Origin of the sequence: Pseudomonas sp. B21-010 (assembly GCF_024749325.1) — a bacterium.
Taxonomy (GTDB): Bacteria; Pseudomonadota; Gammaproteobacteria; order Pseudomonadales; family Pseudomonadaceae; genus Aquipseudomonas; species Aquipseudomonas kilonensis.
Genome location: NZ_CP087198.1, coordinates 56,975 through 979,720 on the forward strand (window position 1 = coordinate 56,975; position 922,746 = coordinate 979,720).

Consider the following 922,746-nt stretch of genomic DNA (forward strand, 5'->3'; position numbering starts at 1 on the left):
CGCGGCCAATACGCGTCAGCAGTTGTGTCAGCACGCTGACCTGCGGCTCTTTCACCGGCACACAGAAGTCCGTCAGCGAGCAATAGACCGTCTGCAACAGCGCCCGCTCGGCGGCCGGCAAGCTGCAATCGGGGTGCTCGGCGGTCTTGCCCAGCCGCTCGGACCCCAGCAGTTCCACCAGCAACGAAGCCCCGGCGGTGTCGAGGGCGCCGAGGCCGTTGAGGTCGATCAGGGTGTTCTCGTCGTATTGGCCGCGCAAGGATTCGCTCAAGCGCTTGAGCTGCGCGTAATGGGCCAGCGTCCAGTCGCCGCCGACCCAGAGCTGCGCCGGAGAGCGAGACGTGTCCAGCCGGGCTGTGCCGGTGTGGGATCCGGGGGTCATAAGCTCCATGCTCGTTCGACTTGAACAGCGCTACCTAATAGCACGACCGCCGTTATTTTGCCTCGGGTGCGTCAGCGCTCACGTTGAAACGCAGCACGCCGATCATCTGGCCATTTTCCGTCAGCACCCGCACTTGCCATTTGCCCGTCGGGTCTTGCGGGAAGTTCTGCTTGTGGGTCCAGGCGCGATAGCCTTCCTTGCGCCCGCCATGGATGTCCAGGGCGATGCGGTCGACTTCTTTACCGTTGAACTGCCAGACGTGATAAATCCGCTCATCAAGCCCTCGCGGCGCGTTGATGGCGGTGTAGGCGTACAGGCCGTTGCCACGAATCTGGGCCGCACTGACTTCCTTGAGGCTGGCGCCCGGCGTGCGGTCTTCCAGTTGGGTGCTGATCGCCACTTCGGTCATCCACAGCGTGGCCGGTGGCACCCAGGAGCGCAGCACCCAGCCGGCGGCGCCAATCCCCAGGGTGATGCACAGGATCGCCAGGGCGTTGCGTACGGTGCGGATCGGGAAGATCGAGGCCAGGCTGGGAAACGACAGCAGCATGGCAATGCCCAGCGCCAGCTTGAAGCTCTGGTCGGTGGTCAGGTGCAGGATCACCGGCAGCGCAGTGAGCAGGGCGGCGAACAGCGTCAGCGTGTGCAACGCCAGGAACGCCCAGCGCCGGGGCGCCAGCCATTTGTAGTACAGCGGGTCGGTGATCGAAATCAGCGCCGCGATCGTCAGCAGGCCGGTGAAAATCAGCTGGCTGCTGTTCCAGGTGGTGGTAATGAAGAAAAACGGCAGGACGAAAAACAGGCTTTCCTGGTGAATCATCTGCGTGGCGTAGCGCAACAGCGGCTGGGGGATTTCCCGTTTGAAAATCCGCGCGAACAGCCGGGTCATGCTGTTCTCGACCATCAGCCAGAGCCAGCTCACCAGCATCATGATGGCGATCCACGTCGCCAGGCCCTGCTGGCGGTCCACCAGCATGAAACTGCCGACCCCGGAAATGAAACCACCGAGCGCGATGACCCCTGGATAGCGCTTCATCAGTTCAAGGATGCGCTGGATGTAGAGAGTCAGGTTTTGCATTCAGTGGTTTCACAGTAAGTCGTAGGAAATATCCCTGACAGAGTATCGTCAGGACATCGATGTGACGAGCATTGTTGTGGCTTGGCACCGCCCTGTAGGAGCTGCCGAAGGCTGCGATCTTTTGATCTTGATCTTTCACTTGAGATTCAAGCGCCAGGGGAAAGATCGCAGCCTCGTTGCACTCGTCAGCTCCTACGTCGGCGGCGTACCTGCCACATCACCATTGCGAGCAACAACAACCCCAGCAGACCGCTCAGCCCCCAGACGAGCTCATCGTCACTGAGCAACGGTTTCTCGATGCGCAGGTAACCCGGGTCCTTGAGCAGTTCGCGCAGGGCCACGTTGGCCTGTTCCAGGCTTACCTCCTGCAGGCGCAGGGCCGGGTTGGCGAAACGGCCGTCTTCATAATCGCCCAGGGCACCCCAGTAGTAATCGGCCAGTGCGCTGTTGCCTTGAACCGCCCAGGACTGATGGGCAATGGCCGCGCGCTTGATGCGCACGAAATCGGCGGGGTCCAGGCCGTCCTTGAGCAATCTCTTGCGCAGTTCTTCCAGCGCCTGTTCGGCTTCGGGCAAGTCTTCGCGGGACAGGTCGGCGTTCAGGCTGAAGAAGCCAACGCCGCCGAACACCTCGCGCTCGGTCCACGGTCCGTAGGACAAGCCACGGGCCAGGCGCAATTGACGGTAGAGCGCCCAGTCCAGGTAATCCTTGAGCAGGTCGAAGGTTTCGTCATGCTGCTCGTCCAGCACCGGCTCCGGGAACAGCCAGTGAAGCTTGGCGCTGTTGCCGACCAGGCCATGGATCAGGTTGCGCTTGGTGACCGCCTTGTAGCGAATCTGCGGCAGCGCCTCGTGTGGGCTGGGCTCCACCGGCTCGAGTTCGCCAAAGGCGCGCTCCAGGTAGGCCGGCAGCAGTCGGTCAAGGTCGCCGACCACGATCAGGGTCATATTGTTCGGTGCATACCAGTCCTTGCGCACCTGTTCGAGGCGGGCGAGGGTATGGCGCTCGACCTCGGCCCGTTCCGCGCACCGCAGGCCCAGCTCAACCGCCAGCTGGTTGCTGGCCTTGTGGCCCAGGTCCTGATGATCGAGCCAGCGTTGCAGGTGGGTGTAGTGGCCACCGTCCTCGCGTTCCACCACCCGCTTGGCCGCCTCCAGGGCTTTTTCATCGATACGGGTGCGGGTCAACAGCGCCAGCAGCAGGTCCAGGATCTTGCGTTGATTGCGCGCTGGCGCCTCGATCACGAACGTGGTGTCGGCGTTGCTCGTGAAGGCATTCCACTCGCCACCCAAGGCCTGCATGCGCTCTTCCAGGCCGCCTTCACCGCCCTCATCGACGCCGCTGAACAGCAGGTGTTCGAGCAGATGCGGCAGTTCCTTGTCGGCGCAACTGAAGTCGTCCAGGCCCACGCCGACCACCAAGCGGATCGCCACATGCCCGCGCTCGCTGCCCGGTTTGAGCATCAGCTGCAGGCCGTTGGGCAACGTATAGCCTTCGACCTGGAACCGGTCCAGGGCGAACACGGGCAGTGAACCGAGCAAAAGAAAGGCGAACAACAGACAACGCATAAGGGCTTCCTGGCGGCTGAGTGGAGGTCCATGGTGCCGGGCAGGCCGTCATCGGCGGATCGTCGCCCGGAGTTGGCTCGCTCCCCCTATCGAATCTATGCGGTGTTCATGACAACGGGAGCAGGCGGGCCAGCGAACGGTTTCAGGCCCGAGCCATTGTTACTGACTGACCAATGCGCCAGTCGTTCACGGCGAATGGGTAATGTCGCTAATTTCATCCGCCGCCAGCGCGCCGATCTCGGCGGTCTCCAGGACCACATAGGCACTGCCGCAAAACAGCGAATTGAGGCGTCTCATGTCGGCGATCAGCTCCAGGTGCAGGGAACTGGTCTCCAGGCTTTGCACGACCTTGCGCTGCAGGCGGCTGACATGGGCATGGGCCATGCGCCGTTCCTGCGCCCGAAAGCGACGTTTCTCACGCAGCAACTGACGGGCGCTTTCCCGGTCGGCACTGAGAAATACCGACAGCCCCAGCCGCAGGTTGGCGATCAGGTGGCTGTGCAGCCCCGCCAGTTCCTCCAGGCCCACCTCGGAAAAGGAGCGACGTTGCGAGGTCTTCTGCTGCTGGACCTTGCGCAACATGCGCTCGATCAGGTCGCTGGCCAGTTTCAGGTTGATCGCCAGCTCGATGATTTCCGCCCAGCGGCGGCTGTCCTGCTCACTGAGGTCCTCACGGGGCATTTGCGCCATGTACAACTTGATTGCGCTGCACAACGCTTCGACGTCGTCACTCATGCGCCGCACGTCCTGGGTCACCGCCGTCTGCGTACCCCGCAGCACGTCCAGCATGGCTTCGAGCATGCTTTCGATCAGATCGCCGATGCGCAAGGTTTCCCGGGCCGCGTTCGCCAGCGCCAGGCTCGGGGTGACGAGGGCGGTAGGGTCCAGATGTCGCGGCTTGGCCGTGCCGTTGGTGTCCGGACGTTCCGGCAGCAACCAGGCACAGAGCCGCGCCATGGGGGCGACGCTGGGCAGCAGCACCAGGCAACGCACGGTGTTGTAGAGCAGATGGAACCCAATCACCGTTTCCTGGGGGCTGAAATCCAGGCTGTCGAGCCAGCCCACCAGCGGGTCGAGCACTGGAATGATCAACAACAGCCCGATCAGCTTGTACAGCAGGCTGCCCAGTGCCACCTGGCGCCCGGCGGTGTTCTGCATGCTGGTGCTGAGGAACGCCAGTATGCCGCTGCCGATGTTGGCGCCGATCACCAGGCCGATGGCCACCGGCAGGCTGATCACCGCGGCGCCGGCCAGCGTCGCGGTCAACAGCACGGCGGCCAGGCTGGAATAGGAGATCATCGCGAACAACGCGCCGACCAAGGCATCGAGCAGGATGTCGCCGGTCAGCGAGGCGAAGATCACTTTCACGCCCTGGGCGTGGGTGATGGGCGCCGCGGCTTCGACGATCAATTGCAGGGCCAGGATGATCAGGCCCAGACCGATGCCGACCCGACCCATTTGCCCGACGCGGGTCTGTTTGCGCGAGAGGAAAAAAATCACCCCGAGGAAAATCAGCAGCGGCGACAGCCACGACAGGTCGAGGGTCAGCACCCGTGCCATCAGCGCGGTGCCGACGTCGGCGCCGAGCATGGTCGCCAGGGCCGGGGTCAGCGCCATCAGGCCCTGGCCGACGAACGAGGTGACGAGCATGGCCGTGGCGTTGCTGCTCTGGACCATGGCCGTGACCATGATGCCGGCGACAAACGCCAGCCAGCGCCGGGACATGTTCTGGCCGATGACATGGCGCAGGTTCGAGCCATAGACCCGCAAGATCCCGGTACGCACGATATGCGTGCCCCAGATCAGCAGGGCGACGGCGGAGAGCAAATTCAGCAGGGTCAGCATGAGGAGCCCCCTGTTAGCGTCCCAAAGGGACAAATTGGCGATGCCACATTCTTCTTTCTTGTACTTAAGCTGTAGTTGGCGAACGGTTCGGGCGCCAGCATTGCACAGCTAAAGAATCGTTTGAAACAAAACTGTCATAAAAATACATCCCTCGAAAACCACCAAACCCCCTGTGGGAGCGAGCTTGCTCGCGATGGCGGTAGGTCAGTCACATTAATGCTGTCTGATCCACCGCTTTCGCGAGCAAGCTCGCTCCCACAGGTTTTGTATTCGGCCACTTTTTCGCGGGCATGAAAAAGGGGCTCCAAGAGCCCCTTCATTCATTGCCCTGTACAGTTACTGACCAGGAACGTCCTTGCGCAGTTTCACCGGGTCCTGCTGCTTGCGCTTGCGTGCAATCGCAGTGCGCATCTTGATGTTGATGGCTTCCACCGCCAGGGAAAACGCCATGGCGAAGTAGACGTAGCCTTTTGGCACATGCACGTCGAACGACTCGGCGATCAGCACGGTACCGACCACCAGCAGGAACGACAGCGCGAGCATTTTCAGCGACGGGTGCTTGTCGATGAACTCACTGATAGTGGCCGAGGCCAGCATCATCACCAGCACGGCGACGATGATCGCCGCCACCATCACCGGAACATGGGAGACCATGCCGACGGCGGTAATGACCGAGTCCAGGGAGAACACGATGTCGATGATCGCGATCTGGATGATCGTGTAGATGAATTTGCCGCCCTTGCCCGAAGGTTCGTCGTTGGTTTCATCTTCGCCTTCCAGCGCGTGGTACATCTCCTGGGAGCTTTTCCACAGCAGGAACAGGCCACCGAAGAACAGGATCAGGTCACGACCGGAGATGCCCTGGCCGAACACTTCGAACAAATCGGCGGTCAGGCGCATGACCCAGGTGATGGACAGCAGCAACAGGATCCGCGTGACCATGGCCAGCGCCAGGCCGAAGATCCGGGTGCGCGCCTGCATGTGCTTGGGCATGCGGCTGACCAGGATCGAGATCATGATGATGTTGTCGATGCCCAGGACAATTTCCAGGGCGGTCAGGGTAAAGAAGGCAACCCAGATTTCCGGGTTGGTCAGCCATTCCATGTGAGTTCCTTTGAGCGAGTGTTAGGCCGCGCCGCCGATGGCGGCGCAGCGGGCATTGCTTTTATAGAGTGCTGAACAGCGGAAAGATCCCCATCAGCAAGGCGGCGAACATTATGCACAGGCAAACCAGTACTGCCCACTTCAGGGTGAAGCGCTGGTGATCACCGAATTCGATCCCGGCCAGGGCTACCAGCAGGTAGGTCGACGGAACCAGCGGGCTTAACAGGTGGACGGGCTGGCCGACGATGGAGGCACGGGCCATTTCAACGGCAGTGATGCCGTAATGGCTGGCAGCCTCGGCGAGAACCGGTAACACCCCGTAATAAAATGCATCGTTCGACATGAAGAACGTGAACGGCATGCTCACCAGTGCGGTAATCACTGCCAGGTACGGGCCGAGGAAGTCCGGGATCACTGCCAGCAGGCTCTTGGACATGGCGTCGACCATGCCGGTGCCGGACAGGATACCGGTAAAGATACCGGCTGCGAAAATCAGCCCGACCACCGCCAACACGCTGCCGGCGTGGGCCGCAACGCGGTCTTTCTGCTGTTGCAGGCAAGGGTAGTTGACGATCATCGCGATACTGAAGGCCACCATGAACAGCACCGGCAGCGGCAACAGGCCGGCGATCAGGGTGCCCATCAGGCCCAGGGTCAATGCGCCGTTGAACCAGATCAGCTTCGGACGACGGGCGTCCGGGAACTGGGAAACGCTGATTTCGCTGTGGTCGATTTCATCACCGACCAGATGCAATTCACCCAGGCGTGCGCGCTCGCGCTTGCCGTACATGTAGGCAATCAGCAGGATCGCCACCACACCGGCGGCCATCGCCGGAATCATCGGCACGAAGATGTCGGAGGGGTCCACGTGCAGGGCGCTGGCGGCACGGGCCGTCGGGCCGCCCCACGGGGTCATGTTCATCACGCCGCCGGCGAGGATGATCAGGCCAGCCATGATGCGTGGGCTCATGCCGATGCGGCTGTAGAGCGGCAGCATCGCGGCCACGCAGATCATGTAAGTGGTCGCGCCGTCACCATCAAGGGAAACGACGAGCGCCAGAACGGCGGTACCGACCGAAACTTTCAACGGGTCGCCCTTGACCAGCTTGAGGATCTTGCGCACGGCCGGGTCGAACAGGCCGGAGTCGATCATCAGGGCAAAATACAGAATCGCGAACATCAGCATCACCCCGGTCGGGGCGAGCTTGGTGATGCCTTCGAGCATCATCGGGCCGATCTTCGGCGCAAAGCCACCGAACAGGGCGAACAGGATCGGGATGATGATCAGGGCGATCAGCGCGGACAGGCGCTTGGTCATGATCAGGAACATGAACGTGATGACCATGGCGAAGCCAAGGAAAGTCAGCATAGGAAATACTCCAGGCGTGGCGCGGCGGGCAAAGGCGAACCGGACAGGTCAGCGCGAGATGCAGGGCACGGGACGGACGGATGGAGTGGGTGCAGCGGGACGGGTAGCAGCGGACATCAGAATCACCATTGTTGTTGTTAAAAGGGCCGAACGAGCCTTGAAAACTCGCTTTGGCCGACCGGTCTTTTGCCGGTAGTGGGGGTGATCCTAATCGCGCTAGCTTTCAGCAAGCTTTCGCCGCAGACAATGGAGTTTTTTCTGTGGGGCAAGGCTCACCTGTGGGAGCAAAATTTATCTGTGGGGTAAAGCTCACCTGTGGGAGCAAAGCTTGCTCGCGATGAAGCTGACACATTCCCGCTTGAGAGCCGCGGCGTCTTCATCGCGAGCAAGCTTTGCTCCCACAGAAAAGCGGTGCGCCACCGGTCAATCAAAACGCCGAAAGATTCAACGGCCGCACCGCGCCCATCCAGATCGCATGCTCGGTGTGGTCGATCAGGTCATCGCCGGTCTCCGGGTGCAGGAAAATCACCAGGCCCTTGCGATTGAGCGCCAGCCACGGCAGGACCACGCCGATGTACTGCGGGTCGAAGGCCAGCTGACAGCTCCAGTCCGGGTGCGGGCCGACTGGGCGTTGATGGACGCGGCCCATTTTCAGCGGAAACAGTTGCGCCGCTTCCTCGCACAAGGCCCGCGCCTGGTCGAGGGTGTGGGCGTCGAAATACACGTGGGCGTGGTAGCCCTTGATCCGCTGCATCTGTCACTCCTTGAAAAGAGGCGAACCCTCGCCGTTTGCCGCGGGTCAGAGCCTTTACACGCGGGATAAAGAGGAAAGCAGCCATGAAAAACGCCGAAACCCCGGTCATCAAAGTGGTGCTCTATGGTGCCATGAGCAGCCTCGGCAGTGCGTTGATGGCTGAAATGCTGCGGCGCCAGCACGAAGTCATCGCCATTCTCGACGATCTTACTGCCCTGGCTCCACGCCCGGGCCTGCGGACCAAGACCGGTGATCTTTTCGATCCCGAGCGGGTCAAGCAAAGTGTTGCCGGTGCCAGCGCCGTGGTGTGTCTGCTCAACGCGCCGGGGCTGCCGATGAACAGCGAACAAGTGGAGCGCACATTGATTCCCGGCCCGGTGGAGCAAGTATTGGCCGTGGATGCACTGATCGCCGGCATGCAGGCGGTGAATATTCCCCGGCTGTTCCTGGTGGGCGACTTTGCGGTGCTCGACGAGGAGCCGACGGACGACGATTTGCAGCGCCATGCCGCCGAAGAAGTGCTCGATGCCCTGAAGAACAGCACCTTGCAGTGGACCTTGATCAACGCACCCTATGCCGCGCCTGGCCTGGGCATCGAACATTTCAGCCAGGTCAGCACCAGCCTCGAACCCGGCATGGCCGAATCCCTGGAGCGACTCAACCGGGTGGCGGTCGGCATCGCCGATGAGCTGCGCCTGAACCTGCACGTGGGCGAGCACGTCAGCTTCGTGGCCGCCAACTAGCTGTGGACACACATTCCCGTGGCGAGGGAGCTTGCTCCCGCTGGGCCGGTCCGACGCTTCGGGCGAAGCAGCCCCAAAAAAACGGCCACATACTCAAACAGCAATCGACGGCAACGGCAGTCCCGTGAGCGATTCGGCACTGTTGGCCTGTTCTTCCATCAGCCAATCGACGAATTGCCTGATCAACACACCGCGGCGTTTACGCTGGGGCAAGACCACGTAATACCCCAGCCGCGACAACACCGTCTCGGCGATCGGACGACACAACAGGCCTTGCGCCAATAAGTTATCCACAAGGTGCCGCCAGCCGATGGCGACGCCTTGGCCACCAATCGCCGCCTGGATGAGCAGTGTGTAGTTGTCGAAGCGCAGTTGCCCGGGCGCCGGCGGCGAGGTGATGCCCAGCTCGCGGAATACGCCGCTCCAGTCGAACCAGCTGTTGCTGTTGCCCGCGCGCAGGTGCAGCAATGGAAACTCCGCCAAGGCCTGGGCGGACAAGGGCAGGGGACGTTCCTTGAGCAGCAGCGGACTGCACACCGGAAAGACTTCTTCGCTGAACAACCAACGACTTTCACCTTGTTTGAAGCGACCGTCGCCGAACAGCACGGCAACGTCGATATCAGTGCGCAGCATGTTGTGGTTGCGTTCGCTGGTCACCAGGCTGACGTCCACCTGCGGATTGGCGGCGTGGAAGCGATGCAAGCGCGGCATCAGCCAATAGGCGGCGAAGGCGAAGTCCGTGGCGACTTGCAGCACCTCATGCTGATGCTGGGCAGTGATCGCACTCAGCCCGGCATCGATGCTTTGCAAGCCGGCCTGGACCTGCTCGAACAGGATCGTCCCGGCCTCGGTCAGTTCGATGCCGCGGTAGATGCGGTCGAACAACCGCGTACCCAGTTGCTCTTCCAGGCGCTTGATCTGCTGGCTGATGGCCGGTTGCGTGGTGCCCAGCTCAATCGCCGCCGCCGTAAAGCTTTGTTGGCGTGCTGCGGCTTCAAAGGCACGGAACAGTTCCAGGGACAGGTCACCCAGGGCGTCATACATAAGCTGTGCTTATCCTAGTCATTATCCTGCATGGGCTTTACCCCAAAACTCGGGGGCTACATGCTCAATCGCAGCAATGTCGCATAACTGCCTACTATGGAATGCCGCGAATACATGAAGCGCAAGAACATTCTTTTCATCATGGCCGATCAAATGGCCGCGCCAATGTTGCCGATCTACGGTCCTTCGCCGATCAAGCTGCCGAACCTGTCGCGCCTCGCCTCTGAGGGCGTGGTGTTCGATGCCGCCTATTGCAACAGCCCGCTGTGCGCACCGTCGCGTTTCACCCTGGTGAGCGGCCAGTTGCCGAGCAAGATCGGTGCGTACGACAACGCGGCGGATTTCCCGGCGGACGTGCCGACCTACGCCCATTACCTGCGTCGCCTCGGCTACCGTACGGCGCTGTCCGGCAAGATGCACTTTTGCGGGCCGGACCAGCTGCACGGCTACGAGGAGCGCCTGACCAGCGACATCTACCCGGCCGATTACGGCTGGGCGGTGAACTGGGACGAGCCGAACGTGCGGCCGAGTTGGTACCACAACATGTCGTCGGTGTTGCAGGCCGGGCCGTGCGTGCGCACCAACCAGCTGGATTTCGATGAAGAAGTGGTATTCAAGGCCCAGCAGTACTTGTTCGATCACATTCGCGAGGACGGTGATCAGCCGTTTTGCCTCACCGTATCGATGACCCACCCACACGACCCGTACACGATTCCCAAGGCGTTCTGGGATTTGTATGACGACAGCGACATCCCGTTGCCGCAGACCCCGGCGCAAACGGCGCTCGACCCCCATTCCCAGCGGCTGCTGAAGGTCTATGACCTGTGGGACAAGCCAATGCCTGTGGATAAGATTCGGGATGCCCGCCGCGCCTATTTCGGCGCGTGCAGCTACATTGACAGCAACGTCGGCAAGCTCCTGCAAACCCTGGAAGACACCGGTCTGCTGGACGATACGATCATCGTGTTCTCCGGCGATCACGGGGACATGCTCGGCGAAAAGGGCCTCTGGTACAAAATGCACTGGTTCGAAATGGCTGCCCGCGTCCCGTTGCTCATCAGCGCACCGGGGCAGTTCGCCAGCGGCCGGGTGGGCGCGGCCGTGTCCACCGCCGACTTGCTGCCGACCCTGGTCGAGCTGGCCGGCGGCACGTTGGAACCGGGCTTGCCGCTGGATGGCCGTTCGCTGGTGCCGCATCTGCAAGGGCAGGGCGGGCATGACGAAGTCTTCGGTGAATACATGGCCGAAGGCACCATCAGTCCCTTGATGATGATCCGTCGCGGCCAGTGGAAATTCATCTACAGCGAAGATGACCCGTGCCTGCTGTTCGACCTGCGCAACGATCCCAAGGAACTGGAAAATCTCAGCCAATCCGCTGAGCATCAATCCTTGTTCGCCGAATTTCTCGCCGAGGCGCGTGCCAAGTGGGACATCCCGACCATTTATCAACAGGTGCTCGCCAGCCAGCGGCGCCGCCGTTTCGTCGCCCAGGCGCTGACCCTGGGCAAACTCAAGAGCTGGGATCACCAGCCGCTGGTGGACGCCAGCCAGCAGTACATGCGTAACCACATCGACCTCGACGATCTGGAACGCAAGGCCCGTTATCCACAACCCTGCCAAAACCAATAACGTAAGGGGCAAGCCATGCAAAAGTTATCCACAGTACTGACCGCTGGACTGTTGGCGTTGAGCAGTGTTTCGGCCTGGGCCGAGCAAAGCTGCGAAACGGTGAAGATGGCCGACCCGGGCTGGAGCGATATCGCCGCCACCAATGCCATCACCGGTTTCCTGCTGGACGGGATGGGCTACAAGGCCAAGGTCGACACCCTCGCGGTGCCGATCACCTTCGGTGGCCTCAAGGATGGCCAGGTGGATGTGTTTTTGGGTAACTGGATGCCGGCGCAGCAGGGTTTCTATGACAAGTTCGTCGCCAATGGTGACGTCACGCAACTGGCCAAGAACCTCGACGGCACTGAATTCACCCTGGCGGTCCCGGACTACGTCTGGGATGCCGGTGTGCATAACTTTGCCGACTTGAACAAATTCGCCGACAAGTTCGACAAGAAGATCTACGGCATCGGCTCCGGCGCTCCGGCCAACCTCTCCCTGAAAGAAATCATCAAGACCAATGACTTCGGCATGGGCGAGTGGAAACTGGTGGAATCCAGCGAGCAGGCGATGCTGGCGGAAGTCTCCCGGGCGGTGAAGAAACAGAAGTTCGTGACCTTCCTCGGCTGGACCCCGCACCCGATGAACGTGCAATTGAAAATGCACTACCTCAAGGGCGGCGAGAAATACTTCGGCGACACCGGCAGCGTCTACACCCTGACCCGCAAAGGTTATGCACAGGCCTGCCCGAACGTGGGCAAGCTGCTGACCAACCTGAGCTTCACCCAGGACATGGAAAACAGCATCATGTCTGAGGTGGTGAACAACAAGGTCAGCAACGCCGACGCGGCCAAGGCCTGGATCAAGGCCAACCCGGCGGTCCTGGATAAATGGCTGGACGGTGTGAAGACCCTCGATGGCAAGGATGCGCTGGCGGCGGTGAAGGCCAAGCTCTAGGCATAATGGTGTGGCGAGCCGCTCTTGTGGCGAGGGAGCTTGCTCCCGCTGGGCTCTGTAGGAGCTGGCGAAGCCTGCGATCTTTTGATCTTTCGCTTGAAACTCAAGTGTCTGGGGAAAGATCGCAGCCTCGTTGCACTCGACAGCTCCTACAGGCTCAGCGGGAGCAAGCTCCCTCGCCACATGGGTTCACCTGATACTCTTGCGCCAAACCCCATCCTTGAGGCCCCATGGCAATCCCCACGCGCCGTTCACTCTTGCCTTTCCTGAGCTGGCTGCCTCGGCAGACCCGCGCCAGTGTCGGCCGTGACCTGATCGTCGGCCTGAGCGGCGCGATTCTCGCGTTGCCGCAGTCCATTGCCTACGCCCTGATTGCCGGTCTGCCACCGGAATACGGCTTGTATGCGGCGATCGTGCCGGTGCTGATCGCCTGCCTGTGGGGTTCGTCGTGGCACCTGATCTGCGGGCCCACGGCGGCGATTTCCATCGTCTTGTACGCCACCGTCAGTCCGCTGGCCGTCCCCGCCAGCCAGGACTACATCACCTTGATCCTGCTGCTGACGGTGTTGGCAGGCATTTTCCAGTGGTTGCTGGGGTTGCTGCGTTTCGGGGCGCTGGTGAATTTCGTCTCGCATTCGGTGGTGCTGGGTTTCACCCTGGGCGCGGCGGTGGTCATCGCCCTGGGGCAGTTGCCGAACCTGCTGGGCCTCGACCTGCCGAACGAAGCCACGGCGTTGAGGGGCCTGCTGATGCTGGTCGACCACATCGGGGCTGTGGATAAGCCGTCGCTGCTGTTGGGGTTGGGGACCCTGGTCCTGGGTGTGGTGCTCAAGCGCTTGCTGCCGCGCTGGCCGAGCCTGTTGATAACTTTAGTCATCAGCAGCCTGGTGGTCTGGTTGTGGCCGGCGATGTTCGCGCATGTGGCGCTGGTCAGTGCCTTTGCCGGGCGCCTGCCGCCGCTCACGCTGCTGCCATTGGACCTGGAGCTGATCCTGCGCCTGCTGCCCGGGGCGGTCGCGGTGGGCATGCTCGGGCTGGTCACCAGCCTGTCCATCGCCCGCTCGCTGTCGGTACGTTCCGGGCAATTGCTCGATGCGAACCAGGAGGTGAGGGCGCAGGGGCTTTCCAACCTTGTTGGCGGATTTTTCTCCGGATCATTGTCGGCCGGTTCCTTTACCCGTTCCGGCCTCAGCTATGAAGCCGGGGCCTGCTCGCCCCTGGCCGGGGTGTTCTCGGCCTTGTGGGTGGCGTTGTTTGCGGTCGCCGGGGCGAACCTGATCGCGCACATCCCGATTCCGGCCATGGCCGGCAGCATTCTGCTGATCGCCTGGGGGCTGGTGGACCACCGCGGTATCCGGGCGTTGTACCGTGTGAGCCGCGCCGAATTCGTGGTGATGGGCCTGACCTGCCTGGCCACGTTGCTGCTGGAGCTGCAAACCGCCATCTACGCCGGCGTACTGGCTTCGCTGTTCTTTTACCTCAAGCGCACTTCACAGCCGCGGGTGCAGCATTTTCGCGAAGGGGAGGCGGAAATCCTGCGGGTCGGCGGCTCGATCTTTTTCGGCGCCAGCCATTACCTGCAAGCGCGCCTGCAACGGTTGCAGGCACAACGGGTGGTCATCGATGCCCAGCAGATCAATTTCATCGATTATTCCGGGGTGGAAATGCTCCACCAGGAAGCCCGGCGCCTGCGCAGCCAGGGCCGTAGCCTGACCTTGCGCATGGCCCGGCCGCAGGTGGTGGAGGAGTTGTTGAAGCTGGAGGGTACGCAGAAGTGCCCGATTCACTTCGAGGATTGAAGAGATTCAACCTCTGTAGGAGCTGCCGAAGGCTGCGATCTTTTGATTTTGATCTTTCGCTTGAGATTCAAGTGTCTGGGGAAAGATCGCAGCCTCGTTGCACTCGACAGCTCCTACACAGCTCCTACACAGCTCCTAAATAGCTCCTAGAGCGCCAACTGGCGGCGCAGCTCGGCCAGCACCGGCGCGGTGTCCGGGCGTACCCCGCGCCACAGGTAGAACGCTTCGCCCGCCTGTTCGGCGAGCATGCCCAGGCCATCCATCGCCACCGCCGCGCCGTGTTCCTTGGCCCAACGGCAGAACGAGGTCGGTTCCTTGCCATACATCATGTCGTAGCAAACCGTCTTGCCGGGCTCGATCAGGCTGGCGGCAATCGGCGGTACATCCCCCGACAGGCTCGCGGAAGTGGCGTTGATGATCAGGTCCACCGGCTCTTGCAGCCAGTCGAACCCGCTGGCTGAGACCGGGCCCAGGTCGGCGAACAACTCGGCCAGCAATTCGGCCTTTTCCACCGTGCGATTGGCGATGATCACCGAGGCCGGCGCTTCGGCCAGCAGCGGTTCCAGGGCACCGCGCACCGCGCCGCCAGCCCCCAGCAGCAGGATGCGCTTGCCCTTGAGGCTGAAGCCGGCATTGACGGTCAGGTCCCGGACCAGCCCGGCGCCGTCGGTGTTGTCACCCAGCAGACGACCGTCGGCCAGTTTGCTCAACGTATTGACCGCCCCGGCCCGCTGGGCCCGCTCGGTCAGGCTGTCGGCCAGGCGGAAGGCGTCTTCCTTGAACGGCACCGTGACGTTCGCCCCACGTCCCTGGCGGAAAAATTCTCGGGCGCAACCTGCGAAATCCTCCAAGGGCGCCAGCAGCGTGCTGTAGTCCAGGGTTTGCCCGGTCTGCTCGGCAAACAGGCGATGGATCAACGGCGACTTGCTGTGGCCGATCGGGTTACCCATTACAACGTAGTGGTCCATGGACAATCCTCGTTCAGGCCGTCGCCAGCCAATCGCGATCCTGCAGGAAGTACTCGGTCAGCCGCGCTTCTTCGCTGCCCGGTTCGGCTTTCCAGTCGTAGCCCCAGCGCACTTGCGGTGGCAGGGACATCAGGATCGATTCGGTACGTCCACCCGATTGCAGCCCGAACAGGGTGCCGCGGTCGTAGACCAGGTTGAATTCCACGTAGCGCCCACGGCGAAACTCCTGGAACTCCCGCTGTTTGGCGGTGAACGCGTCGTGCTTGCGGCGGCGCACGATCGGCAGGTAGGCATCGATGTAGGCGTCGCCGATGGCGCGGATGAAGGCGAAGCAGGTGTCGAAATCCCACGCGTTCAGGTCGTCGAAAAACAGGCCGCCGATGCCCCGGGGCTCGTTGCGATGCTTGAGGTGGAAATAGCTGTCGCACCAGGCCTTGTAGCGCGGGTACACCTCAGGGCCGAACGGCGCGCAGGCCTGCTCGGCGACACGGTGCCAATGGACGCAGTCTTCCTCGACGCCGTAGTAAGGCGTCAGGTCGAAGCCGCCGCCAAACCACCAGACCGGCTCTTCGCCTTCCTTTTCGGCGATGAAAAAGCGCACGTTGGCGTGGGAGGTCGGCACGTGCGGGTTGTGCGGGTGGATCACCAGCGACACGCCCAAGGCTTCGAAGCCGCGTCCGGCCAGTTCTGGCCGATGGGCACTGGCCGAGGGTGGCAGGCCGCTGCCGAAGACGTGGGAAAAGTTGACGCCGCCCTTTTCGATCACCGTGCCGTTTTCGATCACCCGCGTGCGACCGCCGCCACCGGCCGGCCGGGTCCAGGCATCTTCGACGAAGCGCGTGCCGCCGTCTTCGGTTTCCAGGGCGGCGCAAATACGGTCTTGCAGGTCGAGCAGGTAGGCTTTCACGGCCTCGGTGCGAGTGGACATGACATCACCTTGATCAGGGCTACGCTACGCGGCGTATGGCGGGCCGGTGGCAAATGGGCGCACAGGATACCACCGCACTTGCCCACACCACAGTTGACGACGGTCAAGCTTAGGAGTCCGATAGCAGGCTTGGTAAAAGTCATGCGACAAGGAGAAAGTGAAGATGGCCAAACGTATCCAGTTCAGTTCCCACGGCGGTCCCGAAGTGCTCGAGTACGTCGATTACTCGCCTGCCGAGCCCGGCCCGCAGCAGGTGCGCGTTAGCAATAAGGCGATCGGTCTGAATTTCATCGACACCTACTACCGCAGCGGCCTTTATCCGCCACCGGCGTTGCCATCGGGCCTGGGCGCCGAGGGCGCGGGCGTGGTCGAGGCGATCGGCTCGCACGTCACGCGGTTCAAGGTCGGCGATCGGGTGGCGTACGGCAGCGGCCCGCTGGGGGCCTACAGTGATGTGCATGTGTTGCCCGAGGCTAATCTGGTGCATCTGCCCGAATCCATCAGTTTCGAACAGGCGGCGGGCGTGATGCTCAAGGGCCTGACCGTGCAGTACCTGCTGCGTCAGACCTATGAACTCAAAGGCGGCGAAACCATCCTGTTCCACGCTGCTGCTGGTGGTGTGGGTTCCCTGGCCTGCCAGTGGGCCAAGGCCTTGGGTGTGAAGCTGATCGGCACCGTCAGCTCGCCGGAAAAAGCCGCCATCGCCAAATCCCACGGTGCTTGGGAAACCATCGACTACAGCAAGGAAAACGTCGCACAGCGGGTGCTGGAACTGACTGACGGCAAGAAGGTGCCCGTGGTGTACGACGGGGTTGGCAAGGACACTTGGTTGACGTCGCTGGACAGCGTCGCCCCCCGTGGCCTGGTGGTGAGCTTCGGCAACGCCTCGGGTGCGGTGGACGGTGTGAACCTGGGGATTCTCTCGGCCAAGGGCTCGCTCTACGTCACCCGCCCGACCCTGGCGACTTACGCCAACAACGCCGAAAACCTGCAGCGCATGGCTGATGAACTGTTCGCAATGATCGCCAGCGGCAAACTCACCGTGGACATCAACCAGCGTTACCCACTGGCGGAGGCGGCCAAGGCCCATACCGAGTTGTCGGCGCGGCGCACGACGGGGTCGACCGTTCTCCTGCCCTGATTTAAAGGTCGCTGAAGAACCTGTGGGAGCGAGCTTGCTCGCGATAGCGGTGTATCAGTCAGCATCAAAGCCAACTGACCCGACGCCATCGCGAGCAAGCTCGCTCCCACATTCAGTCCATGGTGTTCATAAATACTGTGTGCAACACAAAACCCTGTGGGAGCGAGCTTGCTCGCGATAGCGGTGTATCAGTCAGCATCAAAGCCAACTGACCCGACGCCATCGCGAGCAAGCTCGCTCCCACATTCGGTCCATGGTGTTCAAAAATACTGTGGGCAACACAAAACCCTGTGGGAGCGAGCTTGCTCGCGATAGCGGTGTATCAGTCAGCATCAAAGCCAACTGACCCGGCGCCATCGCGAGCAAGCTCGCTCCCGCATTCGGTCCATGGTGTTCAAAAATACTGTGGGCAACACAAAACCCTGTGGGAGCGAGCTTGCTCGCGATAGCGGTGGATCAGCCAACATCAATGCCAACTGACCTGACGCCATCGCGAGCAGGCTCGCTCCCACATTCGGTCCATGGTGTTCAAAAATACTGTGTGCAACACAAAACCCTGTGGGAGCGAGCCTGCTCGCGATAGCGGTGGATCAGCCAACATCAATGCCAACTGACCCGGCGCCATCGCGAGCAGGCTCGCTCCCACATTCGGTCCATGGTGTTCAAAAATACTGTGGGCAACACAAAACCCTGTGGGAGCGAGCCTGCTCGCGATAGCGGTGGATCAGCCAACATCAATGCCAACTGACCCGACGCCATCGCGAGCAAGCTCGCTCCCACATTCGGTCCATGGTGTTCAAAAATACTGTGTGCAACACAAAACCCTGTGGGAGCGAGCTTGCTCGCGATAGCGGTGGATCAGCCAACATCACTGCCAACTGACCTGACGCCATCGCGAGCAAGCTCGCTCCCACATTCGGTCCATGGTGTTCAAAAATACTGTGTGCAACACAAAACCCTGTGGGAGCGAGCTTGCTCGCGATAGCGGCGTATCAGCCAACATCACTGCCAACTGACCCGACGCCTTCGCGAGCAAGCTCGCTCCCACAGTGGGTTGTGCACTGGCAAAAAGTCAGTCCGGGCGCACGACCTTGCCAGTAGCCAGGTCGCGAATCACGCTGGGGTTCCTGCGTCCGCCCAGGTTGCCGCCCAGCACCAGGTCGATCTGTCCGCGGAAATACTGCTCGACGCGAATCCGCGTGCGCGCCGCCGGGCGTCCTTGGGGGTTGGCCGAGGTGGACACCAGCGGCCCCACCAGCGAGCACAAGTCGCGCACGGTGGGATGATCGCTGACCCGCAGCGCGACGGTGTCGTGTACCCCGGTGATCCATTCCGGCAGCAGGTTCTGGTGCGGCACCAGCCAGGTATTGGGCCCCGGCCAGGTGCTGGCCATGCGGTCCATCCAGGTTTCGGGGAAGTCTTCGAACAGGAAGTCGAACTGGTGGATGTTGTCAGCCACCAGGATCAGGCCTTTGTCGGGCAGCCGCGACTTGATCGCCAGCAGGCGTTCCACCGCCTCTTCGTTCCATGGGTCACAACCCAGGCCCCAGACCGCTTCGGTTGGATAGGCAATCACCGCCCCGGCGCGAATTTCTCGCGCGGCTTGTTGCACACGCCAACTGTTGACCATGAAAGATTCTCCCGCAACGCAAATAAGGCTGTGGGCAGTTTACCGATCTTCCCCATAAAACCTAGCGCGCAAACCAGCGTCCGTTGTCACAGGTGGCGCGGCCTTCCATCTCCAGTTCGGTCAGCGCCGCCAGCACTTTGGGCAAGCCCCAGCCACTGGCGTCGGCCAGCGCCTCACTGCTCAGCGGCGCGGCATGCAGCAGGCGCAGCAGCGGATGGGTCACGGGCACGGGCTCCGAGGCCGGCGACAACCGCTGCCAACCGCGCAGCGCTTCGAGGATGTGCTCGACGGTTTCCACCAGCGCCGCACCGTCGCGGATCAACTGATGACAGCCCCGGGCCCCAGGGTGATGGATCGATCCGGGAATGGCGTACACCTCGCGGCCCTGCTCCGCCGCCAGTCGCGCGGTGATCAGCGAACCGCTGGCGACACTGGCCTCCACCACCAGCACACCGAGGGACAAGCCGCTGATGATCCGGTTGCGCCGCGGAAAGTTGCTGGCGTGGGGCGCTGCGTCCAACGGGAACTCCGACAACACGGCGCTGCCCTGGGCAATCATCGCGTCCGCCAGCCGACGATTGCGCTGTGGATAAAAATTTTCCAGGCCGGTGCCCAACACGCCGACGGTGCGCCCGCCAACATCCAATGCCGCCTGATGGGCCGCCGCATCGATGCCCAGGGCCAGGCCGCTGGTGATGACAAAACCGGCCCCGGCCAAGCTTCGGGAAAACGCCGCCGCAGTGTCCATGCCCGGCCGCGATGCCCGCCGACTACCGACCATCGCCAGCTGGGGTTTTTCCAGGATCGAGGGGTCGCCAGCGACGAACAGCAGCGGCGGCGCGTCGCTGATCTGCGCCAACAGCGCCGGGTAGTCGGGTTGGTCCCACATCAGTAAATGCTGGCCCGCAGGCTCCAGCCAGGCCAGTGCGTGGGCAGCACCGTCACGCACATCCGGGTTGCGCCGCGCCTCGGCACAGGCCAGCGGCAAGCCCAGCGCGCGCCAGGCGCTGGCCGGTGCGCTGATGGCCTTGGAGGCCGAGCCGAAGGCCTCCATCAGCGTCATGAAACGTTTGGGTCCCAGCTCCGGCAAGCGGTGAAGGCGTAGCCGGGCCTCCAGTTCCGCAGGGGAAACCGGCGCAGATTCAGGCAGTGGCATGTGATCAATCCTTGATCGTTATAAGCCCCGTACAAACGGGAACAAGCTGTGGATAACTCTGTTGGTAACTTGTGAGACCCGTTACGGATTACGGACCTTGTCGAGCACTGCCAACGAGCGCGATGCGTACAGCACCAGGCCATAGCTGAGCTTGTCGTAGGTGCGGAAAACCATCAGCAGGCCGGCCTGCTCGTCGGGGATCTTCACCCGCTCGCCCGTGATGCGGTCGCGTACGGTTTCACCGGTCTTCATCACCGCCAGCACATTGCCTTCGACCAGCCCGTCGCGCCGGCCCTTGTTCAGGGTGACCACGTCCAGCGCGCCGATCTGTGTCACGCCCCGCGGCACGTCCAGGATCAACCCGTGGATGTCCGATTTCGGCGCGCTGGGCATGAAGGTCGAATTGATCGAGCGCTCTTCGCCGCTGAACAGGCGATCACCCAGGCGCACTTCCTGGGTGGTGCGTTGCAGGACCAGGGTGGTGACGTCGCCTTCGGTGGCGACCACCTCGCCGCCGCCGATGTCGTCGGCGTTGATGCCCAGGAATTCCTTGGTCTCGGGGTCGGTGTAGACCTTGCCCTGGCGGAAGATGCCGTACGCCGTCTGGTTCGCATCGAACGAGCCACGGGCGAAGACCCGATCCCCCATGCCACTGAGCACTCGTTCGGCATTGCCGGCGACGACGTAGGGGGCCTTGTTGAAATCCTCAGGCGTGTCGACGATGCGGTTGCTCAGCAGGAAGCTGTTGATGGCTTGCAGCGGAATGCTCGGAATGGCGTCGGCCACTGGCGAACTGCGAATGCGCGGCGACAGCTTGATGGTGCCGCGCGAGGCGCCGCGATTGAGAGTCAGGCGCGGCTGGCCGTTGACGTAGACCAGCGACAGGGTGTCGCCCGGATAGATCAGGTTGGGGTTTTCGATCTGCGGGTTGGCCTGCCACAGCTCGGGCCATTTCCACGGCTCGCGCAGGTACTTGCCGGAAATGTCCCACAGTGTGTCCCCCGTCACCACCGTGTATTGCTGGGGAAAACCTTCCCGAAGTTGCACTTGCCCGTGCGCGATACCGGCCGAGGCCAGGAGCAGCAGGGCGAGTAGTGATTTCCTCATGCGGTGAATCCCTTTATTATGTGCGTTCGCGTAAAACGCCAGAGCCCCCGTGGCTCGCTGCTTAAGGAGCTATTCTCCACAAGCGCATCGTTTTACAACGGTAGCCTGCATCCCAAGACACGCCAGGCCAGCCACCCGACTTTACCTCACACGTGCATTTATCAAGCTTATGGCCATTTTGAACATTCTCGAATTTCCGGACCCGCGCCTGCGCACTATCGCCAAACCAGTGGCCGTAGTGGACGACGAAGTGCGTCAGTTGGTCGATGACATGTTTGAAACAATGTATGAAGCGCCAGGCATCGGCCTCGCCGCGACCCAGGTCAACGTGCACAAGCGTATCGTCGTCATGGACCTCTCCGAAGACCGCAGCGAACCGCGGGTGTTCATCAACCCCGAGTTCGAAACCCTGACCGACGAGATGGACCAATATCAGGAAGGCTGCCTCTCGGTGCCGGGCTTCTACGAAAACGTCGACCGCCCACAGAAGGTCAAGATCAAGGCCCTGGACCGTGACGGCCAGCCTTACGAACTGATCGCCGAAGGTTTGCTGGCGGTGTGCATCCAGCACGAGTGTGACCACCTCAACGGCAAGTTGTTCGTGGATTACCTGTCTACCCTCAAGCGTGACCGCATCAAGAAAAAACTGGAAAAACTTCATCGCCAGAATGCTTGATGCCCCCCTTCAAAGGCTTGCCGCGGCAAGCCTTTTTCTTTTTGCGACTGCTTTGTAATTGAGAGCTACCCATGACTGAGCCACTGCGCATCGTCTTTGCCGGCACTCCCGAATTTGCCGCCGAACACCTCAAGGCCCTGCTGGCCAGCCCCCACGAAATCGTCGCGGTCTACACCCAGCCGGACCGGCCGGCCGGTCGCGGGCAAAAACTGATGCCCAGCCCGGTCAAGCAGCTGGCCCTGGAGCACGGCATCGAGGTGTTGCAGCCGCCGACCCTGCGCGATGCGCAAGCCCAGGCCGAACTGGCGGCGCTCAAGCCGGACTTGATGGTGGTGGTCGCCTACGGCCTGATCCTGCCCCAAGTGGTGCTGGATATCCCGCGCCTGGGTTGCATCAACAGCCACGCCTCGCTGCTGCCGCGTTGGCGCGGTGCTGCGCCGATCCAGCGCGCCGTGGAAGCGGGCGATGCCGAGAGCGGCGTGACCGTGATGCGCATGGAAGCCGGCCTGGACACCGGGCCGATGCTGCTCAAGGTCAGCACGCCCATCAGCGCCGACGACACCGGTGGCAGCCTGCACGACCGCCTCGCGCTCATTGGCCCGCCAGCGGTGATCCAGGCGATTGCCGGCCTGGCCGCTGGCACGCTGGAAGGCGAAGTGCAGGACGACAGCCTCGCCACCTACGCACACAAACTGAACAAGGACGAAGCCCGCATCGACTGGAGCCGCCCAGCCATCGAACTGGAGCGCCTGGTGCGGGCCTTCAACCCTTGGCCGATCTGCCACAGCACCTTGAACGGCGAAGCCCTGAAAGTGCTGGCGGCCAGCTGCGCCGAAGGGAAGGGCGCACCGGGTGAAATCCTCAGCGCCAGCAAGGACGGCCTGATCGTGGCCTGCGGCGAGCAGGCGCTGTGCCTGACGCGCCTGCAACTGCCCGGTGGCAAGGCACTGAATTTCAGCGACCTGTTCAACAGCCGCCGTGAGAAATTTGCCCTCGGCACCGTCCTCGGCCAAGCGGCGGACGCCTCATGAACCCACGTCTGGCCGCCGCCAAGGCACTTGCCGCTGTCCTCAGCGGCAAAGCCTCCCTCAACAGCTCCCTGCCGACCCAACTGGACAAGGTCGAAGACCGTGATCGCGGCTTCACCCAGGACCTGGCGTTCGGCACCGCTCGTTGGCAGCCGCGGCTGTCGGCCCTCGCGGCCAAGCTGTTGCAGAAGCCGTTCAAGGCCGCCGATGCCGACGTCGAGGCGCTGCTGCTGGTGGGGCTCTATCAACTGCTCTACACCCGCGTCCCGGCCCACGCCGCCATCGGCGAAACCGTGGGCTGCGCCGACAAGCTGAAGAAGCCCTGGGCCAAGGCCCTGATCAATGCCGTGTTGCGCCGCGCCCAGCGGGAAAGCGAAGCCCTGCTGGCCGAGCTGGAGCACGACCCGGTAGTCCGCACCGCGCACCCGCGCTGGCTGCAGAAATCCCTCAAGGCCTTCTGGCCTGAGCAATGGGAAGCCATCTGCGCCGCCAACAATGCCCATCCGCCGATGATCCTGCGGGTCAACCGTCGCCACCATACCCGCGACGCCTACCTGGCGTTGCTGGGCGAGGCGGGCATCCCGGCCATCCCGTGCCAGTACAGCCGCGACGGCATCGTCCTGGAAACCCCCGGCGATGTGCGCGCCTTGCCGGGCTTTGCCGAGGGCTGGATCAGCGTCCAGGACGAAGCCGCCCAACTGGCCGCCGACCTGCTGGAACTGGCGCCCGGCCAACGGGTGCTGGACGCCTGCTGCGCGCCGGGTGGCAAGACCTGTCACATCCTCGAGGTCGAGCCGAAGCTGGCCGGCGTGGTGGCGGTGGACCTGGAAGCCAAGCGCCTGGTGCGCGTGAAGGAAAACCTCGAGCGTCTGGGCCTGGAGGCCGAGCTGATCGCCGCCGATGGCCGCGACACCGCGACCTGGTGGGACGGCAAGCCGTTCCAGCGCATCCTCCTCGACGCGCCATGCTCGGCCACCGGCGTGATTCGCCGCCATCCGGACATCAAGCTCACCCGCCAGCCGGACGACATTGCCGCGCTGGCCGTGTTGCAGGGCGAACTGCTCGATGCCCTGTGGCCGACCCTGGAAGTGGGCGGCATGCTGCTCTACGCCACCTGCTCGACCTTGCCGACCGAGAACACCGAAGTGATCGAAGCCTTCCTCGCCCGCACCCCAGGCGCCCGGGAACTGGACATTGCCAGCCAGGCCGGCCTCAAGCAGCCTCACGGCCGGCAGTTGCTGGCCCAGGAAGGTGGTCACGACGGGTTCTACTACGCCAAGCTGATCAAGATCGCCGCCGCACGCGGTTAAGACCGATTCGATAGGAGTGACTGGATGAAAATCATCATCCTCGGCGCAGGACAAGTCGGCGGTTCGCTGGCGGAACATCTGGCCAGCGAGGCCAACGACATCACTGTGGTCGACACCGACAGTGAACGCCTGCGCGACCTCGGCGACCGTCTCGACATCCGCACCGTGCAAGGTCGCGGCTCGTTGCCGACGGTGCTGCGCCAGGCCGGTGCCGACGATGCCGACATGCTCGTCGCCGTGACCAACAGCGATGAAACCAACATGGTCGCCTGCCAGGTTGCCCACACGTTGTTCCACACCCCGACCAAGATCGCCCGGGTGCGCGAAGCGGCCTACCTGACCCGCGCCGACCTGTTCGACAACGAAGCGATCCCGGTGGATGTGCTGATCAGCCCCGAGCAAGTGGTGACCAACTACATCAAGCGCCTGATCGAACACCCCGGTGCCTTGCAGGTGATCGACTTTGCCGAAGGCAAGGCGCAACTGGTGGCGGTCAAGGCCTACTACGGCGGGCCGCTGGTGGGCCAGCAACTGCGCCAGTTGCGTGAGCACATGCCGAATGTGGAAACCCGCGTTGCGGCGATCTTCCGCCGTGACCGGCCGATCCTGCCCCAGGGCGACACAGTGATCGAAGCCGACGACGAAGTCTTCTTCATCGCCGCCAAGGCGAACATTCGCGCGGTCATGAGCGAAATGCGCCGCCTGGACGAGAACTACAAGCGCATCGTCATCGCTGGCGGCGGGCAGATCGGCGAGCGCCTGGCCGAAGCCATCGAAAGCCGCTACCAGGTCAAGATCATCGAGATGAACCCGGCGCGCTGCCGCTACCTCTCCGACACCCTCGACAGCACCGTGGTGCTGCAAGGCAGTGCTTCGGACCGCGACCTGCTGCTGGAAGAAAACATCGCCGACGCCGACATCTTCCTGGCCCTGACCAACGACGACGAAGCCAACATCATGTCGTCGCTACTGGCCAAGCGCCTGGGGGCGAAGAAGGTCATGACCATCATCAACAACCCGGCCTACGTCGACCTGATCCAGGGCGGCGACATCGACATCGCCATCAGCCCGCAACTGGCAACCATCGGCACCTTGCTGGCCCACGTGCGCCGCGGCGACATCGTCAGCGTCCACTCCCTGCGCCGCGGCGCGGCCGAAGCCATCGAGGCCATCGCCCACGGCGACGCCAAATCCAGCAAAGTGATCGGCAAAGCCATCCGCGACATCGGCCTGCCACCCGGCACCACCATCGGCGCGATCATCCGCGACGAACAAGTGCTGATCGCCCACGACGACACCGTGATCCAGACCGGCGACCACGTGATCCTGTTCCTGGTGGACAAGAAGCACATTCGCGACGTCGAGAAGCTGTTCCATGTGGGGTTGAGTTTCTTCTGACCACCACGGATCGTTCCCACGCTCTGCGTGGGAATGCCTCTACGGACGCTCTGCGTTCGGCTCTTGAGGGGACGCAGAGCGTCCCGGGCTGCATTCCCACGCAGAGCGTGGGAACGATCTTAGTCATGAGGAGTTTTTAAAATGCTCGACTCCCTGGAAAAAATGCTCGCCAAGGGTGTGGATAACTCCCTGCTGCGCTTCGGCCTGGGCAAAGGCTACCTCGACCTAGGCGAATTCCCCCGCGCCGCCGAACACCTCCAACGCTGCGTCGAATTCGACCCCAAGTACTCAGCCGCCTGGAAATTACTAGGCAAGGCCCACCAAGGCCAAGACAACCTACCGGCAGCACGCCAAGCCTGGGAACAAGGCCTGGAAGCCGCCCGAGCCCACGGCGACAAACAAGCCGAAAAAGAAATGACCGTGTTCCTCAAAAAACTGGATCGCCACCCCTGACTTCACACAAAACTGCTTTTGTGGCGAGGGAGCTTGCTCCCGCTTGAGTGCGAAGCACTCACAAAAAAGCCCCCCCAATCCATTGCCGATCCGCTAAAAGCTCAGCCGGCGCAAAATCTATGACTACCGAACGGCAAACATTTCTCGCAGAGTAAGCTAATGTAGGGACGAAGGGTTGGTGTAGAACCCCTGAAAAGCGAGTAAAATCGCGCGCTGGCTGCTGCTATATAGCGCATTTTTACTGAAAAGGGCTTTCACTGGGGGCGTACTCGAATTCCTCGAAGGGATTCGAACGGGAAGAGCTATGGCACGTGGCGAATTGTTGAAAAAGCTGCTGGCAAGCTATGGCCGGGACGAGGAGTTCCGCGCTGTTGCCGAGCAGATCATTCTTGAAGAAGAGCAGAAGAACAATCGCGTTCTTGCCAGGTCTCTTCGTCACACGCTTGACAACGCCACGTCAGCGAACATTCGCTCAAGCAAACAGCCACCTTCCCAAAAGCTGGCTTCGTTAATCCCGTTCCCCGACGCTGCCGACGATTTTGTTGAAAGAGTCGATCCGGTTCATTCGCACAAAGACATCACCCTTTCGCACGCCAATACGCGTGTTTTTGATGGCCTCCTCCTGGAGTACAGGCGCTCCGAAGAAATTCGGCGTCATGGGTTGGCTGTGAGGTCCAAGCTTCTATTCTGCGGTCCTCCCGGGTGTGGCAAAACACTCTGTGCAGAGGTGTTTGCCGCTGAGCTCGGGTTGCCTCTCTTCGTGGTAAAGCTCGACCGACTGATCTCGTCTTACCTGGGCGAAACTGCTGGAAACGTACGGAAGATATTTGAGTTTGCCAAGCGACAACCGTGTGTCCTGTTCCTCGACGAGTTCGACGCATTGGCTCGTTCGCGCGACGACTCAGCAGAGCACAACGAATTACGTCGGGTCGTGAATAGCCTCCTGTTGTTCATCGATCGTATCCACCCACGCGGCTTCATGATCGCTGCAACTAACCTCGATAGTTCACTGGATCCAGCAATATGGAGACGGTTCGATGAGGTCATATGGTTCGACAAACCAGACCAGGCACTCATCAAACGTTTCCTGAAGACCAAGTTCAAAAATGTCGTGATCGACTTTGATCTGGATAAGTATGTTGATCGTCTGGAAGGCTATTCTTTCGCGGAAATTGAGCGAATCTGCATTCAAACGATCAAGGCACCTTTAATTGCTCGCCGCAAGGGAGTCGCCGAATCCGACTTCACCGCTGCGATTGCAGACGAGAGTCGAAGAAGGGCCGGACGCGCAAGGCTCTGAACTAGCTAACGACACTTGAGGTCAGGATGGCCCGCTACGATCACCTTCGCTTAATTCGACTCCCAACGGAGCTCCCCCGCAGGAAAAAACCTGGCTTCGGGTCGTCGGTTCCTAGGTCCCCCAGAGAGCACAGTGCTCGGCTTACAGATGAGCTAGCACAGGCTGTTGATCAACAAGTTGCTCGAAAGCGGCCAGGCATTGTCGATCCGTCGCTCATCATCCGGGTGAGGATGACAGAGGGCTTACTGGAGCAGGACTGGCATAATGCGGGATTGGAGCTCTTATCCAGTGATCCGGACAAGACGCTAGTTCTCTTCTCGTCCAGCGGTGACCTCGCTCATTTTCGTAGCCAGCTTGCTTCGTTCGGTGGCGATGTCCCCGCTGGGCAGAAAAATCCCCCCTATGCGGGTTTTGTCTCCGGAATTGAATCCATTGGAACGGTCGAGCCGCGCGACCGACTGGGCATGCGCCTCAGAGACGAGGGATTTGGTGATCTGGATGACATTAATCCAGAGGCGCAAATGCTGCTCGATCTTGAGATATGGAACATCGGGGCAGCCCAAATACGAAGCGCAAAGCTCGATGAGTTGACAGAACTCATTGAGCAACAGGGCGGCAATGTCTATGACCGGTACAACGGGCCCGCGATTTCACTGCTGCGCATCGAAGTGCCAGGGCACCTTCTGATCGATCTCCTTTCCATTGAAGTCATCGCGGTCATCGACCTCCCTCCCCAGCCCGACACGTTCACTCGAGATGCTCTCGAACTCAACTTGGCGGACTTCCCCAGAGTCGAAATTCTCGAGAACGCTCCGGTCATTGGAATTCTCGATAGCGGTATCAACGCGCATCCATTGCTGGAAGGCGTCGTAGTCGGGGCTATCGGTGTACCTGAAAATCTGGGTGCTGCTGATGAGTTTGGGCATGGAACTCGGGTGGCGGGAGTTGCTGCATTTGGAGATTTGCGAGCCCAGTTAGCCGAAGGCGGCGATTTGGTTTGCGCGGCGCGGATATGCTCAGCGCGCGTCGTCAATAATCATGGCGGATTTGACGACCACAGCCTGATTACCAATCAAATGCGCGATGCCCTAACCACCTTGAACCGAGATTTTGGTTGCAGGATTTTCAGCATTTCTCTGGCTGATATAAAAAGCGCACCGTATGCCGGCGGTAAAGTTGGTCCCTGGACAGCCACCCTGGATGAGCTTGCTCGCGAGCTGGATGTTCTGATCTTGGTATCGGCGGGTAATCGAATGCCGCGGCAGGGGGAGCGCCAGGAGGAAAGCGTCACTGGGTATCCTGAGTATCTCTTAGAGCCTTCTAACCGCTTTCTGGAGCCATCAGCGGCTCTCAACGTCCTAACCATTGGCTCTATTGCTCATGGAAATGGCATTGACCAAGCGCCTCAAGATGCTGCAGTTGGCATTCGACCGATTACTGGTCCGTATGAGCCATCACCATTCTCTCGCGTCGGTCCTGGCATTGGGGGGGCTATAAAACCAGATCTGGTGGATCTTGGGGGAACACTGGTTTATGACCCTCTTGCCGGCCCACGTACCGGATACGATCAACCAAGCGCAGGGATTCTTACGTTAAATCATCGCTACCTAGAGCAGATGCTTCGGACTGCCTCAGGCACGTCATATTCTACACCCATGGCCGCTCATAAAGCGGCCCAACTACTGGGGCGCTTTCCCGAGGCTTCGGCAAACCTGTTAAGGGCTCTTTTGGTTGGAGCTGCAACGGTGCCGGACCAGGCCAAGCAGCGTCTGATCCATTTGGCCCCTGAGGCTACCCGCCATATCTGCGGCAACGGATTTATTGGTGTTGAGAGAGCCGCGTACTCCGATGACGCGCGTGTCGTCCTGTATGCAGAAGATGCCTTGGCCCTAGACAACTTTGCTGTCTTCGAGATCCCGATTCCTGAGCCGTACCTCAATCAACCAGGCGACCGCACGATAACGATCACCCTGGCATACGACCCACCGGTGCGACATACAAGAGTCGACTATGCCGGTGTACACATGAGTTACCGCGTGCTTCGTGGCGTAAGCCTAGATGAAGTGGTGGAGCATTTCCGCAGGAGATCCAAACAGGAAGGTCCCGCCCCCCAGATTGCTGCTTCCAAGGTTTGCGACATGAATCCCGGGCCGACCTTGCGAGAGAAAGGCACGGTGCAAACAAGCTGCGTAACCTTTAAGCGTGGCGAGCTAACTCAATACGGGGACACTTACTACCTAGTCGTCCGCTGCGAGTCTGGTTGGGCCGACTTTTTAACTGAGCAGCGATACGCAGTAGTTGTTGAAGTTGCCCATCGAGCTGGTGTGCAGATCTACCAACACGTTGAGCAACGTGTGCGTGTCCGTCCGCGGATTGGCCTGAGCCACTAAATATATCTGCGTCGTGCCCCTCTGCCCTGAGTGCTGGCACGGCAGTACTTTGAAAAGATATAAAATAGACGTCGATTCAAAGGTCCGCTTATGTCCGTTTGCAGCCTATCGCTAGGAAGGATAGTGGTGGGGTATGCGGGAAAAAATTTGAGAATATTTTAGAGATTATTCGTCCGCTTCTAACGGATAGAAGAACCAAAAACCCGACGCAAAACGTCGGGTTTTTCGCTGGTGGAAAATCCTACTGCCGCGGTTCCACGTTATCCAACACCCGATTCGCAAGCAACGAACTCAACTCAATCAACTGCTGAATCCCCTGCGCCACGTGCCGCCTCGATCCCTCCAGATCAAACGCCAGATCACTCACCATGGCATCAGCCGAAGCCAACGTCTCAGTGAGGTTGGCAAGCAGGCATTCGTTATCGAGGCCTTTCACGACGGCGTACAGCTGCCCCGGTTTGGGCTCGTCTTTGGATTTATCCGATTTCGGTAGCAAGTAGTGATCGAGCACCCGTTTGGTGGTTTCGTCTTGCTGCTTGGCTTTGGATTTTGCGGATGTAGAGGTGGAATCTGCTTTTGGCGGATTCGGGGTCGTTTTGAACATTGACGTAATCTCTCAATTAGGCCACAGCCCTCTCGCTACTAAACGAAAGGGTGGCGGCTGCGCGCAAGTTAGTAGACCGGTGATTACGTCAAACCCGGCGCACCCGAAGGTGCCATGCGCACAGCCACCATCGAGAACAGGCAACGCCTGACTGATGAGAATCGTGCACCGAGACGTAAACCGGGCTACTAAACCCGACCACTGATGGGCAGTGGCAGGAAGACAATAAAACCCAGGGACAAGGCGCACAAGCGGGCGGATTCTGGCGTAGTTGTAGGCAAAGGCGCAAGGATGCGTAGCTAGATGGACGTTGTAGGCGGGGGCTGTAGGAGAGGAGTGTTTTGGCGATGAAGGTGGGTTGTTTTGCTCAATCCAGCGATACGAAATGATTTGAATCCGATCCGCCCGTTGCAGAGAATTGCCACCTTTACCCCAAAAGGATACGGGCGATGAAGTTCGAAGGGACTTTCCAATACATGGGCAATCACGGGATCGTCTTCAACGTCTCGCAGATCACCCTCACCGACAGCGAACGCGGACGCTTGCGCGAGCTGCATTTTGGCGAAGCGAAAAGTGCCCACTATGAAGTCAACAGCAAGGTCGTCGAGGTGTACGACAAGATGCTGGCCAAAAACCTGCCGTGCGTGATGATGATCGGCATCTCCAAGCCGCTCACCCGGCAACAGGGCGACGCCCTCAACGCCCAGCGCACCACGATCGCCACCCTTACAGCCGCGGCCTTCGCTTCCGCCGCCAAGGCTGTGGCCCCCCTTAGGTGGCGGCATCTGTAGGGGTGGGTGTACGCGCGTATACCAATCAAATTCTACCCACCTACCATGCTGGCGACGTACTGGTCAGCATCGAGGCGCAGGTCAACGGCGGTATCGGCCCGCAACGCACCCTCTCGACATTGATCATCAAGGCCTGACCGGAGACGTATATGTCCGACATTACTCAATTGGTCATTGCCTTGGTGGTGTCCTTTCTGCTCGATCGATTCCTCAAACCCTATCTGCTACGCAAGTGGCTAGGCGTGGTGTTGGCGGCGGCGGGTGCGGTTGGCTGCGTTTTGGCCGGTGAGACCCGCTTGTTGGGGTTTGATCTGGGGTTGCTGTCGGCTTTTGCCGTGGCGATAGGGATGGGATTGTTCATGAAGCGGCGGCGGTTTGAGGAGGTTGGCTGAGCGGGAAAGGCGGGCGGATTTAATATCAGAAAATCAATCCCTTAAGTGGGCTCTACGTATTTCTAGGAATAGAGGGGATCGATGACCAACCTGATTTCAATCGCAAGCCATAAATCGAAGTACAGCATCGGCTTCTATCCGACCTTTGCCGTTGACGGAGTACCTCTGGAGGTTTGGCTGCCTAGGCATAACCCGGATGCTGAGCTTCATCTCGTCGCGGCCCATGCAGGCTTGTACAGCGATGAAGATACTTGGCTGATATGGGATCGGATCTATTCCACTGCGCCGGGATGGAAGACCCTGGTTCCCTTGCTTGTCTGCTCTGATGACCTAGACCTGACCTGCACCGTTATTGTCGCTGAGCAGTGCGCTGATGAGCATCAGGTCCAGTGGAGCCGATTTGGCTTGCTAAAGGATTTGATTACGTTGGAACTTCCATCTGTTGACTGGTACGACGCGATACCCTGCCTGACCTTTGAAAGGTCACATTATCAGAGCGTGCTGGACGAGTTCCGAAAGCAAGAAAACATCAAAATGGACTGGGACTAGCTGCGTAAGCTATCTACCTGCGATTAATCTCGCCGTTCGTTACAGTTGCCTCGGACTGAAAGAAACGACGTGTGAACGACTGCTATCGGCCGATTCTGTTGAAAAAGTCGGTCATCAAAAACTGCCTGATCATCGACCCGTGAAAATGCCTTTTTTACACGCTGCTACGTGAAATCTGCCTCTGGACACCTCAGCTGAAAGTAAAGGGTTCAATGTCGGACGCGTACTTTTCAGCTGCGGAAACTGATAGTGGGGTGTAGGTGAGGGCTGTAGGAGGGAGGTTTTTTGGTGATGCGGGTGGGGTGTTCTGCGCTGGAACTGGGGCGATTTCATCGCGAGCGAGCTCGCTCCCACAGGGGGTTGGGGGTGTTGCAGATACTGTCTTCACCGCCGCCAGGGGTGGGAGCGAGCTTGCTCGCGAAGAGGGTGGCACATTCAATATTGATGCAAGCTGACCCGCCGCTTTCGCGAGCAAGCCCGCTCCCACAGTGGGTGGCGTTGGGCTGGATATTCGGCTCGACACTAACCCCTGTGGCGAGGGATGCGTAGCAGGCCCCTGCATTTTTCCAGGCAAACCGCATCGTCTGGTTTTGCGGCTGCTGCGCAGCCGAGCGGGAGCAAGCTCCCTCGCCACGGGGTTGTCTGGGCTGGCGTCATCGCGAGCAAGCTCGCTCCCACAGGGGGTTGGGGGTGTTGCGGATGTTGTGTTCGCCACCGCCAGGGGTGGGAGCGGTGTTGGGCTGGATATTCGGTTCGACACTAACCCCTGTGGCGAGGGAGCTTGCTCCCGCTGGCCTGCGTAGCAGGCCCCTGCATTTCTTCTGGCAAACCGCATCGTCTGGTTTTGCGGCTGCTGCGCAGCCGAGCGGGAGCAAGCTCCCTCGCCACGGGGGGGTCTTAGCGGGCCTCATCGCGAGCAAGCTCGCTCCCACAGGGGGATGCAGTATTTGAACACCCCAGGCGGGATGCGCGCGCCTTGGGCTTATTTACGCTTGAGCATCTCCGGCAACTGCGCCACCAACTTCTGGTTATTCAACGGCGCCCGGATAAACCCACGCTGGGTGCCGTCCGGGCCAATCACGGCGAGGTTGCCGCTGTGATCAACCGTGTAGTTGGGTTTGCTGGTGTCCGCCGGGATGAACGGAATGCTCACTGCATTCGCCAGTTTCTGCAGGTCTTCCACCGAGGCGGCGGTCAGGCCTATGAACTGCGGATCGAAGTACCCCAGGTACTGCTTGAGTTGCTTGGGCGTGTCGCGGTTCGGGTCGACGCTGACCAGTACGATCTGCAACTTATCCACAGCCTCGGGCGGCAGTTCGCTTTTGATCTGGCGCAGTTGGGCGAGGGTGGTCGGGCAGATGTCCGGGCAGAAGGTGTAGCCGAAGAACAGCAGGCTCCATTTGTCTTTCAACCCGTCCATCGCCACGGGCTGGCCGTCCTGGTCGGTCATCTTCACGTCCGGCAGGTTGCGGCTCTGGGGCAGCAGGATGATGCCGGCATCGATCAGCGCCGTCGGGTCGCCCTGGCCTTTGCCGGACAGCACCTTGTTGATGGTCAGGCCGAGGATCAGTGCGATCACGGCCACGAGGATGAAGACGGTTTTCTGGGTTCGAGTCATAGGCTCAACAGTAAGTAATGATCTACAAGCAGGGCGATGAACAGCAGGAACAAGTAATAAATAGAGTACTTGAAGGTGTTGATCGCCGCGTGCGGCCGACTGCCACGGTACAACACCACGGCCCATTGCAGAAACCTGGCGCCCAGCACCAGCGCGCAAACCAGGTACAGCATCCCGCTCATATGGATCACGAACGGCATCAGGCTCACCGCCAGCAGCACCAGGGTGTACAGCAGGATATGGATCTTGGTGTAGTGCTCGCCGTGGGTCACCGGCAGCATCGGGATGTCGGCCTTGGCGTATTCCTCCTTGCGGTGAATCGCCAGGGCCCAGAAATGCGGCGGGGTCCAGGCGAAGATGATCAGCACCAGCAGCAGCGGTTCGGCGCTGACATGACCGGTGGCCGCCACCCAGCCCAGCAGCGGTGGTGCCGCGCCAGCCAGGCCGCCGATGACGATGTTCTGCGGCGTCGCCCGTTTCAGGAAACCGGTATAGACCACCGCATACCCCAGCAACGAGGCCAGGGTCAGCCAGGCTGTCAGCGGGTTGGTGAACGCCAGCAGCAAGGCCTGGCCGATCACGGCCAGTGCCAGGGCGAAGGTCAGGGCGGCGGCCGGTGAGACCCGGCCCTCGGCCAATGGCCGTTTGTGGGTGCGGGCCATCACCGCGTCGATGCGCCGGTCCACCACATGGTTGACCGCCGCCGCGCCGCCGGCACATAGGGCGATGCCCAGGTTGCCGAACACCAGGACCGTCCACGGCACGCCGGCACGGGTGGCGAGGAACATGCCGACCAGCGAGGTGATCAGCATCAGCACCACCACTTTGGGCTTGGTCAGCTCCAGGTAATCGCGCCATATCGCTTGGCTGTGGCGTTCACCGGTCAAGGTTGCCATGGCATCTCTCCTTTTATTGTTATGGGGCTGGCGCCGTGTTTAGGCGGGTTGAACCGCCAGCGCAGCGGGACTTGATGCTTGACCCGGACCAGGCTGGTCCGGGCGTGATAGTTGACCAATACCAGGGTCAGCAGCAGTGCCGCGCCCCCGGCGTTGTGGGCAACGGCCACCGGCAACGGCAGATGGAACAGCACGTTGCTGATGCCCAGGGTGATCTGCGCCGCCAGTGCGGCCAGCACCAGCCCGGCCAGCCGGGTCATGCCGACGCTCTTCAATTGCCAGGCCAGCCCCAGCAACACCACGGTCACCAGCAACGCGCCGATGCGGTGGGTCAGGTGGATGGCGGTGCGGGCGTCGCTGTCCAGTTGCCCGCCCAGGTAGTTCGGGCCGATGTGCTGGGTCAGGTGGAAGCCGTTGGCAAAATCGGCCGGTGGCAACCATTGGCCGTGGCAGGTGGGGAAATCGATGCAGGCCACGGCGGCGTAGTTGGAACTGACCCAACCGCCCAGGGCGATCTGGCCGATCACCAGCAGCAGCCCGGCCGTGGCCCAGTGTTGCAGGCGCTTGGGCACGGTCAGCGCCGGCAACACGCCGGACAAACGCAAGGTGAGCAGAAACAGCAGGCTCAATGTCGCGAAGCCGCCGAGCAAATGCCCGGTCACCACCTGCGGCCACAGCTTGAGGGTCACGGTCCACATGCCGAACGCCGCCTGGGCGAACACCACGGCCAGCAGGAACAGCGGCAGTTTCAACGGCAGGCCGGGGTGACGGCGGTTCATCCAGGCCCGGGCGGCCAACAGGGTAATCAACAGCCCCAGGGTCCCGGCAAAGTAGCGATGGACCATCTCGTTCCAGCCTTTATGGGCCTCCACCGGGGTGTCGGGGAAATGCAGCTCGGCATGGGCCAGTTGGGCTTCGCTCTTGGGCACGCTGATGAAACCGTAGCAACCGGGCCAGTCCGGGCAGCCGAGGCCGGCGTGGGTGAGCCGGGTGTAGGCGCCCAGCAGAACGACGATCAACGCCAGCAGCGTGGCAAACAGCGCGAGGCGAAATCCAGGTTTGGCCATGTCGATGCCCTCATCCGATGTTCGACAGTTTCAGCAGGTGACGCAGGTCGTTGAGCAGGTCCTTGCCCTTGACCCGGGCGTCGTAGCGCAGCACCAGGTTGCTGTGGGGATCGATGATCCACAGTTGCGCGCCGCCGGAGCCCTGGGCGCCTTTCTGATAGGCCGGCAGGTCCAGTGGGTAGCGTTGCAATTGCGGGTATTCACGCTGCAATTGCCCGTCATATTCAGCGTCCAGCGGTTGCGCGATGGCCAAGGCGTGGCTGGCGCGGGACGCGTCGCGGCCAAGGCCGATCTGCACCTGCCGGGCGAGGTACACCAGTTGCCGGCAATCCACCGAGCATTCCTGCGGTGCCGTGACCAGGATCTGCCAGCGCTGTTCATCGGCCTGTACGCCGATCTCGGCGCGGGTCTGGCCGTTGCCGATCAGTTCGCCGTGGTAGCTGCGGCTGTCGGGCACCCAGAACTGGAACTTGTACATGCCGGTGGCCAGGATCATCGGGCCGACCACCCCGAGCACGATCAGCAGCAGTTGCAGGCGTCCCTTGCGACGGTTGGGCGCTACGGGCGCCTCAGACGTGTTGGTTGGATTCATGGTGTTTCCCATGGTGTCTCCCTGCGTTGTGCCATCCGAGATAAAGGAACAGGCCGAACAGCGCCGTCGCCATGGCGAACCACTGCACGGCATAGCCGAGGTGTTTTTCCGGACCCATGGCGACCACCGGCCAATCGGTTCGGTAGGCGCCGGGGCCGCTTTGTTGGCGTAATTCATAGGTGAAGCCGCTGCGGCCCAGTTCGGCCCAGAGCTTGTCCGGTTCGATGGTGGTGACCAGTCGCGGCCACGGGGCGCCGGCCGGGTCGGCGTGAAGCTGGAAGGTCGCGCCCGGGGCGACGTAGACCCAGGCCTGGAGGCTCACCGGTTGTTCCGGCGTGTTGAAGACCGGCGGGGTGCGCCGGTCGGGCCAGGGCAACCAGCCGCGATTGACCAGCAGCCACAGCCCGGTGCGGTGGTCGAGGAACGGTTGCAGCAACTCGATGCCGACCTTGCCGTCGTGCTGGCGGTTATCCAGCAGGATGCTGTGCTCGGCGTCGAACTGGCCTTGCAGCGTGACCGGTCGAAAGGCCGGATCGGCGGTGTGCGTAAGCTCGGTGCTGTCCATCGGCGGCGCGACGCGGCGCTCGGCGTAATTTTCCATGAGCACGCGCTTCTGTTCGCCGCGGCTCAATTGCCAGAACCCCAGGCACACCATCACGGGCACCAGCACGGCCACCACCAGTGACGGCACGAGGCCTGGCCGGAAGCCTTTCATGGCGCCGTCCGAAAGCCGTCGAACGGGATAGCTATACTCACGTGCATCGCGTCCCCCCGGAGTGTCCCTAATGCTAAAAGCAGCCATCGTCCTGATGCTGATTGCCACGGTTGTCAGCCTGTTCAGCGGTCTGTTTTTTCTGGTCAAGGACGACAGCAATTCCAATCGCCTGGTCATCGCCCTGGCGATCCGGGTCAGCCTGGCCGCCGTCACCGTCGGCTTGATCGCCTGGGGTTTTTTCAGCGGCCAGTTGGTGTCCCACGCGCCCTGGTAGTCGCGCCTCAGAGCACGTAGACGAAGACGAACAAGCCGATCCACACCACATCGACGAAGTGCCAGTACCAGCTCGCCGCCTCGAAGCCGAACTGATGCTCGTTGTCGAAGTGCCCGCGCATGATCCGCATCAGCATGACGAACAGGATGATCGTGCCGATGGTGACGTGGGCGCCGTGGAAACCGGTGAGCATGAAGAAGGTCGCGCCATAGACGCCGGAGCCCAGGGTCAGGCCCAGTTCCTTGTAGGCGTGCATGTATTCTTCGGCCTGGAAGCCCAGGAAGGCGCAACCCAGCAGCACGGTGATCGCCAGCCAGAGTTTCAGCGCGCCGCGATGACCTTTCTTCAGGGCATGGTGGGCGATGGTGACGGTGACGCTGGAACTGACCAGCAGCACGGTATTGAGCAACGGTAAGCCCCAGGGGCTGATGACTTCCTTGGGCGCCGGGAAGAGTTTCGGGTCGGGGTTGTTCAGCAATGGCCAGGCGAACTCGAAGCTCGGCCAGAGCATGTGTGACAGGCCCTTGGTACCTTCACCCGCCAGGCCTGGCGCCGAGATGTTGCGCACATAGAACAGCGCACCGAAGAAGGCGATGAAGAACATCACTTCGGAAAAGATGAACCAGCTCATGCCCCAGCGGAACGAGCGGTCGAGTTGTGCGCTGTACAGCCCGGCGCGGCTTTCCTTGACCACCGCGCCGAACCAGCCGAACAGCATGTAGGCCACCAGCAGGCCGCCGACGAAAAAGATCAGCGGGCCATGGGATTCCGGGCGCGCCGCCTTCAGGTCGTTGAACCAGGTCGCCAGGCCATACACCGTGACGAACATCCCGACCGTGGCGATGATCGGCCATTTGCTCTGGGCCGGAACGTAATAGTGTTCGTGAGTTGCCATTTATTGTTCTCCTTATCGGGCACGCTATCGGTCAGTGTTTAGAGCCACCGGTGGATGACGAGCGGTGATATCGAACAGCGTGTAGGACAGCGTCAGGTGCTTCACTTCCTTGGGCATGTCCCGGTCGACGATGAAGCGCATGGGCATTTCGATGCGTTCGCCGGGTTGCAGCACTTGCTGGGTAAAACAAAAACATTCGGTCTTGTGGAAATACGCCGCCGCAGTGCTGGGCGAGATACTCGGAACCGCCTGGGCGCTCATTGGCCGGTTGGTGGGGTTGTGGGCGACGAACACCATCTCGTTCACCGCCCCCGGCTTGACCACCAGTTGGTCGCCCTTGGGGTAGAAATCCCAGACCATGTCCACCGCGTTGGTCGACAGGAACTGCACCCGCACCTGGCGGGACTCATCGACGGTCTGCTCGCCCTCGTACTGCCCGCCGGTCTTGCCGTTGATGCCGAACGCCTTGCACATCACGTCGTAGATCGGCACCAGGGCAAACCCGAAGATGAACATGGCCACCACCACCAGCAGCAGGCGGGTGACCAGTTTCTTCATCGAAATCGAATCAGCCATGATTTCCAGTCCCTACCCAGAACCCTGTGGGAGCGAGCTTGCTCGCGATAGCGACGACTCGGTGTGTCAGATACACCGCTATCGCGAGCAAGCTCGCTCCCACACAGGCGCCATGTGTCATCTATTTCACTTCCGGCGGCGTAGTGAAGGTGTGATACGGCGCCGGCGAAGGCACGCTCCACTCCAACCCTTCGGCACCATCCCACGGCTTGGCCGGTGCGGGCGGGCCGCCACGGATGGTCTTGATCACGATGAACAGGAAGAAGATCTGCGTGGTGCCGAACATGAACGCGCCGATGGACGAGACCATGTTGAAGTCGGCGAACTGCAGGTTGTAGTCGGGAATCCGCCGGGGCATGCCCGCCAGGCCGACGAAGTGCATCGGGAAGAACGCCATGTTCATCCCGACGAACGACAGCCAGAAGTGCAGCTTGCCGAGGGTTTCGTCATACATGTGGCCGGTCCATTTCGGCAGCCAGTAGTAGGCCGAGGCGAAGATCCCGAAGATCGCGCCGGGCACCAGCACGTAGTGGAAGTGCGCGACCACGAAGTAGGTGTCCTGGTACTGGAAGTCCGCCGGGGCGATGGCCAGCATCAGCCCGGAGAAACCACCGATGGAAAACAGGATCACGAAGGCCACGGCAAACAGCATCGGCGTCTCGAAGGTCAGCGAGCCTTGCCACATGGTGCTGGCCCAGTTGAACACCTTCACCCCGGTGGGCACGGCGATCAGCAGGGTCGCGTACATGAAGAACAGCTCGCCCACCAGCGGAATGCCAACCACGAACATGTGGTGCGCCCAGACGATGAACGACAGGAACGCAATGGCCGCCGTGGCATAGACCATCGAGGTGTAGCCGAACAACGGCTTGCGCGAGAAGGCCGGGATGATCGAGCTGACGGCACCGAAGGCCGGCAGGATCATGATGTACACCTCGGGGTGGCCGAAGAACCAGAACACGTGCTGGAACAGCACCGGGTCACCGCCGCCGGCGGCACTGAAGAAGCTGGTGCCGAAGTGGATGTCCATCAGCATCATCGTCACGCAGCCGGCCAGCACCGGCATCACCGCGATCAGCAAGAACGCGGTGATCAGCCAGGTCCAGACGAACAGCGGCATTTTCATCAGGGTCATGCCGGGGGCACGCAGGTTGAGGATGGTGGCGATCACGTTGATCGCGCCCATGATCGAGCTGATGCCCATCAGGTGGATGGCGAAGATGAAGAACGTCACGCTTTCCGGCGCATAGGTGGTGGACAGCGGGGCGTAGAAGGTCCAACCGAAGTTGGGCCCGCCACCGGCGGTGAACAACGTCGACACCAGCAGCAGGAACGCGGCCGGCAACAGCCAGAAGCTGAAGTTGTTCATGCGCGGCAGGGCCATGTCCGGCGCGCCGATCATCAACGGGATCATCCAGTTGGCCAGGCCGACGAACGCCGGCATCACCGCGCCGAAGACCATCACCAGGCCATGCATGGTGGTCATCTGGTTGAAGAACGCCGGCTCCACGATCTGCAGGCCGGGCTGGAACAGCTCGGCGCGGATCACCATGGCGAACGAGCCGCCCAACAGGAACATGGAGAACGCGAACCACAGGTACAGCGTGCCGATATCCTTGTGGTTGGTGGTCAGTACCCAGCGCATCAGGCCCTTGGCGGGGCCATGGGCGTGGTCGGCGCCGGCATGACCGTGGTCATCGATCACAGCACTCATGTCCTGTCTCCTTCGAACGAGTGGGCTGGACGGTGCGGGGCGGTGAGCCCCGACCGATTGCGGGAACGAACGTCAGGCCGGCTCATTTGCTTTCTGCCTGTTTGAGTTCCAGCACTTCTTTAGGCGTAACCATGTCGCCCTTGTTGTTGCCCCAGGCGTTGCGTTCATAGGTCACGACTGCGGCGATATCGACTTCCGACAACTGTTTGCCGAACGCGGCCATGGCGGTGCCGGGCTTGCCGTGGTAGACGAGGCTCAGGTGATCAGCCTTGGGCCCGGTGGCGATTTTCGAGCCCTTGAGGGCCGGGAACATCGGCGGCAAGCCCTGGCCTTCGGCCTGGTGACAGGCCACGCAGGTGGTGTGGTAGATCTTGTCGCCACGTTCCTTGAGCTCGTCCAGGGTCCATTCCTTGCTGGTCAGCTCTTTAAGCTGCGCGGCTTCGGCCTTGCGTTCGCCCAGCCATTTTTCGTAGTCGGGCTTGCTCTTGACCTCCACCACGATCGGCATGAAACCGTGGTCCTTGCCGCACAGCTCGGCGCACTGGCCACGGTACAGGCCGGGCTTGTCGACGCGGGTCCAGGCTTCGTTGACGAACCCTGGGATCGCATCGCGCTTGACCGCGAAGGCTGGCACCCACCAGGAGTGGATCACGTCGGCGGAGGTCACCAGAAAGCGCACCTTGGCATCGACCGGCAGCACCAGCGGCTTGTCGACCTCCAGCAGGTAGTGCTCGCCCTTGGCGCTCTGGTTATGAATTTGTTCGGCGGGGGTCGCCAGGTTGCTGAAGAACTCGACGTCCTGGCCCAGGTACTTGTAGTGCCACTTCCATTGATAGCCAGTGACCTGGATATCGATGTCCGACTCGCTGGAGTCGTACATCTTGATCAGGGTGGCGGTGGCAGGAATCGCCATCAGCACCAGGATCACGAAGGGCACGATGGTCCAGAGGATTTCGACGCGGGTGTTTTCGTGGAAATGCGCGGCATTTTGGCCGGTTGAGCGGCGGTGCATCATCATCGACCAGAACATGGCGCCGAAGACGATGATGCCGATGACCACACAGATCCAGAAAATGGTCATGTGCAGGTCGAACACTGCATTGCTGATCTGTGTCGCTCCAGGCGCCATATTCACAGTCCAGGCCGCTTGTGCCTGACTGAAAATCGACCACAACAGGAGGCCCATCCATACGTGTGGATGTCGCGTCATTGCGGGTTCCCCTTATCGTTCTTGTTATCCCGTAGGCGTAAAGCCTGCGGCAAGGGATCGGCTATTCAGACTGCTTAATTGACTCGCCGCGCCTTGCTGCACATGCAATCGGGTGTCATCAGCTAACTCCATTCCAACCCGAGTATAGACAGCACCTGCAACCTCGCAACGCGATGGCGTAAATCGTTTGAAACAGCCGGGGCTTGCGCTAGAGCCCACGAATGGAGAAGGATGCGAACCTGAGTGATGGCAAACCGATATAACTGTGCTGTAGCAAGGAAGGGGCGGTTATGAAAATTAGGTCTTAGGAGTGTTTTTGCGCCAGCTAAGTTATGTCTTCCCTATTTCATTGCCTTTGTTTCCTGGAGTTTTCATGAACACCGCCGCATTGCGCGAGCAGATCCAAAAAGCCCAACAACACGAGGCCGAGACCGGCCAATTGACCCGCCAGCTGGAGGCCCAGTTACCGCATCTGCACGCCGCGATCCAATTGCCAGACATCGACGCGAAGGGCGTCATGACCCGTTTTGTCACCGCTTACATCGAACAAGTGCCAGACCTGCTGGACGCCGCCAACGAAGTGGCCCGCGAAGCCGGGATCGAATCGCAGATCAAGCCGGTACTGAAAATCGCCGAACAGTTTTTCCTCCAGCCACCCAAGCTGATGGAAGGCCACGTCGGTCTGGACAGCCTGTTGGATGAAGCCTACCTGGCCCATCGGCTGGTGGAGGAGGTCAACGACCTGTACATCAAGCATTTCAGCCAACCGCTGATCCCGCTGGACATGACGGTCGCCAACCTGATCGCTCACCATTTGATCGGCGAACCGTTCGCCAACCAGCTGGATGAAGCCGTGCATCACGCCGTGGACGAAATGCTCGACGAAGACAGCTTTGCGCTGGAGTCGGTGGAGTCTTACCGGGAGAAACTCGGCAGCCCGGACACGGGCGCTGCCTGGAAGCGCTGGCCGTGCCTGTCGCGCCAGCTGGGCGTTGGGTTGGAGCTGGATCAGCCAGCGGCTTGATCAACCCCCACCCCTGTGGGAGCGAGCTTGCTCGCGATTGCATTGGATCAGCCACATCGCAGGTGGCTGATACACCGCTATCGCGAGCAAGCTCGCTCCCACATTGGATCTGTGGTGTTCATCCATCAAGCGCCCTACACCCAACCCCTGTGGGAGCGAGCTTGCTCGCGATTGCATTGGATCAGCTACATCGCAGGTGGCTGATACACCGCTATCGCGAGCAAGCTCGCTCCCACATTGGATCTGTGGTGTTCATCCATCATGCGCCCTACACCCAACCCCTGTGGGAGCGAGCTTGCTCGCGATTGCATTGGATCAGCCACATCGCAGGTGGCTGATACACCGCTATCGCGAGCAAGCTCGCTCCCACATTGGATCTGTGGTGTTCATCAATCATGCGCCCTACACCCAACCCCTGTGGGAGCGAGCTTGCTCGCGATTGCATTGGATCAGCCACATCGCAGTTGGCTGATACACCGCTATCGCGAGCAAGCTCGCTCCCACATTTGGACTTGAGGTGTCAGGCTGAGGCGGCACCAACCCCTACCGTGGTACGCAAGCGCCCTTCCAGCCGGCGCTTGAGCCCGCGGGATTCGATCAGCAGCTTCGAACCCTTGCTGGCATTCGCCCGGCCCCATTCTTCCAGCAGTTCCAGGCACGAGTGATCGATGTAGCTCAGGTTATTGAGCGGCACATGCACGGTCGCGCCTGTCGGTATGCTGCCCAGCACCTGGGTCAGCGCCGGCACCTTGAGGAAGGTCGCGGCCCCGACCAGTCGCAGTTCCATCTCGCCTTCCTGGGGCAGGTCGATCAGGCTGATTTTCAGCCGTGAGGCTTTCCAGGCCAGTTTCGCCAGGGTCAGGCCGAAGCCGATCAGCACACCGGTCAGCAGGTCGGTGAAGATGATCGCCAACGCCGTTGCGGCGTAGGTGAACATCGGCATCCGGCCATAGCGGCCCAGGCTGCGAAACGCCTTGAGGTCCACCAGTTTGAAGCCGGTGTACACCAACACCCCCGCCAGGCTCGCCACCGGAATGCTTTGCAGCACGCTGGACAGCAATAGCACGAAGAGCAACAACCACAGGCCGTGGAAAATCGTCGACATCCGGGTGGTGGCCCCGGCCTGGACGTTGGCCGAACTGCGCACGATCACCCCAGTCATCGGCAGGGCGCCGAGCAGGCCGCAGAGCATGTTGCCGATACCTTGCGCCGACAGTTCCCGGTCGAAGTCCGCACGATCACCGCTGTGCATGCGGTCCACGGCGGCCGCCGACAACAGGGTTTCGGCGCTGGCAATGAAGGCGACCGCGAACGCGGCGACCAGCAGCGTCGGGTCGGCCAGGTTCAGCAGGTCCGCCGGACGCAGCCAATCAATCGCTTCGGCGAGGTTCTCCGGGACTTCCACGCGCTTGACCTGCAAGGCCAGCAGCAGGCTGGCGACGGTCGTCAGGCCCACACCCAGCAAGGCGCCGGGAACGAAGCGCAGGCTGTGGGGACGAAACTTCTCCCACAACCACATCACCGCAATCGTCGACAAACCGAGCAAGCCGGCCTGCCAGCCGAAGGACGGCAAGGCCTGGGCCACCGCCGCCGGGAACGCCGCGAGGTTATCCAGCCCTGACGGCTTGGGCGCCGCGTCGAGCATCACATGGACCTGGGACAACACGATCAGCACGCCAATACCCGCGAGCATCCCGTACACCACCGCCGGCGCGGTGACCCGGAACCAGCAGCCGAGGCGAAAGCGCCCGGCCAACAATTGCAGCAGACCGGCCAGCAACAGGATCGGCCCGAGCATGGCCACGCCATGCTCGCGCACCAATTCGAAGACCAGCACCGCCAACCCGGCGGCCGGGCCACTGACTTGCAGCTTGGAACCGGCCAGGAAACCCACCACCAGGCCACCGATGATGCCGGTGATCAGGCCTTTGGCCGGTGGCAGGCCGGACGCGATGGCAATGCCCATGCACAAGGGCAGCGCCACCAGAAACACCACCACCGAAGCCAATAGCTCCCGTGGCAGAACAGCTTTTAATTGAGCACGCATGGCGACTCTCCCGAAGTTTTCTTCAGGCATGGCAAGGCCCTACCGCGCAAATGCCGGCAAGGCTTGAACCACACAAGTTTAGGAGTGGTTAGAAGCGCGCTTTGGGCGTCGCCACCGGTATCGGATGGCTGCCATCGAGCGGCAGGAAGCGTCCCTGGTCCGCGTCATAGGCTTTGATCTCGCTGGTCTCGATGTTGTACACCCAGCCATGGATGAACAACTGACCATTGGCCATGCGCGATGCGACCGAGGGATGCGTTCGCAAATGCTGCAACTGCGCGATTACGTTCTCTTCGGTGAGGATCGACATGGTCTGTTTTTCGTCGCCACACGGACAGTTGTCGTGGACCATGGTCTTGGCCACTTCAGCGTGGCGCAGCCAGGCCTTGACCGTGGGCATTTTTTCCAGGGTGTCCGGGTTGAGCACGGCACGCATGGCGCCGCAATCGGAATGGCCGCAGACGATGATGTGCTGCACGCCGAGGGCCAGTACGGCGTATTCGATGGCGGTGGAGACGCCGCCGTTCATTTGCCCATAAGGTGGAACGACGTTGCCGACGTTACGGGTCACGAACAGGTCGCCGGGGGAACTATGGGTGATCAACTCGGGCACGATGCGCGAATCGGCGCAGGTGATGAACATCGCCCGGGGCGTCTGGGCGGTGGCGAGTTTCTTGAAGAGTTCTTCCTGTTGCGGAAAGATCTCGTGATGGAAATGCAAAAAGCCGTCAACAATATGCTGCAGCGCTGCATCGGCGGTTTCCGCCTGGGGTTGGGCTGAAGCCGACGCAGCCAACGGCTGTTTATCCTTGTCACTCATGATTCATCCTCTTTTTGACGGTATGACGCCAGTGGCTGGTTAAAAACATCCAGGTCGACATGTCCGACCCATCAGTCACTCGCTGAACAAGGTAGCGGCCGAAACTTAACTCAAACTGAAATCGAAGGCTCTAGAACAATGATTACAGGGGTGGCAAAACACTGGCGCAGCTCATGCCCAGCGCTGTTCCAAGGTCAACTTTAATCAAATCAAGGACATCTGTCGGCCCGGCGGACAGAAGGCATCGCAATCAAGATTGTATCCGTCGCGACGCTCAAGCCCCAAGCGCTTGAGGGCCTTGGCGAAACGCTGGGCCAGCAGGTCGGCGAACGGGCCTTCACCGCGCATCCGCGCACCGAAGCGGCTGTCATACAGTTCGCCGCCGCGGCTCTGGCGCACCAGGCTCAGCACGTGGGCGGCGCGCTGCGGGTAGTGCGCCTGCAACCACTCCTCGAACAGCGGCGCGACTTCCAGCGGCAGGCGCAGCATGACGTAGGCGGCATTCTGCGCGCCGGCGGCGTGGGCTTCGGTCAGCAGGCTCTCGATCTCGCTGTCATTGATCATCGGGATCATCGGTGCACACAGCACCCCCACGGCAATGCCCGCCTCGCGCATGACCTTGATCGCCCGCAACCGCGCCTTGGGCGCCGCCGCGCGGGGTTCGAGAATACGCTTGAGCTCATCGTCCAGGGTGGTGAGGCTGATCATCACGTGCACCAGGCGTTGTTGCGCCAGCTCGGTCAGCAGGTCCAGGTCGCGCAGGATCAGCGATCCCTTGGTGACGATGGTCACCGGATGCCGATAGCGCAGCAGCACCTCGAGAATCCTGCGGGTGATCCGCTGTTCGCGTTCGATAGGTTGATAGGGATCGGTGTTGGACCCCAGTGCGATCGGCGCACATTGATAGCCACGCCGGGACAATTGCTCTTCCAGCACATCGGCGGCATTGGTCTTGGCGATCAGCTTCGTTTCGAAATCCAGCCCCGGCGACATGTCCCAATAGGCATGGCTGGGCCGCGCATAGCAGTAGATGCAGCCGTGTTCGCAGCCTCGGTACGGGTTGATCGAGCGATCGAAGGGGATATCGGACGAGGTGTTGCGGGTAATGATGGTCTTGGCCATTTCGATGCGCACTTCGGTGCCCTGGGTCGGCGGGACTTCCTGATACCAGCCGTCATCTTCGGCCACCGAGCGACTCGGGGCGAAGCGGTTGTGCGGGTTGGTCGCGGTGCCGCGGCCGCGAGGCGGAAGAGACGCTGACATGGGAGTACTCCGAAAGCTGTATGTGCATACAGTATTCGTTGCCTTCGATTAAGGCCAGTGCCATTCAGCAGCCCGAATCCCCGATCATCGTTCACAACGCTTTGACATTCTCCTCACAGGCTTTTAACCGCAGCGAGCCGACACTGAGCCTCTTGTATCTCTCCATTTTCGGTCGTCCGTGCATGCTCAAGCTCTGTTCCCGTTCACTGCTGTGCCTGGCCTTGCTCATCGGGCTGGCCGAGATCCCCGCCCAAGCGGCCGATGCCCCTGACGCGAGGCCCGCGGAATGGGCGCAGCCGGTGGAAAAGGACTACAACCTCTACCAGATGTCACCGACGCTCTACCGCAGCTCCCTGCCGGATGGCGGAGCGTTGCCCTTGTTGAGCAAACTCAGGATCGGCACGGTCATCACCTTCCTGCCGGAGTCGGACAAGCGTTGGTTGTCCACCCCCGGCATCGAGCAAGTGCAGTTGCCCTATCGCACCAATCATGTCGATGACAGCGATATCCTCAGGGCTTTGCGCGCCGTCCAGGCGGCCGAAGCCAAGGGGCCGGTGCTGATGCACTGCAAGCACGGCTCGGACCGCACCGGCCTGGTCGCCGCCATGTACCGGGTGGTGGTGCAGGGGTGGAGCAAAGAGGATGCCTTGAACGAAATGACCGAAGGGGGCTTCGGTGACAGTCATCACTTCAAGGACGGCGTGCGCTACATGATGCAGGCCGATGTCGACAAACTCCGCGTGGCGCTGGCGAATGGCGATTGCAGCACCAGCGTCTTTGCCCTTTGTTCCCTGGAAAGCTGGGTCAATTCAACGACCCCGGCGCGTCACCTTGACCCTCAAGCGCTGGTTCCAGCACGGTGATCGGTTGCGTGTAAAAAAGCCTCGATGGACTCGGACAGCGGTCGTGAATCGCCCCGCTCGAATACCGTTTCACGCAACGCCCTGCCGGTTTCCCTATCGAATAAGCCGTTGCGCTTGAATCGTTCGAACACCACCCTGGCCAGGCTCGTGGACCATAGGTAGGTATAAATCCCGGCGGCGTAGCCTGTGACCATGTAATCCAGGCCATTGGGCCAGCGTTCGTGCATGAACACCGGCAAGTGGCCTACTTTTGCACGCACTTGCTCGAATACTTGCTGGGCGGTACAACCGTCACCGTGGCTGTGGTGCAGTTCCATGTCGAATAACGCATCGCGTATCTGCCCCGCAATGCCCCAACTGGTTTGGGTCTGTAGATAGACCCTCAACTGATCGGCGACTTTGTCCGGCAACGGTGCTCCGGTTTGGTGGTGCTTCGATATCCGGATGAGGAATTCTTTGGCGGTGCACCACTGTTCGAACAACACGCCAGCGAATTCGGCCGCGTCCCGGCTGAGCGCGGTGATGCCCGAGACGTCGCGGTATTCAACCCGGCTTAACACATGGTGCAGGCAGTGCCCTAATTCGTGGAAGAGCACTCGCAGTTGCCGATAATCCAGCAACAGGGGGCTGGTGCTGGAACCGCGCGGCAACCAGCCATGCAGCACCGCGATGGGATAACGCGGCCGGCCCTCGGCGGTGATGCGGCGGTTTCGCAGGGTAGTGGTATTGGGAAAGCCATTCTGATCCGCATATTCGAAGGGATCGAAATAAAAGTAGCCGAGGGTTTCGCCCCCCTCTCGGACTTCGAAAAGACGCACCTGCGGATGCCAGCTCGTCACGTCCTGGCGTTCGATGAAGTCCACGCCAAACAGATCCGTGGCGATCAGCAGCAGCTGGGCAAAAGTCGGTTCCAGTGCGAACCAGGCGCTGACGTCCTGCTCCGAGATACCGGCCGTTTGCCGACGAAGTTTTTCTGCCAGGTACTGCACATTCCAGGGTGTTAATTCGTTGACATGTTGCGTCTTGGCAAACGCCTCCAGTTGCTTCGCATCTTCGGCAAACACGGTTTCCTGTTGGTCTAGCTGCCCTTGCAAGAACGTCATGACGTCTTCTGGCGACTGCGCTTGCTCTGGCTCGACTGCCATCTGCGCGTAGCTTGAATAGCCCAGCAGTTTGGCGAGTGCATACCGATCCCTGAGCAATTGGCGCAGCACTTCGCCGTTGTCGTAAACCCCGGCCTGCGGCCCTTGATCCGATGCGCGGGTGCTATAGGCAGCGTACATTTGCTTGCGCAAGACAGGATCGTCGGCGTAACGGGTGACGATGCGAAACGACTCGTCGTTGAGGGTCAGCAGCCAGCCTGTGCCGCCCTTTTCACGGGCTTGCTCGGCCATGAGCTGCTTGAAGGATGACGGCAGGCCACTCAATTGGGCTTCATCATGGAGTATTTTGCTCCACGCTTTGTTCGCGGCGTGCAAGTGCTCAAGGAACAAGGTCTGGGCGCCTTGGATACGTAGCTTCAGGTCATTGAGCTTCTCCGGTGACGGCGATCCCATGCCATTCTGGCGCAACCGCCGCAGGATTTTTGCCAGCGTTCGTTTTCGCACGGGGGAGAAATGCAGGGCGATCTGGCTGTTCGCCAAGCGTTGGTAAAGCTGAAACAGTTCGGGATGTTGCATCAGCAATCGCTGGAAATCTTGCAGCCGTTGTTGGCAATCGTCCGAAACCTGTCCCCAGGCATCATCAATCCTGGTCGACGCCATGAGTTCCAATACAAAGCCGAAGCTTTTCAGGCGTGCGTGGATTTCATCCATCGCCAACACCAGGTCATCCCACGTAGGGTACGGTGTCTGGGTCTTGATGATCTCGGCGACTTTGGCACGGCTTTCGGCAATGATCTGGTCTAGCGCGGGAGAGAAGTGTTCGACGCGGATGTTTGAAAAAGGTGGCAGGACATAGGCCTGCAAGAGGGGAGCATAAGGGCGGTACATGGAGGCTTCCTGTCAGTCTGGACGTGTCAGGCCAGTCTGATGAGGAATGCATGAGGCGCTGCGGTACATATGTAACGCTTCCGGGCCGGGCGGCCCGGAAGGTGATGCCAAAGATGTCAGTCGGTTTTTTTCTTCAGCTTCGGGTTGGGGAAAAACTGCACCGCCTGGACCTTGGCGTCCGGCGCCTTGAGCGCCGAGGTATTGACCCGGGTACCCAATTCCTTGGGCACCGACAGGCCTTGCTCGTTGAGTGTGTCGGAATAACCGCAGGCCACGCATTCACGGTGGGGCACGCCGTCTTCGTTCCACATCATCAATTTGTCCGGCTCGCTGCAGGCCGGGCAGACCGCCCCGGCGATAAAGCGTCGCTTGGTAATCACAGGTCCCTCACTCATGCTGCCGCGTCCTCGGTCAGGCCGCTGTGGCGCAAGAGTGCGTCAATCGACGGCTCACGGCCACGGAAGTCGACGAACAGCACCATCGGCTCCTGCGAGCCGCCACGGGCCAGGATGGCTTCACGGAAGGCTCGCCCGGTGTCGGCGTTGAGCACGCCGTCCTCTTCGAACTTGGAGAACGCGTCGGCCGACAACACTTCCGCCCATTTGTAGCTGTAGTAGCCCGCCGCATAACCGCCGGCGAAGATGTGGGCGAAGCTGTTGGGGAAGCGGTTATAGGCCGGTGGACGCATGACCGACACTTCGTCGCGCACGCCTTCGAGCACATGCAGCACGCTGCGGCCATCGCCGTGGGTGGCGTGCAGCTCGAAGTCGAACAGCGAGAACTCCAACTGGCGGACCATCATCAGGCCGGACTGGAAGTTTTTCGCCGCGAGCATTTTCTCCAGCAGGTCCTGGGGCAGGGGCTCGCCGGTTTCGTAGTGGCCGGAAATCAGCGCCAGGCCTTCGGGCTCCCAGCACCAGTTTTCCATGAACTGGCTCGGCAGCTCCACGGCATCCCAGGCCACGCCGTTGATGCCGGACACGCCAGCATGTTCGACACGGGTCAGCAGGTGGTGCAGGCCATGGCCGAATTCGTGGAATAGGGTGGTGACTTCATCGTGGGTCAGCAGCGCCGGCTTGCCGCTGTCGGCCGGGGTGAAGTTGCACACCAGGTTGGCGACCGGGCTTTGCAGGACGCCTTCGAAGGTGCGACGACGGTCGCGGGCGCCATCCATCCAGGCCCCGCCGCGCTTGTTGGCGCGGGCGTAGAGGTCGAAGAAGAAGCGGCCGACGTGCTGGCCGTTTTCCTTGATTTCGAACAGGCGCACGTCCGGGTGCCAGGTGTCGAAGCCTTTCAGTTCGGCGATCTCGATGCCGTAGAGGCGTTGCACGATGGCGAACAGGCCGCCCAGTACCTTGTCGATCGGGAAGTACGCACGCAGGGCTTCCTGGGCCACGCTGTAACGCTGCTGGCGCAGTTTTTCACCGTAGAAACCGCTGTCCCAGCTTTGCAGGTCGGGGCAGCCCTGTTCGGCGGCGAAGGCTTTGAGCTGTTCCAGGTCCAGGGCGGCGAACGGTTTGCTGCGCTTGGCCAGGTCCCGCAGGAAACTGAGGACCTGATCGCTGGATTCGGCCATCTTGGTCGCCAGGCTCAACTCGGCGAAGTTGGCGAAACCGAGCAATTGGGCCAGTTCCTGACGCAGGTCGAGGATCTGTTCCATCACCGGGCCGTTGTCGTTCTGGCCGGCATTCGGGCCCTGGTCCGACGCGCGGGTGCAGTAGGCGGCGTAGACTTCTTCACGCAGGGCGCGGTCTTCGGCGTAGGTCATCACCGCGTAATAGCTGGGGAATTCCAGGTTGATCAGCCAGCCGTCCAGCTCCTTGGCCTGGGCGGCTGCGGCCATTTGCGCCTTGGCCGAGTCGGTCAGGCCGGCGAGGGTGGCCTCAAGGGTGACGTGCTTGGTCCAGGCCTGGGTCGCGTCCAGCAATTGATTGGAGAAGCGGCTGCCCAGCTCGGACAGTTTGCTCTGCACTTCGGCGTAGCGCTTCTGCTGCTCCGGCGGCAGGTCGATACCCGACAGGCGGAAGTCACGCAGGGAATGTTCCAGGATGGTTTTCTGCGCCACGTCGAAACCTGCGGCTTCAGGGCTGCTCGCCAGGGCTTCGAAGGCCTGGAACAGCTCGCGGTTCTGGCCCAGCTCGGTGGAGTAGGCACTCAGTGCCGGCAGGCAGGCCTCGTAGGCTTCGCGCAGTTCCGGGCTGTTGCGCACGGCGTTCAAATGACTGACCGGGCTCCAGGCGGCGCCCAGGCGATCATTGAGCTCGTCCATCGCCAACACCAGGCCGGCCCAGGTAGGCTGCTGGACTTGGGTCTTGAGGAGTTCGGCGATGGCAGCACGGTTGTCAGCCAGGATCTGCTCAATGGCCGGTTGCACGTGCTCGGCACGGATCGCCGAGAATGGCGGCAGGTCATAGGGCTGCAAAAGAGGGTTGTTCACGCTCACGGTCGACACCTTGGCTGGAAGAAACATGGGCCCATCTTAATTACAATCGACGTTCACCGCAGCTAGCAGCGCCTATCACCGGATAAGAGAGAGCCTATCGTGACCCTTCGCACGTACCAGAACCACAGCCCGCGGCTAGCCCGGGGCGCTTTTGTCGACAGCACCGCGGTGGTGATCGGCGACGTCGAAATCGGCGAAGACAGCTCCGTCTGGCCGCTGACGGTCATTCGCGGCGACATGCACCGCATCCGCATCGGTGCGCGTACCAGCGTCCAGGATGGTTGCGTGCTGCACATCACCCACGCCGGGCCGTTCAATCCCGAGGGTTTCCCGTTGCTGATCGGCGATGACGTGACCATCGCCCACAAGGTCATGCTCCATGGCTGCTCCGTGGGCAGCCGGATCCTGATCGGCATGGGCAGCATCGTCATGGACGGCGCGGTGGTCGAAGATGATGTGATCATCGGTGCCGGCAGCCTGGTACCGCCGGGCAAGCGCCTGGAAAGCGGCTTTTTATATGTGGGCAGCCCGGTGAAGCAGGCCAGGCCGCTGACGGACAAGGAGCGCGCCTTCTTCACCTACAGCGCGGCGAACTACGTGAAGCTCAAGGACCTGCACCTGGCTGAAGGCTACGACCAGCCCTGATGAGGTTCATCGTGGCGAGGGAGCTTGCTCCCGCTTGAGTGCGAAGCACTCACAATTCAGTGATATTGCCCAGGAACAGCCATGCACTACCAGACTGTACTCTTCGACCTCGACGGCACCCTCACCGACCCCCGCGAGGGCATCACCCGTTCGATCCAGTTCGCCTTGAGCAAACTGGGCATCGACGAGCCCGACCTGACCCGCCTCGAGCATTTCATCGGTCCGCCGCTGTTGCAGGCCTTCATGCAGTTTTACGACTTCGATGAAGCGAAGGCCTGGGAGGCGGTGAATTTCTATCGCGAACGCTTCAAGGTCACCGGCCTATACGAAAATCGCGTCTTCGACGGCGTGATGCCACTGCTGGAAACCTTGGGCGGCCAGGGGCGCCAGTTGTACATCGCCACCTCCAAACCTTGGGTGTTCGCCCGGGAAATCGCCCGCCACTTCGACTTCGCCCGGCACTTCAAAGTGATCTACGGCAGCGAACTGGACGGCACCCGCACCAACAAAATCGAGCTGATCGCCCACCTGCTGGCCGAAGAAGGCCTCGACCCGGCCACCACCCTGATGATCGGCGACCGCAAACACGACCTGATCGGCGCCCGCAGCAACGGCCTGGATGCGGCGGCGGTGGGGTATGGGTTTGGCAGCCATGAAGAACTCAGCGCCGAGGGCCCGGCGTATCACTTCGAGACGGTGGATGCGTTGCATCAGGCGTTTTTGCGGCGCTGACTGGATTGCCATCGCGAGCAAGCTCGCTCCCACAGGGGATGGGCGGTGGATACCCATACTGTGAGCACCGCGGAACAATGTGGGAGCGAGCTTGCTCGCGATAGCGGCCGCGCAGACGCCCCCTGCCTCAAGGCACACACTTGTGGCGAGGGAGCTTGCTCCCGCTGGGTGGCGAAGCCGCCCCAAGCAGGTTGACGCACTTCTCCAGACAAACTGCGTCAGCCGGTTTACGACGGCTGCGCCGCCGAGCGGGAGCAAGCTCCCTCGCCACAGGTGTAACCATGTTCCGGTCCCGGCAGGGGTGGGTGTTGTATATGAAAGCGGCGATTCAGGCCCTGAACTGGCTTGGCGCCACGCCGCTCCAGCGCACGAAGGCGTGGCGGAAGCTGGCGGTTTCGCTGAAGCCCAGTCGTTCGGCGATTCGATAGATCGGCAATTGGTCCTCGCAAAGCATCTGCTTGGCCCGTTCGAAGCGCAGTTCGTCCAGCAGTTCCTGGTAGCTGCAGCCCAGGTCCTTGAGGTGGCGGCGCAAGGTGCGCGCCGAGCAGTTCATCTGCTCGGCCAGGCCTTCCAGCCCGGGGGCGGCGTTCAGTTGGGCGTCGAGCAACTGGCGGATCCGTCCCAGCCAGGCCTGGCGCCCGGTGAATTCGGTGTTCTGCCGGCGGCATCGTTCGGCCATGGCGTGATGGGTGATGGGGTCGGCCAGGGGCAGGGGTTGGTCGAGCCAGTGGCGCTCGAAGGCGAACGCGTTATCGACGCTGTCGAAGCGTACCGGGCAATCGAAGAGCGCGGCGTAGCGCGCCTGGTAATCGGGCGCCGGATGTTCGAAGCGTGCCGCACGCAAGGGCAGTGCATGACCAAGGAGGTCGTTACAGATGACCCTCAGCGAAACCATGCAGAACTCGGCATTGAACACCGCCAGGGCCGGGTTCTCCCGATAATCGCTGGCGCTGAACCAGATGTACTGGCCGTCATCGTCCAGGTTCAGTTCGAAGAGTGTTCCCAATAGCGCCGGATAGCGCAGCGCCAGGCGCAAGGCGTCACCTAAGGTGGCACTGGTGAGCAGGGCATAGCCGAGCATGCCGTAGGACGAAACGTGCATGCGCAGGCCCAGCTCCAGGCCGATGTCGCGCTTGAGCGCCACGGCGTTGGCGCAGACCTGCATCTCCTGGTTGGTGGTGATGCGCGTATCGGCCCGGCTCAGGTCCGCCGCGCTGATGCCGCTGCCGGCCAGCAATGCCTCACTGGACAGCCCTTGGTTCTTGAAGGTGCTCAGCACCAGGGAGACGGCGTTGAGGGTGGTGAGGTGGGAATGAAGCATGTCCGTTTCCAGCCTGGGGAAGGTTGGAAACGGAGCAAGTTATATGCCGAGCGGTGTTTGCCAGGACACCACAATTGTGGCGAGGGAGCTTGCTCCCGCTGGGCTGCGAAGCGGCCCCCAAAATCTTGCGGCCGCTGCGCGCCCGAGCGGGAGCAAGCTCCCTCGCCACAAAAGCCCCTCACCACAAGTTGATGCAGGGTTGTGTCAGCTCAGCTCGCCACACAGGTCCAGCTCTACCAGCCGCCGAACCTCTTCCACCGGCAGCCCTGCGCCAATCAAGGCGTGCAACTTGCCGAACGCGGCTTCGCGGGTCATACCGCCGCCGGACAGCACGCCAACGCCACGCAAGCGACTGCCAGCTTCGTAAACGTCCAGCTCGACGCCACCTTCATGGCATTGGGTCACTGCCACGACTACCACGCCGCTGTCCCGCGCCCGCTCGAGGCTGGCGAGGAAGGCCGGGTTGTCGCTCGGCCCGGTGCCGCTGCCGTAGCATTCCAGCACCAGGCCCTGGATGCCGCTGCCCAGCAGGCCGTCCAGGATCTCGGCGCTGATGCCGGGAAACAGCGGCAGCGCCGCGATGTTCGCCAGTTGCTTGGGCTGGTTGTAATTCAACTGCGCCGGCAGCGAGGAGGCTTTGACGCCGCCGCCCTGGCGTTCGAGGCGCTTGAACGGGTGACGACCGAAGCTGCGCACTTTCGCGCAACGGGTTGGCGCCAGCAGCTCACCGTGGAAGTACAGGTGCACGCCCGGCGCCAGACCCTGGCCTAGAGCGACCAGCGCGCCGCTGAGGTTTTCCCAGGCGTCGCTGTCGGTCACGCCGGCGGGCAGCATGGAACCGGTGAAGCAGACCCGCGCATGCAGGCCCAGCAGTTGGAAGCTCATCGCCGCGGCGCTGTAGGCCAGGGTGTCGGTGCCGTGCAGGATCAGCACGCTGTCGCAGCCCTGCACATCCACGGCATCGACCACCGCTTCGCGCAGTTGTTGCCAATAGGCTGGGGTCATGTTGGCGCTGTCGATCAGCGGCGACATTTCCCGGAAGCGCCATTGCGGGACGACGAGTTCAGGCTGGCTGTGCAGGTAATCGCGCATCCGCGCTTCGAAACCGGATGCCGGGGCCAGGCCGTGGGCGCTGGCCTGCATGCCGATGGTGCCGCCGGTATAGAGCACCATGACGTGCTGGGCGGCAGGGTAGGTCGAGCCATTCATGGGGTTGTTCTCCGAGGACGAAAACGGCAGCTTGGGTTAGCTGCCACAACATAAGGTCGAGCATGACGCCGACCTTAGGCTGTGTCACGCCGGGCGCAGGGGATGCGCCCGGTTTTTTCCAAACAGCTTCTACCGATCAGCGTTGCGCTGCGGTCGCGCCAGCAACAGCGGCGTCAGGCTTGGTGACCGGCGCCGATGGGTTGGCTGGCCAAGCATTGCGGTCCAGATCCAGGTCCGGGAACTTGCTGGAATCGAAGACAGGGGTCTTGATGCCGGCCGCACGTTGGTCATCGTAGTCACGCAGGATGCGCATGCCGACTTTGAACAGCAGGAACAGCGCGATCAGGTTCACGAACGCCAGCAGAGTCATGGTGATGTCGGCGAAGGCGAACACGGTGCTGAGGTTTTCGATGGCGCCCCAGAAAATCAGGACCAGGACCAGTGCGCGGTAGGCGATCAGGGCCTTGCGGTTCTCACCCAGCATGAAGCGCAGGTTGTTCTCGCCCAGATAGTAGTTGTAGAGGATCGAGGTGAAGACAAACAGCGCCAGGGCCACGGAGATGAACATCCGGCCCCAGTCACCCACGACGGCCGCCAGGGAGTTCTGGGTCAGGGCAATGCCGTCGCCTTCGAAGCCTGGGGTGTAGAAGCCCGACAGCAGGATCAGCAGCGCGGTGCAGGTGCAGATCACGAAGGTGTCCAGGAACACGCTGAACGCCTGTACCACACCCTGTGCTACCGGGTGCTCGACCGACGCGACGGCGGCTACGTTAGGCGCACTGCCCAGGCCGGCTTCGTTGGCGAACACGCCACGCTTGACGCCCATGACGATGGCACTGCCGATCAGGCCGCCAAAGGCCTGGTCCAAGCCGAAGGCGCTTCTGACGATGGTCGCCAGCATGGCCGGTACGTGGTCGAATTGCAGCACGATCACGTAGATGGTCACACCGATGTACACCAGGGTCTTGACCGGTACCAGCAGGTCGGCAACCTTGGCGATACGCTTGATCCCGCCGATGAACACCAGGCCCAGCAGCACCGCCAGGCCCAGGCCGGTGTAGGTGGTGTCGAGGCCGAAGGCGTTGTTCAGGGAGTGCGTGACCGCGTGGGCTTGCAGGCCGTTGAAGGCGAAGCCGAAGGTGATCAGCAGCAGGAACGCCATGATCATGCCCAACCAGCGTTTCTGCAGGCCGTGCTGGATGTAGTAGGACGGGCCGCCACGGAACTGGCCTTCGGAGTCGCAGCGCTTGTAGAGCTGGCCGAGGGAGCATTCGAAGAAGCTGCTGGACATGCCGACCAGGGCAGTCACCCACATCCAGAACACCGCACCAGGACCACCCAGGGTCACGGCGATGCCGACACCGGCGATGTTGCCCGCGCCGACACGGCCAGCCAGGCTGAGCATCAGGGCCTGGAAGGAACTGAGCTGGTCAGTGCTGCTTTTCAGACTGTCACGGAACACCGTGAACATGTGAAAGAAATGACGGAACTGGACGAAACGCGAGCGGATCGTGAAGTAGCCACCGAGCCCGACAATGAGCAGGATCAGCACTTTCCCTGAAAGGAAGTCGTTGATGACTTCGAGCATGAGTATTCCTCGCTGTTTTTTGTTTAAGCAAATGCTGGCCATTTGAAATATCGCGTTACATCGGTCGGCGCGCAGCGCGACAGGTGAGGCAATGTTTCGTCCCGGTCCATTTTTGCGGGTTGTTATTAGTTCGGTTTTCGCATGTTTAAGGATCTCGCTGCAGACGATCACTCATGCGAAGAGGGGCGGCACTATACCTATCAGCGCGGTGCCCGTCTGCACAGTTGTGGTGCGTCCGACGAAACGAATCCTTTGAAACACCTGGCCTTTCGGTCAGGTTTTTATGGGCGAGAGCCTGCTCGCGTTGGCTGGCGACGCGGTTTACTACGGGCAGCACGTCGTCGTTTATCGCGAGCAGGTTCCTTCCCACAGGTTCAGTCATCCTTTGCTGCTATCAATTAAAAAAAGGGCTTGGGGAAGATCCCCAAGCCCTCAAAAGGTGAGAGGTGTCTAGTCCCTCGACCTGGTGAGCGGTGTCGTGTCGATCACGCCTTGAGCGGGACCAGACGCGGAGCAATCATGTTTTCCGGGCGCAGGATGTCGTCGAGCATGGCGTCGTCGAGCAAGCCTTCTTCGCGCACCAGTTCCAGCACGCCGCGGCCACTTTCCAGGGCAATACGGGCGATGCGGGTGGCGTTTTCATAGCCGATGTACGGGTTCAGGGCGGTGACCAGGCCGATCGAGTGCTCGACCAGTTCACGACAGCGCGCTTCGTTGGCGGTGATGCCGACGATGCAGTGCTCGCGCAGCATGTCCATGGCCCGTTGCAGCAGGCGGATCGAGTCGAAGATCTTGAAGGCGATCAGCGGTTCCATCACGTTCAGTTGCAGTTGGCCGCCTTCGGCCGCGATGGTCAGGGCCAGGTCGTTGCCGATGATCTGGAATGCCACCTGGTTGACCGCTTCCGGGATCACCGGGTTGACCTTGCCGGGCATGATCGAGCTGCCTGGCTGGCGAGCCGGCAGGTTGATTTCGTTGATGCCGGTGCGCGGGCCGCTGGACAGCAGGCGCAGGTCGTTGCAGATCTTCGACAGCTTGACCGCAGTGCGCTTGAGCATGCCGGAGAACAGCACGAAGGCGCCCATGTCGGAGGTGGCTTCGATCAGGTCGGCGGCCGGAACCAGCGGCTGGCCGCTGATGGTTGCCAGGCGCTGTACGGCCAGGGCCTGGTAGCGCGGGTCGGCGTTGATGCCGGTGCCGATGGCGGTGCCGCCAAGGTTCACTTCAGTGAGCAGTTCAGGCGCCAGGGTTTTCAGGCGCGCCAGGTCTTCGCTCAGGGTGGTGGCGAAGGCGCGGAATTCCTGGCCGAGGGTCATCGGCACGGCGTCTTGCAGCTGGGTGCGGCCCATTTTCAGGACGTGGCTGAATTCTTCACCTTTGGCCGCGAACGCCTGGATCAGGCTGTCGAGGCTGGCCAGCAACGCGTCGTGGCCCAGCAGCAGACCCAGGCGGATCGCGGTTGGGTAGGCGTCGTTGGTGGACTGCGCCATGTTCACGTCGTTGTTGGGGTGCAGGTACTGGTACTCGCCTTTCTGGTGGCCCATGGCCTCCAGTGCGATGTTGGCGATGACTTCGTTGGCATTCATGTTGGTCGACGTGCCGGCGCCGCCCTGAATCATGTCCACCACGAATTCTTCGTGGAAATCGCCGCGGATCAATCGTGCACAGGCTTCACTGATGGCTGCGTGCTTGGCTTCGCTGAGCTGGCCCAGTTCGCGGTTGGCGTCAGCGGCGGCCTGCTTGACCATTGCCAGACCGACCACCAGCTTGGGGTAATGCGAGATCGGGACGCCGGAGAGACGGAAGTTGTTTACCGCTCGCAGGGTCTGGATGCCGTAATACGCTTGTGCTGGTACTTCGAGTACGCCAAGCAGGTCTTTTTCTGTGCGGAATGATGCAGCGGAGGACATGATGGAAATCATCTCGATAAGGACCCGGTCTGAGCCGGAACGCTGCGAATCCTAGGCTCTGGAAAAAAATAGGGCCAATGCTGTTAAGCACTGGCCTATGCATATTCGGCATAATGTCGGTGTGACGTCGGCGGTGCGACGAACGTGTGACCTGTTTTGGTGCGTTTAAGGGAGGCGTGATGAATCTTGAAAGCAAATGGCTTGAGGACTTCAGTGCCCTGGCCGCTACCCGCAGTTTCTCCCAGGCGGCCGAGCGGCGTTTCGTGACGCAACCGGCGTTCAGCCGGCGAATCCGCAGCCTCGAGGCGGCGCTGGGGCTGACCCTGGTCAACCGTTCGCGCACGCCCGTCGAGCTGACGGCGGCGGGGCAGTTGTTCCTGGTGACGGCGCGCACGGTGGTCGAGCAACTGGGTGAAGTGTTGCGCCATTTGCATCACCTGGAGGGCGGACAGGGCGAAGTCATACAAGTGGCCGCCGCCCACTCCCTGGCGCTGGGTTTCTTCCCGCGCTGGATCGCCCAGCTGCGCAACGAAGGGATGAACATCGCCACGCGGCTGGTGGCGACCAACGTCGGCGATGCTGTCCACGCCTTGCGTGAAGGGGGCTGCGACCTGATGCTGGCCTTCTACGATCCGGATTCGGCCATGCAGATGGACCCGGAGATTTTCCCGTCGCTGCACCTGGGCCAGACCGAGATGCTCCCGGTGTGCGCCGCCGATGCCGATGGCAAGCCGCTGTTCGACCCTGAAGGCGAGGCCAGCGTGCCGCTGCTGGCCTACAGCGCCGGGGCCTTCCTCGGGCGTTCGGTCAACCAGTTGTTGCGCCAGCGGGCGCTGCGATTCACCACGATCTACGAGACGGCCATGGCCGACAGCCTCAAGAGCATGGCCCTGGAAGGCCTGGGTATCGCCTGGGTGCCGCACCTGAGCGTACGCGCCGAACTGGCCCGGGGCGAACTGGTGATCTGCGGCGGCCCGCAATGGCACGTGCCGTTGGAGATCCGCTTGTACCGCTGCGCCCTGGTGCGCAAGGCCAATGTGCGGTTGTTGTGGCGCAAGCTCGAAGGTGGCGTGGCGCAGGGTGCTATTGGATCTTGAATCCAACGCAGTCCCCTTTGTGGGATGTCACTGATATCAGGACCATCACCGAGCCCTTGTGGGAGCGAGCTTGCTCGCGATGACGGACTGACATTCACAGTTGCATTGACTGACCTATCGCTATCGCGAGCAAGCTCGCTCCCACAGGGGATTTGTGGTGTTCCGACGCTGACCTGAGAGTCAATAAAACCGCCACTTCATCGCAAATGACAGATGGTCGGCGAAAGTGCGTTTAACGCACCATTTTCGGTATACTGCCCGGCCTTCGGTCGGCTTGCCCGGCCATAATTCGTACAACAAGCCACGCCGGTTTCCTGCGTGGCTTGTTGTTTTTTGACGCGCCTGCGGGCGCCCAGAGAGAAGAGGCACGACGATGAGTGCACTGGTTGGCGTGATCATGGGCTCCAAGTCCGATTGGTCCACCCTTAGCCACACCGCCGATATGCTGGAAAAGCTCGGCATCCCTTACGAGGTGAAAGTGGTCTCCGCCCACCGTACCCCGGACCTGCTGTTCCAGTACGCCGAAGAGGCCGAGGCGCGTGGCATCGAGGTGATCATCGCCGGTGCCGGTGGCGCCGCCCATTTGCCAGGCATGTGTGCGGCCAAGACCCACCTGCCGGTGCTGGGCGTGCCGGTCCAGTCTGCGATGCTTTCGGGCGTCGATTCGTTGCTGTCGATCGTGCAGATGCCAGCCGGCATCCCGGTCGCGACCCTGGCCATCGGCAAGGCTGGCGCGATCAACGCGGCCCTGCTGTCGGCGAGCATCCTGGGCGCCAAGCATCCACAATTTCATACCGTGCTGAAAAAATTCCGCGCTGAGCAGACAGACAGCGTCCTGGACAATCCAGACCCACGCATTGCCTGAGGTTGTTGACGAATGAAGATCGGTGTAATCGGTGGCGGCCAGTTGGGTCGCATGTTGGCCCTGGCAGGTACGCCGCTGGGGATGAACTTCGCTTTCCTGGACCCGGCGCCGGACGCCTGTGCTAGCGCGTTGGGTGAACACCTGCGGGCCGACTACGGCGACCAGGATCACCTGCGTCAATTGGCCGATGAAGTTGACCTGGTGACCTTCGAGTTCGAAAGCGTCCCGGCCGAAACCGTGGCTTTCCTGTCCCAGTTCGTCCCGGTCTACCCGAGCGCCGAAGCCTTGCGGATCGCCCGCGACCGCTGGTTCGAAAAGAACATGTTCAAGGACCTGGGCATTCCCACGCCGGCTTTTGCCGACATTCAGTCCCAGGCCGACCTGGACGCCGCCGTCGCTGCCATCGGCCTGCCTGCCGTGCTCAAGACCCGTACCCTGGGTTACGACGGCAAGGGCCAGAAAGTCCTGCGCAAGCCTGAAGACGTGGTCGGTACGTTCGCCGAACTCGGCAGCGTGGCCTGCCTGCTGGAAGGCTTCGTGCCGTTCACCGGGGAAGTCTCGCTGATCGCCGTGCGTGCCCGTGACGGTGAAATCCGTTTCTATCCGCTGGTGCACAACACTCACAAGGACGGCATCCTCAAGCTGTCCGTCGCCAGCACCGATCATCCGTTGCAGGCCCTGGCCGAAGACTATTCCAGCCGGGTGCTCAAGCAGCTCGATTATGTCGGCGTGATGGCGTTCGAGTTCTTTGAAGTGGATGGCGGCCTCAAGGCCAACGAAATCGCCCCTCGGGTACACAACTCCGGGCACTGGACTACCGAAGGCGCCGAGTGCAGCCAGTTCGAAAACCACCTGCGGGCGGTGGCCGGGCTGCCGCTGGGGTCGACCGCCAAGGTCGGTGAGAGCGCGATGCTCAACTTCATCGGCAAGGTGCCGGACAGCGAGAAAGTCCTGTCGATCGCTGACTGCCATTTGCATCACTATGGCAAGGCGTTCAAGGCCGGGCGCAAGGTCGGTCACGCCAACCTGCGTTGCGCGGACCGGGCGACGTTGGCGCAGCAGATCATCAAGGTCGAGACGCTGATCGCCGAGCAATAATCTGCAACATCGGTGGAACCATTCGTCGGCTAATCTCTCTCATGGCTAAGTGCCAAAGTCTGTCTAGGCTTTGGCATAGCTATCCAACCAGAGGGCAATGCCATGGGAATCATCGGAACCATTTTTATCGGCTTGATCGTTGGCCTGCTGGCACGCTTCCTGAAACCGGGCGATGACAGCATGGGCTGGATCATGACCATCCTGCTCGGTATCGGCGGTTCGTTGGCGGCCACGTACGGCGGCCAGGCCCTGGGTATCTACCAGGCCGGCCAAGGTGCTGGTTTCATCGGGGCCCTGGTGGGCGCGGTGGTATTGCTGGTGATCTACGGCCTGATCAAAAGAAACTGATTCAAATGCGACAAAGCCCTCTCTGCCTGGCGCGCAGAGGGGGCTAGAATGCTCGGCGTTTCACTTTCCTCTCATTGCCGAGCCCTTTCATGCGCCGTCTAGTGTTGACCCTTCTTCTGCTGGGCAGTGGCCTGGCCCATGCTGCCGAGCTGCCGGAAACCGACTGGCTCGAACTGATGCCCAAGTCGGACCAGAAAGCCCTCGAGGCCATGCCCGAGATCGACCACGACTCCCCCGAAGCCAATGGCACCTTCACCGAAAAAGGTGGCCTGAAGCAAAGCAAAGGCTTGCCGGCGGTGATGTATTCGACCAAGACCGTGGCGTCGATGAACGACAAGCATATCCGCATCGGTGGTTACCCGGTGCCGCTGGAAACCGACGCCAAGGGCCGCAGCACGCTGTTTTTCCTGGTGCCTTACCCTGGCGCCTGCATCCACGTCCCACCGCCACCGCCAAATCAGTTGGTGCTGGTGCGCTATCCCAAGGGCCTGAAGCTGGATGACATCTATACACCGCTGTGGGTGACCGGCACGCTGAAGATCGAAAAAGTCGACAACGATCTGGCGAGTGCGGCGTATGCGCTGGAGGCGGAGAAGGTGCGGGTGGTGCAGGAGGCGGATTTGTAATAGGCCTGTTGGCCTGACACAAATCCCAATGTGGGAGCGAGCTTGCTCGCGATGGCGGTGTGTCAGTCGACGCTGATGTTGACTGTCATGGCGCTATCGCGAGCAAGCTCGCTCCCACAGGTTTTTTTTGGTGTGGTTTAGAGCGGCTTGCTGCCGATGCTCACGCCCAGGGTATGGCTGGCCTGCGGCAACAACGTCACCACATCGTCCATCACGTTCGCCGTCTCGATGCACAGCATGCGCTGCCAGCCGTCGTCGGCCATGTCGCTGAAGGCCTTGGCGCGTTCGGTCCAGGGGTTCCAGATCACCGCCGAGCGTGAGCCGCTGCTCGTCAGCTCGATCCGGCGTTCCCACTGCGGGTCGATGATGCTCAGCTTTGGCGGGGTATCGAGGTAGATGCGGTCGGTCTCGCCAGCAAAGTGCAGGTTGCCGGCCTGGGTGACGGTTTTCCAGTCGTCCAGGGTCTCGATGTAGCTCAGGCCATCGACCCCTTCGACCTGCACGTTGCGCACGTCGCTCACGGCAAAGTAGCTGTGCAGCGCCTGGCTGAGGCTGACGGTTTCGCTGCCACGGTTATGGCTGGTGAGGCGGATATGCAGTTGCTCGTCCATCACGATGGCCAGCGTCAGGTCGACCTGATGAGGCCAGCCCGCAAGGCCGTTCTCGGGGTAGGGCAGCACGAATTCCACCTTGAGGCTTGCGCCTTCGGCTTCGATGCCCTTCAACTCCCAATCCATCGTCCGCACCAGGCCGTGGGCGGTGGCCGGATCGTTGCTCACGCGCATGGCCTGTACGCTGTCGGGGTTGCGCGTCAGGTTGCCGAACCACGGCCAGCACACCGGCACGCCCGCGCGGATGCTCTTGCCGGCCTTGAACGTGGCCTGGTCGTTGAGCCAGATCAGCGGCGGCTGGCCGTCCACTTGATAACTGAGGATATGCGCGCCTTGTTGGGCCACCAGCAACTCGGCCTGGCCGTGGCGGATGCGCCAGGCGTTCAGTTCATCCAGTTTGACGGCTTCGACGTTGGGCGTAGGCATGTTGCAAATCTCGCTCGGGAACAGGGACTGCAATGGACCGCAAAACGGCCGCCGTGTTTAACGGGCGCGCGGCGGAACCGAGCGGGTGCGACCGCTGCCGTCGATGGCGACGAAGACAAATACCGCCTCGGTCACCTTGCGCCATTCACTGGACAGCGGGTCGTCGCTCCAGACTTCGACCATCATCTGGATCGAACTGCGGCCGATTTCCAGCGCCTGGGTATAAAAGGAAAGCTGCGCCCCCACTGCCACCGGCACGAGGAACGCCATGCGATCGATCGCCACGGTGGCCACGCGTCCGCCGGCCACTTTGCTGGCCATGGCGGTACCGGCCAGGTCCATCTGGGACACCAGCCAGCCGCCGAAAATATCGCCGAAGCCGTTGGTCTCGCGAGGGAGCGCGGTGATTTGCAGGGCCAGGTCGCCTTGCGGGATTGGATCTTCTTGTTCGAGCTCTATCATGCCGGGGGGGCCTCTGACCCGTAACGCTGTCTTGTACTTCAGGTGAATAGCCGTCTTTGTAAAAAACGATTCAGCCCGAACATACTGCGTTCGTCACGTTTTTCGTAAAGGCGTGCCAAAGGGAAACTCTGCGAAACCGGCTGGTTTTGGTACTACACCACCAACGACGTTTTCGCACAGCAACCCCTTACAGAGTACTGCAAGGTTGCGAGTATATCGGGCGATAGACGTCGAGACGACCACTCGGTTCTGATTTTGACTATCAAATACGCACCTCTATGTGCTTTTTCGAACAATTTGCTATCGTGCCGGACCTGCCCAGGCCCCCAACCCGTGTCAACAGGGTTGCAGAACCAACTATAAGAGAAGTCCTTGCCATGACCACTGCGCCTTCGAGCACGGCGACGCCCGCACAACCGGCACGTCCATTGACCCGCAACGATTACAAGACCCTGTCGCTTTCTGCCTTGGGCGGTGCGCTGGAGTTCTACGATTTCATCATTTTCGTGTTCTTTGCCACCGTGGTCGGCAAATTGTTCTTCCCTGCCGAAATGCCCGAGTGGCTGCGCTTGATGCAGACGTTCGGCATTTTTGCCGCCGGTTACCTGGCCCGGCCGCTGGGCGGGATCGTCATGGCCCATTTCGGTGACCTGCTGGGGCGCAAGAAGATGTTCACCCTGAGCATTTTCATGATGGCGGTGCCGACCCTGATCATGGGCCTGCTGCCCACTTATGCACAGATCGGCATGTGGGCGCCCATCCTGCTGTTGCTGATGCGGGTGATCCAGGGCGCGGCCATCGGCGGGGAAGTGCCGGGTGCCTGGGTATTCGTTTCCGAACACGTTCCGGCGCGCCACATCGGCTATGCCTGCGGCACGCTGACCTGCGGCCTGACGGCGGGGATTTTGTTGGGTTCGCTGGTCGCCACGGCGATCAACAGCATTTATACACCGGTGGAAGTGGCCGATTACGCCTGGCGGATCCCGTTCCTGCTGGGTGGCGTGTTCGGGCTGTTTTCGGTGTATCTGCGCCGCTGGTTGCACGAAACCCCGGTGTTCGCCGAGCTGCAACTGCGCAAGGCCCTGGCAGAGGAAGTGCCGCTGCGGGCCGTGTTGCGTGATCACCGCGGCGCCATCGCCATTTCCATGCTGTTGACCTGGCTGCTGTCGGCCGGCGTCATTGTGGTCATCCTGATGACACCGACCGTGCTGCAGACGGTGTACCACTTCAGTCCGACCACTGCGTTGCAGGCCAACAGCCTGGCGATCGTGTTCCTGAGTCTCGGTTGCATCGGTGCGGGTGTGCTGGCCGATCGTTTTGGTGCTGGCCGGGTGTTTGTCTTCGGCAGCGGTTTGCTGTTGATCACGTTCTGGACCTTCTACCACTGCCTGTTCGATCACCCCGAATGGCTGTTTCCGCTGTATGCCTTGAGTGGCTTGCTGGTAGGTACCATCGGCGCGGTGCCTTATGTCATGGTCAATGCTTTCCCGGCCGTGGTGCGTTTCAGCGGCTTGTCGTTCTCCTACAACCTGGCCTATGCAATCTTCGGCGGATTGACGCCGATGATCGTGACCCTGCTGTTGAAAGAGAGCTCGATGGGGCCGGCGTATTACGTGGCGGCCATCTGTGGGATCGGGGTTGTGGTGGGCGGTTATCTCTGGAAGAAGGGGCGCTAGGTCTGGCCTGATCGCGAGCAAGCTCGCTCCCACAAGGGTTCTGCGTTCACCGCAAAGCCCCTGTGGGAGCGAGCTTGCTCGCGATGGGGAACGCCACAGAATCATCCTGCAAAACTCGATACTGGCCTTTCATCCAATTGTCATATTTCAGCCATAGAGTGTTCACACGGCTTACCGATACTTGGCCGACTTAACACACCCTATCTGCTAGGAGTAAGGCATGAAACTGAAGCGTTTGATGGCGGCAATGACTTTTGTCGCTGCTGGCGTTGCGACTGCCAACGCGGTTGCCGCTGTTGACCCTGCGATCCCGAGCTACACCAAGACCACTGGTGTATCGGGCAACCTGTCCAGCGTCGGCTCCGATACCCTGGCCAACCTGATGACCTTGTGGGCCGAGAACTACAAGAAAGAATACCCGAACGTAAACATCCAGATTCAGGCCGCCGGTTCCTCCACCGCGCCACCTGCGCTCACCGAAGGCACCTCCAACCTGGGCCCGATGAGCCGCAAGATGAAGGACAACGAGCTGCAAGCCTTCGAACAGAAGTACGGCTACAAGCCAACCGCTATCCCGGTTGCCGTGGACGCCCTGGCAGTATTCGTACACAAGGACAACCCGATCCAGCACCTGACCATGGAACAGGTCGATGCGATCTTCTCGTCGACTCGCCTGTGCGGCGCGAAAGCCGACGTGAAAACCTGGGGCGACCTGGGTGTGACCGGCGACCTGGCCAACAAGCCAGTGCAACTGTTCGGTCGTAACTCGGTATCCGGCACCTACGGCTACTTCAAGGAAGAAGCCCTGTGCAAAGGCGACTACAAGCCAAACGTCAACGAACAACCAGGCTCGGCTTCGGTCGTGCAGTCGATCAGCTCTTCGCTGAACGGCGTTGGTTACTCGGGCATCGGCTACAAGACCGCCAGCGTGAAGACCGTGGCCCTGGCCAAGAAAGGCAGCACTGAGTTCATCGAAGACACCGAAGAAAACGCCCTGAACGGCAAGTACCCGCTGTCGCGCTTCCTCTACGTTTACGTCAACAAGGCACCGAACAAGCCTCTGGCCCCGCTGGAAGCCGAGTTCGTGAAGCTGGTCCTGTCCAAGCAAGGCCAGGAAGTTGTAGTCAAGGACGGTTACATCCCGTTGCCAGCCAAAGTAGCCGCCAAGGCACTGGCTGACCTGGGTCTGTCGGAAGGCGGCAGCGTCGCCAAGAAGTAATACCTGAGCCCGGGCCGAAGTCCGGACTCCTGTGGGAGCGGGCTTGTTCGCGAAGAGGTCAGTGCATTCAACAGGGATGTTGACTGACTTTGCGAGCAAGCTGTCCCACAACCCCAAATTCCTGTCCGCTGCCGGTTCCCTCGGCGGCGGATTTGTTGCGTCACTGCATTGTCATCTTTCTGTCATACAGGATCGCTAGGGTGTGCGCATGAATGATCTGGCCAATTCCACAATGACTACGACTTCCCCTCCCAAGCGCATTGACTTCAATACGCCTGAGCTGCAACGCAAGCGCCGTATTCGCGCGCTCAAGGATCGCCTGACCCGCTGGTACGTGCTGGTCGGCGGCCTCGCTGTCCTGGCTGCCATTACGTTGATCTTCTTCTTCCTGGCCTACGTGGTGCTGCCCCTGTTCCAGGGCGCGGACCTGACCGCCAAGGACTCGATCACCCCGGCCTGGATGCAAGACGCCGGCAAACCCTTGATGATCTCCATCGAAGAGCAGAACCAGGTCGCCATGCGGATTTCCGACAAGGGCCAGGCGCTGTTCTTCGACCTCAGCAGTGGCGCCGAACTGCGCCGCGTCGACCTGCCGATTCCGGCCGGCGCCAGCGTGACCGCCATTGGCGAAGACCAGCCCGGCAGCCCGCTGGTGGCAATCGGTCTGTCCAACGGCCAGGCCCTGGTATTCCGCCACACCTATAAGGTCAGCTACCCGGACGGCAAGAAAACCATCTCGCCTGCCGTCGAATACCCTTACGGCGAGACGCCCATCGCATTGAACGAACAGGGCGCGGCCCTGGAACATGTCAGCCTCAACGCCACCGATTCGACCCTGCTGCTGGCCGGTTCCAGCGGTGCCCAGCTGCAAGTGCTGTCGCTCACCAGCGAAGAAAACATGATGACCGGTGAGGTCACCAGCGAGCAGACCCGCATCGACCTGCCGCAGATGACCGAGCCGGTGAAGAACATCTTCGTCGACCCGCGCCAGCAATGGCTGTATGTGGTCAACGGGCGTGCCCAGGCCGACGTGTTCAGCCTGCGGGACAAGAGCCTCAACGGCCGCTACAAACTGCTCGAGAACGCCGACGCCCAAGTCACCGCCGCCACCCAGCTGGTGGGCGGGATCTCGCTGATCATCGGCGACTCCAAGGGTGGCCTGGCCCAGTGGTTCATGGCCCGCGATCCGGACGGCGAGTTGCGCTTCAAACAGATTCGTACGTTCCAGATGGGCAGCACGCCGATTGTTGAAATCAGCGCCGAAGAGCGTCGCAAGGGCTTCGTTGCGCTCGACGCGGCCGGCAAGCTTGGTGTGTTCCACAGCACCGCCCACCGCACCTTGTTGGTGGACCAGGTGGTCGATGGCCAAGGCCTGTTCGGCATGTCGCCACGGGCCAACCGCCTGATCGTTGAACAGGGCGGCAAGCTGCAACCGCTGACGCTGGACAACCCGCACCCGGAAGTTTCGTGGAGCGCGCTGTGGAGCAAGGTCTGGTATGAGAACTACGACGAACCCAAGTACGTCTGGCAATCGACCGCCGCCAATACCGACTTCGAACCCAAGCTGAGCCTCTCGCCGCTGACCTTCGGTACCCTGAAAGCGGCGTTCTACGCGATGCTGCTGGCCGCGCCGCTGGCGGTCGCCGCGGCGATCTACACCGCCTATTTCATGGCCCCGGGCATGCGCCGCAAGGTCAAGCCGGTGATCGAACTGATGGAAGCCATGCCGACGGTGATCCTCGGCTTCTTCGCCGGCCTGTTCCTGGCGCCGTACGTCGAAGGGCATCTGCCAGGTATTTTCAGCCTGCTGATGTTGCTGCCAATCGGCATCCTGGTCGCCGGTTTCGTCTTCAGCCGCCTGCCGGAATCCATTCGCCTGAGAGTGCCGGATGGCTGGGAAAGCGCCCTGTTGATCCCGGTGATCCTGTTCGTGGGCTGGCTCTCGCTGTACATGAGCCCGTACATGGAAGCCTGGTTCTTCGGCGGCGACATGCGCATGTGGATCTCCCATGACCTGGGCATCACCTACGACCAGCGCAACGCTCTGGTGGTCGGTCTGGCGATGGGCTTCGCGGTGATCCCGAACATCTACTCCATCGCCGAAGACGCCGTGTTCAGCGTGCCGCGCGGCCTGACCCTGGGCTCCCTGGCCCTCGGTGCCACGCCGTGGCAGACCATGACCCGCGTGGTCATCCTCACCGCCAGCCCCGGTATCTTCTCGGCGCTGATGATCGGCATGGGCCGTGCGGTGGGCGAGACCATGATCGTGTTGATGGCCACCGGTAACACGCCGGTCATGGAAATGAACCTGTTCGAAGGCTTGCGCACCCTGGCGGCCAACGTGGCGGTGGAGATGCCCGAGTCGGAAGTCGGCGGCAGCCATTACCGCGTGCTGTTCCTGTCGGCCCTGGTGCTGTTGTTGTTCACCTTCGTCATGAACACCCTCGCCGAGCTGATCCGTCAGCGTCTGCGCAAGAAATATTCGTCGCTTTAAGAAAGGTAGAAGTCTGTGAAACAGAACTCCCTGAAAGGATGGTTCAAGAGCGGCGCCCCCGGCGTCTGGATCAGCGGTGGCGCGGTGTCCATCGCGGTCATCATGACCATTGGCCTGCTGGCGGTGATCGCCGTGCGCGGCCTGGGCCACTTCTGGCCGGCGGACCTGGTCCATGCCAACTACAACGTGCCGGGCATGCCTGCGCACCTGGTGGTCGGCGAAGTCGTACAGAAAGAAGAAGTGCCGCGCGAGCGCCTGAAAAGTGCCGGCCTGCCGGTGCCGGACGAAGGCCCGGAGTTCATGACCCGCGAACTGATCAAGGTGGGTAACCGGGACCTGAACGGTACTGACTTCACCTGGATTGTCGGCGAGTGGCTGACCAACCAGACCACGCCGCCGGAACTGATGGCGATCGAGCGCCGTGAGTGGGGCAACTTCTACGGCTACCTGGTCAACGTCAAGGAAGACGGCAAGGTCATCGCCGAAGGCGAGGCCGCCTGGCCGCAACTGCAGGCTCGCGTACAGCGGGTCAACCAGTTGGCCGCCGAGCTCAAGACCCTGGAAAAAGTCGACATCGGTGCAATCAACGCTGGCCTGGAGCGCATCCGCCTGCACGGTCGCAAACTGGAGCTGGACGGCAAGCTCGACGCCGCCGCCCAAGCCGACCTGGAAAGCGAGCGCGCCGAACTCAATGCCCGTTACAAGGATATCGAAGCGCGCCTGTCCGACCTGCATGCACAATTCAACCGCGACAGCCTGACTGCCCGCGATGCCAACGGCAAGGAAGTGGAAATCGGTATCGGCAAGGTAGTACACGCTTATCAACCGAACGGCATGGGCACCTTTACCAAGCTCGGTTTCTATTTCAGCAAGGTCTGGGAATTCCTTAGCGACGACCCTCGTGAAGCCAACACCGAAGGCGGCATCTTCCCGGCGATTTTCGGCACCGTGATGATGACGCTGATCATGGCGATGATTGTGACGCCGTTCGGTGTGCTGGCGGCGGTCTATCTGCGTGAATATGCCCGTCAGGGCCCGATGACCCGCCTGATCCGCATCGCGGTGAACAACCTCGCGGGCGTTCCGGCCATCGTCTACGGTGTGTTTGGCCTGGGCTTCTTCGTCTACGTGCTGGGTGGTTCGGTCGACCGCTTGTTCTTCCCCGAGGCCTTGCCGGCGCCGACCTTCGGCACCCCGGGTCTGCTCTGGGCGTCCCTGACCCTGGCGCTGCTGGCGGTGCCGGTGGTGATCGTGGCCACCGAGGAAGGCCTGGCGCGGATTCCGCGTACCGTGCGCGAAGGCTCCCTGGCCCTCGGCGCGACCAAGGCCGAGACCCTGTGGAAAATCGTCCTGCCCATGGCGAGCCCGGCGATGATGACCGGCATGATCCTCGCCGTGGCCCGTGCCGCCGGTGAAGTGGCGCCATTGATGCTGGTAGGCGTGGTGAAACTGGCCCCGTCGCTGCCGCTGGACGGCAACTACCCGTACCTGCACCTGGACCAGAAGATCATGCACCTGGGCTTCCATATCTATGACGTGGGCTTCCAGAGCCCGAACGTCGAAGCGGCGCGACCGCTGGTGTACGCCACGGCGCTGCTGCTGGTGCTGGTGATCGCCACGCTCAACCTGTCGGCGGTGTGGATCCGTAACCACCTGCGCGAGAAGTACAAAGCACTGGATAGCTGATGGTCTGTGGGAGCGAGCTTGCTCGCGAAGCTTCTGGCGGCCTCGAGGGCCCCTTCGCGAGCAAGCTCGCTCCCACACTGATCGGCGTTCACCGAAATTTTATGGGGCCGCCACAAAGGCGTTCCGAACCGAATTTGTTAGCACAGGGAGCCTCCCATGCAACACGAAGCACATACACACGGCATCAACATGTCGGCCCTGGGCCGCGACAAGCAGAGCCTGGACCTGGCCCAGGAAACCGTCGCCATCGAAGTGCCCGGCCTGAACCTGTTCTACGGCGAGAAGCAGGCGCTGTATGACGTCAGCCTGAACATCCCGAAACAGCGCGTCACCGCGTTCATCGGCCCGTCGGGCTGCGGCAAGTCGACCTTGCTGCGCACCTTCAACCGCATGAACGACCTGGTGGACGGCTGCCGCGTCGAAGGGGAAATCAACCTCTACGGCAACAACATCTACCGCAAGGGCGAAGACGTGGCCGAGTTGCGTCGTCGCGTGGGCATGGTGTTCCAGAAGCCCAACCCGTTCCCGAAAACCATCTACGAGAACGTGGTCTACGGCTTGCGCATCCAGGGCATCAACAAGAAGCGCATCCTCGACGAAGCCGTGGAATGGGCGCTCAAGGGCGCGGCGCTGTGGGATGAGGTCAAGGACCGCCTGCATGAGTCGGCCCTGGGCCTGTCCGGCGGTCAACAGCAGCGTCTGGTGATCGCCCGCACCATCGCCGTGGAGCCGGAAGTGCTGCTGCTCGACGAACCCTGCTCGGCCCTGGACCCGATCTCGACGCTGAAAGTCGAAGAACTGATCTACGAGCTCAAGTCCAAGTTCACCATCGTCATCGTGACCCACAACATGCAACAGGCGGCGCGGGTTTCCGACTACACCGCGTTCATGTACATGGGCAAACTGGTGGAATTCGGCGATACCGATACGCTGTTCACCAATCCGGCCAAGAAGCAGACCGAGGACTACATCACCGGTCGCTACGGCTAGTCGAGGCAGCTGCATAGCCGCACTGCGCTATCAGGATCAACATTTAACTGCTTGAAGCTTGCAGCTTGAAGCTTGCAACTTTCGCGGAGCGAACAAGATGATTTCGAAGGAAGGCCTTACTCACCACATTTCCGCACAGTTCAACGCTGAGCTTGAGGAAGTGCGCAGTCACTTGCTGGCCATGGGCGGGCTGGTGGAAAAGCAGGTCAACGATGCGGTGACCGCGCTGATCGAGGCCGACTCCGGCCTGGCTCAGCAGGTGCGTGAAATCGATGACCAGATCAACCAGATGGAGCGCAACATTGACGAGGAGTGCCTGCGTATCCTGGCCCGTCGTCAGCCGGCGGCTTCCGACCTGCGCCTGATCATCAGTATCTCCAAGTCGGTGATCGATCTTGAGCGGATCGGCGACGAAGCCACCAAGATCGCCCGTCGTGCCATTCAGTTGTGCGAAGAAGGCGAGGCGCCGCGCGGTTACGTCGAGGTTCGCCACATTGGCGACCAGGTGCGCAACATGGTGCGCGATGCACTGGACGCCTTTGCCCGCTTCGACGCCGACCTGGCGTTGTCGGTGGCCCAGTACGACAAGATCATCGACCGCGAATACAAGACCGCCCTGCGCGAGCTGGCGACTTACATGATGGAAGACCCGCGCTCCATCTCCCGGGTGTTGAGCATCATCTGGGTGCTGCGTTCTCTGGAGCGTATCGGCGATCATGCGCGCAACATCTCGGAACTTGTCATCTACCTGGTGCGCGGCACCGATGTCCGGCATCTGGGACTCAAGCGCATGAAGGAAGAAGTTGAGGGCACCTCGTCCGAAACTGCTAATGTTCCGAGCGAAACTGACGATAAGTAAGATTGCCAGGAAAAGTGCCCGGCCTTCTGGTCGGGCTTTTTTTTGGGTTTTTTTTAATCGAAAGCAGCACCCCGCGAACGAAAAGTCCCGGCGTGACTGAAGGTTTTTGGCAATGTGCCATCAGTAAAAGCGGTATGCTTGCCGGGATTTTTTAGAGGTGTATCTGGATGAGTAAGGTCAGTGTGTTGGTCGTGGACGATGCTTCGTTCATTCGTGACCTGGTGAAGAAGTGCCTGCGCAACTACTTCCCGGGCGTGCGCATCGAAGACGCGGTGAACGGCAAGAAAGCCCAAGCCCTGCTGGCTCGCGAAGCGTTCGACCTAGTGTTGTGCGATTGGGAAATGCCGGAAATGTCCGGCCTGGAACTGCTGACCTGGTGTCGCCAGCAGGACAACCTCAAGGGCATGCCGTTCGTGATGGTCACCAGCCGCGGCGACAAGGAAAACGTGGTCCAGGCGATCCAGGCCGGCGTTTCCGGCTACGTCAGCAAGCCGTTCACCAACGAGCAGCTACTGACCAAGGTCAAGCAGGCCCTGCATAAGGTCGGCAAGCTCGACACGCTGATGAACAGCGCCCCGACCAAGATGAACTCGGCGTTCGGCAATGACTCCCTGAGCGCCCTGACGGGCGGCAAGGCTCCGGTTGCCGCTGTGGCTTCGGCCCCTGTCGTGAATCCTTTTGCCAAGCCGGTCGCTGCTCCCGCCGCCGCCGCTGCTGCCCCGGCCCGTGGCTTGCTCAACAGCCCACCGGTCAAGGCGCCGGTAGCCGCCACCGCTTCGTCGGCCAACCGCGGCCAGGGCCAGTTGCGCCTGTCCAGCGGCACCCAGCAATGCGTGATCAAGGCCCTGAGCCTCAAGGAAGCGCTGCTGGTGGTCAAGCGCACCGACACCCTGCCACAAGTGCTCGAAAGCGCCGTGCTGGACATGGAGCAGGGCGACAACGCCGAGACCGCGCGTCTCAACGGCTACCTGCACGCCATCGTCGCCCATGAACAGACGCCCGACAGCGAATGGTTGCAACTGACGTTCCGCTTCGTCGACAAAGACCCGCAGAAACTCGACTACATCTCCCGCCTGATCGCCCGCGGCACCGCGCAGAAGCACTTCGTACCTGGCGCTTGATTCGGCGGCGCCCTTGAGTCCGCTATCGCGAGCAAGCTCGCTCCCACACTCGGTTCAGTGAACACTGAAGATCCCTGTGGGAGCGAGCTTGCTCGCGATGGGGCCATAAGATCCAACACCGAGCGTTGATCCAATTTTGAAACATCCGTCGACTACGCTGGTCCATCCCAGCTGCTAGGCTGCTGTGCAGGCCTTCATTTTTCGACAGAACCTTTGCCCATGCTCGCTCCCCTGCTGTTTGCCTGTGGTCTTGTCCTGGCCTCCACCTCGGCCATGGCCATGACGATCTACAAATCCACCGACGCCAATGGCGTGGTGTCCTATAGCGACCGCCCCAGCAAGGGCGCCCAGGTGTTCGTGTTCCGCGACCGCATGGTCGAGCGCCTGGAGCGACAGGTATTCCTCGATATCAAGAAACAGAACGGCGCGGACGCGGTGTTCGTGCGCAACGACCTGTATGCGCCGGTGGAGATCGAGTTGAGTTTCGCCGGGCTTCGCAACGTCAGCGGGGCACCGAGCCGGCCGATTCGCCGGGTGCTGCCGGCGCGCAGCAACCTGCGCCTGGCGCTGCTCACGGCCACTGCGCCCGGGAGGCCGCTGGTCTACACCCCAAGGTTCGAATATTCCCTGGGCGACCCCGCAGGCGCGGCACAGGCCTATCAGTACCCGTTGCCGTGGCGTGGCGGGCCGTTCCGGCTGAGCCAGGGTGCCAACGGCCAGTATAGCCATTACGGCCCGAAGAACCGCTACGCCATGGACATTGCCATGCCCGTGGGCACGCCGATCATCGCGGCGCGGGGCGGCGTGGTCATCAAGACCGAAAACGAGCAGACCGGCCGCGGGGACGACCCTTCGGGCAACTTCGTGCGGGTGCTGCACGATGACGGGACCATGGGCGTCTACCTGCACTTGCAGAAAGGTTCGGTGAGCGTACGGGAAGGGCAGCGGGTCGGGGTGGGCGCGCCGTTGGCGTTGTCGGGCAATACCGGCAACAGCTCAGGCCCGCACCTGCATTTCGTGGTGCAGCGCAATACCGGCCTGGGGCTGGTGTCGATTCCCTACCAGTTCAATCAACCGGTGGGCGACCTGCCCAACTTTGCGTTGGGCAAGCAATAGCACTGGAGATTCGAGGGGCTTTTGTGGTGGAGGGATTTATCTGTGGGAGCAAGGCTTGCCCGCGATGAAAGCGACTCGGTCTTTCTGCTCTGTAGGAGCTGGCGAAGCCTGCGATCTTTTGATCTTTCGCTTGAGATTCAAGTGTCAGGGGAAAGATCGCAGCCTCGCTTCGCTCGTCAGCTCCTACAGACTCAATCGAGCATCAACACCTTCGCCAGAATGATCTTCGGCCCTTTCATCTTCTTGATGATGATCCGCAGGCCTTCGACTTCCAGCACTTCTTCCTCTTCCGGCACGCGCTTGAGGGTTTCATAGACCAACCCGGCCAGGGTTTCGGCTTCGATGTGGTCCAGGTCGATCCCCAGCAGGCGCTCGACCTTGAACAGCGGTGTATCACCGCGTACCAGCAGTTTGCCCGGCTGGTAGGCCAGGATGCCGCGTTCGGCCTTGCGGTGTTCGTCCTGGATGTCACCCACCAGCACTTCCAGCACGTCTTCCATGGTCAGGTAGCCGATGATGTTGCCGTCGGCTTCCTCGACCAAGGCGAAGTGCGAGCCGCCCTTGCGGAACTGCTCCAGCAATTGCGACAGCGGCATGTGCCGCGACACGCGCTCCAGTGGCCGGGTCAGTTCGGCCAGGTTGAACGACTCGGGAATGTGATCCAGGGCCGCCAGTTCCAGCAGCAGGTCCTTGATGTGCAGCAGGCCGACGAACTCCTGGCGCTCGCTGTCATACACCGGGTAACGGCTGAACTTGTGGCGACGGAACATCGCCAGGATTTCCTTGAGCGGCGCGTTGAACTCCAGCGTCACCAGGTCTTCCCGGGAGTTGGCCCAGTCCACCACTTCCAGCTCGCCCATTTCCACGGCCGAGGCCAGCACGCGCATGCCCTGGTCGCTCGGGTCCTGGCCACGGCTGGAGTGCAGGATCAGTTTCAGTTCTTCGCGGCTGTAATGGTGTTCGTGATGCGGGCCGGGCTCGCCTTGGCCGGCGATGCGCAGGATGGCGTTGGCGCTGGCGTTGAGCAGGTAGATCGCCGGGTACATGGCCCAGTAGAACAGGTACAGCGGCACGGCGGTCCACAGCGACAGCAGCTCGGGTTTGCGAATGGCCCAGGATTTGGGCGCCAGTTCACCGACCACGATGTGCAGGTACGAAATGATGAAGAACGCGGTGAAGAACGACACGCCCTTGATCACTTCCGGCGACTGTACGCCGACCGCGCCCAGCAACGGCTCGAGGATGTGGGCGAACGCCGGCTCGCCGACCCAGCCCAGGCCCAGGGAGGCCAGGGTGATACCCAACTGGCACGCCGACAGGTAAGCGTCGAGCTGGCTGTGAACGGTGCGCAGGATGTGCCCGCGCCAGCCGTTCTGCTCGGCAATGGCTTCGACCCGGGTCGAGCGCAACTTGACCATGGCGAATTCGGCCGCAACGAAAAAACCGTTGAGCAAAACCAGGATCAGAGCAAAAAGAATCATGCCGAATTCGGCGAAGAGTGTGAGGAGGGACAAGCCAGGGGAAGGGTCCATGATGGAGTTTTGCGGGTTCCGTATAGTCGTAGGAATTGAAAGTGAGCGCCTGAAAAGGCAGGCGCAAGTCAGTCAATGTAGCGACTGACTCGGCGATTGCCTAGGGGGCGGGCTTAATCAGCGGGGCGAGCGAGGCGTGCACGAACCACCTGGGTCGGAGCGAAATGGCAGGTAAAGGTGCTGCCATGGCCGGGTACGCTGCTGATTTCCATGCGGGCGCGATGGCGCAGCAGGACGTGTTTGACGATGGCCAGGCCCAGCCCGGTGCCGCCGGTATTGGAGTTGCGGCTGGAGTCGACACGGTAGAAGCGTTCGGTCAGGCGCGGCAGGTGTTTGCTGTCGATGCCAATGCCCGAATCGCGCACGCTCAGGTGCGCGCCTTGCTCATCGCCCCACCAGCGCACATGGATCCGGCCTTGCTCACGCGTGTATTTGACCGCGTTGAACACCAGGTTGGAAAACGCACTGCGCAGTTCCGCCTCGCTGCCTTTGAGCTGCACGGCCGCGTCGGCTTCCAGGGTGATGGTCTGCTGCTTGGAGCCGGACAGTTCCTGCGCATCTTCGACAATGGTTTGCAGCAGGTCGTCGATGGGCACTGGCTGGTTGTCCGACGGGTAATCGGTGGCTTCCAGCTTCGCCAGCAGCAACAAGTCGTTGAGCAGGGTCTGCATGCGCCCGCTTTGCTGGTGCATCTGCTGCAAGGCCCGGCTCCAGCGCGGGTTCACTTCCTCGACGTTGTCGAGCAGGGTTTCCAGGTAACCACAGATCACCGTCAACGGCGTGCGCAGTTCGTGGGAAACGTTGGCGATGAAGTCCTTGCGCATCTGTTCCAACTGATGGATGCGCGTGACGTCGCGCACCAGCATCAAATGCTCATTGTTGCCATAGCGGGTGATGTACAGCTGGATGCGTAGCCGATCATTGGTGGGCGAAGGAATCTCCAGCGGCTCGGCGTAACTGGCCTGCTCGAAATATTCCTTGAAGCGCGGATGACGCACCAGGTTGGTCACCGGCTGGCCGCTGTCCTGTGGCGTCTTGAGGCCCAGCAGGGTCTCGGCGGCGCGGTTCCACCACTCCAGGTTGCCGTCGCTGTCGAGCATGATCACCGCGTCTTTCAGCGCGGCGGTGGACTCCTGGACCCGGTCGATCACCGCTTGCAGGCGCCCGCGAACGCGCTGGTCGCGCCGTTGCAGGTGGTAGATGCTGTCGAACACCTCACCCCACAGGCCATAGCCGTCGGGCGGGGCTTCGTCGGGTTGGTGCAGGCGCAGCCATTCATGCAGGCGCAGCAATTGCTTGAGTGTCCAGGCCAGGTAAAGCCCCAGGCCCGCGGCCAGGCTCCAACCGTAATAACCACTGATCAGGCCGATCAGCAAACAGCCGGTCACCAGCAACAACATGTGGCGAATCAGGGTGCCATGCCAGTTTTGGTTCACGTGACGCGCGTCCTTGTCAGCTTTGTCGGGCGGTAAGGGCTCGGATCAGGCCTTGGTCGAAAAACGATAACCGGTGCCGCGCACGGTTTGTACCAGATTTTCATAGGCATCGCCGAGGGCCTTGCGCAGGCGCCGGATGTGCACGTCCACGGTGCGCTCCTCGACATAGACGTTGCCGCCCCAGACCTGGTCCAGCAGTTGGCCGCGGGTGTAGGCACGTTCCTGGTGAGTCATGAAAAACTGCAGCAGGCGGTATTCGGTCGGGCCCATCTCGGCGGGTTTGCCATCAATGGTCACGCGGTGGCTGATCGGGTCGAGCAGCAGGCCACCGACTTCGATGGGGGCTTCGCCATCGGTCGGCCCGGCGCGTCGCAGCACGGCCTTCAGGCGCGCCACCAACTCCCGTGGGGAAAATGGCTTGGTGATGTAGTCGTCGGCGCCGACTTCCAGGCCCTGGATCTTGTTGTCCTCTTCGCCCTTGGCGGTGAGCATGATGATCGGAATATCACCGGTCAGCTCGTCGCGCTTGAGGCGTCGCGCCAGTTCGATGCCTGACGTGCCGGGCAACATCCAGTCCAGCAGGATCAGGTCGGGTTTGCGGTCGACGATGATGGCGTGGGCCTGTTGAGAGTTTTCTGCTTCCATGCAGTCATAGCCGGCCATCTCCAACGCAACGGCGATCATCTCGCGGATGGGCGCCTCGTCGTCGACGATCAGAATGCTCCTGCCAACCATGGGGTAATCCTCTTGTCATTTAACTGTCTTGCGCCGCATTAGATAACGGAATTATTGCAGTCGTGTGACAGTTATTTCGGGGGCGGCGGTGAAAGGGATCCTGGACTAAGCTTTTCAGTCCGAATCCTGACAACCACACAAGAAGGTTTCCATGAATTACTTCACCCAATCCATCAAGGTACTGGCGGTAACGGCTGCCCTGGCGCTGCCAGCATTGGCGTTCGCGGCTGAACCGGCGATGGAAAAAGACGGCATGTTCACTGATCACAAAGGCATGACGTTGTACACGTTTGCCAAAGACTCAGGTGGCAAGTCGATGTGCAACGACAAATGCGCTGCCAACTGGCCACCGCTCAAGGCTGAAGGCGGCGACAAGTCCATGGGCGAATGGACGGTGATCAACCGTGATGACGGTACGAAGCAGTGGGCCTACGATGGGAAGCCGCTGTACACCTTTGTGAAGGACACTAAAGCTGGAGACATGACGGGTGATGGCTTGATGGACGGCGCCTGGAAGGTCGCCAAGCCCGATTGACGAGCCCAGCCAAGATGCTTTTTGTGGCGAGGGAGCTTGCTCCCGCTGGGCTGCGAAGCAGCCCCAAGATTTAGCGGTCGCTGCGCAACCGAGCGGGAGCAAGCTCCCTCGCCACAAAGGCCTTCATGACCCAAGGTTCACCGCTGGATCAGCAGCCTCAGCGCAACGCGTAATCCAGCACAATCCCCACGAAAATCGCCAACCCGGCCCAATGGTTGTGCAGGAACGCCTTGAAGCAGCGCATCCGGTCCCGGCCGCGGGTGTACCAGAACTCCCAGGCGAAGCATGCGGCAGCGGCCACCAGCCCCAGGTGGAACCAGCCGCCCAGTTGGAATTTTGACCCGGCCAGCAGCAGGCAGCCCAAGGCCAGGCCTTGCAACGTCAGGATGATCACCCGGTCGGCATCGCCAAACAGGATTGCCGTGGACTTCACGCCAATGCGCAGGTCATCGTCCCGGTCGGTCATCGCGTAATAGGTGTCGTAGCCCACCGTCCACAGCAGGTTGGCGATGTACAGCAACCAGGCGGCGGCCGGCAGATGACCGGTTTCGGCGGTGAACGCCATCGGCATGCCCCAGGAGAACGCCGCGCCCAGGACCACTTGCGGGTAGTAGGTATAGCGTTTCATGAACGGGTAGCTGAACGCCAGCGCCAAGCCACCGAGGGAGAGCAGGATGGTCGGAGCGTTGGTGCACAGCACCAGCAGGAAACTCACGCTCATCAGCACGGCGAAGAACACCAGCGCCTCTTTCGAACTGATCTTGCCGCTCACCAGCGGGCGCTGCTCGGTGCGCTTGACGTGACCGTCCACCTTGCGGTCGGCCCAGTCATTGATCACACAGCCGCCGGCGCGGGTCAGCACCACGCCGAGGACGAAGATCACCACGTTGGCGATGGACGGCGAGCCTTCACCGGCAATCCACAGCGCCCACAACGTCGGCCACAGCAGCAGGTAGATGCCGATGGGCTTGTCCATGCGGGTCAGTTGCACGAAGTCCCAGGCCCGCGGGTTCAGGCGGTTCAAGGATTTGAGCAGTTGCACGTACATCAGAAGTTCTCCGAATAGGCGCGGGCGACGGTCCACAGGCGCGGCAGGAAAATTTCCGCCACCAGCACGCTCAACGCGCCGCGGTCGAAACGTGAGCGGCGACCCCACAGCCCGCTGGCGCGCACTTCTTCCGGCAACCCGGCATCGGGGTAATGGCACACTTCGATGGCTCGGCGCTGGAACGCCTGGTCGCAAAACAGCAATTCCCCCAGGGAACGGCTACCCAGTTCGTCCATCTGCAAGCCGTCACCCTGCAAGGCGCTGCGCGCCGCCACACTGCGGGCGAACACCCACGGCTGGTCATGGCCGCGCAGATACACCTCGCGTACCCAGCCCTCGCTGCCCTCGGCCAGGTCCAGGGCGGCGCATTCGTCGGCGCGCAATGGCTGCCAGCCTTCGAACAGTGGTGTCACGCTGAAATGGCCGTCCGACAGGCGTGTGAGGCGCCGGGTCAGGGAGCCTTCGTCGAACAGCCAGTCGAGGACACCCGCATCGGGGCGAGGCGACAGCAGGGGCTGGGGCAGCCATTGGAGTGTTGGAAATATCGAATTTGTATGCGGCACAGAGGTCTTGAATGGCAGCAAATGAGGGCGCGAGCTTACCATGTCGGTCGGTGATTTTGACCGGCCCGGCCGGCTGCCCGGCTGATCGTGCTTGCATCTGTCGCAACCGATCAGTACAAAACGGCCCTGAGCCGGAAAATACCGGCCAAGGCCTGACATCTTGAGGAAGTATTGGAATGAAGAAGTGGCAATGTATCGTCTGCGGCCTGATCTACAACGAAGCTGACGGCTGGCCTGACGATGGCATCGCGCCCGGCACTCGCTGGGAGGACGTACCGGCAGACTGGCTGTGCCCGGACTGCGGTGTCGGCAAAATGGATTTCGAAATGATCGAAATCAACTGATCGTTCCTCACCTGCATGGAGAGCATCAAATGGAGAGCAACATGAGTGCACCTGCCGTCATCGTCGGTACTGGGCTGGCCGGTTACAACCTGGCCCGGGAGTTTCGCAAGCTCGACGGCGAAACCCCGCTGCTGCTGATCACCGCGGACGACGGTCGCTCGTATTCCAAGCCGATGCTCTCCACAGGCTTTGGTAAAAACAAGGATGCCGACGGCCTGAGCATGGCCGAACCGGGCGCGATGGCCGAGCAACTCAAGGCCGAAGTACGTACCCACACCCGTATCAGTGGCATCGATCCGGGCCACAAACGGCTGTGGATCGGCGAAGAAGCGGTGAACTACCGTGACCTGATCCTGGCGTGGGGCGCCGAAACCGTGCGCGTACCGGTGCAGGGCGATGCGGCGGAGCTGATCTTCCCGATCAACGACCTGGAAGACTACGCACGCTTCAGGGCCGCGGCCGCCGGCAAGCGCCGGGTGTTGTTGCTCGGCGCTGGCCTGATCGGCTGCGAGTTCGCCAACGACCTGAGCCTGGGAGGCTACGAAGTGCAGCTGGTGGCACCGTGCGAGCAAGTGATGCCGACGCTGTTGCACCCGGCCGCTGCCGCAGCGGTCCAGGCTGGGCTGGAAAGCCTTGGCGCGCGTTTCCACCTGGGCCCGGTGCTCAACCGCTTGCAGAAGGTCGCAGATGGGCTGGAGGCGCACCTGTCCGACGGCCAGGTGATTGCCTGCGACCTGGTGGTCTCGGCCATCGGCCTGCGCCCACGCATCGATCTGGCAGCCGCGGCAGGCCTGGTGGTCAACCGCGGTGTCGTGGTCGACCGCCACCTGAAGACCTCTCACGCCAACATCTACGCCCTGGGTGACTGCGCCGAGGTCGATGGCTTGAACCTGCTGTATGTCATGCCGCTGATGAGCTGCGCCCGGGCCCTGGCCCAGACCCTGGCCGGCAACCCGACGGCCGTCAGCTACGGCGCCATGCCGATTACTGTAAAAACCCCGGTGTGCCCACTGGTGGTGTCGCCACCACCGCGAGGTAGCGAGGGCGTGTGGAGCGTCGAAGGGCAGGGCGCGGACATCAAGGCGCTATGCCGCGACGCTCAAGGCAATCTGCTGGGCTACGCCCTGACAGGCACGGCGGTGATGGAGAAACTGGCACTGAACAAGGCGCTTCCACCCCTGCTGGCGTAAATACTGGTCGTTCTGTCGCAAAAACCCTACTTTTGGTCCCACAAAGGTCGCCCGGCCACTGGCGCGGTTTTCGGCACCGTGCCATCCTCACTTCCGTCTGCCGCAGAGTAGAGCCTGCGGCGCCTTAGGGGCCGTTCCAAAGAGAACGGCACGGACATAACAACAAAAAAACCGTCAAAGGGGCTTCATTCATGCGTAAACCAGAACTCGCCGCCGCCATCGCGGAAAAAGCAGACCTCACCAAAGAACAAGCCAACCGCGTCCTCAACGCCGTCCTCGAAGAAATTACCGGCGCCCTGCACCGCAAGGACAGCGTCACCCTGGTGGGCTTCGGCACTTTCCTGCAACGCCACCGCGGCGCCCGCACTGGCAAAAACCCACAGACCGGTGAGCCGGTGAAGATCAAGGCCAGCAACACCGTTGCCTTCAAACCAGGCAAATTCTTGAAAGACAGCGTCAACCCGTAATTGCTGCAAGTACCTCAGCCAGGGGGAAGAAAGCGGCAATCAAAAGGGCATACCGATGAATCGGTATGCCCTTTTTTGTGCTGGGTTGGCCGTGGCGAGGGAGCAAGCTCCCTCGCCCCAGGATTTGGAGATGTCCCTGTGGGAGCGAGCTTGCTCGCGATGACGTCCGCCTAGTCAGCAGACGTTTTCGGCGCTGCCAACGCTTTCAAAGCCGCCTTGCGTTCGTCGATCGGCAATTTTCCGAGCTTTTCCACCGCTGCGTAAAACCTGATCCAGTCCCCGCCCTCCCGCCTGAACAGCGCCGCAAACGCCGGCACCCACTGGTCATACAGCCCGAACGGCAGCAACCGTGCATTGTTCAGTGGGGCATAGACCCAGGCATCGTAGCGTTTGTCGCCGGCCCATTGAGTGTCGCGCAACTGCTCATAGTCGGTGCGCAGGCGTTCGAATGCCTGTGCCTTGCGTTGGCGCATCTGTTCGGTCGGTAGGGGTTGGGTGTAGAGCTCTTCCAGGCGCTGGCGGGTGTCGAGGATCAATTGGATGAATTGGTCGCGCTGGCGCACCTGCTTGCCGTTATCCGGCGCCAGCCCGCGACTGGTGCGCCATTGCCGGCTGCCTTCCTGCTCGACGAAGGTGGCGAAGGACTCATTGAATTCGGTGTCGTCCTTTACATAAAACCGCTGGTGCGCCAGTTCATGGAAGATCAGCGTCGCCAGGCGTTCGTCGCCCCAATGCATCATCGAACTCAGGATCGGATCGTTGAACCAGCCCAGTGTCGAGTAGGCCTCTACACCACCGATCGACACGTCCATGCCCTGCAAACGCTGCAATGCGGCCTCGCCACGGGCGGCTCCCTGGCTGTAGTAACCGCGATAAGCCACGCAACCGGCAATGGGGAAGCAATGATTTAGCGGCGCCAGGGAAAACTCCGGCGTGGCGAAGACATTCCAGACGACGAATGGCCGGCCAATGTCCGCATACAGGCGATAGCTTTTATTGTCCGGCAAATGCAGATGATCACTGGCGAACGTCCGTGCCTCACGCGCCTGGGTCAGGTGCGCCTTCAGTTGAGCATCGCGAGCAGGGTCGGCAATGACCTGGTCGATAGGCTCCCGGGCCTGCAACAACCGCAGTTGCCCACCGACGAGCTGGCTGTAATAACCGGCGCTTGTGCAACCGTTCAGTAACAAAAGCAGGAGGCCTGGAAACAAAATCCGGAAAACACGGTCGAGTAACCGATGGCTTGAACGCGGCCTGATCAATTGGAATCACCCTGGGAAGTCTGCCCACAAGACTATCTCGCTTGCCTGGAGCTTCGCTATGCGCGTGTTGATGCTGACGAGCGGCCTGTTGCTGCTGACCGGTTGCGCCGGTTTGCCTGATCCTGATCCATCCCAAGCCTGGATCGACCTGGGAAACCAGCAGGACACCGCGCTGCAAGCGCTAAAAGTCGATGACAAGACGTCCACCGACCGGCGCTATTTCGAAGTGCAACCCGGCAGCCATGAACTGACGGTGCGTTATCAATTTGCCGTCGAGCCCGGCAACATCGGCCCGGATGCCGAGCCGCTGTGGCGTGATTGCCGGTTGAACCTGAAATTCAAGGACTTCAACGCGGGCCAACGTTACCAGTTGCAGGCCGGAAGCATCGGTTTCCGGCCATGGGCCAAGCTTTACGATCAGCAACGTAAAGTGGTGGTGCAAGGTACGCCGGCGGGCTGCCAGCAAAGTTGATCGGCGCTATGCTCAAGACCTGATTTTTCAGGAAGCTCACCATGCGCCTTCACATGCTGTTACCGGCCTTCGTTGCCATGAGCGGTTGCACTGCGACCCCGTTGCCATCGGTTGATCCGAACATGGCCTGGGTCGATTTCGCGACACCTATGCCGGGTGGCAAGGTGCTGATGGCTGAAAAACTGGACGGCCAGCGACTGCGAGACGGGCGCTTCTTCCAGGTTTCGCCGGGCAGCCATGAATTGGAAGTGCGCTTCGACTTCGAGGTGTTTGGTGGCGCAGGGCTGGGTTTGATGACCGAGCCGCAAGAACGGCTGTGCTACCTGACCGTGCGATACGATCATTTCGAGGCCGGCCAGCGCTATCGCCTGGAGGCGCGTAACCTGGCGCACACCCCAAGCGCCCGGCTCTATGACGCCAAGCGAGAAATCGTTGCCGAAGATCGACAGGCCCGTTGCATGCCATAGGGCGTCCTAGCGGTCGTTCTTCTGGTAAATGATTTTCTTCGTGCCGTTTTCGCAAGTGCCCACCACCATGTTCTGGTCGTGGACTTCGTCGTTGGTGACGATTTCCAACGTGTAGGACGACACGTTATTGGCCTGGATCTTCGCTTCGATTTCCGCTTTCAGCTCTTCGCAGGATTTGGGGGCTGCAAGGGTTGATGCAGCGAATGCGCAACCGATGACCACCAGGGCTGATCGTTTCATGTTCGAATTCCTCATGGCAGCGCGCACTGCCTGTGCGCTGAAACTGCAGGCTTCATTCGATCATAATTGCGCCAGGGTAAACAGCTCGGCTGTATTCAAGAAGTCGCAGCCTTCGGCAGCGCCTGCGAAGGCTGCGACCCCTCCATGCGTCAGTTCACCAGCGTCGCATCCAGGGTGATCTGGGCGTTCAGTACCTTGGAAACCGGGCACCCTTCCTTGGCCTTCTTGCTCAGTTCGTCGAATTGCGCCTGGCTGGCACCGGGGATTTTCGCCTTGAGCACCAACTTGACTGCCGTGATCGCGAAACCGCCATCGACCTGGTCCAGGGTCACTTCGGCGTTGGTGTCGATGCTGTCGGCCTTGAGCCCGGCATCGCCGAGGATCATCGAAAAGGCCATGGAAAAGCAGCCGGCATGGGCCGCGCCGATCAATTCCTCTGGGTTGGTGCCCTTGCCGCCTTCGAAGCGCGCCTTGAAGCCATAGGGCGCTTCGCGCAGCACACCGGTTTCCGTGGAGATGGAGCCGATACCGGTTTTCAGGTCACCTTCCCAATGAGCCGATGCTTTCTTGATGATAGCCATGTCTGCCTCCTGAAGATCCGGCGCGAGAGACGCGCCTGGGTATTTTTTAACTGTCTGGGTTGTGAGGATAGACCGCCCGGAAAAGTTCACCTTGTCGATTAGCCGACGAATTTAGTAGGAAAATTCTTCGCGGCTATTGAAACTCGGGTATATGCCCACATTGCATGGAACACACCTTTAGAAACGGCAGGCCTTTGCCCTCGGGGAAAGCCCGGAACGCCGTTGGAGATCCCGGCCCATGAAACAGCTGTCCGAAGTGAAATTCTCAACCCTCGACCTGGTGCCTGTGCGCGCCGATGGCAATGCCGCCCAGTCCTTGCGCAACTCGCTGGACTTGGCGCAGCACGTGGAAAAATACGGTTATACCCGCTTCTGGGTGGCCGAACACCACAACATGGACGGTATCGCCAGCTCCGCGACGGCGGTGCTGCTGGGGTATCTGGCGGGGGGCACTTCGACCATTCGTGTCGGCTCCGGCGGCGTCATGTTGCCCAATCACGCGCCGTTGATCATCGCCGAACAGTTCGGCACGCTGGAAAGCCTCTACCCGGGTCGAATCGACCTGGGGTTGGGGCGTGCGCCCGGTTCCGACCAGATGACCGCCCGGGCGCTGCGTCGTGAGCGCTCCGGCAGCGCGGACGATTTCCCCGAAGACGTGGCCGAGCTGATGCGTTATCTGGGCCCACGCACCCCGGACCAACGCATCATCGCCATGCCTGGCACCGGGACCAACGTGCCGGTATGGCTGCTGGGGTCGAGCCTGTTCAGTGCGCAATTGGCCGGTGAGCGCGGTTTGCCCTACGCGTTCGCCTCCCATTTCGCACCGCGCTACATGCATGAGGCGATTCGTATCTACCGCAACCATTTCAAGCCGTCGGCAGTGCTCGACAAGCCTTATGTGATGCTCGGTGTGCCGCTGGTGGCGGCGGACACGGATGAACAGGCCGATTACCTGGCGACGTCAGTGTACCAGCGGATCCTGGCGCTGATGCGCGGCCAGAGCCTGGTGCAGCGTCCGCCGGTCGAAACCATGAACGGCCTCTGGTTGCCCCATGAAAAAGAAGCGGTTGGTGATTTCCTGGGACTGGCCATGGTCGGCGGTCCGCAGAAGATTCGCGCCAAGCTCGACGTGCTGATCGAGCAAACCCAGGCCGATGAACTGATTTTCACCAGCGACCTGTATGAACACGCCGATCGCCTGCACTCATACGAGTTGCTGGCGCAGGTCATGAAAGGCTGAATGACGCGCATAAAAAAGCCGACGCACTGCGTCGGCTTTGACGGTCGAAAAGAATCACTTTTTATAGACGATTTCTTTCGTACCGCCCTCACAGGTGCCTACGACTTTTCCGTCGGTCGCTGCGCCTTTATCGACGATTTCCAGCGAATAACCTGACACGGCCTTGGCATCCAGCTTCGCCGCGATTTCGCTTTTCAGCTCTTCGCAGGGCTTGCCGGCCGCAAACGCACCACCGGCAAGGCTCAGCAAACCCAGGGCTACCATCAACTTGTTCATCGCTCGCACTCCTTGGTCGGATCAATAGGGCAGGTATTGGAAAAACAGAATGCGCATACCATAGCGCATCGCCATTCCCTATGGCACTCCGCCAGCGTGCAAGTTCATCGTTCCTCAGCTATTCACAATCCGGAACCCGACTTTGAGGGTGACCTGAAAGTGCGCGGCCCGGCCGTTTTCGATGTGTCCGCGGGTTTCCGTGACTTCGAACCACTCCAAGTGCTTGAGGCTTTTGCTGGCCTCGGCCAGGGCGTTATTGATGGCGTCTTCAATGCTGGTGGGAGACGAGCCGACCAGCTCGACTTTTTTGTAAGTGTGATGATCACTCATGAGGTTCTCCTTGGTTGTTTTTAACAGCCTAGCAGCGATTTTTCGTCATACGTGTGTCGCCGTTTGCGCGCTGAAGTTCAGATTTACTGCACTTTCAGAAACGACCGCAGTCCCAATTCACACACGCCACTCAACCACTGCAGGAGAGAGCCACCATGGCCAGCAATTCGTTACGCAAAGCCTCGTTGCAAAGCATGGAAGCGGAGATCGAGAGTCTGCTCAAGTCGTTGGAAAGCCTGAAGGACGATGCTTCGGACGAGTCGCGTAAGACCCTCAAGTCGCTCAAGGCCAATGCCGAGAACGCCCTGAAACATTCTCGCCATTTGCTCAGCGACGCGTATGAAGAGGTCAAGGTGAAAACCCGTGAAACCGGGATCGCCACACGCGACTACGCGCAGGAACATCCATGGACCACGGCCGGCGTCGCGGTCGGTGCGCTTGGTTTACTGGCTGCTTACTTGCTGTGCAAACGCGGTGACTGAGTCGGTTGGCTCAGCTCATGCCTGAGCCACTGGGCCAATTGCCGAGCGCGTCCATCTGCGGCGCGCTTGGGTAGCCACAACGCCAGTCGCGCCGCCGTTTCATCGAAACCCCACGGCGCGACCAGGCGACCGGCGCGCACATCCTCAGCCACCAGCGGCTCGGGCGCGATCGCCACGCCGAGCCCCGCTACGGCGGCCTCCAGCAAATAATACAGATGCTCGAATCCTTGCCCGAACTTCAATGCCCGGGGATCAAGGTCGTTTTGCTGTGCCCAGGTCGGCCAGGCCTGTGGGCGGGAGGTAGTGTGCAGCAATGATTCGTCCAGCAGCGCGCTGGCCGGTGCGGTCTGCAGGCGGGCGAATCCGGCGTAGTGCGGGCTCATTACGGGGCCGATCCGCTCGCTCACCAGTTCATACACCTGCATGTCGGCCGGCCAGGGTGGTTCGGCGAATACCAGCAAGGCGTCCAGTCCCGGTCGCCTGGGGTCCAGGTCGCCCTCGCCAGCGGACAGGTGCAGGCGCAAATCCGGCAGGTCGGCATTGAGCCTGCCCAGGCGGGGAATAAACCAGCGTGCCAGCAAGCTTCCCGAGCAGCCCAGGACGAACGGGGCATCGGCTGTACTTTGCGTCAGCTCCGCACAAACACCACGCAGTCGCTCGAAAGCATCGGCGCTGACATCCCGCAGGCGCATGCCGGCATCTGTGAGTTTCAAGCCGCGTCCATCCTTGATGAACAGGCTGACGCCTAAATGCTCTTCCAGCACCTTCAGCTGTCGACTTACAGCGCCATGGGTGACGTGCAGCTGTTCGGCGGCCTGGCTTACGCTGTTCAGGCGGGCGGTGGCCTCGAAGGCGCGCAAGGCATTGAGGGGGGGAAGGTCGTGGCGCATGTTATCTGTGAGTTTTTCTGACAGGTTATGGCGATCTTATCGGTTTTCAGTGGGGGATGTCAGGGGTAGAGTGAACCTCATTGTCTTTCAACGCATTTGCTTGGAGCGCCCGATGACCCAGTCCACGACCCCTTTCAACCTGCGCAGCGGTCCCGATGCCAACGGCCTGTTTGGTGCGTTCGGTGGCCGCTATGTGGCCGAAACCCTGATGCCGCTGATCCTTGATCTGGCCCGCGAATATGAAGTGGCGAAGGAAGATCCTGCCTTCATTGAGGAATTGGCCTACTTCCAGCGCGACTACGTCGGTCGTCCAAGCCCGCTCTATTTCGCCGAGCGCCTGACCGAATACTGTGGCGGTGCCAAGATCTATCTCAAGCGTGAAGAGCTGAACCACACCGGCGCGCACAAGATCAACAACTGCATCGGCCAGATCCTGCTGGCGCGGCGCATGGGCAAGAAACGCATCATCGCCGAAACCGGCGCCGGCATGCACGGCGTGGCGACCGCCACCGTGGCCGCGCGTTTTGGCCTCGATTGCGTGATCTACATGGGCACCACCGACATCGAGCGCCAGCAGGCCAACGTGTTCCGCATGAAGCTGCTGGGCGCTGAAGTGATCCCGGTGGTCGCTGGCACCGGTACCCTGAAAGATGCAATGAACGAGGCACTGCGCGACTGGGTCACCAACGTCGACAGCACGTTCTACCTGATCGGCACCGTGGCTGGCCCGCATCCGTATCCAGCGATGGTGCGTGACTTCCAGGCCGTGATCGGCAAGGAAACCCGCGATCAACTGCAAGCCCAGGAAGGCCGCCTGCCGGACAGCCTGGTGGCGTGCATCGGCGGCGGCTCCAACGCCATGGGCCTGTTCCACCCGTTCTTGGACGACAAGAGTGTCGAGATCATCGGCGTCGAAGCCGCCGGTTATGGCATCGAGACCGGTAAGCATGCAGCGAGCCTGAACGGCGGCGTCCCCGGTGTACTGCACGGTAACCGCACCTTCCTGTTGCAGGATGACGACGGTCAGATCATCGACGCCCATTCGATTTCCGCAGGTCTCGACTACCCCGGTATCGGTCCGGAACACGCCTGGTTGCACGACATTGGCCGCGTCCAGTACACCTCGGTGACCGACGCCGAAGCCCTGGAAGCCTTTCACAAATGCTGCCGACTGGAAGGGATCATTCCTGCATTGGAAAGCGCCCATGCCCTGGCGGAAGTGTTCAAACGCGCACCCAACCTGCCGAAAGATCACCTGATGGTGGTCAACCTGTCCGGCCGTGGCGACAAAGACATGCAAACCGTGATGCACCACATGGAACAGTCCCAGCAGGAGAAACACTGATGAGCCGCCTGCAAACCCGTTTTGCCGAACTCAAGGAACAGAACCGCGCCGCCCTGGTGACTTTTGTCACGGCTGGCGACCCGGACTACGACACCTCGCTGGCAATCCTCAAGGGCCTGCCAGCGGCCGGTGCCGATGTCATCGAGCTGGGCATGCCGTTCACCGACCCGATGGCCGACGGCCCGGCGATCCAACTGGCGAATATTCGTGCGTTGGGCGCCCAGCAGAACCTGGCGAAAACCCTGCAGATGGTTCGTGAGTTCCGCAAAGACAACAGCGAGACTCCGCTGGTGCTGATGGGGTACTTCAACCCGATCCACCGTTATGGCGTGCAGCGTTTCATTGGCGAGGCACTGGAATCTGGCGTGGATGGCCTGATCGTTGTGGACATGCCGCCCGAGCACAACAGCGAACTGTGCGAACCGGCCCAGGCGGCTGGCCTGGACTTCATCCGCCTGACCACGCCAACCACCGACGATGTACGTTTGCCGACGGTGCTCAACGGCAGTTCGGGCTTTGTATATTACGTGTCGGTGGCGGGTGTGACCGGTGCCGGTGCCGCGACGCTGGAGCATGTGGAAGAAGCTGTGGCGCGCCTGCGTCGCCACACCGATTTGCCGATCAGCATTGGTTTCGGCATTCGTACGCCGGAGCAGGCTGCGGCCATCGCACGATTGGCTGATGGGGTGGTGGTTGGCTCGGCGCTGATCGACCATATCGCCAATGCCGATACGTCGGAACAGGCGATTGATGGCGTGTTGAGCTTGTGTGCCGCCCTGGCTGATGGTGTGCGCAAGGCGCGTCTAGGCTGATTCCTGGTTCGGCTCAGTAGGAGCTGGCGAAGCCTGCGATCTTTTGATCTTCCGCTCCAGACTCAATGGGCAGTGAAAAGATCGCAGCCTCGCTTCGCTCGTCAGCTCCTACAGACCCAGCGGGAGCAAGCACCCTCGTCACAATGGGATCAGGGCAACTCCAACCCGCCCCCGGCCTTGTGCAGTTTGCGCAAATGCTCGCCGACCGCTTTCACATTGGCCTCGCTGGCAGCAATTTCAGCGGCGCGACTCGGCTCAAGCAATGCCCGGACTTCCTTGTCCAGGTCGCCTGTCAGCGTTTGAAGCTGTTTCTGACGCAAGCTGCTTTCCGATTCCAAGCGTTGCCACTCGCTGGGTTGCGGCAAGCCGTAGCCGCTGCTGCCCAGCAGTTCTGCCGGACGGCTCAGGAAGCCGCTGTTGGCGAGGATCTGCTGCAGCGTCGCGTTAGCCCTTTCCATGCCGCCATTCTGCAATTCACGGGCTCCGAGATAACGCTGTTTGACTTCATCCTGCGCCAACAGCAGTTGCCGACGATAGCTGGCCTGTTCCAGCAGCAACAGCGCCGCGCTGGTGCGCAGGTCGGCCTGTTCGAACCAGACGCGGCGTTCGGCGGCGTCCAGGGCCAGCCAGTCTTCCACCGTTTGCTGCTTGATCGGCAGATACTTCCTCAGCACATCGAACATCGCCTGGTAGCGCTCGCGGAATGAGTCGAATCGGTAGCCCAGGCGCAAGGCTTCCTTGGGATCATCCAGCACGCTGGTATCCGCCAGGCCTCGGCCCTTGAGGACTTCCAGCAAGCCGTTGGGCATGATGCTGTCCAGGCCGTTGAGCTGCGCGTTATTGCTGCCGCTGCGCAGCAGCTTCAAGCTTTCCACGGCGCAGTTATTGGACAGGAAGTAGTAGTTGCCGTCGTAGCTCCAATGCATTTCGGCGGCGTGCTCGACTGTCTCCTCGATCTCGGTGCGCGACAGGTTCAGCGGCACCGATGCCAGGCTGCGCAGCTCGGTCTTGGTGTATTCATCGATCACCTGGGCCAACGGCAATACGAACAGGCGCGACGGGTATTTGCCGACCAGCCCGTCCCAACTCGACAGCTGCACATCGCCGACGAAGGCGCGGTACGACAGCACCAGGTGTTGGTCCAGATCCAGTCGGCAGTCCGGGCCACGTGGGCGACCCGGTGCGCAGATCACCAGCCGGAGCATGCTGTGGCCCCAGCGGCTCACCCAGTTCTGGTTGGCTTCGGCCAGCAGGTAATCAATGGCATAGACCCGCTCGGGATCGACCTTGCCCAGTGGCGTCTTGGCGAAGTCGTTGCCGGCGTTGAGGAACGCGAACGATTTGGCGCAGGAGTCCTTGGCGGCGGGTGCCCAGCCGAAGTGTTCCTGGTAATAGCGATACAGGGCGGGGCGGCGGCAGGCGTAGCTCGGGTCGAGGAGAAAGTACTCCATGTTGACCGCGACGAACTCCTTGGGGCTGCTCGTTTCATAGAGATCCGGGCTGCGGGCGACTTGGCGGTTGTGCTGTTCCCGCTCACCGCGCCGGCCGACGTATTGTGGCCAGCCGGCGAGGTCCAGCAACCGAGGATCATCGCTGAGGGTGAAGCGGCGGTCGTTCTGGCCCCGGCATTCATCGGGAAGGCCGATCAAACCGGCGCTGCTGTTGCGTCGAGTGCAACGCTGGATCAGCGCACGCTCGGCATCTGGCCATAGACGCGAGCGGTCATAAATGTGGGTCAGTTCGTGCAGGACGGTGGCGAGCATTTCCCGTCGCACGGTGCCGTGGGGGCGATGGGTCTTTTGCGTCGCGGCGCTACCGTCGACAAGGCTGTCGAGCAGGTTGCTGTTGAGGTCCAGTTGCGACACCAGCGAGGCCTGGCCGTAGGCGTTGGCCGGCATCTGGTCGGTCCAGCCGACGTTGATGCGTCGGTCCAGCTGCTCGATGAAGCGCGGCGGCAGCGCCTGCATGGCTTCATCGAGCAGCGCCTGGCTGGCCTGCTGTTGCGCCGGGCTCAGCCCTTCGGTGTTGAGGTGCAGTTGCAGGCCGGCCTGGGCCATGCTGCCCGTGAGCAGCAAGACCCCGGCCGCCAGCCAGGCGGCGAACCGCCTCACAATGCGAGGATGGCTTCGGCGAGAACCTGGTCACTGGCGTCGCGGGCTTCCGGCACGCGGGTGCGCAAGGTGTCGAAGGCGGCCTCGAGATGAGCGCCACGAATTTCACCATTGCTGGCGACAAAACTGGCCGCATCGTCGTGGGCTTCGCGGACGATTTTCGAATCACGGATGGAGGTGGTGGTGTCGGAAGTGAAATCAATCGTGCGCTGGGAAGCGCGAACGATGATGTTACTGGTGGCTACCAGGGTATGTGCCTGGGCCACATCGGCCAACACCAGCAGGCCTAGGGCGGCAGCAATCAGCGGGCTACGCATGGAACGACTCCGGAGAAATAAGGATAACTATTGGACGAGAATTGCTTGTGCCAGTTCAAGGTCGCTGACGTGAAGTTTTGGCTGGGTCCGGCGCAGGTAATCCAGGGCCGATTCCAGTTGTGCACCTCGCAACTGCCCGTCGCTGGCAATGAAGGCCGCAGCGTCATCGTGAGCGGCGACGATCAGTTTATGGTCGAAGGGCGCAGAGGTCACCATGCTCGTGGCATAGCCGCTGAGCACCACTTGCTGGGTGGACACATCGAAAGCATGGGCCGGAACAGACCAGCAAAAAACTACGAAGAAAGACGCGATGAACAGATCTGAGTAAAAACGCATGGGACTCGACGGTTGATGGCGAGCCCGAAGGCTAGCGCAAACCTGCGGACCAGAGCCAGCGTTGAAACATCGGAACACCATTTGGTGCCCGATGTTTCATGTTGCATCAGATCACCAGGATGGCCTGGGCCAGTTGTGCATCGGTGGCGTTGAGCTGTGGTGCCTGCTGGCGGATGTAATCCAGGGCACTTTCCAGTTTCACACCACGGATGGCGCCTTCGCTGGCCACGAAGCTGGCAGCGTCATCACGGGCGGCTTGAACGATCTTGTTGTCCCGCAATGACGAGGTTGCATCGGAGGTCGCGTCGGACGAGGCCTTGAGTGCGCCGACAATGGAGTCAGTGGTGACGATAAAGCTGCTGGCGTTGGAGTGGGCGGCTACGGCCAGCAGGGCAACTGCGCTGAGCAGGCGAAGACGGATCATGAGGAAACTCCTTGAAGGATGAGGTGATGCCGGTGCGTGTAGCTGGAAGAAGAGACGCATGCTCGACTCGCTTCGCCACGTTCGCATCGATATTAGGACAGAACGCGTTGGCTGACAGCCTTTGCGATGGTCATCGGCAGCATGATGCCCGCATTGGGTGCTGCGGCTCAAGATGAACTGTACTGGTATGTTTTTGAATTATACGAAACTGTTATCTCTCTCCGGTCTTCCAAAAAAACGGGCCCGGAAACGACAAGACCCGTCGCGGTTTCCCGCGACGGGTCTTGTTTGTTCAATTCGGTGCTGGCGGTGGACCCGGTGGGTCAGGGCCAGCGACGCTGAGTTAGCGCCAGAACGGCTTGCTCAGCTCTTCGTAACGTTGTGCTTCGCTGATACCGGCGTCAGCCAGCAGGCGCGAATCCAGACGAGCCAGTTGGTGGCGGCTGGCGATGCGGCGCTGCCACAACATCAGGTTAGCGATAACACGAAGAGGCAGGGAAGCCTGGTTTTTTTCAGCTTTGTCTTCGAAAAACAGCTCGGAACTGAGTGTACGTTCCATGGTTGACATCCTTCCGCTTGTGGCGGGATTAGGTAGTGGTTTAACTGGTGCCCATGATCCTCTCGTTTGGCCAGTCTCTCTAGATACAGTTCACCTGTATTGTGAGAGACCAGTTAACTGTTAAAGAGCGGTGTACTGGTCAATATTGAGGCAACTGTACCTATCTGCACGATGTTGGTGCGTTTTTAGTGGTTGCTCGATGTTTTGTGGGAAAAGACTGTAAGAAAACACCGGTACAGCAGTACAGTTTCTGTCGCGCCAGGCTCGAGTGACGGCCTTCAATCAAAACTGTATTTGCGATAGCGGTGATCCAGCTGTATCAGACGGCCAACATGCGCCCGGTTTCTTCGAGGTTGACGTGCCAACTCAGTGCATCGCGCAGGATATGCGGGGTATGCCCACCCAGGGCGCACGCGGCTTCGAAATAATCATTCAACGCTTGGCGGTAGGACGGGTGCACGCAGTTGTCGATGACCACCCGTGCCCGCTCCCTTGGCGCCAGGCCACGCAGGTCGGCCAGGCCGATCTCGGTCACCAGGATGTCGACATCGTGTTCGGTATGGTCCACATGGCTGACCATTGGCACGACACTGGAAATGGCGCCGCCCTTGGCAATCGACTTGGTAACGAAAATCGCCAAGTGGGCGTTGCGGGCGAAATCCCCCGAACCGCCAATGCCATTCATCATCCGAGTGCCGCAGATGTGGGTGGAGTTGACGTTGCCGTAGAGGTCGAACTCCAGCGCGGTGTTGATACCAATGATGCCGAGGCGGCGTACGACTTCGGGATGGTTGGAGATTTCCTGCGGGCGCAGGACCAGTTTGTCCTTATATCTTTCCAGGTTTCCGAATACATCGGCGTTGCGTCGACTCGACAGCGTGATAGAGCTGCCGGAGGCGAAGCTCAGCTTGCCAGCGTCGATCAAGTCAAATGTCGAGTCCTGCAGGACCTCGGAATACATGGTCAGGTCTTCGAACGGAGAATCGATCAGCCCGCACATCACGGCGTTGGCGATGTTGCCAATCCCGGCCTGCAAGGGCCCGAGCTTGTTGGTCATGCGCCCGGCTGCAACTTCCTGCTTGAAGAAGTCGATCAGGTGATCGGCGATGGCCTGGGTGTCGCTGTCCGGAGGCGCGACGGTCGAAGGCGAGTCCCCTTGGTTGGTGATGACAATGGCGGCAATTTTTTCCGGCGGGATCGGGATGGCGGGGCTGCCAATACGGTCGTCGACTTTCACCAGGGGGATGGGGGTGCGGGTCGGGCGATAAGTCGGGATATAGATGTCGTGCAGCCCTTCCAGGTTCGGGTTGTGGGCCATGTTGATCTCGATGATCACTTGCCGAGCGAAGATGGCGAAACTGGCCGAGTTACCTACCGATGTGGTCGGTACGATATGCCCTTGCTCGGTGATGGCCACCGCTTCGATCACGGCAATGTCGGGCAGCTTGAGTTGGCCGTTGCGCAGTTGTTCAACGGTTTCCGAGAGATGCTGGTCGATGAACATCACCTCGCCTGCGTTGATCGCTTTGCGCAACGTGCTGTCGACCTGGAATGGCATGCGTCGAGCCAGCACGCCGGCCTCGGTGAGTTCCTTGTCGAGGTCGTTACCCAGGCTCGCACCCGTCATCAGGCTGATTTTCAGCGGAGTGACTTTGGCGCGCTCAGCCAGGGCGTGGGGCACTGCTTTCGCTTCTCCGGCGCGGGTAAAGCCGCTCATGCCGACGGTCATGCCGTCCTGAATCAACAAGGCTGCTTCGGCAGCACCCATCACTTTATTCAATAACGAAGGCAAGCGGATGCGATCACGGTACATAGGTTGTTATCTCGGGCTGGAAAGCAAGATGCGCAGTCTAGTGAATTCGCGCGGTGCCCGACCCGCTACAAAGGTCGCATTTAGGGCCTCTATTACGGGCGTTTCAGGCAAAACATTATTACCGGATCGGTAACGTTAGGCCTTGATACAAATCAAAACGCCCCGACGAGTCGGGGCGTTGATGGCGAAGCCGTGAGCGTTATTCCACTGCTTTGACCATGTCCTCGATGACCTTCTTGGCGTCACCGAACACCATCATGGTCTTGTCGAGATAGAACAGCTCGTTGTCCAGGCCCGCATAGCCGCTGGCCATCGAGCGCTTGTTGACGATGATGGTCTTGGCCTTGAAGGCCTCGAGGATCGGCATGCCGGCAATCGGCGACTTCGGATCGTTCTTCGCCGCCGGGTTGACCACGTCGTTGGCGCCCAACACCAGCACCACATCGGCCTGGCCGAACTCGGAGTTGATGTCCTCCATCTCGAAGACCTGGTCGTAAGGCACTTCGGCCTCGGCCAGCAGCACGTTCATGTGCCCAGGCATGCGACCGGCCACCGGGTGGATCGCGTATTTGACGGTTACGCCGTGGTGGGTCAGCTTCTCGGTCAGTTCTTTCAGCGCGTGCTGCGCCCGTGCCACCGCCAGGCCGTAGCCCGGGACGATGATCACCGTGTCGGCGTTGGTCAGCAGGAAGGTCGCGTCGTCAGCCGAGCCAGATTTCACTGGGCGGGCTTCTTTGGAGCCAGCCGGGCCAGCAGCATCTGCTGTGTTGCCGAAACCGCCGAGCAACACGTTGAAGAACGAACGGTTCATCGCCTTGCACATGATGTACGACAGGATCGCACCGCTCGAACCTACCAGCGAACCGGCGATGATCAGCATCGAGTTGTTCAGCGAGAAGCCAATGCCCGCTGCGGCCCAGCCGGAATAGCTGTTGAGCATCGAGACCACCACCGGCATGTCCGCGCCGCCGATCGGGATGATGATCAGCACGCCCAGTACAAACGCCAGGGCCAGCATCAAGGCGAACGCGCCGAGGTTGCCAGTGAACATGAAGGTCAGGCCCAGGCCCAGCGTTGCCAGGCCCAGGATCAGGTTGAGCTTGTGCTGGCCACCAAACTGTACCGGTGCGCCCTGGAACAGACGGAACTTGTACTTGCCCGAGAGCTTGCCAAAGGCGATCACCGAACCGGAGAAGGTAATTGCACCAATGGCTGCGCCGAGGAACAGTTCCAGGCGGTTACCGGCCGGAATCGAATCACCCAGTTGCTTGACGATGCCCAGGGATTGCGGCTCGACGACTGCTGCGACAGCAATGAACACCGCCGCCAGGCCGATCATGCTGTGCATGAATGCCACCAGCTCCGGCATCTTGGTCATCTCGACGCGCTTGGCCATGACTGAGCCGGCGGTGCCGCCGATCAGCAGGCCGACGATGACGTAGCCGATGCCGGCAGTTGCCAGCTCGGCACCGAGCTTATAGATGAGGCCCACAGTGGTGAGCACCGCCAGCGCCATGCCGAGCATGCCGAACAGGTTGCCACGGCGTGAGGTGGTGGGGTGCGACAGGCCTTTGAGGGCCTGGATGAAGCAGATCGACGCGATCAGGTAGAGCGTCGTTACCAGGTTCATGCTCATTACTTGGGCGCCTCTTCTTTTACGGCTTTCGGGGCTTTTTTCTTGAACATCTCAAGCATGCGGCGCGTCACCAGGAAGCCACCGAATACGTTGACCGCGGCCAGGGCCACGGCGAGGGTGCCCATGGTCTTGCCCAGAGGCGTTACGGTCAGCGCGGCAGCGAGCATGGCGCCGACGATCACGATCGCCGAAATGGCGTTGGTTACCGCCATCAACGGCGTGTGCAGCGCGGGTGTTACGTTCCAGACCACGTGATAACCGACATAAATTGCCAGCACAAAGATGATCAGGTTGTAGATACCGGGGGAGATAAGCTCTTCCATTGTCTGAATCCCTGCTTAGGCGTTTTTGCGGATGACTTGGCCGTCGCGGCACATCAGGCACGCGGCAACGATGTCGTCTTCCAGGTTCACGTCGAACTGACCTTCCTTGGTGAAGACCAGCTTCAGGAAGTCCAGCAGGTTGCGGGCGTACAGCGCCGAGGCGTCTGCCGCGACTTCACCGGCCAGGTTGGTCGGACCGCAAATGGTCACGCCATTCTCGATCACGACCTGGTCGGCCACGGTCAGCGGGCAGTTACCGCCCTGGGCTGCCGCGAGGTCGATGACCACCGAGCCGGGTTTCATCTGCGCGACAGTTTCGGCACTCAGCAGCGTCGGTGCCTTGCGGCCCGGAATCAGTGCGGTGGTGATGACGATGTCCGCCTGCTTGGCGCGCTCGTGCACGGCCTGGGCCTGGCGCTGCATCCAGCTGGCCGGCATCGGCCGGGCGTAACCGCCGACGCCGACGGCGCATTCACGCTCTTCGTCGGTTTCGTAAGGCACGTCGACGAACTTGGCACCGAGGGATTCGATTTGTTCCTTGACCGCCGGACGCACATCCGAGGCTTCAATCACCGCACCCAGGCGCTTGGCCGTGGCTATCGCCTGCAACCCGGCCACGCCTGCGCCGAGAATCAGCACGCGCGCCGCTTTCACGGTGCCTGCGGCGGTCATCAGCATCGGCATGAAGCGCGGGTAGTGGTGGGCGGCCAGCAGCACGGCTTTATAGCCGGCAATGTTTGCTTGAGACGACAGCACATCCAGGCTTTGGGCACGGGAGGTACGTGGCGCGGCCTCAAGGGCGAAAGCGGTAATACCGCGTTCGGCCAGCTTGGCGATGGTTTCGTTGTTGAACGGATTGAGCATGCCCACCAGAACGGTGCCGCTCTTGATCAGCGCCAGTTCGCTGTCGCTGGGGGCAACCACCTTGAGGATCAGCTCGGCCCCGAGTGCATCACTGGCACTGCCAATGCTTGCGCCCGCTGCCTCATAGGCACTGTCGATAACGCTGGCCTTGATGCCGGCGCCGCTTTGAACAGTGACTTTATGGCCTTGGCCGATCAACTTCTTGATGGTTTCCGGGGTAGCAGCAACCCGTGTTTCACCCGTTTGGGTTTCGAGGGGAACACCAATGTGCACGTCAAATCTCCTGCGTGATCTTATTGAGTAAACCCAGGCACTTCGGATGGTGCGGCTGGGGCGGCCGATCAGCACGATCCCGCCAAACCAGGCGGGGCGCGGCATTTTGCAGGCGAAAATTCAGCCCTTCAAGGGATTATGACGGGTGACGGAAAATTAACTACAAGTCACCCTGTGACCGAATGTCGCAATTATCGATCGGCATCCCTTGTGGGCCGTGCTTTCCAAGGATTCAGGTTCAAATTGACAACTTTTCCCATCGGCCAGATGAATAGGCCCTGATGTGTTGCGCAATATGGCTCAAAGCCATGTATTTAAACGCTTTGGAGACTACTGCACGGGCTTCATAACAGATTGACTGAATGCGACATAAACTTATATCTGTAGCGACCTTTGTTAGTTGACTACCTAAGTAAGCTTTGGGTTTTTCCTTTTTAATCAAGTAGATAGCCAGTGGCCTGCTTCACGAGCCAGTCACGAAAAGCTCGGAGAGAGGCGGATTCGACCTTTCGTTCTGGAATCATCAGGTAGTAGGCCTTGATGCTCGATAGCGCGCTGCGGTTGGCTACGACCAGTCGTTTCTCTGCAAGCTCGCGCTGGATCAAGAAGGGCGGAATCAGCGCAATGCCCATGTCGTGCATGGCCGCCTGGGCAAGCATGGAGAATAGTTCATAACGCGGGCCTGTCAGGTCTCGTGCAATGTTCAGGTTCTGGGCGTTGAACCACTGGCGCCACGCATACGGGCGAGTGGTCTGCTGGAGCAAGGGCAATTCGGCGATGGCCTCAGGTGTCAGGCTCGTCCGGCCGCCCAGTAAGGTAGGGCTGCATACTGGCATCGGATTTTCTCCCATCAGCTTGTGGGATTCGGTACCGGACCAGTCCGCATCACCAAAATAGATGGCGGCATCAAACTCTGTGTCCGCGAAGAGAAAGGGCCGTGTGCGGTTGGTCAGGTTGACGGTGACTTCCGGATGCTGCTGCTGGAAATCCTTGAGGCGTGGTAGCAGCCATTGAGTGCCGAAGGTTGGAACCACGGCCAGTTCGATCACGTTCGCACCGGTATGCCCCATCACTGAAAGAGCGTCGCGCTCGACGGCGTCCAGTTGGGTGGCAACTCGACGGCTGTAGGAAAGGCCGGCTTCGGTCAGTTTGACGCCTCGACGTGAGCGGCGGAAAAGCTCCACGCTGAGGAAGTCTTCCAGGCTGGCGATCTGTCGGCAGATAGCGCCTTGCGTAAGAGAAAGCTCGTGCGCCGCCTTGGTGAAGCTCTCATGGCGTGCAGCTGCTTCGAAACTGATCAGGGCGGTGGTGCTGGGGATTTTACGGCGCATGTACGCAAGCCTCACTCAATATCGACATAAACGGGGTTTATGGCGTTTACGGAGTGAGAAATTAGCACAAGATAGTGCGCAATCCTCGTTTGCCCTTGTAGGAAACCGCGCCTAGGATCAATCCACGATTTTCATTTAATTGGCGAGGACTCTTTCATGGCCGGTAAAGCGAGCTTCAACTGGATCGATCCATTGTTGCTGGATCAGCAGCTCACCGAAGAAGAACGCATGATCCGCGACACTGCTGAGCAGTTCGCCCAGCAGAAGCTCGCGCCGCGGGTGCTGGAAGCGTTCCGCCATGAAAAGACCGACCCGGCGATTTTCCGCGAGATGGGTGAAGTCGGCCTGCTGGGGGCAACCATTCCTGAACAGTACGGCGGCAGCGGGCTGAATTACGTCAGCTATGGCCTGATCGCTCGTGAAGTCGAGCGCGTCGACTCCGGTTATCGCTCGATGATGAGTGTGCAGTCCTCGCTGGTCATGGTGCCGATCAATGAATTCGGTACCGAGGCGCAAAAACAGAAGTATCTGCCGAAGCTGGCGTCTGGTGAATGGATCGGTTGCTTTGGTCTGACCGAGCCGAACCATGGTTCCGACCCGGGCGCGATGATTACTCGTGCGCGCAAAGTGGAAGGTGGCTACAGCCTGACGGGTAGCAAAATGTGGATTACCAACAGTCCGATCGCCGACGTCTTTGTCGTCTGGGGTAAGGACGACGCTGGCGACATCCGCGGCTTCGTCCTTGAGAAGGGCTGGAAGGGGCTGAGTGCGCCAGCTATTCATGGCAAGGTCGGCCTGCGCGCCTCCATTACTGGCGAAATCGTGATGGACAACGTATTCGTTCCGGAAGAGAACATCTTCCCGGATGTCCGTGGCCTGAAGGGCCCGTTTACCTGCCTGAACTCGGCGCGTTATGGTATCTCCTGGGGGGCCTTGGGAGCCGCTGAGTTCTGCTGGCATACCGCTCGCCAGTACACGCTGGACCGCCAGCAGTTTGGGCGTCCGCTGGCTGCCAATCAGTTGATTCAGAAGAAGCTGGCCGACATGCAGACCGAAATCACGCTGGCCCTGCAGGGATGCTTGCGCCTGGGGCGTATGAAAGATGAGGGTACCGCGGCGGTCGAGATCACTTCGATCATGAAGCGCAACTCGTGCGGCAAATCCCTGGATATCGCTCGCATGGCGAGGGACATGCTGGGCGGCAACGGTATTTCCGATGAGTTCGGCATCGCTCGTCATCTCGTGAACCTGGAAGTCGTAAACACCTACGAAGGTACGCACGACGTTCACGCTCTGATCCTGGGGCGTGCGCAAACCGGTATCCAGGCGTTCTATTAATAGGGGAACGTTCATGGGCGCGCTTTCGCATCTGCGGGTATTGGATTTATCGAGGGTCCTGGCCGGGCCGTGGGCCGGACAGATCCTGGCGGACCTGGGGGCTGATGTCATCAAGGTCGAGCGTCCCGGCAATGGTGACGACACGCGCGCCTGGGGACCTCCTTTCCTGAAGGATGCCCGAGGCGAGAACACGACCGAGGCTGCTTATTATCTGTCGGCCAATCGCAACAAGCAGTCGGTGACCATCGATTTCACGCGTCCAGAGGGGCAGCGGCTGGTGCGAGAGCTGGCGGCCAAGTCCGACATCCTGATCGAGAACTTCAAGGTTGGCGGGCTCGCGGCTTATGGTCTGGACTATGAGTCGCTAAAGGCGATCAATCCGCAATTGATCTATTGCTCGATCACTGGGTTTGGCCAGACGGGCCCTTATGCCAAGCGTGCCGGGTATGACTTCATGATTCAGGGGCTGGGGGGGCTGATGAGCCTGACTGGCCGCCCTGAGGGCGATGACGGGGCGGGACCGGTGAAGGTGGGGGTCGCGCTGACGGATATCCTCACGGGGCTGTATTCGACTGCTGCTATTTTGGCGGCGCTGGCTCATCGGGATCATGCCGGCGGCGGCCAGCACATCGATATGGCCTTGCTGGATGTTCAAGTGGCTTGCCTGGCCAATCAGGCGATGAATTACCTGACCACAGGTAATGCGCCGAAGCGGTTGGGCAATGCTCATCCGAACATCGTGCCCTATCAGGATTTTCCTACCGCCGATGGCGATTTCATCCTTACGGTGGGTAATGACGGCCAGTTCCGAAAGTTTTCTGAGGTTGCCGGTCAACCGCAATGGGCTGACGATCCGCGTTTTGCCACAAACAAACTGCGGGTGGCGAATCGGGCGGTGTTGATTCCGTTGATTCGCCAGGCGACGGTGTTCAAGACCACTGCCGAGTGGGTGACTCAATTGGAGCAGGCGGGCGTGCCGTGTGGGCCAATCAACGACCTTGCCCAGGTGTTTGCCGATCCTCAGGTGCAGGCGCGTGGCTTGGCGATGGAATTACCTCACGTACTGGCAGGTAGCGTGCCGCAGGTGGCCAGTCCGATTCGACTCTCCGAGACGCCGGTGGAATATCGCAATGCGCCCCCTTTATTGGGGGAGCATACGTTGGAGGTGTTGCAGCGAGTGTTGGGGCTGGACGAAGCCGCGGTGATGGCGTTCAGGGAGGCGGGGGTTCTTTGAGTCTTCTCTTCTATATAGAGGGCGGTTCTTAAGGGCGAAAGCAGCGGGTTTGCCAGTGTTGCGCAACTTATTGATAGAAAAGCTAAAAAAGGTGTTGACGGCAGATTCTGGAAGTCTATAATTCGCCCCACTTCCGGCGCAGTCGAAACGGAAAACTCCTTGAGATTCAATGAGTTAAGTAAGTTTCGAAGGTGTTGGGCTTCAGTTCATCGAAGCCCGGAAGGAGTAGGTAGAGCGGTGTTGTTTGGCTCTATCGGCGGTTCGATCTTCTCGGTCGAAAGCGGTGAAAAAGAGGTGTTGACAGCAGCGAGTAACGCTGTAGAATTCGCCTCCCGCTAACGAGAGATCGGAAGCGCAAGTGGTTGAAGTTGTTGATGTTTCCGAAGCGAAACTTTGAAAACTTCTGAAAATAACCGCTTGACAGATACACGGGGCGCTGTAGAATGCGCGCCTCGGTTGAGACGAAAGACTCAGCCAACCGCTCTTTAACAACTGAATCAAGCAATTCGTGTGGGTGCTTGTGGAGTCAGACTGCTAGTCAACAGATTATCAGCATCACAAGTTACTCCGCGAGAAATCAAAGATGTAACCAACGATTGCTGAGCCAAGTTTAGGGTTTTCTCAAAACCCAAAGATGTTTGAACTGAAGAGTTTGATCATGGCTCAGATTGAACGCTGGCGGCAGGCCTAACACATGCAAGTCGAGCGGTAGAGAGGTGCTTGCACCTCTTGAGAGCGGCGGACGGGTGAGTAATGCCTAGGAATCTGCCTGGTAGTGGGGGATAACGCTCGGAAACGGACGCTAATACCGCATACGTCCTACGGGAGAAAGCAGGGGACCTTCGGGCCTTGCGCTATCAGATGAGCCTAGGTCGGATTAGCTAGTTGGTGGGGTAATGGCTCACCAAGGCGACGATCCGTAACTGGTCTGAGAGGATGATCAGTCACACTGGAACTGAGACACGGTCCAGACTCCTACGGGAGGCAGCAGTGGGGAATATTGGACAATGGGCGAAAGCCTGATCCAGCCATGCCGCGTGTGTGAAGAAGGTCTTCGGATTGTAAAGCACTTTAAGTTGGGAGGAAGGGCATTAACCTAATACGTTAGTGTTTTGACGTTACCGACAGAATAAGCACCGGCTAACTCTGTGCCAGCAGCCGCGGTAATACAGAGGGTGCAAGCGTTAATCGGAATTACTGGGCGTAAAGCGCGCGTAGGTGGTTCGTTAAGTTGGATGTGAAATCCCCGGGCTCAACCTGGGAACTGCATTCAAAACTGTCGAGCTAGAGTATGGTAGAGGGTGGTGGAATTTCCTGTGTAGCGGTGAAATGCGTAGATATAGGAAGGAACACCAGTGGCGAAGGCGACCACCTGGACTGATACTGACACTGAGGTGCGAAAGCGTGGGGAGCAAACAGGATTAGATACCCTGGTAGTCCACGCCGTAAACGATGTCAACTAGCCGTTGGGAGCCTTGAGCTCTTAGTGGCGCAGCTAACGCATTAAGTTGACCGCCTGGGGAGTACGGCCGCAAGGTTAAAACTCAAATGAATTGACGGGGGCCCGCACAAGCGGTGGAGCATGTGGTTTAATTCGAAGCAACGCGAAGAACCTTACCAGGCCTTGACATCCAATGAACTTTCCAGAGATGGATTGGTGCCTTCGGGAACATTGAGACAGGTGCTGCATGGCTGTCGTCAGCTCGTGTCGTGAGATGTTGGGTTAAGTCCCGTAACGAGCGCAACCCTTGTCCTTAGTTACCAGCACGTAATGGTGGGCACTCTAAGGAGACTGCCGGTGACAAACCGGAGGAAGGTGGGGATGACGTCAAGTCATCATGGCCCTTACGGCCTGGGCTACACACGTGCTACAATGGTCGGTACAGAGGGTTGCCAAGCCGCGAGGTGGAGCTAATCCCACAAAACCGATCGTAGTCCGGATCGCAGTCTGCAACTCGACTGCGTGAAGTCGGAATCGCTAGTAATCGCGAATCAGAATGTCGCGGTGAATACGTTCCCGGGCCTTGTACACACCGCCCGTCACACCATGGGAGTGGGTTGCACCAGAAGTAGCTAGTCTAACCTTCGGGGGGACGGTTACCACGGTGTGATTCATGACTGGGGTGAAGTCGTAACAAGGTAGCCGTAGGGGAACCTGCGGCTGGATCACCTCCTTAATCGACGACCGCAGCTGCTTCATGAGCTCCCACACGAATTGCTTGATTCATTGAAGAAGACGATAGAAGCAGCTTTAAGCTCCAAGCTGATAGCTCACAGCTAACAGTTACAAGCTCGAAATTGGGTCTGTAGCTCAGTTGGTTAGAGCGCACCCCTGATAAGGGTGAGGTCGGCAGTTCGAATCTGCCCAGACCCACCAATTTTGTAATGGGGCCATAGCTCAGCTGGGAGAGCGCCTGCCTTGCACGCAGGAGGTCAGCGGTTCGATCCCGCTTGGCTCCACCATAAACTGCTTCTGAAAGCTTAGAAATGAGCATTCCATCAAGGTGATGGTGAATGTTGATTTCTAGTCTTTTGATTAGATCGTTCTTTAAAAATTTGGGTATGTGATAGAAAGATAGACTGAACGTTACTTTCACTGGTAACGGATCAGGCTAAGGTAAAATTTGTGAGTTGCTCTCATGAGCAAGATCGAATTTTCGGCGAATGTCGTCTTCACAGTATAACCAGATTGCTTGGGGTTATATGGTCAAGTGAAGAAGCGCATACGGTGGATGCCTTGGCAGTCAGAGGCGATGAAAGACGTGGTAGCCTGCGAAAAGCTTCGGGGAGTCGGCAAACAGACTTTGATCCGGAGATGTCTGAATGGGGGAACCCAGCCATCATAAGATGGTTATCTTGTACTGAATACATAGGTGCAAGAGGCGAACCAGGGGAACTGAAACATCTAAGTACCCTGAGGAAAAGAAATCAACCGAGATTCCCTTAGTAGTGGCGAGCGAACGGGGACTAGCCCTTAAGCTTCTTTGATTTTAGCGGAACGCTCTGGAAAGTGCGGCCATAGTGGGTGATAGCCCTGTACGCGAAAGGATCTTAGAAGTGAAATCGAGTAGGACGGAGCACGAGAAACTTTGTCTGAATATGGGGGGACCATCCTCCAAGGCTAAATACTACTGACTGACCGATAGTGAACTAGTACCGTGAGGGAAAGGCGAAAAGAACCCCGGAGAGGGGAGTGAAATAGATCCTGAAACCGTATGCGTACAAGCAGTGGGAGCCCACTTTGTTGGGTGACTGCGTACCTTTTGTATAATGGGTCAGCGACTTATTTTCAGTGGCGAGCTTAACCGAATAGGGGAGGCGTAGCGAAAGCGAGTCTTAATAGGGCGTCTAGTCGCTGGGAATAGACCCGAAACCGGGCGATCTATCCATGGGCAGGTTGAAGGTTGGGTAACACTAACTGGAGGACCGAACCGACTACCGTTGAAAAGTTAGCGGATGACCTGTGGATCGGAGTGAAAGGCTAATCAAGCTCGGAGATAGCTGGTTCTCCTCGAAAGCTATTTAGGTAGCGCCTCATGTATCACTGTAGGGGGTAGAGCACTGTTTCGGCTAGGGGGTCATCCCGACTTACCAAACCGATGCAAACTCCGAATACCTACAAGTGCCGAGCATGGGAGACACACGGCGGGTGCTAACGTCCGTCGTGAAAAGGGAAACAACCCAGACCGTCAGCTAAGGTCCCAAAGTTATGGTTAAGTGGGAAACGATGTGGGAAGGCTTAGACAGCTAGGAGGTTGGCTTAGAAGCAGCCACCCTTTAAAGAAAGCGTAATAGCTCACTAGTCGAGTCGGCCTGCGCGGAAGATGTAACGGGGCTCAAACCATACACCGAAGCTACGGGTATCACGTAAGTGATGCGGTAGAGGAGCGTTCTGTAAGCCTGTGAAGGTGAGTTGAGAAGCTTGCTGGAGGTATCAGAAGTGCGAATGCTGACATGAGTAACGACAATGGGTGTGAAAAACACCCACGCCGAAAGACCAAGGTTTCCTGCGCAACGTTAATCGACGCAGGGTTAGTCGGTCCCTAAGGCGAGGCTGAAAAGCGTAGTCGATGGAAAACAGGTTAATATTCCTGTACTTCTGGTTATTGCGATGGAGGGACGGAGAAGGCTAGGCCAGCTTGGCGTTGGTTGTCCAAGTTTAAGGTGGTAGGCTGGAATCTTAGGTAAATCCGGGATTCTAAGGCCGAGAGCTGATGACGAGTTACCCTTTGGGTGACGAAGTGGTTGATGCCATGCTTCCAAGAAAAGCTTCTAAGCTTCAGGTAACCAGGAACCGTACCCCAAACCGACACAGGTGGTTGGGTAGAGAATACCAAGGCGCTTGAGAGAACTCGGGTGAAGGAACTAGGCAAAATGGCACCGTAACTTCGGGAGAAGGTGCGCCGGTGAGGGTGAAGCACTTGCTGCGTAAGCCCACGCCGGTCGAAGATACCAGGCCGCTGCGACTGTTTATTAAAAACACAGCACTCTGCAAACACGAAAGTGGACGTATAGGGTGTGACGCCTGCCCGGTGCCGGAAGGTTAATTGATGGGGTTAGCTAACGCGAAGCTCTTGATCGAAGCCCCGGTAAACGGCGGCCGTAACTATAACGGTCCTAAGGTAGCGAAATTCCTTGTCGGGTAAGTTCCGACCTGCACGAATGGCGTAACGATGGCGGCGCTGTCTCCACCCGAGACTCAGTGAAATTGAAATCGCTGTGAAGATGCAGTGTATCCGCGGCTAGACGGAAAGACCCCGTGAACCTTTACTATAGCTTTGCACTGGACTTTGAATTTGCTTGTGTAGGATAGGTGGGAGGCTTTGAAGCGTGGACGCCAGTTCGCGTGGAGCCATCCTTGAAATACCACCCTGGCAACTTTGAGGTTCTAACTCAGGTCCGTTATCCGGATCGAGGACAGTGTATGGTGGGTAGTTTGACTGGGGCGGTCTCCTCCTAAAGAGTAACGGAGGAGTACGAAGGTGCGCTCAGACCGGTCGGAAATCGGTCGTAGAGTATAAAGGCAAAAGCGCGCTTGACTGCGAGACAGACACGTCGAGCAGGTACGAAAGTAGGTCTTAGTGATCCGGTGGTTCTGTATGGAAGGGCCATCGCTCAACGGATAAAAGGTACTCCGGGGATAACAGGCTGATACCGCCCAAGAGTTCATATCGACGGCGGTGTTTGGCACCTCGATGTCGGCTCATCACATCCTGGGGCTGAAGCCGGTCCCAAGGGTATGGCTGTTCGCCATTTAAAGTGGTACGCGAGCTGGGTTTAGAACGTCGTGAGACAGTTCGGTCCCTATCTGCCGTGGACGTTTGAGATTTGAGAGGGGCTGCTCCTAGTACGAGAGGACCGGAGTGGACGAACCTCTGGTGTTCCGGTTGTCACGCCAGTGGCATTGCCGGGTAGCTATGTTCGGAAAAGATAACCGCTGAAAGCATCTAAGCGGGAAACTTGCCTCAAGATGAGATCTCACTGGGACCTTGAGTCCCCTGAAGGGCCGTCGAAGACTACGACGTTGATAGGCAGGGTGTGTAAGCGCTGTGAGGCGTTGAGCTAACCTGTACTAATTGCCCGTGAGGCTTGACCATATAACACCCAAGCAATTTGTGAACTCGAAAGAGGCCAGATTGCGGTGTGTGAAGACGAAACGAACCGAAAGTTCGAATCTCACAAAACACCAACGCTATCACATACCCAATTTGCTGAAGCGAGGCCAACTGGCCGCGACTCAGTACCCGAATTTCTTGACGACCATAGAGCATTGGAACCACCTGATCCCATCCCGAACTCAGCAGTGAAACGATGCATCGCCGATGGTAGTGTGGGGTTTCCCCATGTGAGAGTAGGTCATCGTCAAGATTAAATTCCGAAACCCCTATCTGCTGATGCAGGTAGGGGTTTTGTTTTTAGTAGAAGTCATCGATTTTACCGACACGTTGCTGTTGAACGGGTTGGTCACAGAATTTCTTGACGACCATAGAGCATTGGAACCACCTGATCCCATCCCGAACTCAGCAGTGAAACGATGCATCGCCGATGGTAGTGTGGGGTTTCCCCATGTGAGAGTAGGTCATCGTCAAGATTGAATTCCCAGAACCCCTGTCTGCATCAGCAGCCAGGGGTTTTGTCGTTTTGGGCCGGTAATCGGATCAAGCCCCTGATGCCCCGGCAAACCCCCAATGCCGTTGCTATGCTGTGATAGTCGGGCTTTGGCGACCAAGGGCCCGCGACGTCACTGGTCATGGGGATTCCAATAATGAAAAACCCTTATGCTCCCGGCTTCTGGTGCGCCATTGCGGCTTTGATACTGCTTTCGGCCACTTATTTCTATGGCGTCATGCTCACTCACCAGATCGACAAAGCACTGTTGTTCCTCGATAGCGCGGCGGCGTTGATCGGCGTGATATCCATCGCAATCGTGGCCTGGGCATCGCTTCAGGGGCAGCGCATCAAGAAAAAACACCTCGAACAAGGCAAGACATTGGTGCTGATTTGGGACACCAAGGTTGCGCTGCGACGTGTCGAAACGGTGTTTGACCGTTATTTCTGGGGCAGTTATTGGCAGCCTGGCCGCACGTTCCAGGAAGTTATGGGAGAACTCACCGGCACCCCGCTGGAAAAGAGCCTGGAAGCCCTGAAAACTCAATGCGCTGCCTTGGACAAGCAAGTCACCCAGGACGGCTGGCATTGGCTCAACAACGCCCGAGAGTTGTGTGACGTGGCTAATGCCATGGCCCGTGAGCGCTATCAACTGGACTTCTGCGATTCACGCGCAGACTCATCATCGGGCGCGGCAGTAATCAATCGCGATTTCGAAGTGCTGGTGTACACCTGGACGGCCCGCCTCAAGACTTTCGACCACCAGCTCGACGAGATCGAAGTCCAATATTCGTAGACCACCTCGCAAGAAAACGTTTTTACCCCTTTAAACATTGGGCCCGAAGGGGTGCCTGATGGTAATCTCCCCTCCTCTTTTACGGCGTCGAGCCACACCCTTTGCGGGTCAGGGAAGACGACGGCTTTGTTCAACCATGGATATCGATCGGGTCACTCATGAATAAATCAGCAAGCATACTCCTGGGAATCGTTGTGGCTGTCGGTGCTGTCAGCGCGGGCGGCGCCTGGTACACCGGGACCAAGCTCGAAGGCGTGTTGACGAACGCTATTGCCGATAGCAACAAGCAGATGCAGACAGCCTTGGCCGGGTCTAACAGCACTGCCACCCTGGAGCTGGTCTCCATGGACCGTGGTACGTTCAGCAGCACCGCCCACTACCGTCTCAAGGGCGAGGGCGAGATCTTCGGTAGCGAGCCGGTTGAGCTGCTCTTCGTCGACCAGATCGAACATGGCCCACTGCCATTTTCGCGCTTGATAACACTCAAATGGCTGCCGGTCATGGCCACCAGTCACACCGCGCTTGAGCGCAATCCGCTGACTGACAAGTGGTTCGCTGCCACCAAGGACCAATCGCCGCTCAAAGGTGTGGTCAACCTGGGTTACGACCAATCCATCAATGGCACCTACGAGCTGCTACCCGTGGATACCAAGCTGGATGAGCAATCCCAGCTCACTTTCTCCGGCCTGAAATTTGACGTGGCCGCCAGCGCCCAAGGCCAGAAGATCAAGGCCGACGGCTACATGGACAGCTTCAAGCTGACCACCGTTGCCGAAGACCAGACTCCCGTGCAGGTTGAGCTGAGCGGCCTGACATTGGCGAGCAACCTGAGCAAAAGCTCCTACGGTTACTACATGGGTGACAACACCCTGCTGCTGAGCAACACCAAGGCCACCTTTGGTGAGCCGAAGTCGGTGCTGGGCCTGAAGAACTTCGAGATGAAGAACAGCAGCACCGAGAGCGGCACCAGCGCTTCGGGGCGTGCCGATTACAAGATCGGTGAGTTGTCGTTCAACGACAAGACCATTGGTTCGGCGCAGATGGCAGTCAGCCTGAAGAACCTGGACATCCCGGCCACCATGTCGCTGATGCAGATTTACCAAACCAAGCTGCAACCCTACGAAAAAGCGGCAGCCGAGGCCACTGCAGCCGGTGAGCCGGCCCCAGAGCTGAGCCTGACCGAAGCTGAAGAAGCGCAGGTCAAGGCTGATCTGGAGAAACTCCTGGCCGGCGCCCCGCAAGTGGCGTTGGAAAACCTGTCGTTCAGCACCGCCAATGGTGAAAGCCGCGCCAACCTGATCGTTGATCTGGCCAAGCCGCAGTCCATGGATCTGCCACCGGATGAGTTGGGCCGTCAGTTGCTCGCCCTGCTGGATTTCAACATCAAGGTTTCCAAGCCGATGCTGGTTGACCTGATGACCGTGCAGGCACAGATGGAAGGCCAGACGGATGCCAAGTTGATCGCCGATCAGGCCACTGCCACCAGCGATATGTTCAGCGCCATGGCGGTCGGTTCGGAACTGGCAATGCTTGAAGGCAGCGATGTTGTCACCAAGCTGCACTACGCCAACAATCAGGTCGATTTCAACGGCCAGAAGATGACCGTTGAGCAATTCACGGCATTCGTGATGAGCAAGCTGGGTGGTGGCGTCGCCGTCCAGTAACGCGTTCGGTCAACACCCCAAACCCGGCCCGTGCATGATGCATGGGCCGGGTTTTTTTACGCCTATCGATCAGCTCTGCGCTGAAATCTGTAGCGATTCTGAAGAATTGTGGCGTTCCAGAAGATGACCCGCCCGAGAGTGCAAAACTAAACCCATTAGAGCTTGGCTGGATTCCTTTGATCCGGCTTCCTGTTTGATGGGCAAGGGGGCACTGCGACCCGGCTGGCCATGTAAGGATGCTGACGAATGCCGCGTACTGTGGGTCCTTTTATTCAACGTGGTTTGCGCCCGTTGTTTCGCGTCGCGCTGTGCAGCCAATTGTGCTGGCCGATACTGGCGTTTGCCGATACCGCCTATGACCAAATGGTGCTCGACGCCCGTGCAGGCCATTACACGCCTGCGCTGACCGCGTTGCGCCAGGTGCCGGCTGGCCAGGCCAGCGCTGCGCAAATCAGCGACCACCTGCAGATCGCCAGTTGGGCCGGCCTCGACGTCGAGGTGGTGACGGTCTATGAGACCCAGGGCCGCCATCGAGCGCTGCCTGTCCAGGCGCTCACCGCTACGGCTCGCGCCTATCGAAACCTCAAGCGTTGGGATTCGGCGCAAGAGCTGTACCGCCAGGCCTTGGTGATGGACCCCCAGAACCCCGACCTGCAACTCGGCCTGGCCTTGACCCAGGCCGACGGCGGTCAGCCCGACGAAGCCGTCACCCGCGCAAAGGCCATGGTCGCCGCCAAACCGACAGATCCGATGCGTCGACTGGCGCTGGGTTATGCCCAGACCCGCGCCAACAACCCCCACGAAGCGCTGTTCGAATACGACCAGGCCTTCACCCGCGCGGGCAACAGCCCAGAGATTGCACGCGAATACATCTACGCCCTGCAACGCGCGCGGCTGCCCGAACCGGCGCTGCGCCTGGCGCGTCTGCAGCCGGGGCTGATCGACCGAGGTGTGCAGCGTCGCCTGGAGGGTGACGTGGCAGCCGAACGGGTGCGCCTGGCGGACATGACCAGTCGCAGTGAACAGGAGCGCTTCGTCATTGCCGACCGCGCCCTGGCCGACTACGACAAGCTGCTCGCCACCTGGACCCCGGTGGCCGAGGCCCATGACGACGTACTCCGTTGGCGCATCGATCGCATGGGCGCTCTCAATGCCCGTGTCCGTCGGGCTGAAGTGATTGCCGAGTACCAGAAGCTGATCGCCGAGGGCGTGAGCATTCCCACGTATGCCCTGCGTTGGGTGGCCTCTTCCTATCTGGAGCAGCGTGAACCGGAAGTCGCCGTCGAGCTGTACCGCCAGGTACTGGCGGCGCCGGATGCCGATCCTGCGGAGCGCTTTGAAGACAGCACCGCGCTCTACTACGCGCTGCTGGAAAGTGAAAAATCCGAAGAGGCCCGCGCGCTGGCCGAAGACATGGCGAAAGCCCAGCCTCCACGCGTCGAGCTCAAGGGCCTGCCGATCGGCAACCCCAACGATGAATGGATGGATGCCCAACAACTCGCCGCCCAGGCCGGCACTTACGGCGCCGACCTGCCTTCTGCCGAAGCGCGCCTCGACACCCTGGTCAACCAAGGCCCCGGCAACACCGGCATGCAGCTGGCCCAGGCCGATCTGTACCAGGCCCGTGACTGGCCGCGCCGTTCGGAAAACCTCCTCAAGGAAGTCGAGGCCACGATCCCGCGCAACCGTGACCTGGAAATCGCCCAGGCCCGCGCAGCCATGGATTTGCAGGAATGGCGGCAGATGGATGCACTGACCGACGACGTGGTCGCCCGCTATCCGGAAAACGCCCATGTCAAACGCCTGCAACGCCAGCGCGACGTACACGACATGGCTGAACTGCGCATCGAGGCCTATACCGGCAAGAGCTATGGCGGTGGCAACGGTGACGCCGGTGCCGTCACTGGCAGTCGGGACTTTGGTATCGAGACGCTGCTCTACAGCCCGCCCATCGATGAAGACTGGCGGCTGTTCGGCGGTGCCGGCTACGCCACCGGCGATTTCGAGGAAGGCACCGGCCACCACCGCTGGCAGCGCCTGGGCGTGGAGCGTCGTATCCGGGACATGACACTGGAGGCCGAGGTCTCCAATCATTCCTATGGCTCCGGCGACAAGCAAGGCGCGCGCCTGGCCGTGGCGCGGGACATCGACGACCACTGGCAGTACGGCGGCAGCCTGGATTATCTCTCGGCCAATACCCCGTTGCGGGCGCTCAACAGTGGCATTCGCGCTAACGGCGGTAGCGGTTTCGTACGCTGGCGGGCCAATGAAAGCCGCGAGTGGCGACTGGCTGTCAGCCCGTCCCATTTCAGCGATGGCAACAACCGCCTCGAAACCCAACTGACCGGTCGCGAAGGCATCTACAGCACACCGCGTGTGCAAGTGGAGCTGGGGCTGGAAGTGGCTGCCAGCCGCAACAGCGGTTCCAACGAAGTGCCTTATTTCAATCCGAAATCGGACTTCAGCGTCATGCCGACCGTGAGCGTCAATCACGTGTTGCACCGCCGCTACGAGACCACGTGGAGCCAGCAGTTCCAGGTCGGTGCCGGTACCTACAGCCAGCGCGACTACAACACCGCGGCCGTGGGATTGCTCGGCTACGGCCAGCGTTTCATCTGGAACGACGTGCTGGAGGCCGGCGCCGCGCTGAGCTGGCTCAACCGCCCCTACGACGGCGATCGCGAAAGCGATCTGCGCCTGCTTGTCGACCTCACTTATCGCTTCTAGAAGAGTTTGAAGATGCCTGTTATTTCGCGATTCATCCTTCTGCTGGGGGTCTTGCTGATCAGCGCGTGTGCCCAGCAAGCCCCGGCGTTCACGCCGCCCTCGCAGCGCCCGCTGGCGGCTAATGATGCCCCATGGCCAAAGAACCATGTGCTCGGCATCGCCTACCACGATGTCGACGACCGTGACCCGGACCAGGCTCTGGTGGCCGTGCGTACCGAACGCCTGATCGAACAACTGGCGTGGCTGCGAGAAAACAACTACCAGCCGGTCACAGTGGATCAGATCATCACGGCCCGCAATGGCGGCCCGGAACTGCCACCGCGTGCGGTGCTGCTGAGTTTCGACGACGGCTACGCAAGCTTCTACACCCGCGTCATGCCCATCCTGCGCGCCTATAACTGGCCGGCGATCCTCGCCCCGGTCGGCAGTTGGGTGGATACGCCGCTGAACCAGACGGTGGATTTCGCCGGGGTGCCGCGCAAGCGTTCCGAGTTCCTGACCTGGGAGCAGATTCGCGAGGTTTCCAAATCGGGCCTGGTGGAAATCGCCGCCCACACCGATGCCAATCACAAAGGCATCCTCGCCAACCCGCAAGGCAACCAGCAACCCGCCGCGACCACCCGACGCTACGACTCCGTCACCGGTCGTTATGAGGCCGAGGCCGATTTCCAGGCTCGCTTGCGCAAGGACGTGGCGGCCATTTCCGAGAAAATTCGCAAGGTCACCGGCTACAGCCCGCGCGTCTGGGTCTGGCCTTACGGTGAAGCCGACGGCACGGCGTTGCAGGTGATTGGCAGCGAGGGTTATCGACTGGCCCTGACTTTGGAAGACGGTCTCGACAGCCTGGATAACCTGATGAGCGGCCCACGCTTCCTGGTGGCGTCCGATCCGGATGGTGCCCATTTCGCCGAAAGTATCGTGTCGGTGCAGACGATTGACCCGATGCGCGTGGTGCATGTCGACCTGGATTACGTCTACGATCCGGACCCGGTGCAGCAGGAAGCCAATGTCGGCCAGTTGGTCCAGCGCATTTCCGACCTGGGCGCCAATACGGTGTTCCTGCAAGCCTTCGCTGACCCGAAAGGCGACGGCCTCGTGCATTCGTTGTACTTCCCCAATCGTCACTTGCCGGTGCGCGCCGACCTGTTCGACCGGGTTGCATGGCAGTTGCGCACCCGGGCCAATGCCAAGGTCTATGCCTGGATGCCGGTGCTCAGTTTCGCCCTGGACGCGAAGCTTTCGCGGGTACAGCGCTGGGATCCGAAAACCGGCAAGACCGGCGTCGCCCCTGACCAATACGTGCGCCTGTCGCCGTTCGACCCGAACGTGCGCAAGGTCATCGGCGAGATTTACCAAGACCTGGCGCGGATGAGCTCGTTGGACGGCGTTTTGTACCATGACGATGCAGTGTTCTCCGACTTCGAGGATGCCAGCCCCGCAGCCCTGAAAGTCTATGCCGCCAACGGCCTGCCGACGTCCATTGCCGCCCTGCGGGCCGATCCTGCAGCGATGCAACGCTGGACCCGCTTCAAGAGCCGCTACCTGATCGATTTCACCCATGAACTGACCGCCAAGGTCCGGGCGATTCGTGGCCCGCAGGTGCGCACCGCGCGCAATATCTTTGCCGAACCGATGCTCAATCCTGACAGCGAAGCCTGGTTCGCGCAGAACCTCGACGATTTCCTCGGCGCCTATGACTGGACGGCGCCGATGGCCATGCCGCTGATGGAAAACCAGACCCTCCAGCAATCCGGCCCCTGGCTCGATCGTCTGGTGGACACCGTCAAGGCCCGCCCCGGCGCGCTCAAGCGCACGGTGTTCGAATTGCAGGCCCGGGACTGGAACAGCAAGCCGGTCAGCGACGTCAGCGGTAAACAATTGGCCGACTGGATGGGGCGCCTCAAGCGCAAAGGCGTGACCAGTTTCGGTTACTACCCGGACAACTTCATCGAAGACCAGCCCGCTTTGAAAACCGTGCGGCCTGCGCTCTCCAACAAGTGGAATCCTTGACATGCTCGACAGACTGCTCGCTCTGCTGGTGCTGGCGATCGTCCTCGGGGTGCCCCTGGGCCTGATCTTCCTGGTCACCGGGCAATTCCTGATGGACTTCGTGTTCTTTTACCCGCTGTTCATGTCCGGGCTGTGGATCGCCGGCGGCCTGTATTTCTGGCTGCACTGGGAACGCCACTGGCCGTGGAAGGACGACACCCTGCCACCGCCCCTGGCCGGCGAGCCGTTGATCAGCATCCTGATCCCGTGCTTCAACGAAGGCGACAACGTCGCCGACACCATTCACGCGGCGCTGGGCCAGCATTACCCGAACATCGAAGTCATCGCCATCAACGACGGCTCCAAGGACAACACCGCCCAGATGCTCGATCGACTGGCGGCTGAAGACCCGCGCCTGCGCGTGTTGCACCTGGCGGAAAACCAGGGCAAGGCCGTGGCCCTGCGCATGGGTGCCATCGCGGCGCGCAGCGAATACCTGGTGTGCATCGACGGTGACGCGCTGCTGGCGCCGAACACCTGTGCCTACCTGGTGGCGCCGATGCTGGACAACGCCCGACTCGGCGCGGTGACCGGCAACCCGCGCATCCGCACCCGCTCGACTCTGGTGGGCCGAGTCCAGGTTGGCGAGTTCTCCTCGATCATCGGCCTGATCAAGCGTACTCAACGGGTGTTCGGACGGATCTTCACCGTGTCTGGCGTGATCGTCGCGTTCCGTCGCTCCGCCCTGCACCGGGTTGGCTACTGGAGCCCGGACATGATCACCGAAGACATCGACATCAGTTGGAAGCTGCAACTGGATCACTGGAGCATCTTCTACGAGCCGCGCGCGCTGTGCTGGATCCTCATGCCCGAAACCCTGCGTGGCCTGTGGCGGCAACGGCTGCGCTGGGCCCAGGGTGGCGCCGAGGTGTTGTTCAAGAACATCCGGGGCATCTGGCAGTACCGCCACCGCTACCTGTGGCCGCTGTTGTTCGAATATTGCCTGTCCACCGGTTGGGCGTTCACGTTCCTGCTGTCGGTGATTTTCTGGGGCGTCGGCAAATTCGTCGAAATGCCAGCGGCCATCGCGGTCGATCACCTCATGCCACCCGCCTTCACCGGGCTGTTGCTGGCGGTGATATGCCTGCTGCAATTCGCGGTGAGCATCCTGATCGATCGGCGTTACGAAAAAGGCCTGTGGCACATCATGTTCTGGGTGGTCTGGTACCCGTTGGTGTTCTGGCTGATCAGCCTCTTTACCACCCTGGTGAGCTTTCCAAAAGTGCTGTTCGGGCAGCATCAGAAGCGTGCGCGCTGGATCAGTCCGGATCGCGGTATCAAACCGTTCGATGATCAGGAAGAGGAAGTGATCCGATGAAAATTATCAGGACCCGGCAACGGCCTTTTCTGGTGCTCATCGATGCGTTTTTTACCGTGCTGGCGTGGGTGGGGTTGTTGTACTTGCTGGTCAATGGGCTGTGGCCGCTGTTCGCGAGCCAGGCCGGTCCGCGCCCGGGAGGGTCTCTGTTCGATACCCTGGGGACCTTGCAGGTCTATGGATGGATCGCCTTGGTCAACGCGGTGCTGTTGATTACCTGGGCGCGTTACCAACAGCGCAAAAGCCGCAGCTTCGCCCAGCGCCGGTCGCCGGCCCCGGTAGTGAATGACCAGGGCTTGAGCGCCAGTTTCAAGTTGACCGACGAGCGCCTGGACACGCTGCGCCAGCCCGGCTCGAAGACTATTCACAACAATCTGGACGGCGACATCAGCCACGTCGTGCCGCACTTCCACTTGCTCAGCCCCGACTTGCAGCCGCCGCCCCTGGCGCCACTGGAGCGACCCGGCGTGATTCACCTGCCGGCCGATCACTCCGTACATTGATGCCATCGCGAGCAAGCTCGCTCCCACAGGGGATCGGGGGCGGATATTTCGGTCAACACAAGACAAAACTGTGGGAGCGAGCTTGCTCGCGATGGCGTCGGGTCAGCCATAGTGAAGTCGACTGAACCACCGCTATCGCGAGCGAGCCCGCTCCCACGGGGGATTTGGGCCTAGGATGAAAAATCCCGGATCAGCCGCCATGCCTCGTCCACCGGTAACGGTTGTTTCATGCGCTGGGCCAGCGCTGCCATGGCCCGGCCTTCATCACAGGCCACTGCGGCGGCAACGAGGCCGTCCTTGCCCAGCAGGGCAATAAAGGGCGGATGCTCGGGCGTGCCCTTGAATTCCACTTCGTCCCAGTGCTCGGCGTGGCCAAGATAGTCGTAGCGTTTGCCAAAGTGATAGGTCCAGAAAAACGGCACGTCCAGATAGTGCTCGTCGCCGCCGAGCATGTTCGCAGCGGCAATGCGCGCCTGTTGCTGGGCCAGGCGCCAGTGCTCGATGCGCTGGGGCTGGCCGTTCAGCGGGAAGGTCGCGATATCACCGACGGCCCATAAGCCATCAGTCACTCGCATGCCCGCGTCGACGGACAGTGACTGGTCCTGTTCCCGTGGCAATGCGGCGAAGGGCTCGGTGGCCGGGCGCACGCCGACGCCGATGATCACCAGGTCCGCGGCAACGCGCTGGCCGTCATCCAGCACCACGGCTTCGACCTTGCCGGCGCCCTCGATCTGCGCCGCTTCACTGTCGGTGCGGTACACCACACCATTGGCCCGGTGTCGGGCCAGAATGGCCTGGCCAACGCTCTCACCCAACTGTGCCGCGAACGGCACCGGATGCCGGGCCAGGACGGTGACGTTGAGCTCGCGCTTGCGCAGGGACGAGGCGACTTCCATGGCGATGAAACTGTCGCCGATGATCACCGCCTGTTGCCCTGGCCGGGCCGTGTCGAGAATCTGCCGGGCGTTGGCGATCGAACGCAGCACGAAGACTTGCGGCAAATCGATGCCGGGCAGCGCTGGCATCTTGGGTACTCCGCCGGTGGCGATGAGCGCGGCGTCGTAGTCCAGGCGCCGGCCATCGGCGAGTTGGATTTGCCGAGTATCGGGGGCCAAATGGGTGACCTCGCCATGGAGCCTTTCGATGCGTTGCCGGGTGAAGTAAGTTTCATCGCGCAGCGGTGCTGTCTCGTTGACTGCCATGTCACCGGCCAACACATACTTGCTCAGCACTGTACGGTCGTAGCCGGCTTCGGCTTCGCGGTCGATCATCAGGATTCGCCCGCCAAAACCCTTCTCGCGCAACGCCGCCGCGCAAGCCGTGCCGGCGGCACCGGCGCCGATGATGACAAACGTGCGCGGGTCATCGGCCGGCGGGACTTTATCGGTTGGCAATGGTTGATCGTCGACCCAGACGTCACCGTCCCGGACCTCGACGTGATAGCGCGCCAGGCTGTCGAGGGCCGGCGGTTCGCACAGGGCGCCGTCTTCAGCTCGGAACGCGGCCTTGTGCCAGGGGCAAATCAGCCGTCCGTGGCACACCGCGCCCTTGGCCAGTGGTGCGCCGGCATGCGGGCATTTGCCTTGGAAGGCGCGCACTTGATCACCGGAGCGCAACAGCAGGATGGACGTGTCGTCGATTTTGACTTCGAGGCCGCGGTCTTCACGAACGTCGGCGAAACGGGCGACTTGATGCAGAGACATGGTCATTCTCCGGCAGGCGTTTCCCTTTGGAGTCCCAGGGCCGGAACGAGTTTCAGCATAATTGTCACTGCAACCTTGGCGAAGCTGCGGCTATAGTTCGCAAGCCGTCCATGGCCAGACACGCACAAGGTGCCCCGGTATGACCCGATTGAACTCTCTCTCCCCTTGGCTGGCGGCCGTCGCCCTGGTGCTGTGCGCACAAGGGGCTGTCCAGGCCGAGGAGCGTTTTACCCTCAGCATTCCCGGTGTGTCGGACGACCGCCTCTTCACGGCGGCAGCAGCCAGTGATGCCAACACCTGTGGTGGCAAGAACATTTCTCCGGCCTTGAGCTGGAACGCCGGCCCGCCCGGCACCCTCAGCTACGCCATCGTCATGTTGGACCCGGACGGCCAAAGGGGCCAAGGTGTCGACCACTGGATCCACTACGGCATCAAGGCCACCACGCGGCAGATTCCGGCGGGCGCCGGCACCAAGCCCTCGTTGGAAGGCATGAGCGGTATCAACAGCAAGAACACCCACGGCTATATCGGTCCTTGCCCGCCTGTCGGCGACAGCGCTCACCACTACCTGATCCAGCTTTTCGCCCTGGACCTGCCGCCGGAAGCCCTGCCCGCCGACCTCACGCGTGCCCAACTGATGGAAAAAATCAAAGGCCACGTCCTGCGCAACAGCAGCGTAGTGCGCCGCTACCACCGCTGACTCGAACAGCACAAAACCCCTGTGGCGAGGGAGCTTGCTCCCGCTGGGCTGCGAAGCAGCCCCCCACAGTGGCGCTGACGCCCTGACACAACATTGGCATCACGCGCCAAAAGCGAGCACTATCGAGCCCTGTTCACTCATGCCGGAGGATGGCGATGACGCAGAAACCCGACGGCATCGCCCGCCTCCTGAACTGCCCCACCAAGGGCGACGAGATGCGCCGGGCCATCGCCCAGAGCCGCAAGGATTTCCTGCCTGCCGACGAGGCCGAAGACGCCGAGCCAGGCCAGCCACCGGTTCAACCGGTGGACCATGATCGCGACGACTGAGCCGTCGCCCTCTCTCAAACTTATTGTTCAAATCTGCCTATGACTGCCACCACTGTTCTACCCGGTGACCGATTCCGCCGATCCGATTACAAGACCCTGGGCCTGGCCGCCTTGGGAGGCGCGCTGGAAATCTACGATTTCATCATCTTCGTCTTCTTCGCCCTGACCCTCAGCCAGTTGTTCTTCCCGCCGGAAATGCCCGATTGGCTGCGCTTGCTGCAAAGCTTCGGGATTTTCGCCACCGGCTACCTGGCCCGGCCCCTGGGCGGCATTCTCATGGCGCACTTCGCCGATCGCCTGGGGCGCAAGCGGGTGTTCAGCCTGAGCATCCTGATGATGGCCTTGCCGTGCCTGCTCATCGGCGTGATGCCGACCTACGCGCAAATCGGTTATTTCGCACCGTTGCTGTTGCTGGCGCTGCGTATCCTGCAGGGTGCGGCGGTGGGCGGCGAGGTGCCCAGCGCCTGGGTATTCGTGGCTGAACATGCGCCGCTGCATCATCGCGGCTATGCCCTGGGTTTCCTCCAGGCCGGCCTGACTTTCGGCTACTTGCTGGGCGCCTTGACCGCAACAGCGCTGGCGCGGATCTACACACCGGCAGAGATTCTCGATTACGCCTGGCGCCTGCCGTTCCTGCTGGGGGGCGTATTCGGCGTGATCGGCGTCTGGCTGCGTCGCTGGCTGAGCGAAACGCCGATCTTCATGGCCCTGCAAGCCAATCGCGAAGGCGCTGCGGAACTGCCGTTGCGCACGGTCTTGCGCGACCACCGCCAGGCTTTGCTGCCCGCCGCCATCCTGACCTGTGTGCTGACCTCTGCCGTGGTGGTGTTTGTGGTCATCACTCCGACCGTGATGCAGAAAAGCTTCGGCATGACCCCCAGCCACACCTTCGCCCTGAGCAGCCTGGGCATCGTCTTCCTGAACATCGGCTGCATCCTGGCCGGTCTCATCGTTGACCGCATCGGTGCCTGGCGCACCGTCATGCTCTACAGCCTGCTGCTGCCTGTGGGCATCGCCGTGCTCTACGCCAGCCTGATCAGCGGCAGCGCCTGGCTGGGCCTGGCCTACGCTGTGGCGGGCCTGGGTTGCGGCGTGGTTGGTGCGGTGCCTTCGGTGATGGTCAGCCTGTTCCCGCCGAAGATCCGCGTGTCCGGCATCTCGCTCACCTACAACATCGCTTATGCGCTATGGGCCAGCATGACCCCGTTGATGCTGATTGCGCTGGTGCCGTGGAGCCCGTGGGTGTGCGTAGCCTATTGCGGTGTGATGGGCGTGGTGGGCGTGGCTGCGGCGGCGTATTTTCCCGGGCGGCATGGGAAGGCTGCGCAGCCGTCATTGGCCTGTGAATCCTGATCCGGCTGTTCAAAGCCGCTCGCGCAAAAAATCCACAAAGGCCCGAGTCCGTGCCGAGCGACGTCGGTCTTGACTGAACACGGCGCTGATGGGCAGCGCCAGCGGCTGGTAATCGGCAAGCACGGTGCAGACGGTTGCCTGGCGAATATCGGCCGCGAACAACCACTGCGGTGACAGCGAAACACCCAGGCCCGACAGCACCATTTCCCGGATCGCCTCGCTGCTGTTGCAGGTGACGTTGCCCTTGATCGTTACGCTGTGCTGTCGGCCATCCTGGTCGAACCGCCAGACGTCGTAATGCTCCAGCAGCGTGAAGGCCAAACAGTTATGGCGGGCCAGGTCAGCCGGTGCGAGAGGCGTGCCATGCTGTTGCAGATAGGCGGGGGAGGCGTACACCCGGCGCGGGCTGTCGCCGAGAGAAATCGCCACCAGCCCTTCGCTGTTCACCACGCCGATGCGAATGGCCAGGTCGATGTTTTCCTTCAACACATCCTCGTTCTGATCGCTTAGCCTCAAGTCGATCCGAAGCTGTGGGTGACGTGCGAGGAATTCGCCCACCAACGGCGCAATACACAACCGGCCGAAACTGACGGGCGCCGCCACGCGCAGGAGGCCGGCGATCTGTTCTTGCCCACTGGCGAAACTGAGGCGTGCCGTGTCCAGGCTGGCGAGTATGTCCTTGCTTTCGGCGTAGAAGCGCTGGCCCTGGTCGGTCAACGCGAGGTGGCGGGTGCTACGGGCAAACAGCGCCCCGCCAAGGTGTTGCTCCAAGGCGCGGATCTGCTTGCTCACCGCCGGTTGGCCCAGGTTCAGTTCCCTGGCGACGGCCGAAAACGAGCCGCGCTCCACCACCCGCACGAACACCTGCATTGCGTCGAACAGATCCATCAGGATTTGGCCTCTGCCTGGAATAAATCCTATCCATTGTTGCTCACTTATCGGAATGCGTCTTCGCTCGCATGATGAACCTACCACTCATTGGAGGTTTACCGTCATGAACAACACCATGTCCGCCGCCGTTGCCGAAACCGCTCAGGCTGCGCTGATTGTCCGTTCCATCTCCCGACCCATTCCCGGTAAAGGCCAGGTATTGATCAAGGTACATGCCGCCGGAATCAACCCGCTGGACACCAAGATCGCGGCGGGAGGCGGGGCCCACGCGCGCCAGCCGCTGCCTGCCGTATTGGGGATCGACCTGGCCGGGACGGTGGTTGAACGGGGAGAGGGCGTGAATGACTTTGCGCCTGGCGACGAGGTGTTCGGCATGGCCGGCGGGATCGGCGGGGCCCAAGGCGCGCTGGCCGAATACATCGCGGTCGATGCCCGCTTGATTGCGCCCAAGCCCCGCTCACTGAGCATGCGCGAAGCGGCCGCCTTGCCGCTGGCATTCATCACGGCCTGGGAAGGCTTGGTCGATCGCGCCAACGTTCGGGCCGGGCAACAGGTGTTGATACATGGTGGGGCGGGTGGCGTCGGTCAAATGGCCGTGCAAATCGCCAAGGCCCGGGGCGCCGAGGTCTACGCCACGGGCTCGGCCGACAGCCAGGGTTTCATCCGCGAACTGGGCGCGTCAGCCATCGATTACCGGACCCAGGACACCGACAGCTACGTGCGCCAGTACACCGATGGCGAAGGCTTCGACATCGTCTACGACACCGTTGGCGGCCCGACCCTGGATGCGTCTTTCAACGCGGTAAAGACCTACACCGGCCATGTGCTCAGTTGCCTCGGCTGGGGCCAGCACAGCCTCGCGCCGTTGTCGTTCCGAGGGGCGAGCTATTCCGGGGTGTTTACGTTGATGCCGCTGCTGACGGGCAAGGGGCGCGAGCATCATGGTCAGATCTTGCGGGAGGCCGCCGCTCTGGTTGAGTCAGGGCAATTGCGGATCAAGCTGGATCAGCGCCGGTTTGGCCTGGAGCAAGTCAATGAGGCCTTTGCCCAGGTAGCCGAGGGGCGTGGGGCGGGGAAAACGGTAGTGGACATTGGGATCGAGTGAGACGGGGCCGCACTCCGTCAGGGCCAAACAACTTGAGCGCTCATTCAAACCCCGTAGAATGCGGCCGCCACTATGCCGCTACCTCTCAAGGACGAATTCAAACATGCGAGTTTTTACCCTGTTGCTGGCCCTCTGCCTTATGGCAGGTTGCGCTTCGAAGCCCGATTACTACATTTCCCCTGCGCCGGTGGCGATCCCCGAGACCGCCACCTATTGGATCGACACGTTCAACGTTGAAGTCGTCGGCAAAAACGAACGCTTCCTGCCCGACGAAAAAGTCCGTGACCAGTTGCACACCGACCTGATCGTCCGCCTGCTCGACGGCAATCGCTATGCCTCCAGCAAGGAAACCGCTGACTATCTGCTGGACGTCAACGCTGTCTATGCGCGCCGTATTCAAGACACTCAAGGTGGTCTCATGAACAAAATCGTCGCCGACGGTACGTATCTGGCCAGTGTCGATTTCAATTATCAGGTCAAGGTGAAGAAGGCCGGTGCCGAAGTGCTGCACTTTGCCCAGGCCCGCCAGGGGCTGATGCCAGGTGGGGCGATCGGGCAACTTGAGGCCATGAGAGGCATCGCGGGCGCCCTGACGAACAGAGGCAACTCCGATGTCGAAGACTATTACACCGGCCATTTGAGCGGATTCATCGCCGATGATCTGCGGGGCATTCCGTCCCGCTAACAATGCCTGCTGCAACGGGCTGGCGCTTGGTCCGATCGCGGTAACGGCCTGGCCACTTTGGGGGTGCCCAGCCCGGTTTTTTCAGCGCGCTAAAAAAAGTTTTTGGTCGTTAACCCGAACCTCGTGTGCCTTGCGTCTGAGCTTGTGTACGAATCATTCATTCACGAGGTTCAGCCCATGTTCCGTCCACTTCCCTTTATGCGTCCTGCTGCCCAAGGCTTCGCCGTGACTTTGCTGGTGGCGTTGGCCGGTTGTGGGGTGTCTTCCCGTGAGGCTGCCAAGCCGTCCGAACCGGTAGCCGTGGCGCCCAGCGTTGTACCGCAAGGCGAGATCGTCGAAATGCACCCCTCGGCGGTCAAGCGCATGGCCATGACGCCGACATTGATGCCCGCCCCAAGGGTGGCGAACGATGCCATCGCCGCGGGTTACCGCGCCGAGCCGCGTGAACAGTACGAAAAACTGCCGGACAATCCCATCCACAGCGTGGCCGAAACGCCGGTCTCGACCTTCAGCGTGGATGTCGACACCGGCAGCTACGCCAATGTGCGACGTTTGCTCAACCAAGGCAGCCTGCCACCCGAAGGTGCTGTGCGGCTGGAGGAAATGGTCAATTATTTTCCGTATAGCTACGCCCTGCCCACCGACGGTTCACCCTTCGGCGTGACCACCGAGGTGGCCCCATCGCCGTGGAATCCCCACAGCCGCTTGCTGCGCATCGGCATCAAGGCCAGCGACCGCGCCGTAGCGGATCTGGCGCCGGCCAACCTGGTCTTCCTGGTGGATGTTTCCGGCTCCATGGACCGTCGCGAAGGCCTGCCGCTGGTCAAGAGCACGCTGAAACTGCTGGTGGACCAATTGCGCGATCAGGATCGGGTGTCCCTGGTGGTCTATGCCGGCGAATCCCGGGTGGTGCTCAAGCCCACCTCGGGGCGCGACAAGGTGACAATCCGCAACGCCATCGATCAACTCGACGCCGGTGGTTCCACCGCGGGCGCCTCGGGTATCGAACTGGCCTATCAGATGGCTCGCGAGAGTTTTATCGACAAGGGCATCAACCGCATCCTGCTGGCCACCGATGGTGACTTCAACGTCGGCATCAGTGATTTCGACAGCCTCAAGCAGATGGCGGTGGACCAGCGTAAAAGCGGCGTATCCCTGACGACGTTGGGCTTCGGTGTGGATAACTACAACGAGCATCTGATGGAGCAGTTGGCTGACGCTGGTGACGGTAACTACGCCTACATCGACAACCTGCTCGAAGCGCGCAAAGTCTTGGTCGACCAGCTCAGCTCTACCCTGGCGGTGGTGGCGCGGGATGTGAAGTTGCAGGTGGAGTTCAACCCTGCCCAGGTCAGTGAGTATCGCCTGCTCGGTTATGAGAACCGCGCGTTGAAGCGTGAGGATTTCAACAACGACAAGGTCGATGCGGGCGAGATCGGTGCCGGGCATACGGTGACGGCCTTGTATGAAATTGTCCCGAAGGGCCAGCCGGGCTGGTTGGAGCCGCTGCGCTATGCCAGTACATCCCAGCCGGAGGGTAAGTCAGGCGAATTGGCGATGTTGCGCGTACGCTACAAACCCGTTGAGGGCGGTAGCAGTCGATTGATCGAGCATCCGATTGCGGGCGTGCAGGACGAACACAAGGCCAGCGATGACCTGCGTTTCTCTGCCGCCGTGGCGGCCTTCGCCCAGCAGCTCAAGGGTGATGGGCGTTACACTGGGACGATGAGCTTGAAGGACACCGCACAATTGGCGCGCTCGGCCCGTGGTGATGACCCGTTTGGGCTGCGTGCCGAGTTTGTGCAGTTGGTGGAGCTTGCCCAGAGCCTCGAGCCTGCGGCCAAGCGCTGATCCCGAGCGCAACGGGGATCAAAAATGTGGGAGCGAGCTCCCTCCCACAGGGTCTCCTTGTTGTCTGCCAGGACTGTGTTGAAATGACCGGAAAGGAGTTCGTCACCGACATGCCCGCTGCGCTTGATTCTCCCAGCGACGAATCGCTGCTGGCCCGCTACCGCAACGGCGACGGGGCTTCTTTCGAAGTCCTGTACGCCCGCCATCGGCAAGGGCTCTACCGTTTCCTCGTGTCCTTGAGCAACAAGGCCGAACTGGCCGAGGAAGTCTTCCAGGACACCTGGCTCAGCCTGATTCGCAGCACCACCCAGCCACAAGGCCGGGCGAGCTTTCGCACCTGGCTGTTCCAGATTGCCCGCAACCGCTTGATCGATCACTGGCGCAAGCATGGCGTCCACAACCCGTTGCACGACAGTTACGACGAGCAGCTTCACGTCCAGCCCGACGACACCAGCAGCCCCGAGCGGCAGTTGAGCCTGAGTCGCGACCAGGCGCGTCTCGATGCTGCGTTGCAGGCCTTGCCCGAGGATCAGCGGGAAGTTTTCCTGCTGCGCCTGCACGGCGACCTGGAACTGCCGCAGATTGCCGCTTTGACCGGCGTCCCACTGGAAACGGTCAAGAGCCGCTTGCGTTACGCCCAGCAGAAATTGCAGCGACTGCTGGCCGAGGAGGTACCCGCATGATCGACCCCAAACACACCCCGGATCCCGACGACGAAATGCTGGTCGAGCATTTCCGCCAACATGCCAGCGGCGAGCCGCCGGCCTCCCTGGACGCCTTCATCCTGGCCGCCGCCCGCCGTGAAGCCCCGACGCCCACGCCAAGCCTGTGGCAGCGCTGGCTACAGGCCTGCCAACGGCCGCGCTGGCAAATGGCATTCGCCACGGTCGCCGGTGTGGCGCTGATGATCGGCCTGGTGCTGCGTTCGCCCGTGCCCCACGACGAGCTGGCCTCACCTGCCTCGATGGAGTTTTCCGCCGATCGGCAGGAACCCGTCGTTGTCGCCGCACCGCCGCCGGCCATGCCTGCTCCCGCACCGATCACCCGCATGGGGCCCCAGGGCGAACTGGCCCGGGCGCCGGCAAGCCCTGTGCAAGCCTTGGCGGAAAAGTCAGCGGCGAAAATGAGCAAATCCGCGCCCGCTGCACTGCCATCGCTGGAGCAGGGCCTGATGGAAATCCTGCGTTTGCGCGAGGCGGGTGAGAGCAAGGCTGCTGATGAAAAGCTGCTGGCGTTGCATAAGCGCTTTCCCGAGGAGGACTTGCCGGCGCGGTTGGAGGTGTTGCGCAAGCGTTGAGCGAAACCAACGCGTAAAAAAACTCCCGGTCATAAAGGCGGGTATTGGAGCGTCACTGATTCCAAAAGTTGAAGGGGTACTTGCCAGGCGGACGACACTCGGGAGTCGCGTTACAAATGCAGGCATAGCAGGATCACTTGAGCGGAACTATGCTCGCCAGCATGAAAAAGCTGATGCTCGAACTCGACGGAACCGACCCAAGCAAGCTCTCTATGGCTCGCTTGACGGATTATCTGTGCGAGCTCGCAGAGCTTTTCGGCTCGCAAGATAATGTTCATTTCGACTCTGTCACCGAAGGTTGTGTTTGCCTGAATACTTGGGTGGAAGACGACAAGTACCCCCACGTCCTGAACAGGGTGCGTAAGGCCGCTCAGGGAGTTGGGCCCAAGCGTGCAAGAAAGGCGTACCTGCAACTCTCTGCATTGATGGAGCAAGATCGAGTGGATGGTGTCTTGCAAGCTGCAGATGCGAACATCCTTCAATTCCCCAAAGCAAAGACCGCTCCCCCTCCCATGGTCGTCATCAAGCAAGGTAGCGTTCAAGGGCGCCTGTATGTCGTTGGTGGAAAGGACGAGACGGTTCCTGTTCGGCTTGAGGGCGCTGGTGGCGAAACTCTTCTTTGTGAAGCCGATACGGTATTGGTTGAACAACTGGGCAAGCTCTTGTTCAAGTATGTTCGCGTTCATGGAAAGGGTGAGTGGGAAAGTCGACCGCATGGCGGCTGGCGGTTGAGAAAAATGTTCATTCAATCCTACGAGAGACTTGAAAAAACCTCTTTGCGCAGTGCGGTTACCCAGCTCAAGGAACTGGGTGGTATCACCTGGAGCGAGATGGATGATCCCCATGGAACGATTCAGAACCTAAGGGGATGAGGTGCGCATAGTTCTCGATACCAACGTTCTCGTCCAAGCCTTGGGAAATGCAAAGGACGGTATCGTTTGATCGGAATTTTCACCAGAGCCATCTGGATGTCATAAACGGCTTTTCGTGTTTTGAAATCATATCGTTCGATCAGATCGCTGCGGTCGAATGTGCTCGTATGGTCGATGACAATGAGCTGAAGGTGCTTGACCCGGCAGCAACGAAAGCCAAGTTACGTTTTGATCGCCAGATAATTGCTACTGCTCTCGCAACCAACGCTGATGAAGTCTGGACTCATGATGTGGGTCTTTACTCCAAAGCTCAGAAATGCGGACTTGTGGTGAAGTCCTTAGGAGATATTGAGCCGGCTCCTGAGCAACTCGAGGCCGATCTCGACCACTGAGTGCTGCCCGAGTCGGTTGGTGATGGAAACCAGGCCTCTTTAGTTATTTGCAACACGGCCCCTGTCGGTTGATGCGCTGCGGCGCTGATACCGCTCAGGGGTTTTTTAATGCCTGAATTGCTTACTTGCAGGCTCCTATGGGGTCGACGCTCCATAAAAAAAGCCCCAATCCGTTAGGACTGGGGCTTTTGATTTTCCATGTATGGTGCACCAGGCGGGATTCGAACCCACGACCCCTGCCTTCGGAGGGCAGTACTCTATCCAGCTGAGCTACTGGTGCGACGCGGGCGCCATGATACTCATATGCGTGGCAGGCGTCCATGCTACTGAATCGCCTGCGTTTTCGGGCGGCTCGACGGCTCTTGGCTACGCTGATCAGAAAAAGCGGGCAAATTCGGCTTTTTCGTTCTTTTTTTCGAACAGCCTATTGTCCTTCACCCCTATCGGCCCTAGGATTCGTTTGAGATTTCAAACGCTCTTGTCTGGGTGCTGAACCGCACGTCTGTGCTTTTGTGCGTTATTTCTGTGCTTCAGCCCGGTGAATGATTTCCCTGACGGCAGCCCCCGAGGCGCCTTTCTACAAATCTAATTCGCTCCGCGCGTGCGCGGTGCTGTTAAGGAAAGCCGACATGCAGCTTAAAGACACCCAGTTGTTCCGCCAGCAAGCCTTCATCAATGGCGCTTGGGTCGATGCGGACAATGGTCAGACAATCAAGGTCACCAACCCGGCGACGGGCGAAGTGTTGGGCACCGTGCCGAAGATGGGCGCCGCCGAAACCCGTCGGGCGATTGAAGCCGCCGACAAGGCGCTGCCGGCCTGGCGTGCGCTGACGGCCAAGGAGCGCGCCAACAAGCTGCGCCGCTGGTACGAATTGCTGATCGAAAACCAGGACGACCTCGGTCGCCTGATGACGTTGGAACAAGGCAAGCCGCTGGCCGAAGCCAAGGGCGAAATCGTCTACGCCGCCTCGTTCATCGAATGGTTCGCCGAAGAAGCCAAGCGCATCTACGGTGACGTGATTCCCGGCCACCAGCCCGACAAGCGCCTGATCGTGATCAAGCAGCCGATCGGCGTGACCGCGGCCATTACCCCGTGGAACTTCCCGGCCGCGATGATCACCCGCAAGGCCGGCCCGGCCCTGGCTGCCGGTTGCACCATGGTCATCAAGCCGGCTTCGCAAACCCCGTTCTCGGCCCTGGCCCTGGTGGAACTGGCGCACCGTGCTGGCATCCCGCAAGGCGTGTTGAGCGTCGTTACCGGCAGCGCCGGCGACATCGGTGGCGAGCTGACCAGCAACCCGATCGTGCGTAAGCTGTCTTTCACCGGCTCGACCGAGATCGGTCGCCAGTTGATGGCCGAATGTGCCAAGGACATCAAGAAAGTCTCCCTGGAACTGGGCGGCAACGCGCCGTTCATCGTGTTCGACGACGCGGACCTGGATAAGGCCGTCGAAGGCGCGATCATTTCCAAATACCGCAACAACGGCCAGACCTGCGTCTGCGCCAACCGCCTGTACATCCAGGATTCGGTGTACGACGCGTTTGCCGAAAAACTGAAAGTGGCGGTCGCCAAGCTCAAGATCGGCAACGGTCTGGACGATGGCACCACCACAGGTCCCTTGATCGACGGCAAAGCGGTTGCCAAGGTGCAAGAGCACATTGCCGATGCCGTCAGCAAAGGCGCGACCGTGCTGTCGGGCGGCAAGGCGATGGAAGGCAACTTCTTCGAGCCGACCATCCTGACCAACGTACCGAACAACGCCGCCGTGGCGAAGGAAGAAACCTTCGGCCCACTGGCACCGCTGTTCCGCTTCAAAGACGAAGCCGAAGTGATCGCGATGTCCAACGACACCGAGTTCGGCCTGGCCTCGTACTTCTATGCCCGCGACCTGGGCCGTGTGTTCCGTGTGGCCGAAGCCCTGGAATACGGCATGGTCGGCGTCAACACCGGGTTGATTTCCAACGAAGTCGCGCCATTCGGCGGCATCAAGGCTTCGGGCCTGGGCCGTGAAGGCTCCAAGTACGGCATCGAGGATTACCTGGAAATCAAATACCTCTGCCTGGGTATCTGATCTGCTTCAAGCGCAAAGGGCACGAGAGCGCTGTCCCTTTGCGCGTTTCACCCGTTCTGTTTCTTGTGGCCGGAACGCTGCGGCAGTCGATCATCGCATGCTGTCGCAGTTGCCTCCCCGCCATGTATTCCTTGAACGACGCCGCCCTGAGCTGCGAATGAGGACATTTTTATGAGCAAGACCAACGCAGACCTGATGGCCCGCCGTACCGCCGCTGTTCCACGCGGTGTTGGCCAGATTCACCCGATCTTTGCCGAATCGGCGAAGAACGCCACGGTAACCGACGTTGAAGGTCGTGAGTTCATCGACTTCGCTGGCGGTATCGCCGTGCTGAACACCGGCCACGTGCACCCGAAAATCATCGCCGCCGTGACCGCACAGTTGAACAAGCTGACCCACACCTGCTTCCAGGTCCTGGCCTACGAGCCGTATGTGGAACTGTGCGAAAAAATCAACGCCAAGGTGCCGGGTGATTTCGCCAAGAAAACCCTGCTGGTGACCACCGGTTCGGAAGCGGTGGAAAACGCCGTGAAAATCGCCCGCGCCGCCACGGGCCGTGCCGGTGTGATCGCCTTCACCGGCGCTTACCACGGTCGCACCATGATGACCCTGGGCCTGACCGGTAAAGTCGTGCCGTACTCGGCCGGCATGGGCTTGATGCCAGGCGGCATCTTCCGTGCGCTGTACCCGAACGAACTGCACGGCGTGAGCATCGACGACTCCATCGCCAGCATCGAGCGTATCTTCAAGAACGACGCCGAGCCGCGTGACATCGCGGCAATCATCATCGAGCCGGTACAGGGCGAAGGTGGTTTCTACGTAGCGCCCAAGGAATTCATGAAGCGCCTGCGCGCTTTGTGCGACCAGCACGGCATTCTGCTGATCGCTGACGAAGTGCAGACCGGTGCCGGCCGTACCGGCACTTTCTTCGCCATGGAGCAGATGGGCGTTGCCGCCGACCTGACCACCTTTGCCAAGTCCATCGCTGGCGGCTTCCCGTTGGCCGGTGTCTGCGGCAAGGCTGAATACATGGATGCCATCGCGCCGGGTGGCCTGGGCGGTACCTACGCCGGTAGCCCGATCGCCTGTGCGGCGGCGCTGGCGGTGATGGAAGTGTTCGAAGAAGAACACCTGCTGGACCGCTGCAAGGCTGTGGGCGAGCGTCTGGTGACCGGCCTCAAGGCGATCCAGAAGAAGTACCCGGTCATCGGTGAAGTGCGTGCCCTGGGCGCGATGATCGCCGTGGAGCTGTTCGAAAACGGCGACTCCCACAAGCCGAACGCCGCAGCGGTAGCCCAAGTCGTGGCCAAGGCGCGCGACAAGGGGCTGATCCTGCTGTCCTGCGGCACCTACGGCAACGTACTGCGGGTGCTGGTGCCGCTGACCGCGCCGGACGAGCAAATGGACAAAGGCCTGGCGATCATCGAAGAGTGCTTCTCCGAACTCTGAGTGACGGTTGTGCGCTGATCCACAAAAACCCGCCTTCTGGCGGGTTTTTTCATGTCCGCGAAGTTGCCTGGTGGATTTTGAGCTGTCTGGAACGACCACCAACGTCTAAGGTGCAAGTATGGCAAGGGAGCATGCTGCATGACTGCTGTGGATTTACCCGCTGTACCCCGTGTGTTGATCGCCGAGGCCGATCCGGCGTCCCGCGAGCTGCTTGAGCAGGTGTTGTCGGGTGTGCGCTGCGATGCTCGGGTGGACACTTGTGGCGACGGCAAAGAGGCTTTGGATTTGCTGGCGAAGCATCCCTACGACCTGGTGATTGCCGATTGGGAGCTGCCGGGGGTTGATGGCCTGGCGATTCTGCGTGGCCTTCGCCAGCAGCATCGCACGCCGCCGTTGCCGTTCATCCTGATGAGCCGGCGCAACGACAGCGCCAGCGTGCGCGAGGTCTTGCCGCTGGCGCCGATCGCGTATCTGACCAAGCCCTTGAACCGGGAAAACCTGACCCAGCGTTTGCAGGGGTTGCTAGTGGGTGGCGGTGAAGAAACCTCCAACGATGCGCCGGTTCCGGGGCCGGCGTTGACCTTGCTCTCCTTCCTGGAACGTCGGCGTGACCTGTCCGAGGGCGCGCCCTTGATGACCGATGTGCAAGTGGCGGTCAAGCGCAGCCTCAACCCCGGCGGCCTGGACCTGAAACTGCTCGAAGAAGAGATCCGCACCGACCCGCAGATCACCGCGGTGCTGATCGCGGCGGCCAACAGCGCTGCCCAGCATCAGGGCGGTGGCCCGGTGCAGACCGTGGCCCAGGCGCTGCACCAGCTTGGTTCCGGACCAAGCATGAACCTGATCCTCGCCCTGACCCTCAAACGCTGCGCCCGGCTCAGCGTCCCATGCCTGGCGGACTATGCCGAGCGTTACTGGGAGCTGTCGCTGCACACGGCCGAATACGCCCGGACGATGGCACGCTTGCTGGACCTGGAGCAGGAGCGCTGCTATTGCGCCGGGTTGTTGCATCGCCTGGGCGACCTGGCGTTGCTGCGCTGCCTGGAAGAGTGGAAACAGGCCGGTGGCGAGCTGGACGAGCCGGAGGAAGTCGGCGACTCGCTGGACAGGTTCGGCGCCAGTTTCGGCTCGGCGTTACGTGCCCGCTGGCGTCTGCCGTTGGAACTACGGGAGTTGATCGCGGCGGTCTATAGCTTGGGGGGCGGGGTATATTCCCGTGAGGCCTTGGTGATGAACATGGCGGCACAGATGGCGCACCTGCCCGCGCATGAGGGCCTCGAAGAACTGGCCCGTAGCCGAACGGCGCGGTTGCTGAAGATCGGCTTGCCGGAGTTGATGCGGTTGCGCCGTAAGTAAGACCACCGCCTAACCCCTGTGGGAGCGGGCTTTGTGGGAGCAAAGCTTGCTCGCGATGCAGGCAACTCGGGTTCAAGTGGACACCGAGGCGCTGCTATCGCGGGCAAGCCTTGCTCCCACAGTTGATCAGTGGCGGGACAACTCACTCAAGCAGCGATGATACGGTTCTTTCCCTTGCGCTTGGCTTCGTACATGGCCGCGTCGGCGCGGGCGAACAGGCTGTCGAGGGACTGGTCTTCGGGGGTAATGGTGGTCAGGCCCTGGCTCACGGTAATGCCGAAGTTCTGTTCACCGCAGCGGAACATCAGGCGCTGGATTTCCCGTTGCAACCGCTCGGCTACTTGCAGCGCCATGTCCGGGGGGCAGCCGGGGAACACCGCGGCGAACTCTTCGCCGCCGATCCGCCCGAACAGGTCACCGCGCCGGAGCACGGACCGCCCGCTTTCGGCGATTCTCTGCAACACGGTATCGCCTTCCTGATGGCCGTAGGTGTCGTTGATCACCTTGAAGTCATCGATGTCCAGCAACAGGAACGCCATGGGCATGCCTTGTAGCCGTGCCTGCTCGAACTCGCGGTGGGCACATTCGAAGAAATGCCGGCGATTGCTGCTTTGGGTCAGCACGTCGGTGGTCGCCAGGCGCTGCAGTTCGCTTTCCAGCAGCTTCTTTTCGGTGATGTCTTCGGCAATGCCCACCACAATCACCGGTTGCCCTGGCTCGGCCTTGCGGTTGATAAAGCATTTGTCGCTCAGCCAGCGGATCTGGCCGTTGCCGGCGATGATGCGGTATTCACGGTCTTCGACGGCGCCTTTGACCAATACCTCGGCCAGGCTGCGCTCGGCGTACTCCAGGTCGTCGGGGTAGATTGCGTCGCGCCATTCGTTGAAGTCAGCCAGGACCAGGCCGGCGGGGCGGCCGAAGATCCGCTCGTAGGCGGGGCTGACATACAGCACCTGCCGGGTTTCCCAGTTGAACGCCCACAGCACGGCATTGACGCTGACCAGCAACGAGCTGAACAGCTGCTCACGCTCGCTCAGGCGCGCCACTTCACCCTGGGCATGCATCAGCGCCATGAGCGTCTGGGCTGCCTCGGGCCATTGAGGTAGGGAGTAATCCTGTAGGTTCTTGTCGACCATCGGCACAAATCTCAAAGAGCATGCACTGCTGTTGGTTCGCACGCGCTTTCTCCAAAACCCGCCTGGATGGCGAAGTGCTCCTTGAGATAGGGGATTTGGGGCGAAGTTCCTTTTCAGGCGACGAAGGGCGGGGGATTTAGCGAGTCAGATGCCAAGTGTTGAACCTGTGGCGAGGGAGCTTGCTCCCTCGCCACAGTGGTTTTGTCAGGCCGTGGCAGGCCGTAGCGAGTAGGTCTTGAGCTGGTCGGCGAAGTCCCGCAGGGACTGGATGCCGCTGGCCTCGGCCTCGTGGACCCATTCCTTGATGGCGGCGAGCATGTCGTGGCCGTTGCTGCTGGTCTTGACCCAGATCTGCTGTAGGGCCAGGCGTTTCTCGTAGATCACCTTCAGCGCCTGGCTGTGTTCGAGCATGTTCTGGATGCGCACGTGGTGACGGTCGTCCAGCAGGCTGGTTTCCCGCGACAGCAGGCGTTTGGCCCGGTGGAACTGGTGACGCACCGAGTGATCGACCTTTTCCAGTTCCTGCTTGACCAGCGGCGCGATGACCAGCCGGCGGTACTGCGCCATGATCTGGAAACGGTTGTTGAGGATCGCCATGGCCGTGTCCATGTCCAGGTGGCCCTTGCCTTCGACCCGGTGGGCGATCGGCGCAACCCGCTGGACCTTGGCCAGGCGCAGGAAACTGAACACCCGGATCCAGGCCCAGCCCAGGTCGAACTCCCATTTGCGTACCGACAGCTTGGCCGAGTTGGGGTAGGTATGGTGGTTGTTGTGCAGCTCTTCGCCGCCGATCAGGATGCCCCAGGGCACCAGGTTGGTCGCCGCGTCGCGGCATTCGAAGTTGCGGTAGCCCACGGCATGGCCCAGGCCATTGACCACGCCGGCGGCCCACACGGGAATCCACATCATCTGGATGGCCCAGATGGTGATGCCGATGGTGCCGAACAACAGCAGGTCGATGATGCCCATGATCGCCACGCCCAGCAGCGGGAAGCGGCTGTAGAGGTTGCGCTCGATCCAGTCGTCGGGGCAGTTCTTGCCGTAGATGCGCAGGGTTTCCGGGTTTTCCGCCTCGGCCCGATACAGCTCGGCGCCTTTGCGCAGCACGGTGGACAAGCCTTTTATGACCGGGCTGTGCGGGTCGTCGACGGTTTCGCATTTGGCGTGGTGCTTGCGGTGGATGGCGGTCCACTCGCGGGTGTTCTGCGCCGTGGTCAGCCACAGCCAGAAACGGAAGAAGTGTTTGAGGCCGGCGTTGAGCTCCAGGGAGCGGTGCGCCGAATAACGGTGCAGGTAGACCGTGACGGCAATGATCGTGACGTGGGTCATCAGCAGGGTGACTGCCACCAGTGACCAGGCCGACAAGCCAAGAAAACCTTCGTACCACATAGGCTGTAGGGCCCTCGATAAAAATAGAAACAGCCGTTGCATTATCACCGGCCGTACAGATAAAACCAGTCGGCCTTTCAGATAAGAGTGGCTGAATGTTTCTTCCTCTATAATCCCCACCTCTCTGTAGGGACATGGATGGCCGAATGCCTGCCCATCAACGCAGTGCCATGCGCGTAGCGCTGCTTTACCTTGTGTTGTCAGTCGTCTGGCTGCAACTGATTGGTTATTTATTGAGCAGTTTCTTCGATCAATTCGCTGACAGGCAACGCTGGCTGCTGATCAACGGCTATGCCTGGGTCCTGCTCAGCGCCGGGTTGATCTTCCTGGCGCGGGCGCGGATCTCGCGATTTTTCGCCAAGGGCGAGCACGGTGTTGATCGAGAGCGCCTGCGCCAGGCTGCCGCCGTCTTCGATTGCACCCGCGAAGGGGTGTTGGTGACTGACCGCAACGGCCTGATCGTGCACGTGAACCGGGCCTTCATGGCGATCACCGGTTATGTGCGGGATGAAGTGTTGGGCCAGCGCCCCTCCCTGTTCAAGTCCGGTCGCCATGGGCCGGAATTCTATCGCGACATGTTTACCTCCCTGGACAGCCTGGGGGAGTGGAGCGGCGAGATCTGGAATCGGCGTAAAAGCGGTGAGATCTACCCGCAATGGCAGACGATCCGCGTCATTCGAGACGACAGCGGCGAGGTCAGCCATTATGTCGCGGTGTTTTCCGACATCAGCGCCATCAAGGATTCCGAGCACGAACTGGCCTACCTGGCCCATCACGACCCTCTGACAGGCTTGCCCAACCGCCTGCTGTTTTCCGATCGTACCGAGCAGGCCCTGGCGTCGGCGCAGTTGCACAAGCGTGGCTGTGCCCTGTTGCTGCTGGACCTGGATCACTTCAAGAACATCAATGACAGCCTGGGTCACAACGTGGGCGATGAATTGCTAAAAGGCGTGGCCGAGCGGTTCTGCGGGCTTTTTGCGCCGGGCGTGACCCTGGCCCGGCTGGGGGGCGACGAATTTGCGGTGCTGGTGGAAAACTGCTCGCAGCCAGGCCAGGCAGCGGCGCTGGCCCGGCGCATCCTGGACGCCTTGAAAGAGCCCCTGCGGTTTGATGACCACGCATTGTTCATCAATGCCAGCATCGGCATCAGCCTGTTTCCCGGCGATGCCCTGAGCGCCGGGCAGCTGCTGCGCAATGCCGATTCGGCGTTGTTCAAGGCCAAGAGCGCCGGGCGCGACGGCTACGCCTTGTACACCGAAGAACTTACCGCCCACGCCCAGCAGCGGGTCGAGATTGCCTTCGAACTGCGGCGCGCGCTGCAGCAACAGGAGTTGCGCGTTCACTACCAGCCGGTCCACGACCTGGCGACCAGTTGTCTGATCGGTGTCGAGGCGCTGGTGCGATGGGAGCATCCCACGCGTGGATTGGTGTCGCCGGCCGAGTTCATTCCCATCGCTGAACGTACCGGCCTGATTGCCCAGGTCGATGCCTGGGTCATGGACCAGGCCTGCCGGCAGATGTGCCAGTGGCAGCAGGCCGGCGTGGCGCTGTCGTTTGTCGCTGTCAACGTATCGAGTCGGTTGTTTGCCCGTCGTGAGTTGTATGACCAGGTCGCCCAGGTCTTGCATGACACGGGCCTGGATCCGGGTTGCCTGGAACTGGAAGTGACGGAAAGCGCGGTCATGGAAGACCCGGAGGTGGCGCTGGAGCAGATGCATCGCCTGCGGGAGTTGGGCGTGCGCCTGGCCATCGACGATTTTGGCACGGGCTATTCGTCGCTGCTGCGGCTCAAGCGTTTGCCGGTGCAGAAGCTCAAGATCGATCAGGGTTTTGTCGCGGGGTTGCCTTGGGATGAGGACGATGCCGCGATCGTCCGGGTGATCATTGCCCTGGCCCATAGCATGGGGATGCAGGTGCACGCCGAGGGCATCGAGCAGCGTGAGCAGGCGGTGTTTTTGCTTGGACAGGCGTGTGAGTTGGGGCAGGGTTACTGGTTTGGTCGGCCCGTGGCGGCGGCGCTGTTGGATTGGGGGCGGGCGCCGGTTATTGCTTGATCGTCAGGGGGATTGATGGCGGCCAGACAGCTGGCCAGGATTTTGTGATCGGGTACATATCCATTTCTGCGGTAACGGCGGCTTATGGTTCCGCTTTTACAGCGGGTCACTTTCGAAAAGCGCGAAAGTAACCAAAGCGCTCATGCCCCACCACTCGGCACCTCGCTTAGGCTCGGTGTGCCCTCACTCCGGCATTGCTCCGTGGGCCCGCCGCGAAGGGCCATCCATGGCCCAGCGCGGCTATCCCGGCATCCATGCCGGGATGCCCACTCCACAATGCCTGCGTTCGGCCAGCGTGGTTAACGGGGCGCCCGAGATCAACGTCCACCACGAGGCGGCCTAGTAGCCGACCTGGTTCTCCCGGTCGTACACCCTTCAGATCTGTTTGAGCAGGACCTGTGGGAGCAAAGCTTGCTCGCGAGGCGGCCTGACAGCCGACCTGGTTCTCCGGTTCTACCCCAATCCAACTGTGGGAGCGAGCCTGCTCGCGAAGGCGTCGGTTCAGCTTGCATCATTGTTGCCTGACACTCCGCTATCGCGAGCAAGCTCGCTCCCACAGTTGTTTTGGGTTGACTGTGGTATCCGCGACAACCCAATTTCCCCTGTGGGAGCGAGCTTGCTCGCGATGGCGTCGGCTCAGCTTGCCTCAATGTAGGTGCTATCCCTTGGCGCTGTGTGCCGCCATCTCCTTGGTTTCCAAATGATCCAATGCCCGCTCGACCAACAACTGCACCCCATCGGCCATGCGGCTGATCGCCAGGGCGACGCAGCGGCGTGAGTCGTCCACGTCGTCAGCCAGGTCGGCGGCGATGGTGCTGATGGAGAGCAGGTCTTCGGAGGCGTTGGCCAGCAGGGTTTCGGTGTCGATGTGGGGGGCGACGATGAACAGCTTGGTGCTGTCGGGTTCGGGCGGCGAGGCGGGCTTGGGGTTGAGGTAGTAGTCGAGGGCGCGGGTGGCGGCGTCATCGAGCTTTTTTTCTTCTTGCGCTTGGACGCGGGATTTGTGGCCGTTTTGCGGAGGATTCGGCGTAGGTTTGAACATGGGTAGGTTTCCTATAGAGAACCGCCCTGGATCGCTTGCACGCAATGAAGGGTGGCAGCTGTGTGCGAGTGTGCAAGACCGAGCAACCTTACCCAAAACTCGGCAGATCCGAAGATCTCCCGAACACAGCCGCCATAAAACACGGGCGCGAATGCGCCACGAATGGCTAGAAGCATTAAGGGTTGGTGTTTTACCCGGACTTGCACGTCCGTGTCACCGTTTTTTGCGATGACGAACAGAGGTTATCCGCGCCATAGAGCGCTGCCTAGTTCATGAAAAGCCCTGCGTTTCGAAGGAAATATCCGAGGGTTTGGCAGGGAAAAAGCCCCCAGTCACCCCTGCCGTAGGACGTCGGCTACTTTCTGTAATTTTGGTTATATAAAAATTCTTAAATAGTCTTTTTAAGAATATCCGCCTTTATCTACTATTGCTCCACGCCGCAAGCAGTGCCGCCCACTGCCAGGCATTCATTCAAAGGAGCAGCAGCATGAGCGCATCTCTACGTAGCGTTGACGGCCAGGACGAAGCAACCATCTTGCGCGAGATCCAGAGCGCGTTGCGCGATCTACGCTTTGGGGCAGTGGAAATCACCGTGCACAACGCCCAGGTGGTCCAGATCGAACGCAAGGAAAAATTCCGCCTGCAGCAACCGAGTCATAAGCCGTCTTGAAAAAAGACAAAAGATCGCAGCCTTCGGCAGTGCCTACGGGGGGCTGAGTGTAGGAGCTGCCGAAGGCTGCGATCTTTTCCTACAAGCCAAACGAATTTCCAGAAGCCATAAGAAAACCAGAATTCCAGGAGCTTTCACCATGTCGTCCATTCGTCGTTATGCCCTGGCCGCGCTGGCCAGTGCTGTTTTTGCCGGTTCCGCCGTCGCCAAGGATTACGAGTTGCTCAACGTGTCCTACGACCCGACGCGCGAGCTTTACCAGGATTACAACGCCGAATTCGCCAGTTTCTGGAAGAAAGCGCACCCGGACGACAGCGTGAAGATCCAGCAGTCCCACGGTGGTTCGGGCAAGCAAGGTCGGGCGGTGATCGATGGTCTGCGGGCCGACGTGGTGACCCTGGCCCTGGCCGGCGATATCGATGAAATTGCCAAGCTGGGCAAGTCCCTGCCGGCGGACTGGCAAACACGCCTGCCGGAAGCCAGCACGCCCTACACGTCCACCATCGTGTTCCTGGTGCGCAAGGGCAACCCCAAGGGCATCAAGGATTGGGGCGACCTGATCAAGAACGACGTGTCGGTCATCACCCCGAACCCGAAGACTTCCGGCGGTGCGCGCTGGAACTTCCTGGCCGCCTGGGCCTACGGCCTGAAGGCCAACGGGGGTGACGAAGCCAAGGCCAAGGAATACGTGCAGGCGCTGTTCAAGCACGTGCCGATCCTCGACACCGGCGCCCGTGGCTCGACGATTACCTTCGTCAACAACGGTCAGGGCGACGTGTTGCTGGCCTGGGAAAACGAAGCCTTCCTGGCGCTGAAAGAGGACGGTGGCGCGGACAAGTTCGACATTGTCGTGCCGTCGCTGTCGATCCTTGCCGAACCGCCCGTGGCGGTGGTGGACAAGAACGCCGAGAAAAAGGGCAACCTGGAGATCGCCGAAGCCTACCTCAAGCACTTGTACAGCCCGGCCGGCCAGGAGATCGCCGCGAAAAACTTCTATCGTCCACGGGACAAGGATGTGGCCGCCAAGTACGCCCGGCAGTTCCCGAAACTGGACCTGGTGAGCATCGACAAGGACTTCGGCGGCTGGAAAAGCGCGCAACCGAAATTCTTCAATGATGGCGGCGTGTTCGACCAGATCTATCAGGCGCAGTAAGCTGGCCGTAAACGCCGTCATCAACTCCTGCCGGGCTCAACCCTGTAGGAGCTGACGAGTGCAACGAGGCTGCGATCTTTCGACTGCCAATTGAATCGAGAGTGAAAGATCAGGATCAAAAGATCGCAGGCTTCGCCAGCTCCTACAGAACACAGCAGGAGCAAGCTTCCTCGCCACACAACCAAGGACCTTTATGTCGCGTCGCATATCCCCCGTCATACCCGGCTTCGGGCTGACGCTGGGCTACACCCTGGTGTACCTCAGTCTGATTGTGCTCATACCCCTGGCGGCGATGTTCGTGCATGCCGCCCAGCTCACCTGGGAACAGTTCTGGGCGATCATTTCGGCGCCGCGGGTGCTGGCGGCCTTGAAACTCAGTTTCGGCACCGCGCTGTACGCCGCCATCATCAACGGCGTGATCGGTACGTTGCTGGCCTGGGTGCTGGTGCGCTACACCTTCCCCGGTCGCAAGATCATCGACGCGATGATCGACCTGCCGTTCGCCCTGCCCACCGCCGTGGCCGGTATTGCCCTGACGGCCTTGTATGCGCCGACCGGCCTGGTCGGCCAGTTCGCCACCGACCTGGGCTTCAAGATCGCCTACACGCCGCTGGGCATCACCCTGGCGCTGACCTTCGTGACGCTGCCGTTCGTGGTGCGCACGGTGCAGCCGGTGCTGGCCGATATTCCCCGTGAAGTCGAAGAAGCCGCCGCTTGCCTCGGCGCCAAGCCATGGCAGGTGTTCCGCCACATCCTGGTACCGGCGTTGTTGCCGGCCTGGTTGACCGGTTTCGCCCTGGCCTTTGCCCGTGGCGTGGGCGAGTACGGTTCGGTGATTTTCATCGCCGGCAACATGCCGATGAAAACCGAGATCCTGCCGCTGCTGATCATGGTCAAGCTCGACCAATACGACTACACCGGCGCCACCTCCATCGGCGTGCTGATGCTGGTGGTTTCCTTCGTCCTGTTGCTGCTGATCAACCTGTTGCAGCGGCGCATCGAAACCCCATAAGGAGGCGCGAACATGTCCCAATCGTCTATTTCCGCAGCCTCCACCAACGCCGCCCGCCGCGGCAGTGCGACGTCGCGGCGGGTGCTGATCGGCCTCGGCTGGCTGATTTTTGCGCTGTTTCTGCTGTTGCCGCTGTTCATCGTGGTGTCCCAGGGCCTGAAGCTCGGGCTGGGGGCGTTCTTCACGGCGATCTTCGAACCTGACGCACTGTCGGCGTTGAAACTCACGGTGATTGCGGTGCTGATCTCGGTGCCGCTGAACCTGGTGTTCGGCGTCAGTGCCGCGTGGTGCGTGAGCAAATATTCATTCCGTGGCAAGAGCATGCTGGTGACGCTGATCGACCTGCCGTTCTCGGTGTCGCCGGTGATCGCGGGCCTGGTCTACGTGCTGATGTTCGGCGCCCAGGGCCTGTTCGGGCCGTGGCTGTCGGATCACGACATCCAGATCGTGTTTGCGCTGCCGGGCATCGTCCTGGCGACCATCTTCGTCACCGTACCGTTCGTGGCCCGGGAGCTGATCCCGCTGATGCAGGAACAAGGCACCCAGGAAGAAGAGGCTGCGCGCCTGCTGGGCGCCAATGGCTGGCAGATGTTCTGGCATGTCACTGTGCCGAACATCAAGTGGGGCCTGATCTATGGCGTGGTGCTGTGCACCGCCCGGGCCATGGGTGAGTTCGGCGCGGTGTCGGTGGTCTCCGGGCACATTCGCGGGGTGACCAACACGCTGCCGCTGCACGTCGAGATCCTCTACAACGAATACAACCACGTGGCCGCGTTCGCTGTGGCGAGCCTGTTGCTGATCCTGGCGCTCTTCATCCTGCTGCTCAAGCAGTGGAGCGAAAACCGAATCAACCGCCTGCGCGCCAGCGCCGCGGAGGAATAAGTCATGTCGATCGAAGTCCGTAACGTCAGCAAGAATTTCAACGCGTTCAGGGCCCTGGACGAGATCAGCCTGGATATCCAGAGCGGCGAGCTGGTGGCGCTGCTGGGCCCGTCGGGCTGCGGCAAGACGACTCTGCTGCGGATCATCGCCGGCCTCGAAACCCCGGACCAAGGCAGCATCGTGTTCCACGGCGAGGACGTGTCCGGCCACGACGTGCGTGATCGCAACGTCGGTTTCGTGTTCCAGCACTACGCCTTGTTCCGCCACATGACGGTGTTCGACAACGTTGCCTTCGGCTTGCGCATGAAGCCCAAGCACCAGCGTCCGAACGAAAGCCAGATCGCGACCAAGGTTCATGAGCTGTTGAACATGGTGCAACTGGACTGGCTCGCCGACCGCTACCCGGAGCAATTGTCCGGCGGCCAGCGCCAGCGTATCGCCCTGGCCCGCGCCTTGGCGGTGGAGCCCAAGGTATTGCTGCTGGACGAACCCTTCGGCGCCCTCGACGCCAAGGTCCGCAAGGAACTGCGCCGCTGGTTGGCGCGGCTGCACGAGGACATCAACCTGACCTCGGTGTTCGTGACCCACGACCAGGAAGAGGCCATGGAAGTCGCCGACCGGATCGTGGTGATGAACAAAGGCGTGATCGAGCAGATCGGCTCGCCGGGCGACGTCTACGAAAACCCGGCCAGCGACTTTGTGTATCACTTCCTCGGCGACTCGAACCGCCTGCACTTGGGTGAGGACCGGCATGTGCTGTTCCGCCCTCACGAAGTCTCGCTGTCGCGCTCGGAGCTGGAAGACCACCACGCCGCCGAAGTGCGCGACATTCGCCCGCTCGGCGCTACCACTCGGGTGACCTTGAAGGTGGAAGGTCAGAGCGAACTGATCGAAGCGGAAGTGGTGAAGGACCATGACAGCCTGGTGGGGCTGGCGAAGGGCGAGACGCTGTTCTTCAAGCCCAAGGTCTGGCAGAAAGTCGCCAACCTCTAAAAGCATCGTCGGAACGCCGCCCGGAGCAAGCTCGCTCCCACAGGGGATTTGTGTATGGCGCAGATCCATTGTGGGAGCGAGCTTGCTCGCGATGGCGTCCCCACTGACGCCCCGATCCGAATCTGAATAACCCCACCCAACCTTGCTTCGATTGGTTCTACGCCAACGCCTTTTCCCCGCCCAAACCCTACCTAGACTCTGACAGGCCAGGAGGCAAGTGAGAGTCCATGACGGACCGGTGTTATCTCTCCTGGTGCCCTGATGCCAAGGAGAGAAAACATGAGAGTGGAAGTCAGTCGGCATGGCCCGCTTGGCTGTGCATTGTTAGGCGTCTTGCTGGCTCCGGCCGCCAGCGCCGCCCCCTCGCTGTCCCCCCAGATACCCTTCGATGTCACGGTGACCAAGCCCGTTTCACTGGTCAGCCTGCAAGCCAATTTCGATGAGCTGTCGTGGCAGACCTTCATTGCCCTGAACTGGCCGGCGCTGGATAACGGCGACCCCAATACCGGCACTTCCATCGGCAAGCAGGATGGCGCCACCGTGTGGGAAAGCTGGAAAGAGAGCTACCAGATTTTCCGCGCCAAGGGCCAGGCCCCGCTGCCCTGGAATGCCCCGGCGACCCTGCCCGAAGCGTGCAAGTCGCTCAAGCCCGGTCGCCTGTTGCAGCAAATGGGCAAGGTGCCCGATGTGCTGGATGAATTTATCCAGCCCTTCGAGAGCGGCCCGCTGGTGGACCAGAACGGCACCTACACGCGCAACGAAATCGTGGTCAACCAATCGATGTTCAACGGCATCGTCGATAACGGTCTGTACAGCATCGAAGGCCAGCAGAAGTTCTTCGCCGCGAACCCGACCAATGCCGTGGCGTTCAGTTGTGGTTCCACCGAGACCAAACAGGTCGGTGCGGTGATGGTGAAGGCGTCGTGGAAAGTGCTGGGCCCCAACGACAAGCGGCAGGACTTTCACACCGTCGATGCGCTGGTCTACACCCCGGGGAACAACGACCCCAGCCATGGGCCGATTGTCGCGGAGTCGTGCGTGTCCGAGCCGGTCGGGTTGGTGGGATTGCACATGGTCCATAAGACCACCAGCGCGGCGCAATGGGTCTGGTCAACCTTCGAGCATGTAAAAAACGTGCCGGAAAAAACCACGCCCGTTGCCCAGCGGACGGGACCGTATCTGTTCTACAACGCTGCCAGCACAAGCGACATCAACCAACCGCCGCCACGGCCATGGAACCCGGCGGTCAAGGCTACGCCCTCGCAGATCGTGCGCGACGTGCCGCTCACCGATGCCACCAGAAAACTGAACGCTACGTATCAAGAGCTGTTGCGTAAGGTGGACCCGCAGAGCGTCTGGGCGAACTATCAGCTGATCAGTACCCAGTGGCCGTCAGACCCGCCCAAGAACTGCCAGATATCGGCCGCCAACCCGCTGGGCAGTCCTGCACCCCTGTTCCTGGCCAACGCCACGCTGGAGACCTACATCCAGGGCACCGTGCCCCAGGCGTCTTCCAGTTGCATGGCGTGCCACGGCAATGCGGCCACCCATGTCACCGAATCGCCACGCACCAGCTTCGCGGATTTCACCTATTTGCTCGAACGCGCACAGTCCACCAGTGGACAAGGAGCCAAGCAATGAGCAGCAATCTGGATAACTTCGTAGGCCTGTCATCGGCCCTGATTGGCATCTCGGCCGATCGTCTGGCACCGCAGATCGACCAGGTCGGTTTGCCGCCGATCTTTCTCGATTACGTCACTGCGCGAGTTCCTTCCGACGTGCTCAACGCGCTCTTGACTCAATACGCCACGCTGGCGGCGGACCATGTACCGTCCGACCAGATCGCCCAGCAGATACTGAAGTTCAACATGCAACCGACGATTCCACATACGGTACTCGCCGCGCGCTCGATCATGAAGCTGTGGTTGTTGGGCGTCTGGTATCAACCGTTCGATATGGCGCCTTTCAAGAAAGATGATTCGGCGGTGGTGTCCGATCAGGCCTACATCAACAGCTGGGCCTGGAAGATCGCCCAGGCCCACCCGATGGGCTACAGCGAATCGTTTTTTGGGTATTGGAACAGCGCGCCCTCCAGCCTTGAAGATTTGACCGGCGTATCCGCTAACGGACAGCAAGGAGCGTTGTCATGAGTACCGAACAAGCCGAAGTGGTGATCGTTGGCGCAGGTCTGGCCGGTAGCATCATTGCCTATCAATTGGGCATGGCCGGGATTGATGTGCTGGTACTCGAATCGGGGCCGGAGATACCGGTCAATCGTGCCCAGTATCTGGAGCGTTTCTATACCGCGACGCTGAAAACCCCTGAGTCCCCTTATCCCCCAAGCACGACACTGGACCCACATCTCAAGGGGCCGGCCGAACTGAACGCGCCGCGGGCGACCATTGCCGATCTGCTCAATGGCAACTGGAACAACCCGGCGGTCAGCTACTTGGTCCAAAAAGGCCCGCTGCCCTTTACGAGCACTTACGAACGGGTGGGTGGCGGCACGACATGGCATTGGGTCGGAACCTGCCTGCGCATGGTGCCGAACGATTTTCGCCTGCGGTCCAAGTATGGCGTCGGGGTTGACTGGCCAATAGGGTATGACGATCTGCAAAGCGCCTATTGCCGGGCGGAAGCGGAAATCGGTGTGTCGGCCAACGTCGCCGACCAAGCCTATCTGGGCATGACCTTTCCTGAGGGTTATGCATTCCCGATGCGCAGCATTCCGTTGTCGCTGGTCGACGGCAGCTTTGTCACGGCTGTCACGGGGAAGACGTTCGATAGCTTGCCGCTGGTGGTCAGCCCGACGCCGGCCGGGCGCAACTCTCAACCTTATGCCGGTCGCCGGGTATGCGCCGGCAATACCAACTGCACGCCGATCTGCCCGATCCAGGCCAAGTACGACGCCACCGTGACCATGAACAAGGCGTTGAACACTGGCAAGGTTCGAGTGCTTTATCGAACCGTGGCCAGCAAAGTAACCGTTGGCACTGACAGCAATATCAATGGCATCGAGTTCAAGCAGTACCAATTGGAAGATGGCCCCGTCACTGGGACCGGCGTGGCAATAGGACAACGTTATGTGATCGCCGCCCATGCGATCGAAACACCGAAGCTGCTACTGCACTCCGGCGTGGCCAACAGCAGCGGGCAAGTGGGGCGCGGCCTGGCTGACCATCCCATTTATCTGGCGTGGGGGTTGATGCCCGAGGGCAAGGCGATTTTCCCCTACCGGGGACCGCTATCGACGGCCGGCATCGAAAGCCTGCGCGACGGTGCCTTTCGCAGCGATCGTGCGGCGTGGCGTATCGAGATTGGCAACGAAGGTTGGAACTGGCCGGCCGGTGATCCCTACACCACGGTCGCCGACTTTATCGATGGGAAGAACAATGGCGGCGCTAACCCGAGCAATAAATTGCTATCCGGAACGGCGTTGGTACATAAGCTCAACGACGTCTTCACCCGCCAGTTCCGGATCGGTTTCCTGGTCGAGCAGGTCGAGGACGACCCCGACCACGCGAAATGCTACATCGTGCCCTCGACCGAATACACGGACCGGCTCGGTATCCCTCGGCCGGAAATCCACTACGACCTGTCCGAGTACACCATGAAGGGTTTCCAGCAGGCGAAAATACTGGCGACGCACATCATCGAGGACCTGCTCGGTGCCCAGGAGTTGACGGACATCATCGCACCTGGATGTTTTACTTACGACAAGGTGCCCTACAGCTTCCAGGGCGCCGGTCACCTGATGGGGACTTACCGCATGGGCGATGACCCCAAAAAGTCGGTCGTGGATAAATACCAGCGCAGTTGGGACCACAAGAACCTGTTCCTGGTGGGGGATGGCGTGTTCCCCAGCACCGGCACCTCGAACCCGAGCCTGACGATTGCGGCGCTGTCGTTCCAGGCCGGGGATACACTGGCCAATGACCTGCGGGCGGTGACGATGCAGGTCCAATCCAACATCGCCTGGCAGGGCACCGGCGTGCAGGTCAACGGGTTGGTACCGCGCCTGGTGCGCTACGTCAGTGGGCTATGGTGTGCCAGTCCGCAGGGCGGCAATGTCGATGGAAATGGCGGTTCGAGGCACATCGACTACAGCAGCTATGCCTTGCCCGGTGCCGCCGAAGGTGCCTTGATCGGTCGCGTGGGCGATGGTGGCAAGCCGTTCCTGGTGGGTGATCTGGGGCAGGTTCCGGGCGACCAGCAAGGGGAACTGCAACTGTGCATCAACGATGACCTGACCGGGCAGCACGGGTCTGGCTTGAAAGATAACACCGGCGCGCTGACGGTACGGGTCGAGTTTGGTGCGCTGTAACGCTTGAGCGGTAAGGCCCAACTCTTGTGGGAGCGAGCTTGTGGGAGCAAGGCTTGCCCGCGATGGCATCGCCTCGGTCGATCAGCTACACCGAGGTGTTTGCATCGCGGGCAAGCCTTGCTCCCACAGACTCGCTCCCACAGAGGGGTGTTTTCAGACCGTCGAACGCTGGTTGCGCAAGGCTACGGGCCCGACGCGCTCTTCGATGGCCCGCTTCAGTTCGCCGCGAAGCCCCAGCAAAAAGCCCGCTTCCACCACCACAAACAGCGGCCCGACAATCAGCCCGGTGAGATCGTCGACGAACGCCGGCTTGCGGCCTTCGTAATAGTGACCGACAAACTGGATCACCCAGCCCGCCACGAACATCCCCAGGCCACTGCCCAGCCACACCAGGGTGCTTTGCGCGGCGAGTATCTGGCCCAGCCAGACCGCCAGGCTCAGCAGCACCGTCATCAACACCCCCAGGCGCAACTCCAGGCGCAGGTAGAACCAGGCACTGGCCACGGCCACCAGCAGCGCTGGCGACACCAGGACCGCGCCCACTGGCCAACCTGGGCGTGACAGCAGCACGGCGACGGCGACGAAGATCAGCGGGATACCGATGAAATGGCTGGCGATGTTGCGCGGGTCGCGGTGATAGGCGGCGTATTGACTGAGATGATCGACGAGGCTTTTCATTGTTGTTCCTCCTGAGGTGATACCTGCATGATGCCCAGGTACCACAAGGCGTTCTGTCAGTTAGCCGACACTTGTCCCGGAGTTTCCATGAATTCGCATCCCTGGCACTCACACCTGATGGCCAGCCACTGGTACAGCCATCTGCCTGCTGAGTTACAGAATAGTCTGCTGGGCATGGCGCGGGTGCGCCGCCTGCCGCCGGGTCATCGGCTGTTCCAGCGCGGCGATCCACCGTGCGGGCTGTATGCCGTGCTGGAAGGCGCGGTGCGCGTCGGTGCGGTGAACGAGCAGGGCAAGGAGGCGTTGCTAAGCGTGGTGGAGGCGCCCCACTGGTTCGGTGAAATCTGCCTGTTCGATGGCCAGCCGCGCACTCATGATGCGGTGGTGGTCGGTCAATGTACGCTGCTGCATGTGCCCCAGGCTCCGTTGCTGGCATTGCTGCAAGAGCAGCCAATCTACTGGCGGCACCTGGCATTGTTGATGAGCCACAAACTGCGCCTGACCTTCATCAACCTCGAACACCTGAGCCTGATGCCCGCCCCGTCCCGCCTGGCCCACCGCCTGCTGCTGATCGCCGAAGGCTACGGCGAAATCGAACCGGCCCGACGGGTCCTGCAACTGCCCCAGGAACAACTGGCGCTGATGCTCGCGCTGTCACGCCAGACCACCAACCAGATCCTCAAGGACCTGCAGGCCCAGGGCATCCTGCACCTGGGTTACGGCGAGATCGAAATCCTCGACATCGAGCGGCTGCGAGCCCTGACCACAACCTGAAACCGACCAGAACCCTGTGGGAGCGAGCTTGCTCGCGAAGGCGTCAGGTCAGTCGACATCGATATTGACTGATACACCGCCATCGCGAGCAAGCTCGCTCCCACAGGATTTGTGTGCACCCCGGATAAAATGTGGGAGCGAGCCTGCTCGCGATAGGGCCAGTGCAACCAACCCAAATCCCTAGCGCAACCCATCCCGAAACTGCCCCGGCGTCATCCCGGTCCAGCGCTTGAAGGCGCGGCTGAAGCTGCTGGCATCGGCAAAGCCCAGCAGGTAGCTGACTTCGCTCAGCGAGCAATTCGGATCCCGCAGGTGCAGCAGCGCCAGATTCTCCCGGCACTCGTTGAGCAGTGCGTCGAAGCGGCAGCCTTCGTCGGCCAGGTGCCGTTGCAGGCTGCGCAGGCTCAGGTGCATGGCCTGGGCGATGCGTTCGGCGCTGGGCTCGCCTTCGGGCAGTTGGGCCTCGATGGCCGCGCGTACCTTGCGCTCCCAGGTCAGCGGCTTGAGTTGGGCGAGGGTGCGTTCGAGCACCGTTTCGTTGTGTTCGGCCAGTTCCGGGTTGGCGTCGTCCAGGTGGCTGTCGAAGTCGCTGAGGTTGAACTCCAGGCAATCCTGGTCGGCGCCGAAATGCACCGGCGAACGGAACACCTTGTGCCAGGGGCTGGGGTCCGCCGGTTCCGGGCGCCGCAGGTACACCGCCAGCGGTGCGTAATCACGGCCGAGGCGGTTGCGACAGGTGCGCACGTAAATCGCCGTGAACGCGTCGATGGCTTCGAAGGCTGGCGCCGGTCGGCCCGGCGGCACCTCGAGACTGAAACGGTAGCGGTCTTCGCCCCGGTTCAATTGCAGGGTCAGCGCATCGCTGACCACCGGGTGATAGCGCACGATCCGCTCGAACACTTCCCGCAGGCTGCCGCTGGCCACCAGGGCATAACCCAGTGCGTGAAATGTGGTGGGGCTGACAAAGCGCGACACCCGCAGGCCGATGGCCGGGTCGCCGCTGGCCTGCACGGCCAATGCCCACAGACGGGTGGTGGCTGAGAGCGGGTAACGGGCGTTCGGCTCGTCCATCCACTGCGGGTCGAGGCCGGCTTCTACGCACAAGGCATGGCTGTCCAGGCCCAGCGCATCGAGCTGTTTGCGCAGGGCGCGGGTCCAGCTGGCGAGGGAAGTCGGTTCAGTCATGACGATTGGCGCTTGCGGTCAACAGGTTGGCGTTTACGGCTACCATCCCAGGGAACAACGCCCGGCAGGATGAGCACATCTCTAACAGAGGATGTAAGCCATGCACGGCACTTGCGCAAGCCCCGAGCGATTGAATGCACAACAACGATCGGCCCATATTCGCCAGGTGGTCCTGGCCCGGGGCGAAGAATTGCGCCAGCGCTATCCGATCCTGCGCCACCAGGACGCGTTGGGCGCGGGGATCCTGGCGTTCGCCCTGGTCGGGATGATCGGTTCGGCGCTGCTCTACATCAACGGTTACCTGGCCGGGTGGGCGTGCCTGTTGCTCAACGCGTTTTTCGCGTCCCTGACCCACGAGCTGGAGCACGACCTGATCCACAGCATGTATTTTCGCAAGCAGCGCCTGCCCCACAACTTGATGATGGGCCTGGTGTGGCTGGCGCGGCCGAGCACCATCAACCCGTGGATCCGTCGCCACCTGCACCTCAACCATCACAAGGTGTCCGGCAGCGAAGCCGACATGGAGGAACGGGCCATCACCAACGGCGAACCCTGGGGACTGGCGCGGTTGCTGATGGTCGGCGATAACGTGATGTCGGCGTTCATCCGCCTGCTGCGGGCCAAGACCTGGACGCACAAGCGCAGCATTCTCAAGCGCACGCTGAAGGTGTATTTCCCGCTGGCGTTGCTGCATTGGGGCGCCTGGTATGTGTTTCTCGGTTTCCACGGGGCCAACGGCATCGCCGGTCTGCTGGGCACTTCAATTGACTGGTCGGCCACCACGCTGGCGACGATGCAGGTAATCGACATCGCCGCGGTGGTGATCATCGGGCCGAACGTGTTGCGCACCTTTTGCCTGCATTTTGTCAGCTCGAACATGCACTACTACGGCGACATCGAGCCGGGCAATGTCATCCAGCAGACCCAGGTGCTCAACCCTTGGTGGTTGTGGCCGTTGCAGGCGTTCTGCTTCAACTTCGGCAGCAGCCATGGCGTTCATCATTTCGTGGTGAAGGAGCCGTTCTACATTCGCCAACTGACGGTGCCGGTGGCCCACCAAGTGATGCGGGAAATGGGTGTACGGTTCAATGATTTCGGTACGTTTGGGCGGGCGAACCGGTTTGTGCGGGAAGAGGGTGTGGTGCGGGAGGAAGGGGATGCACTGCGGGTTTGACCGATACAGGTGCGAAACCTGTGGCGAGGGAGCTTGCTCCCGCTGGGGCGCGAGGCGGCCCTGGTTTTTTGGGGCTGCTGCGCAGCCCAGCGGGAGCAAGCGCCCTCGCCACAGAGAATGAGTTAAGGCCGGGAACAGGTTAGAACTGATAACTCACCGTCACCGAGGCATCGGCCCAGCTGTAGCCGACAGATAGTCGGCGCCCATCAGTACGGTGTGCTTGGTCGCGCCGGTAAAAATTCGGCTTGCAGCATGTTGTCGACGATGAAGGAGTGGAGCCTTTCTTCGGCGCCAGGGGTTTCGGCTTCCGGCAGGTGAGCTATGGTTTGGAGGTAGGCGCGTTCGATTTCTTCTCGCTGCCAATGGTCGATGGTCCGCGGCATCGGCGGCGCTGCCCAGGCGGGGGCGCAGCCAAGTATTGAGCCAGCCGTGATGACGGCTGTAGAGCGCCTGTACTGCAAGCTCGGGAGATGACATGGACGCAACGGCCTGGATGTCACAAATGATCATCAGTCGCACTGTCATCAGCCGCCGGCGAATGTGCAACCACGGTCCACCCGCTGTGTCCTCTCGTCGCCTATTTCTTCGATTCCCTAATTATTTGTACAGGTTTGCCGACAGACTTGTACGTGTGCACCAAAGTGGCGCGGATTGATAACCGCTCGCACTGCTACATAGAACGTTGCAAACCTGGAATGCACTCCCCACTCCTTGCATAAGAAGTCTCATCCATGAATCTAAAGTTCAGTCACAAAATCCTTCTTGCCGCCTCTGGTGTGGTGGTCCTGGCTTTTGCCCTGTTCACGCTCTACAACGATTATTTGCAGCGAACCACCATCGGCAGCAGCCTTGAGTCGTCCATCGAGCAATCCGGCGACCTGACGGCCAGCAGCATCCAGAACTGGATGAGTGGCCGGATACTGGTGCTGGAAAACCTGGCGCAAAACATCGCGCACCAGGGTGCTGCTGCCGATCTGCCAGGGCTGGTCGATCAGCCCGCGCTGACGTCGAACTTCCAGTTCACTTATGTGGGCCAGGCCAACGGCGTCTTCACCCAGCGCCCGGACGCCAAAATGCCTGACGGTTACGACCCGCGTCAGCGCCCTTGGTACAAACAGGCGGTGACCGCCGATAAAACCATGCTGACCCCGCCTTACCTGGCGGCCGTGGGTGGCCTGGTGGTGACCGTTGCCCTGCCGGTGAAGCACAACGGCGAACTGCTCGGTGTGGTGGGCGGCGACCTGAGCCTGGAAACCCTGGTGAAGATCATCAACTCCGTGGACTTCGGCGGTATCGGCCATGCGTTCCTGGTCAGCGGCGACGGTCAGGTGATCGTCAGCCCGGAAAAAGACCAGGTGATGAAGAACCTCAAGGACATCTACCCAGGCACTCCGGTGCGCATTGGCAAGGGTATCCAGGACGTTGAGCTGAACGGGCAGGACCGTATCCTTTCGTTCACTCCAGTGACTGGCCTGCCGAACGCCGAGTGGTACATCGGCCTGTCGATCGACAAGGCCAAGGCCTACGCGCCGTTGAGCCAGTTCCGTACGTCTGCGCTGATTGCGATGTTTGTCGCGGTGGCGGCCATTGCGTTGCTGCTGAGCCTGCTGATCCAGGTGCTGATGCGTCCGCTGACCACCATGGGCCGCGCCATGCAGGACATCGCCCAGGGCGAAGGCGACCTGACCCGGCGCCTGGTTGTGCAGGGCAAGGATGAGTTCGCGGTGCTGGGTGGTTCGTTCAACCAGTTCGTGGAGCGGATTCACGCGTCGATCTCGGAAGTGTCTTCCGCCACTCGCCAGGTGCATGACCTGTCGCAGCGGGTGATGACCTCATCCAATGCGTCCCTCGTCGGCTCGGACGAGCAGAGCGCCCGCACCAACAGCGTGGCCGCGGCCATCAACGAGTTGGGCGCCGCGACCCAGGAAATCGCCCGCAATGCCGCCGATGCCTCGCAACATGCCAGCGGTGCCAGCGAACAGGCCGATGACGGTCGCCAAGTGGTGGAGAAAACCATCCAGGCCATGACCGAGCTGTCGCAGAAGATCAGCCTCTCGTGCACCCAGATCGAAACCCTGAACGCCAGCACCGACAACATCGGCCACATCCTGGACGTGATCAAGGGCATCTCCCAGCAAACCAACCTGCTGGCGCTGAACGCGGCCATCGAAGCGGCCCGTGCCGGTGAAGCCGGCCGTGGTTTTGCGGTGGTGGCCGATGAAGTGCGCAACCTGGCGCACCGCACCCAGGAGTCGGCGGAAGAAATCCACAAGATGATCACCTCGCTGCAGGTCGGCTCTCGTGAAGCGGTGACCACGATGAACGCCAGCCAGACGTCCAGCGAAGAAAGCGTGGAAGTGGCCAACCAGGCCGGCCTGCGACTGGTCAGCGTGACGCAGCGTATCGGTGAGATCGACGGCATGAACCAGTCGGTAGCAGCTGCGACCGAAGAACAGACCGCTGTAGTTGAAACCCTCAACATGGACGTCAGCCACATCAACCTGCTGAACCAGCAAAGCGTGGCCAACCTCAATGAAACCCTGAAGGATTGCGATGCCTTGTCGCAACAGGCCAATCGACTGAAGCAACTGGTGGATAGCTTCAAGATCTGACCCAGTCGCAAGCCGACCCACCGCCATCGCGAGCAAGCTCGCTCCCACAAGGGACTGGCGGTGGGGCGGTATTTTGCATTCACCGCGGAACCAAAACTGTGGGAGCGAGCTTGCTCGCGATGGCGGCCATCCAGTCAACATCATCGGCACAGACCCACCGCTTTCGCGGGCAAGCCCGCTCCCACAAGGGAGTGGCGCTTACTTGAACATCCCCTGCACATTCCCCATCGCCTCATCGGCGAAGCCCTGGAGGAAATCCCTGAAGCCCGACGGCGTGTGGGCGTCGGTGTGGTCGGCGATGATGGTCCAGGTGGCGCGGCAGCGGTTGTCCGCCAGGGGCTCGACGCGCATGGCCGCCCACAGGTTGTCGATACCCAAGGTGTTGTAGATCAGCGTCCAGGTCATGTGCATGGCCTGGTCGTCACGGCTATTGAGCTGTTCCACCACCAGGTTCTGCCCATCGCGGAAGAATTTCTTGCGCAGGGACCTCACGCCCTCGCCGGTCATTTCGATGTGCTCCAGCGCCGGGATGAAACGGTTGAATCCGCCAAAATCACCCACCACGTCCCAGACGCGCGCCGCGTCGGCCGCGACCTCCACCGAGGTTTCGACCTGGCAGGCTTGGGGGTTTCTGATCAGGGTGTCGGGTTGAAATGCACTCATGGTCTTGCTCCTTGCTTTGGGTTGAGGGTGTTTCAGATGAAGTCGATGGCCTTGAGGTACTCGGCGCCGCGACGCAGCAGGGCCGGGGATTTTTCCGGGTAGCTGGCGCCCATCTGCCGCACGCCGGCGCGGGCGTTGTCATGGCTGATCAGTGAGATATCGCCGATGTCTTCTTCGAAGCCGTTGAGGTAGAAGCCCAGCACGCCAAACAACGCGTTGTCGGCATCGACCCGAGCCAATTGCCGTTGCCACTCGGCGACGCTGACCAGCGAAAACTCCCGGCCGCTGTCGCGGAACGACGCGACATAAGCATCCCAGCTCAAAGGCTGTGGGTTGTGCAGGTTGAACACCGCTTGCGTCGGCTGGTAACGGCTGGCGTGGAAGGCGATGAAACGGGCCAGGAAATCCACCGGCATCAGGTCGAAGTTGAGTGACAGCTCCGGCACCTGACCGAGTTGGATCGAGCCCTTGAGCATCAGCATCAGCCGATTTTTGTGGGGCTGGCAGACCCCGGTCAGGCTGTTGAAACTGATGTTGCCGGGACGGAACAGATTGACCCACACCCCGCGATCCCGGGCCCGCTGCAGGATCCGTTCGCCGACCCATTTGGACAGGTTGTAGCCGTTCTTGATGTAGATCGGCGGCGTCTCGGCGGCAGGCTGTTCCAGCACCTGGCCGTCGGCGTCCAGGGCACTGGAGGCGGAAAGCGTGGAGACGAAGTTGAAGATCTTCTTGCTGCGCCCTTCACACAGGCGCAAGCATTCGAAGATCGGCTCCACGTTGTCCCGCGCCAGGGACTCGTAGTCGAGCACATGGTTGACGTGGGCAGCGTTGTGCACCAGCGCGCCGAAGGTGCGGTCGATGCGGGTGTAGACGTCGTCTGGCAGACCCAATTGCGGTTGGGTGATGTCGGCGGCGTACACACTGACGCGGTCCAGGTTCAGGTGGGTCAGGTGATTGTCCTGGAGGGCCTGGGAGAAGCGCTCGGCTGCGCTTTGTTCAGCGCTCGCACGCACCAGGCATGCGACTTCGGTGGCGCCCCAGGCCAGCAGTGCCTCGACGATGTGCACGCCGAGAAAGCTGTTGGCGCCGGTCACCACCACCTTGTGCACATCGCCGTATTGGCTGATGGGCAGCGGATCGAGGTTGAGTTCGGCCTCGGCATCGATGAAGGCCTGGGGGCTGAGGACCGATGCACTGTTTTGATCAGGATCGTCCAGCAACTTGGCCAAGGTCATCAGCGTCGGCGCTTCGATAAAGCGATTGATCGACAGGCTGCGGCCGAACGTCTGGCGGATGCTCAACAACAGTCGCGACAGCAGGATCGAATGCCCGCCGAGGTTGAAGAAGCTTTCGTCGGTGGCGATGTCCTCGACGGGCAGTTCAAGCAGCTCGGCCCACAGTTGCTGCAATTGTGTCTCCAGGGCGTTCTGTGGCTGCCGGCGCTGGCCGTCGACCTGCACCTGCACCGCCATGGCGAGCAAGGCCCGACGATCGACCTTGCCATTGCTGGTGTACGGCAGGCTCGGCAATTCGACGTAGGCGGCCGGGTGCATGTAGCTGGGCAAGCTGTTCTGCACATGCTCGCGCAACGCCTGGAGGGCGTCGCCGGAGTGCTCGGGATGAACCAGGAACGCCAGGATTCGCCGCCGTTCATCGACCCCCACCGCCACTTGGCGAAACAACTGGCTATCGCGCAGGCAGTGCTCGATTTCCTCGGGCTCGACCCGAAAACCGCGGATCTTCACCTGATTATCGCGCCGGCCACACAGTTCGATGCCGTTGTCGGTCCACTGGCCGATATCACCCGTGCGATAGACCCGTAGCACTTGCCCGGTGGGCAGCGCCAGGTCGAGGTAGCGCGTCGCGGTCAGCGTCGGATCGTTCAAATAACCCAGGCCGACGCCCGGGCCGGCGATATACAACTCGCCGGGGACACCTTGGGGAACCGGTTGCAGCTGTTCGTCCAGGATCAGCACCCGGCCATTGGCGATGGGCACGCCGAGGTTACGGTTGTTGTCGCCGACGCCGAACTGTCGTGTGGTCACCAGCACTGTGGTTTCGGTCGGGCCGTAGATGTTGTGGAACTGGCATTGTGGCGCGAGGTGTTCGATCACGAACGGTTCGCAGACATCGCCGCCGGTGATCAGGTGCGTCAGGCCCAGCGGTGCATCAAGGGGCATGACGCTCAGCAGCGCAGGCGGCAGGAAGGCGTGGCTGATGTGCTGCTGGTGAATCAACGTGACCAGTTGCTGCGGATCGCGGCGCTGGTCTTCGCTGGGCACCACCAGCAAGGCGCCGTGGATGAAGGTCGGGAGGATATCCAGCAGCGACGCATCAAAGTTGATGGTGGAAAACTGCAACGCCCGGCTGTCGCGCTGCAACCCGACGTAGTCGCCGTACCAGGCACAGAAGTGACTGAGGTTGCGGTGGCTGAGCAACACGCCCTTGGGCTGGCCGGTGGTGCCGGAGGTGTAGATCGCCACGGCCGGAGCGTCGCTGTCCACCGTGCGGCGGATCAACGAAACCGGGATACCGGGCTTGGGCGATGGCAGTTGATGGACATTGAGCGTTGGCAATGCCAGGTCGCCCAGGTCGCTGTCGCCGTCGTGCAGCAGCAGGTCCGCCTGGGCATTTTCCAGGATGAAGCGCCGACGTTGCGCCGGGTGCTGCGGGTCCAGCGGCAGGTACACCGCGCCACAACCCAGCACCGCCAGGATCGCTGCGTACAGGTGTGCGGATTTGGGCAGGCAGACACCGATCACCTTGTGGGAGGCAGGCTTGCCCCCGATGAACGATGACGCGGTTTGCTTGAGAGCGTCGGTGTCTTCATCGCGGGCAAGCCTTGCTCCCACAGGTCCTGCTCTCCATGTTCCTGCAGGTTCGGAGCTCCGTAGCATTTGCAACATCGGCTCTTGCAACCTCAGCGCCAGGCGGCGCAAGGATTTGTAGTCGATGAGTTGTCCATCGACCCACAGGGCCGGTTGCGCCGCGTCGTCGAGCATGCGCTGTTCGATGCTGTGCATCACCGGCATGTCGGCGGCGGCGAGCAGCCAGGGTATTGGCGGCCGATTGAGGCCGTGCTCGAACGCCAGCGGCTCCAGCGCATCGAGCCCGAGCAGGGGTTGCTCGACAGCGTCAGCGTGTACCGTCGGCCAGTGATCGAAGCAGGTGTCATCCCGGGATAACTGGCTGACCAGCCGTGCGCCGGCCTCGACCACTGTCGCCAGGGTACGCAACCGCAGGGACTGACCGTTGCCATCGCTTTGCGGCGCAATCACCTCCTGGCACAACAGCCGCTGCGCGCCGTCGCGAAATATCACCACCGGTTGCGGCAATACCTCGCCGGGTAGCGTGCGCAGCGCCACGCGGACCTGGAGGCATGCGCGGGCTTCAATGGCTCGCGGTGTCGTACCGTCGTCGATCAACAGGTCGACCACACCGAGGTTGGCCGGCGATTGCCGATCCACGATGCCGTGGCCGTGCAGCTCCAGTTCCCGGGCCAGTTCGGCCATGGCCTGGCTGGTGCCAGGCACTGCAATTTCGAGGCGTTTCATCGAAAGGTCCTCATGGAGTCAGGTAATCAGCGAGGGCGTCGCGTACGCAGGGGGACGCGAGCATCGAGCTGCTGCGGAAAAAGCGCGTGATGTTGCCCACCAACGGGTGAAAACGATTGATGGGGTAGGCCAGCGCACTGGCGTCTTCACGCAGCGCCTGGCGTACCGATTCGTCGACGGGCAGGTGCGCGATCAGCTCGAAGTCGAACGCTTGCTGCAGGTCGCTTGCCAGGTACTGGACGATGAACCCGGGCATCAAGCGCGCAATCGCCGCGCGGTCCTCTTCGGGCGCGGTGCGCCAGTAGATCTGCACCAGTCGCGTCCAGAAACCCGAGTGGCGACCCTCGTCGAGCAAGTGATCGGCCATCAGCCCCTTGATCGAGGCCTTGACCGAGTCGTCCCGGGCGAAGGCCGCCACTTCATTGGTCACGGTGTTCTCGGCGATGGCGATGCAGATCAGCTCCACGGCGCTGAGCAGATGTTCCGGCGCCTGAGCCAAGGTTGCCGGTATCGCGCGGCTGAGTTCGATCTGCCCCGGCAACGGGATCGGTGCGATGCCGGTCATGTCGATGGTCTGCTGCATGAAGTCCATCGCCACCAGCGCGTGATAATCCTCGTCCACCACCACGGTCATCGCGTCGTAGCGGCAAGCGAACGGGAATTCGATGCCGAAGCGGTTCTTGGCGATGCGGCGGGCGGTGTGGTCCACCAGTTCGGTCTCGAAAATCACCACGTCGTTGATGAACTTGTAGAGGCTCTGCACCAGCACAAAGTCGCGCAATTGCGGACAGTGGCTGAGGAAGGTCTGGCTGTGCACCAGTGGCTGGCGGCTCATGGGGAAGATCAGCTTGTCGTCGTCTTCGACCCGGCGCCGTGGCCGGGTACGGATCGTGGCGCGGCTTTCCCAGGCGTCGGCGAAGGATTGGTATTCGACAGCGTTCATGGCGTCACCTGTGCAACCGGTTGGGCCATGCTCTGGCGCAAGCCATCCCACAAGGCCGCGCGGCTGTGGACAGCGGCAAGCGCGGCGACCAGTACTTCGCTTTCGCGCTGCGGGTCGCCATCGATCAGTCGGGCCAACAACTTTTCTGCCGCTGGGCCATGGTCTTCGGAATCGACTTCGATGTGCCGTTGCAGGTAATAACGAAAGGTCGGCGCCTGATCCAGGCCAATGCCCCAAGCGTCGAGCATGCGCTGGAACATCTGCGGGATCACACTCTCGCGACCGTGCACGAAGGCTGCTGCCACACTGTGGGCCGGGGCGTGCAGAGCGGTGTGCAAGGTCTGGCGGACAAACCTTGCCGCCGCTGGTTCGACCTCGACGCTGTCGAGCGCGGTCTCGGGGCTGACGCCCTCCTGCTGCAGGGTGATGAATTGCTCGATCGCGCGGGTATCGGCACCGATTTCCCGCATGGCGTCCAGGTACAGTTCGAAGTGGCTGCAATAGCCTGCGCCGGGGCGCTCATCCGACTCTTCTCCCAGTACGATTTCATTGATCAAGCGAGCCGCTTGCGGGTCGGCCGGCGGCAGCCAGGGCAGGTGGACGCAGGTGAGTTCGCGTTGCAGCCGCTTGGTCAGCGACATGAAGTCCCAGACGGCAAAGACATGGCTTTCCATAAAGCGGCGTAACAGATCGATTGATGTAATCTCGGAAAAAACCGGGTGTTGGCCAAGTTCGTGTTTTTTTAGAGATAGTTGTTCTTTGGATGGCTGCATCGGAACGTCCTCATCAATGATATTTTGTCCGGAAGGTTGCTCGTTATTTAATTAAGGCGAGCGGGTGCCTGAACCAGAATCCATGAATTGCCCAAGGGGCTTAAGCATTCTCTTTTAATCGTGATTTCGGCTTTCGAGGCCCGTATTTGCTTGGCTTGTCGCAAGTCGAAAGGGCCGCAAGTAACGCGGCGCATAAAAAACTAATACACCGAGCAAGTAAGTGGCAAGTATCTTTTTTAATTATTTAAAGTTGGTGTTTTATTGGGCGCGAAGAGGGCTTTTAAAACTTTTTATATAAGTTTTATTTGGGCGAAGAAGCTCCTTCCGATTTACGAGTATCAGAATCGAATAGTTCGAGTGAATGCCTCACTCGGAGCACTTCAGGGATCGGGGAGTTAAGAAATTTTATGTTATGGGCAGGACGTCGGTCGGACATCCGATCATCCCGCCGGTTGGACGACGCTCCTTGCGTATTGGCTTCGATTCGTCTGGCCTCAGCCAGGCGTTGACTTCTTCAGGTCTGTTTTGAATCGACAAGCGCAAGAGTGAGCCCAAATCGATGGCAGTGCCATTGAACTGATGGGACGACGAGTCGCGGCCACGGCCAGGCCGCGCCGCGCAGGCGACAAGTGAGTCGGAAGGATATGTAAGAAGTTTTTACGCCAGCTGGACCGTCGAGGCGGGATCAAGGATTCGACGACTGTTCCAGATACCGGCGCATGGTGACAGAGGCTTTTTCCAGGTGCCGCTCCAGCAATACGACGGCTTTATCGATGTCCTTGGCACACGCGGCATCGAGCAGCGCGCGATGATCGTCCTGGCTCAACTTGCCCAGCCCCATGGATGACAGATGAAAGCGCAGGAAGCGCTCTTCTTCATTGAGCTCGCGCTCGATCAGGTCCAGCAGCTTGCTGTTGGGTGCCTTGTGATAAAGCGACATGTGGAACAGGCGGTTGAGCTTGCCGATCTGGGCGTGATCCGTTTCCGTTTCCAGCTGTTCGATGTACTGGGCGGCCAGTGCCAGGTCGTTGTCATCGAGCAGCGGAATGGACAGGCGCAAGGCGAACGATTCCAGGACCGAGCGCAGGGCGTAGGTTTCTACCGCGTTGTTGGTGATCAACGGTGCCACTACGGCGCCCTTGTGCTGAACCACATTGAGCAGTGACTGTGCTTCGAGCTGGCGCAATGCCTCGCGCACCGGCATGCGGCTCACGCCGAACAGGTCGGCCAGTTCCTGCTGGCGCAGGGCAGTACCGCAAGGCAGGCGTCCATCGAGGATGGCCTCGCGCAGAGACTCTTCGATGATCGAGCGTGCCTGGTCGGCCGGGATGGGGCCGTTGACCTGGATCGTGCTGAGTGGTTTGGGCTTCTGTGTCACGACAACGTACCCTGATTGGTAGTAAAAATTGGATCCAGGCACACGGTAGTTACAGGTTAGCGAACCGTCAAAGTCTCTCGACCGGAGGTTCCTGAACTAAAGTTTAGTCTGCATGCGGTGATTGCACCTTGCCATTGTCTTTTAGTGGGCCAGGCGTCACCATCCAACGAATTTCCAACGACCCTTTTCGGACGTATTTCCCTTGGCTGCACCGTTCCCTGTCCTCAGGTCCTTGCGCTGGCTGTGTTCGGCATTGTTGCTGGCGGGCCTGATGCTGGGTGGCTTGCAGGCTGACTGGGACTTTGCGCAGATCAGTCGGCGGGCGCAAGCGTTATATGGGCCGCTGGGCGAAGGGCAGCAACGGATCGACGCTTGGCAGCAATTGCTGGCGACCCAGAAACAGATCCCGGAACTGGAACAGCTCAAGGTGGTGAACCTGTTTTTCAACAAACAGGTGCGCTACGTGGAAGACATCGACCTGTGGCGCGAGGTCGACTACTGGGAGACCCCGATCCAGGCCCTGTGGAAGGGCGCTGGCGATTGTGAAGACTACGCCATCGCCAAGTATTTCAGCCTGCGTCATCTCGGGGTGTCCAGTGACAAGCTGCGCATCACCTACGTCAAGGCCTTGCGGCAGAACCGTGCGCACATGGTGCTCACCTACTACGCCACGCCCGAGGCGATGCCGCTGGTACTCGACAGCCTGATCGACGGCATCCTGCCGGCCAGCCAGCGAACCGACTTGCTCCCGGTCTACTCTTTCAATGCCGAAGGGCTGTGGCTGCCGGGCGCCAAGGGCAACAAGAAAGTGAGTGATACCAAGCGCCTGTCCCGGTGGCAGGATGTGTTGAAGAAAATGCAGGCCGAAGGTTTTCCGGTCGAGACGACTAACTAGGAGCGCGCGCTCAGATGTCCTTGTTCAAACAGCTGTTGATCGCTATCTGTCTGTTCCTGGTGGTTGCCTTCAGCGGCAGCTTCATGGTCAGCCTGGAGAGCTCGCGGACCCAGTACGTCAACCAGTTGCGCTCCCACGCCCAGGACGCTGCCACGGCGCTGGCCCTGTCGCTGACGCCGAACATCGACGACCCGGCGATGGTGGAGCTGATGGTCAGCTCGATATTCGACAGCGGCTACTACGCCAGCATCCGCGTGGTCGACGTGGCCACCGACAAGACCCTCGTCGAGCGCACCGGCACGCCGGACGCCGGCAGCGTGCCGCAATGGTTCGTCAAGCTGATCGGCCTGGAACCGGCCGGTGGCGATGCCATCGTCAGCCGCGGCTGGGAGCAGGCGGCGCGGGTTGAAGTGGTCAGCCACCCGATGTTCGCCCTCGCCAAGCTGTGGCAGAGCGCGTTGGGCAGCCTGGGTTGGCTTTTGCTGTGTGGCGCCGTGAGCGCGGTGCTGGGGGCCTTGCTGCTGCGGCGCCAGCTCAAGCCGCTGGACTACATGGTGCATCAGTCCCATGCCATCGCCCGTCGCGAGTTCCTGAGCCTGCCAGAGCTGCCGCGCACGCCTGAACTGCGCCGCGTGGTGCAGGCGATGAACCAGATGGTCGAGAAGCTCAAGGCACTGTTCCAGGAGCAGGCCGAGCGCAGCGAGAAACTGCGGGTCGAGTCCTACCAGGACAACCTCACGGGCCTGGCCAACCGGCGCTATTTTGAAATGCAGCTCAATGCCCGGGTGAGCAACCCGGAGCAGGCCAGTTCCGGTTATCTGCTGTTGTTGCGGGTCAAGGACCTGGCCGGTTTGAACCAGCGGTTGGGCGGGCAGCGCACCGACCAGTTGCTCCAGGCCGTGGGTGAGCAATTGCTGCGTGAGTGCGCGCGGTATCCGGAAACCCACAACCTGGTCACGCGTATTCGCGGCGGGGAATTCGCGGTGCTGGCGCCTGGGCTGGTACGCGAGGAAGCGCTGCAACTGGCGCAGAACCTTGAGGCTGCATTGGCGAGCCTGCATGCGACCGGCGCGACGGATGTGGCGTCGGTGGCCTCCATCGGGCTGGCGCCGTTCGTCCATGGCGACTCGCCGCAAGCGGTGCTGCAGCTCGGCGACCAGGCCCTGGCCCAGGCCGAAAGCCAGGGCGAACCGGGTTGGGCTTGCCTGGACCACAGCGCGTCGGCCAGTGTCGGTGATGATCACCATGCCTGGCACAATTTGCTCGATCAGGCTCTGAGTCATCAGCGCTTCGAACTGTATTTCCAGCCGGTGGTGGCCGCCCAGGACACCCAGGTGGTGCTGCATTACAAAGTGCTGTCGCGGCTGTTGGACGAGCAGGGCCAGACCATCCCCGCCGGGCGTTTCCTGCCTTGGTTGGAGCGCTTCGGCTGGACTGCGCGCCTGGACCGCTTGATGCTTGAGCAAGTGCTCAGGCAAATGGCCGGGCATGAGCAATCCCTGGCGTTGAACCTGTCTTCGGCGACCTTGGCCGATCCGCAGGCGCTGAACAAGATCTTTGAGATCCTGCGGGCGCATTCCAACCTTGGGTCGCGCCTGACCCTGGAGATTGGTGAAGAGCAACTGCCGGAGCAAGCGGTGCTGGAGCAGTTGACCCGGCGTCTGCGTGAGTTGGGCTTCTCCTTGAGCCTGCAGCGTTTTGGTGGGCGATTCAGCATGATTGGCAACTTGTCGCGGTTGGGGTTGGCTTACCTGAAGATCGATGGCAGCTACATTCGTGCGATTGATCAGGAGAGCGATAAGCGCTTGTTCATCGAGGCGATTCAGCGGGCGGCTCACAGTATTGACCTGCCGTTGATTGCTGAGCGGGTTGAGACGGAGGGGGAGTTGGCGGTGATTCGGGAGATGGGGTTGTTTGGGGTTCAGGGGCAGTTGGTGGGTGAGCCTAAGCGTTGGGATTGAGACTTTTGCGCGAGTACATATCCGTTTCTGCGGTAACGGCTGCTTAGGGTTCCGCCCTTACGGCGGGTCACTTTTGGAAGAGCGCCAAAAGTAACCAAAAGCGCTTTGCCCCACCACTCGGTGCCTCGCCTAGGCTCGGCATGCCCGAACGAAGGCATTGCTCCGTGGGCCCGCCGCGAAGGGCCATCCATGGCCCAGCGCGGCTATCCCGGCATCCATGCCGGGATGCCCACTCCACAATGCCTGCGTTCGGCCATCGTGGTTAACGGGGCGCCGAGATCAACGTCCACCGCGAGGCGGCCTAGTAGCCGACCTGGCTCTCCCGGTCGTACACCCGTCAGATCTGTTTGAGCAGGATCTGTGGGAGCAAAGCTTGCTCGCGAGGCGGCCTTACAGCCGGCCTGATTCTCCCGGTCGTACATCCATCAGGACTGTTTGAGCAGGATCTGTGGGAGCAAAGCTTGCTCGCGAGGCGGCCTTACAGCCGGCCTGACTCTCCCGGTCGTACACCCATCAGCTCTGTTTGAGCAGGACCTGTGGGAGCGAAGCTTGCTCGCGAGGCGGCCTGATAGCCGACCTGGTTCTTTCGGCCGTACTTCGATCCTATTGTGGGAGCGAGCCTGCTCGCGAAGGCGGCGGTACATTCAGCATTAGTGCAAGCAGACCCACCGCCATCGCGAGCAAGCTCGGCTCCCACAGGGACCGGCGGTGGATTACGGATCTTCTAAACGACCAAAAACCTGTGTGGGAGCGAGCTTGCTCGCGATGGCGGTGGTGGTGGTTCAGTCATATGGATGTCGGGCTTGCCGGCCTCATCGCGAGCAGGCTCGCTCCCACAGGAGAAACGCGGTCCGACCAAGAACCAGGTCGGCTATAAGGCCGCCTCGTGGTGGACGTTGATCTCGGGCGCCCCATTAACCACGCTGGCCGAACGCAGGCATTGCGCAGTGGGCACCTCGGCATGGATGCCGAGGTAGCCGCGCTGGGCCATGGATGGCCCTTCGCGGCGGCCCACGGAGCAATGCCGGAGTGAGGGCACACCGAGCCTAAGCGAGGTGCCAAGTGGTGGGGCATGAGCGCTTTGGTTACTTTCGCGCTTTTCGAAAGTGACCCGCCGTCAGGGCGGAACCCTAAGTGGCCGTTACCGCAAAAACGGATATACACCCCCTCTAAAAGTAACGTCCTAGGAGATTTCCTTCGAGTTGTAGCGAACTTGGTGAACTTGTCCGGCGTCAGCCTCGTGGCTAGTCTGGGTTTGTCACTGAAAAAACGGTGACACGGACGTGCAAGTCCGAAGAAACTGTTTAGGATGCGACGCTACATCGCTCAGGGGCTTTCTTCTGCCCACTGGCTTTATGGCGGCTGCACGCAGGAGATCCTTGGATCTGCTGGGTGTCCTAAACAGGCCCGGTCTTGCACACCTGCGTACGGCCGCCACCCTAATTCGCGTGCAAGCGAACGGTGACGGTTCCCAACTAATTACTGTTTAGGGTATTTCTCATGTTCAAGGTCACACCAAATCCGCCAGGAAGCCCTGGCAACGGCTCTGAAAAATCCTCGAAATCCAAAAAACTCGACGAAGCCGCCGAACGCGTCCTCGACTACTACCTCAATCCCAAACCAACCGATGAAGCCTCGGGAAAAACCCAAACCGCCCAACTCTTCATGGTCTCCCCAGACATCGACACCGAAACCCTCCTGGCCAATGCCTCCGAAGACTTGCTGTCCATCAGCGCCATCGCCGCCGACCTGGCTGATGACGTCGGCGGCTCACGCCGCAGCGTGATCCTGGCGATCAGCCGAATGGCCGATGGGGTGCATTTGTTGGTAGAGCGGGCGATGGATCGGCTGGAGGTTCAAGCGGCGGGCTGACAGGCCTGCGGTGGATTGACCATTGCCATCGCGAGCAGGCTCGCTCCCACATTGGATCTGTGTCGAACCGAATATCGAGATCAACACCAATCAACTGTGGGAGCGAGCCTGCTCGCGATGGCGGAGGGTCAGTTTGCGGTGATGTTGGATACCCACAAGGTTTTTGGGTACTGCACGAACCTGTGGCGAGGGAGCTTGCTCCCGCTGGGTCGCGCAGCGGCCCCAAAAAAGCGATGAGCGCTGCGCACTCAAGCGGGAGCAAGCTCCCTCGCCACAAAAGCTTTCCAGCCATCTCGCCACAGTTTGATCAACGGCAAACATTGTGGGAGCGAGCTTGCTCGCGATGAGGGCCGTTCCGACACCGATGAAACCAGGCCTAGATCAACCCCTTCTCATCATCATCGATCAACCGGCTCAACCCGCCCAAGGCTTCCCGGGCCTGGGTGCGGTCCATCAGCTTGGCCTGGGCTGCGGCTGGCAGGTCGGTGACACGGATGACGCCTTTGCTGGTCAGCACCTGGATCAAGTCATCGAGTACCCGGATCATCTCCAGGTCGCTCTGCTTGAGCTGCTTGAGGCTGTTTTCCACTGCCTGGTTGGCGAACCAGTCCTGGATCTCGTGGTTGTCGGCCGGCAAGGTTTCGGTGGCCTCGGCATAAGCGGTGGCTTCTACGCGCACCAGCAGGCCTTGTGCATCGCGTTGCACATAAAACATCGGGCATCCCTCATGTATGAAGCGGCGTCATGCTGGGCAGCATAGGCCAACTGTGGGGGAGTATGGAGGGTGGAGACGAAATCGTCATCCTGGGAGCAGCCATGCACGACCGCCCTGTGAAGGGCGGCCGTGAGGGCCCGATCAGCTGTTGTTGTGATCGACCTTGATGGTCGGGTCGCTGCCGGCGATCAACGAGTTCAGGTTCACGTTCGACCAGTTGTTGCCTTCGAGCTTGATCGTCACGTCCGGCGTCGCTGCGGCACCGTTGGCCGCATTGAACTGGCCGGAAGTGCTGACCTGCAGTGACGACACGCCATCGACCGTACTGATTTTCAGGAAGTGGTCGATGGTGCTGCCGCTTTCGCCCTGCAACAGATCCCGCAGGTCGATCCGGTCACCTTCGCCGGCGTTGAAGTTCTTGATGACGTCGGTGCCGGTGTCGCCGGACTTCCAGACAAAGGTATCGCCGCCCAGGCCGCCGATCAGGGTGTCATTGCCCTGGCCGCCGATCAGTGTGTCGTTACCTGTGCCACCGAGCAGGATGTCATTGCCCTTGCCACCGTCGAGCGTGTCGTTGCCGCCCTGGCCGAAAATGATGTCGTTGCCGGCGCCGCCCAGCAGGGTGTCATTGCCATCGTGGGCACCGGACACATCGAACGCGGTGTAGTGTTCGGTGATGTACTGGTGCACGTTGCTGGTGGTGACCTTGCTGACGTCCACGCCGTTCTGTTGGGCGACGAAAGCCTGGAGGGCCTGGTAGCCCTCGCCGGTAACGCCGTTGAAGCTCACCAGGTCGCCGAACAGGATGTCGTTGCCGCTGCCGCCGTTGACCGTGTCGGAGCCCGGCAGGGTCGCTTCGGTGTGGCCGATGATCGAGTTGGCCAGGTTGTTCGGGTCGATGTTGGTCTGCGGCGTCGAGTCCGAATCGTAGGGCTTGAGGTCGTTCAGGGTCACATCGCTGTTCAGGCCGATGGCTTCGACGGTACTCAAGCCTTTGAGCAGCGTGAAGCTGGCGGATGAGCCAGCTGCCGCGTCGAGGTAGTTCCAGTAATCGGAATAACCGTTGCCACCCAGGTTCGACAGCTCGAAAGTGCCATTGCCCTCGGCATGCACCGTGCCCACATAACTGTCGGTCCAATTCTTTCCGCTTTTGGTCGACAGGTACATCTCACCGTTTTCGTAGATGGTGTACTTGTGCGTGCCGTCGATCGTCTGGGTGTAGTACTTGCCGACGGTGTAGTTGGTTGCGCTCAGCACATCATCGAGCTTGACGGTGCCGTACAAGGTCGGGTTGGTCTGTTCACCGGTCTGGTAGAAGGTCGGTTTGCCGTCGGTAATGAAATACGTCAGGTTTTTCGCGCCGGTATTGTTCAAGGCCTGGGTGCTGTTGAAGAAGTTCGCCGTGGTCTTGAACACGTCTTCGTAGTTGGTACCGCCACCCGACACCATCGAGTCGAGCACGCCTTTGAGCAGGGTCAAGGCGTTCGGGTCGTTGAGGTTGACCGCGACCGTCTTGTTCACCTGGTTATCAAAGTCCGCCAGGAAGATGTTCACCGTCCCGGCGTTGCTGCCCATGCTTTGCTTGAGGGTGTTGAACACCGAGGTCAGCGAGGCCTTGGCCGCGGCGATGGACGAGTCGCTCATGCTGCCGGAGCTGTCGACCATGAAGGCGATGTTGTAGTTGACGCCCGGCACTACGGTCAGCCCACCAATGTCGGCGACGACGATGTCGTTGCCGTCGGTGCCGGTGACGTTGTCACTGCCCGCCGTGGCGGTGATGGCGTTGTAGGTCGCCGGGTACACGGTGACTGGGATCTGCGCCGTGGTGGTTGCCGATCCTCCGAGGGCTTCGGTGGAGGTGGAGGTCACGGTCAGATTGAGCTGGCCGTTGTAATAGGCCGGCGGCGTCAGGGTCAGGCTGCCCAGGTTCCAGCCACTGACCGATGCTTCGCCGTTGCTGCCCACGGTCGCGAAGTGGCCCACGCCGTCGCTCAGCACACTCCCTTCCGGCATGCCGCCAATCTTCACGCTCAGGCTTTCGGAGCCGTCGGTGTCGGTCAGGGCGGTGGTGATTTTCGACAGGTGCACGCTGGTGCCTTCGGCGCCTTCGTTGAGCTTGAAGCCGTCGTAGTAGCCTTCGCCGTTGGTGCCGTGCAGGTCGGAGACGGTCACGCCAGCATTCGCCAGGTCGGTCACGCCGGTGTAGAGCGGCACGCCGGCACTGCTCAGGTCTACAGGCGTGCCGCCGTTGACCGACAGGTTCACGTCATAGCTACCGACACCGTGCTGATTGTGGTGGTAGATGTCCAGGGTGTAGTAGCCGCTGGTGGTCGGGGTGAACGAACCGTTCAACTGGCCGCCCGCACCCCAAGTGGTTGCCGCGGCGGTTTTGCCGCCGATGGTGACCAGCAGGCTGTCATCGCCCGTGCCGCTGAAGGTGTAGGTCTTGCCGGCTTCGAGGAAAATCAGGCCCGAGGTTTTCGACGCAGTGCCCACGTTCACGTTACCGTCGGACTGCACGTTGGTCACGTTGGTGCTGCTGTTCGGCGTGCCGGCGGCATCGATCACCGACTTGAGCGTGCCGGACGGCGCGCCGCTGCCATCGGTGCCCAGGCCCGACAGGCCGGTCCAGACTTCCTTGATCAAACCGGTGGAGGTCACGTTGTTGCCGGCCACGTTGAGGGTCGGTGCGTCGGCGACTGGCGTGATGTCGATCTTCACGGTGCTGGTATTGCCCAGTGCCTGGCCGTCGGTTGGCTGGAACTTGACCTGTGCGTAGTCGGCCTGGTTGTTGCCCGTGCTGCTGCCAACATAACCATTGGCGCCGGATTCGTTGGCGTCCGGAGTGAAGCGCAGCTTGCCGGCGTCGATGTCAGCCTTGGTGAAGGTCTGGTTGTTGGCCACGTCTTTCCAGGTTGCACCGTCCAGATACTGCAACTTGCCATCGGCCGGCAGCTCGGTGATTTTCACACCCAGGCTGGTGGCGGAACTGTCCACGTCGCTGATGCCGAACGTCGACCAGCCGAGGAGCAGTGAAGTGTCTTCGGTACCGGTCACCGCGCCGCCAGTGGCCACTGGCGCGTCGTTGACCCCGACCACGTTCACGGTGGTGGTGGCGGTGTTGGAGTAGCTTGCGCCGTCGGTCACCGTCACGGTGATGATGCGCGGTACGGTGCTCGGATCTTCGCTGTTGTTGATGAAGCTGATGTTCTTGATCTGCTGCATGTAGTCGGCCAGCGTCGCATTGCCCGTCAGCGTCAGGACGACCTTGCCGTCGGTGCTGTTGGCGTTGATGCTGATGCCGTTGACGCTGTTGCCCAGGTTCAGCGCATCGCCAGGCTGACGGTTGGTCAGCACGATGGTCGCGCCGGTCAGCATGGTGCTGTCCGGGTCAGTGATGCTCAGGTCGGTGTCGGCGATGGACACGCCCGGGCCGGTGGTGCCTTCGGTGAAGGTCACCTGGTAATCGGCGCCGGTCTTGCCGCTGGAGTTGTTGGCGTCCAGGTCGAGTGCCGGTGGCGCATCGTTGTCGATGATCGAGGTGCTGACGCTGCCATTGGTGCCGCTGACCGCCAGGTGCTCGAAGTTGCCACCGGTGGCCGAGTCGATCTTGACCACGAAGTTTTCGGTGCCTTCGGTGATCTTGTCGTCCAGCGTTGCCACGTTGAAGGTGGCGCTGGTGGCGTTGGCCGGGATCTTCACGGTGTAGACACCGGTGAAGTCCGTGCCATCGGCGGCGGTGCCGCTGTAGACGATCTTGAGCGTCACCTCGGTTTGCGCCGGGTTCGTCAGGCTGACGGTATAGGTGGCCGCCTGGCCTTCGGTGACCGACGTGCTGCCGGTGATGCTGACGGTGGTGTTGTCGATGGTGTCGGTAACATCGGGCGTGGTGCTCGGAACCAGGTTCTCGAAGTTGCCGCCAGTAGCCTTGTCGATGCTGACTTCAACTTTGCCAGCGTCTTTGTAGACATCGTCTTTTGGCGCATCGACGGTCACGGTGCCAGTGGTGGCGCCGGCGGCGATGTTGATGACGGCGCCGTTGCTCAAGGTCACAGTGACAGGCGAGTCAGCGGCGTTGGTCAGGGTAGCGGTGTAAACGATGGAGCCGCCTTCGGCCACAGTGTCAGTTGCCGAGAGTGTCAGGCCAGTGGTGTCCTGGGTGTCCGTGACGGTGGTGTCGGCAGGCTTGCCGTCGATGTCCAGTTTTTCGTAGTTGCCGCCCTGGGCGTCGTCGATCTTCACGCTCAGGTTGTCGCCGCCAGCGAGGGCGTCGTTTGGTGTCACGAAGTTCACGGTGCCGCTGCTGGCGCCAACCGGAATGGTGATGGTCTGGCCGTTGCTCAACGTCACGACGAGCGGGGCATCAGTGACCGGTGCATTGACCGAGGCGGTGTACACCACGGTGCCGCCTTCCGCGACGGTGGACGTTGCGGTCAGGCTCACGGTCGAGGTGTCGATGGTATCGGTAACGTCAGTCACCGCAGGCGTGGTGCTCGGAACCAGGTTCTCGAAGTTGCCGCCAGTGGCTTTATCGATGCTGACTTCAACTTTGCCAGCGTCTTTGTAGACGTCGTCTTTTGGCGCATCGACAGTGACGGTGCCGGTGGTGGCGCCCGCAGCGATGTTGATGACGGCGCCGTTGCTCAGGGTCACAGTGACAGGTGAGCCAGCGGCGTTGGTCAGGGTGGCGGTGTAAACGATGGAGCCGCCTTCAGCAACGCTATCGGTTGCACTCAAGGTCAGGCCGGTAGTGTCCTGTACATCGGTAACGGTGGTGTCGGCAGGCTTGCCGTCGATGTCCAGTTTTTCGTAGTTGCCGCCCTGGGCGTCGTCGATCTTCACGCTCAGGTTGTCGCCGCCAGCGAGGGCGTCGGTTGGTGTAACGAAGTTCACCGAAGCGGAGCTGGCGCCGACTGGGATGGTGATGGTCTGGCCGTTCGACAGGGTGATAACCAACGGAGCTTCGGTCACGGGTGCATTGACCGAGGCGGTGTAAACCACGGTGCCGCCTTCAGCGACGGTGGACGTTGCGGTCAGGCTGACGGTCGACGTGTCGATGGTGTCAGTGACATCAGTCACCGCTGGGGTGGTGTTCGGAACCAGGTTCTCGAAGTTACCGCCAGTGGCGTTGTCGATGCTGACTTCGACTTTGCCGGCGTCTTTGTAGACGTCGTCTTTTGGTGCGTCGACGGTCACGGTGCCGGTAGTGGCGCCAGCAGCGATGTTGATCACCGCGCCGTTGCTCAAAGTCACAGTGACAGGCGAGCCAGCGGCGTTGGTCAGAGTGGCGGTGTAGACGATCGAGCCGCCTTCGGCCACAGTGTCAGTTGCCGAGAGCGTCAGGCCAGTGGTGTCCTGGGTGTCTGTGACGGTGGTGTCGGCAGGCTTGCCGTCGATGTCCAGTTTTTCGTAGTTGCCGCCCTTGGCGTCATCAATCTTCACGCTCAGGTTGTCGCCGCCGGCGAGGGCGTCGTTTGGTGTAACGAAGTTCACCGAAGCGGAACTGGCACCGACCGGGATGGTGATGGTCTGGCCGTTCGACAGGGTGATAACCAACGGAGCTTCGGTCACGGGTGCATTGACCGAGGCGGTGTAAACCACGGTGCCGCCTTCAGCGACGGTGGACGTTGCGGTCAGGCTGACGGTCGACGTGTCGATGGTGTCAGTGACATCAGTCACCGCTGGGGTGGTGTTCGGAACCAGGTTCTCGAAGTTACCGCCAGTGGCGTTGTCGATGCTGACTTCGACTTTGCCGGCGTCTTTGTAGACGTCGTCTTTTGGTGCGTCGACGGTCACGGTGCCGGTAGTGGCGCCAGCAGCGATGTTGATCACCGCGCCGTTGCTCAAAGTCACAGTGACAGGCGAGCCAGCGGCGTTGGTCAGAGTGGCGGTGTAAACGATGGAGCCGCCTTCGGCCACAGTGTCAGTTGCCGAGAGCGTCAGGCCAGTGGTGTCCTGGGTGTCTGTGACGGTGGTGTCGGCAGGCTTGCCGTCGATGTCCAGTTTTTCGTAGTTGCCGCCCTTGGCGTCATCAATCTTCACGCTCAGGTTGTCGCCGCCGGCGAGGGCGTCGTTTGGCGTAACGAAGTTCACGCTACCACTGCTGGCGCCGACCGCGATGGTGATGGTCTGGCCGTTGCTCAACGTCACGACGAGCGGGGCATCAGTGACTGGTGCGTTGACCGAAGCGGTGTAAACGACAGTCCCACCTTCGGCCACAGTTGAAGTCGCGGTGAGCGAAACGGTGCTGGTGTCGATAGTGTCAGTGACGTCAGTCACCGCTGGGGTAGTGCTCGGAACCAGGTTCTCGAAGTTACCGCCAGTGGCGTTGTCGATGCTGACTTCGACTTTGCCGGCGTCTTTGTAGACATCGTCTTTTGGTGCGTCGACGGTCACGGTGCCGGTGGTGGCGCCTGCTGCGATGTTGATCACCGCGCCGTTGCTCAGGGTGACAGTCACTGGCGAGCCGGCGGCGTTGGTCAATGTTGCGGTGTAAACGATCGAGCCGCCTTCAGCAACGGTATCGGTCGCACTCAAGGTCAGGCCGGTAGTGTCCTGCACATCGGTAACGGTGGTGTCGGCAGGCTTGCCGTCGATGTCCAGTTTTTCGTAGTTACCGCCCTGGGCGTCGTCGATCTTCACGCTCAAGTTGTCGCCGCCCGCGAGGGCGTCGTTTGGCGTAACGAAGTTTACCGAAGCGGAGCTGGCGCCGACTGGGATGGTGATGGTCTGGCCGTTCGACAGGGTGATAACCAACGGGGCTTCGGTCACGGGTGCATTGACCGAAGCGGTGTAAACCACGGTGCCGCCTTCAGCGACGGTGGACGTTGCGGTCAGGCTGACAGTCGACGTGTCGATGGTGTCAGTGACATCAGTCACCGCTGGGGTAGTGCTCGGAACCAGGTTCTCGAAGTTACCGCCAGTGGCCTTATCGATGCTGACTTCAACTTTGCCAGCGTCTTTGTAGACGTCGTCTTTTGGTGCGTCGACGGTCACGGTGCCAGTGGTGGCGCCAGCAGCGATGTTGATCACCGCGCCGTTGCTCAAGGTGACGGTCACTGGCGAGCCGGCGGCGTTGGTCAATGTTGCTGTGTAAACGATCGAGCCGCCTTCGGCGACGCTATCGGTTGCACTCAAGGTCAGGCCGGTAGTGTCCTGCACATCGGTAACGGTGGTGTCGGCCGGAGTGGCGTCGATGTCCAGTTTTTCGTAGTTACCGCCCTTGGCGTCGTCGATCTTCACGCTCAGGTTGTCGCCGCCCGCGAGGGCGTCGTTTGGCGTAACGAAGTTCACGCTGCCACTGCTGGCGCCGACCGCGATGGTGATGGTCTGGCCGTTCGACAGGGTGATAACCAACGGGGCTTCGGTCACGGGTGCATTGACCGAAGCGGTGTAAACCACGGTGCCGCCTTCAGCGACGGTGGACGTTGCGGTCAGGCTGACAGTCGACGTGTCGATGGTGTCAGTGACATCAGTCACCGCTGGGGTAGTGCTCGGAACCAGGTTCTCGAAGTTACCGCCAGTGGCCTTATCGATGCTGACTTCAACTTTGCCAGCGTCTTTGTAGACGTCGTCTTTTGGTGCGTCGACGGTCACGGTGCCAGTGGTGGCGCCCGCAGCGATGTTGATTACAGCGCCGTTGCTCAAGGTGACGGTCACTGGTGAGCCGGCGGCGTTGGTCAGGGTGGCGGTGTAAACGATGGAACCGCCTTCGGCGACAGTGTCAGTTGCCGAGAGCGTCAGGCCAGTGGTGTCCTGGGTGTCTGTGACGATGGTGTCGGCAGGCTTGCCGTCGATGTCCAGTTTTTCGTAGTTGCCGCCCTTGGCGTCATCAATCTTCACGCTCAGGTTATCGCCGCCTGCGAGGGCGTCGTTTGGCGTAACGAAGTTCACGCTACCACTGCTGGCGCCGACCGCGATGGTGATGGTCTGGCCGTTCGACAGGGTGATAACCAACGGAGCTTCGGTCACGGGTGCATTGACCGAGGCGGTGTACACCACGGTGCCGCCTTCGGCCACCGTCGAAGTCGCTGTGAGCGAAACGGTGCTGGTGTCGATGGTGTCAGTGACATCAGTCACCGCCGGCGTGGTGTTCGGAACCAGGTTCTCGAAGTTACCGCCAGTGGCGTTGTCGATGCTGACTTCGACTTTGCCGGCGTCTTTGTAGACATCGTCTTTTGGTGCGTCGACGGTCACGGTGCCGGTGGTGGCGCCTGCTGCGATGTTGATCACCGCGCCGTTGCTCAGGGTGACAGTTACTGGCGAGCCGGCGGCGTTGGTCAGAGTGGCGGTGTAAACGATGGAGCCGCCTTCGGCGACAGTGTCAGTTGCCGAGAGCGTCAGGCCGGTAGTGTCCTGCACATCGGTAACGGTGGTGTCGGCCGGAGTGCCATCGATGTCCAGTTTTTCGTAATTGCCGCCCTGGGCGTCGTCGATCTTCACGCTCAGGTTGTCGCCGCCCGCGAGGGCGTCGTTTGGCGTAACGAAGTTTACCAAAGCGGAACTGGCACCGACCGGGATGGTGATGGTCTGGCCGTTCGACAGGGTGATAACTAACGGGGCTTCGGTCACGGGTGCATTGACCGAAGCGGTGTAAACCACGGTGCCGCCTTCAGCGACGGTGGACGTTGCGGTCAGGCTGACAGTCGAGGTGTCGATGGTATCGGTAACGTCAGTCACCGCAGGCGTGGTGCTCGGAACCAGGTTCTCGAAGTTACCACCAGTGGCTTTATCGATGCTGACTTCGACTTTGCCAGCGTCTTTGTAGACGTCGTCTTTTGGCGCATCGACAGTGACGGTACCGGTAGTGGCGCCAGCAGCGATGTTGATCACCGCGCCGTTGCTCAAGGTGACGGTCACTGGCGAGCCGGCGGCGTTGGTCAATGTTGCGGTGTAAACGATCGAGCCGCCTTCGGCGACGGTATCGGTTGCACTCAAGGTCAGACCGGTAGTGTCCTGCACATCGGTAACGGTGGTGTTCGCCGGAGTGGCGTCGATGTCCAGTTTTTCGTAGTTACCGCCCTGGGCGTCGTCGATCTTCACGCTCAGGTTGTCGCCGCCCGCGAGGGCGTCGTTTGGTGTAACGAAGTTCACCGAAGCGGAGCTGGCACCGACTGGAATGGTGATGGTCTGGCCGTTGCTCAACGTCACGACGAGCGGGGCATCAGTGACTGGTGCGTTGACCGACGCGGTGTAAACGACAGTCCCACCTTCGGCCACAGTTGAAGTCGCGGTGAGCGAAACGGTGCTGGTGTCGATAGTGTCAGTGACGTCAGTCACCGCTGGGGTAGTGCTCGGAACCAGGTTCTCGAAGTTACCGCCAGTGGCCTTATCGATGCTGACTTCAACTTTGCCAGCGTCTTTGTAGACGTCATCTTTTGGCGCGTCGACAGTCACGGTGCCAGTGGTGGCGCCTGCTGCGATGTTGATGACGGCGCCGTTGCTCAGGGTGACAGTCACTGGCGAGCCGGCGGCGTTGGTCAATGTTGCGGTGTAAACGATCGAGCCGCCTTCAGCAACGGTATCGGTCGCACTCAAGGTCAGGCCGGTAGTGTCCTGCACATCGGTAACGGTGGTGTCGGCAGGCTTGCCGTCGATGTCCAGTTTTTCGTAGTTACCGCCCTGGGCGTCGTCGATCTTCACGCTCAAGTTGTCGCCGCCCGCGAGGGCGTCGTTTGGCGTAACGAAGTTTACCGAAGCGGAGCTGGCGCCGACTGGGATGGTGATGGTCTGGCCGTTCGACAGGGTGATAACCAACGGGGCTTCGGTCACGGGTGCATTGACCGAAGCGGTGTAAACCACGGTGCCGCCTTCAGCGACGGTGGACGTTGCGGTCAGGCTGACAGTCGACGTGTCGATGGTGTCGGTAACGTCAGTCACCGCTGGGGTGGTGCTCGGAACCAGGTTCTCGAAATTACCGCCAGTGGCGTTGTCGATGCTGACTTCGACTTTGCCGGCGTCTTTGTAGACGTCGTCCTTCGGCGCATCGACGGTCACTGTGCCGGTGGTGGCGCCCGCAGCGATATTGATCACCGCGCCGTTGCTCAAGGTCACAGTGACAGGTGAGCCGGCGGCGTTGGTCAGAGTGGCGGTGTAGACGATCGAGCCGCCTTCAGCAACGCTATCGGTTGCACTCAAGGTCAGACCGGTAGTGTCTTGCACATCGGTAACGGTGGTGTCGGCCGGAGTGGCGTCGATGTCCAGTTTTTCGTAATTGCCGCCCTGGGCGTCGTCGATCTTCACGCTCAGGTTGTCGCCGCCCGCGAGGGCGTCGGTTGGTGTAACGAAGTTCACCGAAGCGGAGCTGGCGCCGACTGGGATGGTGATGGTCTGGCCGTTGCTCAACGTCACGACGAGCGGGGCATCAGTGACTGGTGCGTTGACCGACGCGGTGTAAACGACAGTCCCACCTTCGGCCACAGTTGAAGTCGCGGTGAGCGAAACGGTGCTGGTGTCGATGGTGTCAGTGACATCAGTCACCGCCGGCGTGGTGTTCGGAACCAGGTTCTCGAAGTTGCCGCCAGTGGCCTTATCGATGCTGACTTCAACTTTGCCGGCGTCTTTGTAGACATCATCTTTTGGTGCGTCGACAGTCACGGTGCCGGTAGTAGCACCCGCAGCGATGTTGATCACCGCGCCGTTGCTCAAGGTGACGGTCACTGGCGAGCCGGCGGCGTTGGTCAATGTTGCGGTGTAAACGATCGAGCCGCCTTCGGCCACAGTGTCAGTTGCCGAGAGTGTCAGGCCAGTGGTGTCCTGGGTGTCTGTGACGGTGGTGTCGGCAGGCTTGCCGTCGATGTCCAGTTTTTCGTAGTTGCCGCCCTGGGCGTCGTCGATCTTCACGCTCAGGTTGTCGCCGCCCGCGAGGGCATCGTTTGGCGTAACGAAGTTTACCGAAGCGGAGCTGGCGCCGACTGGGATGGTGATGGTCTGGCCGTTGCTCAACGTCACGACGAGCGGGGCCTCGGTGACCGGTGCGTTGACCGAGGCGGTGTAAACGACAGTCCCACCTTCGGCCACCGTCGAAGTCGCGGTGAGCGAAACGGTGCTGGTGTCGATGGTGTCAGTGACATCAGTCACCGCCGGCGTAGTGCTCGGAACCAGGTTCTCGAAATTACCGCCAGTGGTGTTGTCGATGCTGACTTCAACTTTGCCGGCATCTTTGTAGACGTCGTCTTTTGGTGCGTCGACAGTCACGGTGCCGGTAGTGGCGCCAGCAGCGATGTTGATCACCGCGCCGTTGCTCAAGGTGACGGTCACTGGCGAGCCGGCGGCGTTGGTCAATGTTGCGGTGTAAACGATCGAGCCGCCTTCGGCGACGCTATCGGTTGCACTCAAGGTCAGGCCGGTAGTGTCCTGCACATCGGTAACGGTGGTGTCGGCCGGAGTGGCGTCGATGTCCAGTTTTTCGTAGTTACCGCCCTGGGCGTCGTCGATCTTCACGCTCAGGTTGTCGCCGCCCGCGAGGGCGTCGTTTGGCGTAACGAAGTTTACCGAAGCGGAGCTGGCGCCGACTGGGATGGTGATGGTCTGGCCGTTCGACAGGGTGATAACCAACGGGGCTTCGGTCACGGGTGCATTGACCGAAGCGGTGTAAACCACGGTGCCGCCTTCAGCGACGGTGGACGTTGCGGTCAGGCTGACAGTCGACGTGTCGATGGTGTCAGTGACATCAGTCACCGCTGGGGTAGTGCTCGGAACCAGGTTCTCGAAGTTACCGCCAGTGGCCTTATCGATGCTGACTTCAACTTTGCCAGCGTCTTTGTAGACGTCGTCTTTTGGTGCGTCGACGGTCACGGTGCCAGTGGTGGCGCCAGCAGCGATGTTGATCACCGCGCCGTTGCTCAAGGTGACGGTCACTGGCGAGCCGGCGGCGTTGGTCAATGTTGCGGTGTAAACGATCGAGCCGCCTTCGGCGACGCTATCGGTTGCACTCAAGGTCAGGCCGGTAGTGTCCTGCACATCGGTAACGGTGGTGTCGGCCGGAGTGGCGTCGATGTCCAGTTTTTCGTAGTTACCGCCCTTGGCGTCGTCGATCTTCACGCTCAGGTTGTCGCCGCCCGCGAGGGCGTCGTTTGGCGTAACGAAGTTCACGCTGCCACTGCTGGCGCCGACCGCGATGGTGATGGTCTGGCCGTTCGACAGGGTGATAACCAACGGGGCTTCGGTCACGGGTGCATTGACCGAAGCGGTGTAAACCACGGTGCCGCCTTCAGCGACGGTGGACGTTGCGGTCAGGCTGACAGTCGACGTGTCGATGGTGTCAGTGACATCAGTCACCGCTGGGGTAGTGCTCGGAACCAGGTTCTCGAAGTTACCGCCAGTGGCCTTATCGATGCTGACTTCAACTTTGCCAGCGTCTTTGTAGACGTCGTCTTTTGGTGCGTCGACGGTCACGGTGCCGGTGGTGGCGCCTGCTGCGATGTTGATCACCGCGCCGTTGCTCAGGGTGACAGTCACTGGCGAGCCGGCGGCGTTGGTCAATGTTGCGGTGTAAACGATCGAGCCGCCTTCGGCCACAGTGTCAGTTGCCGAGAGTGTCAGGCCAGTGGTGTCCTGAGTGTCCGTGACGGTGGTGTCGGCAGGCTTGCCGTCGATGTCCAGTTTTTCGTAGTTGCCGCCCTGGGCGCCGTCGATCTTCACGCTCAGGTTGTCGCCGCCCGCGAGGGCGTCGTTTGGTGTAACGAAGTTCACCGAAGCGGAGCTGGCGCCGACTGGGATGGTGATGGTCTGGCCGTTCGACAGGGTGATAACCAACGGGGCTTCGGTCACGGGTGCATTGACCGAGGCGGTGTAAACCACGGTGCCGCCTTCGGCCACCGTCGAAGTCGCGGTGAGCGAAACGGTGCTGGTGTCGATGGTGTCAGTGACATCAGTCACCGCCGGCGTAGTGCTCGGAACCAGGTTCTCGAAATTACCGCCAGTGGTGTTGTCGATGCTGACTTCAACTTTGCCGGCATCTTTGTAGACGTCGTCTTTTGGTGCGTCGACAGTCACGGTGCCGGTAGTGGCGCCAGCAGCGATGTTGATCACCGCGCCGTTGCTCAAGGTGACGGTCACTGGCGAGCCGGCGGCGTTGGTCAATGTTGCGGTGTAAACGATCGAGCCGCCTTCGGCGACGCTATCGGTTGCACTCAAGGTCAGGCCGGTAGTGTCCTGCACATCGGTAACGGTGGTGTCGGCCGGAGTGGCGTCGATGTCCAGTTTTTCGTAGTTACCGCCCTGGGCGTCGTCGATCTTCACGCTCAGGTTGTCGCCGCCCGCGAGGGCGTCGTTTGGTGTAACGAAGTTCACCGAAGCGGAGCTGGCACCGACTGGAATGGTGATGGTCTGGCCGTTGCTCAACGTCACGACGAGCGGGGCATCAGTGACTGGTGCGTTGACCGACGCGGTGTAAACGACAGTCCCACCTTCGGCCACAGTTGAAGTCGCGGTGAGCGAAACGGTGCTGGTGTCGATAGTGTCAGTGACGTCAGTCACCGCTGGGGTAGTGCTCGGAACCAGGTTCTCGAAGTTACCGCCAGTGGCCTTATCGATGCTGACTTCAACTTTGCCAGCGTCTTTGTAGACGTCATCTTTTGGCGCGTCGACAGTCACGGTGCCAGTGGTGGCGCCTGCTGCGATGTTGATGACGGCGCCGTTGCTCAGGGTGACGGTCACTGGAGAGCCAGCGGCGTTGGTCAGGGTGGCGGTGTAAACGATGGAACCGCCTTCGGCCACTTCGGTAGACGCGGACAGGCTCAGGCCAGTGGTGTCCACCGAATCGGTAATCGTGGTGACCGCAGGCACAGTGCTCGGCACCAGACTCTCGAAGTTGCCACCGGTCGCACCGGTGATGGTGGTGCTGACGGTGCTGCCGTTGTTGTAGACGTCATTAGCCTGCGTCTCGACGTTGACGGTCCCGGTAGTCTGGCCTGCAGCGATGGTGATGACCGAGCCATTGCTCAAGGTCACGGTCACCGGCGTCTGGGCCGGGTTGGTCAGCGTCGCGGTGTAAACAATCGAACCGCCTTCGGTGATGGATTCGCTGGCGCTCAGTGTCAGGCCAGTGGTATCCGCCGAATCAGTAATCGTGGTGACCGCAGGCGCAGTGCTTGGGACCAGGTTTTCGAAGTTGCCACCGGTCGCACCGGTAATGGTGGTGCTGACGGTGCTGCCGTTGTTGTAGACGTCATTAGCTGGCGTCTCGACGTTAACGGTGCCAGTGGTCTGGCCTGCAGCGATGGTGATGACCGAGCCATTGCTCAAGGTCACGGTCACCGGCGTCTGAGCCGGGTTGGTCAGCGTCGCGGTGTAAACAATCGAACCGCCTTCGGTGATGGATTCGCTGGCGCTCAGTGTCAGGCCAGTGGTATCCGCCGAATCAGTAATCGTGGTGATCGCAGGCGCAGTGCTTGGGACCAGGTTTTCGAAGTTGCCACCGGTCGCACCGGTGATGGTGGTGCTGACAGTGCTGCCGTTGTTGTAGACGTCATTGGCTGGCGTCTCGACGTTGATGGTGCCAGTGGTCTGGCCGGCGGCGATGGTGATGACCGAGCCATTGCTCAAGGTCACTGTCACCGGCGTCTGGGCCGGGTTGGTCAGCGTCGCGGTGTAAACAATCGACCGCCTTCGGTGATGGATTCGCTGGCGCTCAGTGTCAGGCCAGTGGTATCCGCCGAATCAGTAATCGTGGTGACCGCAGGCGCGGTGCTTGGGACCAGGTTTTCGAAGTTGCCACCGGTCGCACCGGTAATGGTGGTGCTGACGGTGCTGCCGTTGTTGTAGACGTCATTGGCCGGTGTCTCGACGTTAACGGTGCCAGTGGTCTGGCCTGCAGCGATGGTGATGACCGAGCCATTGCTCAAGGTCACTGTCACCGGCGTCTGGGCCGGGTTGGTCAGCGTCGCGGTGTAAACAATCGAACCGCCTTCGGTGATGGTTTCGCTGGCCGTCAGTGTCAGGCCAGTGGTATCCGCCGAATCGGTAATCGTGGTGACCGCAGGCGCAGTGCTTGGGACCAGGTTTTCGAAGTTACCGCCGGTTGCGCCGGTAATCGTAGTGCTGACGGTGCTGCCGTTGTTGTAGACGTCATTGGCCGGCGTCTCGACGTTGACGGTGCCAGTGGTCTGGCCTGCAGCGATGGTGATGACCGAGCCGTTGCTCAAGGTCACGGTCACCGGAGTCTGGGCCGGGTTGGTCAGCGTCGCGGTGTAAACAATCGAACCGCCTTCGGTGATGGTTTCGCTGGCCGTCAGTGTCAGGCCAGTGGTATCCGCCGAATCAGTAATCGTGGTGACCGCAGGCGCAGTGCTTGGGACCAGGTTTTCGAAGTTGCCACCGGTCGCACCGGTGATGGTGGTGCTGACAGTGCTGCCGTTGTTGTAGACGTCATTGGCTGGCGTCTCGACGTTGATGGTGCCAGTGGTCTGGCCGGCGGCGATGGTGATGACCGAGCCATTGCTCAAGGTCACGGTCACCGGCGTCTGGGCCGGGTTGGTCAGAGTCGCGGTGTAGGTGATCTGGCCGCCTTCGGTGATGGTTTCGCTGGCGCTCAGTGTCAGGCCGGTGGTGTCGGTCGAATCGGTAATCGTAGTAACGGCAGGTGCGGTGCTCGGCACCAGACTCTCGAAGTTGCCACCGGTTGCGCCGGTAATGGTGGTGCTGACGGTGCTGCCGTTGTTGTAGACGTCATTAGCCGGTGTCTCGACGTTGACGGTCCCGGTAGTCTGGCCTGCAGCGATGGTGATGACCGAGCCATTGCTCAAGGTCACGGTCACCGGCGTCTGGGCCGGGTTGGTCAGCGTTGCGGTGTAAACAATCGAACCGCCTTCGGTGATGGATTCGCTGGCGCTCAGTGTCAGGCCAGTGGTGTCCACCGAATCAGTAATCGTGGTGACCGCAGGCGCAGTGCTCGGCACCAGGTTTTCGAAGTTGCCACCGGTTGCGCCGGTAATCGTAGTGCTGACCGTGCTGCCGTTGTTGTAGACGTCATTAGCCGGCGTCTCGACGTTGACGGTCCCGGTAGTCTGGCCTGCAGCGATGGTGATGACCGAGCCATTGCTCAAGGTCACTGTCACCGGAGTCTGGGCCGGGTTGGTCAGCGTCGCGGTGTAAACAATCGAACCGCCTTCGGTGATGGATTCGCTGGCGCTCAGTGTCAAGCCAGTGGTGTCCACCGAATCGGTAATCGTGGTGACCGCAGGCGCAGTGCTTGGGACCAGGTTTTCGAAGTTGCCACCGGTCGCACCGGTGATGGTGGTGCTGACAGTGCTGCCGTTGTTGTAGACGTCATTGGCTGGCGTCTCGACGTTGACGGTGCCAGTGGTCTGGCCGGCGGCGATGGTGATGACCGAGCCATTGCTCAAGGTCACGGTCACCGGCGTCTGGGCCGGGTTGGTCAGGGTCGCGGTGTAGGTAATCTGGCCGCCTTCGGTGATGGTGTTGCTGGCCGTCAGGGTCAGGCCAGTGGTATCCGCCGAATCGGTAATCGTGGTGACCGCAGGCGCGGTGCTCGGCACCAGGTTTTCGAAGTTGCCACCGGTTGCGCCGGTAATGGTGGTGCTGACGGTGCTGCCGTTGTTGTAGACGTCATTAGCTGGCGTCTCGACGTTAACGGTGCCAGTGGTCTGGCCGGCGGCGATGGTGATGACCGAGCCGTTGCTCAAGGTCACGGTCACCGGGGTCTGGGCCGGGTTGGTCAGGGTGGCGGTGTAGGTGATCTGGCCGCCTTCGGTCACGGTGTTGCCCGCCGTCAGGGTGACGGTGGTGGTGTCGATGGTGTCGGTGATCTGGGTCACGGCCGGCGTGGTGGGCACGGTCACGGCAATGCCAGTGCCACCGGTGGTGCCAGTGACGGTCACACTGATCTGGCTTGGGTCGTTGTAGACCGTGTCATTCGGCGCGAGTGGAACGTTGACGCTGCCGGTCAGTTGACCCGCCGGGATCACGATCACCGCGCCGTTGGACAAGGTCACGGTCAGGTTGGTCTGCGGAGCCTGGGTCACGGTCGCGGTGTAGACCAACACGCCGCCGGCCTCGGTCAGGGTCGGCGTGGCGCTCAGGGTCATCGTCGCATTGAGCACGGCGTTGGCGGTCGTATTGGCCGTGGTATCGCCACCCAGGGTGTTGTTACCGGTGGCGGCAGCCGCAGCAAGGCCTTCCGTTGGGAAACCGACAGTAGGGTCGACGCTACCAGCGGTGGCATCCAGCACCACAAAGCTGTGGCCGCCACCGGCGGCACCACCCGTACCTGCGGCAGTTGCGCCGGCGGCGGTGGCTTCCAGGGCGGTCGTCGGGTCGACGCCCGCGGCGATGGCTTGTTGCAGCTCTTCTACTGACGGCGCGGCCTGGGCTGTGGCCTGTTCAAGATCGGTGGACGAGTCCGGGGCATTGGCGCTCCACTGGGTATCGCGGCCCAGGTCCAAGGTGCGGCCATCGGCCAGATCCAATGTGACGGCGCCAGAAGGGCCAGTGTCCAACTGATCGCCCGTGTACAGGCGATCACCTTCAATGAGTACGCGCCGGATGCCCTCTGGGGATACGACGAAAACCTGACCAACAATGCTTTTGACAACGGCAATAACACTGCTCATTGAAGACTCTCCGGGTGCCACGCTCAGTAGACTTCCATGGACCCGGCAGCGTGTAGGCAGCAGCGGTCTGGACGTTCATGTTTCACAAAGTAAGGTTATTTGACGCTTTTGCGTGTCAATATTTTGACTGTGATTTTTCAAACATTTTGTTTGTGCCAAACTATTGACCTTAAGCCGGCCATCCTAAACAATCATTGGCGTAATGTCACATTGATATTTAAGCGGCGACCTGTTCTTTCGGTGCGTGTTCCAGCTCCTGTTTTGAACTTTCCGACATACGGTCATTCCGGTTGCCATCATCCGATGCAGCGCCACGTTTCGCTGTGATCCAAGACAAGTGTTTCAGGAAGAAATCCACCATGCGTCTGCACCTGTTCAAGGCTTTACCCTTTGCCCTCGCCGCCAGTTTCGTACAAGCACAAACCTTGCCGCAGGCCATGCAACAGGCGCTGGATGTCCATCCTGAAATCCAGGCCGGCGTGAACAGTCGCCTCGCGGCGGATTACCAACTCAAGGCGGCCAAGGGCGGCTACCTGCCTAGAGTGGACCTGGCAGCCGGATACGGCCGTGAAGGCACCGACAGCGTCACCACCCGGTCGGGCGGGACCAATCATTGGGAAACCCTGAACCGCAGCGAGTCGAGCCTGCGCCTGTCGCAAATGGTTTTTGACGGTTTTGCGACGTCCAGCGAAGTTGGGCGTCAACAAGCCACCGTCAATGCCCGTGCCTATTCGTTGCTGGACACATCCGAGCGCACCGGTCTGACGGTGGCCCAGGTCTACCTGGACGTGCTGACCCGTCGCGAGTTCGTGCGCCTGGCCGAGGAAAACCTCAAGAGCCACGAGCGCATCTTCGACCAGATCAAGCTGCGCACTTCCCGCGGCGTGGGCAGCGGCGCCGACCTGGACCAGGCCGAAGCGCGCATGGCCCAGGCCCGCAACAACCTGATCACCGAACAAACCAACCTGGCCGATGCCGAGACCAATTACCTCAGCGCCGTCGGCCAACTGCCTGATCAACTGGAGCGTCCAGCCGATTTTCTGGCGCTGCTGCCGGCCAACCTGACCGAAGCCCGCGCCCAGATGCTGGAAAACAGCCCGGTGCTGCGTTCGGCCGAAGCCGACATCGCCGCGACCGAGCAACAGTACGAAGCCGCCAAATCGAGCTTTTACCCACGTTTCGACGCCGAACTGGGCCGCACTGCCGACAACGACCTGGACGGCCAGAACGGTCACAACAATGAATGGCAAGCCATGCTGCGCATGCGTTTCAACCTGTATGCCGGCGGCAGCAACAAGGCGGACCTGGAATCCAAGTCGTACCTGTCCAACCAGGCCCTGGACATTCGCAACAACGCGCTGCGCCAGTTGAACGAAGAGCTGGGCCTGGCCTGGAACGCTTTGAACAACGCCAACGCCCAGGTGCCGGTCGCCCAGCAATACGTGGATCGCAGCGCCAACGTGCGCACCGCCTACCAGAAGCAGTTCAGCCTCGGCGAGCGGACCCTGCTCGACTTGCTCGACAGCGAAAACGAGCTGTTCAGCGCTTCCCGTCGCCTGGCGGAAATCAAGAATGTGCAGCTGTTCACCCAGTACCGGATCAAGGCAACCATGGGCCAGCTGTTGAAAAGCCAGGGTGTGGTCGCACCGTTGGCATCGGTTGTGCAGAACGACATGAAGCCCAAGGTTCAGTTGCCTGGGATGAATTGAGTCCTACCACCCGTTTTAATCAGTCAGAGTGCCGAGCGTGGAATCAGAAGTCCGTCCAGTCGAACTAGTTCATGACCCGCGCACGCTGCACGACGACCCGCTGTTGGACGGCTTGCTGGCGCTCTGCATGCTGCATCAGAAGCCGGCCAGCGCGGCGATGCTCACCACCGGCCTGCCGCTGCCCAAGCAGCGGCTGAGCGTCGAATTATTGTCGCGCGCGGCGGCCCGTGCCGGTCTGCAAGGTCGGGTGCTGCAACGCAAGCTCGAGCAGATCCCGACCATCGCCATGCCAGCGCTGTTGTTGCTCAAGGACGGCCGCAGTGCCGTGCTGCTGGGCTGGGTCGGTGACGACCAGGCGCGGTTGCTGCTCAGCGAAAGCGACGGCGGTGAGGTGACCATCAGCCGCGAACTGCTGGCCGATGACTACAGCGGCAAGGTGTTCTTCGCCCAGCCGCAGCATAAATTTGACGTTAACCACGGCACGCTGATCCCTCGGGCGCGTTCGTGGTTTCGCGACACCCTCAAACGGTCCCGCTGGCTGTATGCCGATGCCATTGCCGCGAGCCTGCTGATCAACATCATTGCCATGGCCGCGCCACTGTTCGTGATGAACGTCTACGACCGCGTGGTGCCGAACCAGGCCGAATCGACCCTGTGGGTATTGGCCGTTGGTATCACCGGCGCCTATGTCTTCGACCTGATCCTCAAGATGCTGCGCAGCCTGTGCCTGGACCTGGCCGGCAAGAAAACCGACCTGATCATCTCGGCGACGCTGTTCGAACGCATCGTCGGCATGTCCATGAAATACCGCCCGGCGCGGGTCGGCAGCTTTGCCCAGAACATCCATGAGTTCCAGAGCCTGCGGGACTTCCTCGCGTCGCTGACCCTCACCAGCCTGATCGACCTGCCGTTCACCCTGCTGATTTTCATGGTCATCGCGATTATCGGCGGGCACCTGGTGTGGATTCCGGTGCTGGCGTTCCCGATTGCCCTGCTGATCGGCTACGCCTTGCAGAAGCCTTTGGTGGCAACCATGGAGCGCACCATGGCCCTGGGCGCCGAGCGCCAATCCAGCCTGATCGAAACCCTGGCCGGCCTGGATGCGGTGAAGGTCAACAACGCCGAGAGCGAACGCCAGTACCAGTGGGAACAGACCATCGGCACCCTCAGCCGCCTCGAGCTGCGGGTGAAAATGCTGTCCGGCCTGGCGATGAACATCACTTTGCTGATCCAGCAACTGGCCGGCGTGGTCATGATCGTCTTCGGCGTTTACCTGATCATCGCCGGCAACCTGAGCATGGGTGGGCTGGTCGCCTGCTACATGCTCAGCGGCCGCGCCCTCAGCCCGTTGGCTTCGCTGTCGGGCCTGCTGACCCGCTACCAACAGGCGCGGGTGACCATGACGTCCGTCGACCAGATGATGGAGCTGCCCCAAGAGCGCAATTTCGACGAGCGCCCGCTGAGCCGCAAGGTCCTGCAGGGCGCCATTGAATGCCGTCAGTTGAACTTCACTTATCCGAACCAGCAGAACCCCGCGCTGAAGAACATTAACCTGGTGATCAAGCCGGGCGAGAAAATCGGCATCATCGGCCGCAGCGGCTCGGGCAAGAGTTCCCTGGCCAAGTTGCTGGTGGGGCTTTACCAACCCGATGACGGCGCCTTGCTGGTGGACGGCGTGGACATCCGCCAGATCGACGTCAGCGAGTTGCGCTACAACATTGGCTACGTGCCCCAGGACATCCAGCTGCTGGCCGGTACCCTGCGCGACAACCTGACCTCCGGCGCCCGTTACGTCGAAGATGAACTGGTGCTCCAGGCCGCCGAACTGGCAGGCGTGCATGAGTTTGCCCGCCTGCATCCGCAAGGCTATGAACTGCAAGTCGGTGAGCGCGGACAGAACCTGTCCGGTGGTCAGCGCCAGAACGTTGCCCTGGCCCGCGCGCTGCTGCTCAACCCGCCCATCCTGTTACTGGACGAACCCACCAGCGCCATGGACAACACCGGTGAAGAACGCTTGAAACAGCGCTTGGCTGCCGTGGTGGAAAACAAGACCGTGCTGCTGGTGACGCACCGGGCATCCTTGCTGTCGCTGGTGGACCGCCTGTTGGTGATCGACCGTGGACAGATCCTCGCCGACGGCCCGAAAGCCGCTGTCATGGAAGCGTTGAAGAAGGGGCAGATCAGTGTTGCTTAAATCCGGTTTAAAGGGCGCGGTGGGTCGCTATTTCAAAGGTTCCGACTCGCTGCACGGCCAACCGCTGCCCGAAGTCAACAAGGCGCTGATCGAGGACGCTCCCCGGGTGGTGCGGCTGACGATCTGGGGCATCATCGGCTTCTTTGTGTTCCTGATGTTGTGGGCCAACTTCGCCGTGATCGACGAAGTGACCAAGGGCGACGGCAAGGCGATTCCTTCTTCCAAAATCCAGAAAATCCAGAACCTGGAAGGCGGCATCGTTGCTGAGCTGTTCGTCAAGGAGGGGCAGATCGTCGACGCCGGCGCGCCGTTGATTCGCCTGGACGACACCCGGTTTGTCTCCAACGTCGGCGAGACCGAGGCCGATCGCCTGTCCATGCTGTTGCGGGTCGAGCGCCTGAGTGCCGAGGTCGATGACCGGCCGCTGAACTTCCCGGCCGATGTGCTCAAGGCAGTACCGGGCCAGGCCGCCAGCGAGGAGTCGCTGTACATTAGCCGCCGCCAGCAGTTGCACGATGAAATCGGCGGCTTGCAGGAGCAGTTGATCCAGCGCCAGCAGGAACTGCGCGAATTCGTGTCAAAGCAGGCGCAGTACCGCTCCGGCCTGGCGCTGCAACGCCAGGAAATCAACATGTCCGAGCCGCTGGTGGCCCAGGGCGCGGTATCGCCGGTGGAAGTGCTGCGGCTCAAGCGCGCCGAGGTCGAGACCCGTGGGCAACTGGACGCCACGACGCTGGCGATCCCGCGTGCCGAATCGGCGATCAAGGAAGTGCAGCGAAAGATCGATGAGACCCGCGGCAAGTTCCGCAGCGAAGCCCTGACCCAGCTCAACGAAGCTCGCACCGACCTGAACAAGGCCCAGGCCACCGGCAAAGCCCTGGAAGACCGGGTGAGCCGGACCCTGGTGACGTCGCCCGTGCGCGGCATCGTCAACAAGTTGCTGGTGAACACCATCGGCGGCGTGATCCAGCCCGGCAGCGACCTGGTGGAAATCGTGCCGCTGGACGACACCATCCTTGTGGAAGCGAAAATCCGTCCCCAGGACATCGCCTTCCTGCACCCCGGCCAGGACGCCACGGTGAAATTCACCGCGTACGACTACACCATCTACGGCGGGATGAAAGCCAAGCTGGAACAGATCGGCGCCGACACCATCACCGATGAAGACAAGAAAACCACCTACTACATCATCAAGCTGCGCACCGAACGCAGCCACCTGGGCACCGATGACAAACCCCTGCTGATCATTCCGGGCATGGTGGCGTCGGTGGACATCATCACCGGCAAGAAAACCGTGCTCAGCTACCTGCTCAAACCCATCATCAAGGCCCGGTCCGAGGCGCTGCACGAGCGCTAGCCCTTCAGACCGGACTCCTCCCTTGTGGGAGCGAGCTTGCTTGCGATGACGGTGTGTCAGCGACAGATAACGTGTCTGACCTGACGCTATCGCGAGCAAGCTCGCTCCCACAGTATTTACCGTTGATCAATTTATGGTGTGATTGCTGGGACGCTTTTGTGGCGAGGGAGCTTGCTCCCGCTTGAGTGCGAAGCGCTCATCGCTTTTTTGGGGCCGCTGCGCGCCCCAGCGGGAGCAATCTCTGGTCACAGGACCGTGGCGTTCCCAAAACCCTTGTGGGAGCGAGCTTGCTCGCGATGACGGTGTGTCGGTGTTAAATAAAAGTCTGGCCCACCGCCATCGCGAGCAAGCTCGCTCCCACAGGTTCTGCCATATAGTTATGCATTTATAATATTTAAATTAACTTTCTTATACCCTTAAAGTCATCCCCCTGCGTACCTGCCGACCAATCGGCGCGCCGCACGACACAAACCAACACGGTAACGCCGTGAGTTTTGATCGATTGCGCGCCTGTTCAAGCGCGCTGTGCGTGGGAGTGATGTATGCCAGCCGTCTCTTATTCTCCAGATTCATCTATCGCGAACATTGCCCCGCAGTCGTTCGACATCCGCCCGTTCCGCGATGCCGTAGGCGCCGAAATCGTCGGGCTGGACCTGTCCCGACCGATCAGCGACCAGGATTTCGCCCGCATCCACCGCGCACACCTGGACTATCACGTCGTGGTGTTCCGCGACCAACGCATCACCCCTGAACAACAGATCGCCTTCAGCCGCCGTTTTGGCGTGCTGCAGATCCATGTGCTCAAGCAGTTCCTGTTAGCTGGGCATCCGGAAATCCTCATCGTCTCCAACATCATCGAAAACGGCCAATCCATCGGCCTCGGTGATGCCGGCAAATTCTGGCATTCGGACCTCTCCTATAAAGAACTGCCCAGCCTCGGCTCGATGCTCCACGCCCAGGAGCTGCCGAGCGAAGGCGGCGACACGCTGTTCGCCGACATGCACAAAGCCTGGGACGGTTTGCCCGAAGCGCTGCGTAAAGCCGTGGAAGGCCGTTCGGCGGCGCATTCCTATACGGCGCGCTACAGCGAAACCAAATTCGAAGGCAACTGGCGCCCGACGCTTACGCCGGAGCAACTGGCCCAGGTCGCCGAAGTAGTGCATCCGATCGTGCGCACCCACCCGGAAACCGGGCGCAAGGCGTTGTTCGTCAGCGAAGGGTTCACCACCCGCATCGTCGGTCTGCCGGAGGACGAAAGCACAGCGCTGCTGGCCGAGCTGTATGCCCACAGCGTGCTGCCGCAGAACATCTATCGCCATCAATGGCAGTCCCATGACCTGGTGTTCTGGGACAACCGCTCGCTGATCCACTTGGCCGCCGGTTGCCCGAGCCATCTGCGCCGCAAGCTGTATCGCACCACCATCCAGGGCGACGCCCCTTTCTGATCGGCTGCGCCTCGCGCAAAGAGCCCGGAGAATCACCATGTCCAAACGCATTGCTTTTGCACCGCTGGCCGCCGCCATCGGCCTGGGGTTCAGTTTGCTGGCCGGCAGCCTGGTCGCGCCGGCCAGTGCCCACGCCGAGGGCGAGATTCGCATCGCCGAGCAGTTCGGCATCGTTTACCTGCTGTTGAACGTGGTTCGCGATCAACAATTGATCGAGAAGTACGGCAAGCAGGAAGGCATCGAGATCAAGGTCGACTGGACCCAACTGTCGGGCGGCGCGGCGGTCAACGATGCGTTGCTGTCGGGCTCCATCGACATTGCCGGGGCCGGTGTCGGGCCGTTGTTGACGGTCTGGGACCGCACCCGTGGCAAGCAGAACGTCAAGGCCGTGGCTTCCCTGGGCAACTTTCCCTATTACCTGTTGAGCAACAACCCGAACGTCAAGACCATCGCCGACTTCACCGAGCAGGACCGCATCGCGGTGCCGGCGGTGGGCGTTTCGGTGCAGTCGCGTTTCCTGCAATACGCCGCCGCGAAACAGTGGGGCGACAAGGACTTCAATCGCCTCGACAAGTACACCCTGGCGGTTCCGCATCCGGACGCCACAGCCGCGTTGATTGCCGGTGGCACCGAGTTGACCGGGCATTTTTCCAACCCACCGTTCCAGGACCAGGCCCTGCAAAACCCCAACGTCCACGTGGTGCTCAACTCCTATGACGTGCTCGGGCCGAGTTCGCCCACGGTGTTGTTCGCCACTGAGAAATTCCGCGATGAAAACCCGAAGACCTACAAGGCATTCGTGGAGGCGCTGACCGAAGCGGCCGAATTCGCCCAGAAGGACAAAGGCGCGGCGGCGGACACCTACCTGCGGGTGACCAAGGCCAAGATCGACCGGGCGACGTTGCTGAAGATCATCGACAACCCGCAGATCGAATTCACCGTCAGCCCGAAAAACACCAACCCGCTGGCCGAATTTCTCTACCGCGTCGGCGCGATCAAGAACAAACCGGCGTCGTGGGAAGATTATTTCTTCCAGGACGCCAAACCGCTGCAGGGGAGCTGATTGTCATGAATGCGTTTTTGCAAGGCCACGCGGCCAGCAACCCCACTTCCACCGGGACCGCGTTGTTGTCGGTGGATAACGTCAGCCTGGAGTACCGCACCCCGCAGCGGGTGGTGCGGGCCACCCACCAGGTCAGTTTCGAAGTCGATCCGGCGGACCGTTTTGTACTGCTCGGGCCATCGGGCTGCGGCAAGTCGACCTTGCTCAAGGCCATTGGCGGCTTCATCACGCCGTGCGAAGGCGAGATTCGCCTGCAAGGCCAGACTGTCAGCGCGCCGGGTCCGGACCGGATCGTGGTATTCCAGGAGTTCGATCAACTGCCGCCCTGGAAAACCGTGAAGCAGAACGTGATGTTCGCGCTGCTGGCATCCGGCACGCTCAAGCGTCGCGAGGCCGAGGAGCGGGCGTTGCATTACCTCGACAAAGTCGGTCTGGCGGCGTTTGCCGATGCCTACCCACACACCTTGTCTGGTGGGATGAAGGCCCGCGTCGCCATTGCCCGGGCGTTGGCGATGCAGCCGAAGATCCTGCTGATGGACGAGCCCTTCGCCGCCCTCGATGCCCTGACCCGACGCAAGATGCAGGAAGAATTGCTGCTGCTCTGGGAAGAGGTGCGTTTCACCCTGCTGTTCGTCACCCACTCCATCGAAGAAGCACTGGTGGTGGGCAATCGCATCCTGCTGCTGTCACCGCACCCAGGAAGGGTACGGGCGGAAATCCACAGCCACCAATACGATCTGCACAGCCTCGGCGGCGTGGGTTTCCAGCACACTGCGCGGCGGATTCATCGGTTGCTGTTCGATGAAAACCAGTCGCCGGACACCGAGCGTGAGCTGGATTTCGCCGACATCCGTATCGCCTACTGACCCTGTAGGAGCTGTCGAGTGCAACGAGGCTGCGATCTTTTGATCCTTCGCTTGAGACTCAAGCAACAGGGACAAGATCGCAGCCTCGCTTCGCTCGGCAGCTCCTACGGGGCGGTGCCAGGTTCTGAAAAAGAGAGAGTCTATGAGCCAGTTATCGCCTGCGCGCGAAGAATACGAAGTCGATCTGCAACCCCTGACCCACGTGCCATTGGAGCGCGAGTTGCCCTTGGGCCAGCGCCTCTGGCAACAGGGTTGGTTGCGCAAAAGTCTGATCCTGTTATTGCTGGCGGTGGTGTGGGAGGGCGTGGCGCGTTACCAGAACAACGACCTGCTGCTGCCGAGTTTCCTGCAAACCGCCAGTGCGTTGTACGACGGTTTGCTCAGCGGCGAGCTGCTGGGCAAAGTGTGGATTTCCCTGGTGGTGCTGCTCAAGGGCTATCTGCTGGGGATCGTCCTGGCGTTTGGCTTGACCACGCTGGCCGTGTCGACCCAGTTCGGTCGCGACTTGCTCAGCACCCTGACGTCGATGTTCAACCCGTTGCCGGCCATCGCCCTGTTGCCGTTGGCGCTGCTGTGGTTCGGCCTGGGGCAGAACAGCCTGATTTTCGTGCTGGTGCATTCGGTGCTGTGGGCGCTGGCGTTGAACATGTATGCGGGGTTTCTCGGCGTGTCGGAAACGCTGCGCATGGCCGGGCGCAACTACGGGCTCAAGGGCCTGCGTTTTGTGCTGTTCATCCTGATCCCGGCGGCGCTGCCGTCGATCCTCGCCGGGCTGAAAATCGGCTGGGCCTTCGCCTGGCGCACGCTGATCGCCGCCGAACTGGTGTTCGGCGCCACCAGCGGCAAGGGCGGCCTGGGCTGGTACATCTTCCAGAACCGCAACGAGCTGTACACCGACAAGGTCTTTGCCGGGTTGGCGGTGGTGATTCTGATCGGGTTGCTGGTGGAGAATCTGGTGTTCGACAGTCTGGAGCGGGTGACGGTGAAGCGCTGGGGGATGCAGCGGTGATTCGGTAGTACACCTTTGTGGCGAGGGCGCTTGCTCCCGCTCGGCTGCGCCCTGTAGGAGCTGCCGAAGGCTGCGATCTTTTGATCTTTCGCTTGGGACTCAAGTGTCTGGGGAAAGATCGCAGCCTCGTTGCACTCGACAGCTCCTACACGCAGGCCAGCGGGAGCAATCTCTGGCCACGGGTTATGGGTTGTCTGGGCTGACGTCATCGCGAGCAAGCTCGCTCCCACAGTTGATCGGCGTTGATCTCGATATTTCTGTTCGACACAGATCCAGTGTGGGAGCGAGCTTGCTCGCGATGGCAATCCTCAATTCACCACAGGCCTGTCAGCCAGCTGCTTGAACCTCCAGCCGATCCATTGCCCTTTCCACCAACAAATGCACCCCATCAGCCATCCGGCTGATTGCCAGGATGACGCTGCGGCGCGAACCGTCGACATCATCGGCCAGGTCGGCGGCGATGGCGCTGATGGACAGCAGGTCTTCGGAGGCATTGGCCAACAGGGTTTCGGTGTCGATACCAGGGGCGACCATGAAGAGTTGGGCGGTTTGGGTTTTGCCCGAGGCTTCATCGGTGGGTTTGGGATTGAGGTAGTAGTCGAGGACGCGCTCGGCGGCTTCGTCGAGTTTTTTGGCTTTCGAGGATTTGTCGGCGGTGTTGCCAGGGCTTCCTGGCGGATTTGGAGTTACTTTGAACATGTCGTGAAGCTCCATCTGTAGAAGTGGAACCGACACCATTCGCTTGCACGCAAATGAGGTGGCAGTTGTACGTAGGTGTGCAAGACCGGGCAGACGGAACCCCGGCAGACTCCTCCTTGCGGAAAAATCTCCCACGCACAACTGCCATAAAGCGCCTCTCGATCAAGGCGGATAGCAATGTGCGTCGTCTTTTACCCGGACTTGCACGTCCGTGTCACCGTTTTTTCAATGACAAACCCAGACTAGCGGTGAGCCCCAAGCCGGACAAGTTCACCAACATCGCCGCAACTTGAAGGAAATCTCCTAGGACGTTGCTGTACGCAAGCAGCACACCAAACCTGTGGCGAGGGAGCTTGCTCCCGCTGGCCTGCGAAGCAGGCCCCGTTCGAGGCTGATTTTATTTATCGCTGCCCGGCCCATTAGCCAAGTAAAGCCCCTCCCATTTCCTTTAGACTGGCCGCCCTCAAGCAAGCCTTCAGGACACGGAATGCCAACCCCTCACCGCACCCTTCGCAAAGCCCTGATCGTTTGGTTATATGCCGCCGCCCTGATGCACCTGCTCGCCGGCGTCACGCTGACTTGGGCCGGTCATTCCGGCTTGCTCGATAACTACCTGAACACCATCGAACAGGCTTTCTGGGGCGTCAATGTCGTGCCCGCCACGGCCCGCGCGCAACAAGTCTGGTGGCTGGCCTTGTTCGGCGCCACGTTGCAAAGCTATGCGCTGTACATGCTCGCTCTGGTCCATATCGGCAATCGCCTGAAGAGCGCCATGCCTTGGGGTTGGCTGATCGCCGGCATCCTGCTCTGGGCACCCCAGGACATGCTGATTTCCGCCCAGGCCCAAGTCTGGTCGCACCTGTGGTTCGACAGCCTGGCACTGCTCGTTTTATTGCCGCCGCTGTTCTGGCTCTATCGCCACGACCGCCGCACCTCCCTGACTGACAACGCGTCGAGTGATTCAAACCATGCCTGACTTTTCACTGCTGGATTGGGCCATCACCCTGCTGATTGCCCAAGCGATCCTCGGTGCGCTGGATACCCTGTATCACCACGAACTCACTGTCGCCTTGCCCTATCGCCACAGTGCCCGGCTGGAGCTCTCTATCCATGCCCTGCGCTCGTGCTTCTACGGGATCCTGTTCCTGGGCATGGCGCACTTGGCCTTCGAGGGGACGTGGGCGATCGTCATCGCGCTGCTGTTCGCACTGGAGATCGGCCTGACGCTCTGGGACTTCGTGGTCGAGGACCGTAGCCGCAAGCTGCCCGCCATCGAGCGCATCATGCACACGGTGCTGGCGGTCAACGGCGGGGCCTTCTTCGCGCTGTACGGCGTGCAACTGGCGCAGTGGGCGAGTTTGCCCACCGGCCTGAGCGCGATCGACCTCGGCTGGCGCGGTTGGCTGCTGACCTTGTTCGCCATCGGGGTTACGGCCTCGGGGATTCGCGACGGCTTGGCGGCCTTGCGCATGCAGCGCGCGGGCAAGCCGGCCAACCCGTTTGCCGGTGGTGCCTACAAGCGCGTGCTGGTGACCGGCGGCACCGGGTTTATCGGCGAGACGCTGGTCAATCAATTGCTCGACGCCGGGCACACAGTCAGCGTGCTGGCTCGCGATCCATTGAAAGCGGCCTATCTGTTTGATGGCCGCACCCGTTGCCTGCGCTCGCTGGGCAAGCTGGGTCATGACGAGACCTTCGATGTGGTGATCAACCTGGCGGGCGCGCCGGTCGCCGGTCCGCGCTGGAGCCCCGCGCGCCAGGCGCAACTCATCGCCAGCCGGGTCAATACCACCGAAGCCTTGATGACTTGGTTGAAAAACGCCCGGCATAAACCGGCGTTGTGGATTCAGGCGTCGGCCGTCGGTTTTTACGGCGTGCGTGACGCCAGCGAAAGCCTCGATGAAAGCGCCACCCAGGGCGATGGCTTCATGGCTGAACTCTGTGTGCGTTGGGAAGCCTCGGCCCGGCCTGCCACTGAATTGGGTGTGCGGCAGGTGGTGATGCGCCTGGGCGTGGTGTTTGGTCCGGGCGGTGCTTTGTTGCCGTTGCTGATTCCATTTCGCCTGGGGTTTGGCGGGCGGATGGGTGACGGTCGGCAAATCATGAGTTGGGTGCATCGCGACGACGTGATCCAAGTGATCGCCCGGGCCTTCGATGACGAAAGCCTGAGCGGTACCTACAACCTGGTGGCGCCAGAAACGGTCAGTCAGGCGCTGTTCGCTGAAAGCGTTGGCAAGGTGCTCAAGCGCCCGGTGTGGTTCCACATTCCCGCCGCGCCGGTGCGTGCCTTGGCAGGCGAAATGGCCCAGTTGTTTTTCGACGGCCAACGTGTGCTGCCAAGTCGTCTCGTCGAGGCGGGCTATACGTTCCGTTACCCGACGCTTGATGCTGCCCTGCGCGACCTGGCCTGAGGAGCGCCCATGAGCAAGCCCCGGATGTACCTGCTGGCCGGCAACGGCAGCGCCGCCGATTGGTGGGACGACGCGTTGCCGTACTTTCAACACCACGACGTGGTGCCGCTGGAGCTGCCTGGTTTTGGCAGCAACCCTCAAGCTCCCTGCGAAGACCTGGCGGCCTACGCCCAGGCGTTGCTGGCGGCAACGGACAAGGGCAGCGCGATCATGGCGGTCGGGGTCAACGCCTTGCTGGTGCTGCATGCCTTGCAACGTCAGCCGGGGCATTTTTGTCGCAGTGTGTTGTTGGCGCCGGTGGGTGCGTTTTTGTGGCAACGACGGCTGCCGGCGTTGATGTCGCCGCTGCCGATTCGCAAGACCATTCACTGGCTGCTGGCGAACAAACCGACGCTGTTTGCCCACAAGTTTTCCAGCCAGGCCTGGACGCCTGCACAGTACCAGCGCATGGGCGCTGGCTATGCTCGCTGCCGCGCCTTTGTGCCGCACTGGGACTTGGTGCGTGCCGACACCGCCTTGCCATTGCTGGAGTGGATCACCGACCCAGTCGAACTGGTGTGGGGCGATCAGGACAAGGTACTGGGCGTCGCCCAAGCGGCGGCCTGGTCGGCCATTCTGGCCCGTGCCGATTTGACCATCAGCGTGAAGCCCGGCTGGGGTCACTACCCGTGGATCGACTCACCCGCTGAGTTCGCGGCGTGGCTGGAATCGGGCGAACGTGGTTTCGTCGCGCATACCAAAGGCGGCCGCTTGCGTCTGGCGGCGTTGGCTGGGCAGCCGGTGCCTGCGGCGCTGTCGCTCAACGATTGCGCTGACCCGCGCTTGGCAAGCTTTCTGAAGAGCCAGCCGGACGCTATCTGGGCCGTGCGTTCCTCCAGTTACGGTGAGGATCAGGCCGATGCGGCCAATGCCGGCTTGAGCACCACATTCCTGCGCGAACCGACGCATAACGTGCCGGCGCGCATTGCCGAGTTGAGTGCGGCAGGTGTCGAGGAAGTGGTGGTGCAGCGCTTCATCACACCACGGCTGTCCGGCATCGCATTCGTGCGTCACCTGTCCGTCGAACTGGAATGGGTCGAAGGTCACTTGGAGTCCTTGGCCGACGGTCACGTGAGCCCCGAGCGCGCGATCATTTCCCGCCTCGGCGCGTCGTGGAACAGCGACACCTTCAAGCCCGCCCATGGCCTGACTGAAGACCTGCTGTGGCGTTTCCTGCAAGGCGTGCTGCGGGTCTTCCACTACGTACCCGGCGACGTTGAATGGGCCTGGGACGGCAGGCAACTCTGGCTGCTGCAATACCGGCCGATCAGCGACTACGGCTGGCGCCGCCACCTGACCGCCGCCAACATCGCCGAGATCCTGCCGCCGCAACCCAGCGTGTTGGTGGAGTACGTCCAGCGCCGCGCGGCGGCGAGCATTCCGGCGATCATGGCGCGTTGGGATTCGCGGGTGTTGCAAGACAACGAGCCTTTCACGGCGGTGTTTGGCGGCGCTTCGTATATCAACAATGATTTGTTTCTCGCCCGGCTGGCCGACTGGGGCATCAGCGCCAGCAGCTACGCCGGCGAGGTCGGCGGCGCGACTCCGCACCTGCCTTGGCGGCCCCTGCGCCTGCTGCGTTCGCTGCCGTTGTTCCTGGGCATGCAACGCATCGCCCGCGGGCATTTGCTGACGCTGGAAAACGGCTTGCGACGTTTTGATCGAGAGCTGCACGAACTGACCGGACAAGGCGCAGACGGCCAGCAACTGGCCGACTGGTTTACCCGTTTCTACGTGTTCGTGGTGCAAGGCAACCTGTGCATCGCCAGCGCCTTGGCCAGCAGTGGCGGCGACTGGCTGGGTCGGCCACCGACCGCCTACGACAATCTTGAACACAGCCCGCATCGGCTGCCCTGGGAAACCGACCCAGCGACGCCACGCCCGGCACCGACCGAGCTGCCGTTGCAGGCCTTCCCACAATGGCCCCTGACGATTCGCCTGGCCCATTCGACCGGTCTGCCAGGCTTGCGCGGTTACTACTTGCAAGTGCGCGAATGGTATCGCGACAACCTGATGCGGATTTTTTTTCGCTTGCATCACGCCATGCCGGCGGTGGACCGGGCGCATTGGTTCACCCCGCACTCGGACATTCGTAGCCGCGACGGCAGCTTCTGGCAGGACGGTCGTGAAGGCACCGAGCAGGCGAGTGGGTTCTTGATCTACCCGGGTCAGGCCCAAGGTATTTTGGGCGAGGACATCCTGCTGGAAGACACCCTGGACCCTGGCCGCCACGCCCACTATCAACGCGCCCGGGCTGTGATTGCACGCATGGGCGGACGTCTGTCTCATGGCTCGACGCTGCTGCGTGAGTTGCGCAAACCTTCGGCGGTGTTGCCTCAGGTGGATGTGGCTTGGTTGGGGCATGAGGTGGTGTATTGCGATGGGGTGTTGAGGTTGGTGGAGTAGCCAGTCTCGATCTGTCAGGTTTGGGATGTCTGGGCGAAAGTCATCGCGAGCAAGCTCGCTCCCACAGTAGGTCGGTGTTGGCCTTGCTACTTCATTCGACACAAGCCCCTTGTGGGAGCGAGCTTGCTCGCGATGGCCATCTTACTCACCCTGCATAACGCCGAGCCCGGTGGCGAGGGAGCTTGCTCCCGCTGGGTTGCGCAGCGACCCCAAGCAATTTGAATGGGATCTGCCTGACACACCGAGGCGCCAGGGTTTGGGACTGCTGCGCAGTCCAGCGGGAGCAAGCTTCCTCGCCATGGGATGGTGTGTGTGCCTGAAGATTGGGCGCCGCCGGCACGCCTCGGGCGCTATCGCGGTGTTGCAATTGTTTATCCCGGACCGCTGTTGTGGCGAGGGAGCTTGCTCCCGCTGGGTTGCGCAGCAACCCCAAGCAATTTGAATGCGATCTGCCTGACACACCGAGGCGCCAGGGTTTGGGACTGCTGCGCAGTCCAGCGGGAGCAAGCTCCCTCGCCACAAGGAGTGCGTTCAACTCTGGAGCTGTTCTCAATCCCCAGAAACGAAAAAACCGGCCGAAGCCGGTGTTTTCACCCCAACGGCCAGAGAACTTAATCTCTGCGTACGGGGTTGAGTGAGCGAATCCTAAGTTGAAGAAATCGCGAGGTCAACACCACCGTTGCCACAGAGATTTCCTCCTCTTCACCGCTACTCCCTTGACGCCCCCCACCGCTGTCGTAGACTCCGCCCATCCGTCAGGGAGTAACGGTCATGCGACGTTTATGCAGTTGGGTTGTGGGATTGGCCTTTGTAACGTGCGGGGTTCAGGCGCAAACGTCGGCTTCCGACGATCCGTTGCTGGAGAGCAATGCTTCGGCCAGTGCGTCTGGCAACGAGGCGCGAGGGGTGCTTCGGGCGCGGGATCAGGCGGTGCTGGCCAGTGAGTTGGCCGGGCGGATTGTCGAGTTGCCGTTCAGTGAGGGCGAGTCGTTCAAGAAGGGCGACACCCTGGCGCGTTTCGATTGCTCGGCCTATCAGGCCCAGCTCAATGCGGCCCAGGCGGCCAGCCGTGGCGCGAGTGAGGAACTGGCGCATAACCGGCAATTGGCGGAATTGAAATCCGTCGGGCGTTTCGAGGTGTCGCGGGCCGAGGCCCGGCTCAGCGAGACCCAGGCGCAGTCCCAGGTGTACCAGGTCCAGGTCAAGCGCTGCAGCGTGATCGCACCCTTCGACGGGCAAGTGGTGGCGCGCAAGGTCCAGCGTTATGAAAGCGTCGCGGCCGGCGCGCCGTTGCTGGATGTGGTCGACAACCGCACCCTGGAGATCCATTTGCTGGTGCCTTCACGTTGGATGGACAGGCTCAAGCCCGGTCAACCCTTCACGTTTATCCCCGATGAAACCGGCAAGCCGTTGCAAGCGACGGTCAAGCGCCTGGGCGCGCGCATCGATGAGGGCAGCCAGACCCTGCTGCTGGTGGCGAGCGTGCCGGATGCCAGCGGCTTGCTGTCGGGCATGAGTGGCACGGCGCGTTTCGCGGAGCCCAAGTGAACGCGCCGATCACGGGCAGCGCCGAGCAGGTGTTTGCCCGCTTCCTCGACCTGGAGCGCCAGACGCGGGCCGCGCGTACCCCGGCGCAATTGAGCTACAGCCTGGTCAACGACGGCCAGGCCCTGTTCGGGTTTCGCCACGCCGCGTTATTGATTGCCGGCAAGGTCCAGGCGGTGACCGGCGTCAGCACCGTGGAACCGAATGCGCCGTTCGTGGCGTTCGTCGAGCAGGCCGTGGCGCAGTTGTTCAAGCAGGGGGTGCTGAAGCAGGCCCGGGTGATTGCCGCCGATGGGGTGAGCGAGTCCATCCGGGCAGACTGGCGAAGCCTGTCGGCCGGACAAGTGTTCTGGCTGCCGTTGATCGATCATCAGGGCCAGGTGTTCGGCGGTTTGTGGCTGGCCCGCGACCTGCCGTGGACCCCACCCGAACAAGTGCTGCTGTCGCAACTGGGCGACACCTACAGCCATGCGTGGTTGGCGCTGCAACCGCGCAAGCCGTGGCGCCTGCGCTGGACACGCAAGCGCCAGGTCGCCCTGGTGGCGGTGTTGCTGCTGGGCTTGCTGATCCCTGTGCGCCAGTCCGTGTTGGCCCCGGCCGAAGTGGTGCCGCTGGGCGGGCAGGTGGTGGCGGCGCCGTTGGATGGGGTGATCGCCGAGTTCCTGGTCAAGCCTAACCAGACCGTCAAGAACGGTGACCTGCTGCTGCGTTTCGAAAGCACCAGCCTCAAGGCTCAGGCCGACGTGGCCGAGCGTGCGTTGGGCGTGGCCGAGGCGGAACTCAAGGCCAATTCCCAGCGCTCGTTTGCCGACGCGGAGTCGAGTTCGAAGATCGATCTGCTGGCCGCCCGCGTCGAACAGAAGCGCGCCGAGCGCAACTACGCGCTTGAGCTGCTCAAGCGCAGCGAAGTCCGCGCCGAGCGCGACGGCATCGCGGTATTTGCCGACGCCGAGCGCTGGCTTGGCAAGCCCGTGCAGACCGGCGAGCGGCTGATGGAAATCGCCGATCCGAACCAGGCCGAGTTGCGTATTGAGTTGGCGGTGGGCGACGCGATTGCCCTGGAGCCCGGTGCGCAAGTGGCGTTGTTTCTCGACAGCGACCCGTTGCAGCGGCACCTGGCCTGGCTCGAACGCTCGGCGTATGAAGCGCAGCCGACCGCCGCCGGGCAACTGGCGTATCGGTTGGATGCGCGTTTCGATGCTCAAGCGCCGCGTATCGGCCTGCGAGGTACGGCGAAGGTCTTCGGCGACCGCGCGCCGCTGGCGTTGTACCTGTTGCGTCGGCCACTGGCCGGCCTGCGCCAGAGCGTAGGCCTGTAGCATGGACCTGCCGAGCCTGCGGCCGGACCTGCAACTGTCCCCGGCGGCGCCGGACCCGGACGGTTCGCCGCAGTGGACCTTGGCCGATCCGGTGCGCGGGCGCTATTTCAAGCTGGGCGCGGCGGCGATGCGCATGTTGCGGCACTGGTCCCTGGGCGATCCGGAACAGGTGTTGCAGGCGGCGAACCGCGAGCCGGGCCTGCCGCTCAATGGCGAATCGCTGGAGCAATTGCTGGGCTTCTTGCGCGGCCATGACCTGATCAGCGCGATGGACCCGCAACAGCGCGACAGCTATCTCTCCAAGACCGCCGCACAGCGCCAGAGCCTGTGGCAGATCCTGCTGCATCAATACCTGTTTTTCCGCATTCCGCTGTGGCGCCCGGACGCTTTTCTCAATCGTGCCTGGCCCTGGTTGGCGCGGTTTGGCCCCGGGATCCTGCGCTATGGCCTGCCGCTGACCCTGGGCGTGGGCATCTTCCTGGTATCGCGGGACTGGCAGCGCTTCATCGCAACGTTTCCGCACTTGTTCAGCCTGGGTGGGGCGCTGGCGTTCGGGACGGCGTTGTTCTTCGCCAAGTTGTGCCACGAATTCGGCCATGCTTTCATGGCCAAGCGCGCGGGCTGCCGTGTGCAAAGCATGGGCGTGGCATTCATGGTGCTGTTGCCGATGTTCTACACCGACGTCAGCGACGCCTGGCGAATCAATGATCGCCGCGCGCGCCTGCTGATCGGTGCCGGCGGGGTTCTGGCCGAGCTGCTGCTGGCGTGCATCGCTTTGCTGGCCTGGTCGCTGCTGCCCGACGGGCCGGCGCGCACCGCGGCGTTCATGCTGGCCAGCGCCACCTGGATCACCACGCTGGTCATCAACCTGAACCCCTTCATGCGCTTCGATGGGTATTTCCTGCTCAGTGATTTCTGGGCGGTGGATAACCTTCAAGGGCGTGCGTTCGCCCTGTGCCGCTGGCGCCTGCGCGAAGCCTTGTTCGGTTATGGCGCGGCGGCGCCGGAACCCTGGTCGCCGAAGATGCGCCGGCGTTTGCTGATGTGGGGGTATGGCTCCTGGTTGTGGCGGGCGTTGTTGTTTTTCGGGATTGCCCTGGCGGTCTATCACCTGTTCTTCAAGGTGTTGGGCATTTTTCTGATGATGGTGGAATTGGTGTGGTTCATTTTTATGCCCATCGTGAATGAATGGCGGCAATGGTGGAGTCGCCGTGAGCAGGCCCACGGCGTTCGGGTGCTCCTGAGCAGCCTGGTGGTGCTGGCGTTGCTGTTGGTGCTGTTGCTGCCCTGGCGCAGCGCGGTGGAAGTGCCGGCCATGCTCGAGGCCGGGCGGGCCAGTGCCTTGCACGCGCCGGTGGCGGCGCGGGTCAAGCAGGTGAATGTGCGCGACGGCCAGGCCGTGGCCCAGGGTGATGTGTTGATCGAGCTGGAGTCGCCGGACATGGCGTCGCGCCTGACCATCGTGCGCCGGGAAATCGAGATCCAGCAGTTGCAGATGCGCCGTCAGGCCGGGCGCAGCGAAACCGCTGCCGATGCCGGCATCATCGAACAGCAACTGGCCGAAGCGGTGGCCGAATACCGGGGACTGGTCGCCCAGCGTGAACGCCTGTTGTTGCGTGCACCCCACGCCGGCCAGGTGCGCGACTTGTTGCCGCAACTGTCGGTCGGGCGTTGGTTGTCGCCCACGCAAGCGCTGGCGCGGGTGGTGCAGACCGACTCGCGATTGCGCGGCTACTTGACCGAAGCCGAGCTTTGGCGGGTCGAGCCGGGGGCCACGGGGCGGTTCATTGCGGACGATCCGATGCACACCTCGATTGCTGTGCAGTTGAATGAAATCGACACCAATGGCGTGGCTTGGGTCGAACAGCAAGCGTTGACGTCTGACCATCACGGGCCGATTGCGGTGCGCCGCGACTCGCAGCAACGGGCCGAGCCGGTGCAGGCGCAATACGGCGTGCGCCTGAGTGCGGTGGACGACACGTCCGCCCCAGTGCAACCGCTGCGTGGCGTGGCGGTGTTGCAGGGCAAGGGCGAGTCGGTGTTGGGAGCGGCCTGGCGTCGGTTGGCGGCGTTGGGTGTCAGGGAAAGCGGGTTCTAAGGAGCAAGCATGGATTCAGTGGCGGCAGAGGGATTGGTGGTGCGTCCATCGCGGGTCAGCGATGGACCGTTTTTGCAGGGCCTGTACCAGGCGGCGCGACCGGACCTGCAATGGATCGATGGCGAGCCTGAGCAGGTGCAGCAGGTGATTGCCCAGCAGTTCCAGGTGCAGGAGCAAGGGTTGGGCGAGAACTTCCCCAATGCCATGCATTACGTCGTGGAAAAACTCGGCACCGCTATCGGCGCCTTGAGCACGGATTTCGGCCCCAATGAAATTCGCGTGCTGTACCTGGCCTTCATCCCCCAGGCACGTGGGCAGGGGTATGGTCGGACGGTGCTGCAAGGGGTGCAGAAAGCCGCGCAACAGATCCGTTGCCCAGTGGCCACCGTGGTCTGGGCCAGCAACCCCCACGCCCGTCGGCACTACCTGGCCCTGGGCTTCGAAGTACAAGAGCGCAGCCCGGCGGCGGAGCGGTTGGTCTGGTATCCGAAAGGCAACTGAATGACGCCGTACCCCTGTGGGAGCGAGCTGTGTGGGAGCAAGGCTTGCCCGCGATGAAAACGCCGCGGTCTCTTGAGGACCGCAGCGCCTGGATCGCGAGCAAGCTTTGCTCCCACACAGTTGCTCCCACAATAGATTTGTTATGGCCTCAGGTTTTGGCGATCAGTTAAACGCGATGTAGAAATACCCCAGCGCCGGATCCCGTCCCATGGGCGGCATCCGTGACACGAACACCCCTTCTATCTTGCCCAGTTCCGGCACTTCCAACCCACAGAGCCCGTCGACGAACGCCGTACTTTCCAGGCTGTTGAATTCCACGCTGAAGGGCATGCGCTCGGTGTTCGGCAGCTTTGCCCGAGGTGTTTCGTCAAGGGTTTCGAAGCGCACCGGCAGGCAACTGCCGTCGGGCAGGGTCAGGCTGCCGGTCTGGCCCAGCAGCGGTTGGAAATGGCGGCTATGAACCTGTTGCAGCATGTCGACACTCCAAAAGGCCGGAGGGCCGCAGCCCTCCGGCGGTTCATCAGTTACGGGACGGAAAATAGCCCTGAAGGGCGATGCTGAAGTTGATGGCCAGGAACGGGTTCATGACCTCCATGGGCATGCCGTTGCCCGTGGCGGAAACCGAACCGCTGACGGCGGTGGTCACGCCTTGCAGCGGCACTGGCGAAGCGCCTATCTGGTCGGAATAGATCGCCGCCGAGCCCGGCCCGGTGCCCGAGGTGCCGATGAACGAGTTGGTGGCCGTTGGCGTATTCACCGGATTGCTGGCCGGGTTGGCCAACTGCAGGGTGGTCGAGGCGGTGATGCCCGTGAGCGTGTGGGTGTGGTTGGGTAGGTTGTTGAGCGTGGCGCTGACGTTTTCGGTGCCGGAGATTTCACCGATGACGCGCGGGGTCAGGCCCAGGCCATTGCCTTGGCCCAAGGGCAGGCGACCTTGCAGGTTGGGCAGCATGAAGGTGGTCTGGCCGTTGCCTCCGTACGTCACGCCGATCAGGGCGAACAAGGTCTGGTATTGAGAAAGGGAAAGCGTCTGACCGTTGCACAGGGCCCAATCCCTGGGTGCAAAGTTAAAGGCGAATGACTGGATAGTGCCGATGAATACTTCCATAGATTCCTCATCCTTCAGGTTATTGGTCTTGCGGTGCCCGGACGTGAAGGACAAGAGTGCGATCAGCCCGACTCCTTGTTTCCCTGGCCTGGTCACGCACGGCTGAGCGTAGACCGGGATGTTTGATTCTGCCGAACGAAGCAGGCGGAAAAATGTCGCGACACGGCTTAATCGATTCAGGTTCCCGAGCGTCTCTACCGTCCATCTTCTTTTATGGCTTGGGATGAATCTGATATCAAAGTACTACTAGGCGAAGATTGTTTCCTCGGCTACGCTTCGGCTACAAAGGGACTACAAACAAGGTGAATGGATTGCCGCAGTTTCACTTCATTTCCGGTCTACCGCGCTCAGGCTCGACCCTGCTTTCTGCCATTTTGTTGCAGAACCCGCGCTTTCATGCCGGCATGACCAGTCCCGTCGGTTCGCTGTTCAGCAGCGTCCTGCAGCAATGCAGCGCCGGCAGCGAGTTCGGTTCGGTGATCGACACCGACCTGCGCCGCCGCCTGCTGCGCGGCCTCTTCGATTCCTACTACGCCGACAAATCCGACAAGCCGGTCATCTTCGACACCAACCGTCAGTGGTGCGCCCGCTTGCCTGCCTTGCAGGATCTGTTTCCCCAAGCCAAGACCATCGCCTGTGTGCGCAACGTCGCCTGGGTGCTCGACAGCCTGGAGCGGCTCTACCGTGCCAATCCGTTCGAAAACACCAAGCTGTTCAACGACGATGACGAGCGCAACACCGTCTACAGCCGCTGCGAAACCCTGGCCCAGCGCAACCGCCTGGTGGGGTTCGCCTGGACCGCGCTCAAAGAGGCCTACTACGGTGAGAACGCCGAGTCGCTGCTGATCGTTGATTACGATTTGTTGAGCCAGGCCCCGGAGCGGGTGATGCGCCTGGTGTACGAGTTCATCGGCGAGCCCTGGTTCGAGCACGATTTCAATCACTTGACCTACGACGCGCCGGCCTTCGACCAGGCCCTGGGCGTTGCCGGCCTGCACAAGGTCAAGCCCAAGGTCGCGCCGCAACCCCGGCGGACCTTGCTGCCGCCGGATCTGTTTGAAAAGTATGCCGAGTTGTCGTTCTGGCGCGATGGGTCCGCAAGCGCCGCCAATGTCATTCGTATGAAAACCGACGCCGCCATCAGCTGATTGCGGTTTTTTTCATTTGCGTGTTCAAGAAGTTCGAGTCCAGGTGATCGTCATGTGGTGGAGCAAAGGCAAATCGCGGGTAACCGAGGGCACACAGGCCCTGGCATCGCCAATGATCATGTCCCTGGAGCCGCGAATGCTATTCGACGGCGCGGTGGCGGCCACCGTGGCCGACGCTGCTCAACCGGATGCGCATCCGACGGCCGAGGCGGCCAAGACGCCCGCGGCGGACCAGCCGGCCGACACCCATGCACCCCAGGGCCAGGTCGATGCCACCGAGGCTGCCGTGCCGGGCAAGTCTGTGGTGTTCGTCGATTCCCGGGTCAAGGATTCCGCCAGCCTGCTCGAAGGCGTGGCGCCCGGTACCCAGGTCGTGCAACTGGATGCCACCAAGGACGGCTTGCAACAGATCGCCGATTACCTGGACACCCACCAGGGCATCAGCTCGGTGCAGATCATCGCCCACGGTAACGCCGGTGATTTGTGGCTGGGCAACAGCTACCTGTCGGCGGATAACGTCCAGGCCCGCAGCGAAGTGCTGGCGCAGATTGGCCAGGACATGAACGCCGGTGGCGATATCCTGATCTATGGCTGCTACACCGCCGAAGGCGAGCGTGGCCTGAGCCTGGTTGATTCGTTGGCGCAGTTGACCGGTCGCGACGTGGCGGCGTCCAACGACCGCACGGGCCTGGGCGGCGACTGGGACCTGGAAATCGCCACCGGCAATATCGAAAGCGCCAACGTGCTGTCGGCCAATGCCATGAGCGAGTACCAGTGGGGCCTGGCCACCTGGACCGCCACCAACAACCTCAATACCGGCGTGGGCTCCCTGCGCGCCGCCCTGGCGTCCGCGCAGAACGGCGACATCGTCACCTTCAACACCAGCATGACCGTCGGGCTGACCTCGGTGCTGGTGGTCAGCAAGAACGTCACCATCGACGGCGATCTCAACAATGACAACGTGGCCGACGTGACCCTGGACGGGCAATACCGCACCCAGGTAATCAACGTGACGTCCGGCACCACGGCTACCCTCGATGGCCTGGTGATCACCCGAGGCATGACGGCCGGTAACGGTGGTAACGGCGGCGACGATGCCCTGGTGTCCCAGGGCGGCGGCATCTACAACGCCGGCACCTTGACCCTGCGCAACGTTACGGTCACCGCGAACGCCGCTTCAGGCGGCGGTGGCGGCGGCGGTGTGACGCCGCAGTACGCTGGTGGCGGCGGTGGTGGCGGTGGCGCGATCACCGGCGGTACCGGCGGCAAGGGTGGCGACACGCTCAACTCCACGGGCTCCAACGGCACGGCCGGACAGGGCGGCGCCGGTGGCGGCTTCTTCAACATTGGCGGGCGTGGCGGCTCCACCACGGGGGGCGCTGGCGGTGCGGCTTATCCGGGCTACAGCACCGGTTCGGCCGGGGGCACGGCCACCAGCGGTAGCTTGTCCATCGGCGGTGGCGGCGGCGGTGATGGGTATGACAACTTCGGCGGCGACGGCGGCGGTGCGGTGGGGGGTATCTACAACGATACCGGCGCAACCCTGCGGATCATCGGCAACTCGACCATTTCCAACAACGTCGGCGCCGGCGGTGGCGGCGGCGGCGGCGGGGCTGGCGGTAGCTATCTCCAGGCGGGTGGTGCGGGTGGTGTCGGTGTCGGCGCCATCTGGAACAAAGGCTCGATCCTGATCACCGCCGCCAACTTTGCCGCCCTGGCCGGCAACGTCGGCGGCAGCGGCGTCGGTGGGACAAGCGCTGGCAGCGCGGGTGTTTCGCCGGCGTCGGTGGCCAACGTCTACGGCGATGGCGGCACCATCAACACCAACTATGTGCCAGACGAGACGCCGCCCACCGCGACCGTCGTGGTGGCCAATACCAACCTGAACTCCGGTGGCACGTCGACGGTGACCATTACCTTCTCCGAAGCCGTCACCGGCCTCACCGCGGCAGACCTGACGGTGCAGAACGGCACCGTCGGCACCTTGACCAGTAGCAACGGTGGCATCACCTGGACCGGTACGTTGACCGCGGCCAGCAACATCGCCGACACCACCAACATCATCACCCTGAACAACGCTGGCGTGGCCGACTTGGCCGGCAATGCCGGCGTGGGCACCACCGACTCGAACAATTACATCGTCAACGACACCGTGGCACCCACGGCGTCCATCGTGGTGAGCGACACGGCCCTCAGGATTGGCGAGACCTCCACGGTCACCATCACCTTCTCCGAGGCCGTCTCCGGCTTTACCACGGCCGACATGACGGTGGCCAACGGCTCGCTCAGCGGGCTTAGCACCAGCGACGGTGGCATCACCTGGACAGCCACCCTGACACCGGATGCGACGATCACCGATACCTCCAATCTCATTGTCCTGAACAACACGGGCGTGGCGGACCTCAATGGCAACGCCGGCGTGGGGACGACCAACTCCAACAACTACGCTATCGACACGCAACGCCCGACCGCCACCATCGTGGTGGCCGACACCGCGTTGAGTGTCGGCGAAACTTCGCTGGTAACCATCACGTTCAGCGAGGCGGTGAGTGGTTTCACTACCGCCGACCTGACGGTCGCCAATGGCACGGTCACCGGCCTGAGCAGCGGCGACGGAGGTATCACCTGGACCGGGACGCTCACACCAAGTGCCAGCGTCAGCGACACCACCAACCTGGTCACCCTGGATAACACCGGCATTGCCGACCTGTCCGGGAACGCCGGCAGCGGGACCACCGACTCCAACAACTACGCCGTCGATACCCAGCGCCCGACCGCCACCATCGTGGTGGCCGATACCGCGCTGAACATCGGCGAAACCTCGCTGGTGACGATTACCTTCAGCGAGGCGGTGACCGGTTTCACCCTGGCGGACATGACCGTGGCCAACGGCTCCTTGAGCGGATTGAGCAGCGGCGACGGCGGCATCACCTGGACCGCGACGCTCACTCCGAGCGCCAGCGTCACCGACGCCACCAACCTGATCATCCTGGCCAATACCGGTGTGGCGGATGCGGCGGGCAACGCCGGCAGCGGCACCACCAGTTCCAACAACTATGCCGTCGACACCCAGCGTCCGACGGCGACTATTGTCGTGGCCGACAATGCCCTGAGCGTCGGCGAAACCTCGCTGGTGACCATCACCTTCAACGAAGCGGTAACAGGTTTTACCACCGCCGACCTGACGGTCGCCAACGGCACGGTCACCGGCCTGAGCAGTGGCGACGGCGGCATTACCTGGACCGGGACGCTCACGCCAAGCGCCAGCACCAGCGACACCACCAACCTGATCACCCTGGATAACACCGGCGTGACGGACTCGGCCGGCAACGCTGGCAGCGGCACCACCGATTCCAACAACTACGCCATCGACACCGTGCGTCCGACCGCCACCATCGTGGTCGCCGACACGGCCATCGCCGTTGGCGAGACATCGGTGGTGACGATCACCTTCAGCGAGCCCGTGACGGGTTTCACCCTGGCGGACCTGACCGTCGCCAACGGCAACCTGAGCGGCCTGAGCACCAGCGACAACATCACCTACACTGCGACCTTCACGCCGAGCGCTGGCATCAGCGATACCACCAACCTGATCACGCTCAATAACACGGGCGTGGTGGATGGTGCGGGCAACGTCGGCAGCGGTACCACCGACTCCAACAACTACGTCGTCGACACGCTGCGCCCGACCGCCACCATCGTGGTGGCCGACAACGATCTGAGCGTTGGCGAAACCTCGCTGGTGACCATTACGTTCTCCGAGGCGGTCAGCGGTTTCGACAATTCGGACCTGAGCATCGCCAACGGCACGTTGAGTGCGGTCAGCAGCAGTGATGGCGGCATCACCTGGACCGCCACTTTCACGCCCAACCTCGGGGTCAGCGACGCGTCCAACCTCATTGTCCTGAACAACACCGGGGTCAACGATGGGGCGGGCAACACTGGCACCGGCACGACCAGTTCCAACAACTATGCCATCGACACCAACGTGCCGACGGCGACCATCGTGGTGGCCGATACGTCCCTGAGCATCGGTGAAACCACCGTGGTGACCGTCACCTTCAACGAGGCGGTGAGCGGTTTCGACAACAGCGACCTGACCATCAGCAACGGCACCCTGAGCACCATGAGCAGCACCGACGGTGGCGTCACCTGGACGGCCACGTTCACGCCGAGCGCGAGCATTTCCGATACCAGCAACGTGATCACCCTGGACAATACCGGCTTGATCAACGGCGCGGGCAACGCCGGTGTGGGCACCACCGACTCCAATAACTACGCCGTCGATACGGTGCGTCCAACCGCGACCATCGTCGTGGCCGACACCGCGATTGCCGCTGGCGAGACCTCGCTGGTGACCATCACCTTCAGCGAGGCCGTGACGGCGTTCACCAGTGCTGACTTGACGGTCGCCAACGGCGTGATCTCCGGGCTGAGCAGCAGCGACGGCGGCATCACCTGGACCGCGACCTTCACGCCGACCGCAGGCGTCACGGACACCAGCAACGTCATTTCGCTCAACAGTGGCGGCATCGTTGATTTGGCAGGCAACGCCAATGTCGGCACCACCGACTCCAACAACTACGCGCTGGACACCGAACGTCCGACCGCAACGATCGTGCTGGCCGATTCCAACCTCAGTGTCGGCGAAACTTCGTTGGTGACCATCACCTTCAGCGAGGCGGTCAGCGGTTTCGACAATTCGGACCTGAGCATTGCCAACGGCACCCTCAGTGCCGTCAGCAGCAGCGATGGCGGCCTGACCTGGACTGCGACCTTCACGCCGACCCTCGGCGTGCGGGATACCTCCAACCTGATCATCCTGAACAATACCGGGGTGAGTGACGCGGCGGGCAATACCGGAACCGGCACGACCAACTCGGCCAATTACGCGATCGACACGCAGGTGCCGACGGCGACCATCGTGGTGGCCGATACGTCCCTGAGCATCGGTGAAACCAGCCAGGTAACCATCACCTTCAACGAAGCGGTGAGCGGTTTCGACAACAGCGACCTGACCATCAGCAACGGCACGCTGAGCAACGTGTCGTCCTCCGATGGCGGCGTCACCTGGACGGCCACGTTCACGCCGAGCGCGAGCATTTCCGATACCAGCAACCTGATCACCCTGGACAATACCGGTGTCGTCAACGTCTCAGGCAACGCTGGCGTCGGCACCACCGATTCGAACAACTACGCCATCGACACCGTGCGCCCAACGGCAACCATCGTCGTCGCCGACACCGCCATTGCCGCCGGCGAGACCTCGCTGGTGACCATCACCTTCAACGAGGCCGTGACGGGCTTCACCGACGCCGACCTGAGCATCGCCAACGGTACGCTCAGCGGGTTGAGCAGCAGTGACGGCGGCATCACCTGGACCGCGACTTTCACTCCGACCAGCGGCGTCACGGACACCAGCAACGTCATCACCCTTGCCAACAGCGGCGTCGCCGACCTGGCGGGCAATGCGGGCAGCGGCACCACCGATTCGAACAACTACAGCGTCGACAGCCAGCGTCCGACCGCCACCATCGTGCTGAGCGATTCGGTGTTGAAACCGGGTGAAACCGCGCAGGTGACCATCACCTTCAGCGAGGCAGTGACCGGCTTCAGCAACGCTGACCTGAGCGTCGCCAACGGTACCTTGAGCGCCGTCAGCAGCAGCGATGGCGGCCTGACCTGGACCGCGACCTTCACGCCGACCCTGGGTGTGACCGACGCCAGCAACCTGATCACCCTGGACAATACCGGCGTGAGCGACGCGGCCGGAAATACCGGGACCGGCACGACCGATTCGGCCAACTATGCGGTCGAGACGCAGGTGCCGACGGCCACGATCGTGGTGGCCGACAGTGCGCTGCGCATAGGAGAAACCTCGCAGGTCACCATTACGTTCTCGGAAGCGGTGAGCGGTTTCGATAACAGCGACCTGACCATCAGCAACGGCACGCTCAGCAATGTGTCGTCCACTGACGGCGGCGTTACCTGGACGGCCACGTTCACGCCGAGCGCCAGTATTACCGACACCAGCAACCTGATCAGCCTGGACACCAGCGGCGTGGTCAACGCCTCGGGCAACAGCGGTGTCGGCGTGGTGAACTCCAACAACTACGCGATCGACACGGTTCGCCCTGGCGCCACCATCACCGTGGGCGACACCACCCTGGGCATCGGCCAGAGCACCACCGTGACCATCAGCTTCACCGAGGCGGTGTCCGGTTTCGACTTGTCGGATATGAGTGTCGCCAATGGCGTGTTGTCCAACCTTGCCAGCAGTGACGGCGGCCTGACCTGGACCGCGACCCTGACGCCGACTGCCGGCGTCAACGATGCCACCAACCTGATCCTGCTCGACGCCAGCAATGTGCAGGACCTGGCCGGCAACGCCGGCGTGGGCATCGCGATTTCCGCCAACTACGCACTCGACGCCACCCGGCCGACGGCAACCATCGTGGTCGCCGACCCGAACCTGACGGTGGGCGAGACGACCCAGGTGACCTTCACCTTCAGCGAAGCGGTGACGGATTTTGACCTGTCGGACCTCAGCGTCACCAACGGTGAACTGACCAACCTGACCACCAGTGATGGTGGCAAGACCTGGACCGCGACGTTTACACCGACGGTGAACCTCACTGATCCGAGCAACTTCATTGCCCTGGACACCAGCAACGTCAGCGACCTGTCGGGCAACGCCGGGGCCGGCGTGGCGGTGTCCAACAACTATGCGATCGACACCGTGGTGCCCAACGATGTGAAGCCGCCGCCGGAGTTCCTGACCGCCGACCCGGTCACGGTTATCCCGCCGTCCGAGGTGCCGTTGCAACCGATCGTCTTTACGCCACCGACCGGCAACCTGGGGTCGCCACTGGGCTTCCCACCGCTGTTCGAGCAACGGGACGTGGGCGGCGGCCTGCGACCGATTGGGGATATTTTCATCAACCATGGTGCGCTGGCGCCGAGTTATATCGCCCAGGTCTTCAGCACTGACGCCGCTGGCGACGGTAGCGGCCAGGGGTTCCTGGGTTTTGGTGGTGGCGATGGCGGGGTGTTTGGCAGCAGCACGCTGTCGACCCTGTTCAACCAGGACTCCGGCTCCGAGGGCGAATCGATGGACGCCTTCGACAGCCAGTCGATGCAGGGCGGCGATGTGTCCCAAGGGCTGCGCGGAATGTTCGGGGCGCCAACCCTGGGTCAACAGCTGCAACATCTCAAGGACACTGAACAGCGTCAGGTGGACAGCCTGGCAACCGCGTTACGACAGGTCGGCATCAGCCAAGTGCAGGCCTGAATTCTAAAAATATTGGGGCAGCCAGGGGCAATCCAGGGAATGAATAGAAGTCAGAAGTTATTCGGTATGAGTTTGCTGGCGTTGGTGGTGAGTGGATGTGCGGTCACCAGCGATCCGATCGAGCGTAGCGTCAGCGAACAGCGGGCTCGAACCGACCTGCAGAATATGTACAAGGATCAGGAGCCGCTCAGCGGCCCGCTGACTCTGCACCAGGCCATGGCCCGGGCAGTGAAGTACAACCTCGAAGGGCGCTTGAAGATCATGGAGGAAGCCCTGGCCAAGCGTCAGTTGGACCTGGCCAGTTTCGACATGCTGCCGCGCATGGCCCTGGACGCCGGTTATGTGGGCCGCAACAACGTCAATGCCTCCAGCAGCCAGAGCGTGGAAACCGGTACCCAGTCCCTGGAACCGTCGACCTCCCAGGACCGCGACCGCGAGGTGGCGGACCTGACCATGGTCTGGAACGTGCTCGATTTCGGCGTCAGCTACATCAGCGCCAAGCAGGCCGGGGACCAGCGCCTGATCGTGCAGGAGCGCCGGCGCAAGGTGATCAACACCATCGTCCAGGACGTGCGTTCGGCCTACTGGCGCGCCATGGCCGCCGAGCGTTTGCTCAAGCAGATCGACAGCCTGATGGCCCGGGTCGAGACGGCGCGGGACAACAGCCAGAGCATGAGCGAGCAGCGCATCGGTGACCCGGTGCAGGCCCTGGGTTACCAGCGCTCGCTGATCCAGGCTACCCGTCAACTGGAAGAGCAGCGTCGGGCGCTGTCCCTGGCCAAGACCGAACTGGCGACCCTGATCAACTTGCCCTTGGGTACCGAGCTGACCCTGGCGACCCAGGATGAATACGCCATCCCGGAACTCAAGGTCGACCTGGCCCGTCTCGAACAGGAAGCCCTGGCCAGCCGTCCGGAATTGCGCGAGCAGGATTACCAGACCCGCATCACCGCCGCCGAAACCCGCAAGGCCATGCTGCGCCTGCTGCCGGGGCTGGAGTTTTCCGCCGGCGGGCATTACGACAGCAACTCGTTCCTGGTGGAACAGGGCTGGGCCGACTATGGCGTGAAAGTCACCTGGAACCTGTTCAACGTGATTTCCGCCCCGGCGGCCATCGACGTGGCCAAGGCCGGTGAAGAAGTGGCGTCGGCGCGGCGTCAGGCGATGTCGATTGCCGTGTTGGCGCAGTTGTACGTGGCCAATGCCAACTATCGCGAAGCGCTGCGCCAGTTCAAGACCAGCCAGCAACTGGCGGATATCGACGGGCAGATTGTCGGTCAACTGCGCAACCGTCATGAGGCTGCCGGCATTGGCGAGCTGGACCTGATCCAGGGTGAACTGAACACCCTGCAGGCCGATCTGCGCCGGGACCTGGCCTACGCCGATCTGCGCAACGCTTATGGGCAGATCTTCGCCAGCGCCGGTCTCGACCCACTGCCAAACCAAGTGCAATCGACCGCAGTCCAGTCGATTGCCACGGCGCTGGCTAACCGTGAAGCGGCCTGGGCCCAGGGCGACATCACGGTGCCGACGACGGCCGCGGTGACTCAATAACCGGGCGCTGGCATGACGCGCCCGGCGTATTCCCGGCTGCCGGTGGCGGTGAACCTGCCGTTGCTGTTGCAGGCACTGGCCGCCATTGAAGAGGAGCGCTGGCAGGGGCATTTCAACAGTGCCTATTACAGCGGCGACTGGAGCGGTGTGGCGCTGATTTCAGCGGCCGATGCCGTCACCGAGCTGTCGCCCGGGCGCGGCCAGCCCCTGCATCGCGCGCCGTGGTCAACGGACGGCCGCTGGCATGAGGCGTTGCGCGACTGGCCCCTGGAGATCGTCTCGGCCCGGCTGCTGCGGCTCGGCCCCGGCGGGTGCATCCACGAACATCGCGACTATGACCTGGGTGGGCCGGACGCCGACCTGCGCCTGCACGTGCCGTTGCTCAGTTCGCCTGGCGTGGACTTCTTCCTGGATGGGCAAATCATTCCGATGACGGCGGGCGAGTGCTGGTTCCTCGACTTGGCGCGACCTCATCGCGTTGTGAATCGAAGTGCTCATTCGCGGGTTCACCTGGTGCTCGATTGTCGCCCCGGGTCGTGGCTGGCCCAGCAGATTGCCGATGGGCTGCCCACCACACCCGCCGCGGGCGTCGGGCCAAGCGACTTTGTCCGTTTTCAGCAGCGCGTGGAAACGGATCCTTATCTCGCCCGAACCTTGCAGAACCTGCATGAGCTGGAAGCTTTCATTGACTCCGCCCTGGCGCTGGGGGCCGAACAAGGGCTTCATTTCACCCGGGAAGAATTGCGGGCTGCGATGCGCACCGGTCGCCAGCAGTGGAGAAACCAGTGGAAGACCTGAATCTGCAGGGCTGGTTGCCGATCCGCGTATGGCAAGAGGCCGGGCTGTGGCGGGTCGATTGGTGCTGGTTTGGCGACGCGCGACTGGCGCAACCGTTCTTCGGCGACGCCGTGGAAGACGCCCTGCGCCTGCCCTTCAACCAGGCGTTCCGCCGCCAGACACCCTTGGACGTGCTCGGTCAGTGGCAACGACAAAGCCCGGGCCTGGCGCCCAGTGCGTTCATTTTCCATGCCTCCCGTTGTGGCTCGACATTGATCAGCCAGATGCTTGCCCAACTGGACGATCACATCGTCATTTCGGAACCACCGCCCCTGGATACGCTGCTGCGCAGTGATCTGCCGCTTGCCGAGCGGTGCGTGGCGCTCAAGGGCTTGATGTCGGCGTACGGGCAGCGCCGCCGAGGCGTGGAGCAACGCCTGGTGGTCAAGCTCGACGCCTGGAACATCGGTGAGCTGGCGCTGCTGCGTGAGTGCTTTCCCGACACACCTTGGTTGTTCCTGTACCGCGATCCCTTGGAAATCGCCGTCTCCCATCTGCGCCGTCCTGGCATGCACATGGTGCCGGGGATGATCGGGACGAGTGTCCTGGACGATGGGTTGCCGTTCAGTAGCCCGGAAGACTTCATCTCGCGCCGGGTGGGGCGGTTGTTGGCGACGGGTTTGGAACACTGTCAGGTATTGGGTGCAATGGCGGTCAACTACACCGAACTGCCCGAGGCGATGACGGGCCGGCTGGCGGCGTTTTTCCGGCTCGATGAGGAACAAGGCAGGCAAGTGTTCGCCGCGGTGGGGCAGCATGCCAAGCAGCCGGCGCAGGCGTTTGTTGGCGATAGCGAGGACAAGCGCCGGGAGGCTTCGGCGTTGTTGCGTGAGCGGGTCATGCGCTGGGCGCAGGGGCCCTATGAAGCGTTGAAGTCACTGTCCCTGTAGCGGGACCCGTTTTTGTGGCGAGGGAGCTTGCTCCCGCTCGGTTGCGCAGCAACCGCAAAAGCTTGGGGCCGCTGCGCAGCCCAGCGGGAGCAAGCTCCCTCGCCACAGGGAAATGCTCGCACGGCACATCAGGACTTGTTAGGCGACAACTCCGCCATCCCCTTGAGCAATTCAATCGGCAAGGGGAAGACGATGGTGGAGCTTTTATCCCCGGCAATCGAGCCCAGCGTCTGCATGTAGCGCAGTTGCATGGCGCCTGGCTGGCGGCCGAGCATTTCGGCGGCCTGCATGAGTTTTTCCGAGGCCTGCAGCTCGCCTTCGGCGTGGATCACCTTGGCCCGGCGTTCGCGCTCGGCTTCGGCTTGGCGGGCGATGGCGCGGATCATCGATTCGTTGAGGTCCACGTGCTTGATCTCGACATTTGCCACCTTGATGCCCCAGGCATCGGTCTGGGCGTCGAGCACCTGCTGGATATCGCCGTTCAATTGCTCGCGCTCGGCCAGCAGTTGGTCCAGGTCATGCTTGCCGAGGACCGCGCGCAAGGTGGTCTGAGCCAGTTGGCTGGTGGCCATGAGGAAGTTTTCGACCTGGATGATGGCTTTCTGCGGATCGAGCACGCGGAAATACAGCACCGCATTGACCTTCACCGAGACGTTGTCGCGGGTGATCACGTCCTGGGGCGGCACGTCGAGGACAATGGTGCGCAGGTCGACGCGGATCATCTGCTGTACCACCGGAATCAGCAGGATCAACCCCGGCCCCTTGACCTGCCAGAACCGACCGAGCTGGAACACCACCGCTCGTTCGTATTCGCGCAGGATCCGGAACGTCGCACCTGCCAGTGCAATCAACAGTAACAACAGCAGCACAAAACCGATTTGCATGCCCATCTCAGACTCCTTGTGAATCAGCGGGGGCCACTTCCAGCAGCAAACCCTTGCGGGTGATGACTCGCACCGCTTGCCCAGGCCGCAGCGGCGTTGCGCTTGCCACCTGCCAGCGTTCGCCTTCCAACTGGACCCAGCCATGATGATGATTGCCGGCCTGCAACGCAGTCACCATCGTGACGCTGCCCAACAGCGCCGCATCGCCGCTGACAGGCTGGCGCGGTCGTGTTTTCAACGCACGGACCAACAGGACGATCAGCAGCAAGGCGCTGACCAGGCCCAGGCCGAGCATCAGCGGAACCGGGACATCGGCGTTGGTCAGGATGACCGCGCCAATCACACACAGGACAATGCCACCCAGCCCCGCGACACCATAATTGGGCAGGGCCGCCTCGAAGACCAGCAAGGCCACGCCAACGGCAACCAGCCAGAAACCCAGGGAATCGGTGCCTGGCAGCACGAGGCCATCGGCGCCGAACGCGGGCCCGCTGATCGCCAGCAGCGCAACCGTCAACCAGTGAATGTTCACAGCACCCTCCGCAACGTGTATTCGTCGGGATGTTATTCAAAGTCTAGTCGAGTCGAGGGTTGATTGAATTTTGATCAGTCTGGCGGTCGTCGAGGGGCTAGACTGCGGAGAAACACCCCGCCATCTCCATTATGTTCAGGAGGCCCGTATGGAAACCCCAATTCACCCTCTTTCCGCATTATTCAAGCAACTGGGCTTGCCCGATGACGCTCAGGGAATTGATCAATTTATAACCAGTCATTCGCCCCTCAAGCCTGGGCTGCACCTGGCCGATGCGTTTTTCTGGAGCGAGGGCCAGCGGCAAATGCTGCGCGACGAGATCCTCGAGGATGCGGACTGGGCGGAAGTGATCGACCAGTTGGATGTGTTGTTGCGCAAGGGGCGTAGCGAGTGAGACCGACGCAATACCTGTGGGAGCGAGCTTGCTCGCGATAGCGGTATGTCTGTTACATCGATGTCGACTGACCGTTCGCTATCGCGAGCAAGCTCGCTCCCACAGGGTGGAGCGTTTATTCTTTTCAGGTCTTAACAAATAGCTTCTTATTCCTTAAATAATATAGCTCTCCTCCCTATACTCGTCCGGGAACAGACACGCAGGAGAGCACCCATGCGCAACGAATCGATTCGCTACCTGATTGTGCCGGGCTGGCAAGGATCGCCGGAAAATCATTGGCAAACCCACTGGCAGAACAGCCTGCCCAACAGCGCCAGGGTCGAGCAGGCCGACTGGGTCACGCCTCGGCGTGAAGATTGGGTCGCGGCGCTGGCCGAGGCCGTGGCCGCCGACAGCACGCCAGTGATCCTGATTGCCCATAGCCTGGGCTGCATCACGGTGGCCCATTGGGCCGCCACCGCGCCGGTGCAGTTCCTGCGGCAGGTACGTGGGGCGTTGCTGGTGGCGCCGGCGGATGTCGAGCGGCCGGCCTGCGTTCCGGCGCTGCGCAACTTCGCGCCGATTCCCACTGATCTGTTGCCGTTCCCAAGCCAAGTGGTCAGCTCCGACAACGACGCCGCCGTGAGCGCCCCGCGCGCCCTGGAATTGGCCCGTAACTGGGGCGCCGAGGCCGGGATTCTGTCCGGGGCGGGGCATATCAACGTGAAGTCCGGTCACCAGCGTTGGGAGCAGGGTTTCGCTTACCTCTATCGCCTGCAAAACCGCATGGAGCATCACGCCCTGCGTCGCGCCTGAATTTTTAGCGCCCCCCGTCTCCCGGCGGTCTGGGGCGGGAGCCTGCCATGAGTTTGCATGAAACCTTCGGTCAGCCCTTGCTGACCTTTCCCGATGCGGAAAAAAGCCCCCTGAGCATTCGCGCCAAGGCGCTGGTGTTCGTCGACCCTCGTTCGCGGCAGTTGCGCCAGGCGTTGGAGCAACTGGCGCCGCGTGCGGTCTCGGTGTTGATACGCGGTGAAACCGGTAGCGGCAAGGAACTTCTGGCCCGGCATATCCACCGCGAAAGTGATCGCGGTGGGTTGTTTGTGTCGGTCAACTGCGGCGCCATCAGCCCGACCTACGCCGACGCCGAACTGTTCGGCTATGCCGCCGGCAGCTACAGCGGTTCGGCCAGCAGCCGGGCCGGTTGGTTTGGTTCGGCCAACGGCGGCACCCTTTACCTGGATGAAATCGGTGATTTGCCGCTGCCGATCCAGATCAAATTGCTGGCGGCCCTAGAAAACCATGAAGTCACCCGTGTGGGTGCGCATCAGCCCAGCCCGGTGGATGTCCGCCTGGTGGCAGCGACCAGCATCGACCTGGCGCAAGCGGTGGCGGCCGGGAAATTCCACGAACGGCTCTACCATTACCTTGGCGAAGGCCAACTGGAACTGCCGGCCCTGCGTGAGCGGGTGGGCGATATCCTGTCCCTGGCCGAATATTTCCTGGGCATCTACAGCCAGCGACTCGGCCTCAGCGTGCCGCTGATCAGTGAAGCGGCGCAGTCCGCTCTCGAGCGGCACAGTTGGCCGGGCAACACCCGCGAGCTGGAAAACGTCATTCACTTCGCATTGCTGGTGAGCACGGGGGATGAGATTTTGCCGGAGCACTTGAATCTGCCGTCCCAGCCTTCAGCCCTGGAGCTGATTGATCAGCAGGTGGCGCAGGTCATTGCCCAGGGTTCGCAAGCCGAGCGCGAAGCCCTCAAGGCGCTGCTCAATCGCTTGGAGCAAACGCTATAGAGCACACCTCGCTTGGCCTGCAGGAGCTGTGTAGGAGCTGTGTAGGAGCTGTCGAGTGCAACGAGGCTGCGATCCTTCCCCAGACAATTGAGTCGCAAGCGAAAGATCAAGATCAAGATCAAAAGATCGCAGGCTTCGCCAGCTCCTACACAGAGCGGGAGCAAGCTCCCTTGCCACAAAAACGGTGTTTTTCTATATGAGTAAAATGAATATGAACTTGAATAAAAGATATTGTTAAGGAATAAAAAATATCGGTATTGTCCGCTTCACGCCAGCGATAGCACTTCACTGGCACTCCACATTTGGCCGTCGTCCATGACGACAGTGATTTTCGATAAGGACACTGCATGAAAAAGGTTCTGTTGTTCACCGCATTGGCGGCAGCCCTGACCTCTGGCCTGACCCAGGCCGCGGAGAAACTGGTGGTGGCTGCCACCCCGGTGCCCCACGCTGAAATCCTCGAGCTGATCAAGCCGGCCCTGGCCAAAGAAGGCGTGGACCTGGAAATCAAGGTCTTCACCGACTACGTCCAACCCAACGTACAGGTTGATCAGAAGCGCCTGGACGCCAACTACTTCCAGACCCTGCCGTACCTGACGAACTTCAACGAAGGCAAAGGCACCCATCTGGTGACCGTGGTCGGCGTTCACGTCGAACCGTTCGGCGGCTATTCGAAGAAGTACAAAAAATTGGCTGATCTGCCAAACGGCGCAACCATCGCGCTGCCTAACGAAGGCAGCAACAGCGGCCGTGCCCTGATCCTGCTGCAGAAGGCTGGCCTGATCGAGTTGAAAGACCCGAAAAACGCTTTGGCGACGCCGAAAGATATCGCCAAGAATCCGCACAACTTCAAGTTCAAGGAACTGGAGTCGGCCATGCTGCCGCGCGTGCTGGACCAGGTCGACCTGGACCTGATCAACACCAACTATGCCCTGGAAGCGGGTCTTAACCCGGCCAAGGATGCACTGGTGATCGAAGGCGCGGATTCGCCTTACGTCAACTTCCTGGTGGCCCGTCCTGACAACAAGGACAGCCCGGCCATCCAGAAACTGGCCAAGGCCCTGACCAGCCCTGAAGTGAAGGCATTCATCGAGAAAAAATACAGCGGTGCGGTACTGCCGGCGTTCTGATTCGCGCGGTAAACCCTTTCACGGTTTCAAACGCCGACGGCTGATACAGCGTCGGCGTTTTTTATTGTGGGAGCGAGCTTGCTCGCGATGGCGGCTGATCAGTAACGCTGATGTGACTGACAGGCCGCTATCGCGAGCAAGCTCGCTCCCACAGGGGGTAGATCAGGCCACCCCGCTCTTCAACGCCCGGCGCAACGCCACCAACAATTTCACTATTTCCCGCGGTTCCAGTCGCTGCGGCACTTTTACGTCAGCCATGTTTTCTTCCTTGTAATGGTGAGGGAGATGTCGAAAAAAGATCCTCCCTGCGGCGCAAGAAAAATAGTCGTCTTTACCCGTTGCGGCAAATCCGGGGGATAGTTTTTTGCGTGATATCAATATGCTTTAACGGTATTTAAATTACCTTTCTTATGCCATTAAAGTCAGTGCCTGCCGAGTAGCTATCCGCTGCCCATGGACCGCACTACCGCCGCTTACCGAGCGGCGTCCAGGATGTTCAATGAACTTCGATTACGCTTTTATCCTCAGCACCCTCCCGGCGTTTCTCAAGGCTGTGGGCGTGACGCTGCAGGTCGGCTTTATCGCCATCGCCACATCGCTGCTGGTGGCGCTGGTCAACGCGACGATCCTGGTGTTGCGCACGCCGTACCTGCAACGCCTGGTGGGGCTGTACGTGGAACTGGCCCGCAACACGCCGCTGCTCATCCAGCTGTTCTTCGTCTACTTCGCATTGCCGGCGCTGGGTATCAAGGTGTCGGGGTTTGCGGCGGCGATCATCACCATGACATTCCTGGGCGGTGCCTACCTCACGGAAGTGCTGCGTGCGGGCGTGGATGCGGTGCCCCAGGCGCAGTTGGAATCCGGTCGCTCCATCGGGCTGTCCCACGGCCAATTGTTGCGCTACGTGATCTTGCCGCAGGCCGGGATCCTCAGCCTGCCGTCGCTGTTCGCCAACTTCATTTTCCTGCTGAAGGAGACCACGGTGGTCTCGGCCGTGGCGGTGCCGGAGATTCTCTACACCACCAAAAGCTACATCGCCCTCTACTACAAGACCTACGAAATGCTCGCCGTGCTGACGCTGATTTGCGTGCTGCTGTTTTTGCCACTGTCGCTGCTGCTCGGCCGTCTGGAAAGGAGGCTCCAGCATGGCCAGTTCGGGTCTTGAGTTGCTGTGGGTGTCGTTGCCGCAACTGGGCAAGGGCGCTGCGCAAACCCTGTCGATTTCCTTCCTGAGCATCGCCATCAGCACCGTTGGCGGCGTGCTTTACGGCGTGTTGCGTACGCTGGGCGTGAAGTGGTTGGACACCGTCCTGCGGGTCTACCTGGAGCTGTTTCGGGCGATCCCGGTGCTGGTCTGGTTGTACTTGCTGTTCTTCGGCTTGCCGATATTTTTTGGCCTGAGCATTCCAAGTTTCTGGTGCGCGGTCCTGGTGCTGTCGTTGTGGGGCGCCAGTGAAGTCGGCGAAGTAGTGCGCGGCGCCTTGCATTCGTTGCCGCGCGGCCAACGGGAGGCAGGCTTGTCGATCGGGCTGAGCGATCCGCAACTCTACGGCCATGTACTGCTGCCGCAAGCGCTGAGACGCATGACGCCGCCGACCATCAATGTCTATACGCGCATCATCAAGACCAGCTCCCTGGCCGTGCTGATCGGCGTGGTGGACGTCATCAAGGTCGGCCAGCAGATCATCGAACGCACCTACGAATCCGTGCTGATCTACGGCGCGTTGTTCCTGTTTTTCTTTTTCATTTGCTACCCGCTCTCGGCCGCCTCGCGCGTGCTGGAGCGGCGCTGGACGCAAGCATGAGCGCATTGATTGAGTTCAAGGGTTTCAACAAGTTTTTCGGCGAGCAACAGGTGCTGGACGGCATCGACCTGCAAGTACAGCCAGGCGAAGTGATCGTCATCCTCGGCCCCAGTGGCTGCGGCAAAAGCACCTTGCTGCGTTGCCTCAACGGGCTGGAAGTGGCCCACAGCGGCAACCTGACATTCGCCGGTCGCGAGTTGCTGGACAAGGGCACCGACTGGCGCGAAGTGCGGCAGCAGATCGGCATGGTGTTCCAGAGCTACCACCTGTTCCCGCACATGAGCGTGCTCGATAACTTGCTGCTTGGCCCGGTCAAAGTGCAAAAACGCAACCGCCGCGAGGCGTGCGGCCAGGCCGAAGCCTTGCTGGCCCGAGTGGGCCTGCTGGACAAGCGCGATGCCTTTCCACGCCAGCTCTCCGGCGGCCAGCAGCAACGCATCGCCATCGTGCGTTCGCTGTGCATGAACCCCAAGGTCATGTTGTTCGATGAGGTCACCGCCGCCCTCGACCCGGAAATGGTCAAGGAGGTGCTGGAAGTCATCCAGGGCTTGGCCCGCGACGGCATGACGCTGTTGATCGTCACCCACGAAATGGCCTTCGCCCGCGCCGTGGCTGACCGTATCGTGTTCATGGATGCCGGGCGAATCCTTGAACAGAACCCTCCCGAGATTTTCTTTACGAACCCGCAAACCGCACGAGCGCAGCAGTTCCTGGAGAAGTTCTCCTACGTCGCCGCACTACCCAAAACGACTCAAACAAAGGAACTGGAACTGTCATGAAAACTGCCAAGTCTTCTCTGCTGCTACTGCCGTTGCTCGCCGCCTTCCTGCTGGCCGGCTGCAACAAAACCGAAGAACCGCCGAAGCCGAACGTCGCCGACCAAAGCACCGCGCCGGCCGGCTACCTGGACAAAATCAAGGCGCGGGACAAGTTGATCGTCGGCGTCTTCACTGACAAGCCACCGTTTGGCTTCGTCAATGAGGCGGGGCGGTATGTCGGCTTCGATACCGATATCGGCCGTCGCTTTGCCAAGGACCTGCTCGGCGATGAAAACAAGGTCGAGTTCGTCGCGGTCGAGCCGGCGAGCCGGATTCCGTTCCTGCAAAGCGACAAGGTCGACCTGATCCTGGCCAACATGACCGTGACCCCGGAGCGCAAGGAAGCGGTGGAGTTCACCAACCCGAATCTGAAAGTCGCGGTGCAGGCGCTGGTGCCACAAGCCAGCTCGGTGAAAAGCCTCGATGACCTGGCGACCCGTACCACCATCGTCACCACCGGCACCACGGCGGATATCTGGCTGACCAGGAATCACCCGGACTGGAAACTGCTCAAGTTCGAGAAAAACTCCGAGTCCCTGCAAGCATTGGCCAACGGTCGTGGCGATGCTTATGCCCAGGACAATCTGGTGTTGTTCAGTTGGGCCAAGCAGAACCCCGGCTATCGCGTGCTGGAGCAGACGCTGGGCGCCGAAGCGCCGATCGCACCGGCGGTGAAGAAGGGCAATATCGAGCTGCGTGATTGGGTCAACGCCGAGTTGGCGAAGCTGGGTGAAGAGAAGTATTTGCTCAAGCTGTACGATCAGTACGTGCGCAAGGAATTGAGCGATGACACCAAGCCTGAGAGCGTGATCGTCGAGGGGGGCAAGTGGCAGGGGTGATTCGCTGATTTTGTTTAGGCCTTCCGATAGCTATCGCGAGCAAGCTCGCTCCCACAGGGGGAATTGTGTTCGACCGCAATTCCCCCTGTGGGAGCGAACTTGCTCGCGATTCGGTTGATCAGGCGCCACTCAATCCGGCCAATGCCACGCCGGCTCATCCAACACCCGTTGCCCGACAATCCCGGTCTGCCCAAGCTCTTTTTCCAGCACGATGCAATTGCAGTCTTCATCCTGCTCCAGGGCGGCGATCAGGCGCGTGGCGTGGGACACCACCCAGACCTGGCAATTGACTGAAGCCCGGATGATCAGCCGCGCCAAGGCCGGCAACAGATCGGGGTGCAGGCTGGTTTCCGGTTCATTGAGCACCATCAGCGAGGGCGGTCTTGGTGTGAGCAGGGCGGCCACCAGCAACAGATAGCGCAGGGTCCCGTCCGACAGTTCGGCGGCGGACAGCGGCCGCAGCAGGCCATGCTGTTGGAACGCGATGGCGAAACGTCCGCCTTGCAGTTTCTCGATGTGCAGTTGGGCACCGGGGAATGCGTCGCCGATGGCGGCGTGCAAGGCCTCGACGTCACCGATCTCAAGGATGGTCTGCAACGCGGCGGCCAGATCGCGTCCGTCGTGGTGCAGCACCGGCGTGCGGGTGCCCAATTGCGGTTGGCGCACCGGGGCGTCGGCATCGCTGCGAAAATGATCGTAGAAGCGCCAGCGACGAATGAACTCGCGCATCTGCAAGACCTCTGGCGAAGTGCGCAGGCTGCCGACCTGGTCGAACAGGCTGTCGAAGGTCGGCGTGTGCTGGGCCAGCACATCCCAGGAGCGGCCTTCGCGGGCACGGATCATCGGCCCGTTGCGGTCCACCAGCAGGCTGGCCGGCCGAAACACCGGGCCGGCCCAGATGCATTCGCGCTTGATTTCAGGGTCCAGTGAAAACGCTGAACGACTGGGCTCCGGCAAGCCCAGGGCGATGCAATAGCTGAAGTCCTCTCCGGCGAAGCCCAGGCGCAGGCGCTTGGTGCCCTGGCGCACAATCGCCTGGACCGGCACTTCGCCGTTACGCATGCGCCGGCTGATTTCTTCCGGCCCGGCCCAGAAGGTCGAGTCCAGTCCGCCTTCGCGGGCCAGGGCGTTGACCACCCCGCCCTGGGCCGTCTCTGCCAACAGGCGCAGGGCGCGGTACAGATTGGACTTGCCGCTGCCGTTGGGACCGGTGATCAGGTTAAGCCGGCCCAGGGGGATGACCAGCTTGTTGATCGATCGATAGTTGGCCACCGCCAATGTCTTGAGCATGGGCAGACTCCTGCTGCATGGGTTCGTAGGAGCTGTCGAGCGAAGCGAGGCTGCGATCTTTCCGAACCCCATTGATTCTCAAGTGAAAGATCAAAAGATCGCAGCCTCGCTTCGCTCGGCAGCTCCTACAGGCGGCGATCAGTTTGCCTGATTTGCTGCACCCGTTGTATTCGTGGAACCCTGTTCTAAGCTCACAGTCGTATCGTCACTGGTACGTCCGTACAACGCAAAGGAGTCTGCATGGCTGGTCCCGGAATCAAATTGATGATTGGTTTGGGCGTGTGCGTGTTGTTGACGGGGTGCGGTGATAAGAAGCCCGAAGAAAAAGCCCTGCCACGGGTTTTCGTGCAGCAAGCCGTGCCCAGCGAATACGCCGCTTCGGTGACCTTGACCGGCGATGTCCAGGCGCGGGTGCAGGCCGACCTGTCGTTTCGCGTGGGCGGCAAGATCATCGAGCGCAAGGTCGATGTCGGCGCCCGGGTTTCGGCCCGGCAAGTGCTGGCCCGGCTCGATCCTCGGGACCTGCAGACCAACGTTGACTCCGCCGAGGCCCAGGTGGCCGCCGAGCAGGCGCGGGTCAAGCAGAGTGCGGCGGCGTTCGTGCGCCAGCAGAAACTCTTGCCCAAGGGCTACACCAGCCAGAGCGAATACGACGCCGCCCAGGCTCAACTGCGCAGCAGCCAGAGTGCGCTGACCGCCGCCCAGGCCCAACTGGCCAACGCCCGCGAACAACTGAGCTACACCGCACTGATTGCCGAGGCCCCGGGCATCATCACCGCGCGCCAGGCGGAAGTCGGCCAGGTGGTGCAGGCCACGGAGCCGATCTTCAGCCTGGCCCGGGATGGCGAACGTGACGCGGTGTTCAACATCTACGAATCGCTGTTGAGCGAACCGCCGTCGGACCCTGCGATCACCATCAGTCTGCTGGATAACCCCGCCATCAAGACCACCGGCACGGTGCGCGAGATCACCCCGGCGGTGTCTGCCCAGACCGGCACCGTGCAGGTCAAGGTCACCCTCGATGATTTACCCGAAGGCATGCACCTGGGCTCGGTGGTCAGTGCCACGGCCAAATCCGCCGGCAAGACCGCCTTCGAGCTGCCCTGGTCGGCCCTGACCAAGAACCTCAGTGACCCGGCCGTGTGGCTGGTGGACGGCGAGGGCAAGGCGCAGTTGCAAACGGTGACCGTCGGCCGCTACCTGACCGGCAAAGTCATCATCAGCGATGGCCTCAAGGGCGGTGAGAAAATCATCACCGCAGGCGGGCAATTGCTACACCCGGGCGTGCGCGTCGAGATCGCTGAAAACACCTCTGGAAAAACCACGCCGGGAGCCCAGCCATGAAGCGTTTATGGATGGTTTCGGCCGGCCTCTTGCTGGCCGCCTGCTCCAAGGAAGAAGCGCCACCCGAACCGGTGCGCCCGGTGTTGTCCGTTGAAGTCAGGGCCCTCGACCAGCAGGCGCTTGGGCGGTTCGCCGGGAATATCCAGGCCCGCTACGAGAGCAACGTGGGTTTCCGCGTGCCAGGACGGATCGCCAGTCGCAATGTCGACGTCGGCGCGGAGGTGAAGAAGGGCGACCTGCTCGCCACGCTCGACCCTACCGACCAGCAGAACCAGTTGCGCGCCGCCGAGGGCGATCTGGCGCGGATCGAGGCGCAGTACATCAATGCCCAGGCCAATGCCCGCCGCCAGCAGCAATTGTTCGACCGTGGCGTCGGTGCCCAGGCGCAACTGGACATCGCCCAGACCGACCTGAAAACCACTGGCGCCTCTCTCGAACAGGCCAAGGCCTCGGTGGAGCAGGCCCGCGACCAGCTCAACTACAGCGGACTGCACACTGACCACGACGCCGTCGTCACGGCCTGGAATGCCGAAGCCGGGCAGGTGGTCACCGCCGGCCAGCAAGTGGTGACCCTGGCCCGCCCGGACATCAAGGAGGCGGTGATCGACCTGCCGGCCGGGCTGGTCGAGCGCCTGCCCACGGACGTGGTGTTCGAGGTCGCCGCGCAGTTGGACCCGAGCATCCACACCACCGCTACCGTGCGCGAGATCGAACCCCAGGCCCAGAGCGCCACCCGCACCCGCCGCGCACGCCTGACGTTGGCCGATACACCGCCAGGTTTTCGCCTGGGCACGGCCATCAGCGTGACCCTGAGCTCGACCATCGAACCGCGCATCGAGCTGCCACTCAGCGCGTTGCAAGAGATCGACGGCAAGGCGCGCATCTGGCTGGTCGACCCGCAAACCCAGACCGTCTCGCCCCGTGATGTACGGATTCTCGAACGTTCGGCCAACTCGGTGCTGGTGGCCAACGGCATCAAGGCCGGCGATCGCGTGGTCAGCGCCGGGGTGAACAGTCTCCAGCCGGGGCAGAAAGTGAAACTCGACGAGGAAGCACGATGAAAGGGCCTTTCAATCTGTCCGAATGGGCCCTGCGGCATCAGTCGTTCGTCTGGTACCTGATGTTCGTGGCATTGTTGATGGGCGTGTTTTCGTACATGAACCTGGGGCGCGAAGAAGACCCATCGTTCACCATCAAGACCATGGTCATCCAGACCCGTTGGCCTGGCGCGACCCAGGAAGAAACCCTCAGGCAGGTCACCGACCGCATCGAGAAAAAACTCGAAGAGCTCGATTCCCTCGACTACGTCAAAAGCTACACCCGACCGGGGGAGTCGACGGTGTTCGTGTACCTGCTCGACACCACCGGGGCCAAGGAAATCCCCGAGATCTGGTACCAGGTGCGCAAGAAGATCAACGACATTCGCGGCGATTTTCCTGACGGCCTGCAAGGGCCCGGGTTCAACGACGAGTTCGGCGATGTCTACGGTTCGGTGTACGCCTTCACCGGCGATGGCCTGTCGATGCGCCAGTTGCGCGACTATGTCGAACAGGTGCGCGCCGAGATCCATGACGTCCCGGGCCTGGGCAAGGTCGAGATGGTGGGCGAGCAGGACGAAGTGCTCTACCTGAACTTCTCCACACGCAAACTTGCCGCCCTGGGGATCGACCAGCGCCAAGTCGTGCAAAGCCTGCAAACCCAGAACGCCGTGACCCCGGCCGGGGTCATCGACGCCGGGCCCGAGCGGATTTCCGTGCGCACGTCCGGGCAGTTCCAGTCGGAAAAAGACCTGGCCAACGTCAACCTGCGGCTCAATGACCGCTTCTATCGACTGGCCGACATCGCCGATATCAGCCGCGGTTACGTTGACCCTGCCACGCCGATGTTCCGTTTCAACGGTACACCGGCCATCGGCCTCGCCATCGCAATGAAGAAGGGCGGCAACATCCAGGATTTCGGCAAGGCGCTGCATGCGCGCATGACTGAACTGACCGCCGACCTGCCGGTGGGCGTTGGCGTGCACACCGTGTCGGACCAGGCCGAGGTGGTGGAAGAGGCAGTCGGCGGTTTTACCAGCGCCTTGTTCGAGGCGGTGATCATTGTATTGGTCGTCAGCTTCATCAGCCTTGGCGTACGGGCCGGGCTGGTGGTGGCCTGTTCGATTCCGCTGGTGCTGGCGATGGTCTTCCTGTTCATGGAATACAGCGGCATCACCATGCAGCGGATTTCCCTCGGCGCGTTGATCATCGCCCTCGGCCTGCTGGTGGACGACGCAATGATCACCGTGGAAATGATGGTCACGCGCCTGGAAAAAGGCGACACCAAGGACCAGGCCGCGACGTTCGCCTATACCTCGACAGCGTTCCCGATGCTCACCGGGACCCTGGTGACCGTGGCCGGTTTCGTGCCCATCGGCCTGAACGCCAGTTCCGCCGGTGAGTACACCTTCACCCTGTTCGCGGTCATCGCCGTGGCGATGCTGGTGTCATGGATCGTCGCGGTGTTGTTTGCCCCGGTGATCGGCGTGCACATCCTCAGCACCAACGTGAAACCCCACAGCGCCGAGCCGGGGCGGATCGGCCGGGCGTTCAACGGTGGCCTGCTGTGGGCGATGCGCAATCGCTGGTGGGCCATCGGCATCACCGTGCTGCTGTTCGTGCTGTCGGTGTTTTGCATGCGTTTTGTGCAGAACCAGTTCTTCCCGTCCTCGGACCGGCCGGAAATCCTGGTGGACCTCAACCTGCCGCAAAACGCCTCGATGGACGAGACCCGCCGGGCGGTCGATCGCCTGGAAGCGACCCTCAAGGGCGACCCGGACATCGAGCGCTGGAGCACCTACATCGGCGAAGGCGCGATTCGCTTTTACCTGCCGCTGGACCAGCAACTGCAGAACCCGTACTACGCGCAACTGGTGATTGTCAGCAAGGGCCTGGAGTCGCGCACGGCCCTCACCGAGCGCCTGCAAAAGCGTCTGCGTGAGGATTTCGTCGGGATTGGCAGCTACGTGCAGGCCCTGGAAATGGGCCCGCCGGTGGGCCGGCCGATCCAGTACCGGGTCAGCGGCAAGGACATCGACCAGGTGCGCAAGCATGCGATCGAGCTGGCCACCGAGCTGGACAAGAACTCGCACATTGGCGAAATCATTTACGACTGGAACGAACCGGGCAAGGTGCTGCGCATCGACATCGCCCAGGACAAGGCGCGGCAGTTGGGCTTGTCTTCCGATGATGTGGCCAGGCTGATGAACAGCATCGTCAGCGGCTCGCCCGTGACCCAGGTCAACGACGATATTTACCTGATCGACGTGGTTGGCCGTGCCGAAGATGCCGAGCGTGGTTCGCCGGAAACCCTGCAGAACCTGCAAATCGTCACCCCGGGTGGCAACTCGATTCCGTTGCTGGCGTTCGCCACGGTGCGCTATGAACTGGAACAGCCCTTGGTGTGGCGTCGTGACCGCAAGCCGACCATCACCATCAAGGCCGCGGTGCGTGACGAGATCCAGCCCACCGACCTGGTCAAGCAACTGCAACCGGCCATCGACAAGTTCGCCGCCGGCCTGCCAGTGGGCTACAAGGTCGCCACGGGCGGTACGGTGGAAGAGAGCAGCAAGGCCCAAGGGCCGATCGCCAGTGTCGTGCCTCTGATGCTGTTCTTGATGGCGACCTTCCTGATGATCCAGCTGCACAGCGTGCAGAAACTGTTCCTGGTGGCGAGCGTCGCGCCCCTCGGGTTGATCGGCGTGGTGCTGGCGCTGGTGCCAACGGGCACGCCCATGGGCTTCGTGGCGATCCTCGGGATCCTCGCGTTGATTGGCATCATCATCCGTAACTCGGTGATCCTGGTGACCCAGATCGATGAATACGAACGTGACGGCTACGAGCCCTGGGATGCGGTGGTGGAAGCCACCGAGCACCGGCGCCGACCGATCCTGCTCACGGCGGCTGCGGCGAGCCTGGGGATGATCCCGATTGCCCGGGAAGTGTTCTGGGGGCCGATGGCCTACGCGATGATCGGCGGGATCATCATCGCCACCCTGTTGACGCTGCTGTTCCTGCCGGCGCTGTATGTGGCCTGGTACAAGATCCGCGAGCCGAAGCGTGATTGAGTTGGCCTTGAATCATGGGGGCTGCTGCGCAGCCCATCGCGAGCAAGCTTTGCTCCCACAGTGGATCGTTGCGAGTTCAGGATTTTGAACTCACTGTAGATCTGCTGTGGGAGCAAAGCTTGCTCGCGATAGGGCCCGTCCAGCCACCGAGGACTTCTTATTTGCGCAACAACCGCAACCCATTGAACACCACCAGCAAACTCACCCCCATGTCGGCGAACACCGCCATCCACATGGTGGCGAACCCGGCGAAGGTGAACCCGAGGAAGATCGCCTTGATCACCAACGCCAAGGCAATGTTCTGTTTCAGGATGCTTGAAGTCTGCCGCGACAGGCGAATGAACGCCGGGATCTTGCGCAGATCATCGTCCATCAAGGCGACATCGGCGGTTTCGATGGCCGTGTCGGTGCCGGCCGCCGCCATGGCGAAACCGATTTCCGAACGGGCCAGGGCCGGGGCGTCATTGATACCGTCACCGACCATGCCGACGCGGTGACCCTGGGCGTACAACGCTTCGATGGCTTGCAGCTTGTCTTCGGGCAACAGGTCGCCCCGCGCCTGGTCCATGCCCACCTGCGCGGCAATTGCGTCGGCGGTGTGGGCGTTATCGCCGGTGAGCATCAGGGTCTTGATGCCCAGGTCATGCAGTTGCCGGATGGCTTCGCGGCTGGAATCCTTCACGGTGTCGGCCACGGCAAACAGCGCCAAGGGGCCGGTAGCGTCGAGCAGCAGCACCACGGACTTGCCTTGTTTTTCCAAGGCGAAGAGTTTCTCTTCCAGTTCGGGGGAGCACAGGCCAAGGTCTTCCACGAGGCGGTGATTACCCAGGTGATAAGTCTGCCCGCCGATGTCGCCGCGCACGCCGCGCCCGGCAAGCGCCGCAAAGTTATCCACAGCCTGCTGTGCCAGTTGCTTATCCACAGCCGCGTTGGCAATCGCCCGGGAAACCGGGTGGTCGGAGCGGGCCGCGAGGCTGGCGGCGAGGGCCGGAGCGGTGGTTTCCACGCTCGGGGCCAGCGCCACATAGTCGGTTTGCACCGGCTTGCCGTGGGTGATCGTGCCGGTCTTGTCCAGGGCCAGGTAGTCGAGCTTGTAGCCGCCCTCCAGGTACACGCCGCCCTTGACCAGGATGCCTTTGCGCGCGGCGGCAGCGAGGCCGCTGACGATGGTCACGGGGGTGGAAATCACCAGCGCGCAGGGGCAGGCGACCACCAGCAGCACCAGCGCCCGGTAGATCCAGTCGAACCATGCCGCGCCCATGAACAACGGTGGGATGACGGCCACGGCCAAGGCCAGGACAAACACCGCCGGGGTGTAGATTTTCGAGAACTGGTCGACGAAGCGCTGAGTCGGCGCGCGGGAGCCCTGGGCCTGTTCCACGGCGTGGATGATTCGCGCCAGCGTGGAGTGATCGGCCGCCGCGGTCACGGTGTATTCCAATTCGCCGGCCTGGTTGATGGTGCCGGCGAACACCTTGTCGCCGATGGTTTTTTCCACCGGCAGGCTCTCGCCCGTGATCGGTGCCTGGTCAATGGTCGAACGACCGGCGACCACGTCGCCGTCCAGGCCAACCCTTTCGCCCGGGCGAACCCGTACCCGCGCACCGAGTGCGATGACTTTTACGTCTTGTGCCTGCCAGCTGCCATCGGCCTGTTGCACGGTGGCCTGTTCCGGGGCCATCTGCATCAGGCCGCTGATGGCGTTGCGCGCCCGGTCCAGGGATTTGGCTTCGATCAGCTCGGCCACGGTGAACAGGAACATCACCATCGCCGCTTCCGGCCATTGGCCGATCAGCACGGCGCCGGTCACGGCGATGCTCATCAACGCATTGATGTTCAGGTTGCGGTTTTTCAGGGCGATCCAGCCCTTTTTGTAGGTACCCAGGCCACCGCTGAGGATCGACACCAATGCCACCACTGCGACCACCCAGTTTGGCGCGGCGTTGGTGAAGTGGATCACCTCGGCGCCCAGGGCTGTCACGCCGGACAGCGCCAGCGGCCACCAGGGCTTGGCCGGGGCGGGCAAGTCAGGGGTGGCTTTCTCTTTGCCTGGAGTCATCGGCTCGGCCCGCATCCCTAAGGATTCGATGGCCTTGATGATCGGCGCGTCGCTCGGCAAATCGTGGGTTACGCCCAGCACGCGGTTGATCAGGTTGAAATCCAGTTGCTGCACGCCTTCGAGCTTGCCGAGCTTGTTCTGGATCAGCGTCTGTTCGGTGGGGCAGTCCATGGCTTCGATGCGGAAACTGCTCAGCCGCGCACCGTCCGTCGGCGTTTTGCCGAGGATGACCTGCGACGGGGCTGCTTTCGATGCGCAGCAGGAATGCCCGTGGTCATGGCCGTGGTCGGGTTTGTGGATGTGAAGGGAATCGCTCATCGGGTGACGTCCGTGAAAAGTGCCTGTTGCACAGTAAAGACCCTATAGCCACTATAGGGTCAAGCACCTATTTGGGAGGTCGCAGCATGAAGATCGGAGAACTGGCGAAAATCACCGACTGCCAGGTCGAAACCATCCGCTACTACGAGCGCGAAGGCTTGCTGCCGGAACCGGCCCGTAGCGACGGCAATTACCGCGTCTACACCCAGGCCCATGCCGAGCGGCTGACGTTCATCCGCAATTGCCGCACCTTGGACATGACCCTGGAAGAAATCCGCAGCCTCCTGGCTCTGCGTGACAGCCCCCAGGACCAGTGCGAAAGCGTCAACGCGCTGATCGACGAGCACATCCAACACGTCAAGGCCCGCATCGACGGCCTGCTGGCCTTGCAGACGCAACTGATCGACCTGCGCCATCGTTGTGGCGAAGGGCCGGACCTGGATCAATGCGGGATCTTGCAGCGGTTGGAGGTGAGTGGCGCGGTGGCGCCGGAGGTGGAGCATTCGCATGTGGGGCGTAGTCACGGGCATTGAGCCCTTGCCACCAATCCCCAATACACAGAGTCGCCTATGGGAGCAAAGCTTTGCTCCCATAGGCCTGCACACAGGGGTGATGGTGGGATCCTTTTAGACCGCCATCGGCGCGGTCATCGGCGCGTGGTGCTGGTAGCCTTCGAGGGAGAAGTCGCTCGGCTCCACCAGCTCCAGCCACTCAGGCTGGTACACACCGGTCTTGGCAAACTCCGGCACACGCTCGGAAATCACCAGCTTGGGCATCGGGAACGGCTCGCGGGTGAGCTGTTCGTTGAGCATGTCCAAGTGGTTTTCATAGACGTGGGCGTCGCCGATGAAATAGGTGAACCAGCGCGGCGTGTAGCCGGTCAGGCGGCCGATCAGGCTCAGCAGTGCGGCGCCTTCGGTGAGGTTGAACGGTGTGCCCAGGCCCAGGTCGTTGGAGCGGATGTAGAGGGTCAGGGAGATTTCCTTGGTCTCGACATTCGGGTGGAACTGGTAGAGCAGGTGACACGGCGGCAGGGCCATCTCATCGAGCTGGGCGCAGTTCCAGCCGTGGAACAGGATGCGCCGGCTGCCCGGGTCCTTGATGATGGTGTCGATGCACTGGCGAACCTGGTCGATGGCCTTGTACAGCACCACGTAGGCCTGGCCGTTTTCTTCGCCTTCGGCAATCTGCCGGTAGCCCTGGGCCAGTGTCTGCTCGATGGCCGCCGGGTTGCTCAGGGGAATCTGTTTGTAGGCCGGCCATTTGCGCCATTGCACGCCGTAGATCTCGCCCAGGTCGTCTTCGCCCTGGCGGAACGGGTTGGCCAGCCACTGGGCGTTTTCGTTGGCGTTCTGGTCCCAGACCTTGCAGCCCAGGGCACGGAATTCGGCGGCATTGTTCACGCCGCGCAGAAAGCCGCACATCTCGCCGATGGCCGATTTGAAGGCCATCTTGCGAGTGGTGATGGCCGGGAAGCCTTTCTTCAGGTCATAGCGCAGCATAGCGCCGGGGAGGCTGATGGTATTTACGCCCGTGCGGTTGGCTTGTCGGGTGCCGTGCTCGATGACGTCGGCCACCAGATCGAGATATTGCTTCATGGGTTACCTGTGTCCTTGAACCCGGGGCCAGCGCCCCGGGGTTCGAATTTTAAACCTTGGCCGCCGCAGCTGGCGCACGATGATAAGCCAGCCAGATCAGCGCCAGGCCGCCGACGATCATCGGCAGGCACAGCACCTGGCCCATGGTCAGCCAGTTCCACGCCAGATAGCCGAGCTGGGCGTCCGGGACGCGGACGAACTCAACGATGAAGCGGAAGATACCGTAAAAAAGGGCGAACATACCCGACACCGCCATGGTTGGCCGCGGCTTGCGCGAAAACAGCCATAGAATCAGGAATAGTGCCACACCCTCGAGGGCGAACTGGTACAGCTGCGACGGGTGGCGCGGCAACTGCGCCGGGTCGCTGAACGGCGGGAAGATCATCGCCCACGGCACGTCGGTCGGCTTGCCCCACAGCTCGGCATTGATGAAGTTGCCGATACGCCCGGCGCCCAGGCCGATCGGCACCATCGGCGCGACGAAGTCCATCAGCTCGAAAAACGATTTGTTGTTGCGCTTGCCGAACCACAACGCCGCCAGCATCACGCCGATGAACCCGCCGTGGAACGACATGCCGCCTTTCCAGACTTCAAAGATCAGCGTCGGGTTGGCCAGGTACGCACTCAGGTCATAGAACAGCACGTAGCCCAGGCGCCCGCCGACGATCACGCCCATGGACAGCCAGAACACCAGGTCGGAGAGCTTTTCCTTGTTCCAGGTCGGGTCGAAACGGTTGAGCCGGCGCGACGCCAGCAACCAGGCGCCGCCGATGCCGACCAGGTACATCAGGCCGTACCAGTGGATTTTCAGCGGGCCGATGGCCAGGGCCACCGGATCGATCTGCGGGTAAGGCAGCATTGATATTCCTCGTAAACGTCAAAAATACCCGGGCGACGCTGCCACCTCGGGATTAAGCCAGGATTGCGTCAGAACAGGAAACTCAAGCCGACGCAGAATAGCAGGGCGGCGAACAGCCGCTTGAGCAAGCGCGGCGACAGGCGATGGGCCAGCCGCGCACCGAAGCGGGCGAAGACCATGCTGGTCAGGGCGATGCCCAGCAGCGCCGGCAAATACACAAAACCGAGACTATGGGCCGGCAGCAGCGGATCGTGCCAGCCCAGAATCATGAAACTTAAAGCACTGGCCAGGGCGATCGGCAAACCGCAGGCCGATGAGGTCGCCACCGCTTGCTGCATCGGCACGCTGCGCCAGGTCAGGAAGGGGACGGTCAACGAACCGCCGCCAATGCCGAAAATCGCCGAGGCCCAGCCGATCACCGTGCCTGCCAAGGTCAGTCCGACTTTGCCGGGCACCGTGCGGCTGGCCTTGGGCTTGAAGTCCAGGGCCAGTTGCACGGAGACGATCATGGCGAATACACCAATGATCTTTTGCAGGTGCGGGCCGGAAATCGCTTCGGCGGTGACGGCGCCGAAACCGGCACCGATCAGGATTCCAACGGTCATCCAGGCGAAAATCGGCCAGCGCACCGCGCCTTTGCGCTGGTGCTCACGCACGGCATTGACCGAGGTAAAGATGATCGATGCCAGCGAGGTGCCGACGGCCAGGTGCGTCAACACCTGCGGGTCGAAACCCTGCAGGGTGAAACTGAACACCAGCACCGGGACGATGATCATCCCGCCCCCCACGCCGAACAACCCGGCCAACACGCCGGCGCAGGCGCCGAGCAGCAGATAGAGCAAAAATTCCACCAGCGTCTCCCCGTCCATCCCTGAAATAAGAGCGGCATGGTAACGGATCGAGGGGCTTGGGCTCTACTGAAGGCGATGGATGCATGATGGAGGTATGGGTAGAGTAGGTGCAACGCGTGGTTTTTGTGGCGAGGGAGCTTGCTCCCGTTGTAGGAGCTGTGTAGGAGCTGTCGAGTGCAACGAGGCTGCGATCTCTCCACTGGCAATTGAGTCGCAAGCGAAAGATCAAGATCAAAAGATCGCAGGCTTCGCCAGCTCCTACAGAGCCCAGCGGGAGCAAGCGCCCTCGCCACAAAAGCAGTGTTCGGCTTTATTCTTTCAATGGATTGGCATTGTTAACGGGACAACCTGATGTGCCTGATCGTATTTGCCTGGCGCCCCGGCCATGCCCGGCCGCTGATCGTGGCGGCCAACCGCGACGAGTTCTATGCCCGGCCGACCTTGCCCCTGGCCCAGTGGCCTGATGCGCCCCATGTGCATGCTGGTCGCGACCTGGAGGCTGGCGGCACCTGGCTTGGCATTGGCGCCGAAGGGCGCTTTGCGGCGCTGACCAACATCCGTGACCCGGGCCAGTTACCGGCATTCAAGTCGCGCGGCGAACTGGTGGCGCGGTTCCTGACCGGCAATCTTTCGATTGCCGAGTATTTGAGCGAAATCGTGCCCCGCGCCAGCGAGTATGGCGGGTTCAACCTGCTGCTCGGCGATGGCGTCGAGTTGTGGCACCACAACGCCCGCGATGCCCAGCCGCAGCGGTTGGGCGAGGGGCTCTATGGCTTGTCGAACGCTGGGTTGAACACGCCATGGCCCAAGTTGCTCAAGGCCCGCGCGGCGCTGGGCGAGGTGCTGGACGATCCGCAGCCCGAGGCACTGCTTACGCTGCTGAACGACCCGCAGCCTGCTCCGGTGGCTGAGCTGCCTGATACGGGGGTGGGCGTGGCGACCGAGATGCTGCTATCGAGTGTGTTCATCGCCAGCCCGGCCTACGGGACGCGGGCGAGTACGGCGCTGATTGTCCATGCCGATGGGACGCGGCAGATGGTCGAGCGCAGTTTCGGGCCGCATGGGGGACATTTGGGGGAGGTGGCGCTGCACATTTGATTCAGCCCTGTAGGAGCTTGTAGGAGCTGTGTAGGAGCTGACGAGCGAAGCGAGGCTGCGATCTTTCCCCAGACACTTGAATCTCAAGCGAAAGATCAAAAGATCAAAAGATCAAAAGATCGCAGGCTTCGCCAGCTCCTACAGAGCCCAGCGGAAGCAAGCTCCCTCGCCACAGGTGCTCGTGCCTAGAGAGTCTTGTTCGAAGCCGGATTGATCATCCGCGCCAACCCAAGGTTCTTCAGCGCCAGTTGCAAGGAGCTGTGGATCACTTGCGGGTTGTCGATGGTCATCACCTCCGCGAGCAATTCCTGGGCCTTGCTGAGGTTGATCTGGCGCAGCATCCATTTCACTTTCGGCAGGTTGGTGGCGTTCATCGACAAGCTGTCGAACCCCATCGCCATCAGCAGTACTGCGGCGGCCGGGTCGCCGGCCATTTCGCCGCAGATGCTCACCGGCTTGCCTTCGGCATGGGCGTCACGCACCACGTTCTGCAAGGCTTGCAGCACCGCCGGGTGCAGGTAGTCGTACAGATCCGCGACCCGCGGGTTGTTGCGGTCCACGGCCAGCAGGTACTGGGTCAGGTCGTTCGAGCCCACCGACAGGAAGTCCACCTGCCGTGCCAGTTCCTTGGTCTGGTACACCGCCGCCGGAATTTCGATCATCACGCCCACTGGCGGCATCGGTACATCGGTGCCTTCGTCGCGTACTTCGCCCCAAGCCCGGTGGATCAGGTGCAGGGCTTCTTCCAGTTCATGGGTGCCGGAAATCATCGGCAGCAGGATGCGCAGGTTGTTCAGGCCTTCGCTGGCCTTGAGCATGGCGCGGGCCTGGACCAGGAAGATTTCCGGGTGGTCGAGCGTCACGCGAATACCGCGCCAGCCGAGGAACGGGTTGTCTTCCTTGATCGGGAAGTAGGACAGGGATTTGTCGCCGCCAATGTCCAGGCTGCGCATGGTCACCGGTTGCGGGTGGAACGCGGCCAGTTGTTCGCGGTAGATCGCCAGCTGTTCCTTTTCGCTGGGGAAGCGCTGGTTGATCATGAACGGCACTTCGGTGCGGTACAGGCCCACACCCTCGGCGCCACGTTTCTGCGCCCGGGCCACGTCGGCCAGCAGGCCGGTGTTGACCCACAGTGGCATGCGGTGGCCGTCGAGCGTCACGCACGGCAGGTCCCGCAGCGCATCCAGGCCCAGGGACAGTTGCTTTTCTTCCTCGACCACATCGGCAAACTGCTTGCGCAGCACGTCGCTGGGGTTGGTGTAGACCTCGCCGTGGTAGCCGTCGACGATCATCTGGATGCCGTCGACCTTGGAGTACGGCAGGTCCACCAGGCCCATCACCGTCGGGATGCCCATGGCCCGGGCCAGGATCGCCACGTGGGAGTTGCCCGAACCCAATACCGAGACCAGCCCCGCCAGCTTGCCTTCGGGCACTTCGCCGAGCATGGCCGGGGTCAGCTCTTCACTGACCAGGATGGTGTTGTCGGGGTAGACCAGGGTCTGTTGGCGCTCTTGCTGCAAGTAGGCCAGCAACCGGCGGCCCAGGTCCTTGACGTCCGAGGCCCGCTCGCGCAGGTAGGCGTCGTCCATCAGTTCGAAACGGTTGACGTGGTCGGTCACCACCTGGCGCAGCGCGCCCTGGGCCCACTGACCGGTCTTGATGACGGTGGTCACTTCGCTGCCCAGGGAGGCATCGTCGAGCATCATCAGGTAAACGTCGAACAGCGCGCGCTCTTCAGGGCGCAGCTGCGTCGCCAGCTTGGCCGACAGGGCGCGCATGTCGGCGCGTACGCCTTCGATGGCGGTCTTGAACAAGCCCAGCTCGGCGTCGATATCGGCGATGGCCTTGTCCGGCACCACGTCCAGGTCGGCGGGCGGCAACATGACCACCGCCGTGCCCACCGCCGCGCCGGGTGAACCCGGTACGCCGACGAACTTGGCTTCCTGGATGCCCTTGCCCTGGCGACCCAGGCCGCTGATCGAGCCGGTGGCCTCGGCGTGGGCGATAACCCCGGCCAGTTGCGCGCTCATGGTCACGAGGAAGGCTTCTTCACCTTCGTCGAACTGGCGGCGCTCTTTTTGCTGGATGACCAACACGCCGACGACGCGGCGGTGGTGGATGATCGGTGCCCCGAGGAACGAGGCGTAGCGTTCTTCGCCGGTTTCGGCAAAGTAGCGGTAGCGCGGGTGATCCGCGGCGTTTTCGAGGTTCAGGGGTTCTTCGCGTGTGCCGACCAGACCGACCAGGCCTTCATTGGGGGCCATGCTGACTTTGCCGATGGAGCGCTTGTTCAAGCCCTCGGTGGCCATCAACACGAAACGATTGGTCTCGGGATCCAGCAGGTAGACCGAGCAGACCTGGCTGCCCATGGCCTCTTTGACACGCAATACAATAATCCCCAACGCCGCCTTGAGATCCTTGGCGGAGTTAACTTCCTGGACGATCTTGCGCAGCGTATTGAGCATGGCTCGGGGTCGAACTCCGTCGTCAGTCGCGCGTCAGCAGGCGCGGGGCAAGCTCTTTGAGAGCGCGTCGGTACACTTCGCGCTTGAATGTCACCACCTGGCCCAACGGATACCAATAGCTGACCCAGCGCCAGCCATCGAACTCCGGTTTACCGGTCAAATCCATCCGCACCCGCTGCTCGTTGGAGATCAGGCGCAGGAGAAACCATTTCTGCTTCTGGCCGATGCACAGCGGTTGGCTGTGCGTCCTGACCAGGCGTTGCGGCAAACGATAGCGCAACCAGCCGCGGGTGCAGGCGAGTATTTCGACATCTTCTCGCTCAAGCCCCACTTCTTCGTTCAACTCGCGGTACAAGGCCTCTTCCGGCGTCTCCTGGGGGTTGATCCCGCCCTGAGGAAACTGCCAGGCGTCTTGATTGATACGGCGAGCCCATAGCACCTGCCCTGCATCATTCGTAAGAATGATCCCCACATTGGGGCGGAAACCATCGGGGTCGATCACGGCAACAACCTCGCAAACGCATGTCGCCGCATTGTTCCACAAAGGTTGTGAAAGCAGCAACGAGCCCGCCTAGCTTATGTGCACTCTTGTGAAAAGTCCGTATTCTGGACGCCTTTCTTCAGATTTTTCAGCGAGTAACTGCAATGCGGCTGGCTTTATTCGACTTGGATAACACATTGCTGGGCGGCGACAGCGACCACGCGTGGGGCGATTACCTGTGCGAGCGCGGTTTCCTGGACGCTGTCACCTACAAGGCACGCAACGACGAGTTCTACCAGGATTACCTGGCCGGCAAGCTCGACAACGCCGAGTACCTGAATTTTTGCCTGGAAATCCTCGGCCGTACCGAAATGGACGTGCTGGCCCAGTGGCACCTGGACTACATGCGCGACTGCATCGAGCCTATCGTGTTGCCCCAGGCCGTCGAATTGCTGAAAAAACACCGTGACGCTGGCGACAAGCTGGTGATCATCACCGCCACCAACCGCTTTGTCACCGGGCCGATTGCCGAGCGCCTGGGCGTCGAGACCCTGATCGCCACCGAGTGCGAGATGATCGACGGGCGCTACAGCGGACGCAGCACGGATGTCCCGTGCTTTCGCGAGGGCAAGGTGACCCGGCTGAACCGTTGGCTGGAAGAGACCGGGCATTCGCTTGACGGCAGCTATTTCTACAGCGACTCGATGAATGACCTGGCGCTGCTGGAGGTGGTGACGCATCCGGTGGCGGTGGATCCGGATCCGAATCTTCGGGCCGAGGCCCAGAAGCGGGGTTGGCCGGTGATTTCGTTGCGCGGCTGAAATAGCTATCGCGAGCAGGCTCGCTCCCACAGGGGATTTGCGTCGATCACACAATCTCTGTGGGAGCGAGCTTGCTCGCGATGGGGCCGCCGCGGTCCAAAGCCTTAAACCGGCTTGGCCCCCATCAACCCCGCAATGGCGATAAAGCAGACAACACTGAACAGCGCCAAGGCAAAGGTAAACTTCCCGCTACCTCCCGGCGTCTTGCGCAATTTGTTCAGTCGCACCACCAGCCAGAACCCCGCCAGCGCCGCCACGGTGTAGAGCACGCTGGAAGCCAGCAGCCAGGTCTGCCCCAGCGACCAGCCAACCTGATGCACCATCCACCAGCCCGTGAAGGGCAGGCTTGCCAGGGCCAGGATCATCACCAGCCAGATGAACAGCCGCGGACGTTGCAGCGTGCGTGCCGCCGCCGTGGCATCGCCGTTGCGGCGTGTGCGCCAGACCCAGGCGGCCAGCCCCAGGGCACCCGCCAGCAGCAGTACGGTGGCGACGACGTGAGCGATCTTCAGCGCAGTCAATGTTTCCATTGTTGGATTTTCCTCAAGTCTTGCTCACAGCCTAGCCCGGCTTTATCAACCCAGGAACAGTTGATAGGCCGGATTATCGCTTTCATCCCAGTATGGGTAGCCGATTTCTTCCAGGGCAGCCGGCACCAGGTGGCGCTCGTCGTGCGGCACCTGTAGTCCGGCGACCACACGACCATCCGCCGCGCCATGGTTGCGGTAGTGGAACATCGAGATGTTCCAGCGCCCGCCCAGCTTGTTGAGGAAGTTGAACAGCGCGCCCGGGCGTTCCGGGAATTCGAAACGCAGCACCACTTCGTCGATGACATGGGCCGCATGCCCGCCGACCATGTGGCGAATGTGCAACTTGGCCAGTTCATTGTCGGTCAGGTCCAGCACCGGGAAGCCTTGTTCGGTCAGGCTGGCGATCAGCGCGCTGCGCGGGTCGTTTTCCGGGTGGGTCTGCACGCCGACGAAGATGTGCGCTTCACTGCCGGTGTTGTAGCGATAGTTGAATTCGGTGATCTGGCGCTTGCCGACGGCTTCGCAGAACGCCTTGAAGCTGCCCGGCTTCTCGGGGATGGTCACGGCGATGATCGCTTCGCGGCCCTCGCCCAGTTCGGCGCGTTCGGCAACGTGGCGCAAGCGATCGAAGTTGACGTTGGCACCGGAGTCGATGGCCACCAGGGTCTGGCCGCTGACACCCCGCGACTCGACGTATTTCTTGATCCCAGCCACGCCAAGGGCGCCGGCAGGTTCGGTGATCGAGCGGGTATCGTCGTAGATATCCTTGATCGCAGCGCAGATCTCGTCGGTGCTGACGGTGATCACTTCGTCCACGTAGTGCTTGCAGATGTCGAAGGTGTGCTGGCCGATCTGTGCCACGGCGACGCCGTCGGCGAACAGCCCCACGGTCGGCAGGACCACGCGCTCGCCAGCGGCCATGGCCGCTTGCAGGCAATTGGAATCGTCCGGCTCGACGCCGATGATCTTGATGTCCGGGCGCAGGTATTTCACGTAGGCCGCGATCCCGGCAATCAGCCCGCCACCGCCCACCGGGACGAAGATCGCATCCAGGCGCCCCGGGTGCTGGCGCAGGATTTCCATCGCCACGGTGCCCTGCCCGGCAATGGTGTGGGGATCGTCATACGGGTGGATGTAGACGTAGCCTTTTTCGTCGACCAGTTTCAGCGAATAGGCCAGGGCTTCGGGGAACGAGTCACCGTGCAGCACCACCTTGCCGCCACGCGAGCGCACGCCTTCGACCTTGATTTCCGGGGTGGTCTTGGGCATCACGATGGTGGCCTTGACGCCCAGTACCTTGGCCGCCAGGGCCAGGCCCTGGGCGTGGTTGCCCGCCGAAGCCGTGACCACGCCGCGTGCGCGCTCTTCGTCGCTGAGCTGGGTCAGCTTGTTGTAGGCCCCGCGAATCTTGAACGAGAACACCGGCTGCAAGTCTTCGCGCTTGAGCAAAATGCTGTTGCCCAGCCGCTCGGAGAGCTGGCGAGCGGTCTGCAGCGGGGTTTCTACGGCAACGTCGTAAACGCGCGAGGTGAGGATCTTTTTGACGTACTGTTCGAGCATCGGAAAGCATCACTGAGCGGGTTGGGCAGGGCCAAGGAGTCTAACCCGGCTTTTAGCTGGGCGACCACACGAATCCCAAGGTTTTGTTGGGTTATACTCGCGGCCCTCTTTACTTCCTGCCCGCTTTCGGAGCCCGCATGACCCAGGATCAACTCAAACAGGCCGTGGCCCAGGCCGCCGTCGACCTCATCCTCCCGAAGCTGGATGACAAGAGCGTCGTCGGGGTTGGCACCGGCTCTACGGCCAATTGCTTCATCGACGCGCTGGCGCAACACAAGGGCGCGTTCGACGGCGCGGTCGCCAGCTCCGAAGCAACCGCCGCGCGCCTCAAGGGCCACGGGATCCCGGTGTACGAGCTCAACACCGTGAGCGACCTGGAGTTCTACATCGACGGCGCCGACGAAAGCGACGCGCACCTGAACCTGATCAAGGGCGGTGGCGCGGCCCTGACTCGCGAGAAGATCGTCGCGGCCGTGGCCAAGACCTTCATCTGCATCGCCGACGCCAGCAAACTGGTGCCGGTGCTTGGCGCGTTCCCATTGCCAGTGGAAGTCATCCCGATGGCCCGCAGTCATGTGGCCCGCGAACTGGTGAAACTGGGCGGCGACCCGGTGTATCGCGAAGGCGTGTTGACCGATAACGGCAACATCATCCTCGATGTGCACAACCTGCAGATCACCAACCCGGTGGAACTGGAAAGCCAGATCAACGCCATCGTGGGCGTGGTCACCAACGGCTTGTTCGCGGCGCGTCCGGCTGATGTGCTGCTGCTGGGGACCCCTGAAGGGGTGAAGACCCTCAAGGCTTGATCCGATGATGTGCTGGCACACTTGTGGCGAGGGAGCTTGCTCCCGCTGGGCTGCGCAGCAGCCCTTTTTTGTGAGCGCTTCGCACTCAAGCGGGAGCAAGCTCCCTCGCCACAATGATACAGGCCAGTCTTGAGTGATCAGAATTGCTCGCCACAGGGATCTTTTGCCTATCAATCGGGCTGCGGCTTCTTGAACACGTAGAACAGATTCGGCTCGCTTACCAGATACAGGTTGCCATCGTCGTCCATGGCGAGGCCTTCGGCCTGGGGCACGGTTTTTTGCAGGCCCTGGCGGCCCTTGCTCAACGACAGCGTGCTCAATGGCCGGCCGTCGATATCCAATTCGATAATCAGCCGCGACTCCTCGGACAGCGCCAGCAAATGGCCGCTGCGTTCGTCGTATTGCAGGCTTGAGAGGTCGCGTACGAACAGCCCGGCATCGCGCTTGGGGTTGTTGATCACATGGACTGCATAGGACTTTTCCGGATTGTGATGGGGAAACCCATGCACTTCATAAATCAGCATCGGGTCGCGTTCCTTCGCCACGAACAGGCGTTTGCCCACCGAATCGTAGGCCAGCCCTTCGAAACCCTTGTTGCCGCTCATGTGCACGCCCAGGGTCATCTGTTCGGCTTCGGCGGCGTCGAGGAATTGGGTGTCGTCTTCCAGGCGAATCTTGATCAGGCGCTGCTGGCGCTCGTCGGTGATGACGTAGATGTCTTCGCTGATGAATTCCACCGCCTCCGGATCGCCAAAGCCGATCAGGGCGATGCGCCGCAAAATCTTGCCATCCAGCGACAACTCGACCAGCTCGGCATTTTTATTGGTGACGGTGAACAGGCTTTTGCGGATGGGATCGAACGTCAGCGCTGAAACGTCATCGTCCAGGCCGTCGATTACCTGCGCCTCGACCGTGACTCGGTATTGGTCCAGGGCGATGGCCTGTTCGCTGGTGGTTCGCCAGAGGGTGTTGAGGTTGAACCAGGCGCGTTCGAACAGGCGCAGATGCTGGCCGGCGGCAATCAGGAAGATCAGCACCAGCGTCAGCAGTATCAGGATCAAGGGTTTGGGGCGGGCGAGTCGACGCATGTTGGGGTGGGCTCGGATAAGAACAGGTGCGTGGAAATACCACGGCTGCCTGAACTGAAGCTTAATGGCTGTGTGCCACACCCTACAACGAAGGAGGATTTATCCTACAGAGTTAGTGCTGTCAGCGCTGTTTTTCGAAACGATAGAACAGATTCGGTTCGCTGACCATGTACAGATTGCCGGCCTCATCGACGGTGACGCCTTCGGCACGAGGGATTGTGTCCTTCAAGCCGTTGAAGCCGCCCAGCAAGGTCATGAAGCTGACCTGCTCGCCTTTTTCGTCCAGTTCCAGCAGCAGATGGGAGTCGGCCGAAAGCACCAGCATGTGACCGGTGCGGGGATCGATCGCCAGTGCCGAGAGGTTGCGCAGGTCCAGTTCATTGCTGACATGGATTTGCTTGTCGCCCTTGAGCAATTGGCTACCATCGCTTTTCCAGGTGAACAGCGCCGGCGGGCGTTCCTCCCCAAGCACCAGTTGCTGGTTGCGCGGGTCCCAGACGATCGCTTCGAAGCCTTTGTTCTGGTTCTTGGATGGGCCGAGGTCATAGTGGGGGAAGTCGGCGTTGTTCAGTTCGCGGGTATCGGCACCAACGTGGACGATGGTCAACGTGTGATTGCGTTCGTCGGTGATAGCCAGCAGGCCGTTTTCCATATAAGCCACGCCCTCGGGGTTGCTCCAGCCCACCAACGGCATTTTGCGCAGCACATCGCCTTGCAGGGTCAGTTCCACCAGGAACGGGTTCTTGCCCATGACGGCGAACAGCGTCTTGGTCTGCGGGTTGTAGGTCACATCGGACGCCTCGTCCTTCTCCATGCCGGGTAGCGGCTTGGCGTCGATCACGGCTTGGTAGTCCGGCAGCCAGATGCTCGCCTGGCGCTCGGCTGGGCTCTGGAAGTGTTCCGATAGCCAAAGCAGGCCGCGGTCGTCCCAATGCATCGCAAACGCCAGGCCATAGGCAGCGGCCACCGCCAGCAGCGACCAGGCATACCAGGGCAGGGCGAAGCGGGAGCGGCGGGCGGGTTTGGCGGCAGACAGTGCTTGGGTTTTGGCCATCGGGGAATGCGTTCCAGAAAATTCGGCTAGGGGAGTGGCTGGCTCAGATGCCGCATTCCCCGGAATTATCCGGATGGCATGTGAAAAAAACGGTAAATGGCGGGACAGGCCTCCATCCGTCCCCTGTGGGAGCGAGCCTGCTCGCGATAGCGGTGTGTCAGCCAACATCAATGTTGGATGTGATGGCCTCATCGCGAGCAAGCTCGCTCCCACAGGGGAGCACAGGTTTAACCGTTAACGAACGCTGCTTTCGAAGCGGCTCGCCCCCGGCAACTCCAGTACCAGCTCATCGCCTGCATTCAGCGGCCCGACGCCTGCCGGGGTGCCGCTGAGGATCACGTCGCCGGCCTGCAGCGAGAAGCAGCCGGCCATGTACTGGATCATCGGCACGATGGGGTTGAGCATCAGGCTGCTGTTGCCGTCCTGGCGCACTTCACCGTTGATGGTCAGGCGAACGGGGATGTCGGTCAGGTCGGCAAAGGTGCCGCTCGACACGAACGGTGCGAGCACCGCCGCGCCGTCGAAGGACTTGGCCACTTCCCACGGCAGGCCCTTGGCCTTGAGCTCGGCCTGCTTGTCCCGCAGGGTCAGGTCCAGGGCCGGGGCGAAGCCGGAGATCGCGTCCAGTACTTCTTCAACGCTGGGCTTGGTGGACAGCGGCTTGCCGATCAGCACGGCTATTTCCGCCTCGTAGTGCACCGAGCCACGGTCGGCAGGAATGCTGAAACCGCCTTCCAGCGGCACCACGCAACTGCCCGGCTTGATGAACAGCAAGGGTTCGGTGGGTACCGGGTTATCCAGTTCCTTTGCATGTTCGGCGTAGTTGCGGCCAATGCACACCACTTTCCCTACCGGAAAATGAATACGCGTACCGTCGACATACTGGTGCTGATAGCTCATTACCGACTCCTGCTTCTGGGATTCATCAGGTGTTTTTAGGCGTCAAATCGCGAAAATCTTGCCCGGGTTCATGATGCCGTTCGGGTCGAATACCGCCTTCACCGCTTTCATGTACTCGATTTCCACAGGTGAACGACTATAGGTCAGGTAGTCTCGCTTGGTCATGCCCACGCCGTGTTCGGCGGAAATCGAGCCGTTGTACTTCTCGACGGTTTCAAAGACCCATTTGTTCACGGTCGCGCACTTGGCGAAGAACTCATCCTTGCTCAGGTTTTCCGGCTTGAGGATGTTCAGGTGCAGGTTGCCGTCGCCGATGTGGCCGAACCAGACGATTTCGAAGTCCGGGTAGTGTTCGCCGACGATCGCGTCGATTTCCCGCAAGAAACCCGGAACCTTGGAGACGGTCACCGAGATGTCGTTCTTGTACGGTGTCCAGTGGGAGATGGTCTCGGAGATGTACTCGCGCAGCTTCCACAGGTTTTGCAGTTGGGTTTCGCTCTGGCTCATCACGCCGTCCAGCACCCAGCCTTGCTCCACGCAATGCTCGAAGGTTTCCAGGGCGTGATTGGCGACTTCTTCAGTGGTGGCTTCGAATTCCAGCAGCGCGTAGAACGGGCACTCGGTTTCGAACGGTGCCGGCACGTCGCCGCGAGCGAGGATCTTGGCCAGGGCCTTGTCGGAGAAAAATTCGAAGGCGGTCAGGTCCAGCTTGCCCTGGAAGGCGTGCAGCACCGGCATGATCGAATCGAAGTCCGGTGTGCCGAGCACCATGGCGGTGAGGTTTTTCGGCGCACGGTCCAGGCGCATGGTGGCCTCGACCACGAAGCCCAGGGTGCCCTCGGCGCCGATGAACAGCTGCCGCAAGTCGTAGCCGGTGGCGTTCTTGATCAGGTCCTTGTTCAGCTCCAGCAGGTCACCCTTGCCGGTGACAACCTTCATGCCCGCCACCCAGTTGCGGGTCATGCCGTAGCGAATGACCTTGATCCCGCCGGCATTGGTGCCGATATTGCCGCCAATCTGGCTGGAACCGGCCGAAGCGAAGTCTACCGGATAGTACAGGCCATGTTCTTCGGCCTTGTTCTGCAGTTGTTTGGTGACCACGCCAGGCTGGCAGACCGCGGTGCGGTCGGTGAGGTTCACGTCGAGCACCTGGTTCATGTAGTCGAACGACACGACCACTTCGCCGTTGGCCGCCACGGCTGCGGCGGAAAGCCCGGTACGTCCGCCCGATGGCACCAGCGCGATTTTGTGCGCGTTGGCCCAGCGCACGATGGCCTGGACTTGCTCGGTGGTCTTGGGAAAGACGATGGCCGAAGGCGCAGGGGCAAAATGCTTGGTCCAATCCTTGCCGTAAGCGTTCAGGGAGTCGGCATCGGTCAAGACCTTGCCAGGCTCAACCAGGGTCTTCAGCTCATCTATCACGGCAGGATTGGTCATCGACAGAACTCTCGAACAATTCATGGTCATCCTGAGAACGCTTCACGTCGCAGGAATGAGTGTTTAGCGGGGTGCATATGCTAGCATACCGACCCCGCAGCGTAGTGCCCAACGGCTGTTCTGCGGCGACGGCTGTCACGCCGGTCGGGCCAGCATGCGCTGTCCGATTCCCTGCCATTTTTCTCCGGGACACAGGTTTACGCAGATGAGCAAGACTTCTCTCGATAAGAGCAAGATCAAGTTCCTTCTTCTCGAAGGCGTCCACCAATCGGCTGTCGACGTCCTCAAGTCGGCGGGCTACACCAGCATCGAGTACATCACCAGTTCTCTGCCGGAAGCCCAGCTCAAGGAAAAGATCGCCGATGCTCACTTCATCGGCATTCGCTCCCGTACTCAATTGACCGAAGAGATCTTCGACCACGCCAAGAAACTGGTGGCGGTCGGCTGCTTCTGCATCGGCACCAACCAGGTTGACCTCAATGCGGCGCGCGAGCGCGGCATCGCGGTGTTCAACGCGCCGTACTCCAACACCCGTTCCGTTGCCGAACTGGTGCTGGCCGAAGCGATCCTGCTGCTGCGCGGCATCCCGGAGAAGAACGCTTCCTGCCACCGTGGCGGCTGGATCAAGAGCGCGGCCAACTCCTTCGAAATCCGCGGCAAGAAGCTGGGTATCGTCGGTTACGGCTCGATCGGCACCCAATTGTCGGTACTGGCTGAAGGCCTTGGCATGCAGGTGTTCTTCTACGACACCGTGACCAAACTGCCCCTGGGCAACGCTACCCAGGTCAACAACCTGCACGAGTTGCTGGGCATGTCCGACATCGTGACCCTGCACGTGCCGGAAACCGCTGCCACCCAGTGGATGATCGGCGAGAAGGAAATCCGTGCCATCAAGAAGGGCGGGATCCTGATCAACGCCGCGCGTGGCACCGTGGTCAAGCTCGACGCCCTGGCCGACGCGATCAAGGACAAGCACCTGATCGGCGCCGCCATCGACGTGTTCCCGGTGGAGCCACGCTCCAACGACGACATCTTCGAAAGCCCGCTGCGTGGCCTGGACAACGTGATCCTGACCCCGCACATCGGCGGTTCCACCGCTGAAGCCCAGGCCAACATCGGTCTGGAAGTGGCGGAAAAACTGGTCAAGTACAGCGACAACGGTACTTCGGTATCGTCCGTGAACTTCCCGGAAGTGGCTCTGCCGGCACACCCTGGCAAGCACCGTTTGCTGCACATCCACGAAAACATCCCGGGTGTGATGAGCGAGATCAACAAGGTCTTCGCCGAAAACGGTATCAACATTTCCGGTCAGTTCCTGCAGACCAACGAGAAAGTCGGCTACGTCGTGATCGACGTCGACGCCGAATACTCGGACCTGGCGCAAGAGAAGCTGCAGCACATCAACGGCACCATTCGTTGCCGCGTGTTGTTCTAAGCTAGCCTGGCTTGCAATAAAAAACGGGAGCCTCGCAAGGGGCTCCCGTTTTTTTTGCCTGACAAACATGAATTTTGTGGGTGTTTGTGTTGCGTCAGCCGGTACGTGTTATTTCACATTCACCGTGATTTTCTCGGACACGATCGACGGATCGAACGGCATGTGGCCGCTGTCACCCAGGATCAATTGCAAGGTGTGCTTGCCTGGGGCCAGTTTAATATCGGCCTGGGTTTGTGCCTTGCCGAAGTGCATGTGGTTGGCGTCGTTTGGAATCGGCGCGCCAGCGGCAGGCAGTTTGTCGACATCGATGAGCAAATGGTGATGGCCGGTATTCTTGGTCACATCGCCGGCCGGGGCCAGGGCGATATCCTTGACGCCGAACTTGACCGTGAATTCCTGGGCGACGGTGGCGCCGTCTGCGGGGGAAACGATGAACACTTCTGCACCTTCGGGCGCAGGCGTCGCGGCGCTTGCCAGCATTGAAGCGCCCAGTAACAGGCCGGCCAACGCAGCACGAGACATAAAGCTTTTCATTTTTTTCTCCAGTTTTTCCATGAAATCCGCCTGGCCATGACAACTTCATGACCAATCGTTGTCGAAGCCTGCAACAACCATAGCAAAGCGAGCCTGAAACGAGCGTCGCTTGTATAAATACAAAGGAGTGACCATGCGCTTTCTGCCTGGCCTGATTTGCCTGCTACCCCTTTTGAGTCCCCTGGCTCATGCCGAACTGATCGATGACATCAATGACCGTGGCGAACTGCGCATTGCCCTCGAGGCCAACACCGCGCCCTTCAACTTCAAGGAAGACGGCAAACTCACCGGTTTCGAAGTGGAACTGGGCGAAATGCTTGCCGGTGAGCTCGATGTACGCCCCGACTTCGTGGTCACCGATGCCGGGGACCTGATGAGCGGTGTGGAGAGCGGCAAGTACGACGTCGCCATCAACCACATAGCAATGACCCCGGAACTGGCGGAACGTTTCGACACCAGCGCCGTTTACAGCCATCCGGATGCACAACTGCTGGCGAGCAAGGATGAGACGCCACGCCCGCTGGTCATGGCGCAGTCATTCCAGCCAGAAAAAAAGAGCGAACCGGCGCCGAGCCTGGTGATTCCGTTCCAGAAGGGCAACCCGGCGTTCAAGGCCAGCCTGGACAACGCCCTGACGCGTATCAAGGATGACGGACGGTTGGAGAAGTTGTCGCAGAAGTGGTTGGGTCGGTAGGAGCTGACGAGTGCAACGAGGCTGCGATCTTTCCAAGGACGCTTGAATCTCAAGCGAAAGATCAAAAGATCGCAGGCTTCGCCAGCTCCTACGAGGGATTGGTCTTCAAGGTTTACGCCAGACACTCGCCAACCAAGGCTGTTGTTCCCGCGGCAGCCCAGCCGGTCGGTAGTAATGCTCCAGTTCGACGAAGCCGGCGTCGCCAAGCAGCGTGCGCCAGGCCGCGAGGTCGTGGTAGGCGCCGAAGCGCTGGCCGTTCCAGCCCTCCTGGTTTTCGCCCCGTGGGTTTGAGCTGAACAGCACGCCGCCGGGCTTGAGCGTGGCGTGCAGTTGCTTGAGCACCCGAGGCAGTTCCTGGACAGGCACATGAAACAGCACCGCGTTGGCGAAAATCCCGTCAAAACGCTCGGCCGGCAGGTCGAGTTCCAGGAAGTCCTGTTGCCACACCTCACAGCCGCTGTCCTGGCGCGCCATCCGGGCAAACGCTTCTGAACCGTCGAGGCCGACCGCGACATGGCCCATGGCCGTGAATGTGCGCAGGTCGCGCCCCGGACCGCAGCCCAAATCCAGGATGTGCAGCGGTGCCTGGCCCTGGATATGGCGCAGCAAGGCGTCGATGTTCTGGCTGACATCGTGATCGCGGGTACCTTCGCGAAAGCTTTCTGCCACGGCGTTGTAATGGCCCAGGGTCGTGGCGGTGATGGCGTGCAGGTCTTCGGTGGTGTGTTTCATGATTGGGGGGCTTGAGTGGGGAGCGTCAGCCGACTATACCGCAAGCCCGCTGATCTGCCTGTGGGAGCAAAGCTTGCTCGCGATTGCGGTCGTCCAGTTGGCATCCATGTTGGATGGAGTACTGCTATCGCGAGCAAGCTTTGCTCCCACAGATCAACTTCTCCCATAGGTCAACTGCTCCCCCGGTCAGCGCTTGTTCAAGCCGCGTGACAAGCGGTCGCCGCCCAACTGGATCACCGCCACCAACGCCACCAGCAGCACGATCACCGTGAGCATGATCTGGCTGTCGAATCGCTGGTAGCCGTACCGGTAGGCGATGTCGCCCAGGCCGCCGGCACCGATCGCTCCGGCCATGGCCGAAGAGTTGATCATGGTCACCAAGGTGATGGTAAAACCGCCGACGATGCCCGGCAGCGCTTCGGGCAGCAACACATGCCAGACAATATGCCAGCGCCGGCAACCCATGGCCTGGGCCGCTTCGATCAGGCCATGGTCGACCTCCCGCAGGCTGACTTCGGCGATGCGGGCAAAGAACGGCGTGGCGGCGATGGTCAGTGGTACTACCGCGGCCCACACGCCATAGGTGGTGCCGACGATCAGCCGGGTGAACGGGATCAACGCCACCATCAGAATCAGGAACGGTATCGAGCGGAACAGGTTCACGAAGGCGCCCAGGGCCCGGTTCAAGACCGGCGCTTCATAGATCCCGCCCTTGCCGCTGGTCACCAGGATCACCGCCAGCGGGATGCCCGCCAACAGCGCGATCAGCGACGACACGCCGACCATCAGGAACGTGTCGATGAAGCCCTGCAACAACCGATCAAACCACATAACCCAGCACCTCCACACTTTGGGCCCAATTGCCCGCCCGTTGCCGCAGCTCCTCGGCGCCCCACGACGAACCGCTCACGGCCAGTAGCAATTGCCCCAGCCCGTGGCCCTGAATTCGCTCGATGCCGCCGTGCAGCAGCCGCACCCGTCCACCGAGGGCGCTGAACAAAGCGGCGAGATCCGGCTCTTCACGATCTATGCCGGTGAATTGCAGGCGTAGCACAGTGGCGGCATCCGCCGATGCCGGCTGCACCTGCAAGCGGTTTTGCAGTTCTTCCGGTATCGCGTGTTGCAACGGTGCCAGCAGTGTTCGACTGACCTCGTGTTGCGGGTTGCCAAACACTTCCCAGACCGGCCCCTGTTCGACGATCCGCCCCTGTTCGAGCACCACCACCCGGTCGCAGACTTCGCGAATCACCGCCATTTCATGGGTGATCAACACGATGGTCAGGCCCAGTCGCTGATTGATCTCACGCAGCAAACCGAGGATCGATTGGGTGGTTTCCGGGTCCAGGGCCGAAGTGGCTTCATCGCACAACAAAATCTGCGGGTCATGCACCAGCGCCCGGGCGATCCCCACCCGCTGTTTCTGCCCGCCCGAAAGTTGCGCCGGATAGGCCTTGTGCTTGCCTTGCAGGCCCACCAGTTCCAGCAGCTCGCGAACTTTCTGCTGACGCTGCTCCTTGGGCACGCCGGCGACTTTCAGCGGCAGTTCAACGTTCTGCCACACGGTCTTGGCCGACATCAGGTTGAAGTGCTGGAAGATCATGCCGATGCGCCGGCGCAGTTCCACCAGGCGGTCTTCATCGAACTCGCCGATGTCTATCTGATCGATCAGCACCCGGCCACTGGTGGGTTGTTCGAGGCGGTTGATGGTGCGGATCAGCGACGACTTGCCGGCGCCGCTGCGGCCGATGATGCCGAATACCTCGCCGCGCTGGATCGCCAGGTCGATGCCTTGCAGCGCGGCCACCGGACCTTGGGCGCCGTTGTAGGTCTTGCCCAGGCCGATGAAGCGCACATGGGCACGGTTGAGCTCCGGATGCAGTTCGGTGTGTTCGGCGCTTCGGGGCGTGGGGGCTTCTTGTCGAAGTCGAGCGTTGACGGCGTTCATGTCAGCTTTCCCAGCCGGCTTGGTAGAGCTTGCCATGGGCCTTGTCCAGGGCGGCGCGCACGGCTGGCGAGTGTTGGTAGATGTCGACGAACTTGATCAGCCGTGGATCGTTCTTGCTCTTGGGCTGGATCACGAACTGAATCACGTATTCCTTGTGATCGAGGCCGTCGAACAGCAAGGCGGAGCTGGCATCGAAGGTCTTGGCCAGGCGGATGTAGGCGGGATAACCCTGCACCAGGTCGGCGTCTTCATAAGCGCGCACCAACTGCACGGCTTCGACCTGCAGGATCTTGAGCTTCTTCGGGTTGGCGACGATGTCGTCTTCGGTGGCCTTGTAGCCGACGCCTGGCTTGAGGCTGATCAGCCCGGCCTTGGCCAACAGTTGCAGGCCGCGACCGCTGTTGATCGGGTCGTTGGCAATGGCGACGCTGGCGCCTTCTGGCAGTTCGTCGAAGCTTTTGTATTTTTTCGAATAGAGGCCGACGTTGTTGATGATTCCCGGCGCAAACGGCACCAGATCGAACCCGGCGGCGGCCTTGGCATTTTCCAGGAACGGGATGTGCTGGAAGTAATTCACGTCGATATCGCCGGAGGCCAGGCTGACGTTGGGCGCGATCCAGTCGCTGAACTCTACCAACTCGACCTTCAAGCCTTGCTTGCTGGCCTCTTCCACTGCGGCCTCCAGGGGAATGGCGAACGCCGCGGTGGTGCCGATTTTCAACGGTGCGTCGGCGGCAAACAGCGCCGAGCTGAACAGGCCGAGGGCCAGGGCCAGGGTTTTGACTGGCAGGGTCAGGAAGTGCTTGGTCATGTCGGGTATTCCAGTCATTTAGGGGGAGGTGCATATTTTTTGGCGAACAGAGCTATGTGGGAGCAAGGCTTGCCCGCGATGAAATTGATGCGGTCTCTCAGAAAACGAGGTGTCTGCATCGCGAGCAAGCTTTGCTCCCACAGTGCCTTGTTCCCACAGGGACATTGTCGGTAGCCCCAGGGTCAGTGCCGGTAAGTCGAACCGGTGTGTTGCTTGGGTAGATGGGCCTCTGCGTGAAACAGTTTTTCGCGCAGGGTGCCGTTGTCGTATTCGGTCTTGTACGAGCCGCGTCGCTGCAACTCGGGGATCACCAGGTCGATGAAGTCCACGTAGCTTTGCGGCGTGACGATGCGGGTCAGGTTGAAGCCATCGAGGCCGGTTTCGCCGATCCAGGACTCCAGCTCATCGGCCACCTGCTCGGGCGAGCCGACCACCGTGATGTAGCGACCGCCCAGGGCGTGTTGCTCGAGCAATTTGCGCCGGGTCCAGTCGTTGTTCTGCAAGGTCTTGGTGGCGGACTGGATGGCGTTGCTCTTGACATACTGGATCGGTTCGTCCAGTTCGTACTGGGAAAAATCGATGCCCGTCGACGCGGAGAAATGCGCCACGCCGGCCTCGGCGCTGGCATAGCTCAGGTACTCGGCATGCTTGGCCCAGGCGGCCGCCTCGGTCTCGCCGACGATCACGTTCAGGCCCATGAACACCTTGATGTCCCCGGGGTTGCGCCCGGCCTCTACGGCGCTGGCGCGGACCTTGTCCACCTGGGCCTTGGTCGCCGGTTTGTTCTGGCCGCTGATGAACACGCACTCGGCATGCCGCCCGGCGAACAGCAGGCCGCGCTCGGAACTGCCGGCCTGGAACAGCACCGGCGTGCGCTGGGGCGACGGCTCGCACAGGTGATAACCCTCGACCTGGTAGAACTCGCCCTGGTGCCGGACCTTGTGCACTTTTTCTGGCCGGGCATAGATCCGCTGCTCGCGGTCGTTGAGCACCGCGTCGTTTTCCCAACTGCCTTCCCACAGTTTGTAGAGCACTTGCAGGTATTCGTCGGCCTGGTCGTAGCGGCGGTCGTGCTCGACCTGCGCGGTCAGGCCCATGGCCTTGGCGGCGCTGTCCAGGTAGCCGGTGACGATGTTCCAGCCGACCCGACCGCGACTCAGGTGGTCGAGGGTGCTCATGCGTCGGGCGAACAGGTAGGGCGGTTCGTAGGTCAGGTTGGCGGTGAGGCCGAAGCCGAGGTTTTTCGTCACGGCGGCCATCGCGGACACCAGCAGCAACGGGTCGTTGACCGGCAGTTGGATCGACTCCTTGAGCGTGACGTCCACCGACTGTTGGTACACGTCGTAGACCCCGACGATGTCGGCGATGAACAGCCCGTCGAACAGTCCGCGTTCGAGCAATTGCGCCAGGGCGGTCCAGTATTCGATCGTGTTGAACTGGGTCGAGGTGTCCTGGGGATGGGTCCACAGGCCGTGATTGATGTGCCCGATGCAGTTCATGTTGAACGCGTTGAGCAGGATCTTTTTCTTGCCGGCCGCCATCAGATGGTCCCCCGCAGCGGCGGTTTTTCATCATTGAGGTAGAAGTTGCCTATAGCGTGGTATTTCCAGCGCACCGGGTCATGCAGGGTGTGTACCCGGGCGTTGCGCCAGTGGCGGTCGAGGCCATGTTCGGCCAGGGTCGCCTGGCTGCCGGCCAATTCGAACAGCGTGCTGCTGGCGGCCAGGGAAATTTCGGTGCTGATGGCACGGGCTTCGGCCACGGCAATCGAGGCGGCGGCGACTGTGTCGGCCCGAGTGTCGGCCTGGGCCCGGTCGAGAAACTCACCGGCACGTTCCAACAGGGCTTCGGCGGCGTGCAGGCGGATGCTCAGTTGACCGAAACTCTTGATAGTGTGCGGGTCTTCGGTGGCGACGTCGCTGGTGGCGTCGATCCAGGGGCGGGTTTTATTGCGGACAAAATGCAGGGCGTCTTCGTAGGCAGCGCGGGCGATGCCGGTGTCGATGGCGGCGTGAAGAATCTGCGCCAGCGGCCCTACCGGTGTGGGACGTTCGAAGGCGCTCTGGAAGGGCACGATGTCGGCGGCGGCGACATACACGTCTTCGAACACCACCGAACCACTGCCCGTGGTGCGCTGGCCAAAACCGCTCCAGTCGTCGATCACCGTCAGGCCTTGGCTGTTGCGAGGGACGAACGCCAGTTGTTGCACGCCGTTTTCGTCCACCACCGAGGTGGGGATGCGCTGGGCGTAGATCGCGCCCGTGGCGTAGAACTTGCGACCGTTGATGCGATAGCCCTCGCCGTCGCAGCGCAGTTGGGTGATGCGGTCATGGGCAGTCTTGGTGCCAAGTTCGGCCAGGGCGTTACCAAAGCGCTGGCCGGCGAGCACTTCGGCGTACAGGCGTTGTTTTTGCGCTTCAGTGCCGTTTACCCGCAGCACTTCCAGGGCGTAGAAATGATTTTGCGGAATCTGTCCCAGCGAGCCGTCGGCCTGAGAAATCAGCGCGATGACTTTGGCCAAGGTGACGTTGGAAACACCGGCACCGCCATAGGCCTTGGGCACGCTGATACCCCACAGGCCAGAGCGGGAGAAGGCCTCCAGTTCCGGGTACGGCAAGCGGCGCTCGCGGTCGCGCAGGGCGCTGTCGCGCTTGAAGTCATCGGCCAGGTCGCTGGCCACGATCAGGGCTTGTTCATCGCTGGTGATCACCGCGACGTGTTGAGAAAACGTCATGTACTGCTCCAGAGGTCGGGTCGTCAGATCCAGGAATGGCGGGCCGGCAAGGTGCCGTTCAGGTGGTAGGCGCCTACCGCGTGATACTTCCAGCGCACCGGGTCGTGCAGGGTGTGGACCCGTGCGTTGCGCCAATGGCGATCGAGGTTGAATTCGGCGAGGGTGGCGCGGCTGCCGGCCAGCTCGAAGAGTTTTTCGCTGGCTTGCAGGGCGATCTCGGTGGTGAGCACTTTGGCCTCGGCCACGGCAATCGAGGCGCGGGCGGACGATTGCGCCGTGATGGGGGCGGCACTGACCTGGTCCAGCACCTGTCCGGCCTTGCGCAGCAAGGCTTCGGCGGCGTGCAGTTCGATTTTCAGTTTGCCAATGTCGGCGATCACGTAGAGGTCGTCACTGGCTCGGTCGACCTTGGCGTCGATCCAGGGCCGGGCCCGTTCACGCACAAAGGCGATGGCATCGTCGATGGCGCCACGGGCGATACCCGCATCGATGGCGGCCTGGATCAGTTGGGAAATCGCACCTTGCACGCCGGGTGTTTCGTTGATGCGCCAGTTATCCAGGACCAAGTCGGCCTCCACCCGGACATTGTTCAGCAGCACGGTGCCGCTGGCGGTGGTGCGCTGGCCGAACCCTGACCAGTCGTCGACGATCCGCAGGCCCGGGGTGCCGCGCCGCACGAACGCCAGCACCTGGCGGCCTTCGTCATTCAGCGCCTTGACCGCGACCCAATGGGCAAACAGCGCGCCGGTGGAATAGAACTTCTGGCCATTGATGACAAACCCGTCACCGTCAGCGGTAATCCGCGCCTTGAGCTCAAGGGTATTGCGAGTACCGCGTTCCGGCCCGGCGTTGCCGATGCGCCAGCCTTCGAGCACGCTCTGCAAGAGGATTTTTTTCTGCCGTTCGGTGCCGGTGCCGAGTATCAGCTGGAGCACGCCGAACTGGTTTTGCGGGATCTGCCCGAGGGCCGGGTCAGCGGCGGAAATGATCGCGAACACGTCGGCCAGGGTGACGAACGAAACCTGTGGGCCGCCGTATTCCCGGGGAATGGCGATGCTGCCCAGCCCGCTGCGGGTGAATTGCTCGATTTCTGCCCAGGGCAGCTTGCGTTGCTGATCACGACGCGCGGCCTGCTGACGGGCGACCTGCGCCAGTTCATGGGCGGCTTTGATGGCCTCGGCATCGTTGCGCAACACCTGTGCGGGCAACAACAACGGTGCGATGTCCAGGTCGCTCTGGACTTTTGCTTGCGCCAGATCCGACATTACAGCCACTCCGTGGCTGCAGGCAGTGCCTTGGCGTATTGCACTGGGGTGATTGTGTTTCGTTCCATACCCACCTCACATCTCAAGAAACGCCGCGATGAATGCGGCGAGCGAAAATCAAGAATGTCCGGTGGTCCGGTGTATATACCCTAAGCGTGTATAAATTATTTTTGAACTAACTTTTAGGAATATATATAGGTTGGTTTTAAATTGAAGGCTGTACGCTCACCTGGGGGGACGCAGCTTTTGATGGCGAGGGAGCTTGCTCCCGCTTGGGCTGTGGGAGCAAAGCTTGCTCGCGAAACAGGCGCCTCGATTCTGCAAGAGCGCATCGCGTCCATCGCGGGCAAGCCTTGCTCCCACATAGCGGGAGCAAGCTCCCTCGCCACAAAAGCTTTTTCAGGGGGTTCACATTCGGCGGCGCGTTTCGGCGACCATGAGCGGCTGTTTCGGTGCAGTGTTCAGATACGGATTGGCACAACCGATCTTCAACGTCCGTGGCGGTGCCCAGAGGGAGTTGTTGCCCACACGGTCGAGGATGCAGTAGGTCACTTCCAGGCGCAGGTCTTCTCCTGCCTCCAGGATGATCTGTGGCGGGACCCAGATATTGATTGGCTGGCCGACCTCGCTGGCGGTGACCGCTGGCAAGTCCATGCGTACATCACCCCAGCGCAGGGTCACGGCATCGCCGGCGGCCATGTTCAGGTAGGGTTCGATGGTCAGCGGTACGCCGCGCTTGATCTGGTTGGGATTTACCCCTTGACGTCGGATAGTGCCGGGAATGCGCACAGGCGCCAGGCCCTGGTTTTCATCGCCGCTCAGGGCTGACGGCTGCCCGCCGGGGCAATCGAGCTTCGCGTGTACCCGTTGCCTGGCGGATAGCGCCGGCCCACGCCCGACCTGCATCACCCGATAGTGGATGCGCGAGGTTCCATCGACGATGAAACTCTCCGGGACTCGCAGGGTGACGCTGTCTTGCACATCGGCCTGCGACAACAAGCGCGAGCCGACGTAGCAGTTGTCCCAGAACAGTTCGATCAGGTCACCTGCGTCCATGCCAGGGTAGGGCGCAATGGCAACCTCCAGGTGAGCGGCGTTGGCGATATTGATGCCGGTAGGGTGGGCGTTGGCCAGGGTGGGGGCGGCCAGTTCAGGACTCTTCGACTTACATGTCATGGTGTTCTCCTTGATGCTTGAAAACTAAGTCCGTTTCGGGAAGATCAACGGCGATGGCTAATTGCGACATATTTTATGTGTGCAGCCATATAGGCTGGCTGCACCTGGTCACTGTGCAGAACATAAATAATGTGCATCGCCTGTTGGTTACTAGATAAGGGCTCAATAGTTTCAGTGTCAATAGAGGCACTTGCTTAATAATTCATTGTGAAAGGCTTCAGAAATCTCCTACGCACCCATGTTAATAATGCGCGGCATCACAAGCCATTTTCCTAGGCTCGCAGGTTTCTGAAAAATGCTCTAAAGAGTGTCTTGAGACTAAAAATGAGGCGTGTTTGGGCTGAGGGGAAGTGTTACGAGAGGTAGATCGATGCCGCACATGAAACGGTCGAGAAAGTTGAGTGGGGCGAAAGTTGCAAGTTGTTTTTTTATGGCAAAGTTATGGCGGTAGTGTCTTGAGTGTGTTGCAACTGCCTCACTTCCATCCCTGGAAGTGATGACACTGCCTATAACTTACTGAGCGCCGTGCCCGGCGGAGAGGATCTTGCTGAGGAACTGTCGAGTGCGTTCTTCCTTGGGGGCTGCAAACAAGGCCTTGGCTTCACCTTGTTCGACGATCACGCCTTTGTCGAAAAACACCACGCGGTTGGCCACGTCCCGGGCGAAGCCCATTTCGTGGGTCACGATGACCATGGTGCGTTTTTCTTCGGCCAAGCCGCGAATGGTTGCCAGCACCTCGCCCACCAGTTCCGGATCGAGGGCCGAGGTCGGCTCGTCGAACAGGATCACCGCCGGTTCCATCGCCAACGCCCGGGCAATCGCCACGCGTTGTTGCTGGCCGCCGGAAAGGCGCCGTGGGTAGGCGTCCTCCTTGCCGGCCAGCCCGACCTTGGCCAAGAGCTTGCGCCCCAGGGCTTCGGCTTCTGCACGTGGCGTCTTTTTCACCACCAGCGGACCTTCGATCACGTTCTCCAGCGCGGTGCGATGGGGAAACAGATTGAAGTTCTGGAACACGAAGCCCACCTGCTGACGCAAGCGACGCACCAGATTCTGCTGCTGGTTCAACGGACGGCTGCCATCGATCTCGATGTCGCCGACCTTGATCCGGCCACTGCTAGGCTCTTCGAGGAAGTTCAAACAGCGCAGGAACGTGGTCTTGCCCGAGCCGCTGGGGCCGATGATCGCAACCACTTCGCCTTCTTCGATCTTCAAGTCGATGCCGTTGAGCACCACCTGGCCCTTGAACTGCTTTGTCAGTTTTTCCACGACAATCATGGGTCAGGACTCCTGGTCATGCCGATTGACCCGGGCTTCCAGGACGTTCTGCAGGTGCGAGAGCACGCTGGCCAGAACCCAATAGATCAGCGCGGCGGCAAGGTACATGGTGAAGATTTCGAAGGTTCGCGCGGTGATCAACTGCGCCTGGCGGAACAGCTCCGGTACCTGGATGGTCGCCGCCAGCGCGGTGTCCTTGACCAGGGAAATGAAGCTGTTGCCCAACGGCGGCAGGGCCGTGCGTGCGGCTTGCGGCAGGATGGCCCGGCGCAGGGTCTGGGCGCGGGTCATGCCGATGCTTGCCGCCGCTTCCCACTGGCCGCGCTCGATGGAGCTGATGGCGGCCCGCAGGATTTCACACGCGTAGGCGGCCATGTTCAGCGAGAAACCGATCAGGGCCGCCGGTAGCGGATCCAGCTCGATGCCCAGTTGCGGCAACCCGTAATAGATCACGAACAACTGCACCAGCAACGGCGTGCCGCGAAAGAACGACACGTAGATGCGGGCGATCCAGTTCACCAGTTTGAAGCGCGACAGGCGCATCAGCGCCAGGCCGAACCCCAGCAGCAAGCCGAAAAACATGCCGCCCAGGCTGAGGATGACCGTGTAATACGCGCCCTTGAGCAGGAAGGGCGCGGAGTCCAGTGCGAGTTGAAGAGCTGCTTCCATTATTGGGTAACGTCAGCGCTGAAGTATTTTTCCGAAAGCTTTTTCAGCGTACCGTCGGCGCGCAGTTTTTCGATGGCCTTGTTCACGGCTGCCAGCAGCTCAGGCTCGCCTTTGCGCAGGGCAATACCGGACTCCTGGCGCGAAAAGGCTTCGCTGGTGACGGAGGTGTCCTTGGCTTTCTTGGCGTATTCCAGCGCGGCCAGGCGGTCGATCAGGATGGTATCGATACGGCCGACGCGCAGGTCCTGGAACTTGGTTGGGTCGTCATCGTAGGTTTTGACTTGGGCGCCCGGTACTTCTGCCTTGACCCACTGTTCGTAGTTGGTGCCCAGGCCCACGCCGACTTTTTTACCGTCCAGGTCGGCGGCCTTCTTGATGTTCAGCTCGGCGGCTTTCTTGGTCAGGACCAGCGCTTGAATCCCGGAAACGGTGTACGGCTCGGAGAAATCGTACTTTTTCTTACGCTCCTCGGAGATGGTCACCTGGTTGACCACTGCGTCCAGACGCTTGGATTCCAGGGCCGCGAGAATGCCGGCCCATGGGGTCGTCTGCAGCTTGACCTTCACACCCAGCTCCTTGGCCAGGGCTTCGGAGAACTCCACTTCGAAGCCGGTCAGTTTGCCGCTCTCATCAACGAAACTGAACGGTGGATAAGTGCCTTCCAAGCCGATCTTGATTTCGCCGGCGTCCTTGATCTTCTGCAGTTGCTCACCGGCAACCGCTTGCCCCAACAAGCCGGCGCTCAATGCCAGGCCCAGCGAACCTACCAACAGGTTGCGACGTAATGCGGAAAAATTCATGACAAGCCCCTGTGTTTTCTTCTGAAGAGGTTATTTTGGCTGAGATAAGGCGTAGCCGCGATCCGAAAAGATTGCCACATCCTGCCTTAAAGCAGCTTGGGCGTCTCGCGGCAAATGCGCCTGCGGCGAGACTATAGGGTGGCTTTTATAGATTGGAAAATAATATTAAATCAAGCGCATATGTCTATTTGGAATGACTGTTTGTGGGAGCGAGCTTGCTCGCGATGACGGTGTGTCAGCTAAATAAATTTGGGCTGATCTACCGCTATCGCGAGCAAGCTCGCTCCCACAGAAGTCTCCACTAAGCCTGGAACGCCGCGTTATAGGCAAACAACGCCGGTGCGCCGCCGGTGTGCAGGAAGATGATCGGGCCTTCGTCGAAACGGTCGCGACCCATGCCGTCGAGCAGGCCGGCCATGGCCTTGCCGGTGTAGACCGGATCGAGCAGCAGCCCTTCCTGGCTGGCCAGCAGCTTGACCGCCGCCAGTGTCCCGGCGTTGGGTTCGCCGTAGCGGGGGGCGAAATATTCGTCCCACAGGTTCACTTTGAACGCTTCTGGAAGGGCGACGTCGAGCAACGCTGCCGTGCGCTCGGCCAGGCCCTGGACCTTCGGAAACTGGTCCTCCTCGCTGCGCGAGACCGTGACGCCGATGACAGGCAGCGCCGGCAGGGCTTCGCTCAGCGCCAGCGCCAGGCCACTGTGGGTGCCGGCACTGCCCGAGGCCAGTACCACGGCGGCGAATTCAATCCCGGTGTCCTTGATCTGCTCGGCCAGTTCCAGGCCGGCGCGCACATAACCCAGCGCGCCCAAGGCGTTCGAACCACCAATCGGCACCAGGTAGGGTTTTTTCCCGTTGCTGCGCAGGCGACCGGCCAGGGCCTGTAGCTGCTCATCGGCGTTGTCCAGGTTGTCCACCAGCTCGACCTTGGCGTCGAACAATTCCAGCAGCAGCCGGTTGCCGTTGCCCAGGTAATTGCTGTCTTCGGTGCCGATGGGGTTTTCCAGCAAGGCCACGCAACCCAGGCCCAGCTTCGCGGCGAGGGCGGCGGTCTGGCGTACATGGTTGGACTGGATCGCCCCGGCGGTGATGAGGGTATCGGCGCCTTGGGCGATGGCATCGGCGGCCAGGTATTCGAGCTTGCGCAGTTTGTTGCCGCCCATGGCCAGGGGGGTCAGGTCGTCACGCTTGATATAGATGTCCCGGCCGAGCCAGGTGGAGAGGCGGTCGAGTTTTTCCAGCGGTGTCGGATGGCCGAGCAGGTCGAGACGGTTAAAGCGAGACAGCTGTTCTTTGATCATGGGTCCGTACTGGTTGTAGGCGATGTCTGGACTATAGGCACGCCGATATTCATGGGCAACCGGCATGTTTTTATTCGAGCTTGGATCTGGCGACACCGCCGTCGGTTTGCCCTGCACTTGACCTGTGGGAGCGAGCTTGCTCGCGATAGCGGTGTGACAGTCAATGAAGATGTTGAATGTCAGGCCGCCATCGCGAGCAAGCTCGCTCCCACAGGGTCTGTATTTGCAAGGGGATATGCCGTTGAACGCTGAACGAATGCTCTCCTGGCAACGTCATACCCTCCCGTAGGCTGGTGTAGGAAGCGTGCCGTCGAGCCCTGCGATTAGTCCTTAGCTACCTATTCATGTTTAACTTGAACGTTCATTCAAGTTAAACCGTCGGTTTGCTGCCCGCTCACAACAGGAGGCTTGCCTTTGCCGAGTCCGTTTTCGACCGTCATGTTTTTTTCTCCCGAGGTGCTTGTTTCATGAGTGCCTCGTCCCTTCCACCCAGCGGCCTGGTCCGCATGAACCCGCCGGTCTTTTACTTCGCCGCGACCTTCATCCTGCTGTTCGGCCTGGTGGTGATTGCCATGCCCGCGCAGGCCGGCGCCTGGTTGCTGGCCGCGCAGAACTGGGCGGCCAATACGGTCGGCTGGTACTACATGCTGGCGATGACGCTGTATCTGGTCTTCGTGGTGGTCACCGCCTTGTCCGGCTACGGCAAGATCAAGCTCGGTGCCGACCACGACGAGCCCGAATTCAGTTATCTGTCCTGGGCCGGCATGCTGTTCGCCGCCGGCATCAGCATCACGCTGTTTTTCTTCTGCGTGTCCGAGCCGCTGACCCATATGGTGCAGCCGCCCCAGGGCGAGGCCGGTACCGCCGAGGCGGCGCGCCAGGCCATGCAGATCCTGTTCTTGCACTGGGGGCTGCACGGCTGGGGCGTTTTCGCGTTCGTCGGCATGGCCCTGGCGTACTTCGCCTATCGGCACAATTTGCCGCTCGCCCTGCGCTCGGCGCTGTACCCGCTGATCGGCAAGCGCATCAACGGCCCCATCGGCTACGCCGTGGACGGCTTCGGCATTATCGCCACGGTGTTCGGCCTTGGCGCGGACATGGGCTTTGGTGTGCTGCACCTCAATTCCGGGCTCGACTACCTGTTCGGCATCGCCCACACCCAGTGGATTCAGGTCGGCCTGATCGTGCTGATGATGGGCGCGGCGATCATTGTGGCGGTGGCCGGTGTCGACAAGGGCGTGCGGGTCATGTCCGACATCAACATGCTGCTGGCCTGCGCATTGTTGCTGTTCGTGCTGTTTGCCGGACCCACCCAGCATCTGCTCAACACCTTGATCCAGAACATCGGCGATTACCTCGGCGCCCTGCCGATGAAGAGCTTCGACCTGTACGCCTACAACGAACCTAGCGACTGGCTGGGCGGCTGGACGGTGTTTTACTGGGCCTGGTGGATCGCGTGGTCGCCGTTCGTGGGGTTGTTCATCGCACGGATTTCCCGTGGGCGCACCATCCGTGAATTCGTGTTTGGCGTGCTGCTGATTCCCCTGGGTTTCACCCTGGCGTGGATGTCGATCTTCGGCAACAGCGCCATCGACCAAGTGCTGAACCACGGCATGAGTGCCCTGGGCATGTCCGCCCTGGAAAACCCATCGATGAGCCTTTACCTGCTGCTGGAAACCTACCCCTGGAGCAAGACCGTCATCGCCGTCACGGTGTTCATCAGCTTCGTGTTCTTCGTCACGTCCGCCGACTCCGGCACCGTGGTGCTGTCGACGTTGTCGGCCAAGGGCGGCAACCCTGATGAGGACGGGCCGAAATGGCTGCGGGTGTTCTGGGGCGCGATGACGGCCCTGGTGACCAGCGCGTTGCTGTTCTCCGGCAGCATCGATGCCTTGAAGTCGGCGGTGGTGCTGACGTCCTTGCCGTTCTCATTGATTCTACTGCTGATGATGTGGGGCCTGCACAAGGCGTTCTACCTGGAGTCGCAGAAGCAGATCGCGCAACTGCACTCCCTGGCGCCGGTGTCGGGTTCACGTCGGGGCACGGGCGGCTGGCGCCAACGCTTGAGCCAGGCGGTGCATTTTCCGTCCCGTGATGAGGTGTACCGTTTCCTCGACACCACGGTGCGCCCGGCCATTGAAGAAGTGACGGCGGTGTTCGTCGAAAAGGGCCTGACGGTGGTGACCCAGCCCGATCCGGCCAACGACAGCGTCAGCCTGGAGATCGGTCACGGCGAGCAGCATCCGTTCATCTATCAGGTGCAGATGCGCGGCTACTTCACGCCGTCCTTCGCCCGCGGCGGCATGGGCTCGAAGGAACTCAACAACCGTCGTTACTACCGTGCCGAGGTGCACCTGAGCGAAGGCAGCCAGGATTACGATCTGGTGGGCTATACCAAGGAGCAAGTCATCAACGACATCCTCGACCAGTACGAGCGGCACCTGCAGTTCCTGCATTTGGTGCGCTGATCGAGGCGCTAGGCCTTCCATCGTCACTGGTCTCATCGCGAGCAAGCTCGCTCCCACAGGGGTAAGTGGTTCCCTCCTGTAAGGTTAGTGATTTCCTTGTGGGAGCGAGCTTGCTCCGGGCGGCGATCCGACGATAGCGGTTTGGGAGGCAATGGAGCGCAACGCCTCAGACGAGTCCACCATTGGCCCGCAGGATCTGCCCGTTCACCCATCCTGCGGCCGGGCTCACCAGGAACGCGATGATGCTGGCAATGTCTTGCGGCTGGCCGAGGCGTTCCAGGGGCGGCATCTTGGCGTAGTGCTGCACCTGCTCCTCACTCTTGCCGTGCATGAACAGTTCGGTCGCGACGGGGCCGGGGGCCACGGCATTGACCGTGATCTGCCGACCGCGCAGTTCCTTGGCGAACACCTGGGTCAGGGATTCCACTGCGGCCTTGCTGGCGATGTACACCGAATAGCCGGGCAGGTTCAGGCCCACGGTGCTGCTGGAAAAATTCACGATTCGACCACCGTCATTCAAACGGGTCGCGGCCTCGCGCAGGGTATTGAAGGTGCCACGGGTGTTGATGGCGAACGTCTGGTCGAACAGCTCGTCGCTGTGCTGCGCCAGGGGCATCACCTGGAGGATGCCAGCGTTGTTGATCAACACGTCGACCTTACCCAGTTGCGCTTCGGTTTCATCGAACATCCGGCGAACATCGGCGGCAGAGGACACGTCTGCCTTCACCGCTATGGCTTGGTGGCCGGCTTGGCGCAGTTGCACCACCAACTTGGACGCCTCGCTGGCGCTGTTGGCGTAGTTGATGACGACGGCGAAACCCTCGCTGGCCAGTTGCTTGGCGATTTCGGCGCCGATGCCGCGGGAAGCACCGGTGATAATGGCAACTTTGGACGTTTGAGTCGGCATGCTTGAGTCCTCTTGAAGTGGGTGAGGCCAGGTTCACATGTTTACTCTCGGCGATAAATGCCCGAAAGTTGCCTTGACTGTTCAACAATCACTAACAATAAAGGCGCCGGATTCAGATGGATCAAGTCAGAGCGATGAAGGTGTTCGTGCGCATCTACGAGCGAAGCAGCTTCACCCTGGCCGCTGAGGACTTGAACATGCCACGGGCCACGCTGACCCACACCCTCAATCAATTCGAAGCCTGGCTGGGCGTTCGCTTGTTGGAGCGCAGCACTCGCAAGGTGCGCCCGACCCTCGATGGCGAAGCCTATTACCCACGCTGCGTGCAATTGCTGGCGGAACTTGAAGAAGCCGAACTGGCGTTTCGCGGCGTGGCGCCCAAAGGCAAGTTGAGGGTGGACTTGCACGGAACCCAGGCACGGTATTTCGTGATTCCGGCGTTGCCGCAATTCATGGCCCGTTATCCCGAAATAGAACTGTTCATCAGCGAGGCCGATCGTTTTGTCGATCTTATCGCCGAAGGCGTCGATTGCGTGCTGCGCTCCGGTGAGCTGGCGGATTCGTCATTGATCGGTCGGCGTGTTGCCAATCTTCGGCAGATTACCTGTGCCAGTCCCGGTTACCTGCGCCAGTACGGCGAGCCGAAGTGCCTCGATGACTTGAAACATCACAAGGCGGTGAATTACGTCTCGCGGACCACCGCCAAACTGTATCCGTTTGAGTTCATGGTCGATGGCGAACTCAAGGAGGTGCCGATCGGGGGCTCGCTGTCGGTGTCCGGCGCCGAAATCTATGCCGCCTCGGCCATCGCCGGCCTGGGCCTGATCCAATGCCCGCATTACCGGATGCAAGAGCCGATCCGGCAGGGCCTGATGCAGGAAGTCCTCACCGCCACCCCACCACCGTCCATGCCGGTGTCGGTGCTCTATCCGCATAACCGGCTCATGTCGCCGCGGGTTCGTGTATTCGTGGATTGGGTGGCGGAGGTGTTTGCACAGGCGCGATGACCGAGTGGTGATGGCGGTGCATTGGCTGGAGAGTTGAGCTAAAATTTTTTCAGGGTGTGTATTGTGTGTATCGAAATCATCTTTCGCAGCTAGAGTTTTCCGGCAGAGCTGTCGAATAAGGCAAAGGTGATGCGAAGTCGGGAAATGATCAGGAAGATCGAAGAGGATGGTTGGTATCTAGTGGCAATCAAGGGTAGCCATCACCAGTACAAACACGCCTTCAAGGCTGGGAGGGTGACGATCAAACACCCTGACGCCGATCTGCCCAGAGGCACGATCAATAGCATATTGAAACAGGCGGGCCTGAAATGAAGCCCATGACCGATTACGAAATCCCCGATGGGGATGCATTGTTATCAGACCGGTTGCTGCGGTTGCCGGATCTGGAGGAAGGATTCGCCCACATGAAATTTCCGGTCGTTCTGCACAAGGATGCCGATTCCGAATACGGAGTGACGGTCCCGGATGTACCGGGTTGTTTCTCCGCCGGCAGTACCGTGAGCCAGGCATTCGAAAATGTGAAAGAAGCGCTCTCGTTGCACTATGAAGGCTTGATAGCCGACGGCGAGCCGCTGCCGCAGATCCATGAAATTGACGATCATCTCGACGATCCGCAATACGCCGGTGGGATATGGGGGGTGGTTGAGTTTGATGTCACGCCCTATTTCGGGAAATCAGTGCGGTTCAACGCCACGCTGCCCGAGCAATTGCTTGAGCGCATCGACCAAACCGTGCGACGGGATCAGCGTTATAGCTCGCGTTCGGGTTTCCTGGCAGCGGCGGCCTTGCGCGAACTTTCAGCCTGACCGATGCGTCTGTGAAGTGTTAGCTTCTGCCACCAGCGTCCGAACAGAGAGCCTTTCGATGACCTACACCGCTGCGCAAAACCGCTACGAGTCCATTCCTTATCGCCGCGTCGGTCGCAGCGGGCTGGTGCTGCCGGCGCTGTCGCTGGGGTTGTGGCACAACTTTGGCGACAGCACGCCCATCGATACCCAGCGCGCCTTGCTGCGTACGGCGTTTGACCTGGGCATCAACCACTTCGACCTGGCAAACAACTACGGCCCTCCCTACGGCAGCGCCGAGATCAATTTCGGCCGGTTGCTGCGCGAAGATTTTAAGCAGTACCGCGATGAGTTGATCATCTCCAGCAAGGCCGGTTGGGACATGTGGCCGGGTCCTTACGGCCAGGGCGGTGGCTCGCGCAAATACGTGCTCGCCAGCCTCGACCAAAGCCTGCAACGCCTGGGGCTGGACTATGTGGATATCTTTTATTCCCACCGCTTCGACCCCGACACCCCACTGGAAGAAACCGCCAGCGCACTGGCCACTGCCGTACAGCAGGGCAAGGCGCTGTACATCGGCATTTCCTCGTATTCCGGGGTGAAGACCCGGGAAATGGCGGCGCTGCTCAAAGAATGGAAAGTCCCGCTGCTGATTCACCAGCCGGCCTACAACCTGCTCAACCGCTGGGTGGAGAAAGACCTGCTGGACGCCACCGACGAACTGGGTACCGGTGTGATCGCTTTTACGCCACTGGCCCAGGGCCTGTTGACCGACAAGTACCTCAAGGGTATTCCGGCCGATGCGCGGGTGAACCGTCCGGGCGGCGGCTCGTTACAGGCTTCGCACCTGTCGGAGGAAAACATCGCCCATGTACGCGCCCTCAATGAGATCGCCCAGCGGCGCGGCCAGAGCCTGGCGCAAATGGCCCTGGCCTGGACCCTGCGCGATCCCCGCGTGACCAGCGCGCTGATCGGCGCCAGCCGGCCGGAGCAGATTATCGAGAACGTCGGGGCGTTGAGGAACCTGAGCTTCAGCGCTGAAGAACTGGCGCAGATCGATCGGTTTGCCCTGGAGGGCGGGATCAATCTTTGGGAGAAGCCTTCGTCGGCTGAGTAACACCGAACACCCTGTGGCGAGGGAGCTTGCTCCCGCTGGGTCTATAGGAGCTGTCGAGCGAAGCGAGGCTGCGATCTTTCCCCTGACGCTTGAGTCCCAAGCGAAAGATCAAAAAATCGTCCGAACGCGGCCCGAGCCTTCGGCAGCTCCTACGGCGCAGTCGAGCGGGAGCAAGCTCCCTCGCCACGGCGATATGCGTACCCCGGAAAACCATTTAAGCAAGACACTCACCTGAAAAACGGCACATCCCCCAACACCGTCGCCCGATGCATCACCCGGCGGGCGGGGCGGTAGTCATCGACGGCAAAGTGCTGGGTGACGCGGTTGTCCCAGAACGCTACGTCGTTGACCTGCCAGCGCCAGCGAAGGGTGAACTCCGGGCGGGTGGCGTGGGCGAAGAGCAGTTTCAGGATCACCTCGCTTTCGGTTTCCGACAGCTCGTTGATCCGTGTCGTGAAGCCTTCATTGACGAACAGCGACCGTCGCCCGCTCACCGGATGAGTGCGGATCACCGGATGGGACAGTGGTGGGTTTTTCCGCCGTGCGGCTTCCCAGCGCGCCAGGTCTTCGGCGGTGTTGCCAAACCGTTCCAATGGAAAGGACCGGGTGAAATCGTGGGTCGCTGTGAGGCCTTCCAGCAAGCGTTTCAAAGGGGCTGACAGCGCTTCGTAGGCCGCGATGCCGCTGGCCCACAACGTGTCGCCGCCAAACGCCGGCAGTAGCTTGGCGCTGAGCACCGCGCCCATGGCCGGCGTCGGTAAAAAAGTCACGTCGGTGTGCCACACGGCGTTGTCGCGGACATCGGTGACGGCGGTGTCGAGCACCAATACTTCGGGCTGCTCCGGTACGTTGGGGTAGATCGGGTGAATGTGCAGGTCGCCAAAATACGCGGCGAAACGCGCTTGTTGCGTCGGCTCGATCGGCTGGTCGCGAAAGAACAGCACCTGATGCTTGAGCAAGGCCTGCTCTATGGCCTCGCGATGTTCCGGGCTCAGCGGCTGGCTGATATCGATCCCACTGATCTGCGCGCCGAGGGCTGTGCTCAAGGGAGTAATGGTCGGGCGGTTCATCGTCGTGTTCTCGGATTGGGGCGCCAAATGGTCGGCGTGGTCATTGGCTATCAATGGGCCTGGCCGTGCCATGGCACCAGTTTGCGTTGCAGGGCGCGCAGGCCCATTTCCATGGCGAAGGCGATCAGTGCGATCACCAGGATCCCCAGTACCACCACGTCGGTGACCAGGAACTGCGCCGCTGACTGCACCATGAACCCCAGGCCGCTGGTGGCGGCGATCAACTCGGCGGCCACCAGCGTCGACCAACCCACGCCCAGGCCAATGCGAATGCCGGTGAGAATGTCCGGCAGGGCACTGGGCACGATCACATGGCGAATCAACTGGGCCCGCGTGGCGCCCAACGATTGCGCCGCGCGTAGCTTGGCCCGGTCGACGGTGCGCACACCGGTGGCGGTGGCAATGGCAATCGGGGCGAAGATCGCCAGGTAGATCAACAGCACCTTCGACAACTCGCCGATGCCGCACCAGATCACGATCAACGGCAAGTACGCCAACGGCGGAATCGGCCGGTAGAACTCGATCAACGGGTCGAGCACGCCGCGAGCGATGCGGTTGGCACCAATGGCGATGCCCACCGGCACCGCCGTCAGCACCGCGAACAACAAGCCCAGGCCGATGCGTTCAAGGCTGGCGGCCAGGTGCTGCCAGAGGGTCGAGTCCATGTAGCCGCTGGTTGCCAGCAGCCAACCTTTTTGCAGCACGGCAGACGGCGAGGGCAGGAACAGCGGTTCGATCAGGCCGCTGGCGGTGACGGCCCACCAGGCCGCCAGCAGTGCGATCAGGGTCAAGCCGCTGATCCAGCGCGTACTCAGGCTGGGCCTCAAGCCGCCGGCCGGGCGCTTGCTCGTCGTTTCACTGACGACGGCTGGAATTTCGTAGCTGCTCATGCGCGCTCCTGTGGCCGAGTGGCGCTGCGTTGGGAGAACACCTTGGCGAGCACATGCTCGCGGGTTTCGATAAAGCGCGGGTCGGACTTGATCGACCGCGCCGACTCCCCGGCCCCGTAGCGCTGGCCGAAATCCAGGCTCAGGCGCTCGACGATCTGCCCAGGGTTTGGTGCCAACAGAATCAAGTCAGTGGCGAGGAACACGGCTTCTTCAATGTCATGGGTGATCAGGAACACCGGCTTGGCGGTGCGCTGCCAGACCTGCAGCAACAGTTCCTGCATCTGCTCGCGGGTGAAGGCGTCCAGCGCCCCGAAAGGTTCGTCCATCAACAGCACGCGTGGGTCGGCCGCCAGTGCCCGGGCCAGGCCGACGCGTTGCTTCTGGCCGCCGGAGAGCTGCCAGACACGGCGTTGCTCGAAACCGGCCAGGTCCACCAGGGCAAGCATTTCCCGGGCCCGGGCTTCGCGCTTTTGCTTGCCGACCCCAGCCAGTTCCAGGCCGAACCCGACGTTTGCCAGCACGTCCTGCCAAGGCAGCAGTGCATCGTCCTGGAACACCACGCCGCGCTCGGCGCTCGGGCCCTTGACCGGCGTGCCGTCGAGGGTGATCTGCCCGGCGCTGGGCTCGACGAACCCGGCAATCAGGTTCAACAGCGATGTCTTGCCACTGCCGGACGGGCCGAGGGCCACCAGCAATTGCTGGGGCCCCAGGGTCAGTGAAATATCCGCCAGCACAGGTTCCGCCGCGCCGGGGTACTGTGCGCTGATGCGCTCCAGCTGTAGCAAGGCCATCGCGTGTCTCCCTTTTTTCGCTCAACGAGTGATGTATTTGGCGCTGACGTAGGGCGCGTAGTCCGGCAGCACGGCTTCGACCTTGCCTTGCTCCTTGAGGAACGCTGCGGTGTCGGTGATGGCTTGGGTGGTCGGTGCGCCGAGGCTCACGACCTGATCGGCCGCCAGGGGAAAGACGTTGCCTTGCAGCAACAGCGGGATATCGCTGGCCTTGGCGCCAGAGAGCTTCACCAGTTTGTCGACGTTGGACGTATCGGCCAGCCAGGCTTGTGGGTCCTTGCGGTATTGGGCGTAGGCATCCAGGGTCACTTTGGCGAACGCTGTGACAATTTCAGGATGTTTCTGGGCGAAGTCCTTGCGCACGATCCAGGCGTCGAAGGTCGGGGCGCCGAACTTGGCCAGTTCCGCCGAGGTGATCAGGACTTTGCCGTTTTCCTTGGCCACGCCCAGGGCCGGGTCCCAGACGTAGGTGGCATCGATGTCTCCGCGCTTCCAGGCGGCGATGATGGCCGGTGGCGCCAGGTTGAGTACGGTGACTTTCGACGGGTCGATGTTCCAGTGCTTCAACGCGGCGAGCAGGCTGTAGTGCCCGGTGGACACGAATGGCACGGCGATCTTCTTGCCGATCAGGTCTTGTGGGGAGTGGATGCCTGAACCGTCACGAACCACCAAGGCTTCGGCGGCGCCGATCTGGGTGGCGATGAGGAAGGTTTCCACCGGGACCTTGCGGGTGATGGCCGCCGTCAACGGGCTGGAACCGAGGTAGCCGATCTGCACGTCGCCTGAGGCGATGGCGGTGATGACATCGGCGCCGTTGTCGAACTTGCGCCAGTCGATCTTGGTTTGGGTGGCCTTTTCATAGGCGCCATCGGCCTGGGCGACTTTGGCCGGGTCGACGGTGGTCTGGTAAGCGACGGTCAGGTCGGCCGCCTGGACAAAAAGACTCGTTGCAGCCAGGGAGGCGGCCGCGAGAAGGCGAAGGGGGAAACTCAAAGACATGGGAAAGCTCCTCAACAGGCCGCCGGATGTTCGGCGTTGGAGGAGACTAAATGATCTAAGAATTGGAAAATAAATAACTTTTTCGAATGAGCTTATTTTCGAAAAAATCTATAAAGCTCGACTGAGAACCCTTGTGGCGAGGGAGCTTGCTCCCGCTCGGCTTGTAGGAGCTGTCGAGCGAAGCGAGGCTGCGATCTTTCCGCTGCTACTTGAGTCTCAAGGGAAAGATCAAAAGATCGCAGCCTTCGGCAGCTCCTACAGCGCAGCCGAGCGGGAGCAAGCTCCCTCGCCACAAAAAGCGTTCTCGCACGCAGGGATTCAGTTACTGATCGCCAGGATGCTCGCCTGATACGAACCCACGAACACGTCGAAATCCCCGACCTCGTTCTGCTCCAGATTGGCCTGTTGGACCAGTGATTCCCGGGCGGTTTCTTCGAATGCAGCCTGTTCTTGGGCAGGCAAAGGTTCGGCGCGGAAGAACTCGGCGTGGGCCTTGCTTTGGCGCAGGGAGAACTGGGCGAAGCTTTCCTGATGTTCGGCCATGGCGGCCAGCACCTGGGCGGAGGGGGTCAGGGAAGGGTCGCGGACCTTCGCCAATTGCGCGTCCAGCGCCTGGCGGTGGGCATCGCCACCTTGGCTCTGGTCGAGCAGCGAGGCCAGCGGGGCGATTTTTTCCAGCAATTCGACGGCCCAGGCCTGCATGTCCACCGATTGACCCTGGCGCTGCAATTGCAGACCAGGCTTGCGGCCTTCCTTGACCACGGTCAGGAAGTTGCTCGTGGCGTTGCCGCATTCGTTGTTTTCCAGCTGCGGGCTGTCATTGAGGCCGCAATACAGCAGGAACGCATCGAGGAATCGCGACTCGGTGAGGTCGATGCCCATTGGCAGGAACGGGTTGATGTCCAGGCAACGCACTTCGACGTACTGGATACCCCGGGCCATCAAGGCCTGGATCGGCCGCTCGCCGGTGTAGGTCACGCGCTTGGGGCGGATGTTGGAGTAGTACTCGTTTTCGATCTGCAGGATGTTGGTGTTGAGCTGCACCCACTCGCCGTTCTGGTGAGTGCCGACTTCGACGTACGGCGCATAAGGTGTCGCCACCGCTTTGCGCAGGCTGTCGGTGTAGCTGGCCAGGTCGTTGTAGCAAGGCGTGAGGCCGGCCTGGGCGTTGCTCTGGTAACCCAGGTCGCTCATGCGAAGGCTGGTGGCGTAGGGCAGGTACAGGGTGTCCGGGTCCAGTTGTTCCAACTGGTGCGGGCGACCCCGCAGGAAACCGGCGTCCAGGGCCGGCGAGGCACCGAACAGGTACATCAGCAACCAGCTGTAGCGGCGGAAATTGCGGATCAGCGCGATGTAGGCCGACGACTGGAAATCACGGTCGCTGGTCTCGACGCCTTCGGCCTGCCGAAGCAGGGGCCAGAGTTTTTCCGGCAGGGAAAAGTTGTAGTGGATCCCGGCAATGCATTGCATGGTCTTGCCGTAGCGCAGGGCCAGGCCCTTGCGATAGACGTACTTGAGACGACCGATGTTCGAGGTGCCGTAATACGCGATCGGGATGTCCTCCTCCGCCGGCAGTGGGCACGGCATTGAAGGGCTCCACAGGTACTCGTCGCCGAGTTTGCTGTAGGCAAACCGGTGGATCTTGTCGAGGCTGCGCAGGGTATCGGCCGGGTTGGCCAGGGCTGGCGTGATGAACTCCAACAGCGACTCGGAATAGTCGGTAGTGATCTGTTCGTTGGTCAACGCCGAACCCAGGGCCTTGGGATGCGGGGTCTGCGTCAAGTGCCCATCGCCAGTGACGCGCAGGCATTCGCGCTCGATGCCGTGCAGGCACTGCTCGAGCAGGGAGAGGTTGGCGCGCTCGCCGAGCAGGGCCAGGCGGCGGTTTAAAAGGTCGCTCAAGTTGAATTCCTTCACGCGTCAGTCGCCCCAATATGGGGGTGGGCAAGACGGTCTACAAGGGTGAAGTTAAAACTGGCGTTTTCGCCTGGTTTTTGTGTGGCCTAAGGCTGATCGCCGCCGCCCCCTGTGGGAGCGAGCTTGCTCGCGATAGCGGTGGATCAGCAGCGTTGATGCTGACTGACCATCCGCTATCGCGAGCAAGCTCGCTCCCACAGGAAAGCTCGACACCGCATTCATGGCATCGAAATTAACTCAAATCGATGACAGGGAGCTATAGGACAGCGAACGTGCCTTGCGCTTTTGCGACCAGTTTGTCGCCTTGCATCACCTCGGCTTCGACCACCAGCGTGCGCCGGCCGGGGTGGATGACCCGGGCGGTGCACAACACGTCGCCGTCGGACACGGCGCGAATGTAGTTGATCTTGCATTCGATGGTCGCGCTCTGCTGGTCAAAGCCATGGACACTGGAGCAGGCCAGTCCCATGGCGATGTCCACCAGGCTGAACAGCGCGCCGCCGTGCAGCTTGCCGCCGCGATTGCGCAGCGGCGGCTCAAGGCTCAGGGCGACTTGCGCCACCCCGTCTCCAAGGCTGTGCAGACGGCAGCCGAGCAGCTTGAAGAACGCGCTCTCCACCAACCCGGCTGGCACCTCCATCAGCGTTTCTTCAACTGCTTGGCGTTGGCGAACAACGAAGCCATGGCGTTGTTGGACGGAGCTGCGGTGGCGGTTTCCTTGCGCGGCGCGGTGTTTTGCGACTGGCGTGGCGTCGAGCCAGGACGCGCACCACGGGCACCGTCGACTTTCTCGCCCGGCGTGTCGCTCATGCGCATCGACAGGCCGACGCGTTTACGCGGGATGTCGACTTCCATGACCTTCACTTTCACCACATCACCGGCCTTCACCGCTTCGCGCGGGTCCTTGATGAACTTCTCGGACAAGGCCGAGATATGTACCAGACCGTCCTGGTGCACGCCGATGTCGACGAAGGCACCGAAGTTGGTGACGTTGGTCACCACGCCTTCGAGGATCATGCCCGGCTGCAGGTCCTTGAGGTCTTCGACGCCGTCCTGGAACTCGGCGGTCTTGAACTCGGGGCGCGGATCCCGGCCCGGTTTCTCCAGTTCCTGGAGGATGTCGGTGACGGTGGGCAGGCCGAAGGTTTCGTCGGTGAATTTCTTCGGATCCAGGCGCTTGAGGAACCCGGCGTCACCGATCAGCGAACGGATGTCGCGGTCGGTCTGGGCGGCGATGCGTTGCACCAGCGGGTAGGCTTCAGGGTGGACAGCGGAGGAGTCCAGCGGGTTATCGCCGTTCATCACCCGCAGGAAGCCGGCGGCCTGTTCGAAGGTCTTTTCACCCAGGCGCGGGACTTTCTTCAACGCGGCGCGGGTCTTGAACGCGCCGTGTTCGTCACGGTGGGTGACGATGTTCTGCGCCAGGGTGGCGTTCAGGCCGGAGATACGCGCCAACAGCGCCACCGAAGCGGTGTTCACGTCCACGCCCACGGCGTTCACGCAATCCTCCACCACCGCGTCCAGGCCGCGGGCCAGTTTCAGTTGGGAAACGTCGTGCTGGTACTGGCCGACACCGATGGATTTCGGGTCGATCTTGACCAGTTCCGCCAGTGGATCCTGCAGGCGACGGGCGATGGACACCGCGCCACGGATCGATACGTCCAGGTCCGGGAATTCCTTGGAGGCCAGTTCCGACGCCGAGTAAACCGAAGCGCCGGCCTCGGAGACCATGACCTTGGTCATCTTCATGGCTGGGTATTTCTTGATCAGCTCGGCGGCCAGCTTGTCGGTCTCGCGGCTGGCGGTGCCGTTGCCGATGGCGATCAGGTCCACCGAATGCTTGGCGCACAGGGCGGCGAGCACGGCGAGGGTCTGGTCCCACTTGTTGTGTGGCACGTGCGGATAGACCGTGGCGTGGTCCAGCAGTTTGCCGGTGGAATCCACCACGGCCACCTTGCAACCGGTGCGCAGGCCCGGGTCCAGGCCCAGGGTAGCGCGCGGGCCGGCCGGTGCGGCCAGCAGCAGGTCATGCAGGTTGTGGGCGAACACGTTGATCGCCTCGGTCTCGGCATTATCGCGCAACTCGCCCAGCAGGTCGGTTTCCAGGTGGGTGTAGAGCTTGACCTTCCAGGTCCAGCGCACCACCTCGGCCAGCCATTTGTCGGCGGCGCGATTCTGGTTCTGGATGCCGAACTGCTGGCCGATCATGCCTTCGCACGGGTGCATGGTGCCGGGCAATTCTTCACCGACTTTCAGTGCGGAGCTGAGGATGCCTTCGTTGCGACCACGGAAAATCGCCAGGGCGCGGTGGGACGGCATGCTCTTGAGCGGTTCGTCGTGTTCGAAGTAGTCGCGAAACTTCGCGCCTTCCTCTTCCTTGCCGGCGATCACCCGGGCGCTGAGGGTGGCTTCCTGCTTGAGGTAGCTACGCAGTTTTTCCAGCAGGTTGGCGTCTTCGGCGAAACGCTCCATGAGGATGTACTTGGCGCCTTCCAGCGCCGCTTTCACGTCCGCCACGCCTTTGTCGGCATCGACGAAACGCGCGGCTTCGGCTTCCGGGGCCAGGGTCGGGTCGTTGAACAGGCCGTCGGCCAGCTCGCCGAGGCCGGCTTCCAGGGCGATCTGGCCCTTGGTGCGGCGCTTTTGCTTGTAGGGCAGGTACAAGTCTTCGAGGCGGGTCTTGGTGTCTGCCAGCTTGATGTCGCGCTCAAGTTGCGGGGTCAGCTTGCCCTGCTCCTGGATGCTGGCCAGGATGCTGATGCGCCGTTCGTCGAGTTCTCGCAGGTAGCGCAGGCGTTCTTCCAGATGCCGCAATTGGGTGTCATCGAGGCTGCCGGTCACTTCTTTCCGGTAACGGGCGATGAAAGGCACCGTGGAGCCTTCATCGAGTAGCGCGACGGCCGCTTCGACCTGTTGTGGGCGTACACCGAGTTCCTCGGCGATGCGGCTGTTGATGCTGTCCATAAAACCACCTGACAAATTGTGAAATCAGGCTCGCCACCGCAGAAGCAGGGCTCGGCGAGACTGGTTGAGCGGCCTGGCATGCGCCGCTGCCTGGGTCAAAAGGCTGCCTGTTGACCCGCGAAATTCAAAAAGTGCTGCCTGGCCAAGGGGAAAAAAATGGCACGCCGGGTCACGATCCGGCATTCCCTGGCACAAAAGGCCGCGCATTATAACCAGCGTTCTGTCCTGAGGGGGGGACATGGTCTGTAGGCTTGATACCCGGATTTGTGGTGATAGAGGAAAAATCTGCTAACAATGCACACGGTGCGTATAACGGCAGCTAGGCCATAATGCGCGCCGAGATCAAAGGAGCTTCCTATGAGCAGCACTGCACAAACTGCTGAAGGCGAAAAAATTCTTATTGTTGACGACGATCCGGGGCTGAGCAGCTTGCTGGAACGCTTTTTCGTCAGCAAGGGCTACCGCGCCCGTACCGTACCGAACACCGAGCAAATGGATCGACTGCTGGCCCGTGAGGTTTTCAACCTGGTGGTGCTCGACCTGATGCTGCCCGGTGAAGACGGCCTGACAGCCTGCCGCCGCCTGCGCGGCGCCAACAACCAGATCCCGATCATCATGCTCACCGCCAAGGGCGACGAGCTGAGCCGTATCAAGGGCCTTGAACTGGGCGCCGACGATTACCTGGCCAAGCCGTTCAACCCCGACGAGCTGATGGCCCGCGTCAAGGCGGTGCTGCGTCGCCAGTCGGCGCCGGTACCTGGCGCGCCAGGCAGCGAAGATGAAAGCGTGACCTTCGGCGATTATGAGCTGTCCCTGGCCACTCGTGAGCTCAAGCGCGGTGATGAGGTCCATATGCTCACCACCGGCGAGTTCGCGGTGCTCAAGGCGCTGGTGATGAACGCCCGCCAGCCGCTGACCCGGGACAAACTGATGAACCTGGCCCGTGGTCGTGAATGGGATGCGCTGGAGCGCTCCATTGACGTGCAGATTTCCCGTCTGCGCCGGATGATCGAACCTGATCCTTCCAAGCCGCGGTACATCCAGACCGTCTGGGGCGTGGGTTATGTGTTCGTGCCGGATGGCGCCGCCAGCAAGTGATCGGCGATTTGTAGGAGCGGGTGGCCTGGCCGGTTGAAATGTCTTCTTCCAGGCGACTCGCGGTCTGTCATTGTGCGAGCATCGCTCGCTCCTGCAAGTGTGTAGCGGTTATTCATGAAAACCCCCGTTTGGTTCCCCCAGAGTTTCTTCTCCCGCACCCTCTGGCTGGTGCTGATCGTCGTGCTCTTCTCCAAGGCACTGACGCTGGTGTACCTGCTGATGAACGAAGACGTTCTCGTGGACCGGCAATACAGCCATGGTGTTGCCTTGACCCTGCGGGCCTATTGGGCGGCGGACGAAACCAACCGGGCGAAAATTGCCGAGGCGGCGACGCTGATCCGCGTTGTCGGTGCCGGCGTGCCGGAGGGCGAGCAGCACTGGCCCTACAGCGAGATCTATCAACGCCAGATGCAGGCCGAACTGGGCGCCGATACCGAGGTGCGATTGCGCATGCATTCGCCGCCGGCGCTGTGGGTGCGAGCCCCGAGCCTGGGGGATGGCTGGCTGAAGGTGCCGTTGTACCCGCATCCGCTGCGCGGCCAGAAAATCTGGAACGTACTCGGCTGGTTCCTGGCCATCGGCCTGCTGTCGACGGCATCGGCGTGGATCTTCGTCAGCCAGCTCAACCAACCTTTGAAACGCCTGGTCTACGCCGCCCGCCAACTGGGCCAGGGGCGCAGCGTGCGGCTGCCCATCAGCGATACGCCCAGCGAAATGACCGAGGTCTACCGTGCCTTCAACCAGATGGCCGAGGATGTCGAACAGGCCGGGCGCGAGCGTGAGTTGATGCTCGCTGGTGTCTCCCATGACCTGCGCACGCCGCTGACCCGGCTGCGGTTGTCGCTGGAGTTGATGGGCGAGCACACCGACCTGACCGACGAGATGGTCCGCGACATCGAGGACATGGACGCGATTCTCGACCAGTTCCTGGCGTTCATTCGCGACGGTCGTGACGAGTCGGTGGAAGAGGTGGACCTCAGTGAATTGGTGCGGGAGGTGGCCGCGCCCTATAACCAGAACGATGAGAAATTGCACCTGCGTCTGGAGCCGATCCAACCGTTCCCGTTGCGCCGCGTGTCGATGAAGCGCTTGCTGAACAACCTGATCGGCAATGCGCTGAACCACGCAGGCACCGGTGTCGAAGTCGCGGCCTATGTCTCCGGTGACACCAGCGCGCCTTATGTGGTGCTGAGCGTCATGGACCGTGGCGCCGGCATCGATCCCTCTGAGCTGGAAGCCATTTTCAATCCGTTCACTCGCGGTGATCGCGCTCGGGGTGGGAAGGGCACGGGGCTGGGCCTGGCCATCGTCAAGCGCATTGCCTCGATGCACGGCGGCAATGTCGAGCTGCGTAACCGTGTCGGTGGTGGGCTGGAAGCTCGGGTGCGCTTGCCGTTGGGCTTGATGCTGCCTCGGGATGCGGTGTAGCGGCTTTTCTCAAGTAAGACAGAGAACCTGTGGGAGCGAGCCCTGTGGGAGCCGAGCTTGCTCGCGATGAACGATAACAGGGTCTTCCAGTAGACCGAGGCGCCTTCATCGCGAGCAAGCTCGGCTCCCACAAAGGCTCTCTCCCAAAGGGTTTTGTGTTGAGTCAGCCCTTACCCTTGGTTCGGGTCATGTTCGGCCCGCCATTCTTTTCCAAATGCTCGATGATGATCCCGGCCACGTTCTTGCTCGTGGTGGTCTCGATCCCTTCCAGGCCTGGCGAGGAGTTGACCTCCATCACCAGCGGTCCGTGGTTGGAGCGCAGGATGTCCACGCCCGCCACGGCCAGGCCCATGACTTTCGCGGCCCGCAGGGCGGTCATGCGTTCTTCCGGGGTGATCTTGATCAGGCTGGCACTGCCGCCGCGATGCAGGTTGGAGCGGAACTCTCCGGGCTTGGCCTGGCGTTTCATCGAGGCAATCACCTTGTCGCCGACCACGAAGCAGCGAATGTCCGCGCCACCGGCTTCCTTGATGTACTCCTGGACCATGATGTTCTGCTTCAGGCCCATGAACGCCTCGATCACCGATTCCGCCGCCGTCGCGGTTTCACACAGGACCACGCCGATGCCCTGGGTGCCTTCCAGCACCTTGATCACCAGCGGTGCGCCGTTGACCATCGCAATCAGGTCGGGAATGTCGTCGGGGGAGTGGGCAAAACCGGTGACCGGCAGGCCAATTCCGCGCCGTGACAGCAACTGCAGCGAGCGCAGCTTGTCCCGGGAGCGGGCGATGGCCACCGACTCGTTGAGGGGAAACACCCCCATCATTTCGAACTGACGCAACACGGCGCAGCCATAGAACGTCACCGATGCGCCGATGCGCGGGATCACCGCGTCGAACCCTTCCAGCGGTTTGCCACGGTAATGGATCTGCGGCTTGTGGCTGGCGATGTTCATGTAGGCGCGCAGGGTATCGATCACCACCATTTCATGGCCTCGTTCGGTCCCGGCTTCAACCAGGCGACGAGTGGAATACAGACGCGGATTACGCGACAGCACAGCGATCTTCATGCAACACCTGTGGCAGAGGTAGTGGACACCGGGAATGCCGGCTTGTCTTGAACGTATTTGATACCCGGATTGACCACCAGTTGGCCGTCGATCAAGGCTTTGGAACCCAGTAACAGGCGGTATCGCATGGACTTGCGGCAGGCAAGGGTGAACTCGACCCGCCAGATCCGATCACCCAGTGCCAACGTGGTGCTGATCACGTAGCGGACCTGAGCGTGGCCGTTGGAGCTTTTTATTGTCTTGCGGGCCACCAGCGGGGCTTCGCAGCGGCGATGGCGCAACTGCACCACCGTACCGAGGTGCGCAGTGAAGCGCACCCACTTTTCGCCATCGCGCTCGAATGGCTCGATGTCGGTGGCATGCAGGCTGGAGGTGCTGGCGCCGGTGTCGATTTTTGCCCGCAGGCCCACGACTCCCAGATCCGGGAGCGCCACCCACTCGCGCAGACCGACAACGGTCAAATGGTCAAAAGTCTTCAATAAAAAAACCTGCGATCAGTACATCGGATCGTGGACTCCGCGAATCGCGGTATTCACGCAGAATAATCACAAAATGGCGACAGTTATCTACGCGCTTGTTTGTGCTTGTAACCGATTTCGAGCCAAGCCATGCATGTGGAGGCGATTTGGTGGGCATTCTATCCGTCGGGCCGGATTCGTGCGCCCGACAAAAACGGTAGTACAGTTCCGGCTATTGGCAGAAAAGAGGAATGGCAGTGGCACAAAAAAAGGAAGAGGACGACAAGGTCCGTCTCGATAAATGGTTGTGGGCGGCGCGATTCTACAAGACGCGGGCCCTGGCCAAGACCGCCATCGAAAGCGGCAAGGTTCATCACCGGGGAGAGCGTTGCAAGCCCGGCAAGGAGCCACGCGTTGGCGATGAATTTGTCATCCGCACCGGCTTCGATGAAAAGACCGTGGTGGTCGAAGCCTTGTCGATCGTGCGTCGCGGCGCGCCTGAAGCGCAGGCGCTGTATCGCGAAACCGAAGCCAGTATCGCCAAGCGTGAAACCGCCGCCGCGCAACGCAAGGCCGGCGCCCTGGGGGTCAGCACCGACGGCAAGCCGAGCAAGAAGCAGCGCCGGGACCTGTTCAAGTTTCATGGCAGCAATAGCGAATAAAACATCGGTCATTCGAGGCTATCCGTGGCGAGGGAGCTTGCTCCCGCTGGGCTCTGTAGGAGCTGGCGAAGCCTGCGATCTTTTGATCTTGATCATTCGCTCGCGACTCAATTGTCTGGGGAAAGATCGCAGCCTCGTTGCACTCGACAGCTCCTACACAGCTCCTACGCAGCGTCTACAGGTAGGTGGGCAGTACCTTCCCGTCAGGCAAACCCAAGCCTTGCTTGGAACCCACCCTGAATGCTCATAAAATGCCTGCCATCATTTGTCATCACCTCAGATACCAGACCCTATGACTGATTTACCGGATACCGACTACACCCAACGTTTCATCTTCGATGACAGCGACGCCCGTGGCGAGCTGGTGGCGTTGGAGCGTAGCTACGCCGAAGTCCTGGCCAAGCACCCCTACCCGGAGCCGGTCGCACAAATGCTCGGCGAGTTGATGGCGGCTGCGGCGTTGTTGGTGGGCACCTTGAAGTTCGATGGCTTGCTGATTCTCCAGGCGCGTTCCGATGGTCCGGTGCCGTTGCTGATGATCGAGTGCTCCAGTGAGCGCGAAATCCGTGGCCTGGCCCGTTATGACGCCGAGCAGATCGGGCCTGACGCAACGCTGGCCGATATGATGCCCAATGGCGTGCTGGCCCTCACGGTCGATCCGACCCAAGGCCAGCGTTACCAGGGAATTGTCGATCTGGACGGGGCAACCCTGGCCGATTGCTTCACCAACTACTTTGTCATGTCCCAGCAGACCAATACCCGCTTCTGGCTCTACGCCGACGGGCGGCGGGCTCGCGGTTTACTGCTGCAGCAACTGCCTGCCGATCGCCTGCGCGACCCGGAAGAACGCGACGCCAGTTGGCAGCACGTCACCGCTCTGGCCAGCACTCTGAGCGCCGATGAGCTGTTGAGCCTGGACAACGAAACCGTGCTGCATCGCCTCTATCACGAGGAGCAGGTACGCTTGTTCGACGGACAGCCGTTGCGCTTCCAATGCAGTTGCTCTCGTGAACGTTCCGCCAATGCGCTGGTCAGTCTGGGTCTGGAAGATGCGCAGCAACTGGTGATCGAGCATGGCGGTGCCATCGAGGTCGATTGCCAGTTTTGCAACGAGCGCTACCTGTTCGACGCGGCGGACATCGCTCAATTGTTCGCGGGTGCGGGTGTCGACACACCGTCAGATACTCGTCACTAAAACGTTTCAGCGCAGGTAAATCTCCTGGCAAGTGCCGGATTTACGCCGTACTGACGGGAGGGCCCTACTCTTTTTGGGGTTTTCTGGCATAATCCGGCCCACTTTTTTCGGGTAGTAGTGCGCGACTTCCTACTACAAAACGTTTGGAGCACTCGGCCACGGGCCGACGGGGAATCTCATGACGCAAGCCAATAACGCCGTGTACACCGATCTGAGTGTCGATGATCTGGTCAAAGAAGCCCTGAATCGCGGTGAAGGCGAGCTTGCCGATACTGGCGCGCTGGTTGTTCGTACCGGTCATCGTACCGGTCGCTCGCCAGTCGACCGTTTCATCGTGGAAGAGCCAACCACCCAGGCCGCCATCGCCTGGGGCCCGATCAACCGCAAGTTCCCGGCCGACAAGTTCGATGCCCTGTGGAGCCGCGTCGAAGCCTATCTGGGCGAGCGCGAGCGTTTCGTATCCCACGTGCATGTAGGCTCCGATCCTGCGCACTACCTGCCAGTCAAGATGACCACCGAGACCGCGTGGCACAACCTGTTTGGCCGTTGCCTGTTCATCAACCCCGAGCAATACAACGCCGGTGGCAAGGACGAGTGGCAGATCCTCAACGCGCCGAACTTCGTCTGCGAGCCTGAGCGTGACGGCACCAACTCCGACGGCACCGTGATCATCAACTTCGCGGCCAAGAAAGTGCTGATCGCCGGCATGCGCTACGCCGGTGAAATGAAGAAAGCCCTGTTCTCCGTGCAGAACTTCCTGCTGCCGGCCGTTGACGTGCTGCCGATGCACTGCGCCGCGAACATGGGCGAAGAAGGCGATGTGACCCTGTTCTTCGGCCTGTCGGGCACTGGCAAGACCACCCTGTCCGCCGATGAAAGCCGTTACCTGATCGGTGACGACGAGCACGGCTGGGGCGTGGGCGTGGTCTTCAACATCGAAGGCGGCTGCTACGCCAAGTGCATCGACCTGTCCGAGAAGAACGAGCCAGTTATCTGGAAAGCCATCCAGCACGGCGCCGTACTGGAAAACGTCGTACTGGACCCGGTCACCAAGAAAGCCGACTACGCCGACGACAGCCTGACCCAGAACAGCCGCGCCGCTTACCCGCGTGAGCTGATCGAAAAACGCGCACCGAAAAACCTCGGTGGCGAGCCAAACGCCGTGATCTTCCTGACCTGCGACCTGACCGGTGTACTGCCGCCAGTGTCGATCCTCAGCGAAGAGCAAGCCGCCTACCACTTCCTGTCCGGCTACACCGCACTGGTGGGCTCGACTGAAATGGGTTCGGGCAGTGGCATCAAGTCGACCTTCTCCACCTGCTTCGGCGCCCCGTTCTTCCCGCGTCCAGCCGGTGAGTACGCTGAGCTGCTGATCAAGCGCATCCGTGGTTTCGGCTCCAAGGTCTACCTGGTCAACACCGGCTGGACCGGCGGCGGCTACGGCGTTGGCAAGCGCTTCAACATCCCGACCACCCGTGCGGTGATCGCGGCGATCCAGAGCGGCGCGCTGATCGGTGCTGAAACCGAACACCTGGACATCATCAACCTGGACGTGCCGCTGGCTGTTCCAGGCGTCGAGACTGTCCTGTTGAACCCACGCAACACCTGGGCCGACAAAGCTGCCTACGACGAAGCGGCCAAGGCATTGGCCGGTCTGTTCACCGAGAACTTCAAGAAGTTCGACGTGAGCGACGCGATCAAGGCTGCCGGTCCACAGCTGTAAAACTTGGTTAGCGAATGAAAAAGCCGCCCTTCATGGGCGGTTTTTTTATGGGCGACTATTTGAGGCGCCCCGATCCGCTAGGCCTCTTCCACTTCCCGCGTATCCCATCGTTGCGCCTTGATCGCCTTGTAAAGCATGCCGATGGTCAGTGGCATCTTGTTCCCCCGGCCCTTGGCCCTGCGCTTTTGAAACACATCGAACCCTTCAGGCTGAAAATAGCGGTAGGCGTCATAGTCGATGAGCTCGATGGCGAAGCGCTCCTCCAGTGCCTCCATCAGGTGCCGGGCATCCGCGCCATCGCAACCCAGGTCGAGATTGATCGCGGTATCCAGCCGGATCGTCTTGCGTTCAGGCAGGCCGATTTCTTCGTGGAGCAGCTCCATGAGCTGGCGCATGGCGTGATCGTCGGGGAAGTCTGGGGCGAGGTGCATGGTGAGGTTTCCGGGGCGTTGGCGTGCGTCTGTCTGGAGGGAAAGTTTAGGGGGAATCGCTGGCCATTGGAAAAAGAAGAAAGGTCTCACAGTAGTCTCGGAACCGTCTGCTGAGTATTTCCCTGGCCGCTCGGTAAGGTTCGCCACGCCCTTTCAATGGGGTAACGGCGACCGAGCAGGGATGAAGCATGACGAAAGGAAAGACCAGTGTTCCGCAGGTCTGGGAGCATTACGGTGGCGATCGAGGCTACAGGATCCTGCGGGCCATGACCCCCAGCGAACTGGCAAAAAGAGATGCCGATCAACACGCCTATGAGGCCATGCTCGCCAGGCAGACGGCGTACATGAGGGAGCGTCTGGCCCAGGTCCGCGAAGCATCACCTTTCGACGTGAAGGGCAGCGTATTTGCCAAGTCCTGCAAGCTGCCTGATTCAGTCATCGACTACCACAACCCGAGCGGCTACATCCCGACTGAAGCCCTGAGGGAGTACGGCCAATTTACCTTGTTGGGTGGCCGTCAAGCTGACGAGTCAGGGCGCATTCAGCTTAAGAGTATCAGTGGGTCGTTACCGGCAAGCTTCGGTACGTTTGCCTTGGGTCGGACGATGCCGGCCTCCCTTGGCGTGGCGGCGGGAGCTGCTGGCGCGGTCAGCGCTCCTGTGGCGGCGGGTGTACTGATCGGTCTGGTGGGGTTGCTGATGCCCTCGAACCTGGGTGACGGTTCGTTGTACACCGAAGAGCAACTGCGCTCCCTGGAGCAGGCACGTACGCGGGTGCGGTTGCATGTCGAAACTCAGGCCGATGGCACGCTCAAGGGGTACGGCTACAACACCCAGGCACGACGTGACTGGGAAATGATTCCTGTGGTGACGTTCCAGGCCCGCGGCGAGCAGCAAGTGGCGGACTTTGGCGATGGGGTCGAGTTGATCTGGACGCCGGCGGTCGATCCATCCTCCACGCTGGGCATCCCGGCATTGGAGGCCGCGCCACAGGCCCCGCACATCTGGATTTTCCCGCCGACGCCTGCGGCGGACAGCATCATCGTCAACCCGATCTATCCGCCGGAGTACAAGGATTTCATTCTTGTGTTTCCGGCGGATTCTGGGGTTTCGCCGTTGTATGTTGTTTTCAACATTCGGCGCAAAGGCCTGCCGGAGGCTGAGCATGATTATCATCCGGCACCAAAAACATATGAAATAGCTGGTTTTGATGACTTGATCGAAGTTAAGGCCAAGACTCCACGTCAAGGCGGCGGTGGTTTTCGAGAGCGATGGACGGACGCTAAAGGGAGGAAGATTTATGAATGGGATTCCAGACACGCGGAGTTAGAGGTATATCGATCGAGCGATGGCAGCCATCTAGGTTCATTTGATCACCTTACGGGTGAGCAGAAGAAAAAAGCTAATCCGAAACGTAATATCAAAAAATTTCTTTGAGGATGCTATGGGATTAAAAGTCAGATTGAGATGGTTTGATAAAGAGACGGAGGTTCTGGTTGAAAAAGAATATTCCAAGGATTTTGAAGATGATTTTGTGATTCTTGACAACCTTGGTCGTTCGGTAAAAAACGATATCAATAACGGAAATTTTGACGTGAGTACTGAATGGGTTGAAATGTTGCAACCACATTTCAAACATGTTTTGGACTTGTCGGTGTATGACTATCAGGTGTCTTTTGATTATCGGGATGTTTGGTGATTATCACGCTTGAGTCCAACCGCCAACGCCGTTAGGCGGTAGATCCCTTTGGATTTCCCATGGTTATTTCCTGAACCAAGTCTTTGGCACCAGGCTGTATCATCCCGTATCGTTTTTGTCCCCGACCTTTTCTCGACTCGCCGCGTTGCCGCGCTAGGCTTTGGGCTTCGCAGCAGTCAAAGGAGCGACCGCGCATGCACAGCACCCTGGAACAGGTTTTCGGTTATCCACAGTTTCGTCCCGGACAAGAGGCGGCCATCGGCGCCGTGCTGGCCGGTCGGTCGGCGGCGGCCATTTTCCCCACCGGCTCGGGCAAGTCCCTGTGTTATCAATTGTCGGCTCTGCTCTTGCCGCACCTGACCCTGGTGGTCTCACCGTTGCTAGCGCTGATGCAGGACCAGTTGGCGTTCCTCAAGCGCCACGGCATCGCGGCGGCGAGTATCGATTCGGCCCAGGGCCGTGACGAAGCCAACGACGCCATGGCGCGGGCCCGGTCGGGCGAGTTGAAGATCCTGATGATTTCCGTGGAGCGCCTGAAGAACGAGCGCTTTCGCAATTTCCTGCAGCAGGTGCCGATCTCGTTGCTGGTGGTGGACGAGGCCCACTGTATTTCCGAATGGGGGCATAACTTTCGACCTGACTACCTCAAGCTTCCCGATTACCAGCGTGAGTTCAATATTCCTCAGGTATTGCTGCTGACAGCCACCGCTACACTCAAGGTCATCGCCGACATGCAGGCGAAATTCGCCATCGCTGCCACGGATGTGGTGACGACCGGTTTCTACCGGGCAAACCTCAATCTGCTGGTCGAGCCCGTGCCGGGTGCCGACAAGCGCGCACGGCTGGTGCAATGGCTGGGCGAGCGTGCCGGGCAGCCGAGCATCGTCTACGTGACCTTGCAGCGAACCGCCGAGCAGATTGCCGAACACCTGGGCCGGCACGGTATCGAGGCCGAGGCCTATCACGCCGGTTTACCCCATGAACAACGCGAAGATATCCAGCGGCGGTTCATGGGCGGGCAATCCAATTGCATCGTCGCGACCATCGCTTTCGGCATGGGCATCGACAAGAGCGATATCCGCAATGTCGTGCATTTCGACCTGCCCAAGTCCATCGAAAACTACAGCCAGGAGATCGGCCGGGCAGGGCGGGACGGGCAACCTTCCGATTGCCTGGTACTGGCCAACCGCGACAGCCTCAACGTGCTGGAAAACTTTGTGTATGGCGATACGCCGGAGCTTGCCGGCATTCGTTGCGTGCTCGATGAGCTGAAGGCCGCTGCCGCCGATGGGCAATGGGAGTTTCTGCTGGGCCCCCTGGCTGACCAGAGCAACATCCGGCAACTGCCACTCAAGACACTGTTGGTCCAGTTGGAGCTACGTCGGCTGATCGCGCCGCGCTATGCCTATTTCGCGGAGTACCGCTTCAAGTTCCTGACGGAGCCGCAAGAACTGCTGGAGCGCTTCGAAGGCGAGCGAAGGGACTTCGTCTCGGCCATCATCCAGACCTCCAGTCGCGCCCGGGCCTGGGCCACGGTAAATTTCGATGGGATGTACCAGCAATATCACGCTGAGCGTAATCGCGTGGTCAAGGCGCTGGATTATTTCCAGGAAAAGGGCTGGATCGAGCTGGAAAGCAAACAGATGACCGAGGTGTACAGCGTGCTGCAAGCGGACCTGGATACGCAGGTCTTGAGTGCCGAGCTACACGCCTATTTCACCCGACACGAACAAGGTGAAATCGCGCGAATCCACGCCATGCTTGAATTGTTCGCCACCGACCGTTGCCTGGGTTATCGCCTGGCGCAGTATTTCGGCGATGACAATGCGCCACTCCAGTGTGGCCATTGCTCGGTGTGCCATGGTCATGTCGCTTGCCTGCCGGAGCCGCCTGCGTTGCCGGCGCTTGTGGATAAAAACTTCGAGGCGCTGTGTGGCGACTTTATCCACAAGCATGAGCAGCACAGCGGCAGCGTGCCGTCTGCCGAGCGCCTTACCCGCTTCCTGTGCGGAATCAGCGTGCCGCTGTTCACCCGATTGAAGGCGCGGAAGATCCGCGGATATGCCGCATTGGAAGCGTATCCATACGCTGAAGTTCGTCAGTGGGCTCAAGCGCACCTGTGAGTTGCATCCATCAGCTGAATGCCCTGCATCACACGAATAAATTTCAAAAACATTCGGTGGCTGACTAAGGTGAAGGCTGTCTTTGGATCGCCAACAAGAGAGCAAACATGAGCCAGACACCTTTCGATATTCAGCGTGCCGCGGTGGTCGGTGCAGGCACCATGGGGCGGGGCATCGTGATGTGCCTGGCCAACGCGGGCGTGGCGGTACAGTGGGTCGACAACAATCCACAGATGCTCGCGCAGGCACTGGTGGCCGTGGCCGAGACCTATGCCCATGGCGTGCGTCAGGGCCGTTTCGATCAGGGCGAGTCTGATGCGCGGATCGCCCGGGTGACACGGGCGGATGATTACGCGGCGATCCGCAATGTGGACCTGGTGATCGAAGCGGTTTACGAAAACCTCGAACTCAAACAGAACATTTTTCGTGAGCTGGACGGCCTGCTCAAGCCCGAGGCCATCCTGGCGAGCAACACTTCGGCGCTGGACATCGATGCCATTGCCGCTGCCACCCGCAGGCCGGCCCAGGTCCTGGGCCTGCATTTCTTCAGCCCGGCGCACATCATGAAGTTGCTGGAAATCGTTCGCGGTGCACACACCTCCACAGCGGTGCTGGACGCGGCGTTGATGCTGGGCAAGCGCATGGGCAAGGTCAGCGTTGTATCAGGCAATTGCCATGGATTCATTGGCAACCGGATGCTTCATCCGTATGTGCTGGAAGCGCGCAAGATGCTGCTGGAGGGGGCATTCCCCTATCAGGTGGATGCGGCGTTGCAAGGCTTTGGCTTCGCCATGGGGCCGTTCCGTATGTACGACGTCGTTGGCATCGATCTGGAGTGGCGCGCCCGTGAGCTGGCGGGCAAGGGCCAGGATGCGCCCGAGGTGCAGGTGGATAACCGGTTGTGCGAGCTGGGACGGTTCGGCCAGAAAAGCGGCAATGGGTATTATCACTACGAGCCGGGCAGTCGACAGGCCGAGCATGATGTCGAGGTCGATGCGCTGGTGCTACAGGTCAGTGAAGCGCTGGGTTTTCAACGGCGCGAGATTGGCCCGGAGGAAATCCTCGAGCGGTGCTTGCTGGCGCTGGTCAACGAGGGGGCGAAAATCCTGGAGGAGGGCATTGCCGAGTCTGCCCACGACATCGACCTGGTCTATCTCAACGGCTATGGCTTCCCTGCGGACAAAGGCGGGCCTATGGCCTGGGCCGACGGGCAGGGGTTGGAAGATATTCACGCACGCCTGCTGGAGCTCGAAACGAAGCAGGGCGACCAATGGAAACCTGCGCGCCTGATCGGCGATTTGGTCGCGCAGGGCAAGGGATTCGCGCAGGCCTGAGGCCGGGCCACGTCAATATCAGTGAACAACCGTAAAGGACACCTGATGCCCCAACGCAACGAATACCGACACTTGCAACCCATTACCACGCGCTGGCACGACAACGATGTCTACGGTCACATCAATAACGTCACCTATTACAGCTTTTTCGATAGCGCAGTGAATACCTACCTGATCGAAGTCGGTGGCCTGGATATCCATGACGGAGAGGTGGTGGGGTTCGTGGTGAGTTCAGCCTGTGACTACTTTGCCTCGATCGCCTTTCCTGACCGGATTGAAATCGGCCTGCGGGTCGGGAAGCTGGGCAGCAGTTCGGTGCAGTACGAGCTGGCGGTGTTCAAGGTTGGCGAGGAGGAGGCGTGCGCGGCGGGGCGTTTTGTTCACGTATTTGTGGACCGGGCGTCGAATCGACCGGTGGCGATTCCGGACCGCCTACGTGGGGCTTTGGAGCGGTTGGTGGTCTGAAACGAAAAATCGCAGCCTCCTGTCAGCGCTGGGCGCTGTCGGAGGCTGCGATCTTCAACGGCTAGTGACGATCAGCCGTTAGTCACGGTAGTAGCGATGATGTTTTTTGCGGTGCCCGTAGGCATGGCCGCGACCTGGGTGGCCGTCACGGTAGTAGCGGCGATCACCACGGCGATCGTCATAGCGACGGTCATCGTCATCGTCCTTGCCCATGTAGTTACCCAGGGCACCGCCAGCGCCGCCGCCCGCTGCCGCACCGATCAGGCTGCCGGTGCTGCCGCCGACGCTACGGCCGACCACGTTGCCGCCGGCTGCGCCCAACGCGCCGCCGATCGCCGCTTCGCCGCGGCTGTGTTTGTCTGCGCCGACTGCACTACCGCCCGCACCGCCCAGCGCCGCGCCGATAGTGGAGCCGGTGTTGCCGCCCAGGGACTGGCCGACGACCGAACCCAAAACCCCGCCCAATGCGCCGCCCACACCTGCTTCGGCAGTACCACCGGCAGAAGCGATGCCACTGGCCAGGCTAAGGGACAACAAGAGAATGGAGGAGAACTTCATAGAGGAGCCTCAAAGGGATGACGGCGCGATCCTGAGGCTGGCTTCGCTTGGTTACAATAGAAATCCGACGAGTAACACGACTTGTGCACAGTTCTCTAAGTTATTGTTTTTCGGTGGGAACTTAAGGCAAATTGGTCGGTCTGTAGCTACTTCGGACAGGCCGTTTTCTATGGAAAACGGCCTTTTTTGTGGGCGTTCGAAAAATAGGATTGTGAGAGCAAAGCTGTGTGGGAGCAAAGCTTGCTCGCGACACAGGCGACTCTATTTCTGAAAGACCGCACTGCTTTCATCGCGGGCAAGCCTTGCTCCCACACAACCTAATCTACTCGCACGTTATATCAGGCCGACTTGGCCAGGATCAGTCCATTCTCGCTCGCCGCTTCCAGGCGGATCGCGACGAATTTCGACGTTGGGGTGTGGCTGCCATCGCCCGTGCTTTCCAGTGGCACCAGCGGGTTCACTTCAGGGTAATAGGCCGCAGCCTGCCCGGCAGGAATGTCGAATGCCAGCAGGGTAAAGCCCTTGACCCGCCGTTCGCGGCCGTCATCCCAGAGCGAGACGATGTCGGCTTTCTGCCCCGGCTTGAAGCCCAGGCGAATGATGTCCGCTTCGTTGGCAAACAACACGTCACGCTGACCCTTCACACCGCGATAGCGGTCATCGAGGCCATAGATGGTGGTGTTGTACTGATCGTGGGAACGCATGGACTGCATGATCAGGTCGGGCAACTGGCCGGTGGCCCGGGTGCGTTCATGCACAAGATCGGTCGGCAACCGGTTGGGCCTGAAGTTGGCGCGACCCGACGGGGTGTTCCAGCGCCGTGAACCGGCGCTATTGCCGAGGTAGAACCCACCAGGGTTCTTCAGCTTTTCGTTGAAGTCCTTGAAGCCAGGTACGGTGTCGGCGATCAGGTCGCGGATGCGACGGTAGTCGGCCACCAGCCAGTTCCAGTCCACCGGACGGCTACCCAGCGTGGCGGCGGCGATGCCGGCGATGATCCACGGTTCGGAGCGCATCTGGTTCGACAGCGGCTGCAGCTGGCCCATGGAGGCATGCACCATGCTGAAGGAGTCTTCCACGGTCACCGCTTGCGCACCTTCGGTTTGCAGATCGATGTCGGTGCGGCCCAGGCACGGCAGGATCAGCGCTTCCTTGCCGTGAGCCAGATGGCTGCGGTTGAGCTTGGTGCTGATCTGCACCGTCAGGTCGCAATTGGCCAAGGCCTGGAACGTTCGATGGCTGTCCGGTGTGGCTTGGGCGAAGTTGCCGCCCAGGGCAATGAACACCTTCGCCTGGCCGTCGGCCATGGCGTGGATCGCCTCGACCACGTTGTGGCCGTTTTCACGCGGTACCTTGAATTGGAAGCGCCGCTCCAGTGAATCGAGGAACGCCGCTGGCGGACGCTCGTTGATGCCCATGGTCCGGTCACCCTGGACGTTGCTGTGGCCGCGTACCGGGCACAGGCCTGCGCCTGGCCGGCCGATGTTGCCGCGCAGCATCATCACGTTGGCGATTTCCTGGATGGTCGCCACCGAATGGCGATGCTGGGTGATACCCATCGCCCAGCACATGATCACGTTCTCGCTTTTGGCGTACATGCGCGCCGCTTGCTCGATCTCGACCAGGGTCATGCCCGATTGTTCGACGATCTGTTCCCACGGCGTGTCGTCGACCGCCACCAGGTAATCCAGCACGTTGGTGCTGTGCTCATTGAGAAAGGCGTGGTCGAACACCGCCGCAGCGCCGGTATTCTGCGCTTCGCGCTCCCACTGCAGCAGGAACTTCGCCATGCCGCGCAAGATCGCCATGTCGCCGCCCAGGGCTGGGCGGAAATAGGCGGTGTTGGTCGGCTTATTGCCGTTGGTGAGCATTTCGATCGGGTTCTGCGGATGCTGGAAGCGCTCCAGGCCACGCTCCTTGAGCGGGTTGATGCAGACCACTTGGGCGCCGCGTTTCACTGCCTCGCGCAGTGGTTCGAGCATCCGCGGATGGTTGGTACCGGGGTTCTGGCCCCAGACGAAAATCGCGTCGGCGTGTTCGAAATCGTCGAAGGTCACTGTGCCCTTGCCCACGCCCACGCTCTGGGACAACGCTACGCCGCTGGCCTCGTGGCACATGTTCGAGCAGTCGGGGAAGTTGTTGGTGCCATAGGCGCGCACGAATAGCTGATACAAGTAGGCCGCTTCGTTGCTGGCTCGGCCCGAGGTGTAGAACTCGGCCTGGTTCGGGCTGGACAGCCCTTGCAGGTGCTTGCCGATCAGGTCGAACGCCGCTTCCCAACTGACGGGTTTGTAGCGGTCGGTTTCGGCGTCGTAGCGCATGGGCTCGGTCAGGCGACCCTGGTACTCGAGCCAGTAGTCGCTCTGCTCCAGCAGCGAGCTCACGCTGTGCTTGGCGAAAAATGCACCATCGACGCGGCGCTTGGTGGCTTCCCAGTTCACGGCCTTGGCGCCGTTCTCGCAGAACTTGACCACGCCGCTTTCCGGCGAGTCACCCCAGGCACAGCCTGGGCAGTCAAAACCGCCATTCTGGTTGGTCTTGAGCATCATGCGGATGTTTTTCAGCGCATTGTCGCTGGTCAGCCAGGCCTGAGCGACGCTGATCAGCGCACCCCAGCCACCGGCTGGGCCCTTGTAGGGCTTGTAGCGCGGTACGGGTTTCTGGTCGGCTTGTTGATGATTGCTCACGCTTGTTTCTCCATCGCAGGGCTGTAGACCCGTGGCGCACTTTTTTGCGGCAGGTGGATGAGGTTGAGGTTGTGTTGGCGGGCCCACTGCACCGCCAGGCCCGTGGGCGACGACAGGCTGACCAGGGTCTGGATGCCGGCCCGCAGGACTTTCTGGATCAGTTCGAGGCTGCAACGGCTGGTGACGATCGCCACGCCGCCGGCCACCGGGATTTGCTGCCGGACCAGCGCGCCGATCAGTTTGTCGAGGGCGTTGTGCCGGCCAATGTCTTCGCGACCCAGCAGCAATTCGCCTTGGGCGTTCATGAACAACGCGGCGTGGACTGCGCCGCAGTATTGGCCCAGGGGCTGGAACTGGCTGATACGGTCACGCAGGCCATCGAGCCATTGGGCCGGTGGCAGCGCTGCGCCGGGCAGCACCTTGAGGTTGGGCAATGCCTGTTCCACTGCTTCCACGCCGCACAAGCCGCAGCCACTGGTGCCCGTCAATTGCCGGCGTTGCTGCTTGAGGTTCCAGAAGGCGCGGTTGGCGATGGTCACCTCGGCATGGTGCGCCGCACCGGTGCCGCTCAGTTGCAGGTCATAGATGTCCGATGCGTCTTCAATGATGCCGCTGCCGAGGCTGAAGCCGACGATGAAGTCTTCAAGGTCGGTGGGGGTGACCAGCATGACCGCCTGGCTGATGCCGTTATAGGCAATCGCCAACGCCACTTCCTCGGCCAGCGCGGTGCTGTCCGATTGGGAGTGGTCCAGATTGCAGTAGCGATAGCTCTGGCTGGCGGCCGGCGCGGATGTTTCCATCGCTGGCGCTGGACTGACCGGAGGCTTGTCGTTCATAGGCATCACTGAAAGTAGGAATAGTGTTAAGACTAAATGCGGCAATCTGCCACGTCTAATCGCTATTACTGATCTCTCAATAGATGACGTCGATCAAGAAGTCGTCGATGATTTCTGGTAAAGGGCAAAACAGGCCTCTGCCAAGGCCGAACGTGGGGCGCCGCGCCGCATGATCAGGCCCAGCGGGACTAAGGTCTGCGCGCTTTCGATAGGCTGGATGCGCAAATCTTCGGTCAGCACATTCAGGCCGCTGTCCAAGGGCATCACCGCGCAACACAGTCCGCCGTGCACAGCTTGTAACAATTGGTGCACCGCGTCGGTTTGCAACAGCGGTTGAGGCGTGAGGCCCCGGCTGTGGAAGTTGTGGTCGATGGATTGGCGAAAATGCATGCCGCTGGTGAGCATGCCCAGGGGCAGTTCGATCAGCGCTTCCCAGCTCAGCGGTTGTTCGCCGAAAAAGAAAAAGCGCTGGTCGTAGAGCAGGCCCATGCGGGTGTGGCTGAAGGGCAGGGCTTCGAAGCGTTCGTTGTCCAGGCGTTCCAGGTAGGAAATACCCAGGTCGATACGGTTGTTCGCCAACTGTTCGAGAATGCGTTCGGAGCTCAGGGACGACAATTCGAAACGCAGGCTGGGGTGCTCGGCGTGCAAGCGCTGCATCATCGCCAGCGGGTCGAAGTCCGACAACGGCACCACGCCCAGGCGCAGCGTACCCACCAGGTTGCCGCGACAGGCCGCCGCTTCGGCCTGCAGCCCGTCATAGGCCGCCAGCACCGTGCGCGCCCAGGCCAGTACCCGTTCCCCCGGCGCGGTAAAACCTTCAAAGCGCTGGCCGCGATTGACCAGTGGCAGGTCGAGTTCTTCTTCAAGGCTGCGCAGGCGCATCGACAGGGTCGGCTGGGTGATGTGGCAGCGTGCGGCGGCTTGGCCGAAGTGGCGGGTTTCGTCGAGCGCGATGAGAAATTTCAGCTGCTTGATGTCCATCTTCGCTCCAGGGCGCAGGAAGGTTCGGATTCTAGCGCTTGCGCGTGGCGGGGTCATTGGTCGGTTGGGAACCGGGTTCGTTTCGCCTGGTCTAGTCTTTGCGTCTGGACACTTAAATCAAGGAGCGTGTGCCATGAGTATCTTTAGCTTTGTGAAGGAAGCCGGTGAAAAGCTGATCGATCTGCTGACCCCCGGCAATGCCAATGCCAGCGAACAACTGAAAGCGCATATTGAAAAGGTCGGCCTGGGTAATCCGAATGTCCAGGCGACCATCGACGGCGACAAAGTCATCGTCACCGGTGAAGTAGCGAGCCAGGAAGAAAAGGAAAAGATCCTGTTGGCGGTGGGTAATATCGCCGGTGTCGGCAGTGTCGACGACCAGATCACGGTGACTGGCCCGGTAGCACAGGCGGCGCGTTTCGTGACGGTGAAGAAGGGCGACACGCTCAGCGCCATCTCCAAGGCCGAGTACGGCGACGCGAACAAGTACAACAAGATCTTCGAGGCCAACAAGCCGATGCTGTCGCATCCGGACAAGATCTATCCGGGGCAGGTGTTGCGTATCCCCGAGTAACCTTCAGGCCTGTGGTGCCTTCATCGCGAGCAAGCTCGCTCCCACACTGGATCTGTGGTGAACAAAGATCCCCCTGTGGGAGCGAGCTTGCTCGCGATGGCGGCCTGACTGAGTACATATCCATTGCTGCGGTAACGGCTGCTTAGGGTTCCGCCCTGACGGCGGCTCACTTTTGAGAAGCCCGGGAGCCGGCCCAGTCAAAAGTAAGCAAAACGCTTTTGCCCCACCACTCGGAGCCTCGCTTAGGCTCGGCATGCCCTCACTCCGGCATTGCTCCGTGGGCCCGCCGCGAAGGGCCATCCATGGCCCAGCGCGGCTATCCCGGCATCCATGCCGGGATGCCCACTCCACAATGCCTGCGTTCGGCCAGCGTGGTTAACGGGGCGCCGAGATCAACGTCCACGCCGAGGCGGCCTAACAGCCGACCTGGCTCTCCCGGTCGTACACCCATCAGCTCTGTTTGAGCTGGACTTGTGGGAGTAAAGCTTGCTCGCGAGGCGGCCTGACAGCCGGCCTATTTCTCCGGCCGTGCCCCGATCCAACTGTGGGAGCGAGCTTGCTCGCGATGAATACCGCGCGGTTCAAAGCCCGGCAATCAAGTCCCGATAATCCCCCAACGCGTCAAACTCCCCTGTGTCCTTCGGCCCTTTGCGGCTATCCGGCTCGCTCACGGCCAGCAAGTGCGCCACGCCGAAGTCCCGGGCGCTGCGCAGCACCGGCAGGGTGTCGTCGATGAACAGGCTGCGGGCCGGGTCGAAATTCAAGTCGGCTTGCAGCGCGTCCCAGAATTGCGGGTTTTCCTTGGGGAAGCCGTAGTCGTGGGAGCTGATCAGGCGGTCGAAGTAAGGGGCCAGTTCGATGCGCTCCAGCTTCAGGGACAATGAATCGCGGTGGGCGTTGGTGATCATCACCACGCGCTTGCCGGCCCGCTGGATCGCTGCCAGGAAGGTATCGGCGTCCGGGCGCAAGGCGATCAGGTGCGCGGTTTCCAGCTTCAGTTCGCGTACCGGCAGTTTCAGCTCGGCGCTCCAGAAATCCAGGCAATACCATTGCAACTGGCCGGCGTTGCGCTCGAACAGCGGCTGCAGCTCCATCTCGGCCATCGCCCGGCTCACGCCATGCAGTTCGGCGTAGCGCTGGGGCAGGTGTTCGAGCCAGAAATGGTTGTCGTAATGCAGGTCCAGCAGGGTGCCGTCCATGTCCAGCAGAACCGTATCGATCTCATGCCAGGGCAGCAAGGCCATAAAACTTCTCCAGCGGTAATCGGATATCCGACACAAACAATCAGAATAGGCCGGGTATAGTAGCCCGCTATCGCCCAGGGAGCCGTTTATGCGCCAGAAACCCACCATACTCGATCGCCAGATCGTCGCTACCAGCCGCCTGTTTTGCGTGGAAGAACTGAAATTGCGGTTTTCCAACGGTGTTGAGCGCACCTATGAACGTCTGGCGAGCAAGGGGGCGGGCTACGGCGCGGTGATGATCGTGGCGATGCTCGATGCCGACCATGCTGTGTTGGTGGAAGAGTATTGCGGGGGTACCGACGCCTACGAACTGTCCCTGCCCAAGGGCTTGATCGAGCCAGGTGAAGATGTGCTGGCGGCGGCCGAACGGGAGCTCAAGGAAGAGGCCGGTTTCGGTGCGCGTCAGTTGGAACACCTGACCGAACTGTCGCTGTCCCCCGGCTACATGAGCCAGAAGATCCAGGTGGTGCTGGCAACCGATCTGTATGAAGAACGGCTGGAGGGTGACGAGCCCGAGCCGATGCGCGTGGACAAGGTCAACCTGCGTGAGCTGTCGGCCCTGGCACAGAACCCGCAGTTCACCGAGGGTCGGGCCTTGGCGGCGCTGTACCTGGCCCGTGACCTGCTGACCCAGCGTGGAGCGTTCCTGTCATGACTTTCCCTCATCCGTTGATGGCCCCTGTAGTCGAGCTGGCGCTCCAGGCCGGTGAAGCGATCCTGCCGTTCTGGCGCGCCAACGTGCAGGTCAACCACAAGGCCGACGAGTCGCCGGTGACCGCCGCAGACATGGCCGCTCATGATGTGATCGTGGCCGGGCTGATGGCGCTGGCCCCGGATATTCCGATCCTCTCCGAAGAAGACGCCGATATTGCCCAAAGCGTGCGCGCCGGCTGGCATCGCTGGTGGTTGGTAGACCCGCTGGATGGCACCAAGGAGTTCATTTCCGGCAGCGAGGAGTTCACCGTCAACATCGCGTTGGTGGAGCAGGGCCGTGTGGTGTTCGGCGTGGTATCGATGCCCACCAATGGACGTTTTTACGTCGGTGGCGCAGGGCTGGGTGCCTGGCGTGGCGACAAGGGCGGCGTACCTTTGCCTATCGCGGTTCGTGACGTCCTGGCCCCAGGTGAAGTTTTTACCGTGGTCGCCAGTCGTCGGCACACCAGCCCGGAGCAGGAACGCCTGCTGGATGGCTTGAGCGGGAGCCTGGGTGAGCTGCAACTGACCAGTATTGGCAGTTCGTTGAAGTTTTGCCTGGTGGCTGAAGGCGCGGCGGATTGTTATCCACGGCTGGCGCCGACCTCCCAGTGGGACACCGCTGCCGCCCAGGGTGTATTGGAAGGTGCGGGTGGCGAGGTGTTGGACTTGAGCGGCGAACCGTTCTGTTATCCACCGCGTGAGTCGCTGTTGAATACATCGTTCCTGGCGTTGCCGGCGAAAGCGGCGTGGCGTGCAAAACTGCTGGAGCTTGCTCGCTCTTAAGCTTGGCTCGATCCTTTGTGGCAAGGGGATTGTGGGAGCAAAGCTTGCTCGCGATACAGGCGCCTCGATCTCTGAAAGACCGCAGCGCATCCATCGCGGGCAAGCCTTGCTCCCACACAGCGATACCTCGCCACAGGGGTATGCAGTGTTTTAGCGGTGCAACACGTACTGCCCCTCGAACTGCACCGCCACGTCCTCGCTGCCGGTATTCATCACCCGCGTCTGCAACGCCAGCCGCGCCCGTCCGTAACGCCGGTAGGTGGCCAGGAAGCGCTTCCAGACCTTTTCCTCGGGGGCTTTGCAGACGACGGTCGCATCGCGGGTCACCGGCAGCGGATAACTGATTTGCCCTTCCTGAATCACGATATGCCCGTCTTCGATGCTTTCCTCGCGCAGGGCCAGGTGCAGCCAGCCCCAGCCGCCGAGCACCGCGCCGCAATACAGGCTGCCACCGAACATGGTGCTCTTGTGGTTGACGTTGGCTGCAAGCGGCAAGGACAGGCGCAGTTGTCGGGCCTGCCAATCGAGCACCTTGAGGCCCATGTCCCGGGTCAAGGGGATGTCGTGGTGCAGGATCGATTCCAGGTAACGACTGTCGCGGTTCATTGCGGGGCCTTTTGCTTGAACGGGAAATGACGATAACTCAATCGGACTCATCGGCCGAACCATGGCTGCTGTCGCCGAAGTGCAGCCCATGTTTGCGTAACTTGTCGTGCAAGGTCTTGCGTGGAATGCCCAAGGCTTCGGCCAGGCTGCGCACCGAGCTGTGGGGGCGGGCCAGTTCGGCGGCGATCAGGGTTTTCTCGAAGTTTTCCACCTGCTCGCTCAAGCCGCCACTGACCACTTCCACCGGTGCGCCGGGGCTGCCGTCGGGCGCGGCGTTATCCAGGGCCAGTTCCAGGCCCAGGGCAAAACGTTCGGCGGCGTTCTGCAGTTCCCGCACATTGCCCGGCCAACTGTGGCGCAGCAGCAGCGCCCGTTGTGCCGGTTGCAATTCATGGGACGGCAGCCCGTGGCGAGCGCTGGCTTCGTCGGCGAAATGCTGGAACAGCATCAGCGCATCTTCACCCCGTTCACGCAAGGGCGGTATGCGCAGCGGCGCGACGTTCAGGCGGTAATACAGGTCGGCGCGAAAACGCCCCTGGTCGGCGGCCTGGCGCAGGTCTTCCTTGGTGGCGGCGATCACGCGGATATCCAGCGGGATCTGTTGATTGCCCCCCAGCCGCTCCACTACGCGCTCTTGCAGCAGGCGCAGCAGCTTGACCTGGACATCCAGGCTCATGCTTTCGATTTCATCCAGGAACAGCGTACCGCCGTTGGCGAATTCGAATTTGCCGATACGACGCTTCTGCGCGCCGGTAAAAGCGCCGGGTTCGTGGCCGAACAGCTCGCTTTCCACCACCGACTCGGCCAGGGCCCCGGCGTTGATCGCCACGAAGGGGCCGTTGCGCCGGCCTGAAAGATCGTGCAATGCACGGGCGACCACTTCCTTGCCGGCTCCGGTTTCACCGAGGATCAGCACGTCGGCGCGGGTGGCGGCCAATGCACCGATCTGCTCGCGCAGGCGCAACATGGGTGTCGATTGGCCGACCAGGCGGGCGCTGAGTTCATGGCGATCGCTCAGGGCCAGGCGCAGGCTGCGGTTGTCCAGCACCAGCCGGCGCAAGGCCAGGGCGCGGCGTACGCTGTCGAGCAAATGATCGCTGGCGAAAGGTTTTTCCAGGAAGTCATAGGCTCCGGCGCGCATTGCCTGCACCGCCAGTGGCACGTCGCCGTGGCCGGTGATCAGCAGCACCGGCAGCTCTGAGTCCTGGGCGTGGAGTTCGCCCAGCAGTTCGAGACCATCCATGCCTGGCATGCGAATATCGCTGACCACCACGCCCGGCCAGTCACGGGGCAGTTGCGCGGCCACACCCTTGGCTTCGGCCAGCGGCAGGATTTTCAGGCCCGCCAGGTCGAGGGTCTGGCTCAGGGCCTGACGCAAATGGGGATCGTCGTCGATCAGCACCACCTCAATCCGGTTGTCGATGGTCATACACTTCGGTCCTCGGACGGTTGCAGGCTCACCCCGGGGGCTCCAGCGCGCAGTTTCAGGGTGATCAGGGCGCCGCCTTCCTTGTGGTTGGCGAACGACAGTTCGCCGCCAAAGGCGCGCATCAGGGTGTCGCAGATCGCCAGCCCCAGGCCAAGGCCCTGGGTGCGGGTCTTGGTGGTGTAGAAGGGTTCGCCGGCGCGGCCCAGGGCTTCCATGCAAAACCCCGGGCCGTTATCGCGGATGTACAGGTTGACGCCGGTTTCGGTGGCCTGGGCACTGAGCCAGAGCTTGCGCGGTGGGCCTTTCTCGGTGAGCGCATCGAGGGCGTTGGCCAGCAGGTTGCCGAGTACCTGGCGCAAGCGGGTTTCGCCGGCCTCCACCCACAGCGTGGCGGCCGGCAAGTCGCGGATCAGTTCCACTTCCATGCTGCGCCGGCGTTTGGCGAGCAGCGCCAGGGCGTCGTCCAGCGCCGGTTGCAGGGCAACGCTTTCCGGCGCATGTCGATCGCGGCGGGCGAAGGCGCGCAGGTGGGCGATGATCGAGGCCATGCGCCCGGTCAGTTCGCTGATCAGCTTGAGGTTGCCCCGGGCGTCCTCGGTGCGTTGGTGATCGAGCAAAATCTCGGCGTTTTCCGCGTAACTGCGAATCGCTGCCAGCGGTTGGTTGAGTTCGTGGCTGATACTCGCCGACATGGTGCCCAGGGCCGACAGCTTGCCGGCCTGTACCAGGTCATCCTGGGCACGGACCAACTCTTGCTGAGCCTGTTCACGCTCCAGCACTTCCTGCTTCAACCGTCGGTTCAGTCCTTCCAGGTCGCTGGTGCGCTCGGCCACTCGGCCTTCCAATTCGTGACGGGCCTTGGCTTCGAAGGCGATTCGATCCAGGTAGTGGCGTCTGCGTTGCATCATCAGCCCGAGCAACAGCATCAAGACCAGCAAGGCGGCGCCACCGATGGCGACCACGGTGCGCACTGGACGATCAATCAGGGTGCGCGGGGCGAGAATGCTTACGCTCCAGCCGGTTTCCTCGATGGACTGGGTCTGGGTCAGCCAGGCGTTGGCGTTCAGGTTCAGCGGCTTGGGCTCGCGGGTCGGATACGGCTGTACCGCGCTGATGGCCTCGCGCTCGGCGTCATTCAAGGGCCGGGTCGCGCGAAATCGCCATTCCTGTCGCGACGTGAGGATGACCACGCCGTTGTGGTCGGTCACCAGTAATTGTTCGGGAGTCTTGCCCCACAGGCTTTCGGTGTGGTCGAGGTCGACCTTGACCACCAGCACGCCGATGACTTTTTCGCGGTCGCGCACGGCGGCGGCAAAGAAATAACCGCGTTTGGCCGATGTCGTGCCGAGGCCGAAGAAGCGGCCCAGGTGCCCGGCCATGGCTTCGATGAAGTACGGCCGGAAGGCGAAATTGCGTCCGACGAAACTGTCGTGTTTGTCCCAGTTCGACGCGGCCAGGGTCTTGCCGGAAGGGTCCATCAGGTACATGACTTCGGCGCCGGTCTGGGCGCTGATGTTTTTCAGCAGCCGGTTGGCATTGCCTTGGGTCACGCCATCGTCCGGTGCCGACAAGGCGGCGCGCAAGGCCGGCAGGTCGCCGAGAATCTGTGGCAGCACCTCATAGCGGTGCAGCGTGCCCAACAGGTTGGCGACGTAGAGGTCCAGGGTCTGGCGGTTCTGCCCGGCCAGCTCGCTGCGGTAATAACGTTCGGCCAGGTGTTCCAACGGCCACAGCAAGGGCGCCAGGCACAGCGCGAGCAAGGCCAGGCTGCGCCAACGGGGTCTGCGGGGAAGGGTGGAATTCATGAGCCTCGGACGCCTGTGGTGACAGGCGTATTATGCCTAGTTGCCTTGCAAATACTATTTGTAAGGCAGTACTAGGCTTGTCCGGCAAGGCACTGCTGCAACGCGCTTTGCCAGTCCGGTTGGCTCACTCCCCACTCCTTGAGCAGGCGCATGCAATCCAGGCGCGAGTTAAGTGGCCGCGGGGCTGGAGTCGGATAGGCGCTGGATTCAATGGGCTCCAGCTGCGCACACGGTTTGTGCCGATCGAGCAGGTTTTCGCCGATGGCCTGGGCGAAACCGAACCAGGACGTCTCGCCCCGTGCTGTCAGGTGATAGGTGCCCCAGGCGCCGGGTTGGCCGGCCTGCCAGCGCTCGATCAGTTGCGCGGTGCTGTCGGCAATGGTGCCGGCCCAGGTCGGTGCGCCGACCTGGTCGGCGACCACCCGCAGCTGCGGTTTTTCCTGTAACAGGCGTTGCATGGTCAACAGGAAGTTGCGGCCCTCGGTGGAGTACACCCAACTGGTGCGCAGAATCAGGTGCTGGCCACCAACCTGGCGGATGGCATTTTCGCCGGCCAGCTTGCTGCGTCCGTAGACACTCAGTGGGTTGGGCGTGTCGTCCTCGGTGTAGGGGGCAGGTTTGAGGCCGTCGAAGACGTAGTCGGTGGAGTAATGAATCAGCGGGACGCCCAGCGCAACCGCTGCCTGGGCCAGGATGCCCGGCGCCGTGGCATTGATGGCGAACGCCCGCTCCGGTTCACTTTCGGCCTGATCGACGGCCGTGTGGGCGGCGGCATTGATGATCAGGCCGGGCTTGAGGGCTTCGATGGGGGCACGCAGGGAATCCGGTTGTGCCAGGTCGAGCTGGTCGCTGCCGCGTACAGTCAACTCGCCCAGGCCGCTCAGGCGCGATTGGAGCGCCCGGGAAACCTGGCCATTCTGGCCGATGATCAGGATACGCAAGGGGGCACTCATGGGAACAGGTCGGCCTCGTGCAGGGCTTTGCCATTCAGGTCCTTGGCCGAGAGGATCGGCGCGCCTTCGAATTCCCAATCGATGGCCAACTGCGGATCGTCCCAGCGAATGCAGCGCTCGGCCGAGGGTGCGTAGTAATCAGTGGTCTTGTAGAGGAAGTCCGCTGATTCGCTCAGTACGACGAAACCGTGGGCAAACCCTGGCGGAATCCATAGTTGTCGCGGAATCTGCGCCGAGAGACGCATGGCGGTCCATTGACCGAAGTTAGGAGAGCTGCGGCGGATATCTACTGCCACATCCAGCACCTCCCCCGCAGTGACCCGTACCAGTTTCCCTTGAGCTTGTTCGATTTGATAGTGCAGGCCACGCAGCACGCCCCTGGTCGAGCGTGAGTGGTTATCCTGGACGAACTGCAGGGTAGAGCCGGTCGCCTTGGCAAACGCTTGGGCATTGAAACTTTCGTAGAAAAATCCCCGGTCGTCGCCGAAGACCTTTGGTTCGATGATCAAGACTTCTGGCAAACGGGTGGGGATGACATTCATCGTGTTTCTCCGGCGATATTGAACAAGTACTGACCGTAGCCGGTCTTGCCAAAATACTGGGCGCGTTCAAGGACGTGTTCGCGGCTGACCCAACCTTGCTGGTAGGCAATTTCTTCCAGGCACGCCACTTTCAGGCCTTGGCGATGTTCGATGGTCTGCACGTATTGCGAGGCTTCCAGCAGGCTGTCGTGAGTGCCGGTGTCCAGCCAGGCGAAACCACGGCCGAAGCGCTCGACGTGCAGGTCGCCGCGTTGCAGGTAGACATTGTTTACGTCGGTGATTTCCAGTTCGCCGCGCTTGGACGGCTTGATGCCCTTGGCGATCTCGATCACGTCGTTATCGTAGAAATACAGGCCGGTCACCGCGTAGCTGGATTTGGGCGTGGTGGGTTTTTCTTCGATGGACATCGCCCGTCCTTCGGTATCGAAGTCGATCACGCCAAAACGCTCAGGGTCCTTGACCCAGTAGCCGAACACCGTCGCGCCACTCTGCCGGTTGACGGCGGTCTGCAATTGCTCGCCAAAATGCTGACCGTGGAAAATGTTGTCGCCCAGGATCAGGCACACCGAGTCGCTGCCAATGAATTGTTCGCCAATCAGGAACGCCTGGGCCAGGCCATCGGGGGTCGGCTGCTCGGCGTAGCTGAACTGCACGCCAAACTGATGACCGTCGCCCAAGAGGGCGCGGTATTGCGGCAGATCCTGCGGGGTGGAAATCACCAATATTTCCTTGATGCCGGCGAGCATCAGCACCGAGATCGGGTAATAAATCATCGGTTTGTCATAAACCGGCAAGAGTTGCTTGGAAACCCCAAGGGTGATCGGGTGCAAGCGTGTGCCGGAACCGCCGGCCAGAACAATGCCTTTCATCATGCCATTGCATCCTTGTTGTCGAGCGAGCCCAGGCGCTCGCCTTGATAGCTGCCGTCCTGGACACGTTGGCACCACAGCAGGTTTTCGAGGTACCACTGCACGGTCTTGCGCAGCCCGGTCTCAAAGGTTTCCCGTGGTGTCCAGCCCAGTTCCCGTTCGATCTTGCTGGCGTCGATGGCGTAGCGCAGGTCGTGGCCTGGGCGATCCTGGACGAAGCTGATCAGGTCGGCATAGTGCTCGACCCCTTCGGGCTTGCGTGGCGCCAGTTCTTCGAGCAGCGCGCAGATGCTGCGCACTACGTCGATGTTTTTCTGCTCGTTGTGCCCGCCAATGTTGTAAGTCTCGCCGACCATGCCTTCTGTGACGACCTTGAGCAGTGCACGGGCATGATCTTCGACAAACAGCCAGTCGCGCACTTGCTGGCCGTCGCCATAGACCGGCAACGGCTTGCCGGCCAGCGCGTTGAGAATCACCAGTGGTATGAGCTTCTCGGGGAAGTGAAACGGCCCGTAGTTATTGGAGCAGTTGGTCAACAGCACGGGCAAACCGTAGGTGCGCTGCCAGGCGCGGACCAGGTGGTCGGACGCTGCCTTGCTCGCCGAGTACGGTGAGCTTGGGGCATAGGCGGTGGTCTCGGTGAACAGGTCATCCACACCGTGCAGGTCGCCATACACTTCGTCGGTGGAAATGTGGTGGAAGCGAAACGCGCTTTTCTGCGGCTCGGGCAGGGCCTGCCAATAGGCTCGAGTGGCTTCCAGCAGGCTGTAGGTGCCCACGATATTGGTCTGGATGAAGTCCGCCGGGCCATCAATGGAGCGGTCTACATGGGACTCGGCCGCCAGATGCATGATGGCGTCAGGCTTGAATCGCGCCAGCACTGCACTGACGGTAGATTGATCGACGATATCGGCCTGGACGAATTCGTAGCGGCTGTCGTGATCGATGCTGCTCAGCGATTCGAGATTGCCAGCATAGGTCAGCTTGTCGAGGTTCAGGACCTGGTGTCCGGTATCAAGAATCAAGTGCCGTATGAGCGCCGAGCCGATGAAGCCAGCACCGCCAGTGATGAGAATGCGCATCCAGTTAAGCCTTTTTCCATGGAACGACAAAGTATAGAAGCATAGCTTGTCGGCATGGCTGGGGCGGTGCAAGCGAATATCTCATGGATACATCCTCCCCACACAGCTTCCCAGGAGGGTTGTGCATATTTTTGAACAGGAGGGGTTGCTTATCCCCCGACTCAGTGGCGTGATAGTCATCCGAACAAAACCACCTCAGGGGTCGTTGTATGCCGCTCACTACGTTGGTTCACCGTGCCAGTTTGCCAAGCCCACAGATCAGCGCCGAGCAGGCGTTGGTGCTGTTGCGCTTGAATTACGGACTCAGCGGCGACCTGCGACCCCTTGGCAGCAACCAGGACCTCAATTACCGAGTCGACAGCGAGCGCGGGCGCTTTGTGTTGAAAATTTGCCACGGCGACTACGCTGTCCAGGAACTCCAGGCCCAACACGCTGCCCTCAAGCAGTTGGCCGGGCACGGCGCGGTGAAGGTGCCGCGGGTGATTACCGCCAGCAACGGCCAGGACCTGCTGACATTGGACGTCGACGGCCAAGCGGTCCATATGCGACTGCTGGAGTACATCGACGGCCAGTCCCTCACGCAGCTCAAACACCTGCCGCCTGAGTTGGTGACCGGCCTGGGCCGCCTGTGCGCGGAAATGGACCTGGCCCTGGCGACATTCGACCACCCAGGCCTGGATCGCACCCTGCAATGGGACGCGCGCCACGCTCCCGCCCTGGTCGATCATCTGTTGCCTGTCATCGACGACGATCAGCGGCGGCAACTGATCGCCGAGGTCGCGCAACAGGCCGAGCGGCGCTTGCAGCCGCTCAAGGCCAGCCTGCCGGTGCAGGCGATCCACATGGACATCACCGATGACAACGTGGTCTGGCAGCGCGATGCCCAGCGCCAATGGCAATTGCAGGGCGTCATCGATTTCGGCGACCTGATCCGCACCTGGCGCATCACCGACTTGTCGGTGACGTGTGCGGCCCTGCTGCACCACGCCGACGGCGATCCATTCTTCATCTTGCCGGCGATCAAGGCCTACCAGGCAGTCAACCCCTTGCAACGCGAAGAACTGTTGGCGCTGTGGCCACTGATCGTGGCGCGCGCCGCGGTACTGGTGCTCAGCGGTGAGCAGCAGGTTTCCATTGATCCGGACAACCAATACAGCCGCGACAACCTGGCCCATGAGTGGGAGATTTTCCGGGTCGCGCACTCGGTGCCCTTCGAACTGATGGAAGCGGCGATTCTCGCCGCCGTCGGCCACAGCCTGCCGCCCATCGCCAGCGAAGGCTTTGCGCCGCTGTTGCCGACCTTGGTGGGGCGTGAGTTCGCGCTGATTGACCTGGGTGTACTGAGCCCGCATTTCGAGGCCGGCAATTGGGAGCAACCGGGGATCGACCAGCGCTTGTTGAGCGAGGCCGCGGGCCTTCATGGCCTGGCCGCCAGCCGCTACGGGCAATACCGGTTATCCCGCACTCGGCCGGATAGCGCCGTCGAACCCGATACTTATCCACTGCACGTGGAGTTGAGCGTTCCTCGGGGGACGCCGCTCGAGTCCCCGTTCGCTGGGGTCGTGCACAAGACGGCCGACGGCCTGTTGCAGCTGGACAGCGCGCAGTTGAGCGTGCGGCTGTGGGGCGTGACGTCGCCGCTGCATTCCGGCGCGGCACTGGTCAAGGGGCAGGTGCTGGGCGAAGTGACGGGGTCGTTGCGGGTCCAGTTGTGTCGGGGCGCCCAGGTGGATCCACCACTGTTCTGCACACCTTCCAGGGCATTGGCCTGGCAGGCGCTATGCCCTTCGCCGGCGGTGCTGCTGGGGCTGGCTTGCGATGCCGAGTCGGAGATCGATCCCGAGGTGCTGCTGGCCCGTCGCGATGCGAGCTTTGCCCGTTCGCAGAAGCACTATTACGTGGATCCGCCGCGCATCGAGCGCGGCTGGCGCAATCACCTGATCGACATGCAGGGCCGCTCGTACCTGGACATGCTCAACAATGTCGCGGTGCTGGGCCATGGTCATCCACGCATGGCGGCAGTGGCTGCCCGGCAGTGGTCGCTGCTCAATACCAACTCGCGTTTCCACTATGCGGCGATCGCCGAATTTTCCGAACGCCTGCTGGCGTTGGCGCCGTCCAACATGGACCGGGTGTTCCTGGTCAACAGCGGCACCGAGGCCAACGACCTGGCGATCCGCCTGGCCTGGGCCTACAGCGGCGGGCGGGACATGCTCAGCGTATTGGAGGCCTATCACGGCTGGTCGGTGGCCGCCGATGCGGTCTCGACCTCCATCGCCGACAATCCCCAGGCGCTGAGCAGCCGCCCGGACTGGGTGCATCCGGTGACCGCACCGAACACCTATCGCGGCGAATTCCGTGGCCCCGACACTGCGCCGGACTACGTGCGCAGCGTCGAACACAACCTGGCGAAAATCGCTGAAAACAAGCGCCAGCTCGCCGGTTTCATCTGCGAACCGGTGTACGGCAACGCCGGTGGGATCGCGCTGCCGCCCGGTTACCTGAAGCAGGTCTACGCGATGGTGCGCGAGCGCGGTGGGGTCTGCATCGCCGACGAAGTACAGGTCGGTTACGGGCGCATGGGCGAGTTTTTCTGGGGCTTCGAAGAGCAAGGCGTGGTGCCGGACATCATCACCATGGCCAAGGGCATGGGCAACGGCCAGCCACTGGGTGCGGTCATTACCCGTCGAGAGATCGCCGAGGCGCTGGAAGCCGAGGGGTATTTCTTTTCGTCGGCCGGTGGCAGCCCGGTCAGCTGCCAGATCGGCATGGCGGTGCTGGATGTCATGGAAGAAGAGAACCTCTGGGAAAACGCCCGGGTGGTGGGTGGGCACTTCAAGGCCCGGCTGGTGGCCTTGATCGACCGCTATCCATTGGTCGGCGCGGTGCATGGCTCCGGGTTCTACCTGGGCGTGGAACTGATCCGCGACCGCGACACCCTGGAGCCGGCCACTGAAGAAACCACGGCGTTGTGCAACCGCCTGCGAGCGTTGGGGATCTTCATGCAACCGACCGGCGATTACCTGAACATCCTCAAGATCAAACCGCCGATGGTGACCACGCGCCAGAGCGTGGATTTCTTCGTCGATATGTTGGTGAAGGTCTTGGACGAGGGGCTGTAACTAATCTGGAACGCCAAGCTGTTCCCCGTGGGAGCGAGCTTGCTCGCGATGACGGTGTCCAAGCCAATATTGATTTGGCTGACCCACCGCTATCGTGAGCAAGCTCACTCCCGCAGGGTTTCGCACTAATTCTATAAAATCGATTTTTGTCGATGTTTGGCGCTATTTTTTGATGGGTGTTAGTTTTTCTGACTTTATTAGTCGATATTTATCGTTTATAAGGTTGCCACTGCCCATCGCCCAGGAGATGACCCATGACAACGTTGTACAGCACCCCCCGCGCGGATGGTTTCCACATGCCTGCCGAGTGGGCGACCCAGACCCAGGTCTGGATGATCTGGCCCGAGCGCCCGGACAACTGGCGCCTGGGCGGCAAGCCCGCGCAGGCCGCCCACGTAGCGGTCGCCAAGGCCATCGCCCGTTTTGAACCGGTGACCGTGGCGGTGTCTGCGGCCCAGTACGAAAATGCCCGGGCGCGTCTCGATGTGCCGAATATCCGCCTGGTGGAAATGTCCAGCGACGACGCCTGGGTTCGCGACACAGGGCCGACGTTCGTCATCAATGACAACGGCGAAGTGCGCGGTGTCGATTGGGATTTCAACGCCTGGGGCGGTTTCGACGGCGGCCTGTATGCACCGTGGAACCGTGATGCGCAAGTGGCCGACAAGATCCTTGAGATCGAGCGCAGCCCGCGTTATCGCACCGAAGATTTTGTGCTCGAGGGCGGCTCGATCCATGTGGATGGTGAAGGCACCCTGATCACCACCGAAGAGTGCCTGCTCAACCGCAATCGCAACCCGCACTTGAGCCGTGAAGAGATCGAGGCAGTGCTCAGCGCGCAGTTGGCGGTGGACAAGATCATCTGGCTGCCGGACGGTCTGTTCAATGACGAAACCGACGGCCATGTGGATAACTTCTGCTGCTACGTGCGGCCAGGTGAAGTCCTGCTTGCCTGGACCGACGACCCGCAAGACCCGAACTACACCCGCTGCCATGCGGCGATGAAGGTGCTGCAAAACAGCACTGACGCCAAGGGACGCCCGTTCACAGTGCACAAAATGCCGATTCCGGGGCCGTTGTACGCCACCGAGGAAGAATGTGCCGGCGTCGATGCGGTGGAGGGGTCCCAAGAGCGCAACCCAACCGTGCGGCTGGCCGGTTCCTATGTGAATTTCCTGATCGTCAACGGTGGCATCATCGCCCCAAGTTTTGACGATCCGCTGGACGCGCCGGCCAGGGACATCCTGCAGAACCTGTTCCCGCAGCACGAAGTGGTCATGGTGCCAGGGCGCGAACTGTTACTGGGGGGCGGGAATATCCATTGCCTTACTCAACAGCAACCTGCACCGCGGGCAAAATGAGTGGCGATGTAACAGCTGGGTGATATCGACCGCGCCGGCTCTAGGTCGGCTGTTTTGGATCCATCCTTGCAAGCCCGCGGCCCGATTGGGTCGCGGGCTTTTTTGTGCCTGTTTATTGGCGTGGCGGATACATTGGCATAGCTCTTGTATCTGTACTTTGGCAGTTCTGGGGAGAGAACTGAGTTGTTTTGTCATGAACCTTGGATAAATTGGCCGCTCATCAACCAGGAGAGGGCGCTGGAATGAATATGATAAGCGAGCGCACATGCCATCCCTTGGCCGTTAATGGTGAGTCGCTTCAAGCCTTGGCGCAGTGGTTGAAATCCAACGGAACGCGTCAGATCAGAGAACCTGATCCGCGCCAGGTAATCGTTGAGCGTTACCCCGTTGGCCTGTTCAGCGAGGCGGAGCTGGAAGCGTTGTGGGATGTGATGCAAGGATAGAATTCGACGGATTGATAAAAAGCGCTGGCCGGGATGGCAGCGCTTTTTTTGTGTCCGCCGGACTTCAAATCCGCACAGAACCCTGTGGGAGCGAGCTTGCTCGCGATCGCGGTGGATCAACAACACTGCTGTTGACTGACACACTGCCATCGCGAGCAAGCTCGCTCCCACAGGGGGTAGTGTTCAAATTCAATGGGCATTCGACCGATCCACGAAACACACTGAAAACCGTTCCAGCGTTTTTCCGCAGCGCTCCAGAGACTACCCTGCTGCCATCCAATCCCCATGGTTAGCGGAGCCCCCATGACCACTCTTCATTATATCTACGACCCGCTGTGCGGCTGGTGCTACGGCGCCAAGCCGTTGGTGCAGGCCGCTCGAAGCGTATTGCCGGTGATTGCTCATGGCGGCGGCATGATGACCGGTGCCAATCGCCAGCAGGTTTCGCCGCAATTGCGCGATTACGTGATGCCCCACGACCGGCGCATCGCCGAATCTTCCGGGCAACCGTTTGGCGAGGCCTATTTCGAAGGTTTGCTGCGTGACCACAGCGCCGTGTTCGATTCGGCGCCGCCGACCGCCGCCATCCTCGCTGCCGAACAGCTCGACGGCCACGGCCTGGAATTGCTCGGACGCCTGCAAACCGCACACTACGTCGAGGGCCGGCGTATCTCTGACGAAGCTGTCCTGCTGGAACTCGCTCAATCCATTGGCCTGCCGGCCCAGATGTTCCTGGCGGCGTTGCGTGCGGTTGACGTGCAGGGGCATATCAAGGCCAGTCGTACCTTGCTGGCTCAGGTCGGCGGCCAGGGTTTTCCGACCTTGGCCCTGGAGCAGGACGGCCAGTTCACGCTGATCGACATCGGCCCCTGGCTCGGCAAACCCGAGGCGTTCGCCCAATGGCTGACGCAAGCCTTGCCGGTTCAGGCCTCCACGTCATCAGCGGCCTGCGGTCTTGACGGTTGTTCGTGGTGAGCAGTTCGTAGACATTTTTTGCCTGATTACAGACGTTTCACGAAATTGACACACCGTTGAGGGCGCGACTAGGATTCGCCTACGCCTGTGGCTAACAACCATGACTCTTAAATAATAAAAAGGCCCGACACGATCACTCGTGGGCGGGCCTTTTCATTATTTCCAGGAGCAAGAGTCCGAAAAAGAGCGCAAAAGCGCCATTTCGGTTGCCCGCCACAGTGCGTATCAACCCGTACAAGGAAAATAAACATGTTGAACAAACGCATTAGTTTGATCGCACTGGGGATCTTGAGCACGACACACGCCATGGCCAACGACCAGGCGCAGTCCAAGGGGTTCGTTGAAGACAGCAGCTTGAAAGTGCTGTTGCGCAACGCTTATATCAACCGCGACTACAAAGATGGCAACGAAGACAAGGCCGAATGGGGCCAAGCGGCCATCGGTACCTTCTCGTCCGGCTTCACCCAGGGCACCGTGGGTGTCGGTGTGGATGCGTTCGGCCTGTACGCGCTGCGTCTGGACGGCGGCAAAGGCCGCAGCGGTGCGGGCGGCATCGACTTCTTCAAGCAAGGCGACAGCGGCAACGCGGCCGATGACCTGTCCAAGTTCGGGGCAGCGGTCAAGTTCCGCGTCTCCAACACCGTGCTGGCCTACGGCGACCAGATGCCGGCCCTGCCGGTGCTCAACTATGACAACTCGCGCCTGTTGCCGGAAAGCTACACCGGCACGTTGATCACCTCCAAGGAGATCAAGGGCCTGGAACTCAATGCCGGCCGCTTCACCGCTGAATCGCGCAAGAGCGCTGAAGGTCGTGACAGCGGTGGCCTGAAGTCGATCAACGTCTTGGGCGGCAGCTATCAGTTCACCGAGCAGTTCAAGGCTTCGCTCTACGCTTCGGATGTCGAAGACGTATTGAAGAAGCAATACGTGAACGCCAACTATGTGTTCCCGCTGGCCAAGGATCAGTCCCTGACCCTGGATTTCAACGGTTATCGCACCAAGCTGGACAACAGCTACGTTCGTGAAAACAACGTCACCGGCGATGACAACAAGATCTGGAGCCTGGCTGCCACCTTCGCCACGGGCCCGCACAGCTTCACGCTCGCCCATCAGCGCAGCACCGGCGACAGCAACCTGGGCTACGCCTACGGCGGCTATCAGCGCGGGCAGAATCGGGTGGGTGATGGCGGTAACACGATCTACCTGGCCAACTCCTACTGGTCCGACTTCAACGCTGAAGACGAACGCAGCTGGCAGTTGGGCTATGGCCTGGACTTCACCACCTTCGGCGTACCGGGCCTGACCTATAACGTCGCTTATGTGCGTGGCGATAACATCACCACGTCCACCAGCGAAGGCGGTACCGAGCGCGAGATCTTCAACCAGTTCAAGTACGTGGTCCAGGGCGGCCCGGCCAAGGACTTGAGCGTAAGGTTGCGCAGTTCCGTGCTGCGGGTGTCGCAGAAGTCCAGCGAGTACAACGTCAGTGGTAATGAGCTGCGGGTGTTCGTGGATTACCCGATCAACGTCTTCTGATGCCTGATCGCGTTGTAAGTGGGTAAAACCGTGGCGAGGGAGCTTGCTCCCGCTGGCCGTAGGAGCTGCCGAAGGCTGCGATCTTTTGATCTTTTGATCTTTTGATCTTTTGATCTTTCGCTTGAGACTCAAGCGTCTGGGGAAAGATCGCAGCCTCGTTGCACTCGACAGCTCCTACGAGCCCAGCGAGGGCAAGCCCCCTCGCCACAATTGATTCAAACCTGCCTGAAGTGAATAGCGTTGCGACCTCAAACTCGGGTCTTTTTGGCTTTTAGTGCAATAAATACCGCTGTAACCGCCTGTTTCTCCGAGCAAAAGTCGTACTAATGCAACTTTGCCCACCGTTTCAAGCTCCGCTTGAAATGCCTCAAATACTTTCTCATGGACGTAAATCCTGCACCTACTAGATTAGGCCGCTCAATGCAGCGGAGACCTATGAAAAATGATCGTTTTGAACAGGGAAGTGGGCGAAGCGCTAAGACGTGACAAATACGTCAACGTTCGCGGTGGGGACTTCAACCTCTACGGTCATTTCGGCGATTTTGTCCGGCTGACCAAAAGCTGGGAAAACATGGAGCCCGACAGTTACTACGGCCAGGCCGAGTCAGGCATGCGTTTTCGCCGCTACAGCGACTTCGAATACAACCCTACGACCCGCGCGCTCACGCAGCTCGAACACCGGGCCTACGTTCAGTCCAAGGCCAACAACAGTTATGTCGGCGGACTGGAGCGGCACTTCCAGGACTTCTCCAACGAAGTGATCAATTCGCCCGTGATGCGCAGCCTGATCGACACGGACTTCGAGGTCTACAAGAACGTCCTGCCGCAGGAGCTGCACGATGAAATCTGGCAGTGCCAGATCCATCAGATCCGCATCGAGATCAAGCCGGGCAAACAGCTGGAAATCACCCCCGAAGGGATTCACTGCGACGGCTATCCGTTCAGCGGCGTGCACTTCTGGGGCCGTCAGAATGTGGCCGGTGCGGAAAGCCGCTTGTACAGCGCCCAGGAAGAACAGTTGGCGGCGACGACCTACGAGGACATCCTCGACACGACGTTTTTCCTGGATCGCGACATGCGCCATTACGTGACCCCGGCGCGCAACACCCATAGCCATGACATGGCGTACCGGCAGATCCTGGCCATTTCCTTCTCGCGGCCCGGGACCGCTTTCGACATTGTTCGCTGAACGGCTCGAACCCATGGACGAGCCGACGCAACAGGTCCTGTTGCGCCGGGCCATGGTCCGGGACGCCGAGCGACTGGAGCGGTTCTTTCGCGCTTTCGACGAAGTGTCGTTCTGCGAATGGCAGGATGCCCGATTCTTGCGCGGTGTGTTGTTGCAGGACACCACCACCGCGTACCTGGCAATCGATGCGAGCGGTGACGTGGTGGGCGCGGTGATCGGCGGTATGCTCGGTACCCGTGGCACTATCAATCACTTGGCGGTCAACCCGCAGCATCGCACCAAAGGCCTGGGCCAGCGCCTGGTCGAAGCCGCGTCGGCTGACATGAAACGGGTCGGCGTGCTGCGCATGTTCCTTTTCGTCGACGATGCTAATCTGGCCGGCAAGCGCTTCTGGGCGGCCCAGGGCTTCTGTGAGCCCCGGGGTGAAACCACCTTCGAGAGGGATTTATGAACAAGACTTCCAGCCAGCCGCTGGCGGTCGAACCACAAGCCTCGCGTACCTTTGCTGAAGCCAGTCCGGTGGTAGCGGGTTATTTCACGGTTTCGTTTGTGTTCGGTCTGATGGCGGTCAACGCCGGGTTGCCCCTGTGGTTGCCGGTGGCGATGTGCCTGTTCGTTTATGCGGGCGCTGCGCAATTCGCCGCGCTGGCGTTGATTTCCAGCGGTGCGTCGCTGACCACCATCGTGCTCACCACGTTCCTGATCAATGCCCGGCACATGCTGATGTCGGTCTACATGGCCAAGGCGCTGCGTGCGCTGGGGCTCAGCCGTTTCGAGCGCTGGTGCTACGCCGCGGGGCTGACGGACGAGTCGTTTGCGTTCCACAGCGTCAAGCTCGGCAGCGGGGCGCCGGTGAGCGTGCGCTACCTGGTCGGCTTCAACCTGTTCTGCCACACATCCTGGGTGCTGGGTGGTTTGCTGGGCGCCGTATGTGCGCAATACGCGGCGCACCTCATCAAATACCAGCTCGACTATGCCCTGACCGCGATGATGCTCTATGTGCTGGTTTCGTTGTGCAACACCCGCAACAAACTGATCGCAGCCCTGGCGGCTGTCGTCTGCATGGGCGGGCTGAGCCTGCTGGGCAGCTCGCCATTCAATGTCTTCATTGCCACGTTCGTTGGCTGCGGGGTAGGCGTATGCCTGACCAAACGTTCCTGATCCTGGTCGTGGTCCTGATGATGGCCGTGACCTTCCTGCCGCGCGCCCTGCCGTTGCAGATCAATACCGAACACTGGCCGCCCTTTATTGCCCGCGCCCTGGAATACCTGCCAGTGGCGATCGTCGCTGCCATCAGCCTGACGCCCTTGTTGATCAAGGATCAGCGGATACAACTCGACCGCCCTGAGTTTTATGCCGCGATTCCGACGCTGTTATGTGCGTATTTCAGCCGCAACCTGTTTCTCAGTGTGGCGGTGGGCACGGCGGCGTACATCGCGCTCGGTTCGTTCCTGTAGCGTCAGGTCCACCACATCGTGCAGTGCCTGGCCGGACAACTCCGGATTGTTCACCGCCAGGCGGACTTCAAGGAAGTCCTCGAAATCCGGGAAAATCGCCAGGCCGTTGCGCAACGCGGCTTCCCGGGACACCAGCCCCAAGCCATCGAGCTGTGTGATCAATGACAACGTCAGCGTCTCACTGCAGGAATACACCATGCGCTGGCTTGACCCGTATTCACCCAGACCGGCGTCGAGAAAGCGCAGGAAGCTGCGGGAGTACGGGCATTCTTCTGCCGGACGCACCTGAAACTTGTCACCGAGCAGGCCAAGGGAATCGTCAGCATCGCCACAATGGGCGCCGACGACCCGCACCTGCACATCGGGCATGGTGATGCTGGTAAAACCGCCCTGTTGCTGGCCGATCAGGATCGCCAGGTCAAAATCTTCATTCCTGAGTTTGCTCAGGTTCTCCATCGACTCGGCGTAGCTGAATTCCAGCTGATACTGGGGGAACACAGCGATCAACCGGTCGATCATTCGCCGGTTGAACTCCGCCGGCAGGGTGGTATTGAGCGCCACTCTGAGGGTGCGCTGTCGCGGGGTCTTGAGCGCCGCGACTTTCTCCTCCAACTGCCGGGTGGCAACCAGCACCTGATCCATGAAGGGGGTCAGTTCCGAGCCTTGGCTCGTCAACGTCAGGCCCTTGTTCGAGCGCCGGAACAACCGGAAACCGAACTGTTCCTCGACCTTGTTCAACTGCGCCGCCAACGCCTGCACCGTGAGGCACGAATGCTCGGCCGCTGCCGACAACGAGCCGGTCTGCACGATACGCATGAGGTTGCGTAGGGTTCTGCTATCCATGAGGTAATGCCCTCTGCTTAAGTGGGCTCGCTATTGTTGTGCACCTGGGCCGGGCCAGGCAGTGCATGCCGGCTATCATCATGCACCTTGCCACGATTGTCGCGATTTTGTGCCGAAAAACGCCGGGTGGCGATGGTTGGAGCTTATGCGGGATTTGGGGATTTTGCCGGTTTGGCGTGAATAGGCTTGTATCGTCCGTCTGGTTAACGCTTTGCCTGCAACCGTGTCAGAAATTTCCCAGGAAAGAAAAGACTCTGGCTGATATCCGTGTGTTGTTCGAACGGTTGAAATGTGGCGCTTACATTAGAGAAGCATCGCCACGTCTGGATCGGTTGGATAAAGGTAATTGCCGGCGTCTACGAAACATGCAAGTGGTTGCTGAAGGTCACTTGCATGAATCTTCCTGGGACGAAGGAGGTGTCTGGGCAAACAAGCTGGAAAGATCTTGGCTTGCCTGATATTCGAGATATTTCGGTTGCACCAACAGCCTCCCCAGTGCATGAGTTACCCGGTGCCGTTGACTTCGACAGTGCCCTGAAGCAGGTAGCCTTGGGTTTTGGGCTGCAGGAAGATATGGACGACCCATCAGAGTAGAAAACCCGCCAAATCTCCAAAGGGTTGCGCACCGTATCCACTGCAAATTCCGTGAAGGGTACGTACTCTGGAATTTCATGAATTGCGATAAGAAAGCACTCAACAAACACAGGCATGGCCATTTGGTTTATCAGCGATGCTTGGGCCCCCAAGAATGAAAAAAGCAGCCCAGGGGCTGCTTTTCTTGAAGAGTCGCTTGATATTGTGCTCCCTCAAGCAGGGGAGAAGAGGTCTCACCCGAGCGCTGATGTTCAGGTTATCAACGGGGTTCCTAACGCCGACTATCGCCACCTGAAGGCAGTCGGTTTCGCGCTCTTGAAGTCGATTTTCTGGTATGGCTAAGGTTTATGTCAATCCGTGCCGCGATCTTCTTCAAGTCAGAAATGTAACAGGGGAGAAGCCTGAAAAATTATCCACTCAGACTTGCTTGTTCGCTTGCGAATAAAAACTTAAAAATAATCCATATCTGTACTATCCTCTAAGCACCACCCCGCGACAAAGGAGCCCAAACCCATGGCGACTTCCTCCATCACGCTCAACGCACAGCAACAATTGGACTCCCCGGACGCGGGTCGAGTCGCGTTGAAGTTTTTCTTCAACCTCATGGCGCTCTGGGGCTGCAGCGTCGAGCAGCAGCGCACATTGCTGGGCAAGGTCGGAAACACGACCTTCTACAAATACAAACAATTGCCGGAAAACGTGAAGCTGCCTCGCGATACGCTCGAGCGCATTTCCTACCTCATGGGTATCCACAAGGCGCTGAGCATTATCTTCAGCAATAGCCGGGACCGTGTTTATCAATGGGTCAGCAGCCCGAACACCGCAGCACCGTTCAACGGCCAGTCGGCGCTGTCCTACATGCTGACCGGGCGAGTGGTAGACATCGCCGATGTGCGGCGATACCTCGACGGAGTGCGCGGTTAATGGTGCCACCACTGGCGGACCCGCAATGGAAACGGGCCTATCGGATCGTCAACAGCAGCTTCCCGCCGATTTCGCTGTTTGAAGACGTACTCGACCCCGAAGACCTGCCCACGGCCTACGCCCTGGAAGCGTTGACCAACGATCGGCTGATGGAACAAGCCGGCGTGCTCTCCCGGGTACGTCCCGAGGACCGCATTTCCGGGCCCGGCTCCTCACCGGTGATGGCGGCGTTTACCCACATCGGCAAAAGCAGCCGCTTCAGCGACGGCACATTCGGCGTCTACTACGCTGCCAGCAGCCAGGAAGCCGCCATTGCCGAGACCTGCTACCACCAGGCGCGATTTCTTGGCGCGACCAACGAGCCAGACCTGGAGTTGACCATGCGCACCTACGTCAACAAGGTCGTCAAACCTCTGCACGACATCCGCCACGACTACCCCCACCTCCACAACCCGGACCCTACCGCCTACGGCCCGTCCCAAGTGTTTGCCCGGCAGCTGCGTGAAACCCTGTCGTGGGGGCTGCTGTACAACAGCGTCCGCCTGCCCGGCCACGAATGCGTGGCCGCGTTTCGCCCACCGGCGGTTTCGATTCCAACGCAGGGCAAGCACATTCGGTATGTCTGGAGTGCCCAGAAACGGGAGATTTCGTTTGTGTTTGAGGTGAGTCAGGTGTGAGCCAGGGCTTTTAGGGTGTTTTATGGCTGGGCAATAATTAATGCCCAGCCATAATGTTCAATAATTGGCGATTATTGAAAGCGGAGGCTGCTGTGCAGCCAGCGGGAGCAAGCTCCCTCGCCACAAAAGCGCCGATTGATCAAATCTTGAACTGCTGCACCGAAGCCTGCATCGACCCTGCCGCATTGTTCAATTGATCCGCCGTTTGCGTCAGGGTGTGAATCGAGCGTGTGTTCTCGCGGGACTGCTCGGCAATCGACTCCACCCGCTGGGCCATCTCATCGCTGGCCTTGGATTGCTCGGCAATGGTCTGGGAAATTTCCTCCACCACTTCGGCCGCATGCCGGGCGCCGGTGCGGATTTCGCTGATGGATACCCCGGCCTGCTGGGCCAGGTTGACGCCTTCGTCCACGCGGCTGACGCAAGCTTGCATGTTCGCCACCGCGTCTCGTGCGCTGGACTGGATGCGCTCGATCATCGCGGTGATTTCCTGAGTGGACTGCGTGGTGCGCGCCGCCAGGTTGCGCACCTCGTCGGCCACCACCGCAAAACCACGCCCCGCCTCACCGGCGCGGGCGGCTTCGATGGCGGCGTTGAGGGCCAGCAAGTTGGTCTGTTCGGCGATGCTCTTGATCACCTGGATGATCGAATGAATGTCTTCGGACGAAGCGTCCAGCGCGGTGATCTTGCTGGACGACTGGTTGACCACCTCGGCGATCCGGCTCATGCCCTCCACCACGCCGAGAATCACCTGGCCACCGCTGCTCGCCAAATGCTCGGACTGCGCGGAAATCGTCCGGGCACTGTCGGCGTGCTGATGGATCTGGCTGATATTCGCCATCATCTGCTCCATGCTCGCCGCCATGCTGGTCGCGCTCTGGGCCTGCTGATCGGCGCTGGACACAATCTGCCGCGCCGTATCGCCCAGGTGCCGGGACGTGCCGTGCAACTCATCGCTCTGGCCGCGGATCGTGGCGATCATCTGCCGCAGATTGGTCTGCATCTGCTCGATCACACCTTGCAACTGACCCAGCTCATCCTTGCTCTTAGCCCCCATCGAGCGCTGCAGATCCCCTTGGGAAATCGCCTGGGTATTGAGGATGATCTTGTTCAGCGGCGTCAGCACTGCCTTGAGCAGGCTCCACGACAACAATGCCAGTGCCACACAAGTGGCCAACAAAGTAACGATCATCCAGTTTTGCGACGTTTGAATGCTGCTGTCCTGATGTTCGCGGGACGACTGCGCCTGGTTCTCGATCAACTCGCTCACTGCTTCGTTGCGTTCCTCCAGCGCTGAAAACGCCTTGTCGAACTCCGCGCGCAACGCATGGCCATCCTGGGAGCCACTCAGTGCCTTGCCGATTATTTGCTTGGCTTTGTCGATGTAGGTTTCGACCTGTGGTTTGAGCTCGCCAATCGCCTTGGCGACATCCCCTGGCAACTTGGCCTCGGCGTTTTCGGCGATAACCTTGCGCATCCGCTGCGTATGCTCATCGAACGCCTCCAGCACCTCCTTCGCCCCCTGGGCATCCCCCGGCTTCACCAGCAGAGCGGCGAGCACATCGGCACGAATGGCGTCGTGCATCATGTCCGCTTCCATGTGCTTGCGCATGGCCGAAATACTGGTCTCGTTCTGCACCAGGGCCTCGGTCATGGAGTGATAACCCCACAACCCGATACCGCCGAGCAACAGCGCAAAAGAAAGACTGACCAACCCCGAGCCTATGATCTTGGTGCGGATCTTCATCGCTTACTGCTCCTGGAGCGGGGGAATTCTGGGAAAGTGTAGTCGAGCGCCAGCCGAGCCTTGGGACAGGCCAGGCTCTTATTCGAGGCTATCGGCGGGGGAAATGATTAGATGAATATGCCGCAAATTGTTTGGGCCAGGGACAGGGTGAACCTGTGGCGAGGGAGCTTGCTCCCGCTGGGCTGCGAAGCAGCCCTTCTTTAACTGCCCCGGCAGACTAAACCCAATGCTGCCCCGCTCAGTGAGCAGCATTGCGCCTGCGGTTCTTAAGCAGGATTACTCCCCGGCGCCTCCAGCACCTTCACCACGTCATCGATGACGGCCTTGCTCATATCCTGTAGATAACACGACGCCCAGGCATATCGATCCGTGCTGCGAATCATCGCCGCGTCCTCGGCCAGGACCTTGGCGACGTGGAGCAGGTCGGAGGCGTGGGACAGGGCTTCGCCGATGGGGATGCCGCTGTTGACGCGGAATAGGGGGCGGTCGGAATGGTAGCAGAAGGGGGTTAGGCCTGGGGTTTTGAGGTTTGGGATAGGTCATTGCGCACCTCCATTTGCTAATTGGCGGCGGGTGGTGACTAGCAAAGCGATAAAGCGAGACTGCAGCAGATCCATGGCATACATCGATAAACTCCCGTATCAAAGAGAGCTGTCACGTTCGTTCTCAGGCGAATGGGTGGCAGCTGTGCGCAGGCTGAGAAACCGGAGATACAGGAACCCGGCAGACCCGAAGGTCTCCCACGCACAGCCGCCATTGCACGGAATGCGGACATAAAAAAACGCCGCAAAACGTGGTTCGGGCGCTGTAGCGCCTGCATCTTACTCGGGTTCTCAGGCCCGGTCGCTGAATTGGCAGCGACAGTTGGAGAGTAGCGGGCGATTGTGGAGGCTGCAATCGAGGCGCGATGCTGGCGGGTGAGGTTTAGGTAGTTTTATGGCTGGGCAATAATTCGCGTCGTGGCCAATGGCGTCGACTGTGCGACGCACGGGCACACAAGTGTTTGGAGGCAATTCCAATGGGTGATGAATACGAGCAGTTTCAACAGGATTTGCTCGAATCTGTGCTTCAAATGACAGCGGGAGAAAACATGCAGGTTGTGGTCAGTCAGAGCCAATTACCTTCCAAGGTGGTACTGATGAACGAGGATGATGTGGCCTTGATCCATAAGGCGCGAGAGCGGCTTGCTGCTCCACAGCGAGTTAAAGTTTCAATGGATGATCTATAGCCCCAGAGTTGGGTGGACGGGTAGAGATGGCGCAGCAGGAAGTAATCGTGAAACAGTGCTTGCTCATATCGTCACAAACGTTGAAAAGCAAGCAAGCCCGAAAACCTTCATCATTGAGGTTGTCATGACCAAAATATTTCTAAATCTGCCGCGAAGAAATGGGACGAATTTATTTTCCTGAGGCAAAGGATGCTGTTTGGTTGAGGTTGCTTCAGTCGTGGCGTTAAAAGAAAGGCTGCCCGTTGTCTGGGCTGAAAGATTGTCGGTGGGTTTGGCGGCCTCATCGCGAGCAAGCTCGCTCCCACAGGTTTTTCAGGGTGTGGAGGAAAAGTGAACACCCCAGAAACAACAAAGCCCTCGCATTTCTGCGAGGGCTTCGTTTTGTATGGTGCGGCACCAGACGAACGGTATGTTTCGGCGAGACTAGGTTTTTCGGGCGTCTGGAGTTCGCTGGAAAATTCGACGTACCCCAACTAGTAACTATAAATAAATCAGCTAGTTATGGCGTTCGGTGGAATCGAATTCGGGATTTTTTAGATGTCAGCACATTGTCGGTCTGTAAGTAATTCAGAGCCGCATACGAATGGTAAACCTCCCGAATTCGAACGTTGTCGATCATCCCTTCAGTAGAGAATAGGCAGGAATCCGCCAAAAGCTGCCGTGGCGACAGGCAGCAGACGGCCACTCAGGGTGAGCAGCGTAAGGTTTGAAACCGGCATGGCAGTGCTCCCGACGGTTACAAGACCTACCCAGACTAGATCCTCTTTACGCAAAGATAAGCCGAGGGGAGCTGGATGCAGTGTCCAGGCTTTACCGCCAATCGAAACGGCGTTACCTACTCTGCAGATACGGCGCCATCAAGCCGGCAAACCACTCGATAAACGCACCGAGGCGCCGAGAGCGTTGGCGACGATCCGGATACAGTACAGACACGGTCATCGACGGCGGCCGGTAAGCTGCCAGCACTTCCACCAGCTCGCCGCTATCCAGTAAATGCTGCACATCGAACAACGGCACCTGAATCAAACCGAGCCCTGTGCAGCATGCGGTGATATAGCTTTCCGCATTATTTACCACCAAGCGACTGGGCAGTGGCAACGACTGCCGGACGCCGTCGAGACAATATTCCCACTGAGCCTCCTGCCCGCCCGATCCCGCCACATAGCCGACGCATACGTGCCGCTCCTGCAACTCGGCAAGCTCGGTGGGCACGCCAAACTCGGCCAGGTAGGCGGGGCTGGCGCAGTTGATCAGCAACACCTGCCCCAACGGTTTCACTACTAGGCTGCTGCTCTGCGGCGTGCCGAAACGAATCACACAATCGACGCCCTCCTGCACCAGGTCTATCGCCCGGTCGGTGGAACCCAGGCCCAGTTGCAGGCGCGGGTAACGCTGGAAAAATTCGGGCAGCGCAGGAATGAGTAGGCGCCGGGCGATACGGCTGGGCACATCGACTTCCAGGCGCCCCATCACCTGCTCTTGATGGGTGTGGAACAGTTGGTCGATCTCATCGATCTCGACCAACACCTGGCGCGCGCGCTGTAGTAACTGGCTGCCGTCGGTGGTCAACGACACCTTACGCGTGGTGCGGTGCAACAAGCGCGTTCCGGCATTGGCTTCCAATTGTTGAATGGCCGCCGATACTGTGGCGCGCGGCAGTTTCAGCAGTCGTGCGGCCTGGATGAAACTACCGAGCTCAGCCACCTGAACGAAAACGCGGTACTGCTCGATGCGGTCCATGGGTTATCAGTGCTCGACGACGGCGTTAGCCTGTTTCGCTCGAAACCGGCGCACCACCCGCCATTCCACGAAACTGACGATCAACAACACCATGGTGGTCAACGTGCCCACCATCAGCAGGTCGGTCAAAAACGCAATCGGCGCCAGCGCCAGCAATAGCACGATGCCGGCCAGGTGCGATTTGGCGACCACCTGATACACCTCGCGTTTGTACAACAGGCTGGCGAATAGAAAGATCATGGGCCCCAGCAGCAGGGTCACGACGTAGGCCGTGTTCATGTGCTTGTCGGGGTGGGCCATAACCAGATCATTGCCGACGGCCGTGGCAATGATGCCGGCCACCAGCACCGCGTGAATGTAATGAAAGTAAGCGCCGGTGCGCCCAGGGTCCTTGGAGTGGGTAACGCAATGAATGGCGTCTTTGCTCGCCGTGCCGAAGTACAACCACCACATAGCCAGGGTGCCCAGTAAGGTCACCAATAACCCCACCAACACGGGAATATCCCAGTGCTCGGTTTCGGCGAGCACCGCGCCGCTGGCCAGCAGCGTTTCGCCCAGTGCGACAATCACAAACAGCTGGCAACGCTCGGCTAGATGCGCGCCCTCGATGGTCCAGTCACTGGTGCGCGAGCGTCCCAGCCCCGGCAGCGCAAAGCCGAACATGGGCGACACGTACTCACATAGCACCGCGATTAGCCATAGGCCGATACGCCACGGCCCTTCCATAAACGCGCCCGCCAACCAGAACGCCGCGGCAATCACTACCCAGCCGAGCATGCGCTTGAAGTTCGGTGCCAGCGCGTGTTCACCGGGCAAATGCAGCACGATAAAGGCGGTACGGCCTACCTGAATCGCCACATAGGCCAGCGCAAACACTAAGCCCCGCTCGCCAAAGGCTTCAGGAATGCTCGCCGCCATCAGCAATGCGGGAAACATCAGGGCGAAGATCAGGCCGCGCACCCTCGGGGTTTCGGGGTTAAACCAGTTGGTGACCCAGCAGGTGTATTGCCAGCCAAGCCATACCGCGAACCACAGAATAAGGGTCTCCATCACGCCGGCCAAGGTCAGGTGATGGAGCAGGCCGTGGCTGAGTTGGGTCACGGCGAAGACATAGACGAGGTCGAACAATAGCTCTTCGAACGTCACCCGCGCATGGTGACCATCACGGTGGCGAAGTAACGGGTGATGTGCAGACTGTTCGGCGCTCATAGCAACCCCATGGTCTGGTTTGTCGGGAAAGTGTCAACGCGACATTACGGGGTTGCAATCGTTTTTTTCGCCCGTTACTTGGTGGTATAACCGCCGTTGATCAAAATCGTCTGGCCCGTCACCCACCAGCCATCACTCACCAGATTGCGAATAAACGGCACCACATCCTCGATATCAGTCAGGCCCGTCCGCGAGAACGGCGAAAGCGCCGCTGCGGTCTTATGATAGTTCACCGCATCCTGACCTTCGGCCGGATAGAAAAACGGCGTATCCATCGGGCCAGGGCCCACTGCCGTCACTGAAATACCACGCGCGCCGAGTTCTTTTGCAGCCGCTCGGGTGAACTGCTCCACCGGCGCTTTGCTGCCGGCATACGCCGCGTAGAACGGCGTGAACGCGCCGAGCAGCGAGGTGACGATGGTGCAGATCTTGCCGTTGTCGTTGAGGTGCTTGCCGGCTTCCTTGAGAAAGAAAAACGCGGTTTTGGAGTTAACCGCCATCATCTCGTCGTACTCAGCTTCGGTGATCTCGGCCATAGGCTTTTTCAACACCTTGCCCACGGTGTTGATCGCAATATCCGGGCGCCCGACTGCGGCCACGGCATCGCTGAACAGCTTTTCCACGGCACCGGCAGTGGTCAGGTCTGCCTGCAACGCCACCGCCTTGGCTCCCAACGCCTCGAGAGCCGCCACGGTAGCGTTGGCATCGCCCTGGCTGGAGGCGCTGTTGTAATGCACCACTACGGCCTTAGCACCGTGCTGGGCGAGATCGCGGGCGAGCAAGCCGCCGAGATTTTTCACACCGCCGGCGATCAGTACGACCTTGCCATTGATTGAATGTTTGGACATGACAACGCTCCTGGGCTGGGAAAGGTACGACCCAGTCTAGAGCGGCCGCGGGCAAAGATAAGCACACTGATGCTGGATGCACTGTTCAGTGTTTTCAGCCAATAAGCGTAAAGTTACTTCCCGACTCTAAACGTCAGATGTTGTTGAGTCAGGTGAATGACCGCATATGGCTGTTCTCTGTCCTTCGTTTAGCGGTTGAACTGCCAGGGTTTTCCTAAGCGATGAGTGAGTAATTTCATGGTCAGCAAATAGTAATAGCGCGTCGATTCAGTGTGCTGGTTTAGGTTGTGATTCAAAAACCACGCAAGGTGCTTTCTCTGCCAAGTCCATGGATTGTCGCGTTGCCAGCGCTCAGCGATCGCTGTTTGGATAGCCTTCGCCTGACGCAGGTGGCGTTGACGGGTGGTGTGCGATCCGGTCAGGACGCCCGCCAGGAACAGCTCCATATCGAATGGCTTGCTCATGCTGGGCCACCGATGTACGCCGATACCACGTCGATACGGCCGTGTCCGAGCTCATAGCTGATTTGTAAGCGTGCCTCTCGATCAAGGCGTGGATTGAGGCGCCTGCATCTGCCACCGTTGATGGCCGCGAGATGATGGGTGATTTGCTCATAGCGCTCGCACGCATAGGCTGCCCGCAATTCATGGAAGCCTTTGAGATTGTGCGTATGGAGGATATCTCGGGCGGGGCGGACGATTCCCTGCAAAAAATCGAGGTAACGTTCGTTCGGTGCCAGCAGGCTGCGGCTACCGTCGGGCGAGACCTGTTCGGCAAACCTCAGTGCGTCACGAATATGATCATCTAACGCAATCCAACGAGGTGCTGACGCGCCTGAACGGTCACCTTTGGTGCCGTCCTGGATGTTGATCTTGCCGAATTGCTTGGCTTCACGTTTTAGACCGGGAAGGTCGGCCAAAATCGCCTCGCGCAAGCGCATACCGGTGGATCGCGCTAACTGAGCGATGGCCGCGGCGCGCGGCTGCTGGTTTTCGCAAAGCACGTCGACGATCCGCTTCACCTGTTCGCGATCTTGGCCTTGCGGCGCTGAACGACGAACACTGGTGCGCCGCATTCCCAGCGCCTTACTCGGGCTCTGCACTTTCACATACTGATCACCGCGAAGCGCAGCCAGGGTCCGATTTACACTGGACAACCGGTTTTGCGCAGTGGCGATGGCCAGCTCACCTAGTTCGACTTGTTGGCGCAGATGTCCGGCGTAGTCCAGCAAGGTCTGCCAATTAATCTGCCGCGCATCGTTAAACCCCGGCCCTTCCTCCGACCGACACCAGCGTACGAACGCCTGCCAGCGATCACTATGTGCTTTGACCGTGCCGTAATGCCCGCCGCCAAATAGATCGCGCAATGCCTGCGGCCCGGCATAGCTCAGTTGCCGGCCATAGCCAAAATTGCGCCCATCCCGCCTACCTACCAATGCCATGATCAAACGCCTCTCGAAGCCAAAACTTTTAAAACTTTCCCCACTTCATCCCGCCAAGGATGTTCAGTGTTATCAGGGATCAAGGCCCCTGCGACCTGTGAGGGTTGCCCACTAACGCGGGACTGGCGGCTCCTTACGACCGGGAGCTTGGGCATCTCATGATCTGGCCTCCTGAACACCGATAGCGGTGGGCGGGTGGAGGCTGCACTGGCTGACGAGACCGGTGCCGCGAGATCCTGAGTCAGTTGAAGGCAGTGAGGCGATGACCGGGGCATGCCTGACTGTCAGTCAGGTGCAGTCCATTCCGTGGGCTGCGGCACCATCATCTGCATCGCTGTTGATGGTGACGTCGGTGTTTGTCACGCCGATTGTCACGAGGAGAGTTGCGGCAATGCCTTGTACGACGTGGCTTGCAGCAATGGTACGAGCGCCCGTCTCTTTCCGGGAGAAAGAGACGGGCGCAGGTTGGCGCAATGAAATGGCCAAGCGGATAGGTTGCTGCAGGGCAGCTATGAAAGGGGGTGAGTTGCCGCAATGGGCACACTGTTAAAAGCAGGCATCCATCACATCGCTGTGACCGTGCGAGCCGCCGGACGCTAATCGCACTTTGGGAGAACCACCACGCTGTGGCGTAGCCTCAAAGGTTCTGGCTACCTGGGTTGCTGTCAACGACAGCGCTTTGCCCGATCTTTTCTACGCCTGTGGATAATTTGGGTCAAGGCTCGAATTTTCGGGAATTCTGCGGCTGTGGATGAAATTATCCACCGGTGGAAATCTATGGTTTTCCACAGACAGTTGCGTGGGCTTTAGATTTTTTAAGTGAGGTCCATCCAAGCAGGGCGGCTTTGCAGCCCCGCTTGGATGGACCCGCATGGAAGGGCGGGCTGCGGTGATCTCAAAGGCTTACCCACGTTTGGATGCGCCACGGCTATTTTGTAGGGCGGTGATGTTGTTGCCGACTGGGTGAGCGAATTCGTGAGGCGTTACATGGCCGCTGCGATTGGCATCAATGTAGTTGCTCCACCACGCCATGATCAGCCGGCGCTGCTCCAGAAATTCAGCTTTGTGGATATACGCGGCGCGCACGCGGTTGCGTTCCTTGTGGCTCATTTGTCTTTCGATGGCTGCGTCGGTCCATAACCCGGACTCCAGGAGGGCGCTACAGGCCATGGTCCTGAAGCCGTGGCCGCACACATCCTTGCTGGTGTCATAGCCGACGTTGCGGAGCATGGTATTCACCGTGTTCTCGGACATGGGCTTCCAGTACTTGTGGTCGCCCGGTAGCACTAACTCTGAAAAGCGACTGAGGCTGCGCAGGCGCTCCAGTATTTCGATGACCTGCGGCGATAGCGGAACCATTTGAATGTCGCCGTTCATCTTGGTCCCACGTGTGGAGTTGCGTACCCCTTCAATCGGTGCGCGAGTATCGGGGATTTCCCACATGGCGCGTTGAAGGTCGAACTCACTCCATCGAGCGAAGCGCAGTTCGCTGGAGCGGACGAATACATGCAAAGTCAGCAGCACAGCAAGGCGCGTCAGCTCGCGGCCGTTGTAGTTGTCGATACGGTGTAGCAGTTCGGGTAGGCGGTTGAGGGATAGGGCTGGGCGATGAACTGTACGTGGCGCGTGAATCGAGCCTGCCAGATCCAGTGCAGGATTCATGCTGATCTGCCGGGCTCTTTTGGCCCCGCGCATGATGGTGGATAAGTAGTTCTGTACCCTTAACGCCACATCCATGGTGCCGCGTTCCTTGATGCGCTGGGTGATCTCTAGCAGGTCATGGGTATCGAGTTCAGCGATGGGTCGTTGGCCGATCAGCGGGAAGACGTGGGTACGCAGTCGGCTCATCACGGTTTTTGCGTGTCCTTCGGTCCAGCGACGGGACATGTCGGCGTGCCACTCCAGAGCAACGGTTTCGAAAAGCAGTGCCGCCCGCTGGGCTACGATCTTGGCCTTCTTCTTTTCTTCCATTGGATCGAGGTTGTCTAGCAGCAACGCCTTGGCTTCGTCTCGCTTACGTCGTGCGACGGAAAGGGTAACGATGGGGTAATTGCCGATGATGAGCGTACCTTCCTTGCCGCTGGGCTTGGTGTACTTCAAGCGCCAGGTCTTCACGCCATTGGGTTTGACGAAAAGGTACATGCCTCCGCCGTCGAACAGTTTGTAGGCGCGTTCGCGGGTTTTGGCCGTGCGGCATTGCAGGTCGCTGAGGGGGATCGCTAGACGTGGCATAGGGGTACGCGCTCCTTACCGGGAAATCGCAGTACCCCTAACATACCCTCGGGGAAGGGGGATTTTGTTGGATCCCGACAGAGGGTCTTGGAACGAAAAAACCCGCCAAAGGGCGGGTTTTCGGGGCTTCCAGAGTATTCGGTGGAATGCAATGGAGCCTAATGTGGTGCCGGCACCAGGAGTCGAACCCGGGACCTACTGATTACAAGTCAGTTGCTCTACCAACTGAGCTATACCGGCGTGTGGGCGACGATTATAGCGATTGGGTGCGTTCTGTAAACCCCTGAATTCTGACTATTTTTGCGCAGGTCCGGCTCAAGCGCGGTGCAGCAGGTTGCGCAGTTTGTTCAGGGCGCGCCAGGTGCGGCTGTTTTGCATGGCGTGGAGTTGGGCTTCGGCCTGTTCGGCGCGTTGCAGGGCGGCGCTGAGCTGTTGGTCTGCGTCGTCGATGGGGTGGCTGAATTTGTGGCCTTTGCAGAGTTGGAAGCCGTCGAGGTTGCACGGGGGGATGTCGAAGGCGGGTTTGAGGGCCAGGTGTTCTTCGGCGAGGTAGTAGGTGTTGATGCCGTCGAACAGGATGGATTGGTAGCCGGCATCAGTGATGAGGGTTTCCCAGGTTTGGTCGCGGGCCCACGGGGTTTCGACGAGGATGATCCAGGGGCGCCAGCGGCTTAAGTCCATGCCGCGCAGCACGGTTTCTTCGTGGCCTTCGACGTCGATTTTCAGGAAGTGGATGGGACGATCCTGGGCGTATTGCTCGCAGATGGAGGCCAGGGTGCGGGATTGGACGGTCTGGTTGCGCACGTCCATGCCGGCGTCGCGGTGTTGTTGGGCGACGCTGGCTTCCACCGTGGACAGGCCTGTGTCGGCGATGGTGTAGAAGGTCAGGCTTTCGGCGTTTTCGCCGGCCACGCATTGCAGGTTGGTGTCGTGGGGGCGTTGTTGGCAGAGGGCGTCGTAGTAGGCCCGCACCGGTTCGATGTTGATGCCGCGCCAGCCGCGGTCGTAAAAGGCTCGGGTGACCGAATCATCGGTCGGATGGTTGGCGCCGACGTCGAGGTAAAAGCCGTTTTCTACCGATTGAAGGGCGCGCCACAGGCGTATGTCTTCGAAGTTTTGTGCGTAGGAAATGAACGTCACGGCCAGTCCTTGAGTGTGTCGGCATTGTGTCAATCACGATACGTGGGGCTGTTGTATAGCACGGGCGCGGTGGACGCAATTACTGGCGCGGGGCAGCACTGAATTCGGCGGTTATGTCGTTTTGCTTAGACGCTTATGCACAACGGACAGGATGAGACGCAGGTTACTTCGCGATTTTGTGACCGCGGTCGCGTTTCGTCGCAAATGCCTGTTTTCATGGTTTTTTATCCATGTGAACAAAAAATGACCAATGCTCATTCGGTCAGGAAATCACGGTTTTCTTGAATTCGAGTTTATTTCATCAACAGAGTTATCCACAGGCTGTTTCGTCTCAGTAACGCTCTGCCAGCAACAGCAGATTGCGTGGCGTCAGTGGCGTTTCGCAGAAGGTGCCGAGGCGAACTTCGTAGCCCTTTTGCGTGAGGAAAAGCGCCCGATCCAGTACCAGCCAAAGCTCCAGCGGTCGCCGGAAAAGGCCTCGCAACAACTCCAGGTTGCGCACTTCGGCCAAGCGTTGATGGCCCGCTGCTTCCAAGGCAACCCAATCAGGCGTGCCGACTGTGGATAAGTCTTTCAGGGCCGCCAGATCGATGCAGTACTGGGCGAAGGATTTTTCCAACCAAACGGTAGGCAATGATGGCGTGGGCAAGTAGTCGTCGCACCCTCTGATTTGCCGTTGCAGCAAATCGAAGCCCAGGCGCCAGGCCATGGAGTGGTCCCGTTGTCTTCTGACGCGGGCGCCAGCAGTGACGGTTTCGGTCTGCGGCAGGCTGAGATCGTCGAGCGACAGCTGTAGGGCAGATCCCTTGGCGGCGTCGGACAGTGCCTGATAACGCTCGCTGCTGATGCGGTTGTAACAGCACGGCGCGATAGCCAGTTGTGCACAACCAACGGCGCTGGCGAGCTGCATCAAGCGTACATGCAGGTCGCCGCAGGCGTGCAAAGCTACGGGGGTGTGTTCGGGATGAAGTGCCTGGGTTGCGTCCGCCGCCAGCACGTCTTGTTGCAGGTGCGTGGCGGGCAGGTGATGGCGCAGGCTCAGTTGTTGGCCGCTGGCGACCAGTGCGGGGTCGTATTCCAGGCAGGTCAGTTGCTGCTCACCGTGCAGCAGGCGTCGACCGAGGTGGCCTTTGCCGGCGCACCAATCGAGCCAGTGAGTCGGCTGGGTGGTGAAGTGCAAGCGGCTGGCGAAGGCTTCGATCTGCTGCCATTTGCGTCCGGGCACGTCGACGTTGAGGCGATGGTTTGGTGCCTGGAGTGTGCTGGCCGGCAATTCTGCGATAACGCTCAATGCACGGGAGATAGCGACCAATTCCGGGAATGGCGCTGGCGCGTCTTCCATCAACCACGGCTGATGATGGTCGTTTTCCGCAGCTTCCAGCGAACGCTGGCGTAGCCATCGGGCCAATTCCGGGTGGGACGTTTCCCAAGGCAATTGCAGGTGGGTGAACGGACGCGGTTTCCACAGTGCCTGGTGCGCTGTGAGAAAAACGTCCAGCGCCGTGAAGCGGGCGAGCAGTGCCTCGCCCGTCAGAATGTCGCTGTCAGCGACCTTGGCAGGCATCGACGCGCAACCAGCGTTCCAGTTGCTTGAAACCTTGCACCAGGACGAAGGACATCAATAGGTAGAACATGCCGGCCGCGAAGAAGATCTCCACCGGCATATAGGTCCGGGCAATGATGGTGCGGGCCATGCCGGTGAGTTCCAGCAAGGTCACGGTACTCGCCAGGGCACTGGCCTTGAGCATCAGGATCACTTCGTTGCTGTAGGCCGGCAGGCCGATGCGTGCGGCGCGGGGCAGCATGATGTAGAGCAGCGCCTTGGGCCGCGACATGCCCAGGGCCCGTGCGGCTTCGATCTCGCCCTTTGGGATGGCCTGGATCGCGCCGCGCAGAATCTCGGCGATGTAGGCGGCGGTGTGCAGGGTCATGGTGGCCGTGGCGCACCAGAACGGATCCCGCAGGTACGGCCACATCGCGCTGCTGCGCACGGCATCGAATTGCGCCAGGCCGTAGTAGACCAAGAACAGTTGGACCAACAGCGGCGTGCCACGGAAAAAGAAGATGTAGGCATAGGGCAATGCCCGCACTTGCCACAGACGTGAAGAACGGGCGATGCCCAGCGGAATCGCCAGCAGCAGCCCGGCGATCACGGCGATGGCCACCAGCTCCAGGGTCAGTGTCGCGCCCTGGGCCAGCTTCGGCAGCCATTTGATGATGACGTCCCAGTTCATTGGGTGCTCCTGGTAAATCCACGGGCGGCGCGTCGTTCCAGCAGGTGCATGCCGATCATGGCGAACACCGTCAGCCCCAGGTACATGAAGGCTGCGACCATATAGAAGGTGAACGGTTGCTTGGACACGGTCACGCCGATTTGCGCATGGCGCATGATCTCTTCCAGGCCGATCACCGAGACCAGCGCGGTGTCCTTCATCAGGATCATGAACAGGTTGCCCAGGCCGGGCAGGGCAATGCGCCACATCTGCGGCATGATCAACCGGGTGAAGATCCGCCACTTCGACAGGCCCAGGGCGACGCCGGCCTCGCGATGGCCCTTGGGAATCGCCAGGATCGCGCCGCGAAACACTTCCGTGGCGTAGGCGCCAAAGCACAGGCCCAGGGCAATGACCCCGGCGGCGAAGGCGTTGAGGGCAAGGTCGGGATTGCCGAAGTACTCACCCAAGGCCCGCATCAGGTTAACGGTGCCGAAATAGATCAATAGCACCCAGAGCAATTCCGGGATGCCGCGAACCAGTGTTGAATAAGTGCCGCCCAGCCATTGCAGCGGCTTGTACGGCGAGGTCTTGGCCAAGGCGCCGAGCAGGCCGAGCACCAGTCCCAGGCAGAGGGCCGTGAGCGCCAGTTTGACGGTCATCAGCGCGCCGGCGGCAAGCGCCGGGCCGAATCCGTAGAGATCGATCATCATGGGTAAGAGTTCATATCGCGGCAGGCTTTGCTAAGGGCCGGTGCTGCCAGGGAACAGCGCCGGCCAGGCACGTCAGTATCAATAGATGCTGAACGGGAAGTACTTGTCGTTGATCTTTTTATAGGTGCCGTCGGCAATGATTTCCTTGAGGGCGGCGTTCAGCTTGTTGCGCAGTTCGTCGTTACCCTTGCGCACCGCCATGGCGATCTTGTCGCCTTCCACCACCGGGTCGCCCTTGAATTCGTAAGCACGGCCAGCGTCGGTTTTCAGCCAGTCGTAGTTCACGTATTTGTCCGCCAGGATCGCGTCGACGCGACCGGAGGTCAGGTCCAGGTAGGCGTTTTCCTGGGTGTCGTAGAGCTTGGCGGTGATATCGCTGCCCAGTTCGTCTTCCAGCCAGGTGCCGGCGAGGGTAGAGCGCTGTGCCCCGATGACCTTGCCCTTGAGAGACTCTTTATCGACTTTGAAATCGACGTTTTTCGGTGCGATGAATTGCAATTTGTTGGAGTAGTACGGGTCGGTGAAGTCCACGGCTTGCTTGCGCTCGTCATTGACCGACAGTGAAGAAATCAGGAAGTCGAACTTCTGGGCCAACAGGGCGGGAATGATGCCGTCCCAGTCTGAAGTGACCACTTCGCACTCGACTTTCATCTTGGCGCACAGGGCGTCGCCGATGTCTTTATCGAATCCTACGACCTGGCCGCTGGCGTCCTTGTTGTTGAACGGCGGATAGGCCGCTTCGATGCCCATCTTCAGCTTTTCCGCCGCCATGGCATTGGCCGAAAAGACCAGGCCGGCAACTGCGGCCAGGAGGAATTTCTTGTAGGTCTGCATCTGTACTGCTCCGTTAGCGGTTGCTGGACATGAATTGTTTGCAGCGCGCCGAAAGCGGGTTCTCGAAGACCTGCTGTGGCGATCCTTGCTCCTCGACCAGGCCTTGATGAAGAAACACGACTTCGCTGGAAACCTGACGGGCGAAGCCCATTTCATGGGTGACCAGCAGCATGGTGCGACCTTCTTCGGCCAGGGCGCGGATCACACTAAGTACTTCCTGAACCATTTCCGGGTCAAGGGCGGAGGTGGGTTCGTCGAACAGAATCACCTTGGGCTGCATCGCCAGTGTGCGGGCGATGGCGGCGCGTTGTTGCTGGCCGCCAGACAGTTCGGCCGGGTAGGCGTGGCGCTTGTCGGCGATACCGACCTTGGCCAGCAGGGCTTCGGCCACTTCGACGGCTTCGGCCTTGCTTTGGCCAAGCACCCGGCGCGGCGCTTCGATGATGTTATCGAGCACGCTCATGTGCGGCCAAAGGTTGAAGTTCTGGAAGACAAAACCGATCTCGCTGCGCAGGCGGTTGATCTGTTTGCCGTCGGCGGCCACCAGTTCACCGTTCTTTGCGGCCTTGAGCCTGAGCTCTTCGCCGGCCACCAGGATCTGGCCCTGGTTGGGGTTTTCCAGCAGGTTGATGCAGCGCAGGAATGTGGATTTGCCGGACCCGGAGGATCCGAGGATCGAGATCACATCGCCGTCGCGGGCGGTCAGCGAGACGCCTTTGAGCACCTCCAGCTGTCCGTAGCGTTTGTGCAGGTTGCGGATTTCAAGCGCGGGCGTGGCCTGGGCCATGTGCGGTCCTCATGGTATGTGCTCCCTTGCTGTTGGCTGCCTTCCTTGGCGAGGCGGCCAAGCTAGCATGCGTCCGAATGGCCGCCAACAGCGCTACGGGCGGTAAACCGGTGATGTGCGGCAGGTTGTCGCATCGGCACAGCAGTCTGTCGCGCCATCAACAACCGAACGGCCGTTTGAACCTGGTTTACCGGTAAAAAGTCCGGGGAGTCGCGTAAAAAAAGGCGCGATGGTGCCAGCTTTGGGCGGGGGTTGGAAGGGTTAACCGGATGAGCGTTGCGGCAATCAAAAGTCTGTTGGGTTATTCGGGAGCGTCCTCGAGATCCCACAGTATTTTGAGAACCTCTTTGAAGCTGGCTCGTGCAGTTTCGAAATCCGCCTGCACTTCAGGGCTGTGAAGCCAATGTTCCGCTGCTTCCTGATCGATATCGTCAGCCCATCTTCGGTAAGCGATCAGCGTATTTTCGGCTAGTCTTTGGGCTGCCATGGCTTCGCTTTCGGCATTTTCGCTATCCAGAAGCTCGGGCTGTTCATTCGTCATCGCAAGGAGTAATCCGAGCATCGTGACCATCATGTCGATGCGTCCCGTCTCTTCTTCGGAGTTTTGCATCTCATAAAACAGCGACAAGAAGTCTCTGGGAGGTTCTGCGAATTCGTCTTGCAAGGCATCCAGGAAGTACGGATCGTCGTACTCGGGAAGATCAAACGTGACGGCAGCAGGCTTTGTACGACTGACGCGCAGTTGCTTGGCTTTTGCTTTTGCACGCTTGGCGCGTTTTTGTTGCTTGTTCGCGGAGGCCATGGGTGTGGTTCCGTTATTCGTTGAAAAAAGTAGCCATGAAACCTGTGGGAGCGAGCTTGCTCGCGATAGCGGTAGAGAAGCCAACGCAGATGTGAAGTTGATGGCCTCATCGTGAGCAAGCTCACTCCCACAGGGGCTCGATGGAGCTTTTTTTAACTTCAAGCCACTGAAGTTACAACCCCGGCGTCGTCACAGTGGTCCAATCCTCGATGCGCAGTCCGGGGGTTGGCATCAAGGGTGAATTCGAGATGGAAGCATAGGATTAGTGAGAGATAGGTCCATAGATATACCGATCTCGTCCTATTCCTTAATTCCAATCGATCTAAACCTCAGTGCGCAACTGCGCTCTAAAAAGAACTCATGTGAGTTGTTTCCAGAACCTGGAGTCCTCGCCATGAAGCTCATTCATTACTTTGTATTGCCCTTCGTTGCCATCAGCGTCCTGCTGTTTCCCGTTGTGCTCAACGCCACCAACCTCGCGCCCATCGACAACACAGGTGTTCAGGTCCAGCCACTGCAGCAGAACGGCATCACCTACCTGTCCGGCGGTATCGGCGAGGACGAAGCACGGGCCATTGGACAGGCCCAGGGTTACAACTTGCACATGACATTCTCGGTTGGTCCGGAAAACAAATACATCCCGGATGTGGAGGTCGTCATCCAGAAGGCGTCGGGGCAAACACTGCTGACGCTGACTGAGGCCGGGCCGCTGGTTTATGTGCAACTGCCGCCGGGCAAGTACAGCGTGGTGGCGACGCGCAATGGTGAGGCGCGGCGCGACACTGCTGAGGTAGGCAGTGGGGCCGCGCGCAACCTGGTGTTCCATTGGAACAGTGACGAATAGCCGAGCGGCTTATTCGCTGGCGGGTTCTTCCAGGGTCTGGCGGTAGCGGTCCAGCGCCTCGCTGAAGTCCTTGATGAACTCCGGTGTACTGAGCCAGCGCTGGGCGGTCTCGCGGTCCATTTCATCGACCCACATGCGGTAGTCCACCAGCATGTCGGCGGCCAGGTTGGTCGCCGCCATGCTTTCGTTTTCGGCGTTTTTCAGGTCGAGCAGGCCTGGGCGCTCATTGATCATCACGCTCAGGGATGCGAGCAGCGTATCGAGCATTTCACTGCGGCTGATGGCCTCGGCTTCGCGCAGTTTGGCGAACAGTTCCAGCACGTAGACCGGCGGCTGGGCGGTGGCGTGGGCCGGGTCGCCATACATCGGGATCGATTTGCGCCCGGTCATGCGGATCTGCTTGGCTTTGTCTTTGGCGCGCTTGGCGCGTTTTTGCTGTTTGTTCAGTGAGGCCATTGGGCTTCGGTTTCCAATTCGTTAGGGGACGGTGCCCGGCTCAGTCGACTTTCGACACGGTAAAGCGGAATTCGCTGCCCGGCCTGGTTGGCTTTCGGCGTGCAGTTTACCGCCATGAGCCTGGACAATCCCCTTGAAAATGTACAGCCCCAGCCCGGTGCCGTTCGGGTTGCGGTCGGCTTTCATTTCTTCAAGTCGCTGCGCCTGATCGCGCCTCCTCAAGTCGCGCCCGTTCGCGATCCAGCTCGTTGCGCAGCTCTTCCTCCGTGGGCAGCAGCAATTGGTATTGGCTGGCGAACAACTGTTCATTGCCCTGCAACACGGAATAACGCACCACCGAATCGTCTTTGCGCGCGCAGAGAATGATGCCGACGGTAGGTTTGTCATCGGGGCCGCGTTTCAGCTCGTCGTAGAGGCGCACATACATATCCATTTGCCCGATGTCCTGGTGGCTCAGTTCGCCGCGCTTGAGGTCGACGATCACAAAGCACTTGAGCAGGTAGTTGTAGAAGACCAGGTCGAGGTAGAAGTCTTTGCTGTCGGTGCTGATGCGTTGCTGACGGGCAACGAAGGCGAAGCCCTTGCCCAGTTCGAGAAGGAAACCCTGTAGCTGGTCGATCAAGGCCTGCTCCAGGTCCGTTTCCAGTAGCGAGCCGGCGTTGGGCAGGCCGAGGAATTCCAGAACCACCGGATCCCTGACGATGTCCCGGGGGCCGAGGTTCATCTCCTTGATACGGGTGATGGCTTCCTGCTCCACCGCCGGCCTGTCGCGGCTGGCCAGCAGGCGTTCGTAATAGAAACTGCCGATCTGGCGTTCCAGGGCGCGGGTGGACCAGTTTTGGATGGCCACTTCGTTCATGTACCAATGACGGGCGGTGTCGTGTTCTACTCGCAAAAGCGTGCGGTAATGCGTCCAGCTCAATTCGGTACGCACTGCGTTCCAAATTGGGAATTTCTGATAAAAGTCTCGCATGTGCCGTAGGTTGCGTTCATCAAATCCCTTCCCGAACCGTGCCGTCAGCACTTTCGCCAGCGACGGCAGCAGCCGTGCCCCATAGGCCGCCCGTTCGGCGCCGCCCTGTTCGAACTCGATGATATGCCGGCCGATCTGCCAGCAGGTTTGTACCTGGAGCGTATCGACGGCACGCAGGACCTTCTGCCGTGCCTGGCGAATCAGCTCGCCGAGTTCGTTGATCAAGGGGGCGAGCTGTGGGTCGTCTTGAGGCAGCAGTGGCGTCATCGCAGTATCCAGCCATTGAGAGGGGGCAGACCGCAAGGATGCTTCAGGCGACGTTTCGATGATGCCGGACGGGGCTGATTGCTCGGGAGGAAAAATGGCTGATTGACGCAGGACGGGTATGACGCCGCCCCATGTTGGTTGACCTTGGCCTGTAGGAACTACTCCCGCTGCCTGTCAGTCACGGCGAAGCCCTTCGCCACAAAGCGCTTGGCGGGTGACAGTCAGACCTTACCTTGCGCCAGTGCCTGGGATGCAGCCACATAATCGGCCTGGAATTGCTTGCTTTCCACCCAATCCAGCGCGGTCTGCTCATCCACACCGGTGGTCAAGCGGCGGTATTCGATCAATGCGGTAAAGATGAAGTCGGTCGCTTCTTCCTCACCTTCCTGCTCTAGCACCAGCTCCAGCAGTGGATGCCCCAGGAAGGCGATGCACATGGCCTGCTGGCTGATCTTTTCGGCTGCGCCCATGAGTCGGAACATGTCCGATAGGTCCACGGTTTCCAGGTCGATGCGCTCGTCGTTCGGGTCGAGGAAATCGTTCGGCGCAGCAGCACGCTTAGTACGGTTCTGCTTGGCTTTCGCCTTGGCGCGCTGGCTGCGCTTCTGCTGTTTGTTCGCCGATGACATGGTCGGATTCCTGATGGATAAGGCCATCTATCCTACAGCTTCAAAGCGCACGCTTCGAATCTCAATCCACTATGAAGAGCGTAGCCCCCGATGAAGTGGAGGAGCGATGGGGCTCGGCCTGGTCGGCGACCTGGTAGCTCATGCCGGGCTTGAGCAAGAATTGCCGGCCATCTTCGAGTTCAGTATTGAGCTCGCCCTTGAGGCAAAACAGGATGTGGCCCTTGGTGCACCAATGGTCGGCCAGGTACCCCGGCGTATATTCCACCATCCGCACGCGAATGTTCCCGAACTGCTGGGTGCGCCAATACGCGGTTCCAGTGACACCTTTGTGTTCGGTGGGCTCGATGGTTGACCAATCGGTGGTGCCAAAGGGGATGCCGGTGATGTCCATGTCGACTCGTTTGCTGGAGGGGAGCGGACGAATGTAGCTGAGTCGACAAGATGGAGGAAGAAAATCCCGGGCAATAAAAAACCCCGATCAATTTCTTGATCGGGGTTTTCGGTATTTGGTGCCCAGAGACGGAATCGAACCGCCGACACGGGGATTTTCAATCCCCTGCTCTACCGACTGAGCTATCTGGGCAACGGGGCGCATTAAACGGGTTTTTCAGGGGGGCGTCAAGCACGTTTTCAAAAAATATTTAATTATTACCGTCGCTTACGATCCGCCCCCACGCGGAACAGCTTATTCGGACGGCGGTACGTAGCCTTCGGCCTTGGCGTAATCCTCGCCGGAAAAGTACTTGTCCATCTCGCCCTGAAGGTATTTGCGATCTTCAGCGTTCATCATGTTCAGGCGTTTTTCATTGATCAGCAGGGTCTGGTGTTTCTGCCAGTCGGCCCAGGCCTTGGCCGAGACGTGATCGTAGATGTCCTGGCCCTTGGCACCCGGGAACGGTGCACGTTCCAGGCCTTCCAGTTCTTCTTTGTACTTGCGGCACATGATGGTGCGGGTCATTGCAACTCTCCTGCGTTCATTACGGCGGCCGCGCGTTCGAGCAAGGTTTTGACCGGGGCGGCAAGGCCCAGGCGCGGCGGGGTGGCGAGGTTATACCAGAGCCAGTCGGCCTCGGCCACGTGATGGCCGGTTTCCCGGACCCGGACCAGCCAGGGTTCGATCGCCAACTGGAAGTGGCTGAAGGTGTGCACCAGGCTTGGCATTTCTTGTTGGCTGCCCAATTCCAGCGAGTGTTGCAGGGCCAGATGCTGCAGGTCGTCGAGGTCGTCGAGTTCCGGCAGGCTCCACAGACCGCCCCACAGCCCCGTGGAAGGGCGACGGTAAAGCAGGATCGCGCCCTCGTGGTTCGCCAGCATCGGCATCAAGGTGCGCTTCTTGGGCACTTCCTTGCGAGGCTTGGGAATCGGGTAGCGGGTTTCCAGGCCCAGCATGTGGGCCTCGCAGCCTTGCTTCAGCGGGCAGAGCAGGCAACTGGGCTTGCTGCGGGTACAGAGCGTGGCGCCCAGGTCCATCATCGCTTGGGTGTAGGCGTTGACGCGGTCCTGTGGCGTGAAGCGCTCGGCGGTGGCCCACAGCTGTTTCGCAACCTTGGGTTCGCCTGGGTAGCCTTCCTGGGCGGTGAAGCGCGCCAGTACCCGCTTGACGTTGCCATCGAGGATCGGCGCCCGCAGGCCCATGCTGATGCTGGCGATGGCGCCGGCGGTGGACAGGCCGATCCCCGGCAACTCGGTGAGTTTTTCCACGTCCCGGGGAAATTCGCCGCCGTACTGTTCTACGACGATTTTCGCGGTTTTCTGCAAGTTGCGCGCACGGGTGTAATAGCCCAGCCCGGTCCACAGATGCAGCACTTCGTCTTCCGGCGCGGCGGCCAGGGCTTGAACGGTGGGCAGCGAGGCCATGAACCGGTCGAAGTAGTTGAGCACGGTACTGACCTGGGTCTGCTGCAACATGATTTCCGAGACCCACACCCGATAGGGCGAGATGGCTTGTTGCCAGGGCAAATCGTGGCGCCCGTGGCGGTCGAACCAGTCCAGTACGGCGGTGGAAAACTGTTCGGCTCTCATCGCTTGAACAGCCCCTTGAGCGCATCTTTGAGTTCGGGGCTGACCTTGTCGCCCAGTTTCTCATCGATCTTGTCGCCGAGACGGTCGCCGGCCAGTTTCGCCGCGACCTTGCCCAGCCCATCGTTGTCCAGGCGGCAGGCCTTGGCGCCCAGTTCGAGCGGGCCGCGGCAGCGCAATGGCCATTCGATGTCGACGTAGCGCTCGTTGACCTGGCAGGCCGGGTCTGGCATATCGCTCTTGTCGCCTTCGACGATGATGCCGACGCGATAGTCCATGCCCAACACTCGCAGGTCGATGTCGCCGTTGCCGTTGGCGATCATGCCGGGGATGCGGACTTTCAGGTCCGGGTTGTTGGCGACGCCATTGTTGAAGGTCAGATTGCCGTTGAGTTGCTGGAACGGCGTGTCCTTGCCCCGGGGTTCGCCGCTGAGGGTCTTGCGATTGAGGGTGGCGATGCCTTTGCACAATTGCTGTTCGAGGTTGGCATTGAGCAGCACGCCATCGTTGATGACGAACCCGGCGGTGCCGTTGAGGCTGTCGATCAGGGCTTTCTGGCTATTGCCGCTGGCGGTGATCGCGCTGTTGACGGTGACCAGGCCTGTGACCGGCGGATTCTTGCCTTGGCTTTCGATGATCTTCTCGGCAGGGACCCGATTGATGCGCGTTTGCAGGCTCAACTGTGGCGTGGGCTGGCGCACGTCCAGGGTGCCCTTGGTTTCGAAGTTGCCGCTGTACAGGTCGCCTCGCAGGTTCTCCAGGGTCAGCAGGCCGCCTCGGCCGGTGGCCTTGAGCGCAGCGTTCTGGATTGGCAGTTTATCGAGGGTCAGTTGCCCGAAGGTCAGGTCAGCATCGAGGTCCAGCTTGCTCAGGCGTTCCACTGGAAACAGTCGATCGTTACTCCAGGCACCCTGGGTCGGGGTGCTTGGCAGCGGTGTACTGCCGGCACCGGCCATGGCGCTGGCTTCGGTGTTGCTGACTTCGGCCTCACGGGCCGCCTTGGAACTGTCGGCTTCGGCGGACTTTGGCGCCAGGTAGCGGTCGACGTTGAACGTGTCGGCCTTGAGCTGCGCGCGCAGGGATTGCTTGGCGAAGTCTTCCACGGCGATGCGACCGCTGAAGTTGCTGTCGTCCACTTTCAGGTTGATGTCGTTGAACTCGACACTCGTTGGCGTACCGGCAATGCGGCTGGACAGCTCGACCTTGCTCAGGCTGCCTTCGGCCATGGCGGGGAGTTTCTGGCCGACGCTGTCGACGAACTTCGCCAAGTCGAACTGGGCGATGGACACGCCGCCATTCAATTGCGGGGTCTTGTCGAGGTCGTTGACCTTCAGTTCACCCAGGGCTCGCAGTTGATTGAGCGACAGTTTGATGCCGGTCCATTCGGCGACGTTTGCGGCTTTGTCCAGGAACAATTGGCCTTGGGCGGCGAAGTTCAGGGTCTTGCCCTGCAAGGGGTCGCCAGTGGCTTCGCCGGACAGTTTCAGGTCTTCGAACTTGTAGCGCTTCAAGGCACGTTCGAAGCGCAGTTCACCCGTCACTTCGGTGCGTACGCGTACGGCTGGCTGGTTACTGGACAGGAATGCGGTCAGGGTGACCGGAATGTTGGTGGAGTCGTGGACCGGGCCGGTGCTCAGTTGGATGCTCTCGGCCGTGAACAGCTTGCCGGTCTGCTCGTCGGTGTATTCGACCCGGGCGTTGTTCACGGTCAGACTGTCGATATCCAGTCGGGTCGGCTGGGCAGGTTTTTCTGCCGGGGTGCTGACGGGCGGGGTCGGTTGTTCGGCCGGCACGGTGGCCGGCGCGTTCGCCGTCGACGCAGAGGCCGGCACCTTGCCGATGTCTTCCCAGTTGCCGTGCCCGTTCTTGTCACGATTGAGCCGCAGGTTCAGGCCTTCGACCCGCACATCGCTCATTTGTACTTCCCGGCGCAGCAGCGGTATCACCCGGACCGAAAGGCCGAGCATCTGCAGGTCAGCGAAAGGCTGGGTCGGACTGGCCAAGGTAGCGACGCTGGCGTCGTGCAACTCAAGGCCCAGCCACGGAAACAGGCTCCAGCCGATGTCGCCATTGAGGGTCAGCTCGATGTGGGCCTTGTCGCGGGCTATCTGGCGGATCTCTTCTTTGTAGTCGTTGGGATCGAACAGGTGGGTCAGGGCAAAGCCCAGGGCCACAATGATCAGCAACAGCCCGAGAAGTACCAGACCCAGGATTTTGCCGAACGCTTTCATGGGCGAATCCTTGTAGGTTGAGTTCAAAATTTAGCCGGGAGTATAACGCTGTGGGTTGGTGGTGGTGCGTTGGGACCGCAAATCCACTGTGGGAGCGAGCTTGCTCGCGATAACGGTGTGACAGTCCATGAAGGTGTCGAGTGTGCGACCGCCATCGCGAGCAAGCTCGCTCCCACAGTGGTTTCTAATCCTGGACCAGCATCAGTCCCAGCTTGGCCGCCAGCGCCTGGGCTTGCAGATGCCCGGTCGGGGCCAACAAGTGCAGCTCGGCATCGTTTAGCGCGGCCATTCGTCGGGCTTCGCTCACCAGCCGTTCAGCCACGCCACGGCGACGGGTAACGTTTCGTACGCACAGGTGGGACAAGCGCCAGGCGTTCTGGTGCCGTTGCAGGCGTGCTGCACCGAGCAGTCGGTCATTGAAGCGTGCCGCGATCAGCGAGCCTTCCTCGAGACATTGCTCGATCAGTTGCGTGGCATCGCTAAACGGTTCGAACAGCCAGGCCGGGGCATCCCGGTAGATTTTCTGCAGGTCCTGCTGGTCTTGGCAGGTGGCTTCGTTCAGGTGCTCGACGACGATGGGCATACAGATTCCTGAAAAATAAACGGTTCACGCCCTATAGAAAGTCAGCAATGGCGCGATAAGACAGATGAAACGAAAAAGGTGATATCACTTTGACTTTTCTGTAACGATCAAATGGTAACCTTTGCCCGTTCGCCCGTCTTTCTGCGGCGTAATGTCGCACTAATATGGAGCTTTACCAGAAAATACAGTCATGCCTGCGTGCAATGAAGGCTGACGGTGATGCGTGACTGGCGAACCATTCTAATAACTGGGGGATACACAAATGAGCACGAGCATCACGGCCGGCGGCGTCGCCGACCAGCCTGCGTTCCTCTCCAAGGAGCGCATCATCGCCAAGCCCGGTTTCAACCGGTGGCTGGTTCCACCGGCCGCACTGGCTATTCACCTCTGCATCGGCATGGCCTACGGCTTCTCGGTGTTCTGGCTGCCACTGTCCAAAGCCTTGGGTATCACCAAGCCTGTGGCCTGTGCACCGGATATGAGCTTCATCTCGCAAGTCTTTTCGTCCCAATGCGACTGGCCGATCTCGATGCTCGGTTGGATCTACACCCTGTTCTTCATCTTCCTGGGTTGCTCGGCAGCCATCTGGGGCGGCTGGCTGGAACACGCCGGGCCACGCAAGGCCGGTGTTGTATCGGCGTTGTGCTGGTGCGGTGGCCTGGTGATTTCCGCGCTGGGTATCTATACCCACCAGATCTGGCTGATGTGGCTCGGTTCTGGCGTGATCGGCGGTATCGGCCTGGGGCTGGGCTATATCTCCCCGGTGTCGACCCTGATCAAGTGGTTCCCGGACAAACGCGGCATGGCCACCGGCATGGCGATCATGGGGTTCGGCGGTGGTGCGATGGTCGGTGCTCCACTGGCTGCGGCGCTGATGAGCCATTTCGCTTCGCCAGCCGGCGTGGGCGTATGGCAGAGCTTCCTGGTCATGGCCGCGATCTACTTCGTGTTCATGATCGGTGGCGCTCTGTCGTATCGCGTTCCGCCAACCGGCTGGAAGCCTGAAGGCTGGACCCCGGCACCGAAGAAAGCCGCGAACGCGATGATCACCCATCGCCACGTTCACGTGAACGTGGCCTGGAAAACCCCGCAGTTCCGTCTGGTATGGCTGGTGCTGTGCCTGAACGTATCCGCCGGTATCGGCATCCTGGGCATGGCTTCGCCACTGTTGCAGGAAGTGTTCGGCGGCAAGTTGCTCGGCAATGACCTGCCTTTCGGTCAGCTGGATGCCGCGCAACTGGGCCAGATCGCAGCCATCGCGGCTGGTTTCACCGGTCTGCTGAGCCTGTTCAACATCGGCGGCCGGTTCTTCTGGGCATCCTTCTCGGATTACCTGGGTCGCAAAAACACCTATTTCGTGTTCTTCGCCCTGGGCTTTGCCCTGTACGCACTGATCCCGAACCTGGGTCACCTGGGCAGCGTCGCGCTGTTCGTGGCGGCGTTCTGCATCATCCTGTCGATGTACGGCGGCGGTTTCGCCACCGTGCCGGCCTACCTGGCGGACCTGTTCGGTACGCAAATGGTCGGCGCGATCCACGGTCGCCTGTTGACCGCATGGGCGGCGGCAGGCGTGCTGGGTCCGGTACTGGTGAACTACCTGCGTGAATATCAGCTGAGCATCGGCGTTGAACGTGCCGCGGCCTATGACATCACCTTGTATATCCTCGCCGGCCTGCTGGTGCTGGGCTTCCTGTGCAATCTGCTGGTCCGCCCGGTCGCCGACAAGTACTTCATGACCGACGCCGAACTGGCCGCCGAACAGGCGCTGGGCCATGACAAGGGCGCCGACAGCACCACTTCGCTGGAGTGGAAAGCCGCGCCGGGCACCAAGCCCCTGGCGATCGCCGCCTGGCTGGTGGTGGGCATTCCGTTGGCGTGGGGTGTGTGGGTGACCCTGCAGAAGACGGCGGTGTTGTTCCATTAAGACCGTTGCCCTGACCATCCGGTAGGGCAACCTTTGTGGGAGCGAGCTTGCTCGCGATGAGGGTGTGTCAGTCGACATCATGGTCGGCTGGCCCACCGCTATCGCGAGCGAGCTCGCTCCCACAGTCGTTTTGGGTGATGGCAAAGACTTGTATGGACATGTCTATCACCGACAGCCCGGGATTCAGCCCGTCAGTGATGTCACCTCTTGTGTTTCTGTTTGCCGCTCGCGCCCCTATAATGGCTGCCTTTTTCGCCCAATGATTTTGCGGAGCTGGTGATGGCCGAACGTAAGGCGTCTGTCGAGCGCGACACTCTGGAAACCCAGATCAAAGCCTCGATCAACCTGGATGGCACCGGAAAGGCCCGGTTTGATATCGGCGTGCCTTTTCTTGAGCACATGCTGGACCAGATCGCCCGTCACGGGCTGATCGACCTGGACATCGTCAGCAAGGGCGACCTGCATATCGACGACCACCACACGGTGGAAGACGTCGGTATCACCTTGGGCCAGGCCTTTACCAAAGCCATCGGCGACAAGAAGGGCATCCGTCGCTACGGCCATGCCTACGTGCCGCTCGATGAGGCGCTGTCGCGTGTGGTCATCGACTTCTCCGGCCGTCCGGGCCTGCAGATGCATGTGCCGTATACCCGTGCCACCGTCGGCGGCTTCGACGTTGACCTGTTCCAGGAATTCTTCCAGGGCTTCGTCAACCACGCCAACGTGACCTTGCACATCGACAACCTGCGCGGGCACAACACCCACCACCAGATCGAAACCGTGTTCAAGGCTTTCGGCCGTGCCCTGCGCATGGCTGTCGAGCTCGATGACCGCATGGCCGGCCAGATGCCTTCCACCAAGGGCGTCCTGTAATGCAGACGGTCGCGGTAATCGACTACGGCATGGGCAACCTGCACTCGGTGGCCAAGGCCCTCGAGCACGTGGGCGCTGGCAAGGTGCTGATCACCAGCGATGCCGACGTGATTCGCGAAGCTGACCGGGTGGTGTTCCCCGGCGTCGGTGCGATTCGCGATTGCATGGCCGAGATCCGTCGCCTGGGCTTCGACAAGCTGGTGCACGAAGTCAGCCAGGACCGTCCGTTCCTTGGCATCTGCGTGGGCATGCAAGCCTTGCTCGAGCGCAGCGAAGAGAACGACGGCGTCGATTGCATCTCCATGTTTCCAGGCCAGGTGAAGTTTTTCGGCAAGGGCCTGCATGAAGACGGCGAGCACCTGAAAGTCCCGCACATGGGCTGGAACGAAGTGAAGCAGACGGTGGATCACCCGCTGTGGCACAACATCCCGGACCTGGCGCGCTTCTACTTCGTGCACAGCTACTACATCGCCGCCGGCAATGCGCGGCAGGTGGTGGGTGGCGGTCACTATGGCGTCGATTTCGCCGCCGCCCTGGCCGATGGTTCGCGCTTCGCCGTGCAGTTCCACCCGGAGAAGAGCCATACCCATGGCCTGCAGCTGTTGCAGAACTTCGCCGCGTGGGACGGGCGCTGGTAATGGCCCGCAAGAAGCCGCCGATCCTCACCCTCACGCCCGAGCAGGAGAGTGAAGCGAACCGCAAGATCCAGCGGTTCATGGAGGACCGTTTCGAGCTGGACCTGGGTTTGTTCGAAGCGGCGGAAATTCTTGATCTGTTTACCCGCGAAATTGCTCCGCACTATTACAACAGGGCGATTTTCGATGTGCAGACGCACCTTAAAGAAAGGTTCGAAAGCATTGAAAGCGACTTGTGGGCGCTCGAGAAAAACTGATTTTCGAGCCAAGCTGAATATTCGTATTTGAAGGTTTGCCAGATGCTGATTATCCCCGCTATCGATCTCAAGGACGGCGCTTGCGTACGTCTGCGTCAGGGCCGCATGGAAGACTCCACGGTGTTTTCCGATGACCCGGTGAGCATGGCCGCCAAGTGGGTGGAGGGCGGCTGCCGTCGCCTGCATCTGGTCGATCTGAACGGCGCCTTCGAAGGGCAACCGGTCAATGGCGAAGTGGTCACGGCCATTGCCAAGCGCTACCCGAACCTGCCGATCCAGATCGGCGGCGGCATTCGCTCGCTGGAAACCATCGAACATTACGTCAAGGCCGGCGTGAGTTACGTGATCATCGGCACCAAGGCCGTGAAAGAGCCCGAGTTCGTTGCTGAAGCGTGCCGCGCCTTCCCGGGCAAGGTCATCGTTGGCCTGGACGCAAAAGACGGTTTCGTCGCCACCGACGGTTGGGCTGAAGTCAGTACCGTACAGGTGATCGACCTGGCCAAGCGTTTCGAAGCCGACGGCGTGTCTGCCATCGTCTACACCGACATCGCCAAAGACGGCATGATGCAGGGCTGCAATGTCCCGTTCACCGCCGCCCTGGCTGCCGCGACGAAGATCCCGGTCATTGCTTCCGGTGGCATCCACAACCTGGGTGACATCAAGGCACTGCTCGACGCCAAGGCGCCGGGCATCATCGGTGCGATCACCGGTCGCGCGATCTACGAAGGCACCCTGGATGTCGCCGAGGCCCAGGCCTTCTGCGATACCTATAAAGGCTGAGGACTCACCATGGCGCTGGCCAAACGCATCATCCCTTGCCTGGACGTGGACAACGGCCGGGTGGTCAAGGGTGTCAAGTTCGAGAACATCCGTGATGCCGGCGACCCGGTGGAAATCGCCCGTCGCTACGACGAACAGGGTGCGGACGAGATTACTTTCCTCGACATCACGGCCAGCGTCGATGGCCGCGATACCACGCTCCATACCGTCGAGCGCATGGCCAGCCAGGTGTTCATCCCGCTGACCGTGGGCGGTGGCGTGCGCACCGTGCAGGACATCCGCAACCTGCTCAATGCCGGTGCCGACAAGGTGTCGATCAACACCGCGGCGGTGTTCAACCCGGAGTTCGTCGGTGAGGCGGCCCAGCACTTCGGTTCGCAGTGCATCGTCGTGGCCATCGATGCGAAGAAGGTCTCCGGCCCGGGCGAAACCCCGCGCTGGGAAATCTTCACCCACGGTGGGCGCAAGCCTACGGGCCTGGACGCCGTCGAGTGGGCGAAGAAGATGGAAGGCCTGGGTGCCGGGGAAATCCTGCTGACCAGCATGGACCAGGACGGCATGAAGAATGGCTTCGACCTCGGCGTCACTCGCGCCATCAGCGATGCCCTGGGCATTCCGGTGATCGCTTCCGGCGGCGTCGGCAACCTGCAGCACCTGGCCGACGGCATCCTGGAAGGCCATGCCAGCGCGGTGCTGGCGGCGAGCATTTTCCACTTTGGCGAATACACCGTGCCGGAAGCCAAGGCCTACATGGCGCATCGCGGTATCTGCATTCGCTGATCGCTGGACACCATGGCGGGCCCAAGGCACTCTTGGGCACACCATGGATTGCGGTAGCCCGACATGCTCAAACGCCTCGTTCTTGCCTTTGCCGGTGCCACGCTGTTGCTCGCAGGCACCGTCCGCGCCGCTGATACATCGCTGGTGTTGCTGACGGAAAACTTCCCACCGTACAACATGGCCAAGAACGGCAAGAACTTCGCCCAGGACGAGAACATCCATGGCATTGCCGTGGACATCGTCCGCGAAGTCTTCAAGCGTGCCGATATCTCCTACAGCCTGACGCTGCGTTTCCCCTGGGAACGGATCTACAAACTCGCCCTGGAAAACCCTGGCTACGGTGTGTTTGTCATGGCGCGGTTGCCGGAGCGTGAAAAGCTTTTCAAATGGGTTGGCCCCATCGGTCCGGATGATTGGATCATGCTCGCCAAGGCCGACAGCAAGATCGCCCTAGGCTCGCTGGAGCAGGCGCGCCAATACAAGGTCGGAGCCTACAAGGGCGACGCGATTGCCGAGACATTGGCCAAGCAGGGGCTGAACCCGATTGTCGTGTTGCGCGATCAGGACAACGCCCGGAAATTGGTCAACGGTCAGATCGACCTGTGGGCCACTGGCGACCCTGCCGGGCGTTACCTGGCGCGTCAGGAAGGGGTGAACGATCTCAAGACCGTGCTGCGCTTCAACAGTGCCGAGCTGTACCTGGCCTTGAACAAAGACGTGCCTGACGACGTGGTTGCCCGGCTTCAAAAGGCCCTGGATGAACTGCGCAAGGAAGGCACGGTGGATGCGATTATGGCGCGGTATCTCTGAGCGCTGTGCAGGCTGTGCCGCCGCCATCGTCGGATCGCCGCCCGGAGCAAGCTCGCTCCCACAAGGGATCTGCTGTGAATACAAATCTTGTGCCCGATGCAGAACCACTGTGGGAGCGAGCTTGCTCGCGATGAAGGCGACGAGCCGCTACCGATAAACCCCATCCTTCCCATGCCCGCCCATCGCCCGATTGCTGCGCAGGCTGATCATCGACTTGATGTCGATCCATTCGATGCCCTGGGCCTTGAGCTTGGGTAGCTCGCGTTCGAGCACTGCCAGGGTCTGTGGGTAGGGGTGGCCGATCATCACGGCCGAGCCTTGCCGGCGGGCCAGGTCAATGGCGGTCTGGAGCTGGTGGGCGATGGCGGCTTCGGTGCGCTCGTCGTCCAGGAACACGTCCCGCGACACGCTGGCGAGGCCGATCTTCTGCGCCTCGGCGGCGGCGACGGTCTGGGCGCTGGTGCGGCTGTCGACGAAGAACTTGTGTCGCTGCTGCAAGTTCGCCATCAGCCACGCCATGGCCTGGGGCTGGGCAGTCATGCGGCTGCCCATGTGGTTGTTGATCCCGCTGGTATAAGGCACGGCAGCGAACGCGGCGTCGAGGCGCTTGCCCAGTTCTTCGATGGGCAGCTCCGGATGCCAGGCGAACGGCCCGGTGGCCGGGTCCATGGGCATGTGCAGCATGACCAGTTTGCCGGCGCGATGGGCTTCGCGGGCGAATTCGGCGGCGTGGGGCGTGTCTGGCATGATCGCGGTGGTGACCGGGCCGGGGAGGGCCAGTACCCGGCGATCCCGGGGCAGGTTTTGCCCCAGGTCGTCGATGATCAGGCTCAGGTAGGCCTTGTGCGGCGAAGAGGGCGTGGCGGGCGCCGCGTTAACGGCTCCCGCCAGCAGGCACAGCAGGACGAAGGTGAAACGCAGGCCCATCTCAGCGGCCGGACGTGATGTTCAACCCTTTGAGCAGGCTCAGGGCCTGGGCCAACTGGTAGTCGTCATCCTGCGGCATTGGCTTGGCCTTGCCGCCTGAACCGGTCGGTTTGTCGGCGCCGCCGTTGCCATTGCCCAGGTGACCTTGCAGGTCGGCTTCCTTGAAGTATTCGCTGTCCTGCTCGTTGGTGATCTTGGCCTTGCGCACCTCGATGTCCGGGACGATGCCCTGGGCCTGGATCGAGCGACCATTGGGCGTGAAGTACAGCGCGGTGGTGATTTTCAGGGCGCGGTCGTTGTTCAGTGGCAAGACGGTCTGCACCGAGCCCTTGCCGAAACTGGTGGTGCCCATGACCACGCCGCGCTTCTGGTCTTGCAGGGCGCCGGCGACGATTTCCGATGCCGAGGCGCTGCCGCCGTTGATCAGCACCACCAATGGCACGGCTTCGCTCAGGTCGTTGCCGGTGGCCGAGAAGCGCAGCTCGGAATTGGCGATGCGGCCCTTGGTGTAGACGATCAGGCCCTTGGTGATGAAGTGATCCACCACTTCCACCGCCGATTGCAGCACGCCGCCGGGGTTGTTGCGCAGGTCCAGGACCAGGCCGTTGAGCTTCTTGCCGTTGTCCTTGCGCATCTTGGCCAGGGCTTTGGCGACTTCTTCGCCGGTCTTGACCTGGAATTGGGTGATGCGGATGTAACCGTAGCCTGACTCCAGCAGTTGGCTCTTCACACTCTTGACCTGGATGACCGCTCGCGTGAGGGTCACGTCGAACGGCGTGCCACCGTCGCGCACCAGGGTCAGGGTGATCTTCTGGCCGATCTTGCCGCGCATCTTGTCCACGGCTTCGGTCATGCTCTGGCCGCGCGTCGGCTGGCCATTGATCTTGACGATGAAGTCGCCGGCCTGGATGCCGGCCTTGGAAGCAGGGGTGTCGTCGATCGGCGAAACCACTTTGACGAAACCGTCTTCGCTGCCGACCTCGATGCCCAGGCCGCCGAATTCGCCGCTGGTGCTTTCCTGCAGTTCGGCAAAGTCGTCCGGCCCCAGGTAGGCCGAGTGCGGGTCTAGGTTGCTGAGCATGCCTTTGATGGCGTTCTCCAGCAGTACTTTGTCGTCCACCGGTTCGACATAGGCGGCCTTGATCCGGTCCATGACCTCGGCAAAGGTGCGCAGTTCGTCCAGCGGCAGCGGGGCCTTGGTGGTCGCGGCTGTGGCGGCGGGTGCCGACGGGGCCGGTTCGGCGGCGAAAGCCAGGGGCGCACCGATCACCAGGGCGATCGTCAGGGCCAGCGAGGTAAGGCGGGACAAATGCAGCATGTCGAACGAACTCCTTAATAGGATGGGCGCGCTTATCCTTGCGCACGGCACCATTGGGCCGGGTCACTGGGGCGACCCTGCTGACGAATAGCGAAATACAGCGCTGGCGTATCCTGCCCGCCACTGTTGCCGACCGTGGAGATGGACTCACCGGCCTTGACCACATCCCCCGCGGACTTGAGCAGGGTCTGGTTGTGGCCGTACAGGCTCAAATAACCGTTGCCGTGATCCAGGATCACCAGCAGGCCGGCGCCGCGCAACCAGTCGGCGAAGACCACGCGCCCGCCATGCACGGCATGCACCTGGCTGCCAGCGGACGCGCTGATCATCACGCCGTCCCACTTGGTGCGGGTGTCGTCGCCGCGGGTTTCACCGAAGCGCGCAAGCAGTCGACCATTGACCGGCCATGGAAGTTTGCCCCGCGCCGAAGCAAAAGCACCGCCGAAGGTTTCGCCATCACTGGAAACCAGTGCACCGGGGCTTGATTTCACCGGCTTGCGCGGCGCGTCGCCGGCGTCCGCGTCGGCCTGGGCTTCACGCAAACGCTTTTTTTCGGCTTCCTGCTGGGCGATCAGCGCTTTCTGGCGCGCTTCTTCTGCCTCTCGGGCCTGGCGGGCGAGGGTTTCTTCGATGGTTTTCAACACATTGGCCAGTTCGGCCTGGTCCTGCTCGCGGGCCTTGAGCTTGCTGTCGCGAGCCTTCACATCGTCATTGAGCTTGGCCAGGGCCACCTGGCGCTCCTTGCGAACCTTATCGAGTTCTTCGCGCTGGGTGTCGAGGCTGCTTTTCTGCACCAGCAACTGGGCTTGCTGCAGTTCGATATCTTTTTCGACATTGGCCAGTTGGCGCAGGGTTTCGTTGAAGCTCTTGAGCTGTTCCAGGCGTGCCTGGCTCAGGTAGTCGTAATAAGTCAGGGTGCGGGCGAATTTCTCGGGGTTCTGCTGGTTGAGCAGCAGCTTGAGGTATTCCTGGCGACCGTTCTGGTAGGCCGCCCGAGCCTGGATGGCGATCAGCTTTTGCTGTTCAGTGCGCGCGCTCTGGAGTTTTTTTTTCTCTCCATCGAGTCGTTGCAGCTCGGATTCGCTTTTCTTCAGCTCTTTTTGCAGCGCGTCGACCTGTTTCTCCAGATTGCCCATCTCGGTCTCGGTGCCGCGCAGGTCTTTCTGCACGCTGGATTTCTCTTCCTGCAACTTGCCCAGCAGCTTTTTCAGCTCGGCAATGTCCTGGCGCGTGGCTTCCAACTGTTGTTGGGTTTGCGCGCGCTCGTCGGCAAAGGCCGGTTGGAGCAGGCAGGTCAGAGCGAGGGCTATCAGGACGCGAAGCATAGAGGCGGGCGACACCAGGGAAAGGGACGGCCTAGTATGCCCGCCCCACGCTGCAAAAAAAACGCCCATTTGGGGCTGTGTGATAACTGGCCCAAAAAACACCCAAAACCAATGTGGGAGCGAGCTTGCTCGCGATGGCGGTGTATCAGTCAACATCAAGGGTGGCTGATCCGGCGCTATCGCGAGCAAGCTCGCTCCCACAGGGTTTGCGGTGATTGATGGATCAATCAGACCAGGATCGACGTCCCGGTCATCTCCGCCGGTTTCTCCATGCCCAGCAGCATCAGCATGGTCGGTGCCACGTCAGCCAGCACGCCACCGTCGCGGACCTTGAAATCACGCTTGCCGACATAGATGAACGGCACCGGCTCGGTGGTGTGGGCGGTGTGGGCCTGGCCGGTGGATTCGTCGGACATCTGCTCGACGTTGCCGTGGTCGGCCGTGATCAGTGCTTCGCCGTCGACCTTTTCCAGGGCTTCGACGATGCGGCCAACGCAGGTGTCCAGGCATTCCACGGCCTTGACCGCTGCGTCGAACACGCCGCTGTGGCCCACCATGTCGCCGTTGGCGTAGTTGACCACGATCACGTCGTAACGCTGGTTTTCAATAGCCTCGACGATGCGGTCGGTCACTTCCGGCGCGCTCATTTCCGGTTGCAGGTCGTAGGTGGCGACTTTTGGCGAGGGGATCAGGATGCGTTCTTCGCCCGGGAAGGGTTCTTCACGGCCGCCGGAGAAAAAGAACGTCACGTGGGCGTACTTTTCGGTCTCGGCGATGCGCAGTTGGGTCTTGCCGTTCTTCGCCAGGTAGTCGCCCAGCACGTTTTCCAGGCTGCCGGCGGCGAAGGCCGATGGCGCAGGAATGCTGGCGGCGTATTGGGTCAGCATCACGAAACCGGCCAGTTTTGGCTGGCGAGCGCGTTCGAACTCCTTGAAGTCGTCTTCGACAAACACGCGGGTCAGTTCGCGAGCGCGGTCGGCGCGAAAGTTCATGAACACCACGGCGTCGCCGTCTTCAACCTTGACCGGCTCGCCAATGGTGGTGGCCTTGACGAATTCGTCGCTTTCGCCGCGCTCGTAGGCGGCCTGCAGGCCTTCCTGGGCGGTGGCGGCGTTGAATTCGCCGTTGCCGTCGACGATCAGGTTGTAGGCCTGGGACACGCGGTCCCAACGGTTGTCACGGTCCATGGCGTAATAGCGGCCAATGAGGCTGGCGATGCGTCCCTTGCCGAGTGCCTGGAACGCTGCGTCCAGCAGTTCGATCGACGACGTGGCGCTTTTCGGCGGGGTGTCGCGGCCATCGAGGAACGCGTGCAGGTAGATCTGCTCGGCACCGCGCTTGAAGGCCAGTTCGGCCATGGCAATCAGGTGGTCCTGATGGCTGTGCACGCCACCGTCGGACAGCAGGCCCATGAAGTGCACGGCCTTGCCGGCGGCCACGGCTTTATCCACGGCGGCGCAGATGGTCGGGTTTTCGAAGAACTCGCCGTCGCGGATCGATTTGGTCACGCGGGTGAAGTCCTGATACACCACTCGGCCTGCGCCGAGGTTCATGTGGCCGACTTCGGAGTTGCCCATCTGCCCGTCGGGCAGGCCGACGTCCATGCCGCTGCCGGAGATCAGGCCGTTGGGCACGGTGGCCCACAAACGGTCCAGCACAGGCTTGTTGGCCGAATACACGGCGTTGGATTCGTGGCTGTCACTGTGACCGAAGCCGTCGAGAATCATCAGGACCAAAGGTTTAGGCGTGGTAGTCATGGAATCCACTCGTGGCAGGTTAAAAGAAGACGATGGAAAAGGGACGGGCAGTTTAAAGGTAAGTTCCGACGGCGTCACCGCCGGGCGGGGTTTGGCCGGCCTTGTGTGCTGTGTATACTGGCCGACATTTTAACGCCCTGGAACCTCCTTCGATGGTTGCTCACCTGATTGAATTTGCCACTACCCACTACATTCTCGTCGGTATCTTCGTCGTACTGCTGGCGTTGCTGGTAGCCCATACGATGCAGGGTGGCGGTCGCAGCCTCAGTACTGCCGAGCTGACGGCGCTGGTCAACAAGGATGCCGGCGTGGTGGTGGACATCCGCCCGAGCAAGGATTACGCCGCCGGCCACATTGTCGGGGCGGTGAATATTCCCCAGGACAAACTGATCGCCCGTATCGGCGAGCTGGAAAAACACAAGGCCAAGACACTGATCCTGGTAGATGCCCAAGGCCAGCACGCCGGCACCCACGCCCGCGAGCTGATGAAATCCGGTTTCACCGCCGCCAAGCTGTCCGGTGGTGTTGCGAGCTGGAAAGCCGACAATCTGCCCCTGGTGAAGTGAAATGTCCCACGTCGTTGTCTATTCCAGCGATTACTGCCCCTATTGTTCCCGAGCCAAGTTCCTGCTCCAGAACAAAGGTGTGGCCTTCGAAGAGATCAAGGTCGACGGCAAGCCGCAACTGCGCGCCCAAATGGCCCAGAAGGCCGGGCGCACGTCCGTGCCGCAGATCTGGATCGGCAGCACCCACGTAGGCGGTTGCGATGATCTGTTCGCCCTGGAGCGCGCCGGCAAGCTCGACGCACTGCTCAACGCCTGAATTTCCCACTGAAAGAACCTGAAAGTAAGAAGGATCTGCGATGACTGACCAACAGAACACAGCTGCCAGCGAAGAAGAAGCCGCACCGCAATTCTCCTTGCAGCGCATTTATGTACGTGACCTGTCCTTCGAAGCCCCGAAAAGCCCGGCGATCTTTCGCCAGCAGTGGGAGCCGAGCGTAGGCCTGGACCTGAACACTCGCCAGAAAGCCCTGGAAGACGACTTCCACGAAGTGGTGCTGACCCTGTCGGTTACCGTGAAAAATGGTGACGAAGTGGCGTTCATCGCCGAAGTGCAACAGGCCGGGATCTTCCTGATCAAGAACCTGGATGCCGCTTCGATGAGCCACACCCTCGGTGCATTCTGCCCGAACATCCTGTTCCCTTACGCCCGCGAAACCCTGGACAGCCTGGTGACCCGCGGTTCGTTCCCGGCCCTGATGCTGGCTCCGGTGAACTTCGATGCCCTGTATGCGCAAGAACTGCAGCGCATGCAGCAAGAAGGCGGCGCGACCGTTCAGTAAGCGGCGCTGCCAGTCCGGCACAAAACCTGTGGGAGCGAGCCCTGTGGGAGCCGAGCTTGCTCGCGATGAACGATGACGCGGTTTTGCAGTTGAACCGTGTCGACCTCATCGCGAGCAAGCTCGGCTCCCACAGGCTCGCTCCCACAGGTGTTTCTGGCTGACAGGCCAGGCTCAGGCGAAGCCGTTCTGCCGCCACGCCTCATAAACCGCCACCGCCACGGTATTGGACAGGTTCAGGCTGCGGCAGCCTTCGCGCATCGGCAGGCGCAGGCGCTGGTCGGCGGGCAGGGCGTCCAGCACCTCGGCCGGCAGGCCACGGCTTTCCGGACCGAACAGGAACGCATCACCGGCGACGAAGCTGGCGTCATGGAATGGCCGCGAACCCTTGGTGGTAAAAGCGAACAGGCGCGGATGCCCGAGGCTTTCCAGACAGCTGGAAAGGTCGGCGTGACGCTGCAAGGTGGCATACTCGTGGTAGTCGAGACCGGCACGGCGCAGGCGCTTGTCGTCCATGTCGAAGCCCAGCGGTTCGATCAAATGCAGGTGGCAGCCGCTGTTGGCGCACAGCCTGATGACATTGCCGGTATTCGGCGGAATTTCCGGTTGAAAAAGGATGACGTGAAACATGCACGGCTCCGCAGATGAAGATGAGCAGCATTCTACGCTGCAAACCGACCGACGTTCGAAGCTAATGCCTCGGGTGATGGGCTCGTTGGCGATCTTCGGCATGATGGTCGGATTGATGATCGGACGCCTGACCACGCCCGAGCCGAGCGTGCTGCAGCAGGTCGAGGTGATTGACGGTGGGGTGGTGGCCTGGTTCAACACCGAACCCAAGCTGCACGGGGAAGTCGTCGACGGCTCGGTGGCGCTGTTGTTCGAAGCAGAAGGGCGATCGCAGAACGGCCAGTTAAAGCTCAACGGCAAGGACGTGAACTGGCGGGTGCGGTTGAGTGACAAGGGGTTGCTGCTGACGCTGGTGGCGGCGCGTCCGTTGCGCGGGGCGTGGACCGCCAGCGAGGTCGATGACCGCTGGCGGCTGGAGGTCCGTCTCCAGGAGCAATAAAAGAGGGAATCCCCGGCCTGCCTGTACCAAGGTCCCCAAAACGGGAGGGCTTACCGCGAAGGTCCAGCCCTGGTGTAAAGAAGGGAAACCTTGACCTGCCTGTATCAAGGCCCCCAAAACAGTGGGCTCGATGAGCCCGGTATAAAATGGGGAATCCCCGGCCTGCCTGTACCAAGGTCCCCGAAACTGGGTAGTGATCTAGCTATTGCAGGGGGCGTGCCAGTTTTAAATGGCTTGTCACAAAAAAACTGCTGGTGATGCGAAAAGCCCCGTATTCCGGGGCTTTTGTTTTTATTTGTGCGGTTTTTTTCGAACTGGGTCGATGGGTTTTGGCTCGTTGTGCATGCGCAATTGCGGTTCGCAGTGCATTGAAGCGGTGCACACAGTCCTTTAAAAAGCATCGCGAGCAAGCTCGCTCCCACAGAAGTTTGCGTTCCCCTGTGGGAGCGAGCTTGCTCGCGATTGGCCTTCAAATTCAGCGAAGGGGTTAAAGGCCGATCAGCCCTCATCCCCGTCATCATCATCCCCACCGTCGACCTTCATCCCCAATTCCTTGATCTTGCGGGTCAAGGTATTGCGGCCCCAACCCAGCAGCACGGCGGCGTCGCGGCGGCGGCCAGCGGTGTGCTTGAGGGCGGTCTCGATCATGATCCGCTCGAAACTCGGCACCGCGCTGTCCAGCAGGCTCGACTGGCCACGGGACAGGGCCTGGTCGGCCCACTGGCGCAGGGCTTGTTCCCAGTTGGTCACCGGAGCCGAATCCTGCGGCAGGCTCAACAGTTCCGGCGGCAGGTCGCTGATGTGCACTTCGCGACCCGAAGCCATCACCGTGATCCAGCGGCAGGTGTTCTCCAGCTGACGCACGTTGCCCGGCCACGGCAGGTTCTTGAGGTATTCCTCGGTTTCGCTCTTGAGCAGCTTAGGCTCGACCGCCAATTCCTGGGCCGCGCGGCTGAGGAAGTGCCGGGCCAGGGTCGGGATGTCTTCGCGACGATCCGCCAGGCGCGGGATATGAATGCGGATCACGTTCAGGCGGTGGAACAAGTCCTCACGGAATTTGCCGGCGTGAACCAGGGTTTCCAGGTTCTGGTGGGTCGCGGCGATGATGCGCACGTCCACCTTGACTGGCGTATGCCCGCCCACCCGATAGAACTCGCCATCGGCCAGTACGCGCAGCAAGCGGGTCTGGGTGTCCGCCGGCATGTCGCCGATTTCATCGAGGAACAACGTGCCGCCGTCGGCTTGCTCGAAACGCCCGCGCCGCAGGTTGGCCGCGCCGGTGAACGCACCTTTTTCGTGGCCGAACAGCTCGGACTCCATCAAGTCCTTGGGAATCGCGGCCATGTTCAGCGCGATGAACGGCGATGCCGCCCGTGGACTGTGACGGTGCAGGGCGTGGGCCACCAGTTCTTTACCGGTGCCCGACTCGCCGTTGATCAGCACGGTGATGTTGGAGTGGCTCAGGCGCCCGATGGCGCGAAACACTTCCTGCATCGCCGGCGCTTCACCGATGATTTCCGGGGTGCGAGCCAGGGCCGGTACCTCTTCCATGCCCTGTTGTTCCTGGGCATGTTGATTGGCGCGCTTGACCAGCGACACGGCTTCATCGACGTCGAATGGCTTGGGCAGGTATTCGAAAGCGCCACCCTGGTAGGACGCCACGGCGCTGTCCAGGTCGGAATGGGCGGTCATGATGATCACCGGCAGCCGCGGATGCTGTTCGCGAATCCGCGCCAGCAGGTCCAGGCCGCTGGCGCCAGGCATGCGGATGTCGGAGATGATGACGTCCGGTTGCTGACGCGCCAGGCGACTCATCACCCCATCGGCGCTGTCGAAGCTCTGGGTGGTCATGCCTTCCTGTTGCAAGGCTTTTTCCAGGACCCAACGGATAGAACGGTCGTCATCGACGATCCACACGGTTTCACTACGGCTCATGTCGATGTGGCTCCTTGTTCCAGTGGCAGGAAGATCGAGAAGGTGGTGTGGCCGGGGTGGCTTTCACACTCGATCAAGCCCTGATGCTGACTGATGATGTTCTGGGTAATGGCCAGGCCCAGCCCGGTACCGTCCGGACGGCCGCTGACCATGGGAAAAAAGATGGTTTCCTGCAGCTCGGCAGGGATGCCCGGGCCGTTGTCGATGATTTCGATCTTGGTCACCAGGCGATGACGCACATGGCCGATAGTGAACTGGCGCATGGCGCGGGTACGCAGGCTGATGCGGCCCAGGCGCAGCTCGTTCTGGCTGCTGATGGCTTGCATCGCGTTGCGCACGATGTTCAACACGGCCTGGATCATCTGCTCGCGATCGATCAAGACATCGGGAATGCTCGGGTCATAGTCGCGCACCAACGTGATGCAACCCTGGCTTTCGGCTTCCACCAGGCTGCTGACCCGCTCCAGCACCTCATGGACGTTGCACATCGCCAGCGATGGCAGCTTGTTCGAGCCGAGCATGCGGTCCACCAGGTTCCGCAGGCGGTCGGCTTCCTCGATGATGACGTTGGTGTAGTCCTTGAGGCTTTCTTCCGGCAGTTCGCGGGCGAGCAATTGCGCCGCGCCACGAATCCCGCCGAGGGGGTTCTTGATCTCGTGGGCCAGGCCGCGCACCAGCATCTTGCTGGTTTCCTGCTTGGACAATTGCGCTTCTTCCTTGGTGATACGCAGCAAGCGATCACGCGGGTGGACTTCCAGCAACAGCAGGGTGGCGCCGTTGTTCAGGATCGGCGTAACCGCGTAGTCCACGGTCAGGGTCTGGCCGGTCAGCGCGGTGAGCATCGCTTCGCGCTTGGTGAACGGATGGGCCTGTTCCACCGCCTGGCGCAAGGAGTTGAGCGCTTCGGCGGATTCGGTGAACAACTCGCTGATGAACTGCCCGTGGCTGCGCTGGCCACTGACAGCCAGGAGCATCTCTGCCGCCGGGTTCATGTACTCGAGGCGCAGTTCGGCGTCGAGCAGGATGGTCGCGGTGGTGAGGTTGTCGAGCAGCAAGCGGTGTAGTGCGTCGCTAATGGTCATCAGGACCTCTTTTGGAGCGTAGCAACTCGGGACCGGTCCCAAATTGCGCGCGCGATTAATGCGCTGTTACAAGGAAAATGCAAAAACCAAACCAAGGCTCCGAAAAGAAGCGTTTAGAGCCTCAAAAAGGTGTTTTTCGCCCGGTTGCGTGGCATTCAGCCAGCTTTTACGGGTACTTTCGAACCAAAATGGGTTTGGGATCTGAGTAGTGGGCAATGGAGTGCACCAATATAGTGCGCAGCCCTGAGTGATGTTAGAAGAACGGCAGGATGCTGCTTTTTTCTTCTTCAGGCTTTTCGGCGAGGGGGCACTCGGGGCGTTGACCGTAATCGGCCGTGACGCAGGGTTTGATGCGGCGCTTTTGCGCCAGGGACATGCGTTGCATATGGAAGGGCTGGTTGGCGGTGCGTTCGACGATGCGGTCCTGCTCATCGAGGATTTCTACCGCCAGTTGATGGGTGCCTCGATCGATGTTGCTCAAGGCAAACACCGGGCTGGGCCCCGGCGCGCCTGTTGGCTGGCCGTCGAGCAGCAGGCGATAGCGGTGGCCTTTTTTCAGGCCGGGTTCGCTGGTGACGCTGACGATCAGTTCGCCTGCGGTGCTGCGTATCGTCGCCTCCGGCTCGGGTATCAACAGTCGGAGCATTTCGTAATGAAACAGGGGCTCGGGCCGGGCTTCGGCCGTGGGCGTCGAGGTTGTGCCCGGGGGCGGCGTCGGCATCCGGTTGCCGGGTGGCAGCTGGACTTTCTTCGCATTGCCGGGGCGCGGCTGATCGGTGAAGACGCGATTACCCTGGGCATCGATGTAGGTGTAGACCTGCGCCATCCCTGGCAGCGCCGCCAGCGCCAGGCTAAGCGCGAGCAGCCAGCGGATCATGGCTGGTGCACTCGTTGCACGGTGAACGTGACGGTTTCGCTTTGTTGCACGAGGGTGTCCCCGTCGATGACTTGAACCGCCAGGCTGTGCTCGCCCCGATCGATGTTCACCAATTGCAGGCGCGGTACGTTGGACGGCTGGCCGTAGGGTTGGCCGTCCAGCAACAGCCGGAACAGATGCGGGCTCTGCAAGCGCGGTTGCGCCCGCACGCCAACGGTGAAGGTGCCGTTGTTGGCGCGCAGGGCCTCGTCGGTGGGGATGTCCGTCAGTTCCAATATTTCGTAGGCATTGCGCGGCTCGTCGCTATTGGCGGGGGCTGGCGGTGTTTTCGGGCTGGCCGGGGATTGGCGTTCGATGCTGTTGAGCGGCGGCAGCTCCACCGTCTGGGCCGGCACGCCTTGGGGCGGCTGGTTGCTGTAGGCGGTGTTGCCGTCGGCGTCGGTGTATTTGTAGATCTGCGCGGCGGCAGGCAGTGCCAACAGCAACAACAGGAGGATTGAAAAACCACGACCCATGGAAAATCGACCGAAAACGAAAAGTGATGGGTTGCAGCATAGGTCAGGGAGGGTGATTGACCCAAGTTGTTGCACATAACCCCTGTGGGAGCGAGCTTGCTCGCGATAGCGGTATGTCAGTCACTGAGATGTTGGCTGTGCCGGCCTCATCGCGAGCAAGCTCGCTCCCACAGGGGATCGGCTGTGAACACAAATCTTGTGCCCGATGCAGAACACTGTGGGAGCGAGCTTGCTCGCGAAAGCGGTGTGTCAGTCGCTGAGATGTTGGCTGTGCCGGCCCCTTCGCGAGCAAGCCCGCTCCCACAGGGGATCGGCTGTGAACACAAATCTTGTGCCCGATGCAGAACACTGTGGGAGCGAGCTTGCTCGCGAAAGCGGTGTGTCAGTCGCTGAGATGTTGGCTGTGCCGGCCCCTTCGCGAGCAAGCCCGCTCCCACAGGGGATCGGCTGTGAACACAAATCTTGTGCCCGATGCAGAACGCTGTGGGAGCGAGCCTGCTCGCGATAGCGGTATGTCAGTCGCTGAGATGTTGGCTGTGCCGGCCCCTTCGCGAGCAAGCTCGCTCCCACAGGGGAACTGCTGTGAACACAAATCTTGTGCCCGATGCAGAACACTGTGGGAGCGAGCCTGCTCGCGAAAGCGGTCTGTCAGTCGCTGAGATGTTGGCTGTGCCGGCCCCTTCGCGAGCAAGCTCGCTCCCACAGGGGATCGGCTGTGAACACAAATCTTGTGCCCGATGCAGAACACTGTGGGAGCGAGCTTGCTCGCGAAAGCGGTGTGTCAGTCGCTGAGATGTTGGCTGTGCCGGCCCCTTCGCGAGCAAGCCCGCTCCCACAGGGGATCGGCTGTGAACACAAATCTTATGCCCGATGCAGAACACTGTGGGAGCGAGCTTGCTCGCGATAGCGGTATGTCAGTCACTGAGATGTTGGCTGTGCCGGCCTCATCGCGAGCAAGCTCGCTCCCACAGAGGATCGGCTGTGAACACAAATCTTGTGCCCGATGCAGAACGCTGTGGGAGCGAGCCTGCTCGCGATAGCGGGATGTCAGTCGCTGAGATGTTGGCTGTGCCGGCCTCATCGCGAGCAGGCTCGCTCCCACAGGGGAAGGGGTGTTGTCTCAGGATTTTGTGGGGATACACAGCTCTCCGGTCGCTCGGATCAGGGCGAGGCGGTGCACCGGGTGCTGCTTGTTGTGGTGGGTGGCTCGGGCCAGCCATTGCGGGCACTGCGGGTCGGTGCGGTAGGGGGCGAAGTCGGCCAGTTGTTGCAGCAGGCGCTTTTGCAGGCGGTCGAGTTGCGGGCGGATCTGTCCCACCAGGTCCGGGCGCGGGAGGTCTGGGGCCTTGCCTTCCAGGGCCCAGTCGGACAGGTTGATGTACTGCACCATTTTGTTGGCTTCTATCTGGGCGGCGAAAAACGCTTCCACGGTTTCGCCACTCAGCTTGTAGGCCGGTGCCTGGGCAACGGCGGCGGCAATGACTTCACGCTCGCGCTGACGGTCTTCTACCGGTTTATGGCTGTCCCATTTGCTCAACGCCACTTGATCGCCAAGGGCCAGGCGTTCGCCAATGGCGTTAAGCAGCGGGGTCAGGGCCTCGGGCGCTTGAGTCGAGGCGGCTTCGGCGGTGGAGGCCAGCAGCGCGGCAGACAGGGCAAGGCAGAGCTTGAAACGCAAAGTCATGGGCAGTCTCGTCTTCTAAGGGGGAACGACGAGGCATCATGCACGTAACCTGCGCCCATAAAAAAGGCCTCCCGAAGGAGGCCTTTCTTTATTGCACGCCGTGCGTGGCGGCGCTTACTGGATTAGCAGCTGTAGTACAGCTCATATTCCAGTGGGTGTACGAAGGTGCGAACCTTGATTTCTTCTTCGCTTTTCAGTGCGATGTAAGCGTCGATGAAGTCATCGCTGAATACGCCGCCCTTGGTCAGGAAGGCACGGCCCTTGTCCAGCTCTTCCAGGGCTTCTTTCAAGCTGCCACACACCTGTGGGATTTCCTTGGCCTCTTCAGGCGGCAGGTCATACAGGTTTTTGTCAGCGGCGTCGCCAGGGTGGATCTTGTTCTGGATACCGTCCAGGCCGGCCATCATCAGTGCAGCGAAGGCCAGGTACGGGTTGGCAGCCGGATCCGGGAAGCGCGCTTCGATACGGCGGGCTTTAGGGCTGTTCACGTAAGGAATACGGATCGAGGCGGAACGGTTGCGAGCCGAGTAGGCCAGCATGACCGGGGCTTCGAAGCCAGGTACCAGACGCTTGTAGGAGTTGGTCGACGGGTTGGTGAAGCCGTTCAGGGCCTTACCGTGCTTGATGATACCGCCGATGAAGTACAGGGCGGTGTCCGACAGGCCGGCATAGCCTTCGCCTGCGAAGGTGTTCTTGCCGTCCTTGGAGATCGACATGTGAACGTGCATGCCCGAACCGTTGTCGCCGTACAGAGGCTTCGGCATGAAGGTCGCGGTGCGGCCGTAGGCGTCAGCAACGTTGTGTACGCAGTACTTCAGGGTCTGGACTTCGTCAGCCTTCTTGACCAGCGTGTTGAATTTCACGCCGATTTCGTTCTGGCCGGCAGTTGCCACTTCGTGGTGGTGAACTTCCACGGTCTGGCCCATTTCTTCCAGTGCGTTGCACATGGAGGTACGGATTTCGTGGTCGTGGTCGAACGGTGGAACCGGGAAGTAGCCGCCTTTGACGCCTGGACGGTGGCCTTTGTTGCCGCCTTCCACGTCCTGGTCGGACATCCACGAACCTTGTTCGGAGAAGATCTTGAACATGGAGCCGGAGATATCGGACTTGAATTTGACTTCGTCGAAAATGAAGAACTCAGGCTCAGGGCCGAAGAAAGCGGTGTCGCCGATACCGGTGGACTTCAGGTATTCCTCGGCGCGGTGGGCGATGGCGCGTGGGTCGCGGTCATAGCCTTGCATGGTCGAAGGTTCGATGATGTCGCAGACCAGGATCAGGGTCGGCTCTTCGGTGAACGGGTCCAGGACGGCAGTTTCGTCGTCCGGCATCAGGATCATGTCGGAGGCTTCGATGCCTTTCCAGCCGGAGATGGAGGAACCGTCGAACATTTTGCCGATTTCAAAGAATTCGTCGTCCAGCGCATCACGGGCCGGCATGGTCACGTGATGTTGAGTACCTTTGGTGTCAGTGAAGCGCAGATCAATCCACTTGACGTCATGATCTTTGATGAGTTGAACCGACTTCGACATATGTCCTCCGGGTGGCTTCGGGCGGGTAGTGGAGTGCCCTTAGATATGGGTGATGCCGGCGCGAATACTCTGCCATGGCAACCTGCCTCACAAGGGAGCAAATTGCATGCCAGTGCCCCACCATGGGTTTTTTGCACCAAATCCACGCTTTTAATGGCGTAAATCAAAGATTGTCAGACAATAACGCACTGCAATGTGGCGCCGTCAATCAATAATGACCTGTTTTGGTGCGTGTAAAACCATCTGCACATAAACTGGTTAAACCTTGAGCAATTTCCGCTATAATCCGCGCCCCCCTTTTTCGGCTGGCCGTTCGCGCGCTGTTTTCATGAAACTAATCGTAAAAGTCTTCCCCGAGATCACCATCAAGAGCCGCCCGGTACGGATGCGTTTCATCCGCCAGTTGGCCAAGAACATCCGTGCCGTGCTCCGAGACCTGGACCCGGCCGTGGTGGTGAATGGCGTGTGGGACAACCTCGAGCTGGAAACCCGTGTCAGCGAACCCAAGGTCCTGAAGGAAATGACCGAGCGCCTGAGCTGCATGCCGGGCATCGCGCATTTCCTGCAAGTCGATGAATACCCGCTGGGGGATTTCGACGACATCCTCGCCAAGTGCATGCTCCATTATGGTGATGCCCTGGCCGGCAAGATTTTTTCGGTGCGCTGCAAGCGTGCCGGCAAGCACCCGTTCAGTTCGATGGATGTGGAGAAGTACGTCGGCAGCCAGTTGCGCCGACAGTGCGGCGCGGCCGGTATTTCGCTGAAAGACCCGCAGATCGAAGTGCGCATCGAAATTCGCGACCAACGGCTGTTCGTGATCCACAGCCAGCACAACAGCATTGGCGGCTATCCGCTGGGTTCGCTGGAGCAGACCCTGGTGCTGATGTCCGGCGGTTTCGACTCCACGGTGGCCGCCTACCAGATCATGCGGCGCGGGTTGATGAGCCATTTCTGCTTCTTCAACCTCGGCGGGCGTGCCCATGAACTGGGCGTGATGGAAGTGGCGCACTTCATCTGGAAGAAGTACGGCAGCTCCCAACGCGTGTTATTTGTGAGTGTGCCGTTCGAAGAAGTCCTGGGCGAGATTCTCGGCAAAGTCGATAACAGTCATATGGGCGTCATTTTGAAGCGTATGATGTTGCGCGCCGCTTCACGAATTGCCGACCGCCTGCAAATCGATGCGCTGGTGACCGGCGAGGCGATCTCCCAGGTGTCGAGCCAGACGCTGCCGAACCTGTCGGTGATCGACTGCGTGACCGAGAAGCTGGTCTTGCGGCCGCTGATTGCCAGCCACAAGCAGGACATCATCGACCAGGCCAATGAAATCGGCACCGCCGAGTTTGCCCGGCACATGCCGGAGTACTGCGGCGTCATCTCGGTCAATCCGAAGACGGCGGCCAAGCGCGGGCGGGTGGAACACGAAGAGAAAGAATTCGACATGGCGGTGCTCGAGCGTGCGCTCGAAAACGCCAGGCTGGTGCCAATCGATCGAGTCATCGATGAGTTGGGCCAGGACATTCAGATTGAAGAAGTCGGCGAAGCGCTGGCCGGTCAGATCATCATCGACATCCGTCACCCGGACGACGCTGAAGACGACCCGCTGAGCATCGCCGGCATCGAGGTAAAAACGATGCCGTTCTATGCAGTGAACGCGCGTTTCAAGGAACTGGACCCTACTCGCCAGTACCTGCTGTATTGCGACAAAGGCGTGATGAGTCGCCTGCATGCCCACCATTTGCTCAGTGAGGGACATGCCAATGTGCGCGTTTATCGACCGAGCTAAGTGCCCGGGGCTGTTTGCCTGTGGCCTGCGTCACCGGCCCCCCGACGCCGCCGACAGGCTGTAACGGCCTTGTCGGACTCAACGTAAATCGCTGCCACGACCTGTCAGCACACCGAATCCTCTGATCGAGATACACAAGTGATCGAAAATCTACGCAACATCGCCATCATTGCTCACGTTGACCATGGTAAAACCACCCTGGTAGACAAACTCTTGCGTCAATCCGGCACCCTGGAGCGCAACGAGCTCAACGACGAGCGCGTGATGGACTCCAACGACCAGGAAAAAGAGCGCGGTATTACCATCCTGGCGAAAAACACCGCCATCAACTGGAATGGCTACCACATCAACATCGTGGACACCCCGGGCCACGCCGACTTCGGTGGTGAAGTAGAGCGCGTGATGTCGATGGTCGACTCCGTGCTGCTGCTGGTTGACGCTCAAGACGGTCCTATGCCGCAAACCCGTTTCGTGACCAAGAAGGCTTTCGAAGCCGGCCTGCGTCCGATCGTGGTCATCAACAAGGTTGACCGTCCAGGCGCGCGTCCGGACTGGGTCCTGGACCAGATCTTCGACCTGTTCGACAACCTGGGTGCCACCGAAGAACAGCTGGACTTCAAAGTCGTCTACGCCTCGGCCCTGAACGGCATTGCCGGTCTGGACCACACCGCCATGGCTGAAGACATGACCCCGCTGTACCAGTCGATCGTCGACGACGTACCAGCGCCGAAAGTCGACCGTGACGGTCCGTTCCAGATGCAGATCTCGGCACTGGACTACAACAGCTTCCTGGGTGTTATCGGTGTTGGCCGTATCGCCCGTGGTCGCATCAAGCCGAACACCCCGGTGGTTGCCATCGACGCCGACGGCAAGAAGCGCAACGGTCGTATCCTCAAGCTGATGGGTCACCACGGCCTGCACCGCATCGACGTTGAAGAAGCAGCTGCCGGCGACATCGTCTGCATCAGCGGCTTCGAGCAACTGTTCATCTCCGACACCCTGTGCGACCCACTGAATGTCGAAGCGATGAAGCCGTTGACCGTCGACGAGCCAACCGTTTCCATGACCTTCCAGGTCAACGACTCGCCATTCTGCGGTAAAGAAGGCAAGTTCGTGACCAGCCGTAACATCAAGGAACGCCTGGACAAAGAGCTGCTCTACAACGTGGCACTGCGCGTTGAAGAAGGCGACTCGGCCGACAAGTTCAAGGTCTCCGGCCGTGGTGAGCTGCACCTCTCGGTACTGATCGAAACCATGCGTCGCGAAGGCTTCGAAATGGGCGTGGGCCGTCCTGAAGTAATCATCCGCATGGTTGATGGCGTCAAGCACGAACCGTACGAAAACGTGACCATCGACCTGCCGGAAGAATCCCAGGGCGCGATCATGGAGCAAATGGGCCTGCGTAAAGGCGACCTGACCAACATGGTTCCGGATGGCAAGGGCCGTGTGCGCCTTGAGTACAACATCCCGGCTCGTGGCCTGATCGGTTTCCGTAACGAGTTCCTGACCCTGACCTCCGGTGGCGGCATCCTGACTTCGATCTTCGATCGTTACGACGTGATGAAGTCCGGCGACATGTCCGGCCGTCAGAACGGTGTCCTGGTATCGGTTGCGACCGGCAAGGCACTGACCTACTCGCTGGAAACCCTGCAAGCGCGCGGCAAGCTGTTCGTCGAGCACGGCCAGGATATCTACGAAGGTCAAATCGTCGGCCTGAACAGCCGCGACAACGACTTGGGCGTGAACCCAACCAAAGGCAAGAAGCTCGACAACATGCGTGCTTCGGGCAAGGACGAAACCATCGCCCTGGTTCCGCCGGTCAAGTTCACCCTGGAGCAAGCTCTGGAGTTCGTGCAGGAAGACGAGCTGTGTGAAGTCACTCCTAAGTCCATCCGTCTTCGCAAGAAGATCCTGGGCGAAAGCGAGCGTACCCGCGCTGCCAAGAAAAGCGGCAACTGAGTTTCGACTTAGTTAGCAGCTAAAAAAACGCCCCTGATTGTGAAATCAGGGGCGTTTTTTTATGCCTGGAGTTTGTGTGGCGGCTGTCAGGCCCTATCGCGAGCAAGCTCGCTCCCACAGTGGATCTTCAGTGGATACAGATTTGTGTGGGAGCGAGCTTGCTCGCGATAACGGAGGTTCAGACACAGCTGAACCATCAGTCGATCAAAATTTGTCCAGCGTCCGCGGATTACGCTCGCGCTCCACTTCCTTGGGCTTGTAGGCACAATACCCCGGCCGTGGCCCGACCCGCGGATGGTTGCGGCAGGTGTCCGGGCGTTTCTCGTAAATGGTGCACAACCGGCTTTTGCGGTCCAGATAAAGGCAATCGTTGTTGCTCATGCGCTGAAGCGTGAAGATCTCGGACTTCTGGTTGTAACGCTCGACGATCCCTTCCTTTTGCAGGCGCTTGGCGATGTTCTTCGGCGGGTCGCCCAGTTCGAACTCGTCGACGATACCGATGCGGATCAGGTCCTTGATCTTGACCTCCACCGGCAGCGTGCAGCAGCTCGACACGCAGGAACCGCACATCGGGGCGGAGTACTTGGCCCAGGTATCGAGTCGGTCGATCTCCGCGGCGGCGATCAGGTTGGGCTTCATCATCACGGTTTACCAGCATGCATCAGGGCGCGCGATCATACCGGGACTGGTGAAATTTTGAACGACCATCCGCCAGTTTTTTTTCATCCCGGCCAAACCCGCCCGGATCGGCACGGCCCCTGCATTCATTCGACCATCCGACAATTCCATGGCGACGATTCTCCGAGACTCGGGGAAATCCACCGAACCAAGAGCCTATGCCGTCTGTCAGACCGTCTAGGCTCAGACAATTCCATGCTCGTTCGAGGTCTTATCAATGACTCAAGAACCACTTGTTCGCGAAGCTGAAGTTGCCGCATTTCGCGACGCAGTGTTGACCAAACTCACTTATGCCGTTGGCAAGGACCCGGATCATGCGTTTGATCACGATTGGTTCGAAGCCATCGCCCTCGCCGCCCGCGACCACATGGTCGATCACTGGATGGACCACACGCGACAGATCTACCGCAAGGGCCAGAAGCGCGTCTATTACCTCTCCCTGGAATTCCTCATCGGTCGCTTGCTCTACGACAGCCTGAGCAACCTCGGCCTGCTGGACACGGCGCGCGAGGCGCTGACCGAGCTGGGCGTGGACCTGGAGCGCATCCGTCTGCTCGAGCCGGATGCGGCGTTGGGCAACGGTGGCCTTGGCCGCTTGGCCGCATGTTTCATGGAAAGCATGTCGACCCTGGGCATCGCCGGCCATGGCTACGGTATTCGTTATGAACACGGCCTGTTCCGCCAGGCGATCGTCGACGGCTGGCAGCAGGAGCAGACCGAACACTGGCTGGATTTCGGCAACCCTTGGGAGTTCGAGCGGCCGGAGGTGGTCTACCCGATCGGCTTTGGCGGCAGTGTCGAGACCGTCACCGATGATGCCGGCAAGACCCGACAGGTCTGGTCCCCGGCCGAAACCGTGCGGGCCATCGCCTATGACACGCCCGTGGTGGGCTGGCGCGGTGCCAGCGTCAACACCCTGCGCCTGTGGCGTGCCCGCGCCGTGGAAGACCTGCACCTGGAGCGCTTCAACGCTGGCGACCACCTGGGCGCGGTAGCCGAAGTGGCCCGGGCCGAAAGTATTTCCCGCGTCCTGTACCCGGCCGACAGCACCGAGGCTGGCCAGGAACTGCGCCTGCGCCAGGAATACTTCTTTGTGGCCGCCTCGCTGCAAGACCTGCTGCGCCGTCATCGCAACATGCACACCTCGGTGCTGACCCTGGGCGACCACGCGGCGATCCAGCTCAACGACACTCACCCATCCATTGCCGTGGCCGAGCTGATGCGGCAACTGGTGGACGTCTACGACGTGGCGTGGGACGCGGCCTGGCAGATCACCCAGGACACGCTGTCCTACACCAACCACACGTTGCTGCCCGAAGCCCTGGAAACCTGGCCGGTGGGGCTGATGGAGCGCATGTTGCCCCGGCACATGCAGATCATCTACCTGATCAACGCCCAGCACATCGATTCGCTGCGAGCCAAGGGCGTGCACGATTTTGATGTGCTGCGTTCGGTTTCGCTGATCGAAGAGGACAACGGTCGCCGGGTGCGCATGGGCAACCTGGCATTCCTCGGGTCCCATAGTGTCAACGGCGTGTCCGGGTTGCATACCCAACTGATGCGCAGCACGGTGTTTTCCGAGCTGCACAAACTCTATCCGGATCGGATCAACAACAAGACCAACGGCATCACCTTCCGCCGCTGGCTGTTCCAGGCCAACTCCGAATTGACCTCGATGATGGTCGATGCCCTCGGCCCAAGCGTGCTCGACAACCCCGAGGAGCGCTTGATCGAACTGGAACCGTTTGCCGACAAGCCGGCGTTTCGCAAGCTGTTCGCCGAGCAGCGTTTGCACAGCAAGAAGGCCCTGGCTTACTTGATCCACGAGCGCCTGGGCATCGCCGTGAACCCGGCGGCGATGTTCGACGTGCAGGTCAAGCGGATCCACGAGTACAAGCGCCAGTTGCTCAACTTGATGCACACCGTGGCGCTGTACCAGGCGATCCGCGCCGAGCCGGAAGTGGACTGGGTGCCGCGGGTGAAAATTTTCGCCGGCAAGGCCGCCGCCAGTTACCACCAGGCCAAGCTGATCATCAAGCTGACCAACGATATCGCCCGGGTGGTGAACAACGACCCGACCGTGCGTGGTTTGCTCAAAGTGGTGTTCCTGCCCAACTACAACGTCAGCCTGGCCGAAAGCATCATTCCGGCGGCGGACCTGTCGGAGCAGATCTCCACGGCCGGTTTCGAAGCGTCGGGCACCAGCAACATGAAGTTCGGCCTCAACGGCGCACTGACCATCGGCACCATGGACGGCGCCAACGTGGAGATGCATGAGCGCGTCGGCGGTGAGCACATGTTCATCTTCGGCCTGACCGCCGAGCAGGTGGAGGCCCGCAAGCAAAACGGCGAGTTCAGCGCCGCGCCGGACATCGCCGCGTCCCATCGGCTCAACGACGTGTTGCAGGCGATTCGCGGCGGCGTGTTCTCCCCGGATGATCCGATGCGCTACGCCGGGCTCGTGGACTCGTTGGTGGACTACGACCGCTTCCTGGTCTGCGCCGACTTCGACTCGTACTGGAACGCCCAGGCCAAGGTCGAAGAGCGTTGGCACGACTCCAAGCAGTGGTGGCGTTCGGCGGTGCTCAACACCGCGCGCATGGGCTGGTTCTCTTCGGACCGGACCATCCGCGAGTATGCCACCGACATCTGGAAAGCCCTGGAGTAGCATTTGCTGTAAGAAATGTGAGCGAAGCCCAACGGCGGTTGGGCTTCGTCGATATACTAGGCGCCAGTTTCGCCGGGCTATGTGGCCGGGCTCAGCACTGGAAGTGCCAACAATCCAATGTGGGAGCGAGCTGTGTGGGAGCAAGGCTTGCCCGCGATGAAAACGCCGCGGTCTCTTAAGGACCGCAGCGCCTGGATCGCGAGCAAGCCTTGCTCCCACACAGCTCGCTCCCGCAGGGTTTGGGGGGGTCCACTAGGCTGATCCAGGCACCGCATCACCCCGGTTACGCCCGCAACGGGCCGCTTAGGGATATCGACCATGCAATGGATCTTGACGCTGTTGGGCCTGGCACTCGGCTGGGTGGTGGACGAGTCGTTCGCCGATGCGCTGATAGGCGCCTTGGTGGGGCTTGGCATCGCCCAGTCGTTTCGATTGGGGCGCCTGGGTATCCAGGCGGCCAAGCAACAGATCTTGTTGCAGGAGGCCCAGCAGAGCTTACTCACGTTGGAGGCACGCCTGGCAGTGTTCGAGCGCGGGGCCGTTGCCGCGTCGAGTGAGCCTGCGCCAGCGCCCGAGGTTGTCGTGCCCCAGGCCGCGAAGCCCGAAGCGCGCACCGAGCCAGGGCTGGTCTGGGAGTTGCCGCCAGATCTCGAGCCCGTTCCCACGATGGCCTCCCAAGCCAGCCAGCCGTTGCCCGATGACGTTTGGAAACCCGCGCCGACCACGACCAGTCGGCATGCCGACCGCGACTTCGCGCCGCTGCCCCTGGAACCGATGCCCCTGGAACCGAGGGTTTCGAAACCCGCGGCCCCCCGCGGCCCGAATCTGTTCGACCGCGCCGTGATTGGCGCGCGCAACTGGCTGTTCGGTGGCAACACTGTGCTGCGGGTCGGCGTGGTGCTGTTGTTCCTCGGCCTGGCGTTTTTGCTGCGCTATGCCACCGAAGGCATGGTGGTGCCGATCGAATTGCGTTACGCCGGCGTCGCGGCCAGTGCGTTGGGCCTGTTGGGCCTGGGCTGGTGGTTGCGCCAACGCAACAGCAACTATGCGCTTATGCTCCAGGGCACCGGGATCGCGGTGCTGTACCTGACGGTGTTCGCGGCCATGCGCCTGCATCCGTTGCTCGACTCCAAGGCGGCCCTGGGCTTGCTGGTCGCGGTGACGGTGTTCTCGGCAATCCTGGCGATTACCCAGAACGCCCTGGGCCTGGCTGCGGCTGCGGCGCTGGGCGGGTTTGCCGCGCCGATCCTGACCTCCACCGGCAGTGGCAACCACGTCGCGCTGTTCAGCTATTTCATCCTGCTCAACGCCGGCATCCTTGCGATTGCCTGGTTCAAGGCCTGGCGCCTGCTCAACCTGATCGGTTTTGTCGGCACCTTCGGCATCGGTTTCGCCTGGGGCATGCGTTCCTACACACCGGAACTGCTCTGGAGCACCGAACCGTTCCTGATCCTGTTCTTCCTCATCTACCTGGCGATTGGCTTGCTGTTTACCCGGCGCAAGTTGCTGGAAATGAGCGATGCTCCCGAAGACGCCAGCCGCGACGCGCTGTTGCACTGGTCGGCGCGCAAGGGCGATTACGTGGACGGCACCATGCTGTTCGGCCCGCCGCTGGTGGGTTTCGGCTTGCAGTTCGCGTTGGTGCAGCATTTCGAGTTCGCCGCTGCGTTCAGCGCCCTGGCCCTGGGCATGATCTACATGGGCCTGGCGCGGGTATTGATGGGCGGTCGCGCCCTGCTGCTGGCGGAAACCTGCCTTGCCCTGGGGGTGATTTTTGCCAGCCTGGCGATCCCTTTGGGGCTCGACGCCCGCTGGACCGCAGCGGCGTGGGCCGTGGAGGGCGCAGGGATCTTCTGGCTGGGCCTGCGCCAGCAGCGCCCATTCGCCCGGGCTTTTGCCTTGTTGCTGCAGTTGGGCTCGGCACTGGCGTTCGTCAGCGAATTGCGTATCGGCGACGGCAGCCTGCTCGATGGGTCTGCGCTGGGTGCGTTGATGCTCGGCGGCGCCTTGCTGTTCACCTTCTACCAACTGCACAAGGCTGAGCCCGGACACAGCGCCCATTGGGAGCGCCAAGGCCTGCCGGTGCTGGCTGTGCTGGGGTTGAGTTTCCTCTATCTGCTGGCACCACTGTTCTTCTTCACCCACGGCACCGCCATCGCCTGGGCCCTGGCTGGGTTGGCAACGCTGTTTGTTGGCCTGCGCCTGCAGTCGCGCAGCTTCCTGTTCAGCGCATTTGGGGTGCAATTGCTCGGCGGCGCGCTGTTCCTGCTGCGCTTGCAAGGCGCCGAGGGGGATTCGGCGGCGGTGTTCAGCGCGGGCTGGAGCGGTTTGCTCAGCGCCTCGCTGATCGGCCTGGCGTTGATTGGCGGCATGTTGCTGGCGGCACGTGACGACATGGTGCGCAACGATGTCCGGTTGCTGCGCGGCTTGTCGGTGGTGTTGCTGGCGGGGTTGGTGCTGATCAACCTTGCGGTGCTGTTCGTCCTGCCGTGGCAAACGGCGAGTGGTGTGTGGGCGGCCAGCGGCCTGTTGATCATCTGGCTGAGCCTGTACCTGAAACAGCGCGTGAGTTTTGTCTTCGGCCTGCTGCTGCAACTGCTGGGCGGTGCGGCGTTCCTGACCGCGGGGCCGGCGCTGTTGGGGCCGCTCAACGCCGAGGACCTGCGACCGCTGGCCCATAGCGGCTTCTGGACGCCGCTGGTGCTGGGGCTGGCAGCCCTGGTGGGCGCATGGCGCCTGCAACGGGCGCACGCGGCGCGGGAACTCGAGGCCTTGAGCTTGCAGCGCTTGTCCGAGTTGCTGCTGATCTGGGGCGCCGGTTGGTGGGCGCTGGCGTGGGTCAGCGAAGTCTTGCGCTTTGCCCCGGCGAACCTGCAAGGCAGCTGGCTGCTGCTGGTCGCGGCGATCAGCGTGGCGGTGTGGACGGTCCTGGCGCAGCGGTTGAAATGGACGGCGCTGGGGCTGCTGTGCACCTTGCTGATTCCGGCGGCGGGCTGTGTGCTGGTGGCAACGGGGCACAGCCACTATCACCCGGCCGCGAATTTCGGCTGGCTGGTCTGGCTGGCGGTATTTGCCGTGCATTTCCTTTCCCTCAAGCGCCTGGCGCCGATGCTGCCGGCCCCGGCGCGCAGTACGGCCCACGTGCTCGGTTGCTGGTTGCTGATGGCGGTGTTGATGCTGGAGTTGCGTTACGGCCTGCTGTTGCTGTCCGAGCAGTACAACGCCTGGCGCTGGCTGGCCTGGGCGATCCTGCCAGGCCTGTACCTGGTGCTGATGGCCACGCCGCGTACCTTGCCGTGGCCGGTATCGGCCCAACCGCGCGAGTACCGTGTCTACGCAGCGGCGCCGATGGCGCTGTTGATGCTCGGTTGGTTCTGGCTGACCAACACCTTCAGCGATGGCAACTCAGAGCCACTGCCGTATGTGCCGTTGCTCAATCCCTTGGAGCTGGGCCTGCTGTTCGCCTTGTTCGGCATCTATGTGTGGGCCCGTAACGCCGTGGAGCAATCGACGAACCGTTGGAATCGCGTCGGGCGCATCGCCCAGTTGATCGCCGGTGTGTCGCTGTTCGCGTTCTTCACCGCCCTGGTGATGCGCACTGCCCACCAGTGGATGGATGTCCCGTACGAGCTGGACGCGCTGCTCGAGTCGATGTTCGTGCAGGCCGGGTTGTCCATTGTCTGGACCCTGATCGCCCTGGGGCTGATGATCGGTGGGCATGTGCGCCACCGTCGTGAAGTGTGGCTGATCGGTGCGGCGTTGATCGCCGTGGTCGTGGCCAAGCTGTTCTTTGTCGAATTGAGTAACCGTGGCGGTCTGGCGCGGATTGTTTCGTTTATCGGTGTAGGCGTGTTGCTGCTGGTAGTGGGCTATTTTGCGCCGCTGCCGCCCAAGCGCCCGGAGACGGTCGCGCAGGATGAGCCGCCTATGCCTGTCAGTGAGGGAGTGTCATCTTGAGTCGCAAGTTGAGTCGAATCGGGCTGGGTGTGGTGGGGTTATGGACGGCATTGTCGGCCGTAGCCCAGGAGCAACCGGCGGATTTCTCCCATCAGGTGCCGTTGGCCTTGAGCGGCGAGGGGCCGTGGTATCGTCTGCCGTTGCCGCTGGACGTGCAGTTGCAGGCGCGCCAGACCGACCTGAGCGATCTGCGGGTCTTCAACGCGGCCGGCCAGGCCCAGGCCTATGCCCTGGTGCGTGAGTCGGCCCAGAGCCGGGAAAACCGCACCCTCACCGACGTGAAGTGGTTCCCGCTGTACAACGCCGCCGATGACGATGAGCGCGCGCCGAGTGTGCGGGTGCAATCGAACGCCAACGGTACCTTGGTGGAAGTCCAACCCTCCAGCCGGCTCGAAGCAGGGGAGGAGGAGTTGCGTGGCTGGTTGTTGGATGCCAGCGCGCTCAAGGCGCCGTTGCAGCAGTTGGTCCTCGACTGGACCAGTGAGCGCGACGGTTTCCAGCGGTTCACCATCGAAGCCAGTGACGACTTGCAACACTGGCAGTCGTGGGGCGAAGGCCAGGTGGCGCGCTTGACCTTTGCCGATGAGCGGGTCGAGCAGCATGAAGTGAGCTTGCCGGGGCAATCGGCGCGTTACCTGCGATTGTTGTGGGATTCGCCGTCCTCCGCGCCGATCCTGACTTCGGCCCAGCTGCAAAGCGCCAGTCGCGAAAGCCTGCCGTTGCCGTTGGCATGGTCGCAGCCATTGGCCGGCAGCACCACGAAGGCCGGTGAATACACCTGGCAGTTGCCCATGGGGCTGAACATCGAGCAGGTGCAGGTCGAGCTGAGCCAAGCCAACAGTCTGGCGCCGGTGACCCTGGCCGGTCGCCGTGAAAGCAGCCATCCGTGGCAACCGCTGGGCAGTGGCTTGCTCTATCGCCTGACCCAGAACGGCCAGGATGTGCTGCAAAACCAATTGCAACTGTCCGGCCAGACCGTGCAGCAATTGAAATTGACCGTGGACGAGCGTGGCGGCGGCCTGGGTAGCGAAGCCCCGGCCCTGCGCTTTGCCGTGCGTCCGACCCAGGTGGTGTTCCTGGCGCGCGGCGAAGGGCCCTACAGCCTGGCCCTGGGCAGCGCAACCGTGAAAGCGGCCAGCTTGCCCTTGACCACGCTGGTGCCCGATTACAAGCCGTCACGGCTGGCGACGCTGGGTACGGCGACCGTGAACGGCGCAGCCACGTCGACCCCGGCTGCGGCCACGGTAACCACGCCTGCGACGGTCGAGACCAACTGGAAGAAAATCGGCTTGTGGGCGGTGCTGCTGCTCAGCGTGCTGTTCCTCGCGGCGATGGCGTTCAGCCTGTTGCGCAAGCCGCCGGTCAAGAGTTGAGGTGATTCATCGCGAGCAAGCTCGCTCCCACAATAGAACAACTCGGTCAACTGTGGGAGCGAGCTTGCTCGCGATGGCGCCCTCTCAACCAACAGAATTACCCAAGCGAGCCCCACCCCGTGAACTCAATCCTCCATATCCCGTCTCATAGGAGGAATTAAGTCCCGACTCGCGCTAAACTGCGCTGGTTTTTCCGTCCCCTATTCTTCGGAGCCGTCCATGTCCCGCGTTACCTTGAGTCGCTATTTGATTGAGCAGACCCGCAGCAACAACACCCCTGCCGATCTGCGCTTTTTGATCGAAGTGGTGGCGCGTGCGTGCAAGGAAATCAGCCACGCCGTCTCCAAAGGCGCGCTGGGTGGTGTCCTGGGCAGCATGGGCACTGAAAACGTGCAGGGCGAAGTGCAGAAGAAGCTCGACGTGCTGTCCAACGAAATCCTGCTCGAAGCCAACGAATGGGGCGGTCACCTGGCCGGCATGGCGTCCGAGGAAATGGACAATGCCTACCAGATCCCGGGCAAATACCCCAAGGGTGCCTACCTGCTGGTGTTTGACCCACTGGACGGTTCGTCGAACATCGACATCAACGCACCGGTTGGCACCATCTTCTCGGTACTGCGTTGCCCGAATGAATACCTGAGCCAGAACGAAGCCTTGAATGAAAAGGCCTTCCTGCAGCCAGGCACCGAGCAGGTCGCCGCCGGCTATGCCATCTACGGCCCTCAGACCATGCTGGTGCTGACCCTGGGCGACGGCGTCAAGGGCTTCACCCTGGACCGCGAAATGGGCAGCTTCGTACTGACCCACGAAGACATCACCATTCCTGAAACCACCCAGGAATTCGCCATCAACATGTCCAACCAGCGTCACTGGGAAGCCCCGGTAAAACGCTACGTTGAAGAGTTGCTGGCGGGCGAAGAAGGCCCGCTGAAAAAGAACTACAACATGCGCTGGGTCGCCGCGATGGTTGCCGATGTGCACCGTATCCTGACCCGTGGCGGTCTGTTCATGTACCCGCGCGACAGCCGTGAGCCGTCCAAGCCGGGCAAACTGCGCCTGATGTACGAAGCCAACCCGATGTCGTTCCTGGTGGAACAGGCGGGCGGCGCTTCCACCGACGGCCACCAGCGTATCCTCGATATCAAGCCTGAAGGCCTGCACCAGCGCGTGGCCGTGTTCCTTGGCTCGAAAGAAGAAGTGGCGCGCGCCACGGCCTACCACAAGGAATAAATCATGGCCGAGCCCTGGCAGCCGTTGCTCGATTGGTGGTTTGGTTCAGCCAAGACACCGGACGAGATATCGGCTGACAGAGGCAAGCTGTGGTTCGGCAAACGCCATGATCGCCAGGCCAACGAGCGCTTTGGCGATCAGGTCGAGCTGGCACTGGCCGGCGAATTGACCGACTGGGCGCAACGCCCGGAAGGCTGGCTGGCCCTGGTGCTGCTACTCGATCAACTCCCGCGAATGATCTTTCGCGAAACCCCCAAGGCCTTCTCCGGTGACCTGCGTGCCCAAGCGCTGGTGGCCCAGGGCATGGCAGCGGATTTCGACCGGCAACTCAAACCGATCCAACGCGTATTCATCTACCTCGTGCTCGAACACTGCGAAAACCTCGCGGTGCAGAACGAGGCCGTGTCGCGGTTTATCGACCTGGTGCGAGACCAGCCGGAGGCGCAGCGGGCGGTGTTTGAAGACAACCTGGACTATGCCGAACGGCATCAGAAGATCATTGCCCGGTTTGGGCGCTTTCCCCATCGCAATGCGGTGTTGGGGCGCGAGTCCACGGCTGAGGAACTGGAATTCTTGAACCGGCCTGGGTCCAGGTTCTGAGTTTTTAGCGAGGCTGATGCCGCTATCGCGAGCAAGCTCGCTCCCACAGGACTTTCAGCGAATGGAAATCCAGTGTGGGAGCGAGCTTGCTCGCGATGGGGCCCTTCCAGACTAGATCCGGAAGCTACCCACCAACTGCTTCAACCGCGCCGCCTGCTGCTCCAGGTCGGCACAGGCCCGCAAGGTGGCTTGCAGGTTTTCCACGCCTTCCTGGTTCAGGGTGTTGATCTCGGTGATGTCGACGTTGATTGACTCCACCACGGCGGTCTGTTCTTCGGTGGCGGTCGCCACGGACTGGTTCATGCCGTCGATTTCACCAATACGCTGGGTCACGCTGCCCAGGCGTTCGCCGGCCTGGTTGGCGATGCCGACGCTGCTTTCGCTCTGGCGCTGGCTGTCGGTCATGGTCAGTACCGCTTCCCGGGCGCCAACTTGCAGTTCTTCGATCATCTTCTGCACTTGCTGCGCCGAATCCTGGGTGCGGTGGGCCAGGTTGCGCACTTCATCGGCCACCACGGCGAAGCCGCGTCCGGCTTCACCGGCACGGGCCGCTTCGATGGCGGCGTTGAGGGCGAGCAGGTTGGTCTGCTGGGAAATGCTGGTGATCACCTCAAGAATCTGGCCGATGTTCACGGTGTTGCTGTTCAAGGTTTCGATGTTGCCGCACGAATCGCTGATCTTGGCCGACAACTGCTGCATGGCCGCGATGGTTTTATCCACCACTTGTTGGCCATCTTCAGCCAGGCTGCGCGCATCGCTGGAATGTTGCGAGGCGAGGGCGGCGTTCTGGGCGATTTCCTGGGCGGCGGCACCGAGCTGGTTGATGGCCGCGGCCACGCTGCTGGTGCGCGAAGCCTGCTGGTCGGAGTTGAACATCGACGAGTTGGACGCGCTGACCACGCGCAGGGCGACTTCGTTGACCTGGCCGGTGGCCGAGGCCACTTCACGGATCGAGGTATGAATGCGCTCGACAAAGCGGTTGAACGAAGTCCCCAGCGCGCCGAATTCGTCCTGGCCGTGGATGACCAGGCGCCGGGTCAGGTCGCCTTCGCCTTCGGCGATGTCATGCATGGCGCGGCCCATGGTCAGCAGCGGTTGCATCAGCACGCGGATCAACATGCCGAGCAGGGCGATGATGAACACCACGGCGATGACCATGGCGATCAGCGCCGACGTACGGAACTCACTGAGCATCGCCAGCGCGGTGTCCTTGTCGAGCACCAGTGCCACGTACCAGTCGGCTCCTGGCACGCCGTTGACGTGGGTGAAGGAGATGAATTGGGTCTTGCCGTCGAGATCGACTTCTTTCACGCCCGGGCTGATTTGAGGCGCGCCGTTAGGGTAGGCCTCGGCCAGGGTCTTGAGCACGCGCTTGCTGTCAGGGTGGATCAGGATCTTGCCGTCGGCACTGACGATGAACGCGTGGCCGTGGCCGCCGAAGTTCAGCGAATTGATGATAGCGCTGATGCTGGACAGGTCGATGTCCGCGCCGGCCACGCCGATCATCTGGTTCTGGCGCTGCACCGCAGTGGCGACGGTGATCACCAGCTTGCCCGACGAGGCGGCGATGTAGGGTTCGGTGACGATGGTTTGCTGTGCGCTGTTGGCGGCCTTGTACCAGCCGCGGGCGCGGGGGTCGTAATCGGCGGCGCGATTGCCGGCCGGTACCGAGAACATCACGCCGTCGGTGCCACCAAAATAACTGAGCTGGAAATTGCTGGTGTAGGCCGGCAGGCCCACGGCGCGCTTGAGGCTGTCGGCACTGCTGCCGTCCACGGCAATCTGCTGGGCCAGCGATTGCAGCAACTGGATGCGGCCGTCGACCCACGTCTGGATGTTGCGGCTGGTCAGGTTGCCGAGTTCCTGCATGGAGGTTTCGGTGCTGGCGTTCAAGCTCTGGCGTTGACGATAGTCGTTGAACAGGATGAAACAGGCGAATGCGACGGCCACCACGAGGGCGGCAGCCAACAGGATTTTATGGCTGAATTTCATGTTTCTGGTCATTAATAACACTACCGCGGAGGGACGGGTCAGGACTGGATGTCAATTTGCCATAACGCAGTAGTTTGCGCTGTTTCTTTTTATCGGCGCGCCAGACCATCCCATCAGCCGGTAGCGGTTCAATTCCGACGAAATGCACGACGCCGTCACAAAGTAGGTGTTTCATTGATGAAACACCTGCCCAGGCCCAATAAATACCGGGGGCGTCGGGGAACCAGATAGGGGTTTTCTCTTCTAAGCTTCTGGTTGGCACCTGCCAGCCCCCTTCCGTTCCAGGAGTTACACCATGTCGCTGCGATCTATCGCCTTGTTGTTTGTGTGTGTCGTATTGACTGCATGCAGCAAGGTCAACCAGGAAAACTACTCGAAGCTGTCGGCTGGCATGCCCAAGTCCGAAGTCGAAACGTTACTGGGGAAACCGACCGATTGTTCGGGCGCGCTCGGCATGTCCAGCTGTACCTGGGGCGACCAGAAAAGCTTTATCAGCGTGCAGTACGCCGGTGACAAAGTGTTGATGTTTTCCGGCCAAGGCCTGAAGTAAACCGGGGCCACGTGCCCGCGGGAGAAAAATAATGATGCGGTTAGTTTTTGTGCTTTTGGCTGGCCTGATTTTGGCTGGCTGTGCCACTTCTGGCGAAGATCCGCTGTCACCCAAGACGGTCAACAGCGTCAATCTCAAGCGCTACCAAGGGACCTGGTATGAGTTGGCCCGCCTGCCCATGTATTTCCAGCGCAATTGCGCGCAATCGGAAGCTCACTACACCCTCAAGCCAGACGGCAGTGTGGGAGTGCTCAATCGCTGCCTGACCTCGGACTGGCAGTGGGAAGAAGCCAGGGGCACCGCCACGCCGCAGGTGCCGGGCAAGACCGACAAGCTCTGGGTCGAGTTCGATAACTGGTTTTCGCGGATCGTGCCGGGCGTGGCGAAAGGGCAATACTGGGTGTTGTACGTCAGCGATGACTACAAGACCGCCATCGTCGGCGACCCAAGCCGTCGCTACATGTGGCTGCTGTCCCGTACGCCGACCGTCAATAGCGTCGTGCGCGAGGAGCTGCTGAGCAAGGCACGCCAGCAGGGTTACGACACCACACGCCTGATCTGGCGCGCGTCGGATCGACAGATGGCCAAAACCTCGGACTAACTGCCACCCGAAAGCCAATGTGGGAGCGAGCTTGCTCGCGATAGCGGACTTTCAGTCAACCTGTAGGTTGAAGGTAATGGCCCTATCGCGAGCAAGCTCGCTCCCACAGGGTTGATTGGGTCAGCCCAGAAGGTCGCGCAGGACCTGGGTAAACGCCCGGGCGCTTTGCTCTTCGCCCGCATGCCGCCCATCGCGCACCACCCACCGGCCGCCGACCATCACATCGCGTACCTGGCGATCGCCGCCGGCAAACAGCCAGCGATTGAGGATCCCGTCGCCCTGGGCCGTGGCCAGATATGGGTCGCTGCCATCGAGCACCAGCCAGTCGGCGCGCTTGCCGATTTCGAGGGCGCCGATCGGTTGCCCCAGGGCCTGGGCACCGCCTTCCAGCGCCGCATCGAACAAGGTGCGGCCGACCATCGGCTGATCCGTTCGATACAAGCGGTTGCGCCGTTGATCCCGCAGGCGCTGGCCATATTCCAGCCAACGCAATTCTTCGACCACGCTCAATGACACATGGCTGTCAGAGCCGATCCCCAGGCGCCCGCCCTCGGCGAGGAAATCCACGGCCGGGAAAATCCCGTCCCCCAGGTTGGCTTCGGTGGTCAGGCACAGGCCGGCAATCGCCCGGCTCCTGGCCATGAGGCTGATTTCCTGGGCGTTGGCGTGGGTAGCGTGGACCAGGCACCAGCGCTGGTCGACTTCGGTGTTTTCGTACAGCCATTGCAGCGGACGGGCGCCGCTCCAGCTCAGACAGTCGTCGACTTCCTTCTGCTGCTCGGCAATGTGAATGTGCACCGGGCACTCGCGGTCACTGGCGGCCAGCACATCCTGGATCTGCTCGGGCGTCACGGCACGCAGCGAGTGGAAGCACAGACCCAGCGCCTGGGACGGCAGCCCGGCCAGGATCGGCTGCAAGCGCGACTGAAGCTTCAAGTAGTTTTCGGTGCTGTTGATGAACCGGCGCTGCCCGTCGTTAGGGGCCTGGCCGCCAAAACCGGAGTGGCTGTAAAGCACCGGCAGCAGCGTCAGGCCGATGCCGGCAGCGCTGGCGGCGTGGCTGATGCGCAGGGCCAGCTCCGCCGGGTCGGCGTAGGGCGCGCCATCGGTGTCGTGGTGCACATAGTGGAATTCGGCGACCGAGGTGTAGCCGGCCTTGAGCATTTCGATGTACAGCTGGCGGGCAATGGTACCGAGTTGGTCGGGGCTGATTTTTCCGACGAGGCGGTACATCAAGTCGCGCCAGGTCCAGAAACTGTCGTTGGGATTGCCCGCCACTTCCGCCAGCCCGGCCATGGCCCGTTGGAAGGCATGGGAGTGCAGGTTCGGCATACCCGGCAACAGCGGACCGCCCAGCCGTTCGGCGCCGTCTGCGTGGGAGCCGGCCTGGATATGGGTCAGGACGCCTTCGGCATCGACCTCAAGACGTACGTCATGGGCCCATCCACTAGGCAGCAGCGCGCGTTCGGCAAAGAAGGCGGACATGGTTCAACCTCATCGTGCGTAATTTGTATATACATATACAGACGTTTGCCTGGCCGGTAAACTCCGGCAAGCTAGCATTCTTATCCGCAGAACAAGGAACCGCCGTGTCGACTCCGCCTGCCAAACCGCCGCTGGCCGCAAACATGGGTGACAGTCCGGCCCCCCTGTACGCCCGCGTCAAACAGATGATCACCCAGCAGATCGACAGTGGAAACTGGCCGCCGCATTACCGCGTGCCGTCGGAAAGCGAACTGGTCAGCCAACTGGGCTTCAGTCGCATGACCATCAACCGTGCGCTGCGGGAAATGACCGCCGACGGCCTGTTGGTGCGCATGCAGGGTGTCGGCACCTTCGTGGCCGAGCCCAAGAGCCAGTCCGCGTTGTTCGAAGTGCATAACATCGCCGACGAAATTGCCTCCCGTGGTCATCGGCACACTTGCAAGGTCATCACCCTGGAAGAAGAGGCGGCCGGTTCCGAGCGGGCCCTGGCCCTGGATATGCGCGAAGGCCAGAAAGTGTTCCATTCGCTGATCGTGCATTTCGAGAACGACATCCCCGTGCAAATCGAGGACCGCTTCGTCAACGCACTGGTGGCGCCTGAATACCTCAAGCAGGACTTCACCGTGCAAACGCCCTACGCCTATCTGAACCAGGTCGCGCCGCTGACCGAAGGCGAGCATGTGGTCGAGGCGATCCTGGCCGAGCCGAGTGAATGCAAGTTGCTGCAGATCGAAAAGGGCGAGCCGTGCCTGTTGATCCGCCGTCGTACCTGGTCCGGGCGCCAGCCGGTGACCGCCGCACGCCTGATCCATCCGGGCTCCCGTCACAGTCTGGAAGGGCGCTTTCATAAATGAGCCATTTGAAGGTTTTGCGCGCGGCAGACTACCCACGCATGCCGTGGAAAAACGGTGGCGGCAGCACTGAGGAAATCACTCGCGATGCCGGCGCCGGCCTGGAAGGTTTCGGCTGGCGCCTGTCGATTGCCGACATCGGTGAGTCGGGCGGTTTCTCCACCTTCGCCGGTTACGAGCGGGTCATCAGTGTCTTGCAAGGGAGCGGCATGACACTGAACGTCGATGGCCAAGTCACGCGGGCTTTGCATCCGCTGGACCCTTTTACGTTCAGCGGCGAGAGCCATGTGTTTTGCACACTGCTGGGCGGACCGATTCGCGACTTCAACCTGATCTACGCGCCGCAACGTTACCGCGCGCGGTTGCAGTGGTTGGGCGGCCAGCAGCGGTTTTTCAGTGACGCGCAAACGGTGCTGGTGTTCAGTGCCGCTCCGGGACTGGCTATCAAGATCGGTGAGTCCGCTGTGGACCTGGGCCTCTACGACTGCTTGCAACTGAGCGGCAACAGCGGGTTGGTGGATGTCTCCACTCACGGTCAATGCTGCGTGATTGAGCTGACGGCCCACTAAAGAAGTCCTGCGACAGAGCTTTTGTGGCGAGGGAGCTTGCTCCCGCTGGGCCTGTAGGAGCTGTGTAGGAGCTGTCGAGTGCAACGAGGCTGCGATCTTTCCAAAGACACTTGAATCCCAAGCGAAAGATCAAAAGATCGCAGGCTTCGCCAGCTCCTACAAAAGCCCAGCGGGAGCAAGCTCCCTCGCCACAAAAAGCGCGCTCATTGTTCCCTGCCCGCGCACCAACTTGTTACCGAACGCCCCAGCGTGGCGCAATACCACGCTTCTGGGCCCCTCCGATTTCCCTCTCGAAAACCCTCTTCAAAAATTTCATGCAGCTCAGCAGCCCATAAATCACAAGGCTTTCAGCCAATTCCCCAACCGTTCCTGAACATCGCCTTCAACAAGTTGGCCGCTTGATTGCATATGCTTGTACATACAAGTAAAGACGTATGCGTATGAGTCACCGATATTCAACGCAACGTTCGCTAAATCGCTGCCCACTGCCCGGGCTGGTCTGGATTGATCGCTGAGGAGTTTTTGCTGTGACCGACGCTACCCGCAAACCTGAAAAATACCGTGACGTTGAAATCCGTGCCCCTCGCGGTAACACGCTGACCGCCAAGAGCTGGCTGACTGAAGCGCCGCTGCGCATGTTGATGAACAACCTCGACCCGGAAGTGGCCGAGAACCCCAAGGAGCTGGTGGTCTACGGTGGCATTGGCCGCGCGGCGCGCAACTGGGAGTGCTACGACAAGATCGTCGAAAGCCTGACCAACCTGAATGACGACGAAACCCTGCTGGTGCAATCCGGCAAGCCGGTGGGCGTGTTCAAGACCCACAGCAACGCCCCTCGCGTACTGATCGCCAACTCCAACCTGGTGCCGCACTGGGCCAGTTGGGAGCACTTCAACGAACTCGACGCCAAGGGCCTGGCCATGTACGGCCAGATGACCGCCGGGAGCTGGATCTACATCGGCAGCCAGGGCATCGTGCAAGGCACTTATGAAACCTTCGTCGAGGCCGGTCGCCAGCACTACGACTCCAACCTCAAGGGCCGTTGGGTCCTGACCGCCGGCCTGGGCGGCATGGGCGGTGCGCAACCCTTGGCCGCGACCCTGGCCGGTGCGTGCTCGCTGAACATCGAGTGCCAGCAGGTGAGCATCGATTTCCGCCTGAAAACCCGCTATGTCGACGAGCAAGCCACCGACCTCGACGACGCCCTGGCGCGCATCGAGAAATACACCGCCGAAGGCAAGGCGATTTCCATCGCGTTGTGTGGGAACGCTGCCGAAATCCTGCCGGAAATGGTCCGTCGTGGTGTGCGCCCGGACATGGTCACCGACCAGACCAGCGCCCACGACCCACTCAATGGCTACCTGCCGGCCGGCTGGACCTGGGACGAGTACCGTGCCCGCGCCAAGACCGAACCCGCCGCTGTGGTGAAGGCCGCCAAGCAATCGATGGCCGTCCACGTCAAAGCCATGCTGGCCTTCCAGAAAATGGGCGTGCCGACCTTCGACTACGGCAACAACATCCGCCAGATGGCCCAGGAAGAGGGCGTCGAAAATGCCTTCGACTTCCCAGGCTTCGTACCGGCCTATATCCGTCCGCTGTTCTGCCGCGGTATCGGCCCGTTCCGCTGGGCCGCGCTGTCCGGTGATCCGCAGGACATCTACAAGACCGACGCCAAGGTCAAGGAACTGATCCCCGACGACGCCCACCTGCACAACTGGCTGGACATGGCCCGCGAGCGCATCAGCTTCCAGGGCTTGCCGGCACGTATCTGCTGGGTTGGCCTGGGCCAGCGCGCCAAGCTGGGCCTGGCGTTCAACGAGATGGTCCGTAGCGGCGAATTGTCGGCGCCGATCGTCATCGGTCGCGATCACCTGGACTCCGGTTCCGTGGCCAGCCCCAACCGTGAAACCGAATCCATGCAGGACGGTTCCGATGCGGTCTCCGACTGGCCGTTGCTCAACGCCTTGCTCAACACCGCCAGCGGCGCGACCTGGGTGTCGCTGCACCACGGTGGCGGCGTCGGCATGGGCTTCTCCCAGCACTCGGGCATGGTGATCGTCTGCGACGGTACCGACGAAGCGGCCGAGCGCATTGCCCGCGTGCTGCACAACGATCCGGCGACTGGCGTGATGCGTCATGCCGATGCCGGTTACCAGATCGCCATTGATTGCGCCAAGGAACAGGGGCTGAACCTGCCGATGATTACCGGCAAATAATCCCGGATCCCTTGTGGGAGCGAGCTTGCTCGCGATAGCGGTGGATCAGTACCGGTTCCGTCTACTGACACGCCCTCATCGCGAGCAAGCTCGCTCCCACAGGGGCGCGGCGCAATTGAATTGCAGAACAATCCACAGAGGTTGAACCATGGCTGTCACCAGCACACGTGCAAGCAGCAAGCCGTTGATCGAGAAACGTTCGATCGACTACATCCCGGAAACGGAGAGACACGGCCGATTGTTGAGCCAGTTCACCCTCTGGATGGGGGCCAACCTGCAAATCACTGCAATTGTCACCGGCGCATTGGCGGTGGTGCTGGGCGGTGATGTGTTCTGGTCGTTGATCGGTTTGCTGATCGGCCAACTGCTCGGCGGTGGCGTCATGGCGTTGCATGCCGCGCAAGGGCCCAAGCTGGGCCTGCCGCAGATGATCTCCAGCCGGGTGCAGTTTGGTGTGTATGGCGCGGCCATCCCGATCGTGCTGGTGTGCCTGATGTACCTGGGTTTCACCGCAACGGGAACCGTGCTTTCCGGCCAGGCGCTGGGCCAGTTGTTTGGCGTCAGCGACAGTGTCGGCATCCTCATTTTCGCCAGTGTCATCGTGCTGGTCACGGTGCTCGGTTATCGGGTGATTCACTTCATTGGCCGTGTCGCCAGCATCATTGGTGTGATCGCCTTTGTTTACCTGTTCGCTCGGCTGATGAGTCAGACGGACGTTGGCGCACTCCTGCAAATCCGCCATTTCAGCTGGAGCAGTTTCCTGCTTGCGGTGTCGCTCGCGGCATCCTGGCAGATCGCCTTCGGCCCCTACGTGGCGGACTATTCGCGTTACCTGCCGAGCAAGACCTCTTCGGTGAAAACCTTTTTTGCCGCAGGCGCCGGTTCAGTCATCGGCGCACAGGTGGCGATGATCCTCGGCGTGTTTGCCGCGGCCTCGGCCAATGGGCAGTTCGCGGGTCACGAAGTGGCCTACATCGTGGGCCTGGGGGGGACCGGCGCCACCGCTGCGCTGCTGTATTTCAGCATCGCATTCGGCAAGGTCACCATCTCCACGCTGAACTCCTACGGCAGCTTCATGTGCATCGCGACCATCATCAGCGGTTTTCGTGGTCACCTGAACGTTACGCGCCTGCAGCGCCTGGTCTTCGTGCTGGTCATCGTCGGCGCTGCGACGCTGATCGCGCTGCTCGGCCAGCACTCGTTCCTCGGTGCGTTCAAGTCTTTCATCCTGTTCTTGCTGGCGTTCTTTACGCCTTGGAGCGCGATCAACCTGGTGGACTACTACTGCATCACTCGCGAGCGCTATGACGTGCCGGCACTGGCCGACCCGAACGGTCGCTACGGTCGTTGGAACGCCCTCGGCCTCAGCGTGTATGTCTTCGGTGTCCTGGTTCAACTGCCGTTTATCGCCACCAAGTTCTATACCGGTCCGCTGGTGGCGGCCATGGGCGGTGTGGATATTTCCTGGATCATCGGTCTGGTGGTTCCGGCGGCGCTGTATTACGTCGTCGCCAAGAAGTGGCACAGCGCTGTACCCGATCAATTGATCCTGCCGCTCGAGCAGGACACGGTTGACGCACAACCGAGCAGGGCGGGCCGCATCCAAGCGGTCTGATGGGACGTTGACAGGGCTGGATGCCTCTTGACTGCCGTAAGCCAATCCAACTGATTAGGAGCGTCACATAATGAAGTCGAACAAGACCCTGCTGACCACATTGCTTTCCATGGGCCTGCTGGCCAGCGCCGGCGCCACGCAAGCGGCGGGTTGGTGCGAGTCGGGCAAACCGGTGAAGTTCGCCGGCCTGAACTGGGAAAGCGCCATGCTGCTGACCGACGTCCTGCAAGTGGTGCTGGAAAAAGGCTACGACTGCAAGACCGACAGCCTGCCAGGCAACTCCATCACCATGGAGAATGCCCTGAGCAGCAACGACATCCAGGTGTTTGCCGAAGAGTGGGTCGGCCGCAGTGAAGTCTGGAACAAGGCCGAGAAGGCCGGCAAGGTAGTCGGCGTCGGTGCCCCGGTCGTGGGCGCCATCGAAGGCTGGTACGTGCCGCGCTACGTGGTTGAAGGCGACGCCAAGCGCAAACTCGAAGCCAAGGCGCCAGGCCTGAAGAACATCGCTGACCTGGGCCAGTACGCCGCCGTGTTCAAGGACCCGGAAGAGCCGTCCAAGGGCCGTTTCTACAACTGCCCGGCCGGTTGGACCTGCGAGCTGGACAACAGCGAAATGCTGAAAAGCTATGGCCTGGAAAAAACCTACACCAACTTCCGCCCAGGCACCGGCCCAGCGCTGGATGCCGCGGTGCTGTCGAGCTACAAGCGTGGCGAGCCGATCCTGTTCTACTACTGGTCGCCAACGCCGCTGATGGGCCAGGTGGACCTGGTGAAACTGGAAGAAAAACCGGGCGTGGATAAAAGCGTGAGCATCAAGGTCGGCCTGTCCAAGACCTTCCACGACGAGGCACCTGAATTGGTGACGGTGCTGGAAAAGGTCAACCTGCCGATCGATATCCTGAACCAGAACCTCGGGCGCATGGCCAAGGAACGAATCGAGTCGCCGAAACTGGCGAAGATCTTCCTGAAGGAACATCCTGAAGTCTGGCACGCCTGGGTAAGCGAAGACGCTGCCAAGAAAATCGACGCGGCTCTGTAGGTCGAATACTTCCCGGCCAACCGTAGGGCTGGCCGGGACGTTCACCGCATCCACTTGATCGAGAGTCTCTTATGTTTCCCGAAAGCTTTACCTTCTCCATCGCCGACTGGGTCAACGGTTGGGTCGACGCCCTGGTGACCAACTATGGCGATGTGTTCCGGCAGATCTCCGACACCCTGCTGTGGGCCATCGTCAACCTCGAAGGCCTGCTGCGCATGGCGCCCTGGTGGCTGATGCTGGCCATCGTCGGCGGCATTGCCTGGCACGCCACCCGCAAGGTCGTCGCCACGGCGGTGATCGTCGGCCTGTTGTTCCTGGTGGGTGCGGTGGGCCTGTGGGACAAACTGATGCAGACCCTCGCCCTGATGCTGGTGGCGACGCTGATCTCGGTGTTGATCGGCATTCCGCTGGGCATTCTCTCGGCACGCAGCAATCGCCTGCGTTCGGTGCTGATGCCGCTGCTGGACATCATGCAGACCATGCCGAGCTTCGTGTACCTGATTCCGGTGTTGATGCTGTTTGGCCTGGGCAAGGTCCCGGCGATTTTCGCCACGGTGATCTACGCCGCGCCGCCGCTGATTCGCCTGACCGACCTGGGCATTCGCCAGGTGGACGGCGAAGTGATGGAAGCCATCAACGCCTTTGGCGCCAACCGCTGGCAACAGCTGTTCGGCGTGCAACTGCCCCTGGCCCTGCCGAGCATCATGGCCGGGATCAACCAGACCACCATGATGGCCCTGTCGATGGTGGTCATCGCCTCGATGATCGGCGCCCGTGGCCTGGGTGAAGACGTGCTGGTGGGCATCCAGACCCTCAACGTCGGACGCGGCCTGGAAGCCGGGCTGGCGATCGTGATTCTCGCCGTGGTCATCGACCGCATTACCCAGGCCTATGGTCGTCCTCGGCACGAGGTGAGCAAATGAGCAACGCAGCCATCAGCAAGATCGAAGTCAAGAATGTCTTCAAGATTTTCGGCAATCGCTCCAAGGAAGCCCTGGAGCTGATCCGCCAGAACAAGACCAAGGACCAGGTGCTGGCCGAAACCGGTTGCGTGGTCGGCGTGAACGACCTGTCGCTGAGTATCGGCACTGGCGAGATCTTCGTGATCATGGGCCTGTCCGGTTCCGGCAAGTCCACGTTGGTGCGCCATTTCAACCGGCTGATCGACCCTACCAGCGGCGCGATCCTGGTGGACGGCGAAGACATCCTGCAACTGGACATGGACGCCCTGCGCGAATTTCGCCGGCACAAGATCAGCATGGTGTTCCAGAGCTTCGGCCTGCTGCCCCACAAGAGCGTGCTGGACAACGTCGCCTATGGCTTGAAAGTGCGCGGCGAGAGCAAGCAGGTGTGCGCCGAGCGGGCGTTGCACTGGATCGATACCGTGGGCCTGAAGGGCTATGAGAACAAATACCCGCACCAGCTCTCCGGCGGCATGCGCCAGCGCGTCGGCCTGGCCCGGGCCTTGGCGGCGGATACCGACATCATCCTGATGGACGAAGCCTTCAGCGCCCTCGACCCGCTGATCCGCGCGGAAATGCAGGACCAGTTGCTGGAGCTGCAAAAGACCCTGCACAAGACCATCGTCTTCATCACCCACGACCTCGACGAGGCCGTGCGCATTGGCAACCGCATCGCGATTCTCAAGGACGGCAAGCTGATCCAGGTCGGCACACCGCGCGAGATCCTGCACTCGCCGGCGGATGAGTATGTCGATCGGTTTGTGCAACGGCGGGCGGCGGTGGTTTGAGGGATTTGTGGTGGTCGGCGCGCTTTTGTGGCGAGGGAGCTTGCTCCCGCTCGGGCGCGCAGCGGCCGCTTCTTTTGGGCCTGCTGCGCAGTCCAGCGGGAGCAAGCTCCCTCGCCACAAAGGCTATGCCTTAAGCCAGATGTGATGCTGAAATGAATTTTTCATGAGGTTGAAGATGTCCCAGGCTGAAAAAATTGTAATCACCGGCGCTCCGTTGCGTTGGCAGGACGTCGTCGCCGTCGCGCGCTTTGGTGCTGTGCTCGAGTTATCGACTGAGACGTGGGCGCGGATCGACAATGCCCAGGCCATCGTCCAGCGCATCGTCGTAAGCGGCGAGCGCGCCTATGGCGTCAACACCGGCCTGGGGGCCTTGTGCAATGTTTCGCTCAAGGACGAACAACTCAGCCAACTGTCGCGCAACACCTTGCTCAGCCATGCCTGTGGCGTCGGTGCGCCGCTTTCCGATGAACAGACCCGGGCGATTATCTGCGCCGCCATTCACAACTACAGCCAGGGCAAGTCCGGCATCCATCGCCGGGTGGTCGAAGCGCTGCTGGCGCTGCTCAATCGCGGCATCACACCGCAAGTGCCGTCCCAGGGTTCGGTGGGTTACCTGACCCACATGGCCCACATCGGCATCGCGCTGCTGGGCGTCGGCCAGGTCAGCTATCACGGGCAAATAGTCCCGGCGCAACAGGCCCTGGCCGCAGAGGGTTTGCAACCGGTGCAACTGGGTGCCAAGGACGGCTTGTGCCTGGTCAACGGCACACCGTGCATGACCGGTCTGAGCTGCCTGGCCCTGGCCGATGCGACGCGGTTGGTGCAATGGGCCGACGTGATCGGCGCGATGAGTTTCGAGGCACTGCGCGGGCAGATTGCCGCGTTCGATGCCGACGTCATTGCACTCAAGCCGCACCCGGGCATGCAGAAGGTCGGGAGCAATTTGCGGGCGTTGCTCGACGGCAGCGAAGTCATCGCCGCGAGCCTGGGCATTCGCACCCAGGACGCCTTGAGTATCCGCTCGATTCCCCAGGTGCACGGCGCGGCTCGCGACCAGTTGGCCCACGCCCGGCAACAGATCGAAACCGAACTCAACGCAGTGACCGATAATCCGCTGCTGCTGGGGACGCCGGAGAACTTCCGGGTCATGTCCCAGGCCAATCCCCACGGCCAGTCAGTCGCCTTGGCGGCGGATCTGCTGGCGATTGCCATGGCTGAGATCGGCTCCATCGCCGAGCGTCGCCTCGACCGCTTGATCAACCCCCACGTCAGCGGTCTGCCGGCCTTCCTGGTGGCCAACCCCGGGGTGAACTCGGGGATGATGATCGTGCAATACGTCGCCGCGTCGTTGTGCGCGGAGAACAAGCAACTGGCGCAACCGGCGGTGCTCGATAATTTCGTCACCTCCGGGTTGCAGGAAGACCATTTGAGCATGGGCACCAACGCCGCCCTGAAGCTGCACCGGGCGCTGGAAAACTGCACGCAGATACTCGCCATCGAATACCTGCTGGCGGCCCAGGCCTTTGAGTTTCTCAAGGCTCAGCGCTTCGGCGCCGGCACCGACATCGCCTGGAAACTGTTGCGCGAGCGCGTGCCGGCCTACGACCAGGATCGCTGGCTGGCGCCGGACATCGCCAGTGCCGCCGGCCTGCTTAAAGACCCGAGCGTGCTGCACAGCGTATTACCGAATTTGAATTGATCAAAAAAGCGCCAGCGTGCCAAGGCACCTATTGCCCATAAAGCATCGCCCAAAAGGCGAAGGTGACGGATAACGGAACGTTCCGGAGCGACTGGCGGGTAAAAACAAAACTCTCAAAAGGAGCAATACATGACTGCCTTAAACCTGATTCCCGGCCAATTGAGCCTGGCTCAATTGCGTGACATCTATCAGCAACCCGTGATCTTGAGCCTCGACGCCAGCGCGTCGGCGCAGATCGAGGCCAGTGTCGCCTGCGTTGAACAGATCCTTGCCGAGAACCGCACCGCCTACGGCATCAACACCGGTTTCGGCCTGCTGGCCTCGACCCGCATCGCCAGCGAAGACCTGGAAAACCTGCAGCGCTCCCTGGTGCTGTCCCATGCCGCCGGCGTGGGCGAGCCGATCAGCGATGCGCTGGTGCGGCTGGTCATGGTGCTCAAGGTCAACAGCCTGAGCCGCGGTTTTTCCGGCATCCGTCGGCAGGTGATCGATGCGCTGATTGCGCTGATCAATGCCGAGGTCTACCCGCACATTCCGCTCAAGGGTTCGGTCGGTGCGTCCGGTGACCTGGCGCCGCTGGCCCACATGTCCCTGGTGCTGCTGGGCGAAGGCAAGGCCCGCTACAAGGGCGAATGGCTGCCGGCCGTCGACGCGCTGAAAGTGGCTGGCCTCGCGCCGCTGACCCTGGCCGCCAAGGAAGGCCTGGCGCTGCTCAACGGCACCCAGGTGTCCACCGCGTTTGCCCTGCGTGGCCTGTTCGAAGGCGAAGACCTGTTTGCCAGTGCCCTGGCCCTGGGCGGCCTCACGGTGGAAGCGGTGCTCGGCTCGCGTTCGCCATTCGATGCACGCATCCATGCTGCCCGTGGCCAGAAAGGCCAGATCGACGCCGCCGCTGCCTACCGCGATCTGCTGGGCGAGCGCAGCGAAGTTTCCGATTCGCACCAGAATTGCGACAAGGTTCAGGACCCGTACTCCCTGCGCTGCCAACCGCAAGTGATGGGCGCCTGCCTGACCCAGTTCCGCCAGGCCGCCGAGGTGCTGGTGATCGAGGCCAACGCGGTGTCGGATAACCCGCTGGTGTTCGCCGCCGAGGGCGACGTGATTTCCGGTGGCAACTTCCACGCCGAACCGGTGGCGATGGCGGCCGACAACATGGCCTTGGCGATTGCCGAAATCGGCTCCCTGAGCGAGCGCCGCATTTCGTTGATGATGGACAAGCACATGTCGCAACTGCCGCCGTTCCTTGTCGCCAATGGCGGGGTGAACTCCGGCTTCATGATCGCCCAGGTCACCGCGGCGGCCCTGGCCAGTGAAAACAAGGCGCTGTCCCATCCCCATTCGGTGGACAGTCTGCCGACCTCGGCCAACCAGGAAGACCACGTCTCCATGGCCCCGGCCGCTGGCAAGCGTCTGTGGGAAATGGCCGAGAACACCCGTGGGATCCTCGCGGTGGAATGGCTCGCGGCTTGCCAGGGGCTGGACCTGCGCGGCGGTTTGAAGACCTCCACGAAGTTGGAACGGGCGCGGGGGCTGTTGCGTGCGCAAGTGCCGTTTTACGAGAAGGATCGCTTCTTTGCGCCGGACATCAATGCGGCCAGTGAATTGCTGGCGAGCCGGTGCCTGAACGAGCTGGTCACGGCGCAGTTGTTGCCGAGCCTGTAAGGGCCTCATCGCGAGCAAGCTCGCTCCCACAGGGGATTTTGGGTACACCTTGATCCCTGTGGGAGCGAGCTTGCTCGCGATTCGATTTTGAATGCGACGAGGAAACCGGGATGAAAACCCTCTGGCAAAACTGCCACGCCGCCACCATGGCCCAGGGCGTCTACTCGATCATCGAAGACGCCGCCATCGTTACCCAGGGCGAGCACATCCAATGGATCGGCCCGCGTGCCGAATTGCCGACGGGTGACTACCCGGCGGTCAACGACCTCAAGGGGGCCTGGGTCACGCCGGGGCTGATCGACTGTCACACCCACGCGGTATTTGGCGGCAACCGCAGCGGTGAGTTCGAGCAGCGCCTGCAAGGCGTCAGCTACGCCGAGATCGCCGCCGCCGGTGGCGGCATCGCCAGCACCGTGCGCGCCACCCGCGCCGCCAGTGAAGACGAGCTGTTCGCCAGCGCCGCCAAACGCCTGGCAAGCCTGATGCGCGACGGTGTGACCACGGTGGAAATCAAATCCGGCTACGGCCTGGACCTGGCCAGCGAGCGCAAGATCCTGCGGGTCATCCGCCGCCTTGGCGCCGAGTTGCCGGTCAGCGTGCGCAGCACCTGCCTGGCGGCCCACGCCTTGCCGCCGGAATACAAGGATCGCGCCGACGATTACATCGAGCACATCTGCACCGAGATGCTTCCGGCCCTGGCAGCCGAAGGACTGGTGGATGCGGTGGATGCCTTTTGCGAATACCTGGCGTTTTCCCCGGCGCAGGTCGAGCGGGTGTTTATCACCGCGCAACAACTGGGGCTGCCAGTGAAGCTGCACGCCGAGCAACTGTCATCCCTGCACGGTTCAAGCCTGGCGGCACGTTACCAGGCGCTGTCGGCCGATCACCTGGAATTCATGACCGAGGACGATGCCAAGGCCATGGCCGAATCCGGCACCGTGGCGGTGCTGTTGCCGGGCGCGTTTTATTTCCTGCGCGAAACCCAACTGCCGCCCATGGAGGCCCTGCGCAAGCACGGTGTGAAAATCGCCGTGGCCAGCGACCTCAACCCTGGCACCTCGCCGGCGCTGTCGCTGCGCCTGATGTTGAACATGGCCTGCACCTGTTTCCGGATGACCCCGGAAGAAGCCCTGGCGGGGGCGACGATTCATGCCGCCCAGGCCTTGGGCATGGCTGAGACCCACGGTTCGCTGGAAGTCGGTAAAGTCGCCGACTTTGTCGCCTGGCACATCGACCGCCCGGCCGACCTGGCGTACTGGCTCGGTGGCGATCTGGAAAAGTGCGTCGTGCGTCACGGCGTGGAAATCGATTGAGGAGAACGGTTGTGGAGAAGGTCCTGAATTTCAAGCAAGGGCGCGTGCCGCTGTTGATCAGCATGCCCCACGCCGGCCTGCGCCTGACCCCGGCGGTACAGGCCGGGTTGATCCCCGAGGCCCAAAGCCTGCCAGACACCGACTGGCACATCCCAAGGCTCTACGAATTTGCCGCCGAGCTGGGCGCCAGCACCCTGGCCGCCGAGTACTCGCGGTTCGTCGTCGACCTCAACCGTCCCTCCGATGACAAGCCGATGTACGTCGGCGCCACCACCGGTTTGTACCCGGCGACGCTGTTCGATGGCGTGCCGTTGTTTCGCGAAGGGCTGGAGCCATCGGCCGAGGAGCGGGCGACGTATCTGCAACAGGTCTGGATGCCTTACCACCAGGCGCTGCGGCAGGAACTGGCGCGGCTCAAGGCCGAGTTCGGCTATGCCTTGCTGTTCGATGCCCATTCGATCCGTTCGGTGATCCCACACCTGTTCGACGGCAAGTTGCCGGACTTCAACCTCGGCACCTTCAACGGTGCCAGTTGCGACCCGACCCTGGCCGGCCAGCTCGAAGCCATCTGCGCTCGCCACGGTGAATTCACCCACGTGCTCAACGGGCGGTTCAAGGGCGGACACATCACCCGGCACTACGGCAACCCGGCCGAAGACATCCACGCGGTGCAACTGGAACTGTGCCAGAGCACCTACATGGAAGAGTTCGAACCGTTCAACTACCGCGCTGACCTGGCGGCGCCGACTCAGGTGGTGCTCAAGGAACTGCTGGAAGGCTTCCTGGCGTGGGGGCAGCAGGCTTACAAGAAATAAACACCTACCAATACTCCTGTAGCGAGGGGACTTATCTGTGGGAGCAAAGCTTGCTCGCGATACAGGCGCCGCTGTTTCAGAGAGACCGCGTTGTTTTCATCGCGGGCAAGCCTTGCTCCCACAGAACCCCCTTGCCACAGGTTTGTTTTTGTCCTTGAGTCTCGGGAGCAACTGTCGCCACCGTGCAAAACCGAGTCGCCACAGTTCATCTTCAGCCCCTCGGCGCTGCGTAATGTTTTGGGCACGGTGCAGCAAGACACCGACCTACAATAATCCGCTGCCGCACGAGACCTTCCCGATGAAAAGACTGTTCAAGCGCTGTCTGTCGATCCTCTGCGGTACCACCCTCTTGAGCGCCGGGGCGATGGCCGCCGAGCCTGCGTCGTGCCAGACCGTGCGCATGGGCGTGGTCAACTGGACCGACGTGATCGCCACCAGCGGCATGGCCGATGTGTTGCTCACCGGGCTGGGCTACGACAGCAAGCAGACCAGCGCCGTGCAGCAGATCATCTTCGCTGGCATCCGCGACAAGCGTCTCGACATTTTCCTGGGCTACTGGAAGCCGGCGATGGACAAGAACATCGCGCCATTCCTGGCGGCCAACCAAGTGAAGGTATTGGACAAGCCAAGCCTGGCCGACGCCCAGGCCACCCTGGCTGTTCCAGACTACGTGGCGGCGGCGGGGCTCAAGACCTTTGCCGACATCGCCCGGTTCAGGGACCAGCTCGGTGGCAAGATCTACGGGATCGAGCCGGGCAGCGGGGCCAACACCACCATCAAGACCCTGATTGAAACCAACCACTTTGGCCTGAAGGACTTCAAGCTGATCGAATCCGGTGAAGCGGGCATGCTGGCCGCGGTGCAGCGGGCGGTGAATCGCAAGGAGTTCGTGGTCTTCGTCGGCTGGACCCCGCACCCGATGAACATCAACATGAACATCACCTACCTGACCGGCAGTGAAGATGTCTATGGCCCGAACGAAGGCGCCGCAACGGTCTCCACCGTGACCGCGCCGGACTACTCCCAGCGCTGCCCGAACGTGAACCGGTTGTTGGAAAACCTCACCTTCACCGCCGCCCAGGAGAGTCAGTTGATGGTGCCGATCATGGAACGCAAGACGCCCCAGGACGTCGCCCGGCAATGGTTGCGCGATCATCCCGAGGATTTGCAGAAGTGGCTGGCCGCAGTCACGAGCTTCGACGGCAAGGATGGCGTGGCGACGGTGCAGGCCAGTCTCAAGAATTGACCTGCTTGGCTGTGGCGGGGTGATTTATCTGTGGTGGAGTGATTTATCTGTGGGAGCAAGGCTTGCCCGCGATAGCGATGTGTCAGTCGACATAACGATTGGATGTACCACTGCCATCGCGGGCAAGCCTTGCTCCCACATTTCAATAGGTGGTGTTCTTCATGGCCTCATATCCACTCTCAGAGCAGATGTCAGCCTTCATCGACAAAACCCTGAGCTTCACCAGCCCGGACGACAGCCTCGCCGGTTCGCGCCAGGCCTACAGCCAAATGTGCCGGGCGTTCACCCCGGCATGCCCGCCAACACTGGCCATCGAGGATTTCGAGCTGGCCGCTGTGGCTGTGCGCGCCTATCACCCACGGGGTGCCGCGCCACCCGTCGGCTGGCCGTGCATCCTCTATCTCCACGGTGGTGGCTGGGTGGTGGGGGACCTGGACTCCCATGATTTCATCTGCCTGGAGCTGGCGGCTGCCCTTGGTGCGCTGGTGGTGGCGGTGGATTATCGGCTGGCGCCAGAGCATCCGTTTCCAGCCGGGTTGGACGATTGCCTCGCCGTGTGGCGTCATCTGGCAGCCGCGCCCTTTGCCATCGACCCGCGTCGTCGGCTGGTGGTCGGTGACAGTGCCGGCGGTAATCTCGCCGCTGCGTTATGCCTGGCCTTGCGCGATGCCGGGCAAGCGTTGCCCCGGGCCCAGGTGCTGATCTATCCGGCGCTCGGTGGCCCGGCAACGCTACCCTCGCGCCACGAATGTGCCGATGCGCCGCTGTTGAGCAGCAACGATCTGGACAGCTATCACACCCTCTACCTGAACGGCGCTCAACCGTCCCCTCTCGCCATGCCGTTGCTCGCCGATCACCTGAGCGGCTTGCCGCCGGCGTTGATCGCCGTGGCGCAATGGGACCCTCTGCGCGACGATGGCATCCTTTATAGCGAGCGGCTGAACGCCGCAGGCGTGGCGTCTGTGTTGTACATGGGCGAAGGGTTGGTCCACGGTTGCCTGCGCGGTCGGGGGCAGGTGCCGGAGGTCGATCGGATGTATCGCACGCTGCTGGCGTACCTGGCTGACATGCTTTGACTGCGCAGGGGACATGCTCATTAAGGTAATTCGGGTTTATGATGCCGTACGGCAGACTAAATAGACGTCCCCACAGGGATGACTCGACCCCTTACGGAGCGCGCAATGCAGACTTTGTACCCGCAGATCAAACCCCATGCCCGGCACGATCTGGCTGTCGATGACACCCACACGCTCTATGTCGATGAAAGCGGTTCCCCGGAAGGCCTGCCGGTGGTGTTCATTCACGGCGGCCCGGGTGCTGGCTGCGATGCACAGAGCCGGCGCTACTTCGATCCGAACCTGTACCGCATCGTTACTTTCGACCAGCGCGGCTGCGGTCGGTCCACCCCCCATGCCAGCCTTGAGAACAACACCACCTGGGATCTGGTCGAAGACCTGGAGCGCATCCGCAAGCACCTGGGCATCGAGAAGTGGGTGCTGTTTGGCGGTTCCTGGGGCTCGACCCTGGCCCTGGCCTATGCCCAGACTCATCCCGAGCGCGTACACGGCCTGATCCTGCGTGGGATCTTTCTCTGCCGGCCGCAGGAAATCGAATGGTTCTACCAGGCCGGCGCCAGTCGCCTGTTCCCCGACTACTGGCAGGACTACATCGCACCGATCCCGTTGGACGAGCGCGACGACCTGCTCAGCGCTTTCCACAAGCGCCTGACCGGTAACGACCAGATCGCCCAGATGCACGCGGCCAAGGCCTGGTCCACCTGGGAAGGTCGCACCGCGACCCTGCGTCCGAACCCGCTGGTGGTCGATCGCTTCTCCGAGCCGCAGCGGGCGCTGTCGATCGCCCGGATCGAATGCCACTACTTCACCAACAACGCTTTCCTCGAACCCAACCAGTTGATTCGCGACATGGGCAAGATCGCCCATTTGCCGGGCGTCATCGTGCATGGCCGCTACGACGTCATCTGCCCGCTGGACAATGCCTGGGAGTTGCATCAGAACTGGCCCAACAGCGAACTGCAGGTGATTCGCGACGCGGGTCACGCCGCTTCGGAGCCGGGGATCACCGACGCCCTGGTTCGCGCCGCTGCGCAAATGGCCCGGCGTCTGCTCGACCTGCCGCCTGAAGAAGCATGAAGGGGCTGTTGCAACGAGTTCGCGGAGCGCGGGTCGAAGTATCAGGCGAGATCGTCGGCGCCGTGGATCAGGGCTTGCTGGTGTTGGTGGCCGTCGAGCCCGGGGATACTCGGGCCAGCGCCGACAAACTCCTGCATAAGCTGCTTAACTATCGAGTATTCAGCGACGCCGACGGCAAGATGAACCTGTCCCTGGCGGATGTCGGTGGTGGGTTGCTGCTGGTGTCGCAGTTCACCTTGGCGGCCGACACCAAAAGTGGTTTGCGCCCGGGTTTTTCGACAGCCGCACCTCCGGCCCTGGGAGAAGAGTTGTTCAACTATTTGCTCACCCAGGCAAAACAGGTGCATGGCACTGTGGCATCAGGTAGATTCGGCGCCGACATGCAGGTGCATTTGGTCAATGATGGTCCGGTAACGTTCCTGTTACAGGTCTGAAAGCGTTTGAAACATCTTTTCGGGCCTGTTTCGAGGCAAAACTGGGAGTTTTCTCGATAAATACTTTGCTACCCCTGATGCGTTGTCACGCGGGCTACTAGATAATCGCGCGCTACGGGGGATCAGCGTTCGCTGGTCCATTTGACTTAGGTAGAGACTTGTCCTGGACCGTTTGGGGAATCATTTTGTCCCATCGGAGTCGGAACAATGCTCGCCAACTTGGCAAGAGTGGTCCGCAGGAACGGTTTTTCAATGCCGTTACCGTGCAGATACTTTATCTGGCCGTTGGTTTTTTGATCAGTTTTCGGCGAGGGTTGCTCGTGATTGTTAGTCCCTGTAATGCACCAAAAATGACTGCCAAACGGTTTAGAAACGCCCTGGTAGCGGGCTCGGCCCTGCTGTGCCTGTTCGGCGCGGGCCAACTGTGGGCATTCAGCCTGGATGATGTATCGGCGAAGGCTCAAGAACTGGCTGGGCAAAAATACGAAGCCCCGCGCAGTAATCTGCCGAACGAATTCCGCGAAATGAAATTCGCTGACTATCAAAAAATCCGTTTCCGTACCGAAAAAGCCGAATGGGCCGACCAGAAGACACCGTTCAGGCTGTCCTTCTATCACCAGGGTATGCATTTCGACACGCCGGTGAAGATCAACGAAATCACCGCGACCACCGTCGAAGAGATCAAGTACGACCCGTCGCGCTTTGACTTCGACGATGTGAAATTCGATCCCAAGGCCACCGAACAGCTGGGTTACGCGGGTTTTCGCGTGTTGTACCCGATCAACAAGGCTGACAAGCAGGACGAGATCATGACCATGCTGGGCGCGAGTTATTTCCGCGTCATCGGCAAGGGCCAGACCTACGGTCTGTCCGCCCGCGGCATGGCCATCGACACTGCGTTGCCATCGGGTGAAGAATTCCCGCGCTTTCGCGAGTTCTGGATTCAACGTCCGAAGCCGACCGACAAGCACCTGGTGATCTTTGCCCTGCTGGATTCGCCACGCGCCACTGGCGCTTATCGCCTGACCTTGCGTCCGGGCACCGACACCGTGGTCGACGTGAAGTCGCGCATGTTCCTGCGTGACCGCGTGACCAAGCTGGGCGTGGCCCCATTGACCAGCATGTACCTGTTCGGCGCCAACCAACCGTCCAAAGTGCTGAACTACCGTCGCGAACTGCACGATTCCAGTGGCCTGTCGATCCATGCCGGTAACGGCGAGTGGATCTGGCGCCCGCTGAACAACCCGAAACACCTGGCCGTGAGCAACTTCTCGGTAGAAAACCCGCGTGGTTTCGGCCTGTTGCAACGGGGGCGTGACTTCAGCCATTACGAAGACCTGGACGACCGCTACGACAAGCGTCCAAGTGCCTGGATCGAACCGAAAGGCGATTGGGGCAAGGGCTCCGTCGACCTGGTAGAAATTCCGACCGCCGATGAAACCAACGACAATATCGTTGCCTTCTGGAGCCCGGAAAAGCTGCCTGAGCCAGGCCAGCCGCTGGACTTCAGCTACCGCCTGCACTGGACTCTCGACGAATCCAGCCTGCACTCGCCGGACAGCGCCTGGGTCCAGCAGACCTTGCGCTCCACCGGTGACGTGAAACAGTCCAACCTGATTCGTCAGCCGGACGGCAGCGTGGCCTACCTGGTGGACTTCGAAGGTCCGTCCCTGCAAGCCCTGCCGGAAGACGCCGATGTGCGTAGCCAGGTGAGCGTCGGCGAAAACGGCGAGATCGTCGAGAATAGCGTGCGCTACAACCCTGAAACCAAGGGCTGGCGCTTGACCCTGCGGTTGAAGATCAAGGATTCGAAACAGGCCACCGAAATGCGTGCGGCGCTGGTCCGTCCATTGACGCCTGTAGAAGCCCCGGCCACCGCGCACTCCGTGACCACGACCCTGGCCAAGGCCGACAAAGTCGCTCGCCAGCAGACCGAAAAAGAACTCGCGAGCGAAAAAGCGAAAGACGAAGCCAAGGCCGTCAAGGCGGCAGACGCCGCTGTTGAACCGACCCCAACCCAGCAGGAATCGGAACCGACTGAACAAGTCTTGACCGAGACCTGGAGCAATCAGTTGCCAGCCGATGAGTAATACTTCAGTACAGCCAGAGACGCTCAGCGAGTACCTGGCCCATTTGCCCATGACCGACGAGCAGCGCGCCGAGCTGGCGGGCTGCAAGTCCTTCAGCGAATTGCACGAACGCCTGTCGTCATCGACCTTCGACGAGCCCGCCGAGGCGGCGCAAGCCTCGGTGGGCCGCCGGCTGACCCTGAACACTGCCGAGGAGCTCGAGGACGCCGAAATGCTGGGGCTCGACGCCAGCGGCCGGGTATGCCTGAAAGCCACGCCGCCGATTCGTCGGACCAAGGTCGTGCCGGAGCCGTGGCGCACCAATATCCTGGTGCGTGGCTGGCGGCGCCTGACCGGTCGTACCAACCCGCCGAAGCCGCCCAAGGATGAGCGCGTGCTGCCACATGCACGCTGGCGTACCGTGGGCTCGACCCGTCGCTACATCCTGCTGATCTTGATGCTCGGCCAGACTATCGTCGCCGGCTGGTACATGAAAGGCATCATGCCGTACCAGGGCTGGTCGTTCGTGGACCTGGAAGAAGTCCTGCACCAACCGCTGTTGCAGACCGCCACGCAAGTACTGCCGTATGCGCTGCAAACCAGCATCCTGATTCTGTTCGGGATCCTGTTCTGCTGGGTCTCGGCGGGTTTCTGGACGGCGCTGATGGGCTTTCTCGAATTGCTCACCGGTCACGACAAGTACCGCATCTCCGGTGCCAGCGCCGGCAACGAGCCGATTCCCAAGGACGCCCGCACCGCGCTGGTGATGCCGATCTGCAACGAAGATGTGCCGCGGGTATTCGCCGGTTTGCGCGCAACCTTCGAGTCGGTGGCCGCCACCGGTGACCTGGATCGTTTCGACTTCTTCGTGCTCAGCGACAGTAACGAAACCGATATCTGCGTGGCCGAACAACAGGCCTGGCTGGACGTCTGCCGTGAAGCCGGGGGCTTCGGCAAGATCTTCTATCGTCGCCGTCGCCGTCGTGTGAAGCGCAAGAGCGGCAACCTCGACGACTTCTGCCGTCGTTGGGGCAGCGACTACAAGTACATGGTCGTGCTCGACGCCGACAGCGTCATGAGCGGTACGTGCCTGACCAGCCTGGTGCGCCTGATGGAAGCCACGCCGGACGCCGGCATCATCCAGACCGCGCCACGTGCCTCGGGCATGGACACGCTGTATGCGCGCATGCAGCAGTTCGCCACCCGGGTGTACGGTCCGCTGTTCACCGCCGGCCTGCACTTCTGGCAGTTGGGTGAATCCCACTACTGGGGCCACAACGCGATCATTCGCATGAAGCCGTTCATCGAGCACTGCGCCCTGGCGCCGCTGCCCGGTAAAGGCGCGTTCGCCGGTGCCATCCTGTCCCACGACTTCGTCGAAGCGGCGCTGATGCGCCGTGCCGGCTGGGGCGTGTGGATTGCCTATGACCTGCCGGGCAGCTACGAAGAACTGCCGCCGAACCTGCTGGACGAACTCAAGCGTGACCGTCGCTGGTGCCACGGCAACCTGATGAACTTCCGGCTGTTCCTGGTCAAGGGCATGCACCCGGTGCACCGTGCGGTGTTCCTGACCGGCGTGATGTCCTACCTGTCGGCGCCGCTGTGGTTCTTCTTCCTGGTGCTGTCCACTGCGTTGTTGGCGGTGAACACGCTGATGGAGCCGCAGTACTTCCTTGAACCGCGTCAGCTCTATCCGTTGTGGCCACAATGGCACCCGGAAAAAGCCATCGCCCTGTTCTCGACCACCATCGTGCTGCTTTTCCTGCCCAAGTTGCTGAGTATCGTGCTGATCTGGGCCAAGGGTGCGAAGGAGTTCGGTGGCAAGTTCAAGGTGACGCTGTCGATGCTCCTGGAGATGCTGTTCTCCATGCTGCTGGCGCCGGTGCGGATGATTTTCCACACCCGTTTCGTGCTCGCCGCATTCCTGGGCTGGGCTGCAACCTGGAACTCGCCACAACGTGACGACGACTCCACGCCATGGAGCGAAGCGGTCAAGCGCCACGGCCCGCAAACCTTGCTGGGCTTCTTCTGGGCCTTGCTGGTGATCTGGCTGAACCCGAGCTTCCTGTGGTGGCTGGTGCCGATTGTCGGTTCGTTGATGCTGTCGATTCCGGTATCGGTGATTTCCAGCCGCGTGGGCCTGGGCTTGAAGTCCCGTGATGAAAGCCTGTTCCTGATCCCTGAGGAATACGCTCCGCCACAGGAACTGCTGTCGACGGACCAGTACACCCATGAAAACCGTTGGCATGCGCTCAAAGACGGTTTCATCCGGGCGGTGGTCGATCCGCAACAGAACGCCTTGGCGTATGCGTTGGCAACCTCGCGTCACGGCAAGGCCGAGCCGATCGAATGGCTGCGGGTCGAACGTGTTCGTCACGCCTTGAAGGCCGGCCCGGCCGGTCTCAGCAACGCCGAGCGACTGGCTCTGCTGAGCGACCCGGTGGCCTTGTCCCGCCTGCATGAGCAGGTCTGGAGCGAGGGTCATCCCGAGTGGCTGGCGGCGTGGCGCGAATCGATCAACGCTGATCCTCATGCACCGTTGTTACCGCTTCAGCCGTTGAGCGCACAGCCTCAAGTGGCCTGATACGCAAAAAGCCCCGCTTCTGAAAGGAAGCGGGGCTTTTTGTTAAGCGTACTTTCTATCTGCGGATCGCCTTTGTGGCGAGGGAGCTTGCTCCCGCTGGATGGCGCAGCCGCCCCCGATTTTGTGGTGCGGTCAGTGTTGTGGATTGATGGTATCCAACATCCGGTTTGCCAATAACCTACTCAGTTCGATCAGTTGCTGAATGCCGAAGGCAACATGGCGTCGCGAGCCTTTCAGGTCGAACGCAAGGTCGCTGACCATGGCATCGGCTGAGGCCAGGTTTTCGCTGAGGTTGGCCAACAGGCTTTCAGTGTCGATACCGTCGACGACGGTGAAGAGCTGGCCCGGCGGCTGTTTTTCTTCGGGTTTGGGTTGTTTGGGCTTCAGGTAGTAATCGAGTGCGCGGTCGGTGGCTTCCTGGAGTTTCTTGGGGTCGGTTTCTGGTTCTGGTGGGTTGGGTGTGACCTTGTGCATGGTTGACGCTCCTAGGGTAATGGAGCCGCCAGATATCGCTGCTAAACGAGAAGGGTGGCGACTGTACGCGGGTTAGCAGACCGGGACCCTAGAACCCGGCAGACCCGAAGGTCTCCCACGCACAACCGCCATGACATAGATGTGCAGGCGCTGAAGCCTGCTCACGAATGTGGAGAGCGTACGTCTAGGATTGTCCAGGCTGCTAAACCCGATCGCTGAACTGACAGCGACCTGCAAACGTTAGAGCCCAGGGCCAAGGCGCACAAGCCGGCGGATTCTGGCGTAGTTGTAGGCAATGGCGCAAGGCTGTGTAGCCTTGGGATGACGGATTGTGGGAGGCAGGTATTTTTGTATGTATATCCGTTATTTAGGTGACGGCTACTTAGGGTTTCGCCCTGACGGCGAGTCACTTTCGAAAAGCGCGAAAGTAACCAAAGCGCTTCTGCCCCACCACTCGGCACCTCGCTTAGGCTCGGTGTGCCCTCACTCCGGCATTGCTCCGTGGGCCCGCCGCGAAGGGCCATCCATGGCCCAGCGCGGCTATCCCGGCATCCATGCCGGGATGCCCACTCCACAATGCCTGCGTTCGGCCATCGTGGTTAACGGGGCGCCGAGATCAACGTCCACCACGAGGCGGCCTAGTAGCCGACCTGGCTCTCCCGGTCATACACCCGTCAGATCTGTTTGAGCAGGACCTGTGGGAGCAAAGCTTGCTCGCGAGGCGGCCTGACAGCCGACCTGGCTCTCCCTGTCGTACTCCGATCCCATTGTGGGAGCGAGCCTGCTCGCGAAGGCGGCGGCACATTCAGCATTAGTGCAAGCAGACCCACCGCCATCGCGAGCAAGCTCGCTCCCACAGGGGGCCTGTGTTGGGTATAAATTTTGTGTCCGCTGAAGATTGAATGTGGGAGCGAGCTTGCTCGCGATAGCGGTGGTTCAGTCACATGGATGTTGCGCTTGCCGACCTCTTCGCGAGCAGGCTCGCTCCCACAGGAGAAACGCGGTCCGACCAAGAACCAGGTCGGCTACCAGGCCGCCTCGTGGTGGACGTTGATCTCGGGCGCCCCGTTAACCACGATGGCCGAACGCAGGCATTGCGCAGTGGGCAACCCGGCATGGATGCCGGGTTAGCCGCGCTGGGCCATGGATGGCCCTTCGCGGCGGCCCACGGAGCAATGCCGGAGTGAGGGCATGCCGAGCCTAGGCGAGGCACCAAGTGGTGGGGCAGAAGCGTTTTGCTTACTTTTGCGCTTCTCAAAAGTGAGCCGCCGTCAGGGCGGAACCCTAAGTAGCCGTTACCTAAATAACGGATATACACACAAAACCTAGATTAAACCCGAAACCGCCCCACCAACGTCTGCAAATGCCCCCCCAACCGCGCCAACTCAGCGCTCGAAGCGGCAGTCTCCTCACTGGACGACGCCGTCTGCTCCGACACATCACGCACATTCAGCACACTACGATTAATCTCCTCGGCCACCGCACTCTGCTGTTCAGCCGCCGCGGCGATCTGCTGGTTCATCGCCTGGATCGCCGAGACGGTACGGGTGATGTTTTCCAGCGACCCACCGGCACGGCGGGTCAGCTCGACGCTGCTGTCGGTCAGGTTGCGGCTGTTGTCCAGGGTCGCCGCGACCTGCTCAGTGCCTGATTGCAGCCCAAGGATCAGCTCTTCGATTTCTTCGGTGGACTTCTGGGTACGCTGGGCCAGGCTGCGAACCTCGTCGGCGACCACCGCAAACCCACGCCCGGCTTCACCGGCCCGGGCTGCCTCGATGGCGGCGTTGAGGGCCAGCAGGTTGGTTTGCTGGGCGACGGACTTGATCACATCCAGCACGCTGCCGATCTTGTCGCTTTCTCGCTTCAGCTCGCCCATGGCGGTAGTGGAATTACCCACTTCGAGTGCCAGGCGCTCGATCTGGGCAATCGCTTCGCCGACGACTTTATCGCCTTCGCGTGCCTGGGCATCGGCGGCGGCGGCCGCTTCGGAGGCCTCTTCGGCATTGCTGGCCACTTCCTGCACTGTGGCGGTCATTTCGTGCATGGCGGTGGCGACCTGGTCGGTTTCCACTTTCTGGCTGTTGACTCCGGCGCTGGTCTGTTCGGTAACGGCCGACAGTTGTTCGGCGGCGCTGGCGATTTGCGTGACGCCTTCGCTGATGCCGCCGATCAATTGCCGCAGGCCCACGGTCATGTTCTGCATGGCGCGCTGTAACTGGCCCAGTTCGTCGCGGCGCTCGGAAGTGAGGTTGTGGGTCAGGTCGCCGGCAGCCACGCGTTCGGCGATCTTGAGGGTCTGGCCCAGAGGGCCAACGATCTGCCGGGTGATGACCAGGGCGGCGATGACACCGAACAACAGAGCCAGTACGGCAGCCGAGACCAGGAAGGTCTTGGCCTCGGCGGCATCATGGTCGCGCACGGCGGTCTGGGAGACGGTCAGCTTTTGGCTGGCGTCGATCAATACGTCACCTTGATCTGCCATGCGCTTGAGTGCCGCGGCGTTGTCGATCTGAGAGTCGCGGAACTGGCTGACGGCTGTGCGATAGGCATTGATCGAGTCGCTGGCCTGTTGCAGGTTGGCGGCATGTTCTTCGGGCAATTGCTCTGGCAAGCGTGCGAGCAGTTTGAGGACATTGTCGACGGCCTCGAGGGCTGGTTGCTGGGCCTCGCTCTTGCCGCTGTAGGTGTAGCCGCGAACTTGATAGCGCGCTTGCTGGACTGCCTTGCTCAGGGTCACAACACTGTTGAACTGGGCAACGCTGTCGCCTTGCAGCAATGACTTCTCTACTTCAGCGACGCGAGCCACGGCATTGTCTGCACTGGCGCCGAGCTTGCTGCGGGCATCTTCTCGGCTGGCGGTAGCGCGGGTCATCTCGGCGAAGGCTTTTTTGTACTCGGCCACGGCGGCCAATTGTTTATCGATCAGTGCGACATCGGCCGGTTGCTCGATCAGTTGGCGGGCGGTTTTCAGCCCGGCGTCGAGTTTGCCAATCAGGTCGTTGACTTGCTGGGGGCCGTTCTCGCCCCGCGAGGTGTCGTAGTTCATGCGTGCCAGGCGCAAGTCCTTGGTCAAATCGTTCAGGCTGGCAATGAACCCCAGCTTGTCGCCACGGCTGATGACGTTACCCAGGCCGGTCCAGCCCGTGAAGGCGATTATCACGGTCAGGAACAGCACCAGGCCGAAGCCGAAACCGAGTTTGCGATTAACGCCTACATTACCTAGCCATCGGAACATGCTGTTACTCCCTGCAGCGCTGAGTTTATGTGCTGGGAGCTATATCGACCGGTTGGAAGGGATCTGTAGAGAATAGATGTCACAGTAGTGGCCGCTTCGCGCCCCAGCGCGAGCAATCCCTGGCCACGGGTTTTATACCTGCCCTCTGGTTAGACCTTGAAGCGACCTACCAGCGTCTGCAAATGAACCCCCAACCGCGCCAGTTCGGCGCTGGAGGCGGCGGTTTCTTCGCTGGAGGAAGCGGTTTGTTCGGAGACATCGCGAACGTTCACGACGCTGCGGTTGATCTCTTCGGCCACGGCGCTCTGCTGCTCGGCGGCGGCGGCGATCTGTTGGTTCATCGACTGGATCGCCGAGACCGTGCGGGTGATGTTTTCCAGTGAGCCACCGGCACGGCGGGTCAGTTCGACGCTGCTGTCGGTCAGGTTGCGGCTGTTGTCCAGGGTGGTCGCGACCTGTTCGGTGCCCGACTGCAGACCAAGGATCAGTTCTTCGATTTCTTCGGTGGACTTCTGGGTGCGCTGGGCCAGGCTGCGCACCTCGTCGGCCACCACCGCGAAACCACGTCCGGCTTCACCGGCCCGGGCCGCTTCGATGGCGGCGTTGAGGGCCAGCAGGTTGGTTTGCTGGGCGACAGACTTGATCACGTCCAGCACGCTGCCGATCTTGTCACTCTCGCGCTTGAGATGGCCCATGGCTTCGGTGGAATTGCCCACTTCCTTGGACAGGCGTTCGATCTGGGCGATGGCTTCGCCGACCACTTTTTCGCCTTCGCGAGCTTGCTGGTCAGCGGCTACTGCCGCTTCGGAGGCTTCCTCGGCATTGCGCGCCACTTCCTGCACGGTGGCGGTCATTTCATGCATGGCGGTGGCAACCTGGTCGGTTTCCACTTTCTGGCTGTTGACCCCGGCGCTGGTCTGCTCGGTAACGGCCGAGAGCTGTTCGGCGGCGCTGGCGATTTGCGTGACGCCGTCGCTGATACCCCCGATCAGTTGCCGCAGGCTGATGACCATTCGCTGCAGGCTGCCTTGTAGTTGACCCATGTCGTCGCGGCGAGTGACCACCAGGTTATGGCTCAAGTCGCCGGAGGCGACACGTTCGACGGCCACCAGGGTCTGTTGCAGTGGCGCGACGATCTGCCGGGTAATGATCCATGCGGCCAGCAGGCCAAACGCTAATGCCAGGATGGTGACGATGATCAGCGTTTCTTTCGCTTGAGCCGTTTCCTGGTCGCGTTTCTCGATCTGCGAAGTCGTCAATTGATTATCCAGGCCGTTCAAGCGGGTGTCTTGGTCGGCCATTTTCTTGAGGGCCGAGGCGCTGGCGACCTGTGAGTCGCGGAACTGGCTGACGGCAGCGCGATAAGCCTTCATCGATTCAGAGGCTTGTTGCAGGTTGGTGGCGTGTTCCGGCAGTTTGCCCGTCAGGCTTTCAAGGTTTTTCAACACGCTATCGATGGCATCCAGCGCCGGTTGCTCGGCATCGGCCTTGCCGCTGTAGGTGTAGCCGCGAACTTGGTAGCGGGCTTGCTGGAGCAGTTTGCTCAGCTCAACCACACTGTCGAATTGCGCCACACTGTCGCCTTGGCGCAAGGCATTTTCGACCTCTTTCACCTTGGCTACGGCATTGTCGGCGTTGGCGCCAAGTTTGGATCGGGCCGATTCGCGGTTCTGCGTCGCCTGGGTCAGGTCGGCAAAGGCGCGTTTGTACTCATCGAGGATAGCCAGCTGCTGATTGAGCAACTCCTGGTCTGCCGGACGTACAAACCGTTTGAGGGCCGCTTGTACGTTTTCTTGAAGCTTGCCCACGAATTCATTGACCGCTGTTGGCCCTTGTTCGCCGCGCCGCATCTCATAGTCGAGACTGGCGATTCGCAAATCCTTGGCCAACTCATTGAGGCTGGCGATGGACGCCTGTTTATCTGCGCGGCTGATCACGCTGCTCAGGCTGTTCCAGCCCGCGAACGTGCTCAGGACGGTCATGAGCAGCACCAGGCCAAAACCGAAACCCAGTTTGCGATTGACACTTACGTTTCCCAGCTTTTCGGTTAGCCAACTGAACATGCTGATACTCCTGGAGCCTTTTATTAGGTCTTATGAAAAGAGTATCGACCATGTGATGGGGATCTGTAGAAAATAGATGCGCTGGGATTTTTTGTGGCGAGGAAGCTTGCTCCCGCTGGGTGCGTCTTGTAGGAGCTGTGTAGGAGCTGTGTAGGAGCTGTCGAGTGCAACGAGGCTGCGATCTTTCCCCAGGCACTTGAATCTCGAGCGAAAGATCAAGATCAAAAGATCGTCCGAACGCGGCCCGAGCCTTCGCCAGCTCCTACAGAGCCTAGCGGGAGCAAGCTCCCTCGCCACAGGTTTTATGCCTGCCCTTTTGATCAGACTTTGAAGCGTCCCACCAGTGTCTGCAAATGCCCCCCAGCCGGGCCAGTTCGGCGCTGGAGGCGGCGGTTTCCTCACTGGAGGAGGCGGTTTGTTCGGAGACATCGCGAACATTCACGACGCTGCGGTTGATCTCTTCGGCCACGGCGCTCTGCTGCTCGGCCGCAGCGGCGATCTGCTGGTTCATCGACTGGATCGCCGAGACCGTGCGGGTGATGTTTTCCAGTGAGCCACCGGCACGGCGGGTCAGTTCGACGCTGCTGTCGGTCAGGTTGCGGCTGTTGTCCAGGGTGGTGGCGACCTGTTCGGTGCCCGATTGCAGGTTGCCGATCAGTGCTTCGATTTCTTCGGTGGATTTCTGGGTACGCTGGGCCAGGCCACGAACCTCGTCGGCCACGACGGCGAAACCACGCCCGGCTTCACCGGCCCGGGCTGCCTCGATGGCCGCGTTGAGGGCCAGCAGGTTGGTTTGCTGGGCCACGGACTTGATCACGTCCAGCACGCTGCCGATCTTGTCACTCTCGCGCTTGAGATGACCCATGGCTTCGGTGGAATTGCCCATTTCCTTGGACAGGCGTTCGATCTGGGCGATGGCTTCACCCACGACTTTTTCGCCTTCGCGAGCCTGCTGGTCGGCGGCGACCGTCGCTTCGCAGGCCTCCTCGGCATTACGTGCCACTTCCTGCACCGTGGCGGTCATTTCGTGCATGGCGGTGGCGACCTGGTCGGTTTCCTCTTTCTGTTTGTTGACCCCGGCGCTGGTCTGCTCGGTGACGGCCGAGAGCTGTTCAGCGGCACTGGCGATTTGCGTGACACTGTCGCTGATGCCGCCGATCAATTGCCGCAGGCCCACGGTCATGCTTTGCATGGCGCGCTGTAGCTGGCCCAATTCGTCGCGGCGCTCGGAGGTGAGGTTGTGGGTCAAGTCGCCAGCGGCCACGTATTCGGCAACCTTGAGAGTCTGGTCCAGCGGGTCGACGATCTGCCGGGTGATCGCCAGGGCCGCGATCAAGCCGAGCAGAAGGGCCAGTGCGGCGGCCAATCCCAGGATAGTCTCGGCCTGGGCAGCTTCCTGATTGCGCACGGTCGTCTGGGACACTGTGAGATTTCTGCTGGCCTCGCGTAGCACGACCCCCAGGTCGGACATGCGCTTGATGGCTGCAGCGTTTGCGGTCTGGGCGTCACGGAACTGGCTGACGGTTGCACGATAGGTCTTGAACGATTCGCCGGCCTGGTGCAGCTTGGCGGCGTGTTCTTCTGGCAGTTGGGCCGCAATCCTGTCGAGAATTTTCAAAGCGTTATCGATGGCATCCTGCGCGGGTTGCTCGGCGTCGGCCTGGCCACTGTAGGTGTAGCCGCGAACCTGATAACGGGCCTGCTGGATGGCCTTGCCCAAGGTCACCACACTGTTGAATTGTGTCACGCTATCGCCTTGCAATAGGGCGTTTTCAATGTCGGAGACACGGGTCACGGCGTTATCGGCGCTGGCGCCCAATTTGCTGCGGGCATCCTCACGACTGGCGGTGGCGCGGATCAAATCGGCGACGGCAGTCCTGTACTCGGCGACGGCCGCCAGTTGCTTGTCGATGATCGCCACGTCGGCCGGTTGCTCGATCGATTGGCGCGCGGTCCGTAGCCCGGGCTCCAATTTACCGAGGAGATCGTTGAGGTCACCTGGGCCTTTTTCGCCGCGGGTCGCGTCGTAATCCATGCGCGCGGAACGCAGGTCCTTGGTCACGTCATTCAGGCTGGCGATGAGCCCCAGCGTGTCGCCGTGGGCAATCACCTTACGCAGGCCGGTCCAGCCGGTGAAGGCGATCATTACTGTCAAGAAGAGTACCAGCCCGAAACCAAAGCCGAGTTTGCGATTGACGCCTACGTTACCTAGCCATCGGAACATGCTGATACTCCCTTGAAGGGCGGAACTGCCTTTCATAGTAGCTGTATCGACAGATTGTGGGAGGAACTGGAGAAATGAGCTAAATGAGCTTGGAACGCGGTGGCAAGCGACAGAGGATCAGAACAGTCGTGCGAGCAGCGCTGTAACCGCGGTCTCGACCCGCAGGATCCGCTCGCCCAGTTGCACCGGTTGCAGGCCGGCCTTGGCCAACAGGTCGATCTCGTAGGGAATCCAGCCGCCTTCCGGACCAATGGCCAGTGTCACCGGTTCTGTCAGCGCACGAGGGCAGGGCGGGTAGTTGCCGGGGTGACCGACCAGGCCCAAGGTGCCGTCGGTCATGGCCGGCAGGCGGTCTTCGACGAAGGGCTTGAAGCGTTTTTCGATGATGATGTCCGGCAGCACGCTGTCCCGGGCTTGTTCCAGGCCCAGGATCAGTTGCTCGCGGATGGCCTCGGGCTCGAGGAACGGCGTCTGCCAAAAGCTCTTTTCCACGCGATAACTGTTGACCAGCACCACGCGCGGCACGCCCATGGTGGCGACGGTCTGGAACACCCGCCGAAGCATTTTCGGACGCGGCAGGGCCAGCACCAGGGTCAGCGGCAACTTGGCCGGTGGAGGCTGGTCGAGGGTCACTTGCAGTTCGGCCTCGCGGGCTTCCAGGCGCAGCACCTGGGCGGTGCCCATCAGCCCGCCGATGCGCCCGACGCGCAGGCTGTCACCGACGGCGCTGCGATGGACTTCCTGCATGTGGGTCAACCGGCGATCGCTCAGGATCACGCGGTCGGGCCCGATGAAGTCGGCCTCTTCGAGCAGCAGCAGGTTCACGCTTGGGTCGCTGGCGGCTGGTCGTTGTGGTCATCGACCGGTTGTTCCTCGGGCTCTTCTTCCCGACGCTTGCGCACCAGGCCACCGAACAGGATGCCGATCTCGAACAGCAGCCACATAGGCACCGCGAGCAGGGTCTGGGAGAAGATGTCCGGCGGGGTCAGGATCATGCCGACCACGAAGCAGCCGATGACCACGTAGGGGCGGATTTTCTTCAAATAGGCCACGTCGACCACGCCAATCCACACCAGCAGCACCACGGCCACCGGGATTTCGAACGCCACGCCGAAGGCGAAGAACAGCGTCATGACGAAATCCAGGTAGCTGCTGATGTCGGTCATCATTTCCACGCCCGCCGGGGTGGCGGCGGCGAAGAACTTGAAGATCAGCGGGAACACCAGGTAATAGGCGAAGGCCATGCCGGTGTAGAACAGCAGGATGCTGGACACCAGCAGCGGCACGGCGATGCGTTTTTCATGCTTGTACAGGCCCGGCGCAATGAAGCCCCAGATCTGGTGCAGGATCACCGGGATCGCCAGGAACAGCGAGACCATCATCGTCAGCTTCAGCGGCGTCAGGAACGGCGACGACACGTCGGTGGCGATCATTGTCGCCCCTACCGGCAGGTACTGGCGCAGCGGCGTGGAGACGAAGGTGTAGATCTGCTGGGTGAAGGAAAACAGCCCGGCGAAGATGATGAAAACCGCCGCGACGCAACGCAGCAGGCGGGTGCGCAACTCGGTGAGGTGCGATACCAGCGGCATCGGCTGGTCGTTTTCAGGGATATCGCTCATGGGGCTCGCGGCGGCAAAGTAGGGTCGTTAGGCGCAGGGACAGCAGGAGGTGCTGTATCCGCTGCCGTCGGTGTCACTGGCGCCGGTTCAGCCACCGGCCCCGCACCATCCACCGGCGCCTGGGGCGCAATCGTCGGTTCGGCCACGGGCTGAACCGGCGTCGGTTCCTGTTGGGTTGGCGTGAAGATTTTCCGCGCTTCCTGCTCCAGGGACAGAATATGTTCGTTGTGAAGTTGCCGACGGATGTCGTCGGCACCGATTTCACGTTCAACTTCCTGTTTGATCGCATTGAAGCTGCGCTTCAGGCGGCCGATCCACAGACCGGCGGTGCGCGCAGCACCCGGCAGGCGCTCGGGGCCCAGCACCAGCAGGGCGACGAGGCCGACGAGCAGCAGTTCAGTGAAGCTGATCCCAAACATTAGTCAGTGCTCACGAGTCTTTGCGGACGGGCTCTTCGACTTTCTGTGCCTGCACGTCGATGGTGTGCGGTGCATTTACAGGCTGGCTGGCCTGGGGGTGTACCGGTTGGGTCGGCTGCGCCGGTTGGCCAGCCGCCGCCGACGGGTCGGCCGGTTTTTCGTCGTCGTTCATGGCCTTGCGAAAGCCCTTGATCGACTCGCCGACATCGGTGCCGAGGTTTTTCAGTTTCTTGGTACCGAACACCAGCACCACGACGACCAGGATGACGATCCAGTGTTTCCAGTCAAAAATACCCATGGAGCTATTCCTCTCAAAAGTTGATCAGGCGGACGGGCGCGAGGCTTTCTCGACGTGCCCGGACAGACCGAAGCGACGGTCCAGTTCATCCAGTACGGCCTGCGGATGCTGCCCCAGTTGGGCCAGCATGACCAGGCTGTGGAACCACAGGTCGGCGGTCTCATAGATCACGTCGCTGCAATCGCCACTGATGGCGGCGTCCTTGGCGGCGATGATGGTCTCGACCGACTCTTCGCCGACTTTCTCCAGAATCTTGTTCAAGCCCTTGTGGTACAGGCTGGCGACATAGGAACTGTCGGCCGCGGCGCCCTTGCGCTCTTCCAGCACCTGGGCCAGGCGGGTCAGGGTGTCACTCATGGGTATGTCCTGAATAAATGGCGTGCGGGTCCTTGAGCACCGGGTCGACGGTTTTCCAGTCGCCGTTCTCGAAGACGCGATAGAAGCAGCTTTGACGGCCGGTGTGGCAGGCAATCTCACCGACTTGCTCGACCATCAGGATGATGACGTCGCCGTCGCAGTCCAGGCGCATCTCATGCAGGTGCTGCACGTGCCCGGACTCTTCACCTTTGCGCCACAGCTTGCCGCGGGAACGTGACCAATAGATGGCACGGTTCTCGGCGGCGGTCAGGGCCAGCGCTTCGCGGTTCATCCAGGCCATCATCAATACGCGCCCGGTCTTGTGGTCCTGGGCGATGGCCGGCACCAGGCCGTCAGCGTCCCATTTGATCTCGTCCTGCCAGTTTTTCATCTTTGACTCCGACCATGGACCGCGCACCTGACGTCGGCGGGCCCAGCGTTGAAACAGTGTGCCAGCGCGAACCGGTGCTGGCTATCGGCGAACGACCAGATACAAACCAACGATCACCATGATTCCGGCGGGCCAATGGCCCAATTCGCTCAACGGTCCACCAGCCGCCAGCATTGCGCCACCTCCCAGGTGAGCCGCGCCCAGCAGGCGCAACAGCCAGTCGTCCTTGCGTCGGTGCCACGGCGGCGCCGGGTCGTGTGCGTGGGGCTGTGACATGCGTTCGAGCAGGTCGCGGGTCATATTGGCCAGGTGCGGGAGCTGCTCGAACTGGCTTTGCACGTTGCCCAGCAAGGTCTTGGGGCTGACGCGCTCGCGCATCCAGCGTTCGAGGAACGGCTGGGCGGTGTTCCACAGGTCGAGGTCCGGGTACAACTGACGGCCGAGGCCTTCGATGTTCAGCAGGGTTTTCTGCAACAGCACCAACTGTGGCTGGACTTCCATGTTGAAGCGTCGCGCGGTCTGGAACAGGCGCATCAGTACCTGACCGAAGGAAATATCTTTTAACGGTTTTTCGAAGATCGGTTCGCACACGGTACGGATCGCCGCTTCGAATTCGTTGAGCTTGGTCTCGGCCGGCACCCAGCCCGAATCGATGTGCAGCTGGGCGACGCGACGGTAGTCACGCTTGAAGAAGGCAAACAGGTTGCGCGCCAGGTAGTCCTGGTCTTCCGGGGTCAGGCTGCCGACGATGCCGCAGTCGATGGCAATGTACTGCGGGCTCCACGGCTGCACCGTGCTGACGAAGATGTTGCCCGGGTGCATGTCGGCATGGAAGAAGCTGTCGCGAAACACCTGTGTGAAGAAGATTTCCACGCCGCGTTCGGCGAGCATCTTCATGTCGGTGCGCTGGTCGGCCAGGGTCGCCAGGTCGGTGACCTGGATGCCGTAGATGCGCTCCATCACCAATACTTTCGGCCGGCACCAGTCCCAGTAGACTTGCGGCACATAGAGCAGCGGCGAACCCTCGAAGTTGCGACGCAGCTGACTGGCGTTGGCCGCCTCGCGCAGCAGGTCGAGTTCGTCGTAAATGGTTTTTTCGTAGTCCTGGACCACGTCCACCGGGTGCAGCAGGCGGGCATCGGCTGACAACCGCTCGGCGGCGCGGGCGAGGATGAACAGCCACGCGAGGTCCTGGGCAATGATCGGCTTGAGGCCCGGGCGGATGACCTTGACCACTACTTCTTCACCGCTCTTGAGTTGCGCGGCGTGAACCTGGGCCACGGAGGCCGAGGCCAGGGGCGCGACGTCGAAACGGCTGAAGACTTCGCTGATCTTCTTGCCCAGTTGTTCCTCGATCAGCGCCACCGACACCTTGGAGTCGAACGGCGGCACGCGGTCTTGCAGGCGCATCAGTTCATCGGCGATGTCTTCGGGCAACAGGTCGCGACGGGTCGAAAGGATCTGCCCGAACTTGATGAAAATCGGCCCCAGGTCCTGCAAGGCCAGGCGCAAGCGCGCACCGCGACTCAGGTCCAGCGTTCGCCGGGGAAACCAGCGCCACGGCAGCACGAAGCGCAGGGCCAGGAGAAACCAGGGCAGCGGCAGGGCGAACAGCAGGTCATCGAGGCGGTAGCGGATCACGACGCGCTGGATGCGCAACAAACGGCGGACGGCAAGCAGCTTCATGCGTTATCGCTTGGTTTCAAGGGATCGGGAAAGGCGCTCGAAACGCGCCTCGAGACGTTCCAGGTCAAGTTTGATCTGGTCCAGTTCATTAAAACGGGCTTGTGCTTCGCGTTGGCCTACGAGGGTACGCGATTCTTCGGCCAGGTATTCACTCAGATTCTGCCCCAGGCTGGCGAACCCCTGCCGATACCAGCGGCTGCGGCTGCGCAGATGGCCGCTGAGCAGTTGGGTCGCCACCGGACCGATCCAGCGGGACACTTCGTATTCCCAGTCCAGCTCCAGGTCCTGGAGAATCGCCGCCAGCTCCAGCAGTACGCCGCTGTCGCCGTCGAGCTCCACGTCGGGGCGGTGCAGCACCGCGGTCTTGTCCTTGCCCAGGGCCAGGTTCAGCAGGCTCGACGCCGGGGCGCGCAGCGTGCAGTCGGCTTCGGCCTCCCAGTGCGCAGCGAGCAGCAGGCCTTCGTCGCTGGGCAGGATGAACAACCGCAACGCCGGGCTGCGGCAGTCCACGGCGATCACCTTGCCGCTCAAGTGCGCCAGGCGCGCGAGCGCCGTGCTGTCCAGGCGCAGCACCCGGTTGAGGCCGAGTTCGACGCTGGCGAGCAGGCCGGTCAGCAGCATCAGGGCTTGATGCCGCGGTGCAGGGCGACGATGCCTGCGGTCATGTTGTGGTAGGTCACGCGGTCGAAACCGGCCTCGACCATCATCGACTTCAGGGTTTCCTGGTTCGGGTGCATGCGGATCGATTCGGCCAGGTAGCGATAGCTTTCCGAGTCGTTGGTGATCAGCTTGCCCATCAGCGGCATGAAGGCGAACGAGTAGGCGTCATAGGCCTTGGACATCAGCGCGTTGGTCGGCTTGGAGAACTCCAGCACCAGCAGGCGGCCACCGGGCTTGAGCACGCGCAGCATCGAGCGCAGGGCATCTTCCTTGTGGGTGACGTTGCGCAGGCCGAAGGCGATGGTCACGCAGTCGAAATGGTTGTCGGGGAACGGCAGCTTTTCAGCGTCGGCCTGGACGAACTCGACGTTGCCGGCCACACCCAGGTCCAGCAGGCGGTCGCGACCGACCTTGAGCATGGATTCGTTGATGTCGGCCAGGACCACCTGGCCGGTCGGCCCGACGATGTGGGAAAACTTCTTCGTCAGGTCGCCCGTGCCGCCAGCGATGTCCAGTACGCGATTGCCGCTGCGCACGCCCGACAGTTCGATCGCGAAACGCTTCCACAGGCGGTGCATGCCGCCCGAGAGCAGGTCGTTCATCAAGTCATACTTGGCAGCTACGGAGTGGAAAACCTCAGCGACTTTTTCCGCTTTCTGGCTTTCCGGCACGTTCTTGAAGCCGAAGTGAGTGGTGGGTTCGGCATCGCTGCCTTTGCGCTGATCAGTCATATCGCGGTCACCAAAAAAGAATGCGGGACATTCTAATCCCGGTGGAGGGCTTTGTCTTGGCAAGGCTGAAGGTAAGATGGGCTACCGCCGGGACGTTTTGACGCAGCCAGGGTCTGAAACGTTCAGGCAAGTCCCGATAAAACAGGAGTCACCCGATGGCCCGTATAACTGTTGAGCGTGCCCATGGCCTGGGCAAGGAAGCGGCGCGAGAGAAGGCCGACAAGCTGGCGCAGAAGTTGTCCGACAGCTATGGCCTGGAGCCGCAGTGGGAGGGCGACACCCTGAAACTCAAGCGTTCCGGGGTCAAGGGCGAAGTGCATGTGGGCGAGGACTCGATCCGCGTCGACGTGGAGCTGGGCATGTTGATGTCGGCCATGAGCGGCACGATCAAGAGCGAAATCGAAAAGGCGTTGGATAAGGCGTTGGCCTGATTGATCGAAAGGGTGGATGCAGTACTCAAGTTCACCACCAATCCTCCTGTGGGAGCGAGCTTGCTCGCGATGGCATTGTTTCAGTCACATCAAAGTTGGCTGACACTCCGCCATCGCGAGCAAGCTCGCTCCCACAATGGGAAGTCATCACCCTCAGGTTTTGTGTCAGTTGTTAGGGTGCCCTTTCTAATTATTGTCACTACTTTGTGCCTGAGCCCGACCGTGTGCGGGCAGTTCCTCAAACCATTTTCGAGTGAGGTGCACCATGGCCAAAGTTATTCTGAAGAAAAAAACCGACGTTGAATCTTCCACGCTCAGCGACGTGAAAACGTACGCGCGCAAGATCTGGCTGGCGGGCCTGGGCGCCTACACGAAGGTCGGCCAGGAAGGCAGCGAGTACTTTCAGGAGTTGGTAAAGGCTGGCGAAGTTATTGAAACCAAAGGCAAAAAGAAAATTGCCGGAAAACTTGAAGCGGCCAACAGTGAATTGATTGAAGCCAAGAGCGACGTCAATACTTTCAAGGCCCGGGTTGAAGTACAACTCGATAAAGTCGAGAAGGTATTTGATGCCCGTGTTGCAAGTGCCTTGAATCGTATCGGCATTCCGTCTAAACATGACGTTGAGACACTCTCTGCTAAGCTCGATGAGCTGACAGCATTGCTCGAACGTGTCGCGCGTAAACATTAAGGAGAACGGGATGGCTGGCAAAAAAATCACAGAAAAAGAGGGCAGCTCGTGGGCCGGGAAGATTGAAAAGTATTCCCGCAAAATCTGGCTTGCTGGTTTAGGCGTGTACTCGAAGATCGACACTGACGGCAGCAAGCTCTTCGAGTCCCTGGTTAAGGACGGCGAAAAGGCCGAAAAACTCACCAAGACGGCAGTCGGCAAACAAGTCGATGCCGCCAAGGACTCTGCCGAGTCCGCCAAGTCGCGAATCGGCGGCGTGAAGGATCGTGCACTGGGCAAATGGGACGAACTGGAAGGGGCTTTCGACAAGCGCCTGAACAGTGCGATCTCGCGCCTGGGCGTGCCGAGCCGTAATGAAGTCAAGGCACTGCACAGCAAGGTCGACACCCTGACCAAGCAGATCGAAAAACTCACCGGCGCCAAAGTCGCACCCGTGGCGACCAAGACTGCGGCGGCCAAGCCGGCCGCTAAAACGGCGGCCAAGCCATTGGTCAAGGCTGCGGCAAAACCCGCCGCCAAACCTGCGGCGAAAGCAGCGGCCAAACCTGCGGCTAGAACTGCTGCGGCCAAGCCTGCTGCCAAGGCGGCGGCCAAACCGGTAGCGGCCAAACCTGCGGCCAAAGCGGCAGCCAAGCCTGCGGCCAAACCCGCGGCTAAAACGGCAGCGGCCAAACCGGCAGCGAAACCCGCCGCCAAGCCTGCGGCAAAAGCGGCGGCCAAACCTGCTGCGGCGAAAAAACCGGCCGTGAAAAAACCGGCCGCGCCGAAAGCCGCTGCACCGAAGGCGCCGACCGCGGCCGCCAAACCAGCGACCCCAACGAGCACGGCGAACTCCGCCGCCGCTCCGACGCCGGTCGCGACGCCAACTCCAGCGCCGGCTCCATCGACGCCTACCACCCAGTCCTGATTCTGCGGGACATGCAAAAACGCCCGGCCTGTGAAGGTCGGGCGTTTTTGTTTGTATGCAGGTCAACCTGTGGGAGCGAGCTTTGTGGGAGCAAGGCTTGCCCGCGATGAAAACGCCGCGGTCTCTTGAGGACCGCAGCGCCTGGATCGCGAGCAAGCTTTGCTCCCACAAGCTCGCTCCCACAATGGATCTGCCACTGTCGGTGGTTAGTCGTGTTCTTCCAGGTAGCGCAACGCCAGTTGCTCAGTCGCCACCTTGGTCGCGGGCGGCAGGTGCGGGGCCACCAGCATCATGATCTGGTAGACCACCAGCCGAACCTCGCCTTCGCGGTCGAGGATCCGCTGGTAGTCCAGGGAGAACAGCAAGGTCATGGTGATCTGCTCCACCAGCTGCCCCAGGGCCTGGGTATCGCTGATCAGCAATCCCTGGGCCTTGAGCTGCGCCAGCAGTGAGGCGAGGGTGCGCTTCAGGGCATTGAGCAATTGGCGGATACCCTTGGCCAGCTTCGGCAGGCGCCCGGCCAGGTTCGACAGGTCTTGGAACAGAAACCGGTACTGGGCCAGGCGCTCGACGATCAAGTGCAGGAACAGCCAGTAGTCTTCCGGCGCCAACTGCACGTCCGCCGGAGGGTCCAGCAGCGGCGCCAGTTCGCCCTGGAATCGCTCGAACAGCCCGAGGATCAGCGGTTCCTTGCCATGAAAGTGGTAGTAGAGGTTGCCTGGGCTGATGCCCATTTCGTTGGCAACTTCCATGGTGGAGACGTTCGGTTCGCCCTTTTCGTTGAACAATTGCAGGGCACATTCAAGGATGCGGTCGCGGGTTTTCATCCGGTCTTCTTAATGATCAAGTCATGCCACGGCCAATCGCCTGGCCATGGGGTAAGGCCTTCAGCGCACGCGAACATAGGTGCCGGGAGCCGCGTCCAGAGGCGGGTAGTTCGCATTGCCCAAGGTCATCTGGGTTTCGTGCTGGGCACCGGAACGCTCCTGGATCCAGCCCAGCCATTGGGTCCACCAACTGCCTTCGACGTGCTTGGCGTCGTAGTACCAGGCCCGTGGGTCGCTGCTCAATTTTGCGCTTTCGATGAAGTTGGCCTTGGGGTTGCCCGGCGGGTTGAGGATGCTCTGGACATGGCCGCTGTTGGAAAGCACGAAGCGTTTTTCGCCACCGAGCAACAGGGTCGAGCGATACACCGCGTCCCACGGCGTGATGTGGTCATTGATGCCGCCCACACTGAAGCTGTCCACCGTCACTTTCTGCAGGTCGATGGGCGTGCCGCACACTTCCAGGCCGCCGGGATGGGTCAGTGGGTTGTGCTTGAAGAAGTCCAGCAGGTCGCCGTGGTAAGCCGCCGGCAGGCGGGTGCAGTCGTTGTTCCAATAGAGGATGTCGAAGGCCGGTGGCTCCTTGCCCAGCAGGTAGTTGTTGATGAAGTAAGTCCAGATCAGATCGTTGGGGCGCATCCAGGCGAACACCCGGGCCAGGTCGCGGCCATCGAGGATGCCTTTCTGGTAGGAGCGACGCTTGGCGGCTTCGAGGGTCTGTTCGTCGATGAACAACGTGGCCTGGCTGTCGATCTGGCTGTCCAGCAGGCTCACCAGGTACGTGGCACTGGCGACCCGGCGTAGCTGGCGCTTGGCTTGCAAGTGGCCCTGCAGGGCGGCGATGGTCAGGCCCCCGGCGCAGGCGCCCATCAGGTTGACCTCGCGGGCGCCGGTGATCGCCCGGCAGACGTTCATGGCCTCTTCCACGGCCTCGACATAGCTGGACAGGCCCCATTCACGGTGGCGTACGTCGGGGTTGCGCCAACTGATGATGAAGACCTGCAAACCGTTTTTCAGGGCGTACTGGACGAAGCTGTTGGAAGGGCTCAGGTCGAAAATGTAGAACTTGTTGATCTGCGGCGGCACGATCAGCAACGGCTTGGCGTATTGCTTTTCGCTCATGGACCGGTACTGGATCAGCTCGAGCAATTCGTTGCGAAACACCACTGCGCCGGGAGTGGTCGCCAGGGTCTTGCCGACTTCAAAGGCATGGGGCGTGGTTTGTCGCGGCAACCCGTCGTTGTGCAGCAGGTCATCCACCAGATGGCTGAGGCCTCGAACCAGGCTGGTGCCGCCGGAGTTGAACAGTTCCTTGACCGCCAGCGGGTTGAGCAAGGTGTTGGACGGCGAAACGGCGTCGTTGAGCAGGGCAAAGGCGAAGTGGGCGCGGGCGCGGTCATCCTGGCTCATGGTGCTGTCGTCGATCCAGCTCGTCACCTGTTTCTGCCAACTCAGGTAGGCCTGCAGGCTGCGGCGGTAGAACGGATTGAGCTGCCAGGTGGGGTCGGCGAAACGCTGGTCGTTGGGGTTGGTGGGATGCAGGGTCTCGCCCAGCAGCACTCGGCCCAGTTGACCGCCCAGCTTCAACGCGTGCCGGGCACTGTGCACCGGGTTGCGCAAGCCGTGTACGGCAACGCTGCGCAAGGTGGACAGCAGGTCCCTGCCACGCAGGCCGGTGACCGCACTTTGTGCGTTGATGAAGCTGGCAGGGGCGGGCATGGAACCCTTCGCCGGTTTGTCGCGCATGAGTCAACTCCTTCGTCATCAGGCTAAAAACAAACACACCGAACCAGACAACATAGTCGCTGTTTCGGGTCGCTGCGCGGTCCGGCGTCCTGCCAGGCGCTAATGGGCGGTTTCAGCCGCCGCCCAGCGGCGAGGGATGCGGATGCATCACTGCACGCTGACGTTCTTCCTCGAGGAATTTCATGATGATCGGCGCCACCGCCTCGGCCCGGGTGATCAGGAATAGATGGCCATCATCGATGATGTGCAATTGGGCGTTGGGAATGCGCCAGGCCAGCATGCGCATGTTGATCAGCGGGATCAGCGGGTCGTCGTCGCCGGCCAGCACCAGGGTCGGCTGGTGGATCTTGTGCAGCCAGTGGATGCTGGTCCAGCCCAGGCCGGCGAACAGTTGCCAGTAATAACCGAGCTTGCCCGCCGAACGAACCTTGGCCGCATGGCTGGCTGCCAGGCTCGGGTCGCGGCGGAACGAACCGCCGTAGATCAGCGGGGCGATACGCATTACATGGGACGGTTGAATGTAGCGCCGGGGGCTGGCCATCATCCACAGCACCTTCGGTTTGCCCGGCACCATCACCGCCCCGGCCGCCGTGGCCGCCAGCACCAGCTTCTTGCAGCGCTCGGGGTAGTCATAGGCGAACTGCTGGGCCAGGGCGCCTCCCCAGGACACGCCGATCACATTGACCTGTCCGTAGTCCAGGTAATCGAGCATTCGCGCGGTGAGTTTGGCCAGGCCAGGAAAGCGATACGGCCGGTTGGGCGTCGATGAGCCGCCGACACCGGGTACGTCAAAGGCGATGACTTCCAGGTCCGGGTCCAGGGCCTGGATGAACGGGAACACCAGCTCGAGGTTGGCGCCGATGCCGTTGAAAATCAGCAGTGGCGTCAAGTGAGGCTTGCCGGGACGTACCGCGGTGCGCAAGGTCTGGCCATCCAGATCGACGGTACGGAAGATGTACGGTTGCGGCATGCTTCAAGCCCTGTGGGTTGGGTCGCTGTCTTTCATTTTTCCCCCGATCCCCTGTGGGAGCGAGCTTGCTCGTGATTGCGGTGTGTCAGCCTACATTGCTGTTGGATGTGCCGCCGTCATCGTCGGATCGCCGCCCGGAGCAAGCTCGCTCCCACATTGGATCCGCTGTGAACATGAGTTTCATGTTCGCCAGCGGTGTGGGCCTTGCATTCAGTGTCGGCTGGCGGGATGTATTCGTGAGCAAGCCCACTCCCGCGCCAGACGAGTTGCATCCATTACCGCTCATGCACATAAGTGCCGGGCGCCGCTTCACCGGCCGGGTGGGTCTTGTTGCCCAGCACGGTCGGGGCTTTTTTCAGTTTGCCCGAGCGCTCGGCCTGCCAGGCCTGCCAATGCAACCACCAGGAGTCGGTGTGCTTGGTTGAATTCTCCTGCCAGTCCTCGGCCTTGGCCGGCATGTCATCACTGGTCATGTAGCGCGACTTGGGGTTGCCTGGCGGGTTGAGGATGCTCTGGATATGGCCGCTGCTCGACAGCACGAACTCCACCTTGCCGCCAAACAGCTGTGCCGACTTGTAGCAGGATTTCCACGGCGTGATGTGGTCGTTGGTGCCGGCCAGGGAGAAGATGTCGGCGGTGACCTGCTTGAGGTCGATGGGCGTGCCGCACACTTCCAGTGCATTGGGACGGATCAGTGGATTGTTCTTGAACATTTCGATGAGGTCGCCGTGGAACGCCGCCGGCAGCCTTGTGGTGTCGTTGTTCCAGAACAGGATGTCGAACACGGGCGGCTCGTTGCCCAACAGGTAATTGTTGACCCAGTAGTTCCAGATCAAGTCGTTGGGGCGCATCCAGGCGAACACCTTGGCCATGTCGCGACCTTCGAGTACACCGGCCTGGTAGGAATGGCGCTTGGCCGCTTCCAGGGTCTGTTCGTCGACGAACAACGCCACGTCGGTGTCCAGGGTGGTGTCGAGCACGCTGACCAGCAGGGTCAGGGCATTGACCTTTTTCTCGCCGAGGGCGGCGTAATGGCCCAGCAGCGCGGTGCAGGTGATACCGCCCGAGCAGGCGCCGAGCATGTTCACGTCCTTGCTGCCGGTGATGGCCGTGACCACGTCCACCGCTTCCTTGAGCGCCTCGATGTAGGTCGACAGGCCCCACTCGCGCTGTTCCTTGGTGGGGTTGCGCCAACTGACGATGAAGGTCTGCACGTTGCTGCGCAGGCAGAAGCGCGCCAGGCTCTTGTCCGGGCTCAGGTCGAATACATAGAACTTGTTGATCTGTGGCGGTACCACCAGCAGCGGTCGCTCGTGGACCTGCTCGGTGATGGGCCGGTACTGGATCAGCTCCAGCACGTCGTTGCGAAATACCACGGCGCCTTCGGTCACGCCCAGGCTCTTGCCGACCTCGAACGCGCCCATGTTGACCTGGCTCGGCATCCCGCCGTTGTGCACCAGGTCCTTGGCCAGGTGGGACAGGCCATCGAGCAGGCTCTTGCCGCCGGTTTCGAAGAAGCGCTTGACTGCTGCCGGGTTGGCCGCCGAGTTGGTCGGGGCCATGGCTTCGGTCATCAGGTTGATCACGAAATGCCCGCGGCTGATGTCCGCGGGCGAGAGGTTGCTGTCGTCGATCCAGGCGTGCAGCTCCTTGCGCCACGCCAGGTAGGTTTGCAGGTAGCGTTTGTAGAGTGGGTTCTGGCTCCACGCCGGGTCAGCGAAGCGACGGTCGTCGCCGGCCGGTTGCAGTTCGGATTTGCCGAACAGGACATTCTTGAGTTCGACGCCGAAATGGGCGACGTGCTTGACGCTGTGCAGCGGTTGTTTGATGGCCTGGGTCAGCACCATGCGGGCAGAGGCCAGCAGATCTTTTCTGCGCAAGCCGACGACGGGATTCAACCCCAGGGTATTTTCCGAGGCTTGATACTTCAGGTCATCGTTGTTCTTGTTGCTCATCTACGACGCTCCATTGTCCTTCAGACGAGTACCCGGATCGTGTGCCGCAAGCTACACAGCCGATACCAGGTACGCTGCTCGGGTGACCGTTAATTCCGCATCGAGGGCCAATGAGGAAACGTATGCCAGGAACTCGTCGGTTCCTTTGCAGGGAACTTGCCAGCTCCATTGGTTACCCGAGTTTAATTTTTTTCGCAAGCAGGCCAGTCATTGACGTTGCCGCGCGGGCATTCAAGCAGATGAGTCTAGAAAATTCGCCCTAAAGCGCCAGCCCTTGAGTTAGAGCATCAGCTTGACGACGGATTCGTCCGGGTCGCGGGTTTTTCCGGCGGCCTTGAGTTCGCCAAGATAATCGTTCCACAAGTCTTCCTGACGCACCGCCAACTGATAGAGATAGTCCCACGTGAACAGTCCGCTGTCGTGGCCGTCGTCGAAGGTCAGTTTCAGTGCGTATTGGCCGGCCGGTTCGACCTTGGTCAGGGCAACGTTGAGCTTGCCGTATTGCAGGATGGGTTTGCCGTGGCCCTGGACCTCGGCGGAAGGCGAGTGCACCCGCAGGAATTCGGCGGGCAGGTGATACTCCTCGTCCGGCGCATATTTGAGCGTCAGGGTCCTGGAGGCTTTGTGCAGGTTGATGGCGGTGGGGAGTTTGGTCATGGCCTGTGATCCGTCTCTGAAGGGAGCCTTGATCTGCAAAAACGACACGGTCCATGTGGGAGCGAGCTTGCTCGCGATAGCGGTCCGACAGTCAGCACATGGGTTGAATGTTATGCCGCCATCGCGAGCAAGCTCGCTCCCACAGGTCCCGGGAAACCTGTCAGTGGGTTACAGGATATACCGCGACAGGTCTTCGTTCTGCGCCAGCTCACCCAGGTGGCTGTTGACGTACTCGGCGTCGATGAGGATCGGCGCTTCGTTGTGGGCGCTCGCCAGGTCGCCGGCGCTGAACGAAACTTCCTCGAGCAGGCGTTCGAGCAACGTGTGCAGGCGACGGGCACCGATGTTCTCGGTCTTCTCGTTGACCTGCCAGGCGATCTGGGCCAGGCGCTTGATGCCTTCTGGCGTGAACTCGATGTTCAGGCCTTCGGTCTTGAGCAGCGCGCAATACTGTTCGGTCAGGGACGCGTGGGGCTCGCTGAGGATGCGTTCGAAGTCTTCCGGCGTCAGCGCCTTGAGCTCGACACGGATCGGCAGGCGACCCTGCAGCTCCGGCACCAGGTCGCTCGGCTTGCTCAGGTGGAACGCGCCGGAAGCGATGAACAGGATGTGGTCGGTCTTGACCATGCCCAGCTTGGTGTTGACCGTGCAGCCTTCGATCAGCGGCAGCAGGTCGCGTTGTACACCTTCGCGGGACACATCGGCACCGCCGACATTGCCGCGCTTGGCGACCTTGTCGATTTCGTCGATGAACACGATGCCATGCTGTTCGACCGCCTCCAGCGCCTTGGCCTTCAACTCTTCTTCGTTGACCAGGCGGCCGGCTTCCTCATCGCGCACCAGTTTCAGCGCTTCCTTGACCTTGAGCTTGCGGTTTTTCTTCTTGCCCTTGCCCATATTGGCAAACAGGCTCTGCAACTGGTTGGTCATCTCCTCCATGCCGGGCGGCGCGGAAATATCGACGCCGGCCATTTCGGCGACTTCGATCTCGATTTCCTTGTCGTCCAGCTGGCCTTCGCGCAGGCGCTTGCGGAACAGTTGGCGGGTGTTGGAATCCTGGGTCGCGGCGGTGTCGGCGTTGAAGCCCATGCGCGCCGGTGGCAGCAGGGCGTCGAGGATGCGCTCTTCGGCGGCGTCTTCGGCGCGGTGGCGGACCTTGGTGATTTCCTGTTCGCGCAGCAGCTTGATGGCGGCATCGGCCAGGTCACGGATGATTGACTCGACGTCGCGACCGACATAGCCGACTTCGGTGAACTTGGTGGCTTCGACCTTGATGAACGGCGCGTTGGCGAGTTTGGCCAGGCGACGGGCGATTTCGGTTTTACCGACACCGGTCGGGCCGATCATCAGGATGTTCTTGGGGGTCACTTCGACGCGCAGTTCTTCGGGCAGTTGCATCCGGCGCCAGCGGTTACGCAGGGCGATGGCGACGGCGCGCTTGGCATCGTCCTGGCCGATGATATGGCGGTTGAGTTCGTGGACGATTTCGCGGGGAGTCATGGACATAATAATGGGTGGTCCTCAAGCAAGAATGGGCCGTGGAGTGGTTCGCCTGGACAGGCTTATTCCGCGAGGTCCTGCTCCTCAATGGTCTGGGTGTGGTTGGTGAAGACACAGATGTCGCCGGCAATGCCCAAGGCAGTCTCGACGATCTCACGAGCCGACAGGTCGGTTTTTTTCAGCAGGGCGCTGGCCGCAGCCTGGGCGTAGGCACCGCCGGAACCCATGGCGATCAGGCCGTCTTCGGGCTCAACGACGTCGCCGTTGCCGGTGATGATCAGGGAGGCATCCTTGTTGGCGACCGCGAGCATGGCTTCGAGGCGGCTCAGGGAACGGTCGGTGCGCCATTCCTTGGCCAGCTCCACGGCGGCACGGACCAAGTGGCCCTGGTGTTTCTCAAGCTGGCCTTCGAAACGTTCGAACAAGGTGAAGGCGTCGGCAGTGGCCCCGGCGAAACCGGCGATGACTTCGCCGTGATACAGGCGGCGGACTTTCTTCGCGTTGCCTTTCATCACGGTGTTGCCCAGTGAAACCTGGCCGTCGCCGCCCATGACGACTTTGCCATGACGGCGGACTGAAACGATGGTGGTCAAGGGAGAGTCTCCACGCAGCGGGGCGAAAATGCCCGGATGGAACTCATATGGGGGTGGCGTGGGTTTTTTCAACTGCGGGGGACGAGTGGTGCGAGTCACGTAGGAGCTGTCGAGTGCAACGAGGCTGCGATCTTTCCCCAGACCATTGAGTCTCAAGCGAAAGATCAAGATCAAAAGATCGCAGCCTCGCTCCGCTCGACAGCTCCTACAGGCCCAGCGGGAGCAAGCTCCCTCGCCACGAAAGCCCCGCAGCCACAGATGCTTTCGTTAGAATCAGCGGCTCTGGCGTTGTTGTAACAACAGATTGCTGAAACCGCTGCCAGCCAGTTGCTTCTGCGCCTTGGTCAGTTCTTCACGGTTGCTAAAAGGCCCGACCAATACCCGGTACCAGGTTTCGTCCTTCACGGTGCCGGACTCCACCGCCACGGACTGGCCCAGCAGAATGATCTGCGCCCGGACCTTGTCGGCGTCGGCTTCCTTGCGGAACGAACCGGCCTGGAGGAAGAACTTCGTCACCGGCGCGGCTTTCTGCACCGGTGGGGCCGGTGGCGGCGTGATGCCGGCCAGGGCCGCCTGGGCGCGAGCGGTGTCGATCTTCGCCGCTTCGGCTGGGGTCACCGGTGTGGTGGGCACTTGCGGCGTCGGCAGGGTTTTCTCCGGCACGGCATCGGGCGGCACGATGACTTCCGATTCCGGCAGCAAGGTGTAGAAGTCGTACTTCGGCTTCACCGGTTGCGTCGGGCTCGGCGGGGTCTTGTTGGCCTCGGCGATGCGCGTGGCTTTCTGCTGCTCTTGGCGGACGCGCTTGACGTCATCGCCCTGGCCCGGATCCAGCTTCATCAGAAACACAATGAAAGCGCCGACGGTCAGGCCGATGGCCATCCACAACCAGCCCGGAATCGGTTTTTTGGCCGGAGGCTGGTAACGACTGGCGCCGCGTTTGGGTGCAGGTTTTTTCTTGGCGGCCAACTTACATGCGCTCCAGGGTTTCCAGGCCCAGCAGTTCCAGGCCTTGCTTGAGCGTGCGCCCGGTCAGCGCGGCGAGGCGCAGGCGGCTCTGCATTTGCTCTGGGGTTTGCGCGTTGAGGATCGGGCAGTTCTCGTAGAAGCTGGAGAACAGGCCGGCGACATCGTACAGGTAGGCGCACAGGGTGTGCGGCGTGCCCTTGTCGGCGACGTTGTTCAACACTTCACCGAACTGCGCCAGCTTCGCCGCCAGCTCCTGTTCGTGAGGGGCCTGGAGCACAATCTGGCCGTCCACTTCATCGAAGCTTTTGCCGAGCTTGCGGAACACCCCAGCCACGCGGGTGTAGGCGTACAGCAGGTACGGCGCGGTGTTGCCTTCGAAGTTGAGCATCAGGTCGAAGTTGAAGCTGTAGTCGCTGGTGCGGTGCTTGGACAGGTCGGCGTATTTCACCGCGTCGATGCCCACGACCTTGGCGATCTTGCGCAGTTCGTCTTCGGCCAGCTCGGGGTTCTTGCCCTTGACCAGGGTGTAGGCGCGGTCCTGGGCTTCGGTCAGCAGGTCGATCAGCTTCACCGTGCCGCCGTCGCGAGTCTTGAACGGGCGGCCATCGGCGCCGTTCATGGTGCCGAAGCCCATGTGCTCCATCTCCATCGGATGGGTCACGAAACCGGCCAGGCGTGCGACTTCGAACACTTGCTGGAAGTGCAGGGCCTGGCGCTGGTCGACGAAGTACAGCACCCGATCGGCCTTGAGCACGCTGTTACGGTAGCGCACGGCTGCCAGGTCGGTGGTGGCGTAGAGGTAGCCACCGTCGGCCTTGACGATGATCACCGGCAGCGGCTCGCCATCGGCGGTCTTGAACTGGTCGAGGAACACGCACTGGGCGCCGTTGCTTTCCACCAGCATGCCCTTGGCCTTGAGGTCGTTGACCACGTTGATCAAGTCGTCGTTGTAGGCGCTTTCGCCCATCACGTCGGCCATGGTCAATTTGACGTTCAGCAACTCGTAGATTTTCTGGCAGTGGGACAGGGAGATGTCCTTGAACTTGCTCCACAGTGCCAGGCACTCGGCATCGCCGGCCTGCAGCTTGACCACCAGGCCCCGGGCACGGTCGGCGAACTCGGGCGACTCGTCGAAGCGTTGCTTGGCGGCGCGGTAGAAGTTCTCCAGGTCCGACAGTTCGTCGCTGGTAATGGGATTTTCCTGCAGGTAGGCCATCAGCATGCCGAACTGGGTGCCCCAGTCGCCCACGTGGTTCTGGCGGATCACGGTGTCGCCGAGAAACTCCAGGACCCGGGCCACGCCGTCGCCGATGATGGTCGAGCGCAGGTGGCCGACGTGCATTTCCTTGGCCAGGTTGGGGGCCGAGAGGTCGACCACGGTGCGCTGCAACGGGCCGGCCTTGCGCACGCCAATGCGCTCGTCAGCCAGGGCCGCGTCAAGGCGCGAAGCCAGGGCCTGGGTGTTCTGGAAGAAATTGATGAACCCGGGGCCGGCAATGTCGGCCTTGCTGACGTTCTCGTCGGCCGGCAGGGCATTGATGATTTTCTCCGCCAGGTCCCGTGGCTTCATGTCAGCCGGCTTGGCGAGCATCATCGCGATGTTGCTGGCGAAGTCGCCGTGGGTCTTGTCGCGGGTGTTTTCGACCTGAATCGCCGGCGACAGGCCTTCTGGCAGCACACCTTCAGTGACGAGTTGGGCGATGGCTTGCTGGATGAGCTGGCGAATGGTGTCTTTCATGGTCTTCTCTTTCAACCGCAGGCGCGGCGGCGCTTCGATGCGCTGGTGGAAAAACTGGGCATTATCCGTGGCGAAGGCGGGCTTGCCAACTGTAGCGGGTCGGTTGGGGATGTGTGGTGACTATTCTTGGCAGTCAGGATGTACGCGATCCCCTTGTGGGAGCGAGCTTGCTCGCGATGACGGTGGGTCAGCTTGCATTGATGTTGAATGCCAGACCGCTATCGCGAGCAAGCTCGCTCCCACAGGGAATCAGTGAGCCCCGTCAATACAAATCCACCGGATCCACATCCAGCGACCAGCGCACCGCCCGCCCGCTAGGCATTTGTTCCAGCGCCAGCAGCCAGGCGCTCAGCAGTCGATGCAGCGGTGCCCGGGCATTGGCCTGTAATAGAAGCTGCGCGCGATAGCGCCCGGCCCGCCGTTCCATCGGCGCCGGCACCGGCCCCAAGAGTTCGATGCCGGTGAGGTTCTGCTCCGCCAGCAAGCGTTCTGCCTCGCTGCAGGCCTCATCGAGAAAGCCTTCGGCCTGCCCCGGCTTGTGGGCTTCGGCCCGCAACAGCGCCAGGTGGGCAAAAGGCGGCAGGCCGGCGCTGCGGCGTTCGCTCAAGGCCTGTTCGGCGAAGGCGAAATAACCTTGCTCGGTCAGTTGGATCAACAGCGGATGATCGGCCAGGTGCGTCTGGATGATCACTTTACCCGGCTCCTCGGCCCGCCCGGCCCGGCCGGCGACCTGGACGATCAACTGCGCCATGCGCTCGCTGGCGCGGAAATCACCGGAAAACAGTCCGCCATCGGCGTCGAGGATCGACACCAGCGTGACCCGCGGAAAGTGGTGCCCCTTGGCGAGCATCTGCGTGCCCACCAGAATGCACGGCTGGCCCTTCTGGATCGTGGCGAACAACTGGTTCATCGCGTCTTTGCGCGAGGTGCTGTCGCGATCCACCCGCAGTACCGGGTAATCGGGGAACAGGATGCCCAGTCGTTCTTCGGCACGCTCGGTGCCGGCGCCGACCGGGCGCAAGTCCACTTTGCCGCACTGCGGGCAATGCCTTGGCACGCGCTCGACGTGGCCGCAGTGGTGGCAACGCAACTCGCCATGGCGTTGATGCACGGTCATCCGCGCATCGCAGCGCTCACAGCCAGACATCCAGCCGCAGTCGTGGCACAACAGCGTCGGGGCAAACCCGCGGCGATTGAGGAACACCAGGACCTGTTGCCCGGCAGCCAGGGTCTGGCCGATGGCTTGCTGCATCGGCCCGGAAATACCGCTGTCCAGCGGGCGACTTTTCACGTCCAGGCGCAGGAAGCGCGGTTGCTTGGCGCCGCCGGCCCGCTCGTTGAGGCGCAGCAGGCCGTAGCGGCCGGTGTAGGCGTTGTGCAGGCTTTCCAGCGATGGCGTGGCCGAGCCGAGGACGATCGGGATGTTTTCCTGGCGGGCGCGCACCAGCGCCAGGTCGCGGGCGTGGTAGCGCAGGCCTTCTTGCTGTTTATAAGAGCCGTCGTGTTCTTCGTCGATGATGATCAGGCCAGGGTTCTTCATCGGTGTGAACAGGGCCGAACGGGTGCCGATGATGATATCGGCCTCGCCGTCACGGGCGGCGAGCCAGGCCTCCAGGCGTTCGCGGTCGTTGACCGCCGAGTGCACCAGGGCGATCCGGGCGTTGAAGCGTTGTTCGAAGCGCGCCAGGGTTTGCGGGCCGAGGTTGATTTCCGGAATCAGTACCAGCGCCTGCTTGCCGGCCTCCAGGGTCTGGCGGATCAGTTGCAGGTAGACCTCGGTCTTGCCGCTGCCGGTAACACCTGCCAGTAGAAAGGCGTGATAACTGTCGAAACCTGCGCGAATCGCTTCGCAAGCGGCCCGCTGTTCGGCGTTGAGCGGCAGTTCCGGCTGGGCCAGCCAATGTTCATGGCGGGCGCCGGGGGCGTGCCTGCGTACTTCCACCTGGACCAGGTCCTTGGCCAGCAACAGGTCGAGGCTGTCCTTGCTGAGCATCAGTTTGCTCAACAATTGATGCGCCACGCCGTGGGGATGTTGGGCCAGGGTCGCCAAGGCCTCACGCTGGCGCGGGGCGCGGGCGATGCGTGGATCGCCCAGCGAGGCGCCGGGCGCCACCGACCAGAACCGCTCCTGGCGCGCCTCGGCCGGTTCGCCCTGGCGCAGCAGCACCGGCAGCGCCCAACTCAGGGTGTCGCCGAGGCTGTGCTGGTAATACTGGGACGTCCACAGGCACAACTTGAACAGCGCGGTGGGCAGTGGTGGCGTGGCATCGAGCAGGGCCAGGGCTGGTTTGAGCTTGTCGACCGGGACCTCGCTGTGGTCGGTGACCTCCACCAGGATGCCGATCATCTCCCGCCGGCCGAACGGCACCCGCAGGCGCATGCCCGGCTGCAACTGGGCGCGCAGGACCCCGGCCGGGGCGCGGTAGTCGAACAGGCGGCGCAGGGGCGAAGGCAAGGCGAGGCGCAGGATGGCGTCGGGCACGCGGGGGATCTCGATAGGCGGACAAGTTCGCAAGGCTGGGCACGATTCAATGTGGGAGCGAGCTTGCTCGCGATGGCTGCGGCACAGCCAGTATCACTGCAACTGACCCACCGCTTTCGCGAGCAAGCTCGCTCCCGCAGGGATTGTGCTTGAGGTCGCGAGCCTAGCAGACGGTTGGTACAAGTCATAGCTTGCGTGATTGATGTTGTCTGGTAGAATCCGCGGCCTAATTACGTGCGGTATTCAACAATAGTGTTGGATGGCGGCACGCTAGCCTGAGGAAAACAGCATGAAAACCGATATCCATCCGGAATACCCAGTAATTGCCGTAACCTGCAGCTGCGGCAACAAGTTCGAAACGCGTTCGACCTACGGCAAAGCCCTGGCGATCGACGTTTGCAACGAATGCCACCCGTTCTACACCGGCAAGCAAAAGACTCTGGATACCGGCGGCCGTGTTCAGAAGTTCGCCGATCGTTTCGGTGCTTTCGGCAAAGTTACTCCAAAAGCCTGAGGCTGATCATTTTGGATGGTCGTCTCGACCGCTCCAGGCTGATGAAAAAGGCGCCCCTTGTGGGCGCCTTTTTTGTGTCTGCGATTTGGCTCGGTGGTGCCCAGGCGTCTTGTCCGTCGCCGGGCAACCTGCCCCAGGTGGCGGTGCAGCGGGTGGTGGATGGCGACACCTTGTACTTGGAGGATGGCCGACGCATTCGGATGATTGGGCTCAACAGTCCTGAGCTGGGCAAGCGAGGCCGCGCCGACGAACCGTTCGCCGTGGCGGCGCGTCAGCGACTCGAAGCCCTGGTAGCCGCCAGCGATGGACGGGTGGGCGTGTTGCCTGGCAAGGATGACCGGGATGATTACGGTCGCACGCTGGCCCATGTCTACAACGCCCAGGGCGAGAACCTCGAGGAGCGGTTGATTGCCGAGGGGCTGGGGTTTCTGGTGGCGGTCGCGCCGAACGTCGACCTGGTCAGTTGCCAGCAAATGGCCGAACGTCATGCGCGGCAAGTCGGATCCGGTCTCTGGAAAAAATCGCCCGTCGTGCGAGCGGAGCAAATCAATGCGCCCGGTTTCGTGCTGACGAGCGGACGTGTCGCAAACGTCCAGCGCAATCGCGGGGGCATCTGGATTGAATTGCAGGGGGCGGTTGTCTTGCACATTGCGCCCGGCGTGCAAAGACGCTTCGACGCCTCGGCCCTGAAGCGGCTAAAGGGCCGAAAAATCGAGGCCCGTGGCTGGGTCGTCGATCGCGCCCGACGCGGCGGCCACAAGGCCGGGCAGGCGCGATGGATGTTGCCGCTGACCGATCCTGCCATGCTGCAAGCGGTCTTGTAAGAAAAGAATTGTAGACATTTTACAGGACGATTGTATGCATATGGCCCTTGTGTTTCGCGGCTCTTGGTCCAAAGTCGTAGGGCAGGGCGCTTGACAGCAGTGACTGGTCAGTCTTGTGGGGACTTTGCGAGGCGCGTATCCTCGGCGGTCCGTCTGTCCAACACAGTAAAAAGCGGAATGCCCACATGTCTGATCTGAAAACTGCCGCTCTCGAATATCACGCTAATCCTCGTCCAGGGAAGCTGAGTGTCGAGCTCACCAAGGCCACCGCTACTGCTCGCGACTTGTCGCTGGCCTACAGCCCCGGCGTAGCCGAACCAGTCCGCGAAATCGCTCGCGACCCTGAACTGGCCTACAAATACACCGGTAAAGGCAACCTGGTTGCAGTCATTTCCGATGGCACCGCGATTCTCGGCCTGGGTAACCTCGGCCCATTGGCTTCCAAGCCAGTCATGGAAGGCAAGGGCGTGCTGTTCAAGCGCTTCGCCGGTATCGACGTATTCGACATCGAAGTCGACTCCGAGAGCCCGCAAGCCTTCATCGACACCGTCAAGCGCATCTCCATCACCTTCGGTGGCATCAACCTGGAAGACATCAAGGCACCTGAGTGCTTCGAGATCGAGCGCGCCCTGATCGAACAGTGCGACATTCCAGTATTCCACGATGACCAGCATGGCACCGCGATCGTTACTGCGGCTGGCATGATCAACGCCCTGGAAATCGCCGGCAAGACCCTGCCGCAAGCCAAGATCGTCTGCCTCGGCGCCGGCGCTGCGGCCATCTCCTGCATGAAGTTGCTGGTGAGCATGGGCGCCAATATCGAAAACATCTTCATGGTCGACCGTACCGGTGTGATCCACTCCGGCCGTGACGACCTGAACCAGTACAAGGCTGTGTTCGCCCACGCGACCGAGAAGCGCTCCCTGGCGGACGCGCTGGACGGTGCCGACGTGTTCGTGGGCCTGTCCGGTCCGAACCTGCTGAGCGCGGAAAACCTGCTGCGCATGGCGCCGAACCCAATCGTGTTCGCGTGCTCGAACCCGGACCCGGAAATCGCCCCGGAACTGGCTCACGCAACTCGTAACGACGTGATCATGGCCACCGGCCGTTCGGACTACCCGAACCAGGTCAACAATGTACTGGGCTTCCCGTTCATCTTCCGCGGTGCCCTGGACGTTCGCGCCAAGCGCATCAACGAAGAAATGAAAGTCGCGGCCGCCAATGCCCTGCGCGAACTGGCCAAGCTGCCAGTGCCTCAGGAAGTGTGCGACGCCTACGGCGGCATCAAGCTGGAATTCGGTCGTGAGTACATCATCCCGAAACCAATGGACGCCCGCCTGATCACCCTGATCTCCGACGCCGTGGCCAAGGCCGCCATCGAGACTGGCGTAGCCACCCTGCCGTATCCGAAGAACTACCCGCTCAAGAGCGTGGATGACGTGTTCAACGGCTAAGCCGTTGTAGCGCTTCAACAAAAAGCCCCGGCTCCTGTGAGTCGGGGCTTTTTGTTGCTTGCGGTTTCGTGTAGCCGCCGCAAGTCCCCTGTGGGAGCGAGCTTGCTCGCGATTGCAGTCTGGCGTTCAACATCGATGCAGGCTGACCTGCCGCCATCGCGAGCAAGCTCGGCTCCCACATTTGGTCGGTGGTGGGCTTTGATTGTGGCTACCGCAAATCTCTGTGGGAGCGAGCTTGTTCGCGATTGCAGTCCGGCATTCAACATAGGTGCCAGCTGACCCGCCGCTATCGCGAGCAAGCTCGGCTCCCACATTTGGTCGGTGGTGGGCTTTGATTGTGGCTACCGCAAATCTCTGTGGGAGCGAGCTTGCTCGCGATTGCAGTCTGGCATTCAACATCGATGCTAGCTGACCTGCCGCCATCGCGAGCAAGCTCGGCTCCCACATTTGATCGGTGGTGGGCTTTGATTGTGGCTCCTACAGAATGTTGCGGCCCAAAAAAGCCCCGCGCTTCTTTCGAAGGCGGGGCTTTTGGGTGGTGCCCGGTCAGAACAGATCGATCGGCGCCGCTTCGTCCGCAGGCAATGGGCTGCCCGGTGCGACGCCGTTGCCCAGTTCGTTGGCTGACGGAGGGGTGTCTTCGCTCTTGAACAGTTCGAAGTACGCCCCCGGGGTGCCCGGTGTGGCGGCGCGGCCACTGACTGGATCGACCCGCAGGCTGAGGATGCCTTCTGGCTCCGGCTGGATGTGAGGCGGTTTGTCCTTGAGGGCGGCGCCCATGTAGCTCATCCAGATCGGCAACGCCACGGTGCCGCCGAACTCGCGGCGACCCAAGCTTTCGGGTTGGTCGAAGCCGGTCCAGACGGTGGTCACGTAATCGGCGTTGTAGCCGGAGAACCAGGCGTCCTTGGATTCGTTGGTGGTACCGGTCTTGCCCGCCAGGTCGGTGCGGCCCAGGGCCAGGGCGCGACGGCCGGTGCCGAGCTTGATCACGTCCTGCAGCATGCTGTTGAGGATGTAGGTGGTACGGCCATCGACAATGCGTTCCGCGATGGCGGGCGCCTGGGGCAGGCCTGGGGCCGTGGTGGCTTCGCCCGGTGTCGCATTGACCGTAAACGTCTCGGTGGACGGTGCGGCGACGCCATTGCTGGCCTGCTCACCCGTTGGGACGCGTGGCGGGTTGGCGACGAACAGCGTCTCGCCGTTGCGGCTTTCGATCTTGTCGATGATGTACGGGGTGATCTTGTACCCGCCGTTGGCGAATGTACTCCAGCCGGTGGCGATTTCCATCGGCGTCAAGGTCGCGGTGCCCAGGGCCAGGGACAGGTTGCGCGGCAGATCCTGCTTGTTGAAGCCGAACTTGCTGATGTAGTCGATGGTGCGGTCCACGCCCAATGCCTGCAGCAGGCGGATCGAGACCAGGTTGCGGGATTTGTACAGCGCCTCGCGCAAACGAATCGGGCCGAGGAACGTATTGGTGTCGTTCTTCGGTCGCCAGACCTTGTCCAGGTACTCATCGACGAACACGATCGGTGCGTCGTTCACCAGGCTGGCGGCGGTGTAGCCGTTATCCAGGGCGGCGCTGTAGACGAATGGCTTGAAGCTCGAGCCCGGCTGGCGCTTGGCCTGCAACGCGCGGTTGTAGTTGCTTTGCTCGAAGGCGAAGCCACCGACCAACGAACGGATGGCACCGTCCTGCGGGTCGAGGGACACCAGGGCGCCCTGGGCGGCCGGGATCTGGCTGAACTTGAGAGTGTTGTCCGCCTGGCGCTGGACGCGGATCAGGTCGCCGACCTGGGCAACGTCGGACGATTGCCGTGGGTTGGCGCCCATGCTGTTGGTGTTGAGGAACGGCCGGGCCCACTTCATGGTGTCCCAGGCCACGTGTTCTTCCTGCTCGCCGTTACGGGTCAGCACCTTGATGCCGTCCTTGTCCACCGACGTGACAATCGCCGGCTCCAGGCTGCTGATGGTGCGCTGCTTGGTCAGCTCCAGGGCCCAGGCTTCCTTGGTCTTGCCTGGCAGGCGCGATTCAGGGCCACGGTAGCCGTGGCGCTGGTCGTAGGTCATCAAGCCTTCGTGCAGCGCGGTGTTGGCCATTTCCTGCAAGTTGCTCGGCACCGTGGTGGTCACGCGGAAGCCTTCGGTGTAAGCGTCGCTGCCATAGCGCCCAACCATCTCGGCACGGGCCATCTCGGCGATATACGGGGCATTCACTTCCGGGGTCGGTACGTGATAGCTGGCGTTCAGCGGTTCATTGATCGCGGCGGTATAGTCGGCTTCGCTGATCTTGCCGAGCTTGTACATACGCCCCAGGATCCAGTCGCGACGTTCCTTGCTGCGTGCCGGGTTGGCCAGCGGGTTGAAGCGCGAGGGTGCCTTGGGCAGGCCGGCAATCATCGCCATCTGTGCCAGGCTCACGTCGCGGATCGACTTGCCGTAATACACCTGCGCCGCCGCCTCGATGCCGTAGGCGCGGTTGCCCAGGTAAATCTTGTTCACGTACAGCTCGAGGATTTCATCCTTGGTCAGTTGCCGCTCGATTTGCAGGGCCAGGAGGATCTCGGTGGTCTTGCGCGAGAAGCTGCGCTCGCTGGTCAGGAAGAAGTTCTTGGCCACCTGCATGGTGATGGTGCTGCCGCCGGACTGGATGTGCCCGCTCTTGACCAACTGGCTGGCGGCGCGCATCAGGCTGCCCGGGTCGACGCCGTAGTGATTGGCGAAGTTATCGTCTTCAGCACTTAGTAACGCATTGATGAAATTGGGGGGAATGTCGGCGAAACGGATCGGCGTGCGGCGCATTTCGCCAAATTCGGCGATCAACTTGTTGTCGCTGCTGTACACCCGCAAAGGAATCTGCAACTGAATACTTCTCAGCGCCTCCACGGACGGCAATCCCGGACTAAGGTAAAGAAAGGCACCGCTCAGGCCCAAGAGCAGTCCGCAGAAAACGGCGACGATGGACCATCCGAAAAATTTCAGCAGACGAATCAAGGCTTTTGGATATCCAGGCAAAGAATGAAAAAGGCGCCAGGTGCAGGGATGGACCCGTGCTTGCAACAAAGCGAAAAAAAACGCAGGGCATTATAAGCATTTTTTTTCGTCGGGAATGCCATCCGGACGTCCGTCGGACCGGTGTAATTGAACGCAATGCATATTAGAGAGTCCGTAACTCACGGATAGTCATAGGGAATTGGTAGTGCTACGACTCTTCAATAAAAAAGCCCATGCGCTTCTGGGGATCGACATCAGTTCGACGTCGGTGAAGCTGCTGGAGTTGAGCCGCCAGGGTGATCGATACCGCGTCGAGTCCTACGCGGTCGAACCGTTGCCAGCCAACGCCGTGGTCGAGAAGAACATCGCCGAGCTCGAAGGGGTGGGGCAGGCGTTGTCGCGCCTGTTGGCCAAGGCCAGGACGCCCTTGCGTAGCGTGGCAGTGGCCGTGGCGGGTTCGGCGGTGATCACCAAGACCATCGAGATGGACGCCGGGCTGTCCGACGATGACATGGAAAACCAGCTCAAGATCGAGGCCGATCAATACATCCCCTATCCCCTGGATGAGGTGGCCATTGATTTCGAAGTGATAGGTGTTTCGCCACGCAGTGCCGAGCGCGTCGAAGTGCTGCTGGCGGCGTGCCGCAAGGAAAACGTCGAGGTCCGCGAGGCCGCGTTGGCGCTCGCCGGGCTGACGGCCCGGGTGGTCGATGTGGAGGCTTATGCGCTGGAGCGTGCTTTCGGCCTGCTCGCCACCCAACTGGCTGCCTCCCAGGAACGGCTGACTGTGGCGGTTGTAGACATCGGCGCCACCATGACCACCCTCAGCGTGCTGCACAACGGGCGCATCATCTATACCCGCGAACAATTGTTCGGCGGTCGCCAACTGACCGAGGAAATTCAGCGCCGCTATGGTCTGACACCCGAGCAGGCCGGCCTGGCAAAGAAGCAGGGTGGCCTGCCGGACGATTATCTCAGTGAGGTGCTGCAACCTTTTCGCGAGGCCCTGGTACAGCAGGTCTCGCGGTCCTTGCAGTTCTTCTTCGCCTCGGGCCAGTACAGTGCGGTGGATCACATTCTGCTGGCCGGGGGCTCGGCTTCTGTCGCCGGCCTGGATCGGCTGATCGAGCAGCGCCTGGGCACGCCGACCCAGGTGGCCAACCCGTTTACCAACATGGCCCTGAGCAGCAAGGTCAATGCCGGCGCCCTGGCCGGTGATGCGCCGGCACTGATGATTGCCTGTGGGCTGGCCCTCAGGAGTTTCGACTGATGGCGCGGATCAACCTGCTTCCCTGGCGCGAAGAGCTGCGTGAAGAACGGCGTAAACGCTTTTTGCTGGCCTTGGTGGGGGCGCTGGTCGGTGCGGTTGGCATGGTCCTGGTCGCGGCCCGGTACTTCGACAGCGCCATCGACCATCAGGTCGCTCGCAATAGCCATCTCTCCGAGCAGATCGCCGTGCTGGACGAACGCATCAAGCAGATCAGCGAATTGAAGGCCCGTCGCCAGCAATTGTTGGAGCGCATGCGCATCATCCAGGACTTGCAAGGCAACCGGCCGGTCAGCGGGCGCATCTTCGACCAATTGGTGCGAACCCTGCCGGACGGGGTGTATTTCACTGAGGTGAAGATGGAAGACGGGACGCTCTCGATCAAGGGGGCCGCGGAATCGAACAACCGGGTCTCGGACCTGATGCGCAACCTGGACTCGTCGGACCTGTTCGACACGCCCAGCCTGACGGAGGTCAAGGCCACCACCGCTGGGCAGCTCGACCAGGCCAACGTCTTCCAGCTGACGGTTCGCCAGACTCGCCCGGCCGATGCGGAGGACGCCCAATGAAGCCTGGGGAGTGGCTCGACGCACTGCGCAAGATCGATCTCAGTGACCTGGACACCAACAACATCGGTTCCTGGCCCGCGCCGATCAAGTGGCTGGCGGGTGTCCTGCTGGTGGTCCTGGTGCTGGGGCTGGGCTATAACTTTGCCTTGAGTGACCTGGAGAACCAGTTGCAGCAGGTGCGCGAGGAAGAAAACACCCTCAAGGCGCAATTCGCGGGCAAGGCCCACATGGCCGCGAACCTGGAGCGCTACACCGAGCAGATGAAGCAGATGGAAACGTCTTTTGGTGTGCTGTTGCGGCAATTGCCCAGCGATACCGAAGTGCCGGGCCTGCTGGAGGACATTACTCGCACCGGCCTGGGCAGTGGCCTGGAGTTCGAGGAAATCAAGCTGCTACCGGAGGTCACCCAGCCGTTCTACATCGAGTTGCCGATCCAGATCACCGTGACCGGCGGCTACCACGACCTGGCGACGTTCGTCAGTGGGGTGGCGGGGCTGCCCCGGATTGTCACGCTGCATGATTTCGAGATCGCACCGATGGAGCCCGAGGCCGGCGCGAAGCTGCGAATGAGCATCCAGGCCAAGACCTACCGGTACAACGAGCAGGAGGCGCAACCATGAGGCCGGTGTGGCGCATCTGCCTGCTGGCAGGCCTGGTCGCGCTGGCGGGCTGCGGTAACGACAATGGTTTCAGCGACCTGGACGCCTACATGAACGAAGTGCGCCTGCGGCCACCCGGCAAGATCGAGCCGACGCCGACGTTCAGGCCCTACGAAACCTTTACCTACAGTGCCGCCAACCTGCGCAGCCCGTTTTCCCGGCAGGTCCGCGTGGACCAGGCTGAACGGCAGCGGGGCTCGCGCAATGTCCGGCCCGACCCGAACCGGGTCAAACAGTACCTGGAAGGCTTCAACATCGAGCAGTTTGAAATGGTCGGTACGATCTCCAACGCCAGTGGCTCCTTCGCGCTCCTGCGGGGCGCGGGCGGGGTGCATCGGCTCAAGGTCGGTGACTATCTGGGGCGCAACGACGGGCGGATCGTCAACATCAGTGCCACCCAGGTCGATGTGGTCGAAATCGTTCCCGATGGCGAGGGTGCCTGGCTGGAGCGACCACGGACCATTCCTTTGAAAGAGCATTCATAGTGGAACTCGAACAATGAACAGGTTTTTTTCAGCCCTCGGTATTTCGCTATGGATAGCGCTGTTGTCGCCGATGGTTCTCGGGGCAAGCCTGAAGACGTTGGATGTGGCGGCGTTGCCGGGGGACCGTGTCGAGTTGAAGCTCTCCTTCGACGGGCCGCCGCCGCCGCCCCGGGGCTACACCACCGAACAACCGGCGCGGATTGCGCTGGACCTGCCGGGCGTGACCAATCAACTTTCCAGCAAGCGCCGCGACCTGGGCGGGGGCAATGCACGCAGCGCCACGGTGGTCGAGGCTGGGGATCGTACTCGGTTGATCATCGGCCTTACCCAGCTGGCGCCGTATGACACCCGGATCGAAGGTAACAACCTGTTCGTGGTGGTTGGCAAGGGCGTCGCCCCGAAGACCGTCGCCCCGAAGAACTCCACCACCCAGCCCCCGCGCCCGGCGGTTGCCAGCGCTGCGCCTGCGAGGGCCAGTGCGCCGGCGGGCAAGGCGATCCGAGGAGTGGATTTCCAGCGCGGGACCCAGGGCGAAGGCAACGTCGTGATCGACCTGTCTGATCCGTCCATCGCCCCGGATATCCAGGAGCGCGAAGGCAAGATCATCCTCAATTTCGCCAGGACCCAGTTGCCTGAGCCGCTGCGCGTGCGCCTGGACGTCAAGGACTTCGCCACCCCGGTGCAATTCGTCAATGCCAGCGCCGGCAGCGACCGGGCGACCATCAGCATCGAACCCAGCGGGACCTTCGACTACTCGACCTACCAGACCGATAACAAGCTCACTGTCAGCGTCCGGCCCATGACCGTCGACGACCTGCAAAAACGCAACGCCGACCGCGCGGCCTACAGTGGCGAGAAGCTCTCGCTCAACTTCCAGGACATCGAGGTGCGTTCGGTCCTGCAGCTGATTGCCGATTTTACCAACCTGAACCTCGTGGCCAGCGACACGGTGCAGGGTGGCATCACCTTGCGGTTGCAGAATGTGCCCTGGGACCAGGCGCTCGACCTGGTGCTCAAGACCAAGGGGTTGGACAAGCGCAAGGTCGGCAATGTGCTGTTGGTGGCTCCGGCCGATGAAATTGCCGCGCGTGAACGCCAGGAGCTGGAGTCGCAGAAGCAGATTGCCGACCTGGCGCCGCTGCGGCGTGAGCTGTTGCAGGTCAACTATGCGAAGGCGGCGGACATCGCCAAGTTGTTCCAGTCGGTGACCAGTGCCGAGGCCAAAGCCGATGAGCGCGGCTCGATCACGGTCGATGAGCGAACCAACAACATCATTGCCTACCAGACCCAGGACCGCCTCGACGAACTGCGCCGGATCGTGGCGCAACTGGATATTCCGGTGCGCCAGGTGATGATCGAAGCGCGGATTGTCGAAGCCAACGTCGACTACGACAAAAGCCTGGGCGTGCGCTGGGGTGGTTCGGTACAGAACCAGGGCAACTGGAATTCCTCCGGGGTCACCAACGGCACTTCCACCACCATCGGCACCCCGGGCAGCACCGGCACCAACCAACCGTTCGTCGACATGGGCACCTCGGGCAACACCTCGGGCATCGGCATCGCGTTCATCACCGACAACGTATTGTTGGACCTTGAGCTGACGGCCATGGAGAAAACCGGCAACGGCGAAATCGTCTCCCAGCCCAAGGTGGTGACGTCCGACAAGGAGACGGCAAAGATCCTCAAGGGCACGGAAATTCCTTATCAGGAAGCCAGCTCCAGCGGTGCTACGTCGGTGTCGTTCAAGGAGGCTTCGCTGTCGCTGGAGGTGACCCCGCAGATCACCCCGGACAACCGGATCATCATGGAGGTCAAGGTCACCAAGGATGAGCCGGACTACCTGAACAAGGTGAATGATGTGCCGCCGATCAAGAAAAACGAAGTCAATGCCAAGGTCCTGGTCAATGACGGCGAGACCATTGTGATTGGTGGGGTTTTCTCAAATACTCAGAGCAAGGTTGTAGATAAGGTGCCATTTCTTGGCGATGTGCCGTATCTTGGCCGCCTTTTCCGGCGTGATGTGGTTTCGGAGAAAAAATCCGAGCTGCTGGTGTTCCTCACTCCGCGTATCATGAATAACCAGGCGATTGCTGTGAGTCGTTGATTCTGTGCGAAATTTGATTCTTGTTGGGCCGATGGGCGCTGGAAAAAGCACCATCGGCCGTTTGCTGGCCAAAGAGCTGCGCCTGCCGTTCAAAGATTCCGACAAGGAAATTGAATTGCGCACGGGCGCCAATATCCCATGGATTTTCGACAAGGAAGGCGAACCGGGCTTTCGTGACCGTGAGCAGGCGATGATCGCCGAGCTGTGCGCGTTCGATGGCGTGGTGCTCGCCACCGGTGGCGGCGCGGTGATGCGCGAAGCCAATCGTCGGGCGCTGCATGCTGGGGGACGAGTGGTCTATCTGCATGCTTCTGTCGAGCAGCAGGTGGGGCGCACCGCTCGGGATCGCAACCGCCCGCTGTTGCGCACCGCCGACCCGGCCAAGACCCTGCGCGACCTCCTGGCGCTGCGTGACCCGCTGTATCGGGAGATCGCCGACCTGGTGGTGGAAACCGACGAGCGGCCGCCGCGGATGGTGGTGCTGGACATTCTCGATCGCCTTCAGCAACTGCCTCCCCGTTAATGCGCTTGGCGAAATGCGCTATCCTCGACGTCCCGTCATGGCCCGCCTGGGGCGTGGCGGATGGCCATTAACTGGCGTCAGAACAAGCTCCGTGGACTTTCGTTAATTGCAGGCAGGACGCCTGATTCCATCTTCACTGTGGGGACACATGCAGACACTTAAGGTCGACCTGGGCGAGCGCAGCTACCCGATTCATATTGGCGAAGGCTTGCTGGACCAGCCCGAACTGCTGGCGCCGCATATCGCCGGGCGGCAAGTGGCGATCATTTCCAATGAAACCGTCGCGCCCCTGTATCTGGAACGCCTGATCCGCAGCCTGTCGGCCTTCTCGGTCATTTCCGTGGTATTGCCCGACGGCGAAGCCTTCAAGAACTGGGAAACCCTGCAACTTATTTTCGACGGCCTGCTGACTGCGCGCCACGATCGTCGCACCACGGTGGTTGCCTTGGGTGGCGGTGTGATCGGCGACATGGCCGGTTTTGCTGCCGCCTGCTATCAGCGTGGCGTCGATTTCATCCAGATCCCCACCACGCTGCTGTCGCAGGTCGACTCGTCGGTGGGCGGCAAGACCGGGATCAACCATCCGCTGGGCAAGAACATGGTCGGCGCGTTCTATCAGCCCAACGTGGTGCTGATCGACACCGCCACCCTCAATACCTTGCCGGCCCGCGAACTGTCTGCGGGGCTGGCGGAAGTCATCAAGTACGGGCTGATCTGCGACGAGCCGTTCCTGGGCTGGCTCGAGGATAACGTCGACCGCCTGCGCGCACTCGATCAAGCAGCCCTGACCTACGCCATCGAACGCTCCTGCGCCGCCAAGGCTGCCGTGGTCGGTGCCGATGAGCGTGAGTCGGGGGTGCGCGCCACCCTCAACCTGGGTCACACCTTTGGCCATGCCATCGAAACCCACATGGGCTATGGTGTCTGGCTGCACGGTGAAGCGGTTGCGGCCGGTACGGTCATGGCCCTGGAGATGTCTGCGCGCCTGGGCTGGATCAGCGAACAGGAGCGTGATCGCGGTATTAGTCTGTTCCAGCGCGCCGGGCTTCCGGTGGTTCCGCCCGAGGAAATGAGCGAGGCGGATTTTCTTGAACACATGGCAATCGACAAAAAAGTGATCGACGGTCGTCTGCGTCTGGTGCTGCTGCGCCACATGGGCGAAGCGGTGGTGACCGACGATTATCCGAAAGAAGTTCTACAGGCCACGCTGGGAGCGGACTACCGCGCCCTGGCTCAGCTTAAAGGTTAATAAGATCCGATGACTAGTTTGCATGCCGACGAGGCTTTCCTCGGCCATTTCCAATTGAGTCATGACCCTTTCGCACCGCGGGTCCCGGGCTTCAAGTTCTTTCCTGCACAGCGCAAGCCGGTGCTGGGCCAGTTGCATCACCTGGCGCGCTACAGTCAATTGCTGCTGGTGGTCACCGGTCCCCAGGGCAGCGGCAAGACCTTGCTGCGCCAGGCGCTGGTGGCCAGCACCAACAAGCAGTCCGTGCAAAGCGTGGTGGTGTCGGCCCGTGGCGCCGGCGATGCAGCCGGTATATTGCGTCAGGTGGCCCAGGCGCTGAACGTCGCGCAGGCCGAAGTCGGTGCAATTCTCGATCAGATCGTGCAACTGGCGCTGACCGGGCAGGAAGTCTATCTGCTGGTGGACGATGCCGAGCAACTCGACGAGTCGGCCCTCGAGGCCCTGCTGGCCTTGGCGGCCGGGGCGCCGGAGGGTCGCCCTCATGTGTTCCTGTTCGGTGAGTCGTCGCTGATCGCTGATCTGGACCAATTGAACCTTGAGGAAGAGCGCTTCCACGTCATCGAGCTGGCGCCCTACACCGAGGAAGAAACGCGCGAATACCTGGCCCAGCGTCTTGAGGGTGCGGGCCGGGGTATCGAACTTTTCACCGCCGATCAGATCTCTGAGATTCACGAAAGCGCCGACGGTTGGCCTGGCAACATCAACCAGGTCGCCCGCGATGCTCTGATCGAAGTCATGATTGCCAGCCGCTCAGCGGTGAAGCGTCCAAGTATGGGGTTCAACATGCCGAAGAAACACGTATTGGCTATTTCCGCCGTCGTCGTGGTCGCGGTTGCCGCCGCCTGGCTGATGCCGGGTCGCACCAAGGCACCCACCACGGGTGCCCCTGCCAACGAACAGGCGCAACTGCCTCTCGGCCAAGGGACGCCGCAACCCAACGGTGGTGCGCCGGCAGTGGAATTCGCCGGCAACACCCAGCCGATGCCACTGCCGCTGGTCGGCCAGTCGCAACCGGTCATGCGCGGTCCTCTGGCTGAAGCGGCCGGTGGCATCACCGAAGGCGACGACGGCGCTGCGCCACCGGTCGATGACAGCAGCGACGTGCCGCCGACCGTGACCACCACCGCACCGCCTGTGGGCGTGCCGGCCGGTCCTGCCCCGACGCCTGCCCCGGCTGCCAAGCCGACTCCGGCGCCGACCCAGCTGGCCACTGCCAAGCCTGCCCCGGTTCCAGCGCCTGCCACCAAGCCGGCGGCGCCAGCACCCGCAGCCAAGCCTGCTGCTGCCCCGGCCAAGGCCACAGGCGGTAGCTGGTACGCTGGCCAGGCACCGGGCAACTACGTAGTGCAGATCCTCGGCACCAGCTCCGAAGCCGCGGCACAGAGCTTCGTCAAGGAGCAGGGCGGCGAGTACCGCTATTTCAAGAAAGTCCTCAACGGCAAGCCGCTGTATGTCATCACCTACGGCAGCTTTGCCAACCGTGATGCAGCCGTTTCCGCCATCAAGGCCTTGCCAGCGAAGGTTCAGGCTGGTAAACCTTGGCCTCGCACTGTCGCCAGCGTCCAACAGGAACTGGCAGCAACTCGCTGAAGATTCGGCGGCCTTACCCAGGCCGCCTCTCCCGGCAACCTCAAAATTTCCGCAGGGGCGGGCGACCTTTCAGGCCGCGCGCCTTGTGGTGTCTGCGTCACAGTAGTGTTTGAGTCGTAGCGGTCGAACCCAAAAAAGTTTTGACTAGCACAGCATATAGCTTTAAATCTTTCATAAATGCGACATGGATTTGCGACAGTTCGTCGTCAAATTTGTGAGCCTCTGTGTCGGTGTGTACAATGACCTCCCTTTTGCCCCCGCAAAGCTGGCGTACGTTCGGCGCGGTATGCAACTGGTTGAATTGAAAAGAATTTGCCTCGATTAGAGGCAGCCTGGTGAGAAAGTGTCTATGAAAGCAGGTCTGTACCAACCAGATGAATTCAAGGATAACTGCGGTTTCGGCCTGATAGCTCATATGCAGGGCGAGCCCAGCCACACCCTTTTGCAAACGGCCATTGAGGCCCTGACCTGCATGACCCACCGTGGTGGGATCAACGCCGACGGCAAGACCGGCGACGGTTGTGGCTTGCTGATTCAAAAACCCGACGAGTTCCTGCGTGCCATAGCCCAGGAAACGTTTGGCGTGACCCTGCCCAAGCAGTACGCCGTGGGCATGGTGTTCTTCAATCAGGACCCGGTGAAGGCCCAAGCGGCTCGCGAGAACATGAATCGCGAGATCCTGGCCGCTGGCCTGCAACTGGTCGGCTGGCGCAAAGTGCCGATCGACACCAGTGTCCTCGGCCGCCTGGCGCTCGAGCGCCTGCCGCAGATCGAACAGGTGTTCATCGCCGGCGAAGGCCTGAGCGACCAGGACATGTCGATCAAGCTGTTCAGCTCCCGTCGTCGTTCGTCCGTGGCCAATGCCGCCGACACCGATCACTACATCTGCAGCTTTTCCCACAAGACCATTATCTACAAAGGCCTGATGATGCCGGCGGACCTCACCGCCTTCTATCCGGACCTGAGCGACGAGCGCCTGAAAACCGCGATCTGCGTGTTCCACCAGCGCTTCTCCACCAACACCCTGCCGAAATGGCCGCTGGCCCAGCCATTCCGCTTCCTCGCCCACAACGGCGAGATCAACACCATCACCGGCAACCGCAACTGGGCCGTGGCCCGTCGCACCAAGTTCGCCAACGACCTGATGCCCGACCTCGAAGAACTCGGCCCGCTGGTCAACCGCGTGGGCTCGGACTCCTCGAGCATGGACAACATGCTGGAACTGATGGTGACCGGTGGTATCGACCTGTTCCGTGGCGTGCGCATGCTCGTGCCGCCGGCGTGGCAGAACGTCGAGACCATGGACCCGGACCTGCGCGCCTTCTACGAATACAACTCCATGCACATGGAGCCGTGGGATGGCCCGGCCGGCATCGTCATGACCGACGGTCGCTACGCCGTATGCCTGCTGGACCGTAACGGCCTGCGTCCGGCGCGTTGGGTCACCACCACCAACGGGTTCATCACCCTGGCGTCGGAAATCGGCGTCTGGAACTATCAGCCTGAAGACGTCATCGCCAAGGGCCGCGTAGGCCCGGGCCAGATCTTTGCCGTGGACACCGAGACCGGCCAGATCCTCGACACCGACGCCATCGACAACCGCCTCAAGTCCCGTCATCCGTACAAGCAATGGCTGCGCAAGAATGCCCTGCGCATCCAGGCGACCATGGAAGACAACGACCACGGTTCGGCGTTCTACGACGTCGACCAGCTCAAGCAGTACATGAAGATGTACCAGGTGACGTTCGAAGAGCGTGACCAGGTGCTGCGTCCGCTGGGCGAGCAAGGCTACGAAGCGGTCGGCTCCATGGGTGACGACACGCCGATGGCCGTGCTATCGCAGCGCGTGCGCACGCCGTACGACTATTTCCGCCAGCAGTTCGCCCAGGTGACCAACCCACCGATCGACCCGCTGCGCGAAGCGATCGTGATGTCCCTGGAAATCTGCCTCGGTGCCGAGCGCAACATTTTCCAGGAGTCGCCGGAACACGCCTCGCGGGTGATCCTCAGCTCGCCGGTCATTTCCCCGGCCAAGTGGCGCTCGTTGACCAACCTCGATCGCCCGGGCTTTGCGCGCCAGGTCATCGACCTGAACTACGACGAAAGCGTCGGCCTGGAAGCGGCGATCCGCAACGTTGCCGATCAGGCTGAAGAAGCCGCGCGCGCCGGTCGTACCCAGATCGTGCTGAGCGACCGTCATATCGCGCCGGGCAAGCTGCCGATCCACGCCTCGCTGGCCACCGGCGCGGTGCACCATCGCCTGACCGAAAAAGGCCTGCGCTGCGACTCCAACATCCTGGTAGAGACCGCCACCGCCCGCGATCCGCATCACTTCGCGGTGCTGATCGGTTTCGGTGCCTCGGCGGTGTATCCGTTCCTGGCCTATGAAGTGCTGGGCGACCTGATCCGTACCGGTGAAGTGCTGGGCGACCTCTATGAGGTGTTCAAGAACTACCGCAAGGGCATCACCAAGGGCCTGCTCAAGATCCTGTCGAAGATGGGTATCTCGACCATCGCCTCGTACCGTGGCGCGCAACTGTTCGAGGCCATCGGCCTGTCGGAAGAAGTCTGCGAGCTGAGCTTCCGTGGCGTGCCGAGCCGCATCAAAGGTGCGCGTTTCGTCGACATTGAAGCCGAACAGAAAGCCCTGGCGGCCGAAGCCTGGAGCCCGCGCAAGCCGATCCAGCAAGGCGGCCTGTTGAAGTTCGTCCATGGTGGCGAGTACCACGCCTACAACCCGGACGTGGTCAGCACCTTGCAAGCCGCCGTGCAGCAGGGCGACTACAGCAAGTTCAAGGAATACACCTCGCTGGTGGACAACCGTCCGGTGTCCATGATCCGCGACCTGCTCAAGGTCAAGACCCTCGACACGCCGCTGGACATCAGTGAAATAGAGCCGCTGGAATCGGTGCTCAAGCGCTTCGATTCGGCGGGTATTTCCCTGGGCGCCTTGTCCCCGGAAGCCCACGAAGCCCTGGCCGAAGCCATGAACCGCCTCGGTGCGCGTTCCAACTCCGGTGAAGGCGGCGAAGACCCGGCGCGCTACGGCACCATCAAGAGCTCGAAAATCAAGCAGGTGGCGACCGGCCGCTTCGGTGTGACGCCGGAATACCTGGTCAACGCTGAAGTGCTGCAGATCAAGGTTGCCCAGGGCGCCAAGCCCGGCGAAGGCGGCCAGCTGCCCGGCGGCAAAGTCAACGGCCTGATCGCCAAGCTGCGCTACGCGGTACCCGGCGTGACCCTGATCTCGCCGCCGCCGCACCACGACATCTACTCGATCGAAGACTTGTCGCAACTGATCTTCGACCTCAAGCAGGTGAACCCGAAGGCGCTGGTCTCGGTGAAACTGGTGGCGGAAGCCGGCGTTGGCACCATCGCGGCCGGCGTGGCCAAGGCCTATGCCGACCTGATCACCATCTCCGGCTACGACGGCGGCACCGGCGCATCGCCGCTGACCTCGATCAAGTACGCTGGCGCGCCGTGGGAACTGGGCCTGGCCGAAACTCACCAGACCCTGCGCGGCAACGATTTGCGCGGCAAGGTCCGGGTGCAGACCGACGGTGGCCTGAAAACCGGCCTGGACGTGATCAAGGCCGCCATCCTCGGCGCCGAGAGCTTCGGCTTCGGCACAGCGCCGATGATCGCCCTGGGCTGCAAATACCTGCGCATCTGCCATCTGAACAACTGCGCCACCGGCGTGGCGACCCAGAACGACAAGCTGCGCAAGGACCACTACATCGGTACCGTCGACATGGTGGTGAATTTCTTCACCTACGTGGCCGAAGAGACCCGTGAGTGGCTGGCGAAGCTGGGCGTACGCTCGCTTGAAGAGCTGATCGGCCGTACCGATCTGCTGGAAGTGATCGAAGGCCAGACCGCCAAGCAGCATCACCTGGACCTGACCCCATTGCTGGGCAGCGATTACATTCCGGCAGACAAGCCACAGTTCTGCCAGGTCGAGCGCAACCCGCCATTCGACAAGGGTGAGCTGGCCGAGAAGATGGTCGACATGGCCGCTGCGGCGATCAACGACCTGAGCGGTGCCGAGTTCGACCTGGATATCTGCAACTGCGACCGTTCCATCGGCGCACGGATCTCCGGCGAAATCGCGCGCAAGCACGGCAACCAGGGCATGGCCAAGGCGCCGGTCACCTTCCGCTTCAAGGGCACCGCAGGCCAGAGCTTCGGCGTCTGGAACGCCGGCGGCCTGAACATGTACCTGGAAGGCGATGCCAACGACTACGTGGGCAAGGGCATGACCGGCGGCAAGCTGGTCATCGTTCCGCCCAAGGGCAGCGTCTACAAGACCCAGGACAGTGCCATTATCGGCAACACCTGCCTCTACGGCGCCACGGGCGGCAAGCTGTTCGCCGCCGGCACCGCGGGCGAGCGTTTTGCCGTGCGTAACTCCGGGGCCCACACTGTGGTGGAAGGCACCGGCGATCACTGCTGCGAGTACATGACCGGTGGTTTTGTCTGCGTGCTGGGCAAGACCGGTTATAACTTCGGCTCAGGCATGACCGGCGGTTTCGCCTACGTGCTCGACCAGGACAACACCTTCGTTGACCGGGTCAACCACGAACTGGTGGAAATCCAGCGGATCAGCGGCGAGGCGATGGAAGCCTATCGCAGCCACCTGCAAAACGTGCTGAACGAGTACGTCGCGGAAACCGACAGCGAGTGGGGTCGTGAACTCGCCGAGAACCTCGATGACTACTTGCGCCGTTTCTGGCTGGTCAAGCCCAAGGCTGCCAACCTGAAATCGTTGCTTTCCAGCACTCGTGCCAACCCGCAGTGATATGCGCCTGAAGAGTTTGATGAGGTTTTAACAATGGCTGAACGTCTGAATAACGACTTCCAGTTCATCGATGTCGGGCGCAAGGATCCGAAGAAGAAACTGTTGCGTCAACGCAAGAAAGAGTTCGTGGAAATCTACGAGCCTTTCAAACCCCAGCAGTCGGCCGACCAGGCCCACCGCTGCCTGGGCTGCGGTAACCCGTATTGCGAATGGAAGTGCCCGGTGCACAACTTCATTCCCAACTGGCTGAAACTGGTGGCCGAGGGCAACATCCTCCAGGCCGCCGAGCTGTCCCACCAGACCAACACCCTGCCGGAAGTCTGTGGCCGGGTGTGCCCGCAGGATCGCCTGTGCGAAGGTGCGTGCACCCTCAACGACGGTTTTGGCGCGGTGACCATCGGTTCGGTGGAGAAGTACATCACCGACACCGCGTTCGCCATGGGCTGGCGTCCGGACATGTCCAAGGTCAAGCCGACCGGCAAGCGCGTGGCGATCATTGGTGCCGGCCCGGCGGGCCTGGGCTGTGCCGACGTGCTGGTGCGTGGTGGCGTGACCCCGGTGGTGTTCGACAAGAACCCGGAAATCGGCGGTCTGCTGACCTTCGGCATCCCCGAGTTCAAGCTGGAAAAGACGGTGCTGAGCAATCGTCGCGAAGTCTTCACCGGCATGGGCATCGAGTTCCGCCTGAACACCGAGGTGGGCAAGGACGTGACCATGGAGCAACTGCTCGAAGAATACGATGCGGTCTTCATGGGCATGGGCACCTACACCTACATGAAGGGCGGCTTTGCCGGTGAGGACCTGCCAGGCGTCTACGACGCACTCGACTTCCTGATCGCCAACGTCAACCGCAACCTGGGCTTTGAAAAGTCGCCGGAAGATTTCGTCGACATGAAAGGCAAGAAGGTCGTGGTGCTCGGCGGTGGCGACACGGCGATGGACTGCAACCGTACGTCGATTCGCCAGGGCGCCAAGTCGGTGACCTGTGCCTACCGTCGCGACGAAGCCAATATGCCCGGCTCGCGCAAAGAGGTGAAGAACGCCAAGGAAGAAGGCGTGAAGTTCCTCTACAACCGCCAGCCGATCGCCATTGTCGGTGAAGACAAGGTCGAAGGCGTGAAAGTGGTCGAGACCCGTCTCGGCGAACCGGACGCCCGCGGCCGTCGCAGCCCCGAGCCGATTCCCGGTTCCGAAGAGATCATCCCGGCCGACGCCGTGGTCATCGCCTTCGGCTTCCGCCCAAGCCCGGCCCCGTGGTTCGAGCAGTTCAGCATCCAGACCGACAGCCAGGGCCGCGTCGTGGCGCCGGAGCAGGGCCAGTACAAGCACCAGACCAGCAACCCGAAGATCTTCGCCGGTGGCGACATGGTCCGCGGTTCCGACCTGGTGGTGACGGCGATCTTCGAAGGCCGCAATGCAGCGGAAGGGATCCTGGATTACCTGCAAGTCTGACCAGGCGACACAACCCCCTGTGGGAGCGAGCTTTGTGGGAGCAAAGCTTGCTCGCGATCCAGACGCCTCGGTCCTCAAGAGACCGCGGTGTTTTCATCGCGGGCAAGCCTTGCTCCCACAAAAAAAGCTCCCACAGGTGTTTTGTGGTGTTGCGAAAGTTGTGCTGCCCCGCGACAAATTGCCCCGATAGATAAAAGGCACGGCTCTTGCCGTGCCTTTTGCGTCGCGCTCTGAGAAAATGCCCGCACTTTTTTTCCGGATGCCGACATGACTGCCCTGAAGAACGACCGTTTCCTTCGCGCCCTGCTCAAGCAACCCGTGGACGTCACCCCCGTATGGATGATGCGCCAGGCCGGTCGCTACCTGCCGGAATACCGTGCCAGCCGCGCCAAGGCCGGTGACTTCATGAGCCTGTGCATGAACCCACAGTTCGCCTGCGAAGTGACGATGCAGCCGCTGGATCGGTATCCGCAGCTGGACGCGGCCATCCTGTTCTCCGACATCCTGACCATTCCCGATGCCATGGGCCAAGGCCTGTACTTCGAGACCGGCGAAGGCCCGCGCTTCAAGAAAGTCATCAGCACCCTGGCCGACATCGAGGCCCTGCCGATTCCCGATCCACAGAAAGACCTGGGCTACGTCATGGACGCGGTCAGCACCATTCGCCGCGAGCTCAATGGTCGTGTGCCGCTGATCGGTTTCTCTGGCAGCCCATGGACCCTGGCCACCTACATGGTCGAAGGCGGCTCGTCGAAGGACTTTCGCAAGACCAAGGCAATGCTCTACGACAACCCGCAGGCCATGCACCTGTTGCTGGACAAACTGGCCCAGTCGGTCACGTCCTACCTCAACGGCCAGATCCTGGCCGGTGCGCAAGCGGTACAGATCTTCGACACCTGGGGCGGCAACCTGTCGGCGGCGGCGTACCAGGAATTCTCCCTGGCCTACATGCGCAAGATCGTCAGCGGCCTGATCCGCGAGCACGAGGGACGCAAAGTCCCGGTGATCCTGTTCACCAAGAACGGCGGCCTGTGGCTGGAAAGCATCGCCGATGTCGGCGCCGACGCCCTGGGCCTGGATTGGACCTGCGACATCGGCAACGCTCGTGAGCGCGTCGGTCACAAGGTCGCCCTGCAAGGCAACATGGACCCGACCGTGCTCTACGCCAAGCCTGAAGCCATTCGTGCTGAAGTTGGGCGCATCCTGGCCAGCTACGGCAGTGGCAGCGGCCATGTGTTCAACCTCGGCCATGGCATCACCCCGGAAGTCGACCCCGAACACGCCGGCGCCTTCCTGCGGGCGGTGCATGAGTTGTCGGCGCAATATCACGTCTGATTGCGGCCCCTGTCACCCAGCCTGTCCGGACCTGTGCCGGACAGGCTTTTTTATGCGCGCTTGTTTAACGATCCGACCTAAAGCAGCCAATTGCTTCTTTTGGGTGTGTTTGTTTGTCTTTGGTTGATAGTTATTTCTGTTCGTAAGATGTTTCTCTAGTTATGTAGGGGAAATCGATTCAGAGATCATTCCTTCTATGTTGAGAGATTTATCCTACATAGGGAGTGTTCGACTTTCTATAAGGTTCCGGTCACTTGCAAGGGTGTGCGCTGAGCGTTCTGGCGCACCTTTCAAGAGGACGGTGATCCCGTCTTTCATTTTGATGACTAGTCTGGAACTTATATGAAGAATAACTTCAACAAGAGCAATCTATTAACGGGGTGTGCGTCCTCATTAGTTCTGCTGTCGGCCATGGCGGCATCCCAAGGCGCGCTTGCCCACGGTTTCGTCGAAGTACCGCCTTCCCGTGCGTTGTTGTGCCAGCAAGGCGTCAACCAAAACTGCGGCGGCGCGCAATACGAGCCACAGAGTACCGGTGAAACCTTCAAGGGTTTCCCTAATGGTGTAGGCGGTGCGCCGCTGCAGGGTCCTATCGACGGCAAAATCGCCAGCGGCGGCATTGCCCGGTTTTCTGCACTTGATGCGCAGTCGGCCACACGCTGGCACCTGACTGAAATCAGGGACCGCAACTTTGCCTTTCAATGGCAATACTCCGCCGCGCACCCTGCGACCAAACACGAATACTTCATTACTCGCGATGGGTGGAATCCAAACGAAGCGCTCAAGCGTGCCTCGTTCGATAGCGCGCCGTTCTGTACGGTGGACGGCGGTAATCAAGTCCCGGTCGGTGGTGCCAAGCACAACTGCGTCATTCCCGACAGCAAGTCGGGCCATCACGTCATCCTGGCGGTCTGGACGGTTGGTGATACCGACAATGCATTCTACGCCCCGGCGGATGTGAACATTCTCGCCGAAGCCGCATTGCCGGGCGGCTGGCAGTCGGTGGGCAGCATTGCGCCATCGACCCCATTGCTGGTGGGTGACAAGGTCAAGGCCCGGGCGTTCTCCGCGACCGGTGAAAGTGCCGAATACAGCGTAGAAATCAGCATCGACAACGCCGAGGAAGGCAAGCCTGAGAACTGGTCGTTCAAACTGGCCGAAGCCATCAACAAGGCCCATACATTGATTCGTGCAGGTGTTCGTGACGAGGAGGGCAATATCACGCCGGTCAATGGCGCCAACAGCCTGTACGCCCAGGACGAAAGCGGCGTGAAGCGCTATGAAGTGCAACTGGACATGAAGGAAGACGCTGGCGCCAGCATGGAGATTTCTTCCCTGCAGCCAGAATACGTACTCGACAAAGGTCGGGTCAGCATGGCCTTCACCGCGCAGACGAACCGCAGGATGAACCTCGAAGCCACGCTGTTCGATGAGAAGAACAAGCAGGTCGGTGTCGTTAGTCAGACCGTGGGTGAAGGCAGCACCGGCCTGAACCTGGACGTGCGCAGCGCCCCAGGCGCCCATACCCTGACGCTGGTGGGGACCACCGAAGACGGCCGCACCACGCGCCAGGACACCCAAGCGGTCACCCTGGCCGGTGAAGGCGCAGGCATCGAGTACGACTTCGTCTTCCCAGAAGGCATCACCGACTACACCGCCGGTACGAAAGTGCTGCAACCCAAGACTGACGAAGTCTTCGAGTGCAAGCCGTTCCCGGCGTCCGGCTTCTGCAAGCAGTACAGCCCGACAGCGAACGGTTTCGAGCCGGGAGTCGGTGCGTCCTGGCAGAGCGCCTGGGACAAGCTGTAAGTCCTGACAGGCATGGCCCCAGGCGATCCGCACGGGTTGCCTGGGGCCTTCATACGAGCGCGTAGTGATGTCTATCAATTACTCCAGGCGACGGGTGCTGCTGCACTGGGTGTCGGCGGCCATTATCTTATGGGCGTTGGTGTCCGGTTTTTATGTGGCGTTCAACCCGGTGTCAGCTTCAACCCAACAGTGGGTCGGCTCACTCAATGTGTCGCTGACCACGCTGTTCATTCCATTTTTCGTGTGGCGGGCCTGCCTGTTTTTCGGCGCGCTGGAAGCCCGTGGAACCGCGTCTTCATTTACACAGTGGCTAGCCCTGGCGGTACACACGCTGATCTACCTGGTCATTGGCATCGTGCTGGTGACTGGTGTGCTGATGATGAAAAACGCCATCAGTATCTTCGGCATTGTTCACATCCCCCAGCCACTGGGCGATCCGGCACTGATCGAACTCGCCAACACTCTCCACACCTTGTCTTGTGCGGGGCTTTCGGTGCTGGTCGCGCTGCATCTGTGCGCTGTGCTCTGGCATGAGTTTTCCGGACGCCGGGTGGTACGGCGAATGTCCTTCGCCAAGCCTGCGGGCACGATCCAGAGCGCACAACGGTGAGCCTGTCTTTTCGGGTCGGCAGCCGTCTGCCGAAGCTGCTGCTGGTGCTCCTGCCGCTGCTGTACGGGATCTTCCTGGCCGGGCAAGAGTGGCGCTTTCGCCAGGCATTGGGCCGTGATGTGCCCGTGCTGACCAACCCACCGGTGGCTCCTGTTCGCGACCTGCCCAACGTCCAAGCCGTGGCCACGGTGCTAGGCCTGGCACCTGAAGGTGCCCACGCCCCGAGCGCCGAACCGATTACGTTGCAAGCCAGCTTTGTCGCCGACCAAGGCTTGTCCCGGGCATTGCTCGCGGACGCTGCCGGCCCGCGCATTTATCAGGTGGGTGAGCGCTTGCCCGGTGGCAGCGTGCTGCGCCGGGTCGAGGCCAGCCATGTGACGTTGTGGCGCAACGGACGTGAAGAACGGTTGGCCCTGCAACACGCGGTCAAGCCCTTGCTACGCCGGTTGGAGCTCGAAGACGGGCGCCATGCCGCGCTGCATTCCTCGCAATACCTACGCCCGGTGGCCGGGCAATCAGAGTGATCGAATTCATGAACAGCTTTATCCGGGGCGGTGTTTCGCGCGTCCTGTTCTGCCTGGCCGTGTCCTGCCCAGTGGCGTTCTCCGGTTCGCTGCAGGCCGAGGAGACCCAATGGCAACTGGCGATGAACAATGCGGAACTGCGCGACGTGGTCGAGGAGTTCTCGGCGATCCTGGGCAAGACCGTGGTGCTTGATCCGCGGGTGTCCGGGCGCATTACGGTGATGTCCCGCCAGGCGCTGGACCGCGAAGGCGTGCGTCGGTTGTTTTATTCGGTACTCGATGCACACAACTTCACTGTGATCGACGAGGGCGAGCGGATCCTGATCACCCCGGTCAGCGAGGCCAAGACGCGCGCTGGAATCACTGATGCGAAGAGCACCACACCGTCGCAGTTCGTCACCCGGGTCATCGATCTGCAATCGAGCATTGCCGCCGACATCGCCGGGCTGGTCCGGCCCTTGGTATCGGCCAATGGTTACGTCGGCCCTTCGGTATCGTCCAACGCGCTGGTGGTCACCGACACGGCTGCCAATGCCCAGCGCATTGCCGACGTGGTTCGGCAGTTGGACTCAGGGCGCAACCGCAATCATGTGGTGGTGCGGTTGCGGCATGCCCAGGCCGGGGATATCGCACCGTTGATGGAAGCCTCCGGTGGCAAGCGCGAGGGCGATATGGCGGGCCTGGTGATCGCCGATGCCCGCAGCAATCGCCTGGTGGTCATCGGCGCACCGGCGGTGCGTCAGCGCTTGGTCGACCTGGCTCGGACCCTCGACGTCCCTGCCGTCGTATCCCAGGACAACGCCCGGGTCATCCGTCTGCGCCATAGCGATGCCAAGCAATTGGCTGAGGTGCTGGAAGGCGTCGGGCAGGATAAAAAAACCACGCCGACCCTGGCCGGCCAGCGGGACATTGCCGCCACCCGCCCGTTCATGATCAAGGCCGATGAAAGCCAGAATGCCCTGGTGCTGATCGCCGATCCGGCCCAGGTCCGCACCATCGAAAACATCGTCCGTGAACTCGATCAACCTCGGGCCCAGGTGCTTATCCACGCGGCCATCGTGGAGGTTTCCGGGGACATTACCGAAGCCTTGGGCGTGCAGTGGGGCCTCGACAGAGGCAGCGCGACCGGGTTCATCAACTTCCCGGGAACCGACATCCCGATCATCGGCAACCTGAACCTCAGCGAACTTGATAAAGGACCGGAAGGCGCGATCCTGCGGCTGGGCGGCGACCGCTTCAGTGCGCTGATCTCGGCGTTGGCGAGCAATACCCACAGCAACCTGCTGTCCACACCCAGCCTGCTGACCCTGGATAACCAGGAGGCGGAAATCATCGTGGGCCAGAACGTCCCGTTCAAGACCGGCTCCTACGCCACCAGCGGTAACGGTGCGGACAATCCGTTCACCACCGTCGAACGCAAGGACGTCGGCATCAGCCTCAAGGTCAAGCCGTACATCAACGAAGGCTCGACCTTGCGCCTTGAGGTCGAGCAGGAAGTCTCGGACATCGCGCCGTCGGTCTCCGGTGTGGACTCCTCGGACCTGATCACCAACAAGCGGGCCTTGAAGAGCACGATCCTGGCGGACGATGGCGAGATCATCGTGATCGGCGGCCTGATCCGCGACAGTGTCCGTACCCAGCAAAGCGGTGTGCCGTTGCTGCGCAGTATTCCGTACCTGGGCGCGCTGTTTCGCTGGAACCGCGACACCCAGACCAAAAGCAACCTGATGGTATTCCTGCGCCCGACCATCGTGCGCAGCAACGAAGACCTCGCCGAGGTGAGCCGCCAGCGTTATGACGCGCTCCGGGACCTGAGCAAGCCGGGCTCGCGGAAAAACAATTCGCTGCTGCTGCCGCGGGACGCTCGCCAGTTGTTCGAATCCTCCCCGCAAGCGCCGTCGGCCGACCCGCGCCCACAGCGCTCCGGTGAACTGTGAGCGAGCCGTTGCCCTTTGGTTTCGCCAGGCGCCTGGGCGTGCTGCTGGAAGGCGAGGGGCCGACCTTGAGCCTGGTCATGCGCCGCGATACACCCTTGACCGCCGTGGCCGAAGTGCAACGTCTGTGCGGTCGGGATTTACCTATCCAGGTACTGGAGCCGGCGGCGTTCGCCGCGCGCCTGGCCTGTGTCTATCGCCAGGGCCAGAGCGCCGCCGAACAGGTCGCCCAAGGCCTGGACGAGGAACTGGACCTGCTCAGCCTGGCCGACCAGATGCCGCAGACCACCGACCTGCTGGAGCAACAGGGCGATGCGCCGATCATCCGGCTGATCAATGCCTTGCTCAGCGAGGCCGTCCGTGAACACGCGTCGGACGTGCACCTGGAAACGTTCGAACAGTACCTGTCGGTGCGCATGCGCATCGACGGTCAGTTGCAGGAAATGCTCCGTCCGCGCCGGGAACTGGCGAGTCTGCTGGTGTCGCGAATCAAGGTCATGGCGCGCCTGGACATCGCCGAGAAACGCGTGCCCCAGGACGGCCGAATGGCCTTGCGCCTGGCCGGGCACGAAGTCGATGTGCGGGTCTCGACGCTGCCTTCGGCCCATGGCGAGCGCGTGGTGCTGCGCCTGCTCGACAAGCAGGCCGGGCGCTTGGAGCTACAGCGCCTGGGCCTGCCCGACGACACCCTGGCCGGCCTGCGCCAGTTGCTTGGCAAGCCCCACGGCATCGTGTTGGTCACCGGGCCCACGGGGTCGGGGAAAACCACCAGCCTGTACGCGGCGTTGAGCAGCATCAACGACCAGAGCCGCAACATCCTCACCGTCGAAGATCCGATCGAATATCACCTGCCGGGCATCGGCCAGATGCCGGTCAACCCGAAAGTCGACATGACCTTCGCCCGTGGTTTGCGGGCCATTTTGCGCCAGGACCCGGACGTGGTGATGGTCGGCGAAATACGTGATCGCGACACCGCCGAAATCGCCGTCCAGGCGTCGCTGACCGGGCACCTGGTGCTCTCGACCCTGCACACCAACACCGCCGTCGGCGCGGTCACGCGGCTGGTGGACATGGGCGTGGATGGCTATCTGCTGGCGTCGTCCCTGGCCGGCGTCGTCGCCCAGCGCTTATTGCGCAGCCTGTGCCCGTCCTGCAAGACGCCTTATGTGGCCGACGCCGCTACGTGTCGGCGTCTGGGCCTCGACGCCGATGCCGCGCCCCGATTGTTCAAGGCCCAGGGCTGCGAGCACTGCCAGAAGGGTTATCGCGGACGCTTCGGCATCTATGAGCTGGTGAATGTCAGCGCCGCCCTGTCGCAGTTGATTCATCAGGGCGCCACCGAGCAGGCGCTGGCCGCCGAGGCGCGCAAGACCTCCCGCAGCCTGTTTCAGGACGGCCGCCAGCGGGTGCTGCAAGGTCTGACCAGCGTCGACGAACTGCTGCGCATCACCCAGGAGGATTAGCACCGTGCCGACCTTCGACTATCGGGCCGAAGACGCCCAGGGCCGCCGCTGCAAGGGTCGTGTGGAAGCCGACAGCCCGCGCCATGCTCGCCAGTTGCTGCGCGAGCGCGGCTTGCTGCCCAGCGAACTGGCTGCAGCCAAGGAACCGCGAACCCTGGGCGGGCGGCATGCCGGAACGCGTTTGAGCCCGGCAGATCTGGCGTTGCTGACATTGCAGCTGTCCACCTTGATCCAGGCCGGCCTGCCCCTCGAAGAGTCCCTGGGAGCGGTGGCGCAACAGAGCCAGAAACGCCGCGTCGCCCACCTGCTGGCGGCGGTGCGCAGCCGGGTGATGGAAGGCCATGCGTTGGCGACGGCCCTGAGGGCCTTTCCCCAGGCGTTCCCCGAGCTGTTCTGCGCCACGGTCGCGGCGGGCGAGCAATCCGGGCACCTGGGGCAAGTGTTGGAGCAGCTGGCGAGCTACACCCAGGCGCGCCAGGCCTCGCGCCAGCGTATTCAGCTGGCGTTGGTGTACCCGCTGATCCTGATGCTGGCCTGTGTCGCGATTGTTGGTTTCCTGCTGGGTTACGTGGTGCCGGATGTGGTGAAGATTTTCATCGACAGCGGCCAGCCGTTGCCCTGGCTGACCCAGGCGTTGATCGCCGTGAGCGATGGCTTGCGCCGCTATGGCTTGCTGCTGCTCGGTGCGCTGGCCGGGCTGCTCGGGCTGTGGCGTTGGAGCCTGCGCCAACCGGCGTGGCGCCTGCGCTGGCACCGTGTGTTGCTGCGGCTGCCGGTGTTGAGCGAAGTGCTGCGGGCGATGGAGGCGGCCCGATTCGCCAGCACCCTGGCGATCCTGAGCAAAAGCGCCGTGCCTCTAGTGGATGCCTTGCACATCGCCGCGCAGGTGATCGGCAACCTGACGATCCGCGCCCGCATGGCCGACGTCGCCCGTTCGGTCCGCGAAGGCGGGACCCTGACCCGCGGCCTGGAGCAGGGCGGCGATATCCCGCCGCTGATGCTGCACATGATCGCCAGCGGCGAACGGGCCGGCGAGCTCGACAGCATGCTGGCCCGGGCCGCCGAACAACAGGAAGCCAGCCTCGCGGCGCGTATCGCGCTGGTGGTGAGCCTGTTCGAACCGGCCATGTTGGTGTTGATGGGCGGCGTCGTGCTGCTGATCGTCATGGCCATCCTCCTACCGATCCTGAGCCTCAACCAATTGGTGAATTAACCGATGAAATTTCAAAGCAAACGACCTGCACGCCCTCAACGCGGCTTCACCCTGATCGAAATCATGGTGGTGGTGGTCATCATTGGCGTGCTGGGCGCCATCGTGGTGCCGCAGTTCATGAGCCGACCCGATCAAGCCAAGGCTACGGCCGCCCGCACCGATATCCAGGCGATCGCCACGGCCCTGGAAATGTACCGCCTCGATAACTTCCAGTACCCGTCGACCCAACAAGGCCTGGGGGCGCTGAGCAAACGCCCGTCCGGTACGCCTGCAGCCAGGAACTGGAACCCCCAGGGGTATCTGAAAAGCCTGCCGGTCGATCCCTGGGGTACGCCCTACCAGTACCTCAATCCTGGGCATAAGTCCCTCAACGGTGGCTATGACCTTTATTCGCTGGGCGCCGATGGCGTGTCGGGCGGCGAAGGCATGGCGGCTGACATCGGCAATTGGGCCGAGTGAACATGGGTCGTCATTGCCGGGGCTTCACCTTGCTGGAACTGATGGTTGTCATCGTGCTGATCGGGGTACTGGCGGGCATGGTCAGCTTCGCCACGGGGTCGAGCCCGACACGTGAGGCTCGGCAGCAAGCCCAAGATTTCGTGCGTGTGGTCCAGCAGTTGCGCGAGCGGGCGGTATTGGATGGGCAGGAATACGGCGTGCGCGTGCAGCCTCTTGGTTACCAGGCCTTGCGCCTTGAGGCCCAGGGCTGGACGGCGGTGTCGGCGTTGCATCGATTGCCTGAGGGGCTGACGCTCGGGTTGGAGCAGGACGGTCATGTCCTCAGGCTCGATGATGTTCAAGGTCCACCGCAGTTGCTGATGCTCAGCAGTGACGAGATCAGCCCCTTCAGGCTGCTCGTCAAAGTCGCCGGGCAGACGATTTCCCGGGTGTCGAGCGATGGCCTGGCGGAGCCGCTGATCGATGACTGACCCTCGCAGGCCGGCTGCCGGTTGCCGGGGCTTCACGCTGTTGGAAGTCGTGATCGCCCTGGCGATTTTCGCGACGCTGGCGGCGGCCGTGCTCTCGGCCAGTCAGTTCGTGCTCAAGCAAAGCGCCGGGCTTGAGGAGCGTCTGTTCGGCGCCTGGCTGGCGGACAATCAGTTGAACGAACTGCGCCTGCAAGCCGCTACGCCACCAGGGCAACAGCGGCTGAGCCGGCACCTGGATCGTCGCGACTGGCTCTTGCAACAACGTATCGCCCCGGCCGCTGATGGGCGCTTGCTGCAGGTCGAGATTCAGGTCAGCCGTGTCGACAGCGCGACGGTCGTGCACCGCACCACCGGATGGATCCGCAGCCGTGATGAATAAGCAGTCGGGGTTCACCTTGTTGGAGCTGGTCATCGCCATCGGCATTTTTGCCTTGCTCGGCCTGGCCAGTTGGCGGCTGTTCGACGGCGTCGTGCGCACCCAGCAGGGGACCGGTCAGCATGAGCGCGACATCCGAGCCTTGCAGCGTGCCGTCGGCGTGATCGAGCGGGATGTGTGGCAGGCGGTTGCCGGCTCGGTCGTGCTCGCGCCGGGGCGTTTGCAACTGCAGCGCAGCCATTGGCGCAATCCGCTGGACCAGCCGCGCAGCGAACGGCAGACGGTGAGCTATCGACTCGAGGGTGCCGCGTTGTGGCGCGACGGTGTCGGCGAAGGCACGTCCCTTGTGCAGCAGCAGAAGCTGCTCGACGACGTACACGGCCTGAGCTGGCGTGTGTTCGACCCGCAGCGGGGCTGGCACAGCGAAACCGCGGGCGACATTGCGCCGCTGGCGTTGGAGTTGATCGTGTCGGCGGGGCGTTTCGAACAGGTCCGTCGGGTGTTGCTGTTGCCGGGGGCGTTGCCATGAGCCGACAACGCGGTGTGGCGCTGATCAGCGTGCTGCTGGTGCTGAGCCTGGCCTTGCTGCTGGTCGGTGGCCTGTTGCGCAGTCATCGCCTGTTGTTGCACAGCAGCGCGCAGCAACTGCAACAGGTCCAGTTACGGCAATTGGGATTGGCAGGGGAGGACTGGGCGCGGGTGGTGTTGGAAAACAGTGGGATAACGCCGTCCGGGCCTGTTGACCTGAGCCAGGATTGGGCCCGGCTCGGGCCCGTCTTGGAAGTTGACGGCGCCGAGCTGCACATCGATATCGAGGATTTGTCCGGGCGCCTGAATCTCAACGCGCTGCTGGCCTTGGGTCAAATCGATCAGGTCACCCTCGGCCGCTGGACTCGCTTGCTGGCCTTGCTGGATCTGCCGCCGCTGTCGTTGCCCCAAGTCGGGCCGGTGCAGGAGCTGAGTCAACTGCGTCTGTTGCCGGGCATCGATGGCCAGACACTGCGGCGCCTGGAACCGTGGGTGGTGTTGCTGCCCAAGGACGCGCGGCTGAATATCAATACCGCACCGCTGCTATTGCTGATGACCCTGGACGGCATGGAGGGCGGGCCGGCCAACGTGTTGGTCAACCAGCGTCGCCACGCGCCCTACGCCAGCGTGCAGGCGTTTACCAACGACCCGGTGTTGTCCGGGCTGGGCCTCAACAGCCACGGTCTGGGGGTGGGCAGTCGCTGGTTCCGGATCACCGTGAGTGTGACCCACGCCGACAGTCGTCTACGCCTGGCCTCGGATATCGAACGTGATTCCGTTAGCGGGCGCTGGACTGTTCGTCAGCGTCGTTTCCTACCCTTGAGCACCAGCGAGCTTCCCTGATGAAAACCTGGCTTTACCTGACGGCCGAAGGCCTGGGCGCGCCTTGCGCCAACTGGCCATGCTGCGTGTGGTCGTCCACCGGCGAGCGTCGTCGCCTGCCGTTGCACGAGGCGGCAGGCGACTTGAGCGGACGGCCCGTCGATGTGCTGTTGCCAATGGAAATGTGCAGCTGGTTGCGCAGCGATCCATGGCCCTCTCGACGCCAGCCCCGGCCTCAGGCCCTGGCATTCGCCATCGAAGAACAACTGAGTGAAAACCTGGAGGCGCTGCACATCAGCATCGGCCCGCGCGACCGTCAGCACCGCTATCCGATGATGGTGACGGAGCGGACCCGGTTCCGGGCGCTGCTGGCGTTGCTGGCGGCACAAGGCATTGAGGTGCGTGCGGTGCATGTCGATGCCGATCTGCTTGCCGATGAGCAGGCGTTTGGCGTGCGCTGGTTCGGGCGCTGGCTCTTGGGCGCAGGGCTGTCGGCGCGGATGTCGTTGTCGGCCCGAGGCTTGGCGACGCTCAAGCCAGGCCTGCCCGAAGACATCCACTGGCTGGACGAGGAACGTGATCGCCAGGGCATCGATGAGTGGTTGTTGGGCGCTGGCGGACAGCCCGTCGACCTGTTGCAGGGCGAGTTTCGTCGGCGCCGCCAACCGCTGCCATGGCGCGGCGCTTCGGCGGCTGTGCTGGGCGCGTTGGTGCTCACCTGGGCCTTCAGTGAAGCCCGCCTACGTTTTCTTGAAAACGAAACCCGGCTTCTCTATGCCCAAAGCGAACAGCGATTCAGGTCGTTGTATCCCGGGCAGGAGCGGATCGTCGACCTGGCGGCGCAGTTCCAGGCATTGCAGAGTCGTCGTGGACAAAGTCAGGACACCCAGGTCGCGCGTCTGGCTCGTCTGACCGAGCAGGTCATTGGCGCCAGCAGCGTCGAGGTGCAGCGCATCGATTTTCGTGAAGGCGAGGGTTGGAAGATCCAACTGACGGCCAACAGCTTCGTCGAACTTGAGCAACTGCGTGAGCGCGGGCAGCAGAACGGATTGCCCGTCACCCTGGGCAGCGCGAGCAAACAGAACAATCGCGTGCAGGCCATTCTCACGCTGGAGAACAGTTGATGAACGTCAAGGGATGGCTGGCTTTGAAACAGGCCTGGGGGAGAACATCGCGCCGTGAGCAAGGACTGTTGCTGGGACTTGCCGGGTTGGTGCTGGTGGCGCTGGCCTATACCGCGATTTGGCAACCGACTCGGCAACGGCTGGAGGTTGCTGAACGACAGCATCGCCAACAGGCCGAACTGAGTGCCCGGATCCAGCGCGCCGAACCCACCCGGGAGGCGACTGCCGCCACACGGCCCTTGTCGGTGCGTGTTAACGAGGATGCGACAGCGGCGGGGTTGGACATAGCGGAAATGGAGGTCGACGGCGATTCGTTGCGACTCGCCGTCAGTGGCGAGGCCAATTCGTTGCTTCGTTGGCTGGATCAACAAGAGCGGGAGGGTGCGGTGCTGCAATCGCTCACTCTGAAAGCTGAGAATGGTTTGCTGGGTGCGCGGGTGGTGTTGCGTCAATGACGGGTTGAAGACGTAGCAATTTTGACCAGGAGTATGAGGTTTTGTGGCGAGGGAGCTTGCTCCCGCTGGGTGGCGCAGCCGCCCCAAAACCAGACGCCGCGGTGCAACAGGTGAACCCCGCCAACCAGTTTGCGACTGCTGCGCAGCCGAGCGGGAGCAAGCTCCCTCGCCACAAAGTGTTCGCTCTGTCCCGGGGTTGGAGAGGGCTCTCGTGATGGCTAAACCTGCACATTCCCCGGCAGCAACGGCAATTTCGCCAGCTTCACCGCCACCCACAATGCGACCACCAGCAAGCCACCGATGAACAAGCCGACACCGTTCCACCCGCCCAGGTGCCAGGCCACGCCGCCCGCCGTACCCGCAACGCTGGATCCGGCGTAATAGCTGAACAGGTAAAGTGACGAAGCCTGGCCCTTGGCCTTGAGGGCGCGGCGGCCGATCCAGCTGCTGGCGACCGAGTGGGCGCCGAAGAAACCGAAGGTGAACACCAGCATGCCCAGCACGACCAGCCATAGCGGGGTGGCCATGGTCAACGCGAGGCCGGCCAGCATCAGCGCAATGGTTGCCCAGAGCATTTTGCGCCGGCCGAGTCTGTCCGCCAGTGCACCGATTTTTGCCGAGCTGTAGATGCCCGACAGGTACACCACCGACAGCAACCCGACAAAAGCCTGGTCCAAGTGATAAGGCTCGGCCAGCAGGCGGTAGCCGATGTAGTTGAACAGCGTCACGAACGCGCCCATCAACACGAAGGCTTCAAGAAACAGCAGTGGCAACCCGGCGTCGCGAAAGTGCATGGTAAAGCCGTCCAGCAAACTGCGCGGGTGCAGCGAACGGGGACGGAAGTTGCGTGACTCGGGGAGGATTCTCCAGAACACCGCCGCCGCGATCAGCGCCAGGCCGCCAATCACCAGCATCGCGGTGTGCCAACTGACAAAGTCGATCAAGACCCCGGTGATCAGGCGTCCGCACATGCCGCCGATGGCGTTGCCGGCGATGTATAGCCCCATCGCCAGGCCGATGTGCTTGGGATGGATTTCCTCGCTCAAATACGTCATCGCAACGGCTGCCAACCCGCTCAACGACAGCCCCACCAAGGCGCGCAGCAGCAATACACCCTGCCAGGTCGGCATCATGGCGCTGGCAATCGTGCACACCGAGGCGGCGAACAGCGCCGCGACCATCACCGGCTTGCGGCCGATACGGTCGGAAATCGGGCCGGTGATCAACAGGCCGATGGCGAGCAGGCCGGTCGCCACCGACAGGATCAGGCTGCTCTGCGCCGCGTTGATGGAAAATTCCTTGGACAACAGCGGCATCATCGGTTGCACGCAATACAGCAGGGCAAAGGTCGCAAAGCCACCACTGAACAGCGCCAGCACCGTGCGCATGAACATCGGCGTGCCCTTCTCGATATAGATCTCCTTGAGTTCGGCGACGACATCATCCTGCACACGCGGTGGGATTTCATGGGCCAGTGGAGCGACAGCAGTTTTCACGGTGGACCTCGCAAGGGCACGATCAGGCAGGCAATGAAAAAAGCATATAGCCGGCTAATGTTTCTATCCAATATATTGTTCGACCTGTTTAAGACGTTTTACGACCTATTGGATGGCCCATGGAACTGCGTCACCTGCGTTACTTCATCGCCGTTGCCGAAGAACTGCATTTCGGCCGTGCCGCGCTGGCCTTGGGCATCTCCCAGCCGCCCTTGAGCCAGCAGATCCAGGCGCTGGAGCAGGAGATTGGCGCGCGGCTGTTCGAACGCACCAATCGTCGGGTCGAATTGAGCGAGGCCGGACGGTTGTTCCTTGAAGAGGCGCGACGGGTATTGGTCCAGGTCGACAAAGCCGCCGACGTCGCCCGCCGCGCCCAACTGGGGGAATTGGGCGAACTGAAGATCGGCTTCACCTCCTCGGCGCCGTTCAATTCCACCATCCCCCAGGCGATTTTTTCATTCCGGCAACGCTTCCCGGCGGTGCACCTGAACCTGCGGGAAATGAGCAGTACCCAAGTGGCCGACGCACTGGTGGACGAAGAGATCGAGGTGGGCATCATGCGACCGTTGCCGTTGCCTGACTCCCTGGCGGAAATCGAGCTCAGCCGCGAACCGCTGGTAGCCGTGCTCAGTGCCAAGCACCCCCTGGCCCAAGGCAATGAAGACGGCCTGTTCCTCTCGGCCTTGGCCCAGGAACCGTTCGTGTTCTTCCCCCGCAGCTACGGCAGCGGCCTCTACGCCCAACTCCTGAACCTGGCCCGCGACGCCGGCTTCAGCCCGCACTTCGCCCAGGAAGCCGGCGAAGCCATGACCATCATCGGCTTGGTGGCGGCGGGGCTGGGTGTCTCGGTATTGCCGGCGTCTTACCAGCGCATGCGTATCGATGGGGTGGTCTATCGACCGCTGCTCGATCCAGCGGCGGTGTCGGCGGTGTGGCTGGTACAGCGCAAGGACCAGCGTTCGCCGATGGCGAAGGCGTTTGTGGCGTTGTTGACTGGCAATACCGAGTAGCGGGTTAAGTGGGAAAACGCCTGTGGGAGCGAGCTTGCTCGCGATGACAATCTTCAATTCGCCCCAAGTCTCTCAGCTCAACGCTGAACCTCGATCCAATCCCCTGTGGCGAGGGAGCTTGCTCCCTCGCCACAGGTTTTGGGTTGCCTGGGCTGCCGCCCACAGCGATTGCGCTTAACTGACTGGCATTAGCACTTGGGTCATTGAGTGATTGTTAAAAACGCCAAAATCGCTTCGCGAGTCGCCTGCGTTTGTTCCTCCAGCACCCAATGCCCGGTATCTACCAATATCAATGAGTGCGGTTGCGTCGCAATGTACAAGGCCTGTTCGGCCAAGGTCTTTCCTCTCGAGTGGTCCCCGCCGATGGTGAGCAGTGGAGCAGTCAATTTGTTCTTGGAAAATTCCAGGTTGTCATGCGCATCCTGTTCTACCCAGGTTGAATAGAGCTTGAAGGCCGCTTCCATGCGTCCAGGCCGGGAGTAGTCGTGCACCAGCGCCTGTCGCACCGTGTTACTGACTTTAGCGTTGCGCGCGAGTACGAAGTCATCGAAGAACATGTCCAGGTAGGTTTTCTCTTGTCCTTCAATCAGGGTGAGGGCCGCTTTACCAAAGAAGTGAAAATGCCATTTGCTGGTTATGCCGGTTGCAGCATTCCCGTTGTAGGCAGCTTCCCATCCGGGAATGCCCGGAATAAATCCGTCCATCAACACAATGCGCCCGGTTTCCGCCGGATAAAGCGCCCCGTAGGCGTAGGCAATGATCAAGCCGATGTCATGGCCAATGATATCGACCTGCTTGATGTTCAAGAGCGTGACCAGTTCGTGCAGATCATGGGCCATGCTTTTTTTGTCGTAGCCACCGACTGAAATATCCGTTTCGCCAGCGCCGCGGTAATCAGGAACGATGGGTGTATAACCGGCACGCACCAATGCGCCCATCAACGGCTCCCAGCTACGCCAACTGCCCGGAAACCCATGCACCAGCAAAATTGGGCGTTCACCATCACCGCCCATGAGGTAGTGAAGGCGAATACCGTTCACGCATGCATAGGCATGTGTAAATGTCGCGCCGTCGACAACGACGCTGTCTTGTTCCGTAGAAGGTGATGTGGCGGGGTGTTTGCGAGATATGGCTGTGCGGCCCGACCAGGCTATTGTGCTCATCAATTTTTTATCCATGTTTGGAGCCAAATTAATTTTATGGGCTGCGAATCACAGCTCATGAGGTCGAACGGTTTGATCGAACGTCGACGTCTGGAAGACTGAAGCTATCCCGAGCACTTTCGCTACTGTCAGAGTTGACAGTTCCGACAACAGGGAAAAAGTGCTGCTTCGATTGAGGACCGTAGAAGAAGGGCGGGTGGTGGGCGTTGCATCAGGCTCCTTTGGGCTGTAGGAAAACGCGCATTTCTGGTTACGACACTTCCTATTCGTTCCAGATACCACTCCGCTGGGGTTGCGACTCGCCAGCGCTGCAACGTCTTATTCATCATTCCGAATCGTCCGGCTCAGTGCTCCTTCCCAGCGGCAAGGGACGCAGCCTGAAGCCCATGAATAAGGCCCCTGGAAATGCACTCATCTTTGGATGCGCCCTACACCAACGAAATCTCCCATGAAGCTCTTCGTCATTTGGATGACTTGTACTTGGAGCCACGCCAACTGGAGGGTTACGGCGAAGAAGTCGCGGCATTCATGAGTCGACAAAAAGCCTTCGTCGAAGCTCATCCGCCAATTGCCATCTACCGAGTGGCCACCGAGGGCAGCCAGACGCGTGACGGCGGAACGATCCAGCAAGTGTCATCGTCGTTGACGTTCACCTTGGACAATGGCTGGAAAGTACGCGCCGCGCAGAAAGGCGATGAGGTGGTGTACGCCGATGGCAGCACGGCACGGATCATCACTGGCGCAGGGAAAAACAATAGCAACATTGCATTGGTGGGCAGTCGCCTGAGCAATGGCGATGAGATCATTAATACGCTTCAGAGGCGTTTCATGATTATCGTGCGGGAGGGGGTGCCGATGGCGGAGGATTTTTTGCCTGGGCTTAGGTTGGCGGAGGTTCATCGCCTGCACTCGAATGCGATGAAGGAGAACATCCAATGAACGAGGGTTACTTCATTGGTCAGGGCGACAAGACCACTTGCGGTGGGAAAGTGCTGGATGGCGACGGCAAGGTGAACATGTTTGACCTGTAGCATGCCCGCGAAGGTGACCGCGTCTCTTGTGGGCAGGACGGGAACACCTATCAGATCAGGGGCGGTATCGGGCACATGGTCAGCCATGGCAGGCATATGGCCGGCACCCTGGATAGCCGCAGTACCTGCCCCTGCAACGCGCGACTGATCCCCTCGGTATTCTGGGGCACCTACAAAAATGCCGACCCCGCACCGCAAGCCAGCCGAGCCGCTCAACTGGCTTAACGACCCTGTGGGAGCCGAGCTTGCTCGCGATGACGGCGGCACAGCCAGCATCATCGGCGCTGACCCACCGCTATCGCGAGCAGGCTCGCTCCCACAGTGGATCTTTGGTGTTTGCAATATCTGGGTACACCACCCAACCCTGTGGGAGCTGAGCTGAACTGGTCAAGTAAATCCGGACACCAGTTACGGTGTTTATGCTGCTTTTTGCTCCATGGCTATTGGCGATAGGTAGTCGTTGTAGCTGTGGAGCCTGGTGCGGTTGTAGTACATGAAGAAGCGCACCATATCGGTTTGTGCTTCCTCGCTCGTGCTGTAACCGTTGCGAGGGACCCATTCTGACTTCAGGGTGCCGAAAAAACGTTCTGTTGGAGCATTGTCCCAGCACTGCCCGCGATGACTCATGCTTTGCAAAATGCCATTGCGCATCAACTCTTCTTGAAACTTGCGGCTGGTGTACTGACAGCCCTGATCCGAATGAAACATCAATCCAGGTGGGCATGTTCGAAGCTCTATCGCCATGCGTAACGCCTTGCTGACCAGGTTGGCGTCATTGATCAGCGAAAATGCCCAACCAATGACCCGGCGAGCAAACAAGTCGATAACGATGGCCAGATGAACCCAGCGTTTACCCACCATCAAGCTTGTAACGTCGCCACACCAGACCTGATTGACCACGGTCGGCTTGAAATTACGCTTGAGCAGATTGGGTGCGACAAATGCTTCAACTCCTTTGGACCTGAATGGATGAGGCTGGCGTTGTTTACTGACAATGTTGGCTTCCCTCATCAGTGTTCTAACAAGGCTTCTGCCGACCGCTATGTTTTGGGCCTTCAGATGCTTGCTGATCGTTCTGGACCCCATGGCTTCCCGGCTTTCGCTGTGCAGTTCAACCACCTTCCCCTTGAGTTCTTCGCGCTCGATCTTAGGCCGCGAGAGCCGCTGTAGCCACTCGTAAAAGCTGCTGCGCTTCACATCGAAAACGCGACACAGGATGGCGGTCGGGAATGACTCTCTTAGCTCCGCGATCATCGAAAACGATCGGGATCCGACATCAAGAGAGCGGTAGCCTTTTTTAAGATTTCGGCTTCCATTTCCATGCGTTTGATCTTGGCTTTCAGATCCTGAATCTGCCGTTGATCCTCAGTAATGGCCTTGGTGCCTTGAACTGGCTGACCTTTTTGTTCCTTGCGAACCTGGTCCACCCACCGTCGTAACGCGGTAGCACTGATGTCCAGCGACGCGCAGACTTCCTGTACTGAACAGTTGTCATCAATCACCATGCTGGCCGCACGATGTTTGAACTCGCGGGAAAAGACTCTTCTTTCTTTCATGGAACCTCCAAATTGGCGAAATCATATCGCCCTTAAGAGGTGTCCGGAATTATTAGGCCAGTTCAAGCTTGCTCGCGATGACGGCGGCACAGCCAACATCACCGGCACTGACCCACCGCTATCGCGAGCAAGCTCGCTCCCACAGTGGATCGTTGGTGTTTGTAATATCTGGGTACACCACCCAACCCTGTGGGAGCCGAGCTTGCTCGCGATGACGGCGGCACAGCCAACATCACCGGCGCTGACCCACCGCTATCGCGAGCAGGCTCGCTCCCACAATGGATCTTTGGTGTTTGCAATATCTGGGTACACCATCAAGCCCTGTGGGAGCTGAGCTTGCTCGCGATGACGGCGGCACAGCCAACATCATCGGCGCTGACCCACCGCTATCGCGAGCAAGCTCGCTCCCACAGTGGATCTTTGGTGTTTGCAATATCTGGGTACACCATCAAGCCCAGTGGGAGCTGAGCTTGCTCGCGATGACGGCGGCGCAGCCAACATCACCGGCGCTGACCCACCGCTATCGCGAGCAAGCTCGCTCCCACAATGGATCTTTGGTGTTTGCAATATCTGCGTACACCATCAAGCCCTGTGGGAGCAAAGCTTGCTCGCGATGACGGCGGCACAGCCAACATCATCGGCGCTGACCCACCGCTATCGCGAGCAGGCTCGCTCCCACAGTGGATCTTTGGTGTTTGCAATATCTGGGTACACCACCCAACCCTGTGGGAGCTGAGCTTGCTCGCGATGACGGCGGCACAGCCAACATCACTGGCACTGACCCACCGCTATCGCGAGCAAGCTCGCTCCCACAGTGGATCGTTGGTGTTTGTAATATCTGGGTACACCACCCAACCCTGTGGGAGCCGAGCTTGCTCGCGATGACGGCGGCACAGCCAACATCACCGGCGCTGACCCACCGCTATCGCGAGCAGGCTCGCTTCCGCAGTGGATCTTTGGTGTTTGCAATATCTGGGTACACCATCAAGCCCAGTGGGAGCTGAGCTTGCTCGCGATGGCATCGCCTGGGTCTATCCGCTAGACCGAGGTGTTTGCATCGCGGGCAAGCCTTGCTCCCACAAGCTCAGCTCCCACATGAGGGTGTTTGATGGCCTGGCATTAGTCGTCAGGCATCTCTAATGGCTCAACAGGCGCTTTTTTTATTGCACCTTCGCCAAATCCCCTTTCAACGCAACACCCGCCATGATCGCGCCGGCGTGGCATTCGTAGGTGGTGGAGTCCTTGCGTTCGTTGCTCTTGTAGAAGCTGACGATGTTGGTGACGGCGTTGGCGCCGGCGTTCTTGGCGGCCTGGTGCAGGCTGATCAGGGCTGATTGCAGGACCCATTCGCAGGCTACTTCATCGGATTTGTTGAAGGCGTTGGTTTTCTTGTTGGTCACCGCGCCAGGGCTGACCACGGTGACGTTGCCGGCTGGTTTGTTGCCGGCCAGGTAGAACTTCACGCTGCCGTCGATTTTGCCGGTGCGGATGGCTTCGGCGACGACTTTGTCGAACGGCAGGAACAGCGCGGTATCACGGGCCTGGCTGAGGCTTGGCAGGGTGCTGAGCAACAGGGCGGCGGTCACAGCGATTTTTTTCAACGACATCATGGTCTCCTTGACGAGGGGCAGCAGGGTTTTGAATCCGATTCAGTGCCAGCGGCGGAAAATCAGCGAGGTGTTGACCCCACCAAAGGCGAAGTTGTTGTTCATCACGTATTCGTTGCTCATCGACCTGAACTCGTTACGCAGGTAATCGAGCTTGCCACATTGGGGATCAACCTGATCGAGGTTGAAGGTGTGCACGTAGAGGTCGCGGTTCATCATTTCGATGCTGAACCAGGACTCCAGCGCCCCGCAGGCACCCAGGGTGTGGCCGAGGAAACTCTTCTGTGAGCTGATGGGCATGTGTTCGCCGAACAGGCTGCTGGTGGCCAGGGTTTCGGCAATGTCGCCCTGTTCGGTGGCGGTGCCGTGGCCGTTGACGTATCCGATGGCCGAAGGTTCGAGGCCGGCATCTTCCAGGGCCAGTTCCATGGCCCGGCGCATGGTGAGCAGTTCGGGGCGGGTGGCGTGCTGGCCGTCGGCGTTGCTGCCAAAGCCGACGATCTCGGCATGGATCCGTGCGCCACGGGCCAGGGCGTGTTCCAGTTCTTCAAGCACGAGCATGCCGGCGCCTTCACCGATCACCAAACCGTCGCGGTCCTTGTCGTAGGGGCGCGGGCTGGTTTGCGGTGCTTCGTTTTTCAGGCTGGTGGCGTAGAGCGCATCGAAGACCATCGCTTCGGTCGGGCACAGCTCTTCGGCGCCACCGGCGAGCATCAACGGCAGGCGCCCGAACTTGATGGCCTCGTAGGCATAGCCGATGCCATGGCTGCCGCTGGTGCAGGCACTGGAGGTGGGGATCAGGCGCCCGGTCAGGCCGAAGAAGATGCTGATATTGGCCGCCGTGGTGTGGGGCATCATCCGCACGTAGGAGTTGGCGTTCAGCCCTTCGGCCACGCTGTTGAGCAGCATGTTGCCAAAGGCCTTGATCTCGTCGGTGCTGCCGGTGGACGAACCGCAGGACACGCCCATGCGCCCGTCCTTGATCGACTCGTCGCCCAGCAGGCCGGCGTCGGTCAGGGCCCGTTCCGCCGACGCGACCGCCAGGCGCGAAACCCGGCCCATGCTGCGCAGTTGCTTGCGGGTCCAGTGGGCCGGGACCTGGAAGTCGTCGATGGGCCCGGCCAGGCGGGTGTTCAGTTCGGTGAAACGGTCCCACTCATCCATGCGCCGGATGCCGCTGCGGTTGGCGGCGAAGTTGGCGGCGATGGTCTCCCAGTCGCTGCCTATGGAGGTGATACCGGCCATGCCGGTGACGACGACGCGCTTCATCAGCACAAGCCTCCGTTGACGGCCAAGACCTGCCGGGTGATGTAGCCGGCTTCGGCGGACATCAGGAAATTCACCGCACCCGCCACTTCTTCCGGGGTGCCCATGCGCTGGGCGGGGATCATCTTCATCAGTTCTTCCACGGGTACGTTTTCATCGAGCATGGCGGTGTCGATCAGGCCTGGCGCGACGCAATTGACGGTGATCTTGCGCTTGCCCAGCTCGATTGCCAACGCCTTGGCCGCGCCGATCAAACCGGCCTTCGAGGCGCTGTAGTTGACCTGGCCGCGATTGCCGATCAGTCCGGAAACCGAGGTGATGCAGACGATCCGTCCAGCGGCGCGACGACGGATCATCGGCATCATCACCGGATGCAGCACGTTGTAGAAACCGTCGAGGTTGGTGCGCATCACCACATCCCAGTCGTCTTCGCTCAGGGCCGGGAAGGCACCGTCGCGGGTCAGGCCGGCGTTGAGCACCACGCCGTAATAGGCGCCGTGGGTTTCGACATCGGCTTCGAGAATGGCCTTGCACGCGGCACGGTCGGCCACGTCGAATTGCAGCACCCGGGCGTTGCGGCCCAGGGCCTGGATTTGCGCCTGGACCGTCTCGGCCTCGGCGCGGCCGCTGCGGCAGTGCAGCACGATGTCGTGCCCGGCCTGGGCCAGGCGCAGGGCGATGGCGCGGCCGATGCCACGGCTGGAGCCGGTGACCAGTACGGATTCAGTCATGACGGGTTTCCTGTTGCGGACGGTTCATGAAGGTAATGGGCGGCCTGGGGCGGACGGAATACGTTGAGCCGGGCCGTGGCATGGATGCCGGGGGCGTGGATGTGGCATTCGAACACGCCCATGCCGTTGTCGTCTTCCAGGGAGCGCACGCCATGGATGGTCAGTTCGGTGCCGGCGGGAAAACACTCGACGTTGCATTCGAACTTGCGGGTGCCGAGCAAAAAGCCCAGGGCCACGGCATCACCCCGTTGGCGTGCATGGCAACCGGCAAAGGCGGCGACGCTTTGGGCCATCAGCTCGATGCCGACCCAAGCCGGCAGCGCGCCATCGTCGCGATTGAACAAACCGCCGGGCTTGACGGTGACATGGGTATGGATCTGTTCGTCATCGAACGACAGGATCCGGTCGATGAGGATCATGTCGCCGGCATGGGGCAGCAGTTCGGCGAGCGGCCAGTCAATCATGGGGCGTCTCCGATAATCAGGCTGGCGTTGTTGCCGCCGAAGGCAAATGAATTGCTCATCAGGCGGCGCGGGGTGGCCGGGTTCAGGCGGGTGGTGGCGGTGACCCAGTCCAGCGCCGGCAGCGCCGGATCGGCCTGGCCGTCCCAGACATGCGGCGGTAGGGCCAGGGCAGTGTTTTCTGCGCTCAGGGCCAGCCAGCAGAACGCCGCTTCCAGCGCCCCGGCCGCGCCGAGGGTATGGCCGGTCATGGGCTTGGTGGACGAGCAGGGCACGCCCGCCGGAAACAGCCCGGCCACCGCCTGGCTTTCCATGGCGTCATTGTGTTGCGTGGCGGTGCCGTGCAGGTTCAGGTAGTCGATCTGGCTGGCCTCGAGGCCGGCGCAACGCAGGGCCTTTTCCATGGCCTGGCGAGCGCCGCGACCACTGGGTTCAGGTGCGGAAATATGGTGGGCATCGGAACTGGCGCCGTCGCCGAGCAAGGCAATCGGTGTCCCGTCGCCTGGCGTCTTGCTCATGAGGAACAGCACGGCTGCTTCGCCAATGTTGATGCCGCTGCGGTTCACCGAAAACGGATTGCAGCGTTCGTTCGACACCGCTTCCAGTGCGGAAAAACCGTTGAGGGTCAGTTTGCACAGGCTGTCCACGCCACCGCACAGCACGGCATCGCACAGGCCCAGGTCGAGCAGGCGCCGGGCGCTCATCAAGGCGCGGGCGCTGGAGGTGCAGGCCGTGGAAATCACGTAGGACGGGCCGCTCAGGCCGAGCCAGTCGGAAAGAAAGTTGGCCGGCGCGCTGAGTTCCTGTTGCTGGTAGTCGTAGCCGTCGGGGAAGTGTTGCTCGCGCAGGTAATGGGCAATGCCCTGGCTGGCCTCATCGATCCCCGAAGTGCTGGTGCCCAACACGATGCCGATGCGGGCGCGACCGTAGGTCTGGATGGCCTGGTCGATCTCGGCGCGAATCTGCAGCCCGGCTTCCAGCAGCAGTTGATTGTTGCGGCTGCGGTGCGCCAACAGGGTTGGGGGAATGGGGGCGAGTTCACCCGGCACCGCGGCAACCGGCAACGTACGTTCGGCGACCCAGCCGTCCTTGATATGCACGCCCGAGCAGTCGCCGGCAAACAGGTTGCGCGCGACGCTGTGCTTGTCGCGGCCCAGGGCACAGATCACCCCGAGGGCATTCAAATAGGCGGTCATGGGGCGTTCTCGGTCAACGGTGTGATGCGGTAGCGGGGGCCTTGGGGCAGGCTCATTTCAAAGTCCAGCGGCTGCGTATAGCGCACCTGCCAGCGACTATCGAGGGTCCGTTGCGACGCCTGTTGCCGGGCGGCCGGGTAGTTGTCGGGCAGTTCGGCTTCGGGGGTCAGGGCGAACAACAGCGCGGCGAACAATTCCCGGGCCTCGGCATTGGGCGGCAGCAGGCCGTCAGCCTGCCACTGGCCCGCGACCAGGCGCTGGCGGGCCACGGGAATGCCCAGCGGGTCCATCATCGACCAACGGATGCCGGCGTCTTCGCGCTGGATCACCAGCAGCCAGTCCTGGCGTTGGCCGGCCATTGTCCGCTCGATGTGCAGTTGCATCGGCAAGGCCAGGGTTGGCGTGCGCTCGGGCAGCGGCGCATGGCTGGCGCAGGCACTGAGCAGCAACAGGCAGCCGATAAGCAGGGCACGAATCATCCGATGGCCCCTTCGACGGGCTTGCGAGCCACCACATTGACCAGGGTTTCCTCTCGCTCGCCGAACGGTTTGGCACGGCGCAGGCCAAAACGCTCCAGCAAGCCGAAGTCCTTGGCGCGGCTCCACCACAGGTACGGGTAGGAGACGTTGCGGGCTTCGAACTGGAAACCCTGCCCACGGATCATCTCCAGATACTGCGCGGCACTTTTCTGCACGTGCATGGGATGACGGAACAGCCAGCGGATCACCCAGGTATCGATGTAGGCCTCGGTGGATTCGGCGAACATCAGGTAACCACCGGGCTTGAGGACGCGGTAGAACTCGGCGAGGGCTTTTTCCTGCTCCACCAGGTGATGGAAGGTCTGGTGGCAGAACAGCAGGTCGACGCTGGCATCGGGCACCGCCAAGGTCGCGCAGTCGCTGCCGATCAGTTCCACGGCCATGTCCTGGCGCGTGGCTTCCTCCCGGCTCAGGTCCAGGCTGTGGGGGTCGGCATCCACCCCGATCAGGCGTTGTGGCGCGAACACCTGGCGCAGGTACTGGAATGATTTGCCCTGGCCGCAGCCAGCGTCGAGCAGCACCGGGTTGGCCGGCGGCGCGGTGCTGAACAGACTGCGCAGGTCGTTGATCGCCACGCGCAACACATGGTGCTGCCAGGTGTGGCTGCGCAGGAACCAGAAACCGAAGCGGGTTTCTTCGACGTAGTCGTCGCTCAGGTAGCTCATGGTTGCTGACTCATGACGTCGGGCTCGCGCAGATTTCCGAGAGCATGCGCAGGCGCCGCTTGGGTTCGCTGACAAACGGGTTGCGCTGATCCCAGGCGTAGCCGGCCAGGATCGAGCTGATCATGCGGCGGATGTCGTCCGAGCCTTCGGTGTAGAAAATCACGTCCTGGAAGGTGCCGGCGTACCAGCCCTCGACATAGCAGCGGAAGGTGTCGACGCCGCGCTTGAGCGGCTCGGCAAACTCGCTTTGCCAATCCACGCTTTCACCTTGCAACTGACGGTGGAGCACGTCGGCGGCCATGCTCGCCGAACGCATGGCAATGGTCACGCCGGAAGAGAACACCGGGTCGAGGAATTCCGCGGCGTTGCCCAGCAGGGCGAAGCCTGGGCCGTGCAGGGTCTTGACGTTGGCCGAGTAGCCGCCGATGGTCCGCGCCGGGGTGTCCCACACGGCGTTCTGCAGCACGCCGGCCAGGCTTTGGGTTTCATCGATGAAACCGCGCAGGCAGGCATCGAGATCGTCGGTGCGGCCGGCGAAATGTTCCGCCGCCGCGACCACGCCCACCGAGCAGCGCCCGCCGCTGAACGGAATGGTCCAGAACCACACGTCGCGTTTGCTCGGGTGGGTGGTGATCAGAATCTTTTCTCGATCGAACGCCGGGGCGTCGATGCGATCCTCGATGTGCGTGAACACCGCCTGGCGCACCGGGAAATTCGACGGGGCTTCAAGGTCCAGCAGGCGCGGCAGGACTCGGCCATAGCCGCTGGCATCGAGCACGAAGTCGGCCTCGACACAGTACTCGCTGCCATCTTCGCGCTGCACGCCCAGTTGTGGTTTGGCGAGGCTGAAGTCGGCGCGGGTGATCGCCTGGCCGTAGCGGATTTCCACGCCTTGCAAGGCGGCCTGGTCGGCCAGCAACTTGTCGAAGTCGGCGCGTTGTACCTGGAAGGTCGTGGGCTTGCCGTTGCTGAAGGTATCGCCGAAATCGAAGGCGCTGTAGCGCTCGCCCCAGGCAAAGGCGGCGCCGTTCTTGCGCTGGAACCCGGCGGCATTCACCGCGTCGAGCATGCCAGCTTCTTCGACGAAATCCAGGCAATGGGACAACAGGCTCTCACCGATGGAGAACCGGGGGAAATGCTGGCGCTCGATGACCAGCACATCGTGGCCCTTGCGCTTGAGCAGCGCGGCGGCGATGGCGCCGGAAGGGCCTGCGCCGATGATGACGACCTGTCGATGTTCCATTTCAACTGTTGGCACTGGAGCTCCTGGCCGGGACGGCAATCGAGGGAATACGGTGGAAACCGGTCAGGGCCGGCAGCAATGTGGCGATCAGCCCCATCAGCATCAGCGTGAAATACAACGCGGGGCTGATGAGCTGTTGTTGCAAGAGCAGATTGAGGAAGACGATTTCACTCAAGCCGCGAATGTTCAGCAGGATACTTTCGCGCCAGCGACTGGCGCCGGCGAATGACGCGGCGGCCCAACCCAGGCCCAGCCAGTTGCCCAGCAGTTTGCTGGCAATGGGCAACAGCAGCAACGCCGTCAATTGCACCCAGTCGAGGCTGCTCATGGCGCTGTGGACGTCGATCTGCACAATGCCGAACGTGAGGATCAGCGGGATCGCCAGGTACGTCTGCAAGCCCTGCATCCAGGCGATATTGAGCGGCAGCCTCAAGGGCACTTTGAGCGCGGCCATGCACAGCAGATAACCAATGCCGACGATCAGTGCATTGAGCCGATAGTGCTCGGCCACCACCAGCAGGGCAAAAAACACACCGCTGTACAGCAACGGTTGGCGCAGGCCAACCAGGCGCAACAGCAGCGGCACGCAGGCGCCGGCCAACGGCAACAGCAGGCTGCCCAGGTGGAGACTGCCCTGAGCCAGGCCGAACAGGCTCCAGCAGGCCAGGTCGATCAGGATCGCCGTTTGCACCAGTCGCCGAGTGGCGGCGGGTGGGTAATCGATGTGACGCAGGTACAGGTACAGCACCGGGATCGCCGTGATCGCAAACAGCAGTCCCACCGCCAGGGAGCTGATCCAGGGCTGGGGCGGCAGCAGCCAGAACGCTGTCGCCAGGCCGCAGGCGAACGGAACGGCGAAGCTTGGCAGGGCGATTTTCACGCTCTGGCGGTCCAGGCGCAGGTCGATCACGTCGCTGAGGATGTGCCCCAGCAACAGCGCGAACGCGAGGCTGTAGAGGTTCTTCAGCCACACCGGCGACACCAGTTGCGCGCCGCTGAGCTGCCAGCCCGGCTCGATCCAGAAATACATCAGCAGCGGCAGGCCGAAGGTCGCCAGCAACAACTGGCTGACAATCGGGATCAACCCGACGCGAGCACCCAGGCGTGTGGCGACTGCGAACAGCCCCAGGGCCATGAGCCAGAACAGCAGGGGCATCATTGGGCGGGCTCCGCGACCGTCGCCGCGTGGGCTTGATGTCCGGCCCACGGCGCCAACAGGAAGCTGAAGGCCAGCCCCAGGCTCACCGCCAGGCCGAAGTTACTCACCGCCGGTGTGCTGGACAGCGCCAGCAGGCCGAACGACAGCCAGGTGGTGACCGCCGCCAGGAACGTGCCCAGCAGGCTCACGGCCGCGCCGCCGATCTGCTCGCGCATCAGGATCGCGTAGTCGACGCCGATGGCCGTCACCAGCAACAGGCCGAACAGGCTGAACAAGGTCAGTGGCTGCCCCAGCCAGCCGAGACTCGCCAGGCTGCACAGTGCGGCCAGCAACGGCAATGCCACGATGCGCAAGGCGCCGCCGACGCCAAACGGCCAGATCAGCACCAGCACAATCAGCACGCAGGAGGCCAGTTTCAACTCGGCGGCGCTGACCTGCGTGGCGGCGAAGACTTGGTTGAGGTCGCCCAGGCGATCCACCAGTTGTACGCCTGGCAGATCCACCGCCTGTACCCGCAGCAGCGTCGCATCATTCAAACCTTGCAAGCTGACCACCGCTGCGACGCCTTGCGCTGTTGATCCGAGCCAGAGTGTGCGATACGGCTCGGACAACGGACCGACCAGCGCGGCGTCAATGTCGGTCACTGGCAGGGCCTGTAGTTGCGCCAGCTCTGCTTGCAGCGCAGCGACCGGGACGCCCAGGTCCAGCAGTGGTTGCCAGAAGGCTGGCAAGCGGGCCAGGGCCTCACGCACTTTCTGTTGTTCGGCGGGCGGGCTGACCAGTTGGTTCAGCGACAGGTAGCCCTGGAGCTTTTCCAGGCCGATCAACTGATCCAGCCGCTCGTTGAGGGCGGTCTGGCGCTCCAGCAGTTGGGACTGATCGTCGGCGCGGATCAGGAAGAACTGGCTGGTGGGCTGGAAACCGGTGATGCGCGCGATGTCGCGGGCTTCGTCGGTAAGGTGCTGGGGCGTGCCGATCCACTGGCGGATATCGTTTTTCGTGGTCAGGTGCCAGAGCCCACCCGCGCAGAACGTCAGCAACAACATCAGCAGGGCCGGCGTGCGTACCCGTTTCAGCAGGGCTTCGCGGGCGTTGAGCAGGTATTGGCAGACCTGGAGCGGCCATTGGGCGGGACGCAACTCTGCGCCCTTGAGCAGCGCCGGTAGCAGGCAGACGGCGCTCAGGTAGGCACCGACCAGCCCAGCGGCGGAAAATATCGCGATCTGGGTCAGGGCCGGGAAGGGCGTCCAGGCCAGCGCCAGGTAGCCGATGCAGGTGGTCACAAGGCTCAGGCTCAGCCCTGGCAGGGTCAGGCGCAAGGCCGGCCAGCTGCGCCATGGCTTCAGGCTCCAGCTCTTGGACAGGTAGTGCAACGGGTAATCCACGGCCACGCCAATCAGGCTGGAACCCAGGACGAGGGTCATGACATGCATGCGGCCAAACAAGGCCACGCAGGCCACCGCGCCAAACAGCACGCCCACCAGCACCGGCACGAACGCCAGCCATACGCGCAGGCGCCGGAAGGCCAGCAACAGCAGCAGCAAGATGCCGACGGTCGCGCCACCGCCGACCCAGGTAATTTCCCGCGACGCCTGTTGCTGGCCGCTGGCGGCGTACAGCAGGCCGCTGGCCGCCAGCAGTTGACCTTGGGCCTGGCTCGCCTGGTCGCGGCTGCGTTGCAGCAGCTCGGCCACTTGCAGCGGCAGGTTCATGTCGAAGGCGTTGCCCTGGGCGCGGGCCCGCAGCATCACCCAGCTTTTACCGTCGGCATCGGCGACCAGTGCACCGCTGCCGATGTCGAACTTTATCGCGCCGCGTTGTGGCTGGCTGTTCTGGATGCGCCCGGTCAGGCCCAGCCAGTCGTCCTGGTTCGGCACCAGGCTGAAGCCGCTGAACGGGTCGAACAGGGCCTGCACCCGTTGTTGGATGTACGCCTGGGGCTGCTCGATCAATTGCTGCCGGTCCGCCGCCGAGAGCATCGCCAGCCGCCCGTTGAGCAATTGCGCGCGCAGCGCCGGCAAGTCGGCCTGCAACGTCCACTGCACCTTGTCGAACAGACCGCTGGCCTGCCATTGCTCGCCGAGGGTTTGCGCCAGGGCGATGGCCTGCTGGCGATCGGTGTGACCGACCAGCACCAGCACCTCGCGATTGAGCGGCTCCTGCATGCGTTGTTCGGCGACGAGCTCCAGGGCATCGGGCGACGTGCCCGGCACCAGCTCCATGAGATTGGCCGACAGCGGCGCGCCATTGCGCCATTGCCAACCGGCGAGCGCGAGCACTGCCAGCAGCAGGATCAGGAACAGCCGGGGCAGCATCCGTTCACTCGGCAAAATCATGTTGCTCCGCTTCGCTCAAGGGTTGTGCGCTGTTGCTGTCCTGCATGCGCAGCACGGTACTGTCGCCTTGGGTTTCCAGCAGTTCGATGCGCTGCACCAGTTCGCCGCCGTCGATGTTGATCTGGTTGAAAACCTGTTTGAGCAGCACCGAGCGCGGGGTCAGGGTGAGCTTCCATTGTTGCGGCTCGCCCGACAGGCTCAGTTCGAAATCCCGTTGCAGGCCTGTGCTGTCGCCCTGCAATACCGCCAGGAACAAGCGGTTCTGTTCGGCGCCGGCGCTCTTGTTCGGCAGCATCTGCCAGGCGTTGCCATCCCGTCGGGCGATGCCCTGGGCGGTGATGCGGTAATCCTGTTGCAGCGGGGTTTGCAGCAGCCACAGCAGCCCGTGGTTTTTCGCCAGCACGAAGCGTCCCTTGCTGGTGAGGGGCTGGGGCAGGGCGCGCAGGTGTTTTTCCTGGATGAACTGCCCGTGGATCACCTCCGGGCGGGCCAGTTGGTCGCTCAACTGTTGCAAGTCGAACGCCTGGGCCAGGGGCGCCAGGCAGCACAGCAACAGCCAGACTGACAGGCGCTTCATGGCAGTTTCCTTTCCACGGCTTGAACAAAGACCCGGGGCGAGGCCAGCAGCATTTCGCGACTGGCGAGGTCCACGGCCACTTGCACCGAACTGGCACGGGTCAAGCGCTCGCCCGTGGTTGCGTCGCTGATCAGGTAATTGATCTTCAGCCGGTTTTCCCACTCCACCAGGCTCGCGCGCACGGTCAGGGCCTGGCCGAACACGGCGCTGCGCACGTAGCGCAGTTGCAGGTCGATGATCGGCCATGCGTGGCCGGATTCGAGCATGTCGTTGTAGTTGTGGCCGATCAGATCGAGCAAGGCGCAGCGGGCCACTTCCAGATATTTGACGTAGTGGCCGTGCCAGACCACGTTCATCGAATCGACATCGAAAAATGGCACCACGATCTGCGTGTCGACGTGCAAAACACCTTGGTTACGCATGCAGCCTCCAATGTTGGTCGGCGATGCGTTGCAGGCACAGGCGCAGTTCGCCTTCCAGGGCGCGGTCCTCGATCACCGGCGGGAAATCCTCGGCCAGTTGCTCGTGCATGGCGGCCAGGGCCGGCGGCAGTGGGCGGGCGTCTTCGGCACGGCTGCGCAGCCACACGCCCTGATTGGCGGCCAGCAAGGTGGCGGCGGCGACTTGTTCGGTCAGCTCCAGTACGCGGATCGCATCGCGGGCGGCGATGGTGCCCATGCTCACCTTGTCCTGGTTGTGGCACTCGGTGGAGCGCGAGAACACGCTGGCCGGCATGGTGTTTTTCAGGGCTTCGGCGGTCCAGGCACTGGTGCCGATCTGCACGGCCTTGAAACCATGGTTGAGCATCGCCCGCTCGGCGCTGGCGCCGGACAGGTTGCTTGGCAGGCCATGGTTGTAGCGCTCGTCCACCAGCAGCGCGAGCTGGCGATCCAGCAAGTCGGCGACGTTGGCCACCAGGTTCTTCAGGCTGTCCATGGCGAAGGCGATATGCCCGCCGTAGAAATGCCCACCGTGCAGCACGCGCTCGGCTTCGGCGTCGATGATCGGGTTGTCGTTGGCACTGTTGAGTTCGGTTTCGATGAACGCGCGCAGCCAGCCCAGGCTGTCGGCCAATACCCCAAGCACATGGGGCGCGCAGCGCAGGGAATAGCGATCCTGGAGGCGATGCAGCGGCGCGGTTGGGGCGTCGATCGCCAGGTCCTTGCGCAGCCACGCGGCGACTTGCATCTGCCCCGGGTGCGGCTTGGCGGCGAACAGGCGTTCGTCGAAGTGTTCCGGGTTGCCCTGCAGGGCGACGACGTTCAGCGCGGTGATGCGCGTCGCCAGTTGCAGCAGGTAGTCGGCGCGGGCGAAGGCCAGGCAGGCCAGGCCGGTCATCACGGCGGTGCCGTTCATCAGCGCCAGGGCCTCCTTGGGCCGCAGCACCAGCGGAGTCCAGCCCAGTTCGCGGTGCACATCAGCGGCCAATCGTTGTTCGCCGCGGAACATCACTTCCCGTTCGCCGGACAGCGTGGCGGCGACGTAGGACAGCGGCGTCAGGTCGCCACTGGCGCCCACCGAGCCTTCTTCCGGAATCAGCGGCAGGATGTCGTGTTCGAGAAAGGCCTGGAGGCGTTCCAGCAGTTCCACCCGCACCCCGGACACGCCGTGGCACAGCGACTGCAGACGCGCCGCCAGCACCGCACGGGTGGCCTGGGCGTCGAGCAGCTTGCCCAGGCCGCAGCCATGGAACGTGTACAGGTGACGCGGCAGGGCCTCGACGTGGTGCAACGGCACGGCCACCACGCAGGAGTCGCCGTAACCGGTGGTCACGCCGTAGATAACGCCTTCCTTGTCCAGCAAGGAATCGAGGAATTGCGCACCCTTGGCGATGCGCTGGCGGAACGCCGGGTCATCCTGCAACTGCGTCGGTGCCTGACGGTTGGCCAGGGCCAGCACATCTTCGATGCGCAAGGGGCGTTCGCCGAAGGTTACCGGCTCAAGAGTGGGCATCGTCATCGGTCTTCCAGAAAGGGTAAAAGTTGAACCACTGTTGGGGGCCCTGGAGGCAGTACTGCGCCAGGCGCTCGGCGTAGCGGCCAGCCCAGTGGGCGATCACTTGCTCGCGGTCGTTGCGTTTCCACACCACGGCATCGGCGAAGGGTTCGAGGGTGATGCGATAGCGCCCCTCGTGCTTGAGGCACATCAGCAGGTTGACTGGGCATTTCAGCAGGCCGGCCAGCAGCCAGGGGCCTTGGGGGAATGCGGCCGCAAGCCCCATGAAGTCCACGGTCACGCTGCGTCCGCCGTGCAGCGGTACGCGGTCGCCGGCAATCGCCAGCCACTCGCCGCGCTCCAGGCGCTCGCTCAACTGCAACATGATCACCGGGTTCAGCTCGCTGACCTGGATCAGCCGCAGGTGCGTGGCACCGGCTTCGCCCAGCAAGCGATTGAACTGCTCGGCGTGCTTGGTGTGCACCAGCACGTTCATGGTGACTTTCTCACCCAGCTCGGCCAGGGCCCGGCACATTTCCAGGTTGCCCAGGTGAGCGCCCACCAGCATTTGCCCGCGGGTGTCTCGCAAGTGATTGCGCAGCAGCGCCTTATCGACGATTTCGATCTGGTCGATGCTCAGCTTGCCGTTCCAGACGTCGAGTTTGTCCAGCAGGGAGTCGGCAAACGCCATGAATTGGCCGAACACCCGCCAGCGGGTTGGGCGCAGCTCGGGACGTGCGCTCCAGTCGGCCAGGCGTTGCTGATATTGCCAGGCCGCCTGGCGGGCACTGCGGCCGAAAATGAAGAAGTACAGGACGATGCCGTACAGCATCGGGGTCAGCAAGCGCCGGCCGAGCACCTTGGCGGCGACTGCGGTGAGTTTCATCAGCCAGAAACTGCCGCGCTCCTGGCGGTCGGCCCAATGTTGCTTGTCTTCCTGAAGGCTCATGCCCGCCACCGTCGCCAGAGAATCAGGGGGAAACGCACGAGCATGCCGAAGAATAGCCGGGTGTGCATGCTGGAAATCAGCACGTTGTCGTGGAACAGGCGAAAGTGCGAGACCCCGTCCAGGGGGTAATGCACCCGGGTGTGCAACCAGTGCATTGGCTGATTGCGCCAGGCCAGGCGCACGAGGATGTCCGAATCGAAATCCATGCGCTTGCCGATATTGGCCGAGTCGATCAGCGCCAGGGTCGGTGCCAGGGGATAGACCCGAAAGCCGCACATGGAATCGCGGATTTGCAGGGACAGGCTGTTGATCCAGACCATCACGTGGGTCAGGTAACGCGCGTACAGACGACCTTTCGGCACACTGGCGTCGTAGCGCGGATAACCACAGATCACCGCGTCCGGGTGGGCACGGGATTGTTCGATGAAGGCTTTCACGTCGCCAAGATCGTGCTGCCCGTCGGCGTCCACCTGCAATGCGTGGCTGAAACCCAGGCGCGAAGCCTCGCGCAGGCCAGTCATCACCGCGCCGCCCTTGCCCTGGTTGACCGCCAGCCTGACCAGATGAACCCGCTCGCCCTCGGCCAGCCGATCGAGCACGGCGGCACACGCCGGGTTGCTGGCGTCATCCACCAGCACGCAGGGCAGTCCGTTGGCGAGCAACGCCTGGACCACCGCCGAGATGGCGGTTTCGTGGTTGTAGACCGGAATGACGGCGCAGGGGTTATGCATGTTTTCTGCCCTCCACAAATCCATTGTGGCGAGGGAGCTTGCTCCCGCCGTAGGAGCTGCCGGAGGCTGCGATCTTTTGATCTTTCGCTTTGGACTCAATTGCTAGGGACAAGATCGCAGCCTCGTTGCACTCGACAGCTCCTATGCAGCCCAGCGGGAGCAAGCTCCCTCGCCACAGTGATCTGTGCAGATGTCTAGGCATTGTTTTCCCCCAACACAATCCGCCCACTGGAGCAGGCCGCCGTGTCATTGCGGTAGGCGAAGTACAGCTTGCCGCGCTCGCGGTCGAAGCGCAGGTGCAGTTGGATTTCATCGCCGGGGCGCACCAGTTGCTGGAACTTGAGCACTTCCATGCCGACGAACCGGGGCGGCAGGTCCAGCAATTGCCGGCCCAGGCTCAAGGCCCAATCGACCTGCACCACGCCCGGCAGTACCGGCGCGGTGGGGAAGTGGCCGCTGAAGTACACCAGGTCTGGCGGCACCACCAGTTGCAGGCTCCACTCACCGTCGGTTTCGACGTGTTCCAACACTTCGGGAGCCTTGGGCCGTGGCGCCATAAGTAGCGCCTCGACCTCGGCCTGGGGCAGCTTGCCCTGGGCGTTGAGCGGCAACTGCCGCAGCCAGCGCCAGCGCCGTGGCAGGGCGAGGGTTTCGCAATGTTCGCTCAGGTGCCGACGCAGGCCCTCGGTAACGGCGCGCCGGCCCTGGTTGCGCAAGGCACGCAGGCCCGCGTCGCTCAGCACCAGCAGCGCGCCGAGGGAGGCACGATTCTCCTGCACCACCCCCAGCCGCGCTTCGCTGACCCAGTCGTGGGCCACCAGCGCTTGTTCGAGCATCGGCAGGGAGATGCGTTTTTCTTCGAGCTTGACGATACGGTCCAGTCGCCCGAGGAGCTCAAAGCGCCCATCTTCGGCGATTCGTGCCGCGTCGGCGGTGTGTTCCACATGCCCGGCCGGCAGATAGGGCGAAGCGATCAGCAAGGCGCCGTCGCTGTCCTGGCTCAGCTCGACGTCGGCAAAGGGTTGCCACAATCCGCCATCCTGGCGCCAGGCAATGCCGCCGGTTTCCGAACTGCCGAAAATTTCCGTCGGCCATTGCCCCAGGCGCTGCTGCAAGCTTTGCGCAGCTTCGGGGGGCAAGGCGCCGCCAGAGGAGAACACCCGGCGCACGCAGCTCAAGGCCGGCCAATCGAGGTTATCGCCCATGCGCTTGAGCAGCGCCGGGCTGGCGACCCAGGCGAAGGCCGGTTGCTCGCGGCTGGCACGTTGCAGGTCTTCCGGGAAGGCCAATTGCCGACGCACGAACGCACGCCCTGCGCACAGCGGCCACAGCACCCGGAACAGCAACCCGTAGATGTGCTGGGTCGCAACGCTGCCGATCATGCAGGCCGGGCCCAGGTCGGCGCCCCACAGGTGTTCCAGGGCCTGGACCTCGTTGCTTAACTGGCGCAGGGTTTTCTCGATGCGTTTGGGCTCGCCGCTGGAGCCGGAGGTGCACAGGCTCAGCCAGCAGTGATCGAGGTCCAGTTCGGCGGCGTCCATCGGCGCTTGTTGCAGGTCGCCGGGATGCGTATCGCCGGGCTGATCGGTCAGCCACAGGTCCACGTCCGCCGCCCAGCGCTGGCGTGTCTGCGCTTGCAGGTCGGCGGGAAGCAGGACCCGGACTCCGGCGCGCCAGGCCCCGAGCAGGGCGACGGCCAGGTCGGCGGCATCTTCCAGGTGCACCGCCACATGCCGCACGCCCCGGGCTTGCAGGCCGGCCGCCAGGCGCAACGCCGCGTCCCGCAGTTGCGAGTGATTCAGCGCCGGATCGACCGCAACGGTGCGTTCCGGTTGAGTCTTGAGCAGCATCTGCTCAAGTGTTATCCAATTCATGGGCGGCCTCTTACCCGTTGTCGTATGAGCCATTCAATGGCAAACAGCAGCCCCATCAATCCGTAGGAAATCAGGCCGGTGTACAACATCCACCAGCTCAGCGGCGCCCAGAGGGTCAGGGCGGCGGCGAGCAAACCGTTACATAGGAAAAACACACTCCAGGCCACCGTGACCTGGCGCGTATACACCACCGCCTTGGCCGGCAACTGCGGTTCGCGCAGGCGGGCCAGGCGTTCGACCATCGGCGGGCCGTATTTCAGGCTCAGCACGAACAGCCCGAGCATGAACACGCTGATCAGCACCGGGTACCAGCGCAGCAGGAGCGGGCTGTCGAACAGCGCGAGCAATATGCAAAACACGATTGCCGTGGCCGCCATCCAGCGGCTGCCGGCCCCACCTTTGCCAAGCAACGCCCGGGCCAGCCACAGGCTGCCCAGCAGCAGCCCGAACTGCCACGGGGCAAAGTGCTCCATGCCGAAATACACCGCAAAGGGGTAGAGCAGGCCCGCCAGCAGCAGGCCGAGGCCAATCAGCCGGGTCATGCGGCCGGTTGGACCAGTCGATAAACCGCCTCGACCACGTCATTGACGGTGCGCACCGACTTGAATTCTTCGGCGGCGATTTTCTTGCCGGTCTGACGCTTGATATGGTCGATCAGGTCGACCGCATCGATGCTGTCGATTTCCAGGTCCTGGTACAGGTTCGATTCCAGCGTCACAGACTCAGGGTCCAGCTCGAAAAGCTCGACCAGAGCATCGCGCAGGGTGTGGAAAATATCGTCACGAGTTTGCATGATCCGGTCTCAGGGGCGTTTTGCAGTGACGAAGGCCGCAAGGCTTGCCACATTGCTGAAATGGTTACGGGTGTCCTTGGCGTCGGCATCTATCTTGATGCCGTACTCCTTCTGGATCGCCAGGCCTAGCTCCAGGGCATCCACCGAGTCCAGGCCCAGGCCTTCGCCGAACAGAGTCTGGTGGTCGCCAATGTCGTCGATGCCGATGTCTTCCAGGCCGAGGGCGTCGATGATCAGCTGTTTGATGTCACGGTGCAGATCGCTCATCTTCGGCGAGCTCCTTGATGTAATAGTGATGCAAAAAATCGTTGAGCCTGCGCGAAGCCTGGGGAGGCGGGCCGAGCGCGGCGAACGCCTGTGGGTCTATATCGGCCCCGACATGAAAACTGAAGTGCACACGGCGTTGGGGGATGCGATACCAGGGTTCAGCCTTGGTCAGGGTCGTGGGGCAGACCTTGATCGTGACGGGTGTGAGGATTTTCGCACCCCGCAGGGCGATGGCCGCCGCCCCCCGATGAAAGGCCGGCACCTGGCCTGGCTGGGTGCGCGTCCCTTCGGGGAAGACGATCAACGTCTGGCCCTCTTGCAAGGCGTCGCTGGCGGCATCGAGCATGTCCATGCTGCCGTCGTTGCTGATGTATTGGGTCGAATGCAGTGGGCCCCGGGTAAAGGGGTTGTCCCAGAGGCTTTGCTTGACCACGCAGTTGGCGTCGCGCACCAGCCCGATCAGGAACACCACGTCGATCAGCGACGGGTGGTTGGCAATGATCATCTGCCCGGGGCGGCCGAGTCGTTCGGCGCCATCGATCTGATAGGTGAGCACGCCGGTACGGGCCATGAACCGAATAAAGAACCAGAACAACCGCCCGACCGTGCGGCGCGCCCTTTGGCGGTGGGCCTGGGCATCGCCGGGCCACCAGGCCAGCAACGGGAACACCAGCAAACGCAGGCACAGCCCGCCCAGCCCGAACAGGACGAAGCTTGCGGCGGTCGCGATCAGGCGCCAGTAATAGGCGTCGCGATGTTTACCCGTCACCGGTTGCGTTGCCAGGTCCATACACGATTCTTCCAGGCATGTTGGCAGGTGGTTTTGTCGTCCAGCAGCGTACGCAATAGATCCAGGGCATGGGGCCAGTCGCTGCCAGGCGATTGGCCGGCCTGCGCGCACAGATCCAATTGCCAGTCATCGCCCGGGGTCAGCAGCAGGCCCATGGCATAGGGAAACGGCACGTCATCGACCCATGGTGCATAGACTTGCGGAGGTTGCTCTTCGGTGATCACCAGCAGCACCGCAGGCGATCCTTCGTTCAACAGCGCGACGGCCTCCAGCACGCCGTGTTCCAACCCGTCGCCGGTAGCGGCCAGGGCGGTCATTTCGCTGGTTTCGCCGCGCATGATCGACCACAGGCCAATCACCGCGTTGTGCACCGACAGGCTGAATTGGGTCGGCGACAAGGGCTGGTCGGCTGCCAGGTCCTTGAGAATCTCAAAAGTGCGCGGGGTTTCGCCGTGGCGGGAAATAAAGACCAACGGTAGGTCCGGCCGGCCCTCGGCCAACGGCCAGCCAACACTGAAGGCCATCCGCGCCAGGCGGCTGAGGCGCCGGCGCTGCATGGCCGGCAGGAACGAAACGTCAGGGGCGGCATCGCTGGCCGGCAATACGACCGGCTGTCGGCTCCATGCCTGCCAATCGTCCACGCTTTCGAGCCCAGGGGCCCATGCGCGCCATTGGGCGATATTGAAATTGATCACAAACTTCACCCCACCCCTGCGGGCTTTTATTGTCACGGTTCAGTGGTTTGACCCGCGTCCAACCCTGCATGGCCTTGCGACCCAAGTGGCGCGCATTATCCCGGTGCGATTGGCTTGTAGCAAATACTGGTTACATTTTGCCCAGCGAAATGTACGAGTTGGTCCGCTCAAGGCCAGGCTTTGACCATTGTCGCGATCATCATGAGCCTGTCTGTCGGTTGTTTCTGTCACGGTCTGGGCGAATTGACGCCTGAATCGTTGGAAAAGCCACTGTTGCTGTAGTCCATCTACGCAGAAGGTAGCTAAGCGGTGTCGCTGCCTACTACACTCGGGAATCTTTGATACACGGAGGTTTTGACATGCGGCGTGTGGTGTTCAATCAGAAAGGTGGCGTGGGCAAGTCCAGCATCGCCTGCAATCTGGCGGCAGTCAGCGCCAGCGAGGGCTATCGCACGCTGTTGGTAGACCTGGATGCCCAGGCCAACTCCACTCAATACCTGACTGGCTTGACCGGCGATGACATTCCCATGGGCATTGCCGATTTCTTCAAGCAAACCCTGTCGTCCGGGCCGTTCTCGAAAAAGAACAAGGTGGATATCTACGAAACGCCGTTCGACAACCTGCACGTAATCACCGCCACGGCGGAACTGACGGATCTGCAGCCCAAGCTTGAGGCCAAGCACAAGATCAACAAGCTGCGCAAACTGCTGGAAGAGCTGGAGGAAGATTACGACCGGATTTACCTGGACACCCCGCCAGCACTGAATTTCTATGCGGTTTCAGCATTGATCGCCGCCGATCGGGTGCTGATCCCCTTCGACTGCGACAGCTTCTCCAGACAGGCGTTGTATGGACTGCTGGCGGAAATCGAAGAGCTCAAGGACGACCATAACGAAGGCCTGGAAGTCGAAGGCATCGTGGTCAACCAGTTTCAGGCCCGGGCCAGCCTGCCACAGCAGATTCTCGACGAACTGATCGCCGAAGGGCTGCCGGTATTGCCGGTGTACCTGAGCAGTTCGGTGCGCATGCGCGAATCCCACCAGGCCAGCCTGCCGCTGATCCACCTCGACCCACGGCACAAGCTGACCCTGCAGTTCATGGAGCTGCATAGCCTGCTGGAAAGCGCCTGAATCTGACCTGTGCAAAACCAATGTGGGAGCAACTGTGTGGGAGCAGGGCTTGCCCGCGATGAAAACGCCGCGGTCTCTTGAGGACGGCGGCGCCTGTATCGCGAGCAAGCTTTGCTCCCACAGTTATCTCATGGCTTCAAATCCCCTCGCTGCGCAACCAAGCCATCAACTGCGGCAACGGCAGCGCCCCACTCTGGCGCGCCACTTCCCGGCCGTTCTTGAACAGGATCAGGCTAGGAATCGAGCGGATCCCCAACTGCGCCGATAATTGCTGGTTGGCCTCGCTGTCGAGCTTGGCCAACCGGCATTTGCCCGCCAGTTGCGCGGCGGCTTGTTCGAACACGGGCGCGAAGGACTTGCACGGCCCACACCAATCGGCCCATACATCCACCAGCAATGGCAGGTCGCCTTTGATCTGGCTGGCGTAGTCGCCTTGCTTGAGTTCGAACGGCTTGCTCAATAACACCTGGGCCTTGCAGCGCCCGCACTTGGGCTGGTCGCCCAGGCGTTCGGCGGGTATGCGATTGAGCCCGTTGCAATGGGGGCAGGGGATCAGCATCAGGTCAGTCTCCAGAAAATCATTGGCACAGATTGAACACTATATAGAAACCACCACAAAAACCTGTGGGAGCGAGCTTGCTCGCGATGGCGGTGGACCAGTCAATGCTGCATCGACTGTCATGTCGCTATCGCGAGCGAGCTCGCTCCCACAGGGGTTACGCGTTGCTGATTATTTGGCGTTGGTCAGCGTGTTGTAGCTGGTCATCAGGTTGCGGTAGTCCGGGATGTGGTTGGAGAACAAGGTCGCCAGCCCTTCCACGTCGTTGCGCCAGTCGCGGTGCAGTTCACAAGCCAGGCCGAACCAGGTCATCAACTGCGCGCCGGAGGATGACATGCGGTCCCAGGCCGATTGACGGGTCAGCTCGTTGAACGTGCCGGACGCATCGGTGACCACGAACACTTCGAAGCCTTCGGCCAGGGCCGACAGTGCCGGGAAGGCCACGCAGACTTCAGTCACCACGCCAGCGATGATCAGTTGCTTCTTGCCGGTGGCCTTGATCGCCTTGACGAAATCTTCGTTGTCCCAGGCATTGATCTGGCCAGGGCGAGCGATGTACGGCGCGTCCGGGAACAGGCTCTTGAGCTCGGGCATCAAGGGGCCGTTGGGGCCGGTTTCGAAGCTGGTGGTGAGGATGGTCGGCAGTTGGAAGTACTTCGCCAGGTCAGCCAGGGCCAGCACGTTGTTCTTGAAGCGGTCCGGGTCGATGTCGCGTACCAGGGACAGCAGGCCGGCTTGGTGGTCCACCAGCAGGACGGCGGCGTTATCTTTGTCGAGACGGTTGTAGGAAGTGGTCATGGCGTAGCCCTCATTAAGTTTTGGTTGCCGAAGGTTTCGGCGTGGTTAAGGTTTTTAATGTCGGTGTTGCGATTATTCGGTGACTCATCTGGCCGAAGCGCCGGTTTGAATCCGTGTTGCGTTTCGATGGGTGTAGATTAAAACTGGCACCTTTGATGCGCTAGACTGCAAAAATCCGCCTTAGCGTTCTATTTGGAGAACGATCATCGAAGACCTCAACACGCTTTACTACTTCACCCAGGTGGTCGAGCACCGCGGTTTCGCCGCTGCGGGCCGAGCGCTGGACATGCCAAAGTCCAAGCTCAGCCGGCGTATCGCCCAGTTGGAAGATCGGCTCGGGGTACGCTTGCTCCATCGCACCAGCCGCCACTGCACGTTGACGGAGATCGGCCAGGCCTATTACCAGCGTTGCCTGGCGATGCGGGTCGAGGCCGAGAGCGCGGCAGAGGTGATCGAGCGCAACCGTTCCGAGCCCCAGGGGCTGGTGCGCATCAGTTGCCCGACGGCGCTGCTCAACAGTTGGGTCGGGCCGATGCTGACCCGCTACATGCTCAAGTACCCGCGGGTGGAGTTGTTCATCGAGAGCACCAACCGCCGGGTGGACCTGATCCATGAAGGGTTCGATATCGCCTTGCGGGTACGCTTTCCGCCGCTGGAAAACACCGACATGGTCATGAAAGTGCTGAGCAACAGCACCCAGTGCCTGGTGGGCAGCCCGGCGTTCCTGGAGCGCTTGTCTTCCCCGGCGTCCCCGGCAGACCTCAACGGCTTGCCCAGCGTGCACTGGGGGGCGGCGCAGCGTGAATACCAGTGGGAGTTGTTCGGCCCGGACGGCACCCGCGCACTGATCCGCCATGAACCGCGCATGGTCACCGACGATCTGCTGGCCCTGCGTCACGCCGTGTTGGCCGGCATTGGCATCGCCCACCTGCCCACCGTGGTGGTGCGCGAAGACATAGCGGCCGGCCGGCTGGTGGAACTGGTGCCGGGCTGGACGCCCAAGTGCGGGATCGTCCATGCGATCTTTGCTTCACGACGTGGGTTGCTGCCGTCGGTGCGTACGCTGATTGACTTTCTGGCCGAGGAATTCAGCCAGAGTGATATGGCGTAGCGTGGAGGCCGCTATGCCAGCGTATTTCCCTTGTGTGGGTTTGCTTGCGGTGGTGGCCTGATAGTTGGTCGGGGGTTTTGACTGGGTACATATCCATTGTTGCGGTAACGGCGGCTTATGGTTCCGCTCTTACAGCGGGTCACTTTCGAAAAGCCCGGAAGCCGGCCCAGTCGAAAGTAACCAAAGCGCTTCTGCCCCACCACTCGGTGCCTCGCTTAGGCTCGGCATGCCCTCACTCCGGCATTGCTCCGTGGGCCCGCCGCGAAGGGCCATCCATGGCCCAGCGCGGCTATCCCGGCATCCATGCCGGGATGCCCACTGCGCAATGCCTGCGTTCGGCCATCGTGGTTAACGGGGCGCCCGAGATCAACGTCCACCGCGAGGCGGCCTAGTAGCCGACCTGGCTCTCCCGGTCGTACACCCGTCAGATCTGTTTGAGCTGGACCTGTGGGAGCAAAGCTTGCTCGCGAGGCGGCCTGATAGCCGGCCTGGCTCTCCCCCAATCCCATTGTGGGGCTTGCACTCAAGGCTGCCATTCATCAGGTGCATCGCACTGAAAAGGTGTCGCGACCTCATAAAAAAACCACGTACCTGTTTGCAATCCCAGGAGGTCCCATGAGCCATCCTCAAGACCCAGCCACGCCCCAGTCAGTGGACAACCCCAACGACGACGGCTTCGTCCTCGGCACCGCCGGCCGCGATGAAGACCCCAACGCCGCCCCGTCCTACGCCATCGACCGCCGTCACGACCGGGATGAACTGACCCCTGAAGACGCCCGCGGCATGCCCGGCTATCCCGAGAAAAAACCAGAGGCCAAACCCAAGGAGAAGGGGGGTGGAGAGGCAGAGCCGGGAATCGAGACGCCTGAGCAGGGGAACGATAAGGTTGGATGAGCAAGCGGCGATGAATTCAAGCTCGCTCCCACATGGGGCTGTGTGATCGCGATATTTGCGACAACAGCCCGCCCCTGTGGGAGCTAGCTTGCTCGCGATGACTGTCGTTCAGGCAACCTGAATCCGTGGCGAGGGAGCTTGCTCCCGCTCGGTTCTGTAGGAGCTGCCGAAGGCTGCGATCTTTTGATCTTTCGCTTTAGACTCAAGTGTCTGGGGAAAGATCGCAGCCTCGTTGCACTCGACAGCTCCTACAACGCAGCCCAGCGGGAGCAAGCTCCCTCGCCACAGGGGGATGCGCTATGTCGACTGGCGGGGTTCGACGTTGTCCAGTGCCCGGTTCGCCAGTAAAACGCTTAGTTCGATCAATTGCTGAATGCCCAGGGCGACTTGTCGCCTGGAGCTTTTCAGATCGAATGCCAGGTCACTGATCATGGCGTTGGCCGAGGCCAGGTTTTCGCTGAGGTTGGCGAGCAGGGTTCCGGTGTCGATGCCATTGACGACGGTGAACAGTTGGCCTGGATCGGCCTCGGGTTTGCTGGGTTTTGGGTTGAGGTAGTAATCGAGGACGCGGTCAGCCGTTTCGTCGAATTCTTTTGAGTTGGGTGGGCTGGATCGGTATCGGATGGGTTGGGGGTTGCTTTGAACATGGTGAATCTCCGTGATTGGTTGAGCCACCACGACCTATCGCTAAACAAGTAAAGGTGGCGGCTGTACGCAGGTTAGCGATCCGAGTCACAGAAACCCCGGGTAGACCAGAAGGTCTCCCACGCACAGCCACCATTAAGCGAGTTGCAGACATAAAAGACTGCAATCGAGACTGGGCATTGTTGCGTCTGTGTTGAGTCGGATCGCTAAACCCGATCGCTGATTTTCAGCGACGGGGAAACGATAAAACCCGACCCCAAGGCGCACAAGCCGGCGGATTCTGGCGTAGTTGTAGGCAATGGCGCAAGGCGGCGTAGCCTGCTCCTGAATGGTCCTACATCGAAATAAACGCGCTGATGCTCACGGGGCTTCAGCATTGGGCTCAGAGGCTGTGATGAGCTGAAGATCGCCATCGCGAGCAAGCTCGCTCCCACATTGGGAGCTGTGTGACCCTGTGGGAGCGAGCTTGCTCGCGATGACTTTCGCCCAGACAACCCTGAACCCGTGGCGAAGGAGATTACGACGAGCAACTGATCTCCAGATGCTTGCCCCACTCCGGCGGACGTAGCGCGTAGCTGTCCATGCCCGGTTGTTCCTCGAACGGCTTGCTCAGCACCGTGTGCAGGCGGCGGACTTCTTCGTAGTCGCCGGACTCGGCGGCGTCGATGGCTTTCTGCGCCAGGTAGTTGCGCAGCACATACAGTGGGTTCACCGCGTGCATGCGGGCGCGGCGTTGGTCTTGATCGACAGCGCCGTCGCGGTTGACGCGGGCGATGTAAAGCTCGCCCCAGGCATCGAAACCCTTGAGGTCGACGAAGTCATCGCGCAGGGTGGCGACGGCTTGCTCGGGCGCCTGGTCGCCCAGGCGGCGGAAGAACAGGCTGTAGTCGACGCCGCTGTTCTGCATCAATTGCAGCAGGCGTTCCAGCAGCTTCTGGTCATCTTCCTCGGCGCTGGTCAGGCCGAGGCGGCGGCGCATCAGGTCCAGGTAGTGGGCCTGGTACAGCGGCAAGTACAAGCCGAGGGTCTCACGCAGGGCTTCGACACTGATGAACGGCGTCAGGGCCTGGGCCAGCGCGCTGAGGTTCCACTGGCCGATGGGCACCTGGTTGCTGAAGGAGTAACGGCCCTGGTCATCGGAGTGGTTGCAGATGAAGTTGGCGTCGAAGTCGTCGAGGAAGGCGAACGGCCCGAAGTCGAAGGTGATGCCCAGGATCGACATGTTGTCGGTGTTCATCACACCGTGGCAGAAACCGTAGGCCTGCCATTTGGCAATCAGCTCGGCGTTGCGCTCGACGATTTCGCGGAACATCGCCAGGTACGGTTCCGGCTGCTCACGGCACTCGGCAAAGTGCAGGTTCAACACGTGCTCGGCGAGGGCCGCATGCAGCTCGGGTTTCTTGGTGTAGTAGAAATATTCGAAATGCCCGAAGCGCACGTGGCTGGGCGCCAGGCGCAGCACCATGGCGGCGCGCTCCTGCTTTTCGCGCCACACCGGGGTGTCGGAGCCAATCACGCACAAGGCGCGGGTGGTGGGGATGCCCAGGGCGTGCAGGGCTTCGGAGGCGAGGAATTCGCGGATCGAGGAACGCAGCACCGCGCGCCCGTCGCCCATCCGTGAGAACGGCGTCTGGCCGGCGCCCTTGAGGTGCAGGTCCCAGTGCTCGCCGGCCTCGTTGTACACCTCGCCCAGCAGCAACCCGCGGCCGTCGCCCAATTGCGGGTTGTAGTGACCGAACTGATGCCCGGAATACACCATCGCCCGGGGTTCGGTTTCGGCCCACAGCTTGTGGCCGCCAAAGATCTCGGCAAACAGCGGTGCCTGGGCTTGCGCCGGGTCCAGGTCCAGCAGCGCCATGGCGGCCGGGCTGGCGACGACCAGCCGCGGATTGTCGATGGGCTCGGGCAGCACGTGGGTCGATAAACCGTCGCCCAGGCGGGCGAAGCGGTTATCGAAGGTCAAGGTTTCCAGCGTTTTCATGGCCGTCTCCGGCGCGCCGCCTTCAGGCAGCGCGCATCAGTCGAGTGTGTCTTGCGGCGGCTCTGGCACCGGTTTGATGCTGGCTACGGTCGAGGGTACGGGGCCGAGGGTTTTGTGCTCGGGCTCGGCGGGCACCAACTTGTACTCCTGGCCCTGAAGGTTCTTCAGATAGATTTCCATCTGCCGGAAGGAGATGTTGATGTGCTCCTTCTTGAACTCACGGTTGATGAACCGGTTGATCTCGTCCAGTACCGGGTTGCGGTCACCAAGGTCGCGTACGTGCATGCGCAGCTCATGGTCCAGGGTGCTTTCACCGAAGTTGAGGAAGTACACGATCGGTTCCGGTTCCTTCAGCACACGTGGATTCTCGCGGGCGGCCTTGAGCAGCAGTTCACGCACCCGGTCCAGGTCCGAACCGTAGTCCACGCCCAGCTTCAGGGTCACCCGGGTCACGGTGTCGGTCAGCGACCAGTTGATCAGTTGCCCGGTGATGAAGGTCTTGTTCGGGACGATGATGTCCTTGCGGTCGAAGTCGGTGATGGTGGTCGCCCGAATGCGGATCTTGCTGACCGTGCCCGACAGGTTGCCGATGGTGATGGTGTCGCCGATGCGCACCGGACGCTCGAACAGGATCATGATGCCGGAGATGAAGTTGGCGAAGATCTCCTGCATGCCGAAGCCCAGGCCCACCGACAGCGCGGCCACCAGCCATTGCAGTTTGTCCCAGCTCACGCCCAGGGTGGACAGGGTGGTGACGAAACCGACGCCGGCGATCACATAGGACAGCAGCGTGGTGGTGGCATAGGCACTGCCCTGGGCCAGGTTCAGTTTCGACAGCACGAACACTTCCAGCAGGCCCGGGAGGTTGCGCGCCAGGGCGAAGGTGATGCCGATGATGATCAGCGCCCCGAGCATGTCGCCAATGCTGATGGGCACCATGCTCATGTTGGCGCCGGTGCCGCTGGTGTATTCGTAGAGGGTGATGTTGTCCAGGTACGAGAACACGCTGATCAGGTCCGACCAGACCCAGTACAGCGCGGCGATGAAACCGCCCAGCAGCGCCAGGCGAATCAGGCGCAGGGACTGCTCGTTGACCTTCTCGATGTCCAGGGTCGGTTCCTCGACCACCGCTTCGCCGTCGCCGGCTTCCTTGGCGGCCTGGCGCTTGGCCAGGGCACGCTGGTAGGCCAGGCGCCGCGCCGCGACCGACAGGCCGCGGACGAAGGTGGCTTCGATCACCAGCCAGAACATCAGCAGGTACAGGGTGTTGATCAACCGGTCGCTGAGCTTCAGCGCGGTGTAGTAATAGCCGAAGCACACCGCCACGAACAGCGCGATCGGCAGGGCGGTGAACAGCACCCCGACCGCCTTGCGGAACAGCGAAGTGTTCTTGTGTGTCGGGCTGCTCAGCAGCAAGCGGCTGAGCAACCACGCCATCAACGCGTAGCAGGTCAGCACCACCGGCATGCCCAGCACGTCGTCGGCCAGGGCCGAGGGTTGCAGTTCGGCGACGGCCACCACGGCAACCAGCGCCAGCACCACCAGCCCGAGGCGACGGATCCAGCCCTGGAGGAATTCGACCTGGGGTTTCTCCCAGCGGAAATGCAATTCGGCCACGCCGCCGGGGGCCAGCACTCGATAGGCTGTGTAGAACACTAGCCAGGCTTGGCCGATCTGCAGCAGCGCCGCGCCGAGGTTGGCGTTCTGGCCGCGAGCGTCGATCTGCAGGGCGTAGCCGCACAGGGCCAGCGCCAACGCCAACGGCATCGCCAGGAGGATATTGATCAGGATCGCCTGGGGCGTGTGCCATTGGCTGTCGCGCTTGAAGTGGCCAACGTCCTGGTGAACCTTGTTCAGTCGGGCATAGAGACTCTTGCGCCGCCACAGCAGCGCGCCGATCAGCAGTGCCAGGGGCAGGAACAGCAACGGCCGTTGGGTCAGGCCATCAGCCAGCTCACTTAGGCTCGAAGCCCAGGGCAGTGAGTCGACCTGTTTCTCCAGGCGCATCGGCACGCCGCGCATCCAGTCGAAATCCAGCGGTTTGTTGCTGGGGATCCAGAACATCTGTTCTTCAAGGGTCGCCCGCAGGTTCTGGGCGGTGCTGAGCAGTTGTTTCTGGTTGAGTTGCAGGGTGATGGATTCGTTGAGCACTGCGCTCAATTCGCGGTTCAGGCGTTCCAGCAGGTCGACGCGGGTCAGTGCCAGTTCCAGCAAGGTCTTGCGCAGTTGCGGTGTGGCTTGCTCCGACGGCTGGGAGGCCAGCAGGCTGTCGACATAGGCGCTGGGATTGTTCAGCAGCTCGCGCTGTTGGCTGACTTCGAACTGGTACAGGCGGATGTCGGCGATCTGGTCGGCCAGGTTCTGGTCCATCTTCAGGCGCGGCAGGGTCTGGCGTTGCTTGTAGAGGATCTTGGAGAGCAGCAGGCTGCCCTTGAGCACGCTGATCTGCTCGTCCAGGGCGGCGTCGGTCTGGGTGACACTGTCCAACAATTGCTTGGTCTGCAGGTTCTGCTGGGTGACCTCATTGAGGCGGTCGGTGCTCTTGAGCAGGTAGTCGGAGAGCTTCAGGTTGGCCGTGCTTTCGGTCGCCAGCAGGCTGCTGCCACCGGCCTTCTGGGCTTCGATGGATTGCTGGGTCACCGTCTCCTGGGACTGGGCCAGGCGCTTCTGGTTGATCAGGTTTTGCAGGTCCTGGATTTCCTGCTCCATGCGGGCGATTTTTTCCATCAGCAAATCGTGCTGGCTGTTGCCCAGGTCCTGCAGTTGGCTGTTGCCGGCCAGCTCCTGGCGACGCAGTGGAATCAGCGCATTGAGCGCCGCCAGCTCGGCGTTGAGCTGGTCGCGCTGCTCGGCGCTCAGGGTTTTGCCAGCGTCCCTGCCGGCCTTGAGGGTGGCGTTGATCTGTTGGATGCGGCTCTGGCTGTTGGAAATTTCCGCCTGGGCCCGCTCGGGGCGGGTCTGGGCGGTAATGACCAGACTGTTGGCGTCGGCCAGGGCTTTTTGCAGGTCACCCTGCTGGGTGGAGCGATCCGTGAGCATTTGCTCGAGCTGGGGAATCGGCAGGTTGGCGTAGCGTTGCGCCACCGGCACCGCCGTGGTGCCCTTGAGCCGCGCCAGTTCGCGCTGGTTCTCGATGTTCTGCTTGGGCGCAGTGGCCAGTTGCTGTTTGAGCGCCTGCAGCTTCTGCTCGTAGTCGGCCTTGTTGCTGAGCAGGGTCAGCGTGTTCTGCAAGATCGCCTGCAGGGCTTTCTGCTCGGCTTCCGGCAGTTTGCGGTCGGCGATCTTGTCCAGGCTGGACTGCACTGAAGCGCTGGCGGGAAGGTCAGCGGCTTGCAGTGTGCAGACGGAGAGACTCAGGCCCAGCAGGGCGATGGCGAAAAAGGAGCGCAGGGTAGGCATAAAGACCGGTCGAGCAAGTGAGAGTGGGAGCAGTTTAGAGGAACAAGCCGGGACCCGGGCGACTTCCTTCGGGGAATCTGACGCCCACTTTGGCGATCTTGTTCCCGTCCATGACCGCGACGGTCCACAGGGTGTTGTTCCAATCCACCTGGTCGCCGACCACCGGCGCGCCACCGACTTTCTGGGCAATGAAGCGGCCCAGGGACATGTCGGGATCGATGCCGTCCAGTTTCAGTCCGTACAGCGCCGCAACCGCTGCCAGCTGGGCGTCTCCTTCGAGTACGAAGTCGCCGAAGAAACGCAGATCCAGGCCCCGTTGCGGCGCTTGGCTGAACAGTTTTCCAAGGGCCGGCAAGTCGTGTTCATGGCCGATAACACACAGCAAATCATTGACTTCCAGCACGGTACTACCCGACGGATGGAGCAGTTGCTGGCCACGAAACAGGGCGGCGATGCGTGTGCCTTCGGGCATTTTCAGGTCCCGCAGGGGCGAGCCGATGCACCATTTTTCCGCGCCCAGGCGATAGATGAACAACTCCCACTCGCTGGTGACGTGGACTTCCAGCGCCGCCCGGGAAATCGGCAGCGGCTCGGGCGGGACGGTCACGTGCAGCAACTTGGCGACCCACGGCAGGCTGGTGCCCTGCACCAACAGCGAGACCAGCACGATAAAGAACGCCAGGTTGAAATAGAGCTGGGCGTGAGGCAGGCCGGCCATCAACGGGAACACCGCGAGGATGATCGGCACCGCGCCGCGCAGGCCGACCCAGGAGATAAACGCTTTTTCACGACCGTGGAATGCCTTGAATGGCAGCAGGCCGACCACGACCGACAGCGGACGTGCAAACAGAATCATCCACAACGCCAGGCCCAGGGCGGGCAGGGCGATGGGCAGCAGGTCGTGGGGCGTGACCAGCAACCCCAACACCAGGAACATGCCGATCTGTGCCAGCCAGGCCATGCCATCGAGCATATGCAGGATGCCGTGGCGACTGCGCACCGGGCGGTTGCCGATCACCAGGCCGCACAGATACACCGCGAGGAAGCCGCTGCCGTGCAGGGCGTTGGTCAAGGCGAATACCGCCAGGCCGCCGCTGATGACCAGGATCGGGTAAAGGCCGTTGGCCAGGTTGATGCGATTGACCAGTTGCAACATCAGCCAGCCACCGCCCAGGCCAAGCACCGCGCCGATACCAAACTCGCGTATCAGATGCCCCAGCAGGCTCCAATGCAGGCCGGTTTCGCCACTGGCGAGCATGCCGATCAGGGTCACGGTCAGGAACACTGCCATGGGGTCGTTGCTGCCGGACTCGATCTCGAGGGTGGCGCTGACCCGTTCGTTCAGGCCCTTGCCGCCCAGCAGCGAGAACACCGCCGCGGCATCGGTGGAACCGACAATGGCGCCGATCAGCAGGCCCTGGATCAGGTTCAGGTTGAACAGCCACGCCGCCGCCAGGCCGGTCAGACCGGTGGTGATCAATACACCGACCGTGGCCAGCGACAACGCCGGCCACAGTGCGACGCGAAAGCTCGACACCCGCGTGCGCAAACCACCGTCCAACAGGATGACCGCCAATGCGAGGTTACCAACCAGATAAGCCGTGGCGTAGTTATCGAAAAGAATACCGGCGCCGTCGACACCGGCCACCATGCCCACGGCCAGGATGATCACCAGGATCGGGATGCCCAGGCGGGACGAAAGAGAACTCACCAGGATGCTCGCACCTACCAGCAACGCGCCGATCAAGAACAGGCTGTTGATGGTCGTCGCAGTCAAAGGCGTTACTCCGGGAAAACTGGGGGACGGGCGCAGATTGACCATGCAGTCTGCGTGCCAGCGATTCTAACCTGTTGAAATGTGATGCTGTCAAAAAAGGTTGGAATGGATGGAGCTGATCGTTCCCACGCTCCGCGTGGGGATGCCTCGACGGACGCTCCGCTCGTTCCCACGCTCTGCGTGGGAATGCATCTACGGACGCTCCGCGTTCGGCTCTTGGGGACGCGGAGCGTCCCCGGCTGCATTCCCACGCAGAGCGTGGGAACGATCGGCGGTGAGACGTTAAAGGCTGAACCGCCCAACCATGCTGTTGAGGTCCACGGCCAGGCGCGACAGTTCGGCACTGGCGGCGCTGGTCTGGTTGGCGCCGGTGGCCGATTGCACCGACAGGTCGCGGATGTTCACCAGGTTGCGGTCCACTTCACGGGCCACTTGGGCCTGCTCTTCGGCGGCGCTGGCGATCACCAGGTTGCGTTCGTTGATCTCGACGATGGCGGTGTTGATCGTGTCCAGGGACATGCCGGCGCCGCGGGCGATGTTCAGCGTCGACTCCGCGCGTTCGGTGCTGTTGCGCATCGAATCCACAGCGTGTTCGGTGCCGCTCTGGATGCTGCCGATCATGCGTTCGATCTCGCTGGTCGACTGTTGGGTGCGGTGGGCCAGGGCGCGGACTTCGTCGGCGACCACGGCAAAACCACGACCGGCCTCACCGGCACGGGCGGCTTCGATGGCGGCGTTCAACGCCAGCAGGTTGGTCTGGTCGGCCAGGCCGCGGATCACGTCCAGCACCTTGCCGATGTCGCGGGACTCATTGGCCAGGTTGCCGATCAACGTGGCAGTGCTTTGCACATCGGCGCTCATGCGTTCGATGGCGCTGACGGTTTCCTGTACCAGATCACGGCCGTCACCTGCGGAGGTGGTGGCGTTTTTCGACGCTTCGGAGGTGCTCACCGCATTGCGCGCGACCTCTTCCACGGCGCTGGTCATCTCGTTGACCGCGGTGGCGGCCTGCTCGATTTCGTTGTTCTGCTGGGTCAGGCCACGGGCACTTTCGTCGGTGACACTGTTGAGTTCTTCGGCCGCGGAGGCCAGTTGCGTGGCCGAGCCGGAGATCCGCTGCAAGGTGTCGCGCAGTTTGTCCTGCATGGTCGACATTGCCCGCAGCAGGCGACCGGCTTCGTCGCTGCCATCGACGGCAATCGGACGGGTCAGGTTGCCCTTGGCGATTTCCTCGGCGGCGTCCAGGGCGTTAGCAATCGGCTTGGTAATGCTGTTGGTCAGCAGCCAGGCGAACAGCAGGGTCAGGCCGGTGGCGATGACCAGCAGTGTGACAACCCAATTGAAGGCGGTTGAATATTGTTGCGCCGCGCCCTGGTTGAGGGTCTCGGCTTGCTGGTTGTTGATGTCTATCAGGCGGTCGAGCACAGCGTTGATCGCATCGGAGTTGCTTAACACCTTGGTGTTGATCAGCGTCCGCAGTTCATCAACCTGATTGTTGCGCGACAGGCTTTTCATCTGATCTTCGAGCTGGCGGTACTGCCCCAGCAATTGCCCATACTGGTCGTAGGCGGCCCGTTCTTCCGGGGCGCTGATAAGCTTTTCATAGGCGGCCTGGGCCGCGCGGATCTGCTGGTTGCGCTGCTCGAACAGGTCCAGTGTTTTCTGCTGGAGGTCCGATTCGCGGTTGACCAGCAAGCGATAGGACAGCACGCGCAGGCGCAGGGTCAGTTGGGTGAACTCGTTCAGGGCCTTGATGCTGGGTACGCTGTTCTGGGCGATGCTTTCGCCCGAATCACGGATTTTGCTCATCTGGGTCAGGGCAAACACCCCGAGGGCGAGCATCAGGGCGCCGATCAGGGCAAACCCAAGGAATGCCCGAGGCGCGATGTTCATATTACGTAGAGACATGGAAAGTACCGGAAGTAGCCGCGTCCGTGCGGGGCTGAAACTGCTGTGCCCTGACTTATCGGTCATACGACTAAAGTCTTGAGGGCGACGCGTGCTTTTGTTCGCAGGGCATCACGTGCGATGCGACGAAGGGTAGGAACCAGATTCCCGAATCGCAGTCTCTAAAACTCGCCGGAAACGCACCGCCGCCCCGTAAACCGTGGCATTGACGGTGACTTTTCTTTATCGTACGCGCCCCTTGAAAACGCCTGGAAATCAATATGTTGGAAACATCCCTCAGCCAGCTCGAGCAACTGGTCAACGACCTGGTGCAACAGAACCGTCACCTCACCGGCCTGAACGAAACCCTGGGCGCGGAACTTGCCAAGGCCAAGGATGAAAACGAAAGCCTGCAACTGAGCCTGATGGAGCAGGAAGAACTGCACGGCGCTACCGCCGCCCGCATCCAGGCCCTGATCGAGCGCGCCAGCGCCGGGCCTGTCAGCGCATGAAGCACGGCGCCGATGGGGTGACAGTCATCTCGATCCTGGGAGAAGACTATTCAATCAAAGCGCCGGCCGGGCAGGAACAGGCCCTGTTGGACGCCGCTTCGATGCTCAAGGCCGCACTGGCCGACACGAAAAGGAAATACCCGACGCTGATCGGTGATCGCCTGCTGGTACTGGCGGCCATGAACCTGTGTTCGCAGCAGATGGAAATGCAGAAGCAACATCAAGCGGAACTCGACCGTTACCAAGAGCAAGTCAGCGCCACGGTCGATGTGATTGCCAAGACGATCCAGCAGGCCTGAAACCGCCAGCAAGGGTTGACTGTGGGAGCGAGCTTGCTCGCGAAGGCGTCAGCACAGTTACCCGTGTGTTGGCTGAAACACCGCTATCGCGAGCAAGCTCGCTCCCACAGTGGATCGGTGGTGAACGCAGATTTCGCGTCCACGTGGCCCCCCTGTGGGAGCGAGCTTGCTCGCGATTGGACGTCAGCCGCACCACAAACGCTGGCTCAGAACCACTCATCCCGCATCCCCAGGCACGTATCATCCCGCGCCTCGAGAATCGCCAGCTCATGATGACAACCCGGCACTTCCCAAGTCAGGAAGTAGCGTGCCGCTTGCAGCTTGCCTTTATAGAAATCGCTGTCCGCGGCATTGCCCTTGGCCAGGCCTTCCTCGGCACGAATCGCCTGTTCCAGCCAGCGCCAGCCGATCACCATGTGCCCAAACACTTTCAGGTACAGCGCCGAGTTGGCGAGGCTGCTGTTGACCTTGCCTTGGCCCAGGTCCGTCAGCAGGCCGAGGGTGACTGTTTGCAGGCGCGCCACCAGCGCTTCCAGCGGCTGGCGCAACGGCGTCAGTGAAGCGTGCGCCTGGGCGCGTTCGGTGGTGTCGGCCACCAGCCGGATCAATTGCTTGAGCCCGGCACCGCCGTTCTGCGCCAGTTTGCGCCCCAGCAGGTCCAGGGACTGGATGCCGTGGGTGCCTTCATGGATCGGGTTCAGGCGGTTGTCGCGGTAATACTGCTCTACCGGGTATTCGCGGGTGTAGCCGTGGCCCCCCAGAATCTGGATCGCCAGCTCGTTGGCCTTCAGGCAGAACTCAGAGGGCCAGGATTTGACGATCGGGGTCAGCAGGTCCAGCAACTCATGGGCGCGCCGACGTTCGGCTTCGCTGTCCAGGGTGGTGGTGTCGTCGAACAAGCGCGCCGCGTACAGGCCCAGGTCAAACGACCCTTCGACGTAGGCCTTCTGGGTCAGCAGCATGCGGCGCACGTCGGCGTGCTGGATGATCGCCACGGGGGCGGTGGTCGGGTCCTTGCTGTCGGGCACCCGGCCCTGCGGGCGTTCGCGGGCGTATTCCAGGGAATACAGGTAGCCGGCATAACCCAGCATCACCGCGCCCATGCCGACGCCGATCCGCGCCTCGTTCATCATCTGGAACATGTAGCTCAGGCCGTGGTGCGGTTTGCCTACGAGGTAACCGACACATTCGCCGTTGTCGCCGAAGTTCAGCGCGGTGGAGGTAGTGCCGCGCCAGCCCATCTTGTGGAATAGCCCGGCCAACAGCACGTCGTTACGCTGGCCGAGGCTGCCGTCGTCGTTGACCAGGAACTTGGGCACGATAAACAGCGAAATGCCTTTCACGCCCGGCGGCGCGTCCGGCAGTTTCGCCAGGACCATGTGCACGATGTTTTCCGACAACGGATGATCACCGCCGGAAATGAAGATCTTGTTGCCTTTGAGTCGATAGGTGCCGTCGGATGCAGGCTCCGCGCGCGTACGAATATCCGACAGCGAAGAGCCTGCATGGGGCTCGGTCAGGGCCATGGTGCCGAAGAAACGACCGTCGATCATCGGTTGCAGGAAGCGTTGCTTCTGCTCCTCGCTGCCGAAACTCTCGATCAGGTTCGCCGCGCCCATGGTCAGGAACGGATAAGAGGTCGAAGCGGCGTTGGCCGACTGGAAGTGCGCGAAGCAGGCCTGGGACAGCAACGTCGGCAGTTGCATGCCGCCTGCCTCGAAGCTGCGTGCGGCGTTGAGAAACCCCGCCTCGAGGAAGGCGTCCACCGCCGGTTTTACCTCGGGAATCAGAATCGCCTCGCCGTTCTCGTAGCGCGGTTCGTTTTCATCATTCTTGCGGTTGTGGGGTGCGAAAAATTTCTCGGCGATGCTGCGGGCCGTACCGATGGCAGCGTCGAAGGTTTCGCGATTGTGCTCGGCAAACCGCTCGCGCTGGGTCAGACCCTCGGCATCGAGGACTTCATACAGCTCGAAAGCCAGATTGCGGGAACTGAGCAGCGTCTCGGACATGGCGGCTTACCTTTTTTTGGGATGGGCCGAGTCTAGGCGTGCTGATAAAGGCTGAACAGGATGATTGATGATAGTGATGCAGAGGTGAGGGCGACACTAATCCCAATGTGGGAGCGAGCTTGCTCGCGATAGCGGTATCTCAGTCGACCACATTCCTGACTGAACCACCGCTATCGCGAGCAAGCTCGCTCCCACAGGGATTGGATTGCCAGGCACCCGTTGCAGGTGCCTGGTCTACAGCGGTTTAGCCGATAGTCATCAAGCTGGCGTTACCACCCGCCGCCGCGGTGTTGACGCTCAAGGCCCGCTCGATCACCAGGCGCTCCAGCGCCACGCTGGTTTCGCCCTGGGACAGGCCATGGACCCCGACGATGGCGCCGGCGCGCTTGGCTACCTGTTGGCAAACGCCGCGCAGTTGATCCGAATCGCCGTGGTGCAGGACCGCGTCGAACAGCACCTCGTCCTTGGTCCAGTCGGCCACCCGCTGGATGCGTGCCTGCAGGTCTTTCGGCAAGCGTGCAAACAACGCCTTGCTGGTGTCGGTTTCCGGCCACACGGCCGAGCCGCCCACGGCCAGTACGGCCGCCAGTTGCGTCAGCAGGTCGCCCTCCACGTCGGCCAGGCACAACACGTGCTCGCGCGGCAGGATGGCGTAGCTGTTGCGCTCGCCGGTCGGGCCGGTCAGGGTCCGGGTAATACCGCTTTGCGACTGGGCTGCGAATTGCACGCACACGGCACTCAGTTCGGCGAGCTTCTGGCTGTCGGCCCAGGCTTGCAGCGCGGCCAGCGGTTTACCCATGGCCTCGCGCAAACGCAGGTCCGGCGCCACCAGGGCATCGCCACGGACGAAGGATTGCTGGATCGCATCGGTAGGACGTGTCGACAGCAGGCGGTACAGGTACAGCGGACCACCGGCCTTGGGACCGGTCCCCGACAGGCCTTCGCCGCCAAACGGCTGCACGCCGACCACAGCACCGACAATGTTGCGGTTCACGTAGACGTTGCCCGCATGCACGTTGTCGATGACCTTGGCGATGGTCTCGTCGATGCGCGTGTGCACGCCCAGGGTCAGGCCGTAGCCGGAAGCGTTGATCTGGTTGATCAACTGATCCAGTTCCTTGCGCTTGTAGCGGACCACGTGCAACACCGGGCCGAAGATCTCGCGCTGCAGTTCGTCGAAGCTTTCCAGTTCGATCAGGGTTGGCATGACAAAGGTGCCGCGCTTGCACTCGTCGCTGTCGGCGATTGCCATCTGGTACACGGTGCGACCTTTGTCGCGCATGGCCTGGATGTGTTTCTCGATGCCGGCCTTGGCTTCGGCGTCGATCACCGGGCCGATGTCCACGGACAGGCGCTCGGGGTTGCCGAGGCGCGATTCGGCCATGGCGCCCTTGAGCATTTCGATGACACGGTCGGCGGAATCTTCCTGCAGGCACAGGACCCGCAGGGCCGAGCAACGCTGGCCGGCACTGTCGAAGGCCGACGACACCACGTCGATGACTACTTGTTCGGTCAGCGCCGAGGAATCGACGATCATGGCGTTCTGGCCGCCGGTTTCGGCGATCAGCGGGATCGGCCGGCCCTGGTTGTCCAGGCGACCGGCGATGTTGCGTTGCAGCAGGCGAGCGACTTCGGTGGAGCCGGTGAACATCACGCCTTTGACCCGCTCGTCACCCACCAGGCGGGCGCCGACGGTTTCGCCGCGCCCCGGCAGCAGTTGCAGCACGCCTTCCGGAATGCCGGCTTCGAGCATCAGGCGCACAGCCTGGGCAGCCACCAATGGCGTCTGCTCGGCGGGCTTGGCCAATACCGGGTTGCCGGCGGCCAGGGCAGCGGCGACCTGGCCGCTGAAAATCGCCAGCGGGAAGTTCCACGGGCTGATGCAGACCACCGGACCCAGTGGGCGGTGGGCATCGTTGGTGAAATCGTTGCGCGCCTGTACCGCGTAGTAGCGCAGGAAGTCCACGGCTTCACGCACTTCAGCGATGGCGTTGGCGAAGGTCTTGCCGGCTTCGCGGGCCAACAGGCCCATCAGCGGCTGGATCTCGCCTTCCATCAGGTCGGCGGCACGTTCGAGGATCGCGGCGCGCTCGGCTGGCGGCGTGGCTTGCCAGATCGGTGCGGCGTTGAGGGCGCACTGGATGGCGTTGTCGACGTCGACGACCGTGGCTTCCTGTACATGACCAACCACGTCGCGGTGATCGGACGGGTTCAGTACCGGGGCCGGGGCTTCTTCGCTGGCGGCACAGCCGAGCATCGGCACGGCTGTCCAATCGTTATGGGCAGTGGCAAGCAGGGCGCAGGACAGCGACGCCAAACGATGTTCGTTGGCCAGGTCGATGCCGCTGGAGTTGGCGCGGTCGCTGCCATACAGGTCGCGCGGCAGTGGGATGCGCGGGTGCGGCAGGCCGAAACCGCCTTCCAGCGTCGCCATCTGCTCGATGCTGGCCACTGGATCGGCCACCAGCTCCTGAATCGAGATGGACTGGTCGGCGATACGGTTGACGAACGAAGTGTTCGCGCCGTTTTCCAGCAGGCGACGTACCAGGTACGCCAGCAGTGTCTCGTGGGTGCCGACCGGAGCGTACACACGGCACGGACGGTTCAGCTTGCCTTCGGAAACCTTGCCTACAACCTGTTCGTACAGCGGTTCACCCATGCCATGTAGGCACTGGAATTCGTACTGGCCCGGGTAATAATTCTGACCGGCGATGTGGTAGATGGCTGCCAGGGTATGGGCGTTGTGCGTGGCGAACTGCGGGTAGATGACTTCCGGCACCGACAGCAGCTTGCGGGCGCAAGCGATGTAGGACACGTCGGTGTACACCTTGCGGGTATAGACCGGATAGCCTTCCAGGCCTTCGACTTGGGCGCGCTTGATTTCGCTGTCCCAGTACGCGCCTTTTACCAGGCGAATCATCAACCGGTGGCGGCTACGGCGTGCCAGGTCGATGACGTAGTCGATCACGTACGGGCAACGCTTCTGGTAGGCCTGGATCACGAAGCCGATGCCGTTCCAGCCGGTCAGTTGCGGCTCGAAGCACAGGCGCTCCAGCAGATCCAGCGACAGTTCGAGGCGGTCGGCCTCTTCGGCGTCGATGTTCAGGCCGATGTCGTATTGCTTGGCCAGCAGGGTCAGCGACAGCAGGCGTGGGTACAGCTCGTCCATGACGCGCTCGTACTGGGCGCGACTGTAACGTGGGTGCAGGGCGGACAGCTTGATGGAAATGCCTGGGCCTTCATAAATCCCACGGCCATGGGACGCTTTGCCGATCGAATGAATGGCTTGTTCGTACGAGGCCAGGTACTTCTGCGCATCATGTTCGGTGAGTGCGGCTTCACCCAGCATGTCGTAGGAATAGCGGAAGCCTTTGGCTTCGAACTTGCTGGCGTTGGCCAGGGCCTCGGCGATGGTTTCGCCGGTGACGAACTGCTCGCCCATCAGGCGCATGGCCATGTCGACGCCCTTGCGGATCATCGGCTCGCCGCTCTTGCCGATGATGCGGCTCAGGGAAGAGGTCAGGCCCGCTTCGTTATGGGTAGCGACCAGCTTGCCGGTCAGCAGCAGGCCCCACGTGGCGGCGTTGACGAACAGCGACGGGCTGTTGCCCAAGTGTGGCTGCCAGTTGCCGGTGCTGATCTTGTCGCGGATCAGCGCGTCACGGGTGCCTTTGTCCGGGATGCGCAGCAGCGCCTCGGCCAGGCACATCAGTGCTACGCCTTCCTGGGACGACAGGGAAAATTCCTGCAGCAAACCCTGAACGATACCGGCACGGCCGCCGGCACTTTTCTGGTTGCGCAGTTTTTCAGCAATCGAAGCAGCCAGTTTGTTGGTGGCTTCGGCCATTTGTGCCGGCAGGCGGGCCTGCTCGATCAGCATCGGCACCACTTCCGGCTCTGGGCGACGGTAAGCGGCCGTGATGGAGGCGCGCAGGACCGATTGCGGCAGGATGCTCTCGGCAAATTCGAGGAAGCATTGGTGAGCATGGTCGACCTGCACATCGCCAGCATCGTCGCTGTCGGTGCGAGGTGAGCCGTTCAGCTCGGTCAGGGTTGCACCACCCTCGAGTTTTTCCAGGTAATTGAAAATTGCCTGCTTGATCAGCCAGTGCGGCGTGCGATCAATCGAGGTTGCGGCCGCCTTGAGGCGTTCGCGGGTCGGGTCGTCGAGTTTGACCCCAAGGGTGGTGGTAGCCATATTTTTATCCTCATGTTTACCACGTATCGCGTGGCATCAGCTGGCGGCAAGATTAGCTGCGCGATGATTGAGGTGCAACCGGGTGCAACCCTTTTTTTCTCGAAATGACAGGCAGCTCATCCGGAAGCAAATATTGCCCGGTTGATCCTGCACTGGCTTAGTGCTTTGGCTTCTAGCTGGGTGCTGGGAACTGCACTAAAAGGGAGCAAAAAACACAGATTTGGCGATAAAATCGATCAGGTGCAACTTATTCGAACGAAACTGGTTGCACCTTATTTGATTTGTTGAATAGCATTCGCGGCCAAGGTGCAACCGGTTCAAAAGCCGAGGGGCATCGGCTGATGGCTTTCCTGGGGAAACATCAGTCATAAATTCGCGGGACTGTAAATCGTCGCTACAACGTCTGTGTTGTCGACGCTTTAAACTGCCACCGCTACATAAAAACAAAGCCAGGGCGTAACTCATGAGTGTTAGTAATCCCACCTTGATCACTTTCGTGATCTATATCGCAGCCATGGTCCTGATCGGTCTGATGGCTTACCGCTCCACCAATAACCTTTCCGATTACATCCTGGGCGGTCGTAGCCTGGGCAGCGTCGTGACGGCACTGTCTGCCGGCGCTTCCGACATGAGCGGCTGGTTGTTGATGGGTTTGCCTGGTGCGATCTACATGTCCGGCCTGTCGGAAAGCTGGATCGCCATCGGCCTGATCGCCGGTGCCTACCTGAACTGGTTGTTCGTGGCCGGTCGCCTGCGGGTACAGACCGAGCACAACGGTGACGCACTGACGCTGCCGGACTACTTCTCCAGCCGTTTCGAAGACAAGAGCGGTGTGCTGCGGATCATCTCTGCGGTGGTGATCCTGGTGTTCTTCACCATCTATTGCGCTTCCGGCATCGTTGCCGGCGCCCGTCTGTTCGAAAGCACCTTCGGCATGTCCTACGAGACGGCGCTATGGGCCGGTGCTGCGGCGACCATCGCCTACACCTTCGTCGGTGGTTTCCTGGCCGTGAGCTGGACCGACACCGTACAAGCCACCCTGATGATCTTTGCGCTGATCCTCACGCCGATCATCGTGCTGCTGGCTACCGGTGGTGTGGACACCACGTTCCTGGCTATCGAAGCAAAAGATCCTACGTCGTTCGACATGCTGAAAAACACCACCTTCATCGGCATCATCTCGCTGATGGGCTGGGGCCTGGGCTACTTCGGCCAACCGCACATCCTGGCGCGCTTCATGGCGGCGGATTCGGTCAAGTCGATCGCCAAGGCTCGTCGCATTTCCATGACTTGGATGATCCTCTGCCTGGGCGGCACCGTGGCCGTGGGCTTCTTCGGTATCGCTTACTTCTCGGCGCACCCTGACGTGGCCGGTCCCGTGACCGAGAACCCTGAGCGGGTGTTCATCGAGCTGGCGAAAATACTGTTCAACCCATGGGTTGCCGGTGTGTTGCTGTCGGCCATCCTGGCGGCGGTGATGAGTACCCTGAGCTGCCAGTTGCTGGTGTGCTCCAGTGCCCTGACCGAAGACTTCTACAAAACCTTCCTGCGCAAGGGCGCTTCCCAGCTGGAACTGGTCTGGGTCGGCCGCGCCATGGTGCTGCTGGTGGCCTTGGTCGCCATCGCCCTGGCCGCCAACCCGGAAAACCGTGTACTGGGCCTGGTGAGCTACGCCTGGGCCGGTTTTGGTGCCGCCTTCGGCCCGGTTGTCCTGATCTCCGTGATCTGGAAGAACATGACCCGCAATGGCGCGCTCGCCGGCATCCTGGTGGGTGCGATCACCGTGATCGTCTGGAAGCATTTCGCGTTGCTGGGGCTGTACGAAATCATCCCAGGCTTCATCTTCGCCAGCCTGGCTATCTACCTGGTCAGCAAGGCGGGCTCGCCTACCGCCGGTATGCTGCAGCGCTTCGACGCGGCGGAAAAAGATTTTCGCCTGAACCAGTAAGGCCTTCGGCGGGGCCTTGATGGCTCGCAGGACGACTTGCATAAAAACGGCCCGTCTCCAATGGAGGCGGGCCGTTTTTTCATGGGGCTCAGTCCGGATTGGCGTCAGGTTGGTTGAGAAAGATCAACACCCCCAAAATCGCCATATAGAACCTGAACGCAGCGTCCTGGCCATTCCAGATTTCTGATTGCCACATCAGGAACCACTCGCCACCGACCACCATGAAACCAAAGAACCAGACGAAGAAACCCACCGTCAGGCCGGCAACGGCCCAGCGCTTGGCACGGGCGAAAACCGCGGCCTCGGCTTGGCGTGCCAGCCACAGTTCCAGTGCGCCGTAGCCCAGCAACCCTGCCGTCATCGCTTCGCCGAGAATAATCAGCCAATAGGCCCCGTGCCACATCCACGGTTGATCGATGGCCCGATACCGGGCGGCGTTGTCGGGAAAGGTGGTATCCATACTCAGTACGTGATGGACGAAATTGAAGTTGGAGCTGTAGTCCGTGATGTTATTGAACACCGTCAGGAAGGCGAATGCGGCGAGCGCCAGGGTCATTGCGATCTTTGCGTAACGTGTCGTCATGCCGTGCATCCTTTGCTTTTTTTGCGACCAGCACACGTTATCACGGCTGTTACGGCGCCGAGATCCGCCGTGTTGCAGGAAACGGCTGATTCATTCGTGGGATGGTTGCGGTTGGCCGCGATGCCACGAATGTCTATCGGAAAATGCATCACGTCTTGCCGCTTTTAGCTCATTGGCTGTAAGGCAAATCTGTTTTTCCTGACCTCCAATCCACTCCCCCTATCGCTCGTGCAGAATCGCCCGCCTCCACTCAGCAGAGGCACATTGGATGTTCCCGCCTGCCAACCAACCACGTTTCACGCTGACGCTCGACAGCGGGCCGAATGAACTCAAGGTGCTTGAGTTCAAGGGCAAGGAAGCCATCAGCCAGCCCTATCGCTTTGACCTGGAACTGGTCAGCGAGCGGTCTGACCTGGCGCTGGAAGAGCTCCTGCATCGCCAGGCATTTCTGGGGTTCGATGATTGGGACCGTGGCATACACGGTCAGGTCTATAGCGTGGCCCAGGGGGATTCGGGCAAACGCCTGACCCGTTATCAGATCAGCCTGGTGCCCCGCCTGGCCTACTTGCGCCATCGCATCAACCAGCGAGTTTTCCAGCACCTGAACGTGCCCGATATCGTTGCCCGGGTGTTGAAGGATCACGGGATCCTGGCGGATGCCTGCCAGTTCACGCTGGGCGGGCAATACCCCGAGCGCGAGTATTGTGTGCAGTATGGCGAAAGCGACCTGGCCTTCATCGAGCGGATCTGCGCCGAAGTCGGCATCCATTATCACTTCAGGCACCGCCCTGACGGTCATCTGCTGGTATTCGGTGACGACCAGACGGTGTTTCACCGCCTGCCTGAGTCGACGCTATACCTGCCGGACAGCGGCATGGCCGCCGACGAGCCGGCCATCAAGCGCCTGGCAGTGCGGCTCCAGACCCGTACCACTGCCGTGACGTTGCGCGACTACGACTTCCGCAGGCCCGGTTTGTTACTGCAAACCCAACTCGACAATCGACAGCGCCCTGTGCTCGAGGACTATCACTATCCCGGTGGTTTCTGCGCCCGTGACGACGGCAAGCATCTGACCCGACGCGCCCTTGAGCGCCACGGCGCCGACCACTGCGTGGCAGAAGGCGGCAGCAATGAAAGCGCCCTGGTCAGCGGACATTTCATGCGCATCAAGGAGCATCCCCGGGAACCGTGGAATGATCTCTGGCTCCTGACGCAGATCGACCATCATGGCCGTCAACCGCAGGTGCTGGAAGAAACAGCCGCTGGCCCGGATGAATTCCAGGGCTACAAAAATACCTTTCTTGCCACGCCATGGGACGTGTTCTTTCGGCCACCTTTGCATCACGAAAAGCCCCGTGCCCATGGTTATCAGTCGGCGGTGGTGACCGGGCCGGTGGACAGCGAGATCCATTGCGATGAGTTCGGACGGGTCAAGGTGCAACTGGTCTGGGATCGCGACGGACAATGCGACGAGCATTCCAGCTGCTGGCTGCGCGTGGCCTCCGGTTGGGCTCACGATCGCTATGGCGCAGTGATGATCCCCCGGGTCGGGATGGAAGTCCTGGTGGGGTTCATCGATGGCGACGTGGACAAGCCGTTGGTCGTCGGGTGTCTGCCCAACGGCGCCAACCCGGTGCCGCTGGACCTGCCTGCGGACAAGACCCGCAGCGTGTGGCGCAGCCAGAGCAGCCCCGGCGGGGCAGGCTACAACGAATTGCGCATCGAGGATCGCAAGGGCGCCGAGGAGATCTACCTGCGGGCCCAGCGCAACTGGACCCAGCATGTGCTGCATGACCAGCGGGTGCAGGTCGATCACGAGCGCAGCATCGTTGTCGCCGGTGCGGCACGGCACGAGCTCAAGGCCGATGAGCAGCGCCTTACCCACGGTCAACGCCGGACAGAAGTGCGGCAGGACGATCATCTGCTGGTGAGCGGCGAGCGGCATATTCGTGTCACCAGCCAGGTCCTGAATGCCAGCCAGCAGTTTCATGTCAGCGCCGGCCAGCAGGTAGTCTTGGACGGGGGCGCGAGCGTGACCCTTCAGGCCGGCGGCCATTGGATCAACATCGGTGCCGGGGGGATTTCCAGCAGCGTACCCCTCGAGGTCGGTGGGGCGCCGATGGCGGTCATGAGCGCGGCATCCGGCTCTCCAGGCAGCGCCGAGAAGCTGGTCGCTGCGGCGGCGCCCGCGCTTTCCCTTGCGCAGACTCTCAGTTTCCAAGGTTCGGCGCCGTTCTGCGAGGAGTGCGAGCGTTGCAGGAGTGGCGCTTGTGCAGTGCCGCCGGTCGTTCACAAATCTATCGATGTCCGGGGGCGTCCATGAACAGCGATCAATCTCCCCGCGCCTGGCTTGAGGACCACCCCTTGCAGGCCTCCGAGCAACTTTTCGCCATTTTCAGCAATGCCAGTAGCGCCGGGGTGTTGTCGGCCTGGAGGCGCTCGATGAACTCGGTCGCCAGCCCGATCTGGGCCGACACGCCGTACGCCGAGTGGGAAGCGGTCATGCCCTATGTAGGGCTGGTCAGCGCAGACAGTGGGTTTGTTGATTGGATAGCCGCCACCGACTCCCTCGATTGGGGTTGGCTGGCGGTTTCGTGCGTGAGCCAGGAAATCCTTGTCGAACACCTGCGCGGGCTCACGCAGGTGCTGTTGCCCGGTGGCAAGCCGGTCTTCCTGCGTTTTTGGGATGGGCGCTTCATGCGGCCGATCCTGCAATCGACGGCGGTGGAGGCCGGGCAAGTCTTGCCGGTCATCAAGCGCTGTCTGATCAATGGGCAATCCCTTGAGGTCGTGGGAAATGCCCAGCGGCCGGCCCAGGCTTTTCCCTGGTGGCAAGTGCCCGTCGCACTGTTGGACGCAATGACCGAGGGCCCGACGGACTGTCTGCTGGACAACGTGCTCACTTGGCTGGGTGAAGAGCATCCGCATGTGTTCGAGCGGGTCGACGGCAGCGTCCTGCGCTGCAAGATTGCCCACTTTCTTGAGCGATCGGAGCCGACTGAGGCGCAAAAGGCGCCATTGCAGGCGTATTTGCTGCGAGAGCTGGTCTGATGGTGGCCTGTCCGCCGGGCTGCGAACCCCTGACGTCCGACGCGCTTCGAGGTAAACTCGTCGCCCTTCGCAGGAGCCGCCATGAATTATCGCCACGCCTTCCACGCCGGCAATCACGCCGATGTATTCAAACACCTGACCTTGACCCGCCTCATTGCCTTGATGTCGCGCAAGGAGCAGCCCTTCGCCTACCTCGATACCCACGCGGGCATCGGGTTGTACGACTTGCAGGGTGACCAGGCCAACCGTACCGGTGAGTACCTGGAAGGCATTGCGCGGTTGTGGGGCGAGAGCGATCTGCCGCCGCTGACCGCCGATTACATGAAGGTGCTGCACGAGATGAACCCGGACGGGCAGTTGCGCTACTACCCGGGCTCGCCGGAGTTGGCGCGGCGCCTGACCCGTTCGCAGGACCGTGTGCTGCTCAATGAGAAACACCCTGAAGACGGCGTGTTGCTCAAGGACAACATGAAAGGCGACCGTCGCGTGGCGGTCCACCTGGGTGAGGGTTGGCATGTGCCGCGGGCGCTGCTGCCGGTGGCAGAGAAGCGTGCCCTGATGCTGATCGATCCGCCCTTCGAACAGCTGGACGAGATGCAGCGCTGCGCCGCCTCCCTCAAGGAAGCCATTGGCCGGATGCGCCAGACGGTGGCCGCGATCTGGTACCCGGTTAAGGACCAGCGGATGTTGCGCCGCTTCTACCAGGACCTGGCCGGCACGGGCGCGCCGAAGCTGTTGCGGGTGGAGCTGCTGGTGCATCCACTGGCGACGCCCAACAGCCTGAACGGCTCCGGCCTGGCGATTGCCAATCCGCCGTGGGGGCTGGAGGAAGAGTTGCGTGAACTGCTGCCGTGGCTGTCGAAAAAGCTGGGGCAGACCCAGGGTGGGTGGCAGATGGATTGGTTGATCGCTGAAAGCTGAGTTTTGCTGGCGTCTGGAAGGGCGCTATCGCGAGCAAGCTCGCTCCCACATGGGATGTGAGGTGTTCACAGAACTGCAATTGACACAAATCCCTGTGGGAGCTGAGCTTGCTCGCGATGACGGTGGTTCAGCTGCATCGACGCTGAATGTGCCGCCGCGTCGCGGGCAAGCCTTGCTCCCACAAGCTCAGCTTCCACACTGGGTCTGGGGTTTAAAAGTCAGATCGGGCAGGTCACGCCCGTACCGCCAATCCCGCAATAGCCTTCAGGATTTTTCGCCAGGTACTGCTGGTGGTAAGCCTCGGCGAAGTAGACCGTCGGTGCTTCTTCGATTTCGGTCGTGATGGTGCCTTTGCCTGCCTTGGTCAACTCGGCCTGGAATACTTGCTCGCTGTGTTTGGCCGCCGCCAGTTGAGCCGGGTTGGTGGCATAGATCACCGAGCGGTACTGGGTGCCGATGTCATTCCCCTGGCGCATGCCCTGGGTCGGGTTGTGCAGTTCCCAGAACATTTTCAGAAGCTGCTCGTAGCTGACTTTGGCCGGCTCATAGACCACCAGTACCACTTCACTGTGGCCGGTCAGACCCGAACAGACTTCTTCATACGTCGGGTTCGGCGTGAAGCCGCCGGCGTAACCCACCGCTGTACTGACCACGCCTTCGCGCTGCCAGAACTTGCGCTCCGCGCCCCAGAAGCAGCCGAGGCCGAAGATCGCGAAATCCACGTCCATGGCAAACGGGCCGAGCAGGGGCGCGTCGTGGACGAAGTGTTTTTCCGGCACGGTCATCGGCGTTTCACGGCCAGGCAGGGCTTGTTCTTGAGTAGGGAGCACGTTTTTGTTCACCAGGATTTCCGAGCGCAAGACCATTTATCAGTCCTCTCAGTCAGATTGAGTTGAGCGAAATAGACCGTCAGTGTGCCTCAGAAAAGCCGCCGCAAGCTATACGCAGCTGTCAGACCAGAGGCCCGCGCGGGTAGCGCTTGAGCTTTTCGACCAGCTCGGCGCCGGGGATTGGCCGGTCGAACAGGTAGCCCTGGCCGACGTCGCAGCGGTGGCGCCGCAGAAACGCCAGTTGCTGGGCGGTTTCGATGCCTTCGGCCACGACCTTGAGTTTCAGGTTGTGGGCCATGGCGATCACCGCCGAGGTGATTTCCATGTCGTCCTGGTTGTCCGGGATTTCGTGGATGAAGCTGCGATCGATCTTGATGATGTCGATCGGGAATTTCTTCAGGTAGCTCAAGGACGAATAACCGGTGCCGAAGTCGTCCATGGCCAGGGTCAGCCCCAGGCGCTTGAGCTGGTCGAGCTGCAAGTGGGTGTCTTCGGTGGCTTCCAGCAACAGGCCTTCGGTCAGCTCCAGTTCCAGCAGCCGGGCCGGCAGTTGTTCCTCCTTGAGGATGCTGGCGATGGAGGCGACCAGGTCCGGGTCGGAAAACTGCTTGGGTGACAGATTGATCGCCACTTGCAGGTTACCCAGGCCGGCTGCGGTCAGCTGTTTGCTCATGCGGCAAGCCTGGCGGGCGATCCATTTGCCGATGGGAATGATCAGGCCGGTTTCTTCGGCCACGCTGATGAACTGGTCCGGGCGGATCATGCCCTTTTCCGGATGGTTCCAGCGCAGCAGCGCTTCCATGCCCAGCAGGCGGCCGCTGCGCAGGCACAACTTGGGCTGGTAGAACACGTCCAGTTCGTTCTGGGTCAAGGCGCGACGCAGGTTGTTTTCCACGAACAGCTTGTAGCTGGCCTCGGCATTCAGTGTTTCGGTGAACACCTGGACCTGGTGCTTGCCGTTGGCCTTGGCCTTGTGCAGGGCGAGGCCGGCGTTGCGCATCAGGGTCTGTGGATCGCGGCCGTGCAGCGGCGCGCAGGCCAGGCCCACGGAGCCGGTCACGCTGATCAACTGGTTATCGACGAACATGGGTTTGTCGAGGGTCATCAGCAACTGGCTGGCGATCTGTTGCCCGGCCTCCAGGCTCGTGTCGTCCAGCAGGACCGCGAATTCGTTACTGGCAAATCGCGCCAGGCTGCCGCTGGGGCTCAAGCTGTTGCGCAGGCGCCGGGCCAGGCTGATCAGCAGTTTGTCACCGGTCTGGTGGCCGAGGCTGTCGTTGATGCGCTTGAAGTTGTCGATGTCCACCAGCAGCAGGCTGATGGGCGAATCACTGTCCCGGGCGAAGCGTTCATCGAGGTTGCGAATGAACGCCGGACGGTTGCCCAGGTTAGTCAGGTTGTCGGTGTACGCCAGGCGCTCGATGCGCTGCTGGGCCAGCTTGGTCTGGGTGATGTCTTCGTAGATGCCGATGTAATGGGTCAGCTCACGGTTGTCGCCGTAGACCTTGGAAATCGACAACTGGCCCCAGTAGGGCTCCAGGTTCTTGCGCCGACTCTTGAACTCACCCTGCCAACTGTTGCTCTGGGCCAGCGCCGAGGGTGCGTCGAACAGCAGTTCGCTGAGGTTCTCCAGGGCCGGCAGTTCCGAGAGGCGTTGGCCGTGGACTTCTTCGGTGGTGTACTGGGTGATCGCGGTGAAGCTCGGGTTGACGTACTCCACCACGCCGTCGCAATTGACCAGCAGGAACGCGTTGGCGCTCTGCTCCACGGCGCGCTGGAACAAGTGCAGGGCGCTGGTGGCGATGCGTCGATTATGGTTGTTGATGACCTGGGCGAACTGGTCCGCGAGCTCGCCGGCAAAGGCGATTTCATCCGACTGCCAGGCGCGGGTGGCGCCTACTTGCTCCAGGCACAGCACGCCCACCACCTGGCCGTCGATACGCACGCTGGCGTCGAGAATGGCATTGACGTCACGGGCGCGCAGGCTCTCGGCCATTTCCCGGGTGCGCGGGTCGCGTATCGCATTGTGGGCGTCAATGGCGCGGCTGGTCTGCAGCGCTTCCATGTAGTCGGGAAAGTCGTTGGCGTCGATCACCGCCGGCAGGAAATAATCCTGGGACGCGCGGTTGTAGGCGGAAATCGGAACCAGTTTGCCATCGTCCAGATTCCAGAGGCTGGCGCAGTCGATCTGGTAGATGTCGCAGGCGCTGCGGGTGATCAGTTCGGCGGCTTCGAGCAGGGAGTTGTTGGCGCTGTAGCGTTGACGGGTCAGCAGCAGGATCAAGTCCTGTTGGGCGCGTACCCGGTCCAGGTGCTGGAGTTGCTCTTGCTGGGCGCGCTGGTTCAGTTCCAGGGCGATCTGCAGGCGTGAATTCTGGGTTTCCAGGTCCAGGGCCGGCACGGAGGGTTCGCCTTGCAGCAAATCGTCCACCGCCAGCAGGTAACCGCGCAGCAGATGACGATTGTGTTGCTTATAGGCCTCACCCGTCTCCAGCACGTTCATCGGACCCTTGGCGGTGTGGAGCGTGTAGCGAATCTGGTAATGCGTGGCCTGGGCCAATTGTTGCTGGATGGCGTCGTGCAACTGATAGCGTGCTTCGGGCTCCATCAAGCTGGCGTAAGGCGCACTGACCAGCGAGCACAGCTCTACCGCCGGCAGGCCGAAGTATCGCTCGCAGTTGGGATCGAGGAACAACAGCGCCCAGCTTGCTTCATTCAGCCGTTCGAAACGCAGCATACCGAGCCGCGAGGGCACCGGTAACTGCGTCACTACCTCGGCCGCCATACGGCTGGCGGCATCGGGTTGGCTTTTCATGGGGAAACTCGCTTCGAAAATGCTGATCGCGCCGGGCTGACGCCCTCGTTATTACGGATTGGCGCAAGGTTGCATCATTGCGGCACTGGCTGACAAGAGAGATGAAGGCCAAGTGCTATAAACCCTTTATCGGCCGACAAGAGGATTTCTCCAGTCGCCGACCGATCAGAGGGCAAGGAAGATCATTGCAGTGGGATATCGACCGCCTGCAAGGGGTTGCCGTCCCGGTCGTGGAAGGTGACTTGAAGGCTCTGGGCCGTGACATGCAGGCAGGCGAAGTTGTCCTGGCTCACCACTTTGCTGGTCAGTTCATAGTGGTACTGACCGCTTTTGGTGCGGGCCATGGGGCTGTGGAAAATAAAATCCGAGACTTTCGCAAAAGGCAGCAATTTACTGTTGTAGAACGGTGAGGAAACGACGGTATTGACCTCGAAATCAGGATCCGCGCTGTGACGCAGGCGGCTGGTCATGGAGCCGTGGACATCGCCCGAGACGAAAATCACGTTTTTGATCCGATGGCGGCGTATGGTTTCCAGAAGGCGCAGGCGTTGTTCCGGGAAGGCCTGCCAGGCATCGCCGTCATCGTGCCTGCTGTCAGGGAAGAACATGACGCTGGTCACGACGAGTTTGACCCGGGCGGGGCTGTCGATGAGCCATTGGAGCAGGGACTGTTCCTGTTCCTCGTCGAGGATGCGCCGGTCATTCGCCGACAGGTTGCGTTGCGTCCGGCTGTCGGTGACGAACCATTGGATATCGCCGTGGGTGAAGGTGTACCAGTAGCGGGTTAACGACTTGTGTAATGTTCCGTCGCTCGACAGTTCATGGGCGGGCCCGTGGCTGGCCTGATAAAGCCCATAAGCGCCCATGGCATTGGCGTATAGAACGTCGTCGTTGACGGTTTTCCTGGCGGGCCAGTTGTCTTCGATCTCATGGTCGTCAAGGATCATGTAGGTAGGGGTGCCAGACATCAGTTTGCGGATATGCGGCTGGCTAAATACCGATCGGTATCTGAAAAGGATGTTCTGATAGGTTCGGTCCGGTCCGATGACATTCAGGTCATCCAGATAAACCTGATCGCCGGTCATCAATACCGCGCTGATCGGTGGGGCGGCCTGCGCCACGATGCGGTTGATACCGGCAAAGGTGCGGTCCCCAAGCCCCGGTAGCAACGGGGTGCCGGCGGCGATTCGCAAGTAGCGACAAGAGCCCACGATGTAAGCGCGTGGCGCATCGGTTTTGCTGGCCGGCGTGCGTAGGCAGTAGGTGTTCCTGGGCCATTGCAGCGGCAGTTCCTGGACGGTTTCCACGGTATGGGTCGGGCTCAGGGGGCTGAACCAGCCGGCCTGGTACTCGTAGGCGGTATCGGGTTGAAGGCCTTTCAGCACGATGACATCGGACATGTCGCGGTAGGCCTTCAATTGGACAAAATGCCCTTTCGACCAGCGTGTATCGCCTTGGCGCCGGTGGCGAATACCGGCGAATACCCGGTTGTTGCCGCGATCGCCCCGCAGGAATATCCGGGCGTGGTCCGTTGTCGTGTGGCCGACAATGGGGCCAACGGTAGGTTTGAACATATTCGAATCCATTCGAAGTTTCAGTAGTGAGGGCAAGCATCAAGTTGCCATGAGGCTCTGATGCTAAAGCTCGATGCGGGATAAATATTGATCGAGGAGAGGGCGCAAGTTGTGGGTAATGACTAACAGGGGGCGTAGTCATTTCAAACTTGCGGGGTAGGAAAGTTGCCGCGCCGCCTGACCTTCCGTCATCGCGAGCAAGCTCGCTCCCACAAAGGACTTGTGCTGCTCCTGTGGGAGCGAGCTTGCTCGCGATGAGGCCGGCACATCCAGCATCCAGGCTGGAATTCCAGGCAAAAAAAGCCCCGCCAAACGGGCGGGGTTGAGGTACGAGCGTGGCGCTCGGAAAACAGTGCTCCGAATGGCCCTCCGCAAGGGAGGGCCGCCCGGTGTTACAGCAGGATGGTGCGGATGTCGCCCAACAGGTCGCTCAGACGCTTGGTGAAGCGTGCAGCGGCGGCGCCGTTGATCACACGGTGATCGTAGGACAGCGACAGTGGCAGCATCAGCTTCGGCTGGAAGGCTTTACCGTCCCAGACAGGCTGGATGGTGGCCTTGGAAACACCCAGGATCGCCACTTCCGGCGCGTTGACGATCGGCGTGAAGCCGGTGCCGCCAATGTGGCCGAGACTGGAAATGGTGAAGCAGGCGCCTTGCATGTCGTCGGCGGTGAGCTTCTTGTTCCGGGCTTTTTCGGCCAGGGCAGCGGCTTCGGCAGCCAGTTGCAGCAGGCTCTTCTGGTCGACGTTGCGGATGACCGGTACCAGCAGGCCTTCCGGGGTGTCGACGGCAAAGCCGATGTGCACGTATTTCTTGCGGATCACAGCCTTGCCGCTTGGGGCCAGGGAGGCGTTGAAGTCCGGCAGTTCCTTGAGCAGGTGCGCACAGGCCTTGAGCAGCAGAGGCAGTACGGTCAGCTTCACGCCGGCCTTTTCCGCCACGGCTTTCTGCGCGACGCGGAAGGCTTCCAGCTCGGTGATATCAGCCTGGTCGAACTGAGTCACGTGCGGGATGTTCAGCCAGCTGCGGTGCAGGCTCGACGCGCCGATCTGCATCAGGCGAGTCATGGCCACTTCTTCGGTTTCGCCGAAGCGGCTGAAGTCCACCGCCGGAATCGGCGGGATACCCGCGCCGCCGGTGGCGCCTTCGGCCGGTGCGTTCTTGGCCTTCTGCATCATGGCCTTGACGTAGGCTTGCACGTCTTCTTTCAGCACACGACCGTGAGGGCCGCTTGGGCCGACGGCGGACAGCTCGACACCGAATTCACGAGCCAGCTGACGCACCGCAGGGCCGGCGTGCACCTTGGCACCGCTTGGCGCAGGCGCGGCGGCAACCGGAGCAGCCTCGGCCTTGGCGGCTGGCGCGGCAGCCGGAGCCGGAGCCGGAGCGGCTTCAGCTTTGGCGGCAGGCGCAGCGGCTTGGGCTGGCGCGGCAGGTGCGGCGGCACCGGCTACTTTCAGCTTGAGGATGAAATCGCCTGTGCCCACTTCATCTTCCAGCTTGACCGCGATGCTTTCCACCACGCCGGCAGCCGGCGATGGGATTTCCATGCTGGCCTTGTCGGATTCCAGGGTGATCAGCGACTGGTCGGCTTCGACGGTGTCGCCCACCTTGACCAGCACTTCGATGATCTTGGCCTTGCCCGACGAGCCGATGTCCGGGACATGAATGTCCTGGACCGTGGCAGCGGCAGGCGCTGCAGCCGGAGCTGGAGCTGCCGCAGCAGCCGGTGCAGCGGCAGGTTTTTCAGCCGCCGCCGGTGCAGCAGTCGGAGCAGCCGCTTCAGGTGCCGCAGCGGCGCCTTCGACTTCCAGCTCCAGCAGTTCGTCGCCTTCTTTCAGGCGGTCGCCCAGCTTCACTTTCAGGCTCTTGATGACACCGGCCTTCGGCGCAGGCACTTCCATGCTGGCCTTGTCCGATTCAAGCGTCAGGATGCTCTGGTCGGCTTCGATACGGTCGCCGACCTTCACAAACAGTTCAATTACTTCACCTTCACCGCTGCCGATGTCAGGTACGCGAATGAGTTCGCTCACGAAAATTCTCCTCAGCAGTCCAGTGGGTTGCGTTTTTCTGGATCGATGCCGAACTTGACGATGGCCTCGGCCACCACCTTGGGTTCGATATCGCCACGGTCAGCCAGGGCTTCCAGGGCTGCCAACACAACGAACTTACGGTCGACTTCGAAGAAGTGACGCAGTTTCTTGCGGCTGTCGCTACGGCCGAAACCGTCGGTGCCCAGCACTTTGAATTCCTTGGAAGGAACCCACTGGCGGATCTGCTCGGCGAACAGCTTCATGTAGTCGGTAGAGGCGATGACCGGACCTTTGCGGCCGTTCAGGCATTCTTCGACGTAGCTCAGCTTTGGCTTCTGGCCAGGGTGCAGGCGGTTGCTGCGTTCTACGGCCAGGCCGTCGCGACGCAGTTCGTTGAAGCTGGTGACACTCCAGACGTCGGCACCGACGTTGAATTCTTCACGCAGGATCTTCGCTGCCTCACGCACTTCGCGCAGGATGGTGCCGGAGCCCATCAACTGGACGTGGTGCGCCGCTTCGCGGGTGTCTTCTTCGAGCAGGTACATGCCCTTGATGATGCCTTCCGGGGCGCCGGCCGGCATGGCTGGCTGCTGGTAGGACTCGTTCATCACGGTGATGTAGTAGAAGACGTCCTGTTGCTCTTCGGTCATCTTCTTCATGCCGTCCTGGATGATCACCGCCAGCTCGTAGCCGTAGGTTGGATCAAAGGTGCGGCAGTTCGGGATGGTGGCAGCCAGGATGTGGCTGTGACCGTCTTCGTGTTGCAGGCCTTCGCCGTTCAGTGTGGTCCGGCCAGCGGTGCCGCCGATCAGGAAGCCACGGGTGCGGCTGTCGCCAGCGGCCCAGGCCAGGTCACCGATACGCTGGAAGCCGAACATCGAGTAGAAGATGTAGAACGGCAGCATCGGCTGGTTGTGGCTGGAGTACGAAGTGCCGGCAGCGATGAAGGAGCTCATGGCACCTGCTTCGTTGATGCCTTCTTCGAGGATCTGGCCCTTCTTGTCTTCCTTGTAGAACATCACCTGGTCTTTATCGACTGGCTCGTAGAGCTGGCCGACGGAGGAGTAGATGCCCAACTGACGGAACATGCCTTCCATACCGAAGGTACGGGCTTCGTCCGGAATGATCGGGACGATGCGCGGGCCGATTTCCTTGTCCTTGACCAGTTGCGCGAGGATCCGCACGAAGGCCATGGTGGTGGAGATTTCACGGTCGCCCGAGCCGTCGAGGATAGCCTTGAGGGTATCCAGCGATGGGGTCGGCACGCTGAAGCTTTGCGCGCGGCGCTGCGGCACGAAACCGCCCAGTGCAGTGCGGCGCTCGCTCAGGTAGCGGGCTTCGGCGCTGTTTGGCTCTGGCTTGAAGAACGGCAGGTTCTCCAGCTCGTCGTCTTTGACCGGAATGTCGAAGCGATCACGGAACAACTTCAAGCTGTCGACATCGACTTTCTTGGTGTTGTGCGCAGTGTTCTTCGCTTCGCCGGCACCGGTGCCATAACCCTTGATGGTCTTGGCCAGGATGACGGTAGGTTGTTCTTTGTGGTTGACCGCTTCGTGGTACGCCGCGTAGACCTTGTACGGGTCGTGGCCGCCACGGTTGAGTTTCCAGATCTCGTCGTCGGACAGGTCTGCAACCATTGCCTTGAGTTCAGGCGTGTTGAAGAAGTGTTCACGCACGAACGCGCCGTCTTTGGCTTTGTAGTTCTGGTACTCGCCGTCGATGACTTCGTCCATGCGACGTTGCAGGATACCGTCGACGTCCTTGGCCAGCAGTGGGTCCCAGAAACGGCCCCAGATGACTTTGGTCACGTTCCACTGGGCACCGCGGAATACGCCTTCGAGCTCCTGGATGATCTTGCCGTTGCCGCGAACCGGGCCGTCGAGGCGCTGCAGGTTGCAGTTGATGACGAAGATCAGGTTGTCGAGCTTCTCGCGGCCGGCCAGGGAGATCGCACCGAGGGATTCCGGCTCGTCGCACTCGCCATCGCCCAGGAAGCACCAGACTTTCTGCTTGCCTTCCGGGATGAAGCCACGGGCTTCCAGGTACTTCATGAAACGTGCCTGGTAGATCGCCTGGATCGGGCCCAGGCCCATGGATACAGTCGGGAACTGCCAGAAGTCGGGCATCAGCCAAGGGTGCGGGTAGGACGACAGGCCCTGACCGTCCACTTCCTGGCGGAAGTTGTTCATCTGCTCTTCGGTGATGCGGCCTTCCATGAACGCACGGGCGTAGACGCCTGGGGAGGTGTGGCCCTGGAAGTAGATCAGGTCACCGCCATGTTCGTCGGTCGGGGCCTGGAAGAAGTAGTTGAAGCCGATGTCGTACAGGGTTGCGCTGGAGGCGAAGCTGGAGATGTGACCGCCCAGGTCAGAATCTTTCAGGTTCGTACGCATCACCATGGCCATCGCGTTCCAGCGTACCAACGAGCGAATGCGGCGTTCCATGAACAGGTCGCCAGGCATGCGTGCTTCGTGGGTGACGGGGATTGTGTTGCGGTACGGCGTGGTGATGGCGTAAGGCAGTTGCGAACCGCTGCGGGTTGCGAGTTCGCCCATACGGGTCATCAGATAATGAGCACGGTCTTCGCCTTCTTTGTCGAGAACCGATTCCAGGGCGTCCAGCCATTCCTGGGTTTCGACGGGATCGAGGTCTTGCATGGCTTGCTCCAGGGCGGAAAGGCTACCAGAATCGGTTGCCTGAGTTTGCGACTGGCCTTGTGGGCAGACGATATAAATTCTTGGATTGCCGAAGGTTGTTTCGGCGGCGTGTAGTTTTACTACAAATCGTCGGCCGTTTCAGCCTTTCGAATGTATAGACGAGTAGTAAAACTACACATGAGCGGCTTATGGCCCCTCGTTTCGTTGTGAGAATAATCGTTACTGTTGGTCTTTAGCCAACTCGAACAGGTAAAAACTTGATGCCGGCTGCCAATAAAATCAGATTTTCAGCTATTTATCATCTTTGTTCGACAGTCGATCAGGTAGTGTCTTTTGAAAAAACACTACATCCAGCCTCCCCCGCGCCGATCAAGGATAGACCATGAGCCTGCCCTCGCTTGCCCCAATACCGCAAACGGTACCGGCCATTCTCCAGTCATTGGTCAGTCGTGCCGAGCAGTCGTTCCGTGCGGTGGTCGCCTTGTTCGACGACGACCACGGGCTGTCGGCCTGGCCCCCGCAGCGTTGGGAGGCGTTCAATCGTATTGCCGCCGCCAGCGACTTTTTCATCGAGCAGAGTGTCCGCGACCCGGTGATGCTGCTGGAGCTGGTGCGCAGCGGCGAGCTGGACCGCAGTCTGGCGCCCGGTGAAATGTGCGCGCAGATCGGTGCCGCCGTGCAGGCCGCCGAGACTGAAGAAGAGCTGGGCCGCGTCCTGCGCCGCCAGCGCACCCGCCAGCAGGTACGGATCATCTGGCGCGACCTGACCCGCCAGGCCGACCTGGTCCAGACCTGCCGCGACCTCTCGGACATGGCCGACACCTGCATCGACCAGGCCTATCAATGGTTGTACCAGCGCCTCAGCCAGCAATTCGGCGTACCCACCGGACGACGCAGCGGCGAGCCGCAGCAGATGGTCATCCTGGGCATGGGCAAGCTGGGTGCCGTGGAGCTGAACCTGTCGTCGGACATCGACCTGATCTTCGCCTACCCCGAGGGTGGCGAAACCGTGGGCGTCAAGCGACCGCTGGATAACCAGGAATTTTTCATCCGTGTCGGCCAGCGCTTGATCAAGGCCCTGGATCCGATGACCGTCGACGGTTTTGTCTTCCGCGTTGACATGCGCCTGCGCCCCTACGGCTCGGCCGGGGCGCTGGTGCTGAGCTTCAATGCCCTGGAGCAGTATTACCAGGACCAGGGCCGCGACTGGGAACGCTACGCCATGATCAAGGCGCGCGTGGTGGCGGGCGACCAGGTGGCGGGCGCGCAATTGCTCGACATGCTGCGCCCGTTCGTCTATCGCCGTTACCTGGATTTTTCCGCCATCGAAGCGCTGCGCACCATGAAGCAGTTGATCCAGCAGGAGGTGCGGCGCAAGGGCATGGCCGACAACATCAAGCTGGGCTCGGGCGGCATTCGTGAGGTGGAGTTCATTGCCCAGGCGTTCCAACTGATCCACGGCGGTCGCGACCTGAGCTTGCAGCAGCGTCCGCTGCTCAAGGTGTTGGGGACCCTGGAAGGCCAGGGCTATCTGCCGGCCAAGGTGATCGACGAGCTGCGCCAAGGCTACGAATTCCTGCGTTATACCGAACATGCGATCCAGGCCATCGCCGACCGCCAGACCCAGATGTTGCCGGACAACCCGCAGGACCAGGCGCGCATTGCGTTCATGCTGGGTTTTGCCGACTGGTCGGCCTTTCACGAGCAATTGATGTACTGGCGCGGGCGTGTGGCCTGGCATTTCGGCCAGGTCATCGCCGACCCGGACGAAGAGGCGGGTGGCGAAAGCGAAGTGGTGGTGGGCGGCGAATGGTTGCCGTTGTGGGAAGACAGCCAGGATGAAGAGGCGGCGTGTCGTCAGTTGGAGGAGGGCGGCTTCGTCGACGCACCCAAAGCCCTCAAGGCCTTGGCCGCCCTGCGCGGCAGCCCGCAACTGCGCGCCATGCAGCGCCTGGGGCGCGAGCGTCTGGATGCCTTTATTCCACGCCTGCTGGCCCAGGCCGTGGAACATGCCGATCCGGACCTGGTGCTGGAGCGGGTGCTGCCCTTGGTCGAGGCCGTGGCCCGCCGTTCGGCCTACCTGGTGCTGTTGACGGAAAACCCCGGCGCCCTGCGTCGTTTGCTGACGTTGTGCGCAGCGAGCCCGTGGATTGCTGAACAAATCACCCGTTTCCCCTTGCTGCTCGATGAATTGCTCAATGAGGGCCGGCTGTTCAAGCCGCCCTTGGCGCCGGAGTTGGCGGCGGAGTTGCGTGAGCGCCTGACGCGCATCCCCGAGGATGACCTTGAGCAACAAATGGAGGCGCTGCGGCATTTCAAGCTGGCGCACCGCCTGCGGGTGGCCGCCTCGGAAATCTCCGGCAGCCTGCCGCTGATGAAAGTCAGCGATTACCTGACCTGGCTGGCCGAGGCGATTCTCGAACAAGTGCTGGCCCTGGCCTGGCGCCAGACGGCCGCCAAGCACGGCGTGCCATTGCGCACCGATGGCAGTCTGTGCGATCCGGGCTTCATTATTGTCGGTTATGGGAAAGTCGGCGGCCTGGAATTGGGGCATGGTTCCGACCTGGACCTGGTGTTCATCCACGATGGCGACCCGCACGCGGAAACCGACGGCCCGAAACCCATCGACGGTGCACAGTTCTTCACCCGGCTGGGCCAGCGGATCATTCACCTGCTGACTGCCCAGACCAACTCCGGGCAGCTGTATGAAGTGGATATGCGCCTGCGGCCATCCGGGGCGTCGGGGTTGCTGGTCAGTTCACTCGGGGCTTTTGCCCGTTACCAGGAGAACGAAGCCTGGACCTGGGAGCATCAGGCGTTGGTACGGGCGCGGGTGCTGGTGGGCAGCCAGGACGTGGGCCAGGCGTTCGAGAAGGTCCGCGTCCAGGTGTTGGGACGCAAGCGTGACTTGCCGACGCTGCGCCAGGAGGTCAGCGAGATGCGCGCCAAGATGCGCGACAACCTTGGCAGCAAGGCCACTGCCGCCGGGACCGCGCCGAATGCCTTCGAGGCCACGGCGCCCTTCGACCTCAAGCAGGATGCCGGAGGTATCGTCGATATTGAATTTATGGTGCAATACGCGGCCCTGGCGTGGTCCGAGGAACATCCGTCGCTGGTGCGCTACACCGATAACATCCGCATTCTGGACGGGTTGCAGGAGGTCGGGCTGATGCCGGCCGAAGATGCCACGCTGTTGCGCGAAGCCTACAAAGCCTACCGCTCCGCCGCTCACCGCCAGGCCTTGCAGAAAGATGCCGGGGTGATCGCAGGCGACCAGTTCGTGGATGAACGCCAGCAGGTACTGCGGATCTGGCGGGAGCTGGGCCTGAGCTGAAGATTTAAATGTGGGAGCGAGCTTGCTCGCGATGACGGAGTGTCAGGCGACATTGATGTTGGATGTGCCGGCCTCATCGCGAGCAAGCTCGCTCCCACAGTGGATTTGCGGTGTTGCACCGTGCTGAAGACATATGCAGACCCCTTGTGGGAGCGTGCTTGCTCGCGATAGCGGAGTGTCAGGCGACATTGATGTTGGATGTGCCGACCTCTTCGCGAGCAAGCTCGCTCCCACAGTGGATTTGTGGTGTTGCACCGTGCTGAAGATATATGCAGACCCCTTGTGGGAGCGAGCTTGCTCGCGATAGCGGAGTGTCAGGCGACATTGATGTTGGATGTGCCGGCCTCATCGCGAGCAAGCTCGCTCCCACAGTGGATTGGCGGTGCTGCACGGTAGTTGAAACCTATGCAGGACCCTTGTGGGAGCGAGCTTGCTCGCGATGGCGGAGTGTCAGGCAACATTGATGTTGGATGTGCCGACCTCTTCGCGAGCAAGCTCGCTCCCACAGTGAATTTGTGGTGTTGCACGGTACTTGAAACCTATGCAGAACCCCTGTGGGAGCGAGCTTGCTCGCGATGGCGGAGTGTCAGGCAACATTGATGTTGGATGTGCCGACCTCTTCGCGAGCAAGCCCGCTCCCACAGGAGATGGGTGGTGTGTTGTAGATTAGGGCAACAGGCAACGACCTAAGCCACAGTGATTCTCGAGGCGGGGAGGCGTAGGCCTCCCCGTATCGTTTTTGGAAAGCACATGAATATTCTGATCGTTGGGCCCAGCTGGGTCGGTGACATGGTGATGGCGCAGACACTGTTCCAGTGTCTGAAGCAGCGTCATCCGCAGTGCGAAATCGACGTCCTGGCCCCAGAGTGGAGCCGGCCGATCCTTGAGCGCATGCCAGAGGTACGCAAGGCCTTGAGCTTCCCGCTCGGCCACGGCGTGCTGGAGTTGGCGACCCGTCGGCGCATTGGCAAATCCCTGGCCGGTCAGTACGACCAGGCGATCCTGTTGCCCAATTCGTTGAAATCGGCACTGGTGCCGTTCTTCGCCGGCATCCCCAAGCGCACCGGCTGGCGTGGCGAGTTTCGCTACGGCCTGCTCAACGACGTGCGCACGCTGGACAAAGAGCGTTATCCGCTGATGATCGAGCGCTTCATGGCCCTGGCCTACGAGCCTGGGACCGAGTTGCCCAAGCCGTATCCACGACCGAGCCTGCAGATCGACCCGGTCACCCGCGAAGCGGCGCTGGCCAAGTTCGGCCTGAGCCTGGACCGTCCGGTATTGGCCCTGTGTCCGGGGGCCGAGTTCGGTGAGTCCAAGCGCTGGCCGGCCGAGCATTACGCCCAGGTTGCCGAGGCGAAGATTCGCGAAGGCTGGCAGGTCTGGCTGTTCGGCTCGAAAAAAGATCATCCGGTGGGTGAAGACATCCGCTCGCGGTTGATCCCGGGGCTTCGGGAAGAGTCGGTGAACCTCAGTGGCGACACCTCTCTGGCCGAGGCCATCGACCTGCTGTCCTGCGCCGATTCGGTGGTCTCCAACGACTCCGGCCTGATGCACGTGGCTGCGGCCCTGAACCGCCCATTGGTGGCGGTCTACGGTTCCACCTCGCCGGGCTTTACGCCACCGCTGGCCGACAAGGTCGAAGTCGTGCGCCTGGGTATCGAATGCAGTCCGTGCTTCGACCGCACCTGTCGCTTCGGTCATTACAATTGCCTGCGCCAGCTCATGCCGTCGTCGGTGAACGAGGCCCTGGAGCGTCTGCAGGGCACACCCGTGGAGGTTCGGTAACTTGCGGGTATTGCTGATCAAGACCTCTTCGCTGGGGGATGTGGTCCACACCCTGCCGGCGCTGACCGACGCGGCGCGGGCGATTCCTGGCGTCAAGTTCGATTGGGTGGTGGAAGAAGGCTTCGCCGAAATCCCCACCTGGCACCCGGCCGTGGGCAAAGTCATTCCGGTAGCGATCCGTCGCTGGCGCAAGAACCTCTGGCAAACCATCAAGAGTGGCGAATGGCGACGCTTCAAGCAGAGCGTGCGCGCCGAAAAGTACGACCTGGTCATCGACGCCCAAGGCCTGCTGAAAAGCGCCTGGCTGACCCGCTACGTCAAGGCCCCGGTGGCCGGCCTGGATAAAAATTCGGCGCGAGAGCCCCTGGCGGCGCGCTTTTATTCCCGGCGCCTGGCGGTGGCTCGCGGTCAGCATGCGGTCGAGCGCGTACGACAGCTATTTGCCCTGGCGCTGGGTTATGACTTGCCGCAGACCCAGGGCAGCTATGGTCTCGACATCGACCGATTGGTGGAATTGCCACGCCCCTATCCCTATGTGGTGTTCCTGCACGGCACGACCTGGGAGTCCAAGCACTGGCCCGAACTCTACTGGCGCCAGCTCACCGAGCGCATGGGGCAGTTCGGCGTAGTGGTCAAATTGCCGTGGGGCAACCCGGCCGAGAAGGCCCGGGCCGAACGCATCGCCAGCGGGCTGCGCAACGCCTTGGTGCTGCCGAAGCTGAACCTCGGCGGGATGGGCAAGGTGCTTGCCGGTGCCCAGGCCTGTGTGGCCGTGGACACCGGTCTCGGTCATCTGGCCGCGGCCCTGGACGTACCGACCATTTCGCTGCTCGGCCCGACCAATCCGGTGCTGACCGGCGCCTACGGCAAGGGCCAGATTCACCTCGCCAGTGATTTCCCTTGCGCGCCGTGCATGCAGAAACACTGCACTTACCCGCCGACCGCCGAAGATGCCCGGCGGTTTGATCTGAAACGCGAGCAGCCCCTGTGCTTCACGCGTCTGAACCCCGAGCGTGTTGCCAGCCACCTGAGCACGTTATTGGCTGAGGAGCCGCGCTGATGCAATTGGCTTTTGTCCTTTATAAGTACTTCCCCTTCGGTGGCCTGCAGCGTGACTTCATGCGCATCGCCCTGGAGTGCCAGCGACGCGGTCACCAGATCCGCGTCTACACGCTGATCTGGGAGGGTGACGTGCCGCCCGGCTTCGAAGTGCTGGTAGCGCCGGTCAAGGCGCTGTTCAACCATCGCCGCAACGAGAAGCTCAGTGCCTGGATGGAGGCCGACCTGGCCAAGCGCCCGGTGGACCGTTTGATCGGCTTCAACAAAATGCCCGGCCTGGACGTGTACTACGCCGCCGACGGCTGCTTCGAAGACAAGGCGCAGAACCTGCGCAATTCGCTGTACCGGCGCTGGGGCCGCTACCGGCATTTCGCCGAGTACGAGCGGGCCGTGTTCGCCAAGGACGCCAAGACCGACGTGCTGATGATTTCCGAAGTCCAGCAGCCACTGTTCATCAAGCACTACGACACGCCGCTTGAGCGCTTTCACCTGCTGCCGCCGGGCATCGCCCAGGACCGCCGTCGGCCCGCCGACGCCGACGAGATCCGCGCGGCGTTCCGGGCCGAATTCGAACTGGCCGATGACGACCTGCTGCTGGTGCAGATCGGTTCCGGGTTCAAGACCAAGGGCGTGGATCGCAGCCTCAAGGCCCTGGCCGCGCTGCCCGCCGAATTGAAAAAACGCACCCGGCTGTTTGTAATCGGCCAGGACGACCCCAAGGTATTCCAACTGCAGAGCGCCGCACTGGGGCTCGGTGACAATGTGCGGTTCCTCAAGGGGCGCAGTGACATCCCGCGTTTCCTGCTGGGTGCCGACCTGTTGATCCATCCGGCGTACAACGAGAACACCGGCACCGTTCTGCTCGAGGCGCTGGTGGCCGGGTTGCCGGTGCTGGTCAGCGCGGTGTGTGGGTACGCCCATTACATCGCCGAGGCCGACAGTGGCCTGGTGTTGGACGAGCCGTTCGAGCAAGCACAGCTCACCGAGTACCTGGGTCGCATGTTGAACGATGCCGATGCCCGGGCGGCCTGGAGCCACAACGGTCTGGCCTTCGCCGAGACGGCCGACCTCTACAGCATGCCGCAGCACGCGGCCGATGTGATTTTGGCGGAGCACGCACAATGAAGTTGATGCTGGCCGAACCGTTCAAGAGCCTTTGGGCCGGGCGCGATGCGTTCGCCGAAGTCGAGGCGCTCAAGGGCGAGGTCTATCGCGAACTTGAAGCCCGGCGCACCTTGCGCACGGAGGTGGACGGTCGTGGTTTTTTCGTGAAGATCCACCGCGGCATCGGTTGGGGCGAGATCTTCAAGAACCTGTTCACCGCCAAGTTGCCGGTACTCGGCGCAGGGCAGGAATGGAAAGCGATCCAGCGTTTGCAGGAAGTCGGCGTGCCGACCATGACCGCTGTCGCGTACGGCGAGAAGGGTAGCAACCCGGCAGACCAGCACTCGTTCATCGTCACCCAAGAGCTGGCGCCGACCGTCAGCCTCGAAGACTTCAGCATCGACTGGGTCAAGCAGCCGTCGCAACCGGCACTCAAGCGTGCCCTGATCGCCGAAGTGGCGCGCATGACCGGCATGATGCACCGCGCCGGGGTCAACCATCGCGACTGCTACATCTGCCACTTCCTGCTGCACACCGACAAGCCGGTGACGCCTGCCGACTTCAAACTTTCGGTGATCGACCTGCACCGTGCCCAGACCCGCCCAGCCATCACCACTCGCTGGCGCAACAAGGACCTGGCGGCGCTGTATTTCTCGGCGCTGGACATCGGCCTGACCCGGCGCGACAAACTGCGTTTCCTCAAGGGCTATTTCCAGCAGCCACTGCGCCGGATCCTCGTCGAAGAAGCGTCGTTGCTGGCCTGGCTCGAAGGCAAGGCCAACAAGCTGTATGCCCGCAAGCAGCGATACGGGGACGCGCTCTGATGTCAGGCTGGAAACTGGAACCGGCCTACGCCGATCTGGCGCAGGATTTCGGCAGCCTCGAGGCAGTGTTCGCGTTGCAAGGGGAGCGTTTGACCCGTGATCCGTTGTCAGAGGTGATCCGGGTGCAGCGCAACGGCGTGAATTACTACGTCAAGCGCTACGTCGGAGCCGGCAAAGGCTTGCGGCGTTACCTGGGCAAGCCGCGGGTCAAGTCCGAATGGCAGAACCTCAAGCGCTTCGCCAAATGGGGCATTCCCACCGCCGAAGTCGTGGGCTGGGGCTTGGAACGAAGCGGTGCGACCTATGCCCGTGGCGCGATGATCACCCGCGAACTGCCGCAAACCGAAGACCTCTCGGCTCTGGCCGAGCGTCGCGATCCGAGGCTGGCCGACCGCGCCTGGGTCGAAGGCGTGAGCCGGCAACTGGCCGGTTACACACGGACCATGCACGAGCAGCGCTTCACCCATAATGATCTGAAATGGCGCAACCTGCTGGTCGATGACCAGGCGAAACTGTTCCTGATCGACTGCCCGAACGGCGACTTCTGGCGCGGTTTCTGGCTCAAGTACCGTATCACCAAGGATTTGGCATGCCTGGACAAAGTGGCCAAGTATCACTTGTCGGCCACGCAGCGCTTGCGGTTTTACCTGCAATACCGCCAGCGCGACCGGCTCGATGCGTGCGACAAGAAACGCATCCGTCACGTGGTGAGATTTTTCGAGGGGCGTGAATGACTGATTTTCTGGCCGCTGAAGACCGGGCGTTGTTGCAACGTCATGGCCTGGACAGCTTCGAGGCCTTGTGGGTACGGCAACTGGATGCGGTGGACGAACCCAATACCGCGGGTGACGGCTGGAGCAGTGTGTTCCGGCTGGACCTGGAGGGGCAGGGTTATTACCTCAAGCGCCAGAGCAATTACCTGACCCGGACCTTGTCCCACCCGTTTGGCGAGCCAAGTTTCTCCCGGGAGTTTCGCAACATCAGCCGTTATCGCCAGCTGGGCATTCCGGCCCTGCAAGCGGTGTTCTATGGTCAGCGCAAGGTGAACGGTGAGGTGCGGGCGATCCTGCTGACTCGTGCCCTGGACGGCTGGGATGACCTGGATTCACTGGTGCAGCGCTGGTCGAGCCTGACGGCGGCGCAGCGCACCACCATCCTCAATGCCTGTGGTTTGCTGGCGCGGCGCCTGCACGGCATGCATCAGGTGCACGGTTGCTTCTATCCAAAACACATCTTCCTGCAAGCCAGCGCCGACGGCTATCAGGCGCAATTGATCGACCTGGAAAAGACCCGGCCGCTATTGTTCGGCCTGCGTGATCGGGTCAAGGACCTGGAGCCTTTGCTGCGTCGCGCCTCTGTCTGGAGTGAGGCCGATGTGCGCCAGTTACTGTCCAGTTATCTGGACCAGCCGCTCGACAGTGGACTGGTCGACCGCTGGATGATCCGTCTGGACGCTCGGCGCAGCCACAAGGAAGCCCGTTGATGCATCTGTCCGAATTGAAAAATGCCGGCCGCAGCCCCAGCCTGCCCCTGAGCCTGGAACTGGCCGATGCCGCCGGCCCGGCTACGTTGCAACTGCTTTCGCTGTTGCGGGTGTTGCCGGGGCAACGTTACGTCGGCGCGGGCGTCTGGCGTGGCCGGCCGGTATTGGCCAAATTATTGGTGGGCAGCAAGGCCGCCCGGCATTTCCAGCGGGAACTGCAAGGCGTGCGCCTGCTGGCGGAGCAGGGGTTGACCACGCCGTTGTTGCTGGCCGATGGCCTGAAAGAGGGGGAAGGTGGTTGGCTGTTGTTCGAATTGCTCGAAGGCGCCGAGAGCCTGGGGGATGCCTGGAAACAGGTCGAACACCTGCCATTGCTGGCCGACGAACAGGCGGCGGTGCTGGCCGAAGCCCTGGGCGCTATCGCGCAATTGCACGGCAAAGGCCTGTGGCAGGAAGACCTGCACCTGGACAATCTGCTGCGTCACGACGGCAAGCTCTACTTGATCGACGGCGCCGGCATCCGCGCTGAAACTCCAGGCCAACCGTTGTCGCGGCAGAAAGTCCTGGAGAACCTGGGAGTGTTTTTCGCCCAGCTTCCCAAAGCCCTCCAGCCGTTCAATGAAGAGCTGTTGGTGCATTACCTGCTGGGCAACGCCGAACACGCGCTGCCCATGGAAGCGTTGCAAAAACAGATCGACAAGGTGCAAGCCTGGCGCCTGAAGGATTTCCTCGCGAAAGTCGGGCGCGAGTGCAGCCTGTTCAGCGTGCAACGCGGGGCGTTTGGCCTGCGGGCGATCCGCCGCGATGAAGAAGCGGCCATGACACCGGTGCTGGAGCAGGCCGATGCATTGCTCGACCAGGGCCACCTGTACAAGACCGGCGGCGCGGCCAGTGTCGGCAAAGTCGAGGTGAATGGTCGTACCTTGGTGATCAAGCGCTACAACATCAAGAACTTCGCCCATTGGCTCAAGCGCTTCTGGCGTCCGAGTCGCGCCTGGCATTCCTGGCGCGAAGGCCATCGCCTGGCCTTTCTCGGCATCGCCACGCCCAAGCCCCTGGCGCTGCTGGAAAAGCGTTTCCTGTGGCTGCGCCGCGGCGCTTACCTGGTCACCGAACACCTGGCGGGGCCGGACATCATCGAGCGCTTCGGCCCTTACGTGGAGAGCGGTGAAGCCCCCGAGACGGAATTGCTGGCGCTGGATCGTTTGTTCGCCGACCTCATCCGCGAGCGCATCAGCCATGGCGACTTCAAGGGCCACAACCTGTTCTGGCAGCACGACCGCTGGGCGCTGATCGACCTCGACTCCATGTGCCAACACCGCACCCACGCCAGCTTCGCCCCGGCCTACGCCCGGGATCGCGCGCGGTTCATGCGCAATTGGCCGCAGGACAGTGCGTTGTATCGGGTGATTGATCTGCGGGTGCCCAAGGGCGTCGATAGCGCGCCATCTGTCTTGTAACCGGTCACCGTGGCGAGGGAGCAAGCTCCCTCGCCACGGACCGTGTACACCCTTTAGACCGGACGTGAAACGCACCGCTGCTATCGCGAGCAAGCTCGCTCCCACAGGTTTTTGTATCGTCTGCAAACATTGTGAGCATCCGCAAAACCATGTGGGAGCGAGCTTGCTCGCGATAGCAGCGGTTCAGCCACAGGGATGCTGACCGCACTGCGGGGAGGAAGGTTTGGGGGGTATTTGCGCTCCAGAAAGCGAAAAGCCCCGATGAAACTCACCGAGGCTTAGACGCCGACCGGGATCTCCCAGTCCATTTGCGCGAAGCCTATGTTGGTGGCCATGGACTGTCAATGAACGCCCGAGCGGCAAAACCCACAAGCCCGCCACTCACCGCTAGAGGCTTAAGGCCGCTTTTAAGCTATAATCCCGCCCTTTAGCTGCCCCGTGCCCTGGGCGCGTGGCACATCAATTTTTCGAGGCGCTTGTCGCCCGTATGCAGACATAAGAGGCTAGACCCTGTGGCATTGACGATTCTTGGCCTGTCCGGCGCCCTTAGCCATGATCCTTCCGCTGCGCTGTACATTGACGGCAAGCTGATCGCGGCGGCCGAGGAAGAGCGCTTCGTACGCGATAAACATGCAAAGAACCGCATGCCCTACGAGTCGGCGAAGTTCTGCCTGGAGCAGGCCGGCATCAAGCCTTCCGACGTCGATGTAGTGGCGATCCCCTTCGCCCCGATCAGCCTGTTCGGCGAGGCGCGCTGGCACTACGCCAAGCGCTACTGGTACGCCCCGGACCGGGCCCTCGACGCGATCCTGATGGGCAACCGTCGCTACAAACGCTATCGCCGCAAGATCGTCTGGTGCCTGGAACAACTGGGCTTCGATCCGAAAAAGATCAAGATCGAGCCGGTCGAGCATCACCTGGCCCACGCCTCAAGCGCTTACCACTGCTCGGGCTTCCAGGAGAAAACCGCAATCCTGGGCATCGACGGCAAGGGCGAATACGCCACTACCTTCTTTGGCTACGGCGAAAACGGCAAGATCCACAAGATCAAGGAATTCTTCGACCCGGACTCCCTGGGCGGCCTGTACGGCGCGATCACCGAGTTCCTGGGCTTTGAAATGCTCGACGGTGAGTTCAAGGTCATGGGCATGGCGCCCTACGGCGATGCCACCAAGTACGATTTCTCGCGCCTGGCTTCTTTTGAAAACGGCGAGCTGGTGATCAACACCGACTACGCCAACGTGATCGGCCTGCGTCGCTATAAAGAGAAGGGCAAGGGCTTCTACTTCTCGCCGAAGCTGATCGAATGGCTCGGCCCGAAACGTGAAGGCGACATCGCCGACGAGCCGTACATTCACTACGCGGCGAGCATGCAAGCGCTGTTCGAGAAGCTCGCGCTGCAAATGATCGACCACTACCTGGGCGACGTGCTCAAGGAAACCGGCAAGCTGGCCTTCGCTGGTGGCTGCGCGTTGAACGTCAAGCTGAACCAGAAAATCATCGCCCGTGACGACGTCAAGGAGCTGTTCGTGCAACCGGCTTCCGGCGACGCCGGTACTGCCGTGGGTGCGGCGGCTTATGTGTCCCACGCTCGTGGCGTGCCAGTAGAGAAGATGGAACACGTCTACCTCGGCCCGGCCTACAGCAACGAAGATGTGATCGCCGCGTGCGCCCGTCATCCGAGCAAGCCTGCGTGGCGCAAGATCGACAACACCCCCGAGCGCATCGCCAAGATCATGGTCGACGGCAACCCGGTGGCCTGGTTCCAGGGGCGCATGGAGTTTGGTCCGCGTGCCTTGGGCGGTCGTTCGATCATCGGTTGCCCAAGCGCCAGCGGCGTGGCCGATCGCATCAACGAACAGATCAAGTTCCGCGAGCGCTGGAGGCCTTTCTGCCCGTCGATGCTCGACACCGTAGCGCCGCAGATGATCAAGGTCGACCACCCGGCGCCATTCATGACCTTCACCTTCGAAGTGGCCGAAGAATGGAAAACCCGCGTGCCGGAAGTCGTCCATGAAGACGGCACGTCCCGGGCCCAGGTACTCAAGCGCGAATACAATCCGCGCTACTACGACATGATGAAGGCCCTGGAAGTCCTGACCGGCAATGGCGTGTCGCTGAATACCTCGCTCAACCGTCGTGGCGAACCGATGATCTGCTCGCCGACCGACGCGCTGAACATGTTCTTCGGTTCCGACCTGCAGTACCTGATCATGGAAGATATCCTGGTGGTCAAAGACGGCGTGGACGCTTATGACACGCTCGGCTGAGCGACATGTGCTGCAGTTCTGCCACGGTTATGACGGGCCGTTCCTGGACTGCGCCCGTCAGTACGCCAGCCTGTTCACGGGCACTGGCTATCGCGTGACCACGGTGTTTCTCACCGGGGCGGCGGATGCACAAGTCGCCGCCGCTTGTGCCTCGGACGAGGTGCTGTTCATGGAGTACAGCTCCAGTGCCATTCGTGGCCTGAAGCTGGGCGCCATTGGCGATCTGCGCAAGATTGCCGCCTCACGCAATTTCAGTTTCTGCATTGCCCATCGCTTCAAGCCGATCTACATCGCCCTGCTCGGTACCCGCTTGCCGGTGATCGGCGTGCATCATGCCTTCGGTGACTACCAACGGCGTACCCGCCGGCTGTTCGCCCAGGTTTTTCGTAAACGCCTGAGCCTGCTCGGGGTTTCCGATGCGGTGCGTGACGACATGCGCCGCTGCCTGCCGAAGTGGCCGGCCACGCGGATCCAGACGCTCTACAACCGCATCGACCTCGATGCCACGCAGGCCAGCCTGGTCTCCCGCGAGGAGGCACGACAGACCCTGGGGCTGGATGCGCAGGCCTGGATTGTCGGCAATGTCGGTCGCCTGCACCCGGACAAGGACCAGGCCACGCTGCTGCGCGGCTTTGCTGCGGCGCTGAAGTATTTGCCGGCCAACAGTCAGCTGGCGATTCTTGGCAAGGGCCGCCTGGAGCAGGACCTCCGGGCATTGGCGCTGGAATTGGGCATCGCCGATCGCGTGCTGTTGCTCGGCCAGGTGCCCGAGGCGCGCCGTTATTTCCGCGCGTTCGATGTGTTTGCCCTGAGTTCCGACCATGAGCCGTTCGGCATGGTGCTGCTCGAAGCCATGGCCGCCGGTGTACCGTTGCTGGCCACGGCCTGCGGGGGGGCCAAGGAAGTGGTCGAAGGTGTGGGCATCCTGTTTCCGCTGGGCGACGCCGAGCACATGGCCCAGGGGCTGCAACACCTGGCGGCCATGGACGATCTGCAGCGTCGCCAATGCGCCGAGCTGATGCTCGACCGCTTGCGCGAGCGCTTCTCGGATCGCGCCGTACGCGAGGCATTCTGGCGTTTGCCCCAAGTCACCGAACTGGCGCCGAGGGCCTGAATGTTCAATCGATTCCAAGGCTGGCGTGAGCGCGGCTGGACAGCCGTAGACGCGTCGATTTATGCCCAGGCCTGGCAGCGTTTTGGCGGCAGTGTGGCGACCCATCCCCTGGTGGTCGAGCGCCTGGCGGCCCTGGCCGGGATTCCCGTGCGTTATCTGGCGTTCGAGCAGAACGGTGAACTCAAGGCGGCCATACCCACTTGGGGCCGCGACCTGGCGTTGTCCAAGGACGTGCTCAAGCGCAGCGGCAAGAAGGGCTTGTTCGACCTGGGCAATGCCGAACTGATCCTGCCGGCGGCGCCCGATGCACAAGCGCCGTTGCGTCATCGCGGGCGTTACCTGTCGGCCCTCAACGAGGGGCGCTTCAGTGGCTTGAAGTTGCAGCAGGAGCAACTGGCCATGGCTCGCACGCCGGAAGAACTGTCCAAGAAGTTTCGCTACAACCAGCGCCGTGAGCTGCGCTTGCTGGAAGAGGCGGGCGGGGTGGTACGGCCGGTCGGCGAGTTTTCCAGCGCCGAGCTGGCCTCGATCTACTGCGACCTGTTCCTGCGGCGCTGGGGCTTTGCGGCCACCGGTGCCGAGCGCATGGGCGAGGTGATCGAGTTGCTGCGCGAATGGCTGATCGGTTCGGTGATCTTCCTCAACGATGCGCCGATTGCCATCCAATTGGTGTATCGCGTCGAAGCGCCCGAATGGATCAGCGTCGAGTACATCAACGGTGGTGTCGACCCACAGACTCGCGAATTCAGCCCCGGCAGCGTGTTGAGCTTTCTCAACACCCAAAGCGCCTGGGAACATGCCCGTGCCGCCGGCAAGCCGTTGCGTTTTTCGTTCGGCCGAGCGGACCGGGAATACAAGGACCGTTGGTGCAACCCCGTGCCGGTGTTTACCGTATGAACCCACCGATCAGTCGCAAGCAACAGTTGCTCAAGCGCCACCGTCGCAACAAGCGCGTGGGACTGCTGCTCGCCCTCATCGCGCTGGTCTTGCTGGGGGTGGCGGTGGCCTGGTGGTTGCCCCTGGTGCTGGCGGTGCTGGGTTGGATCGCCCATGAGGCGTGGTTCGCCGATCATCTGTTCTATTCGCCCAGGGATGATTACCAGTACAGCTTCCCGCCGTTCACCCAGCAACCCAAGGTGCACCTCAATGCCGGGCGGCTGCGGCTGGACGAAGGCGTGATTCTGGACGATGGCGCGACGCTGATTCTCGCGTTGCGGGTCAAGAGCACCTGGCTGGGGCGCTTCATCGACCCGGTTGTCGAATTGTTGGGCGGCGAACGGGACCTGCAAACTTTCGAGCGCGGGGTCAACGGCCTGCGCTATCTCAATCTCAGCGAGCAGGGCCCGGCATTGTCCCGAGGCGAGCTGCGCCTGCGCGGGCGCCATTGCCGTTTGCTGGGCGAGCCGACGCTATGGTCCTTCACGCCGCCGCAAGTGCAGCACCAGCGGGTGATGGTCATCGCTCCCCATGCCGACGATGCGGAGCTGGCCGCCTACGGCTTGTACAGCCAGGCTGACGAAGCCTGGATCGTCACGCTGACCGCCGGTGAAATCGAAGCCGAACATTATCGACAGATGGGCTTGGATCGCGTTGAAGCGGCGCGGCTCAAGGGCCGTTTGCGCGCCTGGGACAGCATCGCCGTACCGCGTTGGGCCGGGGTGCCTGAAGCGCATTGTGTGCAGTTGGGTTACTTCTGCCTGCAACTGGCGGCCATGCAAGCGGCGCCGAGCCAGCCCCAAGGTTCTCGCGAGGCTGACCTGAGCGATACCCGGCTGTTCCGTCAGTTGAACCCGTTCCTGCTGCCTGGCGATGCCGACGGCGCGCCGACCTGGAACAACCTGTTGGCGGACCTGCGTGAACTGCTGCTCAAGGCGCGTCCCGAGGTCATTGTGTTGCCGCATCCGACCCTTGATCCGCACCCGGACCATCTCTGCGCCCATCATGCTGTCCTGCAAGCCCTCGAAGGCCTGGAGTGGCAGCCGAGCACGCTGTTGGGCTACGCCAATCATTTGCACGACAACGACCGTTGGCCCATGGGGAATACGGGCACGGGCATTGCGTTGCCGCCGTATTTCGATCCGGCCCTGCCAATGCATCCTGTCAGCCTGCCGCTGGCAGTGCCTGGACAGCGTGACAAGGCCATGGCGCTGGGCATGATGCACGATCTGCAACCGCGCGCGCCGTTCAAGCGTCGCCTGCGCCGTGGCCTCCAGCGCCTGCTGGCCGGGCGCGCCGGCTCGGCGTATGGCGAGAACGAATTTTTTCGCAAGGCTGTACGTCGCCATGAATTGTTCTGGCGGCTGTAAAGGCCCAAGGCGGGGCGTCTTTGCGCTGCGGCGCAAAAAGGCCCCCGGTTATTTATCAAGTCGTTCGGTGCCGCAAGGAAGACGATGAAAGTTCTATTTCTGGTGCAGAAAGAACAGCGGGCCATTCTGGACCGGCTCTACGAAGGCGTGGCCGCTCATTGCGAGTGCGACTTGCGCTGGCTCGACAGCAAGGAACAACGCAACCTGCGGGGATATTTCCGCCGCCATGTGGACGTCTCGCGTTATGACCGGATCGTATTTTTCCTGCGCTTCAAGCAGGAGATCCGCCAGGCCGGCTTCATCCGCACGATCCCCAACCTGGTGATCCTCGAGCACGATGCCTACCAGAATTACATTCCGTGCAAATACACCGGCAAGTTCAGTGCGCATTACCGTCGCCTGCCGTGGGTGCGGGTGATCAGTTCCGGCTTCATGGTGACCGAACGTCTGCGTGGCGAAGGTTTCGATGCGGTTTTCGTGCCCAAGGGCTACGATCAGTCGTTATTGCAGGATCAGGGCCGTGAGCGGGACATCGAGTTGGCCTTCGTTGGTAGCACCAACAGTGTTGCCTACAGCGGTCGCAAGGCGCTGCTGGATGAGCTGGGACGCGTTGAGCCGCTGGTCGTGACCCGGACCAAGTCCGGCGAAGAGTATTGCGAGACCCTCAACCGTATCCGCTTTTTCGTCAGTGCCGACGTGGGCATGGGCGAATTCATGATCAAGAATTTCGAGGCCATGGCCTGCGGTTGTGTGCTGCTGGCGTTCGATCAGGGCGTCGACGAGGCGCGTGCGTTGGGGTTGCAGGACATGCACAACGTGGTGTTGTACCGTGACATTGCGCAGCTCCAGGAAAAGCTTTCCCGGTTGCGCGCCGACCCCGAGCTGGCGCGCAGTGTGGCGCGCAACGGCCAGGAGCTGGCGCTGGAGCAGTTCAGTTTCGCGCGCATCGGGCAGAAGATTGTTGAAGCACTGGAGCCGCCCTTGCGGCCTCGGGCTCCGCTGAGTTTGCTGGAGACATTGCGCCTGAGGCTGGGCGTTTGACACGAACCGTTCAGTCATCCGATTCAGGGGTGGCGTTTGACTAGATGGTATTGCAGTGCAGTTTTCCGACGAGAGTGATATTACCCTTGTGGTAACCAGTTGCGGCCGGTGCGATCTGCTCAAGCGGACCCTGGAGAGCTTCGACCGCTTCAATACCGCGCCGATTCGTGAAGTCTTCATTACCGAAGATGCCGGTGACGAAGGTGTACATGCCGCCATCCCCGCTCACTGGAAGGACCGCACGAGGGTCTTCGTCAATCGGCCGAAGCTGGGGCAACTGGCCTCGATCGATCTGGCGTACGAGCATGTCAAGACGCCTTATGTCTTTCACTGCGAGGATGACTGGGAGTTCTATCGCCCGGCCTTCGTCGAGGATTCGCGCACGATCCTGGAGCTGCGGCCGGATATTCTCCAAGTGTGGTTGCGCAACTATGTCTACGACTTGTGCGTACATAGCCCCTACATTCACTTGGGCGAACGTGAAGTCGTTGGTGGCGTGCCCTGTTATCCATTGATTTCAGACAAGCCCGAATGGCAAAGCTTCTCGCTCAACCCAGGCCTGCGACGGTTGAAGGAGTATGGCCTCTGCGCACCCTTTGCCAGTTTCGGTGGCGAAAAGGCTCTGTCTATGCGCTATGCCCAGCTGAACTTGACGGCGGTTACGCTCGAAGGAGATGCTATTTTGCACACCGGATTCGGGGTTCATGTGGAAGTGCCCGTGGAGCGCCGGCGCAAGGAGCGCCGCAAGCGCCGCGAGCACGTCAAGTTGTCCTTGGTTTTCTTGCTCGGAGTCTGCATCGGCTGGCTTATCAGCTATTAATCCCGCCAAGCACGGATCCTGGTCCGCGATAAAAGGTTTGCTGCTCGATGAGCGTTATCAATGTCATGTGGGCGGGCGGTTCGCCGTTCGCTTCGGTACACAAGGTCCATAATCAGATCCTCTCGCGGATGGAGCCTGCGATGCCTGTCAAGACGTGGCTCTTGCAGGGGGCGGCGGCTGCCTGTCGGGTGGATGTCGGGGCGGCGCTTGAGTGGAATATGACCTCGGCCCAGCTCAAGGGACGACATGTCTGGCGCCTGCTCAAGCCCTTGATGCACAGCCGTTTCCGCCAGGAATTTCTCGACAGCGATGCTCGTGTGGTGTTGCTTGATGGCGTTGGTGTGGCGCGTACCTTGTTGCCGGTCCTCAAGGATCTGCCGCAAATCCGCGTGGTGGTGATTTTCCATGGTGCGACACGGCTCAATCCCGCGGGCCGTGAACTGTTGCGTGGCTTCCCTGCCTCACGCCTGACCCTGGCCGCGGTCTCCGAAACCCTCGCGATGTCGCTCCAGGACGAGTTGGGCATCCAGGTGACTGCGCTGCGTAGCGCGTTCGATCCGGCGGCCTTCCAGTCTGCACTGCTGTCTCGCGAAGAGGCGCGTGCCCGGCTGGGGTTGCCTGGCGCAGGGGGGCGGGTATTTGGCGCCGTAGGACGGCTGGTGGACAACAAGGGGTTCGCCAGTCTGCTGGAGGCGTTTGGCCGGGCGGCGGCCAACCATCCCGATTGGCGCCTGGTGATTGTCGGTGAAGGGCCTCGGCGCGAGACGCTGCAAGCGCGAATCGCCCAGCCGGATCTGGTCGACAAGGTCTTGCTGACAGGGCATCTGGAAGATGTCGCGACGCTCTACAGGGCGTTTGATTGGGTGCTGATCCCGTCCTTGGACGAGGGCCTTGGGCTGATCCTCCAGGAGGCTGTCCTGGCTGGTGTCCCGGTGCTTGCCAGCGAACTTGCGGTCTTTCGTGAGCAGTTGGGCGACACCGGCTGGTACGCGCCGCTCAATGACGAAGAGGGCTGGAGCGAGGCGATCAGGCGGGCGGCACAGACTCCGGCCAGCGCGGTCGCGGCGGTCCAGTATCAGGCGCTGGCACCTGACGAGGCCTGGTCGAGTTTCAGCCAGACCGCCCGGCAGTTGATCTCAGGCAGCCAATAGGGCACTTTCCAATGCCTGCATTGGAAAGCTCCCGTTCAGGTTCTCCCGGGCAATATAACGAGCGAAATGTTGCAAGTTTCGGCGCGCCAGGTAGCGTGGCAGCGGCGAGCGCAGGAAGCGCATGTCTGCCACATCAATCAGTCCCAGTTTGTTTTCCGGCGTGACGACGATGTTGCCCAGGTGCAGCGAGCGGAAATAAATACCGCTGGCGTGCAGGCTGCGGATCAACTCGACCAGCGCAGGAAGGGTATGCTGCCAGCTGAAATTTTCCTGATTCGATAATTGACGCAGGGTTTTTCCCGGGAGAGGCCGATACAGTACCGCGGTCATGCCGGGTTTTTGCAATTTGTAGAAGGCCAGCACTTCGAGGGTCGGTACACCGAGCTTCTGCAGGCGGGCTGCATTATTGATGAATCGCGTTGAATAGGGCCTTAGAAGGGCCGAAGAAAAAAAACGCTTGCGGCGAAACAGCTTGAGGATATTGCCATCCTGTAGCAGATAGACTTTTGGGCCGTAGCTGTCGGCCTCCAGAATGCTGGCGCCTTCAATCAATTGATTCAAAGCGGCTTGGGGAAGCCGTGAGGATTGCATCGTAGGGAAACCTTGTTGAAAGAACCGGTGCCGTGGCGGGCCATGATGCCCAAAAGTTTTTGTTTTCACCATGCCGGCTTGGTTGGTAGACCGTTTAGGAGCGATAGATGCAGGCGACACGTTGGGCGCAGGGCTGGATGGCCTTTGGCTTGTTATGGTTTTTGCTGGCGATAGCCCTGGCACCGACCAACAAAATCTATCAGCAAGGGTTGGTTGCATTCGTCTGGTTGCCGGTAATCGTCTTCGCCTGGCCCGCCCGCCATCGGCTGGTGGAGTTGTGGCGCGCCCAAAGGGTGATCTACACGGCATTGCTGGCGTTGATGCTCTGGGCGTTGGTCACATTGTTGTGGGCCGAGGTGGCAGAGCCTGTCCGTGAAGCCAAGCGACTGCTCTACATCCTGGCGTTCCTGGTGTTTTTTCCGATTTTTGCCAACGGCCAGCCCGAGCGTGTGATTCGTATCATGCAATGGGGTGGCCTGGGGCTCGCGCTGACGGCCTTGATGGCCATCGTCCATTTCTACGGGTACACGAACCATCGCTGGGATGCTCGCCTGGAAGGGCTGGGGGAATTGTCCCATCCGATCCTCGGCGGCTACGTGATCGGATTGGCGGCTATCTGGTTGCTGCACTGGGTGCCACGTCATATCGGGCTGCAAGTGCTTTGGGCGGTAGCCCTGGGCGTGTTGGCCGTCTTCGTGGTCGCGAGCCAGAGCCGCGGCGCTGCACTGGCCTTGCTGCTTAGCGTACTGGCCATGCCAATTTACTGTCGGGACCAGCGTGCCCGGATTATCGCCGCTACGGCCCTGGTGCTGGCGATGCTGACCTTCTGGCTGCTCGAGCCATTGGTCATGGCGCGCGGTGCTTCCTATCGCCCCGAGATTTTCATGTCGAGCCTGCACATGATTGCCGAGCGCCCGTGGGGCGGTCTTGGCTTGGCGGCCGACTACCGGATTACCAGTCACGGCATCAAGTTTGATCATGCCCACAATCTGTTCAGCCACGTCACCATCCAACTCGGGCTGCCAGGGTTGTTGTTGTGGTGCATCGTCTGGTTCACCGTGTTGCGCGAAGCCTGGCGCGCCCGGGAAAGCCTGTTGGGGCGGGGTGTGCTTGGTATGTGGGTGTTTTCGTTCCTGGCGATGCAGTTCGACGCTGCGAGCCTGACCGGAACCCCCCGCGCCGAATGGTTCATTACCTGGTTGCCGATTGGCCTGGCCGGCGTTTTGACCTGGGCGCGGGCCAATTCCGGTGGCTGTGATAAAATTCCGCGTTCTTCCTAACCAGTGAGCCCGACGATGAGTGACGCACCGCCCAAAGCGGAACAGGATTCCAGCCTGAAGATCTATTTTCGGTTGCTGGGATACGTCAAACCCTACGCGGGCATTTTCCTGCTGAGTATCGTGGGTTTCGTGATATTTGCTTCGACCCAGCCCATGTTGGCCGGGATTCTCAAATATTTCGTCGACGGCTTGAGCAACCCCGATGCGGTGCTCTTTCCCAACGTGCCGTATCTCAAGGACTTGAAACTGCTGATGGCAGTGCCGCTGCTGATCGTCCTGATCGCGGCCTGGCAGGGCCTGGGGTCGTTCCTGGGCAACTATTACCTGGCCAAGGTTTCCCTGGGGCTGGTGCACGACCTGCGGGTCGAGTTGTTCAAGAAATTGCTGGTGCTGCCCAATCGCTATTTCGACACCCACAATTCCGGGCACCTGATCTCCCGGATCACCTTCAACGTGACCATGGTCACCGGTGCCGCGACCGATGCCATCAAGGTGGTGATCCGCGAAGGTCTCTCCGTGGTCTTCCTCTTTGCCTACCTTGTATGGATGAACTGGAAGCTGACCCTGGTGATGTTGGCGATCCTGCCGCTGATCGCGGTCATGGTCAGCAGCACCAGCAAGAAATTCCGCAAGCAGAGCAAAAAGATCCAGGTGGCCATGGGCGACGTGACCCACGTTGCTTCCGAGACCATCCAGGGTTACCGCGTGGTGCGCAGCTTCGGCGGCGAGGCCTACGAAGAGCAGCGCTTTACCAACGCCAGCCAGGGCAATACCGACAAGCAATTGCGCATGACTCGCACCGGCGCGGTCTATACGCCAATGCTGCAACTGGTGATCTACACCGCCATGGCGGCCCTGATGTTCCTGGTGCTGTTCCTGCGTGGCGACGCGACGGCGGGTGACCTGGTGGCCTACATCACGGCCGCGGGTTTGCTGCCCAAGCCGATTCGGCAGCTCTCGGAAGTCAGCTCCACCATCCAGAAAGGCGTGGCCGGTGCCGAGAGCATCTTCGAGCAACTGGATGTCGAGCCGGAGGTCGACAGGGGTACGGTCGAGCAGGAGCGGGTCAGCGGTCGTCTCGATGTGCGCAACCTGAGCTTTACCTACCCCGGCGCTGATCGCGAGGTGCTCAAGGACATCAGCTTCACCGCGGCACCCGGGCAGATGATTGCACTGGTGGGCCGTTCGGGCAGCGGCAAGTCGACCCTGGCGAGCCTTATTCCGCGCTTCTATCACCATGAGCTCGGCCAGATCCTGCTCGACGACGTGGAAATCGAAGACTACCGCCTGCGCAACCTGCGTCGTCATGTCGCCCAGGTGACCCAGCATGTCACGCTGTTCAATGACACGGTGGCCAACAATATCGCCTACGGCGACCTGGCCGGTGCGCCACGGGCGGATATTGAAAAGGCGGCCCGGGATGCCTATGCCATGGACTTCATTGAGCAGTTGCCCAATGGCCTGGACACCGAGGTGGGTGAAAACGGCGTGCTGCTGTCCGGCGGCCAGCGCCAGCGCCTGGCCATTGCAAGGGCGTTGTTGAAGAACGCGCCGCTGCTGATCCTCGACGAGGCCACTTCGGCGCTGGACACCGAGTCCGAACGGCATATCCAGGCCGCGCTGGACCAGGTCATGAAAGGCCGTACGACCCTGGTCATCGCGCATCGTCTGTCAACCATCGAAAAAGCCGACATGATCCTGGTAATGGACCAGGGCCGTATCGTCGAACGGGGTACCCATGGCGAGCTCCTGGCGCAGAATGGCTACTACTCGCGTCTTCATGCCATGGGACTGGACGCCCCTGCCCAGAATATCGCCTGAGTTCGGATCCCTGGCTGGGATAGCGGCTTCGATCAACTGTGGGGGCGAGCTTGCTCCGGGCGGCGTTCCGACGATAGCGGCGTGCCTGGGCCGGTGATCTTGAATGTGCCGGTGCCATCGCGAGCAAGCTCGCTCCCACAGGTCCGGCGTCGGACACAGATGTTGTGCGCGCCTCAGTGCCAATGTGGGAGCGAGCTTGCTCCGGGCGGCGTTCCGACGATAGCGGTGTGTCTGGGGCGGTGATGTTGAATGTGCCATGCCATCGCGAGCAGGCTTGCTCCCACAGGTTTGTATCGGAATCCTTACCTGCCTTGACCAACCCACAATAAATCTGCGACCCGTGACTGCTAAGGTCTGGCCACAGGATTTTCCTGGACCAACTTCAGTCATCGAGGGGGCCATCCCTCTCGCGCGTGGACGTGCATGCTGCAACGCTATCTGTGGAAGTTACTGCCCAAATCGCAGCGCTCCTTTCTGTTGGGGCGCCTGTCGGTTGTCGATCGGCAGGTCGTGAACAAATCGATGTCGGCCAATTGCCGTTTCCCCGAAGCTTTCGCCCAGCGCGGCTGCCTGTTCATCCATGTGCCCAAATGCGCCGGTAGCAGTATTTGCGTGGGGCTTTTCGATGGCTACACCCCGGGCCACCTGCCGTTGTATTGGTACGAAGAGCAGTTCGCGCAGCAGTACGCCGCCAGTTTCAAGTTTGCCTTTGTTCGTGATCCGCTGGAACGTGCATATTCGGCCTATGCTTTCCTGCGGGGCAACACGTTGGGGCCGCGCGATCATGCGGCTCAGAAACTGGTCGGCCAATACCGCGACTTCGATGATTTCGTCGCGCGCTGGCTGCACCCGGAGAACATCACCCGGCAATTGCATTTCGCTGCCCAGACAGATTTCCTCACCGATTCCCTCGGCCACCTGGCGATGGACTTCATCGGTTATCAGGAATACCTGGGCAGGGACTATCAGCGGGTGTGCGAGCATCTGGGACTGGCTGCGACGTTGCCCCATGTGAACCGCACCCGGCAGCGCGCTGCGGTGCCGGTAAGGGAAATTTGCTCGGTACGGACCCGTCGGCTGGTACGGCGGGTGTACCAACGTGACTACGAGATGCTTGGTTATGAATGAAACGTCAAAGGTATCGATGCAACAGGTGCAGATTCGTCCTTTTGCCCAGGCGCTCACGCCCGAGGATCGGGCCGCCATCAAAGCCCAGCGCCCCCGCTGCATCTGGCTGACAGGGCTGTCGGGGGCGGGCAAGTCGACGCTGGCCAATGCCCTGGAAGTGCAGCTCAACCAGATGGGCCTGCACACGGCCCTGCTCGATGGCGACAACCTGCGCCAGGGGTTGTGCCGGGGCCTGGGCATGGATGCCGAGGCCCGCAAGGAAAATATCCGCCGCATTGCCGAGGTGGCGCGCTTGATGGTCGATGCCGGCCTGATCGTCATCGTTGCGGCCATCTCACCGTTTCGCGCTGACCGGGAAGCGGCCCGACATCTGTTCCCCGAGGGCACCTTCGTGGAGGTTTATGTGAGTACCCCTTTTGACGTCTGTGCCCAGCGTGATCCAAAGGGGTTGTACCGCGAGGCCCGTGCCGGGCGGATCAAGAACTTCACCGGGCTCGACAGTCCCTACGAGGCGCCGCTTGCGCCGGACTGTGAGATCAACACCAGCGAGGTGGAGCTGGCCCAGGCTTGTGCGCGACTATCGGCGTTGCTGCAAATCTGATCGAGTCCCCATCCTGGCTTCGCGTTGCTGCCATGGACAAGCCTTCGCCAACCCTGTGCTAATATCGCGGCCCTGTTCATTTTGTATGTGGGATGCTCCATGAAGTTGTCCATGCCGCGATTCGATCAAGCCCCTGTATTGGTGGTCGGCGATGTCATGCTCGACCGCTATTGGCATGGCGGTACCTCACGGATTTCCCCTGAGGCGCCGGTACCGGTGGTCAAGGTCGAGCACATCGAGGATCGCCCCGGTGGTGCCGCCAACGTTGCCCTGAACATCGCCGCCCTCGGCGCGCCGGCTTCCCTGGTGGGCGTGACCGGCGACGACGAGGCTGCCGACAGCCTGACCAACAGCCTCAAGGGCGCGGGCGTACGTGCGATATTCCAACGCATTGCGCACCAGCCGACCATCGTCAAGCTGCGGGTCATGAGCCGTCACCAACAACTGCTGCGCATCGACTTCGAAGAACCTTTCGCCACCGATCCGCTGGCCCTCGGTGCCGAGGTCGACAACCTGCTCGAAGGCATCAAGGTCCTGGTGTTGTCGGACTACGGCAAAGGCGCGTTGAAAAACCACCAGGCGCTGATCCAGGCCGCGCGTGCCCGTGGCATTCCGGTCCTGGCCGATCCCAAGGGCAAGGATTTTTCCATTTACCGTGGCGCCAGCCTGATCACGCCGAACCTCAGCGAATTCGAAACCATCGTCGGCGGTTGCGTCGATGAACACGAACTGGTGAGCAAAGGCGCGCAGCTGATGCAAGACCTCGACCTTGGCGCCTTGCTGGTGACCCGTGGCGAGCATGGCATGACCCTGCTGCGCCCCGATCACCCGGCGTTGCACCTGCCGGCCCGTGCCCGGGAAGTGTTCGACGTGACGGGTGCCGGCGACACCGTGATTTCCACCCTGGCCGCGGCGATCGCTGCCGGCGAGGAATTGCCCCATGCGGTCGCCCTGGCGAACCTGGCGGCAGGCATTGTCGTCGGCAAGCTTGGCACGGCGGCCATCAGCGCCCCCGAGCTGCGCCGCGCCATCCAGCGCGAGGAAGGCTCCGAGCGCGGCGTTCTGGGCCTGGAGCAACTACTGCTGGCCGTTGACGACGCCCGTGCCCACAACGAACGAATCGTCTTCACCAACGGCTGCTTCGACATTCTGCACGCGGGCCATGTGACCTACCTCGAGCAGGCCAGGGCGCAAGGTGACCGCCTGATCGTCGCGGTCAATGACGATGCGTCCGTGAGCCGTCTCAAAGGGCCAGGTCGTCCGATCAACAGCGTCGACCGGCGCATGGCGGTCCTGGCCGGCCTGGGTGCGGTGGACTGGGTGATCAGCTTCAGCGAGGGTACGCCGGAAAACCTGCTGCGCCAGGTCAAGCCGGATGTGCTGGTCAAGGGCGGGGACTACGGGATCGACCAGGTCGTGGGTGCGGACATCGTCACCGCCTACGGCGGCACCGTGAAGGTGTTGGGGCTGGTGGAAAACAGCTCGACGACGGCGATTGTGGAAAAAATTCGCAACAACTGATGTTGTGGGAGCGAGCTTGCTCGCGATGGCGTTGGATCAGTCAGTATTCATTTGACTGATACACTGCCATCGCGAGCAAGCTCGCTCCCACAGGGGGCTGTTGTCCAGCTAGAAAAGGGGCATCAGTCCTAACGAGCCGCCTTGCGCGGCACGATCTTCTTGAGCAATTGCCGGGCCTTGCCCTTGAGTCGGGTCAGGCCTGACTCCTTGCCCGGTGGCGTCAGCCCTTGTTGGCGCAGCCAGTCCTTCCAGCGAATCCGCTCGTCTCGCACCAGCCAGCCGTCCTGCTTGGCAAAGCTCTCCGCCAGGTACAGCCCACGGGTGCTGGCCGGGTACAGCTGGTCCTTTTTCAAGGTATACAGCTCGGGCATGGGTTGGCCGTCCTGTAGCGGCATCAGGTACAGGTCCGGCCGCTTGCGGTCCAGGCGCGCGACCAACTGGTCGCCTTCCAGACGCTCATCGACGTGAAACAGGCTCAGGGACTTGGCTTCCTTGGGCACATCCAAACGCAAGTCATAGATCAGTTGCAGCGATGCCGTCGGCAGGTGCACGTAGGCCCGTGGTCGCTCGATCAGTTGCAGGTTGGCGCTGCGCACCGGGCGGGCCGAGCCCGACAGGGGAGTCAGCCGAAACGGCAAGGCTTCGCGGTAATGCAGGGCGGTGGCGTAGGGGGCCGGCAGCCAGGTGTCGTTGAAACGCCCGCCAAGCCAGCCTTCCGGGGTTTCCAGCAGGCATTCTTCGGCAATTTCGCTGATGGCGGTAAGCAGTGGCAGGTTCAACTCGTGGGCCGGGACGTAGCCGGAAATCAGCTTGAGCACCACATCGCCGCGATCCTGCCGGCGCTGGCGCACCAGTACCCAATAGTCGCGGTTCTGCCAATGCAGGGTCAGGCGCACAGAAACGCCCAGGTTTGCCAACTCCAGGGAAAAGCGCTCGGCATCGGCCACGGCTACCGGGCGGCGGCGCTGCAAGGTCTGGGCGAAATTCAGCGGCATCCCGACGCTCTGGTAAGTCAGGCCTTCGGGTGTCGCTTCGACGAACAGGGGCAGGGTCTTGAAGTTGCTGGGATTCTTTCTGATGAGCGTACGCGGCATGTCGGCTCCTTCCTTAAGGCCGCGTAGGGCGGCGTCAGTTTTTACGCAGGACCTGGGCTACGGTCGCGACGTTATGGGCGAGGTGCAGCGGATTGATGGTGCCGACAATAGCACTGGCGACCCCAGGATGCTCAAACAACAGTTCGAAGCTGGCGCGAACCGGGTCTACCCCGGGGCTCAGGCAGACGTGGCCGCTGGCCAGGGCCTTTTTCACCAGGATCGCCTTGCCGTGTTCGTTGGCGTAGTCAATGACAGCCTTTTCGTTTCGTTCGTTCAGATTGTAGGTGACCATCGCACAATCGCCTTGTTCCAAGGCTTTCAAGCCACCGTCGACGGTCTTGCCGGAAAAACCGAAGCCGCCGATCTTGCCCTCGCGCTTGAGCGCCGCCAGGGTCGGGTAGACCTCGCTGTCGTTGAGGATCGCCAGGTCGTTGCCATCCGAATGTACCAGGACCAGGTCGATATAGTCGGTTTCCAGGCGCTTGAGGCTGCGTTCCACCGAGAACCGGGTATGGGCGGCGCTGAAGTCGTGGCGTGACTGGCCGTCGCTGAACTCTTCGCCGACCTTGCTGACAATCACCCAGTCCTGGCGTTGGCCGCGCAGCAGCGGGCCGAGGCGCTCTTCGCTGCGGCCATAGGCCGGCGCGGTGTCGATCAGGTTGATACCCAGGTCGCGCGCCAGTTTGAGCAACATGCGCGCTTCGTCGTCATCGGGGATCTGAAAGCCGTTGGGGTATTTGACGCCTTGGTCGCGACCGAGCTTGACGGTACCCAGGCCCAGGGGGGAGACCCGCGGGCCGTCATGGCCCAGGGGGCGATAGAGGTCATGCAGGGTCGGTTGGCTCATGGCAGCAGTTGCTCCCAGGCAGGGACGCCCATCGGCGGCTTCGGCAGGTCCGGCAGTGGGGCCGGGTGGCTTGGCTGGATGCCATCGCGTTGCAGGGCGTTGACCACCCGATCGGCGAAGTCCGGGGCCAGGGCCAGTTTGGTCGGCCAGCCCACCAGCAAGCGATCCTGTTCGGCGAGGAAGGCGTTATCCGGGCGGGTCAGGCCCGACTGCAACGGTTCGGCGCGGTCAACCCGCAGCGTGGCCCATTGCGCGGTGCTCAGGTCAATCCAAGGCAACAATTGGCCGAGTTCTTTCTGGGCGGCGGCGATCTGCGCGGCAGGCTCGCGGGTCACGCCATCGCCTTCGGCCAGATCGCCACCCACGTACCAGACCCATTGGCCATTGGCCGCCGGATGAGTGGTCACGGTGACGCGCGGCTTCGGTCCGCCGCCCAGGCAATGGGCGTAGAGCGGCTTGAGGCTGGGGCCCTTGACCAGGACCATGTGCAACGGTCGGCGCTGCATGGCTGGTTGGTCCAGGCCCAAGGCGTTGAGCAGGTCGGCGGTGCCGCCCCCGGCGCTGAGGACAATACGCTGGGCGCGAATCTCGCGGCCATCGACCTTGAGTCCGATCAGCTCGCCCCCTTCGCGCAGCGGTTCGATGTGCTGCCCGGCCAGCAAGCTGTCGCCGGCCAGTTCCGCCAGGCGCGCGATCACGCTCGGCACGTCCACCACCAGCTCGGCCAGGCGATAGACCTTGCCCTTGAAGCGCTTGTCTTGCAGGGCCGGCGGCAACTGGTCGCCCTTGACCTGGTCGACCCGCCCGCGCACGGCCTTGCTGGCAAAGAAACTGGTGAGGTTGCCGGCCAGGGTGCCGGGGGACCAGAGGTAATGGGCGTCGGACAGCATGCGTACGCCGGACAGGTCCAGCTCACCTTCACCTTTCAGGGCTTCGCGCCAGCGACGCGGCATGTCGGCGATGGCTTCCGAGGCACCGCTCAGGGCGCCATGCAAGGCGTACTTGGCGCCGCCATGGATGATGCCCTGGGATTTGACGCTCTGCCCGCCGCCGAGGCTGGCGCTTTCCACCAGCACGGTCGAAAAACCCTGGCGACGCAGGCGTGCATTCAGCCAGAGGCCGGCGACGCCTGCGCCGACAATCAGAATGTCGGTGGAAATAACGGATGGCATGAGCGACCTCAGTGTTCAAGACGAGGGCGCAGTATACAGACTCAATGCAGAGGGAATTTGTTGGCGGTCAACCTGTGGGAGCAAAGCTTGCTCGCGATACGGGCGCCTCGGTTCCAGAGAGGCCGCGTCGTTTTCATCGCGGGCAAGCCTTGCTCCCACAGACTTCCCCTTGCCGAACATGTGTTTTCAGTCCTTTTAATCCGTGTTTTCAGTGGCCAGCAGTCTTGGAAAAGAGTTGGATCACGACAACCCCAAGCACAATCAACGCCATCCCCAGCATCGCCGGCACGTCCAGTTTCTGCCCATAGATGAACAACGCCGCGACACTGACCATGACGATCCCCAGCCCGGCCCAGACCGCATAAGCCACGCCCACCGGTACGGTGCGCACCACCAGCGTCAGCATCCAGAACGCGGTGCCGTAGCCGACGATGACCAGCAGCAAAGGCAGAGGCGTGCTCAGGCCCTTGATCGCTTTCATCGAAACGGTGGCGATGACTTCGGCACAGATGGCGATGGCCAGGTAGTAGTAGGCGTTCATGGGCGGTTCCTCTTCGACGGTTGCGTCTTTCGATGGGGCCATTCTAGAGATGGGTCAGATGCGGTAAAGTCATTACCTATCTGGAATCAAGATAGGTTGAGCCATGAACGTGCAGTGGAACCTGGAGCAACTGCGGCTGTTTGTCGGGGTCGCCGAGAAACGTTCGTTTTCGGCTGTGGCCCGGGATCAGCGCAAGGCCCAATCGGCCATCAGCAGTGCAATTGCGTTGTTGGAGACGGATTTGGGTGTGAGCTTGTTCGAGCGCAGCAGCGGCCGTCAGCCCAGGCTCACCGACGCGGGCGAAGCCCTGCTCGAAGAGGCCCGGGAAGTGCTGCGCCAGTGCGAGCGCCTCAATGGCCGGGCCCTGGCCCTGATGCGCGGGCAGGAAGCGTCGCTGCGCCTGGCCCAGGACGAAGCCATGCCCTATCAACCGGTCATCGACAGCCTGGCGGCCCTGGCCGAGCAATTTCCCACCCTCGAAGTGCAACTGGCCAGCGCCGCCCAAGGCGATGTGGCGCGCAAACTGGTGGAGCGCCGCGCTGACCTCGGCTTGCTGTTCTATCACGACCAGATCCCTGAGGCGCTGGAGCGCCGGGTGCTGGGCAGCGTCGAGATGGTGACGGTGTGCGGCAGGGGCCATCCACTGGCGAACCATGATTATGTGACCTGCCGGGAAATGGCCCGGCACCGCCAGTTGTTGATGGCCACCCAGTCCAGTGTCTATCCCGGCAGTGAACAGGCCAGCCCGCAGGTCTGGCGGGCCGACAGTTTCTATGTGTTGGCCGAATGGCTGAGGAGTGGCCTGGGCTGGGCCTGGTTGCCTCGGCATGTGGTGCAGTACCCGGCCTACCTGGGCGACATGGTCGAGCTCAGCAGCGAATGGACCCCGCCGGCCCTGGTGGTGGAACTGGTCTGGCGCCGCGATGAACCCCTGGGCCCGGCCGCGCGTTGGCTGGCGGAACGTTTTGCCGTGCAGTTGCAGGCGATTGGCTGAAAAACCGATAAACTCCGCCGCCATGAACAGAACTCTCTATAGCGCGTTGTTTTACCTGGGGCTGCCACTGGTAGCGATTCGGCTGTGGTTACGGGCCCGCAAGGCGCCGGCTTATGCCCGGCGCATTGGCGAGCGGTTCTCCTGGGGGTTGCCGGTCATGGCGCCGGGGGGCATCTGGGTCCACGCGGTGTCGGTGGGCGAGAGCATCGCCGCCGCGCCAATGATCCGCGCCTTGCTGCAACGTTATCCACAGCTGCCGATCACCGTCACGTGCATGACGCCCACCGGTTCGGAGCGGATCCAGGCGTTGTTCGCCAACGAGCCGCGCATCCAGCATTGCTATTTGCCTTACGACTTGCCTTGCGCCGCCAAGCGTTTTCTCGACCGGGTCCGGCCGTCCCTGGCGGTGATCATGGAAACCGAGCTGTGGCCCAACCACATTCACCAATGCGCCAGGCGCGGCATTCCCGTGGCCCTGGCCAACGCACGGCTCTCGGAGCGTTCGGCGCGGGGCTATGGGCGTTTTCCCAAGCTCACCCGGCCGATGCTCGCCGAGATGAGCCTGTTCGCCGTGCAGACCGAAGCCGAAGCCGAGCGTTTTCGCCAGTTGGGCGCGCGGGCGGAAACCGTCGAAGTCACCGGCTCCATCAAGTTCGACCTGACCATCGCCCCGCAACTGCTCGAAGACGCCAGCGCCTTGCGTCGTCAGTGGCAGGCAACCGAGCGCCCGGTGTGGATCGCCGCCAGTACCCATGAAGGTGAGGACGAAGTGGTGCTGGCCGCCCACTGTCGCTTGCTAGACAGTTATCCCGATGCGTTGCTGATCCTGGTGCCGCGTCATCCTGAGCGTTTCGATTCAGTACACCAGTTGTGCGAAAGCGAAGGCTTTGCCACGGCCCGGCGCTCCAGCGCACAACCGGTCACCGCCCAGACGTCGGTGTTGCTCGGCGATACCATGGGTGAACTGCTGTTTCTCTACGCGTTGGCCGACAGCGCGTTCGTCGGTGGTAGCCTGGTGCCCAACGGTGGACACAACCTGCTCGAGCCGGCGGCGCTGGCGAAACCGGTGCTCAGCGGGCCGCATTTGTTCAACTTCCTCGAAATCGCCGCGCAACTGCGCGCTGCCGGTGCGCTGGCGGAAGTGGACGATGCCGAAAGCCTGGCCCTGGCAGTGCAGCGCCTGTTCGAACTGCCCCGCGATGCCCAGCGCATGGCCGAGGCGGGGCTTGCGGTGATGCGCACCAACCAGGGCGCGTTGCAGCGCTTGCTGGATGGGTTGGGGCGGTTGCTAGCCGGAGGCTAATCGCTGGCCTGGCCCGTAGGAGCTGCCGAAGGCTGCGATCTTTTGATCTTTCGCTTGGGATTCAAGTGTCTGGGAAAAGATCGCAGCCTCGTTGCACTCGACAGCTCCTACTGCGCCGGCCGTGAGCGCAATTGCGCCGCTGCCGCCTGGGCCAGGTCCGGCGGCAGGAAGTCGCGGTCCGGGTTGTAGTCGGGCTTGAGGTAGCGCGACAAGTCCTGCAGATCCGCCGGGCTCAACGTCCCGGCCGCCTGCTTGAGACGCAGGTTGTCGAGGATGTAGTCGTAGCGGGCGTTGTTGTAGTTGCGCACCGAGGTGTACAGCTGGCGCTGGGCGTCGAGCACATCGACGATGTTGCGGGTGCCCACCTGGTAACCGATTTCCGTGGCCTCCACCGCGCTCTGGTTGGAGATGATCGACTGACGCCGGGCCTGGACCTGCTCCACGTCGGTGTTCACTGCGCGGTGCAGGTTGCGGGTGTTTTCCACCACCTGCCGGCGCAGGGCTTCGCGTTGCTGCTCTGTCTGGGTGAGTTGCGAGTAGGATTCGCGCACCTGGGAGCTGGTCAGCCCGCCACTGAAAATCGGAATGTTCAGTTGCAAGGCCAGCGTGCGCTGATCGACGTCGCCGCTGTAGGTGCGACCAAAGGCGTTCGGATTGCTGAAACCCAGGGCGTCGTTGTCGCCTTTTTCGTATTTCGCCACGGCGTCCAGGGTCGGCGCGTGACCGGCCTTGCGTTGGCGTAAAGTGTCTTCGGCGGCATCGACGGCGTAGTTGCTGGCCAGCAGGTTGAGGTTCTGCTTGGCGGCGGTGTCGACCCAGGCCTTGGCGTCGTTCGGCGTCGGCGGCAGGATCGGCAGGGTGTGGACGATGCCCTGGAGCGAGTTGTACTGGCGGTTGGTCAGGGTGATCAACGCCTCGAAGGCATCGTCGACCTGGCGCTGGGCGAGGATCCGGTTGGCCCGTGCGGTGTCGTAGCTGGCCTGGGATTGCAGCACATCGGTCTTGTCCGACAAGCCTACGTCAAAACGTTCGTTGGACTGGTCGAGTTGGCGCTTGAACGCGGCTTCCTCGGCTTTGGTCGAGGCGAGGTTGTCCTGGCTGCGCAGCACGTTGAAGTAACTCTCGGCGCTTTGCAGGATCATGTTCTGCTCGGTAGCCGACAGTTGCAGCGAGGCCTGTTCATTCACCGACTTGGCGGCCTGGAACTGGAACCAGCGATCGGCACGGAACAAGGGCTGGGACAGCGTGGCCTGGTAGGAGCGGGCGCTGCGGTTGGCGACCGCGGAAGGCTGGTCGATGTCGGTGCGCACATTGGCGACTTCCGCACCGCCGGACAGGTTCGGCAACAACCCGGCGCGAGCCTGGGGCACCACTTCCTTCTGGGCGCCATACTGGGCGCGGGCAGCGGCCAGGTCGGCGTTGTTGTCCACCGCTTCCTGATACACGCTCACCAGATCGGTTTTGTTGGTCAAGGGCGCTTCGGCGGCCCATGCCATTGCGTTGGACGCACAAGACACGGCCAAGGCCAGTGAAAGTTTGCGCAGCATGAGGCTATCCCTAGTTCACAATGAGAGTGCGCTTAAGTGGCGCGCGGCGTAGCGAGTGTAGTTGCGCCTGGGCACGGCAACAATCCTGTATATGCGCCATTCATCACGCCTTTTGCCCTGGCGATGGCGTTCTCTCGTGGTTGTGTCTAGACTGGCCGGGTTCTTGTCGGGGTGCCTTGCTATGAGGCTGAGATCGAATAATTTCGGATCCCGTTGAACCTGATCAGGTTAGCGCCTGCGTAGGGAACAAGATTTCTCGTCACCCGGCGAGTCCTCTTGTGCTTCGTCCGGGATGTTGTTCGACCATCGACTTTCGATTTTCGAGCATGCTCGAGCAGCAAGCACAGCGTCCGCACTTTCGTGCAGGGGCGCGTCCATTCGTTACAGGTTCGCTCCGACAAAAATCCACTGCCTGGATGTGTGTCTGGAGAGCCCGTGATGACGACAAAATCAAAAAACGCGACCAACCTAAGTGAATCGGCCCAGGTCGATCAGCAATCGGTTCAGCCCTTTACCCGCTCGCAAAAAATCTATGTCCAGGGCAGCCGCCCGGATATCCGCGTGCCCATGCGCGAAATCAGCCTCGACGTGACCCCCACCGACTTCGGCGGCGAAATCAACGCGCCGGTTGTGGTGTACGACACCTCGGGCCCCTACACCGACCCGAACGTGATCATCGACGTGCGCAAAGGCCTGGCCGACGTGCGCTCTTCGTGGATCGAAGCCCGTGGCGACACCGAGCGTCTTGCCGGCCTGAGCTCCAACTTCGGCCAGGAACGCCTGGCTGATCCCGAGCTGACCAAGCTGCGTTTCGCCCACGTGAACAACCCGCGTCGCGCCAAGCCGGGTGCCAACGTCAGCCAGATGCACTACGCGCGCAAAGGCATCATCACCGCCGAGATGGAATACGTCGCCATCCGCGAAAACATGAAGCTGGAAGTCGCCCGCGCCGCTGGCCTGCTGGACCAGCAGCACGCCGGCCACAGCTTCGGCGCCAGCGTGCCGAAAGTCATCACCCCGGAATTCGTGCGTGACGAAATCGCCCGTGGTCGCGCGATCATCCCGGCCAACATCAACCACACCGAACTGGAACCGATGATCATCGGCCGTAACTTCCTGGTGAAGATCAACGGCAACATCGGCAACAGTGCGCTGGGTTCGTCCATCGAAGAAGAAGTGGCGAAGCTGACCTGGGGCATCCGCTGGGGTTCGGACACGGTCATGGACCTGTCCACCGGCAAGCACATCCATGAAACCCGTGAGTGGATCATCCGCAACTCGCCAGTGCCGATTGGCACCGTGCCGATCTACCAGGCCCTGGAAAAAGTCGGCGGCGTGGCTGAAGACCTGACCTGGGAGCTGTTCCGCGACACGCTGATCGAACAGGCCGAGCAGGGCGTCGACTACTTCACCATCCACGCCGGCGTGTTGCTGCGCTATGTGCCGATGACCGCCAAGCGCGTCACCGGTATCGTCAGCCGTGGCGGTTCGATCATGGCCAAGTGGTGCCTGGCGCACCACAAAGAGAACTTCCTCTACACCCACTTCGAAGACATCTGCGAAATCATGAAGGCCTACGACGTCAGCTTCTCGCTGGGTGATGGCCTGCGTCCGGGCTCGATTGCCGACGCCAACGACGAAGCGCAGTTCGGTGAGCTGGAAACCCTCGGCGAGCTGACCAAGATCGCCTGGAAGCACGATGTGCAATGCATGATCGAAGGCCCCGGCCACGTGCCGATGCAACTGATCAAAGAGAACATGGACAAGCAGCTCGAGTGCTGCGACGAGGCGCCGTTCTACACCCTCGGCCCGCTGACGACCGACATCGCGCCGGGCTACGACCACATCACCTCCGGCATCGGCGCGGCGATGATCGGCTGGTTCGGTTGCGCCATGCTCTGCTACGTCACGCCGAAGGAACACCTGGGCTTGCCGAACAAGGATGACGTGAAGACCGGGATCATCACCTACAAGATCGCCGCGCACGCAGCCGACCTTGCCAAGGGCCACCCGGGCGCGCAGATCCGTGACAACGCCTTGAGCAAGGCGCGTTTCGAGTTCCGCTGGGAAGACCAGTTCAACCTCGGCCTGGACCCGGATACCGCCCGCTCGTACCACGACGAAACCCTGCCGAAGGACTCGGCCAAGGTGGCGCATTTCTGCTCGATGTGCGGGCCGAAATTCTGCTCGATGAAAATCACCCAGGAAGTGCGCGAGTACGCGGCCAACCAACGCATTGAAGCGGTGGATGTCGATGTCGCCCAGGGCTTGGCGGAGCAGGCTGAGCGGTTCAAGAAGGAAGGTAGTCAGCTTTACAAGAAAGTCTGATTTGAGCTGAAGGGGGCGGTGTTTTCACTGCCCTCATCGCGAGCAAGCTCGCTCCCACAGTGGGTTTCTGTTGTTCACAAGATTTGTGTACGCAGCAGGCCCTCTGTGGGAGCGAGCTTGCTCGCGATAGCGGCCAAAAAAACAACAAATATCCCTCTGAGACAACAACCCTTGAACATCCAACCCAGCACCTACTCCCCAGACACCGCCGTCCCCCTGGACAAGCGCGTCTTCGGCGCTCGCGATCTGTTTTCCCTGTGGTTCTCCCTGGGCATCGGCCTGATGGTCTTGCAGGTCGGCGCCTTGCTCGCGCCGGGCCTGGGCTTGAGTGGTTCGTTGCTGGCGATTTTCCTCGGCACGCTGGTGGGCGTCCTGCTGCTGGCGGCCGTCGGGGTGATCGGCAGCGACACCGGCCTGTCGGCCATGGCCGCCCTCAAGCTCAGCCTCGGCGGCAAGGGCGCGAGCGTGCCGGCGGTGTTGAACCTGCTGCAGCTGATTGGCTGGGGCTCGTTCGAAATCATCGTCATGCGTGATGCCGCCAGCCTGCTCGGTGCCCGGGCCTTCAGCGAAGGCAGCCTGGGCTCCAACCCTCTGCTGTGGACGCTGTTCTTCGGCGCCCTGGCGACCCTGCTCGCGGTCAGCGGGCCGTTGACGTTCGTGCGCAAGGTCCTGCGCAAGTGGGGCATCTGGCTGCTGCTGGCGGCGTGTATCTGGCTGACCTGGAACCTGTTCGCCAAGGCTGATCTGGTTGCGCTGTGGGCCGAGGCGGGCGACGGCTCGATGCCGCTGGCGGTGGGCTTTGATATCGCCATTGCGATGCCGCTGTCCTGGCTGCCGCTGATCGCCGACTACTCGCGTTTCGGCAAGCGCGCCAAGAATGTCTTCGGCGGTACTGCCGTGGGGTTCTTCATCGGTAACGTCTGGCTGATGAGCCTGGGCGTGGCCTACACCCTGGCGTTCGCGCCGAGCGGTGAAGTCAACGCGTTGCTGCTGGCCCTGGCTGGCGCCGGGTTGGGCATTCCGCTGCTGCTGATTCTGCTGGATGAGTCGGAAAACGCCTTCGCCGACATTCACTCGGCGGCGGTGTCGACGGGCATGCTGTCGGGGCTGAAGGTCGAGCACTTGGCCTTGGCGATTGGCGTCATCTGCACCTTGATCGCCTGCTTCGCGCCGTTGGCGCAATACCAGAACTTCCTGTTGCTGATCGGCTCGGTGTTCGCACCGCTGTTCGGCGTGGTGCTGGTGGACCACTTCATCCTGCGCAAACGCAGCAGCCAAGTGGTATCAGCCGCGTTGCGCTGGCCGGCCCTGTTGGCCTGGTTGGGCGGGGTGAGCACTTATCACTTGCTGGCCAACTTCTATCCGGACATCGGCGCAACCCTGCCGTCGCTGATTCTGGCAGGGTTGCTGCAACTGTTGCTGGGTCGGGCTTTCAGCTACGGCCGGGGAACAGCTCGGGCTTGAGGATGCCATTGAGGCGTGGGTAAGCGATCTTCAATTCGATGTGGCCCAAGGCGTATGGCGCGATGGTGCTTACTTCGTACTTGAGGATCACCCCGCCGTAGGTCAGCGCCACGTGTGGGGTTTTCTGGAAGGACCACTGTTTCAGGAACTCGGGTTCCTGATCCAGCTTGGTGCTGATCAGCCAACTGTTGTGGGCGACCTGGGCAGCTTTCCAGAATGCTTCTTCCTGGCCCGGTAGCAGCATGTCCGACAAGGTCAGCACCTTGTGTTCCTGGCGCGAATAGTTGATGAAGCCGCGGCCCGGCGTGCCGTGGGCGCCGCCGGTGTCCAGGTAGCTGGACAATTCGATGATCACCAGGCCGTCATGTTGCTCACGTACCTTGGCCTGCAAATAGCTGCTGTTGCGGGGCGCGGCGTTGCGCAGGAACTGCTCGCGATAGGCGGCAAGCGTCGGCGCCGCCGGGGCGTCCGGGGCGGTGCGGGTCATTTGCAGCAGGCGTTTTTCGACGATGCCGTCCAGGGCCGGCTCGGAGGGAAAGTGCAGGGTATCGATGTTCACCAACGGGCAGTCGGCACTGGCGCAACCTTGTTGCAGTTGTTCCGACGCGTCGCGGGTGGTTTCCAGCGGTGCGCGGTAATTGGGTTGGAACAGGCTTTGGCAAGCGCCCAGGGTCAGGGCAATGGCGGCCACGGAGGCAGTTTTGAAAAGCGACATGGGCGTCCTTCATGAAACAGGGAAAGGCGAAAAGTTACCCGCTTCGACTGCCAGCAGGACAATCAGTTCGCCACTAAGCTCATTAGAGTTCTTTCACCTTCTGCCGTCCATCCCGATGAGTGGAAAGGGGCTGCATCAAAGGGTACGGGCGCGTTAGGATGGCGCGAAGCCGAGGTTGGAACCTCGTATTGATCCATTGCACACGAGGATTGTCATGACCGATTTCGCCAACGCCGCACCGAGCACCGTGGACATCGTCAAGCGCGAGAGCTGCTTCCAGGGTTTCTACAAACTCGACCGTGTGCACTTGCGTCACGAATTGTTTGCCGGTGGCATGAGCCGCGAAATCAGCCGTGAATTGTTCGTGCGCCATGACGCGGTGTGCGTGTTGCCCTACGACCCGCAGCGCGATGAAGTGGTGTTGATCGAGCAGTTTCGCGTCGGTGCCATGGACAAGGGCGCCAACCCTTGGCTGGTGGAATTGGTGGCCGGCCTGATCGACAAGGACGAACAACCGGAAGAAGTTGCTCATCGTGAAGCGCAGGAGGAAGCTGGGCTTGCCTTCGCTGCGCTTTGGCCGATGACCAAATATTTTCCATCGCCGGGCGGCAGCGATGAATTCGTGCATTTGTACCTGGGGCGTTGCGACAGCGTGGGGGCCGGTGGCCTGCATGGCTTGGAGGAAGAAGCCGAAGACATTCGTGTGAAGGTCTGGGCTTTCGAAGATGCCTTGCAAGCCGTGCGCGACGGGCGTATCTGCAACGCGGCCAGCATCATTGCCTTGCAATGGCTGGCCTTGAATCGCGATGAAGTGAGGGGGCTATGGTCCTGAACAAGCTGCGCGATCGCTATCGCGTCGATCTGGTGGGGTTGCAGGCCGCCTGCGAGGCCAACTACGCTCGCCTGATGCGCTTGTTGCCGGACATGCGCAACGATCCGGCGCCGCGGCGTATCGCCGTGACCCACGGCGACCAGATGCTGGGTGTGTTGGCGCTGGAAGTGCTGCAGACCTGCCCCTACACCACCACGCTGCAAGTGCGCCAGGAGCACAGCCTGCCCTGGCTGCCGGTGCCGCAGCTGGAGGTCCAGGTCTATCACGATGCGCGCATGGCCGAAGTCGTCAGCGCCGAACATGCACGACGCTTTCGCGGCATCTATCCTTACCCCAATGCGTCAATGCACCAGCCGGATGAAAAAGCCCAGTTGAACCTGTTCCTGGGCGAGTGGCTGAGTCATTGCCTGGCGCTGGGCCATGAGTTCGAAGTCGTTCGGTAGTTGTGAACCGGTTCCGGTTCGCGGGTTTCCTCTTTCGATCATCCCCCAGCATAATTGCGGCTTCATGCAACGGCGTGACTGCGCCTGGGAGAGAGCGATTTGCCGAGCGTATCCAGCTTGACCACTGCCGATGCGGCGTTGCTGGTCCAACTGTCTGACAGCCATTTGTTCGCCGAGGCCGATGCCTCGTTGCTGGGCATGAATACCCGTGACAGTTTGCGGGCGGTCATTGACTTGGTGCTCAAGCAGCAGCCGGACATTGACCTGATGCTTGCCACGGGGGATTTGTCCCAGGACGGCACGTTGGAATCCTACGCGGCGTTTCGGCAATTGACTGCGCGAATCGATGCGCCGGCGCGGTGGATTCCGGGTAACCATGATGAGCCGCAGGTGATGCTCAAGGCGACGGTCAAGAGTGCGTTGCTCGATCCGGTGGTGGACATTGGCAACTGGCGCGTGACGATGCTGGACTCCGCGGTGCCTGGTTCGGTGCCGGGTTTTTTGGCCGAGGAGCAGTTGATTCTGTTGGCCAATGCCTTGAGCGAGGCGCCGGAGCGGCATCACTTGGTGTGCCTGCATCATCATCCGGTGTCGATTGGGTGTGCGTGGATGGAGCCGATTGGGTTGCGTAATCCTGAGGCGCTGTTTGCGGTGTTGGATCGGTTTCCTCAGGTTCGGGCGGTGTTGTGGGGGCATGTGCATCAGGAGGTTGACCGGGTGCGCGAGGGGGTTCGTTTATTGGCTTCGCCTTCGACCTGTATTCAGTTTGAGCCGGGGAGTGAGGATTTTGCGGTGGGCTCGCAGGCGCCGGGGTATCGGTGGTTGCGGCTTTTGCCGGATGGGCGGTTGGAGACGGGGGTCGAGCGGGTGGTTGGGTTTGCGTTTACCCCCGACTATGGCTCCAACGGGTACTGAGGACGAGGCGGCCTGACAGCCGGCCTGTCTCTCCCGGTTGTACATCTTTCAGATCTGTGGGAGCAAAGCTTGCTCGCGATGGCGGCCTGACTGAGTACATATCCATTGCTGCGGTAACGGCCGCTTAGGGTTCCGCCCTGACGGCGGGTCACTTTTGAAAAGCGCAAAAGTAACCAAAACGCTTCTGCCCCACCACTCGGCACCTCGCTCAGGCTCGGTGTGCCCTCACTCCGGCATTGCTCCGTGGGCCCGCCGCGAAGGGCCATCCATGGCCCAGCGCGGCTAACCCGGCATCCATGCCGGGATGCCCACTGCGCAATGCCTGCGTTCGGCCATCGTGGTTAACGGGGCGCCCGAGATCAACGTCCACGCCGAGGCGGCCTAGTAGCCGACCTGGCTCTTCCGGTCGTACACCCATCAGATCTGTTTGAGCAGGACCTGTGGGAGCAAAGCTTGCTCGCGAGGCGGCCTTATAGCCGACCTGGTTCTCCAATTATGGGAGCGAGCTTGCTCGCGATGGCGGTCTGATTGAGTACATATCCATTTCTGCGGTAACGGCCACTTAGGGTTCCGCTCTTACAGCGGCTCACTTTTGAGAAGCCCGGGAGCCGGCCCAGTCAAAAGTAAGCAAAACGCTCCTGCCCCACCACTCGGTGCCTCGCCTAGGCTCGGCATGCCCGAACGAAGGCATTGCTCCGTGGGCCGCCGCGAAGGGCCATCCATGGCCCAGCGCGGCTAACCCGGCATCCATGCCGGGTTGCCCACTACGCAATACCTGCGTTCGGCCATCGTGGTTAACGGGGCGCCGAGATCAACGTCCACCGCGAGGCGGCCTAACAGCCGACCTGGCTCTTCCGGTCGTACCCCAATCCAATTGTGGGAGCGAGCCTGCTCGCGAAGACGGCGACACATCCAATACTGATGCAAGCAGACCCACCGCTATCGCGAGCAAGCTCGGCTCCCACAGGGATCGGCGGTGGACACTGATCTTATAAACGACCCAAAACCTGTGTGGGAGCGAGCTTGCTCGCGATGACGGCCTGACAGCCGACCAGGATTGTGGGAATGGTCGGACAATCCTCCGGGCTGCAGCAGATTTTTCCGACGAGCTCTGGCGGTTGCCGGGTGGGAAGGGCTGTCGCTAGTCTTTTCCCGTCGCTGCAAATTCAGCGGCCGGGCCTGGAAACCCGAAAGTAGAAAGGCGTTATTTCAATCCTAGTGGAGCGCCAACATGTCTGAAGATAACTCTGGGCCAACAAAAAAAGATTCCATTTCTCCCGAAGCCAGCCAGATTCCCCCGATACTCGATGAAGCCGCCAAGCGCGCCATCGACCACTATCTCGACCCCAAACCTCAAGCCAAAAAGAAAAAGCCCTCAGGTCAACTGTTCACCGTCGTGGACGGCGTCGACACCGAAAGCCTGCTGGCCAACCTCAGCGAAACTTTGGCCTCAGCCGATGCCATGGTCAGCGACCTTGCCTTCGACCTGAAAGGCTCGCGACGCCATGTTGCCCTTGGCATTCAGCAACTGATTGAGCTGGGCGCTTTATTGGCGAATCGGATGCTGGACAACGTCAATACACAACCCTGACCACACCGCGCGCAGAAGCGAGCAAGCTCGCTCCCACAATGGGATCTGAGTACGACCGGGAGAGCCAGGTCGGCTGTCAGGCCGCCTCGCGAGCAAGCTTTGCTCCCACAGGTCCTGCTCAAACAAGTCTGACGGGTGTACGACCGGGAGAGCCAGGTCGGCTACTAGGCCGCCTCGCGGTGGACGTTGATCTCGGACGCCCCGTTAACCACGCTGGCCGAACGCAGGCATTGTGGAGTGGGCAACCCGGCATGGATGCCGGGTTAGCCGCGCTGGGCCATGGATGGCCCTTCGCGGCGGGCCCACGGAGCAATGCCGGAGTGAGGGCATGCCGAGCCTAGGCGAGGCACCAAGTGGTGGGGCAGGAGCGTTTTGCTTACTTTTGCGCTTCTCAAAAGTGAGCCGCCGTCAGGGCGGAACCCTAAGCCGCCGTTACCGCAGAAATGGATATGTACTCAATCAGACCGCCATCGCGAGCAAGCTCGCTCCCACAATGGGATAGGAGTACGACTGGGAGAACCAGGCCGGCTGTCAGGCCGTCATCGCGAGCAGGCTCGCTCCCACAGTTTGATCGAAGTACAACCGGGAGAAACAGGTCGGCTACAAGGCCGCCTCGCGAGCAAGCTTTGCTCCCACAGGTGTTGTGAACGACGGGTCATAGGAGGCAACAACACGGTCAAATCCCCCCCAACCACCGCAATCTCCCTGTAAACTCCGGCTTTTGCCCAACACCCAGGGAGTCGGCAATGTCGGGTTCGATCCTTTATATCCATGGCCTCAACAGCGCCCCGGCGTCGACCAAGGCCAGCCAGTTGACGCAAGTGATGACGCGCCTGGGCCTGAGCGACCAGTTACAGGTGCCCGCCTTGCATCACCACCCCCGCCAGGCCATCGGTCAGTTGGAACAGGCGATTACAGAACTGGGGCGCCCGCTGCTGGTCGGCAGCTCGCTCGGCGGCTACTATGCGACTCACTTGGCCGAGCGCCACGGCCTCAAGGCCCTGTTGATCAACCCTGCCGTCAGCCCGCATCGGATGTTCGACGGTTACCTGGGCACGCAGAAGAATTTGTACACCGACGAAACCTGGGAATTGACCCACGACCACGTCACGGCCCTGGCCGAACTGCAAGTGCCGGCGCCCCGGGATCCGCAGCGGTTTCAGGTATGGTTGCAAACCGGTGACGAAACGCTGGATTATCGCCACGCCCAGCAGTATTACCGCGCCTGTGCCTTGCGCATCCAGGCCGGCGGCGACCACAGTTTCCAAGGGTTTGCCCTGCAGTTGCCGGCGCTGTTGAGTTTTGCCGGCATTGGCGCCGATTTGTACCAGGCGATCGACTTCACGTCGCTGTGAGCCCATCGCCCCTTTTCATTGAACACTGACGACGAGACCCCATGGCCACTCCCAGCGCTAGCTCTTATAACGCAGACGCCATCGAAGTCCTCTCGGGCCTCGACCCGGTGCGCAAGCGCCCCGGCATGTACACCGACACCAGTCGGCCGAACCACCTCGCCCAGGAAGTCATCGACAACAGTGTCGACGAAGCCTTGGCCGGGCACGCTCGTTCGGTGCAGGTCATCCTGCACGCCGATCACTCGCTGGAAGTCAGCGATGATGGCCGCGGCATGCCGGTGGACATTCACCCTGAAGAGGGTGTGTCGGGCGTCGAGCTGATCCTCACCAAGCTCCACGCCGGCGGCAAGTTTTCCAACAAGAACTACCAGTTCTCCGGCGGTCTGCACGGGGTGGGTATTTCCGTGGTCAACGCCTTGTCGACCCAGGTGCGGGTGCGGGTCAAGCGTGACGGCAACGAATACCAGATGACCTTCGCCGACGGCTACAAGGCCACCGAGCTGGAAGTGGTCGGCACCGTCGGCAAGCGCAACACCGGGACCAGCGTGTATTTCGCCCCGGATCCGAAGTATTTCGATTCACCGAAGTTTTCCGTCAGCCGCCTCAAGCACGTGCTCAAGGCCAAGGCCGTGTTGTGCCCGGGGTTGCTGGTCAGTTTCGAGGACAAGGCCACCGGCGAGAAAGTCGAATGGCATTACGAAGACGGCCTGCGTTCTTACCTGGTGGACGCGGTCAACGATTTCGAGCGCCTGCCCAACGAGCCGTTCTGCGGCAGCCTGGCCGGTAACAAGGAAGCCGTGGACTGGGCGCTGTTGTGGCTGCCCGAAGGCGGCGAAAGCGTCCAGGAAAGCTACGTCAACCTGATCCCCACGGCCCAGGGCGGTACCCACGTCAACGGCTTGCGCCAGGGTTTGCTCGACGCGATGCGCGAATTCTGCGAGTTCCGCAACCTGTTGCCCCGTGGCGTGAAGCTGGCGCCGGAAGACGTCTGGGAACGCATCGCCTTCGTACTGTCGATGAAAATGCAGGAACCGCAGTTCTCCGGCCAGACCAAGGAGCGCCTGTCGTCCCGCGAAGCGGCGGCGTTTGTCTCCGGGGTGGTCAAGGATGCGTTCAGCCTGTGGCTCAACGCCAACCCGGAAACCGGCTTGGCGCTGGCAGAGCTGGCGATCAACAACGCCGGCCGTCGTCTCAAGGCCAGCAAGAAAGTCGAGCGCAAGCGCATCACCCAGGGGCCGGCATTGCCGGGCAAGCTCGCCGATTGCGCCGGGCAGGACCCGATGCGTTCCGAGCTGTTCCTGGTGGAAGGTGACTCCGCCGGTGGCTCGGCCAAGCAGGCGCGGGACAAGGAGTTCCAGGCGATCCTGCCGCTGCGGGGCAAGATCCTCAACACCTGGGAAGTGGACGGCAGCGAAGTGCTGGCCAGCCAGGAAGTGCACAACATCGCCGTGGCCATCGGTGTCGATCCAGGCGCCGCCGACATGAGCCAGCTGCGCTACGGCAAGATCTGCATCCTCGCCGACGCCGACTCCGACGGCCTGCACATCGCCACGTTGCTCTGCGCCTTGTTCGTCCAGCATTTCCGCCCGCTGGTGGACGCCGGTCACGTCTATGTGGCGATGCCGCCCCTGTACCGCATCGACCTGGGCAAGGAAATCTACTACGCCCTGGACGAAGCCGAGCGCGACGGCATTCTCGATCGCCTGGTGGCCGAGAAAAAACGCGGCAAGCCGCAGGTCACTCGATTCAAGGGCCTGGGCGAGATGAACCCGCCGCAACTGCGTGAAACCACCATGGACCCGAACACCCGCCGCCTGGTGCAGTTGACCCTGGATGATTTCGAAGCGACCTCGGAAATGATGGACATGCTGCTGGCGAAAAAACGTGCCGGCGATCGCAAGTCCTGGCTCGAATCCAAAGGGGACCTGGCCGAGGTGCTGGCCTGATGCGCAACGGTTTCGCCCTGGCGTTGTTGCTGTGGGCGGGGGTTGTGGTCGCAGGGCCTGCACCGGAACTGAAGTTGCTGTCCGAGCATGCTGTCGATGGCATGCGCGGCGGCAATCTGTCGGGGCTGGCGCTGTGCGGCAGCGAAATGTGGACGGTATCCGATCGCGACGATGACCGGATCTACCGCCTCAAGCCCGTCGATGCGCCGGTCTGGCAAGCCGAAGTGGTTGAAATCGAGGTGCCCGAGGTACCGGACAGTGGTTTGCCCTGGGGCTTGAAGTCCCGAACCTGGGCAGCGTCGTTCCTGCGCGGTGGCGAGCTGGATTTCGAAGGCATCAGCTGCGACAGCGCTGGCAATCGCTATGTGGTCAGCGAGTCCCAAGCCGCCGTGTTGCAGGTACCGCCTGCGGGGCCGGCGTCCTGGTTGAAAATCGCACCAACAATGATCCGCCAGGCCCGCGCCAGTGGCATGTTGCTGCATTTCAATGCGTTGTTCGAAGGCTTGGCGGTCAACCCGGCCGGTGACCAACTGTGGTTGGCGGCCGAGCGTGAGCGTCGCGGTCTTTTGTTGGTCAAGCGCCAGCAAACGGTGTGGGACTGCGAGGGTAATTGCGTGCTGCTGAGCGAAGCGGGGCTGGAGATGCAGCCGGCGCAGTTCCCCAAGGCCAAGGCGGTTTCGCGGGACTTCGCTGATCTGTCATTGTTCAATGGCAAGCTGTTTACCCTGGAACGCAACGCCTTTCAGATCTGTCGGCGTGACCCGCAGACCGCCCAAGTGGAGCGGTGCTGGTCGTTCGCCGCCGAGGCATTGCAGGACAGTCGACGTTATTCCCAGGATTATGGGCTGGCCGAAGCGCTGGTCGTGGACGCCGAGGGCGCCTGGATCGGCCTGGACAACAACGACGGTGCCCGCGCCGACGGCGAAACGCGACCGATCATCTGGCGCTTCGCCGCGCCGGACGGTGGCTGGGGCGCCTCGCCATGAGTCAGCCGCCGGGCAAGCGTGCTGGTCGGGTGTTGATGATATTGGCCTGGTGCGCGGCGCTGTTCCTGGCAACGCGGTTTTTTGCCCAATGGGAACAGCGCGAGCAAAACCCCAATGCCCAGGTGTATTCGCAAAAAGGCGAAGGGTTTATCGAGGTGAAGTTGGTCGGCAATAGGCAGGGGCATTTCGTCGCCAGCGGCCAGATCAACGGCCAACCGGTGGATTTCATGCTCGACACGGGCGCCACCGACGTGGCGATTCCGGTGGAGTTGGCCGAGCGCCTCAAGCTGGAAAAAGGTTTCGGCGTGACATTGAGTACCGCCAACGGTTTGAGCGAGGGCTATCGCACCCGCATCGACCGGCTGCAATTGGGTGACATCGTATTGCGCGATGTCCGTGCCCTGGTGGCGCCAGGCCTGGGTGGCACGCAAGTGCTGCTGGGCATGAGCGCCCTGAACAAACTTGAATTTACCCAGCGCGACGGCACCATGCTGCTGCGCCAGACAACGAACTGATGAGGCCCGCATGAGCGACATTCTTGCAGACAGCTTAGACGGCGTAGAACGCCGATCGCTGGCTGACTTCACCGAAAATGCCTACCTCAATTACTCCATGTACGTGATCATGGACCGCGCCTTGCCGCACATCGGCGACGGTTTGAAGCCGGTTCAGCGGCGGATCATCTATGCCATGAGTGAGCTGGGGCTGGATGCGGATTCCAAGCACAAGAAATCGGCGCGTACCGTCGGTGACGTGCTCGGTAAGTTCCACCCCCACGGCGACTCGGCCTGCTATGAAGCCATGGTGCTGATGGCCCAGCCATTCAGCTATCGCTACACGCTGGTGGACGGGCAGGGCAACTGGGGTGCGCCGGACGATCCCAAGTCCTTCGCGGCCATGCGTTACACCGAGGCGCGGTTGTCGCGCTATTCCGAAGTGCTGCTCAGCGAGCTGGGCCAGGGCACCGCGGACTGGGGGCCGAACTTCGACGGCACTCTCGACGAACCCCTGGTTTTGCCGGCACGTTTGCCGAATATCCTTCTCAATGGCACCACCGGCATCGCCGTGGGCATGGCTACCGACGTGCCGCCCCACAACCTGCGGGAAGTGGCCACGGCGTGCGTGCGCTTGCTGGACGAGCCGAAAGCCACGGTGGAACAGCTCTGCGAACACATCCAGGGCCCGGACTATCCGACCGAAGCGGAAATCATCACGCCGCGCGCCGACCTGCTGAAAATCTACGAGACCGGCCGCGGTTCGGTGCGCATGCGCGCCGTGTACCACATCGAAGACGGCGACATCATTGTCACGGCGCTGCCGCATCAGGTTTCCGGGGCCAAGGTCCTGGAACAAATTGCCGCGATGATGCAGGCAAAACCGTCGAAAGCGCCGCAAGTGGCTGACTTGCGCGACGAATCTGACCACGAAAACCCGTGCCGCATCGTGATCATCCCGGTCAACAGCCGAGTCGACCACGACGCGCTGATGCAGCACCTGTTCGCCAGCACCGACCTGGAGTCCAGCTACCGGGTCAACATCAACATCATCGGCCTGGACGGCAAGCCGCAGTTGAAGAACCTGCGGGCATTGCTGGTGGAGTGGCTGGAGTTCCGGGTCAAGACCGTGCGCCGGCGCCTGCAATTCCGCCTGGACAAGGTCGAGCGTCGCCTGCACCTGTTGGACGGTTTGCTGATTGCCTACCTCAACCTGGATGAAGTGATCCACATCATCCGCACCGAGGAGCACCCCAAGGCCAGCCTGATCGCCCGTTTTGCCCTGAGTGAAATCCAGGCCGACTACATCCTCGACACCCGCCTGCGGCAGTTGGCGCGGTTGGAAGAGATGAAGTTGCGCGCCGAACAGGATGAACTGCTCAAGGAGCAGGCCAAGCTGCAAGCCCTGCTGGGCAGCGAAGCCAAGCTCAAGAAGTTGGTGCGTACCGAACTGCTCAAGGACGCCGAGACCTACGGCGACGACCGTCGCTCGCCAATCGTCGAGCGTGCCGAAGCCAAGGCGCTGACCGAACACGATCTGTTGCCGAACGAGAAAGTCACCGTCGTGCTGTCAGAAAAAGGTTGGGTACGCTCCGCCAAAGGTCATGATATTGACGCGACGGGGCTTTCCTACAAGGCCGGGGACGGCTTCAAGGCCTTGGCGGCCGGGCGTTCCAACCAGTTTGCGGTGTTCGTCGACTCCAGCGGGCGCAGCTATTCGGTGCCAGCCCACACCCTGCCGTCGGCTCGTGGCCAGGGCGAACCGCTGACCGGTCGTTTAACGCCGCCGCCGGGTGCAACTTTTGAATGCGTGCTGATGCCAGATGATGATGGACTGTACGTAATTGCATCGGACGCGGGTTACGGGTTCGTGGTCAAGGGTGAGGATCTGCAAGCCAAGAACAAGGCGGGCAAGGCGTTGTTGAGCCTGCCGAACAACGCCAAGGTGATTGCGCCACGGCCGGTGGCTGATCGGGAGAACAACTGGCTGGCCTCGGTCACCACTGAAGGCCGGTTACTGGTGTTCAAGATCAGCGACCTGCCACAGCTGGGTAAAGGCAAGGGCAACAAGATTATTGGTATTTCCGGCGAACGGGTCGCCAGCCGTGAGGAATATGTCACGGATATTGCAGTGTTGCCGGAAGGCGCCACGCTTGTGCTGCAGGCAGGCAAGCGCACGCTTTCGTTGAAAGCGGACGATCTTGAGCATTACAAGGGTGAACGTGGTCGGCGCGGCAACAAGCTTCCAAGGGGTTTTCAGCGAGTCGATGCGCTGCTCGTCGAAAACCTCAATTAGGCGTAGTAGAGGGCTCGGTCTGCGATTAAATGCCGCAGATCGATACTTTCGCGCTGGAGTCGGCGCGCATATTCACGGATGATAGGCCCTTTCAAGCGCCGGCGTGGCCGAGCGTTCTTCATAATGACCGAGTATTTTTTCACTGTGGTAAGCCTTGTGGCTGCCACCTGGACGGAACGATGACTGCTCTGCGCCTCCCTATTTTGTGGCTCGCCGGCCTGCTTGGCCTGGCGGGCTGCAGCATGAACCAGCCGGTGTCGCTGTACCAACTGGACAGCGGAACCCCGGCCCAGCCTGCGCAAAGCACAGGCATGGCAGTATTGCTGGGGCCGGTCCTGATCGCCGACTACCTGCAACGTGAAACCTTATTGCAACGCCAACCGGACGGCAGCCTGCAGGCCGCCACTGACGGTCGTTGGGCTGGCAGCCTGTCTTCTGACATCGATCAGTTGCTGTTGCGCCAGGTCGCCGGGCATCTGGACAGCCAGCGCGTAGTGCTGGCACCCGCGACCCAAGGTTTCACCCCGGATGTACAGGTGCTGCTGTCGATTACCCGCCTGGATTCGGGTAAAGCCCAGCCGGCAGTGCTCGATGCCCAATGGCGATTGATCGACCGTCGTGGCAAGGTGCGTGAGAACCGCATCGTTCATCTGCAAGAGCAACATGCCGGCACCACGGCGGCACAGGTCCAGGCCCAGGGCGTGCTCCTGCAACGCCTGGCCGAACAGTTGTCCGTGTCGCTCAAGCCCCTGGCCAACCAGCCACCTATTGCAGAAGTCCCACGCAAGGCCGCTCCCGCCCCGGCCAAACCGGTGGAAAAGGACAAGGACAAGATCCCCATGGCCTTGCCGATTCGTACGGACATGGAAGTGTTCAGGTTCTGACGCCAGGACTGGATTACAAGACAAAGCCCGCATTAAGTGCGGGCTTTGTCGTTTCCTGGGTTCTTATTCCTGGGGGATGTCAGGCAAGATGAGGGCCCGGCGCATCAGACCTCCCGCCAATAACGACAAGGACGAGTTAAATTCCCATGAAAACAACTGCCAGTTGCACATTTCAGATCAGCAGCTGGGACGAGAAGCCGTCTCAAATTCTTGAAAACGCTCCAAAGCTCTCGCATGCCAACATCACGCAGTCCTATTCCGGCGCTATCGAGGGCACCAGTAGCGTCGAATACCTGATGTCCTATAGCGCTGACGGCACAGCGTGCTTTGTGGGTTTTGAGCGGGTTTGTGCGGTGGTGGCAGGTAAGCGCGGAACCTTTGTTGCCCGGCATTCGGGGTCGTTTTCCGAAGGCAAGGCGCGCAGTACGTGGAGTGTCGTAGAGGGCGCCGGTACTGGGGATCTGGTCAATTTGAGTGGGACTGGCAGCTACGTGGCTGGCCATGGTGAGCCGGCACAAGTGTCATTTGAGTATTCGTTTGAGCCTGAGAGCTGAAGTGTGTGGGGTGGACGCGACTCTGTAGTCTGGTTTTTCGCTGTCTGTCCTGACGCCATCGCGAGCAAGCTCCTCCCACATTGGGCCTGTGGGTGTGGGAGCGAGCTTGCTCGCGATGACGGCGCTGAAGGCAACAAAAAAGCCCGCAGATAATCACTCATCTGCGGGCTTCGTCATTTCAAGTCCTGAGACTCAGGCCTGGCGTTCGTGCATCCGCGCCAACTGCCGCTCCAGCATCGATGGATAAGGCTCCATCAAGCGTTCCACGCAGCACGCGCCTTCGGGGCTGGCGATGGGGCGGATACGGGCGCGCTGGCGGATCAGGGCGTCGTCGTTGATCTTGCGCTCCACCAGCAGCAGGTTGCGGCTGTGTTGCGACAGCGCCAGGGCGTCCTGGGCGGTTTCGGTCAGCAACAGGTCGATCTGGCTCAGGCCAAACAAGCCATCGCCCAGGGTCAGGCCCAATTGCAGTTGCAGGGTGATGCCGCTGTCGGCGACTTCGATCTGCAACTGGTGGCCCAAGGCGCGCAGCAACTCACCGCAGCAAATGGCGTTGGTCAGGTAGTCGTCACCGCTGTCTTCGGTGTGGAACAGCATCAGCGTGCTGCCATCGTTCAGGGTGTGCAGTTCGCCCTGATAGAGCGATGCGGCCTGGTCGAGGCAGTCGCGGTAGCGCTCGAGCAATTCCTTCAGGCGCGCCTGGGGCAAGCGGCGCAGTTGCTCCTGGGCGCCCAGTTGCACGGCCAGTACGGCGCTGTGCTGGGGCAGGTTCGAGGCGACGGGCCTGGCGACCGGTTGAGGGGCTCCATCGACTGATTCGTCCCGCAGGTCGGCGAACGCGTCGTCGTCTTCCTCGTCCTCTACCGTGCGTACCACGTGGCGTGGAGCCGGTTTGGAAGCAGGCATTGGCTGGCTTTCATCGAAGCCCGGGTCGCGCAGGTTACGCACTTCGAAGCCCGGCTCGGCATCGTCGTCGTCCACGTAGTCGATGTCTTCAGGTTCCGGCACGGGCTCAGGCTCCGGCGCGAAGCTGGCGTGCAGTTGCCGGGCCAGATCGCCGATTTCGTCCTGGCGCTGGGTGGCCGGCGTGTGTTCGTCGATGTCCCGCAGCCAGACGCGCAATTGCAACAGCGGCGTAGAGATGTGTCGCCCCAGGCGCAGGCTCAAGGCCAGTGCCAGTGCCAGCAGGATCGCGCTGAGGATACCCATGCTTTGCAGGCTGATGGTCATCGGTTGCTGGAACTGGTCCATGTCCAGGCTGATGCGCAGCTGCCCGGCGGTCACGTCCTGGAAGGTGATCTTGCTCTGGTACATGCCGCCGGACTCGCCCAGCAGGCCCGGCTTGGGACGCTGGCCGGCCTCGGCGAGGATGCGGTTGTCCACGCTGTAGATGGCGGCGTGGGCCACCAGCTTGTTCTTGGTCAGGTTGTTGAGCAGCACGTTGAGGCTGAGGATGTCGTTGGACACCAGCAGCTCGGTGGCGGACGTGGCGGTCTGGGTGGTCAGGCTTTCACCCAGGGCATCGGCCTGCTCGTGCATCGCCTGCTTGAATTGCAAACCCATCACGCAGGCATAGATAACCAGGGCCAGGGCGACCAGGATCACGTTATGGCTGGCAATGCGCAATGCAATCGGCACACGACGGTGACGCAGTGCACGGAAGATCAGCAGGAAGAAGTTGTCGGTTTTGACTGGCGTGGGCCGGTTCACTGAGCTCGGCTCTTTGTCCGTGAAATTGACGCGCAGTATAGCGACAGCCCCATGACCGGCAAAGCACTGGCGGTGCCCGATGGTCACTGAATGTGGGTAGAATGCGTTTTTTTTCCACCTGCGGGGGTGCGCCTTGCGCGAAATCGTCCTGATAAACATCACTGGCAGCGACCGTCCGGGTCTGACTGCGGCCATTACCGGCGTTCTGGCCCAGGGTGGTGTGAACATTCTCGACATCGGTCAGGCGGTGATCCACGACACGCTGTCGTTCGGTATTCTGGTTGAAATTCCGGACGCCGAACAAGGCAAGTCGGTGCTCAAGGACATCCTGTTCACCGCCTACAAGCTCGACCAACAGGTGCGCTTCACCCCGGTGTCCGAGGACGATTACCGGCATTGGGTGGCCGGCCAGGGCAAGAAGCGCCACATCGTTACTTTGTTGACCCGCAAGGTTACCGCCGAGCAGTTGCAGCGTGTCAGTTCGATCACCGCCAAATATGACCTGAACATCGACCACATCGACCGATTGTCCGGGCGCATGCCGCTGGATACCCCGGACGACAAGGGCAAGGGCTGCATCGAGTTTTCGGTGCGCGGCGAGCCGGCCGATCCCCAGGCGTTGCGTGCCGAGTTCCTCAGCGTGGCCCAGGAACTGAACGTCGACATCGCCTTCCAGGAAGATTCGCTGTTCCGCCGTAACCGCCGCCTGGCGGTGTTCGACATGGACTCGACGCTGATCGAAGCCGAAGTCATCGACGAACTGGCCAAGGCGGCCGGCGTGGGCGACAAGGTCTCGGCCATCACCGAGCGAGCCATGGCTGGCGAATTGGATTTCCGTGCCAGCTTCAAGGAGCGCCTGGCGCTGCTCAAGGGGCTGGACGTCAGCGTGCTGGACTCCATTGGCGCTTCCCTGCGCCTGACCGAAGGCGCCGAGACGCTGTTCGCCGAACTCAAGCGCCTGGGCTACAAGACCGCCATCCTGTCCGGCGGCTTCACCTATTTCGCCAAGCAGCTGCAGGCCAAGCTCGGCATCGACTACGTGTTCGCCAACGAACTGGAAGTGGTGGATGGCAAGGTGACCGGCGTGGCCGTCGAGCCGATCGTCGATGCCCAGCGCAAGGCGGACCTGCTGCGTGAACTGGCTGAAAAAGAAGGCCTGCGCCTGGAGCAGACCATCGCCGTGGGTGACGGTGCCAACGACTTGCCGATGCTGGCGATAGCGGGCCTGGGCGTGGCGTTCCGCGCCAAGCCACTGGTCAAGCAGTCGGCCAGGCAGGCGATTTCCACCCTGGGACTGGATGGGGTGTTGTACCTGTTGGGCTTCAGGGATCGTGACGGGCAGCTCTAAGTAACACGCCGGTTTTGGAGTGCATGCTTTTGTGGCGAGGGAGCTTGCTCCCGCTGGCCTGTGTAGGAGCTGCCGAAGGCTGCGATCTTTTGATCTTGATCTTCGCTTGAGACTCAATTGGTCTTGGAAAGATCGCAGCCTCGCTTCGCTCGGCAGCTCCTACAGCGACTTCCACAACGAATCAAAATTCCCTTCTTGCTCGCTACCATCCCCGTTGGCGGTCGAGTCTTCCGGGTGATAAGCAAACTGGTTGAAACTGTGGGTGCTGGTCACTCGGCGGTCCAGGCCGGCGCGGCGTTCCTGGCCGTTGGTATTGATCAACACGTGTTGGCCTTCCTCGAAGGGCAGGCGTGGGGCGATCATGGTCGGGGGCAGGTCAATGGCACTGATCTCGGGAAGCAACAGCCCGCGCAGATAGTGACCGTGCTCATTTTTTTCCCGGACCAGTTGCAGCCCGCAAGGCTGGGCGTGCGGTGCGACCAGCTCGATGCCCATTTGCATGGCCCCGTTGCGCACTTGCCGGATCCAGCGCACCACGGCAACGCTCCAGGCTTGGTCGCTGGTGTCCCGGATGCCGATCATTTCCCCGGCTTGCAGTTGTTCCGGCACTTCCTTGGGCCAGCCGAGGCAATAGCCGCCAGGGCTGTGGTTGATGATCGGCAGGTCGTAGGTGGGGAAGTGATGCTGGTTGTCGGAGCTGGTGCCATCGTCATCGGCCGGGTTGACCGGGTACTCGATTTCTTCGTAGGGCAGCAGGTCGCTGTCGCCGGCGGGGGCGGCGTCGAAGGCTTGGCCCCAGGTGTCGTTTGTCTTGCTCGGCGAGGCTTCGAAGCGGGCCTTGCGGGTGGTGGGGCTTTTCAATATCTCGTTGAAAGAGCGCTCGCCGCCGAGGTAGTAGTGCAGCGCACTCATGCCCACGCACAGCGTCAGCGTGCCGTTGCCCTCGGTGCGCTGGAAACTGCGTTCGGCTGCTTCGCCCCAGGCTGCATGCAGGTGATGCAGGGTGTCGATGCTCATGCCACTTGGTACTGGCAGACTTTGCTCGGCAGGTTGTTCCAGGTGAGTGGCGATTACGCGCACCAGGGGCTGTGGATCGAACCCCTGCAAGGTCGGCTGCTGTTCGGCGCGGAACTTGGAACGGTAGCGTGGCCCGACATCCAGCTCCGGAGCGACCGCGAACAGGCTGGTAGCGCTGGTGGCGGGGTCCAGCTTGACCCACTGGCTCCAGGATTCGAGCACTTCGGTCAGCCGTCCGATTTGGCTCTGGCGCAGCTGATTGCTGCGTGAGGCGCCCAGCAACAGGGCGACGACATAGGTTTGCTCGGTGTTCAATTGATGAACCTGGCAGGCCAGTTCGTCACTCACGCTCAGGTGCTGCAACCGGTGCTGGCAGGCGATCCGGTATAGCTGATGCAAATCGAGCCACAGCCCCTCAGGCACTGGGCTGTACAGCTGACTGGCACGCAACAGCGGGCCGTTGAGGGCGTGCGTCGCCCGTTGCAGCGCGGTGCTCAGCAGGCGGGCCCGGTCCTTGGTGTATTTCGACGCGATACGCGCCACGATCTGTTTGTAGCCCATCGCCAGCTGGGTTTGCAGGGCCTGGCACAGGTTGACGATCTTGCGCGAGCGCTCATCCAGCACGATGGCCTGTTGCAGGAAGTGCCGCTCCAGGTGCTTGCAGACGTAATACACCTCGGGCCGCAGCAGCTCGAGCAGTTGCAGGCGATTGTCGCTGGGCGTGAGCAGTTGGTTGAGTTCGCCAAGGGCTTGGTACAAAAGGCGGGCTGTTTCGCCGATGTTGGCCTTGGGCAGGTTGGCGATCCAGCGCTTGAGGTCCCGGGGCGTAGCATCGCAGAACGACAGGCGTGATTGTGTCGGGGTCAGGACGCGCAATAGCTGGAGAGGGCTGGTCTCATTCATGCCGTGTACGGGCTCCGGCGGGAAATAAACGTGTTGTTTCCTACTCTAGCAGCTGTAGCCGAAAGAAGTGCTCTGTCTCTGCGGGATACTCTGTGGGAGCGAGCTTGCTCGCGATGACGATGGATCAGTCACATCGCTATCGCGAGCAAGCTCGCTCCCACAGGGGGTGATTTTTTACTCAGGCTTTCGGCAGCGCCAGGCCTTGGCCCATCTGCACCGGTGAACCGGCCACCAGGCCTTCGGCCCAGTTCACCTGGTCCGGCCCAAACAGCACGATGGCCGTCGAACCCAGCTTGAAGCGCCCCAGTTCGGCGCCTTTTTCCAGATGAATCGGCGCGCGGGCGGCTTCGTCATAACGGAAGGTTTTCAGCTCGCGCTTGGGCGGCGTCACCAGCCCGGCCCAGACGGTTTCGATGGACGCCACGATCATCGCGCCCACCAGCACCACGGCCATCGGCCCGCGTTCGGTGTCGAAAATGCACGCCACGCGCTCGTTGCGGGCGAACAGCTCCGGAACGTTTTCGGCGGTGGTCTGGTTGACCGAGAAAATCCGTCCAGGAATGTAGACCATCTCCCGCAGGGTACCGGCCAGTGGCATGTGCACGCGGTGGTAGTCCTTGGGGGACAGGTAGATGGTGGCGAAATCGCCGCCCATGAACGGCGCCGCGTTGGCCGCATCACCGCCCAGCAGTTCCAGCACGCTGAAGCTGTGGCCCTTGGCCTGGAAGACCCGGCCGTGCTCGATCGGGCCGAGCTGGCTGACGGCACCGTCGGCGGGGCTGAGGATCGCGCCCGGGGTGTCGTCCAGCGGGCGTGCGCCGTCTTTCAGGGCGCGGGTGAAGAAGGCGTTGAAGTGCTCGTAGGCAGTCAGGTCTTCTACCAGTGCCTGGGACATGTCCACTTGATAGCGCTTGGCAAACCACGCGGTGAAGGCGTTCTTGAACCAGCGCACGCGGCATTCGGCAATGCAGCCGGCCAGCCGCGAGAGCAGGTGGTGTGGCAGCAGGTATTGAGTGAGGATGAACAAACGGTTTTTCATTAACTGTCCTTAAGAACCTTTAAAGCTCGATGGGGGTGTCGGGGTGGTTGCCCCATTCGCCCCAGGAACCGGCATAGCCTTTGACCCTTGGATAACCGAGCGCCTTGGCCACCAGGTAGGTGAAGCCGGAGCGGTGGTGAGTCTGGCAGTGGGTGATGATTTCTTTGTCAGGCGTGATGCCCAATTGTTCGAGGATTTGCGGCATGTCCTTGCGGATGCGCAGGTTGCGCGCCTGGTCCATGCCGGCAGTCCATTCGAAATTGACCGCGCCGGGAATGTGCCCGCCTCGGGCTGCGACGACTTTCTCGCCGGAATATTCCAGCGGGCCGCGAGCGTCCCAGATTGCCAGGTCGGCTGCGCCGAGGCGGCTTTGCAGGTACTCGCGGGTGGCGGTGGGGGCTTCGTGCAGTGTCAGGCTGACCGGGCCTGCGACGGGCGCAGGCACTTCGACGGACACCGGCAGGCCTTCGTCCAGCCACGACAGCAAGCCGCCGTCGAGGTAGTGGTAGTTCGAGTGGCCGATCACGTCCAGCAGCCAGATAAACCGCCCGGCCCAGCCGCCGCCTTCATCGTCATAGACCACGTAGACCGCATCCGGGTTGTGCCCGAGCTCACCGAACAGGGCTTCGAGGTCGGCCTTGGCCGGCAGCAGGCCCGGCGCCGGCGGTTGGCCGAGCTGGGTACGCTTGGGGTCGACGAAGCGTGCGCCAGGGATATGGCCGATGCTGTAGCGGGCGGCGCTGGTCAGGTCCACCAGAATCAGTTCGCGGGCGTCGAGGCGCGGCAGCAGCTCGCTCGGCTCGATCACCAGCGGCAAGCCAGAGAAGTCAGGCATGTGAGGTCTCCAGGGGCGCAAAGGGAAAAGATTGTAGCAAGTTCAGCGGCCGCGGTTGGTAAAGGTATGCAGGGCCCTTTCGATGCATTGCACGGTTTTGCCGAAGGCTTGCACGGTCACATCCGAGAACGGCCCGCCGCCCTGGTCCACCACCACCAGCATGATCACCCGGCCATTGCAGGTCAGCGAGCGCAGCAGTAGGTGCTCCCCGCGGAACAGGCTGCGTAGGCCCGGTGGCAGCAGCGCCGAAAACTGCGCGTTGTTGTCCGGGTTCAGGCGAACCTGGGCCTGCTGGGCCAGCAACCGTTGCACTATTTTGCTCTGGCTGATGGTAAAGCTCATGGCCGCGGCTTCTTTGGGCAGGCCGGCGGTCTGGTGTACGCGCACGCTGGTCTGGTTGCGGTCGGCCATCAGGATCATCACCCGGCGCATGCCACAGGCCACCAAGACGTCCCGTGCCGAGGTGGTCAGGTGCATGGCATTGCTGAAGGGGCTCGGTTCCACCAGCAGCGCGGAGCATTGCTTGCGCCACTGGCTCAGGTCCTCGGCGCTGGGTGTGGGGGCGGGCAGCAAACCGGGGTGGATGCGACGGCTGCCCCAGGGCCAGAGCAACGCCACGGCCGGATGCCAGAGGTCTGGCATGGCGTCATGACGGGCGCTGGTGACGGCTTGTTGGTGCAGCTGTTGCTGGACCTCATCCATCGGCATCTGCAGGTACAAACTGGTGAGGTATTGCCAGCGGGCACTGTGGGGGCCATCCCAGGCCTGTTGCGCCGAAAGTGCCAGGCCGTTGGCCAGCAACACGGTGTTGGCCGGTTGATTGAGCCAGCGCCGCAGGGTTGGGTCGTCGTCCAGGCGATTCTGCTGGCGCAGCGGGTGCTCGCTGTCCCGGGCGATGCGCAGAACCTGCACCAGCTCGCGGCGTTCGTTGAGCAGCAGGCGATAACCTTGCATCACCCAGATCGGCAGGCGCCAGGTCTCCACCAGCGCCAGGCAGATTTTCAGCAGGCTGACGCCGAACAATTCGCGCTCTACCTTGCGCGCGGGCTCGCGTTTGTGGACGACCCGCAATTCCCACTCCCCCAGTAACCGCGGGTGAGTCAAGGCCAGTGGCCAGAGCGGTGAGAGAAACAGCAGGCTGCCCCAGTGAATGTCCTGCCACAGCCGCGCCAGGCGGCTGGCAAAAAAGCCATTGGCCTGTTGCGTGGCGTGTTGGCTGATCAATTGCAGCTGGCGCAAGGCGATGGGGATTTCGAGCCCCGGCAACGACGGCAGGCGAGCGAGCAGTTCTTCGGTACGCTTGAGGCCGAGGCGGTTGATGGCCACTTCGAGATTTTCCGCAGGTTCTGCAAGGCTGCCATGGGTGTGATGATTGGCCTCGCGGATGACGCTGAGGGCCAGGGCGGGGCTGTCCTGCATCAGTTCGGCGATGTCACGTAACGAGCGGCGGCTGTCGGCAATGGCCTTGCAGACCAGGTCATGGCTGGCCTGGGGCACCGGCAGATGCACGCCATCGAGCAGCTTCACCCAGCCTTCGAGGGTGGTCGGTCGTGGCGTTGGAACCTTCGTGTCGTTAGTCATGGCTGGACGTGATCATCGTATGAATTCTCTACGCCCGGAACGGGGCAAATTGGCTTTTCGCCAGAACAGCCTATAGTCTGGCGCAGTTTTGCCGATAAGTAGAAGAAGAGATTTTTCAGCTTCCGAATATGACCTTGAACCCGACTTAAATAAGTACTTTCTATCTATGGCTAAAATTATCGGCATCATCGTCGTGTTCGCGAGCGTGCTCGGCGGATACGTGCTTTCCCATGGCAAGATTGCCGCCCTGATCCAACCTTTCGAGGTCATGATCATCGGTGGCGCGGCCCTCGGTGCATTCCTGCAGGCCAACCCCGGCTACATGACGATGCACGTGCTCAAGAAATCCCTGGGCATGTTCAGTTCGCGCTTCAGCCACACCTTCTACCTTGAAGTGCTGGGCCTGATCTACGAGATCCTCAACAAGAGCCGCCGTGAAGGCATGATGGCGATCGAAGGCGATATCGAAGACGCTGCCGCCAGCCCGATTTTCGCCAAGTACCCTGCGGTACTCAAGGACGCTCGCATGACGGCGTTCATCTGTGATTACCTGCGCATCATGTCGTCCGGCAACATGGCACCCCATGAGCTCGAAGGTCTCTTCGACATGGAGCTGTACAGCCTCAAGGAAGACCTGGAACATCCATCCCACGCGGTCACCGGCGTCGCCGACGCCATGCCTGGCTTCGGTATCGTCGCGGCGGTATTGGGCATCGTGGTGACCATGGCGTCCCTGGGCGACGGCGACCAGAAATCCATCGGCTTGCACGTTGGTGCGGCACTGGTGGGTACCTTCTTCGGTATTTTGGCCGCGTACGGTTTCTTTGGTCCGTTGGCCACTTCCCTGGCCCATGACGCCAAGGAAGAGCTCAACGTCTACGAAGCCATCAAGGCTTCCCTGGTGGCCTCGGCCTCAGGCATGCCGCCATCGCTGGCGGTGGAGTTCGGTCGCAAGGTCCTCTACCCGGCGCACCGTCCAAGCTTCGCCGAGCTGGAACAAGCGGTTCGCGGTCGTTAGTGCTTTGCTTTGCAAATACGTTCCTTTTTTGGCGAGTGACTGTTGCTGCCAGACAAGGCGCCGCGACGAGTCATAGCCCGCTATGGCGAGGAGCGGCAACGTCGTATGGCAGCAACAGGCACCGTCAAAATGGAACAGTATTTGTGAAGCAGAGCACCTAGGTCATGGAAAATAACCAGCCGATTATCATCAAGCGCGTCAAGCGCATCGCCGCGGGGCATCACGGGGGCGCCTGGAAAATCGCCTTCGCCGACTTCGCGACGGCGATGATGGCGTTCTTCCTGGTGCTGTGGCTGCTGTCCACCGCGACGCCGGAACAGAAGATCGCCATCGCCGGTTACTTCAAGGACCCGGTGGGTTTTACTGAAAGCGGCACGCCGTACATCATCGACCTGGGCGGCTCACCGACCCTGGCGCCGGATACGACCCTCAACCCCGAAGTCAAATCCCAGCCCCAGCCCGACAAGGTGACGACGGACACCGAGCAGGTCGAAGGCATGGCCGAGCAGATCGAGCGCGAACGCCTGGAATTGTTGCTGCAGGAATTGCAGAACAAGGTCGAAGAGAACCCGCAACTGCAGAAATTCAAAGACCAGATCCTGTTCGAAATCACGCCGAACGGCTTGCGCATCCAGATCATGGACGCCGAGAACCGGCCGATGTTCGACTCTGGCAGCGCGCGCCTGAAGCCTTATTTCGAAGACATCCTGTTGGCCATGGCCGACACCATCAAGGCGGTGCCGAACAAGATCAGCATCAGCGGCCATACCGATGCCAAGCCCTTCATTGGCAAAGGCGATTTCGGTAACTGGGAGCTGTCCGCCAACCGCGCCAACGCGGCCCGTCGCGCCCTGGTGGCTGGCAGTTATCCGGATGAGCAGGTGGCGCGGGTGGTCGGTTATGCCTCCTCGGCGCTGTTCGACCGCAAGGACCCGTTCAACCCGGTCAACCGGCGTATCGATATCGTGGTGTTGACCAAGAAGGCCCAGCAGGCCATCGAAGGTTCGCAAACCGATGACCCGGCGCCGGATCCGGCCCAGGGCGAGGGCGCGCCGGGTGAAGTGCCGGCCACGCCTGGGGCTGCGGTTGATCCAAGCGCCTTGCCGGCGGACCAGCAACCCGTGCCGGCCCACGAACTGCGCGAACGGCTGAACCTGTTCGACGACGCCGCGCCAAAACCGGCCACGCCGCCGGCGCAGTGACCCAATAAAAAAGCCGACATCATTGTCGGCTTTTTTGTGGGCCACTGTTCACTTGAGGCTTGCTTGCCTTTGTGGCGAGGGAGCTTGCTCCCGCTGGGCTGTGAAGCAGCCCCATCCAAGGTGAGTGTTTCGCACTCAAGCGGGAGCAAGCTCCCTCGCCACAAAGGCGTCCGGCCAACTCAGTAACTGCTTTCCGGCAAGCTGGCGATGATCGAGCGGTAGCTGTTCATCCGTTGCTGATGCACCCGACCTTCTTCCAGGGCCTTGAGCAGGGCGCAACCGGGTTCGCGGTCGTGCTTGCAGTCGCGGAAGCGGCAGGTGCCGATCAGCTCGTTGAACTCGATGAACCCGGCTTCCACATCGGCCCGGCTGACGTGGCCCAGGCCGAACTCGCGGATGCCCGGTGAGTCGATCAATTCACCGCCGCCGGGGAAGTGGAACAGTCGCGCGGTGGTGGTGGTGTGGGTGCCCTGGCCGGACAGCTCGGACAACGGCCCGACGCGTGTCTCGACTTCCGGCAGCAGGCTGTTGACCAGCGATGACTTGCCGACGCCGGACTGGCCGACGAATACGCTGATGCGCCCGTCCAGTTGCTGTTGCAATTGCTCCATGCCGTTGCCGTGATGGGCCGAGACTTCCAGCACCGGGTAACCCAAATCCCGATAGACCGACAGCAGGGCGTTCAGCGCCGGGGCGTTGTGCTCGTCGATCAGGTCGAATTTGTTGAGCAGCAACAACGGACGGATGCCCGCGTGTTCGGCGGCCACCAGATAACGGTCGATCAGGTTGGCGTGGGGTTCGGGCAGCGGGGCGAACACGATGACGATCATGTCGACGTTGGCGGCCACGGGCTTGAGCTGGCCCCGGCTGTCCGGACGGCACAGTTCGGTGTGGCGCGGCAATTGCGCGACGATCACGCCGATGCCCTGGTTGCCGGCACGCCAGACGACCTGGTCGCCCGTCACCAGCGCCGGCAGGTTGGCGCGCAAGTGGCAGCGGAACACCTGGCCGGCCAGTTCGCCTTCCCGGGCCTCGACCTCGACCTGCACGCCGAAGTGGGCAATGACCAGGCCGGTCTGTTCAGGGCCCAGGTCGCCACCCTCCAGGGCTTCGACAGCACTGGATTCGCGTTTGGCGGCGCGGGCGGCGCGCTCGCCCTGGATCTTTTCGATGCGCCAGTTCTGACGACGATTGAGTTGGCGTTTGGCCATGGGTGTTCCGTATGAAGAAATGCAGCGAATAGGGTAAAACGGCCGCGAGTTTAGCACGCCCAAGGGGCGGCCTAGGCTAAACTGCGTGGCTACGCCGAGGAGCTTCCCTATGCAAAACCCGCAGAACCTGATCTGGATCGACCTGGAAATGACCGGTCTGAACCCAGACACCGACGTCATCATCGAAATGGCCACCATCGTCACCGACAGCGACCTCAACACCCTGGCCGAAGGCCCGGTGATAGCGATCCATCACAGCGACGAGATCCTGGCCGGCATGGACGAGTGGAACACTCGCCAGCACGGCGGCTCGGGCCTGACCCAGCGGGTGCGCGAGAGCAAGATCAGCATGGCCGAGGCCGAAGCCCAGACCCTCGCCTTCCTGGAGCAGTGGGTGCCCAAGGGCAAGTCGCCGATCTGCGGCAACAGCATCTGCCAGGACCGTCGCTTCCTGTACACCCACATGAAAGCCCTGGAAAGCTACTTCCATTACCGCAACCTGGACGTCTCCACCCTCAAGGAACTGGCCGCCCGCTGGGCGCCAGAAGTACGCGACAGCTTCCAGAAGGGCGGCAGCCACCTGGCCTTGGACGACATCCGCGAGTCCATTGCCGAGTTGCAGCATTACCGTAAGCACTTCATCAAGTTCTGATTGAAGCGCACGGCGTTCTTGTGGCGAGGGAGCTTGCTCCCTCGCCACAGGGGGGCGTTTGAACCTGGTGGCATGGCGCTCAGGCAGAGACGTTGGCGCGCCCTCTTTTGGTGCCTGCCCGAAATGGCTAGACTGCGCGCCTTTTCGTAAGGACCGCCATCATGTTGCTGATGCTTTATCTGATCGCCATCACCGCTGAAGCCATGACCGGCGCCTTGTCTGCCGGGCGTCGGGGCATGGACTGGTTCGGCGTGGTGCTGATCGCCTGTGTCACGGCGCTGGGTGGCGGCTCGGTGCGTGATGTGCTGCTCGGTCATTACCCGCTCACGTGGGTCAAACACCCCGAATACCTGGTGCTGACCACTACCGCAGCGATGTTGACGGTGTTCCTGGCGCGCTGGATGCGCCATTTGCGTTCATTGTTCCTGGTGCTCGACGCCGCGGGGCTGGTGGCGTTCACCCTGATCGGCTGCATGACGGCCCTGGAAATGGGCCATGGCATGCTGGTGGCTTCGGTCAGCGGGGTGATCACTGGGGTGTTCGGCGGTATTCTGCGGGACATCTTCTGCAACGATATTCCGCTGATCTTCCGTCGGGAGCTCTACGCCAGCGTTTCGTTTGCCGCGGCGTGGTGCTATCTGCTGTGCGTCTTCCTGCAGCTGCCGAGTGAGCAGGCGATCCTCATTACCTTGTTCGGTGGTTTCCTGCTGCGGCTCCTGGCGATTCGTTTTCACTGGGAAATGCCGAAGTTCGTCTACAACGACGAAGTTTGACGCTCGGCATGTTGCCGCAACGCCCACTCCACGTGCTCGCGCACCAGCTCCGACGGGTGGTCGCGTCGCGCCTCCAGCGCTTGCAGCACGGGAATCGTTGACGGCGCATTACCCAGGCCCACTGCCAGGTTGCGCAGCCAACGCTCGTAACCGGCGCGGCGCAGCGGCGAGCCTTCGGTGCTGCTGAGAAATTTGTCCTCGTCCCACATGAACAGCTCGGCCAGCCCGGCATTGTCCAGGTTGTGCCGTGGCTTGAAGTCGCTTTCCCCGGACGACCGGGCGAAGCGGTTCCATGGACAGACGATCTGGCAGTCATCGCAGCCGAACACCCGGTTGCCGATCAACGGCCGCAGTTCCTCAGGGATGGCGCTTTTCAGTTCGATGGTCAGGTAGGAAATGCAGCGGCGAGCATCGAGCACGTAGGGCCCGACGAAGGCATTCGTAGGACATATGTCCAGGCACGCGGTGCATTTTCCGCAATGTTCGCTGGCATGGGGCGGGTCCACCGGCAGCGGCAGGTCGACAAACAGCTCGCTCAGGAAGAAATAGCTGCCGGCCTTGCGGTTCAACACCAGGGTGTTTTTACCGATCCAGCCCAGGCCGGCCTGTTCAGCGATGGCTTTTTCCAGGACTGGAGCACTGTCGACGAAGGCGCGATAGCCGAAGGGGCCGATCACCGCCTGAATTTTTTCTGCCAGTTGCTGCACACGTTTACGGATCAATTTGTGGTAATCGCGGCCCAATGCATAACGCGAGACGTAGGCTTTCTCCGGTTGGCCGAGCATTTGCGCCATGTGCGTATCGCCCGACAGGTAGTCCATGCGCAGGGACACCACCCGCAGCGTACCTGGTACCAGTTCCTCGGGGTGCGAGCGTTTACTGCCGTGGGCGCCCATGTAGTCCATTTCGCCGTGGTACCCGGCATCGAGCCAGCGTTGCAGGTGCTGCTCATGCTCGGCAAGGTCCAGGCCGCTGATGCCGACCTGCTGGAAGCCCAGCTCGCGGCCCCACTCCTTGATGGATTGGGCGAGGGCGGGGAGGTCTGTGGGAATGGCAGGCATGAGGCGAGAGAAACCAGAGCTGAGATGCGTATAATTCTGCCAGACATCGGAGCCCGAAGACGCATGCCGCACACTAAAGATGATTTTCCCGACGCGCTGTACAGCGCCGCGCAGGTCCGGGCCCTCGACGCACAACTGATCGCGGCCGGCACCGCCGGTTTCGAATTGATGCAGCGCGCCGCCCGCGCCACCTGGCGAGCGATCGTCCGGCGCTGGCCTGACGCCCATGAGCTGACGGTGCTGGCCGGGCATGGCAACAACGCTGGCGATGGCTACCTGGTCGCGACCCTGGCCCGGCGCGCCGGCTGGTCGGTGCGGGTACTGACAGTGGGCGAGCCCCGGCGCTTGCAGGGCGACGCCGCCAATGCCCACGCCGAGGCGGTGGCGGTGGGCGTGCCGATGGAGCCGTGGTCGGATGAGGTCGAGTTGCGCGGCGTGTTGCTGGATGCGCTGCTCGGCACGGGCTTGAGTGGCGATGTGCGCGAGCCTTATGTGCGGGCTATCGATACGATCAACGTCAGCGGTCTGCCGGTCGCGGCGGTGGATATCCCCTCGGGCTTGTGCGCCGATACCGGCCGGGTGCTGGGCACGGCGGTGGTGGCCGACCTCACCGTGACCTTTATTGGCTTGAAGCTGGGCCTGTTTACCGGCGAAGCGGCGGACCGGGTCGGTGAACTGGTGTTCAATGACCTGCACGCCGATCCAGATATTGTTGACGCGGCACCGGCCAGTGCCCGATTGCTCTCACCCCATAATCTGCCACGTCTGACGCCTCGCGCCGCCACGTCCCACAAAGGCAAGTTCGGTCAGGTGCTGTTGATCGGTGGCGACCGGGGCTTTGGCGGCGCTATCCAGATGAGCGCCGAAAGCGCCCTGCGCTGCGGTGCGGGGATGGTTTCGATGGCGACCCGCAGCGAGCACGTAGCCGCCGCGCTGACGCGTTTGCCGGAAGTGATGGTGCAAGGCACCCATTCGGCGAACCAATTGATGGGCTTGCTCCAGCAGGCCAGCGTGCTGGTGGTCGGGCCGGGCTTGGGCCAGGCCGCGTGGGGGCGCAGCCTGTTGTCGGCGGCGGCCAATGCACCGCTGCCGCAAGTGTGGGATGCGGATGCGTTGAACTTGTTGAGCAGCGGCGAGGTTCGCCTGCCTGAACAGTGTGTCATCACCCCGCACCCGGGCGAGGCGGCGCGGTTGTTGGAGTTATCCACAGCCCAGGTGCAGGCCGACCGTCCGGCGGCGGCCCATGCATTGAGCCAGAAATACACCGCCACGGTGATCCTCAAGGGCGCCGGCAGCCTGATTGCCAGCCCGGACGGTCGCCTGGCGGTTTGCAGCCAGGGCCATCCGGCCATGGCCACGGCAGGCCTGGGGGATGTGCTGGCCGGTGTGGTCGGCGCCTTGCTGGCCCAGGGCATGGAGGGGTTCGAGGCCGCCTGCCTGGCGGTCTGGCTGCATGCCAATGCCGGTGCCCAGGCCGGTCGCTCGGGTCGTGGGGTGGCGGCCACCGATCTGATTCCGGTCATTCGTCAGTTGTTGGAGGAGCATTCACCGTGTCTGAAGTAACCCTGTACGTGGCGGACGAACAAGCCATGACACAATTTGGCGCCCGCATCGCGCAGATCACCGCCGGCCACGGCCTGATTTTTCTCGAAGGCGACCTCGGTGCGGGGAAAACCACCCTGTCCCGTGGCATCATTCGCGGCCTCGGGCACGTCGGCTCCGTCAAGAGCCCTACGTTCACCCTGGTCGAGCCCTACGAGATCGGCGACATTCGCGCCTTCCATTTCGACCTGTATCGACTGGTGGATCCTGAGGAGCTGGAATTTCTCGGTATTCGCGATTATTTCGAAGATGACGCCTTGTGCCTGATCGAATGGCCCCAGAAGGGTGCAGGCTTTTTGCCAAAGCCCGACCTGACCATTACCATTGGCGCGCAGAACGGCGGGCGTTCGCTGAAACTGACGCCGCAAGGCTCGCGTGGCGAGTCGTGGTGTGCCGCTTTGGCATTGGAAAACTAATTGATGATGGGGTTTGGTATGCGCTTTCGCGCGGTGGTTGCTGTCGTAGGACTGTTGCTTACGGCACTGGCCGTCGATGCTGTGGCTGAGACAAAGGTCAACAGCGTTCGCCTCTGGCGGGCGCCGGACAACACACGGCTGGTGTTCGACCTGACGGGCCCGGTGCAGCACAGCGTATTCACCCTGACCGCCCCGGATCGCCTGGTGATCGACATCAACGGTGCGTCCCTGGGCGCGCCATTGAACGTGGCGACGGCCAACACGCCGATTACCGCGATGCGTTCGGCCCAGCGTACGCCGACCGACCTGCGGGTGGTCATCGACCTGAAAAAAGCCGTGACCCCGAAAAGCTTCACCCTGGCCCCGAATGCCCAATACGGCAACCGGCTGGTGGTGGACCTGTTCGACAACCCGGCCGATGCGGCGCCACCTCCGCCGCCGCCGACCAATGTAGCCACGGTGCCAGCGGTGCCGGTGACCCCGACCGAACCTGCGCTCAAGCTGCCACCGGCCCCGGCTGGCAAGCGCGACATCATCGTGGTGATCGACGCCGGTCATGGCGGCGAAGACCCAGGCGCCTCGGGCTCGCGCGGGCAGCGTGAAAAAGACGTGGTGCTGTCCATCGCCCGCGAATTGCAGCGCCAGGTCAACGGCATGAAAGGCTTCCGCGCCGAACTGACCCGTACCGGCGACTACTTCATTCCCTTGCGTGGGCGTACCGAGATCGCCCGCAAGAAAGGCGCCGACCTGTTCGTCTCCATCCACGCCGACGCCGCGCCTTCGGCGGCTGCGTTCGGGGCCTCGGTGTTTGCCCTGTCCGACCGCGGTGCCACGTCCGAGACCGCCCGTTGGCTGGCCGACAGCGAAAACCGTTCCGACCTGATCGGCGGTGCCGGCAACGTCAGCCTCGATGACAAGGACCGGATGCTCGCCGGTGTATTGCTCGATTTGTCGATGACGGCCTCGTTGACCTCCAGCCTGAACGTCGGCCAGAAAGTCCTGAGCAACATCGGTCGCGTCACGCCGCTGCACAAGCAGCGCGTCGAGCAGGCCGGGTTCATGGTACTCAAGTCGCCGGATATCCCGTCGATCCTGGTGGAAACCGGCTTCATCTCCAACGCCAACGAAGCGTCCAAGCTGTCGTCTTCCAACCACCAGCAGGCGCTGGCCCGTTCCATCAGCAGCGGCGTGCGGCAGTTCTTCCAGCAGAACCCACCGCCAGGCACCTATATTGCCTGGCTGCGCGACTCCGGCAAGATCGCCCAAGGTCCGCGGGATCATCGGGTCAGCCCCGGCGAAACCCTGGCGATGATCGCCGTGCGTTACCAGGTGTCGCCCGCGACCTTGCGCAGCGCCAACAACCTCAAGAGCGACGAGCTCAAGATCGGCCAGACCCTGACCATTCCCGGTAATGACGTGGCGGTCCAGCAATGAGTGATGAAGTGATCGGCAGCAACGCTCGCATCGAACTGCTCAGCCCCCGGCTGGCGAACCAGATCGCCGCCGGTGAAGTGGTCGAGCGCCCGGCGTCGGTCATCAAGGAACTGCTGGAAAACAGCCTTGATTCCGGGGCCAAGCGCATCGACGTGGATGTCGAGCAGGGCGGCGTCAAGCTGCTGCGGGTCCGCGATGACGGTGGTGGTATTTCTTCCGACGACCTGCCGCTGGCCCTGGCGCGTCACGCCACCAGCAAGATCCGCGACCTGGAAGACCTCGAGCGGGTCATGAGCCTGGGGTTTCGGGGCGAGGCGCTGGCATCCATCAGTTCGGTGTCGCGCCTGACCCTTACCTCCCGCACCCGCGACGCCGAGCAGGCCTGGCAGGTCGAGACCGAGGGCCGGGACATGGCCTCCCGCGTGCAGCCTGCGGCCCATCCGGTGGGCACCTCGGTGGAAGTGCGCGACTTGTTCTTCAACACCCCGGCCCGGCGCAAGTTCCTCAAGGCCGAGAAGACTGAATTCGATCATCTGCAAGAAGTCATCAAGCGCCTGGCCCTGGCACGCTTTGATGTGGCGTTCCATTTGCGCCACAACGGCAAGACCATCCTCAGCCTGCACGAGGCCCACGATGATGCGGCCCGCGCCCGCCGTGTCGGCGCAGTGTGCGGCGCAGGTTTCCTGGAGCAGGCCTTGCCCATCGAGGTGGAGCGCAATGGCCTGCACCTGTGGGGTTGGGTCGGGTTGCCGACCTTTTCCCGCAGCCAGGCGGACTTGCAGTATTTCTACGTGAACGGCCGGGCGGTGCGCGACAAACTGGTGGCCCACGCGGTGCGCCAGGCTTATCGCGATGTGCTGTTCAATGGCCGGCATCCGACCTTCGTGCTGTTTTTCGAAGTCGATCCGGCCGTGGTCGACGTCAACGTGCACCCGACCAAGCATGAGGTGCGTTTCCGTGACGGGCGCATGGTCCACGATTTCCTCTACGGCACCCTGCACCGCGCCTTGGGCGATGTGCGTCCGGAAGATCAACTGGCGGCACCGGCGGCGGTAGGCGGCATGGTTCGGCCAACGGGGTTGGACGCTGGCGAATTCGGGCCGCAGGGCGAAATGCGCCTGGCGGCCAATGCACTGCTGGAGCAGCCCCAGCCTCAGCCGAGCTACAACACCGCCGGGAGCGGTGCCGGCAGCGGCTATCAATATCAATACACTCCGCGCCCGCAATCCAACGTGCCGGCAGCCGAGGCCCAGGCGGCCTATCGCGAGTTCTTCAAGCCCTTGCCGGACGCCGGAGCGGCGGCGATGCCCGACGGCCAAGGCGATATCCCGCCGCTGGGCTATGCCCTGGCGCAACTCAAAGGCATTTATATCCTCTCGGAAAATGCCCAGGGCCTGGTCCTGGTGGACATGCACGCCGCCCATGAGCGGATCATGTACGAGCGGCTGAAAATCGCCATGGCCAGCGAAGGCTTGAGCGGCCAGCCGCTGTTGGTGCCCGAATCCCTGGCCGTCAGCCAGCGCGAAGCCGATTGCGCCGAAGAGCATGTGGCCTGGTTCCAGCGCCTGGGCTTCGAACTGCAGCGCCTGGGCCCGGAAACCCTGGCGATCCGTCAGATCCCGGCCTTGTTGAAGCAGGCCGAGGCCAATCGCCTGGTCAGCGACGTGCTGGCGGACTTGATGGAATACGGCACCAGCGACCGCATCCAGGCGCACCTGAACGAATTGCTCGGCACCATGGCCTGCCACGGCGCGATCCGCGCCAACCGGCGCCTGGCCCTGCCGGAAATGAACGGCCTGCTGCGGGACATGGAAAACACCGAGCGCAGCGGTCAATGCAACCATGGCCGGCCGACCTGGACCCAATTGGGCCTGGACGACCTGGACAAACTGTTCCTGCGCGGTCGTTGATGAGCCAGTTGCCACCCGCGATTTTCCTGATGGGGCCGACCGCCGCCGGCAAGACCGACCTGGCCATCGAGTTGACCAAGGTCCTGCCCTGCGAGTTGATCAGCGTCGATTCGGCCCTGGTCTACCGGGGCATGGACATCGGTACTGCCAAGCCGTCGAAAGAACTGCTGGCCGAATTTCCCCATCGCCTGATCGACATCCTCGACCCGGCCGAGGCTTATTCGGCGGCCGATTTCCGGCGTGACGCGCTCCAGGCCATGGCCGAGATCACCGCGCGGGGCAAGATCCCGCTGCTGGTGGGCGGCACAATGCTGTATTACAAGGCCTTGGTCGATGGGTTGGCGGACATGCCGGCAGCCGATCCCGAGGTGCGTGCGCAGATTGAAGAAGAGGCCGCGCGCCTTGGCTGGCAAGCCCTGCACGAGCAATTGGCGATCATCGATCCGGAATCGGCGGCGCGTATTCACCCCAATGACCCGCAGCGGCTCAGTCGGGCCCTGGAGGTTTATCGGGTCAGCGGCCAGAGCATGACGGCCCTGCGCCAGCGACAATCTGCGCAAAGTACTGAAGCAGCCGCTTCGGGACTGCAACAATTGCCCTATACTGTCGCGAATCTGGCCATCGCTCCGGCGAACCGGCAAGTGCTGCATCGGCGAATTGAACAAAGATTCACATTAATGTTGGAACAGGGGTTCATAGACGAGGTCGTAGCCCTGCGTGAGCGAAGTGACCTGCATGCCGGGTTGCCGTCTATACGTGCGGTAGGTTATCGACAAGTCTGGGATTACCTGGACGGCAAGCTGACGTCAGCCGAGATGCAGGAGCGTGGGATCATTGCCACGCGCCAATTGGCGAAACGCCAGTTCACCTGGCTGCGCAGCTGGACTGACTTGCATTGGCTCGACAGTCTCGATTGCGACAATCTGCCACGCGCCTTGAAATACCTTGGGACCATCTCCATATTGAGCTGAGTCCTTGCAATTGCCGTCTATCCTTGGGGGTGTGACGGCCCAAGCCATCTGATTCCGATTTTTATTATTGATCCTTAAAGGAGTGCGGCACATGTCAAAAGGGCATTCGCTACAAGACCCTTACTTGAACACTTTACGTAAAGAGAAAGTTGGGGTGTCCATCTATCTGGTCAACGGGATCAAACTGCAAGGCACGATCGAGTCTTTCGACCAGTTCGTCATCCTTCTGAAAAACACCGTCAGCCAAATGGTCTACAAGCACGCGATCTCGACAGTCGTGCCAGTTCGTCCGATTCGTCTGCCTAGCGCAACCGAATCCGAAGGCGGTGACGCTGAACCGGGTAACGCCTGATAGGAGCCTCCTTTGTTCTTTGAGCGCCACGGTGGTGGTGAACGGGCCATTCTCGTTCACTTGGATGGACAGGACCCTGAGGCGCGCGAAGATCCGCAGGAGTTTCAGGAATTGGCACTTTCGGCCGGCGCCGAGACCGTCGCGTTTTTCAACGTGCCGCGTCATCGGCCAACCGCCAAATTCCTGATCGGCAGTGGCAAGGTCGAGGAGTTGCGCGACCTGGTCAAGGCCGAACAGGTCGATCTGGTGATTTTCAATCACATCCTCACGCCCAGTCAGGAGCGTAACCTCGAACGTGTCTTCGAGTGTCGCGTGATCGACCGTACGGGGCTGATTCTCGATATTTTCGCCCAGCGCGCCCGCACCCATGAAGGCAAGCTCCAGGTCGAACTGGCCCAGCTTGAGCACATGAGTACGCGGCTGGTTCGCGGCTGGACTCACCTTGAGCGGCAGAAGGGCGGTATCGGCCTGCGCGGCCCGGGTGAAACCCAGTTGGAAACCGACCGGCGCCTGTTGCGGGTGCGCCTGCGCCAGATCAAGGGGCGGTTGGAAAAGGTCCGCAGCCAGCGCGAGCAGTCGCGACGCGGCCGCAAGCGTGCGGATATCCCGACGGTTTCACTGGTGGGTTATACCAACGCCGGCAAATCGACCCTGTTCAATAACGTCACCCAATCCGACGTCTACGCCGCCGACCAATTGTTCGCCACGCTCGACCCGACCCTGCGTCGGCTCGACCTGGACGACCTCGGGCCGATCGTGCTGGCCGACACCGTGGGCTTCATCCGTCACCTGCCGCATAAACTGGTCGAGGCTTTCCGGGCTACGCTCGAAGAGTCGAGCAACTCCGACCTGCTGCTGCACGTGATCGATGCCGCCGAGCCGGACCGGATGCTGCAGATCGAGCAGGTGATGGTGGTGCTGGGCGAGATCGGAGCCCAGGACTTGCCGATCCTCGAGGTATACAACAAACTCGATTTGCTCGAAGGCGTGGAGCCGCAGATCCAGCGCGATGCCGACGGCAAGCCGCAACGGGTCTGGCTGTCGGCCCGTGATGGCACCGGCCTGGACCTGCTCAAGCAGGCTGTGGCCGAGCTGTTGGGCAACGATCTGTTTGTGGGCACCCTGAAGTTGCCGCAACGTTTCGCCCGGCTGCGAGCCCAGTTCTTTGAGCTGGGGGCCGTGCAAAAAGAAGAACACGACGACGAAGGCGTCTGCCTGCTGGCGGTTCGCCTGCCTCGGGCGGAGCTCAATCGGCTGGTCAGCCGCGAAGGGCTGCAACCGATGGAATTCATCGAGCAACACACTTTGCAATAAAAGCCTGAGAAAGCTGTGTCAGGCATTCTGTAGCATTGGTCGGCGCGCCGTGGGTGCGTCTTTGCTTTATCAGATGGAGAGCGCTATGGCTTGGAATGAGCCGGGTGGCAACTCGAATAATCAGGATCCTTGGGGTGGCAAGCGTCGTAACAACGGCGACCGCAAGGGGCCGCCGGATCTCGACGAGGCCTTCCGAAAGCTGCAGGAAAGCCTGAACGGTTTGTTCGGTGGTGGTAAAAAACGCGGTGACGAGGGTGGCGGTCGTCCGGGCAAGGGCGGCGGTTTCGGCCTGCTCGGCATCGGTCTGGTCGTGCTGGCGGCTGTCTGGCTGTACAGCGCGGTCTATGTCGTGGACGAGCAGGAGCAGGCCGTGGTGCTGCGCTTCGGCAAGTACTACGAGACGGTTGGGCCGGGCCTGAATATCTATTTCCCGCCGATCGACCAGAAGTACCTGGAAAACGTCACGCGTGAGCGGGCGTACACCAAGCAGGGCCAGATGCTGACCGAAGACGAGAACATCGTCGAAGTGCCGCTGACCGTGCAATACAAGATCACCAACCTGCAGGACTTCGTGCTGAACGTCGACCAGCCGGAAACCAGCCTGCAGCACGCGACCGAAAGTGCCTTGCGCCATGTGGTGGGTTCCACCGCCATGGACCAGGTGCTGACCGAAGGTCGTGAACTGATGGCCAGCGAAATCAAGGAGCGCCTGCAGCGGTTCCTCGACACCTATCGCACCGGTATCACCGTCACCCAGGTCAACGTCCAGAGCGCGGCAGCCCCGCGTGAGGTCCAGGAGGCCTTCGACGACGTGATCCGTGCCCGTGAAGACGAGCAGCGTTCGCGCAACCAGGCCGAAACCTATGCCAACGGCGTTGTGCCGGAAGCCCGTGGTCAGGCCCAGCGCATCATCGAGGATGCCAACGGTTACCGTGACGAAGTGGTCTCCCGCGCCAAGGGTGAGGCCGATCGCTTCACCAAGCTGGTGGCTGAATATCGCAAGGCTCCAGAAGTCACCCGTGAGCGTCTGTACCTGGACACCATGCAGGAAGTCTTCAGCAACACCAGCAAGGTCCTCGTGACCGGCAACAAGAACGGCCAGAGCAATCTGCTGTACCTGCCGCTGGACAAGATGGTCGAGAGCGGGCGCAACACCAGCACGCCGGCGACCAGTTCGGCGGCCGCCAGCAATGAAACCAATGCTCGTGCGGCGGCGGACCTGCAGCAACAGCAAGCACGTACCAGGGAGAGTCGCTGATGAGCAATAAATCGCTGATCGCCCTTATTGTCGGTGTCGTCGTGGCGATCGCTGCCTGGAACTGCTTCTACATCGTGGCTCAGACCGAGCGCGCGGTGTTGCTGCAATTCGGTCGCGTGGTTCAGCCTGATGTCCAGCCGGGTCTGCATGTGAAGGTGCCGTACGTCAACAAGGTGCGCAAGTTCGACGGCCGCCTGATGACGCTGGATGCGCCGACGCAACGCTTCCTGACGCTGGAAAAGAAAGCCGTGATGGTGGATGCCTATGCCAAGTGGCGCGTGAAGGATGCCGAGCGCTTCTACACCGCGACCTCGGGCCTGAAGCAGATCGCCGACGAGCGTCTGTCCCGTCGTCTGGAATCGGGCCTGCGTGACCAGTTCGGTAAGCGCACGCTGCATGAAGTGGTGTCCGGTGAGCGTGATGCGCTCATGGCCGACATCACCCGTTCGCTGAACACGATGGCGGAAAAAGAGCTGGGTATCGAAGTGGTCGATGTCCGGGTCAAGGCCATCGACCTGCCGAAGGAAGTGAACCGCAGCGTGTTCGAGCGGATGAGCACCGAGCGTGAGCGTGAAGCCCGCGAGCACCGCGCCAAGGGTAACGAGCTGGCCGAGGGCATTCGTGCCGACGCCGATCGTCAACGCCGTGTGTTGCTGGCCGAAGCCTATCGTGAATCGGAAGAGGTCCGTGGTGATGGTGATGCCCAGTCCGCTGCGATCTACTCCAAGGCTTATGGTCAGGATCAGGAGTTCTACGCGTTCTACCGTAGCCTGCGTGCCTACCGTGAAAGCTTCGCGAACAAATCCGACGTCATGGTCCTGGACCCAAGCAGTGACTTCTTCCGCTACCTGGAAAAGGCCAAGCCTTGATGCGACGTTGACCTGAGGCACTCCGCCCGGCGGCTAAAGCGTCGGGCGGGGTGATCCTTTGGGAAAACGTGTGTATGATGCGGCAGCCGGGAAATTCCCGGCTTTTTTGCGTCTGCACGTTCGATTGCGGTTCACAGGTGCAGGCGTCGGGTTGAACGACTCGACAGGTTTTTCGAGGGAAGTGCTGGGCGAGGCCGATTGCGGGCCATTCGTCACGTCGCTCTTGCGCGCTTTTCGCCCAGGATGCGCGCCTGGCGCAGGCATTTTCTGCTTCACTCAAGGCCAGCCCGAAAGCTGGCCGCCCGGACCATAGGGGAATGGCGTAATGGCAACGGTAGACCGCTGGCTGCTGCCAGATGGCATCGAAGAAGTACTGCCACCGGAAGCTGCGCGTATCGAAGTAGCGCGTCGGCAGGTGTTGGATCTGTTCCAGAGTTGGGGTTACGAGTTCGTCGTTACCCCGCATATCGAGTACCTGGAATCCCTGCTCACCGGCGCGGGCCAGGACCTGGACCTGCGCACCTTCAAGGTTATCGACCCGCAGTCGGGCCGGCAGATGGGCTTTCGTGCCGACATCACGCCGCAAGTGGCGCGCATCGACGCCCACACCCTGCGCCGTGAAGGTCCGAGCCGCCTGTGCTACGCCGGCAGTGTGCTGCATGCCCAGCCGCGTGCCTTGTCGTCTTCGCGCAGCCCGATCCAGCTGGGCGCCGAGTTGTATGGCGACGCCAGCCCGAGCAGCGACGTAGAAGTCATCAGCCTGATGTTGGCCATGCTGCAACTGGCTGACGTGCCGGATGTCCATATGGATCTGGGGCATGTCGGCATCTATCGCGGCCTGGCCCGTGCGGCCGGTTTGTCCGGCGAAGTGGAGCAACAGCTGTTCGATGCCCTGCAGCGCAAGGCCATCGACGAAGTCATCAGCCTGACCGAGGGCCTGCCGGCCGATCTGTCGGAGATGCTGCGGGCGCTGGTGGGCCTGTGTGGCGGACGTGAAGTATTGGCCGCTGCCCGTGAACGCCTGGCTCACGCGCCGGCGCCTGTGTTGGCGGCGCTGGACGACTTGTTGGCGATTGCCGAGCGTCTGTCGGTGCGTTTCCCCGAGTTGCCGCTGTATTTCGACCTGGGTGAATTGCGCGGTTATCACTACCACACGGGTGTCGTCTTTGCCGTGTTCGTCCCGGGCGTGGGCCAGTCCATCGCCCAGGGCGGCCGTTATGACGACATCGGTGCCGACTTTGGTCGTGCTCGTCCGGCGACCGGTTTCTCTACCGATTTGAAAACCCTGGTGACCCTGGGGCGTGCTGAAGTCGAGCTACCGTCTGGCGGTATCTGGATGCCTGACAGTACGGATGCAGCACTCTGGCAAGCAGTCTGCCAGTTGCGCAGTGAGGGTCAGCGTGTCGTCCAGGCTTTGCCTGGGCAACCTTTGGCCGCCGCCCGTGAAGCGGACTGCGACCGGCAATTGATTCAGCAGAACGGGCTTTGGCAAGTATTGCCGCTGGCTTCTTGAGTTTTCCTGCCGGCTGCGGCCGGCACCAAGTTTGCGCGAATGAGGACAAGTGTTATGGGTAAGAATGTCGTAGTCCTGGGCACCCAGTGGGGTGATGAGGGCAAAGGCAAGATCGTTGATCTGCTGACCGAACATGCTGCCGCCGTAGTGCGCTACCAGGGTGGCCACAACGCAGGTCACACCTTGGTGATCGACGGTGAAAAAACCGTCCTGCACCTGATTCCGTCGGGCGTGCTGCGCGAAGGCGTCCAGTGCCTGATCGGCAACGGTGTGGTGGTTGCTCCCGACGCCTTGCTGCGGGAAATCATCAAGCTGGAAGAAAAAGGCGTACCGGTGCGCGAGCGCCTGCGTATCAGCCCGTCCTGCCCGCTGATCCTGTCCTATCACGTCGCGCTGGACCAGGCCCGTGAAAAGGCCCGTGGCGAGCTGAAGATCGGCACCACCGGTCGCGGTATCGGCCCGGCCTACGAAGATAAAGTAGCCCGTCGTGGCCTGCGCATCGGTGACCTGTTCCACCGTGAGCGTTTCGCCGCCAAGCTGGGCGAGTTGCTGGACTACCACAACTTTGTCCTGGTCAATTACTACAAAGAGCCGGCCATCGACTTCCAGAAAACCCTGGACGAGTGCATGGAGTACGCCGAGCTGCTCAAGCCGATGATGCTCGACGTCACTGCCGAGCTGCACGAGCTGCGTCGCGCTGGCAAGGACATCATGTTCGAAGGTGCCCAGGGTTCGCTGCTGGACATCGACCACGGGACCTACCCGTACGTCACCAGCTCCAACACCACCGCCGGCGGCATCGCCACGGGTTCGGGCTTCGGTCCGATGTACCTGGACTACATCCTGGGTATCACCAAGGCCTACACCACTCGCGTGGGTTCGGGTCCGTTCCCGACTGAGCTGTTCGACGACGTCGGTGCCTTCCTGGCCAAGCGTGGCCACGAATTCGGCGCTACCACCGGCCGTGCCCGTCGTTGCGGTTGGTTCGATGCCGTCATCCTGCGTCGCGCCATCGACGTCAACAGCATCTCGGGCCTGTGCCTGACCAAGTTGGACGTGCTGGACGGCCTGGAAACCATCAACATCTGCGTGGGCTACAAGAACCAGGACGGCGCCGTCATCGACGCACCGACCGACGCCGACAGCTACATCGGCCTGGAGCCGGTGTACGAGCAGATGCCAGGCTGGACCGAATCGACCGTGGGCGCCAAGACCCTGGAAGAGCTGCCAGTGGCGGCCCGCAACTACATCAAGCGTGTCGAAGAGTTGGTCGGTGCGCCGATCGACATTATTTCGACGGGGCCGGACCGCAACGAAACCATCGTTCTGCGTCACCCATTTGCCTGATAAGTCGTTGATGTAAAAAACAAAGGCCCCTCGTTTGGGGCCTTTGTCGTATCTGCCTGCCGAACGGCACGACCTTTGCTATGCATCGTTAACAATAAGTGCTTCTTTGAAGTGCCATCAATTTAATGGCGTTTAGTAGAGGGATTCCCCTGTGTCGGCCGTTCTCTCACTGTTACAAAGCCGTCTACTGCGGCCTGTTTTCGTTACCCTGGGTATCGCCCTTTTGGTGCAGGTGCTCGTGGCCGTCGCGCTGACCCGAAGCACGGTCACCGCGCTGGAGGCCGAGCTAGGGGCCCGGCTGGGGGGTGATAGTCAGAAATTGTCTGGCGAGCTGGAGCAGGCCGGACGCGAGGTCACCTCAAGCCTGGACAGTTTGTCTGCCAGCACTCGTCAGCGCCTCACCGCCGGTTTATCGACGCGCCTGAAGGACGAGCAGGCGCAGTTGCGCACGACACTCGAGAAATCGCTCAAGGATTCCGCCAACGATATGGCGCAACTCCTGGCCTCGGTCGCGCCCCGCGCCATGTGGGACAGCGACATTCCGACCCTTTCCGAATTCGCCCGCCGGGCCCAGCGCAACCCTAATGTGTTGTTCGTTATTTATGACGACGCCAGTGGTGAGCACCTGACTCGCTACCTGAACCGGGAAAACCCGATCAACAAGGCGCTGCTGGAAAAAGGCAAGGGCGAGCGGGCGTTGGACAAAGTGCTGGATGCGGCGAAGAGCGACCCCTCGGTGTATTACCTCGAAGCCTCGATCAGCCCCAACGGCGTAGAGATTGGCAAAGTATTGATGGGCGTTTCCACGGCTTCCGTTGAAGCTGACCTGAAGGCGTTGGATCAGCGCTTCTCGGCCTTGATCGCCAGCAGCGATCAGTTGGTCGGTGACAGCCTCAAGGGGGCGGCGGCCGACAGTGCCACCGCCATGCGCGGTCGTCTGGAATCGGCCCAGGCCACCGCCACGCAGATGCAGACCAATACCTCTAGCACCGTGCAGGAAGCTGCCGGCACATTGCGCTGGCGCATTGGCCTGGGCCTGGCGCTGGTGGGCTTCGGCGTGCTGGTACTGCTGGCCGTGGTGCTGGGGCGTCGGGTGGTCAATCGCTTGAAGTTGCTCATTGCGGCCATGAACGACCTGGCGGCAGGCGAGGGTGACCTGACCAAGCGCGTGCAAATCAACAGCAAGGACGAAATCGGCGACATGGCGTCAGCGGTCAATCGCTTTGTGGATAAGTTGCAACCCATCGTGCGCGAGGCGGGCGATGTGGCCCAGCGTACCGGTGTGGAAATCGGTGCGATGACTTTGCGTAACTCCGGTGCCGATGCGGCGGCCGGGATGCAGCGTGATGAGGTGGCCGAGAGCCTGCGTGCGCTGTCGCAAATGGCGGATGAGGCTCAATCGGAAAGCCAGGCGATGCAGGCGGCTTTGCGGCAGGTCGTGGAGATCCGTCAGGCCACTGATGAAAACACCCGCACTTCGGCCAAGGTCAGTGGCTTGATCGAGGCGTTGGCCGGGCAGGTAGACACTGGGGCGAAAGTGATCGAGCGGCTGGCGCAGCAGAGCGAGCAGATCGAAGTGGTGCTGACGGTGATTCACGGCATCGCCGAGCAGACCAACTTGTTGGCCTTGAACGCGGCCATCGAGGCGGCGCGGGCCGGGGAAACCGGGCGCGGGTTTGCCGTGGTGGCGGATGAGGTGCGGGCCCTGGCGAGCAAGACCCAAAGCTCAACGGGCGATATCCAGGCGCATATCGTGGCCTTGCAGCAGGGCGCTCGCGAGGCGGTGGCCGCTATCGGCCAGGCCGGGCGCCAGGCCAGCGAAGGCTTGTTGGTGCTGCGAGACAGCGCGCGGTTGCAGCAGTCGGTGCAGGCGTCCGTAGAGCAGGTACATGCGGCCATCGGCCTGGCGACTCAGGCCGCGGCTCATCAGGCCCAGGGCGCGCAAGCGGTGCGCGGGCGGGTGGAAACCATCCATGCCCAGGCCGAGAAGGCGGCCCAGGCCGTGGTCGAGACCACGGCCAGCGGCAAGGTGCTCGATGGTCTGGCGGCGCAGTTGAAGGCGAGTTTGGGGCAGTTCCGGGCCTGATCTGGCGGCGGGTACCTCTGTGGGAGCGAGCTTGCTCGCGATGGCGGCTTGACTGAGTACATATCCATTGCTGTGGTAACGGCCGCTTATGGTTCCGCTCTTACAGCGGGTCACTTTTGAGAAGCGCAAAAGTAACCAAAACGCTCATGCCCCACCACTCGGTGCCTCGCCTAGGCTCGGCATGCCCGAACGAAGGCATCGCTCCGTGGGCCCGCCGCGAAGGGCCATCCATGGCCCAGCGCGGCTATCCCGGCATCCATGCCGGGATGCCCACTCCACAATGCCTGCGTTCGGCCATCGTGGTTAACGGGGCGCCCGAGATCAACGTCCACCGCGAGGCGGCCTAGTAGCCGACCTGGCTCTCACGGTCGTACACCCATCAGACTTGTTTGAGCAGGTCCTGTGGGAGCAAAGCTTGCTCGCGAGGCGGCCTGACAGCCGACCTGATTCTCCGGTCATGCCCCGATCCAATTGTGGGAGCGAGCTTGCTCGCGATGGCGGTCTCAGCGGCTCAGGTACATCCGCGTCGTCAGCAAATAAACCGGCAACCCCGATACCAGAATCAACAGCGCCGCATAAGGCGCGGCCGCGAACTCCACATTCGAGGTATGGGCCCAAACAGCGTTGCCAGCGTATTGAGCCCGGTCTGGCTCGGCAGCGGGGTGGTCAGTTCCTCCATTGCATCCAGGAACACCAGCGCGTAGGCGGGCGCCACAGCAAGCTCCCTCGCCACAGGGGGGGGGGGCAATTTTAGGTGTGCAGAAACGCAAAAACCCGCTTTCGCGGGTTTCTGTGAGATTCAAGGCCGTAACCTTGAAGCTTGAATTGGTGCCCAGAAGAAGACTCGAACTTCCACGACCTTGCGGTCACCAGCACCTGAAGCTGGCGTGTCTACCAATTTCACCATCTGGGCAGCATCTTCAGCGTTGCCGCTGTTGATGTGGCGCACTATACGGAGCGCATTTTGATCTGTAAACCCCTGTTTTTGTTTTAGTAATTGCCAAACGCAATTGCAGGGGGCAAAAATGCAAAAACCCGCTTTCGCGGGTTTTTGTTGAGCTTGCAGGTCATCGACCTGTTGCTCGAAATTGGTGCCCAGAAGAAGACTCGAACTTCCACGACCTTGCGGTCACCAGCACCTGAAGCTGGCGTGTCTACCAATTTCACCATCTGGGCAATATCGACATCGTGTGTACGTCGTCGATGGCGCGCACTATACGGAGCGTCTTTTTAACTGTAAACCCCTCCTGAGAAAAAAACCGCTAAATTTCACGAGCGGTGCTTTTCCGGGCTTCCAAGGCAGGCCAAATGGCTTTAGAAAAGCGATCGGATGCTTGAAATTTCCCGTTTCATTAAGCCTATGCCAAACTAACCCGCATATAGACAAGGTGAAAACTCTCTAATGGCCGATTGGCAGTCCCTCGATCCCGAGGCCGCTCGTGAAGCGGAAAAATATGAAAACCCTATTCCTAGCCGCGAACTGATCCTGGCGCATCTCGCCGATCGGGGTTCGCCTGCTAGCCGCGAGCAGTTGGTCGAAGAGTTCGGTCTGACCACCGAGGACCAACTCGAAGCCCTGCGCCGCCGTCTGCGCGCCATGGAGCGCGACGCTCAACTGATCTACACCCGGCGTGGCACCTACGCGCCGGTGGACAAACTCGACCTGATCCTGGGCCGCATCGCCGGTCACCGTGACGGCTTCGGTTTCCTGATCCCGGACGACGGCAGCGACGACCTGTTCATGAGCCCGGGGCAAATGCGCCTGGTGTTCGATGGTGACCGGGCCCTGGCCCGCGTGTCTGGCCTGGACCGTCGTGGTCGCCGTGAAGGCGTGATCGTCGAAGTGGTGTCCCGTGCCCACGAGTCCATCGTCGGTCGTTACTTCGAAGAAGGCGGTATCGGTTTTGTTGTGCCGGATAACCCGAAGGTCCAGCAGGAGGTGCTGATTACCCCGGGCCGTAATGGCGCCGCCAAGGTGGGTCAGTTCGTCGAGGTGAAAATCACCCACTGGCCAACTGCGCGCTTCCAGCCACAGGGCGATATCGTTGAAGTGGTCGGCAACTACATGGCGCCGGGCATGGAGATCGACGTCGCGCTGCGTACCTACGACATTCCTCACGTCTGGCCCGAGGCTGTGCTCAAGGAAGCCGCCAAGCTCAAGCCGGAAGTTGAAGAGAAAGATAAAGAAAAACGCATCGACCTGCGCCATCTGCCGTTCGTCACCATCGACGGTGAAGACGCCCGCGACTTCGACGATGCGGTCTACTGCGAAGCCAAGCCTGGCAAGCTGCGCCTGTTCTCCGGCGGCTGGAAGTTGTTCGTCGCGATTGCCGACGTGTCCAGCTACGTGAAGATCGGTTCGGCCCTGGATAACGAAGCCCAGGTGCGCGGCAACTCCGTGTATTTCCCTGAGCGCGTGATCCCGATGCTGCCTGAGCAGCTGTCCAACGGGCTGTGCTCACTGAACCCGAAAGTCGACCGTTTGGCCATGGTGTGCGAGATGACCATCTCCAAAACCGGCGAAATGACCGACTACCAGTTCTACGAAGCGGTGATCCACTCCCAGGCGCGCCTGACCTACAACAAGGTCAGCACCATCCTGGAAACGCCGAAGACCAGTGAAGCCAAGGCCCTGCGTACCGAATACGCTGGCGTGGTGCCGCACCTCAAGCAGCTGTACTCGCTGTACAAGGTGTTGCTGGGTGCCCGTCACGTGCGTGGCGCGATCGATTTCGAGACCCAGGAAACCCGGATTGTCTTCGGTTCCGAGCGCAAGATCGCCGCAATCACCCCGACGACCCGTAACGATGCGCACAAGCTGATCGAAGAGTGCATGCTGGCGGCGAACGTGGCCACCGCGGAATTCCTCAAGAAGCACGAGATTCCTGCGTTGTACCGCGTGCACGACGGCCCGCCGCCGGAGCGTCTGGAAAAACTGCGTGCCTTCCTCGGCGAGCTCGGCCTGTCCCTGCACAAAGGCAAGGACGGCCCGACGCCGAAGGACTACCAGGCACTGCTGGCCAGCATCAAGGACCGTCCGGATTACCATGTGATCCAGACCGTGATGCTGCGCTCCCTGAGCCAGGCGGTGTACAGCGCCGACAACCAGGGCCACTTTGGTCTGAACTACGAGGCGTACACCCACTTCACCTCGCCGATTCGCCGTTACCCGGACCTGCTCACGCACCGCGCGATCCGCAGCGTGATCCATTCCAAGCAGAACACCCCGCACGTCAAGCGCGCCGGTGCCATGACCATTCCGAAGGCACGGATCTATCCGTACGACGAAGCGGCCCTGGAACAGTTGGGCGAGCAGTGCTCCATGAGCGAGCGGCGCGCCGACGAAGCCACCCGCGACGTGGTGAACTGGCTCAAGTGCGAGTTCATGAAAGACCGCGTGGGCGAGTCGTTCCCAGGCGTGATCACTGCAGTGACAGGCTTTGGTTTGTTTGTCGAACTGACCGACATCTACGTCGAGGGCTTGGTGCACGTCACCGCCTTGCCGGGTGATTACTACCACTTCGATCCTGTGCACCACCGCCTGGCGGGCGAGCGCACCGGTCGCAGCTTCCGTCTGGGCGACACCGTGGAAGTGCAGGTCATGCGCGTCGACCTCGATGAGCGCAAGATCGACTTCGGAATGTCTGACAAGCCCGCCGAAGCACCGACTGGCCGCAAAAAGCGTGGCAACGAAACCGCAGCGCCTGCGACCAAAGGCAGAGGTAAAGGTGCTCCTGCCAAAACCGCAGAGCCTGAGCCTGCCAAGGCCGGTCGCCGTTCGTCTGCCAAGGACAAGGCTCCCGAAGCCTACCGTCCCAGCGACGCAGCGGCGAAAAACGCCGAGCTGCGCAAGAGCCGCGAGTTGAAGCAGCAGTTGCTCAACGAAGCCAAGAGCGGTGGTAAAGCGGCGTCTGGGGGAAAGTCCCACGGGGCGGAAAAGCCGTCGAGCAAGCCAAGTAAACACCGTAAAGGCCCGCCAAAAGCGGGTTCGGCCCCCGCGAAAAGCGGTGGGTCGCGCAAACCTAAGGCCAAGTCATGAGTCTGGAAAAAATCTACGGCGTGCATGCCGTAGAAGCACTGCTGCGTCACCACCCTAAGCGTGTCAAGCAAGTGTGGTTGGCAGAAGGTCGCAGCGAGCCGCGTGTGCAGGCGCTGGTCGAACTGGCCACCCAAAACAAGGTTGCCATTGGCCAGGCCGAGCGTCGTGAAATGGACGTGTGGGTCGAAGGCGTTCACCAAGGTGTGGTGGCGGACGTAAGCCCGAGCCAGGTCTGGGGCGAGTCGATGCTCGACGAGCTGCTCGATCGCACCGAAGGCGCGCCCTTGCTGCTGGTACTGGACGGCGTGACCGACCCGCATAACCTCGGCGCTTGCCTGCGTTCGGCGGATGCGGCCGGTGCGTTGGCGGTCATCGTGCCTAAAGACAAGTCGGCAACCTTGACGCCGGCTGTGCGTAAGGTCGCCTGCGGCGCGGCGGAAGTGATTCCGCTGGTGGCGGTGACCAACCTGGCGCGTACCCTGGAAAAACTCCAGCAGCGCGGCTTGTGGGTGGTCGGCACGGCCGGTGAGGCCGAGGTCAGCATTTATGACCAGGACCTGACGGGCCCGACGATCCTGATCATGGGTGCCGAAGGCAAGGGCATGCGCCGCCTGACCCGCGAGCACTGCGATTACCTGGTCAAGCTGCCGATGGCTGGCAGCGTCAGCAGCCTCAACGTTTCGGTCGCGACCGGCGTGTGTCTGTTCGAAGCGCTGCGCCAGCGCAGCGTCAAGCCTTCCGCCAAAAAGTCCTGAGCCATGTGGGAGCGAGCTTGCTCGCGATGACGGTGTATCAGTGCCAGAAATGTCGACTGGCACGCCGCTATCGCGAGCAAGCTCGCTCCCACAGTGTTTTGTGCAGGGCAAGGATCGGTGGTTGTTCAAATAATCGCCAATTGCCTTGCACCTCCCTCGGCCCTTCTCTACAATTGCGCCCCTTGCTGTGATGGCAGGCACTCATGTGTCTAGCGTCCACAAGTCCATAAGTGTCATTCACTCCTTGTCTGACCGTTTTTGAGCGGCAGGCTACAACCCGTAAGGAGCATTCATGCGTCATTACGAAATCATCTTTTTGGTCCACCCGGATCAAAGCGAGCAAGTCGGCGGCATGGTTGAGCGTTACACCAAGCTGATCGAAGAAGACGGCGGCAAAATCCACCGTCTGGAAGATTGGGGCCGTCGTCAACTGGCCTACGCAATCAACAATGTTCACAAGGCTCACTACGTGATGCTGAACGTTGAGTGCACTGGCAAGGCCCTGGCCGAGCTGGAAGACAACTTCCGCTACAACGATGCAGTGATCCGTAACCTGGTCATCCGTCGCGAAGAAGCCGTCACCGGCCAATCCGAGATGCTCAAGGCTGAAGAAAACCGCAGTGAGCGCCGTGAGCGTCGCGACCGTCCTGAGCACTCTGACAGCGCCGATGGCGATGACAGCGATAGCGACAGCGACAACAGCGATAACGCTGACGAGTAATCCACGGACCTTTTAAGGAGCCAATCACATGGCACGTTTCTTCCGTCGTCGTAAATTCTGCCGCTTCACCGCTGAAGACGTGAAAGAGATCGATTACAAAGATCTCAACACTCTGAAAGCCTACGTATCCGAGACCGGCAAAATCGTTCCAAGCCGTATCACCGGTACCAAAGCTCGTTATCAGCGTCAGCTGGCCACCGCTATCAAGCGCGCCCGCTTCCTGGCCCTGCTGGCCTACACCGACAGCCACGGCCGCTGAGACCGGGCAGTCGACGAGTAGTAAGGGATTGAATGCATGCGCGCCTTAGCTGACTTCATCATGCGGGGACGTGTGCAGGCCACGTTGGTTGTGGCCGGATCCGCGGCATTGCCGCTGTTGTTCTGGTTGAGTGCCGCCGCTGGGTGCCTTGTGCTCCTGCGGCGCGGTTCGGACGCCTTGAGCGTCCTGGGTATCGGGTTATTGTCAGCGTTGGTGAGCTGGTATTTCCTGAAGGACCCGACAACACTCCTGGTGTTGCTCGGGGCTGGTGGCCTGGCGTTGGTTCTGCGCGCCGGCCATACCTGGAACCGCGTGCTGCTGTGCAGCGTGGCCGTGGGGTTGTTGTGTGCGGTGAGCCTGGGAACTGTCTTCAGTTCCTTCATCGAATCACTGGCGCAGACGTTCGAAGACGTCCTGCCGCTGGCGATGGGTGGGGTCTACGAGACATTCTCGGCAGACCAGAAGGCGCTTTTCACCGCTATGAGCGCTCCGCTGCTGATCATTTCGATAGCGTTGTCGTCGCAGATCTTTAGCGTGCTGTGCCTGATTCTTGGGCGCTATTGGCAGGCGTCGTTGTATAACCCCGGTGGTTTCGGTCGCGAATTTCGCGCTATCCGATTCCCCAAAAGCGTGGCGCTGTCACTGCTGGCCGTCATGTGTGTGGCTCCGTTTTTCGGGCTGCATGCACTGATCCTGTCGCCGTTGTGCAGTGTACCGCTGGTCTTCGCCGGCCTGGCCCTGATTCATGGGCTGGTGGCGCAGAAACGACTGGCCACGTTCTGGCTGGTGGGGATGTACGTGACGTTGTTGCCTTTCATGCACTTGCTCGGTCCGTTGCTCGTGGTCATGGCCATCGTCGACAGCCTGATTGATTTTCGCGGTCGTATGGCGCCGAAAGACGCCGACAACGCGAACGGTGAAGGTTAAAAGTTAGAGGATTTTCACATGCAACTGATCCTTCTGGAAAAAGTCACCAACCTGGGCAACCTGGGTGACAAAGTAAACGTTAAGGCCGGTTACGGTCGTAACTACCTGCTGCCTTACGGCAAAGCCACCGCTGCGACCGCTGCCAACCTGGCTGCGTTCGAAGAGCGTCGTGCTGAGCTGGAAAAAGCTGCCGCAGACCGTAAAACCTCGGCTGAAAGCCGTGCTGCCCAACTGGCCGAGCTGGAAGTGACCATCACTGCCACCGCTGGCGACGAAGGCAAGCTGTTCGGTTCGATCGGTACTCACGACATCGCTGACGCACTGACCGCCTCCGGCGTTGAAGTTGCGAAAAGCGAAGTTCGTCTGCCGAACGGCACCATCCGCAACGTAGGCGAATTCGACGTAGCTGTGCACCTGCACGCCGAAGTTGAAGCCACCGTACGCGTTGTCGTGGTAGCAGCTTAAGCAACACCTGTCGGCTGGCACCCTCGGGTGCTTGCCGGTAACATCGGGCACGATCCTGTTTACAGGTCGTGCCCTTTGTCTTTCTGCAATTCCTGATTTTCATAACCAGAAGTGGCCATGAACGAAATCACCGCTCCCGAGCAATACGATCTGCAAACCGCTGCCCTGAAGGTGCCTCCGCATTCCATCGAGGCCGAACAGGCCGTGCTCGGTGGTCTGATGCTGGACAACAACGCCTGGGAACGCGTGCTCGATCAAGTCTCCGATGGCGATTTCTACCGGCATGACCACCGGCTGATTTTCCGTGCGATCGCCAAGCTGGCCGATCAGAACATGCCGATCGACGTCGTGACCCTGGCCGAGCAATTGGACAAGGAAGGGCAGACGTCTCAGGTCGGTGGCCTCGGTTACCTGGGCGAACTGGCGAAAAACACGCCGTCGGTCGCCAACATCAAGGCTTACGCGCAGATCGTGCGCGAGCGGGCGACCTTGCGCCAATTGATCGGCATCAGCACCGAAATTGCCGACAGCGCCTTCAACCCGGAAGGCCGCACCGCCGCCGAGATCCTCGACGAGGCCGAACGGCAGATCTTCCAGATCGCCGAGGCCCGACCGAAAACCGGCGGCCCGGTCAGTGTCAACGACCTGTTGACCAAGGCGATCGACCGTATCGACACCTTGTTCAATACTGACAACGCCATTACCGGCCTGTCCACCGGCTACACCGACCTCGACGAGAAGACCAGCGGCCTGCAGCCGTCCGACCTGATTATCGTCGCCGGCCGTCCGTCCATGGGGAAAACCACCTTTGCGATGAACCTGGTGGAAAACGCCGTGCTGCGCAGCGAAAAGGCGGTCCTGGTGTACTCCCTCGAGATGCCAGGCGAATCGCTGATCATGCGTATGCTCTCGTCCCTGGGGCGTATCGACCAGACCAAGGTTCGTTCCGGCCAACTGGAAGACGACGACTGGCCGCGCCTCACCTCGGCGGTCAACCTGCTCAACGACCGCAAGCTGTTCATCGACGATACGGCTGGTATCAGCCCATCGGAAATGCGCGCCCGGACCCGCCGCCTGGTGCGTGAGCACGGTGAGGTCGGGTTGATCATGATCGACTACCTGCAACTGATGCAGATCCCCGGTTCCAGCGGCGACAACCGGACCAACGAGATTTCCGAAATCTCCCGTTCCCTCAAGGCCCTGGCCAAGGAATTCAACTGCCCGGTGGTGGCTCTTTCCCAGTTGAACCGTTCCCTGGAACAGCGCCCCAACAAGCGTCCGGTGAACTCCGACTTGCGGGAATCCGGAGCGATCGAGCAGGACGCCGACGTCATCATGTTCGTGTACCGCGACGAGGTGTATCACCCCGAGACGGAGCACAAGGGCATCGCCGAAATCATCATCGGCAAGCAGCGGAACGGCCCGATCGGCTTCATCCGCCTGGCGTTCATCGGCAAGTACACCCGGTTCGAGAACCTGGCGCCGGGTAGCTACAATTTTGATGACGACGAATAACCTGTTCAGCATCTCTTGAGGCAACCCCTTTCCAGGAGGTTGTATTTTTCCTGTGGGAGCGAGCTTGCTCGCGATAGCGGTGTAACTGTCAGAACATGTGTTGAATGTGCAGACCTCTTCGCGAGCAAGCTCGCTCCCACATTGGGTTTGCGGTGTGCGACCAATTTCCGACCATAGCCGTCGGAATTGGTTATTTTTTGTGCTATATTCCGCGCCCGCGATTTTTCATCTTTTATACCGGTTATCGACATGCAAGCAGCCAAGCCGTTATTTGACTATCCCAAGTACTGGGCCGAATGTTTCGGCCCGGCGCCGTTCCTGCCCATGAGCAGGGAGGAGATGGATCAGCTCGGCTGGGATTCGTGCGACATCATCATCGTGACCGGTGATGCCTACGTCGATCACCCGTCGTTCGGCATGGCGATCATTGGCCGTTTGCTGGAAGCCCAGGGCTTTCGCGTCGGGATCATTGCCCAGCCGAACTGGCAGTCCAAAGACGACTTCATGAAGCTTGGCGAGCCCAACCTGTTTTTCGGTGTCGCGGCCGGCAACATGGACTCGATGATCAACCGCTACACCGCCGACAAGAAAATTCGCTCCGATGACGCCTACACCCCGGGCGGCATGGCGGGCAAACGGCCGGACCGCGCGAGCCTGGTCTACAGCCAGCGCTGCAAGGAAGCCTACAAACATGTGCCGATCGTGCTGGGTGGTATCGAAGCGTCGCTGCGTCGTATCGCTCACTACGATTACTGGCAGGACCGTGTCCGCAACTCGATCCTGATCGACGCCTGCGCCGACATCCTGCTCTACGGCAATGCCGAGCGGGCGATTGTCGAAGTCGCCCAGCGCCTGTCCTACGGCCACAAGATCGAAGACATCACCGACGTGCGCGGCACGGCCTTCATCCGTCGTGATACGCCGAAAGACTGGTACGAAGTCGACTCCACGCGCATCGACCGTCCGGGCAAGATCGACAAGATCATCAACCCGTATGTGAACACCCAGGACACGCAAGCCTGCGCCATCGAGCAGGAGAAGGGGCCGGTCGAGGACCCGAGCGAAGCCAAGGTCGTGCAGATCCTGGCGAGCCCGAAAATGACCCGCGACAAGACCGTGATTCGCCTGCCGTCGGTGGAAAAGGTTCGTGGCGACGCGGTGCTCTACGCCCACGCCAACCGCGTGCTTCACCTGGAAACCAATCCAGGCAATGCCCGCGCCCTGGTGCAGAAGCACGGCGAAGTCGACGTCTGGTTCAACCCGCCGCCCATTCCGATGACCACCGAAGAAATGGACTACGTGTTTGGCATGCCTTACGCACGCGTCCCCCATCCGGCGTACGGCAAGGAGAAGATCCCGGCCTACGAGATGATCCGTTTCTCGGTGAACATCATGCGTGGCTGCTTTGGCGGCTGCACGTTCTGCTCGATCACCGAGCACGAAGGCCGGATCATCCAGAACCGTTCCGAAGAGTCGATCATTCGCGAGATCGAGGAGATCCGCGACAAGGTCCCGGGTTTCACCGGGGTCATTTCCGACCTCGGCGGCCCGACCGCGAACATGTATCGCATTGCCTGCAAGAGCCCGGAAATCGAATCCGCGTGCCGCAAGCCGTCGTGCGTGTTCCCCGGCATCTGCCCGAACCTGAACACCGACCATTCTTCGCTGATCCAGCTGTACCGCAGCGCCCGGGCCTTGCCTGGGGTGAAGAAGATCCTGATTGCCTCTGGCCTGCGTTACGACCTGGCGGTCGAGTCGCCGGAATACGTCAAGGAGCTGGTGACCCACCACGTCGGCGGTTACCTGAAGATCGCTCCGGAGCATACCGAGGAAGGCCCGCTCAACCAGATGATGAAGCCGGGCATCGGCAGCTATGACAAATTCAAGCGGATGTTCGAGAAGTACACCAAGGAAGCCGGGAAAGAGCAGTACCTGATTCCGTACTTCATCGCCGCCCACCCGGGCACCACCGATGAAGACATGATGAACCTGGCGCTGTGGCTCAAGGGCAACGGCTTCCGCGCCGACCAGGTGCAGGCGTTCTATCCGTCGCCAATGGCTACGGCCACGGCGATGTACCACTCGGGCAAGAACCCGCTGCGCAAGGTCACCTACAAGAGCGACGCGGTGACCATCGTCAAGAGCGAGGAGCAGCGCCGCCTGCACAAGGCCTTCCTGCGTTATCACGACCCCAAGGGCTGGCCGATGCTGCGCGAAGCGCTGACCCGCATGGGCCGCGCCGACCTGATCGGGCCGGGCAAGAACCAATTGATTCCGTTGCACCAGCCGGCCACCGACAGCTACCAGAGCGCCCGTCGCAAGAACTCGACGCCAGCCGGCAGCCACAAGGTGGGCAAGGAAACCACCAAGATCCTGACCCAGCACACCGGCCTGCCGCCGCGTGCCAGCGATGGTGGCAACGCATGGGACAAGCGCGAGCAAGCCAAGGCCGCGGCATTCGCCCGCAACCAGCAGGCCGCCAAGGAACGCAAGGACGCCGCCAAGGGCAAAGGCCCGAAACCGGCGCGCAAGCCTGTCGTGCCGCGCTGATCGCCTAGCCACCTCGTAAAACGCCAGCCTAAGTGCTGGCGTTTTGCTTTCTAGCGGCGATGCTGGCCGTTTGTTATCGTGGCGCCCGCCAATTCCCGTCAATAGGCACAACAACGCCGGACACATCGCTCATGTGGCGAGGGAGCTTGCTCCCGCTCGGCGGCGAAGCCGTCGTAAACCGGCTGGCACGGTCTGTCTGGGAAAACTGCATGGGTTTGTTTGGGGCTGCTTCGCAGCCCAGCGGGAGCAAGCTCCCTCGCCACAGGGTTCAATGTGGATAAAGTCTCACCCTCCGATTCTCAAGGACGATTCATATGAGCACTCCGTTACCCGGCATCGGCATGGACAACAGCATCTCCCAGTTGATGGCCCGTCGCCGTATCGAAAGCCAACTCAACCTGCCGCGCCTGTTTGCTGCCATTGACGCCGATCCGGGCATTGTCGGTGCGGGCGTGGTGTACATCGATGCTGAGTTCAACGTAGTGGTCCTGCGCGAATTCAAGCCGATTTGCAGCATCAAGCCCAAGCGAATCATTTTGCACGAGGCGCAGAAGTACATCGCTCCGGCGCAATTTGCCCAACAGGTGCAAGACAATCCTCGGCAATCGCGCCTGGTCGGAGAGGCGATCAATACCACCTTGTCCTGCGCTGGCGCGGTATTGGGTTGGATTGTCGTGCTCAGTGGGTCGGTTGCGGTTCCCTTCAGCGCCGGGGCCAGTACCGTGGTCGTGGCCCTGGGCTATACCGCTGCGGCCGCCAGTACGGTGCAGTGTTTTGCCGGCGGTATCCGTACGGCAGCAGAAGTGGTCAATCCGCAGTTCAACGACAAGCTGGACAGTGAGGAGTGGTACCAATATGCCTCGATCGGTCTGGATGCGGCCTCTCTGTTGGGCGTAGGGGCTTCCACCTTGACCACCATAAAACTGGTGAAGGTGGCCAAGGCCACTACCGGTAAAAGTCTGCGTGAAGTCTTGCGTGGGCTGAATCGCCAGGAACGGTCGAAGTTGACCAAAGAGTTGCTGAGCATCAACGATCCCCGGTTGACGCCGAAGATGCTCAAGCTCAAGCAACTGGCCGGCGAACTGCCCAAGCGCTTCACTCCGACCCAGCTGCAGCACGCTACGGTCACCCAGATCAAGGACTCCCTGGGCGCGGCAATTGGCTTCACCGGCAGCAGCTTGTCGGGCAATGTCAAAACCATCGCCGTTGGCTTGTATGAAGAGCTGGAGGAGTAGATGGACGATCTCAGCCTTCCGCGTTTTCTGGCGCGTTATTTCCCGACATTCATGGGCGGCATTTTCGCGGCGCTATTCTCATTGGCCTGTGCTATTCCCTTGGTCTCGGCGTCCTATTTCGCCGGCGCCTCACTCGACGAGCAAGTCACCTGGTCGATGCTGGGGGGCATGGCGGTCACCATGGTCGTGGTGCACTGCAATTTCATGGTGGTGCGCGGCAGGCCTCAATGGGTATGGGGTTTGGTCGGGGTGCTGGTGTTATGCCTGCTGGCCGTACTACCGACCATCGAGGATCGTCCGCATAAGGTCATCTATGCGTTGGCCTTGCTGTTTCCGCTATTGGGTTTGCTGTTGCTCAACAGCAAGCGCCATCGCGAGATGCGCAGCAAGCTCGTCGAGATTCGTCGGCAGCGCGAATCGCTAAAGACAGCGCTGAAGGAGGTCCCGAAGAAGGCCTCACGCCCGCGTCGCTGATTCGACTCGCGCTGCCGGCGCCGCATTTATGTGCATTGCTTTGCAGATGAATTCGGGCAGCGCGCGTTTTTAGTGCTCTACTGCCTTGAGTAGATAAAGAAAGTGTCCGACCTGCCTGCATGGCATAAGTCTTGCGCCGCTTTCGATAACGCCCAGGCTCGCAGGAGGCACGTCGTGTCGATCCATGTCGCATTGCATCACGTCACGCATTACCGCTACGACCGCGCCGTCGAACTCGGCCCGCAGATCGTTCGCCTGCGCCCGGCGGCCCATAGCCGCACGCGCATTCTTTCCTATGCGCTGAAGGTTTCGCCTGAGCAGCACTTCATCAACTGGCAGCAAGACCCCCAGGGCAACTACCTGGCGCGGCTGGTGTTTCCCGAGAAAACCCGGGAGATGCGGATCGAAGTCGATCTGCTGGCGGAAATGGCGGTGTTCAATCCGTTCGACTTCTTCCTCGAGCCCTACGCCGAAAAGATTCCGTTCGCCTACGCGGCCGACGAGCGCAAGGAGTTGGCGCCTTATCTGGAAACCCTGCCGCTGACGCCGAAATTCCAGGCCTATCTGGACGGCATCGACCGCACGCCGTTGCCAGCGGTGGATTTTCTGGTGGCGCTCAACCAGCGCCTGAGCGAAGACATCAACTACCTGATTCGCATGGAGCCGGGCGTGCAGACCCCGGAGCATACCCTCGAGCATGCGTCCGGCTCTTGCCGCGACTCGGCCTGGTTGTTGGTGCAGCTGTTGCGCAACCTTGGCTTGGCCGCGCGTTTCGTTTCCGGTTACCTGATCCAGTTGACCGCCGATGTGAAAAGCCTCGATGGCCCGTCCGGCACCGACGTGGACTTCACCGACCTGCATGCCTGGTGCGAGGTCTACCTGCCCGGTGCCGGCTGGATCGGCCTGGATGCGACGTCCGGGTTGTTCGCCGGTGAAGGCCACATCCCGTTGGCGTGCAGTCCCGATCCGTCCTCGGCGGCCCCGATCAGCGGCTTGGTGGAGCCTTGCGAGTGTGAGTTCAGCCACGAAATGTCCGTCGAGCGGGTCTGGGAAGCGCCGCGGGTGACCAAGCCTTACACCGACGCACAGTGGCTGGCGATCCAGGCGCTGGGGCGCCAGATCGATGCCGACCTGTTGGAGGGCGACGTGCGCCTGACCATGGGTGGCGAACCGACCTTTGTCTCCATCGATGACCCGGACGGTGCCGAGTGGAACACCGCGGCACTCGGGCCGGACAAACGCCGGCTCTCCGCCGAGCTGTTCCAGCGCATGCGCAATCACTATGCGCCCAAGGGGCTGGTGCATTTCGGCCAGGGCAAGTGGTACCCCGGCGAGCAATTGCCGCGCTGGTCGCTCAACTGCTATTGGCGGCGCGACGGGGTGCCGATCTGGCACAACAGCGCGTTGATCGCCGATGAGCAGGAGGACTATGGCGCCGATGGTGAACTGGCCGGGCGTTTCCTGGCGAGCGTTGCCGAGCGTTTGAAAATTCCTGCGCGGTTCGTGTTTCCGGCCTACGAAGACAACTTCTATTACCTCTGGCGCGAAGGTGCATTGCCTTCGAATGTCACGGCCGAGGACCCACGCCTGGAGGACGCCCTGGAGCGTGCACGGTTGCGCAAGGTCTTCAACCAGGGCCTGGACAAGGTCATTGGCCAGGTCCTGCCGCTGGCCCGCACCGCCAAGGGCGATCAATGGCAAAGCGGTCGCTGGTACCTGCGTGACAGTCACTGCCGCCTGGTGCCGGGGGATTCGCCCCTGGGCTATCGCTTGCCACTGGCGTCCCAGCCTTGGGTGACGGCGGCCGAGTACCCGTTCATCCACCCCACCGACCCGAACCAGGACTTGCCCGAGCTGCCCGGCACCGAGCAACTGGCGCGTCACGGCGAGCCGGCGGCCGAGCAGGAGCGTGTCCCGGAGATCGACAAATCCGCCGACTGGCTGACCCGTACCGCCTTCTGTGCCGAGGCCCGCGATGGCCGGCTGTACCTGTTCATGCCGCCACTGGAGCGGGTCGAGGATTACCTGGAACTGGTCAGCGCCATCGAGGCGACGGCTGAGGAGCTGCACTGTCCGGTGCTGTTGGAGGGCTACGAGCCGCCGAGCGACCCGCGCCTGGGCAATTTCCGCATCACTCCCGACCCGGGTGTGATCGAGGTCAACGTGCAACCCTCGGCGACCTGGGATGAGTTGGTCGAGCGCACTGAATTTTTATACGAAGAGGCGCGACAGACCCGACTGACCACCGAGAAATTCATGATCGATGGCCGGCACACGGGCACCGGCGGTGGTAACCATTTCGTACTGGGTGGCGCGACACCGGCTGACTCACCGTTTCTGCGGCGTCCCGACCTGCTGCGCAGCCTGATCAGTTACTGGCATAACCACCCGTCGTTGTCCTACCTGTTTTCCGGATTGTTCATCGGCCCGACCTCCCAGGCGCCTCGCGTGGACGAGGCGCGCAACGACGCGTTGTACGAACTGGAAATCGCTTTCGCGCAAATGCCACAGCCCGGCGAGGAATGCCCTCCGTGGTTGGTCGATCGCCTGTTGCGCAACCTGTTGATCGACGTGACCGGCAATACGCACCGTGCCGAATTCTGCGTCGACAAGCTCTATTCACCGGACGGCGCCACCGGGCGTCTCGGCCTGTTGGAGTTGCGTGCTTTCGAGATGCCACCCCACGCCCGCATGAGCCTGGCCCAGCAATTACTGCTGCGGGCGCTGGTGGCGCGGTTCTGGCGTGAGCCTTATGCGCCGGCGAAACTGGCGCGCTGGGGCACCGAGCTGCATGACCGGTTCCTGTTGCCGCACTTTATCGAGCAGGATTTTGCCGACGTCATCCATGAGCTGAACGCAGCCGGCTACCCGCTGCGGGCCGAGTGGTTCGCCGCGCACCTGGAGTTCCGCTTCCCCAAGGTGGGCGATTACGCGGTCAGCGGTATCGAACTGCAATTGCGCCAAGCCCTCGAGCCTTGGCATGTGCTGGGGGAAGAGGGCGCGGTGGGCGGTACCGTGCGTTATGTGGATTCCTCCCTGGAGCGCTTGCAGGTCAAGCTCAGCGGCCTGGCGCCGCAACGCTACCTGCTGACCTGCAATGGCGTGCCGGTGCCGTTGCAACCCACCGGTCGGGTCGGTGAGTTCGTCGCCGGGGTGCGTTTCCGCGCCTGGCAACCGGCCAACTGCCTGCAACCGACCATTCCGGTGCATGCGCCGCTGGTCTTCGACTTGCTCGACACCTGGATGCAACGTTCCGTGGGCGGCTGCCAGTATCACGTGGCCCATCCGGGCGGGCGCAACTACGACAGCCTGCCGGTGAATGCCAACGAGGCCGAAAGCCGGCGGATGGCGCGTTTCTTCCGTATCGGACACACGCCTGGGAAACTTCCGATACCCAGCCTGGCCATGGATGACGAGTTTCCGCTCACGCTCGATCTGCGACGCTTTCCAGGGGCTTCAATGTAGGAGCTGTGTAGGAGCTGTGTAGGAGCTGTCGAGTGCAACGAGGCTGCGATCTTTCCCCTGCCAATTGAGTCTGGAGTGAAAGATGAAAGATGAAAGATCAAGATCAAGATCAAGATCAAGATCAAGATCAAAAGATCGCAGCCTCCGGCAGCTCCTACAGGGCACGACCCAGCGTCTGGTCACACTCTTCCACCTATCCGGGCGTCATGCGCTTGCGCTAGTCTCACCTTTTATTGCCGTCTGCCGAGCTTTCCATGCCTGACCTGCTTGACCGTTACCCGCTGACGACGGGCACCTATCACGAACTGTTGGACAACAACGGTGCGGTGCGTCCGCACTGGCGGCGGTTGTTCGATCAGTTGCAGCGCAGCACGCCGGCTCACCTGATCCAGCGTCAGGCGCTGCTGGCTCGGCAGATCCAGGAAAACGGTGTCACCTATAACGTCTATGCCGATCCGAAGGGCGCCGACCGGCCGTGGGAGCTGGACCTGCTGCCCCACGTGATCGACCCGCAGGAATGGAAACATCTGTCGGCCGGGATCGCACAGCGTGCACGGCTGCTCAATGCGGTTCTGGCCGACCTGTATGGGCCACAGCGGCTGATCAGCGAAGGGCTGCTGCCGGCAGAGCTGGTGTTCGGGCACAACAATTTCCTTTGGCCCTGCCAGGGCATCGCGCCGCCGGACGGCAGCTTCCTGCACTTGTATGCGGTGGATCTGGCGCGCACCCCCGATGGCCGTTGGTGGGTCACGGCGGATCGGACCCAGGCGCCTTCGGGGGCCGGTTATGCGCTGGAAAATCGCATGATCGTTTCCCGCGCGTTCCCCGAGCTGTATCGCGACTTGAGGGTGCGACACCTGTCCGGGTTCTTCCGCACCTTGCAGGAAACCCTGGCACGCCAGGCACCCAGTGACGGTGAGTCGCCACTGGTGGTGCTGTTGACGCCGGGGCGGTTCAACGAAAGTTATTTCGAGCATCTTTATCTGGCGCGCCAGCTTGGCTATCCGCTGGTGGAGGGGGGCGACCTGACCGTGCGCGACGCCACGGTCTACCTCAAGACCCTCAGCGGCCTGCGCCGGGTCCACGCCATCATGCGCCGGCTCGACGACGATTTCTGCGACCCCCTGGAGCTGCGCACCGATTCAGCCCTCGGCGTGCCGGGACTGCTGGAAGCGGTGCGCCAGGGCCGGGTGCTGGTGGCCAATGCCCTGGGCAGCGGCGTGCTGGAGTCACCAGGCCTGTTGGGGTTTCTGCCGAAGATCAACCAGTATCTGTTCGGCGAGGAATTGATACTGCCGTCCATCGCCACCTGGTGGTGCGGTGAGCCGCCGGTGCTGGCCCAGGCCCTGGAAAAGCTGCCGCAGCTGTTGATCAAGCCGGCGTTTCCTTCCCAAAGCTTCACCCCGGTGTTCGGCCGGGACCTGAACGAGGCGCAGCGCGGCCAACTGGCGGCGCGCATGCAGGCTCGGCCCTATGCCTATGTCGCCCAGGAGCTGGCGCAACTGTCCCAGGCCCCGGTCTGGCAGGCCGAAGGCGGGCACATCCAGCCTCGGGCCATCGGCATGCGTGTGTATGCTGTGTCCGGGAAGGATGATTATCGGGTGCTGTCGGGTGGCCTGACCCGCGTGGCCGCCGAGGCCGACGCCGAGGTGGTGTCGATGCAGCGCGGCGGCGCCAGCAAGGACACTTGGGTGTTGGGCGAGCAGGCGCCCGGTGGAGAACAATGGACGGCCCAGCGAACCGTAGGCGTCCACGACCTGGTTCGACGCGATCCGTACCTGCCTTCGCGGGTGGTGGAAAACCTGTTCTGGTTCGGCCGTTACTGCGAACGCTGCGACGACAGCGCGCGGTTGCTGCGGATCATGCTGGGGCGTTATGTCGATGGCGATGACCCGCAGGCCCTGCAGTCGGCGGTGTCCCTGGGCGAAAGCCTGATGCTGCTGCCTGAGGAGGGCGAGCTGCACGAGCGTTTGCTGGCGGCGCTGTTGGGGGACGACTGGTCGTTCAGCCTGCGCTCCAACCTGCAGCGCTTGCAGTGGGCGGCGTCGCAGGTTCGCGGCAAGCTGTCCCGGGAGAACTGGCAGGCGCTGGTGGAGTTGCAACGCGAAGCGATGGAGCTGGAAACCGAGGAGCCGGATTTCGGTGAGTTGCTGGATTTCCTCAATCGGCTAGTGATGTCCCTGGCGGCGTTGTCCGGATTTGCCTTGGACGACATGACCCGCGACGAGGGCTGGCGCTTCTTGATGATTGGCCGGCGCCTGGAACGCTTGCAGTTCCTCAGCAGCAGCCTGGCGGCGTTTTTGCGTAGCGATGCGGTGTTCGACCAGGCTGGGCTTGAGTGGTTGCTGGAACTGGGCAACAGCAGCATCACCTACCGTTCGCGCTACCTGGCGGTGGCGCAACTGATCCCGGTGCTGGACCTGTTGGTGCTGGACGAACAGAACCCCCACGCGGTGCTTTTCCAGTTAAAGCTGGTGGCCCGCACGCTCAAACGCCTGAACGACGATTTTGGCGCACCGAAGGAAACGGCCTTGCCAGAATTGGTGACGCGTCTTTCTCGCTTTGACTTGCGTTGCCTGGAAAATCCCCTGTTTGGTGAGGCCAGCCTGCGCGCAGCACTTGATGGGCTGGCCGAACTGTTGCAGGAAGTGGCCGATGTCGGTGGCCAGGTGTCCGATCGCCTGGCCTTGCGTCATTTCGCCCACGTCGATGACGTCAGCCAACGCACGGTGTCCGTCTGATGAGCGCTCGTTACCAGATCCTCCACGACACCCATTACCACTACGACAGCCCGGTGTCCCTGGCCCAGCAGCTTGCCCATCTGTGGCCGCGCGCCTGTGACTGGCAGCGTTGCACCGAACAGCAGTTGCTGATCAGCCCGGAGCCGACGACTCGTCGCGATGAGCTGGACGTGTTCGGCAACCCGCTGACCCGCCTGGCCTTCGAACGCCCCCACGACGAGCTGCTGGTCAATGCTCGCCTGAGCGTCGAGGTGCTGTCTCGCCCCGCGCTGGACTTCAACCTGTCCCCGGCCTGGGAGTCGACCCGCAACGCGCTGACCTACAGCGGCCGGCCCCTGGCGGCGCCATTGCTGGAAGCGTGCCGTTTTCGTTTCGAGTCACCGTATGTGCACCTCAAGCGCAGCTTCGTCGAGTTTTCCGAAAGCTGCTTCCCGCCGGGGCGACCCTTGATGGTGGGCGTGCGGGCGCTGATGGAAAAGATTTTCGAGGAGTTCACCTTCGATGCCGAGGCGACCCAGGTGGCCACGCCGCTGGTGGAGGTGCTGGAGCGGCGGCGGGGCGTGTGCCAGGACTTCGCCCACTTGATGCTGGCCTGCGTGCGCTCGCGCGGGCTGGCGGCGCGTTACGTCAGCGGCTACCTGCTGACCCAGCCGCCACCTGGCCAACCCCGGCTGATTGGCGCCGATGCGTCCCATGCCTGGGTCTCGGTGTATTGCCCGGTGGTGGGTTGGGTGGACTTCGACCCGACCAACAACGTCCAGCCGGCCCTGGAACACATCACCCTGGCCTGGGGCCGGGATTTTTCCGATGTGTCGCCGTTGCGGGGGGTGATCCTGGGGGGCGGCAATCATGATCCCGAGGTGCGGGTGACGGTGATGCCGCTGGAGTCATGAGCGCTGTGTGGAAAATGTGGGAGCGAGCCTGTGGGAGCCGAGCTTGCTCGCGATGAACGATGAGGCGGTTTTGCAGTTGAACCGTGTCGCCCTCATCGCGAGCAAGCTCGGCTCCCACAGGGTACGGCTCCCACAGGTTGTGTGTCATATGGATGAGTTGCTGGGCGGTTTCGTGCCGATGATCAGCCATGAGCACAAGCAGATCGGGTTGTTCGAGCCGGACCAATTGCCGGTGAACCTGCCCGCGGGTTATCGCCAGTCGATTATCAAGGCGCTGGTATTGTGAGGGCCGGCAGCGAGGCTGCCGGCCCTGGACACAGAACCGGGGGGCCGGATCGGATCATCGGGCCCTGGGGGTATCAGGCGTCGGGCGCCTGATCTTTCGGTGCATCAACATCATCTTCTGCCGCCACTTCGCCTTCGGTATCCGGGCTCAGTGCGGTTTCTTCTTCAGCTGTGGCTTTCTTGCGCTGCAGCTTTTCCTCTTTCTTCTGCTCCTTGGCCAAGTCTCTTTGACGTTTGGCGAAGGAATAATTGGGTTTGGCCATGGGCGATCCTCTGGGGTCGAAGGTGAGGTTGAGCGGCGCATATTCTGCCCTGTATCGGGGCCGAGCCGTTAGCTGGGTTTTTGCTCGGCCCACTTTGGCTGCACTGACGGTTGCCATTCGTCCAGCGCATCGAGCAGGTTCTGCGCTGATTCGCTCACTTGCAGCATGTCACGATGGGGCGCGCGGACGAAGCCTTCGCCGACGATATGATCGAGAAAAGCGGTGAGCTTGCTGTAGAAGCCGTTCACTTCCAGCAGCCCCAGCGGTTTGCCGTGGTAGCCGAGCTGGCCCCAGGTCCAGACCTCGAACAACTCTTCCAGCGTGCCGAGGCCGCCGGGCAGGGCGATGAAGGCATCGCTGAGTTCAGCCATGCGCGCCTTGCGGGCGTGCATGCCGTCCACCACTTCCAGGCGGGTCAGGCCGCTGTGGCCGATCTCCTTGTCCTTGAGGCTTTGCGGGATGATGCCGATGACCTCGCCGCCGGCGGCCAGGGCCGCGTCGGCGACGATACCCATCAGGCCGACGGCACCGCCGCCGTAGACCAGGGTCAATTTTCGTTCCGCCAATGCCCGGCCCAGGGCCTGCGCGGCTTCACGATACGCTGGATCGGTGCCGGTGCTGGCGCCGCAAAATACACAAACAGACGCGATGGACATGCTTTACTCCATGATCAGTAACCGACCCAGAGTAAAGCCTGGCCTTGGTGGCGCAAAGCGATTAAACCTCGCGTTGGGGTTTTTCGTAGGTGCCACTGGCGCCGCAGGCGTAGGCGGCGAGCAAGCTGCATAACAGGCTGTTGACGTTCATGATGGGCGCTCCCGAGAGGTGGTGAGGCTGATCATAGAGCTGTGTCCTCCCTCTGGCTGGTTGATTGTGTCCATCAGGCTGATAGCCTTAAGTTGTATACAATCTTTGATTCAGGTCATAGGAACTTGTCTGAAATTCAGGCAGTCTTCCCCTTTGACGGATTTTTGTTAACCATGCCTTGGAGATTCACGATGTTTGCCAAACTTGTTGCAGTATCCCTGTTGACGCTGGCCAGCAGCCAACTGATGGCAGCGGAGTGCAAGACCACCATCGACTCGACCGACCAGATGTCCTTCAACACCAAGGCCATCGAGATCGACAAGAGCTGCAAGACGTTCACCGTTGAGCTGACGCATTCGGGCAGCTTGCCGAAAAACGTCATGGGCCATAACTGGGTGCTGAGCAAAGAGGCTGACATGCAGCCGATCGCCACCGATGGCGTGGGCGCTGGCATCGACAAGAACTACCTGAAAGAAGGTGATACTCGCATCATCGCCCACACCAAGGTCATTGGCGCCGGGGAAAAAGACTCGGTGACCTTCGACGTGTCTAAACTGGCTGCCGGTGAGGCATACGGTTTCTTCTGCTCGTTCCCGGGCCACATCTCGATGATGAAAGGCACCGTTACCCTGAAGTAATCAGCTTCAGGCACAAAAAAGCGGCGCTTCTTTCAGAAATGGGAAGTGCCGTTTTTTTTGGGTTTTTTCGGTGTCTGGTTGTTTTGGTGTGTATATCCGTTATTTAGGTAACGGCTACTTATGGTTCCGCTCTTACAGCGGGTCACTTTCGAAAAGCGCGAAAGTAACCAAAGCGCTTTTGCCCCACCACTCGGTGCCTCGCCTAGGCTCGGCATGCCTGAACGAAGGCATTGCTCCGTGGGCCGCCGCGAAGGGCCATCCATGGCCCAGCGCGGCTAACTCGGCATCCATGCCGGGTTGCCCACTGCGCAATACCTTCGTTCAGCCAGCGTGGTTAACGGGGCGCCCGAGATCAACGTCCTCCACGAGGCGGCCTAGTAGCCGACCTGGCTCTTGCGGTCGTACACCCATTAGATCTGTGGGAGCAAAGCTTGCTCGCGATGACGGTGTCCCAGTCAATGAAGATGTTGGATGTGCCGGCCTCTTCGCGAGCAGGCTCGCTCCCACAGGGGGCTCTGGATGCACATAAATATTGTGTCTACGGAAGATCCAGTGTGGGAGCGAGCTTGCTCGCGATAGCGGTGGCTCAGCCACACAGATGCCGGCATGAGCCCCGCTCTTGCTCTTGCTCTTGCTCTTGCTCTTGCTCTTGTTTCGGATCTTGATCTTGATCTTGATCTGGACGCCCCGTTAAACCACGCTGGCCGAACGCAGGCATTGCGCAGTGGGCATCCCGGCATGGATGCCGGGATAGCCGCGCTGGGCCATGGATGGCCCTTCGCGGCGGGCCCACGGAGCAATGCCTGCGTTCGGGCACACCGAGCCTAAGCGAGGTGCCGAGTGGTGGGGCAAAGCGTTTTTGGTTACTTTTGGCGCTCTTCCAAAAGTGACCCGCTGTAAGAGCGGAACCGCCAGCAGCCGTTACCGCAACAACGGATATACACACCAAACCTCAACATCAATGCAAGCTGACACACCGCTATCGCGAGCAAGCCCGCTCCCACAGGAATTACCCGTTACGGGGCATAAGGCATCACCCGCTTGTGCTCAGTCTTGCGATAGGTCTCGCAAATGATCCTGAACGCCTCGTCCCGCACAGGCTCGCCGTGCAGGAACGCATCGATCTCGGCATAGGTCACACCGTGGGAGGCTTCGTCCGGCTTGCCTGGGGACAGGTCCTCAAGGTCGGCGGTGGGGATTTTTTCCACCAGCGACTCCGGCGCGCCAAAGTCACGGGCGATGGCCCGGACCTGGTTTTTCACCAAGCCACTCAACGGCGCCAGGTCGCAGGCGCCATCACCGAACTTGGTGAAGAAACCCATCACCGCTTCGGCGGCATGGTCGGTGCCGATCACCAGGCCGTGCTCGGTGCCCGCGATGGTGTATTGCGCCACCATGCGCATCCGCGCCTTGGTATTGCCCAGCACGAAATCCCGCGAGACCGCTGCCTTGCCTTCGAATGCCGCGACTTGATCGGCCAAGGCCTTGACCGCCGGGCCGATGTTGACGGTATGGCGCTCGTCCGGGTCGATGAAGTCCACGCAGGCTTGGGCTTCATGTTCGTCGAACTGGGTTTCGTACGGCAGGCGCACGGCGATGAACTTGTAGGCGGCGTTACCGGTTTTCTCCCGCAGTTCGCGCATGGCACGTTGGGCCAGCAGCCCGGCGGTCAACGAATCGACGCCACCGCTGATGCCCAGCACGAGCGACTTGAGGCCGGAGTTGACCAGGCAATCCTGGATAAAGCCCACCCGCCGGGCGATTTCGGCCTTGAGGGCGGCGTCATCGGCGAACGGCGGCTGGACCTTGAGCTGTTCAGCAATCTCACGCTGTACGGCTTGCATGAATTCACTCCTTGCTTGATGTGTCAGAAAGGGCGGCAGGTACTTGGAAAACATGTCGCATGTAGGCGACGAAATTCGGGTCTTTGCAGTGGGTCTTGCCGGGCTCGTCTGAAATCTTGGCCACGGGTTGCCCGTCACAGCTGATCATTTTAAGCACGATGCTCATCGGCTCTACACCTGGAATGTCACACGTCAGGTTGGTGCCAATACCGAAGCTGACATTAATGCGACCACGCAATGCCCGAAAAATCTCCAGGCATTTGGGCAATGTCAGGCTATCGGAGAACACCAGGGTCTTGCTCATCGGGTCGATGCCGAGCTTGTGGTAGTGGGCAATGGCTTTTTCGGCCCAGATCACCGGGTCGCCCGAGTCATGGCGTAAACCGTCGAACAGCTTGGCGAAGAACAGATCGAAATCCTTGAGGAAGGCGTCCATGGTGATGCAATCGGTCAGGGCGATCCCCAGCAGGCCTCGGTACTCGCGCACCCAGCAATCGAGGGCAGCGATCTGGCTGTCGATCAGCCGCGGGCCCAGTTGCTGGTGGGCCATGATCCACTCGTGGGCCATGGTGCCCAGGGGCTTCATGTCCAGTTCTCGGGACAGGTGCACGTTACTGGTGCCGACGAAACGCCCCGGAAAATCATGCTTGAGCACGTTGACCACTTCTTCCTGGACACGGAAGGAAAACCGACGACGGGTGCCGAAGTCCGCGACTTGCAGTTCGGACAGTTCTTCGGCGCTGGCGTTGGCGCTCAGCCAGTCGAACTTGCGATAAAGCTGTTCCCGCGTCTGTTCCAGCACGATTTCACGATAGCGATAACGATTGCGCACCTCGCTGACGATGGCCAGCAGCGGCACTTCGAACAGAATGACGTGCAGCCACGGCCCGCGCAGGCGGATGAACAGCTCGCCGTTTTCGATACCGGTGTGCACGTAGCGCAGGTTGAAGCGAAACAGGCCCAGGAAGCGCAGGAAGTCCGGCTTCAGAAAGCTGATGCGCTCCAGGAAACCCAACTGGTCGGCGCTCAGGCTCAACTCGGCCAGGCGCTCGATCTGAAAGCGGATCTCCGCCAGGTACGGGCGCAGGTCTTCGCTGTTGCGGCAGCGAAATTCCCATTCGACTTCGACGTTGGGGTAGTTGTGCAACACCGCCTGCATCATCGTCAGTTTGTAGAAGTCGGTGTCGAGCAGGTTCTGCACGATACGATCGGCAAATACGCTCTCGCTCATAGGGTTCTCCAGACAGGCCGCAGCCGTGGGCAGCGAGGTTCGGCGGTTTGTAGTGAAAGGGCTAGTGGCGCATAACCGTGGTGGGTATTGCCAGTGTTTTGTGTTGGCTGCCGCTATTGCGGTGCATCCGGGTTGTCGATCTGCTCCAGCATCCACTCCACGAAAAGCCGCACCTTGGGCACTTCCGCCGAATGTTCCGGATAGGCCAGGTAATAGGCGTTGGTGCTGGGCATCGCGTGTTGCCAGGGGATGACCAGTTTGCCGTCGGCCAGTTCTTCTTCCACCAGAAACCGCGGCAGCAGGGCGACGCCGCAGCCGACCTGGGCTGCGCGGATGCACATGTAGAACGTTTCGAAACGCGGCCCGTGGTAGCTATGTTCGGTGTGGTAGCCCTGGTGGTCGAACCAGTCGTGCCAGGCCTGGGGCCGCGAGGCGTTTTGCAGCAGCACCAGCTCGGCCAGTTGGGTCGGGTCGGTGAAGGGCTGGTCAGGCAGGCTGCCGGGCGCGCAGACCGGTACCAGTTCTTCGCCAAACAGCTTCAGGGATTCGGTGCCAGGTCGCGAGCCTTGGCCGAAATAGAACGCCAGGTCGCTGCGCCCTTGCAGCAAGTCGTCGGCCTCCTGCTCGCTGCACAGGTCCAGGTGAATCTTCGGATGCCGCAATCGCCAACCCTTCAAGCGTGGGACCAACCAGCGAGCGCCGAAGGTCGGAGGCGTGGAAACGCGCAGGACTTCGGTGTCGCCGCCGTAGGAGCGCAGGTAATGGGTAGACATTTCCACCTGCGTGAGGATTTTTCGCACTTCCCCCAGGTACAAATCACCGGCAGGCGTCAGCTGCAAGCGTCGGCGCACGCGCCGGAACAGCAAGTGCTGCAGCAACTCCTCCAGTTGCGCGACTTGTTTGCTGACGGCGCTCTGGGTCAGGTTCAGCTCTTCGGCGGCACGGGTGAAGCTCAGGTGGCGGGTCACCGCTTCGAAGCATTGCAGCGCCGTGATCGACGGCAAATAGCGTTTATTGAGCATATGAGGCCTTATTTCTTGTGGCTCTGCTTATCCGGTCATGGCCAGCATGAATAAACGGAATGATATCTCGCTTAAAGGTCGTTTGTTGGCAAGTCTCGAGCCAGCTACAACTACAGGTCTGATCAGTCGCATTCGTCCGGCTGCCACTCATTTGTCTTTCGTGTGAGGAAATTTCCATGGTTGCTGCATTGCTTGATCGCTTGGGCGTCGACTCGGCCCTGTACCAGAACGGCACACAACCGGTGCATTCGCCCATTGATGGCAGCCGGATCGGCGCTGTGAACTGGGAAGGCGCGGCTGAAGTCGAGCAGCAGGTCAGCCGTGCCGAACACGCCTTCGACCTGTGGCGCCAGGTGCCGGCGCCGCGTCGCGGCGAGCTGGTGCGTCAATTTGGCGACCTGTTGCGTGAATACAAGGCCGACCTTGGCGAACTGGTGTCGTGGGAAGCCGGCAAGATCACCCAGGAAGGCCTGGGTGAAGTGCAAGAGATGATCGACATCTGCGACTTCGCCGTCGGCCTGTCCCGCCAGCTGTACGGCCTGACCATCGCCTCCGAGCGTCCGGGCCACCACATGCGTGAGTCCTGGCATCCGCTGGGCGTGGTCGGGGTGATCAGTGCCTTCAATTTCCCGGTGGCGGTCTGGGCCTGGAACACCACGCTGGCCCTGGTGTGCGGCAACGCGGTGATCTGGAAACCGTCGGAAAAGACCCCGCTCACCGCCCTGGCGTGCCAGGCGCTGTTCGAGCGCGTGCTGAATAATTTCAGCGACGCCCCCCCATACCTGAGCCAGGTGATCATCGGCGGTCGCGATGCCGGTGAAGCGCTGGTGGATGACCCGCGTGTGGCGCTGATCAGCGCCACCGGCAGCACCCGCATGGGCCGTGAAGTGGCACCGAAAGTCGCCGCGCGTTTCGCCCGCAGCATTCTGGAACTGGGCGGCAACAACGCCATGATCCTGGCACCGAGCGCCGACCTGGACATGGCCGTACGCGCCATCCTGTTCAGCGCCGTCGGCACCGCCGGCCAGCGTTGCACCACCCTGCGCCGGCTGATTGCCCATGAATCGGTGAAGGAAGAAATCGTCACCCGCCTCAAGGCCGCCTATTCGAAAGTGCGTATCGGCCATCCGCTGGAAGGCAACCTGGTCGGGCCGCTGATCGACAAGCACAGCTTCGACAACATGCAGGATGCGCTGGAGCAGGCCTTGAGCGAAGGCGGGCGCGTGTTTGGGGGCAAGCGCCAGCTTGAAGACCAGTTCCCGAATGCCTATTACGTCTCGCCGGCCATCGTCGAGATGCCCGAGCAGAGCGATGTGGTGCGCCACGAAACCTTCGCGCCGATTCTGTACGTGGTTGGCTACAAGGACTTTGCCGAGGCCTTGCAGCTGAACAATTCCGTGCCCCAGGGCCTGTCGTCCTGCATCTTCACCACCGACGTGCGTGAAGCCGAGCAATTCATGTCGGCCGTGGGTAGCGACTGCGGCATCGCCAACGTCAACATTGGCCCGAGCGGTGCCGAGATCGGCGGCGCATTCGGTGGCGAAAAAGAAACCGGCGGCGGTCGCGAATCCGGCTCCGACGCCTGGCGCGGCTACATGCGCCGCCAGACCAACACCGTGAACTACTCGCTGGAGTTGCCGTTGGCGCAGGGGATTACCTTCGACTGAGGTCGAGTCAACGGAAATCCCCTGTGGGAGCGAGCTTGCTCGCGATAGCGTCGAATCAGCCGACATCAATATCGGTAGATAAACCGCCATCGCGAGCAAGCTCGCTCCCACAAATGAAATGGTGTGGTGGTTGGGTTTCTTTTTCGGAGTCTGGCAATGCCGTTACACGAAGAGTGTCTGTGGGAAAAACTGACGCCGCAAAGGCCTGAAAACAGCGCGCTCACCGGCGAAGTCACGGCCGACGTCTGCGTGATCGGCGCGGGCTTTACCGGGCTGTCGGCGGCGGTGCATTTGCTCGAACAAGGCAAGCGCGTGGTTGTGCTGGAAGCTCATCGGGCCGGGCATGGTGGATCGGGGCGTAACGTCGGGTTGGTCAATGCCGGCCTGTGGATCCCTCCGGATGACATCGAGGCCGGATTCGGCGAGGCGGTGGGCAGCCAGCTCAACCGCATGCTGGGGGCTGCGCCGGCCCTGGTGTTCAGCCTCATCGATAAATACAACATCGATTGCCAACTGCGCCGCGAAGGCACCCTGCACATGGCCCATAACGCCCGGGGCGAGGCCGACCTGCGCAGTCGCGAAGCGCAATGGAAGCGCCGTGGTGCCCCGGTGGAATTACTCACCGGCCAGGCCTGTGTCGATGCCACCGGCACGTCGAAAATCGCCGCGGCGCTGCTCGACCGTCGCGCCGGCACGCTCAATCCGATGGCCTATACCAGCGGGTTGGCCAAGGCGGCCATCGACCTTGGCGGCCAGTTATTCGACCACTCGCCGGTGACGCGCCTGGAACGCCAAGGCCAGCGCTGGTCGGTGCAGACTGCCCAGGGTTCGGTGCTGGCCGAGCAGGTGGTGATCGCCTCCAACGCCTACACCGAGGGCGACTGGACCGAACTGCGGCGCAATTTCTTCCCCGGTTATTACTATCAGGTCGCCTCGGTCCCGCTGACCGACGAGGCCGCCCGACGCATTCTGCCGGGCGGGCAGGGCTCATGGGATACCCGCCAGGTGTTGAGCAGCATCCGCCGGGACAAGGACGGCCGTTTGCTGCTGGGCAGCCTGGGCAACGGCAACCGCAAGCCGACCTGGTTCCTCAAGGCTTGGGCCGACCGGGTGCAGCAGCACTATTTTCCTTACCTCAAGTCGGTGGAATGGGAGTGCACCTGGACCGGTTGCATTGCCTTTACCCCCGATCACTTGATGCGCCTGTTCGAACCGGCTCCCGGGTTGGTGGCCGTTACCGGCTACAACGGCCGGGGCGTGACCACCGGCACGGTGGTCGGCAAGGCGTTCGCCGATTACCTGTGTCACGGTAATGCCCAGGCCCTGCCGATCCCGTTCGCACCCATGCAGCCACTGGCTGGGGTGGGGTTACGCAGTTGCCTGTATGAGGCGGGTTTCTCGCTGTATCACGCGGGCCAGTGCCTGCGGATCGTCATTTGAGTGTTGAAAATTGTTGCTGGAACCCGCGTTTTCCGGCGTAGCGTCTAGCCTGTTATGGTGCGGGTTGTAGCAATCGCGCACCGACAGTGTGCAGTTCGGTGACGTGGGTTGTTACACAGTGGTTGCACGCCGTTTCGCGCGATGGTTGCAATGATGGCTCATGGAGGGTTTCACCCATTTAAATAAAAGGTTGCACCTTGCGCGGTTTAGACGGTTGCACGCCCCATGAAAAAGGGCCCGAAACAGTCGAAATAACAATAAAACAGCGACTTTTTTCAGAATAAAAAACCGATGGCACGGCACTTGCTCTGAGCTTCTCAGTGAAATGAAGTCGCAGTGCCAACTAAAAAAAACCTTGGAGCACCACCTCATGTCCCAGACGTTTTACAAGAAAGGTTTCCTGGCCCTCGCAGTGGCAACTGCGCTGGGTGTTTCTGCGTTTGCTCAAGCTGATGTGAAATTTGGTGTGGCGGGGCCGATGACCGGCGCCAACGCTGCATTTGGCGAGCAGTACATGAAGGGTGCCCAGGCGGCAGCCGATGCCATCAACAAGGCAGGTGGCGTCAACGGTGAGAAGATCGTACTGGTCGCTGGCGACGACGCCTGCGAACCCAAACAGGCCGTGGCCGTGGCCAACCGCCTTGTTGACCAGGACAAGGTGATCGGCGTGGTCGGGCACTTCTGCTCGTCCAACACCATCCCAGCCTCGGAGGTCTACGACGAAGCCGGCATCATCGCCATTACCCCGGGCTCCACCAACCCGGCAGTCACCGAGCGCGGCTTGGGCGCGATGTTCCGCATGTGCGGTCGTGACGACCAACAAGGCATCGTGGCGGGCGACTACATCGTCGACGTGCTCAAGGGCAAGAAAGTGGCTGTGCTGCACGACAAGGACACCTACGGCCAAGGCCTGGCGGATGCCACCAAGGCTCAACTGGCCAAGCGTGGCGTGAACGCGGTGCTGTACGAAGGCCTGACCCGCGGCGAGAAAGACTTCAGTGCCGTGGTGACCAAGATCCGTTCGGCCGGTGCCGACGTGGTTTATTTCGGTGGCCTGCACCCGGAAGCCGGTCCGCTGGTTCGCCAGTTGCGTGAGCAAGGGCTCAAGGACGTGAAGTTCATGTCCGACGATGGCATCGTCACCGACGAACTGGTCACCACCGCTGGCGGCGCGCAATACGTCGATGGTGTGTACATGACCTTCGGCGCCGACCCACGCCTGCTGCCAGACAGCAAGGCCGTGGTTGAAGAGTTCCGCAAGAACGGCACCGAGCCTGAAGGCTACACCCTGTACGCCTACGCTTCGGTCCAGGCCCTGGCCGCCGGCTTCAATGGCGCCAAGTCCAATAAGGGCGAAGACGCGGCCAAGTGGCTCAAGGCCAACTCGGTCCAGACCGTAATGGGCAAGAAGGAATGGGACACCAAGGGTGACTTGAAAGTCTCCGACTACGTGGTTTACCAGTGGGACAAGGACGGCAAATACCACCAGTTGGAAAAACAGAAGTAAGGGCTGAAGCGACCGTTTACGTCTCCTTGGGAGCCGGGCAAGCCCTGGTTTCCAAGGCCACGTCGACGGTCCTGCCTGACACTGCTCCGACGTAAATCTGTATTTTCCTTAGAAGAACCGCACACCCCTGGGTGTGCAGGTTCTCACTGCGTGAGATTGCGTTATGGATGGTATTTTCCTGCAGCAACTGATCAATGGCCTGACCCTCGGGTCGGTCTATGGTCTGATCGCCATCGGCTACACAATGGTCTATGGCATCATCGGCATGATCAACTTCGCCCACGGCGAGGTTTACATGATTTCCGCTTACCTCGCGGCAATCAGTCTGGCTCTGCTGGCTTACTTCGGTATTGAATCCTTTCCGCTTATGATCCTCGGCACCCTCGTGTTCACGGTCGTGGTCACCGGGGTATATGGCTGGGTCATCGAACGCGTCGCCTACAAACCCCTGCGCAACTCGACCCGCCTGGCACCGCTGATCAGTGCCATCGGCATCTCGCTGATCCTGCAGAACTACGCACAGATCAGCCAGGGCGCCCGCCAACAGGGTGTCCCGACACTGCTCGAAGGCGCCATGCGCGTCGACATCGGCAGCGGTTTCGTCCAGCTCACCTACACCAAGATTTTCATTCTGATTGCCGCGTTCGCCGGGATGGCCTTGCTGACCTACATCATCAAGTACACCAAGCTCGGACGCATGTGCCGCGCCACCCAGCAAGACCGCAAGATGGCGTCGATCCTGGGGATCAACACCGACCGGGTGATTTCCTACGTGTTCATCATCGGTGCGGCCATGGCGGCCCTGGCCGGCGTGCTGATCACCATGAACTACGGCACGTTCGACTTCTATGCCGGCTTCATCATCGGCATCAAGGCGTTCACCGCGGCGGTACTCGGCGGCATTGGCTCCCTGCCTGGGGCGATGCTCGGCGGGATCATCCTCGGCATTTCCGAGTCGCTGTTCTCCGGTCTGATCAACTCTGACTACAAAGACGTGTTCAGTTTCTCGCTGCTGGTGCTGATTCTGATTTTCCGTCCCCAAGGCCTGCTGGGTCGCCCACTCGTGGCGAAGGTATAAGTATGTCTGCTGCCAATAAACCGCTTGATATCAAAAAGAGCGTCATTGACGCGATCCTGGCCGGCCTGATCTCGCTGATCGTGTTCGGGCCGATCGTCGGCGTGGTGCTCGACGGCTACAGCTTCAACCTGCAACCGGCCCGCGTCGGCTGGCTGGTGGCGATCGTGATGATCGGGCGCTTTGCCTTGAGCCTGTTCCTGCAAACCCCCAAGGGGCTGAAGATTCTCCAGGGGTTCGAGAGCACCGGCTCCGGTGTGCATGTGCTGCCGCCCGACTACAAGTCGCGCCTGCGCTGGATCATCCCGGCGTTGATCGTGATTGCCATCGTGTTTCCGTTCTTCGCCAACAAATACGTACTCACGGTGGTCATCCTCGGGCTGATCTATGTGCTGTTGGGCCTGGGCCTGAACATCGTGGTCGGCCTGGCGGGGTTGCTCGACCTGGGTTACGTGGCGTTCTACGCCATTGGTGCCTATGGCCTGGCGCTGGGCTATCAATACCTGGGGCTGGGGTTCTGGACGGTACTGCCACTGGCGGCCATCGCGGCGGCGATGGCGGGGTGCATATTGGGTTTCCCGGTGTTGCGAATGCACGGTGACTACCTGGCCATCGTGACCCTGGGTTTTGGCGAGATCATTCGCTTGATACTCAACAACTGGCTGTCGTTCACCGGCGGGCCGAATGGCATGCCCGTGCCGTCGCCTACCTTTTTCGGCCTGGAGTTTGGTCGAAGAGCGAAAGATGGCGGGGTGCCCTTCCATGAGTTCTTCGGTATCGATTACAACCCGAACCTGAAATTCCTGTTCATCTACATCGTGCTGTTCATCGTTGTACTGCTGGTGCTCTATATCAAGCATCGCCTGACCCGCATGCCAGTCGGGCGTGCCTGGGAAGCCTTGCGCGAGGATGAAATCGCCTGCCGCTCCATGGGCCTGAACCATGTGCTGGTCAAGCTCTCGGCCTTCACCATTGGCGCCTCCACAGCGGGCCTGGCAGGGGTGTTCTTTGCCAGTTACCAGGGCTTCGTCAACCCGTCTTCGTTCACCTTCTTCGAGTCGGCGCTGATCCTGGCCATCGTGGTGCTGGGCGGCATGGGCTCGACGGTCGGCGTGGTGATTGCCGCGTTCGTGCTCACCGTGGCGCCGGAGCTGCTGCGCAGCTTCTCTGAATACCGGGTGCTGCTGTTCGGCGTATTGATGGTGTTGATGATGATCTGGCGTCCACGCGGCCTGATCCGTATCAGCCGTACCGGGGTGACGCCGCGCAAGGGGGTAGCGCCATGAGCGAAGTCGTACTCAAAGTTGAAAACCTGATGATGCAGTTCGGTGGCATCAGGGCCCTCAGCGATGTCAGCCTGCAAGTCAAACGCAACTCGATCTTTGCCCTGATCGGCCCCAATGGTGCGGGCAAGACCACGGTGTTCAACTGCCTGACCGGTTTCTACAAGGCTTCGGGCGGGAAGATCGAGCTCAACGTGCGTGGCGAGCAAACCAACGTCATCAAGCTGTTGGGCGAGGCGTTTCGCCCGACTGATTTCGTGTCGCCGAAAGCCTTCGCCAGCCGGCTGTACTACAAGATGTTCGGCGGCACTCACCTGGTGAACCGCGCCGGTCTGGCGCGCACCTTCCAGAACATTCGCCTGTTCAAGGAAATGTCGGTGCTGGAAAACCTGCTGGTGGCCCAGCACATGTGGGTCAACCGCAGCATGGTGGCGGGCATCCTCAACACCAAGGGCTACCGCAAGGCCGAAAGCGACGCCTTGGACCATGCCTTCTATTGGCTGGAAGTAGTGGACCTGGTGGATTGCGCCAACCGCCTGGCGGGCGAGCTTTCCTATGGTCAGCAACGGCGCCTGGAAATCGCCCGGGCCATGTGCACGCGCCCGCAGATCATCTGCCTCGACGAACCGGCCGCCGGCCTCAACCCTCAGGAAACCGAAGCGCTGAGTGCGATGATCCGGCTGCTGCGCGACGAGCATGATCTGACCGTGGTGCTGATCGAACACGACATGGGCATGGTAATGAGCATTTCCGACCACATCGTGGTGCTGGACCACGGCAACGTGATCGCCGAGGGCGGTCCCGAGGCGATTCGCAACGATCCGAAGGTGATCGCGGCCTACCTGGGTGCCGATGAAGAGGAACTGGTATGAGTGGACCTATCCTCGAGCTCAAGGAGCTGGACGTGTTCTACGGGCCGATCCAGGCCCTGAAAAAAGTCTCGATGCACATTGGCGAAGGTGAAACGGTGAGCCTGATCGGCTCCAACGGTGCCGGCAAGTCCACGTTGCTGATGTCGATCTTCGGCCAGCCGCGTGCAGCAGGCGGGCAGATCATCTACCAGGGTGTGGACATCACCCACAAGTCGTCGCACTACATTGCCTCCAACGGCATCGCGCAGTCGCCGGAAGGGCGGCGGGTATTCCCGGACATGACCGTCGAGGAGAACCTGCTGATGGGCACCATTCCCATCGGTGACAAGTACGCCAGCGAAGACATGCAGCGCATGTTCGAGCTGTTTCCACGGCTCAAGGAGCGCCGCAACCAGCGGGCCATGACCATGTCCGGGGGCGAGCAGCAAATGCTCGCCATCGCCCGGGCATTGATGAGCCGGCCAAAGTTGTTGCTGCTTGATGAGCCGAGCCTGGGGCTGGCGCCAATCGTGGTGAAACAGATCTTCGCCACCTTGCGTGAGCTGGCGTCCACCGGGATGACCATCTTCCTGGTGGAACAGAACGCCAACCACGCCCTCAAGCTCTCGGACCGGGCCTATGTGATGGTCAACGGCGAAATCCGCCTGACCGGCACGGGTAAGGAGCTGCTTGCCAACGAGGAGGTGCGCAACGCGTACCTGGGCGGGCATTGAGGCGGCGGTTGCAATGAAAAAAACCGGCGAGTGATCGCCGGTTTTTTTATCTCTCCAAAACACCACCAACCCTGTGGGAGCGAGCTTGCTCGCGAAAGCGGTGGGTCAGTCGACACGCCATGTGTCTGATACACCGCCTTCGCGAGCAAGCTCGCTTGTATGTTTAGACTTGAAGGGGTGGGCGGGACTAAAAGCTCGATTCCGACTCTAGCCAGTACGGACCGTGGGAGACTTCTCGTCCCGCCCTTTCTACCCAAAGCGCCAATAAGGAATTCATCGGTAAAACCGACGATAGAGACAAGCCAGCGCAAAGGTAGACCCCAACAAGCACCTAAACCCTAGCTCCGAGGATTCGTCATGACAATCCTTACCTCGCAGACGGTTGTTGGTATCGATATAGCCAAGGCCGAAATTGTTGTTTATCGCTCTGATCTGCAAACCATCGACACTATCAAGAATGATCGAACAGCCCTCAAACGCTGGCTAAAAACGTTGCCCGCCCAAAGCGCTCTTGCCGTTGAAGCCACCAATATCTATCACCTGGATACCGTCGAGCTGGCTCACGCGATGGGTCATCAGGTCTATGTCGTGGATGCTTACCGGGTGAGCAACTATCGTCGCGGCATCGGCCAAAGAGCTAAGAACGATCCTTGTGATGCCCGTCTGCTGGCGCGGTATTTGACCAATGAACAGCACGAGCTGCGGCTCTGGAACCCGCCACCGAAGGCCTACACGACATTAAAAAGCCTGCTTCATCGGCGCGCGACGCTGGTCAAGAATCACGCGGGTCTTATGTTGAGCTGGGCCGACGAACCCTTGTTAAAAAAAGCGCTGATTGCTCAGCAAAAAGCGTTTAAAGAGGCGATTCAGGCCATCCAGAAGTTGCTACAAAAAGTCAGCAAAGAGTCGGGAATTGAGGCGAATATCGACCGCTGCAAAGCCATCGAAGGCGTTGGTGAACTGGTCGCAACTGGGTTGGCGACGAGTTTTATGCGAGGTGATTTTGCGGACAGCGATGCATTTATCGCGTTTTTAGGGATGGACCTGCGGGTCGATGATTCTGGAAAAAAGAACGGTCCCCGGTACCTGAGTAAAAAGGGGGATCCAGAAATACGCCGCTTAGCTCATATCGCTGCAATGACGGCATGTCGCTCGCCTAGATGGAAACCGTTTTATGAGTCGTACCTGGTCAGAGGTTTCTCAAAAACCCAGGCATTGGTGGTGCTTGCTCGCAAGCTCTGCCGGGTGGCATTTGCCTTGATGAAAAATCAGAGCGAATACCAGCCGAAGCCTATGTTGCAGGGTTGCCCTGCAACATAGAATCTCCCACAGGTTTTTTATGCGTTTTTGCAATTGTGGACAACAATCCTGAGCCCCTGCGAAACCGCGACATAAAGTCGCCGCAAACAGTTGTTTTGTCACGGTTTTGACTTGTCCCCGTTTGCTGTGGAGCTGGCTGTGGGTAACGTGGGAGTAGCTGGCTGCAAGCCTTTGAATACGTGGCTTGCAGGGCTGTGATCGTTTTTTGATCAGGCGTTTTTAGTCAAGCGGGAGTGGCTGTTGTCAACACTTTTATGCACGCTGCAATGGGCTCGAAAGTCGATGGACAAGGCTGTGGATAAGTCTGTGGTTAAACTCTGGAAAGACTGCGCTGAGCACCGTCGTTACTGGCTTGGAGCCATCGCCCATCTCGCATTGGCTTATAGCAGATAACTTGCGCTGCACAACCTCACTTGCAGGGTCAAGCGAAAAAATTTTCCAAATACCCCGCAAAGCCTTATGCACAGCGGCTTGCGGGTTTTGCACTTGCCCCCGATTACTGTGGACGTGCCTGTGGATAAGGTGCGGGCAACCGGCTGCGGCCCTTGTTTGACAAGGCCTGGCGTTGATTGGTTGTTTTATGAGCAGTCGTTGGGCAAAAGCCGTGTGCAAGCCTTGCCCCTACCGTGCCAGGGCGGGCATGCTGTGGGCCGATTTCCATTTAATGGCTGTTGAAGTTCAAACAAGGAGAACACGATGTCTGACACCCTGTTTATTACCGGCGCGACGTCCGGTTTTGGTGAAGCCTGTGCCCGTCGTTTTGCCGAGGCCGGTTGGAAACTGGTGCTGACCGGTCGTCGTGAAGAACGCCTCAATGCCCTCTGTGCCGAGCTGTCGAAGCAGACTGAAGTCCATGGCCTGGTATTGGATGTGCGTGATCGCAAGGCCATGGAAGAGGCCATCGCCAACCTGCCGCCATCCTTCGCCAAGTTGCGCGGGCTGATCAACAACGCCGGCCTGGCCCTGGGCGTCGACCCGGCACCCAAGTGCGACCTCGATGACTGGGACACCATGGTCGACACCAATGTGAAAGGGCTGCTCTACAGCACTCGCCTGCTGTTGCCGCGCCTGATCGCCCACGGCCGTGGGGCCGGGATCGTCAACCTGGGCTCCATCGCCGGCAACTACCCGTACCCGGGCAGCCACGTGTATGGCGCGAGCAAGGCGTTCGTCAAACAGTTCTCCCTGAACCTGCGTTGCGACCTGCAAGGCACGGGCGTGCGGGTGAGCAATATTGAGCCGGGCCTGTGCGAGAGCGAGTTTTCCCTGGTGCGCTTCGGTGGCGACCAGGAGCGCTACAACGCGACCTATGCCGGCGCCGAGCCGATCCAGCCACAGGACATCGCCGATACGATTTTCTGGGTGCTCAATGCGCCAGCGCACATCAACATCAACAGCCTGGAGCTGATGCCGGTGAGCCAGACCTGGGCCGGTTTCGCCATTGAGCGCAACAAGGCGTAGGGAATGGTGTGTGGATGAGCTTTTGTGGCGAGGGAGCTTGCTCCCGCTGGGCCGCGCTGTAGGAGCTGCCGAAGGCTGCGATCTTTTGATCTTGGAAAGATCGCAGCCTCGCTTCGCTCGACAGCTCCTACAGGCCGAGCGGGAGCAAGCTCCCTCGCCACAAAGGTGCGTTACGCCAGATAATCGGCCAGCCCGCGATAGCAGGTCAGCAGGTGATACGGCGTAGTGGACGGCATGTCCCGGCGGCTGACGATGCCGTCGGCGTCCAGGCATTCGTTCCAGCCCTTGGCATGCAGGAAATGTTGCTGCAGCGCCTGCAATTGACGCAGCAGCAGCCCCTGGTTGCCCGGGCGCAAGGTGAGTGCCCGCAAGTATTCCGCCTGGGCCCAGATGCGTTGGGTGGCATCGCGTGGGCCTGCCTGGGATCCCAAGGCCAGCATTGCACACACCGCGCCGGAGTCCGGCGCGACGCCGCGTTGTTCGGTATGGCCGAGGCTGTGCGCCAGGGCTGTGTGCAACTTGCCGTTACGCAACAAGGGCGATGAGGCCAGCAAGTAATACCATTCGAACTGGTGCCCCGGTTCGAACCAGTTATCCACAGCCTTGAGCGGCTTCTCCATCATCACGCGTTGCTGCGGCTCGATGAACTGCTTGGACATCCCGTCGCAAAGGCTCAGCAGCGCCTGGCGGACGTTGGCGTCTTCGCGGACCGACAGGGTGGCGAGGAACGCTTCGGCCAGGTGCATCAAGGGGTTTTGCAACGGGCCGGATCCGGTCGTTGACCAGTCGCGCTTGAGGCTGGCTTCGTAGAGGCCGTCTGCGTTGGCAAAGCGCCGGGCAATGACCTCCAGGCTCGCGTTGAGCACCGATTCCACCAGCGGTTCGCGGACCTTGCCCCAGTAATGGGCGCAGGCGAACAGGATAAAGGCGTGGGTGTAGAGGTCTTTGCCGGTGTCCAGCGGCGCGCCTTGCGGGTCGATGCTGTAGAACCAGCCGCCGTGTTCGGCATCGTGGAAATGACGCTGCAGCGAGCGAAACAGTGCACTGGCCCGTTCCTCGGCCTGGGGCACTTCGCCGATCAGGCTGGCGAACACATACAACTGCCGCGCACAGGCCATGGCGCGGTAGCGCTGGGGTGGCAGCGGCGCATGTTCGGCATCCAGGGATTCATAGGGCAACGCCAGTTCGGCATTCCAGCCCGGGCCTTGCCACATCGGCACGATCACGTCGTGAAAATGCTGACGCACCGTTGCGAACAGGGCGGTCAATTCAGGCTGGGGAGCGGGGCGGGAAGCATGAGGCATTGGCGGACGTCGTCACGGCTGGGGGCGATTGCGCGACATGGTAGCAGAGTGACCGACTCCAGAGAGATGGCACCTGCAAGTCCGTCATCGCGAGCAAGCTCGCTCCCACAGGGGCCGGTGTGCACCGATCAAAGTGTGGATGCAGGCTGGCTCCCACAGGGGCTGGTGTACACCGATCAAAGTGTGGATGCAGGCTGGCTCCCACAGGGGCTGGTGTACACCGATCAAAGTGTGGATGCAGGCTGGCTCCCACAGGGGCTGGTGTACACCGATCAAAGTGTGGATGCAGGCTGGCTCCCACAGGGGCCGGTGTACACCGATCAAAGTGTGGATGCAGGCTGGCTCCCACAAGGGCTGGTGTATCCGATCAAACTGTGGGAGCGAGCTTGCTCGCGATAGCGGCCCGGCAGGCGCTAAAAAGTCAACCCGCCAGCAACCAAACCCCAGCCGCCGCCGAAGCCGCCCCGGCCAATCGGACCAACGGCGCCGCCGCTCGCGGCAACACCCGCACCAGGGCAAACCCGGCGCCATGCAACGCCGCCGTCGCTGCGACGAATCCTGCCGCATAGGCCCATGGGCTCGACATGTCCGGCAGTTCCAAGCCATGGGCCACGCCATGGAACAGCGCAAACAGTGCCGTCGCACCGACTGCCAGGCTCAATGGCGGACGCACCGCCAATGCCACCGCCAGGCCGAGGGCGAGCACCGAGGCGGCGATCCCGCTTTCCAGCGCCGGCAGGTCCAGGCCTTCAAAGCCCAGCAGGCCGCCGAGCAGCATCGTACCGACGAAGGTGCAAGGCAGCGCCCAGCGCGCGGCGCCTTGTTGTTGCGCGGCCCACAAGCCGACAGCCAGCATTGCCAGCAAGTGGTCGAGCCCGCCGATGGGGTGGCCGAGGCCGGCGATCAGGCCATTGTCGCCATGGCCTGGGTGGGCGAAGGCCAGGGCCGGGGTCAGCAGCAGGGCGAGGGCGCCGAGGAGGCGTTTGAAGGTCATGGATAAGCTTCCTTGTGGTCAGTCGGAAAGATCAGGCGGCGGTCAGCAGACCCTGGCGCTCGATGAAGGCGATGATGTCGTCCAGGCCCTGGCCGGTCTTCTGGTTGCTGAACACGAAGGGCTTGCCGTTGCGCATCCGCCGGGTGTCGCTGTCCATCATTTCCAGGGACGCACCCACCAGCGGTGCCAGGTCGATTTTATTGATCACCAGCAGGTCGGATTTGCAGATGCCCGGCCCGCCCTTGCGCGGCAGCTTGTCACCGGCCGAGACGTCGATCACATAGATGGTCAGGTCCGACAATTCCGGGCTGAAGGTCGCCGACAGGTTATCGCCGCCCGATTCCACCAGGATCAGGTCCAGGCCCGGGAAGCGCCGGTTCAACTGGTCCACCGCCTCCAGGTTGATCGACGCGTCTTCGCGAATCGCCGTGTGCGGGCAGCCGCCGGTTTCCACTCCGATGATCCGCTCCGGCGCCAAGGCCTCGTTGCGCACCAGGAAGTCGGCGTCTTCGCGGGTGTAGATGTCGTTGGTGACCACTGCCAGGTTGTAGCGTTCACGTAGAGCCAGGCACAGGGCCAGGGTCAGGGCGGTCTTGCCGGAACCTACCGGGCCGCCGATACCGACGCGCAGAGGTTGTGTATTCATGAGTGTCTCCTAGGAACGGAACAGACGGCTGTACTGGCGCTCATGGGCCATGCACGCCAGGGACAGGCCAAAGGCGGCGCTGCCGTAATGGTTGGGGGCGATGTTCGAGGTGTCGTGCTGGGCCTGTTGCAGCAGCGGCAGCAGTTCGCTGGTCAGGCACTGGGCGGCTTGCTGGCCCAGGGGCAGGGTTTTCATCAGCACCGCCAGTTGGTTTTCCAGCCAGCTCCACAGCCAGGCGGCGAGGGCGTCCTGGGGGGCGATATGCCAGGCGCGCGCCGCCAGGGCCCAGCACAAGGCCAGGTGCGGCTCGCTGCGTTGTTGGAGACTGAGCTGTTCAAGAAAGCCGCGCGCGGCACCGTCGAGTTCCGGCAGGCCGGCGAGCAGTTGCTGCAACGAGTAGCCCATCTGCCGGCTTTCCTGATACAGCTCACGGGTTTCCCGGCTGGCGCGGTGTTCTTCGCAATGCAGCAGCAGGGCGTCCCAATCGTCAGCGGCGGCTGCGCTGCAGTGCGCCAGCAGCAAAGGCGCTTCGAAACGCGCCAGGTTCAGCAGCAGTTGATCGCTGATCCAGCGCCGGGCGTCGTCGCAATTCTTGACCAGGCCGTTGTCCACTGCCATCTCCAGCCCCTGGGAATAGCTGTAGCCGCCAATCGGCAACTGCGGGCTGGCCAGACGCAGCAGCGCCCAGGCCGGGTTCATGTGCGCACGCCAAACTGATGCAGGCGCGGCGCGTAGTTGAAATCTTCGTCGCCGTGCCGGGAGTGATGGTGACCGCCGCCGTAGGCGCCGTGTTCCGGCTGGAACGGGGCTTCGATGGATTCGGCGCGGGCGCCCAGTTGCTCGAGCATCGCCTTGAGTACGTAGTCGTCCAGCAGGCGCAACCAGCCATCGCCCACTTGCAAGGCGACATGGCGATTGCCCAGGTGGTAGGCGGCGCGGGTCAGTTCGAAGGCGTTGGCGCAGGTGACGTGCAGCAGTTGTTCGGCGCGGGCGCAAACGCGCACGATGCGCCCGTCTTCAGCTTGCAGGCATTCGCCGTCGTACAGCGGCGGTTGGCCTCGTTCCAGGAACAACCCCACGTCTTCACCCCCGGCACTGAAACAGCGCAGGCGGCTTTTGCTACGGGCGTCAAAGGTCAGGTGCAGCTCAGCGTCCCAGCGCGGTTGAGTGTCGATTCTGCGGTGAATCACCAGCATCGGAGTGCTTCCAGCAATGAACAGTGCTGTGTTTAGAGCAAGGGGCTTGCCAACCGAAAGAGGTGTAGGAAATAGCTGGGATGGCGTTTCAGGGTGGGGCGGATAGCGTGCCATGTTGGTGCGTATCGAGATGCTGCGCACCATTTTGCGGCTGGCACAAAAAAGAACCTGTGGGAGCGAGCTTGCTCGCGATAGCGGTGGATCAGCCACTATCAATGCCACTGACAGACCGCTATCGCGAGCAAGCTCGCTCCCACAGTGGATTGGCGTTGAACTTGAGATTCGGTTCTACACACAACCCTGTGGGAGCGAGCCTGCTCGCGATAGCGTCGGTTCAGCCTGCATCAATGCAACGCTCTACACCTTGGCACTAGGCGCCGCCATCTCCTTGGTTTCCAGATGATCCAACGCCCGCTCAACCAACAATTGCACCCCATCGGCCATCCGGCTGATGGCCAGGGCGACGCAGCGGCGTGAATCGTCCACGTCGTCAGCCAGGTCGGCGGCGATGGTGCTGATGGAGGGCAGGTCTTCGGAGGCGTTGGCGAGCAGGGTTTCGGTGTCGATGTGGGGGGACACGATGAAGAGCTGGTTTTTGTCAGGTTCGGGCGGTGAGGCGGGCTTGGGCTTGAGGTAGTAATCGAGGGCGCGGGTGGCGGCGTCATCGAGCTTCTTTTCTTCCTGCGCTTGGACGCGGGACTTGTGGCTGTTTGGCGGGGGATTCGGAGTTGCTTTGAACATAATGAAAATCCTGGAAGTGGAGCCGGCACCCTCCGATTGCACGTCGAAAAATGGGTGGCAGCTGTACGTAGGTGTGCAAGACCGGTCCAGGAACCCGGCAGACCCGAAGATCTCCCACGCGCAGCCGCCATAATAGTCAGCGAGCATAGAAAAATGCTCGGCGAATAGCCATAACGAATACGCTCCTAGATCGGACTTGCACGTCCGTATCACCGTTTTTTGCGATGACGAACAAAGGTTAGCGGCGCTCGAGAGCGCTGCCTAGTTCATGAACAGCCCGGCGTGTTGAAGGAAATGTCCGAGGGTTTGGCGGGGAAAAGCACCAAAAGATCGCAGCCGTCGGCAGGTCCTACAGAAATTGCCTAGCGGCTGCCGAAAGCTGCGATTTTTTGATTTGAATGTTTGATGGAGAGATGCACCTTTTCTTACATCACAGAGCATCCGTCGCGTGGTTTTTCGGGAGGTGGTGTGTCAGGTGAGCAATCAAGGGGCTCAGACGCCGCCATCGCGAGCAGGCTCGCTCCCACAGAGAGCGCATGCTGACATTTATTCGGTGCTGCCCAGCCCTTGCCAATGCTTGAGGCCAATGAAGATGAACCGCAGTTGCTGGGTAATCTTCGCCTGGGGCGTGAGGTGTTCGGGGAGGGCTTGGGCGGGTGGGTCGATGATGTCCGGCAGGGTGGCGAACACGCTCTTGACGATGAGGTCGGCCATCACGCCCAAGGCGGCCAGGTCCAGGTGCTGCAGCTTGGGCATCAAGGCCAGGTCGGCTGCCAGGTCCGAGCTGATGTCTTCGCGCAGTTGGGCGATGGCCTGGCGCACCGGCAGGGAGCCGCCGTATTGCTCGCGGGCCAGGAACAGGAACTGCGATCGGTTGGCCTGCACCACATCGAGAAAGATCCGCACCGACGCGTCGATAATGCCGCCCATGACGAATTCGTTGTGGCGTACCAGGCGGATGGTTTCGCGAAAGGTCTGGCCGACTTCGCTGACCAGTGCCAGGCCCAGTTGGTCCATGTCGTCGAAGTGCCGGTAGAACCCGGTGGGCACGATGCCGGCTGTCCGGGCGACTTCCCGCAGGCTCAGGCTGCCGAACCCCCGGCCGCACTCCATCAAATGGCGGGCTGCGTCCATCAGGGCAATTCGGGTCTGTTGTTTCTGTTCGGCGCGGGGCAGCATCGCAAGGCTGGTTTCTGATTCACGGGAGCGACGCACTCTAGCAAATCGGCTTTGCCGACGTCGAACGGTAGAGAGGGATCAGGCGGGGAAAACGAAGGGTTTGAAAAGTTAAAAGCCCGATTGGAGGAATCGGGCTTTTTTCTGGGCCACCATGGGCTCAGCTCACTGCACTGTTGCGTTCGATCACACGGTCACCACCGTCAGCTGCCAGGGTCTGGCCTTGTGGAGTGCGCTCGGTGCCGTCGGCTGCCAGGGTCTGGCCTTGTGGAGTGCGCTCGGTACCGTCAGCTGCCAGGGTCTGGCCTTGTGGAGTGCGCTCGGTGCCGTCAGCTGCCAGGGTCTGGCCTTGTGGAGTGCGCTCGGTGCCGTCAGCTGCCAGGGTCTGGCCTTGTGGAGTGCGCTCGGTGCCGTCAGCTGCCAGGGTCTGGCCTTGTGGAGTGCGCTCGGTGCCGTCAGCTGCCAGGGTCTGGCCTTGTGGAGTGCGCTCGGTACCGTCGGCTGCCAGGGTCTGGCCTTGTGGGGTGCGCTCGGAACCACCCTCGACCAAGCCTTTTTCTTCGAGGCGATCACGACCACCTTCAGCAACAGTCTGGCTGTAGACAGAATGGCTGTCCTTTACCTGTGGCGTGGCTTGTTCTGAGGCTGGCAGGGCGAAAGCCGTGGAGGCCAGCAGTGAAAGGGACAGGCTCATCAGTAATTGGCGTTTCATGGTCGTTGCTCCTTGGGAGGGCGATAAAGTGGGTACGAGGGCAATGCTACTCTCGATAAGTCGATATAAAAGTTCATAAAGACAATGGTAATAATCAACGGAATTGATTGTTCTGGGCGAAGGCTCTAGAACGGGCGTTTCCGAGGTGTGGTTTTGCACCGAGGTGGGTATTTTGTACCCATCGCTGCCTCGCAAATGTGCGGACGCGGTAACAGTTTGTTGTCTGATCGGTCAGGAATATTGCATTTTTTTGTGCCGTTCATCGGCACCTGTGGGCTGCTTTATCAGTCCAACCCTTCATAACGAACCGACTGCAGGGTCGTGTTCCCAGCGGCGTCGCGGTTGCGAACGCTGACTTGTCATCAGGAGCCTTGTGCATGAAGCGCACCTCGAAAATCCTCACCTGGAGCTTTGCCAGCCTTGTTGTCCTGCTGGCCGTGCTGGTCCTGGTCATCGCCTTCTTCGACTGGAACCGCATCAAGCCCACGCTCAATGCCAAGGTTTCCGAGGAGTTGCATCGCCCCTTTGCCATCAACGGCAATTTGGCGGTTGCCTGGCAGCGTGAGCCGGAGGAAGGGGGCTGGCGAGCCTGGATGCCGTGGCCCCATGTGGTGGCCGAGGACTTGAGCCTGGGCAACCCGGATTGGTCGAAAAACCCGCAAATGGTCACGCTGAAACGTGTTGAGTTGCGCGTATCGCCCTTGGCCCTGCTGGCCCGGCGGGTGGCGATTCCGCGCATCGACTTGACGGAGCCCGACGCCAACCTGCAACGCCTGGCTGACGGGCGCGCCAACTGGACCTTCCAATTCGATCCGAAAGAGCCGGACGCCGAGCCGTCCAGCTGGGTGGTGGACATCGGCGCCATCGGCTTCGACAAGGGCCACGTGACCCTTGACGACCAGACGCTCAAGACCCGGCTCGATCTGTTGATCGACCCGTTGGGCAAACCCATCCCGTTCAGCGATATCGTCGGTGACAAAGCTGCCAAAAAGGCCCAGGACCAGGGCGCGACGCCGCAGGACTACGCGTTCGCCTTCAAGGTCAACGGGCAGTATCACGGGCAAAACCTGGCCGGCTCCGGCAAGGTTGGTGGTTTGCTGGCCTTGCAGGATGCGTCACGACCCTTTCCGCTCCAGGCCCAGGCGAAGATCGCCGAGACCCGCGTCGAACTGGCCGGCACCCTCACCGACCCGATGAATCTCGGGGCCCTGGACTTGCGCCTGAAGCTGGCCGGCAAAAGCCTGGCTCATCTCTACCCGCTGACCGGCGTGACCCTGCCGGATTCGCCGCCTTATGCCACCGATGGCCACTTGATTGCCAAGCTGCATGAGCCGGGTGGGGCGCTGTTTCGCTATGAGGCGTTCAACGGCAAGATCGGCGATAGCGATATCCATGGCGACCTGGCTTATGTCGCCAGTCAGCCCCGGCCGAAACTCAGTGGCGCGCTGGTCTCCAACCAACTGCTGTTCAGCGACCTGGCGCCGCTGATCGGTGCTGACTCCAATACCGAGCAAAAGGCCCGTGGCGGCGCCAGCAAGCAGCCAGCCGACAAGGTCTTGCCCGTGGAAGAGTTTCGCACCGAGCGTTGGAGCATGATGGACGCTGATGTGGAGTTCACCGGCAAGCGCATTGTCCATAGCGAGCAGTTGCCATTCACCGACCTGTATACCCATCTGGTGCTCAACGATGGGCAGTTGAGCCTCGAGCCCCTGCGCTTTGGCGTGGCCGGTGGGCGCCTCGATGCGCAGATCCGCCTCAACGGCCATGCCCAGCCCCTTGAAGGCCAGGCGAAATTGACGGCGCGTGGCTTCAAACTCAAGCAGCTGTTCCCGGGTTTTGAGCCGATGAAAACCAGCTTCGGCGAACTGAATGGCGATGCCGACATCACCGGGCGCGGCAATTCGGTGGCGACGTTGCTGGGCACCTCCAATGGCACGTTGAAAATGCTCATCAACGATGGCGCCATCAGTCGTGAGCTGATGGAGTTGGCGGGGCTGAACGTCGGCAACTACGTGGTGGGGAAAATCTTTGGCGACAAGGAAGTGAAGATCAACTGCGCGGCGGCGGACTTCGACATCAAGACCGGCCTGGCCACCACGCGCCTGTTCGTGTTCGACACCGAGAACGCGATCATCTACATCGACGGCACGGCGAACATGGCGAATGAACAGCTGGACCTGACCGTTACCCCCGAGTCCAAGGGCTGGCGCCTGATTTCCCTGCGCTCGCCGTTGTACGTCCGGGGCCCGTTCGCCAAGCCCGCCGCCGGGGTCAAGGCGGTGCCGCTGATGCTGCGCGGCGCCGGGATGGTGGCGTTGGGTGTGATCGCCGCGCCGGCGGCGGGGTTGCTGGCGCTGGTGGCGCCTAGCGGCGGTGAGCCGAACCAGTGCGCGCCGCTGCTGGAGCAGATGAAGGCGGGCAAGGCGCCGGTGACGGTCAAGCCCACCCGATAAGCCAGGCTTGCGGTGAGGCGACGGGCCTCATCGCGAGCAAGCTCGCTCCCACATTTTGACCGCATTCTTCCAGAAAGAATGCGGTCCCCTGTGGGAGCGAGCTTGCTCGCGATGGCGGTATTAGAGATCGGCCAGAATGTCGGCCATGTCATCGGCATGCTCTTCTTCCTGGGCCAGGATGTCTTCGAAGATGCGCCGGGTGGTCGGGTCTTTTTCGCCAATGTACTGGATGATTTCCCGATAGCTGTCGATGGCGATCCGTTCGGCCACCAGGTCCTCGTACACCATTTCCTTGAGGGTGTTGCCCGCTACGTACTGGGCGTGGGAATTGCGGGTCAACAGGTCGGGGTTGAACTCCGGCTCGCCGCCCAGCTGCACGATGCGCTCGGCGAGTTTGTCGGCGTGTTCGGCTTCCTGGTTCGCGTGCTCGAGGAATTCGCTGGCCGCCACGCTGGCCTTGAGGCCGGTGGCCATGAAGTAGTGGCGCTTGTAGCGCAGCACGCAGACCAGTTCGGTGGCCAGCGATTCGTTGAGCAGGCGGATGACTTCCTGCCGATCGGCACCGTAGCCTTCGGTCACTGCACCGTTCTGCACGTTCTGCCGTGCCCGTTCGCGCAGGGTGGTTACATCGGATAAGTGCATGTCGCTCATCTCGTTCTCCTGGAGGCTGATCCGGTTGAGGCGTCACGCTCTGATGGCGCGATCACTTCTTAAGGTGGGAGTGATGAGCGAGGCAAAAAGTTTTATGAAATGACCCCGTGTAGGAGCTGCCGAGTGCAACGAGGCTGCGATCTTGCCCCAGACCATTGAGTCATGAGCGAACGCCGAAAGAGCAAAATCAAAAGATCGTCCGAACGCGGCCCGAGCCTTCGGCAGCTCCTACGCCTGCGACATAGCAAACACTGGGGGAAACCCCGACAGCCGTGCTTCCTCCCCTAGCCACTGGAAGAATGCCCGCACCGGCGGATGGCGTTCGCGGCCCGGGACGCACAGGGCGCTGTAGCCGGCGCCATTGACCTGGACGTCCGGGCGATAGCCCACCAGCAAGCCGCTGGCGATGCTTTCGGAAGCCAGGATATTGCTCGCCAGCACCAGGCCCTGCCCGGCAATCGCCGCTTGCAAGGCGTAATGCTCCTCGTCGTACTCGCGCATGCACGGCTGCCGGGTGAGCCAGGTTTCCCCGGCCTGGGTGCACCAGGCATCCCAACCGTGGGCGTACAGCTTGGAGTTGTGCCAATGCACGCTGATCAGCGTCGGGACCTGCCGTGTCGCCAGGGCCACCTGTTCAGGCGAGCCATAGACCCCGAAGCTTTCATCGAACAGGCACATGCCGTACAGGTTCGGGTAGGCGTCCAGGCTGTAGCGCACCACCAGGTCGACGCTGGCGTCCTGGTGCAGGTCGATCACTTCGCAGTGGGTGTCCAGGCGCACGTTGATGTTCGGGTGACGTGCATAAAAACGCCCGAGGCGAGGCACCAGCCACAGGGCGGCAAACGCTGCGGTGGTGGACAGGGTCAGGTGGCTGGTGCTGCGTTGCGGGCGCAGGGTGTCGACGCTTTGCGCTACCTCCAGCAACGCCCCGTGCAGGCTGTGGAACAAGCGTTGCCCGCCCTCGGTGAGGCGCACCTGGCGTGGCAGGCGTTCGAACAGTGCCAGCCCCAGCCAGCTCTCCAGGGATCGAATCTGATGGGAGACCGCCGTAGGCGTCACCGACAGCTCCGCCGCGGCCGCCTTGAAACTGAGCAGTCGCGCGGCTGCCTCGAAAGCGCGCAGGGCGTTGAGCGGCAGGTTGGCGAACATCCTAATTCTCCTGAAATGCGATGGATGAAATTAACTCATCCAGATGAACTTGCGCTCATTTGTCTGGAAGCAACGCCAGACTTCAAGCTGCAAGGCACAAGCAATGTTTATTGTAGCCGCATAAAAGGAGATTCAGATGAGCAAGATTCTTGTGGTGCATGGCAGCCCCCGTGGCGAGCGTTCTCATTCCCGGCGCCTGGCCGAGGCCTTTGTTTCGGCGTGGCAGGTCGCCCATCCACAATCCCAATTGACCCGTCGCGAAGTTGGACGGACGGTGATTGCGCCGGTCAACGAAGCGTTCATCGCCGCAGCGTTCTATCCTGAGCCCCAGGCTCGACCGTTGATCATGCAAGCGGACCTGGCCCTGAGCGATACCTTGGTCGAGGAGTTGCAAGCCCATGACCGACTGGTGATCTCCGCGCCCATGCACAACTTCAGCGTGCCCAGCGGCGTGAAGGCCTGGATCGACCAGATCGTGCGCATCGGGCTGACGTTCAACCACAGCCTGGATAATGGCGTGTCGCACTACGAGCCGCTGTTGCTGGGCAAGAAAGCCCTGATCGTGACCAGTCGCGGCGATTTCGGTTTCGGGCCTGGCGGCCCGTTGGAGAGCATGAACCACGCCGACACGCTGTTGCGCACCGTCCTGGGGTTTATCGGCATCACCGATGTGACGGTGGTGGCGGCGGAAGGCGAAGAATCGGCCGAGCGCAGCTTTGCGTTGTCCTGCGCCGAGGCCGAGGAGCGTTTGCTGGCCCTGGCACGGTCCTTCTGAGAGGGGCTGCTGCACAGCCCAACGGGAGCAAGCTCTGGCCACGGATTCATCTGGGTGTCATAGACTGGTCATCATCGATACCGATGCTGATCGCTCTTGATCACAAGGATGTCGCCATGTCGCAACGCTGCGCCACTCGTTATCCGCTGGTACTGGTCCCGGGCATGCTCGGGTTCATCCGCCTGGTGTTGTATCCGTACTGGTATGGGATCGTCTCGGCGTTGCGTCGCGGCGGGGCCGTGGTCGTGGCAGTGAAGGTTTCGCCGCTGCATTCTTCCGAGGTGCGCGGCGAGCAATTGCTGGCGCGGATCGAGGAGGTACTGCGGCAAACCGGTGCGCAGAAAGTCAACCTGATCGGCCACAGCCAGGGCAGCCTCACCGCCCGCTATGCGGCCGCCAAACGCCCGGACCTGGTGGCGTCGGTCACCTCGGTGGCCGGCACCAACCACGGCTCCGAACTGGCGGATTACTTGCAAGCCCATTACCCCGCCGACAGTGCCAAGGGGCGCGTGCTCAGTGCCGTGCTGCGCCTGATCAGCGCCCTGATGAGCCTGCTGGAAACCGGCTATCGCGGGCCGAAGCTGCCGGTGGATATTCACGCCTCCCATGCCTCCCTGACCACCGCCGGGGTGGCGCTGTTCAATCAACGTTATCCACAGGGCCTGCCGGCAACCTGGGGCGGGAATGGACCGGAAGAGGTCAATGGCGTGCGTTATTACTCGTGGTCCGGCACCTTGCAGCCGGGCAAGACCGACAAAGGGCGCAACCTGTTCGACGGCACTAACCGCAGCTGCCGTTTATTTGCGCGTACGTTTGTGAGGGAAGCGGGGCAATGCGACGGCATGGTCGGACGCTACAGCTCGCACCTGGGCACGGTCATCGGCGATGACTATCCGCTGGACCACTTCGATGTCGTCAACCAATCGCTGGGACTGGTGGGCAAGGGGGCCGAGCCGATCCGGTTGTTTGTCGAGCATGCCGAGCGGTTGAAGGCTGCCGGGGTGTAGCCCGTTAGGAGGACCGCATTATCGTTCATCGCGAGCAAGCTCGCTCCCACAGTGGATTGGTGTTGCTAGGTCCATTGTGGGAGCGAGCTTGCTCGCGAAAGCGGTAGATCAGGCCCAGAGAATCTACCTGGTGAAGGTGTAACAGGCTTTGTCTACACTGCACCTCATCGCCACACCCTCGTGTGGCAGCCAGGAGAAACATCATGAAGATGCTGCGTGTCCCTCTGTTGATGATTGGTTTGCTACTGTGTTCCCAGGGCTTCGCCGCGACGGCGCAGCAGACCAAGATGACCACCTGCAACGCCGACGCCACCGCCAAGACGCTCAAGGGCGACGAGCGCAAGGCGTTCATGAGCACCTGTCTCAAGGCTACCGCTGCACCGAGCACCCCGCAGGAACGTATGAAAACCTGCAACGCCACCGCCACCACCCAGGCGTTGAAGGGCGATGCCCGCAAAGCGTTCATGAGTGATTGCCTGAAGAAGAAATAAGCGTTGAACCCATGGGGCCGGCACAGCCACCGCAAAAAAAACCCTGAACTGCGACTAAGGTCGGCCGATACAATCCCTAGTGCTGCCAGTGGAAGGCTGGCAGACTGCCGATCCTTTCACGCCGTTTTGTCCTGAGGCTGTATGCCAACGTTTTCTCAGCGTCATGTGTTGTTGGTGATCAGTTGGGTGATCATTTTTGGTGGGCTGTTGCTGGTGCTGCCGCTGCGCCTGTTGCCGAGCCTGCTGGCCGGGCTGCTGGTGTTCGAACTGGTCAACATGCTCACCCCGCAGTTGCAGCGACTGATCGAAGGCCGCCGTGCCCGTTGGTTGGCGGTGGCGTTGCTGGGCACGCTGGTGGTCAGTGTGCTGACGCTGATCTTCGCCGGCGCCATCAGTTTCCTGTTGCATGAAGCGGAAAATCCAGGCGCGTCCCTGGACAAGTTCATGACCGTGGTCGACCGTGCCCGCGGGCAATTGCCGCCGTTCATCGACGCTTACCTGCCGGCCAGCGCCGCCGAGTTCCGGGTGGCGATCGGTGACTGGGTGAGCAAGCACCTGAGCGACCTGCAACTGGTGGGCAAGGACGCGGCCCACATGTTCGTGACGTTGCTCATCGGCATGGTGCTGGGGGCCATCGTTGCCCTGCAGCGCATCCCCGACCTGACCAAGCGCAAGCCCCTGGCCGCGGCGCTGTTCGATCGCCTGAACCTGCTGGTCAAGGCGTTTCGCAACATCGTCTTCGCCCAGATCAAGATTTCCTTGCTCAACACCTTCTTCACCGGGATTTTCCTGGCGGTGGTGCTGCCGCTGTTCGGCATCAAGCTACCGCTGACCAAGACCCTGATCGTGATGACGTTCCTGTTGGGGCTGCTGCCGGTCATTGGCAACCTGATGTCCAACACGCTGATCACCATTGTCGGCCTGTCGATATCGATCTGGGTGGCGGTGGCGGCGCTGGGCTACCTGATCCTGATCCACAAGCTCGAGTACTTCCTCAATGCCCGCATCGTCGGCGGGCAGATCAGCGCCAAGTCCTGGGAGTTGCTCATGGCGATGCTGGTATTCGAAGCCGCATTCGGCCTGCCGGGGGTGGTGGCGGGGCCGATTTATTATGCGTATCTCAAGAGTGAGTTGAAGCAGGTGGGGATGGTCTGATCGGGCAGTTGTATTGCCTGGTCTACCGCTTTCGCGAGCAAGCTCGCTCCCACAGTTAACCGAGTGAATGCGGTCAACTGTGGGAGCGAGCTTGCTCGCGATTCAGACGCCTCGGTCTGGGATCAGACCTGGCTCCCATACCGCTTCATCGCCTCGATCGCCAACCCGCTGCCGATACTGCCGAAGATATTGCCTTCCACATGTCGCGCCTGGGGCAGCATCGCCGAGACGCTGTTGCGCAGCGCCGGGATGCCGCTGGAACCGCCGGTGAAGAACACCGTGTCGACCTGATCGACCCGCACGTTGGCATCGTTGAGCAACTGCGTGACGCTGCCGCGTACCCGCTCCAGCAAGCCGTCGATGGCCGACTCGAACAAGGCCCGGCTCAGGTCCACGCTCAGGCCCGGCTCGATCCGGTCCAGGAGCAAATGGCGCTGGTCGGCGTGGGTCAGCTCGATCTTGGTTTCTTCCACTTCCATCGCCAGCCAGTGCCCGGCGCGCTGTTCGATCAGCTTGAACAGCCGGTCGATGCCGCCGGTGTCTTCGATGTCGTAGCGCATGCTGCCCAGGGCGAGGGTGGATTTTTGCGAGTACACCGCGTTGATGGTGTGCCAGGTCGCCAGGTTCATGTGGTGACTGGTGGGCATGTAGGCGCCACTCTTCATGCGGCTGCCGTAGCCGAACAGCGGCATCAGGCCGGCCAGCGAGAGTTGCTTGTCGAAATCGGTCCCGCCGATGTGCACGCCACCGGTGGCGAGGATGTCGTCGTGGCGGTTGTCGTGGGTGCGGCGCTCGGGGGACAGGCGCACCAGGGAGAAGTCCGAAGTACCGCCGCCGATGTCGACGATCAGCACCAGCTCTTCTTTCTCGATGGTCGATTCATAGTCGAATGCCGCTGCGATAGGTTCGTACTGGAACGAAACCTCCTTGAAACCGATGGCGCGGGCGACGTCCACCAACGTGTTTTCCGCTTCCTGGTCGGCCATTTCATCGTCGTCGACGAAAAACACCGGGCGACCCAGTACCACTTCTTCGAATTCCCGACCGGCGGTGGCTTCGGCGCGTTTCTTCAACTGGCCGATGAACAGCCCCAGCAGATCCTTGAACGGCATGGCCGTGCCCAACACGCTGGTGTCGTGCTTGATCAGCTTGGAGCCCAGAAGGCTCTTGAGCGAGCGCATCAGCCGGCCTTCGTAGCCTTCCAGGTATTCGTGCAGGGCCAGGCGGCCATACACCGGGCGACGTTCCTCGAGATTGAAAAAAACCACCGAAGGCAGGGTGATCTTGTCGTCCTCCAGCGCGATCAACGTTTCCATGCCGGGGCGCAGCCAGCCGACAGTGGAGTTGGACGTGCCAAAGTCGATGCCGCAGGCACGGGCCGGGGATGCGTTTTTCATGTCTTTCGGGTTCCAGTTGAAAAAACGGCCGCGCAGTGTATGTCAGTGCGGCGCGGATTCGAAGGCCGGTTATCTGCTAATTCGCAAACGCCGGCCTTGAAAGACAGGCTTACACCCCCAAACTTGCTGGCATGGGCCTGGTAGCACAGGGCGGGTACAAGAACCGCCACCGGCTGCCGATAAACTTCTGACGCACCGTCCGGTCACAAACCTTGAGATTGGTCAAACTCCGGGGCTTGTACCACGAGCATGCTGTGCATGGCGGTGCTATATCGATAACGGATGGTGATCCTTCAATGGACTTCAAAGATTATTACAAGATCCTGGGTGTCGAGCCGACGGCTGACGACGCCACGATCAAGGCCGCCTATCGCAAACTGGCGCGCAAGTACCACCCGGATGTAAGCAAGGAAAAGGACGCCGAGACCAAGTTCAAGGACGTCTCCGAAGCCTATGAAGCGCTGAAAAGCGCCGACAAGCGCGCCGAATACGACGACCTGCGCCGCTACGGCCAGCACGGCCAGCCGTTCCAGGGCCCGCCGGGTTGGCAGAGCCGTGGTGGTTTTGGCGGCCAGGACACCGGGGACTTTTCGGACTTCTTCAGTTCGATTTTTGGTAATCACGGGCCGGGTTTCGGTGGCGGACAGTCAGGTCGCAGCGCCGGCCGTCGAGGGCAAGACGTGGAAATGGAATTAGCGATCTTCCTGGAAGAGACCCTGTCGAGCGAGTCGAAGAAGGTCAGCTTCCAGGTGCCGCAGTACAACGCGGCCGGCCAGCACGTGAGCAACACCAGCAAAAGCCTGAACGTGAAGATTCCACTGGGCGTGACCGACGGCGAACGCATCCGCCTCAAGGGCCAGGGTGCGCCAGGTATCGGTGGCGGCGCCAATGGCGATTTGTACCTGACCATTCGCTTCGCGCCACACCCCAAGTTCGACGTCGAAGGCCAGGACCTGATCATCACCTTGCCCCTGGCACCGTGGGAACTGGCGCTGGGCACCGAAGTGGCGGTGCCGACCCTCACCGGCAAGATCAACCTCAAGGTTCCGGCCGGCAGCCAGAACGGCCAGCGCATGCGCGCCAAGGGCCACGGCCTGCGCAACAAGGCCGGCGAGCGCGGCTACCTGTTCGTGCAGCTCAAGGCCGTGATGCCCAAGGCCAGCGACGAGGCGGTCAAGGCGTTGTGGGCGGAACTGGCGAAGAAAGCCGCGTTCGATCCGCGGGAGAACTTCTGAACACGGCCGGTCTTTGAACATCGTCCGTAGGAGCTGACGAGTGGAACGAGGCTGCGATCTTTTGATCTTTCGCTCTAGACTCAATGGGTAGTGGAAAGATCGCAGCCTCGTTCCACTCGTCAGCTCCTACGCTCCTACACAGTTACAGCATTGGGAGAAGCAGACCATGAGTAACCCGATCATTGAACTGAACCTGAGGGAGTTCTGCGAGGCCGCCGCGTTGGCGGATGTCCATGTCATCGAAATCGTCGAACATGGGATCCTCGAGCCCGAAGGCACGGTGCCGACAGACTGGCGCTTCACCGATTACGAACTGCTCCTGGCCAAGCGTGCCGCGAAGCTGCGACACGACCTGGACCTGGAATGGGAAGGCGTCGCCCTGGCGCTGGACCTGCTGGAAGAAGTCCAGCAACTGCGGGCCGAGAACCGTCGGCTGCGTCAGCAACTGGGGCGTTGGGTGGAATGAATGGTGCGGGTCAGGACGACATTCGGATCGAAAGAGCGATAGATAGTTACCGCACTCACCGCTGAAAGGCTGGTTAGGCTCGGGTTTTCCACCATCAAGGATGACCCGATATGCCAGAACCGATTCTTGCCCCCGTGCGCCCCGAAGGCCGCGGCCTGCACTTGGACCTGCTCAAGGCCCGTATTCCCGGCTGGTACAGCGGCGCTATCATGCAGCGTCAGCAGGAGTTGAGCGACCATGAGCTGGAACTTCCAGACTGGTACGTGAAGACTTCCCACGAAACCAGGACCAGCCTCAAGCACAGTCACTCCCGCTACCGCGAAACCCTGAACCAGATCGACAATGTGCTGGGCAACATCCAGGACATCCGCGCCTTTGCCGAGCCGCTGCTTACCCAGGCGATCCAGACTGAATTCAAGCAAACACTGAACGTCAAGCAGGTGTATTTCGTCCGCAAGTATGGGCTCAAGATGCGCGATGATTTTTTCGGCGCGCTCGTCCTCGATAACGAGGGCAGTCATTTCGATCGCTACGAATACCGCGGCACTTCGCTGCTGGAGGCCGCGCTGGCCAATTTCGAGCCCGACGAAGAGAACAAACCCGGCTGCACCGACTGCAGCCTCATTACCACGGTGCGTCCGTTTTATGGTGGCGAGGTTATTCCTTCTATCAACGCCTTTCGCGCCGGGGAGTTGCCGATCGCGCCCGAGGCCTTTGCCAGGCTGTGCCGCAAACTGGACCTGGGACGCCGGTATCAAGAACACATCAACGCCATCGTACGGCCGATCAACCACGAGGTACGCCGCCAGTTGGATCGCCAACTGCGCGACCATCACAAAGAGGGATTGGCGTTGTGTGTCGAGGTGGCCAGGGCCAAGGGCGACATCAGCGTGGCCGTCTACCGAATGTTGCAGCAAGTGGTCAGCGACCAACGTGCGATCTTGCTTGATGGCCGGGCGGTGACGTTCACCTCATTGAGCATTTTCGGTATCGAGCTGGTTGGTCCAGTGCTGATCGGCCCCGACCGTGAAAGCAGTCGCCGGGCGGAGCGGGTCGTGGCCTATATGCCGGGCGATCCCGAACAGCCTCTCAAGGAATATGCCTCCAGCGCTGAATTCATGGTCGATCTTCGGCGGCGCCTGCACGGTATCGCTTACCGGCGATTCTTCAGTCGTTTTGTGCCGTTGCGTCAGCAAGGCGCTTTTTTCGAGCGGTTCAACCACCTCTATCAATCTTCCACAGAGGCAGATGATCAGGTCGATTTCCCTCTCAAATCGCCGTTGCGGAATCTGCCCATGGCAACGGCAGCCTTTCCCGAACCTTTATGGGAATCGCTGCGTCTCAGGCAAATCCAGAAGATCCAGCTCAATGCCCGCGCAGTGGCGGTGCCCACCGGTGACGAAGACAAAAAAGCCCGTCTGGCGCGTCTGGACAGTTACCTGGATGCCGTGATCGATGTCTTCAACCTGGCAGCGTTCGTGGTGCCAGGGCTTGGGCCGCTGATGCTGACGGTAGGCGCCGTGCAGATGTTCAACGAAGCGTTCGAGGGCATCGAAGCGTTCGAGCGCGGGGAGACCAGGGAAATGTGGGCGCACTTCTCAAGCGTGGCCCTCAACACGGCATTCGTCGCCACCGGCGCGGCGGTGTTGCCGCACATTCAATGGTCGAGCACGGTGGATCAGTTGGAGCCGGTCCAACTGGCCAACGGTGAATCACACCTCTGGCGCCCCGACCTGACGCCTTATCAGAGTGTGCGGGAACCACCCGCGACCTCGGTTCCGGATGCTCAAGGGCTGTACCGGGTCGATGGCCGGGACGTTGTGCCGCTGGACGGCCAGCATTACGAGGTGCAACAGGATCCGACGACCCGGCGCTATCGCATTCGTCACCCTTCCCGGGGGCCGGACGCTTATCAGCCCGGGCTGACGGACAACGGCAGAGGTGCCTGGAGCCATGAACTGGAACAGCCGCGAAGCTGGGAGGGGGCGACGTTGATGCGCCGACTCGGCCATTGCGTCAAGGATTTCAGTGACGCTGATCTGGAGCAGATCCGCACGGCCAGTGGTACGAGCGAGGAGGTGCTGCGGCGGCTGCATGTCGAGGGCGAGCCGATGCCTGCTTTGCTGGCCGACACGATCAAGCGCTTCGACCTGTGCCGACAAGTCGACCGTTTCATTGAGCAACTGCAAAGCGAAGACCCGCTGCGGTATGAAGCAGCCGATCCGATGACCCAGCTGCATCTACTCGCTGGCTACGGTCCTTGGCCAAAGGGGCTGAGATTGACGGTGGTCGACGGCTCGGGCAAGACGCTTTGGGAATATGCTCGTCCATCGGAAGGGGGCGCCCCGTTTCGAGATGTCATCATCCCCGAGGGGAAAGTCCGCACGCCTTCGGTGCTGAAGAATCTGATCCAGGCGGTGGATGCTGCGGGGGGCGACCTGTTGGTCGGTACGACCCCGGCGATTGCGAAAACGAATATGGACGCTCGGGTCCGGCAGTTGCGCAAAAAACTCGTCGCCGTGGTGGCGCGCGAAAAGGTGCAACTGTTCAACGATCATTACGCCAAAGGTGACGTGTCGAGCGACCCGCGTGCAACGCTGATCAAATCCCGTTTCCCCTCGGTTCCGGCGGCGGCAATCGACCAGATAGTAGCGTTTGCCAGCCCGACCGAGCATCAGCAGATGGCCGCTTGGGACTTCACGGATGCCACCCAGACCAAACCCATCCCACTGCGCATCGCCGAGGAGCTGCGTGACTACCAGCGAGCGCTGCGTTTGAACCGGGCATACGAAGGTTTACACCGTGAAACGCTGGCCACGGCTGACACGCCTCGGTTGGCGTTGGCGACCTTGAAAACCTTGCCCGGTTGGAGTGATACGGTGCGCATCGAGCTGCGCGAAGATGACGTTTCAGGCGTTGTGATCGGGAGTATCGGGCCACAAGACCCGACGCAGACCAAGATCGTGGTCAATGACGATGATCGTTACAAGGCCTTTGACGACAAAGGCAATGACCTGAGCCACTGGGGGAGTCTCTACGATGCCTTGCAACATGCCCTCCCGGATGCCGAGCGTCAGGCCATGGGCCGGCCTTCGATGCATCAGGGCAATCTCTTGCAAGCGGCTATTGGTGCAACACCATTAGACCAAGTCGCGCTGGCGCAGCTCTTGAAAATGCCACCGCTCAAACCCTCCTTCAAGTCGCCGATGCGCCTGGCTTCGGGCAAGGTTGGCTATCCCATGAGTGGGGTACGGGACCGGCTGGGCCTGGGCCGGTCGCGGGAACGTCGGGTGCTGGACTTGTACCCGGACTATACGAGCGAGCAAGTCCAGAGCCTGCTGCGGTCCTTGGGTGATGAAGCCGTTCCGGAACTCAAGCGGCGTAAAATCGAGTTGGATACGCTGCGCCGGGAGCTGGATCACTGGGCCAGCCTCCCCCTGATGCTGGATGTGGGTAATGACCGTATCCGGCGGGTGCCGCCAGCGGTCAGGCAAGGGGTGGCTGAGCGCATCAAACGGTGCTGGAGGCGCCAGACGCCGGTCGTTACGGCGGTGGATGGCAGCAGGGTCGGGTATGAGCTTGATTTGAGTGGGCAGGACGTAGGAACGTTGCCGGGCCTGTCGGCCGACTTTAGCCATGTGGCCTCGCTAAAGCTTCGAGACATGAGGTTGTCGGAATCCTCCTGCGACAGATTCCTCACGGGCTTCTCCTCGCTTCGCTGGTTGGACATGTCCAGCAACAGGTTGACCGATATTCCTGCATCGCTGGGGTTGATGAATGGTTTGACCAGGCTGCAGTTGCGGTCGAATCAAATCAGGTTGACACCCCGCGGCATTCAGATCCTGGAGGGGCGTGCCAGTCTGAAAATTCTCAACCTGGATCATAATTCGCTGGGCCGGTTACCGGACTTCAGCCCTCTGACCAACCTGCGCGGATTGAGTCTGAGGGACACTGGAATTGACACCTGGCCTATCGGTTTGCGCGATCAGCCGCTGGAACAGATTGATTTACGCAACAACCAACTGACCGATGTGCCGGCTGATCTGACTTCCCCGCCAGCCGAGCGTGCTCATGCCACGGCACGTGTCAATGGCGTGACCCTGATCCAAGGTAATCCGTTGAGCGAGGCGACCCAGCAGCGCTTGCGTGATTACTGGACGAACCTTTTCCCATTGCATCCCGAATGGGTGGCCTTGCGTTTGCACGGTGCGTTTGAGCCTGCCCCGGCGCAAAGGCTGTCGAATGTGGATCTATGGTTGCGAGACCTGCCCACGGAGCAATTGCAGGACAAAAAGGCGTTGTGGCAAAGCCTGAAGGCTGAAGCCCAATCCAGGGAGTTTTTTCAGCTGTTGAACCGATTGGCCGGCTCCTACCAGGAAGTGGAAAATTATCCGGACCTCCAGGCGCGTGTCTGGCAGATGCTTGAAGCGATCAGGGATTGCACCGAGTTGCGGCGTGAACTGTTCGACCTGGCTGGCGCGCCGGCGTGTGAGGATCGCGCCGCGTTGTCCTTCAGCTACCTGGAAATCAAATTGATGATCCACAACGCCAAGGCCCTGACGGTGGGAGAACAGGAGGCTGTGGCGCTGATCCGGCTGGCCAAGGGGCTGTTTCGCCTCGACGAAGTGGAGCGCATTGCCCTGCAGGATATCCAGCAGCGGCGTGACACGATCAATGCCCGCCGGGATCTCACCACCGCGCAGAAGAACCGGCTCATCAGGCAGATCGAAGAAGTAGAGGTGCGCCTGGCCTACCGGGTCGGTCTCAAGGATCGACTGGAACTGCCCGGACAGCCCAAGGGTGGGCGATTTATCCAGATGGCCGGCGTTACGGCAGAGATGCTCAATGCGGCGGCAGCCGCGATCATCGCGCTGGATGATTCACCGAAGCAATTGCAGTCGCTGGTTGGCCGGGACTTTTGGATCGATTACGTGAAGCAAAACCGCGCGAGCCTTTTCCAGGCGATGAATGATGCCCTCATCGCCGATCAGCTTGAGCTGGATGAGGCGAAAGCGGCCGGAACCCTGGAGGAGCCCGACTATGTCAGCCAATCCGAGGCACTGGGCTTGCAACACAAGGTCAAGGAAGCGGAGCTGATCCAGTTATTGACCGAAGAGGAGCTGGAGGCGCTGGTGGAAAGCACGGACCTATAAGACGACCCCGAAAAAATGTGGGAGCGAGCTTGCTCGCGATGGCGGCGGCACATTCAACACGTATGCAAGCTGAACCATCGCTATCGCGAGCAAGCTCGCTCCCACAGGATCAAAACAGGAAATAGCGCTGCGCCATCGGCAGCACTTCGGCCGGTTCGCACCACAGCAATACGCCGTCGGCCTTGACCTGGTAGGTCTGTGGGTCAACGTCGATGCTCGGTAGGTAATCGTTGTGGATCAGGTCGGTTTTCTGTACATCGCGGCAGCCTTTGACCACGGCGATTTTCTTCTTCAGCCCAAGCTGTTCCGGCAACCCGGCCTCGGCGGCGGCCTGGCTGATGAAGGTCAGGCTGGTGGCATGCCGCGAGCCGCCAAAGCTGGCGAACATCGGTCGGTAGTGCACTGGTTGCGGCGTCGGGATCGAGGCGTTGGCGTCGCCCATCAGGCTGGCGGCAATCGCCCCGCCCTTGAGGATCAACGTCGGCTTGACGCCGAAGAACGCTGGGCGCCACAGTACCAGGTCGGCCCACTTGCCCACTTCGATGGAGCCCACTTCATGGCTGATGCCGTGGGTGATCGCCGGGTTGATGGTGTACTTGGCGATGTAGCGCTTGATGCGGAAGTTGTCGTTGCCTTCGCCGTCGCCGGGCAGGGCGCCGCGTTGTTTCTTCATCTTGTCGGCGGTCTGCCAGGTGCGCGTGATGACTTCGCCGACGCGGCCCATGGCCTGGCTGTCGGAGCTGATCATCGAGAAGGCACCGAGGTCATGGAGAATGTCTTCGGCGGCGATGGTCTCGCGGCGGATGCGGCTTTCGGCGAAGGCCACGTCTTCGGCAATGCTCGGGTCCAGGTGATGGCAGACCATCAGCATGTCCAGGTGTTCGTCGATGGTGTTGCGGGTGAACGGCCGGGTCGGGTTGGTGGAGCTGGGCAGCACGTTGGCGAAGCCGCAGGCCTTGATGATGTCCGGCGCATGACCGCCACCGGCACCTTCGGTGTGGTAGGTGTGGATGGTGCGGCCCTTGAAGGCGGCGAGGGTGGTTTCGACGAAGCCCGATTCGTTGAGGGTGTCGGTGTGGATCGCTACCTGCACGTCGTACTGGTCGGCCACGCTCAAGCAGTTGTCGATGGCGGCCGGGGTGGTGCCCCAGTCTTCGTGCAGCTTCAGTCCGATGGCGCCGGCCTTGACCTGTTCGATCAACGGCTCCGGCAGGCTGGCGTTGCCCTTGCCGGTGAAACCGATGTTCATCGCGAAGGCATCGGCGGCCTGGAGCATGCGCGCAAGGTGCCATGGGCCGGAGGTACAGGTGGTGGCGTTGGTCCCGGTGGCGGGACCGGTGCCGCCACCGATCATGGTGGTGACGCCGCTCATCAGCGCTTCTTCGATCTGCTGGGGGCAGATGAAATGGATGTGGGTGTCGATGCCGCCGGCGGTGAGGATCATGCCTTCGCCGGCGATCACTTCGGTGCTGGCGCCGATGGCGATGGTCACGTCGGGCTGGATGTCCGGGTTGCCGGCCTTGCCGATGGCCGCGATGCGGCCGTCCTTGAGGCCGACATCGGCCTTGACGATGCCCCAGTGGTCGATGATCAGCGCGTTGGTGATCAAGGTGTCGACGACCTCGGCGGCCAGCAGCTGGCTTTGGCCCATGCCGTCGCGAATCACCTTGCCGCCGCCGAATTTCACTTCTTCGCCGTAGGTGGTGAAGTCCTTTTCCACTTCGATCCACAACTCGGTGTCGGCCAGGCGGACCTTGTCACCGACGGTGGGGCCGAACATGTCGGCGTAGGCTTGTCTCGAAATCTTCATGTGCTTTCCTGATCGTTCCCACGCTCTGCGTGGGAATGCCGCCATGGACGCTCTGCGTCCGCTTGTGTGACGCGGAGCGTCACGGGATGCATTCCCACGCAGAGCGTGGGAACGAGCTGACGCTTAGTCCAATTCGCCCATGACCCGCCCGGCAAACCCGAACACCCGGCGATGCCCGGCCAGGTCCACCAGCTCCACCTCGCGGCTCTGGCCTGGTTCGAAGCGCACTGCGGTGCCGGCCGGGATGTTCAAGCGCATGCCGCGGCTGGCGGCGCGGTCGAAGGTCAGGGCGTCGTTGGTTTCGAAAAAGTGATAGTGCGAACCGACCTGGATCGGCCGGTCGCCGCTGTTGGCGACGTTCAGCGTGAGCGTGCGGCGACCGACGTTGAGTTCGATGTCGCCAGGCTGGACCTGGTATTGCCCTGGAATCATTGCGGTTGCCCCAAAGTCTTGTAGTAAATGGTGGTCGCGGTATACGTCCCGTCCGGGCTCTGGCAGTAGTCGGGCAGCTCGCCGACGCGGGTGTAGCCCATGGCCCGGTAGAACGCCTCGGCCTCGGAGCCGGCCTGGGTGTCGAGGTACAGCAGGCCGCGCTTGTGCTGGCGGGCGCCGAGTTCCAGGGCACTCATCAATTGCTGGCCCAGGCCACGGCGGCGGGCCTCGCCGCGCACCAGCAGCTTCTGCACTTCGGCGCGGTTGAGGCCGTTGGGCTTCTGGCACAGGGCAAGCTGGACGCTGGCCTGCACCTGTTCATCCTTGACCACCACCCACAGCAGCAGGTGGCCCTGGTTGAGGCTGGCCTGGACCTCGTCGAAATAGGCGCGGGCCTGGTCGGCATCGAGATCGGCCAGGAACCCCACGCTGGCGCCGTATCCGACGGCGTCGAGCAACAGATCGATCAGGCCCTGGCGATAATGCGCAAAGCTTTCAGCGTGGACACGACGTAACTGGGCGGGGTTCATAGGCATCACTCCTTGTCGAAGACGGGCGGTTGCGCCCCGGGATTGAGGACCAACTGCATGAAAGTCAGATCCAGCCAGCGGCCGAACTTGGTACCCACCTGGGGCATCTGCCCGGTGGTGACGAAACCTGTGCGCTCGTGCAGGCGAATCGAGGCGGCATTGCCGCTCTCGATGGCGGCGACCATCACGTGTTTGCCGCAGGCCCTGGCGCGCTCGATCAATGCGCTCATCAACAACGGGCCGAGGCCATTGCCGCGCTGGTCGCGGCGGACGTAGACCGAATGCTCCACGGTGTGCCGGAAACCGTCGAAAGGCCGCCAGTCGCCGAATGAAGCGTAGCCGAGCACGTTCTCCTCGGCGTCGACCATCACCAGCACCGGATAGCCTTGGGATTGTCGGGCGCTGAACCACGCCTGGCGATTGCCCAGGTCCACGGCCTGTTCGTTCCAGATCGCGGTGGTGTTCAGTACCGCGTTGTTGTAGATATCGCGGATCGCTGGCAGGTCCGCCAGTTGGGCGTCACGCACGCGGTAAGTCATGGCGTGGCCTCAGGCGATGGGTTGGTGGACGGTGACCAGTTTGGTGCCGTCGGGAAACGTCGCCTCGACCTGGATCTCGGGGATCATTTCCGGAATGCCTTCCATCACCTGCTCGCGGCTCAGCAGCGTGGTGCCGTAGTGCATCAGCTCGGCGACGGTCTGGCCGTCACGGGCGCCTTCGAGCAGGGCCGCGGAAATGTAGGCCATGGCCTCCGGGTAGTTGAGCCTCAGGCCACGGGCCAACCGTCGTTCGGCGACGAGGCCAGCGGTGAAGATCAGCAGCTTGTCTTTTTCGCGTGGGGTCAGGTCCATGTGCAATCCATAAGGGCAGATAAAAAATTTTCGCTGTAAACCCATTCCACTGTGGGAGCGAGCTTGCTCGCGATAGCAATCGAACATTCAACATAGCCGTTGGCTGATACACCGCTATCGCGAGCAAGCTCGCTCCCACAGGAAAAGCAGATTCATGTGCTCCAGATTCGGGGTGGCACGGCCTCTCTGCCAAGCAATGCAGGCCTGAGTAAACGCCACAACTCAATCAACCACCCCCGCGCCAGCAACGCCTCGCTCGCCAGGCAGCGGGCCACGACCAGGCCGGGTAATTGGGTCAGGTCGCCGCGCACGGCATGGCCCAGGGATCGGCAGTGTTCCAGCAATTCGCTGTCGATCTCGCCGGTCACCAGCAACGTGGCGAACACCGGATCGCCGCCCAGCCCGATGGGTGAGTCGAGCAACCCATCACCGCCCACAATGCGCTGGCGCTCGTGCCACAGCAACTGGCCGTCGCGGCGAATGTCCAGCCGTGATTGAAAGTGCCCCAGGTCAAACCGCTCGCCGCTGGCCGGTCGGCCGAGGGCAACCATGTCCCAGTAGAACAGGCGCCCGTCGCCCTGCAAGTCGATGCTCGTGCTGAGTTCGGCCTGGGCCGCGCTGAAGACGATGGTTTCCTGGGGCAGCCATTCCAGGGTCGCGCCGGGGGCCACGCTCAGGGTCAACTGCTGGTACGCAGGGCCGGCGGCGCGATACCACTTGGCCGCGCCCGGGCTGGTCAACTGCGCCCAGGCGCCCGGGCCGACGTGGGCCGAGATGTCCAGGCGGTCACCGCCGGCAATCCCGCCGGGCGGGTGGACGATGATGTGCTGGCACACTTCGGGGCCCTCGGCGTACAAGTGCTTCTGCACCCGCAGCGGACCTTTGTGGCGGCGCTGTACCGGACGTGTGCAGTCGCCGAATCGGGCATAACCCAAGTCCAGCTCGGCGTGCCAGCTGGGGGTGAACAGGGCTGATGACGAAACAGGTAGATTCATGATTTTCTAATGATCGTCGGGACGCTAAGGCTAGATCGTAACCAGCCCGCGCACACCCTCGGTTTCCATATTTTCTCCACGGCCCTGCTGCACGATCTCGCCCCGGGACATCACCAGGTACTGATCGGCCAGCTCGGCGGCGAAGTCGTAGAACTGCTCCACCAGCAAAATCGCCATGTCGCCCCGGGCCGCCAGTTTCTTGATCACCACGCCGATCTCCTTGATCACCGAGGGCTGGATGCCTTCGGTGGGCTCGTCGAGAATCAGCAGGCGCGGACGGCTGGCCAGGGCTCGGCCAATGGCGAGCTGCTGTTGCTGGCCGCCGGACAGGTCACCGCCACGACGCTGTTTCATTTGCAGCAGCACCGGGAACAATTCGTAGATGAATGCCGGCACTTCCTTGGCTTCGGAGCCGGGAAAGCGCGACAGGCCCATCAGCAGGTTTTCTTCCACCGTCAGCCGCCCGAAAATCTCCCGGCCCTGGGGCACGTAGGCGATGCCGGCATGCACCCGTTGGTGTGGCTTGAACGTAGTGATGGCTTTGCCTTCCCAATTCACCGCACCTTCCTTGGCCGGCAACAGGCCCATCAGGCATTTGAGCAGGGTGGTCTTGCCTACGCCGTTGCGCCCCAGCAGGCAGGTCACCTCGCCGACCTTGGCGTCGAACGACAGGCCCCGCAGGATGTGGCTACCGCCGTAGTACTGGTGCAGTTTGTCGACTTGCAGCATGTCTTGAATTCCCCTCAAATCCCCTGTGGGAGCAATAGCTTTCTGTAGAAGCAATACCTTTCTGTGGGAGCAAAGCTTGCTCGCGATGAACGATAACGCGGTCCTTCCGATGGACCGAGGCGCTGCTATCGCGAGCAAGCTTTGCTCCCACAGGCTCGCTCCCACAGGGGAACAGTGTTTGCAGGTCTAGCGACCGAGATACACCTCGATCACCCGCTCATTTTCCTGCACCTGTTCCAGCGACCCTTCGGCCAGCACGCTGCCCTGGTGCAGCACGGTGACGTGGTCGGCGATCGCGCCGACGAAGCCCATGTCGTGCTCCACCACCATCAGCGAATGCTTGCCCGCCAAGGACTTGAACAGCTCGGCGGTGAACTCGGTCTCGGCGTCGGTCATGCCCGCCACCGGTTCGTCGAGCAGCAGCAATTGCGGGTCTTGCACCAGCAGCATGCCAATCTCCAGGAACTGCTTCTGCCCGTGGGACAGCAACCCGGCGGCGCGGTTGACCGAGGTGGTGAGGCGGATGGTCTCGAGCACTTCGCTGATGCGATCGTGCTGCTCGCCAGTTAGTTTCGCCCGCAGGCTGGCCCACACCGATTTGTCGGTCTTGAGCGCCAGCTCCAGGTTTTCGAACACGCTCAACGCTTCGAACACCGTGGGTTTCTGGAACTTGCGACCGATGCCGGCCTGGGCGATCGCCACTTCGCTCATGCTGGTCAGGTCCAGGGTTTCGCCGAACCAGGCCTTGCCATGGCTGGGGCGGGTCTTGCCGGTGATCACGTCCATCAGCGTGGTCTTGCCGGCGCCGTTGGGGCCGATGATGCAGCGCAACTCGCCGACGCCGATGTACAGGTTCAAATCGTTCAAGGCCTTGAAACCGTCGAAACTGACGCTGATGTCTTCCAGGGTCAGGATGGTGCCGTGGCGGGTGTTCAGGCCCACGCCGGCCGCTTGGCCGAGGCCGATGGCGTCGCGGCTGCTGCCAGCGTCCTGGTTGGGTTCCGGCGGGAAGAAGGCGGGTTCGAGCATGAATTCGGCACTCGCTGTGATTCTCATTGTTCACCTCTTTTCTTCAGCAGACCGATCACGCCCTTGGGCAGATACAGGGTCACGACGATGAACAGCGCACCGAGGAAAAATAGCCAGTACTCAGGAAACGCCACGGTGAACCAGCTCTTCATGCCGTTGACTACGCCGGCACCCAGCAGCGGTCCGATCAGCGTGCCGCGCCCGCCAAGGGCGACCCACACGGCGGCCTCGATGGAGTTGGTCGGCGACATTTCGCTGGGGTTGATGATGCCCACCTGCGGCACGTACAACGCCCCGGCCAGGCCGCACAACACCGCGCTCAACACCCAGACGAACAGCTTGAAACCACGGGGATCGTAACCGCAGAACATCAGGCGGTTTTCCGCGTCGCGCAGGGCCGTCAGCACCCGGCCGAACTTGCTGCGGGCCAGGCGCCAGCCGATGAACAGGCTCGCCACCAGCAATAACACCGTGGCGAAAAACAGCACCGCACGGGTGCCCGGCTCGGTGATGCCAAAGCCCAGGATCGAGCGGAAATTGGTGAAGCCGTTGTTGCCGCCAAACCCGGTTTCGTTGCGGAAAAACAACAGCATCCCGGCGAAGGTCAGGGCCTGGGTCATGATCGAGAAATACACGCCCTTGATCCGCGAACGGAAGGCGAAGAAACCGAACACCAACGCCAGCAAACCCGGCGCCAGCACCACCAGGCACATGGCCCAGAGGAAACTGTCGGTGCCGGCCCAGTACCAGGGCAGCTCGGTCCACGACAAGAAGGTCATGAACGCCGGCAAGCCATCGCCAGCGGCCTGGCGCATCAGGTACATACCCATGGCGTAGCCGCCCAGGGCGAAGAACAGGCCGTGGCCCAGGGAGAGCAAGCCGGCGTAGCCCCAGACCAGGTCGAGGGCCAGGGCGACGATGGCGTAGCAGAGAATCTTGCCCACCAGGGTCAGGGTATACGCCGAGACGTGCAGCGGATTGTCCGCCGCCAGCAGCGACAGTAGCGGCAGGCTCAACAGCACGGCCAGGATCAACATGCCGACGACGAGGGTAATTTTGGGACCGGCCTTTTGCGTGGCCGTGAGCATCAGGGGCTGGTTCATCAGTCGATTACCCGTCCTTTGAGCGCGAAGAGGCCTTGCGGACGCTTCTGGATGAACAGAATGATCAGCGCGAGGATCAGGATCTTGCCGAGCACGGCGCCGATCTGCGGTTCGAGGATCTTGTTGGCGATGCCCAGGCCGAACGCGGCGAACACGCTACCGGCCAACTGGCCGACGCCGCCGAGCACCACCACCAGGAACGAGTCGATGATGTAGCTCTGGCCCAGGTCCGGGCCGACGTTGCCGATCTGGCTCAGGGCCACGCCGCCCAACCCGGCGATGCCCGAGCCGAGGCCGAAGGCGAGCATGTCCACCCGCCCGGTGGGCACGCCGCAGCAGGCGGCCATGTTGCGGTTCTGCGTCACCGCGCGGACGTTCAGGCCCAGGCGCGTCTTGTTCAGCAACAGCCAGGTCAGCACCACCACGAACAAGGCAAAGGCGATGATCACGATGCGGTTGTATGGCAGCACCAGATTCGGCAACACCTGAATGCCGCCTGAGAGCCAGGCCGGGTTGGCGACTTCGACGTTCTGCGCGCCGAACACCAGGCGCACCAGTTGGATCAGCATCAGGCTGATGCCCCAGGTGGCGAGCAGGGTTTCCAGCGGCCGCCCGTAGAGGTGGCGAATCACCGTGCGCTCCAGGGCCATGCCGATAGCGGCGGTAATGAAAAATGCCACCGGCAGGGCGATCAGCGGATAGAACTCGATGGTGTTCGGGGCGAAGCGCTGGAACAGCATCTGCACCACATAAGTGGAGTAGGCACCCAGCATCAGCATCTCGCCGTGGGCCATGTTGATCACCCCCAGCAGGCCGAAGGTGATGGCCAGGCCGAGGGCGGCGAGCAGCAGGATCGAACCCAGGGACATGCCGCTGAAGGCTTGGCCCAGCAACTCGCCCACCAGGAGTTTGCGCTTGACCTGGCTGAGGCTGGTTTCGGCAGCGGTGCGCACACTGGCATCGCTTTCGACGCCGGGTTCGAGCAAACCTTCCAGGCGTGTGCGGGCCAATGGATCGCCGGTTTCCCCCAGCAGGCGGACGGCGGCCAGGCGTACGCCCGGGTTGGCGTCTACCAGTTGCAGGTTCGCCAGGGCCAGGCTCAGGGCGGCGTGTACATCTTCGTCCTGCTCGCCGGCCAGTTGCCGGTCGAGAAACGCCAGTTGCGCCGGGCGGGCACTTTTTTGCAGTTGCTGCGCCGCGCCAAGGCGTACGCGGGCATCGACGGCGAGCAATTGATGGCTGGCGAGGGCGGTTTCGATCAGCCCGCGCAAGCGGTTGTTCAGACGCAGGGTCTTGGGTTGGCCGTCGACGGTCAACTGGCCCTGTTGCAGGGCGTTGATCAGTTCGACGCGTTCCGGCTCCGGCTGCGCGGCCCAGGTCTCCAGGAGCTTGGCCTGCTGGGTCGGGTTGGCGGCGACGAAGTCTTCGGCGTCACCGGCGTGGGCCTCCAGTGGCAACAGCAGCACCAGGGCGAGGATGAGGCGGTAAAGGGCGGTGGGCATATGCTAGGCCTTGCGCGGTGCTTTTTTGTGGGAGCGAGCTTGCTCGCGATAGCGGTGTGTCAGTCACATGTCTTCTGGCTGATCCGCCGCTATCGCGAGCAAGCTCGCTCCCACAGGGGTTGTGTGTCGACCCGGGGATTGGGGGCCGACACCCATGGGCTCAGTTGCTCTTCACCGCATAGTCAGGCTTCTTGTCGTTGCCGGCGATGAACGGGCTCCACGGTTGCGCGCGGATCGGGCCTTCGGTCTGCCATACCACGTTGAACTGACCGTCGGCCTGGATCTCGCCGATCATCACTGGCTTGTGCAGGTGATGGTTGGTCTTGTCCATGGTCAGGGTGTAGCCCGATGGTGCGGCGAAGGTCTGGCCGGCCAGGGCTTCGCGGACTTTGTCGACGTCGGTGGACTTGGCTTTTTCCACGGCTTGCGCCCACATGTGGATGCCGACGTAGGTGGCTTCCATCGGGTCGTTGGTCACGGCTTTGTCGGCGCCTGGCAGGTTCTTGGCCTTGGCGTAGGCTTTCCAGGAATCGACGAATTTCTTGTTCGCCGGATTCTCCACGGATTCGAAGTAGTTCCACGCCGCCAGGTTACCCACCAACGGTTTGGTGTCGATGCCGCGCAGTTCCTCTTCGCCCACCGAGAACGCCACGACCGGTACGTCGGTGGCTTTCAGGCCCTGGTTCGCCAGTTCTTTATAGAACGGCACGTTGGAGTCGCCGTTGACCGTGGAGATAACCGCGGTCTTGCCGCCAGCCGAGAACTTCTTGATGTTGGCCACGATGGTCTGGTAATCGCTGTGGCCGAACGGGGTGTAGACCTCTTCGATGTCCTTGTCCGCCACCCCTTTGGAGTGCAGGAACGAGCGCAGGATCTTGTTGGTGGTGCGCGGGTAGACGTAGTCGGTGCCCAGCAGGAAATAACGCTTGGCACTGCCGCCTTCTTCGCTCATCAGGTATTCCACCGCCGGAATCGCCTGCTGGTTCGGCGCTGCGCCGGTGTAGAACACGTTTGGCGACATCTCTTCACCTTCGTATTGCACCGGGTAGAACAGCAGCCCATTGAGTTCTTCGAACACGGGCAACACGGATTTACGCGACACCGACGTCCAGCAGCCGAACACCACGGCGACCTTGTCCTGGGTCAGCAACTGACGGCCCTTTTCGGCGAACAGCGGCCAGTTCGACGCCGGGTCCACGACCACCGCTTCAAGCTTCTTGCCGTTCACACCACCCTTGGCGTTGATCTCATCAATGGTCATCAACGCCATGTCCTTGAGGGACGTCTCGGAGATCGCCATGGTGCCGGACAGCGAATGCAGGATGCCGACCTTGATGGTTTCGGCGGCCTGGACGGTCCAGGCCATGCCCATCGCGGCAATGCTTGCCGAGAGTGTAAAAGCCTTGATCAAGCTACGACGCTTCATTGTGCGATCTCCGTGGACTTATGAATTTTTTTTGAGGGCAGATGCAAACGCTGAAAGCGCTTTTGCAAGGGGTGTGCCCGGTTGGGGGAAGGCATTTGAAATGCGGGGTTGGCGTGGGACGTGTTCGAGCGGTTGCACCATGAGTGAACGCAATGCGGGGGCTGGTGCGAGGAGGTGCGCCACATTGGGGCGAGGGAATTGCGATGCCCCTGTGGGAGCGAGCTTGCTCGCGATAGCGGTGTGTCAGTCACCTCTAATTTGACTGATCCATCGCCATCGCGAGCAAGCTCGCTCCCACAGGTGATTTTTGTGATTCAGGAAAAGACGCCGCTCAGCGACGTCGCATCAGGCCAATGAAAAACAGCCCGCCGATAGCGGCTGTCGCGACCCCAATCGGCAAGTCTTCCGGCGCGATCAACGTCCGTGCCGCCACGTCCACCCACACCAGGAACAGGCTGCCAAGCAGCACGCAGGCCGGCAGCAACCGACGATGCTCGGCGCCCACCAGGCGCCGGGCGATGTGCGGCACCATCAGCCCGACAAAACCAATCGAGCCGCTGATGGACACCAGCACGCCGGTCATCAGCGAGGCGATCAAGAAGATCCACAACCGCACCTTCGCCGCGTTCAGGCCCAGGGTCACTGCGGTCTGTTCGCCGGCCATCAGCGCGTTCAGCGGGCGGGCCATGCCCAGCAGCAACACCAGTCCCAGCACCACACTGGCCGCCGGCACCGCCAGCAGTTCCCAGCGGGCCAGGCCCAGGCCGCCGAGCATCCAGAACATCACCGCCGAACTGGCGCGATGGTCACCGAGGAACAACAACAGGTTGGCCGCCGCCATCATCACGAAGGACACCGCCACGCCGCACAACAACAGGCGATCACTTTCCAGACGACCCTGACGGGCAGCGATGGTCAGCACCAGCAGCATGCTCAGCAGCGCACCGATGAACGCCGCCAGCGGCAGGGTCAGCAGGCCGACAATCTCGCCGACATGCAGCACCACGATCACCGCTCCCAGGGTCGCGCCAGAAGTGACGCCCAGCAGGTGCGGGTCCGCCAGCGGGTTGCGCGTGACGGCTTGCAGCACCGCACCGATCAACGCCAGCCCGGCGCCGACCAAGGCACCGAGCAGCAGCCGCGGGACGCGGATCAGCCAGACGATATGCTCCTGGCCGGGCGTCCAATGCACGTCACCCACTCCGAAGGCCTTGTTCAGCAGGATGTCCCAGACCACGGCCACTGGCACCCGCGCCGGCCCGAAACCCAAGGACACCACGCACGATACCAGCAGCAGTGCGCCGAGGACCATCAGCAGGGCGCCGTAGCGACGACCGTTCATTGGCCGTGAAAACCCCGCGCCAGGGTTTGCACCGCCAGCACGTTATCGATGCCCGGCGTGGCCTGCACGTAGGGAATCACAATGAAGCGCCGTTGCTGGATCGCCTCCACCGATTGCAGGGCCGGGTTGTTCATCAGGAATTGCTGTTTCTGCTCGGCGCTGACTTCGCCGTAGTCGACGATCACGATGACCTGCGGGTTGCGCTCGACCACGTTCTCCCAGTTCACCCGGGTCCAACTGGTTTCCACGTCATCGAGGATGTTGCGCCCACCGGCCGCGTCGATCAGGGCCTGGGGCATGCCCAGGCGCCCGGAGGTCATGGCGCGGTCTTCGCCGCTGTCGTACAGGAACACACGCGGTTGCTGGGCGGGCAGGTGCTTGCGCACTTCGGCCACCTGGGCCTGCATCGTGGCGATCAACGCGTTGGCGCGATCCTGCACGTCGAAGATCTTGCCGAGGTTGCGCAGGTCGTTGTAGGTGTCCTCCAGGGAGGCCGCCGGACGTTTCATCACGAATGCGCAGGACTCGGTCAACTCGTAGACATTGATGCCCAGCGGTTGCAGGGTCTGTGGGGTCAGGTCGCCGCCCACGCGCATGCCGTAGTCCCAGCCGGCGAAGAAAAAATCGACGTTGGCATTGAGCAAAGTTTCCACCGATGGGTATTTGGCGGCCAGTTCCGGCAGGCCATCAAGGATCCTGGCCATCTCGGGCGTCACCGATTTCCAGCCGCTGATGCCGCTGTAGCCGACCATGCGCGGCTTGAGGCCCAGGGCGAGCATCATCTGGGTCATGTTGATGTCATGGCTGACCGCGTGCCGAGGTGCCTCGTTGAACACCACCTGGCGATTGCAGCTTTGTATCGTCAACGGGTAGTGGGTGGCTTCGGCCAGGGCGTGGGCGCTGCCTAGCAGCAAGGGCAGCAACAGCAGGGAACGCAAAGTCATGGTTGGGTTATCCAGGTGATTCGTGGGTAGCTGGACAGCGGGTGTTCATCCACCAGGGCTTCGATGCCGAACACCTCGCGCAACAGCTCGACGGTGAGGACGTCCTTGGGCGTGCCGCTGGCGACGATGCGCCCGTGTTCGATCACGTACAGGCGGTCGCAGAAGGCGGCGGCCAGGTTCAGGTCGTGGAGGCTGGCGAGGGTGCCGATGCCCAGGCCCTTGATCAGTTGCAGCAATTGCAATTGATAGTGGGGGTCGAGGTGGTTGGTCGGCTCGTCGAGGATCAACAACTGCGGTTGCTGGGCCAGGGCCCGGGCAAGGATCACCCGTTGCTTCTCTCCGCCCGAGAGGGTGGCGAATGCATGATCGCCAAAGCCTGCAAGCCCGGCCGCTTCCAGTGCCTGGAGCACTAGCCGACGATCGTCGTGATTGTCGCCGTCGAACAGACCTTTGTGGGGCGTGCGGCCCATGGCGACCACTTCTTCCACCGTCAGGCCGAAGGCGTCGGGAAACTCTTGCAGGACCACGGCGATGCGTTGGGCGCACCAGCGCGAGGACTGTTTCCAGACGTTGTGATGATCGAGTTTCACCTCGCCATGTTCCGGCCGGCTGAAGCGATAGGCGCAGCGCAACAGGCTGGTCTTGCCACTGCCGTTGGGCCCGATCAACCCGACAAACTCCCCGGCCGCCACCTGCAACGTCACGTCACGCAGCTGGAACTGGTGATGACAGTGGCCATGGCCCAGGGGCGTCCAGGCGAGGTGGGAGAGGGTTAGGGAGGTCATGCATTTACTCAAGTTATTGGATCGGCCCCCCAATCCCTTGTGGGAGCGAGCTTGCTCGCGATAGCGGTGTGTCAGCCGATAGAGATGTGACTGACCGACTGCAATCGCGAGCAAGCTCGCTCCCACAAGGGATGGTGTTCACCGTTTGAAAGGTGGGCGCGATTGTAGAGGTTTCGCGCCGCCTTCCGTTAACGCACTGTCTTCAGTTTTAAGATGAGGCAATCTCAGGCTGGCGATTGAAGCGGGTGACGAGGCGATCCAGCAACCACACCACCACCAGCGACGCCCCCACCAACGGAAACACCACCGCCAGGGCCAGCATGATGAACACCCCGGTCTTCCAGGTCGGCAGGTCGTGGCGCAGCGGCGGTACGCCGAACTTGCCCTCTGGCCGGCGTTTCCACCAGAGCACCACACCACTCACGGCGCTGAGCAGGATCATCAGGCAAATCAGCAGCACGATGATCTGGTTCAGCGGGCCGAACATCTTGCCTTCGTGCAGCATCACCCCGGTTTCGGTGGCGCGGGCCACGACGCCGTAGTGCTCCCAGCGCACATCGGCCAGGACCTTGCCGGTGTATTGGTCCACGTGCAGGGTGGCATCGTTGCGCGGGTCGTCGGCAAACACGGCGACGGTGAACACGCCAGTGGACGTGGTCGGCAGGGTGATGCTGTAGCCGGGCGTGACCTGGCGTTCAGTGGCGATGTCCTGCACCGCTTGCAGGCTGACAGTTGGGGCGGCGGGGCCTTCGTGCATGCCGCCGTGGCCCATGTGCTCGGCATGGTCGCCGGACATCGGCATTGGCGTGTTTTCCACCGCCCACGGCACGGTCTGGCGATGGGCGTTGTTGAGGCTGCCGGCCTCGACGTCGGACTTGGGCACGTCATTCCACATCGCCGCCGGGAAGCGGTTCCAGAGGTTGGCGTATTGCTTGCCCCAGAAGCCGGTCCAGGTCATGCCGCTGAGCAGCATCACCAGCAGCAATGCTGCGCCCCAGAAACCGACGACCACGTGCAGGTCACGCCAGAACAGCCGACCGCGCGCGCTCCAGCGCGGCCACAGCACGCCGGCTGACGATTGCCCGCGCGGCCACCACAGGTACAGTCCGGAGACCACCAGCACCACGCCCCAGCCGGCGGCCATTTCCACCAGCCGGTCACCGACCGTGCCGATCAGCAACTCGCCGTGGATGGCCCGGGCCATGGCTTGCAGGTTGTTCTTCGCATCCTGCTCACCGAGGACATCGCCGTGATACGGGTCGATGAACACATTCAGTTCCCGGCCCTTGTCGATCACCACGAATTGCGCGCTGCGCTCGGCGTTGACCGGTGGCAGGTACTGTTTGACCTGGCCTTGGGGGTAGGCCTGGTGGATCTGCTTGAGCAGGTCGTCCGCCGCCAGGGTGTGATGCCCGGCCGGCACGTTCAACAGGCTGCCGTACATCAGTGGATCGAGTTGCGGCTTGAACAGGTAAATGATCCCGGTCAGGGCCAGCATCACCATGAAGGGCGCCACGAACAGCCCGGCATAAAAATGCCAGCGCCAGGCCAGGTTGTAGAAATTGGGTTTCGGTTGGCTCATCAGAAAGCGCTCCGCAGGGCAAATTGGGTTGTTATGTTGTGCGGTCAGTCAAGGTGGAAACGAACCACTGTGGGAGCGAGCTTGCTCGCGATAGCGGTGGTTCAGCGGCATTGATGTCGACTGACACAACGCCATCGCGAGCAAGCTCGCTCCCACAGTGGTGTCCTTGCTGACAGATCTCCGGTGCTGGTTAGAAACTCATATCCACCTTGGTCCAGAGCGTGCGCCCCGGTTCGTTGATGGCCTGGGGATCGCTCGCCGGGTAGCCGAACCCGGCGTTGCCGGCCAGGTTCAAGTGCTCGGCGTAGGCTTTGCCGAACAGGTTGTCGACGCCGCTGCTGACCTTCCAGTGCTGGTTGATGCGGTAGGCGCCGTTGAGTGAGAACACGCCGAAGCCCGAACTCTTGCCGTAGTCCTTGCCGACCACATTGCCCTTGTTCTCGTCGACCCGGTGCTGCGCCGCCACCACCCGCCACAGGGCGCCGGCGCTCCTGCGGTCTTCGCTGTAGGTCAGGCCCAGGCGCGCGTCCAGCGGCGGCATTTGCGCCAGGGCGCTGTCGTCGCTGCTGTTCTTGCCCCAGGCATAGGCCAGGGTGGCGTCGGCTTTCCAGCGCTCGGTCAGCTTGTAGGCCGCACCCAATTCAGCGCCCATGATCCGCGCATCGATGTTCTCGGCCCGGGAGGTGGTGCCCATCATCCCGGGGGTGTAGTCGAACAGGATGTAGTCGCGCACCTGGCCGATATAACCCGACGCCCAGGCTTCGAGGGTTTCGGTCTTGTACTGCAGGCCGAAGTCGAGCTGGGTGGTTTTCTCCGGCTTGATCGCGTCGAAGGCATTCAGCGAGCCGCTGGGGCCGACATTCGCCGAGAACAGCTCCCAGTAGTCCGGGAAGCGTTGCGCGTGACCCACACCGGCATAAAGGGTGGTGGGGCTGTCATCCAGGTCGTGTTCGTAGCGGACGAAACCGCTGGGCAGCGTGTCGGCACGGGTGTCATCGGCGGTGGGGTTGGGTCGGGCCGACATGCCGGAACCGATACTCTGGCGGTAGTCCTTGGCCGAGGCACGGTCGAGCCGGGCGCCGGTGATCACCCTGTCGCGGTCGGCGGCGTACCAGGTCAGCTCGCCGAACACGCCGTAATTGTGGAAGTCGGCGTCCTTGGTGTACGGCAGGTCCTTGTAGGTGTCCACACCCATGCTGCTGCGTTGGCGATGCTCGTTGGTCTGGGCGTCGAGGCCGCTGATCAACTGTACATCGGCCCAGCGCCAGGTGGCCTTGATGCGGGCGCCGAGGGTGCGGCGGTCGACGTTGGAGGCCATGGGCCCAGCCATCATCCCGGTGCCGGACGGCGTGCGCAGCGTGTAGTTGTCCATCACGTGGTCGGCGTAGTTGTAGTAGACCTGGGCCTCGACCTTGTCCAGCACCTCGCCAATGTTCGAGCGCTCGAAACGCAGTCCGAGGCTTTCGCGCTTGAACTGCGAGCCGTCCATGCCACGCCCGGCGTAGCGCGCTTCACCGTCGCCCTTGCCGGCGGTCAATTCCAGCAGGGTATCGGCGTCCGGCGTCCAGCCGAGGGTGACGTCGCCATTCCACTTGTCATAGCGCGACGGCACGCTGTCGTTGTTGCCATCGCGGTAATCGTCCGAATGCGCGGTATTGCCGATCACCCGTACATACCCCAGCGGCCCACCGGCGGCGGCATCCACCACTTTGTCGAAACGGCCGTTGGAGCCTGCCAGAACACTGGCGTTGACCCGAGTGCCCAGCTCGCCGAACTGTTCCGGCTCGCGCTCGAACAGCACGGTCCCGGCCGAGGCACCGGGGCCCCAGAGCACGGTTTGCGGCCCTTTGATAACCGTGAGCTTGTCGTAGGTTTCCGGCGATATGTAGGACGTCGGCGCGTCCATCCGGCCTGGGCAAGCACCCAACAGCATGCTGCCGTTGGTGAGGATGTTCAGCCGTGAGCCGAACATGCCGCGCAACACCGGGTCGCCATTGGTGCCACCGTTGCGTACCAGGGCGAAGCCGGGGATGGTCTTGAGGTAGTCGCCGCCGTCACTGGCCGGCACCGGTTGACGCGGGTCCTTGGGATTGGTGACGACGGTCAGGGGCGAGCTGGGGGCGATGGCGGTGATGACCGTCGGGCTCAGTTCTTCGACCTGCTTGTCGTGATGCTCGTGCTCATCGGCAAGTACGAGTGGGGTGAGCAGCAGGCCGCACAGGGCGGCGATGGTTTGGCGTAAACGAACTCGTGGCTCGTTCAGGGGGCAGCGAACCTGGGCAGAGCCCAACGCGGTGCCAGCAGAAAACCTGGACATGATGATTCCATCGAACAAACGTAGACGACACGGTCGGGCAGCTTGGGACTGTCTTGTACGACCGAGTGAGGTAAGTGTCGGCTTACGCGTCGAGGGGCGGTGCGCGGGTGCGGGCACCCGGGAAGAACGCAGGCCGGGCATGGCCCAGGCGTGGGGAAGGGCTGGTGTGGGGGGTGGTGTGTGGCGTGTCGAAAACGGCGAAGGTGTGACCGCCAGGCAGTGCGGGGCAATTGAACAGCAGGCTGCAATAGCCGCATTTTTCCCAAAGCGCATGATGCTCGCTCTGGGGTGGGCAGTGTTCGGCTGCCGGCGCTTCGTGCGCCGACATGTCCATGCCCATCTCCATGTTCATGTCCATGGACACAGGCATGGACATACGCTGACCCATCGGCATCGACTGGGAAATCAGCGGGCCGATAAAGATCATCAGCATGGCGAACAGGCTGATCCAGCTGCCGCGTGTCAGGCTCATGGGCTGACGGCGGGGCATGGACTGCCTGGCGCGAAGAGGTTGCACGGGCGGCTACGACTACTGGGCGTGCATGTGCGTCTTGGTGCCGTCGGGTGCTTTTTTCTGCACCGCGACGTCGACCGTGACATCCCCGGCTTTTTCAAAATGCAGGGTCATGGCAAAGCGTTTGCCATCGCTGAGCAGGCTGCGGTCCTTCAGGTCCAGCAGCATCACGTGATACGCCATCGGCGCGAAGGTGACGGTCGCACCGGGGGCGATATCGACGACGGGCACCGGCTGCATTTTCATCAGGTCGTTTTGCATCACATGCTCATGGAGCTCGGCCTTGCCGGCAATCGGCGAGTCGACGCTGAGCAGCTTGTCGGCGGTCGTGCCGCCGTTGTGAATCACGAAATACGCGGCCACGGTCGGCGCATTGGGCGGCAACTCCTGGGACCACGGATGGGCGATCTCAAGTTCGCCCACCTTGTACTGGTGAGCTTGGGCGAAGCCGACGGGAAGCAATAGGGCAGCCAGCAGGATAAGTCTGTTCAACATGGCAATTCTCCGGAACGATTCAGGGGCGCAGTTTGATGCGGGAAGAATCAGGCCAGAGGCGAAGCGCGAGGGTTGAGGCTGGGCCATTGCTGGCGTGGCGTGGGGCTGTCGAGCGTCGAGTGGACGGCACTGCGATGGGCCAGCTGTGCATCCAGGTACAACTGCGGGACATGCCCGGCGAGCGCCACCAACGGCGCTGAGCCTGAGCAGCACCAGCAATGCTGCATCGTCGAGTGATTGTCTTTCTGCGGTGTGTCTTGTTCGAGTTTGCCCAGGGAAATCGCCAGCATCTTTGTGCCGCTGGAGGAACAGAAACTGCCCCACAGCACTTGCTCGGCTGGCGAATTGGCGGTTGCACCGCCACTGTTGGAAAGCGGCATGGCAAGCATGTTGAACAGCACTGCGAAGCAGGCGATCCAGGCAAATGCAAGCCGTTGTCGGGACATGGGGCAATCCGCTCGATGGGCGATCAGGTGGCGGTATTTAGCCTGATCGGGGTTGAGAAGTAAAAAGGCCACGTGCGGTGTAGGGTCGCAGGGTTGGTGTTAACAGTAGCAACAGATCTTCGAGTGAGTGCTTTTGTGGCGAGGGAGCAAGTTCCCTCGTCGTGTGTTTTTGATCAATCGGTATTCAATCACTCCAATACAGGAGGGAAGGGAACCTCTGTCAAATGGCCGTCGCATGTAACCTCAAGCCCAAAGCTTTCATGACTTTCATGATAGTTGTGAACTCCGGATTGCCCGTACTTCCCAGTGCTTTGTAAAGACTCTCTCGCCCCAGGCCTGCATCACGAGCAATCTGCGTCATGCCCTTTGCCCTGGCAATATCGTTAAGAGCTGCTCGAACCAGTACGCCGTCACCCGCATCCTCTTCAAAACAGGCATCCAGATAAGCGGCCATTTCCTCAGGCGTCTTGAGGTAAGTGGCTGCATCGAAACGTGTGAATTCTTCAGTCATGATTCACTCCTCATTACCCATGGTTTGCGCCATTTGAACAGCGCGTGCGATATCCCGTTTCTGAGTCGATTTGTCACCTCCCACAAGCAGCAAATAAAGCACGGAGCCTTGACGGGAGAAGTACACTCTGTAGCCCGGACCCGAGTGAATACGCATCTCATACACTGCGTTACCCACCGGTTCGCAATCACCAAAATTTCCATGCTCTGCCGATCGGAGCCTGGCAATGATGCGAGCTTTCCCAGCAATGTCCTTCAACCCGTTAAGCCAGCTTGAGAATACTCGGGACTGTTCAAATTCGATCATTCGGATCGTATTCCTTGGGATACACATTGGCAAGCAGCACTTTCCTCGGCACGAGACGGGTCGCTCATGCTTAATGACTGCCAGGTGCTGCGATGGGTATTAAGGAGCGGAACTATAGAATTGAACGTCTTGGACGAAACAGCCGGCTTCGTCTTGAAAACTTGTCAGAAATGTCGCGCGAATGTGCTGAATTCAGAACCCGTTTTGTACGGATAAAGCGTCCAGCATTTCATTGATCTCTCCAAACTCCCGATCCACCCCCATCAACGCCGGCCGCTTCAACACCAACACCGGCACCCCTCGCTCCCGCGCCACCTCCAGCTTCGGCTCGGTAGCCGTGCTGCCGCTGTTCTTGCTGACCAGCACATCGATCCGCCGCCGTTCGAACAGCTCACGCTCGTCCTCGATGTGAAACGGCCCACGGGCTCCAATCACTTCGCAGCGCTCATTGCCGGGGTAAACGTCCAGGGCCCGCAGGGTCCAGAATTGCTCTGGCGGAATTTCATGCAGATGTTGCAGCGGCTCACGACCGAGGGTGAACAGGGGGCGGTGGAAGGGTTGCAGGGCTTGGATCAGCTCGGCCCAGTCGGCCACTTCGCGCCAGTCATCGCCGGCTTGGGGTTGCCAGGCCGGGCGGCGCAGGGCCCAGCAGGGGATGGCGCAGGCGCGGGCGGCGTGGGCGGCGTTGTGGCTGATCTGGGCGGCGTAGGGGTGGGTGGCGTCCAGCAGCAGGTCGATGCCCTCGGCGCGGATGAACTGTGCCAACCCTTCGGCGCCGCCGTAGCCGCCGACGCGCACCTGGCAGGTCAGGTCGGTGGGGACGCGGCCGATGCCGGCCAGGCTGTAGATGTGCTGGGGGCCGAGGGTACGGGCGATGGCCAGGGCTTCGGTGACGCCTCCCAGCAGCAGGATACGTTTCATTTCAAAACTCCCGCGTGGCCGACGATCCCGCCTTGGCGGTCGATGGCGAAAACCTCGACCTGGACCTGGGCCGGCACCACGCTGCGGGCGAAGGCCCACGCGTGCTCGCACACCGCATCGCCGAGGGCGATGCCGGCGGCGCTGGCCATCGCCAGGGCCTGTTGGCTGGTGTTGGCCGCGCGGATGCCTTGCTGCAACGCCTCATCGGCACCGATGGCGGCGGCCCATTCGGCGAGTTGCGGCAGGTCGATGCTCGAATGGCGGCTGTGCAGGTCCATGTGGCCGGCGGCGAGTTTGCTGATTTTGCCAAAGCCGCCGCAGAGGCTGAGCTTTTCCACCGGCACCTGGCGCACATGCTTGAGCACGGCACCGACAAAGTCGCCCATTTCGATCAGGGCGATTTCCGGCAGGTTGTAGACCCGGCGCATGGTGTCTTCGCTGGCGTTGCCGGTGCAGGCGGCGATGTGCAGATAGCCGTTGGTTTTTGCCACGTCGATACCCTGGTGGATCGAGGCAATGTAGGCCGCGCAGGAAAACGGCCGGACGATGCCACTGGTGCCGAGGATCGACAGGCCGCCAAGAATCCCCAGGCGCGGATTCATGGTTTTCAGCGCCAGGGCTTCGCCGCCCTCGACATTGACCGTGACTTCGAAGCCGCCGGCATAACCGCTTTCCTCGGCCAGCCGACCCAGGTGGTCGTTGATCATTTTGCGCGGCACCGGGTTGATCGCCGGTTCACCGACGTTCAGCACCAACCCCGGTCGCGTCACCGTGCCGACGCCGCGACCCGCGACGAAACGTACGCCGGGCTCGGCGATCAAGCGCACCTGGGAAAACAACAGGGCGCCGTGGGTCACGTCCGGGTCGTCGCCCGCGTCCTTGATAGTCCCGGCTTCGGCGCCTTGTTCGGTCAGCCGGCAGAACTCCAGGCGCATCTGCACCTGCTTGCCCTTGGGCAGTACGATTTCCACGGCATCGGCTTCGGTGCCGCGCAGCAGTAATCGAGCGGCCGCCAGGCTGGTGGCCGTGGCGCAACTGCCGGTGGTCAGGCCGCTGCGCAAGGGGGCGGGTTGTTCGGCGGTTTCGTCACGCATCGAGAGGTTTGACCAAGTCGAGCAAGGTGATCGGCAAGGCCTGGCGCCAGGTGTCGAATTCGCCCAACGGCTGGGCCTGGGCGATGTGGATGCGGGTCAGTTCACCGCCGTGACGTTCGCGCCAGTGCATCAGGGCCGTTTCGCTTTGCAGGGTCACGGCGTTGGCGACCAGCCGGCCGCCGGGCTTGAGTTGGGCCCAGCAGGCGTCGAGCACGCCTTCGCGGGTGACGCCGCCGCCGATGAACACCGCGTCCGGCCGCTCCAGGTTCTCCAGCGCCTGGGGGGCTTTGCCGCGAATCAGTTGCAGGCCAGGCACGCCGAGGGTGTCGCGGTTGCGTTCGATCAAGCCTTGGCGGCCTTCGTCGGCTTCGATGGCCAGGGCCCGGCAACTGGGGTGGGCGCGCATCCATTCGATGCCGATGGAGCCGCTGCCGGCGCCGACATCCCAGAGCAACTCGCCGGGGGTCGGGGCGAGGCGGGCGAGGGTGATGGCGCGCACGTCGCGTTTGGTCAACTGGCCGTCATGCTCGAAGGCGGTGTCCGGCAAACCGGCCAGGCGTGACAGGCGCGGTGTCGACGGTTCGGCCCGGCATTCGATGGCGATCAGGTTCAGGTCGGCGACGGTGTCATCGGACCATTGCGCGGCGCAACCGTCGATCCGTCGTTCCGACGCACCGCCCAGATGCTCCAGCACGGTCATGGTGCTCGGGCCGAAGCCGCGCTCGCGTAGTAGCGTTGCCACGGCGGCGGGGCTGTGGCGGTCGTTGCTCAGCAGCAACAGCCTGACACCTGTGGATAAGTGAATATTGAGCGCCGCCAGGGGCCGCGCCACCAACGACAGCGTGACCACCTCTTGCAACGGCCAGCCCATGCGCGCCGCGGCCAGCGAGCAGGAGGAGGGCGCGGGGATGACCAGCATCTGATCACTCGGCACCTGTTTCGCCAGGCTGGCGCCCACGCCGTAGAACATCGGATCGCCGCTGGCCAGCACGCACACCGGTTCACCCTGCCGAGCGAGCAGCGGTTCCAGGGAAAACGGGCTGGGCCACCGCTCCCGTTGGCCGCGGATGCACAGCGGCAGCAGATCCAACTGACGCTGCGCGCCAACGATACGCGAGGCACCGAGCAGCGCGCGGCGAGCTACCTTGCCCAGGCCCTTGAAGCCCTCTTCGCCGATGCCCACTACGGTCAGCCAGGGTGTCATCTCTGTTCCTCGAATAGATCTGTTTGATCGGCGGGTCTGTTTCCCCACGAACCGGGCCGCCATCATACCGTGCCCCGGCGGATCAGGCGCCTGGCGCAACACCATCACCGCCAGACCGGTATCGCGAGCAAGCTCGCTCCCACAGTTTTGATTGAGGGTGTTCACAAAACCGGGTCCGCCACCAATCCTCTGTGGGAGCGAGCCTGCTCGCGATGGCGGCGGTCCATTCAACATCATCTTTCCAGACAGACCGCTATCGCGAGCAGGCTCGCTCCCACAGTTTTGATTGAGGGTGCTCACAAAACCGGGTCCGCCACCAATCCTCTGTGGGAGCGAGCTTGCTTGCGATGGCGGCGGTCCATTCAACATCATCTTTCCAGACAGACCGCTATCGCGAGCAGGCTCGCTCCCACAGTTTGGAATGGGGGCGTTCACAAAACCGGGTCCGCCACCAATCCTCTGTGGGAGCGAGCTTGCTCGCGATGGCGGCGGTCCATTCAACATCATCTTTCCAGACAGACCGCTATCGCGAGCAGGCTCGCTCCCACAGTTTTGATTGAGGGTGTTCACAAAACCGGGTCCGCCACAAATCCTCTGTGGGAGCGAGCTTGCTCGCGATGGCGGCGGTCCATCCAACATCATCTTCTCAGGTAGACCGCTTTCGCGAGCAGGCTCGCTCCCCAGTTTGGAATGGGGACGTTCGGAAATTGTGTGTCCGCCGTCAGCAATCCGACCGGCAAGCTTTTCATGACCCCCGGCAAAGCAGGCATAATGGCGGTCCTTCGCCGATGCGGCGTTTCTTATTTGTCGGTTTTCCCTTGAACGAACGTCCATCCTCCAACGTCGTACGCCCCTCCGGTTGCCCGGGGTTGCTGCGTGTCGTCCAGGCGCTGGACGGTGGGATCTGTCGGATCAAGCTCGATGGCGGTGCCATCCAGGCGGATCAGGCCGAAGTCGTGGCGTCGGTGGCCGAGCGGTTCGCCGCTGGCGTGATCGAGGCGACCAACCGAGCCAACCTGCAAATTCGCGGGATCGGTCCTGGGCACGACGCGCTGATCCAGCCATTGCTGGCCGCCGGGCTTGGTCCGCGCAAGGCGGCCGGCGATGACGTGCGCAACCTGATGCTCAGCCCTTCGGCCGGGATCGACCGGCAGATGCTGTTCGACACCCGCCCGTTGGCGGCGCAGATCCTCTTCACTCTGCAAACCCACGAACGCTTCCCCGAGTTGTCGGCCAAGTTCGCCGTGCAACTGGACGGTGGCGAAGCGTTGGCGATGCTCGAACATCACCACGACCTGTGGTTGTCGGCCCTGGTCCGTGATGGCGAGCCTTGGCTGGCCTTCGGCTTGGCCGGTTGCCCATTGGATAAACCGGCGGGCAGGGTGCCCCTGGCCCAGGGGCATGCCTTGGTGGTGGCGGTGCTGGAACTGTTCCTCGACCTGGCGCGCCCGGACCAGATCCGCATGCGTCACTTGTTGGCTGAACTCCCCAGTGATGAATTCATGAGCCGATTGGCCCGCCGCGTGCCGCTGCAAACTTGCCTGGATTGGCAACGGGACGGGGCCAGCGACGGACTGCACATCGGCGTTCATCCCCAGCACGACGACCGGGTCTACGTCGGCGCGGCGGCGCCCCTTGGCCGACTCGACGCCGGCATGCTGCGGGAGGCGGCGCAATTGGCGCGGGAGAAGGGCGACGCAAGCCTTCGTTTCACCCCTTGGCAAAGCCTGCTGCTGCCCAACGTGCGCCGCGAGGACGCCGACGAAGTGCTGGCGCGGCTTGAGGGGTTGGGCCTGTTGGTTTCGGTCGATCAGCCCCTGGCACAACTCATCGCCTGCACCGGCTCCAGTGGCTGCGGTAAAGCCCTGGCCGACACCAAGGCCGACGCTCGCCAACTGGCCGAGCTGCTGCAACGCCAGGGCCAGACCCTGAAAGTCCATCTGTCGGGCTGCCCGCGTTCCTGCGCGGCAGCCCATATCGCGCCCGCCACCTTGCTGGCGGTCGCCCCCGGTCGTTATGACCTGTATTTTCGCGATGCCACGCTGCCGGGTTTCGGCGCGTTGCAGGCACACAATCTGACTATTGAAGCGCTCGGCCACTGGCTCGACGCTCGCCCCCGGAGCCCCCTTGATGCTTGATTACATCCGCGACGGTCAGGAGATCTATCGCAACTCCTTCGCGATCATCCGCGCCGAAGCCAACCTGGCGCGCATTCCGGCCGACCTGGAAAAACTCGCGGTACGGGTGATCCATGCCTGCGGCATGGTCGAGGCCATCGATGGCTTGCAGTTTTCCGAGGGCGCGGGCACGGCCGGGCGCCAGGCGCTGGCCGCCGGTGCGCCGATCCTGTGTGATGCGCGGATGGTCTCCGAAGGCGTGACCCGGGCTCGTCTGCCGGCCAACAATCAGGTGATCTGCACCTTGCGCGACGAGGGTGTGCCGGCATTGGCCCTGGAGCTGGGCAACACCCGTTCGGCGGCGGCGCTGGAGCTGTGGCGCCCGTACCTGGAAGGCAGCGTCGTGGTCATCGGCAATGCGCCGACCGCGCTGTTCTACCTGTTGGAAATGCTCGATGCCGGCGCGCCGAAACCGGCACTGATCCTCGGTTTCCCGGTGGGCTTCGTCGGCGCCGCCGAGTCCAAGGCGATGCTGGCGGCCAACAGCCGCGGCGTGCCGTTCGTGATCATGCAAGGCCGCCTGGGCGGTAGCGCCATGGCCGCCGCCGCCGTCAACGCCCTCGCTACGGAGATTGAATGATGCAGCAGCCTGGACGTCTGATCGGCCTCGGCGTGGGCCCCGGTGACCCGGAACTGATTACGGTCAAGGCCCTGCGCCTGCTGCGCGAATCGCCGGTGGTGGCGTACTTCGTCGCCAAGGGCAAGAAGGGCAACGCCTTTGGCATCATCGAGGCCCATTTGCAGGACGCGCAGACCTTGCTGCCGCTGGTCTACCCGGTCACCACCGAAGCGCTGCCGGCGCCGCTGTCCTATGAACAGGTGATCGCCGACTTCTACGACACCGCCGCCGAGCAGTTGGCCGTGCACCTGGATGCCGGTCGCGACGTGGCCGTGATCTGTGAGGGCGATCCGTTTTTCTACGGCTCCTACATGTACCTGCACGATCGCCTGGCCGAGCGCTATGAAGCCCAAGTCATTCCCGGCGTGTGCTCGATGCTGGGCGGGGCATCGGTGCTCGGTGCGCCGCTGGTCTATCGCAACCAGAGCCTGTCGGTGCTCTCCGGCGTCTTGCCCCACGACGATCTCAAGCGTCGCCTGGCCGACGCCGATGCGGCGGTGATCATGAAGCTGGGGCGCAATTTTCCCAAGGTTCGCCAAGTGCTTCAGGAATTGGGTATGGACGGACGGGCGCTGTATGTTGAGCGGGCGACCATGGCCAACCAGAAAATCGTGCCGTTGGATGACGTCGAGCCGATGTCTTCGCCGTACTTCTCGCTGATCATTGTCCCGGGCGAACGGTGGCAGGGTTGATGACTTCTACCGCGCCGGCCATCGTCATCCTCGGCCCGGGCAGCCTCGCAACGGCCCGGCGGATCCAGCAACGCTATCCTGAAGCCGTGATCCACGGCCTGGCCGCAAGGGTCGAGGGCGCGGATCGCCAATACCTCGAGTTCGGCGCGACGTTGCGTGAGCTCTACCAACAGAACATACCGATCATCGCCCTGTGCGCGGCCGGCATTGTCATCCGCACCCTGGTGCCGCTGTTGCTGGAAAAAGGCGTCGAGCCGCCGGTGCTGGCGGTGGCCGAGGATGGCAGCGCCGTGGTGCCGCTGCTGGGCGGCCTGGGCGGGGTCAATGTCATGGCCCGGGAGATCGCGGCAACGCTGCAAGTGGCGCCGGCGATTACCACCAGCGGCGAATTGCGTTTTGGCACCTGCCTGCTCAATCCGCCAAGCGGCTACAGCCTCGGCGACCTGGAGCAGGGCAAGCGCTTCGTCTCCGACCTGTTGGCCGGTGAGCCGGTGCGCATCGAAGGCGCGGCGCCATGGCTGGATCAGGCGCAGTTGCCGCAAGACCCGCAAGCCCGACGCACGATCCACGTCGGCCATGCCGAGCGTGAGGCGAGCGCCCATGAACTGCTGATTTATCCGCGCAGTGTCGCGGTGGTGGTGAGCGCCGAGGTGGCTGATCTGCCGGGCGCCATTCGTGCCGCTTTGCAGCAAGCCAACGTGGCGCTTCCGAGCCTGGCGTGCCTGGTGGCGGCGCAGACGCTGATGGCCAGCACGGCCTTGCGTGAAGCGGCGCTGGAACTCGGGGTGGCGCTGCGCTTTGTGGCGATGACCGGCGATGCCGCCACCTTGGCGCGCAGTTCGATGCCGGCGGCGAACATCCTTTCGGCGACGGACAACCTGGCCATTGCCATTGCTGCGCAGCCCTTGGATGTGGCCCAAATCGGTCGTCCACGCGGACGCCTGGCGGTGATCGGCCTGGGGCCGGGCGCGGCCGAACTGATGGTGCCGGCGGTGAAGGCCGAACTGACGCGGGCCACCGATGTGCTCGGCTACGAAACCTATGTGCGCATGGCCGGCCCGTTTCGCGACGATCAAGTGCTGCATTGCACCGACAATCGCGAAGAAATGCAGCGCGCCCGACACGCCTTCGAATTGGCCGCCCAAGGCCGTTCGGTGATCGTGGTGTCGTCCGGCGACCCGGGTGTATTCGCCATGGCGGCGGCGGTGCTTGAAGCGTTGCACGAATCCAGCGACCCAGCCTGGCACCAGGTTGACCTGGAAATCCTGCCCGGTGTGTCCGCCTCCCTCGCCACCGCCGCCCAGGCCGGTGCGCCGTTGGGGCATGACTTCTGCGTGATGTCGCTGTCGGACAATCTCAAGCCTTGGTCGATCATCGAAAAACGCCTGGACCTGGCGGCCGAAGCCGATCTGGCGTTGGCTTTCTACAACCCGATTTCCCGTGCGCGACCGTGGCAATTGGGGCGCGCGCTGGAGATCGTCGCCCAGCACCGCACCCCGGAGACGCCGGTGGTGTTGGGGCGTGACATCGGTCGTCCGGGCCAGACCCTGCGTGTCACCACGTTGGGGCAACTCACGGCCGAGCAGGTGGATATGCGCACCATGGTCCTGATCGGCTCCTCCACCACCTGCGTGTTCCCGCGCGCATCCGGCGGGAACTGGGTGTACACGCCGCGCTGGTATGGGGCTAAACCGGCCTGAACCGCGACACTGTTCTGTGGTGGGGGGCGTTACTGTGGCGAGGGAGCTTGCTCCCGCTGGGCTCTGTAGGAGCTGGCGAAGCCTGCGATCTTTTGATTTTGATCTTTTGCTCTCGACTCAATTGTCAGTGGAAAGATCGCAGCCTCGTTGCACTCGTCAGCTCCTACGGCGCAACCCAGCGGGAGCAAGCTCCCTCGCCACAAAAGAGAAACATCGCCCCCAGGACCGTGTATTCGATTCTTTCGCTTTAGTTGTCGTCCGTATAAATAAAAGAGCACGTTGCAGTCTTGATCCTTCTTTGAAATGCATTGAAAGCCTTCCCATTTGAGTTGTTGGTTTTCAAGCGTTAGTTTGCGTGCCTGATAAGTTGTCGGTGTGCGCTTGTCAGTGCTTGGCAAACGCTTTAGATGTCGCCAGGTTGCAAAATATTAAATTGAATAAATAGGTCGCCAGAACACGTGCTGGCGACGGCGTTGTTATAGGCCTGTTTTTTAATGGAACAGGCCAAGGAGTGTCTTTTTATGCAGGAAGCAAACATCAAGACAGGCGACAGTGCGCTCGGCTTCATCAGCCTTTTCAAACTGGCCGACCTCGAACGGGCACTGTTGCCCTACAAGAACAATGAGCACTACGACGTGGTCATCCGTTATTACTTTGCCTGTATCGGCATGCCGGATTCCCACAGGCTGCTCGAGCCACTGGGGCTCTTGAAGCAGACGCTCGCCAAGCTGGTGGGCGCGCGCAGGGTCAAGCGCAGCCAGGAGACACATATCTCTGGCCCTGCCAGGGCGGGGATAGACCTGCCGCAGATATACGACAAAGTCGAACAGCATGAAGCGCGCCTGCAGTTCAGTGCCGAGCAGATGAAAAAATTGCCCGCGGAGGTGCCCAGGACGTTGCACTTCGTCTGGCTCGGCGGTGGCCTTGGCGACATTCAGCGCGATTACCTCAATGTATGGCGACAGGTGTTGGCCCGGCAGGGTTATACCTTGAATCTTTGGTATGACAGTGATGCACTGCTGGCCTGGCAAACCAATAAGCTTATTGTCGAGGCCGCCAAGGCCAATGTTTTTTTACACGACGTAGATGTGCGTATTAGTGAAATCGAGTTGGGGGCACTGTACAACGAACATGCCCTGGTTCTGAAACAACAGATGCAGGCCCATATCAATACCGCGGTAACGAATGGCGGATCCGCCGATGAGGCCCGGATCGATTTACTGACCCGCGCCTACGGTCAGGATACGCAAGTGCTGCGCCAACAGTTGGAACGCAATCGGCGCAGTGTCCTGGACATGGACGGCTTCAAGTTGCGCGATCTTGCCGCCGGCGCAGTTTCGCTGCAATTGCAGGAGGTCTATGACCGGCAGATGCGCTTGCTCGGCAATATGGCGGCAGCCTCGGATGTGGTACGCGCTGAAGTCCTGTTTGCCGAAGGTGGCAGTTATACCGATATCGACCACCTTCCGCCGTTATCGGCCACCCTGGGCGGCGTCGACATCAGCGGGTTTGGCCAGGATGCCCGTCTGGGGGCCCTGCAATTGCTGCTGAACGAGAACCCCGGATGGATGCCGAGCCGCCAGGCCTCCTCCCGTTATCGCGTGCATATTCCTGCCGAGCATCTGCCGGCACTGCAAGCGTACGCGCGAAGCCGGCCAAGCTTGAGCGAGGTCTTCGAGCTGCCGACGGAGCGGTTGGCCCGACCTTTCGCGCTGCGGGCCTTGAGCATGGAAATGTCGTTATCCAATGCCTTCCTGATGGCCCATCCGGGCGCTGAGATGCTTGAAAGCGTGATCGATCGTCTGTGCGCCAATCACGAGTTGATTGAAGCGTCGGTACAACTGGCCGCCCAGCGCGATGTGACATTGAGCGACGTTGCCGGGATGTTGGCTCTGGTGGAAGAAGTCTTCGAAAAAACCAATGGACCGCTGAGCCGCCTGCCGATGGGCGAAGTGCTCAGGGCGATCGCGCGAATATCGGGAGTAGCGACCCACTTCGGCGACGGCATTCGCTTCGAGAGCGAAGGAACCGTCCATCTGACGGGCCCCGGCGCCATGCGCGACGGCATGGCCGACTATGCGAACACACACTTGAGCGCGGAAGTTGCCAGCACTTTACACAAGGAGGCGGGCATTGCTCCCCACCTGACGGTCAATGGCGCCACAGAAGAAGAGCAGGATCACTCCTGGAAAGAAAATGGCAACCAACCCGAAAAATGGGTCAGCGACGAGCAGGCACGCTGGCGTGAAGGTCAGTACCGCACGCGCTACAGCGGCGATATCGCCCAGTTGCTCAAGCATTCGACTGTTGAGTTCCAGCAGGGCTGGCCGCTGATCGAAGGCCGCGCCGTGCTGCTGACCGATGTGCTGGAGCGTTTGGTCGAGGGGCTCGGTGAGCCGTTCATCGAGGCGATGAGCCGGGGACACGATGGTGAGATTCGCTTCGACAAGCCGCTGCCCTTGAGCTTCGATGATCGCCAGCGTATCCGGCACCAGCCTGCCGATGCACTGGTTCCGGTGTTCCTGAGCGATGCAAAGATGCAAAGCCTGGGGATCGATGACGTACTGGGCGAGATTGCCAGCGGCTTGCGGCGCGTCATTGAGGCCAGCCCTGTGCAAAGGTTGTCGCTGGGCGTGCTGCTCGGCTTGGAGACTCTGGATAACCCGCATTTCAACGCGGCTACCAGCGCGCTGGAGAACCTGGCCAACAGCGTTGCCGAACAGGCTGTGGCCGGCCGTTACGCAGTCATCGAGCGGCAATTGTTCAAGCGCAAGGCGCCAGGGTTCATGAACGGCCTGGCGAGCGATTTGGCGGATGTGCCGCTGTCGTCCGACAGCGCGCTGGAGCTGAAGAAAACCGCTTTGAAACAGGCGCGGACGCTGTTCCAGTGGGGGCGTCATGTCGCACGGATCCAGAAGGTGGCAACCCTTGAGCATCGCCTCCAAGTGGTCGAACGCTCCGGGCAGGTGCTGGACGGATTCGGCCACACCGGTGTGCAAATGGTCCCCCAGGATTTGCTGCTCAACGGCGATGGCGAGGCGATTGGTGGGCGCTGCTATCCCTTGGCGTTGGTGATGAGTGCAGCGCTTGCCCAGGGTGACGTCGCCTCCGGGCACTTGCGCGAGCGTTTCTTCCTGGCGGTGCTCGAACCCGGGCAAGCCGACTCCCAGGCCTTTGTGCAAAGCCTGGAAGCTCTGCGGGACGTGTCGCTGGGCGAGGTGGGTACGCGGCTTGGCCAGGCGAGCCTGGACCAGGTCACTGCCGCACTCGAAAGACACGTCGCGCCCCGTACGCTGATGCTCAACTCGGACAACCATTCGATGCTGGTGGCCAAAACCGCCAGCGGAGAACGCGCCAGCTATCATTTTTTCGACCCCAACTTTGGCCTGTGCAAATTTGATCATGTGGACGGGCTGCAACGTGCGCTGGAACACTTTTTCCAGACCGAGGGCATGGCCCGCTATTACGTCGCCTATGGTTCTGAAACTCGACCGCAATTTGATCTGATCGACCTGCACAGCGCAAAGATCTCGACCTTGGAACTGTCTGACGGTTTCACGGTGGAGCACCTGCTCAAGCCTGATCCCTTGCCAGGAAAACCGGCGCTTGAGATTCGCCAGCGCTTGAACAGGGCCTATGGAAAATCCCTGGTCGACAACTCGCACCTGGGCAGCAGTTTGCTGGCGCTGGACAGCCACTGGTGGGGCCAGCAGATCGCCCAGGCAACAGTCGATTTGCAGGACTTGCATGGTTCGGCGACGCCGCTGGTGCCCTTGTTCGAAACGCTGGAAATCACCCCCGAGGGCAAATACCGGGTGAGCCTGATCGACCCCGCGCAACCGCAACAGTCGGTTCAGGTGCTCAGCGACGATCAGCGCCTGTTGCGGATCAAGAACTGGCTGTCGGAACAGTTTTCGACCCTGGCCCGCCAACCTGTGCAGAGCGGTGGCGTCCTGGATCCGACCGAGGCCGGCAGTGTCCATACCCTCAACGCCGGTTTCACCATCCAGGCCTTGATGAACGCCTTGCGCGGGCGGGAAGGGGATGACCGAACCTTGACCACTGCCGTGCGCTTGCATGCCTACGTCAACTACGCGCAGCTGGTGCACGGCAATGTCGTGGATGTGGCGGGGCTGGTGCAGTTGGTCCGCACTGCCCTGGCGGAAGAACGGCTCATTGCCCGCACGTGTGCGCCGGTCGTTGGCCAGGCGCTGGGGCATGCGGCCAACGAGGGCGTCGGCGCGGTGTTGGGGCTGGCCAATGTCGGCTTCGATATCTACCAGTTGAAGACTGCGCAAAACGACATCGAAAAAGCGCAATTCGGTACCCAGCTGACATTCGACTCTGCCAGCCTGGCCTTGACGGCGGGCGGTGTCGGGGCGGGGTTGGCCGGGGCATCGACCGCTGCGGCGGTGCTCGGTGGTGCGGGCGTGATTCTGGGTGGGGTGGCGGTAGGGGTCGCCGCCCTGGCCCAGGGATTTGCCACCATCGCTCGCGAGGCACGGCAAGTCGGTCAGTTTTTCGACGACCTGGAACAGGCCTATCGTGGTGACGCCTACCGCTACGATCACACGCTGGCCGCGTGGGTGGCACGTCCGTCACTGCTGATTAAAAGCATCGATCTGAACGACGGAACGTTGCAGCTCGACAGTCCAAGGCTGTATCCCTTGCATGATCATTTCGGTGTGCCGGGTTTCGATCCCGATGACGCGCGGGCCATCGATATTCGCCGGGAGCTGGGGCTACCCAGGCAGATCGGATTCACCCCGCCCGGCGGACAACCCATCGTGCTGCCCTGCACGCCGCTAACCACTTACGGCTATGAATACAAGGCGCTGCCCTTTGCTCGCTTGCGCCATGATCGCGGCTTCGACACGGCCCGGCGGCTGGAGAAGAGGCAAGCGGACGGCACCTGGCTGTTCTTGTTCTCGTTCTATTCGTTTCCGTCCGACTACATTCTCAATCGCCTGAACCCGGTGTATGGCGAAACGGTCATCCGGGTGAACCTGGATGCGCTGGAGCGGACGCTGGTGATTCCCGTGCTGCCAGACGCCTGGCACGGAAAGTTGTCCTATCGGCTCAGGGGCGCGGGTGCGCGCTGTACCGTGACGCTCAATCCCGGGGTTGATATCAGCCTTGTCGCACCGAACCAGATGTATTGCCGCTGGGTATTGCAGGCAACCTGGGCCAATGAAAGCGATATCCGAGTCGAGCCTTCCGGCGAGCTGTACATCGGCTCCGTCCATGTCAGGCGTTCCGGCGACCGGCAGGAAGTGCTGATCCGCACGGCCAACCAGTTGTTCAGCGTCACCCAGGGTAAACAGCAACTGGACCTGGTCGAGCAGACGGCGCCCGAGGGGCTTGATGAGCAGGCGTTGCTTGACCACTACAAGGACCTGGTGCGGGAGCATCGATTGGCGCTGCCGTATACGCCGGTCCAGCGTTTCCTGATCCCGTTCGAGGAGCCCGGGCAACCGCGCTACACCACCGCCTGGTATGACGCCCACGAAGACCGCTTCCTCTACATTCGCGACGACCTGGAAGTGCTCGGTGAGCCGCAGTTGTCGGTGGTCCTGGGGGGGGCTGCGTATTTCTACGACCCCGAGCAATTGCAGATATGGCAAACGGATTGCGCCACGGGCCTGCTCAAGCGCCGTTACCTGTTGCTCATCCAGGACGGCCAAAGCACCATTCGCAGCGTCGAGGCGGATGCTCAGGGCGTGATTCATGTGGTGCAGGAATACCTCTTCGAGAATAAAACCACCCGGCAATACCGCTACCTGATTCATGACGGGCAATTGCTGTTGAGTTCCGTCACTTACGACACCGCGCCGCAACTGCAGGCGCTGCTGTTGACCAGCGATAGCCTGCCCGAGTGGTCGTCCGTACTGGGCGACTTTTTGCGGTTGCCCCCCGGGCCTTCGAATAACGGGGCGCCGACCGTCGATTGGCAGCCGGCTTCGTACGTTTCGATCTGCTGGACGATTGCGCCCGATTCCCGAGACATGGCGTGGGTTCGCAGCAGCGATCGACGCCTGATCCTTGCGCAACCCGCCAGGCCTCATCCCCGTGGCTGGGATGACTCGATCAAGAACCTGGACGGGTTGCTGCTATTGCCGATGGCCGACGACAGCGATGTGTTCTTCGTGTACCAACGAGTCATCTCCAACCAGACGCTCTGCCGACTGCGACGCAGCGTGTACGACGGTAGAGCGCTGTGGACCCAGCAATGGGTGCAGCCTGAGGGGCTCAAACAGATCCTGGCCGTCGACGGAGGCTATGTGGCGCTCGATGAAAACGGACGGTTCTTCAACCTGGCCGCACAAGGACCGTTGCAGTTTGCCGGCGTGAGTGAGCACTGGCTCAAGGGCCGTGCCCAGTGGTGGCAGGCGCTGGAGCCGTTGGCCAAGCGCTATCCGGACAAGGATTTCGCCATTGCCGGCCTGCGCAATGCCGCCGGTGACGGCAACCTGTGTGCCTGGTACGTGAAGCACCGGTTGCTGCTGTGCGATCCAGGGCTCGACAAGGAAGTTCGCGTGCTTGGCGTGACGCCCGACAATCAGTCGGTCTGGCTGTTCGAGCGATCGAGCGGTGAAGTCGTGAGCCAGGCATTCTTCGACCCACTGCAACTGGATCAGGCATTTGGCACCGGCGCGCTACTGTTGCCAGGCGCCAGTCTGCCGGCTTATCGGCGCGAGTGGGCGGGCTGGCGCTTCGCCGACGTCACGCCCGAAGGTAGCGGATTGCGCGGGACAAGCGTGGACGGCGTGTCGCTGGCGCTGGGTCATCAGGAAACGGCGACCGTCATCGGGGTCAACCACGCCTGGGTGCTCGCCCAAGGTGAGCACTTGATCGAAGCCCTCCAGCGGTTGCTGGACGCGGTGCAACATGCGGAGTTCGTGTCGGTGGAGTCCGAACCTGGAAGCCTGCAATGGTACGACGTGCAAAGTGCCCGGCTGCTGCGGGTCACCGGCAGGAACCTACCCAGGGACTTTACTTTGCTGGGCACGCAAGCGCAGGTGAACGTGCTGTTGCACGAGCATCAGGATGGGCGGGTGCTGATCTATCCGGACAAACGCAGCATCGGACCGTTCGATTACGTCCGGCGCAACGTGCAGGTGCTGGTGGTCGAGGGGGAGAAGGTCGGCCGCGATCTCTTGCCGCTGATTCCCGACGAGGTCAATCGGTTGATCCTGCGCATGGGGCAAGGCGCGGTGACTTGCCATTTGACAAGGGCAGTGTGGCTGAAGCTGGAGTCGGTCATTGTCGACTGTCGACATGCCCTGAATGAACCACCTGCCACGGCAAGCACGTTGGTCTGGGCTTTCGATGAGCCTGGAAAACTCGTGTTCGAAATTGTCCAGGCGCATCTGGTCATTGTCGATCCGGACAGTGAACGCTGCTTGATCTTGCGTGACGTGTGCTCCACCGATCCGGCCTTGCGCGGTGAGATATGCCTGGGCTTCAACGCCGCGCAATCTCGCCCGGTGTCGACGTTCGTGGCGCGGTTAAAGGACCTGGGGGCGACTGGCAGTGCAACCCTGCAGGAGCTGCTGGCGACAACACCGGTAGCAGAATAAACCGTCCTCCTTTTACGGCACCAGGTAGCCCTTCACCCCGGTAAAAATGATCTGCGCCGCCAAGGCGCAGACAAACAGCCCCATCAGGCGGCTGACGATCTGCAAGCCCTGGTCGCCGAGGATTCGTTCGATACGGCTGGACAGGTAGAGCACGACGCCGACGGTGAAGCTCGCCAGGGCGATGCTGATGATGGCCATGAGTTTGTCGTCCCAGTGCGGCTGGCTCACGCCCATTACCAGCAGGGCACCGATGGTGCCGGGGCCGACGGTCAATGGAATGGTCAGCGGGACGATGGTCACGTCCTGCTGCACGTTGTCGGTCTGCACGGCCGACTTGCCCTGGGCCATGCCCAGTGCCGAAATGAACAGCACACTGCCGGCGCCGATACGGAAGGCATCCACGGTGATGCCGAACACGCTGAAAATCACCCGTCCGAACAAATACAGCAACACGCTGGAGACCAACGTCGCGGTCGCGACCTTCCAGGCCAGGCGGCGTTGTTCCTTGCGCGAATAGCCGCGAGTCAGCCCGATAAAACACGACAGCACGAAGAAGGGGCTATAGAGCACCAGCATCTTGAGGTACACGCTGAATAGCACGTGGAGCATGGTTCAGACTCATTGCGAAAGACATCGCTGGAGTCTATCAGCCTCTGAATCGACTGTCGGCATTTGATTGGATGTAATGGCGGGGCGTTTTTTATTCGAAGGGTTGTTTTGAGTTTGTTTTATTAATGTTGCTGGGTTGACTTTTATTTTGAAGTTACAAGTCAGGTGTTGTTGTGCCTGATTGAGTTGGTTAGTGTGGGGTCGCAGGTCATGGAGTGACTTGCTTTATAACTTAAGGAGTAACTTATGAGTTTTGAAGTGTGTGATAGCAGTGTGGCCGCCTGTGTGGCGCGCCTGGAAAGTTATGATATTTATCCCGATGTCAGTCCCCGCTCGTTGTATTCGGGTGATATCGAGCCCCCTGCGAAGGGGTCGGTTGTCGGTGAAGGCATCCTGGCCTTCGCCGGTGGTCTTTCTCCCCAGCATCAAGAAGACGCGCAGCATGCTTTTCTCTTTGCTTCCCTGGTCGCCAACAGGCAATACCCTCTCGAATCCCAAGGACGAGAGTGGTACTACAAGTTTGTTGAAGTCATGACGAATGCCGGTTGGGTCGCTACCCAGCGGTTCTATGATGACCTGAGCATTGCCGGTAACACCGTGCGGATGGACAAACTGGTGTTGGACATCCTCGCGTCCGTAGTGTCGGGTATTGCCCTTGGAAGCGCGGCTTCGGCGTTGCTGCTGAAGGTCGCTGACAGTGCGATTACTGCCTTGCAGAAGAAAGAAAAGACGCTGACTCTTTTTGAACGAAACCTGCTGGAGCATGGGGTGGGCGGAATGGCGGCCGGTACCTGCGTCGAGATTGATGGTGAAGTCAGCATGTTGCTTGGCACCGTGCGCTTTATCCGGCGCAACAGCGCGACCCAGGTCCTGTTTGCAGATTGGAGCAGTCGCGAAGTGAAGTTGTATAAAGGTGAGTCGGTTTTCAGGAAAGTTCCGAGTATTGTCGAGCGCACCCGGGGCATCATTATTGGCAGGTTGGGTAATCATGCCGTAAGCAAGATCGAAGAATACGAAATCTAAGCTTCATTTCAATAAGGCAGCCGGAGGGTCGGTTGCCTTTTTTTCAAAAGGAATAAAAGCATGGACAAGGCATATTCGGTTTTTGTTAACGCGGCGGCGATTGTTTTAGTTCCCTCCATTGTGCGGGACGCGGCAATTGACGACCTGATGAACTCGGTCTTGCTCGCGCAATTGGTGGCTAACAAAAATCTGCAACGCCTACCAAGCGCTGATTGGTACGGTAGTTATATGGACGTCCTGGGTGTCGCCTGGATATCAGGTGCCAAGCGGCGAAAGGACCTGCTACCGAAACAAGAAGGGACTAGCTCGCCATTGGAGTGGGTTGCAGCAATACCCTTGGACGATCGTCCGGATCAGCAACAGCAGATCATGGCGGTGTTGGACCGTGTCGCAGCGTTACCCGGCTCGCTGCCAGCGCTGAGTATCCTGCGCAAGCATATGCAAAAACACAACGAACCTGATCCGCCGCAGAGCCCTTCATCGTCCAGCCCCGTGCGCTTGTTGGTGATCGTGGCGCACAGCCCTGTTTCGATGGCAGGTGTCTATTTGCAATTCGACACAGTGAAAGTGATCGAGGCCAATCCTTGGAGGCAGTGCTTTGATGGCAAAGACATCGACGGCTGTGTGACGGCACGTTATTTCCGCGTGCAACTGAGCGAAACATTGTTCGCCCCTGCCCGTGAGGTTATCGCCCGTAAGGTTGCGGCTGTCGTCGGCGACACCATTGCCGATATCACCAAGGCTATCGATGATGCAGGTGTTCTTCCTGCCGAAGAGGTCTGCAGATGAGGGGGCCGATTCCATCTGCCGCAGTCGTTGGCGGCAGTGTCGTTTCGTTCGCTGCCGGTCTACCTGATTCCCATCGGGAAGATGTGTACTTGAGCACGATGTATGCGCAACGGGCCACCTGGGCGGCCTATCGCGACGGGTTGTCTGGTCACTGGTTCGACTATTACTGCAATCAGCTCAGATTCCTGGGCTGGGACGTACCGCGCCCGCAGACGCTGCCGGCCATTGAAGGTCCGATGGGGGTGGGAGCGACACAACATATCGAGGCTCGTCTTGGCGAAGCTTTTCACGCCCCGGCCAGTGGTGCGTTGGTGGCATTGGAGAGCAATCCCAAAGCGCTAGAGCTGTTCGAATCAACCAGCCTGTCGCGCGACACAGGCATTTTCCAGATGATTCCCTGCGTGCCGAACGGCATCCATCGAATTGTAATGGGCGTCTATCACTGCCAGTTCCAGCTGCGTCGACAGACGTCTCGATTCTTGTTCATCGAGCGCGGCGACTGGGTGCGCAACAGTGTCGAGCGAATGACCTTCATCAACTTCAATACGCTGTACTACGCCACCTTCAGGGAAAAGGTAAAACGTTCGGTGATGTCCCAAGCGTCCACCTACCTCAGCGCCCTGGAACTCTGAGGCGTGCTCTCCCGCAGGCTTGGCTCGGTTCAATAAGTCGATGCAGTCGGTTTTTGCTGATCGCGCTGGGCCACCCAGTGTTCGATCAGCTCACGCAGCTGCGACAGCTCCACCGGCTTGGCCATGTGGCCGTCCATCCCGGCCTGGCGGGCGCGTTCCTTGTGCTCGGCCAGGATGTGCGCGGTGAGCGCCACCACGGGAGTGCGGGTCCGCTGGTTGCCCATTTCCCAGGCGCGCAATTGCTGGGTGGCGGAAAACCCGTCGAGGATCGGCATTTCGCAGTCCATCAGGACCAGGTCGTAACGCTGCTCCTTCATGGCCTTGAGGGCTTCTTCGCCGTTGCTGGCGGTGTCGGGTTGCAGGTTGAGCTTGCCGAGCATGCCACGGATGACCTTGGTGGAAATGCTGTTGTCCTCGGCCACCAGGATGCGGAAATCGCTCGGCACCTTTACCGGTAGGGGAGGGCCGGCGTTCACCTGCACATTCGTCGCCTGGCCCCGGTTGCGCTGGTTCAGCTCGTCCGCCAGGGTGGTCTTGAGGGTATAGCCGGCCACCGGTTTGGCGAGGATGCGCTTGACCCCGCTGTTGCGTGCCACGATCTTGCTCGGCGCGTTGCTGATACCGGTGAGCATGATCAACAGGATGTCGTGGTTCAGGCTCGGGTCTTCCTTGATCTTGGCCGCCAGTTGCATACCGGTCATGCCTGGCATGTTCTGATCCAGCAACACCACGTCGAAATAATCGCGCAGGTGCGCCTTGGTGCGCAGCAGCGCCAGGGCTTCCTTGCCCGATGGCACGGCGCTGACGTTCAGGCCCCAGGCGCTGCACTGTTGCACCAGTACTTTGCGGCAGGTGTCGTTGTCGTCGACGATCAATACCCGCGCCCCTTGCAGCGGGCCATCGAGGTCGGAAGTCGGATGTTCGAGGCGATCCGGGTCCAGCGGCAGGGTCAGCCACAAGGTACTGCCCTGGTTGCTGCCGCTTTTGATGCCGAATTCCCCGTGCATCAGGATGATCAACTGACGGGCGATGACCAGGCCCAGGTTGCCCCCCAGGCGCGTGGCCGACAGGAAGTTCTTGCTGTGCAGTTCGGCGTGCATCAGCGTGTCGCGCTCTTCGGCGTCCATCGGCGTCCCGCTGTCCTGCACGGCGATGCGCAGGCGCGGCTGATTGCTGCGCTCGTCGAGGGCGACGACGATCAGCACTTCGCCCTCGTCGGTTTTCTTCAGGGCGTTTTCCAGCAGGCTCAGCAGCGCCTGGCGCAGCCGCGTCGGGTCACCGCTGATCACTCGCGGTACCTGGGGCTGGATGAAACTGATCAGCTCGACATTCTGCTGTTCGGCCTTGGCACGGAAGATACTCAGGCAATCCTCGATCAGTGCATTGAGGTCGAACTGCACGTCGTCCAGTTCGATCTGCCCGGATTCGAGCCGGGAGATGTCGAGGATCTCGTTGATCAGGGTCAGCAGCTCATTGCCGGCGCTGTGGATCGTCTGCACGTAGTCGCGTTGCTTGACCGACAACGGCGTACCCAGCAGCAGCTCGGTCATGCCCAGCACGCCGTTCATCGGGGTGCGGATCTCGTGGCTGATCTTGGCCAGGAACTCGGCCTTGGCATTGATCTCGGCATTGCTCGCCGCCAGGTCGCGGCTGATGCTGAACCGGCTTTCGTTGATCGAGCGCTGGCGCTCGCCCAGGGCGACACTCATCAACAGGCCGCTGATGCAGATGAAGATCAGCAGGGTGATGATCAAGCCCTGGGGAGCAACCTCCGTGAGCCCTTGCAGTGCCGGAAGGATAATCAGCGTGCCCAGGTTGAAGACCACCATGGCCGCGACGAACAGCCGGGCCGGGCGGTAGCCCTTTTGCCAGTGCCAGGCGCTGACGAGCAGCATGCTCAGGCCGGCCAGGGCCACGAGGGCGTAGGTCATGATATTGAGCGGCAGCGTGTTGACGAACAACAGCAACAGGCTGCACAGCATGACGAGCACGATGTCCCCCAGCAGCAGCCGATTCAACGGGTGCGGCCCCAGGGGTGCGAAGAAACGGTAGGCGAACATCAAGCCGCAGGGCGCAGTCAGCAACAAGGCCAGGTAGGCTCCGGGCGTCTGGACGGCTGGCCAGTCGGGCAGCCAGGGTCCGGCCAGATTCAGCAACAGCGCCAGGCTGAGCATCAGCAGTCCTTCACAGGCTGCCAGCCACAGGCAACTGCGTGAACGGGTGTAGGCATAGCGGGTGAGGTTGTGCAGCACCAGCATGGCGATGCAGCCGAACAGCAACCCATAGATCAGTGTCTGGTTCTGATCGGCCGCGGCCATGACTGCCGATTGCAAGGTGATGTAGGGGCGCAGTTCATGGCGCGAGGACAGTCGCAGGTAGACGTCCAGCGATTTGTCGCTGCGCGGCAAGGGCAGCATGAAATCGCTGCTGGGTACCGCAGGTTCGGTGTGCGGCGTGGCATTGCCGCTGACTTGCTGGTCAACCAGGGCGTCGCCGTCCAGCACGTAGAGGTTCAGGCGCGACAGGTCGGGCGCGAAGATGCGCAGGATCTGTTCATGCCGGTCGGGGGCCAGGCGGAAACGCAACCACAATGCCCCGCCGGGCTCGGCGGCCTTGAGGCGGTCCAGGTCGATGGGGCTGAATTGATTGGTGTAGCGGGCAGAACGGATGTCGCTCAGCGTCAGGTCGCCCTGTTCGTCGAGCAATACCGCCCAGCCACTGCCTGGCGCGGCCTGGGCCGGGAGCATGCAGAGCAGCGTCAGCAAGGTGACGGTAAGGCCTATGGCAATCCTGAGCCAGCGCACGGCGAAATCCCTTCGTAGGTTGATGCCAGATTATAACTATGCGCGGCGCCGGAACAGTCAGGCAAGGGCCGCAGACCCTTGCCTGGCTGAATGGCTGGGTTATTCCAGATTTTCGCCACGCTCGCGGGCAATGGCGCGGTAGCCAATGTCCTTGCGGTAGAAGCAACCTTCCCAGTCGATCTCGGCGGCAAGCTTGTAGGCCTGCTGCTGAGCTTCGTCGACACTGGCGCCCATGGCGGTGGCGCAAAGCACACGACCGCCGGCGGTGACCACTTGCCCATCCTTCAACGCCGTGCCTGCATGGAAGACCTTGCCTTCCAGGCGAGCCGCGGCCTCCAGGCCCTGGATCGCGCTACCCTTGGCGTAGTCGCCCGGGTAACCGCCAGCCGCCAATACGACACCGACGCTTGGACGCGGATCCCACTGGGCTTCGACCTTGTCCAGTGCCTGGGCCAGTGCGGCCTCGACCAGCAGGACCAGGCTCGACTGCAGGCGCAGCATCACCGGCTGGGTCTCAGGATCGCCGAAACGGCAGTTGAATTCGATGACTTTTGGGTTACCAGCCTTGTCGATCATCAGGCCAGCATAGAGGAAACCGGTGTAGACATTGCCTTCTTCGGCCATGCCGCGCACCGTTGGCCAGATCACCAGGTCCATGACGCGCTGGTGTACTTGGGCGGTCACCACCGGGGCCGGGGAGTAGGCACCCATGCCGCCGGTGTTCGGGCCGCTGTCGCCGTCACCGACACGCTTGTGGTCCTGGCTGGTGGCCATTGGCAGGACGTTCTTGCCATCGACCATGACGATGAAGCTGGCTTCCTCGCCGTCGAGGAACTCTTCGATCACCACGCGGGAACCGGCGTCACCGAAGGCATTGCCGGCGAGCATGTCGCGCACGGCGTCTTCGGCTTCGGCCAGGGTCATGGCAACGATCACGCCTTTACCGGCAGCGAGGCCGTCGGCCTTGATCACGATCGGTGCGCCTTTCTCGCGCAGGTACGCCAGGGCCGGTTCGATTTCGGTGAAGTTCTGGTAGTCGGCGGTCGGGATCTTGTGACGCGCCAGGAAATCCTTGGTGAACGCTTTCGAGCCTTCCAACTGCGCGGCACCGGCAGTCGGGCCGAAGCAGTCCAGGCCACGGGCGCGGAACAGATCGACCACACCGGCGACCAGCGGCACTTCCGGGCCGACGATGGTCAGCGAGACGTTCTTCTCGGCGAAGTCGGCCAGTTGTTCCAGGGCCAGCACGTCGATGGCGACGTTTTCGCATTTGGCTTCGATGGCGGTGCCGGCATTGCCCGGTGCCACGAAAACCTTCTGCACGCGTGGATCCTGAGCCACTTTCCAGGCCAGGGCGTGTTCGCGGCCACCGCTGCCAATGATCAAAACATTCATTTCAAAAACCTCGGATGACGCTGATTCTGTTGAGCATCGCAGAGATGCTTTTCTGTGGGAGCTGGGCTTGTGTGGGAGCAAGGCTTGCCCGCGATAGCATCACCTCGGTTTGCCTGATGGACCGAGTTGCCTGCATCGCGGGCAAGCCTTGCTCCCACACCCACCCAGCTCCCACAGTGGGTCGGTGTATCAGTGACGGAAGTGGCGCATGCCGGTGAATACCATGGCGATGCCGGCTTCGTCGGCGGCAGCAATCACTTCAGCGTCACGCATCGAACCACCCGGCTGGATCACGGCGGTGATGCCGACCTTGGCCGCGTTGTCGATGCCGTCGCGGAACGGGAAGAACGCATCGGAAGCCATGACCGCGCCTTGTACCTGCAAGCCGGCGTGTTCAGCCTTGATGGCGGCGATGCGGGCCGAGTTCACGCGGCTCATCTGGCCGGCGCCGACACCGATGGTCTGGCGGTTCTTGGCGTAGACGATGGCGTTGGATTTTACGTACTTGGCGACTTTCCAGGCGAAGATCAGGTCGTTGATTTCCTGCTCGCTCGGGGCGCGCTTGGTCACGACCTTGAGGTCTTCGCTGCCGATCATGCCGATGTCGCGGCTCTGGACCAGCAGCCCGCCATTGACGCGCTTGTAGTCCCAGGCCGGCACACGGTCGGCCGACCATTGGCCGCAGGCCAGCAGGCGCACGTTGGCCTTGGCGGCAACGATGGCGCGGGCTTCTTCAGTGACCGAAGGGGCGATGATCACTTCGACGAACTGACGCTCGACGATGGCCTTGGCGGTCTCGGCGTCCAGCTCACGGTTGAAGGCGATGATGCCGCCGAAGGCCGATTCGGTGTCGGTGGCGTAGGCCAGTTCGTAGGCCTGGCGGATGCCGCCCTCGGCGTCCGGGCTCACCGCCACGCCGCACGGGTTGGCGTGCTTGACGATCACGCAGGCGGGCTTGACGAAGCTTTTCACGCATTCCAGCGCGGCGTCGGTGTCGGCCACGTTGTTGAACGACAGTTCCTTGCCTTGCAGCTGGGTGGCGGTGGCAATGCCGACTTCGGCAGGCTTGGCTTCCACGTAGAACGCCGCGCTCTGGTGCGGGTTCTCGCCGTAGCGCATTTCCTGGGCCTTGACGAACTGGGTGTTGAAGGTGCGCGGGAATTCGCTGCGGCCTTCGGTCGACAGGGTTTCAGCAGCCTGGTTCACAGTGCCCATGTAGTTGGCGATCATGCCGTCATAGGCGGCAGTGTGTTCGAAGGCCTTGAGCATCAGGTCGAAACGCTGGGCGTAGGTCAGGCCTCCGGCCTTGAGGTTTTCCAGCACGCTGGCGTAGTCGCTGGCGTTGACCACGATGGCCACGTCCTTGTGGTTCTTGGCCGCTGAGCGGACCATGGTCGGGCCGCCGATGTCGATGTTCTCGATGGCGGTCGGCAGGTCGCAGCCGGGCTTGTTGATGGTGGCTTCGAACGGGTAGAGGTTGACCGCTACCAGGTCGATCGGCTTGATGCCGTGTTCGTTCATGATGGCGTCGTCGATGCCGCGACGGCCCAGGATCCCGCCGTGGATTTTCGGGTGCAGGGTCTTGACCCGACCGTCCATCATTTCTGCAAAACCGGTGTAGTCCGCGACTTCCACTGCGGCGACGCCGTTGTCCTGCAGCAGCTTGAAGGTCCCGCCGGTGGAGAGAATCTCGACGCCCAGCTGTTGCAGCTCGCGGGCGAATTCGAGGATCCCGGTCTTGTCGGAGACGCTGATCAAGGCGCGGCGGATCGGCAGGCGGGTGGTCTGGTCGGTCATTTCAATTTCCATCAAAAGCAAGGGAAGTCAGCAAAAAAGGCGACCGTTTTTTACGCGGGCGCCTTTCTGGTTTGATTGAATGCTTACAGCAGATCGTACTGCTTGAGTTTCTTGCGCAGGGTGCCGCGGTTCAGGCCCAGCAGCTCACTGGCCTTGGTCTGGTTACCCTTGACGTAGTTCATCACGCTTTCGAGCAGCGGCGCCTCGACTTCGGAAAGCACCAGGTTGTACACATCCGTGACGGCAGCGCCCTCAAGGTGGGCGAAATAATTGTGCAGCGCCTTCTCGACACTCCCGCGAAGGGTCTGGCCTTCTTCGCTGGGCGTATTGAGGTGCTGTTTCAAATTCACGTTGTCGCTCACGGGTGTTGTTCCACTCACTAAAGTCTCGGTCATCATCGTCATGCGGCCACCCCTTCGTCCCCTGTCAGGCTCTTGTAACGCTCAGCGAAGAACGCCTGAACGTCGGCGCATTGTGCTTGTGTACCATCCAAACGATTGAAACGGGCGCGAAACTCCCTGGCGCCCGGCAGGGTTGCGAGATACCAGCCCACATGCTTGCGAGCGATGCGTACACCCATGACTTCTCCGTAGAAGGCATGTAGCGCGGCCAGATGCTCTAGCAGAATACGTTCCACCTCGGACAACTGCGGCGCCGCGAGCTTTTCGCCCGTGCGCAGGAAGTGTTCGATCTCACGAAAAATCCATGGCCGCCCCTGGGCGGCCCGGCCGATCAACAGGCCATCGGCACCGGTCGCGTCGAGCACGTACCGGGCCTTCTCGGGCGAATCGATGTCGCCATTGGCAAACACCGGAATCGACACCGCCTGCTTGATCGCGGCGATGGTGTCGTACTCGGCCTCGCCGGTGTACAGGTCGGCACGGGTGCGGCCGTGGACCGCCAGCGCCGTGATGCCCGCCTGTTCGGCGATCTTCGCCACTACCAGGCCATTCTTGTTCTCCCGGTCCCAGCCGGTGCGGATCTTCAGGGTCACCGGCACATCGACCGCGGCGACGACCGCCTGCAGGATCTCGGTGACCAGTGCTTCATCTTTCAACAGTGCCGAGCCTGCGGCCTTGTTGCAGACCTTCTTTGCCGGGCAACCCATGTTGATATCGATGATCTGCGCCCCCAGCTCGACGTTCGCCCGGGCCGCCTCCGCCAGCATCTGCGCGTCGCCACCGGCGATCTGTACCGAGCGGGGCTCGGGATCACCTTCGTGGATCATGCGCAGACGCGATTTGCGGGTGTTCCACAAACTCATGTCGCTGGTGACCATTTCCGAAACCACCAATCCTGCACCCAGTCGTTTGCACAACTGACGAAAGGGCTGGTCGGTGACCCCCGCCATAGGGGCGAGAATCAGGCCGTTCTGCAATGTATATGGGCCGATGCGTACCGCCGACATAGGACTTCCCTGAAGTGGGGCCGGATCATGAGACTTCGAAAAAGGGTTGGCATGATACCCGCTCTCGATGACTGGATAAAGATCGAATTGGATAAAATCTGAACAGCTATTTTGTTATCGCCAGCGGTTTGGTCTGGGTAGGGTCAGTCAGAAAGCTGCCGTCAATTGGCCGACCCTGGCCGGCTTCATTCGGGGGAATGGAAGCTCAGACTGTAGTTAACCGCCTTGGGGCCAGGGTCCAGGATATCCAGCGCGATGTGAATGGGCGTCTGGGGCGGCATTTCGCCGCGGTCCTCGAGGTCGCCACCCAGGTATTCGCCGGGCTTGAAGCGACGGCTGGCGATCAGGTGTCCGTTGAGGTCGGCAAAGCGCAGTTCCAGCAACGGAAAAGGTTGGGAGAAGGGCGCACGGTTGTAGATGATCGCGTCCACCACCAGGGCACCGCTGAACTCCGGATGGCTGCGCACCACCAGGTTGCTGCTCTTGATCTTGGCGATGTCGACCTTGGACGGTACTTCGCAGCCGATGGTCGGACAGATTTGCAGGAACCACGGCCGGTACTGGTCCTGGCGGGCCAGCTCTTCGAAATGGTAGGCGATGTACTGGCCGCCCAGGGCCGCGCTGGCGAGCAGTATCAGCAGGCCCCACAACAAGCGTCGGCCCCAGGGCGAGCGGCGTTTGCGCCAGTCCAGTTGCAACGGGTCGTCGTCCAGGTCGTGGAGGTCTTCGGCGCGTATTCCCGGCTCCTGGCGTTCCCGTGACTTGCGCAGTGGCACCGGTGGCTCGGGTTCGTCGTCGTGGTCGTCGGTGGCGGACAGGCGTTCGAGGTGTTCCTCGGGCTCGTCGTCCGGCGCGAGGCGGAGCGGGGCGACCGGTTCGTCGTCCGGCTCCAGCGGTTCGAGGGCCAGGGACAGGGACGGCTCGGTACGCGGTGGCCGCACCGGTTCGTGGGGTTCGAACGGTTCGAAGGGGGTATCGAGGACGGTTTCGGCGCGTTCGCTCAGGGTTTCGCTGTACAGGCTGTCATCCCAGGCTTGCTGTTCGCTGGAGAGCGAGTCGCGTTGCGCGCTCAGGTTGTCTTCCCGGCGCCGGCCGGTATTTCCGGGCGCGCGATTGTCGCGCCGCTCCAGGCGCGCCAGTTCCTTGTCCAGATCATCCAGATCCAGCTCGGCGGCGCTCCATTGTTTCTGGCTGATCGCCCGGGGCGGGGCTTCGACGGCAGGTTTGGTGGGCGGCGCGACGGCAGGTGCCGCTTGCTTGGCAGTGCGTTGTTCCAGCAACTGTCGTGCGGCATTGAACACCTGCAGGCACGAGCCGCAACGAACCACCCCGCGGGCCACGCTCAATTGAGCATGGCTGACGCGAAAACGGGTATGGCAATGCGGGCACTGGGTGACGAAGCTGTCAGTCATGCGGCAATCCGGTGGATACAGGCGGTCATTCTAGCGCCGACGTCCGGTGATGCGCACCCAGCCATCGCGATTGGCGATCGGGTCCAGGTCAAAGTCCGCGGCATAAGCGGCGGCGACTTCTTCACCCTGTTCGGCCAAGATGCCCGACAGCGCCAGGCGTCCGCCCGGCTTGACCAGGCTCGACAGTTGCGGCGCCAGGGACACCAGCGGGCCGGCGAGGATGTTGGCCACCAGCACGTCGGCCTGGACCTGTGGCAAGTCCTGCGGCAAGTACAGCGGGAACAGGGCTTCGGCAATGTTGTTGCGCCCGGCGTTGTCGCGGGAGGCTTCCAGGGCCTGGACGTCGATGTCGGTGCCGACTGCTTCCCTGGCACCCAGCAGGAGTGCGGCAATCGCCAGGATCCCCGAGCCGCAGCCGAAGTCGAGTACGTTGCAGCCCTTGAGGTCCTGGCCGTCAAGCCATTCCAGGCACAGTGCGGTGGTCGGGTGGGTGCCGGTGCCGAACGCCAGGCCCGGGTCCAGCAGCAGATTGACTGCGTCAGGCTCTGGCGCGGCATGCCAGCTTGGGACGATCCACAGGCGCTGGCCGAAACGCATTGGCTGGAAATTGTCCATCCAGCTGCGTTCCCAGTCCTGGTCCTCGATCACTTCGCTGTGATGCTCGGGCAGCGGGCTGCCGGTCAGGAGCTCGAGATGGGCCAGTACGCTGGCCGCCTCGGTACCGCCTTCGAACAGGGCCAGCAGGTGGGTGTGGGACCACAGCGGGGTGGTGTTGAGCTCCGGCTCGAAGATCGGCTGGTCTTCGGCGTCCATGAAGGTTACCGATACGGCGCCTACTTCAAGAAACGCGTCTTCGTAGGTTTCGGCTTGTTCCGGGCTGATGGCCAGACGTACTTGCAGCCAAGGCATGGCGGGCACCTTTGGAAAAAAATCTACAGGGGGCAGCGCAGGGCTGCAAAGGCGCGCAGTGTACGCCAGGTCGCCGCCAAAGTGGATAAGCGAGTCTCGTGCCGTCCGGGTGGGTGTTTCGATATATATATGTATGCCATGGGCGTATCGCCGGGCGGATAAGGTGCCGGTCCACACAGCAGGGAGGAATGTGTATGGACATCACTGCCGAACGGCACAGCAACATGGCGCGCACGGGGCCGGTCTCTTCCCCGCAGGTGGTGACTGCACAAATGACCCTGGAGAAATTGACGCGTTGGCAGGTGGCTATCGACGCGCGACTGCAAACCCAGATGAGCTTGCTGGAGGTGCTGGAAGAGTACCTGCTGGTCGAGCTGCGCACCCATTATCACCAAGGCAACATCGATCCACACTTCATTGGCACCCTGCTCGACACGGTGTTGCAGCGCATGATCGACCAGGCGCCTGTGGTTTATGACGAAGAGCAGGATTTGCCCTACCGTTGGCCCGAGGGGGTGGACCTGGGATTTGCCCCCGAGCGCCGCGAGTGCGTTGCCCAGGCGGTGGAAAGTGCGGCGCTGAGGTTTGTCAGTCACTACAAGGATTATCTGCGACGGCATTGGCGAATGGCGTCGCAGGATGCCTCGCTCGAAGCGTTGCTCAGGCAAAAACTCGATGAGCATGGGGTTGCGGTCGACGGGCTTTTCCAGCCTGACCATCTGGCCGGCCTGGACGTCGATGAATTGCGAGAACAGATCGAAGAGCTTCAGGACGCCTGGCGCCAGGCGAGTCGCTTGACCGCGTTGGCAACAACCCGCGAGCGGCGGGATCTTGGAGCGCTCGCGCGATTGCAATTGCCGCATTGGCTGCGGGGCTTGAGCAATCCGGATCGTGAACGGCTGCGGGCGCTTGAAAACCAGGCCGCGCTGGCGCAGGTACAAGTCGATGAACTGGTCGATGACCTGGTTTCGCTGCGGGCCTTCGCTCGGCAATTGGCCAGGGACTATGCCAGGGATGAATTGGACATGCTGGTCGAACCCGACAGCATTCGCGTGCAGTTACAGTGGCGAACGGTGATGGGCCAGCCGGTGCACACCTACAACCTGAGTGAGTTGGTGGCGGCAGGCCCGGTACGGCCGGACGCAGTGTCGGTGTTCCTGGTGGAAAATGGCGGCATGCTGCGTAACCAGTCCCTTTCGCCAGCCTTCATTGGCCGATTGCTGGCGAACGTCGATGCGCCTGCCGGGTACCTGCAAGCGCTGGCCGACCGATACGAACGGGCTGACCTGAAAGAGGCCATGTTCGATTGGTTTTTGGCGCGCCTGCAGCACAGTGCGTTTATCGCGCGTTGTGCGGGCCAGTTGTCGGCGACCGGCCATGACGCTCTCCATGCCCTATGGGAGAGTGACGTCGCGACGCCAGCCGCCAGCGTGTGGCGTGTCGCCGGCCTGGTGCTTCCCAATGGCCTGAAGTGTGCCGATCTTCTTCTGTTCTACCGCGAAGACCTGGGCGACGACGTCAGCGGCTTGCTGCTGTATGCCCCCGGCAAACCCGATGGCCAGGAATGGGTCGAATTGACCTCGCTTCGGGCGCTGAGCGGGGAGGTCGGTGCCTGGACCCAAAACGAAGCCGGTCGCGAGTATCTGCTGCAGCAACTCTCTGCGACCGATCATGGGCGGGCCCGGGAATACTTTGCTGGCGTGGCGGAAAAACCAGCCTCGTGGGACCTGGGCAAAGACCTCAGGGGGGCGGTCAGCGGTTTCAGGGCCGGTCTTCAGAACGCGGTCTTGACCGGCCTGGCCAATAACCTGACGCAAGTGGAACTGAACGAGTCGCCTCGCTGGTACTCGGCGTTGCCGCTTGAGTCCCGGCGCAACATCAGCGGCTTGAACCAGGAGTTTCTGGTTCAGCGGCAGGTGTTCGATGACCAACTGGTCGACTATGAAGTCTTCATCGACTTCGCCAAGCGCACCTTCGCCCATTTGATTGCGCCGTACCTGCGTAGCAAGGGCGTGCTTGAAGCGGTCGATCCGGCCACTGTGCTCATCGACTACAGCCCAGGGCTGGCAGCCGAGAAAAAAACCGCCAGCCTCTTGGACCTTGCCATTTTTGGATACGAGCACAACTCGGATATCGACGACCCCGCAAGAGGCGTGCGTTCTTCTGTCGGGCAGGATTTGAAGCAGGTTCGCAGCGCCGAACTGGCGTCGCACATCCGCGTGGCTTACCTGGGGGAACGATATGCCAAGCACATCCGCGCCAGCTTTCTCGATGCCAAGGACCCTGAGTATTCGAAACGCCGCGAGGCTTACCGCTACATGCTGTTGGCCCGGATGGATCGCGACCTGCGTGTGGCCCACGGCAAGTCGATGTTGAACACCGACGAATTCCAGTGGCTCACCCGGCAAGTCACGCTGCTGAGCGATGGGAGGCCTGTGAACAGCGCCACGCACCCCGGCGCTGCCGTGGCGCGCGAAGGCGTGATCAAGTTGACCGTCGGCGGTCACGTCGTGCAAGGGGTCTACGTTTTCACCTACTTCGACCCTAAGGTTTTTTACTGGTTGTACACACCCGACGCCCCGGACGGGATCCTGTTTCGCAAGTACCTGGACTTCTCCGGGAGCATCGCCGCGCAACTGCATCATTACCTACTGGAGCGGGTCGCACTGAGCGCGCGTGCCGCTGCAGGACGTTCGCTGGTGGCTCTGGCGAACGGGAGCACGCGCGTCGATACAGTGCGCGAATTCAATCGGGTCATGGACATCAGTGCTGAGTTCGATGCCTGCATCGAGCGCGCTGTCACCGATGTGGAGGACATCACCACAAGTCGTGCCGAAATGATCAGGGATCAGGTGTTCAAGGGCCTGATCTTCGCGGCGGCTCCTGTGTGCATGGTCTACCCCCCGTTTGCCTTGTTGCTGGACATTGGCTTGGTGGCGGTCAGCGCCGGGCAGGCGGTCGAGGCGCATGGGCAGGGCGACACGGAAGGCGCGCTTGGCCACTGGCTGGCCGCGACCTGGGGGACGCTGTTCGCCACGCTCGGTGCCGCAAGCATGGCCACGCTGCTAGGGCGCGCGGCCAGGAACCTGAAGCTTGCGGTGAAACCGCTGTCGTTGTCCGCTCAACGCTTGAGGCGCGCGACATCGGGCATCGCCAAAGAGGCTGGGCCGGTGATCCCGCCCATACGCCTGAAGCCGCAGCAGGCGGTCAGCAGAACACCGGAGCACTTGCAGCCGGTGACCGAGGAGGGGATTTTTTTTGGCGCCTATCGCAGCCCGTCCAGCGCAACGCAACCGCGAGGCGCTCACTACATCCAGAGCAAGGGCCGGTACTACCAGGTGATGGAGGATCCCTACTTTGGCGGGTTATGCCTGGTGGATGCCAGGCGTCCCGGCGCGTTGTACAAGCTGCCCATCCGCAGGCTGGCGAATGGCAAATGGACCCATAACAAGGTTGGCTTGAGAGGCGGCAACGACCATGTGCGCAACCTCGGGCGAGTGGGGGAGCTGCGGGAGGCGTTTCCCGGGCATGTCTTCCCGGACGTGACGAGGGGGGCGTTGCAGGGCGAAGCCGTGGTGGCGAGGTTCAGCGAGGCGGCGGACAATTATCTGTTCTCGCTGAATGCGCAAACGTGCGTGATCGCTTCGTTGTACAACCCGACCACCAAGGTCGGGGCGGTCATTCATTTTGATCACAACATCCGCACGCTGATCGAGCGCAGTGTTCGCGATGTGACGCGGCGCCTGGGGGGATCGCCCAAGGACATTCGTGCCACGCTGGTGGGTGGGGACTGGCTGACGGGGGCCGACATTGGCGAGCCGGTCCGGTTGGTGATGAGGCGCCAGGGTCTGCAGCCCACCTGGGATCACTGGTCGTATTCTTCCTGCTTTGGGAATAACTATGGTGTTGCGCTGGATCTGCGCAGTGGTGTCACCTCAGTGTTCAAGACCTCGCAGAGTCAAGTCGAGCGCTATTACATACCGGTACTGGCGAGGGCGAAGCAGGGCTCTGATCCGGTATCGATACGTGCGCGCGGGTTCATGACGCGCTTGCGCAGCGAACCGTTGGTGGCCAATGCCAACGGTGCCGTTCGCACCCATCAGGGCCGGCCGGCGACTGCGGCGCAACTGGCCTTGCAGGAATTCTCTACGGTGATGCTGAGCTGATGCCGTTGCCTGCATCGTGAACGACAGGCAAAAAAAGACCCCGGCCAATGGACCGGGGTCTTTTTACATCACTTGAAGCATCAGTGCTGGTTGCCCAGCTTGTGTTCCAGGTAATGGATGTTGACGCCGCCTTTGCAGAAGCCTTCGTCACGTACGAGGTCGCGGTGCAGCGGGATGTTGGTCTTGATCCCGTCTACCACGATTTCGTCCAGCGCATTGCGCATGCGCGCCATGGCTTCATCACGGGTCGCCCCGTAGGTGATCAGCTTGCCGATCAACGAATCGTAGTTCGGCGGAACGGCATAACCGCTGTACAGGTGCGAATCGACGCGAACGCCATTGCCGCCCGGGGCATGGAAATGCTTGACCGTGCCTGGGCTTGGCATGAAGGTTTTCGGGTCTTCGGCGTTGATCCGGCATTCCAGCGAGTGACCGCGGATGACCACGTCATCCTGGGTGAACGACAGCTTGTTGCCGGCGGCGATGCTGAGCATCTCCTTGACGATGTCGATACCGGTGACCATTTCCGAAACCGGGTGCTCCACCTGAACACGGGTGTTCATTTCGATGAAGTAGAAACGACCGTTCTCGTACAGGAACTCGAAGGTACCGGCGCCGCGATAGCCGATGTCGATGCAGGCCTTGACGCAACGCGCCAGGACTTCCTCGCGAGCCTGCTCGTCGATGCCCGGTGCCGGCGCTTCTTCGAGGACTTTCTGGTGACGACGTTGCAGCGAGCAATCGCGGTCGCCCAGATGGATCGCATGGCCCTGGCCGTCGGACAGCACCTGGACTTCGACGTGACGTGGGTTGGTCAGGAATTTTTCCAGGTAGACCATCGGGTTGCCAAACGCCGCGCCAGCTTCGGAGCGGGTCAGTTTCGCCGAGGAAATCAGGTCTTCTTCCTTGTGTACCACGCGCATGCCGCGACCACCGCCGCCGCCAGCGGCCTTGATGATCACCGGATAACCAACTTCGCGACCGATGCGCAAAGCGGTTTCTTCGTCTTCAGGCAGCGGGCCGTCGGAACCCGGAACGGTCGGCACACCGGCCGCGATCATGGCGTGCTTGGCCGAGACCTTGTCGCCCATCAGGCGGATGGTGTCGGCTTTCGGGCCAATGAAGGCAAAACCGGAATTTTCGACCTGTTCGGCGAAGTCGGCGTTTTCCGCCAGGAAGCCGTAGCCAGGGTGAATGGCGGTGGCGCCGGTCACTTCGGCAGCGGCGATGATCGCCGGGATGTGCAGGTAGGAGTGCGCAGCCGACGCCGGACCGATGCAGACGGATTCGTCCGCCAGGCCCAGGTGCATCAGTTCTTTGTCGGCCTTGGAGTAAACGGCGACGGTCTTGATGCCCATCTCTTTGCAGGCACGCAGAATCCGCAGGGCGATCTCACCGCGGTTAGCGATCAGAACTTTTTCCAACTTCGCAGTCATCAAAGGCTCTCCGCGGTTCAAACGATGGTGAACAGCGGTTGGTCGTACTCAACCGGCTGGCCGTCTTCGACGAGGATGGATTCGATCACACCGCTGGTTTCAGCTTCGATGTGGTTCATCATCTTCATGGCTTCGACGATGCACAGGGTGTCGCCTTTCTTCACGGTCTGGCCGACTTCAACGAAGGACGGCGAGGATGGCGAAGACTTGCGATAGAACGTGCCCACCATTGGCGAACGGGCGACAGTGCCGTTGAGCACTGGCGCAGCCGGTGCGGCTGGCGCTGCTGCGGCAACCGGCGCTGCTGCTGGAGCAGGCGCGGCGGCTGGAGCATGCATCGGTGCCGGTGCATAGAACTGCTGGGCCGGGGTCTTGCTGTGGCGGCTGATGCGTACGGACTCTTCGCCTTCCTTGATCTCAAGCTCGTCGATGCCGGACTCTTCCAGCAATTCGATCAATTTCTTAACTTTACGGATATCCATGAATCATCAACTCCCAAGGGTCGGTCAGGGGCGCTTAACGCTTGTTTTCAAGCTGTTGCCTGTTTTTCAAGCTGCTCTAGGGCGGCCTCCAAGGCCAGCCGGTAACCGCTGGCGCCAAGGCCGCAGATCACTCCCACTGCTACATCCGAGAAGTAGGAGTGATGGCGGAAAGGTTCGCGTTTGTGCACGTTGGACAAATGCACTTCGATGAATGGGATGCTCACCGCCAGCAGCGCGTCACGTAATGCGACGCTTGTGTGTGTAAAAGCTGCTGGATTGATCAAAATGAAGTCCACGCCTTCGCCACGCGCGGCATGGATACGGTCGATCAATTCATATTCGGCGTTGCTTTGCAGATAGAGCAAATGATGGCCGGCGTTGCGGGCCCGCTGCTCCAGGTCCTGGTTGATCTGCGCCAGTGTCACGGCGCCGTAGACGCCCGGTTCACGGGTGCCCAGCAGGTTCAGGTTGGGTCCGTGCAGGACCAATAGGGTCGCCATCTGCTGTTCCTTGTTATCTGTGAGCAGGTATCAGAACCTGGCGACTATGCCGCAAAGCCTTTGTGACTGTCCAGTTCTCTGCAATAGCCAGCACGATGACCGATGTTTGCGCGAAATTTGTGACCCGGGTCCCTGATCCAGTCATACGGTTGGAGCCGAACCCCTGTGGGAGCGAGCTTGCTCGCGAAGACGGCGGTACATTCAACATCGATGCAAGCTGACCCAGCGCTATCGCGAGCAAGCTCGCTCCCACAGGGATTTGTGGTGAGCACAAAATTTAAGCCTGCTGAAGATCCAGTGTGGGAGCGAGCTTGCTCGCGATGACGGCGGTACATTCAACATCGATGCAAGCTGACCCGGCGCTTTCGCGAGCAAGCTCGCTCCCACATGGATTTGTGGTGAACACACAATTTATGCCTACCGAATATCCAGTGTGGGAGCGAGCTTGCTCGCGATGACGGCGGTACATTCAACATCGATGCAAGCTGACCCGGCGCTTTCGCGAGCAAGCTCGCTCCCACACTGGATCTGAGGTCTAAACCCGAAACGCCTGTACTGCCGTATGCAACCGCCCGCCGAGGACCAACAGGTTGTCGCCTTGTTCGCGCCCCTGGCCGATGCGCAGCAGGTTGTCGCCGCCCAGTTGGTGAATCCGCTCGCTGTGATCGCGGATTTCGCTGACGGCGCCGCTTTGTTGGGCGGTGACGTCGGCAATGCGTACCGCCGTGTCGGCGATGGTCTGGATGGCGCCGACGATCTCATCCAGCGCGCCGTCGGCCGCTTGCGCCTGGTTGGCGGTGGCTTCGGCGTGTTCGACCTGGGCGCGCATGCCGTCCACCGATTGGCGTGCGGCCTGTTGCAGACGGGCGATCAGCGTCTGGATTTCGGCGGTGGCGCCGGCCGTGCGTTGGGCCAGGGAGCGGACTTCCTCGGCCACCACCGCGAATCCCCGGCCCATTTCCCCGGCGCGCGCGGCTTCGATGGCGGCGTTGAGGGCCAGCAGATTGGTCTGGTCGGCAATCGAGCGAATCACCGTCAGCACACCACCGATGGTGGCCGACTCCTCGGCCAGTTGCTCGATCATCTGCGCGTTGCCTTGTACTTCTCCCACCAGCGCATGCAGGCCTGTGAGGCTCAGGCCGATGACTTTCTGCCCTTGTTCCACCGCATGCCCGGCGCTGCGGCTGGCGTCTGCGGCCTGGCTGGCATCGCCGGCCACTTGCTGGATCGTCGCTTCCAGTTCGCTGAGGGAGTCGCGGATCAGCGCCGTATCGTCGGCCTGATCCTCCGCACCACTGTGCAGCTCGCCGCTCAGTTCGGCCAGGGTCCGGCTGCTACCCGCGACCTGTTCGGCGTTCACCCGAATGGTGCCCACCAGGTCCACCAGGTAAGCGCGCAGACGATTGAGCGAAGCCTCGATGTCTTGCAATTCGCGGTTACTGGCGCCTACGTGGATATCACGGCTGAAGTCGCCCTCGGCCCAAGTCGACAGGGCTGGCGCCAGGTGCGTCAAGGTGCGCGCCAGGCGCCGCTGCAAGGTGTCGATGAGCAGCGCGATCAGCAGGATCAGGCCAATCATCACCCCCTGGATCAAGCGAACCTCTCCCTGGATCTGCCCATGCTGGGCCCGTACCGCCGGCTCCATGGCATCGATTGCCTGTTGCACATCGGCGATTTTCAGGTGCGTGGCGCTGCTCCGTTCGGTGCGTTTCTGGATCAGTTCACGGGTGCGGGCCAATTCTGCCGGGTAACGACCGAGCAGGCTGTTGAGTTCGCGCTTGAGGGCGATGCCAGCGTCTTCGGCGGCGGTTTTTTCCTGGGTTTCCAAACCCATCAGCGCGGCGAAATCATCGCTGCCTGATTCGCTGCTGGCGGTGACGCCCAGCAGTGGCAGGCTGTCGAGGCGTTCGGCCTCGACACGGATGCTCGCCAGTTCCCGCTCGACGTCGGCGGCCAACTCGCTGCGGCCACTGCTGACCAGTTTGTCCCGCGTGAGGGATAAGCGGCCCAGGTGCTGCGACGCGGCAAACAGCGCGGGCAAGTAGGCCGGGGCGCCATTGGCGTATTGGGCCAGTTGGTCGAGGCTGGCGCTCAGTTCACGCTCGGCCTGCAGCAGCAAGGCCTGCGGATCGCCGGCCAGTTTACCGGCGGCCAGCAGATCGGTCTTGCTGAAGCCATCGAGGTTCGACAGGCTCGGGCGCAGGGGCTTGGCCAGTGTCGGGGGGAATTGATCGAGGTCTTTTTGCAGGGTCTCCAGGGCCTGGGTGGCAGCACTCAGGCGCAAGGCGTCGCCGCTGGCCAGGTAGTCCTCGATGTTGCGCGCCACTTCGCCCTGGAACTGCCGCGACAATCCCAGGTAGCGCTCCATCAGCAGATAGGGTCGCTCCAGGGCAATTTGCGACCACCACAGCGTGGCCCCAAGGCCCAGGCACACGGCAACTAAAAGAAGGGTGTTGAGATTGGTCAGCAGCTTCAGGCGCATCAAGGGTCTACCAGGGGCAGAATCGTAAGTGCCTGAAGTTATTGCGTTTGCGTTACAGGTTTATGACCGAATCGGTCGATTCCGATGAAAAGGTGGCACTTTGCTTTGATTGGCGGGCGCTCTGCACCCGGTTGCGCCCGGCATGCTTGGCGCGGTACAGCGCTTCGTCCGCCTGGCTGGCCATCATCAGGCTGTCGAAATCATGGCTCATTTCCACCACGCCGGCGCTGAAGGTGCACCACAAATCATGGGGCTGGGCCGGGTAGTGGATTTCGGCAAAGCGTTGGCGAATCTCATCCAGCACCTTGCAGGCGGCGTCGATGTCGGTGTCGGGCATGACGATGGCGAACTCTTCGCCACCGTAACGGCCGATGAAGTCGGTCTTGCGCAGGCGCTGCTTGAGAAACAGCGCCAGGCTCTTGATCACGCGGTCGCCCATGGGGTGGCCGTGGCTGTCATTGACCCGTTTGAAATGGTCGATGTCGAGCATGGCAAAGCTCAGGGGCTTGCCTTCGCGGCGAGCGCGGAAGCTGCAATCCTCGAGCAGTTGCAGGATATGGGTGTGGTTGTACAGGCCGGTGAGGCTGTCGCGCACCATCCGCGCCTTGAGGTTGCGCGCCCGGGCGGCACGGTTGCGCACCGTGGTGATCAGGTGCCGGGGCTTGATCGGTTTGGTCAGGAAGTCGTCGCCGCCTTCGCTCATGGCATCGAGTTGCTTGTCCAGGTCGTCTTCGGCGGACAGGTAGATGATCGGCACGCTGACGTAGCGGTCATTGTGGCGTATCACCTTGGCCAGTTCCGTGCCGGTGCAGGCCGGCATGTACATGTCGAGGATGATCAGGTCGGGCTGGAAGTCCGCCAGCTCGGCCATGGCCTGGATCGGCTCGATCAGCGTGCGGGTGATGATGCCGGCGCTGTTGAGCAGGCGTTCGGTATGCATGGCCTGGGCGCGGGAGTCATCGATGATCAGTACTTTGTACGGATCGTACTGGGCGACGCAGGTCAGCACTTCGATCTTTTCCAGCAGGCTCGAGGCTTCGAGGGTGCCGGTGAGAAATTCCTGCCCACCGGCGCGCACCGCGGCCAGGCGTGTCGGCGTGTCGGTTTCCAACAAACTGAAGAACAACAGCGGCAGCGGTTGCTCCAGGCCTTCCTGGGCTTCGGCGGCCAGTTTCAGGCCGGCGCCGGGGCCGCTGAAATCCACATCCATGACAATCGCCGCCGGCAGGCGCTCGACCATCGAGGCGCGGAACGCTGCGACGCTGTCCAGCGCCTGGGCGCTGAGGCCGAAGAACTCCAACTGCTTGGCCAGGCGCTCGGCGCGGTCATGGTCCTGCAGCAACACGTAGATGGGTTTGCGCAGCGGCGGCAGGAAGGTGTGTTCGAGTTGGTCGCCATGGCGCAGGCCGGTACGAGACAAGCGCTGCATCAAGCGGTTGATTTCGGTGATCAGGTGGCTGCTCAGGCGCCCACGATTGGCGTCCACCGCTTGCAGCGATTGGCTGATGCCTTGGGCCAACTGGGAGTGCTCGGGCTGTTCGAAGCGCTCGGCAAAGCGCAGCAGGCGCAGGTTGGCTTCGCTGAGCTCCGACAGGTCGGTGCTTGACCACTCACTGCGTTGCAGGCGCTGCCAAATCTCCAGGATCTGACGAGCCTGATGAATTACCCGCTGGGCAAAGTGGTGCTTGAGGCGCTCACGGCTGGGGTCTTCTGGCTCGGTCATATCCTGACTACTAGTTAGGGTGCATGCTGAGATCGACTGGTGGCTCTATGCTAGCACCTCTTTTCCTCTGGATGAGTGTCATACGTCAATATTCTGTCCAGTCGCGAAATTCAGTTTGTGACTGACCAGTCTCGTAGGCCGATGGCAGCGCTTCCTTTATAGTGCTGTTCGATTGCCCTGTCGCGCCCGGCATGATTGGCGCCGCATTATCGCGTTTCAAATCAGGCACGATGGCGTAGGGTTGTGGTCGAACCGAGAACTCAAGTGATTGAAGGGATATCACCATGCTGGACTGGAAAAACCGCGCGGGCAGCGCGCCTGAACGTGCCGCCGAGCCGAAATCGGACACCCGCAGCTACCTGGGTGGGCTTTTTTTCAGCCGCGCACTGGCGACGCTGATCGGCCTTTACCTGCTGGTGACCATTGCCGTCGGCTGGTATTGGAGCCAGGAGCCCGCGCTGTTCCCTGTGCAGCAGAACGCCCAGGCCGCGGCCGAGAAAGATGGCCGGCAGATGGTGGTGGGCTACACCACGGTCGAAACGCTCAAGACGGTGGCCGGGACCCTGCTGAGCAAGCCGGGTGGCTACATCTCCAACGACCGCTTCCCGCCTGGCCTGTGGATGGACAACATGCCGAGCTGGGAATACGGCGTGCTGGTGCAGGTCCGCGACCTGAGCCGTGCGCTGCGCAAGGACTTCGCCCGTTCCCAGTCGCAGTCCGCCGAGGACGCCGACCTGGCCAAGGCCGAGCCGCGCTTCAACTTCGACAACCGCAGTTGGGTGCTGCCCTCCAGCGAATCTGAGTACCAGGAAGGTATCAATTCCCTGAGCCGCTACCAGGCGCGCCTGTCCGACCCAAGCCAGAAGAGCGCACTGTTCTACGCCCGCGCCGACAACCTGAACAACTGGCTGGGGGATGTCGGCACTCGCCTGGGTTCGTTGTCCCAGCGCCTGTCGGCCAGCGTTGGCCGGGTCAAGCTCAACACCTCGCTGAAAACCGAAGTCCCGGCCCCGGGCCAGGTGCCGCAGGTGGACGAAGAGGTGGTCGAGACCCCGTGGCTGCAAATCGATAACGTGTTCTATGAGGCCCGTGGCCAGGCGTGGGCGTTGTCGCACCTGCTGCGCGCCATCGAAGTGGACTTCGCCGATGTCCTGGCGAAAAAGAACGCTACGGTCAGCGTGCGGCAGATCATTCGTGAACTGGAAGCGTCCCAGGAACCGGTCTGGAGCCCGATGATCCTCAACGGCAGCGGCTTCGGTGTATTGGCGAACCACTCGCTGGTCATGGCCAACTACATTTCTCGAGCCAACGCAGCGGTCATCGACTTGCGACAACTGCTGAACCAGGGTTGATTCATGAGCGAAAGCCCCCGGGAGGTCGCTCATCGAGTGGCCTCGGATGCCGAGCTGATTGCGTGGGTCGATGAGCACGACAACCTGCTCGGCAGCCTGGTGCGTTCAGAGCTGCGTGAGCGTGGCCTGATCGGACGCGGGACCTACATCATGCTGTTCAATTCGTCCGGTGAGCTGTGTGTTCATCGGCGCACCCTGAGCAAGGCCATCTACCCGGGTTTCTGGGACGTGGCGGCGGGCGGCATGGTGCAGGCCGATGAGACCTACGCCGAATCGGCAGCCCGTGAGTTGGCGGAAGAGCTGGGCGTGAGCGGCGTTGAACTGACCGCCCACGACCATTTTTATTTCGAAGACCCTGGCAGTCGCCTGTGGTGCTCGGCGTTCTCGGCGGTGTGGGACGGCCCGTTGGTCCTGCAGCCCGAAGAAGTCCTCGAAGCGCGTTTTCTGCCCCTCGAGCAGGTGCTCGATGAAATCCAGCGAAAGCCTTACTGCCCGGACTCCCTGGCGGCGCTTGAACGCTATTTGCGGGTCCATGGCGGCAGCGTCGCAAAGAAGCTATAAATTGGCGCTGATTGGCCCTTAGCAAGTCGGCTTTTTGCCGTTACACTGCGCGACTTTTCAAGCTGTACCGTGTCTGCGGTCCAGTAGCGCTGCCCCTGCCTGAGTGGGGTTTCGCGGTCGAGGCATGTTCCCCCTCGACCAGTCTTTGTCCTCCCAAGAGGATTGCCGGTGGCCAAAAAAGCCGCATCCTTCGCCGCCCTGGGCGGCTTGGTATTTTCTACCGACGCCGGTCGTCATTGTCCTGATTGCCGTCAGCCGGTGGATGCCTGCATCTGCAAACAGACCGCCATCCCTGCCGGTGACGGCATTGCGCGCGTGCGCCGTGAAAGCAAAGGTCGCGGCGGCAAGACGGTGACCACGATCACTGGCGTGCCGTTGGCCGAAGACGCGCTCAAGGAACTGGCTACCACGTTGAAGAAACGCTGTGGCACCGGTGGCGCGTTGAAAGACGGCATCATCGAGATCCAGGGCGATCACGTCGAGCTGCTGCTGGCGGAACTGGTCAAGCACGGTTTCAAGGCAAAGAAATCCGGCGGCTAGCAGCCTCTGTGAAAACCACCCTCGGCTTGACCCGCACCCCACGTTCGAGGTCGCCCGCATGGTTTTCACAGAGCCTGTTCTGAACGGGTTTCTAAACTCATCGCTGGGAGCAGGGTCTACCTTGCTAACAGGCAATTCGTCATTTTCACTCTCTAGACTGCCCCAGCCTCCGACCGGATGGTGCATTTTGACTTCTTTATAGGGGACTTCGATGTCCGTACGACGCACACGCAAAGACGATGGCAGCCAATGGACAGTTGCGGACAGCCGCAGTGTTTACGGGATTCGCCATTGGGGGGCCGGGTATTTCGCGATCAATGAAGCCGGTCGCGTCGAAGTCCGTCCGAACGGTCCCGACAGCTCGCCCATCGACCTGTTCGAGCAAGTCGACCAGTTGCGCCAGAGCGGCCTGTCGCTGCCCTTGCTGGTGCGCTTCCCCGATATCCTGCAAGACCGTGTGCGCCAGCTCACCGGCGCCTTCGACAGCAACATCGCGCGCCTGGAATACCAGAGCAAGTACACCGCGCTCTATCCGATCAAGGTCAACCAGCAGGAAGCGGTGATCGAGAACATCATCGCCACCCAGAACGTCTCCATCGGCCTGGAAGCCGGTTCCAAGCCAGAGCTGCTGGCAGTCCTGGCCCTGGCGCCGAAGGGCGGGACCATCGTCTGCAACGGCTATAAGGACCGCGAATTCATCCGCCTGGCGCTGATGGGCCAGAAGCTCGGTCACAACGTCTTCATCGTCATCGAGAAAGAGTCCGAAGTCGGCCTGGTGATCGAAGAGGCCGCAACGCTCAAGGTCAAGCCGCAGGTCGGCTTGCGCGTGCGCCTGTCATCCCTGGCGTCGAGCAAGTGGGCCGATACCGGTGGCGAGAAGTCCAAGTTCGGCTTGTCGGCCGCGCAACTGCTGTCGGTGGTCGAGCGTTTCCGCGCTGCCGGCCTGGACCAGGGCATTCGCCTGCTGCACTTCCACATGGGTTCGCAGATCGCCAACCTGGCGGACTACCAGCACGGCTTCAAGGAAGCGATCCGTTACTACGGCGAGCTGCGCAACCTCGGCCTGCCGGTGGATCACATCGACGTCGGCGGTGGCCTGGGCGTGGACTACGACGGCACGCACTCGCGCAATGCCAGTTCGATCAACTACGACATGGACGATTACGCCGGTGTCGTGGTCGGCATGCTCAAGGAGTTCTGCGATGCCCAGAGCCTGCCGCATCCGAACATCTTCTCCGAAAGCGGCCGCTCGCTGACCGCTCACCACGCCATGCTGGTGGTGCAGGTGACCGACGTCGAGAAACACAACGACGACGTGCCGGTGATCGACAACAAGCAGGAACTGCCGGAAACCGTGCAATGGCTGGTTGACCTGTTGGGCCCGACCGATATCGAGATGGTCACCGAGACTTACTGGCGCGCCACCCACTACATGAGCGATGTGGCGACCCAATATGCCGACGGCAAGCTGACCCTGGCCGAAAAAGCCTTGGCCGAGCAGTGCTACTTCGCGGTGTGCCGTCGCCTGCACAACTCGTTGAAGGCGCGCCAGCGCTCGCACCGCCAGGTGCTGGATGAGCTCAACGACAAGTTGGCCGACAAATACATCTGCAACTTCTCGGTGTTCCAGAGCCTGCCGGATACCTGGGCCATCGGCCAGGTGTTGCCGATCCTGCCGCTGCATCGCCTGGACGAAGAGCCGCTGCGCCGCGCCGTGCTGCAAGACCTGACCTGCGACTCCGACGGCAAGATCAAGCAGTACGTCGACGAGCAGAGCATCGAGACCAGCCTGCCGGTTCACGCTCTCAAGCCGGATGAAGACTATCTGCTGGGCATCTTCCTGGTGGGCGCCTACCAGGAAATCCTCGGTGACATGCACAACCTGTTTGGTGACACCGACTCGGTGAACATCTACCAGAACGCCGATGGCAGCGTGTACCACGCCGGTATCGAAACCCACGACACCATCGAGGACATGTTGCGCTACGTGCACTTGTCGCCGGAGGAGTTGATGACTCACTACCGCGACAAGTGCGCCAGCGCCCGTATCAGCGCCGCCGAACGTACCCAGTTCCTCGATGCCTTGCGCCTGGGGCTGACGCGTTCGTCCTATCTGTCTTCTTGATAGAGCCCCTTTGGCGGGAGATGCTCCCTTAAGGTTGGCGTGATTCATTGTGGCGAGGGAGCTTGCTCCCGCTTGAGTGCGAAGCACTCATCAAAAGGGGGCTGCTGCGCAGCCCAGCGGGGATAAATCCCCTCGCCACAGGGTTACATCAGCTCTACCTCTTGGCTGATCGGTACCGCCCTCCGGGGCTGTCAGAAAATGCACCGCGCGCCGCGGGTTTTTTCGGACAGTCCCGGAGGGCGTTTTTGTTTGTGCCGTTGTTATTTCTGCACGTCGGTGCATTTAACCGGCGATGTCCTTATTTCGTGTAGTCCCTTTCCTAACTTGTACTTGGCCCCTCTACTCGGCCATGGCTCTCGGCGAGAATCCCCGACCGCCCCTCCTGTAGAGAAACGCCGATGTCCGATCCAGCCAGCGCGCCAGCCTTTCGTCTGGAGATAGCCGGTCTGCCCGAGCCTGTTGACGTCGTGACCTTCACGGGTAGCGAAGCGATCAGCGAACCTTTCGTCTATGAAGCGCAGCTGTCGTTGCGCGACGCGAACCTGGACCTGGCGGGCCTGTTGTACCGCAGCGTCTGGTTGAGTTTCGGGGCCCCGGGCCGGGGCATTCATGGTCAGCTTCATGAATTGGTCCAACACCGTCATGGCGCTGGCTGCCGGGTGCGTATCGGGCCGAAGCTGGCCTGCCTGGCGCAGCGTTTCAGCCAGCGAGTCTTCAGCGCCCGCTCGGTGCCGCAGATCATTCGCCAGGTGCTCAAGGCCCATGGCATCAGTGGCCGCAGCCTGTGCCTGGATTTGGGTGGCGATTATCCACTGCAGGATTTCTGTACCCAGTATCGAGAGTCGGACCTGCAGTTCCTGCAGCGTGTATGCGCCCAGGCGGGTATCCACTTTCATTTCGAACACACCCGGGACGGGCATTGCCTGGTGTTCGCTGATAATCCGCACAGTTTTCCCCCTGCCGGTAAGGCGGTCTACGCGGACGACGAGCCGATTGCCGCGGTGCGGTTCTTCAGTGTGCGAACCGATGTGTCGGGGGAGCAGGTCGCCCAGGGCCGCAGCGACTTGATGAACCTGCACGGTGGTCAGGTGTTGATGCTGACGGCCCATCCGTTTGCCGACTGGAACCGGCGCTGGCTGCTGACGAAGGTCGAGCACCGCGCAGAGGCGGGGGTGTACGGCAATCATTTCAAGGCCATTCCCCGGGGCGTGCTGTTCGTGCCGGACGAGGTCCCGGTAAAACCGCGCATGGTGAGCCGGCAACGTGGCTGGGTCGTGGCGGTGGACGAGCCGTCGGAGCTGGGAGTGGGGCGCGTGGCGGTGCAGTTTGACTGGCTCTACCAGGGCGAAGGTTCCAGCCCCAGTCATTGCTGGCTGCCTTTGGCACCCGAACTGGCCCCGGGCGTGGCGGGTGCCTTGAGTGACGGTACCGAGGTGCTGGTGAGCTTTATCGAAGGCGATCCGGATCAGCCGATGATCAGTGCATTTCTGGATGCGCCTGCCTCGGTAGAGGTTGTGGATGGGTCATCCACAGGCGAAACGCGTGGGCCGTCGGTTGCCGATCCGCTCCTGTTGTCTGCAATCCGGGATGCCGAGCCGCTGGTCTTGTTGTGCTTGCTGCCCGAAGGCGGGCCTTTCAGCCCCTGCGCCCAGCCACTGTGCACCTGCCGTATGCTCATGCGGCGCGGCGCGGGTGTTGCTCGATGAATGCCGCGGCCTTGTCTGGATCAACGCCGCAATGGCTGTTGCTCGACGTACCGAGTGCGCCTGGCGCTGCGCGGCTTGTGCACGCGCAGTTCGCCAAGGCCCGGTGCTTTGCCTTGTTTGAAAACACCGAGCTGCATGGGCTGCGAGAGCACGGTCCGCTGCTGGTGGATCTGCGCCACTCGCCTGCGTTGGTCAGCCTCTGTCACCTGGACCCACGTTCCTGGCCGGGGCTGTTGTTGGTCAGTCCATCGCCCGCTGCGCAATTGCTGGCGCATCTGCGGCGCATGCTGACGGTGACCCTGGGTCTGCATCACAAAGCCTTGTTGAGCTATTACAACCCGCACATCGCCAGCTATTTCTTCGACGGTTGCGACCCTCAAGAACTCAGTTGCTGGCTGGGCCCGATCAGTTTGTTGCGCTGGTTTGGTGGCACCTGGGCCGACCGGGCGATCGGCAGCCAGGGTTGGCAACAACTGTCCAACCCGGGGCTGCCGGTGGCGGCGCTGGAGAAAGAGCACGGCCTCAGCGACCGTCAGCAGGACCAGTTGCAACGATGCCTGCTGGAGCGTCACGCCTGGCAATGGTGCCGCTCCACCGGATGTAATTACCAGCGGCTCTGGGGGGATTTGCAGCAGGGCCTGGCGCTGGGGTTTACCGAGCGCGCGGTGCTCGATGACTGGCTGTGGCTGCGCCTGCAACACCCCGATGCCCGGCCAGTGCCTGGCCTGGTGGGTGGTTCGCAGCGCGAGCGGCTCGAGCATCTGCGCCGGCGCTGGCAGGGCAGCCAGGATTGAAGGTTAGTGGGCTGATGCACCGAGCCAGCGGTCGTGCCGCTGCAAGTGCCAGGCAAAAGCGCCGAGGGTCAGGCTGCGCAGGGCCATGAACAGCAGGAAGGTGATCCATAGCCCATGGTTGGCCAACCCTTGCAGCGCCCAGGCGATTGGCAGCACCAGCAGCAGGGTCAGCAGCATGCCGTTGCGCATTTCCCGGGCACGGGTGGCGCCGATGAACAGCCCGTCGAGCAAATAACTCCAGACCGCAATCAGTGGCAAGGCGGCCAGGTAAGGCAGGTAGTGATAAGCGGTGGCGCGCACGTCGGGAATGTCGGTCTGCATGTCGATGAACAGGTGGCCGGCGAGCAGGAACAGCAGTGCAAAACCCAGGCTTGCAATCAACGACCAACCGCACGCCACCACCAGCGAGCGACGCAGCGCCAGGCGGTCGCGGGCGCCAATGGCATGGCCGCACAGCGCTTCGACGGCATGGGCCAGGCCGTCCAGGGCATGGGCTGTCAGCAACAGGCCGTTGAGGAGCAGGGCGTTGGCCGCCACGGTCGCATCCCCCAGGCGTGCGCCTTGCACGGTGATCAGGAAAAACACCGCTTGCAGCGCCAGGCTGCGGATGAAAATGTCCCGGTTCACCGCCAGCAGCGAGTGCCAACTGTGCCACAGCCCCAGGGCAGCCCAGGCGATCTGCCCGGGCCAGGCGCGCAGTGTGTTGCGGGCCAGGGCCAGGCCGACCAGCGCGCCGGTCCATTCGGCAATGACCGACGCCCGGGCCGATCCGGTCACGCCCCAGTCCAGGCCGATCACGAACCACAGGTTCAGGGCGATGTTGACCAGGTTGGTCACCAGCAGGATCGCCAGCGGGGCCCGGGCATTCTGGGCACCGAGGAACCAGCCTACCAACGCATAGCTGGCCAGCGCCGCCGGCAAGCCGAAGAGCCGGGTGTGGAAGAAGTCTCGGGTCAACTGGTTGAGCTCGGCGGACGGCTGCATGAAGTGCAACGCCACGTCGCTCAATGGCACGCCGACGGCACCGAGCAGTACCGCCAACCCCATCGCCAACAACAGCCCTTGCAGCAACACTTGTCGCAACGCCGCCCCATCGCCACGCCCGGCAGCCTGGGCGGCGAACCCGGTGGTGCCCATGCGCAGGAAACCCATGGCCCACGCCAGCACCGTATACAAACTCGCTCCGACCGCCACGGCGCCCAGTTGATGAGCATGGGGCAAATGGCCGATGACGGTGCTGTCCACCAAGGCCACCAGCGGTACGGAAATGTTCGAGAGAATCATTGGCGCAGCCAGCGCCCAGACCCGGCGATGGGTAAGGCGGTCGCGCCAGTCGGTGGTCAGGTTGGACATGCGGGCTCCTTGATGGAGCGCGATTGTAGCGGGTTCTCGCCTGATCGTTCCCACGCCGGAGCGTGGGAAACGAGCAAAATCTGTGGGAGCAAGGCTTGCCCGCGATGAAGATGACGCGGTCTTTCAGGGAACCGAGGCGCCTGTATCGCGAGCAAGCTTTGCTCCCACCCAGTGCTCTGAGCCCTAGTGAATGATCCAACTCAACAACCACAACCCCAGCACCAGCCAGATGATGCCCATGACGATCGAGGCCCGCATGAACGCGCGGATCGCCGAGTACAGCAGCATCAGCCCGAGGATCAGCGCGATGATGCTGATGATCGAGGTGTCCATGCCCAGGGTGCGTGACAGCCCATCGACAAAATTGCCGCCGGCATTGGCCAGGGTGTTGAAGAGACCGCTGAGCAGGTCGACGATGAAACGGATCACCGAACCGAGCGCCTGGCCGAGCCATTCGAAAAAGCTTTCTGCCTGCATATGTGCATCCTGATGGGAGGGGATCTGAGCTGAGCCGTTGGCTCCTGATTGTAGGAGCTGTGGCGGCCGAGTTGGTTCGATTATGGGGCAAACCGTCGCTTCGTACCGAGACTCTTGCCTTCCCTGGTCATCCCCCTGAAGCTATGCGCATTCAGGAGAACCCGATGAACCTTGTTGAACTGACCGAACGCCTGCATGCCATTCGTGACCGTAACGACTGGCGGCAATTCCACAGCCCGAAAAACCTCGCCATGGCCGCCAGTGTGGAAATGGCCGAACTGGTGGAGATTTTCCAATGGCTGACCGAGGACCAGTCGCGCCAGTTGCCGGCGGACAAACTGGCCCACGCCGGGCAGGAGGTCGGTGACATCGTGTTGTACCTGTTGCTGCTTTGCAGCGAACTGGGCCTGGACATGGACGCTGTGGTGCGCAGCAAGCTGGCCGACAGCGAACGGCGGTTCGGCCAATGAGCGACCGTCATTTCGATCAGCTCGCCACGCGTTTTGCCGAAAAAATCTACGGTGGGGCCAAGGGTGCGATCCGCCTGGCGGTGCTTCAGGCCGATCTGCTGGAGACCTTGCCACAGCGTCCGTTGCGTGTGCTGGACATCGGCGCCGGCCTGGGCCACATGTCGTTGTGGCTGGCCGAGCGGGGCCATCAGGTGACCCTGGCCGAGCCGGCCGAGCCCATGCTCGAAGGCGCCCGCCAGCGTTTTGCCGAGGCGGGCCAGAGCGCCACGTTCATCCAGGCACCTTGGCAGGACCTGCTCGGCCAGCTCACCGAGCCGTACGACCTGGTGTTGTGTCACGCGGTGCTGGAATGGCTGGCCGAACCTCACGCGATCCTGCCGGTGCTGCATCAACTCACGGTCCCGGGCGGTTGGTTGTCCCTGGCGTTCTACAACCGCGACGCGCTGGTTTATCGCAACCTGCTCAAGGGGCATTTTCGCAAGTTGCGCAAAAATGACATGGCCGGCGAAAAACAGAGCCTGACGCCGCAACAACCCCTTGATCCGCGAGAATTGGCGGCGCAACTTGAAGACCTGTGGCAGGTCGAAAACCAGAGTGGCGTGCGGGTTTTCCATGACTACATGCCGGTGGAGTTCCAGGGCCGCGTGGAGCTTGCGCAGCTGCTGGAAATGGAACTGGCCCACCGTCGCCATCCGGCGTTTGCCGGGTTGGGACGTTATCTGCACTGGATCTGCCGTCCAGTGTGACCGGAGAGCGAAATGAAAGGTCGTTCAGGGTTGTTGATGCTGTGCCTGGGACTGGCGGCCTGCCAGGGCAGCAACCCCTATGTCGCCACGTCCAATCCGCTGCCGCCGGCGCCGCCCGAGGCCGCCACGGTGTTCGACCGCAGCGCTTACCCTGCGCCGCCCCGTGACTATGGGCGCTATCGCAGTTGGACCTGGCGCGACGGGCGCCTGCCGTCGGGTACCGCCTGGGCGGATTCGGCCCAGGTGGCCGAAGCGGTGAGCAATGCCCTGGACCAGCGTGGCCTGCGCCCGCTGCATGACAACCGGCCCGCCGACCTGTTCGTCAGCGCCGACCTGCGTCTGGAAACCCGCGTGCGCCAGGTCCGGGACGACTATGATGCCGGTTACTACGGCGGCTATAACCGTTATGACCGCTATGGTCCGGGTTATGGCATGTACCATCCGGTGCCGATGGTGCGCACGTACCAGGAGCAGGTCGTGGTGGTGCGGGTGGATCTGTTCGATGCCCGCACGGGGCAACCGGTGTGGAGCGCCAGCGCCGAGACCGGCCAGCGGGGCAGCCAGAGCGAACGCACCGATGCCATTCGTGCGGCGGTGGAAAAAGCCATGTCGGCGTATCCTCCAAGTTGATTACGCAACGGAGAAAAACCATGTTTCGCCGTCTTGCTCTACTGGCCTTCACCCTGTTGCTGGGCGCTTGTGCCTCTAACCAGGTCAACCATGACTTCGACACCAGCCGCGATTTCGCGGCGTATCGCAGTTGGAGCTGGAAAGACCCGGCGCTGCAATATCGCCCCGATGACCCTCGCATCAAGAGCGACCTGACCGAACAGCGGATCCGCCAGGCGGTGGCCGATCAACTCGACCAGCGCGGCCTGCGTCCGGCGGCGAGTGGGCACGGCGATGTGCTGGTGCAGGCCTATCTGATCGTCGAGGACCGCCAGCAGCAGGTCACCACCAACTACGGCGGCGGTGGTTGGGGCGGCCCTTGGAATGGCTATTGGGGCGGGCCGATGTACAACGAAACCCGCAACATCAGCTACAAGGTCGCCACCGTGCAAATCGACCTGCTCGATGGCAAGGACGGCAAGCTGGTGTGGCGTGGCAGTGACGAACAACTGCTCAGCAACTCGCCCAACCCGACTGACCGCAACACGGCCGTGCGCGAGACGGTGGGGCGGATCCTGTCCAACTACCCGCCGCGCTGACCGCAGCGCATTCAAGATGGATGCGAGCTGACCCACCGCCATCGCGAGCAAGCTCGCTCCCACAGGGGATGGGTGTGGAGACCATCCCATCATTCTGCTCAGGCCACCGGCCGCCACTCTCCTACCATATGCTCCAAACCCCCAGCCCCCATCAGTTGCAGTTGCCCGCTGGACCCCGCCGCACTCGCCAGCAGTGTCACCTCACTGGGCAGGCGCGCCGGTTTCTTGAAGGTCACATCGATCTCGATGTTGGCCTCGGGCAGGTGGTCATCCAGCGCCGCCAGGGTCCGGGCCTTGTTCCACAGGCCATGGGCGATAGCGGTGGGGAAGCCGAACAACCGGGCACTGATACCACTCAGGTGAATCGGGTTGTAGTCGCCGGACACTTTGGCGTATTGCCGACCGATGTCCGCCGGTGCGGTCCAGTGCGCGACTTCAATCAAGGGCAGGCTGGCCTGCGGTGAATCCTCCACAAGTGCCCCGTCGAGCTGGACACCTTTGCACAGCATCTGGCTTTGGGCCTCCCATAGCGGCCCCAATTGATCATCGAGGCGAGTCACCAGGTCGAATACCGCACCTTTAGGGTGTGCTTGCAGATTTTCGACATGGACGCTGGCCCGCACCTGGCCGACCCCGCCCATAGGCCGCAATACGCGGATGCGATTGCTCAAGTGGATCAGCCCCAACAGCGGAAATGGAAAATTCTGCGCGGTGAGCAATTGCATTTGCAGGGCAAACGCCAAGACGTGGGGATAGGTCGGCGGCAGCAGTCCGTTATCGATGAAACCGCAGACTTTGCGATAGGCCGCCAGGCGTTGCGGGTCGATCTGAAGCACTTGACGCAGGCCTTCCTCGGGCAAGGTCGTTCCGGTGACCTTGCGCCGTGTTGCCGCTTTCCAGTAAAGCCCGGACATGGAGGGCTGGCTGCTGACTTCATGCCATTGGATCGTCATGGTCACGCTCCCAGAAGGCTTTGCCCGCATACCCGCAGGGCCTGACCGGTCACGGCCCCCGTACCTGGTTGTGCGAGCCAGGCCACGGCTTCGGCGACATCCTGGGGCAGGCCGCCCTGGCCCAGGGAGCTCATGCGTCGCCCGGCTTCGCGCAAGGCGAAGGGGATGTCGGCGGTCATGCGGGTTTCAATGAAGCCCGGCGCCACGGCGTTGATGCTGATGCCGCGTGGCTGCAGTAGCGGCGCCCAGGCCTGGGCCAGGCCGATCAGCCCGGCCTTGCTCGCCGCATAGTTGGTCTGCCCACGATTGCCGGCAATGCCGCTGATGGACGCCAGCAGAACCACCCGACCATTGTCGCGCAGGGTGCCGCTGTCGAGCAGGGCCTTGGTCAGCACTTGCGGGGCATTGAGGTTGACGGCCAGCACCGCGTCCCAGAACTCCGGGGTCATGTTGGCGAGGGTCTTGTCCCGGGTGATGCCGGCGTTGTGGACCACGATGTCGACGCCGTCGGGAAGGTGTTCGATCAACTGGGTGGCGGCGTCTTCGGCGCAGATATCCAGCGTGACGCTGCGTCCGCTCAGGCGTGCCGCCAGGGCGTCGAGGTCGGTCTTGGCTTGCGGGACATCCAGCAGGATCACGTCGGCGCCATCGCGGGCCAGGGTTTCGGCGATGGAGGCGCCGATCCCGCGGGCTGCGCCAGTGACCAGCGCCTTGAGCCCCGTGAGCGGGCGGGTCCAGTCCTGGACTTGGGTATCACAGGCGTTGAGGCGAATGACCTGCCCGGAGATGAAGGCGCTCTTGGGCGACAGGAAAAACCGCAGTGCACCTTCCAACTGGGCTTCGGCGCCGTCGCCGACGTACAACAGTTGCAGCGTCCCGCCGTGGCGCAGCTCTTTGGCCAGGGAACGGCTGAAACCCTCCAGCGCTCGCTGGGCACTGGCGGCGAACGGGTCGGCAAGACTTTCCGGCGCGCGACCGAGGATGACGACATGGGCGCTGTGGTCGAGGTTTTTCATCAGCGGCTGGAAAAATTCCCGCAGCTGCTTGAGCTGGTCGGCCTGCACCAAATGGCTGGCGTCGTACACCACCGCCTTGATTTTCGGACCATGGCCGGGGATCCACTCGGTGGCCAGGGTCGGCTCGCCGCCGTAGATGAAGATGGTGTCGGTCAGGCGCTTGGCAAACGTGCCGATCTGTTCGGTCAACGGCCCGCCGCCCAGCAGCAGTGCGCCTTCGATCGGCCGCAGGCGCCCGGCCTGCCAGCGTTCCAGGCGCACCGGCGATGGCAGGCCGAGGGACCCGACCATGCGCCGGCCAATGGGCGAGTTGGCAAAGTCGATATAACGGTCAGACATGGAACACACTCCGGCTGATGAGGTTCCAAGTGTGGACCATGATTGGCAATCAGTCGTTCGATTGGCGAGATAAAGCCTAAGCTTGAGCGGGAGCGCTTTTTCCAGGGCACCGAATCCCTGTGGGAGCAAAGCTTGCTCGCGATGCAGGCACCGCGGTTTTTCAGGGCGATCGCGTCATCGTTCATCGCGAGCAAGCTCGCTCCCACATGGGGTCGGTTGGGTTTCACAAGGTGATGGGCACATTCAGACCTACACAGGGAGTTCTTCATGACACAACTACGCCGCGTCGCGATCATCGGTGGTAACCGCATTCCGTTCGCCCGCTCCAACGGGGCCTATGCCACCGCCAGCAACAAGGCGATGTTGACGGCTGCCCTCGAGGGGCTGATCGAACGCTACAACCTGCATGGCCTGCACATTGGCGAGGTGGCTGCCGGTGCGGTGCTCAAGCACTCCCGGGATATGAACATGACCCGCGAATGCGTGCTCGGCTCGCGGCTGTCACCGATGACGCCGGCCTATGACGTACAACAGGCCTGTGGCACCGGGCTGGAAACGGTGCTGCTGGTGGCCAACAAGATTGCCCTGGGCCAGATCGACAGCGGCATTGCCGGCGGCGTCGACACCACCTCGGATGCGCCGATCGCGGTCAATGAAGGGTTGCGCAGGATTCTGCTGCAAGCCAATCGCGCCAAGACCACCGCCGACAAGATCAAGACCTTCCTGCAACTGCGTCCCCAGCACCTCGTCCCCGATCTGCCGCGCATCAACGAACCGCGCACCGGCCTGAACATGGGCGAGCATTGCGAATTGATGGCCCAGACCTGGCAGATCCCCCGGGAGGCGCAAGACCAGTTGGCCCTGGAAAGCCATCAGAAAATGGCTGCGTCCTATGCCGAAGGTTGGCAGAACGACTTGATGACACCGTTTCTTGGCCTGAGCCGGGACAACAACCTGCGCCCGGACCTGACCCCGGAAAAACTCGCTTCCCTCAAGCCGGCCTTCGAAAAAAGCGCCAAGGGCACGATGACCGCGGGTAATTCCACGCCACTGACCGATGGCGCTTCGTTGGTGCTGCTGGGCAGCGAAGAGTGGGCCAAGGCCCGAGGCCTGCCGATCCTGGCGTACCTGCGCGACGGCGAAACGGCGGCGGTGGATTTCGTCAATGGCGCCGAAGGGCTGTTGATGGCCCCGGTCTACGCCGTGCCGCGATTGCTGGCGCGCAACGGCTTGACCTTGCAGGACTTTGATTACTACGAGATCCATGAAGCGTTCGCCGCCCAGGTGTTGTGCACACTGAAGGCCTGGGAAGACCCGGACTACTGCAAGACCCGTCTGGGCCTCGACGCGCCGCTAGGGTCCATCGACCGCAGTCGGTTGAACGTCAAGGGCAGTTCCCTGGCCGCCGGGCACCCGTTTGCCGCCACGGGGGGGCGCATTGTCGCCAACCTCGCCAAGTTGCTTGATGCCGCCGGGCGAGGTCGCGGCTTGATCTCCATCTGCGCCGCCGCGGGCCAGGGCGTGACGGCGATTATCGAGCGTTGAGGACGGCGCCGTCCTGGCGGGACGCCAGTTCCCGGTGATGGCTGGCGTAGCGCTCGGCGAGGATCGAGCAGACGATCAACTGCAGCGGGTGATAGATCATGATCGGTAGCAGGATCAGCCCCAGGCCGGGATGGTTGCCAAAAATCAATGCGGCCATGGGCACCCCGGCGGCGAGGGATTTCTTGCTGGCACAGAACACCGCGGCGACTTCATCGGCGCTACTGAATTGCAGGGCGCGGGCAGTGCGGGTGGTCGCCCACAAGATGATCGCCAACAGTACGGCACTGCCAAGCACTGCGCTCAATAGCACGCCGTGGCCTTGCTGTTGCCAGATGCCGGACACCATCGAGTTGCAGAACGCCGCGTAGACCAGCAGCAGGATCACCAGCTTGTCGATGATGCTGGTGTAGCGCTTGTACCTGCCGAAAAAGCCAGCCAACCAACGCCGCAGGAACTGCCCCAGCACCAGTGGCAGCAGCAACATCATGCACAGGTCGAGCAAGGTTGACCCCAGGTCGATGCCACCGGCGCCGCTGCCGACCGCGAAACTGACCAGCAGCGGTGTCAGGAAAATCCCCAGTACGCTGGACAGGCTCGCGTTGAGAATCGCCGCCGGCACGTTACCGCCGGCACTGCCGGTCAGCGCCACCGAGGAAGAAATGGTCGAGGGCAGGGCGCACAGGTAGAAGAACCCCAGCATCAGCAGCGCTGGCACGTGGCTGCCGACGAGCCAGTGGCTGATCAGCCAGATCAACGGAAACACGCCAAAGGTGAAACCCTGCACCATCACGTGCAGGCGGATGTTCTTCAAACCGTGGCGGATCTGTTCGCCGGACAGGTTGACCCCGTGCAGGAAGAACACCACGAAGATGCCGATGTTGACCACCCATTCGGCATGCATGGCGCCGCCCGTGGCACCAAAGGTTGGAAAGAAGTACGCCAACAGCGTGGCGAGCAACATGCCGCACAGGAACCAGTCGGTCACCATGCGTTTGAGGTGTCTGAGGATATGCATAGGGCACCGCAAGTTGTAAGAAAAGTCGACTTAGCCTAACGTCGTCCCTACCAGTCGTCTTGCGACATAAGGCCAATCAATGCCGCCTAACGGACACCAACAGCTCGAACGCCGCATCCCCGACCTGGCGCAATTGCCGAGGCCGCTGTACGCCCGTGTCGAAAGTTTGAGCGCCGGTTCCTGGACGCAAGCCCATCGTCATGACTGGGTGCAGTTTTCCTACGCCATCAGCGGCGTTCTCGGCGTACACACCGCAGCGGGTAGTTTCTTTGCCCCGCCACAACGGGGCATCTGGATCCCGGCCGACCTGGAACACCATGTGGTGACCTCCACCCGAGCGGAAATGCGCAGCTTGTATGTGCATCGCCACGCCTGCCCCTGGGCCGATGAGCGCTGTCGGGTGCTGGAAGTCACGCCTCTGGCCCGTGAGTTGATCAAGGTGTTCTGTCAGCTTCCGGTCGATTACCCGCAAGGCGACACTCAGGAACAACGGTTGGTGCAGGTGTTGCTGGACCAGTTGGCGACTTTGCCGGAGGTGGGGTTCTCCCTGCCGCTGCCGCGACATGCCCGTCTGCTGGGGCTATGTAACGAGTTGATCGAACAGCCTGAGCAGAACGTCACCTTGCACGCCTGGGCGGAGCGCCTGGGCACGTCGGAAAAAACCTTGATGCGCCTGTTCCAGCGCGAGACCGGCCTGAGCTTTCGCGCCTGGCGCCAGCGCATGCGCTTGTTGTCATCCCTGGGCTCGCTGGAGCAGGGCGACAGCGTCACCAGTGCCGCGTTGTCCTGCGGTTATGATTCAACGTCCGCGTTCATTGCGGCGTTCAAGGGGATGTTCGGGTTTACGCCGGGGGAGTTGTTCAAGCATTGAGTTGTCGCACTTCCTACAGCCGACGGTAGACATGGCTGTCAGCTCTTGTCGCAAATGCCTGGGCATTCAGTTACCAATGCCAGGTTCGGTCTCGGCTATGATTCGGCTCGGTCGATTGATCCGGCACATTGTGTGCATCACAGGTTCATAGGTCGGCAACCCCTCCCCGTGGAGGAAGGATTGCCGTATAACGACTGTCATTCGCGTGTTTGGTAATAAAGGACCCACAATAAAAGCTGATGAAGACTCCAAAACGCATTGAACCCCTGATCGAGGACGGTCTGGTCGACGAGGTGCTGCGCCCACTCATGAGTGGTAAAGAAGCAGCTGTTTATGTGGTGCGCTGCGGTAACGAGCTACGTTGCGCGAAGGTCTACAAGGAGGCGAATAAGCGAAGTTTTCGTCAGGCGGCCGAATATCAGGAAGGCCGCAAGGTCCGCAACAGCCGTCAGGCCCGGGCCATGGCCAAGGGCTCGAAGTTCGGGCGCAAGGAAACCGAGGACGCCTGGCAGAATGCCGAAGTAGCGGCGCTGTTCCGCTTGGCTAGCGCGGGTGTGCGCGTGCCCAAGCCGTACGACTTCCTTGAAGGCGTGCTGCTGATGGAACTGGTGGCCGACGAGTACGGCGATGCAGCGCCGCGTCTGAACGATGTGGTGCTGGAGCCGGACCAGGCCCGTGAATATCACGCCTATCTGATTTCCCAGATCGTGCTGATGTTGTGTACCGGTCTGGTGCACGGCGACCTGTCGGAGTTCAACGTCCTGCTCACGCCGACCGGGCCGGTGATCATCGACCTGCCGCAGGCCGTGGATGCTGCGGGTAACAATCATGCCTTCAGCATGCTGGAGCGGGACGTGGGCAACATGGCGTCCTACTTCGGTCGGTTTGCCCCGGAGCTCAAGCGCACCAAGTACGCGAAGGAAATGTGGGCGCTGTACGAAGCCGGCACCTTGCACCCGGCCAGCATGCTGACCGGCGAGTTCGACGAGCCGGAAGAACTGGCGGATGTCGGAGGGATCATGCGCGAGATCGAGGCCGCGCGCCTGGACGAGGAACGCCGCCAGGCCGTACGCGCCGCCGACGATGCCCCGCCCGGCAAGACCGAAGAACCACCGCCGCCGTGGATGCAATGATCGGTTGAACAGAAACCCGGCCAATGGCCGTAATGCTGCTCAACTTAGAAAAAACGGCGCTTCTTTCAGAAATGGAAAGGCGCCGTTTTTTTTGGTTGGTGTGTATATCCATTTTTGTGGTAACGGCGGCTTATGGTTCCGCTCTTACAGCGGGTCACTTTCGAAAAGCGCGAAAGTAACCAAAGCGCTTTTGCCCCACCACTCGGTGCCTCGCCTAGGCTCGGCATCCATGCCGAGGTGCCCACTGCGCAACACCTTCGTTCAGCCATCGTGGTTAACGGGGCGCCCGAGATCAACGTCCACCGCGAGGCGGCCTGATAGCCGACCTGGTTCTTGATGGGGACTGCGTTTCTCCTGTGGGAGCGAGCTTGCTCGCGAAGGCGATGTGTCAGTTTGCGGTGATGTTGTATGTGCCTGCCTCATCGCGAGCAAGCTCGCTCCCACAGGGGGGCTAGGTTCACATGAAGTTTGTATTTCGCTGAAGATCCAATGTGGGAGCGAGCTTGCTCGCGATAGCGGTGGCTCAGCCACATAGATGCCGGCATGTGCTCTGCTCTTGCTCTTGCTTTGGATCTTGATCTGAACGCCCCGTTAAACCACGCTGGCCGAACGCAGGCATTGTGGAGTGGGCATCCCGGCATGGATGCCGGGATAGCCGCGCTGGGCCATGGATGGCCCTTCGCGGCGGCCCACGGAGCAATGCCGGAGTGAGGGCATGCCGAGCCTAAGCGAGGCACCGAGTGGTGGGGCAAAGCGCTTTTGGTTACTTTTGGCGCTCTTCCAAAAGTGACCCGCCGTCAGGGCGGAACCCTAAGCGGCCGTTACCGAAGAAATGGATATACACACCAACCCCAAAATCCCGCTCGTAAAAAACTACGCCTCGAAACGGAACATCAAATCTCCGCTAACGGCTTAAGTGAACAGCATTAGGCCAATGGCCGTGCTTTTTGTAGCTGCAAAAAAATCAGCCTCACCGCCAATCCCCTGTGGGCATCAATTCTGGCAACACCCCGACGCCAGTTCCTTGAGAATCGGGCAATCCGGGCGGTGGTCGCCGTGGCAGTGTTCCACCAGGTCCTGGAGGGTGTCGCGAAGCTCGGCCAGTTCGCGGATTTTCTGGTTCAGTTCTTCGATGTGCTGGCGGGCGAGGGCCTTGACGTCGGCGCTGGCGCGTTCGCGGTCTTGCCAGAGGGTCAGCAGTTTGCCGACCTCTTCCAGGGAAAACCCCAAATCGCGAGAGCGCTTGATAAAGGCCAGGGTGTGCAGGTCATCGGCGCCGTAGATCCGATAGCCGCTATCGGTTCGATGGGCGGCCTTGAGCAGGCCGATGGATTCGTAATAGCGGATCATCTTCGCGCTCAGGCCGCTCTGGCGGGCCGCTTGGCCGATGTTCATCGCTTGTCCTCCAGCTGCTTGGGTGTCCAGAACTTCAACAGTAACGCATTGCTGACCACGCTGACGCTCGACAGCGCCATGGCCGCGCCGGCCAGCACCGGGTTGAGAAACCCGAACGCCGCCAGGGGGATGCCGATCAAGTTATAGACGAACGCCCAGAACAGGTTCTGGCGGATCTTGGCGTAGGTCTTGCGGCTGATGTCCAGCGCCGCCGGCACCAGTCGCGGATCGCCGCGCATGAGGGTGATGCCCGCGGCATGCATCGCCACGTCGGTGCCGCCGCCCATGGCAATGCCGATGTCGGCGGCGGCCAGGGCTGGAGCGTCGTTGATGCCGTCACCCACCATCGCCACCACCGAATGGCCCTTCAACTGTTGGACGATGGCGGATTTGTCCGCTGGCAAAACCTCGGCATGGACATTGGATATCCCCAGCGCCTGGGCTACGACCCGGGCGCTGCCTTGATTGTCGCCGGTGAGCAAGTGGCTGGCGATGTGCTGTTCATTCAAGGCCTGTACCGCGGCGAGGGCACCGGGCTTGAGCGTGTCACCGAAGGCGAACAGGCCGAGCACCCGAGGCGTCGCGCCTTGTTCGATCAGCCAGGACAATGTGCGGCCTTCGGTCTCCCAGGCCTGTGCCGACTCGGCCAGCGAGCCGGGGTCCAGGCCCAGTTCGTCCAGCAGGCGTCGATTGCCCAGGGCCAGGCTGCGCCCGTCGAGGCTGCCGGCGATACCGCGTCCAGCCAGGGACTGGCTGTCGCTGACATCCGCCACGTCCAGGCCGCGCTCGGCGCAGGTGTCCAACACGGCTTTGGCAAGAGGGTGCTCACTGCCGCGTTGCAGGGCGCCGGCCATTTTCAGCAGCGCATCTTCATCTCCCTCCAGAGCCGTCAAGTGGGCGATGCGCGGCGTGCCGGAGGTCAGCGTGCCGGTCTTGTCGAACACCACGGTGTCGACTTCATGGGCGCGCTCCAGGGCCTCGGCGTCCTTGATCAGAATCCCGTGGCGAGCGGCCACGCCGGTGCCGGCCATGATCGCCGTGGGCGTCGCCAGGCCCAGGGCGCAGGGGCAGGCGATCACCAGCACGGCGACGGCGTTGATCAGCGCGGTTTCCAGTGGCGCACCGTACAGCCACCAGCCGATCAACGTCGCCAGGGCCAGCACCAGCACCACCGGTACGAACACCTGGCTGACTTTATCCACCAGTTTCTGGATCGGGGCCTTGGCGGCCTGGGCGTCTTCTACCAGGCGAATAATGCGCGCCAGAACGGTTTCGGTACCCAGGGCCAGCGTGCGGACCAGCAGCCGGCCTTCGCCGTTGATGGCGCCGCCGGTAACTTTGTCGCCGGGCTGCTTGGGCACCGGCAGGCTTTCGCCGCTGATCAGCGCTTCGTCGGCGTGGCTCTGGCCTTCCAGTACTTCGCCGTCCACCGGGAAGCGTTCGCCGGGCTTGACCAGCACCCGGTCATTCAAGCGCAGGGCACTGATGGCAACATCCCGCTCCTGGCCATCGATCACCTGGATCGCCCGCTCCGGGCGCAAGGCCTCGAGGGCGCGGATGGCGCTGGCGGTTTGTCGCTTGGCGCGGCTTTCCAGGTATTTGCCGAGCAGTACCAGGGCAATCACGACGGCCGAGGCTTCGAAATACAGGTGCGGCATGCCGCCAGGGCGGGCGATCCCCCATTCGTAAAGGCTCAGGCCGTAGCCGGCGCTGGTGCCCAGGGCCACCAGCAGATCCATGTTCCCGGCACCGGCACGCACGGCCTTGAAGGCGGCGACGTAGAAACGCGCACCGAAGATGAATTGCACCGGCGTCGCCAGGGCGAACTGCACCCAGGCTGGGAGCATCCAGTGCACGCCGAACGGCTGTAGCAGCATCGGCAACACCAGCGGCGCGGATAGCGCAATCGCCAGCACCAATATCAGGCGTTCACGGTTCAGACGGTTGGCCTGCGTGTCGGCGGGCTGTTCGGCCTGCCAGACAGTGGCGTCATAGCCGGCGCGCTTGACCGCATCGATCAGGGTTTGCGGATCCACCTGGCCGAGCAGTTCGAGGTGGGCCCGCTCATTGGCAAGGTTGACGCTGACACTGTTCACACCGTCGACCTTGCCCAGGGCGCGTTCGACCCGGCCGACACAGGAGGCGCAGGTCATCCCGTCGATGTTCAGCTCCAGGGTTTGCACGGGGACGCTATAGCCGGCCTGTTCGACGGCTTGCATCAAGGCCGGCAGGCTGCCTTCAGGGGCCTGCACACGCGCCAGTTCAGTCGCCAGGTTCACACTGACAGCGCGGGTGCCGGTGACTTTGCTCAAGGCCCGCTCGACTCGCCCGGCGCAGCTGGCGCAGGTCATGCCGGCAATCGGTAGATCGAACGTGGTGGATTCGGACATCGGTCAGGCTCCCTGTAGTGAATGACTACAGGATCAACCTTGCCATGCTGGCAAGGTCAAGCGCCAATCCAAAAAGCGCTGCCGACTCCTAATATGAGATCTGGCTCTGTGGGAGCAAGGCTTGCCCGCGATGAAAGCACCGCAGCTTTCTGAATGACCGCGGCGCCTGGATCGCGAGCAAGCTTTGCTCCCACAAAGCTTGCCCACAGGGGCAAGAGGTGTGTTAGTAACCGAGCCCGGCCTGCTTGAGGTACATGCCTTGTTCATTCATGGCGATGCGGAACTTCAGGATGTCACCGGCCCTGAGCGTGATGTTCTGCGACCCTGGCGCGAGCATGCCCGGGTTGCACCCCGGTGCCTGGCCTGGCAGCAACTTCAGGCGTAAGGAGAACTGGCCCGGCGGCAGGTTGAACGAGGTGCTTTGCTCTTGGAACAGCCTGGCCGAGAGCTGATCCTGGATGTAGATGCCGATTTCGCAATTGGTCGCCACTTCCAGGCGCTCGCGAGAAATGATCAACACGCCGTAGTCTTCGCCAGCGGCCGATGCCTGGGGCGCCACCGCTGAAAAACCGAGCATGCAAAACAGGCTGAACGCTGACCAGCGCATGGCTGAACCTCCGGTGTTAAATCCTTGATGTGTGCAGCTTGGCTGAGCGCGATGTCGATTGCCAGCCCGGCAGTTTTTGTCAGAACTTGACCTTGCCATGATGGCAAGCTTGAGACTGCTGGCAACCTCAATCCCAAGGAGTCATCTCATGCAAACTTTCAATGTCCAGGGCATGTCCTGCGGTCACTGTGTCAAGGCCATCACCCAGGCTGTCCAGGCCAAGGACCCGGCGGCCGATGTGCAAATCGACCTGGGTGCCAAGACTGTCCAGGTCCAGAGTTCGTTGCCGGCCGATGCCGTGCTCGCGGCCATCAAGGAGGAGGGCTATGAGGCCAGCCCTGCTTGAAGTTTTTTAATCGTTAGCGACCTACCGGAATGTTCAAGAGCGTCCGGCACGGCTAGACTGTCGGGCTGTCGAACGACGCCTGAGCTGGACGCCCGATGAACCTGCGAACCATTCTGATTCTTGGCGCCTTGAGCGCTTTCGGTCCCTTGGCGATCGACTTCTACCTGCCTGCCTTTCCGGCGATGGCTACGGCTTTCGGTACCGACGAAAAACACATTCAATTGACCCTGGCGGCTTATTTCCTCGGCTTATCCATCGGGCAACTGGCCTATGGGCCGGTGGCGGATCGCTTCGGACGGCGCATTCCATTGCTGACCGGCGTCGGCCTGTTCACCCTGGCCTCCCTGGCCTGCGCCTACGCGCCGAGCCTGGAATGGCTGATCGGCGCCCGCTTCGTCCAGGCCCTGGGTGGATGCGCCGGGATGGTGATCTCGCGGGCGGTGGTCAGCGACAAATGCGACGCGGTGGGTTCGGCCAAGGTGTTTTCGCAATTGATGCTGGTGATGGGCCTGGCGCCGATTCTCGCGCCGATGCTCGGCGGGTTGCTGGTGAACCTGCATGGCTGGCAGTCAATCTTCATTGCCCTGACCGTGTTCAGCGCATTGGCGTCGACGGCGGTGGCCTTGTGGCTGCCGGAAAGCTTGCCGGACCATGTGCCTCGGCAACCGTTGTCGGGGGCGTTGCGCCAATATGGCCGGTTATTGACCGACACCGTCTACCTCGGCCATGCACTGACGGGGGGCATCGCTATCGCTGGGATGTTTGCCTACATCGCCGGTTCGCCTTTCGTCTTCATCAAGCTCTACGGGGTACCGGCCGAACACTTCGGTTGGCTGTTCGGCACCAACGCGGCGGGCTTCATCCTGGTTGCCCAGGTCAACGCCCGGCTGCTGTCCAAGCGCGGCCCGGCGTTCCTGCTGAGCCGCGCGGTATGGGTCTACCTGGGGGCCGGGCTGAGCCTGTTGGCCGTCAGTTCATTGCAACCTGCGCAGTTGTGGCCGCTGCTGGTCCCGCTGTTTATCTGCATCGCCAGCCTGGGTTGTATCCTTCCCAACGCCTCGGCCTGCGCCATGAATGGACAGGGCGCCCGGGCCGGCAGTGCTTCGGCGATGCTGGGATGCCTGCAGTTTTCCGTAGCCGCTGGGGCCGCCTCGTTGGTGGCGGCATTGCATGACGGCACCGCCGTGCCCATGGCACTGGTCATCAGCCTTTGCGGGCTGTTGGTGGTGAGCGCAACGATGCTGAGTCGTCGCCTGCAAAATGCCCGGGCGCTGGCCCAGGCCAGTCGCGAGGGCTGACTCAGCCGGCCGCGCGCTGTTGTTGTTCGGGGAAATGATGGGGCGCGAGGATCCGCGCTTGCAGGGTGCTGGCGAAGGCCTGGGCCTCGGCCTCGGTACGGAAGGTGACGACGTGCTGGTCAAGGCGCACTTGCCATTGGGATTTTGCCACTTCTTTTATCAGGATCTTCATTGCTGACCTCCTCACGAAAAGATTGCGTTGCAAAGGCCTCGAGTGTAGACCCGAATGCGATCGCAATTGTGACAAGGATCAATTCTCGGACTGACGGTGCAGTTCCAGGTTGATGCAACACCTGTGGGAGCGAGCTTGCTCGCGATAGCGGTAGACCCGCCGACATCAATGTTGCCTGACCTGGCCCCATCGCGAGCAAGCTCGCTCCTACAGGATTGTTTGCAGGGCGACTGCCCAGTGCCGTCAGAAACCTTCAAGCACAATCTTGCCCTTGGACTTGCCGCTTTCCAGCAAGGCATGCGCCCGGCGCAGGTTCTCGGCGTTGATGGTGCCGAAATGCTCGCCAACCGTGGTCTTCAGTGTGCCAGCGTCGATCAGGGCGGCCACGCGGTTGAGCAGTTTGTGTTGTTCAAGCATGTCGGCCGTCTCGAACAGGGAGCGGGTGTACATGAATTCCCAATGCAACGACAGGCTCTTGCGCTTGAGCTTGGTCACGTCCAGCGCCTTGGGATCGTCGATCAGCGCCAGTTTGCCCTGGGGCGCGAGGGCTTCGACCAACTGGTCCAGATGCTGGTCGGTCTGGGTCAGGCTGGCGACGTGAGTCACCTGGGGCTGGCCCGCTTCTTTCAACACTTCGCTCAATGGCTGGCTGTGGTCAATCACCAGGTCGGCCCCCAGGTTGCGCACCCAATCCTGGGTCTGCACACGGGACGCGGTGCCAATCACCTTCAGCCCGGTGAGTTGGCTGGCCAGTTGCGTCAGGATCGATCCCACGCCGCCCGCAGCGCCGACGATCAACAGGCTCTGGCCCAGGTCGCTTTGGCCTTCCTGGATTTGCAGGCGCTCGAACAATAACTCCCAGGCGGTAATGGCCGTCAGCGGCAGCGCCGCCGCTTCGGCGAAACCGAGGGTCTTGGGCATGTGGCCGACGATGCGCTCATCCACCACGTGCAGCTCGCTGTTGCCGCCGGCCCGGGCGATGGAACCGGCGTAGAACACCTGGTCCCCGGCCTTGAACAGCGTGACCTCGCTGCCCACCGCCTTGACCACACCGGCCACGTCCCAGCCCAGCACTTTGACTGCGCCGTCTTCGGGCTGGACGTTCTGGCGGACTTTGGTGTCCACCGGGTTGACCGAAATAGCCTTGACTTCCACCAGCAGGTCCCTGGGACCGGCTACCGGTTCCGGTAGGTCGATGTCCTGGAGCGATTGCGGGTCAGTGATGGGCAACGAGTGGTAGTAGGCGATGGCTTTCATGAAGGGGTTCCGTGAGATGAGTTCGATGAAAGCCATGTTTAGCTATTTATCGTCGAGATAAAACCGGCTAAAAGAACAGGCTCTTTCAATAATTTTTTGATAATGGAGTCGTCATGCTTCGCTTCGATGACTTGCAGTTGTTTGTCCGGGCGGCGGACCTGGGCAGTCTTTCGGCTGCGGCCAGGGTCATGGACCTGTCGGCGGCGGTGGCCAGTGCCGCGTTGAAACGGATCGAGCAGCACCTCGGCGCGCGGCTGTTGGCCCGTTCCACCCGTAGCCTGCGCCTGACGGCCGAAGGCGAGGGCTTTCTCGAATATGCCCGGGCCGCATTGAGCAGCCTTGACGAAGGCCGGCGGTTATTGACCAGCGGCCAGGACCAGGTCAGTGGGGTGTTGCAGTTGTCTGCACCGTCGGACCTGGGACGCAACCTGCTGCTGCCCTGGCTGGACGCGTTCCAGCGCGAGCACCCCGGGCTGACGGTGCGGCTGTTGCTGGGCGATCGCATGGCCGATCTGTTCAAGCAGCCGGTGGACATCGCCTTGCGTTATGGCGAGCCGGAAGATTCGAGCCTGGTCGCCCTGCCCATTGCCGCGGATAACCGCCGGGTGTTGTGCGCATCGCCGGACTATCTGGCTCGCCAGGGTGAACCCCATCAGTTAGAGCAACTGGCCCAGCACAACTGCCTGTTGTACATGCTTGGCAGCCGGGTCCATGACCGATGGGGTTTTCATGACGGCAAACGGGAAGTGAGCCTCACCGTCAGTGGCGACCGTTTCAGTGACGACGCCGATGTGGTGCGGCGCTGGGCGGTAGCGGGTGCCGGGATTGCCTATAAATCGTGGCTGGATGTGTCCACCGACGTGCTGGCCGGGCGCTTGAGAATCCTCTTGCCGCACCTGCAATGCGAACGCGCGCCCCTCAATCTGCTGTGTGCCCACCGGGCGCAATTGAGCAAGCCCATCAACCTTTTGCGGGACATGCTCCAGGCCCGCTGCGGTGAGTTGACGGCGCGTTTTCCGCTCTCGATGGGGGGCAGTCATTAGTCGCGGGCAAATAGAGAATTTTCCCTCAGGAACAATCGCCTCCATAGGTTTCCGGAGGACAGGAAAGCTCGAGCGCCCCGCTTATACTAGCGGCCGCCTGCGCCAGAGCAGTAGACGAATGATTCAACAGGGAGTGAATACATGGAACATGCACCTTGCATCAGCCAGATCGCCACGCTGCTGGCTGACCCCAAGCGCAGCGCAATGATGTGGGCCTTGATGGACGGCACGGCCCGCCAGGCCGAGGAGTTGGCGTTGCTCGCCGGGTTGTCGCCGTCCTCGGCCAACGCGCATCTGGGACGCCTGTCCGCCGGAGGCCTGTTGAAAGTCGAAGCCCGGGGTCGCAAGCGGTTTTTCCGCCTGGCAGCACCTGAAATCGGCGCGGCCGTCGAAGCGCTGGCCAGCGCGACGCTGGTCAGTACGCCGCGGCAGATTCCAGACGTCTTCAAGCGCCGGGTCATGCCGACCAAGGCGCCGTCGGCCCCTGCTTCGTTGATGCGCGCCAGGCTTTGCGACGATCACCTGGGAGGAACCCTGGCGGCCGACCTCTACCAGCGCCTGCTGGATGCCGGGTGGATCGAGCAGTTCGAGCAGCGGGTGATCGTCACCCACAAGGGCGCCAATCAACTGGCCGGACGTGGCCTGTTCATCCAGGCCCTGGCCCATCGCAACACCCACATCGCCTGTGCCTGCCCGGACTGGAGCGAGCGTCGTCCACACCTGGGGGGCGCGCTGGGGGCGGCCCTGCTGCAACTGTTCATGCAGTCGGGTTGGCTGAGCTTGCCCAACGATTCGCGAGCCTTGCAGGTGACGACGCTCGGCCAGCAGGAAATCCACCGGTTCGCCCGGCAGGACACGGTGGAGATGGCAATCTAGGGAACGCTCCTGATGCGTCGCTCAGGGCTGTCGGCAGGTCGTATTCAGCAATAGCCACCTGCGAGGTTCGCGCACACTCGGTCCGGGGAATTATCGGATTGGGGGAGGCAGCATGGACACTCACGGCTACAGCGCGGCGGAACGATTGGAACGGTTACCTATCAGCGGTTACCACCGGGTCATCTTCATCATCATCGCCCTGGCGTTTTTCTTTGACTCCATGGACCTGGCGATGATGACGTTCCTGTTGGGGTCGATCAAAGCCGAGTTCGGCCTGAGCACCGCCCAGGCCGGTTTGCTCGCCAGCTCCAGCTTCTTCGGCATGGTGGTGGGAGCGTCGCTGTCGGGCATGCTGGCCGATCGTTTCGGGCGCAAGCCGGTGTTCCAGTGGAGCATCGTGTTGTGGGGCATTGCCAGTTACTTGTGCTCCACGGCCCAGGACATCGAGACTTTGACGCTGTTTCGCATCCTGCTGGGCATCGGCATGGGTATGGAATTTCCGATTGCCCAGTCGATGCTTTCGGAGCTGATCCCGGCCAAGCGTCGGGGCCGCTACATCGCCTTGATGGATGGCTTTTGGCCGCTGGGTTTCGTGGCGGCGGGGGTGCTGTCGTATTTCCTGCTGCCGGTGGTCGGCTGGCGCGACATCTTTCTGGTGCTGGCGGTGCCGGCGGTGTTTGTCCTGGCGATTCGTTTCTTCATTCCCGAGTCGCCACGCTGGCTGGAGCAAGCCGGTCGGGGTGACGAGGCGGACGCGGTGCTCAAGCGAATCGAAGACAAGGTCCGGGCCTCGCTGGGGCATCAGAACCTGCCGGAGCCGATCCGTTTGCCAAGGGTTGAGAGTACGCCGGGCAATTTCTTTTCGGCCCTGGCGCAGATCTGGTCACCGCAGTATCGCCAGCGCACGATGATGATCTGGAGCGTCTGGTTCTTTGCCCTGCTCGGTTTCTACGGCCTGACCTCCTGGCTCAGTGCGTTGTTGCAGCAGTCGGGGTTTGCGGTGACCCAGTCGGTGTACTACACCGTGCTGATTTCCCTGGGCGGGATTCCCGGCTTCTTGATGGCGGCCTGGCTGGTGGAGCGCTGGGGGCGCAAACCGGTGTGCATCATCACGCTGTTGGGCGGTGGGGCGATGGCGTTTCTGTATGGGCAGAGCGCGGTGTTTGGCGGCAACGTCGGCCTGTTGATCGGCACCGGGTTGCTGATGCAGTTTTTCCTGTTCGGCATGTGGGCGGTGCTCTACACCTACACGCCGGAGCTGTACCCCACCTCGGCCCGGGCCACCGGCTCAGGCTTTGCTTCGGCGGTGGGACGCGTCGGTTCGCTGCTCGGCCCGCTGGTGACCGGGCTGGTATTCCCCATCACCGGCCAGGGTGGCGTGTTCGCCCTGGGCGCGTTGTGCTTCGCCGTGGCGGCGGGGGTGGTCTGGTTGTTCGGGATGGAGACGCGGGGCAAGACGTTGGAGGAGTTGAGCGAAGCGACCGTCGCCGACTAAACACTATGCCTTGTGGGAGCGAGCTTGCTCGCGAAGGCGGTGTGTCAGTCGACATTAATGTTGGCTGATCCAAAGCTATCGCGAGCAAGCTCGCTCCCACAGGGGGTTCGGTGACGCTTAAGGCTTGACCAACCGCGCATCCAGGCTGTTCTGGGCCAGGCGCTTGGCCTGGTCCTGGGTCATGCCCAGGTGGGTATACAGCGCGTGGAAGTTCTCGGTGACGTAGCCGCCGAAGTACGCCGGGTCATCGGAGTTCACCGTCACTTTCACGCCGCGCTCGAGCATGTCGAGGATGTTGTGCTGCGACATGTCGTCGAATACGCACAGCTTGGTGTTGGACAATGGGCACACCGTCAACGGAATCTGCTCGTCGATGATCCGCTGCATCAGTCGCTCATCTTCAATTGCTCGTACGCCATGGTCGATACGCTGGATCTTCAGCAGGTCCAGGGCTTCCCAGATGTACTCGGGCGGGCCTTCTTCACCGGCGTGGGCGACGGTCAGGAAGCCTTCGTTGCGTGCGCGGTCGAATACGCGCTGGAACTTGCTCGGTGGATGGCCCATTTCCGAACTGTCCAGGCCCACGGCCACGAATGCCTCGCGGAACGGCAGCGCCTGGTCGAGGGTCTTCTCGGCTTGTTCTTCGCTCAGGTGGCGCAGGAAACTCAGGATCAGGCCGCTGGTGATGCCCAGTTGCTGCTCGCCGTCCTTGAGGGCGGCGGCGATGCCGTTGAGCACCACTTCAAACGGGATACCACGGTCGGTGTGGGTCTGCGGGTCGAAGAACGGTTCGGTGTGGATCACGTTCTGCGCCTTGCAACGCAACAGGTAGGCCCAGGTCAGGTCATAGAAATCCTGGGAGGTGCGCAGCACATCGGCGCCCTGGTAATACAGGTCGAGGAATTCCTGCAGGTTGTTGAAGGCATAGGCCTTGCGCAGGGTGTCGACGTCGCTCCACGGCAGGGCGATCTTGTTGCGTTCGGCCAGGGCGAACAGCAACTCGGGCTCCAGCGAGCCTTCCAGGTGCAGGTGCAGTTCAGCCTTGGGCAGGGCGTTCAGCCAGTCGTACATGGTCTTTTCTCATCAGCGAATCGATGGCGGGCATTCTACAGACGCTGGCCGCCCTGTCGGGTAAAACCTGACCGGCTGATCCACTACACGGCGAGCGACTCACGCCGGTAAGCATAGGTGTCGGCGAAGCGCGACAGCAGGAATTCGGCGCAGGTAGTCGTTGGGTACTTTGGCGGGTGGGCGTCATCCTGGCAACCGGGCAGGCATTGGATCAGCGTGTCGGGGTGCGGCTCGGCAAAGAACGGCATCGAGTACCTGTCCACCCCCAGCGGGCTGATCACCCGATGCGGCGTGGACAGGTAACGGTCGTTGCTCCAGCGCGCCATCATGTCACCGAGGTTGACCACGAAGGTGCCGTCGATGGGCGGCGCGTCGATCCACTGGCCGTCGACGTTGCGCACTTGCAGGCCGCCGGCGGCGTCCTGGTAGAGCAGGGTGATGCAACCATAATCGGTATGGGCGCCAGCACCTTGCTGCTCGGCGCTACTGGCGGTGTCGCGGGGCGGGTAGTGGATCAGGCGCAGTACGCTGACCGGCTCGTTGAAGCACGTGTCGAAAAAGTCCCGTTCGATACCCAGCGCCAGGGTCATGGCCCGCAGCAGGGTTTGGGCAAGTGCCTGCATGTCGTGGTAATGCTGCTCCATCAAGGTTTCCCAACCGCCCAGATGCGGATGCCGGTTGGGGCCGCGCAAGGGTTTTTCCGCCAGCACGTCGGGATGATCGGCCGGCAAGTGCAGGCCCATGTCGAAGGTTTCCTTCAGGTCGCTGGGCTTGGTCGGGTCCAGTTGTTCGGTGGCGACGGCGCCATAGCCACGGTGGTGGCGGGTCTGGGTGATGTCGATCTTGAGCTTTTCTTCGACGGGCAGGCCAAAGAAGCGTTGCGCACTGCCCAGTACCTCGGCGATGCGCGCCGGAGTGATGGGATGGCCCTTGATGTAGAAAAAGCCCCATTGGCGGCAGGCGCGGTCGATCTGCTCGGCGACGGTTTGCCAGGCGTCGGGCTCATCGCCGTAGAGTGGGCTGATGTCGATGATGGGAAGGCTGTTCATCCTGCTTTCCTGACTTGAAATAGGCACCCCATGTGGGAGCGAGCTTGCTCGCGATAGCGGTGGGTCAGTCAATACAAATATTGAATGTCAGTCCGCTATCGCGAGCAAGCTCGCTCCCACAATGGGTTTTGTGTTGGTTTTTGGGCTGGGGGTTATTTCGGAATCTCAGCCTTCATGCCTTCCACGTAATAATTCATCGACGCCAGTTCCGCGTTGGTGGCGCTCACGCCCGCCGGGATTTTCTCGACGCCGGCCTGGTCCTTGATCGGGCCGGTGAACGGGTGGAAGGCGCCGCTCTCGATGTCGGCGATGATCTGCTCGGCTTCGCTTTTGACCGCTGCCGGCACCAGGTCGCTGATTGGCAGTTTCACCGTGCCTTCCTTCAGGCCGCCCCAGTAGTCCTGGGATTTCCAGCTGTGGTCGAGCACGCTCTGGGTCGCCTGGATGTAATGCGGGCCCCAGTCATTGACGATGGACGTCAGCACCGCCTTGGGCCCGAAGTGGGCCATGTCCGAAGCGTAGCCCACCGCATAGACGCCGCGTCGCTCGGCAGCCTGGATCGGCGCCGGGCTGTCGGTGTGCTGGAACACCACGTCCACACCCTGGTCGATCAGCGCGTTGGCGGCGTCGGCTTCCTTGCCCGGGTCGAACCAGGAGTTGACCCACACCACTTTGATCTCGCTGCCGGGGTTGTACTTGTTCAGGGCCAGTTGGATGGCGTTGATGTCGCGGATGACTTCCGGGATCGGGAAGGACGCGACATAACCGATCTTCTTGGTCTTGGTCATCTTGGCCGCGAGGAAGCCACCGACGTAGCGGCCCTCGTAGGTGCGAGCCAGGTATGTGCCCAGGTTCTTGTCCTGCTTGTAGCCGGTGGCGTGTTCGAAGGTCACCTTGGGAAACTGCTTGGCGACTTTCAGTGTCGGGTTCATGTAGCCGAAGGAGGTGGTGAAGATCAGGTCGTATTTATCCTTGGCCATGTTGCGGATCACCCGCTCGGCGTCGGCACCCTCCGGCACGTTTTCCACGTAGTTGGTGGTGATCTGCTCGCCGAATTTCGCCGCCAGCTCCTTGCGCCCTTGTTCATGCTGATAGGTCCAGCCATGGTCGCCGATCGGGCCGATGTAGACGAAGCCGACCTTCAGCGGGTCGGCGGCACTGGCATTCAGGCCGGCGCCCAGGCCGAGGGCGGCGACGACGGCGCAAAGCAACTTTTTCAAGGGGCGTTGGTGCATGAACTCGAACTCCATTTTGTTGTGAGGTTGGCTGTGCAGCACCAATGCAAAATGCTGACCAACAAGACAACAAATAGTCGATACCTTGTTGCCGTCATCGCGGGCAAGCCTTGCTTCACAAGTGCGCCGCGATACTTGTGGGAGCAAGGCTTGCCCGCGATGAGGCCCTTGAGAACAATAAAGGTGCACCCTGCCTGCAAGCGCCACCCCCTGGTGCATCACACCGAACGAAACGTTCACCGCCTCCTATAGTCAGTAACTCATGACCCCGCCCACGCTGACAGGCCCGCGATGCTCACTTTGCTCAAGCAAGAAAAACTACTGTTGCTGGCGCTGATCGCCGCGTGTATCGCCTATCCGCTGGAGCACTGGCTGCTGGGCAGCGGGCAAGTGGTGGCGTTGGCCGGCGGCCTGGTCCTGATCGGTTTCATCGTCGCGGCGTCCATGCGCGTGGCCCATCACGCCGAACTGCTGGCGGAAAAGGTCGGTGATCCCTACGGCACCATGATCCTGACGCTGTCGGCGGTACTGGTGGAGGTGGTGATCCTGGCGATCATGATGAGCAACGAGGCTTCGTCGACGTTGGTGCGGGACACGATCTACTCGGCGGTGATGCTCGACATCAACGGCATCCTCGGGCTCGCGGCGCTGATGGGCGGGATCAAGCATGGCGAGCAGGCCTACAACGACGATTCGGCGCGCACCTACAGCGTGATGATTCTCACCGCCATGGGGGTATCGATGGTGGTGCCGGAGTTCATTCCCCGCGAGAGCTGGAAAATGTATTCGGCCTTTACCATCGGCGCGATGATCGTGCTGTACACCTTGTTCCTGCGCATGCAGGTCGGGCCTCACAGTTACTTTTTCAGCTACAGCTATCCGGAAAAACGCCGCAAGAAAGAACCGGTGGAAAACGAACCGCAACCCATCAGCCTGACGCTTTCCATCGGCGCGCTGGTGTTTGGCGTGGTGGTGATCGGCGCCCTGGCCGAAGTCATGTCCAAGGCCCTCGACCTGGGGTTGGAAGGCTCGGGTGCACCGCCGGTGGTCACGGCGATCCTGGTGGCCGCTATCTCCGCCGCACCGGAAATCCTCACCGCCCTGCGCGCGGCTCTCGCCAATCGCATGCAGTCGGTGGTGAATATCGCGCTGGGCGCTTCGCTGTCCACCGTGATCCTGACCGTGCCGGTGATGGAGGCCATGGCCCTCTACACCGGCCAGCCGTTTCAGATGGCAATGACCCCGGTGCAGACGGTGATGATCTTCATCACCCTGATTGTCAGCGCGATCAACCTCAACGATGGCGAGACCAATGCCATCGAAGGCATGACCCATTTTGTGTTGTTTGCGACGTTCATCATGTTGTCCCTGCTGGGCCTCTAGAAGAGCATCGCGGGCAAGCCTTGCTCCCACAGATCAATGAAAGTCTGTGGGACTCATGGACATCTGTGGGAGCAAGGCTTGCCCGCGATGGCGTCCGGTCAGGTGCCGGCGATCAGTTCCCGCGCCGCCTGGCTGTGATCGGCAATCAAGCCCTTCAAGTCCAATCCCTCGACCTGCCCGTCGATGACCCGCCATTGCCCACCGATCATCACCCGATCCGCCCGATCCGCACCGCATAGCAGCAGTGCGGAAATCGGATCGTGGCTGCCGGAGAAGCGCAGTTCGTCAAGCTTGAACAGCGCCAGGTCGGCCTGCTTGCCCACCGCCAATTCACCGATATCGCTGCGCCCGAGCAGTTGCGCCGAGCCCCGGGTCGCCCAGCCCAGCACGCGTTCCGGCGTGATCGCTTGCGCACCGTAGCGCAGGCGCTGGATGTACAGCGCCTGGCGGGTTTCAAGGATCATGTTCGAGGCATCGTTGGACGCCGAACCGTCTACCCCCAGGCCCACGGGAGCGCCGGCGGCGGTCAGGTCCAGGGTCGGGCAAATGCCCGAGGCCAGGCGCATGTTCGAACTCGGGCAGTGACAGATGCCGGTGCCGACGGCGCCGAGACGGGCGATTTCATCCGGGTTGAAATGAATGCCGTGGGCCAGCCAGGTACGCGGGCCAAGCCAGCCGACGCTGTCCAGGTAGTCCACGGTGCGCAGGCCGAAGCGTTGCAGGCAAAACGCTTCTTCATCGAGGGTTTCGGCCAGGTGCGTATGCAGGCGTACGTCGAGTTTCTCCGCCAGCTCGGCGCTGGCGCTCATGATCTGCGGCGTGACCGAAAACGGTGAGCAGGGGGCCAGGGCAATCTGGATCTGCGCGCCGTCGCCGCGCTCGTGGTACTGACCGATCAAGCGCTGGCTGTCGTCGAGAATCACCTGGCCCTGCTGCACGGTCTGCTGCGGCGGCAAGCCACCGTCGGCTTCGCCCAGGCTCATGGAACCGCGGGTCAGCATCGCGCGCATGCCCAGTTCACGAACACTTTGCACTTGCACGTCGATGGCATTTTCCAGGCCTTCGGGAAACAGGTAATGGTGGTCGGCCGCCGTGGTGCAGCCCGACAGCAGCAACTCGGCCAAGGCCACTTTGCTGGCCAGGGCGAGTTTTTCCGGGGTCAGCCGCGCCCACACCGGGTAGAGGGTCTTCAGCCAGGGGAACAGCGGCTGGTTCACCACCGGCGCCCAGGCGCGGGTCAGGGTCTGGTAGAAGTGATGGTGGGTGTTGATCAACCCCGGCAGGATCACATGCTCGCGCGCGTCGAAGATGTCGTCACAGGGCTGGGCGGGTTGCTGGCCGGCGCTGAGCAGTTCGACGATCACACCGTCCTGCAGGACGAGGCCGCCACGGGCATCGAGGTCGTTGGCCGTGAAAATGGCGAGGGGATTTTTTAACCAGGTACGGGTCGCAGGCATGGTGGCCGGCTCCTCTGAAAGTGGGTTCAGGTTAGCCAGCTCAGTGATGCCCTGTCTGCTGATCCAGGGTCGCCGTGGGGGGGCGAGGGTCGGAGTTTACTCAGGTTGCCGAAAACATTTCCAGTGCCCACTGAGATCAAAAATGTGGGAGCGAGCTTGCTCGCGATAGCGGTAGGTCAGTCGACATCGATGTTGGATGTGAGGCCGCTATCGCGAGCAAGCTCGCTCCCACAGGGGATTAGCGGAGTTACCAAGGGATTGTTTCGCCCCTGTAGTTGACGAAGTGATGCCCGCCTTTGCCGACGAACGCATTCACTTGGTCGATCAACCCGCGAGTGCTCGTCTCGACATCGATGTCCGCGCCTTCGCCGCCCATGTCAGTCTTCACCCAACCCGGGTGCAGCGACAGCACGGTCAATGCCTGCTCGCCCAGTTGGCTGACAAAGCTATTGGTCATGGAGTTGAGCGCTGCCTTGCTGGCCTTGTACAGCGCCAGTTCCGGCGCATCGGGCATGGTCACGCTGCCCAGCACCGAACTCATGAAGGCGAGTACGCCGCTGCCGTCGCGGATCTGGCCGACAAAGCGTTGGGCCAGGTTGATCGGCGCCACGGCGTTGGTGAAGAACAACTGGCCGACTTCGGCCAGCGTCGCGCCGCCCGGGTTCTGGTTGTCCGGGCCCTTGACGCCGGCATTGACGAACAGCAGGTCGAAGGTCTCGCCCTTGAGCTGTTGGCTCAGGGCGATGACCGCTTGCTGGTCGTCCATGTCGAGTTTTTCGATCCGCACCGGGCCCAGCGTCTTCAAAGCCTCTGCGTTCTGCGGGTTGCGCACGGTGGCGGTCACATTCCAGCCATCGCTGAGCAACGTCTTCACCAGACCAAGGCCCAGGCCCCGGGAGGCGCCGATGATCAATGCGTTTCTTGCCGAATTCATGAGAGGCATCCTTGAAAGAAAGAGGTCATGGATTTAATGGACAGCGTTGCCCGAGCCGTTGTTTCAGCTCGTGACGCAACGCATCGAGTTCGGTGATGCGGGTTTCGATCAGGTTCAGTTTGTCTTGCAGCAATTGCGTCACCGCGCAGTCCGGATCGGGGGCGTTCCACAGGGCGCCAACGCTGGCGCTGATCTCGCCCAGGGTAAAGCCCAGGCGCTGGGCGGTCTTGATATAGAGCACCAGTTGCACTATGTCGGCGGGATAGTCGCGATAGCCATTGGCGCTACGCGACGCTGCGATCAGGCCCCGCTGCTCGTAGAAGCGCAGCGTGTCTCGACTGACGGCGCAGGCCTGGGCTAATTCACCGATGCGCATTGTGGAACTCCAGAGGACTTGACCTTGGAGCATACCCCAGGCTTTAGCCTTTTCGCTCCCCAATTATCTGGAGCAAAGTGTATGTGGACTTCGATGCAATACCGGCGGGTGGTGCTTGGCAGCGCCTGGTACGACCTGATCGTGTCGGCCGCGCTGGTCACGCCGTGGAGTTTTGCGGCGTTGCATGGTGTGTTGATGAGCTTGACTCAGCTATTCGACCTGCCTGGAGAACTGCCGCCATTTGCGCCGGCGCATGTGTTGATGGTGAATCTGCTCGGCTCGATTGTCTGCGTGTGGGCGGTGCTGCGGATTCGGGATCCGCAGCCGCTGTACGGGCGTTATGACGCGACGGGGCGGTTTCTGTTTGCAGCCTGGATGCTGTATGCACTGCTTCATGGGGCCAGTGCGGTGTTGTGGGTTTTCCTGGTTTTCGAGGTGGTGTGGGGTTTGGTTCAGGTGTTGCCTGTTCGGGACTCATCGCGAGCAAGCTCGCTCCCACAGGGGGCCTGAGTCGGAACTGCCGGCCGTGTGTGTGCGAGCTTGCTCGCGATAGGCACGCCACGGTCTATCTCAATGCCCCGCCTGCCAAGGCTGCCCCAGGGACACCGGCGCATACAGCCGGGTGCGCACGGCGTCCCGGGATAACAGCACCAGCACCACAATGGTCGCGGCATACGGCAGCATCGCCAGCAGACTCGATGGAATCGCCAGGCCCAGCCCCTGGGCCACCAGGTGCAGGATGCTGGCGAGGCCGAACAGGTAGGCGCCCAGCAGCAGGCGCCACACCCGCCAACTGGCGAACACCACCAGCGCCAGGGCGATCCAGCCGCGCCCGGCGCTCATGTTCTCGGCCCACATCGGCGTGTAGGCCAGCGACAGATAGGCGCCGGCCAACCCGGCCATGGCGCCGCCAAACAAGACCGCCAGGGTTCGCACCCGCAGCACCGGCAGGCCCATGGCACTGGCGGCATCGGGGTTTTCCCCGACGGCCTGGATGATCAACCCGACGCGACTTTTCACAATCATCCACGCCACCAGGGCAAACAGCGCGAAGGACAGGTAAACCAGCAGATCCTGGGCAAACAGCATCCGCCCGATCAGTGGAATGTCATTCAAGTAAGGAATCGCCAGCGGCTCGAACCCGGCCAGCGGTTTGCCGACCCAGGTCGCGCCGACAAAGCTCGACAGGCCCACGCCGAAAATCGTCAGCGCCAGCCCGGTGGCGACCTGATTGGCGTTGAATACCAGCGCCACCAGCGCGAACAACGCCGACAACAGCATGCCGGCAGCCATCGCCAGCAGCACGCCGAGCCAGAGGTTGCCGCTGTTGAACGCGACGATAAAACCGATCACTGCACCGAACAGCATCATGCCTTCCTGGCCCAGGTTGAGAACGCCGCTTTTTTCGCAGACCAATTCACCCAGGGCCACCAGCAGCAACGGCGTGCCGCAGCGGACCATGGCGTAGAAAATATTGCTCAACAGGTCGATATCCATCACAGCGCTCCTGCCTGTACGGCGGTGGTTCGGGTGCGCCGGGCCCAGCGCAGGTTGAGGCGTGGCCGGTACAGAATCAGCACGTCGCAGGCCAACAGGAAAAACAGCATCATCCCCTGGAACAGTTGGGTGATTGCCTGGGGCAGGTTCAGCGACATCTGCGCGCTCTCGCCGCCGATGTACAGCAACGCCATCAACAGGCTGGAAAACAGAATGCCGATGGGATTGAGGCGACCCAGGAACGCCACGGTAATTGCTGCATAGCCGTAGCCCGGCGACACCTGCGGCACCAGCTGACCGATCGGCCCGGTCACTTCGCAGACGCCGGCCAGCCCGGCCAGTGCCCCGCTGATCAACAGCGCCAGCCACACCAACGGCTTCTGGCGAAAACCGGCGAACCCGGCGGCGCGGGCATCGAGGCCCAGCACCTTGATCTGAAAGCCGACGAAGCTTTTCTGCAGCAACACCCACACCGCCACCAGCGCCAGCAGGGCGAAATACAGCCCGGCATGGACCCGCCCATCTTCCAGCAGCAACGGCAGGCGACTGGCCTCGCCGAACATCGCCGACTCCGGGAAGTTGAAACCCGCCGGGTCTTTCAACGGCCCGTGAACGCAAAACAGCAGCAGGTTCAGGGCGATGTAATTGAGCATGATGCTGGTCAGGATCTCGTTGGCGTTGAAGCGCGTGCGCAGCCACGCCGTGAGCCCGGCCCAGGCGGCACCGGCCAGGGTGCCGGTCAGCAGGATCAGCACCAGTGCCCAGCGGCTTTGCATGTCGATGATGTTCACTGCCAAGGCACTGCCGGCCAGGGCGCCCAGCAGCAGTTGGCCTTCAGCGCCGATGTTCCAGATTCGCGCCTGATAGGCCACTGCCAGGCCGAGGGCACACAGCAGGATCGGCAAGGTCTTGACCAGCCATTCGGACACGCCGTACAGGTCGCTGATCGGGGCGATCAACAAGGTGTACAGCGTTTGCAGCGGGTCATGCCCGAGGGCGATGAACAGCAGTGAGCCGCAGGCCAGGGTCAGCACGGCGGCCAAGAGCGGCGAGCACCAGAGCATCAGGCGCGATTGCTGGCCGCGAGGTTCGAGAGAAAGCAGCATGTAGAACTCCGTTAAACCGGCGCGCGGGCAGGGGATTGAGGGGCGTCGAACTGGCCGGCCATCCAGCCGCCGACGTCACTGAGCCGGATCTCGACGGTGGGCCTCAAGGCCGACAGACGCCCGCCGCACAAGGCGCCGAGGCGGTCGCTGATCTGGAACAGTTCGTCCAGGTCTTCGGAGATCACCAGAATCGCCGCGCCTGCATCGCGCAGGGCAATCAGGGCGCGATGGATGGTCGCCGCCGCGCCGACGTCCACTCCCCAGGTCGGGTGAGCGGCCACCAGCAGCTTCGGCTGTTGCAGGATTTCCCGACCGAGAATGAATTTCTGCAGGTTGCCTCCCGAGAGGCTGCGCGCCGGGGTTTTGGTGTCTGGTGTCTTCACGCCAAAGCGACGGATGATCTCCTCGGCCAGGTGTTCGACCTTGCTGCGGCGAATCAGTCCGTGGCTGACCAGGCCCTGTTGGAAAGCGCTGAGCAAGGCGTTATCCGCCAGGCTCAACTGCGGCACGGCGCCATGGCCCAGGCGCTCGGCGGGGACAAAGGCCAGCCCGAGCCGGCGACGGGCGTCGGGGCGTAGATGAGCCACGGGTTGCCCGTCGAATCGGATCGTTTCGCCTTGCTGGCGGGCAAGCGGCGTTTCTCCGCTGAGCAACGCCAGCCATTCATCCTGACCGTTGCCCGCCACCCCGGCGATGCCGACGATTTCGCCGCTGCAGACCTCAAGGTCAATGTCCCGCAACGAGCAGCCGAACGGGTCCGGGTTGTGCCAGGACAGCTTGTTGATCTGCAGGAAGGCTTTGTCTGCGCTGACCTTGGGATAATCCGTGATCAGCCCGGCCGCTTCGCCGACCATCAGTTGCGCCAACTCCCGGTCCGAGCAGTGCGCCGGCGTGCAATGCCCCGACACCCGCCCGCCGCGCAGCACCGTGGCGCTGTGGCACAACGCTCGCACTTCCCCAAGCTTGTGGCTGATAAACAGGATGCTGCAGCCCTCGCTCGCCAGGCGGCGCAGGGTCACGAACAATTCTTCGGCTTCCACGGGCGTGAGCACCGAAGTCGGTTCGTCGAGAATCAGCAGGCGAATGTCCTGCATCAGGCAGCGAATGATCTCCACCCGCTGCCGCTCGCCAATCGACAAGCTGTGGACCAGCCGCTGCGGCTCCAGCGCCATGCCGTAGCGCCTGGAAACCTCGCGGATCCGGGGTTCCAGCTGCGCCGGCGTACCGGCTGCCGGGCCCATAGCCAGGGCAATGTTTTGCGCAACGGTGAGGGTTTCGAACAGCGAGAAATGCTGGAACACCATGCCGATTCCCAGGCTGCGGGCCTGGGCCGGGTTGCGCAGGTTGACGCGCTGGCCTTGCCAGATCACCTCGCCCGAATCGGCGGGGGTGACGCCGTAGATAATCTTCATCAGGGTACTTTTACCCGCACCGTTTTCCCCGAGCAGGGCGTGGATCTCCCCGGGTTGGATGCTCAGGTCGATGGCGTCGTTGGCCAGGCAACCGGGGTAGCGTTTGCTGATGTTGCGCAATTGCAGGCGCGCGATGGAATCGGGGTTGGACATGACAGGCTCGGGCCGATGGACAGGAATGCCTGTGGATAAAGCAATTTCCTGGCCATCAGGTCAGGAAATTGCCTCGACCCGCGTCGCCAAGGCTCTCTGCATGTCGCCTGGGCATCTGCCGCAGGAAAATTCTGCACCGGCTTGGAGCGCACGAGTTTTGCGCAGGCATCGGTTTGCCCTGAAATGGGTGGTTAAAAATTGAGCAAGCGGCTGCGAGCCATGCCCTTCTTGGGGTGGCAGGAGCCATGAACGGGTTATCCACAGGTTGCTCCACAGTTATTGTGTGCAAGCCGGAAACTCGGGCATAAGCACTGCGGGGCTTTCTTCTAAAGGTGATAAACCGCCGCAAGCGTTTGTTTTATGGATGGATTTGTCGGTTCGGCGAGACTTTGGCTGAAAAATGAGCAACTCTCTGAAACCCGCATGACAGAAGGGTTACAGAGGGATGTGCTCAGGTTATCCACAGTCGGGTACACAGTGGATGTGGGCAAGTTGAACGATTGCGGGGCGCCCTGAAAGGTCGCAGGTTGTCTCAACGTGCCAGCAGGATCCGGCCACGGCTCAGGTCGGCGAGGTGCGTTTGCAATGTTTCGATCTGCGCTTCGCCCACGGCCAGTTGAAGGTCGACGCCATTGGACGTAAAGCGTTCTTCATTGACCAACCCGCCGCATTCGGCGACGCGCAGTTTCACCAGGGCCAGTTCGGCGAATCCACAGGAACAGCGCAACGCCACGCGACTGATCAATTCGATTTTCTCGGCGTTTTGCAGGCATTTGTTCGCACCGCCGCCATAAGCCCGGGCCAGCCCGCCCGTGCCCAGTTGAATCCCGCCGTACCAACGGATCACCAGCACCGCGACCTGGTCGCAGGCTTGTGCTTCGATCGCGGCCAGGATCGGCCGCCCGGCGGTGCCTCCCGGCTCGCCATCGTCGTTGCTGCGGTATTGGTCGCCGAGTTTCCAGGCCCAGCAATTGTGCGAGGCATTCAGGTCGCTGTGCTGGTCGATAAAGGCCTGGGCGTCGGCGGGGCTGGTGATGGGCGCGGCGAACGTGATGAAGCGGCTTTTGCGAATTTCTTCGCGGTATTCGCAAAAGCCGGCAAGGGTAAAGGGCATGGCGATCTTAGAGGGCAGGTGTCAGGCCGCAGCCCTTGAGAATGATGCGGATCAGGTTGTCGCCAGCCTCGACCATGTCCTGCTTGGTCAACTTGCTGCGCCCGGTCACGCGACAGATCTGGGTGGCGAAGTCGGCGTAATGCTGGGTACTGCCCCACAACAGGAAAATCAGGTGAACCGGGTCGATCGGGTCCATCTTGCCGGCATCGATCCAGGCCTGGAATACGGCCGCCCGACCATTGAACCAGGCGCGATAATCCTGGTTGAAATACTCGCTCAGGCATTCGCCACCACTGATCACTTCCATGGCAAACAACCGCGACGCCTGGGGTTGGCGACGAGAGAACTCCATCTTGGCGCGGATATAGCGGGTCAAGGCTTCGGCCGGATCATCCTCGGCCGTGAGGGTATTGAAGGTGCTGTCCCACAATTCGATGATGTTGCTCAGCACCGCCACGTACAAGCCGAGCTTGTTGGTGAAGTAGTAATGCAGGTTCGCCTTGGGCAGCCCGGCCTTGAGGGCGATGGCATTCATGCTGGTGCCTTTGAACCCGTGACGGGCGAATTCATCTTCGGCAGCCTTGAGGATCGTCTCTTCATTCTTTTGACGAATGCGACTGGTGGGTTTGCCACCGTGGGCAGGGACTTCAAAGGTCATGGGCGTTTCCGGGCTGGGTCTGTGGGCAAGCAAATGCGTTGATAGCGCACCGGCATCAATCCGACAAGTGCCATCACACTAAAAGCCCGACTAAACACCTGTGGGAGCGAGCAAGCTCGCTCCCACAGGGGATCAGCGGGTGGCGGCGAGGCTTTCGAGAAAACTCTCCAGCACCAGGTGAGGCCGACGCCCCTTGCGCGTGACCGACGCCAGGCTCAGGTCATAGAACCGTGCGGAGGGCTTCAAGGCGCGCAGCCGACCTTGCTGGACCCAGAGGCTGGCGTAGTGATCGGGCAGGTAACCGATGTAGCGTCCGGTGAGGATCAGGAACGCCATGCCTTCGCGGTCCGATGCGCTCGCGGTGCAATTGAGCGCCTGGTAATGGGCCTGTATTTCGGCTGGCAGGCGGAAGGTCGGCGCGATGGCGTCCTGGCTGTTGAGGCGAGCGTCCTCGAGTTGCTGGTCATCGACATAAAACAGCGGATGCCCGACCGCGCAGTACAGCAGCGATCGTTCGCTATACAGCGGTTGATATTCCAGCCCGGACAGGGCACTGGCCTGGGGAACTACGCCAACATGCAAGCGCCCGTCGAGCACGCCTTGCTCGACTTCGTTGGGGGCGATCATGCGAATCTGGATCTGCACGTCGGGCCCGCGTTCTTTCAATTGCGCCAAGGCATGGGTGATGCGCATGTGGGGCAGGGTGACCAGGTTGTCGGTCAGGCCGATGGTCAATTCACCGCGCAAATGCTGGTGCAGGCCGTTGACCTCGGTGCGAAAGCTTTCCAGTGCGCTCAATAACTGCAACGCCGATTGGTACACCTCGCGACCTTCCTCGGTCAGGGAAAAGCCCGCGCGCCCACGCTGGCACAGACGCAGGCCGAGACGTTGCTCGAGATCGCTCATCTGCTGGCTGATGGCCGAGCGGCCGATGCCAAGCACGGTTTCAGCGGCGGAAAATCCACCACATTCCACTACGCTGCGGAAGATGCGCAGCAGGCGAATATCAAAGTCGCTGACCTGGGCCAGTGGATCGGGGCGACGAACGCTCATAGTTTAGTGATCCACCGACTGAAGGTTACAAAAGTTGGATTTCACCGACTTTATCGCCGTGGCAACTTAGCTGCAAGAACGCTTTCGATTCCCTGTCGCTTATGACCTGCGAGGTTTTGTCGATGAACATGCCCGAACACGCTGCCGGTTCCCTGGCCAGCCAGCTCAAGCTGGATGCCCACTGGATGCCTTACACCGCCAACCGCAATTTCCAGCGCGATCCGCGCCTGATCGTCGCTGCCGAAGGCAGTTGGCTGGTGGATGACAAGGGGCGCAAGGTGTACGACTCGCTGTCGGGCCTGTGGACATGCGGTGCCGGGCACACCCGCAAGGAAATCCAGGAAGCGGTCGCCAAGCAACTGGGCACCCTCGATTATTCGCCGGGGTTCCAGTACGGCCATCCGCTGTCGTTCCAACTGGCGGAAAAAATCACCAGCCTGACCCCGGGCAATCTCAATCATGTGTTCTTTACCGACTCCGGCTCCGAGTGCGCCGATACCGCGGTGAAGATGGTCCGCGCCTACTGGCGTCTCAAGGGCCAGGCGACCAAGACCAAGATGATTGGTCGTGCCCGTGGCTATCACGGCGTGAACATCGCCGGCACCAGCCTCGGCGGTGTCAACGGCAACCGCAAACTGTTCGGCCAGGCCATGATGGACGTCGACCACTTGCCTCACACCTTGCTGGCCAGCAATGCCTATTCCCGTGGCATGCCAAAAGAGGGTGGCATCGCCTTGGCCGATGAGTTGCTGAAGCTGATCGAACTGCACGATGCGTCCAACATCGCTGCGGTGTTCGTCGAACCGATGGCGGGTTCGGCCGGCGTGCTGGTGCCGCCTGAGGGTTACCTCAAGCGCCTGCGGGAAATCTGCGACCAGCACAGCATTCTCCTGGTGTTCGACGAAGTGATCACCGGTTTCGGCCGCACCGGTTCGATGTTCGGTGCCGACAGCTTTGGCGTGACCCCGGACCTGATGTGCATCGCCAAGCAAGTCACCAATGGCGCGATCCCCATGGGGGCGGTGATTGCCAGCTCCGAGATCTACCAGACGTTCATGAACCAGCCGACGCCCGAGTACGCGGTGGAATTTCCCCACGGCTACACCTACTCGGCACACCCGGTGGCGTGTGCGGCTGGCTTGGCGGCGCTGGACCTGCTGCAGAAGGAAAACCTGGTACAGAGCGTGGCCGAGATCGCCCCGCATTTCGAGAATGCATTGCACGGCTTGAAGGGCGCGAAGAACGTCATCGACATTCGCAACTATGGCCTGGCCGGCGCGATCCAGATCGCCGGGCGCGACGGCGATGCCATCGTGCGTCCGTTCGAGGCCGGCATGGCGTTGTGGAAAGCCGGGTTCTATGTGCGCTTCGGCGGCGACACCCTGCAGTTCGGGCCAACGTTCAACAGCAAGCCGCAGGACCTGGATCGCCTGTTCGATGCGGTCGGTGAAGTGCTGAACAAGCTCGACTGATACGTCCTTCTATATAGCTTTCGATAACGGGCGTCCGGTCACGGGCGCCTGTGGATAATTCTGGAGTCCCCCATGAGCCTCACCCCGCATTTGATCAATGGCGAACTGCTGAGCGACAGCGCTCGCACCGCCGATGTGTTCAACCCGTCCACTGGCCAGGCCATCCATAAAGTACCGTTGGCTGATCGCGCGACCATCCAGCAGGCCATCGACGCCGCGAAGGCGGCTTTCCCGGCCTGGCGCAATACACCGGCGGCCAAGCGCGGGCAGGTGATGTTTCGTTTCAAGCAACTGCTGGAGCAGAACGAGTCGCGCATCGCGCAGTTGATCAGTGAAGAACACGGCAAGACGTTGGAAGACGCGGCCGGTGAGCTCAAGCGTGGCATCGAAAACGTCGAGTTCGCCTGTGCGGCACCAGAAATCCTGAAAGGCGAATACAGCCGTAACGTAGGACCGAACATCGACGCCTGGTCAGACTTCCAGCCTCTGGGCGTGGTGGCGGGCATCACGCCGTTCAACTTTCCGGCGATGGTGCCGCTGTGGATGTATCCGCTGGCGATCGTTTGCGGTAACTGCTTTATTCTCAAGCCGTCCGAGCGTGACCCGAGTTCGACGTTGCTGATCGCCCAGTTGTTGTTGGAAGCCGGTTTGCCCAAGGGCGTATTGAGCGTGGTGCACGGCGACAAGGCTGCGGTGGACGCGCTGATCGAAGCGCCGGAAGTGAAGGCGCTGAGTTTTGTTGGTTCAACGCCGATTGCCGAATACATCTATGCCGAGGGCACTCGGCGCGGCAAACGTGTCCAGGCGCTGGGTGGGGCGAAGAACCATGCGGTGCTGATGCCGGATGCGGACCTGGACAATGCCGTCAGCGCACTGATGGGCGCGGCGTACGGCTCGTGCGGTGAACGCTGCATGGCGATTTCGGTGGCGGTGTGTGTCGGCGACCAGGTGGCGGATGCATTGGTCTCCAAGCTGGTGCCGCAGATCAAGGCGCTGAAGATTGGCGCCGGCACGTCTTGCGGGCTGGATATGGGGCCGTTGGTGACCGGTCAGCATCGGGACAAGGTCAGCGGCTATATAGAAGACGGTGTGGCGGCGGGTGCTTCGCTGGTGGTCGATGGCCGAGGCTTGAGTGTGACCGGGCATGAGGAAGGTTTCTTCCTGGGTGGCTGCCTGTTTGATCGCGTGACTCCTGAGATGCGCATCTATAAGGAAGAGATCTTCGGGCCAGTGCTGTGCATCGTCCGGGTCAATAGCCTGGAAGAGGCGATGCAGTTGATCAACGATCACGAGTATGGCAACGGCACCTGCATCTTCACTCGCGATGGCGAGGCGGCGCGGTTGTTCTGCGATGAGATCGAAGTCGGCATGGTGGGCGTCAACGTTCCATTGCCGGTGCCGGTTGCCTATCACAGCTTTGGCGGCTGGAAGCGCTCGCTGTTCGGTGACTTGCACGCCTACGGCCCGGACGGCGTGCGTTTCTATACCCGTCGCAAAGCTATTACCCAGCGTTGGCCGCAGCGTGCCAGCCATGAGGCTTCGCAGTTTGCGTTCCCCAGCTTGTAACCGGTAAGTGAAGAGGCCGGCGCCCTTGGGCGCCGGCCTGTGTGTTTGCGGGGCTTTTTGACTGATGTGACAGAATTGTGAAAAAAGGTGTTGACGGCAGATTCTGGAAGTCTATAATTCGCCCCACTTCCGGCGCAGTCGAAACGGAAAACTCCTTGAGATTCAATGAGTTAAGTAAGTTTCGAAGGTGTTGGGCTTCAGTTCATCGAAGCCCGGAAGGAGTAGGTAGAGCGGTGTTGTTTGGCTCTATCGGCGGTTCGATCTTCTCGGTCGAAAGCGGTGAAAAAGAGGTGTTGACAGCAGCGAGTAACGCTGTAGAATTCGCCTCCCGCTAACGAGAGATCGGAAGCGCAAGTGGTTGAAGTTGTTGATGTTTCCGAAGCGAAACTTTGAAAGCTTCTGAAAATAACCGCTTGACAGATGCACGGGGCGCTGTAGAATGCGCGCCTCGGTTGAGACGAAAGACTCAGCCAACCGCTCTTTAACAACTGAATCAAGCAATTCGTGTGGGTGCTTGTGGAGTCAGACTGCTAGTCAACAGATTATCAGCATCACAAGTTACTCCGCGAGAAATCAAAGATGTAACCAACGATTGCTGAGCCAAGTTTAGGGTTTTCTCAAAACCCAAAGATGTTTGAACTGAAGAGTTTGATCATGGCTCAGATTGAACGCTGGCGGCAGGCCTAACACATGCAAGTCGAGCGGTAGAGAGGTGCTTGCACCTCTTGAGAGCGGCGGACGGGTGAGTAATGCCTAGGAATCTGCCTGGTAGTGGGGGATAACGCTCGGAAACGGACGCTAATACCGCATACGTCCTACGGGAGAAAGCAGGGGACCTTCGGGCCTTGCGCTATCAGATGAGCCTAGGTCGGATTAGCTAGTTGGTGGGGTAATGGCTCACCAAGGCGACGATCCGTAACTGGTCTGAGAGGATGATCAGTCACACTGGAACTGAGACACGGTCCAGACTCCTACGGGAGGCAGCAGTGGGGAATATTGGACAATGGGCGAAAGCCTGATCCAGCCATGCCGCGTGTGTGAAGAAGGTCTTCGGATTGTAAAGCACTTTAAGTTGGGAGGAAGGGCATTAACCTAATACGTTAGTGTTTTGACGTTACCGACAGAATAAGCACCGGCTAACTCTGTGCCAGCAGCCGCGGTAATACAGAGGGTGCAAGCGTTAATCGGAATTACTGGGCGTAAAGCGCGCGTAGGTGGTTCGTTAAGTTGGATGTGAAATCCCCGGGCTCAACCTGGGAACTGCATTCAAAACTGTCGAGCTAGAGTATGGTAGAGGGTGGTGGAATTTCCTGTGTAGCGGTGAAATGCGTAGATATAGGAAGGAACACCAGTGGCGAAGGCGACCACCTGGACTGATACTGACACTGAGGTGCGAAAGCGTGGGGAGCAAACAGGATTAGATACCCTGGTAGTCCACGCCGTAAACGATGTCAACTAGCCGTTGGGAGCCTTGAGCTCTTAGTGGCGCAGCTAACGCATTAAGTTGACCGCCTGGGGAGTACGGCCGCAAGGTTAAAACTCAAATGAATTGACGGGGGCCCGCACAAGCGGTGGAGCATGTGGTTTAATTCGAAGCAACGCGAAGAACCTTACCAGGCCTTGACATCCAATGAACTTTCCAGAGATGGATTGGTGCCTTCGGGAACATTGAGACAGGTGCTGCATGGCTGTCGTCAGCTCGTGTCGTGAGATGTTGGGTTAAGTCCCGTAACGAGCGCAACCCTTGTCCTTAGTTACCAGCACGTAATGGTGGGCACTCTAAGGAGACTGCCGGTGACAAACCGGAGGAAGGTGGGGATGACGTCAAGTCATCATGGCCCTTACGGCCTGGGCTACACACGTGCTACAATGGTCGGTACAGAGGGTTGCCAAGCCGCGAGGTGGAGCTAATCCCACAAAACCGATCGTAGTCCGGATCGCAGTCTGCAACTCGACTGCGTGAAGTCGGAATCGCTAGTAATCGCGAATCAGAATGTCGCGGTGAATACGTTCCCGGGCCTTGTACACACCGCCCGTCACACCATGGGAGTGGGTTGCACCAGAAGTAGCTAGTCTAACCTTCGGGGGGACGGTTACCACGGTGTGATTCATGACTGGGGTGAAGTCGTAACAAGGTAGCCGTAGGGGAACCTGCGGCTGGATCACCTCCTTAATCGACGACCGCAGCTGCTTCATGAGCTCCCACACGAATTGCTTGATTCATTGAAGAAGACGAAAGAAGCAGCCCGAAATTGGGTCTGTAGCTCAGTTGGTTAGAGCGCACCCCTGATAAGGGTGAGGTCGGCAGTTCGAATCTGCCCAGACCCACCAATTTTGTGTGGGAAACGCCTGTAGAAATACGGGGCCATAGCTCAGCTGGGAGAGCGCCTGCCTTGCACGCAGGAGGTCAGCGGTTCGATCCCGCTTGGCTCCACCACTACTGCTTCGATTGTATAAAGCTTAGAAATGAGCATTGCATCGGTACGATGGTGAATGTTGATTTCTAGTCTTTGACTAGTTCGTTCTTTAAAAATTTGGGTATGTGATAGAAAGATAGACTGAACGTTACTTTCACTGGTAGCGGATCAGGCTAAGGTAAAATTTGTGAGTTGCTCTCATGAGCAAGATCGAATTTTCGGCGAATGTCGTCTTCACAGTATAACCAGATTGCTTGGGGTTATATGGTCAAGTGAAGAAGCGCATACGGTGGATGCCTTGGCAGTCAGAGGCGATGAAAGACGTGGTAGCCTGCGAAAAGCTTCGGGGAGTCGGCAAACAGACTTTGATCCGGAGATGTCTGAATGGGGGAACCCAGCCATCATAAGATGGTTATCTTGTACTGAATACATAGGTGCAAGAGGCGAACCAGGGGAACTGAAACATCTAAGTACCCTGAGGAAAAGAAATCAACCGAGATTCCCTTAGTAGTGGCGAGCGAACGGGGACTAGCCCTTAAGCTTCTTTGATTTTAGCGGAACGCTCTGGAAAGTGCGGCCATAGTGGGTGATAGCCCTGTACGCGAAAGGATCTTAGAAGTGAAATCGAGTAGGACGGAGCACGAGAAACTTTGTCTGAATATGGGGGGACCATCCTCCAAGGCTAAATACTACTGACTGACCGATAGTGAACTAGTACCGTGAGGGAAAGGCGAAAAGAACCCCGGAGAGGGGAGTGAAATAGATCCTGAAACCGTATGCGTACAAGCAGTGGGAGCCCACTTTGTTGGGTGACTGCGTACCTTTTGTATAATGGGTCAGCGACTTATTTTCAGTGGCGAGCTTAACCGAATAGGGGAGGCGTAGCGAAAGCGAGTCTTAATAGGGCGTCTAGTCGCTGGGAATAGACCCGAAACCGGGCGATCTATCCATGGGCAGGTTGAAGGTTGGGTAACACTAACTGGAGGACCGAACCGACTACCGTTGAAAAGTTAGCGGATGACCTGTGGATCGGAGTGAAAGGCTAATCAAGCTCGGAGATAGCTGGTTCTCCTCGAAAGCTATTTAGGTAGCGCCTCATGTATCACTGTAGGGGGTAGAGCACTGTTTCGGCTAGGGGGTCATCCCGACTTACCAAACCGATGCAAACTCCGAATACCTACAAGTGCCGAGCATGGGAGACACACGGCGGGTGCTAACGTCCGTCGTGAAAAGGGAAACAACCCAGACCGTCAGCTAAGGTCCCAAAGTTATGGTTAAGTGGGAAACGATGTGGGAAGGCTTAGACAGCTAGGAGGTTGGCTTAGAAGCAGCCACCCTTTAAAGAAAGCGTAATAGCTCACTAGTCGAGTCGGCCTGCGCGGAAGATGTAACGGGGCTCAAACCATACACCGAAGCTACGGGTATCACGTAAGTGATGCGGTAGAGGAGCGTTCTGTAAGCCTGTGAAGGTGAGTTGAGAAGCTTGCTGGAGGTATCAGAAGTGCGAATGCTGACATGAGTAACGACAATGGGTGTGAAAAACACCCACGCCGAAAGACCAAGGTTTCCTGCGCAACGTTAATCGACGCAGGGTTAGTCGGTCCCTAAGGCGAGGCTGAAAAGCGTAGTCGATGGAAAACAGGTTAATATTCCTGTACTTCTGGTTATTGCGATGGAGGGACGGAGAAGGCTAGGCCAGCTTGGCGTTGGTTGTCCAAGTTTAAGGTGGTAGGCTGGAATCTTAGGTAAATCCGGGATTCTAAGGCCGAGAGCTGATGACGAGTTACCCTTTGGGTGACGAAGTGGTTGATGCCATGCTTCCAAGAAAAGCTTCTAAGCTTCAGGTAACCAGGAACCGTACCCCAAACCGACACAGGTGGTTGGGTAGAGAATACCAAGGCGCTTGAGAGAACTCGGGTGAAGGAACTAGGCAAAATGGCACCGTAACTTCGGGAGAAGGTGCGCCGGTGAGGGTGAAGCACTTGCTGCGTAAGCCCACGCCGGTCGAAGATACCAGGCCGCTGCGACTGTTTATTAAAAACACAGCACTCTGCAAACACGAAAGTGGACGTATAGGGTGTGACGCCTGCCCGGTGCCGGAAGGTTAATTGATGGGGTTAGCTAACGCGAAGCTCTTGATCGAAGCCCCGGTAAACGGCGGCCGTAACTATAACGGTCCTAAGGTAGCGAAATTCCTTGTCGGGTAAGTTCCGACCTGCACGAATGGCGTAACGATGGCGGCGCTGTCTCCACCCGAGACTCAGTGAAATTGAAATCGCTGTGAAGATGCAGTGTATCCGCGGCTAGACGGAAAGACCCCGTGAACCTTTACTATAGCTTTGCACTGGACTTTGAATTTGCTTGTGTAGGATAGGTGGGAGGCTTTGAAGCGTGGACGCCAGTTCGCGTGGAGCCATCCTTGAAATACCACCCTGGCAACTTTGAGGTTCTAACTCAGGTCCGTTATCCGGATCGAGGACAGTGTATGGTGGGTAGTTTGACTGGGGCGGTCTCCTCCTAAAGAGTAACGGAGGAGTACGAAGGTGCGCTCAGACCGGTCGGAAATCGGTCGTAGAGTATAAAGGCAAAAGCGCGCTTGACTGCGAGACAGACACGTCGAGCAGGTACGAAAGTAGGTCTTAGTGATCCGGTGGTTCTGTATGGAAGGGCCATCGCTCAACGGATAAAAGGTACTCCGGGGATAACAGGCTGATACCGCCCAAGAGTTCATATCGACGGCGGTGTTTGGCACCTCGATGTCGGCTCATCACATCCTGGGGCTGAAGCCGGTCCCAAGGGTATGGCTGTTCGCCATTTAAAGTGGTACGCGAGCTGGGTTTAGAACGTCGTGAGACAGTTCGGTCCCTATCTGCCGTGGACGTTTGAGATTTGAGAGGGGCTGCTCCTAGTACGAGAGGACCGGAGTGGACGAACCTCTGGTGTTCCGGTTGTCACGCCAGTGGCATTGCCGGGTAGCTATGTTCGGAAAAGATAACCGCTGAAAGCATCTAAGCGGGAAACTTGCCTCAAGATGAGATCTCACTGGGACCTTGAGTCCCCTGAAGGGCCGTCGAAGACTACGACGTTGATAGGCAGGGTGTGTAAGCGCTGTGAGGCGTTGAGCTAACCTGTACTAATTGCCCGTGAGGCTTGACCATATAACACCCAAGCAATTTGTGAACTCGAAAGAGGCCAGATTGCGGTGTGTGAAGACGAAACGAACCGAAAGTTCGAATCTCACAAAACACCAACGCTATCACATACCCAATTTGCTGAAGCGAGGCCAACTGGCCGCGACTCAGTACCCGAATTTCTTGACGACCATAGAGCATTGGAACCACCTGATCCCATCCCGAACTCAGCAGTGAAACGATGCATCGCCGATGGTAGTGTGGGGTTTCCCCATGTGAGAGTAGGTCATCGTCAAGATTAAATTCCGAAACCCCTATCTGCTGATGCAGGTAGGGGTTTTGTTTTGCCCGCAGGAAAGTTCTTACGACAAGCGCGGATAGCTCCCGGCTGTCACAACCCCCCGACAGTGCTAAGGTTCTGCCCCTAGCTTTTGCATTTTCAAGGATGCCTTTCATGCCGGACGCAACGTCCCTCAGCCCAGCTTTCATGGTGGTTCACGGGAACCGCCTTGATGAGTTGCGCAGCTTGGTAATCAGCTTGATGCGGCGCTATCCGCTGTCCCCCCTTGAAAATGAAATCGCTCTGGTACAGAGCAATGGCATTGCCCAATGGCTCAAGCTCGCACTGGCTGAAGACCCGGAAGACGATGATTCTGGCGGTTGCGGTATTGCGGCTGCCATTGATGTGCAACTGCCGGGCAGTTTCATGTGGCAACTTTATCGAACAGTCCTGGGACGCGATGAAATTCCGGCCAAGTCCCTGCTGGATAAGGCTCCGTTAACCTGGCGCCTGATGCGTCTGCTGCCGCAGTTGATCGAGCAGCCTCATTTCGAACCTCTGCGACGATTCCTTACCCACGACACCGACTTGCGCAAGCGCTATCAACTGTCCGAGCGTCTTGCCGATCTGTTCGACCAGTACCAGGTCTACCGGGCCGACTGGCTTGAGGATTGGGCCGAAGGTCGACACCAGACCAGAAATGTCCGAGGTGAAATAAAGCCGCTCGCGCCGGCAAATTGCTGGCAAGCGGAACTGTGGCGAGCCTTGTTGCTGGATGTGGGGGAGCAAGGCATGGCGCAAAGCCGTGCCGGCGTTCATCAGCGCTATATCGAACGTATCAACAGCCTGGAAACCGCTCCGAAAGGCCTGCCCGCACGGGTCATCGTGTTTGGTATTTCTTCGTTGCCTGCCCAGGTCCTGGAGGCGCTCGCCGGCCTTTCCCGGTTCAGCCAGGTTCTGCTCTGCGTGCATAACCCGTGTCGCCATCATTGGGCGGACATCGTCGCCGACAAGGATTTGTTGCGTCACCAATACAAGCGCCAGGCACGCAAGGCTGGCATGCCCGTCGTCCTCGATCCGCAAACCCTGCATCAGCATGCCCATCCGTTATTGGCCGCCTGGGGCAAGCAAGGGCGCGACTATATCAACCTGCTCGACAGCTACGATGACCCCAACAGCTATCGCTCGGTATTTCGCGATGGGCGAATCGACCTGTTCACTGATGGGACCCCCACGACCCTTCTCAGCCAGTTGCAGGATGACATCCTGGAGCTGCGCCCCCTGAATGAAACCCGGGAACACTGGCCTGTCGTCGATCCGGAGCGAGACGGCTCGATCCGTTTTCATGTGGCGCATGGCGCCCAGCGCGAGGTTGAAATTCTCCACGACCAATTGCTGGCCCACTTCAGTGCGGATCCGACCCTGCGCCCACGGGATATCATCGTCATGGTCCCGGACATCGACAGTTATGCACCGCACATTCGCGCAGTGTTCGGCCAGCTCGACAGGAGCGACCCGCGGTTCATCCCCTTCACGTTGACCGACCAGGGCCAGCGTGGACGTGATCCACTGCTGATCGCCGTCGAGCATTTGCTCAAGCTGCCGGACAGTCGTTTTCCGGTCAGCGAAATCCTCGATCTGCTGGATGTCCCGGCGTTGCGCGAACGGTTTGGCATCGATGAGGCCGACCTGCCGACACTGCACCGCTGGATCGAAGGGGCAGGCATTCGTTGGGGGATGAGTGCCGAGCACCGTGCCGGCTTGGGCCTGCCTGCCGAGCTTGAGCAGAACAGCTGGCATTTCGGCTTGCGTCGCATGTTGCTGGGGTATGCCGTCGGCAGTTCGAACGCTTATGAGGGCATTGAGCCTTATGACGAGATCGGTGGCCTGGATGCGGCGTTGATTGGTCCCTTGGTTGCTTTGCTGGATGCCCTGGGAGTCGCCCATCATGAACTCACCCGGCCGGCATCGCCGCAGCAATGGGGTTCACGCCTGCAAGATCTGATGCAGCTGTTTTTCCAGGCAAGCAACGAGCATGACGACTATTTGCTGGCCCAACTCGAAGACTTGCGTGAAACCTGGCTGGAAACCTGTGAGTCGGTGGGGCTGCACGATGAATTGCCGCTGACGGTGGTACGCGAGGCGTGGTTGGCCGGACTGGATCAGGGGCGACTGTCCCAGCGCTTCCTGGCCGGCGCAGTCAACTTCTGTACCTTGATGCCGATGCGCGCGATCCCCTTCAAGCTGGTGTGCCTGCTGGGGATGAATGATGGTGATTACCCGAGAGCCCAGCCGCCTTTGGACTTCGACCTGATGGGTGGCGATTATCGTCCGGGCGATCGTTCCCGCCGTGAGGACGACCGTTACCTGCTGTTGGAAGCGCTGCTTTCTGCCCGGGAAAAGCTGTACATCAGTTGGGTGGGGCGCAGTATTCGCGACAACAGTGAGCGCCCGGCATCGGTGTTGATCGGCCAACTGCGCGATCATCTCGCCGGTGGCTGGCGGTTGGCAGATGACAGCAAGCCTCTTCTCGATGCCCTGACCCAGGAGCATCCGCTGCAACCGTTCAGTGCGCGTTATTTCCATCAAGGCGATGCGCTGTTCAGTTACGCCAGCGAATGGCGAATGCTCCACGACATCTCCGATGACGCCGACACAACCCAGGTGCTGGAGCCTTACGTTCAGGAAGAACCCTTGGGCCTCGGTCAGTTGCAGGACTTCCTGCGCAATCCTGTCCGCCATTTCTTCAGCCAGCGGCTGAAAGTGTTCTTCGAGGCCATCGAAGCGCCTCTGGCCGATGACGAACCTTTCGTGCTCGATGCGCTGCAACGCTACAGCCTGAGTGACAGCTTGCTCGAGGCCGCCCTGGTACGCCTGGACCAGCCGGATCTTGCTCTCACCGCTCACGCCAAAAGACTGCAGAACAGCGGCCTGTTACCCATGGCCGGTTTCGGTGAATGCATGCAGCGTGAATTGATCGAACCTCTGCCGGATCTGCTCCAGCGGTACCAACAGCTTCTGGCGTTATGGCCGACACCGTCGGTCAGCGCTGTGCCAGTCAGCCTGCAATTGCAGGGAGTGAATGTCGAGGGCTGGCTCAGTGGTTTGCACCAGCGTTCCGACGGTGCGGTCCTCGCCATCACGGCCATACCCAACAGCATCGGCTCCACCAAGACCCGTAAGTGGCATCGCCTGATACGGCCTTGGGTCAACCATCTCGTGGCCTGCGCTAATGGCTTGTCGTTGACGACGGCACTGGTGGCCAGTGATGACAGCTTGCTGCTGGCACCTTTCGAAGAGCCTGTCGCACAAAGGCTACTGGGCGACATTCTGCAGGCCTGGCAGACCGGTATGCGCCAGCCGCTACCGATCGCGGTGAAGACGGCTTTCGCCTGGCTCGGCCAGACTGATCCGGGTAAGGCCGAAGCGGCGGCTCGCAAAGCCTATGAGGGCGATGGACAGACGTTTGAAGGCGAGCGGCGGGAAAGTCCGGCGTTGGCTCGACAGTTTGCTGATTTCGATGCCTTGATGGCTGACGAAACATTCCCCGATTGGTGCGATGCACTCTACCGACCATTGCTCGAAGCCCCATGGCGTTCATTGGTCAGCGAGGAGGCCCGTTCATGAGTCAGCAGGCACCATTGGCCCTGGCTTTCCCGCTGCGGGGCAGCCAACTGATCGAGGCCAGCGCCGGTACCGGCAAGACCTTTACCATTTCGGCGTTGTACCTGCGTCTGGTGCTGGGGCATGGCGGTTCGGCGTCCGGCTTCGGCCGCGAGTTGCTTCCACCGCAAATCCTGGTGGTGACCTTTACGGACGCTGCCACCAAGGAGTTGCGTGAACGAATTCGCACTCGTCTGGCCGAAGCCGCACGTTTTTTTCGCGACGAGATTCCAGCCCCGGATTCGCTGATCGCCGCGTTGCGCGATGAATTCAGCGCTGAGCAATGGCCTGGTTGCGCGAACCGGCTGGACATCGCTGCGCAGTGGATGGACGAAGCGGCCGTCTCGACCATCCACAGTTGGTGCCAGCGCATGTTGCGTGAGCATGCCTTCGACAGCGGTAGCCTGTTCACCCAGACCCTGGAAACCGACCACAGCGAATTGCTGGGCGAGGTGCTGCGCGATTATTGGCGGTTGTTCTGCTATTCGATGCAAGGCGAGGCGCTGAACTGGGTACGTACTCATTGGGGAGGGCCTGCTGCGCTGTTGCCGCGGGTGCGAGGTTTGTTTTCCAGCGAGCGCGGCGACGGCGACGGGCTTGAGCCTGCCGAACTCATCGCCGCGGCCTTGCAGGAGCGCAGTGCCGCCTTGCTCGATCTCAAGGCGCCGTGGCGGCAATGGGCGGTGGAACTGTTGGAGATCTGCCAGCAAGGCGTGGCCAGCAAGGCTGTCGACGGGCGCAAGATGCAGGCGCGTTACTTCGAGCCATGGTTTCAGAAAATCACTGCCTGGGTCGATGACGAAAGCCTCGAGCTGTTGGACATCGGTACCGGATTCACGCGGTTGACGCCCGAGGGCATGGCCGAAGCCTGGAAAGGTGAAGTGCCCAACCATCCCGGGCTGGACGCCATGGCCAGTCTCAAGACCAGCCTGGATGCGTTGCCCACGCCAGATGCCGCCGTGTTGCAGCATGCCGCGCAATGGGTCGGGGCGCGCTTCGAGGCAGAGAAACGTCGCCGCGCCGAGATGGGCTTCGATGACATGCTGCTGCGTCTCGATGCAGCCCTGCAGGCCGACGGAGGCGAGCGTCTGGCGAGCCTGATCCGCGAACAGTTTCCGGTGGCGCTGATCGATGAGTTCCAGGACACCGACCCGGTTCAGTACCGGATCTTCGAAAGCATCTACCGCATCGAAGACAACGACCCCGGGACCGGACTTTTCCTGATCGGCGATCCGAAGCAGGCGATCTACGCTTTTCGCGGCGCCGACATCTATACCTACCTGCGCGCTCGCGAAGCCACTGCTGGCAGGCTGCACACGCTGGGCACGAACTTCCGTTCCAGCCATGCCATGGTCGGCGCGGTAAACCATGTTTTCCAGAATGCCGAGTCCCGCCCGAAGGGGCGTGGGGCTTTTCTGTTCCGTGAGCCTTCGGGCGAGAACCCGGTGCCGTTCCTGTCCGTTGAGTCCCAGGGGCGCAAGGAGTCCTTGCAGGTCGCTGGGCAGGCGGTCGCGGCGCTGAACATCTGGCACCTGTCGTCGGACCAGCCACTTTCCGGTGCGGTGTATCGACAATCCATGGCGGCCGCCTGCGCCAGTGAAATCACGGCGTTGCTCAACGGCGGCCAGTCGGGGCGCGACGGCTTCACGGTCGATGGAAAAGTGCTGCGAGGCGTGCGCCCGGCAGATATCGCCATCCTGGTGCGCGATGGTAAAGAAGCGCAGGCGGTGCGAGACGCGTTGTCCGCGCGAGGCGTGCGCAGCGTGTATCTGTCCGACAAGGATTCGGTCTTTGCCTCGCAGGAAGCGCGGGACTTGCTGATCTGGCTCAGGGCCTGTGCCGAGCCGGATGCCGAACGACCGCTACGGGCAGCCCTGGCCAGCATCACGTTGAATCTGTCGCTGACGGAACTGGAACGTCTCAACCAGGATGAGCTGGCCTGGGAAGCCCGGGTCATGCAGTTCCGCGGTTATCGTACGGTCTGGCGCAGCCAGGGCGTGCTGCCGATGTTGCGGCGCCTGCTGCATGATTTCGAACTGCCCCAGGCCTTGATGGCGCGCAGTGACGGCGAGCGGGTGCTGACCAACTTGTTGCACCTTTGCGAACTGTTGCAGCAGGCCGCCGGTGAATTGGATGGCGAGCAAGCTTTGATCCGGCATTTGTCCGAGCACCTGGCTTTGTCCGGGCAAGCGGGAGAAGAGCAGATCCTGCGCCTGGAAAGCGATGAGCAACTGGTCAAGGTGGTCACGATCCACAAGTCCAAGGGCCTCGAATATCCGTTGGTCTTCTTGCCCTTTATCTGTTCGACGAAACCGGTGGACGGCAGTCGATTGCCATTGCACTACCACGACGAGGCCAACAAGGCGCAGATCAGCCTCAAGCCCACTGCCGAATTGATCGCCAAGGCCGATGACGAGCGTCTGGCCGAGGATCTGCGGCTTCTCTACGTGGCACTGACCCGCGCACAACACGCCTGCTGGCTTGGTGTCGCGGATCTCAAGCGGGGCAGCAACAACCGCTCGATCCTCCATGTGTCCGCGCTGGGGTACTTGTTGGGTGGTGGTGCGCCGCTGGCCGAATCGGTGGAGTTGAGGCGTTGGCTGGAAGACCTGCAACAAGGCAGTGACGCGGTGAGCTACCAGCCAATGCCTGAGGCCACCGACGAGCACTACCGGCCCCCGCGCAACGAAGCCGTGTTGCTTGAACCCTTGGTACCCTTGCGAAAAGCCAGCGAGAACTGGTGGATCGCGTCCTACAGTGCCTTGCGCATCAGCGAAAGCCTGAGCGAAGGCAGCGATACCGCGCCAGAGAGTCCCCAGGCCCAGAAACTGTTCGACGATGAACGACTGGACCCGGACGCGCCCAGGGAGACCGTCGCTGTCGGTGGCGACATCCACCGCTTTCCCCGTGGCCCCAACCCCGGCACTTTCCTGCATGGCCTGCTGGAGTGGGCCGCAGGGGAGGGCTTTTCATCGGCGCCAACGGATATCGAGGATGCCATTGCCCGACGCTGCAATCGCCGAGGCTGGAAAGGCTGGATCACCACGCTGAGCGATTGGCTGCAACACCTGATCAAGATGCCCATGCACGTCGGCGACGACCAGGCGCCAGTGGTGCTCGAACAGCTGAGCCGATTCCAGGTCGAGATGGAGTTCTGGTTCGCCAGCCACAAGGTCGATGTGCAAAAGCTCGACCAACTGGTTTGCCGGTTCACCCATGGTGGTGTGGCCCGCGTCGCGGCAGAACCGGTGCAGCTCAACGGCATGTTCAAGGGCTTCATCGATCTGACGTTCGAGCACGACGGCCGGTACTACGTGGCCGATTACAAATCCAACTGGCTGGGTGTCGATGACATGGCCTACACCGTACCGGCCATGGAACAGTCGATCCTGGACCATCGCTACGACCTGCAATACGTGCTGTACCTGTTGGCCCTGCATCGCCAGCTCAAGGCACGGCTCCCCGATTACGACTACGACCGGCATGTCGGCGGTGCGTTGTACCTGTTCCTTCGTGGAACCCGCTCAGCCAGCCAGGGCGTGTATTTCACCAAGCCGCCACGGGCATTGATCGAACAACTGGATCGCCTGTTCCAGGGGGCGCCCGAACCCAAGGCTGAACCGGCGTGGGTACAGGGAGAGTTGCTATGAGTCGTTCTTTTGCCGACCTGCTGCCCAAATCGTCCGACGACGAAAGCCTGGTGGAGTTGGCGCCCTTGAGCCGTGCGCAGGACCTGCTGTTGTTATTGACGCGCTGGGTCGAGCGCGGCTGGTTGCGCGCCCTGGACAAGGCATTCGTGGCGTTCCTCCATGAACTGGCGCCCGACGATGATCCTTTGGTTCTGCTCGCTGCTGCGTTGACCAGCCATCAACTGGGTCACGGGCATGTTTGCCTGGATGTGTTCGAGACCCTCAAGGAACCGGATTTTGCGCTGTCGCTGCCTCCCGAGGGTGACCTGCAGACGGGCGTGATGCTGTTGCCATCGCAAATATTGGCGACACTGGACGGCGTCCATTGGTGCAAGGCCCTGGCGTCCAGTCGTCTGGTGGCCCTGGCCGTGGATGGGAGCGAAGAGGCGCAGCAACGCCCGTTGGTGCTGTCCGGCAAACGTCTTTATCTGCGCCGCTACTGGGGTTATGAACGGCGGATCGATGAAGCGTTGCGTCAACGGCTTATCGAGCATGAAGCGGCGCCCGGCGACCTGCGCGAGCGTTTGGACGGCTTGTTCGGACCGGCCAATGCCAGCGGCCCGATCGATTGGCAGAAACTGGCCTGCGCGCTGGCGACCCGCGGGGCCTTCAGCATCGTGACCGGCGGCCCGGGCACCGGCAAGACCACGACCGTTGTGCGCCTGCTGGCCCTTCTGCAGGCTCCTGCCGTCGAGGCCGGGAAGCCGCTGCGGATTCGCCTGGCTGCGCCAACCGGCAAGGCGGCGGCGCGCCTGACCGAATCCATCAGCCAGCAGGTCCGGACCCTGGATGTGGACGACGCTGTGCGCGAACGGATTCCCTGCGACGTCACGACAGTCCATCGTTTGCTGGGCAGCCGCCCCGGCACCCGGCATTTTCGCCACCATGCAGGCAATCGCTTGCCACTGGATGTGCTGGTGGTCGATGAAGCGTCGATGATCGACCTGGAGATGATGGCCAATCTGCTGGATGCCCTGCCCGCCCATGCACGGTTGGTGTTGCTGGGGGACAAAGACCAGTTGGCCTCTGTTGAAGCCGGTGCGGTGCTGGGGGATTTGTGTCGAGACGCCGAGGAGGGCTGGTACAGCCCCCGGACCCGAGCCTGGCTTGAGTCGGCCAGTGGTGAAAACCTGGCGGCCAGTGACCTGCAACAGGACCTCGACGGCACTCATCCCCTGGCACAGCAAGTGGTCATGCTCAGGCATTCCCGGCGCTTTGGCGAGGGCAGCGGGATCGGTCAACTGGCTCGCTGGGTCAACCAGCAGCAGCCTGAAAAAGCCCGTCAGTTGCTGGAGCAAGGGCAGCATGCCGATCTGTCTTCCCTGAAATTGGCGAGTGAACACGACACGAAACTGGAAAAGCTGCTGCTCGACGGCAAGCCAGATGGGCCCCAGGGTTATCGGCATTACCTGAGCCTGCTACGGCAGCGACGCCCGGCCATTTCTCGCCCGCTGGAAGACCGTTGCTGGGCCGATTGGGCCCGGGAAGTCCTGGCGGCCTTCGACGAATTCCAATTGCTTTGCGCGGTGCGCAAAGGTCCGTGGGGCGTCGAAGGACTGAACCTGCGAATCACCGCCGCCTTGCTCAAGGCCCGCCTTATCGATAGCGATCACCAGTGGTACGAAGGGCGCCCGGTGTTGATGACCCGCAATGACTATGGGCTGGGGCTGATGAACGGCGATATCGGTATCGCCCTCAAGTTGCCCGAGCGTGACGGCCCCGATGCCGGCAAACAGGTTCTGCGGGTCGCTTTCCCGCGCAACGATGGCCAGGGCGGTGTGCGTTTCGTCCTGCCCAGCCGCCTGAATGATGTGGAGACCGTGTATGCCATGACGGTGCATAAATCCCAGGGCTCGGAATTCACCCATACCGCGTTGATCCTCCCGGATGCGCTGAACCCGGTATTGACCAAGGAGTTGGTGTACACCGCCATTACCCGGGGCAAGCAATGGTTCAGCCTGATAGAGCCACGAGCGGGGGTGTTCGAGGAGGCGGTGCGGCGCAAGGTCAAGCGTTTGAGCGGGCTCATGTTGGAGTTGGAGGGGGATGACTGAATGATCAGCTTTCGTGATTCGATGCCGGAGTCACGATTCTGACTGTTTTCTGTCAGATATGTCCGTAGGGCGCCGGCTCGCTGGCTTTTTGGCACTGTGCTATCGTTCCGACACTTATCGTATGACCAAGAGATTTTCCATGAAAGTGGCGGTTCGGGAGGCGGTGCGCAGCAAGGAGTGGGGGCATTATCTGCTTGCCGGTCTTCTGTGGTTGCTGTCGCCTATGGTGCTTGCCGAAGATCCACCCTCCACGAGCCGGGCTGAACAGCGGGCCGAATCGGTCACTCAAGTCGTCTTGGGCATTCTCAGCTACGCACGCTGGCCAGTGGAGCCTGCGCAGTTGCAACTGTGCATCGTCGGCCCGACCCAATACACCGACGACCTGGTCAAAGGCACCACCCAGGCCACCGGTCGACCGGTGGCCGTACAGCGATTGCTGGCCGATCACCCCAACATCGCTACGGATTGCAACGCCGTCTACATCGGCAGGCTGACCAGCGACGAGCGCACCCGTCTGTTTGACTCCCTGATCGGCAAGCCCGTGTTGAGCATCAGCGAAGGCGGTGACCAGTGCACCGTGGGGAGCCTGTTCTGTCTGCGGGTCGGTGATGAGCAGGTATCGTTCGAGGTCAACCTCGACTCGGTAGCGCGCAGTGGCGTGCGTATCCATCCGAGCGTTCTGCAGCTTTCCCGTCGCAGGCCGGCAGTACCATGAGCCTGTCCAAATCGCGGATCCTTCCCACCCTGGGCTCGGTCATCGGGCGCGGCCACCTGATTGTCGCGTTGGTGGCGATCACCATGGCCAGTGTTTCCCTGACGTTGCTGGGTGTGCTTGCGTTGCGGGTCTACGCCGATCACAACCTGCACCTGATCGCCCGTTCGATCAACTACACCGTGGAAGCCGCCGTGGTATTCGATGACGCGGCGGCGGCCACCGAGGCGCTGGCCTTGATCGCCTCCACCGAAGAGGTCGCCGATGCCCAGGTGCTCAATGAACATGGCCGTCTGTTGGCGCGTTGGCAGCGACCGGAAACAGGCCTGTTGTCGGGGCTGGAAGTGCACATTGCCAAGGCATTCCTGGAGAAGCCCATCAGCCTGCCAATCGTTCACCAAGGACAGAACATCGGCCGCATCGTGCTGGCGGGGCATGGCGGCAGCCTGTTGCGCTTTCTGCTCAGCGGCCTGACGGGGATTATCTTATGCACGGCGGTGAGTGCCTGGGTGGCGCTTTATCTGGCGCGGCGCCAGTTGCGGGCGATCACCGGACCATTGCGCAGCCTGGCCGAAGTGGCTCACGCGGCACGCAGCGAGCGGGCCCTGGACCGGCGGGTGCCGCCGGCCGCCATCGCCGAACTGGATAATCTGGCCAATGACTTCAATGCACTGCTCGACGAACTGGAGTCCTGGCAGACCCACCTGCAAAGCGAAAACGAAACCCTGGCCCACCAGGCCAGTCACGACAGTTTGACCGGCTTGCCGAACCGGGCGTTTTTCGAGGGCCGGCTGATCCGCGCCTTGCGCAACGCCAGCAAGCTCAACGAGCAAGTGGCCGTGTTGTACCTGGACAGCGACCGGTTCAAGGGCATCAATGACAATTTCGGCCACGCTGCCGGTGACGCGGTGCTGACGGCCGTGGCGACCCGGGTCCGGGCACAGTTGCGTGAAGACGACCTGGTCGCACGCCTGGGCGGCGATGAATTCGCCGTGCTGCTGGCGCCCCTGCACAACGCCGAGGACGCCGAGCGGATCGCTGAAAAAATCATCGCCAGCATGGAAATGCCGATTCAATTGCCCGGCAACGCCTCCGTGTTGACCTCCCTCAGTATCGGCATTGCCGTTTACCCGGATGATGGTGCCACACCGGGCACCCTGCTCCACGCCGCCGATGCGGCCATGTATCAAGCCAAACGCCTCGCCCGAGGCGGTCAACATACGGCGGAGTCGGATCACTCCGTCGCTGATCTTCAAACCAGGAGCTGACTCGTGCGTTCATCCCTTCAATTTTCCCTGCGCTGGTTCGCGACGCTTTTCCTGCTTGCCGTCGTGGTCCTGAGCGGTTGCCAGACAGCACCGCCGAAAGGCCTGACCCCGGCGCAAATTGCCGTACTCAAGCAACAAGGTTTCGAGCTGACTGACGATGGCTGGGCCTTCGGTTTGTCGGGCAAGGTGTTGTTTGGCAGCGATGTGGAAAACCTCAACCCGGCCAGTACCGAAATCGTCGAGCGTATCGGCAAGGCACTGCTGGGGGCGGGAATCCAGCGGGTACGTGTCGATGGCCATACCGACGCATCGGGCTCACAGGCCTACAACGAACAACTGTCGAAGCGGCGGGCCGCCAGCGTGAGCAAGGTGCTGACAAGCGTTGGCATGCACGAAGAGAACGTCCAATTGCGCGGCCTGGGCAGTAGCAAACCGGTCGCCTCCAACGACACCGCCAGCGGCCGCACCGAAAACCGCCGTGTCGCCATCGTGGTCAGCGCCGACTAGTCGGCGAACACCATCTCCCGGCTGTCGCCCATCAGCAGTGGCTGGTTCTGTTCAGTCACCTCGCGAATGTAATCCCACAACAACGTAATCCGCTTCAGCTTCCTCAAGTCCTCACGGCAGTACATCCAGAACTGCCGGGTGACGGTGATGTCCTCCGGCAACACCGGCAACAGCCGTGGGTCCTGGGCGGCGAGGAAGCAGGGCAGGATGGCCAGCGAACGGCCTTGCTGCGCTGCCACGAATTGCGCGATCACGCTGGTGCTGCGCAGGTGGGCATTGGCGCCGGGCAGTACGTTGGCCAGGTAGAGCAATTCGGAACTGAACGCCAGGTCATCCACGTAGCTGATGAACGAGTGCTTGCCCAGGTCGGCCGGGCGCTGGATGGGTGGGTGGTTGTCCAGGTAGGACTGAGTGGCGTAGAGCTGCAGTCGGTAGTCGCACAATTTGCAGCACACATACGGGCCATGTTCGGGGCGTTCGAGGGCGATGACGATGTCGGCTTCGCGCTTGGAGAGGCTGATGAAGTGCGGCAGCGGGAGAATGTCTACCGAAATGGCCGGGTAGGCGTCGACGAAGTGGCTCAGTTGCGGGGTGATGAAGAAGCTGCCGAAGCCTTCGGTGCAGCCCATGCGCACGTGGCCGGACAGCGCGACGCCGGAGCCTGAGACCTGTTCGCAGGCCATGTGCAGGGTGCTTTCGATCGATTCGGCGTAACCCAGCAGGCGCTGGCCTTCGGCCGTCAGGACAAAACCGTTGGTCCGGGATTTCTCGAACAGCAGCGTGCCCAACGAGGCTTCCAGCGAGCTGATGCGTCGCGACACCGTGGTGTAGTCGACAGCCAGGCGCTTGGCGGCCGTGCTGGCCTTGCGGGTGCGGGCCACTTCGAGGAAAAACTTGAGGTCGTCCCAATTCAGCGACCCCAGGGAGGTGATGTTTTTTTGCATGTTGGACCGGCTTTTATGTGCATTCTTATTAGAAGTTTGCACATCTATACTCCAAAAACAGTCCCATCACCAAGCGTGTCCCGTGCACCTTGGTTTTTGCTGAACCAACGCTCTCTATAAGAACAATCCCGGAGGCCAGCATGAACGTTTCCCTTACGCCCAGCGACACCACCCTGCAAACCGTCAGACTGCTGATCGATGGCGAGTGGATTGAATCCCAATCCAGTGAATGGCACGACATCGTCAACCCGGCCACCCAGCAGGTGTTGGCGAAGGTTCCGTTCGCCACGGCCTCGGAAGTCGATGCCGCCATCGCCGCTGCCCAGCGTGCTTTCCAGACCTGGAAACTGACGCCCATCGGCGCGCGGATGCGCATCATGCTCAAGCTCCAGGCGTTGATCCGCGAGCATTCCAAGCGCATCGCCGCGGTGCTCAGCGCCGAACAGGGCAAGACCATCGCTGATGCCGAAGGCGATATTTTCCGTGGCCTGGAAGTGGTCGAGCACGCCTGTTCCATCGGCACCCTGCAGATGGGCGAATTTGCCGAGAACGTCGCCGGTGGCGTTGACACCTACACCCTGCGCCAACCGATTGGTGTGTGCGCGGGCATTACCCCGTTCAACTTCCCGGCGATGATTCCGCTGTGGATGTTCCCGATGGCCATCGCCTGCGGTAACACCTTTGTGCTCAAGCCATCGGAACAGGACCCGCTGTCGACCATGCTCCTGGTGGAACTGGCCATCGAGGCCGGCGTGCCGGCGGGCGTGCTCAACGTGGTGCATGGCGGCAAGGACGTGGTGGATGCGCTCTGCACCCACAAGGATATCAAGGCGGTTTCATTCGTCGGTTCGACGGCAGTTGGCACCCACGTGTATGACCTGGCGGGTCGTCACGGCAAGCGCGTGCAGTCGATGATGGGCGCCAAGAACCACGCGGTGGTGTTGCCTGACGCCAATCGTGAACAGACCCTCAACGCCTTGGTCGGCGCCGGTTTCGGCGCGGCGGGCCAGCGTTGCATGGCCACTTCCGCGGTGGTGCTGGTGGGCGCGGCCAAGCAGTGGTTGCCGGAGCTCAAGGCCCTGGCACAGAAGCTCAAGGTCAATGCTGGCAGCGAGCCGGGCACTGACGTCGGCCCGGTGATTTCCAAGCGCGCCAAGGCACGGATCCTCGAATTGATCGAGAGTGGCGTGCAGCAAGGGGCGAAGCTGGAGCTCGATGGTCGTGGTATCAGCGTGCCGGGTTTCGAGCAGGGCAATTTCGTTGGCCCGACCCTGTTTTCCGGCGTGACCACCGACATGCGTATCTACACCGAGGAAATCTTCGGCCCGGTGCTGGTGGTGCTGGAAGTCGACACCCTGGATCAGGCAATTGCCCTGGTCAATGCCAACCCGTTTGGCAACGGCACTGGCCTGTTCACCCAGAGCGGTGCGGCGGCGCGCAAATTCCAGAGCGAAATCGACGTCGGCCAGGTGGGCATCAACATTCCGATTCCGGTGCCGGTGCCGTTCTTCAGCTTTACCGGTTCCCGCGGTTCGAAACTCGGCGACCTTGGTCCTTACGGCAAACAAGTGGTGCAGTTCTACACTCAGACCAAGACCGTGACCGCGCGCTGGTTCGATGATGACAGCGTCAATGACGGTGTGAACACCACCATCAATTTGCGTTAAGGAGCCGGACATGAACATCGCATTTATCGGCCTGGGCAACATGGGCGCCCCCATGGCGCGCAACCTGCTCAAGGCTGGCCATTCGCTGAACCTGTTCGACCTGAACCAGACGGTGCTGGCCGAACTGGCAGCATTGGGCGGCACGATCAGCGCCTCGCCGCGCGACGCGGCCCAGGGCGCTGCCCTGGTGATCACCATGCTGCCGGCCGCCGCCCATGTGCGCAGTGTCTGGCTGGGTGAAGACGGTGTGCTGGCCGGCATCGCTGCCGGTACGCCAGTGGTGGATTGCAGCACCATCGATCCACAAACCGCCCGCGACGTGGCGGCTGCCGCGGCGAAACAAGGGGTGGCGATGGCCGATGCGCCGGTCTCGGGTGGCACCGGTGGTGCGGCGGCGGGCACGTTGACCTTCATGGTCGGTGCCACGGCCGAGTTGTTCGCCACCTTGCAACCGGTGCTGGCGCAAATGGGCCGTAACATCGTGCACTGTGGCGAAGTCGGCACCGGGCAGATCGCCAAGATCTGCAACAACCTGCTGCTGGGGATTTCCATGGTCGGTGTCAGCGAAGCCATGGCGTTGGGCGATGCCTTGGGGATCGACACCCAGGTGTTGGCCGGAATCATCAACAGTTCAACGGGCCGTTGCTGGAGTTCGGACACCTACAACCCATGGCCGGGCGTGATCGAAACGGCACCGGCGTCCCGGGGCTACACGGGGGGCTTTGGCGCCGACCTGATGCTCAAGGACCTGGGCCTGGCGACCGAAGCCGCGCGGCAGGCCCGTCAGCCGGTGGTGCTGGGGGCGGTGGCGCAGCAGTTGTACCAGGCGATGAGCCAGCGGGGCGAGGGCGGCAAGGACTTTTCGGCGATTGTGAACAGCTATCGCAAGCCGCAGTAAGAGCGGCGATATCGACGGGCTTTTGTGGCAAGGGCAATTGTCTGTGGGAGCAAGGCTTGCCCGCGATTACAGGCGATGCGGTCTCTGAGAGAACGAGGTGCCTGCATCGCGGGCAAGCCTTGCTCCCACAGATTGCTCCGTCGCCACAGAGGCTGCGCAATCTACAAAGTTGTTTTCCGAGAGACCATGTCGGGTGGTCTCTCGGTTTTTTGTTTCAGGCAAAGACGAAATATTTGCGCACGGTCTCGACCACTTCCCAGGTGCCCTTCATGCCTGGCTCGACGACAAAGATGTCACCGGCCCGCAGATGGATCGGCGCCATGCCGTCCGGGGTGATGATGCAGTAGCCTTCCTGGAAATGGCAGTACTCCCACTTCACGTAATCCACACGCCATTTGCCGGGTGTGCAGATCCAGGTGCCCATGATCTTGCTGCCGTCTTCGCTGGTGTAGGCGTTGAGGTTGACGGTGTGCGGGTCGCCTTCGAGTTTTTCCCATTTGCAGGCGTCGAGTACGGGCAGCGGATGGGTGTCGCGCAGGACGGTGATGGGTGCGGTCATGTGAGCTCCGAAAGGGGCAGAAGAGAACAGGCACCCTAACGCGCGGCATGAGCGGGTAGATGTCTGTGGTCGACACCGGGCTATCCAGAAGCGCGCATCAATCGGCCAGATGCCGAGCCAGGGCCGTGGCGTAGGCAGGCAAACCGTCGAAGTTGCGGGCGCACAACAGCAAGGCCCGGTATGCCCAAGCCTCTTGCAGCGGGACGCATTGATACGAAGGCTCGGGTGGGCGCCGGTCGATGGCAGCCTTCGGCACGATGGCAATGCCTGCACCATGGGCCACCATGCGAATCATCCCGTCGAAACCCTCGGCGCGAATGCGCACTTGCATGCGTGAGCCGATGTGCAGGGCCTGCTCTTCCAGGTGGATCGCCAGGGCGCTGGAGGCGTTCAGACCGACATAATCGTGGCTGAGGGTCTCACTGAAACGTACGGCGCGACCGTCAGCCAGGGGGTGTCCGGTCGGTAGGATCAATACCAGCGGATCGTCGCGAAAAGGCCAGGTCTGAAGGCCCTCGGTGTCCACTGCGTCGGAAACGATCCCGAGGTCTGCCGCGCCTTGGCGCAGCGCATGGGTGATCCGTGAGCTGGGCAACTCCTGCAGGTCAATGTCGAGGTTGGGATGGGCCTGGAGAAAACCGGCCAGCAACTCGGGCAGGTATTCGGTCATGGCGCTGGTGTTGCACAGCAGCCGCACCCGGCCTTTGACGCCTTTGGCGTATTCGGCCAGGTCCTGTTGCAGGCGTTCGGCCTGTTGCAGCAGGATCCGGGCGTGCTCGGCCAGGGCTTTGCCCGCGGGAGTGGGCGTTACGCCACGCCGCCCGCGTTCAAGCAGGTCGATGCCCAGGGACGCTTCCATGGCTCGCACTCGTGCGCTGGCCGCGGCCAGGGACAAATGGCTGCGAGCCGCACCGGCGGTGATGTTGCCGGTGTCGAGGATGTTCAGGTAGAGGCGCAGGTCGGTGAGGTCGAAGTGCATGGGTGGGGATCCTGTCTCAAGTGCTGTGGCGCCTGGTTTATCGTCATCGCGAGCAAGCTCGCTCCCACAGTTGAAATGCAATCCCATGTGGGAGCGAGCTTGCTCGCGATGGCGTCGGCCGCATCAGCGAATTCACAGCCTCTTGCCGCAAGAGAGGCACCCTCAGTATATGGCAGATTTTCAAGCCAAGCCCCGGGGCGCACGATACCCCCCATGGACACACTCATTACTTTCTATCAAAACCTCGGTCTAGCCCTTTCCCTGCTGGTCATCGGCACCTTCCTGCTGGCCGGCACCATCAAGGGTGTGATCGGCCTCGGCTTGCCGACCATCTCCATGGGCTTGCTTGGGTTGGCTATGGCCCCGGCGCAGGCTGCGGCGCTGCTCATCATCCCGGCGACCCTGACCAATCTCTGGCAATTGGCGTTTGGCGGTCATCTGCAAGCCCTGCTCCGGCGCCTGTGGCCGCTGCTGCTGGCGATTTTCATTGGCACCGGGCTCGGTACGCTGTGGCTTGGCATGACGGGTGGGGCCTGGGTGGTGCGGGCCTTGGGTGGGGCGCTCGTGCTGTATGCGCTGAGCGGGCTGTTGCTGCCAACGCTGCGGGTCGGCGCCTGTGCCGAGCCGTGGATCGCTCCGCTCTGCGGGCTGCTCACTGGCCTCATCACATCCGCCACTGGCGTATTCGTCATTCCGGCGGTGCCCTATCTGCAAGCGCTGGGCCTGAGCAAGGACGAACTGGTACAGGCCTTGGGCCTGTCATTCAGCGTTTCTACCCTGGCCCTGGCCGCCGGCCTGTTGTGGCGCGGCGCACTGGGCGGGGGCGAGTTGAGCGCTTCGTTGCTGGCGCTGGCTCCGGCGCTGCTGGGGATGTGGCTGGGGCAATGGTTGCGTCAGCGGATCAGCGCCGTGTTGTTCAAGCGGGTGTTTTTTGTCGGCCTCGGCGTGCTCGGCGGTCATCTGCTGATCAGCGGCTAGCCGAGGACGGGCTGAGCATGTCGACGCGACGGATTTCGAAGTCGCGCTCCAGATAATCCATGCGTTGCTCGAAGAACTGCTGCATGTGCGGCAGGTTCGAGTGCACCTCCAGGTGCGCCTGGGATGCCCAGATCTCATAGAAGATAAACAGCGTCGGATCCTGCTGGTCCCGCAGCATGTGATATTCGATGCAGCCGGGCTCGGCGCGGCTTGGTTCGACGTAGGCGCGGAACAGCGCTTCGAAGGCTTCGGCTTTTTCCGGACGGGTCTTGGCGTGCAGGATGAAACCGTGCAGTTCGCTCATCGAGGTGGCTCCTGGGATAAAAGAGGTCTCGAAGTCTAAGGCAATAATCGGTCGTTAATTCGTGCGTATAGGTCAAATCACTTTTGCCGTTGGACGGCTTATTCCCCATGAAGCTCATCGTTATTCTGCCGCCATCATTTTCAACCTTTCCATGCGGCGGCCTTTGACGGCCCATGCCGTGGAACCCGATGAGACTCCCCATGAAAAAAGTCCTGTTGCTCAATGGCGGCAAACAATTTGCTCACTCCGACGGTCGCTACAACGCCACCCTCCACGACACGGCGCTCAGCGTGTTGGACCGTGGCGGTCTTGATGTGAAAACCACCTTCATCGACGGCGGCTACGACATCAAGGAGGAAGTCGCCAAGTTCCTTTGGGCCGACGTGATCATTTACCAGATGCCGGGTTGGTGGATGGGCGCGCCCTGGACCGTGAAGAAATACATCGACGAAGTCTTCACCGAAGGCCATGGCAGCCTCTACGCCAGCGACGGCCGGACCCGTTCCGATGCCACGCAGAAATACGGCAGCGGTGGCCTGGTCCAGGGCAAGCAGTACATGTTGTCGCTGACCTGGAACGCCCCGCAGCAAGCCTTCGACGACCCGAGCGACTTCTTCGAGGCCAAGGGCGTGGACGCGGTGTACTTCCCGTTCCACAAGGCCAATCAGTTCCTCGGCATGACCGGCCTGCCGACTTTCCTGTGCGTGGACGTGATGAAGCGCCCGAACATCGAAGGGGATGTGGCGCGGTATGAACAGCATTTGCGCGAGGTGTTCGGCCTGAAGGCGTGACCTGTCTTTTACCTCACATCCCGATACTATCCTGTGGCGGGTGGGTAAACCTGCGCTGTGGGAGCAAAGCTTGCTCGCGAAACAGACCCCTCGATCCCCGAAAGACCGCGGCGCCTTCATCGCGAGCAAGCTTTGCTCCCACATCGCGAGGATAAATCCCCTCGCCACAAGAGAGATCAGTCGACAGGGGGATACGTGAAAGCCAGATCCGACGAATTGCAGATTTTCGTCTGCGTGATCGAGTGCGGATCCATCTCCGCCGCCGCCGAGCAGGTCGGGCAGACGCCGTCGGCGGTCAGCCGCACGTTGTCGCGGCTGGAGGCCAAGCTCGACACCACGCTGATCAACCGCACCACGCGGCGTATGGACCTGACCGAGGAGGGCAAGTATTTCTTCGAGCAGGCCAAAGGCATCCTCGACCAGATGGATGAGCTGGAAGAGCGCCTGTCCTCCCGCCAGAAGAACCCTGCAGGCCGGTTGCGCATCAACGCGGCCTCGCCGTTCATGCTGCATGCCATCGTCCCGCACATCGACGAGTTCCGCAGGCTCTACCCGGACATCCAGCTCGAACTCAACAGCAACGACCTGATCATCGACCTGCTGGAGCAAAGCACCGACATCGCCATCCGCATCGGCACCCTCACCGACTCGACGCTCCACGCCCGCGCCCTGGGTTGCAGCCCGTTGCACATCCTGGCCAGCCCCGCTTATCTGAAGCAGAACGGCACACCGTCTAGCGTCGCCGAGCTGGCAGGTCACGCGCTGCTGGGGTTTGCCCAGAACGAGGGCCTCAACCAGTGGCCGCTGCGCCACGTACACGGTGATCGTTGGCCGATCCAGCCCGCCATCAGCGCGTCCAGCGGCGAGACCGTGCGCCACTTGGCGCTGCAGGGGCAGGGCATTGCCTGCCTGTCGGACTTCATGACCCGCGAAGACATCCGTGCCGGTCGGCTGAAGGTGCTGCTGGCCGATGCCAACAGCGGATATCGCCAGCCGATCAATGCCGTGTACTACCGCAACTCGCAACTGGCCTTGCGGATCCAGTGCTTCCTGGACTTCATCCAGGGCAAGCTCGCCGGCTACGCCTCGCGGGAGTTCAAAGGCTGATTCGTGACTTCAAGGCAAGAGTGATTTGGGCAATGTGGACTGTTTCGTCAGGGACGGGGCCTCGATACTTGCGCCATCACTGATCTAGCCAAGGAGTTTGTCCATGAACGTATTCGTCACCGGCGCTGCCGGTTTTATCGGCGGTTCCATCGCCACCGGCCTGGTACGCGCCGGGCACCACGTCACCGGTCTGGTGCGCAGCGCCGAACAGGCGAACGAACTGACGGCGCTGGGCATCGAGCCGGTTATCGGCACCCTCGAAGACAGCGCGCTGCTGACCGAGCAGGCCCGTGCCGCCGATGCGGTGATCAATGCCGCCAGCAGCGACCACCGCGGTGCGGTCGAAGCGTTGATCGAAGGGCTCAAGGGCTCGAACAAAGTGCTGCTGCACACCAGCGGTTCGAGCATCGTCGGCGACGCGTCGGGCGGTCGTTCCAGCGATGCCATCTACTACGAAAATGACCTGCCGGCACCTACCGCCGACAAGGCTGCCCGTGTCGCCATCGACAACCTGGTCCTGGATGCGGCGAAGCAAGGCGTGAACTCGGCGGTGATCTGCAACACCTTGATCTACGGCCACAGCCTGGGCGTCAAGCGCGACAGCGTGCAACTGCCGCGCCTGCTCAAGCAGGCAGGTAAAAGTGGCGTGGTGCGGCATGTCGGGCGGGGGCAGAACATCTGGTCCAATGTGCACATCGAGGACGTGGTCGAGTTGTACAAACTGGCCCTGACTCGCAACCAGTCGGGCACCTTCTACTTCGTCGAAAGCGGCGAAGCCTCGTTCATCGACATGACCACCGCCATGGCCCGGGCGTTGAACCTGGGCGAACCGCAGGACTGGCCATTGGCCGATGCCGAAGCGGAGTGGGGCTACGAAATGGCCAACTATGGCCTGGGTTCCAACAGCCGGGTGCGGGGCAAGAACGCCCGTGAGCTGCTGGGGTGGACGCCGAAGCGGACGTCGGTGGTGGCGTGGATTCTTGATGAGATGGTGTGAGTGACGCCGCTATCGCGAGCAAGCTCGCTCCCACATTTGATCACAGACGATCACTCTATCTTCTTCAACCCTATAACCCCTGTGGGAGCGAGCTTGCTCGCGATGGCGTCAGGTCAGTCAGCGTTGAAGTTGGCTGATCCACCGCTATCGCGAGTTCAAGCTCGCTCCCACAGGGTGTGTGTTGGCATGTCGTCAGTCGTGGTTCACGCCCGCGCGCTTGAGCATTTGCTTGCAACGCTCGGACAGGTGGAACACACGCAGGTGCTTGCCGGCTTTGCTGTAGCGTTCGCGCAGGGTCTTGAGTGCGGCGACGGCCGAGTAGTCGACGAAGCGCAAGTGACGGCAATCGAGGGTGACCTGGGCCGGGTCGTTGGCCGGGTCGAACTGGTTGAGAAACGGCGTCGTCGAAGCGAAGAACAGCGTGCCGTGCAGGCGATAGAGTTTGCTGCCGTCGGCTTCCTGGTGCGTGTCGGCGTACAGCTCCCGGGCCTGTTGCCAGGCGAAGTTGAGCGCCGCGATGACGATACCGCAGAGCACGGCCACCGCCAGGTCGGTGAACACCGTAATGATGGTCACCGCGATGATCACCAACACATCACTCTTCGGCACCTTGTTGATCACCCGCAGCGAGGCCCAGGCGAAGGTTTGCTGCGCAACCACGAACATCACGCCCACCAGCGCGGCCAGCGGGATGCGCTCGATCAACGGCGACAGGAACAATACGAACAGCAACACCATCACCCCGGCCACCACGCCCGATAACCGTCCGCGCCCACCCGAGCTGAGGTTGATTACGGTTTGGCCGATCATGGCGCAGCCGCCCATGCCGCCGAACAGCCCGGAGGCGATGTTGGCAGCGCCCAACGCCACGCATTCACGGTCCGGATAACCGCGGCTCTGGGTGATTTCGTCGGTCAGGTTCAGGGTCAGCAGGGTTTCCAGCAAACCGACCATCGCCATGATCACCGCGTAGGGCACGACGATCTGCAGGGTCTCCAGGTTCCAGGGAAGATCGGGCCAGGCGAAGGCGGGCAAGCCGCCAGCGATATGGGCCATGTCGCCCAGCGTTCGGGTGGGCAGGCCGAGCAGGTAGACCGCCAGGCCGACACCGAGGATCGCCACCAGGGCCGGCGGTACGCTGCGGGTCAGGCGTGGCAGCAGGTAGACGATGGCCATGGTCAGCGCCACCAGGCCGGCCATCAGATACAGCGGATCGCCGTTGAGCCAGGTTTCACCCTGCTTGAAATGCTCCAGTTGGGCCAGCGCAATGACAATCGCCAGGCCGTTGACGAAGCCGAGCATCACCGGGTGCGGGACCATGCGCACCAGCTTGCCCAACCGCAACAGCCCGAAGGCCATCATGATCAGCCCGCCCAGCAGCACGGTGGCCAACAGGTATTGCACGCCGTGCTGCACCACCAGCGCGATGATGACCACGGCCATCGACCCCGCCGCCCCCGACACCATGCCTGGCCGACCGCCGAACAATGCGGTCAGCGTGCAGATGATGAACGCGCCGTAGAGCCCTATCAGGGGGTTGAGGTGGGCCACCAGGGCGAAGGCGATGCATTCGGGGAGCAAGGCGAAAGAAGTGGTGAGGCCGGCGAGGGCGTCGGCGCGAAGACGTGCTGATTTCATGATTTACCTGACTGGGCGCCGGTGGAGAGTCGGCTGCCGGGGAGTGGTGCAAAAAACAGGGGCGGATGGTACGGAATTGAGTGCGGGGCGGCCAGCCGTTGGTCGGTTGTGTTGATCGTTCCCACGCGGGAGCGTGGGAACGATCAAAAGCTAGGGCGATGAAAGTCTTGCGCTGAATTTTCATCAACGCCGTCTCGCGATGTCCGTCAGCGACAAGTTTTATCTGTGCGCGAAAATTACTTTCAGTGGGTTTGAAGATTCGTTGGCGAAATGATTTATGAGTTTCACAACACATCGACGTGACCCCATTCGAGGAGTAACGCATGGCACCTGCTTTCGGTTATTGGCTACTGGTCTACGCGGCCATCGCGATCATTGCGCTGATCGTGCTGATCGCCCGTTATCGGCTCAATCCGTTCATTGTGATTACCCTGGTGTCCATTGGCCTGGCGCTGCTGGCCGGGATGCCGCCCTCGGGTGTGGTGGGGGCGTACGAGGCGGGTGTCGGCAAGACGCTGGGGCACATTGCGCTGGTGGTGGCCTTGGGCACCATGCTCGGCAAGATGATGGCCGAGTCCGGCGGGGCCGAGCGCATGGCGCAGACGCTGATCGAGCGTTTCGGCGAGCGCAACGCCCACTGGGCGATGGTGTGCATTGCCTTCCTGGTCGGGCTGCCGTTGTTCTTCGAAGTCGGGTTTGTGCTGCTGGTGCCCATCGCCTTCACCATCGCCCGGCGTGTGGGCGTGTCGATCCTGATGGTGGGGCTGCCGATGGTCGCCGGGCTGTCGGTGGTGCATGCGTTGGTGCCGCCGCATCCGGCGGCGATGCTGGCGGTGCAGGCCTTCCAGGCTTCGGTGGGGCAGACCTTGCTGTACGCGATCCTGATTGGCATTCCCACCGCGATCATCGCTGGCCCGCTGTACGCCAAATTCATCGTGCCGCGCATCCAGCTGCCGGCTGAAAACCCGTTGGAGCGACAATTCCTCGACCGTGAGCCGCGCGCGAACCTGCCGGGTTTCGGCGTGACCCTGGGGACCATTCTGCTGCCGGTGATCCTGATGCTGATCGGCGGCTGGGCCAACCTGATTTCCACGCCGGGCAGCGGTTTCAATCAATTCCTGCTGTTCATCGGCAACTCGGTGATTGCCCTGCTGCTGGCGACCATCCTCAGCTTCTGGACCCTCGGCCTGGCCCAGGGTTTCAACCGTGAGTCGATCCTCAAGTTCACCAACGAATGCCTGGCACCGACCGCCAGCATCACTTTGCTGGTGGGCGCCGGCGGCGGTTTGAACCGGATCCTGGTGGACGCCGGGGTCACGCAACAGATCGTCGGCCTGGCCCAGGAATTCCAGCTGTCACCGCTGGTCATGGGCTGGCTGTTCGCCGCACTGATGCGCGTCGCCACGGGGTCGGCCACCGTGGCAATGACCACCGCCTCGGGCATCGTCGCTCCCGTGGCGATTGGCCTGGGTTATCCACACCCCGAGCTGCTGGTGCTGGCGACCGGCGCCGGGTCGGTTATCTTTTCCCACGTCAACGACGGCGGCTTCTGGCTGATCAAGGAATACTTCAATATGACCGTCACCCAAACCTTCAAGACCTGGACCGTGCTTGAAACGCTGATCTCCGTGGTCGCGTTCGCCTTGACCCTCGGGCTTTCACGCTTGCTTTGAGCGCAACGCCACCCAACAGGAGCCGCCATGGACATCCTTTACCAGATCCGCTCCCGGCAGGATTCCTTCAGCGCCGGCGAAGGCCGAATCGCTCGGCTGATGCTCGACGACGTGGGCTTTGCCGCCTCCGCCAGCCTCGATGAACTGGCCCAACGGGCGGAAGTCAGCAGCGCTACGCTGTCGCGCTTCGCCCGCACCGTTGGGTGCCGCGACCTGCGGGACTTGCGCCTGCAACTGGCCCAGGCCAGCGGTGTCGGCAGCCGCTTCCTCGACCCGGCTGGCGCGCCGGAGCAATCGGCGTTTTATGGACAGATCGTTGGTGATATCGAAGCGACCCTGCGCCAGCATCTGTCGGCGTTCGAAGAGTCGCGGTTCGGCGATGCGGTGCGGATGATCGGCAAGGCGCGGATGATCCATGCGTTCGGCCTCGGTGGTTGGTCGGCGCTGTGCAGCGAGGAGTTGCAAGTACGGCTGGTGCGTTTCGGCTACCCGATTGCCGCCTGTCGCGACCCGGTGATGATGCGCATCACCGCCACTTCGCTGAGCGACCAGCATCTGGTCATCGCCTGTTCACTGACCGGTATCACGCCGGAGCTGTTGAGCGCGGTCGAACTTGCTCGCAGCTACGGCGCGGCGATCCTGGCCATCACGCGTGCCGACTCGCCACTGGCCCAACTGGCCGACTGCGTGCTGCCCCTGCAAGGCGCCGAAACCTCGTTCATCTACAAACCCACGGCGGCGCGCTACGGCATGCTGCTGGCCATCGACGTGCTCGCCACCGAGCTGGCGCTGACCCACCCCGAAGACAATCAAGAGCGCCTGCGGCGGGTCAAACTCGCCCTGGACGATTACCGCGGCGGCGACGATCACTTGCCGCTGGGAGACTGACATGCTGTACGACACGCTTATCCGTAATGCACTGGTCATCGATGGCAGCGACACGCCCGGCTACCACGCCGACGTCGCCATTCGCGCCGGTCGCATCGAACGCGTCGGCGACTTGCGCGATGCCCGCGCGGTTGAAGACATCGATGCCGCCGGCCGCGTGCTCGCGCCTGGCTTCGTCGATGTGCACACCCATGACGACACGGTGGTCATCCGCCAACCGCAGATGCTGCCCAAGCTCAGCCAGGGGGTGACCACCGTCATCGTCGGCAACTGCGGCATCAGCGCTTCGCCGGTGAGCCTGCGGGGCGATACACCGGATCCGATGAACCTGCTCGGTACGGCCCAGGCGTTCGCCTACCCGCGCTTTACGGATTATCGCGCAGCCGTAGAGGCCGCCACACCGGCGGTCAACGTAGCTGCGCTGGTCGGGCACACGGCGTTGCGCAGCAATCACATGGACGATTTGTTGCGCACCGCCTCGGCGGGAGAAATCGCCGCCATGCGTCGGCAATTGCGCGAGAGCCTGGAGGCCGGTGCCCTGGGGTTGTCCACCGGCCTGGCCTACGCCAACGCGTTTTCGGCGTCCACCGACGAAGTCATGCAACTGAGCGAAGAATTGGCCGCGTTCGGTGCGGTCTACACCACCCACCTGCGCAGCGAATTCGAACCGGTACTCGAAGCCATGGACGAGGCCTTCCAGATTGGTCGACACGCCCAAAGCCCGGTGATCATTTCCCACCTCAAATGCGCGGGCGCCGGTAATTGGGGACGAAGCCCGCAGGTGCTCGCGGCGTTGGAAAGCGCGGCGCAGACCCACCCGGTCGGCTGTGATTGCTATCCCTATGCGGCCAGCTCCTCGACCCTGGATCTCAAGCAGGTGACCGATGCCCATCGCATCACCATCACCTGGTCGACACCGCATCCGCATATGGGCGGTCGCGACTTGGTCGACATCGCTGGCGAATGGGAGGTGTCGCTGCTGGAGGCGGCGCGGCGCCTGCAACCGGCCGGCGCGGTGTACTACGGCATGGATGAAGGCGACGTACGACGGATTCTCGCCCATCCGTTGTCCATGGTCGGCTCCGACGGTTTGCCCGAAGACCCGTTTCCCCATCCGCGCTTGTGGGGCGCTTTCCCACGGGTGCTGGGACATTTCAGTCGTGACGTCGGGCTTTTTCCGTTGCACACCGCCGTGCACAAAATGACCGGCCTTTCAGCGGCGCGTTTCGGCCTCAAGCATCGGGGCGAAATTCGTGAAGGCCATTGGGCGGACCTGGTGTTGTTCAATCCCCAAACCATTCGCGACGTGGCCGATTTCAACGAACCTCAACGAGCTGCCGAAGGGATTGATGGCGTGTGGGTCAATGGTGTCTTGAGCTATCGCGAAGGGCAGGCAAACGGGCGTCGGGAAGGCCGATTCCTGGCGCGCGAGGGCGATCTGCGCAGGGGATTTAGTCTATCGAATGGCGTGTAAGTGGCTGATATTGTGTTAATTGGCGTCACAACAACGGCACTGCGACACTAAAGAACCCCGGTTCAAGGCCGAAGCAATGGGGTCAACCCATCTAAACTGGGTCTTTTCAGCCAGGGAGCAACCCATGAGCTTCGGTAAAACCACCCCAATCCTGCGGATCTTCGATGAAGCCAAGGCGTTGGCGTTCTATGTCGACTTCCTGGGCTTTACCGTCGATTGGCAACATCGCTTCGGAGACGACTTCCCGCTGTACCTGCAAGTCTCCCGCGGCGACTGCGTGCTGCACCTGTCCGAGCACCACGGCGACTGCACACCGGGCTCGGCGTTGCGGATCGAGACCGATGAGCTGGAAGCCTTCCAGCAGCAATTGCTCGCCAAGCAATACCGCTACGCCCGTCCACAGATCCAGGCCATGCCCTGGGGTAGCCAGGACATGGCGGTGGTCGATCCGTTTGGCAATCGGTTGGTCTTTACCTGCGCTGAGCTTTACTGACGATACTCATTGATCGACGCTACGTGGACATTATATAAACGTGGCGTCCTCAGTTGGCGGCCTGTTGGGATACTAACGTTTGGTGGAATGATTGCGCTGCAGTTGAAACAGGCGATAAATGGCTCCGGTTGCGTCACGTTCTGTAATTTTTCGGTGAACAGCGTCGTATCCGCAAGCACTCTTTCACGCTTTCCCGGATAGAGCGCAACAATGGTGTTAAGCGCTCCAACTTCTCCATGAGCCCCTGGTCCTCCGGTTAGTATTGGAATGATTCCATTGGAAGCCTCGATATGTCTCTCGATAAATTCTCGGGTTGGCTGTTGAAGTTCGTACAGCTCGTCAATTGTTCTGCTTAGCGTTGGGTCGAGCCTCAGCGCATCGGTATCTACTTTAAACTGATAGTGTGGGTCTTTTTTCCTGTCTCGGTAATTCTCGGCCAAGTTTTCCATGTAATCAGCCGCATTACTGATTTTGTAGCTTCCGAAATTCAGGTAGAAATCCTCGCTGGTAGCGGAGCCATCATAATACGGGTCTACCCCGCGATATCCCGTTGCGCCGGATTTTGGCTTGGGAAGATTGTAATGCTCCATGATGGCCATATCGTTGCCGCCCGCGTGATCTTTAATAACGCCATAGGAGTGAACAACAATAACGTTGTTGCGTTTTGTCTTGCTAAAGCCGGGGCTGGCATCGGGGTCTTCTTCAGGGCCTTGTTTGCCCTTCTTCACTGGAGATGGTGGCGTCAGCATTTTTTTCGAGCGTTCCTCCCCATCCTGTTTCGTCCATTCGACAGGGTCGATTTCCTTCCCTTGAGCATCGTTGAGTACCAACCCTTGGTGATCGACATACCTCATCGGGTTGTTCCCGACCATGCAATACAAGTTCAACCCATCAATCGCCCCCGCCGGGTCGGGACTGATCCAGCGTTGCAACCACGGTGCGTAATACCGATGCCCGTAGTAATACAACCCGCTGGCATCGCGTTCCTTGCCGGAGTAGCGAATGGTCCGGTAGTCGGCTTCCACGGCCGAACGGGATGCCACCCACGCGGTTCCTCCGTAGGGCAGGTAACTTTCCTGGCTGATCAGGTCGGCCTGATCGTCGAGCTCCAGTGAGCTGGAGCCCAAATGGTCATCGAGGCTGTAGCGCAGTTGATCGGCCGCGATCTTGGACGGTCGACCTTTGGTCCAATGCAGATAACGCACGCTGCAGCGTCCGGCTTGCAGGGTGATGACCTCCAGGTGCTCGTTATGACGGGTGCGGATTTCGAGGCCCGGCAAGTAGCGGACTTCCTCAGTGTGGTTCATTGCCGTGGCATGGGTTGTCTTGACCTTGCGCACGCGTTGGCCGCTGCTGTCGTAGGTGTAACGTTCGATGTCGTCAGAACCGTTTTCGCGCTGGACCAGCACCACACTGTCGAGCTGGTTGCGGCTATTCCATTCCAGTTCCTGGCCCGGGCATAGGGCCTGAAGGTTGCCGTTGGCATCGCAGCTCATCGTTATTCTGGTCGTGGTGTCGTCGCCCTGGCTCCAAGACACGAGGCGATTGCTGGCGGTGGCGACATTCAAGGTGCGGGTGTAGTTATTCCCTTCGCGTACATGACGCAGTTCGGTCAGGTTGCCGCCGTCGTCGTACGTGTATTGCTCGGCAAAATTGAACAGTTGCGTGGGGTCGAATGAAGTCGTACCGGCGGTGGGAAGACCGGGGGGCGCCGCCAGCCCGGCGGCCTCACGCCCCGTGGCGCTGGTCAACTGGTAGAGGCTGTCGTAGGTGAAGGTGCTGACAGGTTTAACCCGTTGATTGCTGTTGAATCGCTCAGGTTGGACGTTGTCGCTAATTTGAGTCACGTTCCCCATGGCGTCGTAGGTGTAGTGGAGGTCTTGCAAGGTTTTGCCAGGCACCGATGCGCTGAGCGAGGTCAGCCGCCCGCTGGCCGGATCGAACACCGCGCGGCTCGTCACGCCATTGCCGGCGGTTTGCGACTCGACCTGGCCGAATGCGTTGTAGACGAGGTCTTTGACGATGGTTTTTTTGGCCTCGGTGCCTTTGATTTTCAGGCTCGCGGATTTGAGTTGGCCCGCGACATCGAAGGCGTGGTGCTGTTCGTGTCGGGCGGCGTCGGTCTGCTGGATAATTTGCCCTAGAGCGTCGTAGGACCAACTCGTTTTGTAGCCTTCTCCCTCTTCAAGCAGACCATTGCGATCTTTCACGTCGGTTGGCCAGTCAGGTTGTGCCGCCTCGCTCAGAAAGTGCCGTGTCTGGCTGCGCGGTTTACCGCATAACGCATATTCGTCAACGATCAGCGTGCCCGCGCTGTCATCGTGGCGGATGAGCGCGCCGCAGCGATTGAGCTTCGTCGATTCCTGCGAACTGTCGCCGTAGCCCAGGCACTCTACTTTGCGCAGTGCTTGGCCTGCGGCTTGTTCCTCGACGGTGGTCAGTCTCAGTTGGTTGTCGTAGGTCGATTGCCAGTGACTTCCTCGTTGATCCCAACTGTGCAGGATCTGTCCGGCGTCGCCGGGCAGGTTCAGGCGCCATCCGGCGTCGACGCTTTTTACTCGCAATGGTTTGCCGGACAGGCTGTAGACGCTCGCAAGATTGGCGTCAGTTGCGTTGGCAAACCGAGGGTCGCGCTGGGCGATCAACCGTCCGGCAACGTTGTACTCTTGCCGGTTTGCGCGCGTCTGGGCTTTTTCGCCTTCCTTGCCTCGGCAGTAAGCCACCTGGCGCACCGGCAGGCCTCGGCCGTCGATAACGTTGAGGGTGGGAGTCTTGCGATGAAGGCGTGCGCTCATGCCTCACCTCCCGCTGTCGAGGCATGTTCGGCCATGACTTCTTCCAGCGTGTCGTTTTCGTCCTCCTCCACGGTATACCAAGGATGATGGGTCTGCCGACGCATCCAGGAAAGACCATTCTGTTTGGCGAGACGACTGTGGCTCGAGCGACCCAGCGCATCGTAAAACTGCTGGTCGCAATGGCCGAACTGCCGAAAGGACTTGTCGTTGATGTAGCGGTGTTGATCGGCAAAATAGGGGCGGTAGATCCGGATCGCCAATCCCTTGCTGTTGTATTCCACCCGTTCGCTGACACGCCAGCGCGTTGCGGTGATCTGTTCCTGCGGCTTGTCGCCCTCGAGTGTCAGTTCACCCTTGGCATCCACGATGTAAGCCATGCCTGATTCGACCTGCTGCTTACTTTGCAACTGGCGACCAAAGCCATCGAAGCACGTCATGGCGATGCGGATTTGTTTCTGCTCGTCATCGGGGTAACGATCGGCGACCAGTGTGGCGATGTGAATCGGCTCACGTTTAGACGTACGAATTTCGCGCTTCAGTTTTCTATCGTCGACAGGAACTACCTCGAGTTTCGACAGCCGGGCGCGAGCCGAAGCGCGAATATGCCCGGTTGGCAGTACGTCACCGTTGCTCACACAGCGCTCTAGCCAGTCGGTGTCCTGCAAGGCTGCCGCCGATACGTTTCCCATCCAACTGAATGGCGCGTAATAGGTCGCGGTGGCGGCGTCCTGCAAAGCATCCTTGCTCTGTGCGATCGCTTCTGCCGGACTTTTAGGCGATGGGTTGAACGCTGCGATCGGTTTGAAACCGACAGGGTTGTTGTTCTCGTCGCCGTAAAAGGTGCTGGCCAGTACCTGGCCGAAGGCATCGGCAAGACCTTCCTGCACGTTACCGTTGGGGTCTTTGACCCATTGGGGCAGGAAGCTACGGTAATTGTATTGCGCCTTGGTCATAGCGCCATCGGGCAGTTCGAACCCGGTAACGAAGCACGTGTATGGGTCGTAGCTGATCTTGGTCACGCCGTGGCTGTCGCTCGGCTGCACGGTCTTGGTTTTGTAGAAACCTTCCAAACCGGCGTAGGTCGCGAAGCCACTCTTGACTGACCAGAGCTTGCCGGCTGGCGTGCCTGTGGCCAGGAACTCAGCCATGGAGTGATAGCCAAGCTCCGTGAGCATTTTGTCGTCGGGTTGAGATGTGGACGGCAATAGATGGAAGGCTTGCAGGGCGGTTTCGTCCAGCTCGGCGGTTTCCAGATGGTCGACCAGGGCTTCGAAGCTGGCGTTGCCGTCCGGCAGCGTTTCGTTGGCAGAAGCTTTTTTGTAGCGTGTTATAGAAAGGTCGGTGAGAACGGCTTGGCTCGCCCAACTGGGTTTCCCGACGCGTTCGGTGAGCTTTTCATAATTAATATCCTCCGGTGCCAGCCCTCCGTCTTCAGGCACCTTGGGTCGTTTCAACGCGTTGGTCCGTTGGCGATAAGGTAAACCCAGGCGCCATTCTTGAGGCGTTTGCAGGTTGATGAATTCGGCGCGAGTTTGCGTCAGGTAGTAGAACTGTTGCGCCGGGTCATGAGCATCCCGCCACCATTGTTGTGGGTCTGGATCGCTGAACGGTGCGGTATCTTCTGGCGTTTTGCGTCGGGCGTAATGGATGATCACGCTGTGGATCACGGCACCGTACCGATCGTGCTGCAAGTTGATCGTGTGCTGGCACCGGGGGTCGTCGTCCAGGCCGTCGTATTGGTAGCTGATGGATTCCAGCGGCAGCGGCAACAGGGCGGCATAGCGCCGCGGGCCCTGGGGCGCCTGTTGTAGACGGATCCGATAACGGTGTTCCTGAACCGAATACAGCGTCTTGTCGTTGCCCCCTGCGTATGTCTCGCTGCGCAGTAGATGACCGCTCAGGACGCGGCACATTTCAAGCCTGGTCGCTTCGTCTGTCGCCCCAATCAGTTCGTCCTCGCTATTGTCATCTTTGTATCGGCACAGTAAGGCTTTACCCAACGCCTTGGCTTGCGAATCGGTGCCGTGATAGTCGCTTCGGTCCATGTCCACTGCCTGGCCGGTATGAAACCAGGTTTTTTTCAAACAAGGCTCTGTGAAGCCTGGCGAATCGGCATCGTTGGGGTAGGTTTCATTGTCGGTTTGTATCAGCAAACCGAAGCCACGGAATTCCCGTTCGACGCCGTCGTAATAACCTTGACGATAGGAAAAACACTGGGTCAGGCGATTACCGGTGATCTCATCCCGCTGGACCTGGCGCGACACCAAGTGCAGGGGCAACGGTACATGGCAGGCAAGGGACTCCTTGGCTATGACCCTTGAGGCTTTCTCGTCCAGCCATTCCTGGGCCGAGCTGCGATAAGCAATGCGGCTGGCGGCGCCCATGTTGTTGTTGGTGCCGGTGAGCAGATACGGCTTTTCCTCGACAAAGTCGTAGCGCCAATGTTGCGCCGGGGTTAGATGCGGCACGCTCAACACCAGGCTGGAGCAACCCAGCCCTAGCAGGTCGACGATGCTCACCTGGCATAAGTTGTCGTAGCGCAGGCCAGTTGGCCAGAGCAGCGTAATCGCGGGAGCGAAGCCATTGCCGCAGCGGTTCATGAAGATCAGCGCTCGATCCGCTTGCAGATAGATCAGGTCGGTGGCACCGGAACCATCCAGGTCTGCGAGACGGATGCGCGAGGCATCGAAGGTGGGGTAGGCGAGGCCCGGAAAATCCATCACGATGCCTTTGCCGAATCGCCCGTGGCCAAGGTTTGGCCAGCACTTCACTTCGTCGTGGCGAATGCGCACCAGATGCTGCTGGCCGCTACCGAGCAGATCGCTGAAAGCCACCAGTTCGCAAGGCGACCTGTTGAATACCGGCAGGGCATCGTCATTGTCGTGGCGAGGAACTTCTCGGGCGGCAGCGAACCCCCGCTCGCGCTGGTTGGCATACAAGCGAACGCTGCGGGGACCGATCAGGGCAAGGTCGGTGAGGCCTTCGCCCATCAAGTCGGCCAGATGCCCTTTTGAGTTGAAGAACTCTGTCGGAAACGCCTGGAATGTCGCGAAGTTCGACCATTTCCTATCAGCGCCCAGGGAAAAAAAGCCGCTAAGCCCCGGTTGGGCGATGATCCAGTCCAGTCGACCGTCACCTGTGAGATCACTGAGCGTTTGGTGCAGTGTCTTCGCGGTGTCGGCGACGGGAATCTCAGGCAGCGCTTTCCACTGGTCGTAAGCCACTTCATCCGTCTTGGCTTTAGCTCGCATGGGCTCACGGTAACACCAGCCTGCATCGCTTCGATGGAGCAGGCCGGGCAAACCTTCGCCGTACAAATCCACCCATTGGAAACCTTGTTCGTCGCTGAACCCTGCCATGTTCTCAACGTGTTTCCAGGCGGGCTTATCGAACAGGCCTTTGAATCCGCTGTAGTGGAACTCCATGGGAGGACGGCTTTGGGGAGCTGTTCCGTCGCCGAACGCTTGGTCATGCGCTGCGCTCAAGAAGCTATAGCCCAGGAGCGTCTGGCGGTAATCAAGCAGCAGACGTCGCACGAGAACAGGATCGGCGCCCAGCGCTTCGGGAAAGTGATGGAACATCAACACCTGGCGACATAGGCGATCGGTACGCAGTTCGAAACCGTAGGCAAAGGTGGAAAACCCATCGCTACGTTTTTGCGGTTGCAGTCCTTCATGGCGTGGTTTTTTCTCGTATTCGGTGCTTCGCTCACCGTAGTCGAACACCAACTCGAAGTGCCATTGGCCCTGTGTGGGCGGATCTGTTTTCCAAGCGTAAAGGCGGGTGTCGGCCTTCACATTGCCGTAACGCACATGGCTCAAATAGCGTTGGGCTCCGCCATTTCCCGCGTACACATATTGAATGTGCTCACCATGTGCATTCAGGCTTTCCTCCAGCAGCCACTCACCTACCCGGCTTGCGTCCTGGGGATCGGTTCGTCGCGACTCGGGATTTTTCCCGTAGACATGCAGGCTGCCATCGGCCCCGTGCACGAGCCAGAAACCCGGTGTATCTCCATCCGACGACCAATGTTCAATCCGGTCGAAGCTGCTTTCGATTCTTGGCAGGTGACGCGTCACCGTGTAGGTCGTGCCCAGGTCCAGGCCGTTGTAGCGATTGACTCGGGTTGGACGGGGGCCGTGCTCGGGCAACCAGACCACACCGCTGGGGCCGACGATTTCATCGTCGTCGTTATAGGCAGGCACGCCCTTGCTGGTGCGTCGCGCCACGCAAGACAGCGACAGCCCCCAGCCGATACCGAACACGCCGTTGCCGGCTGAACTGCTATAGCTCAGGGACAAGGCCGGAGCAAAGCCGCGTCCGGGGGAAATCGGCAATGCAACTTCATAGGAAGCTGTGCCGTGGGCACCGACGTTTTCCCACCCCTTACCAATGCTCTGGATGGCACCGCCGCCTTTGGGCAGGGCCGGCGCGGTAACCGGCAATGCGGGTTGCTCGTTCATTGCGCACCTCCGGCCCTGGCGGTATAGCTCACGTGTACGATGATGTCGGTCAGTGACTCGAGCGTGTCCCTTTGTGCCTCGGGGTTCGGGAATGTCAGTTGCCATTTGGAAACCGCACCGGTGTATTCAAATGGCAGGTAGCGCTCATCGTTGAAGGTCAGGGTGAACAGACCGTTGTCGTCGACGCCGGTGGACAGGGCGATCTGTTGGTTGGCGCGCAGGTTCTCCATGACCCGCCCCTTGGCATCGGCGGACATGTACACCTTGCTAGAGGTCTGGGTCAGCGTGGCCCGGATGTTTTCGTAAGGACCAACAATGGCCGGCAAGGACACGCTGATGGTTTTGATCCGCCGCAAGTAGTGCTTCTGACCCGTGTAATCATTCTCGAACAGGTCGTGGGGCAGCTCGAAGTCGCATTGACCTTTCTTCAGTGCGGCATGCATGTCCAGCCATGGCTCGTTGATCGTCGAGGTTGCGGTCTGGTCCTTCAATTGACGCAATGAAATCGTCTTGCGGATCTCCAGTTCTCGCTCGCTGCGGCGTAGATATCCGGCCCGCATGTTCAACAGGCTGAGTTTCAATTGCTCGCCTGCTCCAAGTCCTCGATAGGTGGTATTCCAAGCGCCGGGCTGAATGAATCGTTTGTCGAAATCGGAGATTTCGTATTGCCAGCAAGCTTCGGCGGCCAGGCACAGGCTGAGTGTCGTGTCGTAGGCCTGGTGATAGAGCACTGCAAACTGACTATTTAGCCATTGGTACAGCTGTGCTTTGGTAAAGCGCTTGCTGAGAAAGTCGTAATGGGTCTTGGTTTGGCCCAGGGTTGATTCGGCAAGGCGCAGTTGCAGGCGAGTGGCGGTTTCCTGCTCGGTGGATTGCGCCAGTTCTGCGTCAATCTGGGTCAGCTCGAGCTGTGATTGATCATAGGCGTGTTGCCAATCTTCCCGACGGCGATCGAATATGGCCTGACGGTCGAGATCGGCCGCTATCGTGCGGGTTATGATCGCGCTGCTATGGGCGGCCGCAGAGGCCGCGAGCGCCGGCCCCTCCCAACGGCTGCCGCCAAAGCTGAAGCCCGCGACGTTTGGAACCAGCATCAGCCCAGCAGCTGCGACTTGGAAGGCCATTGCAGCGGCCTCCATCGTGCCGCTGGATACGTTGAACCAACTGACGCTTATTTCCTTGTTGCTTAGGCCATCGTCCAACAGTTTTTTGTAATGGGTTGAGCGGTTTTGAGCAATTGCTTGGCTTGCGAGCAGTGCCTGGCGGTTCTGACGATCGATATTCAAGGCCTGGCGTTGCAGGTCGACCGAGATTTTCGCCAGGTTCCAGGCTTGCTGCTGCTGTAGCTCCTGCAACTGTGCCTGCTCCTTGCGCTCGACCAGCGACAGCAGCGTGGCGCCAAATTGGCTGAGGCTTTCCACTGCGCTCGAGGCCTGGCTGTGCATGACCGAGAACCGATAGTGCGGGATAGATGTGGTTGGCAATCCTCGAACCGTATTGTTCGAAGTATTCAATACAGCGGGGCTGAGCAATACGCGAGGGTCCAGCGGCACGGCAAATACCGGCAGATGCAGCGGCTTGCCGGCGATGTCGAGGTTGTGCCGCAAGTTGTACAGGCGGCTTTCAGCAATGTCCCAGCGCTGGAGCAACTGCGGGTTGAACGGCAGGCGCAAGTGCGGGCTATCGATGGCTGGCCAGGACGCGTGCAGACTGCCCCCGCGAACGGGCAATGAGGGCTGGGAGCGGGCGAGTGATCGTTCAAATGTGCGTAAGTCGTCACTGGTCGTTTCGCCCAACGTTTTCAGGTTGATGTTTACCCAATGATCGACTGATTGAACGGTCGGGCGTGGCCCCAACAGATCCAGTACCCGCACGTACCACAGCTTTGCCTCGCTGAGGCCGTCGGGGGTCAGCTCGCGGTAGGCGGCGTCACCTCGATTGATCAGGATGTCGAGGTACAGGAAGTACAGCGCCTTGCGAAAGTGCGCCGGATGACTGAGCGCGATCTGATGAGGGTCGTGGGGCGCCTGGTCGGCGTACGAAGGCGTGCTGCTATCGAGTAAGGGAAGGGCCCTCCAGCAGTTTTCTTTGCCGCGACCTGGATCGAAGAGGCGGCGCAACCAGCGTTCGGCCTCTTCATAACGCTGTTCGGCGTTCAAGCGATGGGCGACCAACCAAGGCAAGTAGAGGAACAGCTCGGTGAAGTAACGGCCGTAGGGACCATGGAAATCCATATTGTTGTTGGGGGCGTCGGGTATGACGGGCTCAGACAAGTGTTGTGTCGTCCAGTCGAACAGCTCATCCAGACCGTTTTCTGTACGGCGGATCAGTTCTGCGGCGAAGGCGGTGTTCAACCTGATCGGCTGGCGGAGTTGGTCCCCGGCATCGCTGGTCTTGATGGCGCTATGGGTGAAATCGATAAATTGGGTGGTGCCCAGTCCGGCCGTCGATGAGGGGGTAATGCCTGGGGCCTGGAGGCGCGTAGGGATGACGTTCAGCTTGATGCCTTTAAGGGCGCAATAGAGCTTCGTTTCCGGTTCATTGGGGTAGACAAAGGCGACCCCACAAAAAAATGTATCGCCGTCACGGTTGAGATCATTGCTGTGCCAAGTGAACTCGAAGAGCTCCGTCAGCGTAGACGCGGGGGTGGACTGCGCTACCACCGTCAGGTTTTCAAATGACGGCGCTTGAGTTGCCAGGGCGGTTGGCTGACGGAAAATTACATATTGAAGGTTAAACGGTTCATCAAGATTGACGACTGCCTGACCAAGGTCGAGAGCTGTGGCGTTGCTGGCTTGCATCGTTACTTTCCGTACATTTCCGGAAATTGAGCTGTTATTTTCCCGTCTACTTTCCTTGATCAGATGACGCACTGCCTCTGTAGAAATAACTTTTCCCTGAAGATTTGTATCTGCATGCAGCGTGACACCGCGCGAATGTTCAGAGTTTTTGAGTACATCAACCATGCGGTCGATCGATAGTTGGTAAGGGGCAGGAGATAACGAGGTGTGGTTGGTGATCGTAAGTTGTGAACCCGCATCCAGTGCCACGTAGGATGCGTCTGGCAGGCCGCGGGCAGGAAGTACCAAGTCAAGTTGAAGTCTCGGGGATCGATCGGGCCTGGTTGTAAGTCTCAACCTGATTTTTCCAGGGGGTGTGTATAAACCCAGCCCGTCGAAATAGACGCTTGCAGTCATGCTTAGCGTCAGCGTGGGGCCGGTTCGGTCATTGTTCGGTCTGATGTTTATCCGATCCTGCAGGCTTTCGAAATCGGACATGAGAATGCTCATGCCCGTCGGGAGAGGAGCGTCAGCAATTTCGATTTTTGAAAGTATTTTTGTTTGAATGCGTTGGTTGACAGCGCCTATGAGCCCTTTCTCGGTGATGGTTGGGCTATGAGTGGCGAGATGACTGTCGATACAAATCGTTCTAATGAGCGCGAAGTCGTTACCGATCCCTTGGGACGAGTCGGTTTTGGGTTTTCGTGCACACAGGGCGATAAACAATGAACCGTGGGCACCGTCGTTGTGTTGCTCAGCTACAGTACCTACCGATGCTTTAATGGCATCAAGATCCCTGCCACGAAGCATTTCGTCGTTGCAATAACCCTGCAGGGCAATTCGCGGCGTGCTCCATTTCCCATCCTGCTTTTTGAAGCAGAAGCTCAAGCGTAAAAGCGGATGACGCGTACTCGGTTGCTCGGCGGCGTTGCTCGATGGGGCACTGGAGGCTGACGGATCCTGATGGATGCATTCTGCCCAGACAACGAACAGACGATTGTTGAACCAGACAGGACGAATCGAGTGTTCGACGGCGCCTTCTGGAATGGGCACATCGGCTTTTTCCCAGTCGGACCAGGCGTACGGATCAGGTTGGTCCAGTTTGGCGGCGATGGCAGGGGGCCGTGGTGGCGGACCGTCAAGCGGACGTTGCCCCATGTCCAACGAGCGCCAGAAGTAGGTGTTTTCGGTACGTGACTTGGCAATGAAATAGTAGGTGCTGTGGGCGAAGTCTTCTCCATCGATGTAGCCGTTGAGAATATTCAGGTTGGCCATTTCTTCGAATCGAGTCAGGTAGGCCATGACCGCCGATTGAACAGCGTCGGCCTGGATCCGGTTCTGGTTGAGGTCGTTTTCCAACTGCTGGAAATTGTCGCTCTTGTTGTTCCTCAGGACGGGGTCCAGATAACTTGCGGGAAAATAAAGCAGCTTTTGATGAGCCGCCCAGATAGCGTATTGATGCATCTCGTTGCGCCACGTTTGCAGGTGCTCCGGCGTGATGCTTGCCCGATCGTAGCCGGGCTCCATATTCATCAGGATACGGTTGATGTATTGCTGAAGACTGGCGATGGCGCACGCCACAGGCGTGGTGGGCACATCCTGGCTGACCAGCACGTCCAGCAGCCAATATTCGTAGAGGTCCTGGGCCGTCTTGAGCCGAGCCGTCCCGGTCAGGCCATTATCGGGCACGACCTTGTCCAGGTAGAACGCCAACTGCGCATCGCGCAGGCTTTCATCCAGCTGCTTTTTCATGGCAACGGTCATATTCAATCCTTGAATAAAAAAATGTTCGCCTCAATGGCACGCAGCGATCAGTCCTTCACCGACGATTTTCCAGGCCTGCGTCAGGCTGTCGTTATTGAGTGTGGCGGCCATGAGCAGTTGGCTTGCCGACAGGCCCGTGCTCAAGCAACACGCCTGGCAACGCATGACCCAATCCACGGCTTGCATCGTGGTGGCGCGTTTGGGCGTCAGCAGCGCTGTCAGGCAGCCCACTTGCTCGGTGCTCCAGCCCAGCAGGTGGGCCAGCAGGCCGTTGACTGTCTCTGCTGAATGTTGCGGTAGGTCTTGGTTGGCGAGCTGCAAGTAATGCAACAGGTTTTCTTCTGACTGCGCCTGATGGCGCGCGCAATGATTGAACCGTTCGAGCAAATACAGCGTTTGAGGTGTAAGCGTTCCTGAACTGTTCGAGGCTAACCACGTGGGATGGTCCATCAACACCTGTAGCGTGCTGCTGCTCAGATGCAATTTCTGGCAGGCTTGCGCGGTGCGAAGCACGTGTGCCAGCAATGGCGGAGTTTTGTCGACAGTGGCGATGATGGCCTCGACCATGTCTGTGGCATTCGTGCCGGCCATTTTCATCACGCTGGGAAGGTATTCGGCGGACACGTCAGCCGTATCGTGCAGCAGTGTTCCTACCAGGCGTTGATAGTCGCTGGTGGACTGGGCGTGCTCTCGCAGTACGGCCAGTCGCTCTTCCAGTTTCTGATTCAACGGCAAATCGGGTCCGATAGATTCGAACAGGCGACACCACTGCAGCACATCGAGATGGTTTTGCTTGAGCCAGTCCACGGCCCAATCCATTGCCATCAATACGTCGATAATGTCGGGGTGCGTGGTGTCCAGTGCTCCCGTCACCAATGCCCGACAGAACGTATCGCCTCCCAGTAGCCGAGCCAGCTCCGTGCACTCAAGAGGCGACAGGCCAAACATCCGGGCGATACGGGCCTGGCGGTAGAGCGAAGAGATCGTCGGCAAATCGTTTTTCAGCGGCAGGTACTTTTTAGTCTGTTTCACAAGCAGCAACAGCGCGTCTTCTGTGAGGGCAAGCCCCAGGCCAGCACCGAGGTAACTGAGTGTCTTGAAGTCTGCGGTATCAAGGCCTGTCGCCTGCTTCCCCCACGCAGGGCTTTGAAGAAGACCGCTGCGATTGAATACCTGGTCGTACAACGAAACACGCTCTGCGCTAGCACAGGTCGGCATGTCGCTCATGAGCGAGGCAAACTCTTCTGGTGTGATGCCACGGCGCCGCTTCATGTACTGATAGACCCCAAGCGCGCGCAGGGTATTGGCGCTGAGCGTCATCAGGGTGTTGCCTTCCGAATGCATGCTATTGATGAGCAACGTATCCAGTTCGGCAAAGGGAATGCCGGTCCATTGCTGCAATCGGACCATTCGCTGCATGCGGTCGAAGCGCTCGTAGGACTTGTGACTGAATCCTTGCCGGGCCGTTTGGGTTTCAAGCACCAGGGCGGGGGAAGAAGTGTCGGGACCATTGATGTAAGCAGGACTCTGGCGGTTACGAGTCGAGGGCGGGATATGGGTCGAGGAGCGAGGCCTGTATCTGCCATGCCCCAGTAGTTGCTCAACCTGTTCCGTCGACAGCCCGGTGCGCTCCTTGAAGAATGTGAAATCACCCAGGCGCCCGACATCTTGAGTGCCGTAGGCTTTTTTCAAGGCCTCGAAATCGGAACCCGAAGCGAGCGGTGCGAGCAAGAGTGCCTGCTGAGCCGGACTGAGCCCTGAAAGCAGTTTTTGCGCCTCGACAGGCGATTGCGAAACGTGTCCATACGTTGAGCCGTCCTGGCAAAACGGCAGTTTCAGGCTGATCCGATAATTGACTTCACCCAGGGCGGGTTTACCTGCGCCCAAGCCAAGCAGGCATTGATGGTGGTGAAGATCATAGGGCAGTGAAAAGGGATAGTGTGCGTCGGCCAAGGCCTGATGGACGGTTGTGCCGTCATCGAGACTGGCCTCGATATGGCTGCACAACGTGTCGTTGACGATGTTGAGCGTCGGGCGCGCAACCAAGGCACTGTGTGGGTCGAGCATCAGCGTGTCGAGGTCCGGTCGACGTTTCTCCAGGGGGATCTTGCGGGGGTGGGTGGAGCTGTTTTCCAACTGCCTGGCAAACAGGTACAGCGCACGCAGGTAGGCCACGGGCGAGTCGATCGCGGCGATGTCACCGTCCTTGCAAAACTGATCCCGGTTTTCCTGGAACAGTGCTTGATAGCTGATCGGCCCGGATGTCGAGTCTGAGTCCAGGCTGCGTCGCACACGGGGCTTGGTGTCGCTGGAGCTGAGTTGATGCTCCAGGTACAAGCGGCTGATCTGCCGGGCGTGGCTCGACGCATTGTCGTAGGCCTGCCCGGCATCTGCATCGCAGTGCCTGGCGAGCGCCTGGGCGAACTGCGTCTTGCCCAGGTGCAGGATGTCGAATACCGATGTCAGCCCCATTCGTTGCAGGGCGGTCTTGAAATCGGTTTTGGCAATGCCCTCGTCCATTGGCGGGGCAACGAGCTTGTGCAACAGAGAGCCGTTGTCTGCGTCCATGTAGGTGCCTCTCCTGTTCGAACGGAATGTTCTTGTCAGGAGAAAACCGTACAGCAGTACGCAAAAAAAGACGGTAGGACGTGAGCGGGAGATGTGTACGAAAGAGCGATTCGTGGGGCTGCGCTGATGCAAACCCTGTGGGAGCGAGCTGGCTCGCGATGGCGTCGGATCAGTCAGCATTGAAGTTGACTGAACCACCGCCTTCGCGAGCAAGCTCGCCCCCACAGTGCGTAGGGCGTTAGACGCGGAAGTGGCTGACCATCATCTGCAACTGATTCCCCAACCGCGCCAGTTCGACGCTGGAGGCGGCGGTTTCTTCGCTGGCGGCGGCGGTCTGTTCGGACACGTCGCGCACGTTGATGATGCTGCGGCTGATCTCCTCGGCCACGGCGCTTTGCTGCTCGGCGGCAGCGGCGATCTGCTGGTTCATCGACTGGATGTTCGACACCGTGCGGGTGATGTTCCCCAGTGACGCGCCGGCCTTGCGGGTCAGGGCCACGCTGCTGTCGGTGAGGCTGCGGCTGTTGTTCATCACGGCCGCTACTTGTTGCGTGCCGTTCTGCAGGCCGGCCACCAGGCCTTCGATTTCTTCGGTGGATTTCTGCGTGCGCTGGGCCAGGCCACGGACTTCGTCGGCCACCACGGCGAAACCACGCCCGGCTTCACCGGCGCGTGCCGCTTCGATCGCCGCGTTGAGCGCCAGCAGGTTGGTCTGCTCGGCCACGGCCTTGATCACGTCCATGACGCTGCCGATCTTGTCGCTTTCCTGTTGCAGCACGGTCATGGCGTCGGTGGAGCGCGCCACTTCGCTGGCCAGGCGCTCGATCTGGGCGATGGCTTCGCTGACTACCTTGTCACCGGCACGGGCTTCGCCGTCGGCGGCGGCCGCGGCCTGGGAGGCTTCTTCGGCGTTGCGGGCCACTTCCTGCACCGTCGCGGTCATTTCGTGCATGGCGGTCGCGACCTGATCGGTCTCGACTTTCTGGCTGTTGACCCCGGCGCTGGTCTGCTCGGTCACGGCGGACAGTTCTTCGGCGGCGCTGGCGATCTGGGTCACGCCATCGCGGATGCCGCTGATCAGGTCGCGCAGGGTCACGCCCATGCGCGCGATGCCTTGTTGCAGCACGCCGAGTTCATCGCGGCGAGTGACGTTGACCGTGTGCGACAGGTCGCCACCGGCAATGCGCTCGACCACGGCCAGGGTATCGCGCAGCGGGCCGGTGATCTGGCGCGTGATGATGACGGCGGCAATGACGCCGACCAGCAACGCCAGCAGGGTGCTGATCAGTTGCAGGGTGCGGGCCTCGGCACTTTCGGCGTCGCGGCGGTCGAGTTGGATCTGGTACAGCTGTTCGCTCAGCGTCACGATTGACGCGCCCTGGTCGGTCATTTCCTTGCGTGCCTGTACCGCGTCGGCGGTGGCCAGCTTGAAGGCCTGCACGGCGCTGCGGTATTGGGCCAGGGCGTTTTCCAGTTGGCGCAGTTCATCCTGGCGGGTGCTGGAGAAATGCTCGTTCAGCGGCTTGAGCGAGGCGATGGCGGCGTCCAGCTGGGTGACGGCCTTGCGTTCGGTGTCGGCGTTGCTGTTGGTGGTGTAGCCGCGCACTTCATAGCGGGCCAGCATGAAGTCCTGCTTGGCCTGGGTGATGGCCTGGAACTGGGCGAAACGCTCGTCGCCGGCGCCCATTTTCCGCACGTCCGAATCCAGGGTCTCGATCAGCTTGTAGGCGATCTCGGCGTTAGCGCCCATGGCATCGCGGGCGGTGTTGCCCGTGCGGTAGGCGCCGCGCATTTTGTTCAGGGACACCTGGTAGGCGCTGATGACTGCGCTCTGCTCCTTGAGCAACTTGACGTTTTCCGGGCTCTTGAAGCTGCTGAGCAGGGCGTTCTGTTGTGTCACGAAACTATCGAGCGTGGTCTGCACGTTTTGGGCGGCGGTCTCGTCACCGTTGGTCAGCATGTATTGCAGGCGCGTGACCCGAAGCTTGGTCAGGCTGGCGTTGAGCTGGGTGATGTCGCTCATCCAGTTGCTGCGGTCGATCAGCCCGCCCAGGCTGGTCCAACTGGTCAGGGCCAGCAGGCAGGTCAGTACCAGCACCAGGCCGAAGCCCAGGCCCAATTTCATGTTGACGCTAATGTTGCCAAACCAGCTGTTCATCAAATTCCTCCAGGAACGTTGTGCTGCTTGATCGTCGGTACGCTGGAAGATTGTTGTTGTTAAGAGCCAGCAAGAGCATGTAACAGGGCTGTATCGGCCGGGGGGGCAAGATCTGTAAGTTTTTTTCCGGTATCTGTGGGAGCAAGCTTTGCTCCCATCCCAAGCTTTTTTTCACATCTGTTTCACCGCCTGCCTACGTCGGCCTCTCTACTGTCGCGCCATTGAATGACTGGGTGATGCCGTCGGGGCGGCTTGATGTGGAACTGAAACTGAGCCTTTTCGGCCTGAGGCGCTCGATCAATACGCGGCGCTTTGCCCGCTACCAAAACGCTGTGGTCGTGCTGGCCTCGGCGCTGCTGGTCATTCCGTTGACCCTCTGGCTGCTCAGCCCGGCGGCGATACCGGACCTGGCCCACGGCAACGTCGCCGGCGCCCGGGCCTTGGCCGATGGCTGGGCCAAGGGTGAGATGATCGTGCTGGTGCGTCATGTCGAGCGCTGCGACCACGCCAAGGCTGCGTGCCTGAATGATCGCGAAGGCATCACTGACCGGGCCCGTGCCGTTGCGGTGGGCCTGGGGGCGCGGTTCGAGCAACTGGGCCTGGATAACACCGACCTCTACAACAGCCCCCTGGTCCGTGCGGCCCAGACGGCGGGCTACATGTTCAACAAGGTGAGTGCTGGCGACGACTGGCTGATCAATTGCCGCCACGACCTTCTGCGCAATGCCCTGGCCCACAAAGTCGCCGGGCGCAACCTGATCCTGGTCACCCACAGCGAATGCATGCAGGCATTGGAAACCGAGCTCCACCGGCCCACCTCGACGTTTGGCTACGGCGCTTCGCTGTTCGTCTCCACCGCCCAGCCACAAGCACCGCAGTTGCTCGGTTTTATCGAAGCCTCTGACTGGCGCTCGGTGGCTTTCAGTAACCTTTCCCACGATTAGGACCGCCCATGCTGACGTCTGCTCGCGCCCGTTTCTACGGGCTCAATCTTGGAATTCCCCTGGTCTGCGCCGTGGTGGTGTTCTTGCTGTTCGACTTGACCCGCATCGACATCGCTTTCAGCAATTTATTCTACGACCCGTTGCACCAGGTCTTTCCGTTGGAGCACGTGCGGCTGTTCGAGAAAATCACCCATAAGTGGGCCAGGATCATTCCGAACTGGACCGGCGAGGCGGCGATCATCGGGGCGCTGCTGTCGTTTGTCTGGCCGATCTTCAAGCCACATAAGCGCCCGGGATTGCTTCGCCTGTTGGAGAAAGCCCGCTTGGCCACGCCGTTGCGTTTTGCCCACAAGCATCGGCGCGACTTTCTCTACGTGGTCTTCGCCTTTTCCCTCAGCACCGGGGTGATCCATTACCTCAAGGGCCACACCAGCGTGTACTGCCCGGTGGAAACCACCCAATACGCCGGCAAGATCGAGCACAAGGAATGGTTCCAGAATTTCGACCTGCTGAAAGTCGCCGGTGATGGTCGCTGCTGGCCCGGGGGGCATGCGTCCGGCGGCTTTACGATGCTGGCGCTGTATTTCGTTGCCCGCCGTTACCGCTGGCGTCATTCGAAAGCCTTGATGCACGGGGCGTTGGTGCTGGGCTTTGTCTACGGCACGACGCGGGTCCTGCAGGGCTGGCATTACATGTCCCACACGTTCTGGGCGGGGATTTTTGTCTGGTTGAGTTGTTGGCTGATGGCGTTGCTGTTTTATGGACGCGAGGCCTTGGAGCAGCCTGTGTTGAAACCACAGCGAGCGGCGCAGGCGGCTGTCGTGCCGGCGTCGGGTAACGCACATTCGTCAGCCTGAAAGCCAGGCAAAAAAAAGCCCGCTGGGAGAGCGGGCTAAAACCTTAGTTTCTTGAATGAGCGAGGCGACTGTACCCAATCACGCGGGGGCGTGGGGTGAAGAAAAGTTCATGAGGTCACCTCCTTGCCAGACCTCATGCCCTCGTACGCCGTTCACCTGAGATCAAACCGATCCAGGTTCATCACCTTGACCCACGCCGCGATGAAGTCCTTGACGAACTGCTCCTGGGCATCCGGGCTGGCATAGACTTCGGCCAAGGCCCGTAGCTGGGCGTTGGAGCCGAAGACCAGGTCGACACGGGTGCCGGTCCATTTGACCTGGCCGGTCTTGCGATCGCGAGCCTCGAAGGTTTCCTGGGTGTCGGAAAGGGCTTTCCATTCCACGCCCATGTCGAGCAGGTTGACGAAAAAGTCGTTGGTCAACGTCCCGGGCCGTTGGGTAAAGACACCGTGCGCCGTGTGGCCGACGTTGGTGTCCAGCACCCGCAGACCGCCGATCAATGCCGTCATTTGCGGGGCGCTGAGGGTCAGCAGTTGGGCCTTGTCGATCAGCAACGCCTCGGCAGACACGCGGTACCGGCCCTTGAGGTAGTTACGAAAGCCATCGGCGATAGGTTCGAGAAAACCGAACGACTCGACGTCCGTCTGCTCCTGACTCGCGTCCATGCGTCCCGGCGCGAACGGTACCGTCACGCTGAGCCCGGCATTTTTCGCGGCTTGTTCAATACCGGCACTGCCGGCCAGCACGATCAGGTCTGCCAGGGAGATTTTCTTGCCGCCGGACTGGGCGGCGTTGAACTCATTCCGGGCCCCTTCGAGGGTCGCCAGCACCTTGGCCAGTTGTTCGGGCTGGTTGGCCGGCCAATCTTTCTGCGGGGCCAGGCGCAGGCGGCCACCGTTGGCGCCGCCGCGTTTGTCGGAGCCACGGAAGGTGGAAGCCGCGGCCCATGCCGTAGACACAAGCTGTGAAACCGACAGGCCCGAGGCCTGCAGCTTGCCTTTGAGGGCGGCGATGTCGCTGTCGTTGACCAGCGGATGGTCGACCGCCGGGATGGGGTCTTGCCACAGCAGTTCTTCGTTGGGCAGTTCCGGGCCGAGGTAGCGTGAGAGCGGGCCCATGTCGCGGTGGATCAGCTTGAACCAGGCGCGGGCAAAGGCGTCGGACAACTGGTCGGGGTTGGCCAGGAAGCGCCGGGAGATTTTTTCGTAGATCGGGTCGAAGCGCAGCGCCAGGTCGGTGGTCAGCATCGTGGGGTTACGCCGTTTGGACGGGTCATGGGCATCGGGGATGATGCCCGCGCCTGCACCGTTTTTCGGCGTCCATTGGTGCGCGCCTGCCGGGCTCTTGGTCAGTTCCCACTCGAAGCCGAACAGGTTCTCCAGGTAGTTATTGCTCCAGCGGGTGGGCGTGGTGGTCCAGGTGACTTCCAGGCCACTGGTGATGGTGTCGGCGCCCTTGCCGGTGCCGAAGGTGCTCTTCCAGCCCAGGCCTTGCAGCTCCAGGCCCGCGGCCTCGGGCTCGGCGCCGACATTGTCCGCAGGGCCTGCGCCGTGGGTCTTGCCGAAGGCGTGGCCGCCGGCAATCAATGCCACGGTTTCTTCGTCGTTCATCGCCATGCGGGCGAAGGTTTCGCGGATGTCCACCCCGGCGGCGACCGGGTCCGGCTGGCCCTCGGGACCTTCCGGGTTGACGTAGATCAGCCCCATTTGCACGGCGGCCAGCGGGTTCTCCAGGTTGCGCCCCTCGTCGGTGCGGCTTTCTTCGTTGCCAGGCTCGGCCACCAATTGGCCTTCGCCGGGGTCTTGCATGGCGGCTTTGTCGGGCTTGGCGTAGCGAACATCGCCCCCCAGCCATTTGTTTTCGGAACCCCAGTAGACGTCTTCATCCGGCTCCCAGACATCGGCGCGGCCTCCGGAAAAACCGAAGGTCTTGAAGCCCATGGACTCCAGCGCGACGTTGCCGGTGAGGACGATCAGGTCGGCCCAGGAGATATTGCGACCATACTTCTGCTTGATCGGCCACAGCAGCCGACGTGCCTTATCGAGGCTGACGTTGTCTGGCCAACTGTTGAGTGGTGCAAACCGCTGCTGGCCGGAACCGGCCCCACCGCGCCCGTCACCGGTGCGGTAGGTGCCTGCACTGTGCCAGGCCATGCGGACAAAGAGCGGTCCATAGTGGCCGAAGTCTGCCGGCCACCAGTCTTGCGAGTCGGTCATCAGTGCATTCAGGTCCTGTTTCAAGGCCTGGAAGTCCAGGCGCTTGAACGCTTGGGCATAGTTGAAATCCTCGCCAATGGGATCGGACAGCGAGGAGTGCTGGTGCAGGATCTTCAGATTCAGCTGGTTCGGCCACCAGTCGCGGTTCGTCGTACCACCGCCAGCGGCGTGATTGAACGGGCATTTCGATTCGTTTGCCATGAGAAGCTACCTTTGGTCGTATTCATCCAGCTATCCAGCCCGGCCGGGCTCTGGATAGCGACAGGCGAAATAAATGACACAGGGCGCAGGGCTCACAGTTCGCTCAACTGATCGTGTGCGGCCACACGGCAACACACGAGAGGTCTAGTTACCAATTCGGTGGCCCACGGCAAGCCCAGTACGTTTCTGAACGCTTCGTATCTCTTTGTCAGGTTTCACGGGCCGGATTACACCAGCCTGAATTCAGGCTAGTCCTCCTTTGCCAGATAGCTAATAGGCGCAGTGTTAACGGTCGATAGGGATAATCTTTTATCGAAGCCAAGCGGCGAGGCAGATGATATGAATGGCGCCTGCCGTGACGGACCCAATAATGAACAAATGCCCGCGCAGCACGGCCTTCCACGAAGCGGGTCATGCCCTGGCCTTTTGGTGGAACGGCCAACCGATTAAACGCATCACCGTGCGTACCAAGGCTGAAGCCTGCACGGGACCTCTGTTCGACCTGCGCGGCAACCCGCAATACGCAGAAGGGTTGGTGGAAGCTGACTATCTGGTCGCGCGCCCGGCCTTCGACGCCCCGGGGATCGCTGAATTCCTGCCCTCGATGGTCGATGCCATTGAGCGTGACCTGCTCCATTGCTTCGCGGGGCCGGTGGCCGAAGCGGTCTACCGGCATCGCCGGTCCGATCGGTTGATCAGGGGCAGCGGCCGCGGTGACCTGGACCGGGGGCACGAATTGATCAGCCTGCTGCCACCGCGCAAACTGCTCGACGCCCAATCCCGGGCGATCGCGCGTTGCAGTTGCCTGGTGCACCGTTATTGGCCGGCTGTGTGTGCGGTGGCGGACCTTCTTCAGGCGCGAGGCATGGTGGAAGGCAACGTCGTGACGACGCTGCTGGGCGAGATCACTGGGCAGTCGCCCACCTTGCTTGGCAACGGGGTTAAAAGCCTTGATTCGCGAGCGGGAAGCGGCAAAGGCGCGCTCACTTAAGAAAACGATGAACCTGTGGCGAGGGAGCTTGCTCCCGCTCGGTTGCGCAGCGACCGCAACATTGTTGGGCCGCTTCGCAGCCCAGCGGGAGCAAGCTCCCTCGCCACGGATTTACGACTGCCTGAGTGAACTGCGTTACTGGCCGGCTCGGGCGTTACAGAAGTGTTTTTTCACTGTGATTGTCGACGCCGTCTGTGAGACGCGTCTCTTTTTTACGTAGAAAATCTCCTCTCCCTTGAACCGAAAGCGATATGCAGGGTCTGGTGTGCGCGCAGTGCTATGCACGCCTGCTGTCATTTCTGTATCGAGGGATCGAACATGTCCGTATTTGCCTTAGGGACGAGGCTAGTTGTTGCGTCGCTGTGTTTTCTGGCGATGAACATTGCTGTCGCTGCGCCAACCCCCGGCGACACGGACCTGATCCGTGAACGTCAGGATCGCCTGCTCCAAGAGCAGCGCCGACGCCTTGAAGAGCTCAAGGACCTGCCCGGCAAGGAAGCTAAGCCGGCCCAGCCGACGGCACCTGTCGATACCCGTTGCTTCCCGATCAAGACCATCGAGCTCAAGGGCGCCGATGCTTTGTCCGATGCGGAGCGCGAACGCCTGCTCAAGCCTTACATCGGCCAATGCCTGGGCGTGCCGCAGCTCAACGAGCTGCTCAAAGTCATTACTGACCATTATCTCGACAAAGGCCTGGTCACCAGTCGCGCCTACTTGCCGCAACAGGACCTGTCCAGCGGTCACCTGCAAGTGCTGGTGGTCGAGGGGCGGCTGGAAGGTTTGAAGGGTGCCGAGAACAGTAAGCTGTCGGATCGCGAGTTGGCGATGGCGTTTCCCGGCAAGACCGGCGAACTGCTCAACCTGCGTGAGATGGAGCAGATGGTCGATCAACTGAACCGTTTGCCGTCCAACCGTGCACAAATGGAACTGACGCCGGGGCAGAACATCGGCGGCAGCGAAGTGCGGGTCAATAACACCCCGCAAAAACCTTGGCGCGCCGGCCTGTCACGCCATAACGACGGCCAAAAAAGCACCGGCGAGCAGCAATGGGGCGCCTCCCTGGACTGGGACAGTCCCCTGGGCCTGGCTGACCAACTGGCCTTGCGCGGCGGCCACGATGCCGTCAGCGATCACCAGAAAACCTCGCGCAACGGCATGCTCTATTACAACCTGCCGTTTGGCTGGTGGAACCTGAGCTACACCTACAGCCAAAGCGAGTACCGCGCCGTGGGCCAGGCCAACGGCTTCAATTTCAAGCAGAGCGGCGACAGCCAGAACCATCAGGTGCGCCTGGAGCGTGTGGTCCATCGCGACGCGGTGAGCAAGACCTCACTCAGCACTGGCCTTGCGTACCTGCGCACCAACAACTTCATCGAAGACAGCAAACTCGCCGAGAGCAGCAATCGCATCAGCGAGGCGCAGTTCGGCATCAACCATGGCCGACGGGTCGGCAATGCCTTCGTCAACCTCGATCTGGGCCTGCAACAAGGTATCGGCGCCCTCGATGCCCAGGGCGATCATGAGCCGGGCCCTGGAGTGCCGGATGCGCGCTATCGCAAATACACCGCCACCCTCAGCTACCTGCAACCCTTTGAACTGGGTGGCGAATCCTTCAGCTTCAGCAGCCTGATGACCGGCCAGCGCAGCGAAGACGTGCTGTTCAGCCCGCAGCGCATGAGCCTGGGCGGCCTATCGTCGATTCGTGGCTACAAGGACCAGACATTGTCCGGCGACAGCGGCGGCTACTGGCGCAACGACTTGCGTTGGAGCCGTCCGGTGACCGTGGAATGGCTGCGCCCGGTGTTCGCCGAGTACGGCACCAGCCTCGGTTACGACCAGGGCGTGATTAGCGGTAATCGCTACAACGGCGATCAGCACGGGCGCATGTCGAGCAACTCGCTGGAGTTGTTCGCCCGCGGTGAGCACCTGAGCGCCAGCGTCACTTTCGCCCATTCCCTGGAACGTCCGGATGCCCTGACCGAGCGCGAAGCGCCGATCTACTTCCGCGTGGATGTATCTATCTAATTTTTGCTGCAACGAGACCTGATCATGGACGACCGCCAATACGCCTTCCTGGCCCGCCAGCCTTCTGCTGCCCTGCAAACCCGCGACGCCTTCTGGGGTATGCCCAAGCGCGGCCTGGCGTTCCTGCTGGCCAACGTCATGTTCTGGCAGCCGATGTGGGCCCAGGCGGGCGGTATCGTGGTCAGCGCCCCGGGCACCAGCCTCGGCCAGGCCGGCAATGGCGTGCCGGTGGTCAACATCGCCAAGCCCAACGGCAGCGGCCTGTCCCACAACCAGTTCAAGGACTACAACGTCGGCAGCAACGGCGTGATCCTCAACAACGCCACCAATCCCGCCCAGTCCACGCAACTGGGTGGGATCATCCTCGGCAACCCGAACCTCCAGGGTACGGCCGCGAAGGTCATCCTCAACGAAGTCAACGGCGGCAACCCCAGCCAGTTGCGCGGCTACACCGAAGTGGCGGGGCAGTCGGCCCATGTCATCGTCGCCAACCCCTATGGCATCACCTGCAATGGCTGCGGGTTTATCAATACCCCAAAGGCGACCCTGACCACGGGCAAGCCGATCATCGAAAACGGCCAGGTGGGTCGCTATCAGGTGGACCAGGGCAGCGTCGCCATTGAAGGCGCGGGCCTCAACGTGAACAACGTCGACCGCTTCGAAATCATCACCCGCAGCGCCAAGATCAATGCCGAGATCCAGGCGAAGAACCTGACCATCGTGGCTGGGCGCAATGACGTCAATGCCAATACCCTCAACGCCACTGCCCGGGCCGATGACGGCAGTGCGAAACCGGAGCTGGCTATCGACTCGTCGGCGTTGGGTGGGATGTACGCCGGTGCGATCAAGCTGGTGGGGACTGAGGCCGGGGTTGGGGTGAAGCTGGATGGCAAGATGGTTGCCAGTGGTGGCGACATCCAACTCGACGCCAACGGGCATTTGAGTTTGGCGCAAACCACGGCGGCAGGCGCCGTCGAGATCAAGGCTCAAAGTCTGGACGCCCAAGGGACGATCTATGCCGGCAGCCATGTTCAGGCGACGACCAAGGGCGCTCTCAGCAACCAGCGCGCCATCGCGGCGCGCGAGAAGGTCACGCTGACCACCGACGGCCAGCTCAACAACCTCGGCATCATCGAAGCGGGCGTCAACGTCGATAACACCCGCAACCAGATTGGCGATGTCGTGCTGACCGCGGCGAATATCGACAACCGCGGGCAGAGCGTCATCGCCAGTCGCGACTTGAAAGCCACGACCACGCAGACCCTCGACAATCGCGGCGGCACTTTTTCCGCCGGCAAGACCCTGACGCTCGACAGCAAGGACATCGATAACCGCGCCGGCACGCTGGTCAGCCAAGGCAAAATTCAAGCATCGGCCACTGGGGCGTTGGATAACCGTGATAAAGGGATCATCGCCAGCAACGGCGAGCAGACCCTGGTCGCCGGGACGCTGAAGAACAGCGCAGGCGTCATCAGCAGTAACAGCCTCCTGAAGCTCGAAGCGAAAACCCTGGATAATAGCGGTGGCAAGATTGCCTCCGACGCGGCACTGACCCTTAGGGGCGGCAATGTTGAAAATAGCGCAGGACAAATCACCAGCCAGGGTGATCTCGTTGCCACGCTGAAAAGCTTCAACCAGCAGGATGGCAAGTTGGTCAGCCAGGGGAAACTGACCCTGACCGCAGACCGTATCAACAACAGCGACGATGGTTATATCGCCTCGGTCAAGGCGATGAGCCTGACCGCTTACCAGCAACTGCTCAATAACGGCGAGGCGATCATCAGCACTGAGCAGGGGCTGACGATCAGTGGTGGTGGTCTCGATAACACCAAAGGCAGCCTGCTCAGCCAAGGTGACCTGAAGGTCGATATCACTGGGGATTTCCTCAACCAGGATGGCAGCGCCATCACCCAGGCCGGGAACGTGGACATCGAGGCGAGCAGTCTCGATAACCGTGGCGGTGTCCTTGCCAGTGTCGGCGGTTGGCTGAAAGCCACGCTGGACACGGTGTTGGATAACGGCGAGTCGCTCACCTCGGCCGACGCAGCTGGGTTGATCCAGGCACAGTCCGTCGATCTCGATGCGAAACAAGCGGTACTCAACAATGGCGGGCAGGTTTCGGCTTTGTCCGGTGACGTTGATATCACCACCGCCACGCTTGAAAACCGCAACGGTGCAGTGCTAGCCAAACAGGCCTTGACTGTCCGTGCTCAGAATCTGGACAACAGCGATGGACGCGCAGCGGCAAACGCCATTGATTTCGGTCTGACCGGGGCTCTGAACAACCAGCGCGGTCTGGTGGAAGGCTCCAATGGCCTGCTGATCCGTGCTGTGTCAGTTGATAACCAGGGCGGCAAGTTGCGCTCGGTGGGCAAGCTGGGGACCGCAACGCTAACGGTTGATCAACTGCTGGACAACCAGGGCGGCGTCATTGAAGCGGCCACCCAGGACCTGTCCTTGCAGATGGCAGGCTTCAACAATGCTGGCGGCAATGTTCGTCATGTGGGCACCGGCACGTTAGGCGTGGACCTCGCCAGGTTCAGCAACATCGGCGGCAGCCTGATGACCTCAGGTACCCTGACCGTCGACGCGGCGCGTTGGGACAACAGCTCGGATATCCAAGCCAATGTCCTGAACCTGAAGGTGGGCCAGCTCAATCAGACCAGTAGCGGCAAGTTGGTCGCGGTACAAAGCCTGTTGGCTACGGGCGGCACCTGGAACAACGCGGGCATCATCAGCAGCGACGTTGATTTGGATCTGAAGCTGACCGGCGCTTATGTCGGTACCGAAAACAGCCGCCTCAGCAGTGTCGATCAATTCGATCTGAGCACCGCCAGCCTCGATCTCTCCAGCGGCTCGCGCCTGGCTGGCGGTGGCATGACCACCATCACCAGTCTCGGTGCGCTGAATAATGCCGGCCGGATCACCGGCGGGGGCAAGTTCTCCCTGGCCGCCACGAGCCTGGTCAATACGGGCACGCTGGGTGGCGCCGAAACCGTCGAACTGCTTGCCAACGAGGCACGTAACGATCGCGGCCTGATCTTCAGCGGCGCGGACATGGCCCTGCGTTTCAATCGCTTCACCAACTATCGTGCGGACGTCTACAGCCTGGGGGCACTGAATGTCGCGGCCCGAGATGGCGTCGCTCGCAGCGTGTTGCTGGAGAACATCTCCGGCACCCTTGAGTCGGCAAAGGACATGTCGCTGCGCAGCGACACCCTGATCAATCGCAAGGACGTCTTCTCCACCACCGATGAGCTGGTGTCGGGCTCCATCAGCGTCAAATGCTATGACTGCGGTGGTGACTACCACAACGTCGACTATATAGCCCGGGAGACCTACCAAAGCGTAGTGCTTGAAGACTCGGTCAGTGCCACCCTGATGAGTGGGGCGAAACTGACCGTTGATGGCTCTGCGGTGACCAACCAATACAGCGTGATGGCCTCGGCCGCCGACCTGCTGATTACCGCCGACAACTTCGCCAACGTTGGTGCTGCTTCCGGCACCAGCGTCAGGACGCGCACCTGGAACACCGGCCGGGTCACCGATGGTACCGACGAACGTTTCCGCCGCAGGATCATCGTCCCCTACAACGCCCAGGCCAACCCGAAACAAGTGCCCGTCGATGCGCTCAACAACTTCCGTCAGGAGAGTGACATCACCACTGTGACGCCAGGGGAGTCGCTGGCACCGGCGGTCGTTCAATCGGGCGGCAACATCAGCATCCAGGCTACGCAGCGCCTGGAGAACAACAGTGTCGTGCAGTTCCGGGCACCGCTGGCGGGCGCAACCAAGTCAGCGGCCACCGATGTGACCAACGCCGCACAGCCGGCGGTTGTGGTACTCAACCCGCAGTTGCCGCCGGATCTGGCCCAACAACAAGTCAACCCGACCACCATGCCCGGGTTCACCTTGCCGACTGGCGAGAATGGTTTGTTCCGTGTCGTCGACAGCGCGGCCGCAGCGCAAGACAGCCACGACCAGAGTCGGGCCGCTGTCCAGGGCTCAGACGCCAGCCGGGTCATCAGCGGCCCCAAATATCTGATTGAAACCAACCCCGCGTTGACCGACCTCAGGAAGTTCATGAGCTCGGACTACTTGCTGGGTAACCTGGGTTATGACCCCGATACCAGCTGGAAGCGCCTGGGCGATGGTTTGTACGAACAACGCCTGATCCAACAGGCGGTGCTGGCCCGCACTGGGCAGCGTTTCATTGCCGGACAGACCAGCGACGAAGGCATGTTCAAGTACCTGATGAACAATGCCATCGCCAGCAAGGAACAACTGAACCTGGCCCTTGGCGTGACCCTGACTTCGCAACAAGTCGCCGCGCTGACCCACGACATCGTCTGGATGGAAGACCAGGTCGTCAATGGCCAACATGTCCTGGTGCCGGTGCTTTACCTGGCACAGGCCAACAACCGGCTGATGGCCGATGGCGCGTTGATCCAGGGCAAGAACCTCACCCTGATTGCGGGCACCGACCTGAAGAACGCCGGGACGCTGCGTGCCAGTGAGAACCTCTCGGCGGCAGCCGGGAACAACCTGATCAACACGCGCCTGGCCGAGGCTGGCGAGCGGCTCAAGTTGGTCGCGGGCAAAGACCTGGTCAACATGCAAGGCGGCATCCTCAAAGGCAAGGACGTCGAGCTCTCGACCTTGACCGGCGACATCCGCAACGACCGGACCATCACCACCCTCGAGAACAGCGGCAAGGGCTTCAGTTCGAAAACCTCCGTTGTCGACAATGCCGCGCGCATCGAGGCCGGTAACAACCTCACCATGCGTGCAGCGGGCGATTTGCTCAACGTGGGCGGCGCGATCACTGCGGGCAACAACGCGGACTTGAGTGCGGGCAAAGACGTCGTCATCTCCGCGGCTCGCGAAGAAAGCGGCTCGATGCGTCAGGACAAACGCCACTTCTGGGAGCAGAGCCAGACCGTTCAGCACGCCAGTGAAGTCAAGGCGGGCGGTAACCTGAACGTCACCGCCGGCAACAACCTGACCGTAGTCGCCAGCCATCTCCAAGCCAAAGGCGATATCAACCTGAGCGGTAAGGATGTCGCCCTGATCTCGGCGGCGAACGAGAACTCCAGCGAGTACCGCTACAAGCGCAGCGGCAAGAAGATCAACAAGGAAGAAGACCATGTCTCGCAGCAGGCGACCACCCTCGATGCCGGGGGGGATGTAAGGGTTGCTGCGCGCAATGATCTGTTGATGGTCGCGAGCAAGATTGCGGCGGGTAACGAGGCGTATCTGGTGGCGGGTAAGCAGCTGAGTCTGCTGGCTGAGCAGAACCGTGATTACTCGCTGTATGACATGAAGAAGAAGGGGAGCTGGGGCAGTAAAGCCGCACGACGGGATGAGGTGACGCAACTCACCCATATCGGAAGCGAGATCAGCACCGGGGGCGACCTGATGTTGGTCAGCGGTGGCGATCAGACCTACCAAGTGGCGAAGCTGCAAAGCGGCAACGACCTGATCATCGACAGCGGCGGGCGCATCACCTTCGAAGGGGTCAAGGACTTCCACGACGAGAGCCATACCAAGAGCAAAAGCGACCTGGCCTGGTACAAGATGAAAGGCGAGGGACGGACCGACGAAACCTTGCGCCAGAGCGCTCTGGTTGCCCAAGGAAAGTTGGTGATCAAGGCCGTCGATGGGCTGCGCATCGATGTCAAACAAGTGGATCAGCAGAGTGTCAGCCAAACCATCGATGCAATGGTGAAGGCTGAACCAGACCTGGCCTGGATGAAAGAGGCCCAGGCCCGGGGCGACATTGACTGGCGCCAGGTGAAGGAAATCCACGACAGCTTCAAGTATGACAACTCCGGTCTGGGGGCCGGGGCCAAGATTGCCATCGCGATTTTGATGTCGTTCATCATGGGGCCGGCAGGTTTCGGACTGTCGGGCACCAATCTTGCGGTCGCCACCAGCCTGAGCACCACGGCGGTCACCAGCACCATTGAGAACAAAGGCAACCTGGGACTCGCGCTGAAGGAAACAGTCAGCGCCGATAGCTTGAAGAGTGCGGCGATTGCCGGTTTTACTGCCTATGCATCCGCATACGCGGACCAAGAATGGTTTAGTAGTACCGACAGCTCCAGCACGACCACTCAAGGCGTCGAGCCGTCGACGGGTTCGGCGGGGTCGGCAGGTTCGGCATCGAGCGCGAGTAACTCCTCCAAGGATATCTTCCGTTGGAACACCGCGACTGACACTGCAATCCGCACAACCGGGCAAGCAGTGATCTCCAGCGGTATCTCCACCGCGATCGGTGGTGGCAGCTTTGGCAGCAATTTCAATGCTGCCCTGTTGGGAGAGGCCGGCAATGTGGCGATGGCGACCGGCTTCAACTGGGTGGGCGATACCATCAAGTTCCCCGATGGCGGCCCACAGAAAATTGTTGCCCACGCGATCATGGGTGGCCTGCTGGCTGAGCTGACGGGCAGCGACTTCAAGACCGGTGCGGTTGCCGCCGGTTTGAATGAAGCGCTGATTCCCGGCATGGCCAAGGTGGCGGGTGAAAACAAAGATCTGCAACTGATGCTGTCGCAACTGACGGGGCTTCTGGCAGCGGCTGCGGTCGATGGCGACCTGAATACAGGTTCGACGATCGCCAAGAAAGCGACGGAATTCAACTATCTGTTCCATGCCGAACTGGTCGAAAGAGAACAGAAGCTCAATACGTGCGCCTCCCCAGCGGATTGCCAATCCGTCAGGGACTATTACAACGACCTCGATACGGCTCGGAACAAAGAGTTCGGACAGTACTGCCGGAATAACCCGGCGAGCTGTTTGCAAGTGACGAAGCAGTTGGTGGATGAGATTCCGGCTAATGAGAAGATGCTGCATGACGGCAGGAGCGCGGGGTTCGATCGTTCGGCAGCGCTTTGGGTAATTACCCGAGGTAACGAGCGGGCCATCAATACCGGCATCATCGAGAATACGCGCACCGAAAAAGGCGAGGGTGCTGCATTACTGGCGGAGCTTGCGTCGGATGGATTGAATCAGGACCGGGGGCTGTTCTCGTCGACGGCTGGGGGTAAGGGTGGTACAACCGGGGTTAAGGTTGGGGCCGATGGTGCAAAAGAGGTAGCAGGTACAGCTGCGCCGGGCAGGACGAAAGTTGCTGCAACGGAAGGAACGTTTCCAGACGAGGTATTTACCGGGAAGAAACCGCATCAGACGACTCCTGGAATAGGGAGTGTGACACAGGAGAGGTACAACCCCGCGACTGGGAAACTGGAAAAATCTGTGATCGAGTACGACCAGTATGGCCGGCAGGTTAAAAGAACGGATTACACTAATCACGGATATGGGAACCAAGAAAAGCCTGCGGAATATCATTCCGACCCCCACACGCATACCTATGAATATGGTCCAGGCTATGGTTCCAATGGGAAAGAGACGAGGATCAATAATGATTAGTCTTCCAGAGTTGAATGAATTGCTTGTTGCTCACAACTGCTTGCATGCAATTAGTATTCAGTTGAATGTTGACGGGATGGCTTATGATTTATCTCTATCGATTTCGGCCTCTGAAAAGGTAGGGGCTGATGTCGTGAATATCAGATTCATTGATATTTGCCAATTTACGTCCCATGATTTTGGCGGCGGATTAACTCAGTTGATGCACATGAACGTTAATAAGCTGGATTCCGGCTTTGATAGGATGCGTTATCAATTGAGTGATCTTGAGGATAAAAAATTGTCGTTCTACTTCTCATCATTCTCGCTTGATTAGCTGGTGCAAAAGCAACTGGGTAATGAGACTGAAAAGGGGACAGATTTATTTTGTGAGGCGCAGAGGGTCAGGCTCATTGCTTTTCTTGGTTTATAAATAGATCTGTCCCTTTTCTCTCCTTCTTTTCTCTGAGTCGAGATAAAAGCGTGCCTTGGAGGGCCATTGATGCGACACGATGTTGTTTTACGCTTTGTAGTGATGACTTTATTCTGCTTCACGCTGACCGGGTGCATTCATTACGAACATAAAAGCGCAGAAGGAAAACCCTGGGACGAGGTCGCGACAATTCGGCAGTTCGACAAGCATCTGTCGATAGACGAGATCGATGACGATACGTCGCTATATTGGCTAGCCCGCCAAACCGAGTATCGAGTCGGAGCAGGACGGCATAAACTTTCCGTGCAGTACGCTATTGGAACCGGATACTCACGTCCAATTGAAATGACCGTGGATTTGGTCGGTGGCCGTACCTATGGGCTTTATGGCGTTTCTTCGATGAAATGGTGGTATTACGAAGTTCGTGATGTCGAGACAGGGCGTTCCGCGAAAGTTATAGAGCCGGCGGTCACAACGACGCCTTCTGAATCAGCCGGGCAGGCGGTCCAATAATATTATCGTGTAAAGGGCGTTTGCTCTCTGTCGGTTGGCGTAGCCGTTGGCGATGAATAGCGAGGGCTGCTTCGCAGCCCAGCGGGAGCAAGCTCCCTCGCCACAGAAGCCGGATTGTTGATCGCTCGCCCATGGCGCAGTTTTATTTTGCTATCCCCTTCTTTTGTGGTTACAGCGGACACCACGGGTCTCCCCCATTCGCGCTTTCCAGAATCTTCGGAAAATTTCGTCCAAATCCCCAGCCTGAGGCCACGGCAGTCATGGTGGTTTTGCAAGCGGGGTTCTTTTCCGAGACGATCACGTTCATATAGAACTGGCTGCCATAGATCGTTGGTGCCCATAGCACCATGTCGCTTCTGTCGGCATTGCTGTCGACTTTCAATTGGATGGTATTGACGAGTCTCCCACCCGTCGTGAGCTCGGTCACTTGTGGGTGAAAGCAGTGGTTCAGGTAGCCTTGCACCCGCTCTTCGACCACCGCCCGCTCTTGCGTCAGGCAGTACTCGGGGCTGGTTACGCCAGTGTTCAGCAGTTCGTCCTTGGTATACGGATGCAGTGAGCAGCCGCTCAATAGCAGAAAAACGATCCCTGTAAATTTCTTGTACAAAACTCATGCTCCATCAGAGGTTGTGGGCTGCCAAAACTGATTGCCGCAAGGGCGGCGGGCGGGACTATACGCAATTTGTTCCGTTATGGAATCGTTAAACAGACTTGTCGTAGGAATCGACGGAACGAATATTCCCCATTGACTTGCAGGACATTTCCTAGAAAATTCCAGCCACTTGCGCCTGCTGATTTCGGTGCCTAGTCTTTGTCCACCGCTGCCAATTCAGCGGTCGGGTTTAGTCGCTCGGTATCTCGTTAGGCGCAAGGTCTCCTTGAAGTCAGGCTGCGTTTTCTCGCCGATTTTATGGTGGCTGTGCGCAGGGCACTTTCGGGTGCGCCGGTTTCCTAACGTCCCGGTCGACTAACCTGCGCACAGCCGCCACCCCACTTCGTTTAGTCGCGAATAGTGGCGGATCCGACTGACGTTAGGAGGTCCATATGGACAAACTCATCCCCGACCCACCCGTTCCACCGCTGCATCTGGACATCGCTGCCGACGCCAACGCCGAACGTGTCATCGATTCCTATCTGAACCCCAAACCCGCCCAGCCTGGCAAGAAGCCGCCTCCGGACCAGTTGTTCACTGTCGTGGAGGGCGTCGATGCTGAAAGCCTGTTGGCCAATCTCAGCGAAACCTTGGCCTCCGCCAATGCCATGGCCGGCGATCTGGCGTTCGACCTGGAGGATTCTCGACGGAATTTTGCATTAGGGCTGCAACAGTTGATCGAGCTGAGTCAGCTATTGGCAAACCGTGCACTGGATGTCATCGACCCTAGATAAGCGCTTGAAACTGACAGGGATAGGCCACGTTTGTCCGAGAGGAGGTGACAGTGCTTCTTCGAGCCGTGGTCTGTTCCTGAGGGATCTGATACGTCGTTTTTGTTGTGTTTTTCGACACGTCCTGTGGGACGCATCTCTTTTTTGCATGGAAAATCCCCGCTCTCTTGAACCGAAAGCGATATGCAGAGTCTTGTGTGCGCGTGGTTTGCGCATCAGCAACGTGAGTGTTTTAGGAAGGAAGCCGGTTTTTGGCTGTTCGTCCGCTCACGAGCTTGCTGTCATTTGCATATCGAGGGATCGAACATGTTCTTACCCGCCCATTGGGTGAGGTTATGCCTGGCGCTGCTGTGCCGTTCTCCGCTAACACTCGCTTACGCCTTCCTGGCCCGCCAGCCTTCTGCTGCCCTGCAAACCCGCGACGCCTTCTGGGGTATGCCCAAGCGCGGCCTGGCGTTCCTATTGGCCAACGTCATGTTCTGGCAGCCGATGTGGGCGCAGGCGGGCGGTATCGTGGTCAGCGCCCCGGGCACCAGCCTCGGCCAGGCCGGCAACGGCGTGCCAGTGGTCAACATCGCCAAGCCCAACGGCAGCGGCCTGTCTCACAACCAGTTCAAGGACTACAACGTCGGCAGCAGCGGCGTGATCCTCAACAACGCCACCAACCCCGCCCAGTCCACGCAACTGGGCGGGATCATCCTCGGCAACCCGAACCTCCAGGGCACGGCCGCGAAGGTCATCCTCAACGAAGTCAACGGCGGCAACCCCAGCCAGTTGCGCGGCTACACCGAAGTGGCGGGGCAGTCGGCCCACGTCATCGTCGCCAACCCCTATGGCATCACCTGCAATGGCTGCGGGTTTATCAATACCCCGAAGGCGACCCTGACCACGGGCAAGCCGATCATCGAAAACGGCCAGGTGGGTCGCTATCAGGTGGACCAGGGCAGCGTCGCGATTGAAGGCGCGGGCCTGAACGCGAACAACGTCGACCGCTTCGAAATCATCACTCGCAGCGCCAAGATCAACGCCGAGATCCAGGCGAAGAACCTGACCATCGTGGCTGGGCGCAATGACGTCAACGCCAATACCCTGAACGCCACCGCCCGTGCCGATGACGGCAGTGCGAAACCAGAACTGGCTATCGACTCGTCGGCGTTGGGTGGTATGTACGCCGGTGCGATCAAGCTGGTGGGGACTGAGGCCGGGGTTGGGGTGAAGCTGGATGGCAAGATGGTTGCCAGTGGGGGGGATATTCAGCTGGATGCCAATGGTCATTTGAGCATGGCGCAGACGGCTGCTGCCGGTGCCATCGTCATCGACGCCAAAAGCCTGGAAACCCGTGGCCAGGTGTACGCCGGTAGCCGCCTGGACGTGAAGACCCAGGGCGACCTGACCAGCCAGAGCAACCTGGTAGCCCGCAACAACGTTCATCTGGACAGCGGTGGCACACTGAGCAACAACGGCATTATCGAAGCCGGGGTCAACGCCGATAACAGCCGCAATACCACGGGTGATGTCACCCTCACCGCCAAGCAGTTGAACAACGCCGGCAAAACCGTCATCGCCAGCCACGACCTGAATGTCACGACTACCGCAGCGCTGAACAACCAGGGCGGCACGCTCAGTGGGCAGGGCAAGACCACCGTCACCGGCAACGTTGTGGATAACCGCAATAAAGGTCGGATCCTGGGTAACACCGAACTGCACCTGAGCGCCGATCAAGTCCTCAACAGCCAGGGCGGCCTGATCAATAGCCAGGGCCTGCTGACGGCCAACCTGGGCCATCTGGAAAACAATGCAGGTGAACTGTCGAGCCTGAACAGCGCGACCCTGGTCCTCGACAGCCTGGACAACCTGACCGGCCTGGTCATGGCCGGCAAAAATCTCGACATCACTAACACCGGCGCGATCAATAACCGGGGCGGCGAACTGTCCAGCCAAGGTGTCATGACCGTGCACACCGCCAGCCTGGACAACAGCAACAAAGGCACCGTCGCCGCCAATGGCAAGTTGCTGGTCAGCGCCACCGGCGCGGTCAACAACGCCGAAAAAGGCCTGCTCGCTAGCCGTGCTGCCGAGGTCGAGCTCGATGCTGCCAGTCTGAATAACGCCAAGGGCACGCTGCAAGGCGAGGGCCTGGTCACCGTGGATGTATCCGGCGACATCGATAACCAGGGCGGCAGCATCATCGCCAAGGACGCCAAGCTGAATGTCTTCGCCACCAACCTGGACAACCGTGGCGGCGTGCTGTCCAGCGTCAAGGCCGCGCTGGAGGCACGAACCACCGGCGTGCTGAAAAACGGCTATGACGTGAACCGTCAGGGCGGCACGATCCAGGCTCAAGGACTCAGCATCCGAGCCTTGGCTGGGCTGTTCAACGACGGCGGACGCATCGCTGCGCAAGCCGGCGATGTCGTGGTCACCAACGCAGCGGCGGATATCAACAATCGCAACGGCGGGATATACGCCACGGGCAAGGTCTGGGTCAGTGGCCGGGGCATGGACAACAGCGGCGGCGGGCAGGTCAGCGCCAGTCGCATCGACTTTGACCTATCGGGCGCACTGAACAACAACGCGGGCATCATCGAAAGCCAGGACAGCCTGGACATTCTGGCCGCCAGCCTGAGCAACCAGAAAGGCCAACTGCGCACCCTTGGCCAGAACAGCACGACGGTGTTCAACATCGGTGGCCTGTTTGATAACAACGACGGCACCCTGGAAACCGCCAGCCAAAATGTCGGCCTGAAAACCGGCAGCATTCAGAACGTGGGTGGCAAGCTGTTGCACACTGGCCTGGGATTGTTCGGCATCAGCCAAGACAACCTGGGGCAGGCCGGCGGTCAGCTGGTGACCTATGGCAACCTGACGGTGACGGCTGATCGCTGGACCAACAACACGGCGATCCAGGCCGGGCATCTGGTCGTGAATGTCGACCAGTTGACCCAGACCGCCACCGGCCAGTTGCTCAGTACCGACAGCATGGTGGGCCGTGGCAGCAACTGGCGGGTTGACGGCCTGATTGGCAGCGATGGGGCCATCGACCTGCAACTGACCGGCGCCTATACAGGCAACGGCCGCTTGAGCAGTCTCGGCACCTTGGGCCTCAAGGCCGCGCTGATCAGTTTGGAGCAAAACGGCAGTATCGCTGGCGGTGGTAACACAACCGTCGTGGTCGATGGCGTCCTCAACAGCTACGGTCGCCTGACCTCGGCGGCGGACCTGAGCGTCACTGCCGCCACGATCAACAACTACGGCACGTTGGGCAGTGCCGGCGCGCTCGGCGTATCGACCGGCGACCTGCTCAACGAGCACGGATTGATCTTCAGCGGCGGCAATACCAGCCTGCGCGTCAACAGCCTGACCAACCGCTATGCCGATATCTACAGCCTGGGTGATCTGAGCATCGATCGCGACGGCCTCGGCACGCGTGCCAGCCGCATTCTCAACAGCTCCGGCTCGCTGCAGAGCAACGGCAACATGCGCCTCGCGGCCAGCACGATCGACAACGTCCGCGAGGTCCTGACCACCAACGATGCAGGCATCTACACCGCCTCGATCAGGGAAGTGGCTTGTATCAAAAGGGTCAACGCCGGTGATTGCAACGGTCCCAAGGTAAACCACGTCTGGCAGATCATCCAGCGCGATAAGTTCGAAGTCACCGCGGCCAGCGCCGCCTCCAGCATCACCACCGGCGGCAACCTGACTATCCAGGGCGACACCCTGACCAACCGGAGCAGCAGCATCGGCGTCGGCGGTGCATTGACCGCCAACCTCGTCAGCCTGAACAACATCGGCATCGAGACTGGCGAGACCGAAACCTCGCGCACCTTCAGGTCCCAACGCACGCGCCACCCGAGTGGCTGGCGCGTCGCGGCGAATGACTTCACCAACAAATATTGGCTGCAGAGCCCGGGCTACAACGCCAACGACCTGGGTGGCCTTGAAGCAGCGATGAGCCGCTTCATTGGTATGACCGAGCGTGAGCTGCTGGAGTTTCGCACCCAGACCAGTACTACCGATAACCAGACCTATGCCGCGATTATCCAGGCCGGTGGTGCCCTCGACATTCCAACCCAGGGCGACCTCAACAGCGGCGTCGTGCGTGGCGGCTACAACTACGTTGGCGCTGGCCCGCGTACCGACACCCAGGCTGACAACGCCTTCTCGACCCGCATCAGCGTCAATCGGCAGCTACCCCCGAACCTGACCCAGCAACAAGTTGATCCGCTGACCTTGCCGGGGTTTGACTTGCCCACCGGGCAAAACGGCCTGTTCCGCATGAGCGGCGACGGCTCGGCCACGCCGACCCAGAGCACGGGCCTGACGCAAGTGCGTGGCCTGCCGGACCGTTCGTTCCAGGCCAACCCGCAAAAATACCTGATCGAGACCAACCCGGCGCTGACCGACATGCGCCGGTTCATGAGCTCGGACTACCTGCTGACAAACCTGGGTTACGACCCCGACGTGGCCGCCAAGCGTTTGGGCGATGGCTTCTACGAACAACGCCTGATCCAACAGGCGGTGATCGCCCGCACCGGCCAACGCTTCCTCGACGGCCAGAACTCCGACGACGGCATGTTCAAGTACCTGATGAACAATGCCATCGCCAGCAAGGACAGTCTCAACCTGTCCCTGGGCGTCAGCCTGACCGCCGAACAGGTTGCGGCCCTGACCCATGACATCGTCTGGATGGAAAACCGGACGGTGAATAATCAACAGGTGCTGGTGCCGGTGCTTTATCTGGCCCAGGCCAACCATCGTCTGGCGCCGAATGGTGCGCTGATTCAGGGCTCAGACGTCAGCCTGATTGCGGGTAAAAACCTGAACAATGCGGGCACCTTGCGTGCGTCCAGCAACCTGAGGGCGACGGCGGGCGACAGTCTGGTTAACAGCGGGTTGCTGGAGGCGGGGAATCGGCTTGAAGCGCTGGCGGGTAATGATCTTACTAACCGGGCAGGCGGGGTTATTGCTGGGCGGGATGTCAGTGTTGTTGCTCTGACTGGCGACGTGACTAACGAGCGTACCGTTACCACCCACGAAAGCGACAGCGGCTACCGCAGCGAACGCACCGACTTCATCGACAGCGCCGCACGTATCGAAGCCGGCAACAACCTGATCATCAGCGCAGGGCGTGACATCAACAGCGTCGGCGGCGTGCTGAAAAGTGGCGCCGACACCACCCTAAACGCCACGCGCGATGTCAATCTCATCGCCGCCGAACGCATCACCAGCGGCACTCGCGGCCGGCATCGCGACCAAGACATCAAGCAATACGGCTCCAGCCTCGACAGCGGCCGCGACCTGACCGTCAACGCTGGTCGCAACCTCACCGTTGTCGGCACTCAGATCGATGCCAAGCGCGACGTTGCCATGGCTGCTCAAGGAAACTTGACCTTCGCCTCGGCGGCGGATGAGCAGCATTCCTCCAGCAAGAGCAAGAAGGTCACCCGCCAAGAGGACCACGTCAGTCAGGTGGCCTCGACGGTTAATGCGGGGCGCAACGTTGTAATGAGCGCGGGGCAGGATTTGGCGATGATCGCCAGCAAGGTCAACGCTGCAAACCAGGCTTACTTCGTGGTGGGTGGCAAGCTTGAGCTGCTGGCTGCGCAGAACCGCGACTATTCGCTGTATGACATGAAGAAGAAAGGTGGTTGGGGGAGTAAGAAGACTCAGCGGGATGAAGTGACCGATGTGAAAAACATCGGCAGTGAAATCACTACCGGGGGCGACCTGCGATTGGTCAGCGGCGGCGACCAGCTGTATCAGGTGGCGAAACTGCAGAGCGGCAAGGACATCACGCTGGACAGTAGCGGTTCCATTACCTTCGAAGGCGTGAAGGATCTACATCAGGAGAGCCACGAGAAGACTGACAACAATGCGTTCTGGGTCTCGTCCAAGGGTAAGGGCAAGACCGACGAAACCTTGCGCCAAAGCCAGTTTATTGCTGAGGGCAATGTTGCGATCAAAGCCGTCAACGGTTTGAAGATCGATATCAACCAGGTCAATCAGCAAACCGTCAGCCAATCCATCGATGCGATGGTCAAGGCTGATCCGCAATTGGCATGGCTCAAGGACGCGGAAAAACGCGGTGATGTGGACTGGCGTCAAGTCAAAGAGATCCACGACAGCTTCAAGTACAGCAACTCCGGCTTGGGGCCGGCTTCGCAGATCATCATTGCGATTTTGATGGCAGCGGTCGTTGGACCGTTAGCGGCAGGCGCAATGGGAACCGCGACTGGAGGGATGGTCGCCGCCGGAACAATTACGGCGGAGACGGCTGCTGGTATTTCAGCCGCGGCCGGCGCCGTGGCAGCGGGAGCTGCAACAAACGCGACCGTCAGCGTTGTCAATAATCGCGGCAATCTTGGCGCCGTGTTCAAGGACGTGACTTCTTCAGATGCCATGAAGGGGTATGCCATCGCTGGCGTTACAGCAGGGCTGACGGCTGCATATTTTGATGGGTGGACTGGCACTGAAACGAATACCGCAGTCGACAATGTAAGCACGTCGAGCTCACTGAGCACTTGGAAAGGCGTCGGTCAATTTGCCGCCAACCAAACGTTGCAGAACGGAACCTCCATGTTACTGAGCAAGGCGCTTGGACAGGGTGGCAGTGCCAGCGATGCGTTGAAAAGCGCGCTGTTCAACACCTTGGCAGCAGCAAGCTTCAACGCGGTGGGCGACTACACGAAGAATGTGTACGCCACGGGCTCGCCACCGAAAATTGTGATTCAAGCAATGGTGGGCGGGCTTCTCGCCGAAGCTACTGGCAGTGATTTCAAAATCGGAGCCTTGGCAGCGGGGGCTAACGAGGTTCTAGTTGGGCATCTCTACGATCTGGTTAAAGGTGATCAAAACCTGCTGAGCATGAGTTCCCAGATGGTTGGGTTGCTTGCGGCAGCTTCGCAGGCGGATGGAGATACCAGCAAGCTGGAGAAAGGTGCCTGGGTGGCGAGGAACTCCACGCAGTACAACCATTCGTTGCATGAAATGCAAACCGTTGCATTGGATGAGCAACGTCGACGCAACCCCGATAACAAGGCCCGCCTCGATGCAGCTGCATGTGCATTGACCCACTGCAGTAAGTCCGTTCCGTCGAGTGATAAACACTACGATGAGCTCGTGAAACGAGAAACGCTAGGGCAAGGGTTTACTGAGGAACTCGCGCTACTTAAAAGCACAGGACAGTTTGATTATGGCTTTGGAGATCGGATAGACGACACCCTCAGTGCTCATGATGAGTTAATTAACGACCTAGGGTGGACGGGGAGTGCGGCCGTGGAGGCGGGAGCGGGCACGCTCTCATATATTAGTATGGTCGGCTCCGCCCCTGCCTGCGTAAGCGTTGTAGGTTGCGCGGCACCATTCGCCTTGGGATCGATGGGAACTCTCGCGTTTGCAAGCGCAGCCGAATCTTTCGACCAGACCAACGCTCCTTATATCTCAGCAGAGGGAGAGCGAGTTCTCGCTTCATTTGATCCTGCTCAGTACCCCGGAGAAGCGAGCCCGACCGGGGATCTCGGCTATAAGGCTGCTCAGTCGCTGGCAGAACTGCTAGCCGCGCACGTTGGGGGTAAGGCACTATCCGGAGAACTCTCCTCTGCTTTGAAAGGTGGCGCTACTCCCAATCTGGGTGGTACAGCAGATGAACTTTTAGGCGGTGCAAAAGGGGCAGCAGATACAATTGCGACAAGCGGGACGAAGGTTGTTCCTAACAACGCACCGTTCAGCCTAGTTCCCGAGAGCTACATGAAGCCAGGTGCCATTATAGACATGAGCAGCGCGCCTCCAGGCTCCGGTTTGAACGCTGCAGGGCATCCCCGAAATGGACCTTGGTTCTGGAAGCAGATGCAGACGCAGCAGCCAGAGGCATTTGATGCCGCAAACTTGGCCCGAATTCGGGCTAGGCGATCTCCTGTCGTCAATGATGCCTGGATTACTCATTACCCAGAGCATGAGGCCTTTGTGGGACAGCGATTGGTGCACCATCACATTGATCAAGGCCCAATAGCTACGCCTCTGCCGGAAATCATCCATCAGAAATGGTACAAGGCTTTGCATCCAAATCAGTGAGGCAACTGTATGAACGTTAGTGAATTCAAGAAAGGACTGGAGGGGTGCGTACCCGATATTGCTGATTTGGCCAAAGTAGGGCTTTTATCAGATGAAATTGACCAGTTTCGACGATCTTTCTTCATTCTTGGGCGCGAGGAAAGCTTGAAGGAGTTGGGGCTGCCGGGTCAGCTTGGCGAGCTTTTTGAAAGGTATGATCCATCTCATGTCGAAATCGGAATGCTGAGATTCGGCTTAAAGCCGCAGAAGAAAAACTCTAATTGGGTGATAGGCCAGGTCGAAGCCGATTTGCTGATGCTTGATATGGTTTCTGGCGAAGTTTACGTCGAGGACTTCTCCGCTGTGCAGAAGCATATTCTTTGGCGGTGTGCGACGAATGGAGAAAGCTTTTTGGCGGCTTTGCTTCCTGCAGCGTGCTTTTTGGGGCGGTGTCTGCATGATGAAATATTGGCGGATGACGAACACCGAAGGAAATCCTGTGTAGATGCCTGTGTAATCGCGGCTGGTGGTGAACCATATAGACCGTTCTATCAGATGCTAATTGGCTCCTAGCACGGAGCTAATGGTGCAAAAGAAAAAAAGGGGACAGATTTATTTTATGAAGTGAGCAGGCCTGTTGGTTTGTGCGTTGATAAATAAATCTGTCCCTTTTTTCTCTGGAAGTTGCGGGGTCGGAGCGGGGAGTAATTAGGCGTGGATTATTCGAGAATAATTAATGTTATTAAAGAGTCGGATTTCGTTGAGTTTGCTGATTATGGTGACGGGATTGCTGATGAGTGGATTTATAAAGCTGAAACTCGTCTTGGGTTGAAGTTGCCTGATAGCTATAAATGGTGGCTGAAGTGTTATTCTGGCGGGGAAATATCTGGGGAGGAAATTTATAGTATCTACGAAATGGATTTTGATAGTGTAAGGGGTGGTGATATCGTTTATATGTCAATCGTTAACGGTCGAAATGGGTGTGTGGGAAGGAGAGGCTATTTATCTGTGAACCGCCGGGTGCAGGGGAATCATTTTATTTTGCCACGGACGATGGTCTTAATGATGGGGAGTATCCTGTTTACAGGCTTGATCTTTCTAATAAAACTTCTAGTTTGTATGCGAAAAATTTTATCGATTTCTTAGAAAAAAGAATAATTTTTTTCAGTTGAATAATGATTATGCGTTTAAAAATGGTTGAGAAAGGCTAGGTCCAAAAGCGACAGGCCAGAATATATCTGACGTAATTAGCCCTACTTATCGAGAAAAAAGAAAAAAAGGGACAGATTTATTTTTTTGCTAAGTACTTAAATATGTCTGTCCCCTTTCCTCTGCTTTCCTTCTTCGGAGAATTCTGGCGTTATGAAAGTTTATATGCCTCGTCTGGAACAGCTTGGGACGCCGTGGAGACCAGTGAAATGAACAAGCAGTCAGATTTTTTACTTAATAAGGTGTTGAGGTATGATCTTGTTTTTGTTCATGTGACTGGCGCTCCACGCCCGCAGGTCTTGCGGGCGAAAATTGGGCGGATATATTCTACAGGGGAAGGAATTGTTCGCAGTTTTCTTAAATCGGAAGTTGAGTTCATTCGATCTGGGGGTACGTGGGGGGATGTAGCCCTTAAGGTTGGTGAACAGGCTCTTTTGTTTGTTAAATCGATTTCTGGAAAGTTGTATGAAAATCCTTGGCATGGGCATATGGTTGTGGAGGATATTGAGGGGGCTTTATATGCGATCTATCCTCACCGGGAATTGTGGTTGAGTGACGATGTCCCAACTTTAATTAGGGGGTCCTCCCGGCAAGACCCGAAACGCTTATATGCAACCGCAATTCGTTTTGATGTGATGGAGGAGTATTTGCTAGGTTTGGTAGAGAGACATGGTCAGGATAGGTCGTAGTATGTTATTAAAAGGTGGTAAAAAATGGCGAAAGATTTGTTGTTTTGCTATTTATACGTACATTTGGCGTTGTTTTGTTTGCCGGTCGCGAAGTGTGATGCGTTGAGGCCTGATGCTCTGCAAAAGTCTTAGGTTCGGTCATCAAAATTATGTCTTCTGAGTCGGCTGGGTCAGTACTCCCCCGATCCAATAAGCTGAATTTATTTATCGTGCTGATGCATAAGAATTTTTTAAGCGTCAATGACGCGTTTGGAGCATTCATGAAGAAAACAACGCTGCTAATTTTTGGCTTGATTCTGACGTTATCCGGCTGCAAATCCAACGTCCGGGACTCTTCTCCTAACCTGCTTCGCGACGGTATCCAATTCCAGCAGAAAAAGGTTGTCGTCGATGCGCAGCACGCCAAGGTGATCATGAGAGCGACGGGCAATGTCGTCCCTGTGGAATTTGCAATCAGGCGAGCGACGGATCCAGACCGGCGTATGGATGTGCAGGGGACAGTGGTGGATTCCGGTCGCGGCAAAGTGTTCGGCTGGATTGCCAAGCTCAACGAAACGGCCCACAGCGCGACCTTGAAGCATTTCCCTCAGTTGGAAGTGCAAGCTGATCCCGATCAGCCATTCGAGGTATCGGGTTACGCCACTGGCGAAAGTATCAACCGCGGTTATCGTTGCGGTCCGATCAGTACCATTTTCACGCCGGAGAAAGGCAAGGTTTATCTGGCGGAACTCCAGTTTGTGGGTGGGGGCTGTGAACTGCATGCCTATGACATCACGCAGCCTCAGGAGCGTATTCCGGTCATAGGTAGCGCGCAAAACGGTGGTTTCGCCAACGCAGTCCCGGGTTGCAAGTCGGCAACGACCTCGGTGAATAATCAGCCGGTCACAACACAGTTTTGCATCAAATCCATCATGCTCCAGCCTTCGCAGTATCGCGTTAGCGTCAACGATCAGACTGTTTTCAGCGGTACCGATTACGAGCGCGTTGCTTTTGTAAAAACCGTTAAGGAAGGGGCCGTAACCGGTGGTTGCAATGAAATGATCGAGGCGCAGGCGGGCACTACTCAAAAGCCTGTCGCCTTTAAAGACCTGCCAGCTGATTTAGTAGCGGGCTGCCACATTACTGCGGACGCTGAGGGCAGAGCCCAACCGTTTAGTAAAGATGAAGCCTGTGACAAGGTGTTCTACAAGGCCATGATGCCGGTTTTAGGCAAGGTAGTACCCGTCGAGGTGGCACGGCAATGTGTCGTCAGAATAGGGGGGCAGACAGTATTTGAGGACCGTTTCAGTTTCTGACTTAAGATTTGAGATGCGTTTATATGAGGATGTGCTCCTCCATAATATTTTCGTTTGTTTTCGTTGCTAATTCTGTATCTATATACCTAAGGAGTAGTAATTCATGGAGATCAGCAACAATACTCAGGATGAGTATCGTAAACCCAATAATCTGGCAGGCCTGGGGCGTCGATGGGGAGGGCAGATCATTGACTCTCTCATTACTATTTTTCTGTTCGTCCTCGTAGGACGCTCAGCCGAGTTCGTCGGTCTTCCGCCAAACGTGGTCGGTTTTCTGGCTTTAGGTGTGGCTGCGGCGTACTACCTGTTTTCTGATTCAATGCCGAACGGCCAAAGCGTGGGGAAAAAGCTGCTAGGAATGTCTGTGGTTGATGAGCGCAGTTACCTGAGCTGCAACGTTTATCAGTCTTTTATGCGTAACATCACTACCCCGTTCCTGAATGTATTTGATTGGGTATTTATTTTCTTTGGCTCACGGAAGCGGCTTGGTGACATGCTCGCATCTACAATTGTGATCCGATCCAAGTAAAGGGAGGGTGCCACGGGAAATCGAGCGTTCAAAAGCGAACGAAAAGGGGACAAGCATTTGTATGGCCACCAAACCAGATCGTTTCCCGATGCATTAGGAAAAAACAAAAAAAGGGGACAAATTTATTTTGTGAAACGCAGAGGGTCAGATTTATTTTTTTGCTCTATTCTAAATAAATCCGTCCCTTTTTTAGAAGTAGGTGGGTTCCGGAATGAACTACGATATAAACATTGAAATCTCTTGGTATGCACCTGTAGTACCTGCCAAATCTTTAGCCGGAATTCCTCTGTTAATATCAGTGGCTGAATTCGAAAGGGGGCTTGGTCGTTATTTGGTTGAAGAAGGTAAAGCTCTTTATCAGTTTGAAGGTTCGCCAGTTTTTTCCATGGTAATGGGTCTCGACTCGGATGGTAATGGGGGATATGGTTTCTCTGTTTTTGATAGGGGTTTGACAAATTGGCATTTGTTTTTTAATAGTCCAGGGCATCCGGGTGCTGATCCTCGGGCGCTATATGTTATTGTCCGCTCTTGGAAGATTTATGCGGTTAAGGTTTTGATGTTTGAAAAATACAGGGATGGCGGCAGGCCAGTAAATTCATACAAGGGTAAGTTGGCTTGTGGTATAGGTTTGGGTGACTTGTTAAGTGATCTTCAGGGTTTCGCTGAGCTAGAGTTTGATGCCGAAGAGGAGTGGTATGTTGCTATGGGTGATTATAGTGGTCTGGAGGTTTCCGGGTATGGTGTGAGTTTAGCGGATAATTCGGATCAGGTTGTAATGGCCTTGGCTGTTCTGGTAGAAGGGTAAGTTGTAAGCGTTCGAGATTGTTTGACTCGCGTCGAAGCGAAAAGGGGGCAGATTTAAATGGCGCTTACTTAGCGGCTAACCAGCTGATACACCTATAAGAAATGAAAACGGCTGGCCGAGTGCTCCCATCGAGGATGTTGTGTCAGGCTAAACCGTTTTCACCCGTAGCTTCTAGTTTCGCTAGGGCTTTTTCATGCTTAGACGAGTCATTCAATATGTTGATGAAGTTGGCGCCGAAGAAACGGCGCAATCCGCGTAATTTCTATTTGGGTATCGCTGCGGTAGTACTGATTGCCGGCATTGGACGCTATTTCGCGCTCAAAGCCGAGCAGGAGAAGATGGCCCAACAGGCGCTGCTGGTCGAGCACCTCGCCCAGCTGGACGCGACGCTGCCAAAGCAACTGGATGCAATTACCACCCTTGAGTACGTCGGTTTTACGTACGGTGACACGATCTTCTACCGCTACAGGATCGACTTAGCGGCGAGCAGCCTCTCCGAGGAACGCAAGGCCAGCATGGAGGCGAGAGTACGCCGTGATTTGGAGGAACTGGCCTGCAAGGAACCGCAGTTGCTGACGATGATGCGCAGGTTCAAGTTTCACCAGGAGCATCACTACCTGGCCAGAAACAGCACACTCTTTTCCATTGAGCTTCGCCCTGAACAGTTGAGCTGCCCAAAATGATGCCGGAGCAAAAAGGGGACAGATTTATTTTGTGAAACACAGAGGGGCAGATTTGTTGGTTTTGCTCGGTTTATAAATAAATCTGTCCCCATTTCTGGTCCATTTTTGTAAGAATTAGAAGGACCGGTCTTCAGGACGAGGTCGAGAGTTGAGGGAAAAACACCGATGGTCACTGAGAAATCCGAGCGCCCTTTGATGGAGTCTGGTCATGGCGTGCAGTACGTTACAGCAAAGCTTCTCAGGCAACGCCAGGACTGCAAACTCTCCGGATCACAGTCTCTGGACTTGGGGCTTAGCCAGATGGGCGTCCATAACCGGCTCCGGTTGTTGGCGCTAGCAAGCGTACTCATCGCGGGCTGCTCCAGCTCCAAAACCCACTCGCCCCCACCGGTCGAGCGCGACCGGTGCCTGGATGCGGGCCCGGTTAAAAGTGTGGAGTACGATAACTGTGTGGCTGATCGGGGGGCCAGCCAAAGTGTGGCTCTCAGCGCCCTTCTCGATGATACCGGCGATTATCCTCAACCAATGGAAATAGTCGACGTTGTCGACGATATTTACCAACCGTCCGATTTTCCAGATACACCCGTTCCCATGCTCTACAAGGGTGCTGGTTCGATATCGACGACTGAAAAGCGGGCACTACCTTTTAAGGTCAAGGTCACTTGGAAGTACTCCTCCAAGGGGCTCATACCGGCTCTCCGAGACCGTGTCCGGATGAATGAAATGGAGAGGCTGATACTTCCGGCGATGCAGGATAAAGGGCTAGCGAAGTGGGTGTGCACGGTGACGGGTGGAAAACAGCGGGAGTGGATCTTCTATACACGCAACGACGAAGCTTTTATCGCTCAAACAAGAGCAATCCTAGCGCAGACCGGGCCATACCCTATTGAGTTGAGCGCACGCAAAGAACCAGCGTTGAGCACTGAAATGCAAAGTGGTGAAAGTCTGCCTGAAAATATCCGTATCACGCCCAAGACATGTGTGGAGTGAAGAAGGCGGGGGCAGACAACCCTTTATCAGGTAGTTAGCAGTTGTTTTTTGCTAAAGCTAGGTCTGTCCAGTTTATTGTTTATTTATTGGAGCACACGCGGATCATCACGACGAGCAACCGCGTTTCACGTATGGACACAGATACAGCATGACTAAAAATACCGTATGGATCGGTCTGATGATTGCTCTTGGCGGTTGCCAGAGTATGAAAGACCTTGGGAAGAGCACCGTCGAGTACCTTGAGGAGTCCCGCACCACTCCGACGGACCGTTACCTTGCGGAGTTGCGCAATCCCTTCGTGCCGCTTGGCACCTTTGACGACGCCTTGGATGGCAACCAAGGCAAGGCATGTCGCCAAACCACCCACTACCGAACTGTTCAACCGTCCGACTTGCAGCTCGTCATATCCGCTAGCGAAGGTGGATTCCGACTTGCCAGCATGTGCTCGGTACCTTCTATGAGCGCGGCACAGGCGTGAGCCAGAACACTGCCCGAGCCAGGACACTCTACCTGCAAGCGGCGCCGGCCGATCCATATGCCTATGTGTAGCTCGCGCGCATGGCGCGGGATGGGATTGACGAGCCAGTTGACCCGGTGAAGGCCCGCGACTATTACACCCGTGCAGGTATAGGTGGTGTGGTGGGGTTGGGTGGGTTGATGGAGCAGGGCAAGGGCGGTGCGCAGGATGTGTCGGGTGCTTTGAAGCTGTACGTCGATGCTACCCAAAAATACGGCGACCCCGCCTGGAAGGCAATGCGGCCGCTATTGGCCCTTGGGCTGGAGCTCGATGCTGAGCAGGTGCAGAAATACAATCGAGTATGGATTGGGGGGCTTCTGCGCCAGATGCGTTTCGAGTTATGGCGCTCGTATGAGCTCGGTGGGCTCAATCACTCTGGTCAAACGCTGACAGTTAGAGTGCTTTTCAGGTTCTCGACCGGCAGTCCGAAGCCCGAGGTTTACCTGGCCGAGAGTTCCGGCGATCCAGTGATAGACACTGCTGTGGTGTCTGCGGTGTACCGCCTGACTATGAAAGATCCCTACATGCTTCCAGCGGGTCAGGAAACGTTCGACTTCGTGGCGCCGGTCGCCCTGTCCCCGAGTGCCAAGCGGGGCTGACAGCTCGGTCAGTCACTTCAAGACGGCTTCGGTGCAATAAGCGCAGGGGCTTAAGGTAGTCAGTAAGCGTGTGCGCTAACGGGAGCAGATGAACGAAACGGGCGACCCCAAAGGTCGCCCGTCTTCATTTACTCCGCCGCCTGCGCCCGCAATGAGCAAAAAGGGCAGAGGGGCAGGCTCATTGCTTTTCTTGGTTTATAAATAGATCTGTCTCCTATTTTTCAATAGGTTTGAGGTATTTAAGATGCAAGAATGGTCGTCGCTGTGCAATTTAAAGGTTGGGGAGGGTGTCGATACACGAGAGCAATGCGTTTTCGTCGTGGAAGATGGGGCATATAAAATTTCGGACGATCAGTATTTTTTAGCTGATATTTTTTTAAATGAGGGAAAAGAGGAGCTTCGTTTGCTATCCCTCTACTGGGCCAGCAGTGAGCCTGCATTTCGGAGAGCCTACTACCGGGATGTTGAAAGTGATGACATGGCTGTACGCCCGCCGCCGTCTGAATTGCTTCCAATGGGGGCTGGTGGAACCTATAGTCAGATAAAAACTTCTCTTAGCTCTCCTGCTTCTGAAAGGTTTATGGAGTACGCCTCTTATCGTGTGATGTCTGATGGCGTGTTTGTTCATAAATGCTTGGAAAACTCCTCGGCTGTTTATTATTTTCGCTTGCCTGATATTGTTGAAGATGAGTTGCCTTACGCGATACTGTTGAAGCTTTCTAGTGGGTGAATTATTGCCCAAGCCGAGTATCGACTCGGAGCAGGAAGGCATAAACTTTCCGTTAAGTGCCTATTGAAAAAAAAGGGGACAAAAAAAGGGGGGGATTTATTTTTTGCTAAGTTCTTAAATAAAACTATCCCCTTTTTGCAAATTGCAGCTCAAGTATTAAAATTCTATCTCGACAAGAAAATAGAGCTAAATCTGACAAGTAGGTGAACTTAGGTGGATGATTCCATTCGTAATATAGATGAGCTGCCTTCAATTGAGCGTGTTAAATATGTGGCTCAGGGGTTGGCTCTGTTAGATGCCATAATTATGCCTGAGTGGGAGTATAGATATTTCTCATTCAACTGTAATTGGGATGGGGCGGGGAAAGAAATGATGGGCTCAATGAGAGACGGTTCGGGGGGCGAGTATTTTTTGCACTTTACTAGTGCAGGTGTTGCAGGGAAAGTCATATTTGGCTCACCTCTATCTGATGTGCCTGGCTGTTTGAATACCATGCCCGAGGCGTTTCAGCAATTTAAAGTTGAGCCAGCGTTCTCTGCGGATAATGCAAGTCTGTTTTTTTGGCGAGGTGTCAAGCAACCTTAGTGGTGTGCGTCGCCGGATGGGCTGAAAGAGTATCCGCTGCTAAATTTTCTTGTGGAAGGAATTGAGGCTTATAAAGCCTTAGCTAAGGACTATTATGAAAAAAACATTGATGCAGTTGTGCTTGAGGAAGTATTCGCATCGCTAAACGTGACCGCGGACCAGCTAATGATACTTAATCCTAATATAGAGCTCGGTGACTTGGCCGATGATTTTCAAGAGATTTTAGGTCATGCGCTTTAATTTTTAATTTGGTAGGCCGGTGCAAAAGCGACAGCTGAAGCTCCCAAGCCGACGTAACCGGGTCGTCCGCCAAGTGAGCCAGTAGAGACTGGACGTGCGCTTTGCGCACGAGCCACAGTTCTGTGACACGTTTGGACACATTGGCGGTACCAACGTTTCTCTGGGGCAGTTCACTGCCAGGGCGGTGCGTGTTGTGTTGCTACCGCTTGATCCATATGGGTGTCAGGCACGACTCGGTCGTAGCCATTGATGAGAAAACGGGTACGACGGGTTCAACCGAGCAGGTTGAGACAAAGGGAAACCCTACAGTTAAAAGCTGCAGGGCGAGTTGGCTTTTAGCCTTGACTTGAGACCGGCTAATGGGTGCCCCCATTTTTGCGCAGTGATCATCCATCAGTGGCCATGGAGCGACTTCCAGGACATGAACTCTGATGGTCGTAACCCATAGCGTGCGAGGACCCCTTCGTGCAGTCGACGGAGTTCTTCGATGATCAGCGCTTGCACTTGCGGCTGCTCTCTTTCTGAAACATATTCCGCTACCGAGCGTTGAATACATGACAATGGGTCAAGTTCTGGGTGAGTGATGATTTCCCGAATGGTCTTCTTGATGAAGTCTCGCCATGCCAGGCGTAAAGGGTCCGGCTCCGCAAGGTCTTGCTTGATTGCCAGATATTCCTGTGTTGAGCGTTCGTAGGCCCAGATATACAGGTCGCGAAGCAGCTCTACACGGGTCATTTCGTACACACCCAATGTGGCTCGGCTGTAGGCCTGCTCCGGTACATCCAGAAAGGTCAGCGGACAAAGATTGGCACGGAACAAGGGGAGATTCGCTGCCAGTCGGGATGTGCGTTTATTGATGTCGGCAAAGGGCTGCAAGTAGGGCAGGTGCACCATCATGAAGAAAGACTGCTCGAACGGATCAGCGATCTGATTGGCTTTGCCAAGCAGGACGTCCAGTGCATCTTCAATTTGCTGTGGCGTTGAGAGCGGGCGATAGGTGCTTTTCCCGATGTCGACGGCGTGCTGGCGAATTCGGCCCTCGTCTGCTGGGTTGGGCAGTAGGTTTTCGGCCAGGGAGCTATGCAGGTTCATCAATGTGTAACGGTTGAACTCGGCACTCTCGATGTTCTCGACCAAAAGCTCGATAGCTGTCTTATGGTTTAGGATCATCTGCGTTTCTATAGCGGCCTTGCCCTGTGCTGCCTTACCTTGCTCGATGAGTTGTCGCGTGTCGAGCCGTGAGTAGGTGTTCCCTTCCAGATGGCTTGATGCCCACGACAGATCAATCAACAAGCGATTCAGGACCGCCCGGCTGTAAGTGCCTGCTGGCTCCGTCGCATCTGCGGTTTTGCCCATCCTGTGCAATTGGCGCCGCAACGACTCAGGTAAGTACCCTGTCTCGTTAGGACGATAGGCGTCCAGAAAGTCACGTTGGTAGCCCACCGGCTTGCGCGCTTCTGTGGGCTGGTTGATATAGGCGAGTATGTCCCGGCTGTCTGCAGATAATGGAATGAAGGCAGGGAAGGCATCGGTGTCAGTATTCAGGGCGTGGGTTTCGGCCTGGTGTTCTATTGCGAAATAACGTCGTGCCCTGCCTTCTCCCTGTGCAGTGATTTGGCTGCTTTCGACCAGGTTTGCAAGGATGCGCTGCGCCGTTCGCCGGGCAATTTCAGGGTGCCAGGCCAAGAGCTCTGAGAGGCTCGCCCCACTCTTGGATGCCAGGATACTGTTCAGTATATTGGTGGTCGAAGGCATGGTTATGTTGGCGCTGTTAGAGAAGATTTGGCGCGATTATGGCGCAGTTCTCAGAATCGCGCCATTTTGGATTGAAAATGTGGCGCAGTTCTTGACGAACTGCGCCACAGCTCATCGGAGTAGATAGATGTAGTTGCTCCCGACGGTGGGGGCTACGTTATGGCCATAGTCGCCCGTCTTCACTTACTCCGCCGCCTGCGCCCGCAATCGTCTGCCAATCACATCCATCACATCACACCCATCGCGCAGCGCGATCGTCAGCATTTTGCAGAAGTCGGAAAGCACCAGCGTGTCGGAACTGATCTCCGAGCGGAACGCGATATTTTCCAGAAGTTGGGTCACGGTGCGGATGCGGTAGTCAGCGGTTTCGAAGAGGACATCAAGCGGGGCTTCGGTGTCGATCAGCAGGGTAGCGGGGACGCAGTCGACGCCGGTGATGGGCATGTATCGGTTCATCGGTAGGACCTCATTCAGTTGAAAGGAGCTACCTCGTTGTCGAGTCGCCAAACCCGAGTCGCCATCGGGGCGACGAGGAACTATAGGCCGCCCCGCTCAAGCGCCACAAGACACCGCTTTCCGAGCTTCATGTAGGAGCTTTGGCCTTTCTGCGGCGGTATTTCCCTACATCGCTTTGTGGCTATCAACAGGGCGAGCCAGTCGTCCATTCCGCACATCGTCATGGCTAGAGAGAGGACTGTGGCGAGGGAGCTTGCTCCCGCTGGGCTGCGCAGCGGCCCCGAGATTTTGCGGTCGCTGCGCAACCGAGCGGGAGCAAGCTCCCTCGCCACAGGGTGAAAGCATATGGCGCTACCCAATCCTGCAACCCTCTTCAGTAAGACTCCTTTTTATGCTTCCCTAACGGCCATATCCCCCTTCAATCCCTTTCGCAGACTCCTAGACCGTGCACACCCCCAACCGCAACGCTCTAATCGCCCAACTCGCCACCAACCCCGATGACACCACCACGCGCGCATCGCTCTATCGCGATCTGCTCGACAGCGGGGACGCATCACTGGAAGGTTTACGCGTCGCGGCGGGCCTGGGCGATCCGGCGGCTAAGATGGTGGTGGCTCAACTGAACACCACCGCCCATACAAATCGCCCCGGGCCATGGCTGTCGCAACTGCATGGCCTGCCGGTCGACCATCTGGAGTTGAACAACGCCGAACCGGATTGGTGTGACGCACTGGCCGGGCTGCCCTTGCGCACGCTCGTGCTCAACAGCCCGAGGTTTATCTGCGGCCCGGAAACGTGGCAGCGTTTACCCGCCAATGCCCTCGAAACCTTGGAGGTCAGTAATTTTTCCCGCGACGATAACGCCAATTGCCTCCCGTCGCCCGCACGCTTGCGCCGGCTGAAGTTGCAAACCTACGGCGAGGACTTCGATGACGGTTTCCTCCGTCAACTGAGCGACAGCCCGTTGCAGGAACTGTCGTTGAACCGTTGCGATGACATCACCGACGACGGCCTTAAAGCACTGTCACGCCTCAAGCTGCGCTCCCTGACCTTGCAACGTGTGGGCGAGCTCACGTCCCGTGGCATGGCGCACTTGGCAAGTCATCCCCTTGAACAGTTGTCGCTCAGTGGCAGCGGCGCGATCCTCGACGATCCGTCCTGGCTTGGCGACCTGACGGGGTTGCGCGGGTTGAGTCTGGATGACTGTTATGCAAGCGAGAACGTGTTGCAGGCGATTCGGGGGCTGCCCCTGGAAAAGCTTTCGCTGCACTCTGCGTTCATCTGCGAAGACGATCTTGAAGTGCTGGAGGGAATGCCGCTCGCGGAGCTGGACCTCAAGTGCCTACGCCAGGTGATCGAGCGGCTCGATGTGCTGCACGGGTTTCCGCTCAAGCGATTGGGACTCTCCGATGTGCAGGGCGTCTGCGCCAGTACGTTGAGTGATCTGCGCGGGTTGGCGTTGGAGTCCCTGGACCTGTCCTTGAACGACATCACTTGGAAGGAGCTGAAACAACTGGTCGGCCTGCCGCTGAAGCGGCTCAATCTGAGCTTTTGCCAGGGCGTCGACGGCAAGGTTTTGCGCAAGCTCGTCGAGTTGGGATTGCCATTGGAGGAGCTTGAAATAAGCGGCCTGAACCTGCGCGATGCCGACCTGGCTTGTTTGCGAGACCTGCCCCTGCAGCGCCTGGGTCTGTATGACAGCCCTTGGCTGACTGACGCCGGGGTGGCCCATCTCGCAGGGATGCCGCTGCGGGACCTGACGCTTGGGGCGGATCCAGGGGAATCGCGGATCACGTCGGCCGTGGTGCCTGTATTGGAGCAATTGCCGCTGCAAACACTGTGGTTGCCCAACTGCGCCGGGATCGATGCAAACGGTTGGGACCGCTTGGCCAGGTTGCCAGCCCACGTGACCGGTCCGGGAATCTGACGCGCCGATAGGAATAGGCTGTGCCCAGGGGCCAGTCTCTTTCGTTGCAGCAAGGAGAACCATTAAATCAAGTGTTGTCCGTTTTATTGGCAGCACGCATAAAGTCTACGAACGCACGCAACTTTCCGGGCATGTACTTGCGGTGTGGATAATAGAGATGAAAGGCATCGTCCAGTACGCTGTGCTGTCTCAATATCTGCCGCAACATGCCGTTTGCCAGCTCTTGTTTCGCAAAGTCTTCCAGAACGAATGCAATGCCGTGGCCTTGTATTGCAGCATCAAGGACAGATCTCATTTCGTCGAAGATAAAGCGTCCTTGAACGTCGACTTGAACCATTTGGCCTTGATCTTCAAACTTCCACTCGTACAGTCTGCCGCCAACGGAATAGCGCTGGCGAATGCAGTTGTGGTTTAGCAAGTCATCGATGGTTTGCGGTTCACTTCGCTCGCGGAAATAATCCGGCGCCGCCACCACGATTCGTTTTTGTAATGGCCCCAGCTGCACGGCGATCATGTCATTTTGTACTTTTTTCCCCATCCGTATGCCGATATCAAATCCGGCGTTGACGATATCGCTAAGTTGATTGTCCAGTGATATCTCGACATTGATCAGCGGGAATTTTTCAAGGAACGAAGCCAGGTGCGGCTCAATCAGGATACGGTACGCAACGTATGAAGAATTAACGCGTACGGTGCCCGACGGTTGATCTGTCGCGAGTAATGCTTGTGACAAGGAATTTCTGATCTGAGCAAGCGCAGGTGCTAATGCTGCGTTCAATGACGCGCCAGCCTCGGTCAAACTGACACTACGTGTTGTGCGATTGAACAGTCGCACATTCAGTTGCGCTTCCACATTCTTGATCGTGCGTGATGCCGCAGTTGGCGTGATGCCCATTTCCGCGGCGGCGCGAGCGAAGTTCAAATGCCTGGCAACGGCCTCGAAGGTTAAAAGACCTGGAAGATGCACCTGTGGAGGAGGGATCGCGCCCTCTATGCGTTCAGCGAGAGGTGGCTGCTCGATTATGACCTTATTGCTCATACTGTATGTTCACTTGTGATCATTCACGTCATTATTGCCGATCTCCATACTGGTTACAGCAAGTAACTTCATCACGGATCGCGACAGCGCAAAGCTGTTCTTCAATCTGGTTACTCGGCCCATCATTCCAGAGCAGAACAATGAGCAAGATTTTTGAACCGTTGACTTTACGCGGCGTCACCCTGCGCAACCGCTTCGTCCTTAGTCCGATGTGTCAGTACACGGCGACAGAGGGTCATGCCAGCGATTACCACGCCGTCCACTACGGACGTTTCGCTCTCGGTGGCTTCGGCCTGCTGATGGTCGAGGCTACGGCGGTCTCTCCCGAAGGACGGATCACACACGGCGATCTGGGCCTGTGGGATGACGCTCATATACAAGGCCTGTCACGCATCACCGCTTTTGCCAAGGCCTATGGCGCAACGCCCGGAATTCAGATTGGACATGCTGGACCTAAAGCCAGCATCCAACGAGCCTTTGAAGGGAACGGTCCACTGGATGAACGCGATGCAGCACGCGGAGAACACCCTTGGGTAGTGGTGTCACCGAGCGCACGCCCAGCCGCTGAGGGATGGCTGGTGCCTGACGCGTTGGATGCAAACGGCATCGCCAAGGTACGTTCAGATTTTGTCGCGTCGGCACGACGCGCCTTGCGGGCAGGTTTCGATGTGCTGGAGCTGCACTACGCACATGGCTTCCTGCTTAACGCGTTCTTGTCACCGCTGACCAACGACCGCACCGATGAATACGGTGGCGGCTTCGAGAACCGCATTCGCCTGCCTCTGGAGATCGCTCGCGAGGTGCGTGAGGTCTGGCCGCAGGACAAGCCGCTGTTCGTACGCTTATCGGCAGTCGATGGTAGCAGCAGCGGTTGGACAATCGACGACAGTGTCGCTTTGGCCGCGGCGTTGAAGAAGATCGGCGTCGACGTCGTTGATTGCTCGTCCGGTGGCTTCGGCGTCTACGAATACCCCAACGGCTATGGATTCCAGGTGCCGTTCGCCGCGCAGATTCGTCGCGAGGCAAAAATCGGCACCATGGCCGTGGGGCTCATCAACGATCCGTGGCAAGCCGAAGCGGTAATCGCGTCTGGCCAGGCCGACTTGGTAGCGCTTGGCCATGCAGCTCTGCGCAATCCACACTTCCCGTTGCACGCACAGCAGACGCTAGGGGCCGTTAGCCCAGGGGCCTCGTATGCCAACTGGAATGTTCAGGTGGGCTGGTGGCTCGACCACCGCGAAAGCAAACTTCTCCAATTGGGCCCATGGGCCCCAACGGTTGACGCCGCGGCGAGTGGCCGCATGAATTGATTCCCATGCCGGCCAAAGCGGCTGGTACTTACAACGACCAGGAGTGAAACATGAGCAAGCCTACCTACGTGCACGACTATCAAGCCATCGTCGAGGTACTGAACAAATACAACGAAGGCTGCAAACAGGCAAAAAGCGGCATCATGAAACCCGCTTTCAGCGAGCAGGCGACCATCTTCGGCGTCGATGTCGAGGGCAAGTTGGTTGGCGGTCCGATCCAAGGGCTGTTTGATGCTATAGACAACCCGCCTTTTCGCCCGTCACCCGAAGCTCAGAGTGTATTCGTCAGCATCGATATCGTAAGCACCGCCGCCAGTGCACGCATCGACACCAACGACGTCTCGGGCTTCTCCTTCACCGACTTCTTCAACCTGCTGAAGATCGAGGGCAAGTGGACCGTGGTCAGCAAGATCTACCACACCCACGTCACACCCTGACACTAAGGCCGCTGGATCCTCGCGCTCGGGTTGCCAGCCCACGTGACCGGTCCGGGAATCTGACGCGCTGATAGGAATAGGCAATGCCCCAAGGCAAACCGGCATAGGTGGGCCATTTTTCGATCGTTACCATGGCCTCCTGTTTATCCATTGGAGTTCACCATGCACGACAGAAAAACCCTCTTCATCACCGGCGTGAGCAGTGGCTTGGGCAACGCCCTGGCGCAAGAAGCGTTCGCAGCAGGCCATCGTGTCATCGGCACCGTGCGCAGTGAGGCGGCGTTGCGGGCCTTCGAAGCGCTCTCCACGGAGCGTGCCCATGGCGTGATCCTGGATGTCACCGAGTTCGATCGAGTCGATAGCGCGGTGGCGGAGATAGAAACCACTTACGGCCCGGTCGATGTCCTGGTCAACAATGCCGGCTACGGCCATGAAGGCATCTTCGAAGAATCGCCGCTGGAGGAGATGCGTCGCCAGTTCGACGTCAACGTGTTTGGCGCGGTGGCGGTGACCAAGGCCTTCGTGCCGTATTTTCGCCAGCGCCGTGCCGGTCATATTCTCAATATCACCTCCATGGGCGGCACGATTACCATGCCGGGAATTTCCTATTACTGCGCGAGCAAGTTTGCCCTCGAAGGCCTCTCCGATACGCTGAGCAAGGAGCTGCTACCGTTCAACATCTTCGTGACCGCGGTGGCGCCTGGTTCGTTTCGCACCGACTGGGCGGGGCGTTCGATGCAGCGTACGGCGCGGAGCATTGCCGACTACGACGCCAGTTTCGATCCGATACGTAAAGCGCGCGTGGAAAAAAGCGGCAAGCAACTGGGCGATCCACGGAAAGCGGCGCAAGCGATGTTGCAGATCATTGCCAGCCCGACGCCTCCTGCGCATGTGTTGTTGGGCAGCGATGCACTGAACCTGGTGCGCGACAAACTCAGTCGTGCGGCCAGTGAGATCGATCAATGGGAAGCGCTGACCCGTTCGACCGACGGTTGAGCGGCCAGCAAAGGGGCATCAATGACTCAGGCCTCAAACACCTCGCGCATGGTGCAGTTGATGGAACAGCTTGCGCCGGTCGAGGGCTACAACCTCAGCGCGCTGGAGGACATCCGTTTTCTGCGTTCGAACCGGCCGCTGACGCGCACGCCGGTGTTGTATGAGCCCGGTATCGTGATCCTGTGCCAGGGGCGCAAGCGCGGTTATCTGGGTGAGGACGTTTACGTGTATGACGCCCAGCACTATCTGGTGGTGTCTGTCCCGGTTCCGTTCACCATGGAGACCGACGCCACCGAAGCTGAGCCCATGCTGGCGGTCTACATGCGTCTCGACTTGCAGCTGGCCAGCGAGTTGATGCTGCAAGTGGACGAGACCCACGGCCCCAGCGATGCCCAACCCAAAGGCATGTACGCCTCGCCCATGGACGATTTGCTGCGCAGCTCGACGCTGCGTTTGCTGGAAGCCATGAGTCGCCCGGGCGAAGCGCAAATACTCGGGCCGTCACTGGTACGGGAAATCTACTACCGGATCCTGACCGGCGAGCAGGGCGGCTCGATGCGCGCCGCGCTCAGTCGCCAGGGGCACTTCGGCAAGATCACCCGGGCGATCCGCAAGATCCACAGCTGCTACCACGAGCACCTGGACGTCGAAACGCTCGCCCACGAAGCCAACATGAGCATCCCCAACTTTCACCTGCACTTTCGCAGCGTGACGGACTCCACGCCCATGCAGTACTTGAAATCGACACGCCTGCACCAGGCGCGCTTATTGATGCTGCGCAACACCATGAGCGCCTCGACGGCGGCGTTCAACGTCGGCTACGAAAGCGCCTCGCAATTCAGCCGCGAGTTCAAGCGGATGTTCGGGCGAACGCCTCAGGCGGAGATTGAATGGATGAAGGCGACTTATGCGTTGCCGGCACCTGCTGAGCCGTCTGTTTATGTTTCGTCGCATTAGGGGTGGGCTGGATCCTGCTAGCGCTTAAATTGTTCAAATATTTATAGTTTGAGCATAAATAACCAAGGTGTTAAATTTTATTGGTTATTTTTTGTTGTTTTATCCTTTTGTTGATGTGAAAACGCAATTTGCATCAAGTTATGTTCATTTATGATTGGATCCAATGTTCGGTGGCGTCAGATGCCGAGCCTGCCCACCTATGGACGTATCAAAAGGATAAGCGCCATGATGCTGAAGGATCCTTCCCGCAAATATCGACATTTCACCACCGTGGATCTGCCGGACCGCACATGGCCCGGCCGGGTCCAGTCCGTTGCGCCTAGCTGGTGCAGCGTCGATATGCGCGATGGCAATCAGGCCTTGATCGAGCCGATGAATGCCGAGCGCAAGCGTCGTTTCTTCGACCTGTTGGTCAAGGTCGGTTTCAAGGAAATCGAAGTAGGCTTTCCCGCCGCTTCGCAGACCGATTTTGATTACGTGCGCGAACTTATCGAAACCGGTGCGATTCCCGATGACGTGACGATTCAGGTCATGACGCAAGCCCGCAGCCATCTCATCGAGCGCACGTTTGAGGCATTGAAGGGCGTTCCCCGCGCTATCGTGCATGTGTACAACGCGACCGCACCGGTGTTTCGAGACGTGGTATTCGGTGTTGACCGCGCCGGGTGCATCGAGATTGCCACTCAGGCCACTCGCGAAATCAAACAGCACATGGACAACAATCCCGAGACGCAGTGGACCTTCCAGTATTCCCCCGAGACCTTTTGTTTCACCGAGTTGGATTTCGCATTGCAAGTCTGCGAGGCGGTGACGGACGTCTTCGCACCAACGCCTTCCAACAAGATGATCCTGAACCTGCCGACAACCGTCGAAGTCTCCACGGCCAATGTCTTCGCCGATCAGATTGAATGGTTTTGCCGGCATTTCAGCCGTCGTGACAGCGCGATCATCAGCGTCCATCCGCACAATGACCGGGGCACCGGGGTTTCCACCGCCGAGCAGGCCTGCCTGGCCGGTGCCGAACGGGTCGAGGGCACGCTGTTTGGTAACGGCGAGCGAACCGGCAATGTCGATATCCTCACCCTGGCGATGAATCTCTACACCAGCGGTATCGATCCGCAGCTGGATTTCTCGGACATCATCCACGTCCAGCGCGAGGTGGAATACTGTAATCAGTTGCCTACGCATCCTCGCCATCCTTACGCGGGCGAGTTGGTGTTCACGGCCTTTTCAGGGTCGCATCAGGACGCGATCAAGAAAGGCTTTGCCGTGCGCCAGGCCAACCCCGATGGCTTCTGGGAAGTGCCTTATCTGCCTATTGATCCGGCGGATATGGGGCGCAGTTATGAGGCGGTCATTCGCGTCAATAGCCAATCCGGCAAAGGCGGCGTGGCCTATCTGCTGGAACAGCATGGGGTCGTGATGCCGCGCCGGTTGCAGATGGAGTTCAGTACCCTGGTCCAGCAAGAGGCGGATGGATCGGGCCAGGAGATCAGTAGCGAGATGATCCTTGCGTGCTTTACCCGGCATTATCTGGAGGAGGGCAAGCCCTACACGTTGTTGCAGCCTAAATTGGTCAGCGAAGGCGCTGTGACTTACCTGGAGGGCGTGCTCGACATGGGCGGCACCCAGTTCGACCTCAGCGGTGAGGGCAACGGTCCGCTGGCGGCGCTGGTCGATGCATTTGCCCAGCGTGGCGTTCACTTCGATATCGCCGATTATCATGAGCACGCTGCTCGCGATGGGGCTCAGGCCGAAGCACTGGCCTATGTCGAGATTCGCGTGAACAACCGGCTGCTATTCGGCGCCGCGCGCGACGGCAGTAGTTTGCTGGCGTCGCTCAAGGCGGTGACAAGCGCCGTCAATCACGCATCGCGCCTGGGGCTGCTCAGCGTGATGAGCGCTGCGGTGCCTTGCTGACAGGGTTGCGTGTACAGCCCGGCGCCGCTGCTGTGGCGCTCTAGCGCATATCCGCATAAGGCGAGATCGGCTCCACCGGTAGCGGCAGGTTGCCTTGCCACGGGTCAAATGTGTAGCGCAAGTAAAGCAAGGCCCGGCTCGGGGCGTAGCCTTCGCTGTGCTGCCAGGTGATGCCGGCGCCCAGGACCAGGTTATCGGAAAGGCGACGCTCCACGAGGCCCTGGACACGTAAATTGTAGCCGTTGCTGCTACTGCCACTCTTGGTCAGGGACGGGTTGTCCACCAGCGTCTTGTTCGATTGCGCCAGCAGGCTCTGCAGATCAGCTTCGCGATTGTCTTTGGGGTAGAAATCAGAGCCGTCGATTTTCGCGAACGACCAACCCACTGAGCTTTCGAGCAGGGCCGACCAGTCGGCGTTACGCCAGGCGTAGTTCACCGGCACGCTGACCGAGTAGTACTGCTGCGGGCTGTAGTAGCCGCCCTGGCCGAGTGTGTCTTCGCTCAAGTCCTTGTCGAAGCCCATGTACATCAGGGTCAGGCCAGTGCGCAGACGTTCGTCGGCACGTTCCACCAGGCGATAGTAGTAACCGCCCATGGCTGTGCGCCTTTGGTTGTTCTCAACGTTTTGCCCCACTAACCAATGACTGCTCAGGCTTGCCCACACGCCATCCTTGGCGCCTCGGTCATGGCTCAGGCCCAAGGTGAAGCCGTTGGCGGTAACGCCGCCCCACTGGGTTCCGGTGACCGGATCGACCGCACCGGCATACGACACCAGTGAGTTGGTCAGGGGGCGCCGCGATGCCGTGAGGCGGTAGTCCAGGCTGCTCCAGTCGCCGCTGTAGGTGACACCGCCCACCCAGTTCGACACGGTGAATTCTTGTGGCGTGTGGCCAAGGTCGAAGGCCCATCGATCATCGTGCCAGCCCATGCCCAGCTGGGTGCCGCGCACGCTCTGCGAAGCGCTGGTACAGCCATTCACCACCACCGCGCACAAGCCGAACCGGTCGCTGCTGGAAAAATTGCTGACATCCAGATTTATGTCTTCAGCCTGGACAAAGCCCTGCCCTTGCGCCACCGGTGCGTCGATGCGCAGGATGGTGGTTTGGGTGGTCAGGTCCGAGACCCCCGAGGAACTGTTGTCGGTGCGCCAGGCGACGTCGTGGTAAAGGTTCACCGTCGGATTCTGCTTTTGGTACAGCTCGTCGACGTCGCTGCGGATGCTGCGCTTCAACCAGTCATCGCTGTCGCTGGCACGGCTGGCCAAGGTCATGGCACGGTTGTCGCGCGGTTCGGCCTGTGGCGGTTCGATCATCCTCGCCGCGCCCATGCTGCGCGCATAGTCATCCAGAGCCCGCTGCGGCTCTTCTCGGGACAGCAGGCGCGCCGCATCCCGATAGACCAACGGATCACTTTGCGGGGTATTGAGCAACTGCGCGAACAGCGCGTTCGCACGCGTCTTGTCGCCCAGCGACGCCCAGGCATTGGCCAGCCGGCGCTGAAACGACACATCAGCCGGTACCGGCGCCGACACGGCCATAAGACTGACCTTGGCGGCGTTCGGTTGACCGCTGGCGATCAGCACTTCGCTCAGGCCGAGTTGGGCCTCGGCATTTTTCGGCACGCTGGTCAGCACCTTGCGATAGCGGCTTTCGGCCTGTACCAGGTCGCCACGCTGCTGAGCCCAGTCGGCCAGGGTCAGGTAGTCGTCAATGGTCGGCGCGCGCATCAGCAGCGCTTCGGCCTGGGCCTCATGGCCGCCGTCGCGTAGAGCTCGGGCCTTCGCGAGCAACTGGCGACGCTGCAGACGAGCCCACAGCGCGTTCATGTTGTCGCTCCAGGCGGCACGGGGGATCTGTTGCAGCGTGCCCATGGCATCGCCGTCACGCTCGGCATTGGCCAGAAACAGGCCGTGGGCATAGCGCGCGTCGGCGTTCTGGCCCCGACGTTGTAACAGCCCGTGGAAGCTTTGATCGGCCTCGGCATTGAGACCAAGTTCGCGTTGGGCATTGGCCAAGCGGTACACCAACCAGGGATTGTCCGGGTCCAGCACGCGAGCCTTGCTCAAGGCTACCGTCACATGCGCCCAATCGCTGCGCCGGGTAGCGCCATCGGCCTGCGCATTGAGACGATCCAGCGTCAGTTCTCGACGCACGCTTTGGAACTCTTGCTGTTCCTTGGGCGTCAGGCTGTCGAGGTAGTGCTCGGCCTTTTCCGGTGATTGCGACTGGTACAGGCGGACCATCGCACGCACCGTGCTTGCATTGCTCGGATCGAGCTTGCGCGCACGCACCAGCAAGGCTTCTGCGGTGATGTCATCGGATTCGCCCTGGGCAACGTAGGACAAGCCGATCAGCGGCGCAGGGTCGTTTGGCTTGGCTTGGATCGCCTGCCGGTACCATTTTTTTGCAACGGGATAATCCTTTCGCTCAAGGGCTTTATCACCCTTTTGCACCAGCATCCACTGATAGTTGGCAGCCTTGAGATCCTGCCATTTGGTCATCCAGAAGGTGTCCTGCTCGATGGACGAGGCTTTGACGAAAGCGTGGTATGCCGCTTCGTGCCTGTTCTGGCGCATCAGCGAAACACCCAGCGAGCCCAACAGGCTGGAGTCTTGCGGGTAACGCTTGATCGCCCGAAGCAAACTGGCTTCAGCGCCGACGTTGTTGCCGGCCTCAAGTAATGCCTTGCCTTTGACTCCGGCCTGCCAGGCCGGATCAGTCAGGTATTGCTCCTGCTCTTGCAACTGTTTAGTCGCGTCAGGGCGAAAGCTGGTATTGGGATAGAGCTTCAGAAACACTCGCCAGCCCTGCGCGGTTTCGGGCCCTACCGGTTGTTCGAGCCAATAGTTGTATTCGCGCTCGGCAGCGTTGTTGCTGGCGTTCGGATCGCCGGCCAATTGATGCAGCACGTCCAGTGCCTCAGGATCACGCTTTTCGGCAAACAGCAGGCCGGCCAAGGTCTGGCGCAGCGAGGCATTGCCGGGGTACTGCCGGTCCAGTTCGCGCAACTGCTCGATCACGACAGGGCGCTCGGCCTTGATGCCGCTACGCACGTTCAGATATTCCAGAGCCGTGGCAAAGTCCGGCATGTCATCGCCGAACAACTGTCGATAGGCCTTGATTGCGTCTTCGAAGCGGCCGGCGACGGCCAGCAGGCGCGCCTCCTGCAGCGCCCTTTGACCGTCGGCACCGTGCATTTTCAGCAAGCTCTCGGCCTGACGCAGGGCCGCCGTGCCTGGCGCCTGTTGGCGCAGTTGGGCGACCAGGCGTTCGGCTTCCGGTTGATTTTTTTGCAGCAGTGCCTGGCGGACTTCGACAACTTTCACCTGGGCATTGTCCGGGGCGATCAGCTCCAGACGAGCCAGCGAGTCATGCACCAGGTCTTCGCGGTACAGAGCCTCACCAATGCGGACCTGCTCCAGCAGCCATTGCTGCTGGTCGGGCGGGCTGAGAGGCTCGCCCAGGGCGACCCCATAAACGCTGCTCAGCAGCAGCCCGAAACCGATCATTTTTTGCATGCGGCAATCCAGTTTGGCACGAGGCGTCCGTTCTTATCGAAGCGATAACGTTGTTGGTCCCAGCCCTGCCCGAACAGCATCAGCGATTGGTTGTAATAGGCATCTGCCAAGGGCGGCTGTTGTTGCAGGCGTTGGCGTTGGGTCTTGAGAGCCGCCACGCTGTCCGGGCTGGCAGCCAGCAAGGGCAGCAATGCGGCACTGAAACCAACCGGGCCGGCGCCATTATCAAGACCGCTGAGAGTGTCGACTTTTTCCGGAACGTGGCCCCGCCGCGCAGTCAGGTCCAGCATGGGTTTGAAGTGTTCGATCAACCGGGTGCGCCCGGGGGTATCCTTGTCCAGCATGCCCAGCCAGAGGTAGACACGAATGGCGTCATAGCTACCAACGCTGCCTTTCTGACTGTCCACGGCCCAACCCTGCCCGGGTTTCCACTGTTGCCAGTCGGGTGCCAGGCCCTTGGGTGAACTTTCGATCAGCAGACGCTCGGTGTTGCTGGCCAGCTCTGCCCAGATCGGTGCTTCCAGGGCGAAGCGTGCCAGCAATTGCGGCGGCAGATAGCTGGCATTCAGGCGCCAACCCTCGGCGTTTTCGAATCCGGAGTCGCCGGGCAACAGCATCAGGCCCAGGCCTGGTAGCTTGCGCAGGCTCTGTGCCGCACTGCGCCAGAGCAGGCTGCGGCCCAAGGCCAGGTAATCCGGTTGATGCCACAGACGCCCGGCTTCCAGCAGGCTATAGGCGATCCACAAGTCGGCATCGGTGGCGTTATTGCTATCCAGTACCTGCCAGCGGCCAGCGTTGTCGCGGCCCCACTGCCATGCCGGAAGCTGCCGGCCAAGGTCTCCGCCGGCCAGGTTGTCCTGAGTCCAGCGCAGCACTTTGGCGAAGCTATCGCGGTCATTGCCCAGCAGGGCGAAAAACAGCCCGTAGCTCTGTCCTTCAGACGTGGAGATCAACTGCTCCGAGGAGTGGTCAATGACTCGTCCGTCCGAGCTGAGCATCGCCTGGCGAAAATTCTGCCAGGCCGGCCAGGCGCATTCAGTGGCACCGGCAAAGCCAGGCGCTACGATCAACGCGGCCAAGGCCAGCGTGAAGAAAGCTTTCACCCGACTACTCCTGACCAGCCAGGCGACGACGGGCAGCCCAACGGAGTGCGCGCCACAGCAGGAATGCCGTCAGCAGCACACTGATGGTGGCCATGACCGCCAGCAGGATCGGGTGCTCGGACAATTGGTACCAGAGCAGCAGCCACCACGGAAGGTGGCCGACGAAGTACTGCTGGCCCACCCAACTGCTGTCTACGCCACTGCTGCGGATCAGCGCCACAGAACCGGCAACGGCGTCCATTTTTCCCACGTCGCCCAGGGTGTCGCGCAGCAGTTGGTAATCAGCGTCATCGCTCGCCAGCAAGGCCACGATGCTGCGCTGTGGGTGATACGGCGACTGCAAGCCAACGATGGCGGCGATCGGCGCCTGGGCGCTGACTTCGATGCGGTTGGCAGCCAGGTCGCGTTCATCGCTGAACTGACCGGCGCGGGTCGATTTGCCGCTCTGTTCGTGGGACGGTTTGAGTAGCCAGGCACGCGTCTTGTCCAGCACCAGGTTGGCATCGGCACCATCGCCCACGCCCGGCGCCATGGCGCCGAACACCAGCAGATCGACATCCGCCTTGGCGTCGTCCCAGTTGTCCGACAGCCGCAGGCCAAACGCTGGCAGGCCTGAGCGCGCAGAGATTCCGGCGATGGTCTCGAACACCGTACTCAGTTGCACAGCACTGCTGTGGGGCGGCACCATCACCAGGGTTTGCGACAGGTCAGCCATACGGCTGTATGGAAAACCGCTTCGGGCCAGGGCGCGCAGGTCGGGCATGGCGATGTAGTGATAGTAACCGGACAGGTCGATGGTCGACTCTTCATCAATCACGGCCTGGTTGTTCACCGGCAGTGAAGTCTGGCAACGGTCGCGCTGGGCACTGCCAAAGGTGCTGGCGAAGTTGAAGTCGAAACGCAGGGTGTTACGGTCGCCAATCTTCAGCGCTGGCACCAGCAACTTGTCGCTGTGGTTCGCCGACTCGTTGGACAACACCGCCAGGCGCAGCTCCTCCAGACGGCTGTCGGTCTTGCTTTGCAGTGCCAGGCTGGTGATGAACTGGTTGTTCAGGCTGATGCTCAAGCGCGATTCGTCGTTGACCGACGGTGGCGTGTAACGGAACTTGGTTTGCAGCCCAATCCCTTGGTTACGCCAGACGAACAGGTCAGGCGGCAGATTCACGTCCACCGTGATGGGACGTGGCTGCAGCCCGTTGGCCTGAAGCTGCTCGGGGTACTTGATCAACTCGGCGAAACGTACCGCGCGGTCCGTGCGCATCCAGTTCGGCGCGTCATAAGGCACCCGAGGCTTGAGCTGCTCGACCTTGTTGACCGTCACGCTCGAGCCTCGGAACGCGCCTGCGCCCAAGGCCAGGGCGCGGGCAGCTACAGCCAGGTCATCTTCATTGCGACCCAATACCAGCAACACTTTGCTGTAGGGATCCTGCGGGTTGTCGATCATCTGTACTACGGGTGCATCCACGGCCGGGAACTTGTCTGTGTCAGCCAGGAAGGACGGACGATGATCGTTGGTGGCAAAGACAATGGCCGACTTGGCGCGATGGTGTTCATCAGCGGGCGGCAGCTGGTCGAACAGAACGGGGAACTGCGCACCACGCCAAGCGGCCAGGCTGCCGAAATAGGACACCAGGATCCCGGCTGCACGCTGTTCGCCCAGGGTCGGCGCATCGGCCAGGACCATATTCAGGACCGGCTTGTCCTGGCCCCGAGCGTCGAAGAAAGGCATCGGAAAATAGGCCAGGTCGTTCTTGAGTGTGAGTGCCTGCTCCTGCAATTGGATCTGGCTGCTACGCCCAACGTTCAGCCATAGCGTGCTGTTGGCTGGATCTTCACAGATATCGGTGTAGTGGCCGACGAACTCCAGGCGTATGCGGTTGAAGTCCGAAATCAGTCGCGGGTCCAGGGCTACCGATTGGTTGACCCTCTTACCCAGTTGGTCCTTTTCGATCGGCACAACGCTCATCAGCACGTCGTTGAGATACACACGTAGATGCGAGATCTGTGGCTGCAGCGAAGGCGACGGCGTGTACTCCAGCTGCAGTTTCGCGTCACTGGCAATACGATCGCGACGCAGGCTGAACTCGATCTGGTCGCTATTGTGGATGCCCAGCAACAGGCTGTCGGCGGGACGGCCCAGCTGTTCGAAGCTGTACGCGGTGTTCCAGCTCGGTACGTTGCTGGCCGCGGCCGGCGCTAGTGCGGTGGCGGCCTGGGCACAAACGGTGGTCAGGAGCGCCAGACTGGCAACAAGGGTTTTGCTGAAGTAGCGGCTCATGGTGCGCTCACTGATCGAGAGTTGAGAGTCGGGGCAACTGCCGGCATGCGCGGCAGGAAACTGGCCAGCCAGCGCAATATTCGCAACGGCGGGCCGGCGATGCGGCGGATCCAGGCAGGCAGGTATTCGTAGAGGCGGTAGTAACCGGTGCCGCCAAGTTTGAGAATGTCCACAAAACTGTGCAGCGGGCGATCCGGGGTGAATTTCTCGCCCCAGTTGAGCCACGCGTCGGCGCGGGCAAACGTGCACTGCACAAAGTCGACTTTCTGTTGTGCATTGAGGCCCGTGAAGCTGATACCGATGAAGTGCTTGTGGCTGCGGCTGATATAGCCCGGGAACACGAATTCACGGGTGCCGCGCTGCATCATCAGCGAGATGCTCCCTCCCACCGCCAGCGACTGTGGGGTGTCGAGTTGGATGCCTGCGCCACCGTCGGAATAGTCCTGCAACATGCCTGGATAACAGTGACCATTCTCAAGGCGCACTGCAGCGGGCAACTTGACGTATACCCGGTGGGTCTGGCGGACCTGGCGCACTTCAGCGGCGACCGCCATGGCGCCCCCGATGATCAGCAGGTTGTAGATCACCCAGAGAATACTCACCGCAACGGTGACAATCTCGTCGCGGGGGCCGCAGATCAGACGCCAGACGGCAAAACCCAGGCCGGTAATGTTCAGCAACGCCAGTAGCAGGTACGGCTGGGCGATTTTCCAGTCAAACTGGTTCTGCTCCATCAGGCCGCCCTTGGCGGTGACATTGAACTTGCCTTTGCTGGGGTTAAGCAGTGCCACGGTGGTAGGGCGCGCGATGTACCAAGCCAGGACGGTCTCGTACACCTCCCCCCAGAAAGTCCGACGATAGTCGCCCTGCAGCCGCGAGTTGGTGAGGCTTGCGTGGATCATGTGTGGTAGCACGTACAGCAGGATCATCAGCGCCGGGGCGTAGATGATGTAGGCATGCAGGAACAAGAACGCCAGCGGCGCCATCAGAAACACCAAGCGCGGCAGGCCGGCCAAAAAGTGCATCATCGCGTTGGCGTAACAGATGCGCTGGAAGAGGGTCAGGCCTTTTCCGAACAAGGGGTTGTCGGTGCGGAAGATCTGCGCCATGCCACGGGCCCAGCGAATGCGCTGGCCGATATGCGCTGACAGGCTTTCGGTCGCCAGGCCAGCCGCTTGCGGCAATTTGATATAGGCCGAGTTCCAGCCGTTGCGGTGCAGGCGTAGTGCCGTGTGGGCGTCTTCGGTAACCGTCTCGACGGCAAAGCCGCCAATCGCATCCAGCGCGGTGCGCCGCAGCACCGCGCATGAGCCGCAGAAAAACGCCGCGTTCCACATGTCGTTGCCGTCCTGAATCAACCCGTAGAACAACTCGCCCTCGTTGGGGTGCTCGCGGAATACATTGAGGTTTCGCTCGAAGGGGTCCGGTGACAGGAAATGGTGCGGGGTCTGCACCAGCGCGAGTTTCGGATCACGCAAAAAGCCCCCGGTGGTCATCTGCAGGAAAGAGCGCACAGGTATGTGGTCACAGTCGAAGATGGCGACCAGTTCGCCGTTCAGTTGCTTCAGCGCGTGGTTGAGGTTACCGGCCTTGGCATGACGATTGTCGCTGCGAGTGATGTAGCCCACGCCTACTTCGGCGGCGAATTGGCGGAAGCTCTCGCGTTTGCCGTCATCGAGAATGTAGATGTTCAGCTTGTCGGCCGGCCAGTCAATGCCCATGGCCGCGTACACCGTACCTCGCACGATCGACAGGTCTTCGTTGTAGGTCGGGATCAACAGGTCGACGCTCGGCCACAGGCGTGTGTCGCGCGGCAGCGGCGCCGGTTTTCGGCCCAAGGGCCAGCACGTCTGGATGTACCCCAGGATCAGCACTAACCAGGAATAAGTCTCGGCCACCAGCAGGATCATCCCGCACATCAGGTCCAGGGGCTGGTTCCAGTTCAGGGTCGAGGTGTAGCGCCACCACAGGTAACGGCACGAGACGATGGTCGACAGTACCACCATCAACAACGTCGCAAAGCGGCCCGGAACCCGCCGCACCAGCAGGGCCAAGCCCCACAGCAGCAAGACGAATACCAACTGGGAGACGTAGCCGAAGGGCTCGGTGATGCACAGCAACGTAAAAGTGAAGGCGACGACACCGATGGCCGCGTTGATCAATTGTTGGCTGTGACGGTCCAGGCCTTTCCACCAATGGCTGCTCTGACGAATTTGCTGGCTGGACTCGGCGCGCTGGGGCAACGCTTCCAGCACCTTGCCAATCCACGTCCACTGCCGCAGGTACAGCGCTCCGACGCGTTTGAGCCAGGCTGGGGTCGACAGCGTCCACACCCGCGGCCTGGCCGGGCGAACCAGCAGTAGCCAGAGGCTTTGTACCGCATAGCGCAACGGATCGCCCAGGCTCGGCGCCTTGTCGCTCAGTTGTGGATACCAGCGCTTTGGCTGATCGAGCACTGCGCGCCAGTTCGGTGACTCCAGGCGCAACAGCAGCCATGCCAGGGCGTTCATTGTCGCCAGCAGCAACGCAACTGGCGGAGTACCGTCATAGCGCCGACGCAGGTGAGCGTAAGGGAAAATGCGAGCGATCATGCCGTCCCCATGCGTTGGGTCAGGCACCAGGTGGCCAGGCTCAGCACATCCTGGGCAACCAGACTGGCCTGGGCATAAGCCCCCACCGGCATCTTGAACGCTTGGGCTTCGCGCATCGCTTCATCCTGATGCACGTTGAGAGGCAGCAGGCGGGCACCATATTGTTTGCGCCAGATCAGCAGCAGGTCGCGCTGCAATTGGCTGACCGGGTCGAAGCGGTTGATCAGCAGATGCTCGCGGGGGGCTTCCTCCTGCTGCAACAGCACGTGACAGGCAGCGTCCGCCTCGACAATCTGCAGGCGCAACGCACAGGGTCCGACACAAGCATGACCGGGCAGTCGCAAGGGTACATCGAACAGGATCCAGTCAAAGTGCTCGGCAAGGGCGGCCTGTCGGCGGCGCCATAGATTCGGCTCGTTCAGCAGGCGCTGCTCGACGTGGTCCTGCTCTTCCCGTTTCAGGCGGCCGTAAGGCAACACACTCAATCCCGGTTCCACGGTCCAGGCCTGGGTGTTCCAGCCCTTACCTTCGATCATGGCGCGCGCCCAGCCACCGCGCTCGCCGATGCTGACACTGAAGTGCAGGCGAAGCAGGTTTTCCGGGCACATGTCGACCAGCAGCACGCGCTCGCCCAGGCTATGCAATGCATAGCCTGTGGCCGCCAGCAGCGAGCTGGTGCCGACACCGCCGCGCAGACCACGCAGGCTAAGTGCGGTCACGACAGCATCTCCAGTCCGGACTCACGTACCATCGGCAGGGCCGCCGGCTGCAGGCGTTCCATCTCTGCCAGCAGCGGCCAGCGATGCAGGGCCTTTTGCAATTCGATCTGTGCGGAGGTGTCCACGTAGTCCAGTTCGGGCAGCTCAAGCGCCAGTTTCAGGCGGGCGATGTCATCGGCACGATCCGCACGCGACTGCACCCGTGCCTTCACTTGAAGCGCTGTGGGTAAGGCAGCCATCCTGCTTTCTCCTTGATTCGTATGTAAGGTTTCCCGGCGTAGTCAACGACCACCGTGCCAGCGTTTTCGGAGACTGCCGCTGTCTGCGGCAGATTGCTCAGCAGAGCCGACCAGTCGAGACCCTGGCCATCCACCTGGGGCTGGGCGCTATACAAGCGGCTGATGATTTCCGACAGGGCCAGGAAACTGCTCGGATCGGTGATGTGCAGGGGGGCAGAACCGGGCTTATGCCCCATGCCCACCAACTTGATGCCGACCGGCACGAGGGTAATGGACTGGCTCGGGATCTCGCGCATACCGGCGATCTGCATACGGTCGCCATGCAGCGCCGCACCATGCTCCGGCACGATCACCACCACTACCCGACGGCCACTGAGTTCCAGTTGTTTGATGAAGCCATTGAGGTCATCGATCAGCCCTTGGGCAAGCGGTTTGTAATCGCTGCTCCTGGTGCCGCCATCAGCGGTCAGCGCACGGTTGCCGTCATGCAATGTGGTGGTGTTGTAGAACAGCGCCACGCGATCGTTCTCTTCTGCTTCGCGGTGCTTCCACCAGGAGTCCAGTACTTGAGCATCGCGCAGGATCGCCGAACCGTCGAAACCCACCAAGGCACGCGGTAATTTGCTGGTACTGATCGCGGGCCCCGGCAATGACCCTTGGGCGCGGACTTCGTCAAGGAATCCTTCGAACTGCCCACTGTGGTTGAGCATGACTTCGCTGGAAAAGCCCAGCTTGCTCAGGTCGTCCATCAACATGCACTGCTCCGGGGCGGTGCCATAGAGCTGGCTGTGCGGAACCTGTCCACAACTGGCGCGCAGCAGGCGGATCGCCGCCGGGCCGCTGTAGGAAGTGGCCGAGTTGAAGTTGTCGAAAATAACGTCCATCTGCTGGAACAGCGTGTTATCGCGCAGGCCCACGGTTTCCAGATCATCCCAGGACATGGAGCAGATATTGATCAGCAACAGGTCGAAAGGCTGCGCTGCAGAGGCCGCAGGCTTGAACTCCACCTGCCGTCCAGCCTCGGTGCTATAGAACTTCTGCAGGTAGGCTTCCAGTGTCGCGCTGTCCGGAGGGGCCGTGCTCACCGCTGCAATGGGAGCGTCACTGGCCGCCTCCGCGACCGGCTCGTTGCTGGGGTTCAGGGCTAGCACATTCGCGCTGGCCAGCCAGGCTAAACCCAGCACACTCAGAGTGGTCAGGCGCAGCCAGTGCCGGACGAAGACGTAGACCACCACCAGCACAGCCAGCAGCGCACACAGGTTCCAGTCAATGAAACGACCCATCAGTTCGACCATGTATGCACCGCTGAAATCCAGCACGCCTGGCTGGCTCAGCAGGCGGCTGAAGGGCGGCAGCCAGGTGTCCTGGTAAAACAGCGCAACACCCACGGGGATCGCGATGGCTGTGCGCAGGATACGCAGATAACGATGCGGCAACGGCAGCAGCAACGCCGCCGCGAATACCAGGTTGGGCAATACCTGCAAGTTCAGGTAACCCGCCCACAGCAATGCGAACTTGAGGATGAAATACAGATTCCAGGGGCCCAGGCCCGGCCAGACGCGCACTGACGCCGGGGTAATGACTTCAAACTGGCTCATTGGGCTCGCTCTGGGCCGGGGCACGACGACGCACACCACGGGATTTCAGGTAACGCGGGGGCAGGAGACCCTGCACGACAGATAGAAAATGGCGACCGAACCTGATCAGTACCACGATCAATGCCAGGGTCAGCAGGCTACTGAGGCCAATCGCCTGTATCAGCTGGGAATAACTCATGAACAAGGGTCCGTAATGGGCAGTGTGGTGCGTCGAGGCGAATAGGCAACACGGCCGGCAGCTTCGGCGGAGCTACCGGCCGTGCGTTCTTCTGCCAGAGCGAACGTGGGAGGCAGCAAGGGTGCCGCGAGGAAGTCCTCGCGCGGCAACGCTTCAATGCCTTGGAGAATCTGGAAACTGCTGAAAAGATCGCGCCAGGCGAGCCGACAGATATTCCCCAATGCGGGTTCCAGTCCGTCCGCGCGACAGCCAAACAGGAACAGATAAAAGGCACCGTTGACCACGCAGGCGACGTCACCGAAACGACGCAAGCCGATTTGACTCGAGTACTGCTCGATTTCCAGGCCACCGCGCGGCATCAGCTTGAGCAGTTGGTGGCTGATTTCTCCAGAGGCGCCGTTATAGACGCGCTCCACCATGCCGATGAATTCCCGGGGCGTTAACAGACCGCGCTCGGGGGGCGGCCGCAGACGTTCGAATAGAGACTGGAAGTTGGTGGTGTGGCTCCGGCGCCAGGTCTGGCCCTGGGCTCTGTCGATGATGCTGAAGAAGTGCGCCAGCGTCGTCCCATAGGGCACGGTGATGTTGGCACCGCAGGACACCAGCAAACGCTCGTCCCGATAACGCAGGCAGGGTTCCATCTCGCGGATGATGATCTTCAGTGCGATACCGCAGCGCTCGCGCAGGTCGTGAATCTGACGAGCCAACGCTTCGACGTGCAGATTGCTGTCGATGGCCACGATGATACTGGCAGCACGCGCGTGACTGGCTTGCTGGAGCAAGTCCTCGCGGCTCTCGAACAGCCTCCACTGATCCGACAACGGCGGCGAGCCTTCAAGCACAGAACGCTGGGTCAGGTAGATCCGCTGGTCGTCGGTATGGGGCACTTGCACATTGGCCTGCTCATTGACCGACAGCGCAAAACCGTCCACCAGCAACTCGAGCTCGAACTCCTGCCCGCTGCACACGCCCAGTTCGCTGCGCCAGTAGTGCAATTGATAGCGAATACCACCATCACGGCGATAGAGCTGAGCGAGCCCGGAGATCGTATCGTTGAGCCGCAACAAACCGTCATGCAGTTGAGGTGTCTGGCCATGGCTGATCACCAACAGGGAGCATTGGCGTGCGCCCAGCCATTGCCTCAGTGACAGGCAGCAATGCCGCAGCTGCGGCGCGACGTCGCCCTGCCATGCGCTCCCCGGCAGCATCAACACAATGGTAGTGCCGGCAACCGGAGCAGCACGGGTCAGCTCACCGACCAGCGATTTGAGGGTCAGGCCAATGTCGTCTTTGTTGATGTCAAACAGCTTCAGCTGACCAGGACCGGTATCTGCCGCCAGTTTCTGGGCCAGGTCCTGACTTGAATGTCCGCAGCACACTAACATCCCTTGCGCATGGGCCGGCATCGCTGCCAGGCACTGGATCGCCAGCGCGGCAGAGTCGCTCGCCTGATCCACTGCCACCCAATAGAGCCCGCTGTCACGTAACAAAATCTGCTCATCGCGCAGATGGCGGATGTCTAAGGTGACCTGACTCAAATGAAACTCCCTTTTCCTTTAAATCGGATGCGGCGCGATCAGCACCTTCCCTGGCGTTACAGTTTTTCAAATGCGTCACGTTTCTGACGACTAGCACAAGCTCTCCGAGCCGGGCTCAGTGTCAGACTTAGTCAGCATGAATAGGATGTTGCACTGCCAAGCAGCCCCCATGATGTTCAGGAAGCGAGCTTTCAAAGCAGTATCGAGCGGCTCGAAGAAGACGAAACATCGCATTCTCCGCCGATCACCATTGCCAGACTCTCTTGTGCCTCGGTGACGGCGCGCAATTGTGATGACGTCGGACTGATAGTGTCAATAAATTGTAACGAAATAGCTCAAATATTGTGCATAAACGGTTTGGCTGGAGATTTCGCCATTTTATTGGCGATTGGGCGGGGCCGCCTAATTTCAACACGCTGATTTATACCGCTTGGGGAATGCTCCGCTGTACGCTGCTGGGTTCAAGGTGGGTCGCCGGCCGGCCGCTGAAACTCAACAGGTAAGGGGGCATCTCATTGCCGGGCAGAGCGGCCGCCTGATCACTCATCTATAACGCCAACGAGTAAACAAACCGCTTACCACGATTGTGAGGCGACCCCACATTCGGGCGCTGACTTCCGAGAGAGGCGTTGATTTCATGCTCGGAAACACATGCAGTGTGAGGGAGCGCCAAATGTCTTCGGCATACGCCGGCGTGACGGAATCCTTCTTCAACTCGAACCCGGCGGTGGCGACGTTCTCGAAGGTGTGTTCTGTTTCTGCTCGTTTGGCTTTCTGCAGCTCATTGCGCTGAGCTTTTGGGTCGATGCCCTGTGCAAGCAGCTCTCTAGCCTCAACGTTTTCTTCCTTGCTTGCGCAAGAGAAACCTGGGGATAAGAGCCGAGTGCCATGTTGATTCGATTTTTGGTGACGGGATGCCGGTAGTTGAAATTCTACTGCGTCGAGCGATTGACCCAGACTCGCAGCTGGAGCCCGTCGCCATCGGTGAGGACGTAATCCTTGCCCTTCGGTTTGATCGCCTTGGGCTGGCGGTCGGAGAGGTGGGTGGTTTGAGCGCACATGAGATGTACTCCATGACACTTTTTGGTATTTCCAAGATTAGCCTCGGGTAGCCGGGAATACCGTTGGGAATACTAAATCACTTGGAGCTCAAAAAACTGAAAAGCCCCCAGCAGCCCTGAAAGCCCCGTATTTACTGAATTCCAGGCACAAAAAAAGACGTCCGTGGACGTCTTTAGATGATGAAGTGGTGGGCCGGGGTAAGTTGAATTAGATCCGTAATATATTGTTTTTAATGTAAAACTCTGGTTTTACTGATCGGTTGGAATACCGGCTGGAATGCTTCAGTGCTACCATTTCTCCCCAGTGAGAAGATTGAGTGCTCAGGTTTAGTGGCAGTAACAGAGTATCAGGGCAAGCAACAGTTATACGTCGCAGTCCCCCGAAGCCCTCAAGGGCCTGCGCCAGATCGCCTTGGTCGAATTCAGCAAGATATGCAACCGATTGGAAGGTGTTGTTGTCGCGTCCTCACGACTGAAGTCTCTGGATCCGCAATGCAGCACCGAAGAGTCGCTTCGAACAGCAGATCGCCGGCTACCGCGATGCTCTGGCGTTGATCCACGAATCGGCCGCACACATGACCTTCAACGAAGGCGCGGCGCTGTAACTGCACAGCATGATGTATCGGTGTATGCCGCTGCCCTGCGGACGCTGGAAAGCCGCCAAAAAATGATATTATCGAACACCTTCCGGACGGCACGTCACGGCCGCGCGTCCAGCCAGTAGCCGCTCATTTGACGCCGATGGCCGTGGCCAACTGGACTCGGTACTCTCCACCGCACTGGATCAGCACCTGGCCGACCCACTGGGGCTAATACCGCTGGCGATACTTGACCTCCTATGTATTTACACCTTCCAAGACGGCAATGGCCGCCTCTCTCGCTTGCTGAGTCTGTGCTGCTCTACCAACTCGACTACGCCGTGGGTCGCTATATCAGCCTAGAGCGCATCTTCGAGGACGCCAAGGAAGGCTATACCAGACACTGGAAGCAAAATCACAGGGCTGGCATCAAGGGCAACACGACGTCAAACTCTGACTCGACTACTTCTGGTGAGCTCTGCTGCGGGCCTACCGCGAGTTTGAAGAGCGTCGGCACCATTGAGCGCTTTCGAGGTAGCAAATGCCACCGGGTTCGCACGGAAATCCTGGATCGAGCCCTGCCGTTTTCTATTTCGGAGATCGAGGAAACCTGCCCAGGCGTCAGCCGGGACGTGGTGCGGCTGGGGCTGCCGACAATGAAATCGGAGGAGTTGATCGAATCGACTGGCAAAGGGCGTGGCGCGAAATGGCGTCGCACGACGTAAAAAATAGGGACTTAGCATGAAGTTCAATGAAGACACCCGAGTCAAAATCCCAGTCATCCTCCATCTGATGCGGCTGGGCTATCAGTACCTGTCACTCAAGGATCAAACCTGGGATCAGAATACCAATATCTTCCCAACGCTTTTTTTTGCCGCCATAAGCAAAATCAACCCAGGCATCAAACCGGATGATGTGCATCGCCTGCTGGAAGACACCAAACTGCTGCTGGATAACGAAGACCTCGGCCGCGCTTTCTTTGAACGCCTGAGCGCTCGCTCCAATATCCGGCTGATTGATTTCGAAAACTTCAACAACAACAGCTTCCATGTCGTCACGGAACTGACCTGCCAGAATGGCGATGAAGAATTCCGGCCAGACATCACATTGCTGATCAACGGCATGCCGCTGGTCTTTATTGAGGTGAAAAAGCCCAACAATCGGGAAGGCATACTGGCCGAGCGTGATCGCATCAACAAGCGCTTTCAAAACCCCAAATTCAGACGCTTTGCCAACACCACCCAGTTCATGATCTTCTCCAACAACATGGAGTACGACGACGGCGACCCGGAGCCTGTACAAGGTGCCTTCTATGCCAGCAGCTCCTACCATAAGCCGGTCTTCAACTACTTCCGCGAAGAAGAAGTACTGAACCTGACGGCCCTGCTCAAGCCGCTGCCGGAAGCGGAAGAGATCAGGGTATTGAAAGACAACAACCTCGAAGTGATCCGTAACAATCCCGAGTTCCAGACCAACAAAGATCCGAACCGGCCAACCAACCGTATCTGCACCTCATTGCTTGGCAAAGAGCGGCTGGCATTTATCCTGCGTTACGCGCTCGCCTATGTGTCGGAGGCTGACGGGCTGCACAAGCACATCATGCGTTACCCGCAGCTATTCGCCACCAAGGCCATCGAAAGAACACTCGATAACGGCATCAAGAAGGGGATTATCTGGCATACCCAGGGCAGCGGCAAAACCGCACTGACCTTCTACAACGTTCGCTTTCTGACCGACCATTTTCAGAAGCGGCAGATCGTTCCCAAGTTCTACTTCATCGTCGATCGGCTTGATCTACTACAACAAGCACAGCAGGAATTCATCGCACGCGGCCTGACGGTTTACACCATCGATTCGCGCGAAGCCTTTACCCGTGCCATCAAGGCAACCCAGGTGATCCACAACCATTCGGGCAAACCGGAAATCACCGTGGTCAACATCCAGAAATTTAAGGACGACCCGGATGTCGTTTCAACCAATGACTACGACGTCGCCATCCAGCGCGTGTACTTTCTTGATGAAGTACACCGCAGCTACAACCCCACGGGCAGTTTCCTTGCCAACCTGAGCCAGTCGGACACCAACGCCATCAAGATCGGTCTTACCGGCACACCACTGCTGGGCGACGACTACAACTCGCGGGCGCTTTTTGGCGACTACATCCACAAATACTATTACAACGCCTCCATTGCCGACGGTTACACGCTACGCCTGATCCGGGAAGAGATCGCCACTAACTACAAAATGGTGCTGCAACAGGCGCTGGAAGACGTGGAAGTCAAAATGGGCGACGTAGACCGCAAGCTCATCTATGCCCATGCAAGTTTTGTCGAGCCGATGCTGGACTACATCGTCACCGACTTTGAAAAAAGCCGGGGCACGCTTAACGATGCCAGCATTGGTGGCCTGGTGATCTGCGACAGCTCGGAACAAGCCAAGCAGATGTTCGACATCTTCAACGCGGTCTATGCACCAACTTCCAGCGCACCTTATGAAGTCAAGGACTCCGCACAAATCCTGATTGCTGCCGCCAAACCAAACAGCTATGCCGCCAGAGTCAGGCTGGATAACAAGGTCAAAAGCGCAGCGCTGATCCTGCACGACATCGGCACCAAGGAAGAACGCAAAGACTGGGTGGAAGACTTCAAGGCAGGAAAAATAGACCTCCTGTTCGTCTACAACATGCTCCTCACCGGCTTTGATGCCAAGCGCCTGAAAAAGCTGTATCTGGGCCGGGTGATTCGCAAACACAACCTGCTGCAGGCGTTAACCCGAGTCAACCGCACCTACAAGGATTTCCGTTATGGCTACGTGGTGGACTTTGCCGACATCAGCAAAGAGTTCGAGGCAACCAACCAACGCTACCTAAAAGAGTTGAACGATGAACTCGGCGACGAAATGGAGCACTACTCCAAGCTGTTCAAATCCCGCGAAGAAATTCAGCAGGAAATTGAGCAAATCAAAGATGTGCTGTTCCGCTTCGATATTGAAAACGCCGAAGTCTTTGCCGACCAGATCAACCAGATACAAGATCGGCACACCATCCTGGCACTGAAAAAGGCACTGGAAAATGCCAGAAGCCTCTATAACCTGATCCGCCTGCAAGGCGAGTATGGCGCTCTTGATGAGCTGGATTTTGCCAAGCTGAACATTCTGTATCGGGAAACCTGCAACCACCTGGACATGCTCAACCTCAAGGAAAGCATCGAGCAAGGTGCGGACACCACTAACCTGCTGAATGTCGCCCTTGAGGATGTCATCTTCAAATTCATCAAGATCGGCGAAGAAGAACTGGTACTGGCCGACCAGTTGAAGAACACCCTGCGCCAAACCCGCGAGGCGCTGGCCAGCAACTTTGACCAGCAAGACCCGCAGTTCATCAGTCTCAAGGAAGAGCTGGAACGCTTGTTCAAGAAAAAGAACCTCAGCGAAGTCACCCAGGATGAAATGGTCGCCAATATCGGCGCATTGGAAAAAATACATGTACGTGTAAAAGAGCTAAACCGCCAGAATAACCAACTCCGGCAGAAGTATCTGGGCGATGCCAAATACACCCGCATCCATAAGCGCTTGCAAGAGCGTCAAAACAGTAAAAACGACATAAATGAATCAGAACGCAAAATATTCGCGGCACTTACCGGGGTAAAACAGGACGCCGACGAACAGGCGCTGAATAACCATCAGATATTGCTCAATGAAAACTACTTTGAGCGACAAATGATGCCACGAGTCATAGTCCGATTCCTGGATGAGCAACAGATACAACTTAACCCCGACACCTCAGATTACATCAACCATTTGGTCGTCACCGAATACCTGAATGAATACAATAGTGGAGCACGTTCGTGGTAGAGTTTGAATTTCAACAGAAAGCCAAGGCATTGATCGACAGCCTGAAAAGCATTTGCGCCAACTATGGTTTGGGCAATGATGGCAACGAATTCAAGATCATCACCCAAGCATTTCTGTACAAGTTTCTCAACGACAAATTCGCCTACGAGGCGAAGCGAATCAAGCCTATCTTGGTTGCCGAAGCCAACTTGGGAGACGCACTGGCAAAGATGCCAACAACCGAACTGGAAATGCTGCAGCGGCGGATGGGCGGTGACACGGCTCGCCTGAAACCGCAGCACTTCATTAGTTACCTTTACAATCGGCAAGCCACCGCTGATTTCGCCAAGCTGTTTGACGATACCCTGCTGGATATAGCCACCAGCAACAATGACGTATTCGCAGTAAAAACCGATGGAGGGGCAAAAGTGGTGCTGTTTGAGCGTCTTAGCCAATACATCGCCGACGAATCCAAGCGTGATGATTTCTGCCGCGCCATTATCAACAAGCTGGTGGACTTCAGCTTCGAGCGTATCTTTACCCAAAAATTTGACTTCTATGCCACCCTGTTTGAATACCTGATCAAGGATTACAACAGCAATTCAGGTGGTAAATACGCCGAATACTTCACCCCCCATGCGGTGGCGCGCATCATGGCGGAAATCTTGGTGCCGCAGGCCACCCGCAGCGACGTACGCAACGTCAGCGTATACGACCCCTCCGCCGGTTCCGGTACCTTGCTGATGAACGTAGCCCATGCCATCGGTGAAAACCGTTGCAGCATTTACACCCAGGATATTTCGCAAAAATCCTCCAGCCTGCTGCGGCTGAACCTAATTCTGAACAACCTGGTGCATTCCATCCCCAATGTGATTCAGGGTAACACTGTGTTGCACCCCTATCACCGTAATGGCAAAGACCTGAAAAAATTTGATTACATCGTCTCCAACCCGCCCTTCAAACTGGACTTCAGCGATTTTCGCGATGCGTTGGACAGCAAGGAAAACAAGCAACGCTTCTTTGCCGGTATTCCCAACGTGCCGAAAACCGCCAAAGACAAAATGGCGATTTACCAGTTGTTCTTGCAGCACATCATTCACTCATTAAAACCCGGCGGTAAAGCTGCAGTGGTAGTGCCCACCGGCTTTATCACCGCACAATCGGGTATCGACAAGGGCATCCGCCAATATCTGGTTGAGCACAAGATGCTGGCGGGTGTGGTTTCCATGCCTTCCAATATCTTCGCCACCACCGGCACCAACGTCTCCATCCTGTTTATGGATGCCAGCAACAAAGACAAGGTAGTGCTGATTGACGCTTCTAACCTTGGCGAAAAAATCAAGGACGGTAAAAATCAGAAGACCGTTCTCAGCCCGAAGGAAGAGCAGCGCATTATTGATAGCTTTAATTCCAGAGAGGCCATAGAAGATTTTTCCGTGACTGTAAGTTATGAGGAAATCGAAGCTAAAAATTACAGCTTGAGTGCAGGTCAGTATTTTGATGTTAAAATCGAATACGTGGATATTACTCCAGAACAATTTTCAGAAAAAATGCAGGGATTTAGCAGCGATCTGAACAGATTATTTGGTCTTTCTCATGAATTGGAAACTAATATTCAAAAGCAGTTGGCGGGATTGAAGTATGAGTAATTTGAAGAGGTATCGGTTTTGTGACCTCTACACAATGTCTTCCGGGATCTCCTCTACAAAAGAGCAGGCCGGGCATGGCAGCCCATTCTTGTCATTCTCTGTGACATTCAATAATTATTTCGTACCAGATGAATTGACCGATTTGATGGCCACATCTGATAAAGAAAAAGAGATCTACTCCATCAAGAGTGGCGATATTTTCCTTACTCGAACTAGTGAAGTCGTTGACGAGCTCGCCATGAGCTGTGTGGCGACCAAAGATTACGCAGGCGCTTCATATAGTGGATTTTTGAAGCGACTTCGCCCAACGCAAACTGATATTACATACTCAAAATTTATGGCTTTCTATCTAAGAAGCCCAATGTTCAGAAAAACCATGACAAACAACGCCGTCATGACACTTAGAGCGAGTTTGAATGAGGCAATATTTTCGTATTTGCATCTTCTATTGCCTGACTTTGATGACCAGATTAAAGCTGGTGATCTTCTTTATCTTTTAAACGAAAAGATCGAGCTCAACAACCGCATCACCGCCGAGCTGGAAGCGATGGCAAAAATTCTGTACGACTACTGGTTTGTACAGTTCGACTTCCCAGACGCCAATGGCAAACCCTACAAAACATTCGGTGGTAAAATGGTCTACAACCCAACCCTGAAGCGGAAAATCCCGGAGGGATGGGAGGTCAACAAACTTTTAGAAATAACATCTGCTATTCGGAGAGGAGTTTCGCCGAAATACACAGAGAAAGGCGGAATATCCGTTCTAAACCAGAAATGCGTGAGAGAACACAGAATATCCTTCGAAGATGCACGAAGACACCAAGCTGAAATCAGAACGGATGATGACCGGCTACTAAAAATTTTCGATGTTGTTGTTAATTCAACAGGTGTCGGAACTCTGGGGAGAGTGGCGTTTGTAAAACGTTTGCTTGAAGAAAAAACTACGGTTGACTCTCATGTGTCGATTGTGAGAGCGGACAGTGAGAAAATATCTCCGCAGTATCTCGCCTGGACGATGATAAGATACCAACCGATCATTGAGGCCGCTGCAAATGGTTCTACTGGGCAGGTTGAACTGAGCAAAAGCTTTTTAGAAAATATCAATGTAGTAATTCCGGCAAAAAAACTTACCTTTGGATTCGAAAGTATCGTCAACCCCATTGTCAATGAAATGGCAACTAGGGAGGCGGAAAATGAAAGTTTGATAGACTTGCGCGACTGGCTTCTCCCCATGCTAATGAACGGCCAGGTCAAAGTAATATAACGGAACAAAAACGGGAGAGATTTATTTGTTCTGCGCTTGATGATGAATAATAAATCTTGTCCGCTTTTTTCAAGTTACCCCCTTTTGATTTTCATGTGACGGGGTCTATGAAGTGCTTACAATGGATTTGGGCTGTCGAGCGTCGGCTTAGCCGAGCGATTCGTCGAAGTAATCGCTATCGAACCTGGGCACTTTGTAAAGCTGCGAGCTGACCCCCACCTCGTGGTCGAGCATCAAGTTTACCAAGCGTTTACCGTCGACCAGTACCAGCCCCTCGACCGAGTGCGCGAAGTCAACGGCCTGGGCGGTGAAGCCTGAGGTGGTAATGAATACACCGCGTTTGGCTTTCTGCCCGGCCAGGGCGCCATAAAACGCTTGCAGGTCGGGACGCCCAACGGTGTTCTGCCAGCGCTTGGCCTGCACGTAGACCTTTTCCAGCCCCAGTGCGTCCAGCGAGATGACGCCGTCGATGCCACCGTCGCCACTGCCGCCGACTTGTTGCAGAGCCTGCCGGTTCGCGCCATAGCCCAGGCTGTGCAGTACGTCGAGTACGATGTGCTCGAAGCGCGTAGGGCTGGCTTGCAGCAAATTGTCCAGCAGGTCTCCCGCGACGCTGGTGCGCAGCTCGAGTATGGCTTGGTTTAGGCGCTCCTGCGGGCTGCTAGTGGCGAGGTCGGTCTTGGCAATAGGCTCTGACGTGTCGCTGCTTTCATCAAGCGAGGCGGCGTCCGGTGCTGTCTTCAGCTTCACGCTCATAAAGTTCACAGCTAGGTGCTCGACTTGCTCTGGGCTCAACGGCGTCGGGTTTGCCTGAGCGAATGCGCGGCCGGTGTCGGTCAGCTGCCAGTAGCCACGCTTGGCGCTGCTGGAGTAGCCAGCACGCTTTAGCCGATCATGCGCCCAGCCTGATCGATTCTTGTAGGTGGCCTGGCCACTTGCGATGGTCTCCTGCCGCTGTGACTCGCTTAGGCCAAGAGACATGGCGGCGGCTTCGTGAGCCTCGCTCGCGGTGGACCCGTCAGGATGTGTGGCGAGAAAACGTAGGATGGGCTCTATGAACTGGTCGTAGGTCGGGACTGCCATGGCTCTTTCTATTCCTGATTAGAGGCTTAGTCTAACGTAGCAGCTCAGCGACTGCGCTTTGTCTTATTGAGCCAAATTGCTGATCTCAACGCGCTGCCTACCATATTCACACCCAAGACTTTTCTAAGCGACGAGCGAGCAGTCGCAGGGTGAGGAGGTAGTAGTACCGCGTTGCATTGCTGCGCCGGGCTAGACGCTTTTCGAGGAACCAAATCACATGTTTCCTCTGCCAAGTCCAAGGCGTTTCTCGCTGCCAGCGCTCTGCAATCTCAGCCTGGATGATTTTCGCCTGTCGTACATGGCGTTGTCGAGTTGCGTGCGAGCCCGTCAACACCGCAGACAAGAACAGCTCCATGTCGAATGACTTGCTCATGCGCACCCTCCAATGTAGGCAGCGACCACGTCGATCCGGCCGTGCCCCAGTTCATAGCTGATTTGCCTTCGGGCCTCACGATCAAGATTCCTGTCTACCTGGCAACATTGGCCGCCATTGATTGGCGCGGGGTATTGGGTTATCTGCTCGTAGCGCTCACATGCGTACGCCGCTCGTAGCTCATGGAAGCCTTTGAGGCTGTGCCCATGGAGGATGTCCCGCGCAGGTCGGACGAACTCCTGCAGAACCTCCAGGTAACGTTCGTTTGGTGCAATCAGGTTGCGGCTACCCGCAGGTGACACCTGCCGTGCAAACCCAAGTGCACCTCGAACATGGTCGTCCACCGCAATCCAACGTGGCGCCGAGGCACCGGCGCGGCCGCCTTTGGTACCATCCTGAATGTTAATCCTGCCTAGCTCGTTAGCCTCACGGTTTAGCCGCGGCAGGTCAGCCAAAATGGCCTCACGCAAGCGCATGCCGGTGGCTCGCGCCAACAGAACAATCGCGGCGGCCCGTAGCTGATGTTGGCTGCAAAGCGCATCGACGATCTGCTTAACCTGTTCGCGGTCTTGACCTTGGGGTAATGAATGTCGAACCCCAGTGCGCTGCATACCCAACGCCTTGCTCGGACTTGGCAATTTCACGCACTGATCACCGCGAAGCGCCGCCATGGTCCTGTTAACGCTAGATAGCCGGTTTTGTGCGGTGCTGACAGCAAGTTCACCGCGCCTAACCACGTCGCGCAGATATGCCGCATAGCCGGCCAACACTTTCCAATCAATCTGCCGCGCATCATTGATACCGGGCCCCTGTTCGGAGCGGCACCACTTCACGAATGCCTGCCAGCGATCACAGTGCGCCTTGACCGTGCCGTAGTGGCCACCGCCGAACATGTCTTTCAGCGCCTGCGGCCCTGCGTAACTCAATTGTCTGCCGTAGCCGAAATTGCGGCCATCGCGTCTACCCACCAATGCCATACCGGTCACCTCATCTCTTGCTCTCCAGTCCTCGCCCCACGTCATCCCGCCAAGAATGCTGAGTGTTATCAGGGATCAAGGCCCCTGCGACCTGTGGGGATGTCCTCTAACGCGGGACTGGCGGCTCCTTACGTCCGGGAGCAAGGGCATCTCAATGATCTGGCCTCCTGAACACCGTTACCGGTGGGCGGGTGGAGGCAGCACTGGCTGACGAGACCAGCGCCTGAAGATCCTGAGGCAGGTGCAAGCAGCAATGCGATGACCGGGGCATGCCTGACTGTCAGTCAGGTGCAGTCCATTCCTTGGTCTGCGGCACCATCATCTAGATGGCTGTTGCTGGTGACATCGGCGTTTGTCACGCCGATTGTCACGAGGGGGAATGCCGCAAAGCCTTGTGCGATCGGGGCTGCAGCAGTGGTAGAAGTGCCCGTCTCTTTCCAGGCGAAAGAGACGGGCACAGGTTGGCGCAATATTCGGCCAAGCGGATAGGTTGCTGCAGGGCAGCGAGGTACGGTGTATCTGGCGCACGAGCGCTATATGTGTAAGAGCATCCATCACATGGGTAGTGACCGGGCGAGCTGCCGAATGCGAATCGCCCTTGGGGAGAACCACCGCGAGAGCGGCGTGACCTTTAAGGTTCGGATCACCTGGGGTGCTGTCATCGACAGCGTTTGCACGGCCAGTTCTACGCCTGTGGGTAAACCCGGTCAAGGGACGAAATTCAGCGCTCTTGGGGACGTGAAAAGCGGTTATCCATTGGTGGAATTCCGTGGTAAATCCCGGACAACGTCGTGGCTTTTAGCTTTTCAAAGTGAGGTCCATCCAAACAGGGCGGCTTTGCAGCCCTGTTTGGATGGACCCGTGTTCAAAAGCGGATAAGCGAGGCTGCCTGCCCCGAATCTTGAGCGCTCAAATGTTGCTGCTGCCATTCTTGCGCTGTACGGAGCTAGCGGATCGGCACCACGTTCTTGTCTCTGACTTGGCCGTATGCAGAGGCGAGCAGACTGCCGGTGGCGGCTTTCTGGATGTACTCACTCCACCAGGCCATCATCGGTCGTCGGCGTTCGATGTAGTCGGCTCGGTTGTAGGCGCTGCGCACCTCATCCTTGTCGACATGCGCCAGTGCGACCTCAATGAGTTCAGGGTCCCAGCCATGTTCATTCAAGATGGTGCTGGCCATCGAGCGCATGCCGTGGCTGACCAAGCGATCCTGGAAGCCCATGCGTTTCAACGCCATGTTGGCGGTCTGGCTATTGGCGTGGGTGCGCGGATTTCTGTCTGCCGGGAAGACGTATTCGCGATGGCCGCTGTGGGTCTTCATTGACTCCAACAGTGCGACAGCGTGATCGCTCAACGGGATGCTATGTGGGCGGCGCTTCTTCATTCGCTCCGCGGGGATAGTCCAGACACGCCTTTCAAAGTCGATGTCTGCCCAGCGAGTGGTCGCCGCCTCGGCGGGGCGAGTCATCGTGTGCAGCTGCCATTCGATCAGGCAACGGGTCGTGCGTTTGATACTGGCGTTGGCGATCTCCAGCATGAGCTCGGGGAGCTCTTCGGGCGGAAGCGCAGCCATATTCTCTTTCTTGGGCTTCTTGAATACTGCCCTGATCCCACTGAGCGGGTTGGCGAAGATCAGGCCGGAGTTTACGCCATAGGTCATGATCTCGTTTAGCCGCTGGCTGAGACGCTTGACCGTCTCCAGGCTGCCTTTCGCTTCAATCGGACGAAGCAATCCAATCACCATAGGCGCGGTGATTTTCGTCAGTGGTGTCGTCTTCAAATCGGGGAACACGTGCAGTGTGAGCGACCGCCAGATGTCCTCGGCGTAGGCCGGGGTGACCGAGTCTTTCTTGAGCTCGAACCAGGCGGTGGCCACGTTCTCGAAGGTGTGTTCCGTTTCTGCGCGCTTGGCTTCATTCAGCGTATTGCGCTGCACCTTCGGATCAATGCTCTGGGCGAGTAGCTCGCGCGCATCGACTGCCATCTTTCGTGCGTTCGCCAACGACAGTTCGGGGTAGGTCCCGAAGCCGATGTTGATGCGCTTTTTGGTCACTGGTTCTCGGTAGTTGAAATTCCACAGCAACGAGCCGTTGCTGCGTACGCGGAGCTGCAAACCGTCACCGTCTGTGAGGACGTAATCCTTGGACGCCGGTTTGACTCCCTTGAGCTGTCGATCGGAGAGGCGGAGGTTTTGAGCAGGCATGAGATTGTCCTCAGGCACTAATTCGGTATTCCAAAGATTAGCACCGGACGGACTGGAATACCGTCTGGAATACCCGAATGGCTGGAACTCAAAAAATCTCAGAAGACCGCAAAAGCGCTGGAAGCCGCGTGTTTACTGGCTTTCAGGCACAAAAAAAGACGTCCGTGGACGTCTTTAGATGATCAAATGGTGGAGCCGGGGGGATTTGAACCCCCGTCCGCCAGTACTCCGCTGTCGGTACTACATGCGTAGCCGTGTCTATTAAGTTAACCCTCAGCGACCCGACGGGCAGGGTGCTTTGGGCGAGTTGTGTAAGTTTTAGCCGATTCGTCCACAACGTACTGCACGGCGATTCCGTTCTATATGACAATCACTTTGGGTTTACGGACATCCCCTAATGATTGCTGGACCCGAAGGTACCAGAAGCTCAGGTCTAAGGCTGCTTACGCAGCGATAGCGAATTCCTGGCCGTAGTTTTCGTCATTGGCAACTATAGAAGTTGCAACAGTGGATTTACGAGTTCTGTTACCAACTCGGCATGCACCTAAAGTTTCGCAACCGGCGTCGAATCCTAAACGGCCCCGAGCCTGACGCTTCGTGGATCTGCTGAAGCGGCAAGCATCTGCAGTGTACGCCAATCCGTGACTGAGGCCAACCCGAAGGTTGGCCCTCAGCGGTCAGGAGCTTTTGCCGTCTTTGCTGACCTTCTGGATCTCCTGGATGGTCTGGGTGGTCTCGGAGATGCATTTCTCGGTGCCTTCCTTGGTGTTCATGGCTTGATGGGCCTTGGCTTGCTGGATGCTGGCCTCGACTTTAGCTTCTATATCCGAGCCCTGATACTGGGTCTTCGCGTTCTCGATGGTTTTCAGGTTGGTATCACAGAGATCGGCGGCAAACGAAGACGACGCCAGCATGGAGGCAGTGACGAACAGGCCTAGCAGTACAGAGCGTTTCATGTGTCTCTCCTTGAACTGAGGGCCCAGGCATCGCTGGCCATCAGGACGGCTACCAGTTTTTGGAAGGTCCCGCGTTTGCGGGACTTGATCAGTGGACTGTGCCGGTGCGCCAGGGTTCTATTTTTCTTCAGGTCGCCCTGGCCTGGGTCACTCGATCAACCAGGTAGACCAGCCCGTGGTAGTCAATTGCGCCGTGTTGTGTAAGACCGATCTCACAGGTGCGGCTGGTGGAAATCCCTTCGCTGCAATGCTGTACCGCGTCCTTCAGTGAGCGCAGCGAGTGGGCGTTCAGCTCTGGTGTGGAGAAGCCCTTGTCGCCGGCGAAACCGCAACAATGGATGCCTTCCGGGATGACCACGTTTTTACTGCACTGGCGCGCCAGTTCGATCAACGCCTGGCCTTCGCCAAGGTGCTGCGTGCTGCACGTGACATGCACCGCGATGGGCGCCTCCTGGGGAATGAAGTCGAGACGATCCATCAAGTGGGTACGGATGAAGCGCACTGGGTCATACAGATCCAGGCGCACGTCGCCAAGGTCCTGGACCAGCCGCAATGTGCAGGGGCTGGTGTCACAGTAGATAGGGTCGAGCCCGCCGCGACTGGCGTGCAGCAAGGCGCCGATCAGTTCCTGGCGCTTGTGCTCGGCCTGTTCCGTGTAGCCTTTGGACGCAAAGGGTTGGCCGCAGCAGAGGCTGTCCACGTTGTCTGGAAAGACCACCTGATAACCGGCCTTTTCCAGCAGGCCGCGGGTCTTGTCGTACAGCGACATCTGCTCCTTGTCCGGTGCCGCCGGGCCCATGACCCGCGACACGCACGCCGCCAGGTACACGACTCTCGGACGTTCGTCCGACACGGCGGGGCTGAAACGGATCGCCTTTTCCGGCTGGGGCATGGCGTTGGTCCACTGTGGGACCTGGTCCTTGGACAGGCGCGTCAATGAGGCCGACAGTTTCGCTAGGCGGGGGGCGCCCAGCAGCATGCGCGCACCGTTGGCGACGTGCAGGGCGAAGCGTGCGCCTTGCAATGTGGTGGCGAAATTTCCTTCAATCCAGTTGGCGGTTTTCGTCTTCGTTGCGTCACGGCTGCGCAGTTTTTTCACCAGCTCGCCGGTATTGATGCCTACCGGGCAACGTTGTGCACACAGGCCCGTGGCGGCGCAGGTATCGATGCCCTGGTATTGGTAGGCACGTTCCAGTTCGGTGGTGTCCGTGCCGACGCGTTTTTTGGCTTGGATATCCCGCCAGATCACGATGCGCTGGCGCGGGCTCAAGGTCAGGTCCTTGGACGGGCACACCGGCTCGCAGAAACCGCACTCGATGCACTTATCCACAATCTCATCGGCGGCCGGCAGCGGTTTAAGGTGCTTGAGGTGGATTTGCGGGTCTTCGCTGAGCACCACGTCCGGGTTGAGGATGCCGTTGGGGTCGAGCAGGCGTTTGAGCTGCCACATCAACTGATAGGCATCACTGCCCCATTCCAGCTCGACGAACGGCGCCATGTTGCGCCCGGTGCCGTGTTCGGCTTTCAGCGAGCCGCCGAATTCCACTGCCACCAACTGCGCCACGTCATCCATGAACGCCTGGTAGCGTGCGACTTCTTCAGGGTTGTTGAAGCCTTGGGTGAAGACGAAGTGCAGATTGCCTTCCAGCGCGTGTCCGAAAAGGATCGCTTCGTCGTAGTGATGTTTGTCGAACAGCTCGATCAGGCGGTTCACGCCAATGGCCAGTTGTTCCACCGGAAAGGTCACGTCTTCGATGATCACCGTGGTCCCGGTTTTGCGTACCGCACCCACGGCCGGGAAGGTGTCTTTGCGGATCGCCCAGAGCCGGGCGTTTTCCCGTGGGTCTTCGGTAAAGTCGACCTGTTTTTCCACTGGGAAGCCGGCCAGCGAGGCCATGATCCGGGCCAGTTGTTCTTGCAGTAAAGACGAGGAAGCGGCGCGGGATTCGATGAGCAAGGCGCAGGCATTGATCGACAGATGCTGTACGAAATCCGGCATGCCCGGTTTGTCCTGCACCGAGCGCAGGCTGCGGCGGTCAAGCAGCTCCACGGCCGAGACTGGTTGGCTTTTCAGCACGGTGACGGCGTTGCAGCAGGTCTCCACATCGGGGAAGACGATCAGGGCCGAGGCTTTGTTCGGGTGGTCGATAACGGTGTTGTAGGTCACCGCGCTGATGAAACCGAGGGTGCCTTCGGAGCCGACCAGCAGGTGGCTCAAGATATCCACAGGCTCGTCAAAATCCACCAGGGCATTGAGTGACAGGCCAGTGGTATTTTTCAGACGGTATTTATGCCGGATTCGCGCAGCCAGTTCAGTGTTGGCGCGGGTCTCGCGGCCCAGAGTCGCCAGGCGTCCCAGCAGTTCGCCATGGCTCGTACGAAAAGCCGCCACGCTGCTGTCGTCTTCAGTGTCCAGGCGCGTGCCGTCGGCCAGCACCAGGCGGATGCCGGCCAGGGTGTGATAGGTGTTCTGCGCCGTGCCGCAGCACATGCCGCTGGCGTTGTTGGCAACGATGCCGCCGATTTTGCAGGCGTTGATCGACGCCGGATCTGGGCCGATCTTGCGCCCGAACGGCGCCAGCCAGGCGTTGGCCTGGGCGCCGATCACGCCGGGCTGCAAACGGATCTGCATGCCCTGTTCACGAATCTCGCGCCCGTTCCAGTTATCCCCCAGCACAATCAGCACCGAGTCGCTGATGGCTTGCCCGGACAGGCTGGTGCCGGCGGCGCGGAACGTGACTGGAACCTGGTCGCGCTGGGCCAGTTTCAGCAGGGCAATCACTTCATCTTCGGATTCGACGCGTACCACCAGTTTCGGAATCAGCCGATAGAAACTGGCGTCGGTGCCGAAGGCCAAGGTCGACAGCGGATCGTCGAAACGGCGTTTCTGCGGGATCAGTTGTTGAACGTCGTGTAGGAAAGAGGCCGGAAGGGTCATTGGTCCTCCAGAATCAAAACCACCAGATCCTTCGGGCCATGGGCGCCATAGGCCAGGATTTGCTCGATGTCGGCGGTTTTCGACGGGCCCGATACCAGCAGGGCGTTGGTGGGCATGCCTTGGGCCCACTCGAATTCCTGCTGCACTTCATAGAAGTTGTCACGGATCTCGCTGGCCTTGAGCAGGGCGAAATGCACCGGTGGCACCAGGCTCATCAGCCGTGGTTCTTCACGGGTTGGCCAGAGAATCAGGCTGCCGGTGGCGGCGATGGCGCCGAGGGTCCCGGTGAGGCTGGCGGGGGTGTCGTTGAACAACTCGGCTTTCCACTCTTCTACTGGGCGGTCGTAGGCCTTGAGGGTTGGCAGGTCCGGATGGTTCGCCCAGAACTGTGTGATTTTTTGCCCGTGCGCGGTGGTCGGGGCGATGAGCAGGCTCGGCAATTGACGGTCGCGCAGCAATTGCGCGAGCAGGGCCGGCCAGCCTTCATCGGACGTCAGGTGGATTTCGGTGTGCACCGCTTCCATCAATTTGCGCAGTTGCGGGATGCGTTCCTCGGGCGCATAGCGGTAGGTCTGCGTCACTAGCTCGACGTCGAAGTTGTCGGCAACGGGCGTGGCGCCGGTCAGGCTTTTACGCAGCTTGGCGAGGATATTGTCCTTGGCGCTCATCGGCGGTCTCCCTGCTGGTTCAGGTGTTCGCGAGCCAGGTCATGCAATGAGCGGGCGGCGGGTTTGGGGGCGCTGTGGTTCTGGGTCCATGGGCCGATGTTGTTGGGCGTCAGGGCGCGCAGGCGCGTGGCGAGGAACCCGAACAGCCGATACAACCGTGGCGAACTGTTGAGCCGAGCCCAGGCATTCCAGATGAAGCGTTCCTTGGGCGAATATTTGCTGCCCTGGCCGCGCATCACCTGATGGGGGCTGTCCGGCGCCTTGACGTTTTCTTCCCGCAGCCGCCGCAGCAAAGCCGGGATCGGAATCTTCACCGGACACACTTCACCGCAGGCACCGCATAGCGAAGAGGCGCTCGGGTGGTCCGGCACCTTGGCCAGGCCGACCATGTGCGGCGTGATGATTTTTCCGATAGGCCCAGGGTAAACCTCGCCGTAGGCATGACCGCCGATTCGGGTATAGACCGGGCAATGATTCATACAGGCGCCGCAGCGAATGCAGTTCAGTGTCTGGCGCAGTTCGCTGTCGGCAAACGCCTGGCTGCGACCGTTGTCGAGCAGGACCAGGTGGACTTCCTGGGGGCCGTCCAATTCGTCAGCCTTGCGCGGGCCGGAGATCATGTTGACGTAGGTGGTGATGGGCTGGCCGAGGGCCGAGCGGGTCAGCAGCGACAGCAGCGGCACGACGTCGCGCAGGTTCTCGACGACTTTTTCGATGCCGGTCACGGCAATGTGCACCGGCGGCACGGTGGTGGACATCCGCCCGTTGCCTTCGTTTTCCACCAGCAGCAGCGTGCCGGTTTCAGCGACGGCGAAGTTGACGCCGGAGACGCCGATGTCGGCCTCGAAGAATTTCTGCCGCAATACCTTGCGACCGATCTGAATGAGTTGGTCAACGTCCTTGGTGTACTCCACGCCGAGTTTGTCGTGGAACAAGGACGCGACCTGACCGGCATTCTTGTGGATCGCCGGCATAATGATGTGTGAAGGCTTCTCGTGGTCGAGCTGGACGATGTATTCCCCCATGTCGGACTCAAGACATTCAATGTCCCGAGCCTCGAGGAAATGGTTCATCTCCATCTCTTCGCTGACCATCGATTTGCCCTTGATCACTTGCCGCGCCTCGTGAGCGCGGATGATCGAGAGGACGATGCCGTTGGCTTCGTCCACCGTTTCCGCCCAGTGCACGTTCACACCGTTGCGGGTCAGGTTGCTTTCAAGTTGCTCGAGCAGGTCGGGCAGCTTCGATAACGCACGGGCGCGGACGGCATTGCCCAGCACGCGCAGGTGTTCTCTTTCGTGGGCATCGCTGAAGGACGTTGCCCGCTTGGTCATCAGTGAATCCATCGCGCTGCGAAAGTTGTTTCGCAGTTGCGTGTCGTCCAGGGCCTTGTGGGCTCGGGCGCGAAAATCTTCCTGCACCTCAACGGTCGGAATCAGCGTCGGCGTGCTCATGCGACACCTCCGCTACGCTGCCAGAGGAAGCTCGCCAGGTGCTGGCCGCGTAACGCCTCCTGCTGTTTTTCCAGTGCGCCGTTGATGTTCATCAGGCAGCCACAATCGGCACTGATGACCTTGTGCGCGCCGGACTCCTTCAGCGCTCGGGTCTTGTCGGCCACCATCGCGCCGGAAATATCCGGCATGCGAACGCTGAACGTCCCACCAAAGCCACAGCATTCACTTTCGTGGCTGTGTTCAACTCGTTCCACATTGCGCAACTGCGCCAACAACGCGCGGCCGTGCAGGTGGGTGTTCATTTCACGCCGTGCCGAGCAGGACGTATGCAGCGCGACTTTCACTGGTTCGCCGCTGTCGTTCAACTGCACCTTGCAGACGAACAGCAGGAATTCAGCCAGTTCATAGGTCCGGGCCGCCAGGGCCTGGACCTGTTTGAGCGTGTCGGGCTCATCCTTGAACAGATCGGCGTAATGCTCGCGCAGCATGCCGGCGCAGGAGCCCGAGGGCACGACCACCGGATAATCTTCGGCAAACAGGGCCAACTGCGCCCGTGCCACCGTCCGCGCCTGCTCGGTGTAGCCCGAGGTGTAGGCCGGTTGGCCGCAGCAGCTTTGCCCTTGCGGGTAGTCCACCCGGATTCCTTCGCGCTCCAGCAGATGAATCGCATCCATCCCGGCTTCGGGATAGAACAGGTCCACCACGCAAGTGCCGAACAGGTAGACCCTTTGCGGTTTCTCGCTGGGGTACTGCCGAGGCTCAGGCAATGGCGGGGCGACACGGGTCGCGTTCGGCACGGCGTTGTAAAAAAGCTCGCTCATCAGGCGTGTCTCCGGGTGGTCCCGGTTATCCGTCCGCTGAGGCTGCTGAATATAGACAGGAAATCTTTCAGCAGCCTTGCAGACCCGGTGGTGAATAGCAGACGCCGAATCACGGTTCGGCGTCGGTTTTTTCAGTGCTGCGTGTAGGACTTAATGAACCAGCATGCCGGTAAACCAGTAGGCCTGGGCCAACGTGATCAGGCCGACAATCGTTGCAAAGAATAGGCTGTGTTTGAGGGTGAAACGGAACAGATCCGATTCCTTGCCCACCAGCCCGGTCGCCGCGCAGGCCACCGCGATCGATTGTGGCGAAATCATCTTGCCGGTCACGCCGCCGCTGGTATTGGCCGCGACAAGCAAGGTGTCGTTGACGCCGAGCTGGTGCGCGGTGGTGGCTTGCAGCGAGCTGAACAGCGCGTTGGACGACGTATCGGAACCGGTCAGGAACACACCCAGCCAACCCAGGAACGGCGAGAAGAACGGGAACGCCGCGCCCGTGCCGGCCAACACCAGGGCCATGGTCGACGACATGCCCGAGTAGTTGGTGACGAAGGCGAATGCCAGCACCATGCCGATGGACAGGATCGGCCAGCGCAGCTCGAAAAGTGTCTCTTTAAAAGTGGTAAGACCAGTTTTTACATTGATCTTCAGCACCAGCATCGAGATCAATGCGGAGAAGAAAATCGCCGTGCCGGTGGCGGAAATCGGATCAAGCTTGAACACGGCCGGAATGGCAGTGGGGTTGATCACGATGGGCGCGACCTTGATCACCATCTGGTCCAGGTGCGGGATGGCGAAGTTGAACACCCAGCCGTACATCGAGCCACCTGCGGCGAACATCGCCTTGAACGGCTTGAGGGTCCAGATCGTCACCAATACGGTCAGGATCAGGAACGGCGACCAGGCCTTGATGATTTCTCCCAGGCTGTAGGGCGAAGCCACGGTGCTGCGCGGTTGGCCGAAACCGCCGGCGCTGGCGGTGACCGTGGTGCTGGAGGTGGCGCCGGCAATCTGGGCGCCAGCGGTGCGCTTGGGCTGCCAGACTTTCAGGAACAGCGTCAGGGAAATCAGGCTGGCCAGGGCGGAGGTGATGTCCGGCAGTTCCGGGCCAATGAAGTTGGAGGTGAAGTACTGGGTGACGGCGAAGCTCAGGCCTGCCACCAGTGCAGCAGGCCAGGTTTCCCGCACGCCGCGCAGGCCGTCCATCATGAACACCAGCCAGAACGGCACGAACAACGACAGCAAGGGCAGTTGGCGACCGGTCATGGCGCCGATCTTGAAGGCGTCGATCCCGGTGACCTGACCGGCCACGATGATCGGAATGCCCAACGCGCCGAACGCGACCGGGGCGGTGTTGGCGATCAGGCACAGGCCCGCGGCGTACAGGGGGTTGAAGCCCAGGCCGACCAGCAGGGCGGCAGTGATCGCCACCGGAGCACCGAAACCGGCGGCACCTTCCAGGAATGCGCCGAAGCAAAAGCCGATCAGCAGCACTTGCAGGCGTTGGTCATCGGTAATCGACAGCACCGAGCTGCGGATCACCTCGAACTGGCCGCTCTTGACCGTCAGTTTGTAGAGGAATACGGCGGCGACGATGATCCAGGCGATGGGCCACAGGCCGTAGGCAAAGCCATAGCCGGCGGCTGCGAAGGCCATGTCGGCGGGCATATTGAACGCGAAAATCGCCACGGCAATCGCCAGGGCCAAGGTGATGCTGCCGGCCACATGCCCCTTGAGGCGAAACACCGCCAGGGCCAGGAAGAAAAATACGATGGGAATGACGGCCGCGAGCGCGGACAAGCCGAGGCTGCCGAGCGGGCTGTAGAGCTGTTGCCAGGTTTGCATGATGGGTGGGCCCCTAATTGTTGTTGGTCAGGCACTGCCAGCGGGTTTGGTTAATTGGTAATACCAATTTACAATCGCTGTTGGCTAGGGTAAAAGCCTTGGTTGTCATGTGTCAATTTGCCGCCCTGAAACTTTCGTCGAATAAGCGGTGCAGAGCGCATCTGATCCGGTGGTGCAAAACGGCTTTGATGGGTGTGGACAAGGCCCGGATGGGCCAGAATAGAGAGCCCGGCGAGCGGTCGGGATCGTGGAGAATTGAGTTATGGGGTTTGATCAGATTCGTCAGCGCCGTTTGTCTGACGATATTGTCGAGCGGCTTGAAGGCATGATCCTTGAGGGCACGCTCAAGTCCGGTGAGCGGCTGCCGGCCGAACGGACCCTGGCTGAGCAGTTCGGTGTGTCACGCCCTTCGTTGCGCGAGGCGATCCAGAAGCTGGCGGCCAAAGGCTTGTTGGTCAGTCGCCAGGGCGGCGGCAACTATGTGGTGGAGTCGCTGGGCTCGACGTTCAGTGATCCGCTGCTGCAGCTTCTGGAAAGCAATCCCGAAGCGCAGCGTGACTTGCTGGAGTTCCGTCACACCCTGGAAGCGTCCTGTGCTTATTACGCGGCCCAGCGGGCCACGGATGTGGACCGCGAGCGGCTGACGGCGGCATTCGACGAACTGCAGGACTGTTACTCGCGCCACGACGAGGTGAGCCGGGCGGAGGAGGGCGCGGCGGATGCCCGGTTTCACCTGGCGATTGCCGAGGCCAGTCATAACGCGGTGTTGCTGCACACGATTCGCGGCTTGTTCGACCTGCTCAAGCGCAACGTGGTGACCAACATCGGCGGCATGTACAAGCAGCGCAGTGAAACCCGCGACATGCTGATCAGCCAGCACCGGGAGTTGTACCAGGCCATAATGGACGGACACGCCGAACAGGCGCGGGAAGTGTCCAGCCGGCATATCTTGTATGTGCAGGAGGTTCTGGAGGAGGTGCGTCAGGAAGTGCAGCGCGTGGCGCGGGCGGAGCGGCGTAAAGGGATGTAGCGCACGAACCTTGTGGGAGCGAGCTTGCTCGCGAAAGCGGTCTGTCTGACACATCACTGCCGGATGTGTCGACGCCATCGCGAGCGAGCTCGCTCCCACATTGGATCTTCAGTGAACACGGGGTCTGTGTGTTGCCGGGATCTGGTGTGGGGGCGAGCCTGCTTGCGAAAGCGGTCTGTCTGACACATCACTGCCGGATGTGTCGACGCCATCGCGAGCAAGCTCGCTTCCACATTGGATCTTCAGTGAACACAGGGTCTGTGTGTTGCCGGGATCTGGTGTGGGAGCGAGCTTGCTCGCGATAGCGGTCTGTCTGACACGTCACTGCCGGATGTGTCGACGCCATCGCGAGCAAGCTCGCTCCCACATTGGATCTTCAGTGAACACAGGGTCTGTGTGTTGCCGGGATCTGGTGTGGGAGCGAGCCTGCTTGCGAAAGCGGTCTGTCTGACACATCACTGCCGGATGTGTCGACGCCATCGCGAGCAAGCTCGCTCCCACATGGATCTTCAGTGAACACGGGGTCTGTGTGTTGCCGGGATCTGGTGTGGGAGCGAGCCTGCTTGCGATAGCGGTCTGTCTGACACGTCACTGCCGGATGTGTCGACGCCATCGCGAGCAAGCTCGTTCCCACATGGATCTTCAGTGAACACAGGGTCTGTGTGTTGCCGGGATCTGGTGTGGGAGCGAGCTTGCTCGCGATAGCGGTCTCAAGGACGAAAGAATCAGTCTTCCTTGCCCTTGTTGCGCACCGCGCGCTGCAGCTCGCGGCCCGCATCGCGTTCACGCTCGGTATCGCGCTTGTCGTATTCCTTCTTGCCTTTGCCCAGGGCAATTTCGCACTTGATCAAGTGCTTGCTCCAGTACAACGACGTGCAGACGCAGGTGTAGCCCTTCTGTTGCACAGAGGCGAAGAGCTTTTCCAGCTCGCGCTTGTTGAGCAGCAGCTTGCGCGAGCGCGTCGGGTCGGCGATCACGTGGGTGCTGGCGGTGGTCAGCGGCGTGAAATGGCTGCCCAGCAGCCAGGCCTCGCCGTCCTTGAGCAGCACGTAGCTGTCGACCAGTTGCGCCTTGCCGGCACGCAGGCTCTTTACTTCCCAGCCGGCCAGGACCATGCCAGCCTCGAAACGTTGTTCGATGAAGTAATCGTGTCGCGCCTTTTTATTTTGCGCGATGGTCCCTGTGGGGTGTTTCTTCTGTTTAGCCATAGGGGCGGCATTATAGGCAGTTGCGTGCGTGTCGGCTACGGTGAAGCAGCGTGCTTGAGCACGTTGAGTGAATCCCGGACAATGCGGCCTCTTTTTTTAAAGCTTGGGCGTGATCACGATGTCGACAGACAAGGTTTCTGTCCACGGCAGTTGGGCTAGCCGCTGGGTTTTTATATTCGCTGCAACCGGTTCTGCGGTGGGGTTGGGCAGTATCTGGAAATTCCCCTACATGGTCGGCATCTACGGTGGCGGAGCCTTCGTACTGATGTTCCTGGCGTGCATTGCGCTGATCGGCGCACCGGTAATGCTGGCCGAAACCCTGATCGGTCGTCGGGCCCGGCAAAGCCCGGCCAATGCCTTGAAGGTGCTGGCAGTGGCGGCGGGGCACTCGCCCAAGTGGTCGTGGGGCGCCTTCGCCGGGATGATCACGGCGCTGTTGATCCTGTCTTTCTATAGCGTGGTCGGCGGTTGGTCGCTGGACTACATCATCGACATGGGGCGTGGGGATTTTCAGGGTGTGACACCTGACCAGGTGGGCGCCTACTTCGGCAATGTGATTGCCGATCCCTGGAGGCTGACCCTCTGGCACACGATTTTCATGGTGCTCTCGGCGGTGGTGATTGCCCGGGGCGTGGTGGCCGGGCTTGAGCGCAGCCTGCGGATCATGATGCCGTTGCTGTTCGTGATGATCCTGGTGCTGCTGGGCTACAGCATGACCACCGGGCATTTCATGGAAGGCGTGCATTTCATGTTTGACTTCCAGCCGGAGAAAGTCCTGGACGGCCTGCTGCCGGCCATGGGGCATGCGTTTTTCTCCCTGAGCGTCGGGGTCGGTTCGATCATGATCTACGGCGCCTACATGCCCAAGAATGCCTCCCTGACCCGGACCGTTGTCGGTGTCGCACTGCTGGACACCTTCGTGTCGCTGCTGGCGGGTGTGGCATTGTTTCCGATTGTGTTCGCTGCCGGCCTGAACCCCAGTGAGGGGCCGGGGCTGATGTTTGTCAGCCTGCCTTTTGCCTTCGGCAGCATGGCGTTCGGCCAAGTGATGGGCGTGGTGTTTTTCCTCCTGGTGGCCATCGCCGCCTGGAGTTCGGCCATCTCCCTGTTGGAGCCCATGGTGGCTTACCTGGTTGAGCGGACCCGACTCAGCCGCGCCTGGGTAACCTTCTGGTTGGCCTTCACCTGCTGGTTTGTCGGCCTGGGTACGGTGTTCTCCTTCAATATATGGAAGCAGGCGAAGTTTTTCGTGAACGAAGACGGGCTGTTCCATCTCTACCAGTGGGGCGCAACCGGAGGGCTGGATTTCTTCGGCGTGATTGATTTCTTCACCTCGCGGATCATGCTGCCATTGGGTGGTTTGTGTTTCGTAGTGTTTGCAGGATGGATCATGGGGCGTGAAGCGGTGCGTGATGAATTGTCGCTGCGTAGCCCTGTATTGTTTGGTTTGAGCCTGTTCTTGATGCGCTACGTGGCGCCCATTGGCATTCTTGTAGTGTTTGCCGCCCAGCTGTGGAAGTGACGCTTACATGACGACACATATTCAACGCTCGGCCTTGCTGCCCTACCCGGCGCAGGCGCTGTATGACCTGGTCAACGATGTGGCGAGCTATCCGGAGTTCTTGCCGTGGTGCTCGTCGGCCGAGGTGCTGGAGAGCTCTGAAACCCATATGCGCGCCAGCCTCAACATTGCCAAGAGTGGCTTGAGCCAGCGCTTCGTCACGCGTAATACGCTGGTGCCGGGGCAGTCCATCGAGATGAATCTGGAAGAAGGGCCTTTCAACCAGCTCCACGGTGTCTGGGTGTTCAAGCCGCTGGGTGAAAAGGCCTGCAAGATCAGCCTGGATCTGTCGTTCGACTACGCCGGCCCTCTGGTGCGGGCGACGCTGGGGCCGCTGTTCAATCAGGCCGCCAATACCCTGGTCGATGCGTTCTGCCAGCGGGCCAAGCAGAATGCAGAGCTCAAGCGTTGATTGAGATAGAAGTGGTGTATGCCTCGGCGGAGCGTCAGGTCTTGCGCACCTGCGCGGTGCAGGAGGGTGCGAGTGTTCGCGCCGCACTGGCGGCATCGGGTATTGCCGATGCGTTTGCGGAGCTGGATCTGGCGACTTGCCCAGTGGGGATTTTTGGCAAGCTGGTTGCCGATCCAGAGCACCAGGTGGTGCAGGCGGCCGATCGACTGGAGATTTATCGCCCGTTGTTGGCCGATCCGAAGGAAATTCGGCGCTTGCGCGCGGCCAAGGCAGCCCAGGCACGCCAATCGGAGCAATAACCTGGCTTGAATGGCAGGCAATAAAAAACCCGGCATGCCGGGTTTTTTTATGCCGCAATTTATTGCGGCGAGGTGTCCAGGGGCTCTGGCGTCGGGACTGGTACGGTCTCGACTTTGTCCACATCCTTCTGGATCTGGTCCAGCAACGAACCTGGCTTGGCCGGTTTTTCCGGTTTCGGCTGTTCGGCCTTCTGGGCCGGGTCGGTCACGGTGTTGTCGCTGTCCTTGCCCAAGATGGCTTCGTCACGGCTCACGCCAGGCATGAAATCGCCTGACAGGCTGACAAGTTGGTCGTTGGGGCTAAAGATAACGCTGATGCGTTCCTGCTGGCGCTCACCGCCGCCTGGCTGCAAGCTGTACAGGTAATCCCAGCGATCGGCATGGAACGTGTCGGTCAGCAGGGGATTACCCATGATAAACCGTACTTGCCGGCGGGTCATTCCCGGGCGCAACTGGTCTATCATGTCCTGCGTGACGACATTGCCCTGCTGGATGTCGATTTTGTAAACCCCGGGGAATGAACAACCGGCGAGTGCGAGCAGTCCCACAAAGGTGAAACTGGTTAGCAAGAGCTTGGTGTTTTGCATCGGTGGGCGACTTCCACTATCTTGGCTGGGACAACGTAAACGCCGATCATACCCGCATTAAGAGAAGCTGCGAAGCAGCATCGCGAGAAAGCTGACCATGGTTGAAAATAGCGAACTACGCAAAGCCGGCCTCAAAGTGACCCTGCCACGGGTCAAGATTCTACAAATGCTCGATTCCGCCGAGCAACGCCACATGAGTGCTGAAGATGTCTATAAGGCGCTTATGGAGGCTGGTGAGGACGTCGGTCTGGCCACGGTTTACCGTGTTCTGACCCAGTTCGAGGCAGCTGGCTTGGTGGTGCGGCACAACTTCGACGGAGGCCATGCGGTCTTCGAGCTGGACGACGGCAAGCATCACGACCATATGGTCAACGTCGAAACCAGTGAAGTGATCGAATTCTTCGACGAAGAAATCGAGCGGCTGCAGAAAGCAATCGTCGACAAGTATGGCTTCGAGATGGTCGATCACAATCTTGTGCTGTACGTACGCAAGAAAAAGTAAGCATGTCGCGTGGACTATTACGGTTCGCGAAACGAACGAAGGCGACCCCAGGGTCGCCTTCGTGCTTTCTGCCGTTCTCAGATTTTCGCGGTAACGACCATTTTTTTCGCGTGGG

General features: G+C 61.1%; 746 protein-coding genes, 9 tRNA genes, 7 rRNA genes, 1 other RNA gene, 12 pseudogenes and 1 riboswitch (2 of these 776 only partly in view). Of the genes and pseudogenes, 406 read left to right on the forward strand and 369 right to left on the reverse strand.

Going from position 1 to position 922,746, the window contains the following annotated elements:
• From LOY50_RS00260 to LOY50_RS00290, 7 genes are all read right to left on the reverse strand, one after another.
• On the reverse strand, window positions 1-382 hold the start of the coding sequence (locus LOY50_RS00260; RefSeq protein ID WP_214511163.1) for an ABC transporter permease. It extends 767 nt beyond the left edge of the window; the window shows 382 of its 1,149 coding nt (coding positions 1-382); the start codon lies at window positions 380-382; its stop codon lies off the left edge, out of view.
• A gap of 52 nt (window positions 383-434) precedes the next feature.
• Window positions 435-1,460: a DUF5924 family protein gene (locus LOY50_RS00265; protein ID WP_003196268.1), complete on the reverse strand. Its 1,026-nt coding sequence runs from the start codon at window positions 1,458-1,460 to the stop codon at window positions 435-437.
• A 185-nt stretch (window positions 1,461-1,645) separates the two neighbouring features.
• Window positions 1,646-3,028, reverse strand: a complete 1,383-nt coding sequence (locus tag LOY50_RS00270) for a pitrilysin family protein (protein WP_258690109.1) — start codon at window positions 3,026-3,028, stop codon at window positions 1,646-1,648.
• Between the two features lie 186 nt (window positions 3,029-3,214).
• On the reverse strand, window positions 3,215-4,873 hold the full coding sequence (locus tag LOY50_RS00275; protein ID WP_253470633.1) for a Na/Pi cotransporter family protein: 1,659 nt from the start codon (window positions 4,871-4,873) through the stop codon (window positions 3,215-3,217).
• Between the two features lie 336 nt (window positions 4,874-5,209).
• Window positions 5,210-5,977, reverse strand: a complete 768-nt coding sequence (locus LOY50_RS00280; RefSeq protein ID WP_214511166.1) for a TerC family protein — start codon at window positions 5,975-5,977, stop codon at window positions 5,210-5,212.
• 61 nt (window positions 5,978-6,038) lie between these two features.
• Window positions 6,039-7,346: a CitMHS family transporter gene (locus LOY50_RS00285; protein ID WP_003196275.1), complete on the reverse strand. Its 1,308-nt coding sequence runs from the start codon at window positions 7,344-7,346 to the stop codon at window positions 6,039-6,041.
• Between the two features lie 427 nt (window positions 7,347-7,773).
• On the reverse strand, window positions 7,774-8,100 hold the full coding sequence (locus tag LOY50_RS00290; protein WP_258690110.1) for a DOPA 4,5-dioxygenase family protein: 327 nt from the start codon (window positions 8,098-8,100) through the stop codon (window positions 7,774-7,776).
• An 83-nt stretch (window positions 8,101-8,183) separates the two neighbouring features.
• On the opposite strand from LOY50_RS00290, the gene LOY50_RS00295 reads away from it, so the two are divergent.
• A complete protein-coding gene (locus LOY50_RS00295) occupies window positions 8,184-8,843 on the forward strand; it encodes an NAD(P)-dependent oxidoreductase (protein WP_214511168.1) in 660 nt (219 codons plus the stop codon).
• A gap of 93 nt (window positions 8,844-8,936) precedes the next feature.
• Here LOY50_RS00295 and LOY50_RS00300 read toward each other — a convergent pair whose 3' ends face one another.
• Window positions 8,937-9,887, reverse strand: coding sequence for a choline sulfate utilization transcriptional regulator (locus LOY50_RS00300; protein WP_253470639.1), 951 nt, complete (start codon window positions 9,885-9,887; stop codon window positions 8,937-8,939).
• 114 nt (window positions 9,888-10,001) lie between these two features.
• Here LOY50_RS00300 and betC point away from each other — a divergent pair, with 114 nt between their 5' ends.
• The 3 genes from betC (at window position 10,002) to LOY50_RS00315 (ending at window position 14,251) form a co-directional block, all read left to right on the forward strand.
• Complete coding sequence (betC, locus tag LOY50_RS00305; protein ID WP_258690111.1) at window positions 10,002-11,516, forward strand: choline-sulfatase; 1,515 nt, start codon at window positions 10,002-10,004, stop codon at window positions 11,514-11,516.
• A gap of 15 nt (window positions 11,517-11,531) precedes the next feature.
• Window positions 11,532-12,452 (forward strand): choline ABC transporter substrate-binding protein, encoded by a 921-nt coding sequence (choX, locus tag LOY50_RS00310; RefSeq protein WP_018602678.1) that lies wholly within the window; start codon window positions 11,532-11,534, stop codon window positions 12,450-12,452.
• A gap of 230 nt (window positions 12,453-12,682) precedes the next feature.
• Window positions 12,683-14,251: a SulP family inorganic anion transporter gene (locus tag LOY50_RS00315; protein WP_258690112.1), complete on the forward strand. Its 1,569-nt coding sequence runs from the start codon at window positions 12,683-12,685 to the stop codon at window positions 14,249-14,251.
• Window positions 14,252-14,397: 146 nt separating this feature from the next.
• On the opposite strand, the gene aroE is transcribed toward LOY50_RS00315, so the two are convergent.
• Together aroE and hemF are read right to left on the reverse strand one after the other, a co-directional pair.
• Window positions 14,398-15,219, reverse strand: coding sequence for a shikimate dehydrogenase (gene aroE / locus LOY50_RS00320; protein WP_253470647.1), 822 nt, complete (start codon window positions 15,217-15,219; stop codon window positions 14,398-14,400).
• A gap of 13 nt (window positions 15,220-15,232) precedes the next feature.
• Window positions 15,233-16,147, reverse strand: coding sequence for an oxygen-dependent coproporphyrinogen oxidase (hemF, locus tag LOY50_RS00325; protein ID WP_024617012.1), 915 nt, complete (start codon window positions 16,145-16,147; stop codon window positions 15,233-15,235).
• A gap of 163 nt (window positions 16,148-16,310) precedes the next feature.
• Here hemF and LOY50_RS00330 point away from each other — a divergent pair, with 163 nt between their 5' ends.
• Entirely contained in the window at window positions 16,311-17,288 is a 978-nt protein-coding gene (locus tag LOY50_RS00330) for an NADPH:quinone reductase (protein WP_253470649.1), read from the forward strand.
• A gap of 1,072 nt (window positions 17,289-18,360) precedes the next feature.
• Here the strand turns inward: LOY50_RS00330 and LOY50_RS00335 are convergent.
• From LOY50_RS00335 to LOY50_RS00345, 3 genes are all read right to left on the reverse strand, one after another.
• The gene (locus tag LOY50_RS00335) at window positions 18,361-18,918 is read right to left on the reverse strand and encodes an L-threonylcarbamoyladenylate synthase (protein ID WP_018603585.1); all 558 of its coding nucleotides are present in this window, start codon (window positions 18,916-18,918) and stop codon (window positions 18,361-18,363) included.
• A 61-nt stretch (window positions 18,919-18,979) separates the two neighbouring features.
• Window positions 18,980-20,074, reverse strand: coding sequence for a DNA-processing protein DprA (dprA, locus tag LOY50_RS00340; RefSeq protein ID WP_253470651.1), 1,095 nt, complete (start codon window positions 20,072-20,074; stop codon window positions 18,980-18,982).
• Between the two features lie 81 nt (window positions 20,075-20,155).
• Window positions 20,156-21,181 carry a LysM peptidoglycan-binding domain-containing protein gene (locus LOY50_RS00345; protein WP_258690113.1) on the reverse strand — a complete coding sequence of 342 codons (1,026 nt, stop codon included), beginning with the start codon at window positions 21,179-21,181 and terminating at the stop codon, window positions 20,156-20,158.
• 169 nt (window positions 21,182-21,350) lie between these two features.
• Here LOY50_RS00345 and def point away from each other — a divergent pair, with 169 nt between their 5' ends.
• From def to LOY50_RS00380, 7 genes are all read left to right on the forward strand, one after another.
• A complete protein-coding gene (gene def / locus LOY50_RS00350; RefSeq protein ID WP_003196300.1) occupies window positions 21,351-21,857 on the forward strand; it encodes a peptide deformylase in 507 nt (168 codons plus the stop codon).
• A 71-nt stretch (window positions 21,858-21,928) separates the two neighbouring features.
• Window positions 21,929-22,888, forward strand: coding sequence for a methionyl-tRNA formyltransferase (gene fmt / locus LOY50_RS00355; RefSeq protein WP_258690114.1), 960 nt, complete (start codon window positions 21,929-21,931; stop codon window positions 22,886-22,888).
• Window positions 22,885-24,195, forward strand: a complete 1,311-nt coding sequence (rsmB, locus tag LOY50_RS00360; RefSeq protein ID WP_258690115.1) for a 16S rRNA (cytosine(967)-C(5))-methyltransferase RsmB — start codon at window positions 22,885-22,887, stop codon at window positions 24,193-24,195. Before fmt ends, rsmB begins: the two co-directional genes overlap by 4 nt.
• Window positions 24,196-24,219: 24 nt before the next feature.
• Window positions 24,220-25,593, forward strand: a complete 1,374-nt coding sequence (trkA, locus tag LOY50_RS00365) for a Trk system potassium transporter TrkA (RefSeq protein WP_186710645.1) — start codon at window positions 24,220-24,222, stop codon at window positions 25,591-25,593.
• A 141-nt stretch (window positions 25,594-25,734) separates the two neighbouring features.
• Complete coding sequence (locus LOY50_RS00370; protein ID WP_258690116.1) at window positions 25,735-26,046, forward strand: tetratricopeptide repeat protein; 312 nt, start codon at window positions 25,735-25,737, stop codon at window positions 26,044-26,046.
• A 304-nt stretch (window positions 26,047-26,350) separates the two neighbouring features.
• Window positions 26,351-27,346 (forward strand): ATP-binding protein, encoded by a 996-nt coding sequence (locus LOY50_RS00375; RefSeq protein WP_258690117.1) that lies wholly within the window; start codon window positions 26,351-26,353, stop codon window positions 27,344-27,346.
• Window positions 27,347-27,372: 26 nt separating this feature from the next.
• On the forward strand, window positions 27,373-29,736 hold the full coding sequence (locus tag LOY50_RS00380) for a S8 family peptidase (protein ID WP_258690118.1): 2,364 nt from the start codon (window positions 27,373-27,375) through the stop codon (window positions 29,734-29,736).
• A gap of 241 nt (window positions 29,737-29,977) precedes the next feature.
• On the opposite strand, the gene LOY50_RS00385 is transcribed toward LOY50_RS00380, so the two are convergent.
• Window positions 29,978-30,340: a DUF6124 family protein gene (locus tag LOY50_RS00385; RefSeq protein WP_258690119.1), complete on the reverse strand. Its 363-nt coding sequence runs from the start codon at window positions 30,338-30,340 to the stop codon at window positions 29,978-29,980.
• A gap of 449 nt (window positions 30,341-30,789) precedes the next feature.
• On the opposite strand from LOY50_RS00385, the pseudogene LOY50_RS00390 reads away from it, so the two are divergent.
• The 3 genes and pseudogenes from LOY50_RS00390 to LOY50_RS00405 all read left to right on the forward strand — a co-directional run bounded on the left by LOY50_RS00390 (window position 30,790) and on the right by LOY50_RS00405 (window position 32,072).
• Window positions 30,790-31,268, forward strand: a pseudogene (locus LOY50_RS00390) (hypothetical protein).
• A gap of 12 nt (window positions 31,269-31,280) precedes the next feature.
• Window positions 31,281-31,523: a hypothetical protein gene (locus LOY50_RS00400; RefSeq protein WP_258690122.1), complete on the forward strand. Its 243-nt coding sequence runs from the start codon at window positions 31,281-31,283 to the stop codon at window positions 31,521-31,523.
• A gap of 81 nt (window positions 31,524-31,604) precedes the next feature.
• On the forward strand, window positions 31,605-32,072 hold the full coding sequence (locus LOY50_RS00405) for a hypothetical protein (RefSeq protein ID WP_258690123.1): 468 nt from the start codon (window positions 31,605-31,607) through the stop codon (window positions 32,070-32,072).
• Between the two features lie 982 nt (window positions 32,073-33,054).
• On the opposite strand, the gene LOY50_RS00410 is transcribed toward LOY50_RS00405, so the two are convergent.
• Genes LOY50_RS00410 through LOY50_RS00430 form a run of 5 tightly spaced genes read right to left on the reverse strand, consistent with a single transcriptional unit; the run spans window position 33,055 to window position 36,960 of the window.
• Entirely contained in the window at window positions 33,055-33,690 is a 636-nt protein-coding gene (locus LOY50_RS00410; protein WP_258690124.1) for an SCO family protein, read from the reverse strand.
• Entirely contained in the window at window positions 33,687-34,586 is a 900-nt protein-coding gene (gene cyoE / locus LOY50_RS00415; protein WP_013691978.1) for a heme o synthase, read from the reverse strand. The genes LOY50_RS00410 and cyoE overlap by 4 nt, the downstream gene beginning before the upstream one ends.
• Window positions 34,574-35,653, reverse strand: a complete 1,080-nt coding sequence (locus LOY50_RS00420) for a heme A synthase (RefSeq protein ID WP_214511184.1) — start codon at window positions 35,651-35,653, stop codon at window positions 34,574-34,576. Before LOY50_RS00420 ends, cyoE begins: the two co-directional genes overlap by 13 nt.
• A gap of 10 nt (window positions 35,654-35,663) precedes the next feature.
• Window positions 35,664-36,257, reverse strand: a complete 594-nt coding sequence (locus tag LOY50_RS00425) for a hypothetical protein (protein WP_028237726.1) — start codon at window positions 36,255-36,257, stop codon at window positions 35,664-35,666.
• On the reverse strand, window positions 36,223-36,960 hold the full coding sequence (locus LOY50_RS00430) for an SURF1 family protein (RefSeq protein WP_258690125.1): 738 nt from the start codon (window positions 36,958-36,960) through the stop codon (window positions 36,223-36,225). Before LOY50_RS00430 ends, LOY50_RS00425 begins: the two co-directional genes overlap by 35 nt.
• A 70-nt stretch (window positions 36,961-37,030) precedes the next feature.
• On the opposite strand from LOY50_RS00430, the gene LOY50_RS00435 reads away from it, so the two are divergent.
• Window positions 37,031-37,234 (forward strand): twin transmembrane helix small protein, encoded by a 204-nt coding sequence (locus LOY50_RS00435; protein WP_003196325.1) that lies wholly within the window; start codon window positions 37,031-37,033, stop codon window positions 37,232-37,234.
• Window positions 37,235-37,241: 7 nt separating this feature from the next.
• Here LOY50_RS00435 and LOY50_RS00440 read toward each other — a convergent pair whose 3' ends face one another.
• The 4 genes from LOY50_RS00440 to coxB form a co-directional block, all read right to left on the reverse strand.
• The gene (locus LOY50_RS00440; protein ID WP_214511186.1) at window positions 37,242-38,129 is read right to left on the reverse strand and encodes a cytochrome c oxidase subunit 3; all 888 of its coding nucleotides are present in this window, start codon (window positions 38,127-38,129) and stop codon (window positions 37,242-37,244) included.
• Window positions 38,130-38,153: 24 nt separating this feature from the next.
• Window positions 38,154-38,705, reverse strand: coding sequence for a cytochrome c oxidase assembly protein (locus tag LOY50_RS00445; RefSeq protein ID WP_013691983.1), 552 nt, complete (start codon window positions 38,703-38,705; stop codon window positions 38,154-38,156).
• Between the two features lie 121 nt (window positions 38,706-38,826).
• Entirely contained in the window at window positions 38,827-40,419 is a 1,593-nt protein-coding gene (gene ctaD, locus LOY50_RS00450) for a cytochrome c oxidase subunit I (protein ID WP_003196332.1), read from the reverse strand.
• Window positions 40,420-40,501: 82 nt separating this feature from the next.
• The gene (coxB, locus tag LOY50_RS00455; protein WP_214511187.1) at window positions 40,502-41,629 is read right to left on the reverse strand and encodes a cytochrome c oxidase subunit II; all 1,128 of its coding nucleotides are present in this window, start codon (window positions 41,627-41,629) and stop codon (window positions 40,502-40,504) included.
• Window positions 41,630-42,002: 373 nt separating this feature from the next.
• Between coxB and LOY50_RS00460 the strand changes: the two genes are divergently transcribed.
• Window positions 42,003-42,653 carry a hypothetical protein gene (locus LOY50_RS00460; protein ID WP_014335872.1) on the forward strand — a complete coding sequence of 217 codons (651 nt, stop codon included), beginning with the start codon at window positions 42,003-42,005 and terminating at the stop codon, window positions 42,651-42,653.
• 520 nt (window positions 42,654-43,173) lie between these two features.
• On the opposite strand, the gene LOY50_RS00465 is transcribed toward LOY50_RS00460, so the two are convergent.
• The 3 genes from LOY50_RS00465 to LOY50_RS00475 form a co-directional block, all read right to left on the reverse strand.
• Window positions 43,174-44,700, reverse strand: coding sequence for a SulP family inorganic anion transporter (locus tag LOY50_RS00465; RefSeq protein ID WP_258690126.1), 1,527 nt, complete (start codon window positions 44,698-44,700; stop codon window positions 43,174-43,176).
• Window positions 44,701-44,788: 88 nt separating this feature from the next.
• On the reverse strand, window positions 44,789-45,520 hold the full coding sequence (locus LOY50_RS00470; protein WP_018600861.1) for a carbonic anhydrase: 732 nt from the start codon (window positions 45,518-45,520) through the stop codon (window positions 44,789-44,791).
• Window positions 45,521-45,724: 204 nt separating this feature from the next.
• A complete protein-coding gene (locus LOY50_RS00475) occupies window positions 45,725-46,783 on the reverse strand; it encodes a PA0069 family radical SAM protein (protein WP_003196342.1) in 1,059 nt (352 codons plus the stop codon).
• A 182-nt stretch (window positions 46,784-46,965) separates the two neighbouring features.
• Between LOY50_RS00475 and LOY50_RS00480 the strand changes: the two genes are divergently transcribed.
• A complete protein-coding gene (locus LOY50_RS00480; protein WP_258691282.1) occupies window positions 46,966-47,646 on the forward strand; it encodes a tyrosine-protein phosphatase in 681 nt (226 codons plus the stop codon).
• On the opposite strand, the gene LOY50_RS00485 is transcribed toward LOY50_RS00480, so the two are convergent.
• The 3 genes from LOY50_RS00485 to prlC all read right to left on the reverse strand — a co-directional run bounded on the left by LOY50_RS00485 (window position 47,622) and on the right by prlC (window position 52,107).
• A complete protein-coding gene (locus LOY50_RS00485) occupies window positions 47,622-49,637 on the reverse strand; it encodes a M3 family metallopeptidase (RefSeq protein ID WP_258690127.1) in 2,016 nt (671 codons plus the stop codon). The genes LOY50_RS00480 and LOY50_RS00485 overlap by 25 nt on opposite strands.
• 116 nt (window positions 49,638-49,753) lie before the next feature.
• Window positions 49,754-50,032: a YheV family putative zinc ribbon protein gene (locus LOY50_RS00490; RefSeq protein ID WP_018600854.1), complete on the reverse strand. Its 279-nt coding sequence runs from the start codon at window positions 50,030-50,032 to the stop codon at window positions 49,754-49,756.
• Window positions 50,029-52,107 (reverse strand): oligopeptidase A, encoded by a 2,079-nt coding sequence (prlC, locus tag LOY50_RS00495; RefSeq protein ID WP_258690128.1) that lies wholly within the window; start codon window positions 52,105-52,107, stop codon window positions 50,029-50,031. Before prlC ends, LOY50_RS00490 begins: the two co-directional genes overlap by 4 nt.
• A gap of 72 nt (window positions 52,108-52,179) precedes the next feature.
• On the opposite strand from prlC, the gene LOY50_RS00500 reads away from it, so the two are divergent.
• On the forward strand, window positions 52,180-52,725 hold the full coding sequence (locus LOY50_RS00500; RefSeq protein WP_024617709.1) for a gamma carbonic anhydrase family protein: 546 nt from the start codon (window positions 52,180-52,182) through the stop codon (window positions 52,723-52,725).
• An 81-nt stretch (window positions 52,726-52,806) separates the two neighbouring features.
• Window positions 52,807-53,457: an HAD family hydrolase gene (locus LOY50_RS00505; protein ID WP_253470696.1), complete on the forward strand. Its 651-nt coding sequence runs from the start codon at window positions 52,807-52,809 to the stop codon at window positions 53,455-53,457.
• Between the two features lie 328 nt (window positions 53,458-53,785).
• On the opposite strand, the gene LOY50_RS00510 is transcribed toward LOY50_RS00505, so the two are convergent.
• From LOY50_RS00510 to aspA, 4 genes are all read right to left on the reverse strand, one after another.
• Window positions 53,786-54,778 (reverse strand): AraC family transcriptional regulator, encoded by a 993-nt coding sequence (locus LOY50_RS00510; RefSeq protein WP_258690129.1) that lies wholly within the window; start codon window positions 54,776-54,778, stop codon window positions 53,786-53,788.
• Window positions 54,779-54,982: 204 nt separating this feature from the next.
• Window positions 54,983-55,987 carry an asparaginase gene (locus tag LOY50_RS00515; RefSeq protein ID WP_253470700.1) on the reverse strand — a complete coding sequence of 335 codons (1,005 nt, stop codon included), beginning with the start codon at window positions 55,985-55,987 and terminating at the stop codon, window positions 54,983-54,985.
• A gap of 136 nt (window positions 55,988-56,123) precedes the next feature.
• Window positions 56,124-57,575, reverse strand: coding sequence for a sodium:alanine symporter family protein (locus LOY50_RS00520; protein WP_214511196.1), 1,452 nt, complete (start codon window positions 57,573-57,575; stop codon window positions 56,124-56,126).
• Window positions 57,576-58,060: 485 nt separating this feature from the next.
• Window positions 58,061-59,485: an aspartate ammonia-lyase gene (gene aspA, locus LOY50_RS00525; protein WP_186708252.1), complete on the reverse strand. Its 1,425-nt coding sequence runs from the start codon at window positions 59,483-59,485 to the stop codon at window positions 58,061-58,063.
• A 179-nt stretch (window positions 59,486-59,664) separates the two neighbouring features.
• On the opposite strand from aspA, the gene LOY50_RS00530 reads away from it, so the two are divergent.
• From LOY50_RS00530 to LOY50_RS00550, 5 genes are all read left to right on the forward strand, one after another.
• Window positions 59,665-60,582, forward strand: a complete 918-nt coding sequence (locus tag LOY50_RS00530; RefSeq protein WP_018604704.1) for a LysR substrate-binding domain-containing protein — start codon at window positions 59,665-59,667, stop codon at window positions 60,580-60,582.
• A gap of 373 nt (window positions 60,583-60,955) precedes the next feature.
• A complete protein-coding gene (gene purE / locus LOY50_RS00535; protein ID WP_018604706.1) occupies window positions 60,956-61,447 on the forward strand; it encodes a 5-(carboxyamino)imidazole ribonucleotide mutase in 492 nt (163 codons plus the stop codon).
• A gap of 12 nt (window positions 61,448-61,459) precedes the next feature.
• On the forward strand, window positions 61,460-62,545 hold the full coding sequence (locus tag LOY50_RS00540) for a 5-(carboxyamino)imidazole ribonucleotide synthase (protein WP_063323554.1): 1,086 nt from the start codon (window positions 61,460-61,462) through the stop codon (window positions 62,543-62,545).
• Window positions 62,546-62,647: 102 nt separating this feature from the next.
• The gene (locus LOY50_RS00545) at window positions 62,648-62,893 is read left to right on the forward strand and encodes a GlsB/YeaQ/YmgE family stress response membrane protein (RefSeq protein WP_003196372.1); all 246 of its coding nucleotides are present in this window, start codon (window positions 62,648-62,650) and stop codon (window positions 62,891-62,893) included.
• A gap of 89 nt (window positions 62,894-62,982) precedes the next feature.
• On the forward strand, window positions 62,983-63,519 hold the full coding sequence (locus LOY50_RS00550; protein WP_214511198.1) for a DUF3299 domain-containing protein: 537 nt from the start codon (window positions 62,983-62,985) through the stop codon (window positions 63,517-63,519).
• A 137-nt stretch (window positions 63,520-63,656) separates the two neighbouring features.
• Here LOY50_RS00550 and LOY50_RS00555 read toward each other — a convergent pair whose 3' ends face one another.
• Both LOY50_RS00555 and LOY50_RS00560 read right to left on the reverse strand, forming a co-directional pair.
• A complete protein-coding gene (locus tag LOY50_RS00555; RefSeq protein ID WP_258690130.1) occupies window positions 63,657-64,556 on the reverse strand; it encodes a D-hexose-6-phosphate mutarotase in 900 nt (299 codons plus the stop codon).
• Window positions 64,557-64,613: 57 nt separating this feature from the next.
• A complete protein-coding gene (locus tag LOY50_RS00560) occupies window positions 64,614-65,018 on the reverse strand; it encodes an acyl-CoA thioesterase (protein WP_003177184.1) in 405 nt (134 codons plus the stop codon).
• A 377-nt stretch (window positions 65,019-65,395) separates the two neighbouring features.
• Between LOY50_RS00560 and LOY50_RS00565 the strand changes: the two genes are divergently transcribed.
• The 8 genes from LOY50_RS00565 to LOY50_RS00600 all read left to right on the forward strand — a co-directional run bounded on the left by LOY50_RS00565 (window position 65,396) and on the right by LOY50_RS00600 (window position 76,179).
• On the forward strand, window positions 65,396-66,694 hold the full coding sequence (locus tag LOY50_RS00565) for an MFS transporter (protein ID WP_214511200.1): 1,299 nt from the start codon (window positions 65,396-65,398) through the stop codon (window positions 66,692-66,694).
• Window positions 66,695-66,914: 220 nt separating this feature from the next.
• A complete protein-coding gene (locus tag LOY50_RS00570; protein WP_072347557.1) occupies window positions 66,915-67,913 on the forward strand; it encodes a phosphate ABC transporter substrate-binding protein PstS in 999 nt (332 codons plus the stop codon).
• Between the two features lie 460 nt (window positions 67,914-68,373).
• The gene (locus tag LOY50_RS00575) at window positions 68,374-70,407 is read left to right on the forward strand and encodes an ABC transporter permease subunit (RefSeq protein ID WP_253478351.1); all 2,034 of its coding nucleotides are present in this window, start codon (window positions 68,374-68,376) and stop codon (window positions 70,405-70,407) included.
• Between the two features lie 15 nt (window positions 70,408-70,422).
• Window positions 70,423-72,093: a phosphate ABC transporter permease PstA gene (gene pstA / locus LOY50_RS00580; protein ID WP_253470704.1), complete on the forward strand. Its 1,671-nt coding sequence runs from the start codon at window positions 70,423-70,425 to the stop codon at window positions 72,091-72,093.
• Between the two features lie 156 nt (window positions 72,094-72,249).
• Window positions 72,250-73,083: a phosphate ABC transporter ATP-binding protein PstB gene (gene pstB, locus LOY50_RS00585; protein WP_072411200.1), complete on the forward strand. Its 834-nt coding sequence runs from the start codon at window positions 72,250-72,252 to the stop codon at window positions 73,081-73,083.
• Between the two features lie 97 nt (window positions 73,084-73,180).
• A complete protein-coding gene (gene phoU / locus LOY50_RS00590) occupies window positions 73,181-73,942 on the forward strand; it encodes a phosphate signaling complex protein PhoU (protein ID WP_253470706.1) in 762 nt (253 codons plus the stop codon).
• A 167-nt stretch (window positions 73,943-74,109) separates the two neighbouring features.
• On the forward strand, window positions 74,110-75,063 hold the full coding sequence (locus LOY50_RS00595) for a response regulator (protein ID WP_258690131.1): 954 nt from the start codon (window positions 74,110-74,112) through the stop codon (window positions 75,061-75,063).
• 219 nt (window positions 75,064-75,282) lie between these two features.
• Window positions 75,283-76,179, forward strand: a complete 897-nt coding sequence (locus LOY50_RS00600; RefSeq protein ID WP_258690132.1) for a M23 family metallopeptidase — start codon at window positions 75,283-75,285, stop codon at window positions 76,177-76,179.
• Between the two features lie 191 nt (window positions 76,180-76,370).
• On the opposite strand, the gene LOY50_RS00605 is transcribed toward LOY50_RS00600, so the two are convergent.
• The 3 genes from LOY50_RS00605 to phoB form a co-directional block, all read right to left on the reverse strand.
• A complete protein-coding gene (locus LOY50_RS00605) occupies window positions 76,371-77,711 on the reverse strand; it encodes a hemolysin family protein (RefSeq protein ID WP_214511205.1) in 1,341 nt (446 codons plus the stop codon).
• Between the two features lie 113 nt (window positions 77,712-77,824).
• On the reverse strand, window positions 77,825-79,111 hold the full coding sequence (gene phoR, locus LOY50_RS00610) for a phosphate regulon sensor histidine kinase PhoR (protein WP_253478354.1): 1,287 nt from the start codon (window positions 79,109-79,111) through the stop codon (window positions 77,825-77,827).
• 81 nt (window positions 79,112-79,192) lie between these two features.
• Window positions 79,193-79,882 (reverse strand): phosphate regulon transcriptional regulator PhoB, encoded by a 690-nt coding sequence (gene phoB, locus LOY50_RS00615; RefSeq protein ID WP_003177195.1) that lies wholly within the window; start codon window positions 79,880-79,882, stop codon window positions 79,193-79,195.
• 151 nt (window positions 79,883-80,033) lie between these two features.
• Between phoB and LOY50_RS00620 the strand changes: the two genes are divergently transcribed.
• Window positions 80,034-80,417, forward strand: coding sequence for a hypothetical protein (locus tag LOY50_RS00620; RefSeq protein ID WP_214511207.1), 384 nt, complete (start codon window positions 80,034-80,036; stop codon window positions 80,415-80,417).
• 157 nt (window positions 80,418-80,574) lie between these two features.
• On the opposite strand, the gene ubiA is transcribed toward LOY50_RS00620, so the two are convergent.
• Window positions 80,575-81,465, reverse strand: coding sequence for a 4-hydroxybenzoate octaprenyltransferase (gene ubiA / locus LOY50_RS00625; protein WP_046064708.1), 891 nt, complete (start codon window positions 81,463-81,465; stop codon window positions 80,575-80,577).
• Window positions 81,465-82,028, reverse strand: a complete 564-nt coding sequence (locus LOY50_RS00630) for a chorismate lyase (RefSeq protein ID WP_253470712.1) — start codon at window positions 82,026-82,028, stop codon at window positions 81,465-81,467. Before LOY50_RS00630 ends, ubiA begins: the two co-directional genes overlap by 1 nt.
• Before the next feature lie 176 nt (window positions 82,029-82,204).
• On the opposite strand from LOY50_RS00630, the gene LOY50_RS00635 reads away from it, so the two are divergent.
• The 3 genes from LOY50_RS00635 (at window position 82,205) to LOY50_RS00645 (ending at window position 84,029) form a co-directional block, all read left to right on the forward strand.
• Entirely contained in the window at window positions 82,205-82,372 is a 168-nt protein-coding gene (locus tag LOY50_RS00635) for a rubredoxin (protein ID WP_003177199.1), read from the forward strand.
• A gap of 41 nt (window positions 82,373-82,413) precedes the next feature.
• Window positions 82,414-83,562, forward strand: coding sequence for an NAD(P)/FAD-dependent oxidoreductase (locus tag LOY50_RS00640; protein ID WP_258690133.1), 1,149 nt, complete (start codon window positions 82,414-82,416; stop codon window positions 83,560-83,562).
• A gap of 191 nt (window positions 83,563-83,753) precedes the next feature.
• A complete protein-coding gene (locus tag LOY50_RS00645; protein WP_003177201.1) occupies window positions 83,754-84,029 on the forward strand; it encodes an HU family DNA-binding protein in 276 nt (91 codons plus the stop codon).
• Between the two features lie 170 nt (window positions 84,030-84,199).
• On the opposite strand, the gene LOY50_RS00650 is transcribed toward LOY50_RS00645, so the two are convergent.
• The gene (locus tag LOY50_RS00650) at window positions 84,200-85,291 is read right to left on the reverse strand and encodes an aminopeptidase (RefSeq protein WP_258690134.1); all 1,092 of its coding nucleotides are present in this window, start codon (window positions 85,289-85,291) and stop codon (window positions 84,200-84,202) included.
• A gap of 58 nt (window positions 85,292-85,349) precedes the next feature.
• Between LOY50_RS00650 and LOY50_RS00655 the strand changes: the two genes are divergently transcribed.
• Entirely contained in the window at window positions 85,350-85,763 is a 414-nt protein-coding gene (locus LOY50_RS00655; RefSeq protein ID WP_258690135.1) for a hypothetical protein, read from the forward strand.
• 41 nt (window positions 85,764-85,804) lie between these two features.
• Window positions 85,805-86,230: a hypothetical protein gene (locus LOY50_RS00660; RefSeq protein WP_253470722.1), complete on the forward strand. Its 426-nt coding sequence runs from the start codon at window positions 85,805-85,807 to the stop codon at window positions 86,228-86,230.
• 6 nt (window positions 86,231-86,236) lie between these two features.
• On the opposite strand, the gene LOY50_RS00665 is transcribed toward LOY50_RS00660, so the two are convergent.
• Both LOY50_RS00665 and LOY50_RS00670 read right to left on the reverse strand, forming a co-directional pair.
• Window positions 86,237-86,470: a DUF1161 domain-containing protein gene (locus LOY50_RS00665; protein WP_253470724.1), complete on the reverse strand. Its 234-nt coding sequence runs from the start codon at window positions 86,468-86,470 to the stop codon at window positions 86,237-86,239.
• Window positions 86,471-86,619: 149 nt separating this feature from the next.
• A complete protein-coding gene (locus tag LOY50_RS00670) occupies window positions 86,620-87,051 on the reverse strand; it encodes an OsmC family protein (RefSeq protein WP_003196419.1) in 432 nt (143 codons plus the stop codon).
• A 238-nt stretch (window positions 87,052-87,289) separates the two neighbouring features.
• Here LOY50_RS00670 and LOY50_RS00675 point away from each other — a divergent pair, with 238 nt between their 5' ends.
• On the forward strand, window positions 87,290-88,291 hold the full coding sequence (locus tag LOY50_RS00675; protein ID WP_072349123.1) for an LLM class flavin-dependent oxidoreductase: 1,002 nt from the start codon (window positions 87,290-87,292) through the stop codon (window positions 88,289-88,291).
• Window positions 88,292-88,345: 54 nt separating this feature from the next.
• Here the strand turns inward: LOY50_RS00675 and LOY50_RS00680 are convergent, their stop codons facing one another.
• Window positions 88,346-88,567, reverse strand: a complete 222-nt coding sequence (locus LOY50_RS00680) for a DUF1161 domain-containing protein (protein ID WP_253470731.1) — start codon at window positions 88,565-88,567, stop codon at window positions 88,346-88,348.
• 114 nt (window positions 88,568-88,681) lie between these two features.
• Window positions 88,682-88,897, reverse strand: coding sequence for a dodecin (locus LOY50_RS00685; protein ID WP_003196424.1), 216 nt, complete (start codon window positions 88,895-88,897; stop codon window positions 88,682-88,684).
• Window positions 88,898-89,052: 155 nt separating this feature from the next.
• On the opposite strand from LOY50_RS00685, the gene LOY50_RS00690 reads away from it, so the two are divergent.
• Window positions 89,053-89,379, forward strand: coding sequence for a YqjD family protein (locus LOY50_RS00690; RefSeq protein WP_003196426.1), 327 nt, complete (start codon window positions 89,053-89,055; stop codon window positions 89,377-89,379).
• On the opposite strand, the gene LOY50_RS00695 is transcribed toward LOY50_RS00690, so the two are convergent.
• Window positions 89,352-90,269: a LysR family transcriptional regulator gene (locus LOY50_RS00695; protein WP_253470733.1), complete on the reverse strand. Its 918-nt coding sequence runs from the start codon at window positions 90,267-90,269 to the stop codon at window positions 89,352-89,354. The two genes, LOY50_RS00690 and LOY50_RS00695, sit on opposite strands and share 28 nt — an antisense overlap.
• Window positions 90,270-90,381: 112 nt before the next feature.
• On the opposite strand from LOY50_RS00695, the gene trpB reads away from it, so the two are divergent.
• Both trpB and trpA read left to right on the forward strand, forming a co-directional pair.
• Window positions 90,382-91,614, forward strand: coding sequence for a tryptophan synthase subunit beta (trpB, locus tag LOY50_RS00700; RefSeq protein ID WP_092150691.1), 1,233 nt, complete (start codon window positions 90,382-90,384; stop codon window positions 91,612-91,614).
• A complete protein-coding gene (trpA, locus tag LOY50_RS00705; RefSeq protein ID WP_058544931.1) occupies window positions 91,614-92,426 on the forward strand; it encodes a tryptophan synthase subunit alpha in 813 nt (270 codons plus the stop codon). The genes trpB and trpA overlap by 1 nt, the downstream gene beginning before the upstream one ends.
• Before the next feature lie 149 nt (window positions 92,427-92,575).
• Here the strand turns inward: trpA and LOY50_RS00710 are convergent, their stop codons facing one another.
• The 10 genes from LOY50_RS00710 to LOY50_RS00755 form a co-directional block, all read right to left on the reverse strand.
• A complete protein-coding gene (locus tag LOY50_RS00710; RefSeq protein WP_253470735.1) occupies window positions 92,576-94,537 on the reverse strand; it encodes a DUF4105 domain-containing protein in 1,962 nt (653 codons plus the stop codon).
• A complete protein-coding gene (locus tag LOY50_RS00715) occupies window positions 94,534-94,854 on the reverse strand; it encodes a DUF2388 domain-containing protein (RefSeq protein ID WP_003187020.1) in 321 nt (106 codons plus the stop codon). Before LOY50_RS00715 ends, LOY50_RS00710 begins: the two co-directional genes overlap by 4 nt.
• Before the next feature lie 27 nt (window positions 94,855-94,881).
• Entirely contained in the window at window positions 94,882-95,190 is a 309-nt protein-coding gene (locus LOY50_RS00720; RefSeq protein ID WP_253470737.1) for a DUF2388 domain-containing protein, read from the reverse strand.
• Window positions 95,191-95,296: 106 nt separating this feature from the next.
• Complete coding sequence (locus tag LOY50_RS00725; protein ID WP_212798431.1) at window positions 95,297-95,614, reverse strand: DUF2388 domain-containing protein; 318 nt, start codon at window positions 95,612-95,614, stop codon at window positions 95,297-95,299.
• Between the two features lie 343 nt (window positions 95,615-95,957).
• The gene (locus tag LOY50_RS00730) at window positions 95,958-96,173 is read right to left on the reverse strand and encodes a DUF1127 domain-containing protein (RefSeq protein ID WP_003187014.1); all 216 of its coding nucleotides are present in this window, start codon (window positions 96,171-96,173) and stop codon (window positions 95,958-95,960) included.
• A 319-nt stretch (window positions 96,174-96,492) separates the two neighbouring features.
• Window positions 96,493-97,986, reverse strand: a complete 1,494-nt coding sequence (locus LOY50_RS00735; protein ID WP_253470739.1) for an acetyl-CoA hydrolase/transferase family protein — start codon at window positions 97,984-97,986, stop codon at window positions 96,493-96,495.
• A gap of 199 nt (window positions 97,987-98,185) precedes the next feature.
• Window positions 98,186-99,622: an NAD(P)(+) transhydrogenase (Re/Si-specific) subunit beta gene (locus LOY50_RS00740; protein ID WP_253470741.1), complete on the reverse strand. Its 1,437-nt coding sequence runs from the start codon at window positions 99,620-99,622 to the stop codon at window positions 98,186-98,188.
• Window positions 99,622-99,945 (reverse strand): NAD(P) transhydrogenase subunit alpha, encoded by a 324-nt coding sequence (locus LOY50_RS00745; protein WP_003187010.1) that lies wholly within the window; start codon window positions 99,943-99,945, stop codon window positions 99,622-99,624. Before LOY50_RS00745 ends, LOY50_RS00740 begins: the two co-directional genes overlap by 1 nt.
• 15 nt (window positions 99,946-99,960) lie before the next feature.
• On the reverse strand, window positions 99,961-101,082 hold the full coding sequence (locus LOY50_RS00750) for a Re/Si-specific NAD(P)(+) transhydrogenase subunit alpha (protein WP_258690136.1): 1,122 nt from the start codon (window positions 101,080-101,082) through the stop codon (window positions 99,961-99,963).
• 434 nt (window positions 101,083-101,516) lie between these two features.
• Window positions 101,517-102,413, reverse strand: a complete 897-nt coding sequence (locus LOY50_RS00755) for a LysR family transcriptional regulator (RefSeq protein WP_214511220.1) — start codon at window positions 102,411-102,413, stop codon at window positions 101,517-101,519.
• 156 nt (window positions 102,414-102,569) lie between these two features.
• On the opposite strand from LOY50_RS00755, the gene LOY50_RS00760 reads away from it, so the two are divergent.
• From LOY50_RS00760 to pgaD, 14 genes are all read left to right on the forward strand, one after another.
• Window positions 102,570-103,751, forward strand: a complete 1,182-nt coding sequence (locus LOY50_RS00760; RefSeq protein WP_014335919.1) for an acyl-CoA dehydrogenase — start codon at window positions 102,570-102,572, stop codon at window positions 103,749-103,751.
• 13 nt (window positions 103,752-103,764) lie between these two features.
• Window positions 103,765-104,985 (forward strand): CaiB/BaiF CoA-transferase family protein, encoded by a 1,221-nt coding sequence (locus tag LOY50_RS00765; protein ID WP_214511222.1) that lies wholly within the window; start codon window positions 103,765-103,767, stop codon window positions 104,983-104,985.
• Between the two features lie 640 nt (window positions 104,986-105,625).
• Window positions 105,626-107,162: ribosomal RNA gene (locus LOY50_RS00770) — 16S ribosomal RNA — on the forward strand.
• 123 nt (window positions 107,163-107,285) lie between these two features.
• A tRNA-Ile gene (locus LOY50_RS00775) sits at window positions 107,286-107,362 on the forward strand.
• Window positions 107,363-107,372: 10 nt separating this feature from the next.
• Window positions 107,373-107,448: transfer RNA gene (locus LOY50_RS00780), tRNA-Ala, on the forward strand.
• Between the two features lie 242 nt (window positions 107,449-107,690).
• A 23S ribosomal RNA gene (locus LOY50_RS00785) occupies window positions 107,691-110,582 on the forward strand.
• Window positions 110,583-110,737: 155 nt separating this feature from the next.
• Window positions 110,738-110,853 (forward strand): 5S ribosomal RNA (gene rrf / locus LOY50_RS00790).
• Between the two features lie 107 nt (window positions 110,854-110,960).
• Window positions 110,961-111,076, forward strand: a 5S ribosomal RNA gene (gene rrf / locus LOY50_RS00795).
• Together the 16S, 23S and 5S rRNA genes with 2 tRNA genes alongside form the textbook arrangement of a ribosomal RNA operon.
• Window positions 111,077-111,250: 174 nt before the next feature.
• Window positions 111,251-111,889, forward strand: a complete 639-nt coding sequence (locus LOY50_RS00800; RefSeq protein ID WP_013691999.1) for a hypothetical protein — start codon at window positions 111,251-111,253, stop codon at window positions 111,887-111,889.
• Window positions 111,890-112,047: 158 nt separating this feature from the next.
• Window positions 112,048-113,553 carry a YdgA family protein gene (locus LOY50_RS00805; protein WP_258690137.1) on the forward strand — a complete coding sequence of 502 codons (1,506 nt, stop codon included), beginning with the start codon at window positions 112,048-112,050 and terminating at the stop codon, window positions 113,551-113,553.
• A gap of 246 nt (window positions 113,554-113,799) precedes the next feature.
• A complete protein-coding gene (pgaA, locus tag LOY50_RS00810) occupies window positions 113,800-116,280 on the forward strand; it encodes a poly-beta-1,6 N-acetyl-D-glucosamine export porin PgaA (RefSeq protein WP_253470749.1) in 2,481 nt (826 codons plus the stop codon).
• A gap of 12 nt (window positions 116,281-116,292) precedes the next feature.
• Window positions 116,293-118,290, forward strand: a complete 1,998-nt coding sequence (pgaB, locus tag LOY50_RS00815) for a poly-beta-1,6-N-acetyl-D-glucosamine N-deacetylase PgaB (RefSeq protein ID WP_258690138.1) — start codon at window positions 116,293-116,295, stop codon at window positions 118,288-118,290.
• 1 nt (window position 118,291) lies between these two features.
• Complete coding sequence (gene pgaC / locus LOY50_RS00820) at window positions 118,292-119,647, forward strand: poly-beta-1,6-N-acetyl-D-glucosamine synthase (RefSeq protein WP_253470754.1); 1,356 nt, start codon at window positions 118,292-118,294, stop codon at window positions 119,645-119,647.
• Complete coding sequence (gene pgaD / locus LOY50_RS00825) at window positions 119,644-120,150, forward strand: poly-beta-1,6-N-acetyl-D-glucosamine biosynthesis protein PgaD (protein WP_253470756.1); 507 nt, start codon at window positions 119,644-119,646, stop codon at window positions 120,148-120,150. The genes pgaC and pgaD overlap by 4 nt, the downstream gene beginning before the upstream one ends.
• Before the next feature lie 170 nt (window positions 120,151-120,320).
• Here the strand turns inward: pgaD and LOY50_RS00830 are convergent, their stop codons facing one another.
• Window positions 120,321-121,853, reverse strand: coding sequence for an apoptosis inducing factor family protein (locus LOY50_RS00830; RefSeq protein ID WP_253470758.1), 1,533 nt, complete (start codon window positions 121,851-121,853; stop codon window positions 120,321-120,323).
• A gap of 139 nt (window positions 121,854-121,992) precedes the next feature.
• Between LOY50_RS00830 and LOY50_RS00835 the strand changes: the two genes are divergently transcribed.
• The 3 genes from LOY50_RS00835 (at window position 121,993) to LOY50_RS00845 (ending at window position 124,235) form a co-directional block, all read left to right on the forward strand.
• Window positions 121,993-122,553 (forward strand): YbhB/YbcL family Raf kinase inhibitor-like protein, encoded by a 561-nt coding sequence (locus LOY50_RS00835; RefSeq protein WP_214512914.1) that lies wholly within the window; start codon window positions 121,993-121,995, stop codon window positions 122,551-122,553.
• Between the two features lie 155 nt (window positions 122,554-122,708).
• The gene (locus LOY50_RS00840; protein WP_214512915.1) at window positions 122,709-122,882 is read left to right on the forward strand and encodes a hypothetical protein; all 174 of its coding nucleotides are present in this window, start codon (window positions 122,709-122,711) and stop codon (window positions 122,880-122,882) included.
• A 39-nt stretch (window positions 122,883-122,921) separates the two neighbouring features.
• Window positions 122,922-124,235: an MFS transporter gene (locus LOY50_RS00845; protein ID WP_258690139.1), complete on the forward strand. Its 1,314-nt coding sequence runs from the start codon at window positions 122,922-122,924 to the stop codon at window positions 124,233-124,235.
• 9 nt (window positions 124,236-124,244) lie between these two features.
• On the opposite strand, the gene LOY50_RS00850 is transcribed toward LOY50_RS00845, so the two are convergent.
• Window positions 124,245-125,123: a LysR family transcriptional regulator gene (locus LOY50_RS00850; protein WP_258690140.1), complete on the reverse strand. Its 879-nt coding sequence runs from the start codon at window positions 125,121-125,123 to the stop codon at window positions 124,245-124,247.
• A gap of 106 nt (window positions 125,124-125,229) precedes the next feature.
• Here LOY50_RS00850 and LOY50_RS00855 point away from each other — a divergent pair, with 106 nt between their 5' ends.
• The 7 genes from LOY50_RS00855 (at window position 125,230) to LOY50_RS00885 (ending at window position 131,328) form a co-directional block, all read left to right on the forward strand.
• A complete protein-coding gene (locus LOY50_RS00855) occupies window positions 125,230-126,231 on the forward strand; it encodes a zinc-dependent alcohol dehydrogenase family protein (RefSeq protein ID WP_253470765.1) in 1,002 nt (333 codons plus the stop codon).
• Window positions 126,232-126,334: 103 nt separating this feature from the next.
• Window positions 126,335-126,916: a hypothetical protein gene (locus LOY50_RS00860; RefSeq protein ID WP_214512919.1), complete on the forward strand. Its 582-nt coding sequence runs from the start codon at window positions 126,335-126,337 to the stop codon at window positions 126,914-126,916.
• A gap of 177 nt (window positions 126,917-127,093) precedes the next feature.
• Complete coding sequence (locus LOY50_RS00865; RefSeq protein WP_258690141.1) at window positions 127,094-128,767, forward strand: VWA domain-containing protein; 1,674 nt, start codon at window positions 127,094-127,096, stop codon at window positions 128,765-128,767.
• Window positions 128,768-128,877: 110 nt separating this feature from the next.
• Window positions 128,878-129,450, forward strand: coding sequence for an RNA polymerase sigma factor (locus tag LOY50_RS00870; protein ID WP_258691197.1), 573 nt, complete (start codon window positions 128,878-128,880; stop codon window positions 129,448-129,450).
• Entirely contained in the window at window positions 129,447-130,064 is a 618-nt protein-coding gene (locus LOY50_RS00875) for a hypothetical protein (protein ID WP_258690142.1), read from the forward strand. Before LOY50_RS00870 ends, LOY50_RS00875 begins: the two co-directional genes overlap by 4 nt.
• 149 nt (window positions 130,065-130,213) lie before the next feature.
• Window positions 130,214-130,936, forward strand: a complete 723-nt coding sequence (locus LOY50_RS00880) for a hypothetical protein (RefSeq protein WP_253470769.1) — start codon at window positions 130,214-130,216, stop codon at window positions 130,934-130,936.
• Window positions 130,937-130,983: 47 nt separating this feature from the next.
• A complete protein-coding gene (locus tag LOY50_RS00885; protein WP_258690143.1) occupies window positions 130,984-131,328 on the forward strand; it encodes a hypothetical protein in 345 nt (114 codons plus the stop codon).
• A gap of 203 nt (window positions 131,329-131,531) precedes the next feature.
• Here the strand turns inward: LOY50_RS00885 and LOY50_RS00890 are convergent.
• Window positions 131,532-131,608: transfer RNA gene (locus tag LOY50_RS00890), tRNA-Arg, on the reverse strand.
• 349 nt (window positions 131,609-131,957) lie between these two features.
• On the opposite strand from LOY50_RS00890, the gene gabD reads away from it, so the two are divergent.
• The 3 genes from gabD (at window position 131,958) to LOY50_RS00905 (ending at window position 136,205) form a co-directional block, all read left to right on the forward strand.
• The gene (gene gabD / locus LOY50_RS00895) at window positions 131,958-133,400 is read left to right on the forward strand and encodes an NADP-dependent succinate-semialdehyde dehydrogenase (protein WP_253470773.1); all 1,443 of its coding nucleotides are present in this window, start codon (window positions 131,958-131,960) and stop codon (window positions 133,398-133,400) included.
• A gap of 171 nt (window positions 133,401-133,571) precedes the next feature.
• Complete coding sequence (gabT, locus tag LOY50_RS00900; protein ID WP_024616536.1) at window positions 133,572-134,849, forward strand: 4-aminobutyrate--2-oxoglutarate transaminase; 1,278 nt, start codon at window positions 133,572-133,574, stop codon at window positions 134,847-134,849.
• Window positions 134,850-134,987: 138 nt separating this feature from the next.
• Complete coding sequence (locus LOY50_RS00905; protein WP_258690144.1) at window positions 134,988-136,205, forward strand: response regulator; 1,218 nt, start codon at window positions 134,988-134,990, stop codon at window positions 136,203-136,205.
• 146 nt (window positions 136,206-136,351) lie between these two features.
• Here LOY50_RS00905 and LOY50_RS00910 read toward each other — a convergent pair whose 3' ends face one another.
• Both LOY50_RS00910 and desA read right to left on the reverse strand, forming a co-directional pair.
• On the reverse strand, window positions 136,352-137,341 hold the full coding sequence (locus LOY50_RS00910) for a sensor domain-containing diguanylate cyclase (RefSeq protein ID WP_258690145.1): 990 nt from the start codon (window positions 137,339-137,341) through the stop codon (window positions 136,352-136,354).
• A 204-nt stretch (window positions 137,342-137,545) separates the two neighbouring features.
• A complete protein-coding gene (gene desA / locus LOY50_RS00915) occupies window positions 137,546-138,730 on the reverse strand; it encodes a delta-9 fatty acid desaturase DesA (RefSeq protein ID WP_214512927.1) in 1,185 nt (394 codons plus the stop codon).
• Window positions 138,731-138,876: 146 nt separating this feature from the next.
• On the opposite strand from desA, the gene dibA reads away from it, so the two are divergent.
• A complete protein-coding gene (gene dibA / locus LOY50_RS00920; RefSeq protein WP_258690146.1) occupies window positions 138,877-140,784 on the forward strand; it encodes a phosphodiesterase DibA in 1,908 nt (635 codons plus the stop codon).
• A gap of 142 nt (window positions 140,785-140,926) precedes the next feature.
• Window positions 140,927-141,127 (forward strand): nucleoid-structuring protein H-NS, encoded by a 201-nt coding sequence (locus LOY50_RS00925; RefSeq protein WP_258691292.1) that lies wholly within the window; start codon window positions 140,927-140,929, stop codon window positions 141,125-141,127.
• A gap of 315 nt (window positions 141,128-141,442) precedes the next feature.
• Here LOY50_RS00925 and LOY50_RS00930 read toward each other — a convergent pair whose 3' ends face one another.
• Window positions 141,443-141,826 carry a DUF6124 family protein gene (locus LOY50_RS00930; protein ID WP_024618576.1) on the reverse strand — a complete coding sequence of 128 codons (384 nt, stop codon included), beginning with the start codon at window positions 141,824-141,826 and terminating at the stop codon, window positions 141,443-141,445.
• Between the two features lie 487 nt (window positions 141,827-142,313).
• Between LOY50_RS00930 and oscA the strand changes: the two genes are divergently transcribed.
• The 8 genes from oscA (at window position 142,314) to LOY50_RS00970 (ending at window position 150,860) form a co-directional block, all read left to right on the forward strand.
• On the forward strand, window positions 142,314-142,496 hold the full coding sequence (gene oscA, locus LOY50_RS00935) for a sulfur starvation response protein OscA (protein WP_003186967.1): 183 nt from the start codon (window positions 142,314-142,316) through the stop codon (window positions 142,494-142,496).
• Between the two features lie 139 nt (window positions 142,497-142,635).
• Window positions 142,636-143,649, forward strand: coding sequence for a sulfate ABC transporter substrate-binding protein (locus tag LOY50_RS00940; RefSeq protein ID WP_253470783.1), 1,014 nt, complete (start codon window positions 142,636-142,638; stop codon window positions 143,647-143,649).
• Window positions 143,650-143,842: 193 nt separating this feature from the next.
• Window positions 143,843-144,661 (forward strand): sulfate ABC transporter permease subunit CysT, encoded by an 819-nt coding sequence (gene cysT, locus LOY50_RS00945; protein WP_013692011.1) that lies wholly within the window; start codon window positions 143,843-143,845, stop codon window positions 144,659-144,661.
• Between the two features lie 12 nt (window positions 144,662-144,673).
• Window positions 144,674-145,543: a sulfate ABC transporter permease subunit CysW gene (gene cysW, locus LOY50_RS00950; protein ID WP_024618577.1), complete on the forward strand. Its 870-nt coding sequence runs from the start codon at window positions 144,674-144,676 to the stop codon at window positions 145,541-145,543.
• Window positions 145,544-145,546: 3 nt separating this feature from the next.
• Window positions 145,547-146,536: a sulfate/molybdate ABC transporter ATP-binding protein gene (locus LOY50_RS00955; RefSeq protein ID WP_018613244.1), complete on the forward strand. Its 990-nt coding sequence runs from the start codon at window positions 145,547-145,549 to the stop codon at window positions 146,534-146,536.
• A 279-nt stretch (window positions 146,537-146,815) separates the two neighbouring features.
• Entirely contained in the window at window positions 146,816-148,177 is a 1,362-nt protein-coding gene (locus LOY50_RS00960) for a cytochrome C (protein ID WP_253470785.1), read from the forward strand.
• Complete coding sequence (locus LOY50_RS00965) at window positions 148,174-148,686, forward strand: sorbitol dehydrogenase (RefSeq protein ID WP_214512933.1); 513 nt, start codon at window positions 148,174-148,176, stop codon at window positions 148,684-148,686. Before LOY50_RS00960 ends, LOY50_RS00965 begins: the two co-directional genes overlap by 4 nt.
• Window positions 148,683-150,860: a GMC family oxidoreductase gene (locus LOY50_RS00970; RefSeq protein ID WP_258690147.1), complete on the forward strand. Its 2,178-nt coding sequence runs from the start codon at window positions 148,683-148,685 to the stop codon at window positions 150,858-150,860. The genes LOY50_RS00965 and LOY50_RS00970 overlap by 4 nt, the downstream gene beginning before the upstream one ends.
• 153 nt (window positions 150,861-151,013) lie before the next feature.
• On the opposite strand, the gene LOY50_RS00975 is transcribed toward LOY50_RS00970, so the two are convergent.
• A complete protein-coding gene (locus LOY50_RS00975) occupies window positions 151,014-151,538 on the reverse strand; it encodes a DUF962 domain-containing protein (RefSeq protein ID WP_258690148.1) in 525 nt (174 codons plus the stop codon).
• Window positions 151,539-151,625: 87 nt separating this feature from the next.
• On the opposite strand from LOY50_RS00975, the gene LOY50_RS00980 reads away from it, so the two are divergent.
• Window positions 151,626-152,312 carry a Crp/Fnr family transcriptional regulator gene (locus LOY50_RS00980; protein ID WP_258690149.1) on the forward strand — a complete coding sequence of 229 codons (687 nt, stop codon included), beginning with the start codon at window positions 151,626-151,628 and terminating at the stop codon, window positions 152,310-152,312.
• A 180-nt stretch (window positions 152,313-152,492) separates the two neighbouring features.
• Here the strand turns inward: LOY50_RS00980 and LOY50_RS00990 are convergent, their stop codons facing one another.
• Complete coding sequence (locus tag LOY50_RS00990; protein ID WP_253470797.1) at window positions 152,493-153,497, reverse strand: AraC family transcriptional regulator; 1,005 nt, start codon at window positions 153,495-153,497, stop codon at window positions 152,493-152,495.
• A 100-nt stretch (window positions 153,498-153,597) separates the two neighbouring features.
• Between LOY50_RS00990 and LOY50_RS00995 the strand changes: the two genes are divergently transcribed.
• The gene (locus tag LOY50_RS00995) at window positions 153,598-154,671 is read left to right on the forward strand and encodes a fatty acid desaturase (protein WP_253470799.1); all 1,074 of its coding nucleotides are present in this window, start codon (window positions 153,598-153,600) and stop codon (window positions 154,669-154,671) included.
• 278 nt (window positions 154,672-154,949) lie between these two features.
• On the opposite strand, the pseudogene LOY50_RS01000 reads toward LOY50_RS00995, so the two are convergent.
• Window positions 154,950-155,148 (reverse strand): annotated as a pseudogene (locus LOY50_RS01000) (RNA polymerase subunit sigma); the annotation flags it as partial.
• Window positions 155,149-155,402: 254 nt separating this feature from the next.
• Here LOY50_RS01000 and LOY50_RS01005 point away from each other — a divergent pair.
• Window positions 155,403-157,283, forward strand: coding sequence for a methyl-accepting chemotaxis protein (locus tag LOY50_RS01005; RefSeq protein ID WP_214512939.1), 1,881 nt, complete (start codon window positions 155,403-155,405; stop codon window positions 157,281-157,283).
• A 198-nt stretch (window positions 157,284-157,481) separates the two neighbouring features.
• Here LOY50_RS01005 and LOY50_RS01010 read toward each other — a convergent pair whose 3' ends face one another.
• From LOY50_RS01010 to LOY50_RS01030, 5 genes are all read right to left on the reverse strand, one after another.
• A complete protein-coding gene (locus LOY50_RS01010) occupies window positions 157,482-157,946 on the reverse strand; it encodes an SRPBCC family protein (protein WP_024618586.1) in 465 nt (154 codons plus the stop codon).
• 32 nt (window positions 157,947-157,978) lie between these two features.
• A complete protein-coding gene (locus LOY50_RS01015; protein WP_258690150.1) occupies window positions 157,979-161,503 on the reverse strand; it encodes a non-ribosomal peptide synthetase in 3,525 nt (1,174 codons plus the stop codon).
• 10 nt (window positions 161,504-161,513) lie between these two features.
• Window positions 161,514-162,446, reverse strand: a complete 933-nt coding sequence (locus LOY50_RS01020) for a diiron oxygenase (protein WP_253470803.1) — start codon at window positions 162,444-162,446, stop codon at window positions 161,514-161,516.
• Window positions 162,443-163,219, reverse strand: a complete 777-nt coding sequence (locus LOY50_RS01025; RefSeq protein WP_253470805.1) for a DUF3050 domain-containing protein — start codon at window positions 163,217-163,219, stop codon at window positions 162,443-162,445. The genes LOY50_RS01020 and LOY50_RS01025 overlap by 4 nt, the downstream gene beginning before the upstream one ends.
• Window positions 163,220-163,904: 685 nt before the next feature.
• A complete protein-coding gene (locus LOY50_RS01030) occupies window positions 163,905-164,597 on the reverse strand; it encodes a GntR family transcriptional regulator (RefSeq protein WP_258690151.1) in 693 nt (230 codons plus the stop codon).
• Between the two features lie 271 nt (window positions 164,598-164,868).
• On the opposite strand from LOY50_RS01030, the gene lapG reads away from it, so the two are divergent.
• Entirely contained in the window at window positions 164,869-165,492 is a 624-nt protein-coding gene (gene lapG, locus LOY50_RS01035; RefSeq protein ID WP_408980851.1) for a cysteine protease LapG, read from the forward strand.
• 14 nt (window positions 165,493-165,506) lie between these two features.
• Window positions 165,507-167,453: a cyclic di-GMP receptor LapD gene (gene lapD, locus LOY50_RS01040; protein ID WP_258690152.1), complete on the forward strand. Its 1,947-nt coding sequence runs from the start codon at window positions 165,507-165,509 to the stop codon at window positions 167,451-167,453.
• An 871-nt stretch (window positions 167,454-168,324) separates the two neighbouring features.
• Here the strand turns inward: lapD and LOY50_RS01045 are convergent.
• Entirely contained in the window at window positions 168,325-168,468 is a 144-nt protein-coding gene (locus LOY50_RS01045; protein WP_253478692.1) for a hypothetical protein, read from the reverse strand.
• Window positions 168,469-168,953: 485 nt separating this feature from the next.
• Between LOY50_RS01045 and LOY50_RS01050 the strand changes: the two genes are divergently transcribed.
• Window positions 168,954-169,325 carry a DUF6124 family protein gene (locus tag LOY50_RS01050; RefSeq protein WP_258690153.1) on the forward strand — a complete coding sequence of 124 codons (372 nt, stop codon included), beginning with the start codon at window positions 168,954-168,956 and terminating at the stop codon, window positions 169,323-169,325.
• A 376-nt stretch (window positions 169,326-169,701) separates the two neighbouring features.
• On the opposite strand, the gene LOY50_RS01055 is transcribed toward LOY50_RS01050, so the two are convergent.
• The 4 genes from LOY50_RS01055 to LOY50_RS01065 form a co-directional block, all read right to left on the reverse strand.
• Window positions 169,702-170,040, reverse strand: a complete 339-nt coding sequence (locus tag LOY50_RS01055) for a hypothetical protein (protein WP_053161687.1) — start codon at window positions 170,038-170,040, stop codon at window positions 169,702-169,704.
• A 141-nt stretch (window positions 170,041-170,181) separates the two neighbouring features.
• A complete protein-coding gene (locus LOY50_RS01060) occupies window positions 170,182-184,599 on the reverse strand; it encodes a beta strand repeat-containing protein (RefSeq protein WP_408980830.1) in 14,418 nt (4,805 codons plus the stop codon).
• Window positions 184,600-184,619: 20 nt separating this feature from the next.
• Window positions 184,620-187,613, reverse strand: a complete 2,994-nt coding sequence (locus LOY50_RS29000) for a beta strand repeat-containing protein (RefSeq protein WP_408980831.1) — start codon at window positions 187,611-187,613, stop codon at window positions 184,620-184,622.
• Between the two features lie 217 nt (window positions 187,614-187,830).
• Window positions 187,831-187,974, reverse strand: coding sequence for a hypothetical protein (locus LOY50_RS01065; RefSeq protein ID WP_158265820.1), 144 nt, complete (start codon window positions 187,972-187,974; stop codon window positions 187,831-187,833).
• On the opposite strand from LOY50_RS01065, the gene LOY50_RS01070 reads away from it, so the two are divergent.
• The 7 genes from LOY50_RS01070 to LOY50_RS01100 all read left to right on the forward strand — a co-directional run bounded on the left by LOY50_RS01070 (window position 187,973) and on the right by LOY50_RS01100 (window position 197,256).
• Window positions 187,973-189,322: a TolC family outer membrane protein gene (locus LOY50_RS01070; RefSeq protein ID WP_214511046.1), complete on the forward strand. Its 1,350-nt coding sequence runs from the start codon at window positions 187,973-187,975 to the stop codon at window positions 189,320-189,322. The genes LOY50_RS01065 and LOY50_RS01070 overlap by 2 nt on opposite strands.
• Before the next feature lie 37 nt (window positions 189,323-189,359).
• Complete coding sequence (locus LOY50_RS01075; protein WP_253470815.1) at window positions 189,360-191,516, forward strand: type I secretion system permease/ATPase; 2,157 nt, start codon at window positions 189,360-189,362, stop codon at window positions 191,514-191,516.
• Window positions 191,506-192,873 (forward strand): HlyD family type I secretion periplasmic adaptor subunit, encoded by a 1,368-nt coding sequence (locus LOY50_RS01080; RefSeq protein WP_253470817.1) that lies wholly within the window; start codon window positions 191,506-191,508, stop codon window positions 192,871-192,873. Before LOY50_RS01075 ends, LOY50_RS01080 begins: the two co-directional genes overlap by 11 nt.
• A 542-nt stretch (window positions 192,874-193,415) precedes the next feature.
• Window positions 193,416-194,318 carry a TauD/TfdA family dioxygenase gene (locus LOY50_RS01085; RefSeq protein WP_258690154.1) on the forward strand — a complete coding sequence of 301 codons (903 nt, stop codon included), beginning with the start codon at window positions 193,416-193,418 and terminating at the stop codon, window positions 194,316-194,318.
• 37 nt (window positions 194,319-194,355) lie between these two features.
• Window positions 194,356-195,381 (forward strand): ABC transporter substrate-binding protein, encoded by a 1,026-nt coding sequence (locus LOY50_RS01090; protein WP_258690155.1) that lies wholly within the window; start codon window positions 194,356-194,358, stop codon window positions 195,379-195,381.
• Window positions 195,382-195,386: 5 nt separating this feature from the next.
• Entirely contained in the window at window positions 195,387-196,247 is an 861-nt protein-coding gene (locus LOY50_RS01095; protein ID WP_258690156.1) for an ABC transporter ATP-binding protein, read from the forward strand.
• A gap of 142 nt (window positions 196,248-196,389) precedes the next feature.
• Window positions 196,390-197,256 (forward strand): ABC transporter permease, encoded by an 867-nt coding sequence (locus tag LOY50_RS01100; protein WP_014335972.1) that lies wholly within the window; start codon window positions 196,390-196,392, stop codon window positions 197,254-197,256.
• A 327-nt stretch (window positions 197,257-197,583) separates the two neighbouring features.
• Here LOY50_RS01100 and LOY50_RS01105 read toward each other — a convergent pair whose 3' ends face one another.
• Window positions 197,584-197,955, reverse strand: coding sequence for a DUF6124 family protein (locus LOY50_RS01105; protein ID WP_253470824.1), 372 nt, complete (start codon window positions 197,953-197,955; stop codon window positions 197,584-197,586).
• 487 nt (window positions 197,956-198,442) lie between these two features.
• Here LOY50_RS01105 and LOY50_RS01110 point away from each other — a divergent pair, with 487 nt between their 5' ends.
• The 7 genes from LOY50_RS01110 (at window position 198,443) to LOY50_RS01140 (ending at window position 208,274) form a co-directional block, all read left to right on the forward strand.
• The gene (locus LOY50_RS01110) at window positions 198,443-198,931 is read left to right on the forward strand and encodes a cell division protein (protein ID WP_258690157.1); all 489 of its coding nucleotides are present in this window, start codon (window positions 198,443-198,445) and stop codon (window positions 198,929-198,931) included.
• The gene (locus LOY50_RS01115; protein ID WP_258690158.1) at window positions 198,924-200,366 is read left to right on the forward strand and encodes a TIGR01777 family oxidoreductase; all 1,443 of its coding nucleotides are present in this window, start codon (window positions 198,924-198,926) and stop codon (window positions 200,364-200,366) included. Before LOY50_RS01110 ends, LOY50_RS01115 begins: the two co-directional genes overlap by 8 nt.
• A gap of 9 nt (window positions 200,367-200,375) precedes the next feature.
• Window positions 200,376-202,811 (forward strand): PEP-utilizing enzyme, encoded by a 2,436-nt coding sequence (locus LOY50_RS01120; RefSeq protein WP_258690159.1) that lies wholly within the window; start codon window positions 200,376-200,378, stop codon window positions 202,809-202,811.
• A 771-nt stretch (window positions 202,812-203,582) separates the two neighbouring features.
• Entirely contained in the window at window positions 203,583-204,359 is a 777-nt protein-coding gene (locus LOY50_RS01125; protein WP_214511037.1) for an efflux RND transporter periplasmic adaptor subunit, read from the forward strand.
• The gene (locus tag LOY50_RS01130; protein ID WP_253470832.1) at window positions 204,356-205,675 is read left to right on the forward strand and encodes an efflux RND transporter periplasmic adaptor subunit; all 1,320 of its coding nucleotides are present in this window, start codon (window positions 204,356-204,358) and stop codon (window positions 205,673-205,675) included. Before LOY50_RS01125 ends, LOY50_RS01130 begins: the two co-directional genes overlap by 4 nt.
• A gap of 1 nt (window position 205,676) precedes the next feature.
• A complete protein-coding gene (locus LOY50_RS01135; protein ID WP_258690160.1) occupies window positions 205,677-207,773 on the forward strand; it encodes a biotin/lipoyl-binding protein in 2,097 nt (698 codons plus the stop codon).
• Between the two features lie 9 nt (window positions 207,774-207,782).
• On the forward strand, window positions 207,783-208,274 hold the full coding sequence (locus LOY50_RS01140; RefSeq protein WP_253470837.1) for a GNAT family N-acetyltransferase: 492 nt from the start codon (window positions 207,783-207,785) through the stop codon (window positions 208,272-208,274).
• 162 nt (window positions 208,275-208,436) lie between these two features.
• Here LOY50_RS01140 and LOY50_RS01145 read toward each other — a convergent pair whose 3' ends face one another.
• The gene (locus LOY50_RS01145) at window positions 208,437-208,748 is read right to left on the reverse strand and encodes a DUF6916 family protein (protein WP_253470839.1); all 312 of its coding nucleotides are present in this window, start codon (window positions 208,746-208,748) and stop codon (window positions 208,437-208,439) included.
• 46 nt (window positions 208,749-208,794) lie between these two features.
• Entirely contained in the window at window positions 208,795-209,382 is a 588-nt protein-coding gene (locus LOY50_RS01150) for a phage tail protein (RefSeq protein WP_253470841.1), read from the reverse strand.
• A 302-nt stretch (window positions 209,383-209,684) separates the two neighbouring features.
• On the opposite strand from LOY50_RS01150, the gene LOY50_RS01155 reads away from it, so the two are divergent.
• From LOY50_RS01155 to LOY50_RS01175, 5 genes are read left to right on the forward strand one after another with little or no spacing between them, the layout of a single operon-like run.
• Complete coding sequence (locus LOY50_RS01155; RefSeq protein WP_214511031.1) at window positions 209,685-210,530, forward strand: sulfotransferase; 846 nt, start codon at window positions 209,685-209,687, stop codon at window positions 210,528-210,530.
• 52 nt (window positions 210,531-210,582) lie between these two features.
• Window positions 210,583-217,821 (forward strand): Ig-like domain-containing protein, encoded by a 7,239-nt coding sequence (locus LOY50_RS01160; protein ID WP_258690161.1) that lies wholly within the window; start codon window positions 210,583-210,585, stop codon window positions 217,819-217,821.
• Between the two features lie 39 nt (window positions 217,822-217,860).
• Window positions 217,861-219,375, forward strand: coding sequence for a TolC family protein (locus LOY50_RS01165; RefSeq protein ID WP_253470845.1), 1,515 nt, complete (start codon window positions 217,861-217,863; stop codon window positions 219,373-219,375).
• A 12-nt stretch (window positions 219,376-219,387) separates the two neighbouring features.
• Window positions 219,388-220,173: an aspartyl/asparaginyl beta-hydroxylase domain-containing protein gene (locus tag LOY50_RS01170; protein WP_258690162.1), complete on the forward strand. Its 786-nt coding sequence runs from the start codon at window positions 219,388-219,390 to the stop codon at window positions 220,171-220,173.
• Complete coding sequence (locus LOY50_RS01175; protein WP_258690163.1) at window positions 220,161-221,102, forward strand: sulfotransferase family protein; 942 nt, start codon at window positions 220,161-220,163, stop codon at window positions 221,100-221,102. Before LOY50_RS01170 ends, LOY50_RS01175 begins: the two co-directional genes overlap by 13 nt.
• Before the next feature lie 128 nt (window positions 221,103-221,230).
• Here the strand turns inward: LOY50_RS01175 and LOY50_RS01180 are convergent, their stop codons facing one another.
• Both LOY50_RS01180 and LOY50_RS01185 read right to left on the reverse strand, forming a co-directional pair.
• The gene (locus LOY50_RS01180) at window positions 221,231-221,992 is read right to left on the reverse strand and encodes a slipin family protein (protein WP_212798493.1); all 762 of its coding nucleotides are present in this window, start codon (window positions 221,990-221,992) and stop codon (window positions 221,231-221,233) included.
• 1 nt (window position 221,993) lies between these two features.
• Window positions 221,994-222,518, reverse strand: a complete 525-nt coding sequence (locus LOY50_RS01185; RefSeq protein ID WP_253470848.1) for an NfeD family protein — start codon at window positions 222,516-222,518, stop codon at window positions 221,994-221,996.
• 148 nt (window positions 222,519-222,666) lie between these two features.
• Between LOY50_RS01185 and LOY50_RS01190 the strand changes: the two genes are divergently transcribed.
• The 8 genes from LOY50_RS01190 (at window position 222,667) to LOY50_RS01225 (ending at window position 229,282) form a co-directional block, all read left to right on the forward strand.
• Window positions 222,667-222,912 (forward strand): DUF2789 domain-containing protein, encoded by a 246-nt coding sequence (locus tag LOY50_RS01190; protein ID WP_214511025.1) that lies wholly within the window; start codon window positions 222,667-222,669, stop codon window positions 222,910-222,912.
• Window positions 222,913-223,125: 213 nt separating this feature from the next.
• A complete protein-coding gene (locus tag LOY50_RS01195; RefSeq protein ID WP_018608891.1) occupies window positions 223,126-223,707 on the forward strand; it encodes an alpha/beta hydrolase in 582 nt (193 codons plus the stop codon).
• Between the two features lie 47 nt (window positions 223,708-223,754).
• Complete coding sequence (locus LOY50_RS01200; protein WP_253470849.1) at window positions 223,755-224,690, forward strand: sigma 54-interacting transcriptional regulator; 936 nt, start codon at window positions 223,755-223,757, stop codon at window positions 224,688-224,690.
• A gap of 347 nt (window positions 224,691-225,037) precedes the next feature.
• A complete protein-coding gene (locus tag LOY50_RS01205; protein ID WP_253470850.1) occupies window positions 225,038-225,820 on the forward strand; it encodes a MetQ/NlpA family ABC transporter substrate-binding protein in 783 nt (260 codons plus the stop codon).
• Between the two features lie 499 nt (window positions 225,821-226,319).
• The gene (locus LOY50_RS01210) at window positions 226,320-226,985 is read left to right on the forward strand and encodes an amino acid ABC transporter permease (RefSeq protein WP_214511022.1); all 666 of its coding nucleotides are present in this window, start codon (window positions 226,320-226,322) and stop codon (window positions 226,983-226,985) included.
• Window positions 226,966-227,625: an amino acid ABC transporter permease gene (locus LOY50_RS01215; protein WP_258690164.1), complete on the forward strand. Its 660-nt coding sequence runs from the start codon at window positions 226,966-226,968 to the stop codon at window positions 227,623-227,625. The genes LOY50_RS01210 and LOY50_RS01215 overlap by 20 nt, the downstream gene beginning before the upstream one ends.
• Window positions 227,622-228,404, forward strand: a complete 783-nt coding sequence (locus tag LOY50_RS01220; RefSeq protein ID WP_253470853.1) for an amino acid ABC transporter ATP-binding protein — start codon at window positions 227,622-227,624, stop codon at window positions 228,402-228,404. Before LOY50_RS01215 ends, LOY50_RS01220 begins: the two co-directional genes overlap by 4 nt.
• On the forward strand, window positions 228,401-229,282 hold the full coding sequence (locus tag LOY50_RS01225) for a transporter substrate-binding domain-containing protein (RefSeq protein ID WP_258690165.1): 882 nt from the start codon (window positions 228,401-228,403) through the stop codon (window positions 229,280-229,282). The genes LOY50_RS01220 and LOY50_RS01225 overlap by 4 nt, the downstream gene beginning before the upstream one ends.
• A 129-nt stretch (window positions 229,283-229,411) precedes the next feature.
• Here the strand turns inward: LOY50_RS01225 and LOY50_RS01230 are convergent, their stop codons facing one another.
• Complete coding sequence (locus LOY50_RS01230; protein WP_214511018.1) at window positions 229,412-230,572, reverse strand: AAA family ATPase; 1,161 nt, start codon at window positions 230,570-230,572, stop codon at window positions 229,412-229,414.
• A gap of 240 nt (window positions 230,573-230,812) precedes the next feature.
• On the opposite strand from LOY50_RS01230, the gene LOY50_RS01235 reads away from it, so the two are divergent.
• The 3 genes from LOY50_RS01235 to LOY50_RS01245 are packed head-to-tail and all read left to right on the forward strand — an operon-like array spanning window position 230,813 to window position 236,021.
• A complete protein-coding gene (locus LOY50_RS01235) occupies window positions 230,813-231,916 on the forward strand; it encodes an efflux RND transporter periplasmic adaptor subunit (RefSeq protein WP_253470861.1) in 1,104 nt (367 codons plus the stop codon).
• A complete protein-coding gene (locus tag LOY50_RS01240) occupies window positions 231,913-232,977 on the forward strand; it encodes an efflux RND transporter periplasmic adaptor subunit (protein ID WP_253470862.1) in 1,065 nt (354 codons plus the stop codon). Before LOY50_RS01235 ends, LOY50_RS01240 begins: the two co-directional genes overlap by 4 nt.
• Window positions 232,974-236,021, forward strand: a complete 3,048-nt coding sequence (locus tag LOY50_RS01245; RefSeq protein ID WP_253470864.1) for an efflux RND transporter permease subunit — start codon at window positions 232,974-232,976, stop codon at window positions 236,019-236,021. Before LOY50_RS01240 ends, LOY50_RS01245 begins: the two co-directional genes overlap by 4 nt.
• Before the next feature lie 157 nt (window positions 236,022-236,178).
• On the opposite strand, the gene LOY50_RS01250 is transcribed toward LOY50_RS01245, so the two are convergent.
• Complete coding sequence (locus LOY50_RS01250) at window positions 236,179-238,398, reverse strand: heavy metal translocating P-type ATPase (protein ID WP_258690166.1); 2,220 nt, start codon at window positions 238,396-238,398, stop codon at window positions 236,179-236,181.
• Window positions 238,399-238,484: 86 nt separating this feature from the next.
• On the opposite strand from LOY50_RS01250, the gene cadR reads away from it, so the two are divergent.
• On the forward strand, window positions 238,485-238,931 hold the full coding sequence (gene cadR / locus LOY50_RS01255; protein ID WP_003196623.1) for a Cd(II)/Pb(II)-responsive transcriptional regulator: 447 nt from the start codon (window positions 238,485-238,487) through the stop codon (window positions 238,929-238,931).
• A 93-nt stretch (window positions 238,932-239,024) separates the two neighbouring features.
• On the opposite strand, the gene LOY50_RS01260 is transcribed toward cadR, so the two are convergent.
• The 3 genes from LOY50_RS01260 to LOY50_RS01270 form a co-directional block, all read right to left on the reverse strand.
• On the reverse strand, window positions 239,025-239,996 hold the full coding sequence (locus LOY50_RS01260) for a thymidylate synthase (protein ID WP_258690167.1): 972 nt from the start codon (window positions 239,994-239,996) through the stop codon (window positions 239,025-239,027).
• Window positions 239,997-240,045: 49 nt separating this feature from the next.
• The gene (gene lgt / locus LOY50_RS01265) at window positions 240,046-240,855 is read right to left on the reverse strand and encodes a prolipoprotein diacylglyceryl transferase (RefSeq protein ID WP_003196626.1); all 810 of its coding nucleotides are present in this window, start codon (window positions 240,853-240,855) and stop codon (window positions 240,046-240,048) included.
• A gap of 68 nt (window positions 240,856-240,923) precedes the next feature.
• Complete coding sequence (locus tag LOY50_RS01270; protein ID WP_253470878.1) at window positions 240,924-241,706, reverse strand: sulfite exporter TauE/SafE family protein; 783 nt, start codon at window positions 241,704-241,706, stop codon at window positions 240,924-240,926.
• 351 nt (window positions 241,707-242,057) lie between these two features.
• Between LOY50_RS01270 and LOY50_RS01275 the strand changes: the two genes are divergently transcribed.
• Window positions 242,058-242,804 (forward strand): NRDE family protein, encoded by a 747-nt coding sequence (locus LOY50_RS01275; RefSeq protein WP_258690168.1) that lies wholly within the window; start codon window positions 242,058-242,060, stop codon window positions 242,802-242,804.
• Between the two features lie 185 nt (window positions 242,805-242,989).
• Here the strand turns inward: LOY50_RS01275 and ptsP are convergent, their stop codons facing one another.
• The gene (gene ptsP, locus LOY50_RS01280; RefSeq protein WP_253470882.1) at window positions 242,990-245,269 is read right to left on the reverse strand and encodes a phosphoenolpyruvate--protein phosphotransferase; all 2,280 of its coding nucleotides are present in this window, start codon (window positions 245,267-245,269) and stop codon (window positions 242,990-242,992) included.
• Between the two features lie 22 nt (window positions 245,270-245,291).
• Window positions 245,292-245,771 carry an RNA pyrophosphohydrolase gene (locus LOY50_RS01285; RefSeq protein WP_003186867.1) on the reverse strand — a complete coding sequence of 160 codons (480 nt, stop codon included), beginning with the start codon at window positions 245,769-245,771 and terminating at the stop codon, window positions 245,292-245,294.
• A gap of 143 nt (window positions 245,772-245,914) precedes the next feature.
• Between LOY50_RS01285 and LOY50_RS01290 the strand changes: the two genes are divergently transcribed.
• Entirely contained in the window at window positions 245,915-246,571 is a 657-nt protein-coding gene (locus LOY50_RS01290; protein ID WP_258690169.1) for an HAD family phosphatase, read from the forward strand.
• Between the two features lie 104 nt (window positions 246,572-246,675).
• Here the strand turns inward: LOY50_RS01290 and LOY50_RS01295 are convergent, their stop codons facing one another.
• A complete protein-coding gene (locus LOY50_RS01295; RefSeq protein ID WP_214511009.1) occupies window positions 246,676-247,101 on the reverse strand; it encodes a DUF2269 family protein in 426 nt (141 codons plus the stop codon).
• A 45-nt stretch (window positions 247,102-247,146) separates the two neighbouring features.
• Window positions 247,147-248,661: a threonine ammonia-lyase, biosynthetic gene (gene ilvA, locus LOY50_RS01300; RefSeq protein ID WP_214511008.1), complete on the reverse strand. Its 1,515-nt coding sequence runs from the start codon at window positions 248,659-248,661 to the stop codon at window positions 247,147-247,149.
• A gap of 137 nt (window positions 248,662-248,798) precedes the next feature.
• Here ilvA and rpiA point away from each other — a divergent pair, with 137 nt between their 5' ends.
• On the forward strand, window positions 248,799-249,470 hold the full coding sequence (rpiA, locus tag LOY50_RS01305) for a ribose-5-phosphate isomerase RpiA (protein ID WP_258690170.1): 672 nt from the start codon (window positions 248,799-248,801) through the stop codon (window positions 249,468-249,470).
• A gap of 170 nt (window positions 249,471-249,640) precedes the next feature.
• Here the strand turns inward: rpiA and LOY50_RS01310 are convergent, their stop codons facing one another.
• From LOY50_RS01310 to LOY50_RS01325, 4 genes are all read right to left on the reverse strand, one after another.
• Window positions 249,641-250,558, reverse strand: coding sequence for an SdiA-regulated domain-containing protein (locus LOY50_RS01310; RefSeq protein ID WP_253470886.1), 918 nt, complete (start codon window positions 250,556-250,558; stop codon window positions 249,641-249,643).
• Between the two features lie 121 nt (window positions 250,559-250,679).
• Window positions 250,680-251,612 (reverse strand): SdiA-regulated domain-containing protein, encoded by a 933-nt coding sequence (locus tag LOY50_RS01315; protein ID WP_258690171.1) that lies wholly within the window; start codon window positions 251,610-251,612, stop codon window positions 250,680-250,682.
• 234 nt (window positions 251,613-251,846) lie between these two features.
• A complete protein-coding gene (locus LOY50_RS01320; protein WP_214511005.1) occupies window positions 251,847-252,512 on the reverse strand; it encodes a fumarylacetoacetate hydrolase family protein in 666 nt (221 codons plus the stop codon).
• Between the two features lie 42 nt (window positions 252,513-252,554).
• Window positions 252,555-253,949, reverse strand: a complete 1,395-nt coding sequence (locus LOY50_RS01325) for an FAD-binding oxidoreductase (protein ID WP_253470890.1) — start codon at window positions 253,947-253,949, stop codon at window positions 252,555-252,557.
• A gap of 205 nt (window positions 253,950-254,154) precedes the next feature.
• Between LOY50_RS01325 and serA the strand changes: the two genes are divergently transcribed.
• Window positions 254,155-255,384 carry a phosphoglycerate dehydrogenase gene (gene serA / locus LOY50_RS01330; protein ID WP_003186856.1) on the forward strand — a complete coding sequence of 410 codons (1,230 nt, stop codon included), beginning with the start codon at window positions 254,155-254,157 and terminating at the stop codon, window positions 255,382-255,384.
• Between the two features lie 108 nt (window positions 255,385-255,492).
• Here the strand turns inward: serA and LOY50_RS01335 are convergent, their stop codons facing one another.
• Window positions 255,493-255,918 (reverse strand): DUF4399 domain-containing protein, encoded by a 426-nt coding sequence (locus LOY50_RS01335; RefSeq protein ID WP_253470892.1) that lies wholly within the window; start codon window positions 255,916-255,918, stop codon window positions 255,493-255,495.
• Window positions 255,919-256,051: 133 nt separating this feature from the next.
• Here LOY50_RS01335 and LOY50_RS01340 point away from each other — a divergent pair, with 133 nt between their 5' ends.
• Entirely contained in the window at window positions 256,052-256,612 is a 561-nt protein-coding gene (locus tag LOY50_RS01340; protein WP_214511002.1) for a transporter substrate-binding domain-containing protein, read from the forward strand.
• A 105-nt stretch (window positions 256,613-256,717) separates the two neighbouring features.
• On the opposite strand, the gene LOY50_RS01345 is transcribed toward LOY50_RS01340, so the two are convergent.
• The 12 genes from LOY50_RS01345 to LOY50_RS01400 all read right to left on the reverse strand — a co-directional run bounded on the left by LOY50_RS01345 (window position 256,718) and on the right by LOY50_RS01400 (window position 269,319).
• Window positions 256,718-257,344, reverse strand: coding sequence for a bifunctional 2-polyprenyl-6-hydroxyphenol methylase/3-demethylubiquinol 3-O-methyltransferase UbiG (locus LOY50_RS01345; protein WP_253470894.1), 627 nt, complete (start codon window positions 257,342-257,344; stop codon window positions 256,718-256,720).
• Window positions 257,345-257,530: 186 nt separating this feature from the next.
• Window positions 257,531-258,175 carry a methionine ABC transporter permease gene (locus tag LOY50_RS01350; RefSeq protein WP_018608843.1) on the reverse strand — a complete coding sequence of 215 codons (645 nt, stop codon included), beginning with the start codon at window positions 258,173-258,175 and terminating at the stop codon, window positions 257,531-257,533.
• On the reverse strand, window positions 258,165-259,289 hold the full coding sequence (locus tag LOY50_RS01355) for a methionine ABC transporter ATP-binding protein (RefSeq protein ID WP_258690172.1): 1,125 nt from the start codon (window positions 259,287-259,289) through the stop codon (window positions 258,165-258,167). Before LOY50_RS01355 ends, LOY50_RS01350 begins: the two co-directional genes overlap by 11 nt.
• Window position 259,290: 1 nt before the next feature.
• The gene (locus tag LOY50_RS01360; RefSeq protein WP_253470898.1) at window positions 259,291-260,100 is read right to left on the reverse strand and encodes a MetQ/NlpA family ABC transporter substrate-binding protein; all 810 of its coding nucleotides are present in this window, start codon (window positions 260,098-260,100) and stop codon (window positions 259,291-259,293) included.
• Window positions 260,101-260,282: 182 nt separating this feature from the next.
• A complete protein-coding gene (locus tag LOY50_RS01365) occupies window positions 260,283-261,641 on the reverse strand; it encodes an LLM class flavin-dependent oxidoreductase (RefSeq protein WP_253470900.1) in 1,359 nt (452 codons plus the stop codon).
• Window positions 261,641-262,834, reverse strand: coding sequence for an SfnB family sulfur acquisition oxidoreductase (locus LOY50_RS01370; RefSeq protein ID WP_253470902.1), 1,194 nt, complete (start codon window positions 262,832-262,834; stop codon window positions 261,641-261,643). The genes LOY50_RS01365 and LOY50_RS01370 overlap by 1 nt, the downstream gene beginning before the upstream one ends.
• 23 nt (window positions 262,835-262,857) lie before the next feature.
• Window positions 262,858-264,099, reverse strand: a complete 1,242-nt coding sequence (locus tag LOY50_RS01375) for an SfnB family sulfur acquisition oxidoreductase (protein ID WP_253470904.1) — start codon at window positions 264,097-264,099, stop codon at window positions 262,858-262,860.
• Between the two features lie 408 nt (window positions 264,100-264,507).
• Window positions 264,508-265,275: a hypothetical protein gene (locus LOY50_RS01380; protein WP_258690173.1), complete on the reverse strand. Its 768-nt coding sequence runs from the start codon at window positions 265,273-265,275 to the stop codon at window positions 264,508-264,510.
• Window positions 265,276-265,788: 513 nt separating this feature from the next.
• Entirely contained in the window at window positions 265,789-266,550 is a 762-nt protein-coding gene (gene tcyN, locus LOY50_RS01385) for an L-cystine ABC transporter ATP-binding protein TcyN (protein ID WP_253470908.1), read from the reverse strand.
• Between the two features lie 3 nt (window positions 266,551-266,553).
• A complete protein-coding gene (tcyL, locus tag LOY50_RS01390; RefSeq protein ID WP_014336021.1) occupies window positions 266,554-267,219 on the reverse strand; it encodes a cystine ABC transporter permease in 666 nt (221 codons plus the stop codon).
• Window positions 267,219-268,019 (reverse strand): cystine ABC transporter substrate-binding protein, encoded by an 801-nt coding sequence (tcyJ, locus tag LOY50_RS01395; RefSeq protein ID WP_258690174.1) that lies wholly within the window; start codon window positions 268,017-268,019, stop codon window positions 267,219-267,221. Before tcyJ ends, tcyL begins: the two co-directional genes overlap by 1 nt.
• A 301-nt stretch (window positions 268,020-268,320) precedes the next feature.
• The gene (locus tag LOY50_RS01400) at window positions 268,321-269,319 is read right to left on the reverse strand and encodes a D-cysteine desulfhydrase (protein WP_253478357.1); all 999 of its coding nucleotides are present in this window, start codon (window positions 269,317-269,319) and stop codon (window positions 268,321-268,323) included.
• A 506-nt stretch (window positions 269,320-269,825) separates the two neighbouring features.
• Here LOY50_RS01400 and betT point away from each other — a divergent pair.
• Complete coding sequence (betT, locus tag LOY50_RS01405) at window positions 269,826-271,787, forward strand: choline transporter BetT (protein ID WP_253478360.1); 1,962 nt, start codon at window positions 269,826-269,828, stop codon at window positions 271,785-271,787.
• Between the two features lie 166 nt (window positions 271,788-271,953).
• Here betT and LOY50_RS01410 read toward each other — a convergent pair whose 3' ends face one another.
• Window positions 271,954-272,694: an SDR family oxidoreductase gene (locus LOY50_RS01410; protein ID WP_003196671.1), complete on the reverse strand. Its 741-nt coding sequence runs from the start codon at window positions 272,692-272,694 to the stop codon at window positions 271,954-271,956.
• A gap of 116 nt (window positions 272,695-272,810) precedes the next feature.
• Here LOY50_RS01410 and LOY50_RS01415 point away from each other — a divergent pair, with 116 nt between their 5' ends.
• The 4 genes from LOY50_RS01415 (at window position 272,811) to mgrA (ending at window position 275,603) form a co-directional block, all read left to right on the forward strand.
• Window positions 272,811-273,701 carry a LysR family transcriptional regulator gene (locus LOY50_RS01415; protein ID WP_258690175.1) on the forward strand — a complete coding sequence of 297 codons (891 nt, stop codon included), beginning with the start codon at window positions 272,811-272,813 and terminating at the stop codon, window positions 273,699-273,701.
• 129 nt (window positions 273,702-273,830) lie between these two features.
• Entirely contained in the window at window positions 273,831-274,013 is a 183-nt protein-coding gene (locus LOY50_RS01420) for a type II toxin-antitoxin system HicA family toxin (protein ID WP_018608816.1), read from the forward strand.
• A 92-nt stretch (window positions 274,014-274,105) separates the two neighbouring features.
• Window positions 274,106-274,507 (forward strand): type II toxin-antitoxin system HicB family antitoxin, encoded by a 402-nt coding sequence (locus tag LOY50_RS01425; protein WP_024619603.1) that lies wholly within the window; start codon window positions 274,106-274,108, stop codon window positions 274,505-274,507.
• 58 nt (window positions 274,508-274,565) lie between these two features.
• Complete coding sequence (gene mgrA / locus LOY50_RS01430; protein WP_258690176.1) at window positions 274,566-275,603, forward strand: L-glyceraldehyde 3-phosphate reductase; 1,038 nt, start codon at window positions 274,566-274,568, stop codon at window positions 275,601-275,603.
• A 227-nt stretch (window positions 275,604-275,830) separates the two neighbouring features.
• On the opposite strand, the gene tauD is transcribed toward mgrA, so the two are convergent.
• The 7 genes from tauD to LOY50_RS01465 all read right to left on the reverse strand — a co-directional run bounded on the left by tauD (window position 275,831) and on the right by LOY50_RS01465 (window position 284,234).
• Window positions 275,831-276,673 carry a taurine dioxygenase gene (gene tauD, locus LOY50_RS01435; protein WP_258690177.1) on the reverse strand — a complete coding sequence of 281 codons (843 nt, stop codon included), beginning with the start codon at window positions 276,671-276,673 and terminating at the stop codon, window positions 275,831-275,833.
• A 50-nt stretch (window positions 276,674-276,723) separates the two neighbouring features.
• Window positions 276,724-277,563 (reverse strand): taurine ABC transporter permease TauC, encoded by an 840-nt coding sequence (gene tauC / locus LOY50_RS01440; RefSeq protein WP_214510990.1) that lies wholly within the window; start codon window positions 277,561-277,563, stop codon window positions 276,724-276,726.
• Complete coding sequence (gene tauB / locus LOY50_RS01445; RefSeq protein ID WP_095963000.1) at window positions 277,560-278,354, reverse strand: taurine ABC transporter ATP-binding subunit; 795 nt, start codon at window positions 278,352-278,354, stop codon at window positions 277,560-277,562. The genes tauC and tauB overlap by 4 nt, the downstream gene beginning before the upstream one ends.
• A 21-nt stretch (window positions 278,355-278,375) precedes the next feature.
• A complete protein-coding gene (tauA, locus tag LOY50_RS01450; RefSeq protein WP_253470920.1) occupies window positions 278,376-279,353 on the reverse strand; it encodes a taurine ABC transporter substrate-binding protein in 978 nt (325 codons plus the stop codon).
• Window positions 279,354-279,671: 318 nt separating this feature from the next.
• Window positions 279,672-281,255 (reverse strand): glutamate--cysteine ligase, encoded by a 1,584-nt coding sequence (gene gshA, locus LOY50_RS01455; protein ID WP_258690178.1) that lies wholly within the window; start codon window positions 281,253-281,255, stop codon window positions 279,672-279,674.
• Between the two features lie 271 nt (window positions 281,256-281,526).
• Entirely contained in the window at window positions 281,527-281,910 is a 384-nt protein-coding gene (locus LOY50_RS01460) for a PaaI family thioesterase (RefSeq protein WP_253470924.1), read from the reverse strand.
• A complete protein-coding gene (locus tag LOY50_RS01465) occupies window positions 281,910-284,234 on the reverse strand; it encodes a Tex family protein (RefSeq protein WP_253470926.1) in 2,325 nt (774 codons plus the stop codon). The genes LOY50_RS01460 and LOY50_RS01465 overlap by 1 nt, the downstream gene beginning before the upstream one ends.
• 357 nt (window positions 284,235-284,591) lie before the next feature.
• Between LOY50_RS01465 and ompR the strand changes: the two genes are divergently transcribed.
• Together ompR and LOY50_RS01475 are read left to right on the forward strand one after the other, a co-directional pair.
• A complete protein-coding gene (gene ompR, locus LOY50_RS01470) occupies window positions 284,592-285,332 on the forward strand; it encodes a two-component system response regulator OmpR (RefSeq protein ID WP_003196691.1) in 741 nt (246 codons plus the stop codon).
• A gap of 114 nt (window positions 285,333-285,446) precedes the next feature.
• Window positions 285,447-286,760 (forward strand): ATP-binding protein, encoded by a 1,314-nt coding sequence (locus tag LOY50_RS01475; RefSeq protein WP_018608795.1) that lies wholly within the window; start codon window positions 285,447-285,449, stop codon window positions 286,758-286,760.
• Window positions 286,761-286,923: 163 nt separating this feature from the next.
• Here LOY50_RS01475 and rimK read toward each other — a convergent pair whose 3' ends face one another.
• Together rimK and LOY50_RS01485 are read right to left on the reverse strand one after the other, a co-directional pair.
• A complete protein-coding gene (rimK, locus tag LOY50_RS01480; RefSeq protein ID WP_003196697.1) occupies window positions 286,924-287,829 on the reverse strand; it encodes a 30S ribosomal protein S6--L-glutamate ligase in 906 nt (301 codons plus the stop codon).
• Window positions 287,826-288,290 carry an ATP-dependent zinc protease gene (locus tag LOY50_RS01485; protein WP_170845936.1) on the reverse strand — a complete coding sequence of 155 codons (465 nt, stop codon included), beginning with the start codon at window positions 288,288-288,290 and terminating at the stop codon, window positions 287,826-287,828. The genes rimK and LOY50_RS01485 overlap by 4 nt, the downstream gene beginning before the upstream one ends.
• Window positions 288,291-288,544: 254 nt before the next feature.
• Between LOY50_RS01485 and LOY50_RS01490 the strand changes: the two genes are divergently transcribed.
• The 3 genes from LOY50_RS01490 to LOY50_RS01500 all read left to right on the forward strand — a co-directional run bounded on the left by LOY50_RS01490 (window position 288,545) and on the right by LOY50_RS01500 (window position 291,867).
• The gene (locus LOY50_RS01490) at window positions 288,545-288,949 is read left to right on the forward strand and encodes an RNA-binding S4 domain-containing protein (protein ID WP_003196700.1); all 405 of its coding nucleotides are present in this window, start codon (window positions 288,545-288,547) and stop codon (window positions 288,947-288,949) included.
• 292 nt (window positions 288,950-289,241) lie between these two features.
• Window positions 289,242-290,144, forward strand: coding sequence for an Hsp33 family molecular chaperone HslO (gene hslO, locus LOY50_RS01495; protein WP_018608788.1), 903 nt, complete (start codon window positions 289,242-289,244; stop codon window positions 290,142-290,144).
• Window positions 290,145-290,322: 178 nt separating this feature from the next.
• Entirely contained in the window at window positions 290,323-291,867 is a 1,545-nt protein-coding gene (locus tag LOY50_RS01500; protein ID WP_214510985.1) for a phosphoenolpyruvate carboxykinase, read from the forward strand.
• Window positions 291,868-291,944: 77 nt separating this feature from the next.
• On the opposite strand, the gene LOY50_RS01505 is transcribed toward LOY50_RS01500, so the two are convergent.
• Window positions 291,945-292,298 (reverse strand): DUF1493 family protein, encoded by a 354-nt coding sequence (locus LOY50_RS01505; RefSeq protein ID WP_253470928.1) that lies wholly within the window; start codon window positions 292,296-292,298, stop codon window positions 291,945-291,947.
• Between the two features lie 188 nt (window positions 292,299-292,486).
• Between LOY50_RS01505 and LOY50_RS01510 the strand changes: the two genes are divergently transcribed.
• From LOY50_RS01510 to LOY50_RS01530, 5 genes are all read left to right on the forward strand, one after another.
• A complete protein-coding gene (locus LOY50_RS01510; protein WP_258690179.1) occupies window positions 292,487-293,734 on the forward strand; it encodes a colicin E3/pyocin S6 family cytotoxin in 1,248 nt (415 codons plus the stop codon).
• 7 nt (window positions 293,735-293,741) lie between these two features.
• On the forward strand, window positions 293,742-293,996 hold the full coding sequence (locus LOY50_RS01515) for a colicin E3-like toxin immunity protein (protein ID WP_253470932.1): 255 nt from the start codon (window positions 293,742-293,744) through the stop codon (window positions 293,994-293,996).
• Between the two features lie 194 nt (window positions 293,997-294,190).
• Window positions 294,191-296,119, forward strand: coding sequence for an ATP-dependent DNA helicase RecQ (locus LOY50_RS01520; RefSeq protein ID WP_258690180.1), 1,929 nt, complete (start codon window positions 294,191-294,193; stop codon window positions 296,117-296,119).
• A 107-nt stretch (window positions 296,120-296,226) separates the two neighbouring features.
• Complete coding sequence (locus LOY50_RS01525) at window positions 296,227-297,453, forward strand: 3-hydroxyacyl-CoA dehydrogenase (protein ID WP_258690181.1); 1,227 nt, start codon at window positions 296,227-296,229, stop codon at window positions 297,451-297,453.
• A gap of 45 nt (window positions 297,454-297,498) precedes the next feature.
• Window positions 297,499-297,918, forward strand: coding sequence for a thioesterase family protein (locus tag LOY50_RS01530; protein WP_214510978.1), 420 nt, complete (start codon window positions 297,499-297,501; stop codon window positions 297,916-297,918).
• A 78-nt stretch (window positions 297,919-297,996) separates the two neighbouring features.
• On the opposite strand, the gene LOY50_RS01535 is transcribed toward LOY50_RS01530, so the two are convergent.
• The 4 genes from LOY50_RS01535 to LOY50_RS01550 form a co-directional block, all read right to left on the reverse strand.
• Window positions 297,997-298,476 carry a glycine zipper domain-containing protein gene (locus LOY50_RS01535; protein WP_212798541.1) on the reverse strand — a complete coding sequence of 160 codons (480 nt, stop codon included), beginning with the start codon at window positions 298,474-298,476 and terminating at the stop codon, window positions 297,997-297,999.
• 338 nt (window positions 298,477-298,814) lie between these two features.
• Window positions 298,815-301,163 (reverse strand): FdhF/YdeP family oxidoreductase, encoded by a 2,349-nt coding sequence (locus LOY50_RS01540; protein WP_258690182.1) that lies wholly within the window; start codon window positions 301,161-301,163, stop codon window positions 298,815-298,817.
• Complete coding sequence (gene fdhD / locus LOY50_RS01545; protein WP_253470942.1) at window positions 301,160-301,999, reverse strand: formate dehydrogenase accessory sulfurtransferase FdhD; 840 nt, start codon at window positions 301,997-301,999, stop codon at window positions 301,160-301,162. Before fdhD ends, LOY50_RS01540 begins: the two co-directional genes overlap by 4 nt.
• A 93-nt stretch (window positions 302,000-302,092) precedes the next feature.
• On the reverse strand, window positions 302,093-302,980 hold the full coding sequence (locus LOY50_RS01550) for a LysR family transcriptional regulator (protein WP_003196722.1): 888 nt from the start codon (window positions 302,978-302,980) through the stop codon (window positions 302,093-302,095).
• Window positions 302,981-303,113: 133 nt separating this feature from the next.
• On the opposite strand from LOY50_RS01550, the gene lysM reads away from it, so the two are divergent.
• Window positions 303,114-303,554 (forward strand): peptidoglycan-binding protein LysM, encoded by a 441-nt coding sequence (gene lysM, locus LOY50_RS01555; protein WP_024619134.1) that lies wholly within the window; start codon window positions 303,114-303,116, stop codon window positions 303,552-303,554.
• 581 nt (window positions 303,555-304,135) lie between these two features.
• Here lysM and yrfG read toward each other — a convergent pair.
• Complete coding sequence (gene yrfG, locus LOY50_RS01560; RefSeq protein ID WP_214510974.1) at window positions 304,136-304,798, reverse strand: GMP/IMP nucleotidase; 663 nt, start codon at window positions 304,796-304,798, stop codon at window positions 304,136-304,138.
• 88 nt (window positions 304,799-304,886) lie between these two features.
• Between yrfG and nudE the strand changes: the two genes are divergently transcribed.
• Entirely contained in the window at window positions 304,887-305,453 is a 567-nt protein-coding gene (gene nudE, locus LOY50_RS01565) for an ADP compounds hydrolase NudE (RefSeq protein WP_003196729.1), read from the forward strand.
• Window positions 305,450-306,277, forward strand: a complete 828-nt coding sequence (gene cysQ, locus LOY50_RS01570) for a 3'(2'),5'-bisphosphate nucleotidase CysQ (protein ID WP_214510972.1) — start codon at window positions 305,450-305,452, stop codon at window positions 306,275-306,277. The genes nudE and cysQ overlap by 4 nt, the downstream gene beginning before the upstream one ends.
• Before the next feature lie 150 nt (window positions 306,278-306,427).
• Here the strand turns inward: cysQ and LOY50_RS01575 are convergent, their stop codons facing one another.
• The 7 genes from LOY50_RS01575 to rfbB all read right to left on the reverse strand — a co-directional run bounded on the left by LOY50_RS01575 (window position 306,428) and on the right by rfbB (window position 313,563).
• The gene (locus LOY50_RS01575; RefSeq protein WP_258690183.1) at window positions 306,428-306,883 is read right to left on the reverse strand and encodes a thioesterase domain-containing protein; all 456 of its coding nucleotides are present in this window, start codon (window positions 306,881-306,883) and stop codon (window positions 306,428-306,430) included.
• Window positions 306,884-306,920: 37 nt separating this feature from the next.
• Window positions 306,921-308,312: a sigma-54 dependent transcriptional regulator gene (locus LOY50_RS01580; RefSeq protein WP_258690184.1), complete on the reverse strand. Its 1,392-nt coding sequence runs from the start codon at window positions 308,310-308,312 to the stop codon at window positions 306,921-306,923.
• Entirely contained in the window at window positions 308,309-310,117 is a 1,809-nt protein-coding gene (locus tag LOY50_RS01585) for an ATP-binding protein (protein ID WP_072342767.1), read from the reverse strand. The genes LOY50_RS01580 and LOY50_RS01585 overlap by 4 nt, the downstream gene beginning before the upstream one ends.
• 71 nt (window positions 310,118-310,188) lie before the next feature.
• On the reverse strand, window positions 310,189-311,070 hold the full coding sequence (rfbD, locus tag LOY50_RS01590) for a dTDP-4-dehydrorhamnose reductase (RefSeq protein WP_258690185.1): 882 nt from the start codon (window positions 311,068-311,070) through the stop codon (window positions 310,189-310,191).
• The gene (gene rfbC, locus LOY50_RS01595; protein WP_253470954.1) at window positions 311,067-311,612 is read right to left on the reverse strand and encodes a dTDP-4-dehydrorhamnose 3,5-epimerase; all 546 of its coding nucleotides are present in this window, start codon (window positions 311,610-311,612) and stop codon (window positions 311,067-311,069) included. The genes rfbD and rfbC overlap by 4 nt, the downstream gene beginning before the upstream one ends.
• Entirely contained in the window at window positions 311,609-312,484 is an 876-nt protein-coding gene (rfbA, locus tag LOY50_RS01600; RefSeq protein WP_253470956.1) for a glucose-1-phosphate thymidylyltransferase RfbA, read from the reverse strand. Before rfbA ends, rfbC begins: the two co-directional genes overlap by 4 nt.
• Complete coding sequence (gene rfbB / locus LOY50_RS01605) at window positions 312,481-313,563, reverse strand: dTDP-glucose 4,6-dehydratase (RefSeq protein WP_253470958.1); 1,083 nt, start codon at window positions 313,561-313,563, stop codon at window positions 312,481-312,483. Before rfbB ends, rfbA begins: the two co-directional genes overlap by 4 nt.
• Window positions 313,564-313,772: 209 nt before the next feature.
• Between rfbB and LOY50_RS01610 the strand changes: the two genes are divergently transcribed.
• From LOY50_RS01610 to LOY50_RS01650, 9 genes are all read left to right on the forward strand, one after another.
• Entirely contained in the window at window positions 313,773-316,685 is a 2,913-nt protein-coding gene (locus LOY50_RS01610) for an aminotransferase (RefSeq protein ID WP_258690186.1), read from the forward strand.
• Window positions 316,686-316,939: 254 nt separating this feature from the next.
• Window positions 316,940-318,046, forward strand: coding sequence for an agmatine deiminase (gene aguA, locus LOY50_RS01615; RefSeq protein ID WP_258690187.1), 1,107 nt, complete (start codon window positions 316,940-316,942; stop codon window positions 318,044-318,046).
• 242 nt (window positions 318,047-318,288) lie between these two features.
• Window positions 318,289-318,489 (forward strand): hypothetical protein, encoded by a 201-nt coding sequence (locus tag LOY50_RS01620; protein WP_053177657.1) that lies wholly within the window; start codon window positions 318,289-318,291, stop codon window positions 318,487-318,489.
• A 303-nt stretch (window positions 318,490-318,792) separates the two neighbouring features.
• Window positions 318,793-319,464 (forward strand): DsbA family protein, encoded by a 672-nt coding sequence (locus tag LOY50_RS01625; protein WP_258690188.1) that lies wholly within the window; start codon window positions 318,793-318,795, stop codon window positions 319,462-319,464.
• A 249-nt stretch (window positions 319,465-319,713) separates the two neighbouring features.
• On the forward strand, window positions 319,714-321,000 hold the full coding sequence (locus LOY50_RS01630) for an OprD family porin (protein ID WP_214510962.1): 1,287 nt from the start codon (window positions 319,714-319,716) through the stop codon (window positions 320,998-321,000).
• 442 nt (window positions 321,001-321,442) lie between these two features.
• Complete coding sequence (locus LOY50_RS01635) at window positions 321,443-322,189, forward strand: 2OG-Fe dioxygenase family protein (RefSeq protein ID WP_253470966.1); 747 nt, start codon at window positions 321,443-321,445, stop codon at window positions 322,187-322,189.
• A gap of 13 nt (window positions 322,190-322,202) precedes the next feature.
• The gene (locus tag LOY50_RS01640) at window positions 322,203-322,640 is read left to right on the forward strand and encodes a GNAT family N-acetyltransferase (RefSeq protein ID WP_253470968.1); all 438 of its coding nucleotides are present in this window, start codon (window positions 322,203-322,205) and stop codon (window positions 322,638-322,640) included.
• Window positions 322,637-323,350, forward strand: a complete 714-nt coding sequence (locus tag LOY50_RS01645) for an AzlC family ABC transporter permease (protein WP_024619247.1) — start codon at window positions 322,637-322,639, stop codon at window positions 323,348-323,350. Before LOY50_RS01640 ends, LOY50_RS01645 begins: the two co-directional genes overlap by 4 nt.
• On the forward strand, window positions 323,329-323,646 hold the full coding sequence (locus LOY50_RS01650; RefSeq protein WP_214510959.1) for an AzlD domain-containing protein: 318 nt from the start codon (window positions 323,329-323,331) through the stop codon (window positions 323,644-323,646). Before LOY50_RS01645 ends, LOY50_RS01650 begins: the two co-directional genes overlap by 22 nt.
• Here the strand turns inward: LOY50_RS01650 and LOY50_RS01655 are convergent.
• A complete protein-coding gene (locus tag LOY50_RS01655; protein ID WP_214510958.1) occupies window positions 323,563-324,489 on the reverse strand; it encodes a LysR family transcriptional regulator in 927 nt (308 codons plus the stop codon). The genes LOY50_RS01650 and LOY50_RS01655 overlap by 84 nt on opposite strands.
• Window positions 324,490-325,197: 708 nt before the next feature.
• Between LOY50_RS01655 and LOY50_RS01660 the strand changes: the two genes are divergently transcribed.
• The 3 genes from LOY50_RS01660 (at window position 325,198) to LOY50_RS01670 (ending at window position 326,684) form a co-directional block, all read left to right on the forward strand.
• Window positions 325,198-325,425, forward strand: coding sequence for a hypothetical protein (locus LOY50_RS01660; protein WP_258690189.1), 228 nt, complete (start codon window positions 325,198-325,200; stop codon window positions 325,423-325,425).
• A gap of 171 nt (window positions 325,426-325,596) precedes the next feature.
• Entirely contained in the window at window positions 325,597-326,007 is a 411-nt protein-coding gene (locus LOY50_RS01665; RefSeq protein ID WP_258690190.1) for an MbcA/ParS/Xre antitoxin family protein, read from the forward strand.
• Window positions 326,007-326,684, forward strand: coding sequence for an RES family NAD+ phosphorylase (locus tag LOY50_RS01670; protein ID WP_053185121.1), 678 nt, complete (start codon window positions 326,007-326,009; stop codon window positions 326,682-326,684). Before LOY50_RS01665 ends, LOY50_RS01670 begins: the two co-directional genes overlap by 1 nt.
• A gap of 139 nt (window positions 326,685-326,823) precedes the next feature.
• Here LOY50_RS01670 and LOY50_RS01675 read toward each other — a convergent pair whose 3' ends face one another.
• Together LOY50_RS01675 and LOY50_RS01680 are read right to left on the reverse strand one after the other, a co-directional pair.
• A complete protein-coding gene (locus tag LOY50_RS01675) occupies window positions 326,824-328,431 on the reverse strand; it encodes a methyl-accepting chemotaxis protein (protein ID WP_258690191.1) in 1,608 nt (535 codons plus the stop codon).
• A gap of 266 nt (window positions 328,432-328,697) precedes the next feature.
• A complete protein-coding gene (locus LOY50_RS01680) occupies window positions 328,698-328,967 on the reverse strand; it encodes a DUF3077 domain-containing protein (protein WP_253478363.1) in 270 nt (89 codons plus the stop codon).
• Window positions 328,968-329,449: 482 nt separating this feature from the next.
• On the opposite strand from LOY50_RS01680, the gene LOY50_RS01685 reads away from it, so the two are divergent.
• A complete protein-coding gene (locus tag LOY50_RS01685) occupies window positions 329,450-329,659 on the forward strand; it encodes a hypothetical protein (protein WP_253470976.1) in 210 nt (69 codons plus the stop codon).
• An 831-nt stretch (window positions 329,660-330,490) separates the two neighbouring features.
• Here the strand turns inward: LOY50_RS01685 and LOY50_RS01690 are convergent.
• From LOY50_RS01690 to LOY50_RS01755, 14 genes are all read right to left on the reverse strand, one after another.
• Window positions 330,491-331,399 (reverse strand): LysR family transcriptional regulator, encoded by a 909-nt coding sequence (locus tag LOY50_RS01690; protein WP_090401064.1) that lies wholly within the window; start codon window positions 331,397-331,399, stop codon window positions 330,491-330,493.
• A 6-nt stretch (window positions 331,400-331,405) separates the two neighbouring features.
• Window positions 331,406-332,608 (reverse strand): low temperature requirement protein A, encoded by a 1,203-nt coding sequence (locus LOY50_RS01695; RefSeq protein WP_258690192.1) that lies wholly within the window; start codon window positions 332,606-332,608, stop codon window positions 331,406-331,408.
• A 74-nt stretch (window positions 332,609-332,682) separates the two neighbouring features.
• Entirely contained in the window at window positions 332,683-333,456 is a 774-nt protein-coding gene (locus LOY50_RS01700) for an SDR family oxidoreductase (RefSeq protein ID WP_090401062.1), read from the reverse strand.
• Window positions 333,457-333,644: 188 nt separating this feature from the next.
• Window positions 333,645-333,920: a hypothetical protein gene (locus LOY50_RS01705; protein ID WP_258690193.1), complete on the reverse strand. Its 276-nt coding sequence runs from the start codon at window positions 333,918-333,920 to the stop codon at window positions 333,645-333,647.
• Window positions 333,917-334,897, reverse strand: coding sequence for an integrase domain-containing protein (locus LOY50_RS01710; protein WP_258690194.1), 981 nt, complete (start codon window positions 334,895-334,897; stop codon window positions 333,917-333,919). The genes LOY50_RS01705 and LOY50_RS01710 overlap by 4 nt, the downstream gene beginning before the upstream one ends.
• A 903-nt stretch (window positions 334,898-335,800) precedes the next feature.
• Window positions 335,801-337,129: a phage integrase central domain-containing protein gene (locus tag LOY50_RS01715; RefSeq protein ID WP_258690195.1), complete on the reverse strand. Its 1,329-nt coding sequence runs from the start codon at window positions 337,127-337,129 to the stop codon at window positions 335,801-335,803.
• 164 nt (window positions 337,130-337,293) lie between these two features.
• Window positions 337,294-337,369 (reverse strand) — tRNA-Thr (locus LOY50_RS01720).
• Between the two features lie 75 nt (window positions 337,370-337,444).
• Window positions 337,445-338,269: an FkbM family methyltransferase gene (locus LOY50_RS01725; RefSeq protein WP_258690196.1), complete on the reverse strand. Its 825-nt coding sequence runs from the start codon at window positions 338,267-338,269 to the stop codon at window positions 337,445-337,447.
• Between the two features lie 331 nt (window positions 338,270-338,600).
• Window positions 338,601-339,833: an SAM-dependent methyltransferase gene (locus LOY50_RS01730; RefSeq protein ID WP_258690197.1), complete on the reverse strand. Its 1,233-nt coding sequence runs from the start codon at window positions 339,831-339,833 to the stop codon at window positions 338,601-338,603.
• Window positions 339,814-340,503, reverse strand: a complete 690-nt coding sequence (locus tag LOY50_RS01735; protein WP_253470988.1) for an ABC transporter permease — start codon at window positions 340,501-340,503, stop codon at window positions 339,814-339,816. The genes LOY50_RS01730 and LOY50_RS01735 overlap by 20 nt, the downstream gene beginning before the upstream one ends.
• Window positions 340,500-341,195, reverse strand: coding sequence for an ABC transporter permease (locus tag LOY50_RS01740; protein WP_109751966.1), 696 nt, complete (start codon window positions 341,193-341,195; stop codon window positions 340,500-340,502). Before LOY50_RS01740 ends, LOY50_RS01735 begins: the two co-directional genes overlap by 4 nt.
• A 78-nt stretch (window positions 341,196-341,273) precedes the next feature.
• On the reverse strand, window positions 341,274-342,029 hold the full coding sequence (locus tag LOY50_RS01745) for an ABC transporter substrate-binding protein (protein ID WP_214510951.1): 756 nt from the start codon (window positions 342,027-342,029) through the stop codon (window positions 341,274-341,276).
• Window positions 342,030-342,042: 13 nt separating this feature from the next.
• A complete protein-coding gene (locus LOY50_RS01750) occupies window positions 342,043-342,816 on the reverse strand; it encodes an ABC transporter ATP-binding protein (protein ID WP_253470989.1) in 774 nt (257 codons plus the stop codon).
• Window positions 342,817-343,117: 301 nt separating this feature from the next.
• Entirely contained in the window at window positions 343,118-343,618 is a 501-nt protein-coding gene (locus LOY50_RS01755; RefSeq protein WP_253470991.1) for a hypothetical protein, read from the reverse strand.
• 394 nt (window positions 343,619-344,012) lie between these two features.
• On the opposite strand from LOY50_RS01755, the gene LOY50_RS01760 reads away from it, so the two are divergent.
• Window positions 344,013-344,462 (forward strand): carboxypeptidase regulatory-like domain-containing protein, encoded by a 450-nt coding sequence (locus tag LOY50_RS01760; protein ID WP_253470993.1) that lies wholly within the window; start codon window positions 344,013-344,015, stop codon window positions 344,460-344,462.
• A gap of 9 nt (window positions 344,463-344,471) precedes the next feature.
• Here LOY50_RS01760 and LOY50_RS01765 read toward each other — a convergent pair whose 3' ends face one another.
• The 10 genes and pseudogenes from LOY50_RS01765 to panM all read right to left on the reverse strand — a co-directional run bounded on the left by LOY50_RS01765 (window position 344,472) and on the right by panM (window position 351,620).
• Window positions 344,472-344,918, reverse strand: coding sequence for a hypothetical protein (locus LOY50_RS01765; protein ID WP_018606342.1), 447 nt, complete (start codon window positions 344,916-344,918; stop codon window positions 344,472-344,474).
• A 40-nt stretch (window positions 344,919-344,958) separates the two neighbouring features.
• Window positions 344,959-345,101 (reverse strand): annotated as a pseudogene (locus LOY50_RS01770) (ATP-binding protein); the annotation flags it as partial.
• Between the two features lie 7 nt (window positions 345,102-345,108).
• The gene (locus LOY50_RS01775) at window positions 345,109-346,158 is read right to left on the reverse strand and encodes a YhcG family protein (protein ID WP_258690198.1); all 1,050 of its coding nucleotides are present in this window, start codon (window positions 346,156-346,158) and stop codon (window positions 345,109-345,111) included.
• A gap of 221 nt (window positions 346,159-346,379) precedes the next feature.
• A complete protein-coding gene (locus LOY50_RS01780) occupies window positions 346,380-346,787 on the reverse strand; it encodes a hypothetical protein (protein ID WP_014336090.1) in 408 nt (135 codons plus the stop codon).
• A gap of 61 nt (window positions 346,788-346,848) precedes the next feature.
• Window positions 346,849-347,178, reverse strand: a complete 330-nt coding sequence (locus tag LOY50_RS01785; RefSeq protein ID WP_014336091.1) for a DHCW motif cupin fold protein — start codon at window positions 347,176-347,178, stop codon at window positions 346,849-346,851.
• A gap of 116 nt (window positions 347,179-347,294) precedes the next feature.
• Window positions 347,295-347,370: transfer RNA gene (locus LOY50_RS01790), tRNA-Phe, on the reverse strand.
• A 102-nt stretch (window positions 347,371-347,472) separates the two neighbouring features.
• Window positions 347,473-347,745, reverse strand: a complete 273-nt coding sequence (locus LOY50_RS01795) for an oxidative damage protection protein (RefSeq protein WP_003196814.1) — start codon at window positions 347,743-347,745, stop codon at window positions 347,473-347,475.
• The gene (mutY, locus tag LOY50_RS01800) at window positions 347,742-348,809 is read right to left on the reverse strand and encodes an A/G-specific adenine glycosylase (RefSeq protein WP_003196816.1); all 1,068 of its coding nucleotides are present in this window, start codon (window positions 348,807-348,809) and stop codon (window positions 347,742-347,744) included. The genes LOY50_RS01795 and mutY overlap by 4 nt, the downstream gene beginning before the upstream one ends.
• Window positions 348,806-351,037 carry an AsmA family protein gene (locus tag LOY50_RS01805; RefSeq protein ID WP_258690199.1) on the reverse strand — a complete coding sequence of 744 codons (2,232 nt, stop codon included), beginning with the start codon at window positions 351,035-351,037 and terminating at the stop codon, window positions 348,806-348,808. Before LOY50_RS01805 ends, mutY begins: the two co-directional genes overlap by 4 nt.
• 184 nt (window positions 351,038-351,221) lie before the next feature.
• On the reverse strand, window positions 351,222-351,620 hold the full coding sequence (gene panM / locus LOY50_RS01810) for an aspartate 1-decarboxylase autocleavage activator PanM (protein ID WP_253471003.1): 399 nt from the start codon (window positions 351,618-351,620) through the stop codon (window positions 351,222-351,224).
• A gap of 262 nt (window positions 351,621-351,882) precedes the next feature.
• Here panM and LOY50_RS01815 point away from each other — a divergent pair, with 262 nt between their 5' ends.
• The 7 genes from LOY50_RS01815 (at window position 351,883) to LOY50_RS01845 (ending at window position 357,679) form a co-directional block, all read left to right on the forward strand.
• Window positions 351,883-353,544, forward strand: coding sequence for an OFA family MFS transporter (locus LOY50_RS01815; RefSeq protein WP_258690200.1), 1,662 nt, complete (start codon window positions 351,883-351,885; stop codon window positions 353,542-353,544).
• A 279-nt stretch (window positions 353,545-353,823) separates the two neighbouring features.
• Window positions 353,824-354,417: an imidazoleglycerol-phosphate dehydratase HisB gene (hisB, locus tag LOY50_RS01820; RefSeq protein WP_003186751.1), complete on the forward strand. Its 594-nt coding sequence runs from the start codon at window positions 353,824-353,826 to the stop codon at window positions 354,415-354,417.
• Complete coding sequence (gene hisH / locus LOY50_RS01825; protein ID WP_253471006.1) at window positions 354,417-355,055, forward strand: imidazole glycerol phosphate synthase subunit HisH; 639 nt, start codon at window positions 354,417-354,419, stop codon at window positions 355,053-355,055. Before hisB ends, hisH begins: the two co-directional genes overlap by 1 nt.
• Window positions 355,055-355,309, forward strand: coding sequence for a DUF2164 domain-containing protein (locus tag LOY50_RS01830; RefSeq protein WP_258690201.1), 255 nt, complete (start codon window positions 355,055-355,057; stop codon window positions 355,307-355,309). The genes hisH and LOY50_RS01830 overlap by 1 nt, the downstream gene beginning before the upstream one ends.
• A gap of 42 nt (window positions 355,310-355,351) precedes the next feature.
• Window positions 355,352-356,089 (forward strand): 1-(5-phosphoribosyl)-5-[(5-phosphoribosylamino)methylideneamino]imidazole-4-carboxamide isomerase, encoded by a 738-nt coding sequence (gene hisA, locus LOY50_RS01835; protein ID WP_003196828.1) that lies wholly within the window; start codon window positions 355,352-355,354, stop codon window positions 356,087-356,089.
• Window positions 356,090-356,098: 9 nt separating this feature from the next.
• Window positions 356,099-356,869, forward strand: a complete 771-nt coding sequence (gene hisF / locus LOY50_RS01840) for an imidazole glycerol phosphate synthase subunit HisF (RefSeq protein WP_003196830.1) — start codon at window positions 356,099-356,101, stop codon at window positions 356,867-356,869.
• A 63-nt stretch (window positions 356,870-356,932) separates the two neighbouring features.
• Window positions 356,933-357,679 carry an ABC transporter substrate-binding protein gene (locus LOY50_RS01845; protein ID WP_253471009.1) on the forward strand — a complete coding sequence of 249 codons (747 nt, stop codon included), beginning with the start codon at window positions 356,933-356,935 and terminating at the stop codon, window positions 357,677-357,679.
• 147 nt (window positions 357,680-357,826) lie between these two features.
• Here the strand turns inward: LOY50_RS01845 and LOY50_RS01850 are convergent, their stop codons facing one another.
• From LOY50_RS01850 to gpmI, 4 genes are all read right to left on the reverse strand, one after another.
• Window positions 357,827-358,606: a divergent polysaccharide deacetylase family protein gene (locus tag LOY50_RS01850; protein ID WP_258690202.1), complete on the reverse strand. Its 780-nt coding sequence runs from the start codon at window positions 358,604-358,606 to the stop codon at window positions 357,827-357,829.
• Window position 358,607: 1 nt separating this feature from the next.
• Window positions 358,608-359,924, reverse strand: a complete 1,317-nt coding sequence (locus LOY50_RS01855; protein WP_214510940.1) for a S41 family peptidase — start codon at window positions 359,922-359,924, stop codon at window positions 358,608-358,610.
• Between the two features lie 32 nt (window positions 359,925-359,956).
• On the reverse strand, window positions 359,957-361,249 hold the full coding sequence (locus LOY50_RS01860; RefSeq protein ID WP_214510939.1) for a murein hydrolase activator EnvC: 1,293 nt from the start codon (window positions 361,247-361,249) through the stop codon (window positions 359,957-359,959).
• A gap of 227 nt (window positions 361,250-361,476) precedes the next feature.
• A complete protein-coding gene (gpmI, locus tag LOY50_RS01865) occupies window positions 361,477-363,006 on the reverse strand; it encodes a 2,3-bisphosphoglycerate-independent phosphoglycerate mutase (protein WP_258690203.1) in 1,530 nt (509 codons plus the stop codon).
• Between the two features lie 152 nt (window positions 363,007-363,158).
• Here gpmI and LOY50_RS01870 point away from each other — a divergent pair, with 152 nt between their 5' ends.
• The 3 genes from LOY50_RS01870 to secB are packed head-to-tail and all read left to right on the forward strand — an operon-like array spanning window position 363,159 to window position 364,351.
• The gene (locus LOY50_RS01870) at window positions 363,159-363,572 is read left to right on the forward strand and encodes a rhodanese-like domain-containing protein (protein WP_212798599.1); all 414 of its coding nucleotides are present in this window, start codon (window positions 363,159-363,161) and stop codon (window positions 363,570-363,572) included.
• Between the two features lies 1 nt (window position 363,573).
• Window positions 363,574-363,828 (forward strand): glutaredoxin 3, encoded by a 255-nt coding sequence (gene grxC, locus LOY50_RS01875; protein WP_214510937.1) that lies wholly within the window; start codon window positions 363,574-363,576, stop codon window positions 363,826-363,828.
• Window positions 363,829-363,868: 40 nt separating this feature from the next.
• Window positions 363,869-364,351, forward strand: coding sequence for a protein-export chaperone SecB (secB, locus tag LOY50_RS01880; RefSeq protein ID WP_024618249.1), 483 nt, complete (start codon window positions 363,869-363,871; stop codon window positions 364,349-364,351).
• A gap of 171 nt (window positions 364,352-364,522) precedes the next feature.
• Here the strand turns inward: secB and trmL are convergent, their stop codons facing one another.
• Entirely contained in the window at window positions 364,523-364,978 is a 456-nt protein-coding gene (trmL, locus tag LOY50_RS01885; protein WP_258690204.1) for a tRNA (uridine(34)/cytosine(34)/5-carboxymethylaminomethyluridine(34)-2'-O)-methyltransferase TrmL, read from the reverse strand.
• Here trmL and LOY50_RS01890 point away from each other — a divergent pair.
• Window positions 364,977-365,417, forward strand: coding sequence for a hypothetical protein (locus LOY50_RS01890; protein WP_253471017.1), 441 nt, complete (start codon window positions 364,977-364,979; stop codon window positions 365,415-365,417). The genes trmL and LOY50_RS01890 overlap by 2 nt on opposite strands.
• 498 nt (window positions 365,418-365,915) lie before the next feature.
• On the opposite strand, the gene ntrC is transcribed toward LOY50_RS01890, so the two are convergent.
• From ntrC to glnA, 6 genes are all read right to left on the reverse strand, one after another.
• Complete coding sequence (ntrC, locus tag LOY50_RS01895; RefSeq protein ID WP_013692071.1) at window positions 365,916-367,352, reverse strand: nitrogen regulation protein NR(I); 1,437 nt, start codon at window positions 367,350-367,352, stop codon at window positions 365,916-365,918.
• Window positions 367,349-368,434: a nitrogen regulation protein NR(II) gene (gene glnL / locus LOY50_RS01900; RefSeq protein WP_053117539.1), complete on the reverse strand. Its 1,086-nt coding sequence runs from the start codon at window positions 368,432-368,434 to the stop codon at window positions 367,349-367,351. The genes ntrC and glnL overlap by 4 nt, the downstream gene beginning before the upstream one ends.
• A 253-nt stretch (window positions 368,435-368,687) precedes the next feature.
• A complete protein-coding gene (locus tag LOY50_RS01905; RefSeq protein WP_253471021.1) occupies window positions 368,688-369,311 on the reverse strand; it encodes a DUF4124 domain-containing protein in 624 nt (207 codons plus the stop codon).
• Window positions 369,308-369,826, reverse strand: a complete 519-nt coding sequence (locus LOY50_RS01910; RefSeq protein WP_258690205.1) for a DUF4124 domain-containing protein — start codon at window positions 369,824-369,826, stop codon at window positions 369,308-369,310. Before LOY50_RS01910 ends, LOY50_RS01905 begins: the two co-directional genes overlap by 4 nt.
• A gap of 1,120 nt (window positions 369,827-370,946) precedes the next feature.
• Window positions 370,947-371,510 (reverse strand): chorismate mutase, encoded by a 564-nt coding sequence (locus LOY50_RS01915; RefSeq protein WP_258690206.1) that lies wholly within the window; start codon window positions 371,508-371,510, stop codon window positions 370,947-370,949.
• Between the two features lie 122 nt (window positions 371,511-371,632).
• Window positions 371,633-373,039: a glutamate--ammonia ligase gene (gene glnA, locus LOY50_RS01920; protein ID WP_003186728.1), complete on the reverse strand. Its 1,407-nt coding sequence runs from the start codon at window positions 373,037-373,039 to the stop codon at window positions 371,633-371,635.
• A 328-nt stretch (window positions 373,040-373,367) separates the two neighbouring features.
• Here glnA and thiI point away from each other — a divergent pair, with 328 nt between their 5' ends.
• Both thiI and typA read left to right on the forward strand, forming a co-directional pair.
• A complete protein-coding gene (gene thiI, locus LOY50_RS01925) occupies window positions 373,368-374,822 on the forward strand; it encodes a tRNA uracil 4-sulfurtransferase ThiI (protein ID WP_003196863.1) in 1,455 nt (484 codons plus the stop codon).
• 138 nt (window positions 374,823-374,960) lie between these two features.
• Window positions 374,961-376,781: a translational GTPase TypA gene (typA, locus tag LOY50_RS01930; RefSeq protein WP_003186725.1), complete on the forward strand. Its 1,821-nt coding sequence runs from the start codon at window positions 374,961-374,963 to the stop codon at window positions 376,779-376,781.
• Window positions 376,782-376,985: 204 nt separating this feature from the next.
• On the opposite strand, the gene LOY50_RS01935 is transcribed toward typA, so the two are convergent.
• Window positions 376,986-377,423: a YkgJ family cysteine cluster protein gene (locus LOY50_RS01935; RefSeq protein ID WP_003196865.1), complete on the reverse strand. Its 438-nt coding sequence runs from the start codon at window positions 377,421-377,423 to the stop codon at window positions 376,986-376,988.
• Window positions 377,424-377,676: 253 nt separating this feature from the next.
• On the opposite strand from LOY50_RS01935, the gene LOY50_RS01940 reads away from it, so the two are divergent.
• The 5 genes from LOY50_RS01940 to LOY50_RS01960 all read left to right on the forward strand — a co-directional run bounded on the left by LOY50_RS01940 (window position 377,677) and on the right by LOY50_RS01960 (window position 387,287).
• Window positions 377,677-380,127: a glycogen/starch/alpha-glucan phosphorylase gene (locus LOY50_RS01940; protein WP_258690207.1), complete on the forward strand. Its 2,451-nt coding sequence runs from the start codon at window positions 377,677-377,679 to the stop codon at window positions 380,125-380,127.
• A gap of 318 nt (window positions 380,128-380,445) precedes the next feature.
• Entirely contained in the window at window positions 380,446-384,084 is a 3,639-nt protein-coding gene (locus LOY50_RS01945; protein ID WP_258690208.1) for a DUF2339 domain-containing protein, read from the forward strand.
• The gene (locus tag LOY50_RS01950; protein WP_258690209.1) at window positions 384,081-385,457 is read left to right on the forward strand and encodes a DUF3999 domain-containing protein; all 1,377 of its coding nucleotides are present in this window, start codon (window positions 384,081-384,083) and stop codon (window positions 385,455-385,457) included. Before LOY50_RS01945 ends, LOY50_RS01950 begins: the two co-directional genes overlap by 4 nt.
• Before the next feature lie 219 nt (window positions 385,458-385,676).
• Window positions 385,677-386,687: a class 1 fructose-bisphosphatase gene (locus LOY50_RS01955; RefSeq protein ID WP_018607993.1), complete on the forward strand. Its 1,011-nt coding sequence runs from the start codon at window positions 385,677-385,679 to the stop codon at window positions 386,685-386,687.
• A gap of 3 nt (window positions 386,688-386,690) precedes the next feature.
• Complete coding sequence (locus tag LOY50_RS01960; protein WP_258690210.1) at window positions 386,691-387,287, forward strand: DUF924 family protein; 597 nt, start codon at window positions 386,691-386,693, stop codon at window positions 387,285-387,287.
• A gap of 111 nt (window positions 387,288-387,398) precedes the next feature.
• Here LOY50_RS01960 and LOY50_RS01965 read toward each other — a convergent pair whose 3' ends face one another.
• Window positions 387,399-389,291 (reverse strand): methyl-accepting chemotaxis protein, encoded by a 1,893-nt coding sequence (locus tag LOY50_RS01965; protein WP_258690211.1) that lies wholly within the window; start codon window positions 389,289-389,291, stop codon window positions 387,399-387,401.
• 283 nt (window positions 389,292-389,574) lie between these two features.
• Here LOY50_RS01965 and LOY50_RS01970 point away from each other — a divergent pair, with 283 nt between their 5' ends.
• Together LOY50_RS01970 and LOY50_RS01975 are read left to right on the forward strand one after the other, a co-directional pair.
• Window positions 389,575-389,829, forward strand: a complete 255-nt coding sequence (locus LOY50_RS01970; protein ID WP_003196877.1) for a hypothetical protein — start codon at window positions 389,575-389,577, stop codon at window positions 389,827-389,829.
• Between the two features lie 31 nt (window positions 389,830-389,860).
• Window positions 389,861-390,430 carry a lipocalin family protein gene (locus LOY50_RS01975; RefSeq protein WP_253471040.1) on the forward strand — a complete coding sequence of 190 codons (570 nt, stop codon included), beginning with the start codon at window positions 389,861-389,863 and terminating at the stop codon, window positions 390,428-390,430.
• Window positions 390,431-390,550: 120 nt separating this feature from the next.
• Here LOY50_RS01975 and LOY50_RS01980 read toward each other — a convergent pair whose 3' ends face one another.
• The gene (locus tag LOY50_RS01980; RefSeq protein ID WP_258690212.1) at window positions 390,551-391,915 is read right to left on the reverse strand and encodes a formimidoylglutamate deiminase; all 1,365 of its coding nucleotides are present in this window, start codon (window positions 391,913-391,915) and stop codon (window positions 390,551-390,553) included.
• 143 nt (window positions 391,916-392,058) lie between these two features.
• Here LOY50_RS01980 and hutC point away from each other — a divergent pair, with 143 nt between their 5' ends.
• The 17 genes from hutC (at window position 392,059) to mdoH (ending at window position 413,930) form a co-directional block, all read left to right on the forward strand.
• On the forward strand, window positions 392,059-392,769 hold the full coding sequence (gene hutC / locus LOY50_RS01985) for a histidine utilization repressor (protein ID WP_214511053.1): 711 nt from the start codon (window positions 392,059-392,061) through the stop codon (window positions 392,767-392,769).
• On the forward strand, window positions 392,766-393,335 hold the full coding sequence (locus tag LOY50_RS01990) for a HutD family protein (RefSeq protein ID WP_253471044.1): 570 nt from the start codon (window positions 392,766-392,768) through the stop codon (window positions 393,333-393,335). Before hutC ends, LOY50_RS01990 begins: the two co-directional genes overlap by 4 nt.
• A 527-nt stretch (window positions 393,336-393,862) precedes the next feature.
• Window positions 393,863-395,551 carry a urocanate hydratase gene (hutU, locus tag LOY50_RS01995; protein ID WP_092222286.1) on the forward strand — a complete coding sequence of 563 codons (1,689 nt, stop codon included), beginning with the start codon at window positions 393,863-393,865 and terminating at the stop codon, window positions 395,549-395,551.
• Window positions 395,552-395,699: 148 nt separating this feature from the next.
• Window positions 395,700-397,166 carry a cytosine permease gene (locus LOY50_RS02000; protein ID WP_253471046.1) on the forward strand — a complete coding sequence of 489 codons (1,467 nt, stop codon included), beginning with the start codon at window positions 395,700-395,702 and terminating at the stop codon, window positions 397,164-397,166.
• A 70-nt stretch (window positions 397,167-397,236) separates the two neighbouring features.
• On the forward strand, window positions 397,237-398,205 hold the full coding sequence (locus LOY50_RS02005; RefSeq protein WP_003196892.1) for an ABC transporter substrate-binding protein: 969 nt from the start codon (window positions 397,237-397,239) through the stop codon (window positions 398,203-398,205).
• 71 nt (window positions 398,206-398,276) lie between these two features.
• Window positions 398,277-399,128, forward strand: a complete 852-nt coding sequence (locus LOY50_RS02010; RefSeq protein WP_003186705.1) for a proline/glycine betaine ABC transporter permease — start codon at window positions 398,277-398,279, stop codon at window positions 399,126-399,128.
• Window positions 399,125-399,955, forward strand: coding sequence for a glycine betaine/L-proline ABC transporter ATP-binding protein (locus LOY50_RS02015; protein WP_003196894.1), 831 nt, complete (start codon window positions 399,125-399,127; stop codon window positions 399,953-399,955). The genes LOY50_RS02010 and LOY50_RS02015 overlap by 4 nt, the downstream gene beginning before the upstream one ends.
• Window positions 399,956-400,130: 175 nt before the next feature.
• On the forward strand, window positions 400,131-401,654 hold the full coding sequence (hutH, locus tag LOY50_RS02020; RefSeq protein ID WP_258691198.1) for a histidine ammonia-lyase: 1,524 nt from the start codon (window positions 400,131-400,133) through the stop codon (window positions 401,652-401,654).
• 129 nt (window positions 401,655-401,783) lie between these two features.
• Window positions 401,784-403,316: a histidine ammonia-lyase gene (hutH, locus tag LOY50_RS02025; protein ID WP_258690213.1), complete on the forward strand. Its 1,533-nt coding sequence runs from the start codon at window positions 401,784-401,786 to the stop codon at window positions 403,314-403,316.
• Between the two features lie 110 nt (window positions 403,317-403,426).
• Window positions 403,427-404,629: an imidazolonepropionase gene (hutI, locus tag LOY50_RS02030; protein ID WP_253471050.1), complete on the forward strand. Its 1,203-nt coding sequence runs from the start codon at window positions 403,427-403,429 to the stop codon at window positions 404,627-404,629.
• Window positions 404,630-404,640: 11 nt separating this feature from the next.
• Window positions 404,641-405,444 carry an N-formylglutamate deformylase gene (hutG, locus tag LOY50_RS02035; RefSeq protein ID WP_258690214.1) on the forward strand — a complete coding sequence of 268 codons (804 nt, stop codon included), beginning with the start codon at window positions 404,641-404,643 and terminating at the stop codon, window positions 405,442-405,444.
• Window positions 405,445-405,742: 298 nt separating this feature from the next.
• A complete protein-coding gene (locus LOY50_RS02040) occupies window positions 405,743-406,690 on the forward strand; it encodes a choline ABC transporter substrate-binding protein (protein ID WP_258690215.1) in 948 nt (315 codons plus the stop codon).
• A gap of 161 nt (window positions 406,691-406,851) precedes the next feature.
• Window positions 406,852-407,766 (forward strand): alpha/beta hydrolase, encoded by a 915-nt coding sequence (locus LOY50_RS02045; RefSeq protein ID WP_258690216.1) that lies wholly within the window; start codon window positions 406,852-406,854, stop codon window positions 407,764-407,766.
• A gap of 105 nt (window positions 407,767-407,871) precedes the next feature.
• Window positions 407,872-408,843: a prolyl aminopeptidase gene (pip, locus tag LOY50_RS02050; protein WP_003196909.1), complete on the forward strand. Its 972-nt coding sequence runs from the start codon at window positions 407,872-407,874 to the stop codon at window positions 408,841-408,843.
• Window positions 408,840-409,277 carry a D-aminoacyl-tRNA deacylase gene (gene dtd, locus LOY50_RS02055; protein ID WP_253471056.1) on the forward strand — a complete coding sequence of 146 codons (438 nt, stop codon included), beginning with the start codon at window positions 408,840-408,842 and terminating at the stop codon, window positions 409,275-409,277. Before pip ends, dtd begins: the two co-directional genes overlap by 4 nt.
• A gap of 350 nt (window positions 409,278-409,627) precedes the next feature.
• Window positions 409,628-411,367, forward strand: a complete 1,740-nt coding sequence (locus LOY50_RS02060) for a glucan biosynthesis protein G (RefSeq protein ID WP_301300303.1) — start codon at window positions 409,628-409,630, stop codon at window positions 411,365-411,367.
• Entirely contained in the window at window positions 411,360-413,930 is a 2,571-nt protein-coding gene (gene mdoH / locus LOY50_RS02065; protein WP_253471058.1) for a glucans biosynthesis glucosyltransferase MdoH, read from the forward strand. Before LOY50_RS02060 ends, mdoH begins: the two co-directional genes overlap by 8 nt.
• 132 nt (window positions 413,931-414,062) lie before the next feature.
• On the opposite strand, the gene LOY50_RS02070 is transcribed toward mdoH, so the two are convergent.
• The 15 genes and pseudogenes from LOY50_RS02070 to ubiE all read right to left on the reverse strand — a co-directional run bounded on the left by LOY50_RS02070 (window position 414,063) and on the right by ubiE (window position 428,087).
• Window positions 414,063-414,404 carry a DUF6124 family protein gene (locus tag LOY50_RS02070; RefSeq protein ID WP_214510918.1) on the reverse strand — a complete coding sequence of 114 codons (342 nt, stop codon included), beginning with the start codon at window positions 414,402-414,404 and terminating at the stop codon, window positions 414,063-414,065.
• Between the two features lie 1,330 nt (window positions 414,405-415,734).
• Window positions 415,735-416,607 carry a methyl-accepting chemotaxis protein gene (locus LOY50_RS29005; RefSeq protein WP_408980852.1) on the reverse strand — a complete coding sequence of 291 codons (873 nt, stop codon included), beginning with the start codon at window positions 416,605-416,607 and terminating at the stop codon, window positions 415,735-415,737.
• Window positions 416,593-417,639 (reverse strand): annotated as a pseudogene (locus LOY50_RS29010) (methyl-accepting chemotaxis protein); the annotation flags it as partial. The gene LOY50_RS29005 and the pseudogene LOY50_RS29010, both read right to left, overlap by 15 nt.
• Before the next feature lie 149 nt (window positions 417,640-417,788).
• Window positions 417,789-418,682: a methyl-accepting chemotaxis protein gene (locus LOY50_RS29015; RefSeq protein WP_371916714.1), complete on the reverse strand. Its 894-nt coding sequence runs from the start codon at window positions 418,680-418,682 to the stop codon at window positions 417,789-417,791.
• Window positions 418,683-418,691: 9 nt separating this feature from the next.
• A pseudogene (locus LOY50_RS29020) lies at window positions 418,692-419,702 on the reverse strand (methyl-accepting chemotaxis protein); the annotation flags it as partial.
• 271 nt (window positions 419,703-419,973) lie between these two features.
• The gene (locus LOY50_RS02085; protein ID WP_408980832.1) at window positions 419,974-421,962 is read right to left on the reverse strand and encodes a methyl-accepting chemotaxis protein; all 1,989 of its coding nucleotides are present in this window, start codon (window positions 421,960-421,962) and stop codon (window positions 419,974-419,976) included.
• A gap of 81 nt (window positions 421,963-422,043) precedes the next feature.
• The gene (locus LOY50_RS02090; RefSeq protein ID WP_258690218.1) at window positions 422,044-422,751 is read right to left on the reverse strand and encodes a 16S rRNA (uracil(1498)-N(3))-methyltransferase; all 708 of its coding nucleotides are present in this window, start codon (window positions 422,749-422,751) and stop codon (window positions 422,044-422,046) included.
• Window positions 422,748-423,545 (reverse strand): twin-arginine translocase subunit TatC, encoded by a 798-nt coding sequence (gene tatC / locus LOY50_RS02095; RefSeq protein WP_253471069.1) that lies wholly within the window; start codon window positions 423,543-423,545, stop codon window positions 422,748-422,750. Before tatC ends, LOY50_RS02090 begins: the two co-directional genes overlap by 4 nt.
• Window positions 423,542-423,964 carry a Sec-independent protein translocase protein TatB gene (gene tatB / locus LOY50_RS02100; RefSeq protein WP_253471071.1) on the reverse strand — a complete coding sequence of 141 codons (423 nt, stop codon included), beginning with the start codon at window positions 423,962-423,964 and terminating at the stop codon, window positions 423,542-423,544. Before tatB ends, tatC begins: the two co-directional genes overlap by 4 nt.
• A 10-nt stretch (window positions 423,965-423,974) precedes the next feature.
• A complete protein-coding gene (locus tag LOY50_RS02105) occupies window positions 423,975-424,262 on the reverse strand; it encodes a twin-arginine translocase TatA/TatE family subunit (RefSeq protein WP_072344995.1) in 288 nt (95 codons plus the stop codon).
• A 24-nt stretch (window positions 424,263-424,286) separates the two neighbouring features.
• On the reverse strand, window positions 424,287-424,619 hold the full coding sequence (locus tag LOY50_RS02110) for a phosphoribosyl-ATP diphosphatase (protein ID WP_003186671.1): 333 nt from the start codon (window positions 424,617-424,619) through the stop codon (window positions 424,287-424,289).
• A complete protein-coding gene (gene hisI / locus LOY50_RS02115) occupies window positions 424,612-425,010 on the reverse strand; it encodes a phosphoribosyl-AMP cyclohydrolase (protein WP_003196931.1) in 399 nt (132 codons plus the stop codon). The genes LOY50_RS02110 and hisI overlap by 8 nt, the downstream gene beginning before the upstream one ends.
• An 81-nt stretch (window positions 425,011-425,091) precedes the next feature.
• The gene (gene ubiB, locus LOY50_RS02120) at window positions 425,092-426,696 is read right to left on the reverse strand and encodes a ubiquinone biosynthesis regulatory protein kinase UbiB (RefSeq protein ID WP_258690219.1); all 1,605 of its coding nucleotides are present in this window, start codon (window positions 426,694-426,696) and stop codon (window positions 425,092-425,094) included.
• Window positions 426,693-427,317 (reverse strand): annotated as a pseudogene (locus tag LOY50_RS02125) (SCP2 domain-containing protein). The gene ubiB and the pseudogene LOY50_RS02125 overlap by 4 nt, the downstream one beginning before the upstream one ends.
• Complete coding sequence (gene ubiE / locus LOY50_RS02130; protein ID WP_003196937.1) at window positions 427,317-428,087, reverse strand: bifunctional demethylmenaquinone methyltransferase/2-methoxy-6-polyprenyl-1,4-benzoquinol methylase UbiE; 771 nt, start codon at window positions 428,085-428,087, stop codon at window positions 427,317-427,319. Before ubiE ends, LOY50_RS02125 begins: the two are co-directional and overlap by 1 nt.
• A gap of 155 nt (window positions 428,088-428,242) precedes the next feature.
• Here ubiE and LOY50_RS02135 point away from each other — a divergent pair, with 155 nt between their 5' ends.
• From LOY50_RS02135 to LOY50_RS02145, 3 genes are all read left to right on the forward strand, one after another.
• Entirely contained in the window at window positions 428,243-428,518 is a 276-nt protein-coding gene (locus LOY50_RS02135) for a polyhydroxyalkanoic acid system family protein (protein ID WP_072397964.1), read from the forward strand.
• 265 nt (window positions 428,519-428,783) lie between these two features.
• Window positions 428,784-429,206, forward strand: coding sequence for a phasin family protein (locus LOY50_RS02140; protein WP_003196940.1), 423 nt, complete (start codon window positions 428,784-428,786; stop codon window positions 429,204-429,206).
• 10 nt (window positions 429,207-429,216) lie between these two features.
• Window positions 429,217-430,113 carry a phasin family protein gene (locus LOY50_RS02145; RefSeq protein WP_258691199.1) on the forward strand — a complete coding sequence of 299 codons (897 nt, stop codon included), beginning with the start codon at window positions 429,217-429,219 and terminating at the stop codon, window positions 430,111-430,113.
• A gap of 206 nt (window positions 430,114-430,319) precedes the next feature.
• On the opposite strand, the gene LOY50_RS02150 is transcribed toward LOY50_RS02145, so the two are convergent.
• From LOY50_RS02150 to LOY50_RS02195, 10 genes are all read right to left on the reverse strand, one after another.
• Window positions 430,320-430,940 (reverse strand): TetR/AcrR family transcriptional regulator, encoded by a 621-nt coding sequence (locus LOY50_RS02150; RefSeq protein ID WP_092146795.1) that lies wholly within the window; start codon window positions 430,938-430,940, stop codon window positions 430,320-430,322.
• Window positions 430,941-431,000: 60 nt separating this feature from the next.
• Complete coding sequence (phaC, locus tag LOY50_RS02155; protein WP_258690220.1) at window positions 431,001-432,683, reverse strand: class II poly(R)-hydroxyalkanoic acid synthase; 1,683 nt, start codon at window positions 432,681-432,683, stop codon at window positions 431,001-431,003.
• Window positions 432,684-432,795: 112 nt separating this feature from the next.
• Window positions 432,796-433,653, reverse strand: a complete 858-nt coding sequence (gene phaZ / locus LOY50_RS02160; protein ID WP_253471075.1) for a poly(3-hydroxyalkanoate) depolymerase — start codon at window positions 433,651-433,653, stop codon at window positions 432,796-432,798.
• Between the two features lie 275 nt (window positions 433,654-433,928).
• A complete protein-coding gene (gene phaC / locus LOY50_RS02165; RefSeq protein WP_214510907.1) occupies window positions 433,929-435,608 on the reverse strand; it encodes a class II poly(R)-hydroxyalkanoic acid synthase in 1,680 nt (559 codons plus the stop codon).
• A 279-nt stretch (window positions 435,609-435,887) separates the two neighbouring features.
• On the reverse strand, window positions 435,888-436,265 hold the full coding sequence (locus LOY50_RS02170; protein WP_253471080.1) for a gamma-butyrobetaine hydroxylase-like domain-containing protein: 378 nt from the start codon (window positions 436,263-436,265) through the stop codon (window positions 435,888-435,890).
• Between the two features lie 168 nt (window positions 436,266-436,433).
• Window positions 436,434-437,771, reverse strand: coding sequence for an ATP-dependent protease ATPase subunit HslU (hslU, locus tag LOY50_RS02175; protein WP_214510906.1), 1,338 nt, complete (start codon window positions 437,769-437,771; stop codon window positions 436,434-436,436).
• A gap of 56 nt (window positions 437,772-437,827) precedes the next feature.
• A complete protein-coding gene (gene hslV, locus LOY50_RS02180) occupies window positions 437,828-438,358 on the reverse strand; it encodes an ATP-dependent protease subunit HslV (RefSeq protein ID WP_003196958.1) in 531 nt (176 codons plus the stop codon).
• Between the two features lie 273 nt (window positions 438,359-438,631).
• A complete protein-coding gene (locus tag LOY50_RS02185; RefSeq protein ID WP_253471082.1) occupies window positions 438,632-439,327 on the reverse strand; it encodes an SPOR domain-containing protein in 696 nt (231 codons plus the stop codon).
• A gap of 1 nt (window position 439,328) precedes the next feature.
• On the reverse strand, window positions 439,329-441,065 hold the full coding sequence (gene argS / locus LOY50_RS02190) for an arginine--tRNA ligase (protein WP_258690221.1): 1,737 nt from the start codon (window positions 441,063-441,065) through the stop codon (window positions 439,329-439,331).
• Window positions 441,066-441,327: 262 nt separating this feature from the next.
• On the reverse strand, window positions 441,328-443,547 hold the full coding sequence (locus tag LOY50_RS02195) for a primosomal protein N' (protein WP_258690222.1): 2,220 nt from the start codon (window positions 443,545-443,547) through the stop codon (window positions 441,328-441,330).
• Between the two features lie 289 nt (window positions 443,548-443,836).
• Between LOY50_RS02195 and rpmE the strand changes: the two genes are divergently transcribed.
• From rpmE to LOY50_RS02210, 3 genes are all read left to right on the forward strand, one after another.
• Window positions 443,837-444,061: a 50S ribosomal protein L31 gene (gene rpmE, locus LOY50_RS02200; protein ID WP_003196965.1), complete on the forward strand. Its 225-nt coding sequence runs from the start codon at window positions 443,837-443,839 to the stop codon at window positions 444,059-444,061.
• A gap of 41 nt (window positions 444,062-444,102) precedes the next feature.
• Entirely contained in the window at window positions 444,103-444,885 is a 783-nt protein-coding gene (locus LOY50_RS02205; protein ID WP_258690223.1) for a thermonuclease family protein, read from the forward strand.
• 185 nt (window positions 444,886-445,070) lie between these two features.
• On the forward strand, window positions 445,071-446,339 hold the full coding sequence (locus LOY50_RS02210; protein WP_258690224.1) for a malic enzyme-like NAD(P)-binding protein: 1,269 nt from the start codon (window positions 445,071-445,073) through the stop codon (window positions 446,337-446,339).
• Window positions 446,340-446,885: 546 nt separating this feature from the next.
• On the opposite strand, the gene LOY50_RS02215 is transcribed toward LOY50_RS02210, so the two are convergent.
• Window positions 446,886-449,330, reverse strand: a complete 2,445-nt coding sequence (locus LOY50_RS02215; protein WP_408980853.1) for a penicillin-binding protein 1A — start codon at window positions 449,328-449,330, stop codon at window positions 446,886-446,888.
• 208 nt (window positions 449,331-449,538) lie between these two features.
• On the opposite strand from LOY50_RS02215, the gene LOY50_RS02220 reads away from it, so the two are divergent.
• The 24 genes from LOY50_RS02220 (at window position 449,539) to LOY50_RS02335 (ending at window position 477,151) form a co-directional block, all read left to right on the forward strand.
• Window positions 449,539-450,603: a pilus assembly protein PilM gene (locus LOY50_RS02220; protein WP_214510899.1), complete on the forward strand. Its 1,065-nt coding sequence runs from the start codon at window positions 449,539-449,541 to the stop codon at window positions 450,601-450,603.
• The gene (locus tag LOY50_RS02225; RefSeq protein ID WP_258690225.1) at window positions 450,603-451,169 is read left to right on the forward strand and encodes a PilN domain-containing protein; all 567 of its coding nucleotides are present in this window, start codon (window positions 450,603-450,605) and stop codon (window positions 451,167-451,169) included. The genes LOY50_RS02220 and LOY50_RS02225 overlap by 1 nt, the downstream gene beginning before the upstream one ends.
• Window positions 451,166-451,789, forward strand: coding sequence for a type 4a pilus biogenesis protein PilO (gene pilO / locus LOY50_RS02230; RefSeq protein WP_214510897.1), 624 nt, complete (start codon window positions 451,166-451,168; stop codon window positions 451,787-451,789). Before LOY50_RS02225 ends, pilO begins: the two co-directional genes overlap by 4 nt.
• On the forward strand, window positions 451,786-452,313 hold the full coding sequence (locus LOY50_RS02235; protein WP_253471097.1) for a pilus assembly protein PilP: 528 nt from the start codon (window positions 451,786-451,788) through the stop codon (window positions 452,311-452,313). The genes pilO and LOY50_RS02235 overlap by 4 nt, the downstream gene beginning before the upstream one ends.
• Before the next feature lie 13 nt (window positions 452,314-452,326).
• A complete protein-coding gene (pilQ, locus tag LOY50_RS02240; RefSeq protein ID WP_253471099.1) occupies window positions 452,327-454,417 on the forward strand; it encodes a type IV pilus secretin PilQ in 2,091 nt (696 codons plus the stop codon).
• Between the two features lie 4 nt (window positions 454,418-454,421).
• Entirely contained in the window at window positions 454,422-454,940 is a 519-nt protein-coding gene (aroK, locus tag LOY50_RS02245; protein WP_024616288.1) for a shikimate kinase AroK, read from the forward strand.
• A gap of 148 nt (window positions 454,941-455,088) precedes the next feature.
• The gene (aroB, locus tag LOY50_RS02250; RefSeq protein ID WP_258690226.1) at window positions 455,089-456,189 is read left to right on the forward strand and encodes a 3-dehydroquinate synthase; all 1,101 of its coding nucleotides are present in this window, start codon (window positions 455,089-455,091) and stop codon (window positions 456,187-456,189) included.
• Window positions 456,190-456,198: 9 nt separating this feature from the next.
• Window positions 456,199-457,779, forward strand: coding sequence for an AAA family ATPase (locus LOY50_RS02255; RefSeq protein ID WP_253471102.1), 1,581 nt, complete (start codon window positions 456,199-456,201; stop codon window positions 457,777-457,779).
• 349 nt (window positions 457,780-458,128) lie between these two features.
• Window positions 458,129-462,577, forward strand: coding sequence for a glutamate synthase large subunit (gltB, locus tag LOY50_RS02260; RefSeq protein ID WP_253471104.1), 4,449 nt, complete (start codon window positions 458,129-458,131; stop codon window positions 462,575-462,577).
• Window positions 462,578-462,610: 33 nt separating this feature from the next.
• Window positions 462,611-464,029: an FAD-dependent oxidoreductase gene (locus tag LOY50_RS02265; RefSeq protein ID WP_003196992.1), complete on the forward strand. Its 1,419-nt coding sequence runs from the start codon at window positions 462,611-462,613 to the stop codon at window positions 464,027-464,029.
• Between the two features lie 267 nt (window positions 464,030-464,296).
• Complete coding sequence (hemE, locus tag LOY50_RS02270; protein WP_018603491.1) at window positions 464,297-465,364, forward strand: uroporphyrinogen decarboxylase; 1,068 nt, start codon at window positions 464,297-464,299, stop codon at window positions 465,362-465,364.
• 342 nt (window positions 465,365-465,706) lie between these two features.
• Window positions 465,707-467,173 (forward strand): N-acetylglucosamine-binding protein GbpA, encoded by a 1,467-nt coding sequence (gbpA, locus tag LOY50_RS02275; RefSeq protein ID WP_258690227.1) that lies wholly within the window; start codon window positions 465,707-465,709, stop codon window positions 467,171-467,173.
• Between the two features lie 67 nt (window positions 467,174-467,240).
• On the forward strand, window positions 467,241-467,783 hold the full coding sequence (locus LOY50_RS02280; RefSeq protein WP_258690228.1) for a cytochrome b: 543 nt from the start codon (window positions 467,241-467,243) through the stop codon (window positions 467,781-467,783).
• The gene (locus LOY50_RS02285) at window positions 467,780-468,307 is read left to right on the forward strand and encodes a type II secretion system protein N (RefSeq protein ID WP_253471110.1); all 528 of its coding nucleotides are present in this window, start codon (window positions 467,780-467,782) and stop codon (window positions 468,305-468,307) included. Before LOY50_RS02280 ends, LOY50_RS02285 begins: the two co-directional genes overlap by 4 nt.
• Before the next feature lie 8 nt (window positions 468,308-468,315).
• Window positions 468,316-470,244 (forward strand): type II secretion system secretin GspD, encoded by a 1,929-nt coding sequence (gene gspD, locus LOY50_RS02290; protein WP_253471113.1) that lies wholly within the window; start codon window positions 468,316-468,318, stop codon window positions 470,242-470,244.
• Window positions 470,241-471,704, forward strand: a complete 1,464-nt coding sequence (gspE, locus tag LOY50_RS02295; protein WP_258690229.1) for a type II secretion system ATPase GspE — start codon at window positions 470,241-470,243, stop codon at window positions 471,702-471,704. Before gspD ends, gspE begins: the two co-directional genes overlap by 4 nt.
• Window positions 471,705-471,708: 4 nt before the next feature.
• On the forward strand, window positions 471,709-472,917 hold the full coding sequence (gene gspF / locus LOY50_RS02300) for a type II secretion system inner membrane protein GspF (protein WP_258690230.1): 1,209 nt from the start codon (window positions 471,709-471,711) through the stop codon (window positions 472,915-472,917).
• Window positions 472,918-472,920: 3 nt separating this feature from the next.
• Window positions 472,921-473,376: a type II secretion system major pseudopilin GspG gene (gspG, locus tag LOY50_RS02305; protein ID WP_258690231.1), complete on the forward strand. Its 456-nt coding sequence runs from the start codon at window positions 472,921-472,923 to the stop codon at window positions 473,374-473,376.
• Between the two features lie 2 nt (window positions 473,377-473,378).
• On the forward strand, window positions 473,379-473,846 hold the full coding sequence (gspH, locus tag LOY50_RS02310; RefSeq protein WP_258690232.1) for a type II secretion system minor pseudopilin GspH: 468 nt from the start codon (window positions 473,379-473,381) through the stop codon (window positions 473,844-473,846).
• On the forward strand, window positions 473,839-474,225 hold the full coding sequence (gene gspI, locus LOY50_RS02315; protein WP_258690233.1) for a type II secretion system minor pseudopilin GspI: 387 nt from the start codon (window positions 473,839-473,841) through the stop codon (window positions 474,223-474,225). Before gspH ends, gspI begins: the two co-directional genes overlap by 8 nt.
• The gene (locus LOY50_RS02320) at window positions 474,218-474,751 is read left to right on the forward strand and encodes a type II secretion system protein GspJ (protein ID WP_018603471.1); all 534 of its coding nucleotides are present in this window, start codon (window positions 474,218-474,220) and stop codon (window positions 474,749-474,751) included. The genes gspI and LOY50_RS02320 overlap by 8 nt, the downstream gene beginning before the upstream one ends.
• Window positions 474,748-475,593 carry a type II secretion system protein GspK gene (locus LOY50_RS02325; RefSeq protein WP_258690234.1) on the forward strand — a complete coding sequence of 282 codons (846 nt, stop codon included), beginning with the start codon at window positions 474,748-474,750 and terminating at the stop codon, window positions 475,591-475,593. Before LOY50_RS02320 ends, LOY50_RS02325 begins: the two co-directional genes overlap by 4 nt.
• Window positions 475,593-476,696, forward strand: coding sequence for a type II secretion system protein GspL (gene gspL / locus LOY50_RS02330; protein WP_258690235.1), 1,104 nt, complete (start codon window positions 475,593-475,595; stop codon window positions 476,694-476,696). Before LOY50_RS02325 ends, gspL begins: the two co-directional genes overlap by 1 nt.
• Entirely contained in the window at window positions 476,696-477,151 is a 456-nt protein-coding gene (locus LOY50_RS02335) for a type II secretion system protein M (RefSeq protein WP_258690236.1), read from the forward strand. Before gspL ends, LOY50_RS02335 begins: the two co-directional genes overlap by 1 nt.
• A 218-nt stretch (window positions 477,152-477,369) precedes the next feature.
• Here the strand turns inward: LOY50_RS02335 and LOY50_RS02340 are convergent, their stop codons facing one another.
• On the reverse strand, window positions 477,370-478,647 hold the full coding sequence (locus tag LOY50_RS02340) for an MFS transporter (protein ID WP_408980833.1): 1,278 nt from the start codon (window positions 478,645-478,647) through the stop codon (window positions 477,370-477,372).
• A gap of 119 nt (window positions 478,648-478,766) precedes the next feature.
• Here LOY50_RS02340 and LOY50_RS02345 point away from each other — a divergent pair, with 119 nt between their 5' ends.
• The gene (locus tag LOY50_RS02345) at window positions 478,767-479,657 is read left to right on the forward strand and encodes a LysR family transcriptional regulator (RefSeq protein WP_186651213.1); all 891 of its coding nucleotides are present in this window, start codon (window positions 478,767-478,769) and stop codon (window positions 479,655-479,657) included.
• Between the two features lie 200 nt (window positions 479,658-479,857).
• Here the strand turns inward: LOY50_RS02345 and LOY50_RS02350 are convergent, their stop codons facing one another.
• A complete protein-coding gene (locus tag LOY50_RS02350) occupies window positions 479,858-480,835 on the reverse strand; it encodes an alpha/beta fold hydrolase (protein WP_253471128.1) in 978 nt (325 codons plus the stop codon).
• A gap of 402 nt (window positions 480,836-481,237) precedes the next feature.
• Between LOY50_RS02350 and LOY50_RS02355 the strand changes: the two genes are divergently transcribed.
• Window positions 481,238-481,759 carry a hypothetical protein gene (locus LOY50_RS02355; RefSeq protein ID WP_258690237.1) on the forward strand — a complete coding sequence of 174 codons (522 nt, stop codon included), beginning with the start codon at window positions 481,238-481,240 and terminating at the stop codon, window positions 481,757-481,759.
• A 509-nt stretch (window positions 481,760-482,268) separates the two neighbouring features.
• Here the strand turns inward: LOY50_RS02355 and LOY50_RS02365 are convergent.
• The 23 genes from LOY50_RS02365 to LOY50_RS02475 all read right to left on the reverse strand — a co-directional run bounded on the left by LOY50_RS02365 (window position 482,269) and on the right by LOY50_RS02475 (window position 503,221).
• Complete coding sequence (locus LOY50_RS02365) at window positions 482,269-483,105, reverse strand: IS3 family transposase (protein ID WP_258688422.1); 837 nt, start codon at window positions 483,103-483,105, stop codon at window positions 482,269-482,271.
• Entirely contained in the window at window positions 483,102-483,407 is a 306-nt protein-coding gene (locus tag LOY50_RS02370) for a transposase (RefSeq protein ID WP_038858942.1), read from the reverse strand. The genes LOY50_RS02365 and LOY50_RS02370 overlap by 4 nt, the downstream gene beginning before the upstream one ends.
• 1,160 nt (window positions 483,408-484,567) lie before the next feature.
• Window positions 484,568-485,014: an excinuclease gene (locus LOY50_RS02375; protein WP_258690238.1), complete on the reverse strand. Its 447-nt coding sequence runs from the start codon at window positions 485,012-485,014 to the stop codon at window positions 484,568-484,570.
• A 42-nt stretch (window positions 485,015-485,056) separates the two neighbouring features.
• A complete protein-coding gene (locus tag LOY50_RS02380) occupies window positions 485,057-486,283 on the reverse strand; it encodes a beta-ketoacyl-ACP synthase (protein ID WP_253471132.1) in 1,227 nt (408 codons plus the stop codon).
• The gene (fabG, locus tag LOY50_RS02385) at window positions 486,283-487,011 is read right to left on the reverse strand and encodes a 3-oxoacyl-ACP reductase FabG (protein WP_003197011.1); all 729 of its coding nucleotides are present in this window, start codon (window positions 487,009-487,011) and stop codon (window positions 486,283-486,285) included. Before fabG ends, LOY50_RS02380 begins: the two co-directional genes overlap by 1 nt.
• Window positions 487,008-487,475, reverse strand: a complete 468-nt coding sequence (locus tag LOY50_RS02390) for a hotdog family protein (RefSeq protein ID WP_253471134.1) — start codon at window positions 487,473-487,475, stop codon at window positions 487,008-487,010. The genes fabG and LOY50_RS02390 overlap by 4 nt, the downstream gene beginning before the upstream one ends.
• On the reverse strand, window positions 487,472-488,668 hold the full coding sequence (locus LOY50_RS02395; protein ID WP_258690239.1) for a beta-ketoacyl-[acyl-carrier-protein] synthase family protein: 1,197 nt from the start codon (window positions 488,666-488,668) through the stop codon (window positions 487,472-487,474). Before LOY50_RS02395 ends, LOY50_RS02390 begins: the two co-directional genes overlap by 4 nt.
• A complete protein-coding gene (locus LOY50_RS02400) occupies window positions 488,665-489,147 on the reverse strand; it encodes a DUF3261 domain-containing protein (protein WP_253471138.1) in 483 nt (160 codons plus the stop codon). The genes LOY50_RS02395 and LOY50_RS02400 overlap by 4 nt, the downstream gene beginning before the upstream one ends.
• Window positions 489,144-489,872, reverse strand: coding sequence for a class I SAM-dependent methyltransferase (locus LOY50_RS02405; protein WP_253471140.1), 729 nt, complete (start codon window positions 489,870-489,872; stop codon window positions 489,144-489,146). The genes LOY50_RS02400 and LOY50_RS02405 overlap by 4 nt, the downstream gene beginning before the upstream one ends.
• A 10-nt stretch (window positions 489,873-489,882) precedes the next feature.
• Complete coding sequence (locus LOY50_RS02410) at window positions 489,883-491,130, reverse strand: NAD(P)/FAD-dependent oxidoreductase (protein ID WP_253471142.1); 1,248 nt, start codon at window positions 491,128-491,130, stop codon at window positions 489,883-489,885.
• Window positions 491,117-492,274: a sodium:proton antiporter gene (locus LOY50_RS02415; protein ID WP_258690240.1), complete on the reverse strand. Its 1,158-nt coding sequence runs from the start codon at window positions 492,272-492,274 to the stop codon at window positions 491,117-491,119. Before LOY50_RS02415 ends, LOY50_RS02410 begins: the two co-directional genes overlap by 14 nt.
• Window positions 492,271-494,610, reverse strand: coding sequence for an MMPL family transporter (locus tag LOY50_RS02420; RefSeq protein ID WP_258690241.1), 2,340 nt, complete (start codon window positions 494,608-494,610; stop codon window positions 492,271-492,273). The genes LOY50_RS02415 and LOY50_RS02420 overlap by 4 nt, the downstream gene beginning before the upstream one ends.
• A complete protein-coding gene (locus tag LOY50_RS02425; RefSeq protein WP_063323271.1) occupies window positions 494,594-495,187 on the reverse strand; it encodes an outer membrane lipoprotein carrier protein LolA in 594 nt (197 codons plus the stop codon). Before LOY50_RS02425 ends, LOY50_RS02420 begins: the two co-directional genes overlap by 17 nt.
• Entirely contained in the window at window positions 495,184-495,609 is a 426-nt protein-coding gene (locus tag LOY50_RS02430; RefSeq protein ID WP_176688744.1) for a thioesterase family protein, read from the reverse strand. The genes LOY50_RS02425 and LOY50_RS02430 overlap by 4 nt, the downstream gene beginning before the upstream one ends.
• Entirely contained in the window at window positions 495,602-497,146 is a 1,545-nt protein-coding gene (gene hutH, locus LOY50_RS02435; protein WP_253471148.1) for a histidine ammonia-lyase, read from the reverse strand. Before hutH (LOY50_RS02435) ends, LOY50_RS02430 begins: the two co-directional genes overlap by 8 nt.
• Window positions 497,127-498,071 (reverse strand): glycosyl transferase, encoded by a 945-nt coding sequence (locus LOY50_RS02440; RefSeq protein WP_258690242.1) that lies wholly within the window; start codon window positions 498,069-498,071, stop codon window positions 497,127-497,129. Before LOY50_RS02440 ends, hutH (LOY50_RS02435) begins: the two co-directional genes overlap by 20 nt.
• Window positions 498,068-498,802: a glycosyltransferase family 2 protein gene (locus tag LOY50_RS02445; RefSeq protein ID WP_253471152.1), complete on the reverse strand. Its 735-nt coding sequence runs from the start codon at window positions 498,800-498,802 to the stop codon at window positions 498,068-498,070. The genes LOY50_RS02440 and LOY50_RS02445 overlap by 4 nt, the downstream gene beginning before the upstream one ends.
• 194 nt (window positions 498,803-498,996) lie before the next feature.
• Window positions 498,997-500,676 (reverse strand): AMP-binding protein, encoded by a 1,680-nt coding sequence (locus LOY50_RS02450; protein WP_258690243.1) that lies wholly within the window; start codon window positions 500,674-500,676, stop codon window positions 498,997-498,999.
• Window positions 500,673-501,218 carry a hypothetical protein gene (locus LOY50_RS02455; protein ID WP_253471156.1) on the reverse strand — a complete coding sequence of 182 codons (546 nt, stop codon included), beginning with the start codon at window positions 501,216-501,218 and terminating at the stop codon, window positions 500,673-500,675. Before LOY50_RS02455 ends, LOY50_RS02450 begins: the two co-directional genes overlap by 4 nt.
• Window positions 501,215-501,469 (reverse strand): acyl carrier protein, encoded by a 255-nt coding sequence (locus tag LOY50_RS02460; RefSeq protein WP_214511519.1) that lies wholly within the window; start codon window positions 501,467-501,469, stop codon window positions 501,215-501,217. Before LOY50_RS02460 ends, LOY50_RS02455 begins: the two co-directional genes overlap by 4 nt.
• Before the next feature lie 9 nt (window positions 501,470-501,478).
• The gene (locus LOY50_RS02465) at window positions 501,479-501,736 is read right to left on the reverse strand and encodes a phosphopantetheine-binding protein (RefSeq protein ID WP_014336216.1); all 258 of its coding nucleotides are present in this window, start codon (window positions 501,734-501,736) and stop codon (window positions 501,479-501,481) included.
• The gene (locus LOY50_RS02470) at window positions 501,717-502,526 is read right to left on the reverse strand and encodes a 1-acyl-sn-glycerol-3-phosphate acyltransferase (protein ID WP_253471158.1); all 810 of its coding nucleotides are present in this window, start codon (window positions 502,524-502,526) and stop codon (window positions 501,717-501,719) included. The genes LOY50_RS02465 and LOY50_RS02470 overlap by 20 nt, the downstream gene beginning before the upstream one ends.
• Window positions 502,502-503,221 (reverse strand): beta-ketoacyl synthase chain length factor, encoded by a 720-nt coding sequence (locus LOY50_RS02475; RefSeq protein ID WP_013692103.1) that lies wholly within the window; start codon window positions 503,219-503,221, stop codon window positions 502,502-502,504. The genes LOY50_RS02470 and LOY50_RS02475 overlap by 25 nt, the downstream gene beginning before the upstream one ends.
• A 359-nt stretch (window positions 503,222-503,580) precedes the next feature.
• Between LOY50_RS02475 and LOY50_RS02480 the strand changes: the two genes are divergently transcribed.
• Window positions 503,581-504,351 (forward strand): ParA family protein, encoded by a 771-nt coding sequence (locus LOY50_RS02480; RefSeq protein WP_003197050.1) that lies wholly within the window; start codon window positions 503,581-503,583, stop codon window positions 504,349-504,351.
• Window positions 504,352-504,487: 136 nt separating this feature from the next.
• Here LOY50_RS02480 and trxC read toward each other — a convergent pair whose 3' ends face one another.
• Together trxC and ycaC are read right to left on the reverse strand one after the other, a co-directional pair.
• A complete protein-coding gene (gene trxC / locus LOY50_RS02485; protein ID WP_253471160.1) occupies window positions 504,488-504,910 on the reverse strand; it encodes a thioredoxin TrxC in 423 nt (140 codons plus the stop codon).
• 171 nt (window positions 504,911-505,081) lie between these two features.
• The gene (gene ycaC / locus LOY50_RS02490) at window positions 505,082-505,708 is read right to left on the reverse strand and encodes an isochorismate family cysteine hydrolase YcaC (protein ID WP_014336221.1); all 627 of its coding nucleotides are present in this window, start codon (window positions 505,706-505,708) and stop codon (window positions 505,082-505,084) included.
• 205 nt (window positions 505,709-505,913) lie between these two features.
• On the opposite strand from ycaC, the gene LOY50_RS02495 reads away from it, so the two are divergent.
• From LOY50_RS02495 to LOY50_RS02505, 3 genes are all read left to right on the forward strand, one after another.
• Complete coding sequence (locus tag LOY50_RS02495) at window positions 505,914-506,819, forward strand: LysR family transcriptional regulator (protein WP_214511537.1); 906 nt, start codon at window positions 505,914-505,916, stop codon at window positions 506,817-506,819.
• A gap of 206 nt (window positions 506,820-507,025) precedes the next feature.
• Window positions 507,026-507,211, forward strand: coding sequence for a nucleoid-structuring protein H-NS (locus LOY50_RS02500; RefSeq protein WP_258691293.1), 186 nt, complete (start codon window positions 507,026-507,028; stop codon window positions 507,209-507,211).
• Between the two features lie 223 nt (window positions 507,212-507,434).
• Window positions 507,435-507,713 carry a hypothetical protein gene (locus LOY50_RS02505; RefSeq protein ID WP_214511515.1) on the forward strand — a complete coding sequence of 93 codons (279 nt, stop codon included), beginning with the start codon at window positions 507,435-507,437 and terminating at the stop codon, window positions 507,711-507,713.
• Window positions 507,714-508,010: 297 nt separating this feature from the next.
• Here the strand turns inward: LOY50_RS02505 and LOY50_RS02510 are convergent.
• From LOY50_RS02510 to LOY50_RS29030, 6 genes and pseudogenes are all read right to left on the reverse strand, one after another.
• Window positions 508,011-508,360, reverse strand: a pseudogene (locus LOY50_RS02510) (DUF6124 family protein).
• Window positions 508,361-508,875: 515 nt separating this feature from the next.
• The gene (selO, locus tag LOY50_RS02515; protein ID WP_258690244.1) at window positions 508,876-510,339 is read right to left on the reverse strand and encodes a protein adenylyltransferase SelO; all 1,464 of its coding nucleotides are present in this window, start codon (window positions 510,337-510,339) and stop codon (window positions 508,876-508,878) included.
• A gap of 36 nt (window positions 510,340-510,375) precedes the next feature.
• Window positions 510,376-513,738 carry a mechanosensitive channel MscK gene (gene mscK / locus LOY50_RS02520; protein ID WP_258690245.1) on the reverse strand — a complete coding sequence of 1,121 codons (3,363 nt, stop codon included), beginning with the start codon at window positions 513,736-513,738 and terminating at the stop codon, window positions 510,376-510,378.
• A 34-nt stretch (window positions 513,739-513,772) separates the two neighbouring features.
• The gene (locus tag LOY50_RS02525; RefSeq protein ID WP_253471166.1) at window positions 513,773-515,515 is read right to left on the reverse strand and encodes a potassium/proton antiporter; all 1,743 of its coding nucleotides are present in this window, start codon (window positions 515,513-515,515) and stop codon (window positions 513,773-513,775) included.
• A 282-nt stretch (window positions 515,516-515,797) separates the two neighbouring features.
• On the reverse strand, window positions 515,798-516,670 hold the full coding sequence (locus LOY50_RS29025; RefSeq protein WP_408980854.1) for a methyl-accepting chemotaxis protein: 873 nt from the start codon (window positions 516,668-516,670) through the stop codon (window positions 515,798-515,800).
• A gap of 30 nt (window positions 516,671-516,700) precedes the next feature.
• A pseudogene (locus LOY50_RS29030) lies at window positions 516,701-517,489 on the reverse strand (MCP four helix bundle domain-containing protein); the annotation flags it as partial.
• Between the two features lie 194 nt (window positions 517,490-517,683).
• On the opposite strand from LOY50_RS29030, the gene LOY50_RS02535 reads away from it, so the two are divergent.
• Together LOY50_RS02535 and LOY50_RS02540 are read left to right on the forward strand one after the other, a co-directional pair.
• Window positions 517,684-517,914 (forward strand): hypothetical protein, encoded by a 231-nt coding sequence (locus LOY50_RS02535; RefSeq protein WP_253471171.1) that lies wholly within the window; start codon window positions 517,684-517,686, stop codon window positions 517,912-517,914.
• Entirely contained in the window at window positions 517,911-518,213 is a 303-nt protein-coding gene (locus LOY50_RS02540; protein WP_003197073.1) for a cell division protein ZapA, read from the forward strand. The genes LOY50_RS02535 and LOY50_RS02540 overlap by 4 nt, the downstream gene beginning before the upstream one ends.
• Window positions 518,214-518,419: 206 nt before the next feature.
• Here the strand turns inward: LOY50_RS02540 and LOY50_RS02545 are convergent, their stop codons facing one another.
• Together LOY50_RS02545 and putA are read right to left on the reverse strand one after the other, a co-directional pair.
• Window positions 518,420-520,222, reverse strand: a complete 1,803-nt coding sequence (locus tag LOY50_RS02545; RefSeq protein WP_253471173.1) for an acyl-CoA dehydrogenase — start codon at window positions 520,220-520,222, stop codon at window positions 518,420-518,422.
• A gap of 244 nt (window positions 520,223-520,466) precedes the next feature.
• The gene (putA, locus tag LOY50_RS02550) at window positions 520,467-524,420 is read right to left on the reverse strand and encodes a trifunctional transcriptional regulator/proline dehydrogenase/L-glutamate gamma-semialdehyde dehydrogenase (RefSeq protein ID WP_253471175.1); all 3,954 of its coding nucleotides are present in this window, start codon (window positions 524,418-524,420) and stop codon (window positions 520,467-520,469) included.
• Between the two features lie 463 nt (window positions 524,421-524,883).
• Here putA and putP point away from each other — a divergent pair, with 463 nt between their 5' ends.
• Window positions 524,884-526,368 carry a sodium/proline symporter PutP gene (gene putP, locus LOY50_RS02555; protein WP_253471177.1) on the forward strand — a complete coding sequence of 495 codons (1,485 nt, stop codon included), beginning with the start codon at window positions 524,884-524,886 and terminating at the stop codon, window positions 526,366-526,368.
• An 88-nt stretch (window positions 526,369-526,456) separates the two neighbouring features.
• Here the strand turns inward: putP and LOY50_RS02560 are convergent, their stop codons facing one another.
• The gene (locus LOY50_RS02560; RefSeq protein WP_043042997.1) at window positions 526,457-526,951 is read right to left on the reverse strand and encodes a DUF2165 family protein; all 495 of its coding nucleotides are present in this window, start codon (window positions 526,949-526,951) and stop codon (window positions 526,457-526,459) included.
• A 268-nt stretch (window positions 526,952-527,219) separates the two neighbouring features.
• On the opposite strand from LOY50_RS02560, the gene LOY50_RS02565 reads away from it, so the two are divergent.
• The 3 genes from LOY50_RS02565 (at window position 527,220) to LOY50_RS02575 (ending at window position 530,923) form a co-directional block, all read left to right on the forward strand.
• Window positions 527,220-529,274, forward strand: a complete 2,055-nt coding sequence (locus LOY50_RS02565) for a type VI secretion system tip protein VgrG (RefSeq protein ID WP_258690246.1) — start codon at window positions 527,220-527,222, stop codon at window positions 529,272-529,274.
• The gene (locus LOY50_RS02570) at window positions 529,271-530,002 is read left to right on the forward strand and encodes a DUF4123 domain-containing protein (protein ID WP_253471181.1); all 732 of its coding nucleotides are present in this window, start codon (window positions 529,271-529,273) and stop codon (window positions 530,000-530,002) included. Before LOY50_RS02565 ends, LOY50_RS02570 begins: the two co-directional genes overlap by 4 nt.
• A gap of 81 nt (window positions 530,003-530,083) precedes the next feature.
• A complete protein-coding gene (locus LOY50_RS02575; RefSeq protein ID WP_003197086.1) occupies window positions 530,084-530,923 on the forward strand; it encodes a 23S rRNA (adenine(2030)-N(6))-methyltransferase RlmJ in 840 nt (279 codons plus the stop codon).
• 218 nt (window positions 530,924-531,141) lie between these two features.
• Here the strand turns inward: LOY50_RS02575 and msrA are convergent, their stop codons facing one another.
• From msrA to aceE, 5 genes are all read right to left on the reverse strand, one after another.
• Window positions 531,142-531,789: a peptide-methionine (S)-S-oxide reductase MsrA gene (gene msrA / locus LOY50_RS02580; RefSeq protein WP_214511502.1), complete on the reverse strand. Its 648-nt coding sequence runs from the start codon at window positions 531,787-531,789 to the stop codon at window positions 531,142-531,144.
• Window positions 531,790-531,874: 85 nt separating this feature from the next.
• The gene (locus tag LOY50_RS02585) at window positions 531,875-534,568 is read right to left on the reverse strand and encodes a bifunctional diguanylate cyclase/phosphodiesterase (protein ID WP_258690247.1); all 2,694 of its coding nucleotides are present in this window, start codon (window positions 534,566-534,568) and stop codon (window positions 531,875-531,877) included.
• Between the two features lie 182 nt (window positions 534,569-534,750).
• Window positions 534,751-536,142, reverse strand: a complete 1,392-nt coding sequence (locus LOY50_RS02590; protein WP_258690248.1) for an alkaline phosphatase D family protein — start codon at window positions 536,140-536,142, stop codon at window positions 534,751-534,753.
• A 392-nt stretch (window positions 536,143-536,534) separates the two neighbouring features.
• On the reverse strand, window positions 536,535-538,175 hold the full coding sequence (gene aceF / locus LOY50_RS02595) for a dihydrolipoyllysine-residue acetyltransferase (protein ID WP_253471187.1): 1,641 nt from the start codon (window positions 538,173-538,175) through the stop codon (window positions 536,535-536,537).
• A gap of 11 nt (window positions 538,176-538,186) precedes the next feature.
• A complete protein-coding gene (gene aceE, locus LOY50_RS02600) occupies window positions 538,187-540,832 on the reverse strand; it encodes a pyruvate dehydrogenase (acetyl-transferring), homodimeric type (RefSeq protein ID WP_053177864.1) in 2,646 nt (881 codons plus the stop codon).
• 382 nt (window positions 540,833-541,214) lie between these two features.
• Here aceE and glnE point away from each other — a divergent pair, with 382 nt between their 5' ends.
• The 15 genes from glnE (at window position 541,215) to LOY50_RS02675 (ending at window position 560,583) form a co-directional block, all read left to right on the forward strand.
• Window positions 541,215-544,166: a bifunctional [glutamate--ammonia ligase]-adenylyl-L-tyrosine phosphorylase/[glutamate--ammonia-ligase] adenylyltransferase gene (gene glnE / locus LOY50_RS02605; RefSeq protein ID WP_258690249.1), complete on the forward strand. Its 2,952-nt coding sequence runs from the start codon at window positions 541,215-541,217 to the stop codon at window positions 544,164-544,166.
• A 750-nt stretch (window positions 544,167-544,916) separates the two neighbouring features.
• Window positions 544,917-545,951: a lipopolysaccharide heptosyltransferase II gene (waaF, locus tag LOY50_RS02610; protein ID WP_003197099.1), complete on the forward strand. Its 1,035-nt coding sequence runs from the start codon at window positions 544,917-544,919 to the stop codon at window positions 545,949-545,951.
• A gap of 1 nt (window position 545,952) precedes the next feature.
• The gene (gene waaC / locus LOY50_RS02615) at window positions 545,953-547,011 is read left to right on the forward strand and encodes a lipopolysaccharide heptosyltransferase I (protein ID WP_258690250.1); all 1,059 of its coding nucleotides are present in this window, start codon (window positions 545,953-545,955) and stop codon (window positions 547,009-547,011) included.
• Window positions 547,011-548,135 (forward strand): glycosyltransferase family 4 protein, encoded by a 1,125-nt coding sequence (locus LOY50_RS02620; protein ID WP_253471193.1) that lies wholly within the window; start codon window positions 547,011-547,013, stop codon window positions 548,133-548,135. Before waaC ends, LOY50_RS02620 begins: the two co-directional genes overlap by 1 nt.
• Complete coding sequence (gene rfaP, locus LOY50_RS02625) at window positions 548,132-548,938, forward strand: lipopolysaccharide core heptose(I) kinase RfaP (RefSeq protein ID WP_258690251.1); 807 nt, start codon at window positions 548,132-548,134, stop codon at window positions 548,936-548,938. The genes LOY50_RS02620 and rfaP overlap by 4 nt, the downstream gene beginning before the upstream one ends.
• Window positions 548,938-549,672: a lipopolysaccharide kinase InaA family protein gene (locus LOY50_RS02630; RefSeq protein WP_214511492.1), complete on the forward strand. Its 735-nt coding sequence runs from the start codon at window positions 548,938-548,940 to the stop codon at window positions 549,670-549,672. Before rfaP ends, LOY50_RS02630 begins: the two co-directional genes overlap by 1 nt.
• The gene (locus LOY50_RS02635) at window positions 549,669-550,421 is read left to right on the forward strand and encodes a lipopolysaccharide kinase InaA family protein (RefSeq protein ID WP_258690252.1); all 753 of its coding nucleotides are present in this window, start codon (window positions 549,669-549,671) and stop codon (window positions 550,419-550,421) included. The genes LOY50_RS02630 and LOY50_RS02635 overlap by 4 nt, the downstream gene beginning before the upstream one ends.
• On the forward strand, window positions 550,421-551,881 hold the full coding sequence (locus tag LOY50_RS02640) for a lipopolysaccharide kinase InaA family protein (RefSeq protein ID WP_258690253.1): 1,461 nt from the start codon (window positions 550,421-550,423) through the stop codon (window positions 551,879-551,881). The genes LOY50_RS02635 and LOY50_RS02640 overlap by 1 nt, the downstream gene beginning before the upstream one ends.
• Window positions 551,882-552,393: 512 nt before the next feature.
• A complete protein-coding gene (locus tag LOY50_RS02645) occupies window positions 552,394-554,151 on the forward strand; it encodes a carbamoyltransferase (RefSeq protein WP_003197115.1) in 1,758 nt (585 codons plus the stop codon).
• Window positions 554,135-555,265: a glycosyltransferase gene (locus LOY50_RS02650; RefSeq protein WP_258690254.1), complete on the forward strand. Its 1,131-nt coding sequence runs from the start codon at window positions 554,135-554,137 to the stop codon at window positions 555,263-555,265. The genes LOY50_RS02645 and LOY50_RS02650 overlap by 17 nt, the downstream gene beginning before the upstream one ends.
• On the forward strand, window positions 555,266-556,162 hold the full coding sequence (locus LOY50_RS02655) for an antimicrobial resistance protein Mig-14 (protein ID WP_214511488.1): 897 nt from the start codon (window positions 555,266-555,268) through the stop codon (window positions 556,160-556,162). It begins immediately after the preceding gene.
• An 8-nt stretch (window positions 556,163-556,170) separates the two neighbouring features.
• Window positions 556,171-557,571 (forward strand): PIG-L deacetylase family protein, encoded by a 1,401-nt coding sequence (locus tag LOY50_RS02660; protein WP_258691201.1) that lies wholly within the window; start codon window positions 556,171-556,173, stop codon window positions 557,569-557,571.
• Between the two features lie 84 nt (window positions 557,572-557,655).
• Window positions 557,656-558,612 carry a glycosyltransferase gene (locus tag LOY50_RS02665; protein ID WP_214511487.1) on the forward strand — a complete coding sequence of 319 codons (957 nt, stop codon included), beginning with the start codon at window positions 557,656-557,658 and terminating at the stop codon, window positions 558,610-558,612.
• A gap of 55 nt (window positions 558,613-558,667) precedes the next feature.
• Window positions 558,668-559,432 carry a glycosyltransferase family 2 protein gene (locus LOY50_RS02670; protein WP_253471202.1) on the forward strand — a complete coding sequence of 255 codons (765 nt, stop codon included), beginning with the start codon at window positions 558,668-558,670 and terminating at the stop codon, window positions 559,430-559,432.
• Window positions 559,433-559,479: 47 nt separating this feature from the next.
• Entirely contained in the window at window positions 559,480-560,583 is a 1,104-nt protein-coding gene (locus tag LOY50_RS02675; RefSeq protein WP_253471204.1) for a glycosyltransferase, read from the forward strand.
• Here the strand turns inward: LOY50_RS02675 and LOY50_RS02680 are convergent.
• Entirely contained in the window at window positions 560,569-561,174 is a 606-nt protein-coding gene (locus tag LOY50_RS02680) for a toluene tolerance protein (protein WP_253471206.1), read from the reverse strand. The two genes, LOY50_RS02675 and LOY50_RS02680, sit on opposite strands and share 15 nt — an antisense overlap.
• Window positions 561,175-561,281: 107 nt before the next feature.
• Between LOY50_RS02680 and LOY50_RS02685 the strand changes: the two genes are divergently transcribed.
• The 5 genes from LOY50_RS02685 to hldE all read left to right on the forward strand — a co-directional run bounded on the left by LOY50_RS02685 (window position 561,282) and on the right by hldE (window position 567,525).
• On the forward strand, window positions 561,282-562,454 hold the full coding sequence (locus LOY50_RS02685) for an O-antigen ligase (RefSeq protein ID WP_253471208.1): 1,173 nt from the start codon (window positions 561,282-561,284) through the stop codon (window positions 562,452-562,454).
• 15 nt (window positions 562,455-562,469) lie between these two features.
• Complete coding sequence (gene msbA, locus LOY50_RS02690; RefSeq protein WP_253471210.1) at window positions 562,470-564,275, forward strand: lipid A export permease/ATP-binding protein MsbA; 1,806 nt, start codon at window positions 562,470-562,472, stop codon at window positions 564,273-564,275.
• A gap of 423 nt (window positions 564,276-564,698) precedes the next feature.
• Window positions 564,699-565,403 (forward strand): sulfotransferase family 2 domain-containing protein, encoded by a 705-nt coding sequence (locus tag LOY50_RS02695; RefSeq protein WP_253471212.1) that lies wholly within the window; start codon window positions 564,699-564,701, stop codon window positions 565,401-565,403.
• Window positions 565,396-566,004, forward strand: coding sequence for an adenylyl-sulfate kinase (gene cysC / locus LOY50_RS02700; protein ID WP_253471213.1), 609 nt, complete (start codon window positions 565,396-565,398; stop codon window positions 566,002-566,004). The genes LOY50_RS02695 and cysC overlap by 8 nt, the downstream gene beginning before the upstream one ends.
• A gap of 99 nt (window positions 566,005-566,103) precedes the next feature.
• Window positions 566,104-567,525 (forward strand): bifunctional D-glycero-beta-D-manno-heptose-7-phosphate kinase/D-glycero-beta-D-manno-heptose 1-phosphate adenylyltransferase HldE, encoded by a 1,422-nt coding sequence (gene hldE / locus LOY50_RS02705; RefSeq protein ID WP_214511479.1) that lies wholly within the window; start codon window positions 566,104-566,106, stop codon window positions 567,523-567,525.
• Between the two features lie 128 nt (window positions 567,526-567,653).
• Here the strand turns inward: hldE and LOY50_RS02710 are convergent, their stop codons facing one another.
• The 4 genes from LOY50_RS02710 to LOY50_RS02725 all read right to left on the reverse strand — a co-directional run bounded on the left by LOY50_RS02710 (window position 567,654) and on the right by LOY50_RS02725 (window position 571,179).
• Window positions 567,654-568,619: a metal ABC transporter ATPase gene (locus LOY50_RS02710; RefSeq protein WP_214511478.1), complete on the reverse strand. Its 966-nt coding sequence runs from the start codon at window positions 568,617-568,619 to the stop codon at window positions 567,654-567,656.
• 34 nt (window positions 568,620-568,653) lie between these two features.
• Entirely contained in the window at window positions 568,654-569,466 is an 813-nt protein-coding gene (locus LOY50_RS02715) for an aldo/keto reductase (protein ID WP_253471214.1), read from the reverse strand.
• Window positions 569,463-570,638 carry an FAD-binding oxidoreductase gene (locus LOY50_RS02720; protein ID WP_253471215.1) on the reverse strand — a complete coding sequence of 392 codons (1,176 nt, stop codon included), beginning with the start codon at window positions 570,636-570,638 and terminating at the stop codon, window positions 569,463-569,465. The genes LOY50_RS02715 and LOY50_RS02720 overlap by 4 nt, the downstream gene beginning before the upstream one ends.
• A 208-nt stretch (window positions 570,639-570,846) precedes the next feature.
• Complete coding sequence (locus tag LOY50_RS02725; protein WP_003197153.1) at window positions 570,847-571,179, reverse strand: multidrug efflux SMR transporter; 333 nt, start codon at window positions 571,177-571,179, stop codon at window positions 570,847-570,849.
• A gap of 103 nt (window positions 571,180-571,282) precedes the next feature.
• Here LOY50_RS02725 and LOY50_RS02730 point away from each other — a divergent pair, with 103 nt between their 5' ends.
• Both LOY50_RS02730 and waaA read left to right on the forward strand, forming a co-directional pair.
• On the forward strand, window positions 571,283-572,173 hold the full coding sequence (locus LOY50_RS02730) for a LysR family transcriptional regulator (protein ID WP_258690255.1): 891 nt from the start codon (window positions 571,283-571,285) through the stop codon (window positions 572,171-572,173).
• Between the two features lie 22 nt (window positions 572,174-572,195).
• Window positions 572,196-573,476 carry a lipid IV(A) 3-deoxy-D-manno-octulosonic acid transferase gene (gene waaA, locus LOY50_RS02735; RefSeq protein ID WP_258690256.1) on the forward strand — a complete coding sequence of 427 codons (1,281 nt, stop codon included), beginning with the start codon at window positions 572,196-572,198 and terminating at the stop codon, window positions 573,474-573,476.
• Between the two features lie 107 nt (window positions 573,477-573,583).
• On the opposite strand, the gene LOY50_RS02740 is transcribed toward waaA, so the two are convergent.
• Window positions 573,584-575,023, reverse strand: a complete 1,440-nt coding sequence (locus LOY50_RS02740) for a TolC family outer membrane protein (RefSeq protein WP_253471218.1) — start codon at window positions 575,021-575,023, stop codon at window positions 573,584-573,586.
• Between the two features lie 157 nt (window positions 575,024-575,180).
• Window positions 575,181-575,286, forward strand: a riboswitch (TPP riboswitch).
• 175 nt (window positions 575,287-575,461) lie between these two features.
• Between LOY50_RS02740 and thiC the strand changes: the two genes are divergently transcribed.
• Window positions 575,462-577,351, forward strand: a complete 1,890-nt coding sequence (gene thiC / locus LOY50_RS02745) for a phosphomethylpyrimidine synthase ThiC (protein WP_057448676.1) — start codon at window positions 575,462-575,464, stop codon at window positions 577,349-577,351.
• 171 nt (window positions 577,352-577,522) lie between these two features.
• Window positions 577,523-578,815 carry a putative hydroxymethylpyrimidine transporter CytX gene (cytX, locus tag LOY50_RS02750; protein WP_258690257.1) on the forward strand — a complete coding sequence of 431 codons (1,293 nt, stop codon included), beginning with the start codon at window positions 577,523-577,525 and terminating at the stop codon, window positions 578,813-578,815.
• Here cytX and LOY50_RS02755 read toward each other — a convergent pair.
• Window positions 578,784-579,530: a DUF3298 domain-containing protein gene (locus LOY50_RS02755; RefSeq protein WP_253471221.1), complete on the reverse strand. Its 747-nt coding sequence runs from the start codon at window positions 579,528-579,530 to the stop codon at window positions 578,784-578,786. The two genes, cytX and LOY50_RS02755, sit on opposite strands and share 32 nt — an antisense overlap.
• 214 nt (window positions 579,531-579,744) lie before the next feature.
• On the opposite strand from LOY50_RS02755, the gene LOY50_RS02760 reads away from it, so the two are divergent.
• The 11 genes from LOY50_RS02760 to LOY50_RS02810 all read left to right on the forward strand — a co-directional run bounded on the left by LOY50_RS02760 (window position 579,745) and on the right by LOY50_RS02810 (window position 591,826).
• On the forward strand, window positions 579,745-580,362 hold the full coding sequence (locus LOY50_RS02760) for an NUDIX domain-containing protein (protein WP_253471222.1): 618 nt from the start codon (window positions 579,745-579,747) through the stop codon (window positions 580,360-580,362).
• Window positions 580,353-580,805 (forward strand): DUF1249 domain-containing protein, encoded by a 453-nt coding sequence (locus LOY50_RS02765; RefSeq protein WP_003186471.1) that lies wholly within the window; start codon window positions 580,353-580,355, stop codon window positions 580,803-580,805. Before LOY50_RS02760 ends, LOY50_RS02765 begins: the two co-directional genes overlap by 10 nt.
• A gap of 99 nt (window positions 580,806-580,904) precedes the next feature.
• Entirely contained in the window at window positions 580,905-581,720 is an 816-nt protein-coding gene (gene cpdA, locus LOY50_RS02770; protein ID WP_258690258.1) for a 3',5'-cyclic-AMP phosphodiesterase, read from the forward strand.
• A 1,231-nt stretch (window positions 581,721-582,951) separates the two neighbouring features.
• Window positions 582,952-583,311, forward strand: a complete 360-nt coding sequence (locus tag LOY50_RS02775) for a DUF6124 family protein (protein ID WP_018614138.1) — start codon at window positions 582,952-582,954, stop codon at window positions 583,309-583,311.
• Between the two features lie 746 nt (window positions 583,312-584,057).
• A complete protein-coding gene (locus tag LOY50_RS02780) occupies window positions 584,058-584,666 on the forward strand; it encodes a YqiA/YcfP family alpha/beta fold hydrolase (protein WP_253471225.1) in 609 nt (202 codons plus the stop codon).
• A 41-nt stretch (window positions 584,667-584,707) separates the two neighbouring features.
• On the forward strand, window positions 584,708-586,612 hold the full coding sequence (gene parE, locus LOY50_RS02785; protein WP_003197177.1) for a DNA topoisomerase IV subunit B: 1,905 nt from the start codon (window positions 584,708-584,710) through the stop codon (window positions 586,610-586,612).
• Entirely contained in the window at window positions 586,612-587,598 is a 987-nt protein-coding gene (locus LOY50_RS02790; RefSeq protein ID WP_253471226.1) for an esterase-like activity of phytase family protein, read from the forward strand. The genes parE and LOY50_RS02790 overlap by 1 nt, the downstream gene beginning before the upstream one ends.
• Window positions 587,595-588,113 (forward strand): TIGR02281 family clan AA aspartic protease, encoded by a 519-nt coding sequence (locus LOY50_RS02795; protein WP_253471227.1) that lies wholly within the window; start codon window positions 587,595-587,597, stop codon window positions 588,111-588,113. Before LOY50_RS02790 ends, LOY50_RS02795 begins: the two co-directional genes overlap by 4 nt.
• 10 nt (window positions 588,114-588,123) lie before the next feature.
• Entirely contained in the window at window positions 588,124-590,388 is a 2,265-nt protein-coding gene (gene parC / locus LOY50_RS02800; protein ID WP_024618869.1) for a DNA topoisomerase IV subunit A, read from the forward strand.
• 179 nt (window positions 590,389-590,567) lie between these two features.
• Window positions 590,568-591,272, forward strand: a complete 705-nt coding sequence (locus LOY50_RS02805) for a membrane integrity-associated transporter subunit PqiC (protein ID WP_253471229.1) — start codon at window positions 590,568-590,570, stop codon at window positions 591,270-591,272.
• 146 nt (window positions 591,273-591,418) lie between these two features.
• Window positions 591,419-591,826: a DUF3224 domain-containing protein gene (locus LOY50_RS02810; RefSeq protein ID WP_258690259.1), complete on the forward strand. Its 408-nt coding sequence runs from the start codon at window positions 591,419-591,421 to the stop codon at window positions 591,824-591,826.
• Window positions 591,827-592,018: 192 nt separating this feature from the next.
• Here LOY50_RS02810 and LOY50_RS02815 read toward each other — a convergent pair whose 3' ends face one another.
• A complete protein-coding gene (locus tag LOY50_RS02815) occupies window positions 592,019-593,536 on the reverse strand; it encodes an AhpA/YtjB family protein (protein WP_253471233.1) in 1,518 nt (505 codons plus the stop codon).
• Window positions 593,537-593,669: 133 nt separating this feature from the next.
• Between LOY50_RS02815 and serB the strand changes: the two genes are divergently transcribed.
• A complete protein-coding gene (serB, locus tag LOY50_RS02820; RefSeq protein ID WP_003197189.1) occupies window positions 593,670-594,884 on the forward strand; it encodes a phosphoserine phosphatase SerB in 1,215 nt (404 codons plus the stop codon).
• Between the two features lie 159 nt (window positions 594,885-595,043).
• Here serB and LOY50_RS02825 read toward each other — a convergent pair whose 3' ends face one another.
• The 4 genes from LOY50_RS02825 to LOY50_RS02840 all read right to left on the reverse strand — a co-directional run bounded on the left by LOY50_RS02825 (window position 595,044) and on the right by LOY50_RS02840 (window position 600,259).
• On the reverse strand, window positions 595,044-596,804 hold the full coding sequence (locus LOY50_RS02825; protein WP_253471234.1) for a molecular chaperone: 1,761 nt from the start codon (window positions 596,802-596,804) through the stop codon (window positions 595,044-595,046).
• 178 nt (window positions 596,805-596,982) lie between these two features.
• Window positions 596,983-597,843, reverse strand: coding sequence for an archaetidylserine decarboxylase (gene asd, locus LOY50_RS02830; protein WP_258690260.1), 861 nt, complete (start codon window positions 597,841-597,843; stop codon window positions 596,983-596,985).
• A 19-nt stretch (window positions 597,844-597,862) separates the two neighbouring features.
• Window positions 597,863-598,678: a rhodanese-like domain-containing protein gene (locus LOY50_RS02835; protein ID WP_253471236.1), complete on the reverse strand. Its 816-nt coding sequence runs from the start codon at window positions 598,676-598,678 to the stop codon at window positions 597,863-597,865.
• A gap of 42 nt (window positions 598,679-598,720) precedes the next feature.
• Entirely contained in the window at window positions 598,721-600,259 is a 1,539-nt protein-coding gene (locus tag LOY50_RS02840; RefSeq protein ID WP_253471237.1) for an HDOD domain-containing protein, read from the reverse strand.
• A 166-nt stretch (window positions 600,260-600,425) separates the two neighbouring features.
• On the opposite strand from LOY50_RS02840, the gene motA reads away from it, so the two are divergent.
• Both motA and motB read left to right on the forward strand, forming a co-directional pair.
• Window positions 600,426-601,277: a flagellar motor stator protein MotA gene (motA, locus tag LOY50_RS02845; RefSeq protein WP_214511456.1), complete on the forward strand. Its 852-nt coding sequence runs from the start codon at window positions 600,426-600,428 to the stop codon at window positions 601,275-601,277.
• A 164-nt stretch (window positions 601,278-601,441) separates the two neighbouring features.
• Window positions 601,442-602,479, forward strand: a complete 1,038-nt coding sequence (motB, locus tag LOY50_RS02850) for a flagellar motor protein MotB (protein ID WP_253471238.1) — start codon at window positions 601,442-601,444, stop codon at window positions 602,477-602,479.
• A gap of 179 nt (window positions 602,480-602,658) precedes the next feature.
• Here motB and rsgA read toward each other — a convergent pair whose 3' ends face one another.
• Window positions 602,659-603,690 carry a small ribosomal subunit biogenesis GTPase RsgA gene (gene rsgA / locus LOY50_RS02855; protein ID WP_014336294.1) on the reverse strand — a complete coding sequence of 344 codons (1,032 nt, stop codon included), beginning with the start codon at window positions 603,688-603,690 and terminating at the stop codon, window positions 602,659-602,661.
• A gap of 109 nt (window positions 603,691-603,799) precedes the next feature.
• Here rsgA and orn point away from each other — a divergent pair, with 109 nt between their 5' ends.
• On the forward strand, window positions 603,800-604,342 hold the full coding sequence (gene orn, locus LOY50_RS02860; RefSeq protein WP_258690261.1) for an oligoribonuclease: 543 nt from the start codon (window positions 603,800-603,802) through the stop codon (window positions 604,340-604,342).
• 158 nt (window positions 604,343-604,500) lie between these two features.
• Window positions 604,501-605,115 (forward strand): trimeric intracellular cation channel family protein, encoded by a 615-nt coding sequence (locus LOY50_RS02865; protein WP_253478387.1) that lies wholly within the window; start codon window positions 604,501-604,503, stop codon window positions 605,113-605,115.
• Here the strand turns inward: LOY50_RS02865 and queG are convergent.
• Window positions 605,097-606,176 carry a tRNA epoxyqueuosine(34) reductase QueG gene (gene queG, locus LOY50_RS02870; protein WP_253471239.1) on the reverse strand — a complete coding sequence of 360 codons (1,080 nt, stop codon included), beginning with the start codon at window positions 606,174-606,176 and terminating at the stop codon, window positions 605,097-605,099. The genes LOY50_RS02865 and queG overlap by 19 nt on opposite strands.
• A 63-nt stretch (window positions 606,177-606,239) precedes the next feature.
• Between queG and LOY50_RS02875 the strand changes: the two genes are divergently transcribed.
• From LOY50_RS02875 to LOY50_RS02935, 13 genes are all read left to right on the forward strand, one after another.
• Window positions 606,240-607,739: an NAD(P)H-hydrate dehydratase gene (locus tag LOY50_RS02875; RefSeq protein ID WP_258690262.1), complete on the forward strand. Its 1,500-nt coding sequence runs from the start codon at window positions 606,240-606,242 to the stop codon at window positions 607,737-607,739.
• Complete coding sequence (tsaE, locus tag LOY50_RS02880) at window positions 607,727-608,194, forward strand: tRNA (adenosine(37)-N6)-threonylcarbamoyltransferase complex ATPase subunit type 1 TsaE (RefSeq protein ID WP_003197219.1); 468 nt, start codon at window positions 607,727-607,729, stop codon at window positions 608,192-608,194. The genes LOY50_RS02875 and tsaE overlap by 13 nt, the downstream gene beginning before the upstream one ends.
• 3 nt (window positions 608,195-608,197) lie before the next feature.
• A complete protein-coding gene (locus LOY50_RS02885) occupies window positions 608,198-609,628 on the forward strand; it encodes an N-acetylmuramoyl-L-alanine amidase (protein ID WP_013692130.1) in 1,431 nt (476 codons plus the stop codon).
• Entirely contained in the window at window positions 609,625-611,538 is a 1,914-nt protein-coding gene (mutL, locus tag LOY50_RS02890; protein WP_214511452.1) for a DNA mismatch repair endonuclease MutL, read from the forward strand. Before LOY50_RS02885 ends, mutL begins: the two co-directional genes overlap by 4 nt.
• Window positions 611,538-612,509, forward strand: a complete 972-nt coding sequence (gene miaA / locus LOY50_RS02895) for a tRNA (adenosine(37)-N6)-dimethylallyltransferase MiaA (protein ID WP_018610076.1) — start codon at window positions 611,538-611,540, stop codon at window positions 612,507-612,509. The genes mutL and miaA overlap by 1 nt, the downstream gene beginning before the upstream one ends.
• Window positions 612,510-612,600: 91 nt before the next feature.
• Window positions 612,601-612,861: an RNA chaperone Hfq gene (gene hfq / locus LOY50_RS02900; RefSeq protein WP_003186419.1), complete on the forward strand. Its 261-nt coding sequence runs from the start codon at window positions 612,601-612,603 to the stop codon at window positions 612,859-612,861.
• A gap of 12 nt (window positions 612,862-612,873) precedes the next feature.
• On the forward strand, window positions 612,874-614,175 hold the full coding sequence (gene hflX / locus LOY50_RS02905; protein ID WP_003197227.1) for a ribosome rescue GTPase HflX: 1,302 nt from the start codon (window positions 612,874-612,876) through the stop codon (window positions 614,173-614,175).
• Between the two features lie 85 nt (window positions 614,176-614,260).
• Entirely contained in the window at window positions 614,261-615,433 is a 1,173-nt protein-coding gene (gene hflK / locus LOY50_RS02910; protein ID WP_214511450.1) for an FtsH protease activity modulator HflK, read from the forward strand.
• Window positions 615,433-616,302: a protease modulator HflC gene (gene hflC / locus LOY50_RS02915; protein WP_253471242.1), complete on the forward strand. Its 870-nt coding sequence runs from the start codon at window positions 615,433-615,435 to the stop codon at window positions 616,300-616,302. The genes hflK and hflC overlap by 1 nt, the downstream gene beginning before the upstream one ends.
• 325 nt (window positions 616,303-616,627) lie before the next feature.
• Window positions 616,628-617,815 (forward strand): ATP phosphoribosyltransferase regulatory subunit, encoded by a 1,188-nt coding sequence (locus LOY50_RS02920; RefSeq protein ID WP_253471244.1) that lies wholly within the window; start codon window positions 616,628-616,630, stop codon window positions 617,813-617,815.
• Between the two features lie 54 nt (window positions 617,816-617,869).
• Window positions 617,870-619,162: an adenylosuccinate synthase gene (locus LOY50_RS02925; protein WP_003186407.1), complete on the forward strand. Its 1,293-nt coding sequence runs from the start codon at window positions 617,870-617,872 to the stop codon at window positions 619,160-619,162.
• A 151-nt stretch (window positions 619,163-619,313) separates the two neighbouring features.
• Window positions 619,314-621,248: a methyl-accepting chemotaxis protein gene (locus LOY50_RS02930; protein WP_253471246.1), complete on the forward strand. Its 1,935-nt coding sequence runs from the start codon at window positions 619,314-619,316 to the stop codon at window positions 621,246-621,248.
• Between the two features lie 146 nt (window positions 621,249-621,394).
• Window positions 621,395-621,595, forward strand: coding sequence for a nucleoid-structuring protein H-NS (locus LOY50_RS02935; protein ID WP_258691294.1), 201 nt, complete (start codon window positions 621,395-621,397; stop codon window positions 621,593-621,595).
• Between the two features lie 156 nt (window positions 621,596-621,751).
• Here LOY50_RS02935 and LOY50_RS02940 read toward each other — a convergent pair.
• The 3 genes and pseudogenes from LOY50_RS02940 to LOY50_RS02950 all read right to left on the reverse strand — a co-directional run.
• Window positions 621,752-621,966, reverse strand: a pseudogene (locus LOY50_RS02940) (iron ABC transporter permease); the annotation flags it as partial.
• Between the two features lie 108 nt (window positions 621,967-622,074).
• Window positions 622,075-622,161, reverse strand: a tRNA-Leu gene (locus LOY50_RS02945).
• A 176-nt stretch (window positions 622,162-622,337) separates the two neighbouring features.
• A tRNA-Leu gene (locus LOY50_RS02950) sits at window positions 622,338-622,424 on the reverse strand.
• A gap of 226 nt (window positions 622,425-622,650) precedes the next feature.
• Here LOY50_RS02950 and rnr point away from each other — a divergent pair.
• The 14 genes from rnr to LOY50_RS03020 all read left to right on the forward strand — a co-directional run bounded on the left by rnr (window position 622,651) and on the right by LOY50_RS03020 (window position 641,573).
• A complete protein-coding gene (gene rnr / locus LOY50_RS02955; RefSeq protein ID WP_258690263.1) occupies window positions 622,651-625,287 on the forward strand; it encodes a ribonuclease R in 2,637 nt (878 codons plus the stop codon).
• Window positions 625,284-626,042 carry a 23S rRNA (guanosine(2251)-2'-O)-methyltransferase RlmB gene (gene rlmB / locus LOY50_RS02960; RefSeq protein WP_258690264.1) on the forward strand — a complete coding sequence of 253 codons (759 nt, stop codon included), beginning with the start codon at window positions 625,284-625,286 and terminating at the stop codon, window positions 626,040-626,042. Before rnr ends, rlmB begins: the two co-directional genes overlap by 4 nt.
• A gap of 292 nt (window positions 626,043-626,334) precedes the next feature.
• On the forward strand, window positions 626,335-626,763 hold the full coding sequence (gene rpsF / locus LOY50_RS02965; RefSeq protein WP_003186395.1) for a 30S ribosomal protein S6: 429 nt from the start codon (window positions 626,335-626,337) through the stop codon (window positions 626,761-626,763).
• Window positions 626,764-626,791: 28 nt separating this feature from the next.
• Window positions 626,792-627,022, forward strand: coding sequence for a 30S ribosomal protein S18 (rpsR, locus tag LOY50_RS02970; RefSeq protein WP_002551829.1), 231 nt, complete (start codon window positions 626,792-626,794; stop codon window positions 627,020-627,022).
• A gap of 36 nt (window positions 627,023-627,058) precedes the next feature.
• A complete protein-coding gene (locus LOY50_RS02975) occupies window positions 627,059-627,949 on the forward strand; it encodes a hypothetical protein (RefSeq protein ID WP_223470947.1) in 891 nt (296 codons plus the stop codon).
• 18 nt (window positions 627,950-627,967) lie between these two features.
• Window positions 627,968-628,414, forward strand: coding sequence for a 50S ribosomal protein L9 (rplI, locus tag LOY50_RS02980; protein ID WP_003197251.1), 447 nt, complete (start codon window positions 627,968-627,970; stop codon window positions 628,412-628,414).
• A gap of 117 nt (window positions 628,415-628,531) precedes the next feature.
• Window positions 628,532-629,929, forward strand: a complete 1,398-nt coding sequence (dnaB, locus tag LOY50_RS02985; protein WP_014336312.1) for a replicative DNA helicase — start codon at window positions 628,532-628,534, stop codon at window positions 629,927-629,929.
• Window positions 629,930-630,178: 249 nt separating this feature from the next.
• Entirely contained in the window at window positions 630,179-632,479 is a 2,301-nt protein-coding gene (locus LOY50_RS02990; protein ID WP_024618454.1) for a YgiQ family radical SAM protein, read from the forward strand.
• A 314-nt stretch (window positions 632,480-632,793) separates the two neighbouring features.
• Complete coding sequence (locus LOY50_RS02995) at window positions 632,794-633,714, forward strand: NAD synthetase (protein ID WP_253471254.1); 921 nt, start codon at window positions 632,794-632,796, stop codon at window positions 633,712-633,714.
• Window positions 633,715-634,188, forward strand: coding sequence for a hypothetical protein (locus LOY50_RS03000; protein WP_253471256.1), 474 nt, complete (start codon window positions 633,715-633,717; stop codon window positions 634,186-634,188).
• A gap of 174 nt (window positions 634,189-634,362) precedes the next feature.
• Window positions 634,363-637,653, forward strand: a complete 3,291-nt coding sequence (locus LOY50_RS03005) for a DUF2126 domain-containing protein (RefSeq protein ID WP_258690265.1) — start codon at window positions 634,363-634,365, stop codon at window positions 637,651-637,653.
• Between the two features lie 254 nt (window positions 637,654-637,907).
• On the forward strand, window positions 637,908-640,394 hold the full coding sequence (locus tag LOY50_RS03010) for a circularly permuted type 2 ATP-grasp protein (RefSeq protein WP_258690266.1): 2,487 nt from the start codon (window positions 637,908-637,910) through the stop codon (window positions 640,392-640,394).
• A complete protein-coding gene (locus LOY50_RS03015) occupies window positions 640,394-641,287 on the forward strand; it encodes a transglutaminase family protein (RefSeq protein WP_253471262.1) in 894 nt (297 codons plus the stop codon). The genes LOY50_RS03010 and LOY50_RS03015 overlap by 1 nt, the downstream gene beginning before the upstream one ends.
• Before the next feature lie 148 nt (window positions 641,288-641,435).
• Window positions 641,436-641,573, forward strand: coding sequence for a hypothetical protein (locus LOY50_RS03020; protein ID WP_258690267.1), 138 nt, complete (start codon window positions 641,436-641,438; stop codon window positions 641,571-641,573).
• A gap of 73 nt (window positions 641,574-641,646) precedes the next feature.
• Here the strand turns inward: LOY50_RS03020 and LOY50_RS03025 are convergent, their stop codons facing one another.
• Both LOY50_RS03025 and LOY50_RS03030 read right to left on the reverse strand, forming a co-directional pair.
• Window positions 641,647-641,835, reverse strand: coding sequence for a hypothetical protein (locus LOY50_RS03025; RefSeq protein WP_253471264.1), 189 nt, complete (start codon window positions 641,833-641,835; stop codon window positions 641,647-641,649).
• 68 nt (window positions 641,836-641,903) lie between these two features.
• Window positions 641,904-642,491, reverse strand: a complete 588-nt coding sequence (locus tag LOY50_RS03030) for a TIGR00730 family Rossman fold protein (protein ID WP_018604315.1) — start codon at window positions 642,489-642,491, stop codon at window positions 641,904-641,906.
• 342 nt (window positions 642,492-642,833) lie between these two features.
• Between LOY50_RS03030 and azu the strand changes: the two genes are divergently transcribed.
• On the forward strand, window positions 642,834-643,280 hold the full coding sequence (gene azu, locus LOY50_RS03035; RefSeq protein WP_253471265.1) for an azurin: 447 nt from the start codon (window positions 642,834-642,836) through the stop codon (window positions 643,278-643,280).
• 1,016 nt (window positions 643,281-644,296) lie between these two features.
• On the opposite strand, the gene nadE is transcribed toward azu, so the two are convergent.
• From nadE to LOY50_RS03050, 3 genes are all read right to left on the reverse strand, one after another.
• Window positions 644,297-645,124, reverse strand: coding sequence for an ammonia-dependent NAD(+) synthetase (gene nadE / locus LOY50_RS03040; protein WP_046064346.1), 828 nt, complete (start codon window positions 645,122-645,124; stop codon window positions 644,297-644,299).
• A gap of 4 nt (window positions 645,125-645,128) precedes the next feature.
• On the reverse strand, window positions 645,129-646,355 hold the full coding sequence (gene pncB / locus LOY50_RS03045; RefSeq protein ID WP_212797752.1) for a nicotinate phosphoribosyltransferase: 1,227 nt from the start codon (window positions 646,353-646,355) through the stop codon (window positions 645,129-645,131).
• Window positions 646,356-646,468: 113 nt separating this feature from the next.
• The gene (locus LOY50_RS03050) at window positions 646,469-647,377 is read right to left on the reverse strand and encodes a LysR family transcriptional regulator (RefSeq protein WP_253471270.1); all 909 of its coding nucleotides are present in this window, start codon (window positions 647,375-647,377) and stop codon (window positions 646,469-646,471) included.
• 176 nt (window positions 647,378-647,553) lie between these two features.
• Here LOY50_RS03050 and LOY50_RS03055 point away from each other — a divergent pair, with 176 nt between their 5' ends.
• The 9 genes from LOY50_RS03055 (at window position 647,554) to LOY50_RS03095 (ending at window position 658,715) form a co-directional block, all read left to right on the forward strand.
• On the forward strand, window positions 647,554-649,044 hold the full coding sequence (locus LOY50_RS03055; RefSeq protein ID WP_258690268.1) for an aldehyde dehydrogenase family protein: 1,491 nt from the start codon (window positions 647,554-647,556) through the stop codon (window positions 649,042-649,044).
• A 156-nt stretch (window positions 649,045-649,200) separates the two neighbouring features.
• On the forward strand, window positions 649,201-650,484 hold the full coding sequence (locus LOY50_RS03060) for an FAD-binding oxidoreductase (protein WP_258690269.1): 1,284 nt from the start codon (window positions 649,201-649,203) through the stop codon (window positions 650,482-650,484).
• A 370-nt stretch (window positions 650,485-650,854) separates the two neighbouring features.
• Window positions 650,855-651,991: an ABC transporter substrate-binding protein gene (locus tag LOY50_RS03065; protein ID WP_214511434.1), complete on the forward strand. Its 1,137-nt coding sequence runs from the start codon at window positions 650,855-650,857 to the stop codon at window positions 651,989-651,991.
• Window positions 651,992-652,154: 163 nt separating this feature from the next.
• Window positions 652,155-653,069 carry an ABC transporter permease subunit gene (locus tag LOY50_RS03070; protein WP_053181516.1) on the forward strand — a complete coding sequence of 305 codons (915 nt, stop codon included), beginning with the start codon at window positions 652,155-652,157 and terminating at the stop codon, window positions 653,067-653,069.
• Window positions 653,070-653,071: 2 nt separating this feature from the next.
• Window positions 653,072-654,352, forward strand: a complete 1,281-nt coding sequence (livM, locus tag LOY50_RS03075; RefSeq protein ID WP_253471276.1) for a high-affinity branched-chain amino acid ABC transporter permease LivM — start codon at window positions 653,072-653,074, stop codon at window positions 654,350-654,352.
• A complete protein-coding gene (locus LOY50_RS03080; RefSeq protein ID WP_214511432.1) occupies window positions 654,349-655,221 on the forward strand; it encodes an ABC transporter ATP-binding protein in 873 nt (290 codons plus the stop codon). Before livM ends, LOY50_RS03080 begins: the two co-directional genes overlap by 4 nt.
• Window positions 655,218-655,934, forward strand: coding sequence for an ABC transporter ATP-binding protein (locus LOY50_RS03085; protein WP_053117959.1), 717 nt, complete (start codon window positions 655,218-655,220; stop codon window positions 655,932-655,934). Before LOY50_RS03080 ends, LOY50_RS03085 begins: the two co-directional genes overlap by 4 nt.
• A 357-nt stretch (window positions 655,935-656,291) precedes the next feature.
• Entirely contained in the window at window positions 656,292-657,254 is a 963-nt protein-coding gene (locus LOY50_RS03090; protein WP_018603751.1) for an IS110 family transposase, read from the forward strand.
• Between the two features lie 696 nt (window positions 657,255-657,950).
• Window positions 657,951-658,715 carry an SDR family oxidoreductase gene (locus LOY50_RS03095; RefSeq protein ID WP_014336332.1) on the forward strand — a complete coding sequence of 255 codons (765 nt, stop codon included), beginning with the start codon at window positions 657,951-657,953 and terminating at the stop codon, window positions 658,713-658,715.
• Between the two features lie 170 nt (window positions 658,716-658,885).
• Here LOY50_RS03095 and LOY50_RS03100 read toward each other — a convergent pair whose 3' ends face one another.
• The 8 genes from LOY50_RS03100 to LOY50_RS03135 form a co-directional block, all read right to left on the reverse strand.
• Entirely contained in the window at window positions 658,886-660,019 is a 1,134-nt protein-coding gene (locus LOY50_RS03100; protein ID WP_258690270.1) for an AGE family epimerase/isomerase, read from the reverse strand.
• A 421-nt stretch (window positions 660,020-660,440) separates the two neighbouring features.
• Window positions 660,441-661,013, reverse strand: coding sequence for a HupE/UreJ family protein (locus LOY50_RS03105; protein ID WP_253471282.1), 573 nt, complete (start codon window positions 661,011-661,013; stop codon window positions 660,441-660,443).
• Window positions 661,014-661,044: 31 nt separating this feature from the next.
• Window positions 661,045-661,659, reverse strand: coding sequence for an urease accessory protein UreG (gene ureG, locus LOY50_RS03110; RefSeq protein ID WP_003197309.1), 615 nt, complete (start codon window positions 661,657-661,659; stop codon window positions 661,045-661,047).
• 9 nt (window positions 661,660-661,668) lie between these two features.
• On the reverse strand, window positions 661,669-662,358 hold the full coding sequence (locus tag LOY50_RS03115) for an urease accessory protein UreF (protein ID WP_258690271.1): 690 nt from the start codon (window positions 662,356-662,358) through the stop codon (window positions 661,669-661,671).
• Window positions 662,355-662,855, reverse strand: a complete 501-nt coding sequence (ureE, locus tag LOY50_RS03120) for an urease accessory protein UreE (protein WP_253471291.1) — start codon at window positions 662,853-662,855, stop codon at window positions 662,355-662,357. Before ureE ends, LOY50_RS03115 begins: the two co-directional genes overlap by 4 nt.
• Before the next feature lie 357 nt (window positions 662,856-663,212).
• Window positions 663,213-663,596: a DUF6124 family protein gene (locus LOY50_RS03125; protein ID WP_253471292.1), complete on the reverse strand. Its 384-nt coding sequence runs from the start codon at window positions 663,594-663,596 to the stop codon at window positions 663,213-663,215.
• A 546-nt stretch (window positions 663,597-664,142) separates the two neighbouring features.
• Window positions 664,143-664,775 (reverse strand): TetR family transcriptional regulator, encoded by a 633-nt coding sequence (locus LOY50_RS03130; RefSeq protein ID WP_014336338.1) that lies wholly within the window; start codon window positions 664,773-664,775, stop codon window positions 664,143-664,145.
• 157 nt (window positions 664,776-664,932) lie between these two features.
• Window positions 664,933-665,484 carry a hypothetical protein gene (locus LOY50_RS03135; protein WP_258690272.1) on the reverse strand — a complete coding sequence of 184 codons (552 nt, stop codon included), beginning with the start codon at window positions 665,482-665,484 and terminating at the stop codon, window positions 664,933-664,935.
• Window positions 665,485-665,861: 377 nt separating this feature from the next.
• Here LOY50_RS03135 and LOY50_RS03140 point away from each other — a divergent pair, with 377 nt between their 5' ends.
• Entirely contained in the window at window positions 665,862-667,937 is a 2,076-nt protein-coding gene (locus LOY50_RS03140) for an AsmA family protein (RefSeq protein WP_258690273.1), read from the forward strand.
• 120 nt (window positions 667,938-668,057) lie between these two features.
• Here LOY50_RS03140 and LOY50_RS03145 read toward each other — a convergent pair whose 3' ends face one another.
• Both LOY50_RS03145 and LOY50_RS03150 read right to left on the reverse strand, forming a co-directional pair.
• On the reverse strand, window positions 668,058-668,588 hold the full coding sequence (locus LOY50_RS03145) for a bacterioferritin (RefSeq protein ID WP_214511424.1): 531 nt from the start codon (window positions 668,586-668,588) through the stop codon (window positions 668,058-668,060).
• A 228-nt stretch (window positions 668,589-668,816) separates the two neighbouring features.
• The gene (locus tag LOY50_RS03150) at window positions 668,817-669,737 is read right to left on the reverse strand and encodes a LysR substrate-binding domain-containing protein (RefSeq protein WP_253471295.1); all 921 of its coding nucleotides are present in this window, start codon (window positions 669,735-669,737) and stop codon (window positions 668,817-668,819) included.
• 136 nt (window positions 669,738-669,873) lie between these two features.
• Between LOY50_RS03150 and LOY50_RS03155 the strand changes: the two genes are divergently transcribed.
• The 4 genes from LOY50_RS03155 (at window position 669,874) to LOY50_RS03170 (ending at window position 673,165) form a co-directional block, all read left to right on the forward strand.
• Window positions 669,874-670,512 (forward strand): FMN-dependent NADH-azoreductase, encoded by a 639-nt coding sequence (locus tag LOY50_RS03155; RefSeq protein WP_253471296.1) that lies wholly within the window; start codon window positions 669,874-669,876, stop codon window positions 670,510-670,512.
• Window positions 670,513-670,628: 116 nt separating this feature from the next.
• The gene (locus tag LOY50_RS03160) at window positions 670,629-671,519 is read left to right on the forward strand and encodes a triacylglycerol lipase (RefSeq protein ID WP_258690274.1); all 891 of its coding nucleotides are present in this window, start codon (window positions 670,629-670,631) and stop codon (window positions 671,517-671,519) included.
• 203 nt (window positions 671,520-671,722) lie between these two features.
• Window positions 671,723-672,010: a PsiF family protein gene (locus LOY50_RS03165; RefSeq protein WP_258690275.1), complete on the forward strand. Its 288-nt coding sequence runs from the start codon at window positions 671,723-671,725 to the stop codon at window positions 672,008-672,010.
• A 141-nt stretch (window positions 672,011-672,151) separates the two neighbouring features.
• Window positions 672,152-673,165: an AI-2E family transporter gene (locus LOY50_RS03170; RefSeq protein WP_214511419.1), complete on the forward strand. Its 1,014-nt coding sequence runs from the start codon at window positions 672,152-672,154 to the stop codon at window positions 673,163-673,165.
• A gap of 122 nt (window positions 673,166-673,287) precedes the next feature.
• Here the strand turns inward: LOY50_RS03170 and LOY50_RS03175 are convergent, their stop codons facing one another.
• Entirely contained in the window at window positions 673,288-674,562 is a 1,275-nt protein-coding gene (locus tag LOY50_RS03175; protein ID WP_253471302.1) for an Hsp70 family protein, read from the reverse strand.
• A 296-nt stretch (window positions 674,563-674,858) separates the two neighbouring features.
• Between LOY50_RS03175 and LOY50_RS03180 the strand changes: the two genes are divergently transcribed.
• From LOY50_RS03180 to LOY50_RS03190, 3 genes are all read left to right on the forward strand, one after another.
• Complete coding sequence (locus LOY50_RS03180) at window positions 674,859-675,797, forward strand: DnaJ C-terminal domain-containing protein (protein WP_258690276.1); 939 nt, start codon at window positions 674,859-674,861, stop codon at window positions 675,795-675,797.
• A 166-nt stretch (window positions 675,798-675,963) separates the two neighbouring features.
• Window positions 675,964-676,263: a chaperone modulator CbpM gene (locus tag LOY50_RS03185; protein WP_253471306.1), complete on the forward strand. Its 300-nt coding sequence runs from the start codon at window positions 675,964-675,966 to the stop codon at window positions 676,261-676,263.
• A 110-nt stretch (window positions 676,264-676,373) separates the two neighbouring features.
• Window positions 676,374-681,416, forward strand: a complete 5,043-nt coding sequence (locus tag LOY50_RS03190) for an NEL-type E3 ubiquitin ligase domain-containing protein (RefSeq protein WP_258690277.1) — start codon at window positions 676,374-676,376, stop codon at window positions 681,414-681,416.
• A gap of 109 nt (window positions 681,417-681,525) precedes the next feature.
• Here the strand turns inward: LOY50_RS03190 and ureC are convergent, their stop codons facing one another.
• The 24 genes from ureC to cbiE all read right to left on the reverse strand — a co-directional run bounded on the left by ureC (window position 681,526) and on the right by cbiE (window position 704,284).
• Window positions 681,526-683,226 carry an urease subunit alpha gene (ureC, locus tag LOY50_RS03195; RefSeq protein ID WP_018611880.1) on the reverse strand — a complete coding sequence of 567 codons (1,701 nt, stop codon included), beginning with the start codon at window positions 683,224-683,226 and terminating at the stop codon, window positions 681,526-681,528.
• A gap of 123 nt (window positions 683,227-683,349) precedes the next feature.
• A complete protein-coding gene (locus LOY50_RS03200; protein ID WP_046064368.1) occupies window positions 683,350-683,658 on the reverse strand; it encodes an urease subunit beta in 309 nt (102 codons plus the stop codon).
• Complete coding sequence (locus tag LOY50_RS03205) at window positions 683,655-684,188, reverse strand: N-acetyltransferase (RefSeq protein ID WP_018611882.1); 534 nt, start codon at window positions 684,186-684,188, stop codon at window positions 683,655-683,657. The genes LOY50_RS03200 and LOY50_RS03205 overlap by 4 nt, the downstream gene beginning before the upstream one ends.
• Before the next feature lie 5 nt (window positions 684,189-684,193).
• The gene (locus LOY50_RS03210; protein WP_258690278.1) at window positions 684,194-684,727 is read right to left on the reverse strand and encodes a GNAT family N-acetyltransferase; all 534 of its coding nucleotides are present in this window, start codon (window positions 684,725-684,727) and stop codon (window positions 684,194-684,196) included.
• Window positions 684,728-684,736: 9 nt separating this feature from the next.
• On the reverse strand, window positions 684,737-685,039 hold the full coding sequence (gene ureA / locus LOY50_RS03215) for an urease subunit gamma (protein ID WP_116834063.1): 303 nt from the start codon (window positions 685,037-685,039) through the stop codon (window positions 684,737-684,739).
• Window positions 685,040-685,191: 152 nt separating this feature from the next.
• A complete protein-coding gene (locus LOY50_RS03220) occupies window positions 685,192-686,034 on the reverse strand; it encodes an urease accessory protein UreD (RefSeq protein ID WP_253471312.1) in 843 nt (280 codons plus the stop codon).
• 30 nt (window positions 686,035-686,064) lie between these two features.
• Window positions 686,065-686,763 carry an urea ABC transporter ATP-binding subunit UrtE gene (gene urtE, locus LOY50_RS03225; protein WP_253471314.1) on the reverse strand — a complete coding sequence of 233 codons (699 nt, stop codon included), beginning with the start codon at window positions 686,761-686,763 and terminating at the stop codon, window positions 686,065-686,067.
• A 186-nt stretch (window positions 686,764-686,949) separates the two neighbouring features.
• Window positions 686,950-687,819, reverse strand: a complete 870-nt coding sequence (gene urtD, locus LOY50_RS03230) for an urea ABC transporter ATP-binding protein UrtD (RefSeq protein WP_214511413.1) — start codon at window positions 687,817-687,819, stop codon at window positions 686,950-686,952.
• Window positions 687,816-688,895, reverse strand: a complete 1,080-nt coding sequence (gene urtC / locus LOY50_RS03235) for an urea ABC transporter permease subunit UrtC (RefSeq protein ID WP_258690279.1) — start codon at window positions 688,893-688,895, stop codon at window positions 687,816-687,818. The genes urtD and urtC overlap by 4 nt, the downstream gene beginning before the upstream one ends.
• Window positions 688,895-690,397 carry an urea ABC transporter permease subunit UrtB gene (gene urtB, locus LOY50_RS03240; protein WP_258690280.1) on the reverse strand — a complete coding sequence of 501 codons (1,503 nt, stop codon included), beginning with the start codon at window positions 690,395-690,397 and terminating at the stop codon, window positions 688,895-688,897. Before urtB ends, urtC begins: the two co-directional genes overlap by 1 nt.
• A gap of 160 nt (window positions 690,398-690,557) precedes the next feature.
• Complete coding sequence (gene urtA / locus LOY50_RS03245) at window positions 690,558-691,823, reverse strand: urea ABC transporter substrate-binding protein (protein ID WP_014336360.1); 1,266 nt, start codon at window positions 691,821-691,823, stop codon at window positions 690,558-690,560.
• Window positions 691,824-692,154: 331 nt separating this feature from the next.
• Window positions 692,155-693,165, reverse strand: coding sequence for an iron ABC transporter permease (locus LOY50_RS03250; RefSeq protein WP_053161797.1), 1,011 nt, complete (start codon window positions 693,163-693,165; stop codon window positions 692,155-692,157).
• Complete coding sequence (locus LOY50_RS03255; RefSeq protein ID WP_014336362.1) at window positions 693,162-694,109, reverse strand: ABC transporter substrate-binding protein; 948 nt, start codon at window positions 694,107-694,109, stop codon at window positions 693,162-693,164. The genes LOY50_RS03250 and LOY50_RS03255 overlap by 4 nt, the downstream gene beginning before the upstream one ends.
• Window positions 694,106-694,894: an ABC transporter ATP-binding protein gene (locus LOY50_RS03260; RefSeq protein WP_258690281.1), complete on the reverse strand. Its 789-nt coding sequence runs from the start codon at window positions 694,892-694,894 to the stop codon at window positions 694,106-694,108. The genes LOY50_RS03255 and LOY50_RS03260 overlap by 4 nt, the downstream gene beginning before the upstream one ends.
• A gap of 208 nt (window positions 694,895-695,102) precedes the next feature.
• On the reverse strand, window positions 695,103-696,476 hold the full coding sequence (locus tag LOY50_RS03265; protein ID WP_258690282.1) for a PepSY domain-containing protein: 1,374 nt from the start codon (window positions 696,474-696,476) through the stop codon (window positions 695,103-695,105).
• 190 nt (window positions 696,477-696,666) lie between these two features.
• Window positions 696,667-698,793 carry a TonB-dependent copper receptor gene (locus tag LOY50_RS03270; protein WP_258690283.1) on the reverse strand — a complete coding sequence of 709 codons (2,127 nt, stop codon included), beginning with the start codon at window positions 698,791-698,793 and terminating at the stop codon, window positions 696,667-696,669.
• A gap of 82 nt (window positions 698,794-698,875) precedes the next feature.
• Window positions 698,876-699,265: a DUF2946 domain-containing protein gene (locus tag LOY50_RS03275; protein ID WP_253478390.1), complete on the reverse strand. Its 390-nt coding sequence runs from the start codon at window positions 699,263-699,265 to the stop codon at window positions 698,876-698,878.
• A gap of 57 nt (window positions 699,266-699,322) precedes the next feature.
• A complete protein-coding gene (locus LOY50_RS03280) occupies window positions 699,323-699,802 on the reverse strand; it encodes a copper chaperone PCu(A)C (protein WP_018611909.1) in 480 nt (159 codons plus the stop codon).
• A gap of 47 nt (window positions 699,803-699,849) precedes the next feature.
• Window positions 699,850-700,248, reverse strand: a complete 399-nt coding sequence (locus tag LOY50_RS03285) for a DUF2946 domain-containing protein (protein WP_253471333.1) — start codon at window positions 700,246-700,248, stop codon at window positions 699,850-699,852.
• Between the two features lie 220 nt (window positions 700,249-700,468).
• On the reverse strand, window positions 700,469-700,759 hold the full coding sequence (locus LOY50_RS03290) for an addiction module antidote protein (protein WP_024617344.1): 291 nt from the start codon (window positions 700,757-700,759) through the stop codon (window positions 700,469-700,471).
• 3 nt (window positions 700,760-700,762) lie between these two features.
• Complete coding sequence (locus LOY50_RS03295; RefSeq protein ID WP_024617343.1) at window positions 700,763-701,065, reverse strand: type II toxin-antitoxin system RelE/ParE family toxin; 303 nt, start codon at window positions 701,063-701,065, stop codon at window positions 700,763-700,765.
• A gap of 192 nt (window positions 701,066-701,257) precedes the next feature.
• On the reverse strand, window positions 701,258-701,986 hold the full coding sequence (locus LOY50_RS03300; protein ID WP_258690284.1) for a cobalt-precorrin-6A reductase: 729 nt from the start codon (window positions 701,984-701,986) through the stop codon (window positions 701,258-701,260).
• A complete protein-coding gene (locus LOY50_RS03305) occupies window positions 701,983-703,080 on the reverse strand; it encodes a cobalt-precorrin-5B (C(1))-methyltransferase (protein WP_258690285.1) in 1,098 nt (365 codons plus the stop codon). The genes LOY50_RS03300 and LOY50_RS03305 overlap by 4 nt, the downstream gene beginning before the upstream one ends.
• The gene (gene cbiE / locus LOY50_RS03310; RefSeq protein ID WP_253471337.1) at window positions 703,073-704,284 is read right to left on the reverse strand and encodes a precorrin-6y C5,15-methyltransferase (decarboxylating) subunit CbiE; all 1,212 of its coding nucleotides are present in this window, start codon (window positions 704,282-704,284) and stop codon (window positions 703,073-703,075) included. Before cbiE ends, LOY50_RS03305 begins: the two co-directional genes overlap by 8 nt.
• Before the next feature lie 788 nt (window positions 704,285-705,072).
• Between cbiE and cobG the strand changes: the two genes are divergently transcribed.
• From cobG to LOY50_RS03335, 5 genes are all read left to right on the forward strand, one after another.
• A complete protein-coding gene (gene cobG, locus LOY50_RS03315; protein ID WP_253471339.1) occupies window positions 705,073-706,422 on the forward strand; it encodes a precorrin-3B synthase in 1,350 nt (449 codons plus the stop codon).
• On the forward strand, window positions 706,415-707,041 hold the full coding sequence (locus tag LOY50_RS03320; RefSeq protein WP_253471342.1) for a precorrin-8X methylmutase: 627 nt from the start codon (window positions 706,415-706,417) through the stop codon (window positions 707,039-707,041). The genes cobG and LOY50_RS03320 overlap by 8 nt, the downstream gene beginning before the upstream one ends.
• Window positions 707,041-707,772 carry a precorrin-2 C(20)-methyltransferase gene (locus LOY50_RS03325; protein ID WP_053185496.1) on the forward strand — a complete coding sequence of 244 codons (732 nt, stop codon included), beginning with the start codon at window positions 707,041-707,043 and terminating at the stop codon, window positions 707,770-707,772. The genes LOY50_RS03320 and LOY50_RS03325 overlap by 1 nt, the downstream gene beginning before the upstream one ends.
• Complete coding sequence (gene cobJ / locus LOY50_RS03330) at window positions 707,772-709,472, forward strand: precorrin-3B C(17)-methyltransferase (protein ID WP_258690286.1); 1,701 nt, start codon at window positions 707,772-707,774, stop codon at window positions 709,470-709,472. Before LOY50_RS03325 ends, cobJ begins: the two co-directional genes overlap by 1 nt.
• Window positions 709,473-709,993: 521 nt before the next feature.
• Window positions 709,994-717,052: a TcdA/TcdB pore-forming domain-containing protein gene (locus tag LOY50_RS03335; protein ID WP_258690287.1), complete on the forward strand. Its 7,059-nt coding sequence runs from the start codon at window positions 709,994-709,996 to the stop codon at window positions 717,050-717,052.
• A gap of 12 nt (window positions 717,053-717,064) precedes the next feature.
• On the opposite strand, the gene LOY50_RS03340 is transcribed toward LOY50_RS03335, so the two are convergent.
• Window positions 717,065-717,661: a MarC family protein gene (locus LOY50_RS03340; protein WP_003186248.1), complete on the reverse strand. Its 597-nt coding sequence runs from the start codon at window positions 717,659-717,661 to the stop codon at window positions 717,065-717,067.
• Between the two features lie 246 nt (window positions 717,662-717,907).
• Here LOY50_RS03340 and LOY50_RS03345 point away from each other — a divergent pair, with 246 nt between their 5' ends.
• The 3 genes from LOY50_RS03345 to LOY50_RS03355 all read left to right on the forward strand — a co-directional run bounded on the left by LOY50_RS03345 (window position 717,908) and on the right by LOY50_RS03355 (window position 720,105).
• The gene (locus LOY50_RS03345; protein ID WP_053177932.1) at window positions 717,908-718,684 is read left to right on the forward strand and encodes a hypothetical protein; all 777 of its coding nucleotides are present in this window, start codon (window positions 717,908-717,910) and stop codon (window positions 718,682-718,684) included.
• 60 nt (window positions 718,685-718,744) lie between these two features.
• Window positions 718,745-719,473 carry a hypothetical protein gene (locus LOY50_RS03350; RefSeq protein ID WP_253471348.1) on the forward strand — a complete coding sequence of 243 codons (729 nt, stop codon included), beginning with the start codon at window positions 718,745-718,747 and terminating at the stop codon, window positions 719,471-719,473.
• Between the two features lie 98 nt (window positions 719,474-719,571).
• Window positions 719,572-720,105: a hypothetical protein gene (locus tag LOY50_RS03355; RefSeq protein ID WP_258691202.1), complete on the forward strand. Its 534-nt coding sequence runs from the start codon at window positions 719,572-719,574 to the stop codon at window positions 720,103-720,105.
• Between the two features lie 29 nt (window positions 720,106-720,134).
• On the opposite strand, the gene LOY50_RS03360 is transcribed toward LOY50_RS03355, so the two are convergent.
• The 7 genes from LOY50_RS03360 to prmA form a co-directional block, all read right to left on the reverse strand.
• Window positions 720,135-722,909 carry a hybrid sensor histidine kinase/response regulator gene (locus LOY50_RS03360; protein WP_253471352.1) on the reverse strand — a complete coding sequence of 925 codons (2,775 nt, stop codon included), beginning with the start codon at window positions 722,907-722,909 and terminating at the stop codon, window positions 720,135-720,137.
• 99 nt (window positions 722,910-723,008) lie between these two features.
• Window positions 723,009-724,304, reverse strand: a complete 1,296-nt coding sequence (purD, locus tag LOY50_RS03365) for a phosphoribosylamine--glycine ligase (RefSeq protein WP_253471354.1) — start codon at window positions 724,302-724,304, stop codon at window positions 723,009-723,011.
• A 189-nt stretch (window positions 724,305-724,493) separates the two neighbouring features.
• Entirely contained in the window at window positions 724,494-726,101 is a 1,608-nt protein-coding gene (gene purH, locus LOY50_RS03370) for a bifunctional phosphoribosylaminoimidazolecarboxamide formyltransferase/IMP cyclohydrolase (protein WP_258690288.1), read from the reverse strand.
• An 83-nt stretch (window positions 726,102-726,184) separates the two neighbouring features.
• Window positions 726,185-726,505 (reverse strand): DNA-binding transcriptional regulator Fis, encoded by a 321-nt coding sequence (gene fis, locus LOY50_RS03375; protein ID WP_003186237.1) that lies wholly within the window; start codon window positions 726,503-726,505, stop codon window positions 726,185-726,187.
• Complete coding sequence (gene dusB / locus LOY50_RS03380) at window positions 726,502-727,509, reverse strand: tRNA dihydrouridine synthase DusB (RefSeq protein WP_253471358.1); 1,008 nt, start codon at window positions 727,507-727,509, stop codon at window positions 726,502-726,504. The genes fis and dusB overlap by 4 nt, the downstream gene beginning before the upstream one ends.
• A gap of 185 nt (window positions 727,510-727,694) precedes the next feature.
• Window positions 727,695-728,921, reverse strand: a complete 1,227-nt coding sequence (locus tag LOY50_RS03385; RefSeq protein ID WP_258690289.1) for a DUF3426 domain-containing protein — start codon at window positions 728,919-728,921, stop codon at window positions 727,695-727,697.
• A gap of 30 nt (window positions 728,922-728,951) precedes the next feature.
• The gene (prmA, locus tag LOY50_RS03390) at window positions 728,952-729,830 is read right to left on the reverse strand and encodes a 50S ribosomal protein L11 methyltransferase (RefSeq protein ID WP_013692161.1); all 879 of its coding nucleotides are present in this window, start codon (window positions 729,828-729,830) and stop codon (window positions 728,952-728,954) included.
• A 194-nt stretch (window positions 729,831-730,024) separates the two neighbouring features.
• Between prmA and LOY50_RS03395 the strand changes: the two genes are divergently transcribed.
• Window positions 730,025-733,996, forward strand: a complete 3,972-nt coding sequence (locus LOY50_RS03395) for a dermonecrotic toxin domain-containing protein (protein ID WP_258690290.1) — start codon at window positions 730,025-730,027, stop codon at window positions 733,994-733,996.
• A gap of 80 nt (window positions 733,997-734,076) precedes the next feature.
• On the opposite strand, the gene accC is transcribed toward LOY50_RS03395, so the two are convergent.
• The 5 genes from accC to LOY50_RS03420 all read right to left on the reverse strand — a co-directional run bounded on the left by accC (window position 734,077) and on the right by LOY50_RS03420 (window position 740,619).
• Window positions 734,077-735,432 carry an acetyl-CoA carboxylase biotin carboxylase subunit gene (gene accC, locus LOY50_RS03400; protein WP_018605713.1) on the reverse strand — a complete coding sequence of 452 codons (1,356 nt, stop codon included), beginning with the start codon at window positions 735,430-735,432 and terminating at the stop codon, window positions 734,077-734,079.
• A gap of 17 nt (window positions 735,433-735,449) precedes the next feature.
• The gene (accB, locus tag LOY50_RS03405; protein WP_018605714.1) at window positions 735,450-735,914 is read right to left on the reverse strand and encodes an acetyl-CoA carboxylase biotin carboxyl carrier protein; all 465 of its coding nucleotides are present in this window, start codon (window positions 735,912-735,914) and stop codon (window positions 735,450-735,452) included.
• Window positions 735,915-735,961: 47 nt separating this feature from the next.
• Window positions 735,962-736,414: a type II 3-dehydroquinate dehydratase gene (gene aroQ, locus LOY50_RS03410; RefSeq protein WP_018605716.1), complete on the reverse strand. Its 453-nt coding sequence runs from the start codon at window positions 736,412-736,414 to the stop codon at window positions 735,962-735,964.
• Between the two features lie 535 nt (window positions 736,415-736,949).
• Complete coding sequence (locus LOY50_RS03415) at window positions 736,950-738,896, reverse strand: methyl-accepting chemotaxis protein (protein WP_258690291.1); 1,947 nt, start codon at window positions 738,894-738,896, stop codon at window positions 736,950-736,952.
• A 52-nt stretch (window positions 738,897-738,948) separates the two neighbouring features.
• Window positions 738,949-740,619, reverse strand: a complete 1,671-nt coding sequence (locus tag LOY50_RS03420) for a diguanylate cyclase (protein ID WP_253471369.1) — start codon at window positions 740,617-740,619, stop codon at window positions 738,949-738,951.
• Window positions 740,620-740,903: 284 nt separating this feature from the next.
• Here LOY50_RS03420 and LOY50_RS03425 point away from each other — a divergent pair, with 284 nt between their 5' ends.
• The 6 genes from LOY50_RS03425 to LOY50_RS03450 all read left to right on the forward strand — a co-directional run bounded on the left by LOY50_RS03425 (window position 740,904) and on the right by LOY50_RS03450 (window position 747,697).
• Window positions 740,904-741,971, forward strand: coding sequence for a DUF2333 family protein (locus tag LOY50_RS03425; RefSeq protein WP_003197431.1), 1,068 nt, complete (start codon window positions 740,904-740,906; stop codon window positions 741,969-741,971).
• 3 nt (window positions 741,972-741,974) lie between these two features.
• Complete coding sequence (locus LOY50_RS03430) at window positions 741,975-742,532, forward strand: NUDIX hydrolase (RefSeq protein WP_024617882.1); 558 nt, start codon at window positions 741,975-741,977, stop codon at window positions 742,530-742,532.
• A gap of 168 nt (window positions 742,533-742,700) precedes the next feature.
• Window positions 742,701-743,072: a translation initiation factor Sui1 gene (locus LOY50_RS03435; RefSeq protein WP_003197435.1), complete on the forward strand. Its 372-nt coding sequence runs from the start codon at window positions 742,701-742,703 to the stop codon at window positions 743,070-743,072.
• A 211-nt stretch (window positions 743,073-743,283) separates the two neighbouring features.
• A complete protein-coding gene (gene speA, locus LOY50_RS03440; protein WP_014336393.1) occupies window positions 743,284-745,197 on the forward strand; it encodes an arginine decarboxylase in 1,914 nt (637 codons plus the stop codon).
• Between the two features lie 398 nt (window positions 745,198-745,595).
• A complete protein-coding gene (locus tag LOY50_RS03445) occupies window positions 745,596-746,903 on the forward strand; it encodes a type VI secretion system Vgr family protein (RefSeq protein ID WP_253471371.1) in 1,308 nt (435 codons plus the stop codon).
• Window positions 746,900-747,697 carry a DUF4123 domain-containing protein gene (locus LOY50_RS03450; protein WP_253471373.1) on the forward strand — a complete coding sequence of 266 codons (798 nt, stop codon included), beginning with the start codon at window positions 746,900-746,902 and terminating at the stop codon, window positions 747,695-747,697. Before LOY50_RS03445 ends, LOY50_RS03450 begins: the two co-directional genes overlap by 4 nt.
• A 3-nt stretch (window positions 747,698-747,700) precedes the next feature.
• Here the strand turns inward: LOY50_RS03450 and LOY50_RS03455 are convergent, their stop codons facing one another.
• Entirely contained in the window at window positions 747,701-749,050 is a 1,350-nt protein-coding gene (locus LOY50_RS03455) for an MATE family efflux transporter (protein ID WP_258690292.1), read from the reverse strand.
• 183 nt (window positions 749,051-749,233) lie between these two features.
• Entirely contained in the window at window positions 749,234-749,527 is a 294-nt protein-coding gene (locus LOY50_RS03460; RefSeq protein WP_018607618.1) for a hypothetical protein, read from the reverse strand.
• A gap of 164 nt (window positions 749,528-749,691) precedes the next feature.
• On the opposite strand from LOY50_RS03460, the gene LOY50_RS03465 reads away from it, so the two are divergent.
• From LOY50_RS03465 to LOY50_RS03480, 4 genes are read left to right on the forward strand one after another with little or no spacing between them, the layout of a single operon-like run.
• Window positions 749,692-749,997: a MazG-like family protein gene (locus LOY50_RS03465; protein ID WP_003186192.1), complete on the forward strand. Its 306-nt coding sequence runs from the start codon at window positions 749,692-749,694 to the stop codon at window positions 749,995-749,997.
• Window positions 749,994-750,743 (forward strand): methyltransferase, encoded by a 750-nt coding sequence (locus tag LOY50_RS03470; RefSeq protein WP_253471379.1) that lies wholly within the window; start codon window positions 749,994-749,996, stop codon window positions 750,741-750,743. The genes LOY50_RS03465 and LOY50_RS03470 overlap by 4 nt, the downstream gene beginning before the upstream one ends.
• Window positions 750,744-750,755: 12 nt before the next feature.
• Complete coding sequence (locus tag LOY50_RS03475) at window positions 750,756-751,373, forward strand: DUF4136 domain-containing protein (protein WP_253471381.1); 618 nt, start codon at window positions 750,756-750,758, stop codon at window positions 751,371-751,373.
• 20 nt (window positions 751,374-751,393) lie between these two features.
• Window positions 751,394-751,951, forward strand: a complete 558-nt coding sequence (locus tag LOY50_RS03480; protein WP_024617878.1) for a DUF4136 domain-containing protein — start codon at window positions 751,394-751,396, stop codon at window positions 751,949-751,951.
• A 98-nt stretch (window positions 751,952-752,049) separates the two neighbouring features.
• Here LOY50_RS03480 and LOY50_RS03485 read toward each other — a convergent pair whose 3' ends face one another.
• Both LOY50_RS03485 and LOY50_RS03490 read right to left on the reverse strand, forming a co-directional pair.
• Window positions 752,050-752,904 carry a MaoC family dehydratase gene (locus tag LOY50_RS03485; RefSeq protein ID WP_258690293.1) on the reverse strand — a complete coding sequence of 285 codons (855 nt, stop codon included), beginning with the start codon at window positions 752,902-752,904 and terminating at the stop codon, window positions 752,050-752,052.
• Window positions 752,905-752,906: 2 nt separating this feature from the next.
• On the reverse strand, window positions 752,907-754,259 hold the full coding sequence (locus tag LOY50_RS03490; RefSeq protein WP_214512987.1) for a 3-oxoacyl-ACP reductase: 1,353 nt from the start codon (window positions 754,257-754,259) through the stop codon (window positions 752,907-752,909).
• 267 nt (window positions 754,260-754,526) lie between these two features.
• Between LOY50_RS03490 and LOY50_RS03495 the strand changes: the two genes are divergently transcribed.
• Window positions 754,527-755,804 carry an acetyl-CoA C-acetyltransferase gene (locus LOY50_RS03495; RefSeq protein WP_258690294.1) on the forward strand — a complete coding sequence of 426 codons (1,278 nt, stop codon included), beginning with the start codon at window positions 754,527-754,529 and terminating at the stop codon, window positions 755,802-755,804.
• Here LOY50_RS03495 and LOY50_RS03500 read toward each other — a convergent pair.
• The gene (locus tag LOY50_RS03500) at window positions 755,791-756,819 is read right to left on the reverse strand and encodes a bile acid:sodium symporter family protein (protein ID WP_258690295.1); all 1,029 of its coding nucleotides are present in this window, start codon (window positions 756,817-756,819) and stop codon (window positions 755,791-755,793) included. The two genes, LOY50_RS03495 and LOY50_RS03500, sit on opposite strands and share 14 nt — an antisense overlap.
• A 79-nt stretch (window positions 756,820-756,898) precedes the next feature.
• Here LOY50_RS03500 and LOY50_RS03505 point away from each other — a divergent pair, with 79 nt between their 5' ends.
• Together LOY50_RS03505 and LOY50_RS03510 are read left to right on the forward strand one after the other, a co-directional pair.
• A complete protein-coding gene (locus tag LOY50_RS03505; protein WP_018607635.1) occupies window positions 756,899-757,690 on the forward strand; it encodes a helix-turn-helix transcriptional regulator in 792 nt (263 codons plus the stop codon).
• Window positions 757,691-757,929: 239 nt separating this feature from the next.
• Window positions 757,930-758,823 carry a PA4780 family RIO1-like protein kinase gene (locus LOY50_RS03510; RefSeq protein ID WP_018607638.1) on the forward strand — a complete coding sequence of 298 codons (894 nt, stop codon included), beginning with the start codon at window positions 757,930-757,932 and terminating at the stop codon, window positions 758,821-758,823.
• A 993-nt stretch (window positions 758,824-759,816) separates the two neighbouring features.
• On the opposite strand, the gene cueR is transcribed toward LOY50_RS03510, so the two are convergent.
• The 3 genes from cueR to LOY50_RS03525 all read right to left on the reverse strand — a co-directional run bounded on the left by cueR (window position 759,817) and on the right by LOY50_RS03525 (window position 763,215).
• Window positions 759,817-760,218 carry a Cu(I)-responsive transcriptional regulator gene (gene cueR / locus LOY50_RS03515; RefSeq protein ID WP_214512990.1) on the reverse strand — a complete coding sequence of 134 codons (402 nt, stop codon included), beginning with the start codon at window positions 760,216-760,218 and terminating at the stop codon, window positions 759,817-759,819.
• Window positions 760,215-762,608, reverse strand: a complete 2,394-nt coding sequence (locus tag LOY50_RS03520) for a heavy metal translocating P-type ATPase (RefSeq protein WP_258690296.1) — start codon at window positions 762,606-762,608, stop codon at window positions 760,215-760,217. The genes cueR and LOY50_RS03520 overlap by 4 nt, the downstream gene beginning before the upstream one ends.
• A gap of 223 nt (window positions 762,609-762,831) precedes the next feature.
• Window positions 762,832-763,215: a hypothetical protein gene (locus LOY50_RS03525; protein WP_214512992.1), complete on the reverse strand. Its 384-nt coding sequence runs from the start codon at window positions 763,213-763,215 to the stop codon at window positions 762,832-762,834.
• Window positions 763,216-763,363: 148 nt separating this feature from the next.
• Here LOY50_RS03525 and LOY50_RS03530 point away from each other — a divergent pair, with 148 nt between their 5' ends.
• Both LOY50_RS03530 and LOY50_RS03535 read left to right on the forward strand, forming a co-directional pair.
• The gene (locus LOY50_RS03530) at window positions 763,364-763,561 is read left to right on the forward strand and encodes a heavy-metal-associated domain-containing protein (RefSeq protein ID WP_214512993.1); all 198 of its coding nucleotides are present in this window, start codon (window positions 763,364-763,366) and stop codon (window positions 763,559-763,561) included.
• A gap of 95 nt (window positions 763,562-763,656) precedes the next feature.
• Window positions 763,657-764,859, forward strand: coding sequence for a multidrug effflux MFS transporter (locus LOY50_RS03535; RefSeq protein ID WP_258690297.1), 1,203 nt, complete (start codon window positions 763,657-763,659; stop codon window positions 764,857-764,859).
• 1 nt (window position 764,860) lies between these two features.
• On the opposite strand, the gene LOY50_RS03540 is transcribed toward LOY50_RS03535, so the two are convergent.
• Both LOY50_RS03540 and LOY50_RS03545 read right to left on the reverse strand, forming a co-directional pair.
• The gene (locus tag LOY50_RS03540; RefSeq protein WP_165826052.1) at window positions 764,861-765,031 is read right to left on the reverse strand and encodes a hypothetical protein; all 171 of its coding nucleotides are present in this window, start codon (window positions 765,029-765,031) and stop codon (window positions 764,861-764,863) included.
• Window positions 765,032-765,274: 243 nt separating this feature from the next.
• Window positions 765,275-766,288 carry a zinc-binding alcohol dehydrogenase family protein gene (locus LOY50_RS03545; protein WP_258690298.1) on the reverse strand — a complete coding sequence of 338 codons (1,014 nt, stop codon included), beginning with the start codon at window positions 766,286-766,288 and terminating at the stop codon, window positions 765,275-765,277.
• Window positions 766,289-766,401: 113 nt separating this feature from the next.
• Between LOY50_RS03545 and LOY50_RS03550 the strand changes: the two genes are divergently transcribed.
• From LOY50_RS03550 to LOY50_RS03560, 3 genes are all read left to right on the forward strand, one after another.
• Window positions 766,402-767,331: a LysR family transcriptional regulator gene (locus LOY50_RS03550; RefSeq protein ID WP_258690299.1), complete on the forward strand. Its 930-nt coding sequence runs from the start codon at window positions 766,402-766,404 to the stop codon at window positions 767,329-767,331.
• Between the two features lie 141 nt (window positions 767,332-767,472).
• Window positions 767,473-768,207, forward strand: coding sequence for a helix-turn-helix transcriptional regulator (locus LOY50_RS03555; RefSeq protein WP_018603237.1), 735 nt, complete (start codon window positions 767,473-767,475; stop codon window positions 768,205-768,207).
• A 112-nt stretch (window positions 768,208-768,319) separates the two neighbouring features.
• Window positions 768,320-769,702, forward strand: a complete 1,383-nt coding sequence (locus tag LOY50_RS03560) for an MFS transporter (protein ID WP_258690300.1) — start codon at window positions 768,320-768,322, stop codon at window positions 769,700-769,702.
• Between the two features lie 117 nt (window positions 769,703-769,819).
• Here the strand turns inward: LOY50_RS03560 and LOY50_RS03565 are convergent, their stop codons facing one another.
• From LOY50_RS03565 to LOY50_RS03575, 3 genes are all read right to left on the reverse strand, one after another.
• Window positions 769,820-770,773, reverse strand: coding sequence for an adenosine deaminase (locus LOY50_RS03565; RefSeq protein WP_003197486.1), 954 nt, complete (start codon window positions 770,771-770,773; stop codon window positions 769,820-769,822).
• An 83-nt stretch (window positions 770,774-770,856) separates the two neighbouring features.
• Window positions 770,857-771,822, reverse strand: coding sequence for a 2-oxoglutarate and iron-dependent oxygenase domain-containing protein (locus LOY50_RS03570; protein ID WP_258690301.1), 966 nt, complete (start codon window positions 771,820-771,822; stop codon window positions 770,857-770,859).
• A 152-nt stretch (window positions 771,823-771,974) separates the two neighbouring features.
• A complete protein-coding gene (locus tag LOY50_RS03575; RefSeq protein WP_253471408.1) occupies window positions 771,975-773,057 on the reverse strand; it encodes a BMP family ABC transporter substrate-binding protein in 1,083 nt (360 codons plus the stop codon).
• Between the two features lie 291 nt (window positions 773,058-773,348).
• On the opposite strand from LOY50_RS03575, the gene LOY50_RS03580 reads away from it, so the two are divergent.
• Window positions 773,349-774,440: a calcium:proton antiporter gene (locus LOY50_RS03580; RefSeq protein ID WP_253471410.1), complete on the forward strand. Its 1,092-nt coding sequence runs from the start codon at window positions 773,349-773,351 to the stop codon at window positions 774,438-774,440.
• A 98-nt stretch (window positions 774,441-774,538) separates the two neighbouring features.
• Here LOY50_RS03580 and LOY50_RS03585 read toward each other — a convergent pair whose 3' ends face one another.
• The 3 genes from LOY50_RS03585 to LOY50_RS03595 all read right to left on the reverse strand — a co-directional run bounded on the left by LOY50_RS03585 (window position 774,539) and on the right by LOY50_RS03595 (window position 777,207).
• Window positions 774,539-775,897 (reverse strand): 8-oxoguanine deaminase, encoded by a 1,359-nt coding sequence (locus LOY50_RS03585; protein ID WP_258690302.1) that lies wholly within the window; start codon window positions 775,895-775,897, stop codon window positions 774,539-774,541.
• Between the two features lie 247 nt (window positions 775,898-776,144).
• Window positions 776,145-776,831 (reverse strand): SDR family oxidoreductase, encoded by a 687-nt coding sequence (locus LOY50_RS03590; protein WP_258690303.1) that lies wholly within the window; start codon window positions 776,829-776,831, stop codon window positions 776,145-776,147.
• Between the two features lie 25 nt (window positions 776,832-776,856).
• Window positions 776,857-777,207 carry a MerR family transcriptional regulator gene (locus LOY50_RS03595; protein ID WP_018605117.1) on the reverse strand — a complete coding sequence of 117 codons (351 nt, stop codon included), beginning with the start codon at window positions 777,205-777,207 and terminating at the stop codon, window positions 776,857-776,859.
• A gap of 81 nt (window positions 777,208-777,288) precedes the next feature.
• Here LOY50_RS03595 and LOY50_RS03600 point away from each other — a divergent pair, with 81 nt between their 5' ends.
• A complete protein-coding gene (locus LOY50_RS03600) occupies window positions 777,289-777,717 on the forward strand; it encodes a hypothetical protein (protein WP_253471416.1) in 429 nt (142 codons plus the stop codon).
• A gap of 60 nt (window positions 777,718-777,777) precedes the next feature.
• Here LOY50_RS03600 and LOY50_RS03605 read toward each other — a convergent pair whose 3' ends face one another.
• The 6 genes from LOY50_RS03605 to LOY50_RS03630 form a co-directional block, all read right to left on the reverse strand.
• Window positions 777,778-778,704 (reverse strand): ABC transporter permease, encoded by a 927-nt coding sequence (locus tag LOY50_RS03605; protein WP_258690304.1) that lies wholly within the window; start codon window positions 778,702-778,704, stop codon window positions 777,778-777,780.
• Window positions 778,704-779,810, reverse strand: a complete 1,107-nt coding sequence (locus LOY50_RS03610) for an ABC transporter permease (protein WP_003197504.1) — start codon at window positions 779,808-779,810, stop codon at window positions 778,704-778,706. Before LOY50_RS03610 ends, LOY50_RS03605 begins: the two co-directional genes overlap by 1 nt.
• Window positions 779,811-779,821: 11 nt before the next feature.
• Window positions 779,822-781,375 (reverse strand): ABC transporter ATP-binding protein, encoded by a 1,554-nt coding sequence (locus LOY50_RS03615; protein WP_253471422.1) that lies wholly within the window; start codon window positions 781,373-781,375, stop codon window positions 779,822-779,824.
• Window positions 781,376-781,907: 532 nt separating this feature from the next.
• Window positions 781,908-782,489: a YigZ family protein gene (locus tag LOY50_RS03620; protein WP_258690305.1), complete on the reverse strand. Its 582-nt coding sequence runs from the start codon at window positions 782,487-782,489 to the stop codon at window positions 781,908-781,910.
• A 7-nt stretch (window positions 782,490-782,496) separates the two neighbouring features.
• A complete protein-coding gene (locus LOY50_RS03625; RefSeq protein ID WP_018605108.1) occupies window positions 782,497-783,147 on the reverse strand; it encodes a TetR/AcrR family transcriptional regulator in 651 nt (216 codons plus the stop codon).
• Window positions 783,148-783,279: 132 nt separating this feature from the next.
• A complete protein-coding gene (locus LOY50_RS03630; RefSeq protein WP_057451680.1) occupies window positions 783,280-784,200 on the reverse strand; it encodes a LysR family transcriptional regulator in 921 nt (306 codons plus the stop codon).
• 122 nt (window positions 784,201-784,322) lie between these two features.
• Between LOY50_RS03630 and LOY50_RS03635 the strand changes: the two genes are divergently transcribed.
• From LOY50_RS03635 to LOY50_RS03695, 13 genes are all read left to right on the forward strand, one after another.
• On the forward strand, window positions 784,323-785,672 hold the full coding sequence (locus tag LOY50_RS03635; protein ID WP_003197518.1) for an aspartate aminotransferase family protein: 1,350 nt from the start codon (window positions 784,323-784,325) through the stop codon (window positions 785,670-785,672).
• Between the two features lie 72 nt (window positions 785,673-785,744).
• Entirely contained in the window at window positions 785,745-787,238 is a 1,494-nt protein-coding gene (locus LOY50_RS03640) for a CoA-acylating methylmalonate-semialdehyde dehydrogenase (protein ID WP_258690306.1), read from the forward strand.
• Window positions 787,239-787,874: 636 nt separating this feature from the next.
• A 16S ribosomal RNA gene (locus LOY50_RS03645) occupies window positions 787,875-789,411 on the forward strand.
• An 81-nt stretch (window positions 789,412-789,492) separates the two neighbouring features.
• Window positions 789,493-789,569: transfer RNA gene (locus LOY50_RS03650), tRNA-Ile, on the forward strand.
• A gap of 30 nt (window positions 789,570-789,599) precedes the next feature.
• Window positions 789,600-789,675, forward strand: a tRNA-Ala gene (locus tag LOY50_RS03655).
• A gap of 246 nt (window positions 789,676-789,921) precedes the next feature.
• A 23S ribosomal RNA gene (locus LOY50_RS03660) occupies window positions 789,922-792,813 on the forward strand.
• A 155-nt stretch (window positions 792,814-792,968) separates the two neighbouring features.
• A 5S ribosomal RNA gene (gene rrf, locus LOY50_RS03665) occupies window positions 792,969-793,084 on the forward strand.
• 156 nt (window positions 793,085-793,240) lie between these two features.
• Window positions 793,241-796,693 carry an exodeoxyribonuclease V subunit gamma gene (gene recC, locus LOY50_RS03670; protein ID WP_258690307.1) on the forward strand — a complete coding sequence of 1,151 codons (3,453 nt, stop codon included), beginning with the start codon at window positions 793,241-793,243 and terminating at the stop codon, window positions 796,691-796,693.
• Complete coding sequence (gene recB / locus LOY50_RS03675; RefSeq protein WP_258690308.1) at window positions 796,690-800,379, forward strand: exodeoxyribonuclease V subunit beta; 3,690 nt, start codon at window positions 796,690-796,692, stop codon at window positions 800,377-800,379. The genes recC and recB overlap by 4 nt, the downstream gene beginning before the upstream one ends.
• Window positions 800,376-802,472, forward strand: a complete 2,097-nt coding sequence (recD, locus tag LOY50_RS03680) for an exodeoxyribonuclease V subunit alpha (protein WP_253471430.1) — start codon at window positions 800,376-800,378, stop codon at window positions 802,470-802,472. The genes recB and recD overlap by 4 nt, the downstream gene beginning before the upstream one ends.
• Window positions 802,473-802,611: 139 nt before the next feature.
• Window positions 802,612-803,187: a YfiR family protein gene (locus tag LOY50_RS03685; protein WP_253471432.1), complete on the forward strand. Its 576-nt coding sequence runs from the start codon at window positions 802,612-802,614 to the stop codon at window positions 803,185-803,187.
• On the forward strand, window positions 803,184-804,452 hold the full coding sequence (locus tag LOY50_RS03690; protein ID WP_258690309.1) for a diguanylate cyclase domain-containing protein: 1,269 nt from the start codon (window positions 803,184-803,186) through the stop codon (window positions 804,450-804,452). Before LOY50_RS03685 ends, LOY50_RS03690 begins: the two co-directional genes overlap by 4 nt.
• Window positions 804,453-804,455: 3 nt before the next feature.
• The gene (locus LOY50_RS03695) at window positions 804,456-804,959 is read left to right on the forward strand and encodes an OmpA family protein (protein ID WP_258690310.1); all 504 of its coding nucleotides are present in this window, start codon (window positions 804,456-804,458) and stop codon (window positions 804,957-804,959) included.
• On the opposite strand, the gene LOY50_RS03700 is transcribed toward LOY50_RS03695, so the two are convergent.
• Window positions 804,956-805,903: a LysR family transcriptional regulator gene (locus LOY50_RS03700; RefSeq protein ID WP_046063064.1), complete on the reverse strand. Its 948-nt coding sequence runs from the start codon at window positions 805,901-805,903 to the stop codon at window positions 804,956-804,958. The genes LOY50_RS03695 and LOY50_RS03700 overlap by 4 nt on opposite strands.
• Before the next feature lie 140 nt (window positions 805,904-806,043).
• Between LOY50_RS03700 and LOY50_RS03705 the strand changes: the two genes are divergently transcribed.
• Window positions 806,044-807,570 carry a CoA-acylating methylmalonate-semialdehyde dehydrogenase gene (locus tag LOY50_RS03705; protein WP_258690311.1) on the forward strand — a complete coding sequence of 509 codons (1,527 nt, stop codon included), beginning with the start codon at window positions 806,044-806,046 and terminating at the stop codon, window positions 807,568-807,570.
• A gap of 10 nt (window positions 807,571-807,580) precedes the next feature.
• On the forward strand, window positions 807,581-808,468 hold the full coding sequence (gene mmsB, locus LOY50_RS03710; RefSeq protein WP_253471446.1) for a 3-hydroxyisobutyrate dehydrogenase: 888 nt from the start codon (window positions 807,581-807,583) through the stop codon (window positions 808,466-808,468).
• Window positions 808,469-808,682: 214 nt separating this feature from the next.
• Here the strand turns inward: mmsB and LOY50_RS03715 are convergent, their stop codons facing one another.
• Window positions 808,683-809,027, reverse strand: coding sequence for a cupin domain-containing protein (locus LOY50_RS03715; RefSeq protein ID WP_003197542.1), 345 nt, complete (start codon window positions 809,025-809,027; stop codon window positions 808,683-808,685).
• Window positions 809,028-809,124: 97 nt separating this feature from the next.
• Window positions 809,125-810,006 (reverse strand): LysR substrate-binding domain-containing protein, encoded by an 882-nt coding sequence (locus LOY50_RS03720; protein WP_253471448.1) that lies wholly within the window; start codon window positions 810,004-810,006, stop codon window positions 809,125-809,127.
• Between the two features lie 213 nt (window positions 810,007-810,219).
• On the opposite strand from LOY50_RS03720, the gene LOY50_RS03725 reads away from it, so the two are divergent.
• Complete coding sequence (locus tag LOY50_RS03725; protein ID WP_258690312.1) at window positions 810,220-810,984, forward strand: sulfite exporter TauE/SafE family protein; 765 nt, start codon at window positions 810,220-810,222, stop codon at window positions 810,982-810,984.
• Here LOY50_RS03725 and LOY50_RS03730 read toward each other — a convergent pair.
• Window positions 810,974-811,288, reverse strand: a complete 315-nt coding sequence (locus tag LOY50_RS03730) for a putative quinol monooxygenase (protein WP_253471452.1) — start codon at window positions 811,286-811,288, stop codon at window positions 810,974-810,976. The genes LOY50_RS03725 and LOY50_RS03730 overlap by 11 nt on opposite strands.
• Before the next feature lie 200 nt (window positions 811,289-811,488).
• On the opposite strand from LOY50_RS03730, the gene LOY50_RS03735 reads away from it, so the two are divergent.
• From LOY50_RS03735 to LOY50_RS03745, 3 genes are all read left to right on the forward strand, one after another.
• Window positions 811,489-812,079: an NAD(P)H-dependent oxidoreductase gene (locus tag LOY50_RS03735; RefSeq protein ID WP_258690313.1), complete on the forward strand. Its 591-nt coding sequence runs from the start codon at window positions 811,489-811,491 to the stop codon at window positions 812,077-812,079.
• A gap of 195 nt (window positions 812,080-812,274) precedes the next feature.
• Window positions 812,275-813,186: a LysR family transcriptional regulator gene (locus LOY50_RS03740; protein WP_258690314.1), complete on the forward strand. Its 912-nt coding sequence runs from the start codon at window positions 812,275-812,277 to the stop codon at window positions 813,184-813,186.
• 103 nt (window positions 813,187-813,289) lie between these two features.
• A complete protein-coding gene (locus tag LOY50_RS03745) occupies window positions 813,290-814,183 on the forward strand; it encodes an NAD-dependent epimerase/dehydratase family protein (RefSeq protein ID WP_258690315.1) in 894 nt (297 codons plus the stop codon).
• A 192-nt stretch (window positions 814,184-814,375) separates the two neighbouring features.
• Here the strand turns inward: LOY50_RS03745 and LOY50_RS03750 are convergent, their stop codons facing one another.
• Window positions 814,376-815,821 (reverse strand): SulP family inorganic anion transporter, encoded by a 1,446-nt coding sequence (locus tag LOY50_RS03750; protein WP_258690316.1) that lies wholly within the window; start codon window positions 815,819-815,821, stop codon window positions 814,376-814,378.
• 323 nt (window positions 815,822-816,144) lie between these two features.
• On the opposite strand from LOY50_RS03750, the gene LOY50_RS03755 reads away from it, so the two are divergent.
• The 4 genes from LOY50_RS03755 (at window position 816,145) to LOY50_RS03770 (ending at window position 820,349) form a co-directional block, all read left to right on the forward strand.
• A complete protein-coding gene (locus LOY50_RS03755; RefSeq protein WP_018613047.1) occupies window positions 816,145-817,494 on the forward strand; it encodes a gluconate:H+ symporter in 1,350 nt (449 codons plus the stop codon).
• Between the two features lie 27 nt (window positions 817,495-817,521).
• Window positions 817,522-818,382 (forward strand): MurR/RpiR family transcriptional regulator, encoded by an 861-nt coding sequence (locus tag LOY50_RS03760; RefSeq protein WP_258690317.1) that lies wholly within the window; start codon window positions 817,522-817,524, stop codon window positions 818,380-818,382.
• Between the two features lies 1 nt (window position 818,383).
• Window positions 818,384-819,856, forward strand: a complete 1,473-nt coding sequence (locus tag LOY50_RS03765) for an amidohydrolase family protein (RefSeq protein ID WP_258690318.1) — start codon at window positions 818,384-818,386, stop codon at window positions 819,854-819,856.
• Between the two features lie 124 nt (window positions 819,857-819,980).
• Window positions 819,981-820,349, forward strand: coding sequence for a glyoxalase superfamily protein (locus tag LOY50_RS03770; protein ID WP_253471467.1), 369 nt, complete (start codon window positions 819,981-819,983; stop codon window positions 820,347-820,349).
• On the opposite strand, the gene LOY50_RS03775 is transcribed toward LOY50_RS03770, so the two are convergent.
• From LOY50_RS03775 to LOY50_RS29040, 6 genes and pseudogenes are all read right to left on the reverse strand, one after another.
• Window positions 820,343-823,144, reverse strand: coding sequence for an RHS repeat domain-containing protein (locus LOY50_RS03775; RefSeq protein ID WP_258690319.1), 2,802 nt, complete (start codon window positions 823,142-823,144; stop codon window positions 820,343-820,345). The genes LOY50_RS03770 and LOY50_RS03775 overlap by 7 nt on opposite strands.
• Window positions 823,141-827,607, reverse strand: a complete 4,467-nt coding sequence (locus LOY50_RS03780; protein ID WP_258690320.1) for a SpvB/TcaC N-terminal domain-containing protein — start codon at window positions 827,605-827,607, stop codon at window positions 823,141-823,143. Before LOY50_RS03780 ends, LOY50_RS03775 begins: the two co-directional genes overlap by 4 nt.
• Window positions 827,604-832,151, reverse strand: coding sequence for a neuraminidase-like domain-containing protein (locus LOY50_RS03785; protein WP_258690321.1), 4,548 nt, complete (start codon window positions 832,149-832,151; stop codon window positions 827,604-827,606). The genes LOY50_RS03780 and LOY50_RS03785 overlap by 4 nt, the downstream gene beginning before the upstream one ends.
• A gap of 30 nt (window positions 832,152-832,181) precedes the next feature.
• Window positions 832,182-834,932 carry a Tc toxin subunit A gene (locus tag LOY50_RS03790; protein ID WP_258690322.1) on the reverse strand — a complete coding sequence of 917 codons (2,751 nt, stop codon included), beginning with the start codon at window positions 834,930-834,932 and terminating at the stop codon, window positions 832,182-832,184.
• Window positions 834,933-834,957: 25 nt separating this feature from the next.
• Window positions 834,958-835,821 (reverse strand): methyl-accepting chemotaxis protein, encoded by an 864-nt coding sequence (locus LOY50_RS29035; RefSeq protein ID WP_408980855.1) that lies wholly within the window; start codon window positions 835,819-835,821, stop codon window positions 834,958-834,960.
• A 42-nt stretch (window positions 835,822-835,863) separates the two neighbouring features.
• A pseudogene (locus LOY50_RS29040) lies at window positions 835,864-836,877 on the reverse strand (methyl-accepting chemotaxis protein); the annotation flags it as partial.
• 236 nt (window positions 836,878-837,113) lie between these two features.
• Here LOY50_RS29040 and LOY50_RS03800 point away from each other — a divergent pair.
• Both LOY50_RS03800 and LOY50_RS03805 read left to right on the forward strand, forming a co-directional pair.
• On the forward strand, window positions 837,114-837,821 hold the full coding sequence (locus tag LOY50_RS03800) for a histidine phosphatase family protein (RefSeq protein ID WP_258690324.1): 708 nt from the start codon (window positions 837,114-837,116) through the stop codon (window positions 837,819-837,821).
• An 8-nt stretch (window positions 837,822-837,829) separates the two neighbouring features.
• Complete coding sequence (locus LOY50_RS03805) at window positions 837,830-838,678, forward strand: phosphatase PAP2 family protein (RefSeq protein WP_253471479.1); 849 nt, start codon at window positions 837,830-837,832, stop codon at window positions 838,676-838,678.
• Window positions 838,679-838,830: 152 nt separating this feature from the next.
• Here the strand turns inward: LOY50_RS03805 and katG are convergent, their stop codons facing one another.
• Entirely contained in the window at window positions 838,831-841,095 is a 2,265-nt protein-coding gene (gene katG / locus LOY50_RS03810; RefSeq protein ID WP_258690325.1) for a catalase/peroxidase HPI, read from the reverse strand.
• Between the two features lie 370 nt (window positions 841,096-841,465).
• Here katG and LOY50_RS03815 point away from each other — a divergent pair, with 370 nt between their 5' ends.
• The 5 genes from LOY50_RS03815 to LOY50_RS03835 all read left to right on the forward strand — a co-directional run bounded on the left by LOY50_RS03815 (window position 841,466) and on the right by LOY50_RS03835 (window position 852,467).
• Window positions 841,466-842,086, forward strand: a complete 621-nt coding sequence (locus LOY50_RS03815; RefSeq protein ID WP_258690326.1) for a hypothetical protein — start codon at window positions 841,466-841,468, stop codon at window positions 842,084-842,086.
• Between the two features lie 318 nt (window positions 842,087-842,404).
• A complete protein-coding gene (locus LOY50_RS03820) occupies window positions 842,405-844,111 on the forward strand; it encodes a ShlB/FhaC/HecB family hemolysin secretion/activation protein (protein ID WP_301300322.1) in 1,707 nt (568 codons plus the stop codon).
• A 24-nt stretch (window positions 844,112-844,135) separates the two neighbouring features.
• A complete protein-coding gene (locus tag LOY50_RS03825; protein ID WP_258690327.1) occupies window positions 844,136-851,542 on the forward strand; it encodes a DUF637 domain-containing protein in 7,407 nt (2,468 codons plus the stop codon).
• A complete protein-coding gene (locus LOY50_RS03830) occupies window positions 851,535-851,858 on the forward strand; it encodes a hypothetical protein (RefSeq protein WP_235582563.1) in 324 nt (107 codons plus the stop codon). The genes LOY50_RS03825 and LOY50_RS03830 overlap by 8 nt, the downstream gene beginning before the upstream one ends.
• A 165-nt stretch (window positions 851,859-852,023) precedes the next feature.
• Window positions 852,024-852,467, forward strand: a complete 444-nt coding sequence (locus tag LOY50_RS03835; RefSeq protein ID WP_060613273.1) for a hypothetical protein — start codon at window positions 852,024-852,026, stop codon at window positions 852,465-852,467.
• A gap of 169 nt (window positions 852,468-852,636) precedes the next feature.
• Here LOY50_RS03835 and LOY50_RS03840 read toward each other — a convergent pair whose 3' ends face one another.
• Window positions 852,637-853,074 carry a hypothetical protein gene (locus tag LOY50_RS03840; protein ID WP_250965876.1) on the reverse strand — a complete coding sequence of 146 codons (438 nt, stop codon included), beginning with the start codon at window positions 853,072-853,074 and terminating at the stop codon, window positions 852,637-852,639.
• Window positions 853,075-853,511: 437 nt separating this feature from the next.
• On the opposite strand from LOY50_RS03840, the gene LOY50_RS03845 reads away from it, so the two are divergent.
• From LOY50_RS03845 to LOY50_RS03910, 14 genes are all read left to right on the forward strand, one after another.
• Window positions 853,512-853,853: a DUF6124 family protein gene (locus LOY50_RS03845; RefSeq protein ID WP_258690328.1), complete on the forward strand. Its 342-nt coding sequence runs from the start codon at window positions 853,512-853,514 to the stop codon at window positions 853,851-853,853.
• 432 nt (window positions 853,854-854,285) lie between these two features.
• On the forward strand, window positions 854,286-861,923 hold the full coding sequence (locus LOY50_RS03850) for a DUF637 domain-containing protein (RefSeq protein ID WP_258691203.1): 7,638 nt from the start codon (window positions 854,286-854,288) through the stop codon (window positions 861,921-861,923).
• A gap of 9 nt (window positions 861,924-861,932) precedes the next feature.
• The gene (locus LOY50_RS03855) at window positions 861,933-862,475 is read left to right on the forward strand and encodes a hypothetical protein (RefSeq protein ID WP_258690329.1); all 543 of its coding nucleotides are present in this window, start codon (window positions 861,933-861,935) and stop codon (window positions 862,473-862,475) included.
• 141 nt (window positions 862,476-862,616) lie between these two features.
• Window positions 862,617-863,048: an SMI1/KNR4 family protein gene (locus tag LOY50_RS03860; RefSeq protein WP_258690330.1), complete on the forward strand. Its 432-nt coding sequence runs from the start codon at window positions 862,617-862,619 to the stop codon at window positions 863,046-863,048.
• Between the two features lie 167 nt (window positions 863,049-863,215).
• Window positions 863,216-863,800 (forward strand): hypothetical protein, encoded by a 585-nt coding sequence (locus tag LOY50_RS03865; protein ID WP_258690331.1) that lies wholly within the window; start codon window positions 863,216-863,218, stop codon window positions 863,798-863,800.
• 260 nt (window positions 863,801-864,060) lie between these two features.
• On the forward strand, window positions 864,061-865,095 hold the full coding sequence (locus LOY50_RS03870; RefSeq protein WP_258690332.1) for a hypothetical protein: 1,035 nt from the start codon (window positions 864,061-864,063) through the stop codon (window positions 865,093-865,095).
• A 103-nt stretch (window positions 865,096-865,198) separates the two neighbouring features.
• Complete coding sequence (locus LOY50_RS03875; RefSeq protein WP_258690333.1) at window positions 865,199-865,624, forward strand: RDD family protein; 426 nt, start codon at window positions 865,199-865,201, stop codon at window positions 865,622-865,624.
• 211 nt (window positions 865,625-865,835) lie between these two features.
• On the forward strand, window positions 865,836-866,429 hold the full coding sequence (locus LOY50_RS03880; protein WP_258690334.1) for a hypothetical protein: 594 nt from the start codon (window positions 865,836-865,838) through the stop codon (window positions 866,427-866,429).
• 215 nt (window positions 866,430-866,644) lie between these two features.
• Window positions 866,645-867,112 (forward strand): hypothetical protein, encoded by a 468-nt coding sequence (locus LOY50_RS03885; protein WP_258690335.1) that lies wholly within the window; start codon window positions 866,645-866,647, stop codon window positions 867,110-867,112.
• A 165-nt stretch (window positions 867,113-867,277) separates the two neighbouring features.
• Window positions 867,278-868,102, forward strand: a complete 825-nt coding sequence (locus LOY50_RS03890; protein WP_258690336.1) for a DUF695 domain-containing protein — start codon at window positions 867,278-867,280, stop codon at window positions 868,100-868,102.
• Between the two features lie 148 nt (window positions 868,103-868,250).
• Entirely contained in the window at window positions 868,251-868,580 is a 330-nt protein-coding gene (locus LOY50_RS03895; protein ID WP_258690337.1) for a hypothetical protein, read from the forward strand.
• Window positions 868,581-868,696: 116 nt separating this feature from the next.
• A complete protein-coding gene (locus LOY50_RS03900; protein WP_258690338.1) occupies window positions 868,697-869,218 on the forward strand; it encodes a hypothetical protein in 522 nt (173 codons plus the stop codon).
• Window positions 869,219-869,462: 244 nt separating this feature from the next.
• Window positions 869,463-869,948 (forward strand): hypothetical protein, encoded by a 486-nt coding sequence (locus LOY50_RS03905; protein ID WP_258690339.1) that lies wholly within the window; start codon window positions 869,463-869,465, stop codon window positions 869,946-869,948.
• 213 nt (window positions 869,949-870,161) lie between these two features.
• Window positions 870,162-870,533: a hypothetical protein gene (locus LOY50_RS03910; protein WP_258690340.1), complete on the forward strand. Its 372-nt coding sequence runs from the start codon at window positions 870,162-870,164 to the stop codon at window positions 870,531-870,533.
• 633 nt (window positions 870,534-871,166) lie between these two features.
• Here the strand turns inward: LOY50_RS03910 and LOY50_RS03915 are convergent.
• Together LOY50_RS03915 and LOY50_RS03920 are read right to left on the reverse strand one after the other, a co-directional pair.
• Entirely contained in the window at window positions 871,167-872,528 is a 1,362-nt protein-coding gene (locus LOY50_RS03915; RefSeq protein WP_258690341.1) for a Fic family protein, read from the reverse strand.
• A 183-nt stretch (window positions 872,529-872,711) separates the two neighbouring features.
• Window positions 872,712-872,984 (reverse strand): hypothetical protein, encoded by a 273-nt coding sequence (locus LOY50_RS03920; RefSeq protein ID WP_024617777.1) that lies wholly within the window; start codon window positions 872,982-872,984, stop codon window positions 872,712-872,714.
• A gap of 445 nt (window positions 872,985-873,429) precedes the next feature.
• On the opposite strand from LOY50_RS03920, the gene LOY50_RS03925 reads away from it, so the two are divergent.
• On the forward strand, window positions 873,430-874,911 hold the full coding sequence (locus LOY50_RS03925; RefSeq protein ID WP_258690342.1) for a leucine-rich repeat domain-containing protein: 1,482 nt from the start codon (window positions 873,430-873,432) through the stop codon (window positions 874,909-874,911).
• 67 nt (window positions 874,912-874,978) lie between these two features.
• Here LOY50_RS03925 and LOY50_RS03930 read toward each other — a convergent pair whose 3' ends face one another.
• Window positions 874,979-875,950 (reverse strand): LysR family transcriptional regulator, encoded by a 972-nt coding sequence (locus LOY50_RS03930; protein ID WP_258690343.1) that lies wholly within the window; start codon window positions 875,948-875,950, stop codon window positions 874,979-874,981.
• 140 nt (window positions 875,951-876,090) lie between these two features.
• Between LOY50_RS03930 and LOY50_RS03935 the strand changes: the two genes are divergently transcribed.
• The 5 genes from LOY50_RS03935 to leuA all read left to right on the forward strand — a co-directional run bounded on the left by LOY50_RS03935 (window position 876,091) and on the right by leuA (window position 881,570).
• Entirely contained in the window at window positions 876,091-877,260 is a 1,170-nt protein-coding gene (locus LOY50_RS03935) for an NADH:flavin oxidoreductase/NADH oxidase (RefSeq protein ID WP_024617774.1), read from the forward strand.
• 50 nt (window positions 877,261-877,310) lie between these two features.
• A complete protein-coding gene (locus tag LOY50_RS03940) occupies window positions 877,311-877,697 on the forward strand; it encodes a nuclear transport factor 2 family protein (protein WP_018612973.1) in 387 nt (128 codons plus the stop codon).
• A gap of 162 nt (window positions 877,698-877,859) precedes the next feature.
• A complete protein-coding gene (locus tag LOY50_RS03945; RefSeq protein WP_258690344.1) occupies window positions 877,860-878,693 on the forward strand; it encodes an oxidoreductase in 834 nt (277 codons plus the stop codon).
• A 21-nt stretch (window positions 878,694-878,714) separates the two neighbouring features.
• Window positions 878,715-879,650 carry an AraC family transcriptional regulator gene (locus LOY50_RS03950; RefSeq protein WP_258690345.1) on the forward strand — a complete coding sequence of 312 codons (936 nt, stop codon included), beginning with the start codon at window positions 878,715-878,717 and terminating at the stop codon, window positions 879,648-879,650.
• Between the two features lie 225 nt (window positions 879,651-879,875).
• Window positions 879,876-881,570 carry a 2-isopropylmalate synthase gene (leuA, locus tag LOY50_RS03955; RefSeq protein ID WP_258691204.1) on the forward strand — a complete coding sequence of 565 codons (1,695 nt, stop codon included), beginning with the start codon at window positions 879,876-879,878 and terminating at the stop codon, window positions 881,568-881,570.
• Between the two features lie 40 nt (window positions 881,571-881,610).
• Here leuA and bcsC read toward each other — a convergent pair whose 3' ends face one another.
• The 10 genes and pseudogenes from bcsC to LOY50_RS04005 all read right to left on the reverse strand — a co-directional run.
• Window positions 881,611-885,087 carry a cellulose synthase complex outer membrane protein BcsC gene (bcsC, locus tag LOY50_RS03960; protein ID WP_258690346.1) on the reverse strand — a complete coding sequence of 1,159 codons (3,477 nt, stop codon included), beginning with the start codon at window positions 885,085-885,087 and terminating at the stop codon, window positions 881,611-881,613.
• Entirely contained in the window at window positions 885,075-886,190 is a 1,116-nt protein-coding gene (gene bcsZ / locus LOY50_RS03965) for a cellulose synthase complex periplasmic endoglucanase BcsZ (protein ID WP_258690347.1), read from the reverse strand. The genes bcsC and bcsZ overlap by 13 nt, the downstream gene beginning before the upstream one ends.
• Before the next feature lie 4 nt (window positions 886,191-886,194).
• On the reverse strand, window positions 886,195-888,468 hold the full coding sequence (bcsB, locus tag LOY50_RS03970) for a cellulose biosynthesis cyclic di-GMP-binding regulatory protein BcsB (RefSeq protein WP_253471532.1): 2,274 nt from the start codon (window positions 888,466-888,468) through the stop codon (window positions 886,195-886,197).
• Complete coding sequence (gene bcsA, locus LOY50_RS03975; RefSeq protein WP_258690348.1) at window positions 888,465-891,059, reverse strand: UDP-forming cellulose synthase catalytic subunit; 2,595 nt, start codon at window positions 891,057-891,059, stop codon at window positions 888,465-888,467. The genes bcsB and bcsA overlap by 4 nt, the downstream gene beginning before the upstream one ends.
• Window positions 891,056-891,778, reverse strand: coding sequence for a cellulose biosynthesis protein BcsQ (bcsQ, locus tag LOY50_RS03980; RefSeq protein ID WP_214512186.1), 723 nt, complete (start codon window positions 891,776-891,778; stop codon window positions 891,056-891,058). Before bcsQ ends, bcsA begins: the two co-directional genes overlap by 4 nt.
• Window positions 891,775-892,017: a cellulose biosynthesis protein BcsR gene (bcsR, locus tag LOY50_RS03985; RefSeq protein WP_214512187.1), complete on the reverse strand. Its 243-nt coding sequence runs from the start codon at window positions 892,015-892,017 to the stop codon at window positions 891,775-891,777. The genes bcsQ and bcsR overlap by 4 nt, the downstream gene beginning before the upstream one ends.
• On the reverse strand, window positions 891,987-893,615 hold the full coding sequence (gene bcsG / locus LOY50_RS03990) for a cellulose biosynthesis protein BcsG (protein ID WP_258690349.1): 1,629 nt from the start codon (window positions 893,613-893,615) through the stop codon (window positions 891,987-891,989). The genes bcsR and bcsG overlap by 31 nt, the downstream gene beginning before the upstream one ends.
• Complete coding sequence (gene bcsF, locus LOY50_RS03995; protein ID WP_214512189.1) at window positions 893,602-893,793, reverse strand: cellulose biosynthesis protein BcsF; 192 nt, start codon at window positions 893,791-893,793, stop codon at window positions 893,602-893,604. The genes bcsG and bcsF overlap by 14 nt, the downstream gene beginning before the upstream one ends.
• Window positions 893,790-895,331, reverse strand: a complete 1,542-nt coding sequence (locus tag LOY50_RS04000) for a BcsE family c-di-GMP-binding protein (protein WP_253471538.1) — start codon at window positions 895,329-895,331, stop codon at window positions 893,790-893,792. Before LOY50_RS04000 ends, bcsF begins: the two co-directional genes overlap by 4 nt.
• Window positions 895,332-895,931: 600 nt before the next feature.
• Window positions 895,932-896,392: pseudogene (locus tag LOY50_RS04005) on the reverse strand (integrase arm-type DNA-binding domain-containing protein); the annotation flags it as partial.
• Between the two features lie 285 nt (window positions 896,393-896,677).
• Between LOY50_RS04005 and LOY50_RS04010 the strand changes: the two are divergent.
• From LOY50_RS04010 to LOY50_RS04025, 4 genes and pseudogenes are all read left to right on the forward strand, one after another.
• Window positions 896,678-897,695 (forward strand): annotated as a pseudogene (locus LOY50_RS04010) (Fic family protein).
• A 16-nt stretch (window positions 897,696-897,711) separates the two neighbouring features.
• Window positions 897,712-900,822 carry a type I restriction endonuclease subunit R gene (locus tag LOY50_RS04015; protein ID WP_258690350.1) on the forward strand — a complete coding sequence of 1,037 codons (3,111 nt, stop codon included), beginning with the start codon at window positions 897,712-897,714 and terminating at the stop codon, window positions 900,820-900,822.
• Window positions 900,816-902,450, forward strand: coding sequence for a class I SAM-dependent DNA methyltransferase (locus LOY50_RS04020; protein ID WP_258690351.1), 1,635 nt, complete (start codon window positions 900,816-900,818; stop codon window positions 902,448-902,450). The genes LOY50_RS04015 and LOY50_RS04020 overlap by 7 nt, the downstream gene beginning before the upstream one ends.
• Window positions 902,443-903,714 (forward strand): hypothetical protein, encoded by a 1,272-nt coding sequence (locus LOY50_RS04025; protein WP_258690352.1) that lies wholly within the window; start codon window positions 902,443-902,445, stop codon window positions 903,712-903,714. Before LOY50_RS04020 ends, LOY50_RS04025 begins: the two co-directional genes overlap by 8 nt.
• Before the next feature lie 147 nt (window positions 903,715-903,861).
• Here LOY50_RS04025 and LOY50_RS04030 read toward each other — a convergent pair whose 3' ends face one another.
• From LOY50_RS04030 to LOY50_RS04080, 11 genes are all read right to left on the reverse strand, one after another.
• Entirely contained in the window at window positions 903,862-904,797 is a 936-nt protein-coding gene (locus LOY50_RS04030; protein ID WP_258690353.1) for a restriction endonuclease, read from the reverse strand.
• Between the two features lie 106 nt (window positions 904,798-904,903).
• Window positions 904,904-905,170, reverse strand: coding sequence for a hypothetical protein (locus LOY50_RS04035; protein ID WP_103308917.1), 267 nt, complete (start codon window positions 905,168-905,170; stop codon window positions 904,904-904,906).
• Window positions 905,167-906,147, reverse strand: coding sequence for an integrase domain-containing protein (locus tag LOY50_RS04040; protein WP_258690354.1), 981 nt, complete (start codon window positions 906,145-906,147; stop codon window positions 905,167-905,169). The genes LOY50_RS04035 and LOY50_RS04040 overlap by 4 nt, the downstream gene beginning before the upstream one ends.
• A 946-nt stretch (window positions 906,148-907,093) precedes the next feature.
• Window positions 907,094-908,350, reverse strand: coding sequence for an integrase domain-containing protein (locus LOY50_RS04045; protein ID WP_258690355.1), 1,257 nt, complete (start codon window positions 908,348-908,350; stop codon window positions 907,094-907,096).
• Window positions 908,351-908,537: 187 nt separating this feature from the next.
• Window positions 908,538-908,933, reverse strand: a transfer-messenger RNA (tmRNA) gene (gene ssrA / locus LOY50_RS04050).
• 94 nt (window positions 908,934-909,027) lie between these two features.
• Window positions 909,028-909,306 (reverse strand): hypothetical protein, encoded by a 279-nt coding sequence (locus LOY50_RS04055; RefSeq protein WP_253471540.1) that lies wholly within the window; start codon window positions 909,304-909,306, stop codon window positions 909,028-909,030.
• Window positions 909,307-909,433: 127 nt separating this feature from the next.
• Complete coding sequence (locus tag LOY50_RS04060; protein ID WP_258690356.1) at window positions 909,434-912,244, reverse strand: FAD-binding and (Fe-S)-binding domain-containing protein; 2,811 nt, start codon at window positions 912,242-912,244, stop codon at window positions 909,434-909,436.
• On the reverse strand, window positions 912,241-912,912 hold the full coding sequence (locus LOY50_RS04065; RefSeq protein WP_258690357.1) for a lactate utilization protein: 672 nt from the start codon (window positions 912,910-912,912) through the stop codon (window positions 912,241-912,243). Before LOY50_RS04065 ends, LOY50_RS04060 begins: the two co-directional genes overlap by 4 nt.
• Entirely contained in the window at window positions 912,909-914,366 is a 1,458-nt protein-coding gene (locus tag LOY50_RS04070) for a LutB/LldF family L-lactate oxidation iron-sulfur protein (protein ID WP_214512207.1), read from the reverse strand. Before LOY50_RS04070 ends, LOY50_RS04065 begins: the two co-directional genes overlap by 4 nt.
• Entirely contained in the window at window positions 914,363-915,187 is an 825-nt protein-coding gene (locus tag LOY50_RS04075; protein ID WP_063322994.1) for a (Fe-S)-binding protein, read from the reverse strand. Before LOY50_RS04075 ends, LOY50_RS04070 begins: the two co-directional genes overlap by 4 nt.
• A 150-nt stretch (window positions 915,188-915,337) precedes the next feature.
• Entirely contained in the window at window positions 915,338-917,032 is a 1,695-nt protein-coding gene (locus tag LOY50_RS04080) for a lactate permease LctP family transporter (protein ID WP_258690358.1), read from the reverse strand.
• Window positions 917,033-917,294: 262 nt separating this feature from the next.
• Here LOY50_RS04080 and LOY50_RS04085 point away from each other — a divergent pair, with 262 nt between their 5' ends.
• Window positions 917,295-918,062, forward strand: a complete 768-nt coding sequence (locus LOY50_RS04085; protein WP_072411334.1) for an FCD domain-containing protein — start codon at window positions 917,295-917,297, stop codon at window positions 918,060-918,062.
• Window positions 918,063-918,787: 725 nt separating this feature from the next.
• On the opposite strand, the gene smpB is transcribed toward LOY50_RS04085, so the two are convergent.
• A complete protein-coding gene (gene smpB, locus LOY50_RS04090) occupies window positions 918,788-919,270 on the reverse strand; it encodes an SsrA-binding protein SmpB (protein WP_003197663.1) in 483 nt (160 codons plus the stop codon).
• Between the two features lie 118 nt (window positions 919,271-919,388).
• Between smpB and LOY50_RS04095 the strand changes: the two genes are divergently transcribed.
• The 3 genes from LOY50_RS04095 to LOY50_RS04105 are packed head-to-tail and all read left to right on the forward strand — an operon-like array spanning window position 919,389 to window position 921,542.
• The gene (locus LOY50_RS04095) at window positions 919,389-920,792 is read left to right on the forward strand and encodes a sodium-dependent transporter (RefSeq protein WP_253471548.1); all 1,404 of its coding nucleotides are present in this window, start codon (window positions 919,389-919,391) and stop codon (window positions 920,790-920,792) included.
• 7 nt (window positions 920,793-920,799) lie between these two features.
• Window positions 920,800-921,243: a type II toxin-antitoxin system RatA family toxin gene (locus LOY50_RS04100; protein ID WP_024617726.1), complete on the forward strand. Its 444-nt coding sequence runs from the start codon at window positions 920,800-920,802 to the stop codon at window positions 921,241-921,243.
• A complete protein-coding gene (locus LOY50_RS04105) occupies window positions 921,240-921,542 on the forward strand; it encodes an RnfH family protein (protein ID WP_214512211.1) in 303 nt (100 codons plus the stop codon). The genes LOY50_RS04100 and LOY50_RS04105 overlap by 4 nt, the downstream gene beginning before the upstream one ends.
• Window positions 921,543-921,601: 59 nt before the next feature.
• On the opposite strand, the gene LOY50_RS04110 is transcribed toward LOY50_RS04105, so the two are convergent.
• Window positions 921,602-922,129: an outer membrane protein assembly factor BamE gene (locus LOY50_RS04110; protein ID WP_214512212.1), complete on the reverse strand. Its 528-nt coding sequence runs from the start codon at window positions 922,127-922,129 to the stop codon at window positions 921,602-921,604.
• A 97-nt stretch (window positions 922,130-922,226) separates the two neighbouring features.
• On the opposite strand from LOY50_RS04110, the gene fur reads away from it, so the two are divergent.
• On the forward strand, window positions 922,227-922,631 hold the full coding sequence (fur, locus tag LOY50_RS04115) for a ferric iron uptake transcriptional regulator (RefSeq protein ID WP_003197684.1): 405 nt from the start codon (window positions 922,227-922,229) through the stop codon (window positions 922,629-922,631).
• A 77-nt stretch (window positions 922,632-922,708) separates the two neighbouring features.
• Here fur and recN read toward each other — a convergent pair whose 3' ends face one another.
• A protein-coding gene (gene recN, locus LOY50_RS04120; protein WP_212797594.1) for a DNA repair protein RecN crosses the window boundary here: on the reverse strand, window positions 922,709-922,746 show its final stretch. 1,636 nt of this gene lie beyond the right edge of the window; the window shows 38 of its 1,674 coding nt (coding positions 1,637-1,674); its start codon lies off the right edge, out of view — the gene reads right to left on this strand; its stop codon occupies window positions 922,709-922,711.

Coding starts and splice junctions, on each gene's coding strand:
- LOY50_RS00265 (WP_003196268.1), bottom strand. CDS start 1,460: ATGCAAAACCTGACTCTCTACATCCAGCGCATCCTTGAACTGATGAAG.
- LOY50_RS00270 (WP_258690109.1), bottom strand. CDS start 3,028: ATGCGTTGTCTGTTGTTCGCCTTTCTTTTGCTCGGTTCACTGCCCGTG.
- LOY50_RS00275 (WP_253470633.1), bottom strand. CDS start 4,873: ATGCTGACCCTGCTGAATTTGCTCTCCGCCGTCGCCCTGCTGATCTGG.
- LOY50_RS00280 (WP_214511166.1), bottom strand. CDS start 5,977: ATGGAATGGCTGACCAACCCGGAAATCTGGGTTGCCTTCTTTACCCTG.
- LOY50_RS00285 (WP_003196275.1), bottom strand. CDS start 7,346: ATGCTGACTTTCCTTGGCTTCGCCATGGTCATCACGTTCATGTTCCTG.
- LOY50_RS00290 (WP_258690110.1), bottom strand. CDS start 8,100: ATGCAGCGGATCAAGGGCTACCACGCCCACGTGTATTTCGACGCCCAC.
- LOY50_RS00295 (WP_214511168.1), top strand. CDS start 8,184: ATGAAAAACGCCGAAACCCCGGTCATCAAAGTGGTGCTCTATGGTGCC.
- LOY50_RS00300 (WP_253470639.1), bottom strand. CDS start 9,887: ATGTATGACGCCCTGGGTGACCTGTCCCTGGAACTGTTCCGTGCCTTT.
- betC (WP_258690111.1), top strand. CDS start 10,002: ATGAAGCGCAAGAACATTCTTTTCATCATGGCCGATCAAATGGCCGCG.
- choX (WP_018602678.1), top strand. CDS start 11,532: ATGCAAAAGTTATCCACAGTACTGACCGCTGGACTGTTGGCGTTGAGC.
- LOY50_RS00315 (WP_258690112.1), top strand. CDS start 12,683: ATGGCAATCCCCACGCGCCGTTCACTCTTGCCTTTCCTGAGCTGGCTG.
- aroE (WP_253470647.1), bottom strand. CDS start 15,219: ATGGACCACTACGTTGTAATGGGTAACCCGATCGGCCACAGCAAGTCG.
- hemF (WP_024617012.1), bottom strand. CDS start 16,147: ATGTCCACTCGCACCGAGGCCGTGAAAGCCTACCTGCTCGACCTGCAA.
- LOY50_RS00330 (WP_253470649.1), top strand. CDS start 16,311: ATGGCCAAACGTATCCAGTTCAGTTCCCACGGCGGTCCCGAAGTGCTC.
- LOY50_RS00335 (WP_018603585.1), bottom strand. CDS start 18,918: ATGGTCAACAGTTGGCGTGTGCAACAAGCCGCGCGAGAAATTCGCGCC.
- dprA (WP_253470651.1), bottom strand. CDS start 20,074: ATGCCACTGCCTGAATCTGCGCCGGTTTCCCCTGCGGAACTGGAGGCC.
- LOY50_RS00345 (WP_258690113.1), bottom strand. CDS start 21,181: ATGAGGAAATCACTACTCGCCCTGCTGCTCCTGGCCTCGGCCGGTATC.
- def (WP_003196300.1), top strand. CDS start 21,351: ATGGCCATTTTGAACATTCTCGAATTTCCGGACCCGCGCCTGCGCACT.
- fmt (WP_258690114.1), top strand. CDS start 21,929: ATGACTGAGCCACTGCGCATCGTCTTTGCCGGCACTCCCGAATTTGCC.
- rsmB (WP_258690115.1), top strand. CDS start 22,885: ATGAACCCACGTCTGGCCGCCGCCAAGGCACTTGCCGCTGTCCTCAGC.
- trkA (WP_186710645.1), top strand. CDS start 24,220: ATGAAAATCATCATCCTCGGCGCAGGACAAGTCGGCGGTTCGCTGGCG.
- LOY50_RS00370 (WP_258690116.1), top strand. CDS start 25,735: ATGCTCGACTCCCTGGAAAAAATGCTCGCCAAGGGTGTGGATAACTCC.
- LOY50_RS00375 (WP_258690117.1), top strand. CDS start 26,351: ATGGCACGTGGCGAATTGTTGAAAAAGCTGCTGGCAAGCTATGGCCGG.
- LOY50_RS00380 (WP_258690118.1), top strand. CDS start 27,373: ATGGCCCGCTACGATCACCTTCGCTTAATTCGACTCCCAACGGAGCTC.
- LOY50_RS00385 (WP_258690119.1), bottom strand. CDS start 30,340: ATGTTCAAAACGACCCCGAATCCGCCAAAAGCAGATTCCACCTCTACA.
- LOY50_RS00400 (WP_258690122.1), top strand. CDS start 31,281: ATGTCCGACATTACTCAATTGGTCATTGCCTTGGTGGTGTCCTTTCTG.
- LOY50_RS00405 (WP_258690123.1), top strand. CDS start 31,605: ATGACCAACCTGATTTCAATCGCAAGCCATAAATCGAAGTACAGCATC.
- LOY50_RS00410 (WP_258690124.1), bottom strand. CDS start 33,690: ATGACTCGAACCCAGAAAACCGTCTTCATCCTCGTGGCCGTGATCGCA.
- cyoE (WP_013691978.1), bottom strand. CDS start 34,586: ATGGCAACCTTGACCGGTGAACGCCACAGCCAAGCGATATGGCGCGAT.
- LOY50_RS00420 (WP_214511184.1), bottom strand. CDS start 35,653: ATGGCCAAACCTGGATTTCGCCTCGCGCTGTTTGCCACGCTGCTGGCG.
- LOY50_RS00425 (WP_028237726.1), bottom strand. CDS start 36,257: ATGGGAAACACCATGAATCCAACCAACACGTCTGAGGCGCCCGTAGCG.
- LOY50_RS00430 (WP_258690125.1), bottom strand. CDS start 36,960: ATGAAAGGCTTCCGGCCAGGCCTCGTGCCGTCACTGGTGGTGGCCGTG.
- LOY50_RS00435 (WP_003196325.1), top strand. CDS start 37,031: ATGCTAAAAGCAGCCATCGTCCTGATGCTGATTGCCACGGTTGTCAGC.
- LOY50_RS00440 (WP_214511186.1), bottom strand. CDS start 38,129: ATGGCAACTCACGAACACTATTACGTTCCGGCCCAGAGCAAATGGCCG.
- LOY50_RS00445 (WP_013691983.1), bottom strand. CDS start 38,705: ATGGCTGATTCGATTTCGATGAAGAAACTGGTCACCCGCCTGCTGCTG.
- ctaD (WP_003196332.1), bottom strand. CDS start 40,419: ATGAGTGCTGTGATCGATGACCACGGTCATGCCGGCGCCGACCACGCC.
- coxB (WP_214511187.1), bottom strand. CDS start 41,629: ATGACGCGACATCCACACGTATGGATGGGCCTCCTGTTGTGGTCGATT.
- LOY50_RS00460 (WP_014335872.1), top strand. CDS start 42,003: ATGAACACCGCCGCATTGCGCGAGCAGATCCAAAAAGCCCAACAACAC.
- LOY50_RS00465 (WP_258690126.1), bottom strand. CDS start 44,700: ATGCGTGCTCAATTAAAAGCTGTTCTGCCACGGGAGCTATTGGCTTCG.
- LOY50_RS00470 (WP_018600861.1), bottom strand. CDS start 45,520: ATGAGTGACAAGGATAAACAGCCGTTGGCTGCGTCGGCTTCAGCCCAA.
- LOY50_RS00475 (WP_003196342.1), bottom strand. CDS start 46,783: ATGTCAGCGTCTCTTCCGCCTCGCGGCCGCGGCACCGCGACCAACCCG.
- LOY50_RS00480 (WP_258691282.1), top strand. CDS start 46,966: ATGCTCAAGCTCTGTTCCCGTTCACTGCTGTGCCTGGCCTTGCTCATC.
- LOY50_RS00485 (WP_258690127.1), bottom strand. CDS start 49,637: ATGTACCGCCCTTATGCTCCCCTCTTGCAGGCCTATGTCCTGCCACCT.
- LOY50_RS00490 (WP_018600854.1), bottom strand. CDS start 50,032: ATGAGTGAGGGACCTGTGATTACCAAGCGACGCTTTATCGCCGGGGCG.
- prlC (WP_258690128.1), bottom strand. CDS start 52,107: ATGTTTCTTCCAGCCAAGGTGTCGACCGTGAGCGTGAACAACCCTCTT.
- LOY50_RS00505 (WP_253470696.1), top strand. CDS start 52,807: ATGCACTACCAGACTGTACTCTTCGACCTCGACGGCACCCTCACCGAC.
- LOY50_RS00510 (WP_258690129.1), bottom strand. CDS start 54,778: ATGCTTCATTCCCACCTCACCACCCTCAACGCCGTCTCCCTGGTGCTG.
- LOY50_RS00515 (WP_253470700.1), bottom strand. CDS start 55,987: ATGAATGGCTCGACCTACCCTGCCGCCCAGCACGTCATGGTGCTCTAT.
- LOY50_RS00520 (WP_214511196.1), bottom strand. CDS start 57,575: ATGCTCGAAGTCATCAACGACTTCCTTTCAGGGAAAGTGCTGATCCTG.
- aspA (WP_186708252.1), bottom strand. CDS start 59,485: ATGTCCTCCGCTGCATCATTCCGCACAGAAAAAGACCTGCTTGGCGTA.
- LOY50_RS00530 (WP_018604704.1), top strand. CDS start 59,665: ATGAATCTTGAAAGCAAATGGCTTGAGGACTTCAGTGCCCTGGCCGCT.
- purE (WP_018604706.1), top strand. CDS start 60,956: ATGAGTGCACTGGTTGGCGTGATCATGGGCTCCAAGTCCGATTGGTCC.
- LOY50_RS00540 (WP_063323554.1), top strand. CDS start 61,460: ATGAAGATCGGTGTAATCGGTGGCGGCCAGTTGGGTCGCATGTTGGCC.
- LOY50_RS00545 (WP_003196372.1), top strand. CDS start 62,648: ATGGGAATCATCGGAACCATTTTTATCGGCTTGATCGTTGGCCTGCTG.
- LOY50_RS00550 (WP_214511198.1), top strand. CDS start 62,983: ATGCGCCGTCTAGTGTTGACCCTTCTTCTGCTGGGCAGTGGCCTGGCC.
- LOY50_RS00555 (WP_258690130.1), bottom strand. CDS start 64,556: ATGCCTACGCCCAACGTCGAAGCCGTCAAACTGGATGAACTGAACGCC.
- LOY50_RS00560 (WP_003177184.1), bottom strand. CDS start 65,018: ATGATAGAGCTCGAACAAGAAGATCCAATCCCGCAAGGCGACCTGGCC.
- LOY50_RS00565 (WP_214511200.1), top strand. CDS start 65,396: ATGACCACTGCGCCTTCGAGCACGGCGACGCCCGCACAACCGGCACGT.
- LOY50_RS00570 (WP_072347557.1), top strand. CDS start 66,915: ATGAAACTGAAGCGTTTGATGGCGGCAATGACTTTTGTCGCTGCTGGC.
- LOY50_RS00575 (WP_253478351.1), top strand. CDS start 68,374: ATGCAAGACGCCGGCAAACCCTTGATGATCTCCATCGAAGAGCAGAAC.
- pstB (WP_072411200.1), top strand. CDS start 72,250: ATGCAACACGAAGCACATACACACGGCATCAACATGTCGGCCCTGGGC.
- phoU (WP_253470706.1), top strand. CDS start 73,181: ATGATTTCGAAGGAAGGCCTTACTCACCACATTTCCGCACAGTTCAAC.
- LOY50_RS00595 (WP_258690131.1), top strand. CDS start 74,110: ATGAGTAAGGTCAGTGTGTTGGTCGTGGACGATGCTTCGTTCATTCGT.
- LOY50_RS00600 (WP_258690132.1), top strand. CDS start 75,283: ATGCTCGCTCCCCTGCTGTTTGCCTGTGGTCTTGTCCTGGCCTCCACC.
- LOY50_RS00605 (WP_214511205.1), bottom strand. CDS start 77,711: ATGGACCCTTCCCCTGGCTTGTCCCTCCTCACACTCTTCGCCGAATTC.
- phoR (WP_253478354.1), bottom strand. CDS start 79,111: ATGTTGTTGCTGGTGACCGGCTGTTTGCTGATCGGCCTGATCAGTGGT.
- phoB (WP_003177195.1), bottom strand. CDS start 79,882: ATGGTTGGCAGGAGCATTCTGATCGTCGACGACGAGGCGCCCATCCGC.
- LOY50_RS00620 (WP_214511207.1), top strand. CDS start 80,034: ATGAATTACTTCACCCAATCCATCAAGGTACTGGCGGTAACGGCTGCC.
- ubiA (WP_046064708.1), bottom strand. CDS start 81,465: ATGTACGTGCAACTGCTCAAATCCTTGAACCGCCTGAACCCGCGGGCC.
- LOY50_RS00635 (WP_003177199.1), top strand. CDS start 82,205: ATGAAGAAGTGGCAATGTATCGTCTGCGGCCTGATCTACAACGAAGCT.
- LOY50_RS00640 (WP_258690133.1), top strand. CDS start 82,414: ATGAGTGCACCTGCCGTCATCGTCGGTACTGGGCTGGCCGGTTACAAC.
- LOY50_RS00645 (WP_003177201.1), top strand. CDS start 83,754: ATGCGTAAACCAGAACTCGCCGCCGCCATCGCGGAAAAAGCAGACCTC.
- LOY50_RS00655 (WP_258690135.1), top strand. CDS start 85,350: ATGCGCGTGTTGATGCTGACGAGCGGCCTGTTGCTGCTGACCGGTTGC.
- LOY50_RS00660 (WP_253470722.1), top strand. CDS start 85,805: ATGCGCCTTCACATGCTGTTACCGGCCTTCGTTGCCATGAGCGGTTGC.
- LOY50_RS00665 (WP_253470724.1), bottom strand. CDS start 86,470: ATGAAACGATCAGCCCTGGTGGTCATCGGTTGCGCATTCGCTGCATCA.
- LOY50_RS00670 (WP_003196419.1), bottom strand. CDS start 87,051: ATGGCTATCATCAAGAAAGCATCGGCTCATTGGGAAGGTGACCTGAAA.
- LOY50_RS00675 (WP_072349123.1), top strand. CDS start 87,290: ATGAAACAGCTGTCCGAAGTGAAATTCTCAACCCTCGACCTGGTGCCT.
- LOY50_RS00680 (WP_253470731.1), bottom strand. CDS start 88,567: ATGAACAAGTTGATGGTAGCCCTGGGTTTGCTGAGCCTTGCCGGTGGT.
- LOY50_RS00685 (WP_003196424.1), bottom strand. CDS start 88,897: ATGAGTGATCATCACACTTACAAAAAAGTCGAGCTGGTCGGCTCGTCT.
- LOY50_RS00690 (WP_003196426.1), top strand. CDS start 89,053: ATGGCCAGCAATTCGTTACGCAAAGCCTCGTTGCAAAGCATGGAAGCG.
- LOY50_RS00695 (WP_253470733.1), bottom strand. CDS start 90,269: ATGCGCCACGACCTTCCCCCCCTCAATGCCTTGCGCGCCTTCGAGGCC.
- trpB (WP_092150691.1), top strand. CDS start 90,382: ATGACCCAGTCCACGACCCCTTTCAACCTGCGCAGCGGTCCCGATGCC.
- trpA (WP_058544931.1), top strand. CDS start 91,614: ATGAGCCGCCTGCAAACCCGTTTTGCCGAACTCAAGGAACAGAACCGC.
- LOY50_RS00715 (WP_003187020.1), bottom strand. CDS start 94,854: ATGCGTAGCCCGCTGATTGCTGCCGCCCTAGGCCTGCTGGTGTTGGCC.
- LOY50_RS00720 (WP_253470737.1), bottom strand. CDS start 95,190: ATGCGTTTTTACTCAGATCTGTTCATCGCGTCTTTCTTCGTAGTTTTT.
- LOY50_RS00725 (WP_212798431.1), bottom strand. CDS start 95,614: ATGATCCGTCTTCGCCTGCTCAGCGCAGTTGCCCTGCTGGCCGTAGCC.
- LOY50_RS00730 (WP_003187014.1), bottom strand. CDS start 96,173: ATGGAACGTACACTCAGTTCCGAGCTGTTTTTCGAAGACAAAGCTGAA.
- LOY50_RS00735 (WP_253470739.1), bottom strand. CDS start 97,986: ATGTACCGTGATCGCATCCGCTTGCCTTCGTTATTGAATAAAGTGATG.
- LOY50_RS00740 (WP_253470741.1), bottom strand. CDS start 99,622: ATGAGCATGAACCTGGTAACGACGCTCTACCTGATCGCGTCGATCTGC.
- LOY50_RS00745 (WP_003187010.1), bottom strand. CDS start 99,945: ATGGAAGAGCTTATCTCCCCCGGTATCTACAACCTGATCATCTTTGTG.
- LOY50_RS00755 (WP_214511220.1), bottom strand. CDS start 102,413: ATGCGCCGTAAAATCCCCAGCACCACCGCCCTGATCAGTTTCGAAGCA.
- LOY50_RS00760 (WP_014335919.1), top strand. CDS start 102,570: ATGGCCGGTAAAGCGAGCTTCAACTGGATCGATCCATTGTTGCTGGAT.
- LOY50_RS00765 (WP_214511222.1), top strand. CDS start 103,765: ATGGGCGCGCTTTCGCATCTGCGGGTATTGGATTTATCGAGGGTCCTG.
- LOY50_RS00800 (WP_013691999.1), top strand. CDS start 111,251: ATGAAAAACCCTTATGCTCCCGGCTTCTGGTGCGCCATTGCGGCTTTG.
- LOY50_RS00805 (WP_258690137.1), top strand. CDS start 112,048: ATGAATAAATCAGCAAGCATACTCCTGGGAATCGTTGTGGCTGTCGGT.
- pgaA (WP_253470749.1), top strand. CDS start 113,800: ATGCCGCGTACTGTGGGTCCTTTTATTCAACGTGGTTTGCGCCCGTTG.
- pgaB (WP_258690138.1), top strand. CDS start 116,293: ATGCCTGTTATTTCGCGATTCATCCTTCTGCTGGGGGTCTTGCTGATC.
- pgaC (WP_253470754.1), top strand. CDS start 118,292: ATGCTCGACAGACTGCTCGCTCTGCTGGTGCTGGCGATCGTCCTCGGG.
- pgaD (WP_253470756.1), top strand. CDS start 119,644: ATGAAAATTATCAGGACCCGGCAACGGCCTTTTCTGGTGCTCATCGAT.
- LOY50_RS00830 (WP_253470758.1), bottom strand. CDS start 121,853: ATGTCTCTGCATCAAGTCGCCCGTTTCGCCGACGTTCGTGAAGACCGC.
- LOY50_RS00835 (WP_214512914.1), top strand. CDS start 121,993: ATGACCCGATTGAACTCTCTCTCCCCTTGGCTGGCGGCCGTCGCCCTG.
- LOY50_RS00840 (WP_214512915.1), top strand. CDS start 122,709: ATGACGCAGAAACCCGACGGCATCGCCCGCCTCCTGAACTGCCCCACC.
- LOY50_RS00845 (WP_258690139.1), top strand. CDS start 122,922: ATGACTGCCACCACTGTTCTACCCGGTGACCGATTCCGCCGATCCGAT.
- LOY50_RS00850 (WP_258690140.1), bottom strand. CDS start 125,123: ATGGATCTGTTCGACGCAATGCAGGTGTTCGTGCGGGTGGTGGAGCGC.
- LOY50_RS00855 (WP_253470765.1), top strand. CDS start 125,230: ATGAACAACACCATGTCCGCCGCCGTTGCCGAAACCGCTCAGGCTGCG.
- LOY50_RS00860 (WP_214512919.1), top strand. CDS start 126,335: ATGCGAGTTTTTACCCTGTTGCTGGCCCTCTGCCTTATGGCAGGTTGC.
- LOY50_RS00865 (WP_258690141.1), top strand. CDS start 127,094: ATGTTCCGTCCACTTCCCTTTATGCGTCCTGCTGCCCAAGGCTTCGCC.
- LOY50_RS00870 (WP_258691197.1), top strand. CDS start 128,878: ATGCCCGCTGCGCTTGATTCTCCCAGCGACGAATCGCTGCTGGCCCGC.
- LOY50_RS00875 (WP_258690142.1), top strand. CDS start 129,447: ATGATCGACCCCAAACACACCCCGGATCCCGACGACGAAATGCTGGTC.
- LOY50_RS00880 (WP_253470769.1), top strand. CDS start 130,214: ATGCTCGCCAGCATGAAAAAGCTGATGCTCGAACTCGACGGAACCGAC.
- LOY50_RS00885 (WP_258690143.1), top strand. CDS start 130,984: ATGCAAAGGACGGTATCGTTTGATCGGAATTTTCACCAGAGCCATCTG.
- gabD (WP_253470773.1), top strand. CDS start 131,958: ATGCAGCTTAAAGACACCCAGTTGTTCCGCCAGCAAGCCTTCATCAAT.
- gabT (WP_024616536.1), top strand. CDS start 133,572: ATGAGCAAGACCAACGCAGACCTGATGGCCCGCCGTACCGCCGCTGTT.
- LOY50_RS00905 (WP_258690144.1), top strand. CDS start 134,988: ATGACTGCTGTGGATTTACCCGCTGTACCCCGTGTGTTGATCGCCGAG.
- LOY50_RS00910 (WP_258690145.1), bottom strand. CDS start 137,341: ATGGTCGACAAGAACCTACAGGATTACTCCCTACCTCAATGGCCCGAG.
- desA (WP_214512927.1), bottom strand. CDS start 138,730: ATGTGGTACGAAGGTTTTCTTGGCTTGTCGGCCTGGTCACTGGTGGCA.
- dibA (WP_258690146.1), top strand. CDS start 138,877: ATGCCTGCCCATCAACGCAGTGCCATGCGCGTAGCGCTGCTTTACCTT.
- LOY50_RS00925 (WP_258691292.1), top strand. CDS start 140,927: ATGCCCCACCACTCGGCACCTCGCTTAGGCTCGGTGTGCCCTCACTCC.
- LOY50_RS00930 (WP_024618576.1), bottom strand. CDS start 141,826: ATGTTCAAACCTACGCCGAATCCTCCGCAAAACGGCCACAAATCCCGC.
- oscA (WP_003186967.1), top strand. CDS start 142,314: ATGAGCGCATCTCTACGTAGCGTTGACGGCCAGGACGAAGCAACCATC.
- LOY50_RS00940 (WP_253470783.1), top strand. CDS start 142,636: ATGTCGTCCATTCGTCGTTATGCCCTGGCCGCGCTGGCCAGTGCTGTT.
- cysT (WP_013692011.1), top strand. CDS start 143,843: ATGTCGCGTCGCATATCCCCCGTCATACCCGGCTTCGGGCTGACGCTG.
- cysW (WP_024618577.1), top strand. CDS start 144,674: ATGTCCCAATCGTCTATTTCCGCAGCCTCCACCAACGCCGCCCGCCGC.
- LOY50_RS00955 (WP_018613244.1), top strand. CDS start 145,547: ATGTCGATCGAAGTCCGTAACGTCAGCAAGAATTTCAACGCGTTCAGG.
- LOY50_RS00960 (WP_253470785.1), top strand. CDS start 146,816: ATGAGAGTGGAAGTCAGTCGGCATGGCCCGCTTGGCTGTGCATTGTTA.
- LOY50_RS00965 (WP_214512933.1), top strand. CDS start 148,174: ATGAGCAGCAATCTGGATAACTTCGTAGGCCTGTCATCGGCCCTGATT.
- LOY50_RS00970 (WP_258690147.1), top strand. CDS start 148,683: ATGAGTACCGAACAAGCCGAAGTGGTGATCGTTGGCGCAGGTCTGGCC.
- LOY50_RS00975 (WP_258690148.1), bottom strand. CDS start 151,538: ATGAAAAGCCTCGTCGATCATCTCAGTCAATACGCCGCCTATCACCGC.
- LOY50_RS00980 (WP_258690149.1), top strand. CDS start 151,626: ATGAATTCGCATCCCTGGCACTCACACCTGATGGCCAGCCACTGGTAC.
- LOY50_RS00990 (WP_253470797.1), bottom strand. CDS start 153,497: ATGACTGAACCGACTTCCCTCGCCAGCTGGACCCGCGCCCTGCGCAAA.
- LOY50_RS00995 (WP_253470799.1), top strand. CDS start 153,598: ATGCACGGCACTTGCGCAAGCCCCGAGCGATTGAATGCACAACAACGA.
- LOY50_RS01005 (WP_214512939.1), top strand. CDS start 155,403: ATGAATCTAAAGTTCAGTCACAAAATCCTTCTTGCCGCCTCTGGTGTG.
- LOY50_RS01010 (WP_024618586.1), bottom strand. CDS start 157,946: ATGAGTGCATTTCAACCCGACACCCTGATCAGAAACCCCCAAGCCTGC.
- LOY50_RS01015 (WP_258690150.1), bottom strand. CDS start 161,503: ATGAAACGCCTCGAAATTGCAGTGCCTGGCACCAGCCAGGCCATGGCC.
- LOY50_RS01020 (WP_253470803.1), bottom strand. CDS start 162,446: ATGAACGCTGTCGAATACCAATCCTTCGCCGACGCCTGGGAAAGCCGC.
- LOY50_RS01025 (WP_253470805.1), bottom strand. CDS start 163,219: ATGCAGCCATCCAAAGAACAACTATCTCTAAAAAAACACGAACTTGGC.
- lapG (WP_408980851.1), top strand. CDS start 164,869: ATGCTGGGTGGCTTGCAGGCTGACTGGGACTTTGCGCAGATCAGTCGG.
- lapD (WP_258690152.1), top strand. CDS start 165,507: ATGTCCTTGTTCAAACAGCTGTTGATCGCTATCTGTCTGTTCCTGGTG.
- LOY50_RS01050 (WP_258690153.1), top strand. CDS start 168,954: ATGTTCAAGGTCACACCAAATCCGCCAGGAAGCCCTGGCAACGGCTCT.
- LOY50_RS01055 (WP_053161687.1), bottom strand. CDS start 170,040: ATGTTTTATGTGCAACGCGATGCACAAGGCCTGCTGGTGCGCGTAGAA.
- LOY50_RS29000 (WP_408980831.1), bottom strand. CDS start 187,613: ATGAGCAGTGTTATTGCCGTTGTCAAAAGCATTGTTGGTCAGGTTTTC.
- LOY50_RS01070 (WP_214511046.1), top strand. CDS start 187,973: ATGCGTCTGCACCTGTTCAAGGCTTTACCCTTTGCCCTCGCCGCCAGT.
- LOY50_RS01065 (WP_158265820.1), bottom strand. CDS start 187,974: ATGGTGGATTTCTTCCTGAAACACTTGTCTTGGATCACAGCGAAACGT.
- LOY50_RS01085 (WP_258690154.1), top strand. CDS start 193,416: ATGCCAGCCGTCTCTTATTCTCCAGATTCATCTATCGCGAACATTGCC.
- LOY50_RS01090 (WP_258690155.1), top strand. CDS start 194,356: ATGTCCAAACGCATTGCTTTTGCACCGCTGGCCGCCGCCATCGGCCTG.
- LOY50_RS01095 (WP_258690156.1), top strand. CDS start 195,387: ATGAATGCGTTTTTGCAAGGCCACGCGGCCAGCAACCCCACTTCCACC.
- LOY50_RS01100 (WP_014335972.1), top strand. CDS start 196,390: ATGAGCCAGTTATCGCCTGCGCGCGAAGAATACGAAGTCGATCTGCAA.
- LOY50_RS01105 (WP_253470824.1), bottom strand. CDS start 197,955: ATGTTCAAAGTAACTCCAAATCCGCCAGGAAGCCCTGGCAACACCGCC.
- LOY50_RS01110 (WP_258690157.1), top strand. CDS start 198,443: ATGCCAACCCCTCACCGCACCCTTCGCAAAGCCCTGATCGTTTGGTTA.
- LOY50_RS01115 (WP_258690158.1), top strand. CDS start 198,924: ATGCCTGACTTTTCACTGCTGGATTGGGCCATCACCCTGCTGATTGCC.
- LOY50_RS01120 (WP_258690159.1), top strand. CDS start 200,376: ATGAGCAAGCCCCGGATGTACCTGCTGGCCGGCAACGGCAGCGCCGCC.
- LOY50_RS01125 (WP_214511037.1), top strand. CDS start 203,583: ATGCGACGTTTATGCAGTTGGGTTGTGGGATTGGCCTTTGTAACGTGC.
- LOY50_RS01135 (WP_258690160.1), top strand. CDS start 205,677: ATGGACCTGCCGAGCCTGCGGCCGGACCTGCAACTGTCCCCGGCGGCG.
- LOY50_RS01140 (WP_253470837.1), top strand. CDS start 207,783: ATGGATTCAGTGGCGGCAGAGGGATTGGTGGTGCGTCCATCGCGGGTC.
- LOY50_RS01145 (WP_253470839.1), bottom strand. CDS start 208,748: ATGCTGCAACAGGTTCATAGCCGCCATTTCCAACCGCTGCTGGGCCAG.
- LOY50_RS01150 (WP_253470841.1), bottom strand. CDS start 209,382: ATGGAAGTATTCATCGGCACTATCCAGTCATTCGCCTTTAACTTTGCA.
- LOY50_RS01160 (WP_258690161.1), top strand. CDS start 210,583: ATGTGGTGGAGCAAAGGCAAATCGCGGGTAACCGAGGGCACACAGGCC.
- LOY50_RS01165 (WP_253470845.1), top strand. CDS start 217,861: ATGAATAGAAGTCAGAAGTTATTCGGTATGAGTTTGCTGGCGTTGGTG.
- LOY50_RS01170 (WP_258690162.1), top strand. CDS start 219,388: ATGACGCGCCCGGCGTATTCCCGGCTGCCGGTGGCGGTGAACCTGCCG.
- LOY50_RS01180 (WP_212798493.1), bottom strand. CDS start 221,992: ATGGGCATGCAAATCGGTTTTGTGCTGCTGTTGTTACTGTTGATTGCA.
- LOY50_RS01190 (WP_214511025.1), top strand. CDS start 222,667: ATGGAAACCCCAATTCACCCTCTTTCCGCATTATTCAAGCAACTGGGC.
- LOY50_RS01195 (WP_018608891.1), top strand. CDS start 223,126: ATGCGCAACGAATCGATTCGCTACCTGATTGTGCCGGGCTGGCAAGGA.
- LOY50_RS01200 (WP_253470849.1), top strand. CDS start 223,755: ATGAGTTTGCATGAAACCTTCGGTCAGCCCTTGCTGACCTTTCCCGAT.
- LOY50_RS01205 (WP_253470850.1), top strand. CDS start 225,038: ATGAAAAAGGTTCTGTTGTTCACCGCATTGGCGGCAGCCCTGACCTCT.
- LOY50_RS01210 (WP_214511022.1), top strand. CDS start 226,320: ATGAACTTCGATTACGCTTTTATCCTCAGCACCCTCCCGGCGTTTCTC.
- LOY50_RS01215 (WP_258690164.1), top strand. CDS start 226,966: ATGGCCAGTTCGGGTCTTGAGTTGCTGTGGGTGTCGTTGCCGCAACTG.
- LOY50_RS01220 (WP_253470853.1), top strand. CDS start 227,622: ATGAGCGCATTGATTGAGTTCAAGGGTTTCAACAAGTTTTTCGGCGAG.
- LOY50_RS01225 (WP_258690165.1), top strand. CDS start 228,401: ATGAAAACTGCCAAGTCTTCTCTGCTGCTACTGCCGTTGCTCGCCGCC.
- LOY50_RS01230 (WP_214511018.1), bottom strand. CDS start 230,572: ATGCTCAAGACATTGGCGGTGGCCAACTATCGATCGATCAACAAGCTG.
- LOY50_RS01235 (WP_253470861.1), top strand. CDS start 230,813: ATGGCTGGTCCCGGAATCAAATTGATGATTGGTTTGGGCGTGTGCGTG.
- LOY50_RS01240 (WP_253470862.1), top strand. CDS start 231,913: ATGAAGCGTTTATGGATGGTTTCGGCCGGCCTCTTGCTGGCCGCCTGC.
- LOY50_RS01245 (WP_253470864.1), top strand. CDS start 232,974: ATGAAAGGGCCTTTCAATCTGTCCGAATGGGCCCTGCGGCATCAGTCG.
- LOY50_RS01250 (WP_258690166.1), bottom strand. CDS start 238,398: ATGAGCGATTCCCTTCACATCCACAAACCCGACCACGGCCATGACCAC.
- cadR (WP_003196623.1), top strand. CDS start 238,485: ATGAAGATCGGAGAACTGGCGAAAATCACCGACTGCCAGGTCGAAACC.
- LOY50_RS01260 (WP_258690167.1), bottom strand. CDS start 239,996: ATGAAGCAATATCTCGATCTGGTGGCCGACGTCATCGAGCACGGCACC.
- lgt (WP_003196626.1), bottom strand. CDS start 240,855: ATGCTGCCTTACCCGCAGATCGATCCGGTGGCCCTGGCCATCGGCCCG.
- LOY50_RS01275 (WP_258690168.1), top strand. CDS start 242,058: ATGTGCCTGATCGTATTTGCCTGGCGCCCCGGCCATGCCCGGCCGCTG.
- ptsP (WP_253470882.1), bottom strand. CDS start 245,269: ATGCTCAATACGCTGCGCAAGATCGTCCAGGAAGTTAACTCCGCCAAG.
- LOY50_RS01290 (WP_258690169.1), top strand. CDS start 245,915: ATGCGGCTGGCTTTATTCGACTTGGATAACACATTGCTGGGCGGCGAC.
- LOY50_RS01295 (WP_214511009.1), bottom strand. CDS start 247,101: ATGGAAACATTGACTGCGCTGAAGATCGCTCACGTCGTCGCCACCGTA.
- ilvA (WP_214511008.1), bottom strand. CDS start 248,661: ATGCTCGAACAGTACGTCAAAAAGATCCTCACCTCGCGCGTTTACGAC.
- rpiA (WP_258690170.1), top strand. CDS start 248,799: ATGACCCAGGATCAACTCAAACAGGCCGTGGCCCAGGCCGCCGTCGAC.
- LOY50_RS01310 (WP_253470886.1), bottom strand. CDS start 250,558: ATGCGTCGACTCGCCCGCCCCAAACCCTTGATCCTGATACTGCTGACG.
- LOY50_RS01315 (WP_258690171.1), bottom strand. CDS start 251,612: ATGGCCAAAACCCAAGCACTGTCTGCCGCCAAACCCGCCCGCCGCTCC.
- LOY50_RS01320 (WP_214511005.1), bottom strand. CDS start 252,512: ATGAGCTATCAGCACCAGTATGTCGACGGTACGCGTATTCATTTTCCG.
- LOY50_RS01325 (WP_253470890.1), bottom strand. CDS start 253,949: ATGACCAATCCTGCCGTGATAGATGAGCTGAAGACCCTGGTTGAGCCT.
- serA (WP_003186856.1), top strand. CDS start 254,155: ATGAGCAAGACTTCTCTCGATAAGAGCAAGATCAAGTTCCTTCTTCTC.
- LOY50_RS01335 (WP_253470892.1), bottom strand. CDS start 255,918: ATGAAAAGCTTTATGTCTCGTGCTGCGTTGGCCGGCCTGTTACTGGGC.
- LOY50_RS01340 (WP_214511002.1), top strand. CDS start 256,052: ATGCGCTTTCTGCCTGGCCTGATTTGCCTGCTACCCCTTTTGAGTCCC.
- LOY50_RS01345 (WP_253470894.1), bottom strand. CDS start 257,344: ATGAAACACACCACCGAAGACCTGCACGCCATCACCGCCACGACCCTG.
- LOY50_RS01350 (WP_018608843.1), bottom strand. CDS start 258,175: ATGTGGTTTGATCGGTTGTTGCAGGGCTTCATCGACACGTTCCTGATG.
- LOY50_RS01355 (WP_258690172.1), bottom strand. CDS start 259,289: ATGAACGCCGTCAACGCTCGACTTCGACAAGAAGCCCCCACGCCCCGA.
- LOY50_RS01360 (WP_253470898.1), bottom strand. CDS start 260,100: ATGACCAAGCACTTCCTGACCCTGCCAGTCAAAACCCTGGCCCTGGCC.
- LOY50_RS01365 (WP_253470900.1), bottom strand. CDS start 261,641: ATGGCGGCCGGCAAGAAAAAGATCCTGCTCAACGCGTTCAACATGAAC.
- LOY50_RS01370 (WP_253470902.1), bottom strand. CDS start 262,834: ATGACGTTTTCTCAACACGTCGCGGTGATCACCAGCGATGAACAAGCC.
- LOY50_RS01375 (WP_253470904.1), bottom strand. CDS start 264,099: ATGTCGGATCTGGCGCAAGCAAAAGTCCAGAGCGACCTGGACATCGCA.
- LOY50_RS01380 (WP_258690173.1), bottom strand. CDS start 265,275: ATGACATGTAAGTCGAAGAGTCCTGAACTGGCCGCCCCCACCCTGGCC.
- tcyN (WP_253470908.1), bottom strand. CDS start 266,550: ATGATTGTCGTGGAAAAACTGACAAAGCAGTTCAAGGGCCAGGTGGTG.
- tcyL (WP_014336021.1), bottom strand. CDS start 267,219: ATGGAAGCAGCTCTTCAACTCGCACTGGACTCCGCGCCCTTCCTGCTC.
- tcyJ (WP_258690174.1), bottom strand. CDS start 268,019: ATGAATTTTTCCGCATTACGTCGCAACCTGTTGGTAGGTTCGCTGGGC.
- LOY50_RS01400 (WP_253478357.1), bottom strand. CDS start 269,319: ATGATCAAAGAACAGCTGTCTCGCTTTAACCGTCTCGACCTGCTCGGC.
- betT (WP_253478360.1), top strand. CDS start 269,826: ATGAACCCGCCGGTCTTTTACTTCGCCGCGACCTTCATCCTGCTGTTC.
- LOY50_RS01410 (WP_003196671.1), bottom strand. CDS start 272,694: ATGCCGACTCAAACGTCCAAAGTTGCCATTATCACCGGTGCTTCCCGC.
- LOY50_RS01415 (WP_258690175.1), top strand. CDS start 272,811: ATGGATCAAGTCAGAGCGATGAAGGTGTTCGTGCGCATCTACGAGCGA.
- LOY50_RS01420 (WP_018608816.1), top strand. CDS start 273,831: ATGCGAAGTCGGGAAATGATCAGGAAGATCGAAGAGGATGGTTGGTAT.
- LOY50_RS01425 (WP_024619603.1), top strand. CDS start 274,106: ATGAAATTTCCGGTCGTTCTGCACAAGGATGCCGATTCCGAATACGGA.
- mgrA (WP_258690176.1), top strand. CDS start 274,566: ATGACCTACACCGCTGCGCAAAACCGCTACGAGTCCATTCCTTATCGC.
- tauD (WP_258690177.1), bottom strand. CDS start 276,673: ATGAACCGCCCGACCATTACTCCCTTGAGCACAGCCCTCGGCGCGCAG.
- tauC (WP_214510990.1), bottom strand. CDS start 277,563: ATGAGCAGCTACGAAATTCCAGCCGTCGTCAGTGAAACGACGAGCAAG.
- tauB (WP_095963000.1), bottom strand. CDS start 278,354: ATGGCCTTGCTACAGCTGGAGCGCATCAGCGCACAGTACCCCGGCGCG.
- tauA (WP_253470920.1), bottom strand. CDS start 279,353: ATGTCTTTGAGTTTCCCCCTTCGCCTTCTCGCGGCCGCCTCCCTGGCT.
- LOY50_RS01460 (WP_253470924.1), bottom strand. CDS start 281,910: ATGGAGGTGCCAGCCGGGTTGGTGGAGAGCGCGTTCTTCAAGCTGCTC.
- LOY50_RS01465 (WP_253470926.1), bottom strand. CDS start 284,234: ATGGACAGCATCAACAGCCGCATCGCCGAGGAACTCGGTGTACGCCCA.
- ompR (WP_003196691.1), top strand. CDS start 284,592: ATGAGCAGCACTGCACAAACTGCTGAAGGCGAAAAAATTCTTATTGTT.
- LOY50_RS01475 (WP_018608795.1), top strand. CDS start 285,447: ATGAAAACCCCCGTTTGGTTCCCCCAGAGTTTCTTCTCCCGCACCCTC.
- rimK (WP_003196697.1), bottom strand. CDS start 287,829: ATGAAGATCGCTGTGCTGTCGCGTAATCCGCGTCTGTATTCCACTCGT.
- hslO (WP_018608788.1), top strand. CDS start 289,242: ATGACTGATTTACCGGATACCGACTACACCCAACGTTTCATCTTCGAT.
- LOY50_RS01500 (WP_214510985.1), top strand. CDS start 290,323: ATGACGCAAGCCAATAACGCCGTGTACACCGATCTGAGTGTCGATGAT.
- LOY50_RS01505 (WP_253470928.1), bottom strand. CDS start 292,298: ATGCACCTCGCCCCAGACTTCCCCGACGATCACGCCATGCGCCAGCTC.
- LOY50_RS01510 (WP_258690179.1), top strand. CDS start 292,487: ATGACGAAAGGAAAGACCAGTGTTCCGCAGGTCTGGGAGCATTACGGT.
- LOY50_RS01515 (WP_253470932.1), top strand. CDS start 293,742: ATGGGATTAAAAGTCAGATTGAGATGGTTTGATAAAGAGACGGAGGTT.
- LOY50_RS01520 (WP_258690180.1), top strand. CDS start 294,191: ATGCACAGCACCCTGGAACAGGTTTTCGGTTATCCACAGTTTCGTCCC.
- LOY50_RS01525 (WP_258690181.1), top strand. CDS start 296,227: ATGAGCCAGACACCTTTCGATATTCAGCGTGCCGCGGTGGTCGGTGCA.
- LOY50_RS01530 (WP_214510978.1), top strand. CDS start 297,499: ATGCCCCAACGCAACGAATACCGACACTTGCAACCCATTACCACGCGC.
- LOY50_RS01535 (WP_212798541.1), bottom strand. CDS start 298,476: ATGAAGTTCTCCTCCATTCTCTTGTTGTCCCTTAGCCTGGCCAGTGGC.
- fdhD (WP_253470942.1), bottom strand. CDS start 301,999: ATGAACGACAAGCCTCCGGTCAGTCCAGCGCCAGCGATGGAAACATCC.
- LOY50_RS01550 (WP_003196722.1), bottom strand. CDS start 302,980: ATGGACATCAAGCAGCTGAAATTTCTCATCGCGCTCGACGAAACCCGC.
- lysM (WP_024619134.1), top strand. CDS start 303,114: ATGAGTATCTTTAGCTTTGTGAAGGAAGCCGGTGAAAAGCTGATCGAT.
- yrfG (WP_214510974.1), bottom strand. CDS start 304,798: ATGGCCTTGCTGCCCTGGCATGAGATCGATACGGTTCTGCTGGACATG.
- nudE (WP_003196729.1), top strand. CDS start 304,887: ATGCGCCAGAAACCCACCATACTCGATCGCCAGATCGTCGCTACCAGC.
- cysQ (WP_214510972.1), top strand. CDS start 305,450: ATGACTTTCCCTCATCCGTTGATGGCCCCTGTAGTCGAGCTGGCGCTC.
- LOY50_RS01575 (WP_258690183.1), bottom strand. CDS start 306,883: ATGAACCGCGACAGTCGTTACCTGGAATCGATCCTGCACCACGACATC.
- LOY50_RS01580 (WP_258690184.1), bottom strand. CDS start 308,312: ATGACCATCGACAACCGGATTGAGGTGGTGCTGATCGACGACGATCCC.
- LOY50_RS01585 (WP_072342767.1), bottom strand. CDS start 310,117: ATGAATTCCACCCTTCCCCGCAGACCCCGTTGGCGCAGCCTGGCCTTG.
- rfbD (WP_258690185.1), bottom strand. CDS start 311,070: ATGAGTGCCCCCTTGCGTATCCTGATCATCGGCCAGAATGGCCAGGTT.
- rfbC (WP_253470954.1), bottom strand. CDS start 311,612: ATGAATGTCATCCCCACCCGTTTGCCAGAAGTCTTGATCATCGAACCA.
- rfbA (WP_253470956.1), bottom strand. CDS start 312,484: ATGATGAAAGGCATTGTTCTGGCCGGCGGTTCCGGCACACGCTTGCAC.
- rfbB (WP_253470958.1), bottom strand. CDS start 313,563: ATGCGCATTCTCATCACTGGCGGTGCTGGCTTCATCGGCTCGGCGCTC.
- LOY50_RS01610 (WP_258690186.1), top strand. CDS start 313,773: ATGCCGCTCACTACGTTGGTTCACCGTGCCAGTTTGCCAAGCCCACAG.
- aguA (WP_258690187.1), top strand. CDS start 316,940: ATGACAACGTTGTACAGCACCCCCCGCGCGGATGGTTTCCACATGCCT.
- LOY50_RS01620 (WP_053177657.1), top strand. CDS start 318,289: ATGAATATGATAAGCGAGCGCACATGCCATCCCTTGGCCGTTAATGGT.
- LOY50_RS01625 (WP_258690188.1), top strand. CDS start 318,793: ATGACCACTCTTCATTATATCTACGACCCGCTGTGCGGCTGGTGCTAC.
- LOY50_RS01630 (WP_214510962.1), top strand. CDS start 319,714: ATGTTGAACAAACGCATTAGTTTGATCGCACTGGGGATCTTGAGCACG.
- LOY50_RS01635 (WP_253470966.1), top strand. CDS start 321,443: ATGATCGTTTTGAACAGGGAAGTGGGCGAAGCGCTAAGACGTGACAAA.
- LOY50_RS01640 (WP_253470968.1), top strand. CDS start 322,203: ATGGACGAGCCGACGCAACAGGTCCTGTTGCGCCGGGCCATGGTCCGG.
- LOY50_RS01645 (WP_024619247.1), top strand. CDS start 322,637: ATGAACAAGACTTCCAGCCAGCCGCTGGCGGTCGAACCACAAGCCTCG.
- LOY50_RS01650 (WP_214510959.1), top strand. CDS start 323,329: ATGCCTGACCAAACGTTCCTGATCCTGGTCGTGGTCCTGATGATGGCC.
- LOY50_RS01655 (WP_214510958.1), bottom strand. CDS start 324,489: ATGGATAGCAGAACCCTACGCAACCTCATGCGTATCGTGCAGACCGGC.
- LOY50_RS01660 (WP_258690189.1), top strand. CDS start 325,198: ATGGCCATTTGGTTTATCAGCGATGCTTGGGCCCCCAAGAATGAAAAA.
- LOY50_RS01665 (WP_258690190.1), top strand. CDS start 325,597: ATGGCGACTTCCTCCATCACGCTCAACGCACAGCAACAATTGGACTCC.
- LOY50_RS01670 (WP_053185121.1), top strand. CDS start 326,007: ATGGTGCCACCACTGGCGGACCCGCAATGGAAACGGGCCTATCGGATC.
- LOY50_RS01675 (WP_258690191.1), bottom strand. CDS start 328,431: ATGAAGATCCGCACCAAGATCATAGGCTCGGGGTTGGTCAGTCTTTCT.
- LOY50_RS01685 (WP_253470976.1), top strand. CDS start 329,450: ATGGGTGATGAATACGAGCAGTTTCAACAGGATTTGCTCGAATCTGTG.
- LOY50_RS01690 (WP_090401064.1), bottom strand. CDS start 331,399: ATGGACCGCATCGAGCAGTACCGCGTTTTCGTTCAGGTGGCTGAGCTC.
- LOY50_RS01695 (WP_258690192.1), bottom strand. CDS start 332,608: ATGAGCGCCGAACAGTCTGCACATCACCCGTTACTTCGCCACCGTGAT.
- LOY50_RS01700 (WP_090401062.1), bottom strand. CDS start 333,456: ATGTCCAAACATTCAATCAATGGCAAGGTCGTACTGATCGCCGGCGGT.
- LOY50_RS01705 (WP_258690193.1), bottom strand. CDS start 333,920: ATGAGCAAGCCATTCGATATGGAGCTGTTCCTGGCGGGCGTCCTGACC.
- LOY50_RS01710 (WP_258690194.1), bottom strand. CDS start 334,897: ATGGCATTGGTAGGTAGGCGGGATGGGCGCAATTTTGGCTATGGCCGG.
- LOY50_RS01715 (WP_258690195.1), bottom strand. CDS start 337,129: ATGCCACGTCTAGCGATCCCCCTCAGCGACCTGCAATGCCGCACGGCC.
- LOY50_RS01730 (WP_258690197.1), bottom strand. CDS start 339,833: ATGCCTGCCAAGGTCGCTGACAGCGACATTCTGACGGGCGAGGCACTG.
- LOY50_RS01735 (WP_253470988.1), bottom strand. CDS start 340,503: ATGAACTGGGACGTCATCATCAAATGGCTGCCGAAGCTGGCCCAGGGC.
- LOY50_RS01740 (WP_109751966.1), bottom strand. CDS start 341,195: ATGATGATCGATCTCTACGGATTCGGCCCGGCGCTTGCCGCCGGCGCG.
- LOY50_RS01745 (WP_214510951.1), bottom strand. CDS start 342,029: ATGCAGACCTACAAGAAATTCCTCCTGGCCGCAGTTGCCGGCCTGGTC.
- LOY50_RS01750 (WP_253470989.1), bottom strand. CDS start 342,816: ATGGCCCAGGCCACGCCCGCGCTTGAAATCCGCAACCTGCACAAACGC.
- LOY50_RS01755 (WP_253470991.1), bottom strand. CDS start 343,618: ATGGCCTCCGCGAACAAGCAACAAAAACGCGCCAAGCGTGCAAAAGCA.
- LOY50_RS01760 (WP_253470993.1), top strand. CDS start 344,013: ATGAAGCTCATTCATTACTTTGTATTGCCCTTCGTTGCCATCAGCGTC.
- LOY50_RS01765 (WP_018606342.1), bottom strand. CDS start 344,918: ATGGCCTCACTGAACAAACAGCAAAAACGCGCCAAGCGCGCCAAAGAC.
- LOY50_RS01775 (WP_258690198.1), bottom strand. CDS start 346,158: ATGACGCCACTGCTGCCTCAAGACGACCCACAGCTCGCCCCCTTGATC.
- LOY50_RS01780 (WP_014336090.1), bottom strand. CDS start 346,787: ATGTCATCGGCGAACAAACAGCAGAAGCGCAGCCAGCGCGCCAAGGCG.
- LOY50_RS01785 (WP_014336091.1), bottom strand. CDS start 347,178: ATGGACATCACCGGCATCCCCTTTGGCACCACCGATTGGTCAACCATC.
- LOY50_RS01795 (WP_003196814.1), bottom strand. CDS start 347,745: ATGACCCGCACCATCATGTGCCGCAAGTACAAAGAAGAACTGGAAGGC.
- mutY (WP_003196816.1), bottom strand. CDS start 348,809: ATGAGAGCCGAACAGTTTTCCACCGCCGTACTGGACTGGTTCGACCGC.
- LOY50_RS01805 (WP_258690199.1), bottom strand. CDS start 351,037: ATGAAAGCGTTCGGCAAAATCCTGGGTCTGGTACTTCTCGGGCTGTTG.
- panM (WP_253471003.1), bottom strand. CDS start 351,620: ATGCCCATCGTCGTCGAGCACCTGAACGAAGCCACCTGCCAAGACCAG.
- LOY50_RS01815 (WP_258690200.1), top strand. CDS start 351,883: ATGAGCACGAGCATCACGGCCGGCGGCGTCGCCGACCAGCCTGCGTTC.
- hisB (WP_003186751.1), top strand. CDS start 353,824: ATGGCCGAACGTAAGGCGTCTGTCGAGCGCGACACTCTGGAAACCCAG.
- hisH (WP_253471006.1), top strand. CDS start 354,417: ATGCAGACGGTCGCGGTAATCGACTACGGCATGGGCAACCTGCACTCG.
- LOY50_RS01830 (WP_258690201.1), top strand. CDS start 355,055: ATGGCCCGCAAGAAGCCGCCGATCCTCACCCTCACGCCCGAGCAGGAG.
- hisA (WP_003196828.1), top strand. CDS start 355,352: ATGCTGATTATCCCCGCTATCGATCTCAAGGACGGCGCTTGCGTACGT.
- hisF (WP_003196830.1), top strand. CDS start 356,099: ATGGCGCTGGCCAAACGCATCATCCCTTGCCTGGACGTGGACAACGGC.
- LOY50_RS01845 (WP_253471009.1), top strand. CDS start 356,933: ATGCTCAAACGCCTCGTTCTTGCCTTTGCCGGTGCCACGCTGTTGCTC.
- LOY50_RS01850 (WP_258690202.1), bottom strand. CDS start 358,606: ATGGGCCTGCGTTTCACCTTCGTCCTGCTGTGCCTGCTGGCGGGAGCC.
- LOY50_RS01855 (WP_214510940.1), bottom strand. CDS start 359,924: ATGCTGCATTTGTCCCGCCTTACCTCGCTGGCCCTGACGATCGCCCTG.
- LOY50_RS01860 (WP_214510939.1), bottom strand. CDS start 361,249: ATGCTTCGCGTCCTGATAGCCCTCGCTCTGACCTGCCTGCTCCAACCG.
- gpmI (WP_258690203.1), bottom strand. CDS start 363,006: ATGACTACCACGCCTAAACCTTTGGTCCTGATGATTCTCGACGGCTTC.
- LOY50_RS01870 (WP_212798599.1), top strand. CDS start 363,159: ATGGTTGCTCACCTGATTGAATTTGCCACTACCCACTACATTCTCGTC.
- grxC (WP_214510937.1), top strand. CDS start 363,574: ATGTCCCACGTCGTTGTCTATTCCAGCGATTACTGCCCCTATTGTTCC.
- secB (WP_024618249.1), top strand. CDS start 363,869: ATGACTGACCAACAGAACACAGCTGCCAGCGAAGAAGAAGCCGCACCG.
- LOY50_RS01890 (WP_253471017.1), top strand. CDS start 364,977: ATGCACGGCTCCGCAGATGAAGATGAGCAGCATTCTACGCTGCAAACC.
- trmL (WP_258690204.1), bottom strand. CDS start 364,978: ATGTTTCACGTCATCCTTTTTCAACCGGAAATTCCGCCGAATACCGGC.
- ntrC (WP_013692071.1), bottom strand. CDS start 367,352: ATGAGCCGTAGTGAAACCGTGTGGATCGTCGATGACGACCGTTCTATC.
- glnL (WP_053117539.1), bottom strand. CDS start 368,434: ATGACCATTAGCGACGCACTACACCGCTTGCTGCTCGACAACCTCACC.
- LOY50_RS01905 (WP_253471021.1), bottom strand. CDS start 369,311: ATGATCCGCTGGCTGCTCGCGCTTAGCCTGGCGCTGGCGGCGCTGCCA.
- LOY50_RS01910 (WP_258690205.1), bottom strand. CDS start 369,826: ATGGGTCGTGGTTTTTCAATCCTCCTGTTGTTGCTGTTGGCACTGCCT.
- LOY50_RS01915 (WP_258690206.1), bottom strand. CDS start 371,510: ATGACTTTGCGTTTCAAGCTCTGCCTTGCCCTGTCTGCCGCGCTGCTG.
- glnA (WP_003186728.1), bottom strand. CDS start 373,039: ATGTCGAAGTCGGTTCAACTCATCAAAGATCATGACGTCAAGTGGATT.
- thiI (WP_003196863.1), top strand. CDS start 373,368: ATGAAACTAATCGTAAAAGTCTTCCCCGAGATCACCATCAAGAGCCGC.
- LOY50_RS01935 (WP_003196865.1), bottom strand. CDS start 377,423: ATGATGAAGCCCAACCTGATCGCCGCCGCGGAGATCGACCGACTCGAT.
- LOY50_RS01940 (WP_258690207.1), top strand. CDS start 377,677: ATGACTCAAGAACCACTTGTTCGCGAAGCTGAAGTTGCCGCATTTCGC.
- LOY50_RS01945 (WP_258690208.1), top strand. CDS start 380,446: ATGCAATGGATCTTGACGCTGTTGGGCCTGGCACTCGGCTGGGTGGTG.
- LOY50_RS01955 (WP_018607993.1), top strand. CDS start 385,677: ATGTCCCGCGTTACCTTGAGTCGCTATTTGATTGAGCAGACCCGCAGC.
- LOY50_RS01960 (WP_258690210.1), top strand. CDS start 386,691: ATGGCCGAGCCCTGGCAGCCGTTGCTCGATTGGTGGTTTGGTTCAGCC.
- LOY50_RS01965 (WP_258690211.1), bottom strand. CDS start 389,291: ATGACCAGAAACATGAAATTCAGCCATAAAATCCTGTTGGCTGCCGCC.
- LOY50_RS01970 (WP_003196877.1), top strand. CDS start 389,575: ATGTCGCTGCGATCTATCGCCTTGTTGTTTGTGTGTGTCGTATTGACT.
- LOY50_RS01975 (WP_253471040.1), top strand. CDS start 389,861: ATGATGCGGTTAGTTTTTGTGCTTTTGGCTGGCCTGATTTTGGCTGGC.
- LOY50_RS01980 (WP_258690212.1), bottom strand. CDS start 391,915: ATGTCCGCCTTCTTTGCCGAACGCGCGCTGCTGCCTAGTGGATGGGCC.
- hutC (WP_214511053.1), top strand. CDS start 392,059: ATGGGTGACAGTCCGGCCCCCCTGTACGCCCGCGTCAAACAGATGATC.
- LOY50_RS01990 (WP_253471044.1), top strand. CDS start 392,766: ATGAGCCATTTGAAGGTTTTGCGCGCGGCAGACTACCCACGCATGCCG.
- LOY50_RS02000 (WP_253471046.1), top strand. CDS start 395,700: ATGGCTGTCACCAGCACACGTGCAAGCAGCAAGCCGTTGATCGAGAAA.
- LOY50_RS02005 (WP_003196892.1), top strand. CDS start 397,237: ATGAAGTCGAACAAGACCCTGCTGACCACATTGCTTTCCATGGGCCTG.
- LOY50_RS02010 (WP_003186705.1), top strand. CDS start 398,277: ATGTTTCCCGAAAGCTTTACCTTCTCCATCGCCGACTGGGTCAACGGT.
- LOY50_RS02015 (WP_003196894.1), top strand. CDS start 399,125: ATGAGCAACGCAGCCATCAGCAAGATCGAAGTCAAGAATGTCTTCAAG.
- hutH (WP_258691198.1), top strand. CDS start 400,131: ATGTCCCAGGCTGAAAAAATTGTAATCACCGGCGCTCCGTTGCGTTGG.
- hutH (WP_258690213.1), top strand. CDS start 401,784: ATGACTGCCTTAAACCTGATTCCCGGCCAATTGAGCCTGGCTCAATTG.
- hutI (WP_253471050.1), top strand. CDS start 403,427: ATGAAAACCCTCTGGCAAAACTGCCACGCCGCCACCATGGCCCAGGGC.
- LOY50_RS02040 (WP_258690215.1), top strand. CDS start 405,743: ATGAAAAGACTGTTCAAGCGCTGTCTGTCGATCCTCTGCGGTACCACC.
- LOY50_RS02045 (WP_258690216.1), top strand. CDS start 406,852: ATGGCCTCATATCCACTCTCAGAGCAGATGTCAGCCTTCATCGACAAA.
- pip (WP_003196909.1), top strand. CDS start 407,872: ATGCAGACTTTGTACCCGCAGATCAAACCCCATGCCCGGCACGATCTG.
- dtd (WP_253471056.1), top strand. CDS start 408,840: ATGAAGGGGCTGTTGCAACGAGTTCGCGGAGCGCGGGTCGAAGTATCA.
- LOY50_RS02060 (WP_301300303.1), top strand. CDS start 409,628: ATGACTGCCAAACGGTTTAGAAACGCCCTGGTAGCGGGCTCGGCCCTG.
- mdoH (WP_253471058.1), top strand. CDS start 411,360: ATGAGTAATACTTCAGTACAGCCAGAGACGCTCAGCGAGTACCTGGCC.
- LOY50_RS02070 (WP_214510918.1), bottom strand. CDS start 414,404: ATGCACAAGGTCACACCCAACCCACCAGAACCAGAAACCGACCCCAAG.
- LOY50_RS29005 (WP_408980852.1), bottom strand. CDS start 416,607: ATGCAGAACATGACCGTGGGCCTGCGGCAATTGATCGGCGGCATCAGC.
- LOY50_RS29015 (WP_371916714.1), bottom strand. CDS start 418,682: ATGGGTCAACTACAAGGCAGCCTGCAGCGAATGGTCATCAGCCTGCGG.
- LOY50_RS02085 (WP_408980832.1), bottom strand. CDS start 421,962: ATGAAAGGCAGTTCCGCCCTTCAAGGGAGTATCAGCATGTTCCGATGG.
- tatC (WP_253471069.1), bottom strand. CDS start 423,545: ATGAGCGATATCCCTGAAAACGACCAGCCGATGCCGCTGGTATCGCAC.
- tatB (WP_253471071.1), bottom strand. CDS start 423,964: ATGTTTGGGATCAGCTTCACTGAACTGCTGCTCGTCGGCCTCGTCGCC.
- LOY50_RS02105 (WP_072344995.1), bottom strand. CDS start 424,262: ATGGGTATTTTTGACTGGAAACACTGGATCGTCATCCTGGTCGTCGTG.
- LOY50_RS02110 (WP_003186671.1), bottom strand. CDS start 424,619: ATGAGTGACACCCTGACCCGCCTGGCCCAGGTGCTGGAAGAGCGCAAG.
- hisI (WP_003196931.1), bottom strand. CDS start 425,010: ATGAAAAACTGGCAGGACGAGATCAAATGGGACGCTGACGGCCTGGTG.
- ubiB (WP_258690219.1), bottom strand. CDS start 426,696: ATGAAGCTGCTTGCCGTCCGCCGTTTGTTGCGCATCCAGCGCGTCGTG.
- ubiE (WP_003196937.1), bottom strand. CDS start 428,087: ATGACTGATCAGCGCAAAGGCAGCGATGCCGAACCCACCACTCACTTC.
- LOY50_RS02135 (WP_072397964.1), top strand. CDS start 428,243: ATGGCCCGTATAACTGTTGAGCGTGCCCATGGCCTGGGCAAGGAAGCG.
- LOY50_RS02140 (WP_003196940.1), top strand. CDS start 428,784: ATGGCCAAAGTTATTCTGAAGAAAAAAACCGACGTTGAATCTTCCACG.
- LOY50_RS02145 (WP_258691199.1), top strand. CDS start 429,217: ATGGCTGGCAAAAAAATCACAGAAAAAGAGGGCAGCTCGTGGGCCGGG.
- LOY50_RS02150 (WP_092146795.1), bottom strand. CDS start 430,940: ATGAAAACCCGCGACCGCATCCTTGAATGTGCCCTGCAATTGTTCAAC.
- phaC (WP_258690220.1), bottom strand. CDS start 432,683: ATGCGCGACAAACCGGCGAAGGGTTCCATGCCCGCCCCTGCCAGCTTC.
- phaZ (WP_253471075.1), bottom strand. CDS start 433,653: ATGCCGCAACCGTACATCTTCCGTACCGTCGATCTGGATGGCCAGACC.
- phaC (WP_214510907.1), bottom strand. CDS start 435,608: ATGAGCAACAAGAACAACGATGACCTGAAGTATCAAGCCTCGGAAAAT.
- LOY50_RS02170 (WP_253471080.1), bottom strand. CDS start 436,265: ATGACCAAACTCCCCACCGCCATCAACCTGCACAAAGCCTCCAGGACC.
- hslU (WP_214510906.1), bottom strand. CDS start 437,771: ATGTCCATGACTCCCCGCGAAATCGTCCACGAACTCAACCGCCATATC.
- argS (WP_258690221.1), bottom strand. CDS start 441,065: ATGAAAGACACCATTCGCCAGCTCATCCAGCAAGCCATCGCCCAACTC.
- rpmE (WP_003196965.1), top strand. CDS start 443,837: ATGAAAACCGATATCCATCCGGAATACCCAGTAATTGCCGTAACCTGC.
- LOY50_RS02205 (WP_258690223.1), top strand. CDS start 444,103: ATGAAAAAGGCGCCCCTTGTGGGCGCCTTTTTTGTGTCTGCGATTTGG.
- LOY50_RS02210 (WP_258690224.1), top strand. CDS start 445,071: ATGTCTGATCTGAAAACTGCCGCTCTCGAATATCACGCTAATCCTCGT.
- LOY50_RS02225 (WP_258690225.1), top strand. CDS start 450,603: ATGGCGCGGATCAACCTGCTTCCCTGGCGCGAAGAGCTGCGTGAAGAA.
- pilO (WP_214510897.1), top strand. CDS start 451,166: ATGAAGCCTGGGGAGTGGCTCGACGCACTGCGCAAGATCGATCTCAGT.
- LOY50_RS02235 (WP_253471097.1), top strand. CDS start 451,786: ATGAGGCCGGTGTGGCGCATCTGCCTGCTGGCAGGCCTGGTCGCGCTG.
- pilQ (WP_253471099.1), top strand. CDS start 452,327: ATGAACAGGTTTTTTTCAGCCCTCGGTATTTCGCTATGGATAGCGCTG.
- aroB (WP_258690226.1), top strand. CDS start 455,089: ATGCAGACACTTAAGGTCGACCTGGGCGAGCGCAGCTACCCGATTCAT.
- LOY50_RS02255 (WP_253471102.1), top strand. CDS start 456,199: ATGACTAGTTTGCATGCCGACGAGGCTTTCCTCGGCCATTTCCAATTG.
- gltB (WP_253471104.1), top strand. CDS start 458,129: ATGAAAGCAGGTCTGTACCAACCAGATGAATTCAAGGATAACTGCGGT.
- LOY50_RS02265 (WP_003196992.1), top strand. CDS start 462,611: ATGGCTGAACGTCTGAATAACGACTTCCAGTTCATCGATGTCGGGCGC.
- hemE (WP_018603491.1), top strand. CDS start 464,297: ATGACTGCCCTGAAGAACGACCGTTTCCTTCGCGCCCTGCTCAAGCAA.
- gbpA (WP_258690227.1), top strand. CDS start 465,707: ATGAAGAATAACTTCAACAAGAGCAATCTATTAACGGGGTGTGCGTCC.
- LOY50_RS02280 (WP_258690228.1), top strand. CDS start 467,241: ATGTCTATCAATTACTCCAGGCGACGGGTGCTGCTGCACTGGGTGTCG.
- gspD (WP_253471113.1), top strand. CDS start 468,316: ATGAACAGCTTTATCCGGGGCGGTGTTTCGCGCGTCCTGTTCTGCCTG.
- gspG (WP_258690231.1), top strand. CDS start 472,921: ATGAAATTTCAAAGCAAACGACCTGCACGCCCTCAACGCGGCTTCACC.
- gspH (WP_258690232.1), top strand. CDS start 473,379: ATGGGTCGTCATTGCCGGGGCTTCACCTTGCTGGAACTGATGGTTGTC.
- gspI (WP_258690233.1), top strand. CDS start 473,839: ATGACTGACCCTCGCAGGCCGGCTGCCGGTTGCCGGGGCTTCACGCTG.
- LOY50_RS02320 (WP_018603471.1), top strand. CDS start 474,218: ATGAATAAGCAGTCGGGGTTCACCTTGTTGGAGCTGGTCATCGCCATC.
- LOY50_RS02325 (WP_258690234.1), top strand. CDS start 474,748: ATGAGCCGACAACGCGGTGTGGCGCTGATCAGCGTGCTGCTGGTGCTG.
- gspL (WP_258690235.1), top strand. CDS start 475,593: ATGAAAACCTGGCTTTACCTGACGGCCGAAGGCCTGGGCGCGCCTTGC.
- LOY50_RS02335 (WP_258690236.1), top strand. CDS start 476,696: ATGAACGTCAAGGGATGGCTGGCTTTGAAACAGGCCTGGGGGAGAACA.
- LOY50_RS02345 (WP_186651213.1), top strand. CDS start 478,767: ATGGAACTGCGTCACCTGCGTTACTTCATCGCCGTTGCCGAAGAACTG.
- LOY50_RS02350 (WP_253471128.1), bottom strand. CDS start 480,835: ATGGATAAAAAATTGATGAGCACAATAGCCTGGTCGGGCCGCACAGCC.
- LOY50_RS02365 (WP_258688422.1), bottom strand. CDS start 483,105: ATGATCGCGGAGCTAAGAGAGTCATTCCCGACCGCCATCCTGTGTCGC.
- LOY50_RS02370 (WP_038858942.1), bottom strand. CDS start 483,407: ATGAAAGAAAGAAGAGTCTTTTCCCGCGAGTTCAAACATCGTGCGGCC.
- LOY50_RS02375 (WP_258690238.1), bottom strand. CDS start 485,014: ATGTCGTTGAAAAAAATCGCTGTGACCGCCGCCCTGTTGCTCAGCACC.
- LOY50_RS02380 (WP_253471132.1), bottom strand. CDS start 486,283: ATGAAGCGCGTCGTCGTCACCGGCATGGCCGGTATCACCTCCATAGGC.
- fabG (WP_003197011.1), bottom strand. CDS start 487,011: ATGACTGAATCCGTACTGGTCACCGGCTCCAGCCGTGGCATCGGCCGC.
- LOY50_RS02390 (WP_253471134.1), bottom strand. CDS start 487,475: ATGATTGACTGGCCGCTCGCCGAACTGCTGCCCCATGCCGGCGACATG.
- LOY50_RS02395 (WP_258690239.1), bottom strand. CDS start 488,668: ATGACCGCCTATTTGAATGCCCTCGGGGTGATCTGTGCCCTGGGCCGC.
- LOY50_RS02400 (WP_253471138.1), bottom strand. CDS start 489,147: ATGATTCGTGCCCTGCTTATCGGCTGCCTGTTGCTGCTCAGTGCCTGC.
- LOY50_RS02405 (WP_253471140.1), bottom strand. CDS start 489,872: ATGAGCTACCTGAGCGACGACTACGTCGAAGAAACCCGCTTCGGTTTC.
- LOY50_RS02415 (WP_258690240.1), bottom strand. CDS start 492,274: ATGATGCCCCTGCTGTTCTGGCTCATGGCCCTGGGGCTGTTCGCAGTC.
- LOY50_RS02420 (WP_258690241.1), bottom strand. CDS start 494,610: ATGATTTTGCCGAGTGAACGGATGCTGCCCCGGCTGTTCCTGATCCTG.
- LOY50_RS02425 (WP_063323271.1), bottom strand. CDS start 495,187: ATGAAGCGCCTGTCAGTCTGGCTGTTGCTGTGCTGCCTGGCGCCCCTG.
- LOY50_RS02430 (WP_176688744.1), bottom strand. CDS start 495,609: ATGCGTAACCAAGGTGTTTTGCACGTCGACACGCAGATCGTGGTGCCA.
- hutH (WP_253471148.1), bottom strand. CDS start 497,146: ATGACGATGCCCACTCTTGAGCCGGTAACCTTCGGCGAACGCCCCTTG.
- LOY50_RS02440 (WP_258690242.1), bottom strand. CDS start 498,071: ATGAGCCTTCAGGAAGACAAGCAACATTGGGCCGACCGCCAGGAGCGC.
- LOY50_RS02445 (WP_253471152.1), bottom strand. CDS start 498,802: ATGCATAACCCCTGCGCCGTCATTCCGGTCTACAACCACGAAACCGCC.
- LOY50_RS02450 (WP_258690243.1), bottom strand. CDS start 500,676: ATGAATTGGATAACACTTGAGCAGATGCTGCTCAAGACTCAACCGGAA.
- LOY50_RS02455 (WP_253471156.1), bottom strand. CDS start 501,218: ATGACCCGGCTGATTGGCCTCGGCCTGCTGCTGGCGGGCCTGCTCTAC.
- LOY50_RS02460 (WP_214511519.1), bottom strand. CDS start 501,469: ATGCAAACTCGTGACGATATTTTCCACACCCTGCGCGATGCTCTGGTC.
- LOY50_RS02465 (WP_014336216.1), bottom strand. CDS start 501,736: ATGAGCGATCTGCACCGTGACATCAAACAGCTGATCATCGACGCCCTC.
- LOY50_RS02470 (WP_253471158.1), bottom strand. CDS start 502,526: ATGGACCTGGCAACGCAACCGGTGACGGGTAAACATCGCGACGCCTAT.
- LOY50_RS02480 (WP_003197050.1), top strand. CDS start 503,581: ATGCGGCGTGTGGTGTTCAATCAGAAAGGTGGCGTGGGCAAGTCCAGC.
- trxC (WP_253471160.1), bottom strand. CDS start 504,910: ATGCTGATCCCCTGCCCCCATTGCAACGGGCTCAATCGCATACCCGCC.
- ycaC (WP_014336221.1), bottom strand. CDS start 505,708: ATGACCACTTCCTACAACCGTCTCGACAAAGATAACGCCGCCGTCCTG.
- LOY50_RS02505 (WP_214511515.1), top strand. CDS start 507,435: ATGAGCCATCCTCAAGACCCAGCCACGCCCCAGTCAGTGGACAACCCC.
- selO (WP_258690244.1), bottom strand. CDS start 510,339: ATGAAAACGCTGGAAACCTTGACCTTCGATAACCGCTTCGCCCGCCTG.
- mscK (WP_258690245.1), bottom strand. CDS start 513,738: ATGCCTACCCTGCGCTCCTTTTTCGCCATCGCCCTGCTGGGCCTGAGT.
- LOY50_RS29025 (WP_408980854.1), bottom strand. CDS start 516,670: ATGTCGACCATGCAGGACAAACTGCGCGACACCTTGCAGCGGATCTCC.
- LOY50_RS02535 (WP_253471171.1), top strand. CDS start 517,684: ATGTTGGAAACATCCCTCAGCCAGCTCGAGCAACTGGTCAACGACCTG.
- LOY50_RS02540 (WP_003197073.1), top strand. CDS start 517,911: ATGAAGCACGGCGCCGATGGGGTGACAGTCATCTCGATCCTGGGAGAA.
- LOY50_RS02545 (WP_253471173.1), bottom strand. CDS start 520,222: ATGTCCGAGACGCTGCTCAGTTCCCGCAATCTGGCTTTCGAGCTGTAT.
- putA (WP_253471175.1), bottom strand. CDS start 524,420: ATGGCTACCACCACCCTTGGGGTCAAACTCGACGACCCGACCCGCGAA.
- putP (WP_253471177.1), top strand. CDS start 524,884: ATGAGTGTTAGTAATCCCACCTTGATCACTTTCGTGATCTATATCGCA.
- LOY50_RS02560 (WP_043042997.1), bottom strand. CDS start 526,951: ATGACGACACGTTACGCAAAGATCGCAATGACCCTGGCGCTCGCCGCA.
- LOY50_RS02565 (WP_258690246.1), top strand. CDS start 527,220: ATGTTCCCGCCTGCCAACCAACCACGTTTCACGCTGACGCTCGACAGC.
- LOY50_RS02570 (WP_253471181.1), top strand. CDS start 529,271: ATGAACAGCGATCAATCTCCCCGCGCCTGGCTTGAGGACCACCCCTTG.
- LOY50_RS02575 (WP_003197086.1), top strand. CDS start 530,084: ATGAATTATCGCCACGCCTTCCACGCCGGCAATCACGCCGATGTATTC.
- msrA (WP_214511502.1), bottom strand. CDS start 531,789: ATGGTCTTGCGCTCGGAAATCCTGGTGAACAAAAACGTGCTCCCTACT.
- LOY50_RS02585 (WP_258690247.1), bottom strand. CDS start 534,568: ATGAAAAGCCAACCCGATGCCGCCAGCCGTATGGCGGCCGAGGTAGTG.
- LOY50_RS02590 (WP_258690248.1), bottom strand. CDS start 536,142: ATGTTCAAACCTACCGTTGGCCCCATTGTCGGCCACACGACAACGGAC.
- aceE (WP_053177864.1), bottom strand. CDS start 540,832: ATGCAAGACCTCGATCCCGTCGAAACCCAGGAATGGCTGGACGCCCTG.
- glnE (WP_258690249.1), top strand. CDS start 541,215: ATGAGCCTGCCCTCGCTTGCCCCAATACCGCAAACGGTACCGGCCATT.
- waaF (WP_003197099.1), top strand. CDS start 544,917: ATGAATATTCTGATCGTTGGGCCCAGCTGGGTCGGTGACATGGTGATG.
- LOY50_RS02620 (WP_253471193.1), top strand. CDS start 547,011: ATGCAATTGGCTTTTGTCCTTTATAAGTACTTCCCCTTCGGTGGCCTG.
- rfaP (WP_258690251.1), top strand. CDS start 548,132: ATGAAGTTGATGCTGGCCGAACCGTTCAAGAGCCTTTGGGCCGGGCGC.
- LOY50_RS02630 (WP_214511492.1), top strand. CDS start 548,938: ATGTCAGGCTGGAAACTGGAACCGGCCTACGCCGATCTGGCGCAGGAT.
- LOY50_RS02635 (WP_258690252.1), top strand. CDS start 549,669: ATGACTGATTTTCTGGCCGCTGAAGACCGGGCGTTGTTGCAACGTCAT.
- LOY50_RS02640 (WP_258690253.1), top strand. CDS start 550,421: ATGCATCTGTCCGAATTGAAAAATGCCGGCCGCAGCCCCAGCCTGCCC.
- LOY50_RS02650 (WP_258690254.1), top strand. CDS start 554,135: ATGACACGCTCGGCTGAGCGACATGTGCTGCAGTTCTGCCACGGTTAT.
- LOY50_RS02655 (WP_214511488.1), top strand. CDS start 555,266: ATGTTCAATCGATTCCAAGGCTGGCGTGAGCGCGGCTGGACAGCCGTA.
- LOY50_RS02665 (WP_214511487.1), top strand. CDS start 557,656: ATGAAAGTTCTATTTCTGGTGCAGAAAGAACAGCGGGCCATTCTGGAC.
- LOY50_RS02675 (WP_253471204.1), top strand. CDS start 559,480: ATGAGCGTTATCAATGTCATGTGGGCGGGCGGTTCGCCGTTCGCTTCG.
- LOY50_RS02680 (WP_253471206.1), bottom strand. CDS start 561,174: ATGCAATCCTCACGGCTTCCCCAAGCCGCTTTGAATCAATTGATTGAA.
- LOY50_RS02685 (WP_253471208.1), top strand. CDS start 561,282: ATGCAGGCGACACGTTGGGCGCAGGGCTGGATGGCCTTTGGCTTGTTA.
- msbA (WP_253471210.1), top strand. CDS start 562,470: ATGAGTGACGCACCGCCCAAAGCGGAACAGGATTCCAGCCTGAAGATC.
- LOY50_RS02695 (WP_253471212.1), top strand. CDS start 564,699: ATGCTGCAACGCTATCTGTGGAAGTTACTGCCCAAATCGCAGCGCTCC.
- cysC (WP_253471213.1), top strand. CDS start 565,396: ATGAATGAAACGTCAAAGGTATCGATGCAACAGGTGCAGATTCGTCCT.
- hldE (WP_214511479.1), top strand. CDS start 566,104: ATGAAGTTGTCCATGCCGCGATTCGATCAAGCCCCTGTATTGGTGGTC.
- LOY50_RS02710 (WP_214511478.1), bottom strand. CDS start 568,619: ATGCCGCGTACGCTCATCAGAAAGAATCCCAGCAACTTCAAGACCCTG.
- LOY50_RS02715 (WP_253471214.1), bottom strand. CDS start 569,466: ATGAGCCAACCGACCCTGCATGACCTCTATCGCCCCCTGGGCCATGAC.
- LOY50_RS02720 (WP_253471215.1), bottom strand. CDS start 570,638: ATGCCATCCGTTATTTCCACCGACATTCTGATTGTCGGCGCAGGCGTC.
- LOY50_RS02725 (WP_003197153.1), bottom strand. CDS start 571,179: ATGAACGCCTACTACTACCTGGCCATCGCCATCTGTGCCGAAGTCATC.
- LOY50_RS02730 (WP_258690255.1), top strand. CDS start 571,283: ATGAACGTGCAGTGGAACCTGGAGCAACTGCGGCTGTTTGTCGGGGTC.
- waaA (WP_258690256.1), top strand. CDS start 572,196: ATGAACAGAACTCTCTATAGCGCGTTGTTTTACCTGGGGCTGCCACTG.
- LOY50_RS02740 (WP_253471218.1), bottom strand. CDS start 575,023: ATGCTGCGCAAACTTTCACTGGCCTTGGCCGTGTCTTGTGCGTCCAAC.
- thiC (WP_057448676.1), top strand. CDS start 575,462: ATGACGACAAAATCAAAAAACGCGACCAACCTAAGTGAATCGGCCCAG.
- LOY50_RS02755 (WP_253471221.1), bottom strand. CDS start 579,530: ATGTCGCTTTTCAAAACTGCCTCCGTGGCCGCCATTGCCCTGACCCTG.
- LOY50_RS02760 (WP_253471222.1), top strand. CDS start 579,745: ATGACCGATTTCGCCAACGCCGCACCGAGCACCGTGGACATCGTCAAG.
- LOY50_RS02765 (WP_003186471.1), top strand. CDS start 580,353: ATGGTCCTGAACAAGCTGCGCGATCGCTATCGCGTCGATCTGGTGGGG.
- LOY50_RS02775 (WP_018614138.1), top strand. CDS start 582,952: ATGTCTGAAGATAACTCTGGGCCAACAAAAAAAGATTCCATTTCTCCC.
- LOY50_RS02780 (WP_253471225.1), top strand. CDS start 584,058: ATGTCGGGTTCGATCCTTTATATCCATGGCCTCAACAGCGCCCCGGCG.
- parE (WP_003197177.1), top strand. CDS start 584,708: ATGGCCACTCCCAGCGCTAGCTCTTATAACGCAGACGCCATCGAAGTC.
- LOY50_RS02790 (WP_253471226.1), top strand. CDS start 586,612: ATGCGCAACGGTTTCGCCCTGGCGTTGTTGCTGTGGGCGGGGGTTGTG.
- LOY50_RS02795 (WP_253471227.1), top strand. CDS start 587,595: ATGAGTCAGCCGCCGGGCAAGCGTGCTGGTCGGGTGTTGATGATATTG.
- parC (WP_024618869.1), top strand. CDS start 588,124: ATGAGCGACATTCTTGCAGACAGCTTAGACGGCGTAGAACGCCGATCG.
- LOY50_RS02805 (WP_253471229.1), top strand. CDS start 590,568: ATGACTGCTCTGCGCCTCCCTATTTTGTGGCTCGCCGGCCTGCTTGGC.
- LOY50_RS02810 (WP_258690259.1), top strand. CDS start 591,419: ATGAAAACAACTGCCAGTTGCACATTTCAGATCAGCAGCTGGGACGAG.
- LOY50_RS02825 (WP_253471234.1), bottom strand. CDS start 596,804: ATGAATGAGACCAGCCCTCTCCAGCTATTGCGCGTCCTGACCCCGACA.
- asd (WP_258690260.1), bottom strand. CDS start 597,843: ATGAAAAACCGTTTGTTCATCCTCACTCAATACCTGCTGCCACACCAC.
- LOY50_RS02835 (WP_253471236.1), bottom strand. CDS start 598,678: ATGCCTGACTTCTCTGGCTTGCCGCTGGTGATCGAGCCGAGCGAGCTG.
- LOY50_RS02840 (WP_253471237.1), bottom strand. CDS start 600,259: ATGACTAACGACACGAAGGTTCCAACGCCACGACCGACCACCCTCGAA.
- motA (WP_214511456.1), top strand. CDS start 600,426: ATGGCTAAAATTATCGGCATCATCGTCGTGTTCGCGAGCGTGCTCGGC.
- motB (WP_253471238.1), top strand. CDS start 601,442: ATGGAAAATAACCAGCCGATTATCATCAAGCGCGTCAAGCGCATCGCC.
- rsgA (WP_014336294.1), bottom strand. CDS start 603,690: ATGGCCAAACGCCAACTCAATCGTCGTCAGAACTGGCGCATCGAAAAG.
- orn (WP_258690261.1), top strand. CDS start 603,800: ATGCAAAACCCGCAGAACCTGATCTGGATCGACCTGGAAATGACCGGT.
- queG (WP_253471239.1), bottom strand. CDS start 606,176: ATGCCTGCCATTCCCACAGACCTCCCCGCCCTCGCCCAATCCATCAAG.
- LOY50_RS02875 (WP_258690262.1), top strand. CDS start 606,240: ATGCCGCACACTAAAGATGATTTTCCCGACGCGCTGTACAGCGCCGCG.
- LOY50_RS02885 (WP_013692130.1), top strand. CDS start 608,198: ATGATGGGGTTTGGTATGCGCTTTCGCGCGGTGGTTGCTGTCGTAGGA.
- mutL (WP_214511452.1), top strand. CDS start 609,625: ATGAGTGATGAAGTGATCGGCAGCAACGCTCGCATCGAACTGCTCAGC.
- miaA (WP_018610076.1), top strand. CDS start 611,538: ATGAGCCAGTTGCCACCCGCGATTTTCCTGATGGGGCCGACCGCCGCC.
- hfq (WP_003186419.1), top strand. CDS start 612,601: ATGTCAAAAGGGCATTCGCTACAAGACCCTTACTTGAACACTTTACGT.
- hflK (WP_214511450.1), top strand. CDS start 614,261: ATGGCTTGGAATGAGCCGGGTGGCAACTCGAATAATCAGGATCCTTGG.
- hflC (WP_253471242.1), top strand. CDS start 615,433: ATGAGCAATAAATCGCTGATCGCCCTTATTGTCGGTGTCGTCGTGGCG.
- LOY50_RS02920 (WP_253471244.1), top strand. CDS start 616,628: ATGGCAACGGTAGACCGCTGGCTGCTGCCAGATGGCATCGAAGAAGTA.
- LOY50_RS02925 (WP_003186407.1), top strand. CDS start 617,870: ATGGGTAAGAATGTCGTAGTCCTGGGCACCCAGTGGGGTGATGAGGGC.
- LOY50_RS02935 (WP_258691294.1), top strand. CDS start 621,395: ATGCCCCACCACTCGGTGCCTCGCCTAGGCTCGGCATGCCCGAACGAA.
- rnr (WP_258690263.1), top strand. CDS start 622,651: ATGGCCGATTGGCAGTCCCTCGATCCCGAGGCCGCTCGTGAAGCGGAA.
- rlmB (WP_258690264.1), top strand. CDS start 625,284: ATGAGTCTGGAAAAAATCTACGGCGTGCATGCCGTAGAAGCACTGCTG.
- rpsF (WP_003186395.1), top strand. CDS start 626,335: ATGCGTCATTACGAAATCATCTTTTTGGTCCACCCGGATCAAAGCGAG.
- rpsR (WP_002551829.1), top strand. CDS start 626,792: ATGGCACGTTTCTTCCGTCGTCGTAAATTCTGCCGCTTCACCGCTGAA.
- LOY50_RS02975 (WP_223470947.1), top strand. CDS start 627,059: ATGCGCGCCTTAGCTGACTTCATCATGCGGGGACGTGTGCAGGCCACG.
- rplI (WP_003197251.1), top strand. CDS start 627,968: ATGCAACTGATCCTTCTGGAAAAAGTCACCAACCTGGGCAACCTGGGT.
- dnaB (WP_014336312.1), top strand. CDS start 628,532: ATGAACGAAATCACCGCTCCCGAGCAATACGATCTGCAAACCGCTGCC.
- LOY50_RS02990 (WP_024618454.1), top strand. CDS start 630,179: ATGCAAGCAGCCAAGCCGTTATTTGACTATCCCAAGTACTGGGCCGAA.
- LOY50_RS02995 (WP_253471254.1), top strand. CDS start 632,794: ATGAGCACTCCGTTACCCGGCATCGGCATGGACAACAGCATCTCCCAG.
- LOY50_RS03000 (WP_253471256.1), top strand. CDS start 633,715: ATGGACGATCTCAGCCTTCCGCGTTTTCTGGCGCGTTATTTCCCGACA.
- LOY50_RS03010 (WP_258690266.1), top strand. CDS start 637,908: ATGCCTGACCTGCTTGACCGTTACCCGCTGACGACGGGCACCTATCAC.
- LOY50_RS03015 (WP_253471262.1), top strand. CDS start 640,394: ATGAGCGCTCGTTACCAGATCCTCCACGACACCCATTACCACTACGAC.
- LOY50_RS03020 (WP_258690267.1), top strand. CDS start 641,436: ATGGATGAGTTGCTGGGCGGTTTCGTGCCGATGATCAGCCATGAGCAC.
- LOY50_RS03025 (WP_253471264.1), bottom strand. CDS start 641,835: ATGGCCAAACCCAATTATTCCTTCGCCAAACGTCAAAGAGACTTGGCC.
- LOY50_RS03030 (WP_018604315.1), bottom strand. CDS start 642,491: ATGTCCATCGCGTCTGTTTGTGTATTTTGCGGCGCCAGCACCGGCACC.
- azu (WP_253471265.1), top strand. CDS start 642,834: ATGTTTGCCAAACTTGTTGCAGTATCCCTGTTGACGCTGGCCAGCAGC.
- nadE (WP_046064346.1), bottom strand. CDS start 645,124: ATGCAAGCCGTACAGCGTGAGATTGCTGAACAGCTCAAGGTCCAGCCG.
- pncB (WP_212797752.1), bottom strand. CDS start 646,355: ATGAGCGAGAGCGTATTTGCCGATCGTATCGTGCAGAACCTGCTCGAC.
- LOY50_RS03050 (WP_253471270.1), bottom strand. CDS start 647,377: ATGCTCAATAAACGCTATTTGCCGTCGATCACGGCGCTGCAATGCTTC.
- LOY50_RS03055 (WP_258690268.1), top strand. CDS start 647,554: ATGGTTGCTGCATTGCTTGATCGCTTGGGCGTCGACTCGGCCCTGTAC.
- LOY50_RS03060 (WP_258690269.1), top strand. CDS start 649,201: ATGCCGTTACACGAAGAGTGTCTGTGGGAAAAACTGACGCCGCAAAGG.
- LOY50_RS03065 (WP_214511434.1), top strand. CDS start 650,855: ATGTCCCAGACGTTTTACAAGAAAGGTTTCCTGGCCCTCGCAGTGGCA.
- LOY50_RS03070 (WP_053181516.1), top strand. CDS start 652,155: ATGGATGGTATTTTCCTGCAGCAACTGATCAATGGCCTGACCCTCGGG.
- livM (WP_253471276.1), top strand. CDS start 653,072: ATGTCTGCTGCCAATAAACCGCTTGATATCAAAAAGAGCGTCATTGAC.
- LOY50_RS03080 (WP_214511432.1), top strand. CDS start 654,349: ATGAGCGAAGTCGTACTCAAAGTTGAAAACCTGATGATGCAGTTCGGT.
- LOY50_RS03085 (WP_053117959.1), top strand. CDS start 655,218: ATGAGTGGACCTATCCTCGAGCTCAAGGAGCTGGACGTGTTCTACGGG.
- LOY50_RS03090 (WP_018603751.1), top strand. CDS start 656,292: ATGACAATCCTTACCTCGCAGACGGTTGTTGGTATCGATATAGCCAAG.
- LOY50_RS03095 (WP_014336332.1), top strand. CDS start 657,951: ATGTCTGACACCCTGTTTATTACCGGCGCGACGTCCGGTTTTGGTGAA.
- LOY50_RS03100 (WP_258690270.1), bottom strand. CDS start 660,019: ATGCCTCATGCTTCCCGCCCCGCTCCCCAGCCTGAATTGACCGCCCTG.
- LOY50_RS03105 (WP_253471282.1), bottom strand. CDS start 661,013: ATGACCTTCAAACGCCTCCTCGGCGCCCTCGCCCTGCTGCTGACCCCG.
- ureG (WP_003197309.1), bottom strand. CDS start 661,659: ATGAATACACAACCTCTGCGCGTCGGTATCGGCGGCCCGGTAGGTTCC.
- LOY50_RS03115 (WP_258690271.1), bottom strand. CDS start 662,358: ATGAACCCGGCCTGGGCGCTGCTGCGTCTGGCCAGCCCGCAGTTGCCG.
- ureE (WP_253471291.1), bottom strand. CDS start 662,855: ATGCTGGTGATTCACCGCAGAATCGACACTCAACCGCGCTGGGACGCT.
- LOY50_RS03125 (WP_253471292.1), bottom strand. CDS start 663,596: ATGTTCAAAGCAACTCCGAATCCCCCGCCAAACAGCCACAAGTCCCGC.
- LOY50_RS03130 (WP_014336338.1), bottom strand. CDS start 664,775: ATGCTGCCCCGCGCCGAACAGAAACAACAGACCCGAATTGCCCTGATG.
- LOY50_RS03135 (WP_258690272.1), bottom strand. CDS start 665,484: ATGAAACGCCAATTACTGATGAGCCTGTCCCTTTCACTGCTGGCCTCC.
- LOY50_RS03140 (WP_258690273.1), top strand. CDS start 665,862: ATGAAGCGCACCTCGAAAATCCTCACCTGGAGCTTTGCCAGCCTTGTT.
- LOY50_RS03145 (WP_214511424.1), bottom strand. CDS start 668,588: ATGAGCGACATGCACTTATCCGATGTAACCACCCTGCGCGAACGGGCA.
- LOY50_RS03150 (WP_253471295.1), bottom strand. CDS start 669,737: ATGTTCGCCAACCTGCCGCTCAACGCCCTGCGCGCTTTCGAGGCAGCC.
- LOY50_RS03155 (WP_253471296.1), top strand. CDS start 669,874: ATGAGCAAGATTCTTGTGGTGCATGGCAGCCCCCGTGGCGAGCGTTCT.
- LOY50_RS03160 (WP_258690274.1), top strand. CDS start 670,629: ATGTCGCAACGCTGCGCCACTCGTTATCCGCTGGTACTGGTCCCGGGC.
- LOY50_RS03165 (WP_258690275.1), top strand. CDS start 671,723: ATGAAGATGCTGCGTGTCCCTCTGTTGATGATTGGTTTGCTACTGTGT.
- LOY50_RS03170 (WP_214511419.1), top strand. CDS start 672,152: ATGCCAACGTTTTCTCAGCGTCATGTGTTGTTGGTGATCAGTTGGGTG.
- LOY50_RS03175 (WP_253471302.1), bottom strand. CDS start 674,562: ATGAAAAACGCATCCCCGGCCCGTGCCTGCGGCATCGACTTTGGCACG.
- LOY50_RS03180 (WP_258690276.1), top strand. CDS start 674,859: ATGGACTTCAAAGATTATTACAAGATCCTGGGTGTCGAGCCGACGGCT.
- LOY50_RS03185 (WP_253471306.1), top strand. CDS start 675,964: ATGAGTAACCCGATCATTGAACTGAACCTGAGGGAGTTCTGCGAGGCC.
- LOY50_RS03190 (WP_258690277.1), top strand. CDS start 676,374: ATGCCAGAACCGATTCTTGCCCCCGTGCGCCCCGAAGGCCGCGGCCTG.
- ureC (WP_018611880.1), bottom strand. CDS start 683,226: ATGAAGATTTCGAGACAAGCCTACGCCGACATGTTCGGCCCCACCGTC.
- LOY50_RS03200 (WP_046064368.1), bottom strand. CDS start 683,658: ATGATTCCAGGGCAATACCAGGTCCAGCCTGGCGACATCGAACTCAAC.
- LOY50_RS03205 (WP_018611882.1), bottom strand. CDS start 684,188: ATGAACCCCGCCCAGTTACGTCGTGTCCACGCTGAAAGCTTTGCGCAT.
- LOY50_RS03210 (WP_258690278.1), bottom strand. CDS start 684,727: ATGACTTACCGCGTGCGTGACGCCCAACTGGCGGACCTGCCAGCGATC.
- ureA (WP_116834063.1), bottom strand. CDS start 685,039: ATGGACCTGACCCCACGCGAAAAAGACAAGCTGCTGATCTTCACCGCT.
- LOY50_RS03220 (WP_253471312.1), bottom strand. CDS start 686,034: ATGAATCTACCTGTTTCGTCATCAGCCCTGTTCACCCCCAGCTGGCAC.
- urtE (WP_253471314.1), bottom strand. CDS start 686,763: ATGCTGCAAGTCGACAAACTGCACCAGTACTACGGCGGTAGCCACATC.
- urtD (WP_214511413.1), bottom strand. CDS start 687,819: ATGAGAATCACAGCGAGTGCCGAATTCATGCTCGAACCCGCCTTCTTC.
- urtC (WP_258690279.1), bottom strand. CDS start 688,895: ATGAACCAGCCCCTGATGCTCACGGCCACGCAAAAGGCCGGTCCCAAA.
- urtB (WP_258690280.1), bottom strand. CDS start 690,397: ATGCCCACCGCCCTTTACCGCCTCATCCTCGCCCTGGTGCTGCTGTTG.
- urtA (WP_014336360.1), bottom strand. CDS start 691,823: ATGAAGCGTCGTAGCTTGATCAAGGCTTTTACACTCTCGGCAAGCATT.
- LOY50_RS03250 (WP_053161797.1), bottom strand. CDS start 693,165: ATGAACGGTCGTCGCTACGGCGCCCTGCTGATGGTCCTCGGCGCACTG.
- LOY50_RS03255 (WP_014336362.1), bottom strand. CDS start 694,109: ATGACTTTGCGTTCCCTGCTGTTGCTGCCCTTGCTGCTAGGCAGCGCC.
- LOY50_RS03260 (WP_258690281.1), bottom strand. CDS start 694,894: ATGACCTCCCTAACCCTCTCCCACCTCGCCTGGACGCCCCTGGGCCAT.
- LOY50_RS03265 (WP_258690282.1), bottom strand. CDS start 696,476: ATGAGCCAACCGAAACCCAATTTCTACAACCTGGCCTGGCGCTGGCAT.
- LOY50_RS03270 (WP_258690283.1), bottom strand. CDS start 698,793: ATGTCCAGGTTTTCTGCTGGCACCGCGTTGGGCTCTGCCCAGGTTCGC.
- LOY50_RS03275 (WP_253478390.1), bottom strand. CDS start 699,265: ATGAGCCTGACACGCGGCAGCTGGATCAGCCTGTTCGCCATGCTGATG.
- LOY50_RS03280 (WP_018611909.1), bottom strand. CDS start 699,802: ATGTTGAACAGACTTATCCTGCTGGCTGCCCTATTGCTTCCCGTCGGC.
- LOY50_RS03285 (WP_253471333.1), bottom strand. CDS start 700,248: ATGTCCCGACAACGGCTTGCATTTGCCTGGATCGCCTGCTTCGCAGTG.
- LOY50_RS03290 (WP_024617344.1), bottom strand. CDS start 700,759: ATGACTGAAGAATTCACACGTTTCGATGCAGCCACTTACCTCAAGACG.
- LOY50_RS03295 (WP_024617343.1), bottom strand. CDS start 701,065: ATGATCGAATTTGAACAGTCCCGAGTATTCTCAAGCTGGCTTAACGGG.
- LOY50_RS03300 (WP_258690284.1), bottom strand. CDS start 701,986: ATGAAACGTATCCTGCTGCTGGGAGGCGTCACCGAAGCCCTGGCCATC.
- LOY50_RS03305 (WP_258690285.1), bottom strand. CDS start 703,080: ATGCGTGACGAAACCGCCGAACAACCCGCCCCCTTGCGCAGCGGCCTG.
- cbiE (WP_253471337.1), bottom strand. CDS start 704,284: ATGACACCCTGGCTGACCGTAGTGGGCATCGGCGAAGAGGGCTTCAAG.
- cobG (WP_253471339.1), top strand. CDS start 705,073: ATGCGGCGTTTCTTATTTGTCGGTTTTCCCTTGAACGAACGTCCATCC.
- LOY50_RS03320 (WP_253471342.1), top strand. CDS start 706,415: ATGCTTGATTACATCCGCGACGGTCAGGAGATCTATCGCAACTCCTTC.
- LOY50_RS03325 (WP_053185496.1), top strand. CDS start 707,041: ATGCAGCAGCCTGGACGTCTGATCGGCCTCGGCGTGGGCCCCGGTGAC.
- cobJ (WP_258690286.1), top strand. CDS start 707,772: ATGACTTCTACCGCGCCGGCCATCGTCATCCTCGGCCCGGGCAGCCTC.
- LOY50_RS03335 (WP_258690287.1), top strand. CDS start 709,994: ATGCAGGAAGCAAACATCAAGACAGGCGACAGTGCGCTCGGCTTCATC.
- LOY50_RS03340 (WP_003186248.1), bottom strand. CDS start 717,661: ATGCTCCACGTGCTATTCAGCGTGTACCTCAAGATGCTGGTGCTCTAT.
- LOY50_RS03345 (WP_053177932.1), top strand. CDS start 717,908: ATGAGTTTTGAAGTGTGTGATAGCAGTGTGGCCGCCTGTGTGGCGCGC.
- LOY50_RS03350 (WP_253471348.1), top strand. CDS start 718,745: ATGGACAAGGCATATTCGGTTTTTGTTAACGCGGCGGCGATTGTTTTA.
- LOY50_RS03355 (WP_258691202.1), top strand. CDS start 719,572: ATGTATGCGCAACGGGCCACCTGGGCGGCCTATCGCGACGGGTTGTCT.
- purD (WP_253471354.1), bottom strand. CDS start 724,304: ATGAATGTTTTGATCATTGGCAGCGGTGGCCGCGAACACGCCCTGGCC.
- purH (WP_258690288.1), bottom strand. CDS start 726,101: ATGACCGACCAGACCACCCGCCTGCCGATCCGCCGCGCCTTGATCAGC.
- fis (WP_003186237.1), bottom strand. CDS start 726,505: ATGACGATGATGACCGAGACTTTAGTGAGTGGAACAACACCCGTGAGC.
- dusB (WP_253471358.1), bottom strand. CDS start 727,509: ATGTCGGCGGTACGCATCGGCCCATATACATTGCAGAACGGCCTGATT.
- LOY50_RS03385 (WP_258690289.1), bottom strand. CDS start 728,921: ATGACTGACAGCTTCGTCACCCAGTGCCCGCATTGCCATACCCGTTTT.
- prmA (WP_013692161.1), bottom strand. CDS start 729,830: ATGCCTTGGCTGCAAGTACGTCTGGCCATCAGCCCGGAACAAGCCGAA.
- LOY50_RS03395 (WP_258690290.1), top strand. CDS start 730,025: ATGGACATCACTGCCGAACGGCACAGCAACATGGCGCGCACGGGGCCG.
- accC (WP_018605713.1), bottom strand. CDS start 735,432: ATGACTGCGAAGTTGGAAAAAGTTCTGATCGCTAACCGCGGTGAGATC.
- accB (WP_018605714.1), bottom strand. CDS start 735,914: ATGGATATCCGTAAAGTTAAGAAATTGATCGAATTGCTGGAAGAGTCC.
- aroQ (WP_018605716.1), bottom strand. CDS start 736,414: ATGGCGACCCTATTGGTCCTGCACGGACCCAACCTGAACCTGCTGGGC.
- LOY50_RS03415 (WP_258690291.1), bottom strand. CDS start 738,896: ATGCGCCTGAAGCTGCTGACCAATCTCAACACCCTTCTTTTAGTTGCC.
- LOY50_RS03420 (WP_253471369.1), bottom strand. CDS start 740,619: ATGACCGAGCCAGAAGACCCCAGCCGTGAGCGCCTCAAGCACCACTTT.
- LOY50_RS03425 (WP_003197431.1), top strand. CDS start 740,904: ATGCTGGACTGGAAAAACCGCGCGGGCAGCGCGCCTGAACGTGCCGCC.
- LOY50_RS03430 (WP_024617882.1), top strand. CDS start 741,975: ATGAGCGAAAGCCCCCGGGAGGTCGCTCATCGAGTGGCCTCGGATGCC.
- speA (WP_014336393.1), top strand. CDS start 743,284: ATGTCCGTACGACGCACACGCAAAGACGATGGCAGCCAATGGACAGTT.
- LOY50_RS03445 (WP_253471371.1), top strand. CDS start 745,596: ATGTCCGATCCAGCCAGCGCGCCAGCCTTTCGTCTGGAGATAGCCGGT.
- LOY50_RS03450 (WP_253471373.1), top strand. CDS start 746,900: ATGAATGCCGCGGCCTTGTCTGGATCAACGCCGCAATGGCTGTTGCTC.
- LOY50_RS03455 (WP_258690292.1), bottom strand. CDS start 749,050: ATGTCCAACCTGACCACCGACTGGCGCGACCGCCTTACCCATCGCCGG.
- LOY50_RS03460 (WP_018607618.1), bottom strand. CDS start 749,527: ATGCAGGCAGAAAGCTTTTTCGAATGGCTCGGCCAGGCGCTCGGTTCG.
- LOY50_RS03465 (WP_003186192.1), top strand. CDS start 749,692: ATGAACCTTGTTGAACTGACCGAACGCCTGCATGCCATTCGTGACCGT.
- LOY50_RS03470 (WP_253471379.1), top strand. CDS start 749,994: ATGAGCGACCGTCATTTCGATCAGCTCGCCACGCGTTTTGCCGAAAAA.
- LOY50_RS03475 (WP_253471381.1), top strand. CDS start 750,756: ATGAAAGGTCGTTCAGGGTTGTTGATGCTGTGCCTGGGACTGGCGGCC.
- LOY50_RS03480 (WP_024617878.1), top strand. CDS start 751,394: ATGTTTCGCCGTCTTGCTCTACTGGCCTTCACCCTGTTGCTGGGCGCT.
- LOY50_RS03485 (WP_258690293.1), bottom strand. CDS start 752,904: ATGACGATCCAATGGCATGAAGTCAGCAGCCAGCCCTCCATGTCCGGG.
- LOY50_RS03490 (WP_214512987.1), bottom strand. CDS start 754,259: ATGTCTGACCGTTATATCGACTTTGCCAACTCGCCCATTGGCCGGCGC.
- LOY50_RS03495 (WP_258690294.1), top strand. CDS start 754,527: ATGACACAACTACGCCGCGTCGCGATCATCGGTGGTAACCGCATTCCG.
- LOY50_RS03500 (WP_258690295.1), bottom strand. CDS start 756,819: ATGCATATCCTCAGACACCTCAAACGCATGGTGACCGACTGGTTCCTG.
- LOY50_RS03505 (WP_018607635.1), top strand. CDS start 756,899: ATGCCGCCTAACGGACACCAACAGCTCGAACGCCGCATCCCCGACCTG.
- LOY50_RS03510 (WP_018607638.1), top strand. CDS start 757,930: ATGAAGACTCCAAAACGCATTGAACCCCTGATCGAGGACGGTCTGGTC.
- cueR (WP_214512990.1), bottom strand. CDS start 760,218: ATGAACATCGGCCAAGCGGCCCGCCAGAGCGGCCTGAGCGCGAAGATG.
- LOY50_RS03520 (WP_258690296.1), bottom strand. CDS start 762,608: ATGTCCGAATCCACCACGTTCGATCTACCGATTGCCGGCATGACCTGC.
- LOY50_RS03525 (WP_214512992.1), bottom strand. CDS start 763,215: ATGCGCTGGTCAGCGTTCAGCCTGTTTTGCATGCTCGGTTTTTCAGCG.
- LOY50_RS03530 (WP_214512993.1), top strand. CDS start 763,364: ATGCAAACTTTCAATGTCCAGGGCATGTCCTGCGGTCACTGTGTCAAG.
- LOY50_RS03535 (WP_258690297.1), top strand. CDS start 763,657: ATGAACCTGCGAACCATTCTGATTCTTGGCGCCTTGAGCGCTTTCGGT.
- LOY50_RS03540 (WP_165826052.1), bottom strand. CDS start 765,031: ATGAAGATCCTGATAAAAGAAGTGGCAAAATCCCAATGGCAAGTGCGC.
- LOY50_RS03545 (WP_258690298.1), bottom strand. CDS start 766,288: ATGAAAGCCATCGCCTACTACCACTCGTTGCCCATCACTGACCCGCAA.
- LOY50_RS03550 (WP_258690299.1), top strand. CDS start 766,402: ATGCTTCGCTTCGATGACTTGCAGTTGTTTGTCCGGGCGGCGGACCTG.
- LOY50_RS03555 (WP_018603237.1), top strand. CDS start 767,473: ATGGAACATGCACCTTGCATCAGCCAGATCGCCACGCTGCTGGCTGAC.
- LOY50_RS03560 (WP_258690300.1), top strand. CDS start 768,320: ATGGACACTCACGGCTACAGCGCGGCGGAACGATTGGAACGGTTACCT.
- LOY50_RS03565 (WP_003197486.1), bottom strand. CDS start 770,773: ATGTACGACTGGCTGAACGCCCTGCCCAAGGCTGAACTGCACCTGCAC.
- LOY50_RS03570 (WP_258690301.1), bottom strand. CDS start 771,822: ATGAACAGCCTTCCCATCATCGACATCAGCCCACTCTACGGCGATGAG.
- LOY50_RS03575 (WP_253471408.1), bottom strand. CDS start 773,057: ATGCACCAACGCCCCTTGAAAAAGTTGCTTTGCGCCGTCGTCGCCGCC.
- LOY50_RS03580 (WP_253471410.1), top strand. CDS start 773,349: ATGCTCACTTTGCTCAAGCAAGAAAAACTACTGTTGCTGGCGCTGATC.
- LOY50_RS03585 (WP_258690302.1), bottom strand. CDS start 775,897: ATGCCTGCGACCCGTACCTGGTTAAAAAATCCCCTCGCCATTTTCACG.
- LOY50_RS03590 (WP_258690303.1), bottom strand. CDS start 776,831: ATGAATTCGGCAAGAAACGCATTGATCATCGGCGCCTCCCGGGGCCTG.
- LOY50_RS03595 (WP_018605117.1), bottom strand. CDS start 777,207: ATGCGCATCGGTGAATTAGCCCAGGCCTGCGCCGTCAGTCGAGACACG.
- LOY50_RS03600 (WP_253471416.1), top strand. CDS start 777,289: ATGTGGACTTCGATGCAATACCGGCGGGTGGTGCTTGGCAGCGCCTGG.
- LOY50_RS03605 (WP_258690304.1), bottom strand. CDS start 778,704: ATGGATATCGACCTGTTGAGCAATATTTTCTACGCCATGGTCCGCTGC.
- LOY50_RS03610 (WP_003197504.1), bottom strand. CDS start 779,810: ATGCTGCTTTCTCTCGAACCTCGCGGCCAGCAATCGCGCCTGATGCTC.
- LOY50_RS03615 (WP_253471422.1), bottom strand. CDS start 781,375: ATGTCCAACCCCGATTCCATCGCGCGCCTGCAATTGCGCAACATCAGC.
- LOY50_RS03620 (WP_258690305.1), bottom strand. CDS start 782,489: ATGCCCTTTACCCTTGCCGGCTTTTGCGAATACCGCGAAGAAATTCGC.
- LOY50_RS03625 (WP_018605108.1), bottom strand. CDS start 783,147: ATGACCTTTGAAGTCCCTGCCCACGGTGGCAAACCCACCAGTCGCATT.
- LOY50_RS03630 (WP_057451680.1), bottom strand. CDS start 784,200: ATGAGCGTTCGTCGCCCCGATCCACTGGCCCAGGTCAGCGACTTTGAT.
- LOY50_RS03635 (WP_003197518.1), top strand. CDS start 784,323: ATGAACATGCCCGAACACGCTGCCGGTTCCCTGGCCAGCCAGCTCAAG.
- LOY50_RS03640 (WP_258690306.1), top strand. CDS start 785,745: ATGAGCCTCACCCCGCATTTGATCAATGGCGAACTGCTGAGCGACAGC.
- recC (WP_258690307.1), top strand. CDS start 793,241: ATGCCGGACGCAACGTCCCTCAGCCCAGCTTTCATGGTGGTTCACGGG.
- recB (WP_258690308.1), top strand. CDS start 796,690: ATGAGTCAGCAGGCACCATTGGCCCTGGCTTTCCCGCTGCGGGGCAGC.
- recD (WP_253471430.1), top strand. CDS start 800,376: ATGAGTCGTTCTTTTGCCGACCTGCTGCCCAAATCGTCCGACGACGAA.
- LOY50_RS03685 (WP_253471432.1), top strand. CDS start 802,612: ATGAAAGTGGCGGTTCGGGAGGCGGTGCGCAGCAAGGAGTGGGGGCAT.
- LOY50_RS03690 (WP_258690309.1), top strand. CDS start 803,184: ATGAGCCTGTCCAAATCGCGGATCCTTCCCACCCTGGGCTCGGTCATC.
- LOY50_RS03700 (WP_046063064.1), bottom strand. CDS start 805,903: ATGCAAAAAAACATCACCTCCCTGGGGTCGCTGAATTGGGACGACCTC.
- LOY50_RS03705 (WP_258690311.1), top strand. CDS start 806,044: ATGAACGTTTCCCTTACGCCCAGCGACACCACCCTGCAAACCGTCAGA.
- mmsB (WP_253471446.1), top strand. CDS start 807,581: ATGAACATCGCATTTATCGGCCTGGGCAACATGGGCGCCCCCATGGCG.
- LOY50_RS03715 (WP_003197542.1), bottom strand. CDS start 809,027: ATGACCGCACCCATCACCGTCCTGCGCGACACCCATCCGCTGCCCGTA.
- LOY50_RS03720 (WP_253471448.1), bottom strand. CDS start 810,006: ATGCACTTCGACCTCACCGACCTGCGCCTCTACCTGAACATCCTCGAC.
- LOY50_RS03725 (WP_258690312.1), top strand. CDS start 810,220: ATGGACACACTCATTACTTTCTATCAAAACCTCGGTCTAGCCCTTTCC.
- LOY50_RS03730 (WP_253471452.1), bottom strand. CDS start 811,288: ATGAGCGAACTGCACGGTTTCATCCTGCACGCCAAGACCCGTCCGGAA.
- LOY50_RS03735 (WP_258690313.1), top strand. CDS start 811,489: ATGAAAAAAGTCCTGTTGCTCAATGGCGGCAAACAATTTGCTCACTCC.
- LOY50_RS03745 (WP_258690315.1), top strand. CDS start 813,290: ATGAACGTATTCGTCACCGGCGCTGCCGGTTTTATCGGCGGTTCCATC.
- LOY50_RS03750 (WP_258690316.1), bottom strand. CDS start 815,821: ATGAAATCAGCACGTCTTCGCGCCGACGCCCTCGCCGGCCTCACCACT.
- LOY50_RS03755 (WP_018613047.1), top strand. CDS start 816,145: ATGGCACCTGCTTTCGGTTATTGGCTACTGGTCTACGCGGCCATCGCG.
- LOY50_RS03760 (WP_258690317.1), top strand. CDS start 817,522: ATGGACATCCTTTACCAGATCCGCTCCCGGCAGGATTCCTTCAGCGCC.
- LOY50_RS03765 (WP_258690318.1), top strand. CDS start 818,384: ATGCTGTACGACACGCTTATCCGTAATGCACTGGTCATCGATGGCAGC.
- LOY50_RS03770 (WP_253471467.1), top strand. CDS start 819,981: ATGAGCTTCGGTAAAACCACCCCAATCCTGCGGATCTTCGATGAAGCC.
- LOY50_RS03775 (WP_258690319.1), bottom strand. CDS start 823,144: ATGAGCGCACGCCTTCATCGCAAGACTCCCACCCTCAACGTTATCGAC.
- LOY50_RS03780 (WP_258690320.1), bottom strand. CDS start 827,607: ATGAACGAGCAACCCGCATTGCCGGTTACCGCGCCGGCCCTGCCCAAA.
- LOY50_RS03785 (WP_258690321.1), bottom strand. CDS start 832,151: ATGACCGTTGCCATGAAAAAGCAGCTGGATGAAAGCCTGCGCGATGCG.
- LOY50_RS29035 (WP_408980855.1), bottom strand. CDS start 835,821: ATGGGCGTGACCCTGCGCGACCTGATCAGCGGCATCCGCGATGGCGTG.
- LOY50_RS03800 (WP_258690324.1), top strand. CDS start 837,114: ATGCCGTCGGGGCGGCTTGATGTGGAACTGAAACTGAGCCTTTTCGGC.
- LOY50_RS03805 (WP_253471479.1), top strand. CDS start 837,830: ATGCTGACGTCTGCTCGCGCCCGTTTCTACGGGCTCAATCTTGGAATT.
- katG (WP_258690325.1), bottom strand. CDS start 841,095: ATGGCAAACGAATCGAAATGCCCGTTCAATCACGCCGCTGGCGGTGGT.
- LOY50_RS03815 (WP_258690326.1), top strand. CDS start 841,466: ATGAACAAATGCCCGCGCAGCACGGCCTTCCACGAAGCGGGTCATGCC.
- LOY50_RS03820 (WP_301300322.1), top strand. CDS start 842,405: ATGTCCGTATTTGCCTTAGGGACGAGGCTAGTTGTTGCGTCGCTGTGT.
- LOY50_RS03825 (WP_258690327.1), top strand. CDS start 844,136: ATGGACGACCGCCAATACGCCTTCCTGGCCCGCCAGCCTTCTGCTGCC.
- LOY50_RS03830 (WP_235582563.1), top strand. CDS start 851,535: ATGATTAGTCTTCCAGAGTTGAATGAATTGCTTGTTGCTCACAACTGC.
- LOY50_RS03835 (WP_060613273.1), top strand. CDS start 852,024: ATGCGACACGATGTTGTTTTACGCTTTGTAGTGATGACTTTATTCTGC.
- LOY50_RS03845 (WP_258690328.1), top strand. CDS start 853,512: ATGGACAAACTCATCCCCGACCCACCCGTTCCACCGCTGCATCTGGAC.
- LOY50_RS03850 (WP_258691203.1), top strand. CDS start 854,286: ATGCCCAAGCGCGGCCTGGCGTTCCTATTGGCCAACGTCATGTTCTGG.
- LOY50_RS03855 (WP_258690329.1), top strand. CDS start 861,933: ATGAACGTTAGTGAATTCAAGAAAGGACTGGAGGGGTGCGTACCCGAT.
- LOY50_RS03865 (WP_258690331.1), top strand. CDS start 863,216: ATGTCTGTCCCCTTTCCTCTGCTTTCCTTCTTCGGAGAATTCTGGCGT.
- LOY50_RS03870 (WP_258690332.1), top strand. CDS start 864,061: ATGAAGAAAACAACGCTGCTAATTTTTGGCTTGATTCTGACGTTATCC.
- LOY50_RS03875 (WP_258690333.1), top strand. CDS start 865,199: ATGGAGATCAGCAACAATACTCAGGATGAGTATCGTAAACCCAATAAT.
- LOY50_RS03880 (WP_258690334.1), top strand. CDS start 865,836: ATGAACTACGATATAAACATTGAAATCTCTTGGTATGCACCTGTAGTA.
- LOY50_RS03885 (WP_258690335.1), top strand. CDS start 866,645: ATGTTGATGAAGTTGGCGCCGAAGAAACGGCGCAATCCGCGTAATTTC.
- LOY50_RS03890 (WP_258690336.1), top strand. CDS start 867,278: ATGGTCACTGAGAAATCCGAGCGCCCTTTGATGGAGTCTGGTCATGGC.
- LOY50_RS03895 (WP_258690337.1), top strand. CDS start 868,251: ATGACTAAAAATACCGTATGGATCGGTCTGATGATTGCTCTTGGCGGT.
- LOY50_RS03905 (WP_258690339.1), top strand. CDS start 869,463: ATGCAAGAATGGTCGTCGCTGTGCAATTTAAAGGTTGGGGAGGGTGTC.
- LOY50_RS03915 (WP_258690341.1), bottom strand. CDS start 872,528: ATGCCTTCGACCACCAATATACTGAACAGTATCCTGGCATCCAAGAGT.
- LOY50_RS03920 (WP_024617777.1), bottom strand. CDS start 872,984: ATGAACCGATACATGCCCATCACCGGCGTCGACTGCGTCCCCGCTACC.
- LOY50_RS03930 (WP_258690343.1), bottom strand. CDS start 875,950: ATGAGCAATAAGGTCATAATCGAGCAGCCACCTCTCGCTGAACGCATA.
- LOY50_RS03935 (WP_024617774.1), top strand. CDS start 876,091: ATGAGCAAGATTTTTGAACCGTTGACTTTACGCGGCGTCACCCTGCGC.
- LOY50_RS03940 (WP_018612973.1), top strand. CDS start 877,311: ATGAGCAAGCCTACCTACGTGCACGACTATCAAGCCATCGTCGAGGTA.
- LOY50_RS03945 (WP_258690344.1), top strand. CDS start 877,860: ATGCACGACAGAAAAACCCTCTTCATCACCGGCGTGAGCAGTGGCTTG.
- LOY50_RS03950 (WP_258690345.1), top strand. CDS start 878,715: ATGACTCAGGCCTCAAACACCTCGCGCATGGTGCAGTTGATGGAACAG.
- leuA (WP_258691204.1), top strand. CDS start 879,876: ATGATGCTGAAGGATCCTTCCCGCAAATATCGACATTTCACCACCGTG.
- bcsC (WP_258690346.1), bottom strand. CDS start 885,087: ATGCAAAAAATGATCGGTTTCGGGCTGCTGCTGAGCAGCGTTTATGGG.
- bcsB (WP_253471532.1), bottom strand. CDS start 888,468: ATGAGCCGCTACTTCAGCAAAACCCTTGTTGCCAGTCTGGCGCTCCTG.
- bcsA (WP_258690348.1), bottom strand. CDS start 891,059: ATGATCGCTCGCATTTTCCCTTACGCTCACCTGCGTCGGCGCTATGAC.
- bcsR (WP_214512187.1), bottom strand. CDS start 892,017: ATGGCTGCCTTACCCACAGCGCTTCAAGTGAAGGCACGGGTGCAGTCG.
- bcsG (WP_258690349.1), bottom strand. CDS start 893,615: ATGAGCCAGTTTGAAGTCATTACCCCGGCGTCAGTGCGCGTCTGGCCG.
- bcsF (WP_214512189.1), bottom strand. CDS start 893,793: ATGAGTTATTCCCAGCTGATACAGGCGATTGGCCTCAGTAGCCTGCTG.
- LOY50_RS04015 (WP_258690350.1), top strand. CDS start 897,712: ATGAAGTTCAATGAAGACACCCGAGTCAAAATCCCAGTCATCCTCCAT.
- LOY50_RS04025 (WP_258690352.1), top strand. CDS start 902,443: ATGAGTAATTTGAAGAGGTATCGGTTTTGTGACCTCTACACAATGTCT.
- LOY50_RS04030 (WP_258690353.1), bottom strand. CDS start 904,797: ATGGCAGTCCCGACCTACGACCAGTTCATAGAGCCCATCCTACGTTTT.
- LOY50_RS04035 (WP_103308917.1), bottom strand. CDS start 905,170: ATGAGCAAGTCATTCGACATGGAGCTGTTCTTGTCTGCGGTGTTGACG.
- LOY50_RS04040 (WP_258690354.1), bottom strand. CDS start 906,147: ATGGCATTGGTGGGTAGACGCGATGGCCGCAATTTCGGCTACGGCAGA.
- LOY50_RS04045 (WP_258690355.1), bottom strand. CDS start 908,350: ATGCCTGCTCAAAACCTCCGCCTCTCCGATCGACAGCTCAAGGGAGTC.
- LOY50_RS04055 (WP_253471540.1), bottom strand. CDS start 909,306: ATGAAACGCTCTGTACTGCTAGGCCTGTTCGTCACTGCCTCCATGCTG.
- LOY50_RS04060 (WP_258690356.1), bottom strand. CDS start 912,244: ATGACCCTTCCGGCCTCTTTCCTACACGACGTTCAACAACTGATCCCG.
- LOY50_RS04065 (WP_258690357.1), bottom strand. CDS start 912,912: ATGAGCGCCAAGGACAATATCCTCGCCAAGCTGCGTAAAAGCCTGACC.
- LOY50_RS04070 (WP_214512207.1), bottom strand. CDS start 914,366: ATGAGCACGCCGACGCTGATTCCGACCGTTGAGGTGCAGGAAGATTTT.
- LOY50_RS04075 (WP_063322994.1), bottom strand. CDS start 915,187: ATGAGCGAGCTTTTTTACAACGCCGTGCCGAACGCGACCCGTGTCGCC.
- LOY50_RS04080 (WP_258690358.1), bottom strand. CDS start 917,032: ATGCAAACCTGGCAACAGCTCTACAGCCCGCTCGGCAGCCTCGGCTTG.
- LOY50_RS04085 (WP_072411334.1), top strand. CDS start 917,295: ATGGGGTTTGATCAGATTCGTCAGCGCCGTTTGTCTGACGATATTGTC.
- smpB (WP_003197663.1), bottom strand. CDS start 919,270: ATGGCTAAACAGAAGAAACACCCCACAGGGACCATCGCGCAAAATAAA.
- LOY50_RS04095 (WP_253471548.1), top strand. CDS start 919,389: ATGTCGACAGACAAGGTTTCTGTCCACGGCAGTTGGGCTAGCCGCTGG.
- LOY50_RS04100 (WP_024617726.1), top strand. CDS start 920,800: ATGACGACACATATTCAACGCTCGGCCTTGCTGCCCTACCCGGCGCAG.
- LOY50_RS04110 (WP_214512212.1), bottom strand. CDS start 922,129: ATGCAAAACACCAAGCTCTTGCTAACCAGTTTCACCTTTGTGGGACTG.
- fur (WP_003197684.1), top strand. CDS start 922,227: ATGGTTGAAAATAGCGAACTACGCAAAGCCGGCCTCAAAGTGACCCTG.